This is a genomic window from Providencia sp. 21OH12SH02B-Prov, assembly GCF_027362595.1.
Lineage (GTDB): Bacteria > Pseudomonadota > Gammaproteobacteria > Enterobacterales > Enterobacteriaceae > Providencia > Providencia zhejiangensis.
On record NZ_CP114796.1, the window covers coordinates 461,372 to 1,384,117 of the forward strand.

General features: G+C 40.5%; 833 protein-coding genes, 9 tRNA genes, 3 rRNA genes, 1 other RNA gene, 25 pseudogenes and 3 riboswitches (2 of these 874 only partly in view). Of the genes and pseudogenes, 515 read left to right on the forward strand and 356 right to left on the reverse strand.

Features of this window, described 5'->3' with window-relative positions:
* Nucleotides 1-349: the 5' portion of an ornithine carbamoyltransferase gene (gene argF / locus O7C57_RS02225; protein WP_269723544.1), read on the reverse strand. Its footprint begins 677 nt before the window's first position; 349 of the gene's 1,026 nt are visible here — the first part of the coding sequence; it begins with the start codon at nucleotides 347-349; its stop codon lies beyond the left edge, outside the window.
* 163 nt (nucleotides 350-512) lie between these two features.
* Here argF and rraB point away from each other — a divergent pair, with 163 nt between their 5' ends.
* On the forward strand, nucleotides 513-923 hold the full coding sequence (rraB, locus tag O7C57_RS02230) for a ribonuclease E inhibitor RraB (RefSeq protein ID WP_195848196.1): 411 nt from the start codon (nucleotides 513-515) through the stop codon (nucleotides 921-923).
* A gap of 192 nt (nucleotides 924-1,115) precedes the next feature.
* Here the strand turns inward: rraB and O7C57_RS02235 are convergent, their stop codons facing one another.
* From O7C57_RS02235 to O7C57_RS02260, 6 genes and pseudogenes are all read right to left on the reverse strand, one after another.
* Nucleotides 1,116-1,313 carry a heavy-metal-associated domain-containing protein gene (locus O7C57_RS02235; RefSeq protein WP_154624848.1) on the reverse strand — a complete coding sequence of 66 codons (198 nt, stop codon included), beginning with the start codon at nucleotides 1,311-1,313 and terminating at the stop codon, nucleotides 1,116-1,118.
* Between the two features lie 58 nt (nucleotides 1,314-1,371).
* Nucleotides 1,372-1,836 (reverse strand): Cu(I)-responsive transcriptional regulator, encoded by a 465-nt coding sequence (gene cueR / locus O7C57_RS02240; protein ID WP_196713705.1) that lies wholly within the window; start codon nucleotides 1,834-1,836, stop codon nucleotides 1,372-1,374.
* Between the two features lie 44 nt (nucleotides 1,837-1,880).
* On the reverse strand, nucleotides 1,881-2,150 hold the full coding sequence (locus tag O7C57_RS02245) for a glutaredoxin family protein (protein WP_163863173.1): 270 nt from the start codon (nucleotides 2,148-2,150) through the stop codon (nucleotides 1,881-1,883).
* 58 nt (nucleotides 2,151-2,208) lie between these two features.
* Nucleotides 2,209-4,707 carry a heavy metal translocating P-type ATPase gene (locus O7C57_RS02250; RefSeq protein ID WP_249999427.1) on the reverse strand — a complete coding sequence of 833 codons (2,499 nt, stop codon included), beginning with the start codon at nucleotides 4,705-4,707 and terminating at the stop codon, nucleotides 2,209-2,211.
* 201 nt (nucleotides 4,708-4,908) lie between these two features.
* Nucleotides 4,909-8,048: pseudogene (locus O7C57_RS02255) on the reverse strand (efflux RND transporter permease subunit).
* Nucleotides 8,048-9,277 (reverse strand): efflux RND transporter periplasmic adaptor subunit, encoded by a 1,230-nt coding sequence (locus O7C57_RS02260; protein ID WP_269723545.1) that lies wholly within the window; start codon nucleotides 9,275-9,277, stop codon nucleotides 8,048-8,050. Before O7C57_RS02260 ends, O7C57_RS02255 begins: the two are co-directional and overlap by 1 nt.
* Before the next feature lie 283 nt (nucleotides 9,278-9,560).
* Between O7C57_RS02260 and O7C57_RS02265 the strand changes: the two genes are divergently transcribed.
* From O7C57_RS02265 to O7C57_RS02275, 3 genes are all read left to right on the forward strand, one after another.
* A complete protein-coding gene (locus O7C57_RS02265) occupies nucleotides 9,561-9,854 on the forward strand; it encodes a DUF1471 domain-containing protein (protein ID WP_163863170.1) in 294 nt (97 codons plus the stop codon).
* 29 nt (nucleotides 9,855-9,883) lie between these two features.
* Nucleotides 9,884-10,243, forward strand: a complete 360-nt coding sequence (locus tag O7C57_RS02270) for a helix-turn-helix domain-containing protein (protein ID WP_154624855.1) — start codon at nucleotides 9,884-9,886, stop codon at nucleotides 10,241-10,243.
* A gap of 210 nt (nucleotides 10,244-10,453) precedes the next feature.
* Nucleotides 10,454-10,852: a MerR family transcriptional regulator gene (locus O7C57_RS02275; RefSeq protein WP_154624856.1), complete on the forward strand. Its 399-nt coding sequence runs from the start codon at nucleotides 10,454-10,456 to the stop codon at nucleotides 10,850-10,852.
* A gap of 52 nt (nucleotides 10,853-10,904) precedes the next feature.
* On the opposite strand, the gene O7C57_RS02280 is transcribed toward O7C57_RS02275, so the two are convergent.
* The 4 genes from O7C57_RS02280 to pepA all read right to left on the reverse strand — a co-directional run bounded on the left by O7C57_RS02280 (nucleotide 10,905) and on the right by pepA (nucleotide 16,822).
* A complete protein-coding gene (locus O7C57_RS02280) occupies nucleotides 10,905-11,405 on the reverse strand; it encodes a GNAT family N-acetyltransferase (RefSeq protein ID WP_004915956.1) in 501 nt (166 codons plus the stop codon).
* Between the two features lie 304 nt (nucleotides 11,406-11,709).
* Nucleotides 11,710-14,604: a valine--tRNA ligase gene (locus O7C57_RS02285; protein ID WP_154624857.1), complete on the reverse strand. Its 2,895-nt coding sequence runs from the start codon at nucleotides 14,602-14,604 to the stop codon at nucleotides 11,710-11,712.
* Nucleotides 14,605-14,617: 13 nt separating this feature from the next.
* Nucleotides 14,618-15,067 (reverse strand): DNA polymerase III subunit chi, encoded by a 450-nt coding sequence (locus tag O7C57_RS02290; protein ID WP_154624858.1) that lies wholly within the window; start codon nucleotides 15,065-15,067, stop codon nucleotides 14,618-14,620.
* Between the two features lie 243 nt (nucleotides 15,068-15,310).
* Complete coding sequence (gene pepA, locus O7C57_RS02295; protein ID WP_154624859.1) at nucleotides 15,311-16,822, reverse strand: leucyl aminopeptidase; 1,512 nt, start codon at nucleotides 16,820-16,822, stop codon at nucleotides 15,311-15,313.
* A 278-nt stretch (nucleotides 16,823-17,100) separates the two neighbouring features.
* Here pepA and lptF point away from each other — a divergent pair, with 278 nt between their 5' ends.
* Nucleotides 17,101-18,198, forward strand: a complete 1,098-nt coding sequence (gene lptF / locus O7C57_RS02300) for an LPS export ABC transporter permease LptF (protein WP_269723546.1) — start codon at nucleotides 17,101-17,103, stop codon at nucleotides 18,196-18,198.
* Entirely contained in the window at nucleotides 18,198-19,274 is a 1,077-nt protein-coding gene (gene lptG, locus O7C57_RS02305) for an LPS export ABC transporter permease LptG (protein ID WP_154624860.1), read from the forward strand. Before lptF ends, lptG begins: the two co-directional genes overlap by 1 nt.
* Before the next feature lie 1,136 nt (nucleotides 19,275-20,410).
* Here lptG and ampH read toward each other — a convergent pair.
* Nucleotides 20,411-21,637, reverse strand: a complete 1,227-nt coding sequence (ampH, locus tag O7C57_RS02310; RefSeq protein WP_154624861.1) for a D-alanyl-D-alanine-carboxypeptidase/endopeptidase AmpH — start codon at nucleotides 21,635-21,637, stop codon at nucleotides 20,411-20,413.
* Nucleotides 21,638-22,101: 464 nt separating this feature from the next.
* Here ampH and O7C57_RS02315 point away from each other — a divergent pair.
* From O7C57_RS02315 to O7C57_RS02335, 5 genes and pseudogenes are all read left to right on the forward strand, one after another.
* Nucleotides 22,102-22,186: transfer RNA gene (locus O7C57_RS02315), tRNA-Leu, on the forward strand.
* 316 nt (nucleotides 22,187-22,502) lie between these two features.
* A complete protein-coding gene (locus tag O7C57_RS02320; protein ID WP_269723547.1) occupies nucleotides 22,503-23,768 on the forward strand; it encodes a tyrosine-type recombinase/integrase in 1,266 nt (421 codons plus the stop codon).
* 81 nt (nucleotides 23,769-23,849) lie between these two features.
* Nucleotides 23,850-24,097: pseudogene (locus O7C57_RS02325) on the forward strand (tyrosine-type recombinase/integrase); the annotation flags it as partial.
* A gap of 119 nt (nucleotides 24,098-24,216) precedes the next feature.
* Entirely contained in the window at nucleotides 24,217-24,501 is a 285-nt protein-coding gene (locus O7C57_RS02330; RefSeq protein ID WP_060560757.1) for a hypothetical protein, read from the forward strand.
* Nucleotides 24,502-24,825: 324 nt separating this feature from the next.
* Nucleotides 24,826-25,410, forward strand: coding sequence for an antirestriction protein ArdA (locus tag O7C57_RS02335; RefSeq protein ID WP_269723548.1), 585 nt, complete (start codon nucleotides 24,826-24,828; stop codon nucleotides 25,408-25,410).
* Between the two features lie 231 nt (nucleotides 25,411-25,641).
* Here the strand turns inward: O7C57_RS02335 and tnpC are convergent.
* The 13 genes and pseudogenes from tnpC to O7C57_RS02395 form a co-directional block, all read right to left on the reverse strand.
* A pseudogene (tnpC, locus tag O7C57_RS02340) lies at nucleotides 25,642-26,335 on the reverse strand (IS66 family transposase); the annotation flags it as partial.
* A 75-nt stretch (nucleotides 26,336-26,410) separates the two neighbouring features.
* Nucleotides 26,411-29,062: a TrlF family AAA-like ATPase gene (locus O7C57_RS02345; RefSeq protein WP_269723549.1), complete on the reverse strand. Its 2,652-nt coding sequence runs from the start codon at nucleotides 29,060-29,062 to the stop codon at nucleotides 26,411-26,413.
* A gap of 43 nt (nucleotides 29,063-29,105) precedes the next feature.
* Nucleotides 29,106-31,181, reverse strand: coding sequence for a protease Lon-related BREX system protein BrxL (gene brxL, locus O7C57_RS02350; protein ID WP_269723550.1), 2,076 nt, complete (start codon nucleotides 31,179-31,181; stop codon nucleotides 29,106-29,108).
* Between the two features lie 14 nt (nucleotides 31,182-31,195).
* Entirely contained in the window at nucleotides 31,196-33,868 is a 2,673-nt protein-coding gene (pglZ, locus tag O7C57_RS02355; protein ID WP_269723551.1) for a BREX-1 system phosphatase PglZ type A, read from the reverse strand.
* Nucleotides 33,868-37,563, reverse strand: a complete 3,696-nt coding sequence (pglX, locus tag O7C57_RS02360; RefSeq protein WP_269723552.1) for a BREX-1 system adenine-specific DNA-methyltransferase PglX — start codon at nucleotides 37,561-37,563, stop codon at nucleotides 33,868-33,870. Before pglX ends, pglZ begins: the two co-directional genes overlap by 1 nt.
* 18 nt (nucleotides 37,564-37,581) lie before the next feature.
* Entirely contained in the window at nucleotides 37,582-39,342 is a 1,761-nt protein-coding gene (locus O7C57_RS02365; protein ID WP_269723553.1) for a DUF262 domain-containing protein, read from the reverse strand.
* Nucleotides 39,343-39,358: 16 nt separating this feature from the next.
* Nucleotides 39,359-43,036 (reverse strand): BREX system P-loop protein BrxC, encoded by a 3,678-nt coding sequence (brxC, locus tag O7C57_RS02370; protein WP_269723554.1) that lies wholly within the window; start codon nucleotides 43,034-43,036, stop codon nucleotides 39,359-39,361.
* A gap of 18 nt (nucleotides 43,037-43,054) precedes the next feature.
* Nucleotides 43,055-43,639, reverse strand: a complete 585-nt coding sequence (locus tag O7C57_RS02375; protein WP_269723555.1) for a DUF1788 domain-containing protein — start codon at nucleotides 43,637-43,639, stop codon at nucleotides 43,055-43,057.
* Nucleotides 43,636-44,235 (reverse strand): DUF1819 family protein, encoded by a 600-nt coding sequence (locus O7C57_RS02380; RefSeq protein ID WP_269723556.1) that lies wholly within the window; start codon nucleotides 44,233-44,235, stop codon nucleotides 43,636-43,638. Before O7C57_RS02380 ends, O7C57_RS02375 begins: the two co-directional genes overlap by 4 nt.
* A gap of 9 nt (nucleotides 44,236-44,244) precedes the next feature.
* Complete coding sequence (locus tag O7C57_RS02385) at nucleotides 44,245-45,171, reverse strand: WYL domain-containing protein (RefSeq protein WP_269723557.1); 927 nt, start codon at nucleotides 45,169-45,171, stop codon at nucleotides 44,245-44,247.
* Nucleotides 45,172-45,618: 447 nt separating this feature from the next.
* Nucleotides 45,619-46,044 (reverse strand): putative zinc ribbon protein, encoded by a 426-nt coding sequence (locus O7C57_RS21850; RefSeq protein ID WP_425476430.1) that lies wholly within the window; start codon nucleotides 46,042-46,044, stop codon nucleotides 45,619-45,621.
* 251 nt (nucleotides 46,045-46,295) lie between these two features.
* Complete coding sequence (locus tag O7C57_RS02390) at nucleotides 46,296-46,532, reverse strand: helix-turn-helix transcriptional regulator (protein ID WP_269723558.1); 237 nt, start codon at nucleotides 46,530-46,532, stop codon at nucleotides 46,296-46,298.
* Between the two features lie 113 nt (nucleotides 46,533-46,645).
* A complete protein-coding gene (locus tag O7C57_RS02395) occupies nucleotides 46,646-47,686 on the reverse strand; it encodes a YagK/YfjJ domain-containing protein (RefSeq protein WP_269723559.1) in 1,041 nt (346 codons plus the stop codon).
* A 713-nt stretch (nucleotides 47,687-48,399) separates the two neighbouring features.
* On the opposite strand from O7C57_RS02395, the gene O7C57_RS02400 reads away from it, so the two are divergent.
* The 7 genes from O7C57_RS02400 (at nucleotide 48,400) to O7C57_RS02430 (ending at nucleotide 53,819) form a co-directional block, all read left to right on the forward strand.
* Nucleotides 48,400-49,362, forward strand: coding sequence for a hypothetical protein (locus tag O7C57_RS02400; protein WP_269723560.1), 963 nt, complete (start codon nucleotides 48,400-48,402; stop codon nucleotides 49,360-49,362).
* 269 nt (nucleotides 49,363-49,631) lie between these two features.
* Nucleotides 49,632-50,360, forward strand: coding sequence for a DUF3944 domain-containing protein (locus O7C57_RS02405; RefSeq protein ID WP_269723561.1), 729 nt, complete (start codon nucleotides 49,632-49,634; stop codon nucleotides 50,358-50,360).
* A gap of 56 nt (nucleotides 50,361-50,416) precedes the next feature.
* Complete coding sequence (locus O7C57_RS02410) at nucleotides 50,417-51,094, forward strand: helix-turn-helix transcriptional regulator (protein ID WP_269723562.1); 678 nt, start codon at nucleotides 50,417-50,419, stop codon at nucleotides 51,092-51,094.
* Between the two features lie 9 nt (nucleotides 51,095-51,103).
* Nucleotides 51,104-52,153 carry a hypothetical protein gene (locus O7C57_RS02415; protein WP_269723563.1) on the forward strand — a complete coding sequence of 350 codons (1,050 nt, stop codon included), beginning with the start codon at nucleotides 51,104-51,106 and terminating at the stop codon, nucleotides 52,151-52,153.
* Between the two features lie 57 nt (nucleotides 52,154-52,210).
* A complete protein-coding gene (locus tag O7C57_RS02420; protein ID WP_269723564.1) occupies nucleotides 52,211-52,429 on the forward strand; it encodes a hypothetical protein in 219 nt (72 codons plus the stop codon).
* Nucleotides 52,430-52,518: 89 nt separating this feature from the next.
* Nucleotides 52,519-52,935 (forward strand): antirestriction protein, encoded by a 417-nt coding sequence (locus O7C57_RS02425; RefSeq protein ID WP_004261417.1) that lies wholly within the window; start codon nucleotides 52,519-52,521, stop codon nucleotides 52,933-52,935.
* A gap of 59 nt (nucleotides 52,936-52,994) precedes the next feature.
* Entirely contained in the window at nucleotides 52,995-53,819 is an 825-nt protein-coding gene (locus O7C57_RS02430) for a DUF932 domain-containing protein (RefSeq protein ID WP_269723565.1), read from the forward strand.
* A 131-nt stretch (nucleotides 53,820-53,950) separates the two neighbouring features.
* On the opposite strand, the gene O7C57_RS02435 is transcribed toward O7C57_RS02430, so the two are convergent.
* The 5 genes from O7C57_RS02435 to O7C57_RS02455 all read right to left on the reverse strand — a co-directional run bounded on the left by O7C57_RS02435 (nucleotide 53,951) and on the right by O7C57_RS02455 (nucleotide 61,428).
* The gene (locus O7C57_RS02435; protein WP_181489905.1) at nucleotides 53,951-55,105 is read right to left on the reverse strand and encodes a hypothetical protein; all 1,155 of its coding nucleotides are present in this window, start codon (nucleotides 55,103-55,105) and stop codon (nucleotides 53,951-53,953) included.
* A 639-nt stretch (nucleotides 55,106-55,744) separates the two neighbouring features.
* The gene (locus O7C57_RS02440; RefSeq protein ID WP_269723566.1) at nucleotides 55,745-56,476 is read right to left on the reverse strand and encodes a class I SAM-dependent methyltransferase; all 732 of its coding nucleotides are present in this window, start codon (nucleotides 56,474-56,476) and stop codon (nucleotides 55,745-55,747) included.
* A gap of 692 nt (nucleotides 56,477-57,168) precedes the next feature.
* On the reverse strand, nucleotides 57,169-57,708 hold the full coding sequence (locus tag O7C57_RS02445) for a dihydrofolate reductase family protein (RefSeq protein ID WP_269723567.1): 540 nt from the start codon (nucleotides 57,706-57,708) through the stop codon (nucleotides 57,169-57,171).
* A 358-nt stretch (nucleotides 57,709-58,066) separates the two neighbouring features.
* Nucleotides 58,067-59,359: an McrC family protein gene (locus tag O7C57_RS02450; RefSeq protein WP_154623474.1), complete on the reverse strand. Its 1,293-nt coding sequence runs from the start codon at nucleotides 59,357-59,359 to the stop codon at nucleotides 58,067-58,069.
* A 29-nt stretch (nucleotides 59,360-59,388) separates the two neighbouring features.
* On the reverse strand, nucleotides 59,389-61,428 hold the full coding sequence (locus tag O7C57_RS02455) for an McrB family protein (RefSeq protein ID WP_196713676.1): 2,040 nt from the start codon (nucleotides 61,426-61,428) through the stop codon (nucleotides 59,389-59,391).
* A 448-nt stretch (nucleotides 61,429-61,876) separates the two neighbouring features.
* Here O7C57_RS02455 and O7C57_RS02460 point away from each other — a divergent pair, with 448 nt between their 5' ends.
* From O7C57_RS02460 to tnpA, 3 genes and pseudogenes are all read left to right on the forward strand, one after another.
* A complete protein-coding gene (locus tag O7C57_RS02460) occupies nucleotides 61,877-62,467 on the forward strand; it encodes a HutD/Ves family protein (RefSeq protein WP_269723568.1) in 591 nt (196 codons plus the stop codon).
* A gap of 414 nt (nucleotides 62,468-62,881) precedes the next feature.
* Nucleotides 62,882-64,585 (forward strand): lysophospholipid acyltransferase family protein, encoded by a 1,704-nt coding sequence (locus tag O7C57_RS02465; protein WP_154622004.1) that lies wholly within the window; start codon nucleotides 62,882-62,884, stop codon nucleotides 64,583-64,585.
* A gap of 322 nt (nucleotides 64,586-64,907) precedes the next feature.
* Nucleotides 64,908-65,283: pseudogene (gene tnpA, locus O7C57_RS02470) on the forward strand (IS200/IS605 family transposase).
* Nucleotides 65,284-65,528: 245 nt separating this feature from the next.
* Here the strand turns inward: tnpA and yegD are convergent.
* Both yegD and O7C57_RS02480 read right to left on the reverse strand, forming a co-directional pair.
* Nucleotides 65,529-66,881, reverse strand: coding sequence for a molecular chaperone (yegD, locus tag O7C57_RS02475; protein WP_269723569.1), 1,353 nt, complete (start codon nucleotides 66,879-66,881; stop codon nucleotides 65,529-65,531).
* Between the two features lie 74 nt (nucleotides 66,882-66,955).
* Nucleotides 66,956-67,609 carry a CPBP family intramembrane glutamic endopeptidase gene (locus O7C57_RS02480; RefSeq protein ID WP_154622006.1) on the reverse strand — a complete coding sequence of 218 codons (654 nt, stop codon included), beginning with the start codon at nucleotides 67,607-67,609 and terminating at the stop codon, nucleotides 66,956-66,958.
* Nucleotides 67,610-67,890: 281 nt separating this feature from the next.
* Between O7C57_RS02480 and O7C57_RS02485 the strand changes: the two genes are divergently transcribed.
* The 3 genes from O7C57_RS02485 to O7C57_RS02495 all read left to right on the forward strand — a co-directional run bounded on the left by O7C57_RS02485 (nucleotide 67,891) and on the right by O7C57_RS02495 (nucleotide 72,437).
* Nucleotides 67,891-69,111, forward strand: coding sequence for a nicotinamide mononucleotide deamidase-related protein YfaY (locus O7C57_RS02485; RefSeq protein ID WP_269723570.1), 1,221 nt, complete (start codon nucleotides 67,891-67,893; stop codon nucleotides 69,109-69,111).
* A gap of 27 nt (nucleotides 69,112-69,138) precedes the next feature.
* Nucleotides 69,139-69,836, forward strand: a protein-coding gene (locus O7C57_RS02490) for an IS1 family transposase (RefSeq protein WP_269723143.1) whose coding sequence is annotated in 2 segments (ribosomal slippage) — nucleotides 69,139-69,388 and nucleotides 69,388-69,836 — 699 coding nt in all. Because the reading frame shifts where the segments join, the coding sequence is not laid out codon by codon here.
* Between the two features lie 1,173 nt (nucleotides 69,837-71,009).
* Nucleotides 71,010-72,437 carry an SPOR domain-containing protein gene (locus O7C57_RS02495; protein WP_154621993.1) on the forward strand — a complete coding sequence of 476 codons (1,428 nt, stop codon included), beginning with the start codon at nucleotides 71,010-71,012 and terminating at the stop codon, nucleotides 72,435-72,437.
* Nucleotide 72,438: 1 nt separating this feature from the next.
* Here the strand turns inward: O7C57_RS02495 and O7C57_RS02500 are convergent, their stop codons facing one another.
* Together O7C57_RS02500 and O7C57_RS02505 are read right to left on the reverse strand one after the other, a co-directional pair.
* Nucleotides 72,439-72,783, reverse strand: coding sequence for a thioredoxin family protein (locus O7C57_RS02500; RefSeq protein ID WP_251464729.1), 345 nt, complete (start codon nucleotides 72,781-72,783; stop codon nucleotides 72,439-72,441).
* 24 nt (nucleotides 72,784-72,807) lie between these two features.
* Nucleotides 72,808-73,266: a hypothetical protein gene (locus tag O7C57_RS02505; protein ID WP_196713671.1), complete on the reverse strand. Its 459-nt coding sequence runs from the start codon at nucleotides 73,264-73,266 to the stop codon at nucleotides 72,808-72,810.
* Between the two features lie 827 nt (nucleotides 73,267-74,093).
* Here O7C57_RS02505 and O7C57_RS02510 point away from each other — a divergent pair.
* Genes O7C57_RS02510 through O7C57_RS02525 form a run of 4 tightly spaced genes read left to right on the forward strand, consistent with a single transcriptional unit; the run spans nucleotide 74,094 to nucleotide 77,755 of the window.
* On the forward strand, nucleotides 74,094-75,062 hold the full coding sequence (locus tag O7C57_RS02510; protein ID WP_269723571.1) for a siderophore ABC transporter substrate-binding protein: 969 nt from the start codon (nucleotides 74,094-74,096) through the stop codon (nucleotides 75,060-75,062).
* A 3-nt stretch (nucleotides 75,063-75,065) separates the two neighbouring features.
* On the forward strand, nucleotides 75,066-76,028 hold the full coding sequence (locus tag O7C57_RS02515) for an ABC transporter permease (RefSeq protein WP_154621989.1): 963 nt from the start codon (nucleotides 75,066-75,068) through the stop codon (nucleotides 76,026-76,028).
* Complete coding sequence (locus O7C57_RS02520) at nucleotides 76,015-76,998, forward strand: iron chelate uptake ABC transporter family permease subunit (RefSeq protein WP_154621988.1); 984 nt, start codon at nucleotides 76,015-76,017, stop codon at nucleotides 76,996-76,998. Before O7C57_RS02515 ends, O7C57_RS02520 begins: the two co-directional genes overlap by 14 nt.
* A 1-nt stretch (nucleotide 76,999) precedes the next feature.
* Nucleotides 77,000-77,755: an ABC transporter ATP-binding protein gene (locus O7C57_RS02525; RefSeq protein WP_154621987.1), complete on the forward strand. Its 756-nt coding sequence runs from the start codon at nucleotides 77,000-77,002 to the stop codon at nucleotides 77,753-77,755.
* Nucleotides 77,756-77,873: 118 nt separating this feature from the next.
* Here the strand turns inward: O7C57_RS02525 and O7C57_RS02530 are convergent, their stop codons facing one another.
* The 4 genes from O7C57_RS02530 to O7C57_RS02545 form a co-directional block, all read right to left on the reverse strand.
* Nucleotides 77,874-78,365, reverse strand: a complete 492-nt coding sequence (locus O7C57_RS02530; RefSeq protein ID WP_154621986.1) for a RidA family protein — start codon at nucleotides 78,363-78,365, stop codon at nucleotides 77,874-77,876.
* Between the two features lie 183 nt (nucleotides 78,366-78,548).
* Nucleotides 78,549-79,970, reverse strand: coding sequence for an NAD(P)/FAD-dependent oxidoreductase (locus O7C57_RS02535; RefSeq protein WP_154621985.1), 1,422 nt, complete (start codon nucleotides 79,968-79,970; stop codon nucleotides 78,549-78,551).
* A gap of 1,115 nt (nucleotides 79,971-81,085) precedes the next feature.
* Nucleotides 81,086-81,442 carry a helix-turn-helix domain-containing protein gene (locus O7C57_RS02540; protein WP_163863122.1) on the reverse strand — a complete coding sequence of 119 codons (357 nt, stop codon included), beginning with the start codon at nucleotides 81,440-81,442 and terminating at the stop codon, nucleotides 81,086-81,088.
* 633 nt (nucleotides 81,443-82,075) lie between these two features.
* Nucleotides 82,076-83,392, reverse strand: a complete 1,317-nt coding sequence (locus O7C57_RS02545; RefSeq protein WP_154622413.1) for an MFS transporter — start codon at nucleotides 83,390-83,392, stop codon at nucleotides 82,076-82,078.
* Between the two features lie 1,033 nt (nucleotides 83,393-84,425).
* Here O7C57_RS02545 and dmsA point away from each other — a divergent pair.
* The 5 genes from dmsA (at nucleotide 84,426) to O7C57_RS02570 (ending at nucleotide 90,687) form a co-directional block, all read left to right on the forward strand.
* Complete coding sequence (dmsA, locus tag O7C57_RS02550; RefSeq protein ID WP_163863119.1) at nucleotides 84,426-86,870, forward strand: dimethylsulfoxide reductase subunit A; 2,445 nt, start codon at nucleotides 84,426-84,428, stop codon at nucleotides 86,868-86,870.
* Nucleotides 86,871-86,881: 11 nt separating this feature from the next.
* Entirely contained in the window at nucleotides 86,882-87,499 is a 618-nt protein-coding gene (locus O7C57_RS02555; protein WP_269723572.1) for a DMSO/selenate family reductase complex B subunit, read from the forward strand.
* Between the two features lies 1 nt (nucleotide 87,500).
* Nucleotides 87,501-88,358 carry a DmsC/YnfH family molybdoenzyme membrane anchor subunit gene (locus O7C57_RS02560; protein WP_154622738.1) on the forward strand — a complete coding sequence of 286 codons (858 nt, stop codon included), beginning with the start codon at nucleotides 87,501-87,503 and terminating at the stop codon, nucleotides 88,356-88,358.
* Between the two features lie 111 nt (nucleotides 88,359-88,469).
* Nucleotides 88,470-89,084 (forward strand): Tat proofreading chaperone DmsD, encoded by a 615-nt coding sequence (gene dmsD, locus O7C57_RS02565; protein WP_154622739.1) that lies wholly within the window; start codon nucleotides 88,470-88,472, stop codon nucleotides 89,082-89,084.
* Between the two features lie 283 nt (nucleotides 89,085-89,367).
* Nucleotides 89,368-90,687: a polysaccharide deacetylase family protein gene (locus O7C57_RS02570; protein WP_269723573.1), complete on the forward strand. Its 1,320-nt coding sequence runs from the start codon at nucleotides 89,368-89,370 to the stop codon at nucleotides 90,685-90,687.
* A 110-nt stretch (nucleotides 90,688-90,797) separates the two neighbouring features.
* On the opposite strand, the gene O7C57_RS02575 is transcribed toward O7C57_RS02570, so the two are convergent.
* The 9 genes from O7C57_RS02575 to O7C57_RS02615 all read right to left on the reverse strand — a co-directional run bounded on the left by O7C57_RS02575 (nucleotide 90,798) and on the right by O7C57_RS02615 (nucleotide 99,775).
* Entirely contained in the window at nucleotides 90,798-91,913 is a 1,116-nt protein-coding gene (locus O7C57_RS02575) for a fatty acid desaturase family protein (RefSeq protein ID WP_269723574.1), read from the reverse strand.
* Nucleotides 91,903-93,027, reverse strand: a complete 1,125-nt coding sequence (locus tag O7C57_RS02580) for a sterol desaturase family protein (RefSeq protein ID WP_163863111.1) — start codon at nucleotides 93,025-93,027, stop codon at nucleotides 91,903-91,905. The genes O7C57_RS02575 and O7C57_RS02580 overlap by 11 nt, the downstream gene beginning before the upstream one ends.
* A complete protein-coding gene (locus O7C57_RS21525) occupies nucleotides 93,024-93,641 on the reverse strand; it encodes a phosphatase PAP2 family protein (protein ID WP_154622742.1) in 618 nt (205 codons plus the stop codon). Before O7C57_RS21525 ends, O7C57_RS02580 begins: the two co-directional genes overlap by 4 nt.
* Nucleotides 93,638-94,915, reverse strand: coding sequence for a F390 synthetase-related protein (locus tag O7C57_RS02590; protein ID WP_247047348.1), 1,278 nt, complete (start codon nucleotides 94,913-94,915; stop codon nucleotides 93,638-93,640). Before O7C57_RS02590 ends, O7C57_RS21525 begins: the two co-directional genes overlap by 4 nt.
* Nucleotides 94,912-95,715: an MBL fold metallo-hydrolase gene (locus tag O7C57_RS02595; protein WP_269723575.1), complete on the reverse strand. Its 804-nt coding sequence runs from the start codon at nucleotides 95,713-95,715 to the stop codon at nucleotides 94,912-94,914. The genes O7C57_RS02590 and O7C57_RS02595 overlap by 4 nt, the downstream gene beginning before the upstream one ends.
* Complete coding sequence (locus tag O7C57_RS02600; RefSeq protein ID WP_269723576.1) at nucleotides 95,709-96,716, reverse strand: NAD-dependent epimerase/dehydratase family protein; 1,008 nt, start codon at nucleotides 96,714-96,716, stop codon at nucleotides 95,709-95,711. The genes O7C57_RS02595 and O7C57_RS02600 overlap by 7 nt, the downstream gene beginning before the upstream one ends.
* Nucleotides 96,713-97,711: a 3-oxoacyl-[acyl-carrier-protein] synthase III C-terminal domain-containing protein gene (locus O7C57_RS02605; protein ID WP_269723577.1), complete on the reverse strand. Its 999-nt coding sequence runs from the start codon at nucleotides 97,709-97,711 to the stop codon at nucleotides 96,713-96,715. The genes O7C57_RS02600 and O7C57_RS02605 overlap by 4 nt, the downstream gene beginning before the upstream one ends.
* A gap of 80 nt (nucleotides 97,712-97,791) precedes the next feature.
* A complete protein-coding gene (locus tag O7C57_RS02610; RefSeq protein WP_154622747.1) occupies nucleotides 97,792-98,697 on the reverse strand; it encodes a LysR family transcriptional regulator in 906 nt (301 codons plus the stop codon).
* A gap of 97 nt (nucleotides 98,698-98,794) precedes the next feature.
* Nucleotides 98,795-99,775 carry a nitrilase family protein gene (locus tag O7C57_RS02615; RefSeq protein ID WP_154622748.1) on the reverse strand — a complete coding sequence of 327 codons (981 nt, stop codon included), beginning with the start codon at nucleotides 99,773-99,775 and terminating at the stop codon, nucleotides 98,795-98,797.
* 1,318 nt (nucleotides 99,776-101,093) lie between these two features.
* On the opposite strand from O7C57_RS02615, the gene O7C57_RS02620 reads away from it, so the two are divergent.
* From O7C57_RS02620 to O7C57_RS02645, 6 genes are all read left to right on the forward strand, one after another.
* Entirely contained in the window at nucleotides 101,094-101,333 is a 240-nt protein-coding gene (locus tag O7C57_RS02620; protein ID WP_269723978.1) for a helix-turn-helix domain-containing protein, read from the forward strand.
* A gap of 116 nt (nucleotides 101,334-101,449) precedes the next feature.
* Entirely contained in the window at nucleotides 101,450-102,010 is a 561-nt protein-coding gene (locus tag O7C57_RS02625) for a fimbrial protein (RefSeq protein WP_163863100.1), read from the forward strand.
* Nucleotides 102,011-102,214: 204 nt separating this feature from the next.
* Entirely contained in the window at nucleotides 102,215-104,710 is a 2,496-nt protein-coding gene (locus O7C57_RS02630; protein ID WP_208852753.1) for a fimbria/pilus outer membrane usher protein, read from the forward strand.
* Nucleotides 104,711-104,721: 11 nt separating this feature from the next.
* Nucleotides 104,722-105,450, forward strand: coding sequence for a fimbrial biogenesis chaperone (locus tag O7C57_RS02635; protein ID WP_154622064.1), 729 nt, complete (start codon nucleotides 104,722-104,724; stop codon nucleotides 105,448-105,450).
* A gap of 9 nt (nucleotides 105,451-105,459) precedes the next feature.
* Nucleotides 105,460-106,011 carry a fimbrial protein gene (locus tag O7C57_RS02640; RefSeq protein WP_154622065.1) on the forward strand — a complete coding sequence of 184 codons (552 nt, stop codon included), beginning with the start codon at nucleotides 105,460-105,462 and terminating at the stop codon, nucleotides 106,009-106,011.
* A gap of 15 nt (nucleotides 106,012-106,026) precedes the next feature.
* On the forward strand, nucleotides 106,027-106,992 hold the full coding sequence (locus tag O7C57_RS02645; RefSeq protein ID WP_154622066.1) for a fimbrial protein: 966 nt from the start codon (nucleotides 106,027-106,029) through the stop codon (nucleotides 106,990-106,992).
* A gap of 152 nt (nucleotides 106,993-107,144) precedes the next feature.
* Here the strand turns inward: O7C57_RS02645 and O7C57_RS02650 are convergent, their stop codons facing one another.
* Entirely contained in the window at nucleotides 107,145-108,791 is a 1,647-nt protein-coding gene (locus O7C57_RS02650) for a fumarate hydratase (protein WP_196713660.1), read from the reverse strand.
* A gap of 791 nt (nucleotides 108,792-109,582) precedes the next feature.
* Between O7C57_RS02650 and potA the strand changes: the two genes are divergently transcribed.
* From potA to potD, 4 genes are all read left to right on the forward strand, one after another.
* A complete protein-coding gene (gene potA / locus O7C57_RS02655; protein WP_154622068.1) occupies nucleotides 109,583-110,692 on the forward strand; it encodes a spermidine/putrescine ABC transporter ATP-binding protein PotA in 1,110 nt (369 codons plus the stop codon).
* Entirely contained in the window at nucleotides 110,679-111,542 is an 864-nt protein-coding gene (gene potB, locus O7C57_RS02660) for a spermidine/putrescine ABC transporter permease PotB (protein WP_154622069.1), read from the forward strand. The genes potA and potB overlap by 14 nt, the downstream gene beginning before the upstream one ends.
* Nucleotides 111,539-112,321, forward strand: a complete 783-nt coding sequence (potC, locus tag O7C57_RS02665; RefSeq protein WP_154622070.1) for a spermidine/putrescine ABC transporter permease PotC — start codon at nucleotides 111,539-111,541, stop codon at nucleotides 112,319-112,321. The genes potB and potC overlap by 4 nt, the downstream gene beginning before the upstream one ends.
* Nucleotides 112,322-112,530: 209 nt before the next feature.
* Nucleotides 112,531-113,580: a spermidine/putrescine ABC transporter substrate-binding protein PotD gene (gene potD / locus O7C57_RS02670; RefSeq protein WP_154622071.1), complete on the forward strand. Its 1,050-nt coding sequence runs from the start codon at nucleotides 112,531-112,533 to the stop codon at nucleotides 113,578-113,580.
* Nucleotides 113,581-113,634: 54 nt separating this feature from the next.
* Here potD and O7C57_RS02675 read toward each other — a convergent pair whose 3' ends face one another.
* The gene (locus tag O7C57_RS02675; protein WP_154622072.1) at nucleotides 113,635-114,192 is read right to left on the reverse strand and encodes an NADPH-dependent FMN reductase; all 558 of its coding nucleotides are present in this window, start codon (nucleotides 114,190-114,192) and stop codon (nucleotides 113,635-113,637) included.
* A 339-nt stretch (nucleotides 114,193-114,531) separates the two neighbouring features.
* Between O7C57_RS02675 and O7C57_RS02680 the strand changes: the two genes are divergently transcribed.
* Nucleotides 114,532-114,867, forward strand: a complete 336-nt coding sequence (locus O7C57_RS02680; protein ID WP_154622073.1) for a tRNA-binding protein — start codon at nucleotides 114,532-114,534, stop codon at nucleotides 114,865-114,867.
* 69 nt (nucleotides 114,868-114,936) lie between these two features.
* The gene (locus O7C57_RS21530) at nucleotides 114,937-115,626 is read left to right on the forward strand and encodes an AraC family transcriptional regulator (RefSeq protein WP_269723578.1); all 690 of its coding nucleotides are present in this window, start codon (nucleotides 114,937-114,939) and stop codon (nucleotides 115,624-115,626) included.
* Between the two features lie 5 nt (nucleotides 115,627-115,631).
* On the opposite strand, the gene O7C57_RS02690 is transcribed toward O7C57_RS21530, so the two are convergent.
* A complete protein-coding gene (locus O7C57_RS02690) occupies nucleotides 115,632-116,000 on the reverse strand; it encodes a DUF1992 domain-containing protein (protein WP_269723579.1) in 369 nt (122 codons plus the stop codon).
* Between the two features lie 1,007 nt (nucleotides 116,001-117,007).
* Here O7C57_RS02690 and O7C57_RS02695 point away from each other — a divergent pair.
* The 13 genes from O7C57_RS02695 to O7C57_RS02755 all read left to right on the forward strand — a co-directional run bounded on the left by O7C57_RS02695 (nucleotide 117,008) and on the right by O7C57_RS02755 (nucleotide 128,940).
* Entirely contained in the window at nucleotides 117,008-117,412 is a 405-nt protein-coding gene (locus O7C57_RS02695; RefSeq protein ID WP_154635616.1) for a helix-turn-helix domain-containing protein, read from the forward strand.
* A 193-nt stretch (nucleotides 117,413-117,605) separates the two neighbouring features.
* The gene (locus tag O7C57_RS02700) at nucleotides 117,606-118,142 is read left to right on the forward strand and encodes a fimbrial protein (protein ID WP_154623607.1); all 537 of its coding nucleotides are present in this window, start codon (nucleotides 117,606-117,608) and stop codon (nucleotides 118,140-118,142) included.
* Nucleotides 118,143-118,211: 69 nt separating this feature from the next.
* Complete coding sequence (locus O7C57_RS02705; protein ID WP_154623606.1) at nucleotides 118,212-118,748, forward strand: fimbrial protein; 537 nt, start codon at nucleotides 118,212-118,214, stop codon at nucleotides 118,746-118,748.
* Nucleotides 118,749-118,843: 95 nt separating this feature from the next.
* On the forward strand, nucleotides 118,844-121,378 hold the full coding sequence (locus O7C57_RS02710) for an outer membrane usher protein (protein ID WP_269723580.1): 2,535 nt from the start codon (nucleotides 118,844-118,846) through the stop codon (nucleotides 121,376-121,378).
* 139 nt (nucleotides 121,379-121,517) lie between these two features.
* Nucleotides 121,518-122,246, forward strand: coding sequence for a fimbria/pilus periplasmic chaperone (locus O7C57_RS02715; RefSeq protein WP_154623610.1), 729 nt, complete (start codon nucleotides 121,518-121,520; stop codon nucleotides 122,244-122,246).
* 41 nt (nucleotides 122,247-122,287) lie between these two features.
* Nucleotides 122,288-122,896 carry a fimbrial protein gene (locus tag O7C57_RS02720; protein ID WP_269723581.1) on the forward strand — a complete coding sequence of 203 codons (609 nt, stop codon included), beginning with the start codon at nucleotides 122,288-122,290 and terminating at the stop codon, nucleotides 122,894-122,896.
* 11 nt (nucleotides 122,897-122,907) lie between these two features.
* Entirely contained in the window at nucleotides 122,908-123,429 is a 522-nt protein-coding gene (locus O7C57_RS02725) for a fimbrial protein (protein ID WP_163863092.1), read from the forward strand.
* Between the two features lie 14 nt (nucleotides 123,430-123,443).
* Nucleotides 123,444-123,941, forward strand: a complete 498-nt coding sequence (locus tag O7C57_RS02730; protein ID WP_163863090.1) for a fimbrial protein — start codon at nucleotides 123,444-123,446, stop codon at nucleotides 123,939-123,941.
* A gap of 9 nt (nucleotides 123,942-123,950) precedes the next feature.
* A complete protein-coding gene (locus O7C57_RS02735; RefSeq protein ID WP_163863088.1) occupies nucleotides 123,951-124,439 on the forward strand; it encodes a fimbrial protein in 489 nt (162 codons plus the stop codon).
* Nucleotides 124,436-124,939, forward strand: a complete 504-nt coding sequence (locus O7C57_RS02740; protein ID WP_154623600.1) for a fimbrial protein — start codon at nucleotides 124,436-124,438, stop codon at nucleotides 124,937-124,939. Before O7C57_RS02735 ends, O7C57_RS02740 begins: the two co-directional genes overlap by 4 nt.
* A 22-nt stretch (nucleotides 124,940-124,961) precedes the next feature.
* Entirely contained in the window at nucleotides 124,962-125,504 is a 543-nt protein-coding gene (locus O7C57_RS02745; protein ID WP_163863653.1) for a fimbrial protein, read from the forward strand.
* 263 nt (nucleotides 125,505-125,767) lie between these two features.
* Nucleotides 125,768-126,625: a hypothetical protein gene (locus tag O7C57_RS02750; RefSeq protein ID WP_251464717.1), complete on the forward strand. Its 858-nt coding sequence runs from the start codon at nucleotides 125,768-125,770 to the stop codon at nucleotides 126,623-126,625.
* 743 nt (nucleotides 126,626-127,368) lie between these two features.
* The gene (locus O7C57_RS02755) at nucleotides 127,369-128,940 is read left to right on the forward strand and encodes an AbgT family transporter (RefSeq protein WP_154622527.1); all 1,572 of its coding nucleotides are present in this window, start codon (nucleotides 127,369-127,371) and stop codon (nucleotides 128,938-128,940) included.
* Nucleotides 128,941-129,042: 102 nt separating this feature from the next.
* Here the strand turns inward: O7C57_RS02755 and O7C57_RS02760 are convergent, their stop codons facing one another.
* On the reverse strand, nucleotides 129,043-129,936 hold the full coding sequence (locus O7C57_RS02760; RefSeq protein WP_269723582.1) for a pirin family protein: 894 nt from the start codon (nucleotides 129,934-129,936) through the stop codon (nucleotides 129,043-129,045).
* A 40-nt stretch (nucleotides 129,937-129,976) separates the two neighbouring features.
* A complete protein-coding gene (locus O7C57_RS02765) occupies nucleotides 129,977-130,255 on the reverse strand; it encodes a GNAT family N-acetyltransferase (protein ID WP_269723583.1) in 279 nt (92 codons plus the stop codon).
* A 212-nt stretch (nucleotides 130,256-130,467) separates the two neighbouring features.
* Here O7C57_RS02765 and O7C57_RS02770 point away from each other — a divergent pair, with 212 nt between their 5' ends.
* From O7C57_RS02770 to O7C57_RS02815, 10 genes are all read left to right on the forward strand, one after another.
* The gene (locus tag O7C57_RS02770) at nucleotides 130,468-132,213 is read left to right on the forward strand and encodes an inositol phosphate phosphatase SopB (protein WP_269723584.1); all 1,746 of its coding nucleotides are present in this window, start codon (nucleotides 130,468-130,470) and stop codon (nucleotides 132,211-132,213) included.
* Between the two features lie 288 nt (nucleotides 132,214-132,501).
* The gene (locus O7C57_RS02775; RefSeq protein WP_154623530.1) at nucleotides 132,502-133,617 is read left to right on the forward strand and encodes a M42 family metallopeptidase; all 1,116 of its coding nucleotides are present in this window, start codon (nucleotides 132,502-132,504) and stop codon (nucleotides 133,615-133,617) included.
* A 1-nt stretch (nucleotide 133,618) separates the two neighbouring features.
* On the forward strand, nucleotides 133,619-133,897 hold the full coding sequence (sgcB, locus tag O7C57_RS02780; protein WP_154623529.1) for a PTS sugar transporter subunit IIB SgcB: 279 nt from the start codon (nucleotides 133,619-133,621) through the stop codon (nucleotides 133,895-133,897).
* A gap of 17 nt (nucleotides 133,898-133,914) precedes the next feature.
* On the forward strand, nucleotides 133,915-135,228 hold the full coding sequence (sgcC, locus tag O7C57_RS02785; protein WP_154623528.1) for a PTS sugar transporter subunit IIC SgcC: 1,314 nt from the start codon (nucleotides 133,915-133,917) through the stop codon (nucleotides 135,226-135,228).
* 11 nt (nucleotides 135,229-135,239) lie between these two features.
* Nucleotides 135,240-136,046: a BtpA/SgcQ family protein gene (locus tag O7C57_RS02790; RefSeq protein ID WP_154623527.1), complete on the forward strand. Its 807-nt coding sequence runs from the start codon at nucleotides 135,240-135,242 to the stop codon at nucleotides 136,044-136,046.
* Between the two features lie 122 nt (nucleotides 136,047-136,168).
* Nucleotides 136,169-136,603, forward strand: a complete 435-nt coding sequence (locus tag O7C57_RS02795; RefSeq protein ID WP_154623526.1) for a PTS sugar transporter subunit IIA — start codon at nucleotides 136,169-136,171, stop codon at nucleotides 136,601-136,603.
* A gap of 21 nt (nucleotides 136,604-136,624) precedes the next feature.
* Entirely contained in the window at nucleotides 136,625-137,254 is a 630-nt protein-coding gene (locus tag O7C57_RS02800; protein ID WP_154623525.1) for an epimerase, read from the forward strand.
* A gap of 19 nt (nucleotides 137,255-137,273) precedes the next feature.
* Nucleotides 137,274-138,047 (forward strand): DeoR/GlpR family DNA-binding transcription regulator, encoded by a 774-nt coding sequence (locus O7C57_RS02805; RefSeq protein ID WP_154623524.1) that lies wholly within the window; start codon nucleotides 137,274-137,276, stop codon nucleotides 138,045-138,047.
* A gap of 559 nt (nucleotides 138,048-138,606) precedes the next feature.
* Nucleotides 138,607-140,016 carry a PTS transporter subunit EIIC gene (locus O7C57_RS02810; RefSeq protein WP_269723585.1) on the forward strand — a complete coding sequence of 470 codons (1,410 nt, stop codon included), beginning with the start codon at nucleotides 138,607-138,609 and terminating at the stop codon, nucleotides 140,014-140,016.
* A 197-nt stretch (nucleotides 140,017-140,213) separates the two neighbouring features.
* Nucleotides 140,214-141,680, forward strand: a complete 1,467-nt coding sequence (locus tag O7C57_RS02815) for a glycoside hydrolase family 1 protein (RefSeq protein ID WP_269723586.1) — start codon at nucleotides 140,214-140,216, stop codon at nucleotides 141,678-141,680.
* A gap of 766 nt (nucleotides 141,681-142,446) precedes the next feature.
* On the opposite strand, the gene O7C57_RS02820 is transcribed toward O7C57_RS02815, so the two are convergent.
* The 6 genes from O7C57_RS02820 to O7C57_RS02850 form a co-directional block, all read right to left on the reverse strand.
* Nucleotides 142,447-142,668 carry a DUF987 family protein gene (locus O7C57_RS02820; protein ID WP_004917300.1) on the reverse strand — a complete coding sequence of 74 codons (222 nt, stop codon included), beginning with the start codon at nucleotides 142,666-142,668 and terminating at the stop codon, nucleotides 142,447-142,449.
* An 8-nt stretch (nucleotides 142,669-142,676) separates the two neighbouring features.
* Nucleotides 142,677-143,159: a JAB domain-containing protein gene (locus O7C57_RS02825; protein ID WP_014656726.1), complete on the reverse strand. Its 483-nt coding sequence runs from the start codon at nucleotides 143,157-143,159 to the stop codon at nucleotides 142,677-142,679.
* Nucleotides 143,160-143,176: 17 nt separating this feature from the next.
* On the reverse strand, nucleotides 143,177-143,998 hold the full coding sequence (locus tag O7C57_RS02830) for a DUF932 domain-containing protein (RefSeq protein WP_269723587.1): 822 nt from the start codon (nucleotides 143,996-143,998) through the stop codon (nucleotides 143,177-143,179).
* A 95-nt stretch (nucleotides 143,999-144,093) separates the two neighbouring features.
* Nucleotides 144,094-144,528, reverse strand: coding sequence for an antirestriction protein (locus O7C57_RS02835; RefSeq protein ID WP_269723588.1), 435 nt, complete (start codon nucleotides 144,526-144,528; stop codon nucleotides 144,094-144,096).
* Between the two features lie 376 nt (nucleotides 144,529-144,904).
* Nucleotides 144,905-145,174: a GTPase gene (locus O7C57_RS02845; protein WP_425476431.1), complete on the reverse strand. Its 270-nt coding sequence runs from the start codon at nucleotides 145,172-145,174 to the stop codon at nucleotides 144,905-144,907.
* A 94-nt stretch (nucleotides 145,175-145,268) separates the two neighbouring features.
* Nucleotides 145,269-146,447, reverse strand: coding sequence for a hypothetical protein (locus O7C57_RS02850; protein ID WP_269723589.1), 1,179 nt, complete (start codon nucleotides 146,445-146,447; stop codon nucleotides 145,269-145,271).
* Nucleotides 146,448-147,832: 1,385 nt separating this feature from the next.
* On the opposite strand from O7C57_RS02850, the gene O7C57_RS02855 reads away from it, so the two are divergent.
* Together O7C57_RS02855 and O7C57_RS02860 are read left to right on the forward strand one after the other, a co-directional pair.
* Nucleotides 147,833-148,432, forward strand: a complete 600-nt coding sequence (locus O7C57_RS02855) for an inovirus Gp2 family protein (protein ID WP_269723590.1) — start codon at nucleotides 147,833-147,835, stop codon at nucleotides 148,430-148,432.
* Nucleotides 148,433-148,534: 102 nt separating this feature from the next.
* The gene (locus tag O7C57_RS02860; protein WP_143970429.1) at nucleotides 148,535-148,747 is read left to right on the forward strand and encodes a helix-turn-helix transcriptional regulator; all 213 of its coding nucleotides are present in this window, start codon (nucleotides 148,535-148,537) and stop codon (nucleotides 148,745-148,747) included.
* A gap of 132 nt (nucleotides 148,748-148,879) precedes the next feature.
* Here the strand turns inward: O7C57_RS02860 and O7C57_RS02865 are convergent.
* Both O7C57_RS02865 and O7C57_RS02870 read right to left on the reverse strand, forming a co-directional pair.
* A pseudogene (locus O7C57_RS02865) lies at nucleotides 148,880-149,023 on the reverse strand (transcriptional regulator); the annotation flags it as partial.
* A 369-nt stretch (nucleotides 149,024-149,392) separates the two neighbouring features.
* Nucleotides 149,393-149,608 (reverse strand): hypothetical protein, encoded by a 216-nt coding sequence (locus O7C57_RS02870; RefSeq protein ID WP_080025647.1) that lies wholly within the window; start codon nucleotides 149,606-149,608, stop codon nucleotides 149,393-149,395.
* Between the two features lie 21 nt (nucleotides 149,609-149,629).
* Here O7C57_RS02870 and O7C57_RS02875 point away from each other — a divergent pair, with 21 nt between their 5' ends.
* Complete coding sequence (locus O7C57_RS02875) at nucleotides 149,630-150,019, forward strand: hypothetical protein (protein WP_269723591.1); 390 nt, start codon at nucleotides 149,630-149,632, stop codon at nucleotides 150,017-150,019.
* A 186-nt stretch (nucleotides 150,020-150,205) separates the two neighbouring features.
* Nucleotides 150,206-151,216, forward strand: coding sequence for an acyltransferase (locus tag O7C57_RS02880; RefSeq protein ID WP_269723592.1), 1,011 nt, complete (start codon nucleotides 150,206-150,208; stop codon nucleotides 151,214-151,216).
* Nucleotides 151,217-151,458: 242 nt separating this feature from the next.
* Here O7C57_RS02880 and O7C57_RS02885 read toward each other — a convergent pair.
* Nucleotides 151,459-152,137: pseudogene (locus O7C57_RS02885) on the reverse strand (IS1 family transposase).
* 49 nt (nucleotides 152,138-152,186) lie between these two features.
* On the opposite strand from O7C57_RS02885, the pseudogene O7C57_RS02890 reads away from it, so the two are divergent.
* A pseudogene (locus O7C57_RS02890) lies at nucleotides 152,187-152,501 on the forward strand (transposase domain-containing protein); the annotation flags it as partial.
* Between the two features lie 93 nt (nucleotides 152,502-152,594).
* On the opposite strand, the gene O7C57_RS02895 reads toward O7C57_RS02890, so the two are convergent.
* Nucleotides 152,595-153,356 carry an IS5 family transposase gene (locus tag O7C57_RS02895; RefSeq protein ID WP_269723593.1) on the reverse strand — a complete coding sequence of 254 codons (762 nt, stop codon included), beginning with the start codon at nucleotides 153,354-153,356 and terminating at the stop codon, nucleotides 152,595-152,597.
* 286 nt (nucleotides 153,357-153,642) lie between these two features.
* Between O7C57_RS02895 and O7C57_RS02900 the strand changes: the two are divergent.
* Nucleotides 153,643-153,777 (forward strand): annotated as a pseudogene (locus O7C57_RS02900) (dTDP-glucose 4,6-dehydratase); the annotation flags it as partial.
* Here the strand turns inward: O7C57_RS02900 and O7C57_RS02905 are convergent.
* A pseudogene (locus O7C57_RS02905) lies at nucleotides 153,773-154,557 on the reverse strand (IS5 family transposase). The pseudogenes O7C57_RS02900 and O7C57_RS02905 sit on opposite strands and share 5 nt — an antisense overlap.
* A 293-nt stretch (nucleotides 154,558-154,850) precedes the next feature.
* On the opposite strand from O7C57_RS02905, the gene O7C57_RS02910 reads away from it, so the two are divergent.
* From O7C57_RS02910 to O7C57_RS03010, 21 genes and pseudogenes are all read left to right on the forward strand, one after another.
* Nucleotides 154,851-155,816, forward strand: coding sequence for a hypothetical protein (locus tag O7C57_RS02910; protein ID WP_269723594.1), 966 nt, complete (start codon nucleotides 154,851-154,853; stop codon nucleotides 155,814-155,816).
* A gap of 13 nt (nucleotides 155,817-155,829) precedes the next feature.
* Nucleotides 155,830-157,638, forward strand: a complete 1,809-nt coding sequence (locus O7C57_RS02915) for an aminotransferase class I/II-fold pyridoxal phosphate-dependent enzyme (protein WP_269723595.1) — start codon at nucleotides 155,830-155,832, stop codon at nucleotides 157,636-157,638.
* A complete protein-coding gene (locus O7C57_RS02920) occupies nucleotides 157,639-158,028 on the forward strand; it encodes a ParB N-terminal domain-containing protein (RefSeq protein WP_269723596.1) in 390 nt (129 codons plus the stop codon).
* 2 nt (nucleotides 158,029-158,030) lie between these two features.
* The gene (locus O7C57_RS02925) at nucleotides 158,031-159,266 is read left to right on the forward strand and encodes an oligosaccharide flippase family protein (RefSeq protein ID WP_269723597.1); all 1,236 of its coding nucleotides are present in this window, start codon (nucleotides 158,031-158,033) and stop codon (nucleotides 159,264-159,266) included.
* 1 nt (nucleotide 159,267) lies between these two features.
* Complete coding sequence (locus O7C57_RS02930; protein WP_269723598.1) at nucleotides 159,268-159,912, forward strand: LicD family protein; 645 nt, start codon at nucleotides 159,268-159,270, stop codon at nucleotides 159,910-159,912.
* A gap of 47 nt (nucleotides 159,913-159,959) precedes the next feature.
* A pseudogene (locus O7C57_RS02935) lies at nucleotides 159,960-160,646 on the forward strand (IS1 family transposase).
* Nucleotides 160,647-161,100: 454 nt separating this feature from the next.
* A pseudogene (locus O7C57_RS02940) lies at nucleotides 161,101-161,412 on the forward strand (transposase); the annotation flags it as partial.
* Nucleotides 161,413-161,455: 43 nt separating this feature from the next.
* Nucleotides 161,456-162,274, forward strand: a complete 819-nt coding sequence (locus tag O7C57_RS02945) for a glycosyltransferase (protein WP_269723599.1) — start codon at nucleotides 161,456-161,458, stop codon at nucleotides 162,272-162,274.
* Nucleotides 162,275-162,299: 25 nt separating this feature from the next.
* On the forward strand, nucleotides 162,300-163,445 hold the full coding sequence (locus tag O7C57_RS02950) for a polysaccharide export protein (protein WP_269723600.1): 1,146 nt from the start codon (nucleotides 162,300-162,302) through the stop codon (nucleotides 163,443-163,445).
* 5 nt (nucleotides 163,446-163,450) lie between these two features.
* The gene (locus O7C57_RS02955; RefSeq protein ID WP_269723601.1) at nucleotides 163,451-163,879 is read left to right on the forward strand and encodes a protein tyrosine phosphatase; all 429 of its coding nucleotides are present in this window, start codon (nucleotides 163,451-163,453) and stop codon (nucleotides 163,877-163,879) included.
* 34 nt (nucleotides 163,880-163,913) lie between these two features.
* Nucleotides 163,914-165,992 (forward strand): polysaccharide biosynthesis tyrosine autokinase, encoded by a 2,079-nt coding sequence (locus tag O7C57_RS02960; protein WP_269723602.1) that lies wholly within the window; start codon nucleotides 163,914-163,916, stop codon nucleotides 165,990-165,992.
* A 9-nt stretch (nucleotides 165,993-166,001) separates the two neighbouring features.
* Nucleotides 166,002-167,024: a UDP-glucose 4-epimerase GalE gene (galE, locus tag O7C57_RS02965; RefSeq protein ID WP_269723603.1), complete on the forward strand. Its 1,023-nt coding sequence runs from the start codon at nucleotides 166,002-166,004 to the stop codon at nucleotides 167,022-167,024.
* 129 nt (nucleotides 167,025-167,153) lie between these two features.
* Nucleotides 167,154-167,369 (forward strand): hypothetical protein, encoded by a 216-nt coding sequence (locus O7C57_RS02970; protein ID WP_269723604.1) that lies wholly within the window; start codon nucleotides 167,154-167,156, stop codon nucleotides 167,367-167,369.
* On the forward strand, nucleotides 167,315-167,587 hold the full coding sequence (locus O7C57_RS02975; RefSeq protein WP_269723605.1) for an IS66 family transposase: 273 nt from the start codon (nucleotides 167,315-167,317) through the stop codon (nucleotides 167,585-167,587). Before O7C57_RS02970 ends, O7C57_RS02975 begins: the two co-directional genes overlap by 55 nt.
* A gap of 38 nt (nucleotides 167,588-167,625) precedes the next feature.
* Nucleotides 167,626-167,835: a hypothetical protein gene (locus tag O7C57_RS02980; RefSeq protein WP_269723606.1), complete on the forward strand. Its 210-nt coding sequence runs from the start codon at nucleotides 167,626-167,628 to the stop codon at nucleotides 167,833-167,835.
* A gap of 208 nt (nucleotides 167,836-168,043) precedes the next feature.
* A pseudogene (locus O7C57_RS02985) lies at nucleotides 168,044-168,355 on the forward strand (transposase); the annotation flags it as partial.
* Nucleotides 168,356-168,383: 28 nt separating this feature from the next.
* Nucleotides 168,384-169,580: an O-antigen polymerase gene (locus O7C57_RS02990; protein ID WP_269723607.1), complete on the forward strand. Its 1,197-nt coding sequence runs from the start codon at nucleotides 168,384-168,386 to the stop codon at nucleotides 169,578-169,580.
* A gap of 24 nt (nucleotides 169,581-169,604) precedes the next feature.
* Entirely contained in the window at nucleotides 169,605-170,369 is a 765-nt protein-coding gene (locus O7C57_RS02995; protein ID WP_269723608.1) for a glycosyltransferase family 25 protein, read from the forward strand.
* Between the two features lie 5 nt (nucleotides 170,370-170,374).
* On the forward strand, nucleotides 170,375-171,277 hold the full coding sequence (locus tag O7C57_RS03000; protein WP_269723609.1) for a glycosyltransferase family A protein: 903 nt from the start codon (nucleotides 170,375-170,377) through the stop codon (nucleotides 171,275-171,277).
* 270 nt (nucleotides 171,278-171,547) lie between these two features.
* Nucleotides 171,548-171,859 (forward strand): annotated as a pseudogene (locus tag O7C57_RS03005) (transposase); the annotation flags it as partial.
* Between the two features lie 100 nt (nucleotides 171,860-171,959).
* Nucleotides 171,960-172,868: a beta-1,6-N-acetylglucosaminyltransferase gene (locus O7C57_RS03010; RefSeq protein WP_269723610.1), complete on the forward strand. Its 909-nt coding sequence runs from the start codon at nucleotides 171,960-171,962 to the stop codon at nucleotides 172,866-172,868.
* Nucleotides 172,869-172,924: 56 nt separating this feature from the next.
* On the opposite strand, the pseudogene O7C57_RS03015 reads toward O7C57_RS03010, so the two are convergent.
* Nucleotides 172,925-173,125 (reverse strand): annotated as a pseudogene (locus tag O7C57_RS03015) (transposase); the annotation flags it as partial.
* Nucleotides 173,126-173,195: 70 nt separating this feature from the next.
* Here O7C57_RS03015 and O7C57_RS03020 point away from each other — a divergent pair.
* Nucleotides 173,196-173,852 carry an IS1595-like element ISEc75 family transposase gene (locus O7C57_RS03020; protein WP_269723611.1) on the forward strand — a complete coding sequence of 219 codons (657 nt, stop codon included), beginning with the start codon at nucleotides 173,196-173,198 and terminating at the stop codon, nucleotides 173,850-173,852.
* A gap of 194 nt (nucleotides 173,853-174,046) precedes the next feature.
* Here the strand turns inward: O7C57_RS03020 and O7C57_RS03025 are convergent, their stop codons facing one another.
* From O7C57_RS03025 to dicD, 6 genes and pseudogenes are all read right to left on the reverse strand, one after another.
* A complete protein-coding gene (locus O7C57_RS03025) occupies nucleotides 174,047-174,631 on the reverse strand; it encodes an antirestriction protein ArdA (protein ID WP_269723612.1) in 585 nt (194 codons plus the stop codon).
* 325 nt (nucleotides 174,632-174,956) lie between these two features.
* Nucleotides 174,957-175,241: a hypothetical protein gene (locus O7C57_RS03030; RefSeq protein ID WP_008913927.1), complete on the reverse strand. Its 285-nt coding sequence runs from the start codon at nucleotides 175,239-175,241 to the stop codon at nucleotides 174,957-174,959.
* Nucleotides 175,242-175,360: 119 nt separating this feature from the next.
* Nucleotides 175,361-175,577, reverse strand: a pseudogene (locus O7C57_RS03035) (tyrosine-type recombinase/integrase); the annotation flags it as partial.
* A 157-nt stretch (nucleotides 175,578-175,734) separates the two neighbouring features.
* Nucleotides 175,735-177,009, reverse strand: a complete 1,275-nt coding sequence (locus O7C57_RS03040; protein ID WP_214271508.1) for a tyrosine-type recombinase/integrase — start codon at nucleotides 177,007-177,009, stop codon at nucleotides 175,735-175,737.
* 195 nt (nucleotides 177,010-177,204) lie between these two features.
* Nucleotides 177,205-177,280: transfer RNA gene (locus O7C57_RS03045), tRNA-Phe, on the reverse strand.
* 126 nt (nucleotides 177,281-177,406) lie between these two features.
* Entirely contained in the window at nucleotides 177,407-177,985 is a 579-nt protein-coding gene (gene dicD, locus O7C57_RS03050; RefSeq protein ID WP_154624554.1) for a division control transcriptional repressor DicD, read from the reverse strand.
* A 202-nt stretch (nucleotides 177,986-178,187) separates the two neighbouring features.
* Here dicD and O7C57_RS03055 point away from each other — a divergent pair, with 202 nt between their 5' ends.
* On the forward strand, nucleotides 178,188-179,336 hold the full coding sequence (locus O7C57_RS03055; protein ID WP_154624553.1) for a glycerate kinase: 1,149 nt from the start codon (nucleotides 178,188-178,190) through the stop codon (nucleotides 179,334-179,336).
* Nucleotides 179,337-179,474: 138 nt separating this feature from the next.
* Here O7C57_RS03055 and O7C57_RS03060 read toward each other — a convergent pair whose 3' ends face one another.
* Both O7C57_RS03060 and aspA read right to left on the reverse strand, forming a co-directional pair.
* Complete coding sequence (locus O7C57_RS03060) at nucleotides 179,475-180,797, reverse strand: anaerobic C4-dicarboxylate transporter (protein ID WP_154624552.1); 1,323 nt, start codon at nucleotides 180,795-180,797, stop codon at nucleotides 179,475-179,477.
* 145 nt (nucleotides 180,798-180,942) lie between these two features.
* A complete protein-coding gene (gene aspA, locus O7C57_RS03065; RefSeq protein ID WP_154624551.1) occupies nucleotides 180,943-182,367 on the reverse strand; it encodes an aspartate ammonia-lyase in 1,425 nt (474 codons plus the stop codon).
* Nucleotides 182,368-182,898: 531 nt separating this feature from the next.
* Here aspA and O7C57_RS03070 point away from each other — a divergent pair.
* The 4 genes from O7C57_RS03070 to O7C57_RS03085 all read left to right on the forward strand — a co-directional run bounded on the left by O7C57_RS03070 (nucleotide 182,899) and on the right by O7C57_RS03085 (nucleotide 186,547).
* Complete coding sequence (locus O7C57_RS03070) at nucleotides 182,899-183,411, forward strand: FxsA family protein (protein ID WP_269723613.1); 513 nt, start codon at nucleotides 182,899-182,901, stop codon at nucleotides 183,409-183,411.
* Between the two features lie 164 nt (nucleotides 183,412-183,575).
* A complete protein-coding gene (locus O7C57_RS03075; RefSeq protein ID WP_008914587.1) occupies nucleotides 183,576-183,869 on the forward strand; it encodes a co-chaperone GroES in 294 nt (97 codons plus the stop codon).
* A gap of 51 nt (nucleotides 183,870-183,920) precedes the next feature.
* Entirely contained in the window at nucleotides 183,921-185,564 is a 1,644-nt protein-coding gene (gene groL, locus O7C57_RS03080; RefSeq protein WP_154624550.1) for a chaperonin GroEL, read from the forward strand.
* 638 nt (nucleotides 185,565-186,202) lie between these two features.
* On the forward strand, nucleotides 186,203-186,547 hold the full coding sequence (locus O7C57_RS03085; protein ID WP_154624549.1) for a DUF4156 domain-containing protein: 345 nt from the start codon (nucleotides 186,203-186,205) through the stop codon (nucleotides 186,545-186,547).
* A gap of 48 nt (nucleotides 186,548-186,595) precedes the next feature.
* Here the strand turns inward: O7C57_RS03085 and epmB are convergent, their stop codons facing one another.
* Nucleotides 186,596-187,624 carry an EF-P beta-lysylation protein EpmB gene (gene epmB / locus O7C57_RS03090; protein ID WP_196713648.1) on the reverse strand — a complete coding sequence of 343 codons (1,029 nt, stop codon included), beginning with the start codon at nucleotides 187,622-187,624 and terminating at the stop codon, nucleotides 186,596-186,598.
* A 44-nt stretch (nucleotides 187,625-187,668) separates the two neighbouring features.
* Between epmB and efp the strand changes: the two genes are divergently transcribed.
* Complete coding sequence (gene efp, locus O7C57_RS03095; RefSeq protein WP_154624547.1) at nucleotides 187,669-188,235, forward strand: elongation factor P; 567 nt, start codon at nucleotides 187,669-187,671, stop codon at nucleotides 188,233-188,235.
* Nucleotides 188,236-188,316: 81 nt separating this feature from the next.
* Here the strand turns inward: efp and O7C57_RS03100 are convergent, their stop codons facing one another.
* The 3 genes from O7C57_RS03100 to O7C57_RS03110 all read right to left on the reverse strand — a co-directional run bounded on the left by O7C57_RS03100 (nucleotide 188,317) and on the right by O7C57_RS03110 (nucleotide 192,017).
* Complete coding sequence (locus O7C57_RS03100; protein WP_154624546.1) at nucleotides 188,317-188,514, reverse strand: YbdD/YjiX family protein; 198 nt, start codon at nucleotides 188,512-188,514, stop codon at nucleotides 188,317-188,319.
* Nucleotides 188,515-188,670: 156 nt separating this feature from the next.
* Nucleotides 188,671-190,764, reverse strand: coding sequence for a pyruvate/proton symporter CstA (gene cstA / locus O7C57_RS03105; protein ID WP_154624545.1), 2,094 nt, complete (start codon nucleotides 190,762-190,764; stop codon nucleotides 188,671-188,673).
* A gap of 344 nt (nucleotides 190,765-191,108) precedes the next feature.
* Complete coding sequence (locus O7C57_RS03110) at nucleotides 191,109-192,017, reverse strand: EamA family transporter (protein ID WP_269723614.1); 909 nt, start codon at nucleotides 192,015-192,017, stop codon at nucleotides 191,109-191,111.
* A 268-nt stretch (nucleotides 192,018-192,285) separates the two neighbouring features.
* Here O7C57_RS03110 and sugE point away from each other — a divergent pair, with 268 nt between their 5' ends.
* Entirely contained in the window at nucleotides 192,286-192,600 is a 315-nt protein-coding gene (gene sugE / locus O7C57_RS03115; RefSeq protein ID WP_154624543.1) for a quaternary ammonium compound efflux SMR transporter SugE, read from the forward strand.
* A 282-nt stretch (nucleotides 192,601-192,882) separates the two neighbouring features.
* Here sugE and O7C57_RS03120 read toward each other — a convergent pair whose 3' ends face one another.
* Entirely contained in the window at nucleotides 192,883-193,614 is a 732-nt protein-coding gene (locus O7C57_RS03120; protein ID WP_269723615.1) for a GntR family transcriptional regulator, read from the reverse strand.
* Between the two features lie 240 nt (nucleotides 193,615-193,854).
* Between O7C57_RS03120 and O7C57_RS03125 the strand changes: the two genes are divergently transcribed.
* From O7C57_RS03125 to O7C57_RS03135, 3 genes are all read left to right on the forward strand, one after another.
* Nucleotides 193,855-195,015 (forward strand): mandelate racemase/muconate lactonizing enzyme family protein, encoded by a 1,161-nt coding sequence (locus tag O7C57_RS03125; protein ID WP_004925816.1) that lies wholly within the window; start codon nucleotides 193,855-193,857, stop codon nucleotides 195,013-195,015.
* 70 nt (nucleotides 195,016-195,085) lie between these two features.
* A complete protein-coding gene (locus O7C57_RS03130) occupies nucleotides 195,086-196,384 on the forward strand; it encodes an MFS transporter (protein ID WP_154624541.1) in 1,299 nt (432 codons plus the stop codon).
* A 29-nt stretch (nucleotides 196,385-196,413) separates the two neighbouring features.
* A complete protein-coding gene (locus O7C57_RS03135) occupies nucleotides 196,414-196,740 on the forward strand; it encodes a cupin domain-containing protein (protein WP_163863068.1) in 327 nt (108 codons plus the stop codon).
* Nucleotides 196,741-197,319: 579 nt separating this feature from the next.
* On the opposite strand, the gene frdD is transcribed toward O7C57_RS03135, so the two are convergent.
* The 4 genes from frdD to frdA are packed head-to-tail and all read right to left on the reverse strand — an operon-like array spanning nucleotide 197,320 to nucleotide 200,622.
* Nucleotides 197,320-197,673, reverse strand: coding sequence for a fumarate reductase subunit FrdD (gene frdD / locus O7C57_RS03140; protein ID WP_004925804.1), 354 nt, complete (start codon nucleotides 197,671-197,673; stop codon nucleotides 197,320-197,322).
* A 15-nt stretch (nucleotides 197,674-197,688) separates the two neighbouring features.
* Nucleotides 197,689-198,084: a fumarate reductase subunit FrdC gene (gene frdC / locus O7C57_RS03145; protein WP_004925800.1), complete on the reverse strand. Its 396-nt coding sequence runs from the start codon at nucleotides 198,082-198,084 to the stop codon at nucleotides 197,689-197,691.
* A 14-nt stretch (nucleotides 198,085-198,098) separates the two neighbouring features.
* Entirely contained in the window at nucleotides 198,099-198,833 is a 735-nt protein-coding gene (locus O7C57_RS03150; protein WP_154624539.1) for a succinate dehydrogenase/fumarate reductase iron-sulfur subunit, read from the reverse strand.
* The gene (frdA, locus tag O7C57_RS03155; RefSeq protein ID WP_269723616.1) at nucleotides 198,826-200,622 is read right to left on the reverse strand and encodes a fumarate reductase (quinol) flavoprotein subunit; all 1,797 of its coding nucleotides are present in this window, start codon (nucleotides 200,620-200,622) and stop codon (nucleotides 198,826-198,828) included. The genes O7C57_RS03150 and frdA overlap by 8 nt, the downstream gene beginning before the upstream one ends.
* Nucleotides 200,623-201,421: 799 nt before the next feature.
* Between frdA and epmA the strand changes: the two genes are divergently transcribed.
* Nucleotides 201,422-202,399, forward strand: a complete 978-nt coding sequence (epmA, locus tag O7C57_RS03160) for an elongation factor P--(R)-beta-lysine ligase (protein ID WP_163863651.1) — start codon at nucleotides 201,422-201,424, stop codon at nucleotides 202,397-202,399.
* A 45-nt stretch (nucleotides 202,400-202,444) separates the two neighbouring features.
* Here the strand turns inward: epmA and glpQ are convergent, their stop codons facing one another.
* Together glpQ and glpT are read right to left on the reverse strand one after the other, a co-directional pair.
* A complete protein-coding gene (gene glpQ / locus O7C57_RS03165; protein WP_154622036.1) occupies nucleotides 202,445-203,521 on the reverse strand; it encodes a glycerophosphodiester phosphodiesterase in 1,077 nt (358 codons plus the stop codon).
* Between the two features lie 99 nt (nucleotides 203,522-203,620).
* Nucleotides 203,621-204,970, reverse strand: a complete 1,350-nt coding sequence (glpT, locus tag O7C57_RS03170) for a glycerol-3-phosphate transporter (RefSeq protein ID WP_163863061.1) — start codon at nucleotides 204,968-204,970, stop codon at nucleotides 203,621-203,623.
* Between the two features lie 432 nt (nucleotides 204,971-205,402).
* Between glpT and glpA the strand changes: the two genes are divergently transcribed.
* The 4 genes from glpA to O7C57_RS03190 all read left to right on the forward strand — a co-directional run bounded on the left by glpA (nucleotide 205,403) and on the right by O7C57_RS03190 (nucleotide 210,182).
* On the forward strand, nucleotides 205,403-207,058 hold the full coding sequence (gene glpA / locus O7C57_RS03175; RefSeq protein ID WP_196713647.1) for an anaerobic glycerol-3-phosphate dehydrogenase subunit A: 1,656 nt from the start codon (nucleotides 205,403-205,405) through the stop codon (nucleotides 207,056-207,058).
* Nucleotides 207,048-208,343 (forward strand): glycerol-3-phosphate dehydrogenase subunit GlpB, encoded by a 1,296-nt coding sequence (glpB, locus tag O7C57_RS03180; RefSeq protein ID WP_269723617.1) that lies wholly within the window; start codon nucleotides 207,048-207,050, stop codon nucleotides 208,341-208,343. The genes glpA and glpB overlap by 11 nt, the downstream gene beginning before the upstream one ends.
* The gene (gene glpC / locus O7C57_RS03185; protein WP_154622032.1) at nucleotides 208,340-209,533 is read left to right on the forward strand and encodes an anaerobic glycerol-3-phosphate dehydrogenase subunit GlpC; all 1,194 of its coding nucleotides are present in this window, start codon (nucleotides 208,340-208,342) and stop codon (nucleotides 209,531-209,533) included. Before glpB ends, glpC begins: the two co-directional genes overlap by 4 nt.
* Before the next feature lie 130 nt (nucleotides 209,534-209,663).
* Nucleotides 209,664-210,182: a GNAT family N-acetyltransferase gene (locus tag O7C57_RS03190; RefSeq protein ID WP_154622031.1), complete on the forward strand. Its 519-nt coding sequence runs from the start codon at nucleotides 209,664-209,666 to the stop codon at nucleotides 210,180-210,182.
* A 43-nt stretch (nucleotides 210,183-210,225) separates the two neighbouring features.
* On the opposite strand, the gene dhaL is transcribed toward O7C57_RS03190, so the two are convergent.
* On the reverse strand, nucleotides 210,226-210,846 hold the full coding sequence (gene dhaL / locus O7C57_RS03195) for a dihydroxyacetone kinase subunit DhaL (protein ID WP_163863055.1): 621 nt from the start codon (nucleotides 210,844-210,846) through the stop codon (nucleotides 210,226-210,228).
* Nucleotides 210,847-210,906: 60 nt separating this feature from the next.
* The gene (dhaK, locus tag O7C57_RS03200; protein WP_154622029.1) at nucleotides 210,907-211,977 is read right to left on the reverse strand and encodes a dihydroxyacetone kinase subunit DhaK; all 1,071 of its coding nucleotides are present in this window, start codon (nucleotides 211,975-211,977) and stop codon (nucleotides 210,907-210,909) included.
* A gap of 27 nt (nucleotides 211,978-212,004) precedes the next feature.
* Here dhaK and O7C57_RS03205 point away from each other — a divergent pair, with 27 nt between their 5' ends.
* Entirely contained in the window at nucleotides 212,005-212,127 is a 123-nt protein-coding gene (locus O7C57_RS03205) for a hypothetical protein (RefSeq protein WP_269723618.1), read from the forward strand.
* A gap of 68 nt (nucleotides 212,128-212,195) precedes the next feature.
* Here the strand turns inward: O7C57_RS03205 and O7C57_RS03210 are convergent, their stop codons facing one another.
* Complete coding sequence (locus O7C57_RS03210; RefSeq protein WP_154622028.1) at nucleotides 212,196-212,864, reverse strand: 7-cyano-7-deazaguanine/7-aminomethyl-7-deazaguanine transporter; 669 nt, start codon at nucleotides 212,862-212,864, stop codon at nucleotides 212,196-212,198.
* Nucleotides 212,865-213,035: 171 nt separating this feature from the next.
* On the opposite strand from O7C57_RS03210, the gene tusA reads away from it, so the two are divergent.
* Entirely contained in the window at nucleotides 213,036-213,290 is a 255-nt protein-coding gene (tusA, locus tag O7C57_RS03215) for a sulfurtransferase TusA (protein ID WP_154622529.1), read from the forward strand.
* Nucleotides 213,291-213,355: 65 nt separating this feature from the next.
* Here the strand turns inward: tusA and O7C57_RS03220 are convergent, their stop codons facing one another.
* The 3 genes from O7C57_RS03220 to O7C57_RS03230 form a co-directional block, all read right to left on the reverse strand.
* Nucleotides 213,356-214,288: an Rpn family recombination-promoting nuclease/putative transposase gene (locus tag O7C57_RS03220; protein WP_269723619.1), complete on the reverse strand. Its 933-nt coding sequence runs from the start codon at nucleotides 214,286-214,288 to the stop codon at nucleotides 213,356-213,358.
* 270 nt (nucleotides 214,289-214,558) lie between these two features.
* The gene (locus O7C57_RS03225; RefSeq protein ID WP_269723620.1) at nucleotides 214,559-216,991 is read right to left on the reverse strand and encodes a zinc/cadmium/mercury/lead-transporting ATPase; all 2,433 of its coding nucleotides are present in this window, start codon (nucleotides 216,989-216,991) and stop codon (nucleotides 214,559-214,561) included.
* A 144-nt stretch (nucleotides 216,992-217,135) separates the two neighbouring features.
* Complete coding sequence (locus tag O7C57_RS03230) at nucleotides 217,136-217,765, reverse strand: lysoplasmalogenase (RefSeq protein ID WP_247046925.1); 630 nt, start codon at nucleotides 217,763-217,765, stop codon at nucleotides 217,136-217,138.
* Nucleotides 217,766-217,872: 107 nt separating this feature from the next.
* Here O7C57_RS03230 and O7C57_RS03235 point away from each other — a divergent pair, with 107 nt between their 5' ends.
* Nucleotides 217,873-218,226, forward strand: coding sequence for a DUF2500 domain-containing protein (locus O7C57_RS03235; protein WP_196713644.1), 354 nt, complete (start codon nucleotides 217,873-217,875; stop codon nucleotides 218,224-218,226).
* A gap of 2 nt (nucleotides 218,227-218,228) precedes the next feature.
* Here O7C57_RS03235 and O7C57_RS03240 read toward each other — a convergent pair whose 3' ends face one another.
* Together O7C57_RS03240 and rsmD are read right to left on the reverse strand one after the other, a co-directional pair.
* Entirely contained in the window at nucleotides 218,229-218,516 is a 288-nt protein-coding gene (locus O7C57_RS03240) for a DUF1145 family protein (protein WP_154624047.1), read from the reverse strand.
* Nucleotides 218,506-219,108 carry a 16S rRNA (guanine(966)-N(2))-methyltransferase gene (gene rsmD, locus O7C57_RS03245; RefSeq protein ID WP_195848179.1) on the reverse strand — a complete coding sequence of 201 codons (603 nt, stop codon included), beginning with the start codon at nucleotides 219,106-219,108 and terminating at the stop codon, nucleotides 218,506-218,508. Before rsmD ends, O7C57_RS03240 begins: the two co-directional genes overlap by 11 nt.
* A gap of 218 nt (nucleotides 219,109-219,326) precedes the next feature.
* Here rsmD and ftsY point away from each other — a divergent pair, with 218 nt between their 5' ends.
* From ftsY to rpoH, 4 genes are all read left to right on the forward strand, one after another.
* Entirely contained in the window at nucleotides 219,327-221,057 is a 1,731-nt protein-coding gene (gene ftsY / locus O7C57_RS03250; protein WP_269723621.1) for a signal recognition particle-docking protein FtsY, read from the forward strand.
* 6 nt (nucleotides 221,058-221,063) lie between these two features.
* A complete protein-coding gene (gene ftsE / locus O7C57_RS03255) occupies nucleotides 221,064-221,729 on the forward strand; it encodes a cell division ATP-binding protein FtsE (RefSeq protein ID WP_154624100.1) in 666 nt (221 codons plus the stop codon).
* Nucleotides 221,722-222,699, forward strand: a complete 978-nt coding sequence (gene ftsX / locus O7C57_RS03260) for a permease-like cell division protein FtsX (RefSeq protein ID WP_154624099.1) — start codon at nucleotides 221,722-221,724, stop codon at nucleotides 222,697-222,699. The genes ftsE and ftsX overlap by 8 nt, the downstream gene beginning before the upstream one ends.
* Nucleotides 222,700-222,912: 213 nt before the next feature.
* Nucleotides 222,913-223,788 carry an RNA polymerase sigma factor RpoH gene (rpoH, locus tag O7C57_RS03265; RefSeq protein ID WP_154624098.1) on the forward strand — a complete coding sequence of 292 codons (876 nt, stop codon included), beginning with the start codon at nucleotides 222,913-222,915 and terminating at the stop codon, nucleotides 223,786-223,788.
* Nucleotides 223,789-223,865: 77 nt separating this feature from the next.
* Here rpoH and O7C57_RS03270 read toward each other — a convergent pair whose 3' ends face one another.
* Entirely contained in the window at nucleotides 223,866-224,252 is a 387-nt protein-coding gene (locus tag O7C57_RS03270) for a VOC family protein (RefSeq protein ID WP_154624097.1), read from the reverse strand.
* Between the two features lie 4 nt (nucleotides 224,253-224,256).
* Complete coding sequence (gene panM, locus O7C57_RS03275) at nucleotides 224,257-224,661, reverse strand: aspartate 1-decarboxylase autocleavage activator PanM (RefSeq protein ID WP_196713642.1); 405 nt, start codon at nucleotides 224,659-224,661, stop codon at nucleotides 224,257-224,259.
* 382 nt (nucleotides 224,662-225,043) lie between these two features.
* Here panM and O7C57_RS03280 point away from each other — a divergent pair, with 382 nt between their 5' ends.
* From O7C57_RS03280 to livF, 5 genes are all read left to right on the forward strand, one after another.
* A complete protein-coding gene (locus tag O7C57_RS03280) occupies nucleotides 225,044-226,153 on the forward strand; it encodes a branched-chain amino acid ABC transporter substrate-binding protein (RefSeq protein ID WP_154624095.1) in 1,110 nt (369 codons plus the stop codon).
* A gap of 89 nt (nucleotides 226,154-226,242) precedes the next feature.
* The gene (gene livH, locus O7C57_RS03285) at nucleotides 226,243-227,169 is read left to right on the forward strand and encodes a high-affinity branched-chain amino acid ABC transporter permease LivH (RefSeq protein ID WP_154624094.1); all 927 of its coding nucleotides are present in this window, start codon (nucleotides 226,243-226,245) and stop codon (nucleotides 227,167-227,169) included.
* The gene (locus O7C57_RS03290) at nucleotides 227,166-228,449 is read left to right on the forward strand and encodes a high-affinity branched-chain amino acid ABC transporter permease LivM (RefSeq protein ID WP_154624093.1); all 1,284 of its coding nucleotides are present in this window, start codon (nucleotides 227,166-227,168) and stop codon (nucleotides 228,447-228,449) included. The genes livH and O7C57_RS03290 overlap by 4 nt, the downstream gene beginning before the upstream one ends.
* Nucleotides 228,446-229,225, forward strand: coding sequence for a high-affinity branched-chain amino acid ABC transporter ATP-binding protein LivG (livG, locus tag O7C57_RS03295; protein WP_269204881.1), 780 nt, complete (start codon nucleotides 228,446-228,448; stop codon nucleotides 229,223-229,225). Before O7C57_RS03290 ends, livG begins: the two co-directional genes overlap by 4 nt.
* Nucleotides 229,225-229,926 carry a high-affinity branched-chain amino acid ABC transporter ATP-binding protein LivF gene (gene livF, locus O7C57_RS03300; protein ID WP_154624092.1) on the forward strand — a complete coding sequence of 234 codons (702 nt, stop codon included), beginning with the start codon at nucleotides 229,225-229,227 and terminating at the stop codon, nucleotides 229,924-229,926. The genes livG and livF overlap by 1 nt, the downstream gene beginning before the upstream one ends.
* A 94-nt stretch (nucleotides 229,927-230,020) precedes the next feature.
* Here the strand turns inward: livF and O7C57_RS03305 are convergent, their stop codons facing one another.
* Nucleotides 230,021-231,019 (reverse strand): hypothetical protein, encoded by a 999-nt coding sequence (locus tag O7C57_RS03305; RefSeq protein ID WP_269723622.1) that lies wholly within the window; start codon nucleotides 231,017-231,019, stop codon nucleotides 230,021-230,023.
* 639 nt (nucleotides 231,020-231,658) lie between these two features.
* Here O7C57_RS03305 and hutU point away from each other — a divergent pair.
* From hutU to O7C57_RS03340, 7 genes are all read left to right on the forward strand, one after another.
* Nucleotides 231,659-233,326, forward strand: coding sequence for a urocanate hydratase (gene hutU / locus O7C57_RS03310; protein ID WP_163863035.1), 1,668 nt, complete (start codon nucleotides 231,659-231,661; stop codon nucleotides 233,324-233,326).
* 51 nt (nucleotides 233,327-233,377) lie between these two features.
* The gene (locus O7C57_RS03315) at nucleotides 233,378-234,562 is read left to right on the forward strand and encodes a CaiB/BaiF CoA transferase family protein (protein WP_247047490.1); all 1,185 of its coding nucleotides are present in this window, start codon (nucleotides 233,378-233,380) and stop codon (nucleotides 234,560-234,562) included.
* On the forward strand, nucleotides 234,559-235,698 hold the full coding sequence (locus tag O7C57_RS03320; protein WP_163863032.1) for an acyl-CoA dehydrogenase family protein: 1,140 nt from the start codon (nucleotides 234,559-234,561) through the stop codon (nucleotides 235,696-235,698). Before O7C57_RS03315 ends, O7C57_RS03320 begins: the two co-directional genes overlap by 4 nt.
* A 265-nt stretch (nucleotides 235,699-235,963) precedes the next feature.
* Complete coding sequence (locus O7C57_RS03325; protein ID WP_154623626.1) at nucleotides 235,964-237,406, forward strand: purine-cytosine permease family protein; 1,443 nt, start codon at nucleotides 235,964-235,966, stop codon at nucleotides 237,404-237,406.
* A gap of 135 nt (nucleotides 237,407-237,541) precedes the next feature.
* Nucleotides 237,542-238,297 (forward strand): electron transfer flavoprotein subunit beta/FixA family protein, encoded by a 756-nt coding sequence (locus tag O7C57_RS03330; protein WP_269723623.1) that lies wholly within the window; start codon nucleotides 237,542-237,544, stop codon nucleotides 238,295-238,297.
* Nucleotides 238,298-238,311: 14 nt separating this feature from the next.
* A complete protein-coding gene (locus O7C57_RS03335; protein ID WP_269723624.1) occupies nucleotides 238,312-239,262 on the forward strand; it encodes an electron transfer flavoprotein subunit alpha/FixB family protein in 951 nt (316 codons plus the stop codon).
* 10 nt (nucleotides 239,263-239,272) lie between these two features.
* Nucleotides 239,273-240,955 (forward strand): electron transfer flavoprotein-ubiquinone oxidoreductase, encoded by a 1,683-nt coding sequence (locus O7C57_RS03340; RefSeq protein WP_269723625.1) that lies wholly within the window; start codon nucleotides 239,273-239,275, stop codon nucleotides 240,953-240,955.
* A gap of 109 nt (nucleotides 240,956-241,064) precedes the next feature.
* On the opposite strand, the gene O7C57_RS03345 is transcribed toward O7C57_RS03340, so the two are convergent.
* Nucleotides 241,065-241,781 (reverse strand): UTRA domain-containing protein, encoded by a 717-nt coding sequence (locus O7C57_RS03345; RefSeq protein WP_154623630.1) that lies wholly within the window; start codon nucleotides 241,779-241,781, stop codon nucleotides 241,065-241,067.
* A 280-nt stretch (nucleotides 241,782-242,061) separates the two neighbouring features.
* On the opposite strand from O7C57_RS03345, the gene O7C57_RS03350 reads away from it, so the two are divergent.
* From O7C57_RS03350 to O7C57_RS03370, 5 genes are all read left to right on the forward strand, one after another.
* Complete coding sequence (locus tag O7C57_RS03350; RefSeq protein WP_269723626.1) at nucleotides 242,062-243,324, forward strand: hypothetical protein; 1,263 nt, start codon at nucleotides 242,062-242,064, stop codon at nucleotides 243,322-243,324.
* Nucleotides 243,321-244,445 (forward strand): hypothetical protein, encoded by a 1,125-nt coding sequence (locus O7C57_RS03355; RefSeq protein WP_154623632.1) that lies wholly within the window; start codon nucleotides 243,321-243,323, stop codon nucleotides 244,443-244,445. Before O7C57_RS03350 ends, O7C57_RS03355 begins: the two co-directional genes overlap by 4 nt.
* Nucleotides 244,446-245,366: 921 nt before the next feature.
* Entirely contained in the window at nucleotides 245,367-246,770 is a 1,404-nt protein-coding gene (locus O7C57_RS03360) for a tryptophanase (RefSeq protein ID WP_154622102.1), read from the forward strand.
* 68 nt (nucleotides 246,771-246,838) lie between these two features.
* Complete coding sequence (locus O7C57_RS03365; protein ID WP_269723627.1) at nucleotides 246,839-248,086, forward strand: aromatic amino acid transporter; 1,248 nt, start codon at nucleotides 246,839-246,841, stop codon at nucleotides 248,084-248,086.
* A 242-nt stretch (nucleotides 248,087-248,328) separates the two neighbouring features.
* A complete protein-coding gene (locus tag O7C57_RS03370; protein WP_247048005.1) occupies nucleotides 248,329-249,915 on the forward strand; it encodes a methyl-accepting chemotaxis protein in 1,587 nt (528 codons plus the stop codon).
* 73 nt (nucleotides 249,916-249,988) lie between these two features.
* Here O7C57_RS03370 and O7C57_RS03375 read toward each other — a convergent pair whose 3' ends face one another.
* From O7C57_RS03375 to O7C57_RS03440, 14 genes are all read right to left on the reverse strand, one after another.
* The gene (locus O7C57_RS03375; RefSeq protein ID WP_163863024.1) at nucleotides 249,989-251,197 is read right to left on the reverse strand and encodes an ATP-grasp domain-containing protein; all 1,209 of its coding nucleotides are present in this window, start codon (nucleotides 251,195-251,197) and stop codon (nucleotides 249,989-249,991) included.
* Complete coding sequence (locus O7C57_RS03380) at nucleotides 251,169-252,335, reverse strand: MFS transporter (protein WP_269723628.1); 1,167 nt, start codon at nucleotides 252,333-252,335, stop codon at nucleotides 251,169-251,171. Before O7C57_RS03380 ends, O7C57_RS03375 begins: the two co-directional genes overlap by 29 nt.
* Nucleotides 252,332-253,366, reverse strand: a complete 1,035-nt coding sequence (locus tag O7C57_RS03385; protein ID WP_269723629.1) for a threonine aldolase family protein — start codon at nucleotides 253,364-253,366, stop codon at nucleotides 252,332-252,334. Before O7C57_RS03385 ends, O7C57_RS03380 begins: the two co-directional genes overlap by 4 nt.
* A gap of 995 nt (nucleotides 253,367-254,361) precedes the next feature.
* Nucleotides 254,362-254,658, reverse strand: coding sequence for a DNA-binding transcriptional regulator Fis (gene fis, locus O7C57_RS03390; protein ID WP_004258438.1), 297 nt, complete (start codon nucleotides 254,656-254,658; stop codon nucleotides 254,362-254,364).
* Nucleotides 254,659-254,682: 24 nt separating this feature from the next.
* A complete protein-coding gene (dusB, locus tag O7C57_RS03395; protein ID WP_154624870.1) occupies nucleotides 254,683-255,648 on the reverse strand; it encodes a tRNA dihydrouridine synthase DusB in 966 nt (321 codons plus the stop codon).
* 316 nt (nucleotides 255,649-255,964) lie between these two features.
* Entirely contained in the window at nucleotides 255,965-256,849 is an 885-nt protein-coding gene (gene prmA / locus O7C57_RS03400; RefSeq protein ID WP_154624871.1) for a 50S ribosomal protein L11 methyltransferase, read from the reverse strand.
* A gap of 17 nt (nucleotides 256,850-256,866) precedes the next feature.
* Nucleotides 256,867-258,330 (reverse strand): sodium/pantothenate symporter, encoded by a 1,464-nt coding sequence (panF, locus tag O7C57_RS03405; protein WP_247047542.1) that lies wholly within the window; start codon nucleotides 258,328-258,330, stop codon nucleotides 256,867-256,869.
* Nucleotides 258,320-258,562, reverse strand: coding sequence for a YhdT family protein (locus O7C57_RS03410; RefSeq protein WP_154624873.1), 243 nt, complete (start codon nucleotides 258,560-258,562; stop codon nucleotides 258,320-258,322). The genes panF and O7C57_RS03410 overlap by 11 nt, the downstream gene beginning before the upstream one ends.
* 141 nt (nucleotides 258,563-258,703) lie before the next feature.
* Nucleotides 258,704-259,006 carry a DUF202 domain-containing protein gene (locus tag O7C57_RS03415; RefSeq protein ID WP_154624874.1) on the reverse strand — a complete coding sequence of 101 codons (303 nt, stop codon included), beginning with the start codon at nucleotides 259,004-259,006 and terminating at the stop codon, nucleotides 258,704-258,706.
* Between the two features lie 8 nt (nucleotides 259,007-259,014).
* Nucleotides 259,015-259,362, reverse strand: a complete 348-nt coding sequence (locus O7C57_RS03420) for a YidH family protein (RefSeq protein WP_154624875.1) — start codon at nucleotides 259,360-259,362, stop codon at nucleotides 259,015-259,017.
* A 141-nt stretch (nucleotides 259,363-259,503) separates the two neighbouring features.
* Nucleotides 259,504-260,850, reverse strand: a complete 1,347-nt coding sequence (accC, locus tag O7C57_RS03425) for an acetyl-CoA carboxylase biotin carboxylase subunit (RefSeq protein ID WP_154624876.1) — start codon at nucleotides 260,848-260,850, stop codon at nucleotides 259,504-259,506.
* A 12-nt stretch (nucleotides 260,851-260,862) separates the two neighbouring features.
* Nucleotides 260,863-261,339 carry an acetyl-CoA carboxylase biotin carboxyl carrier protein gene (gene accB / locus O7C57_RS03430; protein WP_154624877.1) on the reverse strand — a complete coding sequence of 159 codons (477 nt, stop codon included), beginning with the start codon at nucleotides 261,337-261,339 and terminating at the stop codon, nucleotides 260,863-260,865.
* A 30-nt stretch (nucleotides 261,340-261,369) separates the two neighbouring features.
* The gene (gene aroQ, locus O7C57_RS03435; protein ID WP_163863012.1) at nucleotides 261,370-261,822 is read right to left on the reverse strand and encodes a type II 3-dehydroquinate dehydratase; all 453 of its coding nucleotides are present in this window, start codon (nucleotides 261,820-261,822) and stop codon (nucleotides 261,370-261,372) included.
* A 232-nt stretch (nucleotides 261,823-262,054) separates the two neighbouring features.
* Nucleotides 262,055-263,038, reverse strand: a complete 984-nt coding sequence (locus O7C57_RS03440) for an oxidoreductase (protein WP_154624879.1) — start codon at nucleotides 263,036-263,038, stop codon at nucleotides 262,055-262,057.
* Nucleotides 263,039-263,677: 639 nt separating this feature from the next.
* On the opposite strand from O7C57_RS03440, the gene O7C57_RS03445 reads away from it, so the two are divergent.
* The 10 genes from O7C57_RS03445 (at nucleotide 263,678) to O7C57_RS03490 (ending at nucleotide 275,346) form a co-directional block, all read left to right on the forward strand.
* Nucleotides 263,678-264,721, forward strand: a complete 1,044-nt coding sequence (locus tag O7C57_RS03445; protein ID WP_154635575.1) for a rod shape-determining protein — start codon at nucleotides 263,678-263,680, stop codon at nucleotides 264,719-264,721.
* An 87-nt stretch (nucleotides 264,722-264,808) separates the two neighbouring features.
* The gene (mreC, locus tag O7C57_RS03450; RefSeq protein WP_154624881.1) at nucleotides 264,809-265,777 is read left to right on the forward strand and encodes a rod shape-determining protein MreC; all 969 of its coding nucleotides are present in this window, start codon (nucleotides 264,809-264,811) and stop codon (nucleotides 265,775-265,777) included.
* A gap of 40 nt (nucleotides 265,778-265,817) precedes the next feature.
* On the forward strand, nucleotides 265,818-266,306 hold the full coding sequence (gene mreD, locus O7C57_RS03455; protein WP_154624882.1) for a rod shape-determining protein MreD: 489 nt from the start codon (nucleotides 265,818-265,820) through the stop codon (nucleotides 266,304-266,306).
* Between the two features lie 38 nt (nucleotides 266,307-266,344).
* Nucleotides 266,345-266,932, forward strand: a complete 588-nt coding sequence (locus tag O7C57_RS03460) for a Maf family protein (protein ID WP_154624883.1) — start codon at nucleotides 266,345-266,347, stop codon at nucleotides 266,930-266,932.
* Nucleotides 266,929-268,398 (forward strand): ribonuclease G, encoded by a 1,470-nt coding sequence (rng, locus tag O7C57_RS03465; protein ID WP_154624884.1) that lies wholly within the window; start codon nucleotides 266,929-266,931, stop codon nucleotides 268,396-268,398. The genes O7C57_RS03460 and rng overlap by 4 nt, the downstream gene beginning before the upstream one ends.
* 22 nt (nucleotides 268,399-268,420) lie before the next feature.
* A complete protein-coding gene (yhdP, locus tag O7C57_RS03470) occupies nucleotides 268,421-272,215 on the forward strand; it encodes an AsmA2 domain-containing protein YhdP (RefSeq protein WP_269723630.1) in 3,795 nt (1,264 codons plus the stop codon).
* Entirely contained in the window at nucleotides 272,215-273,069 is an 855-nt protein-coding gene (gene nit1, locus O7C57_RS03475; protein WP_249999319.1) for a deaminated glutathione amidase, read from the forward strand. Before yhdP ends, nit1 begins: the two co-directional genes overlap by 1 nt.
* 5 nt (nucleotides 273,070-273,074) lie before the next feature.
* Nucleotides 273,075-274,520 (forward strand): metalloprotease TldD, encoded by a 1,446-nt coding sequence (tldD, locus tag O7C57_RS03480; RefSeq protein ID WP_163863009.1) that lies wholly within the window; start codon nucleotides 273,075-273,077, stop codon nucleotides 274,518-274,520.
* A gap of 23 nt (nucleotides 274,521-274,543) precedes the next feature.
* Nucleotides 274,544-275,026 carry a ribonuclease domain-containing protein gene (locus tag O7C57_RS03485; RefSeq protein ID WP_196713753.1) on the forward strand — a complete coding sequence of 161 codons (483 nt, stop codon included), beginning with the start codon at nucleotides 274,544-274,546 and terminating at the stop codon, nucleotides 275,024-275,026.
* Between the two features lie 11 nt (nucleotides 275,027-275,037).
* Complete coding sequence (locus tag O7C57_RS03490) at nucleotides 275,038-275,346, forward strand: barstar family protein (RefSeq protein WP_154624888.1); 309 nt, start codon at nucleotides 275,038-275,040, stop codon at nucleotides 275,344-275,346.
* Between the two features lie 384 nt (nucleotides 275,347-275,730).
* On the opposite strand, the gene yjgA is transcribed toward O7C57_RS03490, so the two are convergent.
* Complete coding sequence (gene yjgA, locus O7C57_RS03495; RefSeq protein ID WP_154624889.1) at nucleotides 275,731-276,276, reverse strand: ribosome biogenesis factor YjgA; 546 nt, start codon at nucleotides 276,274-276,276, stop codon at nucleotides 275,731-275,733.
* A 174-nt stretch (nucleotides 276,277-276,450) separates the two neighbouring features.
* On the opposite strand from yjgA, the gene pmbA reads away from it, so the two are divergent.
* Nucleotides 276,451-277,791 (forward strand): metalloprotease PmbA, encoded by a 1,341-nt coding sequence (gene pmbA / locus O7C57_RS03500; RefSeq protein ID WP_154624890.1) that lies wholly within the window; start codon nucleotides 276,451-276,453, stop codon nucleotides 277,789-277,791.
* A gap of 85 nt (nucleotides 277,792-277,876) precedes the next feature.
* The gene (locus tag O7C57_RS21535; RefSeq protein ID WP_269723631.1) at nucleotides 277,877-278,398 is read left to right on the forward strand and encodes a YcxB family protein; all 522 of its coding nucleotides are present in this window, start codon (nucleotides 277,877-277,879) and stop codon (nucleotides 278,396-278,398) included.
* A gap of 124 nt (nucleotides 278,399-278,522) precedes the next feature.
* On the opposite strand, the gene rnk is transcribed toward O7C57_RS21535, so the two are convergent.
* From rnk to kdsD, 11 genes are all read right to left on the reverse strand, one after another.
* Nucleotides 278,523-278,933: a nucleoside diphosphate kinase regulator gene (gene rnk, locus O7C57_RS03510; RefSeq protein ID WP_154624892.1), complete on the reverse strand. Its 411-nt coding sequence runs from the start codon at nucleotides 278,931-278,933 to the stop codon at nucleotides 278,523-278,525.
* A 188-nt stretch (nucleotides 278,934-279,121) separates the two neighbouring features.
* Nucleotides 279,122-279,394 (reverse strand): PTS phosphocarrier protein NPr, encoded by a 273-nt coding sequence (gene npr, locus O7C57_RS03515; protein ID WP_154624893.1) that lies wholly within the window; start codon nucleotides 279,392-279,394, stop codon nucleotides 279,122-279,124.
* Nucleotides 279,394-280,245 carry an RNase adapter RapZ gene (gene rapZ, locus O7C57_RS03520; protein ID WP_154624894.1) on the reverse strand — a complete coding sequence of 284 codons (852 nt, stop codon included), beginning with the start codon at nucleotides 280,243-280,245 and terminating at the stop codon, nucleotides 279,394-279,396. Before rapZ ends, npr begins: the two co-directional genes overlap by 1 nt.
* 168 nt (nucleotides 280,246-280,413) lie before the next feature.
* Nucleotides 280,414-280,881, reverse strand: coding sequence for a PTS IIA-like nitrogen regulatory protein PtsN (gene ptsN, locus O7C57_RS03525; protein WP_154624895.1), 468 nt, complete (start codon nucleotides 280,879-280,881; stop codon nucleotides 280,414-280,416).
* 102 nt (nucleotides 280,882-280,983) lie between these two features.
* Complete coding sequence (hpf, locus tag O7C57_RS03530) at nucleotides 280,984-281,271, reverse strand: ribosome hibernation promoting factor (RefSeq protein WP_154624896.1); 288 nt, start codon at nucleotides 281,269-281,271, stop codon at nucleotides 280,984-280,986.
* Between the two features lie 22 nt (nucleotides 281,272-281,293).
* Nucleotides 281,294-282,739 (reverse strand): RNA polymerase factor sigma-54, encoded by a 1,446-nt coding sequence (gene rpoN / locus O7C57_RS03535; protein ID WP_154624897.1) that lies wholly within the window; start codon nucleotides 282,737-282,739, stop codon nucleotides 281,294-281,296.
* A gap of 165 nt (nucleotides 282,740-282,904) precedes the next feature.
* Nucleotides 282,905-283,630 (reverse strand): LPS export ABC transporter ATP-binding protein, encoded by a 726-nt coding sequence (gene lptB / locus O7C57_RS03540; RefSeq protein WP_154624898.1) that lies wholly within the window; start codon nucleotides 283,628-283,630, stop codon nucleotides 282,905-282,907.
* A gap of 5 nt (nucleotides 283,631-283,635) precedes the next feature.
* Nucleotides 283,636-284,184, reverse strand: coding sequence for a lipopolysaccharide ABC transporter substrate-binding protein LptA (gene lptA / locus O7C57_RS03545; RefSeq protein WP_154624899.1), 549 nt, complete (start codon nucleotides 284,182-284,184; stop codon nucleotides 283,636-283,638).
* Nucleotides 284,168-284,761, reverse strand: a complete 594-nt coding sequence (lptC, locus tag O7C57_RS03550; RefSeq protein WP_154624900.1) for an LPS export ABC transporter periplasmic protein LptC — start codon at nucleotides 284,759-284,761, stop codon at nucleotides 284,168-284,170. Before lptC ends, lptA begins: the two co-directional genes overlap by 17 nt.
* A 15-nt stretch (nucleotides 284,762-284,776) precedes the next feature.
* Nucleotides 284,777-285,337, reverse strand: coding sequence for a 3-deoxy-manno-octulosonate-8-phosphatase KdsC (kdsC, locus tag O7C57_RS03555; protein ID WP_154624901.1), 561 nt, complete (start codon nucleotides 285,335-285,337; stop codon nucleotides 284,777-284,779).
* Nucleotides 285,338-285,352: 15 nt separating this feature from the next.
* Nucleotides 285,353-286,321, reverse strand: a complete 969-nt coding sequence (kdsD, locus tag O7C57_RS03560) for an arabinose-5-phosphate isomerase KdsD (RefSeq protein ID WP_154624902.1) — start codon at nucleotides 286,319-286,321, stop codon at nucleotides 285,353-285,355.
* Nucleotides 286,322-286,804: 483 nt separating this feature from the next.
* On the opposite strand from kdsD, the gene mlaF reads away from it, so the two are divergent.
* The 7 genes from mlaF to murA all read left to right on the forward strand — a co-directional run bounded on the left by mlaF (nucleotide 286,805) and on the right by murA (nucleotide 291,673).
* Nucleotides 286,805-287,608, forward strand: coding sequence for a phospholipid ABC transporter ATP-binding protein MlaF (gene mlaF / locus O7C57_RS03565; protein WP_249999315.1), 804 nt, complete (start codon nucleotides 286,805-286,807; stop codon nucleotides 287,606-287,608).
* A 6-nt stretch (nucleotides 287,609-287,614) separates the two neighbouring features.
* A complete protein-coding gene (mlaE, locus tag O7C57_RS03570) occupies nucleotides 287,615-288,397 on the forward strand; it encodes a lipid asymmetry maintenance ABC transporter permease subunit MlaE (protein ID WP_154624904.1) in 783 nt (260 codons plus the stop codon).
* Nucleotides 288,398-288,400: 3 nt separating this feature from the next.
* Nucleotides 288,401-288,898, forward strand: coding sequence for an outer membrane lipid asymmetry maintenance protein MlaD (gene mlaD, locus O7C57_RS03575; protein ID WP_163863002.1), 498 nt, complete (start codon nucleotides 288,401-288,403; stop codon nucleotides 288,896-288,898).
* 34 nt (nucleotides 288,899-288,932) lie between these two features.
* Nucleotides 288,933-289,559, forward strand: a complete 627-nt coding sequence (mlaC, locus tag O7C57_RS03580) for a phospholipid-binding protein MlaC (protein ID WP_163863000.1) — start codon at nucleotides 288,933-288,935, stop codon at nucleotides 289,557-289,559.
* A 4-nt stretch (nucleotides 289,560-289,563) separates the two neighbouring features.
* Nucleotides 289,564-289,854 carry a lipid asymmetry maintenance protein MlaB gene (gene mlaB, locus O7C57_RS03585; RefSeq protein ID WP_154624907.1) on the forward strand — a complete coding sequence of 97 codons (291 nt, stop codon included), beginning with the start codon at nucleotides 289,564-289,566 and terminating at the stop codon, nucleotides 289,852-289,854.
* 138 nt (nucleotides 289,855-289,992) lie between these two features.
* Nucleotides 289,993-290,247, forward strand: coding sequence for a BolA family iron metabolism protein IbaG (gene ibaG, locus O7C57_RS03590; protein WP_154624908.1), 255 nt, complete (start codon nucleotides 289,993-289,995; stop codon nucleotides 290,245-290,247).
* Between the two features lie 163 nt (nucleotides 290,248-290,410).
* Nucleotides 290,411-291,673, forward strand: a complete 1,263-nt coding sequence (gene murA, locus O7C57_RS03595; protein WP_154624909.1) for a UDP-N-acetylglucosamine 1-carboxyvinyltransferase — start codon at nucleotides 290,411-290,413, stop codon at nucleotides 291,671-291,673.
* A 705-nt stretch (nucleotides 291,674-292,378) separates the two neighbouring features.
* Here murA and O7C57_RS03600 read toward each other — a convergent pair.
* The 4 genes from O7C57_RS03600 to zapG all read right to left on the reverse strand — a co-directional run bounded on the left by O7C57_RS03600 (nucleotide 292,379) and on the right by zapG (nucleotide 297,380).
* Nucleotides 292,379-293,092 carry a hypothetical protein gene (locus O7C57_RS03600; RefSeq protein ID WP_154624910.1) on the reverse strand — a complete coding sequence of 238 codons (714 nt, stop codon included), beginning with the start codon at nucleotides 293,090-293,092 and terminating at the stop codon, nucleotides 292,379-292,381.
* An 844-nt stretch (nucleotides 293,093-293,936) separates the two neighbouring features.
* Nucleotides 293,937-295,001, reverse strand: coding sequence for an outer membrane-stress sensor serine endopeptidase DegS (gene degS / locus O7C57_RS03605; RefSeq protein WP_154622912.1), 1,065 nt, complete (start codon nucleotides 294,999-295,001; stop codon nucleotides 293,937-293,939).
* Between the two features lie 121 nt (nucleotides 295,002-295,122).
* A complete protein-coding gene (locus O7C57_RS03610) occupies nucleotides 295,123-296,517 on the reverse strand; it encodes a Do family serine endopeptidase (RefSeq protein WP_167520937.1) in 1,395 nt (464 codons plus the stop codon).
* Nucleotides 296,518-296,975: 458 nt separating this feature from the next.
* Entirely contained in the window at nucleotides 296,976-297,380 is a 405-nt protein-coding gene (zapG, locus tag O7C57_RS03615) for a Z-ring associated protein ZapG (RefSeq protein WP_154622910.1), read from the reverse strand.
* Between the two features lie 345 nt (nucleotides 297,381-297,725).
* On the opposite strand from zapG, the gene zapE reads away from it, so the two are divergent.
* The 5 genes from zapE to sspB all read left to right on the forward strand — a co-directional run bounded on the left by zapE (nucleotide 297,726) and on the right by sspB (nucleotide 302,413).
* Nucleotides 297,726-298,859: a cell division protein ZapE gene (gene zapE, locus O7C57_RS03620; RefSeq protein WP_163862997.1), complete on the forward strand. Its 1,134-nt coding sequence runs from the start codon at nucleotides 297,726-297,728 to the stop codon at nucleotides 298,857-298,859.
* Nucleotides 298,860-299,127: 268 nt separating this feature from the next.
* The gene (gene rplM, locus O7C57_RS03625; protein WP_004925433.1) at nucleotides 299,128-299,556 is read left to right on the forward strand and encodes a 50S ribosomal protein L13; all 429 of its coding nucleotides are present in this window, start codon (nucleotides 299,128-299,130) and stop codon (nucleotides 299,554-299,556) included.
* 15 nt (nucleotides 299,557-299,571) lie between these two features.
* The gene (gene rpsI / locus O7C57_RS03630) at nucleotides 299,572-299,964 is read left to right on the forward strand and encodes a 30S ribosomal protein S9 (protein ID WP_004258235.1); all 393 of its coding nucleotides are present in this window, start codon (nucleotides 299,572-299,574) and stop codon (nucleotides 299,962-299,964) included.
* 1,307 nt (nucleotides 299,965-301,271) lie between these two features.
* A complete protein-coding gene (gene sspA / locus O7C57_RS03635) occupies nucleotides 301,272-301,913 on the forward strand; it encodes a stringent starvation protein SspA (protein ID WP_154621896.1) in 642 nt (213 codons plus the stop codon).
* 8 nt (nucleotides 301,914-301,921) lie between these two features.
* Nucleotides 301,922-302,413 carry a ClpXP protease specificity-enhancing factor gene (gene sspB, locus O7C57_RS03640; RefSeq protein ID WP_251465242.1) on the forward strand — a complete coding sequence of 164 codons (492 nt, stop codon included), beginning with the start codon at nucleotides 301,922-301,924 and terminating at the stop codon, nucleotides 302,411-302,413.
* A 69-nt stretch (nucleotides 302,414-302,482) separates the two neighbouring features.
* Here sspB and O7C57_RS03645 read toward each other — a convergent pair whose 3' ends face one another.
* Nucleotides 302,483-303,898, reverse strand: a complete 1,416-nt coding sequence (locus O7C57_RS03645) for an FAD-dependent oxidoreductase (RefSeq protein ID WP_269723632.1) — start codon at nucleotides 303,896-303,898, stop codon at nucleotides 302,483-302,485.
* A 10-nt stretch (nucleotides 303,899-303,908) separates the two neighbouring features.
* Nucleotides 303,909-308,372, reverse strand: coding sequence for a glutamate synthase large subunit (gltB, locus tag O7C57_RS03650; RefSeq protein WP_269723633.1), 4,464 nt, complete (start codon nucleotides 308,370-308,372; stop codon nucleotides 303,909-303,911).
* Nucleotides 308,373-309,330: 958 nt separating this feature from the next.
* Here gltB and arcB point away from each other — a divergent pair.
* The 3 genes from arcB to mtgA all read left to right on the forward strand — a co-directional run bounded on the left by arcB (nucleotide 309,331) and on the right by mtgA (nucleotide 313,294).
* Nucleotides 309,331-311,676 carry an aerobic respiration two-component sensor histidine kinase ArcB gene (gene arcB / locus O7C57_RS03655; protein ID WP_163862993.1) on the forward strand — a complete coding sequence of 782 codons (2,346 nt, stop codon included), beginning with the start codon at nucleotides 309,331-309,333 and terminating at the stop codon, nucleotides 311,674-311,676.
* 233 nt (nucleotides 311,677-311,909) lie between these two features.
* The gene (gene elbB, locus O7C57_RS03660; RefSeq protein WP_196713622.1) at nucleotides 311,910-312,560 is read left to right on the forward strand and encodes an isoprenoid biosynthesis glyoxalase ElbB; all 651 of its coding nucleotides are present in this window, start codon (nucleotides 311,910-311,912) and stop codon (nucleotides 312,558-312,560) included.
* An 8-nt stretch (nucleotides 312,561-312,568) separates the two neighbouring features.
* Complete coding sequence (mtgA, locus tag O7C57_RS03665; protein WP_269723634.1) at nucleotides 312,569-313,294, forward strand: monofunctional biosynthetic peptidoglycan transglycosylase; 726 nt, start codon at nucleotides 312,569-312,571, stop codon at nucleotides 313,292-313,294.
* Between the two features lie 60 nt (nucleotides 313,295-313,354).
* Here the strand turns inward: mtgA and dolP are convergent, their stop codons facing one another.
* The 4 genes from dolP to O7C57_RS03685 are packed head-to-tail and all read right to left on the reverse strand — an operon-like array spanning nucleotide 313,355 to nucleotide 316,731.
* Nucleotides 313,355-313,930: a division/outer membrane stress-associated lipid-binding lipoprotein gene (gene dolP, locus O7C57_RS03670; RefSeq protein WP_154621957.1), complete on the reverse strand. Its 576-nt coding sequence runs from the start codon at nucleotides 313,928-313,930 to the stop codon at nucleotides 313,355-313,357.
* Nucleotides 313,931-313,939: 9 nt separating this feature from the next.
* Nucleotides 313,940-314,530 carry a DnaA initiator-associating protein DiaA gene (gene diaA, locus O7C57_RS03675; protein WP_070928925.1) on the reverse strand — a complete coding sequence of 197 codons (591 nt, stop codon included), beginning with the start codon at nucleotides 314,528-314,530 and terminating at the stop codon, nucleotides 313,940-313,942.
* A gap of 20 nt (nucleotides 314,531-314,550) precedes the next feature.
* Entirely contained in the window at nucleotides 314,551-314,934 is a 384-nt protein-coding gene (locus tag O7C57_RS03680; protein ID WP_154621958.1) for a YraN family protein, read from the reverse strand.
* A 48-nt stretch (nucleotides 314,935-314,982) separates the two neighbouring features.
* Nucleotides 314,983-316,731 (reverse strand): penicillin-binding protein activator, encoded by a 1,749-nt coding sequence (locus O7C57_RS03685; protein WP_154621959.1) that lies wholly within the window; start codon nucleotides 316,729-316,731, stop codon nucleotides 314,983-314,985.
* A 60-nt stretch (nucleotides 316,732-316,791) separates the two neighbouring features.
* Between O7C57_RS03685 and rsmI the strand changes: the two genes are divergently transcribed.
* Together rsmI and rnpB are read left to right on the forward strand one after the other, a co-directional pair.
* Nucleotides 316,792-317,664: a 16S rRNA (cytidine(1402)-2'-O)-methyltransferase gene (gene rsmI / locus O7C57_RS03690; RefSeq protein WP_154621960.1), complete on the forward strand. Its 873-nt coding sequence runs from the start codon at nucleotides 316,792-316,794 to the stop codon at nucleotides 317,662-317,664.
* 52 nt (nucleotides 317,665-317,716) lie between these two features.
* Nucleotides 317,717-318,089, forward strand: an RNA gene (gene rnpB, locus O7C57_RS03695) — RNase P RNA component class A.
* A 221-nt stretch (nucleotides 318,090-318,310) separates the two neighbouring features.
* Here rnpB and dagF read toward each other — a convergent pair.
* From dagF to O7C57_RS03745, 10 genes are all read right to left on the reverse strand, one after another.
* Complete coding sequence (gene dagF / locus O7C57_RS03700; RefSeq protein ID WP_269723635.1) at nucleotides 318,311-319,051, reverse strand: 2-dehydro-3-deoxy-phosphogluconate aldolase; 741 nt, start codon at nucleotides 319,049-319,051, stop codon at nucleotides 318,311-318,313.
* Between the two features lies 1 nt (nucleotide 319,052).
* On the reverse strand, nucleotides 319,053-320,165 hold the full coding sequence (locus tag O7C57_RS03705) for a DgaE family pyridoxal phosphate-dependent ammonia lyase (protein ID WP_154621962.1): 1,113 nt from the start codon (nucleotides 320,163-320,165) through the stop codon (nucleotides 319,053-319,055).
* Entirely contained in the window at nucleotides 320,149-321,288 is a 1,140-nt protein-coding gene (locus O7C57_RS03710; RefSeq protein ID WP_196713617.1) for an amidohydrolase/deacetylase family metallohydrolase, read from the reverse strand. The genes O7C57_RS03705 and O7C57_RS03710 overlap by 17 nt, the downstream gene beginning before the upstream one ends.
* Before the next feature lie 25 nt (nucleotides 321,289-321,313).
* Complete coding sequence (locus O7C57_RS03715; RefSeq protein ID WP_154621964.1) at nucleotides 321,314-321,964, reverse strand: DUF4310 family protein; 651 nt, start codon at nucleotides 321,962-321,964, stop codon at nucleotides 321,314-321,316.
* Between the two features lie 2 nt (nucleotides 321,965-321,966).
* A complete protein-coding gene (locus tag O7C57_RS03720; protein WP_163862983.1) occupies nucleotides 321,967-322,758 on the reverse strand; it encodes a DUF4311 domain-containing protein in 792 nt (263 codons plus the stop codon).
* Nucleotides 322,759-322,785: 27 nt separating this feature from the next.
* Nucleotides 322,786-323,082, reverse strand: coding sequence for a DUF4312 family protein (locus O7C57_RS03725; RefSeq protein ID WP_154621966.1), 297 nt, complete (start codon nucleotides 323,080-323,082; stop codon nucleotides 322,786-322,788).
* Nucleotides 323,082-323,447, reverse strand: a complete 366-nt coding sequence (locus O7C57_RS03730; protein WP_154621967.1) for an SFCGS family glycine-rich protein — start codon at nucleotides 323,445-323,447, stop codon at nucleotides 323,082-323,084. Before O7C57_RS03730 ends, O7C57_RS03725 begins: the two co-directional genes overlap by 1 nt.
* A gap of 18 nt (nucleotides 323,448-323,465) precedes the next feature.
* Complete coding sequence (locus O7C57_RS03735) at nucleotides 323,466-323,804, reverse strand: transcriptional antiterminator (RefSeq protein ID WP_163862981.1); 339 nt, start codon at nucleotides 323,802-323,804, stop codon at nucleotides 323,466-323,468.
* A gap of 1,155 nt (nucleotides 323,805-324,959) precedes the next feature.
* The gene (locus tag O7C57_RS03740) at nucleotides 324,960-325,250 is read right to left on the reverse strand and encodes a DUF1330 domain-containing protein (RefSeq protein WP_269723636.1); all 291 of its coding nucleotides are present in this window, start codon (nucleotides 325,248-325,250) and stop codon (nucleotides 324,960-324,962) included.
* 1 nt (nucleotide 325,251) lies between these two features.
* Nucleotides 325,252-325,950, reverse strand: a complete 699-nt coding sequence (locus O7C57_RS03745; protein WP_230085823.1) for a GntR family transcriptional regulator — start codon at nucleotides 325,948-325,950, stop codon at nucleotides 325,252-325,254.
* A gap of 125 nt (nucleotides 325,951-326,075) precedes the next feature.
* Between O7C57_RS03745 and O7C57_RS03750 the strand changes: the two genes are divergently transcribed.
* From O7C57_RS03750 to O7C57_RS03785, 8 genes are read left to right on the forward strand one after another with little or no spacing between them, the layout of a single operon-like run.
* A complete protein-coding gene (locus O7C57_RS03750; RefSeq protein WP_269723637.1) occupies nucleotides 326,076-326,678 on the forward strand; it encodes an amino acid synthesis family protein in 603 nt (200 codons plus the stop codon).
* A complete protein-coding gene (locus O7C57_RS03755; protein WP_154623195.1) occupies nucleotides 326,650-327,465 on the forward strand; it encodes an alpha/beta fold hydrolase in 816 nt (271 codons plus the stop codon). Before O7C57_RS03750 ends, O7C57_RS03755 begins: the two co-directional genes overlap by 29 nt.
* A gap of 10 nt (nucleotides 327,466-327,475) precedes the next feature.
* The gene (locus tag O7C57_RS03760) at nucleotides 327,476-328,396 is read left to right on the forward strand and encodes a flavin reductase family protein (protein WP_269723638.1); all 921 of its coding nucleotides are present in this window, start codon (nucleotides 327,476-327,478) and stop codon (nucleotides 328,394-328,396) included.
* A gap of 21 nt (nucleotides 328,397-328,417) precedes the next feature.
* Nucleotides 328,418-329,455 (forward strand): LLM class flavin-dependent oxidoreductase, encoded by a 1,038-nt coding sequence (locus O7C57_RS03765; protein ID WP_154623193.1) that lies wholly within the window; start codon nucleotides 328,418-328,420, stop codon nucleotides 329,453-329,455.
* Nucleotides 329,456-329,468: 13 nt separating this feature from the next.
* Nucleotides 329,469-330,935 carry an aldehyde dehydrogenase gene (locus O7C57_RS03770; protein ID WP_154623192.1) on the forward strand — a complete coding sequence of 489 codons (1,467 nt, stop codon included), beginning with the start codon at nucleotides 329,469-329,471 and terminating at the stop codon, nucleotides 330,933-330,935.
* Nucleotides 330,936-330,940: 5 nt separating this feature from the next.
* Nucleotides 330,941-332,380: an NAD-dependent succinate-semialdehyde dehydrogenase gene (locus O7C57_RS03775; RefSeq protein WP_269723639.1), complete on the forward strand. Its 1,440-nt coding sequence runs from the start codon at nucleotides 330,941-330,943 to the stop codon at nucleotides 332,378-332,380.
* Between the two features lie 2 nt (nucleotides 332,381-332,382).
* Nucleotides 332,383-332,775 carry a carboxymuconolactone decarboxylase family protein gene (locus tag O7C57_RS03780; RefSeq protein WP_269723640.1) on the forward strand — a complete coding sequence of 131 codons (393 nt, stop codon included), beginning with the start codon at nucleotides 332,383-332,385 and terminating at the stop codon, nucleotides 332,773-332,775.
* Between the two features lie 54 nt (nucleotides 332,776-332,829).
* Nucleotides 332,830-334,233, forward strand: coding sequence for a purine-cytosine permease family protein (locus O7C57_RS03785; RefSeq protein WP_269723641.1), 1,404 nt, complete (start codon nucleotides 332,830-332,832; stop codon nucleotides 334,231-334,233).
* 412 nt (nucleotides 334,234-334,645) lie between these two features.
* Here O7C57_RS03785 and O7C57_RS03790 read toward each other — a convergent pair whose 3' ends face one another.
* Nucleotides 334,646-336,580, reverse strand: a complete 1,935-nt coding sequence (locus O7C57_RS03790; RefSeq protein ID WP_269723980.1) for a BglG family transcription antiterminator — start codon at nucleotides 336,578-336,580, stop codon at nucleotides 334,646-334,648.
* 208 nt (nucleotides 336,581-336,788) lie between these two features.
* The gene (locus O7C57_RS03795) at nucleotides 336,789-337,490 is read right to left on the reverse strand and encodes a pirin family protein (protein ID WP_154622009.1); all 702 of its coding nucleotides are present in this window, start codon (nucleotides 337,488-337,490) and stop codon (nucleotides 336,789-336,791) included.
* Between the two features lie 128 nt (nucleotides 337,491-337,618).
* On the opposite strand from O7C57_RS03795, the gene O7C57_RS03800 reads away from it, so the two are divergent.
* Entirely contained in the window at nucleotides 337,619-338,515 is an 897-nt protein-coding gene (locus O7C57_RS03800; RefSeq protein WP_154622010.1) for a LysR family transcriptional regulator, read from the forward strand.
* A 94-nt stretch (nucleotides 338,516-338,609) separates the two neighbouring features.
* Here the strand turns inward: O7C57_RS03800 and O7C57_RS03805 are convergent, their stop codons facing one another.
* The 5 genes from O7C57_RS03805 to O7C57_RS03825 all read right to left on the reverse strand — a co-directional run bounded on the left by O7C57_RS03805 (nucleotide 338,610) and on the right by O7C57_RS03825 (nucleotide 341,160).
* Nucleotides 338,610-339,005: a DoxX family protein gene (locus O7C57_RS03805; protein WP_154622011.1), complete on the reverse strand. Its 396-nt coding sequence runs from the start codon at nucleotides 339,003-339,005 to the stop codon at nucleotides 338,610-338,612.
* Nucleotides 339,006-339,238: 233 nt separating this feature from the next.
* A complete protein-coding gene (locus tag O7C57_RS03810) occupies nucleotides 339,239-339,538 on the reverse strand; it encodes a YqjK-like family protein (RefSeq protein WP_163862971.1) in 300 nt (99 codons plus the stop codon).
* Complete coding sequence (locus tag O7C57_RS03815) at nucleotides 339,525-339,929, reverse strand: phage holin family protein (protein WP_269723642.1); 405 nt, start codon at nucleotides 339,927-339,929, stop codon at nucleotides 339,525-339,527. The genes O7C57_RS03810 and O7C57_RS03815 overlap by 14 nt, the downstream gene beginning before the upstream one ends.
* Nucleotides 339,930-339,934: 5 nt before the next feature.
* Nucleotides 339,935-340,240: a DUF883 family protein gene (locus tag O7C57_RS03820; protein WP_154622014.1), complete on the reverse strand. Its 306-nt coding sequence runs from the start codon at nucleotides 340,238-340,240 to the stop codon at nucleotides 339,935-339,937.
* A 251-nt stretch (nucleotides 340,241-340,491) separates the two neighbouring features.
* Nucleotides 340,492-341,160 (reverse strand): DedA family protein, encoded by a 669-nt coding sequence (locus tag O7C57_RS03825; RefSeq protein WP_154622015.1) that lies wholly within the window; start codon nucleotides 341,158-341,160, stop codon nucleotides 340,492-340,494.
* Between the two features lie 618 nt (nucleotides 341,161-341,778).
* Between O7C57_RS03825 and O7C57_RS03830 the strand changes: the two genes are divergently transcribed.
* Nucleotides 341,779-342,738 carry a TerC family protein gene (locus O7C57_RS03830; protein ID WP_247047009.1) on the forward strand — a complete coding sequence of 320 codons (960 nt, stop codon included), beginning with the start codon at nucleotides 341,779-341,781 and terminating at the stop codon, nucleotides 342,736-342,738.
* Between the two features lie 273 nt (nucleotides 342,739-343,011).
* Nucleotides 343,012-344,265, forward strand: coding sequence for a serine/threonine transporter SstT (sstT, locus tag O7C57_RS03835; RefSeq protein WP_154622944.1), 1,254 nt, complete (start codon nucleotides 343,012-343,014; stop codon nucleotides 344,263-344,265).
* A gap of 74 nt (nucleotides 344,266-344,339) precedes the next feature.
* Here the strand turns inward: sstT and O7C57_RS03840 are convergent, their stop codons facing one another.
* The gene (locus O7C57_RS03840) at nucleotides 344,340-346,361 is read right to left on the reverse strand and encodes an NADPH-dependent 2,4-dienoyl-CoA reductase (RefSeq protein WP_269723643.1); all 2,022 of its coding nucleotides are present in this window, start codon (nucleotides 346,359-346,361) and stop codon (nucleotides 344,340-344,342) included.
* Nucleotides 346,362-346,615: 254 nt separating this feature from the next.
* Here O7C57_RS03840 and O7C57_RS03845 point away from each other — a divergent pair, with 254 nt between their 5' ends.
* Both O7C57_RS03845 and O7C57_RS03850 read left to right on the forward strand, forming a co-directional pair.
* Entirely contained in the window at nucleotides 346,616-347,212 is a 597-nt protein-coding gene (locus tag O7C57_RS03845; RefSeq protein ID WP_154622942.1) for a GNAT family N-acetyltransferase, read from the forward strand.
* Nucleotides 347,213-347,456: 244 nt separating this feature from the next.
* A tRNA-Ile gene (locus O7C57_RS03850) sits at nucleotides 347,457-347,533 on the forward strand.
* A 96-nt stretch (nucleotides 347,534-347,629) separates the two neighbouring features.
* On the opposite strand, the gene O7C57_RS03855 is transcribed toward O7C57_RS03850, so the two are convergent.
* The 5 genes from O7C57_RS03855 to O7C57_RS03875 form a co-directional block, all read right to left on the reverse strand.
* Nucleotides 347,630-347,863, reverse strand: a complete 234-nt coding sequence (locus O7C57_RS03855) for a hypothetical protein (RefSeq protein WP_196713612.1) — start codon at nucleotides 347,861-347,863, stop codon at nucleotides 347,630-347,632.
* A gap of 412 nt (nucleotides 347,864-348,275) precedes the next feature.
* A complete protein-coding gene (locus O7C57_RS03860; RefSeq protein WP_269723644.1) occupies nucleotides 348,276-348,599 on the reverse strand; it encodes a hypothetical protein in 324 nt (107 codons plus the stop codon).
* Between the two features lie 138 nt (nucleotides 348,600-348,737).
* Nucleotides 348,738-349,124, reverse strand: a complete 387-nt coding sequence (locus O7C57_RS03865) for a hypothetical protein (protein WP_163862962.1) — start codon at nucleotides 349,122-349,124, stop codon at nucleotides 348,738-348,740.
* Nucleotides 349,125-349,222: 98 nt separating this feature from the next.
* On the reverse strand, nucleotides 349,223-349,561 hold the full coding sequence (locus O7C57_RS03870; protein WP_269723645.1) for a hypothetical protein: 339 nt from the start codon (nucleotides 349,559-349,561) through the stop codon (nucleotides 349,223-349,225).
* 143 nt (nucleotides 349,562-349,704) lie between these two features.
* Nucleotides 349,705-349,944 (reverse strand): hypothetical protein, encoded by a 240-nt coding sequence (locus O7C57_RS03875; protein ID WP_269723646.1) that lies wholly within the window; start codon nucleotides 349,942-349,944, stop codon nucleotides 349,705-349,707.
* 5 nt (nucleotides 349,945-349,949) lie between these two features.
* Between O7C57_RS03875 and O7C57_RS03880 the strand changes: the two genes are divergently transcribed.
* Nucleotides 349,950-350,105 carry a hypothetical protein gene (locus O7C57_RS03880; protein ID WP_163862957.1) on the forward strand — a complete coding sequence of 52 codons (156 nt, stop codon included), beginning with the start codon at nucleotides 349,950-349,952 and terminating at the stop codon, nucleotides 350,103-350,105.
* 750 nt (nucleotides 350,106-350,855) lie between these two features.
* On the opposite strand, the gene O7C57_RS03885 is transcribed toward O7C57_RS03880, so the two are convergent.
* Nucleotides 350,856-351,553 (reverse strand): IS1 family transposase gene (locus O7C57_RS03885; protein ID WP_269723143.1). Its coding sequence is split into 2 segments (ribosomal slippage): nucleotides 350,856-351,304 and nucleotides 351,304-351,553, totalling 699 coding nucleotides; the frame shifts between segments, so codons are not numbered across the junction.
* A gap of 60 nt (nucleotides 351,554-351,613) precedes the next feature.
* Between O7C57_RS03885 and O7C57_RS03890 the strand changes: the two are divergent.
* From O7C57_RS03890 to O7C57_RS03915, 6 genes and pseudogenes are all read left to right on the forward strand, one after another.
* Nucleotides 351,614-352,324, forward strand: a pseudogene (locus O7C57_RS03890) (urea transporter); the annotation flags it as partial.
* 28 nt (nucleotides 352,325-352,352) lie between these two features.
* Nucleotides 352,353-353,528, forward strand: a complete 1,176-nt coding sequence (locus O7C57_RS03895) for an ion channel (RefSeq protein WP_163862931.1) — start codon at nucleotides 352,353-352,355, stop codon at nucleotides 353,526-353,528.
* A 102-nt stretch (nucleotides 353,529-353,630) separates the two neighbouring features.
* Nucleotides 353,631-354,866 (forward strand): SLC13 family permease, encoded by a 1,236-nt coding sequence (locus O7C57_RS03900; protein ID WP_249999300.1) that lies wholly within the window; start codon nucleotides 353,631-353,633, stop codon nucleotides 354,864-354,866.
* A 34-nt stretch (nucleotides 354,867-354,900) separates the two neighbouring features.
* Nucleotides 354,901-355,497: pseudogene (locus O7C57_RS03905) on the forward strand (ATP-binding cassette domain-containing protein).
* A gap of 45 nt (nucleotides 355,498-355,542) precedes the next feature.
* Nucleotides 355,543-355,923, forward strand: a complete 381-nt coding sequence (gene crcB / locus O7C57_RS03910; protein ID WP_154622752.1) for a fluoride efflux transporter CrcB — start codon at nucleotides 355,543-355,545, stop codon at nucleotides 355,921-355,923.
* A gap of 11 nt (nucleotides 355,924-355,934) precedes the next feature.
* Nucleotides 355,935-356,333 (forward strand): CrcB family protein, encoded by a 399-nt coding sequence (locus tag O7C57_RS03915; protein WP_196713603.1) that lies wholly within the window; start codon nucleotides 355,935-355,937, stop codon nucleotides 356,331-356,333.
* A 1,536-nt stretch (nucleotides 356,334-357,869) separates the two neighbouring features.
* On the opposite strand, the gene O7C57_RS03920 is transcribed toward O7C57_RS03915, so the two are convergent.
* The 3 genes from O7C57_RS03920 to O7C57_RS03930 form a co-directional block, all read right to left on the reverse strand.
* Nucleotides 357,870-359,057, reverse strand: a complete 1,188-nt coding sequence (locus tag O7C57_RS03920; protein ID WP_154622581.1) for an MFS transporter — start codon at nucleotides 359,055-359,057, stop codon at nucleotides 357,870-357,872.
* 218 nt (nucleotides 359,058-359,275) lie between these two features.
* On the reverse strand, nucleotides 359,276-360,301 hold the full coding sequence (locus O7C57_RS03925; protein WP_269723647.1) for a tetratricopeptide repeat protein: 1,026 nt from the start codon (nucleotides 360,299-360,301) through the stop codon (nucleotides 359,276-359,278).
* A 14-nt stretch (nucleotides 360,302-360,315) separates the two neighbouring features.
* A complete protein-coding gene (locus O7C57_RS03930; protein WP_154622579.1) occupies nucleotides 360,316-361,500 on the reverse strand; it encodes an FKBP-type peptidyl-prolyl cis-trans isomerase N-terminal domain-containing protein in 1,185 nt (394 codons plus the stop codon).
* Nucleotides 361,501-362,158: 658 nt separating this feature from the next.
* Here O7C57_RS03930 and O7C57_RS03935 point away from each other — a divergent pair.
* The 15 genes from O7C57_RS03935 (at nucleotide 362,159) to O7C57_RS04005 (ending at nucleotide 377,458) form a co-directional block, all read left to right on the forward strand.
* Nucleotides 362,159-362,518: a helix-turn-helix domain-containing protein gene (locus O7C57_RS03935; RefSeq protein ID WP_196713600.1), complete on the forward strand. Its 360-nt coding sequence runs from the start codon at nucleotides 362,159-362,161 to the stop codon at nucleotides 362,516-362,518.
* Between the two features lie 207 nt (nucleotides 362,519-362,725).
* Nucleotides 362,726-363,250, forward strand: a complete 525-nt coding sequence (locus tag O7C57_RS03940) for a fimbrial protein (protein ID WP_269723648.1) — start codon at nucleotides 362,726-362,728, stop codon at nucleotides 363,248-363,250.
* 61 nt (nucleotides 363,251-363,311) lie between these two features.
* Nucleotides 363,312-363,857 (forward strand): fimbrial protein, encoded by a 546-nt coding sequence (locus O7C57_RS03945; RefSeq protein WP_269723981.1) that lies wholly within the window; start codon nucleotides 363,312-363,314, stop codon nucleotides 363,855-363,857.
* Nucleotides 363,858-363,894: 37 nt separating this feature from the next.
* Nucleotides 363,895-366,447, forward strand: coding sequence for an outer membrane usher protein (locus tag O7C57_RS03950; protein ID WP_269723649.1), 2,553 nt, complete (start codon nucleotides 363,895-363,897; stop codon nucleotides 366,445-366,447).
* 79 nt (nucleotides 366,448-366,526) lie between these two features.
* Complete coding sequence (locus O7C57_RS03955) at nucleotides 366,527-367,267, forward strand: fimbria/pilus periplasmic chaperone (protein ID WP_154622310.1); 741 nt, start codon at nucleotides 366,527-366,529, stop codon at nucleotides 367,265-367,267.
* Nucleotides 367,268-367,311: 44 nt separating this feature from the next.
* Nucleotides 367,312-367,944, forward strand: a complete 633-nt coding sequence (locus tag O7C57_RS03960; protein WP_269723650.1) for a fimbrial protein — start codon at nucleotides 367,312-367,314, stop codon at nucleotides 367,942-367,944.
* 10 nt (nucleotides 367,945-367,954) lie between these two features.
* On the forward strand, nucleotides 367,955-368,512 hold the full coding sequence (locus O7C57_RS03965) for a fimbrial protein (protein ID WP_269723651.1): 558 nt from the start codon (nucleotides 367,955-367,957) through the stop codon (nucleotides 368,510-368,512).
* Nucleotides 368,512-369,036 (forward strand): fimbrial protein, encoded by a 525-nt coding sequence (locus O7C57_RS03970; RefSeq protein ID WP_154622308.1) that lies wholly within the window; start codon nucleotides 368,512-368,514, stop codon nucleotides 369,034-369,036. The genes O7C57_RS03965 and O7C57_RS03970 overlap by 1 nt, the downstream gene beginning before the upstream one ends.
* A gap of 10 nt (nucleotides 369,037-369,046) precedes the next feature.
* Nucleotides 369,047-369,595, forward strand: coding sequence for a fimbrial protein (locus O7C57_RS03975; protein ID WP_269723652.1), 549 nt, complete (start codon nucleotides 369,047-369,049; stop codon nucleotides 369,593-369,595).
* Entirely contained in the window at nucleotides 369,588-370,511 is a 924-nt protein-coding gene (locus O7C57_RS03980; protein WP_269723653.1) for a reverse transcriptase domain-containing protein, read from the forward strand. Before O7C57_RS03975 ends, O7C57_RS03980 begins: the two co-directional genes overlap by 8 nt.
* A 1,593-nt stretch (nucleotides 370,512-372,104) precedes the next feature.
* Nucleotides 372,105-372,491: a hypothetical protein gene (locus tag O7C57_RS03985; protein WP_269723654.1), complete on the forward strand. Its 387-nt coding sequence runs from the start codon at nucleotides 372,105-372,107 to the stop codon at nucleotides 372,489-372,491.
* A gap of 224 nt (nucleotides 372,492-372,715) precedes the next feature.
* Nucleotides 372,716-372,952: a HEAT repeat domain-containing protein gene (locus tag O7C57_RS03990; RefSeq protein ID WP_154635708.1), complete on the forward strand. Its 237-nt coding sequence runs from the start codon at nucleotides 372,716-372,718 to the stop codon at nucleotides 372,950-372,952.
* Between the two features lie 317 nt (nucleotides 372,953-373,269).
* Nucleotides 373,270-373,569 carry an HdeA/HdeB family chaperone gene (locus O7C57_RS03995; protein ID WP_014657621.1) on the forward strand — a complete coding sequence of 100 codons (300 nt, stop codon included), beginning with the start codon at nucleotides 373,270-373,272 and terminating at the stop codon, nucleotides 373,567-373,569.
* Nucleotides 373,570-374,090: 521 nt separating this feature from the next.
* Complete coding sequence (locus tag O7C57_RS04000) at nucleotides 374,091-376,295, forward strand: TonB-dependent siderophore receptor (RefSeq protein WP_163862901.1); 2,205 nt, start codon at nucleotides 374,091-374,093, stop codon at nucleotides 376,293-376,295.
* 62 nt (nucleotides 376,296-376,357) lie between these two features.
* Nucleotides 376,358-377,458, forward strand: coding sequence for an ABC transporter substrate-binding protein (locus tag O7C57_RS04005; RefSeq protein ID WP_269723655.1), 1,101 nt, complete (start codon nucleotides 376,358-376,360; stop codon nucleotides 377,456-377,458).
* Nucleotides 377,459-377,614: 156 nt separating this feature from the next.
* On the opposite strand, the gene O7C57_RS04010 is transcribed toward O7C57_RS04005, so the two are convergent.
* The gene (locus tag O7C57_RS04010) at nucleotides 377,615-378,508 is read right to left on the reverse strand and encodes a LysR family transcriptional regulator (RefSeq protein WP_154623511.1); all 894 of its coding nucleotides are present in this window, start codon (nucleotides 378,506-378,508) and stop codon (nucleotides 377,615-377,617) included.
* A gap of 98 nt (nucleotides 378,509-378,606) precedes the next feature.
* Here O7C57_RS04010 and O7C57_RS04015 point away from each other — a divergent pair, with 98 nt between their 5' ends.
* The 6 genes from O7C57_RS04015 to O7C57_RS04040 all read left to right on the forward strand — a co-directional run bounded on the left by O7C57_RS04015 (nucleotide 378,607) and on the right by O7C57_RS04040 (nucleotide 384,744).
* Nucleotides 378,607-379,938, forward strand: a complete 1,332-nt coding sequence (locus O7C57_RS04015) for an MFS transporter (RefSeq protein ID WP_269723656.1) — start codon at nucleotides 378,607-378,609, stop codon at nucleotides 379,936-379,938.
* Between the two features lie 3 nt (nucleotides 379,939-379,941).
* Nucleotides 379,942-380,328 (forward strand): hypothetical protein, encoded by a 387-nt coding sequence (locus O7C57_RS04020; protein ID WP_247047760.1) that lies wholly within the window; start codon nucleotides 379,942-379,944, stop codon nucleotides 380,326-380,328.
* A 543-nt stretch (nucleotides 380,329-380,871) separates the two neighbouring features.
* A complete protein-coding gene (locus O7C57_RS04025; protein ID WP_154635707.1) occupies nucleotides 380,872-381,732 on the forward strand; it encodes a helix-turn-helix transcriptional regulator in 861 nt (286 codons plus the stop codon).
* Between the two features lie 37 nt (nucleotides 381,733-381,769).
* Entirely contained in the window at nucleotides 381,770-382,846 is a 1,077-nt protein-coding gene (locus O7C57_RS04030; RefSeq protein ID WP_154624194.1) for a chemotaxis protein, read from the forward strand.
* Between the two features lie 54 nt (nucleotides 382,847-382,900).
* Nucleotides 382,901-384,472: a cobalamin adenosyltransferase gene (locus O7C57_RS04035; RefSeq protein WP_269723657.1), complete on the forward strand. Its 1,572-nt coding sequence runs from the start codon at nucleotides 382,901-382,903 to the stop codon at nucleotides 384,470-384,472.
* Complete coding sequence (locus tag O7C57_RS04040; protein WP_249999276.1) at nucleotides 384,469-384,744, forward strand: YkgJ family cysteine cluster protein; 276 nt, start codon at nucleotides 384,469-384,471, stop codon at nucleotides 384,742-384,744. The genes O7C57_RS04035 and O7C57_RS04040 overlap by 4 nt, the downstream gene beginning before the upstream one ends.
* A gap of 114 nt (nucleotides 384,745-384,858) precedes the next feature.
* Here O7C57_RS04040 and rpoD read toward each other — a convergent pair whose 3' ends face one another.
* The 3 genes from rpoD to rpsU form a co-directional block, all read right to left on the reverse strand.
* The gene (gene rpoD / locus O7C57_RS04045) at nucleotides 384,859-386,715 is read right to left on the reverse strand and encodes an RNA polymerase sigma factor RpoD (RefSeq protein WP_154624197.1); all 1,857 of its coding nucleotides are present in this window, start codon (nucleotides 386,713-386,715) and stop codon (nucleotides 384,859-384,861) included.
* A 170-nt stretch (nucleotides 386,716-386,885) separates the two neighbouring features.
* Nucleotides 386,886-388,631: a DNA primase gene (gene dnaG, locus O7C57_RS04050; protein ID WP_154624198.1), complete on the reverse strand. Its 1,746-nt coding sequence runs from the start codon at nucleotides 388,629-388,631 to the stop codon at nucleotides 386,886-386,888.
* 117 nt (nucleotides 388,632-388,748) lie between these two features.
* Complete coding sequence (gene rpsU / locus O7C57_RS04055) at nucleotides 388,749-388,964, reverse strand: 30S ribosomal protein S21 (protein WP_001144069.1); 216 nt, start codon at nucleotides 388,962-388,964, stop codon at nucleotides 388,749-388,751.
* Between the two features lie 326 nt (nucleotides 388,965-389,290).
* Here rpsU and tsaD point away from each other — a divergent pair, with 326 nt between their 5' ends.
* Entirely contained in the window at nucleotides 389,291-390,319 is a 1,029-nt protein-coding gene (gene tsaD / locus O7C57_RS04060) for a tRNA (adenosine(37)-N6)-threonylcarbamoyltransferase complex transferase subunit TsaD (protein WP_249999275.1), read from the forward strand.
* 134 nt (nucleotides 390,320-390,453) lie between these two features.
* Here tsaD and O7C57_RS04065 read toward each other — a convergent pair whose 3' ends face one another.
* The gene (locus O7C57_RS04065) at nucleotides 390,454-391,986 is read right to left on the reverse strand and encodes a methyl-accepting chemotaxis protein (protein WP_154624200.1); all 1,533 of its coding nucleotides are present in this window, start codon (nucleotides 391,984-391,986) and stop codon (nucleotides 390,454-390,456) included.
* 188 nt (nucleotides 391,987-392,174) lie between these two features.
* Nucleotides 392,175-392,831 carry a glycerol-3-phosphate 1-O-acyltransferase PlsY gene (plsY, locus tag O7C57_RS04070; protein WP_154624201.1) on the reverse strand — a complete coding sequence of 219 codons (657 nt, stop codon included), beginning with the start codon at nucleotides 392,829-392,831 and terminating at the stop codon, nucleotides 392,175-392,177.
* Between the two features lie 239 nt (nucleotides 392,832-393,070).
* Between plsY and folB the strand changes: the two genes are divergently transcribed.
* Nucleotides 393,071-393,430, forward strand: a complete 360-nt coding sequence (folB, locus tag O7C57_RS04075; RefSeq protein WP_154624212.1) for a bifunctional dihydroneopterin aldolase/7,8-dihydroneopterin epimerase — start codon at nucleotides 393,071-393,073, stop codon at nucleotides 393,428-393,430.
* Nucleotides 393,431-393,463: 33 nt separating this feature from the next.
* On the opposite strand, the gene O7C57_RS04080 is transcribed toward folB, so the two are convergent.
* Nucleotides 393,464-394,708: a multifunctional CCA addition/repair protein gene (locus O7C57_RS04080; protein ID WP_269723982.1), complete on the reverse strand. Its 1,245-nt coding sequence runs from the start codon at nucleotides 394,706-394,708 to the stop codon at nucleotides 393,464-393,466.
* Between the two features lie 10 nt (nucleotides 394,709-394,718).
* Entirely contained in the window at nucleotides 394,719-395,336 is a 618-nt protein-coding gene (locus O7C57_RS04085) for a TIGR04211 family SH3 domain-containing protein (protein WP_154624202.1), read from the reverse strand.
* Nucleotides 395,337-395,681: 345 nt separating this feature from the next.
* On the opposite strand from O7C57_RS04085, the gene O7C57_RS04090 reads away from it, so the two are divergent.
* From O7C57_RS04090 to hldE, 3 genes are all read left to right on the forward strand, one after another.
* Nucleotides 395,682-396,644: an inorganic triphosphatase gene (locus O7C57_RS04090; protein ID WP_154624203.1), complete on the forward strand. Its 963-nt coding sequence runs from the start codon at nucleotides 395,682-395,684 to the stop codon at nucleotides 396,642-396,644.
* Nucleotides 396,645-396,653: 9 nt separating this feature from the next.
* Entirely contained in the window at nucleotides 396,654-399,515 is a 2,862-nt protein-coding gene (gene glnE / locus O7C57_RS04095; protein WP_269723658.1) for a bifunctional [glutamate--ammonia ligase]-adenylyl-L-tyrosine phosphorylase/[glutamate--ammonia-ligase] adenylyltransferase, read from the forward strand.
* A 71-nt stretch (nucleotides 399,516-399,586) separates the two neighbouring features.
* Nucleotides 399,587-401,014: a bifunctional D-glycero-beta-D-manno-heptose-7-phosphate kinase/D-glycero-beta-D-manno-heptose 1-phosphate adenylyltransferase HldE gene (gene hldE, locus O7C57_RS04100; RefSeq protein WP_154624205.1), complete on the forward strand. Its 1,428-nt coding sequence runs from the start codon at nucleotides 399,587-399,589 to the stop codon at nucleotides 401,012-401,014.
* Nucleotides 401,015-401,079: 65 nt separating this feature from the next.
* On the opposite strand, the gene ubiK is transcribed toward hldE, so the two are convergent.
* The gene (ubiK, locus tag O7C57_RS04105) at nucleotides 401,080-401,361 is read right to left on the reverse strand and encodes a ubiquinone biosynthesis accessory factor UbiK (RefSeq protein ID WP_154624206.1); all 282 of its coding nucleotides are present in this window, start codon (nucleotides 401,359-401,361) and stop codon (nucleotides 401,080-401,082) included.
* Nucleotides 401,362-401,669: 308 nt separating this feature from the next.
* Nucleotides 401,670-401,820, forward strand: a riboswitch (FMN riboswitch).
* Between the two features lie 155 nt (nucleotides 401,821-401,975).
* Here ubiK and ribB point away from each other — a divergent pair.
* Both ribB and ygiD read left to right on the forward strand, forming a co-directional pair.
* Nucleotides 401,976-402,629: a 3,4-dihydroxy-2-butanone-4-phosphate synthase gene (gene ribB, locus O7C57_RS04110; protein WP_247046676.1), complete on the forward strand. Its 654-nt coding sequence runs from the start codon at nucleotides 401,976-401,978 to the stop codon at nucleotides 402,627-402,629.
* Nucleotides 402,630-402,799: 170 nt separating this feature from the next.
* The gene (ygiD, locus tag O7C57_RS04115; RefSeq protein ID WP_247046678.1) at nucleotides 402,800-403,588 is read left to right on the forward strand and encodes a 4,5-DOPA dioxygenase extradiol; all 789 of its coding nucleotides are present in this window, start codon (nucleotides 402,800-402,802) and stop codon (nucleotides 403,586-403,588) included.
* Between the two features lie 103 nt (nucleotides 403,589-403,691).
* Here the strand turns inward: ygiD and O7C57_RS04120 are convergent, their stop codons facing one another.
* The 4 genes from O7C57_RS04120 to tolC all read right to left on the reverse strand — a co-directional run bounded on the left by O7C57_RS04120 (nucleotide 403,692) and on the right by tolC (nucleotide 407,930).
* Nucleotides 403,692-404,852: a glutathionylspermidine synthase family protein gene (locus O7C57_RS04120; RefSeq protein ID WP_154624209.1), complete on the reverse strand. Its 1,161-nt coding sequence runs from the start codon at nucleotides 404,850-404,852 to the stop codon at nucleotides 403,692-403,694.
* 6 nt (nucleotides 404,853-404,858) lie between these two features.
* Nucleotides 404,859-405,560: a DUF1190 family protein gene (locus O7C57_RS04125; RefSeq protein ID WP_154624210.1), complete on the reverse strand. Its 702-nt coding sequence runs from the start codon at nucleotides 405,558-405,560 to the stop codon at nucleotides 404,859-404,861.
* A 489-nt stretch (nucleotides 405,561-406,049) separates the two neighbouring features.
* Nucleotides 406,050-406,253 (reverse strand): hypothetical protein, encoded by a 204-nt coding sequence (locus O7C57_RS04130; protein ID WP_154624211.1) that lies wholly within the window; start codon nucleotides 406,251-406,253, stop codon nucleotides 406,050-406,052.
* 300 nt (nucleotides 406,254-406,553) lie between these two features.
* Nucleotides 406,554-407,930: an outer membrane channel protein TolC gene (gene tolC / locus O7C57_RS04135; RefSeq protein WP_154623793.1), complete on the reverse strand. Its 1,377-nt coding sequence runs from the start codon at nucleotides 407,928-407,930 to the stop codon at nucleotides 406,554-406,556.
* 446 nt (nucleotides 407,931-408,376) lie between these two features.
* Between tolC and nudF the strand changes: the two genes are divergently transcribed.
* The 7 genes from nudF (at nucleotide 408,377) to ftsP (ending at nucleotide 417,376) form a co-directional block, all read left to right on the forward strand.
* Nucleotides 408,377-409,015: an ADP-ribose diphosphatase gene (nudF, locus tag O7C57_RS04140; RefSeq protein WP_269723659.1), complete on the forward strand. Its 639-nt coding sequence runs from the start codon at nucleotides 408,377-408,379 to the stop codon at nucleotides 409,013-409,015.
* Between the two features lie 108 nt (nucleotides 409,016-409,123).
* Nucleotides 409,124-409,963: a 3',5'-cyclic-AMP phosphodiesterase gene (gene cpdA / locus O7C57_RS04145; RefSeq protein WP_269723660.1), complete on the forward strand. Its 840-nt coding sequence runs from the start codon at nucleotides 409,124-409,126 to the stop codon at nucleotides 409,961-409,963.
* Nucleotides 409,963-410,544: an esterase YqiA gene (gene yqiA, locus O7C57_RS04150; RefSeq protein WP_163862880.1), complete on the forward strand. Its 582-nt coding sequence runs from the start codon at nucleotides 409,963-409,965 to the stop codon at nucleotides 410,542-410,544. The genes cpdA and yqiA overlap by 1 nt, the downstream gene beginning before the upstream one ends.
* A gap of 96 nt (nucleotides 410,545-410,640) precedes the next feature.
* The gene (gene parE / locus O7C57_RS04155; RefSeq protein ID WP_154623789.1) at nucleotides 410,641-412,536 is read left to right on the forward strand and encodes a DNA topoisomerase IV subunit B; all 1,896 of its coding nucleotides are present in this window, start codon (nucleotides 410,641-410,643) and stop codon (nucleotides 412,534-412,536) included.
* A 39-nt stretch (nucleotides 412,537-412,575) separates the two neighbouring features.
* Nucleotides 412,576-414,837, forward strand: coding sequence for a DNA topoisomerase IV subunit A (gene parC, locus O7C57_RS04160; RefSeq protein ID WP_269723661.1), 2,262 nt, complete (start codon nucleotides 412,576-412,578; stop codon nucleotides 414,835-414,837).
* Nucleotides 414,838-414,900: 63 nt separating this feature from the next.
* Nucleotides 414,901-415,635 (forward strand): 1-acylglycerol-3-phosphate O-acyltransferase, encoded by a 735-nt coding sequence (locus O7C57_RS04165; protein WP_154623787.1) that lies wholly within the window; start codon nucleotides 414,901-414,903, stop codon nucleotides 415,633-415,635.
* Between the two features lie 328 nt (nucleotides 415,636-415,963).
* Nucleotides 415,964-417,376 (forward strand): cell division protein FtsP, encoded by a 1,413-nt coding sequence (gene ftsP, locus O7C57_RS04170; RefSeq protein WP_269723662.1) that lies wholly within the window; start codon nucleotides 415,964-415,966, stop codon nucleotides 417,374-417,376.
* 62 nt (nucleotides 417,377-417,438) lie between these two features.
* Here the strand turns inward: ftsP and O7C57_RS04175 are convergent, their stop codons facing one another.
* The gene (locus O7C57_RS04175; RefSeq protein WP_154623785.1) at nucleotides 417,439-418,053 is read right to left on the reverse strand and encodes a LysE family translocator; all 615 of its coding nucleotides are present in this window, start codon (nucleotides 418,051-418,053) and stop codon (nucleotides 417,439-417,441) included.
* 172 nt (nucleotides 418,054-418,225) lie between these two features.
* Here O7C57_RS04175 and folA point away from each other — a divergent pair, with 172 nt between their 5' ends.
* Nucleotides 418,226-418,729: a type 3 dihydrofolate reductase gene (gene folA / locus O7C57_RS04180; RefSeq protein WP_154623784.1), complete on the forward strand. Its 504-nt coding sequence runs from the start codon at nucleotides 418,226-418,228 to the stop codon at nucleotides 418,727-418,729.
* A 174-nt stretch (nucleotides 418,730-418,903) separates the two neighbouring features.
* Here folA and apaH read toward each other — a convergent pair whose 3' ends face one another.
* The 6 genes from apaH to lptD form a co-directional block, all read right to left on the reverse strand.
* Entirely contained in the window at nucleotides 418,904-419,731 is an 828-nt protein-coding gene (gene apaH, locus O7C57_RS04185) for a bis(5'-nucleosyl)-tetraphosphatase (symmetrical) ApaH (protein WP_269723663.1), read from the reverse strand.
* 2 nt (nucleotides 419,732-419,733) lie between these two features.
* Nucleotides 419,734-420,111 (reverse strand): Co2+/Mg2+ efflux protein ApaG, encoded by a 378-nt coding sequence (apaG, locus tag O7C57_RS04190; RefSeq protein ID WP_154622518.1) that lies wholly within the window; start codon nucleotides 420,109-420,111, stop codon nucleotides 419,734-419,736.
* A gap of 117 nt (nucleotides 420,112-420,228) precedes the next feature.
* The gene (gene rsmA / locus O7C57_RS04195) at nucleotides 420,229-421,029 is read right to left on the reverse strand and encodes a 16S rRNA (adenine(1518)-N(6)/adenine(1519)-N(6))-dimethyltransferase RsmA (RefSeq protein ID WP_154622517.1); all 801 of its coding nucleotides are present in this window, start codon (nucleotides 421,027-421,029) and stop codon (nucleotides 420,229-420,231) included.
* On the reverse strand, nucleotides 421,026-422,021 hold the full coding sequence (gene pdxA / locus O7C57_RS04200) for a 4-hydroxythreonine-4-phosphate dehydrogenase PdxA (protein ID WP_269723664.1): 996 nt from the start codon (nucleotides 422,019-422,021) through the stop codon (nucleotides 421,026-421,028). The genes rsmA and pdxA overlap by 4 nt, the downstream gene beginning before the upstream one ends.
* Nucleotides 422,002-423,321 (reverse strand): peptidylprolyl isomerase SurA, encoded by a 1,320-nt coding sequence (surA, locus tag O7C57_RS04205; protein WP_154622515.1) that lies wholly within the window; start codon nucleotides 423,319-423,321, stop codon nucleotides 422,002-422,004. Before surA ends, pdxA begins: the two co-directional genes overlap by 20 nt.
* A 148-nt stretch (nucleotides 423,322-423,469) precedes the next feature.
* Nucleotides 423,470-425,836: an LPS assembly protein LptD gene (gene lptD / locus O7C57_RS04210; RefSeq protein WP_167520935.1), complete on the reverse strand. Its 2,367-nt coding sequence runs from the start codon at nucleotides 425,834-425,836 to the stop codon at nucleotides 423,470-423,472.
* Between the two features lie 181 nt (nucleotides 425,837-426,017).
* Between lptD and djlA the strand changes: the two genes are divergently transcribed.
* A complete protein-coding gene (gene djlA, locus O7C57_RS04215; RefSeq protein WP_154622513.1) occupies nucleotides 426,018-426,830 on the forward strand; it encodes a co-chaperone DjlA in 813 nt (270 codons plus the stop codon).
* A gap of 276 nt (nucleotides 426,831-427,106) precedes the next feature.
* Here djlA and rluA read toward each other — a convergent pair whose 3' ends face one another.
* The 6 genes from rluA to thiB form a co-directional block, all read right to left on the reverse strand.
* Nucleotides 427,107-427,760: a bifunctional tRNA pseudouridine(32) synthase/23S rRNA pseudouridine(746) synthase RluA gene (gene rluA, locus O7C57_RS04220; protein WP_154622512.1), complete on the reverse strand. Its 654-nt coding sequence runs from the start codon at nucleotides 427,758-427,760 to the stop codon at nucleotides 427,107-427,109.
* An 88-nt stretch (nucleotides 427,761-427,848) separates the two neighbouring features.
* Nucleotides 427,849-430,755, reverse strand: coding sequence for an RNA polymerase-associated protein RapA (gene rapA, locus O7C57_RS04225; RefSeq protein ID WP_269723665.1), 2,907 nt, complete (start codon nucleotides 430,753-430,755; stop codon nucleotides 427,849-427,851).
* Nucleotides 430,756-431,135: 380 nt separating this feature from the next.
* Entirely contained in the window at nucleotides 431,136-433,487 is a 2,352-nt protein-coding gene (locus O7C57_RS04230) for a DNA polymerase II (RefSeq protein ID WP_269723666.1), read from the reverse strand.
* Between the two features lie 53 nt (nucleotides 433,488-433,540).
* A complete protein-coding gene (thiQ, locus tag O7C57_RS04235) occupies nucleotides 433,541-434,248 on the reverse strand; it encodes a thiamine ABC transporter ATP-binding protein ThiQ (RefSeq protein ID WP_154622509.1) in 708 nt (235 codons plus the stop codon).
* Nucleotides 434,232-435,845 (reverse strand): thiamine/thiamine pyrophosphate ABC transporter permease ThiP, encoded by a 1,614-nt coding sequence (thiP, locus tag O7C57_RS04240; protein ID WP_196713581.1) that lies wholly within the window; start codon nucleotides 435,843-435,845, stop codon nucleotides 434,232-434,234. Before thiP ends, thiQ begins: the two co-directional genes overlap by 17 nt.
* A complete protein-coding gene (gene thiB / locus O7C57_RS04245; protein ID WP_154622508.1) occupies nucleotides 435,821-436,825 on the reverse strand; it encodes a thiamine ABC transporter substrate binding subunit in 1,005 nt (334 codons plus the stop codon). The genes thiP and thiB overlap by 25 nt, the downstream gene beginning before the upstream one ends.
* A 61-nt stretch (nucleotides 436,826-436,886) precedes the next feature.
* Nucleotides 436,887-436,987: riboswitch (TPP riboswitch) on the reverse strand.
* Between the two features lie 113 nt (nucleotides 436,988-437,100).
* On the opposite strand from thiB, the gene rppH reads away from it, so the two are divergent.
* From rppH to O7C57_RS04310, 13 genes are all read left to right on the forward strand, one after another.
* Nucleotides 437,101-437,634, forward strand: coding sequence for an RNA pyrophosphohydrolase (rppH, locus tag O7C57_RS04250; RefSeq protein WP_163862869.1), 534 nt, complete (start codon nucleotides 437,101-437,103; stop codon nucleotides 437,632-437,634).
* Nucleotides 437,635-437,638: 4 nt separating this feature from the next.
* Nucleotides 437,639-439,885, forward strand: a complete 2,247-nt coding sequence (ptsP, locus tag O7C57_RS04255; RefSeq protein ID WP_154622506.1) for a phosphoenolpyruvate--protein phosphotransferase — start codon at nucleotides 437,639-437,641, stop codon at nucleotides 439,883-439,885.
* A gap of 75 nt (nucleotides 439,886-439,960) precedes the next feature.
* The gene (gene lgt / locus O7C57_RS04260) at nucleotides 439,961-440,860 is read left to right on the forward strand and encodes a prolipoprotein diacylglyceryl transferase (RefSeq protein ID WP_154622505.1); all 900 of its coding nucleotides are present in this window, start codon (nucleotides 439,961-439,963) and stop codon (nucleotides 440,858-440,860) included.
* Nucleotides 440,861-441,047: 187 nt separating this feature from the next.
* Entirely contained in the window at nucleotides 441,048-441,899 is an 852-nt protein-coding gene (locus tag O7C57_RS04265; protein ID WP_269723667.1) for a thymidylate synthase, read from the forward strand.
* A gap of 265 nt (nucleotides 441,900-442,164) precedes the next feature.
* Nucleotides 442,165-442,650: a prepilin-type N-terminal cleavage/methylation domain-containing protein gene (locus O7C57_RS04270; protein WP_154622503.1), complete on the forward strand. Its 486-nt coding sequence runs from the start codon at nucleotides 442,165-442,167 to the stop codon at nucleotides 442,648-442,650.
* 9 nt (nucleotides 442,651-442,659) lie between these two features.
* Nucleotides 442,660-443,244 (forward strand): prepilin peptidase-dependent protein, encoded by a 585-nt coding sequence (locus O7C57_RS04275; protein WP_269723668.1) that lies wholly within the window; start codon nucleotides 442,660-442,662, stop codon nucleotides 443,242-443,244.
* A complete protein-coding gene (locus O7C57_RS04280; RefSeq protein ID WP_154622521.1) occupies nucleotides 443,244-443,684 on the forward strand; it encodes a YgdB family protein in 441 nt (146 codons plus the stop codon). The genes O7C57_RS04275 and O7C57_RS04280 overlap by 1 nt, the downstream gene beginning before the upstream one ends.
* Complete coding sequence (locus tag O7C57_RS04285) at nucleotides 443,684-444,061, forward strand: prepilin-type N-terminal cleavage/methylation domain-containing protein (RefSeq protein WP_154622501.1); 378 nt, start codon at nucleotides 443,684-443,686, stop codon at nucleotides 444,059-444,061. The genes O7C57_RS04280 and O7C57_RS04285 overlap by 1 nt, the downstream gene beginning before the upstream one ends.
* A complete protein-coding gene (recC, locus tag O7C57_RS04290) occupies nucleotides 444,039-447,413 on the forward strand; it encodes an exodeoxyribonuclease V subunit gamma (RefSeq protein ID WP_269723669.1) in 3,375 nt (1,124 codons plus the stop codon). Before O7C57_RS04285 ends, recC begins: the two co-directional genes overlap by 23 nt.
* A 19-nt stretch (nucleotides 447,414-447,432) precedes the next feature.
* The gene (ptrA, locus tag O7C57_RS04295; protein WP_269723670.1) at nucleotides 447,433-450,330 is read left to right on the forward strand and encodes a pitrilysin; all 2,898 of its coding nucleotides are present in this window, start codon (nucleotides 447,433-447,435) and stop codon (nucleotides 450,328-450,330) included.
* Between the two features lie 5 nt (nucleotides 450,331-450,335).
* A complete protein-coding gene (gene recB, locus O7C57_RS04300) occupies nucleotides 450,336-453,938 on the forward strand; it encodes an exodeoxyribonuclease V subunit beta (RefSeq protein WP_251464622.1) in 3,603 nt (1,200 codons plus the stop codon).
* Nucleotides 453,938-455,794: an exodeoxyribonuclease V subunit alpha gene (gene recD, locus O7C57_RS04305; protein ID WP_269723983.1), complete on the forward strand. Its 1,857-nt coding sequence runs from the start codon at nucleotides 453,938-453,940 to the stop codon at nucleotides 455,792-455,794. Before recB ends, recD begins: the two co-directional genes overlap by 1 nt.
* 57 nt (nucleotides 455,795-455,851) lie before the next feature.
* Entirely contained in the window at nucleotides 455,852-456,421 is a 570-nt protein-coding gene (locus tag O7C57_RS04310) for a hypothetical protein (protein WP_154622496.1), read from the forward strand.
* A gap of 59 nt (nucleotides 456,422-456,480) precedes the next feature.
* Here the strand turns inward: O7C57_RS04310 and argA are convergent, their stop codons facing one another.
* The gene (argA, locus tag O7C57_RS04315; RefSeq protein WP_154622495.1) at nucleotides 456,481-457,824 is read right to left on the reverse strand and encodes an amino-acid N-acetyltransferase; all 1,344 of its coding nucleotides are present in this window, start codon (nucleotides 457,822-457,824) and stop codon (nucleotides 456,481-456,483) included.
* A 246-nt stretch (nucleotides 457,825-458,070) separates the two neighbouring features.
* Between argA and amiC the strand changes: the two genes are divergently transcribed.
* The gene (gene amiC, locus O7C57_RS04320; RefSeq protein ID WP_154622494.1) at nucleotides 458,071-459,321 is read left to right on the forward strand and encodes an N-acetylmuramoyl-L-alanine amidase AmiC; all 1,251 of its coding nucleotides are present in this window, start codon (nucleotides 458,071-458,073) and stop codon (nucleotides 459,319-459,321) included.
* 104 nt (nucleotides 459,322-459,425) lie between these two features.
* Here amiC and O7C57_RS04325 read toward each other — a convergent pair.
* The 3 genes from O7C57_RS04325 to O7C57_RS04335 form a co-directional block, all read right to left on the reverse strand.
* A tRNA-Met gene (locus O7C57_RS04325) sits at nucleotides 459,426-459,502 on the reverse strand.
* Between the two features lie 29 nt (nucleotides 459,503-459,531).
* Nucleotides 459,532-459,608, reverse strand: a tRNA-Met gene (locus tag O7C57_RS04330).
* A 30-nt stretch (nucleotides 459,609-459,638) separates the two neighbouring features.
* Nucleotides 459,639-459,715, reverse strand: a tRNA-Met gene (locus O7C57_RS04335).
* Between the two features lie 360 nt (nucleotides 459,716-460,075).
* On the opposite strand from O7C57_RS04335, the gene mltA reads away from it, so the two are divergent.
* Together mltA and tcdA are read left to right on the forward strand one after the other, a co-directional pair.
* Nucleotides 460,076-461,167 carry a murein transglycosylase A gene (gene mltA / locus O7C57_RS04340; protein WP_154622493.1) on the forward strand — a complete coding sequence of 364 codons (1,092 nt, stop codon included), beginning with the start codon at nucleotides 460,076-460,078 and terminating at the stop codon, nucleotides 461,165-461,167.
* A gap of 21 nt (nucleotides 461,168-461,188) precedes the next feature.
* On the forward strand, nucleotides 461,189-462,007 hold the full coding sequence (tcdA, locus tag O7C57_RS04345; RefSeq protein ID WP_154622492.1) for a tRNA cyclic N6-threonylcarbamoyladenosine(37) synthase TcdA: 819 nt from the start codon (nucleotides 461,189-461,191) through the stop codon (nucleotides 462,005-462,007).
* Between the two features lie 25 nt (nucleotides 462,008-462,032).
* Here tcdA and csdE read toward each other — a convergent pair whose 3' ends face one another.
* Nucleotides 462,033-462,494 (reverse strand): cysteine desulfurase sulfur acceptor subunit CsdE, encoded by a 462-nt coding sequence (gene csdE, locus O7C57_RS04350; protein ID WP_154622491.1) that lies wholly within the window; start codon nucleotides 462,492-462,494, stop codon nucleotides 462,033-462,035.
* A gap of 9 nt (nucleotides 462,495-462,503) precedes the next feature.
* Complete coding sequence (gene csdA / locus O7C57_RS04355; RefSeq protein ID WP_269723671.1) at nucleotides 462,504-463,712, reverse strand: cysteine desulfurase CsdA; 1,209 nt, start codon at nucleotides 463,710-463,712, stop codon at nucleotides 462,504-462,506.
* A 145-nt stretch (nucleotides 463,713-463,857) separates the two neighbouring features.
* Between csdA and O7C57_RS04360 the strand changes: the two genes are divergently transcribed.
* The 4 genes from O7C57_RS04360 to rlmM all read left to right on the forward strand — a co-directional run bounded on the left by O7C57_RS04360 (nucleotide 463,858) and on the right by rlmM (nucleotide 466,895).
* Nucleotides 463,858-464,202 (forward strand): hypothetical protein, encoded by a 345-nt coding sequence (locus tag O7C57_RS04360; protein ID WP_269723672.1) that lies wholly within the window; start codon nucleotides 463,858-463,860, stop codon nucleotides 464,200-464,202.
* A 124-nt stretch (nucleotides 464,203-464,326) separates the two neighbouring features.
* A complete protein-coding gene (locus O7C57_RS04365) occupies nucleotides 464,327-465,265 on the forward strand; it encodes a transcriptional regulator GcvA (protein WP_154622489.1) in 939 nt (312 codons plus the stop codon).
* A 144-nt stretch (nucleotides 465,266-465,409) separates the two neighbouring features.
* On the forward strand, nucleotides 465,410-465,805 hold the full coding sequence (locus O7C57_RS04370) for a DUF423 domain-containing protein (protein ID WP_163862859.1): 396 nt from the start codon (nucleotides 465,410-465,412) through the stop codon (nucleotides 465,803-465,805).
* Nucleotides 465,798-466,895: a 23S rRNA (cytidine(2498)-2'-O)-methyltransferase RlmM gene (gene rlmM, locus O7C57_RS04375; RefSeq protein ID WP_154622488.1), complete on the forward strand. Its 1,098-nt coding sequence runs from the start codon at nucleotides 465,798-465,800 to the stop codon at nucleotides 466,893-466,895. The genes O7C57_RS04370 and rlmM overlap by 8 nt, the downstream gene beginning before the upstream one ends.
* Before the next feature lie 71 nt (nucleotides 466,896-466,966).
* Here the strand turns inward: rlmM and xni are convergent, their stop codons facing one another.
* The 22 genes from xni to O7C57_RS04485 all read right to left on the reverse strand — a co-directional run bounded on the left by xni (nucleotide 466,967) and on the right by O7C57_RS04485 (nucleotide 478,212).
* Nucleotides 466,967-467,731 (reverse strand): flap endonuclease Xni, encoded by a 765-nt coding sequence (gene xni, locus O7C57_RS04380; protein WP_247046717.1) that lies wholly within the window; start codon nucleotides 467,729-467,731, stop codon nucleotides 466,967-466,969.
* A gap of 31 nt (nucleotides 467,732-467,762) precedes the next feature.
* Nucleotides 467,763-469,130 carry a nucleotide 5'-monophosphate nucleosidase PpnN gene (ppnN, locus tag O7C57_RS04385; protein ID WP_154622487.1) on the reverse strand — a complete coding sequence of 456 codons (1,368 nt, stop codon included), beginning with the start codon at nucleotides 469,128-469,130 and terminating at the stop codon, nucleotides 467,763-467,765.
* 65 nt (nucleotides 469,131-469,195) lie between these two features.
* Nucleotides 469,196-470,260: a site-specific integrase gene (locus tag O7C57_RS04390; RefSeq protein ID WP_269723673.1), complete on the reverse strand. Its 1,065-nt coding sequence runs from the start codon at nucleotides 470,258-470,260 to the stop codon at nucleotides 469,196-469,198.
* Nucleotides 470,217-470,474: an excisionase gene (locus O7C57_RS04395; RefSeq protein WP_121874706.1), complete on the reverse strand. Its 258-nt coding sequence runs from the start codon at nucleotides 470,472-470,474 to the stop codon at nucleotides 470,217-470,219. Before O7C57_RS04395 ends, O7C57_RS04390 begins: the two co-directional genes overlap by 44 nt.
* Entirely contained in the window at nucleotides 470,475-470,675 is a 201-nt protein-coding gene (locus tag O7C57_RS04400) for a hypothetical protein (RefSeq protein ID WP_154640088.1), read from the reverse strand.
* Between the two features lie 41 nt (nucleotides 470,676-470,716).
* Nucleotides 470,717-471,055, reverse strand: a complete 339-nt coding sequence (locus O7C57_RS04405) for a phage protein NinX family protein (RefSeq protein ID WP_269723674.1) — start codon at nucleotides 471,053-471,055, stop codon at nucleotides 470,717-470,719.
* Nucleotides 471,042-471,218 carry a hypothetical protein gene (locus O7C57_RS04410; protein ID WP_269723675.1) on the reverse strand — a complete coding sequence of 59 codons (177 nt, stop codon included), beginning with the start codon at nucleotides 471,216-471,218 and terminating at the stop codon, nucleotides 471,042-471,044. The genes O7C57_RS04405 and O7C57_RS04410 overlap by 14 nt, the downstream gene beginning before the upstream one ends.
* Nucleotides 471,215-471,424 (reverse strand): hypothetical protein, encoded by a 210-nt coding sequence (locus O7C57_RS21540; RefSeq protein WP_269723676.1) that lies wholly within the window; start codon nucleotides 471,422-471,424, stop codon nucleotides 471,215-471,217. Before O7C57_RS21540 ends, O7C57_RS04410 begins: the two co-directional genes overlap by 4 nt.
* Nucleotides 471,425-471,575: 151 nt before the next feature.
* Nucleotides 471,576-471,842 (reverse strand): hypothetical protein, encoded by a 267-nt coding sequence (locus tag O7C57_RS04420; RefSeq protein WP_154622822.1) that lies wholly within the window; start codon nucleotides 471,840-471,842, stop codon nucleotides 471,576-471,578.
* On the reverse strand, nucleotides 471,817-472,062 hold the full coding sequence (locus tag O7C57_RS21545; RefSeq protein ID WP_154622821.1) for a hypothetical protein: 246 nt from the start codon (nucleotides 472,060-472,062) through the stop codon (nucleotides 471,817-471,819). Before O7C57_RS21545 ends, O7C57_RS04420 begins: the two co-directional genes overlap by 26 nt.
* A complete protein-coding gene (locus tag O7C57_RS04430; RefSeq protein WP_110706711.1) occupies nucleotides 472,055-472,348 on the reverse strand; it encodes a cyclic-phosphate processing receiver domain-containing protein in 294 nt (97 codons plus the stop codon). The genes O7C57_RS21545 and O7C57_RS04430 overlap by 8 nt, the downstream gene beginning before the upstream one ends.
* Nucleotides 472,348-472,695 carry a hypothetical protein gene (locus tag O7C57_RS21550; protein WP_269723677.1) on the reverse strand — a complete coding sequence of 116 codons (348 nt, stop codon included), beginning with the start codon at nucleotides 472,693-472,695 and terminating at the stop codon, nucleotides 472,348-472,350. The genes O7C57_RS04430 and O7C57_RS21550 overlap by 1 nt, the downstream gene beginning before the upstream one ends.
* A 167-nt stretch (nucleotides 472,696-472,862) precedes the next feature.
* Nucleotides 472,863-473,021 carry a hook protein gene (locus O7C57_RS04440; RefSeq protein ID WP_163768728.1) on the reverse strand — a complete coding sequence of 53 codons (159 nt, stop codon included), beginning with the start codon at nucleotides 473,019-473,021 and terminating at the stop codon, nucleotides 472,863-472,865.
* Nucleotides 473,022-473,061: 40 nt separating this feature from the next.
* Nucleotides 473,062-473,586 (reverse strand): single-stranded DNA-binding protein, encoded by a 525-nt coding sequence (gene ssb / locus O7C57_RS04445; RefSeq protein ID WP_269723678.1) that lies wholly within the window; start codon nucleotides 473,584-473,586, stop codon nucleotides 473,062-473,064.
* Nucleotides 473,587-474,459 (reverse strand): ATP-binding protein, encoded by an 873-nt coding sequence (locus O7C57_RS04450; RefSeq protein ID WP_061064266.1) that lies wholly within the window; start codon nucleotides 474,457-474,459, stop codon nucleotides 473,587-473,589.
* 14 nt (nucleotides 474,460-474,473) lie between these two features.
* Nucleotides 474,474-474,890 carry a hypothetical protein gene (locus O7C57_RS21555; RefSeq protein ID WP_269723679.1) on the reverse strand — a complete coding sequence of 139 codons (417 nt, stop codon included), beginning with the start codon at nucleotides 474,888-474,890 and terminating at the stop codon, nucleotides 474,474-474,476.
* A gap of 33 nt (nucleotides 474,891-474,923) precedes the next feature.
* On the reverse strand, nucleotides 474,924-475,196 hold the full coding sequence (locus O7C57_RS21560; protein ID WP_269723680.1) for a hypothetical protein: 273 nt from the start codon (nucleotides 475,194-475,196) through the stop codon (nucleotides 474,924-474,926).
* 251 nt (nucleotides 475,197-475,447) lie between these two features.
* Nucleotides 475,448-476,389, reverse strand: coding sequence for a cell envelope biogenesis protein TolA (locus O7C57_RS04465; RefSeq protein WP_269723681.1), 942 nt, complete (start codon nucleotides 476,387-476,389; stop codon nucleotides 475,448-475,450).
* Nucleotides 476,379-476,588 carry a DUF551 domain-containing protein gene (locus O7C57_RS04470; RefSeq protein ID WP_269723682.1) on the reverse strand — a complete coding sequence of 70 codons (210 nt, stop codon included), beginning with the start codon at nucleotides 476,586-476,588 and terminating at the stop codon, nucleotides 476,379-476,381. Before O7C57_RS04470 ends, O7C57_RS04465 begins: the two co-directional genes overlap by 11 nt.
* 64 nt (nucleotides 476,589-476,652) lie before the next feature.
* Nucleotides 476,653-476,964, reverse strand: a complete 312-nt coding sequence (locus tag O7C57_RS04475; protein ID WP_269723683.1) for a hypothetical protein — start codon at nucleotides 476,962-476,964, stop codon at nucleotides 476,653-476,655.
* Nucleotide 476,965: 1 nt separating this feature from the next.
* Nucleotides 476,966-477,202, reverse strand: a complete 237-nt coding sequence (locus O7C57_RS04480) for a hypothetical protein (RefSeq protein ID WP_269723684.1) — start codon at nucleotides 477,200-477,202, stop codon at nucleotides 476,966-476,968.
* A gap of 29 nt (nucleotides 477,203-477,231) precedes the next feature.
* Nucleotides 477,232-478,212 carry a hypothetical protein gene (locus tag O7C57_RS04485; RefSeq protein WP_161706078.1) on the reverse strand — a complete coding sequence of 327 codons (981 nt, stop codon included), beginning with the start codon at nucleotides 478,210-478,212 and terminating at the stop codon, nucleotides 477,232-477,234.
* A gap of 377 nt (nucleotides 478,213-478,589) precedes the next feature.
* Between O7C57_RS04485 and O7C57_RS04490 the strand changes: the two genes are divergently transcribed.
* Nucleotides 478,590-479,108: a super-infection exclusion protein B gene (locus O7C57_RS04490; protein ID WP_195848172.1), complete on the forward strand. Its 519-nt coding sequence runs from the start codon at nucleotides 478,590-478,592 to the stop codon at nucleotides 479,106-479,108.
* A 15-nt stretch (nucleotides 479,109-479,123) separates the two neighbouring features.
* On the opposite strand, the gene O7C57_RS04495 is transcribed toward O7C57_RS04490, so the two are convergent.
* From O7C57_RS04495 to O7C57_RS04515, 5 genes are all read right to left on the reverse strand, one after another.
* Nucleotides 479,124-479,429 (reverse strand): hypothetical protein, encoded by a 306-nt coding sequence (locus O7C57_RS04495; RefSeq protein ID WP_269723685.1) that lies wholly within the window; start codon nucleotides 479,427-479,429, stop codon nucleotides 479,124-479,126.
* Nucleotides 479,430-479,806: 377 nt separating this feature from the next.
* On the reverse strand, nucleotides 479,807-480,223 hold the full coding sequence (locus O7C57_RS04500; RefSeq protein ID WP_269723686.1) for a protein-export chaperone SecB: 417 nt from the start codon (nucleotides 480,221-480,223) through the stop codon (nucleotides 479,807-479,809).
* A gap of 4 nt (nucleotides 480,224-480,227) precedes the next feature.
* Entirely contained in the window at nucleotides 480,228-480,887 is a 660-nt protein-coding gene (locus tag O7C57_RS04505; protein WP_269723687.1) for a helix-turn-helix domain-containing protein, read from the reverse strand.
* A complete protein-coding gene (locus O7C57_RS04510; protein ID WP_269723688.1) occupies nucleotides 480,884-481,171 on the reverse strand; it encodes a type II toxin-antitoxin system HigB family toxin in 288 nt (95 codons plus the stop codon). The genes O7C57_RS04505 and O7C57_RS04510 overlap by 4 nt, the downstream gene beginning before the upstream one ends.
* Nucleotides 481,172-481,365: 194 nt before the next feature.
* Nucleotides 481,366-482,010 (reverse strand): LexA family protein, encoded by a 645-nt coding sequence (locus O7C57_RS04515; protein ID WP_196713556.1) that lies wholly within the window; start codon nucleotides 482,008-482,010, stop codon nucleotides 481,366-481,368.
* Between the two features lie 107 nt (nucleotides 482,011-482,117).
* On the opposite strand from O7C57_RS04515, the gene O7C57_RS04520 reads away from it, so the two are divergent.
* The 13 genes from O7C57_RS04520 (at nucleotide 482,118) to O7C57_RS04580 (ending at nucleotide 488,702) form a co-directional block, all read left to right on the forward strand.
* Nucleotides 482,118-482,327 (forward strand): helix-turn-helix transcriptional regulator, encoded by a 210-nt coding sequence (locus O7C57_RS04520; protein ID WP_036943298.1) that lies wholly within the window; start codon nucleotides 482,118-482,120, stop codon nucleotides 482,325-482,327.
* Between the two features lie 104 nt (nucleotides 482,328-482,431).
* On the forward strand, nucleotides 482,432-482,779 hold the full coding sequence (locus O7C57_RS04525) for a hypothetical protein (protein ID WP_269723689.1): 348 nt from the start codon (nucleotides 482,432-482,434) through the stop codon (nucleotides 482,777-482,779).
* A 95-nt stretch (nucleotides 482,780-482,874) separates the two neighbouring features.
* On the forward strand, nucleotides 482,875-483,054 hold the full coding sequence (locus O7C57_RS04530) for a hypothetical protein (protein ID WP_269723690.1): 180 nt from the start codon (nucleotides 482,875-482,877) through the stop codon (nucleotides 483,052-483,054).
* A gap of 49 nt (nucleotides 483,055-483,103) precedes the next feature.
* On the forward strand, nucleotides 483,104-483,931 hold the full coding sequence (locus tag O7C57_RS04535; protein WP_269723691.1) for a replication protein: 828 nt from the start codon (nucleotides 483,104-483,106) through the stop codon (nucleotides 483,929-483,931).
* Nucleotides 483,928-485,322 (forward strand): DnaB-like helicase C-terminal domain-containing protein, encoded by a 1,395-nt coding sequence (locus tag O7C57_RS04540; protein ID WP_282561603.1) that lies wholly within the window; start codon nucleotides 483,928-483,930, stop codon nucleotides 485,320-485,322. The genes O7C57_RS04535 and O7C57_RS04540 overlap by 4 nt, the downstream gene beginning before the upstream one ends.
* Nucleotides 485,323-485,964 (forward strand): hypothetical protein, encoded by a 642-nt coding sequence (locus O7C57_RS04545; protein WP_269723693.1) that lies wholly within the window; start codon nucleotides 485,323-485,325, stop codon nucleotides 485,962-485,964. It abuts the gene before it with no gap.
* A gap of 50 nt (nucleotides 485,965-486,014) precedes the next feature.
* Nucleotides 486,015-486,248: a DUF551 domain-containing protein gene (locus tag O7C57_RS04550; RefSeq protein WP_269723694.1), complete on the forward strand. Its 234-nt coding sequence runs from the start codon at nucleotides 486,015-486,017 to the stop codon at nucleotides 486,246-486,248.
* Nucleotides 486,249-486,250: 2 nt separating this feature from the next.
* Nucleotides 486,251-486,502, forward strand: a complete 252-nt coding sequence (locus O7C57_RS04555; protein ID WP_196712900.1) for a DUF4752 family protein — start codon at nucleotides 486,251-486,253, stop codon at nucleotides 486,500-486,502.
* Between the two features lie 9 nt (nucleotides 486,503-486,511).
* On the forward strand, nucleotides 486,512-486,958 hold the full coding sequence (locus O7C57_RS04560) for a recombination protein NinB (protein WP_004916478.1): 447 nt from the start codon (nucleotides 486,512-486,514) through the stop codon (nucleotides 486,956-486,958).
* Nucleotides 486,959-486,978: 20 nt separating this feature from the next.
* A complete protein-coding gene (locus O7C57_RS04565; RefSeq protein WP_196712906.1) occupies nucleotides 486,979-487,191 on the forward strand; it encodes a hypothetical protein in 213 nt (70 codons plus the stop codon).
* 68 nt (nucleotides 487,192-487,259) lie between these two features.
* On the forward strand, nucleotides 487,260-487,862 hold the full coding sequence (locus O7C57_RS04570; protein ID WP_269723695.1) for a recombination protein NinG: 603 nt from the start codon (nucleotides 487,260-487,262) through the stop codon (nucleotides 487,860-487,862).
* Nucleotides 487,852-488,067 carry a hypothetical protein gene (locus tag O7C57_RS21565; RefSeq protein WP_269723696.1) on the forward strand — a complete coding sequence of 72 codons (216 nt, stop codon included), beginning with the start codon at nucleotides 487,852-487,854 and terminating at the stop codon, nucleotides 488,065-488,067. The genes O7C57_RS04570 and O7C57_RS21565 overlap by 11 nt, the downstream gene beginning before the upstream one ends.
* Nucleotides 488,064-488,702 carry a hypothetical protein gene (locus tag O7C57_RS04580; RefSeq protein ID WP_269723697.1) on the forward strand — a complete coding sequence of 213 codons (639 nt, stop codon included), beginning with the start codon at nucleotides 488,064-488,066 and terminating at the stop codon, nucleotides 488,700-488,702. Before O7C57_RS21565 ends, O7C57_RS04580 begins: the two co-directional genes overlap by 4 nt.
* 485 nt (nucleotides 488,703-489,187) lie before the next feature.
* On the opposite strand, the gene O7C57_RS04585 is transcribed toward O7C57_RS04580, so the two are convergent.
* Nucleotides 489,188-489,466 carry a hypothetical protein gene (locus O7C57_RS04585; protein WP_269723698.1) on the reverse strand — a complete coding sequence of 93 codons (279 nt, stop codon included), beginning with the start codon at nucleotides 489,464-489,466 and terminating at the stop codon, nucleotides 489,188-489,190.
* Between the two features lie 411 nt (nucleotides 489,467-489,877).
* On the opposite strand from O7C57_RS04585, the gene O7C57_RS04590 reads away from it, so the two are divergent.
* Complete coding sequence (locus O7C57_RS04590) at nucleotides 489,878-490,093, forward strand: hypothetical protein (RefSeq protein ID WP_004918410.1); 216 nt, start codon at nucleotides 489,878-489,880, stop codon at nucleotides 490,091-490,093.
* 3 nt (nucleotides 490,094-490,096) lie between these two features.
* Here O7C57_RS04590 and O7C57_RS04595 read toward each other — a convergent pair whose 3' ends face one another.
* On the reverse strand, nucleotides 490,097-490,339 hold the full coding sequence (locus tag O7C57_RS04595) for a hypothetical protein (protein ID WP_014656500.1): 243 nt from the start codon (nucleotides 490,337-490,339) through the stop codon (nucleotides 490,097-490,099).
* Between the two features lie 149 nt (nucleotides 490,340-490,488).
* Between O7C57_RS04595 and O7C57_RS04600 the strand changes: the two genes are divergently transcribed.
* The 26 genes from O7C57_RS04600 to O7C57_RS04725 all read left to right on the forward strand — a co-directional run bounded on the left by O7C57_RS04600 (nucleotide 490,489) and on the right by O7C57_RS04725 (nucleotide 506,578).
* Entirely contained in the window at nucleotides 490,489-490,878 is a 390-nt protein-coding gene (locus tag O7C57_RS04600) for a putative holin (RefSeq protein ID WP_014656499.1), read from the forward strand.
* Nucleotides 490,875-491,168 (forward strand): phage holin family protein, encoded by a 294-nt coding sequence (locus O7C57_RS04605; protein WP_004918415.1) that lies wholly within the window; start codon nucleotides 490,875-490,877, stop codon nucleotides 491,166-491,168. Before O7C57_RS04600 ends, O7C57_RS04605 begins: the two co-directional genes overlap by 4 nt.
* Nucleotides 491,155-491,487: a M15 family metallopeptidase gene (locus tag O7C57_RS04610; protein ID WP_129765351.1), complete on the forward strand. Its 333-nt coding sequence runs from the start codon at nucleotides 491,155-491,157 to the stop codon at nucleotides 491,485-491,487. Before O7C57_RS04605 ends, O7C57_RS04610 begins: the two co-directional genes overlap by 14 nt.
* A gap of 1 nt (nucleotide 491,488) precedes the next feature.
* Nucleotides 491,489-491,920, forward strand: a complete 432-nt coding sequence (locus O7C57_RS04615; protein ID WP_269723699.1) for a lysis protein — start codon at nucleotides 491,489-491,491, stop codon at nucleotides 491,918-491,920.
* Between the two features lie 631 nt (nucleotides 491,921-492,551).
* Nucleotides 492,552-493,334 (forward strand): KilA-N domain-containing protein, encoded by a 783-nt coding sequence (locus O7C57_RS04620; RefSeq protein ID WP_269723700.1) that lies wholly within the window; start codon nucleotides 492,552-492,554, stop codon nucleotides 493,332-493,334.
* Nucleotides 493,335-493,367: 33 nt separating this feature from the next.
* Nucleotides 493,368-493,970, forward strand: coding sequence for a hypothetical protein (locus O7C57_RS04625; protein ID WP_269723701.1), 603 nt, complete (start codon nucleotides 493,368-493,370; stop codon nucleotides 493,968-493,970).
* A gap of 2 nt (nucleotides 493,971-493,972) precedes the next feature.
* Nucleotides 493,973-495,460, forward strand: a complete 1,488-nt coding sequence (locus tag O7C57_RS04630) for a terminase (protein ID WP_269723702.1) — start codon at nucleotides 493,973-493,975, stop codon at nucleotides 495,458-495,460.
* Complete coding sequence (locus O7C57_RS04635; protein ID WP_269723703.1) at nucleotides 495,460-496,830, forward strand: DUF4055 domain-containing protein; 1,371 nt, start codon at nucleotides 495,460-495,462, stop codon at nucleotides 496,828-496,830. Before O7C57_RS04630 ends, O7C57_RS04635 begins: the two co-directional genes overlap by 1 nt.
* The gene (locus O7C57_RS04640; protein ID WP_269723704.1) at nucleotides 496,827-497,948 is read left to right on the forward strand and encodes a phage minor head protein; all 1,122 of its coding nucleotides are present in this window, start codon (nucleotides 496,827-496,829) and stop codon (nucleotides 497,946-497,948) included. Before O7C57_RS04635 ends, O7C57_RS04640 begins: the two co-directional genes overlap by 4 nt.
* Before the next feature lie 112 nt (nucleotides 497,949-498,060).
* Nucleotides 498,061-498,834, forward strand: coding sequence for a hypothetical protein (locus O7C57_RS04645; protein ID WP_269723705.1), 774 nt, complete (start codon nucleotides 498,061-498,063; stop codon nucleotides 498,832-498,834).
* A 13-nt stretch (nucleotides 498,835-498,847) separates the two neighbouring features.
* A complete protein-coding gene (locus O7C57_RS04650; protein WP_196715503.1) occupies nucleotides 498,848-499,801 on the forward strand; it encodes a major capsid protein in 954 nt (317 codons plus the stop codon).
* 53 nt (nucleotides 499,802-499,854) lie between these two features.
* Nucleotides 499,855-500,088 carry an Ig-like domain-containing protein gene (locus O7C57_RS04655; RefSeq protein WP_231405929.1) on the forward strand — a complete coding sequence of 78 codons (234 nt, stop codon included), beginning with the start codon at nucleotides 499,855-499,857 and terminating at the stop codon, nucleotides 500,086-500,088.
* A gap of 39 nt (nucleotides 500,089-500,127) precedes the next feature.
* Nucleotides 500,128-500,607 carry a DnaT-like ssDNA-binding protein gene (locus O7C57_RS04660; protein WP_196715502.1) on the forward strand — a complete coding sequence of 160 codons (480 nt, stop codon included), beginning with the start codon at nucleotides 500,128-500,130 and terminating at the stop codon, nucleotides 500,605-500,607.
* Between the two features lie 2 nt (nucleotides 500,608-500,609).
* Nucleotides 500,610-500,960 (forward strand): hypothetical protein, encoded by a 351-nt coding sequence (locus O7C57_RS04665; protein ID WP_171831146.1) that lies wholly within the window; start codon nucleotides 500,610-500,612, stop codon nucleotides 500,958-500,960.
* 1 nt (nucleotide 500,961) lies between these two features.
* Nucleotides 500,962-501,543 carry a hypothetical protein gene (locus tag O7C57_RS04670; protein WP_269723706.1) on the forward strand — a complete coding sequence of 194 codons (582 nt, stop codon included), beginning with the start codon at nucleotides 500,962-500,964 and terminating at the stop codon, nucleotides 501,541-501,543.
* Nucleotides 501,540-501,941 carry a phage tail terminator-like protein gene (locus O7C57_RS04675; protein WP_269723707.1) on the forward strand — a complete coding sequence of 134 codons (402 nt, stop codon included), beginning with the start codon at nucleotides 501,540-501,542 and terminating at the stop codon, nucleotides 501,939-501,941. The genes O7C57_RS04670 and O7C57_RS04675 overlap by 4 nt, the downstream gene beginning before the upstream one ends.
* Nucleotides 501,942-502,092: 151 nt before the next feature.
* The gene (locus tag O7C57_RS04680; RefSeq protein WP_269723708.1) at nucleotides 502,093-502,641 is read left to right on the forward strand and encodes a phage tail protein; all 549 of its coding nucleotides are present in this window, start codon (nucleotides 502,093-502,095) and stop codon (nucleotides 502,639-502,641) included.
* Between the two features lie 41 nt (nucleotides 502,642-502,682).
* Nucleotides 502,683-502,988: a phage tail assembly chaperone gene (locus O7C57_RS04685; RefSeq protein ID WP_269723709.1), complete on the forward strand. Its 306-nt coding sequence runs from the start codon at nucleotides 502,683-502,685 to the stop codon at nucleotides 502,986-502,988.
* Nucleotides 502,989-503,014: 26 nt separating this feature from the next.
* The gene (locus O7C57_RS04690) at nucleotides 503,015-503,287 is read left to right on the forward strand and encodes a DUF1799 domain-containing protein (protein WP_163748649.1); all 273 of its coding nucleotides are present in this window, start codon (nucleotides 503,015-503,017) and stop codon (nucleotides 503,285-503,287) included.
* A gap of 24 nt (nucleotides 503,288-503,311) precedes the next feature.
* On the forward strand, nucleotides 503,312-503,707 hold the full coding sequence (locus tag O7C57_RS04695; RefSeq protein WP_269723710.1) for a hypothetical protein: 396 nt from the start codon (nucleotides 503,312-503,314) through the stop codon (nucleotides 503,705-503,707).
* Between the two features lie 9 nt (nucleotides 503,708-503,716).
* Nucleotides 503,717-504,088: a hypothetical protein gene (locus O7C57_RS04700; RefSeq protein WP_269723711.1), complete on the forward strand. Its 372-nt coding sequence runs from the start codon at nucleotides 503,717-503,719 to the stop codon at nucleotides 504,086-504,088.
* Nucleotides 504,089-504,280: 192 nt separating this feature from the next.
* Nucleotides 504,281-504,652 (forward strand): hypothetical protein, encoded by a 372-nt coding sequence (locus tag O7C57_RS04705; RefSeq protein WP_072502332.1) that lies wholly within the window; start codon nucleotides 504,281-504,283, stop codon nucleotides 504,650-504,652.
* Between the two features lie 132 nt (nucleotides 504,653-504,784).
* Nucleotides 504,785-504,964, forward strand: a complete 180-nt coding sequence (locus O7C57_RS04710) for a hypothetical protein (protein WP_042847844.1) — start codon at nucleotides 504,785-504,787, stop codon at nucleotides 504,962-504,964.
* A 12-nt stretch (nucleotides 504,965-504,976) separates the two neighbouring features.
* Nucleotides 504,977-505,456 carry a type II toxin-antitoxin system death-on-curing family toxin gene (locus O7C57_RS04715; protein ID WP_042848061.1) on the forward strand — a complete coding sequence of 160 codons (480 nt, stop codon included), beginning with the start codon at nucleotides 504,977-504,979 and terminating at the stop codon, nucleotides 505,454-505,456.
* 142 nt (nucleotides 505,457-505,598) lie between these two features.
* Nucleotides 505,599-506,177: a hypothetical protein gene (locus O7C57_RS04720; RefSeq protein WP_269723712.1), complete on the forward strand. Its 579-nt coding sequence runs from the start codon at nucleotides 505,599-505,601 to the stop codon at nucleotides 506,175-506,177.
* Complete coding sequence (locus O7C57_RS04725; protein WP_269723713.1) at nucleotides 506,168-506,578, forward strand: type II toxin-antitoxin system YafO family toxin; 411 nt, start codon at nucleotides 506,168-506,170, stop codon at nucleotides 506,576-506,578. The genes O7C57_RS04720 and O7C57_RS04725 overlap by 10 nt, the downstream gene beginning before the upstream one ends.
* Nucleotides 506,579-506,602: 24 nt before the next feature.
* On the opposite strand, the gene O7C57_RS04730 is transcribed toward O7C57_RS04725, so the two are convergent.
* Both O7C57_RS04730 and O7C57_RS04735 read right to left on the reverse strand, forming a co-directional pair.
* Nucleotides 506,603-507,448, reverse strand: a complete 846-nt coding sequence (locus tag O7C57_RS04730) for a phage antirepressor N-terminal domain-containing protein (RefSeq protein ID WP_269723714.1) — start codon at nucleotides 507,446-507,448, stop codon at nucleotides 506,603-506,605.
* Nucleotides 507,449-507,517: 69 nt separating this feature from the next.
* Nucleotides 507,518-507,679: a toxin-antitoxin system HicB family antitoxin gene (locus O7C57_RS04735; RefSeq protein WP_004245955.1), complete on the reverse strand. Its 162-nt coding sequence runs from the start codon at nucleotides 507,677-507,679 to the stop codon at nucleotides 507,518-507,520.
* Between the two features lie 113 nt (nucleotides 507,680-507,792).
* Here O7C57_RS04735 and O7C57_RS04740 point away from each other — a divergent pair, with 113 nt between their 5' ends.
* The 7 genes from O7C57_RS04740 (at nucleotide 507,793) to O7C57_RS04770 (ending at nucleotide 513,079) form a co-directional block, all read left to right on the forward strand.
* Entirely contained in the window at nucleotides 507,793-508,050 is a 258-nt protein-coding gene (locus O7C57_RS04740; RefSeq protein WP_269723715.1) for an Arc family DNA-binding protein, read from the forward strand.
* Nucleotides 508,047-508,514: a hypothetical protein gene (locus O7C57_RS04745; RefSeq protein ID WP_269723716.1), complete on the forward strand. Its 468-nt coding sequence runs from the start codon at nucleotides 508,047-508,049 to the stop codon at nucleotides 508,512-508,514. The genes O7C57_RS04740 and O7C57_RS04745 overlap by 4 nt, the downstream gene beginning before the upstream one ends.
* Nucleotides 508,514-509,059, forward strand: a complete 546-nt coding sequence (locus tag O7C57_RS04750) for a hypothetical protein (RefSeq protein ID WP_269723717.1) — start codon at nucleotides 508,514-508,516, stop codon at nucleotides 509,057-509,059. Before O7C57_RS04745 ends, O7C57_RS04750 begins: the two co-directional genes overlap by 1 nt.
* Before the next feature lie 93 nt (nucleotides 509,060-509,152).
* Nucleotides 509,153-509,515, forward strand: a complete 363-nt coding sequence (locus O7C57_RS04755) for a DUF2545 family protein (RefSeq protein ID WP_269723718.1) — start codon at nucleotides 509,153-509,155, stop codon at nucleotides 509,513-509,515.
* Nucleotides 509,516-509,583: 68 nt separating this feature from the next.
* Entirely contained in the window at nucleotides 509,584-512,505 is a 2,922-nt protein-coding gene (locus tag O7C57_RS04760; protein ID WP_269723719.1) for a phage tail tape measure protein, read from the forward strand.
* A 22-nt stretch (nucleotides 512,506-512,527) separates the two neighbouring features.
* Nucleotides 512,528-512,740, forward strand: coding sequence for a hypothetical protein (locus O7C57_RS04765; protein WP_269723720.1), 213 nt, complete (start codon nucleotides 512,528-512,530; stop codon nucleotides 512,738-512,740).
* A gap of 39 nt (nucleotides 512,741-512,779) precedes the next feature.
* Nucleotides 512,780-513,079 carry a hypothetical protein gene (locus O7C57_RS04770; protein WP_269723721.1) on the forward strand — a complete coding sequence of 100 codons (300 nt, stop codon included), beginning with the start codon at nucleotides 512,780-512,782 and terminating at the stop codon, nucleotides 513,077-513,079.
* Here the strand turns inward: O7C57_RS04770 and O7C57_RS04775 are convergent, their stop codons facing one another.
* Nucleotides 513,080-513,379, reverse strand: a complete 300-nt coding sequence (locus O7C57_RS04775; protein WP_269723722.1) for a hypothetical protein — start codon at nucleotides 513,377-513,379, stop codon at nucleotides 513,080-513,082. It lies immediately after the preceding gene.
* Nucleotides 513,380-513,521: 142 nt separating this feature from the next.
* On the opposite strand from O7C57_RS04775, the gene O7C57_RS04780 reads away from it, so the two are divergent.
* The 6 genes from O7C57_RS04780 (at nucleotide 513,522) to O7C57_RS04805 (ending at nucleotide 521,482) form a co-directional block, all read left to right on the forward strand.
* The gene (locus O7C57_RS04780; RefSeq protein WP_269723723.1) at nucleotides 513,522-513,866 is read left to right on the forward strand and encodes a phage tail protein; all 345 of its coding nucleotides are present in this window, start codon (nucleotides 513,522-513,524) and stop codon (nucleotides 513,864-513,866) included.
* A complete protein-coding gene (locus tag O7C57_RS04785) occupies nucleotides 513,863-514,606 on the forward strand; it encodes a phage minor tail protein L (protein WP_269723724.1) in 744 nt (247 codons plus the stop codon). Before O7C57_RS04780 ends, O7C57_RS04785 begins: the two co-directional genes overlap by 4 nt.
* Nucleotides 514,603-515,313: a C40 family peptidase gene (locus tag O7C57_RS04790; protein WP_269723725.1), complete on the forward strand. Its 711-nt coding sequence runs from the start codon at nucleotides 514,603-514,605 to the stop codon at nucleotides 515,311-515,313. The genes O7C57_RS04785 and O7C57_RS04790 overlap by 4 nt, the downstream gene beginning before the upstream one ends.
* Nucleotides 515,310-515,903, forward strand: a complete 594-nt coding sequence (locus O7C57_RS04795; protein ID WP_004916371.1) for a tail assembly protein — start codon at nucleotides 515,310-515,312, stop codon at nucleotides 515,901-515,903. Before O7C57_RS04790 ends, O7C57_RS04795 begins: the two co-directional genes overlap by 4 nt.
* A gap of 52 nt (nucleotides 515,904-515,955) precedes the next feature.
* Nucleotides 515,956-520,080, forward strand: a complete 4,125-nt coding sequence (gene gpJ, locus O7C57_RS04800; protein ID WP_269723726.1) for a TipJ family phage tail tip protein — start codon at nucleotides 515,956-515,958, stop codon at nucleotides 520,078-520,080.
* 64 nt (nucleotides 520,081-520,144) lie between these two features.
* Nucleotides 520,145-521,482, forward strand: a complete 1,338-nt coding sequence (locus tag O7C57_RS04805) for a hypothetical protein (RefSeq protein ID WP_269723727.1) — start codon at nucleotides 520,145-520,147, stop codon at nucleotides 521,480-521,482.
* Nucleotides 521,483-521,559: 77 nt separating this feature from the next.
* Here the strand turns inward: O7C57_RS04805 and O7C57_RS04810 are convergent, their stop codons facing one another.
* Nucleotides 521,560-521,820: a hypothetical protein gene (locus O7C57_RS04810; RefSeq protein WP_269723728.1), complete on the reverse strand. Its 261-nt coding sequence runs from the start codon at nucleotides 521,818-521,820 to the stop codon at nucleotides 521,560-521,562.
* A gap of 352 nt (nucleotides 521,821-522,172) precedes the next feature.
* Nucleotides 522,173-523,018: an NADPH-dependent 7-cyano-7-deazaguanine reductase QueF gene (gene queF, locus O7C57_RS04815; protein ID WP_154623743.1), complete on the reverse strand. Its 846-nt coding sequence runs from the start codon at nucleotides 523,016-523,018 to the stop codon at nucleotides 522,173-522,175.
* Nucleotides 523,019-523,174: 156 nt separating this feature from the next.
* Here queF and syd point away from each other — a divergent pair, with 156 nt between their 5' ends.
* The gene (gene syd, locus O7C57_RS04820) at nucleotides 523,175-523,735 is read left to right on the forward strand and encodes a SecY-interacting protein (RefSeq protein ID WP_163862857.1); all 561 of its coding nucleotides are present in this window, start codon (nucleotides 523,175-523,177) and stop codon (nucleotides 523,733-523,735) included.
* A gap of 392 nt (nucleotides 523,736-524,127) precedes the next feature.
* Here the strand turns inward: syd and O7C57_RS04825 are convergent, their stop codons facing one another.
* A complete protein-coding gene (locus tag O7C57_RS04825) occupies nucleotides 524,128-525,042 on the reverse strand; it encodes a DUF535 family protein (protein WP_163862855.1) in 915 nt (304 codons plus the stop codon).
* A gap of 260 nt (nucleotides 525,043-525,302) precedes the next feature.
* Here O7C57_RS04825 and O7C57_RS04830 point away from each other — a divergent pair, with 260 nt between their 5' ends.
* The 3 genes from O7C57_RS04830 to O7C57_RS04840 are packed head-to-tail and all read left to right on the forward strand — an operon-like array spanning nucleotide 525,303 to nucleotide 526,881.
* A complete protein-coding gene (locus tag O7C57_RS04830; protein ID WP_154623746.1) occupies nucleotides 525,303-525,638 on the forward strand; it encodes a YqcC family protein in 336 nt (111 codons plus the stop codon).
* A gap of 7 nt (nucleotides 525,639-525,645) precedes the next feature.
* The gene (gene truC, locus O7C57_RS04835; RefSeq protein ID WP_154623747.1) at nucleotides 525,646-526,404 is read left to right on the forward strand and encodes a tRNA pseudouridine(65) synthase TruC; all 759 of its coding nucleotides are present in this window, start codon (nucleotides 525,646-525,648) and stop codon (nucleotides 526,402-526,404) included.
* Between the two features lie 24 nt (nucleotides 526,405-526,428).
* Complete coding sequence (locus O7C57_RS04840) at nucleotides 526,429-526,881, forward strand: flavodoxin (protein ID WP_163862854.1); 453 nt, start codon at nucleotides 526,429-526,431, stop codon at nucleotides 526,879-526,881.
* Between the two features lie 60 nt (nucleotides 526,882-526,941).
* On the opposite strand, the gene O7C57_RS04845 is transcribed toward O7C57_RS04840, so the two are convergent.
* From O7C57_RS04845 to map, 4 genes are all read right to left on the reverse strand, one after another.
* Nucleotides 526,942-527,328, reverse strand: coding sequence for a DUF3461 family protein (locus tag O7C57_RS04845; protein WP_154623748.1), 387 nt, complete (start codon nucleotides 527,326-527,328; stop codon nucleotides 526,942-526,944).
* Nucleotides 527,329-527,659: 331 nt separating this feature from the next.
* Nucleotides 527,660-528,484, reverse strand: a complete 825-nt coding sequence (gene dapD / locus O7C57_RS04850; protein WP_154623749.1) for a 2,3,4,5-tetrahydropyridine-2,6-dicarboxylate N-succinyltransferase — start codon at nucleotides 528,482-528,484, stop codon at nucleotides 527,660-527,662.
* Between the two features lie 52 nt (nucleotides 528,485-528,536).
* Nucleotides 528,537-531,173, reverse strand: a complete 2,637-nt coding sequence (gene glnD / locus O7C57_RS04855) for a bifunctional uridylyltransferase/uridylyl-removing protein GlnD (RefSeq protein ID WP_154623750.1) — start codon at nucleotides 531,171-531,173, stop codon at nucleotides 528,537-528,539.
* 183 nt (nucleotides 531,174-531,356) lie between these two features.
* A complete protein-coding gene (gene map, locus O7C57_RS04860) occupies nucleotides 531,357-532,154 on the reverse strand; it encodes a type I methionyl aminopeptidase (protein WP_163862853.1) in 798 nt (265 codons plus the stop codon).
* Between the two features lie 594 nt (nucleotides 532,155-532,748).
* Between map and rpsB the strand changes: the two genes are divergently transcribed.
* The 19 genes from rpsB to tilS all read left to right on the forward strand — a co-directional run bounded on the left by rpsB (nucleotide 532,749) and on the right by tilS (nucleotide 554,837).
* A complete protein-coding gene (rpsB, locus tag O7C57_RS04865) occupies nucleotides 532,749-533,474 on the forward strand; it encodes a 30S ribosomal protein S2 (protein ID WP_154623752.1) in 726 nt (241 codons plus the stop codon).
* Between the two features lie 145 nt (nucleotides 533,475-533,619).
* Complete coding sequence (gene tsf / locus O7C57_RS04870; protein WP_154623753.1) at nucleotides 533,620-534,471, forward strand: translation elongation factor Ts; 852 nt, start codon at nucleotides 533,620-533,622, stop codon at nucleotides 534,469-534,471.
* Nucleotides 534,472-534,624: 153 nt separating this feature from the next.
* Entirely contained in the window at nucleotides 534,625-535,353 is a 729-nt protein-coding gene (gene pyrH / locus O7C57_RS04875) for a UMP kinase (RefSeq protein WP_154623754.1), read from the forward strand.
* A 108-nt stretch (nucleotides 535,354-535,461) separates the two neighbouring features.
* The gene (gene frr, locus O7C57_RS04880; RefSeq protein WP_163862852.1) at nucleotides 535,462-536,019 is read left to right on the forward strand and encodes a ribosome recycling factor; all 558 of its coding nucleotides are present in this window, start codon (nucleotides 535,462-535,464) and stop codon (nucleotides 536,017-536,019) included.
* A 142-nt stretch (nucleotides 536,020-536,161) separates the two neighbouring features.
* The gene (ispC, locus tag O7C57_RS04885; protein ID WP_154623755.1) at nucleotides 536,162-537,361 is read left to right on the forward strand and encodes a 1-deoxy-D-xylulose-5-phosphate reductoisomerase; all 1,200 of its coding nucleotides are present in this window, start codon (nucleotides 536,162-536,164) and stop codon (nucleotides 537,359-537,361) included.
* Between the two features lie 180 nt (nucleotides 537,362-537,541).
* Nucleotides 537,542-538,294: a polyprenyl diphosphate synthase gene (uppS, locus tag O7C57_RS04890; protein ID WP_154623756.1), complete on the forward strand. Its 753-nt coding sequence runs from the start codon at nucleotides 537,542-537,544 to the stop codon at nucleotides 538,292-538,294.
* Nucleotides 538,295-538,306: 12 nt separating this feature from the next.
* Nucleotides 538,307-539,170 carry a phosphatidate cytidylyltransferase gene (gene cdsA, locus O7C57_RS04895; protein WP_163862851.1) on the forward strand — a complete coding sequence of 288 codons (864 nt, stop codon included), beginning with the start codon at nucleotides 538,307-538,309 and terminating at the stop codon, nucleotides 539,168-539,170.
* Nucleotides 539,171-539,178: 8 nt separating this feature from the next.
* Nucleotides 539,179-540,531, forward strand: a complete 1,353-nt coding sequence (rseP, locus tag O7C57_RS04900) for a sigma E protease regulator RseP (protein ID WP_154623757.1) — start codon at nucleotides 539,179-539,181, stop codon at nucleotides 540,529-540,531.
* 40 nt (nucleotides 540,532-540,571) lie between these two features.
* Nucleotides 540,572-542,986 carry an outer membrane protein assembly factor BamA gene (bamA, locus tag O7C57_RS04905; protein ID WP_154623758.1) on the forward strand — a complete coding sequence of 805 codons (2,415 nt, stop codon included), beginning with the start codon at nucleotides 540,572-540,574 and terminating at the stop codon, nucleotides 542,984-542,986.
* A gap of 91 nt (nucleotides 542,987-543,077) precedes the next feature.
* A complete protein-coding gene (gene skp, locus O7C57_RS04910; protein WP_163862850.1) occupies nucleotides 543,078-543,572 on the forward strand; it encodes a molecular chaperone Skp in 495 nt (164 codons plus the stop codon).
* Nucleotides 543,573-543,575: 3 nt separating this feature from the next.
* Nucleotides 543,576-544,613 (forward strand): UDP-3-O-(3-hydroxymyristoyl)glucosamine N-acyltransferase, encoded by a 1,038-nt coding sequence (gene lpxD, locus O7C57_RS04915; RefSeq protein ID WP_154623759.1) that lies wholly within the window; start codon nucleotides 543,576-543,578, stop codon nucleotides 544,611-544,613.
* A gap of 130 nt (nucleotides 544,614-544,743) precedes the next feature.
* Nucleotides 544,744-545,196 carry a 3-hydroxyacyl-ACP dehydratase FabZ gene (fabZ, locus tag O7C57_RS04920; protein WP_004916757.1) on the forward strand — a complete coding sequence of 151 codons (453 nt, stop codon included), beginning with the start codon at nucleotides 544,744-544,746 and terminating at the stop codon, nucleotides 545,194-545,196.
* A 1-nt stretch (nucleotide 545,197) separates the two neighbouring features.
* On the forward strand, nucleotides 545,198-545,995 hold the full coding sequence (lpxA, locus tag O7C57_RS04925) for an acyl-ACP--UDP-N-acetylglucosamine O-acyltransferase (RefSeq protein WP_154623760.1): 798 nt from the start codon (nucleotides 545,198-545,200) through the stop codon (nucleotides 545,993-545,995).
* Nucleotides 545,996-546,265: 270 nt separating this feature from the next.
* On the forward strand, nucleotides 546,266-547,420 hold the full coding sequence (gene lpxB, locus O7C57_RS04930) for a lipid-A-disaccharide synthase (RefSeq protein ID WP_154623761.1): 1,155 nt from the start codon (nucleotides 546,266-546,268) through the stop codon (nucleotides 547,418-547,420).
* On the forward strand, nucleotides 547,420-548,013 hold the full coding sequence (gene rnhB / locus O7C57_RS04935; protein WP_154623762.1) for a ribonuclease HII: 594 nt from the start codon (nucleotides 547,420-547,422) through the stop codon (nucleotides 548,011-548,013). The genes lpxB and rnhB overlap by 1 nt, the downstream gene beginning before the upstream one ends.
* An 11-nt stretch (nucleotides 548,014-548,024) precedes the next feature.
* Nucleotides 548,025-551,507 carry a DNA polymerase III subunit alpha gene (gene dnaE, locus O7C57_RS04940; RefSeq protein ID WP_269723729.1) on the forward strand — a complete coding sequence of 1,161 codons (3,483 nt, stop codon included), beginning with the start codon at nucleotides 548,025-548,027 and terminating at the stop codon, nucleotides 551,505-551,507.
* 12 nt (nucleotides 551,508-551,519) lie between these two features.
* A complete protein-coding gene (gene accA, locus O7C57_RS04945; protein ID WP_154623764.1) occupies nucleotides 551,520-552,479 on the forward strand; it encodes an acetyl-CoA carboxylase carboxyl transferase subunit alpha in 960 nt (319 codons plus the stop codon).
* 104 nt (nucleotides 552,480-552,583) lie between these two features.
* Complete coding sequence (locus tag O7C57_RS04950; protein WP_154623765.1) at nucleotides 552,584-553,462, forward strand: DMT family transporter; 879 nt, start codon at nucleotides 552,584-552,586, stop codon at nucleotides 553,460-553,462.
* Between the two features lie 25 nt (nucleotides 553,463-553,487).
* The gene (tilS, locus tag O7C57_RS04955) at nucleotides 553,488-554,837 is read left to right on the forward strand and encodes a tRNA lysidine(34) synthetase TilS (RefSeq protein ID WP_196713509.1); all 1,350 of its coding nucleotides are present in this window, start codon (nucleotides 553,488-553,490) and stop codon (nucleotides 554,835-554,837) included.
* Between the two features lie 72 nt (nucleotides 554,838-554,909).
* Here tilS and rof read toward each other — a convergent pair whose 3' ends face one another.
* Entirely contained in the window at nucleotides 554,910-555,173 is a 264-nt protein-coding gene (gene rof / locus O7C57_RS04960) for a Rho-binding antiterminator (RefSeq protein WP_154623766.1), read from the reverse strand.
* 271 nt (nucleotides 555,174-555,444) lie between these two features.
* On the opposite strand from rof, the gene nlpE reads away from it, so the two are divergent.
* The 7 genes from nlpE to chbG all read left to right on the forward strand — a co-directional run bounded on the left by nlpE (nucleotide 555,445) and on the right by chbG (nucleotide 561,725).
* The gene (nlpE, locus tag O7C57_RS04965; protein WP_269723730.1) at nucleotides 555,445-556,101 is read left to right on the forward strand and encodes an envelope stress response activation lipoprotein NlpE; all 657 of its coding nucleotides are present in this window, start codon (nucleotides 555,445-555,447) and stop codon (nucleotides 556,099-556,101) included.
* Between the two features lie 383 nt (nucleotides 556,102-556,484).
* The gene (locus O7C57_RS04970) at nucleotides 556,485-556,796 is read left to right on the forward strand and encodes a PTS sugar transporter subunit IIB (RefSeq protein ID WP_163862843.1); all 312 of its coding nucleotides are present in this window, start codon (nucleotides 556,485-556,487) and stop codon (nucleotides 556,794-556,796) included.
* 100 nt (nucleotides 556,797-556,896) lie between these two features.
* Nucleotides 556,897-558,255: a PTS N,N'-diacetylchitobiose transporter subunit IIC gene (chbC, locus tag O7C57_RS04975; RefSeq protein WP_269723732.1), complete on the forward strand. Its 1,359-nt coding sequence runs from the start codon at nucleotides 556,897-556,899 to the stop codon at nucleotides 558,253-558,255.
* A gap of 31 nt (nucleotides 558,256-558,286) precedes the next feature.
* Nucleotides 558,287-558,631 (forward strand): PTS N,N'-diacetylchitobiose transporter subunit IIA, encoded by a 345-nt coding sequence (gene chbA / locus O7C57_RS04980; RefSeq protein ID WP_154625047.1) that lies wholly within the window; start codon nucleotides 558,287-558,289, stop codon nucleotides 558,629-558,631.
* 46 nt (nucleotides 558,632-558,677) lie between these two features.
* A complete protein-coding gene (gene chbR / locus O7C57_RS04985) occupies nucleotides 558,678-559,484 on the forward strand; it encodes a transcriptional regulator ChbR (RefSeq protein ID WP_154625057.1) in 807 nt (268 codons plus the stop codon).
* 97 nt (nucleotides 559,485-559,581) lie between these two features.
* Complete coding sequence (locus O7C57_RS04990) at nucleotides 559,582-560,943, forward strand: 6-phospho-beta-glucosidase (protein WP_249999247.1); 1,362 nt, start codon at nucleotides 559,582-559,584, stop codon at nucleotides 560,941-560,943.
* A gap of 20 nt (nucleotides 560,944-560,963) precedes the next feature.
* Nucleotides 560,964-561,725, forward strand: a complete 762-nt coding sequence (gene chbG, locus O7C57_RS04995; RefSeq protein WP_249999245.1) for a chitin disaccharide deacetylase — start codon at nucleotides 560,964-560,966, stop codon at nucleotides 561,723-561,725.
* Between the two features lie 46 nt (nucleotides 561,726-561,771).
* On the opposite strand, the gene proS is transcribed toward chbG, so the two are convergent.
* The 6 genes from proS to metN form a co-directional block, all read right to left on the reverse strand.
* Nucleotides 561,772-563,499 (reverse strand): proline--tRNA ligase, encoded by a 1,728-nt coding sequence (gene proS / locus O7C57_RS05000; RefSeq protein ID WP_154625050.1) that lies wholly within the window; start codon nucleotides 563,497-563,499, stop codon nucleotides 561,772-561,774.
* A 121-nt stretch (nucleotides 563,500-563,620) separates the two neighbouring features.
* Nucleotides 563,621-564,343 (reverse strand): tRNA (N6-threonylcarbamoyladenosine(37)-N6)-methyltransferase TrmO, encoded by a 723-nt coding sequence (gene tsaA / locus O7C57_RS05005; RefSeq protein WP_154625051.1) that lies wholly within the window; start codon nucleotides 564,341-564,343, stop codon nucleotides 563,621-563,623.
* A 7-nt stretch (nucleotides 564,344-564,350) separates the two neighbouring features.
* On the reverse strand, nucleotides 564,351-564,755 hold the full coding sequence (gene rcsF, locus O7C57_RS05010) for an Rcs stress response system protein RcsF (protein ID WP_154625052.1): 405 nt from the start codon (nucleotides 564,753-564,755) through the stop codon (nucleotides 564,351-564,353).
* A 133-nt stretch (nucleotides 564,756-564,888) separates the two neighbouring features.
* Nucleotides 564,889-565,710, reverse strand: coding sequence for a MetQ/NlpA family lipoprotein (locus O7C57_RS05015; RefSeq protein WP_154625053.1), 822 nt, complete (start codon nucleotides 565,708-565,710; stop codon nucleotides 564,889-564,891).
* Nucleotides 565,711-565,771: 61 nt separating this feature from the next.
* Nucleotides 565,772-566,425 carry a methionine ABC transporter permease MetI gene (gene metI / locus O7C57_RS05020; protein WP_163862832.1) on the reverse strand — a complete coding sequence of 218 codons (654 nt, stop codon included), beginning with the start codon at nucleotides 566,423-566,425 and terminating at the stop codon, nucleotides 565,772-565,774.
* Nucleotides 566,418-567,449 (reverse strand): methionine ABC transporter ATP-binding protein MetN, encoded by a 1,032-nt coding sequence (metN, locus tag O7C57_RS05025; RefSeq protein WP_154625055.1) that lies wholly within the window; start codon nucleotides 567,447-567,449, stop codon nucleotides 566,418-566,420. Before metN ends, metI begins: the two co-directional genes overlap by 8 nt.
* 170 nt (nucleotides 567,450-567,619) lie before the next feature.
* Here metN and gmhB point away from each other — a divergent pair, with 170 nt between their 5' ends.
* The 12 genes and pseudogenes from gmhB to megL all read left to right on the forward strand — a co-directional run bounded on the left by gmhB (nucleotide 567,620) and on the right by megL (nucleotide 579,521).
* Entirely contained in the window at nucleotides 567,620-568,186 is a 567-nt protein-coding gene (gene gmhB, locus O7C57_RS05030) for a D-glycero-beta-D-manno-heptose 1,7-bisphosphate 7-phosphatase (RefSeq protein ID WP_163862830.1), read from the forward strand.
* Nucleotides 568,187-568,733: 547 nt separating this feature from the next.
* Nucleotides 568,734-570,273 (forward strand): 16S ribosomal RNA (locus O7C57_RS05035).
* A gap of 88 nt (nucleotides 570,274-570,361) precedes the next feature.
* A tRNA-Glu gene (locus O7C57_RS05040) sits at nucleotides 570,362-570,437 on the forward strand.
* A gap of 460 nt (nucleotides 570,438-570,897) precedes the next feature.
* A 23S ribosomal RNA gene (locus O7C57_RS05045) occupies nucleotides 570,898-573,803 on the forward strand.
* A gap of 119 nt (nucleotides 573,804-573,922) precedes the next feature.
* A 5S ribosomal RNA gene (gene rrf / locus O7C57_RS05050) occupies nucleotides 573,923-574,038 on the forward strand.
* Together the 16S, 23S and 5S rRNA genes with 2 tRNA genes alongside form the textbook arrangement of a ribosomal RNA operon.
* Before the next feature lie 55 nt (nucleotides 574,039-574,093).
* A tRNA-Asp gene (locus tag O7C57_RS05055) sits at nucleotides 574,094-574,170 on the forward strand.
* A 292-nt stretch (nucleotides 574,171-574,462) separates the two neighbouring features.
* On the forward strand, nucleotides 574,463-575,251 hold the full coding sequence (locus tag O7C57_RS05060; protein WP_163860776.1) for an endonuclease/exonuclease/phosphatase family protein: 789 nt from the start codon (nucleotides 574,463-574,465) through the stop codon (nucleotides 575,249-575,251).
* A 676-nt stretch (nucleotides 575,252-575,927) separates the two neighbouring features.
* Nucleotides 575,928-576,884: pseudogene (locus O7C57_RS05065) on the forward strand (NAD(P)/FAD-dependent oxidoreductase); the annotation flags it as partial.
* Nucleotides 576,885-576,943: 59 nt separating this feature from the next.
* A protein-coding gene (locus O7C57_RS05070) for an IS1 family transposase (RefSeq protein ID WP_269723143.1) occupies nucleotides 576,944-577,641 on the forward strand; the annotation gives its coding sequence in 2 pieces (ribosomal slippage) (nucleotides 576,944-577,193 and nucleotides 577,193-577,641; 699 coding nt in all).
* A 25-nt stretch (nucleotides 577,642-577,666) separates the two neighbouring features.
* Nucleotides 577,667-577,906: pseudogene (locus tag O7C57_RS05075) on the forward strand (NAD(P)/FAD-dependent oxidoreductase); the annotation flags it as partial.
* A 13-nt stretch (nucleotides 577,907-577,919) separates the two neighbouring features.
* Complete coding sequence (locus O7C57_RS05080) at nucleotides 577,920-578,312, forward strand: hypothetical protein (protein ID WP_154623490.1); 393 nt, start codon at nucleotides 577,920-577,922, stop codon at nucleotides 578,310-578,312.
* Between the two features lie 15 nt (nucleotides 578,313-578,327).
* Nucleotides 578,328-579,521, forward strand: a complete 1,194-nt coding sequence (gene megL, locus O7C57_RS05085; protein WP_154623488.1) for a methionine gamma-lyase — start codon at nucleotides 578,328-578,330, stop codon at nucleotides 579,519-579,521.
* A gap of 66 nt (nucleotides 579,522-579,587) precedes the next feature.
* Here the strand turns inward: megL and O7C57_RS05090 are convergent, their stop codons facing one another.
* Nucleotides 579,588-580,970 carry an amino acid permease gene (locus O7C57_RS05090; RefSeq protein ID WP_154623487.1) on the reverse strand — a complete coding sequence of 461 codons (1,383 nt, stop codon included), beginning with the start codon at nucleotides 580,968-580,970 and terminating at the stop codon, nucleotides 579,588-579,590.
* Nucleotides 580,971-581,254: 284 nt separating this feature from the next.
* Here O7C57_RS05090 and queE point away from each other — a divergent pair, with 284 nt between their 5' ends.
* Complete coding sequence (queE, locus tag O7C57_RS05095; RefSeq protein WP_154623486.1) at nucleotides 581,255-581,926, forward strand: 7-carboxy-7-deazaguanine synthase QueE; 672 nt, start codon at nucleotides 581,255-581,257, stop codon at nucleotides 581,924-581,926.
* Nucleotides 581,927-581,960: 34 nt separating this feature from the next.
* On the opposite strand, the gene queD is transcribed toward queE, so the two are convergent.
* Nucleotides 581,961-582,323 carry a 6-carboxytetrahydropterin synthase QueD gene (queD, locus tag O7C57_RS05100; RefSeq protein ID WP_269723733.1) on the reverse strand — a complete coding sequence of 121 codons (363 nt, stop codon included), beginning with the start codon at nucleotides 582,321-582,323 and terminating at the stop codon, nucleotides 581,961-581,963.
* A 237-nt stretch (nucleotides 582,324-582,560) separates the two neighbouring features.
* Here queD and cysJ point away from each other — a divergent pair, with 237 nt between their 5' ends.
* The 3 genes from cysJ to O7C57_RS05115 are packed head-to-tail and all read left to right on the forward strand — an operon-like array spanning nucleotide 582,561 to nucleotide 586,827.
* Nucleotides 582,561-584,366, forward strand: coding sequence for an NADPH-dependent assimilatory sulfite reductase flavoprotein subunit (cysJ, locus tag O7C57_RS05105; RefSeq protein WP_269723734.1), 1,806 nt, complete (start codon nucleotides 582,561-582,563; stop codon nucleotides 584,364-584,366).
* Complete coding sequence (gene cysI, locus O7C57_RS05110) at nucleotides 584,366-586,096, forward strand: assimilatory sulfite reductase (NADPH) hemoprotein subunit (protein WP_269723735.1); 1,731 nt, start codon at nucleotides 584,366-584,368, stop codon at nucleotides 586,094-586,096. The genes cysJ and cysI overlap by 1 nt, the downstream gene beginning before the upstream one ends.
* Complete coding sequence (locus tag O7C57_RS05115) at nucleotides 586,093-586,827, forward strand: phosphoadenylyl-sulfate reductase (RefSeq protein WP_269723736.1); 735 nt, start codon at nucleotides 586,093-586,095, stop codon at nucleotides 586,825-586,827. The genes cysI and O7C57_RS05115 overlap by 4 nt, the downstream gene beginning before the upstream one ends.
* Before the next feature lie 64 nt (nucleotides 586,828-586,891).
* Here the strand turns inward: O7C57_RS05115 and O7C57_RS05120 are convergent, their stop codons facing one another.
* The 5 genes and pseudogenes from O7C57_RS05120 to treR form a co-directional block, all read right to left on the reverse strand.
* Nucleotides 586,892-588,283 carry a carbohydrate porin gene (locus O7C57_RS05120; protein ID WP_154623481.1) on the reverse strand — a complete coding sequence of 464 codons (1,392 nt, stop codon included), beginning with the start codon at nucleotides 588,281-588,283 and terminating at the stop codon, nucleotides 586,892-586,894.
* 53 nt (nucleotides 588,284-588,336) lie between these two features.
* Nucleotides 588,337-588,984, reverse strand: a complete 648-nt coding sequence (pgmB, locus tag O7C57_RS05125; RefSeq protein ID WP_269723737.1) for a beta-phosphoglucomutase — start codon at nucleotides 588,982-588,984, stop codon at nucleotides 588,337-588,339.
* Complete coding sequence (locus O7C57_RS05130; protein WP_269723738.1) at nucleotides 588,977-591,700, reverse strand: glycoside hydrolase family 65 protein; 2,724 nt, start codon at nucleotides 591,698-591,700, stop codon at nucleotides 588,977-588,979. Before O7C57_RS05130 ends, pgmB begins: the two co-directional genes overlap by 8 nt.
* Before the next feature lie 25 nt (nucleotides 591,701-591,725).
* Nucleotides 591,726-593,146: pseudogene (gene treB / locus O7C57_RS05135) on the reverse strand (PTS trehalose transporter subunit IIBC).
* A 122-nt stretch (nucleotides 593,147-593,268) separates the two neighbouring features.
* Entirely contained in the window at nucleotides 593,269-594,234 is a 966-nt protein-coding gene (treR, locus tag O7C57_RS05140) for a trehalose operon repressor TreR (protein ID WP_154622372.1), read from the reverse strand.
* Nucleotides 594,235-594,533: 299 nt separating this feature from the next.
* Between treR and cysG the strand changes: the two genes are divergently transcribed.
* The 12 genes from cysG to rpoS all read left to right on the forward strand — a co-directional run bounded on the left by cysG (nucleotide 594,534) and on the right by rpoS (nucleotide 605,793).
* On the forward strand, nucleotides 594,534-595,946 hold the full coding sequence (cysG, locus tag O7C57_RS05145; RefSeq protein ID WP_154622371.1) for a siroheme synthase CysG: 1,413 nt from the start codon (nucleotides 594,534-594,536) through the stop codon (nucleotides 595,944-595,946).
* 12 nt (nucleotides 595,947-595,958) lie between these two features.
* A complete protein-coding gene (gene cysD / locus O7C57_RS05150; RefSeq protein ID WP_154622370.1) occupies nucleotides 595,959-596,867 on the forward strand; it encodes a sulfate adenylyltransferase subunit CysD in 909 nt (302 codons plus the stop codon).
* 13 nt (nucleotides 596,868-596,880) lie between these two features.
* A complete protein-coding gene (cysN, locus tag O7C57_RS05155; protein WP_154622369.1) occupies nucleotides 596,881-598,323 on the forward strand; it encodes a sulfate adenylyltransferase subunit CysN in 1,443 nt (480 codons plus the stop codon).
* Nucleotides 598,324-598,328: 5 nt separating this feature from the next.
* Complete coding sequence (cysC, locus tag O7C57_RS05160) at nucleotides 598,329-598,934, forward strand: adenylyl-sulfate kinase (protein ID WP_163860784.1); 606 nt, start codon at nucleotides 598,329-598,331, stop codon at nucleotides 598,932-598,934.
* 400 nt (nucleotides 598,935-599,334) lie between these two features.
* On the forward strand, nucleotides 599,335-599,637 hold the full coding sequence (ftsB, locus tag O7C57_RS05165; protein WP_154622367.1) for a cell division protein FtsB: 303 nt from the start codon (nucleotides 599,335-599,337) through the stop codon (nucleotides 599,635-599,637).
* 65 nt (nucleotides 599,638-599,702) lie between these two features.
* Nucleotides 599,703-600,425 carry a 2-C-methyl-D-erythritol 4-phosphate cytidylyltransferase gene (gene ispD / locus O7C57_RS05170; RefSeq protein WP_269723739.1) on the forward strand — a complete coding sequence of 241 codons (723 nt, stop codon included), beginning with the start codon at nucleotides 599,703-599,705 and terminating at the stop codon, nucleotides 600,423-600,425.
* Between the two features lie 12 nt (nucleotides 600,426-600,437).
* Nucleotides 600,438-600,950, forward strand: coding sequence for a 2-C-methyl-D-erythritol 2,4-cyclodiphosphate synthase (gene ispF, locus O7C57_RS05175; protein ID WP_154622365.1), 513 nt, complete (start codon nucleotides 600,438-600,440; stop codon nucleotides 600,948-600,950).
* Nucleotides 600,916-601,965: a tRNA pseudouridine(13) synthase TruD gene (gene truD, locus O7C57_RS05180; RefSeq protein WP_163860785.1), complete on the forward strand. Its 1,050-nt coding sequence runs from the start codon at nucleotides 600,916-600,918 to the stop codon at nucleotides 601,963-601,965. The genes ispF and truD overlap by 35 nt, the downstream gene beginning before the upstream one ends.
* Nucleotides 601,943-602,704, forward strand: coding sequence for a 5'/3'-nucleotidase SurE (surE, locus tag O7C57_RS05185; RefSeq protein WP_163860786.1), 762 nt, complete (start codon nucleotides 601,943-601,945; stop codon nucleotides 602,702-602,704). Before truD ends, surE begins: the two co-directional genes overlap by 23 nt.
* A complete protein-coding gene (locus tag O7C57_RS05190; RefSeq protein ID WP_154622362.1) occupies nucleotides 602,701-603,327 on the forward strand; it encodes a protein-L-isoaspartate(D-aspartate) O-methyltransferase in 627 nt (208 codons plus the stop codon). The genes surE and O7C57_RS05190 overlap by 4 nt, the downstream gene beginning before the upstream one ends.
* Nucleotides 603,328-603,681: 354 nt before the next feature.
* Nucleotides 603,682-604,752: a murein hydrolase activator NlpD gene (nlpD, locus tag O7C57_RS05195; protein WP_163860787.1), complete on the forward strand. Its 1,071-nt coding sequence runs from the start codon at nucleotides 603,682-603,684 to the stop codon at nucleotides 604,750-604,752.
* A 54-nt stretch (nucleotides 604,753-604,806) separates the two neighbouring features.
* Nucleotides 604,807-605,793 carry an RNA polymerase sigma factor RpoS gene (gene rpoS / locus O7C57_RS05200; RefSeq protein ID WP_154622360.1) on the forward strand — a complete coding sequence of 329 codons (987 nt, stop codon included), beginning with the start codon at nucleotides 604,807-604,809 and terminating at the stop codon, nucleotides 605,791-605,793.
* A gap of 95 nt (nucleotides 605,794-605,888) precedes the next feature.
* Here the strand turns inward: rpoS and miaE are convergent, their stop codons facing one another.
* The 3 genes from miaE to O7C57_RS05215 form a co-directional block, all read right to left on the reverse strand.
* On the reverse strand, nucleotides 605,889-606,650 hold the full coding sequence (miaE, locus tag O7C57_RS05205; protein WP_154622359.1) for a tRNA isopentenyl-2-thiomethyl-A-37 hydroxylase MiaE: 762 nt from the start codon (nucleotides 606,648-606,650) through the stop codon (nucleotides 605,889-605,891).
* A gap of 1 nt (nucleotide 606,651) precedes the next feature.
* Nucleotides 606,652-609,216, reverse strand: coding sequence for a DNA mismatch repair protein MutS (gene mutS / locus O7C57_RS05210; RefSeq protein WP_154622358.1), 2,565 nt, complete (start codon nucleotides 609,214-609,216; stop codon nucleotides 606,652-606,654).
* 389 nt (nucleotides 609,217-609,605) lie between these two features.
* Complete coding sequence (locus O7C57_RS05215; RefSeq protein ID WP_269723740.1) at nucleotides 609,606-611,261, reverse strand: alpha-keto acid decarboxylase family protein; 1,656 nt, start codon at nucleotides 611,259-611,261, stop codon at nucleotides 609,606-609,608.
* Between the two features lie 278 nt (nucleotides 611,262-611,539).
* Between O7C57_RS05215 and O7C57_RS05220 the strand changes: the two genes are divergently transcribed.
* Nucleotides 611,540-611,809: a DUF1471 domain-containing protein gene (locus O7C57_RS05220; RefSeq protein ID WP_154635558.1), complete on the forward strand. Its 270-nt coding sequence runs from the start codon at nucleotides 611,540-611,542 to the stop codon at nucleotides 611,807-611,809.
* A 180-nt stretch (nucleotides 611,810-611,989) separates the two neighbouring features.
* Here O7C57_RS05220 and O7C57_RS05225 read toward each other — a convergent pair whose 3' ends face one another.
* The 4 genes from O7C57_RS05225 to gltS all read right to left on the reverse strand — a co-directional run bounded on the left by O7C57_RS05225 (nucleotide 611,990) and on the right by gltS (nucleotide 615,945).
* Nucleotides 611,990-612,340 (reverse strand): RidA family protein, encoded by a 351-nt coding sequence (locus O7C57_RS05225; protein ID WP_154623291.1) that lies wholly within the window; start codon nucleotides 612,338-612,340, stop codon nucleotides 611,990-611,992.
* A gap of 7 nt (nucleotides 612,341-612,347) precedes the next feature.
* Entirely contained in the window at nucleotides 612,348-613,589 is a 1,242-nt protein-coding gene (locus tag O7C57_RS05230; protein ID WP_154623290.1) for a D-amino acid dehydrogenase, read from the reverse strand.
* Between the two features lie 56 nt (nucleotides 613,590-613,645).
* Nucleotides 613,646-614,551, reverse strand: a complete 906-nt coding sequence (locus O7C57_RS05235; RefSeq protein WP_154623289.1) for a LysR family transcriptional regulator — start codon at nucleotides 614,549-614,551, stop codon at nucleotides 613,646-613,648.
* 188 nt (nucleotides 614,552-614,739) lie between these two features.
* Nucleotides 614,740-615,945: a sodium/glutamate symporter gene (gene gltS, locus O7C57_RS05240; RefSeq protein WP_154623288.1), complete on the reverse strand. Its 1,206-nt coding sequence runs from the start codon at nucleotides 615,943-615,945 to the stop codon at nucleotides 614,740-614,742.
* A 442-nt stretch (nucleotides 615,946-616,387) separates the two neighbouring features.
* Here gltS and O7C57_RS05245 point away from each other — a divergent pair, with 442 nt between their 5' ends.
* From O7C57_RS05245 to O7C57_RS05255, 3 genes are read left to right on the forward strand one after another with little or no spacing between them, the layout of a single operon-like run.
* Nucleotides 616,388-616,708: an antibiotic biosynthesis monooxygenase family protein gene (locus O7C57_RS05245; protein ID WP_154623985.1), complete on the forward strand. Its 321-nt coding sequence runs from the start codon at nucleotides 616,388-616,390 to the stop codon at nucleotides 616,706-616,708.
* Complete coding sequence (locus O7C57_RS05250) at nucleotides 616,701-617,087, forward strand: amino acid-binding protein (protein WP_154623986.1); 387 nt, start codon at nucleotides 616,701-616,703, stop codon at nucleotides 617,085-617,087. The genes O7C57_RS05245 and O7C57_RS05250 overlap by 8 nt, the downstream gene beginning before the upstream one ends.
* A gap of 6 nt (nucleotides 617,088-617,093) precedes the next feature.
* Nucleotides 617,094-617,783: an ArsR/SmtB family transcription factor gene (locus O7C57_RS05255; protein WP_154623987.1), complete on the forward strand. Its 690-nt coding sequence runs from the start codon at nucleotides 617,094-617,096 to the stop codon at nucleotides 617,781-617,783.
* Here O7C57_RS05255 and tetR read toward each other — a convergent pair.
* A complete protein-coding gene (gene tetR, locus O7C57_RS05260) occupies nucleotides 617,761-618,384 on the reverse strand; it encodes a tetracycline resistance transcriptional repressor TetR (protein ID WP_154623988.1) in 624 nt (207 codons plus the stop codon). The genes O7C57_RS05255 and tetR overlap by 23 nt on opposite strands.
* Before the next feature lie 82 nt (nucleotides 618,385-618,466).
* Here tetR and tet point away from each other — a divergent pair, with 82 nt between their 5' ends.
* A complete protein-coding gene (gene tet, locus O7C57_RS05265) occupies nucleotides 618,467-619,657 on the forward strand; it encodes a Tet(A)/Tet(B)/Tet(C) family tetracycline efflux MFS transporter (RefSeq protein ID WP_154623989.1) in 1,191 nt (396 codons plus the stop codon).
* Between the two features lie 60 nt (nucleotides 619,658-619,717).
* Here tet and O7C57_RS21855 read toward each other — a convergent pair whose 3' ends face one another.
* Nucleotides 619,718-619,924 carry a winged helix-turn-helix transcriptional regulator gene (locus tag O7C57_RS21855; RefSeq protein WP_230085873.1) on the reverse strand — a complete coding sequence of 69 codons (207 nt, stop codon included), beginning with the start codon at nucleotides 619,922-619,924 and terminating at the stop codon, nucleotides 619,718-619,720.
* A 263-nt stretch (nucleotides 619,925-620,187) separates the two neighbouring features.
* Between O7C57_RS21855 and nfsB the strand changes: the two genes are divergently transcribed.
* Together nfsB and mdlC are read left to right on the forward strand one after the other, a co-directional pair.
* The gene (nfsB, locus tag O7C57_RS05275) at nucleotides 620,188-620,841 is read left to right on the forward strand and encodes an oxygen-insensitive NAD(P)H nitroreductase (protein WP_154623990.1); all 654 of its coding nucleotides are present in this window, start codon (nucleotides 620,188-620,190) and stop codon (nucleotides 620,839-620,841) included.
* 581 nt (nucleotides 620,842-621,422) lie between these two features.
* Nucleotides 621,423-623,054, forward strand: coding sequence for a benzoylformate decarboxylase (gene mdlC / locus O7C57_RS05280; RefSeq protein ID WP_154623115.1), 1,632 nt, complete (start codon nucleotides 621,423-621,425; stop codon nucleotides 623,052-623,054).
* Between the two features lie 130 nt (nucleotides 623,055-623,184).
* On the opposite strand, the gene O7C57_RS05285 is transcribed toward mdlC, so the two are convergent.
* Nucleotides 623,185-623,781, reverse strand: coding sequence for a TetR family transcriptional regulator (locus tag O7C57_RS05285; protein WP_269723741.1), 597 nt, complete (start codon nucleotides 623,779-623,781; stop codon nucleotides 623,185-623,187).
* 88 nt (nucleotides 623,782-623,869) lie between these two features.
* Between O7C57_RS05285 and O7C57_RS05290 the strand changes: the two genes are divergently transcribed.
* The 4 genes from O7C57_RS05290 to O7C57_RS05305 all read left to right on the forward strand — a co-directional run bounded on the left by O7C57_RS05290 (nucleotide 623,870) and on the right by O7C57_RS05305 (nucleotide 627,103).
* A complete protein-coding gene (locus tag O7C57_RS05290) occupies nucleotides 623,870-624,802 on the forward strand; it encodes a helix-turn-helix domain-containing protein (protein ID WP_154623111.1) in 933 nt (310 codons plus the stop codon).
* Between the two features lie 85 nt (nucleotides 624,803-624,887).
* On the forward strand, nucleotides 624,888-625,292 hold the full coding sequence (locus O7C57_RS05295) for a RidA family protein (protein WP_154623109.1): 405 nt from the start codon (nucleotides 624,888-624,890) through the stop codon (nucleotides 625,290-625,292).
* A gap of 390 nt (nucleotides 625,293-625,682) precedes the next feature.
* Nucleotides 625,683-626,834, forward strand: a complete 1,152-nt coding sequence (locus O7C57_RS05300; protein ID WP_154623107.1) for a lactonase family protein — start codon at nucleotides 625,683-625,685, stop codon at nucleotides 626,832-626,834.
* 65 nt (nucleotides 626,835-626,899) lie between these two features.
* Nucleotides 626,900-627,103, forward strand: a complete 204-nt coding sequence (locus O7C57_RS05305) for a hypothetical protein (protein WP_163860799.1) — start codon at nucleotides 626,900-626,902, stop codon at nucleotides 627,101-627,103.
* Nucleotides 627,104-627,141: 38 nt separating this feature from the next.
* Here the strand turns inward: O7C57_RS05305 and O7C57_RS05310 are convergent, their stop codons facing one another.
* Nucleotides 627,142-628,485 (reverse strand): NCS2 family permease, encoded by a 1,344-nt coding sequence (locus O7C57_RS05310; protein WP_154623103.1) that lies wholly within the window; start codon nucleotides 628,483-628,485, stop codon nucleotides 627,142-627,144.
* A gap of 15 nt (nucleotides 628,486-628,500) precedes the next feature.
* Nucleotides 628,501-630,294 carry an adenine deaminase gene (locus O7C57_RS05315; protein ID WP_269723742.1) on the reverse strand — a complete coding sequence of 598 codons (1,794 nt, stop codon included), beginning with the start codon at nucleotides 630,292-630,294 and terminating at the stop codon, nucleotides 628,501-628,503.
* 194 nt (nucleotides 630,295-630,488) lie between these two features.
* Between O7C57_RS05315 and O7C57_RS05320 the strand changes: the two genes are divergently transcribed.
* Complete coding sequence (locus O7C57_RS05320) at nucleotides 630,489-631,418, forward strand: LysR family transcriptional regulator (protein WP_163860801.1); 930 nt, start codon at nucleotides 630,489-630,491, stop codon at nucleotides 631,416-631,418.
* Here O7C57_RS05320 and O7C57_RS05325 read toward each other — a convergent pair.
* Entirely contained in the window at nucleotides 631,415-631,930 is a 516-nt protein-coding gene (locus O7C57_RS05325) for a DUF2165 family protein (protein WP_163860802.1), read from the reverse strand. The two genes, O7C57_RS05320 and O7C57_RS05325, sit on opposite strands and share 4 nt — an antisense overlap.
* A gap of 453 nt (nucleotides 631,931-632,383) precedes the next feature.
* Here O7C57_RS05325 and O7C57_RS05330 point away from each other — a divergent pair, with 453 nt between their 5' ends.
* A complete protein-coding gene (locus O7C57_RS05330) occupies nucleotides 632,384-633,121 on the forward strand; it encodes a vWA domain-containing protein (protein ID WP_196713451.1) in 738 nt (245 codons plus the stop codon).
* Between the two features lie 74 nt (nucleotides 633,122-633,195).
* Here the strand turns inward: O7C57_RS05330 and O7C57_RS05335 are convergent, their stop codons facing one another.
* The 6 genes from O7C57_RS05335 to O7C57_RS05360 all read right to left on the reverse strand — a co-directional run bounded on the left by O7C57_RS05335 (nucleotide 633,196) and on the right by O7C57_RS05360 (nucleotide 639,979).
* Complete coding sequence (locus O7C57_RS05335; protein WP_269723743.1) at nucleotides 633,196-635,592, reverse strand: beta-N-acetylhexosaminidase; 2,397 nt, start codon at nucleotides 635,590-635,592, stop codon at nucleotides 633,196-633,198.
* A gap of 257 nt (nucleotides 635,593-635,849) precedes the next feature.
* Nucleotides 635,850-637,124, reverse strand: a complete 1,275-nt coding sequence (gene efeB / locus O7C57_RS05340) for an iron uptake transporter deferrochelatase/peroxidase subunit (RefSeq protein ID WP_154625011.1) — start codon at nucleotides 637,122-637,124, stop codon at nucleotides 635,850-635,852.
* A gap of 11 nt (nucleotides 637,125-637,135) precedes the next feature.
* A complete protein-coding gene (locus O7C57_RS05345; RefSeq protein WP_154625012.1) occupies nucleotides 637,136-638,038 on the reverse strand; it encodes an EfeM/EfeO family lipoprotein in 903 nt (300 codons plus the stop codon).
* On the reverse strand, nucleotides 638,031-638,864 hold the full coding sequence (locus O7C57_RS05350; RefSeq protein ID WP_154625013.1) for an FTR1 family iron permease: 834 nt from the start codon (nucleotides 638,862-638,864) through the stop codon (nucleotides 638,031-638,033). Before O7C57_RS05350 ends, O7C57_RS05345 begins: the two co-directional genes overlap by 8 nt.
* A gap of 11 nt (nucleotides 638,865-638,875) precedes the next feature.
* Nucleotides 638,876-639,211 (reverse strand): cupredoxin domain-containing protein, encoded by a 336-nt coding sequence (locus O7C57_RS05355; RefSeq protein ID WP_154625014.1) that lies wholly within the window; start codon nucleotides 639,209-639,211, stop codon nucleotides 638,876-638,878.
* Between the two features lie 210 nt (nucleotides 639,212-639,421).
* The gene (locus O7C57_RS05360; RefSeq protein ID WP_154625015.1) at nucleotides 639,422-639,979 is read right to left on the reverse strand and encodes an iron transporter; all 558 of its coding nucleotides are present in this window, start codon (nucleotides 639,977-639,979) and stop codon (nucleotides 639,422-639,424) included.
* A 263-nt stretch (nucleotides 639,980-640,242) separates the two neighbouring features.
* Between O7C57_RS05360 and O7C57_RS05365 the strand changes: the two genes are divergently transcribed.
* Complete coding sequence (locus O7C57_RS05365) at nucleotides 640,243-641,172, forward strand: haloacid dehalogenase-like hydrolase (RefSeq protein WP_154625016.1); 930 nt, start codon at nucleotides 640,243-640,245, stop codon at nucleotides 641,170-641,172.
* A gap of 129 nt (nucleotides 641,173-641,301) precedes the next feature.
* Here O7C57_RS05365 and O7C57_RS05370 read toward each other — a convergent pair whose 3' ends face one another.
* Both O7C57_RS05370 and O7C57_RS05375 read right to left on the reverse strand, forming a co-directional pair.
* On the reverse strand, nucleotides 641,302-642,510 hold the full coding sequence (locus O7C57_RS05370; protein ID WP_154635724.1) for a retropepsin-like aspartic protease: 1,209 nt from the start codon (nucleotides 642,508-642,510) through the stop codon (nucleotides 641,302-641,304).
* Nucleotides 642,511-643,067: 557 nt separating this feature from the next.
* On the reverse strand, nucleotides 643,068-644,024 hold the full coding sequence (locus O7C57_RS05375) for a hypothetical protein (protein WP_154624522.1): 957 nt from the start codon (nucleotides 644,022-644,024) through the stop codon (nucleotides 643,068-643,070).
* 236 nt (nucleotides 644,025-644,260) lie between these two features.
* Here O7C57_RS05375 and rimO point away from each other — a divergent pair, with 236 nt between their 5' ends.
* A complete protein-coding gene (gene rimO, locus O7C57_RS05380; RefSeq protein WP_154622567.1) occupies nucleotides 644,261-645,595 on the forward strand; it encodes a 30S ribosomal protein S12 methylthiotransferase RimO in 1,335 nt (444 codons plus the stop codon).
* A gap of 242 nt (nucleotides 645,596-645,837) precedes the next feature.
* On the forward strand, nucleotides 645,838-646,485 hold the full coding sequence (locus O7C57_RS05385) for a helix-turn-helix domain-containing protein (RefSeq protein ID WP_230085792.1): 648 nt from the start codon (nucleotides 645,838-645,840) through the stop codon (nucleotides 646,483-646,485).
* Between the two features lie 199 nt (nucleotides 646,486-646,684).
* Here O7C57_RS05385 and dhaM read toward each other — a convergent pair whose 3' ends face one another.
* The 4 genes and pseudogenes from dhaM to O7C57_RS05405 form a co-directional block, all read right to left on the reverse strand.
* Nucleotides 646,685-648,130 (reverse strand): dihydroxyacetone kinase phosphoryl donor subunit DhaM, encoded by a 1,446-nt coding sequence (gene dhaM, locus O7C57_RS05390; protein ID WP_269723744.1) that lies wholly within the window; start codon nucleotides 648,128-648,130, stop codon nucleotides 646,685-646,687.
* A 672-nt stretch (nucleotides 648,131-648,802) separates the two neighbouring features.
* A pseudogene (locus O7C57_RS21575) lies at nucleotides 648,803-649,177 on the reverse strand (response regulator transcription factor); the annotation flags it as partial.
* A 26-nt stretch (nucleotides 649,178-649,203) separates the two neighbouring features.
* Nucleotides 649,204-649,901, reverse strand: a protein-coding gene (locus O7C57_RS05400; protein WP_269723143.1) for an IS1 family transposase whose coding sequence is annotated in 2 segments (ribosomal slippage) — nucleotides 649,204-649,652 and nucleotides 649,652-649,901 — 699 coding nt in all. Because the reading frame shifts where the segments join, the coding sequence is not laid out codon by codon here.
* A gap of 34 nt (nucleotides 649,902-649,935) precedes the next feature.
* Complete coding sequence (locus O7C57_RS05405; RefSeq protein WP_269723746.1) at nucleotides 649,936-650,223, reverse strand: hypothetical protein; 288 nt, start codon at nucleotides 650,221-650,223, stop codon at nucleotides 649,936-649,938.
* 479 nt (nucleotides 650,224-650,702) lie between these two features.
* On the opposite strand from O7C57_RS05405, the gene O7C57_RS05410 reads away from it, so the two are divergent.
* Entirely contained in the window at nucleotides 650,703-651,698 is a 996-nt protein-coding gene (locus O7C57_RS05410; RefSeq protein ID WP_154622264.1) for a LacI family DNA-binding transcriptional regulator, read from the forward strand.
* 43 nt (nucleotides 651,699-651,741) lie between these two features.
* On the opposite strand, the gene O7C57_RS05415 is transcribed toward O7C57_RS05410, so the two are convergent.
* The gene (locus tag O7C57_RS05415; RefSeq protein WP_154622265.1) at nucleotides 651,742-653,196 is read right to left on the reverse strand and encodes a glycoside hydrolase family 32 protein; all 1,455 of its coding nucleotides are present in this window, start codon (nucleotides 653,194-653,196) and stop codon (nucleotides 651,742-651,744) included.
* 239 nt (nucleotides 653,197-653,435) lie between these two features.
* Between O7C57_RS05415 and O7C57_RS05420 the strand changes: the two genes are divergently transcribed.
* The 3 genes from O7C57_RS05420 to purT all read left to right on the forward strand — a co-directional run bounded on the left by O7C57_RS05420 (nucleotide 653,436) and on the right by purT (nucleotide 656,710).
* Nucleotides 653,436-654,380, forward strand: coding sequence for an aminoimidazole riboside kinase (locus tag O7C57_RS05420; protein ID WP_269723747.1), 945 nt, complete (start codon nucleotides 653,436-653,438; stop codon nucleotides 654,378-654,380).
* Between the two features lie 113 nt (nucleotides 654,381-654,493).
* A complete protein-coding gene (gene rarD / locus O7C57_RS05425) occupies nucleotides 654,494-655,420 on the forward strand; it encodes an EamA family transporter RarD (RefSeq protein ID WP_154622257.1) in 927 nt (308 codons plus the stop codon).
* Between the two features lie 111 nt (nucleotides 655,421-655,531).
* Nucleotides 655,532-656,710 carry a formate-dependent phosphoribosylglycinamide formyltransferase gene (purT, locus tag O7C57_RS05430; protein WP_154622258.1) on the forward strand — a complete coding sequence of 393 codons (1,179 nt, stop codon included), beginning with the start codon at nucleotides 655,532-655,534 and terminating at the stop codon, nucleotides 656,708-656,710.
* Between the two features lie 50 nt (nucleotides 656,711-656,760).
* On the opposite strand, the gene O7C57_RS05435 is transcribed toward purT, so the two are convergent.
* Nucleotides 656,761-658,368, reverse strand: coding sequence for a GMC family oxidoreductase (locus tag O7C57_RS05435; protein WP_154622259.1), 1,608 nt, complete (start codon nucleotides 658,366-658,368; stop codon nucleotides 656,761-656,763).
* Between the two features lie 337 nt (nucleotides 658,369-658,705).
* Between O7C57_RS05435 and O7C57_RS05440 the strand changes: the two genes are divergently transcribed.
* Entirely contained in the window at nucleotides 658,706-659,176 is a 471-nt protein-coding gene (locus O7C57_RS05440; protein WP_154622260.1) for a WG repeat-containing protein, read from the forward strand.
* Between the two features lie 167 nt (nucleotides 659,177-659,343).
* Here O7C57_RS05440 and O7C57_RS05445 read toward each other — a convergent pair whose 3' ends face one another.
* Entirely contained in the window at nucleotides 659,344-659,499 is a 156-nt protein-coding gene (locus tag O7C57_RS05445) for a hypothetical protein (protein ID WP_196713438.1), read from the reverse strand.
* Nucleotides 659,500-659,565: 66 nt separating this feature from the next.
* On the opposite strand from O7C57_RS05445, the gene O7C57_RS05450 reads away from it, so the two are divergent.
* The 3 genes from O7C57_RS05450 to yjiA all read left to right on the forward strand — a co-directional run bounded on the left by O7C57_RS05450 (nucleotide 659,566) and on the right by yjiA (nucleotide 662,985).
* The gene (locus O7C57_RS05450) at nucleotides 659,566-661,716 is read left to right on the forward strand and encodes a carbon starvation CstA family protein (RefSeq protein WP_269723748.1); all 2,151 of its coding nucleotides are present in this window, start codon (nucleotides 659,566-659,568) and stop codon (nucleotides 661,714-661,716) included.
* A gap of 70 nt (nucleotides 661,717-661,786) precedes the next feature.
* The gene (locus tag O7C57_RS05455; protein WP_154622262.1) at nucleotides 661,787-661,990 is read left to right on the forward strand and encodes a YbdD/YjiX family protein; all 204 of its coding nucleotides are present in this window, start codon (nucleotides 661,787-661,789) and stop codon (nucleotides 661,988-661,990) included.
* 23 nt (nucleotides 661,991-662,013) lie between these two features.
* Entirely contained in the window at nucleotides 662,014-662,985 is a 972-nt protein-coding gene (yjiA, locus tag O7C57_RS05460; protein ID WP_154622263.1) for a GTPase, read from the forward strand.
* Nucleotides 662,986-663,030: 45 nt separating this feature from the next.
* Here the strand turns inward: yjiA and O7C57_RS21580 are convergent, their stop codons facing one another.
* From O7C57_RS21580 to O7C57_RS05520, 12 genes are all read right to left on the reverse strand, one after another.
* Nucleotides 663,031-663,912, reverse strand: coding sequence for a hypothetical protein (locus O7C57_RS21580; protein WP_154635726.1), 882 nt, complete (start codon nucleotides 663,910-663,912; stop codon nucleotides 663,031-663,033).
* Between the two features lie 63 nt (nucleotides 663,913-663,975).
* Nucleotides 663,976-664,497: a fimbrial protein gene (locus tag O7C57_RS05470; protein ID WP_154623901.1), complete on the reverse strand. Its 522-nt coding sequence runs from the start codon at nucleotides 664,495-664,497 to the stop codon at nucleotides 663,976-663,978.
* 8 nt (nucleotides 664,498-664,505) lie between these two features.
* Nucleotides 664,506-665,003, reverse strand: a complete 498-nt coding sequence (locus tag O7C57_RS05475; protein WP_163860818.1) for a fimbrial protein — start codon at nucleotides 665,001-665,003, stop codon at nucleotides 664,506-664,508.
* Between the two features lie 7 nt (nucleotides 665,004-665,010).
* Nucleotides 665,011-665,556 carry a fimbrial protein gene (locus tag O7C57_RS05480; protein WP_230085863.1) on the reverse strand — a complete coding sequence of 182 codons (546 nt, stop codon included), beginning with the start codon at nucleotides 665,554-665,556 and terminating at the stop codon, nucleotides 665,011-665,013.
* A complete protein-coding gene (locus O7C57_RS05485; protein WP_154623899.1) occupies nucleotides 665,522-666,028 on the reverse strand; it encodes a fimbrial protein in 507 nt (168 codons plus the stop codon). Before O7C57_RS05485 ends, O7C57_RS05480 begins: the two co-directional genes overlap by 35 nt.
* A gap of 134 nt (nucleotides 666,029-666,162) precedes the next feature.
* Nucleotides 666,163-666,963, reverse strand: coding sequence for a fimbria/pilus periplasmic chaperone (locus O7C57_RS05490; RefSeq protein WP_154623898.1), 801 nt, complete (start codon nucleotides 666,961-666,963; stop codon nucleotides 666,163-666,165).
* A 69-nt stretch (nucleotides 666,964-667,032) separates the two neighbouring features.
* Complete coding sequence (locus tag O7C57_RS05495) at nucleotides 667,033-669,651, reverse strand: outer membrane usher protein (protein WP_154623897.1); 2,619 nt, start codon at nucleotides 669,649-669,651, stop codon at nucleotides 667,033-667,035.
* A gap of 79 nt (nucleotides 669,652-669,730) precedes the next feature.
* On the reverse strand, nucleotides 669,731-670,261 hold the full coding sequence (locus tag O7C57_RS05500; protein ID WP_154622803.1) for a fimbrial protein: 531 nt from the start codon (nucleotides 670,259-670,261) through the stop codon (nucleotides 669,731-669,733).
* Nucleotides 670,262-670,328: 67 nt separating this feature from the next.
* Nucleotides 670,329-670,865, reverse strand: coding sequence for a fimbrial protein (locus O7C57_RS05505; RefSeq protein WP_154622804.1), 537 nt, complete (start codon nucleotides 670,863-670,865; stop codon nucleotides 670,329-670,331).
* 121 nt (nucleotides 670,866-670,986) lie between these two features.
* On the reverse strand, nucleotides 670,987-671,361 hold the full coding sequence (locus tag O7C57_RS05510) for a helix-turn-helix domain-containing protein (RefSeq protein WP_269723749.1): 375 nt from the start codon (nucleotides 671,359-671,361) through the stop codon (nucleotides 670,987-670,989).
* A 763-nt stretch (nucleotides 671,362-672,124) separates the two neighbouring features.
* Nucleotides 672,125-673,444: a serine dehydratase subunit alpha family protein gene (locus O7C57_RS05515; RefSeq protein ID WP_269723750.1), complete on the reverse strand. Its 1,320-nt coding sequence runs from the start codon at nucleotides 673,442-673,444 to the stop codon at nucleotides 672,125-672,127.
* Nucleotides 673,445-673,651: 207 nt separating this feature from the next.
* Nucleotides 673,652-674,998, reverse strand: a complete 1,347-nt coding sequence (locus O7C57_RS05520) for an MATE family efflux transporter (protein WP_154623573.1) — start codon at nucleotides 674,996-674,998, stop codon at nucleotides 673,652-673,654.
* Nucleotides 674,999-675,206: 208 nt separating this feature from the next.
* Here O7C57_RS05520 and O7C57_RS05525 point away from each other — a divergent pair, with 208 nt between their 5' ends.
* Nucleotides 675,207-676,103, forward strand: coding sequence for a diaminopimelate dehydrogenase (locus O7C57_RS05525; RefSeq protein WP_163860824.1), 897 nt, complete (start codon nucleotides 675,207-675,209; stop codon nucleotides 676,101-676,103).
* A 213-nt stretch (nucleotides 676,104-676,316) separates the two neighbouring features.
* The gene (locus O7C57_RS05530; RefSeq protein WP_195848170.1) at nucleotides 676,317-677,021 is read left to right on the forward strand and encodes a hypothetical protein; all 705 of its coding nucleotides are present in this window, start codon (nucleotides 676,317-676,319) and stop codon (nucleotides 677,019-677,021) included.
* Between the two features lie 184 nt (nucleotides 677,022-677,205).
* On the opposite strand, the gene O7C57_RS05535 is transcribed toward O7C57_RS05530, so the two are convergent.
* Nucleotides 677,206-678,033: a phosphoenolpyruvate hydrolase family protein gene (locus O7C57_RS05535; protein WP_154623571.1), complete on the reverse strand. Its 828-nt coding sequence runs from the start codon at nucleotides 678,031-678,033 to the stop codon at nucleotides 677,206-677,208.
* A 10-nt stretch (nucleotides 678,034-678,043) separates the two neighbouring features.
* Nucleotides 678,044-679,267 (reverse strand): Tm-1-like ATP-binding domain-containing protein, encoded by a 1,224-nt coding sequence (locus O7C57_RS05540; protein ID WP_154623570.1) that lies wholly within the window; start codon nucleotides 679,265-679,267, stop codon nucleotides 678,044-678,046.
* Between the two features lie 316 nt (nucleotides 679,268-679,583).
* Here O7C57_RS05540 and O7C57_RS05545 point away from each other — a divergent pair, with 316 nt between their 5' ends.
* Nucleotides 679,584-680,216: a TetR/AcrR family transcriptional regulator gene (locus O7C57_RS05545; RefSeq protein ID WP_154623569.1), complete on the forward strand. Its 633-nt coding sequence runs from the start codon at nucleotides 679,584-679,586 to the stop codon at nucleotides 680,214-680,216.
* Nucleotides 680,217-680,287: 71 nt separating this feature from the next.
* Here O7C57_RS05545 and O7C57_RS05550 read toward each other — a convergent pair whose 3' ends face one another.
* Nucleotides 680,288-680,698: a GNAT family N-acetyltransferase gene (locus O7C57_RS05550; RefSeq protein WP_154623568.1), complete on the reverse strand. Its 411-nt coding sequence runs from the start codon at nucleotides 680,696-680,698 to the stop codon at nucleotides 680,288-680,290.
* Between the two features lie 149 nt (nucleotides 680,699-680,847).
* Between O7C57_RS05550 and O7C57_RS05555 the strand changes: the two genes are divergently transcribed.
* Nucleotides 680,848-681,891 (forward strand): AbrB family transcriptional regulator, encoded by a 1,044-nt coding sequence (locus O7C57_RS05555; RefSeq protein WP_154622591.1) that lies wholly within the window; start codon nucleotides 680,848-680,850, stop codon nucleotides 681,889-681,891.
* Between the two features lie 39 nt (nucleotides 681,892-681,930).
* Here O7C57_RS05555 and O7C57_RS05560 read toward each other — a convergent pair whose 3' ends face one another.
* Entirely contained in the window at nucleotides 681,931-682,278 is a 348-nt protein-coding gene (locus O7C57_RS05560) for a YacC family pilotin-like protein (RefSeq protein WP_154622590.1), read from the reverse strand.
* 247 nt (nucleotides 682,279-682,525) lie between these two features.
* Between O7C57_RS05560 and cueO the strand changes: the two genes are divergently transcribed.
* Entirely contained in the window at nucleotides 682,526-684,148 is a 1,623-nt protein-coding gene (cueO, locus tag O7C57_RS05565) for a multicopper oxidase CueO (RefSeq protein ID WP_269723751.1), read from the forward strand.
* Nucleotides 684,149-684,337: 189 nt separating this feature from the next.
* Here the strand turns inward: cueO and O7C57_RS05570 are convergent, their stop codons facing one another.
* Nucleotides 684,338-684,874, reverse strand: coding sequence for a hypothetical protein (locus O7C57_RS05570; protein ID WP_154622588.1), 537 nt, complete (start codon nucleotides 684,872-684,874; stop codon nucleotides 684,338-684,340).
* A 357-nt stretch (nucleotides 684,875-685,231) separates the two neighbouring features.
* Here O7C57_RS05570 and hpt point away from each other — a divergent pair, with 357 nt between their 5' ends.
* A complete protein-coding gene (gene hpt / locus O7C57_RS05575; RefSeq protein WP_269723752.1) occupies nucleotides 685,232-685,768 on the forward strand; it encodes a hypoxanthine phosphoribosyltransferase in 537 nt (178 codons plus the stop codon).
* A gap of 122 nt (nucleotides 685,769-685,890) precedes the next feature.
* Here hpt and can read toward each other — a convergent pair whose 3' ends face one another.
* Nucleotides 685,891-686,544 carry a carbonate dehydratase gene (gene can / locus O7C57_RS05580; RefSeq protein ID WP_154622715.1) on the reverse strand — a complete coding sequence of 218 codons (654 nt, stop codon included), beginning with the start codon at nucleotides 686,542-686,544 and terminating at the stop codon, nucleotides 685,891-685,893.
* Nucleotides 686,545-686,802: 258 nt separating this feature from the next.
* Here can and O7C57_RS05585 point away from each other — a divergent pair, with 258 nt between their 5' ends.
* The 13 genes and pseudogenes from O7C57_RS05585 to O7C57_RS05645 all read left to right on the forward strand — a co-directional run bounded on the left by O7C57_RS05585 (nucleotide 686,803) and on the right by O7C57_RS05645 (nucleotide 700,898).
* A complete protein-coding gene (locus O7C57_RS05585) occupies nucleotides 686,803-687,744 on the forward strand; it encodes an ABC transporter ATP-binding protein (protein ID WP_154622524.1) in 942 nt (313 codons plus the stop codon).
* Nucleotides 687,741-688,511 carry an ABC transporter permease gene (locus O7C57_RS05590; RefSeq protein WP_154622523.1) on the forward strand — a complete coding sequence of 257 codons (771 nt, stop codon included), beginning with the start codon at nucleotides 687,741-687,743 and terminating at the stop codon, nucleotides 688,509-688,511. Before O7C57_RS05585 ends, O7C57_RS05590 begins: the two co-directional genes overlap by 4 nt.
* 758 nt (nucleotides 688,512-689,269) lie before the next feature.
* Nucleotides 689,270-689,821, forward strand: coding sequence for a fimbrial protein (locus tag O7C57_RS05595; protein WP_154624220.1), 552 nt, complete (start codon nucleotides 689,270-689,272; stop codon nucleotides 689,819-689,821).
* Nucleotides 689,822-689,957: 136 nt separating this feature from the next.
* Complete coding sequence (locus O7C57_RS05600; RefSeq protein ID WP_154624219.1) at nucleotides 689,958-690,638, forward strand: fimbrial biogenesis chaperone; 681 nt, start codon at nucleotides 689,958-689,960, stop codon at nucleotides 690,636-690,638.
* A 33-nt stretch (nucleotides 690,639-690,671) separates the two neighbouring features.
* On the forward strand, nucleotides 690,672-693,242 hold the full coding sequence (locus O7C57_RS05605) for a fimbria/pilus outer membrane usher protein (protein ID WP_269723753.1): 2,571 nt from the start codon (nucleotides 690,672-690,674) through the stop codon (nucleotides 693,240-693,242).
* A 10-nt stretch (nucleotides 693,243-693,252) separates the two neighbouring features.
* Nucleotides 693,253-694,317, forward strand: a complete 1,065-nt coding sequence (locus tag O7C57_RS05610; protein WP_269723754.1) for a fimbrial protein — start codon at nucleotides 693,253-693,255, stop codon at nucleotides 694,315-694,317.
* Nucleotides 694,318-694,329: 12 nt separating this feature from the next.
* Nucleotides 694,330-694,881: a fimbrial protein gene (locus O7C57_RS05615; protein WP_154624216.1), complete on the forward strand. Its 552-nt coding sequence runs from the start codon at nucleotides 694,330-694,332 to the stop codon at nucleotides 694,879-694,881.
* A 30-nt stretch (nucleotides 694,882-694,911) separates the two neighbouring features.
* Nucleotides 694,912-695,424 carry a fimbrial protein gene (locus O7C57_RS05620; protein ID WP_269723755.1) on the forward strand — a complete coding sequence of 171 codons (513 nt, stop codon included), beginning with the start codon at nucleotides 694,912-694,914 and terminating at the stop codon, nucleotides 695,422-695,424.
* 573 nt (nucleotides 695,425-695,997) lie between these two features.
* Nucleotides 695,998-696,573: a fimbrial protein gene (locus O7C57_RS05625; protein WP_154635637.1), complete on the forward strand. Its 576-nt coding sequence runs from the start codon at nucleotides 695,998-696,000 to the stop codon at nucleotides 696,571-696,573.
* 70 nt (nucleotides 696,574-696,643) lie between these two features.
* Complete coding sequence (locus O7C57_RS05630) at nucleotides 696,644-697,318, forward strand: fimbrial biogenesis chaperone (protein ID WP_230086010.1); 675 nt, start codon at nucleotides 696,644-696,646, stop codon at nucleotides 697,316-697,318.
* 153 nt (nucleotides 697,319-697,471) lie between these two features.
* Nucleotides 697,472-699,510 (forward strand): annotated as a pseudogene (locus O7C57_RS05635) (fimbria/pilus outer membrane usher protein); the annotation flags it as partial.
* Nucleotides 699,511-699,615: 105 nt separating this feature from the next.
* On the forward strand, nucleotides 699,616-699,840 hold the full coding sequence (locus tag O7C57_RS05640) for a FimD/PapC C-terminal domain-containing protein (RefSeq protein ID WP_269723984.1): 225 nt from the start codon (nucleotides 699,616-699,618) through the stop codon (nucleotides 699,838-699,840).
* A gap of 14 nt (nucleotides 699,841-699,854) precedes the next feature.
* Nucleotides 699,855-700,898, forward strand: a complete 1,044-nt coding sequence (locus tag O7C57_RS05645; protein ID WP_154622208.1) for a fimbrial protein — start codon at nucleotides 699,855-699,857, stop codon at nucleotides 700,896-700,898.
* Nucleotides 700,899-700,964: 66 nt separating this feature from the next.
* Here the strand turns inward: O7C57_RS05645 and panD are convergent, their stop codons facing one another.
* The 8 genes from panD to sfsA all read right to left on the reverse strand — a co-directional run bounded on the left by panD (nucleotide 700,965) and on the right by sfsA (nucleotide 707,606).
* Nucleotides 700,965-701,345, reverse strand: a complete 381-nt coding sequence (panD, locus tag O7C57_RS05650) for an aspartate 1-decarboxylase (RefSeq protein WP_154622207.1) — start codon at nucleotides 701,343-701,345, stop codon at nucleotides 700,965-700,967.
* Between the two features lie 47 nt (nucleotides 701,346-701,392).
* Nucleotides 701,393-702,256, reverse strand: a complete 864-nt coding sequence (gene panC, locus O7C57_RS05655; protein WP_269723756.1) for a pantoate--beta-alanine ligase — start codon at nucleotides 702,254-702,256, stop codon at nucleotides 701,393-701,395.
* Nucleotides 702,257-702,289: 33 nt separating this feature from the next.
* The gene (panB, locus tag O7C57_RS05660; protein ID WP_154622205.1) at nucleotides 702,290-703,081 is read right to left on the reverse strand and encodes a 3-methyl-2-oxobutanoate hydroxymethyltransferase; all 792 of its coding nucleotides are present in this window, start codon (nucleotides 703,079-703,081) and stop codon (nucleotides 702,290-702,292) included.
* Nucleotides 703,082-703,139: 58 nt separating this feature from the next.
* A complete protein-coding gene (gene folK, locus O7C57_RS05665; RefSeq protein WP_154622204.1) occupies nucleotides 703,140-703,631 on the reverse strand; it encodes a 2-amino-4-hydroxy-6-hydroxymethyldihydropteridine diphosphokinase in 492 nt (163 codons plus the stop codon).
* A gap of 1 nt (nucleotide 703,632) precedes the next feature.
* A complete protein-coding gene (gene pcnB, locus O7C57_RS05670; protein WP_208852759.1) occupies nucleotides 703,633-704,982 on the reverse strand; it encodes a polynucleotide adenylyltransferase PcnB in 1,350 nt (449 codons plus the stop codon).
* A 307-nt stretch (nucleotides 704,983-705,289) separates the two neighbouring features.
* The gene (gene gluQRS / locus O7C57_RS05675; RefSeq protein WP_154622203.1) at nucleotides 705,290-706,180 is read right to left on the reverse strand and encodes a tRNA glutamyl-Q(34) synthetase GluQRS; all 891 of its coding nucleotides are present in this window, start codon (nucleotides 706,178-706,180) and stop codon (nucleotides 705,290-705,292) included.
* A gap of 62 nt (nucleotides 706,181-706,242) precedes the next feature.
* Complete coding sequence (gene dksA / locus O7C57_RS05680; protein WP_004922522.1) at nucleotides 706,243-706,698, reverse strand: RNA polymerase-binding protein DksA; 456 nt, start codon at nucleotides 706,696-706,698, stop codon at nucleotides 706,243-706,245.
* A 197-nt stretch (nucleotides 706,699-706,895) separates the two neighbouring features.
* Nucleotides 706,896-707,606 (reverse strand): DNA/RNA nuclease SfsA, encoded by a 711-nt coding sequence (sfsA, locus tag O7C57_RS05685; RefSeq protein ID WP_154622202.1) that lies wholly within the window; start codon nucleotides 707,604-707,606, stop codon nucleotides 706,896-706,898.
* Nucleotides 707,607-707,665: 59 nt separating this feature from the next.
* Between sfsA and hrpB the strand changes: the two genes are divergently transcribed.
* Nucleotides 707,666-710,161, forward strand: a complete 2,496-nt coding sequence (gene hrpB / locus O7C57_RS05690; RefSeq protein WP_269723757.1) for an ATP-dependent helicase HrpB — start codon at nucleotides 707,666-707,668, stop codon at nucleotides 710,159-710,161.
* A 26-nt stretch (nucleotides 710,162-710,187) separates the two neighbouring features.
* On the opposite strand, the pseudogene O7C57_RS05695 reads toward hrpB, so the two are convergent.
* Nucleotides 710,188-710,882: pseudogene (locus O7C57_RS05695) on the reverse strand (beta-eliminating lyase-related protein).
* 371 nt (nucleotides 710,883-711,253) lie between these two features.
* On the opposite strand from O7C57_RS05695, the gene mrcB reads away from it, so the two are divergent.
* The gene (gene mrcB, locus O7C57_RS05700; RefSeq protein ID WP_154623410.1) at nucleotides 711,254-713,767 is read left to right on the forward strand and encodes a bifunctional glycosyl transferase/transpeptidase; all 2,514 of its coding nucleotides are present in this window, start codon (nucleotides 711,254-711,256) and stop codon (nucleotides 713,765-713,767) included.
* Nucleotides 713,768-714,002: 235 nt separating this feature from the next.
* Here mrcB and hemL read toward each other — a convergent pair whose 3' ends face one another.
* The gene (gene hemL / locus O7C57_RS05705) at nucleotides 714,003-715,292 is read right to left on the reverse strand and encodes a glutamate-1-semialdehyde 2,1-aminomutase (protein WP_154623409.1); all 1,290 of its coding nucleotides are present in this window, start codon (nucleotides 715,290-715,292) and stop codon (nucleotides 714,003-714,005) included.
* Nucleotides 715,293-715,514: 222 nt separating this feature from the next.
* Between hemL and erpA the strand changes: the two genes are divergently transcribed.
* Nucleotides 715,515-715,859, forward strand: a complete 345-nt coding sequence (gene erpA, locus O7C57_RS05710) for an iron-sulfur cluster insertion protein ErpA (protein ID WP_154623408.1) — start codon at nucleotides 715,515-715,517, stop codon at nucleotides 715,857-715,859.
* Nucleotides 715,860-715,893: 34 nt separating this feature from the next.
* On the opposite strand, the gene btuF is transcribed toward erpA, so the two are convergent.
* Together btuF and mtnN are read right to left on the reverse strand one after the other, a co-directional pair.
* The gene (gene btuF / locus O7C57_RS05715) at nucleotides 715,894-716,727 is read right to left on the reverse strand and encodes a vitamin B12 ABC transporter substrate-binding protein BtuF (protein ID WP_154623407.1); all 834 of its coding nucleotides are present in this window, start codon (nucleotides 716,725-716,727) and stop codon (nucleotides 715,894-715,896) included.
* A 72-nt stretch (nucleotides 716,728-716,799) separates the two neighbouring features.
* Nucleotides 716,800-717,492, reverse strand: a complete 693-nt coding sequence (mtnN, locus tag O7C57_RS05720) for a 5'-methylthioadenosine/S-adenosylhomocysteine nucleosidase (protein WP_154623406.1) — start codon at nucleotides 717,490-717,492, stop codon at nucleotides 716,800-716,802.
* A gap of 121 nt (nucleotides 717,493-717,613) precedes the next feature.
* On the opposite strand from mtnN, the gene dgt reads away from it, so the two are divergent.
* From dgt to O7C57_RS05760, 8 genes are all read left to right on the forward strand, one after another.
* Nucleotides 717,614-719,137 (forward strand): dGTPase, encoded by a 1,524-nt coding sequence (gene dgt, locus O7C57_RS05725; RefSeq protein WP_163860832.1) that lies wholly within the window; start codon nucleotides 717,614-717,616, stop codon nucleotides 719,135-719,137.
* A 256-nt stretch (nucleotides 719,138-719,393) separates the two neighbouring features.
* Nucleotides 719,394-720,725: a 23S rRNA (uracil(1939)-C(5))-methyltransferase RlmD gene (gene rlmD / locus O7C57_RS05730; protein WP_269723758.1), complete on the forward strand. Its 1,332-nt coding sequence runs from the start codon at nucleotides 719,394-719,396 to the stop codon at nucleotides 720,723-720,725.
* Nucleotides 720,726-720,741: 16 nt separating this feature from the next.
* A complete protein-coding gene (gene relA, locus O7C57_RS05735) occupies nucleotides 720,742-722,979 on the forward strand; it encodes a GTP diphosphokinase (RefSeq protein ID WP_154623404.1) in 2,238 nt (745 codons plus the stop codon).
* Between the two features lie 77 nt (nucleotides 722,980-723,056).
* Complete coding sequence (mazG, locus tag O7C57_RS05740) at nucleotides 723,057-723,851, forward strand: nucleoside triphosphate pyrophosphohydrolase (RefSeq protein WP_154623403.1); 795 nt, start codon at nucleotides 723,057-723,059, stop codon at nucleotides 723,849-723,851.
* Between the two features lie 104 nt (nucleotides 723,852-723,955).
* Nucleotides 723,956-724,117, forward strand: a complete 162-nt coding sequence (locus O7C57_RS05745) for a secretion ATPase (RefSeq protein WP_154623402.1) — start codon at nucleotides 723,956-723,958, stop codon at nucleotides 724,115-724,117.
* Nucleotides 724,118-724,718: 601 nt separating this feature from the next.
* The gene (gene pyrG / locus O7C57_RS05750; RefSeq protein ID WP_154623401.1) at nucleotides 724,719-726,356 is read left to right on the forward strand and encodes a glutamine hydrolyzing CTP synthase; all 1,638 of its coding nucleotides are present in this window, start codon (nucleotides 724,719-724,721) and stop codon (nucleotides 726,354-726,356) included.
* Between the two features lie 62 nt (nucleotides 726,357-726,418).
* Nucleotides 726,419-727,720, forward strand: coding sequence for a phosphopyruvate hydratase (gene eno / locus O7C57_RS05755; RefSeq protein WP_154623400.1), 1,302 nt, complete (start codon nucleotides 726,419-726,421; stop codon nucleotides 727,718-727,720).
* 279 nt (nucleotides 727,721-727,999) lie between these two features.
* Nucleotides 728,000-729,385, forward strand: coding sequence for an SLC13 family permease (locus O7C57_RS05760; RefSeq protein ID WP_154623399.1), 1,386 nt, complete (start codon nucleotides 728,000-728,002; stop codon nucleotides 729,383-729,385).
* A 115-nt stretch (nucleotides 729,386-729,500) separates the two neighbouring features.
* Here the strand turns inward: O7C57_RS05760 and O7C57_RS05765 are convergent, their stop codons facing one another.
* The 3 genes from O7C57_RS05765 to O7C57_RS05775 form a co-directional block, all read right to left on the reverse strand.
* Nucleotides 729,501-730,436 carry a filamentous hemagglutinin N-terminal domain-containing protein gene (locus O7C57_RS05765; protein ID WP_154623398.1) on the reverse strand — a complete coding sequence of 312 codons (936 nt, stop codon included), beginning with the start codon at nucleotides 730,434-730,436 and terminating at the stop codon, nucleotides 729,501-729,503.
* 263 nt (nucleotides 730,437-730,699) lie between these two features.
* Complete coding sequence (locus O7C57_RS05770; protein ID WP_154623397.1) at nucleotides 730,700-733,861, reverse strand: efflux RND transporter permease subunit; 3,162 nt, start codon at nucleotides 733,859-733,861, stop codon at nucleotides 730,700-730,702.
* Nucleotides 733,862-733,876: 15 nt separating this feature from the next.
* Nucleotides 733,877-735,064: an efflux RND transporter periplasmic adaptor subunit gene (locus O7C57_RS05775; RefSeq protein ID WP_269723759.1), complete on the reverse strand. Its 1,188-nt coding sequence runs from the start codon at nucleotides 735,062-735,064 to the stop codon at nucleotides 733,877-733,879.
* Between the two features lie 132 nt (nucleotides 735,065-735,196).
* Between O7C57_RS05775 and acrR the strand changes: the two genes are divergently transcribed.
* From acrR to mscK, 3 genes are all read left to right on the forward strand, one after another.
* Entirely contained in the window at nucleotides 735,197-735,847 is a 651-nt protein-coding gene (gene acrR / locus O7C57_RS05780; protein ID WP_154623395.1) for a multidrug efflux transporter transcriptional repressor AcrR, read from the forward strand.
* A gap of 13 nt (nucleotides 735,848-735,860) precedes the next feature.
* The gene (locus O7C57_RS05785) at nucleotides 735,861-736,214 is read left to right on the forward strand and encodes a DsrE/DsrF/TusD sulfur relay family protein (RefSeq protein WP_154623394.1); all 354 of its coding nucleotides are present in this window, start codon (nucleotides 735,861-735,863) and stop codon (nucleotides 736,212-736,214) included.
* Nucleotides 736,215-736,300: 86 nt separating this feature from the next.
* A complete protein-coding gene (mscK, locus tag O7C57_RS05790) occupies nucleotides 736,301-739,678 on the forward strand; it encodes a mechanosensitive channel MscK (protein ID WP_269723760.1) in 3,378 nt (1,125 codons plus the stop codon).
* 6 nt (nucleotides 739,679-739,684) lie between these two features.
* Here mscK and O7C57_RS05795 read toward each other — a convergent pair whose 3' ends face one another.
* Nucleotides 739,685-739,855: a YbaM family protein gene (locus O7C57_RS05795; RefSeq protein WP_154623392.1), complete on the reverse strand. Its 171-nt coding sequence runs from the start codon at nucleotides 739,853-739,855 to the stop codon at nucleotides 739,685-739,687.
* A 106-nt stretch (nucleotides 739,856-739,961) separates the two neighbouring features.
* On the opposite strand from O7C57_RS05795, the gene O7C57_RS05800 reads away from it, so the two are divergent.
* Nucleotides 739,962-740,659, forward strand: a protein-coding gene (locus tag O7C57_RS05800; RefSeq protein WP_269723143.1) for an IS1 family transposase whose coding sequence is annotated in 2 segments (ribosomal slippage) — nucleotides 739,962-740,211 and nucleotides 740,211-740,659 — 699 coding nt in all. Because the reading frame shifts where the segments join, the coding sequence is not laid out codon by codon here.
* 363 nt (nucleotides 740,660-741,022) lie between these two features.
* Nucleotides 741,023-742,000 carry an FUSC family protein gene (locus tag O7C57_RS05805; RefSeq protein WP_163860836.1) on the forward strand — a complete coding sequence of 326 codons (978 nt, stop codon included), beginning with the start codon at nucleotides 741,023-741,025 and terminating at the stop codon, nucleotides 741,998-742,000.
* 42 nt (nucleotides 742,001-742,042) lie between these two features.
* On the opposite strand, the gene priC is transcribed toward O7C57_RS05805, so the two are convergent.
* Nucleotides 742,043-742,591: a primosomal replication protein PriC gene (gene priC / locus O7C57_RS05810; RefSeq protein ID WP_154623582.1), complete on the reverse strand. Its 549-nt coding sequence runs from the start codon at nucleotides 742,589-742,591 to the stop codon at nucleotides 742,043-742,045.
* A 145-nt stretch (nucleotides 742,592-742,736) separates the two neighbouring features.
* On the opposite strand from priC, the gene apt reads away from it, so the two are divergent.
* From apt to O7C57_RS05855, 9 genes are all read left to right on the forward strand, one after another.
* Nucleotides 742,737-743,288 (forward strand): adenine phosphoribosyltransferase, encoded by a 552-nt coding sequence (apt, locus tag O7C57_RS05815; protein ID WP_154623581.1) that lies wholly within the window; start codon nucleotides 742,737-742,739, stop codon nucleotides 743,286-743,288.
* A 95-nt stretch (nucleotides 743,289-743,383) separates the two neighbouring features.
* Nucleotides 743,384-745,321, forward strand: a complete 1,938-nt coding sequence (gene dnaX, locus O7C57_RS05820) for a DNA polymerase III subunit gamma/tau (protein ID WP_269723761.1) — start codon at nucleotides 743,384-743,386, stop codon at nucleotides 745,319-745,321.
* 49 nt (nucleotides 745,322-745,370) lie between these two features.
* Nucleotides 745,371-745,700, forward strand: a complete 330-nt coding sequence (locus O7C57_RS05825; RefSeq protein ID WP_154623579.1) for a YbaB/EbfC family nucleoid-associated protein — start codon at nucleotides 745,371-745,373, stop codon at nucleotides 745,698-745,700.
* Nucleotides 745,700-746,299, forward strand: coding sequence for a recombination mediator RecR (recR, locus tag O7C57_RS05830; protein WP_154623578.1), 600 nt, complete (start codon nucleotides 745,700-745,702; stop codon nucleotides 746,297-746,299). Before O7C57_RS05825 ends, recR begins: the two co-directional genes overlap by 1 nt.
* A gap of 293 nt (nucleotides 746,300-746,592) precedes the next feature.
* Nucleotides 746,593-748,467: a molecular chaperone HtpG gene (htpG, locus tag O7C57_RS05835; RefSeq protein WP_269723762.1), complete on the forward strand. Its 1,875-nt coding sequence runs from the start codon at nucleotides 746,593-746,595 to the stop codon at nucleotides 748,465-748,467.
* 192 nt (nucleotides 748,468-748,659) lie between these two features.
* Nucleotides 748,660-749,304 carry an adenylate kinase gene (adk, locus tag O7C57_RS05840; protein ID WP_154623576.1) on the forward strand — a complete coding sequence of 215 codons (645 nt, stop codon included), beginning with the start codon at nucleotides 748,660-748,662 and terminating at the stop codon, nucleotides 749,302-749,304.
* 127 nt (nucleotides 749,305-749,431) lie between these two features.
* On the forward strand, nucleotides 749,432-750,403 hold the full coding sequence (gene hemH, locus O7C57_RS05845; protein WP_163860838.1) for a ferrochelatase: 972 nt from the start codon (nucleotides 749,432-749,434) through the stop codon (nucleotides 750,401-750,403).
* Nucleotides 750,404-750,521: 118 nt separating this feature from the next.
* A complete protein-coding gene (wzz(fepE), locus tag O7C57_RS05850; RefSeq protein WP_154624233.1) occupies nucleotides 750,522-751,649 on the forward strand; it encodes an LPS O-antigen length regulator Wzz(fepE) in 1,128 nt (375 codons plus the stop codon).
* Nucleotides 751,650-751,747: 98 nt separating this feature from the next.
* Nucleotides 751,748-753,061, forward strand: coding sequence for an inosine/guanosine kinase (locus tag O7C57_RS05855; RefSeq protein ID WP_154624234.1), 1,314 nt, complete (start codon nucleotides 751,748-751,750; stop codon nucleotides 753,059-753,061).
* Nucleotides 753,062-753,701: 640 nt separating this feature from the next.
* On the opposite strand, the gene ybaL is transcribed toward O7C57_RS05855, so the two are convergent.
* Nucleotides 753,702-755,444 carry a YbaL family putative K(+) efflux transporter gene (ybaL, locus tag O7C57_RS05860; protein ID WP_154635641.1) on the reverse strand — a complete coding sequence of 581 codons (1,743 nt, stop codon included), beginning with the start codon at nucleotides 755,442-755,444 and terminating at the stop codon, nucleotides 753,702-753,704.
* Nucleotides 755,445-755,706: 262 nt separating this feature from the next.
* Nucleotides 755,707-756,930: an MFS transporter gene (locus O7C57_RS05865; RefSeq protein ID WP_154624235.1), complete on the reverse strand. Its 1,224-nt coding sequence runs from the start codon at nucleotides 756,928-756,930 to the stop codon at nucleotides 755,707-755,709.
* 262 nt (nucleotides 756,931-757,192) lie between these two features.
* Here O7C57_RS05865 and ushA point away from each other — a divergent pair, with 262 nt between their 5' ends.
* Nucleotides 757,193-758,860: a bifunctional UDP-sugar hydrolase/5'-nucleotidase UshA gene (gene ushA / locus O7C57_RS05870; RefSeq protein ID WP_269723763.1), complete on the forward strand. Its 1,668-nt coding sequence runs from the start codon at nucleotides 757,193-757,195 to the stop codon at nucleotides 758,858-758,860.
* Nucleotides 758,861-758,924: 64 nt separating this feature from the next.
* Here the strand turns inward: ushA and O7C57_RS05875 are convergent, their stop codons facing one another.
* The 5 genes from O7C57_RS05875 to copA form a co-directional block, all read right to left on the reverse strand.
* Nucleotides 758,925-759,710, reverse strand: coding sequence for a nucleotidyltransferase domain-containing protein (locus tag O7C57_RS05875; RefSeq protein WP_269723764.1), 786 nt, complete (start codon nucleotides 759,708-759,710; stop codon nucleotides 758,925-758,927).
* A 187-nt stretch (nucleotides 759,711-759,897) separates the two neighbouring features.
* Nucleotides 759,898-760,992: a 3-oxoacyl-ACP synthase III family protein gene (locus O7C57_RS21585; protein ID WP_269723765.1), complete on the reverse strand. Its 1,095-nt coding sequence runs from the start codon at nucleotides 760,990-760,992 to the stop codon at nucleotides 759,898-759,900.
* Between the two features lie 430 nt (nucleotides 760,993-761,422).
* Nucleotides 761,423-761,899 (reverse strand): Cys-tRNA(Pro)/Cys-tRNA(Cys) deacylase YbaK, encoded by a 477-nt coding sequence (gene ybaK / locus O7C57_RS05885; RefSeq protein WP_154623265.1) that lies wholly within the window; start codon nucleotides 761,897-761,899, stop codon nucleotides 761,423-761,425.
* Nucleotides 761,900-761,916: 17 nt separating this feature from the next.
* Nucleotides 761,917-762,717, reverse strand: coding sequence for a TraB/GumN family protein (locus tag O7C57_RS05890; protein WP_154623266.1), 801 nt, complete (start codon nucleotides 762,715-762,717; stop codon nucleotides 761,917-761,919).
* Nucleotides 762,718-762,919: 202 nt separating this feature from the next.
* Nucleotides 762,920-765,868: a copper-exporting P-type ATPase CopA gene (gene copA, locus O7C57_RS05895; RefSeq protein ID WP_269723766.1), complete on the reverse strand. Its 2,949-nt coding sequence runs from the start codon at nucleotides 765,866-765,868 to the stop codon at nucleotides 762,920-762,922.
* Between the two features lie 138 nt (nucleotides 765,869-766,006).
* Here copA and cueR (O7C57_RS05900) point away from each other — a divergent pair, with 138 nt between their 5' ends.
* Nucleotides 766,007-766,417 (forward strand): Cu(I)-responsive transcriptional regulator, encoded by a 411-nt coding sequence (cueR, locus tag O7C57_RS05900; protein WP_154623282.1) that lies wholly within the window; start codon nucleotides 766,007-766,009, stop codon nucleotides 766,415-766,417.
* Here the strand turns inward: cueR (O7C57_RS05900) and O7C57_RS05905 are convergent.
* From O7C57_RS05905 to tesA, 5 genes are all read right to left on the reverse strand, one after another.
* On the reverse strand, nucleotides 766,371-766,850 hold the full coding sequence (locus tag O7C57_RS05905) for an NfeD family protein (protein ID WP_196713416.1): 480 nt from the start codon (nucleotides 766,848-766,850) through the stop codon (nucleotides 766,371-766,373). The genes cueR (O7C57_RS05900) and O7C57_RS05905 overlap by 47 nt on opposite strands.
* Nucleotides 766,847-767,794 (reverse strand): SPFH domain-containing protein, encoded by a 948-nt coding sequence (locus O7C57_RS05910; RefSeq protein WP_154623269.1) that lies wholly within the window; start codon nucleotides 767,792-767,794, stop codon nucleotides 766,847-766,849. Before O7C57_RS05910 ends, O7C57_RS05905 begins: the two co-directional genes overlap by 4 nt.
* A 13-nt stretch (nucleotides 767,795-767,807) precedes the next feature.
* Nucleotides 767,808-768,665 (reverse strand): co-chaperone YbbN, encoded by an 858-nt coding sequence (locus O7C57_RS05915; protein WP_269723767.1) that lies wholly within the window; start codon nucleotides 768,663-768,665, stop codon nucleotides 767,808-767,810.
* A 59-nt stretch (nucleotides 768,666-768,724) separates the two neighbouring features.
* Entirely contained in the window at nucleotides 768,725-769,510 is a 786-nt protein-coding gene (locus tag O7C57_RS05920) for an SDR family oxidoreductase (RefSeq protein WP_163860843.1), read from the reverse strand.
* Between the two features lie 68 nt (nucleotides 769,511-769,578).
* On the reverse strand, nucleotides 769,579-770,217 hold the full coding sequence (gene tesA, locus O7C57_RS05925; protein WP_195848160.1) for a multifunctional acyl-CoA thioesterase I/protease I/lysophospholipase L1: 639 nt from the start codon (nucleotides 770,215-770,217) through the stop codon (nucleotides 769,579-769,581).
* Between tesA and ybbA the strand changes: the two genes are divergently transcribed.
* The 3 genes from ybbA (at nucleotide 770,188) to O7C57_RS05940 (ending at nucleotide 774,834) form a co-directional block, all read left to right on the forward strand.
* Entirely contained in the window at nucleotides 770,188-770,874 is a 687-nt protein-coding gene (gene ybbA, locus O7C57_RS05930) for a putative ABC transporter ATP-binding protein YbbA (protein ID WP_154623273.1), read from the forward strand. The two genes, tesA and ybbA, sit on opposite strands and share 30 nt — an antisense overlap.
* Nucleotides 770,871-773,318, forward strand: coding sequence for a putative ABC transporter permease subunit YbbP (gene ybbP / locus O7C57_RS05935; RefSeq protein ID WP_269723768.1), 2,448 nt, complete (start codon nucleotides 770,871-770,873; stop codon nucleotides 773,316-773,318). Before ybbA ends, ybbP begins: the two co-directional genes overlap by 4 nt.
* A 151-nt stretch (nucleotides 773,319-773,469) precedes the next feature.
* Nucleotides 773,470-774,834 carry an esterase-like activity of phytase family protein gene (locus O7C57_RS05940; RefSeq protein ID WP_269723769.1) on the forward strand — a complete coding sequence of 455 codons (1,365 nt, stop codon included), beginning with the start codon at nucleotides 773,470-773,472 and terminating at the stop codon, nucleotides 774,832-774,834.
* Between the two features lie 87 nt (nucleotides 774,835-774,921).
* On the opposite strand, the gene O7C57_RS05945 is transcribed toward O7C57_RS05940, so the two are convergent.
* From O7C57_RS05945 to ppiB, 5 genes are all read right to left on the reverse strand, one after another.
* On the reverse strand, nucleotides 774,922-776,175 hold the full coding sequence (locus tag O7C57_RS05945) for a CynX/NimT family MFS transporter (RefSeq protein WP_154623276.1): 1,254 nt from the start codon (nucleotides 776,173-776,175) through the stop codon (nucleotides 774,922-774,924).
* A 97-nt stretch (nucleotides 776,176-776,272) separates the two neighbouring features.
* Nucleotides 776,273-777,355: a 5-(carboxyamino)imidazole ribonucleotide synthase gene (gene purK, locus O7C57_RS05950; RefSeq protein WP_163860846.1), complete on the reverse strand. Its 1,083-nt coding sequence runs from the start codon at nucleotides 777,353-777,355 to the stop codon at nucleotides 776,273-776,275.
* Nucleotides 777,352-777,858, reverse strand: a complete 507-nt coding sequence (gene purE, locus O7C57_RS05955; RefSeq protein WP_163860847.1) for a 5-(carboxyamino)imidazole ribonucleotide mutase — start codon at nucleotides 777,856-777,858, stop codon at nucleotides 777,352-777,354. Before purE ends, purK begins: the two co-directional genes overlap by 4 nt.
* 159 nt (nucleotides 777,859-778,017) lie before the next feature.
* A complete protein-coding gene (locus O7C57_RS05960) occupies nucleotides 778,018-778,740 on the reverse strand; it encodes a UDP-2,3-diacylglucosamine diphosphatase (RefSeq protein ID WP_154623279.1) in 723 nt (240 codons plus the stop codon).
* A 13-nt stretch (nucleotides 778,741-778,753) separates the two neighbouring features.
* Nucleotides 778,754-779,248, reverse strand: a complete 495-nt coding sequence (gene ppiB / locus O7C57_RS05965; RefSeq protein ID WP_154623280.1) for a peptidylprolyl isomerase B — start codon at nucleotides 779,246-779,248, stop codon at nucleotides 778,754-778,756.
* Between the two features lie 411 nt (nucleotides 779,249-779,659).
* Between ppiB and cysS the strand changes: the two genes are divergently transcribed.
* From cysS to O7C57_RS06010, 9 genes are all read left to right on the forward strand, one after another.
* Nucleotides 779,660-781,048, forward strand: coding sequence for a cysteine--tRNA ligase (gene cysS, locus O7C57_RS05970; protein ID WP_154623281.1), 1,389 nt, complete (start codon nucleotides 779,660-779,662; stop codon nucleotides 781,046-781,048).
* Nucleotides 781,049-781,718: 670 nt separating this feature from the next.
* Nucleotides 781,719-782,234 carry a fimbrial protein gene (locus tag O7C57_RS05975; RefSeq protein ID WP_230085842.1) on the forward strand — a complete coding sequence of 172 codons (516 nt, stop codon included), beginning with the start codon at nucleotides 781,719-781,721 and terminating at the stop codon, nucleotides 782,232-782,234.
* 69 nt (nucleotides 782,235-782,303) lie between these two features.
* Complete coding sequence (locus tag O7C57_RS05980) at nucleotides 782,304-783,029, forward strand: fimbrial biogenesis chaperone (RefSeq protein ID WP_269723770.1); 726 nt, start codon at nucleotides 782,304-782,306, stop codon at nucleotides 783,027-783,029.
* Complete coding sequence (locus O7C57_RS05985) at nucleotides 783,013-783,564, forward strand: fimbrial protein (RefSeq protein WP_154623460.1); 552 nt, start codon at nucleotides 783,013-783,015, stop codon at nucleotides 783,562-783,564. Before O7C57_RS05980 ends, O7C57_RS05985 begins: the two co-directional genes overlap by 17 nt.
* 34 nt (nucleotides 783,565-783,598) lie before the next feature.
* Nucleotides 783,599-784,186, forward strand: a complete 588-nt coding sequence (locus tag O7C57_RS05990) for a fimbrial protein (protein WP_269723771.1) — start codon at nucleotides 783,599-783,601, stop codon at nucleotides 784,184-784,186.
* Between the two features lie 5 nt (nucleotides 784,187-784,191).
* Complete coding sequence (locus O7C57_RS05995) at nucleotides 784,192-784,920, forward strand: fimbrial biogenesis chaperone (protein WP_269723772.1); 729 nt, start codon at nucleotides 784,192-784,194, stop codon at nucleotides 784,918-784,920.
* Complete coding sequence (locus O7C57_RS06000; protein ID WP_196713411.1) at nucleotides 784,920-785,672, forward strand: fimbrial biogenesis chaperone; 753 nt, start codon at nucleotides 784,920-784,922, stop codon at nucleotides 785,670-785,672. Before O7C57_RS05995 ends, O7C57_RS06000 begins: the two co-directional genes overlap by 1 nt.
* A gap of 74 nt (nucleotides 785,673-785,746) precedes the next feature.
* Nucleotides 785,747-788,344: a fimbria/pilus outer membrane usher protein gene (locus O7C57_RS06005; RefSeq protein ID WP_167520912.1), complete on the forward strand. Its 2,598-nt coding sequence runs from the start codon at nucleotides 785,747-785,749 to the stop codon at nucleotides 788,342-788,344.
* Nucleotides 788,345-788,372: 28 nt separating this feature from the next.
* Entirely contained in the window at nucleotides 788,373-789,521 is a 1,149-nt protein-coding gene (locus tag O7C57_RS06010; protein WP_154623453.1) for a hypothetical protein, read from the forward strand.
* A 263-nt stretch (nucleotides 789,522-789,784) separates the two neighbouring features.
* Here the strand turns inward: O7C57_RS06010 and ybcJ are convergent, their stop codons facing one another.
* Together ybcJ and folD are read right to left on the reverse strand one after the other, a co-directional pair.
* Nucleotides 789,785-789,997: a ribosome-associated protein YbcJ gene (ybcJ, locus tag O7C57_RS06015; RefSeq protein ID WP_154623452.1), complete on the reverse strand. Its 213-nt coding sequence runs from the start codon at nucleotides 789,995-789,997 to the stop codon at nucleotides 789,785-789,787.
* Between the two features lie 18 nt (nucleotides 789,998-790,015).
* Nucleotides 790,016-790,873: a bifunctional methylenetetrahydrofolate dehydrogenase/methenyltetrahydrofolate cyclohydrolase FolD gene (folD, locus tag O7C57_RS06020; protein WP_154623451.1), complete on the reverse strand. Its 858-nt coding sequence runs from the start codon at nucleotides 790,871-790,873 to the stop codon at nucleotides 790,016-790,018.
* Between the two features lie 187 nt (nucleotides 790,874-791,060).
* Here folD and O7C57_RS06025 point away from each other — a divergent pair.
* The 3 genes from O7C57_RS06025 (at nucleotide 791,061) to O7C57_RS06035 (ending at nucleotide 794,335) form a co-directional block, all read left to right on the forward strand.
* Nucleotides 791,061-791,137 (forward strand) — tRNA-Arg (locus O7C57_RS06025).
* A gap of 532 nt (nucleotides 791,138-791,669) precedes the next feature.
* On the forward strand, nucleotides 791,670-792,425 hold the full coding sequence (locus O7C57_RS06030) for a YnfC family lipoprotein (protein ID WP_154635574.1): 756 nt from the start codon (nucleotides 791,670-791,672) through the stop codon (nucleotides 792,423-792,425).
* 1,337 nt (nucleotides 792,426-793,762) lie between these two features.
* Nucleotides 793,763-794,335 carry a hypothetical protein gene (locus O7C57_RS06035; protein WP_154622038.1) on the forward strand — a complete coding sequence of 191 codons (573 nt, stop codon included), beginning with the start codon at nucleotides 793,763-793,765 and terminating at the stop codon, nucleotides 794,333-794,335.
* 167 nt (nucleotides 794,336-794,502) lie between these two features.
* Here O7C57_RS06035 and O7C57_RS06040 read toward each other — a convergent pair.
* The 3 genes and pseudogenes from O7C57_RS06040 to uidA form a co-directional block, all read right to left on the reverse strand.
* Nucleotides 794,503-795,200 (reverse strand): IS1 family transposase gene (locus tag O7C57_RS06040; RefSeq protein ID WP_269723143.1). Its coding sequence is split into 2 segments (ribosomal slippage): nucleotides 794,503-794,951 and nucleotides 794,951-795,200, totalling 699 coding nucleotides; the frame shifts between segments, so codons are not numbered across the junction.
* A 59-nt stretch (nucleotides 795,201-795,259) separates the two neighbouring features.
* A pseudogene (locus O7C57_RS06045) lies at nucleotides 795,260-795,898 on the reverse strand (MFS transporter); the annotation flags it as partial.
* On the reverse strand, nucleotides 795,895-797,706 hold the full coding sequence (gene uidA, locus O7C57_RS06050) for a beta-glucuronidase (protein ID WP_154622915.1): 1,812 nt from the start codon (nucleotides 797,704-797,706) through the stop codon (nucleotides 795,895-795,897). The pseudogene O7C57_RS06045 and the gene uidA, both read right to left, overlap by 4 nt.
* Before the next feature lie 1,709 nt (nucleotides 797,707-799,415).
* Here uidA and O7C57_RS06055 point away from each other — a divergent pair.
* Entirely contained in the window at nucleotides 799,416-799,559 is a 144-nt protein-coding gene (locus O7C57_RS06055; protein ID WP_154635554.1) for a hypothetical protein, read from the forward strand.
* Between the two features lie 493 nt (nucleotides 799,560-800,052).
* Nucleotides 800,053-801,483, forward strand: coding sequence for a 6-phospho-beta-glucosidase (gene ascB, locus O7C57_RS06060; RefSeq protein WP_269723773.1), 1,431 nt, complete (start codon nucleotides 800,053-800,055; stop codon nucleotides 801,481-801,483).
* A gap of 691 nt (nucleotides 801,484-802,174) precedes the next feature.
* Here the strand turns inward: ascB and O7C57_RS06065 are convergent.
* The 7 genes from O7C57_RS06065 to nrfA all read right to left on the reverse strand — a co-directional run bounded on the left by O7C57_RS06065 (nucleotide 802,175) and on the right by nrfA (nucleotide 809,510).
* Entirely contained in the window at nucleotides 802,175-802,603 is a 429-nt protein-coding gene (locus O7C57_RS06065) for a hypothetical protein (RefSeq protein ID WP_196713404.1), read from the reverse strand.
* Nucleotides 802,604-802,841: 238 nt separating this feature from the next.
* On the reverse strand, nucleotides 802,842-803,939 hold the full coding sequence (gene nrfF / locus O7C57_RS21860; protein ID WP_420223190.1) for a heme lyase NrfEFG subunit NrfF: 1,098 nt from the start codon (nucleotides 803,937-803,939) through the stop codon (nucleotides 802,842-802,844).
* Nucleotides 803,932-805,809: a heme lyase CcmF/NrfE family subunit gene (locus tag O7C57_RS06075; protein WP_269723774.1), complete on the reverse strand. Its 1,878-nt coding sequence runs from the start codon at nucleotides 805,807-805,809 to the stop codon at nucleotides 803,932-803,934. Before O7C57_RS06075 ends, nrfF begins: the two co-directional genes overlap by 8 nt.
* Nucleotides 805,810-805,840: 31 nt before the next feature.
* Nucleotides 805,841-806,797: a cytochrome c nitrite reductase subunit NrfD gene (gene nrfD, locus O7C57_RS06080; RefSeq protein WP_247047870.1), complete on the reverse strand. Its 957-nt coding sequence runs from the start codon at nucleotides 806,795-806,797 to the stop codon at nucleotides 805,841-805,843.
* A complete protein-coding gene (gene nrfC, locus O7C57_RS06085; RefSeq protein ID WP_154622025.1) occupies nucleotides 806,794-807,465 on the reverse strand; it encodes a cytochrome c nitrite reductase Fe-S protein in 672 nt (223 codons plus the stop codon). Before nrfC ends, nrfD begins: the two co-directional genes overlap by 4 nt.
* Nucleotides 807,462-808,028 carry a cytochrome c nitrite reductase pentaheme subunit gene (gene nrfB, locus O7C57_RS06090; protein WP_154622026.1) on the reverse strand — a complete coding sequence of 189 codons (567 nt, stop codon included), beginning with the start codon at nucleotides 808,026-808,028 and terminating at the stop codon, nucleotides 807,462-807,464. Before nrfB ends, nrfC begins: the two co-directional genes overlap by 4 nt.
* 45 nt (nucleotides 808,029-808,073) lie before the next feature.
* Complete coding sequence (gene nrfA, locus O7C57_RS06095) at nucleotides 808,074-809,510, reverse strand: ammonia-forming nitrite reductase cytochrome c552 subunit (RefSeq protein ID WP_163860859.1); 1,437 nt, start codon at nucleotides 809,508-809,510, stop codon at nucleotides 808,074-808,076.
* Nucleotides 809,511-810,265: 755 nt separating this feature from the next.
* Between nrfA and napF the strand changes: the two genes are divergently transcribed.
* The 20 genes and pseudogenes from napF (at nucleotide 810,266) to O7C57_RS06195 (ending at nucleotide 829,998) form a co-directional block, all read left to right on the forward strand.
* On the forward strand, nucleotides 810,266-810,757 hold the full coding sequence (gene napF / locus O7C57_RS06100) for a ferredoxin-type protein NapF (protein ID WP_154623884.1): 492 nt from the start codon (nucleotides 810,266-810,268) through the stop codon (nucleotides 810,755-810,757).
* Nucleotides 810,747-811,025, forward strand: a complete 279-nt coding sequence (gene napD, locus O7C57_RS06105) for a chaperone NapD (protein WP_196713400.1) — start codon at nucleotides 810,747-810,749, stop codon at nucleotides 811,023-811,025. The genes napF and napD overlap by 11 nt, the downstream gene beginning before the upstream one ends.
* Entirely contained in the window at nucleotides 811,006-813,492 is a 2,487-nt protein-coding gene (gene napA, locus O7C57_RS06110; protein ID WP_154623895.1) for a nitrate reductase catalytic subunit NapA, read from the forward strand. Before napD ends, napA begins: the two co-directional genes overlap by 20 nt.
* Nucleotides 813,493-813,498: 6 nt before the next feature.
* Nucleotides 813,499-814,194, forward strand: coding sequence for a ferredoxin-type protein NapG (gene napG, locus O7C57_RS06115; protein WP_154623886.1), 696 nt, complete (start codon nucleotides 813,499-813,501; stop codon nucleotides 814,192-814,194).
* Nucleotides 814,181-815,044: a quinol dehydrogenase ferredoxin subunit NapH gene (napH, locus tag O7C57_RS06120; protein ID WP_247047579.1), complete on the forward strand. Its 864-nt coding sequence runs from the start codon at nucleotides 814,181-814,183 to the stop codon at nucleotides 815,042-815,044. The genes napG and napH overlap by 14 nt, the downstream gene beginning before the upstream one ends.
* Entirely contained in the window at nucleotides 815,041-815,490 is a 450-nt protein-coding gene (napB, locus tag O7C57_RS06125; RefSeq protein WP_154623888.1) for a nitrate reductase cytochrome c-type subunit, read from the forward strand. The genes napH and napB overlap by 4 nt, the downstream gene beginning before the upstream one ends.
* A 9-nt stretch (nucleotides 815,491-815,499) precedes the next feature.
* Nucleotides 815,500-816,102 (forward strand): cytochrome c-type protein NapC, encoded by a 603-nt coding sequence (gene napC / locus O7C57_RS06130; protein WP_154623889.1) that lies wholly within the window; start codon nucleotides 815,500-815,502, stop codon nucleotides 816,100-816,102.
* A gap of 192 nt (nucleotides 816,103-816,294) precedes the next feature.
* A complete protein-coding gene (locus O7C57_RS06135) occupies nucleotides 816,295-817,035 on the forward strand; it encodes a heme ABC transporter permease (RefSeq protein WP_154623890.1) in 741 nt (246 codons plus the stop codon).
* Nucleotides 817,032-817,244, forward strand: a complete 213-nt coding sequence (gene ccmD, locus O7C57_RS06140) for a heme exporter protein CcmD (protein WP_154623891.1) — start codon at nucleotides 817,032-817,034, stop codon at nucleotides 817,242-817,244. Before O7C57_RS06135 ends, ccmD begins: the two co-directional genes overlap by 4 nt.
* Nucleotides 817,241-817,720 (forward strand): cytochrome c maturation protein CcmE, encoded by a 480-nt coding sequence (gene ccmE, locus O7C57_RS06145; protein ID WP_163860862.1) that lies wholly within the window; start codon nucleotides 817,241-817,243, stop codon nucleotides 817,718-817,720. The genes ccmD and ccmE overlap by 4 nt, the downstream gene beginning before the upstream one ends.
* The gene (locus tag O7C57_RS06150) at nucleotides 817,717-819,648 is read left to right on the forward strand and encodes a heme lyase CcmF/NrfE family subunit (protein WP_269723775.1); all 1,932 of its coding nucleotides are present in this window, start codon (nucleotides 817,717-817,719) and stop codon (nucleotides 819,646-819,648) included. The genes ccmE and O7C57_RS06150 overlap by 4 nt, the downstream gene beginning before the upstream one ends.
* Nucleotides 819,645-820,202, forward strand: a complete 558-nt coding sequence (gene dsbE, locus O7C57_RS06155; RefSeq protein WP_163860864.1) for a thiol:disulfide interchange protein DsbE — start codon at nucleotides 819,645-819,647, stop codon at nucleotides 820,200-820,202. Before O7C57_RS06150 ends, dsbE begins: the two co-directional genes overlap by 4 nt.
* Nucleotides 820,199-821,269, forward strand: coding sequence for a cytochrome c-type biogenesis protein CcmH (locus O7C57_RS06160; RefSeq protein ID WP_163860865.1), 1,071 nt, complete (start codon nucleotides 820,199-820,201; stop codon nucleotides 821,267-821,269). The genes dsbE and O7C57_RS06160 overlap by 4 nt, the downstream gene beginning before the upstream one ends.
* Nucleotides 821,270-821,869: 600 nt before the next feature.
* A complete protein-coding gene (locus tag O7C57_RS06165; protein WP_154635595.1) occupies nucleotides 821,870-823,090 on the forward strand; it encodes a PfkB family carbohydrate kinase in 1,221 nt (406 codons plus the stop codon).
* Between the two features lie 25 nt (nucleotides 823,091-823,115).
* Complete coding sequence (locus O7C57_RS06170) at nucleotides 823,116-823,853, forward strand: glutamine amidotransferase (RefSeq protein ID WP_154623976.1); 738 nt, start codon at nucleotides 823,116-823,118, stop codon at nucleotides 823,851-823,853.
* Between the two features lie 124 nt (nucleotides 823,854-823,977).
* Entirely contained in the window at nucleotides 823,978-824,943 is a 966-nt protein-coding gene (locus O7C57_RS06175) for a DMT family transporter (protein WP_154622002.1), read from the forward strand.
* A gap of 1 nt (nucleotide 824,944) precedes the next feature.
* Nucleotides 824,945-825,976 (forward strand): annotated as a pseudogene (locus O7C57_RS06180) (phosphotriesterase family protein).
* Between the two features lie 265 nt (nucleotides 825,977-826,241).
* Entirely contained in the window at nucleotides 826,242-826,616 is a 375-nt protein-coding gene (locus O7C57_RS06185) for a DUF2946 domain-containing protein (protein ID WP_375097492.1), read from the forward strand.
* 131 nt (nucleotides 826,617-826,747) lie between these two features.
* Complete coding sequence (locus O7C57_RS06190) at nucleotides 826,748-828,790, forward strand: TonB-dependent copper receptor (protein ID WP_154621999.1); 2,043 nt, start codon at nucleotides 826,748-826,750, stop codon at nucleotides 828,788-828,790.
* A gap of 461 nt (nucleotides 828,791-829,251) precedes the next feature.
* Nucleotides 829,252-829,998 carry an SDR family oxidoreductase gene (locus tag O7C57_RS06195; RefSeq protein ID WP_247047702.1) on the forward strand — a complete coding sequence of 249 codons (747 nt, stop codon included), beginning with the start codon at nucleotides 829,252-829,254 and terminating at the stop codon, nucleotides 829,996-829,998.
* Between the two features lie 217 nt (nucleotides 829,999-830,215).
* Here O7C57_RS06195 and O7C57_RS06200 read toward each other — a convergent pair whose 3' ends face one another.
* The 4 genes from O7C57_RS06200 to glgC all read right to left on the reverse strand — a co-directional run bounded on the left by O7C57_RS06200 (nucleotide 830,216) and on the right by glgC (nucleotide 837,057).
* Complete coding sequence (locus O7C57_RS06200) at nucleotides 830,216-831,595, reverse strand: sugar porter family MFS transporter (RefSeq protein WP_154621996.1); 1,380 nt, start codon at nucleotides 831,593-831,595, stop codon at nucleotides 830,216-830,218.
* Between the two features lie 613 nt (nucleotides 831,596-832,208).
* The gene (locus tag O7C57_RS06205; protein ID WP_154621995.1) at nucleotides 832,209-833,096 is read right to left on the reverse strand and encodes a helix-turn-helix domain-containing protein; all 888 of its coding nucleotides are present in this window, start codon (nucleotides 833,094-833,096) and stop codon (nucleotides 832,209-832,211) included.
* A gap of 209 nt (nucleotides 833,097-833,305) precedes the next feature.
* Nucleotides 833,306-835,759, reverse strand: coding sequence for a glycogen/starch/alpha-glucan family phosphorylase (gene glgP, locus O7C57_RS06210; RefSeq protein ID WP_250000202.1), 2,454 nt, complete (start codon nucleotides 835,757-835,759; stop codon nucleotides 833,306-833,308).
* An 11-nt stretch (nucleotides 835,760-835,770) separates the two neighbouring features.
* A complete protein-coding gene (glgC, locus tag O7C57_RS06215; RefSeq protein ID WP_196713394.1) occupies nucleotides 835,771-837,057 on the reverse strand; it encodes a glucose-1-phosphate adenylyltransferase in 1,287 nt (428 codons plus the stop codon).
* A 721-nt stretch (nucleotides 837,058-837,778) separates the two neighbouring features.
* On the opposite strand from glgC, the gene O7C57_RS06220 reads away from it, so the two are divergent.
* Nucleotides 837,779-838,033 carry a helix-turn-helix domain-containing protein gene (locus O7C57_RS06220; RefSeq protein ID WP_154635594.1) on the forward strand — a complete coding sequence of 85 codons (255 nt, stop codon included), beginning with the start codon at nucleotides 837,779-837,781 and terminating at the stop codon, nucleotides 838,031-838,033.
* A 262-nt stretch (nucleotides 838,034-838,295) separates the two neighbouring features.
* Here O7C57_RS06220 and O7C57_RS06225 read toward each other — a convergent pair whose 3' ends face one another.
* Both O7C57_RS06225 and O7C57_RS06230 read right to left on the reverse strand, forming a co-directional pair.
* Nucleotides 838,296-839,288 carry a hypothetical protein gene (locus tag O7C57_RS06225; RefSeq protein ID WP_269723776.1) on the reverse strand — a complete coding sequence of 331 codons (993 nt, stop codon included), beginning with the start codon at nucleotides 839,286-839,288 and terminating at the stop codon, nucleotides 838,296-838,298.
* 401 nt (nucleotides 839,289-839,689) lie between these two features.
* Nucleotides 839,690-840,526, reverse strand: coding sequence for a MurR/RpiR family transcriptional regulator (locus O7C57_RS06230; protein ID WP_196713392.1), 837 nt, complete (start codon nucleotides 840,524-840,526; stop codon nucleotides 839,690-839,692).
* A 287-nt stretch (nucleotides 840,527-840,813) separates the two neighbouring features.
* On the opposite strand from O7C57_RS06230, the gene O7C57_RS06235 reads away from it, so the two are divergent.
* The 11 genes from O7C57_RS06235 to O7C57_RS06285 all read left to right on the forward strand — a co-directional run bounded on the left by O7C57_RS06235 (nucleotide 840,814) and on the right by O7C57_RS06285 (nucleotide 857,041).
* The gene (locus tag O7C57_RS06235; RefSeq protein ID WP_269723777.1) at nucleotides 840,814-842,325 is read left to right on the forward strand and encodes a CoA-acylating methylmalonate-semialdehyde dehydrogenase; all 1,512 of its coding nucleotides are present in this window, start codon (nucleotides 840,814-840,816) and stop codon (nucleotides 842,323-842,325) included.
* Nucleotides 842,326-842,337: 12 nt separating this feature from the next.
* Complete coding sequence (gene iolD, locus O7C57_RS06240; protein WP_195848148.1) at nucleotides 842,338-844,275, forward strand: 3D-(3,5/4)-trihydroxycyclohexane-1,2-dione acylhydrolase (decyclizing); 1,938 nt, start codon at nucleotides 842,338-842,340, stop codon at nucleotides 844,273-844,275.
* Nucleotides 844,276-844,949: 674 nt separating this feature from the next.
* Complete coding sequence (gene iolG, locus O7C57_RS06245; RefSeq protein ID WP_154622711.1) at nucleotides 844,950-845,936, forward strand: inositol 2-dehydrogenase; 987 nt, start codon at nucleotides 844,950-844,952, stop codon at nucleotides 845,934-845,936.
* A gap of 123 nt (nucleotides 845,937-846,059) precedes the next feature.
* Nucleotides 846,060-847,748, forward strand: a complete 1,689-nt coding sequence (locus tag O7C57_RS06250; RefSeq protein ID WP_154622712.1) for a solute:sodium symporter family transporter — start codon at nucleotides 846,060-846,062, stop codon at nucleotides 847,746-847,748.
* Nucleotides 847,749-847,764: 16 nt separating this feature from the next.
* Complete coding sequence (locus tag O7C57_RS06255) at nucleotides 847,765-849,636, forward strand: DUF294 nucleotidyltransferase-like domain-containing protein (RefSeq protein WP_154622713.1); 1,872 nt, start codon at nucleotides 847,765-847,767, stop codon at nucleotides 849,634-849,636.
* Nucleotides 849,633-850,337, forward strand: coding sequence for a 3'-5' exonuclease (locus O7C57_RS06260; RefSeq protein WP_154622714.1), 705 nt, complete (start codon nucleotides 849,633-849,635; stop codon nucleotides 850,335-850,337). Before O7C57_RS06255 ends, O7C57_RS06260 begins: the two co-directional genes overlap by 4 nt.
* Before the next feature lie 275 nt (nucleotides 850,338-850,612).
* Nucleotides 850,613-851,746: a Gfo/Idh/MocA family protein gene (locus O7C57_RS06265; RefSeq protein WP_154622768.1), complete on the forward strand. Its 1,134-nt coding sequence runs from the start codon at nucleotides 850,613-850,615 to the stop codon at nucleotides 851,744-851,746.
* Nucleotides 851,747-851,766: 20 nt separating this feature from the next.
* Nucleotides 851,767-853,671: a bifunctional 5-dehydro-2-deoxygluconokinase/5-dehydro-2-deoxyphosphogluconate aldolase gene (locus O7C57_RS06270; RefSeq protein WP_154622769.1), complete on the forward strand. Its 1,905-nt coding sequence runs from the start codon at nucleotides 851,767-851,769 to the stop codon at nucleotides 853,669-853,671.
* 32 nt (nucleotides 853,672-853,703) lie between these two features.
* Nucleotides 853,704-854,597, forward strand: a complete 894-nt coding sequence (iolE, locus tag O7C57_RS06275; RefSeq protein ID WP_154622770.1) for a myo-inosose-2 dehydratase — start codon at nucleotides 853,704-853,706, stop codon at nucleotides 854,595-854,597.
* A gap of 142 nt (nucleotides 854,598-854,739) precedes the next feature.
* Nucleotides 854,740-855,579, forward strand: a complete 840-nt coding sequence (gene iolB / locus O7C57_RS06280; RefSeq protein ID WP_154622771.1) for a 5-deoxy-glucuronate isomerase — start codon at nucleotides 854,740-854,742, stop codon at nucleotides 855,577-855,579.
* Nucleotides 855,580-855,928: 349 nt separating this feature from the next.
* The gene (locus O7C57_RS06285) at nucleotides 855,929-857,041 is read left to right on the forward strand and encodes a class II histone deacetylase (protein ID WP_154623866.1); all 1,113 of its coding nucleotides are present in this window, start codon (nucleotides 855,929-855,931) and stop codon (nucleotides 857,039-857,041) included.
* Nucleotides 857,042-857,090: 49 nt separating this feature from the next.
* On the opposite strand, the gene O7C57_RS06290 is transcribed toward O7C57_RS06285, so the two are convergent.
* The gene (locus O7C57_RS06290) at nucleotides 857,091-857,732 is read right to left on the reverse strand and encodes an NAD(P)-dependent oxidoreductase (RefSeq protein WP_269723778.1); all 642 of its coding nucleotides are present in this window, start codon (nucleotides 857,730-857,732) and stop codon (nucleotides 857,091-857,093) included.
* A gap of 193 nt (nucleotides 857,733-857,925) precedes the next feature.
* A complete protein-coding gene (locus O7C57_RS06295; protein ID WP_154623864.1) occupies nucleotides 857,926-858,894 on the reverse strand; it encodes an FUSC family protein in 969 nt (322 codons plus the stop codon).
* A gap of 216 nt (nucleotides 858,895-859,110) precedes the next feature.
* On the opposite strand from O7C57_RS06295, the gene O7C57_RS06300 reads away from it, so the two are divergent.
* The gene (locus tag O7C57_RS06300) at nucleotides 859,111-859,728 is read left to right on the forward strand and encodes a malonate decarboxylase holo-ACP synthase (protein ID WP_154623863.1); all 618 of its coding nucleotides are present in this window, start codon (nucleotides 859,111-859,113) and stop codon (nucleotides 859,726-859,728) included.
* Between the two features lie 136 nt (nucleotides 859,729-859,864).
* On the opposite strand, the gene O7C57_RS06305 is transcribed toward O7C57_RS06300, so the two are convergent.
* Entirely contained in the window at nucleotides 859,865-860,503 is a 639-nt protein-coding gene (locus O7C57_RS06305) for a glutathione S-transferase family protein (protein WP_269723779.1), read from the reverse strand.
* A gap of 396 nt (nucleotides 860,504-860,899) precedes the next feature.
* On the opposite strand from O7C57_RS06305, the gene O7C57_RS06310 reads away from it, so the two are divergent.
* The 5 genes from O7C57_RS06310 to tehB all read left to right on the forward strand — a co-directional run bounded on the left by O7C57_RS06310 (nucleotide 860,900) and on the right by tehB (nucleotide 865,495).
* On the forward strand, nucleotides 860,900-861,457 hold the full coding sequence (locus O7C57_RS06310; protein ID WP_154622051.1) for a cytochrome b: 558 nt from the start codon (nucleotides 860,900-860,902) through the stop codon (nucleotides 861,455-861,457).
* A gap of 14 nt (nucleotides 861,458-861,471) precedes the next feature.
* On the forward strand, nucleotides 861,472-862,050 hold the full coding sequence (locus tag O7C57_RS06315) for a YceI family protein (RefSeq protein ID WP_154622050.1): 579 nt from the start codon (nucleotides 861,472-861,474) through the stop codon (nucleotides 862,048-862,050).
* Nucleotides 862,051-862,252: 202 nt separating this feature from the next.
* The gene (locus O7C57_RS06320; RefSeq protein WP_154624030.1) at nucleotides 862,253-863,059 is read left to right on the forward strand and encodes a topoisomerase IV; all 807 of its coding nucleotides are present in this window, start codon (nucleotides 862,253-862,255) and stop codon (nucleotides 863,057-863,059) included.
* A gap of 354 nt (nucleotides 863,060-863,413) precedes the next feature.
* Entirely contained in the window at nucleotides 863,414-864,493 is a 1,080-nt protein-coding gene (locus O7C57_RS06325) for a linear amide C-N hydrolase (protein WP_154624031.1), read from the forward strand.
* Nucleotides 864,494-864,607: 114 nt separating this feature from the next.
* Nucleotides 864,608-865,495 (forward strand): SAM-dependent methyltransferase TehB, encoded by an 888-nt coding sequence (gene tehB, locus O7C57_RS06330; protein ID WP_154624032.1) that lies wholly within the window; start codon nucleotides 864,608-864,610, stop codon nucleotides 865,493-865,495.
* A gap of 48 nt (nucleotides 865,496-865,543) precedes the next feature.
* On the opposite strand, the gene clcA is transcribed toward tehB, so the two are convergent.
* Nucleotides 865,544-866,950, reverse strand: coding sequence for a H(+)/Cl(-) exchange transporter ClcA (gene clcA, locus O7C57_RS06335; RefSeq protein ID WP_154624033.1), 1,407 nt, complete (start codon nucleotides 866,948-866,950; stop codon nucleotides 865,544-865,546).
* Nucleotides 866,951-867,292: 342 nt separating this feature from the next.
* Between clcA and O7C57_RS06340 the strand changes: the two genes are divergently transcribed.
* The 5 genes from O7C57_RS06340 to O7C57_RS06360 are packed head-to-tail and all read left to right on the forward strand — an operon-like array spanning nucleotide 867,293 to nucleotide 871,561.
* Nucleotides 867,293-868,078 (forward strand): HisA/HisF-related TIM barrel protein, encoded by a 786-nt coding sequence (locus O7C57_RS06340; RefSeq protein ID WP_269723780.1) that lies wholly within the window; start codon nucleotides 867,293-867,295, stop codon nucleotides 868,076-868,078.
* Between the two features lie 11 nt (nucleotides 868,079-868,089).
* Nucleotides 868,090-869,184, forward strand: a complete 1,095-nt coding sequence (locus tag O7C57_RS06345; RefSeq protein ID WP_269723781.1) for a phosphoribosyltransferase family protein — start codon at nucleotides 868,090-868,092, stop codon at nucleotides 869,182-869,184.
* Between the two features lie 9 nt (nucleotides 869,185-869,193).
* Complete coding sequence (locus O7C57_RS06350; RefSeq protein WP_269723782.1) at nucleotides 869,194-869,847, forward strand: HAD family hydrolase; 654 nt, start codon at nucleotides 869,194-869,196, stop codon at nucleotides 869,845-869,847.
* A 16-nt stretch (nucleotides 869,848-869,863) separates the two neighbouring features.
* Entirely contained in the window at nucleotides 869,864-871,123 is a 1,260-nt protein-coding gene (locus tag O7C57_RS06355) for an adenylosuccinate synthetase (protein WP_154635591.1), read from the forward strand.
* 15 nt (nucleotides 871,124-871,138) lie between these two features.
* Nucleotides 871,139-871,561 carry an NUDIX domain-containing protein gene (locus O7C57_RS06360; protein WP_154624037.1) on the forward strand — a complete coding sequence of 141 codons (423 nt, stop codon included), beginning with the start codon at nucleotides 871,139-871,141 and terminating at the stop codon, nucleotides 871,559-871,561.
* A gap of 65 nt (nucleotides 871,562-871,626) precedes the next feature.
* Here O7C57_RS06360 and O7C57_RS06365 read toward each other — a convergent pair whose 3' ends face one another.
* The gene (locus O7C57_RS06365; RefSeq protein ID WP_269723783.1) at nucleotides 871,627-872,724 is read right to left on the reverse strand and encodes a porin; all 1,098 of its coding nucleotides are present in this window, start codon (nucleotides 872,722-872,724) and stop codon (nucleotides 871,627-871,629) included.
* A 318-nt stretch (nucleotides 872,725-873,042) separates the two neighbouring features.
* Here O7C57_RS06365 and hcp point away from each other — a divergent pair, with 318 nt between their 5' ends.
* Entirely contained in the window at nucleotides 873,043-874,695 is a 1,653-nt protein-coding gene (hcp, locus tag O7C57_RS06370; RefSeq protein WP_154624039.1) for a hydroxylamine reductase, read from the forward strand.
* A gap of 48 nt (nucleotides 874,696-874,743) precedes the next feature.
* On the forward strand, nucleotides 874,744-875,748 hold the full coding sequence (gene hcr, locus O7C57_RS06375) for an NADH oxidoreductase (RefSeq protein WP_154624040.1): 1,005 nt from the start codon (nucleotides 874,744-874,746) through the stop codon (nucleotides 875,746-875,748).
* A gap of 146 nt (nucleotides 875,749-875,894) precedes the next feature.
* Here the strand turns inward: hcr and O7C57_RS06380 are convergent, their stop codons facing one another.
* Nucleotides 875,895-876,131 (reverse strand): HEAT repeat domain-containing protein, encoded by a 237-nt coding sequence (locus O7C57_RS06380; protein ID WP_154635590.1) that lies wholly within the window; start codon nucleotides 876,129-876,131, stop codon nucleotides 875,895-875,897.
* A 613-nt stretch (nucleotides 876,132-876,744) separates the two neighbouring features.
* A riboswitch (M-box (ykoK) riboswitch) is annotated at nucleotides 876,745-876,918 on the forward strand.
* A gap of 128 nt (nucleotides 876,919-877,046) precedes the next feature.
* Between O7C57_RS06380 and O7C57_RS06385 the strand changes: the two genes are divergently transcribed.
* Nucleotides 877,047-878,063 carry a magnesium transporter gene (locus O7C57_RS06385; RefSeq protein ID WP_414153923.1) on the forward strand — a complete coding sequence of 339 codons (1,017 nt, stop codon included), beginning with the start codon at nucleotides 877,047-877,049 and terminating at the stop codon, nucleotides 878,061-878,063.
* Nucleotides 878,064-878,092: 29 nt separating this feature from the next.
* On the opposite strand, the gene O7C57_RS06390 is transcribed toward O7C57_RS06385, so the two are convergent.
* A complete protein-coding gene (locus O7C57_RS06390; protein ID WP_269723784.1) occupies nucleotides 878,093-878,626 on the reverse strand; it encodes a SprT family zinc-dependent metalloprotease in 534 nt (177 codons plus the stop codon).
* A 102-nt stretch (nucleotides 878,627-878,728) separates the two neighbouring features.
* Between O7C57_RS06390 and O7C57_RS06395 the strand changes: the two genes are divergently transcribed.
* The 5 genes from O7C57_RS06395 to O7C57_RS06415 all read left to right on the forward strand — a co-directional run bounded on the left by O7C57_RS06395 (nucleotide 878,729) and on the right by O7C57_RS06415 (nucleotide 883,423).
* Complete coding sequence (locus O7C57_RS06395) at nucleotides 878,729-879,055, forward strand: ArsR/SmtB family transcription factor (protein WP_154623687.1); 327 nt, start codon at nucleotides 878,729-878,731, stop codon at nucleotides 879,053-879,055.
* A gap of 2 nt (nucleotides 879,056-879,057) precedes the next feature.
* On the forward strand, nucleotides 879,058-879,495 hold the full coding sequence (locus O7C57_RS06400; RefSeq protein ID WP_154623688.1) for a YeeE/YedE family protein: 438 nt from the start codon (nucleotides 879,058-879,060) through the stop codon (nucleotides 879,493-879,495).
* 4 nt (nucleotides 879,496-879,499) lie between these two features.
* Entirely contained in the window at nucleotides 879,500-879,907 is a 408-nt protein-coding gene (locus O7C57_RS06405) for a DUF6691 family protein (protein ID WP_154623689.1), read from the forward strand.
* 610 nt (nucleotides 879,908-880,517) lie between these two features.
* Complete coding sequence (locus O7C57_RS06410) at nucleotides 880,518-882,197, forward strand: glycosyl hydrolase family 18 protein (RefSeq protein ID WP_269723785.1); 1,680 nt, start codon at nucleotides 880,518-880,520, stop codon at nucleotides 882,195-882,197.
* A 311-nt stretch (nucleotides 882,198-882,508) separates the two neighbouring features.
* The gene (locus O7C57_RS06415; protein ID WP_154622999.1) at nucleotides 882,509-883,423 is read left to right on the forward strand and encodes a LysR family transcriptional regulator; all 915 of its coding nucleotides are present in this window, start codon (nucleotides 882,509-882,511) and stop codon (nucleotides 883,421-883,423) included.
* 349 nt (nucleotides 883,424-883,772) lie between these two features.
* On the opposite strand, the gene metK is transcribed toward O7C57_RS06415, so the two are convergent.
* Nucleotides 883,773-884,927: a methionine adenosyltransferase gene (metK, locus tag O7C57_RS06420; RefSeq protein ID WP_154622998.1), complete on the reverse strand. Its 1,155-nt coding sequence runs from the start codon at nucleotides 884,925-884,927 to the stop codon at nucleotides 883,773-883,775.
* 643 nt (nucleotides 884,928-885,570) lie between these two features.
* On the opposite strand from metK, the gene speA reads away from it, so the two are divergent.
* The 5 genes from speA to O7C57_RS06445 all read left to right on the forward strand — a co-directional run bounded on the left by speA (nucleotide 885,571) and on the right by O7C57_RS06445 (nucleotide 891,018).
* The gene (speA, locus tag O7C57_RS06425) at nucleotides 885,571-887,475 is read left to right on the forward strand and encodes a biosynthetic arginine decarboxylase (RefSeq protein WP_163860884.1); all 1,905 of its coding nucleotides are present in this window, start codon (nucleotides 885,571-885,573) and stop codon (nucleotides 887,473-887,475) included.
* A gap of 104 nt (nucleotides 887,476-887,579) precedes the next feature.
* Entirely contained in the window at nucleotides 887,580-888,500 is a 921-nt protein-coding gene (speB, locus tag O7C57_RS06430) for an agmatinase (RefSeq protein WP_154622996.1), read from the forward strand.
* A gap of 460 nt (nucleotides 888,501-888,960) precedes the next feature.
* Nucleotides 888,961-889,740 carry an acetoin reductase gene (locus O7C57_RS06435; RefSeq protein WP_154622995.1) on the forward strand — a complete coding sequence of 260 codons (780 nt, stop codon included), beginning with the start codon at nucleotides 888,961-888,963 and terminating at the stop codon, nucleotides 889,738-889,740.
* 371 nt (nucleotides 889,741-890,111) lie between these two features.
* Nucleotides 890,112-890,726, forward strand: a complete 615-nt coding sequence (locus O7C57_RS06440) for a sphingomyelin phosphodiesterase (RefSeq protein ID WP_269723786.1) — start codon at nucleotides 890,112-890,114, stop codon at nucleotides 890,724-890,726.
* 34 nt (nucleotides 890,727-890,760) lie between these two features.
* Nucleotides 890,761-891,018, forward strand: a complete 258-nt coding sequence (locus tag O7C57_RS06445) for a hypothetical protein (RefSeq protein ID WP_269723787.1) — start codon at nucleotides 890,761-890,763, stop codon at nucleotides 891,016-891,018.
* A 39-nt stretch (nucleotides 891,019-891,057) separates the two neighbouring features.
* Here the strand turns inward: O7C57_RS06445 and O7C57_RS06450 are convergent, their stop codons facing one another.
* Nucleotides 891,058-891,927, reverse strand: a complete 870-nt coding sequence (locus O7C57_RS06450; protein WP_269723788.1) for an alpha/beta fold hydrolase — start codon at nucleotides 891,925-891,927, stop codon at nucleotides 891,058-891,060.
* 184 nt (nucleotides 891,928-892,111) lie between these two features.
* On the opposite strand from O7C57_RS06450, the gene O7C57_RS06455 reads away from it, so the two are divergent.
* The gene (locus tag O7C57_RS06455) at nucleotides 892,112-892,351 is read left to right on the forward strand and encodes a helix-hairpin-helix domain-containing protein (RefSeq protein ID WP_154622659.1); all 240 of its coding nucleotides are present in this window, start codon (nucleotides 892,112-892,114) and stop codon (nucleotides 892,349-892,351) included.
* A 173-nt stretch (nucleotides 892,352-892,524) separates the two neighbouring features.
* On the opposite strand, the gene mutH is transcribed toward O7C57_RS06455, so the two are convergent.
* The 6 genes from mutH to leuA all read right to left on the reverse strand — a co-directional run bounded on the left by mutH (nucleotide 892,525) and on the right by leuA (nucleotide 900,451).
* Nucleotides 892,525-893,208, reverse strand: a complete 684-nt coding sequence (gene mutH / locus O7C57_RS06460) for a DNA mismatch repair endonuclease MutH (RefSeq protein WP_269723789.1) — start codon at nucleotides 893,206-893,208, stop codon at nucleotides 892,525-892,527.
* Nucleotides 893,209-893,757: 549 nt separating this feature from the next.
* Nucleotides 893,758-895,437, reverse strand: a complete 1,680-nt coding sequence (sgrR, locus tag O7C57_RS06465) for an HTH-type transcriptional regulator SgrR (RefSeq protein WP_154622661.1) — start codon at nucleotides 895,435-895,437, stop codon at nucleotides 893,758-893,760.
* A gap of 318 nt (nucleotides 895,438-895,755) precedes the next feature.
* On the reverse strand, nucleotides 895,756-896,358 hold the full coding sequence (leuD, locus tag O7C57_RS06470) for a 3-isopropylmalate dehydratase small subunit (RefSeq protein WP_154622662.1): 603 nt from the start codon (nucleotides 896,356-896,358) through the stop codon (nucleotides 895,756-895,758).
* Nucleotides 896,359-896,371: 13 nt separating this feature from the next.
* Complete coding sequence (gene leuC, locus O7C57_RS06475; protein ID WP_163860886.1) at nucleotides 896,372-897,775, reverse strand: 3-isopropylmalate dehydratase large subunit; 1,404 nt, start codon at nucleotides 897,773-897,775, stop codon at nucleotides 896,372-896,374.
* A gap of 1 nt (nucleotide 897,776) precedes the next feature.
* Nucleotides 897,777-898,868, reverse strand: coding sequence for a 3-isopropylmalate dehydrogenase (gene leuB / locus O7C57_RS06480; protein WP_154622664.1), 1,092 nt, complete (start codon nucleotides 898,866-898,868; stop codon nucleotides 897,777-897,779).
* Between the two features lie 2 nt (nucleotides 898,869-898,870).
* Nucleotides 898,871-900,451 (reverse strand): 2-isopropylmalate synthase, encoded by a 1,581-nt coding sequence (gene leuA / locus O7C57_RS06485; RefSeq protein ID WP_269723790.1) that lies wholly within the window; start codon nucleotides 900,449-900,451, stop codon nucleotides 898,871-898,873.
* 884 nt (nucleotides 900,452-901,335) lie between these two features.
* Here leuA and leuO point away from each other — a divergent pair.
* The 18 genes from leuO to ftsQ all read left to right on the forward strand — a co-directional run.
* Complete coding sequence (gene leuO / locus O7C57_RS06490; RefSeq protein ID WP_163860889.1) at nucleotides 901,336-902,289, forward strand: transcriptional regulator LeuO; 954 nt, start codon at nucleotides 901,336-901,338, stop codon at nucleotides 902,287-902,289.
* 236 nt (nucleotides 902,290-902,525) lie between these two features.
* Entirely contained in the window at nucleotides 902,526-904,358 is a 1,833-nt protein-coding gene (locus O7C57_RS06495) for an AMP-dependent synthetase/ligase (RefSeq protein WP_269723791.1), read from the forward strand.
* A 307-nt stretch (nucleotides 904,359-904,665) separates the two neighbouring features.
* A complete protein-coding gene (gene ilvI / locus O7C57_RS06500) occupies nucleotides 904,666-906,393 on the forward strand; it encodes an acetolactate synthase 3 large subunit (protein ID WP_154623205.1) in 1,728 nt (575 codons plus the stop codon).
* Between the two features lie 2 nt (nucleotides 906,394-906,395).
* Nucleotides 906,396-906,887: an acetolactate synthase small subunit gene (gene ilvN / locus O7C57_RS06505; RefSeq protein ID WP_068445711.1), complete on the forward strand. Its 492-nt coding sequence runs from the start codon at nucleotides 906,396-906,398 to the stop codon at nucleotides 906,885-906,887.
* 164 nt (nucleotides 906,888-907,051) lie between these two features.
* Entirely contained in the window at nucleotides 907,052-908,065 is a 1,014-nt protein-coding gene (cra, locus tag O7C57_RS06510) for a catabolite repressor/activator (RefSeq protein WP_163860892.1), read from the forward strand.
* Between the two features lie 695 nt (nucleotides 908,066-908,760).
* Nucleotides 908,761-909,219 (forward strand): division/cell wall cluster transcriptional repressor MraZ, encoded by a 459-nt coding sequence (gene mraZ / locus O7C57_RS06515; protein ID WP_154622685.1) that lies wholly within the window; start codon nucleotides 908,761-908,763, stop codon nucleotides 909,217-909,219.
* 2 nt (nucleotides 909,220-909,221) lie between these two features.
* The gene (gene rsmH, locus O7C57_RS06520; protein WP_154622684.1) at nucleotides 909,222-910,172 is read left to right on the forward strand and encodes a 16S rRNA (cytosine(1402)-N(4))-methyltransferase RsmH; all 951 of its coding nucleotides are present in this window, start codon (nucleotides 909,222-909,224) and stop codon (nucleotides 910,170-910,172) included.
* Between the two features lie 2 nt (nucleotides 910,173-910,174).
* Nucleotides 910,175-910,492 carry a cell division protein FtsL gene (gene ftsL, locus O7C57_RS06525; RefSeq protein ID WP_154622683.1) on the forward strand — a complete coding sequence of 106 codons (318 nt, stop codon included), beginning with the start codon at nucleotides 910,175-910,177 and terminating at the stop codon, nucleotides 910,490-910,492.
* Between the two features lie 15 nt (nucleotides 910,493-910,507).
* Complete coding sequence (gene ftsI / locus O7C57_RS06530; RefSeq protein ID WP_154622682.1) at nucleotides 910,508-912,274, forward strand: peptidoglycan glycosyltransferase FtsI; 1,767 nt, start codon at nucleotides 910,508-910,510, stop codon at nucleotides 912,272-912,274.
* Nucleotides 912,261-913,748: a UDP-N-acetylmuramoyl-L-alanyl-D-glutamate--2,6-diaminopimelate ligase gene (gene murE / locus O7C57_RS06535; RefSeq protein WP_163860893.1), complete on the forward strand. Its 1,488-nt coding sequence runs from the start codon at nucleotides 912,261-912,263 to the stop codon at nucleotides 913,746-913,748. Before ftsI ends, murE begins: the two co-directional genes overlap by 14 nt.
* A complete protein-coding gene (gene murF, locus O7C57_RS06540; protein WP_269723792.1) occupies nucleotides 913,745-915,118 on the forward strand; it encodes a UDP-N-acetylmuramoyl-tripeptide--D-alanyl-D-alanine ligase in 1,374 nt (457 codons plus the stop codon). Before murE ends, murF begins: the two co-directional genes overlap by 4 nt.
* On the forward strand, nucleotides 915,112-916,194 hold the full coding sequence (gene mraY / locus O7C57_RS06545; RefSeq protein ID WP_154622680.1) for a phospho-N-acetylmuramoyl-pentapeptide-transferase: 1,083 nt from the start codon (nucleotides 915,112-915,114) through the stop codon (nucleotides 916,192-916,194). Before murF ends, mraY begins: the two co-directional genes overlap by 7 nt.
* Nucleotides 916,195-916,204: 10 nt before the next feature.
* Nucleotides 916,205-917,521: a UDP-N-acetylmuramoyl-L-alanine--D-glutamate ligase gene (gene murD / locus O7C57_RS06550; protein ID WP_230085796.1), complete on the forward strand. Its 1,317-nt coding sequence runs from the start codon at nucleotides 916,205-916,207 to the stop codon at nucleotides 917,519-917,521.
* Nucleotides 917,521-918,714, forward strand: a complete 1,194-nt coding sequence (gene ftsW / locus O7C57_RS06555) for a cell division protein FtsW (protein ID WP_154622678.1) — start codon at nucleotides 917,521-917,523, stop codon at nucleotides 918,712-918,714. The genes murD and ftsW overlap by 1 nt, the downstream gene beginning before the upstream one ends.
* The gene (gene murG, locus O7C57_RS06560; RefSeq protein ID WP_154622677.1) at nucleotides 918,711-919,784 is read left to right on the forward strand and encodes an undecaprenyldiphospho-muramoylpentapeptide beta-N-acetylglucosaminyltransferase; all 1,074 of its coding nucleotides are present in this window, start codon (nucleotides 918,711-918,713) and stop codon (nucleotides 919,782-919,784) included. The genes ftsW and murG overlap by 4 nt, the downstream gene beginning before the upstream one ends.
* A 101-nt stretch (nucleotides 919,785-919,885) precedes the next feature.
* The gene (gene murC / locus O7C57_RS06565; RefSeq protein WP_230085795.1) at nucleotides 919,886-921,304 is read left to right on the forward strand and encodes a UDP-N-acetylmuramate--L-alanine ligase; all 1,419 of its coding nucleotides are present in this window, start codon (nucleotides 919,886-919,888) and stop codon (nucleotides 921,302-921,304) included.
* Between the two features lie 4 nt (nucleotides 921,305-921,308).
* Nucleotides 921,309-922,229 (forward strand): D-alanine--D-alanine ligase, encoded by a 921-nt coding sequence (locus tag O7C57_RS06570; protein ID WP_269723793.1) that lies wholly within the window; start codon nucleotides 921,309-921,311, stop codon nucleotides 922,227-922,229.
* A gap of 1 nt (nucleotide 922,230) precedes the next feature.
* Nucleotides 922,231-922,746: the 5' portion of a cell division protein FtsQ gene (gene ftsQ, locus O7C57_RS06575; protein ID WP_154622675.1), read on the forward strand. Its footprint extends 294 nt past the window's final position; the window shows 516 of its 810 coding nt (coding positions 1-516); it begins with the start codon at nucleotides 922,231-922,233; its stop codon lies beyond the right edge, outside the window.

Sequence of the window (922,746 nt, forward strand, 5' to 3'; positions counted from 1 at the left end):
AAGTTTCAACCGTTGATTGACTAAAACCCCGATATTGGATCCCATCATACATCCGTCCTAAAACCCTTGCGGTATCTTTCATGGTTTCTTTGTGACCAATTTGGCTACCTGAAGGGCCTAAGTAAGTGACTCTTGCACCTTGGTCAAAAGCACCGACTTCAAAGGCGCAGCGTGTACGAGTAGAATCTTTTTCAAAAATAAGGGCGATGTTTTTGCCTGTGAGCAGTGGGGTTTCGAGTCCGGCTTTCTTTTGTGCTTTTAACCAAGCTGATAGTTTTAATAATGAATGAATTTCGTTGGGTGTAAAATCAAGTAACCTAAGAAAATGCTTTTTATAGAAGGGGTTCATAAAATGCAGCCTTTTGTGATTGAATTAATATTCAATTTATATCCATAAAAATTCAAAATCAACCCCTGTAAGAAAAGAAATTATTCATTCAGGTATGGTGTCACTGGCAGCCCTATGGGAGAATGGCCCAGAGACTAGCGATAATGAAAAAAGAGGTGTGGATATGGTGGATAAAGCTGAATTAGAGGCTCAATACGAAGAAACTCGTCTAATTATAGAAGAATTACTGGAAGATGGCAGTGATCCTGATGCATTGTATGCAATTGAACACCATTTCTCTGCTGATAATTTTGAATTATTAGAAAAAGCAGCCGTAGAAGCTTTTAAATTAGGTTATGAAGTCACTGATGCGGAAGAGTTGGAAGTTGAAAACGGTGTGACGCTGATGTGCTGTGATGTGATTAGTGAGAGTGCATTAAACGCAGAGCTGATAGATGCTCAAGTTGAACAACTGATGAAATTGGCTGAAAAACTCGGAATCAACTATGACGGCTGGGGAACTTATTTCGAAGATCCTGATGCTGAATATGATGATGAAGAAGGTGATGACGACGAAGGTGATCGAATCCACTAATTCAATAAGCTAAGATTCAACTCTCTATGTGCCTGCTCTTGTAAAATCAACAAAAGCAGGCATTTTGCTATCAACAGTCACTAAAATCGTTAACGTAGTACGCGTGAAAGGCCATTAAAGAAGGTATCGTCGATAAATGTCTTAGAACGTCGACTACACATTTATTCGCCTGATATCTGTTCTTATCACTGATTATTCTGGATCTGCTGGATATCCCGCCGTACTGAGGGCTGTACGGAAAATACTTTCTTCCATATTGCTGGTGATCTGCACTTTTTTTGTTGAGGGATCGGCGTCCACTTGCGCATTGCCATCAATATCCAAAATGATTTTTGTGATTGATTTAGCGCAGCCGCCACATGCCATTTTCGGTATTGTAAGACTTATCATTTTTCTAACTCCTATGATTAACATTATGATAAATATAAAGCTTTACCCTATTGGAAGGTCAATCAGTTTTTACTGAATGCGCGGGAAAATTGCCAAACAGCCCCTTTTTGACCTCTTGGGTTTCAAGGTATTCATGTGAATTAACTAAATTTTCAATAATCGGGCAATCAGGATCATCATTACCATGGCAGTGTCGAGTGAGAGCTTCAAGCGTATTTGCGATACCTTGCAGCTCATGAATCTTTCTTTTTAATTCAGAAAGGTGTGTTAGTGCCATATTTTTAACATCGGCGCTAGCACGCTCTCTATTGCGCCATAGGCACAATAAAACTGAAATCTGCTCGGTTGAGAAACCTAGCGAACGCGCACGGCGAATAAGATTCAGGCTATTAACGTCCGATTGGTTGTAATAGCGATACCCTGCGGTTGTGCGCTTTGCTTTGGGGAGCAAGCCCGTCTGTTCGTAATAACGGATCATTTTTGCTGAGATACCAGAAAGTTTGGCTGCTTGACCAATATTCATTATTTTATCTCCTCAACAATCGGATACTTTAAGAAATAAAATAGCTAGTTCTTTGTTGTCGCTTGTTTAAGAATCGCCATAATGCTCGGTTTTTGCGATGAAAAAGTGCCATAAAAGATATGCTCACCAATGAGGGTAATCGGTGCGACGCGTACACCCGTTCGAGCTTTGGCTTCTGCCATTATTTGCGGGTCTGTCAGGTCGCGCTCTTCAAATGAGAGTTGTTCTTTCACCAACCACTCTTTGAGCAATTTGCAGTCAGGGCACGTTGGTGTGGTATAAATCAGAATTGGCGGTTGTGGTGTGAGCGTCATCGTGATCTCCTTTTTACGGATATAGCCAGACTTAATACAGTCTGGCTATTAAAATGATTTATTGAGTGGCGCTATCTTTCATTGGTGCTTGAAAGCGTTTTAGGCGTAAGGCATTACCCAATACGAAGACACTGGAAAGTGCCATTGCTGCCGCAGCCAGAATAGGTGAAAGCAGGGTACCGTTAATTGGATAGAGCAAGCCTGCTGCCACAGGGATCAATAGCGCATTGTAAGCAAAGGCCCAAAACAGGTTCTGTTTGATGTTGCGGATAGTTGCTTGGCTTAATGCAATTGCATCGACAACACCACGTAGATCCCCAGACATCAATACAACATCCGCAGCTTCAATAGCGACATCTGTTCCTGTACCGATTGCTAATCCAACATCGGCTTCGGCAAGTGCAGGTGCATCGTTAATTCCATCGCCAACAAACGCGACTTTATTGTGATTACGACGAAACTGTTTTAAAGCTGCAACCTTACCATCTGGCAAGACTTCCGCTGCCACTTCATCAATGCCAAGCTGTTTAGCGATAGCAGCGGCTGTCGCAGCATTATCACCGGTGATCATTGCTACTCTTAACCCTAAAGCGTGTAATGCATTGATAGCTTCTGGCGTTGTTTCTTTAATTGGGTCAGCAACGGCGATAATTGCTGCTAACCGTCCATCAATAGCCGCGTAGAGTGGACTTTTTCCTTGTTCACCTAGGCGTTGCGCAGATTGCTGGAAGTGACTCACATCCAATCCAAGCTGTTTCATAAAGCGATCGGCACCAACAGAGATGGCACGACCACTGACTTTTGCCGAGATACCAAATCCTGGAACGGCTTCAAACTCTTCTATAGCCGCCAGTGCAAGACCTTTGTCGTTTGCAGCAGTCACAATCGCTTCAGCTATCGGATGTTCAGAGCGCGTTTCGATGGCAGCAACTAAGGACAAAACCTCATCATATTCAAAGCCGTCAGCTGGGATCAGGTCAGTGAGTTCTGGACGACCTTTCGTTAATGTTCCGGTTTTATCAAGAGCGACGACTGTTACATCACGCAGCGCTTGTAAGGCTTCACCTTTGCGAAATAGAACACCTAATTCAGCAGCTCGTCCAGTACCGACCATAATTGAGGTTGGTGTTGCCAGCCCCATCGCACATGGACATGCGATAATTAAAACAGCAACAGCATTAATCAGTGCAAAGGTTAGTGCTGGATCTGGACCAAAAATAAGCCAAATGAAGAAGGTGATCACCGCGCCTGTCATCACCGCAGGAACAAACCACATCGTCACCTTATCAACTAATGCTTGAATTGGTAGTTTTGAGCCTTGTGCTTCTTCTACTAAACGAATGATCTGAGCTAATACGGTGTTCGAACCAATTTTAGTCACTCGGAAACTAAAGGCGCCTGTTTTATTGATGGTGCCCCCAACAACCTCAGAGCCTATTTCTTTGGATACAGGTACAGGTTCACCGGTGATCATGCTTTCATCAACATAAGAAGCCCCTTCAATGACTTCACCATCAACAGGGATTTTCTCGCCTGGGCGCACAAAAACGATATCATTTGTCATGACTTGATCCAGCGGGATCTCAATCATTTTCCCATCACGTTCTACACGGGCCGTTTTAGCTTGTAGCCCAACAAGACGTTTGATGGCTTGAGAGGTTTTGCCTTTTGCGCGGGCTTCTAATGTACGACCGAGCAGAATTAAGGTCACAATAACGACGGCCGCTTCAAAGTATACATTCGCCGTCCCGACAGGCAGCACCTGTGGTATAAAGGTGGCCACCACAGAATAGCCATAGGCAGCGGCTGTACCGACAGCGACAAGTGAGTTCATATCAGGCGCTGCACGTAATAGTGCCGGAACCCCTTTTTGGAAAAACCGTAAACCAGGGCCGAATAGTACAATGGTCGCGAAGACAAATTGGATATACCAATTGAGTTGTTGTCCAAGGTTCTCCGATACCCAATGATGAATACCTGGAATAAAGTGTGAACCCATTTCAATAATAAATACTGGCAATGTGAATATTGCAGCAGTAAATAATGCACGCCGTAGCGAGCGCTCTTCATTCTCACGACGTTCATTGGCTTGATCATTCGCATTAGTCGTTGTTTCTGACAGACGACGAGGTTTATAACCAGCTTGCACTATCGCGGCTTCGAGATCATCGATAGTGACAGCGCCGGAGAAATGGCGAATGCGGGCGCGTTCTGTTGCCAAGTTAACAGTCGCTTCAATAACGCCGGGGATTTGTGATAATGCTTTCTCAACGCGACCAACACAAGATGCACAGGTCATCTCTTCAATCGCTAATTCAGTTGTCTCTTCACGGACTTTATAACCTGAACTCTCTATTGCACGAACAGCCGCAGCCGGATCAGCTTGGCCTTTGAACGTGATGTCTGCACGCTCAGTCGCTAAATTCACGGTTGCCGTTTCAATATTCGTGACAGCGTTTAATGCTTTTTCAACACGACCAACACAGGATGCACAGGTCATGCCTTCTACTGGTAAACTCAGCCTATTAACGGAAGAGTGAGATATATTCGTTGTCATGGACTTACCCTCTTGGATTTCTTCATTACGTAAAGACTAACGTTTACCTTAAGGGGAAGGTCAAGCATTATTTTGAATTATTGTATAGATTGATAATGATTATTTGTACTCTATTGTTTTATAGATGTTTTTTTGTGTTGAAAAAGTGGTTCACTAAACTATCCCTGTTTAGTGAACCATTTATTAGCGATAAAGAGTTTGTTAGGCTGATTTTTTAGACGTTAGTTTTCGTATCGCCATATAAAATACAGGCGTTAATAGTAAACCGAAGAAAGTGACGCCTAACATGCCAAAGAAGACGGCGATCCCCACTGCTTGCCGCATTTCAGAACCTGCTCCAGTCGCTAAGACCAGTGGAATAACTCCTGCAATAAAGGCAAAGGATGTCATTAAAATAGGGCGTAATCGAAGGTGTGACGCTTCCAAGACGGCCGTTAGCGGATCTTTTTCTTGTTTCTCTTGGGCTATTGCGAACTCAACAATCAAAATAGCATTTTTCGCCGCAAGGCCTACCAGCACAATAAAGGCAATTTGCGTGAAAATATTATTATCACCACCCAGTAACCAGACTCCCGTCATAGCTGAAAGCAGTGCCATTGGGGCGATTAATAATACAGAGAACGGTAACGACCAGCTGTTGTATTGAGCAGCGAGTATTAAGAATGCAAATAGCACCGCTAATGGGAAAATATAGAGTGCAGAGTTACCCGCTAATTGTTCTTGGTAGGTTAAATCCGTCCATTCAAAATCCATTCCTTCTGGTAATGTTTCACGTAAGATTTTTTCCATTGCGTCAGTTGCTTGGCCAGAGGTATAACCTGGGGCTGCATTGCCAGTGATATCAACTGAAGGATAGCCATTATAGTGGATCACGCGATCTGGACCATTGGTACGCGTAATAGTGACTAATGCACTGAGTGGGATCATCTCTCCATGTTGGTTGCGAACGTTGATCAGTTCAATATCCTTTGGATCCATTCTAAATGGTGTATCCGCTTGAACAATAACCCGATAAGTGCGGCCAAAACGATTGAAATCATTGACGTAGAGAGAACCTAAATTGATTTGTAAGGCATCAAAGATATCGGTAAGTGTTACGCCTTGAGATTTCGCTTTTTCCCGATCAATATCCACATCGATTTGTGGAGAATTAGTTTGAAAACTTGCCATCATCCCTGTTAATTCAAGTGCTTGCATCGCTTTCATGAGAACTTGCTCTTGCACTTGTGCTAAAGCCTCAAAACCTAGATCCGCCCTATCTTCAATTTGCACCTTAAAGCCGCCCATTGAACCTAATCCCGGAACAGGGGGAGGTGGAAATATGCCTACAAATCCATCGGGTATTTGGCTGAATTTTTTCATCAAACGATCTGCAATGGCGTTCGCAGAGAGGGAGGGATCCGTGCGTTCATCAAAAGGTTTGAGCATAGCAAACATGAGGGCCGAGTTAGGTAAATTAACAGGTCCATTCACAGAGAGTCCTGGGAATGCGACTACGTTTTCAACGCCAGGCTCCATGAGAGCAAGACGTGACATCTCTTTGACGACCTCTTCGGTACGATCAAGAGAGGAACCCGGAGGTAATTGAGCAACCCCGATTAAATAGTATTTATCTTGTGCGGGAACAAAACCATTAGGAACCACTTTAAAACCTAATGCGGTTAGTCCAACAAACCCCAGATACAATACAAAAATAATCAGACTTCCTCGGATACAACGTCGGACTATCTGAACGTATTTGTTAGACAAGGTATTAAAGAAGACATTAAATTTTGCAAAAAGGCGGCTAAATATTACGTTGATAACGCGAGTCAGCCAGTCTGCTTTTACGTTTTTACCCTGTGGTTTGAGTAAAATTGCACTAAGGGCAGGGGATAACGTCAGTGAGTTAATCGCTGAAATAATGGTTGAAATGACGATGGTGAGTGAAAATTGACGATAAAACTCCCCTTGTAAACCAGATAAAAATGCGGTGGGGATAAAAACAGCGGCGAGAACTGAGGTAATAGCCAGTATCGGCCCCGTAACTTCATCCATTGCCTTAAATGCAGCTTCTTTTGGGGTTAAGCCATCCGAGATGTGCCTTTCAACGTTTTCAACCACGACAATTGCGTCATCGACAACGATTCCTATGGAAATAACTAAACCAAATAACGATAACGTATTGAGTGAAAAACCAAAGAGATACATAAAGGCAAATGTACCAATTAAAGATACTGGTACTGCCACCAATGGAATAATAGAGGCACGCCAGCTTTGTAAAAATAAAACCACAACCAGTACCACTAATACAGTTGCTTCAAGCAGCGTGATGGCAACAGACTTTAAAGATGCGCTCACAAATATGGTGGGATCATAGGCAATTTTGTAATCGATTCCGTCGATAAAGTTAGTTTGCAAACGGGCCATGGTTTCTCTGACGGATTCGGCGACTTCTAATGCATTCGCGCCCGGACTCATGACAATTTGTAGTCCGACGGCATTTTGCCCATTTAGTAAGCTACGAAGTGAATAATTATCAGCGCCTAGCTCCAATCTAGCGACATCTCTTAAATAAGTTGCCTGCCCATCTTTTCCGGAATGAATAATAATATTACCGAATTGCTCCTCAGTTGTGAGTCGACCAAGTGCATTTATACTGATTTGAAACGATGATGTTGAATTGGGTTGTTGTCCAATAGAACCTGTGGCGACTTGGACATTTTGTTCTTGGATAGCCGCAACAATATCATTTGCAGTTAATCCTAAGGCGGCTATTTTGGTTGGATCAATCCATGCTCGCATCGCATATTCACCTTCTCCCCACACTAACGCACTGGAAACACCGGGTAACCTTGCGATTTCATCACGTACATTCAGTAACGCATAGTTAGACACAAACAGAGGGTCGTAAACATTATTCGGCGAATACATATGAACAACCATTAACACATCAGGAGGCGTTTTTTCTGTGGTGACACCAATTTGCTGTACTTCTTGAGGTAAGCGAGGGATAACCCGTGATACTAAGTTTTGCACTTGGATCTGGGCGATATCAGGATCCACATCTTGCCTAAAAGAGATGGTGAGGACCATTTTTCCATCAGTTGACATCTGCGAACTCATATAGAGCATGCCTTCGACGCCATTGACCGCTTGCTCGATGGGAGAAGCCACCGTATCCGCAATCACTTTGGGTGTTGCCCGGGATAACTCGCAATAACTTGAACTGTCGGTGGCGTTACCGACGGATATTCGCTAAGCGGCAGTTTATAAAAACTTAATATCCCCGCTATTAATATAAATATTGATAGCACCATAGCGAAAATAGGGCGCTGTATAAAGAAATGGGGAAACTTCATTATTGTTTCTCCTCAACTTTATTGGCTGTGGTCTGTTTGTTATTTGTCGTTGATGGTGTTGTTTCTGCTGCTGGTGTGGATTGCATAGGTACAGGTGCGACTTCCATCCCCGGTCTGACCAAACCTTTAATAATAATTTTCTCACCCGCAACTAAACCGTGATTAATGACTCTGAGACCATCAACCATGGCACCTAATTCGACAGGGCGGTATTCTGCTTTATTATTTTTATCGAGAACTAAGACATAGTTTTGGCCTTGATTAGAACCTATGGCTTGGTCATCAATTAAAATAGAAGGACTTTTTTCTCCAATAGGCAGTTGTGCACGAATAAATGCACCGGGGATCAGCTTGCCATCTTTATTATCGATAACTGCTCTAACTTTCACCGTGCCGGTCGTTCGTTCGATTTGGTTGCCAATAAAATTAAGATTGCCAATATAGGGTGTACTCTTGTTATTTGGTAATGTTATGGTCACGGGAGGCAAGGATACGTCGGTATTTTTTATCGACGATGAATATAAATCTGTTAATTTATGGAAGGTAGCTTCATCAATATCAAAATAAGCATATATTGGATCAATAGACACAACCGTCGTTAAGCGCGTGGCTTCATTTGTTTCGCCACCAGTCACTAAATTGCCTTCCGTTATTAACGCTCTATCAACTCGACCTGCAATGGGCGAGTGAATTTTGGTATAGGATAAATTTAATTTAGCGGATGCTACAGCGGCTTTGGCTGATTTCACTTGTGCGTTATTTGCGGTGAGTATAGCAAGTGCGTCGTCATAATCTTTACGGGAAACCGCGCCTTTATTAATCAACCCTTTAAGGCGTTGGTAATTTCGATTGGCTTGCGCGGCTAAAGCCTCTGCTTGGCTTAATTTCCCCTCCGCTTCAAGTAGCGCTATTTGAAAAGGTTGGGGGTCGATTTGAAAGAGTAAATCTCCTTTTTTAACCCGTTGCCCTTCAGGTATGTCGACTGAATTAATACGTCCGCCAACGCGGGGGCGAACATCAACGGTTTTTGGGGAGGCGAGATAACCAGTAAATTCAGCAGAAGGGATAATGTGTCGTTGAATAACTTCCGCGACAGGAACTTTAGGCAGCATAGCAGAATTCGCGGCTGCTGATTTATTATCATTATTTGTCTCTTGTGCGATAGCTAGGTCGCTTATACTCATCGCTACAATAAATGCAGCATATATTCCGATTTTCATTTTTATCATAAACCTTACCTAATTATTGATCTCGTTGTTAGCTTTAACGTTAAATAAAAAATGTTTTGGCAGGGTAAAGGTTACAGTAGTTGTAAGGTCAACTTTTAAATACGATAAAGGTTGATTTAGTGATAAAGATGAATTTATTGTTAATTAAATCAATGCTGATATTGGGTTTTAATGATTAAAGAAAAGTCTGCTATGTAAAGTTAAAATAAACTATTGACCTTGTATCTACTTTAAGGTTTTTAATGATTGTCATTAATTTAAATACATAGAGAAATAAGGATTAATGATGAAGAAAATAACATTTTTATTGGCTTTAAGTTTATTAAGTTATCAAAGCTTAGCATCAAGTGATACGTCGAATACTCAACCTGTATTACCTCACATCACGGAAACCAACGCTTCAGAAGAACCTGATAAAAAAATTTTGTTTTCAATGACTTTTATTGGTGATGCGAGTTTGTCATCAATCGAAAAACAGGCACAGGAGATGGCTAAAAAACGAGGAGCAAGTCACTATAAAATTATTGGAGCAAGTGGCGAAAATCAACTTAGAGGTCATGTGACATTTTATCAATAACGCTATTTGTTTTAGTCAGGAGGTGAGTAATGAGCCATCACACCATTAGAGAAAATGTAATACAAGATATTCTTTTGTGGATCGATATGAATGTGGATAAGCCATTACAAATAGAAGAAATCTCTAACCGTGCAGGCTATTCAAAGTGGTATTTTCAACGTGTTTTTAAAAATACGGTTGGTGTAAGTTTAGGACAGTATCTGTTAATCAGGAGGTTACTAAGAGTCTCCACGGATTTGAAAGAAACCAACGATAAGATTATTGATATCGCTTTCAGGTATGGCTTTGATGGTCAACAAGGGCTAACAAGAGCCTTTAAACGAAAGCTAAAAGTGACGCCTGGCAAATATAGGAAAGAAACGATGCTAAGATATCATACATCTTATTAATCAATATCTTTTATAAACGTAGGTATAGAATACGCTTATGGGCAAATTCTATACCTAAAACAGTCGCAACAGAAAATGAAAACTCACATCTAATAAGGTATTGAATAAACAAAATAAATAAAATTGTTTTTTTCTTGACCTTGCAATGGTGGTAAGGATTAACATGAAAAAAACTTAAAATGATCTGTATCTGTTTTTAGGTGGTAAATAATGAAAATAGGTGAAGTATCAAAACTATTTAATATTCCAAGAGAGACGATTCGTTTCTATGAAAAAGAGGGATTGATTATTCCTCCTAATAGAAATGACAATAACTATCGAAGCTATAGTGAAAAGCATATTCAACGACTCAGGTTTATAAAGAATTGCCGTAGTCTTAATATGTCTCATCGTGAAATAAAAACATTATTAGATTTGGTTGATAATAATAGTGATGATTGCCAATTAGTTGAAGCCGTGATCAATACTCATTTACTGAATGTTCGAAAGAATATTGAGAAACTCACTCATTTAGAGCGAGAGCTGGTTATTTTACAAGATCACAGCGATGAAATAGATTCTCGGCATAAATGTGGAATAATAAAAAACTTATTATCGAAAAAGCGTTAAGCGATAAGACAAATAAGGATAGCGTATTTGGCTATCCTTATAGAGACGGCGATTATAACGCTTTTAACATCCGAATTTCACAATCGCTGTGGCCTGTATTTCCAAGTGGCTCATCAATAAACTCAAAGCCTAATTTCTCATACAGTTTAATAGCGGCTTGTAAGTCTGCTGTTGTTTCAAGATAACAGCGTGTATAGCCTTGTGCTTTAGCAAACTCTAATGACATTAATACAATCTGCTTTGCCACTCCCTTGCCTCTTAGTACAGAGGATAGGTACATTTTTTGTAGTTCGGCAGTTTCATTATCACCACCGGCCAGTTGTGATATACCACCACCACCGACAATTTTACCGTCCATCTCAACCACCCAGTATGCACTGCGGGGTTTGCTATAAACTTCATACAGTGTATCTAAAATAGGATCCGCAACTGCAAAGCCTTTATCGGCGGTTAAACCATGCTCTGCTGAAACTTCACGAATAACGGCAGCAATACCTGCATTATCTTTTTGTTCAATTAAACGGATCGTGTGGGTTGTTGTATTTGTTGTCATGAGAGACTCTCTTTATTTATTGTTTTGTACTACTCAGTGAGAGAGAACCAGAAGGGAACTTCAATCTGAGATCTGCGAACGCAGCCAGCTAATGATAATCGATTAATTACGATGGGTATAGATCTGTAATACATTCCTATGATGTATTAATTTATGCTTATACGTAGTTATTCGCATGATTTGTTTACGGAAGGTTGACTCCGCTATCGCTGGTGGCCTGCCTCTAATTATGCCGAGCTGTAAAAAAAGAAAAGCCCTTATTGGCTAACCAATAAGGGCTTAGGCTAGGTTGCACAAGGAAAAATTACAGTGATGCGATAGTCACTTTCTGTGCTTCTAACTTACCTTTCGCTTCAATATTCGCGGCTAAACGCTCACGTTCTTTTTCAACGACAGCTGCTGGCGCACGGCTAACAAAACCTTCATTTGCCAGTTTGCTTTCAATTGAGTCAATTTCTTTGATGACTTTCTCTAGCTCTTTGTCCAAACGGGCTAGCTCAGCATCTTTGTCGATTAAGCCAGCCATAGGGATCAACAGTTCGGTACCACTCACTAGCTTAGTTACAGAAACGGGGGCTTCTTCACTATCAGCCAAGACGGTGATACTGGCGAGGCGAGCCATGGACTTAATAAAGTTTTCATTTTCAGCAACGCGACGTTTGGCATCCTGCGATGCACTACGCAATAAGACATCCAGAGGTTTACCCGGCGAGATATTCATTTCTGCACGAATATTACGTACCGCAATGATAGCTTCTTTGATCCACTCCAAGTCACTTAATGCCAGCTCATCGACCTTCTCGGCATTAAATTCTGGGAAGGGTTGTAGCATGATGGTATCAGCATCAATGCCTTTTACCACTTTTACACGTTGCCAGATGGTTTCTGTGATAAATGGAATAATTGGATGAGCTAGACGCAGTAATGCTTCCAGTACTTCAATTAATGTGAAGCGTGCTGCACGGGCCTGTGCTTCGTTGCCTTTATGAACCGCTGGTTTAGAAAGCTCTAAATACCAGTCACAGAATTCGTTCCAAGTGAAGTCGTACAGAATACCTGCCGCGATATCATAACGATGCGTATCTAGCGCTTCACGATATGCTTTAATTGTTTGGTTGAATTGAGCCATGATCCAGCGATCTGCCAGAGAGAAGCTCATTTCACCGCCATTCTGACCACAGTCTTGGTTTTCTGTGTTCATGAGTACGAAACGGCTCGCATTCCACAATTTATTACAGAAGTTACGATAGCCAGACAGACGTTTCATATCCCAGTTGATATCGCGTCCCGTAGAAGCAAGAGCCGCTAAGGTGAAACGTAATGCATCTGTACCATGTGCCTCGATACCGTTTGGATACTCTTTACGCGTACGCTTAGCAATTTTTTCAGCCAGCTGTGGCTGCATCATGTTGCCAGTACGTTTTTCCAATAGGTCTTCGAGCGAAATACCGTCGATCATATCCAATGGGTCGATAACGTTCCCTTTGGATTTAGACATTTTTTGTCCTTCTTCATCGCGGATGAGGCCTGTCATATAAACTGTTTTGAACGGTACTTGAGGGGCGCCGTTTTCGTCTTTGATGAAATGCATGGTCAACATGATCATGCGGGCAATCCAGAAGAAGATAATATCGAAACCACTTACCAACACATCTGTTGGGTGGAACGTTTTTAAAGCTTCAGTATTTTCAGGCCAGCCTAATGTTGAGAAAGTCCACAGACCAGAAGAGAACCAAGTATCGAGAACGTCGTCGTCTTGACGTAAGGCAACGTCTGCACCAAGGTTGTTTTCACGACGAACTTCATCTTCATCACGACCAACGTAAACATTGCCTTTATCGTCATACCATGCAGGAATACGATGTCCCCACCAGAGTTGGCGAGAAATACACCAGTCTTGGATATCACGCATCCAAGAGTAGTACATGTTTTCATATTGGCGTGGTACGAATTGAATGCGACCATCTTCAACGGCTTTGATCGCATTTTCAGCGAGAGGTTTAGTGCGAACATACCATTGGTCAGTTAGCATGGGTTCGATAACGACACCACCACGGTCACCATAAGGTACCGTCAAGTCGTGAGGCTTAACTTCAACCAGTAAACCGAGCTGTTCAAATTCCGCGACAAGGGCTTTACGGGCCGCAAAACGTTCCATGCCACGGTATGCTTCAGGAAGTTCGCTACTATACGCAGTGGAAGGATTGCCATGAGTATCGAAAACTTCAGCTTCGTGGCGCACGTTACCATCTAAATCCATCATGTTAATCATGATCAATTGATGACGTTTGCCCACTTCATAGTCATTGAAATCATGAGCTGGCGTGATTTTTACGCACCCCGTGCCTTTTTCCATATCGGCATGTTCATCACCAACGATTGGAATACGGCGGTTAACTATCGGAAGAATAATTTCTTTACCGATTAAATCCTTATAACGTGGATCTTCTGGGTTAACAGCAACCCCTGTATCCCCAAGCATCGTTTCCGGACGTGTTGTAGCAACAACGAGGTAATCTTTCCCTTCAGCTGTTTTTACGCCGTCAGCGAGTGGATAGCGCAGATGCCACATGGAACCTTTTATTTCACGGTTTTCCACTTCGAGATCAGAAATAGCGGTATGCAGTTTTGGATCCCAGTTAACTAGGCGTTTACCACGATAGATCAAGTTATCTTTATAGAGACGAACGAACGCTTCTTTAACGGCTTTCGATAAGCCTTCATCCATAGTAAAACGTTCACGTTCCCAATCAACAGAGTCACCTAAACGACGCATCTGTTGTGAAATTGTGCCACCAGACTCTGCTTTCCACTGCCAAATTTTGTCGATAAATGCATCACGGCCATAATCATGACGAGTTTTATTCTCTTCAGCCGCGATTTTACGCTCAACAACCATCTGAGTCGCGATACCAGCATGGTCAGTGCCCGTTTGCCATAGCGTATTTTTACCTTGCATACGCTGGTAACGGATCATGGTATCCATGATAGTTTGCTGGAAAGCATGCCCCATATGTAGGCTACCCGTCACGTTTGGTGGCGGGATAACGACACAGAAACTGTCTTTACTGGTATCACCATTTGGTTTGAAATAGCCGCTTTTTTCCCAATGAGCATAACGTGATTGCTCAATTTCAGCAGGATTATAAGTTTTATCTAGCGAAGGCTCAGCAATCGCATTATCTGGTTTTTTATCCATTTTTATATCGTATTCAGTTAGTTGGCGGCGTCGCCATAGTCAAATTGAAGCCGACGCTACGGTAAACCTTATACCGTTCACGCGCCAACTGTTTTAAAGTTTCATCAATAGGCACAAAGTCTATCACTTCATGGAATGCGGTGGCAAAGTCTGCAAACTGAGTTTGAAGATTGATCAGTACATCGCGTTGAGCATTACCTCGTTTTCCTGGCCAGCAAATTTCAATGGGCGCGCCATAACGGGGGCCTTCACCTGCAAGATTATGAGGAACAAACTGATGAGGATCCCTTTGCCACAGAGCTTCATCCAATTTTTCGGCTTGTTCGGCACTTTCACACGCGATTAAAACTCGTTTGCTATTACGCCACATTTGCGCCGCAAGCTCGCAAGCAAGCCATTCATGGGCCTCAAGCTCAACTTGTGGTGATGGTTTTTCAAGCAAATAAAAGGTGGCGTTTTTCATCTCTTTCTTTATGGAATAGAAATATTTATGCAAAAAGGGTATTGCGACAGGCAATACCCTGAAATGAAGTTGGGTGCTATTTTAACGTATAGCACACCATAGTGCTATATACTCATCATACTTCCAGTGGCAACGTTATGGGTGGCATTGATTAGCAACCCGTTCCCCTTGAAATATTTAGCGTATAGACCCTAAACGTCAAGTGACAGTACGGTTGGCTGTCACTTGACGCATTATAGAGTATTACTCGTCACCATTTAGGCCAGCACGGTTCAGTAAAAACTGTGACAGCATTGATACAGGGCGACCGGTTGCCCCTTTCGCTTTACCTGAACGCCATGCGGTACCTGCGATGTCTAAATGCGCCCAATTATATTTAGTGGCAAAGCGAGCCAAGAAGCAACCTGCGGTAATCGCACCCGCTGGTCGACCACCAGTATTCGCTAAATCAGCAAAATTGGAGCTGATTTGCTCATAATAATCATCGGCTAATGGTAAACGCCATGCACGGTCACCTGCTTGTTCAGAAGCATTGAGCAACTCGTGAGCCAGAGGGTTATGGTTAGACATCAAACCGGTATAGTGGCTACCTAATGCGATGACACAAGCACCGGTCAGTGTTGCGACGTCGATAACCAAATCAGGCTCGAAACGCTCGACATAAGTCAGCGTATCACACAGTACTAAACGCCCTTCAGCATCGGTATTCAGTACTTCCACTGTTTGCCCTGACATCGTGGTAAGAATATCGCCAGGGCGATAAGCTCGGCCACCCGGCATGTTTTCACAGCCAGCAAGTACCCCAATGACATTGATTGGTAACTGTAATTCAGTGATAAAACGCATTACACCATAAACAGTTGCAGCACCGCACATGTCATATTTCATCTCATCCATACTATCGGCAGGTTTGATAGAAATACCGCCAGAGTCAAATGTGAGACCCTTACCGACGAGGACAATAGGTCTCGCTTCAGGATCCGGATTCCCTTTGTACTCCATGATAGACATGAGTGACTCATTTTGTGAGCCTTGACCAACAGCCAGATAGGCATTCATGCCTAACTCTTTCATTTGCTCTTCACCGATGACACGCGTGGTGAGCCTATTTTCAGAAATGTCTGCCAGCTGACGAGCTTGGGAGGCTAAATAAGCTGCATTACAGATATTGGGTGGCATATTGCTGAGGTCTTTTGCTGCCTTAACGCCTGATGCAATTGCTAGCCCATGAGAGATAGCACGTTCACCACTGGTTAATTCACGACGTGTTGGTACATTGAAAACCAATTTACGCAGTGGACGGCGATGCTCAGTTTTATTACTCTTTAACTGATCAAAGACGTAAAGAGATTCTTTAGCCGTTTCAACGGCTTGACGTACTTTCCAGTAATTATTACGGCCTTTAACATGTAATTCAGTTAAGAAACAAACCGCTTCCATTGAGCCTGTTTCATTCAGGGTGCTGATTGTTTTCTGAATGATTTGTTTGAATTGACGTTCATCTAGCTCACGCTCTTTACCGCAGCCAATGAGTAGAATACGTTCAGACAGGATATTTGGCACATGATGGAGTAGTAGGGATTGCCCTACTTTACCTTCAAGTTCCCCGCGGCGCAGCAGGGCGCTGATATATCCGTCGCTTATTTTGTCCAGCTGTTCAGCTATAGGGGACAGACGGCGTGGTTCGAAGACTCCGACAACGATACATGCGCTACGTTGTTTTTCCGGGCTGCCACTTTTTACACTAAACTCCATGCGTTCTCCTGAATCTTAAAGACAAAGGCCCATGCTCCCGCTAAAATTAGCGTTACCGCATAATCTACCTCATAGAGAATGAACTCTTTATGTTAAACTGAGCAGATATCTGGTTTTTCAATAATATTAAGCATGTTCTGATTGGGTAATCAGTATAGAGAATGCTTTTATATCATTCTAGCCATACAATGAGCCAGAGTATATGTTAACAAATGGTAGATATTGAACGAACTTAGCCATTTTCCACCCAAAAGACAAGTTTTCACAGGCGTATAAGCGTGATCATTATTAGATATTTGGTACGGGAGACCCTGAAAAGTCAGTTAGCTATCCTTTTTGTGCTAATGTTGATTTTTTTTAGTCAGAAGTCCATCGATATACTCGGGGCTGCTGTTCAGGGAAATATTCCTTCAGACTTAGTGTTACCGTTACTGGGATTAGGGGTGCCTGAAATGGCACAATTGATCCTCCCTTTGAGCCTATTTCTTGGGCTATTGATGACGTATAGCAAATTGTATACCGAAAGTGAGATCACGGTGATGCATGCTTGCGGATTAGGGAAAAGTGTTCTGGTCAAAGCCGCTCTGGTGCTGGCAACACTTACCGCATTGATCGCGATAGGCAATATTACGTGGATGCTGCCTTGGTCCTCGCAATATCAAGAACGGGTGCTCGCCGACGCGAAGGCGAACCCAGGATTGGCTGCGATGGTTGAAGGGCAATTTAAAACCACCAAAGACCGTAACATCGTACTTTATATCGGCGAAGTCAAAGGTAACGATTTTAAAAACGTCTTCTTAGCGCAATTGCGCGCAACTAATGAACAACGTCCATCGGTGGTCGTTGCGGATAGTGGTCATATGAAAGAAGATGCGGACGGGCGTCAAACCGTAGTGCTTGACGAAGGTACTCGTTATGAAGGAACCGCATTGTTACGTGACTTCCGTATTACGGATTTTAAAAATTATCAGGCGGTTATCGACCATAAAACGAGCGATACCCGTAATGATAGAGTTGAGCAAAAAAATATGCTTGAACTCTGGAAGGCGAACGATCCCGATTCTAATGCCGAATTCCATTGGCGTTTGACGATCGTTTTCTCTGTCGTCGTGATGGCATTAATGGTTGTGCCATTGAGTGAAGTTAACCCTCGTCAAGGTCGAGTATTAAGCATGCTACCTGCCATGTTGCTCTATCTGATTTTCTTCCTATTACAAAGTACATTACGTAATAGTGCAGAAAAAGGGGATGTTGACCCGAAATATGCCATGTGGGCTGTTAACTTAGGTTATCTGGCCTTAGCAATTATCTTAAATATTTGGAATACCGTGCCAATGTGCCGCTTGCGGGTCAAATTTAATAGAGGGGTTGCTTGATGTTTGGTGTTTTAGACAGGTATATAGGTCGAACCATCCTGAACTCTATTTTAATGACCTTGTTCATGCTGGTTTCCCTTTCTGGGATTATCAAGTTCGTTGAGCAGTTGCGTAAAGTCGGGGATGGTGAATATACCACGTTAGGTGCGGGGGTATTCACGTTACTGACCATCCCAAAAGATATTGATATTTTTTTCCCGATGGCGGCATTGCTCGGTGCACTATTAGGATTAGGTGCATTAGCTTCACGCAGTGAATTAGTCGTCATGCAGGCGTCGGGTTTTACACGTTTGCAAATCGCGCTCTCAGTGATGAAAACCGCGATTCCACTGGTTATTGTGGCAATGTTAATTGGTGAGTGGATTGCTCCAGCGGGCGACCAATGGGCGCGAAACTATCGTGCCGAAAAGATTGTGGGTAACTCATTAGTGGTTACCGATGAAGGTATGTGGGCAAAAGATGGGCGTGATTTTATTCATATCCAGCGGGTCACTGATACGACATCGATTCAAGAAGTCTCCATTTATCGCTTTGATGAACAACATAAGCTGACCTCAGTGATGTTTGCTTCAAGCGGAACGTATGACAAGGATAACCAACAGTGGTCACTGTCTCAGGTCGATGAATCTATTTTAAATAATGAGAAAAAAATCACAGGTTCTCAGCGTTTAACATACGATTGGAAAACGAATCTTACGCCTGAAAAACTCGGTATAGTGTCACTTAGCGCGGATTCACTTTCTATTCGAGGGCTTTATCAATATATCGCCTACTTAAAAGAAAGTGGGCAAGTCGCGGCAGTCTATGAATTAAGTATGTGGAAGAAAATATTGGCGCCGTTATCTGCCGCTGTGATGATGTTAATGGCAGTTTCATTTATTTTTGGTCCATTACGGACTGTACCAATGGGCGTTCGGGTTGTTTCTGGGATTGTCGGCGGTTTCTTGTTCTATATCCTTAACCAAGGATTTGGGAACTGGAGTTTGGTTTATTCCGTGCCACCGATCATTGCAGCGCTACTACCTAGCGTCCTATTCCTCGGGATCAGTATTGTCCTGCTGGTGAAACGTAAGTAGCTCCATTTCAAAATCGATAAAACGTTAATAAGCCATCGTATAGCGTTATACGGTGGCTTATTTATGGGTATTAAACGGCTCAGTGTTTGAAAACGTCAGGGATAGTGAGATGAGCCATAAAAATTCTCATTTTTATTGTCAGCCTTAAAACACCTGAAGGTGGTAACGGAGCGTGTGAAATTGTAGCCGGAAAGCCGTTTATGTTAAAAAACATTCTCTTACTCACCACACATAAAGAGGATATACAGGTTCATGACATGTCTAGCGGCGTTACAAATATCATCTAGTGTGACTCGGAGGGTGTGATGAAACCCTCATCAGGCGTTATGTAAGGCCTCAAAATACTGTTGCCCCAGAGCTCGACTAACAAATGGAATTGCTAGAGGGTGAATAAAGTATATAGCTCTTGATCGGGGTCGCAATTTAAAGCCATTTTTTAGAGGCGGTATTTTATTAAGTTAGCGATAAACCCGTTACTCAGCTCACTTATTTTGGCATGTACTTTATTTTCATGGGGGAGAGAAAATAGCGGGATTGCCAATAGCGGATTCTATAAGCTTCTCGTGAATCGCGTCATAAAGGCCCATTCTAGAAAGTGTTAAGTGATTTGCCATTACTTGCACGTTGGAGAGTCATCCGTTCTTTGGTGCTATGGCAATTGGTATTCGTCATTTTGGCAAAGTGCTCACTCGTATTTGCAGTAACCCTGTTTAATCATGTGTTTTAATGATAATTGATGGCATAGGATTCCCCCCCTTGAATGATTTATGCCATTAGCATTGTGGGAGTGGGGGAGACTTGCAAAAAGCAATGATGGGTTGTTATACGCAAAGAAGAGCATTAATAAGCTATTAATATGATGCAAAAAAGGTTCGTACTGTGGTGGAGGTGACCACTTGGTGTAATAGCCTTTTATCGGTTGTCATCGTCAACGTGAAAAGGGAATAAAAGCGAGACTTTGTTTGTTGATTCTTGTGGTATTCCAGATACTGTTACCGAGCAAAACTGTTCGGTAACAGTGAACAAAGTTTTATTTATCAACCTATTGCTAATTTAAGAGCCATAAGCTGAACAAAATAGTGTTTTAGGGTTGGGGTGTAACTCGCCAGTGCATTCATTGCGTCGGCGGTACGCTTTCAATGTCTCCCATAAGCATGGTTAGCTGATAATGCAGCGACCATCTCATTCACACCGATCGTTAATTTGCTAAATTTACTGCTATCTTTACGCGTCATCACCACAAAAACACCGATGTTTTGTTGTGGGATCATCGCCATATAGCTATTAAAACCACCGCCACCGCCTGTTTTCTGGTAAATACCGGGTCTACCATTTTGTGGTTTCATATATACCCACCCCAGTCCGAGTCCATCTGCATGGCCGGCAACATCCATGCCTTTAACATCAAGCAGCTTACCTCTTGGAAAATAAATACCTTGCTCGCGTGCTGCTGTGGCTTTTCTTAGGTTTTTATCCGTCGATAAAAATTGCTGCATCCATTTTTGCATATCGGCGGGCGTTGAATAGACTCCGCCACTCCCTGCTGCGGCTAAGGTATTGTGGCATGGGCTGGGTTTTGTTCCCTCCATCAACCTTGCACACTGCGAGGCATTGGGGGTATAGGTGGTTTCCGTCATTTTGGCAGGAGACGTCACATAACGGCTAAATAGGTTAGGGTAGGATTGGCCAGATGCTTTAACCATTGCATCAGCAAGAAGGTCATAGGCAAGGTTTGAATAAGAGGCTTCAGTGCCTGGTGTCGCATCAAGCTTACCATTTTTTAGCCAAGTCCAACGATTGTCTTGGGTTGGCCAAATAAAGACAGGCCTTCCCCATTTACCACCCGGTTGCTCTCTCGGTAACCCGCTGGTGTGGCTCGCAAGATGATACAGACGGATAGGTTGCCCACTATTGTTATCAGGAACAGAAACCCCGTGATAGCTATATTGCTGGAGCGGATCAGTGATGAGTAACTTTTTGTCTTGCTCAAGCTTAATCAAAATTTCACTGGTCATGAGTTTTGTAATCGATGCAATACGAACGAGCGAGTGAGGTCCTGGCTTTTTGCCATTACCTGGAGCGGTCTCACCATAATAGCGTGATAATGTTTGGTTATTATCAATGACAATGATAGCCATCCCGCGGGCATCACTTTCGTTAAAAATACGATTCGCATACAGATCGACAATTTTAGCGACACGTTCATAGGTTCTTCTATCACCTTCAAATACTTTCCAGTCGCTAGACTCGGCATCATTATTGCCCTGTAAAAACTTTGGTTGCTTTTCTGTCGTGCTAGAACATGCTGCTAAAACGAGCGACAATGCGGACACTGACAGAATTTTTAGAAATGATTTCTTCATGTTTAGGAGCCAGTCGATATGTAATTTTGCAAATGGTCGAACAGACCAAGGTTATTTTTTCTTTGAGAAGACCTTAATCAAAGCACCGATCAAGATGCCAATGACGAGCCCCGTCGCTATCCAACCTAGAAAACCCATGTGTAAATACCTTTAATAATTCAATAATGTGCATACGCTAACAAAATTTATATAAAGTCGCCAGCAGGCTTGAGGATGCTACTAATTAAATCAAATATTTGACTAAAGTAACATATGTATAGGCTGATAAATAAACAAAAAGCATTAAATAGCCAATAAAGGATATAGAGATCCCGTTTGAAAGAATGCAATCTAATCAGATCTGCAAAGGTAGCCCTGAAGATGCTTTTTTTTTAAGCGAACAAACTGAATAATCAAGATAAATGTTGCTAGTCGAGACAAGGCAAGTATAATAGCCACGTTTTCCAAGAAACACATCACTTCGTGCCGGAGTGGCGGAATTGGTAGACGCAGTTGATTCAAAATCAACCGCCTTCGGGTGTGCCGGTTCGAGTCCGGCCTTCGGCACCATAAGAACATCAAGAGACGTCAACTGACGTCTTTTTTTGTATCTAAAATCCAGTATTTGCAAGGCTTCCCCCGCGTTTTCAGTCAATGTATGTCAACTTAACTCAACCCACATCAACCTCCGAGTGAGTATATAACTGAGTATATCTTCGCTTCGATAATGTTTGTATACTCATTATATCTCGAATTACCAATGCTAAAGCAATGCAGGCGCAGCCTTTGGCGTAGATACTTAGTTGTTTATGTAACTCGAAATCATCGACTGTAATCTGAGATATCTCGTTTATATACTCACTCTGGGGTGAAGAGGATAAAGAATATGGCATTAACCGATACAAAAGTTCGTGCAGCTAAACCTGAAGATAAAGCTTATACACTGACAGACAGTGATGGCTTGTTTCTTTATATTCACCCCAATGGTTCTAAATATTGGCGTTTCCGTTTTCGCTTTGGCGGTAAACAACACTTGATGGCTTTTGGTGTATACCCTGAAATTTCTTTAGCGGATGCAAGAGAAAGAAGGGATGCTGCCAGAAAGCAAGTCGCTTTAGGTATCGATCCTCGCGAGCTCAAGAAAGAATTAAAGGAAGAACAGCAAAAGGAATTTAACACCTTTGAGAGGGTAGCTCGTGATTGGCACGCGACCAATAAAAAGTGGTCAGAAGGGCATAGCCATCGAGTCCTTAAAAGCCTTGAGGACAATATCTTTGCTGCTATTGGTAAACGCAATATTGCCGAACTAAACACTCGTGATCTCCTTGAACCGATTAAAGCCGTAGAGATGTCTGGACGTCTTGAGGTTGCAGCACGTTTACAACAACGTGTGACAGCCATAATGCGTTATGCCGTACAAAGCGGTTTAATCGACTATAACCCAGCGCAAGACATGGCGGGTGCAGTTGCGACAGGTAAACGAGTCCACAGAGCCGCTTTAGAGCTTAAACGTCTACCCGAGTTCTTACAACGTATCGATGATTATAAGGGAAGACCTTTAACTAAACTTGCTGTCAAACTTACCTTGTTAGTTTTTATTCGTTCCAGTGAATTGCGCTTTGCTCGCTGGGATGAAATCGATTTTGATAATGCCATGTGGACGATCCCTGCTGAACGCGAAGCGATAGAAGGGGTTAAGCACTCTCATCGTGGATCAAAAATGCGTACTCCTCACTTAGTCCCTTTAAGCCGACAAGCCATTGAGATCTTAAAACAGATCTATCAATTCAGTGGCAACCACGAACTGATCTTTATCGGCGATCACAATCCTAGAAAACCAATGAGTGAAAACACGGTTAACAACGCGTTACGTGTGATGGGCTATGACACTAAGACCGAAGTCTGTGGACATGGTTTCAGAACGATGGCTTGTAGCTCGTTGATTGAGTCAGGGCTATGGTCGAAGGATGCAGTAGAAAGGCAAATGAGCCACCAAGAACGCAATTCAGTAAGAGCTGCTTATATTCATAAGGCTGAGCATATTGAGGAAAGACGACTGATGGTGCAATGGTGGGCTGATTATCTGGATGCGAATAGGGAAAGGGAAATTTCGCCGTTTAGTTTTGCTAAATTAGGCAATGAGATAGTGTGAGGCTTGCAGATACAGTTTTGCATACCTTTCTATATACTCATCAAAAGCTGGTTAGTCAAGAAAGCGATTTAATTGCTTAGGTATGAAGGAAGGCTAACAGGACACGGTCTCCGCCACGAGATGAGGATTATCGTGAGAAAGGTTTTAACAGCGCTTGGATTGAAACACAGCTGGCGCATAGCAATAAAAATGCGATACGTGGAACCTATAACCATGCGCAATATCTTGAAGGTAGACGAGAAATGATGCAGTGGTATGCCGACTATATCGATTCATTGAGAAATGGTGGAAATATTCTTCATGGGAATTTTCATCGTCAAAACACATGATAACTAACCACGATTTATCGTAATACATCTCATTCAATAAAGAAGCTTTATCACTGAAAGCCTCTGTCCTCACGGACTGGGGCTTTTTTGCTTTTTAATCAAAATAAAAGGAAATCATGATGGAAAATTACATTTGTTGCCCTGTATGTGACTCAACCCGTATTCGTGAACGTCATATAGGGAAAAAGACAGGAGCTGTTGCTGGTGGCGTATCAGGCGCACTAGCTGGAGCGTCTATCGGCTCTGCTGTTCCTGTTGTAGGGACGATTGCTGGTGCTGCGGTAGGCGCTCTATTTGGACGTTTAGTAGCTGGAGCTACTGCTGGGGCTGTGAGTGGTTCAGCTTTAGATGGCGTGGTATTTGATCGTTATGAATGTATCGAGTGTGAATACACGTTTGATTGATAGCCATAAGTTAACGGAAACCCCTGATGGGGTTTCATCTCTTAGGAGTCTGTGAGTCTGAACTGACCCTAGTTTATTGGACAGGGGCTTTTTTCATTTTAACCCGCGCAAATTGAGATCATGATAGAAAGCATAACATGTTATCGGGACTGTAAGGCAACTCATTATCCTGCTCTAAAACGTCATTAATCATTTTTAAAGCAGATTGTCTGTTTTCAGCTGATTGACTTTTTATATCAATATCATCTTCTAAAGGGAAATAGATCCCTTTATCAAAATATCACCATTAATTAAATCACAATACATCAATAATAGGACATGAATATGCGCATAACAGCGACGGCTTCCCCATGCCTAAAATCGGGGATGATTTCTGTTTTTATCACTAACTTAGGAAAATATAACGAAGGTGAACTTGTTGGTGAGTGGCTTGAACTGCCGGCAACCTCAAAAGAGATCGAACACTGTTTAGTACGAATTGGTATTGATGGTATTCACTATGAAGAGTATTTTTTGACCGACTATGAATCCTCCATTGATGGCCTTTCTTCTTACATTTCAGAATACAGTCTTTTAGATGAGTTGAACGAGTTAGCCACGCAATTAGCCATGTTATCGCCTGATGAAATTGGCCTTTATCAGGCGGCAATTGAAATCGGTTCTTCAGCGAGTTCAATCCATGATTTAATTCATTTAGCCGATAATTTAGATTCTTTCCAGCAATTAGCGGGGGTCAATAATGAATATGATTTAGGTTATTACTGGATAGAAGAAAGTGGTTGTTATGATTTAGCACAACTGGGTCATTTATCCCATTACTTTGACTATGAACGCTATGGACGTGATGTTTGCCTTGAACAAGGAGGGATTTTTCACAGTGGAGGATATGTTTATCATACGGGCGGGTAGATAGAACAACAGAATGAGAGTCGAGCCGCTTTCATCCCATAGGGCGGGAAATAAAGAATGTCGTGGTACCCCAATGAAATCCATAAGCTAGAACGTTAATCAAACTAAACCCTATTTTAAGCCATCTTTACGGATATCCGTAAAGATGGCTATTGTGGTATTCTTTTTTTATTTAATTCAAACCATTAAATGGATATTTATCTTGTAAGCGGTTAATGAACCAGTGAAGCCTTACCCCGCTCCACTAATTTTCACGTTCCACGGCATAAGATCCGACACTTCATCTGTCGGGCTACGCTTTGGTAGCTCAGTGAACAGGTGCTGGAAGTAATAATACGGATTTATATCGTTAGCGCGACAAGTCATCACCAGACTATACAAATTTGCACTGGCGTTTGCTCCTCCGACCGAAATTGAGAACATCCAATTTTTTCGACCGTTGTGAACGGTCTGATATCTCGCTCAGTCACGTTGTTGTCGACACTAATATCACCATCTGCTAGGTAAGTGAGTAGTTTAGGCCACTGGTTTTTAGTGTAGGTAATCGCTTTTCCGAGTAATCCTTTTGGTAAAACGTTTTGATCTTCAAGCCACTGCTTGAACTCATCTAAAATGGGCTTAGCTTCTTCTTGTCTAGTTTATGACGAGACTCCGTATTGAGTCTCTTTGCCTTCTTTTCTACACCATATAATTTGCTAATAAAGTTAAGCGCCTTCTCGGGCTTACCCGCTTTTTTCGATGGTGAAGCTTTTTGGGCATCGGTAAACTTTCTGCGCACATGCGCCATACAAGCGGCTTAAGTAACGTTTTCCAGCTTGTCGTATGCGCTGTAGCCATCCGAGAGTAAATAGCCAGAGTAATCGGCTAAAAAGTTTTGGACGCACTGCACTTTGCGGCTCGGTTGGTAATCATAGATGATCATAGGGTTACGCATGTCGGTGACGTCAGAGATTAAATAGACTTTACCTGACGGTGTCATTGCAGAGCTTCAATCCAATGCTTACACGAATCCATATTTCTCACGACGCTGATTGAATGCACTTTTCCCGCCCTCTAATATATCTGCGGCTAAAGCCTGCACATTGGGAACATCGATCGCACCTTGTTGCTCTGGAAGAATTAGCCCTTTATTTTCTTCTACGCTCAAAACGCCAATCCATTCAGCATCACCGAAAACAGGAATATTGGCATTATGGGTTGCAAATAGAAACTGACGACTCAGTTTAGCCCTACGTAGTTCTGCGACTATCCTTTCAGCTATAAATGCGTTATCCAAATTATCTTCAGGTTGATCAAGGATTAATGGGTCTTGATTATCCAACAGCAATAAGTGCAAAACAGCAGTGCACTGCTGTCCCGTCGATAATTCATCAATTGACCTAAATACAGCTTCTCGTTCTCCATGAGTCACATTTAACTCAATCGCCATGGTATCCGGTAACTGCAATTCTTCCAGTTCCATTAGTTTTACTTCTGGAAGACGAATTAAAGCTGAAACAACAGTGCCTGATATGCCAAACTTTCGTCCTAGCTCCGACTCTCCTTGACGGATAGTCGAGGCCAAACTGCTTGGAGAGAAGTTCCCTTCTAATACCCAGGCGAGACGTTTAGGCCCAACCCCCTCTAAATTGCACCCAGTCAGAAAATTCACAAGTTCTTGGCGGCCACCTTCTGGCTGTAGGGTAAGCCGTACCTTCTGCTCCAGTTTTCTTGTTAACCTTTTAACAGATTTAGTAATACTACTCGCACGCGCACTTGTGTGTTGTTCTAACTCCAGAAGCAGCTTCTTTCGCGAGTTGTACAATTCGTCAATTTGTGTCTGGCGATCTTGCAAGGTGGTTTGTTTAGGGCGTATCTGCTCAATTTGTTTTAACAGAGTCTGATATTCAGCACCAATTTGTCGGCCAGTTTTACCCTGGCTCGCAGGTATATCCTTAAAAGCCAACTCAAGTTTTTGCTCTTCAAGCTGCTGCTTTTCTGATAAAGATTGCTTGACCGGTAACAACTGTTGATTTGCATTTAAAGTTAGCTGTTCTAACTGTACTAATGTCTGTTGAACGCCCGTTTTCAGGGCATTCAAAACTTCACGCTGCTGCTTCAAGAGCTCAGCATGAGGTAAGCCATCCAAATTGGTATCACTTAAATACAAGGTATCTTGCAAACTGTCTTTGAGCGCATCGATAGCCAGTTGGACGCTTGCAACATCCTCACCAATCTGATCATTCAATTGTTTTTCTTTTTCAAGTTTTGGAATAAGCTCCAGCTTTTCATCTATACCTAATGCTTGATACTGTTTTGCCTGATCCAATAACTTAGGTAAGCGATCGACCTCTGCTTCAATGTCATCTTTCTGACCTAGGACTCGCTTGATGGATTCTCGATTATCTTTTAACTTTGCTAAAACGTCAGCGATATCTGTATCAAACTTTTCATGTTCGCCCTCAAGAAAACGTTCGATGAGCTGATGACGACTTTGTTCATCTCGTGTCATTTCATAGATTTCGTTTTGCCCGTAAAGCTCTATACCAGGCAAAAGATCCGTCGGAAGATAGGGGGATATATTTCCTTGGGAGTCAACCACTATCGGATCACTACCGTGTTTTCGGCTTACTTTGAATCTGCGACCGTGCATAACTGATGAACGCAACGTAATTTCAACTAAACCTCGTTCTTTCCCAAGGTTAGTATCAATGACACTTTTGTGCTGTTTGATTGCGTTAGGTGTTTTAGGTTCTAATCCGAAAGTATAGCGAATACATTCCAACAAGGTTGACTTACCAGTTCCACGACCACCAATCACAGCATTTAGATGGTCCGATAGTTCAATATCGACGCTATCCAGATAGCCACCAACAAATCGAATACGCTCAATTGCCGAAGCATAGCTTTCTGGCTTATCTGAGTTCAAACGAACCCTCGAACCTGCATCTAAAAAGGCTTGCTTAAAGGAAGCAAAGCAAGGGTTGGTCATTTTAATCAAACAAGAAGCACCCGATGCTTTGATATCCTCTGGTTTTGCAACGTCTGAGGAGTTAATAGCAGCCATTTCGCGCTCGCGCTTATAGTTAGGATCTTTGTTGAGGAAGACCTTACGGTAGAAATCATTTTCTATTCCTTTAAGATCTTCAATCGACTTGTCGCCTGGTATCTGAGCTGCCATCAATCCTTCATGTTTCCATACATGGTTCATCTTTCGACTGAGTACACCATCATCATTTATGCAGTGTGCTGCAAAGATAAATCCACCTATCTCATTCACTTTATCAATCAGCTGAATTGCTGTGAGGTTGGTCGGCAAAATACCATCCTCTGGATCAAGTAAATCTAGACGCCCCAAAATCCGTTCAAGTTCTTGCGAAGTTTTGTTTTCATCAAACAGACAAACAAAGTGAATTTTCTCACTTGACGCAATCTCAAAGCCGGGGAAAACAACAATCCCATTCTCAACAAAAAGATTGCGGATTTTATCAACACCATCTACTGAACCATGATCAGCTAATCCAATGACCTCTATGCCCGCTTCCAGTGATGCCGCAAGCAGATTTTGGTTATATTCATCTTCCGTGATGGTCTGCTGTTGCCCACGATATTTTATGTATCCTGCCGGATTTACCTGCAATGCACATTTAAAGAAACGAGCTTTGGTAAACATACCTGTAATTACTCCATAAAATGGCGCGTCAAACGACACCTAATCAATTAACCCCAAGCGCCTTAAACACGGCATCGACGGGATCTGCATAAAAGCTGATCTGGAATTTTGAAAACAACTCAGCAGGAACCGTTGGAATATCTGAGGCTGAGGCCATTGGGAGCAAAATACGCTTTGCGCCACTGTCCATAGCTAACTGAAGACTGCCTGCAAGATCTTGAACAGGATTGACGACACCACCTAAAGTCATCTCACCCAAAACAACCATCTGCTCTTGAATCGGTCGGTTCATCAGAATTGAACAGAACGCAATCAATGCAGCGAGCGATGACTTTGTACTTGGCCCCGTATTGTGGAGCTCAACAACATGGAGGTGATACTCATGATCAGAAAACTTCGCCGACGCACTGATTCTATTCAGGTTGCCTTTGAAATAATCAAAGCCAACACGCACAGCTTCTTTCGCTGCGGTATTCGAACCAAGGCCAGATACTGAGTGTTTACCAGAACCAGCCATCATCTGGGTTTCATAGCGATATAACCCAAGCTGCCCAGTGCTTCCCTGAGTAACCAAGTGCACAACACCAGCGCGAGGTAAGCCCTCAGGAATTAGCTTGCTGCCACCTTGTTCCGGAACATTGACGAAGAATTCTTCTAATGAATCGTTATCGATGTAGCTAAAGTGCACATCAAAAAATTCCATTCCGCCAAGCTTTTTCAATTGCTCTTTGACCCTACGTCTAGTTTCCAGCGCATAGGTCAGGCAGGCTCTTACATCATCTTTTGTGTACTGTGCGTCGGGGTGTAGTAGCTTTAACAAGCCCGAAACCGTTCTGCGTACAGCAATTACATCACGCTGATTAAGGTTATTACCGAGTTTGAAGAACTTATCGATAGCATCCGCAAAACTTCTTTTGCGCATTTCACGCATGTATTCAGCAAGATAGTCTGTGATTAATCCGTAACTATTGGTGAAAAACTCAGGACGCATCTTCGGTATTTCCCATCCTGGAATATAGGAATGGAAACGGTCAAAAAAAGCAGTGTCAATCATGGCATCAGGAAAAGGTGCCAACAGATGACTGGTCTTCACCAGTGTCTCAACGCTTTGATTGATGTTACCGACGAATACCATGGAAGCCTTCGCTTCGATTGAATCACGACCACGGGCAAAAGACCCTGACGCCATATAATCTTTCATTATTTGGACGCCGTCTTTGTCTTTAAAGTTAATACCCGCTACTTCATCAAAGGCGACAACATCCCACATTCCGACCAACCCAACTTGGCGTGAGCTCATGTTATAGAACAAGTTCGCCACAGTTGTTTGTCCACCCGAGACAAGCAATGAGTTTGGTGAGCACTCTTTGTAGACATGGCTTTTACCTGTCCCTCTTGGTCCGAGCTCACACACGTTGTAGTTGTTTTCAACGAATGGGATCATGCGAGTAATAAGATGCCACTTCACCCGATGCTTTAAATTGGTTGGCTCCATACCCACGGAACGAAGCAACACATCCATCCACTGATCGGTACTAAAATGTCTTCTGGTTGAAAACACCTCATCCATGTTCATGGACGGCATTTGTATCGGTTTTAAACTCATAATGGAGAAAGGTGATGTCTTCTGACCTTCCTCAAAGTAATACTGCACAGTAATAATGCACCAGATACCGCCAGTTAATAGTTTTTCGTTGTCTTGTACAATTTTGGTCGGTACAAGGGCATCCTTGATACCCAGGTTCGACAACGCAGCTTCATAGACGTCTTTTTTCTGATTGAGCTTAACGCTTACTTTGTCGATGATTTTAAACGTGGCGCGTTCACGAATCAGTGACTTCACTTTCTCCGCTTCATCAGGTCGGACATAGTTCTCAGCCAAGATTTTTTTCACATTCTCAAGGCCTTGCATTACAACTTCGTCGTCATCGGACGCACAATACATCCCTAGTAAATACTCCAGCACGTAAACAGGGACGTTAGCGCCTTCTTTCAATTGCTTTGTCAGATCTTTTCGAACGACACGGCCTTTAAAATATTGATTGAGCAATGCGTCTAAGTCGGTGCTTTGCACCTGATTTTTTTCGTCTTTATGATCTTGTGAAAAATCAGTTGTCATGTTTCACCCCAGCCTTAGAAAAAATCATCTTGGAATGCCAAATCAATGGTTATCGCGTATTGGCTATAACGGGTTCTCATTTCCGCATTCTCAAGAACTAATGTGTATTGAGCATTCCTGTCGAACTGAGAGCCAATAAGCTTTAACCTAGCTTCACGAGTACGCTCATCCATCACTTTACTCACGCTATCAAAGTTAATCGTTTCACGACTGGAGACTTCATTACCTTGTGCATCGACGATATAGACATCCAACAACCGTGCGACAAAACGCTCGCCTACAGGATCTGTCTGAATAAATCTGACCTTGTCGATATTGTTTACTAATTTGATGGGCTGAGTGGCTGCTACAACACCTACCGGTTGTTTCTCATGTTTTGCTGCTTGTTCTTTCTGTAGCTCACGCACATGCAGTACCGGTACGCAGGCTTCCTGTAGCATCGCTCCGCCGTGCACAAACTTGGCACCACCAACGAAGTGGAAGCGTTGAGCCGCTTTTGGAAGCAGGAACTCGGTATCACTAGAGCCATGAGCCGTATCGTTAATTGAACCTTTCCAACAGGCTTCATCTGAAGGCAAGTTATTACCAACGATGTAACGCTTCTTGGCTTCTATCGCGCCAGCAGGTTTAGTTTTCAATGAGGTTTTATCAGCCGCTACAAGTGCTTTCTGTTGGAAGAGGAAGCCATGGTCTGCAGTGATCACAACTCGGCTTCCGTTTAGACGGTTGATAACCCGCCCAACGAGGTCTTTTAGCTCTTCAATGGCACTACGACAGGCTTCAAACGTTTTCTCTTCAGTTGCAGCCTTATCACCAATCGCATCAATGGTATCGTGATAGATATAAACGACTTCTACGTCTCGAACCTTGTCACGCCCCTCTTGGTTACTCCAACTCATCAGTTCCTTAGAACTCACTGCCATACCACCAACCTTCTGTAGGATGGAGTTACGATTCTCTAAACCCTGTGAAGAAATACCATCCACATAAACAGCCGTGCCTTGCTCTGGCTGGTAACTGAGCGCCTTATGAGGCAATAATGCCGCCATCCCAAGTTGGGTATAACTCGGCAAAACACCCAACTGCGTAGACACCTCAGCTTTAAATCGCTTCTCGTTGTTAATGATAGCGCCAAGCTCATTCGCAATTTCAAAACGCAGGGCATCAGAGATGATCACAAACACTCGTTTTGTCTGTTTCAGACTCAGTCGTGTACGAACTTCTTTTTCATAGAAGTCATACTGGTGCGGTACGTCAGAAATCTGCCACTTTTCAAGTAATTTCTCATTAGCCAAGTGACGATCCCAGGCAAGGCCAAGCTCATATAAGTACCAGTTGGTATAAATGCTTTCGACTTCGTCGTCGAGCTGACGCAGTATGTCTGCACCTTTACTCAATACAGAGTGCACATGCTCATTGAACAAACGGTACGCCTGGTCAAAACGATAAATGTCTGTGGTATAGGCGTCGTACATTGCTTTCGCGTTATCAAAGTGGAACCCGTCCACATAGCGATTTCGCAAGTGCATTAACTCTTCAGCGTTGCGGATAGCTTCATAAATTGCGAAGTATTCTTTGCGTGATAATGTCCAGTGGCTAGCAAGACGTCTTGATAAGACCGTATCAAACTGAACCCGGTCTAACGCTTTACTGCTATCGAGCAAATCACGAACTAAACCACGGATTATGGCCTGTTCCACAGCTTCGAACGTTTCGCATTCGATAAGCTCAACCGGATGGTACTGGCCAGCACGAGTCGAAATTTCCAACTGTTGGCTAAGCACCTTAGAGATGCTTTCGTAGTAAGCGGCGAAAGAGCGGCTGTCGCGCCAGCTCACCATAAACGCCAAGGCTGTCGCCCGGCCTGATGCGCTTTTTAGAACATTGTTAAGCAACCAATCGCGTTCAACACCTTCAATTTGGCTCCAGAATTCAGTACAGAACAATTTCAACACGAAGTCTGAGAAGGTTGGCTCTTCGACTGTATAGCCAAAACCCTCACTCAGATAGGCCCAGAGTGAGGTCTCAAGATCAAACTTTCCTAGCTGGCTCCATAAAGGTTGACCAAGGCTTTCATCTTCGATATAAGTCGCATACTCGCGTAATAACCCAAGCAGAATGTCCGACAAAGACGCAGAATCAGCTTTCACAACCACTGCCATCATCTTCCTGTCTAACGACAGTTCGTCTTCGTTCTCAGTCACCCACTTTTTTAAACCGGCTATGCGCTGTTTATTGGCAAAAAAGCCCTGACGTTTACGAACATGCGTACGAAGCGCCATTTTCGGGATACCCAGCTCATTAAGCAGCATTGAGCTGTGATCAGCAAAAAACTGCTCGCTATACAAACGCACGTCTAGCAACCAATCACGATCAGGCTCTGGCTCAGCGCTTGGAAAATAGATAAGGAATTTAGCTTCACGCTCATCCACTTCAATGCGTTTTTTCACTGCCAATACAGACTCATTGCCCATATTGAGGATGGTCAAATCCTTTGGCAGTACCCTAGCAGTTATCTCTGCCGCTTTATCGTCTGCTTCTTTTGCAAGCCCTTCTTTTGCAATAGATAGGGCGTTAGCTAAATGCTCAAGCTCTTCTGTAAAGCTTTGCTCTGGGTCGTACCAAAACACAATGCGGCTTTGTTCGAGTTTGGCAGCAACGCCTTGCGCCAGTTCACTAATCTGCATTAGTTAACCTCCGGGGCCGAACCGGTAATGGCCTTAACTTCAGCCAACAGATCACCAAACTTGCCGTAATTCACCTTCACGCCATCATCCAGATCCAGGGAAATACGCCTATCGGCGTAGTGTTTTAGCTTGTCGTCAAACTCGCGTAGTTCAACCTGTTTCTTGATTAAGGCATCCAACGCTTTCTTGAAGCGGTTTGCTTCACTGGTCGAGTCGGCCGTTTCAATCTGCTTCTCAAGCTGCTCTGCATACGCATCGTATTTGCCGAGTAAGGGGGTGACATACTCGGTACGCATACGCGAAAGCGTGCCCTCGTTATAACGGTGCAGGTAAACCAAGCACTCAAAAGCCTTCTGTTTGCCTGAGCTAAACAGCCAATAAATAGGGCGTTTTTTATAAGTCTTCAGATGGTCTTTATAGAACTGCGTCGATAAATAGCGGCGGATCGTCTCTAGCGCAGATTCAGATTTTTTCGGTTTAATGGCGTTTAGGCATAGTGATTCAGCGACAAAATCGAGATTTTCTTGTAAATGTTCTTCACCCCATACAACTTGGACAAACTCGCGGAAACGATTGGTTGCGTCATCTTTAAACCATTCTTGGTCGGTCAGGGGGATAATGGCGTCATCATCCGGCAAAAACTGCGGGTGCGGGGATGGAACCTGCTTTAAATAGTCTTCTAACGTCTCGCCCTGACTGGCCAGAATCAGACCCGCCTTATCCAGAGAATAACGCCCCATCATGCAGCCGATAGCGTAAGAAACCAGCTCGACCTGGGTATCGCTTTGCAAGCGGGCTTCCCGCTCGTTATCAGTTAACTTAGCGCCGTAACGGTAATGGGGGTTGCAGGTCAGCGTGATCTCAGCCAACGGCACCTCCGGCGATAGCTCATCCTGCAGGCCGTAAGCGTCGATAAAGAGACGGTTATTTTCCTTCTCCAAATGCTGCATCTGCGTAGTCATCTCCTGCCAATAGGCACGCAACGCCTGATAATTCGCCGACAGCGGCGACTGCTGGAAACGGGTATCTAATAGCGGGAGCTGAGTAAAATCCCAAGAGGTTTCGTAAGCGTCCCAATCTAATTGTGAAAGGGATATGCATTGTGCTGCAATATCATAAGCTTTAGATATGGGCTGCTTGTCAAATGGCAAGTTAAGAGCATGCCCAGGCTGGAAACGAATAGCAGGAGAAAGCACTTTCATATATGCGGCTGCTACTATGCTATTCAGATATGCAACAACACCGAGCCTATCCGAATCTAGGCCTACAAATCCCATTGATCCGGTAGTGTCAAACATATAACCGCCAGAGACATTCCTAACTGAAAAGCGCTCTCCTGACACGCTAGACCATGTTATGCCGGGCTTAAATGCCCACTCACCGTTATAATTATGTGATCGGATCCTTCGAGTTTTCGGATCAATGAAACTCATGACCCGCTCGCCTTCGTTTTCCCAATCCACTAGATGTTCGTTGTTGCCAGACCAACGCCGATATTCTCCACCCTTTAAATAAGCGAACCACCTTGCACTTCTTTTGGTATCCTCCGGAAATACTGAGCAGGATAATGAAACTTCAAACCATTGTCGTAGAAAAGTATCATTACTGCCGGTGGTAAGACCTTCTCGAGTTGTAAATATCTCCCCCAACCGAGGCAGTTTTTCAAAATTAAAAGCGAAACGATGTGTGAGCCAATACGCAATGAGATTGCCAGGTATTTTGGCAAAATCATCTGTGGTCGCGGAAAACCTCAATTCTGATTGAGGATTACTCGCGGCCTTTTTGAGCATCGCTGACTTTGACGATTCATTCTCACCGTCTACCAAGCGGACATACACAGCCTTTTTTAATCGGTTGACGACGTTCTCCATGACGAAAGCAGTTGTTGAAACAACAGCGCCACCAATAGTGTCAAATGCTCTTTCTCCAAAATGCGCCATTGACAGAAAGCTGGACTTCGCAATCAGATATGATCGGAGGTTTTCGTATGCAGATAGAAACATCCAAGACTGCATATTGATTTGAGCATTGAAGCCATTGGGCTTTAGCAATGAAAATGCATGCTCCATAAAGATAGCGAACAAATCGGATTTACTATTTGGATAGTATTTCCTTGCAAAATCTTTAAGATCTGCATTCATGCCTTTGCTACCCATATAGGGTGGGTTGGCAATCACAGCATCGTAACGAGTCGATAAAACCAATGCCTGATGAACAATTTCAATCAATTGCTTCGCTGCAGGCTTTTGCATTGAGTCGCCTGACTCTTGTAGTTCGACAAGCGTGCTCAACAACTCTTTTAGCTGCTCATACTCATCGCTGGGCACCTCAATCAAGGAACCAAAGGTCTTGGCTTGAGTAAATCTTGCTAAGGTTCGCTTCAGCAGTTGGTAGCGGTCATCTGCATTGAACAAGCTTAAATCTTGCGCTTCATCAGCGAACAAGCCTTGTGATGTGCCGCTTTGCCAACTTCCTGATAGATTGAGTGCTTTCCATAAGGTCGGCAGGTCAATATGGTTACTTTCCTGAAATGACAGTACATTGAGTCGCACGTTACGGGTAAAAATACGCTTATCGTCATCTCTTGCCATCATCATTAGCGCAAAGCCAGATAGCTGTGCTGCACGATCATCTATGTCTAGGCCGTAGAGGTTGTTCTCCAGAATCATCTTTGGAATATCACGAGAGCGAAAACCTCGTTCTTCGTAGATGGCTTTTAGTACGTTGTAAGCTTCAATCAGTATGTGGCCCGAGCCACAAGCGGGATCGAGTACTTTGATGGTTTCAGGTTCAATAGATTCTGGCGTAATAGCCTTTAGCTGTTGGTTAACTTCGTCAGATTGTTCAGCAGGCTCAATGTAGTATTCCATCTGCGTTTTAATGGCAGAGTCTGGGTAGGTTTGCAGCCATTGACGACCGACAGAGTTTTGTACCAGATACTTTACAATCCAGTTGGGTGTAAATAACTGGGTAGCGGCAGGAATGTCTTCACTCTTGACCACCTTACCCATTACCTGATCTTTCTTTTCAGAAATGTAGAACTGGTAAAGCCAACCGATAACTTCTACCTGTTGCCAGCCCTCTTCAGGGATGCCGTCTACCAATCCACGCAGAATTGAGTCTGTACGAGTTAGATTGTCTGGTAGAAGAAGCTCAGTTTCATCGTCCAATGCGTCAAATAAGAAAGGCATCGCTTCATGAAGCTTATGGCACTGGCCCAACAGCAGTTCACGATAAAGCTCTTCGTCTTTGTTGCCCGCAAGCTTGAGTTCGATAATGTGAGCTCTATCTAATCCGAGTTCATCCGCAGCATCTTGCGCATGGTCGATAATTTCAAAGCCTTTAGGATTGTCTGGGTGCGACAAAACACGAAAACCGTGGCCTAGATAGTCATGGATTTCCATATAGCGAATAGCACACAGACGGTTGAACCAGGTATAAGCTACTTGTTCAATAAGTTGTGCATACCCCAGCTTCTGGCTTCTGGCCACTATGCGTTTTCTGGGCTCAGCCAGTTTACCGTCAAAACTGTTACTGGCGATTTGAAGTACAGAACCTTGTAGATTCGCCTCTGCAATTTGTAGCTCGCCTTTTTTATTCGCGGTGATACCAAAGGTGTTTAATCGTTTAGCAACCGCATCCATAAATTCGCGGCGCGCTTTTGGTGCGTATTTTTTAATGTTGTTCGTATTCATATGATCTTGCGCCTCTTACTATGTCTCTATGCTGCTTGCGGGTTGTAATGCAGTTCTAATGCGGGCAAGCAGTGTTTCCTGACGCTCGCGGTAAAAATCCATAAACTGGTTTAGTTGTTCAGGTAATGATGTTATGGCTTGTGATTGCAGATGTGCTTGTCTTGCATTCACATCAGGCCACTGCTGCGCATACCATTCATGGGGCATTTTTTGCCGCTTCTGATTATTGATAGTCCCTTCCAACAGCTGAAGGTTTGGCAGCTTGTTAGATGCTTCGATGAGTTCATCTAGCTGTTCAGCTGGGACACCAACTTTTGCAAGCTTGTTACGTGTAAACAAACCTTTGGGGTAGATGTGGTCCACATGAAAGTGTCGTGAAAAATCGAATCCAGGGAACAACAATGTCAACAAGGCAAAGGTACGCGGATTACCATAATCCAACTGTGCTAGTTCACTGATTTCCTCTGGGTCAAAGCGCAACGATTTACCACGCTGTTGCATGGTCGCTTCAATTTTCGCTAGCGGGAAACCTGTATCACCCGATTGTTTGATGTCTGAGCGAAGCATAGTAAGCAGGGTATCCAAACCACTTCCCCAGATGCCTGACGCTTTCAACAACGACCTAATAAGCCAGTTTCTGATGCATTCTCTATCGACCGCATATTCAACCCTAGAAAGGTAGCTTGCCGTTAACTTTCGGTGGTGCAGGTAATAAGCCAACGGGAGGATGGCACTTGTTGCTCTGAGGTTTTGTGCATTAAAACCAAAACTTGCAAGTAACTGCATTGAGAGCAATAACGCATCACGAATTGGCGTCCAGTTCTTTTCCAGAATCGCCATGTTTTCCTTGTTAAAGTTCTCAACCTTAAAGCCCACGCTACCGATGTCAGAGAGCATTAAGCCTGCTTTTAATACGAGATCTTTTGATACGTTGAATCCATCACCAACATGGTTCATCTCATCTACTAATGCATGAATTTCTTCACGGGCATCTAACGAGTTCCACTGGGCTACTGCAATTGAAAGTAGTAAGTCTGAGTAGGACAAGGTAGTACCGCCGCTATTCATGCGGATAAATATATTCAGAACACGTTCTAGGCTCTGATCACTTTCTTCGTAAAACGAAATCTTGTCTTTGTCATGGATGGTTCGATACAAGTGACGAAGAGTTGAGCGAGCCTCTTTGCGTTGCTCAGAACTCAACCTGGCATCATCAGCAACTTCATCGATAAGTGCATCTTCTTCCTCTTCCATGATCCGGCCTACACGGAACCAATATTGTTCAGATGCATCCAGAGAGGCTTTAACGTCGGTTAGGAACTCAAAGTCATACATCGACCCAGTTTCTAAGTCGGGCTGGCTTAACAGATTTAAGTGAAGCCTGCGCACTGGGAAGGCTTCATCATTACTCCACCATTTACCTGTCAGCTTCCACGCAAATGAGCCGCGTAGGCCGATGTTCAAAGCGGTAATCCGCTGCTGTCCATCTAGGACGGCAATGAACTCACGCTCCGGTAACTGAGTGACATTTTCACAATGGTAGTTATCTCGCTCATGGTAATGCTGCATGAACTGATAAAACTGATAGCTATCCCGGTTCACTGGTTTTATCTTCCAGAATAGAAAGGTCCCAAACGGGTAACCTTGCAACAGGCTATCAAATAGACGACAGATTTGTTCTGGTCGCCATACAAACTCTCGCTGGATGGCCGGTAACAGGTATTCCTGCTCAGCAACCTTGTCGAGTAATGATTTTATTGTTCCACCCGCTTGATACATAGCTATCCGTTACCTCTTACTTAATTCTTACTCGGTCGCCAGCTTTGACCGCAGCAATCAGCTGCTCTCTTAAAGCGGCAAGATAGGCATCAACTTCGTCTTCACTTTCAATGAATCCGGTTGTTACTGACTTAGCCATGGCATCGGTTGGGTTAATCGTTACGGTACGTTTTGCAACCGGCTGTGGCTGCACTGGTTCAGAGGCTGGCTCAGGTGCTGGAGCTGCTTTACCGGCTTTCGCTGCTTCCTCTTCGCGTTTCTGCTGTTCGAGTTCACGACGTCTTTGCTCAGCTTCAGCTTTTTTGCGTTGATCTTCGATAAAGCCATTCAGCAACTCATAAGCTTCGTCCTCGTAACCTTCCGCTTCAGTTTGCTCACTGATAATTTGTGGTATTGAAGAGGTCGCTTCAATGCGCTGTCTGCACATTTGTAACGGGCGCAGTGCTTGGTTCTGTAATTCAGACGGTGCATGAGCTTCAGCTAGCGCTTCTTTTACACGTCCGATGCGCAGATCAACACGCTCTAAGGCATGAGTGCGTTTTTCTTCAACCAATGTTGAGTTAACTTTTGCCACCTGCTCGATAAGCGGATTAATGTGGCGCAGCTGCTCATACGGTGAGGGCATATTGTAAATGCGTTCTAATTCAGTTAGCGCTTTTAATGCTTCACTGTCTTTTTCTAACGCGGGTCTATTGGCCTTAAACTTCTCGTTCAATGCGCCCGCAAGGGCTTGCCAAGTTTGAAATTGGCTATTGTAGAAGTCATCAAGATCCTCAAAGTCCTCAGCAAACTCTTCAAGGGCATCAGCGTCTTCTAAGAATCGGGCGATAAGAGCGAAGCTTGAAGTTTGCTCAAGAATACCCGCGACCAATGCAAGACCATTGTCAATTTGAGATTTACCTGGGAAATGGCCTGTCTGTGACTTGGTTCTGAATGATTTAAGCTCTTCATTCCAAGCCAGTAATTCATCGCGCACTAATTCGTAGAGCTCCTTTTCACCAGAGCCGGTAAAGGTTTTTGAAAAGATCTCTTTAACAAGACCAGCAGCCTTTTTAATTTGGCGCTCGTCATGTTGCCTGATTTTATGTACACGGATCTCGCCGCGTTTACGCACGCTGGTAAACGGCTCGTAAGCTTTTTTCAACGCCAGATCTGTGCCTTGGGTACTAAAAGATACCTTTCCAGCCAAGCCCAGCCTTGCAGTGAGCAATAAGATTTCATTGTCTGGCCAGCCATACGGGCGCTTGCCGAAGCGGGCAACGATGTCACGTAAGTAAACAGGCTCATTACGCTCGACTTTTAGCGTTACGTACTGCTCAACCTCACGCGTAGCTTCTGGGTTACATTCATCCGCTTGAAGATCCAGTCCAATCTGAGCAATATCATCAGCAACAAGAACGGCCTGTAGCTCACGCAAAACTTCACCAGGCGTTGCCTTGAGCATGTTCAATTTAGCGAAGGTGTTTTCGATAACGTATTTGTATGCTTCTTCGACGATGGCACTTGGCGTTGCTGATTTCTTCGGCAGTTTTGTGCCGATAGCGTAAACGTCAGCCTCTGCAAACAAAGCTTCAAAATCCGTTCTTAAGCGTTTTTCACGCTCAATATTTTCCATCTGCTTTTCGCGGAGAAGGTGTTCTTGCTCTGGTCGCTGTCCTGAATTTTGTTTTAAGAATCGGTCAGTTTTTATAAAGGTTGTCAGCTCATCCCAAAGACGCTTATGTTCGCCCAGCTTGACGAGCACGCACCCATCAGCCTCAAGCGTATGATTGATGCACGCTTGATCGTGGGAGTAATTTTCAAAGTGCGAATCCAAAGGTGAAATGACTTTAATGACTAGGTCTTCCAGCGTGGTGCCATCTTTTGGATGACCATTGCAAAAACGGCTCACCGCAAAGTCTTGCTTATTAATCGGGTATCGATAGGCACGATTACCTTTCAAAATACCGTCAAATACGATTGCTGAAAGCTTGTTAGAGACCTCTGACATTTCAACGTCAGTGTGGCGGATCTCGTTTTCGATCTCTTTTTCTTCGTTGGTCAGGAAGATAAACTCATCACCATTACGCGCAATCAGCAATTGGCGCTCAAGACGATTCAAGCTCTCTTCAATTTGTTTACGCAGCGCAATTTTATCTGCATCGATTCGATCAATTGACAGCGTCACAAGGTTGTCTAGTGTGCTTTTGACAACGTCCACATAACGGATCAAGAAAAGAGTTTTTAGAATCTTGCCATCGAATTCTGTTAAGGAATCCAACTCACAGGCTTGGTCAATCGTTCGCTTAACCGCTGGCTCCAAAAAGCTTTCAATCGGTGCGTAGAAACTGTAAAACGGGATTAACACATCAAGGCCAGAGTCCTTCATCTGTTTTGCAGCTGATTGGAAAGCATCAAGTAATGAACGCTCACCCATGGCTAAGTGCTTACCCGTCGCGCCTTTTGTTCGAATTGACTCAAACACTTTTTGAACCAGCGTGTAGTGGTAAGGCACAAACGGATAGTTGTCCACGAAAGACGGAGCGTCGGTGTAGCCCTTTAGAGACGCGGTTGTCGTTTTATCAAATGTCAGCTGGTTACGAAGAATGTCGCCCTTTTCAGCAAAGACATCGATGAGGTGTGTACGAGCTTCTTCCGTTTTGGACAACAAACGCTTTTGAATAACTTCCGAGGTATTCGAGCTCGACAGCTGTAAGCGGGTACTAAAACGCCCTTGAATTTTAGAGAAGTCCTCGCCATCGCGCTTATCCATACCACCAATGGCAGCATCAATGTCTGCCTGAGAGGTAACAACGACCCAAGCTCTGCCACCACAATATGTGCCAAGATCTTCAGTAATGGTCTGAAGCTTCAACATCATTTGCGTGTTCTTACCGATAAACTGACCGACTTCATCGACTAAGAAAAGAAGGTTACGATCCCCAGTGCGATCTAAGTATTCATTAACCCACTTACAGAAGTTTCGGATATCTAGCGGGAAATTGTTTTCAACCTGCTCAACCCACGCTTTGGCAGACTCTAATGATTGCTCACTGGCATGAGCGAGTGCTTCTGAAAGTTCGTCTCGATAGAAGTCATAGGCGTCACGCTCCTTTTCCCAAGTTGATTGAGTCAACTCAGCAAATTTGTCCTTGAAAGATGCGTATTGATTACGTTTATCAAGCTCGCGTTCTAAGTGCGCAATATGAGGAAAGTCAGCGCAGTATCCTACACGCTCATTAAAGACTTTGAGGAAAACCTTAAGAATGGCATTTTCTCGGTCGTCCGTATTGGCTCGCGAATCGATGTTAAAAAGAATAACATCAGTGTCTTTGGTAACAGCGTTTTGGATGTCCGCCAACAGCATGGCGTCGTTGATTTTGTCTTTGAAAAACTCAAACGCTTGTCGGCCTTGGCCATCTTTTTCAACAGATTTATTCTCAAGCAAATAAGATAAAATTTTCAGGAAGTGCGATTTACCCGAGCCAAAGAAGCCAGAAATCCATACGCCAATTTTACCTGACATATCACCGTGGCTTTTCGCAACAGATGGTACATAAGCTTCAAAGAATGCACGAAAGTGACGATCTAGCTCTCGGGTTACAACATACTCATCAAGCTCGACATACACACTGTCATTGTCTTTTTGTTCCGCTTTAACAACGCCATTAATGTCACGCGTCAACTTCTTGGAAAAAATCTGTTCAATTTTCATTCGAGAGGCTCCCTGCTCTTAAATTTTTTTACCGTCTTCAGGCACAAGTTTGAAGGCGCGATAGTAGTTTTTAGATTCGATCATGCCAAAAGGATGCAAATCCCTTCCGCTATATTCACCCGGATAGAAAAGCACTAATGGCGTGCTACCCATAACGTCTTGCAGAGCACTAAGTAACTCATGTCCTCGGACAAGAGGCCACGCACTGCCTAAGCCTGACAGCAACACAAACTCAAGTTCTGATGGCTTATATTTGTCCTCGATATACCTTGCCACTTTCTCTTGGCTCAGAGGCCCGGCTAGTGTTTTTCGAAGACCATCAACACCGACTTGCAATTCACGCTGGCAAGCTCGGTCGAAAAGGCCTCGCTCCTCAAGCATATCTATCAAGACTTCAAAAATATTGAGATGGACAAAGCGGTAACCACGCTTGTTGAGTTTTTCGTCAACGTGCTTAAGGTGCTCTCGTACAAGCAGTTCATACTTGGCTGGATAGTCAAATACCCAAAATCCAATTTCATTGCCCAAGCCATCGTTTTTCAAAAACTTAGGGCTTTCAATTCGTTCCTGTATAAGATCAAGCCTGGTCTGGAGAGCCTTCATATTGTGCACTCCATTACCTCAATCAAATCTTCCCGGCCCAGACGAACTAACCAGTCTTTAACTTCTGGCATTAGGTAAACAGGTTGTATTTTCTTTGTCCTGCTATCACTCAGGTAGCCACTATCAACCAATGCCTTAATTGCGTTGTTACCCATTTTTTTGACAGTTGAGTCAGAAAAACCGCCAAGTTCGGCATATGCCCGCACTCTCGTGTCATAAAACTCAGACCATGCATCAGCGATTAAAGAGGGTTTATAGGTGCGACGAGCCTCGGCTAAGGTATGTCGCATAAAATCAGCGACAACCGGAGAATGAATGAGTAATGACATCATCAGCATTTGGACATAGGCACGTTCACTCGCGGCTAAAAGATCAGTCATAAACTCATCACCCAGGACTTCAATACGCCAACGGATTGTTCTGGCATAACGAATAGCCGTCTGACCGGATTTTTTCTGAAGAACATTTTGCTCAACGATCAGCGACTTCCACTCATCTTCTGGAAGTTTTTTCAGTAGCGATTCTGCGATTATTCTAGATTCAGTTATCAATAAACTGCCTCCGATAAGATCGCCTAAATATTCTTTTATATTCATAAATTCATCTCACGATTCGCTATATCCAGGAGCGAGTGCAGCATTGTCAACGCCGTATAGTGCTTCTGGATTTTTAAGTGCTAAATGGAACTCTCGCCCATTGCTCTTGCTATTCTTTGAACAATCGATATTCCATAAACGCAGTAAATATCCAGCGAACGCAGCTCTTACCTCTACACGCAACCTATTGTTTTCCATTGCGTAGTCTATCAATACAGCTTCTGGATGTGCTAGTTTTGGATGAGGTATCAGCTCTAGTTCAACGATTCGGTTCCATTGCTTATCCCACTGAAGAGTCTCAACTTCGTCGTTAACCTCATCTTCTAACAACTCAACTTCACTTATTCTGGTTAACACAAAATCCCTAAATTCTCTATGCTTTCTATCGAATGCTCGGACATGCCATCTCAAGCCATTGTCAATCAAGGTATGAGGAACTATTTGCCTGCTCCCATGACCACTCGACAATGAGGTGTACTCAATATTAATCACCGCGCGTTTATGTATGGCTTCACTAATCGCCGCTACCACTTCCAATTTCGGCTTATTGAGATGAAATGGTGCTTCACAAGCCATAGGTGGCCTAACCTTGCCAAGAAAGCCATCACCGAACCCTTGGCTTATCGTCGCAAGAGTTCGAACAATGTCATAATCAAACAACGGCTGGAATGTGCTCGTCTTCAAGTGCACTCTGCGCTTTTCGTCATACATAACGTTGTTAGGAGCCAACTCTTTGTACCGCGCAAAATCTTGTGTTGCCACAGACGGCGCTACGCTAAAGCGCTCGGTTAAATAACTACGCCCAGCTTCACCTTTAAATAACAAAGTGAAATCAATATGAGCGAGTCGTTCTCTCTGTGCTTGGCTAAGCTCTTCAAGTCCAGTGTTGTCTTGCACTGTCAGCCTCTCAATCCATTTGGGACAAGCCCTAATCATCTAAAACTAGGAAGCCATCGATTGAATGCCATCAAGCAACCTACTGTTTTTCATTAGGTCTCATAGTATCAACAAGTCGTCTTGTTGGCTATAAAAATTGGCTTGACATTGTTCGAATGTTTCTTTTCTGGCCTTGCTAGAAGCTCACGCTAGAATGCCAACTGACGCAATTCATTCTCTCGAACACGTCTAGCAACTTCTGCCTGGGCTGGTTGTTCTGCGCAACTAAATCAGGACACTTTTCTTAAGGAATTTTCATACACCACTGGCGATAAATAATTATTGGCCGTGTGTGATAGCGTAACAGCCGTTCCTCGATATGAAAATTCAGCCTTAACTCCTCTTCTTCGGTGAGCTTATCAGGGTAGGCTTAATTTTGGTGGCAGTACCGTGGTCACATTTAGCGAAAGCGTGATTGATTAACCTAACACCATGAGCATTAAAAGGTCATAATGGAAACGATTTTTCTGTTTTAGGCTGATGTTCCTCTGTTACATTCTGGGCAGGAATACACCAAATCCCCTCATGGCACTTCGGGCAACATTTTTGATTACTTGTAAAATACTCACGACACTGCACGCAAAACCAATCCGTGATCTTTAAAATAGGGGACACTGATCGAACCTGTGTGCTCAGTCGTGCCTTGTCTTCTAAGCTCTTGAGCTTACTGATGACCCGCGGACAGTGCTCTGCGGTCTGAGGATCAAAATGGGTAAACCATGACTCCGTTGGCGTCTTGTGAAGTGTGACGGGCTCACCGCAGTGAGCACAGTAATAGTTTTCTCGTGAATAACTCGGTTCTTGGGTGGCTCCGGCGAATCGATTGTTTTGTGTTAGGGCGAGAGACATTTTGACTTCATGTAATTTAAGCATGGTTGTGCTCCTTCTGTAAAATTTAAACTAAACGTTCTGAGTACCTAACATTCAGGATCCACACTCGGCAACCCACCTTGAAACTCAGAAGACCACTGAGCATAGGCTGCATGCATATCGAGTCAGGTTCGTATATTTAGGACGTCGTTTTGCCTAGAACGCACTCAATGGCATCAGGTGTGGTTGAAAGTGAGTTGGTGGGTAATGAGTGGGTATGCTATGAAAAATGCACGGCGACTAGCTCTAGCGCCTTAGGATTCAAGGGCGGAGTTGCCCCCTCTCGATTCATCAATGCGCGCTTGTAACCACTGTACGACTTCACTTTTTAACCAGCGCGACATGCGACCAAACTTGATGGGTTTGGGGAACTCACCCTCTTGGATTAATTTGTAGAACCACTTATCCGTTAACCCCGTTAGTGCGGTGATAAATTTCATGTCAATAAATTGGTCATCAAGTAATGCAATATTTTCAGTTTGCGTGCTCATGGTAGAACTCCTGTTTTTAATGTGGATAAAAAGCAGGAGCGATATCGAAAAATGGGATGTGGATATCACTCCACATCATTAACCGGATGTGTAAAAAATAATTTGGTTGCTAACTACTGGCGTTTTCTCGGTTTGATTTCGCCTCGCCAAAAGGTGCGTTTGAGTTCAGGCACAGCCAGACGGACCCATGCATCCGCTTTACATAAATACCTCACTGCATTGAGTAATCCTTTCTTACTCTCCGCATCAGCACGTTTTAGTAAGCCAATCCCTAGTTCACGATACTTTTCTTTTTGGTAATTACAGTTAAAGTACAAACCCGCCCATTCTGTAATACGTTCTTGCCAGAGTTCACCAATGAGTTTGCCCAGCGTGATATCCCGCCTCACTTTTTGTCCATCAAAGAAAAACAAAGCATGGTAATGAAAGCCTTTTTCTATGCCGAATTCCAATTTCAAGATATACCCGACACAGTGTGAAAAGAGTGGGTCGCTATTAATGGCTTTGTACAGGGCTTGTCGATGCTGACGAAGGTGATGAGCTTTAACTCTATGGCAAATACCACTTTTGTAAGACAGGTCTACACGCACAACTAGCAGTTTGGAGTAACGTTGATACAACGAGTCAATGTATTGCTGAGCTCGTCGGTAGTTCTTCTGAGCGCCTTGTTCAAAGGTACGGATTTGATTTTTGTAGTCAGGGCTCTTTAACGTGCTTTGGAACTCATGGAAGGCCTCGTTAAGCCACTGAACGTGTTCAGGGGTATCCACCAGCCAGTATTTATCTTTGTCTATCAGTATCTCACTCAGGCTGTATTTGTTAACAAGAGAGACCAAGAGCACAAGAGTGGGATGCAAGCGCTGTATTTGCGATATTTTCATTGATTGAATGTAACGGGTGAACTTGAGTGTTTCTAAAAAGAGCTCACCTTTGGGAGATGTCGAGGTGAGCTGCAAGCGTGGGTTATTAGGTGACAAGGGAATGCCTTTATATAAATCTAATTTATGGGTTAGACGTTTTGAAAGGTGTTTAATATTTCCCATGAGTAGAGACACTAACTCACGCAGTGAGTGGTCTCGAGTGAGCGTTAAACGGTCATGTTCAAACGTGGTTGAGAGAACAACTTGATTTAAGTGTAGTGCACGATTTGTCATTTTAGTTACCTGTGATCTAATAAAGGTTCGTATCATCAGGCAGGGGAGTTATTTTTAATTTGTCCAAGTTGTGAAGTAATGATTGATAATGATAGTTAGTGAATAGCTAAAAAGGGATAGGGTTTTACGAGGATAGCTTATGTAGGTATTTTCAAATATAGGATTAGTATTTAAAGGTGAAAAAGCAAGGTTGGTTTAATGGTTTTATTAAATGATACGTATATTTAAAACACAGGTCTAGCTTTGTGATTGTAAACAACCTGATTTTTTTACTTAGCTATGGATTTACCTTTTTGCTCATTAAAATCAATACGCTTATATGTAAGCTATTTCATGTATATCAAGCCACTGATTGAACACATCAAATCAATTACATCAATAATAAACAATCCTAGCTTTAACACCGTTACTTCAAGGTCAATTAAACACAAAAGCGTATTCTACACTCGGAATTATAACTCAATTTCTTAGCTATTAAGGTAAGCAAGTTAGTCCCCCTTTGACGCAAGAAAGTTGCTTTTCTTTCTCGGCTAAAAGGCCCGTTTTATCTGTGAAAATAAAAAATCTTGTCTTTTTTAACTACAGCTTTACTACAATAAATCTTCATGTTATCACCCACTATTACCTCAAATTGACTACAACATCACATAATAAAATCCAATTTTAATGCACAATAAAGTCATATTAACTACACTGTAGGGGATTTAATTTAAATGGATATTAATGCTTATATTGAAGATTTAATAAAAAATAAAGATGCTAGAAAAGCAATTTTCTTTATTCGATTGTTACTGGGTAATGAAAGATTTAATTTTTTAAATGTATATGGCTTAGATGCTAGTAACTTCACACTGATTAAAACTGCATTGAACCTTCTTATTAAGGAAAGAGACTTTAGTGATAATGAATATTTGCGAATAGCCATAGAGTCTACAGAAAAAAATATACTTCCAAGTTCTAATTTTTCTTGGTTTTCTAATGATGAAAATGCATGTGCATTTTTTTGGGGTATATTGCGAAACCGTGATATCAATAAATATATCCATGATATTGATGAAATGAACTCTGGCTTTTATTTGTCAAAATTTAATGGTAATAGACGTAAAAATTGGTTTGAGCTACTTTCTATTGAAGATATGCAATCTTCTCATCTAGATAGATTTTATGCTATTACCTATTTTTTAGATTGCTCTATTTTCTTGGAAAATACAAAAAAAATGCTCATGGACGAGGCTAAGAAAAAATGGCATGAGGAGTCTCAAAAAGTCAAAGAGATGTCTTGGCTAAGCGATGGAGGAAGAGATGCGGCTATTTGGACATGGGAATACTTAAAAAAATATGATGATAAAGAAAGAGCTGAGCGTAGTTACGGGGGGATTAATACCCTTGAATTATTTAATCCAAGTGGTAAAGGTGAACTACCATTGGTTATTTATGCTGCACTACGCTCATGGAGCTTTAGACATCGCAGTGAGCGAAGAATGTTGTTATCGGATATGAAAAAAGCATGGGGACAACGTGCATACCGAAAAGGGCGAACTCATATAAAAATATTAAATTGTGAATTGGACATTGATGTAAAAAATCACTTGGATGAGTTAGCCCAAACCTACAATAAGACCATTGTCGATATGGTCACTGAGTTGATTGAGAAAGAATATCACGGTCAAAAATGATGAACAGAACCAACTAATTATTCAGAAGCTTTCTTTAGTTGATTTATCCTAGTCGTTGTACTTGGTGTTAACTCAAGAAAATTTCAAATATACAGTACTGCCATGATGTTGAGAAATGGTAGTTATATCAATAAATTACATATATGTAGTGACATACCCTGTCATTTCCCTGCATTTTTCTCTCGAAAAAAAGTCAAATAGCCGGACATAACCTGTCCGGTGAGGTTGTTATCGTGGTGTTCTCTTTTTCAAGCTAGGGAATAACACTGATGGCAACTTACCGATTAGATACCGATTTAGCGTTTTTACGTGAATGCAGCAATGAAGAACTGGGCTTGCTTGTGTCTGTACTGACTCACGACAGCAAAGACGGGCAAAAGCGTTGGACTGAAACCTTAACCAGCTCGCCTGAATATCAACTCTACCATCCAGAGCACCAGCAATATTGGATGTCGATTGCGGCAGAGCTGCAAGCCTTTGGAGCTAACAGTTTGATGAGTCTCGTTCGAGGCAATAAGGGCGTGCTGTACCGTGAAATCTTACAGGATGTCTGTGACCACCTTGATGTCAATTATCCGAAGGAGGGTAATACCGAAACCTTGGAATTAAATTTGTTATTGAAAGTATTAGAAAAAAGCTTAAATGAGCTGACCACAGAAGAGCTACAAACCTTCTCTCGTGATATGCAACTTAACCTCACCAACCCCACGCCACAATTGATTTTGATTGCGGTTCAAGCGACTATCCGTACCTCAGGCATTGCTGCTCTGGAAGTGGCCACACTCTCAGCCATTGGTGTAATTAATGCGCTCGGCGGGGTTGCCACCATTGGCACACTCTTTGCCGCACACCGAGCACTTTCCTTGATTGCTGGGCCGATTGGTCTTGCCGTGAGCTCGGCATGGCTTGTCGCTGACTTAGCGGGACCCGCTTATCGGGTCACCGTTCCCGCCTGCATCATTGTGGCGTACTTACGACAAAAAGCCTTATCGCAATAAGGTTTATCAATCCCATTCTATCCGCTTGCCGGAGCTATTTTAATAAGGACAACATCATGTCGACTTCTGTGTCTCGCCATGACCGGCTTGCGTCTCGGTTGGCGTTTATTATTAGTCAATTATTTCGCGGGGAAACCGTTTATTTATCCGAGCTGTCAGAAGAGCTCAATGTCTCGACTCGTACCCTACGGCGTGACTTTAATGAGCGCCTTCAATATCTGGACTTGGAATATCACCAAGGTGGCTATCGATTGGCAGCATCACAGCGTCCCTTTCGTACCGATAAGGACATATTGCGCTTTGCCGCCATTACGCATGTCACCTCACTGTTTCCGGCTTTAGACAGGAAGCTGCTGACGGTTCTGCTCGACCCGACGATTGATTCACCGTTCATTGTCTACCATACACCACCTAAGCAGCGTCCTTCGCTATTTGGGGGATTTTATGTCCTCACACAAGCTATTGTGAAACAGCGTTTACTGCAATTTACCCACCAAGGAAAAAGCATCACGAACGTCGCCCCGTATAAGTTGATTTATTACCACGGTCATTGGTATCTCGCCGCTGATATCGCGCAGCACATTCATATCTTTGATGTGATGGCCTTGCAAGACGTGGTCATGACGGCGCGGGGCTTTCGTTATCGTGAAGACCTCAACCAACGGTTATGTGAAGAGGCGTTTATTCAAGCCTTGCCCCATTACCAATATATTCAATCACTCGTTAAATTATAAGGTATTAAGATGAAAACTATTTTTTATACCGTCTGCATCAGCAGCGCACTCTTGCTGGGATGTGATGATGCAACCTCAACTACTGCTAAGACTGTTTCCCAAGACATTTTGCGTGTTCAAGGATTGATTTATGATTACGACCGCAGTGTCACACTCGGCGGGGTACTCAACCATCGTAAAGATTGTGTTTCGCCAACATGGGAAACCTTAACGGATGAACAAGAAAGGCCCTTGGTGGTCTATAAGTGTCAGTTAGCTAAAGGGGTATTACAAAACGCCATTAACCACGATTTAAATAACTGGTATCAAACGGCAATAGACGGTATGACTAAATTCATACCGCGCTTTGCCAATGCGGAAACACCGAAAACAGATTCAACTTCTGCTCAGCAGAGATTCACGCAGGTTTTACAGCTCATCACAACACTGTCCCAACATGACTGGTCATTGCTCAGAGGCAATGTTGACCAGCCCTATGCAATGACGACACCGATTGCATTTAATGCCGGTTATACTCCGTCAGAGGAAGCAGAGCGCCAGCTTAAAGCGTGGAATACGTTAACGGAGACATTGAATGACCACGCCCCTGATGTTGGCCTGTATTTATTACCGTGGTTAAACCAAACGGAAAATGTCGAGGCAATGCTCCGGAAAAAGGTCTCTGAGCTTCAGCAACACAATGCCAATGCGTTAACACAATTTAGACACCAGCAAAATGAAGCCATTCAAATCACGGAGCAATACATCACAGACCTAAAACGTGCACAACAAAATGCACACGACTGGTCAATCACCCAAGTTTTTATTTGGAGCCTCGTTAACCCTGAAAAGCCTGTTCTAACGCATGTTCTGTATAACCTAGAGGATAAACAAGGGCAGGAGGATTTTACCCCTATGATGGAAAAAACATTGAGCCGTTTAGCAAGAACAGATGCCGTCGCATGGGCGTATCAAGGTAAACTTGAAACCCCTAAAATTATTAACGGAATAGCAAAAGCGTTATTTTACTACCAAACACAATCCTTTCAAAAACCGGATATCGCCCGATATCAATACTGAGTTTTCACACACTATTCGGCGTTCATATTCAGTGAACGCCTGACTAAAGGGTAATCTATGTCCATTTTTAAACTTATCGCCACCTCTGTGAGTGTTGTGACACTGGTGTCTATCACCTACTACGCCCAGAAGACGGTCAATGAACAACTTGCGCTTGAAGGCGAGTATTCCGACACGGAAATTCAAGCGGCTCGGCTTGGGGCGACGCTTGCTTGCACAACCTTATTGGGGGGAGCCATTGAACGACTACTCAACGGGCTATTTAGTGACCACTAAAACTCAACTATTTCAATGTAGATTCAACATAACGGCAGACCAATCGGTCTGCCTTTTTTATTTCGTAACATCCACAGAAGGGCTTTTTTATGACACTTGAACCCATCATCTCAACACCCGCTTCCAACCGCCAGCGCACGCATTTTTGGCAAACTCATTTTGGCAACGTTAAAGGCTTTTCAACCTTTGAAGTGGTGATTTTTACTACCATGGGCCAGTTTTGTGAGGACTACCACGGCGGGTATTGGGAATATTGCACTTTATCTAATGGCGGCGCTTTTATTTATCCCGATTTGAATCAAGAGGAGCTTATGCTATTCAATCCGCATAATGGTAACGAAGCGGAACTCAGTCCTGAAGCAGCGGGCATAGCTGTGTGTTTGATGATGTACAGTTTATGGTCCTTTCAAACGGAAAGTGACACCCTCGTCGATCGCTTTTATCAATTGCGTGATTATGCGGCGCAACATCCTGAACGTTCCGCTATTTTCCATTTAATCGATTAACCTCGCCCTTATTTACGCCGCCTTCTTATCTATCTACTTTATTTTAAAGGAAATTCATTATGGCTCGTTTAGCTTCTCGCTTTGGTGCGGCAAATAGCATTCGTCGTGACCGCCCGTTAACCATTGAAGAATTGTTCCGCACAGTACCTAGCGTATTTTCAGAAGAGAAACACGAATCCAGAAGTGAACGTTATACTTACATCCCAACCATTACCTTATTGGATAGTCTTCAAAAGGAAGGCTTCTACCCGTTCTTTGCTTGTCAAACTCGTGTGCGGGATGAAAGCCGTCGCGATCATACTAAGCATATGTTGCGCCTCAGACGCCATGATCAAATTACAGGTAGCCAAGTGCCTGAAATTATCCTACTTAATAGTCATGATGGCTCAAGTAGTTATCAAATGTTGCCGGGTCTATTTAGAGCTGTATGCTCCAACGGTTTAGTTTGCGGCGATACGTTTGGCGAAGTGCGTGTACCCCATAAAGGCGATGTGGTAGGGAAGGTGATTGAGGGGGCTTATGAAGTACTTGAAACGTTTGATTCGGTAGCAGAGAAGCGAGAACAAATGCAGTCATTATTGTTACCGCCACCAGCGCAACAAGCCTTGGCACATGCGGCTTTAACTTATCGTTTTGGTGCGGAATATCAACCAATTACAGAGGAGCAAGTATTACAGACTCGTCGCCGGGAAGATAAGAAAGATGATCTTTGGACCGTCTACCAACGTTTGCAGGAGAATTTAATCAAAGGGGGATTATCAGGCAGGAACGCTAAAGGCAAGCGAGCTCGCACTCGATCGGTGAATGGCATTGATGGGGATATTAAATTAAATAAGGCGCTATGGGTGATGACTGAAAAAATGTACGAGTATTTTGGAGATTGATTTATATTCATGACATTATAAAAGGCATGACGTCGACTAAAATATCGATGGTATGCCTTTATAATTGAATGTCACTTTGTGCATAGGACTTAGATAAAATAAAACAGCATTAGAATTTAAGTTGTTGATTATTAATCAACAATAGCTGCCCGTTGTATATGTCCACTATCATCATGACTAACGACAAGTCGTAATTTACCATTTTGTGATAAGACTTTTTGATGATTATTTTTAAGCTTAATTAATGAATTTTCAAATTGTTCGTAATTATTGGTTGCATTATTATTAATAAGTTCTAGCGTGTTAAGAATAAAGCTGCGGCGAAGGCTAAGAATTTCATCACTGTTAAACTTGGCTTTAGATAACAAATTATTAGCTTTGGTGGCTATTATTTCAATAAGGTTACTTAAAGCAGCATTCCAAACGTCTTTCTTTAAATCAAATTGGCTAAAATCTTTACTTAATGGATCAATACAGGCTTGTATATATGCCAACAATGATGCCATCTTAAGAAAAACATTACGGCGAGTAATTAAAGGGGGGATCTGTTCTGATATTTCCTTCAATTTCTGGTAAGTACCACCTGTCCCAAAAGTATCTAAATTCGTTAAGCTAACTACTTCATTTTTAATATTTTGTAGGTCAGCTAATAACTTAGCTTGTAATACAAAGGCATCAGCAACAATATCTTCAATCTTAACCTTTATCTGCAAAGACATTTCATAGTCAAAATCACCACGTTGCATCTTTTCAATAATTCCTTGAAGGTAATCAATGCGGCCTTCGACTTCTGCTGCATTATGACTATCAATTTTGTCTCTTAAACTATTAACCGCTAGTTTTATATCTGTTAAGTTTTTATTGATATCGGCTAGATGAGCTTGAGCTACAATTAAACTCATTAACTGAAAAGATCCTGTGGCTAGTTGTTTTAGTTTTCCAGCCTCGACTATTCGTCCTTTTCCTGCCACCCTCCCAACTTTAGCTCCACTACTGTGAACTGCATCAGCGAGTACTTCACCAGTTTTAGTTCGCATCATTCTTAGTGAGCCATCTTTTAGGCCTTTTTGAATTTCAGGTTTAAATACAAGCTCAATGGTACGTCCACTTGTATTGATAACCCCTTGCATAGATTGTGAGACTAAGTTACTAATCTTACTTAGATCTTCTTTTTTTGCGATTGGAAACGATATTTCATCAGGAAAAGATAAGCACTCTTTTGCATAGATAATGGGTACACCATTTTCATCAGTTAAGGTACTATACTGAAGCTCGTTGATATCCATAAGAATCCTCTAGTCATTATCATAGGTATTTCCTTGTGATATCATTTTACCATACAAGAGCTAGTAATTATGCCAAACAATCGTTGTATTTAAGTTATTAAAAAGCGGGTCACATAATCTTAAACTTTATACCTGCTCTTTAATGATTTTAGTCGGTGAGTATACATATAAGTATACAAAAAATTCCCTATAAATTTATAGCAAATAAAAACAATGCATTGCCTATAAAATGCGAGTCCGGCCTTCGCACCACTTAAGTGAAAATAAGACGCTAAAAGGCGTCTTTTTTTATGTCTCAAATTCTCTTTTCGTAGTATGTAATTACGTTAACTTGTCATAACGTAATTTATTCAATACATCTTCTCTTGAGTTGAATATATCTCTTAATAACAATTATGCTTTTAGTTACCAAAAAAGAGTTTATTTCCATGCCTCCAGCATCTCCTTGGTTTTGGCGCTTGGAAGACAATATATTCTTTTCAAAAATGGTATTAACCGCTTCTCTCGGTAAGTTCCCAAAGTGCCGTTTTGAATTTTTACTTCATATCGACACCCTGTAGTCAATCGCAACCAATATGTTGGCATTGAACAAAGCACCATACTGATTAAATAATCGTAACCAATGTGCACTGCTTACAATTAGCGATATGCGCTTAATATTAAAAAAGGTGCATAACGATTAAAGATGGCTGTTTCTGGCCTATCTATAAGCGCTGAGTCTATGACTTTAGGCTCTTTTAAAGCATCGAGGGTAAACCCTGCACCAAGCAGCCCAGTGATATAACTTTCTAATGTTCTATGATATTTAATAACATCCTCAACAAACCATGTAGTGTGGCGTATTGATTCATTTTGGTAGTTATCAATGGGCATACAGACAAATTCACCATTTATATTTTTCATAAATGACGATGATTTCGCAGTACACATTGGGTGTTCGACCGAAAAGATAAATTTCCCACCTGGTTTGAGGTGTGAATATACCTCTTTGGCGAGTTGATTAAAATTAGCAACGTAATGAATCGCGAGAGAGGAAATCACTAAATCAAAACTTTCTTGAAACTTAGGAAGATCAGTCATTGAGGCATGAATATATTCAATATCGTCAGTGTGTGTGATGAGCTTTGCTTGCTCAATCATGTTTGCAGATAATTCAACGCCATAAACTTTTTTGGCTCCCATGCTATGTGCATAGCGAGCAAAATCACCGAATCCACTCCCTAAATCAAGAACAATTTTATCCGTTAAATCCGGTAGTAACACCCTTAGCGCGGGTTCTTCCATTATTCCATTCAGACCCGTGTCATTCATTCTTAAGCTTTTGTACTTCTCAAAGAAAATTGGATTATCATAGATATTTTGTTCAGACATAGTCATATAATTCCTAAGTGATCCTCAATTTGAAATCATAACGTTCAATCGATTGCGATAAGCTATATTTAGGTCATTTCAATAATATAATGAGGTGGCACTTTTGTTCGCACTTTTTGTGTTATATAGGCATGGCTTAACAATATTTTAGAACTCTAGGTAGAGAAAAATGCTCAGAGAGCAATATTTGAGTTATTTTATGTTGTGTTTCTTGTATGAATAGCAATAGGTTATAAAAGTTAAAAATGCCTAGACTGCATTCGTCAAATTAAACTTATATCTGATATTAGTCAGTTATAATGTGTGATAGTGTATTTTATAATAAAAAATAAGCAAATACTCCTATGATTCGTTAACTGTTTTTAAGATAATAAACGTGTCGTTAAAGTTATCGTTGAAGTATAGTTTTATATTGTTAATATATTTGATTGGCTTTCGGATTAAAAAGAATGCAAAGAGTCATATTCTATGATGAAACAATATCATAGATAAAATCAATCACCAGAAATTATAATAAGCATATTAGAAAAATTACCAGTATGGAAAATTTAATGTTTTAATTAAAAGACAAGGCTTGGTGTTTTTCATACTCCACAACTGACTATAATTAATCCAATAGACTATAAGCGATATAAGCGCGTGAGGTATGAAAAACTATACCCTATTTAGAAAAATATATGTTCACTACATCATTATTTCCGCTGGCGATACCATGTATTTTTAACCATGTAGTCAAAATAACGTTCTGATTTAATATGAATAAACTGCAATGGTTCTTTTACATGCCCAAATAATGGCGTGCCACCACCTAATAGTATCGGTACAGTTGTAATTATCATTTCATCGATTAAATCTTCTACAAGACATTGTTTTGCTGCAGAGCCTCCATCGATATAAAGGATGTGAAAGCCTGCACGATGTATTGAGTCTATTACGCCCGTTATATCACCCCGTACAAGATGTATCGCTTTTCCTATGAGTTTTTCTGGTATTGCTTTCATTGAGTTTGACAAGACAAATACGGGTTTATTGTATGGCCATTCACCATCAAAATTACATACAGTTTCAAATGTATTTCGTCCCATGACAACAGCATCAATTCTTTGCATAAAGGCTGAAAAGCCCATATCATCTTGTTCAGGATTAGGAACGGAAAATAGCCAATCTAACAGATTATTTGCATCAGCAATATAGCCGTCTAGGCTGGTTGCTATATAGATAATATTACGCATAGTACTTTCCTTTAAAATAATAATCAGTTCAAAATAGTTGGCGTTATTCTCTACTATTAGTACCTTAACGTTTACTTAGGGATCAATATAAATTAGTTGCTGATGTCCCAATAGAGCACTTAAGAAACCAAGGGTTCACATATTGATTGATTTATAACCAATAATTATAAAGTGTTGTCATAAAATATAACTCTGTAGAAGATTTTGTTGGGTAAAATGAAAATCACTTTGATATTTTCATTTTTTAGCTACGGAGTTTAAATAATTTTATTAAAGATAAATGAATTCAAGGGATGGTAGATGAGTTTTCGTAATCAGAGAAAAAATAATAATCTATCTATATTGAAATAGATTAAGTTTATTTAATCAGATTACAGCTCTTATCTGGCCACATCATTCTTTGGCCTGCTTTTTCTGTAATCTGATATGGTACAACCCATAATCTCAAGGTATCTGAAAAAGCAAAATGTTGTTGTATTGGTTGACTAAAATCATCATGTGCTGGATAGATTAAATACATCTCACCTTCTCCATTAAGATATTTTTGTCCATAGGCAAACATTTGGTAGAAGTCCGATTGTGATAGCCCATATAGCGATTTTTTTCTTTGTTTGCAATTTATTAACTTCCATTTAGTGTCCATCACTATTTTAGCTTTAACAGGCTGGCGTGATTGAATTAGCAGGTCTGGGCGAAGTTTAAAACAGTTATTATTGCCATGTGTTACTAAGGAATAACTGCTTACTTGTGCTGCAATTTTAAATTCCGGAGGCAATTCATTGTGGATGGTTTGTGCAACAAAAGCCTCAAATATTGCTTCCATAGGAAATAAAAGTGATATTGCTTTAACATTTCCTTGTAAAGAGGTTGGGCTCATTCCCCTGAGAATTAATTGTGCCCAAATGAGTGGTTCATGGTAATGAGCCATGCCGCGTTCCAAGCGTAGGCTATTTATATCGCTTTCAATATCACGACTCAGTGGAATACCGTCAAAAGCAAAGCGTAATTCGTAAAGCCAGCGTTGATTCTCTGATGATAATTTTAAACTAACCAACGCATTTAGTGCGGAGTGTAAAAGCCGATTGGCTGCACAATCAGGCATGTATTCATCATACTCAATACAAAATCTATGACGATTCACTATGTTATGTCGTAATTGTTCTGAAAGAATTAACTTTCCTTTTATATATGACGAGTTATTTTGCTCACTTACATAATTTGAACGTAAACCTTGTTTAATTAATAGGCTAACGCTATACAAAAATTGGTGGATAAAAATTTCAAGCAGCGGTGTATGTTGAGTTTGTAGCGTTGTCTGTTGTGTTCGAAGGTGTCGAAAGTTAGGAAGATGGCTTAACATTGTAAGAAAGGCTTCTCGTGCACTCTTACTCGTGAGGTTTTTACCAATTTTAGGTAATATCTCAAGCTGTGTGCCGTGAGGTGTATATAAGACTCCAGCGTAGTTTTGTACCTGAAGTAATTTAAAACCTGAGCGTGAAGTCAATTTGAATAATTTGCTTCCTTGAGGAGTTGCTAAACTCAGTTGCTCTAAATAATCAAAGAGTTCTGGATGAAGTATTCTCACGCCAGTAGGCGATGATTTTTCTCTTCCTAAAAGGTCATACTCGAAAATAGAAATGACTTCATCCATATATTTCTAGCCTACTTATAAAAAGGGGGTTATTGTGGTTGATAAATTGCTTTATAGGCTTGTGGGGTATCCCAAATTTCCTGATCAAATGCCTCTAATTCATATGTTGTTAATTGCTGAATATGGCTTCCTAATGGATGATCGCTACCAAAAAGCGTATCTAAATCGTTATTTTTTTCAATGACGAATTGTAAATGCTCCTCAGATTTTTGATTATCAGCAAGTACTAATCTAATCTTGCTCCAGTCATCGAAGAAATATTCCTGCAAGAGAGGGATAATTTTATTCTGAAATACCCACTTTAATTGTTCAAATGCGGAATCTTCATCGTGAGTATCGAGTGCTTTTTTTACGGGTATAAAGAATGCATGTCCTAATGTGTGTTCTCTATCATAAAGTGCTTCGATACGGCTGTTAAGTCTTTCTAGCAAAGGCTCAAGTTCAATACCTTTAACTTTTATATCACTTAATAAAGATAGGTCAGGCATCATTTCAATAAAGTCAAAGCGGCGGCGTAAAGCCGTGTCCATCATAGCTAAAGAACGATCTGCGGTATTCATGGCTCCAATAATATCAACATTGGCGGGAACACTGAAATGAGCACGGCTATAAGACAGTTGCAGGCTCATGGCATTGGGCATGCCAGCCCGTTTGTCCACTTCAATGAGCGAGATCAGTTCACCAAAAATTTTGGAAATATTGCCGCGATTGATTTCATCAATGAAAATAGCATAGCGATGCGCTGGGTCGGCATTGGCGCGTTGACATAGGCGCATAAAGATACCCGGCTCAATAGGGTAAGAGATGTTGCCATTTTCGTCAGAGCGAGGGCGGATACCCTCAATAAACTCTTCGTAGCCGTAAGATTGATGAAAAGTAACCACAGCAAAACGTTGGATGGCTTCCTCAGGTTTAGGGCCATGTTTAAGCTCGGTGTAAAGTGCGAGCAAATCCTCTACTTGTTCGAGCTGTGCATCAATTAGCAGCCACTCGCTATTATCTGTTTTATTAAATATCGCAGGTTCACGCCGATTCTTATAATCAACGGTTAATGATTCGGGAACGGTATAGGCTTGCAACGTAGCCCAAGCTGTATTTGATAAATTGCTATTACGGTCATTTAATAATGCTTTACGCTGAAACCATGTATGTTCAATAAGTTGGCGCACTTTTGCGCGTTTATTAAGATCAAGCAACACTAACGTTATCACCTGCATCCAGTTTAATGGCTCAAGGCGAGAATCCAGCCAAGCATCGCGGTCGGCTGGTATAGCATGAGAGGTGTACTCTTTCATTTTTTGCTGCAACGTGTAAGTCTTACCTGTGCCTGGTGGGCCAAAGTAGATCACGTTAGTTGGTTGATGTGAAAGGGTCTTAGTGGTGTTGGGTTCATGACTGGCGGTTAATCGGGGGGTAGGTACCGTTTTCTTTTTTTGTTGATTATCACGTTCACGGAGCAACTCATAGAGATGCCAAGTAGCCATATTCACGTAATAAGGATCTATATTGGGAGATTGAGCGTGGATAGCTTGCTTCAATTCGTGGTTTTTTTGTAACCAATTTCCCTTCAGTACCAAACCGAGGTGAAATTGCTTATTAAGGAAATCTGCTGTTTTAGAAAACGCATTTTCGTCCACTGTGCTGGTGCAGATTTCGGGTGAAAAGGCGGCAAATACACGATTTTTTAAGCTCCAGTACATACGCTTAAATTGCCCATTTTTTTTGGCCTCTTGCAGAGCATCGTTGACGTATTGGTAGGTTGCTTCATCTGGCTGCTGACGAATGCGCTCAGTGAGCTCTCTAAGTAGTGGGAGATTCTGTTCGTATTCAACTAAAGATGGAACACCTTGTTTAATACTCGCAATACCATTACTACGTTCATACCATAGTCGTTTTAGCAAATCATCGGTTTCAGGCATCAAGAATGTTGACGTTTTCTGTAGCTGTGCTGTTAATTCTCGGTATCGTTTATTCCACTTTGACAGAGAATAGTTTTTATCTTTTGCCAAAGTGTTAATCAATTCACTTAGAGTCAGCTTACCCGCCTCAACATTATCCACAAGAGCCATTGTGATGTTTCCTTTACTATGTGATACGACTGATTATTTAAATTTTTACTTTTATTTTTAGTTATTTGATTCTAATACAATCAGTTAATCTTACTAGTAAAATTAACTGATTGTATTATTTTTTTAAGTATCCAAGAAAAGTTTTTAGATAAATTAATTCAACGCGTATTGCTGCTTGGTTTTTAATCATTAAAATAGATTCACATAGTGCCCCCTTAATTTTTTGCAGAATATCTTAGAAAACGGGGTGGTTTAACGATTGAGTGGTGGATGATTTTATAGTTATCACTATGCCATCTATCTAATTTAAGTAAAAAATTATCGGTTTGCTCACTTAAGCATTCATCGTGTAATGAACGACTAAAACGAGTTCAGTATAATTTAGCTATTTTTTAGTATATGTTTAAATCCTTACAACAAAACCACTAACTTAAAGGCTAATGGATCCATGACCCGAGTATTATCAGCTGAAAACTATCAAAAGATGCCGTGGAAAAATGGGCAGGGTTTTACTTTAGAAATTGCGCGTAGTCACGGTGTTGGGTTGACTGATTTTGATTGGCGCGTTTCTATTGCAGATGTTAAAACAGCAGGCGCTTTCTCCCATTTTCCAAATAGAAAACGGATCATTGGTGTACTTGATGGTGGTTCGGGGCTGGCTCTACATATTGACCAAAAAGCAGCGGTAGCATTGCGGCAAAAACAATTTTTTGCATTTCATGGAGAAAGTGATGTTTATGCTGAATTGTTAGATGAGGCCATTCGTGATTTTAACCTTATCTATAATCCGGAAAAATATGCGGCTCACCTTCATTGGTTCCATACACAGCAAAGTCCTGTTCCATGGATTAGTGATGCCGAGCGAGTATTGATATTTAATATCGCAGACCAACTTAATGTCACTGTCGATGGCAAGTCTTATGCTTTGAATGCATTTGAAACATTGTTGGTGGAAAATGAAGGGAATTCATTAGCGTATATTGCAGCATCTCTATCAGAATATGACTTTTGTCTTATTGAGTTATTCTCTAAGTCATAATCTTTTATCTTAGTTGGTAACGCTGTTCTTTTTTATAAAATGAACAGCGTGAATGAAGATTGTTTTTTTATCTTTATTAATTCTAAATAATAAAGTTTTTTACTAAAAAACAACGGAAATGAAAGAGGTAAAGTCTCACATACCCTTAATCTGATTATCGCTATCTATAATAAATCTCCGTGCTTTTATATTCTTTATTATTAAAGTGTGTTGTGATGTTCATATTTGGAGCGATTGGAGAGAATAACATTATTCGCGGTGTCACACTGATGATATTGGGTTTTTATGCTATATTAATAAAGAATATAGCTAATTAATCAAATAGTGATTAATTAATTTTTCTGTCATGAGTTTGACACATGACTGTCATTATTCTAGCTTAGATTTGCAATAACTAAACTAGGAGACAATATTATGTTTAGTTTGGATGCTTTGTTGCAAGATATATTTCCTGAGCGATCCCCTCCCGCTTGGCAACGTAATTTACTGAAAATACTTTTACTGGAAAAAGAATTTAAACAGTTTGCAGAAGACTATCCACATTTAAAAGGAATAGATCTCGTTGAGCAAATAGTTGAGCATTTTAATATTAGTTGTGAATTAGTTGATGGCGACCTAGAAAATATCCCTTCTCAAGGCCCTGTTGTGTTAGTGGCAAATCATCCGATAGGTTCGTTAGATGGTTTAGCCATCTTGCGAACCGTAGCAACCATTCGACCAGATGTTAAAATCGTTGCAAACCAACTTTTAAATTATATTGAGCCACTAAGTAGTTTATTTGTTCCTGTCGATAATATGGGGAACCGTACGAGCAGAAAACAAATTGAAGCGATGCAGCAGCATCTAGATAAACAGGGGGCTTTGATCTTATTTCCTGCGGGGGAAGTTTCTCGATTGAGCGCTAAAGGCATTCGTGATGGTCATTGGCATACTGGCTTTTTGCGCTTAGCTGCTAAAGCGCGAGCCCCAATCGTGCCTATTCATGTTAGTGGGCGAAATAGCCATCTATTTTATTTGACCTCATTTATTTATCGTCCTTTATCTACCCTATTATTAGTGCGTGAAATGTTTAAGCAACGGGGCGGACGAATAAAAATTCGCATTGGTGGTCGTATTCCCTTTACTCATTGGCATGATGGGCATACGCGAGCGCATGATCTTGCTGAGCGTTTTCGTCGCCATACTTATCTTCTAGGGCAAGGAAAAGAAGGGTTATTTATTAGTGAGTCCGCGATTGCTTTACCTGAAGATCGCCTTGAATTAAAAAAGGCATTAAGCGCATGCGAACGATTAGGTACAGCTCCAGACGGCAAGGCTATTTTTCTTTATCGTCGAAAAGATGAAGAGAGAACCCCAATTTTACGTGAACTGGGTCGATTACGAGAAATTGCTTTTCGGGCAGTCGGTGAAGGTTCGGGAAGGCGGCGAGACTTAGATACTTATGACGATGATTATTATCATTTGGTGTTATGGGATGAAAATGAATTAGAAATTGTTGGCGCTTATCGTTTTATTCCTACTGCTGAACAATTGGCAAAAAAAGGAATTGAAAGCATCTATAGCCATACGTTATTTCATTATGATAAAGAAATGCTTCCCATCCTTGCGCAAGGCATAGAATTAGGCCGTAGCTTTATTCAACCGGCATATTGGGGAAAGCGGGGACTTGATTACCTTTGGTTGGGAATCGGGGCTTATCTTGCTAAATATCCTCAATATCGTTATTTATTTGGTCCCGTATCAATATCTGGTGCGATGCCTATTGCGGCGAGAGACTTATTAATTGCTTTTTATCGGCTTTATTTTTCGCCCGAACATGTAATAGCACAGTCTCGTCGACCATACCCTGCATCACTACCACAGGTATTAGCGCAATTTTCAGGGGATAATTATCAAGAAGATTTAATTAAACTGAAGAGCCTTTTGAATAATATTGGTTGTTCTATACCGACTTTATACAAGCAATATACTGAACTCTGTGAGCCAGGTGGGGTACAGTTTATTGATTTTGGCACTGACCCCGCCTTTAACAATTGTATTGATGGGTTGGTGTTAGTGGATTTGACGAAACTCAAACCTACGCGCTACCAACGCTATGTCGCAGTACATCAGGTATAGCAAATGAAATCGTGCTTTGAGAAACAATGCCGTGCTAGCACACGGCATTGAGGTTGTTGACAACGCGGGATAAAAGCGTGGTTTTCCCACTGTGTGTTATCAGCTGAAAATCTATAAATTGATTTTCTTCGTTTATTTTCAAAACCTATTCGACTTGCTGCCAAACATAATAGGTTTGTCAGCAGTCTGAATACCGTGTTAGCACACGCATTTTAATGGTCAGTCTTAAGCCCCCTTTTTAGGAGGGTTGAATTTGTGAGACGATAGCCGAAAGGTAATCCATGCTAAAAACATCCTCTTATTCACCACAAGTAAAGAGGAAATCACAGGGGTTTATACCGCGGTCATCATACGGTATTGGCGTTGCACATATCATCGAGTTCGAACGCCTAAATATCGTTATAAGATATTGAAAGTAACGTCGATAGAACAATTTATATTCTCTGCAATATGAAGGGCAGTGAAGTGCTAGAGCTAAATGTTCAGCCAGAGCATGTCCATTTTGTTGCCATGATCCCTCTTCAGTTATCAATTTCAACCCAAATGGGAGTCCTGAAAGGATGTAGTGCAATAATACGTGATAATCGATTGCTCCCTATACGTAAAAAACGCTGAAGTCACCATTTTGGGCTAGTGGATATTTTGTTGATACGCTGGGGAGGAATGGCGTTATTATCACGCGTTATGTAAGGTATTAGGATAAAGTTGCTCAATAACTTGAGCAACAAATGGCATTGCTAGAGGATTAATCAGGAATACAGCTACCTTATCGGGAATCAATGTAACGCCACCTTTTTAGAGGTGGCATTTGACTATTGGTAACTTCTGGAATCGGTTTTTTCTACTTTTTGAACAGAAAACCAAGGGATTCATTTAATCATGATCCCCTGTGACCAAACTGGATTATTCTGTCGATAGCAGGCTAAATGCTATTGTCACCTGTTTATTTAAAACAGATTTCAGCCCAACGAGTAAGACCTGCGGTAACGGAACCAAAATCATTCCCGCGAACAATCGGAATATTGGGGAGCTGTTGCTGGATAGCTTGGCTTAAAACTGGTGATTGTGCTGAACCTCCAGTCATAAAGATAACATCAGGCTGAACTCCACCTTGGTTGACCGCCTCTTTAACCAATTCAATCATTTTACTTTTTGGTGATTCGATAGATTCGACCATTTGGTCACGATGAATATTAATTTCTAGCGTTTCATTGGTTAATGGAATGCAAGCCAAATAATTTTCATCGTTAGATAAGGCAATTTTAGCTTCTTCAGCACGGCGAACGAGGCTATAGCCTAAAGTGTCATGATAAACTTCGATGAGGCGAATTAACTTTTCTGGTTCTTGTGCATCTTGTCTTAAACGATTGAGAGCGGCGAAATTTTGTTTCGCATAAAAATCTTTTTGAGCTTCTACGTTATTGATCGCGATAGGGTTCCAAAATTGAGAAATTGGCATTTTAATCCCTGACACTGTTTGGCTGCTCATACCAAACTGATCCATTAATTGCTTTAACGCCAAATAGATATCAAGGTCATTACCGCCAACCCGCTGGCCGCTGTGCGCTAATAAACTCTCGGTACGATCTGTTTTATGACGATAAGTTGGCCCCATTCTGATCAGTGAGCAATCTGTGGTACCACCGCCAATATCGACAACTAATACGGTCTGATCTTGGTGTAAAGTCGATTCATATTCTAGACCTGCGGCAACAGGCTCAAATTGGAAGGCGATATTTTTAAAGCCTGCTCGTTTTGCCGCTTTTACCAAAATAGCTTCTGCTTGCTGGTTGGCTAGTTCGCCACCTCGGCCATGAAAGTTGATGGGGCGGCCAATAACAGTATCAGAGATCCTCTGCTGAAGGTGTTGTTCCGCTTTATATTTAATATTGGCCATCATCGCACACACTAAGTCTTCAAAGAAACTGATCTGAACTTCGTGTAGGCCGGAGGCACCGAGAAAGGATTTGGGGGATTTGACATAATAAACATCGCGAGGATCTTTAAGGTATAAAACCAATGCTGCTTGACCAAATACAATATCTTCAGGCGCTAATTCAATACCTTCTTCACGGTTATAAGCTAATGAACGTCTGAGAATTTGCTCTCCTATTGCATCCGATGGCGTGATATTTAGATGGCGAAATAGATGTTCAGAAACAGATTCTCGAGTAGGTGCACAAAGGGTTGAAGGAATATAAGCGTTATCGCCTTCTAAAGGTAAAAGAGTGGGGGTTCCTTTATCCATGATTGCGACAGCGCAGTTTGATGTTCCATAGTCAAAGCCAATAAACATGTTGCCTCCAATGACCTTCGTTGCATATTGAAAAGGCGGCAAACTTTACCGGAAGCAGTGCATAATTACCACTATTAAAATGACATGGTTGACATGAATAATACCGCCGCTGTGTTATTTAACGCATGGAGTAATATTGGTGCAATGAGTGTGCGAGTGTGAATTCTAACGTGACAAAAAATAGCCCCCATTATCATGAGAATAATAAAGGTGCTGAACGAGGTATATTGCGAGTGTACAGAGGAAAACAAAAATGAGGAAGCGAGGATAGCGAGCCATTTTCCTCTCGCGCCATACCACATGCCAGCATTGAGTAAAAAGCCCCTAAATATAATTTCTTCACCAATAGGTGCCGCAATAATTAAGGCGATTACATAAAGGAAAAACACCAAACCACTAATATGGCTGACGCTTTTTACCCACTCTTCTTCAACACCGAATAGTGCATTCAGAAACATCAGTCCGATTAACGCAAAGATGGGGAGTATGAGTGCTTGCCAGTCAATTTTACCAATAGGCATAAGGTTGAATCTCTTTTGGTAATAAGACCAACAAATTAAAGCGCAAGGCAACATCAACAGTATTGAAATAAATGGAAATGCATATGCGGAAGTTAACAAGTTATTCGCATCTGGCATCAATAGAACGAAAAAGGGTGATAAATACCAAGCAACAAATGCGCTGAGACAAATGAGTGAATGAGCGATGCGACTCTTTGGCGGATTCATAGATAAATATCCTTTTTCGTATAACGTGATTATTCCGTTGGATTTCGGTTTGGTAATATACGTAAATTTAAGATAAATTCACGTTATAAATAAAAATTTATGAAATATTTTGCGATATAGGTTGCTTAAATCATCGAAAATACGCCTTTCCACCATGCTGTCAAAAGAAAACGACTGACAAAATAAATCAAAGGGATATGCATTAAATACTTATTTGAGTGAGCGCAATTATGGGGTAGCTTAGTAAAAATTGTTATACATTCACAAACAGGGGTTCATGGATGCTAATTGTTGAGATGTTAAGTACTGGGGATGAGGTATTACATGGCCAAATTGTGGATACTAATGCGGCTTGGCTAGCAGATTGTTTGTTCCAAGCAGGCTTCCCATTGAATGGGCGAGCAACGGTCGGTGATGATCTAAATGATTTAGTACGAACTTTACGCGAACGAAGTGAACATGCAGATATTTTGATTGTTAATGGTGGATTAGGTCCGACCAAAGATGATTTAAGTTCTCTGGCGGCAGCAATGGCGGCAGAAGTGCCTTTAGTTGAACATGCGGAATGGATTGCCGTGATGGAGCGCTATTTTGCATCCCGAGAGCGAGTGATGCCAAAAACAAATCGTAAACAAGCGCTATTACCAGAAGGGGCGGAACTCGTGGATAACCCTGTTGGTACAGCATGTGGTTTCGCGATGGAACTTAATGGATGCTGGTTGTTTTTTACGCCGGGGGTGCCTTCTGAATTTAAAGTGATGGTGCATGAGCAAATTTTGCCACGGCTACGTCAGCGATATCCATTTCATGAAGCTCCGCTCTGTTTGCGATTAACCAGTTTTGGCCGTAGTGAAAGTAGTTTAGCAAAACAGTTTGATCAGCTACCTTTACCTGACGGGTGTGTGCTTGGTTATCGCTCGTCTATGCCGATTATTGAATTGAAGCTGACGGGTCCTGCAACATTAAAAGAGCAGATGTTAACTCAGTGGCAAGTGATTAAAGATGGTGTTGGCGAAAATTTGGTTTTTGAGGGCACCGAAGGTTTACCAAGTGTGATCTGTCGAGAGCTAAATGCGAAACGAGTTAGCGTTGCTATATGTGAAGAGTTTAGCGCTGGATTGCTGACATGGACGTTAAATTCTGCATCGGTGCCACTCAATGGCGGGAAAGTGATTGGTCAACAAGAAGATCAATCCTTATTAACGCTGATAAGTCATGCTCGTGAAATGGCTAAACAAGAAAATACGCACATCGGTTTAGCGGTGGGTGGATTCCATGATGGATGTTTATCATTAGCATTATACACATCTGAAAAAAGCTATGCCCAGCGTGTGCGTTATATGCCAAGCAATCATAGTACTAAGGTAAAGCAGGAAGTTAGCGTCATGTTAGTGTTAGATATGTTGCATCGTTGGCTCAATGAACGTGAAGTTTTTGGTCAATATGAGTGGCTAGAACAATCAGAAACAGGTCATGTATTCAATCTGGTGATTAATCTGTAATATAGGGTAATTTATCGGAGAATATTCATGGCTAAAGTCGATGTAAGGTGCCCATTTTGTCAACAAACTCCCTCAGTGAAAAAACATGGCCTAGGGAGTACAGGTCATCAACGTTATCGTTGTCAAGACTGCTGCCGAAGCTTCCAACTCGACTATGAATATCGTGCCTGCCAGCCCGGTACCAAAGATAAAATTATCGACCTAACGATGAATAATGCCGGTATTCGTGATACCGCTAGAGCCCTTCATATCAGCATTAATGCGGTTGTTCGCACTTTAAAAAACTCTCGCCGAAGCAGGTAACCTCTTTACCCCTTGATAATCTGCACATTGAACTCCTTTGCGAAGTCGATGAACAGTGGTCTTTTGTGGGTAATAAGAAGCAACAACGCTGGCTTTGGTATGCGTGGGAGCCCCGCCTAAAACGGATAATTGCTCATACGTTTGGTCGTCGAAACAAAAGGACTCTTCACCAGTTACTGGCTTTACTGTCTAGGTTTAATGTGGCTTTTTGGTGCACGGATAAGTTCAGTGCTTATGAGATATTGCCCAAGCAGAAACATGTGGTAAGTAAGTTTTATACGCAACGAATAGAAAGAGAGAATTTGAACCTGAGAAACCGCTTGAAGCGCCTTAACCGTAAGACGTTAGGTTACTCGAAGTCACCTGAAATGCATGACAAAATCATCGGTACATTCATTGAACGCGAATACTACCTATTATGATGATCTCTATATTGAATACACGACCCAGAAACATTAATAAAGTAATCTAGGCTATGCGCTGTGTTTGGTATGAAACAACACAGCGTTTATAAAACGCCCCTTCATAATATCAAACGAATAATATCTATCTATTATTGAATTTTTAAATTTTTATATTATATAACATCATTGTCATTGGTAGTTTTACTTAATGGTGAGTTTTAATTTTAACTTATTTAATGACGTAAATGAGGTGATGAGATTTTATTTTTTTATTCTCAATGAAGGAGGAGAATCGATTATGCAACATAAAATGTTAGCCACTTTATCAGCGTAATGACTTTAATGGGCGTGAATTGTTTTTTAAATGAGGGTCAATATAAGTAAAATATATTTATATTGTTTTAATAAATCACATTTATTATTTCAAAAGATATTAATTGTGATTCTTTAAAGCAACTAACTGTTAATTAAGATAATTATTTTATTTTCTTATTGTGCTTATTTGGCGAGTTAAGCATGGTATGAAAATATTGAATGAATATTAGAAAAGACAGAAGGCTAAACGAAGAATATCTTATTAAAAATAGATGATTTTATAATAATTCATTGTATTATCATTAGGCAATGCAGTATGGTTTACTGCAAGCTAATCGCGATTATAAACAAAGAAACATCTCTGTAATCAGATGATGTGGCTATTTAGGTGAACGCACAAATACGGATGTAGAGATTCTATCGATATAATAGGGCAACGGGTGTCTATTATGCCATATCACAGGGAGCCATCAAATGGAGAGCGATTCAGAATGTATTTAACAGACTCTCATCGTGAGAAGATAGAAGGAACGATAACCTCTAATATGACATTGTGTAAATATACAGTTGTCCGCAAAATGTTATCAAACTTATGGCAGAGCTATAAATATAAATTAATAGAAACAGATTGAACGAATCCGTTCACTGCTATGGTTTAGCAATTGTATTTTGGTGTGTTAACAATGAAACCAGTGAATGACGTAGCTATGGGCTAGGTAAAAATTATCGTTGTTTGGTCTTCACTTTTTCTTATTTATAAGACAAGTATGAGAATAATGCATCGTTGAATGTGACAACTGACCTTACAAATAACGTTTAAATTGATTACCGATGTGCATGTCGTTTATTTCTACATTACTTATTTGGAATTATTTCATGTTTATTTCACAGCATCATCGCAGTATCGTTAAATTTGCTATTTTATCTATCGTTTTAGGCAGTAATTTTCTGAGTAACTCCATTGCACAGACACAGAGTTCATCGGTTGAAATGACTCATGATAAAGGTGTGCAATTAATTAATGGGGATGGCGTTCCTGTTGATCTCGTTAAAGGTCGTTATTATATTCATCAATCGGCGGTACAGGGATACCCGCTAGGGCAACTCCATTTAGGCATTTTATTTTATTTTGGCGATGGTGGAATACAAAATACGGCCTGCGCCCAATGGTGGTTAGAAAAAGCGTCACACGCGAAAGGAGAAGTGCATGACCTTGCCAAAAATTTTCTTGCTGAAATTCGAGCAGAAACTGCAATGTTATCACCCGCATCTCGCGCGCTCATTGCAGAGCCTGATCTGAAGCTTTGCCAACAATTACCGGAAATGACAAATAAAGGTATTGGGAGCAACCCTTTTAAAATAGAGCCAATTCGTCAGCCAAAAATTGATCTTGCGTTAGTGCAAAATGCCATCATCTCAGTACCGAAATTTAATCCCACTTTAGCACCACTAAGGTATGAGCAATTTCAGCAAAAATTTTCTACCCTGCCTAGTTTCATTGAGGTGATTCGTGCGAGTGGATACCTATATCATGATGCATTGAATCAGTTATCAGAACACGGGAAGTTACTTGCACATCATATTTTTAGTCATCAACAAAAAGAAGAGACCCAAATAGCTAACCATTTACCTGTAGAGCCGCTTCAGCCTGTTGAGGTTGCACGCAATCTTCCAAAAAAATCAGCACAAACCACAACCCTAGAGCCCTCATTGTCTGAGCAGCAAGGAGAGCCAGCGAATAATGCGGCGCGGCAAAGCAAACGATTAGTACAGGGAGTGATTGAAGGGGAGGGTGTGGTGTCTGACCCAATAGTGGAACCCTTACGTCATGATGATGAACAAACACCAGAGACAAAACTCATTGATTTGGCTGCGACACTTCGTAAGTTACCTGAAAATAAGATATTACATGTCACAATGAAGCCAGAGGAAGAAACGGCCAAACAGGATAACTCTTCTGCTATGGTAAAAACCGCGAAAGTCGAGAATAAGCCATCATCAACGATAAGCCCAGTGTATAACTTAGGAGGTGAGCTGCGGACAGCTAGCGCTTTACATTATACGTTGCAGCTTGGCAGTGCGAGTTCACCCTCCGGTCTATATGACCAAGCCCGTCGCCATAAATTATCGAATTATTTAGTGTATGAAACTGTGCGCAATGGGCGTCAATGGTATGTTTTGGTTTATGGCGAATTTGCTAATTTATCGTCAGCAAAACGAGCGTTGAAGACTTTACCCGCAGCCATTCAACGTGATAAGCCATGGGTGCGTAGTTTGCGACATGTCCAATCGGAATTGCATTAATTTATTCCGTCGTGAGTGCGGATTGTATTTTTGTTGTGGCATGCTGTAGTGAGACTTCGCCTGCCACCACCGTCAGTAAGCGTGAATCTTTAAATAAGGCAATTGAGGGCACCGATCGAATACCGTAGATAGGTGCCAATGTAGGAGACTGAGCAATGTCAACGATGCCAAAATGAATAGCAGTGCTATTTAGTTGTGTCGGTAATTGCTCAAAGATAGGCCGCATATTTTTACAAGGCTGGCACCAAGAGGCGGAAAAATACACAATGGCGATCTGCCCAGGCTGTTCTGGATTTAAGAGAGCACGATTAAAACTGCATTGATCGAGGTGTTTGATGATCGCCATAATGGGGTCTATTTTACCTAAAATTTAATGATCACTCGGTAAATCGAAAATATGTTCGCTAAGATTATCGACAATAGTGTTAGGTAAGCAAGAAATGCTAGTGAGAAATTTATCTTTTTGATACACATTGACTTCTGCTTCATGCTTTGTGCCTAAATATGCAGAGGATATGGTATAGGTGTAGTGACCGTTACGAAAATCCATCTCATAGATTTGCGCAGTACCCGTATCGGTATCAGCACCTTTTGGATTGAAATAGCGCGCCACTAATTGTTCTGGCTTTCTCTCCATAGTGATATCCGGTGTTTGGTTCAGTTTACCAAACTGATAAATATACTGCCCATTCACTAAACTGACATTGACCTTTTTTTGATTTTTATTGACACACTGGAAGACAGTAACAGTATGGGAATTCGCAAGAGCAATGGGAGAAAGTAATCCTAAAGAGAGGGTAAAACACACTATATTACGGTAAGTTAGCATAATGAATCCTAATATTCTTATTGTGTAAGGGGAGCATTTAACGACTATAAACATTATCAGACGGTTTGATTAACTTGTTATATAACTGATGAGTTTATTTTGCTACAGCTAATTTATGCTGACGCCGTTTTCAGATAAGTTGATTAGCGACCTTTCAATACTATTTTGAGTCGGAATATATACCGCTATTAGAGGGAAATACCGTTTATTGATAAAACGCTTTTCGACTTTTAACAGGGTTTATTCTCAATCTCGAGTGTATTATTTAGAGGGAGCTATGATTGATATCATTACATCGTAATATTGTTTGAGTGTTATATTTTAATATCACTATGCATGATTTTTTATTAGAGAATGGATGCGAGTTTCAAGTGTGTGAGTAGCAAGATTGCATTGTCCTCCAATAGCCCTGACGTGAGCATCGCTATCGTAGAAACGGTTGTGCTATAGGCAATATGGCCCAGTGTGTTGTTTCGATTTTTATTAGTTTATATCCCTCCTTTTTGTATTCGATGATGATTGATCCGCTGCGGATAGCCTCAAAGTACTTATATGTTGCGAATAAGATCTATTTTAGGAATTTGTGCGTTCGCTACCATTTCTTTTGAATGCAAATGTAAACTAATATCATTTGTACTAAGTACAAGGTAAGATAGCACCATTATTTGTGATATGGGTGAAATCGGCGGGTTACATCATAAGTTCAAAGCTTGTTTTTGTGATGTTACTAACCGTGTTGAGCATGCGATGTGTTTAATAAATCAGGTCGGCTCATCACACCTAAAGCGATAACTCTCATTATTTAGAGTATAGATGGAGGAAATTGGATGTTTGTAAAATCATTAACTTCGGGGCTAGTTTTACTGTCGGCCTTAGTGCTGGCGGGTTGTGATCAATCTAAAGAAAACAAAGAAACCTCAGCGGCGGCTGAGAAACAAACGATCACGATTGAGCATGCTCAAGGTAAAACAGACGTTCCCCGCCATCCTGAAAAAGTCTTCGTGATGAATATGGAAACCCTAGATATTATGGATGCACTGGGTGCTCCAGTCGCGGGTCTTCCACAAACTAACGTCCATTTACCCAAATTCTTATCTAAATATGGCGGCCAAGAATATACCAATGCAGGGACATTGTTCGAACCTGCTTATGAAACCATTAGTAACGCTCAACCAGACCTCATTTTAGGTGGTAGTCGTGCTCGTGATGCATACGATAAACTGAGTGCGGTTGCTCCCACCATCTCAATGGATATTGATAACAAACGTTTTATCGATAGCTTAACAGAGCGCACGACTGAATTGGGTATGCTGTTTGGCAAAGAAAAAGAAGCTGAGCAGTTAGTTGGTGATTTCAAAGCAAAAATTGCGGATATCAAAACGAAAACACCAAATGCAGGTAAAGCTATGGTGATTCTAGTGAGTGGCGGTAAAATTTCTGCTTATGGTCCTGGTTCACGTTTTGGCTTTATTTTTGATGAGTTAGGTTTTGAACCTGCTTATGTGTTCGGTGAAGACACAGGCAGACACGGTAATATTGTTAACGCAGAATTGCTGGTCAAACTGAACCCAGATTGGTTGTTTGTGATTGATCGTGATAGTGCAATCGGTCGTACTGATGCGCAGCCTGCTGCACAAGTATTAGATAATGCATTAGTAAGAAAAACATCTGCATGGGATAAGCAGCAAGTGACCTATCTTGATCCAACTGCGGTCTATATCGCTGGTGGTATTCAAACTTATTCTCAGTTAATGGATGATGTTAATAACGCACTGGAAAAAAGCCAAACAAACTAATCAATGAAAACGCTTTATCTATTTTTTGGAATTATCGCCTTATTGGTATTAGCGGTGATCAGTTTGTTTATTGGAGCGGGTGACGTGTCACCCGTTTCACTTTTCACTGACCCCGAGATGCAAGACATCTTTTTTATCAGTCGAATTCCTCGAACCGTTTCTTTAATCTTAGCAGGCAGCGCAATGAGTGTTGCTGGGCTTATCATGCAACTTCTCACGCAAAACCGTTTTGTTGAGCCTTCATTGGCTGGAACCACTCAATCAGCGAGTTTAGGCTTACTGTTTGTCATGGTGTTGTTCCCAACTGCGGATATCATGACAAAAATGGTGGTTGCGAGTGGGTTTGCTTTGTTAGGCACTATGCTATTTATGATCCTGTTGCGCCGAGTGATTTTAAAATCTGCTCTGATTGTACCGCTTGTCGGTATCATGTTAGGTGCGGTGATTAGTGCTCTCACCATTTTTACAGCTTATACCTTTGATTTATTGCAGGCATTAAGTGCTTGGATGAGTGGAGATTTTTCTAGCATTATTCAAGGTCGCTATGAGCTTTTATGGCTAGTCGGGTTGCTCACATTGCTTGCGTGTTGGATTGCGGATAGCTTTACAGTGGCTGGAATGGGGCGTGAATTTGCTATCAATGTTGGTTTAAACTACCGCAAAGTGATGACGATTGGGCTCTCTATTATCGCGTTGATTAGTGGGGTCGTCGTCGTTGTCGTGGGCGCGTTGCCTTTCTTAGGACTGATTATTCCTAATCTTGTTAGCTTAATTATGGGCGATAACATTCGTAAAACACTGCCGTGGATCTGCCTTGCCGGTGGAGGCTTAGTGTTGCTTTGCGACATTATCGGTCGATCAATTCGCTATCCATTTGAAATACCCGCAAGTGTTATTTTAGGTGTTATCGGCGCCGTGATTTTCCTTTTCTTATTATTGAAGCAGCAACGTTATGCAAAAAGTTAATGCATCAATTGCATTGCCCAAAAAGGGTATGACACCACGACAAAGGATATGGATTTTACTGGGGCTATCGGTTTTAGCGATTGTGCTATTTATGACGATTAACCTAGGCAATAACCTCGCTTATATACTGCCGCATCGGGGTTATATGGTACTGACAATGATTCTGGTTGCATTTGCTTCCGGTGTATCGACGGTACTTTTCCAAACGATTGCTAATAATAAAATTTTAACGCCTTCCATTATGGGGCTAGAGGCGTTATTTATTTTATTACAATCCATCTTTGTCTTTTATACCGATATTTTTCCTGCATCATGGCTATTAAATATTGGTAAGTTCTTATTAGAATCTTCGTTATTGGTTCTCTTTTCGGTATTGCTTTATCGCTGGTTATTTGTGTCAGCTAAACTCAATATCAACCTTGTTTTGATGGTAGGTATTATTCTTGGGACCTTATTTCGCAGTACTGCTACGTTATTGCAGAGACTGATGGATCCTAACGAATTTTCTATTCTACAAAGTCGTATGTTTGCGACCTTTACACGTGCGACACCTGAGCTAATTCTCTTTACTCTCATCATTACGCTTGTTGTCGGCATTCTATTATGGCGCATGCGTTATTGCTTTGATGTTTTGGCGCTTGGTCAAGCGAATGCCATTAATTTAGGTATTAATTATCGTCATAAAGTGACGGTGATCTTGCTGCTTATCTCCATACTCGTCGCTATTTCGACCGCCTTGGTCGGGCCATTAACATTTTTAGGATTAATGGTGGCGAACTTAGCTTATTTTATTAGTGGTAGTAGCCAACACCGTTATCTATTGCCTGTCTCTTTCTTGTTGGGGGTAATTGCGTTAATTGGTGGGCAATTGATCCTAGATTATGGTTTGAATATGGCGGGTACGCTATCTGTTGTGATCGAATTTATCGGCGGCATATTCTTTATTTATATGGTGTTAAGAAGGTTTTAGTATGATTGAAATTAATCAGATATCGAAAAGTTATCAGGATACTAAGGTCTTAGATAACATCACAACAACCATTAAAAATAGTGGTATTACGTCGATTATTGGGCCGAATGGGGCCGGTAAGTCGACACTGTTGTCTATTATTGGTCGCTTATTAATGGCTGACTCCGGTCATGTCAAAGTGAATGAATTAGATGTTGTGAAAACGCCAAGCGATAAATTAGCAACTTACTTATCTGTATTACGTCAAGAAAACCAGTTTGCTAGTCGCCTTACGGTTGAAGAGTTAGTTGGTTTTGGCCGTTATCCTTATACCAAAGGGCGCTTGACCGTCGAGGATAAAAAGAAAATCGACGAGTCGCTCGCATTCTTAAATCTCTCTAATTTACGTCATCGCTATTTAGATGAGTTATCGGGCGGTCAGCGACAACGCGCTTATGTTGCAATGGTCTTGTGTCAAGACACAGAATATGTGTTATTGGATGAGCCGTTAAATAACTTGGATATGAAGCACTCTGTGATCATGATGAAGTTATTACGTCGCGCAGCGGATGAACTAGGTAAAACAATTATTTTAGTTATCCATGATATTAACTTTGCGTCGGTTTATTCAGATCATATTTTGGCCATGCGGTCTGGGGAGTTAGTTTATCATGGCACGCCCAAGGATATTATGAAGGTGGACATTATTGAGGATATCTTTGATACACCAATAGAAATAAAATCGGTGGATGACAAACTCATTGCGATGTATTACTAGCTTAATTCCTTAGTTTCTATCGTATAAAAAATAACCTCTATCACCGGTTCGGTATAGAGGTTATTTTATTGATGCAGCGAATGATAATAAATCACCATCGCCCGCTGCATTAAATCACTTATTTCTTAGGACGTACCGCGGTCACTTCGATTTCAACACGCCAAGCTGGGTTAGCTAGTTTAGCGACTTGGAAAGTTGAACGAGCGGGCAGGTTTTCTGATTTGTCATTATAGAATTTTGAGTATCCAGCCATAAAGCCAGCAAAATCCATAGTGCCTTTAGTTTCATCACCACCAACAAGGAAAACTTGCATTTTCACAACATCGTTCAGAGTCAGGCCAAGATCAGCAAGGTGAGCTTCGATCTGCTTCATGACGTTGATAGTTTGAGTTTCAGTATTACCGTATGACTCAAGGACACCTTCAGGAGCGTCTTTAGAGATTTTAGTTGGCACCTTTCCGCTTAGGAAAATGATGTCATTAGTTGCACTGATTTCTACCGACTCAGCGATAGGCATTCCTTGCAGCTTATTGGTTTTTACACCTTCAGCATTTGCACTCGCTACACCCAGAACCAATGGGAGAGAAAGAAGTAAAGTTTTATAGCGCATGTAAGCTCCTTAACATTATCACAGTAATAGTTCTCCTCATACTTCAAGCCGTCGCGTTGTTGGCGACGGACTGAGTTATTTAGAGTATCAACTTATATAGACAAGCCATACATTCATTGATGCAATGCACAGCTTGAACAATAAATTTTAAAGAACAATTAACGTCAGTAGAAATTATCGCTCTTATTCAGTAAAACGAGAAAGTCTGTATGGGTGTGGATCGATGACTGGTTTAGTATCCATCAATAGATCCGCAGTCAGTTGACCTGATGCTGGACTTTCTGTCATACCCCAACCTGTTGCTGTGTTGATAACAAGGCCTGGGTATTGTTCAATTTTAGAAATAATTGGAATTTCATCATCGGTTGGGCTAACTGTGCCGCCCCAACGTTCAACCACTTTCGACTCTTTAAACACAGGGAATTCATTACGTAGTCTTTCGAGTACGCCATCCAGATGGTCTGTGTTTGGTGTGTTAGTAGCTGTACGGAACTCTTCAAATGGTGTTTTTTCATCTAAACGCCATGACGTTGCCATTGTGAAAGAGTTAAACAAATCTTTACCGATAGAGAATTCTAATGGTAGTTCTCCGCCGCCCAGTAAGTGCATAAAGCGTGGACCTAACAGGAAGCTGTCTTTCACGATAGAGCTCGTAAAGATACGTGGAGCAACCGCATAAGTTCCATCTGCTTGCTCACGGAAGTGGATACCATTTGGTAAGTGTACGTTACCTTTTGGTGCGCCCGGTACACCCGTGATACGTTGTTGTGAGAGATAAACATTGAGTGTAGGAACGTCAACGCCAAGGTTACCCATAAACAGACGAGACCAAATACCGCCCGTTAGAACCACGTTAGAGGTTTTGATGGAGCCTTTCTCAGTCACCACATCTGAAATTTTACCGCCTGCGGTTTCCAAGCCTCTTACGGCACAATTGGTATAGATACGAATCCCGAGTGATTTTGCGTAGTTCGCCATCGTTGGCGTCACAACTTCAGGATCGAGACTACCAGCATCTTCTTCAAATCCACCAATTTTCCATGGTGTCTGAGCATTAGGAAGACGTTTTGCCAGTTCTTCACCCTCGATCATGCGAGTTCTCAATGGGGTATCAAAACCTGGGTTCTCTGAATTCTTTTTAATCCATTCTCTGGTCAGTTCAAGATCTTTTTCGCTTGAAGGAACTTCAACACGGCCTTGAATTCGGTAACTCGTATCTGCACCGATTTTTTCATTCATACCGGTCCATAAAATCTTTCCATAATGGTGTAATGGAAAAATTTCTGGAGAGGTTTTGTAACTAATGATTTGACTGTAGGCACGACCAGACTGTTCACCGCCGACAACACCTTTTTCACAAATAACGACGTTCATTCCTCTTTCAGTAAGATTAATGGCAGTCATTATTCCTTGAAGGCCAGCACCGATAATGACAGCATCTGCTGATTTCGGTAATGCCCCCTCGGTGCCCGCAACAGCAGGTACACGAGATTTAGTCGACTCAAATCGACCTTCTCTACGGATCATTGGAACAACCGTAGCACCCCCTGCGAGAACACCCGCAGCACCGACCCCTAAAAGTAGTTTTCTTCTCGAGATTTTCATCTGTAACCTCAATAATAACCTTAGTTTTTATATAGTAAATTATTACAATTTAAGATAATCATATTATCATAATTCAAGTAATTGTTAACCATGGGGTATATTTGTTAATAAAACTAAGTGGAATGTGAATAATCTTGATTGTGATAGTCAAGCCTGTAAAGGGTTTGCGCGTTGTTTTAATAAAAATCAATCCTGTTAGACGGCAAAAAAATAAAGTGAAATGTCAGCTAAAATGTACAGTTGTTTTTTTATTTGATCGGGAAAAATGTCAATTTGTTTCACGAGGTGAGTAATAAATAAAAATACTCAAACATGTTAAATAATAATCAACTATATTTCGTGTGGTTAATAGCAAGAAAAAAAAGGTGCCCCATTATTATTGCATTTGTGAGGTGCCATCTTGATGGTGCAGGAAAGTCAGTGACAAAGACGAGACAGTAATGATTAAATATTTATTAAATGTCTAAATATATTTTGAAGATTATTGTTGAATTTTTAAACTTTATATTTTTGTTTGGTAGAAAGTTGGTGAAATAATAGCGTCTCATTAGGTTTACACTATTTAGAAATAAACGCAAAAAATATATTTGTTCAATTTTTATCGGTTGCCACTGTGGATGGGGATATTTTTTGCTCAATAAAACATATAGTTATATTTTTTTGCTTTGGTGAGTCATGCTGGTTGATTTTTAAATTTGGTTTCAACCTTTTCGCCACTGTGGTGTTAAAAATAATCCTAACGCCTACACTCTGTTGTTCGCTCATATTGATAGAAACAAAATATACGAGCATTGTAAATAGGGTTATTTTTTGGGTGATTCAATAATTGTGTTATGACGTTAAATCTATCTGTAAGTTATTTAGCTTAAATGCTATCCGTATATTTATTGTGCTTATTAGTCTGGCAGATATAAAAAGCGTGTATCAAAAAAATATGGGTTATTTGATGTTTATTAATTAAATGTTTTACTTAGACTAAATTACTTAGATAAAAACCCTTACAATTAAGGGCGGGTTTGTTATAAGTTTAGTGATTATTCCTTTGTGTAATATGGGGTGAAACCTTGAATTATGTTTGCCGTCCGTTGTTCAATAGCATAATTCTTTTGATTTTCTTAGTTATCCTTACTGTGAGTATAAACCTTGAACGAAGTGCTGTTTTTATCTTTAATAAAGTGCTTTAGGTATTGGCTCAATGAAGGTGGTGCTAGTAAGGCATGACCTTTCACCCTAGAATTCTTATGATATTCATTGAAGATTTTTTGCATGAAAATTAGGCAGTCTTGATCTAAAACCGATAAAAATCGATAGAGCAAATCAAGAGTGAGTGGGGTGATGCCATTTTCGTAGCGTGAAATTTGCTGTTGGCTAATTCCCATTAACTTAGCAAGTTCCTTGCCGGTTATTTTTTTCTCTTTTCTTGCTTGGCGCAACAAGCTACCTGCTAATGTGGTGAGTTTATGCTCTTCCATTATCCTATTTTCTACCCAATGTTAGATTAGATGGTGGTTATCACTAGGTCGCTACTATAACGAGTCCATAGTTGGTGTAAAAATGTTTGTACCGAATAGATAAGGATAATTGATAGCTTTTGGCTATCATAATGATTTATTTCGATCGAATATTTCGATCATTTGTTTTGTTTGATAGCTGTTTTTTTAGCTAATTGAAAGTTTAAAGCTATGATGGGTAAGTCATTTTATGATTATTATTTTGATTATATTTTTCATATCATATAAAAAATAGTGAATGTGGTTATTAATACGCCATATTTGGAATTATTTATTTGATAGTATTTTGTTTCTATTTGTTACAAATTCTCATAAGCAGAAAATACTCTGTACGCCGTAGTTTCATATAATGAGTATTTTGGGGCTAAACGTGAGCTGCAAAGGCCATGATTGATTCATTTTTGTCTAAGTTGTGTAACAGTGAGATAAAGTTGATGCGATGAGCAAATTTAGCCAGTCGCGCTATTGCAAGCGAGAGAATTTCTCTCTGTAGACAAATAACCTGCCATATTGATTGAAAGCGGCGCAACTCGATATTTTGCGCCGCTTTGTATGACCAATTACTATTTAAAAATAGTGGTTCAATAGAGAGCATTAATGACGGTCATTCAAATATTCAGGCTCTTTAGGAAGCTTAAAGCAGCAGAACAAGCAGATACATAATATAACCATGACATAAATAAAGAATGAGTTTTCTGCGCCATTGGCTTTAAATTGTAATGCGACTGAGGGAGCTGAGCCGCCAAAAATTGCATTTCCTATCGCATAGGATACACCGACACCTAATGCTCGTAGGTGTGGTGGGAACATTTCAGCTTTAACCAAACCACTGATCGATGTATAGAAGCTTAATAGCATCATTAAGAAGATAAGTAATAAAGTGATAATGACAGGGGAGTAAGCAAAATAACGCATGCCTATCACCATTACGGGATAGATAAATATAATCATAGATAGCGTAAATGTAATCATGGCGGCTCTACGACCAATTTTATCTGAGATAATGCCAAATAGCGGTTGAGACAACATAAACACAAATAATGAGATGGTCATGATATAGCCGACAATTTTGCTATCAATACCGATATTGGTTAAATAGGTTTTTGAATAAACCGTAATAATATAGAAACACAGAGATCCTGCTGCGGTATAGCCAATGACTAATACAAAGGATTTCCAATGTTGCTTGAGTAGTGCGATTAAAGAACCAGACTCCTCGGCTTCAGAAGCTTCATTACTGAGCGTTTCATCAAGGCGTTTTCGGGCGATCAGCGAAACAATAGCGGCAAAGCCACCGATGACAAAAGGAATACGCCAACCCCCATCCGATAACTGCTGTTCACTGAGGAACGCTAACAGAATGACACTGAGTAAACTCGCTAATAACTGACCCCCAGAGAGTGTGACATATTGAAACGATGCAAAGAACCCCCGTTGTCCTTTGAGGCCAAGCTCACTCATATAAGTTGCAACCGCACCATATTCACCACCAACAGATAATCCTTGTAACAAGCGAACTAGCAGTAAGAGTAATGGTGCAAACATTCCTACTTGTGCATAAGTGGGGAGAGCCGCAAATAAGAAAGAGCTGAAGCCCATCAAGTAAATTGAGGCAACCATAGAACGTTTGCGACCATGACGATCCGCGATGCGACCAAATAGCCAACTACCGATGGGACGCATAAAAAAACTGGCTGCAAAGACACCCCATACATAGATAGATTGTGTCAGGGGATCCATATTTTGAGGGGTAAGAGCTTTAGTGAAATAGGCAGCAAAAACAGCATAAATATAAAAATCAAACCATTCCACTAGATTACCCGAAGCCGCACCCACAATACCGCGAATACACTTGGCTCGGTTATCTTGCGTGATATCCGTTTTTTTGAGATTAACTTGAGATATTTCCAATTTATCACCATCGTAACATTGGTTAACAATATTTTAACTAATAGCGATATTTACTTAGTGAGTCAATATTTGAATATATGGTAAGTTAAATACTGAGATCAATATCCTGTTTTTCGTTTCTTTTTTAGATAACTAACAAGACTAAATTTTACAAGTAACTGAGTGTTTTATAGATGTTTTTTAATTAGTTTAACTTAGCTATTGAGGTGGACTTTCCTGTTAATTAAGAATTTTCGCAAATAAAAGCGCTGACATACTAATATCGTGAGTAAAATACCTTTCCTTTGCATTTCATTGCATGAATGCAGCGAGCTTGAGAAATAAAAAAATAATAGGTTATTGATAGTGATCACGAAAATAACGATGAACATGCCTTTGAATATTGGTTGATTCAGAAAAGAATACTATCGATTAATATGATGCGATTCATGCTTAACTATTTGAAAATAAATACTTTTTAAAAAGTGGTGTTTGTCGGTTAGTTTAAATTGAACGTTAATAAAATCCTCTATCTAAATTAACGTAATAAAAATGATTATCATTTTATATTTATTAATGTTGATAAATTTATGTTAATTAATTCTTATAAAGAATAATAAAAATGTTTTATTATTTTTCTGATAATTTTGTTAGCTAAATATTAACTGAATGCAATCATTATATTTTAGATATAACCGACTGGAAATGTATTTTATAAAGTTATTAACTAACATTTAATACCGTTAATAGAGGGAAATAGGCTAAAATAATTCGTCGATATATATGTTTTGATATAACGGAAGCGCTGTGATTTATAGTTTTTATCAAAGGGTTGGTGTTATTAGTAACGTAGGTTATTACTCTTTTATTGATGTGAAACAATCTCTTAGTTTTGTGTGTTGATATTATGACCTCGACTAAAAATCTTATTATTTCGACTTTATATGACTAGTCACATTTATGACTAATCGTACTCATCTTAAATAAATTTTATTCAGTGTCGATGGAAGTTTGATTTCTAACACTTTAAGCAAACTAATTGAGCGAGTTATGTATGGCAAATATAAAAGAGAAAGCATCTGTTTTTGCTCCTCTTACCCGTCGTGGATTTATTAAAGCCGGAACAATCACTGGGTTAGCGACAGCGGCTGGAGGATTTTCTCTTCCTTTCAGTTCTGCTGCTGTTGCAGAGCAAAAAACAGTTACCCCCACTGGTGAAGAAAAAGTGGTTTGGAGTGCATGTACAGTCAACTGTGGGAGTCGTTGCCCATTACGTATGCATGTCGTTGATGGTGAAATAAAATACGTTGAGACTGACAATACCGGCAATGATGTCTATGAAGAATTGCATCAAGTGCGTGCCTGTTTACGTGGCCGTTCTATGCGCCGTCGAGTCTATAACCCAGACCGTTTACGTTACCCAATGATGCGGGTCGGTAAACGTGGTGAAGGCAAATTCAAACGCATTAGTTGGGATGAAGCTTTTGATGTCATTGCTGACAATATGAAGCGCTTAATTAAAGACTATGGTAATGAGTCTATCTACCTCAATTATGGCACTGGGACTTTAGGCGGTACCATGACAAAATCATGGCCACCAGGGGCTACATTGATTGCACGTTTGATGAATTGCTGCGGGGGATATCTAAATCATTATGGCGACTATAGTACCGCACAAATTGCTGCCGGTTTAAATTACACTTACGGCGGTTGGGCTGACGGTAATAGCCCTTCTGATATCGAAAATTCAAAACTTGTCGTCATGTTCGGTAATAACCCAGGTGAAACACGTATGAGTGGCGGCGGGGTCACGTACTATGTTGAACAGGCTCGTGAAAAATCGAACGCCAAAATGATTATCATTGATCCTCGTTATACCGATACAGGTGCAGGACGTGAAGATGAATGGATCCCTATTCGCCCAGGAACCGATGCTGCGTTAGTCAGTGCGATCGCTTATGTGATGATCAAAGAAGATTTAGTCGATCAGCCATTTCTTGATAAATATTGTGTTGGTTATGATGAGTCGACTTTACCAGCGGGAGCCCCCAAAAATGCGCACTACAAAGCCTATATTTTAGGGGAAGGACCAGATGGCCAAGCGAAAACACCTGAATGGGCCGCACCTATTACAGGTATTCCTGCTGCACGAATCGTAAAACTTGCACGTGAAATTGGTATGGCGAAACCTGCTTATATTGTTCAGGGGTGGGGACCACAACGACGCTCTAATGGTGAGCTTGCCTCCCGTGCTATCGCAATGTTAGCGATTCTTACAGGGAATATCGGTATTCATGGTGGCAATACTGGAGCGCGAGAAGGATCGTACAGTATTCCATTCGTGCGGATGCCAACTTTAACCAACCCAGTAAAAACCAGTATTTCGATGTTTATGTGGACAGATGCCATTTTACGTGGGCCTGAAATGACGGCAACACGTGATGGTGTTCGCGGTAAAGATAAACTTGATGTGCCGATTAAAATGGTTTGGAACTATGCAGGAAACTGTTTAGTGAATCAGCATTCAGAAATTAACCGTACCCATGACATTCTGCAAGATGATTCGAAATGTGAAATGATCGTGGTGATTGATAACCACATGACAGCATCAGCGAAATATGCCGATATTTTGTTACCGGATTGCACCGCTTCTGAACAGATGGATTTTTGTATGGATGCTTCAGCGGGCAATATGTCATATGTCATTTTTGCCGATCAGGCAATTAAACCGCGTTTTGAAAGCCGCAATATTTATGAGATGACGAGTGAAATTGCTAAGCGTATGGGCGTTGAAGCGCAATTTACTGAAAACCGGACTCAAGAAGAGTGGCTACGTCATCTCTATGAGCAATCTCGCGAGGCATTACCTGAATTACCAACTTTTGAAGCGTTCCGTGCACAAGGCATTTTCAAAAAACGCGATCCTAAGGGCCATCATGTTGCTTATCGTCATTTCCGCGAAGATCCGATCGCTAATCCACTCACGACACCATCGGGAAAAATTGAGATTTATTCTTCTCAATTAGCTGAGCTGCAAAATCTTTGGGAGCTCGAGGAGGGGGATGTGATTCATCCATTGCCAATCTATTCCGCGGGTTTTGAACAGTATGGGGATCCATTAATGGAAAAATACCCACTACAGTTGACTGGCTTCCATTATAAATCACGTACTCACTCGACATATGGCAACGTTGATGTACTGAAAGCCGCATGCCCACAAGAGCTATGGATTAATCCACAAGATGCAGTGAAACGAAACCTAAAACATGGCGATTTAGTGAGAGTATTTAATGATCGCGGCGAAGTGCGCGTGAAGGTGAAAGTGACACCTCGTATCGTGCCGGGCGTTGTGGGTCTCGGTGAAGGCGCTTGGTATGACCCAGATGGTAACCGAGTGGATCATGCCGGAAGTATTAATGTGCTAACTACCCAACGGCCGTCGCCATTAGCCAAAGGTAATCCATCACATTCTAATCTTGTTGAAGTTGTGAAAGCTTAGGGGTGCGAGTTATGTCAACGCAATATGGTTTTTATATCGATTCAAGTCGTTGCACTGGCTGCAAAACCTGTGAGCTAGCGTGTAAAGACTTTAAAAATTTATCTCCAGACGTCAATTTTCGTCGTATCTATGAATATGCTGGTGGCGATTGGACTGAGCAAGATGGTGTATTTGGGCAAAACGTTTTTGCTTATTACCTGTCAATTTCCTGTAACCATTGTGATGATCCTGCATGTACAAAAGTATGTCCAAGTCGGGCAATGCATAAGCGGGAAGACGGTTTTGTCGTTGTTGATGAAGAGGTTTGCATAGGCTGTCGTTACTGTAGTATGGCTTGTCCTTACGGCGCTCCGCAATTTGATGAGGTCAAAGGACATATGACCAAATGCGATGGTTGTTATGAGCGAGTTGCCGAAGGTAAAAAGCCGATCTGTGTTGAGTCTTGCCCGTTACGTGCATTGGATATGGCACCTATCGACGAGTTACGTCAAAAATATGGCACCTTAGCGGAAATAGCGCCATTACCAGCTGCAAAATATACACATCCAAATATTGTGTTAAAACTGAATGCCAATAGCCGTCCAGTTGGTGACACTTCAGGGCATCTGGCTAACCCGGAGGAGGTATAATATGGGATCGGGAATTCATGAATGGCCATTGATGTTTTTTACGGTGATTGGTCAAAGTGTCGCGGGTGCTTTTATGATGATGGCTGCGGTATTACTGAGCGGTAAACTTTCAACTGAGTTGGATCGCAAGGTTCATTACAGCATGTTTGGCTTGTGGCTGTTGATGGGAATAGGTTTTTTATTATCAACAATGCATATGGGAACACCATTACGTGCTTTTAACTCATTTAATCGCTTGGGAGCATCTTCCCTCAGTAATGAAGTTGCCAGCGGCGCCATTTTCTTTGCGTTAGGCGGTTTTTATTGGTTGCTAGCGGTCTTCAATAAGATGCCTGCTGCGCTTGGTAAAGTATGGTTGTTCATCGTGATGGTGATGGCGGTTGTCTTTGTTGTTGCGACCTCTCGTGTGTATCTGATTGATACCGTGCCAACATGGAATACTATCTATACGACAATGAATTTTATCCTCACCGCATTCCTTGGAGGACCTATACTTGCCGCATTATTGTTGCGTATTGCAGGCTTTGATTTGCAATGTATTCGTCGTATTCCTGCGCTAAGTGTGTTGGCATTATTGGTGAGTATATGCATCGCTATTTCTCAAGGTTTTGATTTAGCGAGTATTGAAACATCTGTGCAAAAAGCCACCGACTTAGTACCTGATTATGGAATATTGATGGATATAAAAGTGGTGGCTATTGCGATGGGATTAGGCTGCTGGATCATGCCATTAATCGCGAAACGTAACCCTTCTGTGCTGAATATGTTGATAGGATTTTTATTCGTGATGGCCGGTGAAATTGTCGGACGCGGCGTTTTCTACGGCTTACATATGACAGTGGGTATGGCAGTTAACTAGTTAATGAAAAAGAGGCTTAGTAATTTACTGCTAAGCCTTTTAATGCGATTTATGGTTAAATCAAGATAGACAAATTATTAAATATCTAACGATAAGTGAATAAAACACACCATGAGTGAACAATCTTTAAATCATATTTCTTTGACGGCACGAGTGCTTGGTGCTGCTTTCTATTATGCGCCAGGCGATATACAGGAAATCATTTCATTGCTGTCAACGCTTCAATGGACAGAGGAGTGGCCGTACGGTTCTCATGAGCAAAAACAGGCTATTGCCGATAAATTGGCCATAATCGCGACGGATAATGAATCCTTGGATGAGGCCTATCAGCGGTTATTTATTGGGCCTTATGCGCTGCCTGCACCGCCTTGGGGATCGGTATGGCTCGATAGGGAAAATGTGATTTTTGGGGACTCGACTTTACAATTGCGTGAGTGGATGCATGCCCATAGTATCGATATTCATTTATCACAGAATGAACCTGAAGATCATTTTGGCTTATTGCTTATGATGGTGGCATGGGTCGCTGAAAACAATCTATCTCAATTAAACGAGTTATTGGCTCAGCATATATTACCTTGGGGATTCCATTATCTTAATAAAATGGAGCAAGAGGCTAACTTTCCTTTCTATACAGGCCTTGCTGAATTAGCGCATTTAACATTAGCGAGTTGGCAGCAATCGCTTCATGTTGACGTAGAGAAGAAAATGATTTTTTATCGTTAATATTAAAATGGCATAACACGTATAGCCCTTAACTGAAAGGGCTATATAAATATAAAACAACCACTTGTATTTTGTGTTCTCTCCCAATCGCATCCCCATCATGTCTTTCAGGTAAAAAGCCATAGTCTGTTGTATCCATTGAGAGGTATAGGGGAATACACTTATTTTCTATTGCTTGCGAGTTATCCTATTTAGATAAATTATTTTTTCTAGAGTATAGGGATAGCGATTAAGTCGGTTTAAAATAAGTCGTTTTTTCTCTGGTCGTTATGATGGGTTGAGTATGCGTAATCAGTCATTAATGCTTTTTTTTATTTTTCTTTTTTTATCTGTCACAAAGTCGTTTGCACAAGTACCAACACAAAGTACAGAGAATTGGCAACTGGTGGATACGCCGCCAGCACTGATGCAACTTAAACAAAGTGAGACGATTTTCGCCCCAATTGCAGGTAACATGAAAGCCGTTGCTGAACTTTATCCTGAGCATGGTTTTTATCTGTATAAAGCAATGGGGGATTACCAACCTATACAATTTGGGAATGATTATGCCTATGTTAATACTGAGGCGGTATCCCCATTAAAACCTCGCTTAACCCCTGAAGATGATAGGCTAAATGAGTTAAGTAACCCGATTTATGATTATTTAATTACCACAAAAAATACGCCCGTATACCGTTCGGCAAAACCGCATAGCCAGCCAATCGCAACGCTATTTAGCAATCTCCGCTATCCAGTATTAGTTCGTATGATTAAAACAGATAAGCAAGGGGAAAAAGTGGCATGGTTAACAATTCGTTTAGGTGATCGCTTGGGGTATATCAAGTTAGATGATGTGGAGATAGATAAAGGTATTCCTATCTTGACCTATCATCATTTACTGAAAGAAAGTGAAAACAAAAAATTCCAACAAACTTCAACGACGACTTCGGTTGAAGCATTTCAAGAACAAATGAATTATTTGCAGCAAGCGGGTTATCAAACGCTTTCTTTAGCCGATCTTGAAGGATATTTAGATAAATCAGTGAATTTACCCGCTAAATCAGTGGTTTTAACCTTCGATGACGGTTTGAAATCGGTATATCGCTATGCTTATCCCATTTTAAAACACAATCAGCAGCAAGCGACCTTATTTGTGATCTCTTCGCGTATTAAAATGACCCCTCAAAAATGGTCTGCGGACGGGCTGCAATTTATGAGTAAGCAAGAAATAAAAAATTGCCAAGATGTGTTTAATATTCAGTCGCATACTCATTTTTTACATAAGCTCGATAAGCACAAAAGCCCCATTATTTTTAGTCGTCAAGAGCACACTATTTTCTTAGACTTCCAGCGCTCTATGCGAATTTTACAGCAATTTGAGCCTGAACAACGCTATTTAGCATACCCCTTCGGTGGATTTAACCCAATCGCGATGGATGCCGCTAAGTTATCGGGCATACATCTTGCCTTAACCACGATTCAAGGTAAGGTGCGCCTTGGCGATAATCCATTTGCCCTTAAAAGGTTGTATGCACTGAAAACAGACTCAATCGAAAAATTTGCACGTATGGTGGGGAATAGTGGACAGTCGGTGGTTAACGAAAATATTGTTGTTGATAGGTAGAATCGTTATTTAAGCAAGAATATCTTATCGGCCTTCATGTCATCGTTTTATTATTGATAAACAATGGAAGCATATTTCCATTGTTTATCTTTTTATATCGCAATAGTCGGTTAAGAGTGTGGGTCATCCGCCCGCTTTCCTTGCCCCATTTCTTTTAAAAAGCGCTGCTGATAAATAAACAGCTCTTTAGCTGAAATACAGTGATAATTGATAGAGAACTGTTCAGCGGTACACTGAATAATATCCGCTAAAGCAGGATAGTGGCGGTGATTCCAATTAGGAAACAAGTGATGGGTTAAATGTAAATTAAGCCCACCGAGCCAGTGAGTTAACCAACTAGGGGTAGTATGCCAGTCATAGGTCGTTGAAAAAGTATGGGTGTAAAATCCATGCGGCATATTTCCTTGTTCTGGTGGGGTATAGAAAGTCGCTTTGGCCCAGTGAGTACCTAAAATTAATACCACGAAAATCAGCGATGCTAACATTTGGCTCAAGAAATAAGTGAATAGTAGTAAGCCTAATCCAATCTGTTTATCTGTCAGGAGATAAAAAGGAATGATAATCACGAGAGAGATATGCAGTATTTTGGCGCATAGAAATGTCACAATGCCGCTTTGCCCTTGATGGCGCATATGTGGAGCAACACGCGTGAAGTGGAAGCGATCTAACCAATCAAATACCCAAATTAATGCTGGAAAGGTGAGCGCCGCAACCAATGGCCAATAGAGGTGCTGCGCCTTCATAAAAGGATACCAGCGTTGATAGGGGGTTTGTCGCAATACAAAATTTTCTTCGATATCTAAATCATAATGACGAATGTTGGTATGCGCATGATGAAAAATAATATGGCGTACTCGCCAACATTCGGGATCCAAGCCTAAAGGTATCGTGATCCAAAAATTTAGCCAACGGTTGGCTTTCGCTTGCTTGAAGATTGCATTGTGCGAGGCATCATGGACTAAATTGATCGCTAAGAGCAGCGCAAAGCAGATAAATAGGGGATAAAAAATAAAAAAGAGCCATGCCGCATCACTCCACAGGGCAGTGAGATAGCTACCTAGGCAGCAACCCACTAATACTAGGCTTTTTAGATAAAACCGCCAATCGGCAAAGCGATGGTCATTATGCTGCTGTAGATATCGATTAGCGGCCTGCATGAGTGCTTGGCGGAATGCCTGATCTTGACGATGCTGGTAGCCGAGTGGTCTTAGGGGTTCAGGATGCATGGTTGACCTGCACTGGCTGACGGCCAATACCCAGTAGCAAAGAGAGGCTATGTAGCCATAGTGCTCCAGCCAATGTTAGCCAAAAGAGGGTTTGCCACTGCCAAATAAATAATACGCAAAACAATAAGACGGTCGCGATAGTAAACCAACTCCACAGACCTACTAGGCGGCCATCGGATATTCCTGATAAGGCAATGGTCCCCGCGGCAAGCAGAGTAAACAATAGCATTTGTTGGCCAGTCGTACCTTGATAACCATAACCATATAAATAAACATAACCAATAACGAGAGTAAAAAGTAACAACGTTCCTATGACAAGGAACCACTGATTAACGCGATATAATGGCACTTTTAATGAAACTGTTTGGGGTTTTCGCTTTAAGATCCGCCAAAATGGACGGTTATTATCAATGAATGGGTTCTCTGTTGCTGGCTCGCCTTTGATACCATAGTGGTACTCGCTGTCAGGTAATGCTGAAAATGTCCCAAACCACTTATCCCAAAAGATAAAGCTACCACCAAAGTTACGGTTTGAGTAGTGACCCTCTTTGATGTGGTGAACTCGATGATGGTGTGGCGTAACCATGACTTTCTCCCACCAACCAAGGTGAGGTATTAATGCACTGTGATTAAAAAATTGAATACTATAGTGCAGAATAGAAATGGTAATAAAGATTTCGAGTGGAATACCCAACAAAGCTAACACCATGAAGAATGGGATAGATGTCAATGATGAGTACCACGAATTACGGACTCCCAGAGAGAGATTGAAATGTTCACCTTGATGGTGAACGACATGCACAGCCCATAACAGACGATATTTATGGTGTAAGCGATGTAACCAGTAAAAACCAAAATCCCACGCAAATAACGTAAAAATCCAAACTAACGCTATAGGCCAGTGTTCAACAACACCTAATGAAAAGTGACTGACAACGAATCCGTAACAAAACAGCTCTAATCCACGAAATAACCACAACATAATATGGCCTGAGTTCAGGTTAAATACCCACTCTTGCCAATTAATTGTTCCTTTTTCTGTTTTTGTGATGATGATTCCTTCAAGCGTCACAACCAATAACATAAAAATAATCGGAAAAGTTAATTCATTCACTTAGCTTTTCTCCATAAACATACGGCTGGTTGTGCAAAACGAACAATATACAGCACACTGATCGCCGTTAAAGCTCCGGTCACAACATCAATAAATAAATGTCGTTTTAGTATTAAAACAGAGGCACAGATAGCGATGGCCCATAATAAATATATTGTGGTACGAATGATTTGCTGTGATGACCATAATGCATTGAGAACAACAAGAGTCAATGAGACATGTAGAGAAGGTAATAAATTTTGCGGGCTATCGATACTCATGAGATGACAAAGCGCATGACCTGCTAATGAAAGGCATTCAATCGGTGGATAACTCATCGTCGTTGGAAAAAATAGATAGATAACGCCTGAAATAAGGGCACATAATTGCATCGCAAACATTAAGCGACGTGCTTGGCTAAGGGAACTACATAGATAACCTAATGGAATAAATACAAAAAAAGAGAGGTATAGCCATATTGCTTCCACGTTGTAAGGAATAGCATTATCGACCCAACTTGGTGCTAATAACGTGGCATTTTCATCAATTTCACCTGTGAATTGATAAATAATACCGACGGTTCCCCAGCCAAGGAGGCAATAAAGCAATCGTAATAGAATGTGTTTGAAATTCATTCAACCTCCTTGCGCCTGATCCGTCTTCGTTTTATGGCAAAAGGTTGTGAAATAGGGTCGACGCGTAGCGTCCAAGTCAGCTGATCAATCGCCACATTTTGCCTAATAAAGTAGTCTTCTAGCGAGCGCTGACATTGTTTGAGTTCAAATGCCTGACACTCTCCCTGTAAATCGAGATGGCAGCCTTGTTGAGTTAAGCGAAAATCAGCAGTGACAGGGAGATGATTAACGATAATGCGAGACACGGGATCAGCAAATAATGTCACGACATTGCCGTGATGGTCAGGTAGCAATAATTGGTCATCACAACGACCTTCGATTCGTTCAATGGCAAGTTGAGGATCACCACAAGGGCAAGGAGTGTCACGTATGACTAAAATATCATCCAGTTGATAGCGAACGATAGGTTGTGTTTTTCGCGTAAAATCGGTGATTATTGGTGAGAATCGCTGTTCATCTAGCCAATGTGGCTCAATATGTAAAAAAGCTTCATTCAGATGCAGGGTTCCCTGTGCACAGGTACAACCTAAAAACCCCTCAGTTGCTTGGTAAATTTCGCCGACATGAGAAAAACATTGCTGTAGAAGCTGCTTATCATGAGGTTGTAGAACCTCGGCAACGGAAATAACGTTTCGTACATTGAGCTTAATCTCTCGGTTGTTAATGGCTTCTGCAATTGCGCATAGCACCTGAGCAGGGGCGACAATAATAGTCGGTTGATCGCTTTCTAATGTTTGTAGCTGTTGGCGGAAATTGGCATAGAGGTCATAAAAGCGCAACGAGATCCAACGGTTATTAACACTTTCATAGAGGTTATTATTTGCCCGTAAAAATAAGGCAATGCGTTCACCGTTGAATAAACCGAGAGGTAGCATTTTGGCTAACATACTACCAGACCAAATATTTTGTTCTTGTGGACTCACGACGAATAAGCCACGACGGCCGGAGGTACCCGATGAGAGGCCAACACTGTATTTACCCATTTTGGGCGAGAAATCACGTGATTTTTCGCTCTGTTGAGCGCAATGAAGCAGCCTCTCACTGGAGAGCTTAGCGGTATTCATACTGTCAAAGTTATCCATCATGATTTGTTTATTCATGATAGGAAATTGTTCAAGCGGCAGGTGTACAAACTGACTAAAATAAGGGCTTTTTACCAACGTCTTGCGTTTAAACGCGTTTAAACGTCGCTGTTGATAGTCCTCAAGTGCCACTCGGTCTGTAAAGTGCAGACGTTTGGCTCGCCAGTAATGCCATAACACGGATAAAATCAAATAAGGTCCCCTTCATGGCATAATTGAATGGGAATATTTTGTTTGTCGAGTTGATGCAGTTTATTAAGTGTCTGATAATAGGAGTGCTTATCATCCATAATGATATGAGCAATCGCCATAGGTCCACGTCGTTCGCGATAATTCGTGGGTGACCAAGCGGCATCACCCGCTAATAAAATCCAGCCTTGTTCAGTGAGTACACATAGCCCAATATGCCCAGGGGCATGCCCCGGTAACGGAACAATGAATAATGTTTTTTGGTCATTGACCGCAAAACCTTTCCCAAGGATCTGCAATTCAGGTGGAAGTTCGACAGCCTCCAGTCCTTCATAAAAACGTGCTCTTTGCTCGAAATCTTCTGGGATCAGCCCACGAACAAAAGCGCCTTTTAATGCTGCAAAACCAGTGAGGTGTCGTGTTTTTTGCCACCCTTCACCGGAACAAATAATTGGAATTCCAGGGAAGTCACGTAGCCCAGCAATATGGTCACCATGAAAATGCGACAAGATAAGGCCATTCACATCATTTGGTGTGATCCCTGCATCTGCAAGTTGGTTAATGAGGGCATCTTTACTCTCAAAATAGACCGGTGTGACGGTGCGGTAAAACCGCATGATCCCTGTACGAGTATGGTCATAAAAGTGATTCGCATAGCCCGTATCAAACAGCCATCGCTGATCATTACCCTCAATTAACCACGCTCTGGCAGGAAATTTACATGCTTTAACACTTGCCCCTTTTAATGCCACACAGCCAGGGTGAGTACAATATCCTACCTCAAACTGATTGATAGTTAACATAATTTATCCTGCTGCCGTAGCCATTGGGCTGTTAGGTGAATACCTTCCGTCATATTAATAGGCGGATAATAGCCGAGTTCTTGCTGGGCTTTTTGATTATCTAACGTCATGGTGAAATAAGCAGCTCCCAGACTGTAGCGGGTTAATAGCGGCTCTTTGCCGGTAAGGTGCGCGATACCTTCAAGTACTGTTGCCAGTGTCAATAACACCGGATAAGGGGCTGAGCATATTTGGCAGTCTAATGTTAACTCATCAAAGAGTTGTTCTAACGTTTGCCTCAGTGGCTGAGGTTGTTGGTTAGTAATATTATATGTTGCCCCACTGATAAGATTATCTCTGATAGTGGCTAGCATCATACTGTGAACAACGTTACCAACATAAGTCAGATCGAATGCATGTTTACCACCCTCTGGCAGCACTAATTTGCCTTTTCTCGCTTTAATTTGAGCGAATAAACGAGGCAATAACACACGGTCATAGGGGCCAAACAAACCGCGAGGGCGCAATATGGTGTAGCGTGTGAGGGGGTAATATGCAACGCTTCGTGCAATCGCGGTTTCGGCTAAATATTTGGTTCGCGCATAGTGGTTGGCAAAACGTGTATTAGTCTGTGTCTCCGCAATATTACGCTGGTGGCTGAAATTGAAGTAAATCGCGGGGGTGGAGATATGAATAAAGCGCGGAATATGTAGCTCACCCGCGGTATCTGCAAGCATTTGGGTTGCTCGATAATTGATCTCGACAAACTCATGGTATTTCCCCCAAGGGGATGAGAGTGCAGCACAATGCCAAATAGCGTCGCAGCCATCCATCAACCTTTTGGCGTTTTCAATGGAAAGATGGGCAAGGTCGATTGGCAAAAACTGGACACCTTGCTGGCTAAGCTGTTGGCCAATTTCTTTATTTCGACCACAAGCAACCACTTGATGACCCTGTTGCAGTAAGCTATCGACCGCATTTCTACCTAGTCCACTCGTTGCTCCTGTCACTAATATTTTCATGGGATCAGCACCATGGCACAAAAAGCGAGCCCCGCAGCAGTCCCTATTAACATGACATTTTTTTGCTCATAAAATCGGCCACTTTCAATTGCTTCATGTAATGCGGAAGGAATTGAGGCAGCGACTTGGTTGCCACGAAAACGGTAAATATCAATTAACTGTTCCGGTTTGACACCTAAGCGTTGCCGCATATGCTCTAAAGACAGATGGCTTGCTTGATGAGGGATGACGGTGCCAATGTGATTAATCGGCAAATGCGCGTCTGTTAAAACGCGTTGCATAAAACGTTCGACCAAGGATGAGGCCATTCGAAACAGTTTTTTACCTTGCATATGAAATAAAAAATCCGTATCGGTCATGCCTGCGCGTGGATTTCGACGTGTGCCTCCAGCGCGTATTTCACACAGATCGATACCTTCAGTGTGTGTTTCATGATGATAAGTGATGATGCCACTTGTTCCATCGCCTTTTTCAACAATGACGCAGGCAGCGCCATCACCAAAAATTAATGCGGATTCATTATCGTGCCAATCGATCCCACGAGAAGCCAGATCTGCGGAAACGATGGCAATGCGTTGATATTGGCTGGTAGAAAGGAAACCCGCGGCTACTTGCAGCGCGGTGATAAAGCTGACACAACTGGCATTAATATCAAAACAGGCGATACCTTGCTTCAGTCGTGATTGCGCAAGAATGTGTGCGGCCGTACAAGGAAGAGCTTGAACGGAAATAGCTGAGGCAGAAATCAGCATGTCAATGCTTTGCGCTGGAATTTGTTTGGCTTCAAGGGCATGGTGGAGCGAATCGGCAGCTAATTGTGCTTGAGAATCTTCATTATTTGCATGAAAGCGATAATCAATACCCGAGTATTTTTTCACATAGCCGCTCGGCTTATTGAGTCTCACATCTAACTCTTGTGAGTCTATTTTATTTTTAGGAAGTGCAATGCCCGATGCGATAATTTTTATCGGGGTCACGAGAGGGTTAGTAAGCATGTGAAGCTTATCCATATAAATAAATTATTAGGATTATAGATATCAGAATTTCTACTCATTATATATAGGATTAAAGAGCGTTATTTGGGATTGGCATGGCGATTAAAATGATGCAGTGTTTCTTTTAGCAATGCCCTGATTATATCTTGCCAAGAGGCAGGTAAGGATGATGACCAGACGACATCGATATCCCAAGTGGCTGACGCAATGTTCTCAATGGGGATGAAAGTCACATCGTGACGACTAATATGTCTAGCGCTATAGGGAACTAAGCTGACGCCAGCACCCGCGCCAACGAGAGCAATGATTGTTTGAATATCACTCGCTTCTTGGGCTGGAATCAATGATATTTTTTGTTGTTCTAAAAACTGTTCAATTTGCTGAGAAAGCCCGCTGCCTCGTTCCTTCCTAAGTGATAAATAAGGATGGGTCATTAAGAGTTGTTTAATCGATTGATGAGTTAATTGGGATGTGGAAATGGCCAGTGACAGTGTTTCTTTTTTTAACGGATAAACCGCAAAATGTGTAGAGAATGGGGTTTCAGGACGACGCAAAAAAGCAACTTGTAATTGATGGTTGGCTAATTTTTGCGACATGATATTTGACGGCATATCATCAAAGTAAATGGTGGTTTTTGGTAAATGTTCCCGTAAGCGAGCCACGAAAAATGAAGCCTCTTGGAAGACGGAAATACCAAACCCAACATAGATAGATTTAGGAAATTGAGAACTTAATTCAGAAGCTCGATTTAAAAGTTGATTCGTTTGAGACAACACTTGCTGAGCGAAAGGAAGCAGTTTGTGACCATTTTCCGTTAATTGTGCACCGTGACGACCACGTTCGAATAACGTTATAGCAAGTTGCCGTTCTAATTGTTTAATCTGTTTGGTCAATGCTGGCTGAGTGACATACAGTTGTGATGCTGCCGTATGGTAGTTCGCTGTTTCGGCTAAAACAACAAAAGCACGTAATAATCGAGTATCCATTACGCCTCATCGGTAAATTTATCAGTTATGTTGGCTTGTAGAGACAATATATTATGTCTCTACAAGTATATTATTCATTAAAAAAGATGCGCCACTGTTATTTTGAAATTGCGACTGGCTTATCAGCAAATCTTACGCTGCGTGCATCTCGTTCATAACCCATGGTTTTAGTAAGAATGCCATACAGTTCAGGGCGTCGACCTGACATCCAGCGGCGGCCTGTCGACATAGGAAGTAAACTTAAATCCAGTTCGGCGATAACCATATCATTTTCAATTGCATCACTTTCTTTAATAATACGTCCATAAGGGTCTATGATCATGGCATTACCAGTGCGTATCTCATCATCATCTAGCCCAACACCGTTACTGAAAACATAAAAGACACCATTATCATGCGCACGAGCTGGTAGCCAACGCATTAACCAGCCGCGTCCATGTTCACCTTGGAAAGCATCTCGTAAGGCTTCTGGGGCTATCTCTCTATTTTCCCATAAAGACAGTGGGATTGGTTTCATACTATATGGACTGCGGGAATTGGTACCTCCCGTTTGATGAGGCGCTAAAATAATATCTGCGCCCAATAATGCAGTCGCACGCGGGTTTTCGACTAAATTATTATCCCAACAAATGAGGATACCTGCTTTTACCCCCCATGGCGTATCAAACACGGTATAGCTATCACCCGAGTGGATGCTAGGGTGCTCAAAAGCATGGAGTTTGCGATGAGCATGATATGTGCCATCGGGCATACAAGCGACCCAAGTATTATAACACTTATCATCTAACCCTTTTTCAATCAGCCCTACGCCAATAATCATATTGAGCTCTTTCGCTCTTTGGCGGATTGGGGTTAATGAAGGGCTATCATGTAGCGTTTCACTGAGTTGATAAACCTCTTCACTAGGCAATTTAGGTACGTGCCAATAACCGGTAATGCACATTTCAGGTAACACGAGTATTTGTACGTTCTGTGATGCGGCTTGATCGATAAAGGCATGGATCTGCTTTAGGTTATCGTTTTTGTCAGAAGCTTTATGTTGAAATTGTACAGTGGCTACTCGAATGGGTGTCGACATAGTGTATCTCCTCTCTTACGGTAAAGAGATAACACCACATAATTGCATAGAGATATAATGAGATATTATCCTTTTTGATAACCAATCGTTATCGATCTAAATCAGATAATCACTTTGCCTCTGATGAGGGCTAGTCAATAAAGGCATAATATTATGTTTCTCCAATACTAGACTGAAATGAACAGATCACGCTAAAAAACAAAAAAGCGTTATTGATAATCCAAATTAATCTTTGATCAATCATTCAAAAATGCTGTTTATGTTAATAACATGTTACCCTTCATATAAACATTAAATAAGCTTATTAAATGTATGCATATTCTCCCGATTAAATTTTGAGTTTTGGGGCATACTCTCTTATGAGATTTGTCCTAGTTTTTGATTTTTATAGGTCTATTTTTGATTGTTTCAAAGTGATTCCTCTGTTTTTAGCCTATTCGCCACTCTCATTTGAAATATTTACTATCATTTGGTTACATTTTGTAAAAAATGTAATTCATTGAATGTAAAGAGTTATTTCTATTCATAAAAAGACTGATTATGAGTGCTAGCCATTGATTAATCTAATTTATGATAAATTTCCATCTTTAAAACTAGTTAGGCCCTATTTAACTGCGTAAAACTAAGGAAAAATTAAGATTAGCGTGATTTATCATATTCTGTACTCTTTAACCGAGTATGGCTTTGGTGCTAAATTCATGCTTGATAAAAGCAGATAAAATAAATAAACCACTGTCAGTGGTAAAATAGTTAGAATATAAAAAAATGAGACTTAAATGAATTTATTTGGCTATATTTTATATTTCCTCTTATATATCAACGATGAAATACCATATTAAATATAGTTGGTGTTATTTTTTATTTATAATGATCCTAGCTTCTATTTATATAGTTATACAACCAATAGTAGTAAAATGAATTAATGATAAATATCAAAACGTTAAGGTTGTTTCTTTATTTTTTTTTTTAAAAGGTCGACCAAAATGTTATAAGAATATTTACTTTAAGTGGCCTGTATTTTTTAATAGACATTCTTGATAGGTTTCGTCTAATTTTATTAATCGTATCGATCGTTATAAACAGTTTTACTTTCAAAGTGTCAAATCTATAATTAAGTCAAATTCATATATTGCATATTTAACTACTTTTTCTTAATGTGAATTACTTAAATAATAATAATTAAAAAATATTGTTTATGACGTTATCTTTTTCACTACGATAATTTTAAATGAGATCGGGTCTTAATAAATGAAAAAATGTAAACCAGATCGTTGGTAAAGAAATCCGCAAAAGAAGAAAGAGTTTAGGCCTTTCTGGCATTGAACTTGCGGATCTTGTTGGCGTGAGTCAGCAACAAATTTCACGTTATGAAAGAGGTGAATGCAATATTACATTGGATAATCTACTTAATTTAGCAAAAGCGCTTGAAACAGATTTAATATGCTTTTTACATGATGATATTTTTTCGATAGAAAGTTGTGTGGAGCTAAAAAAAGAACTAAAAAAAGAACAAAAAAATAGAATTATAAAACATAGAATGGCTAATCATTACTTATAGCCTTTACATTATTATTCAGTTGTCTCTCTAAACTATAACAGAATTAATCTCTACCTAATGATCAATATCGTTAGGGAGTTTGTACGTCAGTCGTCTTTCTTAAATAGGAAAATAATATGAAATTATCTAAAATTGCTTTAGCTACCATTATTGCGGCATCATTCACTACAGGTATTGCAAATGCAGCTGTTGACCAAGGTAGTGGTGTTATTAACTTTAAAGGTAAAGTTATTAATGCTCCATGTACTCTGCCTGGTGACGGTACTGTTAACGTCGACTTAGGTCAAGTTGCAAATAAAGTTTTAGAAACAGGTAACAAATACAGCCAAAATGTTCAATATACTATTGCATTAGAAAACTGTGATTTGGGTGAAGTTAAAGGCGAAAATGGAGAAGCGTCATTCCCAGCGGTAAGCAAAGTTAAAGTGACTTTCTCAGGTACGCCTGACTCAACGAAAACTGAACTGTTAGCAAACACGGGTACTTCTAAAGGTGTTGGTGTTCGTCTGTTGAACGCTAATGGTGCAGTGATGAAACTAGGTGATACTAGTATTGAAATTCCACTGGTTGAAGGTCCAAACAAACTGACTTTCAGCGCACGTGTTGAAGCGAACGGTAGTAAAGTAGAAACAGGTAGTATCATTTCTCAAGCAACTTACGCTTTAAACTACCTATAATTTAACTCGCTATATTTCAAGTTATCTCATTATTGATGTGTATATCGCTACTTGAGTATATCGTTATTTATATTTCTACAGGTAGTTTTCATTACCATCTAAATGAAACTAGAACTATTTGAGTATATGTAAGTAACAGGTCTTTTTTTGCCTGTTACTTACCTTTCTTGGTTTGATTTGTTTACCTATATGACAGGGATTATCATGTCTTTATTGCCTCAATTCAAAGTAAATAAATTATTATTCTCCATTGTTTTAGCACTTTCCGTCTCAAGCGTGGCTAAAGCAGTCGAGTTTAATATGAATATTATTGATGCAAAAGACAGAGATAATATCGATCTCACTCAATTCTCAAATCCAGACTTTATACCTGCGGGAGAATATTTAACAGATATTACCCTTAATGGTCGTAAACTCTCTGGACAATATTTAATTAAATTCACTGAAGTTGATAAAGATACTTCAGCACTCTGTATTACGCCTAAAATGATTCAGCTTTTTTCATTGAAAAAGAAAGTCAGCGATGAAATTTTACAGCATGAAAATAATCAGTGTGTTGAATTACCTAAATCAATGGATATTAATTATCATTTTGATAAAGCTAACCAAAATATTTTATTTTCAATACCACAAGCATGGCTGGAATATGATGACCCTTATTGGGTTCCACCATCACAATGGGAAAATGGAATTACTGGTGCATTTATTGATTACAATCTTTTTGCCAATTATTCAGCACCTAAAAATAATAGTGAAACCTTTAGCGCTAGCAGTAACGGAACCGCGGGGGTGAATTTGGGGGCATGGCGTTTTCGTGCAGATTATCAATACCAATATAACCGTTCACAAGGTAAAACCAATGAACGGTTCGATTGGACACAGATTTATGCCTTTAGAGCTTTCCCCGAATTAGGCGCTAAAATTTTATTGGGTGAGTCATACCTAAAAACGGATATATTCGATAGTTTCCGTTTTATTGGTGTATCACTCTTTAGTGATACTCGTATGCTACCGCCTTCGATGCGTGGTTATGCTCCACAAATTACAGGGATCGCTCAAACGAACGCGACCGTCATTATTTCTCAAAATGGGCGGGTGATTAAGCAAACCCGTGTTGCACCAGGACCTTTTAATATTCAGGATATCACTGAGGCGGTGCAAGGTACCTTAGATGTTACGGTGGAAGAGGAAAATGGAACTAAAACCCAATACCAAGTAACAGCCGCATCATTACCATTTTTGACGCGACAAGGTCAGTTTTTATATAAATTCTCTGCTGGGGAGTCGAGCCCATTTGGACATTCACAGCGTGTTGAGCCTCGATTTATCTCTGGAGAAATGTCTTACGGCGTTTTAAGTAATACCTCATTATTTGGTGGTTTGATCGCAACAATCAGCAATAACGATTACCAAGCGTTTAACTTAGGTATTGGTCAAAATATGAATCAATTTGGTGCGATTTCTTTTGATATTACTCGCACATACGCAAGATTAGATCATTTTGGCACCTATTCAGGAAACAGTTACCGCTTAAATTACTCGAAACGTTTTGAATCAACGAATTCGCAAGTCACCTTTGCGGGTTATAAATTCTCGGAAAAAGAATTTTTGACCATGCCGCAATATATTGATGCAGCGAACGGCATACTTGATTTTAGGCGGGATAAAAACGTATATACCGCATCGTTTAACCAATACATTAGTCCGTTGGATGTCACGCTATATTTTAATGCGTCTCACCATCAATTTTGGAATAGCGAATCGACCACATCCTTTGGGATGAGTGTGAGCAAATTATTTAATATTGGTGATATAAGAAATATTTCTGCCACATTCTCACTGAATAAAATCAAATATCAGGAAACAGATGATAACCAAGCTTATTTATCGTTTTCAATTCCATTAGAAAGTGGTGCTTCTGTTAGCTATGACATGCAATATGCGAATGGAGGCAAAAGCTTAAATCAATCAGTCGCGTATTACAGTGAGAATATAAATAACAATTACTGGAGCTTACGTGCTGGCGGTGATAAGCGTGAACTTGGTCGCATGGAGCCGAGTATTAGTGGTACTTATCAATATTCTTCACCTTATGGTGTGCTGAATATGAATGGTACAGATAATGTCAATTCATACCGTGCATTGGGTGGAAGCTGGTATGGTTCGATGACAGCGACTAAATATGGCGCTGCATTGCACCGTAATGGCACAAATAATGAACCACGAGTCATGATTGATAGCGGTAATGTTGCGGGTATTTCTATCGATAACGGTCAATCAGTTACCAACCGATTTGGTATCGGTGTTGCCACAAATTTAAATAGTTTCTCTAACTCTGATGTGTATATCGATATGAACACGTTACCTGATGATGTTGATGTGAATGACAACATTATTGGTAAAACCTTAACTGAAGGTGCAATTGGTTATCAAACTATTAGCGCTAATCAAGGTAAACGTATTTTGGCGGTTGTTCGTTTAGAAAATGGGAAATTCCCGCCATTAGGAACCAGCGTGATTGAAATAAACACAGGTAGAGAAGTTGGCATTATCGGAGATAACGGCATCGTATATTTAACGGGTATTAATCCAGAAGAGCAATATAGCGTCAAATGGTCAGGCGGAAATGCGCAGTGCCAATTGAATTTCACGAGTTTCTCTGAAAAAGAACAAAGTAAAGTTTTGATTCCCTGCCTTTAAAGGAAAGTGTTATGAATAAATTGTATAAAGCCTCTGTTTGCTTTTCGCTCATATTTATAGGATTACAAACAGCGTCTGCGGCAATCAATATCGACCGTACAAGGATCATTTTCCCCGGTCAGGACAAATCTGTCAGCTTAGTTATTAATAACCAAAGCAAAACGATGCCTTATCTTGCACAGTCATGGATAGAAGATGATAAGGGGAATAAAGTCTCAGCACCTTTTACTGTGCTTCCGCCTATGCAGCGCGTTGAACCGAACGCTAAAAATCAGATAAAAGTCATTAAAACTGAGGGACTGGATAAATTACCCCAAGATAGAGAATCATTATTTTATTTGAATGTCCGTGAAATTCCACCAGTTGCGGATAAAGAAAACGTGGTGCAAATTGCGATTCAGAGCCGTTTGAAAATGTTTTATCGGCCATCACAGATTGAAAACAATAGCGATAAAGTGTGGGCGAAAGAGTTGAAGTATACCCATACAGGTAATCAATTGCTGATAGAAAATCCGACAAAATACTATGTGACTCTAGGTTATTTAAGTAGCCATTCCACGAGTAATTTTCCTGGTTTTGAAAGTGTCATGATAGCCCCGATGTCAAAGGAAACGGTAACCGTACCAGCGACGCCATTTAGTCAACTGTATACAGGGTATATGGATGATTACGGTGGTATGAAAATGCTGACTTACCAATGTGCTGCATCTATTTGTCAATTATCTAAAGAAAGTAAATAGGATCCGGCCATGAGAAATTGCTACGTATCAATATGTTTTTTTATTTCTTTGCTGCTAACAGGGAATGTTTATGCAGATAGCAGCATGATGAAAGGCGACCTGAATTTTACTGGGCGTGTTGTTTCATTGCCTTGCAAGATCAGCTTTTCATCGTTAGATCAAAATATTGATTTGGGACCAATTTCTCTTAATTTCTTTCATGAAATAGGGGATAGGAGTCCTCAGCAAGAAATTAAATTAAAATTTGATGATTGCATTTTCCCTTCGTTTAATCGCGATGATAGAGAACCCGTTGTTCGGATTATGTTTATTTCCGAACCCACAGAAAGTACGGATCGTAATTTATTTGGCGGTAAAACGATATTGAAAGGTTATGGGATTAGATTAATTGATAAAAATGGCAATACAGTGCCAAACGGAGAATATCGTAATTACTCGGTTTACTTTGATGATAACCAGCAAATTACTCTTTATTCAATGTTAGAAAGCTATCTTCCTCGAAAAGACTTAACTGTAGGTAATATCAAAACACAAATTACATTGAGCATTGCCTATCTCTAATAAGGTGTATAACTCATGATACACAGATTGATTAAATACAGCAGACTCCCTGTTTTTCTGCTATTGGCATTTTTTAGTACGAGAGTATTCGCTTTAGATTGTGTGGAATACGGAACCGGAGAAGTGATTAAACCGGCAGTACCTGTCGGTCAATTAGCGATCCCCTCGGATACACCAGCAAATACCGTGATCTGGCAATCAAACCCGATGACGGTTACCGTTTATTGTGACAATGTTATAGGCGATGCCGTTGACGTTGTTCATATGTATTTCAACCCAACCTCTCAAAAATTGGGAACAGGGTTGTTATTGGGCGCGAATTATAAAGGTATTCAGCTCGAAAGAAATCAACAGAGCGTAAGCTTAGGTACTAAACCTATCCGTAAAGGGCAGAGTGTCACTGTCACTGTGACATTTTCTCTGTATATTAAGGTAACTGGTGTGGTTCCCCCTTCAGGTAATTATACGGGCGATAACCAATTTACGGTTTTCCAATTTGATGGAAGTGGAGGCATTAACTTTACACCAGGAGCGAAAAACTTAAGGTATGCGATTTCAGGATTAAAAGGTATCCGTTTTTTGAAATGCGGGGCGGAGATTAAAGTTTATCCAGAATCTCAACAAATTGATTTTGGCCAATTGATGATAACCGACCTTAACCAAGGAAAAGAGTTTAAAAAGGAATTTCAACTACAAGCGGCAAAACGAGGGTGTTTAGATAATTTCTCAATGAATGTGAGCTTTGAAACAACGGATAATCTCAATGGTGATTATGCGATTGATTTAAAAAATGGTACTAACCTCACCATATTTGACGATCAAGGTGGTCGCGTAAAATTTAACTATTTCCAGTTTTTCGGTTCTCTACCTACAGGGAGCACCTCAATCACTCGTACTTATAACGCATCGGTCAAGAAAGTAAGTGCGGTGAAAACCGGACCATTTAATGCTTCAACGATCGTTAGGATAAACTATTACTAATCATGATTTTTAAGGAGAGTATTTGTCAGGGAATGACATTTTTTTAAACCGCTCAACATGCTGACGGTGACAGTAAATCGGCTATTGTTGTTAATGATATGGCCTTAAATAAAAAACGGCGACGATTGAATTTAGTCGCCGTTATTTTTTATTTATTTAACACAACGTTGGCAAGTTTGATTTTGTACTTGTTCGAAAAAATTATTGCCTTTATCGTCAACTAAAATAAAGGCAGGTAGTCCTTCAACCTCCATTTTCCAAACTGCCTCCATACCAAGCTCTGGATATTCAAGGCAACTTAAACTTTTGACGTATTCTTGCGCTAAGATGGCTGCTGAGCCACCAATACTGCCTAAATAAAAGCCACCGTGTTTTTTACATGCGTCAGTGACCGCTTGGGTTCGATTACCTTTTGCCAGCATGAGCATGCTGCCGCCATGAGATTGGAATAGATCAACATACGGATCCATACGGTTACCTGTCGTTGGGCCTAATGAGCCAGAAACTTTATCTTCGGGCTTTTTGGCTGGACCTGCGTAATAAACCATATGATCTTTAAAATATTGTGGTAGCTCTTCTCCATTATCTAGGCGTTCTTTAAGCTTCATATGTGCGATATCGCGCGCAATAATCAATGGACCGCTAAGGGAAACGCGAGTGGATACAGGATGTTTGCTTAATTCTGTCAATATCGCTTGCATTGGCTGGTTCAGGTCTATATGAACGACTTTAGCTTCATGATGTTGGCGTAAAGATTCGGGGATATATTGCGCAGGATTGTGTTCCATTTTTTCAATCCATAAGCCTTGTTTGTTGATTTTTGCTTTAATATTACGGTCAGAGGAACAGGAAATGGCTAAACCAATTGGGCAAGATCCTCCATGACGAGGTAAACGCACCACTCTGACATCATGCGCAAAATATTTACCACCAAATTGAGCACCAAAACCAAAATGGCGAGTTGCTTCAAGTAAGGTATTTTCGAGTTCGATATCTCTAAATGCTTGACCATATTGATTACCCGAGGTGGGTAAATTGTCATAATATTTTGTTGAAGCCAGTTTTGCGGCTTTTAATGTCGCTTCAGCAGAGGTTCCTCCAATCACAAAAGCGATATGGTATGGAGGGCATGCGGTGGTTCCTAATGCTTTCATTTTTTCGATCAGGAAAGCTTTTAGTTTATTCGGTTCTAAAATAGTCTTGGTTTCTTGGAATAGAGCCGATTTATTGGCAGAACCGGCGCCTTTATTCACAAACAAGAAGTGATATTCCTCTCCTTCAGTGGCAAAAATATCAATTTGAGCAGGCAAATTAGTGCCGGTATTGACCTCAGTATACATATCTAGCGCGGCATTTTGAGAAAAGCGAAGGTTCTCTTGTTTGAAGACATTATAAACACCACGAGATAAAGCTTCTGCATCATTACAATCAGTCCAAACTTGTTGGCCTTTTTTAGCAACAATGGTTGTGGTACCGGTATCTTGGCAGTTCGGTAAAATTCCTTTAGCGGAGATTTCGGCATTACGTAAAAGTTGTAACGCGACATACCTATCATTTTCACTTGACTCTGGATCAGATAATATCGCCGCTACTTGCCTTTGGTGCGCTGCTCTTAAGAAAAATTGAGAATCATAGACGGCGTGTTGAGCCAAAATGGTTAGCGCTTCCGGTTCAATTTTTAAGATCTCTTTACCTGCGAATGTCTCTACAGAAACGTATTTATCACTTAACTGATAATATTCAGTATTGTCTACAGATAAAGGATAAGGCGGTTGATAAAAAAATTCATTATTAGACATGTTATTTACTCACATATTTATCCAATGGAATCGTGTAATAGCCCCAATAAGGAGCTTCTGTTTATTCATAATTGAATGCTGTTTCTGCTAGCCTAAAAATGTAAGAGGAATGTGCTGCGGCTAAAAGAGATGCGATTATGAATAGCGGATGCCTATCTATTTATTTTTAATAAGATGATTGTATTCAGTTAGATGTGGTCAATAACATGACATTGATTAATATTATCGATATTACATTTCATTTAAGTGAAAAATTTGCGAGAGGTCACAGAATAAATAAAGCAGGATTTATTTTGAGCCTATGTTATTAGTGTTACTGACTATCTATTTTTGAAATTCAATTGCAAAAAATGTATTGATAATATGGTCGAGCAGAGCGATTTTTAACTTTTATGTATCCCTATTGTCTATTTTTTTCATAGAGTTGTATTAAACTTTAATCAGTATTCATGCTGTTTATGTTATGAATAATGAAAATCTAACTTAAGTTGCCTTTATGATTATCTTACAAAGGGTTGCCGATTCATGTTGCTATGGTTAAGTGGCTTATTTTTTTCGTAAAGACAATAATTTCATTGAGTTTTCATAACGAAAGGCAAACAAAATGCTGAAAATGGCTTTCAATTTGAGCAAACAGTGTTTATCATGCACCACTTAATGAAATTTAAATGGCGCTACTGGTTTTGGGCTTTGCTGGGGAAGATAAGAAGAGTCAATCTCCGATAAGCTTACACAGTCTTTAACGGTAGCGGTTCTATCTGCATTATTCATAGGGATAGAGTGTAGCATAAATGACTGAGACAACCTCTCTGACACCACTCGTCGAATTAAAAGCATTAAATAAAGCTTTTGATGGCAAACAAATTATTTCCGAGCTTGACTTAACCATCCAAAATGGTGAGTTTTTAACCATTTTAGGGCCTTCTGGCTGTGGCAAAACAACCGTTTTACGTTTAATTGCCGGCTTAGAAGATGTTGATGAAGGCAAAATCATCCTTGACGGCCAGGATATTACTGATATTCCAGCAGAACAGCGTTTTGTGAATACGGTATTTCAGAGCTATGCTTTGTTCCCACATATGACTGTTTTTGATAACGTCGCTTTTGGTCTACGCATGCAAAAAACACCCGCAGATGAGATCCAGAAACGTGTTGATCAAGCATTGCGTATGGTGCAATTAGAGGATTTCGCGCAACGTCGTCCAAACCAGCTGTCTGGCGGACAACAACAGCGAGTTGCTATTGCTCGGGCTGTCGTTAATCGCCCAAAAGTCCTCCTGCTGGATGAATCTTTATCTGCCCTAGATTATAAATTGCGTAAGCAAATGCAAAATGAGTTAAAAGCATTGCAACGTAAGCTGGGGATAACGTTTATTTTCGTCACGCATGATCAAGAAGAAGCACTTGCGATGTCTGACCGTATTATCGTGATGCGTGAAGGCAAAATAGAGCAGGATGGCTCACCACGAGAAATATATGAAGAGCCTAAAAATCTCTTTGTTGCTCAATTTATTGGTGAAATCAACATTTTTGATGCGAAAGTGCTATATCGCATTGATGAACAACGTATTCGCGCCAATGTTGAGGGCCATGAATGTGATATCTTTACCGCTCTTCCTGTTAAAGAAGGGCAATCTGTTCATGTCTTATTACGCCCAGAAGATTTGCGCGTAGAAGAGGTGAATGATGCAGAAAATCATCCTGGTTTAATTGGCTATGTTCGTGAGCGCAATTATAAAGGGATGACGCTAGATTCTGTGGTAGAGATGGAAGATGGCAAAATTATCATGGTCAGCGAATTCTTTAATGAGGATGATCCAGACGTAGACCACTCCTTAAACCAAAAAGTTGCTGTAACTTGGGTTGAAAGCTGGGAGGTGGTACTGGATGATCCGGCGTAAACATAAGTTCTTACAAAACGTTATCATTACAGGCGTGGTAGCTTGGTTACTGCTATTTGTCTTTTTACCAAACATCATGATCATTGGTACTAGCTTTTTGACGCGCAGTGATACTAACCTTGTCGATCTGATCTTTACATGGGATAACTATCTCCGTTTATCGGATCCCATGTATGCGGAAGTGATGCTTCATTCACTGAATATGGCATTGGTCGCCACGTTTTTTTGTTTAATTATTGGCTATCCATTCGCTTTTATTCTGGCAAAGTTACCAAAACGTCTGCAACCTTTAATGCTTTTTCTGCTGATCGTACCTTTTTGGACTAATTCTCTAATCCGTATTTATGGATTAAAAGTTTTTTTGAGTACCAAAGGGTATTTAAATGATTTTTTGTTGTGGATAGGCATTATCGATAAACCGATACGCTTGATGTATACACCTGAAGCGGTTGTATTAGGCCTTATCTATATTCTATTGCCCTTCATGGTAATGCCGCTTTATTCCAGTATTGAAAAACTCGACAAATCTTATTTAGAAGCGGCGAGAGACCTTGGTGCGAATAAATTTCAGACCTTCATAAAGATCATTATTCCGCTCACTATGCCCGGTATTATCGCGGGTTGTTTACTGGTGTTATTACCGGCGATGGGGCTGTTTTATGTTGCGGATTTAATGGGAGGAGCAAAAAATCTCTTAATAGGGAACGTTATTAAGAGTCAATTCCTGAATATCCGTGATTGGCCGTTTGGTGCGGCAACCAGCATCTTCTTGACTGTGATGATGGGACTGTTGCTGTATGTGTATTACCGAGCTGCTAAGCTTTTGAATAAAAAGGCGTATGAAGAATGATCGGTCGCACGTTACGAGGTGGCTTTATGGCCATCGTCTACGCTTATCTTTATATTCCAATTATCATTTTGATTGTTAATTCCTTCAATGAATCCCGTTTTGGAATTAATTGGCAGGGCTTTTCAACCAAATGGTATGAACTATTAATAAATAACGATAGCTTATTACAGGCGGCAGGGCATTCGTTGACGATGGCTGTTATTTCGGCGACATTTGCTACGATAATTGGCACATTAACAGCCGTTGCACTGTTTCGTTACCGTTTTAGAGGAAAACCGTTTGTCGGTGGCATGCTGTTTGTCGTCATGATGTCTCCTGATATCGTGATGGCAATTTCTCTGCTGGTATTATTTATGCTCTTAGGGGTTTCTCTCGGTTTTTGGTCGTTGCTATTTTCACATATTACATTCTGCCTACCTTTCGTTGTGGTGACCGTCTATGCCAGATTGAAGGACTTTGATGTGAAAATGTTGGAGGCAGCTAGGGACCTTGGGGCTGGGGAGTTTACAATTTTACGCAAGATTATCCTCCCGTTAGCATTACCCGCTGTTGTTGCTGGGTGGCTATTGAGCTTTACCTTATCTATGGATGATGTGGTCGTTTCATCATTTGTGACGGGGCCAAGCTATGAAATTTTACCGTTAAAGATTTACTCGATGGTGAAAGTCGGTGTTTCTCCTGAGGTTAATGCCTTGGCGACGGTATTGTTGTTAATGTCGCTAATTTTAGTTTGTTTGAGCCAATGGGTGATGCGGGATAAACTCGCAAAGCAGCCATAATCATTATTTATGTTGTATACGCAGCGCTGCTACTGGGGTCAGTAGCTCGCATATTTCGATGCCATTTGGCGATGAGGGTGGGCTCTCTATGAGCCTATAAGATATATATACACAAGATAATTCAAGTTTCGATTGGTGTAATCCGGTGATAAAGGGTGACTTGAAATATGGCGAGTATAAAAAAACACTTTGTTGAGGGATGCTCAGTAATGAAAAAATGGTCCTATCTGCTGGCGGCTGGCTTAGTTGCTGCAAGTATTGGCGCAGCTACAGCTGCTGACGAAAATAAAGACGTACTGTATTTCTATAACTGGACAGAATATGTTCCCCCTGGTTTATTAGAGCAATTTACTAAAGAAACTGGGATCAAGGTGATTTATTCCACCTACGAATCAAATGAAAGCATGTACACCAAACTCAAGACCTATAAAGAAGGTGCTTATGATTTGGTCGTTCCTTCAACTTACTTTATTTCTAAAATGAGTAAAGAAGGCATGTTACAAAAAATTGATAAAAACAAACTCAGTAATTTTAATAATCTTGACCCGAATCTACTGCATAAAGAATTCGACCCACAAAATGATTACTCGATCCCTTATATTTGGGGGGCAACGGGTATTGGTATTAACGGCGATGCGGTTGACCCTAGCTCGGTGACTTCTTGGGCTGATTTTTGGAAACCCGAATATAAAAATAGCCTATTAATGATGGACGATGCGCGCGAGGTATTCCAAGTCGCATTGACGAAATTGGGGTATTCAGGTAACACCACAGACCCTAAACAAATTGAAGAAGCTTATAAAGAGCTGCAAAAATTACGTCCAAATATTTTAGCTTTCAACTCCGATAACCCTGCAACACCATTTATTGAAGGTGAAGTTGATGTTGGGATGCTGTGGAATGGTTCCGCCTTTGTGGCGCGTCAAGCCGGCTTACCAATAGACGTTGTTTGGCCAAAAGAGGGGGGAATTTTCTGGATGGACAGCTTAGCTATCCCTGCAAATGCGAAAAATCCAGAAGGGGCACATAAGTTGATCAACTTCCTCTTGCGCCCTGAAATTGCCGCACAGGTTGCGGAAACGATCGGTTATCCAACACCCAACCTAGAAGCCAAGAAGATGCTACCGCCAGAAATCGCTAATGATCCATCCCTGTATCCAAGTGAAGAGGTGTTGAAAAAAGGTGAATGGCAAAGTGATGTCGGTAATGCAAATATTGTGTATGAAGAGTATTTTCAGAAACTAAAAGCAGGTCGCTAATATATTAGCGATTTTTAATCAGGGCATCGCAACGGCGATGCCCTTTTCGTTTTATTATTTGCTGCTATTCTTAATGACAAATTGCGCATAAGCATCAGCCCACGCTTGAATAAACTCTTTACTCTTAGGGGCAAAATTTCCTTGTTCATCGACCATACCATCAAACCATTTCAAATAGCACTCAGGTTGGTTGAGCGTTGGCATATTCAAAAACGCAAGGCTATTACGCAAGTGCTGTTGAGCAATAGCAGTACTGATATTTCCAATCGATACCCCTAAAATACCCGCTGGTTTCCCATTCCATGAATTATCACCCCATGGGCGTGAGCCTTGGTCAATGGCATTTTTTAAAACACCGGGGATTGAACGGTTATATTCAGGGGTAACAAAAATAATGCCATCACATTGAGTAATTTGTGATTTGAAACCCGTGACAATGGCGGGAACATGTTGATCAGCATCTTGGTTATATAAAGGCAGTTGACTGATATCAATAAATTGAAATGAGAAATGCGCTGGGAATAGCTTGATGAGTGCATTGGCGACCAATTTATTGTATGAGTCTGTACGTAAACTTCCTACAACAACACCAATTTGATATTGATTCGACATAATACATCCTTTTCTTTTGTGATTAGATGTTCTGCTTATATATTCTAGCGCTTTATCGGCATATAAATCCAATTTAAGACATATAAACATTAGAGAGTCATAAAAACTGAGCTTTTAAGATTAGCTAGCCGTATTTGTAACGAATTGAATAACGAATATAAATAAGATTACGGTAAGGATATAGCGGCGATAAATGTCGATTTTCGGTATTCGTTATGCTTGGAGAGGAACGTTTTGCGATGACGGTTGCGCGACAAAGAATGCCTGTTTGGCGATAAAGTTCTACACAAGGTTTGTGATAGCCTAAAACTTATGTATGACTTAACTCAGGGAAAAAATATGCAACATATTGAATGGGACGATTTTACTCGTGTTGAAATGCGGGCTGGTACGATAATTAAAGCGGAAGTGAATAGCAAAGCCAAAAAACCTGCTTATGTTATGGACGTGGATTTAGGTGAATTAGGTATTAAGCGTTCGAGCGCACAAATTACTGTCAATTACACACCAGAAGAATTGGTTGGTAAGCGTGTATTGTGCGTATGTAACTTTGAAGTCAAGCGCATCGCAGGTATTAAATCTGAGGTTCTTATTACAGGTGCTCCTGACGAGACAGGCGCTATCGTTCTGGCTGAGTTCAATTTACCCCTGCCTAATGGTGCGAGACTTGCCTGACAGGCTAGCTGCAATTTAAATAATAAAAAGGCTATACTGCTACTATGCCCAGCAAGTAGGAGTTCGCCTTTGTTATTGCCTGAATTACATTACCGCCAATATTCCGAAGATGTTGTTTCTCATCAGCATGATGGGCAATGGCAAATTGTCTTTGCATTAGCTGGTGGAATGGAAATTAATATGCATCGACAACATTTTTTGTTGGGGGTAGGCAACGGGGTGATAATCGCTCCGGGTGTGAGCCATGCCTTTAGCGGACAAACAGGTAACCAAAACTATGTTTTGGAAATGCCAATCGCTTCACAATGGCGTTTTGATGAAAAAACGCCCTACTTTTCGTTAACTCCGGCGGCAATGGGATTATTAAATTGGTTACAAAATTTCCCCCAGCCACCTGAGCAGAATACGGTTATCGCAAAATTACTACTTGCACAATTGAAACCACAATCTCAGTGGATTGATAGCATTACGCAATGGGTTGATGCGCGCTTACATCGGCCAATTAGTTGCCAAGATATGGCTAATGCATTCTGTATGTCAGTCAGTACATTACAGCGCAAAATTAAAGTAGAGACTCAGCTAACCGTGATGCAATTTGTATTACAACAGCGAATGGAAGCCGCATGCCGTTTATTGATGGGAACTCTTTCAATTGAGCAGGTTGCATTAGCGGTCGGCTATGACTCTCATTCGGCTTTTAGCCAAGCATTTCGCCAATTCTATGGTAAAACACCAATGGAATATCGCTTGGGGAGATGAGTGCATTACTTAGGCTTAAAGTGTTGGCGAATAGGCATTTCATATTCACCATGCAAAAAGTCAGTATTCACATTGGCTTGTTTAAGTTTCAGTTCTAACAAAGACAGTTGTTTGCTTAAAGGGAGATAGCTGGGATTATCAGGTTCTAAACCTTTCAACATATCGACCAAGGTTAGCGCATCTTTGCGATCTTGTAATTCGGGAGGTAGATAACCTGCATTTTTTAGTATGCGATAACTCGCCCGTAATTCAGGTGGGACTTGGCTATCATCATCCAGTAATAGCGGTTTACCTTCCCCTTGTAGATTTTTTAGTTCACCTTTGCTTAGGGCTTCTTGAATGTGGCGCTCAGCCCAATCATCAATAACAGACATAATGACTCATTAGGTTTTATATAATAAAAAGTGACTAGGGTATTAGACCGATAAAATCGATAAACGCTTAGCGGTTAATTCACTGAAAATCGGTATGCTTTCAGCATGAATCTTAGCAAGAACCGGCAAATACGTCATCAGTATTATAATCGTAACAACGATATCATTGCTATCTTCATTGTGACTTGATTATGTCTGGCTCCCCTCATTTTGAATCAATAAATAGTCGGAAATTAGGAAAAATATAAGGTGACATATGGCGTGTTTTGATTGATTTGAGGCCTAAAAAAAGAGGTTATTGGTTATTTATCGCGAGTAGCGCCATGTTTTGAACTAAAGCTCGCTGATTTATTATTTTTTACTCATATTTTAAAGGGGAAAAGAAGAAGAGGGAGAAAAAATATCATATCGCTTTACTCCTTTTATGAAAAAAATATCGTTCCCTGAAGGCTAACTTTATTAAAAATAACCTCTATTGTGTGTATTGGGGGTATTTTGTGAAATTTAAGTGTGTTCATAGACTGTTTTCAGTATGAGTGGCGAATAGATAAGAAACGATATTATTAATATTATGATTTTTAAGTTAATTAATGAGGTTATTGTAAAAAAGAATATGAAACTTAGCGTGCTAGTCAGTATCACCTAATTGTGGGTTTTAGTTATCCATTTTGTTATTAATTATTTGATATTTTTTCAAGCTGTTAAAATTTATTACTTTAGGGATTAAAAATCATATTTTTAGTCTTTTTTTGATTTGTTTGTTATAAAATGCTGCCTCATTGACATGAATAACTTAACAATATTTTTTAAGTCGTTGTTTTATTATTGGCTTTATATATTTTCACTTACGCATAAATGGTGTTTTTTTTATTGCTAATAATAGGCTGCGTTGCATTTATGATGCTACTCCATGATAATTAATACACTTTTACAGCGTAACAATGGTTATGAATTGGAAATAGAAGAGTGAATTAATATTATGTTTTGATTTTTAGTGGAGTAACGGCATGCTTTTAAAAATAAATTCACGACCTTTAAGTGAAAGTGACAAAGTGGCAATAAAAAAAGAAATGGCTGTCATTATTGGTCGTGTATTGTTTAAACTTAGAAAGTCCTATGGCATATCAGGAAAGAAATTAGCGAAAGAAGTTGGTATGTCACAACAACAAATTTCACGATACGAAAATGGCATTAACTATATCACTGTGGATATGATTTTAGGTATATTATATTTCTTGGAAGTGCCTATTTTCGAATTCTTTAATATTGTGACGAAAGAAATTAAAAATAGTAATTATGAGCTATTTTTGATTTATGAGAAAGTATTAACGAATAATTATATAAGCTCTAATTTATTACATAAAGATGCTTTTTTTGATGTAATTAGTGATTCATCAGTTAAATACTATTAATTTTTAATTGTGGTTTTTATTCTTTTTGGGTTCCTTTTTTATTTTTAATCAAACTATTTTTATTTAGTTGTTCATTTTGTTTATTTGATTTTTTAATTAAATAAATGATTGGCATTTAAATCTGTAGTGGGAAATTTTATTTCCTTGTTAATCATCCGTATGTTTTACAATTAATAGGTTATAGGTTTTATTCATGAAAAATAAATCAATTGCAATAGCAACTTTTATGATGCTAGGTCTAGCATCTGCCGCAAATGCAGCAGACCAAGGACATGGAAAAGTCACATTTAAAGGGGCTATTATTGATGCGCCATGCTCTATCTCTCCAGACTCTATCGATCAAACTGTTGATCTGGGCCTCATTTCTAATATGGCATTAGTTGATGGTGGTAAATCTTCACCACGCGTATTTGACATTGCACTGGAAAACTGTGATATCACGAACCTCACTAAGGGGGTGCAATTGGTATTTACTGGCGCATCCGCAGCCTTCGATAATACCAATAAAACGCTCGGTATTGTTGGTACTGGTTCAGGTGCGGGCGTTCAAATTACGACGGGTAACGGGAATGTCATCACACTGGGTACCGCAACACCCTTCCAAAATATTCAAGAAGGTAATAATACCTTACGTTTCTCTGCATACCTAATGGGTAATGGTGGCGATATCTCTACCATTACTGCTGGTGATTTCAGCTCTGTTGCAGATTTCACGATGTCTTACGAATAATTCATATTGAGCCAGTAAACAAGGATGTTTTTGGCTCATCCCTAACTGAATTTTGAGTGAGAAATAAGAATGAATAATCCAATAGGCAGCGGTGTTTTTTCAATCGGTCTAGGAATATGTGCTTTGATTTTTGCTCCTTCAATAAGCGCATCAGGCTCAGTCAAGATGAATGGAAGCATAATTGAAACAGCTTGTGCTATTGATGTGGGAAGTCGTGACCAAACTGTTGATATGGGAAGCTTAGCGCTGACACAAATTCGTCGTGATGGGCAAGGACCAACACGCCCCTTTGTGATTCGATTAATGAATTGTGTTCTTGAACAACAAGATCCGAATAAACCGAATTGGCAATATTTTCGTATTACCTTTGATGGCCCTCATGAAAAAGGGTTATTTGGTGTGAGCGGGCAAGCCAAAGGTGTCGGTTTGCTAATTCAGCGTGATAACGATGGTGAAATCGTAATTCCAGGTCAAGGTATGTCTTCTAATCAACTCGTTGAGGGGAACCGAGAATTAATCTATCAATTGCGGTTAGTCGCTAATCATCGTCCGCTGAGTTCAGGACAATATTACAGTCAGTTGCGCTTTAAATTGGATTATGAATAACGAAGACGTAATGTCATCTGGGCTTTCAGGGAAGATGACTCAATTCAATCATGCAATGACATCACGAAAAAAGAATATATAAGAAGGTCGATACCATGACCCTAAATTGTATTTATTCGCCGTTATTACGATTTGTTCAGCCATACAGAGCAGGGTTACTTGCAACCTTGGTCATCAGCTTAACAACAAATGCGACTGAAATAGAATTTAATACCGATATTTTGGACGTCAATGATCAGGCGAATATTGATTTAAGCCAGTTCTCTCGTCCCGGTTATTTAATGCCCGGAGAATACAGTTTTACTATTTTTCTAAATAAACAAAGTATTCCTGAACAAACTGTTTTTTATTATGCGCCAGAACACCAGAGGAATGAAAGTGAAGCATGTTTAAGCCCTACATTAGTGCAACAACTCGGTCTTAAGCCTAATTTATTGCCGACATTACAGTGGTGGCATCAAGATCAGTGTTTGTCATTAGAGAGTCTCCCAGGGATGGAAGTCAAAGCCGATTTAGCCTCCTCGGCTTTATACATTAGTTTACCGCAAGCTTATTTAGAGTATACGGCGGAGAACTGGGATCCTCCAGCTCGTTGGGAAGAGGGGATACCAGGGGCGTTACTTGACTATAACTTGAATATGCAAATTGGCCAACAGACAAGAAGTGGACTGCAAACCAGCTACAACGCCAGTGGTAATGGGGTGATGGGGATTAACTTAGATGTTTGGCGAGTGCGAGCTGACTGGCAGCTGCGTTTTGATAAGCAACAAGGTCAAGATTCAACGTCATCGTTAGATTGGAACCGTTACTACATGTACCGCTCGGTTAAACCGTTAGGCGCTAAATTGACACTCGGAGAGGACTACCTGAGTTCTGACATCTTCGACAATTTTCGCTTTACGGGACTGAGTTTACTGACTGATAGCAATATGTTGCCGCCAAATTTACGAGGTTATGCACCTGAAGTGACAGGCGTCGCCAAAAGTAACGCAACCGTGATTGTGAGCCAACAAGGGCGAATTATCTATCAGACTCAAGTTGCAGCAGGTCCTTTTCGTATTCAAGACCTGAATGACGCACTGACGGGTGAGCTCAATGTCGAAGTGAAAGAACAAGACGGTTCAACACAAACATTCACTGTAAATACTGCGAGCGTACCTTATCTGACTCGACCTGGACTCCTACGCTATAAGCTTGCAGCAGGTCGCCCCACTGATTGGCGCCACCAAGTGAGAGGAGAAAACTTTGCTAGCGGTGAGTTTTCATGGGGAGTGAATAATGGTTGGTCTCTGTTTGGTGGCGGAATGACCTCAGAGAATTATAACTCTGCTGCTTTTGGTATTGGGCGAGATTTAAAGGTGCTCGGGGCTCTTTCATTTGATGTAACGCATGCGCGTGCTCATTTGAAAGACTTAAAGGATATCGGTGATAAAACTTATCGGGGAAGTTCGTATCGCTTGAGCTATTCAAAACACTTTGATGCTTATAACAGCCAAGTGACTTTTGCTGGGTACCGTTTTTCCGAACAAGGTTTTATGAGTATGTCTGAGTATTTAGATGCACAGGCTACTGAAGTGCGTCAATACAACAGTAAAGAGATGTATACCCTCTCGTATAACCAGCAATTTCCTGAAACTGGGTTGAGTGCATACGTTAATTATTATCATCAAACATATTGGGATCAGCCGGATAACGATCGTTATAGCCTCTCGTTAGCGCGCTATTTTGATGTCGATAAGTGGAAAAATTTAAGTGTCAATGTAACGGGCTATCGCAACCGCTATCGCGGAATAAATGATGATGGTATGTACGCTTCACTCTCCATACCATGGGGAGATAGGGGATCTGTTAGCCTGAATAGTAGTTGGGATCAAAGTGACAGCACTCAGCGTATTAGCTACTACAACCGGTTCGATGAACGTAGCAATTACCAGTTAAGTACGGGGTGGGCGCAATCAGGTGCGCTGATGAGTGGTTATTACACTTATCAAGGTGATTTAGCTCAAGTTAATGCGAATGCAACGTATCAACAAGATCGCTATCGCTCCGCTGGCTTGTCATTTCAAGGCGGATTTACTGCCACAGAAAATGGCGCTGTGATGCATAGAAATAACCAATTAGGTGGAACGCGGATATTTGTTGATACGGATGGTGTTGCAGATATTCCATTACGTGGTTATGGCTCAGTGATACGAAGCAACCGTTTTGGGCAGGCTGTCATCACTGATGTGAATAGCTATTACCGCAACCAAATTAGCGTGGACTTGAACTCGTTACCTGAAAACGCACAGGTGTCTCAGTCGATAAAACAAGGCACTTTAACCGAAGGGGCGATTGGTTATCGTCAATTTGAGGTCGTGGCTGGGCATAGTGGAATGGCCGTATTGCGTTTATCGAACGACGATACGCCGCCGTTTGGGGCGACAGTACTGAATAAACGTGGACAGAATGTCGGCATGGTTGGTGATGATGGCGTGACTTATTTAACCGGTTTGAATCCTAAAGATGTATTAAAAGTACGTTGGGATGAGCAGGTACAGTGTGAGATCACCTTACCCGATCAGCTACCTGAAGGAGAGATGCTGTTATCTCGTTGGTTATTGCCATGCCACCTTTCCAGTAATCAGTGAGGCACAAGCAAGAGTGATTGTGTGGATAGACGGAAACAGAGTGCATCTGCTGGCCAGATAGTGAAACAACTTACCTTTAAAGTGATAAGAATAGGAAGATAGTTATATGATAAGTAAAACAATAGGTTATCGTGCCTCAATGTTATTTTTAGGGGGCGTCTTTTCATCGATAATGTTACCCAACGCGCATGCTGCCATTGCACTGGATAGAACAAGAGCGATTATCACCGGTGAAGATAAGTCAATAAGCCTGAATGTCAGTAATGAAAACAAACAGCTGCCATATTTAGCTCAAGGTTGGATTGAAAATGGGCAGGGTGAAAAAGTTAGCGACCCATTTACCGTGCTTCCTCCCGTGCAGCGGATTGAGCCTGGGGCAAAAAGCCAAGTCAAAATTCAAGCATTACCCAGTGTTGCTAAACTCCCTCAAGATAGAGAATCAGTGTATTACTTTAACTTGCGCGAAATTCCGCCAAAAAGTGATAAACCGAACACATTGCAACTCGCATTACAAACGCGCATTAAGTTGTTTTATCGCCCAAAAGCGATCATTCCAACTCGCGAACAAAGGGATAATCCATGGCAAGAAAAAGTGACGCTAACTCGGCAAGGTGACCAATATACACTGGTTAATCCAACACCTTATTACGTCACAATTGTAGATGCTACGCCACGTAAAGAAGGAGCAACAGTCTCTGGATTTGAGCCAGTGATGGTTGCACCAAAAAGTCGCCAACCATTAGCAGGAAGTGCGAATGCATTGGGAACGAGTCCTGTGCTGACGTATATCAATGATTATGGTGGTCGGCCAACATTGACCTTTACATGCCAAGGTCCTAATTGCCATGTAGTTCCTGAGAAAAACTAGGAAAGACGGATTAAGAACGGATTAGATAACAGAGGAACGTCATGACAGTAGCGCATAGAACTCTCCAGGGTATGCCGTTGAGTTGTTTAGGATGGATTTTACTTACGAGTTCTGCTCTGGGGAGCATCTTAGATAAGGTGGATAACTGGGATGTGGATGGGGCTCATGGCGCGTTATATGTGCAGGGAGCGTTAACCGAAAGTGCTTGCCGACTGGCGATGCCTTCTACCTACCAAACCGTAGATTTAGGAACGATAGGAACGGGGCAAGTAGAGAAAGTGGGTCAAATGGGGACTCCTATAGCCATACAGTTACGGCTAGAAGATTGCTTAAGAGGGGAAAGCCGAAGTCGTAATAAAGCGGGCAATGTTTTATGGAGCCCAGATATGCCAGCGATGAAAATTCGTTTTTTAGCACCGACGGACGCCCAAGATGAGCAGTTAGTGTCTGTGTTAGGCGCAAAAGGAATGGGATTGCGATTGAGTGATGCTGAACGTAACCCAATAACATTGGGGCAATACAGCCACCCTCAGTTGATTTCTTCAGGGCATAATCAATTGACCTACTATATAACCCCAGTACGAACAACCGCAGAGTTAAGGTCTGGTGCTTATCGTGCATTGATCCGTTTTCAAGTGAGCTATGAATAGAGGACATTCTGATGCAATTAATAGATGTTAGGCTCTATACATTAAAAAAACGGCGGTTATTCGTCACTATTTTGTTATTAAGTAGTGTGATGATATTTGCAAAAGCGGATACAGCTAATCTCAATTTGACATTAACAATTACGATGCCACCTCAGTGCACTTTTAATGGTAATCAGGCCACGTCGGTTAGTTTCGGTGAAGTACAGCAAGGGCTTATTGATGGGACGAGCTATAAGCGGATGCCAATTAATTATGGCCTTGTTTGTACGGGGCTTGAAAAAAACAATTTAACTATGACGCTGTCTTGGAATGAATTAACTCTAAATGGTGAATCAACAATAAAAACCAATCGAACGGATTTAGGGATAGCCATTTATCGTGATAGCACTCGAGTGAGAAATAATTCAGCCATTAATTTTACCTACGGTTCATCGCCACAATTATATGCAGTACCTACAAAACCAACAGGAAAAATGCTTACAGATGCGGGTAGGTTTACCGGTGTGATGACAATGACCTTAAATTACCAATAGGTTAAGGAATGAGTATGAAAAAACATATAATCTATTGGCTTGGGATAGGCTTATTTGTAGGTCTCCACCCTGTATTATCTCATGCTTTGACCGTTAATTTTGATGGCACATTAGTGGTTACACCGCCAGAATGCACGATTAATGGAGGAAGCACAACGGATGTGGATTTTGGCAATATACACGAAACCTTGATTGATAATAGCAGCTATAAACGTACAAAGATTGAATATGAATTAAATTGTATCAACATTTATAGCAATGCGGTGAAAATGACGTTGGGATGGAATGCAACCACGATTAATGGGCAGAATGTCATAAAGACCAACCTAACAAATTTGGGAATTGCGATATATCAGGATAATACCCGTTTGAATAACGGAGCTGTATTGAATTTTACTTATAAAGGAACAATGCCCTCTTTATATGCGATCCCAGTGAAACCAATTGGTAGTGTGTTAACCGATGGCGGTAATTTTAGTGGCATATTAACCATGTTGGTCGATTATCGCTAAGGAGAAAATATGAAATACCCAGGTTGGTGGTTGGTAATATTATATTTTGTCGGTACTGCTCCGGTTTTAGGGGTAAATATCAACCTACGTGGAAATCTTATCGTCACTCCCCCAGAATGCATCTTGAATAATAATAACCAAGAATCAATTCATTTTGGCGATATTTTATTAACTCGGATAGATGGAACGCATTATTTACAGGATTTGCCGTTAAGCCTGACCTGTTCAGAATTAGCTAAAAACAATCTGACATTAACGTTGAAAGGTGAGCAAACAACTTTTAATAGTAATGGGGCATTGAAAACATCAAATAGTAAATTAGGCATAGTGTTTTATATTAATGGTTCTCGGCAAGCGATAAATCAACCCGTTAAATTTACGTACAGTGCACTACCTTCTTTAAAAGTCGCGCCAATAAAGAATAGCACTGCTAATTACAGCAACACAGACGGTGGTCATTTTACGGCACTTGCAACCTTGAAGGTGGATTATCAATGAAACGATTCGCAGTCATCTGTTTTATTGTGTTTGACATGTTGATGTTAGCCGGACAATCCGCTCAGGCAAATTGGGTATTTGACGGCACTTTAATTATTCCTCCTGTGTGTCAGCTTAACCAAAATAAACCAATACAGGTGTCATTTGGTAAGGTGGGAGTACGTAAAGTTGACGGTGATAGGTTTAAACAAGAGATTCCTTACCAATTGGACTGTCTAGGTGATTTAAATCAACCTTGGGATGTCACACTAACATTTAGTGGTACTCAAGCTGGAAATGGGTTTGATAAGGCAACATTGCGAACGGTCAGCGCTTTAAATAATGGTAAATTCGGTTTGCAAATTCAAAAGGATGGTCAGGCATTAGAGTTGAATAAAGCATTTTCGATTAACCCAGCGGCCCCCCCAAAATTATCTGCGGTGCCTATTAAACTCGCGGGCACAGAACTTATAGGGGATGATTTTACGGCAACAGGAGCATTGACCATTGATTTTCAATAAATTAATTTTTAAAACAAAGAATATGAGCTATAGGCTATGCCAATTATGCTCTTTTATTTTCGTTGGTTATTTGTTGAACTTTTCAGGGGTATCACAAGCGGAAACGGTACAATTTGATGGCGTTTTGGTTGAAGATGCTTGTGAAGTTTATCCTGGAGATGAAAATATTGAGTTAGATTTTGGCACTGTTGTTGATAAATATTTATATCTTAATACACGAACACATAGTCAGCCTTTTACGATCCGTTTAATTAATTGTGATTTAGTATTGGGAAAAGAAGTGAGAGTAACGTTTACCGGAAATGAAAATTTAGCGCTTCCAGGTTTATTAGCATTAGATCGCGGTAGTCAAGCTAGTGGGATAGCTATTGGATTAGAAACTGAAAATGGAACGCCTATTATCCTAAATAAGGTACATAGCTATATACAGAACCTTCACACTGGAAATGGCAATGATTTAAATTTAAAAGCGTATATACAAGGTGAACCCAATGCACTATTAACAAAAAAAATAGGCAGAGGTGAATTCTATGTAACAACAAAATTTGTTTTAGAGTATGAATGAAAATTGGCTCATTTAGTGAATTAAGCACGAATAGGGTTTATTTAATAAAAAAATTTATGAGCTGACTTAAAGAGTTGAATGTCTCAATCAATTATGAAGACAGTTATATTTATTGCTAAAGCTAATGTATCAAATTCTAAAGCAGATAACTTGGTTTTGCTTTTTTAATGAATGATAAAAATCATAATAAGTTTTAGTTTTAATTTCCACATGAAAAATGAGTTATAGTTTATAAAAAGTATAATGTTTTTAATAGGATATATATGAGAATTTTTCACTTAATATTAGCGTGTGTGCCTTTGAGTTCATTTGCTGACTTCACGGTTACGGCCGAACAAACAACCGCACCATTCATGACGGTCTGGGCGGAAGGATTAGTCACCTATCATATTGTTAGATTTACTGACTGTAAAACAGCTGAGTGCTCGCAAGAAATACATAACGATCGTGCTAGAGTGAGCGTAGAACCAACGCTTCTTGATGATCAAGGTTTTGATCCCTTAGGTAATCGGGTTAGTTATGAAAGTTATAATATTAATTGTGATGGTCAGGCGCTGAGTCATATGGCTGGTTTAAACTGGGCCAGTAAAGTGTTTAATGGCGGTATGAGACTACAATTAACAGACAATAGAATACCTTCAAAATGGTTACCTTGGGATGAGAATAATGTGTCGGTTGGGATTAATTGTTTTGACAAGGTGAATAAAACATACTTAATCTATTTTTCGAATAGTGGTGGTCAGTCTAAAGGGGGACCAAATAGGTTAAGTTCATGTAGTTTAAATAGCCAGAACTTAAATCTTAATTATTCCTCATCGAGTTTAAAAGCTGAAGGGCTTGAAAAAAGTACTCGTCTGAATATTTCCTGTACTTCTGGCACTGCTCGAAACTATCAATTAAGGTTGACGGCGAGTAATGCTACAAATGGGCTGTTGAATTTCGGAAACGGTGTTTCTGCACAAGTATCATTAAATGGTATTCAAGTGAACGCGAATGGTGCTGGAATTTCACTTAATAACTTAGTCAATAGTACAATAGCCGTTAACGCTAAACTAAAAGGTAGCGCAACAAAATCTGGGGTATCAAAGGCAAATGGTATTTTAGTATTAGATGCATTATAAGCTGTTGTGGCTGGTTTTTATTAATATTAGCGCTAATATTTATTAATTTCATCGTCTAAATTAATGATTCGATGTCATAATTAATTGCGTGAGATTAAAAGTAGATAACGGATAATATAATAAATATGTTAATAAATATGTGTGATAATTGCACTTTTTCTCATTGAGCAATCATATTCAGGATGAAGATGAAATATTGATGGTTTTAATCATGCTAAAATAGATTCAACTTAAATTAATATTTAAATAGATAACGGTATTGAAATGAAAACTTGCAGCAATAGAAGATTATTCGAGATTTCAAAAATGAGAGAGTATCTGAAAGTGATGGCATGATAGCAAAAATCGGGCATAAAAAAGATAACTTAGTTTATTATTCTTTTTGTAATTAGTAGGGAAAATCTTGTTGTAGATACGGATATTTCGTATCTAGTTTGTAGTGAAAACACTGAAAACTATTCTATTTTTAACTGAAAAATGCTTTCAGTCACCGAGAAAACCGCTTAAAACTGTTATCTGAACCACATTTTCACTAATTATCGTTATTTTTAACTTAATGCGTTATTTATTTAAATATTTAAGTAATCTTGTATTTTTATACTGTGTTTTGTGATTTTATTTGTGTTTAATTAACGTTAAAAACTAAAAATAAATGTTTTGTTAGGTTAGCGTTATATTTTTGAAAATAGCTAAAGCACAAAACATTGTGTAATGTCCATTTCTCTTGTTTATAAGGAGAAAATATGGAACAAAAAAAACAAGATGGGAGCCGCTTTCTACGCACAGTAGAATGGCTAGGTAATGCATTGCCTCACCCAGTCATTTTATTCATTATTTTAACTGCAATTTTATTGGTCTCATCAGCAGTCGGACAATATTTTGGTATTAGTGTGGCTGATCCCCGTCCTGAAGGGGCAAAAGGCCGTGCCGCAGATGGTGTTATTCATGTTGTCAGCCTATTAGATGCCGAAGGCATTCGTAAAATTCTTTCAAATGTTGTTAGCAACTTTACTGGTTTTGCGCCGTTAGGTACTGTTCTTGTTGCTTTATTAGGGGTTGGTATCGCGGAACGAGCAGGGCTTTTATCGGCAGCTATGCGTTTAGTGGTCATCAAAGCACCACGTAAACTAACAACAATGGCGATTGTTTTTGCTGGTATTATGTCAAACACCGCAGCTGAGTTAGGCTATGTCGTGTTAATACCTCTTGCGGCCATTATTTTCCACTCATTAGGCCGTCATCCTCTTGCAGGACTTGCAGCAGCCTTTGCTGGGGTTTCTGGCGGATACTCTGCAAACTTGCTATTAGGCACAGTTGACCCATTATTATCAGGTATTACACAACAAGCAGCACAAATTATTGATCCTACATATACCGTAGGGGCTGAAGCTAACTGGTATTTTATGTTTGCCAGTACATTCTTGATCACTATTTTGGGTTACTTCATTACAGAGAAAATTGTTGAGCCACAATTAGGGCCATACCAAGGCGGCGGGGTCGACGAAGATGAAGATAAATTACGTGCCGATGCTGAAGTCACGCCTCTTGAGAAAAAAGCACTATTTTGGGCATCCGTGACATTTTGGGGATTAGCGGCGCTATTAGCACTCATGGTCGTGCCTGAAAATGGTATTTTGCGTAACCAAGAAACAGGCTTAGTCAGTAATTCGCCCTTTTTAAAATCTATCGTGGTCTTTATTTTTATCTTCTTTGCGGTGCCGGGCATTGTTTATGGTTATGTTGCAAAAACGATGCGCTCTGATAAAGATGTCGTCGATGCAATGGCTAATGCAATGAGTACGCTTGGGCTGTATTTGGTGATTATTTTCTTTGCGGCACAGTTTGTGGCATTTTTTGGTTGGACCAATATTGGGCAAGTTGTCGCGGTAAAAGGCGCTAACTTCTTAAACAGCATCGATTTACATGGTGGAGTTCTGTTTATTGGTTTTATTATTATCTGTGCCTTTATTAACTTAATGATTGGTTCTGCTTCAGCGCAATGGGCTGTCACTGCACCGATTTTCGTCCCAATGCTAATGCTAGCAGGCTATGCACCAGAAACCATCCAAGCGGCATATCGTATTGGTGATTCAGTCACAAATATTATCACACCAATGATGAGTTATTTCGGCTTGATTATGGCTATCGTGGTCAAATATAAGAAAGATGCAGGTATCGGTACACTCGTTTCAATGATGCTGCCTTACTCAATCATCTTCTTTATTGGCTGGTCATTATTCTTTGTTATCTGGGTATTTGTACTTGGATTACCTGTAGGGCCAGGCTCCCCGATTTATTTTACACCTGGTAGCTAATAGTGATTAACGCAAAGGTAGCCAGAGTTTATGGCTACCTTTTTTATCTAGCCAATAAAAATAGCTGAACAGCCACTCATATTACAGGAAATGATGATTTACTCATGGCATTAGCGGAGAAAGAGTTGGTTCTCGAGCGTCGTTAATGACCTTACCAAATCGAGAATCGCCTAGATTCCATTCTGTAATAGCAGACGTAATTTCTTCCTTGGTCCGTCCAATAAAATTCCACCACATTAAAATAGACTCATTAAGTGGCTCTCCACCTAATAACAGAATATGACTATTTGCTGCAAGTTGTAGTGAGACTTGAGTCAGGCCTTTACCTAAATAAATTAATTCATTGCGATGGCTATGCTGGGAACCAATAATGGCATCACCTTCAATAATGAAAATACCGTATTCAAAATCAGGGCGTAGTGTTAATGACAATGCGTGGTTACTGTGGGTTGTGATATCTAAGCCTACTAAAGAAGAAAACGATAATGTCGGTGCTTTATAAGTATCGTACTCCCCAACGAGTAATTGATATGTAATATCTCCAACTGACCATTTAGGCAAAGTAGGGTAGTGGTCAAAGCGAGGTGGCATATCTTTCATTGCTGCTGGCAGTGCTATCCATAGCTGCACCGCATGTAAATGGCGGTTGTCGCCATAGGTATCTTCAGAATGGCTAATGCCTTTACCGGCGGTCATCAAATTAACTTGGCCTGGGCGGATCACTTGTTCGTAGCCTAAACTGTCTCGATGTAGAATTTCGCCTTCAAGCATCCAAGTAAAGGTTTGCAGTGCGGTATGTGGGTGAGGGGCGACGCGCATACCATCTACATCACCTTTAAATACCGTCGGACCCGCATGATCGAGAAAGCACCAAGCACCAATTAAACGCCGCTGTTTGGTCGGTAAAACTCTCGCGACAGGGATCCCGCCAACATCTTTAATGCGTGCATGAATATGTAGGAACGGTTGTGGGTTATATTCATTTGTGATACTCATTTGCACCTCTTCTTTAGGAATATTGGCAAATAGATAAGATTTAGTGACGGATATCTTGATACTCAGGCATTTTATCAAATATCGCTTTGGCGAATGGGCATAATGGAATAATTTTACGCTTTTCAGAACGCATTCTTTCAACCACTTTTGCGACTAACTGTTTAGCTATTCCTTGTCCTTTTAAACGTTCATCAACGACGGTATGGTCAATAATCGCGAGTTCGTCTCCGGTATAGACAAAGGTAATCTCAGCAAGACGATTTTTTTTATCATCCGATAAGATAAAAAAGCTGTGGTGGTCAGATTGGATGTTGTTCATATTATACCTGCTCATACCGTTAAGAATAAAAAACCTATGGAATTTAGCTTAGATAAGATTAGGTATAAATACAATGAGGTTCTTTTGCTCAAACTATTCAAATATTTTGAATGGTCTTTATTAAAAATGATATAAAAAAAGAGAAAATCGATTTTTTATATATTTATAAAATAGTTTTATGTTGAATATTATTTTTTCAACGGAGAAACTCTATGTATTTAAAATTTATCAATCATATTCCATACTTGGATTGTCGTTATCATTTGCTTTCAAGTGAAAAAGCAAAAGCGGAAACCAGTACCGGAAAAGATTTTTCTCTTGGTATAACCTCAGTTAATAACTTATTTAAAAACCATAATTTAAAAAATAAAATTAATGGCGCCATTCCTTGTCCTGTCGCTAGCGGTAGTGATAAATATACTCTAGACAGAGTAACACAAAGTCAACACGCACTTATTCAATTTCAAAACAGTCTTGTCAATGTGGCAGAAAATATATTGAGAAAGTTTAATGTGTCTGCTGATGGTTTAAAAAGTATCTCTGAAGAGTTAAATGAGTTATCTCATGGCGAGAACAGATTACTTAATCCAAAAGAAATAAATAAGGCTAAAGATTTCAAAAAATATTTAATTCGATTCATTCATAATGAAATGCAAGGTCATAATCATAAAATCTCTTTAGAGGAAGTGAAAGTATTATTTAATAACGAATTCAAAGATATTCTCAATAGTAAAGAATGGAAGATTGTTGAAACGGAGTTAGTATACGGGAATAAAAAATACTCTTTTGTATTAATACCGGCATCAAAAATGAAATATAATAACGCTGATAATGATATATTTTATGATTGTAGTTATCAGAATAAAGGTATTTGCTCTAAGTCGAGTGATGAAACCGTTCATGCCGTAAATTTATGGGTTTCTGACGTTAAAGATGATCAACAAAACTCATTGTTTACCGGCATTCGTCATGGTGTATTATCCCCTTTCTCCCTCCCAGAAGGGAGTTTTTTACGTAAGGAAGGTGCTAAAAATAGAGCAAAAGAAGTCGTTATCGCCGCCCTTTATTCTAAACCTGAACTTTATAAGAAAGCATTAAATAATGAGGAGGTGACATTAAGGATCTCTTCGACTTCTTTACTCACATATCTGTTTGGTGAAACAAGCATGTTAGATGACCAAATTTTTGCTTGGGACTCTTTGAATAATGACCCGTTTGTGCATTTAAACATTCGAGATGAGAAAGGAGACTTAAAACAAGTTAAAATTAAGCTTGATATTGCAATTTTAAATTTTGGCGTAAACGAATTATCATTATCGATGATAAATAGGGTCTCGGATGGTATATCTGATAGATTATCTAGTTGTATAACGTATAAGAAAAATAATCTTCATCAATTAAACAAATCTGCGTTGGAAAAAATAATGGGCGATGATTATTTAGAGAATAATCATCTAGGTGGATGGGTTGGCAACTATTTATCTGAAAATCCACACGCTGATAATCGCCAAAAAATAGAAATATTATGTCAACAGATAAGAGATATCTGGAAAAATAGCTCATATAACAAGGATGCGAATGAACCCTATAAAATGGCCCAACGTATTGTTATGTTAACTTATGAAATTGATGCGGTGCCTTGTTGGAACTGTAAAAGCGGTAAAGACCGAACGGGAATGCTCGATGCTGAAATAAAACGTGAGACCCTGAGTTATCATCAAAATAAGCATTTAGGTAAACCTAGCAGTAAATTAATCAGTGAAGAAAGCCAGCTTTTCCAAGATGTGTTGTTACAGAGCGGCAATTTACAAATACAGGAATATAACACAGGTCTTGTTGGCAACAAGGTTGTTAAAGATCTCCCTCTCTATTTGAAACCAATGGCCCTATCTTATGATGCGCGTATAGGTGATCGATTTATCCGACAACAAGTTAAAGGCTTTTCATCTTTATCTTAAGCGCATTTTCTATTGATCTAAAGGGTACGCCAGTGCCCTATTCAATAATGACAAAGTGATATTTTTTATATTTATTGACCGTCAAGGTAGAGATTAATACGGATATCAGTAATAGGCTAAAAAATTTAGCGCAATCACAGTGAGTGAAATTGTTTCGTTTTTGTCACAAAATTGTTTCATAATGTTATTTTTAATGACTTGATGTGATTATCATCACAATAACCCCGCCTTTTTTTGCATATAAATCGCTCATGTTTATGTCGCTTTAGTCAATATGAGATCATGATTATGGTATTTTCTACTCGAGACACACTCTTTTCCCTACTGACCTTAGACGGTATTTCAGGTCATGAAGCCCCTATCGCAAATGTGATGAAAAAACATCTCAAAACCAGTGCTAAAGACCTTTGGCAGGATCGCCTCGGTAATGTCGTTGCTCGTTACGGAAGTGAAGATCCAAAAGCACTGCGTTTAATGGTCTTTGCGCATATGGATGAAGTGGGATTCATGGTACGAAAAATTGAATCGTCAGGGTTTATTCGTTTCGAACGAGTCGGCGGGCCTGCACAGGTGACAATGTCAGGTTCAGTGGTTCGCCTTGCCGGTGAATCTGGCTCAATACCTGGATGTATTGGTATTAAATCTTATCACTTCGCGAAAGGAGATGAACGTACACAATCTCCCTCTATTGATCAGCTATGGATTGATATCGGAGCGAAAGATAAAGCAGATGCTGAAAGGATGGGAGTTAAAGTCGGTACACCAATTACGTTGTATAACCCACCCCAAGAACTGGGTAATGACATGGTTTGCAGTAAAGCATTAGATGATCGACTTGGCTGTACAGCGTTGCTGGGTTTGGCCGATGCAATCAAAGATAAAAAACTAGATATAGCCGTATTTATTGTTGCCTCAGTACAGGAGGAATTCAATATTCGTGGCATCTTGCCTGTACTACGCCGTGTAAAACCTGACCTCGCTATTGGAATCGATATTACCCCTTCTTGCGATACTCCCGACTTACAAGACTATTCGGATTTAGTCATCAATAAGGGGGTCGGCATTACTTGCTTAAATTACCACGGTAGAGGCACCCTTGCAGGGCTAGTCACACCTGTTCGTTTGATCAATATGTTAGAAAAAACAGCGTCTAAAAACCATATTCCAGTGCAAAGAGAAGTTGCTCCAGGTGTCATCACTGAAACTGGCTATATTCAAGTTGAGCAAGATGGCATTCCTTGTGCAAGCCTCTCTATTCCATGCCGCTACACACATTCACCGGCTGAAGTTGCGAGTTTACGTGATCTCAGTGACTGCATTCGGTTATTAACTGCTTTAGCCACACTTCCAGCTAATCAGTTTCCTATCGAGTCTGACTCAGACTATAACCAAGAGGTTAATTAAAATGAAAAAAGTCCTCGTTGCATGTGGAACGGGTATGTCTACGTCCACAATGATTGCTCAAAAACTGCAAGATTACTTGGCAAGTGAAGGGATCCCAATCGTCACTTCACAATGCTGTTTAAATGAAATTCCACTCAATAGCCATGGTGTTGATCTGATTATCACTGCAATGAAAACGGATACAGATTATGGCGTACCAACATTGAATGGCGCGGCCTTACTCACAGGCGTTAATGACGATGCACTAAAACAAAAAATTAAAACGTTGTTATCACAATAAACCTCATAGGTGACGTTATGTTTGACTATATACTTTCTTTAGGCGGTACAGTATTTGTCCCAATCGTCATGATAATTATTGGCTTAATCTTTCGCATACCGTGGCTACAAGCCATTAAAGCAGGGGTGACTGTCGGTATTGGATTTGTCGGAATGGGGCTGGTGATCGTCATGGCTATTGATAGCCTAAGCCCTCCAATCAAAATTATGATTGAACGTTTTGGCTTATCTCTGCATGTGCTTGATGTTGGCGCGGGACCTGCATCCGGTGTTGGTTATGCAACAGCTATTGGTGCCATGATTATCCCCGTTATTTTCTTACTTAACATCACGTTATTGTTTACTCGCCTAACGAAAACCATGAACGTTGATATTTATAATTATTGGCACTATGCGATTACTGGTACCGTTGTTCAAATAGCAACAGGCAGCTTAATTTATGGTATCGCAGGGGCGATGTGTCATGCCATCTTATCGCTAAAAATGGCGGATTGGACAGCAAAACGAGTACAAACAATCGTTGGATTAGAAGGCATTTCAATTCCTCAAGGGTATGGCTCTAGTTCAGTCCCTCTATTCGTATTTCTTGATTCGATCTATGAAAGGATCCCTTTCTTAAAAGGAAAAAATATCGATGCTCAAGCAATCCAGAAACGCTACGGTATGGTGGGAGATCCCGTTATTATCGGGGTTGTCTTAGGTTTATTATTTGGGCTTGCGGCAGGAGAAGATTTTAAAGGTTGTGCGACGTTAATGATCACGGTTGCCGCGATCATGGTGTTATTTCCACGAATGATCCGCTTGATTGTCGAAGGTTTACTGCCGATCTCTGAAGGTGCCCGTAAATTTTTTCAGAAGCATTTTAATGATCGAGAAGTGTTTATTGGTTTGGACACCGCGGTAACGCTTGGCCATCCAACGACGATTGCAGTGGGCTTACTACTGATTCCTATCATGCTGGTCTTGGCAAGCATTCTGCCATTGAACAATGTGTTACCACTGGCTGACTTGCCTGTAGCTCCTTTCTTCATCTGTATGGCCACGGTAATCCATCGTGGTGACTTATTACGCACATTACTGAGCGGTGTGATTGTGATGAGCACCGTTTTATTGATTGCAACACAATTTGCCCCTTTCTTTACTGAAATGGCGCGTAATGGGGGCTTTAATTTTGCTGAAAATGGTTCACAGATTAGTGCCTTGTCTGTAGGCAATATGTTCGGCTGGTCTATTTACGAATTGATGTCATTTGGTCTTATTGGCGTTGTGCTAACTGTCGGTATTGTTGCCTGCGTCGTTATTTTCTTACGTAATCGTGAATTACCTGAATAAGGAGTATGGAAATGAGTTGGTTAAAGGATGTTATTGGTACGGAAAAGGCGGTAATTGCTATGTGTCACTTACGTGCGTTACCTGGGGATCCTGACTTTAATGCTCAGCACAGTATGCAATGGGTCATTGATAGAGCTTATGAGGATCTGATGGCTCTACAAAATGGCGGTGTTGATGCTGTGATGTTTTCAAATGAATTTAGCCTGCCTTATCTCACTAAAGTCAAGCCAGAAACAACCGCAGCAATGGCACGGATCATTGGTCAATTGATGAGTGAGATCCGGATACCTTTTGGTGTAAATGTCCTTTGGGATCCGATCGCTTCATTCGATTTAGCGATGGCGACAGGTGCGAAATTTATCCGAGAAATATTTACCGGTGCTTATGCAAGTGATTTTGGCGTATGGAATACCAATGTGGGGGAAACGATTCGCCATCAACATCGTATTGGGGCAAGCGAGGTAAAAACACTGTTTAATATTGTACCTGAAGCTGCGGTATACCTAGGTGGACGTGATATCTGCTCAATAGCAAAGTCTACCGTTTTTAATAATAAACCAGATGCATTATGTGTTTCGGGATTAACTGCTGGCGCAAAAACAGACAGTGCGATTTTGAAACAAGTCAAAGATACGGTGCCGAATACGGTGGTCTTTGCCAATACAGGGGTGTGCCTCGAAAATGTGGAAGAGCAATTGAGTATTGCTGATGGATGCGTCACTGCGACCACATTTAAAAAAGACGGTATTTTTGCCAACTTTGTTGATCAAACCCGTGTGGAAAGATTTATGGAGAAAGTGCATAGCATAAGGCAATAAGAAAGGAGATAAGCAAAATACCTATCTCCTCGTGATACTTAGAGTCCTCGCAAGCTTCGCCAAAAGTTAGGCGAGGGCTCAATAATCAAGCATATACCGAACCTTAAAGGAGTCAATATACAATGATTGATGATGCTAAATGGATCCAAATAAATCAGGTTGCGACGGATTGGAAAGAGGCGCTTAGCATAGCTTGTAGACCTTTAATTAGGTATGGCGCGGCTGAGCCTAATTATTTACAAGGCATCATTAAAAATACCCAAAGTTGGGGGCCTTATTATTTGATTGCGCCGGGTATTGCAATGCCGCATGCACGCCCTGAACAAGGGGCTATTTATAATCAGATGACGCTAACTACCCTAAAACAACCGGTTGTCTTTGGGCATGAAGATTGTGATCCCGTATGGTTACTGATGACGGTGTGTGCGATTCAAAGCAATGACCATATTCGATTAATACAGCATATCGCTGAAATTGTAGATAACCCCTTATTACTTGATGAGATTCGTTTTGCTAAAACCAATAGCGATATTTTGAAAGTACTAAATCCATATTAATCTCTTTATGGAGGAGTAGTGATGATATTACATCCATCTTTGGCTTCTGCTGATCCACTTTGCCTTGGCTCTGTGATTGATAAACTCGCTAATCAGAATATTGGGTCATTACATCTGGATATTGAAGACGGTAATTTCATCCATAATATTACTTTCGGTAGCAAGTTGGTTAAAGCGGTCGTACAAGCCACAAAACAGGCCATATCTATTCATTTAATGGTATCTCAACCATTATTTTGGGTCAGGGAACTTGCACCTTTTGCGCCTAAATGGATCTTTTTTCATCCAGAAGCGGTGAATAATCCTTCAGAAATTATTGCTGAAATTAAAAAAATAGGGGCAAAAGCAGGGATAGCATTAAATCCGAGCACCGCAGTGGCTCCTTATCAATATCTTACTGATAAATTAGATGCTGTGATGGTGATGACTAGCGAGCCTGATGGTGAAGATCAACAATTTATTCCATTGATGGTAGAGAAGATTCAGCAAGTGTCGTCTTTATTTCACCCACTGGAATGCTGGGTTGATGGTGGAATAAGTGCAGATAAAATGCCTTTATTAAAAAAAATGGGAATTAATAATATTGTCTTAGGAAGAGCTCTTTTTACAACTGATGATTACGAAAAAACGATAAAACAATTCAGTGATTAAATTCGGAGAGAGGTCGCTTATGAGTCTGTATAAATCTGATCGGATCCAACAGATGTTGCACTATCTTTGGAAATGCCGAGAATTGTCTACACAACAAGCCGTTGAGTTATTCGGTTGTGCTGAAGCGACAATTCGTCGTGACTTTCAGTATATCGCTGAACACTATCCAGGGATGACCAGAACGCATGGTCGCTTAAATTTCGATGATAGTACGACAGATAAAGAATCTCAGTTCGATGTTAGGCGTTCTTTAAATTGTGCCTCTAAACGTGAAATTGCACTGATAGCCCGTAAATTTATTCATGAAGGTGATTGTTTCTTTCTTGATTCCGGTTCTACTTGTTTAGAGTTAGCAAAATGTTTGGGGGATATTCGAGTGAAAGTGATTTGTAATGACATCAAAATTGCGAATCAGCTTGGGGCATTTCCAAATGTAGAAAGTTATATTATTGGTGGATTAATTAGACCAGGGTATTTTACGGTGGGAGAGAGTTTAGCCTTAGAGATGCTAAATGCGTTTGCCGTTGATCGTGTCTTTATGTCATGCGATGCATTATCGATTGAAATGGGAATAACGAATGCCACCATGTTTGAAGTAGGCGTTAAGCGTAAACTTATCGCTCGCTCGCCTGAGGTTATTTTGTTAGCTGACCATAGCAAGTTTGATATGTTTGAACCCCATGCAGTAGCAACGTTATCATGTATTAAAACTATTATTAGCGATAGTGGGCTTACCAATGAAATTCAGCAACGGTATCGTCAAGCGGGATGTGAATTAAAATGCAGCTATTAGCGATGGTATGTGGAAAATGGTATTTCATTAATATGTTTATTAAGTTCTAAAATAAACTTATGATGGGGTTTATTAATAAAATGGAGTGTTAATGTTTAAACCAATTCCTCAAAGAGGAAATGTTTCTATATAAGATTGAAAATAGCGAGCCAGCTCACTAAATCAATATTTGGTATTTATTCTGTCAATTATCATTACGATAGAATATATTTATCAGTAAATGTTTGTGGTTTTTTATTTTTCTCCTCTTCCTTAGTTATCGACTCAATGCACTCGTAGTTTGATTTTATTGATAGTTTTACACTATAAAATGAGTGCTGCATTTAAATTCTATTGATAAATTAAATCATACAAGGTAATTATAAAATAAAATCAATTAAAACTTAGTGAAATACAAATCATGGATCACATAAAATAAAAAAAAGGAATTTGGAAGATTGATTTTTTATCTAATGAGCCTGAATAATGTCCTTACGTAATGCCACTTAAGTATTGCTGCTTGGCAATAGGTGTCTGATATAAATAATATATCAGGCATTTTCCACATCGGAGAAAACAGATGGATTATGAAAAAACAGGATTGGACATTTTAAGGTTTATTGGTGGAGTAAGTAACATTGAGTATCTAACTCATTGTTCTACTCGACTTAGAATAAATCTTTATGATAATAATAATATTGACCGAGAAGAATTGGAAAAAATTCCTGGCGTTATTGCTGTTATTATTAATATCCAGTGCCAAATTGTGATTGGTAAAGAGATAGTTAATGTCTACAATGTGATTAATAATTTATTAATCGCTCAAAAAGATCCTGTAAATAATACAATAAAGACAAAAAAACGATTAGGCCCTTTACTTATTGGTTTTATTATTAGTGTGTTTCAACCCATCTTACCGGCTATCGCTGGAGGAGGAATTCTGAAATCAATCTTAATCATATTGGATATGTTAGGTTGGTTAAAAAAGGGTACCCCTACTTATCAAGTTTTAGACTGTATTGGCAGTAGCCCTATTTATTTTTTACCAATATTAGTTGCAATTACGACAGCGGTTAGGCTTAAAGTCAATGTAGTGATAGCTGTTTCTTGTGTCTCTGTTCTTATATTACCTGAAATGATAAGAATAATGGCAGAAGGAACTTCATTTTTAGATTTTAAACTTGAAAGTATTCAATATGCGACCCAAGTATTTCCTGCAATACTGTGTGTTCTTTTCTATTCCCAAACAGAAAAGTTATTTACGCGTTATGTACCCACTCTCTTACAAAGTTTTCTAACACCTATGTTGTCATTTATAGTGACAGTGCCTATTACGCTACTTATTTTAGGTCCAGTGGGGTATCAGCTAGGAGTTGCAATAACAACAGCAATGATTTGGTTACATAGTCATTTAGGGTTCATTGCTACGAGTATGGTAGCTTGCACTTTACCTTTCCTTGTTGCTACAGGAATGCATAAACCTCTGCTACCTTATGCGATTTCAACTTTAGCACAACATGGTAAAGAGACACTTTATATGCCAGCGTCATTAGCTCATAACATTGCAGAAGCGGGGGCTTGTTTTGCTGTTCTAGTCAAAAGTAAGAATAAATCAACCAAGCCAATTGTATTTTCTGCGGGCATATCTGCATTATGCGGTATTACAGAACCCGCACTTTATGGCGTTACCTTTGTTAATAAAGTAGTACTCTACGCTGTGATTGCTGGCTCCGCAATTGGTGGTAGCTTCTTAGGGTATATGTCTGTCGCATCTTTTGCTTCAGCTAGTCCAAGTTTAGTCAGTATCTCTATTTTTGCTTCTAGCGACTTTCCTAAAAATATTATTTATGCTCTGATTGGAGCCAGTATTTCGTTTAGTATCACCTTCCTAATCACATTTATATTCTGGCATGAAAAAAATAATGAGAAGCAAAATAAAAAAATAGAAAACGAAAAGTTGACCTCTACACCATTTTTATCAAATAAATAAATATATCAAAATAATAGTTTGTAAGTATTGAACATATATTTAATGCTGACTTTATAAGGTTACACATTGTTTTTGATATTTAAAATAAAATATTTTTGGCTTTAATTATTGTTAGTTTATAAGAACAGAACGTTTATATGTGATTTTTTAGTTTCAGTGAATAATAATTTAAATATTAGGATAATAAAGGGAATCGTATGGGAATAGAAAAAAGAACATTTAAGCATGGTTTTTTATGGGGAGCTGCAATTGCAGCAAATCAAGCAGAAGGTGCTTGGAATTTAGATGGAAAGGGGCCTTCTGTTGCCGATGCGATACCAATAAAATCAAATCTTAGAGTGACTGACTATAATGGGCACAACGCAGTATCAGACGAAGATATTCAGTCAGCTCTTAATGGGGTTAATAATATTGCATATCCTAAACGTAGAGGAATTGATTTCTATCACCGTTATAAAGATGATATGGCCTTATTTGGTGAAATGGGAATTAAAGTGATGCGGGTTTCCATTGCATGGACTCGTATATTTCCTACCGGAGAAGATAGTGAGCCTAATGAAATAGGTTTGAAGTATTATGAAGATCTATTCATGGAAATGCATAAATATAATATTGAACCTTTAGTGACGTTATCTCACTATGAAATGCCATTAATATTGAGTGAAAAATATAATGGTTGGACTCATAGAAATGTGATTGATGCATTTGTGAAATATTGTAATGTTTGTTTCCAGCGTTATAAGACATTAGTTAAGTATTGGCTGACATTTAATGAAATAGACAGTGTCATGCGTCATCCCTTTACGGCTTTAGGGTTTCGTGAACAAAAATCGACACCAGAGCGTTATGAACAGGATATTTATCAGGCACTACACCACCAATTTGTGGCTTCAGCGATTGTAACTCGCGATTGCCATCAAATTATTCCACAAAGCCAAGTCGGTTGTATGTTAACGAAGGTGACGACATATCCAAGAACTTGTCATCCAAGCGATGTTGAAATTACATTAAGAAAAAATCTGGAAAATTATTTTTATTCAGATGTTCAGGTTCGTGGATATTATCCACCACTTATATTGCGTAGTTTTGAACTACGAGGCATTACCATTCAAATGGAACCTGATGACTTAGAAATTATCCGTCAACATACTGTTGATTTTGTCTCCTTCAGTTATTACATGTCAGTAACTGAGTCTGTTCAAGATAATGCAGAAAGGACACCAGGAAATACGGTGTTTGGTGTAAAAAACCCCTATTTATCGACATCTGAATGGGGATGGCAAATCGACCCTATCGGCCTGAAGATTTCATTAATTGAGCTTTATGATCGCTACCAAAAGCCATTATTTATTGTAGAAAATGGGATTGGAGCAAAAGATATTGTAGAGGATGGCAAAATACATGATAGCTACCGAATTGATTATTTCAGGGCGCATTTTGAGCAGATGAAAGAAGCGGTGAATGAAGGTGTTGATTTAATAGGATACACAAGTTGGGGAACTATCGATATTATCAGCGCGGGCACCTCACAAATGACAAAACGTTATGGGTTTATTTATGTTGACCAAGACGATGAAGGAAATGGTACCTTGAACCGGTTGCGCAAAGACTCTTTTTATTGGTATCAAAAAGTGTGTGAAACAAATGGAGAAGACATTCGTTAGATTGCAAAAAAGTAGCGACTACATGGCAGGGTGTTGTTTATTAAGATAATAACAATAAAACATTTTAGTGAATAAGAATTAATCTAATAAAATAAACAAGCATGATAGTCATCTTGGTATGCAAATATAGAGATGACTATTATGCATTAGATAGAATAATGTTTATTGGTTAGGTTCAATAAGAAAGGGTTGTTAGAAGATACTAACATTATAATAAAATTGAATTAATAACGAGAAGCTGATATTCATTGTTAGGTGATTTAATCTTAGACTAGCTAATTATACAAGAGGATATCGTAACTTGAAGGAACCACTGTAGAAGAGAAAGTGGTGCCGGACTCGGAATCGATTTTTCATTATAACTGGTTGTATTTAAATCCATTAATTGAATTTGATTTTATTTGTACCCTCTTTTGTACCCTCGGTCCGTTTGGTGGGTTTTGTTGAGCACGGTTAGGGCGATAGAGCGCAGCAAATAGATTGTTTTTTGCACAGATGACAGGTGTAATTATAACGTATTCGAATCCTTTTTAAGTATACATTTAATGGGGATCATGTTCATGTTAATTGTTTCTAGTATGAATCATGGTATTGCCAATTTGACATGTTTAATGATGCCTTATTGTGTCATTTTTGTTTAATTCCTCAATGTCTAATTCAGTTAAGATCCAACGGTTTGATATGTGCCATTGAATACTAATCAAAGTGGAAGTAGGCTTAATTTATCCATCCAATATAGGATAAACTCAAAGTGATCAGTACTTATTCAATTCAATGTTACACACATGACACACGCATAAGGGCCATCTCTGTCTTGGCGACGTTCAACATAAACAGCTAACACGCCACGACAATCTGGCACCTCCTTACCAATATAATGCTCGCTATTACCAACCCATTTATACTTTCCCCTACAATAACGAGCAAGGCGAGAGCCTAAATGTTGCTGATGGATCTTCATTGCTGCAGATTTACGGATGATATTCATGGTTCACCTCATACTAAGCCATGCTCAGCGAAAGAGAAGATTTGCTGACCACCGATGATCAGATGGTCAAGTACTCGTACTTCAATTAGCTGCAATGCTTTTATTAATTGTTGCGTGATAGATTTATCCGCTTGGCTTGGCGTGATATCGCCTGACGGATGGTTGTGTGCAAAGATAACGGCAGCAGCATTAAAATGAAGTGCTCGTTTGACGACTTCACGAGGATAAACCTGTGTGCTGCTAATCGAGCCAGCAAACAGGGTTTCACTGCTTATCAACTGATTTTGTTGATTCAAGTAGAGCACAATAAACGCTTCACGCTCTAATGCTGACATTTTTAGCCGTAACCAATCCCTCACATTTTGCGTTGATGTAAAAGCAATACCCGGTTCACGCAGATACTTATCCAGTATGGTCAACGCACGTTTGATAGTACGTTGTTCATTAGGAAGCAGTGTTAAGGTATTCGTATAAGTATTGATACTCTCCATCGTTAATATCTCCATCATTACGAGGCTAGTTGAAGCATATTTTCAGCCATCACCCACAAGGCTCGGTTAAGCTTCACATCACCATCAATCCCATTCACTGAACGCGTGCGAGCGCGTTTACCTTTCGCATTTCTGCCTGATAATCCTCCCTTGATTAAATTTTCCTGCAAACGTTGGTACACCGTCCAAAGATCGTCCTTCTTATCTTCTACACGGCGTGGCTGTAATACTTGCGCTTCGGTCACAGGTTGATGCGCTTCACCATAACGATATGTGAGAGCAGATTGAGCAAAGATGTGTTGGGCTGGTGGCGGTAATAATAGGGACTGCATGGCATCACGTTGCTCATCCATGCCTTCAAATAGCCCTAACACTTCATAAGCCCCTTCAATCACTTTTTCCACCACATCGCCCTTGTGCGGTACACGCACCTCACCAAAGGTTTGTCCGCAAATTAAGCCATTCTGACAAACGAATCGGAACATCCCCGGTAACATCTGATAACTCGATGAGCCATCATGACTATTGAGTAAGATGATTTCAGGCACTAGGCTGCCCGTAATTTGGTCATGGCGTCTCAGCCGTAACAGATGCTTAGTATGATCACGACGGCTGTCATCTCGCACACGCGTTTGGCAAGCAAAGAACGGATAGAAGCCTTCTTTTTGAAGACTATCCAATAAGGTAATGGTCGGGATGTAAGTATAACGTTCACTTCTGGATTCGTGTTTTTCTTCTGAAAACACACTGGGTACGGTGCGAAATAACTCTTCGGTAGTTAGCGGGCGGTCACGACGAATAGAGCAAGCATTGCCAAAACGGGAAGCTAAACGAGACATAGGGGTTCTCCTCAATAATTAAACTGATAAATCATTCGATAAATGGATTAAATGAAGATTGCTGGTGGGGGAAAGATAAAACCGTGACTGATAAATCAGTCTATAAGGCGAAAGATTTGAGCTTGCTCCGGATGCTGTATAGCGTAATCACGCAACAGGTAAAAATATTCCACCAGCACAGGGCTTTCGGTTTTAAATGACCAGATGCTATACACCATTAGACAGACTGCGATACCGGCTGCTTCAGGGCTTAACTCAGCTTCATTTCCGTTATGCGGGTTAAACATTTGCAGGGAGGTTTCGAGCATATCAGGCCAGATAAATGCGCCGCCATTAGACAGCATACTGAACTCCCAGAAAGCACCTTGATAGACCTCACACATCTTATCCATCAGATTAAAGATATCGCCTTCAATACGTTGCCAGTCTGGCACAGTACCAAAGTAAAAACGCCAGAAGGTACTACGACCACGGGAATTGACGAGGTTGGTTTTGATAACCGTTGATTCTTGCTCTTGTAAGGTAAACATAGTAGAACTCCAATTTAGTCGATATTGATAGACAGTAATAAACAAAAAAGCCCTACACCTTGCGGTGCAGAGCTTTCTCGAAATGATAGGTATATTGAGTATCATTTTTAGTGACGCATTCTGATGATTGATTCACTAAAATAATACAGATATAAAAATAAATGTAAGTTAATTAATGGGTTAGTCTGATGATGCTTTTATAATGGTATCACCATTACGGATAGTAAACTCACTGATGCTATAAAACCGATGACTTTGACTAGCAAATGAAGTTCTGTTTGCAGGTACAAAGATATCCATCTCTTTTTTTTCTACCCCCACTTTACCAAAAGAATAAGATACAGAAGGTGAAACAATGCTGATCTCAACTTCCTTCTTATGGTTCGCTGTTTGAGCGTAAAACACAGGTTGATCGTTGCTCTGAACGGGTACAACCACTGACAGCACTAATAGGGCATAAGGTAGACTGAAACAGCGCATTGCATAGACTGGATTTTCCGACACCAGTTTTTCCCATCAAACCGATTGTGGGCGAATAATGAATAAGCTCGCTCAGTTTATGTTGTAATTGATGCTTAATTGCCGTGGGGAGTGGCGAAAGCACCGCCTCAAAAGGTGAAGCGGTGGTGGAGGGATTTGTTTTCATAATGACTTCCTATGATAAATGAAAAGGCTCAATACCTTTGTCTTTCAAGGAAGTAATATAGGTTTGAAAAAAATTACATTATGATAACTAGTGTTCAACGTGTTGCATTATTTTCTTTCTTTTTATTTTTATAACTAAATAGACCACTTGTTATATTATTAATCATTGGGATTTTTGTATATTGCTTAGCAACTTGTTCTAAATAGTATAAGTGATAGTTATTTTTTTGTTTAACTTCTTTAACAAATAAAGAAAACTCTTTTTCATGATAATAAGAAAGCTCTTCATAATGACGGGATAATAACGCTTTTGGAATTTGTTCTAGCTGTATTTGAGTACTTTTTCGATGACTTTTTATCGGGACGAGTTGAATAGGATCCACCGTTCTAAAGAAAGGGAAAAGCACATGACTGGCACTAACACTAAAATGATACACTGAATTATCTTGATTTCGACAGAGACCTTGTTCCCATTCTTCTTGCTCATCATCATTGGCCATTTCAGCTAAAAGAGAATTAAATGCCATATAATTAACATGAACATTCTGTTTACACGCTTTACACCATTCTCTCGTCATATCTCTAATAAAAAAATCGGAGATGTCATTCTTATACTCCCTAGTGTCATTCCTCTGATAATAAAAAATGATATGCAGATAAGGTCTATTGTTGGCATCCAATAGAATAACGCGAGAGTAACTGACAAAACACGAATATACTTCGCGTCCTTTAAGTGTATTAAGCATCACGCTAAATGCATTAACAAGCTCTTTTATATGTTCAGATATTAATTGAGTATCTGAATAATCTTTTTCTATATAAAATGAAATAGGTAATAATTTGATATTTTTATGATTATTAATGCAGTGATTATAATTATTCACCAGTTTTTTATACGCATCTTGTTTCTCTTTTAACCACAATTTCATTCGACTTAATAACTCACCTTTTGGCTTTTTCGTGACACTATCTCTATGGGTTAAAGTGGTTGTTGTATTATTTTGGTAGTTAAAATAAATATAAACTTCATCAAATCTAGAACGGTCTTCACGCCATGGTATTGAATTTTTTCTGTCAGCTTTATTATTAGCCTCTTGAATACGTGCTTCTAAATATAAGTCATCAATAACATATTGCTCATCATTCTCTCTTTTATAAAAATCAGTAAAGGTATACTGATCGCGTAATATGTGTTCAGAAACAATATGAGGTGGTGTTATTTTATCTTGTTCTCTTAATCCAAGAAAACTTAACTCTTTAAATACCGTATTCATGCGTTATTCCCTCTAACATTTGTATAACTAAAACATTACTGTGAGTAATGATGGGTTAGTACAAAAATAGCACAAAATAGCCCCAAAGTCGATACCTACAAACCCTAAAAATAAGGGGTATAAAGTAATAATTTTATATATTTTAAGTGGTTATATTATGGTGGTAAAGTGGGGTGTTTTTTGGGAGTTGTTCAAAGTTTATGGGCATTTCAGTATGACTAGACAGATTTCGAGCGACATTATTTATCATTATCACTGTCTTTTTTATCATCAAACTCACTCAGACCAGCGTTAACATTTCAACCCTAACACTATCTCATAAAAGACTCAGGGAATAGTTAGATTTTTTAGTCTTTAAATGTGATTAAGCGATTATAGCCTTGGAGTTTGTATATCATTACATCAGTTAAGTTTTCCACTGCAAATGATACACCTCAAGAAAGATAAAATATTTAGGTTATTAATATGATTATAAAGAAGTGAGAAAACATTATTTATATTTAACAGAAAGAAGAAAGCATTCTTATCCTATTGTCCTATAGATAAATAATGCTAACTCTCTACTGATTATTCGCTGTATTACGACTCAATGAAGGTCATAATGATAACAATCTAATATCATAGTCTTCTATTAACACTGTCATTAAAGCGAAAAGAATGACAAGCAGTAAAATCAAGATAAAGATAATGATAGGTCTAACCAAAAAATAAGAGGTTAATTTATTCATTAAAAAGTCTATCAACTCTTGAAGCATGAAATGTTTGGTATCAGGGTATAATTATAGATAACTAAGTTTACATTATGCTAATGATAAAAATTAAAATCAGAGCTATAATTTCATCATTAACCTAAGCCAACACATACTAACTTAATATTTTAGAAATTAATCCCTGTTGGTATAGTAGTATATTTAATGTATTTATTTAATGTATTTATTTAATGTATTTATTTAATGTATTTATTTAATGTATTTATTTAATGTATTTATTTAATGTATTTATTTAATGTATTTATTTAATAAATTAAAACTATCCATTAGACGTAAAGATGCAATATGTATCCATATAACGATAGAGTATATTACTCATAGTCTATCAATACCAAAGTAAAATATGAAAAAACTTATAATTTCAATTTGTTTATTAGAATGAAAATAAATTTAGATGAAAAGTGTGATAAACCATATTAACAATATCGATTAATCGACTTCTAATCATACTAAAAAAATTTAATGACATCACTCTATTTAGCATTGAAATAAATGATAAAATAATCATTTATGACAAAGATCTATCTCTAGACTCGCTATATTACGATTATAGTTAAAATAAAAAAATACATCCTACTGAGTTGTTATGACATTCACTCAACTCAGGAAAATATCATGCATTACCCTATCGATAGCTATAATCTTAAATACTTCGATATTATTCATAATACCTTTATAAAGGCTCAAAGAAACTATACCCGATTATCTGTATTTCGTTTTGATTTACGCTTTCCAAGAACGATAAAAGCCATGAGAGATGACCGTAAAGTCATTACACGTTTCATTGATTCACTTAAAGCGAAAATAGCCGCCGATATAAAACGAAAAAGTACCACTTGGCACCGAAAGCTCACATTAGACTTACATTATGTTTGGGTAAAAGAAATTGGAGAGCGTAACCATAAGATTCACTACCACCTGATGATATTCCTAAACAAGGACATCTATCATTGCTGGGGCGATTTTAATCGTGACCATGGGTGTTTATCGGCAATGATACAACAAGCTTGGGCGAGTGCGTTACAGGCAGAATTATCAGCGGTAAAACAAAGTGTTCATTTTTGTAAGAATGGCGTGATGTACCTCAACCAAAATGCGAATGAATTAGAATACAAAAAACACTATGCCCAGATAATAGAACGTGCACAATATCTCTGTAAGCATCACACGAAACCATACCATCAAGGTGAGCGGCTTATTGGATGCAATCGCTGAAGAAAATAATTTACAGCTCCGCGTTATCGTTTGAAGGATCCACACCGCATTTCATTAACCCTTTCGGATCCTTCTCCTTTTCACTCTTAGGAGAAACAAACGATGACCAATACAACCGATTACCCCTTACTGAATGACCAATTTATCGACATGAAATTTATCACTCATCTGACAGGCTTAACGGATAAGTGGTTTTATAAACTCATTCAAGACGGTGAATTCCCCAAACCAATAAAGTTAGGACGTAGCTCACGTTGGTTAAAGAGTGAGGTTGAACACTGGCTGAATGAACGTATCACCGCTTCTAGAGGCTAAGTATTATTAATTTAGTCAGTTACAGCGATTTTTTACAACTCACTAGTGAAATATTATATGAACGTCAAAAGAAGACGATCTTTAGGGCGCTAAGGAAGGTGCCGATTGATAGTTTTTTGTACAGCAACCATGAAAAGCATAACGAGATCTGCTATCATTAATAATGCCATAGGCGCCAGTCAGTGCGGGAATATTAAAAGACTTTGATGCTGATGTGAACAGTGCATAGGACTCACGGGAAATACTTGACCAAGAAATATGCGGGTCATTACCCCAACAAGTAGACGAACAGCCTGACATGAAAATAAATTACAGGCCGCGATTATCGATACGCTATACGCCGTCCGGTACACTTTGATGATTATGCTGGTCGTAAGGCAGGTGAACTATTTAGCCAAAGCCGAGCAGAAACCCTTTGACCCGATTTACCATATCTCCCGCCTGCCTGATATCAGTGAGAAATCGACGGGACGTCCCCGGACTCGTCGTCGCTAAATCACGCTTACCTTTGAACACTCTGCTAGTCAGGGGCTGTATGACGATCTCTATGGCCCTTATAGCCGTTTATTGTGGCGACACCGTGCAAGTTTAACCCTTGCCTTAATAAAACGCTCAGAATGGCGCTGAGCGCGTTATTCACACCCATTACTCCTCTTCAGCCGTCACTTTGCAGTTGCTGTAGACCGTAGCGTGGTCGGTGCCGACAACATAGGCAATGACAATTGGACTGTTGTTACTGGGATCGACTTCCTGACGCAGATTAACCCGTCCATCCTCCGACGTATGGTAATACCCGATACCGTCATATTCCGCTTCGCCATAACGGGTTTCAGACCCATTATTACTGTCCTGCTCAAACACACAACACACCGGAGAGAAACAATGAACATTTACAATCTGAATGAACTGGAGCTCGGTATCGCTGAATTACCTGATGGCCGCCTGACAAATGCCTTTAAAGAGCAGGAGCGCTGGCAACCGGCACTACCCATTCCCTTTTACTGTCCACACTGTCACTTACCGGTGTATCTGGACCGCCGTAAACGGCATTTTTTCTTTGCACACCCCGTTGATAAGAAATACCTCGATTGTCCTGAGGTAAACGCGGCTATCAGTTATCTGACGCGACAATCTCAACAAGCTGAACAGTTCTCCGAGCTTCATCCCATAAAGCCCATCACGGAATGGTATTGCGTCTGGTGTCGACGGTTTTACACCAGCCAGCAGCGACCAGTCAGAAAGTGCTGCCCGAAGTGCAGAGAGGGGTACTAAGCCTCAACAGAAAAGCTCAGTTTATCCCATTACCAACTCATTGAATACTCGACCATAATGGGCATAATGAACACCAATAAATGAGCGGTAGCTATAATATCTTGCCTTGCCTTGCCTTGCCTTGCCTTGCCTTGCCTTGCCTTGCCTTGCAGTTATAATACCTAAAATTTTTATAATGGTATTGTTATGTGGGCGAATAATTTAAGGGTCTTTTCTGCATTTGCTGTTGTCATGCTTCATGTGGCAGCAGGATTTGTTGGGGGCATAGAGCTGTCAGATTTAAGTTATGGTAGCCGAGATTGGTGGGCTGGGAATGTTTATGACTCTGTGACTAGATGGTGTGTACCATTATTTGTCATGATTAGTGGTTACTTTCTTTTGAATAAGGAAGAGTCTACGTCAGTTTTTTTAAAAAAAAGGCTAAATAAGGTTTTAATCCCTTTAATATTTTGGTCTGTGTTTTTTTCTTTTTGGACTGTATTGAAACTTACTATTAAAGGAGAGTTGCCTAGTGCTCCTGTAGTGTTGGCTAAAGGCTGGATATTGGGTAAGCCATACTTTCATCTATGGTATCTTTTCATGATTCCATTTTTGTATTTAGTAACTCCATATTTGAGAGTGGTTTTTAACAGGTTTTCTAGAAATGAACTTTTGTTTTTAGTTTGTTTTTGCTTGTCTTTATCTATTCTAAATACTTTAAGTAGCAATGTTCTTTCTTATTTTGAAATGTCTGCAAAAGTAAGTCTTTTTACTAATAATTTTTTGCATTATATCGGATATTTTTGTCTGGGTGGTTACATAGCAAAGCATGGAGTAAAACAAAGAAATAGCTTTGCTTTGATAGCACTGATGTTGGCATGGAGTGTGACCATTGTAGGAAGCTACTTCCTCACTTATAAATATTTTTACTCTTATTTGAGTATTAACACGGTAATTGCATCTGTTTCTTTGTTTTTGTTAATTCAATGGAACTGTGATAGAGATTTCAACCTGAGTAGTATTGCAAAACTAAGTTTGGGTATCTATTTAGTACACCCCGTTTTTCTAGATGCTATCGCTTTTGTTGGTAGAGATTGGCTTTTAAGTCATATGGATGTTTACCTATACATTCCACTAGCTAGCTTTATAGTGTTTGGATTTTCTTACTTATCTGCATTTTGTATGAGTAAGATACCATTATTAAACAAGTGTATTTAACATTAACTCGTTATTCTAACTTAAAAAGGTCGCATAGGGCGTAATGCCGATCAGTTAAGAACTAAATAATAGGTTGAACGATCCTACAGTTCTGCAAAAATCCGTAATCATCCCAAGATTACGGATTTTTTTATGTTACGTAGCCAAGCTCTCGAGACTGTTCAGGCTTTCTCGCCAAAAGAATTTATAGCACTTTCTGGTCACGTATCCAAAGGGTTGATGGCATTTCAAACGTAATACTCTCACTCAATGAAAGTCCCAATGATCTTTGCATGCCGGATGATTTTGAATACCCTAACGTCTTGCGATTAAGTCGTTTCAATCGGTTACGCAACGTCAGATTTTCACGCTCAATTCGCTGTGTATATAGCTTTCCTAAAATATGTTTTTCGCTAGGGAGTGTCTCTTTGTACGCCCTGTAACCATCCGTACACCAAAAAGCGATACGGAACCCAGACAGCAGTTTTAACAATTTCCCCAGTGTTTTCTTGCTTCGGGAACCAAATACATGAGCGATAATCCGCTTTAAGCGAGGCTCCCATGCATACCACAACCAACGCTGACGTTTTTTGTTACCGATAAATGACCACATCTCATCGACCTCACAAATGAGCTGAATTTGTAGGTTATCTAGGGGCAGTGTTGTTACATTCCGTGGCGAGAGTTTTTTAAAGTGCGGACGACGGCATTGATACTGATATGTAATGCCCTAGCGGTGTCACGAATACCCGCATTATTCATGGCAAGCTCAACCACTTGCTCTTTGATGCAGGGCTGACAAGCGTTGTAGGTATAATCGAGTTGAAAAGTGCGGCAACAGGCCTGACAGCGATAACGGGGATGACCTCCATTGCCGGCGCCATGTTTTTTAACAGGGTCGGTTAATCCACAGAATCGCCATTTTACTGAAATGGTAGCCATACTAAGCCTCAACAGAAAAGCTCAGTTTACCCCATTATCAACTCATTGAATACTCGACCCACTTTCTGACCTCCTTTGTGCTGAACTGATTGACGAATGTCTCGCGGATACTGGCGTTGTTACATTAAGAAAACGCCGTCTGCCGATGGAAATGATGGTATGGACTGTAATGGGAATGTCCCTTTTCCGTTCTCTTTCCATGGCTCAACTCGTTTCTCATCTCGATATTGTTTTACCGGGCAAACGGCTTTATGCTGCACCAAGTGCTGTTGTTCAGGCTCGCCAACGATTGGGGGAAGATGCCGTTCGTAGCGTATTTGAAAAAACAAGCCAGCTTGATAAACTGCCATTATCACATTGGAACGGCTGTTAACTAAAAATAATCAAATATCAAAAGTGTACAAAACTAAAAAGAGGGGGGGGAGATTAGAGCGTGTTTATCTTTGTAGTGCATATTTCAATCGACCCACATTGGGAGCCACATGATTGAAAATGCTAAAGCAACAACACTTTCATAATTTCGGGCTAATTTGTCATACCGAGTCGCCACTGCTCGGTATTTCTTTATTTTTAAGAAGGCATTTTCAACTAAATGACGATATCGATATAAGCACCAATCAATATCTTTATTCCCTTGTTTACTATTCCCTTTTCTTGGGATGACATGCTGACCCCGACGGCTTTTTATCAACTGTCGTAAGGCTTCACAGTCATAGCCTTTATTTGCAATAACAACTTCGGCTTCCGGTGAAGAGGTAACCAATGTTTCTGCATAACTCACATCATGAGCTTGCCCACCTGACAACTCAAAATGAACCGGAAGACCACTGCTATCTACCGCTAAATGTATTTTAGTTGAGTTGCCGCCTCGACTTTTGCCTATAGCCTGCTTTGAAGCATCTTTAACGTTGGCTCCATCTTGATGCGTTTTCACGATACTGGCATCAATAAATAGCCACTGAGGAGCATTGAAGCGAGATAGAAATTGGAAAATTTCCATCATCACGCCTTTCTTTGACCAAAGGTTAAAACGTCTAAATACCGTATTCCATTCACCAAATTGACGAGGTAAATCGCGCCATGGAATGCCTGTTCTTATTCGTAATAAAATACCTTCAAGGGTCATTCTATGTTCTGGTTTGTTATAAATACGTCCGGTTAGGTGCATGATCTTTGATAGTAACTTCCAGCTATCATCTGTTAACATAAGTCTCGGCATTTGGGGGTGTTTTTTTGATTTTTGGCGAAACCATTATAACAGCCCCATTTGCTGTCTGCTTTTTATACCGAAAAGATCAACACGCTCTAGTCTGATTCATAGATAATTTGCTTAAAAACTATCTTACTCAAGTTTATTTAGGTATAATAGCTACAATTAGTTGAGTAAATTAAGAATTATCAGTGAACAGGTAGCTGTAAGCCCGGGGCGGTAGCGTACCAAAATTATGTGATAACTACTTTCAGTGTCTGTTTTCTATGATTAAAATGCGATTCATTATTCCAAAATGAAAATATTAGTTACTGGTGGGGCAGGCTTTATTGGTTCAGCAGTTATTCGCTTTCGCTAAATTACTAATAACATAAATGACACCGTGATTAATGTTGATAAATTAATTTCAGTGGGAAGCTTAGACTCTATCTCAATAGGAATTTATTCCAGACGATGAGATCACAGGCAAAATGCAACATGGCCTCGTAATTTTCGATCTTTTTATCCTATCAGGCCAGGATTCGGCGAAAGCGACTCATCCAACAGTGCGTTCTTTCAACGACCCAACGATGGGCTTTGAGATCCGTGTTTTTACTGGCGTCAGACTCTTCTTTATGGGGCTGAATATATGGCTCGTAACGGCGGTTCTGTAGATAGGTTTTCAACCAGCCTGCATCGTGACCTTTGTCCAGACAGAGTCTCAGTTTTTGTCCCGGACGCCCCGTCTGAAGGGCATCGAGTGTATCTGCAATCCGTTTGATATCATTCGTGTTTGCTGTTGCAACAACCAGCGACAGGTGAAACTCGTTGGCATCCGTAAGCAGGCTACGTTTTACGCCTTGTTTTCCTCTGTGAGTTGGATCGCGGCCTGTTTTTTTGTTCCCGACAGTGGTGATTTGGTCATGCTGCCGTCCATTGACAACCATGACCAGTCAATACTGTCCAGATATTCACAGGTAAGCAAACCATTCTGCCTAAAACCTTCAAAGATAGCCGCATCACGCCATTTTTGAAAGCGCCGGTGTGCAGAACTCGTTGAACATATCTCAGTGGCGTTGAGGGCGTTACACTGGCAGCCAGTTCTGAGTACAAAGAATATGGTATCCATGGTAGCACGGTTATCAACCCGTTTGCGGTGAGTCCCGAGCGAATGATTGGTTTTGTGTTCAGGGATAAGCGGTGCTAGTTTTTCCCTGAGTTCATCGCTGATCTGCTATCTGCCACATTTTCACCTTCAGAAATTACTCATTACGACATTTTGATAACCCCTTTTGGGATAGGTTTTTAGTGATACTATTAGGCACTTTCGGTTGACCGAGTCAGCGAAAATGCATGCCCTTTTGGAGGGCAATGAATGATAAGAGGTGCTTATTAATTGAGCTGCTACGTAAAAACGGAATGCTTTCAATTAATAAGCACGATTGTAGAATTTTATGGTGCATTGGAACCCGACAACCCAGTGCGGCAGCTATTACCTAAAACAATCTAATCATAGGCTATCTTATGCAACTACTATCGTTTGAAAATATATTGGAGCTAGATATCTCTCCACAAACAATTTATAGCTGGATATGTCAATCTATTAGCCAAAAAAATGACACAATTCTGCCACCTAAGATTAGTTTAAAACCTGAAAATGAAGTTTTTTATAATTTTATGCCTTCTATTTTATTAAAAGAAGAAAATGCAGGTTTAAAAATAGTTAATAGATATCCAAATAGATCGCCCGTGTTAGATAGTCAAATATTTCTTTATAATATAAAGAACGGCAACCTTGAATGCATCATGGATGGAAATTTTATCACCGCAATGAGAACAGGAGCTATAGCAACACACTCAATTATTTCATTTGCCAAAAATGGCTTTAGCTCCATATCATTTATTGGAGTTGGAATACAAGCTAGGGCAACATTAAAAATATTTTCCTGCATGTATGATAAACGTGATTTAGTTATTAAAGTAAAAAAATATAAAAACCAACATTTAGATTTTATTGCATTTGCAAAACAGTTACTCCCACAAAGCACGCAATATATTATATGTAATACATATGATGAATGCGTTGAAAATACAGATATAGTTATTTCATCTGTAACTTATTTTGAAAACGATATTTGTAGTGATGATAAGTTTTCGAATGGATGCCTAGTTGTTCCTATTCATACCAGAGGTTTTACTAACTGTGATTTATTTTTCGACAAAATTTATGTTGATGATTTAGGACATGTATCTGGATTCAAGCACTTTAATAAATTTCAAAATAAAGCAATAGAAACAGCCTCATATATAAAATCCCCTATAGAACTTGGAAGAAAAAGTCAATTAGAAAAGATAATATGCTATAACATAGGGTTATCTATACATGATTTATTTATTGCAAAAAATATACATAAATTAGCAATCGCTAATAATGTAGGTCAGGAAATTCCAATGTCTGTACCTAACACAAAATTCTGGCTAGAAAAATAATTAAGGAAAAGATATGCAAGTTTTAATACCTGCTGCAGGAATGGGTAATCGTTTAGGTAAATATACTAATGACAAAACTAAATGTATGGTATCTGTACATGAAGTTACGTTAATTGAACGTTGTTTAAACATCCTATCAAAATATAATATTAGTAGAATTATCCTAGTTGTTGGCTACCAAAAAGAAAATTTAAAAAAATTCTTAGGTAATCAGTATAATGAAATAGAAATAATATATATTGATAATGATATATATGATAAAACAAACAATATATATTCAATATACCTTGCCAAAGATGAATTAATAAAAGACGATACCATTCTATTAGAAAGTGATTTGATTTTTGAAGAAAAAATCATAGAAAACCTAATATCAAATCAATTTCCAAATATTGCCGTAGTTGATAAATATCAACCATGGATGGATGGAACAGTTGTTGAAATTAATAATAACTTTGATATTGTTAATTTTGTTCCTAAAAAAGACTTTGAGTTTAATAAAAGTGATTTATATTATAAAACAGTAAATATTTATAAGTTTTCTAAAGAGTTTTTAGAAAATACATATGTACCTTTTTTAGAGGCTTATTCAAAAGCATTAGGTCAAAATGAGTATTACGAGCAAGTATTACGAGTTATCACACTATTGGAAACTCAAGAATTAAAAGCGTTACCATTACAAGGTGAAAAATGGTACGAGATAGATGATGCTCAAGATCTTGATAATGCCAATGTTATTTTTGCACCAGAAAAAGAAAAATTAAGTCTATTATCCCGTCGTTATGGTGGTTATTGGCGTTATAGTGATATTATTGATTTCTGCTATTTAGTGAATCCATATTTTCCTAATAAAACATTCATGGGTGAAATGAAAAACTCATTTGATACTCTAGTGCGCGAATACCCATCAGGTGCTAATGTACAATCACTTTTAGCAGCCAAAATGTTCAAGTGCAATCCAGATCAAATCGCTGTAGGAAATGGAGCTGCAGAATTGATTGATACACTTGCACAATATAAAAATGAAAAACTAGGTTTATTTATTCCAACGTTTGAGGAATACTCATCAAGATTTAAATCTGTAACCCTTAAAAAACTGAATAACTCAAATTTCTCATATAATAAAAATGACATTATTAATTTGGCTCAAGAAAATGATGGAGTTATCCTTATAAACCCTGATAATCCATCAGGAAATTTTATTCCATATAAAGATTTACTGGAGCTAATTAATTGGTTTAAAATAAACAAAAAAACATTTATTGTAGATGAAAGTTTTGTTGATTTTGCTGAAAATGGATTAAACTCTACATTGATGAAAGAAGAAATTCTTAATATGTATTCAGGATTAATCGTGATAAAAAGCATTAGCAAAAGTTATGGTGTTCCAGGCATTCGCTTAGGAGTTATAGCAAGCTCTAATATTGAATTAATTTCTGCAATTAAAAAATCTATTCCTGTGTGGAATATAAACTCTCTTGGTGAGTTTTTCTTTCAAATTATAGGTAAATATGAAAAAATATATTCATCAGCGTGTAATCAAATAATTGCTGAAAGAAATTCATTGTTTACTGCGTTAGAGAAAAATAAGCTTTTAACACCTATCAATTCCCAAGCGAACTATATTTTATGCAAAGTAAACTTGATTTCATCAAGTATGCTAATAGAAATGCTCTGTAATGGCTATAATATTCTTGCAAAAGATTGTTCAGAGAAAAAAGGATTCGATGGACAATCATATGTCCGGCTCGCTGTTAGAAATACTATTGATAACCAATATTTAATAGATAGCTTACTTGATATAGAGTCTAAGGTTGTATAAGTGTATCGTTTAGAATTAGTTAACATTGATAATATTCAAATCACTGAAGAACATATACCTGAACGTGTTGAATGGCTTATAGAAAAAATCAAGGCGGAGGCACTCTGGCGAGTGCCTTTACTCTTAGAAGAAAACTCATATGCCATCATGGATGGTCATCATCGATTTGAAGTAGCTAAAAAATTAGGTTTAAGAAGAGTTCCTGCTGTTATGCTAAACTATAATCTACCCTCTGTGCAGGTTATATCATGGAGAGAGGACTTTGTTATAAATAAAAGTATTGTACAAAGTTATATAAAAGATAAGAAAATTTTTCCACATAAAACTACTAAGCATATTATTGACCCTTATCCAGATGAAATTTCAATTCCTATATCTTTTTTATATTAACGATGAAAATTAAAAAAAAATTAATCAGTAACTTTTCCTATTTGAGTATTATACAAATAGCAACGTTATTAATTCCATTTATATATTACCCATACATAATTAGAAAATTCAGTTTAGATTCTTATGGATTAGTCATTTTTATTCAAAGTATAATTATGCTTATGTCTATAATTGTTGATTTTGGTTTCAACATTTATGGAACTAGAATTGCATCAGAAAATGCTCATAGCAAGAAGAAACTATCTATTATATATAGTAGTATAACTTATATAAAACTATTATTAGTTTTAATATCTTTTTTAATATTCCAAATTTTCATTTACTTTAACAGCAAATTAAATGAAAACCATTATCTTTCTAATATTTTATTCTTTATTGTATTGGGTGAAGCATTATTTTCACAATGGTTATACCTTGGTTTAGAAAAAATAAAATATGCAGCATTAATTAACCTTTTTTCAAGATTATGTATGTTGTTAATAATATTTATAGGCTCTTGTACTTTTATCGGATTTTATTCATTCCCTCTAGCATTAGTTTTTTCTTCTTTGATTAATGGAATATTATCATTATGGTTTGTTAACATTAAATTGAAATTGAAATTTATACCAGTATCTTTGAATAGGATAAAGAAAGATATTAAAGAGTCATATTCATTTTTATTATCTCGTTCTATTGGCGTTATAATTTTAAAATTAAACACCTATTTAATTGGTAATTATATCGGATTTGCTCAGGTTACCTATTATGATCTAGCTGAAAAACTAATTAATTTAGCACTAATTCCTATAAATTTACTAAATCAAGTGCTCTATCCTTATATTGCAAGAACAAAAAACTTTGGCATAACATTTTCAACTATTAAGTACTTAATAGTTATTTATTTACTAATATATCCCATATTGCTTTTGTTTGGAGAGGATTTTATCATCTTATTCGCAGGAGATGATATGGCAAAATCTTATACCTATTTATTAATATTGTATTTTATACCTTTATTAAATATATTTTCATATTTTTTAGGAAACTGTGCATTAGTTCTTATAGATAGAAAGAAAGATTTTAATAATAGTATCTATATTGCTGCATTTTTTTATATCACATTTATATTATTCATGAGCCAATTTGGATATGTAACTATAAGTACTCTTTGTTGGGCTATTGTATTGAATGCATTCATTACTAGTTTATATAGAATCTTAAAATGTATAAAATATAAAAACTTACTTAAGGAATAATATGTTAATTAATTTTTTACGCAAAATAAAATATGATATGATTTTTTTTAAAAAATCACTAATGTTAAAAATCAATAAAAAAACGATGCTAAAACGGCTTCATGATTTTTTAAATACAAATAATATAGGATATTGGTTGGAATATGGGACATTATTAGGCGCGATAAGACAAGGCTCAATTCTATCACATGACTACGATCTTGACATCGGAATAAATCAAAAAGAATGGAACTTAAATTTACGAAATAAAATAATTGAGCAAGGATTTATATTAACACGAGAAATAAGTGTTGATGGTATTATAATTGAAGAATCTTATAGTTTTAAAGGTATCTGTGTAGATTTATTTTTTTGTTCTATAAAAAATGATATTATATCTACCCCAGTGTTTCGTCCATTTCAAGGGCTAACGTGGAAGGACTCTATTTTGAAAAAAAGTGGTGTAGAACTATATTTATTTAATAACAAATATAATGGATTTGAAACAATACATTTTGAAAATGAGCTATGGCATATACCTAAAAATTACAAAGCACACTTAATTAGCTATTATGGGGAGGACTATATTATACCCAATAAAAAATGGAAAGGGGAAAACTCTGCCATTCCAACTGGCTGTATTGGAAAAGAAATGCTCATGTATTAAATCCGGTGATTAACCTGTAATATAGGGTAATTTATCGGAGAATATTCATGGCTAAAGTCGATGTGAGGTACCCATTTTGTCAACAAACGCCCCTAGTGAAAAAACATGGATTAGGTAGCACTGGTCATCAACGTTATCGTTGCCAAGATTGCTGCCGAAGCTTTCAACTCGATTATAAATATCGTGCTTGCCAACCCGGAACTAAAGATAAAATTATCGACCTCACGATGAATAATGCCGATATTCGTGATACTGCTAGGGCCCTTTATATCAGCATTAATGCGGTTGTTCCTACTTTAAAAAAACTCTCGCCGAAGCAGATAACTTCTTTACCCCTTGATAATTTGCACATTGAACTCCTTTGCGAAGTTGATGAACAGTGGTCTTTTGTGGCTAATAAGAAACAACAACGCTGGCTTTGGTATGCCTGGGAACCTCGCCTAAAACGGATTATTGCTCATACATTTGGTCGTTGAAACAAGAGAACCCTTCGCCAGTTACTGGCTTTACTGTCTCAGTTTAATGTAGCTTTTTGGTGCACGTATAAGTTCAGTGCTTATGAGATATTGCCTAAACAAAAACACGTAGCAAGTAAGTTTTATATCCAACGAATAGAAAGAGAGAATTTGAATTTAAGAAATCGCTTAAAGCGTCTTAACCGTAAGACGTTAGGTTATTCGAAGTCGCCTGAAATGCATGACAAGATCATCGGCACATTCATATGTATGCTATAAAGAATTTAGAAATAATCTAGCGTCAGATGTTAAAGCCATTCTTTCTGGTGAGTTAGAAAAAATAAAAGGAAAACAATTTTTATATCAGCATGAATTACGTAAAGACTATTATTTTAAATTAAGATTTTTTTCAAAATTTTATGTAGAGCAAAATAAAAAAACCTAACTAAAGCTAAATTATTATTTTTAAATAATAACTAGCCTTATAGTACTAAAGACTTTAAAAATTATAAAATTTACCCCCCTAAAATATTACAAACCTATGGAGATTTATATTAGCTTTTATATAAAATATAAGTCTAAACTTAGAACCTATCCCAAAGGAATTGTCAGATAATACATAATGATAATTTCTGAGGGCGAAGCATGGTGGGCAACAAGTGGCAAATCAGTGATGAACTCTGGGAGAAAATGGCTCCTCTCATCCCGGAGCATAGAACTCAACACCCGCTGGGATGCCCTCCAGACGGGCAGACCGGGCAAGAGGCTCCGGTTGTGCATGGACAAAGGGTATGAAGCGGAATGGTTGGGATCGTATCTGAAAAGTCGTCGCGATGAACCTCATATCCAGTCACGGAAAGAAGAATCAGAAGCCATCAAAAACACGGATTTTAAGGCCCACCGCTGGGTTGTGGAAAGAACGCATAGCTGGATGAATCGCTACCGTCGTGTCCTGACTCATTGGGAGAAGAAAGTCGAGAATTATGAAGCAATGCTGCATCTTGCCTGTGCCATCATTGTCTGGAATAAAACCCTTTTGGGGTAGGCTCTAATTATTACCAAAGAAATATTTACCATGAGTACATTTTATGAGTAAAAATATAGCAATAATAATGAGTGTTTATAAAAATGATAAACTAGAATACATCAAAGATGCTATTAATAGTATTTGTCAGCAAGAAAATTCCAATGCTCTTATACTTATATATATTGACGGTATCATTCCAGATAAACAGTTTGAATACTTAAATTCTTTACATAAAAAACATATTATTGAATTAGTACATTCCAAATATAATAGAGGGTTGTCATTTGCACTTAATACATTAATAGATAAAGCCCTTACATACCCAAATATAGAGTATATAGCTCGTATGGATAGTGATGATATTTCATTACCACAACGCCTAGAGAAACAAAAATATTTTATGGATACTCATGTTGAGATAGATATTTTGGGTACTGCATGTGAAGAATTTGGTTCATCTTATGCACTTATAGAAAAAAGATTACCTTCATATCACCTTGAATTAGAAAACTTCAGCATAACTCGTTGTCCTTTTATTCACCCTACCGTCATGTTTAGAAGACGTGTTTTTGAGCAAGGAAATCGCTATCCAACCCACACTTGCTTTACCGAAGATATGGCTTTTTGGTTAGAGCTTCTTTATAAAAACTATAAATTCCATAATTTACCTGATGTTTTGCTACGATATAGGCTTGAAGAAAATACTATGACTCGCCGAGCTGGTCTTTCTAAAGCTAAAAGTGAGGTTTCTTTGCGGCTAGGATATATGTTTCTTCTCAATAAGTTTAGTTTTAAAAATATGTTGTTAATATACAGCCGTTACTTTTTTCACTTATTGCCACCTAAAATAATGAGCTTAGCTTATAAACATTTAAGATAATTTTACCAAAGGACTCTTAGCTCTTATGAAACGCCTTTCTATTGCTGCAATAATGCTTACAGCATTAACCGGCTGTACCGTTACCCCTGGTGTCTATATGTCTACATCAGGCAAAAATGTCGTCGACACTGGCGATCGTGATATCTCTAAATTTGTGGATATCTATCCGATTTCACCAAAACTGTTAGATGAGATGTACGTGGCTCCAGTGATCGCCAAACCAAACCCTACCCTTGAAAAGCAACTTTCAACCTATGAATACCGTGTGGGTGTGGGTGACGTATTAACCATCACTGTGTGGGATCACCCTGAATTAACTATTCCAGCGGGTTCTTATCGTAGCGCTGCCGACTCAGGTAACTGGGTTCATTCCAATGGCACCATTTACTACCCTTATATCGGTAACGTGAAAGTTGTTGGTAAAACACTGCCGGAGATCCGTAATTTAGTTAGCAGTAAACTGGCTACCTATATTGAATCCCCACAAGTGGATGTCAGTATTGCGGCATTCCGCTCACAAAAAATGTATGTTTCTGGTGAGGTCGCAAAACCAGGTACATTGCCAATTACCAATATCCCTCTGACCGTTCTGGAAGCCTTTAATAACGCGGGCGGTCTCACCGAAAAAGCCGATTGGGACAATGTCGTACTCACCCGAAATGGCAAAGAAATTAAAATCTCACTGCAAGCATTAGTCCAGTATGGCGACCTAACCCAAAACCATCTGATGCTACCGGGTGATGCACTATATGTACCACGTAATGACGGGCAAAAAGTGTTTGTGATGGGTGAAGTGGGTCAACCAAACACCCTAACCATTGACCGTGCTGGCATGAGTATTACTGAGGCACTGAGTAAAGCAGGCGGTACAGATCAAAATACCGCTAATGCAACTGGCGTATTTGTCATCCGTCCAATTAAAAACCAAACCTCTGGTGATAAAGAGCTGGATGCCCTACTGCCGAAAAAAATGGCGGCAGTCTATCAGTTAGATTTATCCGATGCCACTGCCATGGTGATGGGAACGGAATTTAAACTGCAACCTTATGACTTAGTTTATGTTACCGCCGCCCCTATTGTGCGTTGGAACCGCCTAATCACCCAATTGCTACCAACCATCGCGTCATATAATCAGCTAACCGAAGGTGTTAAACGCGTTCATGACTGGTAATCCATATGTTTAATAATATTCTCGTTGTCTGTATGGGGAATATTTGCCGCTCCCCCACGGGGGAGCGGCTATTACAAGCCCATTTCCCCGATAAAAAAGTGCACTCCGCGGGCATTATCGCCAAAGAAGATCGCCCCGCTTATGATAGCGCCATCCGTATTGCACAAAACCACAATATCTCTTTAGATGGCCATCAATCACGTCGTTTAACCAGTGAATTATGTAAAGAAGCAGACTTAATCCTAGTGATGGAAAACGACCATATTGATAGGATCCATCAACAGTTCCCTGAAACGCGTGGCAAAGTCATGTTATTCGGCCAGTGGCTTAATAAAACCGAGATCCCAGATCCACATAAACGCAGTGATGAAATGTTTGAACATGTTTATCAACTGATGGAAAAAGCCGTTATACAGTGGCAAGGGAAAATTTAATTTTAATTTTAGAAGGCTTAGCATTTAACTAATTATGAACACGACAAAAAATAGCTCCCCTGCCTCGGATGAGATCGATCTGCTGGCGCTTTTTAAAGTATTAAAGTCCAGTTATCTTAAAATCGGCTTTTTTACTCTGTTTTTTATTTTGGTTGCAGCAGCTTACAGTTTTTTAGCGACTCCTATCTATCAAGCTAATGCGACACTGCAATATGACAAAGCCAGCCAAGTTTCTCTTGTTGACCAAATGAGTGAAATGATGCCATTAGCCAGCAGTGGTGGCCAAGTCGATTCCGAAATTGAAGTGATTAAGTCACGAATGGTGCTGGGCAAAACCGTGACTAACCTGAATTTAGATACTCAAATCGCACCAGCAGGCTTTTTTGATAAGCTGTGGGGTGATAAAACCGATGCTGTCGTGGCTCTCTATTTAGTTCCTGAAGACTTTATTGGAAAGCCTGCGACGTTGACCTATTTGGGCGATAACAAATATTCTCTCAATATTGAAGGTCAAGTTCTTGAAGGCACCGTTGGTATTCTCTTAAAACAAGACGATATTAGTTTATTGGTTTCATCCTTAGTTGCAGAGGTTGGTCAAGAATTTACCTTAGTTAAAAATGCGCGTTATTCAACCATTGAAAACCTACGTAACACTTTAACTATTGCAGAAGTGGGTAAAGGAACCGGTATTATCAATATGGCCATTAAAGGTGCCAATAAAACCGAAAACGTGCAAATCTTAAACAGCATTATTCAAAATTACGTCGACCAAAATACCGAGCGTAAAAAAGAAGTCACAAATAACACCTTATTATTCTTAGATGAATATCTGCCTAAGATTAAAACCAAGCTGGATAACTATGAAAACCAGCTAAACACCTTCCGTAAAAAGAATGAATCTATCGACTTATCATTAGAAGCCAAATCCGCCCTTGATAGTGCTTTGCAAGTCGAAGAAAAGTTAAATGAACTCACCTTTAAAGAAGTTGAAATTCAGCAGTTATATACACGTAATCACCCAGCTTACCAATCACTGCTTGATAAGCGCCAGCAGCTGTTACGTGAGAAAGAGAAAATCAGTAAAGCGATTCAAAAACTGCCAAATACTCAACAACAAATTGTTCGTTTAACCCGTGATGTAGAGTCTGAGCAAGCTATTTACAATCAATTAGTGGCAAAACAGCAGGAACTGAGTGTATTAAACTCAGGGATCACCGCTGATGTGCGTATTATTGACTCTGCCGAATCTCAACCGAATGCCGTAGCACCTAAGAAAGCATTAATCTTAGTGTTAGCTGCAATACTGGGCTTTATTGTGGGTTGTGCATATGTGATTGCTCGTGAGTTCTTTAATAATAAAATTAAAGGCACTGAGGATATTGATGCACTAGGTATCAACGTCTATGCCACTATTCCTTTCTCTAGCTATGAGAAGAAATTAATTGCAGAAGGTAACAAGCACCCACTCGCATTAGAAAACCCTGCCGATACGGCGATTGAAGCCATTCGTTCTTTACGTACTAGTGTTTATTTCTCGGTCATGAACCAAGGTAATAATCTGGTTATGGTCACCAGTGCTTCACCGGGTGTAGGTAAAAGCTTTGTTACCTCCAATATGGCGGTGGTGTTAGCAAATGCAGGCAAAAAAGTATTGTTAATCGATACTGACTTACGTAAAGGCCGTATCCATAAAGCCTTTGGATTAAGCAATAAATTAGGTCTATCCGATTATCTCTCGCAATCAGATACTAGCCAGCCAAATATTCATAGCAATGTGATTGAAAACCTCGACGTGATTTGTCGTGGTAAGAATGTCACGCACTCTTCTGAATTGCTGATGGGCGAACGTTTTAAACGTTTACTTGATACGGTAAAAGGTCAATACGACATCGTCGTGATCGATACTGCACCAATACTGGCAATCACCGACTCAGCTATTATTGGTAAGTACGTTGGTACCTCATTGCTTATCGCTTACTACGGTGTAAATACCGTAAAAGATGTCGAGCTATCACTCAAACGCTTTAAGCAAAACGATATCGAAATTACGGGTGTGATCTTAAATGGTATCGATGCCAAGTCAGACGATTATAATTATGTTTATGAGTACTAGGAAAGTACAATGAAAAACGCAAAAGTATTAGTCACTGGTGGTCTTGGCTACATTGGTAGCCATACCTGTGTACAGATGATCGAACAAGGCATGCAGCCAATTATTTTAGATAATCTCTGCAATGCTAATCCTGAAGTACTAAATCGCATTGAAACCATTACTGGCACTAAACCTATTTTCTACGTCGGTGATGTACGTGATAGCAAAATTTTAGATACCATTTTTGCTGAACATAAAATTGCATCGGTTATTCACTTTGCAGGGCTAAAAGCCGTGGGTGAGTCAGTTCAAAAACCGATTGAGTACTATGACAATAATGTTAATGGTACTTTGGTTTTAATCACATCAATGCAAAAAGCGAGTGTAAAAAGCCTCATTTTTAGTTCTTCGGCGACGGTGTATGGTGAACCTGAAGAAGTACCGTTAACTGAAGAATCGAAAGTAGGTGGTACAACCAACCCATATGGTACTAGCAAATATATGGTTGAACGCATTCTTACCGATTTACATATTGCGCATGATGAATGGTCACTGACTTTATTACGTTATTTTAACCCTGTCGGAGCTCATACTTCAGGTTTAATGGGGGAAGACCCTCAAGGTATTCCAAATAATTTGACCCCTTATATTGCTCAAGTTGCTGTTGGTCGTCATAAAGAAGTGATGGTATTTGGCGCTGACTACCCAACACCAGATGGTACTGGTGTTCGTGATTATATCCATGTTATGGATTTAGCGAGTGGACACATTGCTGCCTTGAATGGTGTTAGTCAAAAAGCAGGGCTCCATATTTATAATTTAGGCACCGGTAAAGGCACTAGTGTATTAGAAATGATCGCTGCTTTCGAAAAGGCATCAAGCAAACAGATCCAATACAAAATAGTTGCTCGCCGCCCCGGTGATATTGCTGAATGCTGGTCTAGCCCTAATAAAGCCTTTACTGATTTAGGCTGGCAAGCTCAGTACTCCGTGCAAGATATGGTGAACGATAGCTGGCGTTGGCAATCGCAAAACCCTAATGGCTATAAATAGATTTAATTTATTTAGGTTAAAATATGGTAACTCTTCACCCGCGATGCCTTGACAGCAAAGTTATGTGACGAGGTTAACTTGATCCCATATTCGACTTGAGTGATCTTTCTGAGCTGGCAATCTGAAGGTATGAATAAGAAAACACTACCTCCACCACCAGATTTCGATTCTCCTGAAGAGGCGAAAGATATCATCCATTTTCTATGGAATAAGCTGGCAGCTGGCTTCATTGGCTCAAACTGGGCAGTTATCAATGTTCGAAACGTTATCGAGGTCGGTGCCGAAATCTCATGTCTGATGATGCAATGGTGTGGCGCTTTATGGATGATCCAGACTGCCCGTTAACGAACAATGCCGCAGAGCGTGTCCTGCGTAATTATATATTGATGAGAAAGTGCTGCTACGTGACTCGCTCATATAGAGGCGATCTGTTCCGTGAACGTATGTTCTCACTTATAGAGACTGCCAAGCTTCAGCAGATCTCAGCCTATAAATGGTTACGTGAAATCGTCGAACACCATATGCTCAAAGTGAATTATCAGGTGCCAGCATTCCTAGTGTAAACCACCGTCAATAGCTCGCGGGTGAATAGTTACAAAATATGAATATTGATATAGATTCCTTTGCCCTATATATTGGTGTTAAAGCAGAATATTTAGCTATGTTATATAGAACTACATGTGAATTAGAAGGATTGCCTTTACCTAAAAGAAATAGGCATGGTAAGGTAAAAATGAGTGAGGTTTTAATTTTTAAACAACACTTTGAAGATAAAACAAAGAATATTAATGAGAGCAGAACATTAAGTTAAACTATCACTAAAGCTCAAAGAGCTGATGGATAAAATATGCAGATTATTACTTTAAGAGCCAATGCCAAAAGAAATTGTTATATAATATAATGGGTTACGATAATTTCTGAGGGGGAACGTATGATAAGCCGTTATTGTCAGTTTAGCGATGAACTCTGGGAGAAAATGGCTCCTCTCATCCCGGAGCATAGAACTCAACACCCGCTGGGATGCCCTCCAGACGGGCAGACCGGGCAAGAGGCTCCGGTTGTGCATGGACAAAGGGTATGAAGCGGAATGGTTGGGATCGTATCTGAAAAGTCGTCGCGATGAACCTCATATCCAGTCACGGAAAGAAGAATCAGAAGCCATCAAAAACACGGATTTTAAGGCCCACCGCTGGGTTGTAGAAAGAACGCATAGCTGGATGAATCGCTACCGTCGTGTCCTGACTCATTGGGAGAAGAAAGTCGAGAATTATGAAGCAATGCTGCATCTTGCCTGTGCCATCATTGTCTGGAATAAAATCCTTTTGGGATAGGTTATTACAATAATTGAGTTGCAAAAAAATGAAATTTAAAACAAATATCAATCTTATCTTTATATACATTCTTACTTTTTCTATTTTTTTACAGATTGGATATTTTTTTGATGGTGCACATAGATATATTCCACTAAGAGTGGTTATTCTAGCATGTTTTATTTATTTGTTTGTAGTTGTGTCACATAAAAAAATAAACATAAATCGATTGTGTTTTTTTATTATTGCATTATCCATACAATTATTTTATTTAATTTTTTGGTCTAATCATTATACTGAAGACTTACTCCCCAGAAGCATTGGAAATTTTCTTTATATAATTTGCTTTGGATTTATCTTCAACTCAATGTGTGAAAAATTATCAAAAAAACAAATATTAACATTGTTATATTTTGGATGCCTTTTTTTTCTGATTATTTTAAGCATTGAAACCATTCTACGTTTTATGTATCCATCATTGAATAGTTCACAGCTCACTTCTGAAGCTGCACAAAAGCTTGAAGGAGATGCATCTTTAATTTATTCTGGGGACTTGCCTTTAACTGAGTATTTTTACACCTTTAAATACTCTAGCATTTTATTCTTCGATTCAAATTATGTAGGTCTCATAGCATTAATGATTGTGTTTATTTTAAAATACATCCATTTTTCTTCCATAATTATAAAAACATCTTTATTAGAATTTATTGCTGTATCATTATTGGTACTATCATTTAGTCGCTCAGCTATATTAGTTCTCATCATTTTTTATTTTTATTACTACTTTGTGTTATCTTCTCATAGGAATGTGAAATTTATTTCTATAGTTCTATTCGGAATATTAATTACTATATCACCTCTATTTATTATGGACTCAAACATACAAGATGGAAGTTTTCATACAAAAGTTCAAATAATGCTTTCTTTATATAATAAGTTCGATGAAATACCAGCTGTACAATTATTATTTGGTGCTGGTCCTGTTGTTGGAGGATATATTTTTTCGTATAAAGATGGTGGATATGCTCACGCATTATTAGCTTTAATTATGGGAGAGTTAGGAATCCTCGGCATTCTTATAATTCTGTTTTTTTATACCTACATAATATTAAAGCTAAAAAAATGGGGAGTAATGTTTCTTATTGTAACATTTATTCCTGGGCTATCTTTAATTGACCCTTATCAAATATTTTATTATTGGTCTATAATTGCGATTTTTAGAGCAGAATATAACAAACAAGAATAATCTTAATTTAATAGTGATCATAAGATGAATAAAATAGCGATTTATGTGGTGTCTCTAGCAAACTCTAATCGGCGTCAACTAATATCTGAGCAATTCGATAAAATAGGTATCAAATTTAGCTTTGTTGATGCTGTAAATGGAAAAGATATAGCTGAAAATGAAGTTGATGCAATAAATGCTTCAGAGTTTGTAAAAAAAAGATATAAAAGAGTGCTGGGTAGAAATGAAATCGGGTGTTCTTTAAGTCATCAACTTATATATAAACAAATAGCTTTCGATGATATTGACTATGCATTTATTTTTGAGGATGATGTAACTCTTTCTCATGAGTTAGTGCCTATTATAAGATTCTTCACCCACCTTCAATCTAATGTATATAATGAAAATCTTTATATATTAGGCGGGCAACAAGGACTAAGTAGCCAAGATATGATAGTATTAGATAAAAAAAACACTATTAATATTTCTGATTCAATTAATTTTTATAAAACTATCTCTAGTGAAAATTACATTTTTAGGACTTGTTGCTATATTATAAGTAGAAATGTAGCACTTCGCCTATTAACTATACATGAGAATAGTTTTTATTTGGCCGATGATTGGAGTTTATTGTATAAAGAAAAGTCCTTTGAAAATATTTATTTGTCAGATTATATAAAACATCCTGTTGACCTTGCAACAAGCACAATTCAGCAAGAAAGATATAAAAAAGCAACACTGATTGAGAAAATTAAAAAATCAAAACTAAGAAAAATAAAAATAATATTACGACAACTACTACTTAGGTAAAAATGATGTTTTCAATAATAATCCCAACCTATAATAGAGTGGATAGTTTAATCTCCACTCTCAAAAAGCTAGAATTACAAACCAATAAAAAATTTGAAGTTATCATTATAAATGATGCATCTACTATTACTTACAACGAAACCGATTGGTTACAAACGTTTAATGAATTTCCTATTACTTATCATTTATGTAAAAAAAATGCTGGTCCTGCCTCAGCTAGAAATTTAGGGGTAAAATTAGCAAAATATGAGTGGATAATATTTCTTGATGACGATGATGAATTCACTAACAACAAAATCGAAATATTGTCAGATAAGATAAATGAAAGCAATTTTAATTTCATTTATAATAAAGCAATTATTTTTATGGTAAATGAAAATTGTTATTATGAAACAAGCCAGAAAAATATAAATGAGATATCCGACCCTTCAACACTAATAAAACAATATAATTTTATTGGTGGGGCACCAAACTTCACCATTAAAAAAGATTTATTTATCCTTCATAATGGATTTAATGAAAAATTAAAAGCAATAGAAGACTATGAGTTTTTAATAAGAATTATGAATGACAAAAATATAAAGGTTGGATTTATTGAACAACCTTTAACGAAATGCTTTTATGTAACTAACCACTCAAGCGTCTCAAAAAATATTGCTAACATTGCCAACGCAGGCTATTGGATTATGAACAACAATCCATCTATAAATAGAAAGTTATTTAAGTCCAATTTACATGCGATGCTTGCCCATGCGGAACTAATGTCATTAAATAGAAAATCTAGTTATCATTATCTTCTATCTTCTTTTTATAACTTTAAAAATATGAAAAATTTATTTTTGTCAATAATATCGTTATGCTCACCTGTTTTACTAATAAAATTACGCTGTTTAAAATTCAAAAAATGACATAAAAACATATTTTAAGCTAATATACTTTTATTTTGATATAGAACATCACGTAACAAATAAAAGTTAAAACAATACTTAATAAAAATACCAAATTAGATATTATTTCACGTATTGCAACTTAGAACCTATCCCAAAGGAATTGTCAGATAATACATAATGATAATTTCTGAGGGCGAAGCATGGTGGGCAACAAGTGGCAAATCAGTGATGAACTCTGGGAGAAAATGGCTCCTCTCATCCCGGAGCATAGAACTCAACACCCGCTGGGATGCCCTCCAGACGGGCAGACCGGGCAAGAGGCTCCGGTTGTGCATGGACAAAGGGTATGAAGCGGAATGGTTGGGATCGTATCTGAAAAGTCGTCGCGATGAACCTCATATCCAGTCACGGAAAGAAGAATCAGAAGCCATCAAAAACACGGATTTTAAGGCCCACCGCTGGGTTGTGGAAAGAACGCATAGCTGGATGAATCGCTACCGTCGTGTCCTGACTCATTGGGAGAAGAAAGTCGAGAATTATGAAGCAATGCTGCATCTTGCCTGTGCCATCATTGTCTGGAATAAAACCCTTTTGGGGTAGGTTCTAATTATTAATAATAAGGAAAAAATATGTAGCATACTATCTAAATCGTAACCTCTTAATTTTTTCAGTCGCTTTTATTTAGGTTCAACAAAATATTATGAATTATGTATACGCCATTATTTGTCATAAGATAACTAACCCTCTTATCTTTACAGTTAATCACTTACTCAAAAGTAATAAAAGCATTGTATTCCTTCATATTGATAAAAAAACCCAAAAAATAGAAAGAGAAAAAATTTATTCCCATTTAGGAAAGCATTCAAATTTATATTATATAGAAGAACAAGAATCTATTGACGTAAAATGGGGGAATTTTTCACAAATAGAAGTTATGCTTCTTCTAATGAAGAAAGCTCTTGATTTTGAGTTCCAATATTTTTCATTAATTTCTGGTGATGATATCCCTATTTTATCTAATAAACAAAGAGAAAAATATTTTGAAAATTCTTATAAAAAATCAGTAGAGTTTATCGATATAGATCAAAAAAATGATCCATTTGATAGATTGGCAATAAATTATCCTAATTTCTTTTTTCAAAAAGATCATTCTCTTGTTGGAAAAATTAAGAAGAAAATTTTCATTTTTTTTGCAAAAAAAATGAAAAAAAATGATTTATCTCATCTACCTAAATTGTATAAAGGCTCTTCGTGGTTTACACTTACAGATAAATCCATTCAATATATTTTTAATTATATAAATACTAATCCTACCTATCTAAAAAGCTTTAAAAAATCTCTATGTGGTGATGAAGTTTTTTTTCAGACTATTATTTTTAATAATAAAGATTTAAGAGCAAAAGTTTATGGATTAGATTTAAATCTATTAGACTGTGAAATGGGGGGAAGGTATATTGATTGGATAACAGGACCAGATTTTCCAAAAATACTGGATGAACATGACTTTAATCGAGTATATCAATCTCAATTATTATTTTCTCGAAAATTTAAAGAAAATATTTCACTATCTTCTCTTGAAAAGAATATGGAAAAACATTCAAAAGAATAGACCTCTTGCGAAAGTATAGTTTTATCTAGAGCGTGTTTATCTTTGTAGTGCATATTTCAATCGACCCACATTGGGAGCCACATGATTGAAAATGCTAAAGCAACAACACTTTCATAATTTCGGGCTAATTTGTCATACCGAGTCGCCACTGCTCGGTATTTCTTTATTTTTAAGAAGGCATTTTCAACTAAATGACGATATCGATATAAGCACCAATCAATATCTTTATTCCCTTGTTTACTATTCCCTTTTCTTGGGTTCCATTTAATGGTTTGAATTAAATAAAAGGGGCTGTCCTAGATAACTAAGATCATCTAGGATAGTTCCATGAGAAAAAGTAGACTCAGTCAGTATAAACAAGCACGGTTACTTGAGCTGTTTATTGCTGGCTCCACAGCCCGTATTGCCGCAGAGTTAGTTGGTGTCCACAGAAATACAGCCGCTTACTATTTCCATCGGCTCAGAGTGCTGATAGCAGAGCACGTTGATAAGCACTCTTGGTTTGATGGTGAAATTGAATTGGACGAAAGTTATTTTGGTGGTCGTCGTAAAGGCCTTCGTGGTAGAGGTGCTGCTGGCAAAGTGCCTGTTTTCGGGCTTCTCAAGCGTGGTGGCAAGGTTTATACCAAGGTCATACCCGATGCTAAATCGCGGACATTACTGCCAATAATTGAGTCAAAAATTTACCCTGACAGCATCGTCTACACAGATAATTTTGCCAGTTATGACGTACTGGATGTGAGCGATTTTAAGCATTACAGGAGCAATCACAGCACCCAGTTTGTCGACAAAAAAGACCGGCAAAATCACATCAATGGCATAGAGAATTTTTGGAACCAAGCGAAGCGTCACATGCGTAAATTTAACGGTATTCCGAAGGCTCATTTTGAGCTGTATTTAAAAGAGTGTGAATGGCGATTTAACACACCTAGTGCAAAACAACAATTAACTATGCTAAAACAGATAGTTAAAGGTAAAATTTAAACCTTATCTAGGACAGCCCCAAATAAAAAAAGAATACCATAATAGCCATCTTTACGGATATCCGTAAAGATGGCTTGAAATAGAGTTTAGTTTGATTAACGTTCTAGCTTATGGATATCATTGGGGTACCACGACATTCTTTATTTCCCGCCTTGAGGGATGAAAGCGGTTTGAATCTCATTCTGTTATCCTATCTACCCACCCGTATGATAAACATATCCTCCACTGTGAAAAATCCCCCCTTGTTCAAGACAAACATCACGTCCATAGCGTTCATAGTCAAAGTAATGGGATAAATGACCCAGTTGGGCTAAATCATAACAACCACTTTCTTCTATCCAGTAATAACCTAAATCATATTCATTATTGACCCCCGCTAATTGCTGGAAAGAATCTAAATTATCCGCTAAATGAATTAAATCATGGATTGAACTCGCTGAAGAACCGATTTCAATTGCCGCCTGATAAAGGTCAATTTCATCAGGCGATAACATGGCTAATTGGGTGGCTAACTCGTTCAACTCATCTAAAAGACTGTATTCTGAAATGTAAGAAGAAAGGCCATCAATGGAGGATTCATAGTCGGTCAAGAAATACTCTTCATAGTGAATACCATCAATGCCAATCCGCATTAAACAGTGTTCGATCTCTTTTGAGGTTGCCGGAAGCTCAAGCCACTCACCAACCAGTTCACCTTCGTTATATTTACCTAAATTCGTAATAAAAACAGAAATCATCCCCGATTTTAGGCATGGGGAAGCCGTCGCTGTTATACGCATATTCGTGTCCTATTATTGATGTATTGTGATTTAATTAATGGCGATATTTTGATAAAGGGAGCTATTTCCCTTTAGAAGCTGATGTTGATATAAAAAGCCAATCAACTGAAAAACAGGCAACTCGCTTTAAAATGATTAATGACGTTTTAGAGCAGGATAATGAGTTGCCTTACAATCCCGATAACATGTTATGCTTTCTATCATGATCTCAATTTGCGCGGGTTAAAACGAAAAAAAGCCCCTGTCCAATAAACTAGGGTCAGTTCAGACTCACAGACTCCTAAGAGATGAAACCCCATCAGGGGTTTCCGTTAACTTATGGCTATCAATCAAATGTATATTCACACTCGATACATTCATAACGATCAAATACCACGCCATCTAAAGCTGAACCACTCACAGCCCCAGCAGTAGCTCCAGCGACTAAACGTCCAAATAGAGCGCCTACCGCAGCACCAGCAATCGTCCCTACAACAGGAACAGCAGAGCCGATAGACGCTCCAGCTAGTGCGCCTGATACGCCACCAGCAACAGCTCCGGTCTTTTTCCCGATATGACGTTCACGAATGCGAGTTGAATCGCAGGCCGGGCAACGAATGTAATTTTCCATGATAATTTCCTTTTAGGTTGATTTAAAAGCAAAAAAGCCCCTGTCCGTGAGGACAGAGGCTTTCAGTGATAAAGCATCTTTATTGAATGAGATGTATTACGATAAATCGTGGTTAGTTATCATGCGTTTTGACGATGAAAATTCCCATGAAGAATATTTCCACCATTTCTCAATGAATCGATGTAGTCGGCATACCACTGCATCATTTCTCGTCTACCTTCTAAATATTGCGCCATGGTTATAGGTTCCACGTATCGCATTTTTATTGCTATGCGCCATCTGTGTTTCAATACAAGCGCTGTTAAAGTCTTTTTCATGTAAGATCGTACTCATAGTCAAATCGTAGAAATAGATGCAATTTGTTGATTAATCTTGATTAACATTTTAATTTATAGTGCTTTTTAGACTGTTTGGGGGCTCTTGTCTATATCGAATACAGAGGCCCCCAAATAGGCCCCCAGATGAGAGAATTAAACTGTTTTTTATTTGATTTTTAACCGCCGGTATTAATCATTGGGTTATTCAATTTGGCAAAGTCGAATGGCGAAATAGTTTGTTCCCGATTAGCATCCAAATAATCAGCCCACCATTGCACCATTAATCGGCGTTGGTCTATATGTTCTGCCTTATGAATATAAGCAGCCCTCACTGAGTTACGTTCTTGGTGGCTCATTTGCCTTTCTACGGCGTCCTTCGACCACAATCCGGACTCAATAAGTGAACTGCACGCCATCGTTCTAAAACCGTGTCCACAAATTTCAGTCTTCGTATCATAGCCCATCACACGTAAGGCTTTATTGACCGTATTTTCGCTCATAGGCTTAAAGGGATTATGAGCGCCCGTTAGGATCAATTCATGTTCACCCGTCCATGTCCAAATCTCTTTCAGTATAGTGATGGCTTGGTGGCTAAGGGGAACTAAATGCGGAGTGCGCATTTTAGCGCCTCTGTATGAGAATTTAACGCCGGGTATAGGCTTTCGCTGAGCAGGAATAGTCCATAAGGCTTTATCGAAGTCAATTTCAGACCAACGCGCATAGCGAAGTTCGCTTGACCTAATAAACACTAATAAATTTAACATCACGGCTAGGCGAGTGACGGGTTGCCCTTTATAAGCATCGATACGGGCAATGAGTTCAGGTAGACGGTCAAGGTTAAGAGCTGGACGATGTTGGCGTTGTACAGTCGTTACAGCCCCTGCGGTATCAATAGCAGGGTTATAACCAATAATACCGGATTGCACCGCATAACGCATAACAGCAGCGATACGTTGCTGTAAACGCGCAGCTATCTCATAAATCTCTTTACTTTCTGCTGCACGGATAGGAATAAGCAGGTCAGGGGTTTTGAGGGTAGTGATATCGCGTAATCCAATATAAGGAAAGACATGCGACTCCAAACTCTTTAAAACCTTTTCACTGTGTGATTCAGACCATTTTTTATTGCTGGCATGCCATTGTCTTGCGATGGTTTCAAAAGAGAGATTAGCATCAGAAGCTGCTTTAGCCACACGTTTTTGTTCGCACGGGTCAATACCGTCAGCAATCAATTTTCTTGCTTCATCACGTTTTAAACGCGCCTCTGATAAAGAGACATCAGGGTATAAACCCAATGCTAAGGTTTTCTCTTTACCTAAATGGCGGTAGCGTAATCGCCAGTACTTAGAACCATTAGTGTGAACCAATAAGTGCAGACCTGCACCATCGGTTAATTTATAGGATTTCACATCGGGTTTAGCCGCCCGAATTTTAGCGTCAGTCAGTGCCATAGTGAGCTTCCTGAGAGATAAAGTGGGTACAAAATTCTATCGAACTAGTGTATACCCGCAATTGTACCCACGCAATGGGGTTGATGTGGGTAGAATCGAGTAGAATTCAGTGGAGTTGAAACTTTGGGAGAGTGTTGATTTTAGCGGGCTTTACAAACAAAAACAGACGTCGGTTGACGTCTGTTGATAATAAGGTGGTGCCCGGACTCGGAATCGAACCAAGGACACGGGGATTTTCAATCCCCTGCTCTACCGACTGAGCTATCCGGGCAACGGGGCGCATTAAACCGTATTAGGCGGTTTGCGTCAACGAGTTTTTTCTAAAAAAACGTAATTTTTAACTGAGTGTTTTCTTTTTCAGCAAAAAGTGACGGTTTAACGCGCGATCGTACTTTTTTTAGCTTAGAGCGCCTTTTTTTCGGCATAACGCAATCGCTAAAATATCTTCTGACAGGTGTTGAGCGATTTCAACATCCTTAATGTCTCGTTGAATCAATAGGCGATTTAGGCAACCTTCTAAAACTAACTCCATTTGATTAGCAACCAGTTCGGAATCTTCGATGTCTAGCTCATCCAACAACTCTTTGGTATACAGGAAAGAGTTATCTTTTTGTATACGACTTAATTGGTGAATAGGATGTTGTGGATCGGGGTAGTGGTTGCAAGCCGAAACAAATAGACAACCCGGAAAGCGCCCTTCACTGACGCGCTGATAGAGTTGTTGATAACGAGCAGATAATTTCTGTTGAGGATTGAGAGAGTCATCTAATCGTGTTTGACGCTGCCAAATTTCAATTTGTTGTCCATGGTAGCGTAAGCAATCGTACACCAAAGCTTCATCGTCAGGCCAAAATTGGCGGATCACGCTAAAATCAGGCGCAATCTCATGGAGGAGATGCTCGGTGGATGCGGATAGACCTTTTTTTTCTAACTGGTTAAGAGCATGACTCAAAATTTCTTCGCGCTGTACTGACATTGTTAGCTCCGTCACAATATTGTTCTACTACCTAGCATCATAGCAATGTTCATTATGTATTTATAGCAGTTTGCTTTATGCACAACAGTGACTCTATTCTGTGACCCCACACCATTCAAGTGGCGATAGCAATTTGCAGTAGGGTAGATATCAACATGATATAATTAGAAAATCGGCTCAGTTTTTCACAGGGATCTCTATTATGAAAATTATCATCGCACCTGATTCATTTAAGGAAAGTATCAGTGCAGAAGTTGCTGCTCATGCCGTGAAGCAAGGATTTCACGCTATCTTTCCGGATGCGACTTATCTCTGTTTACCGATTGCCGATGGGGGTGAAGGTACTGTTGATGCGTTGATCGCCGCAATCGGAGGAGAGCATGTGACACTTGAAGTCTCAGGGCCATTGAATAAACCCGTGATGGCGACTTATGGCTTACTTCATCAAGGAAAAACCGCCGTTATTGAAATGGCTGCTGCAAGTGGATTAATGCTAGTTGCTCCTAAACAACGTAACCCGATGCTGGCGAGTAGTTTTGGTACTGGCCAGTTGATTAAAGATGCTTTAGATAAAGGCGTAACACAGATTATTTTGGGGATTGGGGGGAGTGCGACTGTCGATGGCGGCGTCGGTATGCTGCAAGCGTTAGGCGCTATCTTTTATGATGCACAAAACCAACAGCTTGGACTGGGTGGTGAAATATTAAATAAGATCGCTTACATCGATGTATCAGGCCTAGACCCGCGATTAAAAGACTGTGATATCGAAGTGGCATGTGATGTGGATAACCCGTTAGTTGGTGAGCGCGGTGCAGCAGCAATATTTGGCCCTCAGAAAGGTGCTACCGCAGAGATGGTAGTGACGCTTGAACAAGGTCTTAATCAACTGGCGGATGTGATAGAGAGCACGGTAGGCATCGATTATCGTCATTTAGCGGGAGGCGGTGCGGCGGGCGGAATATCTGTTGCTGCTGCCGCGTTTATGAAGGCTAATTTAAAACCTGGGATAGAGATTGTCGTTCAAGCGGTCAATTTAGAAAAAGAAATGATTGATACCGACCTAGTGATCGTTGGTGAAGGGAGTATGGATGGACAAACGGCTGGCGGCAAAGCACCAATTGGTATTGCTAAAGTAGCGGCTAAACACCAGGTTCCGGTGATTGCGTTGAGTGGTGTTTTAGGGAAAGGTGTTGAAGCATTACATCAAGAAGGTATTGATGCCTTTTTTAGTATTGTCCCCCGCTTATGTTCACTCGAAGAGGCCTTATCTGAAGGGGCGGCTAACTTGCAACAAGCTGCCTATAACGTCGCGAAAGTCTTACAGTTAGGGCAACAGTTAAAGAATAGATAATATGACTGACCTTGCTTGAGGCATTTTAATGGGTGTTCGATGTGTTTCGCTATAGTGATTGATTTTGATAAGCGAAAATAAATAACCCCCAAGCGTTGGATAACAACGTTTGGGGGTTTTATTTTAAAGATTAAATGACTACAACATCATACCGCCAAATAGGAAACCGAAGGTGACGGCTAAGATGACGGCAATCGTGCCTGGAATGAAGAATGGGTGGTTAAAGACAAAACGACCGATGCGTGTTGTCCCTGTATCATCCATTTGTACCGCAGCAACGAGCGTTGGGTAAGTTGGCAGAATGAATAAGCCAGATACCGCAGAGAATGATGCGATAGCCGTCAATGGGCTAACATGTAATGCTAACGCCATTGGCATTAACGCTTTTGCTGTCGCAGCTTGTGAATACAGCAGTGCTGAACAGAAGAAGAAGATCACAGCTAGCATCCAAGAATGCTCATGAATTAAGTCGCCAGCAGTTGCTTTAATCCAATCAATATTATGTTGTACGAAAGTATCACCTAACCAAGCAACACCCAGAATACAGATACAGGCACTCATACCTGCTTTAAAGGTACTTGAGTTAAGGATAGAGTCAGTACTCACACGGCAGAGAATAGTGATTAGGGTTGCCACACTCAGCATAATGATCAGAATAGCATTGGTGGTGTTCATCAATGGTGTCTTGACGATACCTAAGCTTGGGCTGTTGATGATGGCATAAATGACCACACCCACAACGCCCAGTAAGAACAACAGAACCGATGATTTTGCACCTGCTTTGATATCTTTAACTTGGCTACCACGCAGCTCAACGAGGCCTTCAGCCAAACGTTTCTGGTAAATAGGGTCATCCGATAGTTTAGAGTTGAATGTCCAAGAGATAATGAAAGACATTAGGATGATAGCAAGGAAAGTCGATGGTAACAGGATACCTAATAGTGTGATATAGCTAACGGTGTTACCAGCACCAACCATCGCTGGGTTTTCCATAACGGAAGCCATATACACAACAGCCGCAGAAATAGGTGAAGCGGTAATACCGATTTGAGCAGCCACAACGGCAGTTGAAAGTGGACGACAAGGTTTTACGCCTTGCTCTTTTGCGACTTCAGCAATAACGGGCAAAGTTGCTAAAGAGATATTACCTGTCCCCGCAAATAGGGTTAGGAAATAGGTCACGATTGGCGCAAGGATGGTGATGTATTTAGGATTACGGCGCAGTAGTTTTTCTGTTTGAGCAACTAAGTAATCAAGGCCACCAGCAATTTGCATTGCTGAAATAGCTGCGATTACGGCCATGATAATGGAGATAACGTCAAATGGAATGGTGCCTGGTTTCACGCCAATTGCAGCGAGTACCAAGACACCTAGGCCACCGGCAAAACCGATACCTATCCCACCAAGACGGGCCCCCAGAAATATGGCCAGCAGAACAATAATAAATTCTACGGCTAGCATAGTGTTTACTCCTCGACAAAATTAAAATTAAAAATATGAAACTGTAGTGTTAATTTTTTGTGTGTGCATAAAACTAAAAAGGCACGCTTTCCGAAGGAGAGGCGTGCCTTGATTTTTAAGTATTATTTATGGTTAACATAAATGATTAGTCATCAAATCTTTTCGCTTTATAAGCTGGATGTTTTAGGTTCTCAACAGAGAAGATATCATCCAACTGCTCTTCGGTCAGTAAGCCACGCTCCAGAACGACCTCGCGGACACTCTTACCTGTTTCTGCACAGATCTTACCTACGATGTCACCATTATGGTGGCCAATGAATGGGTTCAGATAAGTGACGATACCGATAGAATTAAAGACGAACGCTTCACAGATTTCTTTGTTAACTGTGATACCGTTGACGCATTTTTCAACTAAGTTACGGCAAGCATTGCTCATCAATGAAATGGATTCAAACATTGCTTGACCGATAGCTGGTTCCATGACGTTTAACTGTAGCTGACCCGCTTCAGCTGCCATTGTAACACAGATATCGTTACCGATAACTTTGAAGCAAGCTTGGTTAACAACTTCAGGAATAACTGGGTTAACTTTTGCTGGCATAATTGAAGAACCTGCTTGCAGTTCAGGCAGATTGATTTCTTTAAGACCAGCGCGAGGACCTGAAGAGAGTAAACGTAAGTCATTACAGATTTTGGATAGCTTAACCGCAAGGCGTTTTAGGCCAGCGTGAACGGTGATGTATGCACCACAGTCAGAAGTCGCTTCAATCAGGTCTTCTGCTGGTACACATGGTAAGCCAGTCACTTCAGCTAATTTTTCAACAGCCAGTTTTTGGTAACCTGGCGCGGTATTTAAACCTGTACCGATGGCAGTAGCACCTAAGTTAACTTCTAGCAGTAACTCAATGCTACGTTTCAGGTTTTTCTCTTCTTCTTTTAAAAGAGTTGCAAATGCGTGGAACTCTTGTCCTACGGTCATTGGCACAGCATCCTGTAATTGGGTACGACCCATTTTCAGAATGTCTTTAAATTCTTCCGCTTTTTTCTCAAAGCCTTTTTTCAGGTATTCAACGGAGTCAATCAATTTGATAACTGAATTGTAGACCGCGATGCGGAAACCTGTTGGGTATGCATCATTGGTTGATTGGCTCTTATTTAAATGGTCATTCGGATTTAGGTATTCATATTCACCTTTCTGATGACCCATCAGTTCAAGACCGATGTTGGCAAGGACTTCGTTAGTATTCATGTTCAGTGATGTACCTGCACCACCTTGGAATACATCAACAGGGAACTGATCCATGCATTTGCCAGTATCCAGAACAACATCGCAAGCTTTGATGATGGTATCAGCGATGTTACGTGGGATAGTATGAAGTTCTTTGTTCGCCATTGCTGCCGCTTTTTTAACCATTACCATGCCGCGAATAAATTCTGGCACATCGTTAATGGTGCGGTCGCTGATATAAAAGTTTTCAATCGCACGCAGAGTATGAACACCGTAATAGGCATCAGATGGGACTTCTTTCTGACCTAACAGGTCTTCTTCGATACGAGTATTGTTTGACATGAGAACCTTCTTAATTAGATTACAGTTACTGTCTATTATGCGCTTTTAAAAATATATATACCGTGAAACAAAATATTATAGGTGTTAAACCCTTGTTACTCCGTTATCAGCATGATGATCTACTGATTTATAGGTAGATGATATGCTGTTCTTAAATCATTGCCTTGAACCTAGATCACTATATAGTTTGATTTATGAAACTGTTTTCAAAATATGTGAGAGTGCTCACAGATGAAAATAAAAAAATGAGAAATCTCCATGAGTTGAAAAGCGTTATAGTTACCTCCATCATTATGTCTATACTATGTAAAAAAGCGAATGTTGTTGTTTGTCTCTTAGATACAGTTCACAAAGGTTTTCCAAGAGGCGAGAACTCATTTATACCTGACAGACTCTAAGTTGTAGGTAGATAGCCTGTAATCCCCTTGAAGACAGCTAGGTCAATGATATGTCTCAAGATGCTAACGAGGTGAATTCCTATGCAATTTAAAGAATGGCGGGAATAAAGCGAATTGAAACAAAGGAGAACTTGTGCGCTGGTTACCACTCATATTTATATGCCTTCTCATTTATATTGAGTCTGTCATATCCGTCCGTGTTGCCTCAGAGATTGGTGTGTTGGCGACACTTATTTTGGTTGTATTGACATCCTGTTTAGGGATTTCGCTGGTCAAAAATCAGGGAATGAAAAATGTCATGCAAATTCAACAAAAAATAGCAGCTGGTGAAAGCCCTGCCGCAGAAATGATTAAAAGTGTTGCTCTGGTACTTGCTGGCTTTTTATTAATCGTACCGGGCTTCTTTACTGATTTTATTGGCTTACTTTTATTGTTGCCACCAGTTCAAAAATTATTTGTGATGCGTTTGATCCCCCATATTCGTTTTTCTCAGACGGGAAATGGCTTTAGTGCAGGGCGTCATAACCCATTCCAACAAGGCGATACATTTGAGGGAGAATTTCAACGTAAACAGGATGATCCATCCTATACGATCGATAAATCTGAAGAATCTAGCGAATCTGAAAAAGATAACCGTCCTAAGTAGTTATCCCTCTAATACGGGGAAGGTAAAAACAAAAAAATTTTATCTTCCCCCCCTTGAAGTCACTCCAACTCGCCCCAATCTGGAAAAACATGGTACTGGTTTATTTAGACATACTAGTATCGTCCTTTTACCTAGTGTGGACTTTATTTATAGGAGAACTATTAATGAAAATTCGTCCATTGCATGACCGTGTTATCGTCAAGCGTAAAGAAGTTGAATCTAAATCTGCTGGCGGCATCGTTCTGACTGGCACAGCAGCAGGTAAATCTACGCGTGGTGAAGTTCTCGCCGTTGGTAACGGTCGCATCCTTGAAAATGGTGAAATTAAAGCTTTGGATGTGAAAGTCGGCGACATCGTTATTTTTAACGACGGTTATGGCGTGAAAGCTGAAAAAATCGACAACGAAGAAGTGCTGATCATGTCAGAGAGTGACATTCTCGCAATTGTTGAAGCGTAATTTTCACTTAGATCTTCTCAACTAACGAAAAGAATTTAAAGGAAAGAAATAATGGCAGCTAAAGACGTTAAATTTGGTAATGACGCACGCGTAAAAATGCTTCGTGGTGTGAATATTCTAGCAGATGCAGTGAAAGTCACTTTAGGACCAAAAGGTCGTAACGTGGTTCTGGATAAATCATTTGGTTCACCGGTTATCACTAAAGACGGTGTTTCAGTTGCTCGTGAAATCGAATTAGAAGATAAATTCGAAAACATGGGTGCACAAATGGTTAAAGAAGTTGCATCTAAAGCTAACGATGCAGCAGGTGACGGTACGACTACTGCGACTGTACTGGCACAAGCTATTGTTACTGAAGGTCTAAAAGCCGTTGCTGCGGGTATGAACCCAATGGATCTGAAACGTGGTATCGATAAAGCAGTTGTTGCCGCGGTTGAAGAGCTAAAAGCACTGTCTGTTCCATGTTCAGACTCTAAAGCAATTGCGCAGGTTGGTACTATCTCTGCAAACTCAGATGAAACTGTTGGTAAGCTGATTGCAGAAGCCATGGATAAAGTCGGTAAAGAAGGCGTTATCACGGTTGAAGAAGGTACTGGTCTGGAAGATGAGCTGGATGTTGTTGAAGGTATGCAGTTCGACCGTGGTTACCTGTCTCCTTATTTCATCAATAAGCCAGAAACCGGTGTTGTTGAACTGGAAAACCCATTCATCCTGTTAGTTGACAAAAAAGTGTCTAACATCCGTGAATTGCTACCTGTATTAGAAGGTGTTGCGAAAGCGAGCAAGCCGCTACTGATCATCGCTGAAGATGTTGAAGGTGAAGCGCTGGCAACTCTGGTTGTTAACACTATGCGTGGTATCGTTAAAGTTGCTGCGGTTAAAGCACCTGGTTTTGGTGATCGCCGTAAAGCGATGTTACAAGATATCGCGATTCTAACTAATGGTACTGTTATCTCTGAAGAGATCGGTATGGAGCTTGAGAAAGCAACATTAGAAGATCTGGGTCAAGCAAAACGTATCGTTATCAACAAAGACACTACCACTATTATTGATGGTGTCGGTGATGAGTCTGCTATTTCAGGTCGTGTGGCTCAAATTCGCCAACAAATCGAAGAATCAACTTCTGATTATGACCGTGAAAAACTGCAAGAGCGTGTCGCTAAATTAGCTGGCGGTGTTGCGGTGATTAAAGTCGGTGCTGCAACTGAAGTTGAAATGAAAGAAAAACGTGCTCGTGTTGACGATGCTCTGCATGCAACTCGCGCTGCTGTTGAAGAAGGTGTTGTTGCTGGTGGTGGTACCGCACTAGTACGTGTTGCTGCGAAATTGGCTTCACTGAAAGGTGATAACGAAGAGCAAAACGTAGGTATTCGTGTTGCACTACGTGCGATGGAAGCACCAATGCGTCAAATCGTCACTAACGCGGGTGAAGAAGCGTCTGTTGTTGTTAATACGGTTAAAGCAGCGACAGGTAACGAAGGTTACAACGCAGCAACAGATACTTACGGTGACATGATTGAGATGGGTATTTTGGACCCAACTAAAGTTACTCGTTCTGCACTGCAATTTGCTGCATCAATTGCAGGTCTGATGATTACGACTGAAGCAATGATCACTGAAATGCCTAAAGAAGACGGCCCTGATTTAGGTGCTGCTGGAATGGGCGGAATGGGTGGAATGGGCGGTATGATGTAAGCCATTTGGCGACATCACGCTCAAACAGTGAATAATCACTGTTAAGCCTTTTAAACCGGTATTGCGAGTATTGGCTGGCAGTACCGGTTTTTTTATATCATTCGTCTATGGCTGTGCTTCAATGAGTGATGAGTTTGGTCGCTAAATGAACATGTAGAGAGTCTCTAAAGACATTGATAAAGAGGCCGTCAGTCTGATTAAGTGTGTTAGCCGCTAGGCTCTCAAATGAGATATTACATATTTATTTTTGCGAAAAGGACATGCAACAGGTTATATTTGGAGTAAGGCAAATTGGTTTGGTCAGTAACAGAAAACCCAACGTGTTAAATACTCGGTATAGTTGAAACGTGCTGCGAATTATTTAGAGTATACGCGTTTTATGGTAAGCTGCGTTGGCTGATAGGGATGGCCTAATTTTTTAGGATTCTGCCTTTGCTGATACTTTGAACCGTAATCCATATCTCTCAATATAGATCTGGCGAATTTTGGCTGTAAACAGGTGCCTGAGTGGTTATAATTTGGTGGCACTCGTGAAGATCAGTTCAATGGTGCTGTTGATGGTGACAGCCAGTTGAATAAAGAAGGGAATGAGGGTTCTCAAACCAGCTGCAAAAACATGATGATAAATGAGGGAAAACATGCGAATTAAAGTATTGCTTGGTGCTGCTGCATTACTACTTTTAGCAGGCTGTTCGACAACAACTAATTTAACTGCCGCAGGCTCACAAGTTCGTTTTGTTGAAAACCAACCTGGAAGTGATTGCCAGCTCCTTGGTCAAGTAACAGGAACTCAAAGCAACTGGTTGAGCGGTGTCAATAGTGATTCAAGTTCTATGCGTGGTGCAGCTAATGATCTACGCAACAAAGCTGGCGCTATGGGCGGAAACGTCATTTTTGGTGCGACTAGCCCAAGTGAAACTATTCTTTCAAGCTTCATTCCAGTTGATAGCAAGATGATCGGGCAAGTTTATAAGTGTCCCTAAAATGAACATGTAACGCCCGATAGCGATGACTTATCGGGCGTTTTCATTTCAGCACTGCTTCAGATTTAGGTCGAGTAACGTTTTACTCGGCTCTCCGCCAATCTCCCGTGCCAATTTAGGTACTAAGTAGCCAGAAACTTTTCCAAGTAGCTGTTGTATGAGTAATCTAGCCTCTTGATCACTCACTAAGAAATGTGCGGCACCTTGTACTTTATCTAAAACATGTAGGTAATAGGGGAGAATGCCTGCATCAAATAATGCGTTACTTAAATCAGCCAATGTATCTGAATTATCATTAACTCCGCGTAATAGCACGCTTTGGTTGAGTAATGTCACACCTGAGTTTTTGAGCTTCTGCATGGCATTTCTAAAACTATCATCGATTTCATTAGCATGGTTCAGGTGTGTCACCATGATGACTTGAAAGCGCGAGCTAGCAAGCCTGTTACATAAATTATCGGTAATGCGTTCAGGAATCACGACAGGGAGACGAGAGTGGATCCGGAGTCGCTTAATATGTGGGATCGCTTCCAGTTGGCTGATTAACCAATCGAGTTCACTATCCTTTGCCATTAAGGGATCCCCACCCGAGAAGATGATTTCATTGAGTTCAGTGTGGTTTTTTATATAATCCACAGCTATCAACCAATTATTTTTGTTTCCTTTGTTATCCTCATAAGGAAAATGTCGGCGAAAGCAGTAACGACAGTTTACCGCACAGCCTCCTTTCACCAACATCAATGCTCGGTTGTGATATTTATGTAGTAAACTGGGGATCTCATTATTTTGTTCTGCTAATGGATCAGTGGAAAAATCCGGATAGATATCAAATTCTGCTTTTGCGGTTAATACTTGCAATAGCAGAGGGTCTTGAGGATCGCCTTTTTTCATGCGCGAAATAAAGGGCTTCGGCACACGCAATGGAAATAATTTACGTGCGTCGTTGCCATCTTTCGATGCTTGATGGTTTTCTAGCCCCAGTATTTGTAGCAATTCATCAGGATTAGTGATTGCTTCAGCAAGTTGTTGTATCCAGACTTCTCTGGATGAGGTATTTTGAGTTACAATATCGACCATTTTTTGGCTATGCCATTTTTAGTGTATAAATTTAGAGGATCTCCATGGCTACTTATAGTACCAATGAATTCCGCTCAGGTCTTAAAATCATGTTAGATGGCGAACCTTGTGCAATTCTTGATAGTGAATTCGTTAAACCGGGTAAAGGTCAAGCGTTTGCACGTGTTCGTATTCGTAAACTGATTTCTAACAAACTGTTGGAAAAAACATTTAAGTCTACTGATTCTGTCGAAGGTGCAGATGTCATGGATATGAACTTAACTTACCTTTATAACGATGGTGAGTTCTGGCATTTCATGAACAACGAAACTTTCGAACAGCTTGCAGCTGACGAAAAAGCGGTTGGTGATAACGCTAAGTGGCTGATCGACCAAGCCGATTGTATTCTGACTCTGTGGAATGGTCGCCCAATCGCAGTGACTCCGCCAAACTTTGTCGAGTTAGAAATTACCGATACTGACCCAGGTCTGAAAGGTGACACAGCGGGTACTGGTGGTAAGCCAGCTACGCTGAGCACAGGTGCAGTAGTTAAAGTACCTCTATTCGTTCAGATTGGTGAAGTGATCAAAGTGGATACTCGTTCAGGCGAATACGTTTCACGCGTAAAATAATACCTGTTTGGATGAAACTAAAAAACCGTAATGTTTGTATGGCATTACGGTTTTTTTATCGTTTAAAATTGAGAGTGCAGCTTAGCAGCACTTAAAGCCGCCTTTCCCACCATAGCGAGCATCTTGACGTTCTTTAAAGAACTCTTCATACGTCATGGGTGTTTGATCTGGATGATTCAGCTGCATATGTGCAACGTAATTATCATAGTCAGGCACACCAATCATCATTTTTGCTGCTTGCCCGAGATATTTTGCGGCATTACCTAGTGAACCAAACATGGTTATTCCCTCACTTAACGTTATATTATCGTTTAACCGTTTTATGCGTGTTGCTTACTATTTTAACGAGCGACCTTTAGAGGGTTAGCCCCTTATATAAGGGGCTTAGCGTTAGAGCTGCGGCATACTTGCCGTCATCGTGTCACCTTTATCTGGTTAATGATGACGGGTATTGGCGACGATCTCCTGATAGTTAGCTGGCATCGGTTGGTATGGCACTTCGTTTGCCGTTGGTTCAGAAGATTTCAACGCTTTCATTGCGGTACGAATTGAGAATAGGGCCAATACGACGACGACAATCATAAAGAAAATGGTCAGTCCCGCATCTAAGCGGTTATTAAAAATCAATTGGACCAACTGAGATTCAGTGTATTGCGATGGAATGTTTCCGCTATCAATCATTGCTTGGAATTTATTCGCAACCGCTAAGAAGCCTACACGAGCATCCTCACTGAAGGTTTTTTCCCATCCAGCCACCATAGTACAGACTAACAGCCATGCTGTCGGTACTAAAGCCACCCATGCGTATTTTTGGCGCTTCATTTTGAACAAGACAACGGCACATAGCATCAATGCCATACCGGCTAGCATTTGGTTCGCAATACCAAATAGTGGCCATAAGGTGTTGATACCACCAAGAGGATCAACAACGCCTTGATGAAGGAAATACCCCCAAGCAAGCACACATAATGCAGTTGCCACTAAGTTTGCAGGTAGCGAATCGGTCCGTTTTAATGACGGTGAAATAACGCCTAGCAAATCTTGTAGCATAAAGCGCGCAGCACGGGTTCCTGCATCGACAGCGGTTAAAATAAACAAGGCTTCAAACAGGATGGCGAAATGATACCAGAAGGAGACATTCATTAAGCCGCCGAGAGCACCATGCAGAATATAAGCCATACCAACGGCGAGTGTCGGAGCTCCCCCCGCACGGGAAATAATACTGTTTTCACCAACTTCATTTGCGATATTTGTTAACTGATCAGGCGTGATTTGGAAACCCCAGCTGCTCACCACTTGTGCAGCTGACGCGACAACATCTTCTGTACCAGCTGGAGCCAGCATGGCGATAGGGCTGTTCATTGCAAAATAGACACCAGGGTCAATGACACAAGCTGCAACCAGCGCCATGATAGCAACGAAAGATTCCATCAGCATGCCGCCATAACCAATAAAACAGGCTTGGTTTTCATTCGCCAGCATTTTGGGTGTGGTGCCTGAAGAGATCAATGCATGGAAACCTGAAACGGCCCCACACGCAATGGTAATAAACAGGAATGGAAACAGATCACCTGCCCACACAGGGCCTGTACCATCAACAAACTTTGTCAATGATGGCATTTGCAAGTTAGGATTTAAAATTAAAATCCCAATGGCTAAACCGATAATGGTTCCAATTTTTAAGAAGGTAGAAAGATAGTCACGAGGAGCGAGTAATAACCAAACGGGTAGCACTGCCGCCACGAAGCCATAGCCGACTAGCATCCAAGTCAATTGTACTCCAGTATAATCAAAGTAGGGTGCCCATGTTTCACTTTCAGCAACCCAACCCCCTGAAATAATAGCGAATATAAGGAATACTAAACCAATAATTGAAACTTCTCCGATACGCCCCGGACGGATATAACGAGTATATATCCCCATAAAGATAGCGAGGGGGATAGTGAAGGCAACAGTATAGGTTCCCCAAGGGCTGTGAGTCAGTGCTTTGACAACAATCATCGCGAGTACGGCAAGAATAATCACCATAATCATAAAACAGGCTATCAGAGCAATAATACCCGCCGTATTCCCCATCTCTTCTTTGACGAGCTCTCCTAATGAACGACCATCTCGGCGAGTTGAAACAAATAGCACCATAAAGTCTTGAACCGCGCCGGCTAGAACAACCCCCGCGAGGATCCATAACATACCGGGTAAGTAGCCCATTTGTGCAGCAAGAACAGGACCAACTAGTGGGCCGGCACCAGCAATAGCGGCAAAATGGTGACCGAATAGAATTTTTTTATCTGTTGGAACATAGTCTAAACCATCATTATGGCGAATTGATGGTGTCATGCGTGTTTCATCAACTTGCAGTACTTTTTTGGCGATAAATAGCCCATAGTAACGATAGGCGACTAAATAGATACAAACAGCGGCAATGACGATCCATAGCGCATTGATCTGCTCTCCGCGGTTTAATGCAACATAACCAAGAGCAAAAGCACCGAGTATTGCTAGTACAATCCAAATTAATTGTTTACCCATAGCCTTTCCATCCGTCTTATTATCAAACTGTTATTAATTATCTTTGTAGATTACTGACACATATAGCCGCTGTTGACGAAAAGACAAAATAGCTAAAACGTGAAACCAATGCTGAGGTGAAAATAAATTTCATAACTGCAATTTACATCACTAAATTGTGATGACTGGCTGGATTTTATTTTGATTTAAGCTAAAGGACATTATCAGGATGATGTGTTAATGCTATTAAATTGTAGGCTTTTGGGATTATATTCCATATGGTTATTTATCTAGGGGGAGGTGACTCACTTATTAAGGGGAGGCAACTGGAGAGAGAGCCTCTCCAGCGTAGCTTATGATGGTGATTAAATCTGTCTAACGCGTTGAATGAGTTTCCGACCAAATAAGGTGATAATTAAACCAAACATAATAAAAGTCAGGCCTGCAATTTGTACCCTATTAATTTGTTCACCAAGGAATGCGGCACTACTACTTAACCCGAACAAGGGAACTAACAGCGAAAATGGTGCAACACGCCACGCTTCATAACGCCCGAGTAAAACACCCCATAATCCATAACCGACAAAAGTTGATAAATATGCAAGGTAAATAATCGTACCGAATACTGACCAATCAAAGCCTGCTAACCCGTGTAAAATCGCTTCTTCACCTTCAAAAATCCATGAGCTGACAAAGAAAGGTATGATTGGGATAAGGGCACTCCAACTGACTAAGGAGAGAGCGCTGCATTTTTCTTCGCCTTCATGCTGCATAATGATTCGGTTCGTAATATTGCCACAAGCCCATGAAAGTCCTGCGATCAAAGTAAAAGTTAAACCAAGTAACGGAATATCATCAAGGCCACTGTTGGTTCCGCCATTCGCTAATATGGTTAAACCAATCACGGCAATAAACATACCGATATAATGAGTTAATTGTAATTTTTCTTTTAAAATGACAGCGCCGAGTAGCAAGGTGAAAAAAGCTTGTGATTGCAAAATAACCGAAGTGATCCCCGCTGGCATACCCACTCGAATTGCACAAAATAGAAATGCAAATTGCCCAAAGCTGATGGTTAATCCATAAAGTAGAAGTAGTCTAAATGGGATACGGGGACGCCTGAAAAAGAAAATAGCTGGAAACGCAACAAAAACAAAGCGTAAAGCCCCTAAGAGCAAAGGCGGTAGAGCGGTAACGCCTAATTTGATAATGACAAAATTAACACCCCAAATGATGACGACACAAAGAGCGAGCAATACATCTTTGAACTTCATGTTATTTTCTCAGTTGATTTTTTATTTAGAGTAAAACACTTTACTCTTGAACATATTCATATGCGATAATAAAGATGCTCTTGTAAGCCATTACAGTACAATTAAGTTAATTTAAATCACTTATTTGGATTTAATTGTTATATTTTCTTACTTGAGACCTTTAAATTGAATGTTTATAATACCCTCTCATATCATACGCGCTTAGGACGACCTAAGTGATCGTCATAAAATTTGGGGACGACCCCGCATTGTTTATGGAGTTACAGCAATGGCTTGGGTAATCCTATTGTTTGCAGGCCTTTTAGAAATTGTTTGGGCGGTTGGTTTAAAATACACCCATGGTTTCACTCGTCTTACCCCCAGTATTGTTACAATTGTTGCGATTATTGCCAGTATGGGGCTGCTTGCCTATGCAATGCGTGATCTGCCCGCAGGGACAGCCTATGCGATTTGGACTGGAATAGGCGCTGTGGGAACCGCGATAGTTGGGATTATATTTCTTGGTGAGTCTGCCAATATATTTCGTTTATTAAGTTTGGCATTAATTATTACCGGTTTAATCGGTCTAAAAGTTTCAAGCTAACATCAATATACTCGTTAATACGGGCGCAATAGGCGCCCGTATTGATGGATAATGATAAAGTTTCAATCCACGCAAATGCGCCGAAAATAGAGACTCGATATTTGGGTTCTTTAGTACGCTGGAAAGCTCAAATTCGTCGTGATATGTGCAAATCCTATCGAAAAAACTTCCCTGAGATAGGTAATGATTAGCCAAGATGCTCCTTTGCAGGTTAGGCGCTAAGTGTTTTCGCTTGCGTGTTCATTAACACGGCCTTTTTATCGAGGGCTACGTTAGGTTTATTTATTTGGGCTCTCTTTTTTTATCAATAGCTTGATTAAAGTTTATTTCTTTATTTTGATTGCGAATATGCTCTTTGATTTCTGTTTCTAGCATATTGAGATCCCCTGAGCGTATTTTATCTAATAGCACTTTGTGCTCATCAATAATTTCTTCCATAGGCTTGGTAAAGGTGGATATCCCAATAATAATTGTCAACTGTTTAGAGACGTTTTCCCATAATGCGGTTAGGGTATTGTTCCCGCTTAATTGGCATAATGTCCGATGGAAATTCACGTCACAAAGCGAGAACTCATAGCTATCCGCTAATTTTGCTGCTCGCGCCATTTGCACAATACACTGGTTTAGCTGTTCGATAGATTGTGGGTCTAAATGCTTATGTTTAGCGATAAAGGTTTTAATCGCTTGTCGTTCTAATAGAATTCTGACTTCGATCAGTTCATCCAGCCTCTCTTCTGAAACGGGGGCCATTCGTATGCCTTTAAATGGCTCATTAATCACGATCCCTTGGCTTTCTAATACTCTTAAGGCTTCTCTAACAGGAACACGGCTGACATTCATTTTTTCCGCAATTTCTTTTTCAACAATACGATCCCCAGGCAGGATAAATCCACGCGTTGCTGCCTCGACAATTTTATCTACCACATCATCAGTGAGTGTCCTTGCTTTGATTGGCTTCCAATAGTCTTCTTGCGAGGTGATTTTCTGCGATTGTTTCCCTTTTTCAACGGTCATGATGTTTAGCCTATTAAATTTGTTACTAATCAAAGAATTAATTGGTAGTTGATTGCGCCTTTAATGCATCAAAATTATCACATTGGCTAGCAATAAACCAATAAAAAACCCACTATCGCGATATTTTTTCGAGAGGGGATAAACCCAGAATGGATCACATATTCAACAATTGAATATTGTATACAATCTTACAATGTTGTTAAATGCCTCAAATACAGTTAAGTAAGAGAAGGAAAAAACATGAACAACATGCTTGAAGACATAAAAATTACTGAAATTGTTGCCGTGCCTTTATTTGGGGAGAGCCCAAAAGGGGGATGGTCTAATGAAATCAAGCCAGAAGATTCGATCCACGCCATTATTGCGGTGCATACCGATGCTGGCATCACGGGGTACGGCAGCGTTTTTACCGATGGTCGCTTAGTTGAAGCCGCTATTCCTGTACTGGCATCTTTATGTATTGGTGAAAGTGCATTGCAGCCAGAAAGAGTGTCTGAAAAACTTAGACAAAATACATTCTGGATGGGGCGTGGGGGAACGTTAACACATACGATTAGCGGTATTGATATTGCTTTGTGGGATATTTTAGGTAAAGCAACAGGGCTACCCGTCAGTACGTTACTTGGCGGTAATTATCGTTCCAAGGTACAGCCGTATTGCTCTTTACTTATGGAAGAACCAGAGACAATGTTCAACGTGATCTCTGATTATAAAAAGCTTGGTTTTAAAGCATTTAAAATTGGTTGGGGACCATTTGGACGTAACAACGATGCCAAATTAGATAGAGCAATTGTGGAAGCGGCAAGAGATGCGGCAGGGTACGAATCACACTTGTTAGTTGATGCGGGAGCAAGTGATGCATATTGGCCAAACGGTTTGAAATGGGCAATCCAAACATCGCATATGTTAGCGGAATATCAAGTTGGTTGGTTTGAAGAAGCGTTACGTCCTGATGACCTTGAAGACTTTAAAGTGCTGCGTAAAGAAAGCCCAGTACCTATTGCCGGTGGTGAAGTATTAACCCGTCGTCAATCTTTCTTACCATGGCTCTCACAAGGGGCATTCGATATCGTTCAGCCTGATGTGACGAAAGTGGGAGGCATCTCAGAGCAACGTCGAATCGCATGGCTCGCTGATGAGTTTGGGGTTAAGTATGTTGGACACGGTTGGAATACCGCAATGGGGCTGGCGGCTGACTTACAAATGGCGGCCGCTTTCCCACAAGTGGACTTTGTCGAGTTTATTGGTGGTAGCCAATATATCGATGGCATTGTTAAAACACCATTCAAAGTGGATGAGCAGGGTTATTTAACGATTCCAAAATTACCGGGACTTGGTATCGAACTAGATATCGATAAGTTAGCAAAATTCACAGTAAATCCAGAGCGTTTGTTTAAGTAACTTCATTTACATAAGCCAGATAGTGATCACACTATCTGGTTTCCTCTCCTTATTAAAAGGTATGGTTACGATGAAAAATAAGAACAAAGGTACAAAAATAAGGTTCTCGATAGCGATATTAATGACGCTTGCGATTGTTATTAATTACTTAGATAGAACTGTTATGTCTGCGGCGGCACCGACTATCTCAGAGGAACTGCAAATTTCACCAGAGATGATGGGATGGATAATGTCAGCGTTTTTCTTAAGCTATGCATTATGCCAAATCCCCGCGGGTTTTATTGCAGATAAATATGGGCAAAGAAAAACGTTGGCAGGATCGGTATTGTGGTGGTCATTAGCAACAGCTGCCACCGCATTAGCCAAAACGCCACTGAGTTTTATTTCCACTCGAATTCTAATGGGCATGGGGGAAGCTGGGGCATATCCATGTAATAGTGGTATCGCTGCAAAATGGTTTCCAGACCGTGAACGAGGCAGAATAACGGCATTATTTGATAGTGGCTCTAAATTTGGAACCGCGTTCGCCATGCCATTAGTGGTGTGGATCATTGCGAAATGGGGCTGGGAATCGGCATTTATTATTTGCGGTGCATTAGGGGTTCTCTGGGTTTTTGCATGGTTAAAGGTATATCACGATCCTGAACAACACCCAAAAATCAGTGCTGAAGAGCTTGCTTATATTCGTGATGGGCAAATTAAAAAAGATGGTATTGATAATATTCAGCCGATGAAGTGGTATCAGTTGATCCGTTACCGCAATGTACAAGCTATGTGTATCGGTTTCTTTATGTTGGACTACGCCATTTATTTCTTTATTACTTGGTTCCCTGCTTATTTAATGATGGAACGAGGTATGAGTTTGGAAGAAATGGGATTTGCTGCCATGTTGCCACCACTATGTGGGATCGCAGGTCAATGGCTTGGCGGTTGGACGACGGATTATTTGTATATTAAATATAATAATATCAACCTTGCTCGTAAATTACCGATTGTGGGCGGTATGCTGATTGCAACCAGTATCGCATTTTCGGGGTTAGTTGAATCTGTGACCTTAATGATGTTTTTACTGTGTTTATCTTATGCAGCACTTGCCTTTGCAGCCTCAGCAATATGGTCATTACCTGGGGATGTTGCGCCACGTAATATGACGTCAGTCTTAGGTGGAATGCAAAGTGCAGTTTCTAACTGTGGCGGTATTTTAGGTCCTATTGTAACTGGCTATATTATTGCGGCAACGGGTTCATTTATTTGGGCATTAATTGTATCTGGTATTGCTTGTGCAATTGGGGCATTGGTTTATTTAGTAATGTTAAGAAATATTAAGCCAATTACACCGGATGATGAACCATTAGTAAAATCAAATTAAATAGCCATAATATTAACACTAAGGTCGTAATGTTTATTTTCGATAAGGAAACAGAGGCAAAAAATATTGCCCTAGGTACGCGACGTAAGTTATTTCCCGGTAGTGAAAATATGATGATAGCAAGATTATCTTTCACCGCGGGTACATTAGGTGACTTACACTCTCATCCACATGAACAAATGAGTTATATACTCAAAGGTAAATTTAGATATCAAGTCGGGGATGTTTCTAAAGAAGTTGGAGAAGGTGATGTTGTCTATATTCCTTCCAATGAGAAACATCGCTGTGAATGTTTATCTCATGGCGAAATTTTAGATATATTCGTGCCAATGAGAAAAGACTTTTTAGATAATTAAATCATTTTGCTAAATGATTAAAAATCTATTGATAAAATAGAGGGGATCTCGATGTCTAAAATTGAGATCCCCTTTTATTTTTCAATAAATAAAACTGAGCAATGAATGGCATAATAAACAAGGCAATCCGTCATAATCAAAGCTATTTTATCATTAAGGAAAAGACACTTGCGTGATATCCCAGATACCGCATCCTTATTTTTCTTCGGTATTGATTGTTACGGATTAAAGACAATAAACCAAATATAAAACGGTAAGCATAAACGCTAAAAAGCGAATAGAGTTTAGTCATCTCCTCAGTCATAGAAGCTGCCATTAACGCAAGGGAAATGCGCTATCTAATTGATTAATGTGTAATATAGGCACTACCAAATCTAGCCCGGATGACGTCATTAGCGTCATCGCCATGTCATAACCGCAGATGGATTGATAGGAAATGAAATCGTAGCCTTGATCAAGAGGCTGCCATGACAGTCGTCTTAGAGCTGTTTAATAACGTGGAAATAGTAAGGGAGATGAGAGGCAATATCATGAAAAATCCCTCATAGCGGTGAGGCATATGAGGGATCAGTAACGCGGTTACAGAGCAATGACACCAATAATAGCGATCACGCTAATAATCGCCGCACCACCATAAAATACCCATTTTGATGCTGGGACATGCACTTTAAAGTCGTGCAGTGTGTGGTGAATACGGTGCATAGCACACCATACTGGTAGAATTATCATGAGCAGTAAGAAAATACGCCCGATAAAACTTTGGCAGAATGCGACAATACGCTCATAGCTTAGCATTTCAGGTGCAACACCTAATGGGATTAATATTCCCAAGAGAATGATGATAGCAGGTCCAACAATGGCACTCCACATACCACCGGCACCAAATAATCCCCAGAAAACTGGTTCATCGGAACGTTTAGGCGTTAGATTCATCAGATCCTCCGTTGATTAAAATAGCAGTGCGATTGCTAAAATCGCTGCCGTCACTAAGATCGTTAATGCCCAAAAACCTTTAACAATCGGTTCTTGTGACATTTTCTTATCACCAACGATAATACTGACGGCTTTTGGCGCTAGATTAAACCATGTTGTGGTATGAAGTAGTGTCGCAGCCAGTGTAATAATGTTGATAATAATGACGATTGGATTACTTAAAAATCCAACAAAGCTTGCCCAAGATTCTGGACCACCTTTTAAGGCGAATACGCCGAATAACACTAAAAGGCTAAACCATAGCTGAAGAACGGAGGTACTTTCACGTACGATGTAAAAGCGGTAGAAACCTAACTTTTGCCACCAGTCGCCCTTCATTTCCCTTACATAGGGTTTACGTTTTGTAGTCATGACTTCAATTCTCCTTATCGTGGCTTCAGCATGGCGATAATAAAGTCTTGCGCGCTGGCTGCTTTCGCTTGCTGGATTGCAGCTGCTGGGTCAACATGCTTAGGACAGACTTCAGAGCAGTAGCCTACAAATGTACAGCTCCAGACACCATCATCACCATTCAATAATGGCATGCGTTCTTTTGCTCCGTGGTCACGGTTATCTAAGTTGTAGCGCTCAGCCAAGGTAATTGCAGCAGGACCAACAAACTCAGGATTCAAACCAAACTGTGGGCATGCGGCATAGCAGAGACCACAGTTGATACAGCCTGAAAATTGATGATATTTCGCCATTTGAGCTGGAGTTTGCTTATTTGGCCCTTCAGAAGGTTTGCGATCATTCCCAATAATATAAGGTTTGATCGCTTCTAAGCGCTCAATAAAGTGAGTCATATCAACCACCAAATCACGTTCGATCGGGAAGTTGCCTAATGGCTCAACTTTTAGACCATTGGGGTAGTCACGTAGGAAGGTTTTACAGGCCAGTTTTGGCACTTTATCAACCATCATCCCGCAAGAACCACAAATTGCCATACGGCAAGACCAACGATAAGAGAGGTCAGGTGCAAGGTTATCTTTGATATAACCTAAAGCGTCCAGCAATGAGGTTTGCTCATCATAAGGGACATCATATGCCACTAAATGGGGCTCATTATCCGTTTCAGGATTGTAGCGCATGATCTCCATTTTTAAGTGTTTCATATCATCCATTAGCTTGCTCCTTCTTTGCCTTATCTTGAGCTTCAGCTTCTGCACCATAAACACGTTTTGCTGGCTGAGATTTAGTAATCTTCACATCACTGTATTCGAGGCGAGGTGCGCCTTCTGGGTTATAGAATGCCAATGTGTGTTTTAGGAAATTCACATCATCACGCTCTGTACAGCCTTCATCAAGACGTTGGTGTGCACCACGCGATTCTTTACGATTAAAGGCGGAGTGTGCCATACATTCGGCAACATCTAAACCAAACCCAAGTTCAATAGTGTAAAGTAGATCGGTGTTGAACACGCTGCTATGGTCGGTAATTTCGACATGTTTAAAGCGTTCTTTCAATTCCGCAATTTTATCAACGGTTTTCTGCATGAGTTCAGGTGTACGGTAAATACCACAACCTTCTTCCATTGAGATTCCCATCTCATCGCGGATTTTCGACCAGCTTTCTTTACCTTTTTGGTTGAGAAGCTTGTTCAGATTATCTTCGATATCGCGAGTGCGTGCTTCAATCGCATTTGCGTTAGCAGGCGTGGCTTCTGCTGCATGTTTAGCCGCTTGTTCACCCGCTAGGCGGCCGAAGACAACAAGCTCAGCTAATGAGTTAGAACCTAAACGGTTGGCTCCGTGCAGACCTACAGATGAACACTCACCAACAGCGAACAAGCCTTTGATGCGTGTTTCACAGTTTTGATCTGTTTCGATACCCCCCATTGTGTAGTGAGCAGTAGGGCGAACAGGAATGGGGTCAGTAACGGGGTCCACACCCACATACGCTTTTGCTAGCTCACAAATAAACGGTAGACGCTCATGCAGCTTTTCAGCGCCAAGGTGACGTAAGTCTAGATACACAATGTCACCACGATGGGTGCTAATGGTGCGTCCTGCACGCCATTCGTGCCAGAAAGCTTGCGAAACTTTGTCACGAGGACCGAGTTCCATATATTTGTTTTCAGGTTTACCGAGTGGTGTTTCTGGTCCCATGCCGTAATCTTGTAGATAACGGTAGCCATCTTTATTAACAAGGATACCACCTTCACCACGGCAGCCTTCAGTCATTAGGATACCCGATCCAGGAAGACCCGTTGGGTGATATTGAACAAACTCCATATCCCGTAGAGGGACGCCATGGCGGAATGCCATACCCATACCATCACCCGTTACGATACCACCGTTAGTGTTGTAGCGATAAACGCGCCCAGCACCGCCTGTAGCCATGATGATAGAGTTAGCTCGGATTTGAACTTTTGTACCTTCCATCATATTGAGGGCAACAAGACCACGAACTTGGCCTTCATCAACAATGATGTCGAGAACAAAATGTTCATCAAAGCGTTGGATTTGAGGGTATTTAAGCGATGTCTGGAACAGGGTATGAAGCATATGGAAGCCAGTTTTATCGGCAGCGAACCAAGTGCGCTCAATTTTCATACCGCCAAAACGACGAACGTTAACTGAACCATCTGGTTTACGGCTCCATGGGCATCCCCATAGTTCCAACTGAGTCATTTCTGTCGGACAGTGTTCGACAAAGTATTCGACGACATCCTGCTCACACAGCCAGTCACCGCCGGCAACCGTATCATTAAAATGATAGTCATAGGAGTCATGGGCCTGAGTCACTGCGGCTGATCCCCCCTCTGCGGCCACAGTGTGACTACGCATTGGGTAAACTTTTGAGATCAGAGCAATCTTGATATTGGGATTTGCTTCTGCGGCAGCTATCGCTGCACGTAAGCCTGCGCCCCCGGCCCCGATAATCGCTAGATCGGCATTGAAGGTTTGCACTGCGCTTCTCCATTGTTCAAGTGTAAATTAATAAATTCTTTTAAATACTTTTGATGCTTAGCTATCTGCTTGTTTGCATCACGTTGAGTGATACCGCACAAACTCTCTTTTTTAATAGTAAATAATATAATAGCTAATAATGACTTATCATGCTGTGAATTATAGCGAATAGTCCTCAGGATAAATTTGATATAGAGGGGGGTTTTAGGCGATTTCCACTATAAAATGTGATCTATACCAAGTTTTTATTAATTGTTTTTTCATGAGCGGCATTTTAAGTTTGATGAGTCCTAAAAAAACGACAATTCAAATGATTACCATTATTTTTAACGTCAGTTTCAGGATTTAAATCTACTTTAAAGATCGCGTATTTCCTGTCGTAAAGCGAATAATAACAAAAATTTTATTGAATAAACTTATTCATCTCGAATATTCGATAGCAAATAAAATCGGTAATATCTGAAGTGCTATTTGCGCATTTTTATTGTCTGAAATACTCATTTATTTGATTAAGTTTAATGAAGAGTATTGATAACATGGCCTTAACATTACATTAGAAATAATCATGATTTTTCTTTTTTGTGCAGCTGGTTAGATGCGGTATAAAACGATCGTTACTCAATCGTGTTGGCTGAAGAATAAGCGACGCTATTTTGCTCACTTTGTTACATTTCAGTCTGTTCGTGGATGATTATGATAGCAGCGGATACCTCAATTGCATTTGATTCGTGTTAATGCGTTGTTTGTCGCGCAAGAGGTGAGTAAACTGCACGACTATGTTTATTTTGGAGTGATGTTAATGAGTGAAGTAGTGGACTGGCAGCCAAGTGCACCTGTCGCGAATCTGTTAAAGCGAGCAAAAATCGTCTCTGAGATTAGACGTTTTTTTACGGAGCGCTGTGTACTTGAGGTTGAAACTCCGGCGATGAGTCAGGCGACCATCACGGATATTCACCTTGTCCCTTTTAATACCCGTTTTGTGGGACCCGGTGCTGCACAAGGGTTAGATCTCTATTTGATGACCAGCCCTGAATACCATATGAAGCGCTTATTGGCTGCGGGGAGTGGACCTATCTATCAGCTCTGCCGTAGTTTCCGTAATGAAGAAGCTGGCAGGCATCATAATCCTGAATTCACGATGCTTGAATGGTATCGTCCACATTATGATATGTATCGCCTTATCAATGAAGTTGATGATCTGCTACAGCAAATACTGGATTGTGACAGTGCGGAATTATTGTCTTATCAGCAAGCATTTTTGCGTCATCTCGACATTGATCCCCTTTCAGCAGAAAAAAGTGAATTGAGGGAAGTTGCTGCTCGTTTGGATCTGAGTAATGTCGCCGAACAAGAAGAAGATAAAGATACCCTATTGCAATTACTGTTTACGATGGGGGTTGAACCTCATATTGGTAAAGAAAAACCCGTTGTGGTTTATCACTTCCCAGCTACTCAGGCTTCTTTAGCTGAAATCAGCACTGAAGATCATCGTGTTGCAGAACGCTTTGAGGTTTACTTTAAAGGGATGGAGTTAGCAAACGGCTTTCGTGAATTAACGGATGCGAATGAGCAACGCCAGCGTTTTGAACAAGATAATCGTCGGCGTGCTGCTATGGGGCTACCCGTGCATCCTATTGATGAACGTTTATTAGCGGCGTTAACTCATGGATTACCGGAATGTTCGGGAGTGGCATTAGGGGTTGATCGCCTAATTATGATTGCATTAGATGCAGAAAGAATCAGTGATGTGATTGCTTTTCCTGTGACTATCGCTTAATGATGATAGATTGCAGCCGTTTGGCTGCAATCGGCTTTCTAGGGATTATGGATGCTGTTTCTGTTTTTGGAGAAACTGCACACCTAGGTCAGGGAAATCGGTAAATACACCATCTACATCAGCTTGATTGTAGATAATATCAAAGAGTTGTTGACCATCTTTAGCGTATTTCGGAAGCTTATCGACTCGAATAGTGTAAGGATGTACCGCCATATTGTTGGCATGGGCATCTTTTACCATACCCGTTAGCTTAATATTGTCAGGGGTTGAATCTTCACTGACTAACATATGGTAGTCAGGGCCAATCCCATCGGCATATTGAGCGACTTCTTTCATTGAGCCGGGTTTAAACATCCAATCGTAGCTATAATTAACCCAAGTACCATCTGGTTTTTGTTCTTGCGTTTCGTTCCAATCCGTATAGGCAATTAACTGGACAAGCTTTAAATCCATACCCATTTCTGGCATTAAGGTATTTTTGATGCGTTTTAGTTCGTTAGCATCAAAGCACTGAAGGTAAACATTTGAGTTTTTATCGGTATAGCCATACTGTTTCAAGACTTCGAGTGTTTTTTTCGTAATATCTTTGCCCTCTTGTTGGTGGAACCAAGGGGCTTTGATTTCAGGATAGATACCAATGTTTTTTCCTGTTGATTTATTCAATCCCTGAATAAATTCAATTTCTTCTTGGAAAGTATGAACTCGAAAATCTGATTTTCCCATAGGGAAGCGGTTTGGGTAGCTCTGAACCTGTTTACCATCAACAATATCAAAACCTTCAGTGAATTTTAATGATTTGATTTCATCGAGCGTAAAGTCAATGGCGTAATAGCGGCCATCTTTGCGAGCGCGGTTGGGAAAACGCTCAGCGACGTCCGTGACGCGGTCAAGGTAATGGTCATGAAGTACCACTAACTCATTGTCTTTGGTCATCACCAAATCTTGCTCAAGAAAGTCAGCACCCTGTGCATAAGCCATCGCTTTTGCTGGTAACGTGTGTTCGGGTAAGTAGCCACTTGCGCCACGGTGCGCGATAACGACCTTTTCAGTTGCTTGTGCCACTGCTGAAACTGACATCACTAAAACCATACTTGCCACCAACGTTTTTAATGGGAAGTGCATGATTGTATCTCCTTGTCACTTTTTTGGTAAAAAAAGGGCTATATCGTTTTTTGATATAGCCCAGAGCTTAGTGCACTAACGTGAATCTTTAATGAAGTGTTAGTTCATTTTCGCTAATTCACGTTTGTGTTTAGATTCGCTAACCATCACAATAAACAGTAGTACGACAGCAAGTGCAGAACCACCAATCATGACAGCAAAGCCACCATCCCAACCGAAGTAGTCGACGGTATAACCAACGATAGCACTCGCGGCAACAGAACCACCAAGGTAACCAAATAGCCCAGTAAAGCCAGCCGCAGTACCTGCCGCTTTTTTCGGTGCAAGCTCAAGAGCATGTAGACCAATCAACATTACAGGACCGTAAATTAAGAAGCCGATGATGAGCATACAAGCCATATCAACATTTGGGTTACCAGCAGGGTTCATCCAGAAGACAATGGTGGCAATCGTCACGAGAATCATGAAGAACACACCCGTTGCCCCACGATTACCGCGGAACACTTTGTCCGACATCCAACCACAGAGCAATGTACCTGGAATACCTGCATATTCGTATAGGAAATAAGCCCAAGAGGATTTATCCATAGCGAAGTGTTTTACTTCACGTAGATAGGTAGGTGACCAATCAAGTACACCGTAACGTAGTAAGTAAACGAAGACGTTAGCAATCGCGATCATCCATAAAAGTTTGTTCGGGAACACATACTTCATGAAGATTTCTTTTGCTGTTAACTCTTGCTCATCTGACTCTTTGTAGTCAGGTGGGTAGTCGTTTTTGTATTCCTCGATTGGTGGTAAACCACATGATTGTGGTGTATCACGCATTAAAGCGAAAGCAATAATCGCAACCAGAATCGCCGCGAATGCAGGCATATACAGCGCCGCTTTCCAATCGTTAAACCATGCCATACCGAGCATGAATAGGAGAGGAGGGATACCGCCACCTACGTTATGAGCACAGTTCCAAACCGAAACGATCCCACCACGTTCTTTTTGTGACCACCAGTGCACCATAGTCCGACCACAAGGAGGCCAACCCATCCCTTGGAACCAACCACATAAGAACAGCAACACGAACATAATCATGATGCTAGACGTTGCCCATGGCACAAAGCCCATGATAAGCATTACGGCTGCGGCAAGGATCAGACCGGCGGGTAAGAATACTCGCGGGTTAGAGCGGTCTGATACTGACCCCATAATAAATTTAGAGAAACCGTACGCGATAGAGATCCCTGACAATGCAAAACCCAGATCCCCTTTGGAAAAGCCTTGCTCAACAAGGTAAGGCATCGCTAATGCGAAGTTTTTTCTTACCAAGTAATACGCTGCATAACCAAAGAAAATTCCCATGAAGATTTGCCAGCGCAGTCGACGATAGACTGGATCTACCTTCTCTGCTGGCAACCTCGGGGCATGAGGTGCTGGTTTAAAAATGCTTAACATATAGCCTCCGATGGCATGCTAATAGTTATTACCTCTCACCTTCTATATCTCATGCGAGATAAAGGGTATTGAGTATTTTTTATGGATAGAATGACAAAAACGAAAGTATTCGAGTTTCATATCGAGCAATTTCTTTCATAAGTGCTCTTATGATAGTCATAAAAAAACATTTTATCTGTAATCTACTGCACAAATATTTGTTTTATTTATGGGTGGCATAGTTAATGTTATTTACGAACGAAAAGAAACCATCTTTAGATGATTTATTGTGATTTATGTCACGAATTTTGGCTTTTTATTACCTATTTTGACTTAATTGTTTTCGTTTTTGTTCCTTATCAAACATCGAGCACGTTTCTTGTCTATATTTAGTTATAGATTATAAAAATAGACCATACTAAAAGTAATGTTGATTAATGTGAGGAATGCGACATGAATGGCTCATCTGTGACTGAAACGGATGTCATCATTATTGGTGGTGGCGCAACAGGTGCAGGTGTTGCTCGTGACTGCGCCCGCCGAGGCTTAAAAGCGGTTTTACTCGAAAGGCATGATATTGCAACAGGCGCAACAGGACGCAACCACGGTTTGTTACATAGCGGTGCTCGCTATGCCGTCACGGACGGAGAATCGGCACGAGAGTGTATTGAAGAAAATAAGATACTAAAACGTATTGCTCATCATTGTATTGAAAAAACCGATGGTTTATTCATTACCTTGCCTGAAGATTCACTTGAATATCAACAACAATTCATTCAAGCCTGCCAAGCGGCGGGCATTGATGCTAATGCGATTGATCCCGCAGAAGCAATTCGTCTAGAGCCTTCAGTGAACCCACAATTAATAGGTGCGGTACGTGTACCCGATGGCACTGTAGACCCTTTTCGGTTAACGGCTGCAAATATGTTAGACGCACGGGAACATGGTGCTAAAGTGCTTACCTATCATGAAGTTATTGGTTTGATTCGTGATGGCGATAAAGTACGCGGTGTGACAGTTTATGATCACCAAGCTAAACAACAATATGATATTTATGCCGAAATAGTCGTCAATGCAGGGGGGATCTGGGGACAAAAAATCGCTGAATATGCAGATTTGAGAGTTAAAATGTTCCCTGCAAAAGGGGCTTTGCTCATTCTTGGCCATCGATTAAATAACATGGTTATTAATCGCTGTCGTAAGCCTGCGGATGCGGATATTTTGGTACCGGGTGACACCATTTCATTGATTGGTACTACCTCAACGCATATTGAATATGATCAAATTGATAATATGTATGTGACACCGGAAGAGGTCGATATTTTGATCCGCGAAGGTTCAATGCTCTCACCGGCATTAGCGAAAACACGCATATTGCGCGCTTATGCGGGGGTTAGGCCATTAGTTGCCAGCGATGATGATCCTTCTGGTCGTAATGTGAGTCGCGGTATTGTGTTGTTGGACCATGCGAAACGTGATGGCCTTGAAAACTTTATCACAATTACTGGTGGTAAATTAATGACTTACCGGTTAATGGCTGAGTGGGCGACAGATAAAGTTTGTGAGAAATTAGGTCATACGGCGAAATGTACAACCGCGGATGCCCCTTTACCAGGGTCACAGCATAGTGCAGAAGAAGCGTTGCGTAATGTTGTTTCCATTCCTGCGCCGATTCGCGGCTCGGCAGTATACCGCCATGGGGATCGCGCATCTGCGATACTGAGCACCAATCGGTTGGATAAAAGCCTCGTGTGCGAATGTGAAGCCGTCACTGCTGGAGAGGTTCGTTACGCCGTAAACTCATTAACAGTCAATAACCTACTTGATTTAAGACGGCGTACTCGTGTTGGGATGGGAACTTGTCAAGGTGAGCTATGTGCTTGCCGAGCCGCGGGTCTTTTAAATCGTTTTAATGTGACGACTCCGCATGAAACCGAGCAGCAATTAGGACACTTCCTGAATGAACGTTGGAAAGGGGTGAGGCCTATTGCTTGGGGCGATGCTCTGCGAGAGAGCGAATTTACGAGCTGGGTTTACCATGGACTCTGTGGCATGAATGAAAAAACCTTGGGTAACACACCTGAGAAGGAGGCTGATAATGAAATATGATGCAGTCGTAATGGGCGGAGGCCTTGCTGGCTTGATGTGTGGTATCCGTTTAACACAATCGGGTTTATCTTGCGCCATCGTCAGTGCAGGACAAAATGCATTACATTTTTCTTCAGGCTCTTTGGATTTATTAACCCACCTTCCAGATGGACAAGTTGTCGAAAAGCCGTTGGATGCGCTAGATAAACTCAGTGAACAGTCACCAGAGCACCCATATAGCCGCCTTGGTAAATTGTCTGTGATTAAGCTAACGCATCTTGCTGAAGCATTATTGCAGCAAAGTGGCATGAAGCTACGAGGATCCAGTGATGAAAATCATTATCGTATAACACCATTAGGGCATAAGCGCCTCACTTGGTTAAGCCCTGAATCTGTTCCGACAGCGGCGCTGCATAGCAAAATGAATATGGGTAACATCGCAGTGGTCGGTATAGAGGGTTTTTTAGATTTTCAACCTCAGATGGTCTCGGATGAATTACAACGGGAAGGTTTCAATGCGAGCCCTTACTATGTGCATTTGCCATTGCTTGATAGGCTCAGAGAAAACCCCAGCGAATTTAGGGCGATCAACGTGGCGCGTTGGTTAGATAGGCCTGAAAATATGGCAGAGATAGTAGCCGAAATTAAGCCATTAATTACCGATGCAGAGACTATTTTTATGCCTGCTTGTATAGGGTTAGACACCGAGCAGCCCTTATTGGAGCTACAAAAACAGCTAGGCAAGCCGATCTATTTATTACCTACATTACCTCCGTCATTACTTGGTATTCGATTACATGAAACGCTATTACGTCAGTTTCGCCGCCAAGGTGGGATCGTGATGCCTGGAGATAAAGTGACGTCAGTGAATTGCATTGGATCACGAATTGAATCAGTAACGACACGTAATCATGGCGATATTTCACTGAAAGCCTCACAATTTGTGTTAGCGACAGGGAGCTTTTTTAATAACGGGCTTGTTGCTGAGTTTGATCGCGTCTATGAGCCATTAATGCATCTTGATTTGTGTCATATACCTGAACGTGCTCAATGGACCAATAAAGTGTTTTTTGCTTCGCAGCCTTATATGACATTTGGTGTTCAGACAGATGAACAATTACGAGCGAAAAAAGATGGCCAAACGATCGAAAACTTGTATGTCGCTGGTGCAGTCTTAGGTGGTTTTGACCCATTAACAGAAGGTTGTGGAGCAGGGGTTTCACTCATTAGTGGGTTACATGCTGCGGGTGAAATTATGCGTTATTTTGAAAGACAAAGAGCCATGCAGGCGGAGGTGGCGCAATGAGTATTCAGGATGCGAGTTTTGAAAGTTGTATTAAATGTACTGTTTGCACAACCTATTGTCCTGTTGCTAAGGTTAATCCTCTGTATCCCGGTCCAAAACAGGCAGGTCCAGATGGAGAGCGTTTACGCTTAAAAGACCCCATGCTGTATGATGAGGCATTAAAATACTGCACGAACTGTAAGCGTTGTGAAGTTGCATGCCCATCCGATGTTAAAATCGGTGATATTATTGCGCGTGCGCGTAATACTTACAGCCAGCAAAAACCAAAATTGCGTGATGCTATTCTCAGCCATACCGATTTAATGGGCTCTTTATCGACACCTTTTGCACCGGTAGTCAATACCATTACAGGTTTGAAGCCTGTTCGCCAAATTCTAGATAAAGCGTTAAAAATCGATCATCGCCGTGAATTACCAAAATATTCGTTCGGTACATTCCGTCGTTGGTATGCAAAACAAGCGGCTGAACAACAGAAATTTCCAGAGCAGGTCGCCTTTTTTCATGGTTGTTATGTCAACTATAACCATCCACAGTTAGGTAAAGATTTAATCAACGTGTTTAATGCCATGGGAATTGGGGTTCAATTACTCAAACGTGAAAAATGCTGTGGTGTGGCGTTAATTGCCAATGGGTTTATGAAACAAGCTAAGCGTCAAGCGAACGTTAACTTAGAGTCATTACAAGAAACGATCCTTGAGAATCATATCCCTGTTGTTGCAACGTCATCGACTTGCACTTTCACACTTCGTGATGAATATACACATGTTTTAGATGTCGATACCTCTCAAATGCGCGATAACATTGAGCTAGCTACTCGTTATATTTATCGCTTATTGGAGCAAGGACGTGAATTGAAGCTTAAACAGACACCATTAAAAGTGGCGTATCACACACCTTGTCACATGGAAAAAATGGGGTGGACATCTTATACATTGGAATTGATTAAACGTGTCCCCGGTGTTGAATTAATTGTGCTTGATTCACAATGCTGTGGTATCGCAGGCACATATGGCTTTAAAAAAGAAAATTATGAGGTTTCTCAAGGAATTGGTGCGGGACTATTCCGTCAAATTGAAGAAAGTGGGGCGGATATGGTGATCACGGATTGTGAAACCTGTAAGTGGCAGATAGAGATGTCAACCAGTAAAAAATGTGAGCACCCGATTAGTTTATTAGCCAAAGCATTATAGCCAATATTATAAATGACTTAGTTAACCCGTTTGGGAGAGAGATGACTGTCTGTCTCCCTTTTTTATGTCTTTTGTTCTCTGCCAATGGTCGTTTATAGTTACGCTGTGGCTTGATGACGATGGATATTACATGTTCGATACGAGTATTACTTTCAAACTTAGAAAACTGACCCTAGAAGATAAAGAGTTCTTTTTCCAACTCTATACTAACCTTGATGTTCTACGTTTTGTTTCTAATCCAAAAACCGAAAAAGACATTCTGGCCGCTTTTGAAAGCCGTTTACCTGAATGGAACTTATCTTCAGAGCATTGGTTATGCTTGGTTATTGAAGATACTCAGACCTATCAAGCAATGGGGTTGATCGGTATTTGCTTGTCATTAGAACAGCAGCAATATGTTGGTGAAATTGGCTATTTGATTGATCCTACTTTTGCGGGGAAAGGAATCGCTACACAAGCACTGAAAATGCTGTTGGCATCACCAGAATATGCACAGATCCGTTCATTTATAGCGATAGTGACTGAAGGAAACGTGGCTTCAGAAAAAGTGTTGCTGAAGAATGGTTTTTTCAAACAGAAAGTCATTACAGAAAATTATGAAATTAATGGAGTTATTTATGATGATATCTGTTATGCATTAAATCGATAAAATGACACGTTGGTGATGGGAGCTTCACCAACGTGAGATATCATCAAATTGATTTTTTGAGAGTGTCTAACATGAGTAATACTGACATACCACCCGGATCAGCATGCCCTATGCTTCGCTCGCCTAAATAGCTCGCTCGCCCTTTACGTGCCTGCATTGGTATTGTCGATGCAACTCCTTGTTTTGCAGCCTCGACAGCGGCATCTATGGCTGTGTTTAAGGGGAGTGATACTGATTTTTCTAGCGATTCACAAACTGGCCACCAAACGTCACACATCGTTTTGTCATTAGGCTCAGCTTTACCACGAGAAACAATGCCTGCGGTTCCTGCTTTGATGAGTTCAGATAAATCCGCCACATTTAAGCTTTCTTTACCTACTACACTTTGTGATGCTTTAATAAAAAATGTGCCGAATAGTGGACCGCTAGCTCCCCCAACGCTGGATAATAGTGTCATTCCCGTTGTTTTGAGGAGTGTTGCGATATCCTTGTCTTGAACCGAGGGAAGCTTCTCTGCCACTTTTTGAAAGCCTCGATTCATATTGAGGCCATGGTCGCCATCACCAATCGCGGTATCAAGCTCAGTAAGATTATTTTGCTCATGGGCAAAGGTCTGTGAGCACTGAATTAACCAATGATAGATCTGCTGTTGTGTTAAACTCATCGTGTTTTGCTCCATTTTACCGCTATTTATACTGTCTTCAGCGTAAAGGTTATCGGGTTATCAGCATTTCCAACGTAAAGCTGGGGTATTGACAGGTTCATCCCATAACATTAAAGCTTCGTCGTCTACTTTGAGTAGTGTGATTGAGATCCCTTGCATATCAAGTGCGGTACAATAGGCGCCTACAAGGCTGCGTTCGATGGTTAAACCAAAGCTGTCACAGCAGGTCTGTAAACGGTGATAGGCGGCATAAAGTTCTGATAATGGTGTTGCTCCAAGGTTATTGACGAGAGCAATGACTCGATCACCTTTTTGCAAAGGCTGTTTGATGTGTTTGTGTTCTTGCCAGCTGCCGTTTTCACGATCCCACTGACGAATGATGCGTTCATAGTGACCATTTTCGATCAGGGTTTCAAACATTTGATCGATAGTCTCATTCAAATTCGTAAAGCTTCTTCTCTCAATCCCTGGCTCTCCATGGATACCAACACCAAATTCCATTTCATTATCAGGGAGTGCAAAAGAAGGTTTTCCGGCAGCAGGAACTGTACATGCCTGTAAGGCAACACCTAAACTATAGCCGTTATTATTGATTCTATGACCCAACTCTACCAATTGATCGAGTGTATAGCCTTTGCTTGCCGCGGCACCAAGTATTTTTTCCATTAAAACGGTATTTGCCACTCCTCTACGTCCTGCCGTATATAAACTATCTTTTACAGCGACATCATCATCGACTAGTACTGTGGCAATTTTCGTTCCTGCATCGTGTAATAGCTCGGCAGCGGTTTCAAAGTTCAGCACATCTCCAGTATAGTTTTTAATGATCATCAATACGCCTTCCCCGCTATCAATAGCCATTGCGCATTCCATCATCTGGTCGGGGGTTGGCGAGGTAAACATTTCTCCAGGACATGCGCCATCTAGCATGCCTAAACCGATATAGCCGCTATGCATGGGCTCATGACCGCTGCCGCCACCGGACAGGAGTCCCACTTTACCTTTAATCGGGGCATTTTTATGGACAAGATAAGTTGGGTCAACATTCAGAATTAATTCAGGATGGGCTGAGGTCAATCCTTGATTGACTTCACTGATAATATCTTCAACACGGTTAATCAGTTTTTTCATCTTACAGACTCCAAAAGATAGAGGTCGATGGTTATTTCTGTTCGTTTGTGTTCTTTTTTTGTGGGAATCGAAATGGAAATGGCGCGAATCGTTTCGATTATGTCGTCAGATTATCATGGCAGTGAAATTATTGATGAATCAAACCAATAAAATGAGAGTTGGATCAGTAATTTTTCGGGAGGAGAGAAGGGGGGAGGACATCCCCCTTCTCTCTCACTCTAATGCTGATTTGCAAGTTTTTGCTCGGCTGTTTGAGCAAAAAAGGTTTTCAAAATAAAGTTAAGTAACACGCCATAAGCGGGAAGGAAAAATAGCATGCAAATGAAAAGCTTAAAGGCATAATCTACTAAAGCGATTTCTACCCAATTCGCCGCCATAAAAGGGTCGCTACTGCGATAGAATGCAATAAAGAAGAAGGCAATAGTATCGATTAAGTTGCCAAAAAACATCGCACATGCTGGTGCAACGTACCAACGTTTATTTTGACGTAACTTATTGAATACGCTGACATCCATTATCTGGCCTAGAACATAAGCCATAAAGCTCGCTGCGGCAATGCGGGCGACAAATAAATTAAATGTTGTTAATGTCGTAAACCCTTGCCATTCGCCTTGGAAAAACAGCGCAGAAATGACATAGGAAATGAGCAGTGCAGGCAACATTACGGCAGTAATGATCCGACGAGCTAAGGGAGCACCATAAATTCGCACGGTGAGGTCGGTTGCTAAAAAAATAAATGGAAAGGTAAAAGCTCCCCATGTGGTATGAAAACCGAATATATTAATCGGTAACTGCACAAGGTAATTACTTGAAGTAATAATTAAGATATGAAACAAAGATAGCCAAATTAATGCACTGGCTTTTTGCTGTGCTGTGAATGAAAACATATTGTACCTTTTTAAGTAGCAATGGGGTGAGGGAACCCATAAAAAATTCTCCCGGCATTGGGAAGTGCGCATAATACGCTTGTTGCGCAACAAAAGCAAAACTGTTAGGCCCGCCGCGCTATTTTTTATTATATAATCAAAGAATCTTTTATTATTTATAGAAGCCTTGTTATGCCTGATTTATTTTTAAATGCGACTAAAACTCTTGATACACTAGGTTTGCGTTGTCCTGAGCCAGTGATGTTAGTTCGTAAAACGGTTCGTGGTATGAATGCCGGTGATACTTTACTCATCATTGCAGATGATCCTGCAACTACACGTGATATCCCTGGTTTCTGCCGTTTTATGGAGCATGAATTATTGGCTGTTGAAACTGAACAAACGCCATACCGCTATTTATTACGTAAAAAACCGGAAGGTCTGTGAGACCTTTTGCGTGATATAGGATACTTGCGTGCGGTCAGCTTAAAGGCTATCGCACGAACTGGATATTATGACTGGCGAGTATCCTTATTCTCTTGAATTATAAGCTGTAATTCTTCATGGCTAAAATTTAAGCTCTTCATGACGAGTTCGAAGCTGACACCATTTTTTAGTAATGAAAGCGCATTTTCGTGTCTCGCTTTTTGCATACCTGCAATCTCACCTTCTAGCTTGGCTTTATCTTTTAAACGTTGAGCGATATTCATAGTAACACCTTGATGATTTTCAATTTGTTCAATTAGCTGTTGAATTATTTGTTCAAAATACTGAGATGAATCTAACGTAGTGAACAGATAGTTAATAATGATGCTGATATCTTGCTCACTATTATAGTGCTTATTTAGTGCTTGAGCGAGTAGGCTCGTCACTTGCTGATATTCGTCACGTAGATTTTTATGCTTCAGTGCGAGTTCCATTACGGCAATTTTTCGATGATTAACTAATTCATTATCATCAATAACAGTGATATCCACCAATGGAAATGGATTAAAGTACAGCTCATCAGCGAGTTCGGGCCAAGAAAAACAGTGAGTCCATGTTTTCAAATAAGGATAGAGGGAGTTATTCCCATGATAAAATAAAATGGGTACGACGAGCGGTAAACTTTTATGACCTTGCTGAAGGTGTTGATTCATTGCCAAAAATGCATAATGCATTAACCGCCAACTCATTAATTTATCAGGCGTTGATTGATGCTCTATGAGGAGATAAAGATAACCATCACCCAGTTTTGTTTGTACGGTATAAAGAACATCAGATAAGCGAGAGCGTAGTTTTTTATCGATAAAAGAGGAGTTAGTTAGTGCTAACGTATTAAAGTCACATAACGAGCGAATATGTTTAGGCAAATGAATATCGAAAAAATCGCGGGCATTATCTATTTGGGTTAAAAAACCTTTAAAGGCGGCATCATGTGGCGTTGTAGGATTTTTTTGAATCATACTCGCGACCTCCCATCCATGTCCTTATTGTGATGAAGATAGTAGCGAATATAGAGACAAAATAGAAAAAAGTTACTCCTAATTTAGTACGAAAAAATAATTTGTTTTTTTATAAGTTACATGTCATTACCTGTTATATTTAAAATTATTTTAGCTATCTAATAAAAATTAAAATGAAAAAAATGATGGCTAATTAATGTTTAATGAATGAGGTCTCTCTTTATAGCAAAGAAGCGCCATGACGGCGCTTCTTGAGTGATTTAGTCAATATTATTTTTTAAGTTGTGGTAGTTTTACTTTCAGTAAGCGCACCGCATTAGCTGTGACTAAGGCTGTTGCTCCTGAATCGGCAAGAACTGCAACCCATAATCCGGTGATACCGAGTAAACTTGTGACTAAGAATACAGCCTTTAACCCTAAAGCAATGGTGATATTTTCGCGAATAATCTTACGGGTGGCCTGTGATAACGCAATGATTTCAGGTAAACCCGTTAAACGGTTGTGGGTGAGTGCCGCATCAGCGGTTTCCAGAGCCACATCGGTTCCACTTCCCATGGCAACACCAATACTAGACGCTTTCATGGCTGGGGCATCATTGATCCCATCACCGACCATCATGGTGCTATGGTTACGATTTAGCGCCATAACCGCAGTTACTTTATCTTCTGGAAGCAAGCCAGCACGATATTCCATACCGAGTTGCCCAGCGATAGCCGCAGCGGCTCGAGGGTTATCACCGGTCAACATTACTGCATTGACGTTCAAGGTTTTCAACATACTCATCGCATCAATTGCATCACGACGCAGTGTATCTTGTAAGGCGGTTAAGCCAATGACTCGATTATCTTCTACTGTAACGACAACGGTTTTACCTTGAGCTTCCAGTGACTCCACCTTGTTTTGCCAAAAAGGCTCAAGCGGAGTATCTAATCGACTCGGTGCACTAACTAAAATATGTCTACCATTCAGATAACCTTCAACTCCTTTTCCTGCTAAAGCTTTACGATTATCGGCTTCAACGATTGTGAGGGACAGAGCTTCAGCTTTATTGAGTACGGCTTTTGCAAGAGGATGGTGTGAACCCGCTTCTACAGCAGCAGTCATTTGTATCAACTCATTTTCAGACACGCCATCAACAGGCACTAAATCAGTAACATGAGGTTTACCTTCAGTTAAAGTGCCCGTTTTATCCAGCGCGATAGTGGTTACTGAACCTAGCTGTTCAAGAGCAGCTCCTCCTTTAATTAGCGCTCCACGACGAGTTGCGGTGGCTAAGGCGGAAGTAATTGCTGCGGGTGTAGAGATAACCAAGGCACATGGACAACCAATAAGCAGTAGGGTTAAGCCACGGTAGATCCAAGTTTCCCAAGGTGCACCAAAGAACATCGGGGGAACAACAACCACTAATGCAGAGAACAGCATGATCAACGGTGTATAAATACGGCTGAAGCGGTCAATAAAACGTTCAATGGGAGCTCGACGCTCTTCAGCTTCTTCAATAAGTTGTAAAATGCGGTCGATAGCATTTTGCCCCTGTTCTGAAACGACTTTCATTTGCACTGTACGGTCGACGGATAGGCAGCCTGCCGCAACTTTTTCGCCCACATTGCGTTCGACAGGAACTGATTCTCCGGTTAATGAACTTTCATCGAAACTCGCAAAACCAGAGACCAGTTCAGCGTCGGTTGGTAACCGACCACCAGGTGCAATCTCAATAATATCGCCAGGACGTAATTGAGAGACAGGAACGGTGGTTTTTTTGCCATCTTTAACGAGTATCGCTTCTTCTGGAACAAGCGCCATGAGGGCACTCACTCCGCGTCGTGCTCGACCCGCGGAATATGATTCCAACATTTCACCCAACATAAACAACAAGATAACCATTGCTGCTTCTTCTGTTGCTTGAATAAAGATGGCACCGATAGCTGCGACTGTCATGAGTGTTTCAATGGCAAAAGGGGTGCCTGTGCGGATCAAACGTAATGACTTACGTGCGATAGGATAGAGCCCAAATAGCGTAGTTAAGGTAAAAGCAATGATACCGATTTGAGGGTTAAACCGTTCTATTCCCCAACTGATAGCCATCAAAATCGCCAATATAATGACAGGCTTGGATTCGCTCAGTAAGCTGGGTGGTGGCGTAATAGTGGCCGCATTGTTGTTACCCACTTCCAGCAATTCATAGCCAGCGGCCTCTACTGTGGAACGAACAGAGGCACTGATATCTTTATCCGCATCAACGACGAGCTTTTCGGTGGCAAACAGCACTTTAGCTTGCTTAACTTCAGTGATTTGCTTTACGGCATTTTCAATTTTTTGCGCACAGCTTGGGCAGTCCATTCCACGGATTATCCAGTTAAAACGTTGTCCAGCGGCTTGTGCGGGGGCGACATCATTCTGCGATTCAGCAGAAGAATGACAACATGAAGCGTGCGAGTGATCATGTTCTTTATGATCATGGTCGGTATGCAGGTGATCATGTTTTTTGTGGTCATGTGTCTGATGAGAGGACGAGCTACAATGTTGGTGCTGGTGATCCTCTTCGTCGTCGTCAGGGTGTTTCTCTACACGGCTCTGTTCATGTGTATGTGAGTCTTTACTTACATCTTGGCTGTTCTGTACTGCGGTTGAAGTGCAAGTACTGCTGCTTGAACAGCAAGAACTCGTGTGTTGATGTGTTTCTTTATGGTTATGTGAGTGCATATACGCCCCCTTATCAAATAATGACACTTAATCAATATTGATAAGTCTATACTTTGGAGTCTACTCCAGAGTCAAACAAATAAGAGGGGGCCAATTGATAAAAAGTGCTATTTGAGAATTTTATCAATTGGCAAACGTGATGGGCTATAGATAAATTGCACGGATAATGAAGAATTGGCCAAGGAAATAAAGCGCTGCAACAATGGCTTTGGAGGCTTTAAACGGGAAACGGAAACGTGCAATGAGCCAGATACAGTTAGAAATAAACAGTAAAAACGCACCAACCATAATCGAGAAATTATAGTCGCGGCCAAGCCCAAAGAATTGGTCACCAGCAACCCAAGCCATAATCATACTCATGATTAATAATGCAAAGACCAGCGCTTGTAATTCTGCTAATTTTGACCAAATCAATATTAGCGTAATAGCAGCAATGATAAGCGGTACGGGTAGCCAAGGAAGATAAAGGCTAAAATCTAGCTGCATACCAAAGCTTACCGTGTAAAGAAGATAGCTAATAAACAGTAGTGCTACTGAAATTAGTAAGCGCTCACTTGATACCATTCGCATGATATCCGCAAGTAATGAGACAGCGAGTGCAGCGAGGATTAAGTACCCTTGAGTCGTAAGAAAATCAGCATTCCAACCCCAAAGTAACAATAATATCAGGGTGATAGGGCGAAATAACCAACGTTGCCACTCAGGGCCTCGATATGCTGCATCCACGTACAGCCAACCAGAAAAAAGTACGGCAAGGAATGGCCAACTAATCATAAACACATCCTTATAAATTCAAATTAGTGAAGTAACTATGGTGGTGTTCCTTCTGTGTGATTAAGATAAACTATACTGACGAACACTTTAAGCACAATGTTAAATTTATGAATAAACCTATTCTGTTATTTATTGTATTAGCAATTATTGCTGTCTTAGCAACAAAGCGTTTTTTCGACCAACGAAAGCAAAATGAGATCAATGATAACGCCTTGCCTGTCAGCTATTTGGTCATTGTTGATAGCAAAAAAGATTACCCTTACCCAAATATGCGTTCTCGAGAAAGGGATGTGGTATCACCAGAAACGTTTCGCTATGAAGTGTATTTTAAGCCACTAAATAATACAGAAGTAATTAAAGTTATTGTGAATGAGGCCCAGTATCAAAGCATTGAGAAAGGTCGTCGGGGCACTTTGCGCTTGAAAGGAACTCGCTTTCTCAGTTTTGACCCCGACGAATAGGATTACTGTTTTTTCTTTGCTTCTTCTAAGGCATGTTTTTGTTTTTTCTGCATTGCCAGCATCTCAAAGACACCAAAGAAAAAAATGCGTGTTTGCAGCCATCCTGAGAGTTTTTCGCCTTTGGCGATGGTTGCTTTTAAGAAGATCGTTTGCAGTGCATGCATAAAAATCATAAACACCATGGCGATATCCATAAAATATTTCAAAGGTTTGGGAAATGGATGAATTAAATTAAATACCATAAAACCCCAAACACAAATCATTAGCACTCGGCCTGCATTAATTAGCATGGCTTGTTTCCTCAATTGAATGACGAATAAATAAACGGTATGCCACTTGACCCGCAATTTTTTCTCGATGAAGTTGCCAGTTAGCAGGAATGTCAGTGAGTGGTGACTCCGCTTCTGATTCAACATATATCCAGCTTTCATTTGCTAGCCATTGGTTTTTTTCTAATAATCGAATCGTTTCGTTTAGTAGGCCTTTACGAAAAGGCGGGTCAATAAACACAACATCAAAGGGAGTGCCTAGTTTATTGAGTACTTCAAGGCTATTACCATTGATAATGTTTGCGTTATTGGCTTGTAAACGAACTTTATTTTCAGACAGTAATTGTACGTTTTTTTTATCTAGTTCGATAAATGTAACGCTATCGGCGAACCGCGATAATGCTTCGAATCCTAATGCACCACTGCCAGCAAAACAATCAAGACAGCGGGCTTCGCGTACGATAGGCATTAGCCAGTTAAATAAAGTTTCTTTAATACGATCTGTTGTAGGACGTAAGCCTTCACTATCACGAACGGGGAGCTTTCTCCCTCGCCATTTGCCACCAATGATGCGTATCTGACCTAAAGAGGCGCTTTGTGGTTTTTTTGCCATAATATCCATTGCTGCTCAGTTTGGTTGAGCTTTGAAAAACGAGTTGTCTCTATTGTAGCGCGCCATTTTCACAGTTTTAACTTAAAAAATCAGATTAAATTGTCATGATTTTTCTTTCAGATATGTGTTGTGGCGTGATGAAATGATAGACTGCATGTAATTTTATTGCGATTTAATTATTAAGCGCCATGTTTTTACCGCGAGGAGTGTAGTGGCTGATGGCTAAAGACAAGAAAAAAGGCTTTTTCTCATGGTTGGGTTTTGGTCGTAAAGATGAAAAAGAAACTCAACAACAAGAAGCAGAACAACAAAAAGTAGATGCTGCGAAAGAGAGTGAGCAACCAAAACATGCAGATGATGCTGCTGTTCAAGCAGCAGAAAAAGAGGCTGAACGTCAGTATCAGGCTAAGAAAGCAGAAGAGCTAGCGGCAATTAAAGCGGCGGAAGAAGAAGCAGAGCGTCAGCATGAGTTACAGCAAGCCGCGCTCAAAGCGGCGCAAGAAGAAGCGGATCGCCAACGTCAAGCTGAGCTAGCGGCAATTAAAGCAGCGGAAGAGGAAGCAGAGCGCCAGCGCCAAGAGGCAGCGCGCTTAGCAGAGGAAGAGGCGGAGCGCCAACGTCAAGCTGAGTTAGCGGCAATTAAAGCAGCGGAAGAGGAAGCAGAGCGTCAGCGCCAAGAGGCAGCGCGCTTAGCAGAGGAAGAAGCGGAGCGCCAACGTCAAGCTGAGCTAGCGGCGATCAAAGCAGCGGAAGAGGAAGCAGAGCGTCAGCGCCAAGAGGCAGCGCGCTTAGCAGAGGAAGAGGCGGAGCACCAACGTCAAGCTGAGCTAGCGGCAATTAAAGCAGCGGAAGAGGAAGCAGAGCGTCAGCGCCAAGAGGCAGCGCGCCTAGCAGAGGAAGAAGCGGAGCAACAACGCCAAAGGGAAGAACAGGCGAATCTAGAGGCTCAAGATATTGTTGCGTTACGTGATGAAGTGCTTAATTCGCAAGAGAGTGAGCCTGAGCCAACGGAACAAGAAAAACCGAAGAAAGAAGGTTTCTTTAGCCGTTTAAAGAAAGGCTTATTAAAAACCCGTCAAAATTTAGGTTCTGGTTTTCTTGGACTGTTTACAGGTAAGAAAATTGATGATGATCTTTTTGATGAGTTAGAAGAACAGTTACTGATCGCTGATGTTGGGGTTGAAACAACACGCAAAATCATTGATAACTTAACGACACATGCTAGCCGTAAAGAACTAAAAGACGCTGATGCGTTATACAGTAGATTACGTGAAGAAATGTCTGATATTTTAGTTGGTGTAGATAAACCGCTAGTCATTGAAGACAAGAAACCCTATGTTATTCTTATGGTTGGGGTCAATGGTGTTGGTAAAACAACGACGATTGGTAAATTGGCCCGCCAGTATCAATCTGAAGGTAAAACAGTCATGTTAGCGGCTGGAGACACTTTCCGTGCTGCTGCGGTTGAGCAATTACAAGTTTGGGGAGAAAGAAACCATATCTCTGTGGTTGCACAACATACCGGAGCGGACCCTGCATCGGTTATTTTCGATGCGATTCAATCCGCTAAAGCGAAAGGTGTCGATGTTCTCATCGCCGATACCGCTGGTCGCTTACAAAATAAAGCGCATCTAATGGAAGAGCTGAAAAAAATCGTCCGAGTGATGAAAAAATTGGATGAGGAAGCGCCACATGAAATTATGTTAACACTGGATGCCAGTACTGGACAAAATGCTGTCAGTCAGACAAAACTTTTTAATGATGCTGTAGGTCTGACAGGTATCACATTGACTAAGCTCGATGGCACAGCAAAAGGTGGGGTGATCTTCTCTATTGCTGATCAATTCGGTATTCCTATTCGTTATATCGGTATTGGTGAGGGTATTGAGGACTTACGTCCATTTAAAGCCGATGACTTTATCGAGGCTCTATTTGCCCGAGAGGAATAATTTTCGATGATTCGCTTTGAACATGTCAGTAAAGCTTATCGCGGTGGCCGACAGGCTCTCCAAGGGGTAGATTTTCATTTACAACCTGGGGAAATGGCGTTTTTAACTGGTCACTCAGGTGCAGGTAAAAGTACCTTACTGAAACTCATTTGTGGTATTGAGCGCCCAAGTGCAGGGCATATATTGTTTAATGGTCACGATATCAGCCGTCTAAAAAATCGGGAGATCCCATTTTTGCGTAGGCAAATTGGAATGATTTTTCAAGATCATCACCTGCTATTTGATAGAACCGTTTATGACAATGTTGCGATGCCACTGATTATTTCGGGTGCGAGCTCAGAAGATATTCGTAGACGAGTATCAGCTGCATTGGACAAAGTGGGTCTACTCGATAAAGCGAAAAATTTTCCTATTCAGCTGTCAGGCGGTGAACAACAACGTGTAGGTATCGCGCGAGCGGTTGTGAATAAACCGACGATGTTACTTGCGGATGAGCCGACGGGAAATCTCGACGGTGAACTATCTGAAGGCATTATGCGCTTATTCGAAGAGTTTAACCGAGTTGGCGTAACGGTGTTGATGGCCACTCATGATATTGCTTTGATTGAGCGTCGTAACTACCGTGTGCTTACCCTAAGTGAAGGAAGAATGATAGGAGGTCAACATGGCTAAAAACGTTCGTAAAGCTAAGTCTGAACGTCCTATGCAGTCAAAGAGTAAAGCACTAAAAGGGGGATGGCGAGAGCAGTGGCGTTACGCTTGGTTGAATACCTTGGCAGACATGTTAAGGCAACCTTTGGCAACGTTTCTCACCGTGATGGTTATTGCAATTTCGCTCACTTTGCCAAGCCTGTGTTACATCGTCTGGAAGAATGTGTCTCAAGCCGCTGAACAATGGTATCCAACGCCTCAGTTGACGGTTTATCTAGATAAGTCATTAGATGAACAAGGCGGTCAAAACGTGGTAACACAATTACAAGCGCTTGATGGTGTAGACCATGTAAACTATTTATCACGTGACCAAGCAATGAGTGAATTCCGTAGCTGGTCTGGATTTAGTACTGCGCTTGATATGCTTGAGGAAAATCCATTACCTGCTGTTGCGATCATTACCCCAAAAATTGATTTTCAGGGGTCGGATGTGTTGACCACATTGCGTGACCGCGTCAGCCAAGTCCATGGTATTGAAGAAGTGCGCATGGACGATAGTTGGTTTTCTCGCCTTGCAGCCTTGACTCAGCTGGTAGGGCAAGTTGCTTCAGTCATTGGTATTTTAATGATTGTTTCACTATTCCTAGTCATTGGTAATAGCGTTCGACTCAATATTTTTGCCCGTCGAGATACTATCAATGTGATGAAACTTATTGGTGCAACTGATGGCTTTATCATGCGACCGTTTTTACATGGCGGTCTATTGATGGGGGCATTAGGCGCGGTAATCTCATTGATTATGTCAGCACTGCTCGTTTGGAAATTGTCGGCCGTCGTCACTCAAGTAGCCAGTGTTTTTGGTACGCAATTTCATATCGAAGGATTGCTATGGGAAGAATCATTGCTGGTGATATTGATGTCAGCCATGATTGGGTGGGTCGCAGCGTGGTTAGCAACGGTACAGCATTTGCGCCATTTCACACCTGAATAATCTGTCTATCCTATCGGCATGGTTTCCCACTGTGCCGATAAAAAACCAATATTGCAGGGAACTTTTCTCTTCCTAACGTGTCTGACATAGACTGTAGTAATCACATAAGTGTAATTTATTTAACTCAATAAAACTGGTAGACTACGGTTTACTTAATCTTGTATTTCGCATCGAAGTAATCCCTTTTTTTATTATTTTTCAAAGAGGATCTGAATGACCAAAGACATGCAATCATTAGCACTTGTTCCGCAAGGGAGTATTGAAGCTTATATGCGGGCTGCCAATGCTTATCCTATGCTAACCGCTGAGGAAGAAAAGGAACTTGCTGAACGGCTGCATTACCATGGTGATCTGGATGCGGCAAAGCAGCTGATCTTATCGCACTTACGTTTTGTGATCCATGTTGCTCGTAGCTACGCAGGTTATGGCCTACCGCAAGCAGATTTAATTCAGGAAGGGAATATCGGCTTAATGAAAGCCGTTCGTCGTTTTAACCCTGAAATCGGTGTTCGCCTAGTCTCCTTTGCAGTCCATTGGATCAAAGCTGAAATTCATGAATATGTGTTGCGCAATTGGCGTATTGTTAAGATTGCCACAACTAAATCTCAGCGTAAGTTATTTTTTAATTTGAGAAAAAATAAAAAACGCCTTGGTTGGTTTAACCAAGATGAAGTTGATATGGTTGCTAAAGAGTTAGGGGTTAGCACCAAAGATGTACGTGAAATGGAATCACGTATGGCTGCACAGGATATGGCTTTTGATATGTCTGACGACGATGACAGTGGTGACTTAGGTCAACCGGTTGCACCTGTCTTATTCTTACAAGATAAATCATCGGATTTTGCTGGTTCTATCGAAGAAGATAACTGGGAAAGTCATGCAACCGATCGTTTAACGGAAGCATTAGAATCGTTAGATGAACGTAGCCAAGATATTATTCGTGCGCGTTGGCTTGATGACGACAATAAAACCACATTGCAAGAGTTGGCTGATAAGTATGGTGTTTCTGCCGAACGAGTACGTCAGCTTGAAAAAAATGCAATGAAAAAGTTGCGCGCTGCAATGGAAGACGACGAAGAAAGCGATTAGATTTTACCTTCCTTTTTTCTTGTTACTGCATTTATTGCCGTCATGATGATGACGCAATAAATGCAGAAAATACAATATCATTCGCTATACAATTCAAGAGGAAGCCCATCAGGATCAGCAAAAAAAGTGAATCTTTTTTGTGTATAAGGATCTCGTCTTGGCGCTTCACAAATCACATCATGTTGTTTCAAATAGTCTATCCATTTATCAAGATCGTCTACGCTAAAAGCTAAATGCCTTAAACCACACGCCTCAGGATAGCTCAGTCTGGCTGGTGGGTTAGGAAAGCTAAATAACTCAATTTGGTATTGATCATTTAACGCTAAATCGGCCTTCCATGAATTCGAGTCTGACCGATAATGTTCTTCTAATAAGGTTAAGCCAAGAATTTGGCAGTAAAAATGCTTACTGACAGAGTAATTAGAAGCGATGATCGCAACGTGGTGGAGCCGTTTTAATTTCATTGTATTACATCCGTTTTTCCCATAGGTCATTTTCTGGTGTCGGTGTAAAACCACAGGCGAATAAAAAGGACGTCATGACTGCTTTCTGTTCTTCATCTATCTCTTTTAAACTAAATCCCCAATGCGTCACCTGAGCCTCTTGACGACAAATTTCATTAAGTAAATAAAGCCCAACGCCACGTCGGCGAGTCACCTCACGCACGAGGAAATGATAAATGGTGCCTTGTTGATGATCGACTTTCATTTTTGCGGCGGCTAATAAGCGATCATTAAAACGCGCGGCATAAATTTTTTCGCCAGATTGAAGTAAAGTCTGGATCTGATGTTGATTCTGGTCTGGCCAGATTTTGTACAGGTCAAGATATTGTTGGTCAGTAGGATCAACCACGGGAATAATTGTTAGTTTCATAATACTTCTATCTATTTCCTTGCTTATTTTTCAGTCACTCCTATAGACAGAGTGATCTGTAGCCGATTTTTTGATTTTAGGGATAAAGATTTCGTCTTTGTAGATCTTCCGAGTTTAGCTCGGATTAATTTAAATTTAACTAGAATATAACACTGGCATTTATCTAAAACCCACTCATTAACGATAGATTTTTATTCTGCTTATAACGTAATTACCTACCATATCCATTTGCTATTTAGCATATTTATCTTGTTTAATATCATGAAATATATAGCCTTATTGGCTATGTTATTAAAATTCATAGCACTCGATGGTGCTGACTATAATAATCTACTATAAATCAAACACAAACACTCAGAACCATAGAGATGGGGACGACAGAATGAAAAATATTAATAAAGTATTACTGGCAGGATCTATTGCGATGGCATTTAGCCAATCAGTATGGGCTAAAGAAGTGAAAATTGCCGTCGTTGGTGCTATGTCTGGTCCTGTTGCTCAATATGGCGATATGGAATTTACGGGCGCACGTCAAGCTGTTGCAGATATTAATGCAAAAGGCGGCATCAATGGCGATACCTTAGTTGCCGTTGAATATGATGATGCATGTGACCCAAAACAAGCTGTTGCGGTCGCGAACAAAGTGATTAATGACGGTATCCGTTATGTGATTGGTCACCTTTGCTCTTCTTCAACACAGCCTGCTTCTGATATTTATGAAGATGAAGGCGTTATCATGATCACCCCAGCAGCAACCAATGCGGATTTAACCACACGCGGTTATCAAATGATTATGCGTACCACTGGCCTTGATTCAGACCAAGGACCAACAGCTGCAAAATATATTATCGATGATATCAAACCAAAACGTATTGCGGTTGTTCATGATAAGCAGCAGTACGGGGAAGGTTTAGCACGTTCTGTGCGTGAAAACCTGAACAAAGCCGGTGTTAAAGAGGTTATGTTTGAAGGTATCACCGCAGGTGATAAAGATTTCTCCGCACTTGTGGCAAAACTGAAAAAAGAGAATGTCGATTTTGTCTACTTTGGTGGCTATTACCCTGAAATGGGACAAATTTTGCGTCAAGCGAAACAGTCAGGTTTAAATATCCGCTTTATGGGGCCAGAAGGCGTCGGTAACTCATCACTGTCAAACATTGCAGGAGAGGCTTCCGAAGGCATGTTAGTTACACTGCCTAAACGTTATGACCAAGTGCCGACTAACCAGCCTATTGTTGATGCTATTAAAGCGAAAAAAGAAGATCCTACCGGTCCCTTTGTTTGGACAACTTATGCCGCCATTCAAGGCCTAACCACAGCAATGGAACGTACGGGAAGCCGTGAACCCGAAGATCTCGTGAAAGATCTAAAAGCCAATCCAGTCGATACTGTTATGGGGTCATTAACTTGGCAGCCAAATGGGGACCTGAAAGGCTTTGAATTCGGTGTATTTGAGTGGCATGCGGATGGTACATCCACTGCAGTGAAGTAGTTCCACTATTCAGACTATGAACCGGAGGTGAGTTTACTCACTTCCGGATTCTATTCTGTTTAGGGAAGGTAGTATGAAAGGATAGTCCTATGTCAGATCAAATTCTTTATTTTATCCAACAGTTCCTGAATGGCTTAACGTTAGGCAGCACTTATGCCTTGATCGCGATTGGCTACACGATGGTGTATGGCATCATCGGTATGATCAACTTTGCACATGGTGAAGTCTATATGATTGGCAGCTACGTGTCTTTCATTGTGATCGCGGGCTTGATGATGTTAGGTATTGATGTCGGTTGGATCCTGATTGCCGCTGCTTTTGTCGCCGCCATTGTGGTGTCAAGTTCCTATGGTTGGAGTATTGAGCGCGTTGCATACCGACCTGTTCGCCATTCTAAACGATTGATTGCACTGATCTCTGCGATCGGTATGTCAATTTTTCTCCAAAACTATGTCAGCCTATCACAAGGCTCACGTGATCTGGCACTACCGAGTCTGATTACGGGACAGTGGGTTTTAGGTGAAAGTGATGGCTTTGAAGCCACCATTACAAAAATGCAACTGACCATTTGGGTGGTGACGCTATTAGCGATGTTGGCACTGACTTTATTTATTCGCTATTCACGTATGGGAAGAGCTTGTCGTGCTTGCGCTGAAGATTTAAAAATGGCCAGTTTGTTAGGTATTAACACAGATCGTGTTATCTCATTAACCTTTGTCATTGGTGCCACGATGGCCGCGGTGGCAGGCGTATTACTCGGTCAATTTTATGGGGTTATTAATCCTTATATTGGTTTTATGGCGGGAATGAAAGCCTTTACTGCCGCAGTATTAGGTGGGATTGGTAGTATTCCTGGCGCTATGCTTGGTGGGTTAATTTTAGGTGTTGCTGAAGCAATGACCTCGGCTTATTTAAGCACCGAATATAAAGATGTTGTGTCATTTGGTTTATTGATTGGTGTGTTGTTGATCATGCCAACCGGCATTCTGGGACGCCCGGAGGTCGAAAAAGTATGAGAAAAGAAAATTGGATTAACGCCATTGTTGCTTCGGTGATGTTCTTTATTCTGGCCGTCTTTATGATGGGGCTACAATTAACCCTTGATGGTACAAAATTAGTCGTATCCAGTGGGGATTCTGTTCGTTGGAATTGGATCTTTGCGGGAATAGCGGTGATCTTTGTTTTTCAACTAATACGCCCATCATTAACGAGAGTGTGGCAGGGCGTTCCTAAAAAATCGTGGTCAATTCCTGACTTTGATGGTTCAACAACGAGGCAAAAAATCCTTGCGGTGGTGATTATTATTGCCGCAATTATTTGGCCTTTTATTGTGTCTCGGGGGAGCGTGGACATCGCCACACTGACATTAATTTATGTGATGTTAGGGCTGGGTTTGAACGTCGTTGTAGGGCTATCTGGGCTATTGGTTTTAGGCTATGCAGGCTTCTATGCTATTGGAGCTTATACTTTTGCATTGCTTAATCATTACTATGGTTTTGGTTTTTGGGAAAGTTTGCCAATTGCTGGTCTTACGGCGGCTTTAGCCGGTTTTTTATTGGGTTTTCCTGTATTAAGGTTACGAGGAGACTATTTAGCGATTGTGACCTTAGGGTTTGGTGAAATTGTGCGTATTTTATTGCTCAATAACACGGAAATTACAGGGGGGCCAAATGGTATTAGCCAGCTACCGAAACCCACCTTTTTTGGTCTAGAGTTTAGCCGTTCAGCAAAAGAGGGGTGGGATACCTTCCATAACTTCTTTGGTATTGACTATAGCGCCGGCGATAGGATTATTTTCCTCTATTTTGTTGCGTTACTTTTAGTGGTATTGACGTTATTTGTCATTAATCGATTATTACGTATGCCATTAGGACGTGCTTGGGAAGCTTTAAGAGAAGATGAAATTGCTTGTCGTTCTCTCGGTTTATCACCAACGAAAATTAAGTTAACTGCATTTACAATTAGTGCGGCTTTTGCGGGATTTGCGGGAACATTATTTGCTGCACGACAAGGCTTTATTAGTCCGGAGTCCTTTACCTTTGTGGAGTCAGCCTTCGTATTAGCGATTGTCGTACTTGGTGGCATGGGATCGCAAACATCGGTGATATTAGCAGCAATTATACTGGTTGTTTCTCGTGAGATGATGCGAGATTTGAATGCTTACAGCATGCTGCTGTTGGGGGCATTAATGGTGCTAATGATGATTTGGCGTCCACAAGGGCTGTTACCCATGAAACGTCGCCAAATGAAGTTAAAAAATGCAGAGCAATTAGCGAATGAGGGGGAGAAAGCATGAGTGCATCTATGACCCCTCTGTTGCAAGTTAATGGGCTTACTATGCGTTTTGGTGGACTTTTAGCCGTCAACAACGTTGAGTTGACTTTAAACCAAGGCGAAATAGTCTCTTTAATTGGTCCTAATGGGGCGGGTAAAACAACGATTTTTAATTGTTTAACGGGTTTTTATAAACCGACCAGTGGGGCAATTTTATATCGTGAAAAGCATTTAGAAGGCTTATCGGGTCAGGCTATTGCGCGTCTAGGCGTCATTCGAACGTTCCAACATGTGCGTTTATTTAAAGAGATGACGGTGATTGAGAACCTTTTGGTGGCTCAACATCAACATTTAAAAAGCGGTATTTTTTCTGGCTTGCTGAAAACCCCTGCATTTCGCCGAGCTGAATCAGAAGCGATTGATAATGCAGTCAAGTGGTTGGAACGAGTCGACCTATTGCCATTTGCAAATCGTCAAGCGGGGAACTTAGCTTATGGGCAGCAACGCCGGTTAGAAATAGCACGTTGTATGGTGACACGACCTGAAATTTTAATGTTGGATGAGCCTGCCGCGGGCTTAAACCCAAAAGAAACGAATGACCTTGATGAGCTGATCGCTGAATTACGTTCTCATTATCAAGTGTCTATTTTGTTGATTGAACATGATATGAAGTTAGTGATGGGGATTTCAGATCGCATTTATGTTGTCAATCAAGGTACACCTTTGGCCGACGGCACGCCTGATCAAATTCGTCAGCACCCTGATGTGATTAAAGCTTATCTGGGGGAGGCTTACTAATGTTAGAATTTAAACAAGTTTCTGCCCACTATGGAAAAATACAAGCATTACATCAAGTCAGCTTGAATATTCAAAAAGGGGAAATTGTCACACTCATTGGAGCAAATGGGGCTGGTAAAACCACATTGTTAAGTACGTTATGTGGTGATCCGCGGGCTTCTGAAGGGAAAATTCTTTACCGAGACGTGGATATTACTCAACTACCGACCGCTAAAATTATGCGCGAGGATATCGCATTAGTGCCTGAAGGGCGTCGTGTATTTTCACGAATGACTGTCGAAGAAAATTTGGCTATGGGCGGCTTTTTTGCGAATAGGCAGCAATACCAAGAGCGTATTGAACGTGTTTATACGTTGTTTCCTCGCTTGCATGAGCGGCGTAGTCAACGTTCTGGCACAATGTCTGGTGGTGAACAGCAAATGTTAGCCATCGGTCGTGCTTTGATGAGCCAACCGGAATTATTGCTTCTTGATGAGCCTTCCCTTGGCTTAGCCCCAATTATTATTATGCAAATTTTTGATACTATTTTGCAGTTACGTGAAGAGGGCATGACTATCTTTCTTGTCGAGCAAAATGCAAATCAGGCACTAAAGCTAGCAGATCGCGGGTATGTGCTTGAGAATGGACGTATTGTGCTGGAAGATAGCGGCAAAGCTTTACTTGCTAATGAAGCCGTACGTAATGCCTATTTAGGCGGATAACGACAATGAGACGTCGGTGTGATTGAGATAACCGACGTCTTCCCCAGCGAGGCACAATAATTGATAAGATACAGTTGATGAGTCTTATTTTTAATTAACGTTTAATATTGACCGTTAATGTGTCATTAACATACTTCATGATAAATTGATTTTTCTTTTTATACAGAGTAATAACACTCGCTGTTGACGTTTTTATTTTGATATTTGAATACGATTGCTTATTTTTAATATTGATGAGTTCAAAGCATTTATTACTGGTCACTTGATAGGTCGTTTCATAAATATCCGCTAACTTTTGTTTGAGTAATAAAACAGAACCATTATTAAGATCCCTTAATAAGAGATGATCGACTAGCACCTTAACGGGCATTTCTTGTAATTTATTTTGGTCTTCAAGCACACGGTATGTTTGGATAATATTCTCTACATCCATGTCTAATATTGAAGAGAGATTTCTTAATCCTTGAAAACCAAACTCACTATCGATAGCGTTAGATGAGGCGACTTTCCCTATGTTTATCTCATGATTATTCACTCCATCTAGGCAGAGTAGTTTATATTGAGATTTATCAATAATGAGTTTATCCAGTGTCTTTCGCAGATCGTCTTGATAAGTTTGCTCAATAAATTTCATAATAGGTAATGTGTTGCTGGAAAAACGATTGGCTACATCTTGTGATGTTGTGAGTCTAATTGTTTGATTTTTATCAGTAATATAATTTAATCGAAATCGCTGAATATCGCTTACGAATGAAATGGGTGGTTTTTCATTGATTTTAAAAGATATTATTTTAAATGAGTAGTTTTCTGGTTTTATGGTGTATCGATAGTTTTCAGACCGACACAATGCAGAAATAGATTGGCTAGAGAGGGGTCGGTGTTGTTGTGTTTCTACCGCCTGAGTGATATGGCTAAAATAGCTTGCTGGTGGATAAAATATTTCATTGAGATGGGGGATATGTTGCTGTGGCTTCTTTTTAAAAAAAGGGAAGCTAAATAAATTTTGTGCAGTGATCTTAGATATTTTTCTAGGCTCAACAGCTCTATTGTTTAACGTTGTAATATCCATGACTGCTTTATTTGAAACTCTCACTGAGGCTATTCCTTTATGATTAATGCTATTTTATTAAAAGGTGTTATTGATGACTTTTTATTGAATGATTAATGGCCTTAATTTATTTTTCAGAGTTTAGGTTTTATATTATTTACTATTTATTAAATTAGAAATAATTGTAATCTTTTTGAATAAACCGATATTGCAAAAAATAATGAAACTCAATCAATTTTCCATTGATTGAGAGAATGGTCGTGTTTAGAAATAGAGTTGCCATGCTAGTGACAGCTTGTTGTGAGCCAGTAATGTGAAGCACTTCGCATTTCAGCTATTTGTTTATGTCTAGAGAAGTGTTCAATTGTCTATACATTTTGTTGTGAATAAATAGCGAGTTAACCTTTGTTGTATAGTTGCTCATCCTCTTTCTATCTAATCTTTATACAAAAATTCAAATTTAAATGTATATACTTTGTGAATTAAATGTATATATATTTAAAGGCAAGTCGAAGACGAATCCTCCGGAGAGGATAAAAACCAGCACTGAAAATACCACTAATAGATTGATTATATGCGTTTTTTATCCAAAAGGGATTTTTACGTGATAAGTAATGACTCATTATAAACATCATTTATTGTTGTAAAAATGTTAAGTAAAATAAAGAAATAGAGGATACAGCAATGCTAAACCGTACTGACTCTACACGTGTTATCCGCGCTCCACGTGGCAGCGAGAAAACTTGTAAAAGCTGGCTCACTGAAGCCGTGTACCGCATGATCCAAAACAACTTAGATCCTGATGTGGCTGAACATCCACAAAGCTTAGTCGTGTACGGTGGAATTGGTCGTGCAGCTCGTGATTGGGAATGTTATGACAAAATTTTAGAGGTATTAAAAACACTCGAAGATGATCAAACTTTACTTGTGCAATCCGGCAAACCTGTTGGTGTTTTTCCAACTCATCCGGATGCACCTCGTGTATTAATTGCTAACTCAAATATTGTCCCTCATTGGGCAAATTGGGAATATTTCAATGAGTTAGATAAAAAAGGTTTGATGATGTACGGTCAAATGACCGCGGGTTCTTGGATCTATATAGGTTCACAAGGCATTGTTCAAGGTACCTATGAAACCTTTGTTTCTTTAGCTAAACAGCATTTTAAGGGTAACCCTGCGGGTCGTTGGATCCTGACCGGTGGTCTCGGGGGAATGGGGGGCGCTCAACCTTTAGCAGCGACAATGGCAGGTTTTAGCATGATTGCCGTTGAATGTGATGAAAGTCGTATCGATTTTCGCCTAAGAACTCGATATGTCGATAAAAAAGCCACATCCCTGGATGAGGCATTGCAATATATTGAACAAGCCAAAAATGACGGCAAGCCTGTTTCTGTCGGTTTATTAGGAAATGCAGCCGATGTCTATAGCGAATTAGTTAAACGTAACATTATTCCTGACTCTGTTACCGACCAAACGAGTGCACATGACCCTGTTCATGGTTATTTACCTCAAGGCTGGACATTAACACAGTGGCGTGAGAAGCAAAAAACAGCACCGGCTGAAGTCACGAAAGCGGCTAAGAAAAGTATGGCGGTACAGGTTGATGCGATGTTAACCATGCAAAAACGCGGCTCAGCGGCATTTGACTATGGGAATAACATTCGTCAAATGGCTAAAGATGAAGGTATCAGTAATGCCTTTGATTTTCCGGGCTTTGTTCCGGCTTATATTCGCCCTCTATTCTGTGAAGGCATCGGGCCATTCCGCTGGGTTGCTTTATCTGGCGATCCTGAAGATATCTATAAAACAGATCAAAAAGTAAAAGAGTTAATTCCTGACGATAAGCATCTGCATAATTGGCTGGATATGGCTCGTGAACGCATTGCATTTCAAGGTTTGCCAGCACGTATCTGTTGGGTTGGTTTAAAAGATCGTGAAAGACTCGGTCGTGCGTTTAATGAAATGGTAAAAAATGGTGAGTTGAAAGGGCCTATTGTCATTGGCCGTGATCACTTGGATTCAGGCTCTGTGGCAAGTCCACACCGCGAAACAGAATCAATGAAAGATGGCTCGGATGCGGTCTCTGATTGGCCTCTATTAAATGCGTTATTGAATACCGCGGGAGGCGCAACATGGGTCAGCCTGCATCATGGTGGTGGTGTAGGAATGGGCTTTTCCCAACATGCTGGTGTGGTCATTGTTTGTGATGGGACAGATGCCGCAGACAAACGTCTGGCTCGTGTTTTACATAACGACCCTGCGACTGGGGTGATGCGTCATGCTGATGCGGGTTATGACATTGCCATTAACTGCGCAAAACAGCAAGGGCTGAACTTACCGATGGTCAAGTAGCGCTTTTGGCCAGCCTTATTTGAGGCTGGCTCGTTTTATAAGGATATCAGTATGAAAATGGTGTCAACACAAAAAAGAGCAGGGCCATTATCAGGGATCAAAGTGATCGATCTCAGTCGTGTGCTTGCAGGGCCTTATTGTACAGGCATGATGGCTGACCTAGGTGCTGAAGTGATCAAAATAGAAGTGCCTGACCATGGTGATGACAGTCGTCATTTAGGTCCCTTTATTGAGGGGGAAAGTGTTTATTACGGGCTGATCAATCGAGGAAAGCGCAGTATTGAGCTTGATCTTAAATCCGAGAACGACCTAGAGATCTTATATCAACTCGTGAAAGAGAGTGATGTGGTCGTCGAAAATTTTCGACCGGGTGTTACGGCAAGATTGGGAATTGATTTTGACAATTTGAAACAGCATAACCCTAGACTTATCTATGCCAGCATATCTGGCTTTGGGCAAGATAGCCCACTTGCTAACTATCCTGCTTATGACATTGTTGCACAAGCAATGTCAGGATTAATGAGTGTAACGGGGTTTCCTGAAACAGGCCCAACACGTAGTGGGGAGTCGATAGGGGATGTCTGTGCTGGCATCTTTGCTGCTTGGGCGATCAGCAGCGCCTTGTTTGCGCGAGAAGCTCACCAAGAACATGCTCAATATATTGATGTTGCGATGGTCGATGTGCTGTTGAGTATGCAGCTGACAGGACTATCAAATCTATTTGCACACGGTCAAGCGCCGGGCTTAGTGGGAAATCGTCATCCTGTTTCAACACCTTTTGATACCTATCAAGCACGAGATGGGCAAGTTGTTATTGCTATTGCCAGTGAAAAGCTTTTCCAACGTTTCTGTGAGTGTATGGGGCGGCCTGAACTACGCAATGATCCTCGCTATAAAGATGATCCAACGCGAACCCTTTACCACGCGGATCTTAGAAAAGAAATCGAACATTGGACATCACAAAAAACGGTTGAAGAAGTGTGTGAGCAACTGCTAAACGCAGGGGTGCCTGCTTCACCGATCCAAAATTTGCAGCAAGCGACACAAAGCGAACATGCAAAGGCTCGTCAAGTTCTCACTTACCTTGATGATGGTGGAACCCCGTTAGTATCTCAACCTGTTTTCTTTAATGGTAGCAAGCCGCGAGCCATGCAAAGAGCACCTCGCTTGGGCGAAGCCAATCATGCTTATAAATCAGCCAATATAACAATTAAAAATGCGGAGGCAATACAATGAGCTTTCAAATAGATGAGACAGAACAAGCAATTGTCGATGCTGTTGAAAAGGTTTGTCGTGACATTCTGCAAGTGAATGCACAACGTTATGATGAGACAGAAACTTTTTGTGCGGAAAGTTTGGCTGCTCTAGGGGAGATGGGATGTTGGGGGATCAATTTACCTGAGCAATATGGTGGGTTCGGCATTGGTAGTATTGCGATGAGTATGATCGTCGAAGCCGTAGCGGCCGCTTGCGCATCAACTTCATCCGCGTTAACGGCTCATTTCCTTGCGACAGATTCGATCCTAATAGGGGGTACCGAGGAGCAAAAGCAGTATTGGTTACCTAAAGCAGCAAGTGGTGAGATGTTAGGCGCTTTTGGTCTGACAGAACCCGCAGCAGGATCAAATCCAGCAGATATGCGCACTGTCGCTACCCGAGAAAATGGAGGCTGGCGAATTCGCGGAAATAAACATTATATTACCAATGCTAAAGAAGCTGATTTTATTGTCTTATATGCCAAAACAAACCCAGAAGCCGGTGCCCGTGGTATCAGTGCATTTATGATCCCTAAAGGTACTGAGGGTGTTGAGTTTTCTTCCCCAGAAAAAACCATGGGGCTACGTGGGAGTACAATCTATGAGCTTGCATTGAACTGCTGGTTGCCTGAGTCGGCCCTATTAGGCGAAGAAAATAAAGGCTTTCATACAGCCATGGAAGTCTTAGATAAAGGGCGTGTTGAAGTGGCAGCCACGTCATTAGGGATCGCTCGTGCAGCGATGGAATGTGCTTTAAATTGGGTTAAAGAGCGTCAAATCGGTAAAAAGCCATTAGCGGCTTATCAAGGCACCCAGTGGCGTCTTGCAGATATGTACACACAGTTAGAAGCAGCGCGTATGCTGACTTGGCATGCGGCAGAGTGCCGTGACTCAGGAGAGCGTTTTAGTTTGCAATCCGCAACAGCAAAATTATTTGCCGCGGAGTGCGCTGGCTTTGTGACCGATGCGGCATTACAGCTGCATGGTGGCTACGGTTATATTCGTGATTTACCTTTAGAACGTTATGTACGTGATGCACGCATTTTACGAATTTTTGAAGGCACTTCAGAAATTCAAAAGATCATTATTTCGCGAGCGGTTTTAGATTCGGTTTAATCGTGAAAGATGAATACGCTGGTGGATGGACAGGATCCACCAGTAATGAGTAAAAACTGCAATAGGATGAACGACCTGATAACAGGATCATGGAATTAAAAACACAACAACAACCAGGTTTAAGAATGTATTTCAATTTTTAATGGCGGGCTGTTTATAAAAACATAATAACGTCCGACTTAGAGTCTAATGGCTGTACCCTACAACAACCATTATGACAAATTGGTTCATTCTTTAAGCCAGCCTTGCTTAAAGAGGAGTTACCATGACAGTTTCAAACGACATAACCGCAGACAAAAAACATCGGCAGGATAATGTTCCTTTAATCGAAGCACGATCAATAGACTATATTCCTGAGTCGGAACGCCACGGGACATTATCGAGCCAATTTACCCTTTGGTTCGGTGCCAACTTACAAATTACGGCTATCGTGACAGGGGCATTGGCTGTCGTGTTAGGAGGTGATGTATTTTGGTCATTAATTGGTTTATTTATTGGCCAATTGTTGGGGGGAGCTGTTATGGCATTGCATGCCGTGCAAGGGCCAAAACTCGGACTGCCACAAATGATCTCAAGTCGTGTTCAGTTTGGTGTATATGGTGCGGTAATCCCAATACTGTTAGTGTGCATGATGTACGTCGGTTTCTCTGCTAGTGGTACCGTATTGGCAGGGCAAGCTGTTGGGCAATTACTGAATGTCAGTGATTGGGTAGGAATTTTGATCTTTGGTGCCGTGATCATCGCAATCACGATCTGTGGTTATCGAATCATTCACATGTTAGGTAAAGCGGCGAGTGTGATTGGTGTGATCGCCTTCTTCTACCTATTCTTCCGCTTATTCTATATGAATGATGTGTCGGTTTTATTGGAAAATCGCCATTTCAGTTGGACTAACTTCTTACTCGCGATGTCTTTGTCGGCATCATGGCAAATTGCATTTGGTCCTTATGTTGCGGACTACTCTCGTTATCTACCGACAAAAACACCAACCATTAAAGCATTTTTAGCGGTAGGTTCGGGAACGGTTATTGGAACTCAAGCATCAATGATCTTAGGGGTCTTTGCGGCGGCCCTAGCAGGTAATGCATTTGCGGGTCATGAAGTTGCCTATATTGTTGGTCTTGGTAGTACTGGACTGATCGCAGCATTACTCTATATCAGTATTTTCTTTGGTAAGGTGACGATCACTGCACTTAATGCATATGGCAGTTTTATGTCAATGGCGGCTATTTTCTGTGGCTTCCGTGGTAAGCAGCAAATTTCTCGTGGTCAAAGGTTGTTTTTCATCATCTTGATGGTGAGTTTTTCGACGGTTCTCGGTCTTGCTGGACAACACTCGTTCTTAAAACTATTTTCAGCCTTCTTACTGTTTTTACTCGCATTCTTTACACCATGGAGTGCAATCAATCTTGTGGATTACTACTGGGTAACGAAAGGACGTTATGACGTCCCTGAATTATCAAATCCTAATGGTCGTTATGGGCGTTGGAATAAAGTGGGCATTATTACCTATGTGATTGGCGTCCTCATTCAACTGCCTTTTATTGCAACCGGTTTCTATACAGGGCCTTTGGTTGAGCAACTGGGGGGCGTTGATATCTCATGGATTGTTGGCTTAGTGGCTACCAGTATTATTTACTATGCAGCAATTAAAATATGGCCAATGTCAGTAGCGGACAGATTGATACTGCCATCATCAAATGCATAACCCATAGCAAATAAATATAAGTAACAAATAACGTTAAAACAAAAATAAGCGGGAATATTAGCAGTGAAATAATCACTGCTAAGGATCCGCTCAGCCTGAAAAACACCTTCTGGCAGAGAGTAATTAGGAGTCTTTATGAAAATTTTAGTGGCTGTTAAAAGAGTTATTGATCACAACGTTAAAGTTCGTGTGAAAGCGGATGGCTCCGGTGTGGAATTAGCGAATGTCAAAATGGCGATTAATCCTTTCGATGAAATTGCAGTTGAAGAAGCTGTCCGCCTGAAAGAAGCTGGTAAAGCGAATGAAATTGTTGTGGTATCAATAGGGGATAACAGCGCCCAAGAAACGTTGCGTAGTGCGATGGCAATCGGAGCAGATCGCGCAATTTTAATTCAAAGACCTCATGATTTAGTGCTAGAACCTCTCGATATTGCTCGTTTATTGCAGCAAGTGGTCATCGCTGAACAGCCTGATTTAATTCTGCTCGGTAAACAGGCGATTGATAATGATTGTAATCAAACAGGGCAAATGCTAGCGGCATTACTTAAATGCGCGCAAGCAACCTTTGCGTCTTCCATTGAAGTTGAAAGCTCATCATTACAGGTCACACGTGAAATTGATGGTGGTTTAGAGACGCTGTCTTTACCGCTACCTGCGGTCGTAACAACCGATTTACGTTTGAATGAACCTCGCTATGCAACACTGCCTAATATTATGAAAGCGAAGAAAAAGCCGCTTGAAATACAAGACATCTCTGAAATGAATTTTACCCCGTTAGGGCAGGTAAAAATATTGACCGTGACTGAACCGAAAAAGCGATCAGGCCAGTGCACATTGTTTGATGATGTCAATGCATTAGTCAGTGAATTACAAGCAAAAGAAGTCATTTAATCGGGGGAATCATCATGAGCCAATTATCCATATTAGTTATGGTTGAACACGATAACCAAACAATTAAATCTTCAACGTACCATAGTGTGACTGCCGCAAAACAGATATTATCAGGGCAAGGACAGCTGCATCTGCTTGTTGCAGGACATCAATGTAAGCAGGTGGCAGAGCAAGCGGCAACGATCGCGGGTGTTGAAAACGTGATCCTCATAGATAACAGTGAGCTCGCTCACCCGCTTGCTGAAACTGTGACTGATGCCGTGATTGCGGTTGCTGAAAACTATAGCCATTTAGTATTTCCTGCCACAACCTACGGTAAAAATATCGCTCCACGTGTTGCAGCAACGTTAGGCGTTGCACAAATCTCTGACATTACTGAAGTGATTAATGCACAGACTTTTGTGCGTCCTATTTATGCAGGTAACGCATTAGCAACGGTACAAAACAATGGTCAGCAAGTTGTATTAACAATCCGTAGTTCCGCTTTTTCTGGTACGACTGAAACGCAAAGTCCAGCTGCCATTGAAGAATGCACTGTTAATCATTTTAGTCCGTTATCTCAATTAAAAAGCCAATCATTAACGCAAATGAGCCGCGCTGAATTGAGCTCTGCTAAGGTCGTGATATCAGGCGGTAGAGGCTTAAATTCGAGTGAAAACTTTGCGCTGCTTGAAACTATCGCTGATAAGCTTGGGGCCGCGGTTGGTGCATCGAGAGCTGCCGTTGATGCAGGTTATGTACCGAATGATTATCAAGTTGGACAAACCGGTAAGATCGTTGCGCCCGATCTCTATATTGCGGTAGGAATATCAGGTGCGATCCAGCACATAGCAGGTATGAAAGAGAGCAAAGTGATCGTGGCGATAAATCGCGATCCAGAAGCACCGATTTTCCAAGTTGCTGATTATGGCATTGTGGGTGATCTATTCGAGGTCTTACCTGAATTTGATAAAGCGTTGGCTTAAAGGGGGGATCATGGCTATCGACAATAGTGTCAATGTAAGTGAGGCTCCCGAGCGGGAATCGATGGAGTTTGATGTCCTGATTGTCGGTGGTGGGCCAGCAGGATTATCCGCTGCAATTCGTCTAAAGCAACTTGCGGCAGAGAAAAACAAAGAGTTATCTGTTTGTTTAATTGATAAAGGTGCTGAAATAGGGGCTCATATCTTATCAGGTGCGGTTATTGATCCACGAGCTTTGAATGAATTATTACCGAATTGGCAGCAGATGCTGCCAAGTGAGCTGACAACCGTAACAGAAGACCGCTTTTTGTTATTAAAAGAACAGAAAGCAAGCCGGTTACCACTGGCTTTATTGCCCGCTAGCTTAAAAAATAGTGGGAATTTAATTGGTAGCCTTGGCCAAGTGTGTGCGGCATTAGCCTCACAAGCAGAAAAGCTTGGCGTCGACGTATTTGCAGGCTTTGCGGCAACGGAAATACTCTACGATGATGAAGGCACCGTTATTGGTATAACAACCGGGGATATGGGGCTTGATAAATCAGGCAACCCCACTTCACTGTATCAGCCCGGTATGAACTTATTGGCTAAAATGACCTTTTTTGCCGAAGGTTGTCGAGGCCAATTAGGTAAGCAACTTATAGAACGTTTTGATTTAGACAGTGGACGTGGAAAGCAAACTTATGGGTTAGGATTAAAAGAAATTTGGCAAATTCCTAAACCACAACATCAAGCAGGCTTGGTTGTTCACTCAATTGGTTGGCCTTTAGATAGCCGTACGTACGGTGGTGGCTTTGCTTACCATTATGGTGAAAACCTCGTTGCTATTGGCTTAGTTGTAGGCCTTAATTATGAAAATCCTTATTTATCACCTTTTGATGAATTTCAACGACTTAAAACGCATCCATCACTCAGTGCTTTTTTAAAAGGTGGTAAACGCATTAGCTACGGTGCGCGCACGTTAGTGGCTGGAGGATTGGCAGCATTACCAGAATTGAGTTTTCCAGGTGGAGCATTAATAGGGGATGATGCCGGTTTTTTAAATGCAGCACGGATCAAGGGAAGCCATTGTGCAGTGAAAAGCGGTGCGCTTGCTGCGGAAGCATTGTTTGAATCAATGAATGATGATGTGATTGATTATGCAAGGTTTAAAACAGAGTATCGTCAAAAATTCGAGCGTAGCTGGCTGTATCGAGAATTACATCAGACACGTAATTTCAAACCTTATATGAAAAAAGGCTTGTATTTAGGCTCCTTATTATTTGGTGCTGAACAGCTTTTACTAAAGGGGCGAACTCCTTGGACTCTTAAATTAAAACAGGCCGACCATGAATGTTTACAGGAAGCTCATAATTTTCAGCCAATAGATTATCCAAAGCCGGATGGTGTTCTGACCTTTGATAAGCCATCGTCGGTCTTTTTGTCGAATACAAATCATGAGGAAGACCAGCCTTGTCATCTGAAATTAAAAGATAATCATGTACCGACAAAGATGAATTTACCTAAATATGCAGCTCCTGAGACGCGTTATTGTCCCGCTGGAGTGTATGAAATTGTGAGTATTGAAGACCAGCCTAAGTTGCAGATTAATGCGCAGAACTGCCTACATTGTAAGGCTTGCGACATTAAAGACCCAACACAAAATATTTGTTGGACAGCTCCACAAGGGGGAGAAGGGCCAATTTACCAAGGTATGTAATTTAAATTTGTTGTGATGTATTCCTGTTCAATAAGTAACAGGTGTTAGTTGTGCTTGTTTTATCAGTCGCTTTGGGGCATATAGATTTGCCCCATTTTTTTCGATCAAATTAAGGTGTATCAATACGTGAATGTAGCTTTAATTTATAACGCGAGCCGGCAGTTATCATATGGACATAGCTGATTAATGTGGAACCCGTCCACGTACGGCGGCTAAGCTGTAAGCACGGTGAGCCTTCTTTAATTGATAAAGATTGTGCAATCGCTTTAGTCGCTAATGCGGCCTCAATGGTATGTTCCATCTCACTGACAGGAAAATTTCGTTGTAAGTAGCCGCTCGGCGTTTCAGTATCACCAAAGTGTTGTTTCACAAAATCAGGTGCGAGGGCATGATTTACATAGCGTTCTTCAAGCATCAGTGGAATATCATTTTCAAAATGTAATACCTTACAATAGCTTATATCACTGCCTTCCATCACGCCGAGCTGTAAAGCAATTTCAGCCGAAGCGGCAATGACTTTGAGTTGTAATTGATGACCACTATATTTATTACCGCTTAATGAAATTTCATCGAAAATATCAAATGCTTTTGTGACAGGCAGCTCGTGTTTCTGTGAGGCGACAAAGGTTCCCTTACCAGCAATGCGATTCAGTATGCCTTTTTGGCTCAGTTCCGAAATGGCCTTATTCACTGTCATGCGGCTCACATTAAATTGTGCGCACAGTTCTAGTTCTGTGGGTATCTGTGTTTCAGGCTTAAAAATACCTAAATCAATACTACGCAGAATATAAGATTGAATTTGCTTGTATGCTGGTTGTGAAGTCATCGTGATTATTTAATCGATCATAGAGTTTTGGGAGAGTCCGCTCATTTTCCGTTTTACCGCACTAAATCGACGGTTTGTTCAAGTTTAACAGTAAAAACTTTCTTTGCTAGCCACCCTTGCCGGTTATGTCGAAAAATATCATTGATTGTGATTTTTTGGCGTGTCACGGATGTTAGCCTGTAATTATCTGAATTCTAATATTAAAGCCTAATTCTTATTGGGAGCATAATCTTTTTTGACTAAGATAGTTAAATTCTAATAAACAAGATAGGCACAGCAAATGGGTGTTCAATATTTTAATGTCACTTTATCTCAGTGTGATTATCAAAAAGTTATTCCGACAGGAATGGTTCGATTGATAGCGTCTGACCTCGTCTTCTTTTTTAATCTTGCAGATTTTAAACACGGTGAGGTTTTTTTAAAAAAACTCGAACAAGGTGATGAACTGGTGATCTGTGCTGAAAGATTAAATGATGGGAGTTATTGGATTAATTGGGTGTTTCATCAAACAAAGGGGCGGTTGGAGCCTGATAGAGAGGTTGGCTTTCATCGAGGAATGCTAAAATCACTTTTATGGGCGCTTGGATTATCCTCATTCTCAATATTAGCTTACTTTTGCTTTGCTTATGATGAAGAGAGTTTTTGGCTCATTCTGTTGGGGTCATTGGCATGTCTTGCCGTATTTAGCGGTGTGGTTATGGGGGCTCTGGTTATAAAAGAGATCTGCTATATTATTAGCCCACGTAGAAAATGGATATTAAAAGCGTTAGATAAGGTTATTGCTGGGCAATATCAAATTACACCTGAAAACACACCACAAATTAATATATTAGGTACACGTAATCCTAAGATAAAACCAATGAAAGTTAAAGCTGTCCGTGAACCTAAAATATCACAGGAGGATGAGCTTAATTTGACTCGCGGCAAAGTTAATTTAGTGGAATCATTTCAGAGTGCGATTATGAGATATCGAGGCCCTCAGGAAATTTGCAATATAACAATAATACAGATTGATAGAAAACAATTTACGGTAATAACACCAGTAAATGAACCTGTATTTAATAACCATAGCTTATTTATGGCTCAAGGCGATGACATTGAAGTCTACCATAAAAAATTACGTCAGGCTGAAAATGAAGAAATCGTTTTTGGTATTTTTAATCGGCAAGATCAGCTTGCTTACTCAATAAGTAGAGGGGGCTGGCCACCAGAACGTAGTTTTTATTATTTATTGTGGATATTCATGGTGGGAATGATCGCATTTTTTACCCTTATGGTTTTGTCGATGAATATCGCTGATATCTCGGAAAGAGGGGGATACTGGGATCGTTGGGATTGGCAATATATGATGGATAATGGCATTGAGTTTATTGGCATGGCATCCTCTATCTCATTAGGCATTGGCTTTTTGAGCGCTTTATGCATAACAATTTATTTTTCGGTGTCGCAACGTGGCCGAATACATTTTCAAACTCAATACTATTTACGTTATTTACGCTTAAAACGTGGAAAGTCAGGTTATGTTACTGAGGTACGTGTATGAACCCATTTCTCAGTAAGAATTTTATTATTATTACGTTAGCATTCATTATCTGTGTAATTTTAACCATCGCTTTTCATTTCCGAGGTAATGCACAAGGGTGGACATGGCAGGATAACCCCCAAGCGAATGCGATGGAAATTGCAGACTTTGATTGGTTAAAATCGTACCCTACAGAAACAGGAATGTTGATTATTGCGCAAAGTAGCCGCAATACAGCCTATTACTCTTCCTATAATCTACCTTACCATGACTATAATTATCAGGTGCTTTTTGCTGATGAGACAGGAATACATTATATAGATAAAGGGGATAACAGTTTTTATAATGCGGCCTGTGATAAAACGGAATGTGTACTGTTTTTTGACGATGGTCGTCGAGTTTTAAATTTATCTGATTATTCCATCACGAAGATGCAGCCTTGGCAGGATAAATATGGAGAACAATTTTCTACGTTAATTATGGGGAAAATACTGCATACACAAAATGATCAAACCTATTTATCCGTGAGTAATGAAGCTATTTTTAAAACGCTTGATAAAGGTAGCACATGGCAATATTTGGCTAATGTACGTGACTTAGTTAAGTCTTATTATCCAGAAGAAATTGCGGATAATTCTAACTTCTCATTTGCAACCCAAAACAATGAACTTATTATCTGGTATAGCTATGGTAACGACATGGGGTCACTTGAGATTACCCTTGATACTGATAAAGGAAAGGTCGTTGGACATAAATGGTTGCCGTTACGGATCAATGAAGTTGAACAATCACCAAATGGCAATATTTATGCGATTGCACAAGAGCCATCACGTAAGCTATTTTCATTGTTACAATTTAATGATAATGGTGAATTTTCCGTGATCACTGAAAATGGATACAACCATTTGCATAGTTTACATGTGAGTAATCAAACGGTGTTGTTAAATGAAGATTGGCGAGGTCAGTGGGGATATTTACTGATGAACGTAACAGACGGTAATATAACTCATCGAGCTGAGCTTAGTGATTTCAATAGACTTTTCAATAATGTCGATAATACTTTTATTAAATTAGCGAATAGTTATTCTAATGATATTGAAATAAACAATGGCGGATTAGTGAAATACAGTGTGGCCAGATAGTCAATAAAAACGGGCAATCTAGCCCGTTTTGACTTATCAAATGAATGTAGAAAACAAAACCACCAATAAACTGATTGTCTTTTTAAGACGGAATAAGCCACAGCATGTTATCGTATACGAAGTGGCTCATGGGATCCCTCAAATATGGCTTCTAATAAATTGTAAGCTATGAGCAACAAAATTCTCTACTGGTGACCGAAGTGTTTAGGGATGTAAAGCGATTGTTTCGTTATTTCTTATCAGTATTTATGTTGCGTTAATACGACTCATTCCAGCAAACGTAACGAATAAGTTATTAATGTAGATGTTTTGTTTAAATATAATTTACCCGTAAATTAAGCCACTAATAAAAATCTAGCAGGGTTTTTGAGTTAATGAATATAGTTAAAAATCTCACTTAGTATAATGGCTATTTTTATTTAACTTAAGTTGTATTTTTTATATGAAATAGTCTTTCATCTAAATTTTTATATTTAAAAAGCTGTTATTAATCTGTGGTTTTTATTTTATTTTCATTATAAAACAATCGGTTAAATATTTTTTTATTTTTATTGAGTAAGTTTCAATAATCTCAATAGGATTGTGATATAGTTCATAATGTTGTTGGGTAAATGAAAAAGAGTGTGATGTATGTACAATATCATGACACTTGTGATTAAAATATCAGCTCGGTTGTTATATATATAATGTCAAATGTTGTACTAATCCTTAATTAAAGGAGAATAGTATGTCTTTGTTAAATGAACTGCTAATATCAAGGTGTTTCTTCTATATGAAGAAATGGTTCAATATGGATGTTTCTTTAGCTTTCTTTTTTCCTCATAAATAGTCCTTTCTTCTTTTCTCTCAATTATCGTTAGCTTATTCATAATAGGCACGAACCGCTATTTTGTTATTTAATGAAAAATTAAAGGTATTATCATGGCTAAAAGAATCGTAGAACCGTTCCGTATTAAAATGGTTGAAAATATTCGTATTCCATCTCGAGAAGAGCGGGAAGCTGCATTAAAAGAGGCAGGTTACAACCCGTTCTTATTACCCAGTAGCGCTGTTTATATCGATTTATTAACTGACTCAGGCACTAACGCAATGAGTGACCACCAGTGGGCAGCGATGATCACGGGTGATGAAGCATATGCAGGATCGCGTAACTATTACGATTTAAAAAATAAAGTTAAAGAGATGTTTGGCTATGATTATGCCATTCCTGCACACCAAGGACGTGGCGCTGAAAATATGTTATTTCCTGTATTGTTGAATGTTAAAAGGCAACAAGGAGGAGCCAAAAAGCCTGTATTTATTTCGAACTTCCATTTTGATACAACCGCAGCGCATGTGGAGTTAAACGGTTGTAAAGCGATTAATATTGTTACGGAAAAAGCCTATGACTCTGAAACCTATGATGACTGGAAAGGCAATTTTGATATTCAGAAGTTGAAAGATAATATAGCTCAGTATGGGGCTGAAAACGTAGTTGCTATTGTTTCAACCGTAACCTGTAATAGTGCGGGTGGTCAACCGGTTGCAATGTCAAATCTTAAAGAAGTGTATGAGATTGCAAAACAACACAATATTTTTGTCGTGATGGATTCGGCACGTTTCTGTGAAAATGCCTATTTTATTAAAGAGCGTGACCCAAAATATAAAAATGCAACGATAAAAGAAATTATATTTGATATGTACAAATACGCTGATGCGTTAACAATGTCAGCGAAGAAAGACCCGCTATTAAATATCGGTGGTTTAGTGGCGATTAAGAATGATGAAAATATATTTACTTTAGCAAGGCAACGTTGCGTACCAATGGAAGGGTTTGTCACTTATGGTGGCTTAGCGGGCCGTGATATGGCTGCCATGGTACAAGGGCTTGAAGAAGGTGCTAACGAAGAATATCTTCATTATCGTATCGGTCAAGTCAAATACCTAGGGGATCGGCTGCGTGAAGGAGGGATCCCGATTCAATATCCTACAGGTGGACATGCAGTATTTGTTGACTGTAAAAAATTGGTTCCGCAAATCCCAGGGGATCAATTCCCTGCACAAGCAGTTATCAATGCACTGTATCTTGAATCGGGGGTTCGTGCCGTTGAAATTGGCTCATTTTTATTAGGTCGAGATCCTGAAACAGGTAAACAAAAACATGCGGATATGGAGTTTATGCGTTTAACAATAGCAAGGCGCGTCTATACCAATGATCATATGGATTATATTGCGGATGCATTAATTGGTCTTAAAGATAAGTTTCCAACATTAAAAGGACTGGATTTTGAATATGAACCTCCAGTATTAAGGCATTTTACAGCGAGATTAAAACCAATCAAATAATAGGTAATAATTTGGAGATTCCCGTGCAACGCGGGAGTCTCCCCCCTTATTTCTCTAAGGTAAATACCATGAATAATTCTACAGCGAAGAAAGAACCCTCCATATTGGTAGGGGGCTTTGTGCTCGGTGGCGCTATGATAGGGGCAGGTATGTTTAGCTTGCCCACGATTATGGCAGGAGCATGGTTTATTAATTCAGTTGTTATTCTATTAGTTGTTTGTTTTTTTATGTTTCATTCGGGAATCTATATTCTTGAATGTATATCAAAATATGGTTCAGGGACTAATTATTTTTATATCTCCAAAGAGCTGTTACCTAAATGGGCTTGTTATATTGCCAATGCAGCCTTAATATTTGTATTATATATTTTAATTTATGCTTATATCTCTGCCGCGGGATCAGTCATTAAAGAGGCTGCATCGATATATGGATTTGATGTTAATTTAAGGCTAATATTTGTTATCTTTACTTTTATATTAGGTGCAAGTATTTGGTGGAGTGGTATTGGTGCTAGCCGTTTAACATCAATATTTTTATTAATTAAAATCATATTATTTATATTAGCATTCTCAGGGCTCTTTTTAATTGTTAAAACTGATTTATTATTAACCATTCCCTCTAAAGAAAGTCAGTTAACATTACTTCCCTTTATTTTTATCATTATTCCCTATGCAATCACTTCATTTGGTTATCATGGTAATGTATGTAGCCTATATAAGCTGTATCATGAAAATGAACGTAAGGTGGTCAAGAGCTGTATTATTGGGTGTGTGCTGGCATTGGTCCTGTATTTTTTATGGGTATTGGGTACGATGGGGAATCTGCCAAGACCGGAGTTTTTAACCATTATCAATAAAGGCGGTAATCTTGATGCCTTTATTGAATCGCTGTATTCCGTACTTAACAGCCAACATATTGCCACTTTCTTATTATGGTTTTCGATTAGTGCTGTATTCTGTTCATTCTTAGGTGTTGCGATAGGTTTATTTGACTATATATTGGCCTCTTTAAATTTCCAAGATAATAGTTCAGGGCGTATGAAATCGGCATTATTATGCTTTTTACCCCCATTGATACTCTGCATGTTATTCCCTAATGGGTTCTTAATTGCTATTGCTTATGCCGGAATGGCAGCCTGTATTTGGGCCATTATTTGTCCTGCGGTAATGGCTTTGAAAGCGCGAGAACGTTTCCCAAATTCAAGATTTAAAGTATGGGGAGGTAAAGGATTAATATATGCAGTGATTACTTTTGGAATTGTGGGCATTATTTGTCAATTACTCGCACAATTTAATTTATTACCAATATACCGCTAATTTTTAATTATACTTTTCACTCACTGTCAAAGGCACGGCAAGTTTTGCTGTGCCTTTTTTATGGGATGGAGGCGATAAATTAAAAATAACTTATCGATGTAAAACGTTTGATTAATAAATAAATACAGGAATGTGGAAAGGCTTAAATATAATGTGGGTACTTTTGTAAAGAACTAAAATTTTCTCTGATGGTGCCGATAAAGTGAAACATTGTCATTTTATCTTACCAAAAGAGAAATAATATGCAGAAACTTCGAAATTATTCTATTCGTGCTGTGATGCTAATATTGTTAGGTATTCTAGGCATGATATTAGTCGGTGTAAGCTTATATAGTGTATGGTCATTATCTCGAATGTCAGATGGAAATACACTTGATAGACAATTAGTTAAACAAATGACGGTGTTGAGTCAGGGGAACGACCAATATTTTCGCGTTGTCACTCGGCTGAGTCGAGTTATGGAAACCAAAAAATCAGGAGAGAAGTCTGATTATTCATCGGTGAAAGAAGCGATGGACAATATGGAACACTATCTGAATGAAATGAAATCCATTTCGCCTGGCCCAATGGATAAGCAAATTTCTGATCAAGTGATTAAAACATGGCAAGCGTTATTAAATGAGGGGGTGACGCCACAATTAGCGCTAGCAATCTCAAATGATATGGCTGCATATACTCAACATTCCCATGATATCACTCCTGCTTTGAGTCGTTCATTTGGTGAAGCGATTACTCTGTTTAACCAAACGGCAGAACAAATGATTGAACATACGCGTGATGTGGTGGATGAATTAATGCAAACCACGTTAATCGTCATTATTACAGCAGCATTATTGGGAATATTGATTGTTATTTTTACCGATCGCTATCTTGTCAACATGCTCCAAAAACCACTCGATTTACTTCGCCAATATTTTGCACAAATAGCAAAGGGTAATTTAAGTGAGCCTATTAAGCCATTTGGGCGAAATTGTGTTGGTAAACTGTTTCCTTTACTTGATGAGATGCAAAATAGCTTACGTGAGGCGGTAACAACAATCCGTGCGGGGAGTGATAATATTTATCGTAGTGCTGCTGATATCTCTAAAGAAAATCATGACCTTTCATCACGCACTGAAGAGCAGGCCGCAGCATTGGAAGAAACGGCAGCGAGCATGGAACAAATAACCGCTGCGGTAAAACTTAATATGGAAAATGCCCATCAAGCGAGTGAATTAGCAGATGTTGCATCAACAATGGCAAATCAAGGCGATTCCATGATCAAATCGGTTGTTTTCACGATGGATGAAATTGATGATAGCTCAAAAAGAATTGCTGATATTATTAGTATTATTAATAACATAAGCTTTCAAACTAATATACTGGCACTCAATGCGTCCATCGAAGCGGCTCGTGCGGGAGTGCACGGACGGGGCTTTATGGTGGTTGCCGATGAAGTTCGTAAATTAGCGAGCGACAGTGCCGATGCCGCTAAAGAAATTGAACGTTTGATTGATAACTCAACTTCTTGTGTTGTAAAAGGCACACAGCTAGTGAATGAAATGGGAAGAACAATGGAAAATGTTCTGGAAAGTATTAATCAAGTCACAACCCTGATGAAGCAAATAGCTGACGCTTCTGATGAACAAAGTAAAGGTATCTCTCAGGTGAGTGTGGCGATCCATCAAATGGATGGTGTAACCCAACAGAATTCAGCTTTAGTTGAGCAAGTCGCAACGGCTGCAAGTTTACTGGAACAACAGACAGAAGACCTACAGCAATCGGTGAAAAAATTTCACTTAACAAAAGAGACTATACAGTCAGCGGCGAATCTCTCGATACCCTTATAGTCATCATTCTTTTATTCCAAGAAGGCTGCGTATTATGACCATGACTTAGCTTTCTTGGAACAAAGTCACCAGGTTATGCGTAAGTTATTTTGATCTGTTTTATATAAGTTTCGGCATCGGCAATGGCTTTTTCTTGGGTTGTTGCATGTGTAATAACGTAACCTAAACGACTATAACTATCTTTCAGCGAACCAACTTTTAAAGGCGTAGGAACAAAATTAGATAATAATGGCTGGGATGATAGAAATGTGGGTTTAATACTGTTAATTATTCCGGCTTTATCCGCTGTTAAAAATCGAATCGAAGCATAACATTTTTCTGGCGTTAACTGAGGGGTATATTCCATATCTTTTACGAACTGGGATAAATAGCAATGAACAAGGTCGAACCCTGTCGCGATTTGACACAGTTTATCGATCATTCCTCCTGCAACCCGTGGATTGATTTCAATCAGTGTGATGGAATCATTCTGTAATTTAAACTCGACGTGTACGACGGTATGAGATAACCCAATGTGTTTAAGCCAACTAATTAAGGTGGTTTTAATCTCAGGGTAGGAGGGTAATTCACAAGGGAAGTCATGACCTACCTCGACGGAATATTGCCCTGTCGTTGTATATTTTTTGGTTATTCCCAGTATTTCCCATTGATTTGAGGAGGTATCCCAGTAGGCCTCGGCACTATATTCATCACCATGAATAAATTCTTCAATAAGATAATCTGAAGATAATTCGTAGCCACGTTGATTAACCCTAAAGTGACAGATCTCTTGGATTGCGTTGGTCAGTTCTATAGGCGTATGACAAATCGTGACTTTACTGCTACCACTATCGTCGCAAGGTTTTACGACCAATGGAAATGATAGATTTGAGGTATCGATAGTGTCCTTAATATTGATAACATGATATTGAAAACCTTGATGGTATTGGCTCAATCGTTCACGAGTCTTTTGCTTATATCGGCATAACACTAAAGGTTTAATTGGCGGTGAAGGTAAACCTAATGCATGGGAAGCCGCTGCGGCAGTAATTAATCGATAGTCATCGAACGCGACAATACCATAAGTTGGATAATTCATGGCATGATTAATGACCGCTGTAAGGCTATCTGTATTTACCTCAGCGACATGATCAACAACATTTAATGGATTGTCCGCAATATGCTCATAGAACGAGCGCTGTTTGGTCAATAATATTGTCTGGTAACCTGCATTTTTTGCTATCTGAATCGCCCTTACGCCAGTTCCTGAGAGATTACACTCTAGAAATATAATCGCTTTCATGACTTTTCCTTTTAGTGAGTAAACCTTCGATAGAGAATAAAGAGATCAGCATTAGGCATGAGCTAAATGGAATAAGGACGTGCAACTGATAGCGATCTGCCATAATTCCCATATAGGCACCACCAGACTCGGCTAATCCCCAGAAAAAGATGCATAGAGAGAGTGATAATTTTTTATTTTTAAAAGGGCATTTTTCTATAGATAGGCTGTTGTTGTAGGGGCTCCAAATTAACTCACTTAGCGTAAATAGTATGATTAATAAATACAGGCTTAAAGCTGACTGGAAATCAAATAGCAATAGTAAGATAGACACGAATACTAGGCTTAACTTATAAGTAATAATCTGTCTTTTAGTACTTTGCTTTGACAGTAAAGAGGTTGATTTCACTTGTAACAATATGATGAGTATCGCGTTTAATGCAAATAGTGAAGAAACGGAGACATAGCGAATAGTCTCGTTATGATTCACTTCAAAGTGAAAGGCGAGATTCCTGAGTATTAAACCAATCATAAAAAAAGAGATTGAGCTATAGCAAACAAATAGCACCCACTCAGAAAAGGTTGCCACCACTTTATCGTTATTTTGCTGATTACTATGACTGTGTTTCACATTGTTTAATGTGCAAGAATAGAGCGATGATGACAGCATGACGACAGCTGGCAGGATAATAATCCCCGAATAAAAGCCATGATAAAACCATTCACCTATCACTCCACCAATCGCAGATGAAATATTGACGGCAACATTTAGAATCGAAAAATTTTTAACACGTTCGGCGTGATTATTATTTTCAGCAATAAAAAGACTCGTGCAAACATTCGCAATAGAAAAACCGGCGCCAATGATGGCGGAAATAAACATAATGGCCATGACGTCAGTCATCGCATAGATAGATAGAAGGAATATGGCCGCGACAAGATAACTAAATATTAATGTCAGTTTATAACCGATAGCATCAATAATATAGTGCGTGAATAATGAACATGCTCGACTAATAAATAGAAATATAAATAAAATAACAGCCACGTTTTCTTCACTAATACCTTTATAATTTACAAGGTAAATTGAATAGAAAGGTAAAAAACTATAAAAAGATAGGCCAGAAAGAAAACGCGACGTAATTATTTTATTTATCATAGAAAACCTTTATGCTTATCTATCGTTTCAAAGATGGATTTTATTTGATTAATCATTTCATGATTAATATTAGAGCTAGTGACAAAACGAACAGTATTTGCAGTCCATGCCGTCGCTAATACACCGTATTCTTTCAATTTGTTGACTAGAGCATCCGCATTATGACTTTTTATCATGACAATATTTGTTTCAACTGGATAAGCGAGTTGAAAATATTTAGTGCATATTAATTCTAGACTTTTAGCATTTATATGATCCCGTTCTAGACGGGAAGAGTAATTTTTTAATTTGTTTAATGCGATGGCAGCCATCAGCCCTGATTGGTGTAGTGCTCCACCATACCATTTTCTTATTTTTTTGGCTTTATCAATCTCATCTTGTCTTCCAATAAGCATAGAACCAAACGGCGAACCAACGCCTTTAGATAGGCAAAGATTTAGCATATCAATGTGTTCAGTATATTTTTTAGGTGAAATACCGAGCGATACACATGCATTTAATACGCGGGCACCATCTAAAAAAAGAGACATTTTTCTTTCATCACATAACATTCTTAATTGGGATATTTCATCAAGCGGAAAAATCATTCCTCCATAAGTGCTAATACTACTTTCTATTGATATAATTTTAGGTGTAGCATATAAATTTGACCAACGAGCTTTATTATTGAACGCATTTAATACGTCAGACGTTGTTAATATGCCACTTTTAGTGTGCACATTATTAATCACTAGGCCATTTAATGCCGCAGTTTGTGAGGACTCAAAAAAACAAACATGATAACCCACTTCAGTTATCAGCTCTTCCCCTGGTTTTGATAGCACTCGCAAAGCAACTTGATTACTCATGGTTCCGGAAGGCATAAATAGCGCGCTTTCTTTACCAAAAAGGTCGGCAATTTTAAATTCCAGCATTTTGACATAACGGTCTTCATTATAACAATCATCACCGATGTAATCATAATTTATATCCAGTAAATCTTCAGGCTTTAATTTTGTCAATGTATCACTTCGAAGGTCAATGAGTTCCATATATAGTTTTATTCCTAATTATTTTAAGTTGAATCATTATGGGGGTATTTCTCGGTCATAATAGGAATAAATTATTTTTATGAATCTATAAATAATATTTTCACAAAACAAGTTTTTATTTTTTATAACAAGGTAATTGTGAGCGGTATCATGCTTTATGATTTAGAATTAATTGTAATTTAAATTATTTTAATAAGTTAATATCCAAATTAATAGATGTCATATATATTTTTAATCTCACCATTATTCAAAGTGAATAAGGTGATATTTTTAGGGGCGATTAATTAATTCGAATCATCATTAAATCATCACCTGAGCATATGAGTGGCAGTTTTTATGACATCTAAATGTATAGCACCAGGGTTTGAGGTCTGTCGATTATGCGGGGGATAAAAGAATTTATCGGCTAACGCTAACAATATACGCTGATTTATCTATTATCTGCGCTGTGCTGTGCTGTGCTGTGCTGTGGTTGATTTGATTTTTCGCTGCAATCTATATGCGATATGCTCAAAGCGAGATCGAAATGTGATAAGTCAGTGAGCGAACGATGAGAGTGTGATGGGAAACGATATGATATGATCGTGATGATCTTCAAGTGGCTTCTTGAGAGGGCTTATTGTCAGCAGGAGCAAGTTATCGCATACCAATAGAAAACGATTTGCGGATAAGCATAGATGGCTTAACCCCTTTTGAAGGTAGTTGATGCCGAAAGGTTTAACGACAGCCCTTTTACCTTGATAGAGTCATGTGTGGCTTCATTTTTCCTATCATGGTAGATATCGCACGGTTTTACAAAATAGTCTCTAGTATGCAGCGGAACATGCGAGGTATTTTCAAATTGCTGAAGGCCGCAACGTGAGCACAATAAATAGCATCAATCGATATTCAGGTGGGGAGAGGTTATCAATAGTGAGATGACTTATTTAGGTCATAAAAAAGCACTTCCTGAAAACAAGAAGTGCTTCTAAAAACACGGCATTAACCGACTAGGATTAGTTCATGCCGTATTTTTTCAGTTTCTTACGCAGCGTACCGCGGTTGATACCCATCATCAGGGCTGCACGGGTCTGGTTTCCACGGGTATATTGCATAACCATGTCCAACAAAGGCTGCTCTACCTCAGCCAATACCAGCTCATATAAATCGTTAACATCTTGATTGTTTAATTGAGCAAAATAGTTCTTCAGTGCTTGCTTAACTGAATCACGCAATGGTTTTTGAGTTACTTGATCTTGTGAATTTACAGTAGCAACGGTTAGTACGTCAGAATTTACGCGTTGTTCGAACATAGTTCTGTCAGCTCTTATCTTTATTTACGCAAAGTATTCAAAAAATGCTTCCAACACCTCCAGCTGTTCGCTGGCGTCCTCAATGGCGTTGAATGAGCGCCGGAACTGGTCATCAGGTGCATGCTCCTGCAAATACCAAGAGACATGTTTGCGCGCTATACGGGCTCCTTTGCCTTGACCATAAAAGTCGTGCAACTCCTGTACATGCGCTATCATAATGCGCTTCACCTCTGCCATTGGCATGGGGGGCAACATTTCACCTGTGTCCAGATAATGCTGGATTTCCCGAAAGATCCAGGGTCTTCCCTGAGCCGCTCGTCCTACCATCAGGGCATCCGCCCCTGTGTAATCCAAGACAGCTCTGGCTTTAAGCGGGTCAGTAATGTCGCCATTGGCAATAACCGGAATGGCAACAGTCTGCTTAACTGCCCGTATATTGTCGTACTCCGCTTCACCATTGAACAAACAGGCACGCGTCCTGCCGTGAATAGTTAATGCTTGAATACCACAATCTTCGGCCAATTTGGCAATTTCTATGCAGTTTCGTTCTTCAGGTGACCAACCTGTGCGGATCTTCAGTGTGACAGGAACATCAACTGCTTTCACTACCGCCGACAGGATAGACTCTACCAAGTCGGGATAACGTAAGAGTGCTGAACCCGCAAGCTTACGATTCACTTTTTTAGCTGGACAGCCCATATTGATATCGATGATTTGGGCACCACTCTCAACATTAATCTGAGCTGCTGCGGCCATTTCATCGGGATCATTGCCAGCTATTTGAACGGAACGCACCCCCGGTTCATCGCGATGAACCATTCTAAGTCTCGATTTGTCTGTCTTCCAAACCTGTGGATTAGAAGAAAGCATTTCTGAGACTGTCATACCCGCACCCATGTCATAACAGAGGGACCGGAATGGTCTATCTGTTATGCCTGCCATGGGGGCAGCAATAAGACAGTTTCGCAACTGATATTGTCCGATTCGCATAACTAAAGGGGGCCATACTGTGACTGCAAGGGCGCGTATATTACGCATTTTTTTCGAGATATGAAAGGACAAACTTTGAGCAAACCGTTATTTATTACTAATTTTTTTATCTTGATTTTTTCAAGAAACAATTATTAGTCTTATATAACAACTGGTTAAGTGAATTTATAGCAAATCCACAAAAATCATTGTTGACCTGTTCAAATCTCAAGCAGGATAGAAAATCACCAGCAGTTGAACAATATTTGAGCTATAAGATAATCTATTCCCGCTTCAATTTCAAAGAAATTATTCACTGATTTTTATTATAAATTTATCAAAAACGCTTGACACCAGTGATACGACACCACTCCTCTTTTTCTGCGATAGGGTCTATTGCAAATAGCTCACGATATGCGTCGGCAACGCCTTCTGCTTGTGTAGCCAGAACACCTGAAAGCCCTAATAAACCGCCTGAACGTGGCAGTACGCTGATCATAGGTGCTAACTCACGTAATGGGCCGGCTAAAATATTCGCGACGACCACGTCAGCTTGTAGCTCTTTTGGTTGATCCTTAGGTAAGTAGAGTGATAAGCGTTCTGAAACACCATTGCGTTCAGCATTATCACGACTGGCGATTATGGCTTGAGGATCGATATCGATCCCAATGGCTTGCGCTGCACCAAGTTTCAAGGCTGCGATGGCAAGAATGCCGGATCCACAACCAAAGTCGATAACGGTTTTACCTTCAAGATCGAGTCCGTCTAGCCACTCTAAGCATAATGAAGTGGTTGGGTGAGTTCCCGTGCCAAAAGCAAGGCCGGGATCTAACATCACATTGACGGCGTTGGGATCAGGAACATCTCGCCAGCTTGGACAGATCCAAAGACGTTGCCCAAAGCGCATTGGATGAAAATTGTCCATCCATTCTCTTTCCCAATCTTTATCTTCAAGTTGTTCGATTTTATGAATGAAGCCTTTTTCGAGAAGAGGGCTGTTCTCTAATTGTGCAACAACCCTTTTCATATCCGTTTCTGCATCATAGAGGCCAATAACATCAGTATCCCCCCATAAACGCGTTTCTCCAGGGAGCGGTTCGAATACTGGGGTGTCATGGCTATCTTGAAAGGTAACCGAAACGGCACCGCTCTCAATGAGTTCATCGCCAAGTGCTTCGGCGTGTTGTCCAGTTGAGTTAAGTCTTAGTTGTATCCAAGGCATAGTGATTCTCTTTTTACTTAATTTTTTGCGGGCGTAGCCAATTGATTGGCTGCCGATTGTACTGGATTTTTACCGAAAAGATTACCAATAATAAAAGCAATAAGGCTAAATACCAATGAAGGTACAATGGCATGAAAGCCTAACAGCTCGATTTTCAATGATGCCAGTAGTGCATAAGAGACACCGCCAACGACCATACCGCTGATAGCACCTTTACTATTGGCTTTTTCCCAATAGAGGCCTAACACAAGTGGCCATAAAAAGACGGCTTCCAGTCCACCAAACGCCAATAAATTAAGCCAAATAATCATTTTTGGCGGATCCCATGCGGCAAAGAGCAGCAAAGCACCCAGTATCAAGGTTGAAAAACTGGAAATACGAGCCAGCTTTTTCTCATTTCGAATTTGTGCTGGCGCCGCACTTAAATAGATATCTTTAACTATGGTTGCTGATGATTGCAGTAGTTGTGCGTTGATGGTGGACATGATCGCTGCCATTGGCGCCGCTAAAAAAATACCGGCCGCAAATGGGGGCAATACTTGTACCATCAATGTTGGGATAACCTGATCAGGGATAGTGAGGTCTGGCAGAATTGCACGGCCTAATGCTCCGGCAAAGTGCATACCAAACATCAACATTGCCATGACTATCGTGCCTAAAATAATACCACGATGAACAGCTTTACTGTCTTTATAGGAGATACAGCGCACTGCGGTGTGTGGTAGCCCGATAACGCCAAAGCAAACTAAAATCCAGAAAGACGCAAGGAAAGGTGCGCTCAAAATATCATCGGCGCCTTCTACTGATACCAATTTAGGGTCAATGGTCTGTATTTTTCCGACTGCTGCACTGAGTCCACCGGCATGGTAGATTATGGCGACGAGTAAAATCACTGTTCCTAGCAGCATAACAAGGCCTTGTAAGGCGTCATTGAGCACACTAGCACGGAAACCACCAATCGCGGTATAGAGCGCGATTGAGACACCAAAAATGATTAAGCCATAGGTATAAGGGATACCGGCTGCGGTTTCGAGCAATCTAGCTCCCCCAATAAATTGCACGGTCATCGCACCGAAAAAAGCCACCAGCAGGCTGAGGCTTGCAAACCAGACTAAAAAGCGGCTTTGATAACGTGCATACAACATATCATTCAATGTTACGGCATTATATCGGCGAGCTAAAATAGCAAATTTTTTACCAAGTACGCCTAACGATAACCAGATCGCGGGTAATTGGATCATCGCCAGTAGCACCCAGCCTAAACCGTATTTATAGGCAGCTCCTGGTCCACCAATAAAGGAACTGGCGCTCACATAGGTCGCGGTGATGGTCATTGCAAGTACAAAGCCACCCATCGAACGATTACCGAGGAAGTACTCATTGAGGAAAGCTCCCTGTGTGCGTTTGCGATAAGCGTACACAGATAGCAGAAATACCAAAGCGAGATAGCCTATTAGAGGGAGTAGGACTTCAGTCTGCATCCTTGTCCTCCAATGGAATATCTTTAAAAATAATGTTGACCATCATAATACACAGTAAAATGAAAATGATGGGTAGAATGAGACAGGACCATTCAAACCATACAGGTAAGCCTGTAATTCCAATGGTATTGCTTGGAAGATAGGCACAAATCACCCACCCAATTAAATAGGCGATGGTCAGATAGAATGACCAGCGGGCTTCCTTATTTGATTGAAGAAAACGTTTATCCATACGTATTTCCCCCTCATAGAAATAAAAATAATCAGCGATTGTACGACAAACCTAGGGATGTGTGTAAAAAAACCGATAAAGGCTATTGAATATGTTCGATTTGTCATCGAATAATATGGCGTGTATGTAGGGTAATAGGGATTATTTGTCTACGAATAGAGAGAGGATAAATAGAATTGACATCGCGAAGATAGCGAACGCAGTGATGTAGAGAAAAAGTGCACTATCAATTTTTAGTCCATTGTTTTGATAAGAGCGTGAAATATGTCTTTTGCAGCTAATGATACCCAGTAGCGTGATAGCAATCAGTGCAGCAGAAAACATAAGCCATGACGACGCTAATAATCCCAAGCGAAAAAAAAGCAATCCATTGATCGCCAATAGCAGTAAAGTTCGGCTCCAAGCTTGTTGTGTTCTTTCTGGTTGTAAGCCAGGGTCACGCATCACTATACCTATAGTAAGATGTAAAGTAAGGAAATTAAGGCAATAGAGACAATAAACAGGCTCATCATGGTGAGAAAAGAGGTATATTTCAAAGGTTCCTCTTTACGCATTGCAATCTCGTTTTGTCGCCAACGATACAGTGCCATGATTGCGGTAATGCCGCCAGCCGATGACAGAAAAAGCGCTAATAAGGTTTTTAACCAAGAGTCTTGCAGTAGCTGTTCGATAGCGATTGCCCCTGCTAACAAGGCCAATGCGGTTCTTATCCACGCAAGGAAGGTTCTTTCATTTGCTAGGGAAAAGCGGTAGTCCGGTGTTTTGCCAATATTTTTCCAATCATGATGTTTGAAGGCCATGGCGATTATTCACTGTGTTGGTTGGATTGATTGTAATGAATGACTATATTAAATAGCTCTTGCTCGTGATGCAAAAAAATACCGGAAAGGGTGTTTTCCGGTATTTGATGAATGAAAGAATTATTTTAGTGATTCAGAATATTATTCTTGAATACCTAATTTTTTCTCCAAATAGTGGATGTTAGTACCACCTTTTTGGAAGTTTTCATCATTCATGATCATTTGGTGTAGTTCAATGTTGGTTTTGATACCATCGATGATAAGCTCATTCAGTGCGTTTTTCATACGCACAATCGCAATTTCACGAGTTTCACCATAGGTGATCAGCTTACCAATCATTGAGTCATAATATGGAGGCACGGTATAGCCTGCATAAATATGGGACTCCCAACGTACACCAAAGCCACCCGGAGAATGGAAACGAGTGATCTTACCTGGGCTAGGCATAAAGGTGTTTGGATCTTCTGCGTTGATACGGCATTCAATCGCATGACCGTGAACAACGATATCTTCCTGTTTGACAGACAACGGTAAGCCTGAAGCAACACGTAGCTGTTCTTTAATTAAGTCAACCCCCGTAATCATTTCTGTTACAGGATGCTCAACTTGAATACGGGTGTTCATCTCAATAAAGTAGAACTCACCGTTTTCATACAGGAATTCGAATGTTCCCGCACCGCGGTAGCCGATTTCGATACAGGCATTTGCACAACGCTCACCGATACTACGGCGAACTTCAGGCGTGATACCCGGCGCAGGTGCCTCTTCAACGACTTTCTGGTGGCGACGTTGCATTGAACAATCGCGTTCTGCTAAATAGATAGCATTACCTTGGCCATCAGCCATAACTTGGATTTCAACGTGACGAGGGTTTTCAAGGAATTTTTCCATATAAACCATATCGTTGTTGAAAGCCGCTTTAGCTTCGGCACGGGTTAGGCTGATTGATGAATCTAAGTCTTTTTCATGGCGTACGACACGCATACCACGACCACCACCGCCACCCGATGCTTTAATGATCACTGGGTAACCGATACGCTGTGCGATAGCTCGGTTTTTGTCTGTATCGCTGCCAAGAGGGCCATCGGAACCGGGGACGCAAGGTACACCTGCAAGTTTCATCGCCTCGATAGCGGAAACTTTGTCGCCCATTAGGCGGATGGTTTCAGCTTTAGGTCCGATAAAAATAAACCCTGAACGCTCAACTTGTTCTGCAAAATCAGCATTCTCAGACAGGAAACCATATCCTGGGTGAATAGCTTGAGCACCTGAAATTTCTGCCGCTGAAATGATAGCGGGAATGTTCAGGTAGCTTTTTGTGGATGCGGCTGGACCGATACAAATAGTTTCGTCAGCCAACAACACATGTTTTAGATCACTATCTGCCGCGGAGTGAACGGCTACGGTCTTGATACCTAATTCTTTACAGGCTCGAAGAATACGTAGTGCGATTTCGCCACGGTTAGCAATGACAATTTTTTCCAGCATGGAAACGCCTCGTTATTCGATAACAACCAACGGCTGGTCATATTCAATTGGCTCACCGTTCTGTGCCAGGATTGCTTTCACAACACCTGCTTTTTCTGCTTCAATTTGGTTCATCATTTTCATCGCTTCAATGATGAAAAGTGGATCGCCAACATTGACAGTTTGTCCAACTTCAATAAATGGTTTTGCTTCTGGACTTGGTGAACGGTAGAAAGTACCAACCATTGGAGAGCGTACTTGATGACCCGATACAGCCGCAGGTGCGGTGGATGGCGTTGCAGCAGGTGCTTCTTGAGCCGGTGCAACAGCCGCTGCTAATGCAGGTTGTGCAGCTGGAGCTGAATAAAATTGTTGAGGTGCCGACATAACCTGAGAAGTCGCTGAAACACGGCTGATACGTACTGATTCTTCACCTTCAGAAATCTCCAGTTCAGAAATGCCAGACTCTTCAACCAGCTCGATCAGCTTTTTAATTTTACGAATATCCATGGATATGATTCCGTACTCTTATATTTGGATTTAATTAATTGATGACAGACGGTTAACCGCTGCCTGTAACGCGAAACTGTAACCATCAGCGCCAAGACCACAAATTACGCCGACAGCTTTATCGGAGAGATAGGAGTGATGGCGAAATGGTTCTCTGGCGTGCACATTAGACAGGTGAATCTCGATAAACGGGAGTGCAACTGCTAACAATGCATCACGCAGGGCAACACTTGTATGCGTGAATGCAGCTGGATTAATCAGGATAAAATCGACGTTATCCTTTGCTGCATGAATTTTATCTATCAATTCGTGCTCTGCATTCGACTGAAAATGACTCAATTTTACGCCTAGATGTTCCGCTTCCGCCGTTAGTTTGGAAACTATGTCTACTAGCGTGAGATTGCCGTATTTGTCAGGCTCTCTAGTACCAAGTAGATTTAGATTCGGTCCATTGAGGAGTAAAATGTGAGTATCTTCTGTCATTGTGTTGCTAACTCCGACGATATGTCAATAACCTGACAACATAACCTGATGTTGATGGTTTGTCATCTTTTATCATAAAAATAAATGAAATCTTTACGGATAAAAAACACTATTATAATTATTTCGTGGCATATGACAGCAAAATACTGGTCTTATCAGAGAAATTACCCGAACTTATTTTTTGAATTGTGCGGCAATCCAAATTTTTGAATTTATCCGCACACGTTGTATTTTATGCACTTAAAACATTAACAAGTGTACGCCCTGTTATCTGATTTTTTAAGAACTTTTGTGCATACTCGATGGATTGTTCCAAAGTGATTTCGCATGTGATATGCGTATAAAATGACTCAGGAAGTAATTGAGAAAGGCGCTGCCACACTGCTGGGCGTTTTGCGGCAGGGTAATAAACAGAATCGATACCTTGTAGACGAATATTACGCAATATAAATGGCATGACGGTGGTAGGAAGTGAAAAACCGCCCGCCAGGCCACAAGCAGCAACGGCACCGTTGTAGTGCGTTTGTGCCAGTATATTTGCCAGTACATCTCCGCCAACGGTATCGATAGCCCCCGCCCAATGTTGTTTGTCTAAGGGTTTCGCGGGCGACGTAAATTCACTGCGAGGTAACACGCTTTTGGCACCGATTTGCTGCAAGTAATCACTATTTTCTTGGCGACCAGAAATCGCGACCACATCGTAGCCAAGGGATGATAATAGTTGGATTGCGGTGGAACCAACTCCTCCACTGGCTCCACTGACGATCACTTCCCCTTTATCTGGCGTTATCCCTGCATCCTCTAATGCGTTAACGCACAGCATGGCTGTAAAACCGGCAGTGCCAATGATCATGGCTTGGCGTAATGACAGATGTTCAGGAAGCGGGGTGAGGAAATTAGCAGGCACTCGAGCCCGAGTTGCGAGTCCACCCCAATGTGTTTCGCCTACGCCCCAACCGGTGAGTAAAACATGTTGCCCAACGCTAAAACGAGGATCCTCGCTATGATGTACCACACCCGAAAAATCAATACCAGGCACCATGGGATATTGGCGGACAATACCGGCTTTGCCATTGATGGCTAAGGCATCTTTATAATTTAATGTAGACCAATGAATATCAACGATAACATCACCTGCGGGGAGTTGCTCGGTAGGAATGGTCTGTATTTCGGTTGTTAGCTGGTCATTTTCTTTCTGTAGGACGAGGGCTTTCATACTTCGCTCCTAATTTTATATGGGAATTTTCCGAGTAAAATTGAGTATAATTGATGATATCAACTTTAGTACTTTCATCGATGTTAATTAAGTTGTGATGGTAGTATTGTTGTTATTGTAATTAATTTGTAAAAATGTAATTTTTTCTGGCATAAATACTGTTTTATCGTGCAGAATATCACGTTAAGAAGGTTTCTGTTTGTGTATAGGTAATATTACATAGGTCATTTGGTGGTTTATGTAACTAACATACAGAAAATGCACATATTTAGCTGTGAAGTTGGTCGATGTGCAACAATAAAAAAATAACAAGAAATTTATTTGAACTTGTAGCTATAAAAACTTGTCAACACAGGGTGGAACAGAAGACGGCGTATATAACAACCAAAGAGCGATTAGCTGTTGATAGATTTATTCATTCATAAATAAGTTAAATTTACTCACCAATTAATGGCTATTTTTAAAGGTTGTTATCTGCTTCGTTTTCAAAAGAGGCATGTACAGTAATTTATACTGTAACAACAGATGGATTAACCATATTTTTTGAAGCGGCTCATTAACGCCTTGAGACAGCTTCAAGTGGTTGGTAGAGTAGACGGGTTTTTATTCGTCCCCAGCTTGCAGGATAACCCTTTCGTTATGTTTAAAAAATTTCGTGGCATGTTTTCTAATGACCTGTCAATTGACTTGGGTACGGCCAATACCCTCATTTATGTCAAAGGACAAGGCGTAAAATTAAATGAACCTTCTGTTGTCGCTATTCGCCAAGATCGTTCTGGCACGCCAAAGAGCGTCGCAGCCGTAGGTGGTGAAGCTAAGCAAATGCTGGGGCGTACACCAGGCAATATTTCCGCAATAAGACCGATGAAAGATGGTGTTATTGCTGACTTTTTCTTAACTGAAAAAATGTTGCAGCATTTTATCAAACAGGTGCATAGCAATAGTTTTCTTCGTCCAAGCCCACGAGTGTTGGTTTGCGTACCTGTTGGTGCAACGCAAGTTGAGCGTAAAGCGATACGTGAATCCGCGTTGAGCGCAGGCGCACGTGAAGTCTTTTTGATTGAAGAGCCGATGGCAGCCGCAATTGGTGCTGGCTTACCAGTTTCTGAAGCAACGGGTTCAATGGTGGTTGATATTGGTGGTGGCACGACTGAAGTTGCTGTTATCTCATTGAACGGTGTTGTGTATTCTTCTTCTGTTCGCATTGGTGGTGACCGCTTTGATGAAGCAATCATTAACTATGTGCGTCGCAATTATGGTTCTTTAATCGGTGAAGCAACGGCTGAGCGTATTAAACACGGCATTGGTTCAGCTTATCCAACTGATGAAGTCTATGAAATTGAAGTGCGTGGACGTAACCTTGCTGAAGGTGTTCCTCGCGGCTTCAAAATGAACTCAAATGAGATTTTAGAGGCATTACAAGAGCCACTAACGGGGATTGTTAGCGCTGTGATGTTAGCATTAGAGCAATGTCCTCCTGAATTAGCCTCTGATATTTCAGAGCGTGGTATGGTATTGACGGGGGGGGGAGCACTGCTTCGCAACCTTGATCGCTTACTCATGGAAGAGACAGGTATCCCTGTTATTGTTGCAGAAGATCCTTTAACTTGCGTTGCTCGAGGTGGTGGCAAGGCATTAGAGATGATCGATATGCACGGCGGTGATCTGTTTAGCGAAGACTAAATAACGCCATAGGCAAGCTGGGGTTGTTACCCCAGCTGCTGCTTTGCCTATTTTTGTTCCTCTGAATTTAGTGAAACTCAGCCATACATGAAGCCGATTTTTAGGCGAGGGCCATCGCTCCAGTTGCGTATTTTTATTGCTGTCATTGCCGCAATAGCACTGGTAGTGATTGACCATCGTTTTGAGCCTTTCAATAAAATCCGTAACTATTTAGACACGGCGGTCAGCCCATTTTACTTTTTGGCGAATGGCCCGCGTCAGTTTCTTGATAATGTGTCGGAAAATTTCGCCTTACGAGAGCAACTTCAATTTGAAAACAAGGCATTACGTCAAGAGTTGCTATTAAAAAAAGCCGATAGTCTTTTGTTAGAGCAACTCAAGCAAGAAAACTCACGTCTTCGAGAGCTTCTCGGGTCGCCCCTGCGCCAAGACGAACATATGATGGTGACTCAGGTCATTTCTGGTGCCAATACCCCTTATCGTGATCAAGTCGTTATCGACAAAGGTGAGAATGATAACGTCTATGAAGGTCAGCCCGTTATCAGTGATAAAGGTGTTGTGGGGCAAGTTGTTGGCGTCAGCCAGTTTAGTAGCCGTGTTTTATTGATTTGCGATACTACGCATGCCCTGCCGGTTCAAGTGTTACGTAATGATATTCGTGTGATAGCCGCCGGTTCTGGCTGTGCAGATGATTTACAGTTAGAGCCACTACCTGAAAATACCGATATTCGTGTTGGTGATGTACTGGTGACGTCAGGGCTTGGTGGGCGTTTCCCTGAAGGATACCCAGTCGCTGTTGTCTCAAACGTGAAGCATGATACTCAGCGAGCTTATACGATCATTAGTGCGCGCCCGAGTGCTGAGTTACAACGCTTACGTTATTTGTTGCTATTATGGGGTAATGACAATGATACCGTTACACCATTACAGCCTTCTGAGGTATATCGTGCTGCGAATGAGCGTCTGATGAAGGTGCTCCCACAGGTATTACCAAATCCTAGTGAAATTCAGGGACCACCATTACCTCCATCACTGTCTCAGGAAGCCCAACCATAAAGGAAGGTGCAATGGCTATGGGTAAAAGAGGGTAAGCTAAATGGATGAATATCGTGGTAATGGTCGCAGTATTATCTGGATCTCTTTTTTCATCGCATTGATTTTACAAGTGATACCATGGCCTGAACAATTTACGTTTTACAGGCCATCGTGGCTATTGTTGATCTTGATTTATTGGGTGATGGCGTTGCCGCATCGTGTCAGTGTTGGCACAAGCTTTATTCTTGGTATCATCGTTGATTCTATTCAAGGTTCAGCGCTAGGGGTTCATGCCCTTTCTTACAGTATTATCTGCTATCTTGTCTCTTACAAATACCAGTTACTGAGAAATATGGCGCTGTGGCAGCAAGCCTTAATGATTGTCTTACTGACCGTGATATTGGATATGACGGTATTTTGGGCAGAATTTGTTTCTTCACAAGTATTATTCCACCCACAAGTATTCTGGAATAGTCTTGTGAATGGTATCCTGTGGCCATGGTTGTTTTTGCTATTACGGAAAATTCGCCGTCAGTTTTCAGTGTGTTAAGATTTTAGCGGCGGGCAATTATCTCTAGGATATCGTTTATGAGTTATATCTATTTAGCTTCAGGTTCACCACGAAGAAGAGAATTAGTGCAATTACTGGGTTATCACTTTGATATATTGAGCCCTGTCGTTGAGGAACAATGGCAAGAGGGTGAAACCCCAGAAGCTTATGTGCAACGTTTGGCTCGAGAAAAATCACAGGCTGGCGTCAAAATAGCCGCCAACGATTATCCTGTCATTGGCGCTGATACAATTGTTGTTCTTAATAATCAAATTTTAGAGAAGCCCCGTAACGAGCAACATGCGCAAGAAATGTTGTTATCCCTTTCTGGCAATACGCACCAAGTGATGACCGCTGTCGCAATCTCAAACAAGGATCACACATTGACGCATCTCGTTGTGACAGATGTGACGTTCCGCGAATTATCTGTAGCGGAAATAAAGGATTATATCAAATCAGGGGAGCCAATGGATAAAGCCGGTGCATATGGAATACAAGGAAAGGGGGGATGCTATGTTAGGCGAATTAATGGCAGTTACCATGCGGTTGTCGGTTTACCTTTAGTAGAAACAGATGAATTAATACAACGATTTTTAGCGCTAAGTGATGGTAAGGGGATGTCATGACTGCTGAGTTATTAGTAAATGTTACACCATCTGAAACGCGCGTAGCTTATATAGATGGCGGAGTTTTGCAAGAAATACATGTAGAGCGAGAAGCAAAAAGAGGAATTGTAGGGAATATTTACAAAGGTCGTGTGAGCCGTGTGTTGCCCGGTATGCAGGCGGCCTTTGTTGATATTGGTCTCGATAAAGCCGCTTTTTTGCATGCGTCTGATATCATGCCACACACTGAATGTATTGCGGGTGAAGAGCAGAAAAACTTTCATGTTAGAGATATTGCGGAACTGGTTAAGCAAGGACAAGACCTCATTGTCCAAGTGGTGAAAGATCCGCTAGGAACCAAAGGTGCAAGACTCACCACGGATATTACCTTACCGTCGCGTTACTTGGTCTTCATGCCCGGCGCATCTCATGTCGGGGTATCACAGCGTATTGAGAGTGAAAGTGAACGCGAACGTTTAAAAGAGTGTGTGTCTCAATATTGTGATGAAAACGGTGGCTTTATTATACGTACCGCCGCGGAAGGGGTGGGCGAAGATGAAGTGAAGCAAGATGCTGCTTTCCTCAAACGTTTATGGGCGAAAGTGATTGAACGTAAGAAACGTAATATCACTCGCACTAAAATTTATGGTGAATTGTCACTCGCTTACCGGATAATTCGTGATTTCGCTGGCGCTTCATTGGATAGAATTCGCGTAGATTCTCGTCTAACCTATAAGCAGTTACAAGAATTTATTGATGAATATGTTCCTGAAATGACGGCTAAGCTTGAATTGTATCAAGGCAATCAGCCTATCTTTGATTTGTTCGATGTTGAGAATGAAATTCAGCGCGCAATGGATCGTAAAGTTGAGCTGAAATCGGGTGGGTATTTGATTATCGATCAAACAGAAGCGATGACCACTATCGATATTAATACTGGGGCATTTGTTGGTCATCGTAATCTCGAAGAGACTATATTTAATACCAATATAGAAGCCACTCAAGCTATCGCTCGTCAGTTACGACTCAGAAATTTGGGTGGGATCATTATCATTGATTTCATCGATATGGGTGATTTGGAACATCGCCGCCGCGTTCTGGCCTCTTTGGAACAAGCATTGAGTAAAGATAAGGTGAAAACCACGATTAATGGTTTTTCTCAATTGGGGCTCGTTGAAATGACACGCAAGCGTACACGTGAGAGCCTTGAGCATGTGTTATGTGATGTGTGTCCGACCTGTCAAGGTAGAGGAACGGTTAAATCTGTTGAGACCGTGTGTTATGAGATTCTGCGAGAAATTGTGCGTGTTCATCGTACTATCGATGCAGATAGGTTCTTAGTTTATGCTTCTCAAGCGGTGGTTGATGCACTGATGGGTGATGAATCTCATGCTTTAGCCGAAGTTGAAATCTTTGTTGGTAAGCAGGTTAAAGTTCAGACTGAGTCTTTATACAGTCAGGAACAATTTGACGTCATCATGATGTAGTGTTTACTTGAAGGAGAAACGGGTGAAACGACTGCCAAGAGTAGTATGGATGACCACGGCTATCGTGCTGCTGCTTTGTGCATTGCTGTTAACAGGGCTACGTTTCTTCTTACCGAATGTTAATCATTATCAGCAAGGCATTATTGCTTATATTGAAAAAAATACTGATATCTCACTACAAATTGGTGAGATAGAAGGTGCTTGGCAATCTTTTGGACCTGTTTTTACCTTGAGGGATGTGGTTGTTCATAACCCTGAGGTTGATGCAACAGCCAGCAAAATTGCGATTGAACTGGATATTTGGCGCTCTATTCTTTCTTTAACATGGCGTTTTCGAGATATTACCTTTTATCAACTTGATGTGGATTATAAGGTGCCTTTTAGTTTCGAAGGCAGCGCTGAACCGATCGATAGCGACGGCATTGAAGGGCTATTTTTAAAACAGTTTAATCATTTTACGCTGAAAAATAGCCAACTCACATTTCTCACTCCTTCAGAACAAAAAACGACGCTTATTTTACCTGAGTTAACATGGCTTAATGAACAAGAGCGTCATCGTGCTCAAGGCTTTGTTAGCCTAGAGACGATTAATAAGCAGCATGGTTTTTTGCAGGTCAAACTGGATGTGAAAGATAAAAATGGCATCTTGAGTGACGGCACAGTCTATCTGCAAGCCGATAACATTGATATGCAACCATGGCTTAGCCGGTGGTTACGCGAAAATACAGGATTACGCGACGCTAATTTCAGCTTATCTTCTTGGGTGAGTATTAAAAATAATCGTATTGATAGCGGGTTACTACAGTTACGCCAAGGTGAAGCCAACTGGGGAGAGGCTCCTTTAGCCCAGAACCTACAAGTTAATGATTTATTGATTCGAATGAGAAGACAGGGTGAAGGATGGTTATTTAACATTCCTGAGCTAAATACATTAAAAACAAACGAATATATTTGGCCAAATGGCAGTGTTTCGGTGCTGTATCTTCCCTCATCGATGAAATATAACCAACAAGACCATTGGCGTATCCGAGCTAAAAATATTGAGCTAGAACGCTTAAGTGAAGTATTACCCACGTTCTCATTTGTAACTCCTGAAACGGTACAAGATTGGCAGCACCGCCAACCTAAAGGGGTGTTATCTGCTTTTTCTTTGGATATCACGCCAGAACAACTCGACCATACGCAAATCGATATGGACTGGCAGAATGTTAGCTGGAAAAAATGGAAGCAATTGCCTTCAGTTGACCACTTTACCGGGGGTTTAGTGGGCAATATGCAACGAGGTGTTTTGGATGCCTCACTAGAAAATAGTGAAGTTGACTATGAGCCAGAGTTTAAAGCGCCGTTTAAAGTGAGCAAGGCGGTTGGGCGTTTTTATTGGCAAAATGATGACAGCCAGTTCAGACTATGGAGCGATAGCATTGATGTCCAAGCTATCTCAGTCTGGGCTAACGGCCAATTTAACTTTTTAACCTCGAAAAAGCGTGATGAGAGTGATCTGAGCATATTAGCTGGCATTAGTGTGAATGATGCTGGTGATGCATGGCGCTATTTTCCTCAAAAACTGATGGGGCAAGAGCTAGCGGATTACTTATCCAAAGCCATTATTGCAGGGAAAGTCGATGAAGCTACTCTGGTGTTTAAAGGGGATCCTGCACATTTTCCATTTTATGGTAACGATGGACAGTTTCAGGTATTCGTACCATTACATAATGCCACGTTTGAATATGATGAAGGCTGGCCTGCGCTATTTGACCTTGATATTAATCTTGATTTCCAACGTTCCAGTTTGGCGATGCGTGCCGAAAAAGTTAAATTGGGCGATGCGATTGCGACAAATTTAACGGCAGACATTCCTGAATATCAAGATGAGATGCTGTTTATTAATGCGGATCTCGCGGGGACAGGTTCTCAAATTCAACAATATTTCACCACAACACCAATGAAACACTCGATTGGTGACACACTAGACGAATTACAAATTGGCGGTAGTGTGAAAGGGGAGCTTGGATTATCAATTCCACTATCGGCAGGTAAAGAGGTGGTTGCCAAAGGGCAGGTTTATTTAGATAAAAACGACCTATTTATTAAGCCAATTGCGAGCAAACTGACGGCGCTAAGTGGAAGTTTCCAATTCAATAATGGCAACTTAGTTGGCAACAGGTTAGCAGGGCATTGGTTTGGTCAGCCGGTAGCAATAGACTTTTCCACTCAGGATAACCCCAAAAATTATCAAGTAAATGTGGATTTGAAAGGAAATTGGGAACTCGCAAAGATTGCGCAATTGCCTGACTCCATAAAACAAAAGCTTGCTGGCAGCAGTGATTGGAGCAGCCAAATTGAAATATTATTACCGAATGCGGCAAGCGAAAAAATGGCACTGAAAGTCGCTTTCAAGGCAGGGCTAGATAAATTAAAAAGTCGTTTACCTGCTTTGGATGACCATTTATTAAAAGAGTTAGGTTCAATGAATGCGACGGCTCAAGGCTCAACGGACCACCTTGTGATTGGCGGTGATATTGGTCAACGTGTTGGTTTTAATAGCCAATGGGATTTGAGTGGAACGAAATTAGGGTTAGATAAAGCGACAGTCGCTCAATGGCAGGGAAAAGCCCCCGAATTACCTAAGTCATCGACGTTATTGGCAGATTTACCGCCTATCACTAACCCAAATTGGTTTAAAACCCTTGATACCCTATTTTCACCAAAACAAAAGAGTCAGCCATTCGATATTCGCTTACCTGAGACGGTGACGGTGAAAACACCCTCCCTGTCTTTAGGTGGTCAAGCATGGAAAAACATAGATCTTTCATTCAGCTTGTTAGCTGAAGAGCAACTGATAAAGGTTTCAAGCGAAAACCTGAAAGGTGAACTCCAGATCTTTGCTAATCAACCATGGGCACTAAATATCGATTATCTGTATTACAATCCAACCGCATTTCCGGGACAACAAACCACGAGCAGTAATGATAGCGCTTCATTTGATTTTAGCTATTGGCCTGAAATGACGATTCATTGCCAAGATTGTTGGGCAGGTGGACAAAAGTTAGGCAAGATCAACGCTCACTTGCTGCCTCAAGGTAATACCTTGCAACTGAGTGGTGGAACATTAACCAATAGCGTCAATCAATTAAAATTAGATGCAGTTTGGCAAAGTGGCCAACAAAATCGGACACAGATTGCAGGCTCACTAAGCGGCGAGCAATTTGATAATACGGCAGCCTACTATGGTGTTTTAGTGCCAATTATTGATGCACCTTATACCATTGACTTTCAATTAAACTGGCAAGATGTTCCATGGTCCCCAGATATTGCCACCCTTGATGGCAAATTGTCGACCAAGCTAGGTAAAGGTGCGATTGCTAAAATGGGCGGGGGAAGAGCTGGACAGTTGTTACGCCTTGTGAGCTTTGATGCACTATTGCGCAAGCTTCAATTTGATTTTCGCGATACCTTCAGTAATGACTTCGACTTTGATTCAATTAAAGGCAGCGCCAAGATCCATAATGGTATCCTATCAACAAAAGATGTATACATTGATGGGTTAGTGGCAGATATTGCGTTAAGCGGGGAAATTGATTTGGTGAAACGCCAAATTAATGGTGAAGCAGTAGTGACTCCCGAAATATCTGCTACAGTAGGAGTAGCAACAGCATTTGCAGTTAACCCATTTGCAGGAGCAGCAGTATTTGCTGCATCAAAAGTCCTTGGTCCGTTATGGAGCAAAATTTCTGTAATACGTTATCGTGTAACAGGAAGCTTGGATGAACCAAAAATTGATGAAGTATTGCGTCAGCTAAAGGAGACTCAAGAGTAATGAAAAATGGCAATGTTGCACTTTTGCAGTTATGCAGCGGTAAAAATACTAAACATAATTTGGCACAGATTGAGCAGCAAATTAAGCAGTTGCCAGAGACTGTTGAGCTAGTATTGACACCTGAAAATGCATTGTTGTTTGCGGATGCGGCGACTTACCGTAAGCAAGCTGAAATAGAAGGACAAGGTCCTCTGCAAGAAGCTATCGCGATGATGGCAAAACGCTATAAGGTATGGATCCTCATTGGTTCAATGCCATTGATTAGCCGTGAAGATCCTGAGCGGATTACGAGCAGCAGTATTTTAATCGACTCCCAAGGAAAAATTCAGGCGCGTTATGACAAAATTCATATGTTTGACGTGAATATTGAAGATGAACAGGGGACTTATAATGAGTCTGTGATTTATCAGCGCGGCGAACACATTACAGTGGTGGATACACCCGTCGGTCGATTAGGGATGACGATTTGTTATGATCTTCGTTTCCCTGGCTTATTTCAGGCTTTGCGTGAGCAAGGTGCTGAAATTATTTCTGTCCCTGCCGCTTTCACACGTTATACCGGCAAAGCACATTGGGAGCCATTGTTAAGAGCAAGAGCGATTGAGAACCAATGCTTTATACTCGCACCTGCTCAGGTTGGTGTGCATGGAACCCGTAGAACATGGGGACATACCTTAGCCGTTGATGGCTGGGGCAAAGTAATGAAAAAGAATGTTGATGCTGTCGCTTCAACAGTTTTAAATATTCAAACAGAGAGTTTACATGGGATGCGGGAGCAAATTCGAGTGGTAAAACATAACCGCTTTAGACCGCAACTGACGTCATTGATTAAAAAAGAAACAGAAAAAGAGTAAACACTATGAGTTTAGCTTCTGTCAGCGAACATTTGCTGGCTGCCAATGGTCTTGACCACCAAAAACTGTATGACACATTAGGTTTATTATCTGAGCGTAAGCTCGATTATGCCGATCTTTATTTTCAATCGAGCTATCACGAAGCATGGGTGTTAGAAGATCGTATTATCAAAGATGGCTCTTATAATATTGACCAAGGTGTTGGTGTTCGAGCTGTAAATGGTGAAAAAACAGGATTTGCCTATGCAGATCAGATTTCGTTGATGGCATTACAACAAAGTGCGACAGCTGCACGTAGCATTGTTAACGAACAAGGTCATGGCAAATCACAGATTTTAACCGAGGTAGATTACAAGAAGCTATACTCGGCAACGGACCCACTACAAAGCTTATCTCGCGAAGAAAAAATTGCCTTATTGCATCGCGTCGATCAGGTAGCCCGAGCCGAAGATCCTCGTGTGATCGAAGTTAATGCAAGCCTTACGGGTGTTTATGAGCAGGTACTCGTTGCTGCGACAGATGGAACATTAGCGGCTGATATTCGCCCACTGGTTCGTTTATCAGTCAGTGTGCTAGTGGAACATGAAGGTAAGCGCGAGCGTGGCGGCAGTGGCGGTGGTGGTCGCTACGGCTATGAGTATTTCCTTGGAATTCATCAAGGTCAGGTGCTAGCAGAGCAGTATGCTAAAGAAGCGGTGCGTATGGCGCTGGTTAATTTATCTGCAATAGCTGCGCCTGCGGGTATGATGCCTGTTGTATTGGGCGCGGGCTGGCCGGGAGTCCTCCTTCACGAAGCGGTTGGGCATGGTTTAGAAGGTGACTTTAACCGCCGTGGCACTTCTGTGTTCTCTGGGCAAATTGGTGAATTGGTCGCCTCTCCGCTTTGCACTGTTGTTGATGATGGAACCATCGCAGGTCGCCGAGGGTCCTTAGCTATTGATGATGAAGGTGTTCCTGGTCAATATAATGTGTTGATTGAAAACGGAGTCTTGAAAAATTATATTCAAGATAAGTTGAATGCACGTTTGATGGGGGTTGCGCCAACAGGGAATGCACGGCGTGAATCGTATGCGCATTTACCGATGCCGCGTATGACGAATACCTATATGCTAGCAGGCTCTTCAACACCTGAGGATATTATTGCTAGTGTGGATAAAGGCATTTATGCACCTAATTTTGGTGGTGGCCAAGTCGATATCACTTCGGGTAAGTTTGTTTTCTCCACATCTGAAGCCTATCTCATTGAAAAGGGTAAAATTACCTCGCCTGTTAAAGGCGCAACTTTGATTGGCTCTGGCGTTGAAGCCATGCAGCAAATTTCCATGGTAGGCAACGACCTTGCGCTTGATAAAGGGGTTGGCGTGTGTGGTAAAGAAGGGCAAAGTGTTCCTGTTGGGGTTGGGCAGCCGACACTGAAACTGGATAAAATGACCGTTGGTGGTACAGCTTAAACGAGAAGCCAAGGAGGGTAATGATGAATAAACGTATTATTTCTATGCTGTTGATGGCTGTGTTGATCGCACTTAGCTTATATTTTAATGCGGGCGAGCAACAAGAGAAAAAGCAGGCTGAAAAGCCTGCTTCAACATCAGAGCAAGCAATACAGAATCAACATGTTCAACAAATAGATGAGCTAACAAAACAAGCCAATGTGGTGGGGTATATGCAAAAACACCATCAATTGCCCCGTTTTTATGTCACTAAAAAGGAAGCTCGTCGGGCAGGATGGAACCCTAAGCAAGGCAACTTGTGTGATGTGCTCCCAGGTAAAGCTATCGGTGGTGACCGTTTTTCAAATCGTGAACAGCGTTTACCTATTGCACCAAATCGCCAATGGTATGAAGCTGATCTGAATTATAACTGTGGGCATCGCGGTGCCGACCGTTTGCTATACTCTTCAGATGGCATGATTTATGTCACGCGAGATCACTACAAAAGCTTTCAAGAAATTAATTAAAGAGTATTGATATGAGCCGTCCTGTTGTTATCTTTAATTTTCAACAAATTAGTAGCATTGAGGATTTTTATCGCCAATTTGAGCTGCAATTTTCATTGCCAGATTGGTTTGGTAAAAACCTTGATGCGTTGTGGGACAGTGTGTCAGCAGGTATCGAATTGCCTGTTACTATCGTCTTTACTCATCTTAGCGATGAGCAAAAATCGACGTTTGACGATATCATCGCGATGATGCACGATGCGCATGATTTATGGGGGGATGACCTAATATTTGTGTGTGAAAATGATGATGAACAATCAGGCTGTGAAAAACAGATCTAACTATTGAGAAAATCTGCTTCCCATTTTTCTCAGCTAAAAACGCTCTTTTCAAGGCGATGTATGGAAGAAAGCCATACTAAGATCCCACAAAAATTTCCCCAAACGATAAGATATCGCTAATTTTTTAAATCATGAACCTCCGACCCTCCTCCCGGCGATAAGTGGGGGGCTCAAGCACGATGAGAGATCAAAAATTGGGATATATTGGTAATTGACGGGCTCTTTGAGGAGTCAACGATTATTGAGGCAGCCATCCCCATAGAGAACCTTAAAAAGGTATTATGGGTGGATATGACGTTGATATAAAAGAAGCGAAGTAGTGCTTAGAGGGACACTATTTTTGACATCTTCCCCTATATCTCACTCGGTATAGGGGAGGATAATTTACGCGCTTTCAGATAGCTCTTTTAGGTATTGGAAGATTTGACGGAAAGCTTTCGGCGGTTTGTTACTTTCACGTTCTTTCTTGGCGTTGCGCACGAGCGCTCTGAGCTGTTGTCTATCTGCATGAGGGAATAGAGCAACCACTTCTTCAATCACACTGTCGCCATCTTCAACAAGGCGAATACGTAGGTCCTCAAGCTTATGTAGAATGACAACCTGCTGGTTATGACGATTTTTTAGTTTATCTAATGCTTCAGTAATAGGATCAACATCACGAGAACGTAGCAACTTGCCAATATATTGCAGTTGACGACGGCGACCTTCACGCTTAATTTTTTGTGCCAGTTCAATGGATTCAAGTAACTGAGCATCGAGTGGAATGCGCTCAAGTTCACTTTTGCTTAATTCAACGAGCTCCGCGCCCAGTTTTTTTAGAATTTCAGCATCGCGCTTAATTTCACTTTTACTGACCCAAATGATCTCATCATCGTCTTCATCTTGTGGCGCTGGTACATCATCCAGCCAGTCTTCAGGCTGTTTGGCCATATCTCAATTTCCTTTTTACAGAACGCAGCGATGTAATTACATGACCTGCCGCGTTGTGGATGTTAACATTCATATATTATGTATTGTAACTGGGAAAAAGCCCTGATGACTACCCGACATTTGTGAGTTGGTGTAAAAAAGCCAGGTTTACCCCATTTTATGTGGATTGAGTCGATGAATTTAACTGAACAAGTCAGTGAACAACGTAAAAAACTGGAAGATGCGGTCGCACAAGCGCTCTCTTTTGCAAAAAGCCGTTGTGATGCGGCTGAAGTCGCGGTGAATAAAAGCACTGGAATTAGTGTCAGTACCCGCCAAGGTGAAGTAGAGAATGTTGAATTCAATAGTGATGGGGCGCTGGGGATCACGGTTTATCACAATCAACGTAAAGGTAGTGCGTCTTCTACCGATTTAAGCCCAGCAGCCATTGAACGCACAGTACAAGCCGCTGTCGATATTGCTCGTTATACGTCGGAAGACCCTTGTGCTGGCCCTGCTGAAAAATCACTACTCGCTTTTGAAGCGCCTGACCTACAATTATTTCAGGCTAGCGACATTACACCAGAGGAAGCGATAAAGTTAGCATCACAAGCCGAGATGGCAGCGCTTCAGGTCGATTCACGTATTGTGAATACGGAAGGTGGCAGCTTTAATGGTCATTATGGTGTTCGCGTGTTTGGTAACTCACACGGTATGCTACAAAGCTATTGTTCAAGTCGTTATTCTATGTCGAGCTGTGTGATTGCGGAACAAAACGGTGATATGGAACGCGATTATGCTTATACCATTGGACGCAGCTTGAGTGCTTTGAAATCACCAGAATGGGTGGGGCAAGAGTGCGCTCGTCGTACATTGGCACGCTTATCACCAAGAAAGCTGCCAACAATGAAGGCTCCCGTTATTTTTGCTGCTGAAGTGGCGACAGGGCTGTTTGGTCATCTTGTTGGGGCAATCAGCGGTAGCAGTATTTATCGTAAATCCTCTTTCTTATTGGATAGCCTTGGCAAGCAAATTTTGCCTGAATGGCTAACCATCAATGAACAGCCTCATTTAATCGGTGGACTCGCCTCATCACCATTTGATAGTGAAGGTGTGCGTACTACCGAGCGCAATATTATTGAAAAGGGTGTGCTGCAAACTTGGTTGATGACTTCCTATTCAGCTAGAAAGTTGGGGCTACAAAGTACAGGACATGCAGGGGGCATCCATAACTGGCGCATTGCAGGGCAAGGTTTATCATTTGAAGCGCTGTTAAAACAAATGGGCACAGGCCTAATTGTCACTGAATTGATGGGGCAGGGAGTCAGTGGGATCACGGGGGATTATTCGCGTGGTGCCTCCGGTTTTTGGGTCGAAAATGGTGAGATCCAATACCCAGTGAGCGAAATTACTATTGCGGGTAACCTTAAAGAGATGTGGGCGAATATGGTTACTATCGCAGATGATATTGAAACGCGAAGCAATATTCAGTGTGGTTCAGTACTACTGCCTGAAATGAGCATTGCAGGCCAATAATGGCATTATAGCGAGCATTTGTTGTATAAAGGAGTCTGAGGAGCGATTGCTCCTCAGTTTTTTGCTCACAATAGGATATGTTTATATGGTAGACCCCATTCGAGTAACATTAAATCGTAATGAATATATACGGTTCAATAACTACTGCTATAAAAACAATTATTTTTATAAGGGGAAAAGTTCGTTCATTCCTTTGGTGATGTTTATCATTTTTATTGTTGTATTTGTGGTGGCGTTGCAACTGCTTAACATCACATTGGCCCAAATTTCGATGGCATTGCTTATTTCACTGTGCTTATTTTTATTTATAGCGGCTCGAATATTACAGACCTTCCGGTGTGCAATACCTGATCCCGATAGCTTACTTTTTTCTGAAAAGCAGTATTATTTTGATGAGCAAGGCATTCATGAAACCAGCGAATATGGCTCTTCATTTATCAAGTGGGAAAAATTTAAGTTTATCCGAACAGATGGCGATTTGTTATACCTGTTTTTTGACCGTGTCAGTACCATTATTATTCCTGCTCGTTGTTTTGTATCGACAGAGGAAAGTCAACAGTTCGTGCATATGGTAAAAAAACATGCCACGAATTTGTTGATGGAATGAGTTGAGTCACTCATCTTTAGAAGTGATGAAATGGGGATTGAAAAGAGTGAAGGTGATACGGTAAGGCAAAATGTGTTAGGCGCCCTTATGGGCCCTAACACAGTACTAGCGCGTTATTGGGGCATTAACGGTGAAACTCACCAGCCGCTTCTGGCTGATAAATAATTTCAAGTACTCTAACGCGAGTTTCAACACCATTAGGTAATGCCCAACTGATCTCATCATTGACACGTAAACCAAGTAAAGCAGCGCCAATGGGTGCCATTACAGAGAGTTGTTCCGCACTATCTTTTAATGATGCTGGATAAACCAACGTACGCGTGCGTTCTTCATTGCTGATTAAATCAAGAAAACGCACAGTACTGTTCATTGTGACGACGTCAGCAGGAATTTCCTGTGGTGACAGGATATCTGCACGATCAAGTTCATCATTCAATGCGTCAGCAACTGGGGTACCTGCATAAGCAGCTTGTTCCAATAGTGCGTCTAGGCGCTCTGCATCTAAATCATTGATAATAATTGTTGGCTTTGTCATACCACACTCCAATAGAGACGTACAAAGCAAACACCCCCCACCCAATAAGGTAGGGGGTGTCGCTGTGATAAAATTGTATAAAATATTAGGCTCTTCAAGCTCCAAAAGGAAGAGATCATGATCACGATCTCTGAGCCAATAGTTGTAAAACAACTGATATTTAGTTCGTAAATAATTGGTTGATTATACTAACTTTCATCAAATCCACTTTCGAACAGGTTAATTATCGCGGATAAAGCCTGATCTTCATCAGGGCCGCTAACCTCAATATCAATGGTACTTCCTTGCTCAGAGTCTAACATCAACATCGCAATAACGCTATCCGCCTCAGCCTCGATATGATTATTATTGCGTAAAATAACTCTAGAGTTAAATTTTTGAACTAATTCATAAAGTAACATTGCCGGCCTAGCATGCATGCCAAGCCGGTTTTTTAAGGTGATGGTCGCTTTTAGTGTCATTATTTCCGTTTTTCTAACGTTCGGTGGCGGGACTGTACGTTTTTGCCGCGGGAACGAAAATAATCAGCTAGCTGTTCAGCAACATAAACAGAACGGTGTTTACCGCCAGTACAGCCTATAGCGACAGTCAGATAACTACGATTATTTGTTTCAAGCATTGGCAGCCACAATTCTAGGTAGCTGCGTGTTTGATAAATAAAGTTATGGACCTCAGTATGCCTATCTAAGAATGCAGCAACGGGGCGATCTAACCCTGTCATTGGGCGTAATTTAGGATCCCAGTGCGGATTGGGTAAAAAGCGGACATCAAAAACATAATCCGCATCGATAGGGATACCGTGTTTGAAACCAAAAGATTCAAACACCATGGTGAGCTCACGTTCACGTTTGCCCATTAAACGTGTTCTCAACATCTCTGCTAATTCATGCACTGACATTTCAGAGGTGTCTATCACTAAATCAGCACGAGAGCGTAGTGGTTCTAACAGCTCGTTTTCTTCATCTATCGCACTCTCTAGCGATAAATTTTTACTGGAAAGAGGATGTAACCTACGCGTATCGCTATAGCGGCGAATTAATGTGTTGCGATCAGCATCCAGAAACAAGAGTTGAGGCGAAAAACTAGCAGGTAATCTATCTAATGCCTCTTCAAAGATCTCTGGGTTATCGGGCATATTACGCACATCAATGCTCACAGCGGCTGAAATATTACGATCTGCGAGTGAATTGGCCAGTTCTGGAAGCAGCACAACCGGCAGGTTATCCACACAATAGAAACCCATATCTTCCAGCGCACGTAAGGCAACGGATTTTCCCGAACCGGAACGGCCGCTGACAATCATCAGCACCATGAGCTAACTCCCTTTTGTTTCTTTTCGATGATCATATGATCTCGATAGTTGAATCGAACTTTTGCTTACTTATTAAAACATCACAGTTTATGTCAGTACAGCTATATAGAAAATATCAAAATTTTATATACATGTAACCCTGTGATGACAAAGTCATTCAATTATAGATTACTCAGTAATAATACTATATAGCTCAGCGTCGCTTTGTGCCGATCTGAGACGCTTACAAAAAGATTTGTCTGCTAATTTTTTGGCGATTAACGATAACGTGTGCAGGTGTGTTTTGCACTGATCGGCAGGCACAAGTAATGCAAAAAGCAGATCGACAGGTTGATTGTCGATGGCATCAAAGGCAATAGGCTCTTCAAGATGCAAAAAAACGCCAACAGCTTGCGTATGTTCACCTTCTGCTAACTTACCGTGAGGAATGGCGATCCCACTACCAATACCTGTTGTTCCGACTTTTTCTCTGGTGAGTAATGCTTCAAATACCGTATTTTCCGGTAATCCCAACTCTGCGGCAGCGAGTTCACTAATAATCTCGAGAGCCCTTTTCTTGCTAGTACAGACAAGGTTATTACGTGTACAGGCTGGTGATAATACGGCGCTTAATTGGATTTCTATATCACTGTTCATTTTATTGTTCGCTTAGGACTACAAAACCAGATAGCGGGGTACGCTATCTGGTTTTAATTATTTATTGGTCATAAATCACTGAGTGATTTCACCATAAATAGACTAGTGTTGTCTCAGTTTTTCTTTATGTTTGGTTAACTGGCGTGACAATTTGTCTACCAGTAGGTCGATTGCTGCGTACATGTCGTTTTCTTCAGCTGACGCATGGAGTTCTGCACCATTCACCTGCACAGTTGCTTCAGCAATCTGCTGAACTTTTTCAACTTTTAAAACGACTTGAATACCATTGATACGATCAAATAATTGCTCCAATTTTTTGATTTTTTTCTCAACAGTTTCACGCAATGCAGGGGTGACTTCGATATTGTGTCCAGTAATCTGAAATTCCATACAATCTTCCTTACTTTGTCAATTAAACCAACTTTTTACGTTGATTTGAGGGCGGAATAGATAACGATTCACGGTACTTAGCGACAGTTCGACGAGCAACCTGAATGCCCTGTTCGGCCAGCATGCTGGTCAATTTACTGTCACTCAATGGTTTTGCTGGATTCTCAGCAGCAACCAGTTTTTTCACTAACGCACGTATTGCCGTTGAGGAAGCTTCTCCTCCAGTATCGGTACTCACATGGCTAGAGAAAAAATACTTCAATTCAAAAATTCCCCTAGGGCTATGGAGATATTTTTGCGTTGTGACTCTCGATATTGTCGATTCATGCATATCGACCTGATAAGCAATATCAGCCAATATCATGGGTTTCATATATTCATCGCCGAGTTCGAAAAATTCTTGTTGCTGTTCAACAATGCAAGTTGCGACCTTTAACAAGGTCTCATTGCGACTTTCCAAACTCTTAATCAGCCATTTAGCATCCTGCAAATTGCTACGAATATACTGTGAATCACTTTCGCTTACTGAATCTTTTATCAGTGAAGCATAGTGATTGTTAATACTTAGTTTAGGGATGCTATCTGTATTTAATTCAACTTGCCAGTGTCCATTGATTTTTTTCACTAAAACATCAGGAATGACATATTCAGACTCTCCGGTATTGATGGATTGGCCGGGTTTGGGATTCAACGTCAATATCAGATCAATAGCGGTTTTTAGTGCATCTTCTTTTAATCGAGTCAGCTTAGTGAGCTGGCGAAAATCGCGATTTGCCAGTAAATCGATGTGTTGGCGAATAATCGTGCGAGCTTCCTCTAATCCAGGGGTATTTTTCGGATAGAGAGATAGCTGAATGAGTAAACATTCTTTAAGGTCTTGTGCCGCCACTCCAAGGGGATCAAAATGTTGGATTCGTTTTAAAACCGCGCTCACTTCTTCCAAAGTGATATCAGGGTTATCAATACCTTCATGGATATCGGTAATTGATGTGGTGAGATAGCCTGAATCATCAATAGAATCAATAATTGCTGTCGCAATAGCACGATCCGTATCGGTAAAAGGGGTTAACTCGGATTGCCACTGCAAATAGTCCTGTAGGGTTTGTGTCGTTTCCCCTTGGTAGACCGGTAATTCATCGAAACTGTAGTCGTTGCTGGTGCCTGAAGGTGTGCCAGCGGTGTAAATCTCATCCCAATTGGCATCCAGTGGGAGCTCATCAGGCATATCACCCTTTTCGAGAGCATCTTTGGTATCGATTTCGCTACTATCAGTGTCGATATCGATGTCATCCAGCGAATCTAATTCATTGGCATTTTCTTCTTGTTCTAGAAGGGGGTTGGTTTCTAGAGCGAGTTGGATTTCTTGTTGTAGCTCAAGTGTAGAGAGCTGCAACAGGCGGATAGCCTGTTGCAGTTGGGGTGTCATTGCAAGTTGCTGACTGATTCTGAGCTGCAAACTTTGCTTCATGAATGGTCTTTTATCTCCATCTCAAAAATATATTTGTCATACAACCAGTGACGGTATCGCTAGCGAATGTTGTTGACCTGCTTTCTGATTTATTAAGACATTCAACAAATCGTGTCTCTGTCACCTAGCGATGCTCGACTTATTTTAGAGTCTATGACTAATAACTTATAGACGGAAGCCTTCCCCTAAATAAACGCGTTTGACTTGTTCATTTTCGAGGATCATCTCAGGTGTTCCGTGTGCTATCAGGTGCCCTTGGCTCACAATATAAGCTCTTTCACAGACATCGAGTGTTTCTCGCACGTTATGGTCGGTGATCAACACGCCCAGACCATAGTCACGTAAATGTTGGATGATTTTTTTGATATCCAATACTGAAATTGGGTCAACACCAGCAAACGGCTCATCTAACAAGATAAATTTCGGATTTGCGGCTAATGCGCGAGCAATTTCAACACGGCGACGTTCCCCACCTGACAACGATTGACCAATACTATCGCGCAAATGGGTGATACTAAACTCTTCCATTAGCTCTTCAGCACGTGTTTTACGTTGGTCTGAATTTAAGTCATGACGTATTTCTAGCACTGCCATCAGGTTATCATAAACGCTCAAGCGGCGAAAAATTGAGGCTTCTTGAGGCAGATAGCCAATACCACGGCGTGCGCGTTCATGAAGAGGCAACAGGCTAATATCTTCGCCATCAATGGTAATCTTACCTGCATCTCGCTGGACGATTCCGACCACCATATAAAAGGTGGTTGTCTTACCCGCACCATTAGGGCCAAGTAAACCAACAATTTCACCAGACTTCACCTCAAGGCTGACATCTTCAACGACCTTGCGTTTTTTATAGGCTTTTGCCAGATTCTCAGCGGTTAATGTCGCCATAACGATTATTTACTCTTTCCGTTGTTTGCCGCGGGGCCTTTCTCTTGTAACTGTGATGGCAATAATACTGTGGTGACGCGTTTGCCTTTATCGCTAAATGCTTCCATCTGTTGTGTCGGCACGATATAGGTAATTTTATCACCCTTAATATTGCTATCTAACTGCTCAAGATAGGCATTACCTGTTAATGTCAGCAGTTCTTTATCCACTTCGTAGCGTGCTTTCGCTGCTCGGCCTTTAATTGGCTTACCATCATCTTGTAGTTGATAGAACGTCACTGGATTACCAAACGCTTCTATCGTAATTTTGTCAGAGTTACTGCTAGGACGCGTAACCACGACTTTATTGGCTCTGATATCAATAGAACCTTGTTTAATCACAACATCATCTGTAAATGTGGTGACATTTTTCTCTAAATCAAGGGACTGCTTGACTGAGTTAATTGTCATCGGTTGTTGTGTATCAGATTTTAATGCGGAAGCTGGTACGCTAAGAGCAAAAATTGCGCTGGCAACGGCTCCTTGAATAAAACGCTTTTTATTTACTTGATTCATTTTTTTGCTCTTCTTTTTGTAGCACGTAATGAGTTTTTACATCTTCAATTAACTCTGCGGTTCTTGAACGCAGGTTACCGCGCATTTTTAAACCAGTAGAATTAAGGCCTTGCCCGATGATGGTAACTTTATCATCCGATGAAACATCTTGTGTTATCAGATTAACGACAGCACTTTGGGTTGAAATTCGCTGAATTTGTGAATCAGGGCTTAAACTATCGACTTGGACATCGTCATACAAATAGAGCACTCTATCATTCGTCAGTTTGGCCTTGAGTGACCGCACCGTCCATGTCGGTACGCCTGCTTCGTTATAAGTTGTCAAAACAGGGTTAGTAAACCAAGTGAGTTTGTCTGCCGTATAATTATCAATTTTATCTGATACAAGTTTATAGGCCAAATCACCCGCTGGATTATAGACGAATGTCACTGAATCATCAGTTTGATAATTAGGTTGACTGTTATCTATAACGCCTGCTGTTGGGGTGCTGGTATCATAACCAGCGAGGTTCCAACCGATCAGGCCAAGTGCTATCAAGGATAACAGGATAATTAACCACTTTTTAGCGTTACTCATGGGTGTCTTTATTCTTTAAATCGATAAGCCTTTAGCTTCTTCCAGTTTATTTTGAGCAATCAGGATTAAATCGCAAAGTTCACGAACTGCTCCTTTACCACCACCAATGCGTGTAACGTAATCGGCTTTTGGTAGTAGCAATGGGTGTGCATCAGCAACCGCTACAGATAGCCCAACTTTTGCCATGACAGGCCAATCAATAAGATCATCTCCGATATAGGCTGTCTCTTCCGCGCTTACTTTTAGTGTATCTAACAGTTCATGATACGCCAAAAGCTTATCGCTCTGTCCTTGGTAAAGATATGTAATACCGAGTGTCTTTGCGCGATCTTCAAGCAATTTTGCCTTTCGGCCAGTGATAATGGCCACGTCGATACCCGAGGTCAATAAACAGCGAATACCGTAACCATCACGCACGTTAAATGCTTTCAGCTCTTCGCCGTTATTTCCCATGTAAATTTGGCCGTCAGACATGACACCGTCGACATCACAGATTAACAATTTAATCTTAGCGGCTTTTTTTAAAACATTTTGGGTTACAGGACCGTAACACGTGTCCTGAAAGTGCGGATCCATAATCATTCCTTTTCTTTATACAACACCAGCTTGTAAAAGGTCATGCATATGTAAAACACCGACTAGCTTATTACCTTCTGCGACCATCAATGAAGTAATATGTTTAGACTGCATAAGGTTAAGTGCTTCTACCGCTAACATATTCGGGGTTATTTTGATGCCACCTGGCGTCATCACATCGGCTATTTTTGCGTTGTTAAGATCAATACCCATATCGAAGATGCGACGCAAATCACCATCTGTAAAAATACCAGCAATATTCATCTCGTCATCACAAATCACAGTCATGCCTAATTTTTTGCGAGTAATCTCAATTAATGCTTCACGTAACGTCGCTGTTTGTGGAATATGAGGAATATCATCACCGACATTCATTAAATCACGAACTAATAATAAAAGTTTGCGCCCAAGTGCGCCACCAGGGTGAGAAAGTGCGAAATCTTCCGGCGTAAAGCCTCTCGCGGTGAGTAAGGCAATCGCTAATGCATCCCCCATCACCAGCGTTGCGGTGGTACTTGTGGTAGGGGCCAAGCCTAATGGGCACGCTTCTTTTGGCACTTTTATGCAGAGGTGAACATCGGCATATTTACCCATATTACTATTAGGGTTATTGGTCATGCAGATCAATGGAACTTTAATTCGTTTTAAAACAGGCAATAGCGCTAGGATTTCACTCGATTCACCAGAGTTAGAAATTGCCAATACAATGTCTTTATGAGTAATCATTCCCAGATCGCCATGGCTAGCTTCGCCAGGATGCACAAAGAAAGAAGGTGTACCTGTACTGGCCAAGGTTGCTGCAATTTTTCGCCCAATATGACCCGATTTTCCCATACCCATAACAACGACCTTTCCTTGGCAAGCAAAAATGCGCTGACAAGCGTGGGTAAAATCATCGTTGATATATTGTTCTAAATTTTTTAGGCCTTCACTTTCGATATGGAGAACTTCTTTGCCTACTTGCTGAAAATCGATGTTTGACATTTTCTGTTCCATGCGTAGCTTTTCAGTTAATCGGATTAGCGAGCGCGAATTGTATAACGAATACTTACTATCAGTAAGTGCTTTGTCAAATCAGTCGAATATTAATTATATTTTAATCAATGATGACTGGCGGAGATTAACAAAAGCTTAAGTCAGTGGCTCTCGGTATTCATTAGCATCATAAACCAAATAAAGAATGATGAACTTTAGTATTCTCAACGAATAACAAATTTTTAAAGTCTAAGAGCTATCTGCTTCAATTGCGCAAAAATAATGTTTAACTATTAATAATTCTGTTGTTGTATGTATCTTTTAGATATAAAAAAACACATTTTTCACACCAATAACGCTATTTAGAACGTTATAATACTATAAATAAAATCAGATGTGATATTAGACGATTTTTGGTCTATTTTTCTGTAAAATCGCGAGCCTAGCGCTTTGAGAAAATAAAAATTGATGATGTGACGGGCTATCAAACAAATGCAAACAAAGACAGACAACTTAATCGAAGTGCGTGACATGTCTTTTACTCGTGGCAATAGGAAAATATTTGAAAATATTAACCTAACAGTACCACGGGGTAAGATAACGGCAATAATGGGGCCATCGGGAATAGGGAAAACCACGCTATTACGCCTTATTGGCGGCCAGTTACGCCCAAATCAAGGTGAAATTTGGTTCGATGGTGATAATATTCCGGAATTATCACGCTCAAAACTGTATCAGGCTCGTAAAAAAATGAGCATGTTGTTCCAGTCTGGGGCGCTATTTACTGATATGGATGTTTTTAACAACGTAGCATTTCCTTTACGTGAACATACTCACTTACCGGAATCATTGATCCATACTACGGTCATGATGAAGCTAGAAGCGGTAGGTTTACGAGGGGCTGCAAAATTGATGCCTTCAGAGTTATCGGGGGGGATGGCAAGACGAGCAGCTTTGGCTCGAGCTATCGCACTTGACCCTGAGCTAATTATGTTTGATGAGCCTTTTGTTGGACAAGACCCCATTACGATGGGCGTGCTAGTCAAATTGATTGATGAGCTGAATCAAGCATTAGGCGTGACCTGCGTGGTGGTTTCTCATGATGTGCCAGAAGTGCTTAGTATTGCTGACAATGCCTATATCGTTGCTCAGCAGCATGTGATTGCACAAGGGACTGGTGATGAGTTAAGAGATAACCAAGAACCACGCGTTAGGCAGTTTTTAGATGGTATTGCTGACGGGCCTGTACCATTCCGTTTCCCCGCCAATGATTATCTGGCTGATTTATTAGGGTAAAATAAGATGATAGTAGAGGCAATCGCTGCCTTCGGACGTCGGTGGATTGAAATTTTTTCGGCTTTTGGGCGAGCCGGCTATATGCTGTTTCGTTCATTGTTTGGAAAACCCGAATTTTCCAAACAATGGCCACTGTTAATTAGGCAATTGTACGCTGTTGGTGTGCAATCATTGTTAATAGTTGCTGTTTCAGGGCTATTTATTGGTATGGTGCTTGGGTTACAAGGCTATCTTGTTCTAACAACCTTTAGTGCTGAAGCCAGTCTCGGAATGATGGTGGCATTATCGTTATTGCGTGAATTAGGGCCTGTCGTGACAGCACTGCTGTTTGCAGGGCGTGCTGGCTCTGCATTAACCGCTGAAATCGGCCTGATGAAAGCGACTGAGCAAATATCAAGCCTTGAAATGATGGCTGTCGACCCCTTACGTCGAGTGATTGCCCCGCGTTTTTGGGCTGGCTTTATTAGTATGCCATTGCTATCACTTATCTTTGTTGCCGTAGGGATCCTCGGTGGTGCATTGGTTGGCGTTGATTGGAAAGGGATTGATGAAGGCTTTTTTTGGGCTTCAATGCAATCTTCTGTTGATTGGCGCATGGATATTGTGAATTGCTTTATCAAGAGTCTTGTCTTTGCCATCACAGTCACTTGGATTGCATTGTTTAATGGCTATGACGCTATCCCAACATCGGAAGGGATAAGCCGAGCGACAACACGAACCGTTGTTCATGCATCACTCGCGGTTCTTGGTCTAGATTTTGTACTTACAGCACTGATGTTTGGGAACTAAGTCATGCAAAGTAAAAAAAGTGAAATATGGGTAGGTTGTTTTATGCTGCTGGCAATTGCAGCAATTGTTTTTCTATGTCTAAAAGTGGCTGATTTAAAGTCAATTGGTAGTCAATCCACCTATCAGGTTTCTGCCTCTTTTGAAAACATTGGTGGCTTAAAAGAAGGTTCCCCAGTGAAAGTGGGCGGTGTTGTGATTGGTCGAGTTGCAAGCATTACGCTGAATAAAGATAACTATGTGCCTGATGTGAAAATTGATTTGTTGAGTGAGTATGACAACATTCCAGATTCAAGTTCGTTATCTATTCGTACTTCTGGTTTGCTAGGAGAACAATATATTGCAATGAATATTGGCCCTTCTGGTGAAGAATTAGGAATTGAAACCCTTAAAGATGGGGGGCGCTTAGAAGATACTAAACCTGCGATGGTATTAGAAGATCTGATAGGGCAGTTCCTATATAAGAGTGGAGATAGTCAAGGTGCTGATCCTACAGCAAATTGATTCGACATTAATACGGATTTAGAAGGAATAATTTATGTTTAAGCGCTTAATGATGATAGCCATGCTGGCGATTGCACCATTTGCAATGGCGATTGACCAAACCAACCCCTATAAACTCATGGATGAAGCGGCTGAAAAAACGTTTACACGATTGAAGGAAGAACAGCCTAAAATCCGTAAAGATCCTAACTACTTACGAACTATTGTTCGTGAAGAGCTGCTGCCTTATGTACAAATTAAATATGCGGGAGCACTCGTACTAGGAACTTACTACAAAAATGCAACGCCTGCACAGCGTGAAGCATATTTTGCCGCTTTTGAAGCTTACCTTGAACAAGTCTATGGCCAAGCATTGGCGATGTACCATGGTCAAACGTATCAAATAGCGCCAGAGCAGCCTCTTGGCGATAAAAATATCGTCGCGATCCGAGTCACCATTATCGATCCTAATGGTCGCCCGCCTGTGCGCCTAGACTTCCAATGGCGTAAAAATAGCAAAACAGGCCACTGGCAAGCTTATGATATGATTGCAGAGGGTGTCAGTATGATCACCACTAAGCAAAATGAATGGGGCGATATTTTACGTAAACAAGGTATTGATGGTCTAACAAAACAGTTAGAAATCAGTGCGAAAGCACCTATTACTCTGGATGAGAAATAATCACATGAGTCATGCGCTTACGTGGGACACCGCATCGTCAACAGTTAAACTATCTGGCACATTAGGCCGAGAGTCTTTGCTCGTATTTTGGGAGCAGCGTGAGACTTTGTTATCCCAAGTTGAGCAAATCGATGTGTCAGGCTTGGATCACGTTGACTCAACTGGACTCGCTATGTTGGTCCGTTTAAAAGGTGAGTTTGAGCAGCAAAAACGCTCACTACAAATAGTGGGAATGAGCGATAATTTAACAACCTTGATGGAACTGTATGGCGTTAAGTCATTATTGCTAAGTTAAGGTCAGTTTGTGTAAAAAAAGCGCCTCTGCGTGTTTTTATGCACCGGGGGCGTTTTCTTTGGTTTAAGATTTGTTTCGGATCCTTTAGGATAGACGTCTATTTATACCAAAATCGATGATGATAAAATTGAGTCATATATGGAAACCAACGAAATAAAACAAGTATTGATGGACAAGCTATCTCTGGATGAGGTGATTGTTAATGGTGATGGCAGCCACTTTCAGGTTATTGCCGTCGGTGCCATGTTTGAAAATATGAGCAGAGTCAAGCAGCAGCAAGCTGTTTATGCTCCTTTGATGGAGTATATCGCGGACAACCGTATTCATGCGCTTTCAATTAAGGCATATACCCCAGCTGATTGGGCACGTGACCGCAAGCTAAACGGTTTTTGATAAAAAACTGCGAACAGTATTTAAAATCTATACTCAAAACTATCTCGGGTTGCATGCAGTGAGTCAATATAGATAGCACTAGGCGTAAGGAACGCGATAGTCCTACTTTTCTGAAGACATTTGCAATCCGAAATAGGATGAATATGAATACGAGAGTAACCGAATGGATAAATTTTTAGTTAAAGGGCCCACTCGTTTAGAGGGTGAGGTGACAATCTCCGGTGCCAAAAATGCTGCACTACCAATTCTGTTCGCTGCGCTACTAGCCGAAGAGCCAGTAGAAATACAAAATGTCCCTAAACTTAGAGATATTGATACGACTATCAAACTTCTCAATCAATTAGGAACCAAAGTTGAGCGCAATGGTTCCATTTATGTTGATGCAAGACATGTTACAGAATATTGTGCTCCCTATGATCTAGTTAAAACCATGCGCGCATCAATTTGGGCTCTTGCGCCGTTGGTTGCACGTTTTGGTCATGGGGAAGTTTCATTGCCAGGTGGTTGTGCTATCGGAGCACGTCCTGTTGACCTACATATTTCTGGGTTAGAGCAACTTGGCGCACACATTGTATTAGAAGATGGCTATGTAAAAGCGACCGTTGATGGCCGTTTAAAAGGCGCTTGCATCGTTATGGATAAAGTCAGTGTGGGCGCGACTGTCACCATTATGACGGCAGCCACATTGGCAGAAGGGACAACAACGATCGAAAATGCTGCCCGTGAGCCAGAAATTGAGGATACAGCTAACTTCTTGAATACGTTAGGTGCCAAAATTACTGGTGCGGGTACTGACCGTATTGTTATTGAAGGGGTTGAACGGTTGGGTGGGGGAACTTACCGTGTGTTACCCGACCGCATCGAAACCGGCACTTTCCTTATTGCAGCAGCCGTTTCAAGAGGAAAAGTGATTTGCCGCAATGCCTGTCCAGATACACTGGATGCTGTTTTGGCAAAACTGCGTGAAGCAGGTGCTAAAATTGAAATCGGTGACGATTGGATCAGCCTTGATATGGAAGGTAAACGTCCCAAAGCAGTGACGTTACGTACCGCACCACACCCAGGTTTTCCGACAGATATGCAAGCTCAATTTAGCCTTTTAAACCTAGTGGCTGAAGGGGCTGGTATGATCACTGAAACCATTTTTGAAAATCGCTTTATGCATATCCCTGAACTTATCCGTATGGGCGCTCATGCTGAAATCGAAAGCAACACAGTGCTATGTCATGGTGTTGAGAAACTGACGAGCGCGCAAGTTATGGCAACGGATTTACGTGCATCTGCAAGTTTGGTGATTGCGGGTTGTATCGCAGAAGGCACGACGACAGTTGATCGTATTTATCACATTGACCGTGGTTATGAGCACATTGAAGATAAGCTACGTGGCTTAGGTGCGAATATTGAGCGTATCCACTCTGAAGATTAAGGGTGCTGTTGCCAATACAGAAGAAAGTCTACATTTTGCTTGCCCTTTACGAAGGGCTTGCTTCACTTTCAATCCCTCTATTCGTTTAAAAGGTGATTCTGGTCGCTTAAGGCCGAGTATGAGGCTGAACATACGTTTCAATGCCCAGTAATGACTCCTAATCACATTATTGTGATATTTAATTTGTTGATGCTCGCCACTTACCGTGAGCATCTTCTCCCCCTCAAATGAACCTGTATTTATCACTTTTGATATGCCTCCTTTTACCTTTAATTGAAGACGTTAATTAACAAAGAGAAAAGAGAGCTTGGTCCTGCAAAATAAAAGCTAAGGCCAAGACGATTATTTTTGCTATTAACAGCGTTAATATAGATAACGTGAGATTTGATTAATTTTTTGCTGAGTTCTCATTTGACTATAAGTTTCATGATTTGATTGAAGGAGGCCAACAACATCGCAGTTGTTTGGCTATTTTTAGGGGGAATCATTGGGTCCTATGGGAAAGAGGAATTCAATCTTTATATCTTCTTAGTAAATCATTCGTTAAGTTCACGCTATTTGCTACTGTATCGATAATATTAACAGTGCTCTCATTGTTTTTAACCGCTTAATTAAATAGTTTTAATATCAATATAAACATGTTTTCATTAAAAATGAAAAACGTTAGTGAATATTGTCACTAACGTTTCGTGGAGAACATTTATTTTATTGCGCGCATTGGTCTAATTTTACTTTGGCCGGATATTGAGCGACATTTAAATAACTTTCTCCAACCGGAGATGCAGTAATAACTCCGCTAGAATTATTTAAATTATCATTAATACCAGGGCCAATAAATGCGACAATTCCACGGGAAACACCCGCAATTGTTTGTTCACCATTAGGGACATTCATATTATCTGAGCGAATTTGTAAGTTTCTAACACCTGAAAAATCTTTTAATTTTACTTCGATTTTATTCGGTTGTGTTACAGATGGGCTAGATGATATTTTTTTCATTGTTTTATATGGAAGGAATTCATATTCAGAACCTTCACCCAAGAAAAACTGGAAGTAAACTCCCACAGCACTTGTTTTAAAAAATTGAATCTTATTTTCACTGTATGCCGGTGTTGCATTATCAGCCCAACCATAAGGTCTATAGGCTAACTCATAGAGTTTATCTTTATCTGATTCATCACAAACAAATAATACTTTTTCTAAATCAATATGGGTTTGCAGAGATATTTCTTGTGGTGTAACAAGCGTGTCAGCTAAAACTTTTCCAGCTTGTTGGATATTGCTAACAATCATGGGATTTTTTTCACCAGCGTATATTGTTTTATTTTGCAATCCGGAGTTCACAATTTTACAAGCCGCTTGTGCACCAGAAGCAAATAGCAATGATAGCATAATGGTTGCTGAGATTTTCTTAATCATAATTATTCCTTAAATGAGATTTGTTTTTTATTTACATGGCATCTGTAAATTTCAATTTAAAGATAGATGACAGAAATATCTTGCACAAGAAAGTGATTAAATTAAAATTAAATCACCATTATTTTTTATGGTTGGTTTTTTAAATGCTCTTTTTTTCTAAAATAGAGGTTGGGTATAAATTAATTAACCATTTTTGGTTGATATTCCTTATTTGCTGGCATGAATAGAATATAAAACTTGCTCTATAAACTGATAATCAATTTATTCATGGCTTTTTATCTATTTCATTTTTTGAAATGGAAATGTTTTTTTATTTAGTCTATTTAAGTCTTCTATTTTAAATCGCATTATTTTATTTTTAGACGAGAGTTTATTAAATATCGAATTTTAGAGTTCATTGATTAATAGTGAAATCAGACATGTAGCAATGTGTCTTATTAAACTGATATAAGAACGTTAGTCATGCGCTAATACTCGTAGCGTTTAAAAGGAAAAGAAATATTGGCAATACTCTGTATGAGTCACATCGGATATCATTTTTGGCTCAGCGATAAGGCTAATGATCGGCTATCCGAGCAGAAAAGCGTAATACGTCAATTGGCTAAAGTGTGTTGAACTGAAAAAGGCTATTTAAAGATAAAAGTGACTACGCATTTTCTGAAGGGAGAAAATAGGTAATGAGATAATGAAAATTGACATCTACCGATAAATTAAAAATAAGGCAATAAATATATATCACCCAGTAATCACACTAACGTTAAAATAACCGTAAATGGTAACGGCCTATTTTATACGGGGCTGAAACCTAGTTTTATGGCGTGAATTAGCGTAAAGGACCCCTTTGCTAGCCAGCTTGACCTTCAGGAATTTCTTCAATAATAACATCCACATCCTTTACTTCACCATCACGTAAAATTTTTACGGGTACTTTACTGCCAGGGCGAATTTCTGCGACTAAATCCATTGTTTCTGCGGCGGAAACGGCGGGTTTATTATCTACCGATAAAATAATGTCGCCTTGAAGAATCCCCGATTTCGCCGCAGGGCCGTTAGCTGCAACTTGGAATACACGTAGCCCTTTGATTTGGTCAATATTGTTATTGTTAGTTCTAATCTGTGGTAGTTCACGTGCCGTGATCCCAATATAACCACGGATCACACGGCCATCACGGATTAATTTTTCCATTATTTTTGTCGCTAGGGCGGTAGGAATAGCAAAACTTAAACCTTCTGAACTGATCCCTTGGCCCGCACTGAAGGAGAGGGTATTAATACCGACTAATTCCCCTTCTGTATTAATTAAGGCTCCCCCTGAGTTACCTGAATTAATAGAAGCATCCGTTTGTAGAAAGTTTTGACGTCGGGTGGAGCTTAAGCCAACTCGGCCCGTTGCACTGATAATTCCCTGAGTCACTGTTTGCCCTATGTTGTATGGGTTACCAATGGCAAGGACGACATCTCCAACATGGGTGACACGCAATTTATTAATAGGAATGACAGGAAGGTTTTCGGCATCTATTTTGAGTACCGCTAAATCCGTTAATGTATCGGAGCCGACTAATAGAGCATCAAAGATTGAACCATCCTGTAAGGCAACTAGAATTTGATCTGGATTATCAACAACATGTTTATTGGTAATGATATAACCGTTGGCGCTCATAATCACGCCTGAACCCAGTGATTTTAATTCACGGCCTGATTGAGAAAAACTCCCTTTAGAGCTGCTATACACATAAACGACAGCCGGTGCGGCTTTCCGGACGGCTTTATTATAACTGATAGGTTCGTTATCTATTTTACCATAAAGCAAATCAGCTAACCCTTGAGGGCGTAGGGAAGGCACCGCAACAATAAGGATCATCGCGGTTATTAGACCTAGCATTGCTGCCCAGAGAAGCTTTTTCACCATAAGATATCGAGTATTCAACTTGTTGATGTTAGTACAGGGAGATTGAGCATAACATAAAAAAACAGGCACAGCAGTTTGTACTGTACCTGTTTTGATCTTTTACAACAATTTTGTGTTGTGATTAATTTTTCATGAGCAGATAGAGTGTCTCACCACCACGTAAGACTTTCATTGCCAGTACTGGCGGTTTTGCATCAATCACTTTACGGAACTGTTCAATACTTTCAACACGAACGTCGTTCACGCCAAAAATTAAGTCACCTTTAACTAAGCCAACCGCGGCAGCAGGTGATTTTGGTGCGACATTATCAACTTGTACACCTTTAGTGTTGCTAACGGTTGCGTTAGATAGTGTGGCGCCAAGTAATGATTCGCTCAGTTTTTCCGCTTTAGTCGCTTCGCCTTCATTGTTTTCTAAAACAACTTTAACATCCATTGGCTTGCCTGAACGGATCAGACCAATCGTGATTTCTTTACCGATCTGGCTGGTACCAATTTTAGCTCTCAGCTCAGCAAAGCTGTTAATACGCTTACCATCGACAGAGACTAAGACGTCACCTGATTTAATGCCAGCTTTAGCCGCGGAAGACTTAGGCAGAACTTCGCTCACGAATGCACCACGTTGAGCATCAATATTAAAGGCTTTTGCAATATCCGAATTCATTTCGGTACCTTTAATACCTAAAATCCCACGTTTCACCTCGCCGTGCTTAATGAGTTGTTCACTGAGGTTTTTAGCCATATTACTTGGGATTGCGAAACCAATACCAATGTTACCGCCACCCGGTGCTAAAATTGCGGTATTAATACCGATCAGTTCACCATTTAGGTTCACTAAGGCACCACCGGAGTTACCACGGTTGATAGAGGCATCTGTTTGGATAAAGTTTTCTAGACCTTCAAGATTTAAGCCGCTACGTCCAAGTGCTGAAATGATCCCTGAAGTTGCAGTCTGTCCTAGACCAAATGGGTTACCTACGGCAACGGCAAAGTCACCGACGCGTAATTTATCGGAATCGGCCATGCTAACGGCAGTGAGATTTTTAATGTCTTTTGCATTGGTGATTTTTAATAATGCGATATCTGTCTGTGCATCTTTACCGATCAGCTTAACATCGAGCTCACGACCATCATTAAGTTGGATTTGAATTTTATCTGCACCATCAATCACGTGATTATTGGTTAAAATATAACCCTGCGCAGCATCAATGATTACACCAGAACCTAACCCTTCAAATGGTCTAACACTTTGCTGTTGTGAAGGGATGTTCGGGCCAAAGAAGAATTTTAATTCTTCTGGGATTTGTTGGTTTTGAACACGTGTACCAGAAACATGAATGTTGACGACAGCAGGGAGCACTTTTTCAAGCATTGGTGCTAAGCTTGGCATATTTTGGCTCTGTGCCGTGGCTGGTAATGTTGCAGGTAAAGCCGCACTGCTAATCGAAGGTAAAATTGACAGGGATAACCCTAGGCTCATTGCGACCGCAGTGAGAAAGAAATTTTTTCTTTTCATCATTCCGTAGATTCTCTCAAGAATAAAATTTATCAGGTAGCAGCAATGCTGCACTCATCACGATATTTTTCTCATATCAGATTTGATTTTACTGATAGCTATGACTATGGATTATGCGCAAAAGTTCATACAACAGGTAGCAAATATCCACTCTTTTACATCTATTTACATGGATTGTAGATGAAATAGAACTTCTATACAGTTTTGAAATAAAAAGAAATACTTTAAATAAGACGATCTTTTGTCGTGTTGTATTTAACTGACTAGTTAGCAGCAGTAAACTCGCCAGTGCTAACCAAACAAAAAAGGATATGTGGTATTCACCAGTAAATGATTTTACTGGTGAATAAGTTAGCTATATTTCGTGTGATAGAGCAATTGAAGGTGTCGAACCACCTTCAAGACTCATTATTTTTCTTCATTCTGATTCACGAACCATTTAGATGATATATGAATAATTACTTTTCTTTTTCATCTAAAGGGCGGAACAGGCCAGAAGCACCATCTGAATAATCTCTCGGTGGCATTTTTACTGGCGCCTGATCATTATCAGCTTCTGATTCCGTTAAGCGATAATTGAACGGATTATCTTGAGCGGGCATATCTGGCATTAACTCTGAGGAGCTTTGTGCCATATGTTGATATAGCTGACGATAATCACGAGCCATTTTATCAAGTAACTCTGCACTGCGAGCAAAATGGCTGACGAGCTCCTTACGGTACTCTTCTAGCTCAGTGTTTTTCTTGTCTAATTCAGCTTGTGCTGTCTTTTGTTGGCGAAGTTTTGGGTTACCATAACGGACGACTAAGGCGCCGATAATGAAACCGATAACTAGTCCAATTAGTGCATACTCCCAGGTCATGCTGACTCCTTCGTTTACTTCACTGTTCGCAGAAATTAAGCTTATCCATCTATTACTATACTCTAAATCATTCGAGGTGCAGCGAGGCGACAAGTGAATAAGTCGCTAAGAGTATAGATAATGCTATGACGAGTCTGAATAAATGTCGTCAATAACGCTGCAACTTGAAGTATAACGAGTAAATTCCGGTTAATCACTAAAGAGTGGAATACTAAGACGAAATTCCTTACTCCTCTAACATTCGTTAACTAGACGTTAAATAATAAATGAATCTGGTTATAATAAGGGCAGTGTATACCATATAACGGTAAAAAAACCGAAAATTTTTCAAGGATTATTCAGTTAATGTCACCGATAACCCCGATTATGCGTTATCAACAGGCTCTTGCTGAAGGTAACTATCAGCCTGATGACGTACAAAGACGTGCAGTAGAGCGTCTAAATGAAATTTATCAGCAGTTGATCTCGACATCCTCTTTAAATGAACACAATGAGAAGCCTTCAGGCCTAAAAATGCGTTTAGGGCGCTTATTGGGCAAAAAACACACCTCAACGATCGAGCCTGTAAAAGGACTATACATGTGGGGTGGCGTGGGGCGAGGAAAAACCTGGCTGATGGATATGTTCTATGAAAGCTTGCCAGGAAATAGAAAACTCCGTTTGCACTTTCATCGCTTTATGAAAAAGGTCCAAGACGACCTGATGGCTTTACAAGGTCAAGAAAACCCATTGGATATTATTGCTGATGAATTTAAAAAGCAGACAGATGTCCTGTGTTTTGATGAGTTCTTTGTGTCTGATATTACTGATGCAATGATTTTAGGCACTTTACTGGAAGGCTTATTTGCTCGAGGCATCACCCTAATTGCAACATCCAATATTATCCCAGATGACCTATATCGCAACGGTTTACAACGTGCGAGGTTTTTACCCGCGATAGAGCAGATTAAAAAGTATTGTGAAATTATGAACGTGGATGCTGGGGTTGATTATCGACTAAGAACATTAACTCAAGCCCATCTTTTCTTATCGCCGATTAATGATGAAAGTCGTCAACATCTCAATGAGGTTTTTAACAAACTGGCTGGGAAAAAAGGCGAACAGCAACCGATCTTGGAAGTTAATCATCGTAAAATGCAAGCGATAAACGCCGCAGAAGGGGTGCTGGCAATTAGCTTTAAAGCGTTGTGCGAGGAGCCTCGTAGTCAAAATGATTATATTTATCTCGCCAATTGTTATCACACCGTACTTTTGTATGATGTGCCTGCTTTGGACGGTAAACAAGAGAGTGCGGCGCGGCGTTTTTTAGCGTTAGTGGATGAGTTTTATGAACGAAAAGTGAAGTTAATCATTAATGCGCAAGTGCCTATGGCATCGCTCTATCAAGGTACTTTGCTCACATTTGAATATCAGCGTTGCTTATCTCGTTTACAAGAAATGCAAAGTGAAGAGTATTTGAAGATGCCACATTTGGCTTAAGTTTCATTGGTAGTTTTTGTACAAAAAAACATCTAATATAGACAAGAAGAAAAAAAAGTGTTTTTGGGGTCGATTTTTATTGCTGACTTCTCTATAATCTTGCGACCCCACGTTACAGCGATGTTTTTTATTTCCCAAGAAATATCGCATTAATGCCGGCTAGGCTGCTCGAAGGGGTGGGTTTGCTGGACAAGAGTCGTGTGAACCTCACAAAGCTTATGAACATGAGTGTTCACCAACGTGTAACTTCAATATTGGGTAAGTTTTAATGAAAACTTTTACAGCTAAACCAGAGACCGTAAAACGCGACTGGTACGTTGTTGATGCAGATGGCAAAACTTTAGGTCGTCTTGCAACTGAATTGGCTCGCCGTCTGCGCGGTAAGCATAAAGCGGAATATACTCCGCACGTGGATACTGGTGATTACATCATCGTTCTGAATGCAGAAAAAATTGCTGTTACCGGCAATAAACGCGAAGACAAAATCTACTATCGCCACACTGGTCATGTAGGTGGAATTAAGCAAGCGACTTTCGAAGAAATGATTGCTCGCAGTCCTGAGCGTGTGATTGAAATCGCGGTTAAAGGCATGTTGCCAAAAGGGCCTCTGGGTCGTGCAATGTACCGTAAACTGAAAGTTTACGCAGGTAACGAGCACAACCACGCGGCACAACAACCGCAAGTTCTTGACATTTAATCGGGATTATAGGCAATGGCTGAAAATCAATACTACGGCACTGGTCGCCGCAAAAGCTCTTCCGCTCGTGTCTTCATTAAGCCAGGTAGCGGTAACATCACAATCAATCAGCGTACACTGGAACAGTACTTTGGTCGCGAAACTGCGCGCATGGTCGTTCGTCAGCCGCTAGAGTTGGTTGAAATGTTGGAAAAACTGGATCTGTACATCACTGTAAAAGGTGGCGGTATTTCAGGTCAGGCAGGCGCAATCCGTCACGGTATCACCCGTGCACTGATGGCTTATGATGAGACTCTTCGTTCTGATCTGCGTAAAGCTGGTTTCGTTACCCGTGATGCGCGTTCTGTTGAACGTAAGAAAGTTGGTCTACGTAAAGCACGTCGTCGTCCACAGTTCTCCAAACGTTAATTTATTGCCCTTTGGGCATAAAATTGATGAAAAAACCCGTCTTTATGGCGGGTTTTTTATTGGGCGCAATATATTGTTTGATGTTTATTGATGAGATGCGAGCGGTTTCTTTTATCTGAATTCGCCCTATGGCGCGTGCTGGAAAAGATAAATATCATTGAATTTAATATATTAGTGATAGACTTCAAATTGAATTTTTATTGGAAAATCAATGCACATAATATTTGTGTATTATTATTTGAATAATATACCCAAGTACTCAATGAGTTGTGTTCGAAAACAGGAAATAACCTAGGCTGAACTTCTTTGATATGCAAATTAATAGTATCTAGGTGGCAAGACAAATCGAATGGGTAAAAGCGTTCTTTTTTAAGACATATTATTGTTCATGTTGGCTTTCGTATTGTAAGGTGGGCCAATAAAAATGATCAAAATAAAACTGATTCATTTAATAACGGATTTTTGATGCTGAGATAGCATTAAGTTGATTGCGCTAGTGTAAGAGGTTTTGTCATTGATTTACCTGCCGGTTTAAGTAACTCGTGCCAGACGAGATTTCTATTATTCGAGTGAATCAAGCAGTTCAATCTTCATTAATGTTTATGCAGCGAAAGTGCGCAATACAGAGCCGTCAGCGGGGATAAAAATTTTTGTGGGTATGCGAACGGGTTGCATCATAGGGTTATTACTTGAGAATTCAGAATCGCACCACAAATCATTCGTCTATTGAGGGAAAAACAATCGAAACTGACAGTTTAAACGCCATTTTAAAGTGGAATAGTGTTCGCCTTCCAAGCTTCCCTAAATTAAGCTTTTAGAAACGTTTGTATATTGAATCACTAAGTTGGTCGTTTTATTTGCCATCTTACTTATTTCATGTTCGACTATACAAAATAGATATAACTTACCTTACCAGCATTTTTCTTTATGAGTAGGCGTTAGTTGAGGATTTTTAGGCTGACATTTTTTATTTAAAAAAACATTTTTTAGAGTTAGCTCTAAGGTTTTTTAACTAGTTTTACATGTATTATTGAATTGATATTCTAATTTTTTGTCTTTTATCTACTTTAAACTACATTTAGTTATGATTTTCTCATCTACGTCCCCCTAAGTTGTACAAAATCTGCTAGAATATGCGACTGCTTTTTATTTTCTTATTTCTCGCTGCACTACAGCGAGAGGGTTGTGCTGACTTTCTATATGGATAAATGAGAGCTTTGGCACAGGGGATTGTAAAATGGGCGGGCTCGTAATTATTCAAAAACTTATTACAGTTTAGTTCATTTTTATTCAACTTGGAGGTTTTAATGGCTGTCGCTCCTAACAAACGTTCGGTAATGACATTATTTTCAGGCCCAACCGACATTTTTAGTCATCAAGTTCGTATCGTTTTGGCTGAAAAAGGGGTTAGCGTTGAGATTGAGCATGTCGAACCTGGTCATCTGCCTCAAGATCTGATCGATCTAAACCCATATCAGAGTGTACCTACTCTTGTTGACCGTGATCTGACCCTATATGACCCACATATTATCATGGAATACTTAGATGAGCGTTTTCCTCATCCTCCTCTCATGCCTGTTTATCCAGTTGCTCGTGGTACAAGTCGCCAACTGATGCACCGCATTGAAAAAGACTGGTATTCTCTGATGTACAAAATTGAAAAGGGAACGGCACAGGAAGCGGATAACGCACGTCGTCAGTTAGCAGAAGAGCTGATTGCGGTATCACCTGTTTTTGCTGAAATGCCTTTCTTTATGAGTGAAGAATTCAGCTTGGTTGATTGCTACTTAGCCCCGCTGTTGTGGCGTTTACCTGTACTAGGTATCGAACTCAAACCATCAAGCAGCAAACATCTGCAAATGTACATGCAACGTGTTTTTGAACGTGATGCATTCTTAGCTTCACTGACTGAGTTAGAACGCGAAATGCGTCTTTCGGCACGAGGCTAAGTGGCATGATGGAAATGGCGCCAATGACACCGAGACGCCCTTATCTATTACGTGCGCATTACGAGTGGCTGCTTGATAATGATATGACGCCCCATTTGGTTGTGGATGTCACTGTGCCAAATATCAATGTGCCAATGGAATTTGCTCGCGATGGGCAAATTGTATTGAATATAGCACCGCGCGCAGTAGGTAACTTTGAGATTACGAATGATGAAGTACGCTTCAGTGCGCGCTTTGGTGGTGTACCTCGTCAAGTATATGTGCCAATGGCCGCGATTATCGCAATCTACTCCCGTGAAAATGGCGCTGGGATGATGTTTGAACCGGAAGCCGCCTATGAAGAACAGTTATCAGCTGATCTTGAAGGGATTGAAGAAAACCCTGCGGATAACATCACGTTGGTCCATGAATCAGACCCAACAAGTGAGCACTCGTCATCTTCAGATGATGAGCCTACGCCACCCCCTAAAGGTAGGCCATCACTCAGAGTCATTAAGTAATTCGTAAAGTATATCGATCAAAAAACAGAGGGTTTCCCCTCTGTTTTTATTTTGCGATCTGTTCGCTGATTAAACGCCCATAAAGCATAAGATACCATCTGCCGCTTTGCGCCCTTCAGCAATTGCCGTCACCACTAAATCAGAACCGCGAACAATATCTCCCCCAGCAAAAATTTTGGGGTTTGATGTTTGGTAAGCTAACAGCTCATCACTGCTTGCAATGATCCGCCCCTGAGCGTCTAGCTGCACATTATGCTCTGCTAGCCAAGGCATGGCATGTGGGCGGAAGCCGAATGCCGTGATCACCGCATCCGCTTGTAATAAGTGTTCAGAACCCTCTATAACCTCTGCTTGAGCGCGTCCATTTCTAGCCTCACTCATCTGTGTTCTGACTACTTTGACTCCACACACATTGCCTTTCTGATCGACTTCAATACTCACCGGTTGTAAATTGAATAAAAATTCAGCCCCTTCTTCTCGAGCATTTTTCACTTCTCGTGGTGAACCAGGCATACTTGCTTCATCGCGACGATAAGTACAAATCACCTTTTTCGCGCCTTGTCGAATAGCGGTACGCACACAATCCATTGCGGTATCACCGCCACCGAGGACGACAACCTGTTTGTTTTTAAGGTTGACATAAGGTGCATCGGCTGGGTTTTCAAAGCCCATTAATTGGCGAGTGTTGGCAATAAGGTAAGGTAAAGCATCATACACTCCCTTTGCATTCTCATTGGCGAGTTGTCCTTTGGTGGACTGATAAGTTCCTGTACCAATGAATACGGCGTCATATTCAGCAAGTAAATGATTTAATGGCAGGTCTTTACCAATCTCGGTATTGAGTTTGAATTCAATCCCCATTGAGGTAAAGATCTCTCGACGGCGGGTCATAATTTCTTTTTCGAGTTTGAAAGCCGGAATACCGAAGGTCAGTAACCCACCAATTTCAGGATGGCGATCGTACACGGTCGCTTGTACGCCATTGCGAGCTAACACATCGGCACAGGCTAGACCAGCAGGTCCAGCTCCAATAATAGCAACGCGTTTATTCACAGGGACAACATGAGAAAGGTCAGGACGCCAGCCCATTGCAAAGGCGGTATCGTTAATATAACGCTCAATATTACCGATAGTGACAGCGCCAAAGTCATCATTTAAGGTACAGGCACCTTCACATAAACGATCTTGAGGGCACACTCTACCACAAACCTCAGGCAAACTATTGGTTTGATGAGATAGCTCTGCGGCCTCGATAATACGTCCTTCATTGGCAAGCTTGAGCCAATTGGGGATATAGTTATGCACCGGACATTTCCATTCACAGTAAGGATTACCGCATGAAAGGCATCGATCTGCCTGTGTCTGAGCTTGGATCGCGCTAAAAGGCTCGTAGATTTCTACAAATTCAATTTTACGTACATTTAACGTTTTTTTAGGCGGATCAACACGTTGTAAGTCGATAAATTGATAAACATTCTGGCTCATTTTTCTCTCCTTACTGTGCTTGGACGCGTAATTCAGCCGCAGAACGGCTACGGTGGCCTAAGAGTGCATTGATATCGCTTGATTTGGGTTTGACCAAAGTAAAGTGGCAAACCCAATTTTCCCAATCCGCGAGAATGGCTTCACCGCGCGCTGATTGCGTCAAACGGACATGTTCAGTAATTAATCCACGCAGATGTTCAGCGTGAATTGGGTAATCATTGACTGACAGTAGTTCCACCATCTCATTGTTGACCCGGCGTGAGAAGTGAGATTCTTCATCAAGCACATAAGCAAAGCCCCCCGTCATACCTGCACCAAAGTTGATCCCCGTACTGCCAAGGACACACACTATCCCACCTGTCATATATTCGCAGCCATTATCACCAATTCCCTCAATAATCGCCGTTGCGCCTGAGTTACGGACCGCGAAACGCTCACCCGCAAGGCCTGCTGCATAGAGTTTACCGCCTGTTGCACCATATAAACAGGTGTTACCAGCAATAGTGGTTTTATGGGTCGCAAATGAAGAGCCCACTGGTGGACGGATAGCGATAACGCCTCCTGTCATCCCTTTACCAACATAGTCATTGGCATCACCCGTTAAAATTAATTCCACTCCACCTGCATTCCAGACACCAAAGCTTTGCCCAGCCGTTCCTGTAAAATAGAGCTGTAATGGTGTGGCTGCGAAGCCTTGATCACCGAAGCGACGAGCAATTTCACCAGACAAGGCGGCACCAATTGAACGGTCGGTATTCATGATGTCATAGAAAAAGGTTTTCGATTGCTTCTGAGCCAAATAAGGTTCTGCATCTTGTAAAATGCGTTGATTCAGTAAGCCTTCATCAAATGGAGGATTAGTTTCTGTACAAAAAACGGCTTTCTCTGGCTGCGGTTCGCTCGTTTCTAACAAACTTTGCAGATTAACTCGGTTTTGTTTAGCGGTCGTTCCTTCAATAATCTCGAGTAAATCGGTACGACCAATGAGATCGGTGAGTTTAGTGACGCCTAATGCCGCCATCAGTTCACGCGTTTCTCTGGCAATAAATCGAAAGTAATTGATAACACGTTCTGGTAAACCATGGTAATGATGTTGTCTTAATGTTTCATCTTGTGTTGCAACACCCGTTGCACAGTTATTGAGATGGCATATGCGTAGATATTTGCACCCAAGGGCAACCATTGGGCCGGTACCAAAGCCAAAGCTTTCAGCACCTAGTATTGCCGCTTTGATGATGTCTAGGCCTGTTTTGAGACCGCCGTCCGTTTGTAAACGAATTTTATGGCGCAAACCATTGGCGACAAGTGCTTGTTGAGTTTCAACAAGGCCTAATTCCCATGGGCATCCCGCGTACTTCACTGAGCTAATAGGGCTAGCACCTGTGCCTCCATCATATCCCGCAATGGTAATTAAATCGGCATAGGCTTTTGCAACACCGGTTGCGATAGTACCAACACCGGGTTCTGAAACCAATTTAACGGAAATCAAAGCATGTGGGTTAACTTGTTTAAGGTCAAAAATCAGTTGTGCCAAATCTTCAATCGAATAAATATCGTGATGTGGTGGTGGGGAGATCAGTGTAACGCCCGGCACGGAATAGCGTAAACGTGCGATATATGGCGTGACTTTATCTCCGGGGAGCTGGCCGCCTTCACCCGGCTTAGCCCCTTGAGCGACCTTGATCTGGATAACATCAGCATTGACCAAATACGCAGGCGTTACACCGAAACGTCCTGAGGCAACTTGTTTTATTCGAGAACGTTTTTGTGTGCCATAACGCGCAGGATCTTCACCTCCTTCGCCAGAGTTTGAAAAACCGCCCAATGTATTCATCGCAATCGCGAGGGCTTCATGGGCTTCTGGGCTCAATGCACCGATCGACATGGCGGCAGTATCAAAGCGAGAAAATAGTGCTTCTTCAGGTTCAACATCGGCTAAGGAAATGGCTTTATTTGTCAATTTTAATGCTAACAAATCACGAAACGTCGCCGTAGGGCGATTGTTCACGAGCTGAGCATATTTTTGGTAATCATCATAATTGCCGCTGTGCACTGCATTTTGCAGGGTTTTGACAACATCTGGGTTGTAGGCATGATATTCCCCATTATGCATATATTTGAGCAAGCCACCTTGTTCTATCGGTAGACGGGGTAACCATGCTTTACGAGATAAATTAAATAGATCTAACTCAAAGTCACTAAAATTAGCCCCGCTGACGCGGCTAACGACACCCTCGAAACACAGTTGAGTCACTTCTTCATGTAAGCCCACAGCTTCAAATAATTTCGCGCAACGGTATGAGGCGATTGTCGAAATACCCATTTTCGACATAATTTTATATAACCCTTTATTGATGCCGTTACGATAATTCAATAACACTTTGCCAAGTGGTTTATCAAAAAGTTGGCTTTCAGACATAGCAGCCAGCGACTCGTAGGCTAAATAAGGATAAATCGCTGTCGCGCCAAAACCTAACAAAACGGCAAAGTGATGTGGATCTCTGGCACTTGCTGTTTCAATGATTAAGTTAGCATCACATCGTAAATTATTTTCGACTAAGCAGCGTTGGACCGCACCGACTGCCATCGCGGCAGGAATAGGGAGGCGCTCCGGAGAAATATTTCGATCAGAAAGTACGAGTAAAACAGCACCGTCGAGAATTTTTTGTTGGGCTTCTTGGCAAAGATTTTCAATAGCTTGTTTTAATGAGTGGGTTGACGATGCGTAAGTCATGTCGATAGTCTGTGTTTGATAATAGCGGCTATCTTGTTGACATAACTGTTGGAAATCAGAGTAGAGCAAAATAGGTGACTTGAAACTCAATCGATGAGCCTGCCCTTCAGCTTCGCAAAATACATTCATTTCTCGCCCAATACAGGTGGCGAGTGACATGACGTGAGCTTCCCTCAGCGGATCAATCGGTGGGTTTGTGACCTGTGCAAACATTTGACGGAAATAGTCATAGAGAATACGTGGTCGCTGTGACAATACCGCAAATGGAGTATCATCCCCCATTGAACCCGTCGCTTCTTGACCATTTTCACCAAGCACACGAATAACTTGTTCTAATTCTTCGCTCGTATAGGCAAATTGCTTTTGATAGGTTGCCAGCGTTTGATTATCCATTGAGCGCTGACCAACGGTATCTTGTTGTTGCTCCATCGCTTCAAAAGGAATTAAGCGAATCACATTTTTTTCAAGCCATTGCTTATAGGGGTGGCGGCTTTTTAAGTCGTTATCGGTCTCTGCACTCTGTAAGATGCGGCCTTCTTGAGTATCGATAAGCATTAATTCACCGGGGCCAACACGCCCTTTTTCAACGACTTCATCGGGTTGGTAATCCCAAATACCGACTTCCGATGCACAGGTGATCAATTTATCTTTAGTAATAACGTAGCGTGCTGGACGTAAGCCATTTCTATCAAGATTACAGGCAGCGTAGCGACCATCGGACATGACGAGTCCTGCTGGGCCATCCCAAGGTTCCATATGCATGGAGTTAAAATCAAAGAAGGCTTTAAGGTCTTCATCCATATCAGGATTATTTTGCCAAGCCGGAGGTACTAGTAAACGAATCGCCCGAATCAAATCCATCCCGCCATTGAGTAACAACTCCAGCATATTATCTAGGGAGCTAGAATCGGATCCTGTTTCATTAACAAAAGGTGCCGCTGACTGCAAATCAGGGATAAGGGGAGTTCGAAATTTATATGAACGTGCTCTAGCCCACTGGCGGTTACCCGTGATCGTATTTATTTCACCATTATGAGCCAAAAAGCGGAATGGTTGCGCTAATGGCCAGCGTGGTATCGTATTGGTTGAAAAACGCTGATGGAACAGGCAAATAGCGGATTCCATGCGTAAATCAGCAAGATCAGGGAAAAAGCGCGGTAAATCGGTGGCCATACATAGCCCTTTATAAACCGTCACAAGGTTAGAGAGGCTACAGATGTAAAAATCACTATCGGTAATACGTTTTTCGATACGACGACGGGCGATGAATAAACGTCTTTCGAGATCTCGAGGGCGCCAGCCTGCGGGCGCATTGATAAAGAGTTGTTCAATCTTAGGGAGACTTGCGAGGGCAATACTACCGAGAATTTCACGGTTAATAGGTACTTCACGCCAGCCAACAATCGCTAGAGTTTCATCTAAGATCTCTTCTTCAACAATACGCCGGCAGTCAGCGGCAATCGCGTCATCTTGACTTAAAAAGATCATACCAACAGCATAATTGCGTGCTAAGCGCCAACCCTGATCCTGTGCAACTAAATGAAAAAAACGGTCGGGTTTTTGCAATAGCAATCCACATCCATCGCCCGTTTTACCGTCGGCAAGGATCGCTCCACGATGCTGCATTCTTGCAAGTGCGTGGATTGCTGTTCTGACGATTTTATGGCTAGGCTCACCTTCAATATGAGCGATAAGGCCGAAGCCACAATTGTCTTTTTCTAATCTTTTATCGTACAGCATAGATTCTCCGTCGTCTTTCGTACTACAACGTTGTTACCTGCGTTTTGCTCCCTAGTCAGCTTGAACTGTGTCTAAGGATTCATTCTCCTATCGCCGAGTTGTAGTGTGAAATACAGGGAAGAAGAGTCCTGTAAAGACCATAACTACAACTGTTTTAGCGTACTTCTTTGCTCATTCATTACAAATATAATAAATTCAAATGGTTAGTTTCTATAAGCAGAACGAACTCATTGTTTTTAATTTACTCATTTATTATTTATTCATTATTTTTAGTGGCTAATCTTCTGCGCACACCAAATGACAGCGTCAGTAATTCGCTGTTTTCATTATTAATAAAAATAAACAGTGTATGAGGGTAATCGTTATGTATACGTCATCAGATGAGAGGGCGGACACGGTAAGGTTTTAAATTAGCGAGATTCTTTTTCTAGGTCAAATAGCGCGTAAATAACATTATTTGCGATATAAAATAATGTTATTTAATTGATTAAGAAGAAAAAAGTTACCAAAAATGCTTTTGTGACACAGGTCTTGTTTTTGTAAATGCTGTGATATACATCACTAATAAGTGCGCTTTTTGGTCGCAACTCTATCGGGTTTTACTTATTAGGTAATGATATATTTTTAATTTTTAAATTTATCTGGTTTTTTGCTCTGTTTTTTGTCGTTTTATAAAATTAATAAGATAACGGGAAATCATCATAAATACTTATGATTTTGAAAAATAAAGTTTATTTTTCATTTTTGGTGCTATTTTGGCTTGATTATATTAAATATTACATTATTTTATTTGGTAATAATAAAGCGATGACCATAAAGATTTCACCGAGTACGGTGAAATATCGTGTCGATAAAAACACTTAAGATTAATGAGCCGGATCGACATTTTTTACCAACAATGAATCGAATGTGCCTCATTTGATATATGATTCAGTGAGTATCATATTAAGGGGTGGTTATGAAAGTACTTCGCGGTCTTGCGCAATATTATGTCGATCTCATGATGAAGCTAGGGCTAGTTAGGTTTTCTCTCCTGCTTGCATCTGCGTTAGTCGTTCTGGCGATGATAATGCAAATGGCAGTAACTATTGTGTTACGTGGGCAGGTCGATAGTCTCGATCTCGTCGGTTCTATTTTCTTTGGCTTAATTATTACGCCTCTGGCTGTTTATTTTTTATCTGTTGTTGTTGAACAGCTGGAAGAGTCACGACAACGCCTCTCTCGCATGGTTGATAAGTTGGAGGTGATGCGTAAGCGTGATGCAGAACTAAATAGTCAATTACAAGGCAATATTGAGCAGCTAAATCAGGAAATTATTGAGCGTGAAAGGGCAGAAAGAGCCCACCTTGAGTTGCTTGAGCAATTAAAACAAGAAATGAAGCATCGCGAGCAAACTCAAATTGAGCTTGAACAACAATCTGTGCTGTTACGCTCATTCCTTGATGCCTCACCTGACTTGGTTTATTACCGCAATGAGAATAACGAGTTTTCAGGGTGTAACCGAGCCATGGAGTTACTCACAGGTAAGAGTGAAAAACACCTCGTTGGTTTAACGCCGATGGATATCTATGATATTGAAATCGCCTCAAAAGTTATGGAAACCGATGAAAAGGTTTTTCGTCACAATGTCTCGCTTACCTATGAACAATGGCTTGTTTATCCTGATGGTAGAAAAGCGTGTTTCGAGCTACGTAAAGTTCCTTTCTATGACAGAGTGGGTAAACGACACGGTTTGATGGGCTTTGGTCGAGATATTACGGAACGTAAGCGTTATCAAGAGGCTTTAGAGAACGCAAGTAGGGATAAAACAACGTTTATTTCTACAATCAGCCATGAATTACGTACACCACTTAATGGTATTGTTGGGCTGAGTCGTATTCTATTAGATACCGACCTAACAGCTGAACAAATGAATTACCTAAAAACGATTCATGTCAGTGCAGTCACATTGGGGAATATTTTCAATGATGTGATTGAAATGGATAAAATTGAGCGTCGTAAGGTACAACTGGATAACCAGCCTGTCGTATTACCGCAATTTGTTAATGATTTAGAAAACCTTAGTGGCTTGTTAGTGCAACCGAAAGGCTTGAGATTTGTGATGGATGTTGCGACAGGCCTACCAGAGACAGTGCTGACAGATGGCACACGACTTCGTCAAATTCTATGGAATTTAATTGGCAACGCCGTCAAATTCACGCAGCAAGGTGAGGTTAAATTAAGCATCTGGCGAGAAGGAGAAGACAAACTGTTTTTCAGTGTGCAAGACAGTGGTATTGGTATTCCGAAAGACGAACTCGATAAAATTTTTGCGATGTATTATCAAGTGACCGATAGCGCTGGTGGTAAACCTGCAACAGGAACTGGCATCGGTTTATCGGTATCGCGTCGTTTAGCCCAAAACATGGGGGGAGATATTCAGGTTGAAAGTGAAATAGGCAAAGGTTCAACCTTTACGCTTTCGATCGTTGCCCCTGTTGTTGAAGAAGAAGTTATCGATTCTCAAGAAAGTGATGATGACTATCCATTACCAGCCTTGCATATTTTGCTGGTGGAAGATATTGAACTCAATGTGGTTGTGGCGTGCTCTGTGCTAGAAAAATTGGGTAACACCGTTGATGTCGCAATGAATGGCAAAGAGGCGTTAGCGATGTTTACCCCTGGTGAATACGATTTAGTGTTGCTGGATATTCAGCTCCCTGATATGACTGGAATTGATATCGCACAACAATTAAACCAGCGTTATCGCAAAGACGAACTTCCTCCGCTCATTGCACTGACTGCAAATGTTCTAAAAGATAAGAAAGAGTATTTCGACGCAGGAATGGATGGCGTTTTAAGTAAACCACTAGCGGTATCCGCCCTTAAACAGGTCATAGAGCAATACTGGGGTGAGAATACCAACGAAACGCCTCAGGATGGCGTACAAAGCGTTTCTAGCGATACCGATGAGTCAGTACTCGATTGCGAAATGCTAGAACAATACTTGTCGTTGATCGGTCCGAAGGTCATTTACGATGGTCTTGAAGTCTTTGAAAAAATGATACCGGGATATTTGGCTATTTTAGATTCCAATATGGTGGCTAAAGATCAGAAAGGTATCGTTGAAGAGGCGCATAAAATTAAAGGGGCAGCCGGTTCTGTCGGGTTGAAGAACCTACAAAACATCGCCCAGCAGATCCAATCACCTGAACTTCCTGCTTGGTGGGATAATGTACAAGAGTGGGTTGATGAATTAAAGCAAGATTGGAAGTCGGATATAGAAACTTTAAGAAACTACGTTGATAGACGTACAAAAAAATAACCCCAACCGAAGTTGGGGTGCGCGAATACTGCGCCAACACCAGGGAAATCGTTGATCTACCTATGGTTTTCTTTTTGGGCAGACCTTTAAAATTTGATTACTGCTCAAGGGAATAATACCAAGATACCAAATATTAGCGATTTTGTTACAAGATTCATTAAAATCTGTGATGAAGATTGATGTTTATTCCCTTTTCGCGGTTCAGTGATAATTTACTACAAATGGAGCAAGATATGAAATCAATTGCGGTTATTTTAAGTGGATGCGGTGTTTTTGATGGAAGCGAGATTCATGAGTCAGTGTTAACTATGCTTGCTTTGAGTAAAAAAAATGCTGAAGTTCATTTTTTTGCACCAAATGAATCTCAACCTACTGTAATAAATCACATTACTGGTGAATTGAAAAAGGATAATCGTAATCAAATGGAGGAATCTGCACGTATTTCTCGTGGGAAAATAGCGCCTTTATCCTCTGCTGACGCAAATAAGCTGGATGCCCTCATAATTCCTGGTGGTTTTGGTGCGGCAAAGAATTTATGTGATTTTGCGGTTAAAGGAAGTGACTGTGAAATTAATAAAGAACTATTAAGTTTAGTCCAACAAATGTACCAGCAGAAAAAGCCTCTAGGTCTGATGTGCATAGCACCGGTCATGCTTCCTAAGCTCCTCAATACTTCAGTTGAATTAACAATTGGTAATGATAAGGAAACGATTGCTCAGATCGAAAAGATGGGAGGTAAACACATTACCTGCACAGTGGATAATATTGTAGTCGATCATGCTAATAAAGTTGTTACGACTCCCGCTTATATGCTGGCTCAATCAATCTCCGAGGCTGAAGTCGGTATTAATAAGCTCGTTGAGAAAGTATTAGAAATGGCATAATTGACTCGATGAGCATGATAATTTCTCGATTATGGCGCTGGTTACGGAAAGTTTTGCTTTCGCTAGTCGCGGTTTGGTTTTTGACTGTGATTGCGTTTAAATTCGTGCCAGTGCCATTTTCTGCTGTCATGGTAGAAAGGCAATTATCCGCATGGATAAACTTAAATTTTTCTTATGTTTCTCGTTCGGAATGGGTTGATGAAAATCACATTTCTCCTTACTTATATTTGGCTGTTATAGCAGCAGAAGATCAAAATTTTCCTCATCACTGGGGTTTTGATCTGGAAGCTATAGAGAAGGCTTATAAGCATAATATGAGTAAAAAAAACACAATTCGAGGGGCTTCAACTATCTCTCAACAGACAGTAAAAAACTTGTGGTTATGGGATGGAAGAAGCTGGATAAGAAAAGGCCTTGAAACATTGATGACTCCTGTTATGGAGCTTATGTGGTCAAAAACAAGAATATTGACTGTTTATTTAAACATAGTTGAGTTTGATGAGGGGGTTTTTGGGGTTGAAGAGGCATCAAAAAAATTCTTTAAAAAGTCAGCAAATCAACTAACTATGGAAGAAGCTGCACTATTAGTGGCTGTTTTGCCGAATCCTCACAGGTTTAAGGTGAAATCACCCTCTTCATATGTGTTAAAGAGACAGGCTTGGATCTTGAATCAGATGTACCTTCTTGGGGGTAGGAATTATCTGAAAAATAATACCATCGGTCCTGACGAATAAAAAAGTCATGAATTTTCATTCATGACTTTTCTTTTTATAACAATATATTATTGTTTATGATTAATTGAGATAGGTGAAAGCGGTCGTGACACGACGAACACCTTCTGTTTCACTGGCGATTTTTGCCGCAGCATCCCCTTCTTGTTTGGTTAAAATACCCAATAAGAAGACTTCACCATTTTCAGTAATCACTTTCACGCTGGATGACTTCACAGCATCACTGGTGAGGATCTTTGATTTCACTTTCGTTGTCAGCCAAGTATCTTTTGACGCGGTGCCTAAATCAACAGGTTCACCTTGACGAACTTCATTATAGACAGCGTTAGTTCCTTCAACATTTGCTGCTATTTGTTTTGCTCGCTCAGCCCAAGATAAATCAGGGCTTTGACCTGTCAGCAAAACATTTCCTTTATAAGCGGTCGCAATAATGCGAGCTTTGCCTGTTATGTCTTTATCTTTATTCAATTGGCCGCTGACGCGCGCTTCTAACGTACCATCATCAACTTGTTGGCCGACAGAACGTGGGTCAGTTGCGCTTTTTGTCGCAACCGCAGCAGAACCGACAACGGCAGCGCCGATACAGCCTTGTAGCATTGTCATACTAAGAATAATGGCTACTATTGGGAGTAATCGCATTTTTGCTCCTTAATCATCCTGATGAGGGAAAAGTGTATTATCGATGAGATCACAAAGACAATTCACCGTAAGAAGATGAACCTCTTGGATTCTGACACTACGTTGTGATGGTATACGTATTTCAACATCTTGTGGTCCCAAGAGACCCGCAAGTTCGCCGCCATCATAACCTGTCAGAGCAACAATTGTCATATCACGAGTGACAGCAGCTTCAACGGCTTTGATAATATCACTGCTATTACCATGTGTTGAGATAGCCATTAAAACATCACCATGCTGACCGAGTGCTCTCACCTGTTTAGCATAGATTTCAGTGGGTTGTTTGCTACCGGAAATGGCCGTTAACACTGCATTATCCGTATTGAGAGCGAGTGCGGGTAGGCTTGGACGCTCAGTTTCAAATCGGTGGATCATGCTAGTCGCAAAGCGTTGCGCTGTTGCGGCAGAAGCCCCATTTCCACAACATAAAATTTTGTTACCGTTTAGCAGTGATTGAACCATCATCATTGCTGCGCGTGATATAGCATCGGGCAGCGCTTCTGCTGCTGCTATCTGAGTTTGAATACTTTCTGTAAAACAGACTTTAATTCTATCCAGCACTTGCTTATTTTCCTGTGAAATTAACCAACATGTTCACTATCGTTAAAGGCATTCTGTATCCATTCAAACTGACGATCAGTAATCGCACAGATATCAAAACGACATGCAGTAGTTTCGAAGCTTTCTTGTTTTTCGGCAAGCCAATATTTAGCAGCAGCAATCAGTTTCCTGCGTTTGCATCTATCGATTGATAAGAGTGCGCCACCATATCGTTTGTCTTGACGAAAACGTACTTCAACAAATACCCAACCAGTATCATCGCGCATAATTAGGTCGATTTCACCATGGCGATTTCTGGCATTTCGCTCAACAAATGTTAACCCCTGTTGTTGCAGGAAGGCCTGTACTTGACTTTCATAGTACCGACCAGCTAACCATTTTAATGTTTTTTTGAGAGGTTGCATGACGTCCTTGTCTTAAAGTTGGGCAATCATCCTAATTGCACGGCAAGATTATCTTGCTAATTTGATTTGTCCTTGGTTGAACTGTAACCAAGGAAGGTCGCGGTAAACAACACAGTTTTCTCCCACACTCAAAGTACCTGATGCACCTTGTAGACGGAATTGGGCATTTTGTTGTAGTTGATCGTAGTTATTCGCTAGCGACCAAGCATCGATACCTAACGCATAGAGGCGCAACAACGAATAATCATTATTTATCTTTTGTTGGGCCTGTTTGCGTAAATTGTTATTTGCACCAGCTAATAATGGAATATCACTGAATTTTAAGCCTTCCATTTCGAAACGAAAATCAGCGCCATTGCCGGCTTGGTTACTGCGTGAACTTGCATATAGGGCTGGGCGTTGACGGCTACTAATCGCCATTTCAATCATCGGCTTGATCAAGGTTAGCTCATCACGAGTGGCAACAATATAGACCGCATCGATAGAATTAGAGGAACTCATTTGAGGCTCTGGTTGTGAAAGCTCAGGATAGTTTTGCCCATCAATCGATTTTGCTGCAACTGGGGGATTGATGACGACAGGTGTACCGGTCATACGAATCCCCGCGCCTCGGTTAATCGACTCTTTCAGCGAGGCCACAGAACCAAAAGATTGTTTAAGGACGGTAGACCCCCCTTTTGATTGCCACTCTTCAGCAAATGCTTTGGCAATACGTTCACCGAAGGCATTGTTCGGCACTAAAATTAATGGCGCTCGTTTACCTTCCGCCATGATATGTGCTGCGGCATTCTTAGCTTCATCTTCAGGAGACAGTGAAAAATAGCAAAGGTTGGGGCGGGGCTGCAATTTATCGGCATCTAACTCATTCAGTGTTAGGACACTTAACGGCGAACCTGCTTGTGCAATCGCCTGTACTTCAGGTTTCAATAACGGGCCTACCACTAAAGTAAAGCCTTCACTTTGGGCTTGTTGCAACAACTGAGAGATTTGCTTTCCATTGGTATCAAATACTTTGATACTTTGGGAATTGGTTGGTGTAGCTGCAATACTCAAAGACGGGTTAACGATATCAGCATCATTGGTTGCATTATCATTACCTGTTGCCGCGGCCACCTCAGCGTAAATTTGCTCTAATACATCATTATGACTACTTTGCTCAGGCGTTGGTGCTGTATTTGACGTTGCAGCCGGCGCTTGTGGTAAACCTTTTTGTGCATCCATGAAACCTTTCATGATTGCTTCACCGAAAACTTTTCCTTGACCACTCATTGGCAGAAAAAGGGCTATTTTAGGGTTTTTACCGACAGGTGGCTGCATGGATTGTAGCAGTTGGCTAGGCGGTGTTTGTGCTGCTGGGTGATTTGGATAACGAATTTTCCAATCATCAACACCTGCTTTTAGCGTTGCAACATCATCGCGATTATTGAGATAAATATCGAGTAAATCGACCCAGCCTGCTAAGGTGATTTCGTCAGCGCCAATGCCTTGAATTTGCTCAGGCGTCATTTGTGTTAACATTTGCCATGTGCTATCGATATTGGCTTGGCGGGCTGTTTGTTCGGTCAATAAGGCTTCTTGACCAATATAAGCACGCAGAACATCGCTAGAAGGCTTACCTTGCGCGGAATCAATGATAGACTGATACCGATTTATTTCGGAACTGATCTGTTCCGGTGTCGTTGGGGTAATAGGTGCTTTGTTATCCCCTGTAAGCTGACAGCCTGACAGCATTAAAGCTGATAGCATTGCTGTGCAGATTAACCCTTTTTTTACATGCAAAAAAATTGAAGGACGCATACTGTATCCAGTGGTGTATTTTCAGTTGCTTAATTTTAAACCGGCTATTCGGATGAAACAATGAATCAACCTAATCAAGCAGTGGTTATGGCATCCACGCTGTATATCGTGCCCACCCCTATCGGTAATATGGGCGATATCACGCAACGTGCGTTGGATGTTCTTAAACATGTTGACCTTGTCGCTGCAGAAGACACACGGCATTCAGGAATACTGTTACAGAATTTTGCCATTAATGCACGCATGTTCGCCTTGCATGATCATAATGAACAGCAGAAGGCAGATCAATTAATTAGCAGACTTCAACAGGGCGATAGTATCGCATTAGTTTCCGATGCAGGTACACCTTTAATTAACGATCCTGGCTATCATTTAGTCACTCGTTGCCGTGAAGCGGGGATCCGTGTTGTGCCATTACCCGGTGCATGCGCTGCAATCACGGCGCTTAGTGCCGCGGGTTTGCCTTCTGACCGTTTTTGCTATGAGGGATTTCTACCCGCCAAAAGTAAAGGCAGAAAAGATGTCCTTAAAGCACTTGAACGAGAGACGCGTACATTAATTTTTTATGAGTCAACACATCGCTTACTCGATAGTTTAGCAGACATGATTGAAGTTTGGGGACCCGAGCGTCATGTGGTGCTTGCTCGTGAAATCACAAAGACTTGGGAGTCAATTGAAGGACGGCCTGTCGGGGAGCTATTCGCTTGGGTAAAAGAGGATGAAAATCGTCATCGTGGTGAGATGGTGCTGATAGTCGAAGGCTATAAAGCAAATCCGGATGACGATGACATTTCACCTGATGTTATCCGTACGTTGAATCTGCTACAGCAGGAGCTCCCCCCTAAAAAAGCGGCAGCGATTACTGCTGAAATTTATGGCTTAAAGAAAAATCGCCTTTATAAATTGATGCTTGAACAACCTAATAACGATTGATAACTGCATAAACCCCTATACAAGGCTAGGCAAAGTGCCTATAATCCGCAGCGGAGTTGGCCAGACAACCGCTGCTCTATCGTTGTCCTTCGGGAGACGGGTAGAGGGGAGGAAAGTCCGGGCTCCATAGGGCAGGGTGCCAGATAACGTCTGGGAGGCGCAAGCCTACGACTAGTGCAACAGAGAGCAAACCGCCGATGGCCTGTTTACAGGTACAGGTAAGGGTGAAAGGGTGCGGTAAGAGCGCACCGCGCGACTGGCAACAGTTCGTGGCACGGTAAACTCCACCCGGAGCAAGACCAAATAGGGGTTCATATGGTGCGGCCCGCATTGAACTCGGGTAGGTTGCTGGAGCCAGTGCGCAAGTGCTGGCCTAGATGAATGGTTGTCCAAGACAGAACCCGGCTTATCGGCCAACTCCAATTTTTTCATCATACTTCAAACCGTGGCTGCGTTGGCCCTAGTGACATACCTTAGTATGCACCTAGGGATATCTTCGTTTTGCCGCCTTGCCACAACTGGAATGACTGAGCAAAAATTCCAGTGATCCAGTTGCTGCCTTACCATAACGTGAGTTACTGAGAAAAAACGTCAGTGCTATTCAAACTTATTAAAAAAGAATCACTGTTGATGGTTTTTTAAATAGCTACTTAACGGCTTGTTTAACCATTTCTAGCAACTTACGCACATCGTCTGGACGGGTGTCGCCGCTTTCTTTATCAATGATTGAACTGTAAATGTGCGGAATAATTTTCTTCACACCAGCATCGAGGGCGATTTGCAGGATTTGTGGAAAATTCTCCAAATCAATGCCACCTGTTGGTTCTAGTGAAAAATCAAACTTAGCACAGGCTTTAGCAACGGCTTTATATTCTTCAATATAAGTTAATCCTTTCATATTAAAGAACTTGATAGAGCTTGCCCCCATATCTTTCAGCATCATAATGGCGGTTTCAACAGGAACGATTCCTTCTGGCGCCTGAGAGCTGAGTGGGCCAGTAGAGATTTTTACCATACCAACAGTACCACTCGGTGACACTAACGCGTTGACAAACGTTTCATTTTGTCCAAGCAGTGCACGGCTAATCGGTGCACCTGTGAACACTTGGTTGACGTGCTGTGGTTGGATTTCCTGAGAAATTAATGAAACCATGGTGGATTGATTAGGGTCACCTGCCCCAAGTCCTACAGATAGCGCATTATCGGTCTCTTTTGCGTAAACACGCATATCCGCAATCGCGCTATCTAAATCAGGGTAATTTTTCGATAGTACACCAACAACGACAAAGGTTTCAGCTGCTTGATAGATATCTTTGGCATTTTGATGGCTGCCAGCGAGGACATTCAGGCAAACACGGTTTCGGTAAAAATTTGGTGATAATTTCATGTTAAATTCCTTTGACTAACAAACGGATACGCTCTGCAATGATATTCAGTTGATCATTGCTGACACTGCGAATATCCGCCTCTACCTTACCTTCATTGGCTTTATATTCGCGAAAGTAGATTGCAGTATCCCCTTGTTTTAATTCGCTCATGATTTGATAGGTCGTTTTACCCATCATTTTTTCATCAAAGCTAATTTCAGCGCGGGCGATATCACGTCCGGCAGCATCCCATACGATGCGAGCCGAAATCGCAGGGATCCCATTGAGCTCTTCAATAAAGCCATTCATGCGATTCACCATTTCAGCGCCAGTTTCTTTTGTGGCGGTTAAGTATTGTTCTATCGCCAGTGTTAATCCTAAAATGCCTTCCTTGCCGACTTTCATTGCGCGGCCAATACCTTGGCTTTGGCGTTTTACCCATTCGATATAGGTTTTTTTACCCACAACGAGGCCGCTGGTTGGTCCTTCGATCGCTTTAGCACCACTGTAAATCACTAAATCAGCGCCTGATTGATAGTAGCTGGTCAGATCTTCCTCTGCCGCGGCGTCAACGATCAGTGGCACATGATGTTGACGAGCAACAGCCGCGGCTTCGCTCACGCTAAGCATACTTTTTTGCACTGTGTGGTGGGATTTGATGTACAGAATAGCTGCTGTTTGTGGCGTGATCTTCGCGGAAAGTTGAGCCGCCGAACATTCATTAGCAAAACCCGCTTCAATCACTTTGCCGCCACCGAGTGTGATCATCGTATCGACGGGGGCACCAAAATTAACGTTATGACCTTTGGGTAAGACGATTTCACGTGGAACAGCCTTAGAGGATGAGTGTAAATTTAGCAGCAAGTCATCGTCATCACGTACAATCACAGCAGCAACGGCTTGTGCGATCCCCGCGGAAGCACAAGAAACCACAACGGCACTTTCAACATCAAGTAATTTCGCAATGTAATCGCCAGTTTTATTCACTAAATCTTTAATTTCAAAATAGTGATTAAGGCCATAAGCGACACGTTCAACCACCTCTGGTGTTGGGGTTGAAACGCCAAGAATGGTCATGCGGCCAGAGGCGTTAATCACGTGTTTTAGTTGATACTTCTCATAAATCGATTGCATGTTCAGATTCGCCTTCTGCATGAATAATATGTTTTCCACCAATAATCGCGGCAATGGGCACAAAGCGATGAGTACCGATGCGGCGTTCGCCTTCAGCATCCGTGAGTTCAGTGGCTTCTTCTTTTAAATCAAACAGTGTGATGTCGGCATCAAAGCCAGGCTTTAAATAACCTTTTGCAGGTAGAGCTAATAAATCGGCGGCTTTTTCTGTCACACAGCGCAATATTTTTTCTGCGCTAAAGCCCATACACAGGAATTTGGTCATCACAAAAGCAAGGCTATAAACTGGACCATTAACCCGATTTCGATGATAGATATCAGAGCTAATAATGTCTGGATAGGTACCAATACGCATCGCTTGTTCTGCGACTTTAAAGCTAAAGCTTTCACCGCCATGACCGACATCTAAGATCACACCGCGCGCAAGTGCACGTGCAATCGACGGTTTTAAATTTCCATCATTATCAAGAATGCGATTCGGCTTACCATTAAAGCAGTGAGTAATAATATCCCCACGCGTCAATAAATCTGCAATCTCATCAATATTAGGTGGGTTATTACCAATGTGTACCATTAATGGCAATCGATGCTTTTTCTGCATCTGTTTGGCTTTGAGGAGGGGAGCAATACCGTTGTCACCAACGACACTTTTACTCATGCGTGCTTTCATTCCAACAACAAAACCTTCGTGGCGTTCTATCGCCTCTTGGAAACAGGTTTCGTCGATATTATTCATATCAGATAATTCATTTTGCGCGATAATACCGATACGTGAAATGTTTAATAAGGAAAATACGTTAGTCTGGGCTTTTTGTGTTAGCTGATAAAATTTATCAATATCATCAGCACCGACACTGCCTGCATCAACCAGTGAGGTAACCCCACCAGCAGCACCTGCTAAATCGGGCTCATCAAAGTAAATAGGTGACTCCACAAAACAGTGAGCGTGCGAATCAATCCACCCTGCGCTGACATAGGTTTTTCCTTTTAGATCAATCCATTTTTCAGCTTGTTGGTTGCAGGCCAACGCCGGGCCCGCAGCTTCGATCTTTCCATTTTTAATCAGAATATCGATTAATGTTCCATCGATATGTTTACCCTGTTTGATGATTAAAGAATACATAATTACCTTCTTTGCTATTTAGTCATTAGGCGGCGAGAGGGAAGAAATAACCAAATAACATCGCGCCTAAAATTGCACCACCTGCGACAGGTTTCTGCCATACATAGAAGATGAGTGAACCAATCAGCGAACCAATACCAATCGGAATGGAGGCAGCCATCGCAGCCAAAATAATTAAAGGACCTAAGAAACGACCGGACGTATTACCTGCTCCCATCATTATGTCAGCACCGAATGTCGAGTTGGCTTGTGCGATGGTAAATTTACGCGCAAATACAATGATCAAGCCAATTAACACGCCGAGTAACAAACCAGTAATCAGGGAGATCCAGAAATTGGTAACCAAAATATCCCAACCCGCCGCAAGAAATAGCGCTGGGACGCCAAGGCCAATACCTGTTTGTAATGCACCACCGATATCCAAAATACCGACTAGGGAGCCTTCGATGATCCGTGCGAACAGGAAGCTCGCACCAAATGCCGCAACAGCGCCGTAAACGCCTGTATCTAAGCCTGCTTTTAACATTGCGACGAAAGCAACTTCGTTAAATGCGCCGAATCCGTAAACAACATACATGTGAGTCCCTGCAAAAATGCCTGCTGATAATAGCCCGACAAAAATAGGGAACGACCACTCAGCGTACCAAAAATCTTGTTTGTTAATTTCAGTTGTCATAATTATTTCCCGCTCAGTAATCCATGGATGTATTCAAGCCACAGAGGTTTATCTAAGTTGAAAGAGGTGATCATCTTCAGGTCAAACTCACGGAAGAAGCCACTTAAAACAAACAGTAAGACAACGGTGATCATCATCGTACGTGTGACACGGTTCCAGCCGTTATCATCAACACCTTTACCGATCAGGATACCCAGAACCAAGCCAGGGATAGCATTTCCCATAATGAGTTGTGCACAGCCACCGAAAAGGGTAGCCCAAAAACCTGAGCGTCGACCTGCATCCATCGCGGCTAACCAGAAAATAACTGGCATTACGGTATTTACCAGTAGGTTTGCAGCAGGCACTAATACGTTGATTGCTGTCGTTTGTAACGCAGCAGGAACAGCGGACGCTGTTGTATTTAAGAAGGCAACAACCAATGCACCGATAATGGTACAAGCTAGAGCCATTTTTTTCGGGTTATGCAGTGTTTCAGCGACATTACGGTTTTTAGAGAGCAATGCAGCCGCACCCCAGTTAGGAATGATGCGGTGGTCAACGTCTTGTGTGAATGCACCGGCGGCAACCGAGGATGCCCATGCGTTAAAGAAGAAGCCTAAACCGAACGAGAAGTGAGAAGCAGGATCGCCTTCACATGCATTCAGTTCGCCGAGTGTACGGAATGCCCCCATCCCTTGGACTGTAGGAGCGTGGAACATGCGGGCAGCACCTGCACCAAGGCCAAAGCCACATAGGCCGCCTATAATGAGGGACATACCCAGTATTTCTAAGAAAGATGCAGTTTCACTCATGGAAATGCCTCCAGACCTGAATTGTTTTTATTGTTCTGTAAATGGTATTTCGTTGACAGAAAGTAGGGTGACATCTAGCGAAACGTCGAGCACCACACGGAAATGTTCACGTTTGCGCGGCAGAAAAACGAAAAGAAACTTTTCTGTCCGCGAGTGCGAATATGCACTCACAACGGCAACATCCTTAGGTTCGATTCGCAGGATAATGTCATTGCTCTCTTTTAGTACCGTGCGTTGAATCGAGTTCAGTGCATCAGCAATGGCTTTTTGTTTGCTGTCACCTTGCCCAGAGACTCGCACAACCGTTTCGATAGATTTCTTCATTACGCGTCGCCGTATTTTTTGAGGTAAGCTTTAACTAAACGCTCGCCTAATTCTTCTTTATCCATAAAGCCAAAGCCTAAAACAGTGCAACCCTCAGCAATCGCGGTTTCACCTTCCTCAATCGAGCGCATGCCATAACGCGCCTTATAGCCGTATTTAGTTTGTGCTGTGATAGCACCTGCACCACCACTTCCACAAAAGGAGATACCTAAATCAGCGTGTTCAGCATTCATAACATCACCGAGCTTCATATCTGCCGCTACACCCGGGACAACAATGGCTTTACCGCCTGCACTTTCAACTCCTACTGCCACTTTTTGGCCTTTTCCTAAACGGTCTCCGATAGCAACAACAACTTGTTTCATAGTGATATTCCTCAAAAATTAATCATTCGAACGGATAACTTCAAAGTGAACAGAGAGTAAAAATGTCTCTTCTGGCGCGAGCCCTGGTAGGGTATCGACAACGCGTTGCGATAAAGCAATCGAGTGTTCTGAAATCTCATCAAATAGGCTGATATCGACTTCAGGTAAGGCTTCACCCGTTTTAGCTCTAACCACCATGGCTCTAAGATGAGACTCCAACATCTGTTGTTGTACATCCGTGGTGTAGCAATTTTCCTGTTTAAGCCAGCCACTAATGACGGCCAGCAGTTCTTGTGTTACCTCATCGATATCGAGGTTATTTTCCGACATCTTAAAAACGACAACTGATTCACTCATAACTGTTTAAAATCCAAGGTAATAATGCAATTAAACTGCTTTGTTCCTTTATGATAAATACCTTAGTCGCTTCAAGAGAATTTGTGCAGACATTGAATTTCCACTTGTAAGTGGAAATTAATTGGAAGGATATAACGTACTTTTGTGTATGAAATCCGAGCTAATCGGAAATTAAATGGAAATTTAGACTTTTTTCGAGTATTGAAAATAAGTAGTCTTAAGTAGGGAGCTACATTAATGTATTAAAATTCAACCTATTAATGATTTTCTGCTAGTGATGGAAAACAGGCATTGTGATTAAAAAAGAAGTGGAAATGAAAAAGTGGAAATAGGCGCTAAAGGTCATTTTGCATTTCCACTTACGAATATAGCACAACAAAAAGGCGATTTTGGTGATAAATAAAATGATGGATTTGCGGTCATGATCACGCAAAATGCCGGAATAGCGATTTTTCCAATAATAAGTGGAAGCAAACTATACGTCGCTTTCATTGAGAAGTGCATCTTAATGATGAAATATAACCTGATTGTTAAGGTGTTAAATGACAAAGTAAACCGCAATATACTAGCGTCTCAAGTCAAAATTCTTGGTCTAGTTACTGAATATGGTGATACAAAAAAAATATAACAGTTAGGATATAGAAGATAAAAAGTACACCTTTTGGTAAAGGGAATGATCTAGTGCATCAAACCATTAGATGACTACCTGTAACTTTTCCTAGTATTTGTCTAAATAAGTTTGATAAGAAAAACATGGGGGTGATTGGATTATCATCTTTTATTGAGTCCTGTACAACTATAAAGAGGGGTACAATCTATAACGATAGTATTAATTCCTCACATAAAAATGTCGTATGATTTTGTTTCAAATTTAGAATAAATAACAGTTAAATCCAATAATGATTTTTATCTGCAATATCATCTCAGCATAGTTACGATGATATTGCGCTTAGCAGCTTATCTTAAAATAATAAATTATTCTAAGAGTGATTTTTTATTGATGATTTGCCATATTCTTTGAATATATCAGAACGGGCGAGCTGATAGAGCTGACATAATAGCGGTCAAGACATCAATAAATATCATTGTTTATTAGTTAATTTATTAATTTTACTGATTTTTCTTTAAGGTCCTAATAATTTTAAAGAAAAGGTATTAGCTTGTTAGGCTGTTAACGATAATAACCATTACATCGGCGATATCTTTGCGCTGCTTATATGCATTCTGGTACTCAATAGAATGGTAACATGAGAGTGCGGTTTCATAGTCTTTAAATTCTATAACAACATGTTTCTCATAAGTTTTTCCCTCTAATGTTATGGCATTTTCTCCTCTTGCAAGAAATTTGCCTTGATATTTCTGTAAGGCTGTCGCAGCAAGCTGCATATATTGAGGATATTTTTGAGTATCAAAAACGGTAACATGTGCAATCCAGTATGCGGCCATATTATTTTTCCTGTTTTTCTAATATAGATTTAGCAATAATCGATGCTTCAGTTAAGTGTTCAACCACCGCAGTTTTAGCGGCTTCACCATCATTTTTCTCAATGGCAGAGTAGATTCGTTTCATTCTTTCGAATCCTGTTATTTTTCGATCTTTTGTTTTTAATGTCATAGCTCTTAGTCGGCTAATTCTGCTATTTAGGCGCTGAACAATTTCCCAAGCAATAGAGTGTGTAGCGATAGAAAATAACGTTTCATAGAATTCAGTTGAGGCAGTGATTGATTTAAAATCATCCTGACTTAATGAAGCATCATCAATTTTTTGCAGTTTATCTAAAAGTATTTTTTTATCCTGAGCGGTCGCTTTTTCGGCACAGGCTTTAGCCGCTTCTTGCTCTAGTAAGATACGGATATTATATATTTGTTCAGCTTGCTGCCAATTTAACATGGCAACAATAGGCCCTTTTTTGGCTAATATCTCAATTAATCCTTCAGATTCAAGATACCTTAAAACTTCTCTGACAATACTACGACTAACTCCAAGCTCTTCACATAAACTTCGTTCTACTAGCCTATCACCAGCTTTAAAGTAGCCAGAAATAATAGCTTGACGAATTTTTTCAAGAGCGATCTCCCGCAGTGTTAACGGGACATTATTAATTTTTAATGAATGTGAACTGTCCATTTTTACCCATTTAATCATCAAATATTTGATCTCTACTATACAACAAAAAAGTTTTAATAGTAAAAGTTTGACATCTTGTATGTTGGTATGCCAGCTTACAATAATACAATATAGGTTTGACAATTAATTAACAAGAGGCCGTTATGCATCCAATAATCCGTAAGACAATTTTGAGCACCGAAACGATTTATATTGATGGTCATAAAGAAGCAGATAAGCCGCTTATCATGATTGCTGCGGCAGCAGTAATAAAAAATTCATGGGTAGGGGAAGGATATGTTGATGATTTATCCTTAAAAATTAGAGAGCTAGCACCTGTATTAGGAAAAGTGCTAACGAACATGATTATTGAAGAAGCTGGTGGTGGTGAGTGTATTGAAGCTTTTGGTAAATGTGCAGTTGTTGGATTAAAAGGTGAGCTTGAGCATGCATCGGCTTTGATTCATACGTTACATTTTGGTAACCATTATCGTAATGCAGTAGGTGGAAAATCTTATTTAGCATTCAATAACACTCGAGGACCTGCTAATTCACCGATTTTAATTCCTATGATGGGTAAAAACGATGAAGGGAGCCGAGCTCATTATTTAACTTTCCAATTCAATATTTCTGATGCTCCGTTTGAAGATGAAATTGTCATTGCGTTAGGTGCTGCATTAGGTGGTCGCCCTCACCACAGGATTGGCGATCGTTATCAAGATTTAAAAGAGTTAGGTCATGATCAGAAGAACCCAGCAGCTATCTAATTTAAATATGGAAGTTAGCTACTTAGAAGAAGGCCAAGGTAGGCCTCTTGTTTTAATCCATGGTGTCGGTATGTGTGCTGAAACATGGGAAGAACAAATTGAGTCTTTGTCAGCTTTTTATCAAGTGATTGCGGTGGATATGCCGGGTCATGGTTATAGTTCGGGTTTTGTATATCGGCCAGAACTACAAAATTATGTTTCTTGGATGGGGGCATTCTTACAATCTCTTGGTTTAGCAGATGTCATATTAGTTGGCCACTCTATGGGAGGCTTAATTACTGGGGGAGTGTGTATTGAATATCCGCAATTAATCAAAGGTGCCGTCATTATCAGTAGTGTATATCGCCGTGATGAACAGGCAAAAATTGCAGTTAGACAAAGAGCAATAGAACTTGCCTCTGGCCAAGCTCAGATAGATGCGCCATTGCAGCGTTGGTTTGATGGCTCAAAAGAACAGCAACAAATTAGGCGAAAAGTTATGAATTGGCTGAATCAGGTTAATCTTGATGGTTATGCTAAAGCTTATTATGCCTTTGCTAATGGTGATGATATTTACGCAAAAAACTGGCATGAGATAAGTTGCCCCCTTTTAGTTATTACAGGGGAAAATGACAATAATTCTAGCCCAAGTATGGCAATAAAAATGGCAGAGAATAGCCAAAAAGGAAGGGCAATTATTATTCCAGGTGAAAGGCATATGCTAACACTCACTGCATCTCGGCTAGTTTCTTATGAAATAAAAGAATTTGTTGAAAATATATGTAATTCAGAAAACTACATGATGTGAGGGTAATTGTATGGAAATACAAGATCGCCGACAATTGAGAGATGCATTTGGCTCTTTTTTAACGGGAGTAACAGTAGTAACTAGCAGAGACTCAAATAATGAACCTATAGGATTTACTGCGAATTCATTCTCATCAGTGTCATTAGATCCTGCTTTGTTACTTATTAGTATCGATAAACGTTCTGCAAATTTTGATAATTTTACACGTTGTGAGCATTTTGCTGTAAATATACTTTCTGAGAAACAAAAAGACATATCCAATATTTTTGCACAGAAAATTGAAGATCGTTTTTCACATGTCAATTGGTTTACTGCGACATCAGATAGTCCAATTATCAGTGAAAGTTCCGCTTGGTTCGATTGCAGCCTATATCAAGTCATTGATGCTGGAGATCACGCCATTCTTATTGGAAAAGTAGTCGATTTTCATTCGGAAGGTACAGCAGGGCTTGGTTTTTACCGAGGTGCTTATTTTACTCCTTATGAGAGTGCGCAATCGGTTATTCAAAATCCAGAATTAATCATTAGTGCACTTATAGAATCTGAAAATAAAGTCATTATGTTTAGAGACAGTTTGAATAATTATTGTCTACCTTCTAGCGTTATTAGTGAAAAAGGAGTTCATGAAACATTAGAATATTTGTTTAATAAAATAGGTATTCAAGCCAGCCCAGGGTTTATTTATTCCGTTTACGAAGATAGAAAAAATAAAAAACAACATATTGTTTTTTTATGTGCAGTTGCGACTGATACATCTTCAATACTGAAAAATGGTCAATTTATTAATATCGATGAACTATCAAAAATTAAACTTGATGATTATGCCGTAAATTCGCTGATTAAACGTTTTACTCAGGAAGCCACAGCCGGAAATTATAGTGTGTATTACGGTGATGAGAATAATGGACAAGTAAAACAGTTAATAGCTTAAATTTAAATAAAGGATCATAGTATGCAATTTTCACTTTTTATCCATATGGAAAGAATTTCACCTGAGGAATCACAAGAGAAACTGTATCAAGAAATGATTGAACTGTGCAAGATAGCAGATCAAGGAGGGATGCACGCTATTTGGACAGGAGAGCATCATGGTATGAATTTTACTATTGCTCCTAATCCATTTATTAATCTTGTTGATATCGCAAGACAAACTAAAAATGTTCGATTAGGAACGGGAACTATTGTAGCGCCTTTTAACCACCCCATCCGCTTAGCTGGTGAAGCTGCTATGACGGACTTAATTACGGATGGTCGTCTTGATCTGGGAATTGCTAGAGGAGCATATTCATTTGAATATGAAAGATTATCACCAGGCTTAACGCCTTGGGAAGCAGGGCAACGCATGCGTGAATTAATTCCAGCCGTAAAAGCGCTATGGGAAGGAGACTATGAACATAAAGGTGAGTTTTGGTCTTTTCCTTCAACAACATCCGCTCCCTTGCCAAAGCAAAGACCTCATCCCCCGATTTGGGTAGCAGCACGTGATCCTAACAGCCATGAATTTGCAGTGAAAAATGAATGTAATGTGCAGGTTACACCATTGCATCAAGGTGAAGAGGAAATCGCACGATTAGTGACATGCTTTAAAGAAGCGAAGGAAAAATTTCCACCTAAAGTACCATTAAAGATCATGATGTTACAACATGGTTATGTTGCTGATAATGAAGAGGATGCTCAATTAGCAGCCATTGAACTAAATCGCTTTTATCAGTATTTCGGAGCTTGGTTTAAAAATGAAAGGCCAATAAAACAAGGTTTAATTGAACCATTAACTGAAGAGGAAATTGAGCGGAATTCATACTATACACCTGAAATCATGAGAAAAAACCTTGCTATAGGCCCAGCGAATGAAGTCATTGAGAAATTAAAAAAATATGAACGAATGGGATATGACGAGTTTTCCCTTTGGATCGACAGTGGTATGCCATTTGAACGCAAAAAAGCGTCATTAGAGCGTTTTATTACTCAAGTCATGCCTGCATTTGCATAATAGTGAGGGGAAAATGGAAAAGTTTCAATTATATATTAATGGGCAATTTGAACCAGGGGTGAGACAGTTCGAAAGTATCAACCCTGCAAATGAAAAACCGTGGGCACAAGTTGCAGAGGCAGGACGTGATGAAACAGAACGTGCCGTCGAGTCAGCTTATGAGGCCTTTCATTCCCCAATTTGGAAAGCTTATACAGCGAGCCAAAGAGGAAAATTACTCTTACGTTTAGCCGATTTGATCGAACAACATGCAGCTGAACTTGCAAGATTAGAAACACAAGATACCGGAAAAATTATTCGGGAAACACAAGCTCAAATTTCTTATGTGGCTGAATATTATCGTTATTATGCTGGTTTGGCAGATAAGATGGAAGGTGCTTATTTGTCTATTGATAAGCCTGATATGGAAACGTGGATCCGACGTGAGCCAATCGGTGTTGTCGCGGCTATTATTCCATGGAATAGCCAATTATTTTTATCAGCAGTCAAAATTGGCCCAGCAATAGCGGCTGGCTGTACCTTGGTAATTAAAGCTTCTGAATACGCCCCTACACCGTTACTTGCATTAGCAAGCTTGATCCATCAAGCAGGATTTCCAGCTGGGGTTTGTAATATTATTACAGGTTTTTCATCGGAATGTGGGGAGATACTGACGCAACACCCGAAAGTGAATCATATTGCATTCACAGGTGGTGTTGAGACGGCAAAGTATATTGTTCGTAATAGCGCTGAAAACCTTGCAAGCCAATCTCTTGAATTAGGTGGTAAATCCCCTTTTATTGTTTTTGATGATGCAGACCTAGAGAGTGCAGCAAATGCGCAAGTTGCTGCAATATTTGCAGCATCTGGTCAAAGTTGTGTTGCTGGTTCACGCCTATTAGTTTCTCAATCTATTAAAGATGAATTTTTAAATAAACTAAAAGAGAAAGCTCAAGCTATCGTTATTGGTGATCCTAAACAACATAGTACCCAGTTTGGGCCACTCTGTACTTTAAAGCAGATAGAAAAAATAAAACAAGTTGTTGATAACTCTATAAAACAAGGCGCTGCATTAATTACGGGACATTATGATGTAACAGAAAAGGGTTATTACTATCCCCCCACAATTCTTGATTGCACAAAAGTACCAAAAGCAGATTGTGTAAAACTTGAATTATTTGGCCCCGTACTTTCTGTTCAAAGCTTTGATAGTGAAGCCGAAGCACTCGCATTGGCGAATGATTCTGACTATGGTCTTGCTGCCGGCATTTTTACTAAAAATCTTACTCGTGCACACCGCCTGACAAAGCAATTACGTACAGGGATTGTATGGCTGAATACCTATCGAGCAGTCTCTCCTTTGGCGCCTTTTGGTGGTTATAAGCTATCTGGCCATGGTAGAGAAGGAGGTTTGGATGCTGCAATGCAATATACCACTACAAAAACGGTCTGGTTACGGACGAGTGATGAAGCAATTGATGACCCATTTATAATGAGATAATAGTTATGAAAAACGTACTTTTACGCGAGAAGGGATGGGTCAATGGAGAATGGATCGATTCCATTAATGGAGCTACCACCCCTATTTATAACCCTGCAACAAAAATGTTGCTTGGGGAAGTTGCTAGCTTAGGCGCTCAGGAAACTCAAATAGCTATAGATGGGGCACAGCTGGCATTAGTTGACTGGAAAAAAGTGCCAGCCCGTCGGCGTGCAAATATATTACACCTTTGGTATCAGTTAATTATCAAATATCAAAATGAATTAGCTGATATCTTAACTCAAGAACAAGGAAAAGTTTTATCAGAGGCGCGTGGTGAAATTATTTATGCAGCAAATTATGTACGTTGGTTTGCTGAAGAGGTATTGCGTATTAATGGGGAAGTACTCCCAGGTGAATCAACGAGTCAAAAAGTTATTGTTTCTAAACACCCTATAGGGGTTGTTGCTGCGATTACACCATGGAATTTTCCGGCGGCAATGATCACGCGTAAAGTTGCGCCAGCTTTAGCGGCGGGTTGTACTTGTATTGTTAAACCGTCACCTGAAACACCTTTTACTGCGTTGGCTTTAGCAGAATTAGCTGCACAGGCAGGGTTACCAGCAGGATGCTTAAATATTGTTCCTGGTGATGCAATTGATATTGGCAGTACATTGATGCAAAGCGAAGTTGTCAGAAAACTCAGTTTCACTGGTTCAACTCCTGTCGGGAAATTATTGATGGCTCAGGCTGCACAAAATGTAAAGCGACTTTCCCTTGAGCTTGGTGGAAATGCACCTTTTATTGTTTTTTCTGATGCTGATATTACAAAAGCTGTTGATGCTGCAATGTATGGAAAGTTTAGAAACTCAGGCCAAACATGTGTTTGTATTAATAGATTTTTAGTGCATGAATCTGTACATGATAAATTTACTAATTTATTAAAAAATAAAATGCAAGCATTAAAGGTTGGTAATGGAATAATAACAAGTTCTGATATGGGACCACTTATTAATCAACAGGCAGTTGAAAAGATAAAGGAGCATATTTTAGATGCAATAGAAAAAGGGGGAGAATTATTATGTGGTGGAGATTACTTCCAACAAGAAACATTGTTTTTCCAACCAACGTTAATAACTAATGGTCACTCAGATATGTTGGCATTTAGTGAGGAAACGTTTGGTCCATTAGCTGTTATTTATCCTTTTAGCACCGAAGAAGAAGCAATTAATTTAGCAAATAAAACAGAGTATGGCCTTGCTGCATACTGTTTTACTCAGAGTTTAGCTACTGCATGGAAAATGCAAGAGGAACTTGAATACGGTATGGTTGGTATTAATTCAACACATATTTCTAATGAAATAGAACCTTTTGGTGGAATTAAACAATCTGGTTTTGGACGGGAAGGCTCTCATCATGGAATTAATGAATATTTAGAAATTAAATATACGCTTTTTGGAGATTAATTGTGAAAAATAGTCATCAATCGTTATATGAAAAAGGTTTAAAAATAAGGAAAGATGTTTTAGGTAGTGAATATGTTTTACAATCAATTAATAATGCTACCGAGTTTAATAAACCTCTTCAAGAGTTAGTGACTGAATATTGTTGGGGGGCAGTATGGGGGCGTAATGGTTTAGAAAAAAAAGAGCGAAGTATGATTAATCTTGCCATGATATCGGCCTTAAATCGTCCACATGAACTTAAGTTACATGTAAAAGGCGCTCTACGAAATGGTTTAACGCCAGAGCAAATTAGTGAAGTATTGTTGCAGGTTGCTATTTATTGTGGGGTGCCAACAGCAGTTGATAGTTTTAGAATTGCGACACAGGCTATAGATGAATATTATTCTGAAAGTTAAATAAGAAATTTACTCTACAAAATATAATAAAAAATAATAATATCGGAGGATATTATGACTTCTTCTGCAAACAAAACAGAATTAATTGAAAGTAAATCTATCGATTATGTTCCAGAAAATGAAAGACACGGTAAGCCTAGAGATTTATTTACCCTTTGGTTTTGTACAAACATTGCACCGTTGGCAATATTTGTAGGGGCAACGTCAACACAAGTCTACAATCTCAATATTATTAGTGCAATTATAGCGATTATATGTGGACATTTATTTGGTGGCTTATTTCTTGCGCTAACCTCAGCACAAGGGCCACAGGTTGGTATTCCCCAAATGGTTCAAAGTCGAGCTCAATTTGGCCGATATGGTTCACTATTAGTTATTATATTTACCGCGGTCATTTACTTAGGTTTTTTTATTTCAAATATTATTTTATCTGGAAAGGCATTGCATATTGTAGCACCCAAAATAGAAATCCATTTTGCAACTATTATCGGTGCAATCAGTGCAACATTTATTGGTGTTGTAGGTTATAATTTTATCCATAAAATCAATAAAATTGGTTCGTGGGTGATGGGGGGAGCACTATTATCAGGCTTTATTTATATGCTTTCTCAACCTTTGCCTAGTGACTTTTGGTATAAAGGTTCATTTAGTCTTGTAGGATGGTTTGCTGTTTTTAGTATTAGTGCCGTCTGGCAAATAAGTTTTTCTCCGTATACTTCTGATTACTCAAGATACTTACCGAAAGATGTTGGGATAGCTAAACCTTTTTGGTATACCTATTTTGGGGCATGTGGGGGAACTATTTTAGCATTTTTGTTTGGCGTTTTTGCTGTAAATAGTGCACCGCATGTTCAAGAATCTATGGAAGCGGTAAAATTAGTTACTGGCTTTTTAGGTCCAATATTAATGATACTTTTTTTAATTAATATTATCTGCCATAACGCTATGAATTTATATGGTGCAGTTCTTTCTATTATTACTGCGATTCAAACGTTTATACCTCATTGGAAAACATCAACAAGTGTAAGGGTTATTTATTCTACTATTGTTTTGTTGGGGGCAACGCTTATCGCATTGGCTTCATCTGCAAGTTTTGTTTCGTTCTTCTTAAATATGATATTTGCACTTAGTTCTGTGTTAATTCCTTGGGCAATTATTAATCTTTTAGATTTTTATTTAATTAAAAAGAAAATTTATAATATTAATGCTATTTTTGATGAGAAAGGCGGTGTGTATGGTTTATTTAATGTAAATTCCCTATCAGTATATTTTATTGGAATACTAGTTCAGATACCATTTATTAAAAATACTTTTTTCATAGGTCCGTATGCAGAATTGATTCCAGGTGTTGATCTTTCATGGTTAATTAGTCTTGTTTGTACTTCACTACTTTATTCACTTTTTCATAATAAGAAACATACAATGAGTCAGTTAGAGGTTTATAATCAAAAGTATTAACTTGTATCTAATGTATAAAATTATTTTAGAGACTATTAATGAATTATACTTATAGTAACCTTATTTTTTACATTATTTATTTTATTGTTGTTTTTATAATCAGTTTGTTTCTCATGCGTGAGATGTTTCATTGTAAAAAATGATTATCATACTCACTCTATTGAGTGAGTTTGTTTTAAATCAATAATAAGGAAAAAAGATATGAAATCTTTTGTATAAATAAAAATTAATTAATAAATTTTTATTGAAAACTTTAGTTTCAATGAAAAATAAAAATATATTTATTTAATGAAGAGTGTCGTGTTTTTAAATGTTGTGTTATTGATTAATTTATTTAGCTATAATGCACCATTGCCTATCTCTGGATATCCAAAGAAATAGGCAGTGCTTTCATTCTAAATTGATATAACCCCTATATTCGCGCTAGGCTGTCCTTAGCAATGACTTGGAACTCATTGAAATTCTTAACAGTGATAAGTCTACGGGTGGTTTTTTCTTTCACAAACGTGACAAACAGGTCGTAGATCGCCATGGCTTCTTCATAGTCAGCTTTACTGATTGCCAGCAGGAAAATCACATACGCGTTTTCTTTCGTCTCTCTATTCCATTCAATACCTTTGGGGGCGACAATGGTGACAACCACCGTTTTATTTGCCAGTAAACCTAAAGAGTGGGGTAATGCAATTCCTTCACCAAGCAAAGTAGAAACAATCGATTCACGTTCTTGTAATGAGGGATAGAAATCAGCAGTGACATAGCCATCTTGTTGTAATTTATGGCAAACGGTTTGGAATAAAGTTTCTTGGCTGATCTTGTCATTAATCACCATAAAGTAACGTTCATCAAAGAAGCGTTCAATAATATAAGGACGAGTTTGATCCATCATTGCCAATTTACCGACTTGTTCTAATTGATAAGGCGTCGGGAAAGGGGCTATTTTTATGACAGGCTTATTCTTTTCCGAAATACGCACTGTGGTGATCACAAAGTCTTCCTCGACCTCATCTAACGACTCATATTCTTGCAGTGTTAGTCCTCGGCTAAATTTGAGTTGTGGAAATTCACGCATGATCTTTGATTCAACAACTCGAAATGTTGAATTTCCAGCATCGGTGACGACAAGCACTTCTGTTTGACGAATTGACCCTGCACCATAATTCCTTTCTAGACTGACGCCGATATGCACCGCAAGGTAGCCAAGTTCATCTTCATTGATGGGGTAAGGTAGTAATTGCTTACTGGCACTGGTGAGTGCGCTGAGAGTGACATCATATGCAAAGGGATAATATTGTTTTATATCACTTAATAATGGATTAGGGGTAATAATGTGATATTGAAGCCGTGTCATTAATGCAGCGATGTGAGTATTGAGATCCTTTTTCAGCTTTTCATCACTGCGTAGGTCATAGTTATACAATTCGTTAATATAATTAAGAATATATTCAACCAATTCATTGTGATTAGCACTTTTTTGCTGAGCGGCATCTTGATGACTGATCCGCTGGGCGATGATTTGATCATGTAGGTAACTCAGCTCTGCACTGGATAAGTCGTTTCCAAGAAAATAGATCAATCCTTTAGAGACTTCTTCACAGGCTTTACGTAGCGTCTCTTCACTATCATGGTTTTTCACCGTAGATGTTAATTCATGACCACGAGTAATACGTAAGATCGTCACAGCACAGTTGAAAACCAAATATAAGTGCCCCTCATTACTTAAGCGAACATCGAAACGGTTCATGCTGTTATGAAGAACCTTATCGATATAGGTTAAATCGAGGTTATCTAAACACTCAGGCTGAAAAATGGATAAGTCCTGATTGATTTGCAATGAAAAACGTCGCCAAAGGGTTTCTGTCATACAGGCCCGAATAGCCCATTCGCTTCCGTTTAAATGGATTCCTTGATGTGGAATGCTTTCTAATAAGATCTGATATTTCTGCAAATGTTCTCTGACAATGCTCATGTCTTGTTGCAGGGTTCCACGGCTAATAAACCACTCTTCGGCAATATCATCCAATTTTACTGGCAAAGACAGCATTAATAGTTTTAGCAGTAAGGCATCGACACGCTCTTTACTTGTCCGAGGGATACTATTTTCGACTTGAGTTTGTTGGGTCAGTTTAGCAAAAAGCCCTTCATCATCGATTTTTAAGCGATAGCCACGGCCTCGCTCATAGAGAATATGGGCACTGTAGTTTTGTATTAGCTCATTTATTTCATTGATATCAGAGCGTATCGTCCGTGTTGAAACAGAAAAACGCTTTGCGAGCTCATCTTGAGGGACAACCTCTTCGAGTATACTTGCAAAAATTTGATTAAGTCGCTGTTGAGTGAATAAAGCCACAAAAATACCTTCTAGACCTAAAATAATAAGCTTAATAACCAAAATACCCACTCTATTTTGGCTGACTATTGCTTGGACTCTATCATAAGGCTATCAACATGCGGAGTATGGAAGATCATAAATTTGAGAATATCTTCGCAAAAAAAGAGGATTTTTAGGAGGAAGGCATTTTTTGAGGGGCCAAAAAAGAAAGTTGGCCCTTCAAAGGTTATTCACCAATATCAATAAGTAAAGCGCGCATTGATTTTGCTGATGAGAGTGTTAACGTATTTTCGTCCTGAATGAAAACGCCATCATTGCAACTCATTTCTATTGTGTTACCACTACTACCTTGTAGGCGAGCTCCACCGTGAATAGATTGGAGATAAGCATTTTTTCCCCTCAACTGAATGTGTTGTGGATTATCTGACGTGACATTAAGCTGTGTAACCCAAATTTGTTGACGTAATTGAATACTGCCATTTACCCCATCGGGTGAGGCGACTAACATGTTACTTTCTGTTGGTAAACTGATCTTTTGAGTCGGATAATACTCTTGTTGCGGGCAAGCATTTAACCACAACTGTAGGCGTGTTAAGGGTTTATGTGAACACATATTGTGTTCGCTGTAACTTAAATCAGGGCGTGGTGAGAAGCGGATACATTCACCTTCACTGACTTCAATTTTATTTCCTAAACTATCGCGATACTCTGCACTGCCTTGTAATACAAAATTAAGAATATCCACATGTGGGTAGGTTTTAGGCTGAAAAGCACTCTCAGGTGCGATAACTTCCTGATTAAGTACTCTTAATGTCTTAAATCCCATAAAATCAGGATCAAAGTAATGGCCGAAGGAAAATGCGTAACGCGCTTGTAACCAACCATAGTCAGCCTTACCACAGTGTTTTACTTGTCTTAATGTCATCATGGTGGCTAACCCTCCTTCAATCGACAAAAATATACAAAAATTTATATTGTTATAATAAATAGCTGGACGTTGAATTGTTAGCCAGTTAATCTGTTTACTTCATTCAAATTTACTGAAAGAGATATTCCATGAGTAAAGAGAGAGCATTAACACTTGAATCATTAAGGGTGATGGATGCAATCGACCGGCGTGGTAGTTTCGCTGCTGCTGCTGACGAATTGGGTCGAGTGCCCTCGGCGCTCAGCTATACGATGCAAAAATTAGAAGAAGAATTAGATGTTATTCTATTTGATCGTTCAGGGCATAGAACGAAATTCACTAACGTTGGCAGAATGCTGTTAGAGCGAGGCAGAGTATTACTTGAAGCCGCGGAAAAGCTAACCTCCGATGCTGAAGCGCTGGCTAAAGGCTGGGAAACTCACCTGACAATTGTATGTGAAGCATTAATACCTGCATACTACTTATTCCCCTTGGTTGATAAGTTAGCAGAAAAATCAGACACGCAACTTTCTATTTTAACGGAAGTACTCGCGGGAGCGTGGGAGCGGCTTGAGAGTGGTAAAGCTGATATTGTCATCGCTCCAGATATGCATTTTCGCTCATCGTCTGAAATTAACTCTAAATCCTTATACAGCATTAACCATGTATATGTGGCTAGTCCAGAGCACCCGATTCATCAAGAACCAGAACCGCTTTCGGATACAACTCGCATTAAATATAGGGGGATTGCTGTTGCTGATACAGCACGGGAGCGTCCTGTTATCACTGTGCAACTATTAGATAAACAGCAAAGATTAACGGTATCAACGATCGAAGATAAGCGTAATGCTTTATTGGCTGGATTAGGCGTGGCAACGATGCCATATCCTATGGTTGAACAGGATATACGTGAAGGACGTTTACGCGTTGTTAGTGCGGAATATAGCCATCAAACGAATATTATTATGGCATGGCGTCGAGATAGCATGGGAGAAGCAAAATCTTGGTGCTTACGAGAAATACCTAAATTATTTGTTAATAAATAACGAATAAAAAAGCACCTCTATACAAGATGTATAGAGGTGCAAACCAAAGTCGGTTATCAAGTTAAGATAAGGCTAATGATGAAAAAGACGTTTATTACCACTTTTTATTGAGTAAGTGGTCAATGCTCAATTTACCAGGGCCTGTGACTGCTAGTAATAAATAGCCGCCAGCGATAGTCATATTTTTCATAAACATCAAGCTATTAGGCGCTACACTGAAATCAATATGGAAAAGCAGCGATGTTAATACACAAAAAATCGCAGTAAAAATAGCCACTGTTCTTGTCAGAAAACCAAACAGAACAGCGAGTCCACCCCCAAGCTCTAATAAAATCGTTAGAGGCAGTAAAAATCCTGGAACGCCCATCGCTTGCATATATTGTTGAGTACCTGCGTAAGCATCACCTAATTTGCCATACCCAGCGACGATAAACAGAATTGGCATCATAATTCGAGCGAGTAATAACACGCTACTTTCTAAATTTTTCATTAAGATTCTCCAGCTAACGAGGGTCAGCAAATATCAATAAAATGCGACTTTTATCGCGATATATTGTTTTTTTTAGCACTAAATGATTAGAAATCATTTGATGTGGCTATATTAGTTATTTGTAGATTCAATAAAAAGCAAAGGTTATTAACAAAGATGGGCAAAAAATTTGAATAAGAGACGAGTGAAGAAAAACCTGAAAGAGGTTACTTCAGGTTTAGAGAGGAAAAAGATTATTTTTTACTTATATTTACCGCATTCTGGATAGAGCGCACTAATCCCCATGTTGTTAGTGCTTTTTTTCCTAGAGAGAAGATCCGCTTAGGTTGCTTTAGGGTATAAATAGATATCAAACCAGCGGCAGCAATGAAAATAGGGCGAAAAGAGACAAAAATTTGCCACGACCGATCGTAAGGTTCAGTGACTTCCAGCCATTCCTTTGACGCCATAGATAGCTGATGACGCTGCTGTTCAATTTGCTTGATCAAGCGTTGTTTTTTTTCAGCCACTGATTGTCGCTTATTTTTGTTCATCTTCTGTGCTCGTTAGTGCCTTCGAATCTTCCTTCAACTGTTCTCGGGTTGCACCTAATAAAGTCGATTGCCTTGCTTTTTTTAGCGTCCAAATGGCGCCAGTGATGGCGAGCAATATGAGAACTCCGGTCGTAATAGCAAGAGCTTGATAGCGATAAATCGGATCAACTGACCAAAAAATTAAGCCGATAAGGCACATTAAACCGAATGCAGTGAAGAGTAGGGTGATACCCGCCATTAAAATAAGTTGAATCAGTGTGGCTTTTTCTTCCTCTAATTCAACGGCAATTAACTGGATGCGAGTCTCAACCATTTGTACCGCAATGCCTGCGATACGTTGTAGTGTGTTAAGGACCCCTTTACCGGGGCCCTGACGCTCTTGTTGTTCCATACAAATTAACGCTTAGCGAGTAGTACGCCTAGAACGACACCAACGGCAGCACCAATGCCAATACCCGTCCATGGATTTTCACGGACATAGTTATCTGCTCGGCCTGCAATTTCTTTGGTCTGCTCTGTAATTTTTTCACTTGCTTGGTTTAGTTTAGCGCGTGAAGTATATAGAGCGTCCTGAGCTTTTTGTTTTAGGCTGTCTATTTCTTCTTTCGATTTGTTTCCAGTATCGTTAAGCATCGCTTCGAGAGAGTCAGCCAGTGATTTTAGTTCTGCGCGTAGATCTTCTGATGAATTGTTCGATGACATAATGGAACCTCCTATCAATAGAAAAAATATAAATTGTAGTTATTAACAATAGCTATTTTTACAGTAAGTGCAATGACTAATAGGCTAATTATTGATTAAATTAATGTAAAAGAGTGTGCGATTTTAAATAAGAAAAAATAATGTAAAAGTTATGTAAAATAAAAAGCAGAATTCATCAAAAATAGATTATTCAATAGTGAGTTATCGGGAAGGTAAGAGAAACATGAGAGGCTTATAGAGCCTCTCATCGGTTAGTTCGCTTTTTTTGTGGAAAGCTTTTTCTTAATCACCACTGCAATGCTGCCAATCAGGCCAATGATAAGGAGGCCTACAGGGATTAGCATCAACACGTTCATAATATGATGTTCATACTGAAGAAATATTGGGCTCTTCCCGAAACCAAAACCGATGGCTGTCAGGATTAATACCCAAAGTAGGCCACTTAACCAGTTAAAGACTTGAAAGCGACCATTTTGCAGTCCCGCGAGCCCAGCAATTGTTGGTAGCAGTGTTCTAACAAAAGCAAGAAAGCGGCCAATTAATAATGCAGCCAGACCGTGACGATGGAATAAACCATATGCACGTTGGTGATAATGCTCAGGGAGATGCGCTAGCCAACCCTTAACGAGTTTGGTGTTGCCAAGCCATCGACCTTGAATATAACCAACCCAACAGCCAAGGCTAGCTCCTGCTGTCAAAATGACAATCGTTAACGGGTAGCTTAGTGTTCCTTTTGCTATGAGAACACCAACGAGGATCAATAAACTGTCACCTGGTAGGAATGCGGCAGGAAGCACCCCATTCTCAAGAAAAAGAATCGCGAATAACATAAAATAAATAGCCCAGACCAACGCTGGGTTGGATAGGGTTACGTAGTCTTGATGCCAAAGGGCAAAAAATAGTTCTTTAACTAATTCCATTAATGTTTCCTAAACGGCAATAACAGCAACAATCTTATTGTTGGGTAGGGAAGACATGGATTATGCGAATACCTAAAAGAAAAGTCATATTTCCTCAGGCTGTTAGTTTAAAGCATGCCCACTTTAACAAAACAAAAAATAACTAAACAGCAAATTCTCGTTCTATTTTTAGAATTCATTTAAGTTTTTGAGTTAGTGGCCCTTCTTGGTGACTATCACTATAAGGGATAGATAACGTAAAAATAGCGTCTATTAGTGTATTTTTTGATGAAAATGGTAAAAAAAGCGCTTTGCTAGTGCAAGGGAATTTGAAAAATTATTCGTTAAATAGGCTTTGCTAATTATTGCTTTTTAGGACTAATTACCCTATCTTATGCATCATAGCAAAGGGGAGTAACTTCTTCTTGTCGGTTTATCGTCATTACGGTGCATAAAAAGCACCCGGTAACCGAGCACCACGATTTCCAATCTTGGGTTATTGTGTTGTAAGTGAGACCTTGCCAGAAGGCGAGGTATGCTCATTGTTGACAACCAAAAGATAATAACTCTAGGTTAAAGCATTTAAGCGGCTGATGTCTTCTGAAGATGTCAGCCGTTTTTTGTTATTAAGGAAATAATATGCACTCTGTTGGTAACCCTGTTTTATGGGGTAGTTTCGCCGTTATCATACTCATTATGTTACTTGTTGACCTGTTTTGGCAGGGTAAACATAAAGGCCAAGCGATGTCGATGAAACAAGCCGCTGCTTGGAGTACGGTTTGGGTCACTCTATCGTTAATTTTTGCTGGCGGCTTTTGGTGGTATTTAAATGATACGGTTAACCCTGAATTCGCCAATAGCCAGACCATGGCTTTCTTAACGGGGTATCTGTTAGAAAAAGCGTTGGCCGTTGATAATGTTTTTGTATGGCTGATGTTATTTAGCTATTTTGCGATCCCTGCTAATTTGCAACGAAGAGTGTTGGTCTACGGCGTACTGGGTGCGATTGTTTTACGTACCATAATGATTTTCGCAGGGAGTTGGTTAGTTTCTCAATTTAGCTGGATTCTATATATTTTTGGCCTGTTTTTGTTGTTTACAGGGATTAAAATGGCTTTCGCTAAAGAGGATGATTCTCCGATTACGGATAAGCCATTAGTGAAATGGGTGCGCTCTCATTTACGTATGACGGATGAATTGCACGGCGAGAAATTTTTCATTAAACGCAATGGCTTACTTTTTGCGACCCCACTGATTTTAGTGCTGATCCTAGTGGAAATCAGTGACGTCATCTTTGCTGTTGATAGCATTCCTGCAATTTTTGCGGTGACAACAGACCCATTTATTGTATTGACCTCTAACCTATTTGCGATTTTAGGCTTACGTGCGATGTACTTTTTATTGGCAGGAGTAGCTGAGAAATTCAGTATGTTGAAGTATGGCTTAGCTGTCATTTTGACCTTTATCGGCATAAAAATGTTGCTAATGGATATTTATCACATTCCAACAGCAATTTCGTTAGGTACAGTCGCGGCTATTTTAATTATCACACTAGTGATTAATGCGATCGTAAATAAGAGAAACGAAGCGAAAAACTAACATTTCACTCCTAGTTAGATTCAAGCACTCGACTTAAAAAATCGAGTGCTTTTTTATTTAAGAGACTGAAAAATATCATACATTTTCAATGTTGAGATCCTACTATAAGAAACAAAATACAATTAGGATCACAGATATGTAAATATATTGTTAAATAAAATAAATTATTGTCTATATTTAAAATAATCGCCTTTTAATAAGGTATTTATTCCTTATACTGGCAAGGCAAACACATTTTATTCCTAATAATGATTAATAAAATATAGGTCTTCTATGGAAACGAACAAAACAGGGTTATGGCAAGTTATCACTAAGGGCAGCTTAGTTAAGCAAATACTCGTTGGTTTGATTGCGGGTATTTTATTGGCGTGGTTATGGCCTTCAGCCGCTAAAAATGTTGGGTTATTAGGTGATTTATTCGTTAGTGCGTTAAAAGCAGTTGCACCGATATTGGTTTGGGTATTGGTCATGGCATCGATCGCTAACCACCGTAAGGGGCAAAAAACTAATATTCGACCCATTTTAGTATTGTATATTCTAGGTACCTTCTTTGCGGCATTAGTGGCAGTGGTTGGCTCATTTATGTTCCCATCGAAGTTGGTATTGGTGGTAGGTGATACACAACTGACGCCACCGGGGAATATAGGGGAAGTACTTAAAGGGTTATTAATCAATATATTTGCCAACCCCGTTGATGCGCTGATTAAAGGTAATTATATCGGCATTCTTGCTTGGGCAATTGGTCTTGGTATTGCTTTACGTCATGCAAATGACACGACGAAAAGTATGATCCAAGATTTCTCAGAAAGCGTGACTCAGTTAGTGAGAGTGGTCATTCGCTTAGCGCCATTGGGGATTTTTGGCTTAGTATCTTCAACGATTGCAACCACTGGATTTGCAACGTTAAAAGGTTACTTCCATGTCCTCGCGGTATTGATTGGCTGTATGTTAATCGTTGCATTAATTGTTAACCCATTAATAGTTTATTGGAAAATTAAACGCAATCCATATCCATTAGTGTTTGCATGCCTACGTGAAAGCGGTGTTACCGCCTTCTTTACCCGCAGTTCAGCGGCGAATATTCCTGTGAATATGGGGATGTGTCGTCGTATGAATTTACATGAAGACACTTATTCAGTTTCTATTCCGCTAGGAGCGACGATTAACATGGGCGGTGCAGCAGTGACAATCACTGTACTGACACTCGCTGCTGTGCATACCTTAGGCATCCCTGTTGATATTCCAACGGCTCTGTTGTTGAGCGTAGTAGCGGCAGTCTGTGCGTGTGGCGCTTCAGGTGTGGCTGGCGGTTCTTTATTACTTATTCCATTGGCTTGTAACATGTTTGGCATTTCAAACGAAATTGCGATGCAAGTGGTTGCGGTTGGTGTCATGATTGGTGTGCTGCAAGACTCGGCTGAAACAGCGCTGAACTCTTCAACGGATGTCTTGTTTACCGCTGCGGTTTGCCTAGCTGAAGATGAAAGGCTGGCTGATCCAATAGCGCAATTATCACAAGAAGACTAATACATTATTTAATCATAAAAACCCGCTTCAATAGCGGGTTTTTATTGTCTATTCATGATGACAAATAACGCTTGTTATATCTGGTAGGCGACCTTCATTCCTTGCTCTATCGCTCTTCTTGCATCAAGTTCTGCTGCAACATCGGCACCACCAATGACATAAGCCTGAATACCTTGCTCTGCAAGCGACTCTTTCAACGGATGATAGGGTTCTTGGCCAGCACAAAGAATCACGTTATCAACGGGAAGGCAATGTAATTTGTCTTGGTAGCGAATATGTAGCCCTTCATCATCAACTCGCATATATTCAACACCGTTAAACATCTGCACCCCGCGTTTCATTAATGATAAACGGTGCACCCAACCAGTTGTTTTTCCAAGACCAGCACCGACTTTACTATTTTTTCGTTGCAGTAAATAAAGTTGGCGAGATGATTGTACTGGGGTCGGCCGGCTATTAAAAATCCCTCCCGCAGAATAAATACGGGTGTCAATATTCCATTCTTGGTTGAATAGTGAGCTATTTAAGCTGCTGCTTTCACCTTTTTGACTTAAAAATTCGGCAATATCAAAACCAATACCTCCGGCTCCAATAATGGCCGCCGACTGGCCAACAGAACGCTTACCAGTTAAAACATCAATATAAGATAATACTTTTTGATGCTCTCTTCCTTCTAAACTAATGGTTCGAGGGACCACACCTGTCGCGATAACCACGTTATCAAATCCAACGAGATCACTGGCTTTTGCTTGATGTTCAAGTTTGACATCAATATTCAATATTTCTAATTGACGACAAAAATAACGGATCGTTTCATGAAATTCTTCTTTACCTGGGATCTGCTTTGCCATGTTAAATTGGCCACCGATTTGATCAGCTTTTTCAAAGAGTGTGACTGTATGGCCGCGTTTGGCTGCATAAATCGCACATGAAAGCCCCGCGGGACCTGCACCGACAACGGCAACCGATTTTATCTGCGTTGCTTTTTCATTTGGAAAATCTAGCTCTCTAACCGCTTGTGGATTAACGAGGCAAGTCGCAAGTTTGCCAATAAAAATTTGATCAAGGCAAGCTTGATTGCAACCAATACACGTGTTGATTTCATCGGCTCGATTCTCTTGGGCTTTACGAACAAACGCTTCATCGGCAAGAAATGGTCGAGCCATTGAAACCATGTCAGCTTGGCCTGATTCGAGGATCCGTTCAGCTACAAATGGATCATTTATTCTATTGGTTGTAATCAGTGGAATAGCGACTTTGCCCATTAGTTTTTCAGTTACCCAGCTAAAAGCATGCCGTGGAACTTGTGTGGCAATCGTTGGAACCCTTGCTTCATGCCAGCCGATACCAGTATTAATCATTGTTGCACCGGCCTGCTCAATGGCTTTTGCGAGATGCTCGATTTCTTCCCAATTGGAGCCATCCTCAACAAGGTCTAACATAGAAAGACGGTAAATAATAATGAAGTCGCTTCCTACCGCTTGGCGAGTTTGGCGCACAATCTCAAGCGGAAAGCGGATCCGATTATCGTAGCTACCACCCCATTCATCGGTCCTCTGATTGGTACGTTTTGCAATAAATTGATTAATTAGATAGCCCTCAGAACCCATAATTTCAACGCCATCATAACCAGCTTGTTGCGCCAGCTTAGCGGTGGTGACAAAATCACTTATTGTTTTCTGGATTTGCTCGGGCGTTAGTTCTTTCGGTGCAAAAGGAATGATTTCTGCTTGAATGGCGCTTGGTGCCACGATATCAGGGTGTAGGCCATAGCGGCCCGCATGTAAGATCTGTAGAGCGATTTTACCGTCAGCACGATGTACCGCTGAGGTTATTTCTTGGTGGAAAGGGAGCTGTTCAGTTTTATCGAGTACTGCGCCATGTTTAGTCAATGCCCCTTCTTGATTCGGTGCAATCCCACCAGTAATAATCAGACTTACGCCATTTTCTGCCCGTAGCCGATAAAAATGAGCTAAACGGCGGCTTCCTTCAGGATGTTCTTCAAGACCCGTATGCATGGATCCCATTAAAATACGATTTTTTAATACGGTGTGCCCCAAATCAAGAGGGGTGAAAAGATGTGGAAAATTGCTCATATTTATACTCCCCAGCGGGATTTGGTAACAGGTCAGATGAGTTAACTCTAGCTCAATGGGGCTATCAATAGAAAAATATGTTAAAAAAATGTGATATTTATCATATGATTTATGAGTAAATTGCTGACAAGTTGACTGAGCAACGGTTATTTTATTTTTTTGTCATACTTAAGGTGTAAAACAATTTTGTTATCAAGGTCGTTAGCCAATAAGTCGTTAGTTTTTCCGTCACGTACTGATAAAGAGGATTAATTATGAAAGAACTTCACCAAGCTATTGAACTTGAAGGCAAGTACGTGAGACTTGAGTTGCTAACCCATCAATATGACCAGCAGTTTAGGGAAATTATCCAGCGGGATAATCTGCATAAGCTGTGGTATACCTCAGTACCCGAGCCAGAAAATGTCACTAAAGATGTGGATCGTCGTTTAAAGCTCTATCAGCAAAAAGAGATGCTGCCTTTTACCGTTATCGATAAAAGTTCTAATCAGCCAGTTGGGATGACTTCTTACAATAAAATTGATCAAGAGACTCGTCGTGTGGAAATTGGAGCGACATGGTATAGCAAAGAAGTGCAACGAACGGCTATTAATACAGAAGCGAAGTTTTTATTGCTGCAACATGCGTTTGATAGCTTATCTTGTGTCGCTGTTGAATTCAGAACGCATTTTTTGAATCAACAAAGCCGAAGAGCAATTGAAAGGCTTGGCGCAAAACTGGATGGGATTTTAAGAAGCCATGTTTATACCCGAACAGGGGAGCTACGCGATACCTGCGTTTACAGTATTATTATGTCTGAATGGCCATCAATCAAACGACATTTGCAGTGGCAGATGGAGAGACCGCGTTAGTATTAACTTTGGTGTTTGGCTAGCTATTAGATAGTCGTTTTGATCCTTATCTATATGTTCATATGGTCAATTTCAAAGAATTGGGAGCAGCCTCTAAATGCTATGATTTAATTGAGAATGATAGTTTTTGATAATGATATGTTGCTGAACAATAAGGCGGTTAATGGAGATGGACAGAAAATCACCATACAGTTTTTAAAGACTAGACCTGAGAGAAAACAGCACGTATAATCGCTCCCACTTCGGCCCCTTAGCTCAGTTGGTTAGAGCAGTCGACTCATAATCGATTGGTCGCTGGTTCAAGTCCAGCAGGGGCCACCAAATTTATTAAGGAGTTAGGTGTTAATCACCTAACTCCTTTTTGTTTTTACCTGATTTTGGGTCAGGTAAAGTTTTGGGGCAGAATGGCTCAATTATCTAATTCAATACACCCATGCTGACCTCTTCAGTAGAGGTGAGCCGATCCGTTTCGTCTTCCCTCGAAATCACCAGTACACCTGCATCATGTTTGGATAAATTGACAATGCCAGTATTGTAATCCAAATAAATGTATTGGCTTTTATTCGTTTTTGTATTGACGACCCAATAGTCATTGATAAATTCTACGCCATACTGCGGGTCAGTCAGGACATTATCGTCAAGTGTGATCATTGAGTTTATCGATCACGCGTGCGTTATGGGGAATGGGTTTAGTGTGGACGCCTCATGCGTCGATATCTAATGGGTCGAGATATACCACGGTATTCGCGAAGACTTGAAAAGACACCAGTGCGCCGATGATCAGTAACATTATTTTTTTATTTTAACTCAATATTTTTATTAAGCTTTTGTTGTAAAACACTAAGTTCATTTTGTGAAAATGTTGTAGATGGTTTGACACCCCTAACCGAGGTAAACTCAACCCCAACTCACCTTAAGCGGTAAGTGATTGAATGAGTAGGGGTTTTAAGTAAGCAGTTACTATACCCTCACTTGCCAAGCCGGACAGTTGATTATCCGGCTGAGTGAGGGGGAGTAAGGCGGTTAAGGAAGATTCCAGCACAGAACTGGGATCTTTATACATTTAAAAATCAGACCACTCTGCGTAGCTAATATCATCTTCGGTTAATTCAGTAAAGCCATCTTGACTCAGCATTTTATTAAAATAAAGGATCGTGTCTTCTAACGCCTCCTCAATAGTATCTCCATACCCAATAGCACATTCGGGAGAACCATCAAATTTTCTTTTTATTGCTAAATCAGTCATTCCAGTGAAATTTCCAGATTGGCTTTCATAAATTTTCACCTTCATTTTTGAATAAGGTAAAATAGGGATCATCGTAACCGTGAATTCAGCAACTGTTTTTCTTATCCGACCCACATTCGTAATATGTAAATCATGCCACATAACGTATTCACCTTTTATTGTTTTCCAAACGATATTATCTTTCCATCGACTGTTTTATCTAGATATTTTCCATTTTTATAATAACGAGTTACATTATCAGTCGCGCCTCTTATCTTAGCAGTTCGAGCGCCTTTTAAATTACAGTCTCGGTTTAAAGTCTGGATCTTCATCATCATGATCCCAAAATGGGTGGGGTTCCATGTAATCGCCGTTTTCAATGACTGAACACCATCCAAAATCGCTATAAAAAACGCAGAGATCAACGACTCTATACATCCCTCTACTAGCACGACTTAATGTTATTAAAGATGGCTCATTATAGATATAATTGCCACCAGCTCTGGCTATAACTCTTTGTTCGAACAATGTTCTATTATATTCGCTCACTTCTCCAATAATTCTTGTTGATTCAATTTCAAAAACAACTTCAAACTTATTAGATACTTGTATGTGACAAGGTATTTTTTTTTGCTGTTCTAGTTGACTTAACAATAAATTATCTGGAAATTCGATTTGTAAAATCATTTCTGCCATCCTTTAGGAATAATCACTTTCCCTGTAAAGTGTTTTCCCATGGTTCTCTAATTGCGACAACAGGGATGCCATTCCTACTCGCTACTCTATCAACAGTAAAACAACAATATGAAGAAAATATTCCCATCATTTTTATCTATAATTCTAACCATAATAGGTGCTCCATTCGAAGTATAACGAGATATGTCATTAACTTTACGACCAGCCCATGCACTTGCTTTAACATCTTCTGCTTTTAAAATTCCAGCTACTTGCATAGATGTTGTTACCCTCGGTGCTGAGGGAATTTTATTGATCAAGTCTACTATATTTACAGGTTTACCCATTGTATCTAAAACCATTCCATAAGAATTATGCCCACATGTAGGTAGCACTCCTTGGTTAACAATAGCTCTATCACCATTTCGAGGAATTGCATCATCTAGCAAAGGATGTTTTGTACCAGATGGCGATGTTGCTGTAGGAGGAAGCTTTTCTATCTCATTTTTAGATTGAGCAACCTTCTAAGTGTTTTTGCCATTGCTCCAGAAACTACGACGCTCCTACCTGCATTTCCTAGAATTTTACCTTGTCATGCACCTAATATTGGTTCTACCAAATTAGGATCATTAGCTAACGCATATTCATACAGCTCATCCCATTGAATTGCTGAAACTTTAATTGCATCAATAGTCTGATCATAATTCGAAATGGCTGTCGATAAATCTATAATAATATCAATAGGATAAAGAATTGAGTTAACAATGCCTTCTAAAACGTCAACAGCACCATCTTTTAAACCTTCTTTTCTTACTAAACAAACCCAAAGCATAGCCTTTGTCGGTGATTCGATTTATTGCCCGTCGTGTAAAAGCAGAGACAATTATTGAAGGTGATAGCGTAATGAAAGTTAAGGTTATTCCTGTTACGTTAGAAGGGAACAAAATCGTTTTTGAATGTTCAGGTGGCTGTCTATTTTCCGCAGCAAAGTAGATTATAATACAGACAATAATTAATCAATATTCTCTATGTATTTAACTGTTCGATAATAATGATTAAAAATAGTGAGTTTATACTTTTTATTTATATTAAAAGAGTGTGATTTTGCTTTTTAATTAAAACTTAAATACGTGGTGTGTTAAATGTATAAACATAATTGTCGTTGTTGGTTTATATATTACAATGATTATGAATGAATCGTTCTATTTTAAAATTAGAAATTCTATAGGGGTAAATTTATCATTCATTTATGAAGTTGAGTAAGTTTTAATTATTTTTGTTTTTAATTATTTTTCATTTAGTTAATGTCAATATTATGATGTATTCGTTTATTAATTATCTTAATTAGATGCTCTTTATTAGTCTTTTTTGTGTCTAGTGAATATGAGTCATTAATTTAATTAATGTAATTGTTCTCTAGCCTTATGTGGGTATATTCAAAATATATAATTTAGGGTTTATAGTGATTGTTGATTTTGGATTATCACTTAAGTTGAATATGTTAATAATTTATATTTTATTAATAATAATGTTGATAATCGTTATGCTTATTCTATTATATAAGTAATTTAATATTGTAAGAATGGGCTTATTTATAACATTAATAAGAATAAGTGTTTATAGGTTTATATGACTATCAGATGAGATAATGTTTATGGAAAATATATTGTCGGTTTTGGATGTTCCAAATACAGCCTTTATGTTGCTATGTACAAGTTGGTCGTGTATTCAATATAGAGATCATCATAATAGGTAGTATTCGCGTTCAATGAATGTACCGATGATTTTGTCATGCATTTCAGGTGACTTCGAGTAACCTAACGTCTTACGGTTAAGGCGCTTCAAGCGGTTTCTCAGGTTCAAATTCTCTCTTTCTATTCGTTGCGTATAAAACTTACTTACCACATGTTTCTGCTTGGGCAATATCTCATAAGCACTGAACTTATCCGTGCACCAAAAAGCCACATTAAACCTAGACAGTAAAGCCAGTAACTGGTGAAGAGTCCTTTTGTTTCGACGACCAAACGTATGAGCAATTATCCGTTTTAGGCGGGGCTCCCACGCATACCAAAGCCAGCGTTGTTGCTTCTTATTACCCACAAAAGACCACTGTTCATCGACTTCGCAAAGGAGTTCAATGTGCAGATTATCAAGGGGTAAAGAGGTTACCTGCTTCGGCGAGAGTTTTTTAAAGTGCGAACAACCGCATTAATGCTGATATGAAGGGCTCTAGCGGTATCACGAATACCGGCATTATTCATCGTTAGGTCGATAATTTTATCTTTGGTACCGGGCTGGCAGGCACGATATTCATAGTCGAGTTGGAAGCTTCGGCAGCAGTCTTGACAACGATAACGTTGATGACCTGTACTCCCTAGGCCATGTTTTTTCACTGAGGGAGTTTGTTGACAAAATGGGCACCTTACATCGACTTTAGCCATGAATATTCTCCGATAAATTACCCTATATTACAGATTAATCACCAGATTGAATACATGACCGGTTGTTTAGTCGGGGTGGCTTTACCCACCTTTTTAGAAAATACCCCCTTTGTTTGGTTATCGATTGTTTTAGGTAGTATTGTTTCGGTGATCGCGACCATATCATTAATGGATTTCTTGAAAAACTGGAAAGTTGCGGCATTAACTGCGCCTTTTGTATTGGTTTCTTGGACTATCTTGTTAGCAAGTTATAGTTTTTTAGGCATAAAAGGTGTTGCTTTACCAGCACCAGCACTTCCTCAACAATTTATTGAACCAATTGGTAGTATTCCACATAGTGATATTGTTGCTGATATTTTCCGTGGCGTTTCTGAAGTCTTTTTACTGAGTAGTGTGATTGTCGGTATTATTTTTGTTATTGGACTTGCTGTGAGCTCAATATGGGCGGCGGTGTTTGCCATTGTTGGTTCGTTATTAGCATTTATTGTTGCAATATTATTGAAAGGCGATTTTGTTAGCATCCATACTGGATTATATTCATTTAGTGCCGTTTTAACGGCAATTGCTTTAGGTTCAACATTTAATAAGCCGAGTTATCGAGTATTAGCCTATGCCATCGTTGGCGTTATTTTTACTGTTTTTGTTCAAGGTGCATTAGACATTATTTTGGAGCCATTTGGCATACCGACATTAACGATGCCTTTTGTATTAGCGTCATGGCTATTTTTAGTACCGAACCAAGATATTATGCCTGAGCATAGGCAGTCATAATTAGAATATAATTTTAGGTCATATCAATATGAAAAAGAATGCAATTTATAAATACATTCAAAATATGACGATAATAAGGACAACATTAGCTTTATTGATCTTGCTTGATGGGCTATTGATAATACTCCCTATTTTATCATCATATAATATTAATTTATCCTCACAACACCATAATTTTGTTGATTGGTTGCAATCCTTAGGTTTTATTAAACTGCTCGATATCCCTCGGTTTGCTATCGGGGTTGTATTGATTATTTTGGCATTACCTATTTATTTAGGTATCAGAATAGGATGGGTATTTAGTTGCTTTATGCTGTTTGTTCTTGTTCTCATTAACTTGCTATTAGCAAGAGAAAATGTATTAACGGGAACTCTCTCATTGCTGATATTAATTGCATTGATTGCAAATTGGAAAATATTTCACCGTCATAGCTTATCAGGTGCTGGCTTTGTTGCATTTGTCAGTTTGATTGCTTTACTGGGATATTCCGTATTTGGGTCATTGTATCTTGGTGACCAATTCCAACCTCATATAACCGATATCTCCTCTGCATTTTATTTTGCACTGGTTTGTATGACAACGGTAGGATTCGGGGATATTGTTCCTATTAGTGTAGAGGCAAGATTATTTACCATTTCTATTGTGATATTAGGTATTACAATTTTTACCACTTCTATTGTTTATTTTTTAGGCGTGTTTGCAAAGAGCACACAAGAGATTGTCAAAAAGAGATTATTCCGTATGAAAGATCATTATGTCATTATCGGTGCTAGCCCTTTAGCGTTAAACACCTACCATGGATTAAAAAAGCGTGATTTAGATGTCATGGTGCTGTGTAAAGAAGAACACAAAAACAATTATCCAGATAATGCTCCAGTGATCACGACATCACAAATCAATAAGAAAAGTTTAAATCAAGTGAATTTAGCTGATGCTAAGGCATTGTTTATACTTGGAGATTTAGATGCCGAAAACACGATTGCCATGCTGGCGGCTAAAGAGATCGTTGGTGCCAATATTAAAAGTGTTATGGTCGTCAATGATGATAATAACTACGAAAATCTGAAATTACTGCACGCGGATCTGTTGATCTCTTTGTCGTCATTAGGCAGTGAAGTATTAATTAAAATGATTTTTGGTGAGAATATTAATAGCCAAATAATTGAAAGTATTATTTTCTCGAACAATATTCTAGATACTTAGAAGATGAGTAGAGAGATGACTATGAGCTGTGAAGTGACGACAGCTCATTATTTTATTTTAGTTCAAATGAAATAATACAAGAATAAAAATGGTGAGCTAAATATGGATTCAATTATTATTATTTTCGTGCTTGTTTATATCGCGATGGCTTTTGGCACGTTTCCAGGAATAAAAATTGACCGTACGGGGGCGGCTGTTGCAGGCGCCTTGGCAATGATTGGTTTTGGTTTTATTACTCCGCGAGCTTCTTGGGATGCGATTGATTATCAAGCCGTTGGATTACTATTTGGGTTGATGGTGGTATCGGCTTCATTCACCGTTTCTGGCTTTTATCATAAAGTCGCGAATGAAATGGCTATCCTCAAAATTAGTCCACCAAAGTTGTTACTTGTCTTTATTATTGTTGGTGCTGTGCTAGCGTCGATACTGACTAATGATGTGGTGGTTGTGGCAATGACGCCATTATTAATTTCAATCACATTAGCAAGAGGACTGAACCCAATTCCATTTTTATTGGGTTTTTGTTTCGCAGCAAACAATGGGGCGGCAGGTTCATTGATTGGTAGTCCTAAAAATATGATAGTCGCCCAAGGATTAGACCTTTCATTTATCGGAGTGCTACATATTACCGCTATTCCTGTATTGCTTTCTTTACCTGTCGTTTGGTGTGTCATTAGCTTACTTTATCATAAAAATTGGTATTTACCTGAAAGCCAAAAAGCTGCGTTACCTCCTAAAACACATACGGTGATCCCATTTAATCAATGGGAAACGGGCAAAGCAGCCATTGTAATTGCCATTGTGATTATTGCGTTTTTGTTTACAGACTTACCTAGAGAGTTAGTTGCACTCTCCGCGGCTTGTTTTTTATTATTAAATAGGAAAATCGCCTCTAGTGATATGCTAAAACATGTCAATGGTGACTTGTTGCTGCTAATAATGGGGCTGTTCATTATTAATGCCGCATTTGCTAAGACCGGCGTTCCGCAGGATATTTTGCATTATTTATTAAATAAAGGCATCGACCTGAGTAGCCCTATTACGCTATTTTTGGTCTCAAGTATTATGAGTATCTTTATTGGTACAACACCGACTGTGATGCTGTTAATTCAATTCGTCTCCCTAGATGGTAATGCCGACCCACTCGGTGCAGCACTCATTTTTGGAGCCTGTTTTTCAAGTAACATTTTTGTTTTTGGTAGCCTTGCAGGCATTATTGCTGTCGATCAATCAGCTCAACATGGTATTAAAATTTCATTTTTAGAGTTTACAAAGTCAGGCGGTATTATTGCATTAATCTGTATGTCGATTGCAGCGGGTTGGATCTTATTTAGCTAATAATGATTATTTTTGAGTGTAAGGAGGAGGGGGGATGTTAGAAGTAAAAAATATACGTATCACTCAGGGAGGGAATACACTATGGAGCGACCTTTCTTTTTGCTTACATAATAATGAGCGCTTAGGATTTTCTGCACCAAGTGGTTTTGGTAAAACCACGTTAGGTCGAGTATTAGCGCAATGGCAAGCGCCCTCTAATGGTTCAATTTTATTTGAAGGTAAGCCATTACCGGCAACAGGTTATTGTCCAATACAGTTGGTACCTCAACATCCAGAGAAAAGTTTTAATCCATACCGAACGGTTGGCTCGAGTGTCAATGATGCATGGGAACCAGTCGCGGAATATCTTGAACGTTTGTCAATTAAAGCAGAATGGTTAGAAAGACGCCCGAGTGAGCTTTCGGGCGGAGAACTTGCACGTATTGCGCTATTAAGAGCACTTGATCCCCGCACTAAAGTATTAATCGCCGATGAAATAACCGCGTAGCTTGATGCGCATTTGCAAAAAGATATTTGGCAATTTCTGATTGAATTATCACAAGAAAGACCATTAGCAATGATTATTTTTAGTCATAATAAAATGTTATTAGAAAAGGTATGTACGTCAGTTTGGGAAATATCCTCTACTTGAAGTATGACAATGATATTTTAAATTAAATAAATTGGGGCACTCAATATGGTTGCTTTTGATATAGCGTTAGTCGGTGCTGGTGGTGGAATCGGTTCATTATTACGCTGGTGGATTGGGCGTTTAGTCGGTGAAAAATACCACGGTAAGTTTCCTTTATCGACCTTCATTATTAATGTGTCAGGTGCTTTTATAATCGGTTTTTTGAGCAGTTATTTTTTGTTAGATTGGGATGACCGTTATGGCTCATTCTTACAATCAGCCATATTAACTGGCCTATTAGGCGGTTATACAACATTTAGTAGTATGCAGCTTGATGCGTTAAAGCTGACACAAACTAAACAAAAAATGTTAGCGTTGCTTTATTTATTACTGTCAATTATTGCGGGTCTGATTGCTGCGTTTTTTGGCGCATGGTTGATTAACTAAAGGATAAGAATATGAATATTGCAATCTTAGTTTTTATCGGTGGTGCTATTGGCGCAATTTTTCGCGAGCTATTAATGATTTCTGTACCGAAAATGGCAGACCAGTTCCCTTTAGATATCTTTATCGCCAATATTAGTGCTTCGTTTTTATTGGGTATTGTTGCAGGGCTACTCACCAGTAAACGCATTGGCCAATCAATGAATGCTTTTTTTGCCACAGGCGTGATGGGAGGGCTGTCTACATTTTCTAGTTTTGTGTACGGTGCAGTAGAGATAATAAAATATCCTCAATATGTATGGACTGGCGTCGTATATTTAATATTGAGTGTTGTCGTTGGATTTATGGTTATTTATTTCGGTTATATATTAGGTAGCAAACAATACAGAAACAGCCCTAATCATAGTGTTTGATTTTAGTATATGCGCGTCATACTTCAAATTTCAGCAATTTTGTTAAGGTGTAGTATTCCTAGCGACTGACTCAATGGTTAGGAATCTCAGTCAATACAGTGTGCATTAATGGGGATCTCTATATCTCCATTAAATTCAGGCTATTTTATTGTTGCCTAACCATGAGAAAAGAAAATTGATTAAACTATCATCTCAAAGCCAAATAATAGGTTCTCAGTTCCTAAATTATGTTTTGCTAGTGGCACTTTTAGCTATTGGTATTTGAGTAAGGGATAATATTAGTTAAATGCATGGTTTGTTATATGGGCTAAGCGACTGTACTTGCCAGAGTAATCATTTTATCGTTATATAGAAAAATAATATTGAGATTATCATTTTTATTCTCGTAGCTTCTATAGCTATCCATTTCCTTTTCTTAAAAATCAATTTTTTAACTTTAGAGCCAATTTAAACATCAAATCTAACTTATAAACAATATAAGTTAGATTTAATTTTGCTGTTTATTTTTGATAAATGGTTCTATAAAAATTCACCAGTAATCTAAAAAAAATTGTGTTTTGGGTTTTAAATCTGTATTTTTATTGTTCTCTGGCTTTCTTTAATTTTTTATTGTATTTTTTTATAATTTTAATGCTGTAAATTTTGCTGGTTGAGTTTTTATTGGGTTTTTCTACTGTTTTTTTATCTATTTTGTTGGGATTAGTCTTAAATGGCACTTTTTTATTTGCGTTAAGGCCTGCTTTTATTGCTTTTTTATTATTAGATTTTGTTTAATGCATTGATTTTATTGGCTTTTGATTTTTTGTTTGATGTGTTTTTTAAATTTATATATTGAATTAGGCACCTTTTTAGTATTGAAATTTTGAAAGTGCTAGAATAATATTGAACACGAATTAGGTGTAACGACGATTTAAATATGTTGGTTAAATTTAGATTATACTCGCTGTATAAATAGCTTGTTCCTCCCAGGTTTAGCTTTAATAGCGATACTATATTCTTAAGTTTAATTTTTTGTCTATATTGCTATTTCTACAATCACAATTATTTATTAACTTTTGGTTACTGTATATTTGTGTTGTAGAAATGGTTTTTTTTTAGTGAAAATCTTTGTGCATTAAAATCTGTTATCTTGATGGTCTATCTATCGGTCATTAATCTGATGAGGACTTAAGGGAAATAATGTCATTTATTTTCTTTAAGTAAACTGTATCTAGCATCATATAATACTGAGTTACATTTAGGAAAACGAAATATTTTAATAGGTATAACCTATTAAAATAACCTGATATTCTCAGCTGAAGTATGATTTATCAAAAAGTTATTAAAGTACTTTATACGGCTGATAAAACTGAATATTCGTCTATCTCCTGACTAGCCGCATTCGTGGTTTTGTGAGATTGATATTATATAGAGTCATCAGAGAATAGCCGTGTTCTCGATCTATTGAATATCTAATTTGGTATTTTATTCTTTATTATTAAGGACTTTGATATTTAGGAGGCTAATATCTAAGTCCTTATGTCATTTATTTAAATGTTATGGCTTTGAGCGCACCATAAAATAAGCAGCTAAAACCAATGAACATAGAATACATAAGATAGCAAAACTGATAAATGGCATCATGTTTGTCGAGTTCGCTATTATATATCCACCAATAGCAGGCCCAATCGCCATCCCTCCACCAATGACTAAATTCATGTTGTTCATTAACCTACCGCTGGTATCTAGTTGAGATACCGCCCCCATAATAAATGGGAGTACAAATGTCCACGTGAATTTAAACAATAGCGCGGCTATGACAAATCGTACTACAGTCGGTGAGGCAATTAATAGAAGAACGCTTATCACTAATAGTGCATATCCTAGCAAAACTAATTTGCTGGTTTTAAAGCGGGTAGAAATAACAGCCGCGATAATTGCTCCTATCATGCCTAAAATCGTCGCAATTGCCAAAACTTGGCCATTTTCTTCAGCATTTAATCCACTGTTCTGACCAAACACGCCTATAAAGGTCCAAACTTGGCTCAAAAAAATATAAAAAATCAATACGGCTAAAATGGCGATCGCTTTATTCGCGAATGTACTTTTTAAATTGACGGGTGTTGATTGATGTTGCTCTTCGCTCATTATGACATTGGGAAATGCACGAATAAGAGGAAAAGAAAGGAGCATACAAGCCGCAAGTATAAAGTAAACAATACGTAGCCCGTATAGTTCAAATAAAGGTGGTAAAACAAGCAGACCTATAGTCCCTAATGCGAGTTGTCCAAGTACCCAAAAAGCATACATTCGGCTTGGGTTTTCTGTTTTGCCAGCGCTTGATATGCATAAGATCATCAGCGTTCCACCTGCAAATGATGCAATAAAACGAATAATCAGTAAAACGGTGTAGGTGGTTGCGAATGCAGAAATTAAGTTACCAATAATAAAAATGATTGCGGAGATAATCGCTATTTTTTGCCAGCTAATGCGGTTGATCCAATACCATGCGGGAATAGTGGCAAAGCTCATTGCTCCTAGCTCTGCTGAAAATAAATAACCGATTTTGTCAGCAGATAAATGCCATTGTAAGCCCAGTTGTGCTGCAACAGCGGGAGCCGTCATTAGAATACCGGGTGCAATAGCGGAAAAAATAATAATCGCAAGCAATAAGCTTAATGAGGATTTTAGAACAACGGTAGAAGGTGGAGCATTGACATCTTGTGTGTGCAGCGATTCGCTCATATTAGCACCTCGGTCAATAATGAATATTATTTTATGATATTTGTTAAATAAAGGTTAAATCATGGTCGATTTTAGTGTGAAATTACGGATAGTGACTATCATTCTAAAGAACGAATATTAGGATTTTATGGTGATATACGGAGTAGGTATAAGAAGTAAACGGAATCAATGTAGAAAGAGGGAGACCGTGAGCCCATTTAAACTCACGGCTATAGATTCTAAAAATGGGTAGAGCTTTGCCTTTCCAATTCTAAACAAGCTTTTTCTAAACCCCCCTTACAAGCCAGCTCAAAATAGTAGCGTGCGGCATAGGGTGAAGCATTTTCTACTTCACCTTTTTGCATTAACCACCCTAAATTATATTGTGCATAAGCATTACCTTGCTCTGCTGAGCGCATAAACCATTTTTGAGCTTTTTCAATTGAAGCAGGAATCCCATCACCTTGATAATAAATTAAGCCAAGGTTTAATTGTGCATCTTTATCACCTAACTCTGCGGCCTGAATAAAGTAGTTCAATGCTTTTTCTTTATCAGTGATCCTTGATTTACCTTCCCAATAAAACCACCCTAGGTTATTTAATGCATATGGATTATCTTGGTTTGCCGCTGCTTGATACCATTTTAATGCTTCACTGATATTCGGTTGCCCATCTGCACCATTTTCATATAACCAGCCTAGCATATTTTGTGCGGATGCATGCCCTTGCTCAGCGGCGGCTTTAAACCATTTCATGGCAGATTGTTGTGAGGTTTGATTGCTTTCATTTTCTTCCATATATAGCCAACCTAATTGGTGCTGTGCATCTGGGTCTCCTTGCTCAGCAGCAAGAGTCAGCCAATACAATGCTTGGCTACGTGATTTCTCGACTCCTTCCCCCTTTTCATAAATCAAACCTAATTGATATTGGGCGGGTAAGTTACCTTGTATAGCGGCTTCTTTAAACCAATGGACTGCTTCTGACCATGATTGTTCTACACCTAATCCTGATTCAAATAATGCTGCTAAATAAAGTTGGGCGTCTTGGTTACCATGTTCGGCGGCTTGTTTAAAATATTTGGCAGCCTGTGAGTAATTAGGGGGATCAGCGTTATAATAGGCTAGGCCTTCCATAAAGCTGTTTTTGGCATCAATAGAAGGTGACGCTGTTTCGGCTGATTGTGAACTTTCAGGAGAGGTATTATCACCACAACCTACAACCAAAACTGAAATTATTATAGAAAAAATTAAGATTGATATTCTCATAGCCATTTCTGATCTTAACGTGCTGTTGTCGGTTTTATATCGGCAATACGTAAGGTATACATAATGGATGCTCCAGGCGGTACTGCCGGTGGATAACCTTCATCACCATAGGCTAATTCAGGTGGGACAATAAAAGTGATTTCCCCATGATTTTGTAAATGCTTAATTGCTGATTGGAAGAGAGGAGGATAACTGTCTAAAGGGAGTGTTAGTGATTTGTCTTGTAAATCCATGTCACTTACCACGGTACCATCTAATAATGACTCTTTTACAACAATACTAACGGTATCGTTTTCTTGAATTTTACCTTGCCCTACATAGTTAATTTTATAGGAATAGCCTAGCGGGTCAGAAACAACGCCTTTTTGTTTTGACCAATTAGATAAAAAGTTTTTTGCCAGTTTAGCTTGTTCTTCTTTTTTAGCATCACGATTTTTTGTGACTGCTGAATTAGAGGCAATTAATGCTGTCTGTAATTCGGTTGGTGAAAGTAAAGAGCGACCCTCAATAGCATCAGTAATACCGGCTAAATATGCTTTTTTATCCATATCTTGACCAAAAGATTGATTCTCTTTATGGATAGTCATTGCATCTTGGCCAATAGCAATACCGGCAGCATAAGCTTGTTTTAAAGCTTCACTGCCTTTTAATTTTTCAACCGCTATGGGTTGTTTGAGAGATAGCGCTTGTTCGATTGCTATTTTTTGTGCTTTTTCTGATTCTTCGAGTCTTTGACTTAATAATTTTATATTGTTGCTCAAATTGAGATTGTCATTTTTGGATTTATTTAGAGATTCTTCTATTTGAGACTGTAGTTTTTCTTGTTGTTGTAACTTTAGTTGCATATTTTGCTTGTTCAATAAAATTGATAAGTCATCATTAATTTTATTCATCTTAGCTTGTAATAGCTCTTTCTCTTGTTGTTGAATTCGTATTTTATACTGTCTCTCATTAATACTTAATGCCTGAATTTTCTGGTTGAGTATCTTCAGTTTTAGTTGAGGTAATTGAATTCCACTTTCTTCATCATCATAAGGTTGGTTCTCCTTAATGCCGTTCAACCGTTTTTTTTCTTCATACTCATTAGCAAACTTTAATAACCCAGGAAGTTGATTTTCATTTGCTGATAGAGAATGTGAAAAGATAAAACTTGATGAGGTTATCGACAAATAAGCGATATAGTGAATGATTTTATTCATAATAATATCTCGAAAATAAGTAAGCCACCTTCACTTAATGATGACTTTTCCAAAGTGGATTAGGTATTAATGATAATTTTTCTTAATTAAGAAGGATTCTATCAGAATATAAATAAAAAAATAAATGTTCAATAAAAATAAGTTTTCTATCTCATTTAATGTTGAATAATTAGTGTTATTAAAATTGTATTACAGATATTACAAAATATAATATCCAAAAAAGAAGGAAACATAAAAAGCAGGCTTTCATATAACCATTTGATTTTAATGGATTTGCTTTATTTTAATTATCGAAATAAAATTTTTTCACATTATCATACCTAGGTGTTAATACTTAATATCTGAAAAAGTGTAAATTTCAGAATTATTTATCTATTTAACAATCTTTTTTGGATTTTTTCAAGATAAAGCTCTGGGCTAATTTGTACCTTCTTAATAAGAATGTTGAATGTATCAGGGGAATGTGATTTTTTGTGCTCTGATTACTCGTTATTTGGATATTTAGCTTATATCAATAACTGCTTGATAGATATTGGCTTGTTTGATTTTATGTGGCAGGTAAAGTAAATTTATTTGCAACAAAGCGAGGCAATAAACATTTTCGTACAAGCGGGCTTTAATAAATGAAGTTAGTTGTATCAGGAATTGGGAGCCTAATATGATAGTGGAACAAGAAGTGTCAAAAAGTATTTTTATGACTGCGGTAGGAAAAGAGATATTTCGCTTAAGGAAGAAGCGGGGGTTGACGGGTAAACAGTTAGCTGAAAAATTAAATGTCTCTCAGCAGCAAATATCTCGGTATGAAAGAGGGGTCTGCAATATTAATGTTGATACTCTCTTTGTTATTTTACATGAGTTAGATTGTAGTTTAAGTAATTTCTTCAGTTCGGTTTATCTTAATATTAATGATATGGAAAAGAATGTCAGTTCTCATTATATTAATTTATTTTTGCCTCCAGCTCCTTACTATAAAGGTGAGAATGCTCTGTCAGCAAAGATGAATAATTTAGTCGGCTAGTGCTAACGTAGTCGATTAATATTTCACTGAAGAATATTGAGTTATTTAAAGTTTTAAATTTAACTGAGAATAAAGAAAATACTTTCTGTTCTCAGAAAGTATTCTATTTGTTTTTATTTATTAAAAATAAATACCATTAATTATTTAACCAAGTGAGCTTATTAATAGCTTGCTCTTTTTAGTGTTCATCGTAAAGGCGTAACCAATATGAAAAAGATTATTTTAGCAACCCTGATTTCTGGCGCAATGAGTGCATCGGCTTTAGCTGTTGATGCAGGCTCAGGTACTGTAACGTTTAACGGTTCAATCATCGAAGCACCTTGCTCAATCGCGCCAGGTGAAGAAAACCAGACTGTTGAACTGGGCCAAGTTTCTAACGTCACTTTGGCTGCGGGTGGTGAATCTTCAGCGCAACCTTTTTCTATCAAATTGGAAGGTTGTAACTTGGAAAAAAATAACCAAGTAACTATCACTTTCGCGGGTACAGAAGCCGTTGATGGCGAAGCAGCAAACACGGGTTTACTGCAAATCACTGGTGATGCAGCGGGTGCAGCTGTCAAAATCATGAACTCTTCTAGCGCACAAATCAATGTTAACACTGGTAGCTCTCAAAACTACGTTCAAGGTAACAACGAACTGAAATTCCAAGCTGCTCTGAAAGGTTTAGCTGGTGCAACAGTTGTTCCAGGTAACTTCTCTGCGGTGACTAACTTTACTTTAGCATACAACTAATTTTTAAAAATTAAGGTATGTACGTCATGAAGTGCTTTTGCACTTCATGACTTGTTCAGTAATGGAGGTGATCGTGAAGCGAACAGGACTGTTAAAGGCAGCACTATTGTCGGTTAGTGCATTAGGCGCAATGCCTGTACATGCGGCTCCAGGGGAACTTTGGGGTAAGGTAAATATGCAAGGTAGCATCGTTGATACCGCTTGTGCCATTGATACAGGCTCTTATGAGCAATCTATTGATATGGGTATTTTACCAATTGGTTTGTTACGCCAAGTTGGACATGGACCTATACAGCCTTTCTCGATCACCTTGATTGGTTGTCAATTAACTCCCCAAGATGGCGACAATTGGCAAACTTTTTCTGTCACTTTTGATGGTCCTGCAAATGGTGAATGGTTCAGCGTTTCAGGTGCAGCAAAAGGTGTCGCTCTATCATTGCAAGATGCGTCAGGACAGATAGTTAGACCTGGTTTAGCGACAGCAAAACAAGATATCAAACCCGGTAATTATATTCTTAATTATGGTTTAAGACTGGTATCAGATGAAACGCCGCTCCGTCCAGGCGAATACCAGACAGCGATTCGTTTTAAGCTCGACTACTACTAATAAAAATGCTGATTCTTCCTGATACTGAATTTTAGGGATGTTACTTATGTCTTTGTTCAATGCTTGTTTACCAAAGCCTCGCTTGTTGAGCGTGATTATTGCGATGGCGCTTCACGGGGTCGCTTTACCTGTTATAGCGGCAGAAGCTATTCAATTTAATACCGATGTATTAGACCTCGAAGACAAAAGTAACATTGATTTAAATCAGTTTGCGCGTGCTGGTCATATTATGCCAGGAACTTATTCATTAACACTGAAAGTGAATGATGAAACATTACCTGAAATCAGTGTGCCATTTTATGTTCCCGAGAATGATCCGGAAGGCAGTGTAGCCTGTTTAGCGCCTGAATATATTAATCAACTTGCTTTGACCTCTTCATCGCTAAAAGAGTTAACGTGGTGGCATGATGGGCAGTGTTTAAACCCTGAAAGTCTACCAGGCATGCAGATCCGCGGTGATCTCGCAACGTCATCACTGTATGTCAGTATTCCACAAGCCTATATGGAGTATACGGCACCTAATTGGGATCCTCCCTCGCGTTGGGATGATGGTATTCCAGCGATTCTGGCTGATTACAGTATCAATGCCAATGCAAATAACTCTTACCGTAAAGGTGGTAACAACAGTTATCAAGTGAATGGTAATGGCGTTGTGGGGATTAACGCAGGTGCATGGCGCTTGCGTGCAGATTGGCAGGGTCGTTTAAGCCATCAAAATGGTAAAAACGCAGGAACAGATAAAGATTTCCAATGGAACCGTTTCTACGCTTATCGCGCGGTGCCAACATTACGAGCTAAATTAACGCTGGGTGAAGATTATTTAGAATCGAACATGTTTGATAGCTTCCGGTTTACGGGGGCTAGCTTACGTTCAGATAACAATATGATCCCACCTAGTTTACGTGGCTATGCACCGGAAGTGACAGGTATTGCTAAGACTAACGCAACCGTCACGGTGAGCCAGCAAGGTCGCGTATTGTATGAAACGCAAGTTGCGCCTGGGCCATTTAGGATCCAAGACCTGAGTGATGCTATCAACGGTAAACTTGATGTCACGATTAAAGAAGAAGATGGTTCTGTACAAGAATTCCAAGTTGATACGGCAAATCTACCGTATCTGACTCGTCCGGGGCAAATTCAGTATAAGTTAGCGCTGGGGCAGCCAACTAATTATGACCGCCATAGCCAAGGGAATAGCTTCTTAACGGGGGAATTCTCTTGGGGGGTTAATAACGGTTGGTCACTGTTTGGTGGGAGCTTAAATAGCCAAAACTATAATGCCTTATCAGCGGGTATTGGTCGTGACTTACTGGCCTTTGGTGCGGTGTCATTTGACGTGACACAATCATTTGCCCGTTTACCCGGTGAAAGCACCATTAGTGGTGGTTCATACCGTGTTAACTATTCAAAGCGTTTTGAACAGTACGATAGCCAAGTGCAGTTTGCGGGCTATCGCTTCTCTGAACGTGACTTTATGTCAATGTCAGATTACTTGAATGCGAAAGAAACCGGCGTACGTTATGGGGGAAGTAAGGAACTGTATACGATCTCCGTTAACAAAAACTTCCGCGACGCTGGTATCTCTTTGTATGCCAACTACAACCACCAAACTTATTGGGATCGTCCAAGCAACGACTATTATAGCGTGATGCTCTCGAAATACATGGATATCGGTTCGATTAAAAACATCAGTGTTAACTTATCGGCTAACCGCAGTGTGTACAACGGTGTCAATGATGACAGTGCCTACTTATCGCTGTCATTTCCTTGGGGAAATAGTGGGAGCGTCGGTTACTCACTAAATACCAGCCGTAATGATACCACTAACCGTGCTACCTATTATGACCGTATCGATGATCGTACTACTTATCAGGTCAGTGCGGGGAGTAGCCGTTACGGGGCTTCAACCAGTGCGTTTGTCAATCATCAAGCTGACAGTGCGCGTGTTAGTGCAAACGCCAGCTACCAACATGGTCAATATAGCTCATTTGGTTTGTCCGCTTCAGGTGGATTTACTATGACAGCTGAAGGGGGCGGGTTCCACCGTGTGAGCAACATGGGGGGAACACGCATGGTCGTTGATACCGACGGTGTTGCAGATGTTCCCGTTAAAGGTTTCGGTGCACCCGTTAGCTCGAACATGTTTGGTAAAGCCGTGGTCGGTGATGTGAACAGCTATTACCGCAGTAAAGCACAGATTGATTTGAACGCGTTGCCGGATGACGTGGATGCCCAGCAGTCCGTGGTACAAGCTACTATGACCGAAGGAGCGGTTGGCTTCCGCCGCTTTGAGGTGGTATCAGGTCAGAAAGCCATGACGATTCTAAGTTTGACTGATGGTTCACATCCACCGTTTGGTGCGCAGGTAAAAAATGCCAAAGACCAAAATACAGGCATTGTCGGGGATGCGGGTAGTGCTTATATCAGCGGTATAAATCCAGGGGATGCGATGACGGTGACATGGGGCGAAAACAAGGCCTGTAAAGTGACTTTCCCTGCACAGTTAGGCTCACTTGAACAAGCGCTGTTATTACCTTGTGTCCCTATTGTGGCTGCGAGTACTCAGCCTCAAGAAATTACGCAACGTTAAGTGTGATTAACAATCGGTTTTTAATGTAAATAGGTTGCTCGGAAGATTAACCGAGCAACAAAAAATAGGTTACTACAGCATGAAAAAGATAACTCAACTCAGTGTTGTTGCAAGTTTAACGGGTCTTGTTCTGTGTTCTTCGGTTGCACATGCAGCGGTATCAATGGATCGCACCCGCGTCATTTATGATGGCGGTCAAAAATCCATCTCATTAAATATTTCCAATAACAATAAGCAGTTGCCTTACTTGGCTCAAGGTTGGATGGAAAACGCAAAAGGCGAAAAAATCAACTCACCACTGGTGGTATTACCGCCTGTTCAACGCTTAGAGCCCGGTAAATCAAGCCAAGTCAAAATTGAAGCATTGCCAGCAGCCAATATGCTGCCTAATGACCGTGAGAGTTTGTTTTACTTTAACTTGCGTGAAATTCCACCCAAAAGCGATAAGCCGAACACATTGCAAATTGCTTTACAAACTCGAGTGAAGTTGTTTTATCGCCCAAAAGCCATTATTCCTGAGAAAAATGCCGCACCAGCGCAAGATAAACTCACTTTAGAAAAACAGGGTGAAACGGTGATGTTGAAGAACCCAACGCCTTACTACGTCACCATTATTAATGCTGGCGCAACCGCAAAATCCGACGCAAAAGATTTTACGCCAGTGATGGTTGCGCCTTTTGCGAGTGAAAATCTCGGGGTAAGTGCTAGTAAGCTGGGTAACTCACCGGTACTGACGTATATCAATGATTACGGTGGTCGTCCAGAGCTGAATTTCCGTTGTCAGGCATCAAGCTGTCAGGTTGTTACTGAAACAAAATAATCGATTATCTCAGGCCTGTCGGCATGAATGGAAAGGAGAGAACCATGACTCAACAAAAATTGACTCAGCATATTCGCAACAGCCTTTTAGCTTGCTTATTTGCAGGGACAAGTAGCTTATCTGCGTTTGCAGATGATAATAACCGTGCTTTGTACCGTCCTGTCGATAATTGGAATACCGATGGTCAACATGGTGTGCTCTATGTGTCTGGTTCATTGACTGAAAGCCCATGCCGATTAGCAATGACTTCAAGTTATCAATCTGTCTTACTCGGCAACGCTGAAACGGCGGATTTTAAAGGTACGGGGGGGCAAGGCCGTCCTATCCCCTTTCAAATTGAGTTACTGGATTGTTTAGAAACACCAACGTCATTAGAAAACGTCCAAACAGGGCAAACAGCGTGGAGCTCAACGCAACCCGCAGTCAAAGTGCGTTTTTTAGCCCCCACGGTTCCGTTTATGCCGAACTATGCGCGAGTGAATGGCGCGCAAGGCATAGGCTTAGTGCTTAGTGATAGCCAAGGTCAAACCTTGCCATTAGGTGAAGAAAGTAACCCTATATTGCTAGCTTCTGGACAAGATAAACTGACCTATTATGTGACCCCGGTCAGAACGACTGGGCCATTAGAACCGGGTGCGTATTCAGCACTGATCGCCTTTGAAATGATTTATGAGTAAGGGGCGGAAGATGAATTCTATCACAAAAAAAATAGTAGGCTACAGGCCAGTGAAATCATTACTTACAGCAATGATCTCGGGGGGATTATTGCTAGTGAGTGGGCAAAGTAGTGCTGAAATTTTTACTATCGAAGTGAAAATGACTGTTGTTGAAAAAACCTGTGATATTTATGGCAATGGGGGAAAAAATTGCCCTATTACGGTGACTTTCCCTGATTTAGTGATTAGGAATATTGATGGTATAGCATATGGCGCTACACCAATTGAATATCAATTAGATTGTGAAGATGCGGCAGATAACCCTGCGTTAAAAATCCAATTTATAGGTGCGGATGCTCAGTCGGTACCAAATAGTACCTTTAAGGAAGCAGGGAAATTAAAAACAACTGACAATAACCTAGCGATTAAAATAACGGCAAATGGTCAACAATTAAAATTAACGGATTGGTTTCCTTTTAATTATAAAACAAAGCCAACATTAATGGCGGTTCCTGTATCTAGTGATGCAGGGGGAATTCGTGGTGGTGAATTTACGGCTACTGGCACACTAAGCGTGGAGTATCAATAATGTTCATTCAGAGTTCTAAGAATAGGGTATTAGGATTACTTGGCGGTGTAGCATTATTGACATTTAGTACCGCGCAGGCGGTTGAAGTTAATTTTTCAGGAAATTTAATTGAAAATCCGCCTTGTGATGTCGCTGGCCCTAAAGGGCCTAACCAGCCAATTAAGGTTGATTTTGGTGAAATCGGTATTACTAAAATTGATGGTGTTAACTACCAACAGGATTTTACTTTAACTTTAAGTTGTGGGCCTGAATTAGGTAATTCAGTCCCACTCTATTTGCAATATATGAGTCCTTTTATTGCTTCTTTTGATAATAAAGCGTTAAGAACAAGCATCAATGGATTAGGTATCCGTCTTTATCATGAAGGCGTTGTCATTGCGCCTAATACGGGCTCTCCAATAAAGATGTCTAGCAATGGAACCGCAACATTACCTTTATATGCCGTTCCTGTTCGCGACTCTAAGATAACTTTATTTGAAGGTGATTTTACTGCATCGGCAACAGTTCAAATGTTGTATCCCTAAGGAGCTGATGATGAAAAAGCAGAGTTTTATTAGTGGTTTTCTTTTTGTCTTAATGGGGATATTACCTTCAGCTAGCTTTGCTGAAAGCAGTAATACCATCGAATATAGCGGTAGTTTGATTGCCTTGCCTTGTACTGTTAATCCTGGCTCTGAAAATGGTTATGTCTATTTTGGTGAGAACGTTAATGCGAAAGACTTATATACAGGGCAACGTGGCGCATATAGCGATAAAGAGTTTGATTTTTATCTTGATGATTGCGACACCTCTTTAGGTAATACCATCTCAGCTAAATTTAATGGGAATGCAACAGCGGATGGCTTATTAAAATTTGATCCTGAAAGTGAAGCCAGTGGGGTAGTGATCGGTTTAGAAACCATGAGTGGTAAGCCATTACCTATTAATGATGTGAAAGTTGAGCCTATTTATCCAATTAAAGACGGTGACATGGTTATTCCAATACGTGCTTATTTAAAAGCGGATGCTGATGCATTAAAAAATAAAACCATTAAGCCTGGTTGGTTTAGCGCTACGCTGACTTATACCCTAGTGTATGAATGATAAGTGGCGTCACAATTGGATATTAGCCTATCACTGGCTTTGTCAACGGCGGCAACATTATCCGGCTAATACCGACGTTTGGCACCTGCGTTTTCATTGGCGTGTTATAGGAAAACGCTTATGGCAAGCGGTTTGTAATAGCTCATACCGATTAAAACCTATGCAGGTTATCACGGCATGGAATGGCCGACGGACGGTGCAGTGGTGTGCGGAAGATGCCTTAATCTTCAAATGGGCAGCCTTATGCTTAACGCCATTATTAGTTAAGCATCCGGCATGTCGGCATTTGAAAGGACATGGTGGTTACCAAGCTTCCGTTATTGCAACGAAAAAAGCAATTGAAACCAAACAATTACAATTTGTGTATCGTACTGATATCAAAGGTTATTATGAGCATTTTCCTAAACAACGATTATGGCAATGGTGTCAACAACAAACAGATTCGCCAATATTACTGAATTTGTTGTACCAATATATTAACTATAGCGTTGAGCAGCACGGTGAATTTTTCTCACCTAATAAAGGAATTTGCCGAGGTTGTGCTCTTAGCCCATTAATTGGGGGGAGCTATTTATTTACCTTAGATACGGCACTTAGCCAATGCCGAGGAATATTCTATGAACGCTATATGGATGATTTTTTGCTGTTATCGCCAACGCGCTGGCCCTTAAAGCGCGCGATAGCGATATTACAAAATGTTTTAGCACAAGATAACTTTACCTGTCATCCTAATAAAACCCAAATGGGTCGCATTGAGAAAGGGTTTGATTGGTTGGGAATGTGGTTTACGGATACCGACATGGTACGTTCGCCACGATCTTTAGCGCGTGCTAAAGAACGACAACTTGAAAAAGAAAAACGCCTACGGCTTTATGAGCGAACATATGACATTCGTAACCCGCAAACGGATGATTAGTGTAGGTTTTTGAAATTACAAGGTGATTATGAGCAATTAGCGATGAGCTGTAATCTGAAGACCGATTCGGGTCGCTTACGCCATCTCTTAGCTATCTTTGATAACATGCCGTGAAAAGGAGAAGACCTGTGCGCACTTCCGTGCTTTTGACGCTGATACTGCTGTCTGTGACGACAGACGGGCTTGCTAGGAAACTCGAAATGCCCAATACCAGTACGGGATATCGAATCGACGAAGGTGGGGCCGAATTTCGCTTTGATAAAATGGACGGTCGGGGCCTGCCCGCTCCAATAGTATCGCCGGACGCTATCACGTGGCGTTGCGGTGGGGTGCCTGCGAGCAACTGCACCAGAAACGATGGCCATAATAGCTATAACAATTACTTCTCGCCTGTTCCCGCGTGGTTTTCCGTTGGCCTCTTTCCTTTGTCTTTGGGAGCTGGCGTGCTGGTGGCCCAAGATGATACCCCGTTTAAACCCGGCGTCCCGATGCCACTGGTTGGATGCACGATCAGTTGGGGGGGCTGGGTGGCTCCTAGGACATGGGCCTATGAACCGGTAATCATTGGGACAACGGGGGGGACGAATGTGGTCATAGAAAATGGCCGGGTTCAAAAGCCCCATGGGTGCGCCAGCGTTTCTCCGTCCTCTGTGAATGGCGGAATTTATAATGTTGGTGGTGAGGATGCGCTGCTCGCGTATATGCCTGTAGACCTTCCGGAGGTTAAATGTGGAAGACCTGGCTATCCAGGCTGCGGGATAAGTCCGCGCGGGGAGGGGCGACAGACCGACGATGCACCTACTAAGTTTTCATTTTTGGGGCGCGGCGAAATACAGACCTTTGGCTATGTGAGTGCATGTGAAGGGAATAGCAATAGCCCGTTTAATAAGGGTTGCACGGTGTACGTTGTTCGCGGTGGGTATAGCAACCTAGACGGGTCCATTCCTCCAGAACCGACCTACTGTACGTATGACGTTCCGAACCAGATTGACTTCGGGACACAGAGTAAGACGTCTCTTGTTGGCTTGAGTATGACAGACATGATCGATATTCGATGTTCGCGAGCTACCGCCGTTAGCATTGGACTAGTACACAATGTGATCGAGGATGGGCCGGTGCGATTTAACATAGAGCTTGATGGAGTGTCTACTCTACAGACGACTGTGGATGTGGCAGCAAATGCTGTGCGATCGGTATCATTGGGCGCACGAATAACCACCAGCGGGACCCCAGATGCGGGCGACTATGGAGGTTCTATTATCGTTGTGATCAACCCTAGTTGATGCAATATTGAAAAGAAGTAAATTGCTGGGCTCCATACCATTGTCTCAATCTATCCAGACCTTGGGCATTGAGCTCGACGTGGGAGATGGCCGAAACCCTGTGACCGGGATCTGCCATCGCCCTATCTCCAAAAGAACACTAATTTTGTTGGTTTCGTGTGTATGAAGGGTTAGTATGTGCAAACGTTGTTAAACTGCAACCTATGCGGTAATTCCCCACTATTATCCTTTTTATCCCGTATGCCTGTGAGTACCGTTCTGTTGTGGATCTCATAACTCCTCTCATTAGGATTAGGGCCTCCCATTAGGTTTGCCGAACGTCACGCAAGCATTTGTTGACGGATTAGGCGGCAATGAAAATAAAAAGATTGGCGGCTATATATTAAATTTACCTTTTACCCATATTCGACTGGATGGAAAGGATGCTAAAGCTAAATATTGGATTCCAATGCGGCCAGAACAATCAACGCTGTGGAATCAAGAAACTGAGCTTAAAGGTAATGGAGGGAGTTTATTTACAGGGACTGCGTCATATTTTTCATATGGTATAGATATTGCAGCCGCAGTTCCTACTCCTTTTATTGAATTAGATGGTGTATTAATAATACAAGCTTATATTACAGACAAACAGAATTTAGATTTAACAACACCACAGCATTTGGATGGTTCATCAACCATCGAATTGTATTATTATTAGCCACTATGTGCTTCTTTTATTAATAAAATAATAGTGTAGCTTCTTTAGGTAAGACATGACTCTTTATTTTAACTATATTGAAAACTATCAAAATATAAACAGAATAAGTGTTATTTAGAAATTAGTTATCTTAAATATTTTTTAATACGGATGAATGTTGTTGCTGATTTAATTTAAAATGATAATAAAACTTTATTTACAAATTGGTTATAACGAGCAAACTCATGGAAAAACAAATTATAGGGACACTTATCGAGTTGACCTTTCGAGGCAACGATGATGTCAAGATCGCGGCGATCTCCGCATTGGGTGATTATAAAGCGACAATAGAACAACAAGATGCAGTGATTAGATTAATTGAACTATGCAAAGATCCAAATAAAGAAGTGGCGGTATCTTCCATCCGCTCTTTAAGCAAGCTATCTGAGCATTTTAGTCGCTTAGTTACATATAATGACTGAGGCTCTCTTATAAATTGATTTTATGATATTGACCAACCTTTAATTAGTTTAAAAATATTAAACAATAATAATTTATACTCTCTTTAGTATGTATTTTTATTTCAGCTTTTTAACAGCAAAAAATTTTTTGTTATGTTGTTAATTAGTTGTCATTAATAATGACTTATTTTTTGTTATTCAAATGCCTTAATTGGATGGTCGTTTTTGTTTTATTATAATCTTATTATCCTAATAAGATTATATAAACTTTAATAAGTTTGTGATAAAAATAAACAGCCACATTGTTATGCATTATTTATACACATAAGAGGTTTATAATGAAAAAGATTGTTATCTCTAGCGTTTTAGCTGCAATGGCAGCATTCTCTTTTAATGCGATGGCTGCGGACTCGAATATTGTCACACCTGAAAAAATGACTTGTCAGGAATATATTAACCTGAACCCACAAAGCTGGGCACCTGTTGCATTGTGGATCACCAATATGGATACACAATTTAAAGGTGGCGATTATGTTGCGTTAACAGAACAGAGTGTTGCAGAAGCGCCACAAATCGTTGAGTTCTGTAAGAAACATCCTGAAGGCACACTACAAGATTACTTAGCGTCAAAAAAATAAGTTAAGTTTCTACCCTAAATAATTTGAGTTTAACTTAGGTGATAAGTGAGCAAGTCGTTAAGCACAGATAAATGTTGTGGCGAGTACGAGCGAACCTAATCAGCAACGTTGTCACTTGAAATATCATGGGTAGTACAAAATCAAAGCCTTGTTAATATGGTGTTTGTTTTTAGTTTAATTAAAGGCAAACACCCTACTATTTGTTTTATATATCGTTTTAATTAGAGCAACGCTTTCTAGCCACTTTATTTATAAGTGTCCATTAATGGCAATTCAAGATTCGATAATCCTGCTTTTTGTCTGACCTTCTCCAACATTTCTTTTTCTGATTTATAAATATTCTGCTTTTCCCTCTTCTTTCCGTCGGCGATGTCTAAAAAAAGACGCAAGAATGATAATAGTTCTTAATAGTATGTTTATTATCAGTTAAAATTATCCGCTAATTTAGCCGGATAAAAAGCCGTAATGTTATCGGCAGCGGCCTGTAAAAAAACACGACAACCTATTAGGATCTTAGGCACATGAAAATTAGGCATCTTTGGATACTCTCTCCATGTTTTGCTTCTTTTATTGCACCAGCAACATTCGCAGCAGAAAACAAACAAGATGAAATGACTGTCTCGGCAACGCGTTCTTATCGAAGTGTGTCGGAGATGGCTCAAACTACTTGGGTTATCGATAATGCGGAAATAGAACAGCAAGCAGAAGGAGGTAAAGAGTTAAAAGATATTCTGTCACAATTGATCCCCGGCATGAGTGTTAGCGGTCAAGGGCGTACTAATTACGGTATGAATATGCGTGGCCGCTCAATGATTGTGATGGTGGATGGGGTCCGTTTAAATTCTTCACGTAGTGATAGCCGCCAATTAGATTCTATCGACCCGTTTAATATTAACCATATTGAAGTGATTTCTGGCGCCACTTCTTTATATGGTGGCGGTAGTAGTGGTGGATTAATTAATATTGTCACCAAAAAAGGCCAAGAAGAAAAACAAGTCGACTTACAAATTGGCGGAAAAACCGGCTTTAGTAATGGCAAAGATCATGATGAAAATATTGCCGCGGCCATGAGTGGGGGGAATGAAAACGCCCATGGTCGTTTATCCGTTGCCTATCAACGTTATGGTGGTTGGTATGATGGCAAAGGTAAGGCAATTAATATTGATAATACACAAACAGGCCTACAATTTTCTGACCGCTTGGATGTCATGGGCGCTGGGGTTATTAATATTGATGATAATCAGCAGCTACAAGCCACGGTTCAATATTATAAAAGTGAGTCCGATGGTAAACATGGGCTTTATTTAGGCAAAGATTTTGCGGCGGTGAAAGGCCAAGGCGAGGCTCATAATAGTGATAAATTAAATTCAGATCGCTTACCTGGCACTGAGCGTCACATGCTGAATTTACAATATTCGAATGGTGACCTTTGGGGGCAAGATTTTGTTGCCCAAGTTTATTATCGTGATGAGTCACAAAAATTCTATCCATTCCCTACGCTAAATAAGGCAAAGGATGTCACCAGTATTAGCGCCTCTGATCAAAAAACCAATTTCTATGGTACTAAGCTGACGTTTAATAGCGAGCCGGTTGAGCATTTGACGCTGACGTATGGTGCTGACGCTGAGCACGAACAATTTCGTGCCAACCAAATGTTCTTTAATTTAGATAAAGCGAAAGAATCGGGTGGCATGGATTTGAAAAAAGCCTATCAAGTTGGGCGTTATCCAAGTTATACCACAACCAATATGGCCGCTTTCTTGCAAAGTAGCTACGATATTAATCCAATATTCACTTTAAGCGGCGGTGTGCGCTATCAATATACTGAAAACAAAGTGGATGACTTTGTTGGGTATGCGCAACAACAGCAAATAGCAGAAGGTAAAATTAAATCTGCCGATGCAGTGCCGGGGGGGAATACCGATTATAATAACTTGTTATTTAATGCGGGCTTATTGGTGAATTTAACTGAAAACCAGCAAACATGGTTTAATTTCTCTCAAGGTTTTGAAATTCCCGATATTGCCAAATATTATGGAACAGGGAAATATGCAGCAACCCCAGATGCTAATGGGCATCTTGCATTAGAAAATAGCGTTAATATTAATGATACTAAAGTGAAAGGTATTAAAGTTGACTCCTATGAACTGGGGTGGCGCTATACTGGAGATAATTTACGCACACAAATTGCCGCTTATTATTCATTGTCAGACCGAAGTTATGACATTAATAACGCGGATATGACTATCTATATGAAGTCAGATAAACGTCGTATTTATGGCGTGGAAGGGGCTGTTGATTATTTCTTTGAAGATAGTGATTGGAGTGTTGGTAGTAACTTTAATCTGCAAAAATCAGAAACCAAAGTGGATGGTAAATGGGAGAAATGGAGCGTTAAATTTGCTAGCCCATCAAAAGTCACTGCATATGTGGGATGGGAGCCAAATGATTGGTCTCTACGTTTACAAAGCCAGCAAACCTTTAATGTTTCCGATGCGGATGGTAACAAGCTTGATGGTTATAATACCGTGGATTTCTTAAGCAGTTATTTATTGCCAGTTGGTAAAGTCAGTTTTGCGGTAGAAAATTTACTGGATGAAGATTACACCACGATTTGGGGGCAACGTGCGCCAAAATTATATAGTCCGAATTATGGTGCAGCAGATCTGTATACCTATAAAGGTAGAGGAAGAACTTTTGCGTTGAATTATAGTGTGACGTTTTAAGTTGAATATCTTGTGAGCCATCTTATTGATGGCTCATCTTTATGACTCAATGAGGTTATTGAATGAAATGGCTATTAACTGGGTTACTATGTTTAGTCAGTGTGATTGCATCAGCTAAAACGCCCACTGTGATGACTGATTTGCAAGGCCGCAAAGTGAGTGTCGATCTTCCCGTCGACAAACTATTTTTGATCGATGGGCGAGATATTTTATCGGTCGATATTGCGGGGGGAAAAGACGCTTTCTCACGTATTGTTGGCTGGAGTGATTCGTTAGAACAGTACGCGCCTGATTTAAAACAGGCTTATTTTTCTGCGGTTCCTGAATTAGCTAACATACCAACCTTAAGAAAAAACCGCGAAACGGGCATTCAAATTGAAAAATTACTTGAGCTGGCGCCTGAAGTGGTATTAATGCATAAATCTAATTATGCAGCGATGCGCGATAGCCAATTTATGCCACAACTGGAAGCCGCAGGGATCAAGGTTATTTTTATTGACTTCCGTATGGATATCGCCAATAACACGCCAAAAAGTATTGTGTTATTAGGCGAATTATTAGGAACTCAGGAACGTGCAAACCGCTTTGCGACACTGTACCAAGAAAAACTAGCCGCCATTGAAGGGCAGCTGAAAAAACCTTACCCGTCGGTATTAATTGAGGCTAATGCAGGCTTATTTGCCGATAGTTGTTGCCAACTTTATGGTCGTTCAGGTTTTGGGGTTTTAGCAAGCCTTGCGGGTGGTAACAATTTAGTGGAAGACAGTTTTCCGGCTAAAGGTGCTGAAAGCTCAATTGAAAATATTATTACCTTAAACCCTGAATTTTATGTATTAACCGGTGCAGATTGGCAGAATTTTAATCGTCGCTCAACGGCCGTTAAACTGGGTTATGATGCAGATGCAACGGTGGCTAAAAAGCAATTGGCTAAGCTTGTCGATCGCCAAGGAATTTCATCGCTGACAGCAGTGAAAGAGAAGCATGTCATGGCGATTTATCATAACTTCTATAATAACCCAATGAATATTTTTGCTATTGAAGCCATGGCTAAGTTTATGCATCCGCAAACTTTTACAACTTTACAGCCTGAACAAAATTTGCAGGAATTCTTACAGCAGTTTACGGCTATTAAAGCGAATGGGGTGTTTTGGATAACCCTTTAATATATACGTCATACTTTAATATTTCACTATTGCTAATGACGCTCATTCATACATAGTCTGGCCTAGCTCTTTCATTATTAATTGCTGAGTCGTTTTTAGCGTTATTAACCGTAGAAATGTTATTTTTAGGCCGTGTTGCGATAGGACACGGCTTTTTTATAGGCTAAATTTTCCAACTAAGTAATCAATAAATACACGAGTTTTTGCAGGTAGAGTGGTGCTATTGGGATAAAGTAGCTGAATATTCTGTGAAGGTAGATAAAACTCAGGTAGTAAACGAATGAGACGCCCTGCATGAATATCATCATTGACGAGCCAATCAGGACAGATAGCGACCCCAAGAGAGGCCAGTACCATTTGGTGGATCACCGCTGCTGAATTCGATTCATATTGGCCTTTTATGATGGGAAGAGGGTATTTTTCCCCTAGCGTATTTTTTAGCACGTATTGTGTATCTTGCCAATTCAGTAATGAATGGGTTATCCAAGGAATTTGTGCTAAATCGTTAATCCCTTTAACGGGATAGTGTTTTAATAGTTCAGGGGCTACCACAATAGAGATTTGGTATTCACCAATTTTACGTATTTTTAGGGATGAGCTTTTTAAATTACCTAAACGTATTGCAAGATCTAATTTTTCGGTGACTAAATCATCTAATGAGGAATTGAAACTGTATTGCAATCGTAATTTAGGATAAAGACGGCAAAATTCAGGGAGTAATGGCAAAATATAACGTTGTCCAAATTCATTCGTGGATGAAAAACGCAGTAAGCCTGTGACATTGGTTGCTAAATTTTGGCTTCTTTCAAACGCTTCTTCTATCTCTAATTGGATACGTTTAAAGTCATCATAAAAATGTTTTCCTGCTTCGGTGAGGGCAATATTACGTGTATTACGTATGAGCAGGCTGACATTCAACCGTATCTCTAATTGTTTTATATCAATACTGACCATAGAGCGGCTCATGCCTAAAATATCAGCCGCTTTGGTAAAAGATCCCGAATCAACCACTTGTAGAAAAGTGGTTATTTGCTTAAGGTTTTTTTGCATAATCAGTCTGATTGTTTGCCATTATTAAACAATGAGTTTAATCCTCTTATATCGACAAAGAAAGGGGGAATACCTACTCTTGTGCGCCGGAGGTAGGTATGTCTTATCGATATAAAATCGCAACTGTTTTTTTAATTGGCTTCTTTATCGACTGTATTAATATTTTTATGTCAGCGATTGCATTGCCTGATATTGCTTCAGCGTTTTCTACCAGCCAATCAATGGTGGCTTGGGTCGCTAATAGTTATATCTTAGGTTTAGTCTTGATCATGCCATTGAGTTTATGGCTAGCAGGACAATTAGGTAACCAAAAGCTGCTCAGTCTGTCTATGCTGTTATTCTCAGTCAGTGTTTTATTGTGTGGACTGAGTCATTCAATTTATAGCTTGATCATTTGGCGTTTTATTCAAGGTGTTGCTGGTGGGTTACTGATCCCTGTGGGACAGGCGCTTGTTTTTGAGCTATTTCCAGGTAAAGAGCGCCATCGTATTTCAACCTTAATTATGGTTGTCGCCCTAACTGCGCCTGCATTTTCTCCGGCGGTAGGGGGAATGATTATTGATTCATTCTCGTGGCGCTGGGTATTTTACGCAAATCTGCCTTTTTCATTATTCGCGGCAATTTTAGCGTGGTCATGGGTGAAAAATGATGGACGGCAACAAAGAGAAAAGCCTGATGTATTAGGGTTGATTATGGTGAGTTTTAGTTTACTGTTCTTGTTGTTATCTTTTTCCTTTTATAACGATTATCACAGTACCGTACTAGCTCTGAGCAGTTTTCTATTTTCTGCTTTTATTCTGGTTTTATATCTTCAATACGCCAAAAAATGTTCGGCGCCTATTTTGAATTTTCAGTTACTCGTAAATAGTCATTTGCGTAATGCTTTTATTGTTTATTACGCAGTACCTGGTGTATTTACCGGTGTCAATTTACTCAATATTTTTAACTTACAAAATAATTTACATTTTAGCGCAGCTCAGACGGGCATGTTTATGCTGTTATATGCCTCGGGGGCTTTGCTATCAATGTTAAGTGGTGGTTATCTCTATCACCAGATTGGTAAGAAAACGCTATTTTTTGCAGGAATTACGACTCATAGCTTAGGGATTATGTTGCTGTTTTGGGTATCAAGTTACTCAGATTTGGCCTTACTCATAGTTGCTTATTTATTAATGGGAGCAGGTGGCGGGCTGTGTACTAATACTGCTCAGATCAGTGCATTAATTGATTTTACAGGGAAGGATTTATTGCAAGGTAGTGTGTTATGGAACATTAATCGCCAAGTTGCGTTCAGTGTAGGAACGGTCGTGTTGGTGTCTATTTTTAGTGTCGTCAGCGTCCAAAATGACTTATTGCGCTATCAATATACTTTTATGGCCGCAGCGATTATCGGTTTACTGTCATTAGTCGCAGTATTAAAAGAGAGATAAACTATGGGTAACATGGAAAAAGCATTGCAGAGTGTGATAGATCTGCATATTTCGATTGAAAATGTATTTACTGGTAAAGATCAGAATGCATTAGGGCCTTTATTAGCTAGCTTTGATAAAAATTTTGCCATGGTGACAATAAAGGGAGAACGCATCGGTTTAGAACAGATTAACGCCTTATTTAATCATAATATGGGAACAAGACCTTCATTAAAGATCACGCTTTCTGATATTAAACCTATTTTAGATACAGGGGAGTATTGTTGGCTACAATACCAAGAACGACATGAAACAGCGGATTCATGGCTATTACGAACTTCCACGGTATGTATTAAGGTAGATGGAGAGCATTGTCTTTGGGTATACTTACATGAAACTCCTCAGCAATAAATATTAATTGATAGGTTTAAGTGTTAGCTTTTAGTCAACGCTAACACTTAACTAGATGATTTTTTTTAATTGTTTAATCTATTTTTCTGCTTATTTTCTTGAATTATTTCAATATAAATACCATCCAAATTTTATCTACAGTGCATTACTACACGTTCGTTAATTTGCTTTTTAAATCGAACTTATTTCACTTCTATCGTTAACTTAACCTATTTTCTTTATTTGAATAATAAAGATATTACAAAATAGATGATTATGACTCGTTTGATGAGTTATGTTATGTGTCACTAAAAACGACTTATTTAGATTGTCTTTTTTAAAAACATAATGCGCTAATTTTTGTAGCGCATGCAGTAAATGACAATATTTTTGAGTAAAAGTGTTTTTATCTCATCGTCAATTTAAATCACAAGGGGTAAAAATTGAGAAACGCATAATAAGAATTATCTTATGCGATAAAAAGTTTTGTACTGACGCTATTTGTCACTGAGTTTGATATTCTTTGTGCAATCAATCTTAACCTAAATCATAGTTGGTGATAAAATGGATGACTATAAAAAAAATCAAGGAGTCAGATTAGCGACAATTATTCTCGAAACTTATCTTTATGGTGAAGTCGATAAATGTGAGCTAGCTTCTCGTTTTAAAGTCAGCGAGCGGACAATTTATCGAGATTTGAATTCATTAAGCTTAATTTTAGAGCATAAAGGGAATTCGAAGTACGGTTTTTCGACAGTTGTCGAATATTATAAAATGATTTCTTTTTTTGGCATAGATAAGTATTTACCTGATTTTAGTCAATCTTTTCTGAAAAGTATTCCTGAGACTATTCAGAATAGAAGTGTTCTCATTAAATTTAATGGTATTGAGCATAAGATTAAGAGTTACTTAAAAAAACATTATGAAAAAATAAGGTATGCAATTGATAATAAAAGAGAATGTCATATTCTCTATAAAAACAAAAATCGGACAATACATCCCTATAAACTGGTATGTCACAATACGATTTGGTATTTGAATGCAATGGAAGAGGGGAAGCTTAAGTCATTTTCATTGAATAGAATTGAATGGTTAGATGTAAGCAAAGTAACATTTTCACCAGATGATAATATTTTGAATATATTAATGGGAAGTAAGGACCCATGGACTAGCCATAATAATTTTAATGTTCGAGTACAGATTTCATCATCAATATCTGATTACTTCAAGAGAAGGGATGTGTTACCAAATCAGTATATTGTTGATGAAAATAGTGAGTATTTAACAGTTTCATGTTCTGCAATGAGTGAAAAACAGATTTTACCTTTAATCCAATACTGGATCCCAAATATTAAAATATTAGAGCCAGAATGGTTAAAGGTAAAGTTTGAAAAAAAATTACAAGATTATATTAGTCACTTGTAACGAGTTATTTTAATTTTATCAAAATTGAGAGGATTGTATGGCAATACCATTTATTATTGCAGGTGCGGCTATTGCTGCCGCCGCGTTTGGTGGAAAGAAAGCTTATGACGGTTACCAAACAAAATCAGAAGCGGATGATATGTTAGCGAAAGCTCAACGCCGTTATGATGAAAATAAAGAGGTTCTGGAATCTATTAATGTCAGTACGACCAATGAATTAGAGAAGCTAGGTACGCTTGAATTACAAATTGGTGAAAGTTTCAGTAAGTTTAATACTATCGCACAATCAATATTAAAACAGCTAAATGAATCAGGACAGGATATTTCTATCTCTATTCCTCGTCATGAAATTAATAAAATTGAAAACTTAGCGATTTCAGCAACAGAGTATCTAGGAACCTTAGTCGGTGCCGGTGCATCAAGTGCTGCGGCAGGTTTTGCTGTTTATGGCGGTGTGATGGCATTTGCCGCGGCATCGACGGGAACACCAATTGCAGCGCTTTCAGGTGCGGCTGCTTATAATGCGACAATGGCGGCTATCGGTGGTGGTTCACTGGCCGCCGGGGGATGGGGGATGGCCGGTGGCGCAATGGTGTTAGGCGGTGCCGTTGTTGCTCCTATCTTAGCTATTGCGGGTTGGGCTTATAATTCCCATGCCGAAAAAGCGTTAGATAATGCTCGAAAAATTCGTTCTGAAGTTAATGGTGCCGTTGCAAAAATGACTTTAGCACATGAGAATTTAACGAAAACTAAAGAGTATGTTGTCGCTATTTATCATGTTTTGGAAGCACAATTCAATGTGTTTAAACCCTATTTATTGGCGCTTATAGAGGCAGACAAGATAATTCAACGTAATAAAGCATTGGGCAACACAAATACCCATGGTATTACGGATGAATTAAAATTGACCATTAATAATGGCTATAAGCTCGCCGCTATTATGACCAATCTAATTACGACACCATTATTTAAGCCAAAATTAAATGAAAATAATGAGGTTGTTATCGTTGATGAAGTTATCGAAATTGAAACGGATAGCCACGGGCTAAAAGTTATCAATCAGGATTGCCTAGATAAACAGTTAGATGAAACTGAGCGTTTTACTCTATCTTAATGACATCATAAATTATAAGTAGCAGTGCTCGGCTGCTACTTATCGGTAAAGCATATGCAGCAGAAAAATTATAATTGGCAAAAGGAAGTGAACGATACAATTGTTCAAAGTTTAGTGACTTCTTTTGGTTTGGATTTTTTATTATTAAAAGATAAAAAGGGGGGCGATGTTGATACCATCCATAATGTCAGAAACGATATTTGGGCTACAGAAGTAGAAAAAGATCGTTATGAGAATCGTGGGCAATACGATTCTCATGAATATCACAGTCATGAAAACTACAAAGAAACAAACCGTAGAGGTAAGCAACAAAAATTATCCGGTGAATTAATTGATTCTTACACTGGCGAAACTTTTAGTCAGCAAGATGTGACTAATCTTGATCACATTATTGCCGCTTATGAGGTCCATAATGACCCTGCACGTGTTCTTGCTGAAATTGATGGTGCGGATTTAGCGAACCGTGACTCAAATTTGACCTTTACGAATGAAACATTAAATAAGTCGAAAAAAGCCCAAAAAATGGCAGACTTTATGGTGAATTTAAAATCACAACAAACACAGATTAAAACAGAAATTAATGTGTTAGAAAGTAAAGGGCAACTAACCGATATTGAGCTAAAAAAACTCAAGACACTTAAGAATAAGCAAAAAGCCAATTTTGATGTCATGGAGGCTATCGATAAAAAGGCCAGAAAACAGTATGACGCTGAAATTAGTCGTAAGTACTACAGTAGCAGTAAGTTTTTTGTGAATACGGCCTCAGCGGCCATTAACACTGGGTTGAGAATGGAAGCAAGGCAAATGCTAGGGATTGTATTTGCAGAGCTTTGGTTTGAATTAAAAGACGCTATCCCGAAGTTGATTGAACAGCATAAAACAAACTTTAAACTTAAAATCTTCATTGAAGATTTGAGGGATGTTGTCACAAATATTTGGGAAAGATTAAAGGTTCGTTTTAAAGATTTTTGGACTGAGTTTAATAATGGGCTGTTTGGTGGGCTATTAGCGAGTGTAACAACTACGATGCTGAATATCTTCCTGACATCCACAAAACTGATAGTAAAATTAATTCGAGAGTCAGTAAATAGTTTATTTTCAGCGGCTAAGCTACTATTTTTTAACCCTGAAAATTTAGCATTAGGCGATTTGCTAAAATCAGCCATTAAAATTATTTCGACCAGTATCTCTGTTATTTTAGGTTCAATGATAACAACATACTTGAATGGAATATTATCATTTCCTTTCGGTAATGATGTGGCAGTATTTATTGGCGTTTTGATTTCCGGTTTATTGACATTGGCGATGTGTTATTTTTTAGAACATAGTGAGTTCATGCAAAAAATTTGGAATTTTTTGAATAAATTCCGAAATAAATATGAGCTGACATTACAGTACTACCGAGAAGTTAATGCGGCTTTAGATGAATATCTTGTCAAACTTGTTCAGCTCGAGTTTAACTTTAATGTGACTGAAATGCAGGTATTTACCAATGCATTACAAGTGACGAATTCAGAATATGAGCGAAAAATTATTCTCAATCAGGAAATTAAGAGAAATAATATTGTATTGCCCTTTGATGCAGAAAGTGATGATTCATTCAGCGAGTGGCTGGACTCATTATGAGCTTAGAAACCGAGTCGCTATTTCCTTGTGATAAATGTGGGGCATGCTGCCGCCATGTTGATCGTGCGCATGAAACTCAATTTCTTGATCGAGGTGATGGCGTTTGTAAGAATTATAATGAAACTAATATGTTATGTACTATCTATGATGAGCGTCCAGATATCTGCCGTGTCGATAAACAGTATTCGCTTCATTATCACAAACAATATACATGGCATGAATTCATTGAAATTAACAGAATTGCTTGTGAGATAATACTGAGCAGTGAATAGTGTTGATGTATGACATGCTGATTAATGAAGTCATGACTAAAATGGTCATTTATCGTTTAGTGACATAAAAAAACACCTGCCGAAGCAGGTGTTTGATGACTAATTAAAAGCTCATTATTCGTCAAGGAAGCTACGTAGAACTTCAGAGCGGCTTGGATGACGCAATTTACGTAGAGCTTTAGCCTCGATTTGACGAATACGCTCACGCGTAACGTCGAACTGTTTACCCACCTCTTCTAAGGTATGGTCGGTGTTCATATCGATACCAAAACGCATACGTAGAACTTTTGCTTCACGAGCCGTCAGACCTGCCAGCACTTCATGAGTTGCTGAACGCAGACTTTCTGATGTCGCTGAGTCTAATGGTAGCTCTAACGTGTTATCTTCAATAAAGTCGCCGAGATGTGAATCTTCATCATCACCGATTGGCGTTTCCATTGAGATTGGCTCTTTAGCGATCTTCAGGACTTTACGGATCTTGTCTTCCGGCATCATCATACGTTCCGCTAATTCTTCAGGGGAAGGTTCACGGCCCATTTCCTGTAGCATCTGACGAGAGATACGGTTCAGTTTGTTGATGGTTTCAATCATATGTACCGGAATACGAATGGTACGAGCCTGATCCGCGATAGAACGTGTAATTGCCTGACGGATCCACCAAGTTGCATAGGTCGAGAATTTATAACCACGGCGATATTCAAATTTATCAACCGCTTTCATCAGACCAATATTACCTTCTTGGATTAGGTCAAGGAATTGCAAACCACGGTTGGTATATTTCTTCGCGATAGAAATTACCAGACGTAAGTTTGCTTCAACCATCTCTTTTTTCGCACGGCGTGCTTTCGCTTCACCGATAGACATACGACGGTTAATATCTTTTACCTGTTCAATTGTCAGGCCAGTTTCTTCTTCAATTTGACGTAATCTTTGCAGACAACGCAAAATTTCTTCTTCAACTTCTAGCAGCTTTTCACACCAAGGCTTGTTCATCGCTTTGGCTGCTGTTAACCAAGTTTCACTGGTTTCATTGCCACTGAATAACGTGATGAAGTTTTTCTTAGGCATTTTGCACTGTTCAACACATAGCTTCATGATAGTACGTTCTTGGAAACGAACGCGATCCATCATTTCACGCATGTTATTGACCAGATAGTCAAATTGCTTAGGCACTAAACGGAATTGCTTGAAGACTTCAGAAAGTTCTTCGATAGCAAGTGCTGTTTGTGCATTGCTACGACCAAACTGCTTAATGTGCTGACGCGTTTTTTCGTATTGCGTACGCAATTCACCGAATTTTTCACGGGCTAGTTCAGGATCGATGCTGTTATCATCATCGCTATCACTGTCATCGCCGTCTTCGTCTTCATCATCGTCTTCATCATCGTCTTTATCCAACTCTTCTTGTGGAAGCTCAGAACCAACGTGTGTTGCGGTTGGTGCTAAATCTTCTTCAGCGTTAGGATCGACGAAACCAGTAATCAAATCGGATAAGCGGCTTTCGCCTGCTTCAACGAGGTCATACTGTTCGAGTAGATAAGTAATGGCTTCAGGGTACTCTGCAACAGAGCACTGAACTTGGTTGATGCCATCTTCGATACGTTTTGCTATGTCGATCTCACCTTCACGGGTTAAGAGTTCGACGGTACCCATTTCACGCATGTACATGCGCACAGGGTCTGTAGTACGACCAATTTCACTTTCCACACTGGATAGAACTTGAGCAGCGGCTTCTGCTGCATCTTCATCCGTATCGGAAGTGGTTTCAGCGAGTATCAAATCATCGGCGTCAGGTGCTTCTTCCATGACCTGGATGCCCATGTCATTAATCATCTGGATGATATCTTCAATCTGATCTGAATCGACGATATCTTCCGGCAGATGGTCGTTGACCTCAGCATAGGTTAAGTAACCTTGCTCCTTACCCTTGGTTACGAGTAGCTTAAGCTGCGACTGCGGGTTTTGCTCCATAAGACGGTATCCACACTTCTGAGTATTTAGATTGGTGTCGGTCGGCGAAACAATCGGCCAACAAGAACATTCAAAGGGGATTTTTATTGTTACGCTACGCCCCTTTAATTTCGTAGCATTTTACAGGCATTTGCCTTTAGTAAATCGGCACTTAAGCCGTTTGGTATTCATTATATTTTCACACGTGACAGTGTGATAAGGCGGACTTCGGCGCGTTCTTCTGGGGTCAGCCCTTCAGTTCGTTCTTTGGCTATCAAATAGTCAAAACGCTCATCAAGCGCGCTGTTAAATAGATGGTTTAAAGCATCTTTAAATGTCTTTTCCGCTATTTCCTCTATTTCTATATCGTTCCAAGTTGCCAGTTTTTCAAGTTGATTCGCAAATTTATTATCACGATACAGCTCAAGCAACTGCCCAGTCGTCATTCCGGGGTTGGATTGGCAAACATCGACCAATTCCTGAAATAGAGAAAGCCCCGGCATTTGAATATGGGCGATCCCCTCTAATGAGGGAACGGATTCCGAAAAACTCGGATTCTGCACCAACAAAGCGATTAAAATTCGCATTGTGGTTGGTTTTAATTTTGGTGCTTGGTAACTGACCGGTTCAGCATTCTCTCTATCAATCATAGCAAGAACCTGAGAAATATCAGGTATACCGATAAAATTTCCCAATTCTTGTGCCATATAGAGGCGCAATGTTTCACCAGGTATTTGTTTTATCAAAGGGATGGCAAGTTTACTAAATTTTGCTCTCCCTTCTTGTGTCTTTAAATCAACCTGTGGTACGAGTGAGTCGAACAGAAATGACGATAATGTTTGCGCGTCATTCATTCGTAATTCAAATGCCTCTTTACCTTCTTTGCGGACTAAAGAGTCAGGATCTTCACCATCAGGTAAAAACATAAATCGTAACTGGCGGCCATCAGTCAAATAAGGCAGTGCTGTTTCAAGTGCACGCCACGCTGCTTCTCTTCCTGCTCGGTCACCGTCATAACAACAAATAACAGTATCTGTTGAACGATAGAGCAATTGAATATGCTCAGACGTTGTCGAGGTACCGAGTGATGCAACCGCATAACGGATGCCATATTGGGCTAACGCCACGACATCCATATAGCCTTCAACAACCAGTAACTTATTAAGTTCATTACTGTGTTGTGTCGCCTCATAGAGACCAAATAATTGACGGCCTTTATGAAAGATATCGGTTTCGGGCGAGTTTAAATATTTAGGTAACGCATCACCTAAAACTCGGCCACCAAAAGCAATAACACGACCACGACGATCACGAATTGGGAACATGACTCGTTCCCTGAATCGGTCATAAGTACGGCCATTATCATTGGTCACTAACATGCCTGCATCATCAAGCTGTTTGCGACTTTCTGGGTTTACAGCAAATTTTTTGAGCAAATTATCCCACCCCGCTGGGGCAAAACCTATCGAAAAATGCTCAATAATGTCAGCTGTTAAACCACGTTGGCTTAAATAATCTTTAGCTTTAGTTGCCGATGGATGACTTAAGGCAGCGTGGTAAAAATGGTTTATTTTCTCCATCAATTGGTACAAATTTTGCCGTTGATGAAGTTCGATTTGGCTTGCGCCTGTTCCTGTTTCATAAGGAACATCAAGGCCATGTAAAGCAGAAAGTTCTTCGATGGCTTCGACAAAGTCGAGTTTGTCGTAATTCATCAAAAAGTCGATCGCATTACCATGTGCACCACAGCCAAAACAGTAATAAAACTGCCTTTCACTATTTACGGTGAAAGAAGGTGTTTTTTCGTTATGGAACGGACAGCACGCGTGATGATTTTTACCCTGTTTTTTTAACGGGACTTTTGCATCGACTAAATCGATGATGTCGGTTCTCGCTAACAAATCATTGATAAATGAACGCGGGATTCGTCCAGCCATAAGCCTCTTTTTCGCCTGTTGATGAACGATAATAAGCCGCGCTTCCCTCAGGAAAGCACGGCCTTTAACTGCTAACTAATACTGCCTGCTATGGTTGCGGTGGCTACCGCGCCCAAATTAGTACAGACGAGTACGGCGTGCGTTTTCGCGAGCCAGTTTCTTAGCGTGACGCTTAACAGCAGATGCTTTAGCGCGTTTACGCTCAGTCGTTGGTTTTTCATAGAATTCACGACGACGTACTTCAGCTAAGACTCCTGCTTTTTCGCAGGAACGTTTGAAACGACGCAGTGCAACGTCGAATGGCTCGTTTTCACGTACTTTAATTACCGGCATGTGCCTCTCACCTCAATAGAAATCGGGTTGTTGCTGGCTTTATTCAACCAGCCGTCATTTAAAATGGTGCGGAATTTTACTTCAATGAGTACGGGTTTGTAAAGTGCCGTATAAAATTGAAACACACAAGATTACCAGTTCGTTGTTTTATTTGATGAAAAAAACAGCGAAGTAGGGTAATAATGAAATTAGCCACACGAAATTTATTACAGGGTAGTGATTATAGACTATACAACAGGAAAAGTCAGCCTTTTGGCATCATAAATTATACGATAGATTGAATTTAATGGTAGACTTTGCCTTATGCAATAAACAAGGGTAGTGCAATGCGCGTTTTAGGTATCGAAACATCCTGCGATGAAACCGGAATCGCAATCTATGATGATAAGGCCGGTCTATTAGCTAACCAATTATACAGTCAGATAAAAGTCCATGCTGACTACGGTGGGGTGGTCCCTGAACTGGCTTCTCGCGATCACATTCGTAAAACGGTTCCACTGATTCAAGCTGCGCTCAAACAAGCCAACCTGACAAGTGCCGACATCGATGCTGTCGCTTATACAGCAGGCCCAGGGCTTGTTGGAGCATTAATGGTTGGTGCGACAGTGGGACGCTCGCTCGCGTTTGCATGGGGCGTGCCAGCAGTTGCTGTTCATCATATGGAAGGGCATTTACTCGCTCCTATGCTTGAAGAGAAAAGCCCTGAATTTCCATTCGTTGCTTTGCTCGTTTCGGGGGGACACACCCAGTTAATTAGCGTAACGGGTATTGGTGAGTATGAATTACTTGGTGAGTCGATTGATGACGCAGCGGGCGAAGCATTTGATAAAACAGCAAAACTATTAGGGCTAGATTATCCGGGTGGTCCAGCGTTATCACGTATGGCGCAGCAAGGTACGCAAGGGCGCTTTGTTTTTCCACGGCCAATGACCGATCGCCCGGGACTGGATTTTAGTTTTTCAGGCTTAAAAACATTCGCAGCAAATACCATTCGAGAAAATGCAGACGATGAGCAAACACGTGCGGATATTGCCCGTGCTTTTGAAGATGCGGTTGTCGATACGTTAGCAATAAAATGTAAGCGTGCACTTGAGAAAACAGGCTTTAAACGCTTAGTGATGGCGGGCGGGGTTAGCGCAAATCGCACATTACGCGCCAAAATGGAAGAGGTGTTGAAACAACGCGGCGGTGAAGCATTTTATGCACGCCCTGAGTTTTGTACCGATAATGGTGCCATGATCGCATTAGCTGGGCTAATTCGTTTAAAAGGTGGCACAACAACGGGATTAGGTATCACAGTTCGTCCTCGTTGGCCGTTGGCAGAATTACCTCCGTTAGTGGAAAGTGATCAATAAGCCATCCGGATTGATTAAGAAAAATCAACGGCGACATTAGGTATTATGGTGAGTCACCGTTGATTTTTTACTGTGTTATTTCCCTTCTGTTTTTAATCAAAAATAGCGTTTTTATGACGCTAATTCATTGATGATTAATGTAAAATAACAATGGCATCATCAAGTCGTATGGCATGTTTTTGGACGATTTCTGATGCGTTGGCACTTTGTTCTACCAAAATGGTATTTTTCTGAGCGATCGACTCAAGTTCAAATACCGCTTGAGTGATTTCTGTCAGTCCAGCGGCTTGTTCAGAGGTTGCATGGCTGATGTGATTAATTAATTGGGTCACATTTTGTACTTGATTGACCACGTCTTGTAATGTGTCTCCGGTGGTATGAACATGAAGTTTGCCGGAGTGCACTTTATTCTCACAGTCATCAATAAGATCTCGGATATCATTAACCGCGCTGGCACTGCGACTGGCTAGACTACGCACTTCATCGGCGACAACGGCAAAGCCTTTTCCTTGCTCTCCGGCTCGGGCCGCTTCAACCGCGGCATTGAGTGCCAAAATATTGGTTTGAAAAGCGATGGTTTTTATCACATCGGTTATGGCGTTGATTTTGCTGGTACTGTGAACGATCTCATCCATGGTGTGTACCACGTTTTTCATGGCTTCTGCCGCATGTAACGCGGTATCACTGGTTTCGCTGGACAGTTTATCTGCTCGAATTGTATTTTCAGCATTCATTTGTACTGAAACGGATATTTGGTTCATTGCAGCAACGGTTTGTTGTACATAGCCAACGGTTTTTTGCGTGTGTTGCTCAAGCTCATCACAGTCTTTTACTAATAATTCACTTTCTTGATGTACATTGCCAATTTGGCAAGACACATCATTGGTTAGCCAACGACAGACTAATCCTAACTGGCCAATAGAGCGTAACATCATGCCAATTTCATCAACACGATGTAGAGGATTGATGCTATGTTTCTGACCTCTAGCAACATCAAGTGCTTGTTTGGCTACATTTTCAATAGGTTTGGCAATCATCTGTTCAAGTAAGAAATTACCGGTGCCCAGTATGATTAAAGCGAGCAGTGTCGTGAGAAAAAGAGCAGAGCCTTGCAGGCTTGATAACGCAGCCAAGCTTATCCACGTTGTTAATAATAGCAGCATGAGTCCGCGAATTCGCCAGCGTATTGACAGGGCGGGGTATTGGCTAAACCAATACGACGTCAGCACCAATCCTTTATGAAGTTTGCGATGACGATGACCTTCATTTAATGATTGATAGAGTGGCTCAGCCACGGCAATTTCCTCGCGTGAAGCCTTAGTGCGAATTGACATGTAACCCGTCATCACGCCTTCTCTCACCATCGGACAAATATTGGCTCTCACCCAATAGTGGTCACCATTTTTACGGCGGTTTTTCACTATCCCCGTCCAGGGTTCGCCATTTTTTAACGTGTTCCACATGTCGGCAAATGCCGCTTTAGGCATATCGGGGTGGCGGATGATATTGTGAGGCTGATGCATGAGTTCAGAAAGTGAATAACCACTAACTTTTATAAAGTCATCGTTTGCGTGTGTGATATTTCCCTCTAAGTCGCTAGTGGTCATGAGGGTGGTATCGTCTTCTAGTTGATATTCGTTTTGTGTAATAAAAGGAATGCTCGTCATAAGTACACCATTATAATTGTTGAGTTTCTCAATGGTATATTTCGACTTATTTCAAATTATCATTAGGCATTATTTAGAATTATTTGAAGTTTATCTTATTTTTTTCGCAATATGCCTTAAGTTTGGTACAGAGTTTGGTTAAATACAGTGAGATGTGAAAAAAAGGCTGTTATTACAGCCTTTTAATATTAATCCTCTTGTTCTTGCTCTTTTGCTTCTTGGGCTATCTCTTTCGCCGTTTTTTTCTTTTTATTTTTTAGTTTTTGCCAAATCCGACTTTCTTGGCCTCGCCATAGTCGTTGGATATTACCATGGTGACGTACCAAGATAAGACACGAGAGCATCGCAACGGGAAAGGTGAATTCTGGCTTAAACCACCACACGTAAAAGGGGGCAAGTAGGGCACCAACAATAGCGCCTAATGATGAATAACCACTGAGAAGCACAGTCAGCAGCCAAGTACCAGCGATGACTCCAGAGAGATCCCAACCGATAGCCGCAATAGAACCGAATGCTGTCGCGACGCCTTTTCCTCCTTTAAAACGGAAGAAAACGGGATAAATATGCCCAAGGCAAGCTGCAATTGCGACAAAGCCAAGATAGAATGGTGGAACTTTTAAATAGTAAGCCAACCAAACGGGTATCATCCCTTTGAGGATGTCGCAAATGAGGACACCAGCAGCAGCTAATTTACCGCCGACACGCAAAACGTTTGTTGCTCCGGGGTTACCTGAGCCATGTTGACGAGGATCGGGTAATCTTGCCAATCGGCAGATCAGTATAGCACTCGAAACTGAGCCACAAAGGTAGGCAAAGATTATCATGCCAAGCGCGGTTGCACTCATAGCTAACTCCAAAACAGTTAGTGTAAAGACTCTGAATAATTCGAGTTGCAGCTAGGCGACAAGTTAATGAGCCGCTTAGAGCAATATCGGTCTGTGACTCGTGCAAAATGCGCGTAGTCAACAATGCTACAACTTGAAGTATAACGAGCGTAGATTCACAATTTATTTCACTTCTTGGATAATACGCACATTTTCCAAGAAGTGGTATCAATTCAGCACATAAACGAGAAAATGACGTGATGGATATCGTATTTATTGAACAATTATCAGTCATCACCACTATTGGTGTATATGACTGGGAACAAGAAATTGAGCAGAAACTGGTGCTCGATATCGAAATGGGATGGGATAACAAACGAGCATCAAGGAGCGATAAAGTAAAAGATTGTCTCGATTACGCGCAAATTAGCCAAGCCATCATAACTCATGTTAGCAAAAATAAATTTGGCTTAGTAGAGAGAGTTGCTGAAGAGGTGGCTCAACTTTTATTAAATGACTTTTGTAGTCCTTGGGTGCGCATTAAAGTCGCTAAACCCGGTGCCGTTGCCCGCGCTAAAAGTGTCGGTGTAGTGATTGAAAGAGGCACTAAAAGGGCTTAACTCCTGTCATTGGCGGTCAACTACCGCCAATGATTATGGATGAAGTGATAAGGTGGTTTGTTGTTGTCGCCACTGTTCTACATGTGCAATACGTTGACGAGTGAGTTCTTCGCGGATTTGTGGCCCTTGAAAGCCTTGCTCGATAATAGGTTTAACACTGACTGTTTGCGCGGTGGCAAAGGCTTGGCGCAGGAATTCTCCTTGTGGGTAAGCTTGCTGTTCAAGGCCAGCTCGTCCACGTGCGTCAGCCTCACTGATTAGGCTTAACTGAATAATTCGTTCAGGTTTACGCCAACTATCCAATCCATCAAACAATTGAATGAGTTCTGTCGCGCTTAGCCTATTAATCACATGGATTTTGTCATGAAAACGGGCACTGAGTCGTGCCAGCTCTCTAGCACTATTGGGAACTTTCAATCGATCGCATAAATTATCTATCAGCGCGACACCTGCTTCACCATGATTAGGGTGGCTAGGCCAAAGATGTTTTGGTGTGAGTGCCTTACCGACATCATGGCAGAGTACAGAGAAGAGAATGTCGACGTCAGAGCTGAGTTCTGCTGCCATACCTAATGCCATGAGAGTGTGGATACCCGTATCAATTTCAGGGTGCCACTTGGCTGGAGCTGGAATACCAAACAGATTATCAATTTCAGGGAACAGAACCGCAAGGGCACCGCATTGACGCAATACTTCAAAGTAGACCTGTGGCGAGTTTGACCTCAGCGCTTTTTCAGTTTCGGCCCAAACACGCTCTGCGGTGAGATGTGTTAGCTCACCGGATGCGGTCATGGTTTGCATCAACGTCATGGTTTCAGGCGCGATCTGAAACCCCAGTGCTGAGAAACGTGCGGCAAAACGTGCAACACGCAGTATACGTAGTGGATCTTCAGCAAAGGCATCGGAAACGTGGCGTAGAATACGTGCGTTGAGGTCATCTACCCCATGATAGGGGTCAGTGAGTTGGCCTTGGTCATCTTTAGCGATGGCATTAATGGTGAGGTCGCGACGTAAAAGGTCATCCTCAATAGTGACATCTGGCGCTGAATAGCAACTAAATCCAGTATAGCCAGAACCTGTTTTACGTTCTGTTCTGGCTAAAGCATACTCTTCATGCGTTTTCGGATGCAGAAATACAGGGAAGTCCTTTCCCACCTGTTGAAAACCTTGTGCCAACATCTCATCGGGTGTTGACCCGACTACCACATAGTCTCTATCGGAGACTGGAAGCCCAAGCAATTCATCGCGAACGGCTCCGCCCACCAGATATATTTTCATCATTAACGTGTTAGCTCATCCAACGGTCATTACGTTTTTTACGGCGTGGAATAATATGTGGCAAGATCAGACCAAAAATAAGCCCAGCACCTGCAACACCACCACCATACATAAACCATTGTAGTATAAGTTCACGACGGCGATCATCCAGATTGACCTCGGCAATTTCTAATTTCTTACCTGATTTGATCAATTCGTTTTTCAGTTTTTCATTTTCTGCTTTCAGCTGATTGACGATTTTATCGTTATCAGCGACGCGTTGTTGCATATCAGCGGTTCGGGTATTCCAAGTGCTATCAATGTTTTCGAGTTGCTGGCGTAATTTTTGATTTTCGGCTTCTAACTCAGGAATACGAACTTTCATACTGGGGGTGTCACTAAGTTGGTTTTCTGGCAGCCATACTGTGCGCCCGCGTTCGTCTTTGACTTGAGCGAAATTACCATCCGTTGAAATCAATTCAACACTTTCACCCGCATTGAGCGTACCAACAATGCGGTATTTCGTTCCTGGTCCACTATGCACATAAGTTGATAAGTCGTCAGAAATATAGCGTTTTTCAGCCGCAAAGGTGCTGACTGATAGGCTTAGCCCCATGATTGAAAGGAGTAATAATGGTATTTTTCGCATAATCGTATTTACTTTCTATTCTTTATGGTGAATGAATGCGGCATATGTGTGTAGATCTACTTTACATAATTCGAGATACAGCGTGTCGATAAGTGTTTAACTCATGCTACAACTTGAAGTACGACGAGTATAGATACTAAAGAGTTAAGTTTGCGTGTGCAAATGTAAAACCAGAATGGGAACTATCCTAACTCACTATATAGCGTATAATTCCTTGCATTTCTTGACACAAATATCTGGAATAAATAGAGACGATAGAATTTTTGGTTTCAGTGCGCTTTATTTTCTCACTCTACGCTGATTGGGGTAATATGATGTCAGAGATATTATCAATTAAGGAAATGTATGAGCCACATCGAAGTTGAACTTAAATTGGCTGCTCAAACTGCCGCAATAGAGCCAGTACGCCAATTTTTATCGACGCTTGCCCACCAACATATTGAGCCTAAGAAACTGACTAACATTTATTTCGATAGCGAAGATCGCTTGCTCCGTCAATGGGATATGGGCTTACGTATTCGTGGTTGTGATGGTCATTATGAAATGACGATAAAAACCGCGGGTCAAGTTATCGGCGGATTACATCAACGTCCTGAATATAATGTGGACATTGATGTACCAGAATTGAATTTAGCTGCTTTTCCTACCGAAATTTGGCCGGAAGGAACGGATACGCAACAGTTACAATCTCAATTACACATTCTGTTTAGTACGCATTTTATGCGTGAAAAGTGGTTGGTAACATTTGAAGACAGTGAAATTGAAATTGTTTTTGACCAAGGAGAGATCTCCGCTGGAGCCCGTGAACTGCCTATTCAAGAATTTGAGTTGGAACTCAAACAAGGTTTTGTTGCTGACGTACTGAATTTAGCAAAAAAGTTAGCAGATATTGACGGCCTACGCCTGTCTTCCGCCTCGAAAGCGGCTAGAGGATACTCTTTGATGCAAACCGAAGAGGCTCCACTGCAACAGCCTGAAACGATATTCGATTATGAACAGCTGCCAATAGAGCAAGCGTTGTTGCATATACAGCAGTTATGCCAACAGCATGAGGCTTATTGGCTGGCAGATGAAACCGCAGCTCGTGAAGGGTTTGATGTATTTTTGCGTTTTGTCCAAGCATTCTTAGTCCACTATCGCAATTCTGCACCACAGTTTATCCAAGATATCCCATTAGACCAGCTTAGAGCCGACCTCGCAGATGAAAGCTTAAGTGCGGAAGCCTTTTGCTACAGCAGTCGTTGGTTAAAATGTAAGCTAGCCTTTACGCAATGGCTAATTGCTTTGAAGTATACTGATATTCATTAAGGTGTTGATATGCATCCTTTCCCTGAATTATTACATCGCCAACGTCAACACGTTCTCGCACGTTTAGCGGATCAGCAAAGTGAATTGTTGCCATTGAACGATGAAGAAATGACGGTCTTAAGCTTCAGTGATTTTGTGTTAAAGCAGGTGTTATCCCACTCTCGCTTTTTGCAAAATATCCGTCAATCCAAGCCAAAGCCTGATGAATGGCAACATTACACATCTTGGTTGGCCGAGGATCTTGCATCGGTTGTCGATGAAGAGCATTTGATGCGGGTGTTACGAATATTTCGTCACCAAATGTTAGTCAGGGCTGCTTGGATGCAGACATTAAATGTCAGCACTGAGAATGAAACATTACAACAATTGAGCCAGCTAGCCGAAACGTTGATCGTTGCAGCAAGGGATTGGCTATATCAGCAATATTGTCAATCATGGGGCACGCCTAGCGATAGTGAAGGAAATCCACAGCCATTATTAGTTTTAGGCATGGGAAAACTGGGGGGTGGGGAGCTTAATTTTTCTTCTGATATCGATTTGATTTTTGCTTATCCCGAAAATGGCGTGACCCGTGGGGGACGCAAAGAACTCGATAATGCGCAATTTTTTACCCGTTTAGGACAAAAATTGATCCGCGTACTCGACCAAGTCACTGTTGATGGTTTTGTTTATCGTGTTGATATGCGTTTACGTCCATTCGGCGATAGTGGGCCTTTGGTTTTCAGTTTCTCCGCTTTAGAAGATTACTATCAAGAACAGGGGCGTGATTGGGAACGTTACGCCATGGTCAAAGCCCGTATTATGGGGCCAGATAGCCTACATTATACAGATACTTTGCGTCGGCTACTGCGGCCTTTTGTTTATCGTCGCTATATTGATTTTAGTGTGATTCAATCGCTACGTAATATGAAAAATATGATTGAGCGAGAAGTCAGACGCCGTGGCTTGGTTGATAACATTAAACTTGGCGCAGGCGGTATTCGAGAAATTGAATTTATTACCCAAGTGTTCCAATTAATTCGTGGTGGGCGTGAACCCGCATTGCAGTCTCAATCATTATTATTAGCGATGAAAGGTATCCGTGAGCTTGGGTTGCTTCCTGATGAGCAAGTAGAGCAACTAGAGGATAGCTATTTATTTTTGCGACGCATTGAAAACTTATTACAAAGTATTGATGACCAACAGACCCAAACGCTTCCTGATGATGCGCTTAATCAAACGCGTTTGGCGTGGGGAATGGGGTTTGAGTGCTGGAATGATTTCTATCAAGCGCTAATGCAAAGAATGGCGATGGTTCATCATGTTTTTACTGAGCAAATTGGTCAGGATGACGAAGACGATAATCAAGATACGTTCGATGAAATTTATATCACACTGTGGCAAGGCGAGTTGTCTAAAGACGAACTCGCGCCTTATTTGCCTTCTCAAGATGAAGAGATAGCACAGAAAATCATCCATGGCATTTTGATGTTCCGCCATGATCTCAATAAACGCACTATAGGCCCTCGAGGGCGAGACGTCCTTGATGAGTTAATGCCAAAATTGTTGGCAAAAGTTGGGGAAAGGGCAGATGCGGGGCAAGTCATTGAGCGCTTAACACCCTTGCTATTGAGTATTGTTAGTCGAACAACTTACTTAGAGTTGATACTTGAATTTGATGAAGTGCTTACGCATGTTATTCGTTTATGTGCGGCATCTCCGATGATAGCAGAGCAACTTGCTCGCCACCCTTTATTGCTCGATGAATTACTTGATCCTAAATCCCTTTACCAACCATTACCTTTAACCTCATATCGTGATGAATTGCGTCAATATTTAATGCGCGTGCCTGAAGATGATGAAGAGCAACAACTAGAGGCTTTAAGGCAATTTAAGCAAGCGCAATTATTGCGTATCGCAGCGGAAGACATTACGGGTGTTTTGCCTGTTATGAAAGTGAGTGATCACTTAACGTATTTGGCTGAGGCGATTATTGATGCTGTTGTCCGCCAAGCTTGGCAAAAAATGGTCAAACGCTATGGCGAGCCTGCGCACCTAGCCCAAGAAGAAAATAAGCAATATGGTTTCGCAGTATTAGGTTATGGAAAATTGGGGGGATGGGAGCTTGGTTACAGTTCTGATTTAGATTTAGTGTTTTTATTTGATTGTCCTATGGGCGTTGTGACGAACGGCGACCGTTCTATCGATGCCAGACAATTTTATTTGCGTGTCGCCCAACGCATTATTCATTTGTTTAGCACTCGTACTGCCTCAGGAGTGCTGTATGAAGTGGATGCACGTTTAAGGCCATCAGGTGAGTCAGGCATGTTAGTCAGCACTATTGAAGCCTTTGATGATTATCAAAAAAATGAAGCTTGGACATGGGAGCATCAAGCTTTAATTCGTGCTCGAATGGTTTTTGGTGATGCCAAACTGCAACAAGAATTTCATCGAATTCGTCATGAAACCTTATGTATGCCACAAGAGGCAGAAACGTTGCGTCAACAAGTACGTGATATGCGGCTAAAAATGCATCAGCATTTAGGGAGTCATCAACAGGATCAGTTTGATTTAAAAGCCGATCCCGGTGGAATTACCGATATTGAATTTATCGCACAATATCTCGTTTTACGCTATGCATCTGAGAATCCCACATTAACGCGTTGGTCGGATAATGTCCGTATTTTTGAGTTGATGGTACAAAATCATTTAATGGCCGCGGATGAAGCGAATGCCCTCACTCAAGCCTATGTCACCATGCGTGATGAACTGCATCATCTTGCTTTACAGTCGTTGCCTAGCCGTGTTGATATCAGCCGGTTTGTTGCTGAACGGGAACAGGTGCTAGCAAGTTGGGCAAAATGGTTGGGGGTAGGTGAACAGCGTGATTAACGCGAACTATTGCTTTGTGATAATATCGCATTAATTAATGATAGCTTCCTTTTGAAAACTGGAGTTTTGGGATGAAAGTGATACTCCCTGATTATAAACAAGCAGGCGTACTTGTTGTTGGTGATGTCATGCTAGATCGTTATTGGCATGGTCCAGCAAGTCGTATTTCACCAGAAGCACCGGTTCCGGTGGTTAAAGTCAACATGGTTGAAGAGCGTCCTGGTGGTGCTGCAAACGTTGCAATGAATATTGCTTCATTAGGGGCGCAATCTTATCTTGTCGGCTTAACGGGTGTCGATGATGCGGCTAAAGCCCTAACTGACAGCTTGCATGCCGTTAAAGTACGTTGTGACTTTGTGCCTATCCCAACACATCCCACGATCACAAAATTACGCGTTTTATCACGTAATCAACAATTGCTACGCCTTGATTTTGAGGAAGGCTTTGAAAATGTTGATGTACAACCAATGCTGGAACGCATTGAGCAAGCCTTACCTAATATCGGAGCGTTAGTGCTCTCTGATTATGCGAAAGGAGCGCTCTCTCAAGTACAGAAAATGATCGCGTTGGCAAATAATGCGGGTGTTCCTGTGCTGATCGACCCGAAAGGAAACGATTTTGAACGCTATCGTGGTGCAACGCTGTTGACACCAAATATGTCTGAATTTGAAGCGATCGTCGGTCGCTGTCGTGATAATCAAGATGTTGAAGAGAAGGGAATGCATCTTTTGCAATCTCTCGATTTAACTGCATTATTGATCACGCGCTCTGAGCAAGGTATGAGTCTGATCCGCCGTAATGAACCCCCATTACATTTACCGACTGAGGCGCAAGAAGTTTATGATGTGACAGGAGCTGGGGATACTGTTATTGGTGTATTAGCCGCATCTATCGCGTCAGGTCGTCCATTACATGAAGCTTGTGCATTAGCGAATGCCGCTGCTGGCGTGGTGGTCGGCAAATTGGGAACTTCGACTGTCTCGCCAATCGAACTCGAAAATGCAATCCGCGGGCGTGCTGATAATGGTTTTGGCGTTATGGATGAAAACCAATTAAAACAGGCCGTAGCAAATGCGAGGCAGCGTGGCGAACGTGTTGTGATGACCAATGGCTGCTTTGATATTCTGCATGCAGGGCACGTATCTTATCTCGCGAATGCGCGTAAGCTTGGCGATAGGCTTATAGTGGCCGTTAACAGTGATGCATCGACACGCCGTTTAAAAGGGGAAACTCGTCCGGTTAATCCATTGGAACAGCGTATGATCGTGCTCGGCGCGCTAGAGTCGGTTGATTGGGTGGTTCCTTTTGAAGAGGACACACCACAACGCTTAATCAGTGAAGTTCTTCCTGATGTACTGGTTAAAGGTGGCGATTATCGTCCTGAAGAGATTGCGGGGAGTGAAGAAGTTTGGGCAGCGGGTGGTGAAGTTAAAGTCCTGAATTTTGAAGATGGTATTTCGACCACTAATATCATAAAAAATATAATGAAAAGTAGCTAAGACCCCTTAAATATCCATGAGATAAGGCCTGTGATAGGAAAATTCACAGGTCTTACAGAAAATGATTAATGTTCTGACGGTTTCTCTTCAAGCGCTTTTGTATCGTTAAAACGTTCTTCTAACGCTTTTACACGCTGTTCCATTTGCGCTAATTTTTCGCGAGTACGCAGCAACACTTGAGTTTGAATATCAAACTCTTCACGGCTAACCAGATCAAGCTTGCCAAGCTGTGATTGCAGCAGTGAGCGTAGTTTCTTATCAAAGTCTTCACCCAGATCACGGACACCTTTTGGTAAAGCGCCTTGAATTTGACGGGCTACTTGTTCAATTTTTTTCGGATCGAGCATTCGCGGGTCCTTAAGTTTTAAAAGATCAATTTGCCGATAGTGTAATACTAGAATGCTTTGTAATAAAGCCCATATACCTACCGAACATGAAGTTAGGCTAACGATATCGCAAGTTAAGCTAACCCTTGATACCTTTTCGTTTCTGTATTCACTCATTTTAACAAGTTCATGCCCAATTTGTTATTAAGCATTGAGCTATCTTGTTAGCGCCTTATTTTTTATTGATTTTTTTGACTTAAAATGTGAGTTGAATGCCAAATTTAGGCTTGCCCGTTGCACGTTATAATTATTGGCGCTATATTGGGGACGCTTATCTCAGGGCGGGGTGGAAGTCCCCACCGGCGGTAACATGCTTATGCATGAAGCCCGCGAGCGCTTTATCATCGATTAGGGTAAAGGTCAGCAGATCCAGTGTGAATCTGGAGCCGACGGTTATAGTCCGGATGGGAGAGAATAACGGTATTAGCATCATTGTGCTGTTAGGCACTGTATTGCTTTTCATATCTGAATATGCAGAAAGCACGTTTACGGCTATTGTGTTTATTCAGTTCTCGTACTCCTAAGACTGCCCTGATTCTGGTAACTAATAAATTATCACTTAAGAGGTTTTTACCATGAATCAGACGCTACTTTCCGAATTCGGTAATCCAATCGAACGTGTTGAACGTGCTATTGAAGCATTGCGCCAAGGTCAAGGCGTACTCGTACTTGACGATGAAGATCGTGAAAACGAAGGTGACCTTGTTTTTGCTGCTGAGACGATGACACCAGAACAAATGGCAATGACAATCCGTTATAGCAGCGGCATTGTTTGTCTATGCATTACTGAAGAACGTCGTAAGCAGCTTGAATTACCAATGATGGTTCAAAATAATACGAGCCAAAATAACACCGCTTTTACGGTTACGATTGAAGCCGCAAAAGGAGTCACGACAGGGGTTTCAGCCGCCGATCGTATTACCACTATTCGTGCCGCTATCGCTGACAATGCAGTGCCTGCGGATCTTCACCACCCAGGTCACGTATTTCCATTACGTGGTCGTGATGGCGGTGTTCTCGTACGTCGTGGTCATACCGAAGCAAGTATCGACCTTGCAACATTAGCCGGCTTTAAACCTGCGGGCGTATTGTGTGAATTGACGAATGATGATGGCACGATGGCGCGCGCTCCAGAAGTTGTCGCTTTCGCAAGAGAGCACAACCTGACGGTATTGACCATTGAAGATTTAGTTGCATATCGCTTACAAGTCGAAAAGAAAGCAAGCTAAATCAGATAACATACAGAAACGTTTAGCCTATAAGATGAAAGCCACAAAGTTGCACACCTTTGTGGCTTTTTCAATTTATTTGATGAAGATAGTCAAGCCTACCTTACTGTCATTCACCCTAAAACTGAGTATTCTGGCAATAGAATTCGTAAGATGGAGCATGAAATATCATGTCAACGAACAGAATGCCAGCTCTTTTCATTGGTCATGGCAGCCCAATGAATGCCGTGTCAGATAATCCTTATACTCAGGCATGGGAAGCTCTCGGTCGCTCTTTACCTAAACCTAAAGCGATATTGATGGTATCGGCGCACTGGTATACTCGCGGAACTGCTGTCACTGCGATGGCTCAACCAAAAACAATACATGATTTTGGCGGTTTTCCTGAGGCGTTATACCAAGTGCAATACTCTGCCTCCGGCTCCCCAGAACTCGCTCAACAAGTTGCAAATTTATTAGCCCCATTACCCGTTTATTTAGATAACCATGAATGGGGGTTAGACCATGGTACATGGGAGATCCTTGTTCGTATGTACCCTCAGGCAGATATCCCTGTTGTACAACTCAGTATAGATGGCACAAAACCTGCCGCTTGGCACTTAGAAATAGGGCGTAAATTGGCTTTATTAAGGGAGCAGGGCGTGATGATTATGGGCAGCGGAAATGTGGTACATAATTTACGTGAAATGGATTGGCAAAATGCAGCGGCTAAGCCTTATCCTTGGGCGCGTACATTTGAACAATTTGTGATTGAGCACTTAGGAAGCAAGCAGTCACCTCATCCTTTAACACAGGCTCTTGAAAGAGAAGATGGTCAGCGTTCAAATCCATCACCTGAACATTTTTTACCTTTGCTGTATGTTATTGGTTGCTGGGATGGTAAAGAACCGATATCAACACCGACAGAAGGCATTGTATCTGGTTCATTGAGTATGCTATCGGTGCAGATAGGCGAATAAAATGGATAATCGTTATTTTATTCTGGTTGCGAGATAAATAATTATTGTGTGTTTTATCGTGGCCATGAAAGTCAACGGCATGCATTCACATGCCGTTGATGAATCAATCAATGATAACGTGAGGATAGAAACGAGAAAGATCTTGAGTGATTAGCTCTTTATCTTCACGAATACAAATCCCAGCAGGTTGATCATTAACCAGCCAACTCCCCACTAAGGTATAGTTACCTTCAAATTGTGGTAATGGATGGAATTGTTGGATGATCATTCCTTCCTCACCGTAGGGGCCATCCGCTGATGCGATTTCTTTACCGTTTTCAATAACACGGATATTCGCACCTTCGCGAGAGAATAATGGTTTTACCACATAGCTTTCTAATGCTGGCTGATTACCATCGGCAAAGTAGGCAGGTAGTAAATTAGGATGATCAGGGAACATCTCCCATAACATAGGCAATAATGCTTTATTGGAAATAATGCTTTTCCATGCAGGTTCTAACCAACGTACACCAGCATCTTCCAATTTGGTTGAGAACATCTCTCTAAGCATAAATTCCCATGGATACAGTTTGAACAGATTACTAATGATCTGATCTTGTGTATCCGTAAATTCACCGCGTTCACCTAAACCGATTTCATCCATATAGAGAAATTCAGTTGCCACACCAGCTTCATGAGCACAGTCTTGTAGGTACTGCACGGTACCGCGATCTTCTTCGGTATCACGGCAGCACGCCATATGTAACAGGCGGAAACCATGTTGATCTTTAAGCTGGGTGAAGCGTTCGATCAATTGTTCTTGAATGCTATTAAACTGATCAGCACCTTCAGGTAAGTTACCTGCCTCTAATTGATCTTCTAGCCAAATCCATTGGAAAAATGCCGACTCGTATAATGAAGTTGGAGTATCAGCATTATTTTCCAGCAGTTTAGGTGGGTTAACACCATCGTAAGCTAGGTCAAGACGCGAATAGAGAGAGGGTTGGCTCGTTTTCCATGAATGGCGTACGAAGCCCCAGCAATGTTTTGGAATTTGAAAACGGGTGAGTAACTCGTCGCTTTCAATAACACGCTCAACCACCTTCAAACACATTTGGTGTAGTTCAGCCGTCACTTCTTCAATTTCGTCAATCTGCGCCATTGAAAATTGGTAATAAGCATCTTCAGACCAGTATGGTTCGCCATACATAGTGTGAAAACCAAAACCAAATTCAGCTGCTTTTTCGCGCCAATCAGGGCGCTCAATAATTGGAACTCGTTTCATTACTTATCAACCACCCATTGAACGGGAAGATGAAGAAGATTTAGAAGACGACGACTTCTGAGCCATTGCTTGTTTATTTACTGTATCGCCAAATCCACCACGCGTGATAGTTGATGTGGTTGGTGGCTTAGGTGCCATTGCGGTTTTTGGTACGCTGATCGAACGGCCACCGGCAACCGCTGGGCCATAGCTTTTACCTGTCGCATCAACAAATTTTCCGTTTGCTGGGCTAGCTGGGTTTTTAGAACTGAATAATGGTTGAGAAGGTGCACCTCCGCCCATCATACGGCCCATCATATAACCCATCATAAGAGGCATCCACATGCTACCTGAGCTGCTTTGTGCTTGAGCGGTTTGTTCCCCATTCCCTGTGTTCGTGGGTGAAAAACTTGCTTGTGCTGGTGCTTGGGTACACATAGCTTCACCAAATTCAGCAATACAATCTTCTTGAGTCGCATACTTAGGGGCGGTCTTCGCTGCTTCTTGTAATGCATTGTTATAGGCTAGTGTGCATTGCTCCGCCTGAGAAGGGTTAGCTTGGCTACAATCTTGTGCGTTAGTATACAAAGAAACAGTTTCATCACTTTCTTCACAAGCAGAAAGCATAAATACAGCACTGACAGCGATAGCAACAGGTGCTAAACGATATGAACGCCAAGACTTACGAAATGCGTCTTGATTGATATTCTTGGTACGCTTCATGGTCATGGTAATTACCCTGAATTAAGAGTGAGTAAGATGTTAGTTTTGTTAACACTAGGATAGGGGAAATACGCTGAAAATTAAAGCAGAAATACCAATGAAATGAGATTTAATGATAAATTTTGCAAATTCATGGGGACAAGTGATACGTAACACGAGAATTTTCTGAAAAAACAGCGTTATTTTTGTTGGATTTCAATAAATTGTATTTTATTTATTTGTTGATGTATCACCTAATATTTATTATCAATATTCATGATTTCTGGCTAAGAAAGGCATAATAAGGCGATGTTAGATACATTTATAGGATAAAGGGAATATTTATATTAGTTTCTATGGTGACGATATGCTGTTGTAGGTTTTTTTGAGCCTTGAAAGTGTAGGTTTAAGTGATTGTTACCACAAAATCGAAGGGGCTTTATGGGGAAAGATGGCTAGCTTGCGACATAATGGGTGACTTACATACATAAGTGCACCCATTCATGTGAAAACGGACTATGGTCTTGGTGGTGTTTTCGCTTTAATTTTTTTCGGTGCTTTTTTCTTTTTCGGTGGCGGTATTGGTTTTTTGTTTTTATGTATTTTCATTGGTGATGCAGCCGCTTTTACCTCAGGGTGGTGATGCTGTGGTGCTGCTTGTACATTCACTGTTGGTAATATAAGTGTTGTGCATAAAGTAAGAAGAATAACTCTCTTCATAATATTTCCATCTGTTATCTCTTTATTCAGAAGCCAGCGTTATATCACTCTCTTATTTTTGATAAAAATGGCTTTGCACTCACTGACATAAACTCCATAATTTATACTTATTTTTTGTTTAATATATTGATTTTATTTATAAAACTATTCGCATAAGATTTATGAATAACCTTATTATTATGAGGTATTAAATAATAAAAAATAAATTAATAGCGTTGTTAGAGGTAAAAATGAGAAAGGAAGTTAGGCGAGGAATAATAAATCTGAGGGGGTCAGTTGATTGACCCCCTTTGCAACACATTACTTAATTTGTGGTGCTTCGATATTACGAATGATGCTGCTGGATGAGGTTGAAACCTCTTTTCCTAGGCTTGCATTCAAGCGAGCAATATCTTCTTCATTCAGTGTGCCACGTGCAAACTCAATGTTTAATTGATTAATCATATAATCATAACGTGCATTAGACAGGTTTTGTTTAGCCTGATAGAGGGCTGTCGTCGCGGTTAACACGTCAACGATAGTACGAGTTCCCACTTGGTAGCCAGCTTCCATCGCATCTAATGAACTTTGCGCCGAAACGACGACTTGTTTATATGCATTGATACTACTAATAGAAGATGACACGTTATTGTAAGAAGAACGGACTAACTGAATCACGTTACGATACACACTTTCAAGTTGTTCACTCGCACCTTGGAAACCATATTGTGCTTGTTCTACTTGTGAACTTACCGCCCCCCCACTATATAATGGTAGGCTTAATGTCAGGCCGATCGAGTTTTGTCCTGTGTAGCTATTACGGTCAAGACCTGTGTAATTACTACCGTGGTTATGGGTATTTGCCACACTGGTCGCCGCATCAAGATTAACGGTTGGCATATGGCCAGTTTCCGCTAAACGAATGTTCTCACGCGAAACGTCTTGCGCTAAGCGAGCACTTAGAAGGCTGAGGTTACGCTCTTCCGCTTCTTTTAGGATCGCTTCAACTTGATCTGGGTTTACCGTTTTGAAGCGGTCGATATTCAGTGATGCTAGCTGGTTATAATAGACGCCGCTGACTTGACGAAGTTTTTCAACCGCATTTTCTAAGTCATTACGACCAGCAACTTCTTGTGCTAATACGCTGTCATAGTTAGCACGGGCGTTTTGTACGTCAGTGATAGCAACTAAGCCAACATTAAAACGTTGAGTTGTTTGGTCTAATTGGCGGTAAACAGCTTCTTTATTTGCTTCAATATAGGATAAGGCATCAATCGCCTTTAATACGTTGAAATAAGCGGTCGCAGTATCCAAAATCAGCTGTTGTTGATTGGTTTGATACGTCACATCAGAGATACCAGCCGTTTTTTCTTGCACACTGAGTTGGCGCCATTTTGACATATCAAAGACGACTTGAGTCAGTTTTAAAGAGGCATTTAAACCATTGCTTTCAGTGTCTCTCGCATCTCGATAACCACTTCCATAAGTCATACCAGCACCTAAGCCTAATTGTGGTAACAATGGGCTACGAGCTTCATTAATCTTTTCGAAAGCTTGGTTGCGTTCTGCTAATGATTTTCTCAAATCAGGGTTGCTTTCTTTCGATTTTTGGTAAACCTGAAGTAGATCTTCTGCGTAGCTATTCGTACTGAGACCCACAAAACTCAATGCAATAAAAAGGGGAAGCAGTTTCTTCATTTGGATTCCTTGATTAAACAGCAAATAGGTGGAGTCTGTTACCTATATGCTCACCATACTTCAAGTTGCCGCGTTGTTGGCGACGCTCACTTGCGTGAGTCACATACCTCAGTATGCTTCTAGCGACTCGCTGACTTGTCGCCTAGCAGCATCTTGAATGATTTAGAGCATAGCCCATCTGAGATTAAGACGGATAAATAGGGCGATCACCGTAAACTAAATCATCAGCACTATAAACAAAATATTAAAACAGACTCTGTTGTTGCCCATAAATTTAAATAATGGTGCTTATTGTAGCAGAGTATCGCTTGTCTTAACGGTAGCGTTTTGTGCCATTTTGTCTCAATTTATTTAAACATTAACTCAAATAAGGAGAAAAAGCCCTAAAAACTATTTTATTCCATCATTTTTCCTTAATATGGAAATGAGCAGCTTAGGAGATTGTTATGACAAATCGTGTAGAACAGCCAATTAAATACAATAAAAATGATGTTGAAATTATATCTAAGCGTAAATTATTTAATGGTTTTTTTCAAATGGTCGAATATCGTTTTCGTCATCGGTTATTTGAGGGGGGATGGAGCCCAGAAATTACCCGTGAGGTTTTTGAAAGAGGGCATGCTGGTGTCATTCTCCCCTACGATCCAAAGGCAGATAAAGTCGTGCTCATTGAACAAATTCGCTTACCTGCAATTGAAACCAGTGAAACACCTTGGCTACTCGAAGCCGTTGCCGGCATGATCGAACCCAATGAAACCGTTGAAAATGTGATCCGTAGAGAGGCAGATGAAGAAGCGGGGCTTGCCATCGGTCGTACTGAAAAAGCGTTAAGTTATTTATCTAGCCCAGGTGGTACTTCTGAACGCATGTATGTTTATGTGGGAGAGGTTGATAGCTCTCAAGCCTCTGGAATTCATGGCTTACAGTCAGAAAATGAGGATATCCGTGTTCATGTGGTGAGCCGTGAGCAAGCCCATCAGTGGGTTGAGGATGGTGTAATTGATAATGCGGCAACGGTTATTGTCATTCAGTGGTTACAGCTCAATTATGAAAAATTGCAACAAAAGTGGGTGAAACTGTCTTAAATAACCATTAATCTAATGAAATGTGTGCTATTTAGCAGATATTAACCTTACGTTAACGCTAGAATAGCAAAACAACAGTGACATTTTTTATGGGAACAAGGAAAACTTTTGGACAGCCAGCTCGAAGTGACTGCTCGTAATTCGAAGGTAGTCAGGATTTTACAAGTTACTGATACGCATCTCTTTGCTGATACAGCGAATACCTTATTGGGAATTAACACGCACCAGAGCTATCATGCCGTCCTTGATGCTATTTTAGAACAAAATCAGCCTATCGACCTGATTGTGGCTACGGGAGATTTGGTTCAAGACCAATCGCCGGAAGCCTATCAGCACTTTGCAGATGGCATTGAGCTGATACCCGCCCCTTGTGTTTGGTTACCAGGTAACCATGACTATCAGCCGGCTATGGTTCGTTCTTTAAAGCTCGCCGGTATTTCCAGCGCGAAAGAAATATTGGTTGGCGATGACTGGCAAATTTTGATGCTTGATAGCCAGTTACAAGATGTCCCGCACGGTGAATTATCTGAACAGCAACTTGATTGGATGAAAGCGTGTTTGGATAAACAGCCACAGCGCACCACGCTTATCATGCTGCATCACCATCCATTGCCTTCAGGCTGTACTTGGTTGGACCAACACAGTCTACGCAATTCGCATATTCTTGCTGAATATTTAAAAGGATACCCACAAGTGAAAGTGATGCTTTGCGGTCATATTCATCAAGAAATGGATGAGAATTGGCATGGTATTCGTTTACTTGCTACCCCTTCAACTTGCGTACAGTTTAAGCCTCATTGTACAAATTTTGCCTTAGATACTGTCGCTCCGGGATGGCGTTATCTTGAACTAACGGTTGATGAAAAAGGTCATAGGCATATTAGTACTCAAGTACATCGTCTAAATACACAAAAATTTAGTCCTGATTTTGATTCGGACGGCTACTAATGTCGACACTTCTTTATATCCATGGGTTTAATAGCTCACCTCAATCAGTGAAAGCCAATGGTCTAAAACAGTGGGTTAATGAGCACTATCCGCATATTAAGATGATTGTGCCGCAGTTGCCTAATTATCCGCAGCAAGCGGCGTCGATGTTAGAAGAGATTGTATTACAGCATAAAGATGACCCAATGGGGCTAGTGGGCTCCTCATTGGGCGGCTACTTTTCTATTTGGTTTTCGCAACGTTTTAATTTGCCTGCTGTTGTGGTCAACCCAGCAGTTCGTCCTTTTGATTTACTGCAAGACTATCTTGGCGAAAATATCAATCCTTATACCCATGAGCGTTATTTTCTTGAACCTAAACATATGCATGAGCTTAAAGCATTGCATCTGCCTCAGGTCGAAAAACCGGATTTAATTTGGTTGTTACAACAAATGGGTGATGAAGTGCTTGATTATCGTCAAGCGGTTTCCTATCTTGAAAAATGCAAACAAACTGTTGAACCACAAGGCAATCATGCATTTGTTGGCTTTGATACTTACTTTCCTCAGATCATTCGTTTTCTGAGATTGGCAGAGAAATAATGCCAAAACGTATGTACACTGTTATTATCAACAGTAAATCACTGATTGAGCGATTTGAATCGTTCAATTAATCACCTATTACCGCAGAATGACAACATGACTCAATCTAGTTATAACGCAGAGGCCATTGAAGTCCTCAGTGGTTTGGAACCTGTTCGTCGTCGCCCTGGGATGTATACAGACACCAGTCGACCGAACCATTTAGCACAAGAAGTAATTGATAACAGTGTCGATGAAGCACTGGCAGGGCATGCAGGACATATTGAGGTTATTCTATATCCTGATCAGTCACTTGAAGTGATTGATGATGGGCGAGGAATGCCCGTCGATATTCATCCTGAGATGAATGTCTCTGCTGTTGAGCTTATTCTTGGACAATTACATGCTGGTGGTAAATTTTCCAATAAAAACTATCAATTCTCAGGTGGCTTGCACGGTGTAGGTATTTCCGTTGTTAATGCTTTGTCTAAACGTATTGAAGTGACAGTGCGCCGTGATGGTCAAATTTATCAAATAGCTTTTGAGAATGGTGAAAAGGTTGAAGAATTACAGGTCATTGGAACGTGTGGCAAACGTAACACTGGAACCAGCGTACACTTTTGGCCTGATGAAAGTTATTTCGATAATCCACGTTTCTCCGTTTCTCGGTTAGCTCATAACTTAAAAGCAAAAGCCGTTTTATGTCCTGGCGTGAAGATCACGTTTAAGGATCAGCTTAATAATACGGAGCAAAGCTGGTGCTACAGTGATGGGTTAACGGATTACTTAATGGAGGCAGTAAACGGCTTAGAACTGTTACCTCCTCAGCCGTTTACAGGGGAATTTTCTGGGGAAACTGAGGCCGCTGAGTGGGCTCTTCTTTGGTTACCTGAAGGGGGAGAATTACTCACCGAGAGCTATGTTAACCTTATACCTACTGCGCAAGGCGGTACCCATGTCAATGGCTTGCGCCAAGGCTTGCTCGATGCCATGCGTGAATTCTGTGAATTCCGTAATATTTTACCGCGTGGTGTAAAACTTTCGGCTGATGATATTTGGGAACGCTGTGCTTATGTGCTCTCCGTTAAGATGCAAGACCCACAATTTGCAGGGCAAACGAAAGAACGTCTGTCTTCTCGCCAATGTTCCGCATTTGTTTCAGGCGTAGTAAAAGATGCCTTTAGCTTGTGGCTAAACCAAAACGTTCAGGTAGCGGAACAGCTAGCGGAAATGGCAATTGCCAGTGCTCAGCGCCGTATGCGCGCCGCTAAGAAAGTGGTTCGTAAAAAATTAACCAGTGGGCCTGCTCTACCGGGGAAATTGGCTGATTGTAGTTCTCAAGATTTAAGTATGACAGAATTGTTTTTGGTCGAAGGGGACTCTGCGGGCGGATCTGCAAAACAAGCTCGTGACCGTGAATACCAAGCCATCATGCCGCTACGAGGGAAAATCCTGAATACATGGGAAGTCTCCTCTGACGAAGTGCTGGCGTCTCAGGAAGTCCATGATATTTCTGTCGCCATCGGTATTGATCCTGATAGTGAAGATTTAAGCCAATTGCGTTACGGAAAAATTTGTATTTTGGCGGATGCTGACTCCGATGGGTTACATATTGCGACACTTTTATGTGCGTTGTTTGTACGCCATTTCCCGACATTGGTCAAAGCCGGTCATGTGTACATGGCTATGCCGCCATTGTATCGGATCGATTTGGGCAAAGAGACTTTTTACGCATTAGATGAAAGCGAAAAAAATGCGGTACTTGATAGGCTTAGCCGTAAAAGAGGCAAACCGAATGTCCAACGCTTTAAAGGATTAGGGGAAATGAACCCAATTCAATTGCGTGAAACGACGTTAGATCCGAATACACGACGTCTTGTCCAGTTGACTATAGATGATGAAAACTACAAAGAAACATTGGCCGTTATGGATATGCTGTTAGCGAAAAAACGCTCAGAAGATCGCCGTAATTGGTTACAAGAAAAAGGCGATATGGCTGAAATTGAAGTTTAACATTCATCACGCTATCAAAAAGAGTAAGGAAAGTATCGAATGAGTGAAATTACTCATGACGGCGTAGAGCGTTTACCCCTCCACGCGTTTACTGAGAACGCCTATCTGAATTATTCGATGTACGTCATCATGGATAGGGCGTTACCGTTTATTGGGGATGGGCTAAAGCCTGTTCAGCGTCGTATTGTTTATGCCATGTCCGAATTAGGGCTAAACAATACAGCTAAATATAAGAAGTCGGCTAGGACGGTGGGTGATGTATTAGGTAAATATCACCCTCATGGTGATAGTGCCTGTTATGAAGCGATGGTATTAATGGCTCAGCCATTCTCTTATCGTTATCCATTGGTCGACGGGCAAGGGAACTGGGGGGCACCCGATGATCCTAAATCCTTTGCCGCGATGCGTTATACCGAGTCACGCCTATCAAAATATGCAGAAGTGCTACTCAGTGAGCTTGCTCATGGCACGGTGGATTGGGTTCCGAACTTTGATGGCACCTTAAATGAACCGAAAATGCTGCCGGCACGTTTACCGAATATTTTACTTAACGGTACAACGGGTATTGCCGTCGGGATGGCGACGGATATCCCTCCTCACAATGCGCGCGAGGTGGCTCAAGCGCTGGTGGCATTGCTGGAGAGTAAATCCGCGTTGTCACTTGATGACATCATGACTTATGTGCCAGGTCCTGACTTCCCAACTGAAGCGGAAATTATCTCATCTAAGGATGATATTCGTAAGATCTATCAAAATGGTCGCGGCTCAGTTCGTATGCGTGCAGTGTGGGAAAAAGAAGACGGTAATGCTGTTATTACCGCGCTGCCTCATCAGGTTTCTGGCGCTAAAGTGCTTGAGCAGATAGCGAGCCAAATGCGCGCTAAAAAATTACCAATGGTTGAGGATTTGCGTGATGAATCGGATCACGAAAATCCAACACGTTTGGTTATTGTGCCACGAAGTAATCGTGTTGACCTTGAGCAAGTGATGACTCACTTATTCGCGACGACAGATCTAGAAAAAAGTTATCGCGTTAACCTCAACATGATTGGTCTTGATAATCGTCCCGCAGTTAAAGGTCTCGTTGAGATACTCAATGAGTGGATTGTTTATCGCCGTCAAACAGTACGAAATCGTCTTAGCCATCGTTTAGATAAGGTTCTGAAACGATTGCATATTTTAGATGGCTTATTAATCGCTTATCTGAATATTGATGAAGTGATTGAGATCATCCGTAACGAAGATGAGCCGAAAGCAGTATTGATGTCGCGCTTTAATATTACTGAGACACAAGCTGAAGCCATCCTAGAGTTAAAATTACGTCACTTAGCAAAACTCGAAGAGATGAAGATTCGCGGTGAGCAAGACGAATTAGCGAAAGAACGTGATGAGTTACAAGGGATCTTAGAGTCTGAGCGTAAACTGAATAACGTCATTAAAAAAGAAATTCAGGCTGATGCTAAGACTTATGGTGATGAGCGTCGTTCTCCATTACAGGAGCGCGAAGAAGCAAAAGCGCTGAGTGAACATGAAATTCTACCTTCAGAGCCAATTACCGTTGTGTTATCTGAAATGGGATGGGTACGAAGTGCCAAAGGGCATGATATCGAGCCTTCTAATCTCAATTATAAAGCCGGTGATAGTTTTAAAGGTGCAGCACGAGGTAAAAGTAACCAGCCGGTTGTTTTCCTAGATACGACAGGGCGCAGTTATTCCGTTGATCCATTAGAGTTACCTTCTGCTCGTAGTCAGGGAGAGCCACTCACAGGACGCTTGACGTTACCACCGGGGGCAACAGTTGAGCATGTATTGATGGCTCAAGATGAGCAAAAATACTTGATGGCATCGGATGCGGGTTACGGGTTCATTTGCACATTCAATGATCTGGTCACTAAAAATAAAACCGGAAAAGCGCTAATCAATTTACCCGATAATGCTAAAATTCTTTCCCCTATTGAGGTGAATAATGAGCAGGAAGATATGTTGCTCGCCATTACTAAGGCTGGCCGCATGTTAATGTTCCCTGTATCTGATTTACCGCAATTATCAAAAGGGAAAGGAAATAAAATTATTAACATTACAGGCGCTCAAGCCGCAAGCGGTGAAGATCTGCTTGTTTGGCTACTCATCTTGCCTGCTCAAGCTTCAATTACGCTTTATTTTGGCAAACGGAAATTGAGACTTAAGGCGGAAGAGTTACAAAAATATCGCGCAGAGCGTGGACGCAAAGGAACATCATTGCCACGAGGCTTGCACAATATTGAGCGAATTGAAGTTGAGTCTGCCAATACAGACCAATAATCATTTTATATTATTATAAGGCGGAATTTTACCGCCTTATTTTTGAACAGGACAGAGGTCACTATGTTAGCGCTTATTCGTACCATTATTGTGATTATCTATACAATATTGGTGTGTGTGTTTGGGGGGATTTATTGTTTATTTAGCCCTCGAAATCCAAAACATGTGATGACATTTGGTCATATGTTTGGGCGATTATCCGTCGTTTTTGGTATTAAAATTATTAACCGTGTACCTGAAAAAGCGAAAAAATATGGCCCGAGTATTTATATTGGTAACCATCAAAACAACTATGACATGGTCACCATGTCAAATGGTGTGGTACCAAGAACGGTTACCGTAGGCAAAAAAAGCTTAGTATTTATTCCTTTCTTTGGTTTTCTGTATTGGATCACGGGGAATATTTTGATTGACCGCGCTAATCGTTCGAAAGCGCATAACACGATTTCACAAGTAGCGGATCAAATTAAAAAACATCAAATCTCAGTGTGGATGTTCCCAGAAGGCACACGTAGCCGTGGGCGGGGTTTATTACCCTTTAAAACGGGGGCATTCCATGCCGCGATTGCTGCTGGTGTTCCTATCGTACCTGTATGTGTTTCTAGCACCCAAGGACGGATTAAATTAAACCGTTGGAATAATGGTCATGTGATTATTGAAATGTTAGAGCCAATAGACACAAAAAACTATTCAAGAGATCAAGTGAGAGAACTTGCTGAATACTGTCATACCTTGATGGAAGCCAAAATCAAACAGCTTGATAAAGAAGTCGAAGAAATAGAGAAGAATAATAAATAAGAAAACATTATATCTAATCATGCCCTTTTTTGTATTTTTAGTATCGTCAAAAAAGGGCTGCTTTAGCCAGTGATTACTTGATCCTGTTTACTCTCCTAAATGTATTTACTCTTGTCATTTTTGACTATTAAATTTTATTTATCGTCATAGATATTTTTAGAGTTTCATCTATTTTCGCGATATCATTATACCTATTTATATCGAGTTTAAAGTAATAGCCCTACTGTGGGCTATGCTAGCGCGAACCAAAAATTAATGCTTAATTGAGCGGGTATTACCAACTTCTAACAATAATTAGCGCTGCTATTTTTAGTTTAGTGGAGAATTTATGTCATTCAGTCGACGCCAACTTCTGCTCATAGCTGGGTTGGTTTTATGTTTGGTCAATGTGCCAAATAGTGCTTTTGCAAGCGGTAATGGGAAAACACCGCTTCCTGTTCCTCCATTGTTAGAGTCTAGATCGGGGCAACCACTGTTTTTGACATTACAAAAGATACATTGGTCTTTTGATGGCAAATATTCGGCCGATGTTTGGGGGGTAAACGGCACTTACCCTGGGCCGACGGTGAAAGTTAAAAATGGCGATGATATTAAGCTTATTTACAGTAATCGATTACCTGATCCTGTCTCAATGACGATCAGTGGTCTACAAGTGCCCGGCACGCAAATGGGAGGCGCAGCGAGATTAATTTCTTCAGGTGCTGATTGGTCTCCTGTCATTCCTATTCGGCAGCCAGCAGCCACACTTTGGTATCATGCCAACACTGAAGGCAAAATGGGGCCTCAAATTTATAATGGCCTGCTGGGAATGTGGATAATTGAAGATGATGCGACAAAAAATCTGAGAATACCAAAACATTATGGTGTAGATGATTTTCCAATTATTATTCAAGACAAACGATTAGATAACTTTGGGGTTCCAGAGTATCAGGCGAATGAAGATGGGTTCTTAGGGGATACATTATTAGTCAATGGTGTTCAAGATCCGTATGTTGAGGTTTCTCGTGGTTGGATCCGTTTGCGCTTACTGAATGCTTCAAACTCCAGACGCTATGTTATGAAGATCAGCGATGGGCGCCCTTTCGTGATGGTTGCCTCTGACCAAGGATTATTGACGGCACCTGTTAGTATTCCAGAGCTTTCTTTGGCTCCGGGTGAGCGTCGAGAAGTGTTAATTGATATGGCCAAAACAGAAGAGCTGACGATCACGGCTGGTGAGTCAGCGACTTTTATGGATAGAGTGAAAAGCTTATTTGAGCCGTCGACCACACTCATCTCTACGAATGTATTAACTATTAAAGCGACAGGGTTAATGTCATTAGTGACCGATGATGTGCCTACTCAATTAGTTGAAGACAAGACGCAAATTACCTCATCTATTCGCAATCGTGATATCCATCTTAATGAGCCTTATGGAATAAATAATGCGACAAAAGATACGCGTCGTATCGATTTATCCAGTCAACAGGGCGGATGGGAGCGTTGGGCGGTGACGAGTAATGTCCCTCAGTCTTTCCATATTGAAGGTGTACGCTTTAAAGTCATTAACCATAATGGGAAACCAACTCCCCCAGAGGATTTTGGCTGGAAAGATACGGTGTGGGTTGATGGTAAAGTCGAGTTGTTAGTCCAGATGATGCAACCTTCGTATGAGCACTTTCCATTTTTATTCTACAGTAATAACTTAGAAAAGGCGGATTTAGGCTCAGTGGGGCAATTGGTTGTCGCACCTGAAAATTAAACATTCTTGCGTGAACGAGCAGGCTAGCGATATGAATTAGCCTGCTTTTTTTATTCTCAAAATTAGCTCAGTGCGACACGTATTCCAAAAGCAATTAATACCGCACCTAGCACTTTATCAACATACTTTTGTACTTTGGCTAGGCCTTTTCTGACCGGTGCGCTTTGAATTAAACAAACCAGCAGAGGCCAATAAATTGCAGCCAATCCCCAAATAATAAAGGCGAACCATAATTTTTCACCAAAAGTGGAGTCAACACTTAAAACTTGCGTGAAAACAGCAAGAAAAAACAGGGTTGCCTTTGGATTGAGGACATTACAGAGAAACCCTTGCATAAAGGCTTTCTTGAAGGTAACAACCTCATGTTGCGTGTTGTTGAGATCTATCTTTTGCCCTGAATTTGGCATTAAGCTTTTGATACCGATCCAAATTAAATAAGCGGCTCCAGCATATTTCAATACATTAAATAGCCAAGGGGTTGTCGTAATCAAAACGGCAAGTCCAGCGACACAATAGGTCATATGGAGCGCAACTGCACTAATCACCCCCATTGCGGTCATTAAGGCTGCTGAGCGTTGATAACGCGCTGCATTTTTAAGAATAAGGAAGAAGTCAGGTCCAGGGGAAAGCATACCTAATGTAGCGATGGTGGCGATTAATATGGAGGTTTCGTACATTCGTTTTCTCTATAAGCTAAATTTGTTTTTTAATGTTATTTTTAGTCGGTCGGATCACTATTTGAGTATAAATTAATAACCACTTTTTAAGGAAGATTAAATTTAGTCGACGAAGCATTTCTGTTTACGTATAGTGGGCACAAAATTGTATATTAGCCTCTAAGGTGACTAAATGAATATTAGTTTAATCGCAGCTATGGCGATTGACCAAGTTATCGGTATGGAAAAAACGATGCCTTGGCATTTACCTGGCGACCTTGCTTGGTTTAAACGTAATACTTTAAATAAACCAGTGATAATGGGAAGAGTAACATATGAATCAATTGGCCGTCCGCTTCCTCAGCGAGTCAATATCGTCTTAAGCAGCAAGGTAGGCGCTGATGATAGTGTCATCTGGGTTTCTTCTGTCGAAGAGGCATTAGCTGCCGCTAAGCAAGCTGGCTCGGGTTCAGATGATGATGAAATTATTGTCATTGGAGGCGGTAAAGTCTACCAGCAGTTCTTACCCCTTGCGAGTAAACTGTATTTAACTCATGTCGATGCAGAAGTGATTGGTGACACACACTTCCCCATTTATGAACCAGATGAGTGGGATTCTATTTTTACCGAGTATCATGAAGCCGATGAAAATAACTCCCATGGTTATTGTTTTGAAATATTAACCAAAAGAATTTAATGTTGTTCTCAGTTTAAAAACGGAGCGTATTGCTCCGTTTTTTATTATCGGTATGAATGTTGTCTTTTTTAATTAATATATTTAATTTAAAAAATTATCCGTCATTTTACGATATGTAAAATAACTGTTATTTAATTAACTTTATTTAAGTATGAAATAAAGTTAATTAAACGATTAATCTTTATGGCGCTTTTGCAATGATTTTTGATGGTAATATTGTTTAGTTTCCCAATGGAACAACGTTAACTCTCCACCCCAGCAACAGCCAGTATCTAAACCATAAATATTTTCAGGGGTATGTTTACCTTCCAAGGATGCCCAATGACCAAAAAAGACAGAATAGCCTTCAGGTAATTTACTCGGTAGGGCAAACCAAGGTTTCAGTGGTGACGGGGCTTTAGCTGGGCTTTCCTTACAAATCATATCGAGTTGCCCATGAGGGAAGCAGTAGCGCATACGAGTTAATACGTTGGTGCTAAAACGTAGGCGTGGGAGCCCCATTAAGTTTTCAGACCAATTATTCGGCATATCGCCATACATAGCGTCAATAAAGAGTGGGTAAGCATCACTGGATAAAACGGACTCGACTTCTCGCGCGCACATACGAGCCGTCGGCAGATCCCATTGTGGTGTGATACCAGCATGGGCCATGATAATTTTTTTCTCTTCATCAACTTGTAATAAGGGTTGGCGACGCAACCAATTAATTAACTCGTCAGCGTCAGGCGCATGGAGTAACTCATCAAGATGATCTTTGGGTTTATTACGGCTTATTTTGCAATAAATACCAAGAAGATGTAGGTCATGGTTGCCGAGTACTAAGCGTACCGATGAACCAAGACTTTTAACATAGCGAAGGACTTGCAATGACTCAGGGCCTCTAACAACGAGATCCCCTGTAAGCCACAGCGTATCTTTTTGTGGCTCAAAATTGACTTGTTCTAGCAATGCACGTAATTCGCGATAACAGCCGTGTACATCACCAATAAGATATGTTGACATAATTAATTAATCAAAGTTGGTAGAGCAAGGCGAAATGCAGGGATATCAACGTGAAAATGCTCCCCACGATGGTTTAACATGACGTAATATCCTTCCATCGTTCCCATTGGTGTTTCCAGTATAGCTCCGCTTGTATAGCGATACACAGTACCCGGTTGAATGATAGGTTGTTCACCTACAACACCTTCGCCTTGGACTTCAGTTTTATGACCATCACTGTTAGTAATGAGCCAGTAACGGCTCATTAATTGTAGAGCCTCTCGGCCTAAGTTACGGATCGATATAGTATAAGCGAATACATATCGCCCCATTTCAGGCTGAGACTGACTGACGATATAGACACTCTGTACTTGAATGCTAACATTCGGTTCGTTAAGCATAGTGCCTCCTTTTCAATCCTTTATACTCGTTATCTTTCAAGTAGTAGTATTGTTGTTGACTACTTTCACTGACTTTTGTTGGCCAGTGTTATCTCAAATTATACAGAGTACATTTGGCTAATTTGCTAGATAGTTTGCCATTTTGCAATAAGCCTCAACGGAAATATTCTCAGCGCGAGTACCAGGATCAATACCGAGTTCAGTGAGCTGTTCAACACTGAGTAAGTCCCCCAAACTATTGCGGATGGTCTTACGGCGCTGGTTGAACGCTTGCGTAGTAATACGGCTAAGCATTTTGATATCTTTCAGTAAATAAGGGTTTTCTCGATGAGGGATAAGCCTAACCACTGCTGAGTCAACTTTAGGGGGTGGTGCAAATGCAGTTGGTGGGACTTCTAGCACAGGAACAACTTGGCAATAATATTGTGCCATCACACTCAAACGACCATAGGCTTTACTTCCAGGACCTGCGACAAGTCGATTAACCACTTCTTTTTGCAGCATAAAATTCATATCTGCAATAGAGTTAGTAAATGTGAATAGATGGAACATTAACGGTGTTGAAATATTATAAGGTAGGTTGCCAAATACACGTAAAGGCTGCCCAGCTTGTTTTGCTAATTCACCAAAATCCACCGTCATGGCATCTTGCTGGATAATTGTCAGCTTATCTTTTAATTGTGGGTGCACTTGCAAGCGTGCCGCGAGATCGCGGTCTAGCTCAACAACGGTCATTTTATCAATTCGGCTACCGACTGGCTCAGTAAGCGCACCAAGACCTGGGCCAATCTCAACGATAGCTTGTCCCGGTTGCGGATGCATTGCATCCACAATACTGTCGATAATAAATTGGTCAGTTAAAAAGTTCTGCCCGAAACGTTTGCGGGCAAGATGCCCTTGGTGGACTCTATTATTCATGAATTCTTATATGTCATTTGGATAGCTAACTTTAATGCGGTGATAAAACTGCCCGCATCAGCACGACCCGTACCTGCTAACTCTAGCGCTGTGCCATGATCAACGGAGGTACGAATGAAAGGCAGACCAAGCGTAATGTTCACGGCTCTACCAAAACCTTGGTATTTTAACACAGGAAGGCCTTGATCGTGATACATTGCGAGTACAGCATCTGCATCTTCTAAATATTTAGGTTGAAATAAAGTATCGGCAGGAAGCGGCCCGATCAGATTGATCCCTTCAGCACGAAGTGTCTCTAGTGCCGGAATAATGGTGTCGATCTCTTCCATGCCCATATGGCCATTTTCGCCCGCATGTGGATTTAGACCACACACATAGATATTTGGTGCTTCTACACCAAATTTTGTACGTAAATCATGATTTAAAATCGTGATCACTTCACGTAAGCTTTGTTGACTAATGGCTGCGGAAACCTCTTTCAAGGGCAGATGAGTTGTCGCAAGAGCGACTCGTAACTCTTCTGTTGCTAACATCATCACGACACGTTGGCAATGACTTCTGTCTGCAAAAAATTCGGTGTGCCCGCTAAATGCAATACCTGCATCATTAATGATCCCTTTGTGTACAGGCCCGGTCACAATAGCAGAGAACTCGCCACTTAAACAGCCATCACACGCTCTTGCGAGTGTTTCTGTGACATACTCACCATTGGCAACATTCAAAACACCGGCTTGTGCGGGAGCTTTTAAATGCACAGGAATAATCGATAAACTACCGGGCACTTGCGTGTCATGTTCATCGTGTGGGTTATAGATTTTTAATGTGAGTGGGAGGTTAAGCTGTTTCGCACGAGTGAGAAGTAATTCAGGATCCGCACAGGCAATAAGCTCGACGGGCCAAAACTCTTGAGCGAGCTGGATGAGTAAGTCCGGACCTACCCCGGCGGGTTCGCCGGGGGTTATAACAATGGGTTTATTGAGATTTTTCGTCATTAGATTGGTTATCACGTCCATCGATGACATTAACGTATGCCGCTGCACGTTGTTCTTGCATCCAACTTTGCGCTTCTTCGTTAAATTTACGGTTAAACAGCAAACGATAAGCCTGATCTTTTTGTGCCGCATCTGTCTTATCAACATTACGGGTATCTTCTAACTGAATCAGATGCCAGCCAAAGTTTGAACGAACAGGTTGGCTGATCTCGCCTTTATTCAGTTTCATGAGAGCATCACGAAAAGCAGGGTCATAAACATCAGGCATGTTCCAGCCTAATTCACCCCCTTTTAAGGCGCTACCTGGATCTTCAGACACTTCTTTTGCTGCATCTTCAAACGTTGTTTTGCCGTTACGGATATCTTGTGAAATCTGAACTAGCTTTTGTCTCGCTTGGTTATCATCCATAATTGGCGATGATTTAATCAAGATGTGACGAGCCTTAACTTCGGTAACAGAAATCGTTTTATTCGCGCTATTAATATCGTTCACCTGCAAAATGTGGTAACCGACACCTGAACGGATTGGGCCGACAATATCGCCTTTTTTCGCACTTTTCAGTTGTTCTGCAAAGACAACCGGCAGTTCTTGTAGACGAGACCACCCCATATTGCCGCCTTTCAGCGCTTGAGGGTCCGCAGAGTAGGCAATGGCTAATTTACCGAAATTCGTCCCCTTTTTCAGTTCACCCATAATTTTGGTTACAATAGCGTCTGCTTTTTGTAATTGCTCTTGGGTTGGGTTTTCAGGGAGAGGGATCAGGATGTGACTTAAATTCACATTCGCTTCGTAGTCAGCTTGGTTGCTGATCTGCTTAGCCAGCGAATCCACTTCTTGCGGCAAAATAGTCACACGGCGACGAACTTCATTATTACGAACTTCGGCGATCAACATCTCTTTGCGGATCTCGCTACGGTATTTGGCCATATCGATGCCATCTGCTTTTAGGCGGGCTTGCATTTGTTCGAAAGTTAAGCCGTTTTGACGTGCAATATCCGCAATCGTGGCATTCACGGCATCTTCAGGGATATTAATCTGCATCTGATTGGCCATTTGCAGCATGATGTTATCAGTAATCAAACGATCAAGGATTTGATGGCGAAGCGTTTGATCATCAGGAACTTGTTGGCCTGCATTGCGTGCGTTTAATTTTACGGTGTTCAACATGTTCTGGACGTCACTTTCCAGTACAACCCCGTTATTGACAACAGCAGCAACTTTATCCATTTGCTGTGGTGCAGCCAATACTGTGGAGCTTGTAAACATCAGTCCCAGAATAAGCGTTTTCCAATTCTTCATAATGGTCCTATTCATTGATTTAGGTTCCGCCCAAGGCAGGTTAATCGTTTGATTCGTGCTGCTTTTACGTTCTCGTTTGCGAGCTGAAAAGGGTATAGCTCGAAGTATTTGAAGTTAGTTAGCAGCACATGTAAGTATATAATTATTATCAGAATGCACGCTGATAAGGCATGATACCTCTATTCAGCATTTCCTGACTACCTAAACTATGATTGTTATTTAGGCCTCTAAGTTCCACATTGAATGACCATTTATTATCATATTCGCTGCTAAACTTATCTTCTTGCCAACCAACAATCTTACGTTCATAGCCTACGTTAAACGCCCAACAACAGGTGTTGTATTGTAAACCAACCAATTGGCTGGCGGACTGTTGTTGTTTCGTATCATAGTAGTAAGAGCCAACAAAGCCCCAACGTTCACTCAGTGGCCAACTTAATACGGCACCAACCTGTGAGATACCTTTTTGGTATTCAGGGAGGGTGTAAGTATAGCCGCCTGATTCATCACGACGGAATGTTGCTTGAATATAGTCACGGTCAACAAAGCGGTAGTTTAACTGTAACAAACGATCCGCATCAATGCGATACTCGGTAATCGCATTTCCCATCGTGACGTTGCCTAAACGGCGGTCATATTGAAGCCCACCACGGACACCCCACTTATCATTAATACGCCAGTATGAATCTGTCGCCCATAATAAGGAACCGGTATTACTCTTATCGTCGATCTGTAGGCTTGAGTTACCTGCGCGAGGACGTTCAAAGTAGTAAATTTGTCCAACAGAAAAATTAAAACGCTCTGTTAGGGTTTCATCATAAATACGCGTCGTCACACCAGTGGTAAATTGGTTTGCCGAAGCAATGCGGTCAAGACCACTATAAATACGGTCACGGAATAAACCGTTATAGTCGGATTGAAGCAGTGCGGAGTCATAGTTATTAATATTGTCCTGATCTTTATATGGAATATACAGATACTGAACACGCGGCTCTAACGTTTGGACAAAATCACTGCCTTCAAGCAGGTTACGCTCGAAAACAACTTTTGCATCGCTTTTAAACATCGGCAACACACGGGTGACATTTTTTTCTAAACTCTCATTTTTATTCGATTTAGGGATGTCTTGGTCATAATGTGTTGCTAACAGTTTGAAGCTGTTATTCATATTTGCCCAACCGTTTGATAGCGGTAGGCTGAGTTCTGGTTCGATATGCAGACGAGTTGCATCTGGGTTGTTTTTACCTACACTCGTGAAACGCGCGGCTTGCGCATAGGTGTGTAAATCAAAAGCACCTAAATTATTCTTGTAGTAGTTAAAATCCAGTTGAGGCTCGGCTTTGTATGCGCGTCGATTTGGATCTTCCACAAAAATTTGGAACTGTTTATGAGTTAAAGTGGCATTCCAATTTTCAGCGGAATAACCCGTACTGAATTTTTGGGTCGCATAGCCGTCAGTAGTACTACCATACTGAGAACTAAAGTCTGTAAAATATTGACGATCGCTCACTTTGGTATAATCGGCATTGAAGTTCCAATGCTGGTTATACGTCCCTGAATGGCGCCAATAGAATAACCAGCGGTCATTACTGTCACGTGCATCCCGTTTATTACGCTCTTTGTCTTTGATATAAGCACGGTCGTGATTAATAAAATCAAAGGCGATTGTTCCCGTACCTGGCGTAATTAAATAACGGAATTCATTATTTAATTTTACACCTCGATGGGTCATAAATTGCGGCGTAATCGTGGCATCGTAGTTTGGTGCAATATTCCAATAATATGGCAGTGAAAATTCCAGCCCATCATTATTGGAGTAACTGCCTGTTGGAATTAAGAAGCCTGAACGACGTTTATTACCAATCGGTAATTGCATGTACGGGCTATAAAATACCGGCACATCACCAAGGCGAAAACGGGCATGCCAAATTTCAGCGACTTCTTCTTCACGGTCAATGATGACTTCTGAGCCAGCGACACTCCAGCTATTATTACCGGGTAGGCAGGTGGTGAATGTGCCGTTTTCCATGATGGAATAACGGTTTTCACCACGCATTTTCATTTTTTTCGCTTCGCCGCGTCCTTGGCGGCCAACCATCATGTAGTTGCCATCATCGACATCGGTATTCTTATTATTCAAATTAGACCATGCGCTTGGGCCTTTTAGAATAATCTGTGGGTCGTCATAGTGAACGTTACCTGTTGCGGTGACTTCACGGATCGGATCAGCACTATCTGGGTTTGTTTGTGTCAATCTTACGGTATCAGCGGTTAACGTTTGGTTACCCTGTTGAATATCAACATCACCTTTGTATTCGACAAAGTTAGGGTATTCACCCTGAACGTCTTCAGCAGTGATACGTATCGGTAAATCTTTAGGATCGCCCTTAACCAGCGGTTTGTCATAAACAGGGACGCCCAGCATACATTGTGCTGCAAGGTCAGCATGCGCTTGCTGACTGTAAATTGCCGCCCATACCATGGTGGCAAGTAGTGTTGGATAGCTTTTTTTCATCATTAAATATGCGGTTCCGTCGTAATTGGCATAGCCGGCAAACGCTCAAAGACTAACTTAGCCAACTACATTGCGCCAGTATAATGTAAAAAACTTTACGCGCTTGTAGTTATGCACCGAGCAGAATGGATAGTATGATAATGCAAAATTGCATTCTGAGCATTGAAGAATTGAGGGATATATGCACTATTGGGGCAAAATTATAGGTGTTGTACTCGCAATAGTCTCGGGTTTAGGCTTCTGGGGCGCACTTGTAGGGTTAATTTTAGGTCATGGTTTTGATAAAGCATCAGCGCAACGTAAATTTTCTGGTGCGATGAATAAGCGCGATCGCCAGATCATATTCTTCGCCAGTACCTTCCAAATTCTCGGACATTTAACAAAAGCAAAAGGCCGTGTAACCGAGACAGACATTCAATTAGCATCAAACTTGATGGACAGAATGCAGATACATGGCGAAACACGTAAGGCGGCTCAACAAGCATTTAGAGAAGGTAAATCACCTGATTTTCCATTGCGTGATGTCCTTAAACAATTACGTATGGCTTGCTATGGTCGCTTTGACTTAATTCAGATGTTTCTGGAAATTCAACTACAGGCGGCATTTGCCGATGGCAACCTGCACCCAAATGAAAGAAAAGTCCTGTTTATTATCGCTGAAGAACTGGGGATCTCGAAAACACAATTTGAGCAATTCTTAGACATGATCCAAGGAGGGCGGCAATTTGGACATGGCTACTCGCATCAATCAGGTGGTCATTATCAGCCTTCTAATGGGCCAACAATTGAAGATGCATGCAAAGTGCTTGGCGTCTCCATTAATGATGACCCCACAACCATTAAACGCGCATACCGTAAATTAATGAGTGAGCACCATCCAGATAAACTGATAGCAAAAGGGTTGCCTCCAGAGATGATGGAAATCGCGAAACAGAAAACGCAGTCAATACAGGCTGCCTATGATTTGATTAAGAGAGAGCGGAATTTCAAATAATCTCTTTTCCCGTCATATTTCGTTCTATAGCGTTGTTATTTTCATTGGCGAGTCCTTAGTCACATACTGATATATGCTGCTAGGGAGTCGCATCACAGGATGCTTAGCTTTAGCACGAACTATTGAGGAAAATGCCTATCCGATATTGAGTATTTATGAAGTATCGCGTTAAAGGCACATGTTATATCAAAAACAGAACAATACTTTTTAAACCATCATAACGTGGTGCTATTGGCATTACGTATGATGGTTTTTTATTCATATGATTAAATAAACCTAAAAATCGGGTTGGCAGCTAAAATGCATAGGAGTGCCATAGGCTGGGTGAGTAATATAAAGCGCTTGCGCATGTAATTGTAAACGTGGAGCCAGTGCACGTGCTTGTTCATGAGCATAGAACCGATCACCGAGGATAGGGTGGCCTAGCGCTAACATGTGAACGCGCAATTGATGTGAACGGCCGGTGATAGGGGAAAGTTTTACACGAGTTGCCTGCTCTTCATATTCCAAAACTTGGTATTCAGTTTGTGCCGATTTCCCAGTCTCAAAACACACTTTTTGTTTTGGGCGATTTGGCCAGTCGCAAATTAGAGGCAAATCAATGAATCCTTCTTGCTTCTCCAGATGGCCCCAAACACGCGCAATATACTGTTTTTTCGGTTCACGTTCGCGAAATTGGCGTTTAAGTTCCCGTTCTGCTGGCTTGTTCAGAGCAACAGCCATGACACCACTGGTCGCCATATCCAAACGATGAACAGATTCTGCATTCGGGTGATCTCGAAGGATACGACTCATAATACTATCATGATGTTCAGGGGCTTTACCGGGAACAGACAGTAACCCACTTGGCTTATTTACGACAATGATATGTTCATCTTGATACAGAACATATAGCCAAGGCTCGATAGGGGGATGGTAGGGTTCCATCATAAAAAATAAAGCTCCTGAGTCTTATAAAAATGATTTCTCCCTCATTTGAGGGAGAAATCATTGACGATTTAACATTAAAAGGATGTGATTATTGATGAGTCACAACAACTAATCGAATCGCATCAAGACGCCATGTCGCTTGTCCGATATTATCGTTCAATTGTTTACGTTCCTCTTCAATGACAGACAACTCTTCATCACGAATATTCGGGTTAACTGCTTTCAGCGCTTCAAGTCGTGCCAATTCCAGTGATAGAGCCTTATCTGCGGCTTCTTTTGCATTAGCAATCAGCACTTCAGCTTCTTTTTCTACCATAGGCTCCGACAATTTTAGTACCGAATGCACTTCATTTTGAACCGCATTAACCAATTTGCTTGCCATATGGCGATTGATCGCATTGAGTTGGCGGTTAAAACTTTCAAACTCAACTTGTGATGAAAGGTTATTCCCTTTGAGATCAATTAATAAACGAATCGGCGTTGCTGGTAAGAAACGGCTAATTTGCAGGTTTTTCGGTGCTTGCGCTTCGAGAACATAAATTAATTCCGTTAGCAATGTACCGACAGGTAGCGCTTTGTTTTTCAATAAAGAAACGGCACAGCTACCCGTGTCACCAGATAAAACTAAATCTAATCCATTGCGAATAATTGGGTGTTCCCAGCTAATAAATTGAGTGTCTTCACGAGACAGCGCTTGCTCACGATCAAAGGTGATGGTGCAGCCATCTTGTGGTAAGCCAGGAAAATCCGGTACTAACATATGATCTGAAGGGGTTAAGATCAGTAAGTTATCACTCTTGTCTTCTTGATTAATACCTACAATATCAAACAGATTGAGTGCAAAATTGACCAATTCAGTATCATTGTCTTCAGCACCGATGGTTTCAGCTAATTTAATACCTGATTCCCCCCCATTAGAGTGCATTTCGAGCAAACGGTCACGGCCTTGTTCTAGCTGTGATTTTAATGCTTCATGCTCTTCACGGCAGGTTTTTAAAAACTCATCAAAGCCGTCTGTGACTGTTGGCTCAGCCATGTATTGCAACAGTTGTTGATAGTATTTATCGTAGATGGTGCGGCCTGTAGGACAAGTGTGCTCAAAAGCATCTAAGCCCTCATGATACCAACGTAATAGCACGGCTTGTGCGGTGTTTTCTAAATAAGGCACGCTTAAGATAATATCGCGAGTTTGACCAATACGATCTAATCGACCAATACGCTGTTCTAAAAGATCAGGGTTAAATGGTAAGTCAAACATCACCAATTGGTTCGCAAATTGGAAGTTACGGCCTTCAGAACCAATTTCAGAACAAAGTAGCACTTGTGCGCCATCTTCTTGAGAAGCAAAGTAAGCCGCGGCACGGTCACGTTCAAGCAATGACAAGCCTTCATGGAATACCGCGGCTCGGATCCCTTCACGTTCACGTAAAACCTGTTCTAATTGTAGCGCTGTTGCAGCTTTCGCGCAGATAACCAGCACTTTTTCATTGCGGTTTGCCATTAAGTAGCCGAGCAGCCACTCAACCCGAGGATCGAAGTTCCACCACGTTGCGTTTTCACCTTCAAATTCTTGGTAAATTTGCTCAGGGTATAACATCTCTTTAGCGCGGGTTTCGAGATCTTTTTTCGTCCCCATAATACCTGCAACTTTAATGGCTGTTTGGTATTGGGTAGGCAGTGGCATTTTTAATGAGTGCAACTCACGGTGTGGGAAGCCTTTAACGCCATTACGTGTATTTCTAAATAATAGGCGGCTGGTACCGTGTCGATCCATTAGCATGCTGATTAACTCTTGACGGGCGGCGGTGCCGTCTGCACTGTCAATATTCGCTGCTTTCAATAATGGCTCGATATCTTGTTCTTTGATTAACTCATTGAGAAGATTTTGTTGATCATGCGTGAGCGTTTCACCTGATAACAATAATGAGACAGCGTCGGCAACAGGGCGATAGTTAGCCTGCTCATCGATAAATTCTTGATAGTCATGGAAGCGATTTGGATCAAGCAAACGAAGGCGCGCAAAATGGCTTTCTTGGCCTAATTGTTCCGGCGTTGCCGTCAGTAGCAACACAGATGGAATATGCTCAGCTAAGCTTTCAATGACCTGATATTCACGACTTGGTGCAGCCTCACTCCACTGTAAGTGGTGAGCTTCATCCACAATCATCATATCCCAGCCAGCCTCGACAAGTAGGTCGAAACGTTGCTTGTTACGACGAACAAAGTCTAATGAGCACAGAACCAGTTGTTCTGTTTCAAATGGATTATCGCTGTCATGTTGCGCTTCACTATAACGACTATCATCAAACAGAGAAAAGCGTAGGTTGAAACGACGCAACATTTCAACCAACCACTGATGTTGTAAGCTCTCAGGTACAATAATCAGAACACGTTCTGCTCGGCCTGCCATCAACTGTTGATGGATAATCATACCGGCTTCAATTGTTTTACCTAAACCGACCTCATCTGCAAGTAATACGCGCGGATGGTGACGTTTACCGACTTCATTGGCAATATGCAATTGGTGAGGTATTAAACTGGCACGAATGCCTCGTAGACCTGTTGCTTGGTGTTTCACTTGCTCACTTTGAAACTTGCGGGCACGATAACGTAAGGCAAAGCGATCCATGCGGTCAATTTGACCTGCAAATAGACGGTCTTGTGGCTTATTAAATGTTAATTTACTGTCGAGAAAAACTTCTCTCAGGGTAACATCTTGTTCATCTGTATCAAGGCGAGTACCACTGTAAATAAGTAGGCCGTTATCCTCTTTGACACTTTCGACCTTGAGCTGCCAGCCTTCATGACTGGTAATGGTATCACCTTCATTGAACATCACTCGGGTAATAGGTGCATCATGACGTGAGTAGAGACGATTCTCACCACTGGCGGGAAAAAGTAAAGTCACCATACGGGCATCAATAGCCACAACGGTGCCTAATCCGAGCTCGCTTTCTGTATCGCTGATCCAGCGCTGACCAAGAGTAAATGGCATAGGTTTAACTCAATTCCATAATTTTGATAGTTTGTTTTTAGATTTTTTCAGGCTAATTATATATTTGCCGTCACTTTGTGTTGGTAAAACAAGGGCAATATGAATATTAATTGTAGTCGTTGCCCGAAGGACAATTATTGCTAATTGTCTCGCAAATTTTTGTGTAGTAACGAAGTGCGAGATACCAAAGGGGCGTTATATTAATTCAAGCAAGGCTTATCGTCACCTGTTAAAAAAACAACAACGTATTATAAAATACTATTTTTTTTATTGTTGCTTAATATTGTGTTTTCTCTTTGCATTTACAAGAGAGGCTCCCACTTTAAAACGGGATGGATAGCCCATTATTTTAGCAAAAAATTGCACAAAAATTAATCCTTTTAAAACAGTAAATTTATCTGGCCTGTCAAAATGGTATCAAAATCGTCTTGTAAAAAAGGCAAAATAGCATCGGCGATAGGTTTTATCTGTTTCAGAACATAGTGCTCATAGTCAGGTTTAGCCGTAATAATCTCAAGGGGTTCAGGACCTGCAAGCGTGATGATATAGCTTATCCAACCGCCATTTTGATATTGTTGGGGACGCTGTTGTGCCAAGTTATACTCATCTGCCTTGCGGGCGGCTTTGACATGTGGTGGTACATTACGTTGATAGTCAGATAGTTTGCGGCGTAACCGTTTACGGTAAATGAGACGTTTATCATAGTCGCCATGACGAATAGACTGTACATATTCGCGGATAAACTCACGATAGGGCTGACGATGAAAGATACGTGTATAGAGCTCTTTTTGAAAATATTGCGCTAAAGGTGTCCAATCGGAACGGATTGTCTCTAATCCGCGAAACACCATGTTATCGCCACTGAGTCCAGCATATCGCTTTTTACTGCCAGAGTCTGACCCTCGAATAGTTGGCATTAAAAAACGTCGATAATGCGTTTCGAATTCAAGTTCAAGAACCCCATTCAATTGCCATTCATCACGTAAATGTTCCTTCCACCAATTATTCACGTAATCACGGAGTTCAAAGCCAATTTGTTGTGCTTGCTCTTGTGTATGCGACTTTTTTAGCCACACAAAGGTTGAGTCAGTATCGCCATAAATGACTTGGTAGCCTTTTTCCTCAATTAATTGCTTAGTGATTTTCATGATTTCATGGCCACGCATCGTAATGGATGCGGTAAGGCGAGGATCAAAAAAGCGACATCCTTCAGCGCCTAACACCCCCGCAAAGGCATTCATAATGATTTTTAACGCTTGCGATAATGGCGCATTATTTTGTTGTTTCGCTTTATCTCGTCCTTGCCATATATGGCTAACAATATCAGGTAAGCAGTGAACGGTACGTGAAAACCATGCATCACGAAAACCGCTGACAGACGCGTGTTGATTCGGGGAGGCAAGTCCTTCAACCATGCCTGCGGGGTCGATTAAAAAGGTGCGAATAATGGATGGATACAAGCTTTTATAATCAAGAACTAAAACCGAGTCATATAAACCAGGCTGTGAATCCATCACAAAACCACCGGGATTATGCTGTAATTTTTGTTCGGTAAGATTTGGTGCGACAAACCCTAGTCGATGCAGGCGCGGGATATATAAATGTGAAAATGCAGCGACAGAGCCACCCATTCGATCAACGGCAAGTCCTGTGACGGTGGAACGCTCTTGCAAGAAAGCCATTAAATCTGTTTTCTCAAAAATGCGATGGACTAAAATACAGTCTTGAATGTTATAGTGTGCAAGCGCTGGTTTATCATGATGAAACCGCCGATTGATTTCATCCATACGGTCATAAGGACTATCGATTGCTTTTCCTTCCCCCAGCAATTCTTGTGCAACAAATTCTAAACTGAATGAAGCGAAATTCCACGTGGCAGCTTTGAGAGCATCAATCCCATCGATAATTAGCCTCCCTTCAGCAGAGGCAAAAAATACACCTTGTTTAAAGCCATGTTCACGCCATTCTAACTTTTTTCCTTGGCGGCCAAGCAACAGTGGGACGCCGTAGCGCTCGGCATGTTTGTGTAATATGTTTAAATCAAATTGAATGAGATTCCAGCCGATAATGGCGTCAGGATCAGACTGTTGTAGCCATTGATTGAGCTTTTCCAGTAATAGAGGGCGACTATTCACATAGACTAGCCGGTGCTCTTGAGTGAGTGCAGCTCCTTGCTCAGGCCCTAGCATAAACACGACATTATCACCGCAGCCTGAAAGCCCAATGGAGTATAGCTCGCCATGTTGACTGGTTTCGATATCTAGAGAAACAGCTTTAATTGAGGGGCGATAACTTTCACAAGGTTTAAGGTGATATTCACCATATTGATTTTGTGAAAACCAGACTGGCGCAGTGATAAAACGTTCCATGAGATAGCGCTCGCAAGGGCGAATATCCGCTTCTAGCAGTTTTACGCCCAACTCTTGGCAATGCTTATCGAGATTTTGTAACTGGCGGTATTGATGGCAATAGATTGCGCACACTTTTTCACGATGAAAATCGCGCAGTTCGACGGGGCGATATGTCAAATTAGCTTGCTTGTCTAACCAAGGTTGTATTGTGGGGAGCGATGAAATAGGAATAAATGCGATGGCTTGTTGGATAGGTACAGTGACCTTGCGAGCGCCATGATCAGTCAGCAGCCAATAGCTGACTTCAACCCCTTGGCGGGTATCTTTCCAATGACGGCTGAGAATAAAGCCTTTTTCAGCAGGAGACATAAATTGAGGCATAGAGAGGCTCGCGTCAACAATTAACGAACCTACTATACGATATAGGTGGGGTTTTATACAGTATTTTTTGTAATACCCAGTAATTCTGACGCGGGATTGCTCCCTGATAATAATGTCTTGGTGCTACCATCGTACGCAATAGCGCCATCATGAATGATCATTGTTCTAGGTGCTATTTGTAAGGCATCTTCTATATTATGCGACACCATTACCAGTGTTATGGCTTTAGATAGGCAAATTTCATCGAGTAGTAACAACATCTCATTACGTAAGGCGGGATCGAGGGCAGAAAATGGTTCGTCTAGCAACAAGATAGGCTGTTGGCGGATTAAACAACGTGCTAATGCGGCTCGTTGGCGCTGACCTCCTGATAACTGAGCCGGTAATCTATCTAAAAATTCATCAAGGCTGACCTGAGCTGCGATCAATTCGACTTGTTGTACCTGTTGTTGATTTAACCGTAAACCGGGGTGTAGCCCTAATCCAATGTTTTGCCTAACACTCAAATGAGCAAAGAGATTATTTTCCTGAAATAACATGGATACAGGGCGTTTCGCTGGGGGCGTATAGGTATGATCCTCTCCATTTAATAAAATGGAGCCACTTTTTGCTAATTGAAAGCCGCTAATGAGGCTTAACAATGTGCTTTTTCCTGCACCACTAGGCCCCATGATGGCAACTCGCTCGCCTGCTTGTATGGAAAAATTAAACTGCATATTCAGGCTATCATATTGATAATCAATTTTATTTAACTCTATCATGATCTTTTCCTGATATACGTTCGAGTAGGCTAAACAAAGCAAAACAGATTAAAAGTAGCAACATAGCGGTAACGGCACCATCATTTGTTCGATAAGCCCCTATTTGTTGATACAGGTAATAGGGTAGGGTGCGAAAATCTTCATTGCCAAATAGTGCCACCACACCAAAGTCACCAATAGAAATGACACAAGCAAAGGCAAGGGCTTGAGAGAGTGGTTTTTTTAAGGCTTTCAATTCAATGATACGTAATCGATGAACACCGCTAATACCCAATGAATGGCAAAGTGGATTATAACGCTCTGCGAGGTCTCGCATAGGATTTTCCAATACTTTTAGTGCATAAGGGATAGCCAGTAACGCATTGGTCATTATCACTAACGCATACGGGGAGTCAGGTAGGCCGATTGTTTCATTAAATAGAATAAAAAAACCGGTGGCGAGGACAATTCCCGGCATCGCTAAAATCAATAATCCACTAAGCTCCATTGCCTGTCCTAGCTTGATTGCACGGCGTAAACGAAGTTCACGGCTGCTCCAGAGCAGCATCATTGTGAGTAAAACACACAGTAGGCCAGCACATAAGGCGATAAATAGTGATGTAGCAGCGGCTTGCCAAAGCGCGGATTGACTGAGAACATCAAGTAGACGCCCGTTTAAACCATCAACGATAATCGCTAAGAGCGGTGGCACAAGAAATAAAATAGCCGCAATAATCACAATGGCGTCACGTATGCGACGGAAATTATTATCTGAAGGATCATACCATTGAGCATGCTGACTATGGCCTATTGAAAATAGGCTGTTTATCTTTTGGCTCAGAAACATTAAACCGACACAAAAGACAAGCTGGATTAGAGCAAGAATGGCTGCACGTCCAAGGTCAAAGTCGTAGTTTAAGGCTTGATAAATCGCAAGCTCGATAGTGGTTGCTGCTGGCCCTCCGCCAAGAGCCAGTACAGTAGCAAAACTGGCGAAGCAGAGCATAAAAATAAGTGCTGCGGTAGGCAACATCTGCCTACGCAAGTAAGGCCACTCTAAAAGACGAAACTGTTGCCATTCATTTAGGCCTAGTTGTGCGGCGATTTGACGTTGTTCTATCGATATACTCTCAAGTGATTGCAACAACATACGCGTCGCGAGTGGCATATTAAAGAAAATATGCGCGAGCAGTATGCCTTGAAGGCCATAGGGGGTGAAATGATATTCAAGGCCAACATATTGAAATACGAGAGCAAGCCAACCTGTTTTTCCGTAAATAGATAAAATACCAAACACAGCCACAAGCACGGGTAAAACGAGCGTCATAGCACAAAGACGTAATAACAGGGTCCTACCTAAAAACCTACGCCGATAAAGCGCTCTAGCAAGTATAATCGCGGGAAGAACAGAAAATAGGGCAGAGAGAAAAGCTTGCCAAAAAGTAAATCCAATGACATGCCATAAATAGCTGTCGTTAAAAATGTCGTTAACGGAGATGACGGGCGAAAAAATCCAAAGTGCACCAAAAGCCAATAGTGCAACCGTGACTAATAAACCGGAGGCTAACGCCCCCGGAATCAGCGATAAATTAATTAACGGCTGACGGCGGATTGCCATAACCGGATCCATGATTGACGTTCTTTAGCTACCTCTTGAGCACTAAACTGTAATGATTTTTTAGGCATAGGAAGAACCTTGTATACGTCAGGTAGCGGTATATCAATCACGGGATACATCCAATTGGTGGTGGGTAAGGTATTTTGAAATTCAGGGGTTAACATAAAGGCTAAGAATTGCTTAGCTAACTCAGGTTGAGAACTCGTCTTTAATCTTGCCGCAACTTCAATTTGCATGTAATGCCCTTCATCGAAGAGGGCTGCGGCATAGTTATCTTTATTATCATTAAGGATCTGATAGCCGGGTGATGATGTATAGCTAAGGACAAAATCCCCTTCACCTTTTAAAAACAAACCATAGGATTCGCTCCAACCTTTTGTCACGGTAAGGGTTTTGCTAGCCATTTTTTGCCATGCATCTGCTGACTTATCACCATAAAGTTTTTCAATCCACAACATTAAACCGAGGCCCGGTGTGCTTGTGCGTGGATCTTGATAGATAATTTTCCAAGGTTGTGTGCTATCTAATAATTCACTCATACTCTTGGGGGGATTTTTGATTTTGTTGGTGTCATAGATAAAAGCAAAATAACCATAGTCATAAGGAATAAACGTGGTGTTATCCCACGCTATGGGTAATTTCATGGTATCGGTGTTGATATCTGCGGGTGCGAATAAACCCGTCTCTTCAGCGGAAACAATAAGATTATTATCGAGGCCTAATACAATATCAGCTTTCGTTTTTTTCCCTTCCATGCGTAAGCGATTGAGGAGGGCTACACCATCTCCAAGTGACACAAGTTTGAGTTCACAACCACATTGTGCTTCAAAATTCTTTTTAATTTGTGGCCCAGGTCCCCACTCGGCAGCAAAAGAATCATAGGTATAAACAGTTAATGTTGGTTTTTCTGCCCATGCAAAATGGGCCAAACTGAGTGTTGTGAATGCCAACAAAGAGCGAAAGAGTGAATTTTTTAACATTTTATTTCCTGCGTTAGAGAGAAAACTACACAGGATTTGAGAAGGCACCTTAGCAATATTATGCTGCTGGTAGCTCAAATCCCTACGCCGGCATTGCCCGGATCAGGTTCTACGGGTTAATTCTCAGCCTAAATAACCATTTCGGCACCCCGTTGAGACAGAGGCTATTGTAGTGTCTTTGCTCATATCTGCAAACTCTATTGATATAGGTTTACCAGTTTGGGTATGTGTGAAACAATTAGCCATCTTTCAAATTTGGTTATTGAGGTAGTCTGGTGATCGATGATGATGGCTACCGCCCGAATGTAGGAATTGTAATTTGTAATCGGCAAGGGCAAGTTTTATGGGCTCGCCGTTATGGTCAACATTCATGGCAATTCCCTCAGGGGGGAATAAACCCAGGGGAATCGCCAGAACAGGCTATGTACCGTGAACTGTACGAAGAAGTTGGCCTACAACGAAAAGATGTTAGGTTATTGGCTTCAACTCGCAATTGGTTGCGTTACAAATTACCCAAGCGTTTGGTGCGTTGGGACACAAAACCTGTTTGTATTGGGCAGAAACAGCGTTGGTTTTTACTACAACTTCAATGCAATGAAGCAGATATAAACGTTCAGCGCAGTAAATCGCCAGAATTTGATGGCTGGCGATGGGTCAGTTATTGGTACCCTGTAAGACAAGTGGTCTCTTTTAAACGGGAAGTGTATCGCCGCGTCATGAAAGAGTTTGCACCCGTTGTAATGTCATTACAGGAACAAAAACCGGCACAGAGACCTGCGTTTACTCACCGTAGACGCGGGGCGAGATAAAATCATGTTGACGCGTCTACGTGATATTGTTGAAAAAGTAGCAATGGCGACAAGCTTAACCGAGGCGTTAGAAGTCTTAGTTAACGAAACTTGTTATGCAATGCAGACGGATGTTTGTTCCATTTATTTGGCCGACCATTCGCGCCAGTGCTATTACTTAATGGCAACCCGCGGGTTGAGAAAACCTAGCGGTGTTGCTATTCGCCTTGGATTTGATGAAGGGGTAGTGGGGGCGGTTGGACGCCAATCTGAAATGCTAAACCTCGCTGATATCCGCGAACATCCCGAATTTAAATACCTTCCCCAATTAAAAGAAGAGCGACTAAAAGCCTTTTTAGGTGTGCCTATTGTCTACCGTCGTCAGCTATTAGGTGTTTTAGTTGTTCAGCAGCACGAGCGGCGTTTTTTCAGTGAAACTGAAGAATCATTCATGGTGACACTGTCAATGCAACTGGCGGTTATCTTATCACAAGCTCAGGCTAAAGGCGTGTTTGGTCAGTACAGGCAGAGCCGTATTAAAGCAATTCCTGTTTCTCAAGGGATTGTGATGGCTTATGGCTGGCAAGATAGTTCACAGCCTTCATTTGACAGTATTTGTGAGGCCAGTGCATTAGACCAAAATGATGAAAAACAACGTCTCATTACCGCTATCGAAAATGCAGCATCTGAGTGTCGACGTATTAGTAAACGCTTTATTGCTCATTCTCAAAAAGAAAGTGCGGCAATTTTCGATTTATATAACCATTTATTGCATGATCCTCAACTGAAAAATAGGCTGTTTTCCGCTATAGAACAAGGCTTTGTCGCTGAGTGGGCGGTGAAGACAGTTATTGAGGATTATGTTGAGCAATTCTCTCGTTTACGTGACCTCTACCTACGAGAAAGAGGAGCCGACCTTCGTGCATTAGGCCAACGCTTATTATTCCATCTAGATGATAGTTTATCTTCAATAGATCAATGGCCAGAACGCTTTATCCTCGTGGCTGATGAGCTAAGTGCTAGCCTATTGGCAGAAATGCCTTTAGAGCAGTTGGCTGGGGTGATCGTTCGTGATGGTGCGACACATTCTCACTCCGCTATTTTGATCCGCGCGATGGGGATCCCTGCAATCATGGGAGCAGATATTGATCCATCCCTATTGCATAACCGCTTTTTGATCCTTGATGGCTATCGAGGGGAAGTTTTTATTGAACCTGAAAATATTATTACTCAGGAATATAAGCAAATCATCGCAGAAGAGGATGTGCTTAGCCGTTTAGCGGAAGGTGCCCTTGAGCAAGAATCTGTGCTGAAAAACGGTGAATCAGTTCATATTCACCTAAATGCAGGATTAAGCCCCCGTTATGAGCAACAAATTAATGTGGCAGTTGATGGTGTTGGGCTGTATCGGACGGAATTGCCTTTTATGCTGCACAATGGTTTTCCATCAGAAGATGAGCAGAAACTGTTGTATCAAGAAATCTTGCACTTGTTTGCAGATAAACCGGTGGTACTAAGGACGTTGGATATCGGTGCAGATAAGCAATTGCCTTATATGCCTATCAGTGAAGAAAACCCCTGTTTAGGTTGGCGTGGTATACGCGTTATGTTGGATCAACCCGAAATTTTCTTGATCCAATTAAGAGCGATGCTACATGCAAACGTGTTAACAAAAAACTTGCGCATACTGCTGCCGATGATCACCAGCATCAATGAAGTCGATGAAGCTATTGCATTGATTAACAGAGCAAAAGAGGAAGTCAGCTTAGCGATCGGCCAAACGGTACAAACACCTAAAATTGGCGTTATGTTTGAAGTTCCTTCTTTACTGTTTTTGCTTCCTGAGTTAAAAGAACGGGTAGACTTTATTTCAATTGGTACAAATGACCTGACTCAGTATTTGCTTGCCGTAGACCGCAATAACACGCATGTGGCTGCTATCTACGACAGCCTTCATCCCGCAATGCTCCGCTTTTTAGCTAAAGTTTATGAAGAGTGTCATCGTCTTGATTTGCCGGTGAGTGTGTGTGGTGAAATGGCAGGACAGCCTTTAGGTGTGATAGCGTTGATTGCTTTGGGGTATCGTTCTTTAAGTATGAGTGGAAGAAGTGTACCGAGAGTTAAGTACCTTATCCGTGGGCTACAGTCTGATATGGTCGAAAAATTAGTTCCTGATATCTTAAAGGCTGAGACAAGCGAGAACATCAGGTTGATCATTAGCCAATTTATGGAAAAAAACGGGCTTGGTGGTTTTGCCCGAGGTGGGATCTAATCAGCCTTATTCACCTGCGTATGAGCTGTGCTATGATGCGCAATGATTTTAGATTAACAAATAAAGTGGGGAACGATGAGTAACAGCTACTTAGCATTTCCGGAAATTGATCCCGTAATGTTCTCGATTGGGCCAGTATCGCTTCACTGGTATGGGTTTATGTATCTTGTAGGGTTTGTTTTTGCTTTATGGCTGGCAGGTCGTCGCGCAAATAAACCTAACAGTGGTTGGACAAAAAATGAAGTTGAGAACTTACTCTACGTTGGCTTCGTAGGTGTATTTGTTGGTGGAAGACTCGGTTATGTCTTCTTCTATAATCTTCCTGTTTTCCTTGATGACCCACTTTATTTATTTAAAGTTTGGGATGGCGGCATGTCCTTCCATGGTGGTTTGATTGGTGTGATCTGTGCAATGTTATGGTTTGCACACCGTACTCGCCGCCGTTTTTTACAAGTTTCTGATTTTGTTGCACCGTTAATTCCTTTTGGCCTTGGAATGGGGCGGATCGGTAACTTCATTAATGGTGAGTTATGGGGACGTGTGACACTTGATACACCGTGGGCTTTCTTATTCCCTCATTCGCGCAGTGAAGATATTCAGCTTGCGGCACAAGACCCTTCATTGCTACCTACTTTAGAGCAATATGGTGTGCTTCCACGACATCCTTCCCAACTTTATGAGATGTTTTTAGAAGGTATTGTTCTGTTCCTGATCCTGAACCTATTTGTGCGCAAACCTCGTCCTATGGGGAGTGTGTCAGGTTTATTTTTAATTGGTTACGGCGCATTCCGGATTATTGTTGAATTCTTTAGGCAGCCAGATGCGCAATTAGGTCTATTTGGCGGTATTAGTATGGGACAAATTCTATCCATACCAATGATCATAATTGGTATCTTAATGATTATTTGGGCCTACAAATACGGTAAAAATATTCCAGCGCATAAGCCAGAAAAAGTAGAGCAAGCCAGTAAATAAAGGTTGCTTTGCCATACTCAAGTTATCGAGTGGTTGAAAATGTTTATGCATGTTTACCCCATTCTTGAGTATGTTTTGCGTGGCTTACATTGCCATTTAGCTAGGGGCTGATGAGTTAAAGCATTATAAATACAATAAGGTAACGGATGTTGATGACATTTGTTATCTCGCGAGTAAGAGAGTCACTATGAAGCAGTATCTTGAGTTATGTCAGCGTATCATTGACGAGGGGCAGTGGGTTGAAAATAAACGTACGGGAGTACGTTGTTTAACCGTGATCAATGCCGACTTAGAATATGATGTCGCGAATAACCTGTTTCCATTAATCACAACCCGTAAAAGCTTTTATAAAGCAGCGATTGCTGAATTATTAGGTTATTTACGTGGCTATGATAACGCAGCACAATTTCGTGAAATTGGTTGTAATACATGGAATGCCAATGCCAATGAAAACCAAGCTTGGTTAAGTAATCCTCATCGTAAAGGGAAGGATGATATGGGGCGTGTGTACGGTGTTCAAGGACGCTCTTGGCAACGTCCTGATGGCACACACCTCGATCAACTTAAAAAGGTGGTGAACAACCTAAAAAATGGCATTGACGACCGAGCGGAAATTATTACCTTTTATAATCCTGGTGAATTTGAAATGGGGTGTTTGCGTCCTTGCATGCACACCCATACATTTTCTTTATTAGGTGATACTCTCCATTTGACCTCTTACCAACGTAGCTGTGATGTGCCGCTTGGTTTGAACTTTAACCAAGTACAGTGTTTTGTACTATTGGCACTCATGGCGAGAATTACGGGTCATAAAGCGGGTAAGGCTTATCATAAAATTGTGAATGCACATATTTATGAAAACCAATTGCCACTAATGCGTGATGTACAGCTAAAGCGTGAGCCTTTCCCTTTGCCTTCATTGCTGATAAACCCTCAAATTAAAACATTAGAAGATATTGAAACTTGGGTGAGCACAGATGACTTCACGATTGAAGGCTATCAATGTCACGAAGCTATCAAATACCCCTTTACGGTATAACGCAGTTTAAACTGATTTAAGAGAGCTAAGGCGATGGTCATTCCTACCGTGCCTTAGCTTTTTTTATCGCATTTCTAACGCACTTCATGCTCTTTTCTTTAACTTGTTCTGCTTGTTACGAAGCGCTACCTAAAATGGCTGAAAATGATTGCCAGTTTTACATTTTATTGCGAAGCATCGCGTAACTTAGTCGTTTGGGGCTATTTTTATGCCGTCTTGCTATCCATAGTAAACACTCATTTTGCAAAGGACATTGCAGCAATATATGGATATTGAAATAGAAAAACATAACAAAGGCTTCACGCTTATTGAGATGTTAGTGGTGATGTTCATTTGCTCTGTAGCATTGCTACCCGCTTTATATAGCTGGCAACAACAACAGAAAAAATTACAGTTAGTTGATGCCGCTCGGCAAGTGAGCGTATTTATTTATCGCCATTTCATGGAGGGTATTTATTTAAATCAGCACCGTGTTTTATTCATTGATACCACACAAGGGGATTGGAAGCTTACCTTTAAAGAAGCAACAAACCAGAGGCAAATAGCGGTATTAGCATCGACTCCGTATGCAGGTGTTGAAATACAATCCGTAAGTCGTTTATCTGTCGATTTCTATGGTAAACAAGGAACAAGTCGTGCTTTTAGTCTCAAGCTAAAAAATAATTTTGGGCAGATAACCATTGTTCTGTCAGCTTTAGGGCGCTTGAGACATTGTAGCAATAACAAAATCGTAGGCATTCCTCGTTGCTAGGGTTTTTCAATGAATATAAATAAGCAGCAAGGGTTTTCATTAATAGAGGTATTGCTCGCAATGGCAATCAGCAGTTTGGTTTGTATTGCGGCAACGGCCGTTTTTCCTCGTTTATTTAAACAAACTCACCAGTCGTATATTCAATACGAGATTGACAGGGAGATCAGACAAGTGCTTCTTAATATGGAAAAGGATTTTAGACGAATTGGGTACTGTAGTAGCGCCTCATGCCAAGGTGAGGCAATGAAAATTGATGCGAAATTTTTAAGTCATCATCCTAATTCATGCATTATTTTTGCTTACGACCAAAACTTATCGGGTTCATGGCGGCCTGTTAGAGCGAGAAGCAAAGAGTCTGATTTTTTTGGTTATCGATTAAATGGTCACAAATTGGAGTCGAATCGAAATGTGGAAGATTGTGACGGTAAACGATGGCAATCCTTGTTTGATCCTTTAAGGATTAGCGTGAATTCATTGCGATTTAATTGGCATGAAGCGGAGTCAATACTTGAAATGTATTTAAGCGTTGAAAGCCCCAATTTACCTAATAAACGTTTTCACTATAAAACAGCTGTTTTGTTGAGAAATCTGTGATGCGTCTAGGCGGCAACCAAACAGGCAGTATCGCTTTGGTGATGGTAATGATATTGATGACGATGGGGCTGTTGTTGTTAAAGGCATTACACATTTATCAAGAAAATGCACGTGATGAGTTTTTTCGTGAAAAGAAATATATAGAAGCTTTCAATCTGGCGGAATCAGCGCTGGCATGGGGGTTGCAACAATCTTGGCGCTTAAGCACCTATCGGGGGGCGACTTGGCAATGTCAGTCCATGCCAATACAGGGAGGAACAAGCTGCATTAAACATTATAAAGGAGGGCAATTTGTTTTATTAGGCCGAGGAGAATATCAAGGACGATATCATGTCACCGTTTATCGCTGGGTAGCTGCGATTCCAAAATCGCAAAAAATTCGGCCACGCATAAAAGGTTGGATTGATTATTGCCCTGTTACACAAAAAGGATTTTGTTGATGAAAGCTCTCTATGATAAGCAGCGAGGTTTTATATTAATAGAATCAATGGTTGCTGTGGTCGTTTTTGCTATCCTGTTAATGGCGTTATTAAGCTATAATCAACACATAGCCTTAAATTTCAATTGGATATATCATCATTCGCTCGTATTTCGAGTGTTGCAAAATAATTTAGAGCGTCAAGCGGTACTGATGGAGCCACAGCTTGAAAATACAGAGTTTATTTCTCCCGATTGGCAGATAAACTTACAGACTCTCTCAGTGTCTGAGAGTTGTAGTGATACAACAATCATGCTATCAACGGCTAAGCAATCATTTTCTCTAAACCGCTGGTTTTGTAGAACAGGAGATAACAATGTTTCAGGTTTATCATTCTAATCAATTAGAGCTACTAAAGGAGTTAATAGCTCATTTAATGGAGAATGAACCGCTTTCTCATCCGTTCGCACAAGAAATCATCTTGGTACAAAGCCCCGGTATGTCTCAATGGCTTCAGATAGAATTAGCAAAACGTTTTGGTATTGCTGCGAATATTCATTACCCTTTACCTGCAACTTTTATTTGGGATATGTTTCGGCGGGTATTGCCTGATATTCCGAAAGAAAGTGCTTATACCAAGCAAGCAATGACATGGAAGTTAATGAAAATTTTACCTACGGTGATTGATGAGGATGACTTTGAGCCGTTACGTCATTACCTTGAGCATGACTTAGATAAAAGAAAGTTACACCAGCTTGCAGGGAGAGTAGCAGACTTATTTGACCAATATTTAGTTTATCGGCCTCAATGGATTGAAAAATGGCAGCAAAATGAGCTTATTGATGGTTTAGGGGTAAACCAATTATGGCAAAAACGATTATGGTTGCAGTTGGTCGATTATACTCAATCACTGGGTCAATCACCGTGGCATCGAGCTAACCTGTATCAGAGTTTTATTGATAAGTTATCTAACAGTCAAAATCTACATAATGTGCTGCCAAAACGTATTTTTATTTGTGGTATATCTTCATTACCCCCCGTTTATCTGCAAGCATTAAGTGCCATCGCGGAACACACGGATATTCACCTCATGTTTACCAATCCCTGTCGTTATTATTGGGGGGATATTCACAGCCATTCTTTTTTGGCAAAGCTACAGAAAAGAAAATTACGTCATTATATTGATAAGAATGAAATATCGCGTTTTAAAATAGAGGAGCATGCACAAGAACTGTTCAATGATGAGGGGGAGCAAGAATTAGCTAATCCATTACTTGCCTCATGGGGAAAATTAGGACGAGATAACCTCTACTTTATTTCGCAAATTGATAGTGCAAATGAGATTTCAGCATTTGTCGATACGAACCGCAATAGCCTGCTAGAGAATTTGCAGCAAGACATTTTAGACCTCGAAAACCACGCTCAGCTTGGAACAGATTTAAGGGCTTATAGTACTAGTATCGGTAAGCGAGTTTTAGCACTCTCTGATCAGTCTGTTACTTTCCACTCTTGTCATAGCGCACAAAGGGAAGTGGAAGTATTGCAAGACAACTTATTGGCGTTATTTGAACAAGATCCCACTTTAACGCCGAGAGATGTCATTGTGATGGTTTCAGATATTGATAGTTATACCCCCTTTATACAAGCGGTTTTTGGAAATACCGCGACTAAGCGATATATCCCTTTTTCTATATCTGATAGAAAAGCCTTGCAGGCTCACCCCATTTTGCAGGCATTCATACTCTTGTTAGACCTGCCACAAAGCCGTTTCTCTACAGAGCAAGTCCTTACGTTACTGGAAGTTTCGGCTTTTGCTGAACGCTTTGATATAGATGAAAGTGAGCTAGGGTTACTACGCCGTTGGGTGAATGAATCAGGCATTCGCTGGGGGTTAGATGATGATAATGTGCGTGCATTATCACTGCCTGTTATAGGGCAAAATACGTGGCAGTTCGGATTAAGTCGAATGTTACTAGGCTATGCGATGGACAGTCGATATGGCCCTTGGAATGGTGTTCTACCTTACGATGAATGTAGTGGTTTAGCCGCACAGTTAGCGGGCAAACTGGCTTTACTGGTTAGCACATTAAAAGAGTGGCGAACGTTATTAGCAACGGAAAGAACACTTGATGAATGGCAAGATATTTGCCAGCAACTCATTGAGAGTTTTTTTCAAACAGATAGTGAGACAGAGTTAGTACTCACTCTTGTGACAGAGCAATGGCATAAGATACTGCAAAATGCCATAAACTCAGGCTACGATGAGCAAATATCTTTACGTTTAATTCGAGATGAGTTGGCGGTGTGCTTTGATGATGAAAAAATTAGTCAGCGTTTTCTGGCCGGGTCAGTTAATTTTTGTACTTTAATGCCAATGCGGTCGGTACCTTTCAAAGTGGTTTGTTTGCTAGGGATGAATGATGGTATCTATCCAAGAAGTATTCCGCCACTAGGGTTTGATTTAATGGCAGAAAAGCCTGCTAGAGGAGACAGAAAACGTAGAGATGATGACCGCTATTTATTTCTAGAAGCGTTGAACTCAGCAGCCAAACAGCTTTATATCAGTTACATCGGTTTATCAATACAGGATAATCAAGTTTGTAATCCATCGGTGTTAGTGACTGAATTGTTGGACTACATTTGTCAGAGCTTTTGCCTACAAGGCGATGACAAACTGAATATTGATGAAAGTGCGTTAAGGCTTAAAAAACATCTTGTATATCAACATAACAGAGTTCCGTTTGCTAAAGAAAACTTTATGGCTAATTCACCATATCAAAGCTTTGCTAGTGAGTGGTTACCCGCAGCTGAAACAGTGCTGCAAGAGGGAAAGCCATTTATCTATGAGCTAGATGAACGTGAAAGAGTGACAGATATCTCTATTGAACAGTTATTACGTTTTTATCGGCATCCTATTCGCGCGTTCTTCCAACAGCGCTTAAAAGTTCATTTCACAATTGAAGAAACAGAATTACCAGAAGATGAGCCATTTCTTTTGGACAAATTGCAGCGTTATAAAATGAATGAACGGATTTTGGCGCTGTTAATCAAAGATGAAAATCCGCAGCCTTTATATCAAGCGCTAAAAGCTTCAGGGCAACTGCCAGCGAAACAGTTTGGTCAATTGTATTGGGAGCAACAAATTAACGATATAGCGCCTTTAGCGGAAAAAATAAAACAACAAAATGTCCAACCAACTGATTATGTTATTGATCTTCAAATTAATGGCATCAAAATAAGCGGAGTGTTAAGAAATGCCCATGAGAAGGGAATACTCAGATATCGGCCTGCTTATTTAACAGCACACGATGGTGTTCAGTTATGGATAGAACATCTGTTATTTAATTTAGCGGTTAATGAAGGTGAAAGCGTTGCCTTGGGCCGAGAGAATAGCATTTGGCATTTTTCTAGTGTAAAACAAAGTGATGCGAAGAATTACTTAGAGCAGCTAATCGCTGGCTACTGTAAAGGGTTAAACACACCTTTATTATTACTGAACCAGAGTGGTTGGAACTGGCTGTCAGCTTGTTTTGATAAAAAGACAAAGCAGTATGACTTTGCTTCTGAAGAGATCCAACAAAAAGCGTTGTCTATTTTAATGCAGAGCCTTCAGGGATCTTCGATGAAAAGAGGTGAAATGGAAGATGACTATGTCTTACGTATCTGTAGGAATATCGACCAACATTTAATTCAGGCGCTGTTAGAGAATACTCAGCGTTACCTTCTGCCAATGGCAGAACATTTAAAATAAAAAAGGAGAGCATTAAAGGATGCTACGTTTATCCAAAAGTATCGCTCAATTTTTCTTATTGTTAACCTTAATGGTTTGGGGGGCGACGGTTATCGCTCAGCCCCTTTGGCAAGTTTTGCCTGAAACTATCAATAAGAGTGAAAATGATCCAAGAACTTATCAAGCCATTAAGCTGAATAATGGGATGATAGTTTTATTGGTTTCAGATCCAAAAGCGACAAAATCATTAGCCGCGGTGTCGATTCCTGTTGGGAGCTTAGAAAACCCAGACAGCCAGCTAGGTTTAGCTCATTATTTGGAGCACATGGTATTAATGGGTTCTAAAAAATACCCAGAGCCAAGCAGCTTATCTGAATTTTTACAAAAACATGGTGGTAGCCATAATGCTAGCACTGCTGCACATCGCACCGCGTATTATTTAGAAGTTGAAAATAGTGCACTCAAAGAGGCAGCTGATAGGTTGGCTGATGCATTAGCTGAACCATTACTTGATCCCACAAATGCGGATAGAGAGCGCAATGCGGTCAATGCTGAGCTAACAATGGCGCGTTCTCGAGATGGAATGCGTTTATGGCAAGTTCGTTCAGAAACATTGAATCCTAAACATCCAAATTCGCGTTTTTCTGGTGGAAATTTAGAAACACTAAAAGATAAGCCGAACAGCAAATTACAAACTGAGTTAGTCGATTTTTATAAAAAGTATTACTCAGCAAATTTAATGAATGGGGTACTTTATGGTGACCAATCGATTGAATCATTAGCAAAGATAGCCGCAGACACTTTCGGGCGTATTCCTGATCATAAGGTGACGGCTCCTTCAACAGAGGTGCCAGCTGTTACTGATAATGAAAAAGGAATTGTTATTCATTATGTGCCAGCTCAGCCTCAAAAAGCCATTCAGCTTGAATTTAGTATCAAAAATAATATGGCTGATTTCCGGAGCAAAAGTGATGAATATATTGGCTATCTAATTGGCAATCGTAGTCCCGGTACACTTGCTGATTGGTTAATATCGCAAGGGCTTGCTGAAGGGATCAGTGCATCATCGCTTCCGAACGCGGACCGTAATTATGGCTCTTTCTCCATCTATATTACGTTAACGGACAAAGGTCTGGCTGAGCGTGATGAAATTATTGCGGCTGTTTTTTCTTATATTGATTTGCTGAAAAAACAAGGTGTTAATAAAAATTATTTTGATGAAATAGCGAATGTACTAAATCTTTCGTTCCGCTATGGTTCTATTGTTCGGGACATGAACTACATTGAGTGGTTATCTGACCAAATGATCAATGTTCCTGTGAACCACGTACTGGATTCCGATTATATTGCCGATAAATATGATCCTGCGGCTATAAAAGCTCGCTTATCTGAGCTGACCGCTAAGGATGCTAGAATTTGGTTTATTAGCCCAGAAGAGCCCCATAATAAAAAAGCTTATTTTGTTGATGCACCTTATCAAGTCGATAAGATTACAGCTCAACAGTTAGCTAAATGGGAACAGCTTGAATCTAAAATGAAATTTAGATTACCGGAGTTAAATCCCTATATACCAGATAATTTGTCTTTAATTAAAGTGGATAAGGAATATAAACATCCCGAATTAGTGTACCAAGATCAGAATACCCGTGTTCTGTATATGCCAAGTCAGTACTTTGCGGATGAACCTAAAGCAACCATTAATTTATTGCTGAAAACTAAAGTTGGTGAGCAGGACGCTAAATCTCAAGTCACAGGCGCCTTACTGCAATATATTGCCTCTTTAAAAATGGATGAACTGCAATATCAAGCCTCAGTGGCGGGGATGTCTGTTTCTGTCTCACAAGGGTTAGGTTTACAGTTTAATGCAAGTGGTTATACACAGCATTTGCCTGAGCTGTTTTTATCCATGACTAAGCTTTATCTTAGCTTTGAACCCACTGATAGGGAATTAGCTCAAGCCAAATCTTGGTATCAAGAGCAAATTAAAGTCGCTAATAACGCTAAAGCTTATGAGTTAGCGATGCAACCTTTGCGTCGAATTGATACTGTACCTTATTTCGAGCAAGAAGCGCGGTTAGCAGTACTGGATGATATTTCGCTAAAAGATCTTACCGATTATCGTACTAAAGTTGTGGACAGTGCCGCACTACAAGCCATGGTAATTGGTAATTTGACTTCAGAGCAAAGCATAAAAGTCATTCAAGATGCACAGGCATTACTGAAGAGTAAAGGTACCAACTGGTGGCGGGGTGATATTGTTGCCATTGATCAAGCCTATTTGGCTGATTTCCATCGACAAGCTCAAAGCTCGGATAGCGCATTAGCAGAGATCTTTATTCCTGAAGGCTATAGCCGTATCGAGGGCGCTGTTCTCTCGGGATTACTATCCAATATCATTCAGCCATGGTTTTATGACCAGCTCAGAACGAATGAGCAACTTGGCTATGCTGTTTTTGCTTTCAAAGTCGGTATCGGCGATCAGTGGGGTATTGGTTTCTTATTACAAAGTAATGCGCAAACGCCAGCTTATCTCAATACTCGTTATCAAGAGTTTTATAATGCAGCGTTTGATAAATTGAAAAAATTACCGGCTCAAGAGTTTGAACAGTATAAACAATCAATTATTACTCAAATGAAACAGCCTCCTCAAACTTTCTATGAGGAAGTAGGACGCTATTCATCTGATTTTAGTCGTAATATTTTTACTTTTGATACTCGCGATAAGGTTCTGGCGCTTTTTGAAAAAGCAACTCAGCAACAGGTTATTGATTATTATCAGCGTGCTGTTATGAAACGTCAGGGATTGGCATTAGCCTCTCAAGTCATTGGTCAAGACGTGAATGAGAAAACGGGCTATGCGCCATTAAAAGGCTGGGTGTTTTATCCTAACGCTTCAGAATTTCAAAAGATTTTACCTATTAAGGATGATTTACAGTGAGTAAAATGCAGATAAGTTCCCAACTGTTAGATGCTTTTTCCCTACCCTTACAAGGGCAGCGGTTAATTGAGGCATCGGCGGGTACAGGTAAAACCTATACGATAGGGATCCTCTATCTGCGTTTATTATTAGGGTTAGGTCGAGAGAATGCCTTCTCTCGGCCCCTTACTGTAGAAGAAATCCTAGTTGTTACCTTTACAGAAGCTGCCACTAATGAACTACGAGGACGTATCCGTGAGCGAATCCATAAAATGCGTCTTGCTTGTATTCGTAATGGCGTTGGTTTTGAAAAAGAACCTGAATATTTAGAGTTGCTTTCACAAATTACGACACCAGAGCAACGAGAGTTTGCGATTAGTTGGTTGCTGACAGCTGAACGCCAAATGGATGAGGCGGCGATTTATACCATTCATGGATTTTGCCAAAGAATGTTGGTGCATAATGCTTTTGAATCAGGGGTTTTATTCGAACAAACCATGATCCAAGATGAACTTCCGATTCAAAAGCAAGCTTGTGCAGACTTTTGGCGACGACATTTTTACCCGCTAGATTATTCAATGACGAAGGTTGTTTTGTCGCAATGGAATAGCCCTGAAGCACTGCTGGCGGAAATTAAACCTTTTTTACAGGGTGATATGCCCGATATCGTTAACGAACAGCAGCGTACGGAAACGTTTGAAGAGCGCCATCAACGCTTAATTGAGCTGATCACTCAAGTGAAGTCTTTATGGCTAGCGAATTGTTCTGAATTTGAACGACTTATCTCTAATTCAGATGTTGATAAGCGGAGCTATAGCTCTCGTTTTTTACCTAGCTGGTTAGAAAAAATGCTGCGTTGGGCGGAAGAGGAAACTCAGGATTATCAATTACCAAAAGAAATTGTGCGTTTTTCTCAAGCAGTTTTGCATGAGAAATCAAAAAGTGGTTCAGGGCCAGAGCACGCCGTTTTTGCGCGTATCGACGAGCTACTTTCCCAATCATTAACAATTAAAGACTTGATCATCCCACTGGCAATAACTGAAGTGAGACAAAATATTATTCAGGAAAAACATCATCGTGGGGAGATGGGGTTTGATGATTTACTTACTCGTTTAGACAGCGCACTAAAGCAGCAAGGTGGAAAATATTTAGCAGAAGCAATTAGCCAACGTTATCCCGTGGCAATGATTGATGAATTTCAGGACACAGACCCCCAACAATATCGTATTTTTCAACGAATTTATGGTGGTGTCGAAAATAGCGCATTGCTGTTTATCGGTGATCCAAAGCAAGCGATATATGCATTTCGTGGTGCTGATATTTTTACTTATATTGAAGCGAAAAAACAGGTCAATGCCCATTACACATTAGAAACTAACCATCGCTCATCACAACATATGGTGGAAGCGGTTAATCATGTTTTTAGCTATTGTGACAATCCGTTTATTTTTGAACAAATTCCATTTAATCCCGTCAATTTTGCAGAAAGAAACGCTGGTAAGATGCTTTGTCATAATGGTGAGGCAGTAAAAGCGCTAACTTTTTGGCAAATTAATGCTGAAGCCGTTTCTATTGCTGATTATGAACACACGATGGCCGCACAATGTGCCGCACAGATTAGCCAGCTATTACAAGGTGGCTTGAAGGGAACCGCCGTTTTTCAGCAGCAAGATGGGAAAGAAATACCCGTCTCTGCTGCTGATATTACGGTACTGGTAAGAAGTCGGCGCGAGGCAATGTTAATACGCGATGCATTAAACCAGCTTAGTATCCCATCTGTTTTTCAATCGAATCGAGAGAGTGTGTTTTCAACCCAAGAAGCACGAGACTTACTGTGGATCCTTCAGGCCGTATTGTCACCTGAGAAAGAGCGTGTTTTACGTAGTGCATTAGCGACAGGCACATTAGGATTAAACGCTAAAGAAATTGATACTCTCAACTATGATGAAAAAGCGTGGGAAGCTTTAGTTGATGAATTTACCCGATACTCCATTATCTGGCGTAAGCAGGGCGTTCTACCGATGCTTAGGGTGTTAATGTCTGAACGCCATATTGCTGAAACTTTTCTTTCTTCAGTTGACGGTGAACGACGTCTAATGGACTTTATGCATATTGGTGAGTTGCTGCAAGAAATGTCTCTTCAACTCGAAGGGGAGCATACATTGGTTCGTTGGCTAACTCAGCAAATAGCAGATCCTGACCATCAATCTAACGCGCAGCAAATGCGTTTAGAAAGTGATAAACACCTTGTTCAAATTAGTACTATTCATAAATCGAAAGGGCTTGAATACCCAATAGTTTGGTTGCCTTTTGCCAGTAATTTTTTACCTCAATCAAAGGCGCTTTATCATGATAGGGATAATTATCGGACACGTTTAGACCTTGCGGACAATGAAGAAAACATTGCTTTGGCAGATGAAGAACGTTTAGCGGAGGATCTACGATTACTCTATGTCGCCTTAACTCGAGCGATTTATCATTGTAGCGTAGGTATTGCACCAATCATCAAAGGCAACCGTAAGAAAAGTGGAGAAACTGACCTGCATTTATCGGCTTTAGGCTATTTAATTCAAAAAAGTGAAGCGGGTGATTTTACGTTGCTCGATAAAGGGCTAGCAGAATTAACGAATACAGTGATTAATGTTGAGCGAATTGAACAAATAGAGCCAATTTCGCTAGCGTTGAATCAAGGTGACTCAGAGGCGCTATCAGCAAGAAATGTGACGCGCTTCTTTGATGATCACTGGAGAGTCACGAGTTATTCGGGGTTAAGTTATCGCAGGTCTTACGGTGAGAGTGAGCAAGTAATTAGTGCAGAGCAGTTGGCAAGTTCGCTTGCACCAAAGATGGATATTGAAGTCAGTATCGATACCACTTTACCCTTAGCGGATGAGCACATTTTAACACCACACCAATTCCCTAAAGGGACCGCACCCGGAACATTTCTGCATGAATTAATGGAAGAAATTGAGTTTTCAAAAGACGTTCCTCTAGAGTGGTTGCAGGAAAAGCTTCAAATATCGGGCTTTGATACGCAATGGGCTGAAATGCTACAGGAGTGGTTAATGGCGATTGTTCAGGCGCCACTTGCGGAAGATGGCCTATGTTTATCCGCTTTAGCGCCTCAAGATATGCTCGATGAGATGCAATTTTATTTACCTATAGATAAGTTATTAGACCCCCAAGCCGTTGACCGCGTTACTCATCAATATGATCCTATATCTGCTGCTTGCCCTCCACTGAGTTTTGAAGAAGTACAGGGCATTTTAAAAGGTTTTATTGATTTAACATTTTTGTGGAATGGTAAATTTTACCTACTTGATTATAAATCAAATTACCTTGGAGGGGATGCCAGTTGTTATACGCAATCGGCGATGGTCGAGGCCATGATAGATCATCGTTATGATCTCCAATATCAATTGTACTCATTAGCATTACATCGTTATCTAAAACAACGGGTGCCTAACTATCAGTACGATATCCATTTTGGCGGTGTTTATTATCTCTTCTTACGCGGTATTGATAAGGCTGAGTCAAATAACGGTATTTTTTACTATCGACCTGAGCCTGAATTTATAGATGCATTTGATCAGCTATTTCTCAATGTACAAGAAGGGAGCACATCATGATGAAAGCGCTGTTCAATAAAGCGATCGAAGCTCGTTTGTTTACGCCTCTTGATATTCAATTTGCCTATAACATCACAGAAGAACGCAGCCCAATATTACTTTTTATTACTGCATTATTAAGTGCAGAAACGATGACGGGGCATGTTTGTTTATCCTTAGCAGACGTCAGTTTGGAAAAGATATTTGCTGGACGTCATCCTGAATTAGCTCATGAATTTTGGTGTGCAATAGGAAAGCCTGATCAAGAAACAATTTATCAAGTAGTTAAGAACGCACCTTTTATTACTTTAGCGGATGAAAACCAGCCATCACCTTTAATATTATCAGGCGAATTTCTCTATTTTCAGCGGTTATGGCAATACGAACGTTGTGTCTCTAGGTACTTTTCACAGACTGTATTCGCGCAATATGATTCATTGCATCTTAAATCAATTTTAGGTGCGCTTTTCCCTCACAGTCGTGAGATAGATTGGCAAAAAATTGCAGCTGCGGTGGCTGTGACCAGCCAAGTGTCGGTTATATCTGGTGGGCCCGGTACGGGCAAAACAACAACGGTTGCTCGAATTCTTGCGGCATTAGTGAAACTTGCTGTTGAGAATAAACACAATGTTCAAATTGAATTAGCTGCCCCAACAGGTAAAGCGGCTGCTCGTTTGACTGAGTCATTAGGCGCTGCTCTGGACGGTTTATCATTAAGTGATGAAGAACGAGGCATGCTCCCTAATCAAGCTAAGACGTTACATAGACTATTAGGGGCTCAGCCGGAAAGCCAGCAATTCCGCTATCATAGCGATAATTTATTATCATTAGATATCTTAATTGTGGATGAAGCTTCAATGGTAGATTTACCTATGATGGGAAAACTCATCGAAGCTTTACCTTCTCATGCAAAATTAATTTTTTTGGGTGATAAAGACCAGCTAGCTTCAGTCGAGGCGGGGGCAGTACTCGGTGATATCTGTCAGTTTGCTGATTGTGGTTATAGCCCCCAAAGAGCGCAAGAACTTAGCGATCTGACGGGCTATTCGCTGGCGCATTTTGTCTCTGAGAACGGACCTTTTATCAGAAATAGTCTGTGCTTATTGCGTAAAAGTTATCGGTTTTCTGCCTCTTCTGGCATAGGGCAGCTTGCGTTTGCGGTTAATGAAGGGGATGTGAAGCGTGCTGAGAAAGTCTTAAATAGTTCCTTCAATGATGTGCAGACCTATGGACAGGAAAGTGAAGACGATTACGCTCAGATGTTAATGGACGCTGCGAAGTTCTATCAAGATTACCTCTTATCAGTGAAAGCCGCTCATGACCCAGCAGAGATATTGTTTAAATTTAATCAATTCCGCTTACTTACCGCTTTAAGAGATGGGCCTTATGGTGTGATCGGAATAAATGAAAAGCTGGAAAAGCTACTGCATCGTCAAGGGCTTATTTATCGGCCATTTAATCAGACCAATAAACACTATGCAGGACGGCCAATTATGATTAGCCGAAATGATAGCCCGCTAGGGTTATTTAATGGTGATATAGGCATAATATTGCCCGATGAGGAAGGGGCTCTTAGAGCTTACTTTCAGTATCCAGATGGTTCGATTAAAGGCATTCAGCCTAATCGATTACCTCTACATGAAACGGCATATGCCATGACGGTGCATAAATCTCAAGGTTCAGAATTCGCCCATACCGCATTAGTATTGCCGAAGGTATATTCACCAGTAGTGACTCGTGAACTGGTGTACACCGCGATAACGCGAGCTAAAAAAACGCTTTCTTTGTATTGCAATATGAAAATTTTACGTCGAGCTATTGAAACGCCAACAAAACGGCGTAGTGGTTTAGCAATACAATTAATGAATGTAAAATAGAGTCACAAGCAGTAGCTGTGGCTACGTAAATCAGACTTAAATGCAAAAGGTAATAATATGGATAACCAGCCAACTATGACGGCGTTAACGGTAACACTGAAAGCGAGAATCGAGCCGGAAAGACGTGCTGATTTAGAAGATGCATTTACACAAGTCATGCAGGGGATGAATAAAGATATTCAGGTGACTGGAGGTGGTACTTTACTTTCAGACAGCGGTGAAATTGAAGAATGTGATATCGAGCTTTCTGTGGCTGAGGCTAACGACGAAAATATCAGTCTGATAATTCAATTGTTCTCGTCTATGTTAGCGCCAAAAGGTTCTCGATTGATTGTGCATGGAGAAGATACGGTAATTGAATTTGGTGATGAAGAAGGCTTAGCACTCTATTTAAATGGTACTGAATTGCCTGATGAAGTTTATGAGAATAGTGATATCAATGATATTTTCGACAAAATGGATGAGGCTGTCGAAGATATTGGTGCTATCCATGGGGTATGGGAAGGGCCGACTGAAACCGCTTTCTACTTCTATGGTTCATCCTTTGCCGAAATGTCAGCATTGCTACAGCCCATTATCGACAGTACGCCACTCTGCCAGAAATCACGAGTAGTCCAAATTGCTTAAGCTGATTTATTGAATAACTAACCTGATCTCAATAAAGGATCAGGTTAGTTTGGCTTGCGTTATTTGTCGGTAGGCGCTTTTAAATCTAACATTAAAATTTTTGAGCGGCGTTGGTAGTTATATAAAGCTTGTTTTTTCAATGGCAACATTTCAATCTCAGCAGGAATAAAGCCTCTTTCTTGAAACCAATGAATGCTACGCGTCGTTAGCACAAATAATTTTTCTAATCCTATTTGCTTAGCTTGTAGCGCTATGCGGTGTAGCAGTTCTTCTCCCCGCGAAGAACTACGATAGTCAGGATGTACTGCGACACAGGCCATTTCACCCAGTTTTTCTTCTGGGTAAGGATAGAGTGCTGCACAAGCAATGACTAAATTATCTCGTTCAATGATGGTAAATTTATCGATTTCCATTTCGAGTTGTTCTCTTGAACGCCTAACTAAAATACCTTGTTGTTCTAGTGGGCGGATTAATTCAAGAATACCACCAATGTCGTTAATATTGGCGCGGCGAATTTGCTCTGCACTTTCCATGACGATTTGAGTACCGATACCATCGCGTGAAAACAGCTCTTGAATCAAAGAACCATTTTCTTGATAGCTGAGCAAATGACTACGACGCACACCACGGCGACAGGCTTTCGCTGCGCCACGTAAAAAACGCACTGTTCCTGAATAATAATCGCCTTCAGCTTCCAGCTCTTGGATCCTATTTTCTGCCTCATTGGGAAATAATTCAGATAGAATATTCCCTTCTTTATCGGCAACCCCTTGCGAAGAGCAAAATCCTATTAATTTTTCTGCTTTCATTTTGACTGCAAGCTGAGTTGCGATTTCTTCTGAGGTGAGATTAAAACTTTCTCCTGTTACAGAAACTGCAACTGGCCCAATTAATACAATAGAACCATTATCAAGTTGCTTATTGATAGCATCTTCATCGATACGACGAATACGACCGCTATGACAATAATCAATACCGTCATCGACACCAAGCGGTTGGGCGATGACAAAGTTTCCACTGACAACGTTGATGTGAGCGCCTTGTAAAGGAGTATTGCTAAGACTCATCGATAAACGAGCAGTGATATCAAGTAATAAAGCGCCTGAAGCTTGTTTCACATATTCAAGTGTATTCGAATCTGTCACCCGAGTATGTTTATGATAAACCGCTTCATAATTGTGTTCAGCCAAGATGTTCTCAATCTGAGGGCGAGCGCCGTAAACAACAACAATGCGGATGCCAAGGCTATGTAATAAACCTATGTCATTGACAATACTTGGAAAATTTTCATGCGCAATTGCTTCTCCGCCAAGCATAATAATAAATGTTTTGCCGCGGTGGGCATTAATATAAGGTACCGAATGGCGAAACTCATCAACCAGCTCGGTGCTGCGCTCTTTCATAACCATCCTCATAATTGAATTTTTATTCGCTATTAATGTATTTTTATTCTTTTTGGCGATAAATATCAAGTAAAAGATAGAACAAGACTTGTAACATTTTTATTATTTGAGTTTACATATCTCTATATTTAAATGTGTATTCTTGATGACAGCATGCGAATGATTCGCTAGAGTTTATGTTTCTGGCCTCAATTTGGCTTTTATTCTAAAATCACCTGATATTCAGTTTTAGGTTCGGAATTATTGATGAGTCACCAAGATCACTGTCCATCTAAACGTCGCCTTATACAGGGGGCGGCTGCGGTTATGTTACTTAGTGTCAGCCCATTTGGTTTCGCTGCGAATACAAATGTTATTGCGGTGCGTATATGGCCGGCATCAAGTTATACGCGCGTAACGCTAGAATCTAATGCTCCATTAAAATATCGTCAGTTGGTATTGCATAACCCTGAGCGCATAGTGATTGATCTCGAAGGGGTACAACTGAATAACATCCTGAAGCAAATGGGAACTCAGATTCAATCGCGAGACCCCTACCTTAAACTCGTTAGAGTGGGGCAGTTTGACCCGAAAACTGTACGTCTCGTTTTTGAAGTAAAAAATAAGGTTAGTCCACAGATCTTCACGATGGGGCCTGTTGCCGAGTTTAAAAACCGTTTAGTGATGGATTTTTATCCAGGGCAAGGTGTGGAAACATCCGATGACCCTCTGTTGGCTTTGCTAGAGGATTATAATAAAGGTGATTTAGAAGAAAAAATGCCTGCTCAGGCCAAAAAGCCCGGTAAAGCAGGAACTGATCGCCCAATTATCATTATGATTGACCCAGGGCACGGCGGTGAAGACCCCGGAGCGATGGGCAAATATAAAACACGCGAAAAAGATGTTGTGTTACAAATTGCACGGCGTTTGAAGGCGTTGATTGATAAAGATCCTAAAATGCGTGCCTATATGACCCGTAATGAAGATGTGTTTATTCCATTGAAAGTTAGGGTCGCTAAGGCTCGTAAAATGCAAGCAGACCTGTTTGTGTCTATTCACGCGGATGCTTTCACGAATCGCTCTGCTCATGGTTCTTCTGTATTCGCACTATCGACGAAAGGGGCGACAAGTAATACTGCACGTTACCTTGCGCAAACTCAGAATGAGGCCGATTTAATTGGTGGTGTTAGCAAAAGTGGTGATGCGTATCTGGATCATACAATGCTCGACTTAGTTCAAACTGCAACAATTAATGATAGCTTGAAGTTCGGCGATGAAGTTTTAAAACGTATGGGGAAAGTCAATCGACTGCATAAAAACAAAGTCGATCAGGCGGGCTTTGCGGTACTAAAAGCACCAGAGATCCCATCAATTCTCGTGGAAACGGCTTTCATTAGTAATTTGGAAGAAGAGCGTAAGCTGAAAACAGCTAAGTTCCAGCAACAAATGGCAGAGTCTATTTTTCAAGGAATTAAAGCTTATTTCCGTAATGGTGGTGAGTTAGCGATTAGAAATTAGTTTCTGTATTGCAAAATTTAAAATAGTGTAGGGTGATGAACTGAAAAGTGAGTCACCTTTTTTCTTTCATGGTAGGTTTGGGAAGATAAGGGAAGTATAACAAGTGGTTGCGGGGGCCGGATTTGAACCGACGACCTTCGGGTTATGAGCCCGACGAGCTACCAAGCTGCTCCACCCCGCGACTGAAGAGGTCAATATAACAGGGGATATTGGTTGCGGGAGCCGGATTTGAACCGACGACCTTCGGGTTATGAGCCCGACGAGCTACCAGGCTGCTCCATCCCGCGCCTGAAATATTTTTGATGCTGATTTTTTATTGGTTGCGGGGGCCGGATTTGAACCGACGACCTTCGGGTTATGAGCCCGACGAGCTACCAAGCTGCTCCACCCCGCGTCCGATAGCGGGCACTATACTCGGGATGAGATCTGATGCAAGTTTTTTTGTGTTTTTTTTTCAAAATCCAGCACGGATAGAACAAAATATCATCATTGTGGTGTTTTTTTAATCGTTAGGGGCAATCATTGAAGTCGTAATGGGTTTTGTCTAAGGTTCTACTTAAAAACGTTTAACTGGATAATTTATCGACAATAAAATGAATTCACGATGCCGATAGAGCCTGTGTTCAGTAGCATTTTTGGGAAATTAGGTTGAAACCATTCTAGCGACCATGAGTATATATATGATTAGCCGTTTCATTATTTATTGGGGTTTGCTATTGTGCGCTTCATATTGGATTGATGTGGGCGATATCATATGAAATTATGGAAAAAGTGGTGTATAGCAAGTGCGCTTGTTACTTTGCTTGTTGGCTGTCAGTCTCATCCGACAGACAAAGGACAGCAATATAAAGATGGACGTTTAAATCAAGACCTTCAGCAAGTCAGTCAACTGAATGTTCAAGGACGCCCTATCAATTCACACGATTTTAGTCAGCAAGTTTATGAAATCAAAAATGCATCGCCGCGTTTATTTCAAAATAACAATGACACCTACCATGCTATCGAAAATTGGTTAATGGCAGGAGGAGACCCGAAAAAGCTGACTAATTTCAATTTAACGGCATTCCAAATGGAAGGTGTCGATAATTATGGCAACGTACAATTTACAGGGTATTACACCCCAGTTATTGAAGCGCGCCGCACAAAGCAGGGCGCTTTTCAGCATCCCTTGTATGGAATGCCGCCAAAGGGGAAAAAACGCTTACCAAGTCGAGCCGCGATTTATAATGGCGCTTTAAGTGACAATTTAATTTTAGCTTACAGTAATTCTGCTATCGATAATTTTATGATGGAAGTTCAAGGTAGCGGTTATGTTGACTTTGGCGATGGTAGCCCTTTGAATTTCTTTGGTTATGCAGGTAAAAATGGCCATGCTTATAAGAGTATTGGTAAAGTGCTTGTTGACCGCGGTGAAGTACCCCTAGAAAAAATGTCACTGCAAGCCATCCATGATTGGGCCAATAGTCATAGCGAACAAGAAGTGCGCCAATTGCTTGAGGAAAATACTTCTTTTGTCTTCTTTAAGCCACAATCATTTGTGCCAGTCAGAGGAGCTAGCGCGGTTCCGTTAATCGCTAAAGCGTCAGTTGCTTCAGATAAAACCCTTATCCCCCCAGGCACAGCGCTGTTGGCAGAGATTCCAGTACTTGATAACACAGGTAAATTTACGGGACGCTATGAAATGCGTATGATGATTGCCTTAGATGTTGGTGGTGCGATTAAAGGTCATCATTTCGATATTTATCATGGAACAGGCCATGAGGCAGGAAAAATGGCCGGTTATTATAATCATTACGGAAGAGTGTGGGTCTTGAAAAAGAGCCAGCCACTGTTCGGTAGCAAGTAGTTATTAAGGTTGTTATTGACTATGCAAACTAAGCTTTCAGATGCTTGGATGCAGCGCTTTGCTGGGATCGGGCGCCTTTACGGACAACATGCATTATCGCTTTTTGCCCGCTCCCATGTTTGTGTTATTGGCGTTGGAGGGGTCGGGGTTTGGGCTGCTGAAGCCTTGGCTCGAACTGGAATAGGCGCGATTACGCTGATTGACATGGACGATATCTGTGTCACTAACACTAATCGCCAGTTGCATGCCCTAAAATCAACGATTGGTCAGCCAAAAGTTTCAGTGATGCAAGCTAGGCTGCTCGAAATCAACCCTGAATGTACAGTGAATATTGTTGATGATTTTGTGACGGTAGACAATGTGGCAGAATTGCTCTCAACTGGGTTTGATTATGTGATTGATGCGATTGATAGTGTCAGGCCTAAAGCGGCGTTGTTAGCCTATTGCCGTCGTTATAAAATTCCTGTCATCACGACGGGAGGCGCTGGCGGACAGATCGATCCAACGCAAATTCAAGTAACCGATTTGGCAAAAACCATTCAAGACCCGCTCGCGGCTAAATTACGGGAACGTTTAAAATCTGATTTTAATGTGGTTAAAAATAGCAAAGGTAAATTAGGCATAGATTGTGTCTTTTCAACGGAACAATTAGTCTATCCACAAAGTGATGGTTCAGTCTGTGCTGCTAAGAGTACTGCCGACGGTTCCAAAAGAATGGATTGCGCCTCAGGCTTTGGCGCGGCAACGATGGTCACGGCAAGTTTTGGATTTATTGCTGTTTCACATGCGCTTAAAAAGATGGTTGCAAAATTAGAGCGAGAAAATAGAGCAAACAACTGAGGCTATAGCAATAGCCTCTAGTGCATTATTCGGTAGGTGTCATTTCGCTAGCAAAATTACGGATAGTCGTGATTAATGCGGCTATTCCATTTTGTCGTGATTCGCTTAACTGACCAGACAACCCAGTGCTATTGAGGATCTCTTTAAAATCGATAGCAAGGATTTCTTGACTGGTTTTGTGTTCTACCGCCGCTAATAAAATCGCAAACAACCCTTTAACGACGCGTCCTTCACTATCACCGTAAAAATGGAAGGTGTTGTCGTCATTCAATCTCGCGCCAATCCAAACTCTATTTTCACATCCTTTCACTTCCTGAGTGTGTTGTTTCTGTTCTTCAGTCAGCGTTGGTAATTGGCGAGCAAGTTGGATGAGTGAACGATATTTATCTTCCCACGCCTTTTGTGTTGAAAATTGCTCTACTATTGCCTCAATTTTCAGTTCTGTTCCAAAAGGATGCGGCGCAAATGTTGGTGTTATTGAAGTCATTAGGCTTCCTTATTCATCATTCAGTATTGAGAGTGCAAACTTTAGCGCATTAATAAATTTATCAATATCTTGCAGATTATTGTATGGCATGACAGAAATACGTAAGCAGCCTCTAATATCGAGTGCATCCATTAATGGTTGCGCACAATGTTGCCCATAGCGTAATGCAATTTTTTGTTCAGTCAATAATAGGCCCAAATCACTATGGTGTATGCCGTCAAAATTGAAGGAAAGCAAAGGGGTATTGGGTTCGCTGTAGCAAGTAAATCCTGAGAGTGATTTCAGTTGCTCATGGGCATAATTTATCAATGAGCAGCAATGCGCCTCACGGTGGTGTAAATCGATTTCAGATAACCAATCCAGCGTCGCTGAAAAAGCGATGACCCCAGCAATATTCGGTGTACCAGCCTCAAAACAATGGGGAATAGGAGCAGGGGTAAAGTGGTCAAAACTGACTTCTGACAGCATTTTTCCGCCGCCGTGCCAAGGAGACATTGCTGCCAGTAAATTAGGTTTACCGTAACAAACCCCTAGGCCAGTCGGTCCATAAAGTTTGTGAGCGGAGAAAGCATAAAAGTCGATATCCATGGCACAAACATCCATTGGGCTATGTACAACGCCTTGTGCGCCATCAACGACAACGAGAGCACCTGCCTTATGTGCCAGTGAAGTAATCGCTGTTAAATCCGGTTGATAGCCTGTTACGTTTGACATTTGAGTGATAGCAATCACTTTGCTATTAGGGGTAAGCAATTGCTTCAATTTCTCAATATGTAGAGTTTGGTCTTGATTGATCGGCCATTTGATTATTTTTGCGCCCGTTTGCTGAGCGAGGATTAGCCAAGGCAGTAAATTTGAATGGTGTTCTAATTCGCTGACAATAATTTCATCATTAGGCTTTAAATGATGCCTAAAATAGCTTTGCGCAATAAGATTAATAGATTCTGTGGTGCCGCGCGTCCAAATAATTGTGTTTTCATCTTCTGCGTTAATCAATTTCGCAACACGTACTCGGCCTTGTTCGTAATTTTGAGTTATTCTCAATGATTCAGGAGATTGCCCGCGATAAACTGAACTACCAGAGTGGAGATAGTAGTCATTTGAGGCTTGAGACATGGAGATTGGTTTTAAGGCTGTCGCGGCACTATCTAGGTGAACGGTATGAGACTGGATAGCGGGAAATTGTTCTCGAAACTGCTTGGCAGAAAAATGATCCATTGTATGTGTTCTTTGTCTGAATATGTGTTTTTTTAACCGACGTTGTTAATACTTTTTAAATTTACGCGCTGCACTTTTTATTGTGTTAATTTTTGATGGTGACCCGTGATGGTGCGAGAAATTTAGAAAGTATTTTGGAATGATTATGTCTTTTGCGACAGATTGCAATCACTTTTCTTTTATCATTATTGGTGACGAGATATCTCATTACGTTAACTTCAAGATTAATCTTAAATATCTAACGATGAAGATTTTCTGTAAACTTGTTTACACGTTGTCTTTTTTAGATTTTTTCTTTTGCTTGTCTGCAAAAAAAAAGCACCGCAACTTAGGCGGTGCATCACAAAAATCACTATGGACAGACAGGGTAAATGTACAGGAAGTGAAAAAAACAGTAGCTAAAGCTACAAAGTCTGGCATTCCCAGACAACTTGCAAACACAACATCACAACCACAAAGCCAAAAGTTTCAAAGTAACCAAACTCTGTAACTTTTCGTTCCGGCTTAGGAAGTGCGCATACTATAGGTATTTACTGGCGTATCCTCAATGGACAATTTATAATGCTTCGGATGAAAAAAACTAATGCATATAACCCTGTCGAGTAGAAGTGATTATGTCTAAAAGATTACCGCCACTTAATGCGTTAAGAGTATTTGATGCAGCCGCTCGTCATTTAAGTTTTACTAAAGCGGCAGAAGAGTTGTTTGTAACCCAAGCTGCTGTTAGCCACCAAATGAAAAGCTTGGAAGATTTCCTTGGGTTGAAATTATTTCGCCGCCGTAATCGCTCTTTGCTATTAACGGAAGAGGGGCAAAGCTACTACCTTGATATTAAAGAAATATTCTCCTCTATCAATGAGGCTACAAGGAAATTACAGGCACGTAGCGCCAAAGGGGCACTAACAGTCAGTTTATCTCCTAGCTTTGCGATACAATGGCTTGTGCCTCGTCTTTCTAGTTTTAACCAAGCATATCCAGGGATCGATGTGCGGATTCAAGCAGTTGATCGAGAAGAAGATAAATTAGCCGATGATGTTGATGTCGCTATTTTCTATGGACGAGGGAATTGGTCTGGGCTTAGAACAGACAGATTATATGCTGAATATTTAATGCCGGTTTGTTCTCCGGTATTATTGACCGGACAATATCCATTAAAGCAACCCGAAGATTTGGTGAATCATACTTTATTGCATGATTCTTCTCGTCGGGATTGGCAAGCTTATGTTCGCCAATTAGAATTGCATAATGTTATTAATGTCCAACAAGGGCCTATTTTTAGTCACAGTGCGATGGTCATTCAGGCTGCCGTTCACGGGCAGGGTGTGGCATTAACGAATAATGTTATGGCTAAAAATGAAATAGACGCAGGTCGTTTAGTTTGCCCATTTAGCGAAGTTTTGGTGAGCAAAAATGCGTTTTACCTTGTGTGTCAGGAAAACCAAGCTGATTTAGGTAAAATAGCCGCATTTCGTCAATGGATTTTGGCCCAAGCGGCAAGCGAACAAGAAAAATTGGGTTTTATTACAGGTGATCAAGATATTGCACTTATTTAGTAATTATACATGCCCATTATTCTTCAAATTGTAGTTAGTTGCATAGTGAAAACGGCACTCAGTTGATTGAATGTATAGGAATGTTATTAGGTCATCTTAAGGCGACTGGGGTTATTTCGGTTATAGTAAATAAAAGGTGTTACTGTGAATAGTCGTTTGATGTTAATTTTTGCTGGGATTAGTGGGTTTTTTACGGTGGCCTTTGGTGCTATTGGTACTCACGCACTGTCATCGATTATGAGTGCCCATCAGATGGAATGGATTGAAATTGGTTTGCGTTATCAAATGCTACACACAGTCGCCTTAATGGTACTGGGGGCTATTTTATTACGCAAAGTGATCCTTTGGTTTTACTGGTGTGGTGTTTTTTTTGCTGTAGGCATACTTCTTTTTAGTGGTAGCCTTTATTGTATGGCCTTGTTACAGGTAAAATACTTTTCCTATTTTACGCCAGTAGGGGGAGTTTGTTTTCTTATTGGCTGGCTGTTGGTCGTTATCGGCGCTATGCGTCTAAGGAAACCGGCGTTACGCCATGAGTAATAAAATTGCATTATATTGTCGTCCTGGATTTGAAAAAGAGTGTGCGGCAGAAATTACAGATAAAGCAGGGCAAAAAGACGTTTTTGGTTTTGCTCGAGTCAAAGAAAATAGCGGCTATGTTATTTTTGAGTGTTATCAGGCTGAAGATGCCGATAAACTTGCCCGTGAGCTGCCTTTTCGTGAATTGATTTTTGCACGTCAAATGTTTGTGGTTGGCGAATTGCTGAAAGATTTGCCTCCTGAAGATCGCATTTCACCGATTGTAAGTGTACTCAGCCAGCAGGTGGAGCGGGCTGGTGATCTTCGTGTTGAAGTTGCTGATACTAACGAAAGCAAAGAGCTACTGAAGTTTTGCCGTAAGTTTACAGTGCCTTTGCGTAATGCACTGCGCAAAGAAAAAATTTTGCTGGCTAAAGAAAACTTTAAACGTCCTATTATTCATGTTTTCTTTATTGCGCCTGGTTGCTGCTATACAGGCTATTCATATAGTTCGAATACTTCTCCATTTTATATGGGGATTCCGCGTCTTAAATTCCCATCGGATGCGCCTAGCCGTTCAACGTTGAAGCTAGAAGAAGCGTTCCATGTCTTTATTCCCTATGATGAGTGGGAAGAGCGTTTAGCGAGTGGTATGAATGCGGTTGACCTTGGTGCATGCCCCGGTGGTTGGACGTATCAATTAGTTAAGCGAAGTATGATGGTACATGCCGTGGATAACGGCCCGATGGCACAAAGTTTGATGGATACAGGGCAGGTTAGGCATCATCAGGTTGATGGGTTTAAATTCGAGCCAAATACCAAAAATATCACTTGGTTAGTCTGTGATATGGTTGAAAAACCTGCAAAAGTTGCTGCGTTAATGACGCATTGGTTATTAGAAGGTTGGTGCCGAGAAACCATTTTCAATTTAAAATTGCCAATGAAGAAACGTTATGAGGAAGTTTCTCATATTCTGGATAAAATGTTTACTCAGTTAAAAGAGCAAGGCATTAATGTCCGTATTCAAGCAAAACAGCTTTACCATGACCGTGAGGAGATCACCGTACATGTTCAGCGAATTTGGTCGGCTTATGCGCCAATACGTGATTAAGCATTAGACGGGTCCCCTCACTTATCACTGCACCCCAAACGCTGATAAATGGCGAAGTAAGGTGCAGTTTTTTATGAAGATGATTTAATCTGATAACGTAGTTGGTTTAGGTTGCCTTGTAATGCGATATCCGTTCTTAATGTCGCAATATCACGGCAAGTTGTGGCAATATCGAGCTGGCCAATGAGTTTTTTTCGCCATTTCTCGTCAACATTCTCTAAGTTAGCAAATAAATTTTCAATTGAGTGATACTGCTGTAAAAGTAATGTGGCGCTTTTCGCTCCAATCCCTGTAACGCCGGGGACTTTACTGCTACTAATGCCCGCTAATCCCCAGTAATCAGGTAGTTGGTGTGGCTGTACGCCAAATTCTTTCTCAATAAATGGGACATCTAGCCAACGTTTTTGAAAATAATCACGGATGCGAATGGCGGGGGAGAGTAATTGGCAATAGCCTTTATCGGTCGACACTATGGTGACGGTTTGTCCAGCATCGGCGATTTTTTTTGCTAAGGTGGCCGCAAGATCATCGGCCTCATCCCCATGTGATTGCCAACAATGAATACCTTTGGATTCAAACTGGTTGATTAATGTCGGGAGCTCAGCCTGTAAATTATCAGGCATGGGTTGTCGGCCCGCTTTATAGTCAGGTAACTTTTCATGCCGCCAGCTATTATGCCTACCTTCTTCATCAAATACCGCAACGATATGGGTGGGAGAGGTATGCGAAATAAGCTGCAATACAGCGGATATACAGCTGTCACCACAAGGGCTACCTTGTACCGCATGTATGCGACGAATTAAATTAAGTGCATCAATAATAAGTAAGTGGATCATCATGTTTTTGCCATCCTTGGCTTTTATCCATTTATTTCACAATTTCATAGCAAGGCTCATAGGCAGTCCCGCCTGGGAGCTTCATACGATGTTGACTTACAAAGCCTCTTAGCAGAGTATCCATGCGTTGCATGATCTCTTTATCTCCATGAATTTTAAATGGTCCATGCTGTTCGATAGCTTTCATTCCAACTTCTTTCACGTTACCTGCCACGATACCAGAGAACGCTCTACGCAGGTCGGATGCCAGTTTCTCTGGTGATTGACCTGGGTGTAAGTTCAAAGATGCCATGTTTTCATGGGTTGGCTCGAAAGGATGCTGTAGCTCTGGGCTGATTTTGATTGACCAGTTAAAGCTATACGCATCACCTGTACTACGGCGATTATCTTTTACTAGAGGCATGTGTTTTTTCATAACACGAGCCACCTCTTGGGGATCATCAATGATAATTTGGTAGTGTTTACTTGCCTCATCACCAAGGGTGTGACGAATAAAGTCATCAAGTACAGCGAAGTATTCTGCACTTTCTTTTGGCCCCGTTAACACCAAAGGGAGAACCTGTGCACTATTTTCAGGATCCATCAAGATACCTAATAAATAGAGTAGTTCTTCTGCGGTACCCACACCACCTGGGAAAATAATAATGCCATGCGCTAGCCGTACAAACGCTTCAAGACGTTTTTCGATATCAGGCATAATAACCAACTCATTCACCAATGGATTCGGTGGCTCAGCGGCAATGATAGACGGCTCTGTTAAGCCAATAAAACGGCTATTTTTATAACGTTGTTGAGCATGACCAACCGCCGCACCTTTCATTGGTGCTTCCATAGCGCCTGGCCCACACCCCGTACAGATATTCAGCTCTCTTAAACCAAGTTCATTACCGACTTTTCGGCCATAAAGGTACTCAGTTTCATTGATTGAGTGGCCGCCCCAGCAAACGATCATGCTAGGATCTTCATCAAGATGAAGTGTGCGAGCGTTACGTAGTATAGAGAAAATGATGTTAGTCAGGTGCGCGCCATTTTCCAAATCTAATTGCAGTTTTTGTTCTGCGTAGATAATTTGCGCATGAACGAAGAGGATATCACGTAGGACAGCAAACAGGTTTGCTTGTATAGAGCGGATGATTTTACCATCGACAAAAGCATCTTGAGGTGGATTGATGAGCTCTAGTTTTACGCCACGTTCACGGCGTAATACGTTGATATCAAAGTCAGTATGCTTATCCAATAAATCTTTACTGTTATCTGTTAAGCTTCCTGAATTCAAAACCGCTAATGAGCAGTTTCGAAATAGCCGATAAAGATGGCTGCTAGCAGTGCGCTTTAACATATCAACTTCAAGTTGAGATAGTAGATCCATGGATCCTAATGGACTGATATGAGTAATCATTTTTTTCCCTTTTAAATCATTTTATTACGGATTGCTCTCCGAAATAATTCGAAATAAATCCAATATCAAATTTCGATTTTTTTCCAACTAAGACCCCTATCATCCTGATACATTCTGGTCATATCCATTGATTTGTGTCCTAAAAGCTGGTTAGCGAACTCATTTGATTTTTCATTCCCATACACTCTGGATGCTAGGCTTCGGATTTCGTGGAACGTCGGCGGAGAACCCTCCCATGACAAACCACTTTTGCTTCTGGCTAGTGAAAAAGCCTTACCAATGGTTTTATCTGCTAGCATATCACCCTTCTGTGAAACCAGCACGAATTCCTTTCCGTTCAATTCATGCTTGCATCTATCTAGCACTGATTGCAAAGTTTTATTAGCTATATTATTTGAAATGGTAAGCGGTATTGCTATTTTAGTTCCTGTTTTCTCTTGCTCTATCCATAAGTAACCATCATAAATGTCATTCCATTTTAATTTTCTAATATCACCAGAGCGCTGTCCTGTTAATATAGCCAAATCCATACTCATGCTAACCCAAGGCTGACAGTGTTCTACAGCGGTGTTGTATATCTGAATATAATCACTTCCTGAAAGTCTTGTTCTGGCTATTTTATTTCTAGGCACTCTAGTTGCGACCACGGGGTTGAAATCAATCACCCCATCCGACATCGCTTCGTTAAACATATCTTTTAGAATACTCCGCATCAATCTTGCGGTAGTTATATTCCCATCCGAAACAATATTATTTATATAATCAGCAATATCTTTAGTTTTTATTTCACTCAAAGGAACATTATTAAAGCTATTTTTTATTCTTTTTAACCGTCCTTGGTAGTCATCTAGGGTCTTTTTCTTTAAATCACGGAGAAGTATAATCTCACCAAATCTGTCTATCCAATCATGAAATTTTATTGCATCGTTACTTGCCATTCTGTTTATTAATGATTCTTTTTTTCCATAAATAAACAAGTTAGCCGAGATGGCTTCATTTACCGCCTCGGCTTTATTTCTTCCTATACCGTATTCAATGCCGGTTTCGGGGTTTCGGTAGCTGTAATATCCTTTTCTACAATATAGGTTAGGTGGTAGGTGAGCGTTTTTGGGACTTCTGTTTCTTGCCATCTGTCTCAATCCTTTTTAACAGTTTGCAGTTTTTATTTAATAGAATGCTTGGGCTAAGCTTTTCGTAGTTTGTTATTTTTTGTGCGGATGGGTGTATTAAATATTGATACCCATCAAATGTTGGTGCTGGATATATTTTCCCAGCGCTTATCCACCGCCTTATCGTTTCATCACTTCTTCTGTGCTTTTTTGCGAATTCTCTGACTGTTTGCATTTATGCGCCTCCGTTCTTCCTTTTATATTTCTCATAATCATCCCCGCAATCTTTACTGCAATATGCGCTATTTGGTGCTGCTGGCATTTCTTCGCACCAGATGCACATTCCGTTTATTGATTTAGTTACTACCTTGCGATTTGATAATGCTGCTTGAATTCTTAATTCGTTGAGTTCGTTTGCTGAGTCGATAATATCCATAATTCACCTATGCTATTTTCGATATATTATTAAATTGTAGGTCATACTTTTTCATTCTCCGCATCCTTCATTAACAAGAATAAAATCATTGCTGCGCGATAGTAATTCTTATCTATACATTCAAGCTCTCCATAATCCGTATCGCTATCACGAGCAGCCCATCCGATATCATCACTAACAAAGTACATACTTATTTTATTCTCAATAATAATCGGCATTGCATCGGCTGGGTTGTTGCAGGGGTCGAAATTACCTCTATTTCCTTCTGTTTTATATCCATCATCAACAACAGTTAGAGATAGTGCAAACCCGCCAACATGTAGTGCAACCTTTTTATTAATCTCGAAGTCAGATAGTTCTGTGTATTTATTCATCATCATCCTCTAGTATCTCATTTATTTTATCTCTAATGTTAATTAAGTCCTGCTTTGTAACGTCCATATTCCAAGATGGAACATTTAAAACAAAACAATCTTTTATTGTCGGCTCTATTTCAATCGAATCTCTATAGTTTTCTAGCACAGCATAATATTTATCTTTCATTCTATTTTCTCCATCTTATCCCAACCTAATAAACCAGCGGCGGCATTAAAGTTATCGACGTAATCGTTATAATCACGGTTCCAACGTGTGCCTACTGTGTCGTAATAACCTTTATACCCCTGCATGAATTCTAATATTTTTGATTGATACTCAGATGCTAATTCCTCTAGCAAATCCTTTGGAACTTGAATTAGTTCACTTTCCACGAATCACCTCACCACAAACTATCTCAACATTCCGCACTTGCATTATCTGCACTGCGCGACTCTCGCATTCTTGCTGTGTGTACAATGTATCGGTTACAGGCGTAACATATCCCTGCCAAATTAATAACAGTACAAATAGTTTCATTATTATTTAATCCAATCGATATAGTGGGATATTTATTTTTTCAGTTCTTTCTTCATTAAGATGTGTATATCCATATTCTCTGATATTATCAAAACTGCTTTCCATTATATAACCAACAGGTTCTACATCTTTTAGCTCATTAATCCGGTCGTTCATTTTAAGTACATTGCAACTATCGTCATTTGGGATGTTTTCTACGCCGTGTAATACAAAGTTGTTTAATATATTCTGCAATAAAGAATATTCTTCATCGTTTAAAGAAAGTATTCTCATTTTTTATTCTCACTCCCTGTCTATTTAACAATTCAGTTGCTTCTGTGATAGCTCTGTTATACCCAAAAGCATAACTATTATTTTGTGATGGGTTAGGTTCTTTAGCTGGCAATTCAACCTCCAAACTCTCGCGTGATGCTTGCCATACATCGAATAGATTTATCGTTGATGATTTATTCTTACTGCGCCACTCTTCAAATTGCTGCCTTGATTTATCCATCACTCCACCTTTTAATATTTGCAATTGCCAATTCCATTTTATGACGTGCTGATGAATTAGAAGAATGAACAATAATTTCAGGTGCTTTAAATCCATTTAAATAAACCTGTTCCTCTATCCATAATAAAACGTCGTATCCTGTGCCGCGCTCATCATCACCTAAATCATGGTCTAGGCTAATTAACTCAACCTCGCCAGTTTCAAGTAATTTAATGGCTTCATCGGGCCAGTAAACACGCACAAATCCCTCTGGCGTTTTACGTTCGTCGTCGAGATAGACTTTCATCACTCCACCTTTCTATATCCAGCTTTGTATAATCGTTCTGCGTACATATAAGCGGTAGCCATGCCTGTATCAACAATATCAAAATTACCTGCATCAACTGTTATGTTCGAGAGAGATAAATCATTTGCCATTTGCTGAATTTCTTTTTTAGCTATATGCTCACGCTTCTCATCGGCAATTTCCTTCACCAAATCTGAACAATCGAAGCAGATATTTGCATTCTTACCCGTAATTAAATTATCTTTGCCAACCTCTTTATCGCATAAGTTACAAACGTCTTCCGGGTCTGGTGTTCTATGTGAAAACATAACTTTATTAGCTGCCTGTATAAAAATATCGTCACTCATATTCATCCCTCTTATTGCATCTATTTAATCGCTAGGATTAAAACGTTTCATGGCAAATACCTATTTACCTTCTACACTTAAGCCGAAAGAGCAGTTACAAGCTGTGCAAATTTCGCCGACCTCCCTGTGTCGGCATTTTTTTATTCATTGCATCCCTGCGAGTTAAATTAATCTTCCGTTAAGTCAATAACATCATCAATAACACTTTGCTTTACTGCGTAATAGCCATCTTCGCCATTGAGTGTGATTTCTTCCGTGTTTTTGTAAATGCTGATAATCGCCTGTTTCAACTTCGCATTTTCTTCTTGTAACTGTTCAATAGTCATATCTATCTCCTGTTTGCATCCTTGCAAATATATCCTTTGGTTAAATCACATAAATAGCGTGGCGTGGGTAGGGGAGTCCGATAGGAGCAAAGGGGATGTCATCCTCCCATTCCCCGTCTGGACTTTGCTTACTCCAGTCTGCGGACTGCTGCTGCATCTGCTGAGGCTGTCCCCAACCGCTTTGACCACCTTGGCTTTGGCCTGATGATTCGCCACCACGACCACCTAACATTTGCATTTTCCCATCAATGCCAACGATAACTTCCGTAATGTATTTATCTTGCCCGTCATTACCTTGATACTTACGAGTGCGCATTTTTCCTTCAATGTATACCTGGCTGCCTTTTTTCAGGTATTGGCCTGCCACCTCTGCCAGCTTTCCTTGTATGACAATGTTGTGCCAATCAGTGCGCTCTCGTTTCTCACCAGTGTTTTTATCTTTCCACGTTTCGCTTGTAGCAACCGAAAAGTTAGCAAATGCGGTTCCGTTTGGTGAATACCTCACGATCGGATCATTGCCTAAACTTCCTAGAAGGATGGATTTATTGACGCCTCTTTCAGCCATTTACGCCGCCTCTTGTTTAGTTAGCTCTTCTTTTCTTAGCTCATATATCTTCTGAGCTTCCGCTTGTTCCGGTGTATCCCTGAGCGCTTTATATGCCTCACCAAACGCATTTTTAAGTACATCCATGTCTTGTGCTTCCATTGCAATATCAGTGAAGTGTGATAAATCCACTTCAGCTTTCGTGCGCCCATCATTAAGCCAATCCATTAGCTTTTTGCCTGTTAATTCATTTAGCTGGATGACTTCTGCGTTGCTGAACAGTCCAGTTCTATCCTTGCTTGCCATTGCCGTGTGAGTTTCGTGATTGAGATCGAGAACGGTAGTAAATTCATACTCAACTCCGTCCCGTTGCTCTGGCTTCATGCCTAGCTTGTCTACGCCTTTCTTGCCGTTACCTTTATCAACTTGAGCGGTTTCCGTTTTACTTCTCATTGTTGCGATGATGTGCAGGTCAGAACGTAGAATTGCGTCGAGAAAGGCGTTGTGACGAGGCGTGATATCGCTCCATGCTGACCACGTATTGCCTCGATACTTGGCCTTTGCTATACCGTCCAGTAATTCAAGACACCCACCTGATCCGCTCCATTCATGAGTAATACTGTCGATTATTAAATTGTCGTAACCAGCTTCCTGCGCAGCTCCGATGGCTTCAATAAATCGCTCTGGTGTGAATGGTGGGTCTAGCTCCAGTACGTCGAAATTAAATCGGTCAGAGTAGAGTGAGGCGCTTCCTTTCTCTGTGTCTATCACGGCTGTTTTTCCGCCAAGTCCTTTGGCTATTTCCAGTGCTCCATAGGTTTTACCTGAGCCACTAGGACCCGTTAATGCAAGTCGTAGCTTTGCTTTTTTCCGCAATGCTTTTGCAAATTTCATAATTACCTCCGAAATTAATCTCCCATGTTTCTACCCTCACCATACCCGTATGCACTTGAGCTAATTCCTTTTGCTAAATATTTCGCATATCGAAGTTGTTCTTCGATGATCCGTTGCTGTTCTATGTGAGCGGGCAGAGGAGGGTAGTACTTGGACATAGTTAAATTTGATAGCCAAACTTTTTTTGCTTCACGTTGCTCTCCTGATCTGTTAATACCTTGTGGCATTCCTTGCCTAGATAACCCCATATCTTTTAGTGCAAATTGAAGCGCAGCATCAAAACTTTTATGCGATGGAAAGCACCTAACTAGATACTCACCCATAATCACCTCGCATCCAGCGTGTAGGTGTTGATTGCTGCTGAACACCCAAGCTTTCCATGCGATAGTATTCAGCTTCTTCCTCGCATTCCCTGCGTCGCTTCTCGGCATCCTGCCTTTGCTTGAGTTCATACTCTGAAATTCTCATGCTGCCACCTTACCTTTGCTCCTGATGTGTTCGACAATCCATTGCCCGTCGCCTGCTGCTATGGCTTCATCAATAAACCCAGCAAGCTGCCCATTTTCCTTAATGTTTTCGTAGCGTTCTTTTTCCGTGAACTGTAGCTTGCTTATAATTGTTCCGTAATCACCGTCTATGCGCTTGATGTCATTTCCGTTGACACAAGTAATAATTGTTCCTGATGAGGAGTGGTCGCATCCAAAATTTGACAATAAAAGCTGTATGCATTTATTCACTTAGACCTCCCGTAACTCGCCTTGAGAAATTCCATTGCTAACCACCAAACATCATCACAACGTTGGCTTATAGCAATTCGCGCCTGTGCCTGAGCCAGACGTAGAAAATGTTTATCGATTTGCATGATTTATCTCGTCAATAGAGGTAATAGAATTGCAGTCATAATGATTAATGCTGCGTAGTAATAGTTATCGCCCATGTGATGCCTCACATAGTTATTTAAAGTGTTCTGGTGTTGGCGCGGTGGGTATTAGTAGTTCATTGTCATGTGGGGGATTTTATTACTAGCAACTAACTTAATAAATTCAGTCGCTAATTTTTCATCAAATCCGTTACTTACTAAGGCTTGTAAGGTTTCTTGGTTATACTTGCGACGATGTTCCTTATCAGCCTGACGTTTAGCTTCCTCCTGACGCTTACGCTCTTCTTCTGCTAATCGCGCTTGTTCTGCTTCCTGTGCTTTCTTGCGTTCGGCTTCGATAGCTAATTGCTTCTCACGTTCGGCTCGCTCCTGAGCTTCTTTAGCATCACGTTCTGCCTTTTCCTTAGCTTCTTTTGCCGCTTGCTCTGCACGTTGAATTGCTTCCTGCTTTTCACGCTCTGCACGTTCAGCAGCTTCTTTTGCTTCACGCTCACGTTTAGCTGCCGCTTCAACTTCTTGCCTTGCCTTACGTTCAGCTTCAAGTCTTGCCTGTTCCGCAGCTTGTCGCTTCATTTCTTCTTCACGAGCAATGCGTTTGCGTTCTTCTTCATCTTTGCGTAAATCAAACAGCTCGTTCATTTGCAGAGCTTCTTCATGATCAACTTCGATTTGCTTCTTAAGCGCTTCGGCTTCTTTGCGAGCTTTTTCTTGTGCTTCCCACTCTGTTAGTGGCTTACGAATATCTGTGCTTAATGCATCTAGCTCGTCACGAAATATCTTACGACTAGCATCAACTTTTTTGGGTAACTCTTTTAACTTATCGACAACTGCTTTACCTTCCTTGTCGATATACGTTTTTGTTTGAGCAACTTTGTACGCCAGAGATGCAAAAGCCTTTCGATTTTTAGCTACTGAGAAATCACTGTCGAGTTCTTTTCGCTCTTCTTCTGCAAGAGATTTAATGTGCTCTAGCATCTGATTTACTTTCTCAGGCGCTGTAAACAAATCTAGCGCCGTTGCCTGTTCAATTACGACTAATTCATTTGCCATTTCCTATTCCTTTTTTTGCTGGTTCAGGTAAGTCTTGCCAGTGAGTTGCTGTCACCTCCTGACCATATCGATTAAATCTATTTCCTTTTAATCTGCTCGCTTCAACAACATGTCCATATATTGTTGTGATAAGGACTCGCTTATTAGCTAATGGCAATCGCTCATCACAGCGAATCCAGCCGTTATTATCATTTGCCATTTCCTATGTTCCTTATGTGCGTATTCCTCACTATTAATAGCGATATGAATGATTAAGTGGTTGGTTACTGCTGACCGAGGGCTTTTACGATTGCTGCTTTGGCTTTCTTCATCATTTTTTTGTGTTCAACTGGAGCGCTTTCATCAACATCAATTTCATATCTCTCCATTGCTGAAACTAGCTCTCTAAGAGATTCTAATAACTCTGGTGCTGCTGCGATTAGGTTTGCGTTGGCTTCATGTTCATCCCCGTAAACATCACTTGGAAGACCACGATGGGAATAATTAACTAAGGCAACATGCTTACTTTCAGAATCAATGCCGGTCATACTCCATTCATCAATCACCCACGGCCCTGGCGTTCCTTTAAACTCCATATCACCCCCTAGCCTTTAACATTGCATCTGCCATGCGGTAGTAGAATTCAGCTCTTTTTACTAACTGCTCAACTGTGGTGTCATTATCGTAATATCCCATATCTGACGCATCCTGTGTGGCGATGTCACCTTGCATACACTTAGCGGCAAAATAATCACGCAATGTCATTCCAGTGTGTGTTCCATGCGCCTCTGTTGCAGGAATTGGAAAAGCTGCTCCACCCGTTTTATCCGTCATACTCCCTCCGTTATTAACTAAATACGACGCTAGTTGTTTTCGTTTTGTAGATACCCAGTTCCATCGCAGCATTCACAAATTCTCAATGGAGCATGGATAATTTGCATAACTTCAGATAAGTAGTTATCAATCATTTCTTTTAATTCCCACTCGTTACTTGCAGAGAATGACTTAATTGGCGTGTAGCCTTTGTAATTTTCTTGTTCGTGTGTCATTTCATAAATTGAAACTTCTTTAGCTACATCTTTTTTAAAGTGCAGCTTTTCTCTTTGTTTTTTTGTCCTTGCGAATACATCTTTATACGAATAAGTGTGAGGTTTAAGTAAAGGGATGATTTTTTTAACTTCAAAGCAGAAGTCATAATCACTTGTGATTCTTGCTATCTTTGTGTCAATGTTATTGATGATATGCTGGCGAACCAAATCATACATTTCCTTTGATGATATTTTGCATGGGCTATTTGAGCGAACAGGTTCAGGTGTGATGATGCAATCTATTAGGGAATGTTTTACGTTTTGATTTGTCACTGAATACATCTCATCTGAAAAGCCAACTCTTTTAATTGCAGGGTAATTAAACTCAGGCGCTTTTTTAAAGTTTTCCACTTCGCAAATGATGTTAAACTTAACGTCAACCTCAACAGAGTAATCAGGCTTAACGTCATACTTTAGTGAGTAAAGTGAGTCTATAATGTCTTCATCATAATTATCACTGTCACCAATCGCTATTTCCCTTGGTAATTTATCGCTTGCCAGTTCAGGATCCTTTAGTTCATATCTCTCATTTTCCGTCTCACCTGAAATTATCTCCTCTACTTTTGATGGGAATTTTTCAATCGAGTACCAGTGGGTATGGAATGTTTTAACTGGACTCATACCATCAAACAGAAGTTCATCTAAAATTGTTTCATGATTATTAAAGTAATAACCATTGGTTGCTGTACAGTCGGTTATGAAACACTGACCAGCATCTGTTTTTATAATTTCAATTTCTATCGGCTTACTTTCCATTCCTATCTCCTATCTATTAATCAACTCACCACAGCCCACTAAATAATAAGCTCTGGTTAGTTGCCCATATATCGTCATGGGCTAACGCTATTCAAGCCATGAATAGGATCGGCATAATATTTATTTTTCTCTCAGTTTAGATTTGAACACTTACATAAATCCTCCGATTCAAACGGTGCTTTTTATTAGGCGAGACCGATTTATCGCCTTTGGTTTATTGGTCTAAAAAAGTTATCTCACCACAGCCCACAGAATGAACTGTAATTAGTTAACTGTGCCCGTTTGTTTATCCACTTAGGGCGTCAGTGGTTTCATTGTGCCCCCACATATGAAATCGGTTATAATTAGCTTACCCCCACAATATGAGAGTTAATTACATGGAGCTATTGACCATTATTGAGCGAGTATTAAAAAACGAGCCTTTGGAGCGTGTTATGTGGTTTATTATTATTTGGGGAGCATTACTAATATTCAGCCCTAATTCATGGTCTGAATATGTCAATTCAAAAGTTGGAATAGCTCATTTTTGGCAGGTGTTTGTTTTTGCTATTTCTTTTGTTACTGCCGCAAATACACAAAGATTTGTAACGATGGCAACTAAAGTGCTTTTATCTTCTATTCATAATAGAAGGGCAAAACAAAAAGAAGTCAAAATATCACAGAAAATATCAAGCCTTTCAAAGGATGAAAAAGACTGCTTGGCTATATTTATTGATATCGGAGACGATTTTCTTGCCTTCGATAAGGATGACGCAATTGTTTCATCTTTAATCGACAAAAATATTATTCATGATTTCTCTAAACACCTTAACATTAAACATGCAGGTAAGTGCACAATCAATCCTGATTATTATTTAGAGTGCGTTAAGCAGTTTACTGGATACCTTGATGACTAAGCCCATCCGTGGGCTTTATCTCGCCGTCACCCCAAACTCACTGCTCGGCTGTTTTGTTTTAACGCCTGAAAATATTGCTACATTAGGTAAGCAACAGTTGTCTACTGAGTCATAAACTTTAGTGCTGCGAATTGAAATTGCTTTTTCAACTCGGCTAATTGGTTTGCGTGTTAGTGATAAGGTAGGGCGTTTTGTTTCTTCTACTTGTTCGCCATGGATTGCAGCTTTTAAGCTTTCAGTTAATGCGTGCGCTTCCTGCAATGCTTTTCTGCGTTCCATTCTGCGTGATCTGGCGTTGTTGTAGCCGTGAAAGTTACACATAGTTTTCTCCTTACAGTTTGTTTTGGTGATTGGCTGTGATGCAACTATCTACAATTCTCGCTATCCTCATAGCGACAGAGCTAGCCAATCCCAAAACATACTGTTTTTGGTTTGCGCTTTTTCAGCGCTATCTGTTAAAGAGCGAATATCCTGTTTATCTATGGCTCCTTGCCTTTGATGGATAGTATATTCACAAATTGTGATTTTAATGTCAACCACAAAATGTGTTTATTTGCTTGTAATTGAATTAACGTGATGATTTGAAATGGAAAATTTTTTATTTATAGACACGATTTGTGTCAGAGATCACACTGGAGGGGATAGGGCACAAAAAAGCCCTCGCGGGGAGGGCTGGGGGTTAGAGCGTTAAATGAAAATCAACCTTCTACTTTAACATCATCATCTAGATCATAAAAATTGATCGTGGGTATTTGTATTTTTGGATAGTCGCAACTAGCAACCACTGTTTCTATAAAAGATTTAATATAAGGATATGTGTAACTAGGAATCGAAGTTTTTAATTCTGGCGAATCCTTAAAGGTATTATCCACTTCAGTATCTGTATCAAAGTCAAAATCATATTCTAAGTACAAAGCAAAAATATTTTCAACGATTAGGTTAACTATGTATCTGATTCTTACCTTTTTATTGTCATTTTTATTTATAAAAAGCTGGTCTTCGAAAGAAAATTCTTGTTGTAGATTTTCTTTTTTATCTTTCTTCGTTTTTTTTTCTTTCTCGATAGGTTCTATAGAGAGTTTGTGCACTCTCTTATTAGTAAGTTTTATCTTCATGTTCTTATCCAATAAGGCAGTAGTTATAACTGGTAAATTCATCTTCTTTTAATTCTGGAACGCTAGCCTGACGATAGTTTTGTATCACAAGTTTATCACTTTCATTGAATTTTAATTTTTCATGGCGTACGTCAGAAATGTAATCCGTTACATGTTTTTTTATCGATGTGCCGAGTTTTTTCATTAGAGATAATGAGTTTCCATTGATATATTGGCTATAGGTTTCAGAATTAATAGAGCAATTAAATTTTTCAGATGTTAACTTTGCATCTATTTCAAGCCATTCAACGTCATTTATGTCCTGAATTAGTATATCAGCAGGTATGCCAAGACCATCATGTAGACGCCTTATCATCGATAAGCTTAGTGGTCTTTTTCTATTTAACACTTCAGATACTTTAGATAAAGAACCTATGAATTGCGTCATATCTTTATTTGTTAATCCTTGCTGCTCCATTCTGAATTTTATTGCATCAATAGGATCTGGTTTTGAAATGGGGTAGTTCTTGTTTTCATAGTGCTCTATAAGAATACCAAGCAATTCAAGCTCATCGAATTCTTTCGTGCCCTCTGCTGGGTTGCTCTCCGCAAGATCAATAATCCTCATCATAAATAGCTGAAGTTCATCATCATTCTTTATTAGTCGAGGTGTAAATTCATTCATTTTAGCCCCCATTTATCATATTCTGCATGAGTTCCAACTTTTTCAATTATTACCATATCATTTGCGTAGATAATTTGAACGACGAGCCTAAAATCATTGCCTTTTATATTGAAAACAACACGGTTTTTGGCTAAAAAACTCGCAGATGAGTACTTGTTTTTAATATCATGCGAGGTTTTCCATTTAGATCTTACAGCTTCATCATGCCATGATTCTAAAGGAGCCCTAGCTTGATTATGCTTTGTGTAAAAGGCAATGATCTTTTCTTTTCCTATTATTCTCATAGCGCCTAACTCAAGCCTTTATTCAATCTTATATGGTTTTTCCCAAAATGGGAAATGTTATTTTTCCCACACCCTAAAACGTGTCGTCAGCCATCAAATGTAATCAGCAACAATAGAATGATATCCAGCACCGCTATAATAACTAGCAGTATCATTATGTTAGCGTTGGATATCAGCTCTAGCAGTCTTTTCATTTAAAACGTGTCGTCAGGCCATTGTGACTTGATTACCTTGCCTATGATTGTGCAGTTGCCATTAATCGGTATCATCTCGAATCGTGGATTTAATGGCTCAAGATAACACTGACCAGACTCACGAATTAATCGTTTAAACGTAAATTCATCACCATGCAGCCTAGCTATGCAGAAATCACCTATATCTACAGGTTCTTCTGGGTCTACAAGTATTAGCATCCCTTCTGGGAAACTAGGACGCCCACCTTGAGGTGCGGTCATTGAATGCCCCTCAACTTCAAGCCAGAATGCGTCATCACTTGCTTTTCTAGCTGTTGGTATCCATGCAATCGCATCTTTTTCGGTGTAAGTGTTGCTATTACCTGTAAATGCGCCAGCCTGTACCTTCGTGAATAGAGGGTACTCATAGTTACTAACAACCTGATCGCTTCTATCACCAAACATCAATTCCGCAGGTGAAACACCTAAAGCCTCGCTGATAACTAAAGCATCATCAGCACTTATCTTTCTTTCCCCAAGTTCATAATTTCCAATTCTAGAAGCCGCGGAATATCCGCACAGCTTTGCAAGTTGCGCTTGGCTTAATCCTCTAGATTCACGAATAGACTTCAGTCTTTCGCCGATAATTTCATTTATTTTTTTCATGCTTATCTTTTAACACAAAACGTGATGTAAGTATTTAAACGATTCGTGATTGACAGTTAATCACATATTGTGTGTAATAGGGGTTGTAGACATGGAGGATACACACAATGAATAACATCGCAGAACAGCGAAAAAAATTAGGAATTTCTCAGGCTGTTTTGGCCTCATCAATCGGATGGGGTCAATCTCGTATTGCAAACTACGAGCTAGGTATTAGAACGCCTAGCCTTAATGATTGTCGAGTAATCGTTGAGGCATTACAGAAACTTGGTGCGAAATGCTCACTAGATGACATTTTCCCACCAAAAGCAGCATAAGCACCAAATCGCTCTTTAACATCTCAGCGCTGAAAAAGCGCACATCAATACACACTCACAGGATCGTGATCAACGGACTAACTACGTCAAAAGGAATTTAACAAATGGAAAATGCAAAAAATATCAAAGTAGAGTGCTCATCAAACGAATTGATGACGTTTTACATTCAACAAATGTATTCAGTCGGTAATAACGGACTCGCTAATGCGCTAGGAATACACCCATCAAAATCCAGTCGAGATAAAGCCAGAATATTCGATTTAGCTTGCCAGTTGGTGAGTAAGTTCGGATTACCCCCTGACTCTGTAAATATCAGCGATAAGCCAACGAAAGTTGTTCTTGAAGGTGACTATGCAGAAAGGCTAATTCAAGCTCTTGAAGGGAAGGGGAAGGTTAAAAGAAAAGCCCCAGCGGTAACTGAGGCTTCTCAACAAATGGACTTAACCATTTAGACTAACAAATACACTGTATCAATAACCAGTAATTACGACAAGGGGAATTTAGGTTTCTCTTGTCTGATACAGCTTGGGAATAAGAGAATTATACCATGAAAAATAAACGAAATCATGACTTTAATTATCATGCAGTACATAAAAACATCATGCGTGATAGAGAGTTACGCAAAATCACCAAAAAAGGGTTTCTGATGCTCAAGTCTGCATATAAAGACGCAATGCTCAGGAAGGCTCACAAGGAAGAATTACTTGGAGGAAAGGATCATGAGTAACGTTGCATATGCAGATTTTGGTAACAAGAACCACGCTAGGAGTTCTCGGATGGATAACTCTAAACTTGGTCACGTCGCGATATTCAGGAGCCTGCTTAACGCAAGCTGGGCAGAAGATACAGCTAAGCTTGCGTTATGGGTCAGATTACTAGGGCAGGCAAGGCATAAGCCAACAACAGTTGAGTTTGGTGGTGTATCTTGGGATCTTCGGGCTGGTCAGTTGGTAACAAAAGCAAAAGTTTTAGCTAGAAAACTGAAGGATGCAAAGGGAAAAGAAAAGACTGAAAAACAAGTCAGAGACATGCTGGATTTTTTTGAGCAAGAAGGGATGATAGCCCGCGCAGGTACACGACACGGAACAATAATCACAATCACAAATTACCTTGAATATCAGGCAAATTACGAGGTGACAAAGCAAGTTACTAATGAGGTGACAATCAAACCCAGTGATACCAACGTTCAGAGCTTAACTGAGGTTACTAACCAAGTAACAAAAGAAGTGAAACAGAATAAGAATGTATTTGAACAAGAAATAAATACTCCCCTAACCCCTCAAGAGGGGGATTGTGAAAAGTTAATTTCAACCAATCGAAAAAACAACATCCCCTACATCGAAATTATGAATGCGTTTAACGAGGCTGCTGGTGACAGATTACCAAATGCTGAATCCTTGAATGACAAGCGAAAACGAGCCATCTCAAAATTCCTGAAAGAACTCAAAGAGCCAACAGTCGAAGCGGCTAAAAACTATTTTGAGTATTTCATGAGTTCAGCTAAAGATTTTTATTTCGGTGAAAACGATTCTGGTTGGAGGGCTAATTTCGATTATCTGCTAAGACCGTCGACAGTGTTAAAAACTAGGGAGGGATCGCTATGAATTACCAAGTGCCACACAGCCTAGAGACCGAACAAAGTGTTATCGGCTCACTACTGATTGACCCAAACAGTGATAATGCTCAGCGTGTATTTGCTGTGTTGAAGCCAGATGATTTCTATGGTACCCACCACAAAATTATCTTTGAGCAAATGCGGTCAATGGCTAGCAAGCATCAACCGATTGATATCTTAACTGTGGCTGACAGCTTGAAAGCAACTGGAAGCGAAGGAACTACAGGTGGATTGGGTTATCTGGCTGAAATTGCAAAGAATACCCCAAGCACAGCAAACGTGCTCCATTACTCGAAGAAAATCAAAGAGTATGCCAATGAGCGCTATGCCATTGAGAAAATCAACGAAGCCACACGATTACTGATTGAGCCAAGCACTCTAAGCTTTGGTGAAAAAATGGAGTTCGTGCAGAAGCTGGTAACTGACGCAAGCGAAAACGGTGTTACTGGTCGAAAGTCTGGCTTGAAGAATATGGCTGAGCTATTGCCTGAGTGGTTCGAAGGCGTAGAAAACATGTTTAACAATCCCGATCAGTTTGTAGGACTCAAGACAGGCATTAAGCCTCTTGATGACATGCTGGCACCTAAATTTGTTGTGCGTGGATCCCTATTCGTTATCGGGGCGCGTCCAAAGATGGGCAAGACAACCGTTCTAACTGAAATGGCGAAGAACGTTTCCGATAATGGGCTACCAGTGGCTCTGTTCAGCATGGAGATGTCCAATCAGCAATTGGTTGAACGAATGGTAAGCCAGAAGTCAGGCTTAAACTCTGACATGTTCTACGGTGGTGCTGAGGATGATTTCGAATGGGCGCTACTTGGAAAGGCTATCAGTGACCTGAGCGAAAAACCTAACATTTGGGTCGATGACACAGCAGGGATGACACTTGAACACATTCAGTCAGAGTGCCGGAAGTTGAAGCGCAAGGTTGGGAAAATCGGGTTTATCGGCGTGGACTATTTAACACTGATGAAAGCTGGAAAAGCAGATCGCAACGATATTGCCTACGGTGAAATTACCAAAGGTCTCAAGCAGCTAGCAAAAGAGCTTGATACTACTGTGGTATTGCTCACTCAGCTAAACCGCAAACTGGAAGATAGAACCAACAAGCGCCCTATGCCAAGTGATAGCCGTGACACTGGTCAAATTGAGCAGGATTGCGATTACTGGATGGGAATATACAAAGACTCAGTTTACAACGACAAAGCCGACAAGACGCTTACAGAGCTTATTGTGAGACTTAACCGTCATGGTAAAACAGGAACAGCATTTGTAGACCAGAAAGGTCTTTGCTTATTCGACACCGACCAAACTCAAGCAATGGCTAGAGCTGATATGGCAACCGCCAAGCGTAACACACCAAATCATAAGGACTTCTAGATGAAATCATTTTACATGATATGCACCCGCGACACAGTGGGGAGCAATGCATCATTTCATTGCAAGGACGGAAAAGGTTATGCCACTGATATCGATAAGGCTCATATATACACGTTAGAAGAAGCGCAGAAGGCGTGGGAGCACGGAAGAAGCATTGACCAGCCTGTTTCTAAATTCTGGGTTGATGCTTTAGCTGATTATCACGTCGATTGTCAGTGCATACCGCGCGAAACAGTAATTCAGGAAGGCTGTACTAATTATGTTGGTTACGTGAAAGGCGACTGGGACGGGAACGATGTTTATTGGCTAACTGAAGGATATAAGCCAGTAACTAATTTTTCATTTGCTAAGCAGTTTTGTGAACCAGATTTAACGATGGATAACATTGTTTGGCTGCCGTTCGATATTGCCGATGCACAGAAAAGGCGCACATTCTGCTTATCTAGCTTCAAATCCAGAACGATGGTGCAAAGTGCAGGGTTACGCATTCCTGAATGGCTTAAAAAGCAACGCAGACGTAAAGGAAGCAGCGGGAAAACACGATGGAACTGTCCGTGCTGCGGGAAAATTAGCTGGCAATATGACCCTTATACATTTAGCGGCTGTCTTGATATTTACTGTCGAGAATACATAGGCAATTAAGCGAGGTAATAAGTGATGAAAGGAACAACGTTAACAGAGGGAGGCATCTAATGCAGGGAACTAATTGGGTTAATAGAAATGAGCGAACACCTGATGAAGATGGAAAATATTTTACATTCGGCTCTCATGGTCGGACTACTGCATGGTGGAAAGGCAATATCCAAAAGTTTCAAAATGCTGAATCTGGAGAAAATGAGGGGATGCAGGACATGGATGGTGAGGTTTACATAGTCACGCATTGGATGAATTTGCCAGAAAAGCCAGAGCCACCACAGGAGAGCTAACAGTGAGTGATGAAACATACAAATGGATAGTTGGGTTGTTATCAATGATGGGCTACGTGTGGATTGTTACACAGGCGTTTTGCTGGTTCGTAAGTTTGATTTTCAGCAAGCTATTTAAACGAAAGTCAAAGGAACGCAAGCAAGCGGTAATTGATGAATTGTACGATGCGTTTGAACTGGGCGAAATTAAAGATAACCAGACTATTAAGGTTGCAACCAAAGGCGGCTTAGTCGTTATGATTTATCGTCAATAGGAGGTTAACTTGGAGAAAGCCACAAAGTTTCTTCTAAGAAATAAACGAATACGTGAAAACCTAATAGCCACAATAAATGCTCTACCCCTCAACGAAGAATTCCCCCTAGAAGTAAAAATCTCAGAATCCAGCCGAACACTACCGCAGAATGACATGTTTCATGCGCTATGTGGTGATGTGTCAAAGCAAATGACACTCAACAATGAGCCACTGAAATTATGGCAGTGGAAGAATGTCTTTGTGTCTGGCCACTGGATGGTTACTACAGGAGCGAAAGAGTCACCGTTAATTAGGGGAATTGAAGGTGAGCTATTAAACATACGAGAGAGTACGTCTCAAATGGGCAAGAAGCGCATGAGTAGCTTAATTGAATACTCGACAGCTTGGGCGGTAGAAAGCGGCGTGAAGCTGCGTACAACTCGTTATGAATATAACTACTACGGGCACAGGGAATAACTCAAGGAGCAGCAAGAGAGATGAAAAACGAAGCAGAAGCGTTTATGAGCGCATTAACAACACTCAAGCTATGTTGGGCTATCCATAAGTCCAATGAAGCCGTCAGGAAGTGTGCAGGGCTATTAAAGCGCAAATTTAAAGAGCACTTAGCGTATGAATCAATGCGGAAGATTGAAGGCAGCAGCAGCCCGATGTTGGTCATCACACTTGCCGAGTGGGAGTTGAAGCGATGATTAGAACCCGACACGTCATTCTATTCTTTTCGAGTGTTACTTTGGTTATAGGTCTTGTGGGGGTGTAGATGCAAAAGCCGAGAAAATCGGTGCGGCGAAAATGTAAAATATGCAAAGTAATATTTCACCCGTCGTACGATAATATTTGGTGGTGTTGTCCGGAACATGGAGCAGAATTAGCAATCAAGCGACGAAGTAAGGAGAGAGAAAAACTAGAAGCTAAACTCAAGAAAGAGCAGAAACAAAAAGAAGTAAAAGCCCGCGATAAACTCAAAGCCCGCAAGTTAGCAGTAAAACCCCTCTCATATTTCACCAAACAAGCACAGACCGCATTCAACGCATTTATCAGAGAAAGAGACAAGGATGAGCCTTGCATCTCGTGTGGTCGTTTTCACGCAGGTCAGTATCACGCAGGACACTATCGAACAACCGGCGCTAATCCAGAACTTAGGTTCGATGAAGATAACTGCCATAAACAATGCGCCCCATGCAATAACCATCTATCGGGAAATATCGAAAATTACACGCCTCGACTAATAGAAAAAATCGGTCAGGAACGTTTCGATCGTCTGATGGGTTCTCATGAGTTGCCAAAGTGGAAGCGCGAGGATTATGAGCGGATACGTGATCACTATCGGAAGAAGTTAAAGGAGCTGAAAGATGTTCACTGACATAGAGGCAGCAGTTGAAGAATGCAGATTTAGATCAGCAACCGAAATCCCAAAAGGTAAAAAGAAGCGTTACCTGTGCGTTGTTCAATTGAGAAACGGAGCAATGAAGGTGATTGAGTATCAGGATGCAATCAGGCAGGGACTTTCTGTCATGTATTCAATTGGTAAAGACCGCTATCACACAGTATTGCCGGAGGTAAGATGAGGGAGCGTAATTCTGATATTTATCTTCAACTAGCAAAGTCGCCAAGGAAGTCATATTTAGGCAAGGCTAGGAGGTTAACTCCGTCACAAGATAGATGGGTAAGAGCAATCATATATCTGTGGGCTGGAGAAATGAAAGATGATAGTTATCTTGGGTTGTCTTGGGGATCTGGAAGCATCTGGCGATTTGTTACTGGATGGTCAGGAGAAAATATAGAACGCTTCACTAAGGTGTTTGAACAACTAAAGAAGGAAGGCTATACAGGACAGGAACTTGAAGAAAAAGCCAGAGCAATATTATTTCCTAAACAATCACTCAGCAACATGTTTCAGCGCGCCAACGATGTAGATGAAGCTGATTTTGTAGAGAAGGCAATATTGAAAGCGTTCGACAAGTCCAATCCTGTTTATGTTGTCGCTACCGATTACTATCTTGGCAGAAATACGATGCAAACACTCGCAAATTACATCCAAAAACAAGTAGCGCCTTGGCTTACCACTAAACAATGTATTGATCGTGTTCGATGGTGCATTACATTATTTAATGCGAAGTTATACATGGTGCTACAAGATGAAATAGCGAGAGAGTGCTCACAACTTGGAGTTGAATATAAAAATATTTCAAAAATCACTTGAAAATAAGTTATGAATATGTATATTTAGTGTATGCTCGCTCGTAAAAGCAAAGAGCAGACATATAGATTAAAGAGGGTAAGAGATTACCTGCTGATTACGGGTTGAAAAGTTCCGATTCTAGAGCCTCACTTCGGTGGGGCTTTTTGCATTGCAAGGGTTTATATGCTTGATGAATTCGAGTGAGCATAAAAAAAGCCACCAACTTTTTAGGATGGTGGCAAAGGAGCGTTGAGAGCAACTCCCGATCAGCAAAAACTGGAAAAATAAGTACAGAGTTATTCTAATCATCTAATTTAAAAAAAGAAACAAACTTTATCTGACAGTCTATTTATAACTGGTTGGTATTATTCCGATGCTGGAATTCCGGTGTCGCCAATTAAAGCTGTAAGGATTGCTTACAAGTTCACATTCAAGAGGCTGCCTAGTGCGGCCTTTATTACAGACACAAAAAAGGCTACCGAAGTAGCCATTGATTATTTTCAATCTTATGCAGCTTTGCTTAGTGCCATATCAACTACTGAGTTATATCCGTGGTTATAAGCTTCAAATGCATCTTTGTGTCGAACTGCGCCAGCCTGACTATCTGGAATATATTCCAAAACAGAATCATTTTTGGCTTTTGGTGCTCCAATAAGAGCGTGTTGACGGCCTAATTCAAATGCACAGCCTGCGCATTTATGTCGACCAGTTTGACCTTGGTTATCAGAAAGATAATCGAAAGCCGGGTCATAACGATGTGGGTTTTTACAGATATTTCTACCCATATAAAGAACTCCTGTATAAATAACAGGGCTTTACACAGATCACCAAGTGAACTAGACTGAAAGGGTGATCACATGCAAAACCTAACAGTTTTATTTACCCCTTTGTAGCTCGATACTACTTAGGGGTTCCCTATATCTAGTGTGGCGTTCTCGATAAACATACTAGATACTCGGTCATTATATGTTCAAACGCAAAAAGATCAAATAAATGATCAACTTACATCAAATTCTATAAGACCCTGCCCGCTCCGGCGGGGTTTTTTGTTTCTACCATATCGAGCATATCCTCGGAATGGTCACCATTTTGCCAACGTCGGGAAAATGGTCACTCATACAGCCGCCACAGAATCACTACTATCACTCACTTTCACTGAGCGTCTGTGCGCGGCTTTCTATTTAAGAGAGGTAGTTATGAGTAATCAAAATGAAGGTGAATTTTTAGGCGTTATTGTCACTAATGGTAATTTAAGCCTAGAAGAACGAGTAACAGCATTAGAGCTTGCATCACATCAACAAGGCGAGGTTATCTCCACCTTAAGCGATAGAATGGGTAAATCGCCAGAAGGTGGAGATGATGTTATTTTTGTAGATAAATTAACAGCACCTCCAATGAAGCTCCGTTCTTAGTAACTACAATTGAACAAACTTACCTTGTTCTTGAGCATTCCCTTTTAATTGCTCAGCAAGGAATTTTAGTTTTTCTTTTACGCTATCATCAAACCCTTGATGGTCAGCCATTGCCACAATTAAATCGGCGAGCATAACTGCATTATCACGTGGAATTACACATCCGAGATATCCGAATGCAATTCGAAGTGCTGCAACTTCATCTTGTATTTCTCTAAGTGTTTTATCTTTTTCAGTAATCGTCACAAAAGTCCTCACACCGAAGTTAATCAGCCATCGCTTCGGTAAGTTACATAGGGCTGAACATTTAACTTATCTCAAATGCTGATTAAATTCATTAATCCAAATCCGGTCATCTAATGGTGACTTTCTATTAACTAATCAGGACTACATATATGCAAGAGCCGTTAACAGGCACAGCAACCGCCTCGTTAGCGGGTGTCTCTATTGTAGGTCTCTATTCAGGTATGGACGCAGGCGTTGTAATCGGTGCGTTCGCAGGGGCGGTGATATTTGTATTGTCTGCTCATGATATCCGTCTGTTAAAACGATGGGCGTATTTCACAGTTGCATTTGCGATTGGGATATTAGGCGCTGATTTCATGTCGTCACTACTGAGTGGCATTATCGGAGATAGAGAGGTTGATCGCTCTGTTGGTGCAATGTTTTCATCGGCTGGTTTGGTTGGTGTTTTGGTAACAATATCTAAACCCGGTGCGCTAACTGACAGTATCAACAACGTTATTAACAACCTGATAGATAAATTCAGAGGAGGTGGAAGATGACCATCTCAATGTTTTGGATTTACGTCAATTTTTTCTCATGCTTATTCGCTGTTATTCGTCTTGTTAACTATGAGCGTAATGGCGCTAAATACAAATTCTTTCCGTCACTTATAGCATGGGTTCTCATTGTTATGCTGGGTTCTATCCCACTACGCATATTAACGAATGACTACGCGCATGCAGATCCATTTGAAGTCGGAATCAATATCACGCTATGCGCACTAATAATTCTTAGTCGTGGGAACGTGATGCAAATATTTAGAGGGGTTAGTAAAAATGACACTCGGTGAGAAACAACGCAAGTTCACTCGCATGATTGCGGACTTAATTATCTTTGCCTACGACAACGGCTATGAGCTGACGTTTTCAGAAGCATACCGAACACCAGAGCAAGCGGCATTGAATGCTAAATCGGGTTCAGGCATTAAAAACAGCCTACACACTCAGCGGTTAGCGGTGGACTTCAATCTATTCAAAGATGGTAAATATTTAACCCAGACAACAGACCATAAGTTGCTAGGTGAATACTGGGAGTCTATCGGCGGTACGTGGGGCGGTCGATTCAATGACGGCAATCATTACTCGTTAGAGCACAATGGCGTGAAGTGATATGAAATGGAAAGAGATTGTCATGTTTCTAGCCGCTGCGCTGGCGCTAGGTTGGTTTATAAATAGCTTAATAGATAAAAACATTGAGCTAAGAGAAAAGCTTAACGAGCAGATAAAAATAACCACAGACTACGAACAGCGCATTAACTCCCTTCGCGAACTCGACACCAAACACACAACGGAACTCACAAATGCAAAAGCTGAAATTGACCAGTTGCGTATTGCTGCTGAGCGCAATCCTGAGCGGGTGTACATCAGAGCCAGTTGTCCGAAAGGCGAAACCAATTCAACCTCCGGCTTGGATGATGGAACAACCGCCAGACCTACTGACTCCGCTGTCAGAAATTATTGGTTACTCAGAGAGCGAATTGCAGAGTCAGAGCAAATGATTAAGGGGTTGCAAGACTACATTAGAACGGAGTGTTTACGATGACCTACTCTGAACTGATTAAAGGTGCTTATTTAGAGATAGCCAAGAAAGCAATACGGGAAATTGAACAACAACGGCAGGTGATGAAATAAAAAAAGCCCACACAGCGTTGGGCTAAGCACATCTGTTGAACTAATGAATATCACATTAAATGTAGTTGACGCATTCAAAATATGCAAGCGAATAATGAGCCTCTGAGAAATCAGGGGCTTTTTAATGGCAAAAAATAGCCCCTGGTGTTGAGGCTTGAAAAGGAAATTATCTTTGCTGTGTACATCTTAAGGACGGCACTAATTCTATACAGAGTTTATTCAATTAGTTACATGGTAGTTAAAAATAAGTTTAATTATGTAAATTTATTTATCTTCCAATGAATCAGAAGCTTTTTAATAGGTGTAATTATCCCACCATTTAAGGGGGTGATCGCTATCTTGACTGCTAGGAACAGACTAGAAGTTGCTTAGCAGAGTATCGCTAAGCTGCGAACTTTACGCATTTCACTCTGTGCATAGCACGCACATCTAAAACACCAAGAGTCTACAGAAAGTGAGCCTGAGAACTGCCGTTATAGCTGGCAAGCTCTCTTGGGGCGGCTTTTCTGTGCTACAGGCTCCCTTTCTATAGGAAATATGCAATGATTAAAATCGTACATATGAAGTATGACGAAACCCTAATCCCGTTTAATGGGGATTGTTGGGTTAATGCTACAGCAGCAGCTAGGCACTTTGGAAAACTAACCAAAGACTGGTTAAGGGTCTCATCAACTAAAGAGTATATCTACGAGGTTGGCAAAGAGCTTGATATTGAAGCGTATAATTCTAAAGAGGAGATTTCCCCCCTTTTAGTTCGAGTAGAAAAAGGACGATATGGCGGTACTTGGATCCATCCTGAATTAGTGATTGAGTTTGCTAGATGGTTATCACCTAAATTCGCTCGAGCTTGCGACAGACACATTAAAAACATGTTGATGTCACAGAGTATGACATTGACCGAAGATCAGGTTATTGGGTTACTGACATACAAAGAAGCTACTGAGTGGGAAAAGAGATTTCAAGAACCCTATTATAGAGCGCTATCAAAGATGTCAGGGACTCCTTATTTTGGTCATGTTGGCGGTTGTCCATTATTGTTCGCTGGCATCACGGCTAAATGGGTTTATGGTGTTGCATTGCCTGATTATGTGTATGAATCAGTCAAAGAAAATAAAGGCGACAGAGAAAAAATCCATCAGTATCTGAAAGGTGATGCCTTGCGTGCGGTAGAGCAGCAAATGGTGGCAGTAACAAATATTGCTAATAGTTCTGTTGACTACAAAGACTTTGATGCTCGATGTATGGCTGCTTTTGATGTTAAAGGACAAATGCAATTGCTTTATCCATCGAGCAATCAACCATCACACACTGCAACATTACAATAGGCCCTAGCGGCCTTTTTTATTTAAGGAATGGATATGGCTAAAAGACCAGATTGGGAGGCCATCGAGTCGGCTTACCGAGCTGGCGTGATGTCACTCCGAGAAATAGCTTCACAGCATGGAATCACGCATGGAGCTATAAATAAAAAAGCAAAAAAAGAAGGCTGGGAAAGAAACCTCAAAGAAAAAATCAACCAAAAAGCTGAAGCGTTGGTATCCAAGAGAGAGGTATCCACTAAGGTATCCACCGAAAAGGCTATTTCCGAGCGGATACTAATTGAGGCTAATGCTGAGGTTATTGCCAATGTTCGCATGGAACACAGGGGCGATATTCGCAGGGCAAGAGAGTTGACCAATAATTTATTTGATGAACTATCTGCTGAATGTGCTGATGTGCCAGCTTTAAGTAAATTGGGCGAGCTAATGTTTAGTCCTGATGACAACGGACGCGACAAGCTAAATGAAATTTACAACTCAATCATCTCCCTGCCTGAGCGCGTTAAGTCAGCCAAAGCATTAAGTGAAACACTCAAAAACTTGGTTGGGCTTGAGCGTCAAGCATACGGGCTTGATGATGTTCAGCCGAATAAGACAGCTAGTCAGCTATCAGAACTAATGGACGACTTATCTAAGGAATAATCATGAAGCCAGAACATCTTGCATTATTGAGAGATAAGCTCTGGCGATTGAATCATCTTTACTGGATCACCAACAAAGAAGGTAAGCCAGTTCGATTTAAAATGACGCCTGAGCAGCTTGAATACTTTGAAGGGATGCACACGCGAAACATTATCCTTAAAGCCCGTCAGCTTGGCTTCACTACTGAGGTTTGCATTATCCAGCTAGACGCAGCGTTATTTGAGGCGGCGAAATGTGCATTGATAGCCCACACACTTAACGATGCTAAGCGACTATTCAGGGAAAAGATAAAGTATGCCTACGAAAAATTACCTGATGAAATTAAAGCAGCAAATCCAGCGAGTAATGATGCGGCTGGTGAGTTGGTGTTTAGCAAAGGCGGCTCGCTTTATATCAGCACGTCATTTCGTGGCGGTACACTACGATATTTACATGTATCTGAGTTCGGCAAGATATGTGCTAAGTATCCAGAGAAAGCCCGTGAGATTGTCACTGGCGCATTTGAGGCGGTATCAAGCGACTGTTTCACGACGATTGAAAGCACAGCGGAGGGTCGAGCAGGTTATTTCTTCGATTATTGCCAGTCTGCTGAGAAAGCGCAAATTCAGAATAAGACTCTCTCTAACCTAGACTGGAAGTTTTTTTTCTTCTCATGGTGGAAGAATCCAGAGTATGCCATCAACCCTGTTGAGCCATTACCGCAACGGTTAGTTGATTATTTCGATGAGATAGCCAGCAAACATGGTGTTCAATTAAACGAGCGTCAAAAAGCATGGTACTACGCCAAAGAGAAAACACTCGGCGATGATATGAAGCGGGAATACCCGTCAATACCGTCTGAGGCATTCCAGCAATCGGTTGAAGGCGCTTACTACGCTAAGCAATTCCGCTTTCTCTACGAAAATAAACGCATTGGTACGCTTCCTGATAATTCACACTTACCGGTTCACACGTACTGGGATATTGGTGTGGGTGACTCAACGTCAATTTGGTTTATTCGTGAAGTGGGCGAGGAGTTCCACGTCATTGATCACTACTCAAACAGTGGTGAAGGTCTACGGCACTACATGAAAGTGCTGAAAGACAAAGGCTACACATATGCAAGTCACAATGGCCCTCATGATATCGATAACCGCGAGTTTGGTTCTGATGCGAAATCTCGGCGTGAATTAGCGCGTGAGGGGTACGAAATCGACGGGCAGATTTACTCAATACGATTTGAAGTGGTGCCGAGAGTGTCTATCGATGAAGGTATCGAAGCGGTGCGTGAAATTCTGCCACTTTGCGTGTTCGATGAGCATAAATGTAGTGAAGGCATTGCACACCTTGAAGCTTACCGCAAAGAGTGGGATGACAAACGTGGCTGTTGGAAAGATAAACCGCTTCACGACTACACATCACATGATGCTGATGGGTTTAGGTATTTTGCGGTGAGCAGAAGAAATACTAAGCGCCCAGCATTCGAAATTAACCTAGGAACAACCTTCTGATGAGTACAACAAATGTAGATTTCAATCGACCGGAGTATAAAGCGGCTGCTCCTCAGTGGGAGTTAGTTCGCGCTGTTTGCCGAGGCGGTGAAGATATAAAAAATTATCTTCCTGAACTTGAAGAACAAGATGGCAAACGCAAAGAGAAGCGCAATAAAGATTATCAAGACCGTGCGGTGTTCTATCCAATAACAGGCAATACTCGCAACGGAATGATAGGGATGGCATTTAAAAAAGATCCCTTAGTTGCTATTGTCGAAAAGCTTTCGTGTTTAAAAGATGATGCTGATGGTGCGGGCTCAAGTATTTATCAACTCGCTCAGTCCTCGCTTGAGTCGGTATTAGAGGTAGGGAGGCATGGTCTGTATGTTGATTACAACAGTGATTCGAAACTCCCGTACATATTCCAATATCGTGCTGAAGACATCATTAACTGGCGTACAGCTCGTATTAATGGGCGCACGATGTTAACGCTGGTGGTATTGCGTGAAACGGTGGAAGAAGAGGACGGGTTTGGATTTAAAGACGCAATTCAATACCGAGTATTAGCGATAGAAGAAGGTAAGTTTATCTGCCGCGTGTATCGCAAGCCCAGTGGAAGTAGCGTTTTTGAAATTTCTTCTGAGTATATACCTGCGCGTGCTGGTAACGGTGTGTGGAATGAAATTCCATTTACATTTATTGGTGCACAGAATAATGATCACACTATTGATGAAGCCCCACTTCTAGGATTGGCAAAAATCAACCTAGGGCATTATCGAAATTCTGCTGATTATGAAGATTCTGTTTTCTTCTGTGGGCAAATACAACCTTATCTAGGTGGGCTAGGAACAGAATGGCGTGACTATCTAGAAAAGAAAGGCGTTATGGTTGGTTCTCGCTCGCCAATTATGTTGCCAGAAAAAGGTTTCTTTGGTTACGCTCAGGCTCAACCTAACATGCTGGCAAAGGAGGCGATGGACAGTAAGCGCGATTATATGGTGGCGCTTGGTGCTCAGTTAGTTTCTGCTGATAGCAAGGTTAAAACGGTTATTCAATCTGTCGGTGAGCAGAACGCACAAACCTCTATCCTGAGTATCTGTTGCTCTAACGTTTCCGATGCATGCAGTAAATCGCTAATATGGTGTGCTGAATACTTAGGTTTAGACACGAAAGATATTTCTTTTGAAATTAACAAAGACCTCGTTAATCATATTGCCGATAGTTCGATGATCCGTGAAATCGTCGCAGCATGGCAATCTGGCGCAACGCGTAAATCTGATTTGGTTCGTAGTTTGCAAAAATATGATGTTATCGACCCCGCTGATGATGTTGATGTGGTGGTGGATGAGCTTAATAATCAAGAGCCGGCAATGGTAGGTGAGACATGAGATCAGTGAATGAGCGGTTGATGGATGAATTGATTGCTCACTCTCTGTTTTCTGGTCGTTATTCTACTGGTGTCGCGAGGCGGATGATAAAGGCGCTCAATGAGTTTGATGCTGAATTAACGGCTTCACTTATTGTGGCGTTGGATGATGCCTCTATCGATATTAATAGCTTCACTGCAAGGCGATTGGAGTCGTTGCTATCCAGCGTTAGAAGTATTAATAAGCGAGCTGTTGATAGCGCTTTTTCGCTACTGACGGAAGAAATGAGAGCGCATGCATTATATGAGGCTGGTTATTACCCATCCCTTTTTGATTCTCTACTACCTGATGTTGTTCTACGCAAATACCCACTAATGAGCATTACAGAGGAAATGCTATTTTCCTCAGTCATGTCTCGCCCATTTCAAGGGAAATTACTTTCTGAATGGGCTGATGGATTAGAGTCAGATCGCATGACACGCATAAATAACGCTGTTCGTAATGGTTATTTAAATGGTGATAGTGCGGTAGAAATCGGACGTAAAATCAGAGGACATGCAAACCAAGGTTATAAGGATGGCGTATTGCAACTAAGCCGAGCTAATGCGACGACAATAGCTAAAACGGCCATTAGCCATTTACAAGCAACAGCGCGAGATCAGTTTGCTGATGCCAATAAAGACATTCTTGATTGTAAACAATGGTTATCTACCCTCGATAATAAAACATCTCACGATTGCATTATTCGGGATAGGTTGAGATACACGCTGGAAGGTAAGCCTATTGGTCATAAAGTTCCTTATCTACAAGGCCCCGGAAAAATCCACTTCAATTGCCGTTCAACAGAAACATTGGTTACTAAATCATGGCGTGAATTAGGCATTGATTTAGATGAGATGGATGCAGGAACGAGAGCATCAATGGACGGGCAAGTGCCAGCGGATACTAATTTTCTTGATTGGATACAGCGACAACCTGAGTGGCGACAGCGACAGGTGTTTGGGGAGACGCGATTTAGGTTGATGAAAGAAGGCGGTATGAATCCTTCTGAGTTTTACACTGACAAAGGTGAGTTTATTTCTCTCGAACAACTCAGGGAGATAGACAAGCAGGCATTTAGAGAGGCTGGATATAGCTAATCAATAAACCATTTAACAAGGTCACTTCGGTGGCCTTTTTTATTACCTAAATTCAGCTTAGGGCTGAGTTATTTCAACGCGCTAGGCGCAAATCAAACCCAAGGGGTGTTACATGTTATTTATGAATATCGAACGCAAATATTATTCACAGGCTGATGATGACTCACAAGGTGGAGGTGGTGGAACGCCGGAAATCACACCTGAAATTCAAGCCATTATTGATAAAGCGGTAAATGATCAAGTATCAGGTTTAAAAGCTAAGCGTGATGAGTTGTTAGGCAAAGTGAAAGAGCAAAGCGATAACTTGAAACGCTTTGAAGGTATTGATCCCGACACTGTGAAGGGAATGCTCAAACGCTTTGAGAATGACGAAGAAGCTAAACTCATTGCAGATGGCAAAATTGACGAGGTTCTCAATAAGCGTACTGAGCGTTTGCGTGGTGATTTCGACAAGAAGTTAAAAGAAGCAAACTCTAAAGCTGAAAAGGCAGAGGCGTTTGCAAATAAATTCCGTGCTCGTGTGTTAGGCGATGAAATTCGTTCTGCAGCAGGGAAAGCGGGTGCATTAACCAGCGCTCAAGAAGATTTAATTTTACGTGCCAAAGGCATTTTTCAGATCAACGATGAAGGTCAGGCCGTAGCCGTTGATGAAGATGGCAATCCAATCATGGGCAAAGATGGTCGCACGCCATTATCACCTATTGAATGGATTGAATCCCTAAAAGAAAGTGCTCCTCACTTATTCCCCGCAGCCTCTGGTACAGATGCAGGGAAACATAAACAAGGTGGTGCACATTTTAAACGTTCTCAAATGTCCGCCAGTGACAAGGCTGATTATATTCGCCGATACGGGCGTGACGCATATTTAAAACTTCCAAAAGAGTAAGGAAATATAAGTAATGGCTACGACAACTAATAGCGATTTAGTGATTTATAACGATTTGGCACAAACGGCGTTCTTAGAGCGTCGCCAAGATAATTTAGCCGTCTTTAATCAGGCGTCAAATGGCGCTATCGTGCTAGATAATCTGTTTATTGAAGGTGACTTCCGTAAACGTGCTTTCTACCAAATTGGCGGTTCTATTGAACACCGTGATGTAAATTCTACGGACACAGTAGAGAATAAAAAAATAGGCGCGGGCGAATCTGTTGATGTAAAAGCACCTTGGAAATATGGTCCTTATGCAACGACAGAAGAAGCATTTAAACGCCGTGGCCGTGATGTATCGGAGTTCTCTGAGCTGGTGGGTACCGATGCGGCAGATGCTTCACTAGAGGGTTATATCAAATACTCTTTAGCTGCTTTAGGTGCCGCTATTGGCAATAACGAAGAAATGGTGGTTACAGCTGATATTGCGACTGATGGTAAGAAAACACTGACAAAAGGTTTGCGCAAATATGGTGATAAATTCAACCGCGTAAATCTGTTTGTTATGCACTCAACCACCTACTTCGATATTGTTGATCAGGCCATTGATAACAAAGTGTATGAAGAAGCGGGTGTGGTTATCTACGGTGGACAGCCGGGCACATTAGGCAAGCCTGTATTGGTAACAGATACAGCGCCAGTAGATGCCATCTTTGGTTTAGTGCCGGGAGCTGTGACCATCACTGAATCCCAAGAGCCAACTTTCCGATCTTATGAAATCAATGACAAGGAGAACTTGGAAATTGGTTATCGTGGTGAAGGCGTGGTTAACGTTGGCGTTCTGGGCTATAGCTGGGATGAATCAAAAGGCAAAAACCCTGACTTAACACAGTTAGGCACCGCAGGTAACTGGAAGAAGCATTTCACTAGCAACAAATTAACCGCTGGCGTCATGATTAAACTGACTGCCGAAGAGGGAAAGTAACCCTGTCAGCGGATAAAGCGTCCGCTATCGCTGACAGTACAGATACAGTAACGATCACTCTTAATTACACCAAGGGTAGCTCTCCAGTCGAAGGAGCTACCGTTAATTGGTCTACAACAGGTGGTAAATTAAGCGTTACTTCATCTAAGACGGGCAAAGCTGGTGGTGCGACAGTGAAATTAACTTCTGATGCACAAGGTGAATTTATTGTCACGGCCACTGTTGATGGTATTGCACAACATACTGATGCAATTACATTCACAGAAAAAACTTCTCCAGACGAGTAATTTAAGGGGCTTTGTGCCCCTCTTTTTTTTGAGGTGAGCATGATTGATCCTGATAAGAACTCTCCAGCATTTAATAGTTACGCCAGTGTTGATGATTTGAAGAAATACGCTGAGGATAGAAATATCACTTTGGCAGATAGTGGATTAGAGGCATTACTAATTACGGCAATGGATTATCTTGAGTCGCAGAAATGGTTAGGTAAACGAACCAATCCAAACCAGCCTTTATCTTTCCCACGTTCAGGGTTATCTCGTGATGGCGTGGCTATCCCAAGCGATCAGATACCAAAGCAATTAATCCAAGCTCAATGCCGTTTAGCGATTGAATCAGTAGAAAATGACCTACAGCCAACGTTAGGCGCTGAAATCACCTCTGAGCGAATTGAGGGGGCTATTACTGTGCAATATGCCGAAGGCACTAATACTGGCGCACCAAACTTTCCTTGGTTAAAAGGTTTATTGTCTGGCTTGATTGATGTCTCAGATGGATTTGCCATTAATACATTTGCAATGAGGTAGCGATGAACATTTATCAGCGTGGGCAAAGCACAGCATTGCGAATGTTGAAAAAATATGGCGTTTCCTATCAGGCTAAGCGTGATGGTAAGCATTGGGTTGATGATGAGGGGCAGGAGCAATTTGAGCCAGAAACGTTATTTTCTGTTGTCGGGGTAAAAACGCAATATAAACCTTACGAAATCGACGGCACTCTTATTCTCTCTACGGATATTAAAATGATACTTCCTCCAGATATTGATATTCAGAAAGGGGATAAGGTGCTTGTCGATGGCGTTTGGTTGCGCGTTCATGAACCGAACCCTGTTAAACCCGCTGATATTATTATCTGCTATCAGTCTCAGTTGAGGGGGTGATATGTCAGATCAGTTCATGAAGTCGATTAACTTATTTATCGATAAAGCCAATGAAAATATTGAAACGGTTGTAAGAAAAACCAGTATTCAAATACTTGCTAGACTAGTTGATATGTCACCTGTTGGAAATCCTGAATTATGGGAAGTTAATAGGGTTGCCTCAAACTACAATAAAGCAGTTTTTGAACATAATGAGTATCTAAAACAAGATCCTAATAATTTAACACCAAAGCGACGTCAATTAAAAAAGCGTGTTCGTGTTAATGACTCTATGGATATTTATGTTCCTCCTGGTTATACAGGTGGTCGATTTAGAGGTAATTGGCAGGTGTCATTTGATGCTCCAGCGGAAGGCGAGACGGGTCGCATAGATAAGTCAGGCAATATGACAAAGGCGTTAGGCAACGTTGTTATTGAACAATTTAAGGTAGGAATGAAAGCTATCTATTTCACAAACAATGTACATTATGCTTACCGCCTCGAAATGGGGCATTCGAAACAAGCACCTAACGGCATGGTTGCCGTGACTGCTGAGGAATTTAGTCAGTTTTTCAACTCTGCCGTATCGGAAGCTAGATCATGAATCAGTCGACAATTAATGCTGAAATACGAAAGCTGGTTGCGAGTATTGGTAAGGATTTAAACCTTAAAATCGCATGGCCTAATCTTTATTTTGATGATATCAACGATCCCTATCTCCAGCTTCATATCATGCCAGCAGAAACGGATAACATTGGGTTATCTCTGGATATGCCTGTTTATCGTGGTGTTATCCAAATTAACGTAGTTGGGAAAGTAGGGAGTGGGGACGATAAGATATCAACTATTGCTGATGACGTTAAAAACAGATTAGAAAATGGATTAACATTAGGGGCGGGTATCTACATTAACGGAGAGCCTAGCCAGTTTACTCCAATTTCAGATGAAACAAATTACACCATTCCTATTCGTGCATCATATCGATGTAACGCAATCCGATAACGCCGCTTAATTGCGGTTTTTTTATACCTAAAAATAGAGGTTAACAATGGCCTATAACATTCCTAATGGCTCACGAGTCTACGTGGCAAGTAAATATGGTAAAGAAGTAGAATTTACTACAGCAAGCAACGCCGCAGAGGCGGTTCTTACCGTGGCTGCATCTAGCGGCGTGAAAGCTGGCGATATTGTTCAAGTAATATCTGGATGGAAAAGAATGTCTGGCGTGTATCGAGTGAAGGCTGCGGCAGAAACTAGCGTCACTCTCGAGGGGGTCGATACCACGGACATAGAAAGATTCCCAGCAGGCGGAGGGAAGGGAACATTAAAAACCATCCAAGAGTGGGAGGTCATGCCGCAGGTAATGACGCTATCCACCGAAGGCGGTGAGCAGCAAACACAAGAAATTCAATTTCTTGAAGATGAGCAAGCGGAAACTATTGATACATATAAATCGGGTATCGTTCAGGTCTATACTTTTGCTCATGACGCTCAATTACCAATTCGTAAGTTACTGATGAAGCTGGATGATACAAAACAGTTAACAGCCATACGATTTTATAACAAACGAGCAGGTGAAGATCGCTATTACTCTGCAAGTGTTTCATTTCAGCGCGTGCCGAACACAGCCATCAATGAGGTTGAGAATGTATCAGCCCGCTTTTCTCTCAAGTCAGATATGCAAATCTACGCGACAGCATAATAACACCCCCTCTTATGAGGGGTATTTTTTAAGGGGTAACAATGCCTAAGTTTACTTTGATTCCTGAACCAAGATTTAAAGCAGATGTAAAAATTCCTGTCGCTGGTAAAGAAAAGCCAGAGATAGTGACGTTTACATTTAATCACATGCCAATGAGCAAGTTGGAAGAGTTGAAAGATGAAAAGGTTGATGACTTCTTCAAGAAAATCATAGCTAATTGGGCTATCGAAGAGCCATATAACGAAGATAATCTCAATTTATTGTTCGATAATTACCCAGCAGCGGCAGGCGCTATAACGACAGCTTATTATCATGAGCTTTTGGGTAATCGCGAAAAAAACTCTTAACGGTCGCCGAGGCGATGTATGGCGGAATGAGTTCAAAAGAATCAGCTGAGTTCGAGCGTGCTTTTGGCTTTCCGCCTGACATTGATGATGTTGAGGTGTGGCCTGACGTTTGGGAATCGTATCAAGTATTTTCAGCCATGAAGACACAATGGCGAGTAGGCATGAGTGGCATCACTGGCTTGGATTACAACCCGTTAAACCAAGTGATGGACTTGCTCAACATCAAAGATAGAGCGACCGTATTTAGCGATCTGCGCATTATGGAAGCTAAGGCGTTAGAGGTAATGCATAAAAAGTAGGGCAGCAATGCCCTAGGAGGATTTATGACTGTTTCAAGTATCAATGTCACGAAATCGCCAATAAAAGATCTGGGTAAATTTTTTTTACATGTTATATTTTTTCCATTAATAGCAATTTGGATGTTTTGGAAAGTACATATGGCTAGTAAAAAAGAAATACTTGAAGACTTGGCGCGGTTCAGGGCTCATGGTGATGTTTTGTACAGAAATTTACATGATGTATCAACATCAGCATTGCAAATAATGGCTCAAATTGAAAACAGATTAAAAGGCAGTGAACTAGAAGAAGATAAAGTCCTATTGGAAGAAATAAATCAATTTTCTGAAAAAGCAATTAGGGCGGCATCTCAGGGTAGTAATTACGCGTCATCCCTACTACGTGATTATGGTAGTGCCATTAAAAAAATAGGTAATAGCTAAGGGTTCGTTATGAGTAATTCAGCGATAAAAGCCATGAAGGAAGTTGATGAATTTTCTATTAGTGACGACTCTAAGTTTATAGAAATAAGCCAGACAGAACATGAGAGGGCATCAAAAGTTGAAACTAAAGACAGAAGCAAACTAACAACTAATTTTGTGTGGGGTTTCTTCATATTACTAGTATGGAGCTTTGTTTTTGTGTTTGTTTATAACTGGGTTGCCGTTTGGTGGGCCATTGACCTACAAGAAAGAGGAATGGTAGAAGCCGCTAATAAAATAGCGCTACTAGAATTGGATAAGGTCATATCTCTTATTGTTGGCGTTCTTGGAACTCCTCTCGGCTTCATCATAGGCTATTACTTTAAAGAAAAGAAAGGCTAACACTCCCTAAAAAACGCCGAATTACACAAGCAAAAGCAAATAATGCGAGGTAGGGTATCAATGCGTACCAACTAGGTGTCATTGTGTATGTATACAGTGGTTTGTGATTTCAAGTGCAAGCACGGTTGGTGAGTAGGAAGAGGTAAGTAGCCAATTATTAGGGTTGAGATGTTTTATAGTAAAGGTAAGAATATGAATAAAATCCTAAGGCAGTATCGACATATGAAGGTACCTTTATTTGAATCTGGATATATTATCTATTGTGGCTCTTGGGATGATTGGCGCTCTCTACATGAAAAACTAGGCATTGATGGTGGGGATAGTTTTGTTAACGGTGCAAGTCATACAGTTACTAACACTCAGTGTGTACTCCATATTATTGGTGTGTTTAACGGTAAATTATCTACTCTAGCTCACGAATGCGCACATATAGCGTTCGACATTTGTCACCGCGTCGGTGTGAGCGTTGAAACAGGAGCCGCGAATGAAACATTTTGTCATCTTATTAGTAGGATGGTGGATTTCTGTGTTAAACCCAAAAAAGCCGACGTAGGCCGGCTTTAATTATCGAGCGTCAATGTAAAATACAAGCAAAACTGTTGACTTAATGTAACTTAACTTACATTATAACCAGAGGTAATACACACCGTATACCTATATGAAGTTGATAACTCATTGGTTTATAACGAGGTTAATATGGGTCACGCACTGCAAAAGCCTAATCGCTTGAATATACCTGCTCGTGACAAAAGTAAAATTGCAGCGCCAAAAGCTGCCATGAGCGAGCAATGTTCTCACGATAATCAAGTCAAGAATGCTTTTGATTTTGGTTTCGCTCGCTATGAAAAAGCCATGGAAAAACTAGCTAAGGTATAGTGAGTGATAAGCATCACAGGGGAGTTTGTCGAAGGGATTAACTATCTATCTATTGATGACCTAATAAACATCAATAGAACATTGATAGAGTTGCAAACTCCCAATGAGCCTATCGAAGTATTGAACTTCAATAACCTTAGCTCATCCCAATCAAGACCAAGCCAAGTGAAATATTATGAGCAGACAGATGACATGTTTGTTCTTACTGCTGTATTAATTGAAAGCCTAATACAAAACCACCCTTTTGCCAATGCGAACAAACGAACTGCCATGATGGCGGGATACGTTTTTTTATTGCTTAATGGCTATGAGCTAACAGCTCCAGAGGATGAAGTGGTAGAAATGGCTCGCGGATTAGCCACTAAAGAATATTCACTTGATGAGCTAGACAGTTGGCTGTGTAATTGGTCAAGAGATTTTGATTCAAGGCAACTTTGTAAAGAGCGAATAGGTATCGAATATTGCTCTATATTCAGATTCAAATTAGATTAACCCACTCCGGTGGGTTTTTTGTTGCCTGAATCTAGCCCGTCTTTGGCTTGTGATGAATGTATGTGCTTTAGTTTGAAATGATGTATAATTTGTATGCACATTTGTATCTATGAGGCAACAAACCATGATTTCAGAGGCTATTATGATGGCAATGCTATCAAGTCCAACAGATAAAAAAGATGTGGATTCAGGCTTGGCTAATTTAGCTATGTCTATAGCTACTATTGTCGATAAAAAGTCAAAAGGTGATGTATCGCCAGATGAAATTATGGATTTAATTGTTGATGGCAAGACTGTGCTAACAACCCTTGTAGCTTCAATCGATGAAGTAATAGCTTTACTTGATGACCCAACAAAAGATGACATAAAAAAACATGCAGGTAATAACCCAGAAGATGTAATGCATGAGTTGGAGCGGGTGATTAAGCATGGTAATAATGCAGTTATGATGATTGAGGCAATGTATAGCATTGCTAAAACTACCAAGGCTTTTCATCCATTTGAAAGCATAGCTGATGGTTACTTTAAAGAAGTTATTCTTAAAATGACTGCACTAAGAAACCATACACAAGCACTTTATAGACAATTTAATCAGCATATTAACCAGTTGCCTGCAATGGTAGAGGAAGATGGGTTTAGCGACGAGGATATAGCCTTATTTAATTCCTCAATTGCTGAATTTAATCGAGATCTGCTTGCTGGTAACTTGCAATGCCAATAGTCACAATCACGCCTAGATATAAAGATAACGGTGTTTATCGGAAGTATGCGGCTAAGCTATCAGCGGCTCTTAATGGCTCATCCCTCTCTGGGTATGTGGGTAAATTTGCTGATTTTAGAAACAGCTCAATAGCGCGTCAGTCATTCATTGAAAAGGTTCATATAAGAACGCCAAATGAAAAACCTTGGGATAGCCAAATTCGACAGGCTGTTAGAGTGAGCGATAACTTTTTAGTGTTTTGTAAGCACTGTATGTACGATGATTATTACCAAATTCTGGCAATCATAACTCCTGATGCACATGCTCGTTCAGATGCATTGCTTCCAATATTGGCAGATATGGCTGAATCTCATTTTCATTCTTTATCACTTAAAGAATTAGCTGAATTAGAGCAATTCTAGTTAGCCCGTCCTTGGGCTGGGTGGTTAGGCTGGTAGCTTGGTTATATCATTACCTTTTATTTCACGAATAACCCATTCGATTTTGAATAAAGGTTCAATCATATGCTCAGTTAATGAGCCAGTATGAGGATAGCCAAGTTGTTTAAGTGATTCCTGAAGCCCTGAATTCCAATACTCTCTCACTGTACGAATGTGAGTCATTGCACCCTCTAAGGTTTTAATTGACAATTGTCTATTAAATGATGGTGCGAGCAGACTATCCTGCTTAGGAATATATTCACCTTCGAGCGGAACACGAGCAGCTAGTGATAATGCCTCTGTGAATTTATCGCTCTCAATTTCTTTGTACGTGCAACCAAAGTGACTTTTTAACGATGACCACATAGTAATCATTGCTTTTGCTTGCTTATCTTTTGGTAATGCTTTACCGCGATTTAAAACTAGCTGCTTAATCGCTTCTTGCTGCTCTGAGGTAATACGACCAGCGATTTGTTTAACCTGTTTGCGTGGCTTAGCCTTAACTTCACCAGTAGTCCAATATTCGTAAAGAACATCGTCACACTCTTCTTGATACTTGATTACTTTATCGCGGATCTCTGGTTTGACTTTGTTAGGGCTGATAGTGTGAAGCCAGCCTGCAAGTTTACGGAGAGCTAGGCAAAGCATTGATTGATCACCGCCTTTTGAAGGTATCACGATTTCCGTGATCCCTTTACGAAACCTTTGTTTTAGCTTTTCAAATTGAGATTGCCAAGTTAACCCCATACCTTCAACTATTGGCTTCATTGGTACATATGGTTCGCCGTTGAAATTTACTACATACAGGTTGTTACCGTGGAAAGGTACGTTAATTGTTGATACACTAGTCATGTCGGTTACTCCGTAGTTTCTGACAAATTAGAAGCCCTAGCTACCGCAAATAGTTGGGGCTTCGCTGTTTTAGTTGACACGTTTTTCTCTTTCTTTCACATACCAAGCTATCGCTTGATTAACTATTGAGTTTTGCGAAATACCATCTTTCGCTGAGAGTTCTACCACTTTACTTTTTAACACCTCTGTTAATCTGAGTTGAAATTTTCCTGTTTTTTTATTGGTATTCATATTTTCATCCTTTCATGTGTCTATGTGACATCACAAAGATATCAATGTGAATCTATATAGTCAACGAATAATTGAGTATATTGTGATATCACAATGACTTTACTGGTGGTTGTATGTCACAAAAAAATACACGAATAAGAGATATGACGCCTTACAGCCTTAGAATGCCTGATACTTTGAAAGAAAAGTTAATGCAAAGGGCAAGTAAGAATGGGCGATCTCTTAATGCTGAAATGGTTATGATTCTTCAGTCTGCGGTAGATGAGGATAGCATCCCTAAAAACTTAAACGAATTGTCACAGCTTGATTCCGAAAAGTTCAAAGAGCTATTCATGGAAACCGTCAAGAAGATGTATGAGGGTAAACCATGAGCGAACAATCACAATTACTTTTTTTATATATATCTGATGAAGAAGGTGAGATGTCAATTCCTAGCTTGGAATGGGAAATACCCCAACCTAAGTTTTATTTCAGAGTTGAACCAAGCCAAGAGGTTTTGAATCTATTTTTCTTTTTTGGGTTGTACTTCTCAAGGAAATCTATTCAATTTACAAACCTAATAATAACTGATCCTGATGGTAATGATGTGAAAAAGGATTCAGATGAGCTCATTGTTAAGGATGGTTTTAAAAACACAGCATATCTTAGGGATATAGGTGATGGGTTAGGATTTGTTATGATGGAAAATAATATAGTCAAATTAACAAAAAATGGACGATATAAGGTAACGGTTAATTTAATAGAAGGGACGCCTGAATCAAAAGTTGTTGATAAATCACGCATTATAAGCAGTTTGGATACATATTTTTTCATTGAGAGAGGGGTGGAAAAATAATGGGGACGGTTCATCAATTCAATCCCAGTGATTTTCTTAAGAGCAGCCCTTCAAATAAATTCGGTGGCGGCAATGGTGGGGGTGGAGATATGGAATCACGAGTAACCAGATTAGAATCCAGCGTTGAAAGCATACAATCCAATATGCTAGAAGCCAAATCAGATATAAGAGCTTTAACGTCTGATGTCGGTGATTTAAAAACTAGCATGGCATTGTTAATTCAAAAAGTAGACAGCATGGCTGAATCTGTTTCTGACATAAAAGCAGCGGTATCTAAGCTGCCAACATCTGAGGTTATTCAAAGTAGGTTTGAATTAATTGAAAATAAAGTAACTGAATTAAGTGGCAAGGTTTCCAATAGACCAAGTGAAGATAAGCTGAACGCCAAGTTCACAGAAGTTAATAGCAAAATAGAGATTGAGTCAGCGAAAACAGAAACGAAAATTAATAGCGCTAGGCTTCAAGTTATTCTTTGGGTTCTTGGTGGGGTTCCTACAATTACTTTTGGTTTGTATCGACTATTCATGATGTACAAAGGTAGCTAATTTGCTCCCATTTGCACCATATAGCATATAGGCTGTGGTATTTGTTAAGCAAAGGTGAGCTTAAAGGCTCGGCGAAGTTGATGTGAGGTAAAAATGTCACCAATATTTGGATTTATGCTTTATGGGTTACTAGTAATTATTGTTAGTGTGATAGCTGGAAAAAGAAACGGAGTGCTAAAGGGTATTGTCTATTTTGTAGTTATGTGTATAGCATCATTTGCTATGGTGGTTATTACCAGCAATGCAACAGATAGAAACGGGTTACTTGCTGGTTTTTCTGCCTTTTTGCCAATAGTTATTGGGTTGATTGTTTCTTTGTCTACGAGCACAGATGAGAATATTGCAGTAAAAAGCGGCGAGAGTAACTCGTATAAGAAGTGTCCGTTTTGCGCAGAAGCGGTTAGGAAAGAGGCTATAAAATGTAAACACTGCGGTAGCGATCTAACTAATAATTAGCATAATTATTTATTTGATATCAAATAAGACCACCTTCGGGTGGTTTTTTTATATCTGGAGGAAATTAAATGGCAGATATAGCAACAATCTCATTAAAGGCTGATACGGCAGATCTAGAACGTGGAACTCAAAAGTTAAAGGAGTTTGGTAGCACGGCAGAAAAGGTGAATGATTCCGCACAAGATTTAAATGAACAATTTAAACGAGGTGTTGATAATCAGAAAAAAGCCACTCAAGCCGCAGAGAAACAGCGTAAAGAGCTTCATGAATTATTGAATCAACTCAACCCCACTAATAAAGCATTTGAACGATTAGATGAATGGCAAGAAAAGTTATCAGCGGCAAGCAAGAAAGGAATGTTACCCACAGACCAGTTCCATGACTACAACAATATTCTGGAACAGATGAGAGACAAATTGCAGAAGATGCATATGTCTTTAACAGTTGAAGGGCAAGCCTTATTGGCTCAAGAAGCAGCAACAAACAAAGCGAAACAGGCTGCTGACGAGTTTTTGCAATCATTAAAAAATCAGACAGATACTCTTGGTAAGACTAGGACGGAAATTCTTGAATTAAAAGCAGCTCAGATGGGTGTTTCGCAACAAGCGGCTCCTATGATTGCGAAGCTGAAGGAGCAAGAAAAAGCATTTATGAATGGATCTATTACTATAGGTCAATATCGAAATGCCATGCGTCAATTGCCTGCTCAAATGACAGATATTGTTACGTCGTTAGCGTCTGGAATGCCTGTATGGATGGTAATGGTTCAGCAAGGCGGGCAGATTAAAGATTCGTTCGGTGGTATTGGAAACTCATTAAAAGCACTGACATCACTTATTACCCCTGCAAGGGTTGCTATGTTTGGTTTTGCAGGTGCTGCGGCAGCAGTAGCTTTGGCGGCTTACCAAGGATCTAAAGAATTTGGTGAGTATAATAAGCAGTTAATTCTTACTGGTGGTTATGCAGGAAGAACAGCTGCACAGCTGGATGCTTTGGCTAGAAGCTTATCGGGGAATGGGATAACTCAGTATGGAATGGCTGATACTATTTCAAAAGTAGTTGGCTCTGGTGCTTTCTCGGGCCGAGATGTTGACATGGTATCTAAAACCGCTGCTGCTATGGAAAAAGCCGTTGGTCAATCGGTTGATGAGACAATAAAGCAATTTCAGAGATTGCAAGAAGATCCAGTTAAAGCAGTCACTGAATTAGATAAATCATTACATTTTTTAACTGCTACCCAATTAGAACAAATAACCACACTTCAGACGCAAGGAAAAGAGCAAGAAGCGGCTAAATTAGCTATGGAATCCTATGCTAATGCAATGGACGAAAGGACAAAGCAGATAAAAAACAACTTAGGTACTCTTGAGGAGGCTTGGAGCTGGGTTGGCAATGAGGCTAAAAAAGCATGGGATAAAATGCTAGATATTGGTAGGGAGGAGTCAGTAGAAGATGAGATTAGTCGGTTAGAAGATTATATATCAAGATTTGATGGATCAATTTATACACTAGGAATGGATGAACGAAAGCAACGACTAGCTCAGCTGAAGTTTAAACAATTTAGGCAAGGGATAGAGGATTCTTTAAAACAATCATTCATTGGAATAAACGAAAGAAACAAACAGCAATTGATAGAGGATAATGAATTAAAGCGACAATACGAAACCGCAGAGGAAAAGCACCAGAGAACACTCAATGAGATAAAAAATAAAGCGTATGCTTCACAAGCTGCAAAAGATGAAGCCATCCGCCGAGAGAAAGAGCGTTACGAGAAAGAAAAAGCTAGAGGACAAAATAAACCTGCCACATATCGCCCTGACTACGGCACTCGGGCTGATGAGTCAGCTAATGAAGCGCTAGTATCTCTCCAGTCTCAACTGAAAGTATTGAAGGAGCACAAAACTGTTGCTGATGTGATTAGCGCTGAGCGTAAAAAGCTTTGGGATATGGAAGCTAAAATATCAGTAATAGAAGAAGCAAGGTCAACGCGCAAACTTACCAAAGATGAGCAGGCATTATTAGCGAAGAAAGAAATTATCCTTGAATCACAAAAGGCATTAGCGGTTGCAGGGGATGCTGTAGAGCTTCAGAAGCAACATAACCGAGAACTAGACAGACAGCTCAAACGAGTTGAGGAAATCAATGCCAGAAGTCGCGCCTTAGAGTTGGGAGCTGGTAAGTCTGACCGTATGTACCAGCGTGACATTGCACTTGAGCAGGCTAAGTCACCAGCAGAGAGAAAAGCACTAGAGGATTATTACAGCAAAGAGGATTCTTTACGCGCCAATTGGGAAGCTGGTGTTAAAAAAGGCTTTGCCGAGTTCCAAGACCAAGCGACGAATGTTTACGGCAACGTAGCTCAAATTAGTCAGTCGTTTTTCCAAGGTATGAGTAACAGTCTTTCAGATTTTGTCATTACGGGTAAAGCGAGTTTCGGTGACTTCACTCGCTCATTCTTAGAGATGACCACCAAGATGTTAATGCAGATGGCTATGCTAAATGCTATGAAAGCGGCATTTGGCGACACGGTTGTAGGTAATTTCTTGGGGCTAAAAGGTCACTCGGAAGGCGGCTACACTGGCGATGGCGGCAAGTATCAACCGATGGGCATCGTTCATGGTGGAGAGTTTGTATTCACAAAAGAAGCCACGCAACGGCTAGGCATTGCCAACCTTTACCGGCTAATGGATTACGGTCAAAAAGGGTACGCTTCTGGCGGCTATGTTGGTGGTTCTGCTCCGATGTCAGTTACGCAACCAACCGCATTTATCGCTCGCAATCCTCAAATTGCTGGTGGTGGGGTGAATGTGACGATAGACATGAGTGGCGTTAAGATTGAAAGTGGACAGCAACAAAGTGCAATGCCAAATATAGACGTGAGAGCTGCCGAGCAATCGTTAAAGAATAAGGTTAAGAGTCTTTTTATTAGTGAAGGGCGAGAAGGTGGTGATTTGTACAAGATCATTAAAGCAGTGTCAGGAAATAGATAACCATTTAATAAAAGAGGTAGTTATGAAATTAAAATTAGGAAATATTTGTATTCGTCCAGAAGATAAAGAAATTAGCATTCCAGTAGATGTATACATGGGAAATGAAGCTTATTTTGAACCACCAAAAGCATATCTGATTTATCAAGCGAGCTTTGATGCTAATAAGCCTCTTTCGGAATATTTTAAAGAATCCGAAGAATATGCAAGAAAAACAATTAAAGAATTAAACCAATAACAGCCACCAAATTCGGTGGCTTTTTAATGAGAGGTAGTTATGAAAATTGAAGTTGGATTTCCAATCAAATCATTTAGATTTACAGAGGGAGCTACTGAGGAATTTAAAAAAACATTTAAATTCTCTGCTGGTACTGTCGATACATTAGAATCAAAGATAGTTATTACTAACATTCTATCAAATGATGATAGATCAAATCTAATCTTAAGTTACACGGAGGATTTTAACCCAGAAGAAGGATTGAAATACTTTTTTGAACGAGCTGAGAAGTATGCACATAGTTACCTAGAGCAGCTATCAAAAAGCACAGCAATATCAACATTTGCTGTGCCAGTATAATTATTTAATATCTTTTATTTTGTTGAAGATTTCCTTTGATTTAGCTTCAATAAAATAGGCATATTCGGTGATGTCTCTTTCTATTGCATCCTTTTTAGATTGATCAGAGCCGTAAACAGCTTCAAGGCATTTAATTATCATTGGATAAAATTGCTCGGGGTCTTTCGATGTCTTGGCTGCAAATGCTACATAAAAAGGCAGCACTTCATCGAGTACGGCTTTGCTGTTTAGTAAATTGGGAACAGCAATATCTAACTGTTCATGGACTGGTTTATATGGATCTAATGTTTTTGCACTCATAAAACCTCACACCGAAGTAAATCAGCCATTCCTTCGGTTAAATTCACAGGGCTGAACTTTTACCATAAACCAAATTTAACTATTGAAAATCCTGATATTTGATCATTAGGCGGCTTTGTGCCGTCTTTTTTCGAGGTAAACCATGATTGAAGAATTTAAGTGGCGAATGCAAACGCAAGAAACGCCAACGGGTGAGTTCACTCATCGAATAAAAGAAGTCACTTTTGGTGATGGTTACAAACAAGTTGCGGGCGATGGAATTAACACGGAATCTCAGTCATGGCCTTTTACCTATACAGGAATGAAAGATGAGGTGATGCCGATATTTAAGTTTATCCGTGAGCACACCGCAAAATCATTTATATGGACGCCACCATTTGGAGAAAAGGGGTTGTATCGCGTTAAGTCAGATTCAATCACGATGACCCCCATTGGTGGTCTTGCAGTCACTATCACAGCAACATTCGAGCAGGTCTTTAGCGCATGAATATTACATCTGACATTCAAAAACTAGAATCGGGCAACAAGGTTCAACTTATCGAAGTTGATGGGTCTGAATTTGATGGGCCGGTGCTTAGGTTTCACGCTTACAACTTGCCTCATACGCCAGAAGAGATTGACGCCGCGGATGGTGACATCAAGCCAAAATCTATCTGGTGGCAAGGTAATGAGTACGGAGCATGGCCTTATGAAATTGAGGGCATGTCAAAAAATAGCGATGGTAGCCCGCCAAGGCCAACATTGAGGGTTGCTAACATCGATGGGCTGATATCGTCATTGTGTTTGCAATTTGACGACATGGCCTTAGCCAAGGTCACTATTTATGAAACTTTTGCTCACTATCTTGATGCCAAAAATTTTCCTGATGGTAATCCAACCGCTAACCCTGATGAGTGTTTTAAACAGGTTTATTACATTGACCGTAAAACTAATGAGGTGGCTGGTGAAGCTGTTGAGTTCGAGCTTTCTACCCCGTTTGATTTACAGGGAATTATGATACCCGTTCGCCAGATACATAATCTGTGCTATTGGTGCATGAAGGGTGATTACCGCAGTGGTCGCGGGTGTAACTATACCGGCAATAAATATTTCAATGAGCGTGGAGAGCCGGTTGATGATCCTGCATTAGACAAATGCGGTGGGCTTATCAGTGACTGCAAAAAACGCTTTGGTGAGAATGAACCCTTGGATTTTGGTGGGTTCCCAGCAGCAGGGTTAATACGATGATCACAAAAAAATTAACTGAACTGATATTTGAGCATGTGAAAGCCGAATACCCCAAAGAAGCTTGCGGAGTTATCTGTCAGAAAAGTCGAGTTAAAAAATACTTTCCTTGTAGCAATCTTTCAGATAACCCAACAGAGCATTTTGAGCTTTCTCCAGAAGATTACGCTCTTGCTGAGGACTGGGGTGAGCCAATAGCAATTGTGCACAGCCATTGCGGTGATGGTGTAACGACTCAACCTAGCGAAATAGATAAATTACAGTGTGATGCAACGGGATTGCCGTGGGTTATTGCATCGTGGCCAGAGGGCGACATCCGAGTTATTCAACCTCGAGGTGAGCGCGAATTAGAAGGACGGCCATTTGTACTGGGGCATGCTGATTGCTGGTCGTTAATCATGGATTACTATCGACAAACACACGGGATAGAGTTGCATAACTACAGCGTTGATCGACATTGGTGGGAAGAAGGTGAAAACTTATACATGGATAATTACCAGAAAGCAGGTTTTGTCGACGTTACTGGTGAGCCTAAAGAAGGTGACATGGTGATTATGCAAGTGCAAGCTGACGTTCCCAACCATGCAGGGGTAATAGTCGACGGTATGTTACTTCATCATCTATATGGTCAACTGAGTCGACTTGTTCCCTACAGCGATTATTGGCGTGATCGGACGGTTAAAATTGTTCGGAGGAAAGAGTTTGTATGAGCCTAAAAACAATACGTCTATATGGCGTTCTTGGCGCAAAATTTGGGCGTGAACATAAATTAGATATAGATTCCCCTCGTGAAGCCATAAAAGCATTATCAGTGCTTTATGACGGCTTTGAGCAATTCCTCGCGAATGCACACCTGAAAGGGCTAGAGTTTGCTGTATTTAAAGGTAAGCGCAATATTAGTGAAGATGAATTACATCTTGATACCACAGAAGATATCCGCATAGCACCAATCATTAAAGGAAGTAAACGAGGCGGATTTTTTCAAACAGTACTGGGTATCGCTATGATTGGGCTTGCAGTCTGGAACCCTGCATTTTTAGCTATGTCAGCTACCACCAATAGCGCTTTAATGCTAGGCGGGGCAGCAATGGCAATTGGTGGTATCGTTCAGATGCTATCCCCACAACCGCGTGGTTTATCCATACGTCAAGACGCCGACAATAAACCGTCTTATGCCTTTGGTGGCACAGTCAACACCACTGCGCAAGGTAATCCTGTGCCGCTATTTTATGGGCTAGACCGACGCGAAATCGGCGGCGCTATTATCTCTGCAGGGATATATACCGAAGATCAGCAATAACAACAATGAATTTCAGAATAGCCACTTATGTGGCTTTTTTTATGGGTGAAATATGGAAACGATATACGGTGCAAAAGGGGGCGGCGGTGGCGGACATACGCCCGTCGAATCAAAAGACAGTTTGCTATCCGAATCTACCGCAAAAATTCTGTTAGCGATTTCAGAAGGTGAAATAGCAGGTGGGTTGGATGATACGCGGATCTTTCTTGATGATACCCCCATTGGTAATGCGGATGGCTCTAAAAACTTTGAAGGAGTGACGTGGGAGTTCCGTGCGGGTAGTGAGCATCAAGAATACATCCAAGGTATCCCCTCCGTTGATAACGAAATCGCGGTGGGGATGGAGCTGAAAGATGATCAGCCGTATGTCAGAAGCATCAATAATACGCAATTGTCCGCTGTCCGCATTCGTTTTTCTGCGCCGCAATTTATGCAACAGCATGATAATGGTGATACGACTGGCTATCGTGTGGATTATATCATTGAGCTTTCGACGGATGGTTCGGGGTATAAGGAGGTCATCAAATCGGCATTTGACGGTAAAACGACCAGTGAATACCAACGAACACATCGCATTGAATTACCTAAAGCGAATACAGGCTGGCAATTGCGTGTTCGCCGGCTCACTAAGAATCAGAATACCGCCCGTATTGCCGATAAAGTGACAATTGCCGCCGTTGTGGAAGTCATTGATGCAAAACTGCGTTATCCAAATACTGCACTGCTATTTATCACCTTCAACGCCCGTCAATTTAATAACCGAATCCCTAAAATTAGTGTTCGCCCTAAAGGTGGGATACTTGTCAAAGTTCCAACGAACTATGACCCAATTAACCGGACCTATTCTGGGGTATGGGATGGCACATTTAAGTTAGCTGCGACTAATAACCCTGCATGGGTATTTTATGACTTGGTTTTAAATAACCGCTATGGGTGCGGCGATCGTATTAAAGCTTCGCAGATTGAAAAGTGGGATTTATACAAAATAGCACAATATTGTGACGAGTTAGTTCCTGACGGACGAGGTGGTGACGGCAAAGAGCCTCGCTTCTTGTGTGATGTGTATATTCAATCACAAGAGACTGCCTATACCGTTTTACGTGATATTGCTGCGATATTTAGAGGTATGACGTTTTGGGCAGATAACAAAGTCAATGCCGTTGCGGATATGCCTGAACCTATATTTCGCACGTTTACCAATGCAAATATTGTTGGTGGTAAACCAGCTTATTCAGGTGGCAGCATTCAAAATCGTTATACTCAGGCATTAGTTTCTTTTACCGATATTGATAACCACAGCAATGATGATGTTGAAGCCGTCGCGGACTTAAAACTTCAGCGTCGATATGGTGTGAGAAAAACAGAGTTATCTGCGATTGGCTGTACCCGTCGCAGTGAAGCCAATCGTCGTGGTCGCTGGGCATTATTGACGAACGCGAATGATCGTATGGTCACGTTTGCGACAGGGCTTGAAGGCGCGATACCTTCTCCTGGTCATATTATTGCAGTGGCTGATTCATCACTTGCGGGTCGCAATACGGGTGGCCGTATTTCATCCGTAGAGGGGCGTAAAATTACCCTAGATAGAGCCACCTCAATTAAAGCTGGTGATCGCTTAATTGTAAACTTACCCAATGGCGGTTCAGAGGGACGAACAGTTACAGCCGTAAATAAAAATGTGGTGACGGTTTCTGTTGAATATTCACAAGTACCCCAAAAAGAAGCCGTGTGGGTTGTGGACTCTGACGACTTAGCCGTTCAACTGTATCGAGTGATTAATATCAGCGACAATGGTGACAATACTTACACCATTAACGGCACCATTCATAATCCTGATAATTATGATCATATCGACTCAGGGGCGCGTATTGATGAACGGCCAATTACAGTTATTCCACCTAATGTTCAACCTGCACCAAAAAACGTGCGTATTTCATCCTATTCACAAGTAGATCAGGGTATTGCATTTACGACATTACGTGTCGATTGGGAAGCCGCTGAAAGTGCAATTGCGTATGAAGCGGAATGGCGCCGTGATAACGGCAATTGGATAAATGCGCCACGTACATCAACGCTAGGTTTTGAGGTCAATGGTATTTATGCGGGGCGTTATCAGGTCCGTGTACGTGCGATTAATGCGTCTGAAATTTCAAGTGTATGGGCGAACGCAAGTGAAACTCAACTCAATGGTAAAGAGGGGAATCCACCAAAACCCTTAAATTTACGCGCAGCGTCAGAGGTGTGGGGCATTACTCTCAATTGGGGTTTTGATGCTAACACGAGCGACACGCTAAAAACAGAGTTGCAGTACTCAACTAAAAATACAGCTGATTCTATGCAGTTGCTGGCGGATGTGCCTTACCCTCTCAAATCTTATCGTATGTCTGGCCTTAAAGCGGGCGTGCGCTTCCATTTCCGTGCGCGATTAGTTGATAAAACAGGCAATCAATCAGAATGGACGAATATAGTTCTTGGTGAGTCATCGAGCGATGTCGAGGGCATTTTAGAAGCCGTTGGCGATAAATTCCTCACCACCGAAGCTGGCAAACAGATGCAAGAGCAGATTGACTTTAATCAATCCAATGTTCAACTGCAACTTGAGCAAGCAGCGGAAGCGACACTCAATAATACAGTCATGCTAAATCAGGTCTCATGGCGCTTATTTGAAGAGGAAGGAACTCGCAGGTCTGAAATATTCCGACTTGAGCAAGTGAGAATTACAGATCAGGAGGCACTAGCACGTTGGCAGCAGCAAGTTAAAACAGACTTTGACCAGACCTCATCCGCAATTCTAAAAGTGCAAGAATCAGTGTCAACGCTTGAAAAGTCAACGGCAAAAGACATATCGCAAGTCAAAGCTGAGATTAAGCAAGTTGATGATAAGTTAGGGCCGATGGATGCTCGTATTACAGACCAATCAGAGGCGATAGCTAAAGTTGATGAAACTCAAACGAAACATATTGAGACCGCCGAATCTCGATTTACTGATAATGAAGCGTTAATTAATCAGTTATCACACTCACTTGCTAATGCTGAAAGTTCACTAGCAGAAATGGGGATGCAGCTGACAGCAGAATACGGCAATCAAGCGACTGAGCAACTCAGAATCAAGGCGTCGATAACTCGACTTGATACTGTGACAGCAAACAAGTTTCAGGCCTTTGCACAATCAATTGAGAAGCTAGAAACTCAGTTTGATGATGTTAATTCGAGCATCACAACGCTCAAGAAGACTGTTTCTGACAATGAAAAATCACAAGCTGAAATTAACGAGCTTATCAAGTCTGAAATTGGAGAGAATAAAGCAGCGATTGAAAAACGTGCGGAGACATCTGTAGATCAGCAGGGGAACTCTCGCGCTTACTTCAGCATTAAAGCGGGTGTATTGCATAACGGGCAATACTACGATGTTAAAATGATGATGAGTGCGCAGGTTAAAAACGGACAAGTTGTTACACAAATCGCTTTTGCCGCTGATGAGTTTATTATTTTTAATAATGCCAATGGTCAATTTGTTACCCCATTTGCAGTTGTTAACGGACAAGTATTTATTGGTTCTGGTTTTATTCAAGATGGTTCGATTACTAACGCTAAAATTGGCAATGTCATCCAATCCAATGACTTTAAAAAAGGAGAGAAAGGCTGGCAAATTGATAAAAACGGAAACCCTGAGTTCAATGATGGAACGTTTAGAGGAAAGGTCTACGCAACTGATGGTGACTTCAGGGGAACTGTCCACGCTGAAAAATTTATTGGGGATGTTGCAACAGGAGTCTTATACAAAGGGGTGTCAAAGTATTTTTACAAACAACCCTATATGTCCATAGAAACATCAATCATCTATGTGGGAGGCATGCCCTATGATGTTGATTTGATTATGCCAACAATGCATTTCGCATCAGAGCATAAATCACCAGCAATTCATTATCCAATCAAGATTGAAGTATTCGCAAATGGAGTGAGTCAGAATGTCATTACGACAACTGTTGACAGTCCAGATACAACATGGGCTGCTGTTGCATCTTGTTATATTAAAATACCCAAAATGCAAAAAGATACGGAAATCAAAATACGATTAACAGGCCAAGGCAGCGGCGGTGATAACTCTGATTGTACATTAAGAATCCACCCTGCACTTATACTCGCATGTAAGAGCGGCGCACCATCATTCAAGTAACTCAATCAATTCAAAACAGGCCGCTTAATTGCGGTTTTTTTGTATCTAAATTTCGGAGAATAATATGTACAACATCGGCACAGTCACAACGACAGCGAACAGCACAAAATTAGTGGGAACAGGCACTAAGTGGAAAGATAACAACTCGCGAGTATCCGCAGAGCAGGTTATTTTAATTCAAAATGGCGCAACGATTTATATCAACAGCATTGCGTCTATTCAGAGCAACACAGAGATAACACTGAGTTTCCCTGTGCCTGCATCGGTGAGCAATGCACCGTATCAAATACTGACAACGATGGTGAATTCCGTTTCAGATGCAGCAAATAAAATCGTAGCAATGAACGTTTCGAATGTGCAGTTCAGCGATATCTTAAATCGATGGGCTACAGAAAGCGGTACGATTACAGTGACGTTACCCGATGGTACGACACAGCAGCTGAGAACGGCGAAAGAAATGGATAAGCTGCTAGATGGGAAGTTTGATAAGACGGGCGGAACTATCTCTGGTGACGTAACTTTCAGTAAGAACGCGATTAAGTCGACTAAAGGGACGCATACCCTACCTGCTGAATCCGGCACGTTGATGCAGGTTGGTGATTATGGATGGGGTGGAAAAGGGCCTGGATTTGAACTAGATGAGGAGTCCTATGCTTCATTTTTGAAGGAATTAAATACAGAGTCTCAAATATTTAGAAACTCTGCTGATACATCAAAATATCATTATAAGCATGGTGTAGCGATATACGGAAAGTCTTATGACACATACACTGTAATTTCAGCGGACTTTGAAGGAAAGGGTGTTATTGCTATTGGTGGCAATTCAAAAGTTCTTTATAAATATAATTTATATAATGATAGAAACACCACCAAAGACTCAAACGGCAACTTAAAAGCCGCATCACCGATTGTGAAAGTTTTTGCAGACCACATCGAGACTAACGAAGAGTCAGAAGGCGTTGAAATGGAGCACCTTGGTATAGGCCATTACCTCATTAAAGGCGTTGTAGGCTTCAATGCAGACGGCGCATGGGGTATCAATAACGGCTTTGTCATTCCTCAAGACCATAACGGTAAAAACATGGTGCTTATTGATTACAAGGTGAGACCAGATGGTGATATTGAGCTATTTGTCTTCCATCAGCAAAATGCAGATATGCCGGAGCGTTTTCAGAACAAGCGCATTAAGTACACAGATAAAGACGGCAACCCTGTTTACTACAAAAACTATGAGCCGTGTGACGTGCCTGAATCGCGCTGGATAGATATGCGCGTCGAAATGCCACCTAACTCTATCTACAACCTCAAGCAAGCAGAAGCCGAGCGATTGGCGAAAGAGGAGGCGGAGAGGCAAGCGGAGGAGGCTAAGAACGCCGAAATTGAAGCCGAGGAAGACATCTAATCTTCTTTGCTGTACTCATACCTCCGCGGAAATCTCTTACTCACTGAGTTAGATTTGCGAGATTGTGCATGATTATTCTACTTTCTTGCGTGTGATTTATCAGCAGAACTGCTTAGATAACTTTCTATGAACTCAATTACTGGAGCTCTTTTTGGTTGCTCTATCTGGCAGTACAAAGATGAATTAGAAAGTAAGAGTATAAACTCATTGATCGAAATAGCCTTGTCATCTATCTCTGTTTTATAGAAAACATAGATACGTGATTGTTCAGTGAGAGACGGCTCTCTATTTTCATTGATGCAAGTAAGTGCGAGTAAGATAAGTTGCGTACTGGTCATAAACCCTCCAATAAAGTCTGGAGTTAATTATAAGCAGTCAGGCAATGGCGCGATATCAATATTGGTCGTAATGTTATCAGATATCACTGTGACGAACTGTGCCGCAAAAATGAGAGGGGAGGGGTTAATTACCCCTCTTTTTCGTTCGAAATGAAGGGGTAACTTATTGATTCATTTAGAATGAAATGTAGTGTTTTGTAGCATGAAAAATGAACTGATAATAAATTAAGCTATTGATATTTAATGCTTTTTGTTGCTTTGGTAACCTAATGGACTGATATGAGTAATCAAGTAACTCTCCTTTATCCCAAAGGGATCTTGATATAAAAATATAACAATGAACTTAAAGTACTTATTGCCGTGCTAAACGTCCTACGTCGGGCGTAAATTGTGTATTGCTACGCCATGGGTTGATATCGAGACCACCTCGGCGAGTATAGCGCGCGTAAACACTGAGTTTTTCGGGTTTACACAATTGCGTTATATCATTAAAAATACGTTCGACACATTGCTCATGAAACTCATTATGATGGCGGAAAGAGACTAAATAACGTAGTAGAGCTTCACGGTTAATCTTAGGGCCACGATAATGAATTTGTACTGAACCCCAGTCGGGCTGGTTAGTAATCAAACAATTTGATTTTAATAAGTGGCTAACCAGTGTTTCTTCCACAAGTTCATTTTCTGTGCAATGTGTTAGGTAATCACGATTAAATTCATAGTGATTAATTTCAATATCGAGTTCATCGATACAGATCCCGTCGAATGGGCTAATCGCACACTGTGAAAATTCATTTAGTTTATGGAGTGTAACGCTAACTTCCCCATTAGCACAATTGCAGAGGTCGTTTTGCAAAACGCTTCGCACATTTTCCCAAGTTTCAAAGCGAGTTTGGTTAAAACTATTCAGGTAGAGCTTGAAGCTTTTTGATTCGATCAAGTTCTCACTTCGCGCATCAACATGCACTGAGCCAATAGCCACTTGCGGTACACCTTTATTATTTAGCCAAGAAAGCTCATATAAGGTCCAAATATCAGCACCATGAAAGGGGAGGTTACCCGCATGAATATTCAATGGATCTCTATTTAGACTACGAGGAACGGCTTGAAGCAGGCTCGGATCATATTGATCATAATAGGCCGTTTTTTTTCCGAGAGTCAGTTTATCCAGCGCTGGGTTATTTTGATATTGTGACATGTTGATCCTTAAACTTCATTTACTGAGATAGCGACCTACTATAAGCAGCTAAAAATAAGAGCAATTCATTCATTGGTTAACTTCTGTCATAATATCACTTATTAGTGATATTACCGCTATTTCAATTAAATCCAATCATTAGACAATGAAATAATTATGAATATAACAGTCTCTGAAGCACTGACTCAGTTTACCGAACAATATGTGAGCAAATGGATGGCACAAACAGGCTTACCGCCTGCTTCTAGCGATCTATATGGGATTCCTTCACCTTGTATCGTTCGTACAGGTGAAAATTGGGTTTATTGGGAGCCTCAATCATTTTCTTTACAAGATAAAAATTTAAATAAAGTGGCGACTGCACTCGATATTGAATTACAGCCGATGATCCATCCTTTTTACACAACTCAATTAGCTGGAGATATGAAAGCGCAGTTCCAAGGTCATACGCTGAATCTAGTGCAAGTGTGGAATGAGGATGATTTCATACGGTTACAAGAAAATTTAATTGGGCACCTAGTGACCCAGAAGCGTTTAAAACTATCCCCCACACTGTTTATAGCCACATTAGAGTCCGATTTAGAAATGATTTCTTTATGTAATTTAACAGGGGAAATTATTTTAGAAAAATTTGGCAGTAAGGAAAAACAAGTATTGGCACCTGATCTTATCCATTTTATTCAGCAGTTATCGCCAGTGGTAGAGCCATTAGCGTAAGTAGCTATAGATAGAATTTGTAGGAAATAACTTACAAATTAATTAGGAAATGCGCTTTAAATTTCTTCATTTATCTAAATCGGTATTATTTAATATTTAATTTCATGTAGTTACTATCAATTAAAGAAACTCAAGTTTTACAGCGATTATTTAGTTTGTTTTACTAGGTTGTTTCATTAGTGTTTTTAATACATTCTTAATTGGCTGTGTGAAGACAGGGTTTTCGTTTTCTACCAGTAGAACAGCGGTCAAGGATGGCTAAGTGAGGTGACTCACTAAACTGTTTACAGAAGACAGGATGTCGAACGGCAGGAAGTCGTTTTTTGCAGGATGCTGTATACCATTTAAAACATGAGATAAGCCAGTCAACCCAATTGTTGGCTGGCTTTTTTTTAATTGAGTGTTTTCGTATTACGATTTGAGGAAACTGAGTATGCGACCAATGAGCCTAAAACACTTTGGTACATTGCCTCTCTTAATGCCTCGCGCTTACGAAATGCGGAGCGATGCTGGCTTTTTACCGATTCAATATCGCGAACGGGTTCAGTTAAAGGCAAATGATACCAACCGTCAGCGGAAATAACACCATTACACTCTTGCCAAAAGTGGTCATAGCTTGACTTGAGATGCTGACGTTTGATGTGGCAGTTATTTGAAATACCCATTATTGATGTGCAATGGAAAAAAGCGGCAACAGCATAAATAGATGACATCAATAGGTTTTTAGGACGCATGCCATGCATTTGCTTAGTAATTGATTTAACTTGCTCGGTGCTCTGTTCTGTTGAAGGCCCTTGCAGAGAGCAAATATAAAGTTGCCCTTCCGTTCCAAACGAAAAGCTCATTAAATAGATATCGTCACCCATTTCATTAAGCAGGTGTAAGGTCAGGTCACCCTCTCGAGGATATTGAGAATATACGAGTCTTAACTGCGCATAATCACCTGATTTTAATTCAATATCTGCAACTTTAAGACCTTGACGTTCTGTTGAGAACATCTCTTTAATGGCCTCAAGTGTGAATGTTTTTTCTATCTGCTCTAAGGTATGGCTAGCGGTGAGTAACTTCTGCTTCCCATTCCACTCGCGATGTAAATACTTATTTAAAGGGCGTTCAGCAAAATCAGGGATATTGTCGAATTGTTTAGACATGCGAGCACAAGTGTAGTTTTCACACATCATTTGGAATTGCTGATAAGGTTTAGAGGGGAGTTTGGCAATACGTACCTGTCGTTTTAACTGTACATAACTATTATTAATAGATTGCCAAAATTTATTTTGTTTACGCCACTGCTTCAATAAGCCCATATATAAACCATATTTATCGTTGACTATTTTTTATTCAGAGAATCAAAAAACGTTAATCATATACTTATTAACTACAACAATAGATAAATAAACTTTAAATAAACTGACAAAAGGGCTTGAAATGTAAATTTTTAATTAACAGTGATTGTGCTTTTGATAGTGATTGATGATTTGGGATTGTGTTGCACCCCATATTTACGACAGAATTAATGAGCAATATGCCGTATATTTCAGACTACGTTTATTAAGTGAGTTTTTATATGAATATTGAACAACGTATCATTGAAAAGCTTTGTCATATTGAAGAAGAAATGAAGTCAAAAGCACTTTGGCGGGAATTACCGCCAAGTCCTGAAGCATTTGAAAGCACTGAGCCTTTTTCAATTGATACGATGGAAGCGATTGAATGGTTGCAATGGGTTTTGATCCCGCGTTTATATGCCATCATTGAGCAAGGCGCGGTTTTACCAAGCGCATTTGCTATTGCCCCTTATTTTGAAGAGGCTTATAAGCATGATGAAGAAGAACAATATCAATTATTACTTATGCATCTTCGTGAGTTAGATAGTTTTTTTAACAGCCAATCAGGTAGGTAACTCATTGATGTTAGAAATTATTTATCAAGATGAGTTTATAGTCGCGGTGAACAAGCCAGCCGGAATGTTGGTCCATCGTAGCTGGTTAGACAGCAAAGAAACGGTTTTTGTCATGCAGACCTTACGTGATCAAATTGGCCAATTTGTATATCCAGTTCATCGTCTTGATAGGCCGACGTCTGGGGTGTTACTGTTTGCCCTCTCAAGTGAGGTCGCGAGGCAGTTGGCGACGCAATTTGAGTCACATCAGATTGAAAAAATTTATCATGCCGTGGTTCGCGGCTATGTTGAAGAAGCACAAACCATTGATTATCCCTTGCTTGAACAATTGGATAAAATTGCAGATAAGCATGCAACCAAAGAGCCTGCATTGCAGGAATGTATTACGCATTGCCTGCCAATTGCACGAGTAGAATGCCCCGTTGCGATAGGGCGTTATTCGACAGCTCGCTTTAGCCTGTTAGAGCTAAAACCTGAAACAGGTCGTAAACATCAATTAAGGCGACATATGTCGCATATTCGTCACCCTATTATTGGTGACAGTAAACATGGTGATTTGCGTCAAAATCGCGGTGTCAGCGAAAATTTTGCCGTTTCACGGCTCATGTTACATGCCACCCAGTTAGTATTAGATCATCCCATTACCGGAGAACGCCTATCACTTGTTGCGCAGTGGGATGCGTTATGGTTGTCATTGATAAATCAGTTTGGCTGGCAAAATGAGGCTAATAAACTGGGAATGAGTGGGATGAACCCATCCATGTAGGTACTGAGTTAATAGGAGGTGTTCGTGTCAAAAATTGGTATTTTTGTAGGTACTGTTTATGGAAACTCCTTAGCAGTTGCGGAATCGGCTCAAGAAATATTGGAACAACAGGGTCACGAAGTCACTATTTTTGATGAGCCAACATTGAGTGATTGGCAACAATATAATGCAGGTGAAGGGATCGCATTAGTCATAACATCGTCAACAGGACAAGGCGATTTACCTGATACGATAGCTCCATTATTTTATGAAATTCAAGATGTTGTAGGCTATCAACCCGAACTGCGTTACGGCGTAATTGCGCTTGGTGACAGTAGTTATGACAACTTTTGTGGTGCGGGAACACGCTTTGATGAGTTATTAACTGAGCAATCAGGAACGCGAATCGGCGATGTGCTGTTGATCGACGCAATGGAAGACGATGTGCCAGAAGAATATGCTAAGCCGTGGATTCAGTCTTGGGGCGAATTGTTGTAAATATCTGCACCGTGAAAATATTTCTCGGTGCAGTAACGATCTGAAACTTGCGTATAAAAACTATTTGCGAGTTAATTTTTCAAGGTCAGCTTCAATTTCAGCAATTTTATTGGATACGACATGTTCCAGATGGCGTAAGTCATCCAAAATTTTGTGTTTCAAGTCGATATCATTAGTGTCGTTTTTGCAAATTTGGTCTAATTCTTCAATCGCATAGCGAAGATTAGAGTTAATTTCGTTAATTTCTTTGAAATTGTTGCTGCCATCAGCTGCCGCGACTGTTTTGCGTTGGCGTGGATATTTAAATTTCACGCTTTTCGCAAAAAACTCCCCTTTATCTTTGCGAAAATAGATTTTCAAAATGTCGTTATTTGCTTCTTGGCGTAGCGTGTAACGATCAATGTCTTGAGGATTGCTAATACCTAAACTTTTCAGATTATCATACATGTTATTCACCGAATTATAGGAAACCAAAATTTGTAGAGACACAGAGAGCGATAGCCTTGTCGACTGGAACAATATTATTCTATTTTGGGCATAAATTAAAAACGCCAATATTAAAGTCAACAATACTTCAATATGCAGGTAATAAGCGCTTTTACTAGGCAAAAAATAAAATCATACAGTTTATATGCTAAAAAGCCTGACAATGGCTAAGCTAATATTATGCGCGAAATCAGAAAATTGACAAACCCCTCTTCACAAGAAAAAGAGGTCTATCATTTTTTAGATTGGGTAGAGGAGGTCTTTTTCTCTCTAGCCATATAGGGAGGAAGGATTAATCGATGCTTCTTAATAGCTCGTTAATACCGACTTTACCGCGGGTTTTTTCATCGACTTTCTTAACGATAACAGCGCAATAAAGGCTATAGCTACCGTCTTTAGATGGCAGGTTGCCTGATACAACAACTGAGCCAGCAGGTACACGCCCGTAGTGAATTTCACCCGTTTCACGGTCATAAATTTTTGTGCTTTGACCGAGATAAACTCCCATTGAAATGACAGAACCTTCTTCGATAATGACGCCTTCAACAACTTCAGAGCGAGCGCCTATAAAGCAGTTATCTTCAATAATCGTTGGGTTTGCCTGTAATGGCTCAAGCACACCACCAATACCCACTCCTCCAGATAAATGGACGTTTTTACCAATTTGAGCGCATGAACCCACTGTAGCCCATGTATCAACCATTGTCCCTTCATCAACATAGGCACCGATATTGACATAAGAAGGCATCAATACGCTATTTTTGGCAATATAAGCGCCTTGACGAACCGCTGCCGGCGGAACGACTCGGAAACCTTCACGCTCAAAACGAGCTTGGTCATAATCGGTAAACTTCATAGGAACTTTATCAAAATAACGGCTTTCAGCACCATCAATCACTTGATTGTCATGAATGCGGAATGAAAGTAATACGGCTTTTTTCAGCCATTGGTGGGTGACCCAAACGCCAGCGATCTTTTCTGCGACACGAAGTTTGCCACTATCTAATAGGGCAATAGTTTCTGTAACTGCTTGGTGGACAGCGGGTGTTACCGTAGACGGTGTAATGGCAGCCCTGTCTTCAAATGCTTGTTCAATGATGGCTTGTAAATGCTGCATTGATTGTTTTTCCCCTTTAAGGACACGAGTAATAATATTGCTTTATGGCCTATCATTTATCCTTCGAGTTAAGGGTTTCTGTCAACCTTTCTGATAACTCTTGTTGCATTTTTTTATCGAGAGCTTTGTGATTTTTATCAGCCAGCACGAAAAAATCCTCTACCTTTTCGCCAATGGTTGTGATCCGAGCACCATGCAGTGAAATTTCCATCTGCGCCAGCACATGACCGACTCGGGCGAGTAGGCCGGGTTGATCGAGTGCAAATAACTCCATATAACTGCGACGTTCATTGGTGGAATGTAAAAAATTCACTTTCGTGGGAACCGTAAAGTGACGTAGTTTTGAAGGTAGAGTGCGTGTCTGAGGCAATGGTACAGCTGGTTGTTGAACCGCGTGTAGTAACGTTTTACGGATTTGCTCATACCTATCTTTCGATAATGGCGCACCATTAGGTTCCAATACGACAAAGGTATCCATTGCCATATTATCTTTATTGGTAAAAATTTGTGCGCTATGAATACTGAGATTGCGCCTATCAAGTTCCCCAGCAACCGCTGCAAATAGGTGAGGTTTATCTGGGCACCAAATGAAAATTTCAGTTCCACCATGTTTAGGTTGTGTGCTAATCAATACAAGAGGCTGCTCAAGGTCATGTTTTAATAAATGACAAGCGTGCCAAGCCAGTTGTGATGGAGTGTGCCGTAGAAAATAATCGGCATGGCACCGAGACCATAATTTGTTCAGCTTTTCTTCATTAATGGGTGATTGGCGCAGTAATGCCAATGCTTGATGACGATGGTGACGAATACGTTCACGTAAATCAGGTGTGCTTTGCATACCTTGATTGAGTTGATGTTCCGTTGAAAGAAACAGCTCACGGATCAGGCTCTGTTTCCAACTATTCCATAGGGTACTGTTCGTTGCGCAAATATCTGCAACGGTTAAACACATTAAGTAATTCAATCGTGGAACCGTTTTGACTTCCAGAGCGAATTGTTTAATCACATCAGGATCTTGGATATCTCTACGCTGTGCGGTGACCGACATTAATAAATGCTTTTTAACTAACCAACACGCCAGTTCCGCTTCTTTTTGTGGAAAGTTATGTTGTAAAGCAAACTCATACACAAATTCAGCGCCCAAATCGGAATGATCGCCTGAACGCCCCTTAGCAATATCGTGAAATAGCGCCGCGAGTCTCAAGGTTTCAGGGTGTAATAGCTTAGGGTAAACGCTAACGCAGAGAGGGTGGTTACGACGATTTTCTTCATGAGTGAAGCTGTCGATTTTTTGTAATACACGGATGGTGTGCTCATCGACAGTATAAGCATGAAAAAGGTCAAATTGCATTTGCCCGACAATGTTGCTCCAAAGCGGAGTATAGGCGCTCAAAACACTATGTAGATGCATTGGAACAAATGCGCCTTTAATGGCTCTAGGGTGGCGCAATATTTTAATGAATAGTTGTCTTGCTTCCGGTAATTCACATAAAGGGGCGGTCAAATTACGTCTCGCAAAGCGTAGTTGGCGTAAAGTGGTTGAATAAATTCCTGTGATATTTGGGTAGCGAGCCATCAAATAGAACATTTTTAATATGGCTGCGGGCTGTTTAATAAACAGCATATCATCAATGACATCAATTAATGGGCCACGTAATTGAAATTGCTCATCAAGGGGACGAGGTTTTTCATCTGGGTTAAGTGCAAGAATGGCATCGTCAAACAGCTGCAATAACATTTGATTGAGTTCACGAACACGTCGAGTAACACGATAAAAATCTTTCATCATTAATTCAACGGGTTGGTTTTTTTCGCCTTGATATCCAAGCAAGCGCGCCACACTGAATTGACGATCAAATAAAAGACGGTTGTCGTAACGTTTGACGACTAAATGCAAAGCAAAGCGAATTTTCCATAGAAAGGCAAGGCACTCTTTCAGCTCTTGACGCTCTTCCTCAGTGAGAAAGCCAAACCCAACCATCTCATCAACGGTTGTAGCGCCAAAATGGCGCCTACCGACCCAAAGTAGGGTATGGATATCCCTTAAGCCGCCGGGGCTACTTTTAATATCAGGCTCTAGGTTGTAGCTGGTACTGTGGTAGCGTTGATGACGTTCTTGTTGTTCTTCTTGCTTAGCGGCAAAAAAGGTGGCTGATGGCCAAAAATTGTCACTGAAAATCGTTTTTTGTAGGCGTAAAAAAAGCGCGATATCCCCACAAATAAGGCGTGATTCAATCAGGTTTGTCGCGACGGTTAAATCGGCGATACCAGCATCGATGCACTCTTGTAACGAACGCACACTATGGCCAATATCAAATTTTAGATCCCATAAAAGTGTAATAAATTGCCCAACCTTCAGGGCAATGTGGTCAGCGAGGGGCGCAGCGCTTAAGACTAAAATATCAATATCTGATAACGGGTGAAGTTCATGTCGACCATATCCGCCAACCGCAATTAAAGACATATTTGGTTGTTGGTCAAATTGATACTCTTTCCACAAACGCGTTAGTAGGGCATCTAAGTAATCACTGCGGGCATGAACCAAATCAATGGCGGATTCACCTTGGTTGAAGGCTTCTTCTAAGTAATTATGGAACGATTCTACATGTTGTTTTAGTCGAAGTAGCTCAAGGTCAGAAGCTTGAAATAAAGAAGGTGATAAAAACGCTACAGGAGAAGGTGTCATCATTATCTTTCCGCATCGATAGCCTGAACAGGGGAATTTACAGCTTACTGGGGATCGTTGAGGATGAACAGACTGAAGTTGAATTATTTCACATGAAGTCGTTGGTAGGGGAAATGAATAGGTGACATGTCATGGTCATCAGCCGTTGCCATATGCATGGCATGCCACAATTCATTTAATTATTCATTAAGCATTGACTAACACCGCTGAGATAAAAGGCTCTTCTTCTTTACGCAATGTCATAATTTCACAACCGTTGTCGGTCACAACGAGAGTGTGCTCATATTGTGCAGACCAGCTTCTATCTTTGGTTTTTACCGTCCAACCATCATTCATGGTACGGATGCGATAGTCACCAACGTTGACCATAGGTTCAATGGTAAAGGCCATCCCTTTTTGCAGCACAACACCGCTGTCATCGGCATCGTAGTGCAAAACTTGGGGTTCTTCATGGAAGCCTTCACCGATACCATGACCACAATATTCACGAACCACGGAGAAATCATTTTTCTCGACAAACTCTTGGATTGCTTTACCTAAAGTGCGTAGGCGAATACCCGGTTTAACCATGCGTAGCGCTAAATAGAGGCTTTCTTGAGTGATGTGGCAAAGACGTTCGCCTTGGATCGTTGGCTTGCCAACAATAAACATTTTCGAGGTATCGCCATGAAAACCTTCTTTAATAACAGTTACATCAATATTGACGACATCACCGTCTTTGAGGATTTTATCATCACTAGGAATGCCATGACAGATCACATCATTAACTGAAATACAGACTGATTTTGGGAAACCGTGGTAGTTCAAACAAGCAGGAATGGCTTGTTGTACATCGACAATATGTTGATGGCAGATACGGTCAAGCTCCCCCGTACTGACGCCCGGTTTCACGTGGGGGGCAATAATTTCGAGTACTTCCGCTGCTAGACGACCAGCAACACGCATTTTCTGAATATCTTCTTCAGTTTTGATAATAATAGCCATGAATTCAGTCCATTTATGTCAGCAATTGGTAGGTGACATAGTTTAAATAAAAAAAGGTCAATAAATGGGTAATAGCGCCATTTATTCAACATCAATGATGATTATATGGTATCAGGCACCGCATTTTCTGCCAACTAAACATCAAAGTCTCTTAGCTGCTTGGTATAGGCTTAGGGTACGCTGGATGGCTTAGTCGGTTTATCATTTTGAGCTTTGGGTAGCACAAATTGCCAAAAATAGGAAAGATAAAAAATCAAATCAGTGACACTTTTTGGTCAGGCTACCCAGCCATTCAAGCCCGTTAATTAGGTTTTTTTGCACAGTAAAAAAACAACAAAAGTTGGCTTATTAATCCGATTTATGGTATAAAGCGCGCCGGAAATCCATTATCTATTCGAAATGTTATTCGGTCTAAGGCCAAGAAGCTTATCTGATTAGAGTTTTGGAATACCGTAAACTAAACTCAATTGTGTATAACACACACGGGTCGACACATGCACCGGGGTGCTCTTATGCGTTTAGGCGCAGCTTTAGAGTCGGTGTTATGGGATTCGTGGAGGCATAACCCCAATTACTTAAATACAGAGGTATTAAATGGCAACTGTTTCCATGCGCGATATGCTACAAGCGGGCGTACACTTTGGTCACCAGACTCGTTACTGGAACCCTAAAATGAAACCATTCATTTTCGGCGCTCGTAACAAAGTACATATCATCAACCTGGAAAAAACTGTTCCAATGTTCAACGAAGCTCTGGCTGAATTGAATAAAATTGCTTCTCGTAAAGGCAAGATTCTGTTTGTTGGTACAAAACGTGCAGCAAGCGAAGCCGTTCAAGAAGCTGCTAACAGCTGTGATCAGTATTTCGTTAACCATCGTTGGTTAGGCGGTATGCTGACTAACTGGAAAACCGTTCGTCAGTCAATCAAACGCCTGAAAGATTTAGAAGTTCAGTCTCAAGATGGTACTTTCGACAAACTGACCAAAAAAGAAGCGCTGATGCGTTCTCGTGAACTTGGTAAGTTAGAAAACAGCTTAGGCGGTATCAAAGATATGGGCGGTTTACCTGACGCTCTGTTCGTTATCGATGCAGAACACGAACACATTGCTATCAAAGAAGCAAACAACCTGGGTATCCCAGTATTTGCTATCGTTGATACTAACTCTGATCCAGACGGTATCGACTTCGTTATCCCTGGTAACGATGACGCAATCCGCGCAATCAAATTGTATCTGAGCGCTGTAGCTACTGCCGTTCGTGAAGGTCGTTCTCAGGATCTGGCTGTTCAAGCAGAAGAAGGCTTAGTAGAAGCTGAATAATAAGGCCTGCTCTAATTAAGAGCCCTTATAAACCAGGTATTGCTATATGGTTAGAAGGGGGCCTATCTGGCCCCTTTTTTATCTATCTGAATCAGAATGATCCTTGTAGGGATTCTCCTATGAGGTATATCGAGGAATAAATCACATGTCTGGAATTACCGCTGCATTGGTAAAAGAACTGCGCGAACGTACTGGCGCAGGTATGATGGAATGTAAAAAAGCGCTGGTTGAAGCTAATGGTGATATCGAATTAGCAATCGACAATATGCGTAAATCAGGTCAGGCTAAAGCGGCTAAGAAAGCAGGCCGTGTAGCAGCTGAAGGTGTTATCCTTGCAGAAGTTTTTGCTGATGGCAAAAGCGGTGCTCTGATCGAACTGAACTGTGAAACTGACTTTGTTGCTAAAGATGCTGGCTTCTTGGCATTTGGTAAAGAAGTGATGGCTTCTGTTATCGCTGACAAAAATACAGATGTTGAAGCTGTTAAAGCAAAATTCGAAGATGCTCGTACGGCTTTAGTCGCTAAAATCGGTGAAAACATCAACATTCGCCGCGTAGCGATCCTTGAAGGTGCTCAAGTTGGTAGCTACCTGCACGGCGCACGTATCGGTGTTCTCGTTGCAGCAGAAGGTGCTGACGAAGAACTGCTGAAACACATCGCGATGCACATTGCTGCAAGCAAGCCTGAATATGTGACTCCTGACGATGTACCAGCTGACGTTGTTGCTCACGAGCATCAAATCCAGCTAGACATCGCTATGCAGTCAGGTAAACCACGCGAAATCGCAGAAAAAATGGTTACTGGCCGTATGAACAAATTCACTGGCGAAATCTCTCTGACTGGCCAGCCTTTCGTTATGGACCCAAGCAAATCTGTTGGTGACCTACTGAAAGAGAAAAATGCGAAAGTCACTAACTTCATCCGTTTCGAAGTGGGTGAAGGTATCGAGAAAGTTGAAACTGATTTCGCAGCAGAAGTTGCTGCAATGAGTAAATAAGTCGTCAGCTTTAAAGGAGCCGCCAATAGGCGGCTCTGTTTTAATATCGCTCATAAGTAAGACAACGAATTAAATCATTAAGGTACGTAGAAGCTGTTTTTAACCATTCTACGTGTGTTACCCCAATAAATTATCTGTGTAGGACAGAACACCATGGCAACCAGTGCAAAACCCGTTTATCAGCGTATCCTGCTTAAGCTCAGTGGCGAAGCCTTACAAGGCGCAGAAGGTTTTGGAATCGATGCTAGCGTTTTAGATCGTATGGCTCAGGAAATTAAAGAACTCATAGAACTGGGTATACAGGTCGGTGTCGTTATTGGCGGTGGTAACCTGTTTCGTGGAGCTGGTTTGGCACAGGCGGGCATGAATCGTGTGGTCGGTGACCATATGGGAATGCTGGCAACTGTGATGAACGGGCTCGCCATGCGCGATGCTTTACATCGTGCTTATGTGAATGCAAGACTGATGTCTGCTATCCCATTAAACGGCGTGTGTGATAACTATAGCTGGGCTGAAGCTATTAGTTTATTGCGTCATGGCCGTGTTGTCATTTTTTCTGCTGGAACAGGAAACCCATTCTTTACAACAGACTCAGCTGCTTGTTTACGTGGTATTGAGATCGAAGCTGATGTTGTATTGAAAGCGACAAAAGTGGATGGTGTTTATTCAGCAGATCCTGCAAAGAACCCAGATGCCGTACTGTACGAAACTCTCACTTATCAAGAAGTGCTGGAGCGCGAATTAAAAGTGATGGATTTGGCTGCATTTACGCTAGCTCGTGATCATAACTTGCCTATCCGTGTTTTTAATATGAATAAACCGGGTGCTTTACGCCGCGTTGTAATGGGTGAAAATGAAGGAACTCTGATTTCTCACAATTAATACTCAGAGACATCAACTGAGTTTAACTGTATTATCTAATGTAAATTCAGAAAATTTAAGCGAGGCTGCATAGTAGCCTTTAATAACCAGTTCTTAAGGGTTGAAAACGTGATTAATGAAATCAAAAAAGATGCTCAAGACCGCATGGAAAAGAGCGTTGAAGCACTAAAAAACCAAATCAGCAAAGTGCGTACGGGTCGCGCATCACCAAGCTTACTTGATGGTATCATGGTCGATTACTATGGCGCGGCAACACCGTTGCGTCAATTAGCAAACGTCACCGTAGAAGATGCTCGTACTTTAGCTATTTCTGTTTTTGATCGCTCAATGTCACCTGCGATCGAAAAAGCAATTATGGCATCGGATTTAGGTTTAAACCCATCTTCAGCTGGAACCGTTATTCGTGTTCCGCTTCCTCCACTGACGGAAGAACGTCGTAAAGATCTGATCAAAGTTGTTCGCGCTGAAGCAGAACAAGGTCGTATCGCTGTACGTAACGTTCGTCGTGATGCTAACGATAAAGTTAAAGCATTGTTGAAAGATAAAGAAATCAGCGAAGATGATGAACGTCGCTCACAAGATGACATTCAAAAACTGACTGATGGCTACATCAAGAAAGTTGATGAGGCGTTAGCGCAAAAAGAAGCTGAGTTGATGGAATTTTAATCTATCCTGTAGCTTATAAAGCCATCAAGAGAAAAATCTTTGATGGCTTTATTCATTCATATCAAAATATCTAATAAAAATCCTTTCTTCCCTTTCAAGCTGATATAATCTCAGTATTGAGTAAATACAGAGCATCCGCATAATGAAACGTCTTACTATTCTAGGATCAACAGGGTCAATTGGTAAAAGCACACTTTCTGTTGTTAGAAATAATCGCGATAAATTCCAAATCGTCGCGTTGGTTGCAGGCCGAAATGTGACTGAGCTGGCGCATCAATGTCTTGAATTTCAACCTCAATATGCCTCAATGGCCGATGAAGCCTCCGCACAATCACTACGTGCAATTTTGTCTGAAAATAATTGCCAAACAGAGGTTCTCTCAGGAAGCGAAGCTGCTATTCAATTAGCCGGTCTTGATGACGCCGACCAAGTTATGTCAGCGATTACGGGAGTCGCTGGGCTTTTACCTACACTAGCCGCCATCCGCAAAGGTAAACGAATTTTATTAGCGAATAAGGAATCGTTGATTACCAGCGGTCGTCTATTCTTTAATGAGATTCGTCAACATGGTGCGACAGTCTTTCCAATTGACAGTGAACATAATGCGATTTTCCAGAGTTTGCCTGAAAATATTCAATTGAATTTAGGCTTTGCTGATCTCTTTGCATCTGGAATATCAAGTATTATCCTGACAGGCTCCGGTGGCCCTTTTAGAGAGACGCCATTGTCATACTTAGACAATGTTACACCGGATGAGGCTTGCAACCATCCTAATTGGTCGATGGGGCGTAAGATTTCTGTTGATTCGGCAACCATGATGAATAAAGGTCTGGAATATATCGAGGCTTGCTACTTCTTCAATGCATCTCAACAGCAAATGGAAGTGATCATCCATCCTCAGTCAGTTATTCACTCTATGGTGCGTTACCGTGATGGCAGTGTGATTGCTCAGTTAGGTACACCCGATATGTGTACACCAATATCTTATAGTATGGCTTACCCGAGCCGTATCTCTTCAGGGGTCGAACCGTTAGATTTTTCTAAACTATCTTCATTAACTTTTGTTCAGCCTGATTATCAACGTTATCCTTGCTTAAAACTGGCTATCGACGCATGCCATCAAGGTCAGGCAGCTACAACAATTTTAAATGGCGCTAATGAAATAACGGTTGCAGCCTTTTTGGAAGGGCGTATCCGTTTCACAGATATTGCAAAAATTAACTTGGCTACATTAGAAAAATTGCATTTATCTGAACCTGTTTCAATCGATGAGGTCTTAGACATCGATAATCAGGCGCGTCGTGAGGCTGAACAATTAATCAGACAGACATTTTCAGTCTAGTATGTGATTTATTTAGTTGCTGATAAGCACAATAAGTCTTTAATATGTGACGCTTATAAAAAAGAAAGATAATGTCAGTATTTAGCGGAGAATTAAGGATGTGTCTTATCAGCAAATTCAACAATAGCGGTTATGATGATGCTGAATTCTCAACGCTATGCACACAAGGATTACTATTTAATGAACTCTAGTGGTGAAAATTCCTCCAATTCAGTGTTGCCAAAGCATGTTGCTATCATTATGGATGGTAATGGGCGCTGGGCAAAACAGCGAGGTAAGTTAAGAATAACTGGGCATAAGGCTGGCGTTGAGTCTGTGCGTAATTCGGTGCGTTTTGCAGTAAAAAATAAAATTAATTCACTCACACTGTATGCTTTTAGTAGTGAGAATTGGAGACGGCCGGAAAAAGAAGTCAGTTCACTGATGGAGCTTTTTGTTTTTGCATTGGATAATGAAGTCAAAAATTTGCATAAGAATAATGTAAAATTATTGATTATTGGTGATAAAAGTCGATTTAGTGAACGCCTTCAAAAACGTATCCAAAAAGCCGAAGAACTGACTGCAAATAATACTGGGTTAAGGTTAAATATTGCAGCAAACTATGGTGGTCGTTGGGATATTGCCAATAGTATGAAGCAAATTTTTGAGCGCGTGCAAAATGGGCAATTGTCTATTGATGATATCAATGAAGAAACAATCAATAGTTATGTATGCATGCATGACCAAGATAATGTTGATTTAGTTATCAGGACAGGTGGTGAACATCGTATCAGTAACTTTTTATTATGGCAGGTTGCTTATGCGGAATTCTATTTCACCAATGTACTGTGGCCAGATTTTGATGAAATGGTGTTTCAGGATGCAATTAATGCTTTTAGTCAACGCGAGCGGCGTTATGGTGGGGCTGAGTCAGATGATGAGCTCGTTAAATAAAAGGGGTCAATTGTGCTGAAATATCGTTTACTAACAGCGATAGTGTTAATACCGCTGGTCATTGCTGCGCTTTTTTTACTGTCACCCGCTGCTTTTGGTTATGTGGTGATCGCGGTATGTGCATTAGGGGCGTGGGAATGGGCACAATTTGCAGGTTGGCGTACTCAACCTAAACGCATTGGCCTCGCGATTGTTTTTGCTGTCGTGTTATTGGCGATGCAATGCTCTTTTGCTGACATGATACATTTGGAGAATGAGCCGCTAATATTATATGGTTTATGGGCTGGCCTTGTTTGGTGGCTTGTGGCAATTTTGCTTGTCGTTACTTTCCCGACATCGGCAAAAACATGGGGTCAATCAGTAGTGATACGCCTACTATTTGGTGTGTTAACGATCATTCCTTTCTATTGTGGGATGATGGTACTCAGAACGATTGGTTACCACAGTGACACTTTCTTTGGTGCTTGGTGGTTACTCTATGTTATGTTGCTGGTATGGGGCGCAGATTCTGGCGCCTACGCATTTGGGCGTACGATGGGACGCCATAAAATGGCACCAAGAGTCTCCCCCGGTAAAACGTGGGAAGGATTAGTCGGTGGCTTAATCACGGCAGGTATCATCTCTTGGCTATTTAGTTTATTCGCGCCAATCCCTGTCATGCCGGATTATTTGCTAGTTACATCAATTATTGTTGTTGTAGTATCTGTATTCGGTGATTTGACTGAAAGTATGTTTAAGCGCCAATCAGACATTAAGGACAGTAGTCATTTAATTCCGGGGCATGGTGGAATTCTTGACCGAATTGATAGTCTAACAGCAGCGATACCAGTATTTGCGGGTTTAAATTTATTAGTTTTTAATGGATTTGGTCTCTAGGATAAGACATGGGCTTTTTTTGGAGTTTAGCGGCATTTATTATCGCCATTGGCGTGTTAATTACCGTACATGAATTTGGGCACTTTTGGATCGCACGTCGCTGTGGCGTCTATGTCGAACGTTTTTCGATCGGGTTTGGGAAAACGTTATGGCGTAAGGTAGACCGACAAGGTACTGAATTTGTTATTGCCATGATCCCATTAGGTGGCTACGTCAAAATGCTTGATGAGCGTGTCGGTGATGTGTCACCTGAACGTCGTCATATGGCATTTAACAATAAAACCATTGGACAGAGAGCCGCGATTATTAGCGCAGGACCAATTGCGAACTTTTTACTAGCAATTGTTGTCTACTGGGTGGTGTTTATGATTGGTATTCCGTCAGTACGCCCAGTGGTTGAAGATGTCAAATCCGGATCGATTGCGGCGACAGCCAATATTTCGCCGGGTATGGAACTAAAATCGATTGATGGTATCGAAACGCCTGACTGGAATGCAATTCGTTTAGCGCTAGTGGGAAAAATTGGTGATCGTGAACTCACGATGGAGGTGATACCTCAAGGGTTTAATGAACCTATCACCAAAACGGTTGATTTAACCACATGGCAATTTGATCCTGAAACACAAGACCCTGTTCTTTCCATAGGGCTCATGCCTGTTTCTGCTCGAATCGACCCTGTGATATCGAAAGTGTCACCGGGCCTTGCGGCTGAACGCGCGGGTTTACAACCTGGGGATAGAATTGTTAGCGTAAATGGGGAAGCCGTCGATCTGTGGAATCCAGTGACTCGATTTATTCGTAATAGTCCGAATCAGCCATTGAAATTAGAGGTTGAAAGAAATAATCAGGTCATTGCGCTGGTATTGACGCCAGACAGCCAAAATGGAAAGAATGGAAAGCAAATTGGATTTGCGGGAGTTGAACTAACAGTGTTACCGTTAGCGGATGAATACAGAATGGTACAGCAATACGGACCATTCGCTGCTATCTATCAAGCTAGCGATAAAACATGGCAGTTAATGAAACTGACCGTCAATATGATGGGTAAATTAGTTGTTGGGGATGTCAAACTTAACAACTTGAGTGGACCGATATCGATCGCTAAAGGTGCGGGGGTATCGGCAGAATCAGGCTTGGTATATTATTTGATGTTCATTGCGCTGATAAGCGTGAACTTGGGCATTATCAATTTGTTTCCATTGCCTGTTTTAGATGGGGGGCACTTGCTCTTCCTGTTAATTGAAAAAATTAAAGGGAGTCCAGTGTCTGAGCGAGTACAAGACTTTAGTTATCGGATAGGTGCAATGGCATTGATTCTGTTAATGGGACTTGCACTTTTTAATGATTTCTCTCGCTTCTAACAAGTAAGCTGGGGACCAGTAAGGAATACGCATAACAACGATGGCGATGAAAAAGTTGCTCATAGCGTCGCTGCTGTTTGGCAGCGCCACTGCATACGGTTCAGACGGATTCGTAGTTAAGGACATTCGTTTCGAAGGTCTACAACGCGTCGCCGTTGGTGCAGCATTATTGAACATGCCTGTTAGGGTAGGTGACTCGATTGATAACGAAGATATTAGCCGTTCAATCCGTTCTCTATTCTCTACCGGCAACTTCGAAGATGTTAGGGTCCTGCGTGATGGAAACACGCTGATCGTTCAAGTTAAAGAGCGACCAACCATCGCGAGTATCACTTTTACAGGCAATAAATCTGTTAAAGATGATATGCTCAAACAAAACTTGGAAGCATCAAACATTCGTGTCGGTGAAGCTCTTGACCGTACGACGATAGCGAACATTGAGAAGGGTCTAGAAGACTTCTACTATAGCGTTGGTAAATACAACGCGACAGTAAAAGCCGTTGCTACGCCACTGCCGCGTAACCGTGTTGATTTAAAATTTGTGTTCTCTGAAGGTGTGTCTGCAAAAATTCAGCAGATTAACGTTGTGGGTAACAAAAATTACACGACGGCAGAATTGGTTAACAAATTCCAATTACGCGATGATGTACCATGGTGGAACTTAGCGGCAGACCAAAAATATCAAAAACAAAAACTGGCTGGTGACTTAGAAACTCTGCGTAGCTTCTATCTTGATCGTGGCTATGCGCGTTTCAACATCGACTCCACTCAAGTCAGCTTGACGCCAGACAAAAAAGATATCTACATTACGATTAATGTCACTGAAGGCGATCAATATAAGATCTCTGGTGTGGAAATTAATGGTAATACCGCAGATCATCTAACGGAAATTCAAGAACTCATTACGATCACGCCGGGTGAATTGTATAACGGCACCCAAGTGACGAGTATGGAAAATAAAATTAAGGACCTTCTCGGTCGTTATGGTTATGCCTATCCTCGTGTAATGACGCAGCCTGAAATCAATGATGAAGATAAAACAGTTAAACTGCATGTTAATATCGATGCAGGTAACCGTTTCTATGTTCGCCAAATTCGTTTCCAAGGTAATGATACGAGTAAAGACTCTGTTCTCCGTCGTGAAATGCGTCAGATGGAAGGGGCTTGGTTGGGGAACGACTTAGTTGAATTAGGTAAAGAACGTCTCAATCGTACAGGTTTCTTTGAAACAGTTGATGTTGAAACTCAACGGATCCCAGGTAGCCCAGACCAAGTCGATGTGGTTTACAAAGTGAAAGAACGTAATACAGGTTCCATGAACTTTGGTGTCGGTTTTGGTACTGAGAGTGGTGTGAGTTTCCAAGTTGGTGTCACCCAAGATAACTGGTTAGGAACAGGTAATGCTGTTGGCATCAACGCAAGTAAAAATGATTACTCAACCAACGTTGAGATGTCATTTACGGATCCTTACTTTACCGTTAACGGTGTGAGTTTAGGCGGTCGTATATTCTATAATGACTTCCGTGCAAAAGATGCAGACCTGTCTGGTTATACGAATAAGACTTATGGTTTAGATAGCTTCTTAAGCTTCCCATTCAATGAAAATAACTCATTCCGCCTCGGCGCAGGTTATGTTCATAACTCATTGTCTGATATGCGTCCGCAAGCCGCGATGTGGGATTACCTCTACTCAATGGGAGATAAACCACCAATCAATGATGATGGCCGCAATAAAGAGAAGTTTAATGCAGATGACTTCACTGTTAACGTAGGTTGGACTTATAATTCATTGAACCGTGGTTTCTTCCCAACATCGGGTAATAAAACCAGTGTTTCAGGTAAGATTACTGTTCCAGGCTCTGATAACGAGTACTATAAACTGCGTTTCGACACCGCTCAATACGTTCCACTCAACGAAGATGAAACGTGGGTTATCTTAGGTCGTGCACAAGCAGGTTTCGGTGATGGTATCGGCAGTAAGCAAATGCCATTCTACGAAAACTTCTATGCGGGTGGTTCAAGTACTATTCGTGGTTTCCGCTCTAATAACATCGGGCCAAAAGCGGTTTATCTGAAAAATGTGAATGGCAAAGTCGGCCCAGAACCAGGTAGCCCATCGAGTGATGCTGTTGGTGGTAACGCAATGTATGCAGCGTCTTTTGAGCTGATTACACCAACACCATTCATTGATGAGAAATATGCGAATACGGTGAGAACATCATTATTTGTTGATGCAGGAACCGTGTGGGATACCAATTGGAATAGTATTAATCCTGAGTGGCGTGCAGGCATGCCTGATTATGGTAAAGCGACGAATATTCGAGCTTCCGCTGGGGTTGCTTTACAATGGATGTCACCACTTGGACCTCTGGTCTTCTCCTATGCGCAGCCTATTAAGGACTACGAAGGGGATAAATCAGAACAGTTCCAATTTAATATTGGTAGAACATGGTAATCTAGACTGTGTCTATTTAAGGAAAGCCCTCACACATTAATGTGAGGGTAACTAAAATTTCCAGCCATAAATATGGGTTAAGGAGTTTCGTGTGAAAAAATTGTTGTGTGCGGCGGGTGTGAGTCTGGCTTTGGCTATGTCTGCGGGTGCTTATGCAGATAAAATTGCTGTCGTGAACGTTGGTGAAATTTTCCAAAACATGCCAGCACGCGAAGCCGTTGCTAAACAGCTTGAAAGCGAATTTAAAAGCCGTGCGACAGAGTTGCAGAACTTGGAAAAAGATCTACAGTCACGTGTCGAAAAATTGCGTCGTGACGGTGCAACAATGAAGCAAAGCGAACGTGAAAAACAAGAAAAAGAGCTGATGACCAAGCGTGATCAGTTTGCAGAAAAAGCTCAGAAATTTGAAGAAGACAATCGTCGTCGTCAAATGGAAGAACGTAACAAAATCCTAAGCCGTATTCAGGATTCTATTAAATCTGTCGCTGCCAAAGAAGGCTATGATGTGGTTATCGATGCAAATGCAGTTGCTTATGCAAAAGATAGCGTAGACATTACCAGTCAGGTTCAAAAGCAGGTTAAATAATAGATGTCCTCAATTCGATTGGCTGATCTTGCTCAGCAGTTGAATGCACAGTTACACGGTGATGGCAATATTGTCATCACCGGTATTGCTCCGATGTATTCAGCAAATAATCAACAAATCACATTCCTGTCAGATAGCCGTTATAGCGATAAACTTGCAGAGTGTCAGGCTGCTGCGGTTGTGTTAACAGCTAAAGACCTTAGTGCTTGTAAGGTTGCAGCGCTGGTGGTTGATAATCCTTACCTTGCTTATGCACGCATGGCACAAATCATGGATACCACACCAAGTCCAGCAGAAAACATTCACCCTTCAGCAGTTATCGCTGAAGATGCGCAGGTTGGTAGCAACGTGGCGATAGGTGCAAATGCGGTTATTGAAAGTGGTGTTGTGCTTGGTGATAACGTTGTAATTGGTGCTGGTTGTTTTGTGGGTAAACATGCCCGTATTGGTGCCGGTAGTCGTCTCTGGGCGAATGTTAGTATCTATCATCATGTTGAAATCGGTGAGCAATGTTTGATCCAGTCAGGTACAGTGATTGGTTCCGATGGTTTTGGTTACGCAAATGACCGTGGCAATTGGGTTAAAATACCGCAACTCGGCACAGTTATTATTGGTGATCGCGTCGAAATTGGTGCCTGCACAACGATTGATCGTGGCGCATTGGATAACACGGTTATTGGTAGCAATGTCATTATTGATAACCAATGCCAGATAGCGCATAACGTTAATATTGGCGAGGGTACCGCTGTCGCCGGTGGCGTTATCATGGCTGGCAGTTTAAAAATAGGTCGCTACTGTATGATTGGTGGAGCCAGCGTCATTAATGGTCATATGGAAATTTGTGATAAGGTGACCGTCACAGGTATGGGAATGGTTATGAGACCAATCACAGAACCTGGTGTATACTCTTCTGGTATTCCTTTACAGCCTAATAAAGTTTGGCGTAAAACAGCAGCGTTAGTTTTGAATATCAATGAGATGAATAAGCGTTTGAAAGCTGTTGAACGTGAATTGGACAGCCAAACTCAAAAAAAACAGTAATCATTTTGTAATTCAGGTTAAAATAAGTGACTGAGTTACGTTTTTCCGGCCTGCCAGTTAACCTAAGTTTATGGTTAAAGCAGGCCGATTCGTTAATTAAATTGTATTTATAGACAGGAAGAGTATTTCGATGAGTGATAATCATACTCTGAATATTGAAGAGATTTTAGAACTACTTCCACACCGCTATCCGTTCCTTTTGGTTGATCGCGTACTGGATTTTGAAAAAGGAAAATCTCTGCGTGCAGTAAAAAATGTTTCATTTAATGAGCCATTTTTCCAAGGGCATTTTCCAGGCAAACCGATTTTCCCAGGCGTATTGATTCTAGAAGCCATGGCACAAGCTACAGGTATTCTGGCATTTAAGAGTGTCGGTAAACTAGAGCCGGGTGAATTGTATTATTTTGCAGCGATTGATAATGCGCGTTTCAAACGTCCTGTATTACCGGGAGATCAAATGATCCTCGAAGTCGAGTTCATTAAAGAACGTCGTGGCGTTGCACGTTTTAAAGGTGTTGCAAAAGTAGATGGAGAAGTGGCCTGCGAAGCTGAAATGATGTGCGCCCGTCGCCGTGAGGTCTGATATGATTGATAAAACAGCCTGTATTCATCCCTCATCGATTGTCGAAGATGGAGCTATTATCGGTGCCAATGTTCGTATTGGCCCTTTTTGTTATATTGGTGCTAACGTTGAAATAGGTGAAGGCACTGAGCTCAAATCTCACATTGTCATTAATGGCTATACCAAAATTGGTCGTGATAATGTGATCTTTCAGTTTGCTTCGATTGGTGAAATTAACCAAGATCTGAAATATCAAGGTGAGCCAACACGCGTCGAAATCGGTGATAGAAACCGGATTAGAGAAAGTGTGACTATCCATCGTGGCACAACCCAAGGTGGTAGCTTGACCAAAGTGGGTGATGACAACCTATTTATGGTCAACGTGCATATCGCTCACGACTGTATTATTGGTAACCGTTGTATCATTGCCAACAACGGTACATTGGGTGGCCATGTTATTTTAGGTGATTTCGCGATAATTGGCGGTATGACTGCTGTTCACCAGTTTTGTCAAATTGGTGCTCACGTTATGGTTGGTGGTTGTTCTGGTGTGGCACAAGATGTCCCCCCTTACGTTATCGCACAAGGTAACCATGCAACGCCTTATGGCCTAAACATTGAAGGCTTAAAGCGCCGCGGCTTTGATAAAGAGTCTTTGCATGCGATCCGTAATGCTTATAAAACCCTTTATCGTTCAGGCAAGTCACTTGAAGAAGCACGTAGTGAAATTGCCGAGCTTGCTCAAGCAAATCCTCACGTAAAAGTTTTCAGTGATTTCCTTGAAAACTCGGCTGAGTCTAACCGTGGTATTATTCGCTAATTGTTCTTTACGCGAGTGAAGTCAGGTCGTTAGCCGGGGGTTGTTTACCTTTGTTGTTTATTATTACCCTGATTTAAGGGAATTAATAAGCTGATGATTCAAGTATGATATTGAATAAAATTAGGTTCATTTAAACCGAAAATTAGAAAGCGTAGCCCTCGGGTTCGATAAAAACCGTTTTTCTTATGTTAAGAATTTTTGTCGAGATAAAACGGTTTAATGCGAATAAAAATTGACCACCAAAGGTAAGCAGCCCCTAAGGAGAGAATTTTGGCGAATCATAACCGCCCACTGACTATCGGCCTTGTTGCTGGAGAAACATCTGGCGATATACTCGGCGCTGGGCTTATCCGAGCACTGAAAGAACAAGTTCCTGATGCACGTTTTGTTGGCGTGGCGGGGCCTTTAATGCAAGCGGAAGGTTGTGAAGCTTGGTATGAAATGGAAGAGTTGGCAGTGATGGGTGTCGTTGAAGTATTAGGTCGGCTCCCTCGGTTACTTTCTATTCGTAAAGACCTGACCAAACGCTTTACACAGTTGCAGCCAGATATTTTTGTCGGTATTGATGCACCTGATTTTAATATTACCCTTGAAGGCAAATTAAAATCAAAAGGCATTAAAACTATTCATTATGTTAGTCCATCCGTTTGGGCATGGCGACAAAAGCGTGTTTTCAAAATTGGGCGCTCGACAAACTTAGTGCTTGCTTTTTTACCTTTTGAAAAAGCGTTTTATGATCGCTTTAATGTTCCGTGCCGCTTTATTGGGCATACCATGGCCGATGCAATTCCTCTTCATGTCGATAAAATAGCGGCAAGACAACGTCTTGGTATACCTGAGGAAGGAAAATGTTTAGCGCTATTACCGGGAAGTCGGCACTCTGAAGTCGAAATGCTCAGTGCTGATTTTTTACAAACCGCTAAAATTTTGCACCAGCACTTTATTGACCTGCATATTGTTGTACCTCTCGTCAATCAAAAACGTCGTGAGCAATTTGAATCGATTCGTCAACAGGTCGCCCCTGAGTTAACGATTCATCTGTTAGATGGGCAGGCTAGAGATGCCATGATCGCGGCGGATGCGACCCTACTTGCCTCGGGTACTGCTGCGTTGGAATGCATGTTAACCAAGTGTCCGATGGTGGTTGGCTACCGTATGAAGCCTTTCACTTTTTGGTTAGCAAAACGGTTAGTGAAAACACCTTATGTTTCACTGCCAAACTTACTGGCTGAAAAAGAAATAGTTAAAGAGTTGCTCCAAGAAGAGTGCCAACCTGATAATTTAGCTCAGCAGTTAATTCCATTATTGGAAGGGGGGGAGCAGGTGGAACAGTTAAAAGCAACATTTTTACAGCTTCACCAATTGATTCGCTGCGATGCAGATAAACAAGCGGCTGATGCTGTATTGGATTTGGTTCGAAATTAATGGATTTTATATACCCTAAAGCCAACTTAATTGCTGGCGTAGATGAAGTCGGACGTGGTCCGTTGGTGGGGGCGGTTGTCACCGCCGCGGTTATATTAGATCCTACCAAACCGATCATCGGTTTGACGGATTCGAAAAAATTAACGGAAAAAAAGCGCGAAAAGCTGTTTGTTGAAATCCAAGAAAAAGCCTTATGTTGGTGTATTGGCCGAGCAGAACCAGAAGAAATTGATGAACTCAATATTCTGCATGCAACAATGTTGGCGATGCAGCGGGCCGTTGCTGGTTTAAGTATGACACCGGATTTTGTCTTAGTGGATGGCAATCGTTGCCCTACATTATCGATGCCTTCACAAGCCGTCGTCAAAGGTGATAGTTTAGTTCAGGAAATCAGCGCCGCTTCCATTTTAGCCAAAGTGGTTAGAGATCGTGAAATGGTTGAGTTGGATATAGCTTACCCTGAATATGGTTTTGCTAAGCATAAAGGCTATCCAACCGCATATCATTTAGAAAAACTCGCACAATTTGGTGCAACAAAATTTCATCGTAAGAGTTTTGCTCCAGTGCGTCGTGCATTAGAAGCGAAAAATTGAGTATAAATTAGATGGCTGAACCTCGTTTTATTCACTTACGTGTTCATAGTGATTATTCAATGATTGATGGGCTGGCAAAAACTGGCCCATTAGTCAAAAAAGTGGCAGCAATGGGGATGCCAGCACTTGCTATTACCGATTTTACGAACCTGTGCGGTTTAGTAAAATTCTATGGAGCAGCGCACGGTGCTGGTATCAAACCCATCATTGGGGCTGACTTTTTTGTTGAAAGCGAGCAACTCGGCGACGAAATCGCACACTTAACCGTGTTGGCTCGTAACAATGAAGGGTATCAAAACCTAACTCTTTTGATCTCAGAAGCGTATCAAAAAGGTTACGGTGCGATTGGCCCGACCATTCACCGTGATTGGCTGGTAAAACATAAAGAAGGACTGATTTTACTGTCTGGTGGCCGCCAAGGGGATGTCGGGCAGTTTTTATTACGTGGTAATCAAACGCTGGTTGATGAATGCTTAGCATTTTATGAAACCCACTTTCCTGGTTGTTATTATCTTGAATTAATTAGAACAGGAAGGCCTGATGAAGAAAGCTATTTGCATGCGGCGGTAGAGCTTGCCACACAGCGTGGTTTGCCGGTTGTTGCAACGAATGATGTACGCTTTATTGAAAGTAGCGATTTTGATGCTCATGAAATACGTGTAGCAATCCATGACGGATTTACCTTATCTGACCCTAAAAGGCCTAAAAAATATAGCCCTCAGCAATACTTACGTACGGAAGAAGAGATGTGCGAGCTATTCGCCGACATCCCTGAAGCGCTTGAAAATAGTGTAGAGATTGCTAAGCGTTGTAATGTCACCATTCGTCTCGGTGAGTACTTTCTCCCCCAATTCCCTACTGGGGACATGAAAACAGAAGACTTTTTGGTTATGCGCTCAAAAGAAGGATTAGAAGAGCGCCTCGAGTTTCTATTCCCTGATGAGAAAGTGAGAGCAGAAAGACGGCCTGAATATGATGAGCGTTTAGACATTGAGCTTAACGTTATTAACCAAATGGGGTTCCCTGGTTACTTTTTGATCGTGATGGAGTTTATTCAATGGTCGAAAGATAATGGCGTACCAGTCGGTCCAGGGCGTGGTTCCGGTGCGGGGTCACTTGTTGCATATGCGCTGAAAATTACCGATTTGGATCCCTTGGAGTTCGACCTCCTTTTTGAACGATTCTTAAACCCAGAACGTGTTTCTATGCCGGACTTTGACGTCGACTTTTGTATGGAAAAACGTGATCAGGTGATTGACCACGTTGCTCAAATGTATGGGCGAGATGCCGTTTCTCAGATTATTACATTCGGTACTATGGCCGCAAAAGCGGTGATCCGCGACGTAGGGCGAGTATTGGGGCATCCGTATGGCTTCATGGATCGGATTTCGAAATTGGTTCCCCCTGATCCGGGTATGACCCTAGATAAGGCATTTGAAGCCGAACCACAGTTACCTGAAATTTACGAGGCAGATGAAGAAGTTAAAGCGCTGATTGATATGGCGCGTAAACTTGAAGGTGTCACGCGTAACGCAGGAAAACATGCGGGGGGCGTTGTTATTGCCCCCACCAAAATTACAGACTTTGCGCCGCTTTATTGTGATGCGGAAGGTAATAACCCAGTTACTCAGTTCGATAAAAATGATGTCGAATATGCGGGGTTGGTCAAGTTCGACTTTTTGGGGTTACGTACCCTAACGATCATCAACTGGGCATTAGAGATGATCAATGCAAGGCGAGCCAAGAAAGGGCTTGAGCCTATCGACATTGCCGCAATCCCGCTGGATGATCAAAAAAGTTTTGATATGCTGCAACGTTCAGAAACGACCGCGGTATTCCAGCTGGAATCCCGAGGCATGAAAGATCTGATCAAGCGGCTACGTCCTGACTGTTTTGAAGATATGATCGCATTGGTTGCCTTGTTCCGTCCTGGTCCATTGCAATCAGGGATGGTAGATAACTTTATCGACCGTAAACATGGTCGTGAAGAGATCTCATACCCAGACGTACAGTGGCAACATGAATCATTAAAACCTGTCTTGGAGCCAACTTACGGTATTATCTTATACCAAGAACAGGTTATGCAGATTGCACAGGTATTAGCGGGTTATACGCTAGGTGGCGCAGATATGTTGCGCCGTGCAATGGGGAAAAAGAAACCCGAAGAGATGGCGAAACAGCGTTCTGTTTTTGAAGAGGGCGCGATCAAAAATGGAGTCGATGGGGAACTGTCGATGAAAATCTTTGATCTGGTAGAAAAGTTTGCTGGTTATGGATTTAACAAGTCTCACTCAGCGGCTTATGCTCTGGTTTCGTATCAAACATTGTGGCTGAAAGCTCACTATCCAGCTGAATTTATGGCTGCGGTAATGACGGCGGATATGGATAATACCGAAAAGGTTGTCGGTCTCGTCGACGAATGTTGGCGGATGGGATTGAAAGTATTACCACCTGATATTAATAGTGGACTTTATCATTTTCATGTTAACGATGAAGGTGAAATTGTTTATGGCATTGGTGCCATCAAAGGGGTTGGTGAAGGGCCGATCGAAGCCATTATCGAAGCTCGCCAGAAAGGTGGTATATTTAAAGAAATATTTGATCTTTGTGCTCGCGTTGATCTGAAAAAAATTAACCGCCGTGTTATGGAAAAACTGATCATGGCGGGGGCATTTGATCATTTAGGTCCCCATCGTGCGGCCTTGATGTCTTCATTAGAAGATGCTTTGAAAGCGGCTGATCAGCATGCAAAAGCAGAAGCTATCGGGCAAACGGATATGTTTGGTGTGCTGGCGGAAGCACCCGAACAAGTAGAAAGTTCATACGCAAGCGTCCCCAAATGGCCTGATCAAGTCGTACTTGATGGCGAGCGAGAAACATTGGGGCTTTACTTGACAGGGCACCCAATAACGCGCTACTTAAGTGAGATCGAGCGCTATACTAATGGCTTAAGATTAAAAGATGTGAACCCAACCCCTCGTGGTCAAGTGACAACTGTGGTAGGTTTAGTACTTTCGGCCAAAGTTATTACGACTAAGCGCGGCAATCGAATCGGAATTTGTACGCTTGATGATCGTTCCGGTCGTCTGGATATTATGTTATTTTCAGATGCACTAGATAAATACCAGCACTTGCTGGAAAAAGACACTATCCTGATTGCCACCGGTCAGGTCAGCTTTGATGATTTTAACGGTGGTAATAAAATGACAGTACGGGAGTTAATGGATATTAGTGAAGCAAGGGAAAAATATGCGCGAGGACTTGCTATTTCACTGTCAGATAAACAAATTAATGATCAGTTGCTGAACCGACTTCGCAGCACTCTTGAACCCCATCGTTCAGGAACGATTCCGGTTCATTTGTATTATCAGAAGGATGACGCCAGAGCCAAACTTAAATTTGGGGTTATTTGGCGTGTGACACCCGTTGATGACCTTCTGAACTCTCTGCGAACTCTGCTGGGTAATGAGCAGGTAGAATTAGAATTTGACTAAAATAGGAATATTATGAGTCTGGATTTTCTTGATTTTGAACAGCCAATTGCTGAATTGGAAGCGAAAATTGATTCGCTGACTGCAGTTAGCCGTCAAGACAACAATTTAGAAGTCAACCTAGATGACGAGGTTGCTCGTTTACGTGAAAAAAGTCTTGAGCTGACGCGTAAAATTTTCTCTGATCTGGGTGCATGGCAAATTGCTAAGCTTGCTCGTCACCCACGTCGCCCTTATACATTAGATTATATTGCTCGTATATTCACAGATTTCCAAGAGCTGGCAGGTGATCGTGCTTATGCCGATGATAAAGCTATCGTGGGTGGCATCGCGCGTTTAGATGGTCGTCCAGTGATGGTGATTGGCCACCAAAAAGGCCGTGAAACGAAAGAAAAAATTCGCCGTAATTTTGGTATGCCAGCTCCAGAAGGTTACCGTAAAGCATTGCGCTTAATGGAAATGGCTGAGCGTTTTAATTTACCTATTATTACCTTTATCGATACGCCGGGGGCTTATCCTGGTGTTGGCGCTGAAGAACGTGGTCAATCCGAAGCAATTGCACGTAACTTGCGTGAAATGTCTCGCTTATCTGTCCCAGTCATTTGTACTGTTATTGGCGAAGGCGGCTCTGGTGGTGCATTGGCTATTGGGGTTGGTGATAAAGTGAATATGCTGCAATACAGCACCTATTCGGTTATCTCTCCTGAAGGCTGTGCCTCTATCCTGTGGAAGAGCGCGGATAAAGCCCCATTAGCGGCAGAAGCGATGGGGATCACCGCACCTCGCCTTAAAGAACTCAAATTAATTGATAATGTGGTGACAGAGCCTTTAGGTGGTGCGCATCGTAATTACGATGAAATTTCAGCTTCTTTAAAAGCGCGTATTGTTGAAGATTTGGACGAATTGCTTGAGCTTGATGAAGAAGCATTAAAAAATCGTCGTTACCAGCGTTTAATGGAATACGGCTATTGCTAATTAAGGTTGGCTAGTCACGAAAAACGGGGGTTTGGTTTATCCAGCTCCCGTTTTTTATTATGATTTCTCGAACAATTGAAAGTAAACCTAAGTAAGGGAGATGGATGAGGCAATATAACTATTTAATCTATGCCTTAATGTGTGTACTGATATGGAGCTTTATTCCGATTGTTTCTCGTTTTGGGCAAGAGGGCTTAGATAGCTTTCAATTTTTATTTTGGTCCAACCTAATTTCAGCAATTGCGGTGATATTGGTCGCGATGAGTGCGGGTTATAAACCTGCTAAGCTATTTATTTTGCCGTCTAATACGCTAATTAAAGTGTGTATTTTAGGTGTCTTAGATTGCTTGTTTTATTTGCTTTTGTATTATGGCTACTCGATTGAAAATGGTATTGCCGTACTCGTTATTCAGTATAGTTGGCCTTTAATTATTATCTTATTGTCTGTTTTTTTATTAAAGGACAAGCTAGCAACTCGGCAAATAGCCGGTGTGATTATCGGCTTTATCGCGGTGATTATCACCTTTACCAAAGGTCATATAACCCAACTGCAAGTTGAACATCCTCTAGCTTTACTATTAGTGTTTAGTGGTGCATTTTGTTTTGCGTTAATGTCTGTATTCTCTCGTCAGTATTCTATCGACCCCTATATTAGTACTGTTTGGCTCTTTATTTTTTCGACCTTAACATCATTGGTATTATTACTCTCATTCAGCGCATTTCAGTTGCCCACGGAGACATCGCTTTGGCCAACGATAGTGAATGGGGTACTGATTAATGGCGTATCCTATATTTTATGGTTTAAGGCGATGAATACGGGGCACTCCGCTAAAATTGCCTCTATTGTGTTTTTATCTCCAGTATTATCGGTACTTTGGTTAGTTGTTATTCTAAGCGACCCATTTGAAATTGCTTATATTATCGGGGTGTTGTTAGTGATTATTTCCGGTATCTTATGTGTTGGGCAAGCTAAAAAGCATTAATCATCGTTTAGAAGGGCAGCGAAGAGTGAAACTACCACAAACAATCATTGAGCACGTATTCAATAAGATTGGTAACTATAGCAAAATACTGGTTGGATTTAGTGGTGGTGTTGATTCAACGGTATTACTGCATGCTCTTTATCAAATAAAGAAACATCAACAACCGTTTCTTGAAGTGCGCGCTATTCATATTCATCATGGGCTAAATTCGAAAGCAGACGCTTGGGAAGCGCACTGTTCGAGTTTGTGTGCACAATGGGAAATTCCCTTTATTTGTACGCATGTCACGGTTGATTCTACAAATAGTGGCGTTGAGGCAGCTGCGCGAGAGGCTCGCTATCAAGCTTATCGTGATGCGCTGTTAGAAGATGAAATTATCGTGACGGCACAACATCTGGATGATCAAGCAGAAACATTTCTGTTGGCATTAAAACGAGGTAGCGGGCCAGCAGGGCTTTCATCGATGCCAGAATTATCGACATTTAATGGCCACTACGGGCAAACTTGCCTGCTTCGTCCATTGCTAGCGATATCTCGCGATGATTTAGAGACATATGCCAATGAAGAACAGCTTCCGTGGGTAGAAGATGATAGTAATCAAGATGACCGCTATGACCGTAATTTCCTACGATTGAATATTATGCCTGTTCTGGCACAGCGCTGGCCTCATTTCGCGAAAGCCGTATCACGTAGCGCGGCTTTGTGCGCAGAACAGGAAAACTTGCTTGATGAGCTATTACAAGATGCCCTAGAGGACATGATGGATTATCGTGGTGGTCTATTCATCGATGCATTACAGCCTTGTTCTAGCGCTAAACGTAACGCATTGCTACGACGTTGGATTGGCCTACATCAATTACCCATGCCGCCTTTTAATCAATTACACCGTATTTGGCAGGAAGTCGCGCTTGCTCGTCAGGATGCTGAGCCTATTTGCCAATTAGGCCATATTGATATCCGTCGATATCAAGGCGCTTTATGGGTTGTGCGTCGTATCAATCAATTATTGGGGCAGCAGTATGCTTGGCATTATCCTGACCCGTTTATTTTACCTGAAGCTTTAGGCATTATTGAGGTCATTGCTGATGAAGGGCAAATCCGTCCTCCATTACCAACAGAAAAAGTCACCGTGCGCTTTGGTTTGCAAGGAACACTTAAAATTGTTGGGAGAATGCATTCAAGAAGCAGTAAGAAAATTTGGCAAGAACTGGGAATTCCTCCGTGGATGCGAGAAAGAGTTCCCCTGATTTACTACAATGAGCAGCTAATTACTGCAATAGGGTGTTTTATTACACCGGAAGGCCTTGCCGATGATGATAAACTTGGCATTGCTTTTCATTGGGTCAAATTCGATGAATATCGGTTTAATCAGTAAATGAAAAGAAGAAACCCCTTATGACTGTGATCTTTCATAAGGGGCATAGAAGGACTCAATGGTGTATGAGTTTTAGTGAGAGCTATCGACAACGATAGTGCCGATCTCAGGATGACTGAAGGTATTGATATAATCCAATCGCAGCTCTTTCGTCCCATCTTGAGTTTCTAAAATTAAATACTCAACTTTCTTCCGTAAGAGCAAATCGCTGGCTTTACCCTCAATGATTTCGCCGCCATGAAGCTTTATTTCAAGTTTCAACTGACGTTGGCATGCGATTTCAAGATATTCGTAATCATCACAATTGATAGGTTGATATTCAGTATCTGTAGACATATTCCCTCACCACTGTGTTAGTGGCGGTTATTGCCGCCTTGACTATTTTCACCAAGCATCATGTGCTTGATAGGATAATAGCACAGTAATTTTAATAACAATAATCAGTGATAGATGAAAACTTAAATAGACAGTTCGTGAATGCTTCTCGAGCCCCTATACATCAGCAAAGTCCGAAATATAATAATAACAACATTTTTATTAGTGTAAGATGCTATGATGTAAATGCAGACTAAAAATATAAGAATGAAATAGTTAGGAGACAAAGGTAATGAAAAAAACACTATTTTTAGCATTAATGGCGACAGGCGTAATGGCATTAGCTGGATGCCAAAGCGCGGACAAACAACCTAGCGTGACTTATATTGATAGAGCATATACGGGCACTTTGCCATGTGCAGATTGCTCTGGTATCGAAGCAACCTTGCTGGTGAACCAAGATGGTACTTATGTTGAGCAATTAGTTTATTTAGGCACGCGTGATGGAAACCAAACTTTTTATGAAACAGGGTCATGGGCAAAAGAAGGGGATAAATTACGCATGACCAATGCCAATGGTGAACGTTCATATTTCTTACCTTCTGCTGATGATAAGTCAATGGTATTGCTTGATCAGGAAGGAAATAAAATTCAATCACAATTGAATTACACATTAAATCAAGTCACAGCAAGTAAAAAAGTTGGTGAATACCGTTATTTAGCTGATGCTGCAACATTTACTGAATGTAAAACTGGGCGTACTTATACTGCTTCAGGCCTTGATCTGGAAAAAGGATACAGTGCGACAGGTGTAACGGGCGGAACGCCAGTTTATGCTGAAATTGAAGGCTATTATACCGTAAGACCTTCAATGGAAGATGGGCAATTTGACCCTGCATTAGTACAAACCGGTCATATTATGTTTGATAAATCTAGCTCATGTAAATAATAGATTTAATTTATATAATTAAATACCCTAAATATCGACTCAATAAGAGTCGATATTTTTTTAGCCATAAAAATATTGGTAAGGATTGAAGTCAATATAAGGTAAAGTGATTATATTTACTGATATCAAGTAAATTATAATTAATTGATAATTTATATATAAAAATATATTTTTTTGAAATGTGAGGGGCGTCATAACGATAAGTCAATGAGAAACAATTCTCCATAGCCACGAAATATCAACAGTAAAGGAGATTACGTATACTTTATTCAACTAGAAGCAACTCGCGGATAACGCCAGCTGAATTTAGAGAATAAAAACGTAAAATATCTCATGAGGCTAATAGATATTTATAGTGGGCAGTATGACTGGGAGAGCTTATTGTGGAAAAAAAGCTTATTTATCTGTTTTGTTCGGCGGGAATGTCAACCTCTCTTCTTGTATCAAAAATGCGTCAACAAGCTGAAAAATATGATGTTCCAGTTGTTATTGAAGCGTTTTCGGAAACCCTTGTAGCACAAAAAGGTATCGATGCGGATCTTGTTTTACTTGGTCCTCAGATTGCATGGAAAAGTTCTGAAATCCAGAGAATACTTCCAACTAAACTCGTTGAAGTTATTGATCCGATATTGTATGGAAAAGTTGATGGTCTGGGCGTGTTAAAAGCAGCAGTGGCAGCAATAAAAAATAAATGATGTTAATTAATTTTAGTTTTTAATAACTTCAATTCTTTATCTATTTGTTATGGTTGTTTTAGCAAACAAGATATGTGATTAAAGTATCTAAGGATATTCTATGAATCATATGCTCACTTCTCTTGAAAAAGTATTGCTACCAATTGCATTAAAATTGGGCAATCAACCTCATATTAATGCAATTAAAAATGGCTTCATTAAATTGATGCCTTTAGTATTAATTGGGGCTATGTTTGTTTTGATTAATAACGTTTTTCTTAGCTTTGGTGAAGGGTCATTTTTCTATTCGCTAGGTGTTCGCTTGTCACCTGAAACAATAGAATTTTTAAATAAGTTCAAAGGAATTGGCGGTAATATTTACAATGGAACATTAGGTATTATGTCGTTAATGACCCCTTTTTTTATTGCAATGGCCCTGGCTGAAGAACGTAAAGTGGACTCAATAGCGGCAGGGATTATCGGTATCGCTGCATTTATTACGGTAACGCCATTTGATGTTAATGGTGCTTATGCGATAGGGGCTAATTGGTTAGGTGGGGCCAATATCATTTCAGGTATTGTCATCGGTTTAGTGATTGCCGAAGCTTTTGCTTTTATTGTTCGGCGTAAATGGGTTATTACATTACCGGATACAGTTCCACCTGCTGTCAGCCGTTCATTTTCAGCATTAGTTCCTGGTTTTATTATTCTTTTAGTTGTCGGAATTATTGCATGGATTTTGTCAGCTCAAGAAACTAATTTTCACCAATTTATTATGGATACGATCGCAACGCCATTAGCTTCTTTAGGTGGTGTTGTTGGTTGGGCTTACACCATTTTTACCTCCTTATTATGGTTTTTTGGTATTCATGGTGCGTTAGCGCTGACAGCCCTTGATTCAGGGATTATGACTCCTTGGGCGTTGGAAAATGTGGCACTATATAATGAATACGGTTCTATTGATAATGCAATTGCCGCTGGGCACACTTTCCATTTATGGGCGAAGCCTTTATTAGATTCTTATGTCTTTCTTGGAGGGACAGGTGCGACCCTTGGATTAATCATTGCAATATTTATTGCATCACGCCGTCCTGATTATCGACAAGTTGCTAAAATAGGCTTACCCGCAGGCATATTTCAAATTAATGAACCTATTATATTTGGTATTCCTGTTATCATGAACCCGATACTTTTTATTCCATTTATTATCATTCAACCGTTATTAGCTGCAATTACCGTTATTGCTTATTATATGGGAATAATACCGCCAATAACCAATATAGGACCATGGACAATGCCTGCTGGCTTGGGGGCATTCTTTAATACAAATGGGAATATTTCGGCTTTATTATTAGCCTTGTTTAACCTCGGAGTTTCCATCCTTGTTTATTTACCCTTTGTTATTATTTCTAATAAAGCTCAGGGAATGATAGATAAAGATGAAAGTGAAGAAGATATTAAAGATGCACTGAAGTTTTAATTGATAAATATAAAGCAGGGAATAAAAAAATATGATTGATATAGATAATAATGGTGTTCTTTCTTTTGATGGCCTCGAAGAGGTCGTGATGGGGCTTATCATTAATTCTGGGATGGCAAGAAGCTTAGCCTATAAGGCATTAAATTGCGCCAAGGAAGGCCAATTTGTTGAGGCCATGGAATTAATGGAGCAATCAAAACATGCATTGAGTGAAGCTCATCAAGTTCAAACAAAAATGATTGAAGCTGATATGGGAGAGGGGAAAATTAAAGTTAGCTTAATATTGGTTCATGCTCAAGATCATTTAATGAACACCATACTTTCGCGTGAGTTGGTCATAGAGCTAATAGAGCTTCATAAAAAAATAAGCCAATAACTGAGGAGGAATGATGCAGCCACTAATAAAAAACGATAATTCTAATATGGATATTAGAATGGTTTGTGAGAACGATATATTTAATGACAAGGATTTTCATGTTGTTATTTATAATAAAACTGAAAGCGTTACAGGGCTGCATCAACATGATTATTATGAATACACTATCGTTCTCACTGGGCGCTATTATCAGCAAGTGAATGGTAGAAAGGTGTTACTTGAAAGAGGTGACTTTGTTTTTTTACCCATTGGCTCTAGTCATGAAAGTTTTTATGAGTTTGGAGCAACTCGAATTTTCAATGTTGGAATAAGAAAGGCATTTTTTGAAAGCTACTTTTCACCTTTACTTCCCTCATTTTTTGTTGCTTCACAAGCCTATTCACTGAAAAGTGAATTTATGGCTTATATTGAATCCGTCATCGCATCATTAAATTTTCGTGACAGTGAGTTTAATGAATTTATTGAAGTAGTCACTTTCAATGTCGTTAATCGATTACGTCACTACAGAGAAAGAAAATTACATGACGATACACCTCAATGGTTAAAAAATACCATTGAAGAAATGCATGAAATTGCAATGTTTAATGAGCATGCATTAGAAAATATGGTCGCAATTACAGGGAAGTCTCAAGAATACTTGACGAGGGCTACAAAGCGTTATTACGGCAAGACGCCCATGCAACTTATTAATGATATTAGGATTAACTTTGCTAAAAAACAGCTGGAAATAACAAATTACTCTATTACAGATATTGCTTTTGAATCTGGTTACAGTAGCCCGAGTTTATTTGTTAAGAAATTTAAAGAGGCAACATCGTTAACACCAAGTGAATATAGAAAAAGCTTACAGTAACTTAATAAATATGATGAAGATAGGATGAAACATAACGCGGTATAAGTTAACTGAACACTACCATTCATCGCTATTAATAAAATAGGTAGAGGATTAAATGGAACATAAATTAAAAATTGTGACTATTGGCGGTGGAAGCAGTTATACCCCTGAATTAATTGATGGTTTTATTAAACGTTATCCTGAACTACCTATTAGTGAATTATGGCTAGTGGATATTGAAGAAGGAAAGGAAAAGTTAGATATTATCTATGATTTAAGCTTACGGATGATAAAAAATGCCAATATTCCGCTTAAATTATATAAAACGTTAAATCGTAGAGAAGCGCTCAAAGATGCTGATTTTGTGACGACGCAGTTAAGGGTCGGGTTATTAGATGCACGAGAAAAAGATGAAATCATACCTTTACGCTATGGCTATTTAGGGCAAGAGACTAACGGTGCTGGCGGATTATTTAAAGGATTACGGACTATTCCAGTGATCTTTGACATTATTAAAGATGTTGAAGAGCTCTGTCCTCAAGCTTGGATAATTAATTTTACTAACCCTGCCGGTATGATCACAGAGGCTGTGCATAGATACACGAATTTTCAGCGTTTCGTTGGGGTCTGTAATGTGCCTATCGGTATGAAAATGTTTATTACAGAGGCACTTAAATTAACTGAAAAAAATCACTTATCGATAGACCTTTTTGGTTTAAATCATATGGTCTTTATTAAAGATATTTTTGTCGATGGAATCTCCCGGTTTGATGAAATATTGAAGGGTATTATTGCTCATTCATACAGTACAAACTCAGTTAAAAACATTACGGGGTTATCATTCGATAGTGGTTTTTTAAGCGCTCTAAAATTGATACCTTGCTCATACTTGCAGTATTACTTTAAATATAAAGAGATGCTAGCTATTGAGATGGCTGAATTCTACAAAGCGGGCACTAGGGCACAGGTGGTTAAAAAACTTGAAAAGTCACTTTTTGATTTATATCAGGACCCTGAATTAAACGTTAAGCCAAAACAGCTTGAACAGCGAGGGGGAGCCTATTATTCAGACGCTGCCTGTGAAGCCATCAATGCTATTTATAACGACAAGCAAACTGAACACTATGTCAATATTCCTCACCGTGGACATATCGATAATATCCCATCGGATTGGGTGATAGAGATGACATGTCAATTAGGGCGTAATGGCATAACACCACACAAAAGAATGACGCATTTCGATGAAAAAGTATTGGGACTCATTTATACAATAAAAGAATTTGAGATAGCCACATGTGAAGCGGCTATTAGTGGTAATTTCAATGATATTTTATTAGCGATGAACCTAAATCCATTAGTGAGCTCTGATCATGATGCACGAAATATGGCTAAAGACCTACTTTTAGCGCATAAAGAGTATTTGCCTAATTTTGCTGAGGCTATTAAGCACCTTGAAGAAGAATCAATGCGTCGCTAAATTTTAAATGGTAGCGGAATATGACACCTTTACTTATCGTCAATGCAGATGACTTTGGCTTATGCAAATCAGTTAATTATGGAATTGTTGAGGCACATCATCACGGTATTGTGTTATCAACGACAGCTATGGTAAATATGCCGGATGTTCACCATGCCGCCAAACTTGCCGCGGACTTACCAACATTAACAGTGGGTATGCATTTTGTATTAACTGCGGGCATGCCATTTACGCCAATGCCATCGTTAGTTCGCCAAGGTATACTTGGGAAATGGTTATGGGAAATCGAAAAACGTGGCCAATTACCGATAGAGGAAATTGTGCAGGAATTACATTTTCAGTATGACCAATTTTGTGAAATTTTTGGTCATCCGCCAAGTCATATTGATGGGCACCATCATGTACAAATGATACCGACTCTCTTTCCTCGCATTGTTGAATTTGCCAATAAAAAAGGGGTTGCAGTGCGTGTTGTTCGTGATGGAAATATTGACGATAAAACCACACATATTGCGCGCACAACGGATTACTTTTCAGCTGAATTTTATGGGGAACCTCATTCTATATCTGAATCTCTCTTTTTAAATATTCTCGATACTGCGAAACAGCGAGGGGATAGTTCACTTGAAATAATGTGTCATCCAGCGTTCCTAGGTAAGGAATTATTAAAAAGTCGTTACGCTTATCCGAGATTAAAAGAGTTAGAAATTTTAACTTCAAAAAGATTAAAAGAGACGATTACTGAGAAGGGTTTTTTACTTGGGTCATATTTAGATTTATAACAAAAATGCCCAACCTATATGGATAAACAGGTTGGGCAGAGCATCATTAACGTAAGGTATTCGCGAGTTTTTCTTTTAAGAAACTCACTACGTTATCAAGACCAACAAGGGCTTTCTCGTCACTGCGACGTGCTTTGTACTCAACTTGATTGTTATCTAAGTTTCTATCGCCAATAACAATCGTGTATGGCACACCGATAAGCTCCATATCAGCAAACATAACACCAGGACGTTCTTTACGGTCATCAAAAATGACCTCTATGCCTTGTGCTTTTAAATCCGCATAGAGTTTTTCTGCAACCTCTTTGACACGGTACGATTTGTGCATGTTCATTGGCAGAATCGCAACATGGAATGGTGCGATCGCATCTGGCCAAATAATGCCGCGTTCGTCGTGGCTTTGCTCAATTGCCGCTGCAACAATACGAGTAACACCAATACCATAGCAACCCATAGTGACGATTTGATTGTGGCCTTCTTCATTCTGCACTGAAGCTTTCATCGCTTCTGAATATTTAGTGCCTAATTGGAAGATATGACCCACTTCAATGCCACGTTTGATAAGCAGTGTTCCTTTTCCATCTGGGCTTGGATCACCTTCAACCACATTACGGAGATCGAATGTTTCTGGCTGCTCTACATCGCGTTCCCAATTGATACCGAAATAGTGTTTACCATCAATGTTAGCACCAGCGCTAAAATCACTCATGACAGCGACACTGCGGTCAATAATCATTGGTAATGGCATATTAACTGGGCCTAATGAACCTGGCGCAGCTTTAATTGCCGCTTTGATTTCTTCTTCTGAAGCGAATTCCAATGGGCTTGAAACGAGAGGGTGTTTTTCCGCCTTCACTTCATTCAGTTCATGATCACCACGGATCAATAAAGCGACTAATTGATGACCCGAATTTGGTTTTGCACGGACAATCAGCGTCTTCACCGTTTTTTCAATCGGCAAAGAGAATTGTTCAACCAGCTCGGCGATTGTTTTTGCATTTGGTGTATCAACGAGACGCATCTCTTCTGTTGCTGCTGCACGTGGTGTTAATGGCGCAATCGCCTCAGCAAGCTCGATGTTGGCTGCAAAATCAGATTCTGTAGAGAAAACAATATCGTCTTCACCGCTTTGCGCGAGAACTTGGAATTCATGAGATGCGCTTCCACCGATAGAGCCTGTATCTGCTTGTACTGGGCGGAAATCAAAACCGATACGAGTAAAGATTTTGCTGTAAGCTTCATACATTGCATCATAGGTTTCTTGTAATGATTCCTGTGATGTATGGAAGGAGTAAGCATCTTTCATGATAAATTCACGTGAACGCATGATGCCGAAACGTGGGCGCACTTCATCACGGAATTTAGTTTGAATCTGGAATAAGTTCAGTGGTAGCTGTTTGTATGAAGTAATTTCATTGCGAATTAAATCAGTAATCACTTCTTCATGAGTTGGACCCAAAACAAATGGGCGTTCACCACGATCAGTAAAACGCAGTAATTCAGGACCATACTGCTCCCAGCGACCACTCTCTTGCCACAAATCGGCAGGTTGAACTACGGGCAAAGATACCTCGATTGAGCCCGCATTTTCCATTTCTTCACGGACAATGTTTTCGACTTTACGTAGAACGCGGACACCAGTCGGTAACCAGTCATAAAGGCCTGATGCAAGTTTACGGATCATTCCTGCACGAAGCATCAACTGATGGCTGATCACTTCGGCATCTGCAGGAGTCTCTTTTAGTGTTGAGAGCAGATATTTGCTAGTACGCATTGTATAGGTTCCATTAGAACAACGGGTGATGGCAAAAGGTTTTATTGCCAAATCAATCTAGGCTGCAAAAGCAGCATGATAAACAGCTAGTCTACCAGTGACCGTGCTTTGCCAAAAGGGGTTAGATGATTTTTTCATAAGGCTCGATGGCGAAGACTTCTGTTACATTATTAATCACCCTCCAGCGCACATTAAAATCAAGTAAATGGACGGCATAATCACGGGGCTCTGTCATCGCTTGTTTTTTATATGCGGGGCGGGGATCTTGCATCAATACTTGTTGAATAAATTGTACAATTCCCGGATAGCGTATTTGGTATTTCTCTAAATCTTGTTGAACTTGCGGGTGAAAAATAACGTGCATATCCACAGATGGTGCATCTTGTGCAAAGCCGGCTTGTGCATTTGGAATGGCTTCTGCAAAAGGTAAATAAGGTTTAATATCAATAACAGGAGTACCATCAACTAAATCTAAACTGCCTAACTCCAAAATCACTTGATTGTGTTTTTGGATAACCCCTTTCAATTCGATTAATGACATACCAATAGGGTTTGGTCTAAAGGTCGAGCGGGTGGCGAAGACGCCCATTTTATCATTCCCACCGAGTCTTGGAGGACGTACGAGTGGCTTCCATCCCCCATTCATCGTTTGATGGAAAATAAATAGCACCCAAATGTGACTAAACTGTTCTAATCCTCTGACAGCGTTAGGGTCATTATAAGGGGGGTGTAAATGCAGCCGTCCCGAGCCACCTAGTACAAGCCCAGGTTGGCGTGGGATAGCAAATTTTTCCTTATAGGGGGATTCGATATGTCCAATAACATTACATTGGAATGATTGCATTTGATTATTATTCAACAATTTGTATTGCGCTACCTTCACAGATTGTCGCTTGATAGCATCCCGGTGAGGTCATGGTTTGACACTGATGCAACAACACCGCATCGGCTGCGATATAGGCTGCTTTCGATAACATACTTTTTTTAGCCACATTAAGATTGGCTGGCGGGCTTTGTACATTCTCGCGGCATGATTCTCCAGAAACAATCCCTAAGTCTTTAAACGGCATCCCTAATAATTCTTCAGGGCTATTCATAAGCTTGACATTAGTCGTTTCAGGCTTGGTCGTTTTTTTTGGTGCAGGCTTTGATAGCTTCATATTTGTGAAGCCTTTATTTGGACCCTGATGAATGTATTGATTCATTCCACACCCAGCTAAAATAAACGTTGCTAGGGTGAGCAATAACAATCTCATAAGTTTTTCCTTTCTTATCTTATAGGTATTGGGAAAATTACATCTGCTATGTTTTATCTTTATAAAATACAAAAAATACTAGGTGGCATTACACCACCTAGTATATTAATCATTTTTTTACGAATAAAAAAGATTACCAGCCTTTAACTGCGCCACCATCGAAAACTTCATCTGCTTTCTTAGCAACTTCATCTGATTGATATGCTTGAACAAACTTCTTCACATTTTCATCATCTTTATTGTCATCACGAGCAACAATAATATTGACATATGGAGATTCTTTATCTTCTACAAATAAACCATCTTTTGCTGGGGTTAATTTAGGTGTTGCACTACTTGCCCACGTGGTATTGATGATAGCTAGAGCAATTTTTTGATCATCCAGTGCTCGTGGTAATTGTGGTGCTTCTAATTCAACAAACTTCAATCCTTTAGGATTTTCAGTAACATCCAAAACGGTAGGCATTAAACCTGTTCCATCTTTAAGTTTAATGAGACCTTGTTGTTGTAAGAGAAGTAGTGAACGACCTAAGTTCGTTGGATCGTTAGGTAATGCGATTTGTGAGCCGTCAGCAAGTTCATCAACTGATTTAATTTGTTTGGAATATGCCGCGATAGGATAGATAAAGGTATTGCCGACAGGCGTCAATTTATAATTTCTATCTTTAATTTGTTGGTCAAGATAAGGTTTGTGTTGGAATGCGTTAGCATCAATATCACCTTTGCTGAGAGCTTCGTTTGGTAAAACGAAATCATTAAAGGCAACAAGTTCCACATTCAAACCGTATTTTTCTTTTGCGACTTTTTGTGCAACTTCAGCGACTTCCAACTCTTTCCCCATAATAACACCGACTTTGATGCTATTCGGGTCTTTCTCTTTTTCGCCACAACCCGTTAGAACTAATGAGCCTAATAGCGCGCCAACAACGGCAATAGATTTTAACTTAATAGACATAGATATACCCCTTAAACGCTTTCTTTATAGCACCTTAAAGCGGCGCTGCTATTTTTACGGACTATTTATGTGACACTTTTTTCATTAAATATTCGCCAGTAAATTGAATGACGAAGACTAAGATGATTAACAGTACAAGCACGGTATTCATCACTAATGGGTTATAAGTATAGTAGCCATACTGCATTGCTATTTGACCTAATCCCCCTGAACCGACTGCACCACCCATTGCTGAATACCCAACTAGCATAATTAAGGTGATCGTTGCCGCGTTGATGATCCCAGGTAAAGACTCTGGTAATAGAACCTTTTTAATAATTTGTAGTGGTGTCGCGCCCATAGCTCGGGAGGCTTCAATCAAACCACTTGGCACTTCTAATAGGGTATTTTCAACCATACGGGCGATGAAGGGAATTGCCCCAACAGTTAGGGGAACAATGGCCCCTTCAATGCCAATTGCCGAGCCGACTAAAAACTTGGTAAAAGGGCTGATCCAGACTAATAAAATAATAAATGGTATTGAACGGAAAATGTTCACGATTGCTGAAATTACAGCATAAAGAACAGTATTTTCCATAACTTGTCCACGACGAGTCACGTAAAGTAGAACGCCAGTCGGTACGCCCATGATAAAACCGAGGATCGCCGAAACGAAAGTCATAATAATGGTATCAATCGTTCCCGATATAAGTAGTGAAATCATTCCCTCAGACATAACCCAATACCTCTACTTTGACATGATGCTCTTTCAAAAATTCAATAGTTGCTTCAACCCCGCCATTGATACCATGGAGTTCAGCGAGCATTACGCCAAACTTCACGCCACCGGCGTAATCAATCTGAGAACTTAATATGTTGATATCGATGTCAAATTTACGCACAACCATAGAGATAAGTGGTGCATCAACGGATTGACCTGTGAATTCCAGTTTCAGCAAAGGCGATAAATCTGCTGCGGGTTCACTTTTTAGTCTTTCTTTATAGTCATCTGGAATATCAATAACTAATGTTGATTTGATAAACTCTTGGGCGATAGGTGTTTTAGGGTGTGAAAACACTTCACTGACTTTATCTTGTTCAATCAATTGTCCACCGCTAATCACAGCGACTTGGTCACAAATGTTTTTCACTACATCCATTTCATGAGTGATCAATAAAATAGTAAGCCCTAAACGGCGGTTAATATCTTTGAGTAACTCAAGAATCGAACGTGTAGTGGCAGGATCTAGCGCACTAGTTGCTTCATCGCATAATAAAACTTTTGGTGAATTTGCTAAGGCTCGCGCGATAGCAACACGTTGTTTTTGTCCCCCAGAAAGATTAGCGGGATAAGCATCTTTTTTATCAGCCAGCCCAACAAGATCAAGCAGTTCATTGACACGTGCTTTGATTTTATCTTTAGGCGTATTGTCTAATTCCAGTGGTAACGCAACGTTATCAAATACATTTCGAGAAGATAATAAGTTAAAGTGTTGGAATATCATCCCAATACCGCGACGAGCTCTCGTCAAAGATTTTTCAGGCATTGCTGTTAAATCTTGGCCGTCAACAATAACCTGCCCAGAAGTCGGGCGCTCGAGCATGTTTACACAACGAATTAGAGTACTTTTACCAGCACCTGAGGCACCGATAACACCGTAGATTTGCCCAGCAGGAACATGCAGACTAATATCAGTTAATGCCTGAATATTGCGGCTTCCTTGCTGGAAAACTTTATTAATATTTGAGAGCTTTATCATTTATTTCTTCTAAATATATAGGATTCGATTTTTAGATAGTTAAATCTAACATGGTTGGATGTTAAGGCGTCTAGACGTCTAAGTCAATAAAGTTTGCTTTATTTATTCTATTCTCATTTATTTTCTTTTCATGAGATACTTAAAACTCATTTAGTTTGAGGAGTAAATCGGTGAGTAAAGGCATACCTGCAATCTTTTTAGACAGAGACGGCACAATTAATATCGACCATGGCTATGTACATAAGATAGATGACTTTCATTTTATTGACGGTGCGATTGAAGCAATGGCTGAACTCAAAAAAATGGGCTACGCGCTCGTTGTTGTCACCAACCAATCAGGAATTGGACGAGGTATCTATTCTGAAGATAGTTTTATGCAGTTAACAGAATGGATGGATTGGTCATTAGCAGACCGTGGCGTTGATCTTGATGGTATTTATTTTTGCCCTCATCATCCTGATGCTAAAGAAGCTGAGTACCGCCAAGATTGTGATTGCCGTAAGCCAAAACCTGGAATGCTATTAGATGCGCAATCTTTTCTTAATATAGATATGGCTTCTTCTATTATGGTGGGAGATAAGTTAGCTGATATGCAAGCAGGTAAAGCTGCAAAAGTCGGTACGACGATTTTAGTAAGAAGTGGTGAAGAAGTGACTGAAGAAGCAATAAGCAATGCAGATATGGTGATTGATAGTATTGCTGAACTGCCACAGATAGTAAAAAACATCAAAAAATAGGCTTATTAAGTTAAATTTGATGGCAATCTGAGCAAACGAAAAAAAAATTGAAAAAAGGGGTTGCCAGAATTTTCTGACTCCCTATAATGCGCCTCCACTGACCGACGATGAGCCAACACAGAATGTGATGGCAAGCCCAAAAGGCTAACGACGGCAGACGAGAGAATCTGAAAAGATAAGCGAAAAAAAAGCTTGACTCTCGGTGAGGAAAGCGTAATATACGCCACCTCGCGACAACGACCTAAACGGTTAATATCGAAAGATAAAGTCGCAACGCTCTTTAACAATTTATCAGACAATCTGTGTGGGCACTCACAGGACACTATCAAAAAAATATTTGATTTTAAGTCTTGAAGAGTGACTAACACGTTAATTCATATATGAACTAACAATGTGCAATTCGATTGTGGAAGGATAACGCGAAGGCGAGTGAGCATTTCCGAGACAGTACTGAGGTACGGCGAGGAAAGCGCAGCGAAGCCGACAATGTTAGCCGAACAGAAGCGAATTGATAAACAGTTTAATTCTTTGAGCATCAGACTACTTTTAATTGAAGAGTTTGATCATGGCTCAGATTGAACGCTGGCGGCAGGCCTAACACATGCAAGTCGAGCGGTAACAGGGGAAGCTTGCTTCTCGCTGACGAGCGGCGGACGGGTGAGTAATGTATGGGGATCTGCCCGATAGAGGGGGATAACTACTGGAAACGGTGGCTAATACCGCATAATCTCTAAGGAGCAAAGCAGGGGACCTTCGGGCCTTGCGCTATCGGATGAACCCATATGGGATTAGCTAGTAGGTGGGGTAATGGCTCACCTAGGCGACGATCCCTAGCTGGTCTGAGAGGATGATCAGCCACACTGGGACTGAGACACGGCCCAGACTCCTACGGGAGGCAGCAGTGGGGAATATTGCACAATGGGCGCAAGCCTGATGCAGCCATGCCGCGTGTATGAAGAAGGCCCTAGGGTTGTAAAGTACTTTCAGTCGGGAGGAAGGCGTTGATGCTAATATCATCAACGATTGACGTTACCGACAGAAGAAGCACCGGCTAACTCCGTGCCAGCAGCCGCGGTAATACGGAGGGTGCAAGCGTTAATCGGAATTACTGGGCGTAAAGCGCACGCAGGCGGTTGATTAAGTTAGATGTGAAATCCCCGGGCTTAACCTGGGAATGGCATCTAAGACTGGTCAGCTAGAGTCTTGTAGAGGGGGGTAGAATTCCATGTGTAGCGGTGAAATGCGTAGAGATGTGGAGGAATACCGGTGGCGAAGGCGGCCCCCTGGACAAAGACTGACGCTCAGGTGCGAAAGCGTGGGGAGCAAACAGGATTAGATACCCTGGTAGTCCACGCTGTAAACGATGTCGATTTGGAGGTTGTGCCCTTGAGGCGTGGCTTCCGGAGCTAACGCGTTAAATCGACCGCCTGGGGAGTACGGCCGCAAGGTTAAAACTCAAATGAATTGACGGGGGCCCGCACAAGCGGTGGAGCATGTGGTTTAATTCGATGCAACGCGAAGAACCTTACCTACTCTTGACATCCAGAGAATTTAGCAGAGATGCTTTAGTGCCTTCGGGAACTCTGAGACAGGTGCTGCATGGCTGTCGTCAGCTCGTGTTGTGAAATGTTGGGTTAAGTCCCGCAACGAGCGCAACCCTTATCCTTTGTTGCCAGCGATTCGGTCGGGAACTCAAAGGAGACTGCCGGTGATAAACCGGAGGAAGGTGGGGATGACGTCAAGTCATCATGGCCCTTACGAGTAGGGCTACACACGTGCTACAATGGCGTATACAAAGAGAAGCGACCTCGCGAGAGCAAGCGGAACTCATAAAGTACGTCGTAGTCCGGATTGGAGTCTGCAACTCGACTCCATGAAGTCGGAATCGCTAGTAATCGTAGATCAGAATGCTACGGTGAATACGTTCCCGGGCCTTGTACACACCGCCCGTCACACCATGGGAGTGGGTTGCAAAAGAAGTAGGTAGCTTAACCTTCGGGAGGGCGCTTACCACTTTGTGATCCATGACTGGGGTGAAGTCGTAACAAGGTAACCGTAGGGGAACCTGCGGTTGGATCACCTCCTTACCATTGAAGTGTTCTTGTGAAGTGTTCACACAGATTGTCTGATGAAAAGTAGAGCAAAGCCAATCTAAGATTGACTGAAGACCTTGTTGTCCCCTTCGTCTAGAGGCCTAGGACACCGCCCTTTCACGGCGGTAACAGGGGTTCGAATCCCCTAGGGGACGCCATTCAGTGTGGGTCAATCGAAAGGTTGCACGTCGACCTTTCAGCGTTGTGCGGTGCTCGCGATGCTCATGTACTGAATGTACATTCCGCTCGCTGTGCGCCTACGCCTTGAAATGTCTTAGCTCGCACTTTCTCAAAAGTGCTGGCCATAAATAATGATTAAACTAATTCACTGAGTTAGTTTAACAATTATGCTCTTTAACAATCTGGAACAAGCTGAAAATTGAAACAACGCACATTGTTTATCGCTTAAACAATGTGAGAGTCTCTCAAAATTTCAAACCTGAAATTTTCGGTCATTCAAACGAGTGGCATGAGCGAGCAGTGTGAAATTCGCGGCGTAGGAGCGCAGTCAGCGCAGCGTACATTGGTACGTGAGCATGACGAGCACCGCGCAACAAAGAATTTCACCACGCACAGCCATGACAGTTAGGTGATCGTTGAAACAATTTCGGGTTGTGAGGTTAAGCGACTAAGCGTACACGGTGGATGCCTAGGCAATCAGAGGCGATGAAGGACGTGCTAATCTGCGAAAAGCGTCGGTAAGGTGATATGAACCGCTATAACCGACGATGTCCGAATGGGGAAACCCAGTGCAATTCGTTGCACTATCGTTTGATGAATCCATAGTCAAACGAGGCGAACCGAGGGAACTGAAACATCTCAGTACCTCGAGGAAAAGAAATCAACCGAGATTCCCCTAGTAGCGGCGAGCGAACGGGGAGCAGCCCAGAGTCTTAATCAGCATCAGCATCAGGAGAACGGTCTGGAAAGTCCGGCAGTAAAGGGTGATAGCCCCGTATCCGAAGGTGTTGGTGTTGTGAACTCGACGAGTAGGGCGGGACACGTGTTATCCTGTCTGAATATGGGGGGACCATCCTCCAAGGCTAAATACTCCTGATTGACCGATAGTGAACCAGTACCGTGAGGGAAAGGCGAAAAGAACCCCGGCGAGGGGAGTGAAATAGAACCTGAAACCGTGTACGTACAAGCAGTGGGAGCACCTTTTAGGTGTGACTGCGTACCTTTTGTATAATGGGTCAGCGACTTATATTCTGTAGCAAGGTTAACCGTATAGGGGAGCCGTAGGGAAACCGAGTCTTAACTGGGCGATTAAGTTGCAGGGTATAGACCCGAAACCCGGTGATCTAGCCATGGGCAGGTTGAAGGTTGGGTAACACTAACTGGAGGACCGAACCGACTAATGTTGAAAAATTAGCGGATGACTTGTGGCTGGGGGTGAAAGGCCAATCAAACCGGGAGATAGCTGGTTCTCCCCGAAAGCTATTTAGGTAGCGCCTCGTGAACTCATCTTCGGGGGTAGAGCACTGTTTCGGCTAGGGGGTCATCCCGACTTACCAACCCGATGCAAACTACGAATACCGAAGAATGTTATCACGGGAGACACACGGCGGGTGCTAACGTTCGTCGTGAAGAGGGAAACAACCCAGACCGCCAGCTAAGGTCCCAAAGTTATGGTTAAGTGGGAAACGAAGTGGGAAGGCTCAGACAGCCAGGATGTTGGCTTAGAAGCAGCCATCATTTAAAGAAAGCGTAATAGCTCACTGGTCGAGTCGGCCTGCGCGGAAGATGTAACGGGGCTAAACCATGCACCGAAGCTGCGGCAGCGACATTTAGATGTTGTTGGGTAGGGGAGCGTTCTGTAAGCCTGTGAAGGTGTGCTGTGAGGCATGCTGGAGGTATCAGAAGTGCGAATGCTGACATAAGTAACGATAATGCGGGTGAAAAACCCGCACGCCGGAAGACCAAGGGTTCCTGTCCAACGTTAATCGGGGCAGGGTGAGTCGACCCCTAAGGCGAGGCAGAAATGCGTAGTCGATGGGAAACAGGTTAATATTCCTGTACTGGTGATAATTGCGATGGGGGGACGGAGAAGGCTAGGCTGGCCGGGCGACGGTTGTCCCGGTTTAAGGATGTAGGCAGGTGAATTAGGCAAATCCGGTTCACTACATGCTGAGGTCTGATGACGAGTCACTACGGTGGCGAAGTAGCTCATGCCCCGCTTCCAGGAAAAGCCTCTAAGCTCTAGATTATCATTAATCGTACCCCAAACCGACACAGGTGGTCAGGTAGAGAATACTCAGGCGCTTGAGAGAACTCGGGTGAAGGAACTAGGCAAAATGGTGCCGTAACTTCGGGAGAAGGCACGCTGGCGCTAGGTGAAGTCCCTCGCGGATGGAGCTGAAGCCAGTCGCAGATACCAGCTGGCTGCAACTGTTTATTAAAAACACAGCACTGTGCAAACACGAAAGTGGACGTATACGGTGTGACGCCTGCCCGGTGCTGGAAGGTTAATTGATGGGGTTATCCGTAAGGAGAAGCTCTTGATCGAAGCCCCAGTAAACGGCGGCCGTAACTATAACGGTCCTAAGGTAGCGAAATTCCTTGTCGGGTAAGTTCCGACCTGCACGAATGGCGTAATGATGGCCAGGCTGTCTCCACCCGAGACTCAGTGAAATTGAACTCGCTGTGAAGATGCAGTGTACCCGCGGCAAGACGGAAAGACCCCGTGAACCTTTACTATAGCTTGACACTGAACATTGAGCCTTGATGTGTAGGATAGGTGGGAGGCTTTGAAGTGTGGACGCCAGTCTGCATGGAGCCAACCTTGAAATACCACCCTTTAATGTTTGATGTTCTAACGTGGCCCCATCATCTGGGGTGCGGACAGTGTCTGGTGGGTAGTTTGACTGGGGCGGTCTCCTCCCAAAGAGTAACGGAGGAGCACGAAGGTTGGCTAAGCATGGTCGGACATCATGCGGTTAGTGCAAAGGCATAAGCCAGCTTGACTGCGAGAGTGACGGCTCGAGCAGGTACGAAAGTAGGTCTTAGTGATCCGGTGGTTCTGAATGGAAGGGCCATCGCTCAACGGATAAAAGGTACTCCGGGGATAACAGGCTGATACCGCCCAAGAGTTCATATCGACGGCGGTGTTTGGCACCTCGATGTCGGCTCATCACATCCTGGGGCTGAAGTAGGTCCCAAGGGTATGGCTGTTCGCCATTTAAAGTGGTACGCGAGCTGGGTTTAGAACGTCGTGAGACAGTTCGGTCCCTATCTGCCGTGGGCGTTGGAAGATTGAAAGGGGCTGCTCCTAGTACGAGAGGACCGGAGTGGACGCACCACTGGTGTTCGGGTTGTCATGCCAATGGCATTGCCCGGTAGCTAAGTGCGGAAGAGATAACCGCTGAAAGCATCTAAGCGGGAAACTTGCCTTGAGATGAGTCTTCCCTGACTCTTTAAGGGTCCTAAAGGAACGTTTAAGACTAAGACGTTGATAGGCTGGGTGTGTAAGCGTAGCGATACGTTGAGCTAACCAGTACTAATGAACCGTGAGGCTTAACCTGACAACACCGAAGGTGTTTTAGAGAGAACGTTGTGAAGCGCACACAGAGTGCGAGAAATTAGCTTGTTCAAGATTGCTGTTCTGGTTGGTGCAAGCCAACGGGAACAAAAACCGAATTTGTCTGGCGGCAATAGCGCGGTGGTCCCACCTGACCCCATGCCGAACTCAGCAGTGAAACGCCGTAGCGCCGATGGTAGTGTGGGGTCTCCCCATGTGAGAGTAGGGAACTGCCAGACATTAAATTAAAGACTTATTGCGAAGCGATAAGCAGCCGTTAGGCGAAAGAATAGTGGAGCGGTAGTTCAGTTGGTTAGAATACCTGCCTGTCACGCAGGGGGTCGCGGGTTCGAGTCCCGTCCGTTCCGCCACTTATTAAGCCCCGTGAGATTTCTCACGGGGCTTTTTACTATTTGTAAAATCAGTTTTGCTCTGCAATTTCTTTGCTCATGCTTTCCTTATTTAGCCGTTATAGTGAATGATAAGGAGGCATCTTGTAATATTCTATAAAGCACTCAAAAATGGTTAGTATACAGTCATTATAAGGGGGGTTAGTCTTAACTTCATAAGATATAACATGATAGCTTTGATATACTACAAGCCATGTCGTTTCTAAACTTGTTAGAATACGGTTAACTTCTCATTTTTGTAGGGATTTAAAACGTGGCGAAAAGAACCTATTCTGTTAGATATATTGCAGGTCAACCCGCTAAACGTATCCAACCCATGCCTGTACATATGTTAGGAGAATCATTACCCGTCGGATTACCTTTATTTGCAGCAGGTGAAACCTTAGATGTTCTGACATGGAATATTTATAAGCAGCAACGTCCAAATTGGAAGATTGTGCTAGATGAGCTTGTTAAAGGTAAAAAGCTGATCCTACTGCAAGAAGCACAAATGTCCCCAGAGCTTGTTTCATTTGCGGCATCGCATCAATTAATTGCAGACCAAGTGCCTGCTTTGCCTTTCTCTCCGCATCCTGCTGGCGTAATGACACTTGCGACTTCTCATCCTATATATTGTTGTCCACTACGAGAAAAAGAGCCTTTATTGCGTTTAGCAAAATCTGCATTAATAACGGTGTATCCGCTGCCGAATGGAAAGCATCTGATGGTGGCGAATGTACATGCGATTAACTTTAGTTTTGGGGTCGATGTTTACACACGACAATTAAGTAAATTAGGTGACCACATTGCTAAACATGTTGGTCCTGTATTGCTAGCTGGTGACTTTAATGCTTGGAGTCGGCAAAGAGTGAATGCATTAAAACGCTTTGTGAGGAGTGTTGGGTTAAAAGAAGTTGGCTATGATCATGACCAACGAACTAAAGCCTTTGGAAGACCTTTAGATTACTTATTTTATAGAGGGCTGAAGGTAAAGGATAGCTATGTTACAAACACCGATGCTTCGGACCATAACCCGATTATAACTCAATTTGAACTCGTTTAGCTTTATTGGCGTTAACCGTCTCTTTTTCTAATTGTTATTTTCGCCTTATACTTTAGTGGTATTCTTATTATGAAGAAGTGAGTTTAATATCTTCAACTCTTCTTTATAGCACCTTTCTCGATAGACTCGTTACCCCGATTAAGAAACCGGTTAGTAATAGTCAAGTTAATATTGATAAGAGCAAAAAATAGCTCCCCCATCCCGTTCATTGCTGCATCTCGAATCTTTTATCGTAAAGGTATCATTAAACCAATTACTGCCAATACAGAGACGATTTGGCTATTGATATTTGAGATAGGGATTAATGGCATATTGCGATTATAAAGAGATATATAGAGTAATAGATAAGCAACACTATCTTATTATCCATAATATTGGAGATGAAAAAATTTTATAAGATGTATTATTTCATTGTTAAATTGTTGGTCGTTACAGAGGGCGCAATAAACAAATCTAAAAAAGAATATTATTATTTCATTAAGTGATAAATTATATGATTAATTATAATTAAATTGATTCTCCATCGGTTGATATATTTATCATTGTGATTAATATATATTTTTTAAATTAACATTAATTGCCAAATATATGAGTGGCGAATTATTGAATATCAGCTATATTTACTTAGTCATACGCTGTCTATTTAAAAACTATTTAAATATAGGTGGTTAATAATATGAAAAATATCATAATAGTTGGTGGTGGGACAGGTGGTACAATGTTAGCCAACATTTTAGCTAGGAAATTAAATAACGATATTTTTGCTAAGAAAATAAAAATAACATTAGTTACTGATAATCCTATTCATTATTACAAACCTGCCTTTATGTATATAGCATTTAATTTGTTTTTTAAAGATGAGCTAAGCCGTCATGAGCGTTCATTATTAAGGCCAGAAATAGATTTGGTTATCGATAAAATCGATGCATTTGATTTTAAAAATAAAGAGTTAAAATCACGTAGTGGTAAAGTTTTAAATTATGATTATCTTGTTATTGCAACAGGATGTGTTCCTAGACCGGATAGAATTGAAGGATTAAAAGAAATAGGTCATCATTTTTATGCTTATGATCCCGCGAGAAAATTAGCCGATCAATTATCTAAAATTGAAAAAGGTCGGATTTTTATAACGGTATCTTTTCCTGAAACACCGAATGTCCCTCATCAATGCGGTATTGCGCCCATGGAAACAACGCTTATGCTAGATGAATTTTTACGTAAGCGGCGTGTGAGAGATAATATTGAGATTGTCTATACTTACCCTACAGTATCTCAATTATTACGTAATTGTCTTTTCCTTCAACAACCTGTTTGTGAAGCGATTCCTGAAATTTTTAATATAAAGAATATTAAATCTCAACGTGGCTTTACTTTAAGTAAAGTTGACCCAGATAAAAAGGTCGCTTATTCAAAAGAAGGTGATGAACAGCCTTTTGATATTTTAATTAGTACGCCGCCAATTACTGCGGTAGAAGCCGTCGTGAATACAGGTTTAAGTGAACATAATAATGGTGAAGGTTGGTTGCCAACTGATCATGAAACGCTACAAGTTTACGGTACGGAAGGTGTCTATGTTATTGGTGACACTGTTGATTTACCCATAAGTAAGGCGGGTGGTAGCTGCCATAATCAGGTCATGTATTCAATCTGGTGATTAATCTGTAATATAGGGTAATTTATCGGAGAATATTCATGGCTAAAGTCGATGTAAGGTGCCCATTTTGTCAACAAACTCCCTCAGTGAAAAAACATGGCCTAGGGAGTACAGGTCATCAACGTTATCGTTGTCAAGACTGCTGCCGAAGCTTCCAACTCGACTATGAATATCGTGCCTGCCAGCCCGGTACCAAAGATAAAATTATCGACCTAACGATGAATAATGCCGGTATTCGTGATACCGCTAGAGCCCTTCATATCAGCATTAATGCGGTTGTTCGCACTTTAAAAAACTCTCGCCGAAGCAGGTAACCTCTTTACCCCTTGATAATCTGCACATTGAACTCCTTTGCGAAGTCGATGAACAGTGGTCTTTTGTGGGTAATAAGAAGCAACAACGCTGGCTTTGGTATGCGTGGGAGCCCCGCCTAAAACGGATAATTGCTCATACGTTTGGTCGTCGAAACAAAAGGACTCTTCACCAGTTACTGGCTTTACTGTCTAGGTTTAATGTGGCTTTTTGGTGCACGGATAAGTTCAGTGCTTATGAGATATTGCCCAAGCAGAAACATGTGGTAAGTAAGTTTTATACGCAACGAATAGAAAGAGAGAATTTGAACCTGAGAAACCGCTTGAAGCGCCTTAACCGTAAGACGTTAGGTTACTCGAAGTCACCTGAAATGCATGACAAAATCATCGGTACATTCATTGAACGCGAATACTACCTATTATGATGATCTCTATATTGAATACACGACCCATAATCAGGCTGCAATTATCGCTGATAATATCGTTGGCGAATTGACTTACGGTTACCCAGCGGCAATTTATGACGGCCGAGTTCAAGCTGTTGCACAAATGGGGCTAAATGCAGGGATGCCTTTACAGTACGACTATAAACATGATGTGTTGCCGATACCTGCGACTAAAGTGGGGGGATTGCTCCGAAATGGTTTCAATAGGGGAATTTATTGGGCTGCTATTCGTGGATTAGTGTAGGAGGGTCATGATGATGTCAAATGAAAATACACAAGCGAAACTTATTGAATTACTTAATTCAGAGTCTGCGGATCATTTAGCTGAAAAAATTTCACCACTTCTACATTTAAAACGTTTGGACAATATTGTTGACCTGTTGTCTTTACTGTCTGACCTTGTGGATATTCTCGATTTAGGCACAGTTGAAAAATTAGCTAATTCATTTGAAGACACGTTAACGCCGGTTTGGGAGTTAGGAACAGCGTATAACATGGCTAAGATGGAAGCTATTTATGATAATAAAGATCAAAGTTTTCGTTCGGTTTATAGCTTATTAAAAGATCCAAATACATTACGGGGAGTGAGCATCCTATTAAGGACCTTGCAGATTATGGGGTCTAGGATACCTCAATCCAGTGACAAGTAATTTTAGGAGAGTGGTATGAGCTTAGATACAAAAAATGCATTTGATACTCGTATAATACACAGCTTTTATAACCAGAGGGAAAATAAAGGTTCATTAATACCACCTATATACCAAACTGCAACCTATTCGTTTAAAGATGCAGAAGAGGGAGCAGCTTGTTTTAGTGGTGAGAAAGAAGGTTTTATCTACACAAGAATTAATAACCCAACCTTAGATTTATTAGAAAAGAGAATTGCTGATTTAGAAGAGGGAGAAGCCGCGATTGTGTTTTCTTCAGGTATGGGGGCCATTACGTCAACTTTTTGGTCTTTAATGAATCCTGGGGATGAATTGTTGGTCGATATGACTGTTTATGGTTGCACTTATTCTTTCTTTCATCACGGATTGGAACGATTTGGTGTTCGTGTGCGTCATATTGATATGAGCAACCTTGAAACTGTAGCGCAATCAATCAGCGAAAATACGCGTATGATATTCTTTGAATCACCCGCTAACCCTGATATGCGTTTAGTGGATATAAAAGCCGTCAGTGAGCTAGCTAAAAAAAATAATATCATGGTCGTCGTGGATAATACGTATTGTACCCCTTACTTACAAAAGCCAATAACATTAGGTGTTGATATTGTTATTCACTCGCTGACTAAGTACATGAGTGGCCATGGTGATGTCGTCGCTGGCGCAGTGATTACGACAAAAGAGATAGCCAAACAAATTAGGTTAGTTGGCTTAAAAGATATGACAGGGGCATGTTTATCGCCACATGATGCGAGTTTGATTATACGCGGGATGAAAACGTTACCTATTCGCATGGAGCGTATAGTGAAAAATGCTCAGCGAATCGCACAATATTTAGAATCCCATCCGCAGATTGAGTTTGTGGTCTACCCTGGTTTAAATAGCTTTAAACAGTATGAATTGGCCTGCCGGCAGATGAAGCTGCCAGGTGGGATGATAGCATGCGAAATAAAAGGTGGGATTGAATCAGGTAAGCGTTTTTTAAACCGCTTAAATCTGTTTTCTCGGGCTGTAAGTTTAGGGGATTGTGAATCTCTAGCACAGCATCCCGCCAGTATGACTCATTCGACGTATACACCTGAAGAACGATTATTTTATGGCATTAGTGATGGCTTAATTAGATTATCGATTGGGTTGGAAGACGTTAATGATTTGATAGCAGACCTTGATCAAGCTCTGCAATTAGAAAGTTAAAAGAAAACGCCCCTGAAGTTTAGCAGGGGCGTTATTTGATGTTGTGTTCTATTTAATGCGCTATGGTTAATTGTTATTTGTTTGGTTATGTTGGAATGAACGCATAATAAAATAGGCGACAGTGAGTATTACAACCCAAATACAGCCAACCAGTAAAGCCACTTGTGTTTCTTTAAAGAAGCCAAGTAATGCGATAACAAATACCATAAATGCAATTGTTATTGCAGGACCTATTGGCCAGAATGGCACTGGGAATTTAAGTTTCTTAACGTCTTCTTTGCTCATTTGTCGGCGCATCGCAACTTGCGAAAGCAAGATCATTAACCATACCCAGACAGTTGCAAAAGTCGCAATTGACGCAATAATCACGAAAATTCGCTCAGGTAGAAGGTAATTTAGATAGACACCGAGGAGCATGACAACGGACATCACAAGCACGGTCACCCAAGGTACACCATTGCGGGTGAGTTTAGTGAAAACTCTTGGGGCTTGTTTATCTTGAGCCATACCATACATCATTCGACCCGCACCAAAAATATCACTGTTAATGGCGGAAATCGCCGCGGTAATCACCACGATATTAAGTATGTTGGCAGCAGAAGTAATATTTAAGCTAGAAAAAATTTGTACGAATGGACTGCCATTTTGCCCGATTTGGTTCCATGGGTAGATGCACATTAAAATAAAGAGTGTTAATCCATAGAATAACAAGATACGAATCGGCACGGCATTGATTGCTTTCGGGATGGTTTTTTCTGGGTTTTGTGCTTCACTTGCTGTGATACCAATGACTTCAATACCACCAAATGCAAACATGACAATAGCTAAAGAAGCGATGACACCCGCGATGCCATTCGGCATGAACCCCCCGTGTTCCCAGAGGTTTTGAATACCAACAGCATGGTCAGTTTCTTTGCCAAAACCATAAAACATTAAGAACGCACCACCGACAATCATTGCAATGATCGCCGTGACTTTCACGATGGATAACCAGAATTCTAGCTCGCCGAATATTTTAACGTGGCATAGGTTTAGTGCACCAATAAATAACACAATGCTTAGCACCCATATCCATTGGTCTACATGCGGGAACCAAAAGCCCATATACATACCGAAAGCGGTGATATCCGCTAGGCAGACAACAAGCATTTCGAAAACATAGTTCCAACCAGTTAAAAAGCCAGCTAGTGGGCCCATATAATGGCTTGCATAGTGGGAGAATGAGCCTGGAACAGGGTTATGAACAGCCATTTCACCGAGCGCGCGCATGACCATAAAAACGGCGGCCCCACCAATCATATAAGCAATTAAAACGGCTGGGCCTGCTGCTTGTATCGCTGACGCAGAACCATAAAACAGGCCGGTACCAATCGCTGACCCTAAAGCCATAAAGCGAATGTGTCTGACACTCAATCCCTTTCTGAGTTGATTTGTTTTACTACTTTGCATTTTGTTTCCTGTCTTAAAATTACCGAATATTGTTCCGGTTTTTTCTCTATTAGATGCACTTTGTTGAAACCAAGCTGATTACATTACCATAAAGCGTATGGTTCGCGGGATAGATATCTTGCAATATACGCGCCATACACCAAATTATATGAGGTTCACGGGGCGAAAAGATTTTGAACGAATAACGCGTGCAGTTGAATGGGACATTCTCGTTGTCGTTCGCATGCAACTTGCATGCGTTAGAGTATATAATACGCATGAAGCTGACAATGCTAGAGAGAATTATGAAATACCCAATTAATGAAATTTTTCAAACGTTACAAGGGGAAGGTGTGTTTACTGGCGTTCCCGCCGTATTTATTCGCTTACAAGGCTGTCCTGTGGGATGTAGCTGGTGTGATACAAAACATACTTGGGATAAAGACGCTGACAAAGAAACAACCCTTGGCGATATCGTCGTGAAAACGATGGATACAGATTCATGGTCGTTGGCCAATAGCCATGAATTGATTGCTCTTATGCATAAGCAAGGGTATACGGCAAAACATATTGTCATTACGGGTGGCGAGCCATGTATTTATGACCTCGTACCTCTGACGACGGAATTAGAAAACCAAGGTTATCAATGCCAAATTGAAACCAGTGGTACGTATCCTATTCAATGTTCCAGTCAAACCTGGGTGACGGTGTCGCCAAAAGTGGCTATGAAAGGTGGGTTACAGGTACTGACGGAGTCAATCAATCGAGCGAATGAAATCAAGCATCCAGTTGCGCGTGAAAAAGATATTGAAGAGTTGGATAATTTATTATCAAAACGCACAGAAAAAAGTGCTGCGGTTGTTGCGTTACAGCCGATTAGCCAAAAAAGCGCAGCCACTAAGCTATGTATTGATACCTGTATTGCGCGAAATTGGCGACTTTCCATTCAAACACACAAATATCTCAATATCGCCTGATGTGCCGCGATGTTCACGGCATATCAGTGAATGACTATTCGCCGCGATAAATACATCCAGCATTACAGGTTTCTTTCACCGTTACGGCGCTTAATAAAGGTAATAGGGGTTTGGTTTTATGCCAAATCCAACTTGCCAAGACTTCACTGGTTGGGTTTTCGAGGCCTTCAATATCATTTAAATAATAGTGATCGAGCTGATCTAAAATTGGCTTAAACGCTTCTTTAACATCACTAAAATCAATTAGCCAGCCTGTTTTCTCATCGATTTCACCTGTGAGCTCTAGTCTCACTATGAAAGAATGTCCATGGAGGCGCCCGCATTTGTGACCTTCAGGAACATAAGGAAGCCTATGGGCTGCTTCAAAATGAAAATCTTTATAGATACTTGTTCTCATAACCAACTCCGTATAAATCAAAACGCAGTGTATTCTACTGAAATTTGTGCTCGGAGCATCTTATTTTATCGAATTATTGCTAACCATTTTTATGAGTATGATTCACTAGCTATTTTCATTAGGCTTTTTAGCTATTAGTTATGGCGATCGTTTCTTATCCCGTTTAGCAAGGGTGTTATAACCTGACAAACTATCGGGGTAGTAATTTTAGATAAGCAACTCTGGGGTTATAGAATAATGACAAAAAAACAGTCTCCCATATCGGTATTGCCAATATCGGTGGAACAACTTTCACGTTTGCAGACGGCTGTCGATGACTTTTCATCTCACCAACTCGCTTGGTTGTCTGGTTATTTGTGGGGAATGGTTAATCAAAATACAGTCACTAACGTGCCTATGAGTGCTGAAGTACCACAAGATGAAACTATTACGATTATTTCAGCTTCACAAACAGGGAATGCTCGACGTTTGTCTGAGCAACTGAGAGAACGACTCATAAGTGAAAAACTGAATGTCAACTTAGTTAACGCGGGAGATTATAAATTTAAACAAATCTCACAAGAAAAAGTGTTAGTCATCGTAGCATCAACTCAAGGAGAGGGAGAGCCAGCCGAAGAAGCGGTTGCTTTATATAAGTACTTGCATTCTAAAAAGGCACCCAATTTGAGTGGTACGGTATATGCTGTTTTTGCTTTAGGTGATTCTTCTTATGAAAAGTTTTGCCAAGCAGGGAAAGATTTTGATACCCAATTATCGCAATTAGGCGCGACATCATTACTTGAGAGGATTGATGCCGATGTCGAGTATCAATCCATCGCTGAAGCATGGATTGAGGATTTGACGCAGCGCCTTAAAGAGCGAGTGCCTACGCAAAGTGATCAGCAATTGGTGGTAACCCAAGCGGGCAGTGTTGATGAAATACATTCATCGCCTTATACAAAGACAGCGCCTCTGACCGCGTCATTACTCGTCAATCAAAAAATTACTGGGCGTGGATCGCTAAAAGATGTTCGTCATATTGAAATCGACCTTGGCGATTCAGGGTTACGTTATCAACCGGGAGATGCTCTCGGTGTGTGGTTCGATAATGATTCAGCCCTTGTCGATGAATTGATAGGCTTATTATGGCTGACAGGTGATGAACCAGTTCAGGTGGCTGAACAATCATATCCATTACGTGATGCATTGATACACCATTTAGAATTGACTCAAAACACACATCTAATTGTTGAAAAATATGCCAATTTAGCAAAAGACGATGCATTACTTGGTTTGATCAGCGATAAACAAGCACTGTTATATTACGCTCAGACAACCCCTATTGTTGATATGGTTAGGCAGGCTGCTTCTCAGCCGACAGCCCAAGAGTTTGTTGATATTCTTCGGCCGATTACTCCAAGACTGTATTCAATTGCCTCTTCACAAGCGGAAACAGAGGATGAAGTACATGTCACTGTAGGGGTTGTACGTTATGACATTGATGGACGAGCTCGTACGGGTGGCGCTTCTGGTTTTTTAGCTGATCGCCTTAAAGAAGGTGACGAGGTACGTATATTCATTGAACATAATGATAACTTTCGCCTTCCAGCTGACACCTCGAAACCCGTCATTATGATAGGCCCAGGAACCGGTATCGCTCCATTTAGAGCCTTTATGCAGCAACGTGATAATGAACAAGCGACGGGTAAAAACTGGTTGTTTTTTGGTAATCCTCACTTTGTTGAAGATTTTCTCTATCAAGTGGAATGGCAGCGCTATGTCAAAGATGGCTTATTGACCAACATTTCATTAGCTTGGTCTCGAGATCAAGCCCAAAAAGTTTATGTACAGGATAAGTTACGCGAACAAGGGGAAGAGGTATGGCGCTGGATTGAAGATGGCGCACATATTTACGTCTGCGGCGATGCGAATCACATGGCACGTGATGTGGAACATGCGTTGTTGGATATTATTAGCCAATACGGCAACATGGATAGTGAATCGGCAGATGAGTTTTTGAGTGAGCTGCGCGTAGAGCGCCGGTATCAGAGGGATGTCTACTAATGAGCGATAAAAAATACGGGCCTTTGGTCGTAGAAGGCAAACTGGCTGATAGTGAGCGTATGAAAAATAATAGTCATTATCTGCGTGGAACTATCAAAGAAGACCTTAAAAATGGGCTGAGTGGGGGTTTTGAGGGGGATAACTTTCTGCTCATTCGCTTCCACGGTATGTATCAGCAAGATGATCGCGATATTCGCGCGGAACGGGCGGAGCAAAAATTAGAACCTCGCCATGCAATGATGCTACGCTGCCGATTACCTGGTGGAATTATTACGCCGAAGCAATGGTTGGACATCGATAGATTCGCCTCTGAGCATACGTTGTACGGTAGTGTGCGTATTACTAATCGGCAGACCTTTCAATTTCATGGCATTTTAAAAGGGGATGTCAAGCCAGCGCATCAGATGTTACATCACGTCGGGTTGGATGCTTTAGCAACGGCCAATGATGTCAACCGTAATGTGTTATGTACATCTAACCCTGTGCAGTCTGAGTTGCATCAGCAGGCGTATGAATGGGCAAAAAAAATATCGGAGCATCTATTGCCTAAAACCAATGCTTATGCGGAGATTTGGCTTGATAAAGAGAAAGTCGCAACCACAGATGAAGAGCCTATATTAGGGAAAACCTATTTACCGAGAAAATTCAAAACATCGGTAGTGATCCCACCCTTAAATGATGTAGATCTACATGCTAACGACATGAACTTCGTGGCGATCGCTGAAAATGGTGAGCTTATCGGTTTTAACGTACTGGTTGGTGGTGGTCTAGCCATGACTCATGGTGATACAGCAACTTTTCCACGGTTAGCCAGTGAGTTCGGGTTTATTTATTTGAAGGATACGTTAGCTGTTGCGGAAGCGATTGTGACGACTCAGCGCGACTGGGGAAATCGTACTGAACGTAAAAACGCCAAAACAAAATACACTCTTGAACGGGTTGGTGTAGAAACATTTAAGCAAGAAGTAGAACGGCGTTCGGGAGTGACATTTGAAGCCATTAGGCCTTATCAATTTACTCAACGTGGTGATCAAATTGGTTGGCTAAAAGGGATAGATAATCATTGGCATTTAACGTTATTTATTGAAAATGGCCGCCTGATTGATTTACCTAATAAGCCCTTAAAGACAGGTATAGCAGAAATTGCAAAAATTCATCAAGGGGATTTTCGTTTAACGGCAAACCAAAATTTAATTGTTGCTGGTGTACCTGAAACGGAAAAAGCCCGTATTGAGGCGATTGCCCGTGAACATGGTTTGATGAGTGCAGAAGTGACTGCGCAGCGTGAAAACTCAATGGCTTGTGTTTCTTTCCCAACGTGTCCACTGGCGATGGCAGAGGCCGAGCGTTTTTTACCTGAATTTGTCACTGAGGTTGAAAAAATCATGCAATCACACGGCATTGGTGATGAGCATATTGTTTTACGCGTTACGGGGTGCCCAAATGGATGTGGTCGAGCAATGCTGGCGGAAGTTGGGCTCGTGGGTAAAGCACTCGACAGATACAATTTACATTTAGGGGGAAACCGGATTGGTACTCGCATTCCTCGTATGTATCGTGAAAACATTAGTTCAGCCGAAATTTTATCTCTTTTAGATACCTTGATTGGTGATTGGGCTAGAGGGCGTCAAGCACAAGAAGGATTTGGTGATTTCTTAATACGCACGGATGTGGTGAAGCCGGTGCTGAACTCTGCGGTTGATTTCTATGAGGTTAAGGAGGCCGTATGAGCCAGCTTGAACTCGCTGAGGTATTAAAATTAGACAAAGCAGAACAAGACGAGTATTTATCTGCATTTAATACCCAGTTAGAAAAATATGATGCTATCAAAAGAATCGAATGGGCAATGAACCATTTACCTACAGCGTTTGTATTGTCATCGAGTTTTGGAATACAAGCCGCTTTAACGCTACATATGGTCACTCAAGTCATTCCTGATATTCCAGTGATCCTCACCGATACAGGGTATCTTTTCCCTGAAACCTATCGTTTTATTGAGGAATTGACGGAAAGGCTGAGGTTAAATTTGCATGTTTACCGTTCGCCATTGTCTCCTGCTTGGCAAGAGGCTGTTTATGGGTGCTTATGGGAACAAGGACTATCAGGAATCGAGCAATATAATCAAATCAATAAAGTTGAGCCGATGAACCGTGCTTTGCAGGAATTGAAAGCACAAAGCTGGTTTTCTGGATTACGTAGAGAGCAGTCGGCGAGTCGTGCTATGTTGCCGGTATTGAATATAGGTAAAGGGATATTTAAAGTCTTACCTGTTATTGATTGGAATAATCGGCAAGTACATGAGTATCTGACACAGCATAACCTACCTTATCATCCATTGTGGGAACAAGGATATTTGTCCGTGGGGGATACCCACACCACTCGAAAATGGGAACCGGGTATGAGTGAAGAAGAAACCCGCTTCTTTGGTTTAAAGAGAGAATGTGGGCTTCATGAAGGTTAAGCGATATCAATATATTGAGTGGCTGACTACTAAATTAGCCACTCAATATCATCATTAATCTATTCTAGAATAAGTATTTAAATCTCACTCTTGTGCCGTAACGATCTTTGTCGCTATTTTTCACTTCAATATCTTTTCCATCAATGACTGAATAGTATGCCCCGATATAAATTTTAAAATTATTCATATCAAGTATATCCGGTAACTCATAAGAGGTATAAAGGGTATGAATATCATATTTGCCAGGACCAAAGATGACTTCATTATCAATATTGTTATCATAATTTAATGCATAGGATTTGATGTCATTATGAGCGTAGATATACCCTAACTGTAAACGACGCCATAGAATATTTGCACCTGTCGTAAAATCAGTTTCATGACTGGCATCTAAATAGGCGGTATTCCAATTTATCGTCAAGCCATTGGTTGGATCATTTTTTAAATTATTCCAGCCCAATGTTAAGCCATAGCCATTGCGTTTAGACTGATCTTTAAATTGGCCTGTGTTTTTATCTTCATAACCATAGGCATTATTCACGATATTGCTTTCTAGCGCAGCAGCAATTTTAAAGCTATCTTTTTCCCAAGCGATAACAGGACGGACATAGACAACATTCTTTTTATTAATCAGTTTTCGTCCGTGGTACTCACTATTGCTAAAGATACTGGTACCATCTTCAATAAGCAGGTTTGTTTCGAAATACCAATTGTCATATTTCGTATTAAACATCATGCTGCCGCCGCTATTGGTTCTTCCTCGACCTTCTTTCATCATATAAATGTAGCCAAACCCATCGCTATAGGTGTCATTGGCGGTATTGCCTGAATACTCAACAAAGGTATCTTGATTTAATGGGAACATATCATAGGCTTCATAGCGACCGAGCTTTATTTGCCAACTCTCTTTTTTACCAAAATGAAATTCAGCATCATCTAAGCTCACATCTCCATCAATTTTAGCGAGAGGTTGGACAGAAAAACCCGCATAGTTTTTATTATCTAATACTCGTTCACCATCTAAACCGATTAGAATTCGTCCATTGATTCCCCATTTATCATAGTCACCAAAATCTTTGTCTTTTCCTGCTTGGGTATTAATTGAAGTAAGTTGTCCTTTTTTACTAGCAATATCTGTATTAAATTCGACATCACCATACAACTTAAGGGTTCCATATTGACTATTGGTTTCAATTAAATTAGGCGCTTCAGGTGTTTTTTTAGTCACTATTTGTTGGTCATTAGCTGGTTGACTAATCGTAGTATTATTCTTTAATACATTTTCTAAATGGGCAGCTTTTTGTTCAGCAAGTTCGGCTCTTTTTTCAGCTGCAAGGGTTCGTTGTTCTAATAGGGCTAAACGTTGTTCTATTGATAGAGAGTTTGTATTAGCTAAGGTTATTGTTGGTACAGTTAATCCCAAGCTAATAGCAATAGCGAGTAGTTTCATATTCATTCTTTATTCCTTTTATACCTAAGTGGGAAATATATTTCCCATTTGATATTTTATTATTGGAGTAGTGTCTGTATATTTATTTCAGTCAATGAGTTTACTTCCAGATCTGCTTCGGGTAATAACCCTTCAGCGATAATACCAATAGCATAAATCCCTGCTTTCTTTAGAGATTGTATTCCTGCTATTGAATCTTCAAAGCCAACACAAAATTCTACGGGGACATGAATAAGTTGTGCTGCCTTTAAAAATATTTCTGGGTCAGGCTTTCCTTTTTCTAAGGATTTAGGGTCAACAATAGCTTGAAAATAATTATCAATATTTAATTTCTTTAATATCATTGGTGCATTCTGAGATGCTGAAGCGATAACACAAGGAATATTGTATTGATAGGCCTGTTCAATTAATTCTAACACACCAGGTAAAATATCTTTTGGCGTAATGTTATCCAATAACTTCACATAGTAGTTATTTTTTCTTTCTGATAATTCACTTTTCTCTTGAGCAGAAAAAAGGTTTTGCTTATTACCATAATTTAATATTTTATCTAATGATTCTGTTCGGCTAATACCTTTTAAGGTTTGATTGAACTCTTCATTAATTTCAATACCAATTTCATTCGCTAATTTCTTCCATGCTAAATAGTGATAGCCAGCGGTATCCACAATAACGCCATCTAAATCGAATATCAGACCTTTAACCATTAGTTTTATCCTCATTGAAGTTTAAACAAAAAGCCGTGTTATCAATAAGGTGATATTGATGATGATTAATGGATATTATGCAGGCTTTATCGCTCGTAACAGTAATGTCATTATGAGTTAGGTTAATGTGATACAAAACATTTTGATGGTTTAGATGGAAACTCAGTCTCTGCCATTGGTTTGGCAATGATGGTGTAATATTGAGAGTATCTTGACGAATATCCACACCCGCATAAGCCATAATCGTGGTATTTAACGTTGCGGCCATGACACCGGTATGAATTCCTTCAGCAGTTGTTCCACCTTGAATATCATTGTAGTCTGAATATAAGGCATCCTGATAAAGTTTCCATGACAGGTCATGTCTTTGTATTTGTTCGGCTAAATAGGCATGAACAATACGAGATAACGTTGAACCATGAGACGTTCGTTCAAGATAATACTGAAGGTTTTTTTCAGCGAAATCGTCAGACAATGAGTAGCCTAGAGACTCAATTAAGAATTTGACGGTCGCTTTATCTAGATTATTAAATAACATCAGCGTATCGGCTTGTTTAGCGACTTTAAAATCATCGGCTGACTTATTTTCTTTACGCAATATCCGATCCATACGATAAATATTGCCATATTTTTGGCGATAGCTTTCCCAATCCAATTCATTCAACGAAAAGTAACCTGAAAATTGTTCAATCACTTCATCTTGATTAAGCGTAACGGCCAGTTGGGTTCTAATATGGTTAAGTTGCTGGATGAGATCTGCATCAAAGCCCAATTCAGTGAATTTATGGGTAAAGAGGCTATTGCTATACAGTGTCACTATTTCATTAAATAGCCATGCGACCATTAAATTGGTATAGGCATTATCTTTTAAACCACCTTCTTGTGAGTCAGAATATTTTTCATGGAATTCATCAGGTCCCATAACGCCACTAATATGAAAACGCTGATCTCGTTCATCAAATTGGCATAGGCTTACCCAAAATAAGGTAATTTCATTGAGTAATTCTAAACCGTAATCCGCCATAAATTGATGATCAAGAGTATTGCGCCAATATAGCCAGACGTTGTAAGCAATCGCTAATGAAACATGGCGTTGACGGCAACTATGATCCGGATCCCATTGTCCAGAGAGTGGATTGAGATGTAGCACTTGTGTTTGTTCACTACCATCATGCCCTGATTGCCATGGGAACATGGCTCCTTGAAAACCTGCCGCTTTGGCTGCTGAACGCGCCGTTTCTAAACGATGATAGCGATAGAGTAAAAGTTGGCGAGCGGTGTTAGGAAAATGCATGATATAAAAAGGCAGTATGAAAATTTCATCCCAGAAAATATGCCCTCTATAGGCTTCGCCGTGTAAGCCTCTTGCTGTTACAGATACATCTAATTGATGTTTTTCATTACTAAATGGTGAAGCCGATGCAAGCAGATGGTAGGTGTGTAAACGCAACAATTTTTGCGTCATTAAATCGCCTGAAACAACAATATCAGCGCTAGTCCATAAGCTTGCCCATGCTTGTTTAGTCTCTAATAATTGCGCTTTTAAGGTAGGAAGTTGCCAGTTTACAATTTCATGCCAATGATGTGGGTAGGCGGTAGAGGTTGTCATAGCAACACATTTTTCTAATGTATAGCTGATATTTTGTTTGGCATTAAAAGTAATTGTTTGATCAACCACGGATTCAGAAATATGGCAAACAATGTCTTTGTCTGTAAAAAAATCACCATAAATATTTGAGGTCAAACCTATCCCTATTTTTGACTGATTTGTTTCTGCTAATAGGTAAGCTGTTTGTTGTTTTGCACCTGTTTTTAACACATGGTAATGATGTTGATTAAGACTACGATAACGTTCCACTCCGGCATTAACCGTATTTCCTTCTAATCTGGTGACTACGGTTATTTCCGCGGAGAAATTTAATGGCGTAAATTGGTAGTGAAGACAATAGTGGGACATATCCGCCATATTGGTAAACTTGAAGCAGCGAATACTCAATTGCTTTCCATCCGCGGTTTCAATCAGCCAATCAGATGACATCACTCCGGTTTTCATGTCTAAATGACGGGTGAGGCGGTGAGTCGTTACGTTATTAGGATGAATATAATCAGAGTCACCGATTCTAAGGGAGATAAATTGTCCATTCGGCGCATTAACGAAATCTTCATTAATAACTTGATGATCACCTATTTGGGATGTTGCTTGATTATATAATCCTGCCACATAGGTTGCTGGGTAGTAATTTTCGCTGGCGGTCATTTCAGGTAATGTGCCGCGTAGTCCGATATAACCATTTGCAACAGTTAATAGTGACTCTTGGCAATATTCATCTTTACCTGACGTTAGCCCTGAATATTCGATAGACCATGTAAATTCATTTTCTTTATCAGCTAATTTTTCCGCTATATTCGTTAACTGATTTAATGAGTTCGTTTTTTCTATAATAAAGGGAGAGTTAAACGCCTCAGAGAAAAAATTTGCTAAGTTAATTGTTTTATTATCTTTTGTTTTAATAATAGCATTTTTTTCAGCATCCTGATCAAAAGGAGGAGCTATAATACCTCCATGCATCAGAGGAAAGTCATTTTTTATTTTCTCAACAACGTTTAACCAGTCATGATAAGTATTATTTAAAAAATCAAATGAGTAATGTTGTTTTTTATTTTTGTCTTCAACAGACACGCTGATATCTGAAAAAATAATAAGTAAGTAATTCATAATAAACCTTAAATTTAATGATACATTAATTAGCTTGTAGCGTGCCTTTTCTTTCTTTATAGCGATAGGCAATAACCGTTAACCCAATCGGAACGATAATAGAAACAATCATGGCAAATAGATAAACTAACCAATAAGTAGGCTGTATCGATAAAATGCCAGGTAAACCACCAACGCCAATACCATTTGATAACACATGATTTAAACCGCAAATCAACCCCGCAAGCGCGGATCCAATCATTGCGCATAGCATTGGAAATCCATATTTTAAGTTAACCCCATACATGGCGGGTTCAGTGACACCTAAATAAGCCGAGATAGCCGCAGGAATAGTAATTTCATGTTCATTGACTTTACGACTGACAATGATAATACCAACAACCGCAGATGCTTGGGCAATATTAGAGAGCGCAATAATTGGCCAAATAGGTGTACCGCCATAGCTCTGAGTCATTTGTAGATCAATGGCTAAGGTTGTGTGATGTAATCCGGTAATCACCATTGGCGAATAGAAGAAACCAAAGATAGCAGAGCCAATAGGGGCGAAGTCACCTAACATTAATAATTTGATTATTTCAGCGATACCATTACCGATCCCTCTGCCTATTGGGCCTAAAATAACATGGGCAACAAAAACAGAAACAATTAGGGTAACGATTGGAACAATAACCAATTTTAAATAATCGGGGATATAACGGCGTAAGCGGGTTTCAAACCAACCTAAAAATAATCCAGCCAAAATAGAAGGAATGACTTGAGCTTGATAGCCTACTTTCGCAATGGTAAATAATCCAAAGTTCCAAATATCAGGCACTTGGGAACCTAAATTATAGGCATTCATCAGCTGAGGTGACACTAATGTAATACCAAGTACTAAACCGAGAGCTGGGGTACCCCCCATTTTTTTAGTGCTAGACCAACAAATACTCACGGGTAAAAATGGAATATCGCTTCACAAGGTAACCATAGAAATTCATAGATAGGTTGTAGCCAAGGATAAAAATAGGTTAATGGTTTATTTTCTGATATCGGCATTTCACCGATGACATTGCGTAAACCTAAAAGTAAGCCCCCACAAATTAAAATTGGTAATAAAGGAACAAATATTTCGGCCAAATTAGCTATCAGCCTTTGCCAAAAGCTCATGTTTTTTTTTGCGTCAGATTTAACCTCATCTTTGCTTTTTGTTTTTAACTCTAAACAATTAGAAAGTGTTTTATAGTAGCTTTCAACTTCTATACCAATAATAACTTGAAATTGACCTGCATTATTAAAACAGCCTTTAACAAAAGGAATTTGTTTTATTTTATCTATATCAGCAAGATTGGGATCATTAAGGACAAAGCGTAACCTTGTTAAGCAGTGAGAAACACTAATGATATTATTTTTACCGCCAATCAGCACAATAAGCTCTTCAATGGCTTTTAAATCTTTGGCACTAGACATATTCATTTTCTCGTGATGGTTTCGTTTTTTTTAATATATATCGTTATTTGACTTATTCAAACGGGAACGTTCCCATAACTAGACGATGATCACATGTCATAATCATTAATTATTGAAAATTATTAATTTAAGCTGTCGCTAGAAATAATGATTTTTTGAGGGGGAATTGTTTCTTTTTGCATTTTGATCAATATATTAGCTGCTTCTTTCCCACTTTCTCTAAAACCTAAACGGTAAAACTTAGTTTGAGGAAATAAAAATGTCAGTAAGTCGTTGCGACCAATACAGGCAACATCAATATGCGTCATTTTTTGTTCAGACAAATATTTTTGAACGCCAAATGCTAAAGAATCTGTTGCGCATAAGATAGCTTGTGGGGATGTCGTGACTATTTCTTTAGCGAGCAGGTAACCACTTTGATAATTTAGCTCACCTAGACGTGCATGAGGGGTTAAATGATGCTGTTCGCAATATTGTAAGTAGGATTGATAACGAAGTAAGCCCGTTGTTTCATCATGAATATTGATCCCAACATAACTGATTTTGTCATGTTTCTTTTGTCCATGAAAATAATGCATTAAGTTTTTAACTGCATTGTCATCGTCGTGACAGATTGAAACAAACCCTTCTAATGGTCGTGCAATGACCACCATTTTTTGCTTCCACTCGACCAATTTATTGGTATCTATACCTGAAAAAGCGAAGAGCACAATACCGTCAACTTTTTGACGAGCAAGCATTTTCAAATGTTCTTCTATTTTCTCTTGCTTAAACTGGGTTTCTAAAATAATCGGGTCGATATTATTTTCATAGAAAATAGGTAGCATGGAGCTGACAGCTTGGTTTTCTGCATAAGAATCTAGACGAGTCATGATGATGCCAAAAGAACGATTTGAGTATCCTCGCATCGCACGAGCCGATTTTGATGGCGTAAATTGATATTTTTTGATTATTTGATTAACTTTTTGTCGAGTTTCTTCATTAACCATTGGATCTTGATTAATGACACGTGAAACCGTTGATTTACCTACACCGCACAATTTTGCTATATCATTGATGGTTAATTTTTTTTTATCAGTATTTATCATGATGTTTCGTCTTAATTGGCTGAATACTTATAAAGGCTAAATAATTTATATTTTTGTTCTATTGATGATCTTAGTCTAACTCATTTTTTCAAGATATTTGTATAAAAGAAGCGATCAACATCCGTTATCACTCTTCTCCGTATTCACTGACGTATTTGGTCTCTGCCATTGACTCAGTAATGACTTATTCCTTTGCGTTACATCTAATGAATTTTTGGCATTTCATAACCCAACTTGCACGCCATATAGTCAATTTAAATCGTTGTCATAAAAAAGTGATATAACACCGGAAGAGTAAGATGGAATATTTACCGTTATTTGTGGATCTGCGATCCCGTAAAGTTGTGCTAGTTGGCGGTGGTGATGTTGCGGCACGTAAAGCTGAGCTGTTACTGAAAGTCGATGCAGCGCTTATGGTCATATCTCCTACATTAAGTCCGGTTTTACAACGTCTTTATGAGCAAAAAAAATTTATCTGGGTTAAGGAAGAGTATCATTTTTCTCATATCGAAAAGGCTTATCTAGTGATCGCTGCAACAGACCAACCTGCATTGAATGAGAAAGTTTTTCATGATGCGGAGTCACAACAAATTTTAGTTAATGTTGTGGATGAGAAACCATTATGTTCTTTCATTGTTCCGTCAATTATTGACAGAGACCCTGTCGTTATCGCCATCTCATCTGGGGGAACAGCGCCGGTTCTTGCTCGCTTATTGCGTGAAAAACTTGAAGCCATGTTGCCGAATTCGTTAGGGCATATGGCAAAAATAGCAGGGCGGTGGCGAGAAAAAGTCAAATCATCGATAACGAGCATGCGCGAACGAAAACGCTTTTGGGAAAAAAGCTTTAATGGTCGTTTTGCCTCGTTAGTTGAAAAAGGTCAACTCCTTGAAGCCGAACAGCAATTAGAGAAGCAATTATCTGAAAGGGATAATAGCGGCGAACTTATCCTAGTAGGCGCTGGGCCTGGTGATGCGGGCTTGTTGACGTTAAAAGGCTTGCAAGTTGTGCAAAACGCGGACGTTGTTTTATATGACAACTTAGTCAGTGAGGAAGTACTTGATTTAGTGCGACGAGATGCAGACAAAATCTGTGTCGGAAAGCGAGCTCATCATCACTCGGTTTCACAAGAAGAAACGAATGCATTAATCGTCAAATTGGCTAAACAAGGAAAAAAAGTTGTTCGATTAAAGGGGGGGGATCCGTTTATTTTCGGGCGAGGTGGTGAAGAGCTTCAGGTTGCGGCAGAAGCTCAAATTCCTTTCCAAGTGGTTCCTGGTATTACAGCCGCGATTGGTGCAACCGCCTATGCGGGGATCCCGCTTACACATAGAGAACATGCTCAAAGCGTCACGTTTATTACGGGTCATTGCAAAAATAATGGTAACGACCTTGACTGGCCAGCGCTGGCTAGCGGACATCAAACATTAGCTATCTATATGGGAACGGTAAAAGCTGAATATATCAGTAAACAACTGATTGAGTTTGGACGTTCTCCAAACACACCTGTTGCGGTCATTGGTTGCGGAACACGCAATAATCAGCAGGTGCTTAGCGGGCAGTTACATGAATTAGAGACACTTGCTCAGCAAGCACCTTCCCCTGCTTTATTGGTGATTGGCGAGGTTGTTGCATTGCATCAACAATTAGCTTGGTTTGGTCATCATGGCGTGGAAAACAGATGGCGTTCCGCCGTGCTGGAATTGGCTTAAAAGGAGGCCATCATGAATGAAAAACGATTGACTCATTTGCAGCAACTGGAAGCCGAAAGCATTCATATTTTACGTGAAGTCGCGGCTGAGTTTGCAAACCCGGTAATGCTTTATTCAATAGGCAAAGATTCATCCGTCATGCTTCATCTAGCGCGAAAAGCGTTTTATCCGAGTAAATTGCCATTTCCGCTGTTACATGTTGATACTGGGTGGAAGTTCCGTGAAATGTATGAGTTTCGCGATAAAACAGCGAAAAATTATGGGTTTGAGCTTTTAGTTTATCGTAATCCAGAAGGGGCTAAACTGGGGATCAATCCATTCATACATGGTAGTGCAAAGCATACTGATATCATGAAAACAGAAGGATTGAAGCAAGCGCTCGATAAATATGGTTTTGATGCGGCATTTGGCGGTGCAAGACGTGATGAAGAAAAGTCACGAGCAAAAGAAAGAATCTATTCTTTTAGAGACCGCTCTCATCGCTGGGATCCCAAAAACCAACGCCCTGAGTTATGGCATAACTACAATGGACAAATAAATAAAGGTGAAAGTATACGTGTCTTTCCTTTATCAAACTGGACTGAACTGGATATTTGGCAATATATCTATTTGGAAAATATCGACATCGTTCCCCTTTATTTTGCGAAAGAACGCCCTGTGTTGGAGCGTGATGGCACATTATTAATGGTCGATGACGACCGTATTGACTTACAAGCGGGCGAAGTCATTGCTAAACGTAAAGTTCGTTTTCGCACTTTAGGATGTTGGCCATTAACTGGAGCCGTTGAATCACAGGCAGAAACATTACCTGAGATTATCGAGGAAATGCTGATATCGACAACCAGTGAGCGTCAAGGCCGATTAATCGATAGCGATCAGTCAGCATCAATGGAGCAAAAAAAGCGCCAAGGGTATTTTTAAGGGGGGGAACGTTATGGCAGATGTCGCATACAATGAAACAATTGCGGAGCAAATCAAGCAACAAGGTGGTGTGGAAGCTTATTTGTTAGCGCAACAGGAGAAAGGGCTATTACGTTTCCTGACTTGCGGGAATGTGGATGATGGAAAAAGTACGCTCATTGGTCGCTTACTTCATGACACACGGCAAATTTATGAAGATCAACTTTCTGTTCTGCAAAATGACAGTAAACGTATAGGAACACAGGGGGAAAAGTTAGATCTTGCGTTGCTGGTGGATGGTCTTGCAGCTGAACGTGAGCAAGGCATCACTATTGATGTCGCATATCGCTATTTCTCCACGCAAAAGCGTAAATTTATTATTGCAGATACGCCTGGGCATGAGCAATATACCCGAAATATGGCAACGGGCGCATCGACATGCTCACTTTCTATTTTGTTGATCGATGCTCGAAAAGGTGTTCAAGAGCAAACGCGACGTCATAGCTTTATCAGCACGTTGCTGGGGATCCGCCATTTAGTGGTTGCCGTCAATAAAATGGATTTGATGGACTATAGCGAAAGCGTATTCGAAAAAATTAAACAAGATTATCAGTCTTTTGCGACTGAGTTGCCTATCGACCTTAATGTATGGTTTGTGCCTATTTCGGCACTTGATGGCGATAATATTGTTAATAAAAGTCACAATCTACCTTGGTATCAAGGTGAGACGTTACTGCAAATTTTAGAGAATGTTCAGGTTCAGCAAAAAGCCTCAGAGCAAGCATTACGTTTTCCCGTTCAATATGTGAATAGGCCTAACCTTGATTTTAGAGGTTATAGCGGCACCTTATCTTCAGGAATAATTCATATTGGGCAGTCTGTTAAAGTGCTTCCTTCTGGGCAGTTATCGCGAATCAAAGATATTGTCACTTTCGAGGGTTCACAACATGTTGCAATACCCGGTGAAGCCATCACGTTGGTCTTGGAAGATGATATTGATATTAGTCGCGGAGATTTAATTGTTGCCGAGGATGATACGCTAACAAGCACGCGTCAAGCGCTTATCGATGTTGTTTGGATGTCAGAACAACCATTGGTGCAGGGACAGCAGTTAGATATCAAAATTGCAGGCAAAAGAAGTCGAGCGAAGGTAGAAAATATTCAATATCAAGTTGATGTGAATAATTTGACGCAAAAGGTCGCGACTGAGTTACCGCTAAATAGTATTGGCCTTGTTGAATTCTCGTTTGATGAACCCCTGTTATTGGATAATTATCAACATAATGCGGATACCGGCGGCATGATCTTAATTGATAGGTTAACGAATGTTACAGCAGGCGCGGGGCTCGTTCGTGAAATTAAAGCAGATTTCATTGGGCAAGATGATCACTTTAGTGAATTTGAAATCGAGCTGAACAAGTTAATTAGGCGCCATTTCCCTCACTGGGGAGCTCGTGATTTGCTGGGTGGAAAATAACTATCATGGATTTGATTAATGAACATATTGTGTGGCATCCACATGCCATTACGCGTCAATTTAGAGAGCGAGCGAATGGCCATAAGGGGGCAGTGCTATGGTTTACGGGGCTGTCTGGCTCAGGTAAGTCAACATTGGCTGGTGCAATTGAACAAACATTAGCCGAGATGGAGATTAAGACTTACTTGCTTGATGGTGATAACGTACGCCATGGATTATGCCGCGACCTTGGTTTTAGCGAGGAAGATCGGCAAGAGAACATTCGACGCATTGGCGAAGTGGCTAAGCTGATGGTTGATGCTGGACTGATAGTTGCGACAGCGTTTATATCTCCTTATCGAGAGGACAGACAACGGGTTCGTGAATTGTTTGAAGCAAATCAATTTTTTGAATTGCACGTAGCAACACCAGTAGACATCTGTGAACAACGCGATCCAAAAGGGCTGTATAAGCAAGCGAGAGAGGGGAAGATAACGCATTTTACAGGGATTGACTCTCCGTATCAGGAGCCATTACAGCCGGAGTTACGCATTGATGGACGGCAGCCCATCGCTGATTCAATAACGCAAATTCTCCACCTGCTGAAAACTCAACAAGTTATTAAAACCTAATCTGTTATTCTCAAAAAGATGTTGCTGAATGGCCTTGAGTAGCATCTTTTCATCAACGACGCCGTTAAATCACATTTAATGGTATCTTCTTTTTACTTTCACGCTGATAAAATAACCTTTTTCTATTAAGATGTTGCACGAAAGTACAATCAATATTGTATTGGCGCTCGTATTTTTGTTGGCAAATTTCACTTGGATTGGTAATAGTGATTTTTATGATTCAAGGTACCCTATAATTTGCTAGTGAGAAACGGAACAAAAACAGCGTGATCAACACTAAGTTGAGTGAATTTTAATCATATAATATGTGATTTACTCTGACTTTTATGACATTACTTTCTTCTTAGTAGCGTCATGAGCTGAGTTATGGGATGATTAGCAAATCATTTCAGGGGGCAGAATGGGCAAATTAACGCTTCTATTAATCGCAGTATTAGCTTGGACGCAATATTCTCTATGGTTAGGAAAAAATGGTATCCATGATTATGTGCGAGTAAAAGACGATGTTGCAGCGCAAGAAATTATCAATTCTCGCTTAAAAGTGCGTAATGAGCAGTTATTTGCTGAAATTAATGACCTAAACGATGGTCAAGATGCGATTGAAGAACGAGCTCGCACAGAACTCGGAATGATCAAACCTGGCGAATCATTTTATAGAATGGTCAAAGAAAGTAATAATCAGAAAGCATCTAATAATCAATAAATAACGTATTTGCTCATGAATTATTATCGCGATTGGCCATTAATTTCGATGTAAGATCCAACATAATGAATAACTCAATCATTGGGGAAAACCCGCAAATTGTTGCAATAATTCCCGCGGCAGGTATTGGCAGCCGTATGAATGCTGATTGCCCAAAACAGTATTTACAAATCGCAGGGAAAACAATCATTGAACACACGATTAGTGCATTGTTACTCAACCCTAGCGTCACCCATATCGTTGTCGCACTCAGCCCGGATGATGATTATTTTGCTAAGCTTGATATTGCACAAGATCCGCGAGTGACCACAGTAAACGGTGGAAAAGAGCGCGCGGACTCAGTGATGGCGGGGTTAAACCTTTTAGCCAAAAACGAAAGCATGCAAAATAAGTGGGTGTTGGTGCATGACGCAGCACGTCCTTGTTTGCATCAAGATGATTTAAATAAAATTATTCAGCTATCAACAAAAGAGTGTTGTGGCGGAATTCTTGCTGCGCCTGTTAGAGACACAATGAAGCGGAGTTTTAAAACGTCTGCTCTTATTGATCATACAGTTGAACGTGAAGCATTATGGCATGCATTAACCCCACAGTTTTTTCCATTATTGTTATTGCGGGATTGTTTAAGTAAAGCTTTGAAAGAAAATGCGGTTATCACAGATGAAGCCTCTGCCCTTGAATATTGTGGTTATCAACCTGTATTGGTTTCAGGGCGTTCAGATAACTTAAAAGTGACCAGACCAGAAGATCTTGCTCTGGCAGAATTTTATCTTTCTAAAATGAAATAAAAGGAATAAATCATGAGAGTTGGGCACGGGTTCGATGTACATAAGTTCGGTGGTGATGGTCCCATCATTATTGGTGGGGTTCGTATTCCATATGAACAAGGTTTATTAGCTCACTCTGACGGTGATGTTGTATTACATGCAGTAACGGATGCAATTTTAGGGGCTGCTGCACTCGGGGATATTGGTAAATTATTCCCAGATACCGATCCGGCCTATAAAGGTGCTGATAGCCGTGTGCTACTAAAAGAAGCTTATCGTCATGTACGTGCAAAAGGTTACAGTATCGGTAATATTGATGTCACTATCATGGCACAAGCCCCTAAAATGCTGCCACATATTCCACAAATGCGTGTCAATATTGCAGAAGACCTAGAATGCCATATGGATGACATTAATGTTAAAGCGACGACAACTGAACAATTAGGTTTTGTTGGTCGTAAAGAAGGTATTGCATGTGCTGCGGTAGTATTACTTGTTAAAGATAATGGTAGTGAAAATCATGAATGTACAGTACCTGCATGGTAAGCCGCTATCATTCGGTAAACTAAAAAGTCAGCCTGAAGACTTCATCGTTAAGGAAAACTTAGGTTTTGAGCTTGATGGAGAAGGCGAGCATGTTATGGTTCGTGTTGAAAAGATTGGCTATAACACGCTATTTGTTGCCGAGCAGCTCGCTAAGTTCGCAAAAATTTCAGCAAGAGCAGTAAGCTATGCTGGCTTAAAAGATCGCAATGCGATGACGGAACAATGGTTCTGTTTGCAGATGCCAGGTAAAGAAACACCTGATTTTTCTTTGTGGCAACTTGATGGCTGTCGAGTGATTGCGACAACGAGACAAAAAAGAAAATTGCGCATTGGCACCTTGAAAGGAAACCAATTTGAATTGACCATTCGGGAGATTTCGGATCCTGACGATGTCGAATTGCGTTTACAGAAAATAGCAGAGCAAGGCGTTCCTAACTATTTTGGTGAACAACGCTTTGGTCGAGATGGACAGAATTTAACTCAAGCGTTACGCTGGGCAAATCAAGAAATTACTGTTCGTGAGCGCAACAAACGTAGCTTTTACCTGTCAGCAGCACGCAGTGCGATGTTTAACCACGTGACGAGTGAGCGTATTGCGAACCAGACCGTCAATCAAGTGTTATTAGGTGATGCTCTTCAATTGACAGGGCGTGGCAGTTGGTTTGTGGCAACGACAGAAGAATTTTCTTCATTACAACCCCGAGTTGATACATTTGAACTTAGCATCACGGCACCTTTGCCCGGTGATGGTGAATTAGGTACGCAAGAAGATGCGCTAGCCTTTGAGACGGGTTGCTTAGAGAATTATCGCGCCTTGATAACATTGATGAAAACGGAACGGGTATCCTCAACACGTAGGGCGATGATGATGAAACCTCAAAACCTTCAATGGCAATGGGTTGATCAAACGACATTAAAAATGTGTTTTTTCCTTAATTCGGGAAGTTTTGCAACGAGCGTGGTGCGAGAACTTATTAATCAGGATAGTGCCGATGCTGAAAATTTTATTGAGTAACGACGATGGTGTGACAGCCCCTGGTATCCAAACACTGGCAGCTGCTTTACGCCAATATTATCAGGTGCAAGTGATTGCACCTGATCGTAATCGTAGTGGTGCATCAAACGCATTAACTTTAGATAAACCTTTAAGGATCCAAACACTGGCTAATGGTGACCTTTCAGTACAAGAAGGTACGCCGACAGATTGTGTTTATATTGGTGTTAACAAAGTGGTGAGACCAAGGCCTGATATTGTTGTATCTGGCATTAACTGTGGTCCTAACCTTGGGGATGATGTCATTTACTCAGGTACCGTTGCGGCAGCGACGGAAGGTCGACACTTAGGTTTACCTTCCATAGCAGTTTCTCTTGATGGTGACACGCATTTTGAAACCGCCGCAAAAGTGACTTGTGACATATTGGCATTGTTACAAAAAAATCCATTGCGAGCAGGCAATATATTGAATATCAATGTACCTGATATTCCTTACAATGAAGTGAAAGGGATTAAAGTCACTCGTTGTGGCAGTCGTCATGCCGCCTCTGAGGTTTACAATCTCGAAGATCCTAAAGGTAATATGCTGTATTGGCTTGGGCCAGTGGGGGAAATCCGCGATGCAGGGCCTGGTACCGATTTTGAGGCGGTATCGCAAGGTTATGTCTCCATTACGCCTTTACAAGTGGATTTAACAGCTTATAAAGCACATTCATTGATTGAAGAGTGGCTAGAGAAATCAGGAGTGAAAGTAGAATGAAAACAGGGCTCATGAAAGAACTATTGGCACAGTTACGCCAACAGGGAATTCACGATGAGCGCCTATTAGACGCTTTATCACGAGTTCCGCGTGAACGTTTTGTGGATGAAGCGCTTTCACATAAGGCCTATGATAACATCCCATTACCTATAGGTTATGGGCAAACTATTTCTCAGCCTTATATTGTTGCTAAAATGACCGCATTGCTTGCGGTTACACCGCAAGATCATGTTTTAGAAATAGGCACAGGTTCTGGCTATCAAACGGCTGTTTTAGCGCATTTAGCGGATCATGTTTTTTCAGTCGAAAGGGTGAAGAGTTTACAATGGACGGCGAAACGCCGTTTTAAACAACTTGATTTGCATAATATCTCTACTCGTCACGGTGATGGTTGGGAAGGATGGCAATCAAAAGGGCCTTTTGATGCGATTATCGTCACCGCAGCACCCAGTGAAATTCCTCCTCGGCTATTACAGCAATTAAAAGAAGGTGGACGTTTAGTTTTACCTGTTGGGGATAAAGACCAAGCCCTCAAGTTGATTATTCGTCGAGGAAATGATTATCACGCAAATGTCATAGAGAAAGTGCGCTTTGTTCCTTTAGTTTCAGGTGACTTAGCTTAGCGATTTAGTGGCGATGATCTTCGACAAAATATGACCTGGACTGCTCTAAAACTGAGTAAGTCGCATTTTCTATTAAGTCATAATCTCAAATTGTTATATTTTTGATATATTTGGCTTGTTCAATAATTTATATTTCTGTTTTAATAAGCCAAATACTTTTCGTTTAAGAGTTTTAATGTTCTAAATAATTCAAGCTGTAGCTAGGTGATGCAGGGCCTATAAAAGAGGTGACCTATGCGCATAAACCTAGTTAACAATGCTGCAACTTGAAGTATGATGAGAATAATAGGCTCGAATGTTTTACTGACGCAAATTTAGTTGTGATGTCAGATTTTTCTTCACGGGAGAAGATGCATGAAAATTGTTAGCCCAATAAACAGAATTCGATGGGCGGTGATCTTTTCATTTGGCGGGGCATTACTGGCTGGATGTTCAACTCCGTACCATACAGCAGCGCCGATTACTAGCGTAAATGAAGGTCAAGGAAATCAATCAAGTCAACAAACAGTTCAAAGAACACCATCAAGCAATAGTGGTGGGACGAGTATTGCGATGCCTTCTTCACGGCCTAATTTGTCTGCAAATTCTTCATCATCTGTTCGCACGTCGGCCCCAGTGAATATGGATGGACAAGGCCGTATTATCTATAACCGTGACTATGGCAGTATTTCAAAAGGCAGTTATAGCGGTAGTACTTACACGGTACAGCGTGGCGATACGTTATTCTACATAGCGTATATAACGGGCAATGATTTCCGTGAGTTAGCATCGAAAAACAATATTCCAGAGCCTTATAGCCTAAATGTTGGGCAGGTGATCAATATTGGTAATGGAAATGTGAACTCAAACGGACAATTAGCATCAAATTCATCAAATAGTAACCAGCAACCGGTTGATCTTCGAACAACTAATGCGTATCCTGCAAATGGAAGCGGTCAAAATACGGGTAAAATGTTGCCTAATAATAAGAAGCCTGCAACGCAAGTTTCTACAGCAACAACCTCGACTGCTTCTACAACTTCTACGACGACAGCAAGCAGTACAAATAGCTCATCGATAAAATGGCGCTGGCCAGCAGAAGGGAAAATGATAGAAGGTTTCTCTGATGCGCAAGGTGGAAATAAAGGCATTGATATTGCCGGTTCACGAGGCCAACCTGTACTCGCTGCTGCTCCCGGTAAAGTGGTATACGCAGGAAATGCACTACGTGGATATGGAAATCTTATAATAATAAAACATAACGATGACTACCTAAGTGCTTACGCGCATAACGATACGTTACTTGTGCGTGATCAGCAGGATGTCGCTGCTGGGCAAAAAATTGCAACTATGGGTAGCACCGGTACAAGCTCGGTTAGGCTACATTTTGAAATTCGTTACAAGGGAAAATCAGTAAACCCGCTGCGCTACTTACCGCAGCGATAAACTGGGCAGAATGCAATGACATTCTGTCCTCATTATCAAGGGTAGGAGTCACTGATGAGCCAAAGTTCGCTGAAAGCTAACGAGTTATACAATGACCTCGACGACAGCATGATGGATGATGCTTTTGATGAGAGTCAATTCAAAGAAGAGGATCTGGTTGCAGAACTAGACGATGAAATGGACTTATTCCAGAGCACGAATTTGCGTGTTCTGGATGCAACCCAAATTTATCTCAGTGAAATTGGATTCTCTCCGCTCCTGACAGCTGAAGAAGAAGTTTTCTATGCTAGGAGAGCCTTGCGTGGTGACATTGCTTCACGTCAACGCATGATAGAAAGTAATCTTCGCTTAGTTGTTAAGATCTCTCGACGTTATAATAATCGGGGCCTAGCATTACTTGATCTCATTGAGGAAGGTAATCTAGGGTTAATTCGCGCAGTTGAAAAATTTGATCCTGAAAAAGGTTTCCGTTTTTCAACATATGCGACGTGGTGGATACGCCAGACGATTGAACGTGCCATCATGAATCAAACCAGAACCATCCGCCTCCCTATTCATATCGTCAAAGAGCTCAATATTTACCTTCGAACCGCCCGAGAATTAGCGCAAAAACTTGATCATGAGCCTAGCGCTGAAGAAATCGCCGAACAGTTAGATAAGCCAGTAGAAGATGTTAGCCGTATGCTACGTTTAAATGAACGTATTACCTCGGTTGATACGCCTATTGCCGGTGATTCTGAAAAATCTTTACTTGAGGTTCTATCTGATGAGAATGAATCAGGCCCAGAACATACAATTCAAGATAACAACTTAAAAGAAAACATTGTGAAGTGGTTATTTGAATTGAATCCTAAACAGCGTGAAGTATTAGCACGACGTTTTGGTTTATTGGGTTATGAGGCAGAAACGCTCGAAGAGGTTGGTCGAGAAATTGGATTAACACGGGAAAGAGTACGTCAGATTCAAGTGGAAGGGTTAAGAAGGTTAAAAGATATTTTACAAGGTGAGGATCTTTCTTTGGAAGCCTTATTTAATATGTAAAAATCGTTAACAGTAGATTATCAAAGCCCTCAGCGACAAACTGAGGGCTTTCTTTTTATGGATAATATGTCAAAAGAGGTTTGTCACCTTAGGCTTTATATTGGCGCACCACTATGAAATTTGAAATCATTATCGGGAGACAGAATAAGCTGTGCTTCGATAATACCGAACATTTTAACGCGGTCACTGATATCTGTTTTACTGATAGATTGTGCTAGTTGCAGATAATCTTGATAGTGTCTCGCTTCCGAACGCAATAATGAGACGTAGAAATTAGCTAAATCATCATCTAAAAAAGGGGCTAGCTTAGCAAAGCGTTCACATGATCGGGCTTCAATATAAGCACCAATGATCAGTTTATCGACCAATGTTTGCGGCTCATGCCCACTCATATGGCTAAACAGACCTTTAGCATAACGGCTTGCTGTTATGCCATCATAAGGAATATTTCGTTGGTGCATAATTTCTAACACTTGATAAAAATGATGAAGTTCCTCTTTAATCAAGAGTACCATTTTATCAATTAAATCTTGGCTATAAGGAGACTGTTTTCTTGCTAGGATCTGTTTTGATACTTGGTTTTTATGCTTTAAAGTATCAACATTTCCTATACGATCGTAGGCAAAGTCCTCATAAGGTTTAAACCAAGCAAGCAGTGTCGCGGCACTCTCTTTATCAACGGCATATTTACGGATCAAAAACATTGCGCTTTGCGCCGCTTTTAATTCACATAAAAGGTGGTCTTTTAAGAGTATAGGTAAACTTTCAGGCTCACTTGCTTTTTTAACCCAACTATCAGGCGTTTCACAATGTAAAAACGCGCTGATAGGCGCCAGTAGCTCAGCGTGATCTTGCATACTACTTATCCATTTCCTTTAAACGATATAACCAATCTAATGCTTGTTTCGGTGTTAATCTATCAGGGTCGATAGTCTCTAATGCACTGAGAACTGGTGACGGTTCTTCAGGCGCTAAAAAGCTTAATTGTGCGCTATCAACATGGCTAGCATTGGTATTATTGGAAATGAACTCTAGCTCTTTAAGTTTTTGTTTCGCGCGTTTAATGACCTCTTTAGGCACGCCCGCAAGAGAAGCAACAGCGAGACCATAACTTTTGCTTGCCGCACCTTCTTGAACATTATGCATAAAGGCAATGGTGTCACCATGTTCCATCGCATCTAGATGGATATTAACAGCACCTTCTAATTTCTCAGGTAGTGTTGTTAATTCAAAATAATGGGTTGCAAATAAGGTCATCGATTTTATACGATTGACTAAATTTTCTGCACAAGCCCAAGCTAGAGATAGACCATCGTAAGTTGATGTTCCACGGCCAATCTCATCCATAAGGACCAAACTGTGTTCAGTCGCATTATGTAAAATATTAGCGGTTTCGGTCATTTCAACCATAAAAGTAGAACGCCCAGAGGCTAAATCATCTGAAGCACCAACGCGCGTAAAAATACGGTCTACAGGGCCAATAACGGCTTTAGTCGCGGGAACAAAGCTACCAATATAAGCAAGCAAAGTAATCAACGCAGTTTGGCGCATATAGGTACTTTTACCCCCCATATTGGGCCCCGTGATGATGAGGAGCCGGCGTTGCGGAGACAGTGAAAGCGGATTAGAGATAAATGGCTCGCTGAGTACTTGCTCTACGACAGGGTGACGACCTTCAGTAATATGAATGCCCGGTTTATCTGTCAGTTGTGGGCAAGTGTAGCCAAGCGTTTCAGCTCGTTCTGCTAAGTTGTTCAATACATCTAGTTCAGCTAGTGCTTCCGCACTGATTTGCAAATTGGCTAAATGGGGCAAAAGCATATCGAATAGCTCATCGTAAAGCGCTTTTTCAATCGCTAATGCTTTGCTTTTCGATGTTAGTACTTTGTCTTCGTACTCTTTTAATTCGGGAATAATATACCGTTCAGCGTTTTTCAGCGTTTGGCGGCGTACATAATGAATAGGGACTAAATGGCTCTGACCTCGACTAACTTGAATAAAATATCCATGCACCGCATTGTAGCCAACTTTTAGCGTATCAATGCCGAGCTTTTCTTTCTCTCGAATTTCCAGTCTATCAAGGTAATCTGTTGCTCCATCAGCAAGCGCTCTCCACTCATCCAGCTCACTGTTATAGCCGGGGGCAATAACACCGCCGTCACGTACGAGCACTGGGGGGGCATCAATAATAGCGCGTTGTAACAGATCTTGTAATTCATCAAACTGATTAATACGTTTTTGTAAGCTTTGTAAATATTCGCTGTTGGATTGGCTGAGAATTTGATGAATTTCGTGGTATTGCTCAAAAGCGTGGCGCATACGCGCTAAATCACGGGGACGAGCTGAACGTAATGCTAATCGTGCGAGTACACGCTCTAAATCACCAATTTGGCGAAGTAGGGGCTGTAATAACTCAAAGCCACACTGTTGTAGCGCCGTGATAGCCTGTTGACGATTATTAAGGGTTTGAATATGACGTAACGGTGTATGTAGCCAGCGTTTTAGCATACGACTCCCCATTGGGGTTACACATAGGTCTAAAATGGCTGCTAATGTATTTTCTGTTCCACCCGATAAATTTTGGGTGATTTCGAGATTACGGCGCGTTGCCGCGTCAAGAATAACACTATCGGATTGCCTTTCCATGATAATGCTACGGATATGGGGCAGTGCAGTGCGTTGTGTATCTTTAACATATTGAAGAAGACAGCCTGCTGCTCGTAGCGCTCTGGAAGCATTTTCAACACCAAAACCAATAAGGTCTTTTGTGCCGAATTGTAGACCTAACTGCTGCTTCGCTGTCTCTAATTCAAATTCCCATAAAGGACGACGACGCAGCCCTTTACAGTTCTCAATCAGAGTCATACTGGTAAAGTCTTCAGGATAGAGTAACTCAGCAGGACGAGTGCGTTGTAATTCAGCTTGTAAGGCTTCTTCATCATCGATCTCACTGATCATAAACCGGCCTGAAGTAATATCTAAGGTGGCAAAGCCATAACCCTGTGGCTCTTGCCAAATTGCAGCCAGTAAATTGTCCTGACGCTCATTCAGTAATGCTTCATCAGTAATTGTTCCTGGGGTCACAATACGTACAACTTTTCGTTCAACAGGCCCTTTACTGGTTGCTGGGTCGCCTATTTGCTCACAGATTGCAACAGATTCACCCATTTGCACTAATTTTGCCAAATAGTTTTCCGCGGCGTGGTGCGGAACTCCCGCCATAGGTATAGGCTGACCCGCAGTTTGCCCACGCTTAGTCAGTGAAATATCTAATAATTGAGACGCCTTTTTGGCATCATCAAAGAAAAGCTCGTAAAAATCTCCCATACGATAGAACAGCAGTATATCGGGATGTTGTGCTTTTAGTTTTAAATACTGCTGCATCATTGGTGTATGGGATTCGAAATTTTGGTTGTCAGTCATAGCATTATCTGTTGTTACTTAATGAGTTTATGGAGTTTTACGAGTATTATTACCTGATTGCATTTTACTTATCACTGTTACAGTATCACAGAGTTAGCCCAATTAGTGATTCAGCGTTGGCCTATTGTATAACGTCTTGTTAGAAATTCATCCGCAAACATGGATATGAGTAAAAATTTAGGAAAAGATTCGCAGAAATTAGGTTAATAGAAAAAGAGTCTGTGCCAATTTGGCATGACTCTACCTCAAATTGTACGTTGTCTCTCTCGTGAATGTTCGGAGAAAATGGCTGTTTTTAACCAGTAATAGCCTTAAATTTTATGTTTAAGTGTATTTAAAAATTAGCCACTTTACCCGTGAGCTTATCTTCCGTGACCAGTGGTTGAAATTTATTCATCTGAATATAGCGAGTCTAATGAAGAGCGCAATTTATGCGCAAGCTCTGGGGCGACATATTTCCCCGTAATGATTTCAATATATGAGGCACTATCATGTGATTCAGCTTGAGTAATAGCTAAGTCAAGTTCATCACTGCAAGTGACTTTTTGACAATACCAATCATGGCAGCCGAGTGCCGCAGGTAATTGAGCATAATTCCACTGAGCAATATCATTGAAATAAGCATCGGGATTTTTACATATGAGTCGCTCGAAGAGGTATCCATCGTTATTAATGATGAAGATGATGGGTTTTAATCCAAAACGGGCAAACTGACAGATTTCTTGTGCGGTTAATTGGTGTGCACCTTCTCCTGTGATTAATACGACCCGACGATGCGGTGCAGCTAAAGCAGCTCCAAATGCAGCGGCAGTAGACCATCCGATAGACCCCCATAATGCTTGGTTATAGAATTGAGCGTTTTTCGGAAGTTGTGCAGAGAGTAATCCCATTAATGACGTCCCTGTATCAGTAATAATAATATCGTTCTCTTGAAACATTTTTTCCAATCGAGAGTAGAGGTATTCAGCTGATATTAATTCATTATCGGTGACGGGGGTCTCACCTAAAGGTTGAACACTAGGGGGCATTTGATGGAAAACAGGGATTTGTTCTTGCAAAGCGTTAAGCACATCTTTCATATAAACGTGAGGGTAGTGATTAGGACCAATATTGACATGATCTGGCATAATGCTGATATGGTTTTCGACGGGAATATCCGCGGTAAAACAGCCTGTATTCATATCCGTCATCATGACGCCAATACTCATAATGCAATCACTACTTTCAACATATTCATAAACATGTTGATTCATTAATTTACCATAGTAGGCTCCCATATAATTGGGGGTTGTTTCACTTAATACTCCTTTATCCATAATCATAGAAGCATAAGGCAGATTGGATTTATTGATTAGGGATAACACGGCATTTTCGAGCCCTAAACGCGCAATTAAAATCCCTGGGAGTACACTTATTTTTTTACTGTTTGTCAGCTTATTTAAGATAGCGGTAATTACGACAGCCAAATTTTCCTGATGACTTTTGGGGGTACTTATCGCTGGTGGGTATGGCATATCTGTATGGATTGCCATTTGTGCATAATCGGCTGGAATGCCAATATAAACAGGCCTACGCTCAGATAAAGCGCATGTAATTAATCTTTTTACTTCCTCGACACAATTTTCAGGGGTAAGAATTGCCTGTGCACAGCTCAATGGCTGATACATTTTATAGAATAGAGTATGGTCACTATGGCCGAGTGAATGATGAATTAATTTTTGGCTTTGTAACATTCGACTTGAAGGCATGCCCACGAGATGAAAAATAGGCAAATATTCGGCATAAGAACCTGCAATGGCATTAATCGCACTTAATTCACCAACACCAAATGTTGTTGAGAGTGCAGCGATACCTTTTACTCGGGCATAACCATCTGCGGCATAGGCAGCATTTAATTCATTACAACAACCAACCCAGCGTAGTTCGTTATGCTCACAGACAGCATCATTAATTGGAAATGAATAATCTCCAGCAATACCAAAAATGTCACTAATACCTAAATCATAGAGCTGCGACAATAAATACTGTATAACTGTTTTTTTCACTTTTCTCTCCATTAATTATTTAATAATGGTTAATAAGCAGTCTTTTGTGGACGGTTTCAATATGAGTTATTCGATGTGATCCGCGTTGTATAAATGAAATAATATAATAAAGCGTAAAATATAAATTAGGAGGTAATCTTTTGTTTGTTAAGTACTAATAATATTTCTATTCTTGAAAGGAGCGTACAGATATGATGGTGTGTGTCATTGACAAAAAACACGTAACTTATTAGTGTCCTAGAAAATATAAATCAATTAATTTTTAGGATGGCTTGACGATGAATAGATTGAAGGTTTTATTTTTATCTTTAGCCTTATTAAGTCCAATCGCTTTTGGTGCAACGGAGATTAATTATACTAAATCTCTTTATTTAAAATTTGCTGGCACAGTAAATGTTGTCATGAACGATGGTGTATCGGCAGATTATGTAAAAGCTATTTCTCAAAAGGCAGATGAGAAAGGGGCCGAGTATTTTGTTATCACTTCCATTGAATCTGAAGGAAGCGGTAATGATGTCTCTGTTACAGCAAGCCTATACAAAAAATAGTAATGATAAGTAGTCGCATCTAATAATATATATTTTTACTATATAGTATGGTGTTGTTCTATATAGAATAGAAACTCTTTTGTATATCGTATTTTTCAGAGAATAAAAAACGCCTTTAGAATAAAAAGGCGTTTTCATTAATAATGGTGAGTAAAATTGGACAGTTGCTGTTAATAAAAATTAATTTTGCGCAGCGATAACCATAATTTCCACAAGCACTTGTTCTCTCGCCATATTCGCTTCCACTGCCGCACGTGCAGGACTATACTCAGCTGGCATCCAAGATTCCCAAACCGTATTAAATGCAGCAAAGTCACGCTTCATATCCTTAATCCATACTTGAGCAGAAAGGATTCGAGTTTTATGACTATGACTCGCAGCTAGCAAAGCATCTATTTTTGCGAGAACTTCTTGGGTTTGAGAGGTAATATCACCAGATAAATCAGTTGGAACTTGCCCTGATAAATAAACTAAACCTGCATATTCAACGCTATCTGCTAAACGTGGTTTGGGATTATTACGCTTTATCATATTTGTATTACCTTGTTAATCCAGTTAAAGAGATTGGTGAAGTTTTTCCTGAAATTAATTGATTAAGGATCTCTGCACTTCCCGCTGCTAATGTAAAGCCTAGACTACCATGGCCAATATTTAGCCAAAGATTATCGTATTCAGTTTTACCTAACATAGGGGGGCCTTTGGGGGTCGATGGGCGCAATCCGCACCATGTTTCGGCATCATCGAGATGCGTCAATTCAGGAAAGGTTTTGCTTATAATATTTTTTAGCGCAAGAATACGGTTATCACGTAACCCTAATTTATCATAGCCAATATCTACCATTGCTGCGATACGAAGCTGTTGATTTAATTTTGCGTAAACAATTTTATTACCGTAATCAGTAACATTAATCTTTGGTACGATGTGTTCTTTTTCTGGGTAGGGAATTGAAAGACTATATCCCTTTAGACCAAGCATAGGTACATGAATACCTAGTGGACGTAATAGTTCTCTACTTCCATTACCTGCACAAACAATGACATCATCACCAAGAATAGTGCTTTGATTAGTTATAACACCTGTGATTCTTTGTTTATTTTTAATAAATGAAAGCACAGCATGTTGTAAACAGAGTTTAAAATCAGCTTGAGTTGATAAGAATTGCAGTAAATTTTTACAGAATAAGTAGCAATCTGCACTTTCATCATCAGGCGCATAAATTGCTCCCTTGAGTTGTGATTGAACATTCTTTAGTGAAGGCTCTAATTCAGTAATTTCAGCAGGAGTTAATACTTTTTGAAATTGGCTATCAATAGTTTCACAAGCTTTATTAAAGCTTTTTTGTTCGCGGTGAATAATTAACTTCCCTGATTTTTCCCAAGCAAAATCACCAATATCACCATTGGTTCGCCAACTATTCATTATTTCTTGGCTGAGTAATGATAAGCGAAGCTGGTGAGCACCATTAATTTTATTAGTCTTTCGGTTACAAGCGAGGGTAAATTGGGTTAGCCACGCCCATTGTTGAAGGGAAAATTGAATTTTTAAATTTAAAGGGGAGTCATCCTTTCCCATCCAACTTAAACCTTGTAATGGCACTCCTGCATCCGCTAAAGGTGCAACATAACGATAGCTAAGTTGCCCACCATTGGCAAAACTGGTTTGCATGCCGACATCAGATTCTGATTCTAATAACGTGACGGCATGACCCGCTTTTATTAAAGCATATGCGGTACTGAGACCAATAACACCTGCACCAATCACCACCACATGTTTTTTCATAATTATCCGCAACCAATAATAACAGGAGAGTTATTATTTAACGGCGAATAAGTTAACTAAACAATTGAGTTTTCATTGCAGGAGTATAACTTTTGGTTAACTACTTTATTTCTTTTTTCTAGGGTCAGTGACAACGTGTTTACATAATTTTGGGCGGCTTTGGTCAAGGGCCTATCTGCACGATGAAATACTGAAACGGCTAAATGTAGATCCTCTTTCAATGGATGGATCATCGATTTTGGTAATGTGTGTTCAGCAGAGAAAATATCCGTAATACTGCAACCTAATCCAGCACGAACAAACTCAGCGGCCATGTGATAAGTATGTACGCTAATATTAGAAACAGAAAATTCATGGTATTGCTGTAATAATTGAGCAAGAGAGTCTGAACCTGGATGGATCCAGCGATTTTGGTCAATATCAGCTAATGAAATCGGCCCTTGGTGCTGTTGGTGATCAACATAAACGAGTGGTATTTCGGCGATAGGTAATACCGTAATACCGCCTTCAATGGATAAATTGAAACCAATACCAATATCTAAGTCTTGCTGAGTTAATAACTGCATAATATCGACAGTATGGTGGGTACCAATTGTCAATTTAATGTTCGGATGTTTTTTTATGAACAGCGCTGTTACTTCAGGAACTAAATTCAGACCAAGGCTTGGTAAACAACCTATCGCCAATTTCCCTTGAGGGTTTTTGGATAAATTTTGTGCTAATATTCTTAGGCGATCTAAATTTCGATAAACTTCTTTTGCTTCATCAAAGAGTAGTAAAGCTTCATCCGTGGGTAATAATTTACCTCTAATTCGTTGAAATAATACTAACCCTAATTGTTGCTCTGCATGTTTTAGCGCTTTACTGGCAGCTGGCTGTGAAATGTGCAAAACTTCCGCTGCACGAGTTAAAGAACCACAAGTCATTACAGCATAAAAGATATCAAGATGTCTTAATTTCATTCTATGTAGCCTACCTACTATTCATTTTGTAGGCATTCTAACGGATAAATAAAAAATAATCAGATAACTGAGTCAATGAATTATTGAATTGTCGGTAATAAGTGCAATTTATAGCGAGGAAAAAGCGAAGTGGTGAACTTCCTCATCTATTTTTTACTATGGGAAGCTCACCAAAGAGAAGCGAATTATTAAGTGAAGTAAGTACCGATCTCAATAAATATTTTGATCAAAATACTGTTTGAAATATCCACAATAAATGCACCTACCATAGGGACAACGAGAAAGGCTTTATGTGAAGGACCAAATGCTTTTGTCACCGTTTGCATATTTGCAATGGCGGTTGGCGTAGCACCCATTCCAAAACCACAATGACCAGCACTAATAACGGCGGCATCATAATCTTTACCCATCATTTTGAAGGTAACAAAGCAGGCAAATAATACCATGACAACAGTTTGCACAGCGATGATGATTAATACAGGTCCAGCCATACTTGCTAACTGTCCAAATTTTAATGACATTAATGCCATTGCTAAGAACAGTGATAAGGAAACGCTACCTAATACATCGACAGTAGGTTCAAATACTTCATGTTTAAATACATGAGCCAGGATATTACGGATAATAATACCTACGAATAAGCACCATACAAAGGTCGGTAATTGTAGGATAGTATCTTTAAATAACGCGCTAATATAACCACCAACGACGATACAGATAATCAGCATTGAAATTGTTTCAATGACATTATTGGCGTTAATTTTTCTCTGGACACTGGGTTGCTCAAAAGCCTCAACGATAGTGTCACGTTCTTGCTCTGTTGTCTTAGGGATTGTCACTTTTTTCAATAAGTGGCGTGCAACTGGCCCCCCAACAAGTCCACCGAGAACTAATCCAAGTGTTGCGCATGCCATAGCGAGTTCTACCGCACCCGTAACACCATACTTATCCGCTAGAATTGGTCCCCAAGCACCTGCGTTACCATGACCCCCAGTCAAAGTAATTGAACCCGCAATTAACCCAATAAATGGATTTTCATTCATCATAACAGCCATACCCATACCAACGGTATTTTGTATAGCAATGAGGATTGTTACAGCAATAGTGAGTAGTACCAAGGGTTTTCCGCCTTTAATCAGCCGAGAAAAGTCGGAGCTTAAGCCGATAGACGAGAAAAAGGCGATCATCAATAAACTCTGTAATGATGAGTCAAAAGTGAAAGTGTATCCTGACGTTTTATCAACGATTAACAGAATAATAGCAACAATAAAACCTCCCACAACCGCTTCGGGAATATGGTTTTTTTGTAGGAATGGGGTAAATTTGACAACAAACATCCCAATCAATAGCGCGATACATGCGACTAATAATGTATAACTGGCATCTAGGATCATTATTTTTACCTCTATTAGTTTACCAGATTTTTCACTATAACAATTTAACATTAGTGAAAAATTAAATTACTTTGGTTAACTAATATTTAACAATGAGTTTTGTTTGGGTATCCATAACTTTTAGTTAATAGAGAGATAATTTAGAGGTTATTTCACACAGTAAATATGAAAAAATTAAGGCAAATGGAATGGGGTATATTTCGTGATAGGCCTAATCGCATGCGGTTTTGACATAATACTGGATAAATTGAAAAATAAAAAAAGTATAAATAATCATCAATTTTATACTGTGGGTTGGCTGTAATAAGAAGATATTGAGTAATTTAAAGAAGTGTGATGTGTGACATAAAACAGTCTTGTTGTTTTCCTTTATTTCGTTGCTTATCGAAGCGTTTATTTTTGGCTGAACTACTCTGTTCGTAGATAAACAACGGAGAAAAATATGATAGCTGTAATATTTGAAGTACAAATACAACCCAACCAACAAACCCGCTATTTAGCTTTGGCTGAGGAGTTAAAAACCCTATTAACTAACGTATCCGGCTTTATTGCTATTGAGCGCTTTCAAAGTTTATCAACAGAAGGAAAAATGTTATCGCTATCTTGGTGGAAAGATGAAGATGCGGTTCTACAATGGAAAAATCACGTTTTGCATGCGAAAGCTCAACAAGAAGGTCGAGAATCGATATTTAGTTATTATAAAATCAGCATTACTCATCTAGTCCGTGAATATTCATTTAAAAAGGATAATGATAATGTTTGATATCCATGTTGTTTTAGATAATCAAGCAGGTCAATTAGCCTTACTAGGAGAAACATTAGGTCATCATGGTATTGGATTAGAAGGAGGGGGAATATTTACGATTGGCGATGAGTGTCATGCTCATTTTCTCGTTGAACAGGGCGAGCAGGCTAAGGTTGTATTAGAGCAGATTGGATTATCAGTACGAGCGATCCATACCCCGTTAATTCGTCAGTTAAAGCAAGAAAGGCCGGGGGAACTCGGAGAAATAGCACGCGTGTTAGCAGAAAATGGTATTAATATTTTAGTGCAGTACAGTGACCATGCAAATAAACTGATCCTAATAACCGACAATGATAATATGGCCGCATCTGTCACGCTTGCTTGGGCAATAAAGTGAACGACTATGGTTAAATTTCTCATTCAACAAAATATGACTTTTGAATCTGCAATAGCTGCTATAGGTGCGGCGATGTCTGATATTTCAAGAGTAAAAATACTTTGTGCTTTAATGGATGGTCGAGCCTGGACCGCCACGGAGCTAAGTTCTGTTGCAGACATATCTGCTTCAACGGCTAGCAGCCATTTATCTAAATTAGTAGATAGTCGGTTAATTATAGTAATCGCTCAAGGGAGGCATCGCTATTTTCAATTAGCGGGGAAAGAGATTGCCGAATTAATTGAGAGCATGATGGGAATATCATTGAATTATAGTGTGCATGCTAAAATTTCAACGCCTGTGCATTTACGCAAAGCTCGTATTTGCTATGATCATTTAGCTGGAGAGATTGCCGTTAAAATTTATGATTTTCTTTGTCATCAGCAATGGATCACTGAAAATGGTGAAATGATCACACTAAAGGGAATCCAATATTTTCATGATATGGGTATAGATCTACCAACCAAATATTCCCGTAAAGTCTGTTGTGCCTGTTTAGATTGGAGCGAACGCCGTTTCCATTTAGGTGGCTATATCGGCGCTGCGTTATTTACACTTTACCAATCTAAAGGTTGGTTAACTCGGCATATAGGTTATCGTGAAGTGACGATTAACGAAAAAGGCTATGCTGCTTTTAAGACCCATTTTGGCATTTAAGTTGTTTCTCTAATCCATTAATAATAAGTTCAAGGCCAAATAAAAAGGCGGGTTCTGCTCCTTGATTATCTAATAGCTCGATAGCTTGTCGTAGTAATGGGGGCATAGTATCTGTGGTAGGGTGTTCTCGTTCTTCTTTAGCAGCTTGATGCTCTTGATCTTCTAATACACAGCCTAAAGTAAAATGGCCAACGGCACTAAGTGCGTACAATGCGTCCTCTAAAGAAAAACCTTGCTGACATAAAAATGCGAGTTGTTTTTCGATAGTGTCATACTGTTTTGTTGTTGGTCTTGTCCCTAAATGTACTTTTGCCCCATCACGATGGCTTAATAAAGCACATCGAAAACTTTTAGCATTATTACGTAGGAATTCTTGCCAGCTTTCTCCTTCTAAAGGACAAAAATGCGTATGGTGCCTATCTAACATTTCAATGGCTAATGCATCGAGTAAAGCCCGTTTATTTTTTACGTGCCAATATAATGTAGGCTGTTCTACACCCAATTTTTGAGCCAGTTTACGCGTTGTTAGCCCCTCTATTCCAACCTCATTAAGTAGCTCTAGTGCACTATCAATGACTTTGCTTTTATCTAATCTAGCCATTATTAACTCCTAATTTATGATTGACACTCTATCACTGATAGAGTTATTTTACCACTCCCTATCAGTGATAGAGTTGAGTGAAATGAACAAATCAGCAAAGATTGCATTGGTAATTACGTTACTCGATGCCATGGGGATTGGCCTTATTATGCCAGTCTTACCCACCTTATTACGTGAATTTATTGCGCCAGAAAATATTGCCAATCATTTTGGTGTGTTGTTGGCTTTATATGCATTAATGCAAGTTATTTTTGCACCTTGGCTTGGAAAGATGTCTGACCGATTTGGTCGTCGTCCCATTTTATTATTATCACTCCTTGGCGCGTCTTTGGATTATTTATTATTGGCTTTTTCAAGCGCGCTTTGGATGTTGTATTTAGGGCGTCTATTATCAGGAATTACGGGAGCGACTGGAGCCGTCGCCGCATCAGTAATAGCAGATACCACGTCATCTTCTGAACGAGTGAAATGGTTTGGTAGGTTAGGGGCAAGTTTTGGTATTGGACTCATAGCTGGCCCCATTATTGGTGGATTAGCGGGAGATATTTCACCCCATAGCCCATTTTTTATTGCCGCATTTTTAAATATAACGACTTTCTTCTTTGTCATGATTCACTTCAATGAAACTGGAAAAACTGCGGAAGATGCCAATCTTAATAAAGATAAAGAGGCCGTGATTAAATCCGGTTCCGTGTCTATGACGCTCTTTAAAACGATGCCAATTTTACTGGTCATCTATTTTTCAGCCCAATTGATTGGACAAATTCCAGCAACAGTATGGGTGCTGTTTACTGAGAATCGCTTTGGTTGGAACAGTATGATGGTTGGTTTTTCATTGGCTGGACTTGGTTGTTTACATGCTCTATTTCAAGCGTTTATAACTGGAAAAATTGCCAAAAAGTGGGGGGAGAAAACAACGGTACTTGTAGGATTTATTGCAGATAGTAGCGCTTTTATTTTTTTAGCATTTATTTCAGAAGGATGGCTAATTTTTCCTGTTTTAATTCTGCTTGCTGGCGGAGGGATTGCATTACCAGCATTACAGGGGGCGATGTCGGTTCAAGCAAATCATCACCAGCAAGGTGCATTACAAGGGTTATTAGTCAGTTTGACGAATGCAAGTGGTGTTATCGGTCCTTTAATGTTTGCGCTTATTTATAATCAAACTCTCGCTATTTGGGATGGTTGGGTTTGGTTAATAGGATTGATGCTCTATTTGATTATCATTTTATTGTCGATAAGCTATATGCCAAAGCGTGCAAATGCACTTTAAGCATTAATATGCAGAAAATCTGCGCTTAATCATTCAAAGAATGGCACGATTTGAGATTTATTATGGTGTATTTTTTTGTGAAATCAGTAAGGGCAATGCATGTTCTTCTCCCCAGCTTTTGAGTAACAACAGAATAGATTTTAGAGATTGACCTTTTTCTGTCAGGCTATACTCAACTTTTGGGGGGACGACAGGAAAGACTTCTCGGTGAATTAATCCCGCTGATTCCAACTCGTGTAATTGTTTGGTGAGTATACGATGAGTCATAAATTTGAGGCGACGTTGTTATTACTTAAACCTCAATGTTTGGTCAGTAAGCTAGTAAAGGATCATGCCTTTCCCTTTACCATCAATCAGCTTTAATGAAGCTTCGACGGGCAGCCATCATATTCATAAGTATCATAGCGAGGTTTTTTACAGTACCCATTATGTGCCTATATATCAAAAATGTACGTACTTGTTAAAGAGGTAGTATTGGTTATGATATCAACTTTCCCATTGTTATTGCTGTTATTGATAGGATAAAAGTTATGTCAATCATTGATGTCGCTATGAAACGTTATTCAACAAAATCATTTGATCCAACTAAAACCATTTCTGATGATGTGGTTGAAAAACTTAAACAGTTGTTAAGATACAGCCCTTCTAGTGTTAATATCCAACCTTGGTATTTTATTATTGCGCAAAGCAGTGACGCTAAACAACGCATGGCAAAATCAACAGCAGCTAATTATGCGTTTAATACTCCAAAAATACTTGATGCGTCTCATGTCATCTTATTCTGTAGCAAAACTAACGTTGATACAGCTTATATGAATAAGATACTTGAACAAGAAGCATTCGATGGCCGTTATGCATTAGATGAACATAAAACGATGATGGCTGGAGCAAGGGATTTCTTTGTGAATTATCATCGAAATACGCAAAAAGACTTGTCTCAATGGCTGAAAAATCAAACTTTTATTAACTTAGGAAGCTTTTTAATGGGGGCTGCTGCGTTAGGTGTGGATGCAGTACCAATGGAAGGTATGGATTTTGCTATTCTTGATCGCGAATTTACGCTGACTGAACAAGGGTTAGAGCCTATTGCGATGGTTGCTTTAGGATACCGTGCTGTCGATGATTTTAATGCTGAGTTAACCAAGTCGCGTTTACCTGAAAAAGAGATCATGACCGTTATTTAAATAAACATAACTCTTCTTTAATGTAAAAGGTAAGTCATTAATATGAATTACCTTTTTGTTTTTTTAGTGAATGACGCGATAAGTCATGTAGCGTGTAAAAGTTATCTGTTTTTAGATGCATTATTATTTATTGTTCTTTTTTATCATGTGTTTTTATTATTTATATTTCTGTTATCATCTATTAAAGATGATTTAGGTTTAATTTATTCTGTTTTCATCAATATAAAATGTTTTAACAGTCTGTTATTTTAAGATGGCTAAAATTTATTATTTTAATTTAATAGTTTTAAATTTTAAAAAATAGATTAAAATTTTAAACGTATTAAAGATAAAAAACGAAACCTGTTCTCTTTTAGATAAAAGCGTTTTATTCAAAAAATGACCAGCAATGTTATTATTTTAATACTTATTCTAATAAAAATATCTTCTCAGCTGTGATTAGATTATGCCTGTGTTCATTGGCAGTGAAGGATACCGTTGTTGATGATGTTATTATGATAATTACGTTCATCGTCAGCAACAATAGCAACGTCTTTTATGTATTTATCTCATAGAGCCATAGTTATTATTGGAGTTGTAAGATGAAAAAAACGATCCGCCAAGTGACATTCGATTTATTACGTGAATTGGATATCACGACTATTTTTGGAAATCCTGGCTCGACAGAAGAAACATTCCTTAAAGATTTTCCGAGCGATTTTCGTTATATCCAAACTTTACAGGAAGCCTCAGCCGTTGCGGCAGCTGATGGTTATGCGCAAGCGACACGTAAAGTTGCTTTAGTCAACGTGCATACCTCCGCTGGACTGAGTAATGCAATGAGTAACATCTTAACGGCTTATATGAATAGAACGCCACTCATTGTCACTGCGGGTAACCAAACTCGTGAAATGTTACTTATGGAACCATGGCTGACAAATATTGAACCGGAAACCTTACCTAAACCATGGGTTAAATGGAGCTATCAACCTGCACGGGCGGAAGATGTTCCCGCGGCATTTATGCGTGCATACGCAATGGCGCTTCAACCACCGGCAGGCCCTGTTTTTTTATCGATTCCTCTGGATGATTGGGATAAAGCGGCTTTAGAAGAGCACGCCGTTGTGCGTTCTATACCACAGCGTATCGGTTATGACCCTGTACGTTTGGAAGAGTTTGCTGATGCTATCATGGCTGCCAAAAATCCGGTTTTGATTTATGGTTCAGCGATTGCTCGTGGGCAAGGATGGGATGCAGGTATCAAACTTGCTGAAAAATTAAATATCCCTGTTTGGGCCGCCCCAGCTTCAGAACGTCCTGCTTTTCCTGAGACTCATCCTCTTTATGCGGGAGGGTTACCATTTGCGATTAAACCTTTATCAGAAAAGTTGCAAGGGCATGACTTAGCGGTGGTCATTGGTGCGCCTGTTTTTCGTTATTATCCTTATGTATCAGGTCATTATATTCCTGAAGGGTTACGTTTATTGCATATAACGGATGATCCTATTGAAATAGGCAGAGCGCCAGTCGGAGACAGTCTTTTAAGTGATGCAGTCTTAGCGATTGAAGGTTTAACTGAGCTTGTTAGCCCAAGAACGGCCCCATCACAAACAATTATTAAACAAACCCATAATATGGCTCCACATCCAGCAGCCGTTGAGCCAGAAACGCAGCAATCTGTATTGAGCGCGGCAGCGTTATTTCGAACCTTGAGAGCTGTTTCTCCAAAAGAAACAATCTTGGTGGAAGAATCGCCATCTAATTTAGGCGAATTACATCGTGAATGGCCGATAGAGACTCCTGATTCTTTTTATACTTTTGCGAGTGGATCTTTGGGATGGAATTTACCTGCGAGTGTCGGTATTGCTCTTGGAGAGAAGGATAGTGGTCGTAATAGGCCTATAATGGCAATTATTGGCGATGGTTCAATGCAATATTCCATTCAAGGGCTTTGGAGTGCAGCGCAACAGCAATTACCCATTATATTTGTGATCCCTAAAAATGATGAATACGCCATTTTGAAATCATTTTCGGTATTAGAGCAAACGCCGGGAGTGCCGGGTCTTGATATCCCAGGGCTGGATATTGTTTCATTAGCGAAAGGTTATGGTTGTTCTGCCGTTAGGGCTGAAACAATAGAACAGGTTAAAGCCGCATGTGAGGACGCATTTAAGCGGCAGGGGCCTACGGTGATTGAAGTTCCTATTTTGCCTTCAATTCCCCCATTGATTTAACCAATAACAGCGTGTTTTTATGCATTAAATCTCTTAAGCTCCCTCTTAAAGTTGTTGTTTAACTTTAAGAGGGAGCTTTATTTTTGAAAAGGATGACTGAGTAAATAAATTAAATTTAAGTATAATGGCGTTATGTTATTTTTTTTAAACTTAACAAAAAGTCACGATAAATAGTGATAAACTGATTTTTTTGCTCTGCAATTTGTTTAATATTTTTTGCATGTATTGCAATATGCATGAACCAGCCATTTAGTAAGTTTTTTAGCACGTCATCACTGTAATCTTTCAGCTGATGTTGTTGAATTAATTCACCGATAATTGCATTGACCCGACCTGAAGTATATTCCAGATTTATTTTTTCGAGCTCATTCCAACCAATGACAGGCATGACTTCTTGAATAGGAATAAGTGTATGATTATTAGCAATAATATAATCAAGGTAGCACTCAAAAACACGTTCTAAAGCTGACCAACTATCCATTAAATCTACGTTTGTTGTGATGTAATTATCAATAATAGTGAGTTGTTGTTTATAGCAAGCACAGAGCAGCTGCTTTTTATTTTTAAAGTGGTGATAAAAAGCACCTTTGGTTACCAAGGCTTTTGCTGAAATCTCATCGATTGAAACCGTTTGATAGCCTTTTTCTACAAATAAGATTCGTGCTGAATCTACCAGTAATTGGTGAGTGCTTTTAAAATTTTTTTGTTGCTGATTTCTATTTTTCATGATAGATATAAAAATAACATACCGACAGTATGTTAATAATATCACGATGGTATAGCCGTGACAATCTTGAAAGCATTTAGGTTATTTTATGTATATTGAACAGCACTCTCGCTATCAAAATAAAGCCAATAGCATCCAATTACGATGGGACGATGAACAGTTTCATATAACTGTTATTAAAGATGTTTTATTATGGATAGAGCATAATCTAGATCAATCTTTATTGCTTGATGATGTTGCAAATAAAGCCGGTTATACTAAGTGGTATTTTCAGCGCTTATTCAAAAAAGTGACGGGAATCACTTTAGCGGCTTATATTAGAGCTCGTCGTTTGACTAAAGCGGCTGTGGAGCTAAGGTTAACTAAAAAGACGATTTTAGAAATAGCGCTAAAATACCAATTTGATTCACAGCAATCTTTTACTCGCCGATTTAAATACATTTTTAAGGTTACTCCAAGTTGTTATCGACGAAATAAATTGTGGAATTTGGATGCTATGCAGCCTCCTATTAACTTTGATATTAACTACTTAGCTATTCCGCAAATTGTTGATTGTCTACCATACACTTTATATGTTAAAGACTATCAATATTTGTCTTCACTCGATGAAGTTGGGTTGTTGCATGAAAGTATCAGAGAAACATTTTGGGCTGATTTCTTTAAATCCACTAATTTAAAAATAAAAGAATGCTATGTGCTGATCGACTACCAAAAAACGGAAAAGAGGTCACACATGGTGCAGGTTTTTTATCAAATAGGATTAAAGGCAACAGATTCTATCGTTGATAAGAAAGAATTTAGGGAAATTAATTTACCAAGTGGTAAGTACGCTAAATTCTCATTTAAAGGTTCTTTAGCTGAGTATCGTGATTTTAACTTAAATCTTTACCTTTACTCGCTTCCTTCTTTAGGGTTATTTCGCCGTGAGGGGGAGGATATTGAAAAGTATATTAATCAAAAAGAAAATGTTGAATTTCCCTTAAATGACATTGAAATCGAATATTTTGTTCCTATCTATTAAGTCACCAAATCATTTTATTCTTTGTTTTTTATACACATGAGTAATCTGAGCTGTTATCAACAATCACTGTTAAAAATGAGATTATATGTCAAAAAAATTGATTAACCCTGATGCTGTTTTTAATTCATTACAGTATGGATTTAGCCAAGCGATTGAAACTCAAGGTTCACGTCAAATTTTTCTTTCAGGGCAAGTTGGCGTTGATGCAAACCAGCGTACTGTCGCAGGAGGGATGTATGAGCAAACCATCCAATCGATTGAAAATATTAAGCATGTTTTAAAAGCGGCGAACGGAACGTTAGATGATGTTGTTATGTTACGAATTTATATTAAGCAAGGTGCTGATAGCGAAGAAGAACAACAAGCGATATCTCAGGCGCTAAAAGAGAAATTCACGTCGACACCTCCTGCTTCATCATGGATTATTGTCACAGGATTATCACTACCTGAGTGGTTGATTGAAATTGAAGCACATGCGGTGCTCAATTAAAAAGGATAACCGGTAATATTTGATTATCGGTTTTTACTAATCTAAACCATAGCTAGTGATATCTCCGCCGATCATCCAATAATGATGAGTGGTGATAAATATATCGACCGGTATCTCAAAAATGGAATTTCACACTAAAGTTAAATTGCCCACCAAAACTGAATCTAACGTTTAAGATTACCCTCAAAAATAGTGTTAAATAATGAGCATTAAACAAATGGAAATGGATAAGACTATTCAGTTAATAATTTCCACTCATAAATGGAAATAATGTGTCTGCACAGTTTCTAATGATTTTCCTATTCTGAAAATGCTGTCGTTAGATTTAATGCTCATATTTTTTTGTACCAAGATATGAGGTTTGCACTGTCATTAACTTGGAAATTTATTATGTCAAATAAGTTATCTATTTGGGCGGCATCATTGATGTTTGCTAGTACTGCTGTGATAGCGTCGCCTCAATTTGCTTGGGTTGGTACATATAGCCCTAATGGGGAAGGGGTATACCGCTTTAATGTGGATAATCAAACAGGTCAATTAAGTCATAAAATATTAGCGGCTCCACTTACCAATGCAGCACAGTTGGTATTATCAAATAATGGCACAGTGCTTTATGCCGGAAGTGAAGTTGAAAAAGGTACGATTCATGCATGGAAAATCCATCAGGATGGTTCTCTGCAAGCAATAAATCAGGTTTCATCGGGGGGAGATGGCCCCGTTTATTTATCCATAACACCGGATGGCAGTCATTTATTAGTGGCTAACTATCATAGTGGTGCAATATCTGTTCTTCCTATCCGTGAAGATGGTGGCTTATTACCCGCAAGTGATGTTATTCAACATCATGGGCCAGCGGGGGCCGCATATCCTGAAGCTGCGGTTGAAGGCAGTTTTGCAATGAGTGACCATAATGGCCCTCATGCACATATGATATCAGCCGATCCCTCGGGACAATATGTCTTGACGACAGATTTAGGGTTAGATCGTATTTACCAATATAAGTTTGATGCTAAAAATGGCAAATTAATCCCTAATGACCCCCCGTATATTATGGCGTCATCTAAAGGTGCAGGTCCTCGCCACTTTATTTTTTCAAAAATAGGTGAGCGAGTTTGGTTAGTGAATGAAGAAGCCTCGACATTAACACAATATCAATTTGATAAACAAAAAGGGACATTAAAAGAAGGTTTAACTGTATCGACATTACCTGAAAATTATAAGGGAACAAATTTTATTTCAGGGATAGTTGAAAGCCGAGATGGTAAACATTTATATATTGGAAATCGTTTACATAACAGTATTGCGCATTTTAATGTCAATGCAGATGGTTCGTTAAGTCAAGCAAAACAAACGTGGACACGAGGTGATTATCCTAGAACCTTAACGTTATCTCCTGATGGCAAATATTTATATGTAATGAACCAACGTAGCGATAATATCACCCGATTTAAGGTGATGCCTAATACAGGGGAGCTTGTCTTTGTCGATGATTACCTACCTATTGGCGCGCCTTCACAAATGGTTATGAATGAGACAAAATAGCACGAGTGAGATTAATGGGTAATGCTTATGAACGTTACCCATATTATTTTTTCTGAGGAATAGCAATGTCTGGCGTAAAATTTGGTGATGAACGTTTTCGAAGTGCTACGGGAAATAATAAGCGCTTATCAAGATTTGAAATTAATGAAATTAAGCATGCTATTGAAATTGAAAACTCAAAGAGTAAACGCAAAGGTAAAAAACCAAAATTACCTCAAGTGGTGCGTTTTCACTGCGGTTGTAACTGTTTTGTGGTTAAAGTTGATTGATTGAACAGCACCCAGCTATTGCCGAGTGCTGAAAGTGATTAATGTTTAACTAATGTGGAGAAGTAATACACGAGTGGTACAGCTAAAACCCATAGGCTAATTGGGATTTCTCGCCATTTTCCAGCAACCGCTTTAATCAGAATATAAAAGAGTAACCCACCGGCAATACCGGTACCAAAGCTATTCGCGATTAACGTGATCATTACCATTAGCAAAACCGGTAAACCGTCAGTAAAGTTGGCAAGGTCGACTTTACGTAAACCACTGAACATGTTTAAACCAATCAAAATCAGTGCGGGTGCAGTGGCTTGAGCAGGGATCATTAGAGCAATGGGGGTAAATAACAGCATTAAGAAGAACATAAAGGCTGCTGCCAGTGCTGTTAAACCTGTTTTACCTCCCGCTTCCGCGGCTGCTGACGATTCGATCAAAGCCGTTGCTGCGGGAATACCAACCCAAGGCCCTAAAGCTGCGGCAATAGAATCGACAATAAAGGGACGGTTTATATTAGGCATATTGCCTTCTTTATCGAGTAAGCCTGCTTCACCGCCAACGGCAAGAGTGGTTCCCATGGTTGAAAAGAATTCGGCGGCAAAGAATACAAATAAAAAAGGAAGAAACGCGATATTCAAAGCACCAATTAAATCAACTTCACCAAATACTGGAGCAACCGAATGAGGAATACCAAAAAAGCTATCAGGTAATTTTGTCACGCCAAAAGGAATGCCAACAATGGTAGCGAAAAGTATTGCCCATAAGATAGCTCCCGGTATACGTCTAGCTTGTAATGCAATCGCTAAAAAGAAACCTGCTAATGCTACAAGTGCACCGGGTGATAAAAAGTCTCCCAACATCAACGCATTTGTTTTGGGATTAGCCAGAACTAAACCTGCATTACGAAATCCTAGAACGGCAACAAATAGGCCGATAGAGGCGGTTAATCCCAGTTTGATTGATTGAGGAACCGACCGTGTCACGACTTCACGTAAACCGAACTTTGTGAGCAAGAAAAATAAAATTCCTGACCAACAAGCAATACCTAAACCAATTTGCCAATTGATCCCTTCGCTACCTGCGAGAGTAATGCCAACCAGTACAGAGCCACCGATCCCTGGACCGACAATAAAAGGCAGATTGGCATAAAACGCCATGAGTAAGCTGGCAAGTACAAATACGATAATGGTTCCTGTTGTGGCAGCTCCTTTATCCATCCCTCCTGCGGCAAGTAGCCCAGGGATCACAACTAACAAATAGGCTGCCGCGAGGAAGCCTGTGATGCCTGCCAAAAATTCGCTTCTGATACTGCTACCACGTGAGTGCAACGCAAAACGTTTTTCTAACCAACTCCCTGATGTTGGCTTTTGAAGCATGTTGTCAGCCATTAGTTGGCTCTCCTATCATTTATTATTGTGTTTGTATTCGTGTTCATTCGATTCAATGACCGCATTAACAATTTCACGAGTCGTGCCATCGGTAAGTCCGAGATCCGTTAAATGAGGGCCTGCATTACAGGCAAGGCAAGTGCCTTCGATTGCTTTGAAAACGCGATAAGGAGGTTCCCAGTCTGCAATCTTACTACTAAGCTCACGTAACTGGCGAAACTGTTCTGCGAGTTGATGAGCAGGTAAATCTGACAACATACCCGCGATCGGCATCGCAACGTGGGCTAATACTTTCCCATCCTGAACTAATGCCATTCCACCACCGCTTTCAATCAGCAAGTTAGCAGCTTGAGCCATATCATTAGCATCACGACCGAGTACAACTAAATTATGAGAATCATGGGAGTAGCTAGTGGCAATTGCTCCTCGTAGTTCTCCCCATCCTTCTAATAATGCTATTTGTGGTTTGGCATCATGGCGACCATGGCGATGTTGAACGCGAATTAAACTAAAGCCACTCGGTAGTTGCACTTTGCCATCATTGATTTGCACATCGATTTCACCCCATTGTGTGAAACGAGCGCCTCGAATATGGCGTAAGCGAGCACTGCCATTGACGATATTTTTAATGTGTAATTGGCAGTCCTCGGCCGAGATTGGTGATAAATGCATGGTATCTCTTGGCGGGAGCACATCTTGGCTCGTGGCGAGAGGCGTTAATAATTGACCATCCTCAGCGATTTGTTTGCCTGCGACATAAACGCGTTGTGCTTTGAGTTGTTTGAGGGAGTCAAAGATGACCAGATCCGCACGGCGTCCAGCTGCAATTAAGCCTAGGTCATTACGTTGTAAACGAATGGCGGCATTTAAGGTAGCAAAACGTAAGACGTCAGTTGCTTGCATACCCTGTTCAATTAATAGGTTGAGTAAGGCAATAATGCCACCTTTTTCAATTAAAATATCTGGTGGAACATCATCAGTACATACAGTGATTTGTGATGAAAGATGCGGTAATTGCTGGAGTGCGGCAACAATTTCAGGTAATAAATACGGATGTGAGCCACGGATCTCAAGCGTTAGCCCAGCACGCAGTTTTTCTAAGGCATCTTCTGCTGAAGTGAGCTCATGATCGGAGGTGACCCCAGCCGCTAGATATGCTTGTAAGTCGGCACCTTTTAGCCCTCTTGCATGTCCTTCAATCAACTTACCGCAATTTAAACCAGCGTGTAAGATCTCCTCCATGCGCTCGCTGCCATGAAGTACACCAAACATATCCATTACCTCAGCGACGCCATGGATTTCAGGCCAACTCAACATCGTTGACATTTCTTTGCCCGCGAAATCAGCGCCAGACATTTCTAAGCCAGGTGTTGAAGGAACGGAAGAGGGGGCGGCAACCATAACATGTAATGGTAAATGACGGCTTGCCTCGATTGCGTAGCGAACCCCCTCTAAACCAAGTACATTCGCCAGTTCATGTGGATCCCAAAATACGGCGGTGGTTCCTTGAGTGAGAACAATTTCAGCGTAGCGTACAGGCGGAAGATGGGAGCTCTCTAGATGAACGTGAGTATCAATCAGTCCGGGAGAGATAAAATATCCGTTGAGATTATGCACTTCATTTGCATCGAGGCGACTACCTGTAGGATGAACACTGGCAATCAAAGAATCGATAATACCAATATCAGCAGGGCGAATTTCACCCGTCACCATATCAACGATATTGGCTTGTGTTAGGAGGAGATCAAAGGGAATTTCACCTTTGGCTGCTTGTATTGCGCGGCGTCTGCTGTAGTCAGTTACACTCATAAATCACCATCAATAAAAGATTATTGGTTTGTACTTTATGAGCAACGCAAACGTTTGCCAAGATGATAAAACTTATCAGATCATAAGAAAGGGTTATAATGATAATTATCCTATTGAATTCAGTTAGGCATTATATTTGTTAAATAAATATATTTAACAATACGTTACCTAAAAATAGAGTGTGTACTGATAACATGGCAGAACCTTGGCAGCGTCTACCCGCATTAACGTTAAAGCAAATACAATATTTCGTGACATTGGCTCATTTACGTCATTTTACTGATACAGCCAGTCGATTAGCGATTAGTCAGCCAGCGTTGAGTAGTGCACTGCGTCAAATTGAAAATGTTATTGGCGGTAAATTGATTAACCGTACAGCATCTTCGGTCACACTCACTGAATTGGGGGCGGCGATTTTACCGCATGCTGAACGTATTTTGAGTGTGTCGCATCGTGCTTTTAGCGATATCCAACAAATTATTGAGGAAGGGGGAGACGGTACGTTGCGTATTGGGTTAGTTCCTTCCGTTAGCTCATTATTATTTCCTAATGTTCCTACTCAGCTAAATTTACATTTTCCTCGGCTTAATGTTGAATTCTACGATAAGACAAATGATTCACTCGTTTCTCAGTTAATGAATAATGAAATCGATTTTGGCGTAGGGGTCCTTGACAGTTCAGTGCCTCGTGAACTGCAACTCTTTACATTGCAAGATGATCCTTTCGTTGCCGTTGTTCACCGCGAAGATATATTAGCAAATGGTTTTCATCTCCCTTGGAAAATGCTAAATAATCGTGATATCGCGGTATTCTCTAAGGGGAATATTCAACGTTTGGTCTTAGCGACCATCGAAAGCCATCGTTTGAAGCTAAATGTGCGTTATCAAGTCGATTATATTGAAACTCTTTATGGGCTAGTTCGTTCTAAATTAGCGGTAGCTATCCTCCCTCAGCTCTATACGGCTCACTTACGTGAGCCTGATTTGGTTGTGCTACAGTTACAACAGCCCGCACTGACACGCACTGTATCGTTGATGAGAACCAGTCAAGTATTAACGCCAATGGTCGAGTCGGCATTTATGGTATTACTCAAGACATTAAAAGATAACCCTATAAATAGTTAGTAGGTAACTGAGGAAGTGGATTCTTTGTCACTGTCTTGTGAAGCGACATAAATTAATACTAAAAGCACCGTGACAAAAAAACGAAATGCATTAGGTACACTATTCCATTGTTTAGACATCCACATTGCAAACCATTCACCACCGATAGACATAAAAAGTGTCTGCCATAATACAAAGGCGAGTGTTAGGCCAATGATAGCCATATTTTTACTCCGATTAAAAATGGCAGCACTTTTGTTTCTGTTTTGAAAAAGTCTAATTCCACCCCACCAACAAATTAAAGATGAAATAATTTCAAGCATAATAATAGTAATGTAAGCAAGATGATGAAGTATTGGGGAATCGATGGCACGATATTTAATAGTCGCATCATAAAATATTGAATCCATCGTTAAAACATGTTGTATAAAAGTAAAATTAATATTGTAATCTGTTAAGTTATTGAATGCAGATAATGAAATAAAAAAGGCTATGGCGCAAACACATAATGATTTAGAAACTCGAATTATCATATTTCCCCTTGAAAATAATTATTCTTATAATGTTTATGTCTATTTTTAAAATAGCATTTTGATATTTTATTGACGATTGTTTGTTGTCAATATCAGATGAAATGTATATTTATATCAATGGGTTAAATAAATTATGGGAAGGTATGGAAATGAGGAATGTTTATCTGTAGATAGTTAATTGTGTGAGTAATTAAAAGTAAAAGTATCAAACATAAAAATGTACTTAAATTGAGTGCAGAGGTTTGTGTTTTATGCTGCAAAAAGAATGAATGGTGTATTTTTATTTGTTGATGGCGTATGTTATTTAGATGTTTGTAAAATCCATTTCGTTGTTAGAATAAATCATTTTAAGAGTATACTTAAAAGGTAACCAGAGTATTCTTATGTGAAATAAGCGTAGTAAACTAATAATGGTTATTAGTCCAAGATGTATTTTCTTATAGGAATAACAAAATGAATTCAAAGTTAAAGTCGTTTCTTGGCATGATCGTTATGTCTATTTTGCTGATGTTTTCTTCTATTGTCAGCGGCCAGAGTGTGATTGAGAAGAAATCACAAGCAGAAGTATTAGATTTAGTTTTTATACTCGATAAAAGTGGTTCAATGTCAGGCTTTGAATCGGATACGATTGGCGGCTTTAATAGTGTATTAACAGAAAATCGTAATAAAAAAGGGGATGTTTTTATTACGACGGTTTTGTTTAATGATAAAACCACATTACTACACAATAGAGAACCTATTAATAAGGTTTCAAATTTAACTCTAGAAGACTATAAAGTTGGCAGTAACACTGCTTTGCTAGATGCGGTTGGCGATACGATTATCAAAATGCAAGAAAACCGTAAATTAACGAAGAATAATAATGTCCTGTTTGTCATTATTACTGATGGTGAAGAAAATAGTAGCCGTAAATACAGTCAAGATAAGATTAAATCGATGATTAAATCGGCGGAGATCGAAGATAAATGGGACTTCATCTTTCTCGGTGCCAATATGGATGCCATTGTAGCCGCTGATAATATTGGTATTAGCAGGTCAAAAGCAACATCTTACGTACAAGATGATGTGGGTTACGATAAAGCTTATAAAGCGGTAAATAATGCCGTTGAGTCAAAGAAAAAAGCTGCACCAATATCAGAGGAGTGGAAAAAGGATGTTGAAGCCGATGCGATGGATCGCGCTAAAAAATAGAGTAGCAAGAGGTTAAGGCTACCAATAAGCGGTATATATACCCCCAATGAAGTTTATTGGGGGTATTTTTTGCACTAATCTTTCGTTGGGATATGGCGAAGCAATGCCTCGAGTGGCTCAACAATCGCAATCACTAATTCATCCTGTAACTCAACACTCTTTTCTAACTGCTGAGCCATGGCTGCTTTACGGCTGGTTGTTAGGGGGGTATTGGCTGTGTAATGCTCAATTAACTCGATGCCTATTGTGGACAATTGCTCCACATTTTCAGCAACAGGCGCTAAACGTGCTAAATTGACGTTTTGCTTTATCAGCTGTTGCACCTGTGGAATGTTATTGTGCCAACGTTTTAATTTATGTGTTAACCACTGGGCAGTCACTTGATCATCGGGTTTAGCGATCAATGTATCAATATGTTGTTTAAAAGCTCTTGCTTGCGTACTTTCGGCGGGCAAAGCATCAACAAACCGGTTCAGTGGTTCGTATTGATGATATTGATTTTCACGCAATTTCAAATGGTGACGCGTATAATAATGCGCAGGCTCTACAGATTCAGATAAGATGATTAAAGGTTCAATATCAACCCCATTTGCTAATCGTGTAAATTCACGCGCTGTTTGTGCGTGTTGTTGTAAACCGACAGAGAGGGTGGACCAAGCATCTGCTGCATGCAGACGACGGTACATATCATTTTCATTATTGACATCTTTTGCTGACCATAAACGCTCTGAAACCGCAAAGGCTCGTGGCCACAACTTAGTATCAATGATCGGTGCGCGAATATTTTCCGCCCATAAAGCAATTTCTCCCCCGAGAATATTCGGCATTTTATTGCTGTCAGGGGTTGTTGGTGCAATACCTTTGGGGATTGCGGTTAATTGAGAGCCTATTGTTGGATAGCGTGCATTGCCAATAATCGTGTAGCCACTCAGCTTTCCATTGGTTAATGTAACGACTGGACGAGTTTCTCCCATCCAAGTATCTACAAAAAAGCTGACTTGTTGTGGTGAGCGCCATTCAATTTTATTGATAGCTCGTCGTGATTTACCTGCAAAATCAATAAATCCACGCCAGCCATCCACTCCTTTTATTAACGTGAAGCTACCTTTTACTGGGCTGCCTTTAAGCCTTTCAATTTCAAATTGCCAACTTTGGAATTGTTCACCTTGTTTAACATTGATATCTACAGTAAATGGCTGAGGTAATATTTCATTGCGATAATGATAAGCTGCACTTTGCGATTGATCGAGATAGAAGCCCGTCGACAAGAGTCCTTTAAACCCCTCTTGAGCACTATGCCCGAGTGAGTCTTGCCCTTGCCATGATTGAATGACGATATTTTTTGATAACGTAGGATGCTGTATTTCATCCCAGCCAACCATTTTACGGTTATGATGGGTTAATATCTGTTCAAGGCGTTGATTGAAATAAGCTTGTAGCGCATGGGTATCTTTTAAATTATTTTTTCGCATGAACTCTTGAATGGATGGATTATTTTGCCATTGTGTTGGGTCGACTTCATCACCACCAATGTGGATATATTCGTCAGGGAAAATGGTGGCTAACTCACCAATGAGTGCATCGGTAAATTGATAGACGCTCTCTTGGGTTGGGTTGAGCAGGGGAGGGTGAACCCCCCAATGGCGTTGCATTTGGTATGGACCCGCGGCACTGATTAGCTCTGGATATGCAACCGCAATAGCGGAGGCATGACCTGGAAAATCAATTTCTGGTACGACACGAATACCTCGTTCTTTAGCATACTCAACAACTTGGCGCATTTGATCTTGTGTGTAATATTGACCGTCACTGGCGAGCTGTTGCAGTTTTGGATAACGAAGCGATTCAAAACGCCATCCTTGATCATCGGTTAAATGCCAATGAAATACGTTGAATTTTGCGGCTGCCATACCATCGATTTGCCGCAAGATATCGTTGATCGGAAGAAAGTGTCTCGAAGAATCCAGCATCACACCACGCCAACTAAATCTCGGATTATCATTAATGCTCAACAGTGGCACAAACGTATTTTCGCCATCCGTTTGAATCAATTGCAATAAGGTTTCCATTCCTCTCATAGCACCAAAACGAGTCGCAGCTTTGATGGTGGCACCGTTATCATCGGTAATGATTTGATAGCTTTCGTCCATCTCAATAGCGGGTAATTCGGCTACTTTTTTCTCGATGAAAATTTTGATAGGTGCATGGCTATTTTTTGCTTGATGTGGCGTTAATTGCCAGCCTGTTTGGATCTCTATTCTATCGCGCCAACGACGTACCGCGTCATCTAAATCATCACCTTCAATATAAATATCGAGTTCATTATTCAGTAGCCATTTTCCATTCGCATTTTTTATTTCAATCTGCTGAGGCCAAGGCATTAAGGGCAATTCAGAGATTGATTGAGCACCACTTGGTAACGCATAAATCAGTGAAGAGATGACGATAGCAGACGTAAGTTTGTTAATCATAGAGATCCCTTATTATTCGTAATAGTGAATGCTATTTTGAACACAAATAAAGCTATGAAGTCCAACTTAGTTGATGAGGAGATGACATGGCTCACACTATTTTTTTGATGCGAATTAAGTGTGGAAGGTAATATTAAATCTAGATAATTGATTTTTATTGTTTATTTTTTGTATGGAATGTAGGAAGGAAAGTGATGTATTTTCATCGACAATGAGTTTATCGCGGAAGTATTAATTCTCCCGCGATAGATTAAGGCTTAACGGGGTTGTTTGAGTGCCTCAAACATGCCTTGAGCGAGATACTCTGACGTATTTTGAATACCGGGCACAACAAAATAGTAACCGCCACCAAAAGGTTTAATATAACGCTCAAGTGGCTCGCCATTAAGGCGTTTTTGGGTATCAATAAAACCGGTTTTAAGATTTTTTTGATATGAAACAAAGATTAGCCCCATATCGAGTAGCCCATTAGTTGTTAAACCAAGAGAATAGCTATAGCTACGGCGCCTTAATTTAGCCGTATAACGCTCAGGGTTGCGAGGCTCAGCACGGCGCATATGAGAATCAAATAATATGCGATCGCCATGAGGATCTTTAGCAAATTCAGGATCGTCATGTTCCTGCTTCATACCAATAGGCGCGCCGCTATCTTTATGACGACCAAAGTCGTTTTCTTGGTCTTCGAGGGGCGTTCTATCCCAAAATTCAAGATTAAACCGGATAAGGCGCACTGCTTGATAAGTGCCACCAACACACCATTTAGGTTCTTTGTTATCTTCTGTGACCCAAATCAATTCATTCATCAGTTGGCTATCGCTGGTTGGGGCATTGCCAGTGCCATCTTTGAAACCAAATAAATTGATTGGCGTTGAGTGGTTATCAATATCTCGTGAAGGTAAAAAACCATCTATTTTCCAGATAGGGAACATCAACGGAGCGGTATGGCGCAAGAGATCGCGTAATGCATAGATGACACTTTCTTGGCTATTGGCGCAAATTTGTAAACTAATATCCCCGCCACACCATTGCTGTTCCAGTCTATCATTGGGGAAGCTTGTCATTTCAACAAGGTAACGAGGCTTGATTTTATCCAAACCAAATCGAGCATCGAATAGGCTATGACCTAATGAAACGGTAACAGTCAAGGAATCAGGTTGGAGGTTGCTCCCAAGAATGCCGGATTCGGCTGGTGGCATACGATCATTGTGAGTGTTAGGTGCTTTTTGTACTTGTGTGAGATAGGCAATCCTATTTGTCAAAATTTCAAACAGTTTTTGTAATTTATCAAGTGAGTCGGCAGTGACATTAAAGGCAATAAATGAAGCATTTTTTTGTTCTGGCGTTAATACCCCTGCTTGATGTAAACCTTCATAAGGGATGGTTTTCTCATAGGAAGATTGGCATTGGTTTTGACGAGTATTTGCTGCCAGGGTTGGGGCTGCTGCCATAAAGCTGCCAACAGCTAAGGTTTTTAGTGCATTACGTCGAGAAAAGCTAATTGACGTAGCATGGTTATATGATTTCGCCTTCATGGCTTGTTACCTCAATACTTGTAATACACATCAATACCGAGCTGATATCGAAGTTGTGCAAGATCTTCAGCCTGTTGTGTTAATACAGAATAAAGCGCCATCATGTCTTTTTTATCAAACTGCTTATAACTCTGATAATGATTAGGTGTTAATTGATATGGTTTGATAATACGATAGGCTTCTAGGTAATTATCTTGGATGCGCTGAAGTTGTTTTGGCTCGATAAAAGGAGCCAGTACGTTGATCACTTCTTGTGAGCCACGTAGATTTGCAGCAATATCCGTTAAATCAGATTGGCTATAGATATTTTCTTTGCCAGCCATTTTGGTTTCTAGAATCATCTCAATAAAATCTGCCGATGCTTGAACCAATTTGGGGATTTCAATATTTTCAGTGGCAACCCGCTTTTGCAAATCTTGTGCTTTCATGAGTAATTCATCGGTTGCACGCATCGCAGCGGTATTATCTTTGCGATCAAATAATTGATATTCAACGAGATGAAAACCAGTAAAACGATAATCTTTTTCTTTATCAAGAAAATAGTCAGCCCTTGCATTGATTATGCGGTCAGTATTACCAAATAGAATGATGATAGGACGAACGGATTCATAGTATTGATGAGCTTGGATGTAAGCTCGCTCGGCTGCGGTTAAATCACCGACTTTAAGGCTGCTCTTTAAGATTTCTAATTGAGAAACCATGTCCTTTAATTGAGTACGCGTATAGTCTAAATAGGCTCTGATAGCAGGATGATATTTTTCAGGGGTTGGGATATCCCCCTTAGCGATAATGATATCATCACCCGTTTGTACTGGGGACCTCAATGCTTTGGCCAGCGCAGAGGTAGGCATCGCCATCATTAAAACTAAGCTTATACCCAATAGTATTGGTGTAGATATTCTTGTATTACGCATGTTTTTTACCTCGAGAAAACAGCGTGATAACGATAATCCAATAAAGCACAAATGTAATAACACTTAACCATATAGGCTGTGACCGATAAGCAAAGAAAGAAGAAATAAAGTTACCGGCAATATTTGAGTCATCAAGCAAAGCCGTGGTATCCCATGCAGGATAAATTAAAAATTCAGGGATAGGATAATCGTATTCAATGAATAAGTTAGCGCTTTCTTCAACCCCTTTGAGTAAGAGAGAAAGGGCAAGAAATAATAGAATGACGCCTGTCGCTTTAAAAAATATCTTCCATGAAACAAAACGATTAGTGAGTAAGAAGGCATAGAGTGTCAAACCTGCAATTAAAATACCGGCAGCAACTTCTATCGTAAATCCGGAGGCATTTTCAGCATTTAATGACATGATAAAACTAGACAGGAAGACAACAATTTCACTTCCTTCGCGAGCAATGGCAATGGCAATAATCAGCGTAGCTCCCCACCAATTGTGGTGTGCTGCATTACGGCTAATACCCGATTCAATTTCAGATTTTAAGGACCGACCATGTTTATTCATCCAATATACCATTTGGACGATCAAAACACAGGCAAGCAATTCCATAAAGATCATAAATAGAGATTGACCCGTATCATCGAGAACGTTAAAAACACCATAAATCAATAGTGCTAATAGAACAGAAACGATAAGGCCGAGGGCAACTCCCCCCCATAAAAACTTCATGCCATTGCGAGAGTCAGGATGGTGTTTTATCCAAGCATAAATAATGCCAATGACTAGCAATGCTTCAAAGCTTTCTCGCCAGACAACAAATAGAACTTGCCCCATAATTTATCCTTCTATTTCGCGATGATCTCACCTTTTGGGTGAGACAGGTGGAAATCATCAAAAAAGGTATAACTTCCCGGTTTTAGGGGAGCAATAACCACAACAGAGCTAGCTCCCGGCGCGAGAACTTTTTCTTTACGCAATTGTGTGCTTTCAAACTCAGCGGGTTCAGTTCCTGTGTTAGTTATTTTGATACGAATAATCGTTTTTGCAGGAACTTCAAGCACACGTGGGATTAAATCACCGTTCTTCATTTCTAATTCAACGGTAAATTTTTCTGCTGCGAAAGCCGCATTGGGTATGAGTGCTGAAAATAGCAAAAGGGCTAAACTTAGTAATGTTTTCATTTTAGTGGCTCTAAACATAACGACAAATAAAAGGGCTATACGCAGCAATTAAGCAGCGGCTAGCCCTGAAATGATATACCCGTTATATTGCAAGTCGCAGCGTTGTTGACTCCTTTCTGTACACGGGGGGACCGTTTCTAGCTATTTCCCGTGCTTCATATGCTTGTCGTTTTGCCGCGTCGAGAATAACGCTGAGTATCGATTTGTGGGTTAGTAGCTACCTTTTCGGCCTACACCCGCATAGTCAAACTCCCATGAAACTTCAAAAGGTTTGAACCATGGAGCTACCCCTGTTTCTTTATCAATATGGCGACCAAATGCGACTTGTTTATTATGGGATGGCGGGTAGATCTTATAGGTGACTTGGTATTTACCGTTGCCATCCAATTTGATGTTTTGACCATAATGAGGGCCATCACTAGCGACCATCGGCATGAATGTGCCTGTTTGAGTTTGTGGCTTATCGCCGAGTTTTTTGACTGTGTATTCGATAGTGAGGTATGGGATCCAATCACCTTCAGCAAATCCATTTGGATTATCCTCAACCGCATGGATATCTGCTTCTAAATGGATATCTGCTTTATCGGCAGCAAGGTGGGACATCCCTTGATGGCCTTCTTCTGTATCCATTGTTATTGGTTGAAGATAAACCCCTTGAATCTCCATTCCATCTTTAATGATAGGTTGTCCTAAAGGATATTCTTGAGCAAAAGCAGTGATTGAGAATAAAGCTAAACCCGAAACAGCTGCTTGATAAGCGAGTTTCATCGTCTTGTCCTTACCATTATTTATTATTGGAACGCAATGATAATCATTATTATTCATGCTGTTCAAGTTAAAGTTTGAGGCCGAAAATTTAATTTATAGCCAAATATATGAAAAGTTTTAGAAAAATAGTTACAGTAGGAAAGTTATTATTTTTTGAAAAATATCTTTTGAGCCAAAATGTATTCAGCTTATTGATTATATGTCACGATAAATTGAACAGAGTTTATTTATTATTAGCCTACGAATAAATAAAGGTGTAAAGCATGCAAAAACGTTATCTTGATTGTACCGCTTCTGAAATATCGCGCATGAATAAAAAGGCGTTATTAGAAGCCATTAAGGGGAGTGAAGGGCGCCTTTTGGTTTCTGAAACCATTGGTACGATACAGCCTGTTTTAATGAATGTGACAAATGCGGAGCTCGCCGCAAGTCAAGGGGCGGATATTTTATTATTGAATATTTTTGATGTTGATAATCCGGTTGTGCAAGGTCTCCCTTCAAATATAGAACCACAAGAGATTATCCGGACTTTAAAACACCTTACAGGTCGAGCCATTGGCGTAAATCTGGAACCTGTTCCTGCGGGGTTTAATAATCCCAATCAGGATGTGCAGTGGAAGATTTCTGAAGGCCGTTTAGCCACGGTAAAAAACGCAATAAAATTAAAGGAGATGGGCGTTGACATTATTGTGCTAACGGGCAATCCAGGTAATGGAGTCACCAATCAAGAAATCAATTTAAGTCTAAAAGAATTAAAAGCGGTTGTTGGTGAAGAGGTCATTTTAATTACCGGAAAAATGCACGCTGCTGGTGTTCTCAATGAGTCAGCAGAGCAGTTGATTACAGAAGTTGATATTCGAAGTTTTATTGATAGCGGTGCCGATGTGATCCTTTTGCCCGCACCGGGAACGGTACCCGGTATTTCAGCTGAATTTGTGCAAAGGATGGTGGCTTACTGTCATTCTCAAGGTGTATTAACAATGACAGCGATTGGAACATCACAAGAAGGCGCTGATTTACAAACCATCCGTCAAATTGCGTTGATGTGCAAAATGGCAGGAACAGATCTACATCATATTGGTGATTCAGGCTATAACGGTATTGCATTACCTGAAAACATTCTTAATTATGGCATTGTTATTCGTGGTGTGAGACACACTTACTCGCGTATTGCTCGTTCGATTAATCGTTAATCAATCATATTTTGCAATCCGAATCACATCATCTGACGGTGTGATTCGGATTATTTCTATTAGCTATCTATTTGTTATTTAAATATTTTAAAATGGTATTTGATTAATCAAATTGGAACAATATGGATTTTAAAAATCGACTTTTATTAACGTTCCTTGTCGACGTAAAACCAAAGATAGCTGTCCTTTGGGTAATGTATTGATCAAATGTTGCACTTTGACTAAAGCCTTTGTTGGGTATGAAACCCCATTGAGACTCATTAAAACATCCCCATTTTGAATAGGGTATTTAGCGAGGGTATCCTCATTATTATAAAAGAATTCAATATTGTTATTAAACATCCGGATATTTATTTTTCTAATATCCTGCAATTCTTTCTCTGGGGATTTATGACTATTATAGCAGATGAGCATTCTATCTGGCGATAATAGATATTTATCAAATGAAGCTAATGCAGACATGCCAATAGCATAAGCATTATTATTATTTTCAGCAAATTTTTGGTCGATGAGTGTAGTATCATTTAATTGAACTTGCTGAATTCGATACAGATCTTCTTTTTTGTTATTCACACCAGAAAAATCGATGGTAATTGCATTGTCAAATTGTTCTATTTTTTCCATCTTATTGATTTTATTTTCTTTTAGATAATCTAAAAATTCAGAAGACAAATAGCTCACTTTGGATCCAGTATCTAATTTAACATTCACATAGGTCTTATCATCAAAGTAAGCATTGAAAGAGGGAGCTCCAAGCGTGTAATCATCATATGTAATACACTGCTCATAGTTATTGATATTAGGAGGATTATCATAGAGCGTTAATACTTTATTTTTGTTATCGATTTCCCAATTTAATCGTCTAAAAATATCAATACCGAGTATCCCTGAAATATTTTCGCCTACCATTTGTGATAGCAGGCTAAGATCATTTGCAGCCCAGAAGTCTCCGCCATTAAAGTACTTTTCCCCAATATAAAAGGAAATGGGATTAACAAAATTAACGTCCGCCATTTTTTTATTATCACTGACAGTTTTTACGACATTAAAGTATTTTTGATAAAAGGCGGGTGGTGCATCAAGGTTGCTTGTTAATTTGTTGACCAAGGATTGATCAATAACAGATGTTGATGAGCCAGTGTCTAATAAAAATGTGTATTTCTCACCATTTATCGTGACGGGAACTAAAATATAATCAACATACTGGTCTTGAAAAGCGTTAACAAGTATAGGGTCATGGTTTTTTATCGTGTTAGAGCAACCCGTTATCATTAATAACGCTAGGTAACTTATTATTTTATTGGATTTTTTTACCAAGACAGGCTCCTTGTTTTGCATTGTTTACCCTATAATCTAATGATCTATCACACAATGAAATAATAGCTTTTTATACGAATAAATTTATAAACGAGAACTCAATAATCAATACTTTTTAGCATTAGTTACACGATTAAATTTCCGCTAAATATAAATTTTAGTTCGAGTTTTTTATACTTTATTCGATCTCATTTTATTAACACTCATCATTTTTCGTATAAATAAGCTTATTTTTTAACTCGTTATCGTGCTGATTAAAAATGTTTTATTCTCGTTATAGACAGAGTTACGATCAATTAAGGGGAGGTTAACTCGCGGAAAGATTTTCAGAATAGAACAATCATCTATCGGACGGCTAATGTGATCACTACAGATGAACTGCGAATTGAGCCGCTATAAGAGTCTATGGCTCTGCTGAAAAAGCGATTTATAGCGCTAAAATATACGTCAGGTAAAACTCGGCTCATTTTTAACCCAATAACAGACGTGAGTTAAGTCGAAAAATACCAATCCGGCGCCAAAAATTGGCTTCATGTCACTTGGTTGCCCAAATGAAAAAAATGCTACAGTTAAGATGATTATTTATTAATATCATTGATATAGCGGATATTGCCTTCGAATTCTGGATAAAGCCAAGTAAAGAATAGAATTACCCCAATAGCGATAAGCACAGTTGCGGCTAAGCACAAAACTAAAGCCCATGAAAGCGGTAAAATTGTGACCAAAAATAGCCATAACATCAATGAAATTCCTAAAACGATGATGGTCAAAATCATGCAATATATATTTTCTGACCTTCTCTTTGATGGTGCAAATTTAAATGTTTGTGGGTCTATATCGAGTTTAGTGAATACACGTTGGTTGATTTTGATATCAGGAATTCTCGCAAGCCCTTTAAGTAGCGCTTTGAGCATCAATTTTCTTTTTTCTACTGGAGAGAAGGGGGAATAGTTAATCCAATTTTCGATGGGTAATTTATATTCTTTACTCTCATTTGAGGCGTTTTTATACTGAAAAACAAGATAGTTAGGACTATATCTACCGCCTGTTTCGATATGAACAACATATTCAGAGCAAATATTTTCCCAGAGTATTTCAACGTTCATGTTTGGATATGGATCACAAATAAAGCGAAATCCGTTATTATCGATAGAAAAATAACTAACAGTTTTATTAAATCGTTTTAGTAGAGTATAAAATGAAACTAATAGGACGATCTCAATAGTGACAAAAAGGAACCTTCCTGAGATAACATTCCATAGAATAAGAGAAGTCAATGCACATATTAAAGTACAAAATAGCCATATAAAATAAGTAAATGTTTGATTACCATGTCCAATGATCGATGCTATAGGAAGTTTTAATTCATTAGGTAATGGGTAAGCCATTGTTTCTAAATGGGTGTAATGACGATGCTCGTTGCGAGTACTATTATCACGATTCCGACTATCAGTGCTAACAATATGACGGTTGTTGCTATCGTGGTTTCTATTTCGACTTTTGTTTTTACGTTTTTTGTTATTGTATTTTTTCATTTTCTAAAGGCGAGTCGTTGTAATCAATTATTTTCAGTGAATTCAAATGGTAACATAAGCTAAATTTTGTAGCTATCAACAAGAAAGGCGCTCATGGTTTTTGGCTTTATATCGACAAAATCCGCCAAGCATAAATCGTTTAATAAAAATAGTTTTATAGATAAAAATTTATACAATTCCTACTATACTTCAGGTAAAATCCAGCCCATTTTTTAAAACAATAAAAGAAGTGAGTTATGTCGCAAAATACTAATCCGGTGCCAAAAATTGGCTTCGTTTCACTTGGCTGCCCGAAAAATCTTGTTGATTCTGAGCGCATCCTGACTGAACTACGTACGGATGGCTATCAAGTCGTACCAAGTTATGATGATGCTGATTTGGTTATTGTTAATACTTGCGGTTTTATTGATAGTGCGGTTCAAGAATCGCTTGAAGCGATTGGTGAAGCATTAAATGAAAACGGCAAAGTAATTGTGACTGGATGTCTTGGCGCTAAAGAAAATCAAATTCGCGAAGTTCATCCTAAAGTGCTGGAAATCACAGGTCCTCATAGCTATGAACAAGTTCTCAATCATGTTCATCACTATGTACCAAAGCCAGAACATGATCCTTTCCTAAGTTTAGTTCCTGAGCAAGGTGTTAAATTAACACCAAAACATTATGCCTACCTTAAAATTTCAGAAGGTTGTAATCACCGTTGTACATTCTGCATTATTCCATCAATGCGTGGTGACTTAGATAGTCGTGCTATCGGGGATGTATTAAATGAAGCAAAGCGCTTGGTTGAATCAGGGGTTAAAGAATTATTAGTGATCTCTCAAGATACTTCTGCTTATGGTGTTGATGTTAAGCATCGCATGGGGTTTTGGGATGGTAAACCGGTAAAAACCAGTATGGTTGGATTATGTGAACAGCTCGCATCACTTGGCGTGTGGGTACGTTTGCATTATGTCTACCCATACCCACATGTTGATGATGTCATTCCTTTAATGGCGGAAGGTAAAGTACTTCCTTATTTGGATATTCCATTACAGCACGCGAGTCCAAAGATTTTAAAGTTAATGAAGCGTCCTGGGGCAGTAGAAAGAACTCTCGAACGCATCAAGCGTTGGCGGGAAATCTGCCCTGAATTAACGTTACGTTCGACCTTTATTGTGGGCTTCCCCGGCGAAACGGAAGACGATTTCCAAATGTTGCTCGATTTCTTGCAAGAGGCTCGTCTTGATCGCGTAGGTTGCTTTAAATATAGTCCAGTTGAAGGGGCGAAAGCGAACGAACTTTCTGATCAAGTTCCTGAGGATGTTAAAGAAGAGCGTTATCATCGTTTTATGCAATTGCAGCAACAGATTTCAACCGAAAGATTACAAGAAAAAATAGGCCGCCGTTTACCAGTAATGATTGATGAAGTCGATGATGAAGGCGCGATTGGTCGTAGTATGGCTGATGCTCCTGAGATTGATGGTATGGTTTATTTGAATGGTGAATTCGGAGTGAAACCCGGTGATGTTGTTAACGTGTTGATTGAACACGCTGATGAGTATGACCTCTGGGGGTCGATCGTTAACGAATAACCCGCACATCAACAGTAAAGTGCCCTAATCGTTGGAATGTCAATCACTGGGGCATTTTACTCTTATCGGATAAGTAAGAAATCGTTTTATCTCAGCGACAGTAATAATCTCTGATTTGGATATGTCCTGACTTTTTGTTCTAGATCAATAGATAAAAATCTATCAATAGATTATTTGATTTGAGATATTAAAATTTAATAAAAAATAGACATAATCAAAGTATAACTTATCGGTGTATAAGGATGGCTATGTCTGTTGATTTTTCATCTCCAGTGATTTTTCCTGAACAGGAAGAGATAGCAAGAACTATTTCATCCGACGTGTTAATTGATATTGCGAGTCTTGCTATCGAAAAGGGTTTGTCACCTATCAACGATTTGGTAATAGATACTGCATTAATCGAACCTTATGGTGAGATGCTGTGGTCCAATCGTATTTGGAAGAACTCCTTTTTCATTCACAATATTTTAGCAACCTGTGACATGCAGGAAACCCCACTTAGCTTGTTTAAGCATCCAATCAAATGGCAGGGAACCTTTTATTATCTCGCGCCTATTCTTAGTGAAAATGAAACTCTCGTTGCCATCATTATTTTGGCATCTCAGACGGTAAATAACACCCTTCTTCTTGCGTTAACCCAATCGATCGCCCGTGAAATCAGTGAAAAAATTAAGTGTCACCTTCAGATGCAGGATATGACTTTTGATAATTGTGCCGCTACCTGCGTTAGAGGACTGAATATTCATGAAATTGAAAAATCAGCAATTATTGAGGCTGCTAAGCTATGTAACGGAAAAATTCAGCAAATGTACCAAGTGCTGAATATGGGAAGAACGACTCTCTGGCGTAAGTTGAAGCAGTATGATATCGACATCAAGGAATATAAGTAGCAATTCGATGCAGCGGTTTCACGCCATTAGAAGAGGGGGAAATAGGTTTGATAACATCAGTCTTCTTAACAAGCTTAAAAGGATCATTTTGGGTTAATGCTAGCAGGTATTGTTGCGCATCATTGGGCTGACTTGTGTTGAGGCTTGCGATGGTTGAACATTATGCTGACTTTAAAACATCGCAAGCCGTATCGTTTATTTATGCAGAAATAGGCGCCCCAATAGTTAATGTTTCTGTTGCAACGGATAGCGTTAATTTTGCATTTTCGGGAATTTCATCAATTTTCTCACCAAGATTGACTAAAATGGGGATCCCCATTTTGGTTGCAATAATACAGGTGTGTGAATAAGGGGACCCCTGAGCGAGAGCAATTCCGACCACGTTAGCGTTGTTATAGTGCAGTAATTCTGAAGGACCTAAGTGATGAGTCAGAAGGATTGTCGGCTCAGAAAGCACCAAAGGGGAGGAGGATGCCGACGATATTGACATAAGTAGCTGGTTTTTTAAGTCATCAATATCAATAAATCGCGCTTGCAAATAGTCATCATCGAGTTGTTGGTACTGTTCTGATATTTCACTAAATACTTGGGATATGGCATCATAGGCCGTTATCGATTCATGTTCTATTTTTTGCTTAATGGAATCGATAAGATCATCGTCATCTAATAATACACTGTGGCCATGAAAAATATTGGCAATCTCTTTTCCATAAGTCTCAGCGAGTGAATCAGCTAGGGTATTTAACTGTCTTTGTAGTCTTTTAATGGCTTGAGTTGCCGTCTCTAGCTCATGTTTACTGCCTTGATAAGAGGAAGTGCAAAGTTTGCTATTTTCAGGGATATGATAGGCAAATCCGGTTACGGAAGGAACATAAGCGGCTTTTCCTATCAGTGAATTCGCATTTGATGTGCTGATATTATCACCAAAGTGTTGTTGTGCCAGTTGATTAAATGCGTCGATAGCTTCTTGGCTACCCACTCCTTCTGCAATAAGCCTAATTTTATCCCCTTGATGAACCTGTAATAGCGCGATTTGGTTCATACTTTTAGCATCCGCACGCTTTTCGTTGTTTTGTAATTCCAGTTTTGCTTTAAAACCTGAAAGTAATGTTGCCAATTTAGCCGCAGGGCGAATATGAAGTCCTGAAGGATTCTGTACCAACCATTCCGTCATCATGGCTTTTTCAGAGAAGCTGCTAGGCGCTGGTGTTTCTTTCTCTGTTATGTCGTTAGCTTCATTCAATTGCTGTTGTTTTGGATAAAGCGCTTGGCGTGCTTCATTTAAAATTGTATCAATTGACGTACCAGTAGATGCAGAGGCCGTGATAGCAATGGCTCCTTCGACTAAAGGCGCACTGCACAAATGCACTTTTTTTGCCAATTCAGCGTCAATGAGGTCGAGAGCAGTTTCTGCACTGAGTAATGCGCTACCTAAGTCCATTAATAAAATAATCGCTGTAGCATCTGCTAGGGTTTCGATCGCCTCCATGACTTTCACTGCATCTGTACCAATAGGGTGGGTGTCATCATCAACCCCCGCCGCAGTGATTATCTGACAATGCTGTTTATTCTGTATCTGCTCTACGAGTTGGAGCACCCCATCAGCAAGCAATTTGCTATGAGAAACAATAATGAGACCAATCATATTCTTCTCCTCTGGTGAGTCTTAGCGGCGATAGATATCGATTTATAATAAGTAATGTTACGAAAAAAAGAGAGAGCTTCTGCTGATATTTAGCAATAAAGATTAAGACACTTACAAATCACAAATAATTTAACGAATATTCTTAATAATGACGATGGCATAGCCATTTGGAGACAAAATGTTTTATTTCACTTTAGATGTAATATTAAAGTTTCCAACTAATGAATATCGTCATTTAAAAATGAAGGGAGGGTAAAATTATTGACTAACGATTGATGTTAAGATATCGATTTTGAACTGTTTTTTTTTATACTAAGTGAATTTTCAGATAATAACATTTCACAAAGCGGTAACTTAGTTTTAAAATTAATGGCTGTAACTTGTACGACCATGATTAATATTACTTAGTGATATAGAAATAATATGCGAAATAATTTCATCACGTAAGTAATAATTTTTCTAAGTAAGATTACGATATAAGCGAAGAAGGCTGTACGTTGTAAGTAAACAGACGACAGCCTATGCCATTAATCTAGCCATATAAATGAACTATAGTGATTAAAGCTGTAAAATCTTAATATTTGAAATAAAACTATATTAAATAGTTAAATTTTCTGATTAATTAATAGCTAAATTAATTTTATCTACAGTAATCATTGATGAACAATGAGTTCATAAATTCCTAGAGTATGTATTTATATACTCATATTCTTGTATTAATTGCGGTAACGATTTTATACCGAGTTTTGTATAAATATTTGATCGGTGTACTTCAACGGTTCTAGGGGAAAGGGCTAATTTTTCAGCGGTTTCCTTGCTTGTATTGCCTTCAAGGATCATGTCCATGATCTCTTTTTCTCGATTGGAAAGCCGATCAAATTTATCGGTTAATTTGTTGTATTTATTGAGTTCTGCATGTTCACTAACAAAGTGTTCCATCGCATTGTTTATCGCATGGACGATATCAGAATCTTTAAATGGGAATGAAAAGAAATCAAAGGCACCAGATTTAAAACTTTCATGGCAAAGTTCTACTGATGGTTTTTCGGGTCGTGTATTCAATATAGAGATCATCATAATAGGTAGTATTCGCGTTCAATGAATGTACCGATGATTTTGTCATGCATTTCAGGTGACTTCGAGTAACCTAACGTCTTACGGTTAAGGCGCTTCAAGCGGTTTCTCAGGTTCAAATTCTCTCTTTCTATTCGTTGCGTATAAAACTTACTTACCACATGTTTCTGCTTGGGCAATATCTCATAAGCACTGAACTTATCCGTGCACCAAAAAGCCACATTAAACCTAGACAGTAAAGCCAGTAACTGGTGAAGAGTCCTTTTGTTTCGACGACCAAACGTATGAGCAATTATCCGTTTTAGGCGGGGCTCCCACGCATACCAAAGCCAGCGTTGTTGCTTCTTATTACCCACAAAAGACCACTGTTCATCGACTTCGCAAAGGAGTTCAATGTGCAGATTATCAAGGGGTAAAGAGGTTACCTGCTTCGGCGAGAGTTTTTTAAAGTGCGAACAACCGCATTAATGCTGATATGAAGGGCTCTAGCGGTATCACGAATACCGGCATTATTCATCGTTAGGTCGATAATTTTATCTTTGGTACCGGGCTGGCAGGCACGATATTCATAGTCGAGTTGGAAGCTTCGGCAGCAGTCTTGACAACGATAACGTTGATGACCTGTACTCCCTAGGCCATGTTTTTTCACTGAGGGAGTTTGTTGACAAAATGGGCACCTTACATCGACTTTAGCCATGAATATTCTCCGATAAATTACCCTATATTACAGATTAATCACCAGATTGAATACATGACCGTTTTTCGGAGAGGACGATAAATGGGATAATACCGAGTGAGCCGTCGATATTATTCAATCTGCCAATATGGTTATTTTCATTGTTTAAGAATATTAATACACACTCTTTAGCTCCTTCTTCTTGAGGGTACGTATAATTACTTGTAAATAACGTTTCGTCATTATAGAACTTAAAATTAAAACCAAAAGATTCCATCATTAGTTTCAGTTTATTCTTAATGACATTATCATTTTCTATGATTACGTGAATGGTGTTATTCATCACCATACTCCTGTTACACTGATTTGATATTCATATAATTTTGAAAAAATAGGTAGAACCAGATGGCTAAGTAAGCCAATGGTAATATTTTCTTGCTAATTTTTTAGTTTTATTATTAATGTATTTACAGACCTTAATTTATATTATATTTCACAGCTAGGTAAATTTAATATAAAAGTAGAAATAATGGTTAACGTTTGTGTCAGTGAGTAAGAATTAATAAATGACTGACAAAATAATAAGTATTTACACTTACTTTTTATTAACTACATCAAATATTACTGACATGTTATAAAAATTTTTTATGTAATGGAACGATAATATCGTAAAATAGTAGTCATAAAAAGCCTTATTGCTAGATTTTAGTATAGTTTCATTCGTGATAATAACAAGGTTATTTAATCACTACTGTAGGTGATTTTTATCTTTATCATGTTAGAATTTTTATTTATTAATATCTGGCTGAGTGAAAATACTTAATGGCTTCTTTAAAAGATGTAGCTCGACTTGCTAATGTTTCACTAATGACCGTGTCAAGAGCTATCAATAATCCCGAGCTGCTGAAACCTGAGACGCTTAAGCAGGTGCAGCAAGCCATTCAAACATTAAATTATGTTCCTGATTTTTCGGCTAGAAAAATTCGAGGGAAAGGCTCGAAAATATCTACCGTGGGTGTTTTAGCGCTTGATACAGCGACGACACCATACTCAGTCGAGGTCATTCTTTCAATAGAACAGACAGCAAGGCAATTTGGCTGGAGTAGTTTTGTGGTTAACATCACATCAAATGAAGACAATGAACGAGCCGTAAGGCAATTATTGTCTCAGCGGCCGGATGGTATTATTTATACAACAATGGGATTACGTGAAGTCACTATTCCAGAAGGACTGCATAAAAGTCATTTAGTGCTGGCGAATTGCATCGACCCTCAAAATCGTTTTCCTGCCTATATTCCTGATGACTACAATGGTCAATATCAGGCGATATGTCGGCTGATTGAAAAAGGTTATAGAAAACCCCTTTGTTTATATATTCCGCAAGAAACAGTGGCAGGAAAAACGCGTAGAGAGGCTGTGGAGTCTGCATGGCGTTGTGCTGGTCTACGGGAGGAGTCCTTAAAGCAGTATCATTTAGCATTAGGGGATGAACATTATCGTGATGTGATTGATCTTATCAATCGACATTGCAAGCAAGCGAAACCTGATTTTGATGTGGTGGTTTGTGGTAATGACCGTATTGCTTTTTTAACTTATCAAGTATTACTGAGTAAGGGGCTACGTATCCCAGAGGATGTTGCTGTATTAGGCTATGACAATATGATCGGTGTAGGAGAGCTATTTTATCCGCCATTAAGCACCGTTGCATTGCCGCATTATCAATTAGGGCAACAAGCCGCATTACATATTATTGAGCAAAGGAAAAATAATGGGACACAATATGTCTCTTGTGATTTACTCGATAGGGAATCTCTTTAACGAGATAGGATCGCTCTGATATCAGCGATCCTCGCAGGTCATATTATTCAGCGACACTTTTTAGTGGCCACAATGTTCCTTTGATCAACTTTGCACTTTGGTTAATTGTAAACAGTGTCAAAGCCCGCTCGCCTTCTTGTGGATAAATTCGACTGGTAAAACACATTTCACCTTCATTAATAAATACTTCAAGGCTCGATCTATCAATAAAAGCACGTATGGTGAGATAGCGAGTTTGTGGGAGTGGGGCGCTACGGTAATCGCTGATGATATGTTCAGGATAGTGGCGGGATAAGGTTAATTGCTGTGTCTGTCCATCAATAAAAAACTGTGTACCGTTACCAAGCCAAAAACCAAATTTTTCAGCGGGACTGTTTTGTAAATCCCAAATTAATTCAATTTCACACGCGATAGCATCATGGTAAATCGGTAGCGTGCTATTTTTTTCCAGTGTACAAGCGGAGAGGTTAACTGCTTGTTGTCTTAATGATTGTAACTCTTTGATCGGATTGACCAGCACCTTTCCTTGGGCGTTTAACGTTAATTCTCTAGGTACAGTAAAGCTGCCTGCCCAGCCGTGCGCTTTTGTTGGCATATGGCTCTCCCACATATCCATCCACGCGATAGCAATACGGCGGCCATCTTCAGCTAAAAAAGTTTGTGGCGCATAAAAATCATGACCAAAATCGATTTCAGCAAAATGATTGGTTATTTCATAAGATTGATCGGGCGCCCAATTCCCGACGAGATAACCATTTTGAAAGCGATTTCGATATTGATGCCCAGATGGTTTTTTTCCTTGAGGAGAAAATAGTGTGATGAATTGCTCGCCTAACGGGAAAAAGTCAGGGCATTCCCACATATAAACATTTTTATCGTCTGTTTTAGCCAGTATTTGGTACTCTTCAGGCCAGTTCAGTAAGTCATCGGTGCTAAAGAGCAAAATTTGTCCTTGATCGAGACTATCTCTTGCGCCAACAACCATCCACCAGCGTGAATCCTGAAACCAAACTTTAGGGTCTCGAAAATGCATGTAACCTTCAGGCGAAGGGATCACGACGCCGTGTTTTTCAAAATGAATACCATCATGACTTATGGCCAAACATTGCGCTTGATAGATTTGGCTGTCATCTCCTGCATTGGATAACCAAATATGGCCAGTATAAAATAAGTATAACTTGCCTTGATCACTGACGGCTGATCCTGAAAAGCATCCATCACGATCATATTCATCACCAGGAGCAAGCGCGATAGGTTGATGTGACCAGTGGATCATATCTTTACTTGTCGCATGTCCCCAATGCATAGGTCCCCAGTCAGCGCTGTAAGGATGATGCTGGTAGAATGCATGATATAACCCATCATGATAAATGAGCCCATTAGGATCATTCAGCCAGCCGGCGTAGGTTGCAAGATGATATTCAGGATAAAACTGCCTGTTGAGAGATTGTCTCGCTATTTCAAGTGCTATCGATGCTTGGTGAATACGCTGTTTCATCATGGTTCCTTTCGTTACTAATGATTTCTATCTATACAATCGTTGTGGAATATTGGGTTATTTAATGGCGTGTGATTCGTATCATGTGATGGTGTGACCTAACGCACGCGTTACGAACTGTTTTTTATTTATACTCAATACAAAACATGTTAACGTTAACAAAAAGCAGTTTCTAGCATTAATTTGTTTTAATTGTGATGATTGCTAGTTGAGTCACTCATTGTCGAGATGGAGAGCCTATGAAAGTTTGGTCTTTAGGAGATGCAGTCGTTGATTTAATTCCTTTGCACAGTATGCAATATGAAGCTTGTGCTGGTGGCGCTCCTGTCAATGTTGCAGCGGGAGTTGCTAAGCTAGGACAGCCTAGCGGTTTTATTGGACGTGTTGGTGAAGATGCTTTTGGCCATTTTATGCAAAAGACGTTATTTGATATGGGGGTCGATACCCGTGCGATGGAATTTGATGAAAAATATCATACCAGCACCGTTTTAGTGTCTTTACAAGAAAATGGGGAACGTGAATTTTCTTTTTTAGTCTCGCCGTCGGCGGATCAGTTCTTAAGTCATAAAAATCTACCTGCATTTGAAAAAGCGATATTGCATTTTTGCTCATTGGCACTGGTGCATCCTGTGTGTCGCACTTCATTAACTGCGGCTATTGAGCAACTTAAACAAGCGGGGGGATTACTCAGTTTTGATATTAATATTCGTCCTCAAATGTGGTCAGATCCTATTGAAATGCAGACAAGGGTCGACCAATTTGCTTATCAGGCGGATATACTGAAACTTTCGGAAGAAGAACTGTTGTGGTTGGTTGATGACCTTAGCTTAGATAATGCCATCGAGAAGCTTAAACGGTATCCTGCTCGTTTGAAAGTTATCACTCAGGGAGCGAAAGGCTGCATCGTTTTGACGCATCACCAACAAATAGGTATGAGTGCATTTCGGGTTGAAAGTGTTGATACCACAGGGGCGGGAGATGCATTTATGGCAGGACTGCTTGCAGCGATTGCTCAGGCTGGGTTAAGTGATAATGAGGAATATTTGATGAATATTATCACTCAAGCTACTGCTTGTGGGGCGCTAGCAACGACGCGTAAGGGGGCAATAAGCGCGGCGCCAACGCAGAAAGAGTTAACTCTGTTTATTAATCAGCAACCACCATTACATATTCGAGAGCTTTAAAACTAAGACTATATTAATGTGAATAGTGATGTTAATTAATTCAAATTAATAGATAAAAGCGTATGATACTGGCAGTAAAATTTTATCTGTAAAACATCTATTTTGGATTAATTATGCTACTAAGATCAGGGGTAGTATTAGCTATCTTTTCTTATATTCTTTGGGGGATCACGCCACTTTTTTACCGTTTATTACCTGGAGCAGAACCTTTAGAGTTATTGGCTCAACGTGTGATTTGGTCGATCCCTTTTTTATTACTGATCCGTCTGCTGATTAAAAATAAAACGGCTTGGCAACAAGTATGGGCGGATAAACGTTCGATAATTTTGTGCCTATTTAGTTCGGCGATTATGGCGATATCATGGGGCGCATTCACCTATGCTTTAACCCATGGGCAAGTGCTAGCCGCGAGTCTTGGTTATTTTATTAATCCTTTATTTTCCATTTTACTCGGCGTTGTTTTTTTACACGAAAGGCTTGTTGTCGCGGAAAAGATGGCGGTATTACTCATTTTTTCGGGCGTTTGCTTTCAAATTTTGCAGTATGGTGAATTACCTTTACTTGCATTGGTGATGGGCAGTGCTTTTGCGGTTTATGGTTTGATCCGTAAATTCATTCGGTTCGATGTTATTACTTCACTATTTATTGAAGCTATTTGGTTACTGCCTGTCGCTGGTGGGATCACGTGGTGGCTCTCTGTTAATGAGAGTAGTGCTGTAGCCGCAGGGGATTGGCAAATTAAACTACTCTATATGCTCGCCGCTCCTGTCACAATTATTCCATTACTGTTTTTTACCGCCGCAATTAAGCGCACGACATTGACGGTAATCGGACTGGCACAATATATTGAACCGACAATTCAATTTTTACTGGCGGTATTCTTATTTAATGAGCTATTTGATTGGGTAAAAGGAGTCAGTTTCTCATTAATTTGGTTGGGGTTACTCTGCTGCATTATTGCTTTATTGCATAAGCGTTACAACGAATACCATAAACGGGTTCCTTACGTTACTGGGCGCGATAAAACACCAAAACTGTAATGTATTATTTGAGATGGGAGAGATTGCTCAGATCTTTAGTGGTTAAAGCAAACGATTGCGTATATAATCTTCGCCATTAAATTGGCATATTTGCATACAAGGTTATCTATCATGAATCAATTAGGTACAGCACTTTGTCCTTCTGCAACAAAAGTTATGTTACTCGGTTCAGGTGAGCTAGGAAAAGAAGTGGCTATTGAATGTCAGCGTTTGGGCATTGAGGTTATTGCGGTCGATCGTTATGACAATGCGCCTGCAATGCACGTTGCTCATCGTTGCTATACCATTAACATGTTAGATAGCGATGCGATTCGCCAGCTGGTAGCGCAAGAAAAACCCGATTTTATTGTTCCAGAAATTGAAGCCATCGCGACAAAAACCCTTGTGGAATTAGAACAGCAAGGACAAAAAGTGGTGCCTTCTGCACATGCTGTTTATTTAACAATGAACCGTGAAGGCATACGTAAACTTGCAGCAGAAGAACTGGGTTTGCCCACTTCAGATTATCGGTTTGTTGAAACGCAAACTGATTTTATCAATGCTGCCAATGAGATAGGTTTTCCATGTATTGTGAAGCCAGTCATGAGCTCTTCAGGTAAAGGACAAAGTGTCATTCGTTGTGAACAAGAGCTTGAATCTGCATGGCACTACTCACAAGAGGGTGGGCGCACCGGTCAAGGACGTGTGATTGTTGAGAAAATGGTGCATTTTGATTTTGAAATCACCATGTTAACGGTCAGCGCAAGTGACGGTATTCATTTTTGTGCACCTGTTGGGCATCGCCAAGAAAAAGGTGATTATCGTGAATCATGGCAACCACAGCATATGAGCGAAAAAGCGTTGCAAAATGCGCAGGAGGTCGCTGCAAAGATTGTTACGGCATTAGGTGGATATGGTTTGTTTGGAGTCGAGTTATTTGTATGTGGTGACGATATCATTTTTAATGAAGTTTCTCCCCGACCACATGATACTGGAATGGTCACACTCATCTCACAAAATTTATCCGAGTTTGCTTTACATGTGCGTGCATTTTTAGGCTTACCTATTGGCATGATCCGCCAATATGGACCCAGTGCATCAGCGGTTATTTTGCCTGAATTACATAGTCAAAATATTGTTTTTTCAGGGCTTAAACAAGCGCTGGGTTCTGATATTCAATTGCGTCTATTTGGAAAACCTGAAATAGCAGGAACTCGCCGTTTAGGGGTTGCACTCGCAATAGCTGATTCGATTGATAATGCGCTCGATATGGCGAAAAAAGCGGCTCAAACGGTTAATGTGAGTGGTTAACGAAAAGCCACAATGTATGAGTGAATAAATTGTGGCTTAGTATTCGCTCATTAGTGATTATCTTGTATGATCATGGCAGCACCGCGTTCAGCGATCATGATTGTTGGTGCGTTGGTGTTGCCACTTGGAATTTCAGGCATAACAGAGCAATCAATAACACGGAGTTTGTTGATACCATGAACTCGTAAGCGTAAATCAGTAACAGAGGTTGCTGCGTCTTTTCCCATACGGCAACTACCAACGGGGTGATAGACCGTTTTACAGAAATTACGTACAAACTCTTCTAATGCCGCATCATCATCGCGGACTTGTGCTGGTGGCATCAGTGTTTCTTTACTGACCGCTTGCAAAGCTTCTGATTCAAGAACTTGCAAACCGAATTTGACGGCACGCTTACAACCTTCCATATCTTCTGGAGAAGCTAAGTAGTTGGCATGAATTTTCAGAGGGGCTTGAGGATCTTGACTACGCAGCAGTAATTCCCCGCGTGATTTCGGTTGTAAATAGCCCACTTTTAAGGTAAATCCATGTGTAGCGGGAAGCGGCTCGCCAGGAACATCATCCCAACTATCGAGAATAGGTAAAAAATGGATTTGCACATCTGGGCGGCCTTGACCACAGCTATCGATAAATGCAGCGCCTTCGAGTACGTTCGAGGCTAATAAACCACTGCGAAAAGCGAGCCATTGAAATCCATGCTTCAAGGCATTAATCCCTTGATCTGCCCCGAAAAGGCTAATGGGATCTTTGGTTGTGACATTAATAGACATATGTAGATGGTCATGGAAATTCTTGCCAACAGGAAGATCCACGATAGTTTCAATACCGAGCGTACTAAGATGATCTTGTGGACCAATCCCTGATAACATTAATAACTTAGCGGAGCCCATTGCGCCGGCACAGATAATAACTTCTTTCTGTGCGAATGCTTCTATTTCATGACCATCGTTTCCTTGATAAGCCACTCCTACCGCTTCCCCATCACGAATAATGATACGGTTAACTTGTTTATTGAGTTTTACAGTGAGCTTATCGCTTTGAGCTACACTTTTGAGGTATGTTTTTGAGGTGCTGGCTCTCTCTCCATTTTTAGTCGTTGTTTGATAGAAACTGACCCCTTGTTGGCTTTCACCATTCAGGTCGCTGACATAGGGTAGGCCCTGTTCTTGGGCTGCCCGAATAAATGCCATGGAAAGAGGGTGACGATAACGATTTTCACTGACAGGCAGAGGGCCTGAGGTGCCGTGATAGCTATCAGATAAACTTTCATTTTGTTCTGCTTTTTTAAACCAAGGTAGAACGTCTTGATAGCTCCAGCCATCACAGCCATAGACTTGGGCCCAGTTATCATAGTCTTGTTTTTGGCCTCGAATATAAATCATGCCATTGACCGAGCTGCTACCGCCAAGGACTTTGCCTTGTGCTATCTGCATTTTTCGATTGTTTGCATGAGGTTCAGGCTCGGTTTCATAAGGCCAGCTCTTTTGAGCAATAATTTTGGCAACGCCCGCAGGCATACGGATATACAGATGATTGTCATTGCCGCCGGCTTCAAGGAGCAAAACCCGTGATTGTGTTTCTTTGATAAGGCGTGCGGCAATAACACATCCCGCAGAACCTGCTCCAACAATGATGTAATCATAATTGTTATTATTCATAGATTCCCCTGACGAAGTGACATTTTTGTCATCATTGAATTTCGTTTTATTAACAATAACTCTTTATTTTATTAACGTGTGAATAATATGATGTTTATGTGAAGTGGTTCAAATTGGCTACTCGGAAATGGCTTGTTGAAGCTATTATGCTGTTGTTTTTTCTCATTAATGTAATTCTTAAAATTGTATTTCTCTTATTATCATTAATAAGTAAATGAATTTATTGGGGGAATTTTCCCATGATCTGATTGGCTCATTTTCATTCTATTCTTAGTTTAACGATCAGTAATACCCAGTATATTGAGGTCAACTTATTTAGCTCTAAAAAGAAATAAAAATGATTAAACGTTTAATAGTTATGTTAATCGTGATACCCGCGATATCATTTGCCAATTCATTGTCGGAACAATTTGCTCAGTTTCTGGAGCAACCTGATAAACCATTAAACTGTTTTGAAGCCGATTCTGCCTATCGTTATTGTTTAAAAAACCAGCCTAAACAGGGCGTAATTGTGATTGACCGGCAGGGGAATGAGGTTTACCGACCTTATTATTTTGATAATTGGCCTGATGAAGCTCAGGAGGGGGTTTATCGTATTCGACAGGGCGACAAAATTGGTTTTGCTGACGCAAAGACAGGGGATATTGTCATCGCCGCAGAATATGATTGTGCTTATCCATTTGAAAATGGTATCGCGAATGTGGGGATAGGCTGCAAAACCGAAACGGCTGGTGAACATAGCTGGTGGACTGGCGGTCAATGGAAATGGATTGATTTGAATGGTCGCACGGTAAAGCCCAATCACTAAATGATGATAGCGATGTTTATATTGCTTCTACGTAACAAATTTTTTTATTTTTATCATTTCAATTAATATGATTAACTTATTGATAATAAATGTTTATTGTTAAGTAAATCACACTTCTGCGGTCTTTTTTCTTCTAATAAAACCATTCACAGTGAAAATTTGACCGCTTAATTTTGTATGTAACCGCTCACGCTTACTTTAGCCATTCTTAAATAGATATTTTCTACCATATAAACCATGGCAGAGCTCAAACTTTTTCTTAACACATGGTGATAACGGCTGCCAAAAACAGACTTAACTGCGACAACATTACGCTCTTTCAAATTAGTTTGTCCTTGATAAGTCAATAAAACACGAAAAAAGTACGTTTTACCTTAGAAGGGTGTTCTATGAACAAAAATGGTATTTTAAAGCACATTCCTTGGATGATACTGGGGATAATTGGTGCGATCTGTTTAGGGGTAGTCGCACTCAGACGTGGGGAGCACATTAGCGCATTATGGATAGTTGTGGCTTCCGTCGCTGTTTACCTTATAGCCTATCGTTATTACAGCTTATATATCGCCAAAAAAGTGATGAAGCTGGATGAAACGCGCGCGACACCCGCCGTGATTAATAATGATGGTTTGAACTATGTACCGACTAATAAAAACGTGTTATTTGGTCACCACTTTGCCGCTATTGCGGGGGCGGGGCCATTAGTAGGACCTGTATTAGCAGCCCAAGTCGGTTATTTACCCGGAACATTGTGGTTACTCGCTGGGGTGGTACTGGCGGGAGCGGTGCAAGATTTTATGGTGTTGTTCATCTCTTCACGCCGTAATGGTGCATCATTAGGGGAAATCGTCAAAGAAGAGCTTGGCCCAATTCCAGGGACGATTGCCCTTTTTGGCTGTTTCTTGATCATGATTATTATTCTTGCAGTATTAGCGCTGATTGTGGTTAAAGCATTGGCTGAAAGTCCATGGGGTGTATTTACTGTCTGTTCGACGGTTCCAATTGCACTGTTTATGGGGATATACATGCGCTATATCCGCCCCGGACGTGTCGGGGAAGTCTCAGTCATTGGTATTGCTTTGCTGATCTTATCTATCTGGTTTGGTGGAGTGATCGCGCATGACCCATATTGGGGACCTGCTCTCACCTTTAAAGATACGACCATTACTTATGTTTTAGTTGGTTATGCTTTTATTTCGGCTTTATTACCTGTTTGGTTGATCCTAGCTCCTCGTGATTATCTGGCTACTTTCCTGAAAATTGGGGTTATTGTTGGCTTGGCTATTGGGATCGTGATTTTAAATCCTGAATTGAAAATGCCAGCAGTGACACAATTCGTGGATGGTACAGGTCCTGTTTGGAAGGGTACGCTGTTCCCATTCCTGTTTATCACCATCGCATGTGGCGCAGTATCCGGCTTCCATGCTTTGATAGCATCTGGTACAACACCAAAACTACTGGCTAACGAAAAAGATGCGCGTTACATCGGTTATGGTGCGATGTTGATGGAATCATTTGTTGCGATTATGGCATTGGTTGCTGCTTCCATTATCGAACCAGGCCTTTATTTCGCCATGAATACACCGCCAGCTGCTTTAGGTATCACAATGCCTAATTTACATGAGCTTGGTGGTCCAGATGGTGCTGCAATTATGGCACAGCTGAAAGATGTGTCTGTGCATGCAGCTGCAACCGTCAGTTCATGGGGATTCGTCATTTCACCTGAGCAGATCATGCAAACGGCGAAAGATATCGGTGAGCCTTCTGTCCTGAACCGTGCTGGTGGTGCACCAACACTAGCGGTTGGTATCGCTTATGTATTCCATGAAATTATGCCTGCTGCCAATATGGGCTTCTGGTATCACTTTGGTATTCTCTTTGAAGCTTTATTTATCCTAACAGCGTTGGATGCGGGAACACGTTCAGGCCGCTTTATGCTACAAGATTTATTGGGTAACTTCGTTCCATTCCTGAAAAAAACCGACTCCTTAATTGCAGGTATTATTGGAACGGCGGGATGTGTTGGTCTATGGGGCTACCTATTATATCAAGGTGTTGTCGATCCATTAGGTGGCGTTAAGAGCCTATGGCCACTGTTCGGTATTTCGAACCAAATGTTGGCAGCGGTTGCTTTAGTCCTGAGTACTGTCGTTTTAATCAAGATGAAACGGAGTAAATATATCTATGTCACCGTATTGCCGGCGGTATGGTTATTGATTTGTACTACATGGGCATTAGGATTGAAACTATTCAGTGACAATCCTCAACTTGAAGGTTTCCTCTATCTTGCGAAATCGTATAAAGAGAAAATTGCTGCGGGTGGTGCTGATTTAACTGCACAGCAAATCACCAACATGAATCACATTATTATTAATAACTATACTAATGCGGGTCTAAGTATCCTGTTCTTAGTTGTCGTCTACGGTATTATTTTCTATGGTATCAGAACGGCAATGAAGGCATATAAAAACCCAGAACGTACCGATGCAGAAACACCTTATGTGCCAGTACCTAAAGAAGGTGTGAAAACATCATCACACTAATCTTTAGTCGATAAACGGTGCCCTGCATGGTGATAAACACGATGTAGGGCATTTGTATTGGAGTGATACTATGTTTGGAAATTTAGGCAAAACAGGTAAATACCTTGGGCAAGCTGCGCGTATGTTAGTGGGTATCCCTGATTATGATACTTATGTACAGCACATGGCAGACAATCATCCTGATAAGCCTGTCATGACGTACAAAGAGTTCTTTCGCGAACGCCAAGATGCGCGTTATGGTGGTAGCGGTAAAGGTGGATTTCGCTGCTGTTAATTGATGACATAATGAGGATAACAATGAAACCTATCTCTGTAACGATTTTAACGGGTTTTCTCGGCGCTGGAAAAACCACCTTATTACGTCATATTCTACAAGCTGATCATGGCCATAAAATCGCGGTCATTGAAAATGAGTTTGGTGAAGTACCGATTGATAATGCCATTATTGGTGATCGCGCAACACAAATCACCACATTGAGTAATGGTTGTATCTGTTGTAGCCGTTCCAATGAATTAGAAAATGCCTTATTAGATTTGTTAGATGCGTTAGATAATGGCAAGTTAGATTTTGATAGGTTAGTGATTGAATGCACAGGAATGGCGGATCCTGGTCCTATTACGCAAACTTTTTTTTCGCATGAAGCCTTATGCGAACGTTATCTGTTAGATGGTATTATTACTCTGGTCGATGCTCTTCATGCAGACAAGCAACTGAATGATTTTGCGATAGCACAAGCGCAAATCGGCTATGCAGATAGAATTCTACTCACCAAAACCGATATACAGCCTCATCATGAAGCACTCATTGAACGCTTACAGCGTATTAACGCTCGTGCGCCAATTTACCCAGTGATCCATGGTGCTATCGACCTTGATTTATTATTTAATATTCAAGGTTTTTTATTAGACTCACAACTTCAAGTCAATCAGCCAACATTCCGATTTACGCCAAAACAGCAAAATGAAGTTGAGTCGATAGTGGTTGAATTTGATTATCCTGTAGAGTTAATGGCGGTATCACAGGTCATGGAAGAACTGTTACTCGGTTTTGCTGATAACTTGTTGCGTTATAAAGGTATCTTATCGATTAAAGATGAACCTAAACGTTTACTATTCCAAGGGGTACAACGCCTTTATAGTGCAGATTGGGATAGAGAATGGGAAGTCGGAGAAGCGCGCAACAGCATACTGGTCTTTATTGGTATCCATTTGCCAGAAAAGGAAATTCGCGAAAAGTTTTCTCAACTTAACAAGGCTGAGAGTCAATAACGAAACCGTATTTAACATCCCTTCCCATTTAGGGAAGGGAAAATATCAGTCATAAGAAAAGAGTATTGCCGTTGATGAGGTGAAGTGACCTGCATTATAAAAAACGCCATCAATATTAGCTCGAAAATCAAGAGTGACATTTTGACCTCGCCCAACAATCGCTCCCGTTGAACCTCCAGTGTTGGTTTGATTGATGATTGGAGTGTTGTTGATAAAAAGTTGAATTGTTTTGCCATCGAGCTTTGGCATGTTGCCGAGGACGGAAACACGGACATTGGCAGTCGTGTCGCATTTTACAGAGCCAGTACCAATCGCTGTACTTGAAATAGGCTCTCCTGCTTTTACAATACCAAAATCAAGTGAATTAGGAACGGTCGCGCTACATGACAGATTGGCGGGGGTAACGACGCCACAAGTTGCATTTTGTGCAAGGACTGACACAGAGACTTTATTCTGCGGAACTGAGGCAAATCCAATACAAAGTGAGCCCCACTTTGTCGCAGGTGAAGACCAGATGAATCGATTTCCTTCGCTAATTTGATAGGTGCCACGACTTCCTTTAGCGTTGACATAACGCTGATAGGCTTCTTGATAAGTGATATTATTAGGAACCAATATCATGGATTGGTTTATCAACGCTGCCCTACCATTACAGAATCCACCTTGGTCACAGTCGGTACCCATATTTGAGGGACCTAACCCAGTTCTCGGGATTGGGCCAAAAAAACATTGAAGACTACCGCAAGAAATTGTGCCATTAGCCTCTCCAGATAAATCGATCCCCCAATCAAATCGAAGCTGAACTTGATTGCCAACCCTAACGATTTGATAAGGGCTCGCCCATGAAGATGCGGCGATAGCCGAAAAATTTATAAATAATAGGCTGATAAATAGTATAAATATTAAATATTGTTTTCTCTTTGTCATAACTAATATCTCATTAATATTTAATGAAATGACTCTATGAGGAAGATGTCATCTTATACTGAATTAATTGTAATCAAGTTCAAAAGTTGCCGTTGCAATAAAATCGCCTAATATCAGTGATTTATTTGATAGTGCTTCAGGGTCTATTTGAATAAAAGCCTGTAGTGCTAATGAATTATTTTTAGTTAATATCCTATTCGTGTGGCTTCCTTTGTTTATAGGAATTAAATCACCACTTTGTGATTCTATACCAAGTGCAATTCCTCTCGCCGAACTTGATGGTGTAAGGGCAATTAGCCCCGGGGATATTGAACTTTCTGTACCACTGAATTTAATCGTGACGCTTTTACTTAATTCTAAGTCGCAATTAATTAAGCGTATTTTAAAAGGGATGCCTTTTGTTCTTGTGTATGTGTACAGATATTGATTAACGACAGTACCAAAATCAATTTCAATATTTTCATCACCAGGGAAAATATCGCAAGCATCTTCAATAAGCTGACCATCAAAATTAATATTCGTGGCAAAGCTGGGCGCTGCCATTGCGAAAAATAGGAGGCCTAAAATAGTATTAAACGGGATCATGATTTTTCCTATTGAAAATCGATAGTTAAATAACCCGAAGCCGTAAACTCATCAGCAATCAGATTGGTATTAGCGAGCTTTACAGGGACAGCCGAAATAATAGGTGGTGCATTAATATTAATAGAGAAAGGCTTATTTAAAGGTTGTGGTACACCATCAACCTGTATTTGGATCCCTATCTTTCCATTATTTTTAAGGGTCTGAGTATAAAGTGTTGAGTCATCAAATCCTCGGCCAGCTAAATTACCACTGAAGGTTAATTTAACATCCCATAATGGATGCGTATTTTTATTACAATTAAGTGTAAATGGAATTTGTCTACGAAAAGCATCGCCATCAATTTTTTGGATCCCAATTTTACCAAATGACACTTGTAATGGATTTTCTTCAGCAAGTTGACATATTGGCGGAATAATCAAATTACCGGTAAATTCCCAATTGGCGAGTACAATCAGTGGGAATGATGCCGTTATCATTATCAAGGTTAATAAGGTTGTTTTTTTCATAATAACCTCATTGATATTCAATTTGAAGCATAGCTGTAGCCGAAAATTGGCCACCATCGGTATCACTAAAGTTCGCACTCATATCCTTTATTGGAGCAACTTCAATGTTAGGAAGGTGATTATAGTTAAAATCGAGTAATGTATTGATTGGCTGCTGAATGCTATCAATATAAAATACAATCCCAATCTTACTATTAGAGGTGCTCAACCCACCATAACTATTGAAGCGGGTTGGATTACCAATCACTTTTAATTTTAAATTGTTTTTTAATATGTTATGGCATGTTAATTCAAAAGGAATCGTTTGTTTATAATTGGCACCATTTAACCTTGTTAATAAAACATCACCGAAGCTAACGGATTTTTGGGAATTAGTATTTAATAAACACTCGGGGGATTCTATTTTTAAATTTCCTTTAATAGTAAGGTTGTAAGATGCCGCATAACTATTCGAAATTAATAACCCCAAAAATAAAAGGTAAATAGTGCGTTTTGGGTAAAGTATCATTGTGTTTTCCTTATTGATAATCGATGGACATAACAACTGTTCCATTGAAAGTTCCATTACGCTGTAGTGAGACTCCACTAGGTTTGATTGGAACAGCGAATAACACAGGGGGTTGATTTCCATAGGTGAAATTAATAGTAGCGTTATTGTTTAGCGGTTTATTTTCGTTATAAATAGCTAAACCCAAATTGGGGATACTCGTTAAGACGACTGATTTTCCATCCATGATTGCACTTGATGGCCAAAATAATGTCATTTTAAATGAGTTAATGAGAACCTGTTTACAGGTTAAATCAAAATTAATTCGCGTTTTTTTATAATCAGTACCATCAATTAATGTTTCATATATATCACCGATATCTGTGATGCTATTAATGACACTGCATTCTGGCTCTTGACTCACGACAATTGAAAAATGAAGCGTTTGTTGCTCAGCAGACGTTATCGCTGAAAATACAGGGAATAATAAAAAAAAAGTGACTAATGCAATAATAATTCTTTGATGAAAATATCGCATGTTTCCTCCTAATCACTATCGAACGCTCATTGAGCGAAAATACAAACCTTCAGTATTGTGAGAACTATAGCCAGTGCAGGAAATATGAACGGCTTACCGCGTTCATAAAAAACGCCTTGCAACTGAGTATGGTATTAATTCCCTTCACTATTCTTATCGGGAATAACGTTGCATTGCGTGTTTTGGCAATTAAATATCAAGGTGGGGCGGCCACCGTAATCATTGATATAGGTTAAAACAGGTGTATCCCCTAATGCTTTAATTGTTAAATTGAGAGGAGCCGAACTTTTAGGCTCAATCATAATGGGTTCAAAATTTGCTATTGATTGACCCTTTTTACGGGAGCTCGCATCGACAATGGTAATAAAAAAAGACGTCGGATTATTGACAATATATTGGCCATCTTGACGTGTTAAGGTTAGTTTTTCTTGCCATGGTTCGCTCATTGCTCCATTTGTTGGGATAATACTTGTTGGGCGATAAAACAGTTTTATACGCGTTTGTAATGCAAGTTGAAGCGTGTTGGGTTTATCACTTTTTGGTGGGATCTCACGCAAATTAAAATAAAATACAGACTCGCGGTCTAAGGGTAAATTTTTGATACTAGGTGGAAGCGCAAGTATTTTTATCTGGCTTATTGTGCCTGCTTCGAGCCGTTGCACTGGGGGAATCACTGTAAAGGGAAGGTTGGTTTTATTTCCACTGCCATCTTCTAGCCAAGCTTGAGCTAAATAAGGTAATTGTTTATTTTCATTGCTAATATTTAATGAAATAGACTTGTCGTCACTCGTGATAATAGCACGAGTACGATCCAGTGCGATTGCAGCTTGTGCAGTTGAAAAATTGACGGATATTATCGTCGTTAAAAGCGTGCTAATTAAGTGGTGTCGATGTAAATATTGATTTTTTACTGTTTTAATAAGTAACTTTTTCATATCAAATCTCTTTATTAATAAATTTCTAATCATTGTTATTTGCTTAAAATAGGTATTCTTTTTAACGCGCTACTTTGTTAGCCAGCGTGTTGGTTTAATTGATTTGGGGCTAATTGGCATTGGCGAGACTTCCAAATACTTTTCTAATGGTGGTGGTGGCTGATTTTCGCTCACACAAGGTAATAACCAGTTGGTCATCAAAACGCTTTCATCGGGAAAGGTTTCTGGTAAGTGTATTTGGCATTGAACGCTGCCATTCCATGTGACATCTAATGTGTCACTAGCTTTTAAGCCAGTTAAGTAGATGCTCCCGTCATCGGAAATGATCCCAACTTGTTTTTTTCGCGTATTAGTTACAGTGGAACCGAATGGAGGAAAGCTATTATCTGCTAAGCGAATTATTGCCATTGCATTCGTGCCAGAGACCACTTCAAATTGGCGATATCCAATCGCTCCTTCCGTCAGTGTCGCTTGTTTGATGGATTGGCTAATCGCCGCGGTATCTGGCAATTTATTGACATCAATACGTACTTGATTGCGGTAGTAGCTATTGATGTCATTAATAACTGCATAACCAAAGGAATTGGTGTTAACGACTGCACCAAATCCTTGTATCGGTATATTTTCTACGCCATCGGTTGAAACTAGGATGCGAGCACCGCCCATTTGATTAATACGATGTAATGCAACACCTTCTTTAGTGGCAGTGAGACCACCATTAATACTCAGTGCAGCGGAACGATAGCGGTTATATTGATAGCTAGTATTGGTGCTGATTGCTGCATAGCTGCCATCATAATTATATGAACCGCCAATCGATGTGCCATCGCGGTTTATGCCTGAATTAAGGCTGTAATGACTGCTTTGATCTAATCGGCTGTAATAATTGGCTTGATTCGAAGTATCATTTTTATTCCAATTGCTACTTAATGAAATGGTTTTTGATTCACCCCAAGGAATTGATAAAGAAAAGTACGTGCCATAATCATTTTGCTGATCAGCGCGATTATAAAATTCAGTCATATTTAAACTTAAGTTTTTAAAAGACCCTAAATCAAAATATTTTGCCAATGATAAACTATAGCGATCACTGTTTGGCTTATTCCAATAGGATTGGTGATAGAAATTTAAATAAGCGCTTAAACCCAGCGTGGTTAGCTGTTGGTTATACGAAATGGTGTACATCTCTTTACTATTAAATTGACGAATACCACTGGTTTGAGCATCAAGGTATTCCGACATGCTCATAAAACCTTCTTCCGAAAATCGATAACCAGCAAACGTCACTTGGCTATTTGCCTCATCAAAGCGCTTTGAATAACTTAATCGATAAGAACTACCTTGATATATTCTGTCTCCAATATCATACATATTGGTTAGACTGGCTCTAGAATGAGTGACATCAAAGGAGAGGGCGCCAAATATCGTTAGGTCACGGCCAACGCCTAAGGCGGCTGAGAGGTAGTTATTAGCGGTGACACTGCCGCCGTACAATGACCAGTTATTGTTTATTCCCCACGAAAATTCACCACTCGCAAAGATATCGCTATTGATCCGATGCTGATAATCAGAGGTTTTGCCCGCAGCAAGTTTATAACGAATTTGCCCCGGACGAGTTAAATAAGGCACAGTAGCAGTTGAAAGGGTAAAAGTTTGCGTACTGCCATCCTGTTCTTGAACCGTTACTCGTATCTCTCCTGAGAGCGCATCATTTAAATCTTGAATTCGAAAAGGCCCTGCGGGAACTTGGGTTTGATAAATAATATGACCTTGTTGGCTAACAATGACAGTTGCATTGGTTTTCGCGACACCAGTGATTTCGGGCGCATAACCTCGAAGATTTGGCGGTAACATATTATCGTCGGTAATAAGGCTAAATCCGCTAAAGCGGAAACTATCAAAAATGTCAGAAGTAAAATAGTTTTCACCTAGTGTTAACTTTGCGCCAAGTGATTTAATTGCTCGGTAACTGTAATAACGGCTCAAATCAAAATCATTTTGCTGCTGTTGTCCTTGAGTTTTATTAATACGGCTTTGCCAATCAACACGAAAACGCCAAGCGCCAGTATTAAATCCCGTGATGCCGGTAGTATTAATACTGTAGGTCGTATTATTGGTTTTATGTGTTTGTTGATTAATTTGGGAAGTTAGATTGTAATCAAATAAGTAACCTGAAATTCCCTCTTCCCAGCGTGAAGGAGGATCCCAATTATCTGCCGTATATTCAAGATAGGCCTGTGGTACACTGATATAAAAGGCGGATTTAGGCAGATCGGCTCGGGCTTCCATACCCGGCAAGCTCTTTAAATTTAAACACTGATTATCGTGCCACCATGTTAATGCATCATTATATTCAGCCTTTAAACCCAGTTGCTTAACGATTTCCGGCGATACGCAAGCGGTAGACTCATCATTATTGTTCGGATCAAGATAAAAAAAGACTGTCTCATCATTAAAGGAGCTATTATTGATATAAATAGTGAAGCTGTATTCTCCTGGCATTAAATAACCAGGTTTTGAAAACTGTGCTAAGTTAATGTTAGCTCGATCATTAATATCAAGCATATTACTGTTGAATTCAATTTCATTTAACTGAGTGCTCATTGAGAATGAAGATAATAACAGTAAGGGTATAATTATTGTCTTTATGTTAAGCCAGGTCGTAATGTACGGTTGAATAGCGACCATAATATGTTTCCCCTAATGTCAATGTGTTGCTAATAAATTAAAATTGAAGATACTGTTATTTTTCTTTTTTATTTATATTTTAGTCATAGTCGACTTTAAATCGAATTTGAGTGTAATATAGCTCTGACGGTAAATTCTCTTCACGATTAATCAATGTTAATTGGTAGTTTAAGTTTATAATGCCTTGAGTGATATCTTGTGTTGGTATAGGAACATCAGGAATAATAATACGGTTAAATTGGTCATTAAGTCTTAGTGCAATTCCGCCTGAACCGCCATAATCTTTAACCAATGTTTTATCTTGAGTGCTCTCAAACGTAATGTGAAAATATTTCCAACCTAGCTTATTAATATCATTCGAGGTAGTGCGCTCAATTGAACAATTGATTAGACGAATGGTAAATTTATGAGGGGAACTCTCTCCATTACGTCTAATTTGAGTCAATGGAAGAGTTCCTATATCAATAGTTTGATCTCGGCTGCTCATATCAATTGAACATGCTGTTTCTACAATACTTCCACCAATTTTAATGGGAGTAACGGCTGTACTCATATTTGCAGTACCTATGAGCAGAAAGCTACCGAAAAAAACATTCATTGATTTCAACATTCGCCCTCTGTCTAAATTAATTCCCACTTATTTTTCTTAATTATTCACTGTCAGTGGAAAGAGTGTGTTATTCGTAGTTGAGTGTGAAATCTGCAACCGATGAGAATTCACCTACAGTTATCGTGTCGATATCACCGCCATTCCCCACCAGATAGGCCGAAAATTGTAGGGTATTATTACTATTTTGGATCTTTTGGAATGGAGTGGGTTGCCCTAACGTGATCACGCCAGCACTGCCATTAGCAATTTGAATACCAGCTCCTGACCCTGTACCAACAATTCCTAATGTTTTATTGGTTGTATCAAAACTGGCTGCTGCCCCACTAAAGGTTAATTGCACCCCTTTAGTTAATTTTGATACATCACAGTTTTCTAATAATATTTCAAACGGTCGCGGAGTTGATTTACCGCCAATGACTAATGCCATATTTGAAATTTGACCCAGTTCGATAATCTCTTTAGTCTCTGGAGAAATAGAGCAAGGTGCATCAATAATGGAGCCTTTAAATTTAATTTGGCCATGCCCCTGATCGCGTAGCGCATAAACATTTCCAACCGCAGAGACAGACAATAATAAAATCGGTAAAATAAATTTTAATTTCATAAGAATCTCCTTTAAAAAAGTAGGTTATTATTAGAAAGTCGCAGAATTTAACCCCACAGTATTGATATTACAGTAAAGGAAGCGTCATGAGACTGATTGTTATTTTTGTTTGAATAAAGTTCTATCCGAATAAAACCGGTGAACTGGAGGTTGGACTGCTATCATTATTGACCTTATTGAAAACGGATGTACTTAGCACCTTATTTAAATCAATGTATTTTTCAATAGATGCTATATTTATTTCTTCAATAAGTAATAAGTTAAACTCATCGATAGTAATATCGATTTTATCTAATAATAGCAGTAGTAAGCATACATTTATGCGGTTACTTCCACATTCATAACGCGACATTTGTTGTTGGCTTAAATTAACTAATTTTCCAAATTGTCCCGCCGTGAGTCCTTGGCTTTTTCTTATCCTTTTTAATGTTCTTCCAATAGTTAATGAGATAAATGAAAAAAAATCATTTATATTAATATCTTCACTCTTTTTCATTGATTCTTCCCCTTGTTGGATAAAGTAAAAATATTCAACATAATGAATATTTATTTAAGAGTTTATTTCTATACGATTTATTCTTTGTAAGTTTTATTTAAATGTGCTGATTTTAAGCAAATATAAAACGTATTTTTTTTAAGATCAAACCTTCTATAAATAGCAATTATTTTATTTTTATAAAAAACTCTCAACTGGAGTAACTAAGGAATTTATTAAAGGATAATAAAATCAATGTATTCATCCTTTGTGGCATACTTTTGTTGGTAAATATCTAGCATAAAATGCTAAAAATACAGACTCAATGAAGCAATTAAAGATAAAATATCAAAATAATTAAAAACTCATACTTTCTATTTTTTCCGTTACCATTCGCAACACTCTCATGTTAATTTGTATCTATTATTGTCTGTTTGTAATGAATTATTGATTACTCACAATAAAATAGATTGTTTATCAGCGAGATAAAAAAACCAGTCTATTAACCATACAATTTATATGGCTTAGAAAATGTAATAAATATTAGAAATCAACCATTTGATTATAAGTTGAATCTGTTTTAATTACCTACTTTTTATAGGTGAATAGATATTTAAAAAGGAATGGCATTATCATTAATCATTGTGGGTTAGCAGCAAAGCAAATTAAAAAACAATTATTTTTTATAACCTGCATTGCTTATTTTTTGCTATTGTTTGTTTTTCAGGTGACATAAAAAAACAGACAACATCTACAGTTGTCTGTTTTTTTGACTTACTTAGGATTAACGGGCTTTGGCTGCCATGATTTCAATAATTTGCACATCGGTATGGCGCATTGAGCCTGTCGCTAGCGAACATAAATTTGCTATCGATTGATCGACATCATCGGAAACAATGCCATCAGAGCCTCTTACACAGCTGTTGTCGAGCGCCATTAAAACGGCTTTGTAGGCCGCACTTGCACTTGTTGAAACTTTCATGGCACAACTATTCGATGCACCATCACAAATCATACCGCTGACATCACCGATCATGCTGCATATTGCCATTGCGACGACTTCATAGCTTGATTCTAGCAACCATGCGATACCTGCGGCGGCACCCATCGCGGCAGTTGTCGCTGCACATAATGCGGAAAGGGCAGGTAATTGATTATGAATATAGATAGCCATTAAATGGGATAGCATTAATGCTCTAGCTAATTGTTCTTCTGTTGAATGCAAATAATCTGCCGTGACAACAACGGGCATGGTGGCAGCAATCCCTTGGTTGCCTGAACCTGAGTTACTCATCGCGGGCAATATCGCCCCTCCCATGCGAGCATCAGATGCTGCGGATGTCCGTATCATAATTTCAGATAAAAGATCTTTTGATAGTAATCCACGATCACGTTGAGCTTGGAGTGTTTTTCCTATGTGCAAGCCATAGACATGACGTAACCCTTCTTGCGAGAGTGCATCATTTAACTGTGCAGCTTCTAAAATAAAGCGAATATCTTCAAATGGGGCTTGGGTTGCGAATTGATAAACGGCTTTTGCGGTCACCTCAGGGAGTGCGACATCGGCAGCACAATCAACAGGGGAAGTGTTTAATGGTGCTTTTTGGTTGATATCAAAAATGACATCATTATTAACCATCATCTTTACGAGGTTGGTGTGTGACCCTGCAATAATCGCTGTTGCAGAACCTTTGTCAGTAAACACTGTCGCTTCTGAATAGATGACATCATCACAAGGTTGTTTAATATCCACAGTCACTAAGCCTTGTTCGAGCATGTTTTTACTCGACTCAATAGCCGAAGTTGACGCTGACTTTAATACCTCAAGTCCGGCATCCGCATCGCCACCAAGAGCGCCTAATGCCGCAGCAATAGGCAGACCCACCATACCTGTTCCTGGCACAGTTACACCCATCCCATTTTTCATTAGGTTCGGTGAGACTAATGCGGTGACTCGAAGAATATCACCTTCAATACAAGAGGCTGCTTTTGCTGCCGCGAGTGCTAATGAAATGGGTTCGGTGCAACCTAAAGCAGGTTTAACTTCTTGTTTGACTGCATTGATAAAGTACTGCCAAAGAAGTGGCTGGGCTTGAGTTTGCATCGTAAATTCCCCTTCAAGAACATCGTATTAATAAGGGTATTTTAAATAATTATGAGGAGAAAATTTTCATTATGTTAGGGGGGAAGTTTAAATTTTATAGAAATATTTTCTGTGAATTCAGTTAAAAATAGAAAGTATTTTTAAGTTTGACCTTTATCACAAAGTCTCCTGCCTAAATATTTAGGCAGGAGTAAGGTGACGTTAATCTCAACTTTCGAGGTCGAGTCGTTTATTTTGCCATCGCCGAGAACGCCAACGCCATGCATTGGTTAAACCACGTAACCACTCATCAGCAAAGAAGCCGATCCAGATACCCAGTAAGCCCATTTCCATTTTAATACCAAGAAAATAGCCTAGTGGAATCGCAACTCCCCACATAAAAATAATGGCGGTACACAGTGGGAAACGCGCATCACCTGACGCTCTTAATGCGTTAACCATAACAATATTGATGGTACGACCCGGTTCTAAAAAGACTGAGAGTAAGAACAGAGGCAGTAACACATGGATAATACTTTGATCTTCAGTTAAATTATCAAGAATAGGGTCTCGGAATAACCAGAAGAAAAAGACTACGCCAATCGTGACATAAAAGCCCATTTTGAGGCTTTTCAGCCCGCGTTTGTAAGCATCATCGAAACGTTTAGCACCAACAAGGTGCCCCACCATAATTTCATTACCTATACTGATTGAAATACCAAATAGCATAATAAAAAGTGAGAGTTGGAAATAAAGTGTTTGTGCCGCTAGCGATGTTTCGCCCATTAAACCGATAAACGCAGATGCGGTCATAAAATGTAGGATCCACACTAAGTTTTCGCCGGCAGATGGCAAGCCAATATGCAGGATTTTTCCTAACATATTACGTGACCAGCGTATCAGTAATTGTGGGGAGAACTTAATTCTTAGCCCATAAAATAATAAGCAAAATAGCAGTATAACAGCCACAACCCGCCCTACGACGGTTGACCAGGCGACGCCTTCAAGGCCATATTGAGGCAGGCCAAAAAAGCCATAAAGAACAATCATGTTACCAAATACAGTGATGACGTTAGCTATCAGTGTTACCCACATTGCAGGTTGAGCTTTGCCATAGACGCGCAAACAAGCCGCAAGAATAATGGATATCGCTTCAGGGATTAAACAGATTCCTAGAATATGTAAGTATGCATAACCATCTTGCATAAGATGAGATGGTGTATTCATGATGCTAAGAATTTTATAACCAAAAAAGAGTGCAATCAGGGCACTGGAAAAACCTAATAAAAAGTTGAAAGCGATAGAGATGTGGATAGCTTGGCTGGCTTTTTCACGTCGCCCAGCCCCTAAATATTGCGCGATAACAACACTGCACCCCACACTGATAAAGTTAAAAATGGTGATAAACAGATCAAATACCTGATTTCCCACCCCCATTGCCGCTAGGTAGGCTGTTGAAACATGGCTCACCATATAGGTGTTGATGAGTAATGTGGCCAAATGAAGAAAAATATCAATAAATATTGGCCAACTGAGAGAAAAGAGTGATCTCTCAGTGACATCAGATTGATGCATTAAGAACCTTCAAAATAATTTAAAAAGTGATATACCAGAAAAGTAGGCTGATTCTACCCGCATTTATGTTGAGTTAATAGAGTTTAAATACGCTTATTTAAAAGGAAGTTAATCTTTTGTTTAATAATGATGATTCTGCTAATTTATTCTAGATTGATATTCATTTTATCAATGCAAAAAACAACATCAGCATAGTAAAGGAGTCACAATGACAAAAATTAAAGCCGCAATAGTGGGATACGGCAATATTGGCCGCTATGCACTCGAAGCGGTATTGGCAGCTGAAGATTTTGAACTTGTTGGCGTAGTTCGTCGAAATGGACAAGATATCCCAGCAGAGTTAGTAGGGCATACTGTTGTCGATGATATTGAAAAATTAGGCAAAGTAGATGTTGCGCTGCTGTGCTCTCCGACTCGTGTAATTGGTGATTTAGCGGAGAAAATCTTAAATCTGGGGATTAATACGGTTGATAGCTTTGATGTCCATTCAGAGATCGTGGCATTAAAAAAACGTTTAGATAAGGCTGCTAAACAACGCGATAGCGTTGCCATTGTTTCTGCTGGTTGGGATCCTGGTTCTGACTCCATTATGCGTGCCTTAATGTTAGCGATGGCACCAAAAGGTGTTACTTATACTAATTTTGGCCCAGGAATGAGCATGGGGCACAGTGTTGCAGCAAAAGCGATTGATGGGGTGAAGGATGCCTTATCGGTCACCATTCCACTGGGTACCGGAGTGCATCGCCGCATGGTTTATGTGGAACTCGCTGCAAATGCAAATTTTGATGAAGTGGCTAAAGCCATTAAAGCGGATAGCTATTTTGCTTCCGATGAAACACATATTCGCCAAGTGGATAGTGTGGATGCACTAAAAGACGTTGGTCATGGTGTACATATGACGCATAAAGGTGTTTCTGGCGCGACACACAATCAACTATTTGAATACTCAATGCGTATTAATAATCCAGCATTAACTTCTCAGTTTATGGTTTCCGCAGCACGAGCAACGATGAAGCAATCACCAGGGGCATATACTGTGATTGAAATTCCACCAGTGAATTTCTTACAAGGTGATCTTGATAATTTGATTGCTAAGTTAGTGTAATCACTGGATGGCATGATTGTAATGAATGCACTCATGCCAGTTCCGTTGATACGCGTTATACTTCAAATGTCGCATCGTATTAAGAAAGCTCGTTATATTCTTCTTTATCCGCAACGATGTTGTCATTTACCTTATTAGTGGATAGTTTATGGGATGATTGACGTTGTCTCAATGAGGTCAGCTAGATAGTTTGAGATAAAAAAGGACTTTATCATGGCTAAAAATTCAAAAAGAAAAAATAATATCACCACAGAGACAAAAACATTCTTTTCAGCAAAAAGCACCCCACAAACAGTTGTAGAAAATAAACATGCATTTAGTGTATTGCGTTTTTTGTCAAAAATAATAAGTGTGTGTTTTTCTCTTTTTTATGTTGGTTTTATTTTTTCTGTTTGGTTTTTTCCTGAATATTATGATGTTGCTTTAATTTATAACTTAACGCTGATCCTTATCTTCGAGTTTATTTTAGTACACTCGGGTGTTTTTATGTCAATAACCAATAATATCAAGGTGTTGATAGGGTTTGCATTATTGTACGGACTGTTTGCTTTTGCGTTTAATTACTCCGTGCTTGGTGATTCACCGCTGATCCTTTATTTATATAGTTTCACCATATTAAATCGCATATTATACGGTTTTAGTAGCCGAACTGATGAAGAGCGTAAAGAGAATTTGGGGAATTCCGCTATGATGGCGGTAAATTTTATGTTTTGCATCGTTCTGGTAGTCATCGTGTCTTCGCTAGTCCCTTATGGTGGACTGACGCCCAATTATTTATCGTCAATCGACTACTATAATACAATCCCACACGGTGGAGAATTTCCTGAAAAACCACACGTTGCCTTTGCTTTTGGTGTTTTATATTTTGGTTTACCTGTCGTGTTACCACTATTTTTTAAACTATTAAGTAAAAAATAGGCTAATGTCTAATTAGGTAATAATCTTCATATGCCACAAGGCCAACAGGGTAAAATAAATAAAAAAGCACCTACCGAAGTAGGTGCCCTGGTGTTGACAAAGTCTCATTGTGATTAAAGCGGCTTAATAATTATGATTGATGAACGTTATTTGCTTGCAGCCTATGCTTATATTATTTTGCGTATTAACGCTTAATGGTTTTGAATTTTTGGGTTGTTGCAGTGAGTGCGACTTCAGTTGGCAAACGTTCCATCGAGCTAGCGCCATAAAAACCATGGCATTCAGGGCAGTTTGCTAATATATATTCCGCATCTTCAGGTGTTGCAATTGGACCACCATGGCACAGAACAATGACATCATCGCGTACTGCTTTTGCCGCTTTGGCCCAGTCATTGATTAAAGGTACGCAATCTTTAAGTGTTAGTGCCGTTTCTGCGCCAATATTCCCCCCAGTGGTTAAGCCCATATGAGGAACAATAATATCAGCACCGGCTTCGGTCATTGCTATCGCATCTTCACGGCTGAAAACATAAGGGGTGGTTAATAACCCTTTTTCATGGGCTAAACGGATCATATCGACTTCTAAGCCATATCCCATGCCGGTTTCTTCTAAGTTAGCCCTAAAGTTACCATCTATTAGGCCAACGGTTGGGAAATTTTGTACCCCAGCAAACCCTTTTGCTTTGATCTCGTCAAGAAAGTGGTCAAACTGGCAAAAAGGATCCGTACCGTTAACTCCAGCAAGTACAGGTGTGTGTTTTACAACAGGCAAGACTTCTTTTGCCATGTCCATCACGATTTCGTTAGCATTACCATAAGCCAGTAAGCCCGCGAGTGAACCGCGTCCAGCCATACGGTAGCGACCTGAGTTATAAATAACGATTAAGTCTATACCGCCAGCCTCTTCACATTTTGCGGATAGGCCGGTACCGGCACCACCACCAATAATTGGTTCGCCTCGAGCGATCATCTCTCTGAATTTTTTCAGTAAGCTTTCGCGATTATGTTTCATTGATGAACCTCTACTTGTTGTTCAAAATTTCCTGGTGTAATTGAATAACTTGTTCGCAAAACTCAATTGAGTTGATATGGTACGGACTCAAAATAAGTTTGCGTTTTTCTGTTGTTATAAGATTTTCGGTTAATGCATTGATAAAGGCTTGGTCTGCTTCTGGATCCCAGAATGGGGCACCTTCAATATCCAGTGCAGAGAAGCCGGCTGTTGGAATAATAAAGCGAATTTCCCCTTCACAGCGGTTAAGCTTATCGGCAATCCAACGACCCATTTGTTGATTTTCTTCTTTTGTTGTACGCATTAACGTAACTTGTGAATTATGGTTATAGAATAACCGGTCACGATAATGCTCTGGTACTGTCGATGGGCGACCAAAATTGACCATATCTAGCGCCCCGCATGACAGTACACAAGGTGTTTGTGTTCTTGCGATTGCGCCAAAACGATCTTCATCGCATGCTAAAACGCCACCAAACAGATAGTCACACACTTCCGTTGTCGTGATGTCTAATACGGAATCTAATAAGTGGCTATCAATTAATTTTTCCATGGCTTTACCGCCACTTCCCGTCGCATGGAAAACTAAGCAGTCATATTGTGATTCAAGTTGCTCGGTTAGCTGTTGAACACACGGGGTAGTGACGCCAAACATAGTTAGTGCAATAGCAGGTTTTGATGCCTCTTCATATTTATCTTCACGATTAAAATAAACGGCACCTGCAATTTGATTTGCAGCGTTTTTTAATACCTTACGAGAAATAACATTTAAACCTGAGACATCGGTGACCGAATACATCATTGAAATATCACTTGCACCGATATAACCGGATATATCCCCTGACGCCATCGTTGAAACCATCAGTTTAGGTATGCCAACAGGGAGCGCTTGCATTGCTGGAGTAATTAGCGCTGTACCACCGGAACCTCCTAAACCTAAAATAGCGGCAACATCATCTTGGGCACTGAGGTACAGACTAAAAGCCAGTGACATAGCTTCAATGGCTTTTCCTCTATCACCACAAAAAACGGCTTCAGCTCCGGAAGGATGGTAAGCCGCAACAGTGAGAGCCTTAATATCTGCATTTCTGTTTAGTTGAGTTGGTTGCGTCGTCAAATCTACTGAACGTACAGATAAACCTGCTTCTTTGATCAAATCGCAGACATAGAACAATTCATCGCTTTTAGTATCTAGCGTGGTTGCTATATAGATGTATCCCTGATGCTGTTTCATCGGAAAATCCTTACAGGTTAGGAAGATGTTTAATTTCTCATCTGAATGAGACTATAGTATCATTTTGGATAAAAGTAAAATGAGATTGCAGTCTCATTTTTGGGGTTTGTTTAAATATCATGATGTTATATTTTTATCTCAATGATAAATAAGCATTTTAAAATTTTAATGGCATATTAAAAACCGCATTTTTTATAACAGACGAACGATAACATTCTCATCGTTATTAATAAGCAGTAGCTGTAGCCATTGTAAAGTGTCATGATGAGTCACCCATTCACTATAGTAGCGAACATGTTTTAAAGGGAGGGAAACGATGTCATTCACATATTCTAATCATGAATATAAAGGAACAAGGAAGCGAACTTATAACTTATTGGTGAATACGGCACTGGCTCTTTTTGAAAAAGGGGATATGCCCTCTATTTCGGAGCTTGCTATTGAGGCGGGCGTATCAAGAGCGACAGCTTATCGCTATTTTCCAACGCAAAGTGATTTGATTGCGGCAACTGTTAATGCCAGTTTAGGGCCCATTTTGACATGGCGACCGCAAAGTGAAAAAACGGAAGAGCGTATTGAGGAGTTGCTGACATATGCACTCCCTAGAATGTTTGAGCATGAAGGCGTCTTGAGAGCCGCATTACAAGTATCGTTACAGCAGTGGGCACAAAGTCGCGCTCTGACGCAAGATCCTAAAGAAAAACCACTGGAAAGAGGAAACCGTAAAAATATCCTCGCGATGGTTACTGCGCCAATGAAAGATGACTATCCGCAAGATGTTATTGATAAAGTTATCAAAGCATTTTCAGTCATTTATGGCTCTGAAATCTTTCTAGTACTCAAAGATATTTGGAAGCAAGATGACGCTGAGGTGATTGAAATTGCACAGTGGATGGCGAAAGCGATTATTAACCAAGCCACAGCAGATAAAAATGCCCGAGAATGCTGAGGTATCGCATTAAAAGAACGGTAGGGGAAAACCTATCGTTCCTTATAGGTGGAGTTACAAAATAGGTGGAGTTACAAAGATTTCATAAAATAATATCTTTCATGTTTAATTGGGTAATCAATGAGTGTTGAGATCACCTGATAGCCCTGTTTCTCATAAAAAGGTTTTGCTTGGAAACTGAACGTATCGACTTGAGCATATTTGGCACCTAACTCTCTCGCTTTATTTTCCATCGCTTGTAGCAATTGTGAACCAATGCCTTGCTTCCTCAATGATTCTTCAAGCCAAAAGTAGTCAATTCGTAGCCAATTTCCGAGTATTGAACCTGTTATTCCGCCTAATATTGCCTCTTCTTGCTCATAAAATACGGCTAATGGAGAATGAATATCTTCACTGAAAAATTGTAAGTTATAGTTAATCAATGATTGATGTATATGTGCAATTTCAGATTTAGCAGGGGATGTTGTGACGCGTATTGCCATAATTTTTCTTATCTTTCAATGTAATGATAATTTATGAGTTTATATACTATTTAATAATTTAATGAATTTAAAGTATTAAGAAGATACTATTAAGACTATTACAGATGATATCGATGCGCTAAGTGCTCTTAGAGTAATAGGATTTCGCGATGATAAGATTATTGAAAATGGGCTTAGGCATTGCTATTTGTGCCTTAATTGGTGGAACCCTCACTTATCTTGGCGTACCTCTCGCTCTTATGTTTGGCCCAATCATTGCAGTGATTGTTTTTAATCGCTTCAACATTCAATTTGCTATCCCCAAATATACCCTCACATTTGTTCAGATATCATTAGGAACGTCTGTGGGACTGATGTTTAATCAAGTCTCATTAGGGCAAGCAGAGAATCTATTTCTACTTCTTCTGCTGTTGGTGGTCTGCTTGGCTGTCCAATTTTCATTCAGTTATTTTTGGTTTCACCGCAAAGTCGGATGGACAAAACAAGAAGCGATGCTGGGCTCTGTTCCGGGAGCCATGGCTGCCATATTAGCCTTAACAGATCATACGCATACGCCTCCACAAAAAATCGTGATTTCTCATACGATCCGTCTCATTATTTTAATTCTATTGGCAGGAATTGTGGTAGGTAGTCATGGGGATCCTCAGCCTCTGATTGTACTACCATCCTTAACATTGGAAGCGACCTTCTGGTTAACGGTGATTGTATTAACAGGACTAGGATTAGGCTTGGTATTGCAGCGAATGCATGTTCCTGCCCCCTTTATGTTGACATCATTAGGTGCCGCGACGTTGATCCAAGGCTGGCTTGATGTACAAATTCATTTTCCGGTGATGATCACTGAGCTCAGTATGGTTTTGATCGGGATGAATATTGGTAACCACTTTATTGTTTTTCCACTGTCGTCATTGATCAAAAATATCTATTCATCTGCCCAAGTGGTGGTGATTAATATCTTTTTAACCTTATTGATTACACTGTTTGCTGCATGGGTCACTGGCTATCCTCTATCGGTATTGCTGCTGGCTTGGGCGCCAGGAAGCATGGAAGCGATGACATTTGCGGCGATCACCATGAACCTTGATGCTGGATTTGTCATGTCAAATCACATCATTAGGATGGTAATTATTCAAAGTATCCCTTCGATAGTGATGTTTTGGCAAGAAAGACGCGTGAAGAAAAAGGAAGGTTGAAGTGAAATAATGATAACTCCCCTAGTGAAGGGGAGGGAATTATTTCACATAAGCAAACAAGCCTAATGAATCCCGGGCAAGAGATTGGCACTTAAATTCTTGTGATAGCGGGATACCTTTTAGGTCGTTGTAGCTTTCTTTGTTGAGCATGGTCATCTTGTGAGAATCGTAATCACCAAGATCCCATTTATTACTACGGGCAAAATAGACAATTGCGCGCTCAATTTCCCTATCAGGGATTTGTGAATAGCCACAATCATATTTTAGGTAGATAAAAACCGCCGTCAGATCGGCAAGATCTTCAGCTTCATTGGGGGTCAGTGCTCTGGCAGAATGTGTTATCCCTAACAGAGTAATGATGTAAAAAATCACAGTAAATTTGCGCATTCAATATTCTATCTGTTTTTTATGTCAAGTAACGTTAACATAATAATAGAATTGTTAGTCAAGTATATTTTTCTTAAATAAGTGTAATATACCCCTAACAACCCTATGGTTTCCTTGACCTTCCTGTAAGGGGAAGCTTTATCATTTTTAGATATTAAACCATATTTTGGCTCTAAACGGTAATAGCCTACAGTGCCATAGAATTTTTACTCGGTTTTTAATTTGATAAATAAAAGGAAGGTTATCAATGTTACGTCGCGATTTCATTAAGCTAAGTGCTATCGCTTATGCTGCAAGTGCACTGCCTGTGTGGAGCCGTATCGCTGTGGCTGCCGACAATTACCCGACACTGGCTATCCCACCTCTGATAGAACCTGATGCGCAAGGTAATCTTCAACTTGCGATTAAACAAGGAGTTTCTCAATTTGTTCCGGGTAAGAAAACAACAACGTGGGGGTATAACGGGGATCTACTCGGGCCAGCACTTAGCTTAAAAAATGGTCAAAACGTCAATATTCATATCGCTAATCAATTACCGGAAGAGACGACCGTTCACTGGCATGGCCTTGAAATATCAGGAGAACAGGATGGTGGACCGCAGGCAATTATTAAGCCAGGAGCTAGCCGCAAAGTTAATTTCACTGTAGATCAACCAGAAGCCACTTGTTGGTTCCACCCTCACACACACGGAAAAACAGGCCATCAAGTCGCCATGGGGCTTGCGGGTCTGGTTATCATTAAAGATGAGCAAAGCAATAAGCATGGATTGCCGAGTACCTGGGGTGTTGATGATATCCCTGTGATTTTACAGGACAAGCGTCTTAAGGATGATGGACAAATTGATTATCAATTAGATGTGATGAGCGCAGCGGTAGGTTGGTTTGGTGATCTCATGTTAACCAATGGCGCGGTATTCCCTAAGCACGTCGCGCCGAAAGGTTGGTTACGTTTCAGACTACTTAATGGCTGTAACGCACGTAGCTTGAATATCTCAACGAGTGATGGCCGCAAAATGTATGTGGTGGCGAGTGATGGTGGATTACTTGCGGAACCTATCGCAGTCACAGAGTTGCCGATTCTTATGGGGGAGAGGTTTGAAATCTTAATTGATGCAACGGATGGCCGCTCTTTCGATTTAGTGACATTACCGGTTAATCAAATGGGAATGACGCTTGCACCATTTGATCAACCTTTACCTGTACTGCATGTCGAAACCACGATGAGTGCGAGTGAGGGGCAGTTACCGACTCAGTTGGCAAGTTTACCAGCACTGCCTTCATTAGCTGGATTAACTCGTCGTCGTTTCCATTTAATGATGGATATGCGTTTGGATATGCAGGGTATGATGATGCTACGTGAGCGCTATGGTGACCAAGCTATGGGCAATATGGGGGGCCATGGTGGCATGATGCAAGGTCATATGATGCAGAACAGTGGTATGGATCATGGCAATATGGGCCATGGTAATATGGGGGGAATGCGTAATAGTGGCGGCCATTGTGGAACAAATTCAGGTGAGCTAGATATATACAACGCCAATACGATTAATGGACAAGCCTTTTCTATGACAGAAGCAGCCTTTAATGCTGCCATGAATCGACAAGAGCTATGGGTGATTTCGGGTCGTGGGGATATGATGTTGCATCCATTCCATGTTCATGGGACACGTTTCCGTATATTGAAAGAGAATGGTAGAGCCGTGGAACCACACAGACAAGGCTGGAAGGATATCGTTAAGGTTGAAGGCCAAGTCAGTGAGGTATTAGTTGAATTCAAACATCCCGCCACTAAACAGCATCCTTATATGGCTCATTGCCATTTATTAGAGCATGAAGATACAGGCATGATGATGGGATTCACTGTTAGCTAACAGGCTAACGGTTCATTAATTGTTGAGTATGTTAGGGGCTGACTATTGTGGATACTGTTAGCCCTTAACAATTAGAAAGTGAACAATAAAGCCATTTGGTTGTTGTTATTATTTATAGCTTATACGGCATGGTCTGTGGCACTGCGATGAGAGTGAAAATAGGCATGTCACTCATTAGGTCAATAATGGTTATTTGGGTAAAGGGTAGCGTAACGCAATTTCTGGTGTATTAGCGAGGATCCTACCGGAATGAAGACAAAGGTAACAAGCAATCTCTTCAGCACTGAATTCATCGTCTATCTCTTCATTGTTAAACCATTCATCTGGCCAATAAATCAAATCTGAAGCATTTGCATTGGGAAAATTGATATCTAGCAATTCCAATGCATGGCCTTGCTCTGCTTCGCTTCCTTTCGCACTGCAAATAAAATCGACAATCATGACAAGCTCATCGAACTTAAGGTCATCAATATAGGAGGATTGAAGGAGTGCGGAGCAGATAAAGTCTTGTTCGCTGATCCATGAAGGGTAATCTCTAAACTCATGAAATTCGAAAGTCCTGACTGCAATTTCATTCCATTGTGAAATGTGTTTTTGTACAGTTATATCGCATTCATTACGCTGATGGTGTTGGATTTCATGTGTGATTAGTTCTAATAGCGTTTTCAGGCGAGCAATCTTCTGTTTCTGGGGTTTTTGAGGGGCTAATCTTTGTGGTAAAGGCATCAACAATTTCCTTTTTGAGTTTGTGAGCTTTTATTTTATTCATTAAATAACGTTATCAATAGCCTTAAATTTCTCTTTTCTTGACGTTAATCGAAATTTATATCCAATTGTTTTGTAATTATTTATTTTGTTTTTGATGATTTTTATATCAATGTGTTTTGAATATCATTCTACGTATTTGATAAAATTTATAACAAGTCACAGGATCCTCTTTTACGACAAATGGTGAGTTCTGTTATACTTGCTGAAAATTTTGTTCTCATATTTTGTATGTTATTACTTTTTCGTTCTTAAATGTGCGAATTCTTTGATATGAAATATGATTTTTAGTATTGAAAACAAATAGGTATTGGTAAATTGAAACATACTCTTGAAGTTATGATCTCTGAAGAAGAGCTCAGCCAGCGAGTCAGTGAACTTGCTGAAAAAATTAGTGAGCATTATAAAAATATTGAAGGCGAGCTGGTATTAGTCGGCTTGTTAAAAGGCTCCTTTATTTTTATGGCTGACTTATGTCGTAAAATTGAAGCGCCTCATGAAGTCGACTTCATGACTGTTTCAAGTTATGGCAATGCGATGAATTCAAGTCGTGATGTTAAGATAGTCAAAGATTTAGATGAAGATATTCGTGGAAAGCATGTTTTGATTGTCGAAGATATCATTGATTCAGGTAATACCTTAAATAAGGTGCGCGAAATTTTTGAGTTGCGTGGTCCAAAATCAGTGGCTATCTGTACGCTACTCGATAAACCATCACGTCGTGAAGTGGATGTGCCAGTTGAATGGATTGGCTATTCGATTGAAGATAAATTTGTGGTGGGTTATGGCATCGATTACGCGCAGCAATATCGTCATTTACCCTATATTGGTCACGTTACACTGATCGAAGAGTAATCACTCACGCTACTCGTCATACGGCGCACAACAATCTTGGTGTTAGTACTCACTTGTACGAGTTTCCTCATAAAAAGGGCTGTTCTGATAAACAGCCCTTTTCGTTAGCTAAAGCATAAAACTTATTTTTTGTTTGTCAGTTTGGCGATAGCTTCACGATAGCACAATTCAAGTCTTTCTCGACTATCCGCTGTTGTGTGTAGGTCATGCAAGCGACCATTGTTGATACCGTAAACCCAACCATGGATCATCACTTTTTGCCCGCGTTTCCAAGCTGACTGCATAATGGTTGAATGACCAAGGTTATAAACTTGCTCAACAACGTTTAGTTCACATAAACGATTTAAACGTTCACAAGGTTTTAGTTCACCGAGCATCGAGCTATGTCGGTACCAAATATCACGGATATGCAGTAGCCAGTTATTGATTAAGCCAAGCTCTGTATTGTCAACAGCAGCCTCAATACCACCACATCCATAGTGGCCGCAGATGATAATATGCTCAACCTGAAGAACATCAACAGCGTATTGGATGACCGATAAGCAGTTTAGGTCAGTGTGAATAACTAAGTTAGCAACATTACGGTGAACGAAAAGATCACCTGGCGCCGCATTAATTAATTTTTCAGCAGGTACTCGGCTGTCTGAACACCCTATCCATAAGAATCTTGGCTTTTGAGCTTTAGATAACTCTTTAAAGAATTCAGGATTTTTTTCATTTACAGAAGCTGACCATGCTTCGTTGTTAGCAAACAGCTCTTCAATTTTTCTCATCATGACGTATAGCCTAGTTGTGTTACTTTACGGTAAAATCTTATACAACATTTATTTATTAATTAATATTCAGTTATATTAATTTTTACATTCCTATGATGCATATTTCATTCTGATTAGACAATATTGATATAGCTAACCAATTGAATTAGCTAGCATATGCCTATTTTCTCTTTTCTGCATAACAGTGATCAGGAAAAAATGGCATCATAGTATTATATTGCTCCTAAACCTACCCAAGAATAAAGGTGTTTTTTAAATATGACTTACGCACTTGAGTTATCGCAGCTAACCAAAACCTATTCCGGTGGGGTGAAAGCCTTACGAGGGATTGACCTAAGCGTAGAAGATGGTGACTTTTATGCGTTACTTGGCCCTAATGGCGCGGGTAAGTCCACCACAATAGGAATCATTAGCTCATTGGTCAATAAAACGAGTGGGTCTGTTAAGGTTTTTGGTTATGATTTAGACAAACAAGTCGTGCAAGCCAAACAACAACTAGGATTGGTTCCTCAAGAATTTAATTTTAACCCTTTCGAATCGGTGTTACAGATAGTATTGAATCAAGCTGGCTATTACGGTGTTCCTCGTGCAGTCGCGCATCAACGTGCCCAAACATACCTAACTCAGCTGGATTTATGGGAAAAACGTAATGAGCGTGCTCGTAATTTATCAGGGGGGATGAAACGCCGCTTAATGATTGCACGAGCTTTGATGCATGAACCTAAGTTATTAATTTTAGATGAACCTACAGCAGGGGTCGATATTGAATTACGTCGCTCTATGTGGAGTTTTTTGAAAAAGCTTAATGCTCAAGGCACGACGATTATTTTGACGACACATTATCTTGAAGAAGCTGAAATGCTTTGCCGCAATATCGGCATTATTCAACACGGCGAACTGGTTGAGAACACCAGTATGAAGCAGTTATTAAGTCAGTTGGAATCAGAAACGTTTATTTTTGATTTGGGAACGAGAAGCCCAATACCTGATCTGAAGGGATATGAGACGCGTTTACTGGATACATCCACTTTAGAAGTGGATGTCAAAAGAGAGCAAGGGCTTAACGGCGTATTTAGCCAGCTTAATGAACAAGGTGTGGAAATTTTGAGCATGCGCAATAAAGCCAATCGATTGGAAGAACTTTTTGTGAATTTAGTCAAAAAAGACAGTGATGCTACGCATATGGAGGAAGCACAATGATTTCTCTGTATTGGGTTGCATTAAAAACTATTTGGATAAAAGAGGTGACCCGTTTTGGTCGCATATGGGTACAAACGTTATTACCGCCAGTCATTACCATGTCTCTCTATTTTGTTATTTTTGGGAACCTGATCGGTTCGCGAATTGGTGATATGGGCGGGGTGGACTATATGCAGTTTATTGTCCCCGGTTTGATTATGATGGCCGTAATCACCAATTCCTACTCCAATGTTTGTTCCTCGTTTTTTGGTTCTAAGTTCCAGAAAAATATTGAAGAGTTGCTTGTTGCACCTGTACCAACGCATGTCATTATTGCTGGATTTGTCGGGGGAGGCGTCGCTCGTGGTATTTTAGTTGGATTATTGGTGACTATCGTTTCGCTATTTTTTATCCCTCTACAAGTGCATTCTTGGGGAATGGTCGTCATCACGTTGCTATTAACGGCAATTGTTTTCTCACTTGCAGGCTTATTGAATGCCATTTTTGCGAAAACATTTGATGATATTAGTATCGTTCCTACGTTTGTGTTGACGCCGTTAACCTATTTAGGGGGGGTCTTCTATTCGCTTTCATTATTGCCGCCGTTTTGGCAGGCCGTATCAAAATTAAACCCAATTGTTTATATGATTAGTGGCTTTAGGTACGGTTTTTTAGGCATTGCGGATGTATCAATTGCTGTGACATTAGGCGTGTTGCTGGTCTTTTTGATTGTTTTTTATGCGCTGACTTGGTATTTAATTGAACAAGGTCGCGGCTTAAGAAGCTAATAACATCGTTTTATTCTATAAAAGTTCAATAATACAGCCTCCTAATAGTTGAGAATCAATTGTTTGGAGGCTTATTTTTTGTACACTACTCGATATTTAAAGCCCTATTTATCGCTGTGTGAATGTTGATATTTAACCAAAACCAATGACTGTTAAATATACACAGAAAATTTTAAGTGTTTTTACTTATTTAATCTCTCTCAAAAATAGTGCCCTACAGAAATAATAACATCCATTAATAAGAAAAATAAAAATAATGATGCATTGGCTATGTGTGTTCAAATGTAACGAACAAAAAAAATTAGAAGAATTTAAATATTAAATTTAAGTTTATTTTCGAGCTAACAAAAATTATTTTCCATAAAAAACTTTTGATTATATTGGATTTTATTTTTTTTGTGAATTATTGCATCTAAAATATCTCTTTTGTTGGTGTAATATAGGGTAATATTGCGTTACATTTATGTATTTTTAGATAATATAGATTACGATGGTTGTGATGGATTATTTGTTTGTGTATTTGTCATTTTTAGGGGTTTAATTTTTATTGTTGTGTTTTGATTTTTGTTTTGTTGGTGTTTTATGGTGACCTATTGCAAATGTTTATTTTTATCGGATAAGCTGGATTTTCAATATAAATTGAATATACTCCATTTAGGTGTTTAGGTATGAAAATAACTTCATTAAACTATGTAATTTCATAGTTATATGGCAATAAAAACTAAGATAATAAATTATATATTTTAGGAGTCATCAAGATGAAACTAAATAAAGTCTTATTAGTTACTTCAGCTATTACTATGTCCTTATTTGTCGGTGCTGCAAATGCCGATGTCACTGATGGTAAAGAAACCGGAACTATTCATTTTAAGGGGCAATTTGTTGATTCTACTTGCTCGATCGAAACAAATAATGAAAATTCTAATGAAGGAACTGTACAATTAGGTACGTGGCTTGTTAGCAATCTGCAAAATGCAAATGAGACAACAACACCAACAAAATTTGTGATCGCATTGAATGGCTGCCCTGATGTCATTAAAAAAGCCAAAATCACTTTCTCTGGTACAGCTAACGCAACAAACCCTAGCTTATATAAAACGACAACAGATGTAGGCGCTGGAATTGGTATTACCCATAATGAGAGTGATACAGCGTATATTACTCCTGGTGAGCCAGCGGGTGAAATTGAACTTACTGGTGCAAGTAATAGTGGAGAAAAAGCGTACTACGCGCGTTATGTCACAACAGAGGCCGCTAAAGCGGGCGCAGCTAACGCAGATGTTACTGTCACTATTTCCTATAACCAATAATGCAAGATGAATAGCCATTATTAATGTGGGAGATTGTTCCCACATTAATTTAACCATGTCGAATAAGCATTAACGGAGTTAGGTTGGTTTTCCGCTAACCATTGAGTAAATTTACTCCGTATTTATAGGATATGTTATGTTTAAAATAGTAATATCAGCGGTTGTTGCATTTTTTTTGATGATGACGCAAGCATATGCAAGTGTTGTTCTTGGTGGTACCCGCGTTATTTATGATGCAAACAGCAAAGAAGCTTCAATTTCTGTACGTAATAATGACAAACGCCCTTACTTGATCCAATCATGGATTGATAACTTTGAGGGACAAAATCAAGCCAAATTACCTTTTGTAATAACACCACCATTATTTCGTATCGAACCAGAATCAACTAACTCTTTGCGGATTGTCTATACAGGCAAAGATCTTCCCGAAGATAGAGAGTCTATTTTTTGGCTAAATGTAAAATCCATTCCCCCAACGGATCCAAAAGCAAAAAATAACTTAACTATTTCAATTAACAATAGAATTAAATTAATTTATCGCCCTAAATCTTTATTTAACTCAGACGCCGAAAACGCTTATAAAAAAGTCACATTTGAAAGAAATGGCAATATGTTAGTGGGCAAAAATCCAACACCTTATTATGTGTCTTTCAGTGATTTGCAGGTAGGAAATAAGTCTATCAATGAACCCGCGATGCTTCCTCCTATGGGTGAACAATCATGGAATATTTCCGGTGCACAAGGTAATAAAGTTATGTGGAAGGCAGTGTCTGATGCGGGCGCTATTACCGACAGCCAAGAGCAAACACTAAAATAATAAAAACCATATCAGGTATGGAATTTTGCCACTATGCTAATTTTTAGAGAAAAAGCGTTAATACAACAAAATTTAGTATCCATATTTGAATTTAGAAAGATGAATCCTCATTTGTTTGGCAAATTTATCGCGAGCTTAACAATACCGGTGAGTGTGGTATTTGTCTCGGGAGCTTTTGCTGATGACTACTTCAGCCCGCATTCATTAACCCCTGTTAATGGACAAGATGTTGCTGAATTACAAAGCTTAGAGCAATTCTCGACACCGGGTGGGCAGAAGGCAGGGGAATATCATGTCGATATCATACTAAATGGGCTGAAAGTCGGCTCTGAATCCCTTATGTTTATTAATAATGGGGAAAATCACAAACTCGTCCCTGTTTTAACTAAAAGTGAACTAGAAAATTGGGGGGTGGATGTAAAACATATCGCTAGTTTTGATAAATTATCAGATGATCAGCCCATTGATGATATTTCTCATTATATACCAGATGCTTATACACGGCTTCAATTAACCCAGCAGAAGCTGATGATATCTGTTCCGCAAATAGCGATGAGCAAAAAAGCGTCAGGTACGGTTGATCCTAGCTTATGGAATGATGGTATTCCTGCACTGGTACTGAGCTATTTCTATCGAGGCTCTAATACATGGTATAAATCCTCCAGTGCGGACAGCTCTTCCCATTATGTTAATTTACGTAGTGGGCTAAATATTGGTCCTTGGCGTTTAAAAAATTATTCGACCTATTCTTATCAGGATAATCGAAGCCAATGGCAAAATATCGAAACCTATCTTGAACGTGGTATTAATTCAATAAAATCCCAATTAACGATTGGGGATACCTCAACACCGAATGATATATTTGATGGTTTTCAATTTCGCGGGATAAAACTGGCCTCTGATGAATCAATGATCCCCAGCTCATTGCGTGGTTTTGCGCCGATAATTAGGGGAATAGCACAAAGCAATGCTGAAGTGACCATCAAACAAAATGACTACATTATTTACCAATCCTATGTCTCACCAGGCCCATTTGAAATTAATGACCTTTACTCAACGGGAACCAGTGGCGACTTAACCGTGACAGTCAAAGAAGCGGATGGCAGTGAACGCTCGTTTGTTGTTCCCTTTTCCTCTCTCGCGATTATGCAACGTGAAGGGCAATTTAAATATTCGGTAACTGGGGGGAAATTTAAACAAAATAGCAGTAGTAAAGAACCTAATTTTGCGCAAATGACGGCTATTTATGGTTTACCAAAAGGGGTCACAGCTTACGGTGGTGGATTGTTTTCAGACGATTATCAATCATACGCAGCGGGTTTGGGGTTAAATTTAGGCTATGTAGGCGCGTTATCAGCAGATGTTACTCAAGCAAAAACAAAATTTTCACAATTTAATCATCAACGAAAAACGGGGCAGTCATACCGTTTTCAATATACTAAAAATATGTTGTCGACAGGTACAACATTAACTTTTGCGGGTTACCGTTATTCAACTGAGGGTTTTTATACTTTCTCAGAGGCCAATTCAAACAATTATAATGACCGCCTGTATAACAAAAAAAATCGTTATCAAGCCATGATTAACCAAAGTTTAGGGGACTATGGCAATATTTATGCCTCTGCTTACCAGCAGGATTTTTGGAATCAACGAGGGCAAGAGCGTACGGTAAATACAGGCTATAGCAATAGCCACAAAGGTTATTTATACACATTTAACTATAGTTACTCGGATTTTGCAGGCAATAACAAAGCTGATCATCAATTTGTCTTTTCCTTAAGTATACCTCTTAGTGGATCTGCTTTTGGTGATAGCATGCTAAATATGTCTATGAGTAGTAATAACCATGGCGATAGCAATTATATGGCCGGTTTAAGCGGCTCATTGTTAGAAGATAAGAACCTAAACTATTCCGTTCAGCAGTCGTATGGTAATCGTAACCAGCGAGCCCAAGGTAATGCATCATTATCCTATAAAAGTGGTTATGGGATAGCGAATGCCGGTTATAGTTATGACCGATTTTCACAGCGCGCTAATTACGGTTTAAATGGCGCCATTGTTGTACATTCTGACGGCGTGACATTATCACAACCTATTTATGACTCGTTCGCTATTGTTAAAGCGCCAGGAGCAGAAGGCGTTAAAATTCAAAATAAAACAGGGATTCGTACCGATAGTCGTGGCTATGCGATCGTCCCTTATTTAAATGCCTACGCACAGAATGAAATTTCATTAGATACAACCTCATTACCGGATAATGTTGACCTACAAAAAAATTCAGCCACGCTAATACCGACAAAAGGTGCGGCTATGCTAGCAGAGTTTAAAACTTACACAGGATATCGGATTTTATTCAATGTTTCCTATCATGCTAGAGCGATTCCTTTTGGTTCAGTTGGGCAATTAGTTTCGGATCACCCTGAAATCAGTAGTAGTGGCATTGTTGGCGATAATGGCGATATTTATCTAAGTGGCATGCCAGAAAAAGGGAAAATCCATATTAAATGGGGGAATCATTCTAACGAGCAATGTACAGCACATTACCAATTGAATGACAAAGAAAAGCAAATGCCAGTCGCATCATTACAGATAATATGTGAATAAAGGGAAACTAATGCATAGATTAATGTCAAAAACACCATTTATCCTGTTTGTGCTGGGATTGCTATTTAGCTGCATGAATATGGCTAGGGCCTCAGATATAAGTCCAGACATTGATATACCAGATTCTAAATTATCTTTTGGTACTGCGGAAGCTGAAATGGCATCAGGAGAAATAATCGGTGAAGGGTGGCAAATCTACTCAGGAATAGCCTGTGACAGTAATCTAAATAATCCTAATGAGAGAGAAAACTTCGAATATTTTATGATACGTGATGGCTCTTCACGAGAGACTGGGCTAACGATAAATTATGATGGCGTGTCATTTCCTGTTTATGCGAGTACTGTTAAAGGAATTGGTTATGCATGGGGGTTTAGGGAAGAAGGCCAACGGAAATGGCAACCCCTCTTACATGGTACTAATGGCCTTAAATATGAAATACATAAGCCGAGCCCTAGATTAAATCTTGAAATTGCTTATGCGCGGGTGAGAGTTGACGGTATTCCCCCTCTTGGAAAGACAAACATTACTCGAGATGCTCGAGCATTTATCCAATGTTATAAAATGGATAACAAAAATATCATTTACTATGGTTATGTCAGTAATGGTTATACTGATTTGACATCAACAGCCTCTACTTGCGAGATTGATACGAGACGATTAAATGTTGACTTGGGTGAACATGACCTTAACGAAGTTAATAAATTATCTACGGGATCACATTTTGGATCAGCGGAAGAAAATGTTGATATGAGATGTAATGCGGGTATTCGGGTGTATGTTTCTATTGGCGAATATGGACGAACCCCGAGTATAGGCCGAGATGTCATTGAGTTAACTGATAATTCTAATTCTCCCGGTTATGGCGTGCAGGTTTTTCATGGGGATGACCCTACGCCATTAAAAATTGGTGGGGACAGCAATGTGATTGGTAAATACCATCGATTTTTATTTCGTTCCGAACAAGGAAATAAGCTTTATAGCGTCCCCTTTATTTTTAAATATATAAAAACAGCTTATACCGTCAAACCTAGTTCTGGAAATGCGGCATTAACAATGACGTTTGTCTATGATTAAGGACCTGATGTCATGAAACAGCGCGATAAATTGATACGTTATTTTCTGACCATGTCGCTGCTTTCCTGCATGGTCAATCATGCCACGGCAATGGTGAATATTCATTATAAAGGGAGTATTAAATACTCCACTTGTGGCATTAAAACACAGAATATCAATGTTGATTTGGGCACATGGTTAACGAAAAGCCAAAATGGTTTTGGCAGTGCACAAAATACCCAATCAGATTGGGTTGAATTTACACTTGAGTTTGAGTGCCCTGACTCAATGAGTCTATTGAATGGCCAATTTCAAGGTGCTTCAGAGTCCAGTGGAAAATATTTATCTCTCGATAAAGGTAATGGTTATTCGACAGGAGCAGCGATTGAAATACAAAGTTATGAAAATGCGTCTCATCGCTGGGTCAATCGAAATATCAATACGCTTTATAACTTCATGAAAAATGAAGCGGTTAATAAAGGTAATACGTCGTTAAAGGTTAGGGCGCGTTATGTTCAAACCAATACTAAGCTTACACAAGGTAAGGCTAATGCGTCGGTTACCTTTGTCGTACAGGCAAATTAATATGGCGATAAAAAAATACTCGGTATTGCGTTGGTCGGCTTGTTGGGACTGACACTCAATCAAGCGTATGGATATCACACGCTAGTGAATATTACAGGTTCAGTCAAAGCAGCCACCTGTGATCTTACCTCAAAGGAAAGTGAAGATATTAAATTAGGGGATATTTATCTCAGTTCAACAGGATTTGGTGGCAATATTGGTTCTACCAGTGAAAAAAAAGATTGGTCGATTACGTTGAAATGCCCAAGTGATATTCCGGTGATTTTTATACCTGAGGGGAATAGCTATTTAGGGCATTCAAGTGTACTTGCTCTCAACGCAGAAAGCGGCAGTGCGACGGGCGTAGGTATAGAGACTGAATATTTTACAGAAAGTGGTAACTGGAAAGTATTAGAGCTAAACAAACGAAATGAAATCATCAAAACGGTTAAGAAGGATGGTGATATTGCGATTTTAATGCGTGGCTATTATAAGCAAATGGAAGAGAAAGTGACCTCAGGTAGCGCGAATGCATCGATGACAATCGACATTGTTTATCAATAACCATGTATTTGATGATGACGATTCAAACCAAGATAAAGTTTGTGACGCTTATCTTGGTTTTTGTTTTTGGGGTTCACTACAATCATTTGCTGTCGTAATGCGACTGTCAATAGTCGTTATTATTAAGGTTACTTAAAGTAAGTGTAAAAAAATAATACAAAAAAGAGTAAAGGTCAGAGTATTTATAAGTACAATTCCATATAACTAACGCATTGATATTATTCTATTTTTTCAATCCTACCACTTTATGTTTATTTTTTGATGTCGATCAAAAAATAAAAGTCATTTATAACAATGAATTATAGAGTTCTAAAGTATTTTTTAGAGCATCGTAAATTTACATTTAGAAAAATTTACATAAACTCATCATCATTTCTATCCTATATACTCACTTTACTTGTTACTCATAATGTGGGTTACAAGATTTAATAATATTGATTCTTTTTTTTACTCAAAATGCTTTTGAAATTTATCAATTAAGCTTTAGGAGAGTATTGTCTGATGCGCCCTATTAATTCATTGATAAATGACTAATAGAGTTACATTTACTGATAAGAGTATAAAGGTATATTCATGAAAACATTATCAACGAAAAAAATGATTATGGCTGTTATTGCTTCCGCATTTGCATTTTCAGCTACTGCTACAGCAGCAGAACAAAATGGCACAATTTCATTTAAAGGGCTTATTTATAATGCGACTTGTACCATTAACTTAAACGATAGTTATTCACCGAATGCTGAAGTCAAAATGGGACGTTTTGCAACGAGTGAATTTAGTGATGAAGGTGATGAAGTTGGTGGTACTGGTGGTGATGGTAAATTAAAAGTTGAATTAGTTGATTGCCCAGACCAAGGAACCGTTTCTATTAATTTGACGGGTAATGCAAATCGCTATGATGACACTATTTTAGAATTAGATAATAAAGGCAGTACTAATGTAGCAAAAAATATTGGTATCCGTATTTATCGTGAAGATCAGCCATCTAGAGCTTTAAAAGTCAATGGTAGTAAAAGTGAAGATATTAAAGTGAATGGTTCTAGTTCTGAATGGCGTGGAACTTTCATCGCAAAATATGTTAGTACGGATGATACAGTAGAAGCAGGCCAAGCTAACGCAACATTAAATTATAAAATTACTTATAAATAATTTGCTAACGCAGATTATTAATTATGAATTATTAATCTGCGTTAACTTTTCTATCATGGGGCCTATGTTTATGAAGAAAATAATTTCTGCATTATCGCTATTCTGTGTTTCTATTTCATCAAGCTATGCTGGGTTTGGTTTAGAAACTACTCGTGTGATTTATCATGAAAAAGATAAAAGTGAAGGCGTTGTTGCATTTAATACGGATAAAAATCGGAATTACTTACTTCAATCTTGGGTAGAAGATAAAAAGGGTAATGTAACACAAGATTTCGCGGTAACACCACCATTAGTAAAATTAAGAGCTGAACAAAAAAATACGATTCAGCTAATGAAAGTGTCGACATTACCAAGCGATAAGGAATCATTATATTGGCTTAATGTTAAATTTGTCGCGCCTAGCAGTGAAGATCTAGAACACGTTTTACGTTATTCAATGACAAATAAAATAAAATTAATTTATCGTCCCACAGCATTATCAGATAAAAAAGTAGAAGAGTCAGTAAATGAACTGGCTTGGTCTAAAGCGGCATCAGGTATAAAAGTCAACAACCCGACACCTTTTTATATCAATATAGCGAAACTTAAGGTGAATGGTAAAGAAGTTGAAGCACCAAGTTATTTAGAACCTCGTTCTGAAACGACTATAAATATTCCTAAATTAGGTGCAGGTATGCATACAATTTCTCTGAACTATATCAATGATTATGGTAAAGGGTTAGATAGCAGTTATACGATAAAATAATAATCTCAAAAAGCTGAGTAAAGGCCTATGAATCGTTTTTTTTATAAAAAATATCCATGCTCGCCTATTGTTATGGCTGTTTTATTTGCATCATATTCATTAGATATGCGTGCTGCTGATTACTATCCACCTAGCTTATTAAATATAGCAGGAATGGGAACACAGCTCACGAATGAAGATTTGGATGTTTTCAGAGAAAATGATATTTCACCAGGGAAATATCATGTGAAGTTTTTTATTAATAATAATTTAGTTTTTACTAAAGATATCAATTTTGTCATGATGTCTACTGCGAATGGCGGTGAACAGCTAACGCCTTGCTTTAGTTTTTCTGAGTGGGAAAGTTTTGGTATTGATTTCCAGTCACAGATAAAAGATGAGCAGCAATGTTTTAATATTAATGATATTGAATATGTTAGCCATTATCTTGATTTAAATACCAAAGTTTTTTCATTAACTGTTCCTCAGTTAATGATTAATAAACAGCGTATCAAACAAATAGAAGAAGAACAGTGGGATAATGGTATCCCAGCGATATTCGTTAATTATTCATTTTCAGCATTTAACACTTATGAAAATGGCAAAGTTGATGATAATTATTACGGTAATATCCAAAGTAAAGTCAATATAGGTGCGTGGCGTTATCGTAATTATTCAACTTGGTCAAACAATGAGAGAGAAAAAAATAAGTGGAATAGCATCAGTAACACGCTATCAAGAAATATTAATACAATTAAAAGTGAGCTAACACTAGGGAATTTATATACAAACTCACAGCTCTTTGACTCCTTTAAATTTAAAGGGGTTAAGTTAGCGACTGACAGACAAATGGAGTCATACGATTTAACGAATTATGCTCCGAGTGTGAATGGTATTGCCAACTCTGAATCAGTGGTAACCATTGTTCAAAATGGACAGGTTATCTATAAGAAAAGTGTACCAGCAGGCCTTTTGAAATTACTGATTATTACCCAATGAGTAATGGTGGTAATTTGTATGTTACAGTGCAAGAGGCGAGTGGTAACGAAGTGAATTTTATTGTTCCTTTTTCTTCCATTGCGTTTTTAGAAAGAAAAGGAAAGTTAAAATACAGTTTCTCTAGTGGCCAGTATGACGGTAATAGCAAAGGTGATGGTCGTTATATTAATGAAGCTGAAGTTTATTATGGGCTGACAGATTTTGTCACAGTTTTTAGTGGTGTATTGTATTCTAAACATTATCAATCTTACGCAATTGGTACGGGTTTTAACTTAGGAAATGTCGGTGCAATTACGACTGATATGGTGCATTCTCGCGCTAATGTTGAAAATAAAACGACATTAAGTGGAAATGCGTTTAGAGTTAATTACTCAAAACGTATTGAAATGACCAATACCAGTTTATCATTGGCCGGTTTTCGTCACTTTGATAACAATTTCTTAAATATTGATGATGCATTCTCTTATGAGAATAAAGACCATGGCAGTTATGATAAATTGAAAAATGAATATACTGCATCATTGTCTCAGCCAATTTTGGGAAGTGCTAGCTCTATTAACTTAAACACTGTTGTTTATGAATATGCAAGTGGTAATAAACAACAGTCTTATAATGCGGGTTTTAACAGTAACATAGATAAGGTGCATTATAGCGTCTATTACACTTACTCAAAAGGTAGGCAGTTCCAAAACGATAATAAAAGCTCATATAACCTGAGTTTAAATATCAGTGTGCCATTTGATGTATTTGATAATACTGTGTATGTCAATTATGGGATCTCAACAGATGATCAGCATAGGACATCACAAACGGCACGATTAAATGGAAGCTACGGTGAATCATATCGTGGTACTTGGGATATTTATCAAAGTTACAGTAATAAAGGTGTTGGATATTCAGGTGGATTAAGCAGTTCTTATCGCTCTCCTTATGCGGTGGTGAATGCTGGATATGCTTACAACGATAATAACAAAAACTTTAACTATGGTATTAGCGGATCATTAGTTGGTACGCAATATGGCATGGTGCTAGCCCCGTCAATGCAAGATACGAGTGCGTTGATCTTGATGAAAGATGCCGCTGGGGTTGGTGTCATTAATGGACATTCTGTAGAAACTAACTCATCTGGTTTGGCGGTTGTGCCAGGTATTGCTCCGTATCGTAAAAATACATTAGCGATTGATACGAAAACAATTCCTGAGGATACCGAAATTGAGAATAATATTATTAATAATGTTATTCCGACAAAAGGCGCATTAATACTCGCGGATTTTGAAGCGAAGAAAGGCTACAAGTTATTATTTAAGCTACAGCTTCCAATGAATAAAGAATTACCTGTTGGAGCGAAAGCGGTGACAGAAGACGACGCGACTCATTTAGTTTCTAATTTTAATACGCTGTATTTAGTCGCGGATAAACCGAAAGGCCAAATTAAGGTTAATTGGACAAATGATGGCGTTAATGAATCCTGTACTGTGAATTATAACATCGAAAAGGCTATACCAACGAATGGGCTTTATATGCTTAATTCAGAGTGCCGTTAAAAGGAGCACTAGCAATGAAAAAACAAATACATTTAGGTCGTGTTTTGGTACTGAGCTTAATTTTAATGCTCGTTGGTATAAATAAAAGTTTTTCTGCTCAGGACTGTCTCCCTGGCGGGGATGGACAAGATCATTCAGCAATGCGTGCCACGATTGATATTAAATTGAGTGGCGTGATCAAAAAACATGATGAACTTGGGCGCTACACCTTCGAACGTGAGAGTGGGCGTGGTGGTATTGCTCAGTGCGGGCCTGATTCACAAGTTTATGGTTACGCAACGTATGGTGAAGGTAGCGGTATTTATGCTCGATACTATGGGGATATTGACGGTCGACCTGCTTATCATGTTCACGCGGGTGGACCTGCAAATATTGTTTATGTGTTGATTGATAATAGAACCGGACTCCCTTTTCGTAATCGTCCAGGGCAAGAGTTACCCGTACCTGAAGGGTCATTAATGCCACTTGATGCGACAGTTATTTTCTATGCCGCAAAAGATAATCCAACACCGACTACCTTTACTAACTCAGTGATTGGTTCAGTGTTAATTAAACGTTTTGAGTCAGGTGGTGGGTCAACGAAAGTCGGTTTCACTTATCGATTAAAAGGTAAGGTCGAAAGTGCACCCACATCTTGTTCTGCTCAAAATACCGATTTGACGTTTACATTGCCTCGTTTACCCATAACCGCATTTTCGTCAATAGGCTTTCCTTCTCAGTCATCCGCTGTTGAAGAGAATATCAAAATCGTTTGTACGGGAAATGTTTCAGCTAAGATCAAATTGATAGCTAATAAAACCGAAAGTTATGATGGCAAAGATGCGGTTATTAAGATTGATAATGAAGGGCAGGGGAGTAATGCAAGTGGGATTGGTTACGTGGTGAAATCACCATTAAGTAATGATAATGTTTTGGTTAATCAAACGTTCGTTAAATTAGCGGATTTAGAGAAAGGGGAAACGATGGTTCCTCTGAAGGCGGAATATTATCGTTATAGCCATTCGATAAAAGCGGGGAAAGCGGAAGCAACGGCACAATTTGTTTTGCAGTTTGACTAAGCTAATTTGACCACGATGAAAAAGTATAACCCCCAGTGAGTTTCTCATCGCTGGGGGTTAAAGAGATTAAGCGACTTGTACCGGAACGGCTTTAGCTATGCGGCTCATGACGTTATCGCCGTCAAAATAAGCAACCTTTGGTTTATGTTGGCGCGCATCTTCATCGCTAATACTCACATAAGAGCAGATGATCAGCCTATCACCAACCGCAGCGCGGCGAGCAGCTGCGCCATTGACCGAGATAATTTTAGAGCCTCTTTCCCCAGCGATCGCGTAAGTCGAGAAGCGCTCGCCGTTATCAACATTATAGATATCGATAGCTTCGTATTCGAGGATCCCTGCTGCATCCATAAAGTCTTGATCAATCGCACATGATCCTTCGTAGTGAAGGTCGGCTTGTGTTACTTTGACTCGGTGTAACTTACCTTGTAGCATTTTTCTAAACATAATTGTTATCTGCCATCTTAATATTTATGCTGTGTTTGCTTATTTTTTTAAGCTGAAACAGCGGGTAGGTCAACCTGTAAATTATCAATGAGCCGAGTTTGACCTAACCATGCCGCCATTAAAATCACCGCTTTTTTGCTTCTCGCATTGAGTGCGGCGAGTGTCTCTGCATCACGGATAAACACTTCATCAGGCGTGAAACCTGCTTGCCGTAGTAAATCTTCAGTCTCTTGAAGCAATGTATCAACGGTTTCTGGAGCTGCACTGAGCTTATCTGCCGTTTGTCTCATGATATTGTACAATTGAGGGGCTATTTTTAGCTCTTCAGCGGAAAGGTTATTATTGCGCGAACTGAGTGCCAGGCCATTTTTGGCCCTAACGGTAGGGACAGAGACAATTTGTATATCAAATGAAAGGTCATGTACCATTTTGCGAATCAGTTGTAGTTGTTGATAATCTTTTTCGCCAAAAAACGCTAAATCAGGTTGGACTAAGTTGAAGAGCTTGGTCACGACGGTGGAAACACCACGGAAATGCCCCGGACGGCTAGCACCTTCCAATATTGATGATAATTCAGGTACTTCAACAAAGGTCTGTTGATCCATTCCTTCTGGGTAAAAATCTTTCACTGACGGTGCAAAAACAAGATTGATGTCACGACGTTTCAGTTTCTCACAATCCTCTTGCAGAGTGCGAGGATAGTTGGCTAAATCAGACTGACGATCAAACTGCATGGGATTAACAAAAATACTAACAATAACAATATCGGCTTGTTGTTTTGCCTCATCAATTAAAGTCAGATGCCCATCATGCAGGTTTCCCATGGTTGGTACAAGAGCAATACGTTTACCATCTAGCTTCCAGCGGCGGATTTCACGGCGGAGGATTGGCGACGTTTCGACGATCAGCATGTGTGCATTCCTTATTATTGAGACATAATGACATTATTCAAACGAGTGAGCTTCACTTGGGTAGATCCCCGCTTCAACTTCTTGAATATATAACCTGATAGCATCTTGCATATTGCCTGCTTGGGCAAGAAAGTTTTTGGCAAATTTAGGTGGGCGAGCTGTGATGCCTAATGCATCATGCATGACGAGAATTTGCCCATCAGTACCACTTCCTGCACCAATGCCAATCACGGGAAGCAGAAGCTCTTCAGTGATGCTGCTCGCAAGTGATGTAGGAACACATTCAAGGACCAAAAGCTGAATGCCTGCATTTTCTAAGGCGATGGCATCTTTCATTAATTGGTTAGCGGTGACCTCATCTCTCCCTTGGACTTTATAACCACCAAGTACATTAACGGCTTGTGGTGTGAGTCCTAAGTGTCCACAAACAGGTACAGAACGTTCACATAGCATCTTGACGGTATCACAAAGCCAACTGCCACCTTCAATTTTTACCATGTTAGCCCCTGCTTGCATTAAAACAGCCGCATTTGCACAGGCTTGCTCTGGTGTTGCATAGCTCATGAATGGCATATCTGCGATGATAAATGCGTCAGGAGCACCTTTGCGTACACAGCGAGTATGGTAAGCAATTTGTTCAACAGTAACGGGAAGCGTGCTTGTTTCGCCTTGAACGGTCATGCCCAGAGAGTCACCGACAAGCATGACTTGGATCCCTTGCTCTGCAAATAACTGCGCAAAGCTGGCATCATAGGCCGTGATGGTTGCGAATTTGTGTTTGTCTTTTTTGAACTGACCCAGAGTAGCCAGAGAAATGGGTTTCATTATAATAACCTCCGGAAAAGATCCCACGAATGACCCCTTCTATTAGGAAGGTCACTGTTTAGACGGTGATATCCCAATAAGTGAGGCCGTTACGTGGAACATGTGTGAGCCTTTCTGATAGTTGTTCACCATCAGGAAAAATAAGGTTAGGGGCGATCTCATAGAGCGGATATAACATGAATTCACGCTCTTTTAACCCATAATGAGGTACGGTTAGTCTTGGTGTATTAATAACTTGATGACCGAAAAGCATAATATCGAGATCAAGTGTTCTCGGACCCCAGCGTTCAGCTTTGCGTACTCGACCAAGCTCAAGTTCGATACGTTGTGTATGGTCAAGCAACGTCTCAGGCTCAAGCTCAGTTTCAAGTAGCACCGCGATGTTGAGAAAATCATTTTGATCTTGTGGCCCGAGTGGTTTGGTGCGATAGATAGACGATGTTTTGGCTACACGGCTCTTTGGAATAGCATTTAAAGCTTCAATAGCCTGTTGAGCTTGCTTTAACGGCTCACCAAGGTTACTGCCAATTGCAATATAGACCAATTCCATTCTATGACTCCTGAGTTTTATTAGGCTTACGAGCGCCAGATGAGGATTTACGTGGGCGATGGCGCTTACGCACTGGCGCACTACCTAATTCTGCAATCATTTCACGTTGTTTGGTGTTGTTTGAACGCTGATAATCATCCCACCATATAGCAAGCTCTTGTAGCTCATTTCGACGCTCAACGTTAGCTCTTAATTCTAATAAATCAAATGCAGCACGGAATTTAGGGTGCTCCATTAATTTATTGGCGCGACGCCCTTGACGACGAGGTAGACGTAATTGTAGTTGCCAAATATCACGCATGGTTGTGGTGATCCGTTTTGGTATGGCAATCGAACGGCATTGATCGTCAAGAATATCATTCATCGCGAGTGCAAAGGCATCGTAGTAAGCTAGGCCACCTTCTTGAGATAACTTTTCAGCATGTTCAGTAACCGGATACCATAACATGGCTGAAAACAAAAATGCAGGGTTAACGCGCTTATCATTTTTTAGTCTAAAATCAGTATTTTTGAGCACTTGCTCAATGATTTTTTCCATTGGAGAATCATTGTTGCTACTAAAGCGGCTACTAATAACCGGAAAGAGTTGCTCAAATAGATGATACTCTTTTAGCATCTGGTAGGTTGCGTAGCCTTGTCCGGCTTGTAATAGCTTTAATGATTCTTCAAAAAGCCTTGCGGAAGGGATATCGCGTAATAGCGGAGCAAGACGTTCGATAGGTTGAGCCGTTTTTGGCTCAATTCGCATATTGAGTTTACAGGCAAAGCGTACCGCACGTAACATCCTAACAGGATCTTCACGATAGCGCGTTTCAGGATCACCAATTAGGCGGATAATACCCGCTTTAAGATCGTTTAATCCCCCGACATAATCACGAACAGAAAAATCATCGATATTGTAGTAGAGGCTGTTAACAGTAAAATCTCGACGGATAGCATCTTCTTCGATTGAACCGAAAATATTATCGCGTAGCAACATACCATTTTTGGCTTGCTGAGAGAGATTTTTGTCTTCGGATTCATTTTGGTCATGATGGCCACGGAAAGTCGCCACTTCAATCACTTCAGGCCCAAACATAATATGAGCGAGGCGGAATCGACGACCCACCAACCGACAATTACGGAATAATTTACGAATCTGTTCTGGGGTTGCGTTAGTGGTAATATCGAAATCTTTGGGTTTTTTACCAAGGAGTAAGTCACGCACGCCGCCGCCAACAAGATAGGCTTCAAAACCACTTTTATTTAGGCGATAAAGTACCTTCAAAGCATTATCACTAATATCACTGCGTGAAATAGTATGCTCTGAACGCGGAATTATGGTGATGTTTTCATCCGTATCAGTCGTCATTGTCTCTGGTTTCTCTGCCTGAATGCCGGCACGCTTGGAATGACGAACCGTGTTTTTTGTTTGTTTAGTGTTCTGCTCTACGGACTTTGCTATCGCAGTATCAGAATAAGTGACTGGCCTTTCACCGGCTGCCTGTGCGTCACGCGTGTCCTTGTCATTTCGCGATAAAATATTGCGGCAGAAATTTGCTACTCGGTTAAAAATAGTACACCTCGATATCGTTACTAATATTCATTAAACAAAATAAGCGGCTAATCATAGCCTACTGGCCTTTCTTTGAGAATGCTTAAACGCATAAAAGTCATTTTCAGTTATAAGCATCATCAATAATATCATGAGATGGGATCGCTTTGAGTTGCCATTTATCGGTTGCGATTTTTAAAATCTCACTCGTGCTTAAGTCCCGCCAATGCTCGATTGAAGGCTGATTTAACAACTTTAACGCATGGCATATTACTGGGCGAGGATCTGTCATAGGTAGTGCTGTAGCATGATTTTGCTTTGAGAGCTTATTATTATCATGATTTAGGATTAATGGTAAATGGGCATAATCAGGAATGGGTAATGAAAGATGGTGATATAACGAAATTTGCTGTGAGGTGGCGGGGATGAGATCGGCTCCTCTGATCACTTCCGTGACATTTTGATAGTGGTCATCAACAACCACGACTAAATGATAAGCAAACAAGCCATCTTTTCGATGAATAATAATATCTTCCTCAGCAATATTGGCTTCAGTGTAAATTTCTCCTCTCAATCGATCTGTAAACTGGTAAACAGGGTGGGTTTGTTTTAAGCGAATGGCAGCGTCGTGATTAGGCAGGTACAAATTACGGCAGTGCCCATCATAATGCCCTTGCAGCTCTTTTATGCGTTGACGTGAACAGGTGCAGTAATAACTTTTTCCTTGCTGACGCAGGCTATCTAATGCGGCTCGATAAGCATCATGACGTTTTGATTGATACAGTACAGGCTCATCCCAATACAGTTGGTAATGTTCCAATGTTTTTAAAATGTTTGCAGCAGCTCCAGGCACCTCTCTGGGCGGGTCAATATCGTCAATACGCACTAGCCATTTACCTTGCTGGGCACGAGCTTGCAAATAGCTACCTAAGGCAGTAACAAGAGAGCCAAAGTGAAGATTACCAGAGGGAGAGGGTGCAAAGCGACCAACATAGGATGACGAGGGGATCTTCATTATTAGACTTCCTTATAACGGCGCAATGTGAGGTGCGCCGTTAAGGACTCCATAATTAGCGATTAGCCAGCCATTTGCTTTTCGCGAATTTCTGCTAATGTTTTACAGTCGATACACAAATCTGCGGTAGGGCGGGCTTCCAAACGACGGATACCGATTTCCACTCCACAAGATTCGCAGAAGCCAAAATCATCTTCTTCGACTTTCTTCAACGTTTTCTCGATTTTCTTAATCAACTTACGTTCACGGTCCCGGTTGCGTAATTCAAGGCTGAATTCCTCTTCCTGGGCTGCCCGATCAACAGGATCTGGAAAGTTAGCCGCCTCATCTTGCATATGAGTAACTGTCCGGTCTACTTCATCCCTGAGTTGATTGCGCCATGCTTCGAGAATGAGCTTAAAATGCGCCAACTGGGCTTCGTTCATGTACTCTTCGCCAGCCTTTTCATGATAGGGCTCAACCCCGGCAATGGCGAGAATGCTTAAGGACGATGTCTTACGTTTTTGCCCTTCTTGCATAATGCTTCTCCTACACACGCAAATTTCACAAAACCCCAAAGGGGGAAAAATTAAGGTCGCTATAAATAGCAGAAGAGTGCCCTCTTGGCAATCGTTCATGCAATGAGTTTTGTAATGCTGTGAAGGCGCGCGTGTTTATTCCTTTTTAAGCCCCCAGAACCCATTCGTCCTCGCTTTGTTAAGCGATATAACGACCATTATTTAACAGCTATAAACTTAATGTTTTTACCCAATAGCATTTTTTGTGTATTGATATCTACGTGATAACAAAGAACTTCGACACCATTTTCGATAGCTTCACCCAAAAGTTTTGCGTATTGCTTATCAATATGAGCCGCAGCCGAAACTTCGTAGATTCCCGTATGCAAAACTGCAAACAACAGTATGGCTCTTTTTTTTTCTTTAGCAATTACTGTTAATTCACGTAAATGTTTTTGTCCTCGCTCAGTGACGGTATCAGGGAAAAAACCGCAATTATTTTCCAGTAAAGTAACAGATTTAACCTCTATAAAACAATCAGGTAACCCATCACCAGATAAAAAGAAATCAATACGACTATTTTCAGAGCCATATTTCATCTCAGGCTTTATTACACTATATTCGGATAATTCTGGAATGTTATTTTGTGACAACGCTTCCGCGACTACCTGATTTGCGCGTAACGTGTTAATACAGATGAGATGATCTTGCGAGGTTTGTGTGAGTTCCCAGCTATGGGGATACTTTCGTTTTGTATTATTTGATGTTGAATACCAAATAGTATCCCCAGGTGTCGCGCAACCCGTCATCGCACCCGTATTTGCACAGTGAATGGTCATCACACGACCTTCAGGCGTGATGACGTCTGCTAAAAACCGCTTGTAGCGTTTAATCAGTGTGGCTGGCTGTAACGGGGGAATAAACTCCATATCGTCTCCGCAATAAGTCTTCAGAAAATAATCGGCAATGCTACAATCTTTATCAGCAAATGTTAAACCTCATTGGAGCTATCATCCGCGTGTTACCTATTCATGACGTTAGTAATTCCTTACTCACTGCTTTAGAAAAGTCACCCCAAGTTCTACTGCATGCCCCAACTGGTGCGGGTAAATCCACTGTTTTACCACTAATTATATTGAACAGTGGTGTGATTGAGGGGCGCATTATCATGCTAGAACCACGCCGTATTGCCGCACGTAGTGTTGCTATGCGTTTAGCTGAGCAATTAGGTGAAGAAATCGGTCACACAGTAGGGCTACGTATGCGTTCGGAAAGCCGAGTGAGCTCAAATACGCGTATTGAAGTCGTGACTGAAGGTGTTTTGACCAGAATGTTGCAAAGTGACCCAATGTTAGAAGGGATTGGTTTAGTCATTCTCGATGAATTTCATGAACGCAGTTTGCAGGCGGATCTAGGGCTAGCACTATTGTTGGATACACAACAGGCATTACGCGATGATTTAAAGATTTTATTAATGTCAGCCACTTTGGATGACCAAGGGTTGAACCGGTTGTTCCCAAATGCACCTATTGTGATATCAGAAGGGCGTACTTACCCCGTTGATCGATATTTTTACCCTATAAATAGCAATAAACTATTTCATAAAGAGGTCGCTAATGCGGTCTGGCAACTGTGTCAAAGAGAGAAAGGGTCGTTGTTACTGTTTTTACCTGGGGTAGGTGAAATTGAGCGAACACTGACAGAACTCTCCTCAATAGTGAGTGAGGACATACTTTTATGTCCGATGTATGGTGCACTGTCTATAAAAGAGCAGCAACTGGCTATTCAAGCCGCGCCAGCAGGGAAGCGTAAAATTGTTTTAGCAACGAATATTGCAGAAACCAGCCTTACCATTGAAGGCATTCGGTTGGTCGTTGATAGTGGTTTTGAACGAATAGGGGTTTTTAACCCTCGAACGGGGCTGACTAAACTGGTTAAACAAAGGATTAGCCAAGCTTCTATGGTGCAGCGAGCAGGGCGAGCAGGACGTTTAGAGGCGGGGGTTTGTTGGCACTTATTTAGCCAAGAACAGGCTGAACGCGCTGCGAAATACAGTGAGGCAGAGATATTACACAGTGATTTAAGCTCCCTATGGTTATCGCTGTTGCAATGGGGTTGCCAAGAGACGGAGCAGCTACAATGGCTGAATGCACCACCTCGCCCCGCGATTGCCGCCGCTAAAGATTTACTGTACCGATTAGAGGCTGTCGATATACATGGGCAATTAACGTCGGTAGGTCGTGGAATGGCCGAGTCAGGCAGCTCGGTGCGGACAGCGGCGATATTATATCAGGCTCAACAAAGTCAGAACGATGAGGTCGTTAAGCTAGCCGCTTTACTCGTGGCTATTTTAGAAGAGCCTCCTCGTCAGGGAAGATGTGATATTCACGACTATTTAGAAAGACCAACTGAAAATTGGTGTCGACGTGCTTCCTTGTTGAGTGGCCATAAAGTGACGGCTGCTGTAGGAAAAGCACATGCTTTAATTAGTGAGTGGTTACCTACTTTGCTAGCCGTTGGTTTCCCTGATCGGATAGCCAAAAATAGAGATAATCAAGGTCGTTATCAATTAGCGAGTGGGTTAGGTGCATCGTTAGATGAGAAGGATACATTATCAGGTCGAGAATGGCTGATTGCACCTATGCTATGGCTGCCAGAAAGCTCAGCAGATGCAAAAATAGCCTTAGCGGTTGCGATTGAAATAGACAATTTGCGAGAGGCATGCCCCCATTTATTTTTTCAACAAGAAACGGTGGAGTGGGATGAACAAAAAGGCACATTGATAGCTTGGCGGCGGCTGCAATGTGGCCAATTAGTGGTACATTCAGAAAGATTGACCAATCCTGATAGTAAACAGATTGAACAGGCATTGTTGCATTGGTTACGCCAGAATGGTTTGAGTAGTTTGGATTGGCATTCTTCTGCTCACCAGCTACGTATTCGTTGCCAATTGGCGAAACAATGGTTTCCTGATGTCGTTTTGCCGGATGTTGATGATGCGACCTTGTTGGATTCGTTAGAGTCTTGGCTAGCACCTTATCTCAGAGGTATTACTCATCGTAAACAACTGCAAGCAATTGATGTCGGAGCACTCTTAGCGCATCGTTTAGATTGGCAGCAGAAAAAATGGTTAGATGATGCATTACCGACACATTATTTATCAGGCTCAGGGAGTTCTGTGAATATTCATTACTCTTTAGATAAAGCGCCGATGATGGAAATTCGTATGCAAGAAATGTATGGACAAGCCTCTAACCCAACCGTTGCTCATGGTAAGGTGATTGTGGCGGTGTCTTTATTGTCACCTGCAATGAGGCCATTACAAATTACCCAAGATTTGGGCGCATTCTGGCAAGGCAGTTATCGTGAGATACAAAAAGAGATGAAAGGTCGCTACCCAAAACATTTATGGCCAGATGACCCTGTTAATACGCGACCAACGAATAAAACTAAAAAAGCGCTAAATAACATTGAAAAGCATTAAATGAATGCGAATAGAAAAATACAGCGCTAAATATACTCGAAACGCGCTGTAAAAAAGCGTAACCGCTTGGGTTCATAGGTAAATCTAAGCCCTTTCATTTTTTCTTTTTGTTGGTATAAGTGAATAATACCGTTAGCAACCCAATCTAAATGTGCATAGGTATAGACTCTACGAGGGATGGCCAAACGAACGGTTTCCAGTGCTGGTCGAAGGTTTTCCCCTGTTTTTTTATCTCGTCCGTCCAAGATAATACCGCGTTCCACGTTACGTACAGCGGTTTCAAGGTAGATACTTGCAGATAAGCTTTGTGCTGGAAATTGATCTTGTGTTAAGTGTGGACAAAAACGCGGAGCATCTAAAAAGACGCCATGTCCACCAATAGGTTCAATAATAGGAACATTCGCGGCTTGCTTTTCAGCTCCGCATCCTTGATGTGTCGGAATGACTATTTAAATCCAAAGAGCTGCTGTACGGCGTGTTCAAGTTGATAAAAGTTTTGACTGCCAGCATAGGACTCATCTCCAGTCATCAAACTTGCCCACGGTTTGTCAGACATTGTATTCGTCCCACTGTCAGTCAATAAGTCGATGTAAATATCTTACGAACGTAACAGAAAAGGATTATAGCCAGCTTCATGAATTTTTATTTTGCCTGCTTGTCGCGACAATATTGATAGTGTTTCAACACTCTTTATTCGGTAAGGTTCTACTGGATACAGCATAATAACACTCCACAGGTTAATAAATTATTTAAAAAACACTTCATTGGTTATTTTTGATTAGAAAATAATTTATGAAAGTTGAAAATATTCTTTTTTTATTAGTAATCTATAAGACATTTTGTTTTTTTTGGCGTGTTGGTATGTCGCTGGCGATTTTTGGGATAAAATTCAGTGGAGCCTATGCAGCGAATGATAAAGATAAGTGCGAAATGAGGTTGTTTTGTGCTCTAATAGATATCTGCGACGGATGAATAATGTCTCGCAAGGTAACGTAATGAAATGTAATTAAGAGCTTTCTTCTGTGAACACTTGAGTATATTGAGTCAAAATCACGGGAAGTCAGTGCAGAATTTGGGTGATATGGAGCGACCATGTCCGGTAAAGATTTAGAACCAATCGGTAGACGTAAAAAACCGTCAACCAAAAAGAAACAGCTAAATTCACGTCGCCGCCGTGACGACTATGATTATGATGAAAAGTTATTTGATGACGATGATATTGATGAGCAAGACCTCGATGATGAAGAGGGCGAGCTAATGGCTAAGAAAAAAAATAACGGTAATAAAAACCGCCGACCAAAGAGTAAATGGCGTTGGTTTTGGTTGCTCGTTAAAATTTTTATTGTCCTTGCCGTGTTACTTGGCGCTTATGCATTTTACCTAAACCAGCAAATCAAGGAACGCCTTGATGGCAAAGTTTGGGATTTACCTGCTGCTGTATATGGCCGAATGGTTAACCTTGAACCAGGCATGGATTATAGCCAAGCTGAAATGGTGCGTTTACTTGAAGGTATGCAATACCGTAAGGTCACCAAAATCACCAATTCAGGTGAATTTTCAGTAAAAGGCAATACGATTGAAATTCTGCGTCGCCCATTTAATTTCCCTGATCAAAAAGAAGGTCAGATATTGGCACGTATGGTATTTGATCAAGGGATGCTGAAGAAGATCGAAAATATGGAAAATGGCCGTTCATTTGGTTTTTTCCGTTTAGATCCGAAGCTCATCACGATGATGCAATCGGCTAATAATGAGCAGCGCTTAGTTTTACCTTTGTCTGATTTTCCTGAGTCTTTGGTGAAAATTCTACTTGAGACTGAAGATCGTTACTTCTATGAACACGATGGGGTAAGCCTTTACTCAATCGGTCGAGCAGTAGTCGCGAACTTAGTGGCAGGTAAATCTGTGCAAGGGGGCAGTACTTTGACGCAACAGTTGGTAAAAAATCTATTTTTAACCAATGAGCGAACCTTTAAGCGCAAAGCTAACGAAGCCATTATGGCTGTGTTGTTGGATTACAACTATAGCAAAGACCGTATTCTCGAATTGTACCTGAATGAAGTTTTCTTAGGGCAAAACGGTAATGATGAAATTCGTGGTTTCCCATTAGCAAGTCTGTATTATTTTGGACGCCCAATTAATGAGTTAAGTTTAGACCAGCAAGCTCTACTTGTTGGCATGGTGCAGGGCGCGTCAACTTATAACCCTTGGACGAAACCGGAAAACGCGACAAAACGCCGTAACATTGTGTTGAAAATATTGGAAACTCGCCATGTTATCGACAATGAAATGTATCAAGTTCTTAGCGCACGTCCTTTAGGTGTGAAACCAAGGGAAGGTTTGGTCGCTTCTCAGCCTGCTTTTATGCAAATGGTTCGTCAGGAACTGAATGAAAAATTAGGTGATAAAGTTAAAGAGCTGTCAGGCGCTAAAATCTTTACCACGCTAGATCCTGTCGCGCAAACAGCAGCAGAAAATGCAGTTGAAGCCGGGGTGGCTCAGTTACGTAAAGATCGTAAGCTAAATGATATTGAAGGTGCGATGGTTGTGGTTGACCGCATTAACGGTGAAGTCCGAGCGATGGTAGGCGGTTCACAGCCGCAATACTCTGGTTTTAACCGTGCACTGAATGCTCGCCGTAACATCGGGTCATTAGCGAAACCGCCCGTTTATTTAGCCGCATTGAATGAGCCTGACCGTTTTCGTTTAAATACTTGGCTGAAAGATGAACCTTTATCGGTGAAAGTCGGTAACCAGACGTGGAAACCGAGAAACTATAGCCGTAATTTCACTGGTGGAATGATGTTGGTTGATGCACTCGCAAAATCACAAAATATTCCAACCGTCAATTTAGGGTTAGAAGTCGGCCTTGATCAGATCGTGAATATTTTTGTTCGTTTAGGTGCTCCAGCCGCGGCGATAGAAAAAGTCCCCGCGATGCTACTTGGTGCTGTAAACCTAACGCCAGCTGAAGTGGCTCAAATATATCAAACGATCGGTGGTAATGGTAACCGCGCTAAATTGTCTGCGCTGCGCTCTGTTATTGATGGTGATGGAACTGAAATTTATCAAAGTTACCCATCTGCGGAACGTGCAATACCTTCACAAGCGGCTTATCTCACCCTATACGGTATGCAACAAGTGGTTCAACAAGGCACAGGGCGCGTCTTACTCTCCAAGTTTGGCAAATACAACCTAGCTGGGAAAACAGGTACCACAAACGATTTACGTGATAGCTGGTACGCTGGAATTGACGGTAAAGAAGTCGCGATAGTTTGGATTGGTCGAGATAACAATGAACCAACACAATTAACAGGTTCAACTGGTGCTTTGAGGGTCTATCAACGTTATTTAGATAACCAAGCCCCACTGGCTCTGTTTAATCGTCCTCCTGAAGGGATCGTTGATATGAAAGTCATGCCAGATGGCCAATTTAACTGTTCAGAGTTTGGTGGTGGCCGTGTTCTACCGATCTGGACAGATAATCCTGATGCTTTATGTCAGTCGTCTTCGCATCAAGAACCTGTGTGGGATTTGAATAATCATGCCGAGCCAGCACAAGATGATGCGCCTGACTGGGTAAAAGAGATGTTTGGAAATAATTGATTGAATCTCTTGCGCTATCAAGAATCAAAAATGCCCCTGTTAAGGGGCATTTGAGGTTGTTGACAAAGCGGGATAAAAGCGTGGTTTTTCCCGCTTTGTGTTATCAGCCGAAAATCAATAAATTGATTTTCCTCGTTTATTTTCAAAACCTATTCGACTTGCCGCCAAATATAATAGGTTTGTCCGCAGTCTGAAATGCCCCTGTTAAGGGGCATTTTTATTTGCTGCAAGAAAATTAAGCAGCAGCCATTTTAGCAAAGGCAGCTTCTGCGGCTTCGATTGTTTTTTCAATGTCTTCATCGCTATGCGCAATTGACATAAATCCGGCTTCGAATGCAGAAGGGGCTAAATAAATTCCCTGTTCTAACATGAGGTGGAAGAAGGTTTTAAAGCGTTCAACATCACACTTCATGACGTCTTGGTAGCAAGTGACGGTTTTAGCGTCAGTGAAGAAAATACCAAACATACCACCTACATGGTTGATGACCAGTGGGATACCTTGCTCTTTCGATACGCGCTCTAAACCACGAGCTAATTTTTCGGTAAGCTCGGTGAGTCGAGCGTGAACCCCAGGCTGAGAGACTTCATTGAGGCAAGCTAATCCAGCCGCCATCGCTACAGGGTTACCCGACAGTGTACCTGCTTGATATACAGGGCCAATAGGGGCTAGCTTCTCCATAACTTCATAGCGGCCACCAAATGCGCCTACAGGCATACCACCGCCAATAATTTTACCTAAGCACGTCAGGTCTGGCTGTACATTGTAGTAGTCTTGTGCGCCGCCCAAAGCAACACGGAAGCCAGTCATCACTTCATCAATAATCAGTAATGCATTAAATTCATCGCACAATGCACGTAGACCAGGTAAAAACTCAGCCGTTGGCGGCACACAGTTCATGTTGCCAGCAACGGGTTCCACGATCACACAAGCAATTTCTTCTGGGTAATTTTCAAAAGCTTGGCGGACAGATGCAAGGTCATTATAGGTACATGTTAGTGTATGTTTAACGAAATCCTCGGGCACCCCCGGAGAATTGGGTTCACCCATGGTTAATGCACCTGATCCGGCTTTGACGAGCAGACAGTCAGCGTGACCATGATAACAGCCTTCAAATTTAATAATTTTATCTCGGCCGGTGTAGCCACGCGCAAGTCGAATAGCGCTCATTGTCGCTTCAGTTCCTGAGTTCACCATACGGATCATATCGATAGAAGGCACTAACTCACAAACTAATTTAGCCATTTCAACTTCAGCAGCCGTTGGGGCGCCAAAGCTTAAGCCTTTGTTGACCGCTTTGATTACGGCATCGCGGACAGAAGGATGATTATGGCCGAGCACCATTGGGCCCCATGAGCCGACATAGTCGACATAAGCTTTACCATCAACATCAAAAATATAAGCGCCGTCAGCACGTTCAATGAACAGAGGTGTACCGCCAACGCCGTTAAAAGCACGGACAGGTGAGTTGACGCCGCCAGGGATAAGCTGTTGCGCTTCATTATATAGGTTTAAAGATTGGCTCATGCAGGGCTCCTGAATAGGGACTGATAAATAAGCTGAATAAAATAGTGGCTCTATTCTAAAGCACTGAACCAATTAAACCAAATCCATTGATTGCTATGCACAATGTGTTGAATTATGTCACAGGGCTTGAATCAATGACTAAGCTGGCGGATAATTAGCTCATTGATCTGAGTAGGCTATCTGCTTACACTGAATTACCGCTTGATCGGTCTGGAGTACAAAATGAGTGATGATGCAGCTCTGCCATTGCAGTTTACTGATGCGGCAGCAATTAAAGTAAAAGACTTAGTTTCTGATGAAGACAACCCAAACCTGCGTCTACGTGTTTACATTACCGGTGGTGGTTGTAGTGGTTTCCAGTATGGCTTTACTTTTGACGACCAAATAAATGATGGCGATATGACGATCGAAAAACAAGGTGTTGCCTTAGTTGTTGATCCAATGAGCCTACAGTATTTAGTTGGTGGAAGCGTTGATTATACTGAAGGCCTAGAAGGTTCTCGTTTTATTGTCACCAACCCAAATGCCAAATCGACATGTGGTTGTGGTTCTTCATTCAGCGTTTAAAACCTACCTGTTGAGAGGGGAATCCCCCTCTCACTCATTTATTGTCTGGATATAGTTGTTCACACAAAGATTGCGCCGCGAATAATGCACGTGGTCCAGCGCGATGAAACCAATCTTCATTTAAACGGATAATAGGGATAGGCAGTTGTGTCTGCCAAAATTGCTGTACTGCGTTTTCTTGTGTTGGATCCCCACTCATCACGATCACTTCAGGTTTTCTAGCAAGAACTTGCTCTCGACTCACTTGAGGCCATGGTACTGCACTATTTTTAAAGATATTGTCACCGCCACACAGGGAAACGATATCGTTTTGAATCGTGTTATTACCTGTGCTAAATAGAGGTTGGGTACCGAGTTGAATAAATACCGACTTTTTAGGCTGTGCTTGTTGTGCATAGCGTTGTTGTAATTGGTGGAGTTGTTCACGCATGCCAGCAACAGATTGTTCTGCAATCTGAGGTTTTGGACTGTAATTCGCTAGTTGTTCTACAGCAGAAATGACGGACTCAATATTATTTGGATCAAAATAGATAATTGGAATCCCTAAAGCGGCGAGCTGGTCTAGTGGACGCTGAGGGTTACCTCCTCGCCACGCCAAGATCAAATCAGGTTTTAATGCAATGATTCGTTCGACATTGATGCCCTGCCAATCAGACACTTGTTCTAATTGTTTAGCCTCAGCCGGATAGTCAGAATAGGCACTGACAGCAATTAAACTTTCTCCTAAGCCAGCCGCATAAGCTAACTCAGTATTCGCCGGTGAAAGACTGATCACACGATGTTTTGTCTCTGCAATGACTGATGAGTTAAAAAATAAGAGTAGCAATAAGGCCAGTATCGCTCTGAATGCATTGAAGGGCCATTTCATGGGATGATTGCCTTTAAAAGTAACAAAAAAGCATAAATATTAATCATTTATGCTTTTTTATATTGAAAAAGATTAAGCTAATTCAGCTAAAATAGCCGCTATCATCAATGATGATTGACGTGCTGCAACAGGTAAAAACTCCTCAAAGCTGGTGTGCGATTCTTTATCTGCTACATCTGAAATGGCTCGTACAACGACAAACGGCACCCCAAATTGGTGGCAAACTTGGCCGATAGCGGTTGCTTCCATCTCAACTGCGGCAACATGTGGGAAATGCTGTTTAATGCGCGCTAAAGGCTCTGAGCCATTAATAAAGGCATCACCACTGCACACAAGGCCGCGTACCGCGTTCATATTTAGCTGCTGAATACATTTTTCGGCAAGGCTAATCAAGTTTGCATCTGCAATAAAGGCGGGTGGGCATTGTGCCATTTGACCATATTCATAGCCAAAAGCAGTGACATCTGCATCGTGATAGCGAACTTCGGTTGAAACCACGATATCACCGACATTAAGTTTGGCATCTAAACCGCCAGCAGACCCCGTGTTAATCACAATATCCGGTTGGCAATGTTCGAGGAGTAAAGTTGTACCGATTGCTGCTGCAACTTTACCTATACCTGATTTTAGTAGTGCAACATCAACGCCATTAATTTTTCCTGTATAAATTTCGCAGCTAGCGCGGCTAATTGTTTGGCAGTTTTCAATTTGTTCACGCAGGATGGCAACTTCCTGCTCCATTGCACCTATGATACCGACTTTCATTATGTCATACTCGCTGTTGATTAATTAGACACTTAAGGTTGAGATGGCTAAAGTGTAGCATTGAACGGCCTATTTTCTCTGCCTTTTATTTTAGTCTGTACAGAAAGGATGAGGAGTTGGCGTGAGCGCAATTAATTTTCTGACTAAACTGAATTATCAACGGAACTATAATAGTTCGAAAAGCCCTAAAATCTCAGCTCACAATGAAGATGCGGTCAATCGTCAATTTGAGAGCGATAGAGGGCGTATCATCAATTCAGCAGCAATTCGTCGTTTACAGCAAAAAACGCAAGTTTTTCCATTAGAACAAAATGCCGCTGTACGTAGCCGTTTGACTCATTCATTAGAAGTACAGCAAGTTGGGCGTTATATCAGCAAAACCGTTTTACATGAACTAAAAAAGAAAAATTTGTTAGAGAAATATGGTTTAGAGGAACGTTGTGATGCTTTTGAAAGCCTCGTGGAAATGTCATGTTTGATGCATGATATTGGTAATCCGCCTTTTGGGCACTTTGGTGAAGCGGCAATCCAAAGTTGGTTTAGCCAGCTTCTTGCTCCTCAATATCAATTCACTCCTGAATCTCCAGATCCTTGCAGGATTGCGGCAATGCGTTTGACAGGGGATGAGCGACTCGACCTATTCCGTCGGCAATTAAAACAGGATTTGTGCTCTTTCGAAGGGAATGCACAAGGAATACGCATGGTTCATCGCTTGCTGAAATTGAACCTGACTTATGCTCAGGTTGGGGCAATTCTGAAGTATACCCGTGGTGCTTATGATCTCGAGCCTATTCCTGAACAGTTTGATTATTTAATGAAAAAGCCCGGTTATTACTGGTCTGAGTTACATTTTATTAATGAACTAAGCCAAAAGCTTGATATGGAGAAATATTGCCGTTTTCCTCTTTCTTATATCATGGAAGCCGCTGATGATATCTCTTACTGTATTGCTGATTTAGATGATGCGGCGGAAAAAGGTATTTTTACCGTTGAGCAATTAATTGATTATTTACAAGCAGAGTGGGGAACGGTCAAAAAAGGTGACTTATTTGATGAAACAATCATGAGTGCCTTTAATAATATCAGTGATAATCATACGAGACGTATTCAGCAAGACCAATTCTTTATGTATTTGCGCGTCAATATTACTAGCAAACTGGCTCGTTACAGTGCTCAGCGTTTTATTCAAAACCTCCCTGAAATCTATGCAGGACGTTTTAATAGTGCGTTACTCGAAGATAAAAGCCCAGAACATCGGCTACTAAAGGTTTTGAAAACGGTGGCATTCAAGCATGTTTTCAGCCATCACGAGGTGGAAGAGCTTGAGCTGCAAGGTTATCGTATTATCGGCGGGCTGCTAGATTTTTACCGTCCATTATTGATGCTAGATAGAAACGATTTCGCCTCATTAGTTGAAAATAACTACCATAAACAATTTTTTATCGAGACGCGTTTATTTCATAAGCTCTCTAATAAACATCGATTGTCATACAGCGAAGCGATTGAAGGCATCTGCGCAACCAATGAAGTAGAAAGATCGATCCTTGAATTTTACTACCGAGCGCGGTTAATTCAGGATTATATCAGTGGAATGACTGATCATTATGCCTATGAAGAGTACCGTAAAAGTACGGTGTCTAATTGAATGTTTATTTATGCGCCATAAGCGGATTTTCGACGGAAAATGCAGCGATTTATTTAGAAATAAGTTGATAAAAAAGAACAAAATAATAAAAAAATATACGTTAAGTGAAAAAGTGATAACTCATCTTGGCAAAAAAACTGCTATTATAGGCGCGCTTTTTACTTCACATCTAACATGCGAGTAAATAGCGCTTTTTTGAAACAGAGAAAGCAAACAAAATTATCTTCTAAAACTTAACGCCTCGTAGTGACGAATTATGGCCCAATTTTACTCGCCAAACCGCCGTACCACCCAACGCCGTCAAATAACGGTTACAATTGATAGTTTAGATGCTTCAGGCCAAGGCGTTGCGCGCTCTGATGGCAAAGCTATTTTTGTTGCGGGGGTGCTACCTGGGGAACAGGCTCAGGTCGAACTGGTTGAGGAAAAAAGTCGCTTTGCAAAGGGCAAAGTCATTAAACGATTCAATACCAGTCCACAACGCGTTAAGCCGCAATGCCGTTATTTCAATCAATGTGGTGGCTGCCAGCAGCAACATGTTGATATTTCATTACAAAGAGAAAGCAAAGCACAAGCATTGCAACACTTGATCGCGCGTGAAACAGGCGTGATAAAAGAAGCGAAGCCGATTATTTTTGGTGAGCCTTATGGTTATCGTCGTCGGGCGCGTCTAGGGCTGCAATACCATAACAAAAGTCAGCATCTTTTGATGGGATTCCGTCAAACTCAATCGAATACACTGGTGGACATCAAACAGTGTCCAGTGTTACATCATGATCTTGATAAGCTGCTCCAACCGTTATCTGACTGTTTAAATCAGTTAAAAGTAGCTCCAAAACTTGGCCATGTTGAACTGATCCGTGCGGATAATAGCCTGATCGTGTTACTTCGCCATCTTGCCCCCTTAGCATCTTCAGATAAACAACAGCTTAAGCATTTTGAAAGCGTGTATGGGGTCTCTGTTTGGTTAGCAGGGGAGGATCATCACTTACAGCCACTGAGTGAAACCGCCGTTTTACCTGAATATCAAGTGGCTGGAGAAACCTTGCAGTTTAGTCCATTAAACTTTATACAAGTTAATGGTGAAATTAACCAAAAAATGGTTACCCAAGCTCTTGAATGGCTTGAGCTGAGCCCTCATGATCGTGTTTTAGACTTATTTTGCGGTATGGGAAATTTTACCTTACCAATAGCGAGGCAGGTAAAATCAGTCATTGGGGTTGAAGGTGTCGAAAATTTAGTCAAACAAGCTCAGAATAATGCTGAGCGCAATTTAATTGCTAATGCGACCTTCTATAATGAAAACTTAGAGGCGCAAATCCATACACAACCATGGGCAACTGAAGGGTTTAATAAAGTGCTTTTAGACCCTGCTCGAGCAGGGGCCGCTGGTGTAATGGAACATTTAGTTAAACTGATGCCCGAAAAAATTGTCTATGTTTCTTGTAACCCCACCACTTTGGCGCGGGATAGCAAAGTTTTGCTTGAGGCTGGATATCAGTTAATACAATTGCGGATGTTGGATATGTTTCCACATACCAGCCATCTGGAATCAATGGCGCTATTTATCAATAGCCCAGAGGGTTAACAGGTAGGGAGAATATATGGTTGCTGTAAGAAGTGCACATCTTACCCCAGCAGGTGAGTTTGCCCCTGAAAAATGGGTAAGCGGACTGGGGCTAAATAATCCACAATCAGAACAAAAGCTCATCCATACCTGGCAGTATTGTCATGATAAATTAGCAGGGCAAGAAATAGCCGCTTTATTGCTATGGCGTGGGATTGAAATGACGGAAATTCTGTCAACGCTGAGCATGGATATTGGCAGTCTACAAGCGGCATTACTATTCCCATTAGTTGAAGAGAATCAGCTAGATGAACAAGCTGTCATCGATGATTTCGGTAAATCGATTTATGAGCTTGTTAAAGGCGTCTTGGAAATGGATGCGATCCGTCAATTAAAAGCAACTCAATCAGCGGAAACGAGCTCTGTTCAAGTCGATAACGTTCGTCGTATGCTTTTATCGATGGTGGAAGATTTTCGCTGCGTTGTCATCAAACTTGCAGAAAGGATTGCACATTTACGAGAAGTTAAAGATGCAACCGAAGATGAGCGCGTACTGGCAGCAAAAGAGTGTTCAAATATTTATGCGCCATTAGCCAATCGCTTAGGAATTGGTCAGTTAAAATGGGAATTAGAAGACTTCTGTTTTCGTTATCTGCACCCAGAAGAATACAAAAAAATTGCGAATCTATTGCATGAACGCCGTATCGACCGCGAAGACTACATTGATAATTTTGTGAGTGTTTTGCGTAAAAAAATGCTGAAAGAAAATATTCAAGCAGAAATTTATGGGCGTCCTAAGCATATTTACAGCATTTGGCGCAAAATGAAGAAAAAATCGCTGGCATTTGATGAATTGTTCGATGTCAGAGCTGTACGTATTGTGGTGGAACGTCTTCAGGATTGCTATGCGGCATTAGGAATTGTTCATACCCATTTCCGTCATCTACCTGATGAATTTGATGATTATGTTGCCAACCCCAAACCAAATGGTTACCAATCCATTCATACAGTGGTGTTAGGGCCGAATGGAAAAACGCTGGAAATACAAATCCGGACTCGACAAATGCATGAAGATGCAGAGTTGGGGGTAGCCGCACACTGGAAATATAAAGAGGGTGCGACTGGTATAGGCAAAGGTAGCAGTTATGAAAACCGTATTGCGTGGTTACGTAAACTGATCGCATGGCAAGAAGAAATGGCTGATTCAGGTGAAATGCTTGATGAAGTGCGTAGCCAAGTCTTTGATGACCGTGTCTATGTGTTTACGCCTAAAGGTGATGTGGTTGATTTGCCTGCCGGCTCAACACCGCTTGATTTTGCCTACCATATTCATAGTGATGTTGGACACCGCTGTATTGGCGCTAAAATTGGTGGCCGTATTGTGCCGTTTAGCTATCAATTACAGATGGGCGATCAAATTGAAATTATTACCCAAAAACATCCAAACCCAAGTCGTGATTGGCTGAATCCTAACTTAGGTTATGTCACAACGAGTCGTGGTCGCGCCAAAATTCATAATTGGTTCCGTAAGCAAGATCGTGACAAAAATATCCTAGCGGGACGTCAAATTCTTGATAACGAATTGGCGCATCTTGATATCAGTATCAAAGAAGCCGAAAAATTGCTGATTACGCGCTATAACGTTCATTCCCTTGATGAAGTCCTTGCCGGTATTGGTGGCGGTGATATTCGTATCAACCAGTTAGTCAACTTCTTACAAAGTAAATTTAAGAAGACCACAGCCGAAGAAGCTGATCGTGAAGCACTAAAAACACTGGAAAGTAAAACGGCAGCACCACGTCCAACATCTCAAACTAACAGTAGTGGACGAGTTGTGGTCGAAGGGGTTGGTAACCTTATGCACCATATTGCGCGTTGCTGCCAGCCAATTCCCGGTGATGATATTGTCGGCTTTATCACTAAGGGAAGAGGGATCTCAATCCATAGTGTTGATTGTGAACAGCTTGCTGAGTTACAGAGTCATGCACCAGAACGTTTAGTTGACGCGGTCTGGGGAGAAAACTACTCCAGTGGCTATTCGCTAGTCGTACGTGTTGTCGCTAACGATAGAAGTGGATTATTGCGTGATATCACTACCATTTTAGCGAATGAAAAAGTGAATGTACTCGGCGTGAGCAGCCGTAGTGATGTTAAGCAGCAGTTAGCCACGATTGATATGACGATTGAGATATACAATCTGCAAGTCTTAGCGAGAGTGTTAGCGAAACTCAATCAACTACCAGATGTGATTGAAGCCAAACGCCATTCACAATAATAGGTTTTAGTGAATAACCCAAGATCCCATGTTATCCTTTGATTCATGGGATTTTTTATATTTAAAGGTCAAAAAATATGAGTTCAAGCACACCACAAATTGAACGTTTACTGGATATCATGGCAAAACTGCGTGATCCGCAAACAGGTTGTCCATGGGACACTCAGCAAACGTTTAAAACCATCGCACCGTATACGCTAGAAGAGACATATGAGGTGATTGATGCCATTGAACGCGAAGATTTTAACGACTTAAAAGGGGAATTAGGTGATCTGCTCTTTCAAGTGGTGTTTTATGCACAGATGGCTAAAGAGCAATCACGATTTGATTTTGATGATATTTGCCAAGCAGTTAGTGATAAGCTAGAACGGCGCCATCCACATATTTTTGACGCCGAAAACCACCCTGATAGTGATGCTGCACTGGCTGGATGGGAAAAACGTAAGTCTGCTGAACGCGCACAAAAGGCGCAATTTTCGGTACTTGATGATATTCCAAGCGCATTACCTGCATTAATGAAAGCGTATAAAATACAAAAACGTTGCGCGTCGGTCGGTTTTGATTGGGATACACTCGGTCCTGTGGTCGATAAAGTGCGTGAAGAGTTGGATGAAGTGATGGAAGAGGCTACTCAAGTGGTTGTTGATGAACAGCGCCTAGAAGAAGAAATTGGCGATTTACTGTTTGCTACTGTGAATTTATCTCGCCACCTAGGCCATAAGCCCGAAATGGCGCTAAACAAGGCCTGCCAGAAATTTGAAAAGCGTTTTCGCCAAATTGAGTCACGCCTTGCACTAGAAGGTAAAACCACAGAAACCGCAACGCTTGAGGAGATGGAACAGCATTGGCAGCAAATTAAGCTCGCGGAATAACTGTTGTTTGTAATTTCATACCAACAAAATATTCAGTGGGCATATCTTCTTTGTGATGCAAAGCGATAAGTGATTATCAGGGTTTTCGTAAAAGTATAACGAGTTTGACTGACTTAGCTGTCGTAGAAAATGAACGTAAAATAACGGAGGCGATTGCCTCACTGCAAATTACTCGTGTTTTTGTCGCTCATCGCCCAGAAAGGATAAAATCGGCAGATAAGGTTTTTAATCTGCAATTAAATCGCTGGGTGTCACCGTATGATTGATTATCTTGTTGGGAAAATCACCACTGCGGTAAAGCACACCGCTGTTAACCTATAATGTGTGCTTAATACATGTCAGATTGCCGCTCTTTTATCCGCATCATACAAAAAATTTCACCTAATTTAATAAAACCATCTTAGTTCTCGCTAGTTTTGCTGAAAGGATTTAGCTTTTGCGAAAAATATGCTAGCCTTAGAAGATGTTTCTATGGGGAGACATGGAATTGAAGAGAGATGAAGTGTTAAGAGTGGCATGATAACGCAAATTTGCTAACCTAAAATAGGTATATGATGAGTGAACTCACATTGCTATTTTACTTTAAGGAAAACTGTTTTTAAGCGGCCGTATCTTGAAGACTAGGCTAAGCAAAGTCACTTAATAGGTTAAACAGCTTGAGTCTCGCACTGTTGCTGTTTGCATGTTAATCAACCTTGTTTGGGGCTAGAAAATATTTTTTATTTTAACTAGCTGATATTAATGGAATATAGAGGAAAGTTAACCTTATTATGCTTAGAACATTTGTAGCGAAATTAAGGTTCGGGTATACTGTTTTCCCGTCCTGTTATATCCATCATCTTTTAAACCTAAACTTTCAGGTTCAGCATGAAAACTAATTATATTTTTGTGACCGGCGGGGTCGTATCCTCTCTGGGTAAAGGCATTGCCGCAGCCTCTTTGGCGGCTATACTCGAAGCCCGTGGACTCAATGTCACCATTATGAAACTGGATCCGTACATCAACGTTGATCCTGGTACAATGAGCCCAACCCAACACGGGGAAGTTTTCGTAACAGAAGACGGCGCTGAAACTGACTTGGATTTAGGTCATTATGAGCGTTTTATCCGTACCAAAATGACACGCCGTAATAACTTTACGACTGGCCGTGTTTATTCAGAAGTACTACGCAAAGAGCGTCGTGGCGACTATCTAGGCGCAACTATCCAAGTCATCCCTCATATCACTAATGAAATCAAAGACCGCATTATCCGTGGTGGTGAAGGTCATGATGTTGTTCTCGTTGAAGTCGGCGGAACGGTTGGTGATATCGAATCTCTACCATTCTTAGAAGCGATTCGCCAAATGGCGGCTGAAGTTGGTCGTGAGCGCACTTTATATCTACATTTGACGCTAGTGCCCTATCTGGCAGCAGCAGGCGAAGTTAAAACGAAACCGACTCAGCACTCAGTAAAAGAGCTGCTCTCTATCGGTATTCAGCCTGACGTATTGATTTGTCGTTCAGACCGCGTTATTCCTGCGAATGAGCGTGCGAAAATTGCTTTGTTCTGTAATGTTCCTGAAAAAGCCGTTATTTCACTGAAAGATGTTGATTCTATCTATAAAATCCCTGGTATGTTGAAATCACAAGGCTTGGATGAGTACATCTGCCGACGTTTCAACTTGGATTGCCGCGAAGCGAATCTTTCTGAATGGGAACAAGTCATTTATGAAGAAGCTAATCCTACTGGTGAAGTTACCATCGGTATGGTTGGTAAATATGTAGAATTACCCGACGCTTATAAATCCGTGATTGAAGCGTTGAAACACGGTGGTTTAAAAAATCGCCTCACCGTCAATATTAAACTGATTGATTCTCAAGATGTAGAAACACGTGGCGTTGAACTGTTAAAAGGCTTAGATGCAATTCTCGTTCCTGGTGGATTTGGTGAACGTGGCATTGAAGGTAAAATCATGACAGCGCGCTATGCACGTGAAAACAAAGTGCCTTATTTAGGTATTTGTTTGGGAATGCAGGTTGCTTTAATTGAGTTTGCACGTAATGTTGCCAACATGGAAGGGGCGAACTCAACTGAGTTTGATGCGGAGTGTAAATATCCGGTTGTTGCGTTAATTACTGAATGGCGTGACGAAAATGGTAATCTAGAGGTGCGTTCTGAAGAGAGCGATCTTGGTGGCACGATGCGTGTAGGTGGTCAACCATGCCACTTAGTGAAAGACAGCTTAGTTCGTGACATGTATGGCGAAGATACAATTATTGAACGTCATCGTCATCGTTATGAAGTGAATAATATGCTGCTAAAACGCATTGAAGATGCTGGTTTAAAAGTTGCAGGTCGTTCAGTGGATAATAAACTGGTTGAAATTATTGAAAATCCAAACCACCCATGGTTTGTAGCATGCCAGTTCCACCCTGAATTCACTTCAACACCAAGAGATGGTCACCCATTGTTTGAAGGTTTTGTTAAAGCCGCTGGTAGCTACCAGAAAGGTGAGTTGAAATAAGATATGGCGGGATAGGTCAATGGCCTATCTCCCACAATTTAACTTGTACTGAGGAAAACCTAATGTCCAAAATCGTTAAAGTGATCGGTCGTGAAATCATTGATTCTCGTGGTAACCCAACTGTAGAAGCTGAAGTTCATTTAGAAGGTGGCTTTGTTGGTTTAGCTGCTGCGCCATCAGGTGCATCTACAGGTTCTCGTGAAGCACTGGAGCTGCGTGATGGTGATAAATCACGTTTTCTGGGTAAAGGTGTTTTGAAAGCAGTTGCGGCAGTGAATGGTCCAATTGCAGAAGCGCTGATCGGTCAAAATGCGAAAGACCAAGCAGCTATCGATAAGATCATGATTGATCTGGATGGCACTGATAACAAATCTAAATTTGGTGCAAACGCGATTCTGGCTGTGTCTTTAGCTAACGCAAAAGCAGCCGCTGCGGCAAAAGGTATGCCTCTTTACGAGCATATTTCTGACCTGAACGGTACTCACGGTCAATATTCAATGCCTCTGCCAATGATGAACATCATCAATGGTGGTGAGCACGCTGATAATAACGTTGATATTCAAGAATTCATGATCCAGCCTGTTGGCGCTCCTACGCTGAAAGAAGCTGTTCGTATGGGTTCTGAAATTTTCCATCACTTAGCTAAAGTACTGAAGTCTAAAGGTATGAATACAGCTGTGGGTGATGAAGGTGGCTATGCACCAAACTTAGAATCTAACGCTGCTGCTTTGGCTGCGATTAAAGAAGCAGTTGAACAAGCTGGTTATGTTTTAGGTAAAGATGTTACTCTGGCTATGGACTGTGCGGCTTCTGAGTTCTACAACAAAGAAACAGGTAACTACGAATTGAAAGGTGAAGGTAAAACCTTTACTTCACAAGAATTCACTCATTACCTAGAAGGTCTGACCAAAGAATACCCAATCGTTTCTATCGAAGATGGGTTGAACGAATCCGACTGGGATGGTTTTGCATACCAAACTAAAGTACTTGGTGACAAAATCCAATTGGTTGGTGACGATTTGTTCGTTACAAATACCAAGATCCTGAAAGAAGGTATTGAGAAAGGCATTGCTAACTCTATCTTGATTAAATTCAACCAGATCGGTTCTTTGACTGAAACTCTGGCTGCAATTAAAATGGCGAAAGATGCGGGTTACACTGCTGTTATCTCTCACCGCTCAGGTGAAACTGAAGATGCAACCATTGCTGACCTAGCAGTTGGTACCGCAGCGGGTCAAATTAAAACAGGTTCTATGAGCCGTTCTGACCGTGTTGCTAAATACAACCAACTGATCCGTATTGAAGAAGCTCTGGGTGAGCGTGCGCCATTCAATGGTTTAAAAGAAGTTAAAGGCCAAGCGTAATTAGATATTAGGCTCAGTCATTAAAGAAAACGGGAGGCTCAGGCTTCCCGTTTTTTTATTCAATATATTGAATCGTTGTAGGGATTCCGCTTATCTGTCGATAAAAGCGATAATTTTTTATGTATCAAATGAAAAAATAGCTAAATTGCGCGTTTCAGATCTCAATTTTTGATTATCCACATTTTCATTCCATTCAATTAACTCTATATTTCCTCCACTGTAAATAAATATTAACAAGAGCTTGATGTGTTACCGCACTGATGAGCCAATGGAGTTAACATGGATGCTTCTGAATCCCTAAAACCTTCTGTGGGGCCAACCCCGTCCAATGTTAGGGGCTGGGTGATTTTAGCTATTGATATCGTATTGCTAATTTTACTTTTAAAGTATTTGCCTTTTGATGATAAAGCAAATGCAGGCCTAGCAATGATGGTATTTATTGGTGTGCTTTGGTTAACTGAAGCTATACACGTGACTATCACTGCATTATGTATTCCAATTCTAGCGGTAGGGCTAGGGTTAATGAACACTGGGGATGCGTTGAAATCCTTCGCTAACCCAATCATTTTTCTATTCTTCGGTGGCTTTGCTTTGGCAACGGCTTTGCATATTCAAGGTCTAGATAGACTGATTGCTAACCGTTTGTTGATGATAGCCCGTGGGCGCTTATCTGTTGCGGTGGTGTTATTGTTCGGTGTTACTGCATTACTTTCGATGTGGATTAGTAACACTGCGACTGCGGCGATGATGTTACCACTTGTATTAGGTATTCTCTCTAATTTAGATGTTCGCCATGAACGTAATACATTCGTGTTTGTGTTACTCGGCGTTGCTTATAGTGCCAGTATTGGTGGGTTAGGGACTATTGTTGGTAGTCCTCCAAACGCAATCGCTGCATCTGCACTTGGTTTAGACTTTTTATCATGGATGAAATACGGCATTCCGATCATGGTTGTATTACTGCCTATGATGTTTGTGCTGATGTTTATGATGTTACGACCAAATCTGAAGCACCGCTTTGAATTAGAACTTGAGCATGTGAAGTGGAATGGTAAACGTATCACTGCCATGATCATTTTCTTAATTGCGGTTGTTTGCTGGATTACGAGTACGTTTATTAGTGATGCGTTAGGTGGTGTTAAAGACTTGGACACCATTATTGCTGTAAGTGCAGCAATTCTAATTGGGATTACTGGTGTTGCTAGCTGGGCTCAAATTCAGAAAAATACTGAGTGGGGTGTACTGATGCTGTTCGGTGGTGGTTTAACACTGAGCGCGATTTTAAGTTCATCTGGAGCAAGTAAGATAATGGCTGACTGGATGCAAATGACATTTGGTCAAAGCCACTGGTTTGTTATTATTTTAGCGGTGACTACATTCATCATTATTTTAACAGAATTTACCAGTAATACGGCGAGTGCGGCGCTATTAGTTCCGATTTTTGCCACAGTCGCTGAAGCATTAGGCATGCCTCCAATGGTATTAACGATGATCATTGGTATTGGTGCATCTTGTGCCTTTATGTTACCTGTTGCAACACCTCCGAACGCTATTGTCTTTGGTTCTGGTTATATTAGACAGATAGAAATGGTCCGTGTTGGCGCGGTATTGAACGTAGCTTGTATCATTGTGATCTCACTGTTTGCTTGGTTCTTCTGGTTATAATGACCCAATAGTGAGTTCAAGATTAAATTTTTATCCCCTAGCGGCCTCAAATGAGGCCGCTAGTGTTTAATAAGGCGTGTATTTTATTCTTTTAATAGTGACTTTAGTGATTCTTTTAAAAATTGGCACTTTGTCCGACTAAGGTTTGTTGGTTACTACCTAAACGTAATTGCCCCGTGATAGCCAACTGATTCTCACCTTGTAATGAAAAATTCATCGCTTCAATTAACCCATTAATATCAATTTTATTTTGTGGACACACAAAACTGTCTTTACATTGATACCGATGACTTTCGAGCAAAATTGAACGCCCCATAAGTTTGGCATTTTCACTTAATTCAAAGTGACTTCCCTCACTATGCAAAGTTGTTGAACGGTATTTAGCACCTGAATGGAGTAAACCTTCACTAATAGACAAGTAAGCATTGCCTGAACTACTGAGATAGTTTTGAACTGCTGAGGTAATATTGACTGCATTTTGTAGTTTGATACGATCAGCAAACACATTAATTTTAGATAACTGTATAGGCACAGCCTGCTGCTGGCTGATGATGACTTGGCTACCTGGAGATACAGAGAATTTTAATTGCTTATAATCCTCAAGGGGTTTAGGGATAAGTTTATCTTGGTCTGTTTTATCTTTAATAAATTGCCTTTCGAAGTTACCTGCTATCAATGAAAGACTAGAAATATTACTTGCGGAGCCATTATGCCAAGTGATGCCATTAGGATTAGCAATCACAAGGTTGGCCGTTTTACCTTTAATCGCAATAACGCCTTGGATATTGGTCGCTTCACTTCCTGTCACTTCCGCAAGGATCATTTTAGCGGCCTTACCATCAAGAGTGCGATTATCTTGAATATCATTATTAAAAACTAAACCATGTTCATTAGAAGAGAGTGTTTCGAAACTATTGAATGAAATATGGTTTTTAAGCGGGGCGGCAATATTGATCGTTTTAGCTTGGTTGATATCAAGAGTAGAAGCCGATAAGTGAGTATGGACAAACAATAATACAAATGATGATATTTGGACGGTTAATAATTTCATTGAGTGAAGCTCCTTGCAGTGAAAGATCCCTTTTACTGTTTGGTAGTATAGCTCCGTTTAACTCTTTCAGTTTGGCTAAAAAATAGAATGATCTGTTAAAAAATAAAATATCACTTCACTTAAATAAGCATCATATTAAACTCAGCTTTTCTATGTTTTTCTATATCATTTTTTGACGCTACAGACGTAACTCATTTGGTTTATACATAATAAAAAGGGCCACAGATACAGTGGCCCTTTACGATTTATTCTAACTGAAATGGTTATTCAGTTTTTGCTGGTGAATGACTATGTTCGATGTCTTCAGACTTATTCGAAAAGCGGCGACGGATCACCACGAAGAAGACTGGAACAAAGAAGATAGCTAATGAGGTTGCAGCGAACATACCACCCAGTACACCAGTACCTACCGAGTTCTGTGCCGCAGAACCTGCACCATTACTAAATACCAGAGGGATAACACCGAGCATAAAGGCTAATGATGTCATCAGGATTGGACGTAAACGCATCTTAACCGCGTTAAGTGTCGCTTCGACTAACCCTTTACCTTCTTTTTCCATCAAGTCTTTGGCGAATTCAACAATCAAGATTGCGTTTTTCGCCGATAACCCAATGGTTGTTAACAGACCGACCTTGAAGTAAACATCGTTAGACAGTCCACGAACAGAAGTAAACAGTAATGCACCAATAATACCCAATGGTACGACTAACATGACTGAGAATGGTACAGACCAACTCTCATACAATGCCGCGAGACACAGGAAGACGACAATCAGTGAGATTGCGTACAAAGCAGGTGCTTGGTTACCTGATAAACGTTCCTGATATGACATCCCCGTCCACTCATAGCCAATACCTTTTGGTAGGTTTTCAGTGGTGAGTTTCTCCATCATCAGCATTGCGTCACCGGTACTTTGACCAGGTGCTGCTTGCCCTTGAATATTCATCGAAGGTACACCGTTATAACGCTCTAAACGTGGCGAACCATATTTCCAAGGATCTTGGGATTCATCCAAGAAGGCCGAGAAAGGTACCATGTTTCCTTGGGCGTTACGAACATACAGCGCGCTAATGTCAGATGGCAACATACGGCTTTCTGCATCACCTTGTACATAAACTTTCTTAACACGACCGCGGTCGATAAAGTCGTTTACATAAGTACCACCAAATACGGAACTTAGCGTTGCGTTGATATCCGCGATAGCAACACCTTGAGCCTGTGCTTTTTGCTGGTCAATGTAGATTCGATACTGTGACGTATCATCTTGACCGTTCGGACGAACACCTTGCAAAATCTCAGGGTGCTGAGCTGCTAAGCCAAGTAATTGGTTACGTGCAGCCATTAAGGCATCATGCCCTAAGTTACCTTGGTCAACGAGCTCGAAGTCAAAACCGTTTGCAGTACCTAACTCAACAATAGCAGGTAGGTTAAAGGCATAGATCATGGCTTCTTGTTTCTGAGATAACGCTATGTTCGCACGCTGAACAATGGCTTCAACATGGTTTTCATCGCCTTTACGTTCACTCCAATTTTTCAGAACGACGAACGCTAGACCCATGTTTTGGCCTTGACCTGCGAAGCTGAAGCCACCAACGGTAAATACAGATTCAACGTTACGCTCTTCTTTGGTGTGGAAGTAAGTATTAACTTCATCCAACACGGCTTGTGTTTGTTCTTGCGTTGATCCCGGTGGTAATTGAACCATCGCTAAGAATACCCCCTGGTCTTCTTCTGGTAAGAATGAAGATGGGAGACGAACAAACATTAATGCCATACCTGCCACTAAAATGAGATAGATGATCAGGTAACGGCCCGTACCATTGAGCATGCGGCTAACACTATCGGTATAGTGATGCGCTTGCTTTTCAAATGTACGGTTGAACCAACCAAAGAACCCTTTTTGGCTACCATGACTGCCTTTCTCAATTGGCTTCAACATAGTGGCACAAAGTGCAGGGGTCAGGATCATTGCAACGAATACGGACAGGATCATTGCCGAAACGATGGTTACTGAGAACTGACGGTAAATTGCCCCTGTTGACCCTCCAAAGAAAGCCATTGGGATAAATACCGCTGATAGCACCATCGCAATACCGACCAACGCGCCTTGAATTTGTCCCATGGACTTTTTAGTCGCTTCTTTTGGCGGTAGACCTTCTTCTTGCATAACACGCTCAACGTTTTCGACAACAACGATGGCGTCATCCACAAGAAGACCGATGGCAAGCACCATCGCAAACATGGTCAAGGTGTTTATCGAATAACCGAAAGCTGCCAAAACAGCAAACGTTCCAAGTAAAACCACGGGTACAGCAATTGTTGGGATTAATGTGGCTCGAATATTCTGCAAGAACAGATACATAACCACGATAACCAACATGATCGCTTCGACTAGCGTTTTAACTACTTCGTTAATCGAAATTTTAACGAAAGGCGTTGTATCATATGGATAAACAATTTCTAGTCCTTCAGGGAAGAACGGTTCCATATTCGCCAGTGCAGCACGAACGTTGTTAGCAGTATCTAGTGCGTTAGCGCCTGTTGCGAGTTTAATACCGATCCCCGCCGCAGGTTTACCATTAAAACGGGCAATAGTACTGTAGTTTTCAGCACCTAACTCAACCGTTGCAAGATCTTTTAAACGCACCTGAGAACCATCCTGATTAACACGTAACAGGATATTGGCAAACTCTTCAGGACTGTTTAAACGTGTTTGCGCGATGATTGAAACGTTCAAGCGTTGGCCATCAACTGGAGGTGTTCCCCCTAACTGACCTGCCGCAACTTGGTTGTTTTGCACTTTAATGGCATTGATAACATCATTTGTTGTCATGTTGTACTTCACGAGCTGTTCTGGTTTTAACCAGATACGCATCGCGTATTGCGTACCAAACAACTGGGTTTCCCCAACACCATTGACTCGGCTAAGTGGATCCTTAATGTTTGAACCTACATAGTCGGCAATATCATATTGCCCCATAGAGCCATCGGCAGAAACGAAACCAGCTACCATCAAGAATGAACTGGTAGATTTATCAACGCTGATACCTTGCTGCTGTACTTCTTGTGGTAGTAATGGCATTGCAAGTTGCAGTTTGTTTTGAACCTGAACCTGAGCAATATCACCATCAGTACCTGCTTCGAACGTCAGCATGATACTTGCAGAACCGGATGAATCACTGGTTGATGACATATACACCAAGTTATCGATACCATTCATGTTCTGTTCGATAACCTGAGTCACTGTGTTCTGTACCGTCGATGCATCTGCGCCCGGATAGTTTGCCGAAATAGAAACGGACGGCGGTGCAATAGTCGGGTACTGTGCCACAGGTAACTTGATAATTGCCAACAGACCAGCAAGCATAGTAATAATCGCGATTACCCATGCAAAAATTGGTCTATCTATAAAAAACTTAGGCATTAATCAACCGCTCCCTTACTTAGACTTTTGTTCAGGTTGAGCCTGATTGTCTATGGTTTGCGCTTCTAAATTAGCTTCCTTAGGAACGACAACAATACCGGGTTTGATTTTTTGTAGGCCAATCACAATCACGCGATCGCCATCCTTCAAGCCATCAGTCACCAGCCATTTGTTGCCTACAGCTTGTGCTGCTTTAACTTTTCTGACTTCAACTTTATTCTCGGCACCAACAACCATGACTTGAGCGTCACCTTGTGGCGTACGAGCTAAACCTTGCTGAGGAACCAGAATCGCTTTTTCCATAACACCATCTTCTAAGATAGCGCGCACAAACATTCCTGGCATAAGCTCTTTATTTGGGTTCGGGAATACTGCTCTCATCGTGATTGAACCTGTTGTCTCATCCACGGTGACATCAGAAAATTCCAGAGCTCCTTTTTGGGCATACTCTTGGCCATTATTAATGACTAAGCTAACAGGGGCTTTGCCCGGCTCTTTTTGGAGAGCACCTTTTTCTATCTCATTACGTAGGCGTAAGAAATCCTCACTGGATTGCGTAACGTCAACATAGATAGGGTCTAGCTGTTGAACTCGCATCAACTCAGTCGCTTGTCCTGAAGCAACTAATGCACCTTCTGTGACATTAGATTTGCCAGTACGACCGCTGATAGGCGCAGTAACTTTGGTATAGTTTAGGTTAATACGCGCAGTCTCAACGGCTGCTTCTGCTGCCTTAACGGCTGCTAAAGCTTGAGCATAAGTTGAGGAGGCCTGATCGTATTCTTGCTTACTAATATAATTAGTGCCTAGAAGTGGTTTGTAGCGTTTTACAGTCAAACCCGCTAAGTTTGCGTTAGCTTGCGCTTTAGCAAGTTCCGCTTTAGCACTATCAAAAGTGGCTTGGAAAGGCGCTGGATCTATCTGATATAAAGACGTTCCGGCCTCAACATCGCTACCTTCTTTGTAGTTACGTTTGAGTATAATGCCACTTACCTGTGGGCGAACTTCTGCAATACGATATGCAGACGTACGACCTGGTAATTCAGTCTTGATAGTCAGAGGTTCGGCTTTAAGCGTAACAATTCCTACTTCAGGCGCCGGGCGTTCACCGCCACCTTTCTGTTCATCGTTACAACCTGATAAAGCTAAGCCACCTGAAAGAACCAACAGAGCCAGAGGTAACACCCCTCTGTTTTTTCGCATAAGTTAACCTCAATTAATCAACATGAGTAAAAAACAATACAAGAAAATGGTAAACAATAAGATTTATCACTATGCTATAGTACAAACATACACGAATGTATGTAAATCAGCTTTGTATATAAACGAGTTACAATGGCACGAAAAACTAAACAACAGGCCGAAGAAACCCGTCAGGAAATTTTAGATGCTGCCATCAAAACCTTCTCTGAACGAGGTGTTTCGGCGACATCGTTAGCCGATATTGCAAAGGCCGCTGGTGTAACCCGCGGTGCGATATACTGGCACTTCAAAAATAAGGTCGATTTATTCCACCAAGCTTGTGAATTTAGTGATAGCCAGATATTACAGGCCGAAAACTATTATCGTCAGAAGTATAGTAATGATCCACTAGCAATTCTAAAAGAAATTTTAGTTTATATTTTGACAGATTTTATAGAAAGCCCTAAAAATCGCGCTTTAATGGATATTCTTTTCCATAAGTGTGAATTGGTAGGTGAAATGGCTGTTATTGTGGATTTAAAAAGAGAAAACTATATGGCGAGCCATTATCGTATCATTGAACATTTGCGTAGTTGTGTTGAACTAGGACAATTACCTGCGAACCTTGATTTAGAATGTGGTGCTATTATGGTACGAGCGATGATGGCGGGGCTATTGGAGAACTGGTTATTACAGCCTGATAGTTTTAATATACAAAAACGTACTGAAATGCTGGTAGAAACCATGTTAGACGCATTGAAATACAGTCCATCTTTACGGCTAAAGACAGAACAGCCAGAATAATTGGAGAGAGGTTATGTCATCAATTTTAATAATTGCTAATGGTGCTCCTTACGGTAACGAAACGTTATTTAACTCATTACGGTTAGCAATCACACTAAAAGAACAACATCCGCAAACCGAACTGAAGTTATTTTTAATGTCGGATGCCGTTACGGCGGGAATTAAAGCGCAAAAGCCAAAAGAAGGTTATAATATTCAGCAAATGTTAGAAATTTTGACTGCACAGCAGGTGCCAGTGAAATTATGCAAAACCTGTACCGATGCACGTGGTGTTAGTGAATTAGCCCTAGCAGATGGTGTCGAGATTGGTACATTAGTTGAGCTCGCTGCTTGGACATTAGAAGCAGAAAAAGTTCTAACGTTTTAATTAGGACTCAATGTGCTGTTAGTCTTTACTAGCAGCGCGCTTTATTTTATCTAAACAGAATCAAAAAACCTATTATGGGTTCATCCATGCGGACACTGAAAAATCTAAGAGACTGGCAATTCAGGGTTATCTTTGTACTCTTTGCTTTCTTCTTTTCTTGCTATGCTAATGCTGCAATAAGTAATTCTCTTCCAAGCAAAAATGACATTCAAAATAAACTGAATGTATTGAGTAAAAAAAGTAACCAAAGTGCTGAAGATAAGCTGTCTATTGCTGATATTGAAAAGTCGCTTATTTTTTATGATGAGCTAAGTAAACTGGATAGTAAGTCGGATGAACTGCAAAAAAGTCTCGATAGGGCGAGTGATGATGCTAAACATGCGGTGAATGCATTACAACAACTTAAAAATAACAGTGAAGAAGAAACACGGAATTTTACCAATAGCATCAAGAATGCGTCACAAAAACAGTTAGAAGCTATGCTCAGTCATGCATTAGAACAATTACAAGCTGAGCAGAATGACCTTGCCAATTACAATAGCTATTTAATTACTTTGCAAACTCAGCCAGAAAGAGCGCAAGCGGTGATGCTGGAGAATGCTCGGCGATTACAAGAAATACGTAATGAGCTTAATAGTGTTTTTAATGAATCGACAAAACTACGAGATACACAAATTGAATTACTGCAAATAGAACAGAACTATTTACAGCAACAAAATGATTATCAAAAACGTGTGTTACAGGGCAACACCCAGTTGCAAGATGTATTACAAAAACAACGTGACTACACGATTTATTATATTGAACAGCTTGAAAACCGTATTCAATTACTACAATCCTATATAAGCAGTAAACGGCTTAATGATTCTGAAGCTACAGCGCGTGAGGCACAAACCTCCACGGATAATGAACTACAGTTAAAGCAAAATCCTATCATTCAAAAAGAATTAGCGATTAATAATGCGCTTAGCGAACGTTTGATCGAAGTGACTCAGAGTAATAATCTCATGGTACAAAATAGTATCCGTGTGAAAACTTGGCTTGAACGAGCAACGCAGTCTGAACGTAATTTGAAAGAACAAATTAATGTATTACGGGGTAGCTTATTGTTATCACGTATTCTGTTTCAACAACAAATTGATTTACCAGATGATATTTTAACTAAAAATTTGCCTAATACCATTGCGGATCTACGCCTTGAACAGTTTGATGTTAATCAGCAGCGTGATGCGTTATATCAAATGAATAATTACATCTTGAATCTGGAGAAACAATTAGCGGAAAAGTCAGGTGGGGAACAAGACAGTCGTTATTTGTTGTCAGATGAAGATAAACAAGCGTTAACTAAATTATTGGATGTAAGGCGTGAGCTATTAGATGAGCTTAATCTACAATTAGGTAATCAAATTTCTCAAGCGATTAATTTACAACTCGATCAAAATCAATTATTGAGTGTGATTAGTTCGCTAGAACACACTCTCGCACAACAAATCTTTTGGGTAAACAGTAATAAGCCGATCGACCTTACTTGGGTTAAAACGTTTCCAGAGGCAGCAACACAACAAATCAATAGTTTTGATTTTAGCTTATCAAAGGGCAATATTAAAAAGGGGATCACCAATTCATTATTCGTGGTAATCCCATTATTGGTATTGGCATTAGTGTTTATTTGGTTATACCGAAAAATCGCTGAACGTTTACAGCAAATCACTCAAAGCCTTTCCAGTTTAAGACAAGATAGTTTATTAAATACGCCATTTGCGCTATTACTTACGCTGTTGCAAACATTACCGACGGCTTTGGTATTACTGGCTATTGGCTATTGGTTTTTAAAAACAGGCAATGCTCAAGGTGAATTTGTGTGGGCGCTTTGCCAGCAATTAGCCATTTTTTGGGTGCTTTTTGAATTAACGTTAAGGGTATTAAAGCCAAGAGGGATAGCAGAAAAGCATTTTAGTATTGAGCCAAAACTTGCCGCACAGACTCGTCGCCGAGTTGCGCGTTTATCACTGCCATTGTTACCATTAATTTATTTTTCAACTTATGGCGTGATTAATCCTCTAAAAGTTTCTGAAGATGTGATTGGGCAGTTAATTGTTTTACTGTCACTACTGATGTTATTTATATTTACATTGCCATTTTGCAAACATATCTGGCAAGAAAAAGGCAGCCATTTAACTCGTTCTGTCGTGGTAACATTGCTCACGTTTTCTCCTCTAATCTTAATTGGTTTAATGATGGCGGGGTATTACTACACCACATTACGTCTGGCTAATCGTTGGTTAGATAGCCTGTATTTATTACTGCTTTGGTATATTACCTATAATGCGTGTTTGCGCAGCCTGACTTTAGTGGCTCGTAAACTGGCTTATCAACGTGCTATCGAACGTCGTAAGGCCCAGCATCAAGAAGAGAGTGAAAACGAACCCATCAAAGAACCGCCAATGACGATTGAATTAATCAGTCAACAGTCATTGCGTTTAACCACGATGGTATTATTTATCATTTTTGCTTTAGCTTTTTATGCAATCTGGTCTGATTTTATTACGATATTTTCATTTTTAGACAGTGTTGATTTATGGCATTACACCGCAACAACCGCTGAAGGTAGCAATACTTTACAATCAGTCACGCTAGCCAATTTAATCTTGGCGATGGTGATTATCGTTGTAGCATTGATTATGACACGCAACTTACCGGGCTTATTAGAGGTTTTAGTTCTATCACGCTTAAAATTACGACAAGGTTCGACTTATGCCATCACCACGATTTTAACTTACATTATTGTCGGTATTGGTGCGATAACGTCATTGGGGATGCTCGGTATTACATGGAGTAAGCTTCAGTGGTTAGCCGCGGCATTAACGGTTGGTTTGGGTTTTGGCTTACAAGAAATTTTTGCAAACTTTGTTTCGGGGATTATCTTATTATTCGAAAGGCCGATTCGTATCGGTGATACCGTAACGATTGGCAGTTATTCGGGAACGGTAAGTAAAATTCGTATTCGTGCAACCACTATCATTGATTTTGATCGCAAAGAAGTGATCATCCCGAATAAAGCGTTTGTGACTGAACGTCTCATTAACTGGTCACTTTCGGATACAGTGACGAGGATTACGGTAGCATTAGGTGTGGCTTACGGTTCTGATCTTGATAAAGTGAAGCAAGTGCTGTTAAGTGCTGCGACCTCAAATAGTAAGGTGATGACAGACCCTGCACCTGCGGTGTATTTCACTGGGTTTGGTGCGAGCACCCTTGACCATGAATTGCGTTTTTATGTTCGCCAAATCGGCGATAGAGGAACGACGAGTGATGAGGTGCATCGTGCAATAGATAAGTTGTGTCGTGAAAATGACATTAATATTGCATTTAACCAGTTAGAGGTTCACCTTCATAACGAGCGAGGTGACGAAATTCAAGAAATAAAACGTGACCCTAACGTAAAAAAAGATGATGGTAATTAATATGACTTAATTGCTCGATGAGCAGGTTGCTTCGGCAGCCTGTTTAGTGAGATAGTCATTTTTTACAATTTCAAGCGCTTTAAGTACCACGTCAGTTTCAACGTCTGAAGTTTCAAGTAAATAGATAAGATCAACGGCAAGCTGAGTTTCTTTGGGGGCATTTTTTAGAGAATCCATTCTGGCTCCTTAGTATCGACTTAGCGAGTTATCGTACGCATTTTTTGGTCATGTATTCAATCTGGTGATTAATCTGTAATATAGGGTAATTTATCGGAGAATATTCATGGCTAAAGTCGATGTAAGGTGCCCATTTTGTCAACAAACTCCCTCAGTGAAAAAACATGGCCTAGGGAGTACAGGTCATCAACGTTATCGTTGTCAAGACTGCTGCCGAAGCTTCCAACTCGACTATGAATATCGTGCCTGCCAGCCCGGTACCAAAGATAAAATTATCGACCTAACGATGAATAATGCCGGTATTCGTGATACCGCTAGAGCCCTTCATATCAGCATTAATGCGGTTGTTCGCACTTTAAAAAACTCTCGCCGAAGCAGGTAACCTCTTTACCCCTTGATAATCTGCACATTGAACTCCTTTGCGAAGTCGATGAACAGTGGTCTTTTGTGGGTAATAAGAAGCAACAACGCTGGCTTTGGTATGCGTGGGAGCCCCGCCTAAAACGGATAATTGCTCATACGTTTGGTCGTCGAAACAAAAGGACTCTTCACCAGTTACTGGCTTTACTGTCTAGGTTTAATGTGGCTTTTTGGTGCACGGATAAGTTCAGTGCTTATGAGATATTGCCCAAGCAGAAACATGTGGTAAGTAAGTTTTATACGCAACGAATAGAAAGAGAGAATTTGAACCTGAGAAACCGCTTGAAGCGCCTTAACCGTAAGACGTTAGGTTACTCGAAGTCACCTGAAATGCATGACAAAATCATCGGTACATTCATTGAACGCGAATACTACCTATTATGATGATCTCTATATTGAATACACGACCCATTTTTTTAGTTGCGACATTGATAGATATTAGTTTTTAATCGAAATAGGAGCAAGTTGATATTACGCAATGATAAAAAAATAATAAGAATAGCGACGAGAAATTAACGTGCCTTTGACATTTTATCGTGAAGGGGAGAGTTAAAATCTACAATAGTTTTTATAATTCTAATATGTGTAGTAAATAATAAAATAACCCGTCATTAATCGATTTGTGAAAATAGAGTAGCTGAGTAATATCATTTATATCAATGATATTGAAGTAGTTTATTGATTGTTATGGTATTACGTGCATGTTAGTATTATTACCTATTGGTAATAGTATAACTGGGTGATTTTGTGACGAAATTATCGGAAAGCCTCTATTTAACATTTTGTATCGTGCTAAGCTTTATTATCACTTATTATATTGCAGGTATTGATGCAACTTTATGGAGTTCACTGTCAGCGCTTCATGGTTATACGATATTTAATAAAGCGAATCGCTATAAAAATATTATTTATTCATTATTATGTTCATTATTTGTGTTTGTAGGGACGGCTCTTGGTTATTCTTTAGGCTTTAGTTATTTGTTCTTTATCGTATTATTTCTATCACCTTTTTTCTATTATCAACTTTATAATGTTGATTCCTCTTTAGAGATGTCGTTTAAGTACTTTATGATTTTCTTTATCATAGGGGCAACCTTAAATAAGTCGAGCTTCAACGGCTTGGTGATAGGTTTACTGATAGGAACGGTGGTGACACTTGCGTTCTGTTACGCTGTGAGCAAACGGAAAACAATTACGATTCACCAGATAAAGAAGTATATCTTTTTAAAAAGAGATAGAGTCACTGTTCCCTTAGTGGGACAATCATTGATCTACTCGACAGGCTTAATTTTTTGTGTTTTATCATCAAGAGCCATCAATATAGACCATTTTTTTTGGGCGCCATTAACCTTTATCTTTGTCTTAAATCCTAAATTAACAAATATCGTTAAATTAACGCGTGATAGGGTCATTGGAACACTGATTGTTGTTTTGATACTTTATTTGGCATTTAACTCATCTATCTTAATGCCATACATAGGTTTTACATTAATTCTCTTGTTTTCATTTTTAATCCCTATCAGTAATACAAAGAAAAATAATGTATTCGGGACAATTTGTTTGACAGGGTTAGTCTTGTCATTAATTGAAATGTCAATTTATCTGAATAATGTTGATTATCATTTATTGTCAGAAAGGATCATGGAAACATTCATTGGTGGCTTATTTGCGGTAGTATGCAGTTACTGCATAAAATTAATCATGAAGAATAAATCAATTTATTGAGGTCGCCTTACAATGGGAGCTGAGGCTACACCCATTAATAATTTAGTCCAAAAATTGGTTTTCTTGATGTTCTATGGCTTTTTCGATACGTATCAATGCTTGTCGGCAACGGTATAGCCTTCCCGCTAATGCTGCAATATCTTTTTGGCATTGGTGACGTTTTACGTGATCGGTCAGGCCATTGAGTTGCAATTCACGTTCACTGACCATGGCGAGTAATCGGCGTTCATAATCTTGATGCTGTGCCAACCGTTCATACAGATCGACGTGTTCTTTCTTTTCTTGAAAAGAGGTCTCTTTTTGGCGTAATGCTTGAGTAGACAGTTCTCGGGAAAGCGCTTGGATTTGATGCGTTATTTTCTCTGTCAGAAAGTTAACTTGTTCAATATGACCAAGTGACACACTGTGGGAAAGTTGTTGGTACAGTTTATTTAACTCTTTTTGGCAATCCCCTAGATGCGTTGATTTAGTGCTAAACAGTTGCGAATCAAAGCGGGAATGTGAAAATTCCTGATCAGCGATAGGTGCTATGCGGGTTTGCAATGCGTCAATTTGCGTTTTTAGCGCATCTAAAAGAGCCTGTATTTTCATTTTTCTTCTCGTTACTAGTGAAAAATCATGGAAAATTGATATGTAGCAATAAAACTTGTCGCAAATAAGCGGCTCCTTATTGCATTTTTATGGTACTTTAAATAGATTCTACCTTTTCGTGTTTACTATTGATTGGCACTTTATTATGACTGCTAGAGAGCAACAACTGCAATTGATTAAAGAAAGTATTGCAACTATCCCTGATTACCCAAAAGAAGGGGTATTATTCCGCGATATTACCACACTGTTAAATAACCCGGCAGCTTATCAAGCTACCATCGATTTGTTGGTTGAGCATTATAAAGATAAAGATGTCACCAAAATTGTAGGTACTGAAGCGCGCGGTTTTCTGTTTGGTGCACCAGTCGCGTTGCGCTTAGGCGTTGGTTTTGTTCCTGTACGTAAAAAAGGGAAACTACCTCGCGAAGTATTAAGTATGACCTATGATTTAGAATATGGCACTGACACGCTGGAGATCCATCGTGACAGTATTCAGCCTGAAGATAATGTATTAGTCATCGATGATCTACTTGCAACAGGCGGTACTGTTGAAGCAACAGTAAGAATGATCAAGCAACTAGGCGCGAACATTGTCGATGCCGCTTTTATTATCAGCCTACCGGATTTAGGCGGCGTAGAGCGCCTTGCTGCTGAGGGCGTTAACTCATTTAGTTTAGTTGAGTTCCCAGGCCACTAATCCTATTTTCCTCACTATTTTTATCACAGTCTCGCCGTAAGGGGCGAGGCTGTGGTAGCATGGTGCTATCACCGTGTTAAGAAACTGCATAATTCATGAGCTATCAGGTACTTGCCCGTAAGTGGCGCCCCCAAAAATTTTCAGATGTTGTCGGTCAACAGCATGTATTGACCGCATTAGCAAATGGTCTGGAACACCAGAGGCTTCATCACGCCTATCTTTTTTCTGGCACTCGTGGTGTCGGTAAAACGACAATTGCCCGTTTGTTTGCCAAAGGTCTTAATTGTGAAACGGGGATCACAGCAACACCTTGTGGAAAATGTACCAATTGCCAAGAGATCGAGCAGGGGCGTTTCGTCGATTTGATCGAAATCGATGCGGCATCGAGAACAAAAGTTGAAGATACGCGAGAATTATTAGACAACGTGCAGTATGCGCCGGCTCGCGGGCGTTTTAAAGTCTATCTTATTGATGAAGTGCATATGCTATCGCGCCATAGCTTTAATGCGTTATTAAAAACGCTAGAAGAGCCGCCTGAGCACGTTAAATTTTTACTGGCAACAACCGATCCACAAAAATTACCGGTGACGATTTTGTCGCGTTGTTTGCAGTTTCATTTAAAAGCGTTAGATGTCACTCAAATTAATGAGCAGCTTGAACATATTTTAAATGCAGAAGGCATTGAACATGATTCGCGCGCGCGCCAGCTCATTTCTCGCGCAGCTGATGGTAGTTTACGTGATGCGTTGAGTTTGACAGATCAAGCGATAGCGATGGGGCAAGGTCAGGTTACAGCAGATATTGTCAGTCAGATGTTAGGTACGCTGGATGATGAGCAGCCGCTTGCGATCATTGAAGCTTTGGTGCGTGCTGATGGTATTGCTGTCATGGAAGAAGTCGAGCATGCAGCAACCCGTGGCGCTGATTGGGAAAATCTTCTGGTAGAAATATTGTCATTGTTGCATCGCGTTGCCATGATCCAGCTATTACCCGCAGGAAAAGAAACGGATCCTTCATCGACGGAAGGGCGTCTCAGACAAATAGCGCGAATAATTTCTCCAGCAGATTTGCAATTATTTTATCAAACATTACTGATTGGTCGTCGAGACCTCCCTTACGCACCAGAACGCCGTATGGGCATTGAAATGGCTTTGTTACGTGCTTTGGCGTTTCACCCCAAAAGCATTATTGAAGAACCCGTAGCACAAACGGTGGCCGTAGAGCCTGCTTCTGTGATGCCGACTCGCTCAGTTGCATCGAAACCAACACCGGCTTCATCACCGTTATCGGCAAATACGCCGATAGCAGAAAATAGTCCTACCTTTCAATTATTAAAGGCTAAGGAAGCGCTACAGTCCTCACAAAATGAGGTATCTGACGGAAAAAAGAATAAACCGGCCGCGCCTGAAAAGGCTAAGCCGGCGATGTCAGCACTTGAGAGGCTGGCCGCGGTCACTAGCCAGCATCAAAAAAAGGGTGTTAACCAAACTGTTGACGCTAAAAAATCGACAAAACCAAAGCATTATCAGTGGCGGCCTCAGTTTGAAGAACCTCAAGCTAAAGAAACGATTACCACACCGACTGAAATAAAAGAGGCGTTAGAGTATGAAAAAACGCCTGAATTAGCGGCTAAGATTATTGAAGAAGGTCGAGAGCGGGATAGCTGGTCAGCAGAAATAGCGCAATTAAATATCCCTAAGCTAGTTGAACAATTAGCTTTGAATTCATATATAGAAAGAATCAGTGAGTCACAAATCGTTCTTCATTTGCGACCCGCGCAGCGTCATCTTAATAAGCCGTCGGCACATGACGCATTACAAAGTGCCTTGAGTGAACACTACGGTCATCCTGTTGAACTAAACATCGTTCAAGATGATAATACCGAAGTGAAAACGCCGCTTGAATGGCGACAGGCGATTTATGAAGAAAAGCTGGCGCAAGCGCGTCAGTCAATTATTGCGGATAAAACGATTCAAAAACTACGCTCGATGTTTGATGCGCAGTTAGATGAAGAAAGTATTCGCCCCGTTTAACGCTACAGTCTCTATGAGCAAGCTGTGGCCTCAGTAGTGAGAGATAACTATGTTTGGTAAAGGTGGTTTGGGCAATCTAATGAAGCAAGCCCAACAAATGCAAGAAAAAATGCAAAAAGTTCAGGAAGAAATCGCCAATCTAGAAGCAACAGGCGAATCTGGCGCTGGTCTAGTCAAAGTTACCATCAACGGCTCACATAACTGCCGCCGTGTTGAGATAGATCCAAGTCTTCTTGAAGATGATAAAGATATGCTGGAAGATTTGATTGCCGCAGCATTTAATGATGCAGCTCGCCGTATTGAAGAAACGCAGAAAGAAAAAATGGCAAGTGTTTCAAGTGGCATGCAACTGCCACCAGGCTTTAAGATGCCATTCTAATGCAAACGAGTCCGCTTCTAGAGTCATTGATGGAAGCTTTGCGCTGTCTCCCTGGTGTTGGGCCAAAGTCAGCGCAACGTATGGCTTTTCATCTGCTTCAGCGTGATCGTAGTGGTGGCATGCGCCTTGCGCAGTCACTGACTCGAGCAATGTCAGAAATCGGTCACTGCCGTGATTGTCGTACTTTTACCGAACAGGATGTGTGTAATATCTGTGAAAATCCGCGTCGTCAACAGAACGGTTTGATTTGTGTGGTTGAAAGCCCTGCGGATATTTATGCTGTGGAACAAACTGGTCAATTTTCAGGGCGTTATTTTGTGCTGATGGGGCATTTATCACCGATTGATGGTATTGGCCCGATGGATATCGGACTGGATAGATTAGAAGAGCGGTTATCTTCTGAAACCATTACTGAAGTGATACTTGCGACTAACCCAACGGTAGAAGGTGAGGCAACAGCAAACTATATTGCGCAGATGTGTGCTCAATATGGCATTACTGCAAGCCGAATCGCACATGGCGTACCTGTTGGTGGTGAGCTGGAAATGGTCGATGGTACGACGTTATCTCACTCATTAGCGGGTAGGCAGCGCCTCTAGTAACAGGTAACATCTTAAGCTACGGGCGGTTGACTGGCTGTAGCTTTAATCACCGCAATGTCTTACCAGAAGCATCGGCTATTATTTTTGTCGCAGTCCTTTCACATAATTCGAATCTCTTCGCTTTTTTATTCTTTAGTATCAATTAGTTATCCCCTTGAGTGACTTATCGTCGCTGAGTCTTCGCGGAGACATTTTTTCTTTCATGCGCTTGAATTTCTGTTTTTTGCCCCCAATTCAATCTCATCGATAAGTCAAAACTATCCCATTAGATTGATGATATAGAGGCATTAATGAGTATGAAAGGACAAGAAACTCGCGGGTTCCAATCTGAAGTCAAACAACTGCTCCAGTTGATGATCCACTCTCTTTACTCAAACAAAGAAATCTTTTTGCGTGAACTTATTTCAAACGCATCCGATGCGGCAGATAAACTGCGTTTTCGTGCACTTTCAAAACCTGAATTGTATGAAAATGATGGGGAACTGCGTGTTCGCATTAGCGCAAATAAAGAAGATGGGACACTCACAATTAGCGATAACGGCATTGGTATGAGCCGTGATGAAGTTATTGATAACTTAGGAACGATCGCTAAATCAGGCACTAAAGCCTTTTTAGAATCTCTGGGTGGTGACCAAGCAAAAGATAGTCAAATGATTGGTCAGTTTGGTGTTGGTTTCTATTCTGCTTTTATCGTTGCTGATAAAGTGACTGTTCGTAGCCGTGCTGCTGGTGCATCGGCAGACCAAGGCGTATTTTGGGAATCTGCTGGTGAAGGTGAATACACTATTGCCGACATTGAAAAAGCGGATCGTGGCACTGAAATCACGTTACATTTGCGTGAAGATGAAAAAGAGTTTTTAGATAACTGGCGTTTGCGTTCAGTTATCAGCAAATATTCAGACCATATTGCACTACCTGTAGAAATTGAAGTTAAAAATGAAGAAGATGGCACAATAACTTGGGAGAAAATCAACCAAGCTAAAGCGCTATGGACGCGTAATAAGTCTGAAATTTCTGATGAAGAGTATATCGAGTTTTACAAACACATCTCCCATGATTATGCGGATCCATTAACTTGGTCTCATAATCGTGTTGAAGGTAAGCAGGAGTACACTAGCTTATTGTATATACCTTCACAGGCGCCGTTTGATCTCTGGAATCGTGAGCAGCGCCATGGATTAAAACTGTATGTTCAGCGTGTGTTTATTATGGATGACGCTGAGCAGTTTATGCCAAATTATTTGCGTTTTGTGCGTGGGGTATTGGATTCAAACGATTTACCCCTCAACGTATCTCGCGAAATACTGCAAGATAGCGCATTAACTCGTAGCTTGCGTGGTGCATTAACCAAGCGTGTCCTGCAAATGCTAGATAAACTGGCGAAGAATGATGCGGAAAAATATCAGTCTTTCTGGCAGCAATTTGGTCTAGTGATGAAAGAAGGACCTGCGGAAGATATGAGCAATAGTGAAGCTATTGCGAAACTGCTGCGTTTTGCATCAACACATAATGATAGCAACGTGCAGAATGTCTCTTTAGAAGACTATATTAGCCGTATGGTTGAAGGGCAGGAGAAAATCTATTACATCACGGCGGATAGCTATGCTGCGGCTAAGAGCAGCCCTCATTTAGAGCTGTTCCGTAAGAAAGGTATTGAGGTACTACTGCTTTCTGATCGCATTGATGAATGGATGATGAACTATTTATCCGAGTTTGATGGTAAGCCTTTCCAATCGGTTAGCAAAGCCGATGAGTCGCTGGATAAACTCGCAGATGAAGATAAAGCAGAGCAAGAAGAAGCCGATAAGCAATTAGAACCTTTTGTTGAGCGTGTGAAAACATTGTTGGCAGATCGCGTTAAAGAGGTCAAATTGACCCACCGTTTGACGGATACACCTGCGATTGTCACCACCGATGCCGATGAGATGAGCACACAAATGGCGAAGTTATTCGCTGCGGCAGGTCAAGAGGCTCCTGAAGTGAAATATAACTTTGAGCTTAATCCATCACACCCACTGGTTAAGAAAGCGTCAGAAGTGACGGATGATGCACTGTTTGCTGATTGGGTTAATGTTTTGTTAGACCAAGCTTTATTAGCAGAGCGCGGTACATTAGAAGATCCAAATTTATTCATTCGTAAAATCAACGAATTATTAATGAAATAATTCGCTAATTGATTTTCGTTTTTGAGCAAAAACCACGTTTTAGCCAGCGCTTTAGCGTGGTTTTTTTCTTTTACGAAAGAAGTAAAATGCGAAAACGTTTACGTGTCTTCTTGAGTAAAGCGCCATCCTAATGGTATGGTATCTTGTTTTCTTTTCAAATTATAAAAAACTAAATAGCAAGGGGTTTACGCAATGCGTATCATTCTGCTCGGTGCTCCAGGCGCCGGTAAGGGCACTCAAGCTCAATTTATTATGGAGAAATTTGGTATTCCACAAATTTCAACTGGCGACATGTTACGTGCAGCAGTTAAAGCAGGTAGTGAGCTAGGTTTAAAAGCAAAAGAGCTAATGGATAATGGTAAGTTAGTGACTGATGAATTAGTGATTGCATTAGTTAAAGAGCGCATCAAACAAGATGACTGCCGCAATGGCTTCTTGTTGGATGGGTTCCCGCGCACCATTCCTCAAGCTGATGCAATGAAGGAAGCCGGTATTGATGTTGATTTCGTATTAGAATTCGATGTACCTGATGAAATCATTGTTGAGCGTATTATTGGTCGCCGTGTGCATGCACCTTCAGGTCGTGTTTATCATGTGACATTCAACCCACCTAAAGTTGAAAATAAAGATGATGTCACAGGTGAAGAGCTCACTATTCGTAAAGATGACCAAGAAGATACCGTTCGTAAGCGTTTGGTTGAATATCATGATTTAACCGCACCTTTGGTCGCTTATTATCAAAAAGAAGCGGCTGCGGGTAACACTCAGTATTTCAAAATTGATGGAACTCGCAAAGTTTCTGAAGTGAGTGAAGAATTAGCAAAAATCCTCGGCTAATAAAGATGATAGCTATCAACAAAGGCAGCGATAATCGCTGCCTTTGCTTTTGTCGCATAAGAAGATAAATAAAGACCGCATTTTATGATATAAAGTTGGGAATAATTATCATTTAAGGAGTATCATTGTGTCAGAGAATAAATTCGGTATTTTATTGGTTAATCTAGGGACGCCTGATGCCCCAACGACTCCGGCAGTTAAACGTTATCTTGCGGAATTTTTGAGTGATGTCCGTGTTATTGATGTCTCTCGTGCGATTTGGAAACCTATTTTATATGGCATTGTATTGCCATTTCGTTCGCCTAAGGTTGCGAAACTCTATCAATCAATTTGGACCGAAGATGGTTCACCTTTACTCGCTTATACGTTAAAGCAGAAAGCTAAGTTAGCTGAATGTTTTCCTAATATACCAATAGAAGTTGGGATGAGTTATGGCTCACCGTCACTGAAAAGTGCAATTGACTCCTTGATGTGCCAAGGTGTGACCGAATTAATCGTACTTCCTTTATATCCTCAGTACTCCTGTTCGACGACAGCGGCTGTCTATGATGGTATTTCCGCGATTCTCAAGCAAATGCGTACAATTCCGTCGTTACATTTTATCCGTAGTTATGCGACGCATCCTGCCTATATTCAGGGCCTAGTCAACTCAATTGAGCAAAGCTTTGCTCAGCATGGTGAACCTGACCGACTGATTTTGTCGTTCCATGGTATTCCTAAACGTTATGCGGATACTGGCGATATTTATCCACAAGAGTGTGAAGCAACAACTCGTTTAGTTAAAGAGGCGTTGAATTTTCCAGCGGAACGTGTATTGATGACTTATCAATCTCGTTTTGGTCGTGAGCCTTGGTTAACGCCCTATACCGATGAGACAATGAATCAATTACCCTCACAAGGCGTAAAATCAGTTCAAGTGATTTGTCCCGGATTTTCTGCGGACTGTTTAGAAACACTAGAAGAAATTAGTGAACAAAATCAACACTTTTTCAAAAGCCAAGGGGGAGAATCCTATCATTATATACCCGCATTAAATGACAGTGAGGATAGTATTAACTTATTCAAAATCCTGATTAATGGTTTAATAAAAACAATTTAAAGTTTAAATTAATATTAAATATGGTGTTTATCGATATATCATAAATCGAGAAAACTATTATACTCACTGATATAAAGGGTTGATGCATTATTAATTTGGTACTTAACTGGAATTTATTATGAGCACTGATAGAGAATCACGGAATGATAAAACAGCAAGTGAGATGCAAATCTCGCAATTTAACTTACAGCAAAGCGATGAAGTTGATTTGATGGCTTTGTTTGCTGTTTTAATAAGAAATAAATTTATTATTATCGCTATCACTGTTGCTATTACGCTTATTAGTACTCTTGTGGTATCCCTGCTCCCCCAAAAATGGAGCAGTACAGCGGTTGTTGTTCCCCCATCTTCTGAAGAAATTAAAGATATTAATACACTCAGTGCGCAACTCAGTGTTCTTGATGTGAAAATTGATTTATCTGCACAACAAATTTTTAATGCATTTATTGAGCAGTATCGATCAAAAGTTAATCAAGAAGCCTATGTTCGTAGCACGAACTACTTTCAAGAACTCGCCAAAAAAATTGATCCAGCGGATAAAGAAAATGGTGAGCAACGACTGGTAAATAACATTATTACCAACAGTATTCATATTACAGACCAGTCAAAAGAAAAAAATAGTACATCGAATGACATTATACTCACTTTCATTGCACCGACGCCTTCAGAAGCTCAAGATCTGTTGGCTGGCTATGTTCGCTATACAGCAACAAAAGTCAGGGAGCAATTTAAGCAAGATATTCAAAATGCGATAGCCCAACAGTTAGTCCGTGCAAATGAAACCTTTAAACAAGAGGTGACAAAAATTCGGACAGAATACGATGTTAAGGTGGAAAGATTAAAACGTGCCATTGATATCGCAAAAGCGGCGGGCGTTCGTAAGCCGATAGTGACGGATTCTGCCATCATTAGTGATGATCCTGATTATCCCATTGCATTAGGAACGGAAGCGCTAGAGAAAAAATTAGCGATAGAGTTGCAGAACCGTGATATTGCAATGTTGAGTGAAGATTTACAAATTCGTCAACACTACATCAATAGCTTGTCAGAATTAAAGATTGATACTATCGACTTTTTACCCGCTAAATTCATTCTTGCACCTGATTTACCCGCTAAGAAAGATTCGCCAAAATCGACACTCATCATCGCATTGAGTGCTATCCTCGGCCTGATCTTGAGCAGCGCATACGTATTAACTCGCGAGCTATACCGCGATTATACAATGAAGACGGCGTCACATTCATAATCGATCACGATAAACATAAATTGTCACCTTGATCGCAGGTGCTGGTTTATGTTTATCATGCTAGAATAGCGGCATGTCTACTCGCTAATTTGTTCATTATGAAATTCCCCGGTCAACGTAAATCAAAGCATTATTTTCCTGTTAGTTTAAGAGATCCACTGTTACAACCTATCAAAGAGCGGATGGATGAGGGTGAAAACTGTCGATCCTATATCGTGGGTATCGATCAGACACTTGTCGATATTGAAGCCAAGGTCGATGATGCATTTATTGAACGCTATCAATTAAGCAAAGGGCATTCTTTAGTTATAGAAGATGATGTTGCAGAAGCGTTATATGCAGAGCTAACAAGTAATGCATTGATAACTCATGAGTTTGCAGGTGGAACCATCGGCAATACTTTGCATAATTACTCTGTGTTGGCGGATGATCGCTCTGTATTGTTAGGTACCATGTGTAATAACATTCAAATAGGTAGCTATTCTTATCGCTATTTATGCCACACATCGAGCCGAATGGATCTTAACTATTTACAAGGGGTTGATGGGCCTATAGGACGTTGCTTTACACTGATTGCAGAAAATGGTGAACGAACTTTTGCGATTAGCCCTGGGCATATGAATCGACTTCGTCCTGACAGTATTCCAGAAGAGATTATTGCTGGTGCATCGGCCTTGGTACTTACTGCGTATTTAGTGCGTTGTAAACCGGGTGAAACCATGCCCGAGGCTACGATGCAAGCTATCAGCTATGCTAAGAAGCATAATGTTCCTGTGGTATTAACGCTTGGAACTAAGTTTGTTATAGCCCAAGACCCTCAATTTTGGCGTGATTTCCTCGCTGAACATGTTTCTGTCGTGGCGATGAATGAAGATGAAGCATTGGAGCTGACGGGCTTTAATGATCCACTGTTAGCATCGGATATGGCCCTTAATTGGGTTGATCTTGTGTTGTGCACGGCGGGGCCTTCAGGCCTTTATATGGCTGGCTATACGGAAGAAGCATTTAAACGCACTACACAGCATCCTCTGTTGCCGGGGGCGATCCCTGAATTTAACCTCTATGAATTTAGCCGAGCTATGCGCCGGCAAGATTGTGAAGTTCCTATGCGTATCTATTCCCATATAGAACCTTATATGGGGGGCCCAGAAAAAATTATGAATACCAATGGGGCCGGTGACGGCGCTTTATCGGCGTTGTTACATGATATCACTGCGAATTCATACCATCGTATGAACGTACCGAATTCCAGTAAACATGCGCGTCAGTATCTGACTTACTCTTCATTAGCCCAAGTATGCAAATATGCGAATCGGGTGAGTTATCAAGTGCTAACTCAGCATTCACCGCGTTTAACCCGTGGTTTACCTGAAAAAGAAGACAGTCTAGAAGAGTCATATTGGGAACGCTAGTTGTTGGTTTTTTCTTAAATAGCGTCAGATAGCACCTCATTGTTGATAATAAAACAGTGGGGTGTTTTTTTAGATAGTGAAGAAAAAACCCCCCACACAGTGGGGGAAGTAGGACACAAAAAATATCATCAATAATGGTTTAGGCGAAATGGAGTATAGCGCCTTATAGGGGCTAAAAAGTGGAGGAAATATGAATCCATTTATTGTTAATTGTTCTATTTTAGACTAATAAACAGATAAAAATGTTATTACGATATTATTGCAAGGAACGGGTAAGCCATATCAAATTGAATTTAAGGTTTTTTGAGTGTCGTGGGCATAGATTGGTTAATCACGATGAATAACCGATATGATGTCTTACATCTTGCTTAGAGAAAGGGATATTTGATTCGCAGACGATGGAAGCGCTTAATGTTGTTTTGGTATGAAATTAGCGCCTAAAAGAAAGGGAAGTTTGCACTTCCCTTGAGGTTGTTGACAAAGCGGGATAAAAGCGTGGTTTTTCCCACTTTGTGTTATCAGCCGAAAATCAATAAATTGATTTCCCTCTCTTATTTTCAAAACCTATTCGACTTTCCGCCAAACATCATATGTTTGGCGGCAGTCTGAAGGGAAGTTTGCACTTCCCTTTAACATTATTTTAGTGAGATGGTTTTAGATACTCATCGAGGTTTTTGCCTTCAGTATCTTTTGATAATGGTTCATCATCAATTGAACAGCCATACTCGGTCACGTCGTTACACATAAAAGTCGCCATGGCTTTAGCAATTTCATGTTCACCAATGATGATATGGTCGGCCCCACGTTCTTTAATGAAGCTAACTTCATCATCATAGTGAGCACGGACGATCACGGTAATATTCGGGTTCAACTCTTTTGCATGAGTCACGATTTCACCAGCCTCGTAGCCATTTGGAATCGTGAGTAGCAAAGTTTTCGCACACTCAATGCGCGCAAGGCTAATAATGTCTTTATTCGCACCATTACCTAGGATAGCGCTAAACCCGTTTTCAGCCAGCTCTTCAAACTTAGCTCGAGTGTCTTCCACGACGACTAATGGAATATCACGACGGCGCAGTTTATCAGCTAACATACCACCAACACGCCCGTAGCCGACAATGATGGCATGACCACAAATATCGACAGGAATTTGGGTTTCTTCTTCCAATGTCTCTTCGAGTAGTTGTTCCTCGATAGTCTCGGTTTTTTCTAAGTACTTATCGAGTAAACTAAAGAGTACAGGATTAAGCATAATTGAAACTATCGCACCTGCTAACACTAAGTTTTGTGCTTCTTTGTCCATGACACCAAGTGCCATTCCCATGCCTGCTAAAATAAAGGCAAACTCACCAATTTGCGCCAAGCTAACAGAGATGGTTAATGCCGTTCGCCTTGAATGGCCAAATAGGCGAACAAGGATTAATGCGGCCGCAGATTTACCGACGATAATAATCGCGAGAACACCAATCACACCTAATGGATGGTCAATCAGTACGACAGGGTCGAACAGCATCCCAACGGAAACAAAGAAGAGTACAGCAAACGCGTCTCTTAGTGGGAGCGTATCCTGTGCTGCACGGTGGCTAAGTTCTGATTCATTTAACACCATACCCGCAAAGAAAGCACCGAGTGCAAATGATGCATCAAATAATGCAACAGCAGCATAGGCGATACCCAGTGCAAGAGCGAGCACAGCAAGTGTAAATAATTCACGAGAACCTGTGGATGCGGTACGTGATAAAATCCAAGGGATCACACGACGACCAATAACTATCATAATGATAATAAAGGCGACCACTTTCCCCACAGTCCATGCAAGTCCGATAAGTAACTCACTAAAGCTCGCTTGCTCAGAATTCATAATTGCAGCAGCAGCGGGTAATAGAACTAGCGTCAGAACCATCGCGAGGTCTTCAACAATTAACCAACCGATAGCAATCTGGCCTCGTTGGCTTTCAATCAGTTGCCGTTCTTCTAAGGCACGAAGTAATACAACCGTACTTGCTGTTGATAAACAGAGGCCAAAAACGATACCTGAAAAGGTTCCCCAGCCAAATAGCATGGAAAGGCCTAAACCTAAAAGAGTGGCGACTGCAATTTGTGCAATCGCTCCGGGAATGGCGATGGCTTTAACGGCTAAGAGATCTTTCAGTGAAAAATGTAGCCCGACACCAAACATCAAAAGGATAACACCAATTTCAGCTAGTTCTGGCGCAAGCGTTGTATCGGCAACAAAACCCGGAGTAAAAGGACCGGCCAAAACACCCGCCGCAAGATAGCCCACCAAAGGGGAAATTTTTAATCGCTGAGCGATCATACCTAACAAATATGCAAGGGCGAGACCACCAACAATGGTTGTGATTAAGGGCGTAGAATGCTCCATTTAGTCTCCTTTGATTGATTTGAATTTTTAGGAATCAAGTTCCCATATTTTGGAATGCACTTTGCATATAATTCTATTTTATCGTTATTTGAGAAAAATTTCCTTAAAAAATTTAAATGTTTTTCAAATAAAAGTGGTTTATTAGTGCTAAATCGTTACAAAGATGTCATTTGTGTGATTTTTTGTTGAATTTTAAGTGAGATATAGAGGTAAGTTCCCATACTTATTTTTCAATAAGTATGGGTTAAATAAAGGGAAATGACTATTTTTGTTCTAGATTTGGTAGTAATACGGTAAAAATACCCAATAAAGGCAGAAATGCACAATATTGATAAACTTGTTCGATGCTGGTTTTATCTGCGATTTGCCCCAATACTGCGGCGCCAACACCTCCCATGCCGAATGCTAACCCAAAAAACAGGCCAGATATCATTCCGGTTTTACCGGGGATCAACTCTTGTGCATAGACTAAAATGGCCGAAAACGCTGAGGCTAATATCAACCCAATGATAACGGTTAAAATGCTCGTCCAATACAGAGAGGCATGTGGTAGCAGCAATGTAAATGGCGCGACCCCTAAGATAGAGAACCAAATTACATATTTACGCCCAATCTTGTCACCAACAGGCCCGCCTATCATGGTTCCAGCGGCGACCGCAAAAAGGAAGATAAATAGGTGGATCTGCGCGTTCTGTACGGTGACACCAAATTTTTCAATAAGGTAAAAAGTGTAATAGCTACTAATACTTGCGAGATAAAAATATTTAGAAAAAATTAATATCAGCAATATAGCTAATGAACCAATGACAGCCTTACGAGGCAATACGTTGATTTCGACGTGAGATACTGGCTTTTTACTGACAGCTCGATGTTGTTGCTTATACCAACGGCTTACTTGCAATAACACGACAATCGCTAATAAGGCGGCCAAAGAGAACCAACCGACATTACCTTTACCGTAAGGCTCAATAACCAGTGCGGCAAGTAATGGCCCCAAAGATGCCCCTAAATTTCCACCAACCTGGAAAAAAGACTGTGCAAGGCCGTGACGACCGCCTGATGCCATGCGTGCGACACGAGATGATTCAGGGTGGAAGACTGAAGAACCCGTTCCTACTAGTGCGGCAGCTAATAATATAACGGGGAATGTTTCAGCCATAGCAAGCAATAGCAATCCTGTTAGTGTAAAGCCCATCCCGATAGGTAATGAATAAGGCTGTGGATGTTTATCGGTATAATAGCCAATGACAGGTTGCAGTAATGATGCTGTAATTTGGTAGGTCAATGTAATCAAACCGACTTGTGCAAAACTGAGTGAAAAATCAGACTGCAAGAGTGGATAGATAGCTAATATCAATGACTGAATCATATCGTTCAGCAAGTGAGAGAAGCTAATGGCAGTAAGAATGCTAAAAACAGTTTTACCTGTTTTACTAATAGGTTTTGCGGCAGGGGTATGACTTTGGTTGGTTGTTTGCTCACTCATAATTAGTAACTTTCATAGTTGTGTTGCTAAATTGTTATCAATATAGCGTATTTGTCATTTAATTGAACTAATAAATATCACGATAAAAAAAGTCACCATCGTTATTAATGTTGATTAATGTCTCAGTTTAATGAAACAAGCACCATTTAACGCATAGGTTATCCAATTATGATCGCAGTTTTATGCTATAAATTAGCATTTACTATTAGGGCTAGAACCTAAACATACCATAAAAATTTGAGATATAGGCAGGGAGAAAAAGATGAATTTAACCTTTAAAGCATCGGTATGCGCATTGACGGTATCTTTGGCACTGTTGCCTATCGCACAGGCAAATGCTTGGGAAAAAGATAAAACATACAATATCACGATTTTACATACGAATGACCATCATGGTCATTTTTGGCATAACGATCACGGTGAATATGGTTTAGCAGCTCAGAAAACCGTTGTGGATGAAATTCGTGATGAAGTGGCTAAGCAAGGTGGCAGCTTATTATTGCTTTCCGGTGGTGATATTAATACCGGTGTCCCCGAATCTGATCTGCAAGACGCTGAGCCAGATTTTAAAGGGATGAACTTAGTCGGTTATGATGCAATGGCGCTGGGTAACCATGAGTTTGATAACCCACTAGACGTACTACGCACACAAGAAAAATGGGCTAATTTTCCGTTCTTATCAGCCAATATCTATCAAACCAGCACAGGTGAGCGTCTATTTAAACCTTACCAAATATTCGATAAACAAGGTGTCAAAATTGCAGTTCTAGGATTAACCACTGACGATACGGCGAAACTAGGAAATCCTGCAAACTTCCCAGATGTTGAGTTTAGAACACCGGCGGTTGAAGCGAAAAAAGTGGTTGAAGAACTCCGCGCTACAGAAAAACCAGATATTATCATCGCGGCTACCCATATGGGGCATTACGACAACGGTCAGCATGGCTCAAATGCTCCCGGTGACGTAGAAATGGCTCGTAGCTTACCTAAAGGCTATTTGGATATGATTGTGGGCGGTCACTCACAAGATCCCGTCTGTATGTCCAGCGAGAACAAAAACTATAAACAAGTCGATTATGTTCCTGGTACCCCTTGTGCGCCTGATAACCAAAATGGCACATGGATCGTTCAGGCTCATGAATGGGGCAAATATGTGGGGCGTGCTGATTTTGAATTTAAGAATGGTAAATTCACGCTAAAACATTACCAACTGATCCCGATCAATTTGAAAAAGAAAATCACGAAAGAGGACGGAACCAGCGAGCGTGTCTATTACACTCAAGAAATAGCCCACAATGAGGACATGATGAAGTTATTGACCCCTTATCAACAAAAAGGGGGTGAGCAACTGAATGTAAAAGTCGGTTCTGTTGAAGGGAAGCTTGAAGGCGATCGCAGTAAAGTCCGTTTTGTCCAGACTAACATGGGGCATTTGTTGTTAGCGGCACAAAAAGAGCGTGCAGATGCTGATTTTGCTGTTATGAGTGGTGGCGGTGTACGTGACTCGATTGAAAGTGGTGATATTACGTACAAAGATGTTTTAAAAGTACAACCCTTTACGAATGAATTGGTCTATATCGATTTTAAAGGGAATGAAGTACTCGAGTATTTACAGGCCGCTGCGAATATGAAGCCTGATTCAGGGGCTTATGCACAATTTTATCATGTTAGCCTGACGTTAAACACAGACGGTAGCATTAGCGATGTCAAAATTGATGGCAAACCGTTTGATCCTGAAAAAACCTATCGCATGGCGACATTAAATTTCAATGCGATTGGAGGAGATGGTTATCCAAAAATCGACAATCATCCTAATTATGTTAATACAGGATTTGTCGATGCGGAGGTATTGAAAGGTTATATTGAGAAACACTCACCTTTAAAAGCGGCAGACTATGAGCCAAAAGGTGAAATTATTTATAAAAAATAATTGGTTAATTAATTTTACCAAGCCGATATAGTCTATAAAACCTGATCTTAGCCAGTGGCTGGGATCAGGTTTTTTCATATGGCATTATGCTTTTGTCTTCTTGTAATAAACAGGTTAAGGCGGCTTGTAAATGTGCAATGAAGTCGTGTTTCGAGTGAATGCCTAACTGAATTTGTTCAATAAAAAAGGGTAATTGCTGTTCTAACTTAGGGTATTTACCACTCAATCGACTGACATGTTCACTGAGCGTATCAGGCCAATCATTATCATGAAATGTTCGTAAGATATTGGTAGAGCGTATTAGTTTTTTGGCGGCTTGTTTTGATAATGTTAAGTATGTCGAGTGATCGTCTGTGTTGGCTATTTTTTGGCGATATTCTAAAAGAACAGAATGATAGTCACTATTAACGGCTAATGCGATATCCCTTGATGGACGGAATCGAGGAAAGAAGAGAGAAAGGTCTTCGCCATAAATGATTCGGCAATGATGTTTTAACCAGTATCCCCAACTATTGATATTACTGGGGGCGAGAACCTCCTGTTTGGTGGCAATATCAAAATCAATTTTAGGTATGATAGGGAAATGCTGAATACTGTTTTGCGCAATGTATTCAAGAGCTAGCGTCTCGTTTTCACTGATGTTGTTATTGAAAATAACACACAAGTCGAGATCTGAAATAGAGGGGATAGCATGACCACGCGCTACACTACCATAAATAAAAATACTGCAAATAGCCTCCCCATACTCAGCCAAAAGCTCCGCCTGAACAAAGGATACTATGCCTTGGTATGTGGTTTGGGTGGTGTTATTGTGTAGTGTGCTGATGTAACCATTTTCATCAACTGCCATGATAAATCCCTTTTAGATCTTTTTAGTCATGGAGCGTTGACATAATGAGCGATGAGTCGATGTCATCGGTACACACCTAAGCAGCCTACCGCGATATTATTCTACATAAAATAATTATGTAGAATAAAGATAATGCCAACAAGAGATTATTTACACGCATCAAATCGTGTTGATATATAAAAGTAAATCACAAGGTTAGCTCGTGATCAACCACGAAAGCGGGCGCTGGCGGCTCGCCAAGGCTAACATCGGACCAACGTAGTACAGCGGCAGACGCTTCAGAGTGCCCCCCATAGGCGTATAAGACAACGAGTGAGCCGGGTTTGATCAGTTTTTGTGTGGCAGCCATGTATAAATGGATAGGAACCATTGCGGGGCCACTATACGCGTTCTGAGGAAAAGTATTCACCACTCGCTCTTTTGCTATGCCTAACGCATTGGCAGAAAACTCTGCATGCCAAGCTGTAGGTGTATTTAGTGCAACACAATCAATTTGTTCAATCGTTACGTTGGCTTTTAACAACGCGCTGCCAACGGTGCGTTTCAGGTAATATTCTGACGTGGCGCGTAGTACTTGAGACACCGTATCATCGATACGTAAACGAAGACGTTGAGATATGGGAGTCTGTTGACCTTCAATGACATCTAAGTGCCACGTTCCGCATGTTTCCCCCAGATGAATAGACTCAGTGCTAAGCAGGCCAAATGATTTTTCGACTGAACCAACAATGAAAGCGGCAGATGCATCGCCATAAAAGCGCAAAGCGGGATCATCTGCATCAAATAGGCGAGAAAATTGGGCCGTCGCAATCACTAATACTCTCTTTTTTTGTCCGCTTTGGACTAACCCACAGGCTGTGAGGAAAGCCGACATTGAGCCATTACAGGTGGCTGAAATATTGAATGCGCCGCCACCAATCCCTAATGCATGAGCAATATACCCCGCATCTCCGAAACCGATGTTATCGTCAAAGAGAGAGGTCACGATGAGACAATCGATATCACTTGCGGGTATTTTGGCCGCTGTTAACACTTTCGTGGCGGCTTTGATACCAAGCGATGAGGCACTCTCATGATTGATGACAACTCGACGTTCCACGCTACCGAGAAAAGTGTCAGATAGATAAGGTTTCATTGCGTCATCATAAAAATGAGGGGGGGAGGGTTGAGATCGAGAAAGGGAAGGTTTACGACGAACGATAGCGTCTTTATCCCACCATCCATTGGTACGTACTCCTTCAGGTAAATGAATTGCAATCGATTGAATTCCAACGGATAACATATGTTCTCCTTTAGTGATGTTGATAATTAAGCTAATTGCGAGTCGTTACATTTACACCAATAAAATAAAACGATATTTCCCAAGTTAGACAATATATAAATTATAATGACTGAATATTATCACCATGAATAATCGTGTTTTTTATATAAACATAAAGATTAAATAAATATTAGATGGTAAATTTTATAGTTCAAGAACATTAATAAAAATAAAACTTTTATATATTAACTATTAAAGAACTTATAATTAAGTTGGTATTTATATTATGTATAATCTGAATGAAATAATAGGCTTTTTTATTGATGGATAATTAATGGCTCTATGTAAATCAATGGGTTAATGTATTATCTCGAAGAGGGGTGCCCATCAAATATTAATGGGCAATATATAGGAGGTAAAAACGATGGTGCGAAGTCACATAATCAAGCTGTTAAAGTTTTTTTATTTCTGCAAAGCTAGCATTAAGCACATTAGCTAAATCTTGTGGCGCTAACTCAATATCTAATCCTCTTTTTCCCCCAGAAATAAATATCGTCGGATATTGTTGAGCTTGGCTATCGATGACAGTCAGTAAACGTTTTTTTTGGCCGAGTGGGCTAATGCCACCGATTAAATAGCCCGTTGTTTTTTGCGCGACTTGTGGATCAGCCATTTCAACTTTTTTCACGTTGAAGACTTTGGCGACCAATTTTAAATCTAATTGTCCCGACACAGGGGTAACCGCAACGGCTAATTTTTTTTGATCACCATTAAGAGCGACCAATAAGGTTTTGAAGACTTGCTTTGCATCTAAACCGAGCTTATTCACGGCTTCATCCCCAAAATTATGGACATTCGGGTCATGTTCATAAGGGTGAAGCTTAAAATTTATCTTTTGTTTTTCCAGTAGATTGACAGCAGGAGTCATATATTTACCTGTATTTTTCAATTGCGTAAATGGTCAACTAAGCTGCCATCACCAAACAAATGTAGCGCTCCAACCGCGACAACATAATAACCATCAGGTAATGATCTAAGCTTAGTGCTCCAAGCTTGGTTACGTTGTTCCATCAGTATGTGGTACACCTCATCACTGAAGGTTTTAGGTAATGTCACGTCATTATTTGGTTGGAAATCTAACCACCAACTGATCATAGTTTGTAGCGAGCGGGCATTAGTACGCCAATGTACCAGCGTATCTCTTAGTAAGGCTAGGCCTTCCTCAGGCAATGTTAATAGCAACTCGATTTGAGTATCGATACCCTCAAGTTCAATGATCTTTTTTTGTTGCGATTGTGCATTACATAATAATTGATAATCAATCCCATAGCGCCCATGTAAACCGAGGCCTTGAGCTTGGGTTGCTTGTAGGATTAAAGCAACTTGCCATGAGGGAAGGGAATCAAACTGTGTTGGTTCTTGGTGTATTTCTTGGCAATGGCTTAGTAACAAAGCGTACTCAGTAGCCGTTAAGCGTTCTTGTAACGGTACGTGAGCGTTTTCACCCGCAGTGAAAGGTGAACGCATATCAGTGATATCCGATTCAACAATCAAAGCATCGGCTTGGTTAAGCTTCTCAAGCAGTATTTCAGACAAGGGGAACATATTTTCAGTGCCCATATGAATACTGCCCACAATATGCAGTTTGAGTTTCTTTGATAAACGAATATCAACGGCAGGATAAGGATAGACGGGGGCTGCTTCCGTATGTAACCAGTTCTTTAAACTTTCGAGCAGCTTGGCCATGTCATTTCCTCATCTCATCTTTAGATATCAATCCGTTAGATTAAACAATCTGACTCCGTTTGGCGACTCACTTTGCGCTATTTTTTCTTCGAAATATTACGAGACTGATTCATGGCAGTAAAATGGATATGCGCTAGGAAGCTTCAACATGAAGCGCCCCAATAGCGGAATAACTCACTCTTGGGGCGGTTTAGCTTGTCGACTAGTCTTGTTTCGGTTTAAAGCGTAATAACCGGTTGGCATTAGTCACGACCGTAATCGATGATAGCGCCATGGCAGCCCCCGCAACGACAGGGTTTAATAGGGTGCCTGTTAATGGATAAAGAATACCCGCGGCGATTGGAATGCCTAATGAGTTATACACAAAAGCACCGAACAAGTTTTGTTTCATATTGCGCAAGGTACCTTTAGAAATAGCAACCGCATCGGCCACACCGTGTAAACTTTGGCGCATTAAGGTAATGGAAGCTGTTTCGATAGCAATATCACTACCTCCGCCCATAGCAATACCAACATCTGCACGGGCTAATGCCGGAGCATCGTTGATCCCATCACCAACCATAGCAACTTTATGGCCTTTGGCTTGCAATGATTCAATTGCGGCTGATTTACCGTCTGGCATGACACCCGCAATGACTTCATCAATACCGGCTTCTTTCGCAATGGCTTTCGCGGTGACGGGGTTATCTCCCGTTAACATGACTAAACGGAAACCTTGCTTATGCAGTCGAGCTAGCGCACTGACACTGTCTTCACGTAATGGGTCACGAATGGACAGCAAAGCAGCCACTTGACCATCGATAGCCAATAATACAGGCGTTACCCCTTGTGAAGCCTGTTGATGTAAGACCGTATCGATCTCGCTCGTATTAACTCCGCTTTGTGCAAGGAGTTTTTGATTTCCGAGCAAAACGGTTTGACCATTAACGACTGCACTGATACCGAGACCCGCTAATGTTCTAAATTGCTCATTGGCTGGGAGTGAAAGTTCTTTAGCCCGTTGAGTAATGGCACGAGCAAGCGGGTGGTTAGAGCCACTTTCAAGTGAGGCGGCAATTTGCAACACTTCATGTTCAGAAAAATGATTAAAGGTATGAATATCCGTAACTTGTGGCATTCCTTCCGTTAACGTCCCAGTCTTGTCGAAAACAATGGTATCTAATTCACTGGCTTGCTGGAGGGCATCGGCATCACGTACTAATACGCCAAACTCGGCTGCCCGCCCGACACCAGAAATAATCGACATCGGTGTCGCTAACCCTAATGCGCATGGGCAAGCAATGATCAGAACCGTGGTTGTAATCACTAAGGCATAAGTAATTTGTGGTGCAGGACCGACAAAATACCAAATGAGGCCGGAGATGACGGCAATTGCAACGACCACAGGCACGAATACAGCGGAAATGCGGTCGGCTAATTGGCCAATTTGTGGTTTACTACTTTGTGCTTGGCGAACTAAGTGAATAATACGTGCAAGCGTGGTTTGGCTACCGACGGCTGCCGCACGGAAAAGAACTGTTCCATCTTGCACAACAGTACCTGCATGAACTTGATCTCCTTTGGTTTTTTGTTGAGGGATCGGTTCTCCTGTCAGCATAGCTTCATCTAACCAAACTTCGCCTTCTATGATTTCACCATCAACAGGAACACGATCCCCTGTTGCTAGGCGTAATATCATGCCTTTTTTAACGTGTTCGAGAGGCAAATCGACTTCCCCTTGCTCGGTTACCACACGCGCTGTGGGTGGCGTTAAGTCGAGTAGCCTTTCCAGCGCTTTTGAAGAGCGTTGACGGGCGCGCTGTTCAAGAGCATGGCCTAAGTTAATCAAACCGATGATCATCGCACTGGCTTCATAATAAAGATGGCGAGCTTGTTCTGGAAACAGCTCAGGCCATAGGTTAACCACTATCGAGTATAACCAAGCCGCCCCAGTTCCTAATGCGACTAAGGTATCCATAGTCGCACTGCCATTTTTGAGGCTTTGCCATGCATTTTTATAGAAGTGACCACCTGCAAATACCATTACAGCTAAGGTTAAGATACCAATTGTCAGCCAAATGAAATGGTTTTGAGGGCTTAACATCATATTATCGCCCATCATACCCCAGATCATGACTGGGATACCGAGCGCTAATGCCAGTGCTGATTGCCAACGAAAGCGACGCATATTGGCATCTGCAACTTGTTGCTGGCGTTCACGTCGTTTCGCTTCATCCTGAATAATTTCTGCACCATAACCGGCTTTTTCAACAGCGGCGACGAGATCTGCGGGTTGTGCTGTACCAGTGACTAACGCACTGCGTTCAGCAAGATTAACCCGTGCATTCTCAACCCCTGCTACGCTGGTTAGCGCTTTTTGTACTTTATTAACGCAACTCGCACAGGTCATGCCATCTAATAGCAATTGAATACTGTCATCAGCTGGCGATATTTCAGGTTGTTCATCGACGTCAGACTGCTGTGCCGGAATATCACAGATTGCCGCTGAGCTTGTTTCCGGTTGCTCAGTTGGTATGGTCAGCGGCTCAGTTTTTGGGGCAGTCGTGTCATCTTCATCGCTCTGCGTTGCTTGATAGCCTATTCCCGTCACTGCTGCAATTAACTGTTCTACCGGAGCATTACCGTAGACAACAGCTGACTCGGTATTCACATCTGCTTTCTCTACCCCCTCAACGGCTTCAAGGGCGAGGCGAGTTTTTTCTGCACATTTCATGCAGCTCAGTCCTGATAAGGCTAAATTCACACGGTTTGGCACAGCGACTTGCGCTTTATAGCCAGCTTGTTCAACGGCTTGAATTAAGGCTTCTGCGGTTGTATTACCATAAACGCTAGCTTGTTGGGTATCTACAATAGCAGCGGCAACACCGTCAACGGCTTCAAGAGCTTGCTGAGTTTTACCTGCACAGTTCATGCAACTTAGGCCGGAAAGCTGTAGCGTTACATCCGGTTTTTCAGCCACTTTGGCTTCATATCCTGCTGCTTCAATAGTTTCAATCAACGACTGCGTACTGGCATTAGTTTCAATAACGGCATACTCGATCGTGACTTTGACATTTTCAATATCTGAACGAGCTTCGAGCGCTTTGGTCACTGTATTCACACAGTGCATGCAACTTAGTCCTTGCAGGGAGAGAATGATTTTGCTACTCATAAGTTAAATCTCCTAAACTCATGACTGATTCCGTCTTTTTTATTATCATGACAGAATTCAATGAGTTTTTTAAATCATATAAATTTTGATATATAGAAAAGGTTAAACCTTCCCTCAAGGTTAAGGTCAAGAGATATGATGAATATTAGCGAAATTGCCAAAAAAACAGGCCTTACCGCAAAGGCCATTCGTTTTTATGAAGAAAAAGGTTTAATTACGCCACCTGAGCGGGGCGAAAATAGTTATCGCTATTATCAGGATAGACATCTCGATGAATTGGGCTTATTGAAGCAAGCAAAAGATGTTGGGTTTACCTTAGAGGAGTGTGGCGAATTACTAGGCTTGTTTCGTAATCCAGCGAGACACAGTGCTGACGTAAAAAGTACGACGATGGCTAAAATCGCTGAATTAGAGCAGACAATTGCAAAATTGTCTGCCATAAAGGATACCTTACAAGAATTAGTGGATGCCTGTCCTGGTGACGAGGGCGCTGATTGCCCGATTATTGATCACCTTGCACGGAGCTGTTGTCATCATGACAAGGCTTAACATGCAATGTGATACCATCAACTGAGGTGATAATCACCTCAGTTCCGGCTTTTAATGGTAATTCACTATAGACTCGCCAGCTGCCATCCGCTAGACGTGCACGGCTAAAACCCTCTTCAGTATCAGAGAGTAAACGAACTTTGACGCCAATAAGTTGATGGCTTTTTTGGTTTATCTCATCAGCGGGCACATTTTTGCGTGAACTTAACCATTTCCGCCATAATATCGCGGAAGCGATGGTGAAGACGGCAAATAAGATGCCTTGCCATTCCCACCCAAGGAAAGGCAGGATCAATGCCGTGATCGCCACGACTACCGCGGCGATACCTGACCATAATAGATAACCTCCGGTGCCGAGTAATTCAGCAATCAGCAATAAACCACCAAGGCATAGCCAAAACCAAGCAGGTTGAGCGCTGATAAGTTCTATCATGAGTTTTCCTGCTTTTTAGTGTTGTTATTGCTGTTTTTACTCTGGTTGATAAGTTCAGAGATACCGCCAATCGCCCCCATTAAATTACTGGCTTCAAGAGGCATCATGATGACTTTACTATTATCTGCCGCACCAATGCTGGCAAGTGCATCGGTGTATTTCTGAGCAACGAAATAATTAATGGCTTGCATGTCACCGGCAGAGATAGCCTCAGACACCATTTGGGTGGCTTTAGCCTCGGCCTCAGCGGCTCTCTCGCGAGCCTCTGCTTGCAGGAATGCAGACTGACGATCCCCTTCAGCTTTGAGAATTTGTGATTGTTTTTCACCTTCGGCTTTTAGGATCGCGGCTTGACGGATACCCTCTGCCTCAAGAATATCAGCACGCTTAGTACGTTCCGCTTTCATCTGTGCGTTCATCGCGTTAATAAGCTCTTTAGGCGGTTTTACATCACGAATTTCAATACGGGTAATTTTCACGCCCCAAGGGTTGGTTGCATCATCCACGATATGAAGCAGGCGAGAGTTAATCGCATCACGTTGTGACAGCATTTCATCCAATTCCATTGAGCCTAAAACGGTACGGATATTGGTCATGGTGAGATTCAGCACAGATAGCTCAAGGTTGCTGACTTCATAGGCTGCACGGACTGGGTCAACGACTTGAATAAAGCAAACAGCATCAATCGTTACGTTAGCGTTATCGCGTGAGATAACTTCTTGTGATGGAATATCAAGGACTTGTTCCATCATATTGATACGACGACCTATTTTATCCATAAAAGGCACAATGATATGAAGACCCGGTTGTAATGTGCGGGTATAGCGCCCAAAACGTTCAACAGTCCATTGGTATCCTTGCGGTACTGTTTTTACGCAGGTAAAAACAATAACGATGGCGATAAAAATGATTATGGGTATAGCACCAAACGCGAACAAGTCCATTATTAATCCTTACTTAATAAAGTAATGAATACACTTGGCGACGATATTTACTGGCGACAGCATCACCCGTTCCCATCGCTGACATAATATCCATCATGGTTTTTTTCACAGCGCCTTCTCCAGCACTGAGGTCTTTTTTCAAGAAGTTTAGTAATATTTCTAATGCTTCTTCATTACGATTGACTTCATGCAATTTTAGGGCTAATTGCACTGCTAAAGCCGCATTGTTCGGGTCTGCTTCAAATTGCTGTTGTAGCTGTTGAATTTCTGGTGTATCAGCAGCTTGTCTTAACAGTTCAATTTGGGCAAGCAAGCCTTGATAACGGCTGTCTTGATCTTGCATTGGCACAGATGACAATGTCGTTTCAGCCTCATCAACTTGATTCAGGTGGATTTGCGTTTCAGCCAGCAGTAATGTGATTTCACTGTTTTTAGCATTGAGCTGGTGGGCTTCTTTCAGTAATGGTAAGGCTTCTTGGTGCTTACCTTCAGCGATCAATTCTGCTGCTTGTGCTGCTTTTAATTCTTCAGGGCTTGGTAAAACGCGTGAAAGTATCTCTAACACGACTTCCTCGGGTTGAGGGCCTTGAAAACCATCAACAGGACGACCTTCTTGCAATACATAGACAGTAGGGATTGCTCGAAGACCAAACTGAGCGGCAACGTTTTGTTCTACATCACAATTAACTCGAGCCAATATAAATAGGCCGGCATAGTCATTGGCAATTTTGTCGAGCGTTGCGCCAAGCTCTTGGCAATGTGGACTTTGTGCTGACCAGAAATAGAACATAACAGGTATCTGCATTGATTGTTCTACGACTTGGTGCAGGTTTTGTTCATTAACATCGATGATTTGGGCAAAAGCTTGCATAAGATATCTCTTTCAAATAAGTTTCTAATATTGTATACGTGGGGCTAATTTGTTTTTTTTCAAGCTTTTTTTCCCTGACCCGCCAGTATTTTATCCATTAAACAGTCCGGCAAGAGTCGTTTTAGAATACGTACCGCAACAGTCAGTAACGTAACAGAATAACGAATACGCGGACGAGTGCTTTCAAGGGCATGCACTAATTTTTCCACCACATGTTCTGGGGTTAAGGTAAAACGTTGTGCGATACTTGGATTTTTAACCGGTTTATCCTGCTGAGTCTGTTCTACGTTATGGGTGAAATGGGTATGAATAGGTCCCGGTTCAATTAAACTCACATGGATGTTGGTCCCTTTTAATTCGAGACGTAGTGCATCTGACCAAGCCTCTAATGCATATTTACTGGCTGCATAAGCGCCACGGCCGGGCGTAGAGATAATTCCCATTACTGAGCTAGTTTGGACGATCCGCCCTTCATTATGTGCTAGCATCGCTGGGAGTAGACGCAAGGTCAATTGGTGTATTCCGAAAAAGTTAGTCGAAAACTGAGCTTCTAACTGCTGGCGGCTAATACTAGTGAGTTCACCGTAGACGCCAAATCCCGCGTTATTGAATAATCCGAAAAGCCGACCATGACAGAGGCTGAGTACCTCATCCGCAGCGCGATCTATGCTATGGTTATCATCAAGATTGAGCTCTACAGCATCAAATCCCAATCCTTTGAGACGTAAAATATCGGCTTCTTTACGGCAAGCGACAATCACATGATAGCCGCGTTGGCGAAGGGTTTGAGCTGCACACAACCCAATACCGCTAGATGCACCAGTGATAAATACCGATTTTTGCATAACTTTACCTACCTGTAGGCTCAAATTGAGATAAAAATTGCTTTATTATTACTCACTTATTTAAACCTTTATTCTGATGGTGAAAATAAATAAGGTTGCAATTGTTTTTCCATAAAATCAGCAATAGAAGGTTGAGCTTCTTCTGTTGGATGAATACCATCCTGTTGGATCCATTCAGGCTTGGTAATAATGGTTTCCATATAAAAAGGCAGCAGTGGAACCGCGTTTTTTTGCGCAAGCGTTGGATAGACTTTTTCAAAACTAGAAGTATAGCGTTTACCGTAGTTTGGCGGTATACGAATTTGCATTAAAAGCGGTTTAGCGCCCGATTGCGTTATTTGTTCGATAATTTGTTGTAGTGTGTTTTCCATCTGTTGAACAGATAACCCCTGCAAACCATCGTTTGCACCTAACTCGATCAACACCCAGTCGGGTTTATTTTGTTCCAGTAAGGCAGGAAGACGCTCCAGTCCTTGTGCGGAGGTGTTTCCACTGATACTGCCGTTAACAACAATAACGGGCGGTGACAATTTCTGCCAACGTTCGGCGAGTAAGGATGCCCAAGCTTGCTCTGCCGGTAGTCGATAGCCTGCACTTAGGCTGTCACCCAGGATCAATAGTTTTGTGGTGGCGAGTGCTGGTCCACTCGCGCCAAATAACAGGAGAAATACCAGTAAATGTCGGCGGAAAATATTCTTGAAGTTCATCATCTCATTAAACGTGTTGGTCAAGGTGAACATGAATTGACTATATTGCAAGGTGTTGAGCTAATTGTCGAGTCCGGTCAAACAATTGCTTTAATTGGCGAGTCAGGTTCTGGTAAATCGACACTGCTCGGTATCATTGCTGGACTGGATGATGGCAGTAGCGGTAGCGTCAGCCTATTAGGCCAAGATCTTACTCAACTGGATGAAGAACAACGGGCATTTCTCCGTGCTCAGAGTGTTGGATTTGTTTTTCAATCGTTTATGTTGATCCCTTCACTCAATGCGCTAGAGAATGTGCAGTTACCCGCCTTATTGCGCGGAGAGCCCGAGTCTGCAAGTTATCAACAAGCCGCGAGTTTATTGACTGAATTGGGGTTAGGTAATCGATTAAAACATATGCCAGCTCAATTATCAGGAGGTGAACAACAGCGTGTCGCCTTAGCGAGAGCATTTAATGGTCGCCCTAAAATTCTGTTTGCAGATGAACCGACTGGCAACCTTGATCGTCATACCGGTGATAAAATTGCAGACTTATTATTCTCAATGAACAAAGAATATGGCACGACGTTGATTTTAGTGACCCATGACAATGAATTGGCAGCTCGTTGCCAACGTCGTTTACGATTAGTGGATGGTGTATTGAGGGAAGAGGCATGATTTGGCGTTGGTTTTGGCGAGAATGGAAAACGCCATCACTTTTGATTGTCTGGCTTGCGCTAACATTGGCAGTGGCATGTGTTTTAGCGTTAGGACGCATTAGCGATCGTATTGAAAACAGCATGAGCTATCAAAGCCGTGAACTGTTGGCAGGCGATTTAGTGCTACGTTCATCTCATCCTAGTGATCCCTCTTGGTTACAACAAGCCAAAGATAACGGCTTAACGCTAAGCCAGCAAATGTCGTTTTCTACCATGGCATACTCAACGGTAGATGAAGCGTTACGCCCTCAACTAGTCCTAGTGAAAGCGGCGGATCAGGCATATCCACTGTATGGTGAGCTCATCACTGAGCCAGCAGGGCTGCGCCCAACGAAAGGGGAAATTTTAGTCACCCCTCGTTTATTGGAGTTACTGAATTTAAAGATTGGCGATGATATTGATATTGGCGATGCCACGTTAAAAATTTCAGGTAAATTAATTCAAGAGCCTGATAGTGGTTTTAACCCATTTCAAATTGCCCCTAGAGTGTTAATTGCATTGGACGATGCAGAATCGACAGGAGCAGTTCAGGTAGGGAGCCGCTTAACTTATCGCGATATGTTTGCGGGCGATAGTGCCGCTATTGATGCATTTGAGGCTCAGTTTGATAAGCAACTCAGAACTGACCAACGTTGGTATACCTTAAAAGAAAATAGCGGGGCAGTAGGGAAAACGTTCCAACGCGCTCAGCAATTTTTACTGCTGTCGGTATTGTTGACCTTGTTGTTAGCAATCGCGGCAGTGGTTGTCTCGATGACCCATTATTGTCGTAGTCGTCACCAACTAATTGCGGTATTGAAAACGTTGGGGGCTGGGCGTTCAGCATTACAAAAATGGGTTATTGGTCAGTGGTTAGTGATATTAATGGCGGCGGCGCTATTAGGGTCGCTGTTAGGATTAGCGTTCGAAGGTATTTTGATGCAAATACTGGGCGCAATGTTACCTAAAGCACTTCCTTCAGCGAGTTTATGGCCATGGGTTTGGGCTATTGGTACGCTATTTATAATTGCCATAATTGTCGGGATCCGTCCTTATCGCCAATTGATGGCTACGCAACCATCACGAGTTTTACGGGAAGATGCTCCTTCACCTGTTTGGCCGCTGTATTATTATTTGCCAATCGTCAGCTTGATCGTTGTTGGGGGACTCTTTCTGTTTGCCGGAGTTAACCCTCTTTTATGGTCAATTTTGATTGGTATTGTGATCGTCGCGGTTTTATTGGCATTAATTGGGTGGCTAGGTTTGTGGCTATTGCGGCAATTGAAGTTTAAGCAATTGAGTTTACGTCTTTCAGTTAGCCGTTTATTGCGTCAACCGCTACAAACAATTACGCAAATGAGTGCATTTTCGCTCTCATTCATGTTGCTGGCACTATTGATCTTAGTGAGGGGGGATTTATTGGATAGATGGCAGCAGCAACTGCCAGCAGACAGCCCCAATTATTTTCTAATTAATATGAATGAGTCACAGATAAAACCGGTGACAGAGCTGTTAGCGAAGCACCAAGTGGAGCCGACAGAGTTTTATCCGGTAGTATTAGCTCGTTTGTCTAAAATAAATAATACCTCTGCAATAGAGTGGGCTGATGAGAGAGACCCTAACAATAATACGGTGCGACGTGAATTAAGCCTCACATGGCAATCCTCTCTACCTGACGCCAATGTGGTGAATGAAGGAACGTGGCCGCCTAAAGAGGGAGAAGTTTCCATTGAACAAACTGTGGTGAAACAGCTAGGAATCAAAATAGGGGATAAACTGACGTTTAATGCGGGAGCTCAAGTCTTTAGTGCAACAGTCAGTAGCATTCGTACTGTTGACTGGGAAAGTTTGCGACCGAACTTTTTCTTTATCTTCTCAGAGGAGACTTTAAACGATATCCCCGCGACATGGATGAGCAGTTTTTACTATGATGGCAATGGCAAATTGTTAACGGATTTGAGCCGTAACTATCCTACTATCAATGTATTAGATACTGGTGCCTTGATCGCACAAATCCAGCAAATTTTACAACAAGTAAGTCAAGCGCTTGAAGTCATGGTAGTACTCGTGATTTTCTGTGGTTTACTACTTTTATTAGCGCAAATTCAAGTCGGAATGAGCCAAAGAGAACGCGAGTTAGTGGTCTATCGCACGTTAGGGGCAAGTAAAAAATTGATGCGTCGTACCTTATGGAGTGAATTTGCCTTACTTGGCTTAATGGCGGGACTTGCGGCGGCATTTGGTGCAGAGGTTGCTTTATGGTTATTACAAACCAAAGTGTTTGATTTTCCTTGGCAGCCAGAGTGGTCAATGTGGTTATTATTGCCATTATGTGCAGCGCTACTGCTATCGATTTGTGGTAGCTGGCTTGGCATTCGTTTGTTAGGCACTGGCAATCAACATCGTCGCATGCCAAATAGCTAATTTATTTTATGAATACGGCTTCTTATTTTTGACTAGTGCAGGAGTAAGAAGCTGTTCAAATAACTGTCTTAATTCCATCACTAAATTGTCATTTATCCTGCTTATGATTCCCGAGTCAATAAATGATTAACTATTTGATGGGAACATAATAATGCAGCCTCGCCGCACCATAAAATTACGTACATTATCGTTACTTGCAACATTGATTGCATTTTCCAACACAGGGTATGCTCAACAAGAAGTCTCTGCAACACTAGCAGGACACGCTATTTTATCGGTCAATTCTACAGTACCAGCGCCCACTGATGCACCACTAGATTTACAGGTTAGCGGAAAATATACGACAGGAAATCGTATTGACGAACTCGGTAAGGTTGAAGGGAAGTCTGCTGATCGTCCAACTGGGATGCATGTACCGATTAAAGGTCAACCTCGACAGGGACATTCCGGTATTAAACGTATGGCCGATGGCACCTATTGGGTACTGACCGACAATGGTTATGGCAATAAGGTTAATTCACCAGACTCGATGCTGTATTTAACTCAATACGACATTGATTTTAAAACCGGCCAAGCCAATCCACTCAATACTGTTTTCTTCCACGACCCGGATAAAATCATTCCATTTCATATCATGAATGAAAGTACAGATAAGCGTTATCTAACAGGGAGTGATTTTGATCCTGAAAGCTTTCAATTTGCGGATGGCGCATTATGGGTAGGGGATGAGTTTGGTCCTTATTTAATTAAGATGGACCTCAATGGCAAAGTTCTCGCATTATTTGAAACTCACGTTGATGGCAAAAAAGTGATTTCACCTGATCACTATCAAGTTACCACGCCTGCTAAACCTACGGATAAAATTCATTTTCAAGTCAACCGTTCAAAAGGTTTTGAAGGCATGGCCTCATCACCAGATGGCACTAAGCTATACCCTATGCTTGAAGGGGCTATTTGGGATGAAGAGAAACAAGATTATGAAAATGTCGATGGCAAGCGTGCCGCTCGTATCCTTGAATTTGATGTGAAAAAACAGCAATGGAGTGGACGTAGTTGGTTATATGTCTTTGAAGATAATCAAAATGCCATCGGCGATTTCAATATGATTGATGATACACACGGTTTGATTATTGAGCGTGATAATGGAGAAGGCACAGCCGATAAAGCCTGTCCTGAAAGTGCCACAGAGACGCAAAATTGTTTTAGTCAACTAGCGAAGTTTAAGCGTGTTTATCGTATTGAGTTTTCGGATACCAATCAAGGCAAACTGGTTGATAAACAAGCCTATATCGATTTAATGAATATAAAAGACCCGCAAGGAATGGCAAAGAAACCGTTGAATAATGGCGTATTCACTTTCCCATTCTTTACGATTGAAAATGTTGATGTTGTCGATAGTGAACATATTATTGTCGGTAATGATAATAACTATCCATTTTCATCGAGCCGTGACCCTAATCAAGCGGATGATAATGAATTTATCTTATTAAAGGTACCTGCGTTGTTAAATCCTTAATTTTCCTTGTCTATTTTGATTTTTTTGCTCGGGGTGTAGCCCGAGCTTTTTTATTTTATTACTCACGACTTACAGTGATAAATGGCATCATTTTTTAGCGGATAAAACAGGCGGTTTCATCATTAACGTTAGCATGAGGATCACGACAACAGGGGCGGCGATAATAAGAAATGCAGGTGTAAAACTACTTGTATAATCCTTAATCGCACCCGCAATAAATGGCGCTAAACACGCCACAGTAGAAATTAAATTCACCACGGAAAATAACTCTAAATAGGGGCCACGACCAAAATAATTGGATAATAAAACGCTGGAGGCTAAGAAAGTCATGCCATAGCCGATACCGACACAGAGCACAAATAATATCAACCATAACCATGAGGTTGCGATACTTAATGAAATAACCCCAAATACCATAATGATCAGGCTAACAATTAACAGTTTTTTGGGCTCCAACCATTCTCCAACGGCACCACCAATAAATCTTGAAAATGCGTTAACAAAAGCCATTGTACTGAGTAATGAAACGGCAATAGTGATACCAAAGCCGCGCTCTTCAATATGGGCAACCGCGAAACTGTTAACCGTAATACCGCACCATAAAAATGAAGTATAGGTTGCTGCTATTAAATAAAACTGCCAAGTGCGCAAAGCACGACGTACTGTCCATACCTCTGTAGTGCGATAAATCGGTTTACTGCCGTCGCTAACCTGTTTTTGCATCACATGTTTAGCATGTTCTCGTTCTCGATTACCTTCACGCAATGCTAACAGGGTAATGAATGTCACAATGCCAAGGTAAACAGCGCAGAGTACCCAATGCATACGCCACGAACCTAACTGATTTGATGCATAAAAATAGATCCAAGGCCCAGCGACACCACCCAATCCACCAATCGTAAAATATAAACCAAAGGCTAATGACTGCTTTTCAAATAGGCGAGAAAGCACATAGGTTCCAGGAACGGTCGCCAGTAAAGTGAAACCCACACCAATGAGTGCTGTGCCAAGAAAATAGCGGTTAATGGTTTCTGTTGAATATAAACTATAAAAACCGGCAATAAAGATCAGCGTACCGAGAAGGAGTGTCAGGCGAACGCCGATTTTTCGGATGAGCAAGGAGGGCAGGAAACTTGCAAGACCACAGGTTAACCCTAATAAGGTGAAACCAAACCCTGCTTCTGTCCAGCTCCATTTCAGCTCTTCGATCATACTGGGGAGGACAACACCCAATGACGTAAAGGTGGTTGCAGTGGCTAAAAAATAAACCATCCCTAAAAGAATGAGGATACTCCACTGATAGAGTGGGCTAAATAAGGATGGGGAATCTGTCGCGGCCATGTCAACTCCAGTAACTCTGCCTTTTCGTAAAAAAAGCAGCCATATAAATGCAAAATGCCCGAAAATATCGGGCATCGTATGGCGCTATTTTCCCTATTTATTGGCTGTAGTACCAGTTTAATTTTTCTTTCGCCCAGTCAATGCCACTTTTGTACTCATTTGGTAACAGCTCTACTAGCGAATTTAGGCTGTCAGCAAGCTCAGTTGGGCAGCTGTGAGTCAGGTTTAAATGACCAACTTTACGAACAGGACGAACGTCTTTTTCATACCAGTGCAGATGAACTAACGGTAAACTTAACCATTGTTGATTGAGCTCAGTGCCAATTAAATTCACCATAACAGAAGGATTAAATACTGTCGGCGATGGCATTGGTAAATCTAAAATAGCGCGTAAATGCAATTCAAATTGGCTGATAGAGGCACCGTTCTGGGTCCAGTGACCACTGTTATGCACACGTGGAGCTAATTCATTGATAAGTAATTTATCACCAACGACAAAACACTCCATTGCCATAACACCAACATAATCTAGCTCATTCATGACAGCACTTAACATAGCCTGAGCTTGTTGCTGCTGTGAATGGTTCGCGTTGGGGAAAGCGACACTGGTGCGTAAGATACCTTCTTGATGTAGGTTATGGGTGATAGGATAAAATACACACTCCCCCGCACGATTACGCGCGCCAATAACGGATACTTCTGCATCAAAAGGGATACCTTGCTCGACAATACAGTTCCCATAGATTTCATCAGGTAGACTCGCTTCGTTGCCGGGTGAAACACGCCATTGACCACGGCCATCATAGCCACCCGTTCTACGTTTGACGATCAAGAAATCACCGAGGGTTGCAAAGAGTTCAGGCCATTGCGCTTTAGCGTCAAGAGAAGCCCAAGGTGCGGTGGCTAAACCCAGCGAATCAAAGAGGCTTTTTTGTGGGAATCTATCTGCTAAACGAGGAAAAATATCTCGGTTAATAAAGGCATTATGAAGTGCTAGCTCTTTAGTCAGTGGTGTTTCAGGCCAGCGCTCAATTTCTGCGGTGATAACACTTTGTTGATAGGGAACGGCTTCAGGTTCCGCATCTAACCCAACAGGAAATACAGCAATACCAAGCGGTTCACCTGCTTGACGCAACATGCGGCCTAATTGACCATTACCAAGGACACAGACGGGTTTCATTGTGCCTCCCGAGGATCAGGGTTGTTAAGCACATCATTCGTTTGCGCCTCACGCCAAGCGGCTAAGCGAGCAAATAGCGCCTTATCAGTATTCGCAAGAATTTGTGCGGCCAGTAGTGCCGCATTTGCAGCACCGGCCTTACCGATTGCCAGTGTACCTACAGGGATACCTTTAGGCATTTGTACAATAGAGTAGAGACTATCGACACCACTCAACGCAGCGCTTTGTACTGGAACACCTAACACAGGAACTAAGGTTTTTGCTGCAAGCATACCCGGTAAATGAGCGGCTCCGCCGGCTCCTGCAATAATCACCTCAAAGCCATTTTTTTTTGCTTGTTCCGCAAAGGAGAATAGTTTGTCGGGGGTACGATGTGCTGAGACAATTTCAACGTGGAAAGGCAGTTGCAGCTCGGTTAAGACATCGGCAGCGTGTTGCATGGTTGTCCAATCACTTTTAGAACCCATAACAATAGCGATTTTTGCCGCAGATTGAGCAGTCATTTTGTGTAATCCCTGTGGTTAATAAATTTTCACCGTGAGGTGGGAAAAATGAATTGCCCCGATCATATCATGGTAACTCGCCAAGGAAAACGTTTGCGTGGTTAAAATATCAGCAAACGAATGCGGGTTGAGCAATTTACTGAGTTACCGTATCAGAGATTAAAAAGGGAAAAAAATGAGCTCAATACCTTGTTCATTTATCACAAATGCTGAGCCTTCATGATGCCATGCACCTAAAACGCCGCGATAATAACGTTTATCAGCGACATCAATTTCATGAATAGCGGGGCGATGGGTATGACCATGTATCATCCAGTCCGCTTGATAGTGTTCTAACGCTGCAATAACGGCCTGCTGATTGACATCCATAATTGATTCGGCTTTCATACTGCTAGCATATTGACTATTTTTACGCATTTTTTCAGCAATACGTCGGCGGATAAATAGAGGTAAAGTTAAAAATACACGTTGGATCCATGGTGTGTGGACCTTTTGACGATAACGTTGATAAGCTTGGTCATCGGTACACAGTGTATCGCCATGCAAAATCAACACGCGTTGACCATAAAGTTCAAGCAATGTTTCTTGGTTAAGTATCGTCATGCCACATTGCTTGGCATAACGTTTGCCTAGTAAGAAGTCACGGTTTCCATGAATAAAGTAACAAGGGATACCACGGTCAGTAAGGCTTTTTAAGGCTTCAGCCACTTGTTGATGGAGCTGAGTCTTATCGTCATCACCAATCCAATAATTAAAAAAGTCGCCGAGGATATACAGGCTGTCGGCATCAATAGCTTGTTGGTGAATAAAATTCATAAAACCGGCGGTAATCGCCGGTTCATCTTCACTCAAATGCAGGTCTGCAATGATATAAGTGGACATATTATGCGTCGAATTATTCGCTAACAGTCACTTTTTCAATCACAACATCTTCGCGTGGAACGTCTTGGTGGAAACCACTACGACCTGTTGAAACCCCTTTGATTTTGTCAACAACGTCCATACCTTCAACAACTTCTGCAAATACACAGTAGCCCCAACCATCAGGGTGTTCTGAACGGAAGTTAAGGAAGTCGTTATCAACAACGTTAATGAAAAACTGTGCTGTAGCTGAGTGTGGATCGTTAGTACGAGCCATGGCTAAAGTACCACGATTATTTTTTAAGCCGTTATTAGCTTCGTTTTTGATCTGTGCTTTTGTTGCTTTTTGTTTCATGCCAGGTTCAAAACCGCCGCCTTGGATCATGAAACCATTAATGACACGATGGAAAATGGTATTATTGTAGAAACCTTCACGGCAGTAATTCAAAAAGTTTTCGACGGTTACTGGAGCTTTATCGTCAAAAGTGTTAATAACAATGTCACCGTGATTGGTATGAAAAGTCACCATAATAGCTATCCTGAATAATTGTATTTATTGCGCCTTCTGTTGAAGGCGTGGTTGTCAGGAAGTTTATATCACAGATAAAACCCGACTTGAAGTCACTGTCTAGGTTATCAATGCGTTGAACGATAGCGATAGTATGACAAAGATCATGTGTATTTCTTGCATTCTGATAGTGTTCAGGGTTCAATATCATTCTATTTTGTAGGTAGATACCTTATATTTATTGAAATATCCCTTAATAGCTTGAACCAGCGATACTCCAAAGAGTTTGAGATGCGAATTCACGATAGGTCTATCGCGAGCAGCTTCCGAAATACTAGCATAGGATGAGCGAATGCTATCCGTCGCGCGGTAACTGGGAGTGAGTCGAGTATATGGGTGATAAACACGTACACATTTAACGGAATAGTCCAGATGCTACAGATTTTTAATACACTGAGTCGCCAAAAAGAAGAGTTTAAACCCATTCACCCAGGGAAAATAGGGATGTACGTGTGTGGTATCACCATTTACGATTTGTGTCATATTGGTCATGGTCGTACATTTGTGGCTTTTGATGCCATTAGCCGTTATTTACGCTATCTGGGTTATGACCTCACTTATGTACGTAACGTGACGGATATTGACGATAAAATTATCAAACGTGCTGCTGAAAATAATGAAACAGTTGATGCGTTAACGACTCGCATGCTGGCTGAAATGCACAAGGATTTTGATGCTCTCAATATCCTAAGACCTGATAGTGAACCTCGCGCAACACAGCATATTAAAGAAATTATCGAGCTTACTGACTTACTGATCAAACGTGGCCATGCATATGTGGCAGAAAACGGTGATGTGATGTTTGAGGTGAAAACAGATAAAGATTATGGGCAATTATCTCGTCAAGATCTAGAACAACTACAAGCAGGGGCGCGTGTTGAGGTTGCTGATGTTAAACGTAACCCAATGGATTTTGTACTATGGAAAATGTCAAAAGAAGGTGAGCCTAGCTGGGAATCACCATGGGGCTTAGGTCGTCCAGGCTGGCATATTGAGTGTTCCGCGATGAACAGCAAAGCATTGGGTAATCACTTTGATATCCATGGTGGGGGTTCTGATTTGATGTTCCCACATCATGAAAATGAAATCGCCCAATCTACCTGTGCTCATGATGGTCCTTATGTGAATTACTGGATGCATTCAGGGATGGTGATGGTTGATCGTGAAAAAATGTCTAAATCACTGAATAATTTCTTTACTATTCGTGATGTACTAGGATATTACGATCCTGAAACCGTGCGTTATTTCTTATTATCTGGCCATTATCGTAGTCAATTAAATTATACTGAAGAGAATCTAAAGCAAGCTCGTACGGCTTTAGAGCGTTTATACACCGCGCTTCGTGGTACAGATAAATCAGTGGCTCCTGCGGGTGGTGAAGTATTTAAGCACCGTTTTGAAGAAGCGATGAACGATGATTTTAATACACCAGAGGCTTATTCCGTCCTGTTTGACATGGCTCGCGAAATTAACCGCTTAAAAGCAGAAAACATGGTTGCTGCGAATGAATTGGCAGCGGAATTGCGTCAATTAGCCAGTGTATTAGGATTACTTGAACAAGAGCCGGAAGCCTTTTTGCAAGGTAATGCACAAAGTGAAGGCGATGAAGAAGTTGCTAAAATTGAAGCACTGATTAAACAGCGTAATGACGCCCGTAAAAATAAGGAATGGGCTTTAGCCGATGCAGCCCGTGATGAATTAACGGCAATGGGAATTGTGCTAGAAGATGGTGCACAAGGAACAACTTGGCGCCGTAAATAACCTCTCATACGATTAGATTAACCCGTTTAAATATTTTTAACGGGTTTTTTTATTCCCTTTTTCTGCATTTAACATCCTACTTTATTTATGGATTAATAAATAAAGCTGGTATCGATTCAGCTAAAAAATTCCAATTAAGTCACTTAAAAGATATCGGCTTTTAAAATATTAATAGTATAAAAATTCAAATGTTATTAATAGTAACGCAACGGGCTTAATTAATTTTTTGAGCTATTTTGATAAATAATATTTCAAAAGTAGCAACATTATTTAATTATCTTGAGTGACTATAAACTCACAAAATTAAGTGTTAATACTTAATTAACACAAAAAACTACCAAGTTAATTAAATATAATTTTATATTTCAACTTTATAGTCTAAAACTGACTATTATGGATTTAGATTTCTTTATTTTTGCTTTGGTTGGCTCACTGATAGTATTTTAAATGAAAATTTAGATTTAAATAAATGTTAAAATAATATAATGAGGTTTAGTTTTATCATTATTAAAAAAGCAGGTGTTTACATAAATGTATTTTTATTTATTATTTTAATAGGTAGGGGTAAATATTATTTCTACTTACACTGATCTTTTATTTCTTATTTATTTTGAATTTATTATGAGGCTACTTAAGCTCTATTAATCACTACTTGTTCATGAGGAATATCATGGCTTTTAAAACTAAGTTAATTACAGCGATGTTATTTACTGGCGTCAGCTTTGGTGCTGCTGCTGGTGATAATAGCGATAATATTACACTGAATGGTGTAATTACCGCGGTAACTTGTAATGTCACTGCAAATGGTGGCAACTCAGTATTTAATGTTGGTACTTTTGCTCAAAATAGCTTTACACCCAATGTACAAAATGGTGATACGGCGCTTGTTGTATCATTAGAAAATTGTAGTGCGGATTCAGATAAAGGTGCTTTATATGTACAAGGCACAACCACGACGGCTAACACAGCAAAAAATATCTTTATCGGTAGCGACCCTACAGTTGGCTTTATGTTGCAAGAAGATGGCAAAACAGACCAAGTCGTTGCTAATAAAGCCATTCCTGTAACGGTATCTGCAACACAACCAACTAATTATTCTTTCAAGGTTGGTATGGGTTCGACTGATGCTGTGCCTGCTGTTGGTTCATATTCAGCGCCAATTATTATTGCTTATGCATCTGAGTAACTCGTAATACTTGAAGCGCAGATTTCTGCGCTTCATTTTAATGTGAAATAAATTATTAGGTGTAGGGATATGATAGTAAAAGTATTTGGCATGATTGGAACAATGTTATTATTACTGAGTTCAACCTCAGCAATAGCGGGGATCATATTGCATGGAACTCGCATTATTTATAATGAGAGTAGGGACAATGTAGGTGCGAACATTACTATCAAAAGCGAAGACAATTCGAATACGCCATATTTAATTCGTACACAAATTTATCGTGATGTACAAGGACAAGTCGCTCAAGATAAGTTTGTGACAACACCGTCTATGTTTCGCTTGGAACCTAATAATTTAAATCAGGTTAAAATTATCAGAATTAAAAATGATTTACCAAAAGATCGTGAATCTATTTTTTATTTTAGAGCAATAGCATTACCAGCAACAGATAAGCTTGATGATAAAGCAAACCCTAACTTGGCAGGGACATTGCAAATTGCAACGGGAAATACGATCAAACTATTTTATCGACCTGTTAAGTTTTCTATTAGCCAAAAAGAGGCGATGGGGTTATTGAAATTCTCTCTGCACTCTAATGGATTAAAAGTGGCCAACCCGACACCTTATTACATCACGCTCAGTGAAATTAAAGTGGCTAATAAATTGGTTAAGCTTAATCCCAAATTAGGTAATACCATGATCGCCCCTTTTAGTGATGTGGTGTATCAAGATATTCACCAAAAAGGCAAGGTGCAGTGGAGCGCAATCAATGACTTTGGCGGAAGGGATCAATTCAATGGCTCGGTTCAATAAACTGTCATCGATATTTCTGGCATTGATGTTGGTAAATATCAGTCATGCTCATGCAGAGAGTACTGCAAAAGTCGATTTATCAGCGTCTTTAGTTGATGGTAGCTGCGCTATTGAGTTATCAGAAAAGTCACTGGATTTTAAGCCTTACAGTGTTACCGATTTTCCAACGGCAAAAACAACGGTTGAAATACAACCGATTACAGCAAAAGTTTCATGTGAAGGTGGGAATACAACACCGTTATTAAGTTTAAAAGGCATAACGCCGTATAGCGGTAATAATAAAGTTTTTTTAGACGGCGCTCCTAATGGAACAGGATTTATGATCCAGCGGAAGATAAAAACACGTGGATTAAATGATTTTTATAATGATGACGCATTAGAAAATCAAGGTAAGCAGGTTGCCTTAACACCATTAAATTCATCGAATCAATTCTCAAGTACGGAGTATTTTGAAATTGGGCTTGTCAGCGTAGAGAACACGGTTACTCCTGATTTTTTAAAAGCCAATATTACATTTACCGTTCTTTTTCAGTGAGAAGTAAGGGGCAGCTGTGCAGAATTTTTTCATCTTGCATAAACAATTACAGCGGATTATGAAATTTGCTTTGTTGGTCATTACATTAAACTATCTGGGGCATATAGCCTTAGTAAAAGCAGAGCCAATTCGCATTCATTTTTCAGCGGAGTATCTTCAAGGCACATGCGAAATTAGTGTCAGCCAGCCGATTATTGAATTTAATAACGGCGCAAGTATTTTGACCTCGAATGTGAAGAATGGAACAGCGGTACAAGAAAAATTTACCTTAGATTTTATTAATTGTGATAGTAAAAGCTTAACTCACTATACACCTAAAATTAAAGTATCAGGTGAAAGCTTAACACTTGGTGGTAGCCCTTTATATGTAAATTCAGCCAGTTCAACAGCGAAAGGATATGGTTTTTTACTCACTACAGAGGGAAACAGCTATTTCAAAGCAAATAATAATTTAGCTGAAACAGGGTGGATTAATGCGACTTGGACGGCTAATAGCCCATTATCGATATTAAATAAAACGAAAATACCGTTTACGACAACAATTTCATGTGGGAATTGTAGCGGTGAATTACAAGGTGGAAAACTCCATAGCACAGTAACATTTCAATTTTTTTATGACTGAAAATAATGATGAAACTTTTTTTAGTGTTATTAACTTTATTATTTAGTTGCATATTTAATATCGCTATTGCGGATGGCGGCGTATTGCTGAACCAAACACGTGTTATTTTTTTAGGGACGGCGAAGAGCACAAAGGCAACAATAGAAAATCGTAGCAATAATACCTATTTAGTTAAGGTTAATGTATTGATTTCACCTGACAGTCAAGAAAAAGCACCTTTTTTAGTGAATCCACCTTTATTTAGAATGGAATCACAAAGCCAAAATACAGTAGTGATTATGCCTAATCAAATAAAGCATCTACCTACTGATAGAGAATCTGTTTTTTATTTAAGTTTTTTAGCGATACCAAGCGTACCAAAGAATGAATTAACAGAAAGTAGCGAAAGTTATTCGCAAGTCTCTTTTGGCTTACAAATGGTTATTAAATTATTTTACCGACCCGAAAATATTATTAGCGGCGTAAATCAGGCACCATCACAGCTGACTTATCAGCAAAAAGGAAATGTCTTGATTGTGAATAATCCAACGGCTTATTTTCAGACATTCTCTTCACTAAAGGTAAATGGAAAGCAAATAGATAATCAAAGTGCAGGAATGATGGTTGCTCCTTTTTCAGACATAAAATACCAAATTAACCAAGAGGCTAAAGATATAACTTGGAGAGTGATGAATGATTTTGGTGGAGAAAGTCGAGAATACCATCAAGCCTTGAAAGGTGGAGAGAAAAAATAATGAAATTTTCATCATGGCGTGCTTTGTTATTTTTTCATTTTATATGGCTATTGCCAATCACATCAAACAGCCAAAACGCGCTTAAATATGATGGAATTGCAATGCAATCCACGAGAGTCATTTATCCTGAGTCTGCTCAAAAGGGCGTCGCGTTTAAAGTGACTAATTACAGCAATATGGCTTATTTATTGCAGTCTCAGGTAACAGAACCAAATGCCAGCGGGCAAAAGAAACCTGATTTTATTGTACTGCCACCATTAGAAAAAGTTAATGAAAAAGACTCAGTAGTCTTAATGATTAAAGCGATTAACCATAAAATGCCCAAGGATCGTGAGTCATTATTTACTCTTAATATAAGAGCAATACCGAATCAGAAAAAAGAAGAGGGTAATGCAGCAAGATCGCAAATTATTATTGCAACGCAAAACCATCTAAAACTGTTTTATCGACCAGATGGATTACCAAAATATAGTGATGATGAAATATCAAAGAAACTCGTTTTTTATCGAGATAAAGGTCGTTTAGTCGTAAAAAACCCAACGCCTTATTATGTGACTTTCGATTCAATTAAGGTGGGAAATAACATTATAGACCCCTCATCTTTATTTGAAATGGTTCCACCAATGGGGCAACAACAATATCCATTACCTGAAAATACCAAAGGTGAACTGATATGGACGTTAATTGATCGGGACGGTGGGGTAACACAGCAATATACGAGCGAATTGTCATTATTCAGTTCTCTTTATTGAAATGAAAACAAGTAAAAAAGAGCACTTACTGCTTTAGGCCTCATTTTGCTATTGATAAGTCAATGGATATAAATATGAATAGAAATAAGCACATATCACCTGTTTGCGTAAGTCCTACTAAATTTGTATGGCATCCTATTGCGTTGTGCTTGATGTTAAGCATTCACTCTGCGGTAGCAGAGGATTATTTTGATCCGGCATTTTTACAAGCGATGGGCGAAACGGATCAAGTTGACTTATCTGCCTATGCTAAAAAAGGCAGTATTGCACCGGGTGAATATCTCGTTTCTGTTTATATAAACCAAGTTGGGATTGGGCAACTGCCCGTTACATTCAAGGAAAATAATCAGGGAGTTGTATCACCTGTATTAACCCCCGCATTTTTAGAAAAATATGGGGTGAACATTAAACAATTACCAAAAACAAAAGACTTACCAGAAAATTATTCTATTGATAACTTATCGGCATTAATTCCAGATGCATCGACGCATTTTAATATCGCTATTTTGGAATTAGAAATTAGCATCCCTCAAGTCGCCATGAAAGCAAGTCATAACGAATCATTAGATCCTGATTTGCTGGATTATGGCGTACCTGCACTGATGGCTAATTATAGTTTCAGCTATGGACATACTGAAAATAAATCAAAACTGAGTTCAAATAGAAAAAGCGATAATTTTTTTGCAACGGTGAGAGCCGGTCTTAATGCCGGGGCATGGCGTTTACGTAGCACCATTACTCATAGCCAACAGAATACGGATGGTCAAGCGCAAAAGAAGGAACATCAACGTTATACGCGTTTTACCAATACTTATCTGTATCGTGAATTATTTGCATTACGTTCAGTTTTATTAGTGGGTGAAAATAACACTGGGGGGGATGTTTTTGATAGCGTTCCTTTTCGCGGTTTAAAATTAAGCTCCAGTGAAGAGATGCTACCAAGTCAATTACGTGGCTATGCACCTCCTATTGAAGGTGTTGCGAACAGTAATGCAAGGGTTACTGTACGTCAAAATGGTAATGTTATTTATGAAACCTATGTCGCGCCTGGCGCCTTTTATATTAATGATATTCAAGAAGCTGGGCTTTCAGGGGACTATGATGTCACCATCACTGAAGCGAATGGCACAGAGAGAAAATTTATTGTGCCTTATTCATCATTACCAGTGATGTTAAGGCCTGGTGGTTGGAAATATGAAATTACTGCTGGCCGCTACGATGGAAACGTGACTAATAGTTCTCGTGAGGCAGAGTTTTTATTAGGCACGGCGGTTTACGGATTACCGAATGATACAACGGTTTATGGTGGTGTATTAGCGGCTGAAGACTATCAAGCGGCCAACATAGGGGCGGGAATTTCATTAGGCAGTATAGGTGCTGTTTCACTTGATGTTACATCATCTATTGCAAAACTAAACGGTGATTCACGAAAAACGGGGCAATCTTATCGTCTTCGTTACTCGAAAAGTATGATGAGCACTGGAACTTCCATTGACCTTACTGCACTACGTTATTCAACACGCAATTATTATAATTTCAGTGAATTTAACTCTGAAGGCTATCAGCTTGAAGAGGGCGTTTACCCATGGGCAATGCAAAGACGGCGTAGTAGTTTTCAAACTCAAGTCAGTCAACGCATGGGAGATTGGGGAACCCTTTATGTGCGAGCAACTCGCGATGATTATTGGGGGAGTTCTAGAACGCAAACGGGTGGCTCGATTGGCTACAGTAATAATTATAAGGGGATAAGTTACGGTGCTAACTATAGTATCGATAGAATTAAAGATGATAATGGCAGTTGGCCTGAAAATAGGCAAATTTCCTTTAATATAAGTATCCCATTTAGCATATTTGGCCACTCGGAGTCTTTACAGTCTATTTATTCAACTAGCTACTACACTCGCGATAATAATGGACGATCGCAAATCCAAACAGGGATTAATGGCAGTTTAATGAGTGGTGATTTGACCTATAGCGCTTCCCAAAGTTGGGAAAACAAAGACGGTGTTAATAACAGCAATATTAACGTTGGTTACCAAGGAAGTAAGGGCAGCGTTACTGCTGGCTATAGTCATAGCAGTGAGACTCAAACATTTAATATGAACGCAAATGGCGGCTTATTACTCCATTCTGGTGGGCTGACATTAGCAAAAAATATGGGGGAATCGGTAGCTCTGGTTTACTTACCTGATGCACCGGATGTCAGCATTAATAATGGGTCTGCTCGTTCTGACTGGAGAGGTTATGGTATAGCGCCTTACCTTTCCGATTATAGAAGAAATAGCATTAGTATCGATCCAACGACATTGCCTGATGATGTCGATGTGGCGCAAACGAATATCAATATCTATCCAAGTAAAGGGGCTGTTGTCCCCGTTAATTTCACGACCAAAAAAGGCTACCAAGTATTAATGACGATTATTAAAAATAATAGTCCAGTTCCGTTTGGTGCCATAGCCAGTCTCCAACATACAACGGATAACTACAGCAGCATTGTGGGTGATGCAGGATTAGTTTATTTAACTGGATTGCCGGAAAAAGGGAAACTTCTCGTTAAATGGGGGGAATCCGCAGAAAAACAATGCACGGTTAGCTTTGATTTAACGAATGTGACGTTAGACGTCGATCAACCAATACGCCAAGTAACTTACACATGTGCTCCGGTAAAATAACAAAACGCATTAAGGTATTTGACTGATTATGAAATATCATTATTTAAAATATAAAGCCGTTATGAGCTTAGTACTTCATAAATATGTTACTAGCGCAGTGATAGCATTTAGTTTTATGCCTTCTTCTGCATTGGCAGTCAATATTAACGCGACACCGGGTGAAAGTGTTATATCGCTTGGTAATGTAAATGCAGAAGTTACATTAACATCAATTAGTAGTGCATTCTCAGCTGCGGCAAATAGGGCCGATGGTTTTGCGGTGCATACATCCTCAACAGCATACAACTGTTTATCAAATTCGAATGAAGCTGTTGTCGGTAATATGAAAGGTTATAAAGTCGCGGAAGATATCATTATTGGTCTCCAAAGTACCAATGCAACAGGGGTAGCGTCAGTTGGCGCTGGAGCGCAACCCGCATCTGCAAATTATAAAGATATTACTGTAAAAGGCACATGGAGTAGTAACGGTAGTTATACTGTCACTCCAACACAAGTGCCATCTGCAATGTGGTGTGGCTCTGCTTGGCCAGAACCAACGGATCACGTATGGAATCCACAGAAAAAAAATAATAAGGCTTCAATACAAGGTAAACTCTTTTTATATGTAGGGCCTAATGCAAAGCCTGGGTCTTATACATTACCGAATCTTTATCTCATAAAAGCGGCTACAAGTAACGGTGATTTAGTCAACCAACAAATTTTTGAAGGTGGAACACTAACCGTTAGTTATCCCCCTTGCTCTATATCTACGCCGACAGAAGTGACATTCGATACGACAAAAGGGCTGCCTGTTATTAATCCGACATCTTCAATCACGGTTAACTGTGGCATTAATAATGGCCGAGCTTTTCAAATTGGTATTTCTGGAACACCTGTCGCGCCATCAATGTTAGTGGGAACTCATGCAATTAGTTTGCATTATGGTGATGGCACAATAGGAGGATTAGTCCGCGGTTATATAGGTAGTAATGCAGCAACTGACGCTGTTGGTTGTTTGGATAGAGCGTCAAGCATTCCTTTTTCAGAAAAGAACCAAGGTTTAAATTTTATGCTATTGGGGGCGAATACGTCCGGAGCTTCACAGACGCAACCTCTCGTTTGGTCGTTATGCCCTAATGGCACTGAAAAACCAGGTAAAGCAACGGGAACCGCGGAGCTTGATGTTGTCTATAAATAAGTGTTTTAAAGCAATACGATAATCAGAGAAGTGCATAAAACTATTTTTACAAATATGATTTAAGTAAAGGGAAGGGGTGATCGAAACATACTCATTTTATGTAGGGGTTGGTTCTTCAGTGATTTGATTCATTATATGATAAATCGCTATTTTTATAATTGTATTACTTGGTTGTATCATTATGTATGATCGTGCTTAAAAATAGCACGTGAAATATAAAAGTAAGCCGAAATGGAAGATCAGCTTACTTTATTATTTTTTAACTAGTCTTGAATTTTGATTTTTTGATCGTCCATAGAGACGATTTTTCCAGCGGTGATTTTGCAACGTTTACGCGTTTCTACCACGCCATCAACTTGAACTAAACCTTCAGCGATCATCGCTTTAGCCATTGCGCCACTTTCCGCCCAGCCTTCTATTTTCAGCAAATCACACAATTCAATGTGTGGGTGACCTTCAAGTTTAAAAATATCCATGACAGCTCCCTGATTAAATTAAATATCGTGATACTCTTCGCACGCTTGTAACGTATTTTGGATTAATGTTGCGACTGTCATCGGCCCTACGCCGCCAGGAACGGGGGTGATCCAAGATGCATGTTTTGAAGCTTCATCAAAGTCAACATCTCCTGTCACTTTACCGCTTTCAAGGCGGTTAATACCGACATCAATCACGATGGCGCCAGGTTTGACCCATTCACCGGGAATAAAGTTAGGTTTACCGACAGCAACAACTAATAAATCCGCATTGCGGACGTGTTGTTCGAGATCTTTCGTAAAACGATGGGTTACTGTGGTTGTACAGCCAGCAAGCAGAAGTTCTAAGCTCATTGGGCGACCAACAATATTTGAAGCACCAATAATAACGGCATTTAGACCATAGGTATTAATACCACAACGATCTAATAGGGTAACAATCCCCCTTGGTGTGCAAGGACGCAGACGAGGTGCGCGCTGGCATAGACGACCAACATTATACGGATGGAACCCATCAACATCTTTATCTGGATGAATGCGCTCAATGACTTTTACGTTATCAATACCTGCTGGAAGCGGTAATTGAACTAAAATACCATCAATTTCAGGGTCTTGGTTTAAATCATCTATCAGTTTCAGGAGTTCTGCTTCTGTGGTTGTATCTGGTAAATCATAAGAACGAGATAGGAAACCAACTTCTTCACAGGCGCGACGTTTGCTACCAACATAAATTTGTGAAGCAGGGTTTGCACCGACTAAGATAACTGCAAGACCAGGGGCGCGTTTTCCTTGTTCTATGCGTTGTTGTACTTTTTGGGCAACTTCCTGCCGAATTGTCTGCGCAATCGTTTTCCCATCAATAATTTTTGCTAACATCTGTGACTTAATCCATAAATGAGACTTGGGGATACCTCTATTTTGTCAGAAGTTCGCGTTAATGTCAGTTCTATCTGTAACATAAAATGAGCAGATAGTTATTTTAGTAGAGAAAACTCATTGACTCAGCGCGTAGCAACCGTATAATCCCACGCTATCAGCCAGATAGGTTGAAGCATTTTTCGATGCGCCCTTAGCTCAGCTGGATAGAGCAACGGCCTTCTAAGCCGTAGGTCACAGGTTCGAACCCTGTAGGGCGTACCATTTCGATGTTCCCCGATTTTACTAACTCCCTTAAAAACTTAAAATAAATCAATAAATTAGTTTTATTACCCTATATTTAGGGTGACTTAGCCTATTGAAATCTACGTATGTGTGGGCATAATTAGAAAGAATGATTGATTAGGCACTGCGGTTTTTGCTCAAAAGAGTCTAATCGCTAAGACAGATAAAGTGTTCAAATTAAAGGGCAGCTGGCAATCTTTTCCTTCACAAGGGGAATTTTACCAATAAATAACCGCTTTTCTATTGAATTCTAAGCTTTTTATATACCGCAAGAATAACCTTCAAAGCTCTTATCGTTAATGATCTTTTTACAATAATTTGTTAAATTTATGAGTATAATAGCGTAATAAAAATACGTACTTTTAAATATATACATTGAAATCTTTTGCTCTAAGTAAATTTACCTATGTTATTTTCAGCCTATAAAAATCGACAATATTAACAATAAATCAACATGATTATAATTAAGAATGATTCACAGCATATTAGTAGATTAAAGGTGTAAAATTAAATGAATAATAAATATATAGCGTTAGTTGTACCGTTAACTTTTTTTATATCTTTTGAATCCTCAGCATTTGACAAACAAGAGTACAATCCTGTTGTGTTCAACATGGCAGAGTTATATGACTTCAATCCAGTCAAAGGTAATGTTAAAGAAATAAAATCAACGGTTTATAATGAAGATAAGACTATCAACTATGAATCAAAATTAAAAATTGGCCGTGATGGTTGTGTAGAGAGTTTTAGCTTAAATCAGAAAAAAGATGAGTACCTGAGTGGTCTTCATAATTACCTTTTTGTAGAAAGAGTAAAAAATAAGTTAATAGGTATGGATGCTAATGGGCCAGTAGAAATGACCATAGGTAATAACTGTGAGATAATATCAAGGAAGGACACTAATGGTGAATTGATATATCAATACAATAAAGATGGTTTTATTACCGGTTCAATACTGGCTGACACCAAAGAAAAATTTGGTGAAAATATTTACAATGAGTTTAAATTACCTATCGCAATAAAATATTACAAAGGTGATGATGTCATTTCTGAAACTAGAATCACCTATGGTAAAGATATGAGCAAAGCTTTTGACCATTTAATGGAAATTCGGGCTTTAGGTCAGACTATATTGCAAGTCGATTCTAAGTGTCATTATGATCATCAAAATATTCCATCTCAATGTAATTTTGTTCTAACGCTCGACTCGAATGGTAAGAAGATCCATCTGAAAAAAAACAGCACCACAAAGGTGACGTTCTATTGAGCTGCGGGTGATGACAAAGCCTATAAAATCTGGCGATATAATTAGCGGAGTGTTGATTAGATAGGCTTGTCAGCGATGTTAAAATATTAACCGCCTTTAAATGCGTGATGCGTGTTTGATGCTCACAGCTCGTTTAGGCCGCTTTCTTGAATAATCGCTATTTTTCGTCAAAGACGTAGTCTAGTACTCTCGGAGATAGGGCTAGATTTTCATATCGGTACGCACAGTATGTTGCTGCAATTAGCTATTGGCATTCCCCGCTTAGATCAATACCAAAAATCAAATTAATTCGATGAATTGGCGTAATGGAAGTATGCGTGGTGGCGAAAATGTAGGGCAAACACTGGTAGTTTAAATTTTTCAGATCCCAGTTTGTTATTCGATGCTGTTATTCAGTGGCTTGGTGTGGGCCTTATGAGTTAATTACTCGCCTACAAGGCATGTGCAATAGGACCGTTATTCCCTTTAACTGAACAGCGTATTATGGGAGCTAACTGGGCATGGTTAATTCATCAAGAAAGTGAAAATCATCTCCTAACAAAAGTATTTTGCCAGTGGATAACAACTCAATTGGCACTATGCGATAATGAATCTAATACTGGATGTCATCACTTGGAATAAGCAATAAGAGAATATGCAGCAATGGAATAGCTGCTCATGAGCCGATTGCTCGAATCAATTTTATCAATAATAGTGTTAACTCAAATTCAGTTTGAGGGCTATTACTATTTGTTGTGAAAATAAGATATACTTCATGATTATCAATAGCTTACCAAAAAAAAGATAAAGTTATTTACCTTTTAGACATCTTTCTCTCTCTTAGCAAATAAAACAAAATGATGATTAAGATCGATGACAAGAATTATTGAAGTAGTACGCTATGTTAAAAACGATAGATAGTGACGGTTAGATTAAATCTAAGTTAATTAAGATATATCCGATAAATTTGTTTTCCTATGGTAATTAATAGATATAAATAAAGCCATCATTGTATGTTTTATTCATCTTGCTCCTATGTCAAATTTTTATCAAATTTTTGTCAGGGTTTAATCTGGGGAATAAGAGCTAAGTCACTATAATGCTAGCTTTCTGTGAGAATCAATATCTAAATTAAAATTGATGACACTCGTTTTTTTTATACTGCGAATTAAATTGTAATTATTGGTTTTTATTCTAAATTTATTTCGATATATAGCGCTTTGTTTTAGTTTAATCTTGGACAATGATAATCAGTATGTTTGCAGATTATATATTTACTATATACAATAAAAAATCTTTAAAGATATCATTAAGTACAATTTATTTGTGCAGTATTAATTATAACTTTTAGGATCAAAATGAAAAAACATATTCTACCAATTACTCTACTTAGCGCTGCTACACTGCTAGTTACAGGCTGTAGTTCAAATAAAGATATGTGGGGCGAATTCGCCAATATCTTGACTGATTCTAGCTCTATTGTTAAAGAATCAGAAGACTGGGAAGCGTATAGCATAAAAACAACCCAGCAAGGTGTTGTTTACAGTAAGGCGAATTCAGCGGATCAGCAATTTGTCAGTCATAAAATGGATGCTGAATATGCGGATGCGGTGAATCGTTTATCTTCGCCTTTTGCCAGAAGTGATAAAGCCAAAGATAAATTGGCTAAAGAAAACCAAGGCTATCGTTTTAAATATAATGAAATCATGGTGGTTAAGGATAAGAAATCATCAAATACACTTGGTTATTGTGTGAATTATGATTCTGATCGTATGGAGAATGGCCAAGTAAAAGCGGTCAAAGAAGAAGATAAGATCAGAAAGCAATTTATCTATGTTGCTAAAGATAAGCCTCTATCTGTCACGACAGTGAGTGGTGACTTTATTAAAGTCATGTGCGGTGAAAATTTTTATAAAAAATACCAGTCATAATTTTGCTGACAGGTTAAGGGTATTTAGAAAAATAATCTAAATATCCTTGTTCGTATCTAAAATGCGTTAGGCGGAAAAATTTCCCCTAACTCATAGAAATCGTTTTAAGTGATAAAAACCATATTCAGTATATGGTTTTTTTGGTCGTGTATTCAATATAGAGATCATCATAATAGGTAGTATTCGCGTTCAATGAATGTACCGATGATTTTGTCATGCATTTCAGGTGACTTCGAGTAACCTAACGTCTTACGGTTAAGGCGCTTCAAGCGGTTTCTCAGGTTCAAATTCTCTCTTTCTATTCGTTGCGTATAAAACTTACTTACCACATGTTTCTGCTTGGGCAATATCTCATAAGCACTGAACTTATCCGTGCACCAAAAAGCCACATTAAACCTAGACAGTAAAGCCAGTAACTGGTGAAGAGTCCTTTTGTTTCGACGACCAAACGTATGAGCAATTATCCGTTTTAGGCGGGGCTCCCACGCATACCAAAGCCAGCGTTGTTGCTTCTTATTACCCACAAAAGACCACTGTTCATCGACTTCGCAAAGGAGTTCAATGTGCAGATTATCAAGGGGTAAAGAGGTTACCTGCTTCGGCGAGAGTTTTTTAAAGTGCGAACAACCGCATTAATGCTGATATGAAGGGCTCTAGCGGTATCACGAATACCGGCATTATTCATCGTTAGGTCGATAATTTTATCTTTGGTACCGGGCTGGCAGGCACGATATTCATAGTCGAGTTGGAAGCTTCGGCAGCAGTCTTGACAACGATAACGTTGATGACCTGTACTCCCTAGGCCATGTTTTTTCACTGAGGGAGTTTGTTGACAAAATGGGCACCTTACATCGACTTTAGCCATGAATATTCTCCGATAAATTACCCTATATTACAGATTAATCACCAGATTGAATACATGACCACAATAATTTCTTTGGTAGATTTAAAACAGACAAAATAGAGCCCTACACCAAAGAAAGCTAAGCCTAATGTCACGTAAAAATAGACCTTTTCCATCTCAATTGACGCTATATTAGCGCCAGCACTTGATACAAAAGGAGTAATTAAAAGTGTCAGGAAGATACCCGTAACGGCTCCCCCAATACTTCGGGCTGCACCTAATCTGGCACGGGATAATGGTTGTAGTGTCATCGCCGTAGCAAGGGAACCATAGGGAATATTGATTAGACTATAGCAAACACCTAAGGCCATATAAGTGACATAGGCATAAATGACCTTATCGCTATGAGCCCATTCGGTTGGAACACTAAAAACCAGCACGCTGAAGAACATTAATGGGGCAGAACCAAATAAGATGAAAGGCCTAAATTTCCCCCATCGTGTATGCGTTTTATCAATAATACGACCAGCGGCAACGTCAGCAAAAGCATCAAAAACTCGAACAACCAGTAACATGGTACCTGCTGTTGCGGCACCAATACCGGCGACATCGGTATAATAACTGAGTAAAAACATTGCCCCCATAGCAAAGGCAAAGTTATTGGCAACATCTCCTAGGCCATAACCAATAATTGAACGCCAAGAGAGTTGTTGATTCATTGTTTTTCTCCTTGAAAAGGTTTTTGCCCATAATTCATTTCACTCCACCGTTTTTTTAATAAATAAGCTGCGCCTTTAGGTTTTCTGTCTCGAGTAAAAATCCCTTTTCGATTACCTCCAGCACGCCAAACACCTTGTGCGGTATGAAAGTCAGCAAAGTTCCATACCTGTTCGCCAGTAACCGCTTTAACGCGATCAAAAACGCGGTGGTACATTGCCAACCAAGCAGATTGGAACTCTTCGCTCCACATATCGGTATACATGGAATGCAGTCCGGGCAGGGTATCGACCCCATACTCCGTGATAATGATGGGGCGATGAAACTTCTCTTGCCATTGTAATAATTCAGTTTCTAGTGCTTTTTCGGCGCGTTCTAAATCGCCACTTTTTAGGTACCACCCGTAGTAACGGTTTAGGCAAATAACATCAAAAAGATCCATAATCATGTCGTTTTCAATGTCTCCAGACATGGCATTGACATAAGTAATGGGTCTAGTGGGATCAAGTTTGCGTGTGGCTTGCACTAATGGTTCAAAGTATGCTCTAGCGCCTTTGGCTTGGCAGTCTGGTTCGTTTGCTATACTCCACATGACGACGCTAGGATGGTTTTTATCGCGGTTGATGAGCTCTTGTATCGCTTGTAAATGGGCTTGCTGGGTTTCGCTATTGACGGTTTCATCACTGAATAATACGGGGGGTTTCTGACAAACATCGGAGCTAACACCAAGAGTTAAATTAAGTCCGACTGCTGCCACTTCATTGATGATGATAATGCCGTGTTCATCTGCCCAATCAAGCATTTCTTCGGCATAGGGGTAGTGAGAGGTACGATAAGAATTGGCGCCAATCCAATTCATCAATGCATGGTCATGTACCATAAACGTATAATCAAAGCCTTTTCCGCGAATATCCGCATCTTCATGTCGCCCAAACCCAGTAAAATAAAAAGGTTGATGATTAATTAAAAACTGCTCATCTTTTATGTTTAATGAGCGAATACCGATTTTTAGAGGGTATTCATCATAGTGATTTGCATCATTAACGAATATTTTCAAGGTATAGAGGTAGCCATGACCCGGCTGCCACAGGTGAGGTGAGCTGAGTTGCAATACACCGTGTTTGCCATTCCCAAAAGCAACGCATTTTTTATCTTGATCGTATAACTCAATGGCGACTTCACCATTAGCGATGATTTCCCAATGAATTGAGGCTTGGCTTTTATCATCGGATAGCTCAGTGACGATAATGGCATCGTCGACAAATACTCTTGGCGTGCTATAGAGCATGACGCTACGATGGATTCCGGCATAGTTAAAAAAATCATGGAAATAAACTTGTGTTTTTTTGCCATTTTCGTCATGAGTCACTATGCCAGGAGGAATGGTTTGCCATGTGAGTTCATTACTGACACAAACGGTAATTCGTACTTTTTCATTTGTTGAAACTAAGTGGCTAATATCAGTTTCAAAGGGGGTATAACCTCCTTGATGTTGGATTAGGAAATGGTCATTTAGCCATACCATGGCATTATGTGTTACGGCATCAAATCGTAAGATGATTCTTTGATGTTCCCAACCTTTTGGAATGTAGACTTCGCGCTGATACCAAACATTTCCGACATAATTACGAATAGTGTTATCCGCAAATTGGTCGTTAAAACTCCCCGGTACGGCAATGGTTCGGTGGTCAGGCAGAGGAAATTTCCACCACTGTGCGGTAATACCGAGATCTGCTGTATCTAAACAAAATGACCAAAGGCCATCCAGTTTTTTGATCTCTCGGGTTGATGTTTCAATAGGGCGTAGCATTTTATTATTTCCTTTCGAATAGGATGGAATAAATTTGGTTTATCAATTTTGTTATTTGGTTTACCAATTTTTAGGTGTGCGCTATGAGGAATACAACTATGAAAAATGAAAAGAGGTAAAATTTGATGAGTGGATCATGTATTAAAAAAAAATCATTAATATTATGTGGAATAAATCACAAATAATTAAACTTTTATTTAAAGATGAAGTTTATTAATAAGTGGTTTTATTATTTAATTTCTCTATAAATTATCGTGATTTTAATAAATTTGATTGAATTCATTAAAGAGGTTTTTGCCTGTATCTATTTGATATTTAAATGTATTATTTTTTTGTTTTTGAAGCAGAAGATCATAAGAGTATGATGTTATGAGTTCTTTTTTAGTATTATGGTTTATTTGAGTATTCACTTATAAAATATGACTAATAGCTATGATTAAATTTAAATAGGCTGCTATTCTGATAGAGTTTATCGCTAAGTGTTTAATGTATAATTGGTTAACCAATTATATTCAGGGACTAGGTCAGGCATGATTCGTTGAGTGGGACAGTGCGCCCATGTCAATTTTTTAAGGAAACTTAAAGTAGGCGTGGTTTTAGTCTGTCACCGAGACTAGAGTGAACATCTATCCTTCTTATTCCTGTTAGTGCTATTAGTGACGGCTTATATTGGCTGTTTTTACTGATTACGTATTGTATTTTGTATTAGGATAAAGTGAATTAGGTGTTAATACGTAATAAGTTGCTAACTAATAACAAAAAATAAGTGCATGTGTGTTATCTGGCTAATCTTTAGTTTATCTTGTTCATTATAAACTTATATATTTCAGGTAGATATAAGGAAAAGCTAATGAATAAGAATGCAGCAATAAAATAGATATTAATGGCCTCCACTGTAACTGTAGTAAAGAGTGTTGCAACCGCGAGAATGGTGACAATAATACGCCGGCTATTTGCCGTCATTGCATTAGACAATTCACTAAAAAATGATTCAATAACTTTAAACATAACAATTCCTTTTTATAGTTCCGCGATGAGTGTATATGATTTAAATAAAATATTGAAGCTTTTATTAGCTATTCGTGCTATTTAATATTAAAATCACTTATCAGAATTGTTGTTTTTTAGCACATTTAACTCAAATGATGGGTAAAATGATTTATAATATTGATAATTACATTAAGGTATGGAACTTTAATTACACATTTTGTTTTATTACCTGATGTATAATTTATTTTAATCGATTGATTTGAAAAGAAATTGTTATTTTATGTAATTTTTTAGTGTGTTGCTGTGGCCTATTTTCATGAAAAAATACAAATCAAACAATTAAGTGTTACTACCTAGTGTGTTTTAACTATTTAGAAAGTGATTAATATCACAATTATTTTATTATGTTTAAATACTTTGTCTATTTAATATAAGTATTCTATTAATGACTGTTTAGAGGGGGGATTTTAAAACAGCATCGTTAATACATAGCTGCTTTATTTTAGATAAGTTGTAATTTTATGCGGTTATTGGTGAGTCCACATTGAAAAGAAAAGATAATAGCTAAAAGTAAGCGTAAACGAAAAGGGTATTCACTTCGTTATAGCGAGTGATTTTTATGTGGTTTTAAAAGTACAGCACGGCATTTTAACACTATTCTGATTGATTATTACAATCAATGTCACTATTGTAATGTTTTCGATAACAAGGAACAGATTATGCCATCTATTGATATGACAGAACTATTAGGCTACTCCATTGCTTCTAGCATAAAAATGGTTTGTACGCCATTTGAGTTCTTTTATCAGACCAATATTATTGGTGATGTCAGTGCGTTGTTAACACTATTCTTCGTCTATTAATTTTGATGTTAACTTAAGTGTTATCATTGATGGTGAAATTTATTTATAAATTTTACCCAATCAATGATTATGTTATGGTTTTTTGTAGTTTGTTTCTAATAAAATCAATTATTTGCGGTTTTTTCTTTCCTCTTTTCTTCGCCTTGTCAGCGTTGTAAGACTGTCATTTATTTTTAATATAAATTGATCTCTTGGCTATCTTATTAAATAAAGCATTTTGATATGGATTATTTTTGTGTGGAAAATCACAAAAAATAATTATTTCTCATTGTTGAGTTGTTTTCAATGACGATATATTGTTAGTTTTCTTGTAAGTGATTGTGGGCTTATAAATATATTAATATAAAATATTAATTATATTATCTTGGTTTATATTTTGATAATAATTTACTTTTGTGCTCCTATTAAAATTATTATTCCACAATTAGATGGAATAAATAGAATCTACTATTTTTGAAAAAGATAGTTAACTTATTTAAATATGAGGGTAACCATGTCTGAAACGATATTTCCTCAAGGTTTTTTGTGGGGAGGAGCAATGGCAGCGAATCAAGCTGAAGGTGCTTATAGTGAAGGAGGGAAAGGCTTAAGTACCGCAGATGTTATTCCTTATGGAGAAAAAAGGTATCCCATAAAAATCGGTAGAGAAAAACGGTTTCAGTTACAAAGAGATGAATATTATCCTAGTCATGATGCCATTGATTTTTATCATCAATATAAAAGTGATATTGCTTTAATGGCAGAAATGGGGTTCTCGGTTTTTAGAACTTCAATTGCATGGAGTCGGTTATTTCCACGAGGTGATGAAACTACGCCAAACCCAGAAGGTATTGCTTATTATCAAGCCGTATTTAATGAATGCAAAAAATATCATATCGAGCCACTGGTTACCCTGTGTCATTTTGATGTGCCGATGCACTTGGTGATTGAATATGGCTCATGGCGTGAACGTAAGATGATTGATTTTTTCACAACTTATGCCAAGGCCTGCTTTGAAGCTTTTGATGGTTTAGTTAAATATTGGCTCACTTTTAATGAAATTAATTTATTACTTCATACCCCCTTTTCGTCTTCTGGATTATGGTTTGAAGCAGATGAAAATATTGAGCAAGTGAAATATCAGGCTGCTCATCATCAATTAATTGCAAGTGCATTAGCGACTAAGATTGCTCATGAAGTTAACGCCAAAAATCAAGTTGGCTGCATGTTAGTGGGCGGAGGTTATTATCCTTGGTCTCCTAAACCGGCTGATGTGTGGGCGGCAATGGAAAAGGATCGTGAAAACTTGTTTTTTATTGATGTACAGGTACGTGGTATTTATCCTGCTTATGCCCAACGTATTTTTCGTGAAAAGGGGGTTTCGCTAGAAATAGTGGAAGGAGATGAGCAACTTCTTAAAAATACAGTGGACTTTGTGTCTTTCAGCTATTATGCCTCTCGTTGCGCTGCATCGGATATGGAAAGAGATGAAAATCAGTCAGTTAACGCTGAAAAATCATTGTCCTCTCCCTATATTCAACATAGTGATTGGGGGTGGGGGATAGACCCTTTGGGATTACGGCTAACAGCGAATATGCTTTACGATCGCTATCAAAAACCGTTGTTTTTAGTTGAAAATGGTTTAGGGGCTTACGATAAGCTTGATGAAAACGGTGAAATTATTGATGACTACCGAATTGACTATCATCGAGCACATATCCAAGCATTAGCGGAAGCGATTGCGGATGGTGTACCGGTTATGGGCTATATTTCATGGGGGTGTATTGATCTGGTTTCTGCCTCTACGGGGGAGATGAGTAAACGATATGGATTTGTGTATGTTGATAAAGATGATCACGGAAATGGCTCATTAGCCCGAATACGTAAAAAATCCTTTTGGTGGTACCAGAAAGTAATACAGACGCATGGTCGAGAGTTAGAGTAAATTACACTTTCTTATATTTTGTAGATAAAAAAAAGAGTCCCTTTAGGGACTCTAACTAAATGAAATCACTACTACATGATTTAATTTACAGCGGTATTATGGTTATTTTCTTCACTACTATATCATACATGATGTCAGATTTACTTATACTTGTAGCAACATTAAAGTGCCAAGTGAGTGAATTCGATGTCTAGAGCGCTCTTTTATCATGCGTTATCTTTTTCACTCTTTAATATACGCTTCTTGGTGAGAGGCTCGTGATTAACTTCATTGAATTATTGTTTGGCAATAATTTCGCTATTTTTTTACTTAGGCATTATTTTGCATAGCGTGTTTGTAAATTGGTTGTATCTTTATCTGCTATGATATAAGCATGCCATGTTATCAATATCATAATATTTCTGTGATTGAATGATCAGCTGTCATCACTCATCCCTTATCTGGATACTAATGTACAATATAATTTGGATGATAAAAATGTGATCTATGTATCAAAATACATTTCAAGTGTTAATATTATTAAGTTAACTCACACTGACTTATGCTAAATTTTCTTTTAAATTCAATTTGTTGATTTTTTATCTCTGTAATAAATCGACATGAATTGAAAGAAATCAACAATAACCAAGAGAATTCGAAGATAAGGGTAATGGTGTATAAACACAGAAAAAATTAAATATTGTTAATAATTTTATCTGCTATTGCTCTCTTCTTTATTAGGTCTTTCGTGACAGAATTGATTCCAGATAAAATTGAAATTTTCACTAGGAAAAATTTTATCTGAGCGATCAATTAAAGGGATAGAAACGACGTTTCTTCCATCTTTATGCATATACGTTTTGACAAGAAACCTTTTATAACTAAAAGAATTTTCACTTTTAAAGATAAGAACTTCACCACATACATACCCAAGGATACCATGATCAAGAGTTTCACGAATTTCATAGTAATTCACATTTTTATACTCAGCCGTTTCTGGAAAAGGGAGGAAGTCCTCTACAGCCTTTTGCGATTTTTTAACGATATCAAGATCTGGGGTATAATTAGCCATCATACCTCCAACAAATGATCCTCCAGCAATAAGAGCAATAATTAAATATGAAAATATATTCTTTTTCATGGCGTTACTCTTTCTATATTATTATAAATAATAGTTACTTATGAATTAGGCTATTTTAAGATAGCATAAGTAGAAGGGTATTTATATGAAGATGTAATAACAATGCTCAAATAAAGACAAAGAGTTACAATTTATAATAAATTGTTATGGTTAATTTAATTAAAATAATTAATTTTATTTACTGGTTTCTTATTTTAAAGTTAATGGGAATGCGAATGATAAATTAAAAGTAGGAAAATTAGCGATTATTTTTCATTGTGTTAGCCATATTAATAGCTTCTATTAATTGTGAGCGATTAACTCTATCATTATTACTATCTAGTAATTGTTGCCATAAGCTAATTGCTTTTTCATAATTCGCATTCATAAATGCATCTGAAGCTAATAACATTAAGGCGGTAACTTCATTTTTATCAATTGATAATGACTTATCTATCATTTTTACGGTCATCTCCGTCATTTGTTGCCCTGATTGATAATAAAGGACTGTCGCAATAGCTGAATAAAGTTGTGCATTTTCTCCTGTATATTTCAGTGCTTGCCCATAGGCTATTAATGCATCTTCATAATTATTTTGATAGAGGTAGTATTCACCGAGAATGGCCCAAAGCTCCCCATTTTTAGGTGACTTACGGATATTATCTTGTAGACGTGCAAGATCACTTTGCTGTTGTTGTATTGGTGTCAATAAATACAATGGGTCAGCAGTGCGTTGATATTCTTTATAATTTTCACTAAAACGCGGCAATAAAAAATAACCCGAAACGGTGAAAAATAAGAGTAATAAGAGGGTGAAATTCAGCGAAATAGGCGATAACAACCATGAACCGCTATTTTGCGATACTTTGAATGGAAGTTCAGATGTCAGCTGTTTTGATAACTGACATTGCGGTGAGGCGGGTTGAGTAATGACGTCTTGATAATGTCTTTTAATCTTAGGGAGGCTGCTTTTATATCGATAATAAATTAGGATTATTATCAATATAAAAGCGATAAATGGCGATAGCCACAATACTAGCGTCCCTATGCGCAGGGGCGGATTGTAGAGAACGAAATCACCGTAGCGCTCAGTCATAAAAGCGAGAATTTCTGCTTCTGTTTTGCCTTCTGCAACCATTTTGTAAACTTGATGGCGCATGCTAACAGCGGTAGGGGCATTGGATTCGAGCAGATTTTGGTTTTGGCATTGTGGGCAACGTAATTGTGACGCTATTTGTAATGAAACAGATTGTTGCTCTTGGTGAGTAAATTGCCAAGTATCTACGATATCAGCTTTTGCAATATAGGTGACCATGAGCAGTAGAATGAATAAAGGGGTGTAGTGTAATTTAAACATGCTTAGCTCTTCCTTTTATCCAACCCCAAAAAAGTCCAATGCACATGACCAAAGCGCCACCCCAAATCCATTGAACACCATCTTGCACATAAAAGCGTAGTGCATAACGGTTATTTCCTGTTTTTTCGCCTAAAACGGCATACCAGTTTCGTATCCATCCCCAATGCATACTTGGCTCAATCATGAGTTGTTTTCGGGCGGTATAAAATCGACGTTCAGGCACAAGCGTACTGATTAATTTATCTTTTTGAACAACAGTGATTAAGGCCTTTTCTGTTGTGTAATGAGATTGCGCCTCAAGTTGTAGCTGTTGAAACGTAAACTGATACCCTGATAGTGAAATAGAGTGCCCTAATGTCATATTTGCACTAACTTCTTGTTTACTCACTGTTGAGAAAGCAATACCTATAGCGAAGATAATGACACCTGAGTGTGAAATTAAGGAGGATAATTGGCGCTGTATATCTCGAAATGGTCGCAACCACAAAAGAAGCAGTAATGCAGCCATGATAGCCATCATACTGGAGAACAGCTTTCCTTCACGCCAAAAATACAGCGTAATGCCAATCGTACAGATAATAAGGAGAAATAAACGCCAGTAAAAAAATCGGGGAGATATTTTTGGGTAATGTAGCGCCCAAGCGCCAATAACCGCGAGCATTAATAGCCCAAAAGGAAATAAAGCGTGATTAAAGTAAGGTGAGCCAACAGATATTTTCCCCCAGCCAAACATGCTGTAGAGCATTGGATATAGGGTACCAAGGAGTACGATACATAAGACCACCACAAATAAAATCAAAGATAATTGTAAATAGATTTCTCTTGTCGTGAGTGTAGTTCTGGCCCTTGATGGTAAGGTTTGAGCTTTGCTACTGTAAATAAATAAGGCCACCATACTCATGATTATAAATAGCAAAAATAGCGGTAACGCACGAACATTATCAAGGGCAAAGGCATGTACTGAAACGAGTATGCCTGAACGGACGATCAGTGTACCAAGTAGTGATAAAATAAACGCCATAATTGCCAGCATCATTGACCAGTGGCGGAAATTTCCTTGTTTTCGTGATGCAGATAAGCTGTGTAGTAGGGCGGTTGCTGCTAGCCATGGCAATAATGAGGCATTCTCGACAGGATCCCAAAACCACCAGCCACCCCATCCCAATTCACTGTAAGCCCACCATGAACCGAGTGTGATACCTAAAGTTAATATGCACCAGCTTGGTACGGCCCAGCGCCAACAAAGCCATGCAATGGTTTGACTAAAATTACCCGCAACAAGAGCCGCTAAGACTAATGAGGTAACGACCATGAGACCACTATAACCAAGATAAAGTAGAGGAGGATGTAAGATCAGCCCCCAATGCTGCAACATGGGGTTGAGATCACGCCCCTCAATCGCAGGTGGAAAAATCCGCACAAAAGGATCGGAGTAAAAGACGATAAACCACAGCAATGCCGCGGTCATGGCTGACAGGAATATTAAGGCTAGCGCAAAAAATGGATGTTTTTGTTTACGATATCGCCAGGCAACAAGTAAGTTCCAAGCAGATAAGAATAACGCCCATAATAACAATGAACCCTCATGTCCGCCCCAAACCGCGGCTATTTTGATAGCCATTGGCGATAGACGATGGCTATGTTGAGCGACATAGACCACAGAAAAATGGCTTTCAATAAAGCTGATGGTAAGACAAAGAAAGGCGATAGCTAAAAAAATAAATTGTAAAGTGGACCAAAAGACGCCTAATTTTACGGAATTAGGCGTCTTTTTATCGTAACCAACCAACCCAAACAAGGTATGGAAACTGGCTATACACAGTGTTAGCAGTAAGCTAATAAAGCCAATTTCAGGGAGTATCAGTTCCAATGAAGCACCTTGTTTATGTTGATTGTAGTGATTAAGCGACCGTCAATTGTCCTGCATACAGTACGAAGAATCGCAGTAAAAAGACACCAATGAGACTAGCACTGCTGACTAAAATAACCCGAGATGCTGTTTGGCTTTTATTCACCCATTTTTTCAAACTCAAAGGGATAATAAAACCTATTCCTACGACACCAATCCAAAACCACCATGTCCAAAAACCACCACCCAATGCGGCAATTAGGGCGCGCATTTTGCCATCATCCCCAAGTGCTAAACCGATAAAAAATGCTGCCAGCAAAAAGATTTCTAACCAAACGACAAAGCTTTCAACGCGATGTAGAAAATGAGCTTCTTGGTTGTGGATATTTTTACGGTAGCGTAACGCTAAGGCTATCAGTGCAACAGCAATGCCGGATGAAATCCCTGAAAAGAGAAATAATGCAGGCAAAATAGGATTGTTTAAGAAAGGGTATGATTTTAAAGCTGAAAGTAAGAATCCCGTGTAGGCGCCTAACAATACTGCTAAGACGAGCATGGTGACTTCAATCACGCGCATGGCGGGTGTAAATAGGGGGAATAGCCGTTGGATAAAACCAAAACGGGGTAGCCATTTTTGTTGCAATTCAACTAACTCAGATTGAAAAACGTTGGCTAACCACACGATGAGCACAACCATATACACTTGGAATAACATAACCCCCATCGACATCACAGAGGTTGGGCTATAGTGGAACATCAATTTCCAGAAAGTCCAAGGTCGGGTTAAGTGGAAAATCAAAATCAGTAAACCAAGAATGATGGTCGTTGGTGCAAGTAATAAAGTGGCTCGCATTAGCGTGCTGTTACTCGTCGCTTCGGAAGGGTAAAAGTGACGTAATAAAATGGCGAGTACCACTAACCCCGCTGAAATCCCAATTAAAAAGAGATAAACAGCGATTGGCCAATCCCAGACCAGCGATTCAAAATGGAAAGCAGAAGCGGTTGTCATTGGCTCACCTCCCCATACTTAAATGGAACTCGATAGACTTTGGGTCGAGTACCAAGTGCAATTTTATAGCGATAGGTTGTTTTTTGGCGGAGCATGATTGCAATATCACTGTTTGGGTCATCCAAATTACCAAAAATGAGCGCTTTTGTTGGACATGCTTCAACACAAGCCGGTTGTTGACCTTTTTTCAAATTGGTTTTACGGCAAAAGTCACATTTATCGGCAGTTTTATTAACAGGATGAATAAAACGTACTCGATAAGGGCATGCCGCAATGCAGTATTGGCAACCGACACACAAGTCTGGATTAACATCGACAATACCGGTTGTCTTATCGATAAATGAGGCCCCTGTCGGGCAGACATCGACGCAAGGGGCATGCTCACAATGTTGGCATGAATGCCTAAAGAAACGATATTTGATATCAGGAAAGTGGCCAATTGGTTCACTACGGATAATCGTTAATCTTGAAACGCCTTCAGGCACGTGATTGACTTCTCGGCAAGCGTCCATACAAGCTGTACAGCCAATACATAAGGCTTCATCATGAATCATGCCATAGCGTAGCCCATTAATTTTCATTGTATTTGCTAGAGTATGGACCGTCGTCCCTCCAGACGCAGCTAACACTCCTGCATAGATAATAAATTGACGACGCGAACAACTCATGGCTGCTCCTTACGCAATTTTACCGCCGCTGGATTGAAATCAGGGTTGTTGCGTTGCTCTGAGTGGCAATCAACACAAATTGTTATGCGTCCTTTGTCATTGAGAACCTTCATCGTATCTTGTTTTGGATGAAGATCATGGCAACTTGCGCAGGCGACTTTGGTCACATGCACATCATGTGGCCAGAACGCTTTTTGTAGCTGTTCGGGTAAATGACATGATAGGCAAACACTATTTTGTTGCTCCACGCTATACATAGGGTGGTTGAAACGCATGACATCTTTCGCCCCTTCACGATGGTGAGGACCTGGATTGCCATGGCAGTTAGTACAGGTCACTGGAAGGTTATTGTTAGGATTGATGACGGATGCGTGAGTTCCATGCATACCCTCTTTGTCGGGTTTATGGCAATCCAAACAAGCAGCATCGGGATTACGTTGCTGAGTGACAACCCAGCGTTCACCATTCTCTGGTGTGGATGGTGTCGCTGCGGATGCGGCAATGCTCCATAACAAGCCTGACGCCAGCACCCCAGCAGTTAATAACGAACGTAGTACGCTCATATTGACTCCATTGTTATGCCGCCACTTTGCAGAGGCGGATTGCGGTTATTGGCTTAGTAGATTGTTTTTACGAGCTTGATCATCCCACTCCGGTACAATGGTTTTCAAAAACTCTTGTTTTTCAGCATTGATTTTTTGCATATCCAAACCAATTGCCTGTTGGGCTTTTTCTTTGGTTGAAATATCAGGAATAGCAATTTCATGGGTAACGCCTTTCGCACCTAACAAGCGCACCAATTTAGTCCGTGCATCGGCAGCTTTATTCATCGCTCCACCTAGCATACGTAGGCCTTCATCAGGCGCATGCATATGAATACCATGAGACGCAATCGCGAGGTCCCAACGCCATTGAGCATGGCGAATATCAGCTAAAATAGGTGCCATTTCTTTTTCTGTCGCACCGGCATCCCAAGCTGCTTTGGCTTCAAAGTGGGCATGCACGAGTTGATCTTCCACTTTGATTTTCATCTCTTGGATCGCTTGTTTACGCTCAGCGACAACAGCTTGTAGCGCTTGTTTGCTTTGGGTATGGCAATTACGGCAGGTTTGTTCAAAGTTATCGAAAGGGTTTCCTATTTTGTGGCTGGTATAGAGTTCACCTTTTTCATTTTGCAATTTAGGCATATGGCAGTCGATACAGGTGACGTTATTTTTTCCGTGAATACCTGCACTCCATGTTTCGAACTCAGGATGCTGTGCTTTTAGCATGGGGGCTTTTGACAGTGAGTTTGTCCAATCAGAAAAACCGATATTGTCATAATACACTTCCATGTCTTCTACTTTGGTACCGTTATCCCAAGGGAATTTGACGGATTTATTATCTCCTGCAAAGTAATATTCGACATGGCATTGACCACACACCATAGATTGTTGTTCGAAACGGCTCGCGTGCTCAAAAGGCTTTCCAATGGTTTCCATAGCTCTTGCGGCATAGGGACGTGTGAGTGTAAGCGCAGGTTTACCTTGAGCAAATTCAGGTGAGTCAGTTTTGTGGCAGTCAGCACATCCTAATACATTAACGATTTCGGGACCGCCTTTTGCCCATTTACCATGGAAATAGTTATCTTCGCCTTGTTCTTGAATCAGTCTTGCAACATCAGGACTTTTGCAGCTCCAACATGCCATAGGAAGTGGGCCATCTTGTGCGTTTTTAGGTGCCCCAGTTCTTAGTGTCTCACGCACATCAATGAGTGCGTAAGCATGACCGCGAGGCTTGTTGTAATCACGAGAAAAAGGATAACCAGCCCAAAGGATCACTAAGCGTGGATCCTCAGCAAGAGCGTCTTCACGTTGTGCTTGCTCAGAGGTTGCACGCCATGAATGATATTGGTCAGGATGTGACTGAGCAAAGGATTCATTTTTGGTATTAATGGTTGATGATGCTTCCTTTGATTCTGTTTGTGCGTGGATAGAGTTACTAAATAGAAATATTCCTGCAAGCAAACTCAGTAAGCACAGAATACTATTTCTTATCTTTGCCATAAGGGCCTCGAGTGATGTAAGCCAGCCATCCCATTGGCTGTAATATTATTATTTATAAGTGATGACAAATAGATGATTGCCATCATGACATGCCTAGTTAATAGCTCTAGCAAATAACCACACTCAAAATATTGTTTTTGATCAAAGCTAAATTTATTAAAAGAAGTGTGATTAAGATAATGTGAGTAATATCTGATCATGGATGTAAATTAGGAAAGAAAACATAAAACAGTCTAAAATAAAAAGAGGTATTCAGCCGTTAAGATTTATTCTCATTATCAGCGATAATAATGAGGACGATAATGCGTTGTGAATGACAGTGTTCAATGAGTCCGCAAGGCTTTCGATTTATAGAATGAAAAATAAAATGTGCATTAGTTCTAATATTTTCGATATGAAAAGAATAAAGAGAATTGCTCTTATACCTCTTTAGTAGTATTTCTATCTGTTATAGATATGAATATTTCATGAAGGTTTAGGTTTAATTTGGTTTACCCTATTTAAAAAATGTTAATAACTTTTTACTACTCTAAATATAATATAAGGGTTAGTCAGCAAGTTACCTAATAAAATTCAAAATACTTTCCAAGTAAACTATTTTTTTTCAATTAATATAATAATTAATGTTACCTACTTAGTAGTATGTATTTTTATACCCTCAGTCGTTAATATTTGTCATTAATACACATATAAAATTTGCGGTTAATTTTCAATTTTTGCATTAATTTTGTTTGGGCAATGTTAAGGAAATCAACATGGTTGATATCACCCGTCGGGGAGTATTAACAGGTGCGTGGCGCAGTGCGACGCCTGTTGTTCGACCGCCATGGAGTGGTAGTGAAGATCGCTTTATTGAAAGTTGCATTCGTTGCAACGAATGCCTTACACATTGTGAAACTGCAATTCTCGTTTCCGGCCCTGGCGGTTATCCTGTCGTTGATTTTTTACAAGGGGAATGCACATTCTGCTATGCCTGTGCTACCGCGTGTCCTGAACCAATATTTCTGCCGCAAACGTCTCAGCCTTGGGATATTTCCATTTCTATTGCTCAAACCTGTCTGGCCTACCGTTCTATTGAATGTCGACGTTGCGAAGACAATTGTGAGCCGCAAGTGATCTCTTTTCGTCCATCACTGACTGGAATCTATCAGCCCAAGATTGATAAGCAGGGTTGTACAGGTTGTGGCGCCTGTGTTGCCAGTTGCCCTGTATCAGCCATTACTTTGGAGCATGAAAATGCACAATAGCTGGCAAGTATGTAGTTTGATTGTACAAGTAAAATGTGAACAGGCTTGCACTGTGACGACGGCTTTGAATCAATTGCCTGGTTGCGAGGTGGCGATTAGCTCACCTGAAACAGGCAAATTGATTGTTGTTGTTGAGTCAGAACACAGTCGCACTCTGATTGATACTATTGATTCAGTACGCAATGTTGAAGGCGTGCTGTCTGTTTCGCTGGTTTACCACCAGCAGGATGAGCAATGTGAGGAAAATGATGAAACTCAGTCGTCGTAGCTTCATGAAAGCCAATGCTGTTGCGGCCGCTGCTGCGGCGGCAGGTATTGGTGCACCGAGTCTCGCTAAGGCAGTCGTCGGGCAACAAGAGGACATCAAATGGGATAAGGCGCCTTGCCGCTTTTGTGGTACAGGGTGCGGTGTACTTGTAGGAACCCAAAATGGCCGTATAGTGGCGAGCCAAGGCGATCCAGAAGCGCCGGTTAATCGGGGTTTAAACTGCATTAAAGGGTATTTCTTACCTAAAATTATGTACGGAAAAGACCGTTTGACTCAGCCATTGCTGCGTATGAAAGACGGTGAATATGACAAAAATGGTGAGTTTACCCCTGTAACTTGGGAAAAAGCCTTTGATGTCATGGAAGAAAAACTCAAAACGACATTAAAAGCGCGCGGCCCTGAAGGCGTGGGTATGTTTGGCTCCGGTCAGTGGACCGTGTGGGAAGGTTATGCAGCCTCTAAATTGTTCAAAGGGGGTTTCCGTTCTAATAATTTAGACCCGAATGCACGTCACTGCATGGCTTCTGCGGTTGTTGGCTTTATGCGTACTTTCGGTATGGATGAGCCTATGGGTTGCTATGATGATATCGAGCAAGCCGATGCATTTGTGCTTTGGGGCTCAAATATGGCAGAGATGCACCCTATTTTGTGGTCTCGGATCACCAATCGCCGCTTATCTGACCCAAATGTGCGTGTTGCGGTTCTTTCTACCTTTAAACACCGTAGTTTTGAATTGGCGGATAACGGCATTGTGTTTACGCCGCAATCTGACTTAGTGATCCTGAATTATATTGCTAACTATATTATTGAAAATAATGCGGTTAATCAGGAATTCTTTGATAAACACGTTAATTTACGCCGTGGTGCAACGGATATCGGTTATGGCTTACGACCCACTCATCCTTTAGAAAAAAGTGCCAAAAACCCAGGTTCAGATGCTTCAGAACCAATGACATGGGATGAGTATAAGGCATTCGTTGCTGACTATACGCTAGACAAAACCGCCGAAATGACGGGAGTTCCTAAAGATCAGTTAGAAGCATTAGCTAAACTGTATGCTGATCCAAACATAAAAGTAGTCTCTTACTGGACGATGGGCTTTAATCAGCACACTCGTGGTGTTTGGGCAAATAACCTTTGTTATAACTTGCACTTATTGACCGGAAAAATCTCACAACCAGGTTGTGGTCCTTTCTCATTGACAGGACAGCCATCAGCATGTGGTACGGCTCGTGAGGTAGGCACTTTTGCACACCGCTTACCCGCAGACATGGTCGTAACCAATGAAAAACATCGTGAGAAAGTCGAACAAGTTTGGCAATTACCCGCTGGCACGATCCCAGAAAAAGTGGGGCTACATGCGGTAGCGCAAGATCGTGCATTAAAAGACGGTACACTCAACTTCTATTGGGTAATGTGCAACAACAACATGCAAGCTGGCCCAAATATTAACGAAGAACGTATGCCAGGTTGGCGTGATCCGCGCAATTTTATCGTTGTTTCAGATCCTTATCCGACCGTGAGTGCTATCTCTGCTGACTTGATCTTACCGACTGCAATGTGGGTTGAAAAAGAAGGTGCTTATGGTAACGCAGAGCGTCGGACACAATTTTGGCGTCAACAAGTTAAAGCGCCAGGCGAAGCAAAATCTGACCTGTGGCAGATGGTGCAATTTTCTCGTCGCTTTAAAACAGAAGAAGTGTGGCCTGAAGAGTTACTGGCTAAGAAACCTGAATACCGTGGTAAGACGCTTTATGATGTTCTGTTTGCAACCCAAGCCGTTACTCAGTTTCCGATTTCAGAGTTGGCAGAAGACCAATTAAATGATGAGTCGCGGGAACTCGGTTTCTACCTGCAAAAAGGTTTATTTGAAGAGTACGCAAGTTTTGGCCGAGGCCACGGTCACGACCTTGCACCATTCGATGACTACCACAAAGCACGTGGTATCCGTTGGCCTGTGGTTGATGGTAAAGAGACACAATGGCGTTATAGCGAAGGGCATGACCCGTATGTCAAAGCTGGCAGTGGCTACCAATTCTATGGCAAGCCCGATGGCAAGGCGGTCATTTTTGCTCTGCCATTTGAGCCAGCCGCAGAAATACCAGACAAAGAATATGACTTGTGGCTATCGACGGGTCGAGTATTAGAGCATTGGCATACAGGCAGTATGACGCGTCGTGTACCAGAGTTACATCGTGCATTTCCTGAGTCACAAGTATTTATGCATCCATTAGATGCGAAAGACAGAGGGTTGCGTCGTGGTGACAAAGTGAAAGTCGTTTCGCGTCGTGGTGAGGTGACGACTATCGTTGAAACACGCGGGCGCAATCGGCCACCGAAAGGACTGGTGTATATGGCCTTCTTTGATGCATCTCAGTTAGTGAATAACTTAACGCTAGATGCTACCGATCCGCTTTCAAAAGAGACGGATTACAAAAAATGTGCCGTTAAGCTAGAGAAGGTGTAATTGCTCATGTCCCAGAAGCCGAAACTTCAAAATAGTCGCCGCCGTTTTTTGCGTGATACCGTTCGCGCGGCAGGTGGATTGGCCGCTATTGGTGTGGTACTGGGGTTACAACAGCAAACCTCCCGAGCGAGCGGAATTCGTCTTCGTCCGCCGGGAGCCATTAATGAAAATGCATTTGCAAGTGCTTGTGTTCGTTGTGGTCAATGCGTGCAAGCCTGTCCTTATGACATGTTAAAACTGGCCACACTAGCCTCGGGATTAGCGGCGGGAACGCCTTATTTCATTGCACGGGAAAACCCTTGTGAAATGTGTGAGGACATTCCTTGTGCCAAAGTGTGTCCAAGTGGTGCATTGGATAAAGAGATCGACTCCATCAACGACGCTCGAATGGGGCTGGCAGTGTTACTTGATCAGGAAAACTGCCTCAATTTTCAAGGACTACGCTGTGATGTCTGTTATCGCGTTTGTCCGTTAATTGATGAAGCAATTACCCTAGAAATAGAGCAAAACCACCGTACCGGCAAACATGCTCGCTTTTTACCTACAGTGCATAGCAGTGCTTGTACTGGATGTGGTAAATGCGAGCAAGCTTGTGTTTTAGAAGAGGCGGCAATCAAAGTGCTTCCATTAACGCTGGCTAAAGGGGAGTTAGGACATCACTACCGCTTTGGTTGGTTGGAGGGAAATGATGGCAAATCGTAAACGCGATGCTGGGCGTGAGGCACTGGCGAAAAAAGGGTGGTGGCAAAGTCACAAATGGTTGTGGATGCGTCGGGTCAGCCAATTTTTGGTGTTAGCGATGTTTTTGAGTGGGCCTTGGTTTGGGGTATGGATCTTACACGGTAACTATAGCAGTAGTTTATTGTTAGATACCGTGCCATTAACCGACCCACTGATTACATTAGAAAGCCTTGCAAGTGGCTATTTGCCAGCCATTTCAGCATTAATTGGCGCTGCCATTGTATTACTGGTTTATGCATTTTTAGGAAAACGCATTTTTTGCAGTTGGGTATGTCCGATTAATCCAGTGACAGATGCCGCGGCGTGGCTACGTCGTAAATTCGATTTTAATCAATCCGCGACGATACCGCGCTATATCCGTTATGTGTTGCTTATCGTGATTTTGATAGGCTCCGCGGTCACGGGAACTTTAGTGTGGGAATGGATTAACCCCGTTTCATTAATGGGCCGAAGTCTAATATTCGGTTTTGGCAGCGGAGCGTTGCTACTGCTCGCCTTATTTTTATTTGATTTACTCGTTGTGGAGCATGGCTGGTGCGGTCATCTATGTCCGCTCGGTGCGTTATATGGCATCGCGGGCTGTAAAGGGGCTATCACCGTTGCAGCGATGAACAAACAAAACTGTACCCGCTGTATGGATTGCTTCCACATTTGTCCGGAGCCGCAAGTACTGCGAGCGCCGGTTTTAGATAAACAAGCCCCAGTCATGATATCTGATAAGGATTGCATTACATGCGGTCGTTGTATTGATGTGTGTTCTGAGGATGTTTTTAAAATAACACTACGATGGAGTTCGGGAGCGAAATCATGAAAATCCATGCCCTGATTAAGACAGCGAGCCGTTGGATGGTTGGAATGGCCCTCATTGCGACGAGCCTGACTTGGGCTGCAAATGGCGTCGATCTTTCTAAGTCACCAGAAGTGTCTGGTACTCAAGAGGGGAGCATTCATATCCCTAAAGAGCAGGAAAGAATGGCATTAAACTATGTGAATCAACCTCCTATGATCCCACATAGTGTTGAAGGATATCAAATTACCACCAACACAAACCGTTGCTTGCAATGCCATGGTGTTGAAAACTATCGCACCACAGGGGCACCTCGCGTGAGTCCAACTCACTTTATGGATGCGACGGGTAAGGTGCTGGGCGGGGTAGCACCAAACCGTTATTTCTGTTTGCAGTGTCATGTACCACAGTCAGATACTTCACCCATTGTGGATAACACATTCACCCCATCCAAAGGCTTTGGTCAATAAGGGGCACTCATGGCTAAGAATAATGAAAAACCGGGTTTGATCCGTCGAGTATGGCAGTGGTGGCGACGTCCAAGCCGCTTGGCATTGGGAACGTTGTTACTGATTGGTTTTGTGAGTGGCGTCATTTTCTGGGGCGGATTCAACACGGGCATGGAAATGGCGAATACAGAAGAGTTTTGTATTAGTTGTCATGAAATGCGTGAGAATGTTTATGAAGAGTACATGGATACTATTCACTACACTAACCGTAGTGGTGTGAGAGCAACTTGCCCTGATTGCCATGTACCCCATGAATTTGTGCCTAAAATGGTCAGAAAGATCAAAGCGAGTAAAGAACTTTATGGTAAGGCATTTGGCATCATTGATACCCCACAAAAATTTGAAGAGCATCGTTTAGCGATGGCGCAAAATGAGTGGCGAAGGATGAAAGATAACGATTCACAGGAATGTCGTAATTGCCATAACTTTGAATATATGGATTTTACAGCCCAAAAAGGGGTCGCTGCTAAAATGCATGACCAAGCCATTATTGATGGAAAAACCTGTATTGATTGCCATAAAGGGATAGCGCATAAGTTACCTGATATGCGTGACGTTGAACCTGGTTTTTAAATGAAAAAAGCGGGTTCATGACGAGTGCTTGAATCCGCTTATGTCTGACAAGCACCGAGGCTAGTGAACAGTTAATTGTTTGACTAGCCTCAAGTTATATTTGTGTTATATCAATAAACCCATCGTTAATACGTGTATGGTATATTGCAGCAGCATAACGTTTGCCAGCGATATGATCCGGAGCCCTTAAATATGTGGAAAAAGCTTCACCAACTTGCCATCCCAGTCAACCTCTATCAATTATGTGGACGATTGACACCTTGGTTTATTATTCTCAGTGTCATTTTTTTAGCACTAGGATGGGGGTGGGGATTCGGGTTTGCACCAACTGATTATCAGCAAAGTGACAGCTATCGCATCATGTACATCCATGTTCCTGCTGCAATGTGGTCTATGGGAATTTATGCCACGATGGCGATCATCGCATTTACTGGATTAGTTTGGCAGATGAAAGTCGCTGAACTGGCGATTGCAGCCATGGCGCCAATTGGCGCTGTTTTTACCTTTATCGCTTTAGTCACTGGGGCGACATGGGGAAAACCGATGTGGGGTGCATGGTGGGTGTGGGATGCACGTTTAACTTCTGAGCTTATCCTCTTTTTCCTTTATGTCGGTATTATTGCTCTTTGGCATGCATTCGATGATCGTCGAACAGCCGGAAAAGCGGCTGCAATATTAGTGTTAATTGGTGTCATTAATTTACCGATTATTCACTATTCTGTTGAATGGTGGAATACACTGCATCAGCCGTCAACACGCATGCAGCAAAGTATTAATCCTGCGATGCGCACGCCATTGCGCTTAGCGATTCTAGGTTACCTATTTTTATTTATTTCTCTGACGCTGGTGCGTTTACGTAATCAACTCTTACTACTGGAACGTAATCGCCCGTGGGTTCTTGATATTGTGAACAAGAAGGGGCGCAAATCATGAGTAGTGCATTTGCATCTTGGAGCGATTTTTTTGCGATGGGAGGCTATGCATTTTATGTATGGCTAGCCGTCGCCTTGACGATTACCCCATTGTTGTTGCTGTGTATTCACACGGTGTTACAACGAAAAATGATAATTAACTCAATTATTGCACAGCAAGCAAGAGAAGCGAGACAAAAAGCGGCACGAGCGCGTCGGGAGGTTGAGTGAATATTCGTCGTAAAAATAGATTATGGCTAGTCTGTGCAATCCTGATTGGTGTGGGGTTAACGGTAGCATTATTACTTTATGCACTTCGCTCCAGTATTGATCTGTTTTATACGCCCGGAGAGATTATTTACGGAAAACGGGAAACACAACAGATACCCGAAGTCGGACAACGCTTACGTGTTGGTGGAATGGTGATGCCGGGCACTGTGCAGCGTGATCCTGATTCACTCAAAGTCACTTTTACCGTGTATGACGCTGAAGGGGAAGTTGACGTCAGCTATGACGGTATCTTGCCTGATTTATTCCGTGAAGGTCAGGGCGTTGTTGTGCAGGGCGAGTTGGCTGAAAATCACCATGTTATTGCGAAAGAAGTACTCGCTAAACATGATGAAAATTATACGCCACCAGAAGTTGAGCAAGCGATGCAAGAAAATCACCGCAGACCCGCGGCTGCTTATAAGGATAACGCGTCATGATCCCTGAGGTTGGAAACCTATTATTATGTCTAGCATTGGGGATTGCAGTATTACTGTCTGTCTATCCATTATGGGGCGTATCGCGGCATGATGAACGACTGATGCGTTCATCTAGGCCTTTGGCTTGGCTACTATTTTTGTGTGTCACGGGCGCTTTTTTGGTCTTGGTCAATGCATTCGTTGTGAATGATTTTTCTGTTACTTACGTCGCTAATAATTCCAATACGCAATTGCCGATCTGGTACCGTGTGGCGGCAACATGGGGAGCTCACGAAGGTTCCTTGCTGTTATGGGTACTGTTGATGAGTGGTTGGACATTTGCGGTCGCCTTGTGTAGCTATCGTATGCCACTGGATATTGTGGCACGCGTTTTAGCCGTGATGGGAATGGTCAGTGTAGGTTTTCTATTATTCATTATTTTTACCTCTAACCCATTTTCACGCACATTACCGTCTTTCCCAATTGAAGGTCGTGACCTCAACCCACTTTTGCAAGACCCCGGTTTGATTTTTCATCCACCATTATTGTACATGGGCTATGTCGGATTTTCGGTGGCTTTTGCGTTCGCGATTGCAGCGCTATTAAGTGGTCGCTTAGATAGTTCGTTTACGCGCTTTGCTCGGCCATGGACGATGGCAGCTTGGTTTTTCTTAACATTAGGGATCATGCTAGGTTCAGCTTGGGCTTATTATGAGCTAGGCTGGGGAGGCTGGTGGTTCTGGGATCCTGTTGAAAATGCTTCATTTATGCCTTGGTTAGTCGGAACCGCGTTAATACATTCATTGGCAGTCACTGAGCAGAGAGCCACTTTTAAGGCTTGGTCACTATTGTTGTCTATTTTTGCATTCTCACTCTGCTTACTTGGTACCTTCCTCGTTCGTTCTGGCGTATTGGTTTCTGTGCATGCTTTCGCTTCAGATCCTTCCAGAGGGTTATTTATTTTAGCCTTTATGGTGTTAGTGATTGGCGGTTCATTGCTGCTGTTCGCAGTGAGAGGGCACAAAGTGCGTTCACGCGTTAATAATGCGCTTTGGTCGAGAGAGTCGATGTTATTGGCTAATAACGTGATCTTAACAGCCGCCATGCTAGTGGTGTTATTAGGCACATTATTACCGCTGGTTCATAAACAAATCGGCCTTGGAAGTATTTCGATAGGCGAACCCTTCTTTAACACCATGTTTATTGCCTTGATGGTGCCATTCGCACTGTTATTAGGTATCGGGCCGCTGGTACGTTGGGGACGAGATCGCCCCGCATCCATTCGCAAATTATTACTGATTGCATTGTTAGTGACGTTGATTTTGTCATTTCTGTTACCGTGGCTCATGCAAGATAGATTTGAGGCGCTCACCATACTTGGCTTGATGATGGCTTGTTGGATAGCGATATTAGCCGTCGCTGAAATGCGAGTGCGTATTAGCAAAAAAATTAAGCTGACGCCGAGCTATTGGGGAATGGTATTTGCACATCTAGGTTTGGCGGTGACGATTGTTGGAATTGCCTTTAGCCAAAATTACAGCATTGAACGTGATGTTAAAATGAAACCGAACGAAAGTGTGGTTATCCGTGATTATACTTTTGTATTTAATGGGGTACATGAAGCAGATAGCTCTAACTATCAAGGTGTTATTGGTAATATTGATGTTAAAGAAAACGGCAAACTGCTGACAAAACTTCAGCCTGAAAAGCGTTTTTATAATACCAGTCGTGCAGTCATGACTGAAGCGGCTATTGATGGTGGTTTTACCCGAGACCTGTATGCGGCATTAGGTGAAGAAATCGGTCCAAATGTTTGGACGATGCGTCTTTACTATAAACCATTTGTACGTTGGATATGGTCTGGCGGCATCTTAATGGCTGTTGGTGCACTGTTCTGCCTGTTCGATCCACGTTATCGTCGCCGTAAACCTGTGCCGGAGGCTGTATGAGCCGCAAAGTATTTTTGATCCCATTGGTTATTTTTGCTGCAATTGCTGCGGTTTTATTATGGCAATTAATGCGGAATGCGGAAGGTGATGATCCACGCTTATTGGAGTCTGCTTTAGTCGGAAAACCTGTGCCTGTATTTCGTTTAGAGTCTTTGGAAAACCCTGGACAACATTACGAATCTAATGTCTTGATACAGGGTAAACCTATTTTATTAAATGTGTGGGCAACATGGTGCCCTACGTGTCGTGCAGAGCACAAGTACCTCAATGAACTTGCAGCTCAGGGGGTACGAGTGGTAGGCCTCAATTACAAAGATGATAGGCAAAAAGCCATTGTTTGGTTACGCGAGTTAGGTAATCCCTATGATTTAAGCCTATTTGACGGTGAAGGCATGTTAGGCCTTGATTTAGGCGTTTACGGAGCACCAGAAACTTTTTTGATTGATGGCAATGGTATTATTCGCTATCGCCATGCAGGAGCGATGGATGAGCAAGTCTGGAATAAGGAAATGAAGCCGCTGTGGGATAGATATAGCAAGGAGGCCAATCAATGAAATACCTTATTGGCTTTTTGATGTTTCTGCTGACCGCTACGCATACTTTTGCAGCGACAGAGGTTTTTACCTTCGATAATGAGCAACAGGAGCAGCAGTTTCGTAAATTAACCGAGGAGCTACGCTGCCCTAAATGTCAAAATAATAGTATCGCTGATTCAAATTCTATGATCGCGTTAGACTTACGCCAAAAAGTGTATGAGCTAATGAAAGAAGGCAAAAGCCGTGACGAAATTGTTGATTATATGGTGGCGCGGTACGGTTATTTTGTCACTTATAATCCGCCGTTGACGCCATTAACACTGTTGTTATGGGGCTTACCTTTTGCCGCTATTATTGTGGGTGGATGGATTATCTATGCACGTTCTAAAAAGCGAATACGTGTAAAGAGTGTTGCTGAGCATGAGCCGCAACTGGTTGATGCACTAGAATCAACACGCGCAAGTGGTTGGGTATATGTTCCTGGAGTGATTATTGCGGTTGGTATTGGGATTGCAGCTTATTATCAGGTAGGAAATTATAGCAAAGTTACCGATTGGGATTTGGCTTACCAGCAAGCTCCAGCTTTACTCGATAGGGCATTAGATCCGTCAGAGCCGCCATTAAATAATGAAGAAATGGAACGCCTTGCATTAGGACTACGTTCTCGGTTACAGGATGAACCTTTGAATGTGGATGCATGGGTGATGTTAGGTCGCATAGGCATGGCGTTAAATAACGCAACAATGGCGACAGATGCATATGGGCGTGCTTACCGTCTTAAACCCACAGATGATAACATTGCATTAGGCTATGCCGAGGTTTTAACCCGTTCTTCTGATCCGGAAGATAATCGGTTGGGGGGCGAGTTATTACGCAAATTGATCGCTGAAAATCGAATGAATGTGAAGGCGCTCAGTATGTTTGCCTTTAATGCATTTGAACAAGAACGTTACGCTGAAGCAATCTCGGCTTGGCAGATGATGCTGAAGCTATTGCCTGAAAACGATCAGCGTAGACATGTTATTGAACGTAGTATTGAGCAAGCATTAATGATGATACATGAGAAAAAAGCGGCTCAGCAGTAGCGGGTTAAATTTTTCACGATAGATTTATTTTTCACGATAGATTTATTTTTAATGTCAATAGGTTACCTTTTACTGTGAGTTGTATTAGCCATCATTTTTCTGGTCAGGCAACGTGTGACAGGGTACTGATTGGAGTGGAACCGAACTTTTTAGTCTACTGATGACATTTATAGGAAAAAATAAAATCAATGAAAATGCAAAAATTTGAATCGATTCAATTTTGAATTTAGCGGGTTAAAATTGAAAATTAAGTAATTTATTTATTTAAAACTCTTTATAATTAACTATTAGTGATAAGTTTATTTTTCTTTTTATAATTGATTGAAATAAATGTCTAATTTCATTTAATTTTGTTTTTTTATAATAAATCATATAGATGTTATTTTAATCTTAAATCAAATAATAATTAAATTAGCTAATGTTTTCTTATTTTATTTTGTATTTAAAATTAAATTTACCTTAACGTAATATGCTTTTGCTTTTTTTTGTTTTTATTTTTGTGTTTTTTGCTTTTTTTTGCTTTGTCTTGGGAACATATGATTATTATCACATTAAAATAACATTATCTGAATTAGAGTAAATGCCATGAGGTAAAATGGCATGAAAGCAGAACGACATAAAAAAATAATTAATTTTTTAAAAAATGCAGGCTCAGCAAAAGTTTCTGTTTTGTCGAAAGAACTGAATGTCACAAAAGAAACCATTAGAGCAGATTTAAATTCTTTGGCAAAAAAAGGAATTGTTAGCCGTTGCCATGGTGGCGCATTCATTGAATTTGAATCCCTAGATAAAGTTGCAAAAAAAGAAATTATACAATTTCTTGAATGTAACGATAGCCTTAATGAAATTACCAATAAGGATGATTCAGTGAACGGCAAAGTTTGTGTGTTAGGTTCATTTAATGTTGATATGATAAGTTATTTGCCTCGATTACCAGAGGCTGGCGAGTCATTATTATCAAATAAATTTATATTTTCACCGGGTGGCAAAGGATGTAATCAGGCCTTAGCTGCAAGTTATTCAGACTCACAGGTACACTTTATTACTAAAATTGGTACTGACCAATTTAGTGATTATGCGGTGAATTTTATTTCATCATCAAAAATTAAGACATCAACTATTTATCAGACCGAAAAATTCCAAACAGGTACAGCATCAATTTTTGTTTCGGAAAATAGTGGCGAAAATATCATCTCAATTTATCCTGGCTCGAATATGGATATTAGTTCAGATGAAGTGAAAATCCAAAAAGATAAGATTATTAATTCTAATATTATCCTGTTGCAGCTTGAAACCAATATTGAGGCATTAAGGGAAATTATTTCAATAGGTAATGAATATAATATCCCAATTATTTTAAATCCAGCACCTTATAGTGACATTGCGATTGAGCTATTGGAAAAGGTCGATATTTTAACGCCAAATGAAACTGAAGCGAGTTTGCTCTCAGGTGTCAATGTTGTTGATATGGAATCTGCAAAAAAAGCGGCAGAAATTATTCATACCAAAGGTGTTAAGAAGGTTGTCATAACGCTGGGAAGTAAAGGTTCTATTGCTTATGATGGCAATAAATTCATTTACTCCCCCGCTTATACGGCTGTCGTTAAAAATACCGCAGGTGCAGGAGACGCGTTTAATGGTGCGTTGGCCGCATCATTAGCGAAAGGAAAACAGTTTTCTTATGCGTTGCGTTATGCCTCTGCATTTTCATCGCTTGCCGTAGAAACCAGTAATGCTTCAGAAATGCCTGAAGATATTAATGTGATGTATCGTATTAACCAAACAACCTACTCGCAGGTTGTTACTCAGTCCCCTGAATAATTCATATTCTGAAAGAGGAATAAAAATGAAAATTTTATTTATTGGTGAGTCATGGCACATTCATATGATTCATACTAAAGGCTACGACAGTTTTACTTCGAGTAAATATGAAGAGGGTGCGACATTTTTATTAAGCTGCCTAAGAAATAAAAATGTCGAAATTGATTATATGCCTGCTCATACCGTTCAAATGGCATTTCCTAAAACGGTAGAGGAATTGGAAAAATATGATGTTGTTGTCATCAGCGATATTGGTGCAAATACATTCCTATTACAGAATGATACTTTCTATAATATGAAAGTATTACCAAATGCACTGCAATTAATTAAGCAATACGTAATTAATGGTGGTGGGTTATTAATGATTGGTGGCTATTTGTCCTTTATGGGTATTGAAGCTAAAGCGAATTATAAAAATACGCTATTGGCGGATGTATTGCCAGTTGAAATGTTAGACGGTGATGACCGTGTTGAAACACCAGAAGGTATTTTTGCAACGCCAGTTAATTCTGCACACGATTCAGTTAAAGGTTTTGGCAATTGGCCAATGTTCTTAGGCTATAACAAAGTTAAAGCTAAAGATAATACTGAAACGGTTCTAAATATTGGCGAAGATCCATTATTAGTTTTCGGCGAATATGAAAAAGGTAAAACAGCCTGTTTTATGAGTGATTGCTCACCACATTGGGGAAGTAAAGAATTTATGGCTTGGGAACATTACTCTGATATGTGGGTAAATATTCTAAAACAGATCGCTCGCTAATTAAAATATCATCAAAAGTAAAATAGCAAAAAAATAAGAAATTAAGTGTGGGGAGTTCCCCCGCACTTTGTACTCCGATTACAAAAATAATGACTCATAGTCAAAAATCCAAAAGGAATATTTTATGAGTGCAAAAAGTTATTCTACACCTTTACTGATGATAGCAACGGTTTTAGCCGGTATGTTATCGCCAATGCAATCTGCTGTTAATGGGCAACTAGGGGATGTATTAAAAGACGGTAATGCCAGCGCTGTGATTTCTTTCGCCAGCGGTTTAGTTGTGATGTTTTTTATTATCATAGCTAAAAAACAGACCAGACAACAATTTGCTGCCATTCCCAGTTTAATTAAACAACGTAAAATTCCATTATGGAACTGGTTTGCAGGTTTATGTGGCGCAATGGTCGTCTTCTCTGAAGGGGCTTCTGCGAGTGCTCTGGGGATCGCAACATTCCAAACCGCATTGATTTCAGCACTATTATTATCAGGCTTACTGTGTGACCGTTTTGGGATCGGTATTGACGAGAAAAAACCGTTTACCACTTTCCGTGTATTAGGGGCTGTTTTTGCTGTTGTTGCCACCTTATTTGTTGTTTCACCGCAATGGCATTCGACGTCAGCGATTTACTTAGCCATTCTTCCATTCTTAGCTGGTCTCTTAGCTGGATGGCAGCCTGCGGGTAACTCGAAAGTTGCAGAAGCGACAGGGTCAATGATGGTCTCTATCACCTGGAACTTTATTGTTGGCTTCACCGTTTTAACCGTCGCGCTGGTGATTCGTATGGCGCTGGGTCACATCACCCTTGAATTACCAGGTGTGTGGTGGATGTATCTCGGTGGACCATTAGGACTTATGTCTATCGCATTAATGGCTATCTTGGTTCGTGGATTAGGATTGTTAATGTTAGGGGTGGCATCAACAGCAGGGCAATTACTCGGTTCTGTGCTGATTGATTTATTGCTGCCATCACTGGGAAATACTGTTTATCTAGTGACGATCATTGGAACTCTATTTGCACTCGTCGGTGCGATTATTACGACTATTCCTGAATTTAAAGAAGCAAAGGCTGCAAAAACAGCAGGAGTATAAAATGAAAGGTTATATTCAGACAGTAACTGGACCAGTTAAAAAAGAAGATATGGGTTTGACTCTTCCCCATGAACATCTGTTTAACGATTTATCAACGGTAGTCGATGAACCTTTTTATGATTTCTCACATGTCTTAGTCGATAAAAAAGTCAGTGCGGATATTCAGTGGGGGCTTAAACATGATCCATATTGCTGCTGTGACAATATGGATAAAAAACCCATCGATGATGTGATTTATGAAGTGAATAACTTCAAAGAGCTTGGAGGGAAAACCTTAGTTGATGCAACAGGCTCTGAAGCGATTGGTCGTGATGTCCGTCAATTACGTGAAGTGGCGATAAAAACAGGTATTCATGTTGTTGCTTCCTCGGGGCTATATATCGAGAAATTTGAAGGCGAGCGTCTGGTTAAAAGCATCGATGAGATGGCCAAAATGATCGATGATGAATTAAATATTGGTATTGATGGCACGGATATTCGAGCAGGTATGATTGGTGAGATTGGGGTGTCACCATTTTTTACTGAGGGCGAAAAAAATAGCCTTAGAGCAGCATCTGTAGCACAGCTAGCCAACGACCATGTTTCTATGAATATTCATATGCCAGGCTGGCAACGTCGTGGTGATGAGGTATTGGATATCTTAATTAAAGAAATGGGTGTTAACCCCGCTAAAATCTCATTGGCACATTCAGATCCCTCCGGAAAGGATATCGATTATCAACGTCGTATGTTGGACAGAGGCGTATGACTTGAATTCGATATGATAGGTCTTGATATTTCCTTTCCAAAAGAAGGGGTTGCGCCAACTGTTACTGAAACGGTTGATGCAGTCTATAAACTGATCGAGCTGGGATACAGTAACCAGATTGTTTTAAGTCACGATGTTTTCTTAAAACAGATGTGGGCTAAAAATGGTGGAAATGGTTGGGGATTTGTACCCAATGTTTTCTTATCGTTATTGGCGAAAAAAGGTGTTGATAAAGCAACGCTAGATCGTTTATGTATCGATAACCCAGCTAATTTACTCACTTAATCAGTCACCCTTTGTTATTCGTTTTTTATTTTGCGGCGATAGCGTAATAGCGATTGCCGCTTTTTATTGGATCTTTTGAAACGAAGCGTGAAGCACATTTTCTATCTTATGGGTAACATTATTGACAAAAAACGATAACAACCAGAAGGTAAATAGGATACACTTTTGCCCGTTAAAAAATAAAAACAGATATGACGGAAAAACGTTGCACCTGCAAGCTAAATATAGACAACTCGCCGCTTATCTTGCGCTTCTTGCTGTCGCAATGCTGTTTATTGCCCCATTGATATCAAAATCAATGATGCAGATGGCAGACTGCTCTCTTGTGGATAGTCAGGCACAACATGCGATGCACCATGCGCATCAAGGGATGCCATTGCCAGAAGAATGCCATGCAAGTGGTATGATGAATCACCTGCTTATGTCAGGCGTTGGGTTATCTCCAATGGAAGACATTGCTTGTGGCTATTGTCAGCTATTGATTCATTTCCCATTTATCATTTTGTTTATTGCAGTGGTTATTCGCCAACTGCTCACTTTAACGATTGACTTACCCTTAGAACCTTGTGTTCGCCTTTATCTATTTCGACCTTGGTCTCTACGCTTTGCACGAGCGCCGCCTACACACTTTTCTTCTTAATTATTGAAAAATATTAAATTTAATCTGTCACATTTGCCGTATTAAGTGCAAAGGGTGCGCTTTATCTTGAATTTGGCTTGGCCAATTCAGGCGGCATTGTTACGTCATAAAGAAAAGAACTAGGCAAAATAATGAAAAAAGAAAATTTGGTCATCGCACCTGTCGCAATATGGGTTGCTACTGCACTTATTGCAAATACAGCATTCGCTCATGAAGAAAATCAAAGTAAATTCTCAGACAGCGCGGTGATGATAGTGACAGCACCTGTTGATTCACCATTGCTGATAAGTACATCACCAAAAACACCACGGCAGCCAGTGCCTGCAAGTGATGGTTCTGATTATTTAAAAACCATCCCCGGTTTTTCGCAGATTCGTAATGGTGGAACCAATGGCGACCCAGTATTTCGAGGTATGTTTGGTTCTCGATTACGTATTTTAACCAACAACAGTGAAATGTTGGGGGCTTGTCCATCACGTATGGACGCTCCTACGTCTTATATATCACCAGAAAACTTTGACTTACTGACAATGATTAAAGGGCCACAGTCTGTTTTGTGGGGACCTGGAAACTCAGCGGGAACTATCCGTTTTGAGCGTGAAAAGCCAGTATTTGATAAAGCGGGCATTCAAGGAAATGCGAGTGCGTTAGTCGCATCAAATCAGCGTTGGGATACGAATGCGGATGTCAGTATGGGCAATGAAAAGGGTTACTTACGTTTGATTGGTAACAAATCGCGTTCGAATGACTATAAAGATGGGGATGGTAATAAGGTGCCATCAAAATGGGATAAATGGAATGCCGATGTAGCCCTTGGTTGGACCCCTGACGAGTATACGTTATTAGAACTTACCGCGGGGAAAGGGGATGGAGAAGCGCGTTATGCCGGCCGTGGAATGGATGGTTCGCAATTTAAGCGTGAAAGCTTAGGTATGCGTTTTGAAAAAACGAACATTAGTACTCATTTTGATAAGTTAGAAGCCAACCTGTATTACAACTACGCGGACCATATCATGGATAATTACTCATTGCGTGATACCAGTGGCTCTGCGGGAAGTGGCTCAGGTCATATGGGACATATGATGGGTGGTGGTCATGGCATGATGAACATGCCAATGAAGATGCGTGTTGATCGTAAAACCGTTGGTGGTAGGGTCATGGGAACTTGGCTGTGGAGTGATTATGAACTGCGCGCTGGTGCTGATATGCAAAGTAACACACATCGTAAAGAGAGCAATGATCACTGGAATAAAGATGCACAATTTCAAGATTACGGTATTTTTGGTGAGCTGACATGGGATGCCAACGAACATGGAAAAGTTGTTACAGGTGCCCGAGCAGATAGGGTCTTAGTGGATAATGATACTACGATTGGCTCATCTGGCCGTAATACCGTGATGCCGGCTGGTTTTGTGCGTTATGAACATTCGTTGTCGGATATGCCAGTTATGTTGTACGCGGGGGTGGGTTATACCGAGCGATTCCCTGATTATTGGGAGCTGTTTTCACCAACCTATGGCCCTGATGGTACAACGAATGTATTTGATCATTTAAAAACTGAAAAAACGACTCAGTTAGATATCGGTGCAAAATATCATCACGAAAAAACCAGTGCATGGGTTTCTGCTTATATTGGCCGTGTGGATGACTTCATTTTATTCCGTTATAACCCACATAATTCACGAGAAAGCCAAGTTGAAAACGTTAATGCCATGATTATGGGGGGAGAACTGGGTGTTGCCCATAAATTAACGGATGAATGGAAAGCGGATGTGAGTCTTGCCTATGCTTGGGGAGAGAATCGTAGTGATCGACAACCATTACCACAAATGCCTCCATTAGAGACGCGTTTCGGGTTATCTTGGGAGAAAAATGATTGGACTGCAACAGGGTTAATGCGTGTAGTTAGTAGCCAACATCGTGTTGCAATCAATGATGGTAATGTCGTGGGTAAAGATTTTGGTCGTAGTGCTGGTTTTACTATTTTTTCTCTTAATACCGCTTATCGTGTTAACGATCATATGAAGTTAAGTGCTGGTGTGGATAATCTGTTTGATAAAAACTATAGCGAACACCTCAATTTAGCAGGTAATAGTGGATTTGGTTATTCATCTAATGAACCTGTAAATGAGCCTGGTAGAACGTTTTGGGCTAAATTAAACTTAACTTTTTAATTAGATATTACGGATTGAAAGTAACATAGCCGATAGTGATATCGGGTATTTCAAACTACTGACAAAGCCCTCGTTTTTTGAGGGCTTTGATCTTATAAGGTCAGTATAAATAATGAGCTAACCGATTGGTTAAAAGAAGCATTCCCCCAACAATATCAGTTCGCAGCCCTTGCGGTGAATGAACTGATTTCTGAAGAGCGCCTTGTTAGAAAAATCGATATCGCGATGAGGCTTGAATTTATTTTGATGTCTTCGCAATACAGGGTGGCTTCCTCTCTTTCATTGCGGTCAGTGCTTTTTTGCGGACAGTGTCAGTGATTGTCCCGCCGAAAATAAAAACGCAGGCCTGATTGTCACACAATAAACCATGACTTTTGGGCAAAATAAAAAGCAATAACCAGAGTTTTTACACTTTCAAAGCACAGTACATTGAGCTCATCATCGTCAATGAGGTATCTAACATGCTACTTAAAGGTAAAACGGCAATTATTACTGGCGCATCTTCAGGCATTGGTCGCTCTATTGCCATCATGTTCGCACAGAACGGGGCTTCTGTTTGTTTGACTGGCCGGCGTGAAGAAGAGCTTCAGCGAGTGGTAAGTGAGATCCGTTCTGCGGGGGGAACGGCGATTTATTATGTTGGAGATGTGTGTTTAGAAAAAACGCATAAGGGAATATCAGACCTAATATCTCAAGAGTTTGGTCAGTTGGATATTGCGGTTAACAATGCCGGTATGGTCGGGCCAATAAAACCCGTTGCCGAGTTCGATCTCAATGAATGGAATCAAGTTCAGAATACAAACTCTACCGCTGCGTTCTTAGGGGTTAAACACCAGATACCCTTGATGGTTAAATCGGGTGGTGGCTCGATCATATTCACATCCAGTTTTGTTGGCAGTCGTGTTGGGCTTCCCGGAATGAGCAGTTATGGTACGGCAAAAGCGTCCTTGCTGGCATTAGCTAAAGGTATCGCTGCGGATTATTCCGATAAGAAAATACGGGCAAACGTTATTTTACCGGGTGGGGTTAACACGGACATGGCAGGAGATCAGCAACAGCGTGAATGGGCTGCCAATTTACATGCAATGAAGCGGTTAGCTGAACCGGAAGAAATTGCATCTTCAGCGTTGTTTCTGGCGAGCTCTATGTCGAGCTTTATGACTGGGGCTTCACTGTATGTTGATGGTGGCGTTTCAGTGTGCAAATAAGTTTTCTTTCAGAGTAAAAAGCCCCTACAGTAGGGACAAAATACCATCGGGGTCGCATATGGGAGTCATGGTAGTTTTTCCCTTGGAACGAAATGACGTCAGTCGTTGAACGGCGAATAAACCCCATGCAAAAAGCATGAGGCTCGTCAGTGGTCTAAAATACCCGATAGTGATATCGGGTATTTTATAAAAGAACGATGGATAGCGCTAAATATGGTTAGCGGCCAATATCTCTTAGGGCATGACCTTTCATTAAATTTTCTTCAATATGCTCTAATGAAACATTCTTTGTTTCAGGCACAAAGTAGAGTGTGACAATAATAAATAGGGCGTTCAGTGCCGCGTAAACCCAAAATGTATTGGTGTCTCCTAATGTTGATAGCAATGTTAGGAAGGTTGCACTGACAATCATGTTGGCTATCCAGTTTGATGTAGTGGAACAAGTGATACCAAAATCACGTCCTCTCAAAGGTTGAATTTCAGAACAGAGCACCCACATAACGGGTCCTGCACTCACAGCAAAGCCAATAATAAAGATTAATAAAAAGGCGATGCTAGTGTACTGTGATAATTGAGAGTGAGCATCGAATGATAATAAGTAGGCAAGAAAACCGATACTGATTGCCATGACACTAAAGCCAAAGGTTAATAATTTTTTCCGTCCGAAACGGTCAACAATCGAAATCGCAAAAATAGTGGCGATGACGTTGACGAGACCAATGAGAACGGTGCCATACATTTGCTGAACGGTACTTTCAAAACCAGCGAGCGAAAAAATTTTGGGCGCATAATACATAATGACATTAATACCGGTCAGTTGTTGCATAAATTGTAATGCAATCCCCAAAAAGACAGTGCGGCGGAAATTACTGTTGCTTTTGAATAATCCAAATCCAGTTTGTTTTACTTTTAAGCTGTTAAATATATCCTCTAATTCTTGTATTGCTTCAGTTTCTGATTTCCTTAATTTTAATAAAATAGCTTTGGCATCATTAGACCTATTTTTGCTGGCTAACCAACGAGGGCTTTCTGGTAAAAAAGTGACGCCAATAAATAACAGAACAGCAGGAATAGCGGTTATTCCGAGCATCCAACGCCATGCATGATCATAACTAAAAGCAGTATCAGAAATAAAAGCCAGTAAAATACCAATAGTAATCATTAACTGATACATAGAGATCATCCCACCCCGGATCTTTTTAGGTGCAATTTCTGATAAATAAGCGGGGGTCGTGAATGATGAAATACCAATAGCGAGTCCTAATATGACTCTTGAAAAAATAAGTATATTGGCATTGGGTGAAAAAGCAGAACCTAACGCACCGATAATAAATAATATTGAGCTAATTAATAAACTTTTCTTTCTTCCCCCCAAAGAAGATAACCAGCCACTAATAATTGCACCGGCGGCTGCACCGAACATCATTGAGCTAACGACGAGTTCTTGTTGGGTTGAAGATATATCAAACTGCTGACTTATAAAGGGAAGGGCGCCAGAAATAACACCGGTATCTAAACCAAAAAAAAGGCCTGCTAGCGCGGCGAGTAAGCCGACAAAGATAACCATAAGACCCGTTGGTGTATTATTTTTAACCATTATCATTAGTTCCTTATCGTAAAGTTAGATTATTATTTATCTGTCCTTTCAAAAGATAAGACTCAGATTTATCCTAACGCGATATTTATCTATTTTCAATGGGAGATAGTTATATTAAATATTAACCTTATTTAAACAACATTCAAATAAATATGTGGAATGACACAATGTAGTCGTTATTAGAATATCATTTATTGATGTTTGTTTTGATAATGAAATTGATATTTATTAATGTTAATGATCATAAAAGTATTCAACGTTATTTATGTCAAAATAGCTGTATACAGAAGATGGGGAATTAACGATTAACTCACATGAACATTTTATTCTAAATCTAAAATGTCTTTTTTGTATCATCAATATATTGAATTAAATAATAGACTACATTTGAATGACGATTTTATCGGTAATTGATAGAGCTTATGATGATGGTTGATAATGAGCCATCATTCTATTTGAGGAGCTTTTGAATTTATTATTGATGTATTTTTATTGTTTCAATCCATATAAACGAATGTGTATTATCGGCAATATTACTGCGGTTGTTTTGTTTTTTTATTAACGTTCAGGATGGGAGTCATAACCCCTCGCGTTGCGAAGGGCGATGATAGTGTCAGATAATGACGGGAATATAATAGTTTAGCTCTTTAAGGTAGGTACGAGGACTATTAAGAAATGATTGGTAATTAGGCTTAGTTTTTAAGACATAGTTTTCAATGTCACAGCCTTCTCCTCTCGCTATATCCATACTCGCGAGGACTTTCCCATAAACAGTGTAGATGATATCGTTGTAATCGATGCCATGAAGCTCATCGCAGGTAAACTTAATTTGTAAATAGTCACCATCAGGGAGAGTTATCGTTTTGGGATTAAAGGCGACAGTATCAAGGTCATCCTCATCCAATGCAGTGGTATAACAAAATTGTCCTTCCTGCGAGTCGATCGTATCAACGCCATGAATTGCATATAAATTAGTGGTAACGCATTGGGTTTCACTGAGGAATTCTCGCCAGTAATAGCGTCTGAGTTCTTCAGTTTTAAAATTCCACTCATTAATCCCTTTTGTATACCGGTGCTGTTTGCCGATAAGTGTGATGGGCTCTAACTTGGTTAGGCTAACCTCAACACTAAATTCTTTGCTTTCCCTTAATGGCAAACAAAAGCCTTCAATTTTCCAGCCTGTTCTTTTGCGATACTCAGAAGGTGTGACATTGAACTGTTTTTTAAAGGCTCGACAAAATGTTTGTTGCGAGTCAAATCGATAACGCAAAGAGATATCCATAATGCTATCGTTTGTGAGCCGAAGAGCCACTGCTGAACAAGATAAACGTCTAGCACGGATATAGGAACCTAAGGCAAGCCCTGTTTGGTTTTTAAATAGGCGTTGGAAATGCCATTTAGTATATCCTGATTTTTCAGCAACAGTATCTAAAGATAGGCGAGACTCTAAATTTTTCTCGATCCAAAGAATAATTTCTCTGATAACACTTTCTTGAAGCATGATGACCCTTTTAAATCGGCTTTGTCCAAGATCTAAAATAAAGATAGAGTGAACATGATTTGGACTTTTTAGGCTATACCAAAATACATTCCAGTCGGCATCAGGATAGCATGCCGACTGAGAATTTTTTTAAATAGTTGTGAAGTTAAGTAAGTTTATGACTAAAATCACACCTAACTTAAATTATTAGTCCAATCTAAATCATATACTCACAAAATGATAGGGTTAATTTGCCAAATTTGAGAAGCATAGTCTTTTATCGTTCTATCTGACGAAAAAAATCCCATATTGCAAATATTTTGTGCAACTTTGGCTTGCCAAGCTAATGGGTCTTGATATAGATGATCGACCTGTTCTTGCGTATTAATGTAGCTACGATAATCTGCAAAGAGTAAATATTGATCGCCGCCATCTAATAAGCTATGCGTTAAATCTTGATAAAAATTAGGGGTATCAGGTTTAAAATAGCCGTTCGCAATTTGGTCTATGACCTGTTTTAGTTCCGTATCATTTTCATAATACCAGCGTGGGTAATAGTAGTTTTGCTTGATTTGTTTCACTTGATCAATGGTATTCCCGAATATGAAAATATTATCAGGACCGACATGCTCACGAATTTCAACATTGGCGCCATCTAATGTGCCTATTGTTAACGCCCCATTTAGCGCAAATTTCATATTACCCGTTCCCGACGCTTCAGTACCTGCGAGAGATATTTGTTCAGAAAGATCGGTCGCAGGGATAATTTTTTGTGCCAAACTGACACTGTAATCAGGGATAAAAACGACTTTTAGCCGTGAATCAATGCGTTGGTCATTATTAATAACGGTAGCAACATCGTTGATGAGATGAATAATTTTTTTAGCCGCGCTATAGGATGAGGCCGCTTTACCTGAAAAAATCACCACACGAGGTACCCAATTTTTTTCAGGGTTAGCTAATATTCGATTATAGCGAGTAATGACATGCAGTAAATTTAATAGTTGGCGCTTATATTCATGGATGCGTTTGATTTGTACATCAAATAAGGCTTCGGGATTGATAACAATTTGCTGAGTTTGTGCAATAAAGTGCGCCAATTTCATTTTGTTACTTTTTTTCACTTGGCTCAATTTGTCTAAGAACTGTGGGTAATCTATCCATTGTTTCAGTTCGCAGAGCTGCGGTAAGTCAACTAACCATTGTTGGCCAATATAACTTTCTATCATCGACGTGAGTTCAGGGTTCGCAATGGCTAACCAACGTCTAGGTGTAATGCCATTGGTGATATTGCAAAATTTATTGGGAAAAATTTTAGCAAAGTCAGCAAAGAGAGAGTCCGTCATTAGCTGGCTATGTAGCTTAGAGACACCATTCACTTTATGGCTGACGATAGCTGCTAGCCAAGCCATTCGAACGAGCTGTCCATGCTCTTCATTAATGATGGAAACACGTCGAGGAAGTTCATAATCATGTGGAAACTCTTGGCTAACATGCTGTAAAAATTCATCATTAATTTGATAAATGATTTGCAAATGGCGCGGTAGAATTTTACGGATCATTTCAACTGGCCAAGTTTCCAGCGCTTCACTCATTAAAGTATGGTTTGTATAAGAAAATACTCTTTTTGCCAGAGTCATTGCTTCTTGCCAACTCACTTGGTGTTTATCGACCAGTAGTCGAATAAGCTCCGGAATAGCAAGAACAGGATGCGTATCATTTAAATGAATGGCTACTTTGTCCGCTAAGTTATCCCAACGTTTATACACTAGCCAGTGTCGATAAAGTATGTCTTGAACTGAAGCAGAAACAAGAAAAAATTCTTGCTTTAAGCGTAGTTCTTTTCCTGAATAGGTAGAGTCGTTAGGGTAAAGAACGCGGGAAACATTCTCAGAGTCATTTTTTTTCTTTACCGCTGAATAATATTCGCCATCATTAAAAATTTGTAGGTCGAACTCATCGCTTGCTTTAGCACTCCATAGACGGAGCGTATTGGTTGCTTCAGTATTATAGCCGGGAATGATTTGATCATAAGCAATGGCGATAATATCGTTAGTTTTTACCCATTGATAACGACCTTCTTCTTCGACTACATGGCCTTCAAATTGTATTTGATAGCGACTTTCTGTTCGAGGAAACTCCCAAGGATTTCCATGAGCAAGCCAGTCGTCTGGACATTCAATTTGCTGGCCATTACGAATGGTTTGTTTAAACATGCCGTATTCATAACGAATGCCATAGCCGCCACCGGGTAGGTTCAGTGTGGCTAGAGAGTCTAAAAAGCAAGCTGCTAGCCTCCCTAAACCCCCATTACCTAGACCTGGATCTGTTTCTTGCTCTAACAACTGTTCGAAATCGAATCCGAGTTCAGTCACTACTTGAGTCAGGTCATCATACATATTCATTGAAATCAATGCATTGGATAATGAGCGCCCAAGTAAAAACTCCATCGATAAGTAGTAAACTTGCTTAACCTGCTGCGAATAGGTCGCTCGATTAGTTGTCATCCAACGGTTTACAACCCGATCGCGTATCGCCAATAAAATAGCCTCTAACCATTCCCTTTGCGTTGCAATATAAGGTTCTTTGCCAATCACAAATTTCAATTTATAGATAATCGAGCTTTTTAGTGCCTCTTGTGTCACTTGGGGAGAATGACATTCATAAACAAAATGGGTGCTCACAATTTCATTCCTTATTCATGATTCAAATTATCTAACATTTCTTTTGTGACAAGAACGATACCCTGTTCAGTTCGGTAGAAACGTTGACTATCTTCTTCAGGGTTTTCACCAATGACTGTATTTTCAGGAATAATACAGCCTCGATCGATAATACAACGCCGCAGACGTGATGAACGTCCAACATTGACGCCGGGGAGTAAAATAGAAGATTCAATATTGCAAAATGAGTTAACTCTTACACGAGGGAATAATACGGAATGGATAACAATAGAGCCTGAAATAATACAGCCGCCTGCAACCAGTGAGTTCATCGTCATTCCATGGCTTCCAGAACGATCTTGCACAAATTTTGCTGGCGGTAATGGTTCCATATAAGTTCGAATCGGCCAGTTTCGGTCATACATATCTAACTCAGGTGTCACAGATGCTAGATCAAGTGTCGCGGACCAATAAGCTTCTAAGGTGCCGACATCGCGCCAATAAGGGGGAACATTGCTATTACTTGTGACGCATGAATATTCAAAGGGATGTGCGAGAGCTTCTCGGCGAGCAACAATTTTGGGAATGATATCTTTTCCGAAATCATTACTCGAATTGGGGCAAATACTATCGTCCTCAAGCATTTTGTAGAGATAATCACTATTAAAAATGTAGATCCCCATGCTGGCTAAACATGAATCGGGAGATGCTTTTAATACAGGAGGATGCTGAGGTTTTTCATGGAATTGAGTGATCCAGCGGTTATCATCAATTTCCATTATACCGAATTGATGGGCTTCTTCTTTTTTTACTTTAATACAAGCAACGGTAAATTTTGCGTCGTTATTTACATGATCGAGCAACATGCGAGAGTAATCCATCTTATAGATGTGATCACCGGCAAGGATCACGACATACTCAGCATCATAATTACGAATAATATCCATGTTCTGATAGACGGCATCAGCGGTGCCTTTATACCAGTGATCTGTTATTTCTCGCTGTTGTGCCGGAAGTAAATCGACAAACTCATTCATCTCTTCATTGAAAAAAGACCATCCTCTTTGTATATGTTGGACTAATGAATGAGATTGATATTGGGTGATGACACCAATACGTCTAATTCCAGAATTTAGACAATTGGATAATGCGAAATCGATAATACGAAATTTTCCCCCAAAGTGAACGGCGGGTTTAGCGCGTTTGAGGGTTAAACCTTTAAGACGTGTACCTCTACCACCAGCAAGGATTAGGGCAACTGATTTTTGAGGTAAATGACGTGCTAACATCATCATATTATTCATATCATTATGAGACATACCTTAGAACTCTCCAAAATGAACAAATTGTTATTTAAAGATTCCCCAGTTGCTGCATATATTTTATATTTGTTCTTTTTAATTCAGTGACCTAACTATTGTGTTATTCACTGTTTACAATTGGTTATAACTTTCCAAATATAATATAAATCTTTGAAATCATTTTATGACGGTTATTTATCTAATAATGATGACTATTTTTGATTTTTATGCTTTTTATCATCAATAATATACTAGACTTTGAGAATTAAAATATGACTTTAAATGTTTTTTTATTAAAAAAATTAATAGTCTGAAATCAATAGACATAAAATGTCACAAAATTTAAAGGTAAACTTACTTAATTTGATTATAATATAGAACTAATCTTATAGTTACTTTTCGAAATCGAAATAAAATATTAATAATAAACATATTAAAAATATGTGTTATAGTCTTTTAAAGACATTCCCAAATTGAATAATACGAAATTAGGATACGTTTTTTTTGTGATTAGTGTCACAATACGTTTTCGGTAATAACATAGCTTGCTTTTAATTTTTTCTAATGTAATTCAAGTTGTTATTATTTTATCTCTAGTATTATTCTTTTGTGGATAATCGTAATTGGAAGGTTTTTTTAGCGTAATTGTTTAATTTAAATCAATTAAATTATAGGGATTGAATGTTAATTTACGCACCATAAAACTAACTGCACTTCGATTATATTTTAGGGGGTTATTATGCAAAAAGATAATATTGCAAAAATGCTAGGTATCAAAATTCGTAAACAAAGAGAAAGTCATAAAATGACGTTAAAGCAAACAGCGCGATTGATTGGTGTTTCAGAGGATCAAATGTGCCGTTTTGAAAGTGGCGAAAGTTGTATTGACGTCGATTCATTATTTCAGTTTGCCTGCTTATTTAATTTAGAGCCAACCACGTTTCTATATGGGGTTGTTAACGTTAACGTAGGTACTCGGTGCACTCTCCATTAAAGGGATAACATATCGCAAGGAAGGTATAAATATCTTGTGAGCACTATCAGTAAAACCACTAGGATTAAACATAGCGAGATACTATGAGAAAGTTAATCGGACCGGAAGAAATTACAGAGCGTCTGCGGTTACTCTGTTTCTTCCGGGCTTGATTGTTCAATATAGTAATATTACTTAATTAATCTAGATTTAATCAAAAAAAACAATCAATAAAGTTATAATTATTAATGTTATTAATTCGTATTGATTATGTTTTTAATCATTAAATAAATTTACTTAATTCAAGTTGTGCTAAAATAGACTCAGTCATTTGATTAACCAGTAATAACTGAGTAGTTACCCGTATTTTGTTTATTTTATGTAAACTTAATATGAAATAATCAAGTTGCTTTATCATCAATGAGTTTTCGTCAATAATTGAATTTTGATTATTGAACATTAGAAAATTCTCGAATTGAAGATCATGATGGTGTTGTTTTAATGACAATTTATCTGAAACATTACCTGTATTAAAAAACAGTTCAAATGAAACGAGAAAGCCACCATTATTTTTAAGGTTAATAATTAATACATCGCCGGCTTCAATATTAGATAGCGGACGAGAGTATTGAACAGATGAGGTATCGAATTTAAAGTCAGGAAGTGAATTGAGTAATAACGTCACTTTTTCTGCAATTAATGAGCGTAATTTAGCTTTAGAAAGCGGGTCATTTTGATCAATTTGCCTATGGGCTGATAAACGTAATAAGCCACTATCGGGTATACTTTTGTTCGATAATATTGCTTTAACTTTGTCGTATTGGTTAGAAAAGAGTAATACGTTACTTTGACAAATATTAGCATCGTTTTGTTTGGCTAATTTTAATAAATCGTTAAATTCATTAGTTCCATAATTTGGAACATTATTAAGTAATATATTTTTACCTGAATGAATAGTGGCCTGAATAATAAATTTTAATAATTCATCACTACAGACGGAGGTGACAATAACGGTATCAACAGCATCATTTTCTATCAGCTGTTCAATTTTTCTTTTTTGACAAATGAAGTAAGAAGCGGAAGGAAGGGGAGACTCAAGCACACAGACGGATTTAAGTTCACAATGGTGTTGGCTATGTAATATTGCCTGCGTATACCATTGGTTATGCCTAGGCGAGCCGATAAGGCCAATACCCGTCTTGTTTAACGAAACAAGCGCATGTTGCTGTTCAAGCAAGCGAAGGTGGCCAAAGAGATAGAGAAAGTGTGTATTCATGTGATCATTCCTCACCGAAAGATTAGTTTCAGGTGTTTACATTATTTCAACATAACAGCGTGGAATAATAATTCCATTATTATTTTTATTGAAATTGATGTTTTCTGATGGGTATCACAATTTTATTATCGCTGATAATAAATCCATATTGGATTAAATAAACTCTCTATATTCAATTGGTTATTAGATTTTTAATCTATAAATCTATTGTGTGTTTCGATATTTATCGGTCTTTCTGCTGTTAATAAGGATTAATAATCGTATTTTTTATTGTATTTTATTGATATTTAAATAAATTAATTGATTTTATTGTGTGGGGAGTAGAGAAAGGCGTTTAATATAACGTGAGTCTGTTGGGCTTAGTCACAACGGAGGTATTTGTGAGTAAAGCCCATTTTCGATTAAACCAGTTTACTGCCTTGTCTATAAGCCAGCGCAACCGTGAGCGATTGTACTAGACAAAGTGTTGCGGATTGTGAACGGAATGCATCAACCTGCGCTTCTTTGATAACAAAGCAAACATCACTAAAACTTGCGAGTGGGCTAATTTGGCTATCCGTGATCACGATTTGTTTGGCACCAGTCTGTGCTGCTTTTTCGCTGACCATAATGGTTTCTTCAGCATAAGGTGTAAAACTAATTGAAATGACAACGTCATTTTCACCAATTCGACTTATTTGCTCTTTGAACATACCACCAAGACCGTCAATTAATTGAGGGCGGCACTCTAAATGGCTAAGAGCATAACTTAAATAAGTGGCAACACTGAAGGAACGGCGTAAGCCAATGATATAAACATTATTTGCTTCAGATAAAAGCGTTACTGCCTTTTCTAAATCTTCTGCTGGCGTTCTGGCCGCCATTTGTTGCAATGCTTGCGCATTGGAGTGTGCAAATTCTTTTAAGATCTGAGCGGGATCATCGCTGAGTTCTTGGTCACTATCCATTTCACGAAATAAGCGAGCGCGATCAGTATAGCTTGCTGTCTCTTCAACTAAATTCATACGAAACAATTGTTTCATTTCATTAAATCCACTGAAATTAAATGCATTGGCAAAGCGGATTAAAGTTGAAGGTGGAACATTGGCTTCTTTAGCGATGACCGCCACAGTATCAAATGCCACGCTATTCGTGTTATCCAGCACATAGCGTGCTACTTGTTGCAGCCGTTTACTTAGTTCATCGTAACGGGAGCGAACTTGCTCCTGAAATTCATTCAAATTCGATGCAGTTGACATAAAACCTCCGTGACTAGGCTATTGATTGTAGTTATTTTCAGCCGTTAGTCGAATGTTTTTGAAAAACTAATCCGACCAAATGGAATAATCAATTCATATTGCCTTTCATACTGAGGGCTGATTAAAACGATTTTTAAAACATCTGTCTTTATCTTCAATCGACAATTTCATAAAAACTCAGTCTGGATCACATAAATTGAATGTTATTTCAGTTTTAGTTGAAAATGAAATGAATATTTCATATATCTTTAGCAACAAGGTAACTCTATCAGCTAAAGAGAGGCAACATGCAACAGATTCAGAATTTCATTGGCGGTGAACTTGTATCCAGCCAAAGTGGGCGTTTTGCACCCGTATTTAACCCTGCAACAGGTGAACAAATAGCTCAAGTTGTGTTGAGCAGTGCCGCTGAAACTAAACAGGCAATAGAGGTCGCCCACAAAGCTTTCCCTAAGTGGTCAAAACTGTCACCACTCAAACGTGCTCGTATCCTATTTAAATTTAAGGTACTACTTGAAGCCAATATGGATGATTTAGCGCGTTTAATTTCTCAAGAGCATGGTAAGGTTTTTTCCGATGCGGTTGGCGAGTTAACTCGTGGTCTAGAAGTTGTTGAATTTGCTTGTGGTATCCCACATTTACAAAAAGGTGAGCACTCAGCGAATGTTGCAACAGGTGTTGATAGCCACTCGTTAATGCAACCATTAGGTGTGTGTGCAGGTATTACACCTTTTAATTTCCCTGCCATGGTCCCCATGTGGATGTTCCCCGTTGCGTTGGCTACGGGAAATACGTTTGTACTTAAACCTTCTGAAAAAGATCCTTCTCTCGCTATTGCGCTAGCAAAATTGTTAAAAGAAGCAGGTTTACCAGATGGTGTCTTTAACGTTGTACAAGGTGATAAAGAATCGGTTGATGTACTCTTAAGAGCACCTGAAGTTCAAGCGGTTAGCTTTGTTGGTTCAACGCCAATTGCTGAGTATATCTATACAACGGCTTCAGAACATGGCAAACGTTGCCAAGCTCTCGGCGGTGCGAAAAACCATTGTATCTTGATGCCTGATGCGGATATGAATCTGGCGACAAATGCAATTATGGGCGCTGCATTTGGTGCGGCGGGTGAACGCTGTATGGCTCTATCTGTTGTGCTGGCTGTTGGCGATGAAACTGCGGATACATTGATTACTCATTTAGAAGCGCAAATCGCTAAAATGACTGTCGGCCCTGGCATTGTTGAAGGTAAAGAAAATGATATGGGGCCTGTGATTTCTGCACAGCATAAAGCGAAAATTTGTGATTACATTACCAGCGGTGAGAAACAAGGCGCTAAATTGTTGGTTGATGGCCGTGATTTTAAAGTCGCCGGCTTCGAAAACGGTTATTTTGTTGGACCGACCCTGTTTGATAATGTCACCCCTGAAATGGATATCTATAAAGATGAAATTTTTGGACCCGTACTTGCGATTGTTCGTGTTCCTGATTTCGAAACAGGGTTGAAATTAATTAACCAACATGAGTATGGCAACGGTACCGCTATTTTCACGCGCGATGGTGAAACTGCCCGTGAATTCCAAGAAAATGTCATGGCAGGCATGGTCGGTATCAATATCCCAATTCCAGTCCCAATGGCATTCCATAGCTTTGGTGGTTGGAAACGCTCTATCTTTGGACCTTTGAACGTTCATGGTAATGATGGTGTCCGCTTCTATACACGTATGAAAACGGTTACCAGCCGTTGGCCTGCAAGTGTACGTCTGGAGCATCATGAAAGTAGTTTCACAATGCCAACTATGGAATAAATGGAGCCCCATATGAATAAGCAGACAATGACCACAGCTCAAGCATTAGTTAAGTTTCTGAACCAACAATATGTTGAAGTTGATGGTGAGCAGTATCCGTTTATTCAGGGAGTATTTACCATCTTCGGCCATGGTAACGTGGTAGGTTTAGGACAGGCGCTGGAAGAGGCGCCTGGACACCTACAAGTTTATCAAGGATGCAACGAACAAGGGATGGCACACATCGCAACGGGTTTTGCAAAACAGAAAAAACGTAAGCAAATTTGTGCCGTCACATCTTCTGTTGGGCCGGGAGCGGCAAATATGGTGACAGCGGCCGCGACAGCGACCGCTAACCGTATCCCTCTGTTACTGCTGCCAGGTGATACTTTCGCAACCCGCCAGCCGGATCCTGTTTTACAGCAAGTGGAACAGTATGGTGATGGTACGATCAGCACGAATGATTGCTTTCGACCTGTTTCCCGCTATTGGGATCGCGTGTCTCGCCCTGAGCAATTAATGGCAGCGATGATCAATGCGATGCGCGTATTAACCGATCCGGCTGATACTGGCGCAGTGACAATTTGTTTACCGCAAGATGTTCAAGGTGAAGCGTGGGACTATCCTGATTATTTCTTTGCCAAGCGTGTTCATCGTATTGAACGCCGTCCTGCAACGACGGTGAGTTTAGCCGATGCTGTAAATTTAATTCGTAGTAAGAAAAAACCATTACTTATCTGTGGTGGTGGTGTTCGCTATTCCGAGGCGCATGAGGCATTTCGTACTTTTGCTGAACATTATGCGATCCCATTTGGAGAGACTCAGGCGGGTAAAAGTGCCATTGTGGCCGATCATCCGCTGAATGTCGGTGGTATTGGTACAACAGGCGGCTTGGCAGCTAACCTATTAGCGAAAGAAGCAGACTTAATCATTGGTGTCGGTACGCGTTTCACGGATTTTACGACGGCATCCAAATCCTTATTTAGTCACCCTGATGTCCAGTTTTTAAATATTAACGTTGCTGAGTTTGATGCTTGTAAATTAGATGCCTTAAAAATCATTGCTGACGCAAAAGAAGGCTTAACAGCGCTTGATGCCTTGCTACAAGATTGTGGCTATCAGGCTCAGTGGGGTGAGCGTATTCAGCAGGCCAAAAAACAATGGCAATCTGAGTTAGAAAGACTGTTTTCAATTCAGTATAACCCATTGAATTTTATTCCTGAAATTGCGGGACATCTGGATGATAAGTTAGAAGAGTACCGTGAGGTTTTAGGCTCTGAACTGACCCAAACTCGTGTGCTGGGGCTAATGCAACAGTATATGGAGGATGACGCTATTGTTGTTGGTGCAGCAGGCTCGTTACCCGGTGATTTACAACGCATTTGGTTACCTAAACATCCTGATACTTATCATCTGGAATACGGGTATTCCTGTATGGGCTACGAAGTCGCCGCTGCGGTAGGGGCGAAAATTGCCGCACCAGATCAGCCTGTTTATGCGATGGTAGGAGATGGCTCATACCTGATGTTACACAGCGAGTTACAAACCGCCATCCAAGAAAACATAAAAATTACCATTCTGTTATTTGATAACGCAGGATTTGGCTGCATTAACAACCTGCAAATGAGTCAAGGAATGGGCAGTTTTGGCACAGAGAATCGTCACCGTAATCCTAAAACGGGGCAAATGGACGGTCCTTTAGTTAAAGTGGACTTTGCTAAAAATGCCGAGAGTTATGGATGTAAAAGCTATCGTGTTCATGATGAAGCACAATTAATTGCGGCTATCGAAGAGGCAAAATCACAGTCTGGTTGTGTCTTAATTGATATCAAAGTGCTACCTAAGACCATGACTAATGGTTATGAAGCTTGGTGGCGTACAGGAACCGCTCAGGTAGCGAAAAAACCAGAAGTTGTTGCAGCAGCAGATAAAATTAAGGATATGGTCGCAAATCGAGTACGGCAGTACTAGCGCATGGCTCTGTAGGGAGAGCCATGCGCTAAGGGCGGCTTGCCGCCCGATAGTCGCGCCTTAAATCATTCTTTGATGCATCGATAACTGATTAAGGATGGGGGAATTGATACCCTTGTTAAGGGGATGTCGTCGTCATCGCCTTAAGCAGAGTCTAGTTTGCAATAACACGGGATTAGCTTGAATTGAGTTAAACAACGTAAGGTTATTTATCGGGAAGTTTGCATGGATGCATTGGCTGCAATTTGACGATTAAAGTGGTTGACGTCATTAAGTTATTTTTTGTTACCCAGCGAAAGCTGGGTTTTTTGTTTTTTGGCGGTTAGTTAACTTTTTATCTGTTGATAAGGGCAAAAAACAGAAAAATAAAAGAGAGTAACTGTAATAAAATCATCGTTAATGAAATATACATTTCAAAATAGCCGTTAAGTCTCATGTTGATGGCTTTAAGGCTTACTCTCATTGTGACTAATTACACTGCTGTTAGCCTAATTGCTTGAGTTTACATTGTTATTTTGTGATCGAAATAACACTAAAAATCCACTTAATTATAGCAATTGTTACCTAGCGCTCAAAAACATAATTTTCAATTAATTATAAATTGAAATGAATGTTTTATTTGTTATATTTCATCATATCCTAATAGTGGATTTATAGCCTCAAGGAGCATTTCAATGTTCAATATAGCACTATTTGGCGCAGGACGTATCGGACAGGTTCATGCTGTCAATATTGCCGGCCACAAAGAAACCTCACTTTATTCTGTGATTGATCCTTATCAGCCTAACGCCCTCGCATTGGCTGAAAAGTATCAAGCAAAAGTGCAATCAACAGAAGAAGCGATGCAAGATCCAAATGTTCATGGTGTTCTGATTGCTTCTGCAACGGATACTCATGCGGATTTAATCGAATTGGCAGCAAAAAACAACAAGGTTATTTTCTGTGAAAAACCCGTTCACTTAGATCTTGAACGAGTGAGACAGTGCCTCAAAAGCGTTAAAGAACACAATGTGCCTTTATTTATTGGTTTCAACCGCCGTTATGACCCACAGTTCCGCCACCTGAAAAATTTATTCGAACAAGGCGCGATTGGTAAAGCTGAATCTTTAATTATTACATCACGGGACCCATCACCTCCACCAGCGGAATACGTAAAAGTTTCCGGTGGTATGTTCAGAGATATGACGATTCATGACTTTGACATGGCGCGTTTTATGATCGGAGAAAATCCATGCTCTGTCTATGCGCAAGGCAGCAATGTTGTTGATCCAGCGATTGGACAAGCAGGGGATATCGATACCGCATTTATTATTTTGAAATTCCCTTCTGGTGCCATGGCAACAATTTCTAACAGTCGTCGTTCAGGTTATGGCTATGACCAGCGTATTGAATTACATGGCGAGAAAGGTCTCTTAACCGCAGGTAATATCAAAGAGAATAGCGTTGAGTTTTTAAGCGATGTCGGTTGCTTATCAGCGAAACCAGAGTTTTTCTTCTTACAGCGCTATCACGAAGCTTATAAAGCGGAGTGGAATCACTTTGTTGATATTCTTGCCGGTCGTGCTGAGTCAGAAACAACGGGTACCGATGGTGAGTTGGCACTGTATCTAGCAGATAAAGCGCTTGAGTCATTAAAAACAGGAAAAGAAGTTCAACTTTAACTTTTAATTACCTCTTATTTACCGATTACTAACTATAAAAAGCGGGAAATCATACTCCCGCTTCATCAGTCACCTTACATATATTTATGCGCTAATTATAAATAGAAAGGCTTGGGGGTACTAATGCTGGCTCTACTTTCATTTATCGGCTTTACCTTATTAGTTGCAGGGATTGCCTATTACAAAACACGAAATGCTCATTTAACCTCTTCTGCGGAAGGATATTTCTTAGGCGGTCGTTCTATGACAGGCCTATATATTGGTGGCTCAATGCTGCTAATGAACTTATCGACAGAGCATCTTGTTGGGCTTAACGGTTTATCTTTCCGAACCGGCTTTATTGTTATGGCTTGGGAAGTCATGGCGGCATTAACTATTGTGTTATTCGCCATTTATTTTTTACCGAAATATCTTAAATTAGGTATTTCTACGATTCCTGAATATTTAGAACGCCGCTTTGACAAAAACACCTTGTTAATTACATCCATTCTATTTTTAGCAATGTATGTTATTTCTTTGCTACCAATTGTTCTCTATACAGGTGCGATTGCCCTTGAAAGTTTATTCCAAGTTTCACATGTTTTTAATGTCGATAAAACGACAGCATTGTGGATTATGGTATGGGGTGTCGGTGGTTTAGGTGCTATTTATGCTATTTTTGGTGGTATTAAAGCAATCGCGATTGCAGATACCGTTAATGGTGCAGGGCTTATTATCGGGGGGCTATTAGTCACGATATTTGCATTATTATATGTTGGTGATGGTAATGCGTGGGCGGGTCTAAGTGAAGTTTATCAAGCTCACCCTGATAAGTTTAACTCCATTGGTGACGAAGATTCACTGGTACCCTTTTCGACGCTATTTACTGGTTTGATCGTTTCCAATATGTTTTTCTGGTGTACCAACCAATCAATTGTACAAAAGTCGTTAGGAGCGAAGAACTTAGCTGAAGGGCAGAAAGGGGTGATGCTGTGCGCATTCTTTAAGTTAATTATCCCATCTATTATTATTCTGCCTGGTATCATTGCATTCCATATTCTTAGTGGTGAAATTGATAATCCTGATAATGCATACCCTGTATTAGTACACATGGTGCTGCCTGAGTTTTTAGTTGGCTTTTTCGCCGCGGTGGTTGTTGGTGCTGTATTCTCCACCTTCAGTGGTGGCTTGAACTCATCCGTCACTTTATTCACTGTGAATATCTATAAAGATCGCATCAATAAGAATGCTACTGAAGCTCAAACCGTGAAAGTCGGTAAATATTTAGGTATTGCTTTAGCGCTGGCGACAATGATTATTGCACCTTTAGTGGCTAATGCACCGGATGGGTTGTTTTATTTAATTCAGCAATTACAAGGTATCTTTAACGCACCTATTTTAAGTGTCGTGTTAGTTGGTTTAATGACTAAACGCGTGCCTGCTATTGCGGCAAAATTAGGGCTATTATTTGGAATGTCGGCCTATTTAATTTGCAACTTTGTCTTAGACCTGAATATTCACTTCTTCCATTTAGTCGGTATTCTGTTCGTTGCTAATATTATCTTTATGTTGACGATTGGCTATTTCTTCCCCGGTAAACCTTATGAAGAAGTGTATACAGAGCAAGTGGACATTTCGCCATGGCGCTTTGCAACGCCTGTAGCTTGTCTAATCGTGTTGGGCGCAATTTCAATGTACGTCTATTTAGCTCAAGGTGCACCAAGCTACGTCATGGTTGGTTACTATATTTTCGCTGCCATCTTGTTAACGTTTATTATTTATAAATTTTCAAAAGCATGGCTAGCAGGCAAAACACAATCAGTGAATGCATAAAGGAGAGTAACAGATTATGGAGCCATCACTTATCCCGATGGTTAAGCAATTCATCTCGCAGCGTGACCCATTTGATCGCTTAGATGAAATGCAATTAAACCAGTTAGTCAATAGTGTTGAAATTAGCTATTTGACACAACGGGAGGTGTTAAAACCGCAACAAATTGCTGGCCAAGGTTTGTATCTGGTGAGAACTGGGGCGGTGGAACAGCGTTACGCTGATGGCTCTTTAAGAGCAAGGCTGGGGGCCGGTGATGTTTTTGGTTTCAGTGTGTTAAATAAAACAGCGGATTCCCCAGGCGAGTATCAAGTGATCGCGATAGAGAATACATTACTCTACTGTATTCCTAGGGTTTCTTTATTGTTAGCAATGGAGCAAAACCAAGCTGTTCGTCATCATTTTGCTTGTGAAGAAGGTGAACGGTTAGCATCACGCCCTAAGGTCGATAAACTGACAGAAGATAGTCTGTTGTATTTAAACCCAGTATCCTCGATAGAAAATGGCAATATCGTCGTCATTACTCCGGGAACGAGTGTTCAAGATGCCGCTCAAGAAATGGTACGTAAGCACCGTTCATCGGCATTAGTGATGGATGGGGAAATATTATTAGGCATTATTACTGACCGAGATCTCACAAAGCGTGTTGTTGCTTTGGGATTAGATATTAAAACGCCGGTCAGTAAGATTATGACAGAAAATCCAATTACAATTGCGGCGAACGCCCCCATCATAAATGCCATTGAGCTGATGATGCAACATAACATCCGTAGCCTACCGGTGATGACAAACCACCGTATTACGGGGGTTTTAACCGCAACAAGCTTAGTGCAAAAAAACAGCATGCAAGCGGTGTACTTAATTAGCCGAATTTATCGTCAAGATAGCTTAGATGATTTGAAGGCATTAGGCGTGCAACGGCAAGCGGTATTTGAATCTCTGATAGAGGCTGGGGTTCAATCGCACACGATTCAATTGATGATGACATTAATTGCTGATGCCTTTAATAAACAGCTTTTGAAACTGGCTGAGCGAGAACTCGGGAAGCCCCCTTGTGACTATTGCTGGTTTGCTGCTGGATCACAAGCGCGACAAGAGATGCATTACCTTTCCGATCAAGATAATGGCATCATTTTAGCTCGTGAAGTGACTAAAGAAGAAGAGGGCTGGTTTAGGCAACTAGCAGAGTATGTTTGCTATGGCTTGGATGAATGTGGGTATTCTCTCTGCCCCGGTCATATTATGGCAACCAACCCGAAATGGTGTAAGCCTTTGACTCAGTGGCAAGCTTATTATCAGCAGTGGTTAAAAGAGCCTGAGCAGCTTGCTTTATTAAATATTTCTGTTTTTTTAGATATTCGTTTTCTTTATGGTAGCCAAGTACTTTTCAACTCATTGCTTCGTTCCGCGGAATCTCATTTAAAAGGTAATAAGCGATTACTGTCGATGCTAGTTGCCAACTCCACGCGAATCAATCCACCGTTGGGCATGTTTAGGCAGTTTGTGTTGGTCAAAAATGGCGAAAACCACAGTGTATTTAATATTAAAAAACAAGCGGTAAACCTATTAGTCGAATTGGCACGCGTATATTCATTAGAGGCGGGAGTGTTGACACCATCAACAATGACTCGCTTTGAAGTTGCCCGAGATTCAGGCATTATTAGCGCTGCTTCCTGCCAAGAATTAACTGAAGCATATTTATTTATCAATCAGGTTAGATTTGGCTGCCAGCGTAGGGCATTATTAGCTGGGGATGTACTCTCCAATTTAATCGTTCCCCAACGGCTCACCCAATTTGAGCGAAACCACTTAAAAGATGCGTTTCGTATCATCGCGAGGACTCAAGAAGCTGCGGAACAACGTTATCATGCTAAAGGGATAATGAAATGATAGGTTCATTGTTGTGCTATCATCAACCTTTGACCCGTTTAGCGCGTCGGCGAGCAAAATTATTACGTACTCGTCAGCTACCCACATTATTGCAGGAAGTGCTGGAAGCACCTTTACCTACTGATGATAGCCCATTAAAAACACAAAAAATTCTTTCCATTGATTTAGAAACAACAGGGTTGGATCCCGCAAAAGATCGAATTTTGAGTATTGGGATGGTTACTATTGCAGAGAATAAAATTCTCCTCAAAAGTGCTCAACATTATTATGTGAATGATGTGGAACCTGTTAAAGCGGAAACTGCGGTAATTAACCATATAACGCCAGAGCAATTAAGTGGTGGCATCTCTTTATCTCATGCTGTCGCTTTTTTCTTACATGAAGCAAAAGATAAATGCATTTTGGCGCACGGTGGTGCCATAGAGCAAGCCTTTCTTTCTAACGCATTAAATATAAAAGAATTACCATTAATTTGGTTTGATACACTGAATATCGAAAAAAGCGTGTTAAGCCATAAAAATATTAATCGAAATGATTTCAGTTTATCGGCATTAAGAAACCATTATCAGTTGCCTGATTATGACGCACACAATGCGCTTTCAGATGCGATTGCCACCGCAGAATTATTTCTCGCCCAATCTAAAGTCATTTATCCCTCTCAACATCCTGTTATTAAACAACTTTATAAGCGTTCACTGTAGCGCTTATCTGTTTTTTTGAAATTTTCATTTCATTTTCAACGCTGTTTTATTTCATTTATATCATTCTTAACGAAGCGTTTTATTTTTATTTCTTTATAAATTAGATGATTACATAAAAAACTCAGGCTAGATCACATAATGAAATTAATATTTCTCGTTATGTTGAAAATGAAATAAATATTCCGTATAACATCAGTATTAAATAAAAACATCAGACACAGACATCAAACTAGCTTGCACTATAAATGATGAGCTGCATGAAGGGAGAATACAGAATGAAAGAAATCCGCATTGGTCTGATTGGTACTGGCTACATTGGCCGTGCCCATGCAATAGCTTATGCGCAAGCACCAACCGTATTTCCATTAAAAGGAAAACTCGTTCGCGAGATGGTGGCAGAGGTGACCCCTGAATTAGCTGAAGCGCGCGCAAAAGAGTTAGGTTTTAATCGTTCAACCGATGACTGGCGCAAACTGGTTGCCGACCCAAATATTGATGTTGTTGATATTTGCTCTCCTAACTTTTTACACAAAGAAATGGCAATGGAAGCGATTAAACATGGCAAACATGTTTATTGCGAAAAGCCTCTCGCATTAAATTCTCAAGATGCCAAAGAAATGGTTGCCGCGGCTGAAAAAGCAGGGGTGAAAACGTTAGTGGGCTTTAACTATATGAAGAACCCAACTGCACAGTTAGCTAAAGAAATTATTGCTAATGGTGAAATTGGGGAAGTGATTCATTTTTATGGCACACATAATGAAGATTACATGGCTGATCCAACCGCACCGATCCATTGGCACTGTTTTAAAGAAAAAGCCGGTTTGGGTGCTTTAGGGGATTTGTCTGCTCATATTGTCAATATGGCTCAATTCTTAGTGGGCGATATTGAAACAGTCTGTGGCGATATGGAAATAGTAATTAAAAAACGCCCAGAAAAAATAGGTTCTTCAGTGATGGTTGATGTTGAAAATGAAGACCAAGCACATGCCATGGTGCGTTTCGCTGGTGGTGCAATGGGCGTGATTGAAACATCGAGGATTGCGGCCGGGCGTAAGATGGGGCTGACTTATGTGGTAACAGGCACAAAAGGCACCTTATCCTTTACCCAAGAGCGTATGGCTGAACTGAAACTCTATCGTCACGATGAGCCTGCAAACCGTCAAGGGTTCAAAACGATTTTAGTTGGGCCAGAACATCCGGATTATGCGCCGTTTTGTAATGGTGCAGGGCACGGTATTGGATTTAATGACCAAAAAACAGTTGAAGTACGCGATTTAATTGATGGTGTTGCGACCGGTGAAAATATGTGGCCTGACTTTGAGGAAGGCTGGAAAGTGTCGCGTATTCTTGATGCTATCGCACGTTCTTATGAAGAACAACGCTGGGTTAAAGTCACTGAAATCAATTAATTCTGTTCAAGGGGTAATTAATGGATAAGCAGAAGAAGTTAGATGTTATCTGCATGGGGCGTATCGCCGTTGACCTTTACGGACAGCAAATTGGTGCGCGCTTAGAGGATATGAGTAGCTTTGCTAAGTATCTCGGAGGATCTTCTGGGAACGTTGCGTATGGTACGGCAATACAAGGTTTGAAATCATCGATGCTAGCCCGTGTTGGGGATGAGCACATGGGACGCTTCATTCGCGAAGAGTTACAACGTGTAGGCTGTGATACCAGCCACCTGATCACCGATAAAGATAGGCTAACAGGATTAGTGATCTTAGGGATTAAAGATGAAGATACTTTCCCTCTGATTTTTTACCGCGAAAACTGTGCCGACATGGCGATTACGCCAGATGACTTTAGTGAAGAGTATATTGCTTCAGCACGTTGCCTTGCTATCACAGGGACTCACTTATCCCATCCTAAAACCCGTGCAGCGGTCCTTAAAGCATTAGACTATGCAAAACGCAATGGCGTGAAAACCGCAATCGATATTGATTATCGCCCTGTACTTTGGGGATTGACTTCACTGGGTGACGGAGAGACACGTTTTATTGAGTCAGACAAAGTGACCGAGCAGCTGCAAGAAGTATTGTCGCTATTTGACTTGATTGTTGGCACCGAGGAAGAGTTTCACATTGCAGGCGGCTCGACCGATACCATCCAAGCATTAAAAAATATCCGAAAACTAACCAAGGCGGAATTAGTCTGTAAGCGTGGCGCATTGGGATGCTCAGTATTTACCGATGTGATCCCAGAAACCTTGGATGAAGGAATTACTGTAAAAGGTGTACGCGTTGAAGTCCTGAATGTATTAGGGGCTGGTGATGCCTTTATGTCGGGGTTATTGCGTGGTTATCTCAATGGTGAAGGTTGGGAAAAAGCCTGTACTTATGCGAATGCTTGTGGGGCGTTAGTCGTTTCTCGTCATGGTTGTGCACCAGCGATGCCAAGCAAAATTGAATTAGATAACTATCTTGAACGAGCCGCTGCTGTACCTCGACCAGACTTGGATCCGATGCTTAATCATTTACATCGTGTGACAACGCGAGCCACACACTGGGAAGAATTGTGCGTAATGGCTTTTGATCATCGCATTCAATTTGTCGATATGGCGCGTGCTGCTGGTGCTGATATTTCATGTATTCCATACCTGAAAAAATTGATTTTCCGTGCAAGCTGTGAAGTGGCGGAAGAGGCTAACTTGCAAGGCAAAGCAGGACTACTGTGTGACAGTACTTTTGGCCAAGATGTGCTGAATGATGTGACTGGTCGCGGTTGGTGGATAGGGCGTCCTATTGAACTACCCGCGTCAAGACCACTATGTTTAGAGCACGGTAATATTGGCTCACAGCTAGTTAGTTGGCCAAAAGAGCATATCGTGAAATGTTTAGTTTTCTTCCACCCAGAAGATAATCATCCATTACGCCTTGAGCAGGAAAAAACCGTTCAAGAGGTCTATAGCGCTTGCTGTCAATCAGGTCATGAATTACTACTTGAAGTCATTCTACCAGCCGATATGGAACGTAATGACGAACTTTATCTCAGAGCAATCAAACGCTTCTATAACTTAGGTATTAAACCTGACTGGTGGAAATTACCGCCATTGAAAGCTGAAAATTGGGATGAAGTGGATGCATTGATCCAAGAACGTGATCCGTATTGCCGTGGTGTTGTGCTATTGGGTCTAGATGCACCACAAGCTGAATTAGAAGCCGGCTTCAATGCTGCTGCGGGCAAATCGGTTGTAAAAGGGTTCGCAGTGGGTCGCACATTATTTGCTAAACCTTCTCTCGCATGGATGAAAGGTGAAATGGACGATGATGCGCTAGTACAGACGATTAAATCAAATTACCACAACCTGATCGCCCTATGGCGTCAGCGTAAATAATTTTACTTTTACCTATACACAGGAGCTTCATCATGGCAATCCAACTCGGAATTAACCCTTTGACATGGACCAATGATGATTTACCAACATTGGGCGCAGAAACGCCACTGGAAACATGTTTAACTGAAGGCCGTCAGGCAGGGTTTGCAGGTTTTGAATTGGGTAATAAATTTCCGCGTAAGGCTGAAATTCTGGGCCCAATTTTAGAAAAACATGACCTTAAATTGGTTTCAGGCTGGTATTCAGGTGAATTACTGACTCGCAGCGTGGAAGAAGAAATTGAAGCAGTACAAGGGCACTTAGCACTACTCCGTGATTTGGGGGCTAAAGTGATGGTCTTCGCAGAAGTGACTCATTGCATACACGGCGACCAAGACAAACCGGTACATATGCGCCCTTTATTCCCTGCGGACAAGTGGGAAGAATACGGTAAAAAATTGACTGAATTTGCAAAATATACCCTATCACAAGGGGTACAAATTGCTTACCACCATCACATGGGGACAGTGATTGAGTCAGCAGAAGATGTTGATAATCTAATGAAACACACTGGTGATGAAGTGGGATTACTGCTTGATACTGGACACTTAACTTTCGCTGGCGCTGATCCCGTTGAAGTTGCTAAGCGTTGGGCTAAGCGTATCAATCACGTTCACTGCAAAGACGTTCGTCCAGATGTACTTAAAGATGTGAAAAATCGTAAAACCAGTTTCTTGAATGCGGTATTAGCGGGTGTCTTTACTGTACCAGGAGATGGTTGCGTTGATTATCCAGCAGTATTTAAAGTATTGAAAAATAGTCAATATGAAAATGGTTGGTTAGTGGTTGAAGCGGAACAAGACCCAGCTATTGCTCATCCACTAACATATGCAACAATGGGTTATAACAACCTGCATAAATTTGCTAAAGATGCAGGACTGATCTAACGAATCATCATAGTGAAGCTCAATGACTTGAGTTACAGGTTATTGAAGAGTGAAGTTATCCCGATGAATCGATAATTTTCGAGGATTCGGGTAACTGAGCTTCCACAGCTTAAAGTTTGTTTTAGAGGCCGAGGTAAGCGATATGTCAAAATTATTATCAAAGTATCATTCTCCAGATGAAAACAAGCGTACTCAGCATATTACGCCTGAATCCGCTAACTGGGGATATGTGCACTTTGATGTGTATGAACTCAAACAAGGTGAATCTATTTCCTTGCCGGCATCTGAGAATGAAGTTTGTCTAGTGTTGGTTGCGGGTAAAGCAACGGTGAAAACACCAAAGCAGACATTCGAAAATATTGGCGACCGTATGGATCCTTTTGAGCGCAAAAAACCGTATGCGGTTTATGTGACAGCACAAGAGTCGGTTGAAGTAACCGCAGAAACGGCGCTAGAGCTAGCAGTATGCCAAGCAAAAGGGAAAGGAACTTATCCTACACGTTTGATTGGGCCTGATGACATTGGTGCAGAGCAACGTGGCCATGGCAATAACAAACGTTATGTTCATAACATCCTACCTGATAATAAATCTGCTGATAGCTTACTGGTGGTTGAAGTCTTTACCGATGAGGGATGTACAAGTTCGTATCCAAGTCATAAACATGATACCGATAATGAGCCAGCAGAAACGTATCTAGAAGAAACCTATTACCATCGTTTGAATCCGCCACAAGGGTTCTGTATGCAGCGAGTTTACACAGATGATCGTGAGTTAGATGAGTGTATGGCTGTTTACAACAAAGATGTCGTCATGGTGCCGAAAGGATATCACCCAATGGCCACAATGGCAGGTTACGACAACTATTATCTTAACGTTATGGCTGGTCCGACACGTAAATGGTTATTTACATGGGAAAAAGACCATAGCTGGGTTAATAGTGAAGAGTATGCTGCTAAACATCGTGATAAAAAGTCGTCGTGAAAACTCAGAGAGTTTAGCTTGTTTTGTTAATAGCCTCTCACAGGCACGGTATACCGTATATGTGGTCTACGAATTAGCGCGCTTTGATCGGTTATTTAGAGACAATGTGAATTTTTAGAGTATGTACCAAAACCAAAATCTGTTATCTACTATTTGCCGGTAATTTATTACCGGCTTTTTTATTTATTACCATATTAATAAATGATTTTTTCTTATTGAATCAGTTATAAAGCATGTCAATGGTTGAATCTGAATTGTAATGTCAATCACATTATTAATATATTAATCTGTTCGAATGTTTCCGTTGTGTTAATTTTGTGTAAACAAAAACACAATGAGTGAGGTGTGAATGAAGCGCAAAACAGGTTTTTTCTTTGATGAGCATTGTTTTTGGCATAGTACTGGTTTGCATGCAACCACATTGCCTGTTGGTGGTTGGGTTCAGCCTCCGTCAGGCGCTTCTCATGCTGAATCACCGGAAACCAAAAGGCGTCTAAAAAGCTTGATGGATGTCTCAGGGCTAAGCCGCTCTCTTATTTTGTCTTCTGCGGAGCCAGCGAGCGAAGAGACCCTACTCAAAATCCATCCTCAAGAATATTTAACGCGTTTCAAACAGGTGAGTGATAACGGCGGTGGCTTATTGGGTAAAGAGGCTCCATTAGGTCCAGGAAGCTATGAAATCGCTAAACTGTCAGTGGGGTTAGCCTGTGCAGCCGTTGAAGCTGTACTGAAAGGTGAGTTGGATAATGCTTATAGCCTTTCTCGTCCACCGGGGCATCATTGTCTACCTGATGAATCAATGGGCTTCTGTTTTCTTGCCAATATTCCCTTGGCAATTGAATATGCAAAAGAGCGTTTTAACATAGAACGCGTTGCTGTGATTGATTGGGATGTTCACCATGGTAATGGGACCCAGCATATTTTTTGGGATCGCGCCGATGTATTAGCGATTTCGCTACATCAAGATGGATGTTTCCCTCCGGGGTATAGCGGTGAAGATGATATTGGGGTTGGTGAAGGCGAAGGATTCAATTTGAATATCCCATTGTTAGCGGGGGCAGGCCACAATAGCTATATTTATGCAATGAAGCAAATCGTTATACCTGCTTTAGAACGCTTTAAGCCTGAACTGATCATTGTTGCCAGTGGTTATGATGCCAATGCAATGGACCCGTTAGCAAGAATGCAACTTCATAGTGAAAGCTTTCGAGAAATGACACAGCTTGTGATGGATGCCGCGGATAGGCTGTGTGATGGAAAATTGGTTATTGTTCATGAAGGTGGTTATTCAGAAGCTTACGTACCATTTTGTGGCTTAGCTGTCATAGAAGAGATGAGTGGCGTCCGTACTGAGGTGATTGACCCGCTATTAGATTTTATTGGTCTTCAGCAGCCAAGGGATGAATTTGAACGCTTTCAACAGCAACAATTAGATAAACTAAAAGAAAAATTTGGTTTGTAATCTTATTCGATAGGGGCTGTTTGCTAATGTGATGCAAAGCCCCTATTTATTAATAAGCGACGGTAAATTGTTTATGAATAAACTGTGGCTTTTCTGCTTCATCAAGAATAGCCACAGCCAGATCTTCAACGGAAATTTTGGCTGGAACATGACCATTCATGAGCAACTGGTTACCTGCAAGCCTAAATGTTTGAGTACGCTCTCCTGATTCTAATATGGCCGCGGGAGACACAAAGGTCCAATCCAGTTCCTGCGTATTCTGTAGTACCTGCTTAAATTCTCTTACAGCCTGTGCACCAGGTTTAATTTCCTCAGGAAAATCGGGAGAATCAATCAATTCTATACCGGGGGCTATCTCTAAACTGCCGGCACCGCCAACAACAATTAATCGCTTGACACCGGATAGCTTGACCGCTTGTAAAATAGCTTGATTACCTATCACGGTATCTTGGTATAGATTAGGATTTTGCCAGCCACCATTAAAAGCACTGATCACAATATCCTGTCCTTTCAGTCGGGCTGTTAGCCATGAAATATCAGTAATGTCACCTGAAGAGGTTATCAAATGGGCATGTTGTGGAAGTCTATTACTGTGACGTGAAATGGCAGTCACTTGGTGTTGGCGTAGCAGTGCTTCTTCAACCAATGGCTTACCAACAAAACCTGTTGCTCCAATAATTGATATTTTCATCTTTTGCCCCGCAATTGATTGACAATATGAGTTATAGTCATTTTATAACCATAATTGATACAGATTTTCTACGTAGCTTTCTTTGAGTATATCTCATTCTGTATGACTATAGTGGTATTCCCTTATCAATTTACTGAACATTACGAGCCGCTTTGCATCTCATTGCGTTGCAATCGGACCGCCTTGCAACGCATTATTTGGCATCTCGAAATAGTTTTAAGACGATACTCGTGATAATGGCGATGGCACCACCTAGCGCAGTTTCTAATACTCTATCAAAGAGCAGCACGTATGCAGGATGCCGCCAATAGATGACTTGTTCGAGAACCGAAAGAATTAAACTGGTTACAATAAAAGTCATAAAAGTATAGCCGTGATGGAAGCTCATCGGCATTAGAAATGCAAAAACAACGATGGAAATTAGGCCGATATAGGGCATTAGCGGTGTATTGAATAAAAAATAAAGTAAAATAACTGAAAGTAAACTTCCCGCTACACGCTGAAGTGTTATATGAATAATACTTTGTGATTTTGGATGTAAAACAAATACAAAGGTGAGTAACGTCCAATAGAAATGGCCCAGATCTAACATTCGTGGTATGGCTAACGAAAGCAATAAACCTATCGCGTAAGTCATTGATCTAGGAATGATATACTTACGTAGTGTGAATAGGTTTTGTTCAACAAGGCTGCCCGTTAGGATAGTGTGACGATGCATCTTTTGGCTTAAGAGATAACAAGTCATTAGAGTGACGCTACTACCGATTAAAAAACCAAGCGCAAGGCTTTTTGAAATATCAGGTAAAATAGTGCCGATGGTTGACATGATAATCATAAATTTCATGGTCAAATCCATCACAGGATCCGTGCCATACAACTGGTAATAAATAAATGAAAAAATGGCGAGATAAATATAAAAACCTGTGCCTAACCGTAATGTATCCCCGATAAAAATCGCAGCCATGATCATGGCAAGCCAAAAAGCGGTATAGAAATAGTTCTTGTACTCTTTCGCGGCATTAAAAAGGTTAAATGCATATAAGGTTGAGAAAGCGGCCCACATAGAAGCTTGCACATCCATAATAGCAAAAGCGACTGCTGCACTTAATAGCATACAGCCACTAAACATGAGACCGTCATGAATCGCTGGTATTTTTCTCATAAAAAGATGCTCACAATTTGCAGTGTAAGTTATTATTTATTAAGGTAATTTATACTAACACAGATCTTAGTTAAACGCTGTCTATCAATCAATCCATTTGAATTCACAGACAAAAGGCAAACTTCAGCCAAAATAAAGCTAACGGTATTTTTTGCATGCTAAAAAATGCATAATAATGGCAGAGCATGTCGTTATAATGAAAATAAGGAATAAGTGATGCAAGTGAATCCCCATGATTTTGTCTGGATCAGTAGCCTTGATGATTTGCCGAAGGAATCACTGCCTGAATGGGTTATTTCTCAATGGAATAAGCAACTACCATTGGTTGTGCGTAGAGAGGCAACGGCTCAAGAAAAACTTTCAGTGGGAATTCGAGGAATAAAGCCGGGTCAGCGCTTTATCACGCAAATTGATAAGTCAGCTATTACTCACATTATGAATGTAGAATCATTAGTTGCGAATTCCCGTGAATTGCAACGTTCTATGTTTATCGCATTACCGCCTGTACAAGTACTGTTATTACTTTCACAGCATAATTGGCCGTGGGCGTGGGCTGTGACCGGAAGCTGTGCTTATACATTAGTGACTGACATCCAAAGCATGCTTGCCGATTGTGATCTTGACGTATTAATCCGTTGTCCTACACGCCATAAAAAAGAAGATTTTGCTGAGTTCGCGATTAAAGCGAATACACCTTTATGTCGGATTGATATTCATATTGAAACGCCAAAAGGTGGCTTCTCATTAGCGGAATGGTTTAAAAATGAACAGGTGACACTCCATACACCGCGAGGAGCAGTCATAACGGCGGACCCATGGGATGAAAATTTGTAATTGATGACATAACAGACTGATTATGCTTGTTATTTGTTCGTGTTGCGCAAAAATTAATTTTGATGTTCGTACAGATGATTTTTTTCTAATCGATAGAAAGTCGTGAGTTGGGCTGTTTTCAGCCCAAATGCACGTATCATAGATGTTCTACAAAAGGTTCAGCTAATCCCGCTTGAAGCCATTCTTGCATCGCCGATAATGCGACCATACGGTCAACCCATTGCTGAGCAGCATTGCTGATCGGTAATTGATAACTGCGAATTCTAAACGCAACGGGGGCATAAAAGGCATCTACGGCAGTAAATTGATCTCCGGCTAGCCACGGTCCACCAAAGGTTGTGAGGCCTTCTTGCCATAATTGTTGGAGACGCTTGAGATCTGTTTGTAGTTCTCGGGAAATTTTTTCTAATGAGGCATGATGAGAAAGATTCATTGCGCATTCTTTACGAAGGGTGGTAAATCCAGAATGCATTTCCGCACTCGCACTGCGCGCCCATGCCCGCGCGTGTTTATCTTTAGGCCATACTTGTGGATACGCTTCATACACATATTCGCAAATCGCTAGGGAATCCCAAACTGTTTGTTTTCCATCAATAAGGCAGGGGACAAGGCCTGAGGGAGAGAATGCTTTAAATTTGTCATAGCTATTGTGACCGCTTCCAATGTCAAAATAGCAAAGGTTTTCTTCGAAAGGGATACCTAAAGTTTTGAGTAATACCCAGGGTCGGAGTGACCACGAAGAATAATTTTTATTAGCAATCCAAAGTTTATACATAATATACCTACCGGATGATCAGCGAAGAGTCATAGAAATTAAGAAGGCTCCTAAAATTAGCATGTTAAAAAATTTAAAGAAAGATAAATACAGTAGTCTTATATATTAAAAGTATATGCTATGAATTAAAATTATAATAAAAAAGTCACCTTAGATACGAGTAATTAAATAAATGGTTTCTATTATTTACATAAACTGAAGTTAATTTTATTTACATTAATTATTTAGGCTAGACAAAAAATGTTTTTTTAGAAAACAATGATTATGTTGATAGTATTTGAATATCTTCAACAAAATATTTGTTTAAGTTAGGGATAGGAATAATTTTTAAATCCCCTTATGATTACAGTAGGTTATTAAAAAGTGATCGCCTTTTAATTTGTAGGGTTATTAATTATGCAATGGAAAAATAGTACCACTCGCTATGGGCATTTATCGCTGCTCATACATTGGTTAGTTGCAATTGTTGTATATGGAATGTTTGCATTGGGTTTATGGATGGTGACTCTCGGTTATTATGATAGCTGGTATCATCAAGCACCTGAAATTCATAAAAGTATAGGTATTTTATTATTTATTGTTATGGCATTTCGTGTGGTTTGGCGTTTTATTTCTCCCCCACCTAAACCTCTTGAGAGTTATAGCCGTTTAACCAAAATAAGTTCTGCAACTGCTCAAATTTTGATTTATATCATCTTGTTTAGCATTTTGATAAGTGGATATTTAATTTCTACAGCGGATGGTCAACCAATAAGTGTGTTTGGTTGGTTTGATGTGCCGGCTTTATTTACTGGGGCGGCAACGCAAGCCGATACCGCGGGTGAAATTCATCTATATTTAGCTTGGGCAGTTGTTTTGTTATCAGTTTTACATGCTTTTGCGGCATTTAAGCATCACTTTTTTGACCGTGATATTACTTTAAAAAGAATGTTGGGTTTTAATCCCGATAAATAAACGTGGAGATAATTATGTTGAAGAAAACGGTTCTTGGTCTGGCAACAGGTGCATTATTTTTAACAGCGGGTTCTGCATTAGCGGAAACCTATAAATTTGATAAGCAAGGTCAGCACGCATTTATCGAATTCCGTATCCAACATTTAGGCTATAGCTGGGTATATGGTAGCTTTAAGGATTTTGATGGTAGTTTTACTTATGATGCGAAAGACCCATCAAAAGATAAAGTCGAAGTAACAATTAAAACAGGCAGTATCGATACCAACCATGCAGAACGTGATAAACACTTACGTAGTGGTGATTTCTTGAATGCCTCTAAATACCCAGAAGCAAAATTTGTTTCTACTGAAGTGAAGAAAGAAGGTGATGTTTACAAGATCACCGGCGACTTCACATTAAATGGTGTTACGAAGCCCATTACATTAGATGCAAAATTGATGGGTGAAGGTAAAGACCCATGGGGTGGATATCGTGCAGGTTTTGAAGCACAAGGCAATATTAAGCTGAAAGACTTTAACATTAAATCTGATTTAGGACCTAAGTCCCAAGAAGCTGAACTACTGATTTCAGTAGAGGGCGTACAAGACAAGTAATTAATTTTTCAGCTAAAAAGCGCTCAGTGTCCTTTTGTCACTGGGCGCTTTTTTTTAGCTAGGTAATTTCCTTTTTTCCTATAGCTAATTCACTTTATAAAGGGGTAGAATGTATTAATAATTAATTGACTTAAAAAATAATATTTTAGATAAGTCAATTAAGGTTATTTATTTATAGGCACTGTTATAAAGGTAGGGGCCCTTGAAGACAAATAGTTCACGCAAAACAGCATTGATTGTTGTTATTATTTTTATTGCATTTGCGCTCGGTTTTTATTGGTTAGGTAAAGATAATAATACATTATCGACGCAAACGGATGCTGAAGCTCAGACAACTTCTTTAGAGGCACCATTAAGCGCTGTTCAAGTAGAGGCATTAGCTAAGCTTGAAAAACAAATGCCTGTCATTGGCACAATTAAAAAATTAAGCCCAGAAGCGTATTCAAGTTTTGAACAAATTGTTCGTGATTATGAGCCATCGAATGAATTACTGACTCGCCATATATTTGACCAGATCGTTGGCAGTGTCATGCAGTTAGTTATTGAGCGTATACCTTATGCTTCAGATAAATCAGTTATCAACTTTACGAGTAAAGTAAATGATTATTTGAATGTGTTGTTAGAAACTGACCCTTCAGGGAAAACATGTTTCTACTCTCTATTTCCATATTTACGGGATTCGGCAGCGATAATTCCCCCAGCAAAAAGTCATGCGGTATTGTTTAAACAGTTGGAAGCAACTAATGATTTATTACTTTCAACTGAATCAGGCATCAAACAGCCAATGGTCTCACGTGAAGAACAAGCTGCAATTTTGGACGGCATTCAGAAAAAGCTTGTTGCAAAATATGGCGATCAAACATTATTGCTTGAAAATTTAGATAAAGCGAAACAGCAGCCAGCAGTGACTTGTCGTATAACGATGAGTTTTTACGACCAAATTCTCGCTATACCTGACAATCAGAAAAAAGCTGCTTTTTTACGAGCGCTATTTTCAGCCGCTAATTAGTTGATTATGGATTGCAATATCCCATGAAAAAATGATGGGATATTGCGTTTTCAACCAATTTATCTTCTCTAGCATGCTTTTTTCTATCCGAAAATATTTCTCACTCATCATAATTAACTTCCGCGACTAAATAGCATGTAATTGTTATTGTGTGTTTCAAATGATGAATCAACCGTGTGATTACGCGGTAATTCTTCTATACTTTTAACGTCAGAGTGTCATTTTATATTCATTAAGTTTGTGAATATTGTTATTGAGTTCAGTTGATATATTTTATTTATTTGATCCATCAATTTTTTGGCTATGATATGTTTAAAATCTATCGGCGGTAAGTCTTTGTATCTAGGAGGAAAGATGTCATTTGTTAAGAAAAGCATGGTCGCCTTACTCACTGCGGCTGCGGTTTATGTTCCCTCAGTCGTGACTCAAGCTTGTACTCGAGTGGTTTATTTGGGTGAGGATCAGCAGACCATGACCGCTAGAACGATGGATTGGAAATATGATATTGGAACCAATTTATGGATCCTCCCACGAGGTATGGATAGGGATGGTATTGCCGGACCTAACTCCCTCAAATGGAAATCAAAGTATGGCAGCGTGATCGCGTCAGGTTATGATATTTCAACGACAGACGGGGTTAATGAAAAAGGTTTAGTGGCTAACTTATTATGGTTAGCTGAATCAAAATATCCGCAAGCAAATGATAAACAACCGGCATTATCGATCTCATTATGGGCTCAATATATGCTAGATAACTATGCTACGGTTGCTGAAGCAGTCGCTGCATTGGAAAAAACGCCATTATTAGTCATGACAGATAATGTACCAGGGCAGGATCGCTTGGCGACATTACATTTATCCTTGTCTGATGCAAGTGGTGATAGCGCGATTATTGAGTACATTGATGGTAAACAAGTTATTCATCATAGCCGTAATTACCAAGTTATGACCAACTCTCCTACCTATGAAAAACAGTTAGCTATGCAGGAATATTGGCAGGGCATTGGTGGTACGGTGATGCTACCCGGCACAAACCGTTCAGCAGATAGGTTTGCACGCGCACAGTTTTATGTGAATGCTATCCCACAACAAACCACGCCTAATAAGGCTGTAGCAAGCGTGTTTGGGGTGATCCGTAATGTGTCAGTTCCATATGGATTAACGACTGAAAACTCCCCTGAAATTTCATCGACACGCTGGAGAACGCTGGTTGACCATAAGCGTCAATTATATTTCTTTGAGTCAGCATTAACCCCAAATATATTCTGGACCGACCTTAAAAAAATTGATTTCTCAGCAGAAACAGGCAAGGTGAAAAAATTAAGTCTTGGCGTTGAGCAGAGCAATATTTTTTCAGGTGATGCGACCAATGAATATGTGGATAGCAAGCCTTTTGAATTTTTAGGGTTATCAGCGAAACAACTCGGTTATTAAATTTATCGTCATCAACCTTCTGGGAGTCCTGAAGGTTGATTTTGATCAAGCTATCTATTATCACCTTATGAAACCTTTGCAGGTAATCGAATAACATTATAAGATGTATTTAATATGCAACTTAAAGGTGATGATATGAGCGAGTTAGTTTGTTATAAAACCATGCCGGTATGGGATAAAGCTTCTCTGCCTCTCATGTTCCAAGAGCGCCACAACACAAAAGAAGAGACTTACGCGCAACTGAAAGTACTAAAAGGTTCTCTTGATTTTGTTATTTTTGCTGATGATGGGAGTGAGCAAAAATTCACATTTGATGTTGATAATCAACCTCCCGTAATTGAACCACAAGTTTGGCATCGAATTTCATCCTGTAGTGATGATATGCAATGCCAACTCTCTTTCTTGTGCCATCCTGACATTAAATTCTATAAAGAACACGGATTAACTATCCCACATTCTGAAGTCAGATTTTTATGTGAAAATAAACTATCTCAACCATGCAAAACATTAGACTTAGGTTCAGGAAGAGGTCGTAATAGTTTTTATCTTGCGCTGCAAGGTTATGATGTCACTGCGGTAGATATTAATCCACAGCATATTCAAGCTATTGATTTTGTGAAAAAACAAGCGGGTATAGAAAACATTAAAACCGCAATTTATGATATCAATAGCCACCAAATCAAAGGTGATTATGACTTAATTGTTTCAACCGTCGTTTTAATGTTTTTACAGCGTGAAAACATAGCCGATATCATTGCCGATATGCAAGCTCACACATTACCTGGCGGTATTAATGTCATTGTCTGTGCAGTAGAAACACCGAACGCACCTTTAGACTTAGTTCCATTTAAATGTTTTCTTAAAGCAGGGGAATTAAGCGGATATTATAAAGATTGGGAAATTCTAAAATATAATGAGGATCCAGGTCATCTTCATAGAACTGATGCACAAGGTCAGCGTATTAAACTCAATTTCGCTACCTTAATCGCGAAAAAGAAATAAGTGCTTATTGGTTAATGATGGCGGGATGTATACCATCCCGCCAATGAGTTAGGCTTGATTTACCGTTTTTGTTTGCTCTTCTGATTTTTCTGCTGCACTTCGTTGTAATGTTCTTTCTAATAAAACAGAATAAAGCGGTCTACCGCCGAGTAGTTGTGCGACCATAGTTGCACCTAAACAAGTAATAATCATCGGTAAAATCAGTTGATAATTACTGGTCATTTCAAGAACAAGAACTAGCCCTGTTAATGGTGCCCTAACGGTTGCTGCAAATAATGCTCCCATACCCGCAATAGCAAAAGTCCCTATTTCAATTTGATAATCAGGAAAAATTTCTAAAACACAGTAACCATAGATCCCACCAAAAAGTGTGCCTAATGCGAGTAAGGGTGAAAAAATGCCTCCTGGGGCTCCAGAACTAAAACTGATCGTTGATGTTAGAAAGCGTAAAGCAAAAAATAGAATTAAAAGGGAGATTGTAAAGCTTCCCGCCATCATCTGATGGATCATTGAAAAGCCTCCACCCACAATTTCAGGCGCGTAAACGCCAATAGCACCACAGCTACCACCAATTAACCCCCCCATTAATACAAAGCGGGATACTTTATTTTGATAGAAGGCGAGAAATTTAGTTTGCAGGTAGAGTAAAAAATTATTAAAACAAATACCCACGACACCAAACAACAGCCCTAAGACTAAATAAAGCCATAGCGTGTTTAGCGGGGCAGATGAAAATTGTCCGATGTTTAGAATCGCTGCTTGGCCACTGATTAACTGGTAGACAATCGTAGACGTGATTGAGCCAATAAAGACAGCTTTGATGGAGATCAGGCTGTATTTAAATTGTGGGCGCATTTCTTCAATGACAAATAAAATACCAGCAAGCGGTGCATTAAAGGCTGTTGATAAACCAGCTGCTGCGCCTGCGGCTAATAGGGTGTGACGTGACTCATTATTTTTAACGCGAAAAATATCATAAAACATTTGGCTTATATTAGCCCCCAGTTGTACGGTAGGGCCTTCACGGCCCAGTACCATTCCGGAACCTAAAGCCCCTAGTCCACCAAAAAATTTAACGGGGATCACTCTCCACCAACGGACTGGGCGTAAATCTTGCAAAGCCCCTTCGATTTCTGGGATACCCGAGCCTCCAGACTCCGGAGATATTTTTTTCACTAAATAGTATCCCACCATCGCTAATATGGCAGATACAGCAAACATGGCTGGAATTATTAGCCATTTATCAGTGACCAGTTCACCAACAGTGCTACTTCTGTAGTTGCTTACCCAAGTTGTCCCTAATTCAAACAAAGAACCAATAAGGCCCACAAATGCGCCAATGACTGCGGCTAAAAGTAAAATCGTCACTGGTGTCTTATTAGACTCTTTCAATCGTCTGAGTATTCCAAAACGATATTTCATTGCAGATTGGCTAATGGGACTTTGTTCGGACATCTTTTTATGACTCTCTATATTGGTAATGAGTAACAAATAGTGATTATTTTAGCACAACAGTAAGTTCGCTAAACCATACCATAAATTTATTGTTAGGTATTTTATTTAAAAGATAACGTAAACCAAACGAAATTTTTCTAATTTAAACTATTGGATAATGATGAGTTATGAATGATTAAGAAAAAGATTATGAAGATTAATAGCTAATTATTTATAGAGGGTGCTTTAAGCTATTTAAGCGTAATAATAATAAGTAATGCTCTAATTTTTATTGAGATTGTGACTTAAATAATCAGTAAGCTAATATTTAGCTCCGTTAGTGACGAATAATTAGGTTTAACGATGCTTAAATTTTTAGATATTTATCCTTCAATCGATATTGTATTTGGCTATGCAATGGTTTCTCAGACTGCAATTAAAATAACGCAGGGTAAACACTATAATAAAGCACAAGTTGATAACAAGATCCTTGGAACCCCAGTTGAAGTCGTTAATCGCTGGCAAAATGCTGGCGCCAAATACGTTCATATGGTTGATTTGGATGCGGCTGCTGGTAAAGGTGACAATTATCAATCCATTAAGGAAGCCGTTGTTAAAGCGAATGCGCAAGTGCAAATTTGTGGGGGGATACGTGACGATGAAACATTATCTCGAGCACTTAATTTAGGTTGCCAAAGAGTGAATATCGGTACGGCAGCGCTGGAAAATGTAGCTTGGTGCGAAAAGGTGCTTATGGAATATGGCGACAAGATCGCAATAGCATTGGATGTTAAACAAATAGAAGGACAATATTATCTTACAAGCCGAGGGTGGAATATCATCAATAAAATGCTATGGCCCGTTTTAGAAAGGCTGAACAAAATAGGCTGTCAACGTTATGTTGTAACCGACGTTGACAGAGGTGGGATGCTTTCCTCTCCTAATTTTGATTTATTACAGCAAGTTTGTAATAAAACGGCTTCTCCGATTATCGCTGGTGGTGGTGTGGCTTCACTTGATGATATTAAAAAATTATCGACTATGCGTAGGCAAGGTATTGAAGGAGTCATCCTTGGTCAAGCGCTTCATATAGGCTTAATAGATTTACCTAATGCATTATTGGCTACCAAGAGTCACGATATTGAATAGAGAGCTTATTTATGAGTCAGTTATTTTCTGTTAGTGCGGAAAATATTAGCTTATTAGGCAGTTTGATTTCTCCTGTAACTAATGCTCGCTTTTATAAAGCATATCGATATTTACCAAAGTTATTTTATTATGAAAATGGTGTCATTAATAGCCGAGGAGAAGTTTATTATCAAAAATTGAATTGTAATCAAATTATTTATCAATTAATGGAATTGAAAAATCAATATTTAATGGTCCCAGATATTGAATCTGAGAAGGTCATAAAGTATGTCATTGCTGACCATATGTTTTCTAAATTGCTAAGAATGTTAGACTTTATTATTGGTAATAATGATGAGGATAGGGATGTTATTAACGGATATATAAAAGCAATTGATTGGTGTGCGACAGTGATTATAAATTTCATCATGGGAACTGATTTACCTAAATATCTAGGTGAAATGGAGAGTCTCAGTATAAATTCAAATTTAGGGTTAAAGTATCCAAGAGAACAAATAGAGGGAGATAATCATTTTATTTCATTAACATCTGCATTATGGTTAACTGAACAATATGATTATATCGTTGGTATTGCATTAGGGGGAGTAGGGTGCTCTGCGCTCATATCTTGCTATTTAAAAAAGCCTTTAGGAATAATTAAGCTATCTCATTATGATGAGGTTAATATAAACAAGAAAATACCCTTTTATCGTAGTTGGGAAGGGGCAGGTAAGATACTCTTAGTGGATGATAATTGTGGAAGTGGGCGAACCCTGAGTCATGCTAAAAAATATCTCAAACAAGTCACGATGAATGATATTTCAACTTTCGCAACAGAGTTACATTGGGAAAAATTTTTTAGAAAAAAAGTCTATCAGCATCCAGAGAATATCTTTAATCCTAAAACGCTAACTGAGCTTTCGCCTTGGTGTTTTCGACATTTTGAATTAATAAATTTGTTAAGGAAAAAAGAAAAATATCATACGGAAACGGCACGTATCACAACAGCCGACTGGATAGATTATTCGCTGACGATTATTTCGCTATTAGAAAAAATACTTCCAGAAGAAAAGTATTTATTAAACCTGAAAAGCAAGTTTGAACTTTTCATGAACAATAACCAATAAAGGACAATTATGGGGAAGTCACATGTAATATGGGATTGGAATGGTACGCTTTTAGACGATGTTCATATCTCTCTTCTTGCAGCAAATAAAGTATTTAATCAGTTAGGCTTTAAAGAGTTAAGCTTGCATGAATATCGAGAGAACTACTCTGTTCCGGTGAACATTTTTTATCATAATGTGATGGGGAGAGAGCCGACTAAATCGGAATGGCAAACAATAGGTGATGTATTTAACCAATATTATAAACCCAATGTTAGAACGGCCTATTTGTCTAGAGGGGCTATTGAAGCATTACAATATAGAAATAAAAACAAGTCCACTCAATCAGTTTGTTCTTTAATGGAACAAGACGAACTTAACCAAAGTATTTTTGATACACAGGTATCTTCATATTTTAATTTAGTGGAAGGGCGGACATTACCTTTATTAAAAAAGGGAAAATCCGAACAACTTTCATTGCATATAAAAAAATTAAATATTTTACCATCACGGTGTGTTGTGGTTGGTGATGCCGCAGATGATGCATTATCTGCTTTTGAAGTAGGAGCTAAAGCGATTCTTTATACTGGTGGGACTCATTGCGCTGAGAATTTAGCTAAGACAGGAGCCTATCTTGTTGATTCGCTTTTAGGAGCTGCAATGTTAGCAGAAGATATTGTTTAAATAGATAGGAGGATAAATGTTGTATTCAGTGGTTGGGTTACAGTTTGGGGATGAAGGCAAAGGCAAGTTTGTTGATTATCTTGCGGGAAAAATAAAACATATCGCAAGGTTTAATGGCGGCGCCAATGCTGGTCATTGTGTACAAGTAAAAAATCAACGACAGTCATTTTCACAGCTACCCGCTACCTTATATCAAGGAAATATGTATATTTGCCAAGGGGCATTAATCAGTCTTGAAATTTTAATTAGCGAAATAGAGCGTCTTAAGCAAATTAGACAAGATATCTCCATTTATATTGATTATCGATGTCATATTGTATTACCGATTCATGCTTCATTGAATCAAGCATCCGAAAAATTCAAAGGAAGTCGCAAGATTGGTTCTGTGGGGCTTGGGATCGGTGCATGCTTTGAAGATAAAGCCAATCGGCATGGCATTCGTCTCTATGATGCGCTTGATAAAATAAAACTTCGTGAAAAATTAGCTTTCCTGTGGGATTTAAGGGAAAAACAGATCACATATGTATTTAATGACACATTAACGCTAGAGTTTGAAGATGTTGTAGAACGCTTATATGAACAATGTCAGTATATTAAACCTTACCTTGCTTTTACGGATAAAAAAATACGTCAATTGCTTGGAGATAATAAGGATGTTTTGCTTGAAACATCTCAAGCGACCTTTTTGGATAATGCATTTGGTTCCTATCCTTATACCGTTGCTTATCAAACATTGGTGCAAAGTTGCTTTTCTATTATCGGTATACCTGCTTCACCGATTCATGTTTTAGGAGTAATGAAAGCTTATATGATCAGAGTTGGTAATGGCCCATTCCCAACCGAATTACATGATGATGCAGCAATTAATATTCGTGAACGTGGAAATGAGTATGGTACTGTTTCAGGGAGGCCAAGGCGTTGCGGATGGTTAGATCTGAATTTAATCAAACAGGCTATTGAGCTTAATGGTGTAACAGAATTAGCGATAACAAATGTGGATGTATTAGCAAATGTAGATGAAATTAAAATTGCTATAAATTATATGAAAAAAGATAAGCCTATTACTTGTGAAGCGGCTTTATTAAATTTATCAGAGGTGACACCAATATATTATACATTTCGTGGTTGGCCTCAATTAAAGGGGAACTATCATAGCCGATTAGAATTGCCTGTAGAATTACGTTTATTTTTATCATTTATTGAAGAGCATACAAATAAAAAAATTCGTTACATTTCGTATGGGGCCGATAGAGATAAAACAATTATTTGTCATTAAGTTAAGAAGAAAATTATGATAAATTATGTAACTGGTTTTATGTATTCACCAGATGCAACTCAGGTTGTGTTGATAAAAAAACGTCAACCAGAATGGCAAAAAGGGAAGTTTAATGGTGTAGGCGGAAAAATACATCAAGGAGAAACCCCAGAGGAGGCTATGAGGCGCGAATTTTTGGAAGAAACAGGGGTAATAACAGCCGTATCCGATTGGCGATGTTTTTTAATTCTTACAAATCCTGATAAATATCGTATATATATGTTTTCTACTTATAGTGAACAATTTACTCAGGTTAAGACAGTTGAGAAGGAAGAAGTCAGTGTTCATCACACAGCGTCATTACCAAAAAACAAAATTGCTAATTTAGCTTGGTTAATTCCATTATCTCAGGACCAAAAAATTATTTTGGATACACCATTAACAATAGATTGTCGTTAATAAAAATCCGAAGTCTTGTGAATTCACCCCATAATGATTATCAAAATGGGGGTGAATTATTTAATTTAAAACTGGTAGATGAGACCTAAGCCAAGTACATTATCAGTATTGATCTCATAATCACGAGTAAATTCTTTATCTTTTAATAAATTGATTTTGTAATCAATAACAGCGGTCATATTTTTGTTGAAATCATAAGCAGCACCAACTGCAATATATTTCACCAAATCTTGACTACCGTAGGTGCCGAGATTTTTACCTTTAGATTGGTTGTAACCAAGAGAAGGGGTTAAACCGAAATCGAATGAATACAATGCAACAACTTCTAAGTTCTCTGTTTTATTTGCGATAGATTCAGAATCATCACCACCAAAGCGAGTTGTATTTAGGGTTTGACCATACATTGCAGCTAAATAGAGTTCATCAAGCTCTAATTTACTACCAATATTCCATGCTTCAGCACGTTTACCCGTTGCCCCGACAGAACCATTTTTTTGACTTGGCGTACGTGATGAGTTCGAATAACCCCCACCGATAGATATACCCCAACCTAGTTCATAGGCTGTAGAAAAACCGTAACCATCACCATTATTATCTAATGAGCTGTCGCCAGTTGATTTATTTTGGTCACCATTTTTACCTTGATATTGCAGAGCAAAACTCAGACCATCAATATAACCAAATGCATTATTATTGCGATAAGTTAATAAATTACGGTTACGACTCATCATATATGTGTCTTCTTGGTCCATAGTATCTGCTCCCCACAGAGGTAATACATCGGTCCAAGCATTCGTATCATAGATCACACCATAATTGCGGCCATAGTCCACAGAACCAAAGTCGGCAAATTTCAATCCTGCATAGGCCAATCGATTCTGGTTTTCGTTATCCGATTCCGCTTTATGAGTTGTTGTTTCCCATTCGAAACGGCCAAAACCAATGAGTTGGTCAGTAATTTGAGTATCACCTTTAAAGCCTAAACGAACGCGTGAATCATCCCCATCTTCACCACTTTTAGCATCTGAAAAATAGTGTCGAACGTCAATTTGACCATACACATCAAGCTTATTGCCATCTTTATTATAGACTTCAGCGGCATTAGCAACACCAGCAGCGAATAACGCTGGGATCGCTATCGTAATAATATTATTTTTTTTCATGACTAATCCTTTAACCCAATAACTATATAAGTGAAATTTTGCCTATCTAACAAGTTAAGCGAGGGTATTATCAAGTGAATAAATCAAATCTTGCAAGCACTAATTAGACTAAAAATGACACTATATACATTGAGTACACTGCAATAAGGCTAATTTTCCCTATTTTATTAGGTAGATAGATGTAAATAGTTCTCATTCAATGAAAACATTAATATAGATCAATAAACCTTCAGATAAGCTTCAAATCCCTCTTCCTTATTATCGAAAAAGGTTTAATCTTAATGTTGTATATAAAATGCAACTTATGAGGCAATGAACATGTACTGTGTGCAATGTGAACAAACAATTAGAACTCCAGCTGGAAATGGCTGTGCATACGCACAGGGTATGTGCGGTAAAACAGCAGAAACGTCAGATCTACAAGACTTATTAGTTGCGGTGTTACAAAGTCTCTCTGCTAGCGCTGTAACAGCACGTGAATTAGGTATTATTGATCACGACGTAGATAGTTTCGCGCCTAGAGCGTTTTTCTCAACATTGACAAATGTTAATTTCGATTCAGAACGTATTATTGGTTATGCTCGAGAAGCTATTTATTTAAGAGATAAATTAATCAAGCAATGCCAAGCAAAAAATAGTGCTATTGTATTTAACCATCCTTTAATTAATATTCAGCTTAAAGGTAATGATATTATTGCATTGCAAAAACAGGCTGAAGATTTTGCACTTGATATTGATAAAGCACAAGTTGGTGATGATATTCATGGTTTACGCATGCTTTGTTTATATGGTTTAAAAGGTGCAGCGGCTTATATGGAGCATGCGCATGTATTAGGCCAATATGATAATGATATCTATCGCCAATATCATGAAATTATGGCGTGGTTAGGTACGTTACCCGCAAATATGAATGAGTTGCTTGATAATGCGATGGCTATTGGCATGATGAATTTTAAGGTAATGGAAATTCTCGATGCTGGAGAAACTGGAGAATTTGGTCATCCAGTGCCAACAGAAGTGAATGTTCGCCCAGTTGCGGGGAAATGTATTCTTATTTCAGGGCATGATCTAAAAGATTTGAAAATGCTATTAGAGCAAACCGAAGGTACAGGTATTAATATCTATACCCATGGTGAAATGTTACCTGCACATGGCTATCCGGAACTGAAGAAATATTCACACCTTGTCGGTAATTATGGTAGTGGCTGGCAAAATCAGCAAACCGAGTTTGCTAAATTTCCAGGTCCTGTTCTGATGACCTCAAACTGCATTATTGACCCAGATGTTGGGCAATATAAAGACCGTATTTGGACTCGTAGTATTGTGGGTTGGCCTGGAGCCAAACATTTAACCGGTGATGATTTCTCTGAAATGATCAACCAAGCTTTAGCCATGAATGGTTTTCCATACACAGAAATTGAGCACAAAATTACGGTTGGATTTGGGCGCCAAACATTATTGAGTGCAGCTGATACAGTGATTGATCTTGTTTCTCAGAAAAAACTACGTCACGTATTTTTGGTTGGGGGATGTGATGGTAGCCGTGGTGAGCGTAGCTACTACACTGATTTTGCGCGTAGTGTACCTGAAGACTGCTTAATTCTCACATTGGCGTGCGGTAAATATCGTTTTAATAAATTAGATTTTGGTACTTTAGAAGGCTTACCTCGTTTATTAGATGTTGGACAATGTAATGATGCATATTCCGCAATCATGCTTGCTGTAAACTTAGCAGAAAAATTAGGTTGTGGCGTTAATGACTTACCGTTGAGTTTAATCCTATCTTGGTTTGAGCAAAAAGCGATTGTTATTTTATTAACGCTATTATCGCTCGGTGTTAAAAATATCTATACCGGCCCAACAGCACCAGGATTCTTAACTGAAAACCTATTAAACATACTGAATGAAAAATTTGGAATGCGTAGTATTACGACTGTTGAACAAGATCTAGCTGAAATTCTGCCTGCATAATATTAAGTGTGATAGGGGAAATTTATTTCCCCTAATTGGAGTGATACCATGACAATGCCGAGTAGTTTATGTCCAAATAGAATGCAGATACATTCTATCCATCAAGAAACTTCCGATGTATGGACGATTAATTTAATTAATCACGACTTTTATACCTATTCTCCGGGACAATACGCTCTTGTTAGTATTAAAAATAGCGATGAAATCATGCGCGCTTATACGATTTCATCGACCCCTGGACAAAGTCGTTTTATTACTATTACGGTCAGACGATTAGAGCAAGGAACGGGGTCATGTTGGTTAACGAGCTCGGTGAAGCCAGGTGATTATCTATGGCTTTCAGATGCGCAGGGTGAGTTTACTTGTGCTGAATTAAATAGTGATCAATATTTGATGTTAGCTGCTGGCTGTGGTGTAACGCCAATTATGTCGATGGTACGTTGGTTAATGGCATACCGCTCTCAAGCTAACGTAAAAGTTTTATTTAATGTGCGAGATGAGCAGCAAATTATTTTTGCGGATGAGTGGCAACAATTAATTGCACAATATCCATCACGATTACAGTTATGTATTATGCCGGAATCTCCTGATCATGGAGGGGTTGCGGAAGGGCGTTTAACCCTTGAAAAATTATCTGCATTAGTGCCAGATATTTGTTCTCGCATCGTCATGACGTGTGGGCCCACACCTTATATGAAAAATGCCCAGCAATTTGCAAAAACGTTAGGTGTGCCACCTGAACACTTCTTCATGGAACGCTTTTCGCTAGAACCGGAACCGATTGCCAGTGAAGAGACCATTACCTTAAAAATTCGTCAACGTTTGGTTGATTTTAAGGTTCCGGTGGGAACGTCTTTGTTATCGGCTTTAGAACAAAATAAACAACCAGTGATTGCTGCTTGTCGCGCTGGTGTTTGTGGGAGTTGTAAAACAAAAGTATTATCAGGAAATTATACAACGACCAGTACGATGACATTAACAGAGGAAGAGATTGCCGCAGGGTATGTTTTGGCTTGTAGTTGTCAATTACAAGGCGATACAGAGATTGCGTAAATAAAACAATTAAATGAACTGTCTCATTATATATCCCACTAATAATGAGACAGTGACTTATAGACAAGTTATTAAATAACTATACATCGTAGTTATAAGTTATTATATAAAAATCACTATGTAATTTTTATTAGCGTTAAATTTGTTTACTTTAAAACGGGTCCTTCAGGCATAAAATAAACCGATAATTTACTTAATGCATTTATAGCTGAGACGGCTATCTCTTTATTTGGGTCTTGGCAAAGATTGATAATACGAACAATCGCTTCTTGGTATTCAATCGTTGCTTTATAATCTCCCAAAGCTGCTATTGCAGCGATTTTGATCTCATCATTAACGCGAAATGTTAGATTCGTCAGCATACCGACAATAGTTCTGTCCATAATTAAAACTTCACTCTTTAATTAACTTGAAGATATTTTAAATTAAAATTATATATATTAACTTCCAAATTGATCGTTTATTTAATGTTTTTATTTTGAAAACATCAAAAATGAGACTTTTTTTCGAGTTAAATAATGCATTAAGTGCATTCTCTTATTTTTTTATTTTCTTTGATTGAGTTAGTTAATTAAAGTAAGTAAATTTATCGTTGAATAAATTTACCTGTATTATGGATTTTATTGTTATTTATTTTCGTTCAATAAATTCTAATGAGCTAAATTAATATGTTCAGTTTTATTCGTTTAGTGAACATCTCATAATAATATAAAACAGCGAAGAAATTTTTTTTTGCCTTTATTCTTATGGGGTTATGAAGATAACTATTCAAGTGCTATTTCTATTGGTTATTATGAACAATAGCAGTAAATAGCGTATTATTTACTGGGAGAAAAAATAAAAAAACATCAATGGTTACACTTTGTAACACCAAGAATTGTTGTTATACATAAACCTAAACAAAACTTAAACAAGGCTATGGTCATCGGAAATTAACCGTATTTTCGGGGTGGTAATTAATCATCTTATGGTTATAATTCGCGTCGCATCAAAAGTGCAGTATCTCGTTAGGCGAGGCTCCTATACAAACACAGGTTACTGATCTGACGACGTCGAGAGACGCCCAAGATCAGGACAGGATATATCGACCGAAGGTATATCCCCATGTAACTTCCAATATATGTGTTGGATACGTTGTATAGTGCTAAAACCGAGACGTAGAGATAGCCATCGCATTCTCTCATCTGGTTTCGCCCCTATGTGAGTACTGTTTGAGTAAACAACAGTAACTAGGGACTAATAAAATGACATTCACTACCCAGAACAAAGCGGGATCTGTAGCAATCGCTCAGTCCGCAATGAAAGGCGCACGCCTGAATACCGACAACACTCAGCAACCAAAAATTGACGACGCAACTGTCAGTGCATATATGAGCCAATCTTATTTGCCTGTTTCTATTGCAGATTCAGTTGATTGCGTGAAAAAAAATCTGATCGAACATTTAGAGGGTGAGCAAATTCCTACGTATTTGTTCGTTGTGGATCAGGAAAATTATTTAAATGGTATCCTTTCCGTTAAATCATTATTAGCAGCTGAAGAAAATTTGCTTGTGTCTGATATTATGCGTCACAACTACTTTTCAGTTTCTCCTGAGCAATCACGTCATGATGTTTATGATCTGATTAATCATAGTGGTTTAGACATGATACCGGTTGTACAATTTGGCAAATTGATGGGGGTTTTAAGACCTCAAGATATCGCTGAATTGATAGAAGATGAGAATACGTTAGATGCACAACTTCAAGGTGCGACAACACCACTTGAAGAGCCTTATTTAGCAACAAGCCCAGTGACATTATGGCGTAAACGTGTTGTATGGCTATTGATGCTATTTGTTGCAGAGGCTTATACAGGCACAGTGTTAAAAGCTTTTGAAGAGCAATTAGAAGCCGCAATCTCTCTTGCTTTCTTTATTCCATTACTGATTGGAACAGGGGGAAATAGCGGAACACAAATCACTTCTACGCTTGTCAGAGCGATGGCATTAGGTGAGGTTAGCTTACGTAATCTAGGTGCAGTCCTGAAAAAAGAAGTATCAACATCGTTTTTAGTGGCAATAACTATCGGTGCCGCTGCTTTAATTAGGGCCTGGATTTTAGGCGTTGGGGCTGAAGTCACTATTGTTGTGAGTTTAACGATTGTTGCAATTACTATGTGGAGTGCGATTGTTTCTTCTATTATCCCAATGGTATTGAAGAAATTAAAAGTGGATCCGGCTGTTGTATCAGCGCCATTTATTGCGACTTTTATTGATGGAACAGGTTTAATTATTTACTTTGAAATTGCCAAATTGGTGATGACGGAGTTCGCCTAAAGACACACCATCGATATGATGCGGCAGTGTTATTTAACATCTGCCGCAACCAACGAAATAGTCTGTTTTAGGACTTCACCGCATTTTCGACACAAATACTGATTCTCCCCTCTAACAACTTTATTATGCCTTCTGATCGTTAATTCATGTGATGTCGTACAAGCACAATAATAAGTAAAAGTTCGGCTTTTCACTGAAGAAACTGCAAAATGATGAGTTCGATTCGCTGGAACTTCCAAAATCTGTTCCATCATCCATTTCCATTCATGGCCATGGAGTGCAATACCTTGTCGGCCAAACATACGATAGACTAATAAGTGCGCTAATTCATGGGGAATAACTTGCTCAATAAAGAGATCACCATTTTCAATCAGTAGGATTGAGTTTAAGCGGATTTCCCATTCTTTTAAGTATGCGCTGCCAGCCGTTGTGCCTCGTTGTTTATAGTTAACTGTTGGTTCTGGAAATGTTTTTTCCAGTTTTTGTTGTGCTAAGTGAAGCTTTTCACGCAGTGTATGCATGACTTTCTGTTGAAGATAGATAGGGACGCGTACTGTTTTCATGATGGCAAGAATAATATAACCCGACCTAGAGAAACAAGTCTTATTGACTGTCATTATATTAAATAATATATTGTTTAATTATATAATATATAGAGGTATATCATGAGCGATAATTCTTCAGAACTCGTGCTCTCTGCAATGAAGCAGGCCGCAATGCAAACATCGTCGTTGTTGAAAACATTAGGTAACCCTGATCGGCTGTTGCTGCTGTGTCAGTTAACGCAGGGAGAGGCCTGTGTGAGCGAGTTAGAAGCCTCATTAGGTATACAACAACCCACGCTTTCTCAACAATTAACGGTGTTACGTCATGAAGGCCTTGTGGTAACACGCCGTGAGGGGAAACGTATTTATTACGCTATTGCGGATGAAAAGCTTTTTACACTGCTAAATACACTCTATCAACTTTATTGTCCTGTACAGGAGAAATAACAATGTCTATTGATTGGGCTAATTTCACTCCGTGGTCAGCCGCCGCAGGAGGAGTATTGATCGGCGCCGCGGTCTCACTATTACTTCTTTTAAATGGCAGGATTGCCGGTATCAGTGGCATTTTAAGTGGAGTATTGAAACCTATCGCCGGTGATACGGCTTGGAAAGTTGCATTTATATTAGGCATTATGATTGCTCCATCTTTATTTATTCTCTTCTTTTTTTCACCTGAAGTCACTATTACCACAAGCACACCCATTATTATTCTTGCAGGATTACTGGTTGGGTTTGGTACAAGAATGGGCAGTGGATGTACAAGTGGCCATGGTATTTGTGGCATGGCAAGGTTTTCTCGTCGCTCTATTGTTGCGGTGGTGACTTTTATGGTGGTGGCATTTGCGACAGTGGCACTGATAAATTTCTTTGATTTAAGAGGATAAAGGTATGCCTATCGTTATCGCCTTAATCTCAGGTTTATTATTTGGCTTGGGATTATTATTAGCGGGTATGGGAAATCCAGCAAAAATTCTGGGATTTTTAGATATTACAGGAAATTGGGATCCATCGTTGTTAGTGACAATGGCTGTTGCAATGGGAATGAGTGCGATTGCCTTCGCTGTCGCGAAAAAACGCCAAGTCAGTTTATTAGCGTGCCCAATGCAGATCCCAACAAATCAAAAAATTGATAAGCCACTCATTATAGGTAGTGTGTTATTTGGATTGGGGTGGGGGCTAGCGGGTATTTGTCCTGGACCAGCACTATTATTAACGGGAATGGGGATAACTCAAGGCATCGTTTTCACGTTAGCAATGATAGCGGGAATGTCTATTTTTCAAATAACCAAAAAATAAATATAAGCCCCATGACAAGCGGGGCTTATGCCTTTATTCGTAAATTAAAAATATCTATTAACTTTTGATCCCCTTCTTTTTTATCATATGAAAATAAATATAAGCTTATTTAAAAATATACTTATCATGATAAATATTTCACTTTTCCTATTGAACTTTTCATAAAACACCCTTGTTAAACACACAATAATATAAATGAACAGCGCTTTCATAAATGAATGAACTGTTCAAAAAAATCTATTTAAGTGAATATCAGAGGTGGGTTATGAAAAAGCAATTTCAGCAAGTCCTTTCCTTAAACTGTTTATGTTCATTATTACTGATAGCTTCTCAATCTGTTTTCGCTCATGGTTATCCCACTGTTTTACCATGCCGAGTCTATTGACTTCAGCTCATCACACAACGGAGCTAAAAAGTACAAATTGTGGCGCGTAAGTATCCGATGACTGCACTGAGTATTGCGTCATTCTTGCCGTATGGAATGTTTATGATTCTGCAAATGCTTTTTGTGAATCAGTCAGTGATGTCATATCTGCCATTAATGTAGGAATAAACGCGATACCAACAGGCATTAATAGTTGGTATTTCCGGCTAAATTGAGGAGTTAGATATGCTTAAACTATATAAAGTACTTCTTACCATGCTTGTAAGTCATTTTGCTAGCCAATTTTCGTATGCTGCTCTTCCGGGTAAACCCTCTATTCAGTGGGGAGAGAGCGTTTACAGTCTAGTCACTGTTTCTAGTGATGCGACCGCTTATGAAAAGTTGGTGACAAGAAAAACTGCCGTTGATGTTGAAGTGAGCTGGGCTCTATGGAATGGTGATTATGGAACGACAGCTAAGGTTTATTTAGATAGTAAAGAAGTATGGAGTGGTGCATCCACAGGTGCATCAGGTAAAGCTACGATCTCAATTTCTAAGGGGGGTAAATATCAATTACAAGTTGCGTTATGTAATGGAGATGAATGCAATCTAAGTGATGCAAAAGAAATTATCGTTAAAGACACCGATGGAAGCCATCTTGATCCGCTTAAGCCGCAGTTATTAGAAAATAATAAAGCTTATACACAAAATTCAGGCAAAGTTATTGCCGCCTATTTTGTTGAGTGGGGCGTTTACGGGCGGAAATTTCCAGTTGATAAGATACCCGTACAAAATCTAACCCATATTTTATATGCTTTTATTCCTATGTGTGGTGGTAATGGGATTAATGATAGCTTAAAAGAAATTGAAGGTAGCTTTGAGTCGTTACAAAGATCATGTTCTGGTCGAGAGGATTACAAGGTTAGTATTCATGACCCATGGGCAGCCCTTCAATTAGGGCAAACTGGTACTGTTGATCCATATAAAGGGAATTTTGGTCAACTCATGGCAATCAAACGTGCTTATCCAGATTTAAAAATATTACCTTCGGTGGGTGGATGGACATTGTCAGATCCATTTTATGCGTTAAAAGATAAAACGAAACGGGATACTTTTGTCAGTTCAGTAAAAGAGTTTCTACAAACATGGAAGTTTTTTGATGGCGTTGATATTGACTGGGAATATCCCGGTGCAAATGGAGCCAGTGTGACATTAGCGTCAGATAAGGATGGTGAAACCTATTTATTACTGATGCAAGAACTCCGTGCTATGTTGGATGAATTAGAAAAAGAAACCGGACGCCAATATCAATTAACTTCCGCAATCAGTGCGGCCAAAGTGAAGATTGATAAAGTTAATTTTGGGTTGGTACAAAAATCAGTCGTTCATTTCTTTATGATGAGCTATGACTTTTACGGTGCTTTTGATTTAAATACACTGGGTTATCAAACCGCTCTTAATGCATCAAGCTGGCGGCCTGATACTGAATATACAACAGTCAATGGTGTGAATGCATTATTAGCACAAGGTGTTGATCCAGGGAAAATTGTGGTAGGTGCAGCGATGTATGGCCGAGGTTGGACTGGCGTAAATGGCTATACTGCGGGTAACCCTTTCACGGGCAAAGCGACAGGCCCAATAGCGGGAACGTGGGAAAATGGGGTTGTTGATTATCGCCAAATAAAAAATCAGTATATGAGTGGAGAATGGGTATATAGCTATGATGCTGTAGCGGAGGCTCCATATGTATTTAAAGCATCAACAGGCGATTTAATTACGTTTGATGATGAACGCTCAGTACAAGCGAAAGGAAAATATGTTTTAGATAAAAAACTCGGCGGATTATTTGCATGGGAAATTGATGCAGATAATGGTGATATTTTGAATAATATGAATTCTAGCTTAGGTAATAGTCTCTCTAAATAAGTGATTGTATGATTTAATATAGAGGGAGAATATTTCCCTCTATATTGGTGATTGTTTGAATGTTAGTTTTTTCATTGATAATAAATATATATTTTGGGATTTTTTAATTGTTTTATCTAATCAATATTTTTTGTTGTGTTTTTATTTATTAATTATATATCAAGTAAAAAGGTTGGTTGTTATTAAATAAATAGATTAGGATATTTCTTGATTGTTTATTATCGACATTATGATAGTTCTATATCTGAATTAATTTAATATTCATGCGCTGAAATCATTGTATTAGCTATTTTAAATTAATAGGAGCTTATATGAGTAGATTATCCGTGGATGCAATTAATATAATAAGTACTATCAAAAAAACAGGATCCTTTTCAACGGCCGCAGATGTATTACATAAAACACCTTCAGCAATTTCATATCAAGTATTGAATATAGAAAGCCGTTTGAATGTGAAGCTTTTTCACCGTAATGGGCCTATAGTGCGTTTGACTAAAGAAGGGGAGTTTTTATTGCAAGAAGGCGCATGGATCTTAAATGCAATGCAAGATCTTGAAAATAGAGTAAGGAACATCCCCACGCTTGATAATCAAATCCGTATTGTGGTGGAAAAATTTTTACCACTCGATATCTTTGTGCAAGATATTCGAGATTATATTAATACGAACGGAGATGTTCATATTTCTATTCAAAGGGAGGCAATGACGGGGGCATGGGATGCATTAAAAGAGAATAGAGCCGATTTTATCATTGCTCTAGGCTATATCCCTGAAAATATAAAAGCCAGTACTCAACTCCTTGGCAAAATTAGTTTTTCACTTTGTGTCTCTCCTTCACATCCTTTCGCATCACAAAGGAAAATAATTACTAGAAAACAATTACTCAATGATATTTATGTGGAAATTGCGGATAGTAGCCATGAGTTATCAATTAATAAAGAAAAAGAAATGACATTGGAGCGACAAATACTGGTTTGTGATTTAGAAAGTAAATTAATATTACTGAAACGCGGGATTGGTTATGGTTTCATTTGTCCCTTACATATAAAGAACGAGTTAAAAAATCAAGAACTCGTTATTGTGCCTGTAGAAATACCTAAAGATGATCAATTTATTTGGTTAGCTTGGCATCCCTCAAGTAAGGGGGGCAATTTCTCTTGGTGGAAAGAGCGATTAATCAAAAAAATAGATACATCAAGTTTTGTCGAAAATTTGTCTAAATCATAATAGAAGATATATTAAATATTTTTCGGTTTGTGAGGCTGAGTTATGCTGAGCTACCCTAGTTATTATGATACAACCTATCTCTAGGGTTGGCTTATTTTATTATTTAGATATTGAACTATTGAGTTTTCTACTAAATTAGTTCAATTCATTTATTGAATTGAGCTGGTATTCTATGATTAATAGGGAGTGACAGTGACTAGATTGAAGGAGAGCGGATATTTTAGGGTTATTCAGCGTGTGTAAATATTAAATCTACATTTCAATGAGTAGCAAAATAATCGAACATATTGGCGTTAAAAAATAAACCCCAGCATTGTGGGGCCTATTTTTATTATCAGAGCCTTTTGTTTTATTTCAAACCGGCAGCTTCACGTAAAATAGCCGCTTTGTCAGTTTTTTCCCAAGGGAATTGAGAACGACCAAAGTGACCATATGATGCAGTTTGCTGATAAATAGGGTGTAGCAAGTCCAGCATTTGAATGAGTCCGTATGGGCGTAAATCGAAAAATTCACGTACTAACAGAACCAGTTGTGCCTCTGGAACTTTACCTGTGCCAAATGTTTCAACCATGATAGAGGTTGGCTCAGCCACACCAATTGCATAGGATACTTGGATTTCACAACGATCCGCTAAACCAGCTGCAACAATGTTTTTTGCAACATAGCGGGCCGCATAAGCAGCAGAACGGTCGACTTTAGAGGGATCTTTACCTGAGAATGCTCCACCACCATGACGAGCCATACCGCCGTATGTATCAACGATAATTTTTCGGCCAGTTAAACCGCAGTCACCCATTGGTCCACCAATAACAAAACGACCTGTTGGGTTGATAAAGTATTTTGTTGTTGGAGCTAACCATTCAGTTGGAAGAACGGGTTTGATAATTTCTTCCATCACCGCTTCATGTAAATCTTGCTGTTTGATGTCTTCAGAGTGCTGAGTTGATAATACAACAGCATCAATACCAACAATTTTGTTGTCGTCATATTGGAATGTTACTTGGCTTTTCGCATCTGGGCGCAACCATGGTAATGTGCCATTTTTGCGGACTTCAGCTTGGCGCTGTACCAAACGGTGAGCATAAGTCACTGGTGCAGGCATAAGAACGTCAGTTTCATTTGTTGCATAACCAAACATAATACCTTGGTCACCAGCACCTTGTTCTAATGGGTCTGCACGGTCAACACCTTGGTTGATATCTGGTGATTGTTTACCAATCGCACTTAAAACCGCACACGAGTTCGCATCAAAACCCATGTCTGAGCTGGTATAACCAATTTCGCGAACGGTTTTACGTGTGATCTCTTCAATATCAACCCAAGCGCTGGTGGTGATTTCTCCCCCAACCATCACCATACCTGTCTTGACGTAGGTCTCGCAAGCAACGCGAGCTTTTGGATCTTGCTCAAGAATCGCATCAAGAACCGCATCAGAGATTTGATCGGCAATTTTATCAGGATGCCCTTCCGATACAGATTCAGAAGTAAAGAGATGTGTAGCCATGAGATTAATACCTTAGAATTCGCTGATTGTAATTGGATGTTTTAACATCTAGACGTCTATTTTAATATTTTAACAAAAAAAGTGCCACCTGTTTTTGTTCTTGATAGAAAAACAGTGAGTGAAAAGACGTTACTGACAAATTTTATTTCTATTAGGGCAATAACGTTTTGCAATTTCTGCCTAATCAATGTATAAACAGCGACCGTGACGGTTAGTTAAAAATTTTCCGTTATACACCAGTAGGCAGACAATGTGCCTGCTATCGATCAGGAGTGTTTATCTTTTTCGTTATTGATAAAGATTAAACAGTTATATTGGGGGTTAATGGGTAATGATCCATAATCTACTGAATAACAGTAATCAACAGCTGAACGCGGATCGCCGCGTGTCTTTGGCGTTTACTTTCCTGCCTTTGTTTACTTCTTCTCGAAGTTACCATCATCTTCTTAGTACACCTTTGGCTACCAGTCGGTAACTGTCTGCCAAATGGTCGTATTTGTCACCGTTTAGATGTTCTAAGCACTTTAATTAATCCGAGTAATAGCTGTTTCCCCGACATAACTGCCCAGCAGTGCCACGTCTAATGACGGGCGACTTTCTGGCCGGAGAAAGCGTCACTCACCCCTCCATAAAGGAGTTTGTTATGAATGATAATATCGCTCGCAAAATGCGCCAGACGTACAACATCGCGTATTGGGGCGGTGGTTACTATCAGGTGAATGAGCGCGGAAATGTCTGTGTTTGCCCTAATCCTGATAACCCAGACACGTCTATTGATTTAGCTGAACTTGTTTATCAAGTTCAAGAGGAACAAGAGCATTTGCGTTTACCCGCATTGTTCTGCTTTCCTCAAATTCTACAGCACCGTTTACGTTCAATTAATGCGGCGTTTAAACGTGCTCGTGAATCTTATGGTTATACAGGCGATTACTTTTTGGTATATCCGATTAAGGTTAACCAACAGCGTCGCGTTATCGAGTCATTAGTGAATTCTGGAGAGCCTCTTGGACTGGAAGCAGGTTCGAAAGCCGAATTAATGGCGGTATTAGCGAATGCCGGCCGTACCCGTACTGTGATTGTGTGTAACGGTTACAAAGACCGTGAATATATTCGTTTAGCGCTTATCGGGGAAAAACTCGGTCACAAGGTGTATCTTGTTATCGAGAAAATGTCTGAAATTGAGATGGTGCTTAAAGAAGCGGAAAGCTTGAATGTGACTCCTCGATTAGGGGTACGTGCTCGTTTAGCGTCACAAGGGTCAGGTAAATGGCAAGCCAGTGGGGGTGAAAAATCTAAATTTGGCTTGGCAGCGACACAAGTGTTGCAGCTTGTTGAAATCCTGCGTAATGCCGACCGCCTAGAAAGCTTACAACTGCTGCATTTCCATCTTGGTTCGCAAATGGCCAATATTCGTGATATTGCGACAGGGGTCCGTGAGTCAGCACGTTTTTATGTTGAATTACACCGCTTAGGGGTCAAAATTCAATGTTTCGATGTTGGTGGTGGATTAGGGGTAGACTATGAGGGCACTCGCTCACAGTCAGATTGCTCAGTGAATTATGGTCTAAATGAATATGCCAATAATGTGATTTGGGCAATTGGTGATGCATGTGAAGAATATGACCTACCTCATCCAACGGTGATCACAGAATCAGGACGCGCACTGACTGCTCATCATACTGTCTTGGTTTCTAATGTGATTGGGGTTGAACGTAACGAGTTTACGAAAACATCTCCTCCAGATGAAGATGCGCCACGCTCATTGATTTCGTTGTGGGAAACGTGGGAATCGATGCAGCATCAAGGAAACAGTCGTTCATTGCGCGAATGGCTTCATGATAGTCAATTCGATTTGCAAGAAGCACATACACAATATGCGCATGGCGTTTTGGATTTAACTCAACGTGCTTGGGCTGAAGAACTTTATTTAAATATTTGTCGTCGCATTCAGCAAGATCTGGATCCGAGTAATCGCGCTCATCGTCCTATTATTGATGAACTACAGGAGCGTATGGCCGATAAGTTCTATGTGAATTTTTCGCTATTCCAATCATTACCTGATGCATGGGGGATTGACCAAGTTTTCCCCGTTTTACCCATTGAAGGTTTAGATAAGCCACTTGACCGTCGAGCTGTGTTATTGGATATCACCTGTGATTCAGATGGTATTATTGATCACTATGTTGACGGAGATGGCGTTGAAACAACTATGCCAATGCCTGCATATGATCCAGAAAATCCACCAATGATTGGCTTCTTTATGATAGGTGCGTATCAGGAAATTTTGGGAAATATGCACAACTTATTTGGGGATACGGCGGCAATTGACGTTTGGGTTGATAGCCAAGGTAATGTGCGTTATCTGCAAAGTGAAGAGGGGGATTCCGTTGCGGATATGCTGCAATACGTCAAGCTAGTACCAGAAGTCTTATTGGAAAGCTTTATCGAGCAAGTTAAAGGTACTGGGCTAAGCGAACAACTACAAAAAGATTTTGTGGATGAGTTTGAGAATGGTCTCTATGGCTATACTTACTTAGAAGACGAATAATTAGCGTTAAATGAACGGTGGCTAATCACGGGTGGCGTAAAGCTACCCGTGAGCCTAAATAATAAAAGTATTTGCAGATTACAAATGCTGATAGAGGAAGAGTGATGATTAATAGCACATTAGGTAACCAGATTGATAACTCTCTGGTTTCTAACGCATTTGGCTTTTTACGATTTCCACTGAATTTTCAACCATATAGCTCTGATGCTGAATGGGTGATAACCGGTGTTCCTTTTGATATGGCAACTTCAGGCCGTGCGGGAAGCCGTCATGGGCCAGCAGCGATTCGCCAAGTATCAACAAACCTAGCGTGGGAAAGCCATCGCTGGCCATGGAACTTTAAGCTAACCGAGCGTTTAAACGTTGTTGATTGTGGTGACGTTGTATTTGCTTTTGGTGATGCACAGGATATGTGCGATAAATTACAAGCGCATACTGAAAAACTCCTCGCGGCTGGAAAGCGTTGTTTAACGTTTGGTGGCGATCACTTTGTGACGCTTCCTCTGCTGCGTGCTCATGCAAAGCACTTTGGCAAAATGGCCTTAGTTCACTTTGATGCACATACTGATACTTATGGTAATGGGAGTCAGTATGACCATGGAACGATGTTCTATCATGCTCCGAAAGAGGGGTTGATCGACCCGACTCGTTCAGTGCAAATTGGTATTCGTACGGAACATGACAGCGACAATGGGTTTACGGTACTTGATGCGGCTCAGGTTAATGACCGTGGTGTTGATGAGATGATTGAACAAATCAAATCAATTGTTGGTGATATGCCTGTTTATTTGACGTTCGATATTGATTGTCTTGATCCTGCATTTGCACCGGGAACAGGGACACCGGTTGTTGGGGGATTAACATCTGACCGCGCGTTGAAACTACTGCGTGGTTTACAACCCTTAAATATTGTTGGTATGGACCTGGTCGAAGTGGCTCCTGCTTATGACCAATCAGAAATCACAGCATTAGCCGCGGCTTCTATTGCATTGGATATGCTGTACTTGCAAGCATCCAAAAAATAAGCCGTCATTGCTTTATTATTAGGCTGCCATATGGGCAGCCTAAGGTTGTTGACAAAGTGGGATAAAGCGTGGTTTTTCCCACTTTGTGTTGTCAGTCGAAAATCAATAAATTGATTATCCTCGTTTATTTTCAAAACCTATCCGACTTGCCGCCAAACATAATAGGTTTGTCAGCCTATTTTTTTCTTAAAAAAGAGTTTATTATTTGAACATATTTTTATAAATAGCATTTTTTGCTATACCTCTTAATGGGTATTTCTACCTCAATTTAATTATTATTTGGTTTTTTGTAGTCATTTCTATTGCAAATGCGAGTGATAATCAATCAAATAGAGTTGTATCTGTTACAATATTCACCTAAAACAGTTTAAGATCATAACTTTGTAACTTATTCGCAATCTTGCTAACGTATTGTTTAGTTAGAGTCATTTATTTTAACTATCCTAATGGGAGATAGCTCATGGCACTGAATAATAAAGTCATTTTGGTTACTGGCGCAGCACAAGGTATTGGTCGTGGTATCGCATTACGTTTAGCGAAAGAGGGAGCCGACATCGCACTTGTGGATCTTAAAAAAGATAAGCTAGCGGATGTGGCGAAGGAAATTGAAGCATTAGGCCGTAAAGCGACAACATTTGCAGCAGATGTCAGTAAACGTGAGGAAGTGTTTGCAGCAGTGGCGCATGCTGAAGCTGAATTAGGTGGTTTCGATGTCATGATTAATAATGCGGGGATTGCGCAAGTTAAACCTCTCGCCGATGTACGCCAAGAAGACATGGACTTAATTTTCAAAATTAACGTTGATGGTGTTATGTGGGGGATCCAAGCAGCCAGTGAGAAATTCCAACAACGTAAACAGAAGGGGAAAATTATTAATGCCTCTTCTATTGCAGGGCATGATGGTTTTGCAATGCTAGGTGTTTACTCTGCAACTAAATTTGCAGTGCGCGCATTAACTCAAGCGGCAGCGAAAGAGTATGCAAGCTCAGGCATTACTGTTAACTCATATTGCCCAGGTATTGTGGGTACCGATATGTGGGTGGAAATTGATGAGCGTTTTGCTGAAATTACAGGTGCACCAAAAGGTGAAACCTATAAAAAATATGTTGAAGGTATTGCATTAGGTCGAGCACAAACTCCAGAAGATGTGGCGGGCTTGGTCGCATTTTTAGCAAGTGATGACTCAGACTACATTACTGGACAATCAATCCTAACTGATGGCGGTATTGTTTATCGCTAATCCGTGGTGCGATTAGTTTTTACATAAACTCATGCCTAAATTGCGCCTGAAGCTATAAATATAGCGGAGGGCGCAATGGCTATATTGTATAACAAGAAAATATGGGTAATGAACGCTTGTCATCAATATTATCCTCTCGCTATCATCTCTTTTATATATCTTAAATATTATTCTAATTATTTAATTAGCTCTGATTACTGATAAAATTCTTTTGGTTATACAATAAGAAATAATCTATTCGCTATTGTTGATATGGTTTAGCATAGCTCTTGTCGTCATTGTCAAACACAATGTGTTTACTGAAATAGCCTTTATTTTAAAATGATAATGTAATTTATATATTATTAATCAATGACATGATAGGAAAAACTATGCCAAATAAAATTAAAGTGATGACATTTAATACTTATTTATTGCATGTTCCTCTTTTTAGTATTGGTGCATCAACAAGAAATACAAGAATTAATGCGATGATTAGAGATAATATTTTTTCTGATGTTGACATTGTTATTTTTCAAGAGGTTTTTAGCCAAGATTCTGAAAAGAAATTATTTTCAGGAATGAGAGAGTTGGGGTTTATTTATCACACACCGGTTGCGGCTCAATATAATGAATCTATCCTAGCTTATTGTGACTCGAATAATTGTTGGAATAATAAAAAAGGAACATGGGATATTATTCAGCAAGTTAACTCAGGTATCGCTATTGCTTCTCGTTATCCCATTATTTATCGTGAATATCATCTTTTTGATGATTCGGGCTGTGGTGCTGACCGTTTTAGTGCTAAAGGAGGAGTGAGGGCCGTTATTGACTTTAAGGGCAGTAAGGTCAATGTTATTGGTACACATATGCAGTCGGATGATCATTATTGTATAATGACAACCCCTTCAGATCATCGTAAAACTCAGCTTAATCAGTTAATCAACTGGGCTAATAGCATCGCTTCAGAAGAGAATTTAGCCGTCGTCTTAGGGGGGGGACCTTAATATCAATTATACGCAAAGGGAATATATACAAGCTTTGGATATTATTGGCTGGGGAGAACCTGAATATGTTTCATCGACTCCTTCGTGGGATGTCACAAGCAATGATATCATTAAAGCTGCGCATCCAGATGAAAAAGAGAGTTGGCATTTAGATTATATTTTTGCAAAAAATGTTGCTTCGATCAAAGAACAAACCAGACAGGTGAAAATGAAAACAGCTTATTATTATAATAATAATGCTTATTATGATTATTCAGACCATTATCCAGTCGTGGCTGAAATTGAATTATGATAATATTCAACATTCAGCCAGTTATTAATTTATATTTACTTATTCAGCTTTTAAATTTTTTAAGATCGCTTCTGATTGGGTCCATAATAGAGAACCCCCTTCATTTTTAAACAGAAAATGTTGGCAATGAGGAAAGCGAGTGGCAAGGATATGGCCAAAATCGGGTGAGTGCACAGAACTTTCATCTTTTTGGCCATACCATAATGATACAGAGCATTGGATCTGTTCAGGTTGGAAAGGCCATGCTTGTAGCGTAATCAGCAAATCTTGAACATAGCCTAAATTACCTTGTACAAAAGCACGGTTCATACATTCGGTGTAAGCTTCTAAAAAGGTGGCTTCATGATAAAGCTGTTGGTCGATTTCAGCACTACAATTGAGAATAAATGCCAATAGCCATGGTGCGCTGACATTTTTTTTCAACCAGTCAGCGAGCGCTTCAGGGCTATTTATGGCTTGCTCTTGCATATTAATCACATCAGAGCGTAGTCGTTCTCTCGTTGCTGGATGTTCAAATTGGTCTTGGCCCGAGACGATGGATAATGCATTCGGAGTGCCATAAAAAGCCAGTGCCATGGCAAATACAGCGCCTTGAGAAAAACCAATCACTGAGTAATGTTTGATTTGCTGAGAATGCAACAACACAGCGATATCTGCGGCAAAACGAGAAAGTGATTTTTGTGGATCTTGGGAAGAGTCCCCTAAACCCGCTCGCTCAGGCACAATCAATCGCAGCCCAAAACGGTTGAGGAATTCAATGCCAAAACCGAGTGTCCCACTCATACCTGCACCAGTACAAAAAATAACTGGAAAACCGGTTTTCGGCCCAGACTCATACCAACTCAAATGACGGCCATCAGGCAGTTGGAGTGAATTATGGCGTGTCGTGGTGAGCTGACGAGTATACATTGCTAATTCCTAACTTATGCTAAATCGAGGGTGTACTACCATAAATGTGATGAGTGACACAAAGGATATAGGAGATTTTATTGAAATAATAATAGCCATAAAAGAATAGTAAAATAATAATGAGGTATATTGCAAAGCTATTCATTAAAAAAAAGATAAGCTACTCATTTAATTAGGAACGAATATGGGGTTTTCAGAAGCGGACAAACAGTGTTTACTCGCGGTAAAAGGGGTAGGGCCGACGGTGATGAGTCGATTAGAACAAATGGGATTCTCGACGTTATCTCAGCTAAGTGAAGCATCCTATGAGGAAATTTTGCGGTTAGGCGCTGAACTCACAGGGTCTAGCTGTTGGAAAAACAGCCCACAGGCTAAGAAAGCAGTGGAAGGAGCCATTAACGCCGCTAAGATGGCCACTAAATAGCGAGTGGTTTCAAGGCTCCTGATTGATGAATAAGCGAATGCGATCCCAGCCGTATTCGCGAACGATAAAATGTGTTGATAACAAATAGAGACTTTAGTTATCTTGGCTTGAGCTGTTACCGGCGTATCTTGATTAAGCGCGGATAGCGGTGTCATCATATATACATTTTCTTTTTAACCGAGTTGAAAATGCCTAGCGAGAAGAGGGGCTGTAAAATCTTTCTTAAGATAAAAGCCTCTCGGTAATGTCATGATAGTTTGCCCAAACTCACCAATTCCTTCTGTTAATGCTTTACTGTTAGCGGCTTTAGGGCGTATTTGTAGCACTTGTCCATGCCGTGCAGTGATGGTTTCAACCTTCCCAAGAACAATCAGATCCATCAATTCTTCCCAATCTTGACGTAGTAATTGCTCTTCCAGTGGTGAGGGACTCCATAGTAAAGGCGTCGCCACGCGACGCTGTGCAAGAGGAATTTGGCGCTCTCCTTCAATAGGAAACCACAGTACCCGAGACAGTTTTCGACAAACATGGCTGTTTTCCCAAGTCAACCCACTATTACCCGTTAAAGGCGCAACGGAAACAAATGTTGTTTCCAGTGGCACACCATGACGATCGATAGGAATCGTTTTTAATTCGACGCCAATTTCAGCAAAATCTTGTTCAGGCTTACTTCCTGCACTAGCCCCTAGAAAATACTCTAGCAATATGCCGACCCAGCCTTTGTCGCGCTTTAAATCAGGGGGGATTGGTAATCCTGCATATTCAGCCAATTGGCCCAGCGTATAACCAGCAAGGGCTTGCGCTCTCGCCATTAAAACAGACTCATTTTCAGGTGGTGGTGGCGGTAAAAATGGCATAATGCGATTAAATAATAATCAAAAAAAGTTCACAGGGTAGAGAAAGTATATCACTTTTTACACCAGATAATTAATGCATTGATATATAAGATAATAATAGAAGACTTAACCACATTATCTTTAACGAAAAATAGGTTATTCACGTTCATCCCATAATAATCACAGGATCATTCACTAGGTTATCCACAGATTTATTGGATAACTGTGAAAAACTTTAATTACTGTGTGCATTTACAGGCTTGACTTACCTGTTTTTTTGAACTTAATCACACAACTTGCCTAAGTTAAGCGCATTACTTGTGGATAAATCATACATTGATTGATCTTTGTTCATTTGAACTCCTAATGAATAAAGTCGAAAACATAAACAGGGGATAACAGGATGGAATGTAAGTATCTTATTGTTTTAAAATGAGTTAGTAATGCGTGAGGATTTTCTTGAAGAAGTGACCTGTAGGATATACCCTGATTACTATCGGGTTGTTCACATGGATATCCACAGAAAAAGTGAATAACATCCTTATTATTCACCTATGGTGTTCATAACTTTTATGATTTCTGTGCATTATCCTCAGAAGGTTGAAACCATGCCGATTTAAAATCAAACCAACCGAACGTATTCATCCTTGCTCCACGCATGGTTTTTTGTCCTTGAAGCTCTAGCCAATGATGGAAGATTGGATGAAAAATCTGTGAATCAACTAAGCTTTCACACCATGCTTCGACATTAAGTGATTGTTGTCGCCAATTTGACAGCTCCTCTTTGAGGGGGGAGCCTAAACATTCACGAAATAATGGCATTTCATATAAAGTAGCAAAAATTGAAAATTCGAGAGGTTTAAAGAAGTTGGCTGTCGCAAGCCAAATATCACTTTCTGCTGTGCCATTGAACCATTCAGGGTAATTAACAATGTTTATTTTTAATTCGATACCTTGCGTTTTCAATACACGCTTCATTATTTGGCTGATAGCATAAAACTCGTGGTGTTGATGATAGAAAGTGACCGTCAATTCGGTTAAATCAGCTGGCTTAGGTAATAGCGTTAACATGCGACTATGATGCCAATGCAGTAATAGCCCATAAGCGGGAGCCCAGTGCCGCTGATAAAATGATTCACAATGCGCGAGCAGATTGATTGGTGTTAAAAAACTGCATAGCCATTGACGTATATCACAACGCTGCGCTAGGGCAGAGCGTTGATCCATCAATAAAAAGTAGCATCCTTCTTCCATACGACTTTCTAACGAATCATTTGGTTTGCTGTCACTGTCCATCTTTAATGTGGTACACACCATTTGCTCAGATAATTCAGGCACGACCCAAATAGTGACCTCATCAAGTAGTGCACGGTAGCCAAAATAGCGGTCAAATGCAGTGATTGTCAGTTTTTGCGGTAAGTTTTTTTCAACCAAAAAAGGGCCTGTACCAATAGGTATTTGCTCAAAATTGTCAAAAGACTCCCACTCTTTGGGGAGAATGGCAGCATGAGGACTCCCTAATAGTAAAGGTAGCTGCTTGTCGACTTCACTTAATTGAATATCAATGACATTGGGAAGAGGGGAGGTGACAGATTTAATATGTGAAAATAATGGCCAGCACTGCTGTAAACGCATCAATGAACTAATAATATCATCGACTAGCATCTCTCTACCGTGGTGAAAGTAAATACTGGGTCTTAAGTAAAAACGCCATTCAGTGTCATTTATCATTTGCCAATAATGAGCGATACCATTTTCGACTTCCCCTTTTTCCTCATTTATATGCGTTAATCCATTAAATATCTGACTCATTAAGTGAATTTCAGAACGCCTCATGGGGGTTCCTGGTAGCAAATTAGGGAAATCACGGTAGTAGATGATGCGTAAAAGATTCTTACCTTGCCGATAACTGCGTTCTAATTCAGAGAGAACCATTTGGCGGATTGTTTCTTTATCTCCCACTAAAGCAACAAGTTTTTCAATGCTTTCTTCTTTTAGCAAACGCTCCGCTTGGGCTTGCTGTAACTCTAATCCATTAACATGAAAGAGTAAGGTTGAACGTTTTCCTCTGCCTGCTTCGGCTTGCCAACTGAGCCACCCATGAGATTGCATGCTATTTAATAAAGTGCGGACGTGGCGTCGAGAGCAAAACAGTGTATCGGCAATATGTTGCAATGTGGTTTCACTATCTTGACCCTGAAAGTGTTGCCAAAGACGGACGAATTGTGTTTGTAAGCGAGAACTGGACATAAAAGAGGAACTCCGGCAATGATTACATCAATTTTTATTTCCTAATATCCATTTGATAATAGACACCAGTAAGTAGCTCGTTAGGCCTGTTAATTGGCAGGCTGACTCCCAGAATTATTGAGTAATGGTAATTTACCAGCCGATAGCAGCATTATCGGCTTTTTTTGTTGCCTTTATTTTGAATACTGTTATTGGATTTAGTCTACATAATAATGAGGATGATTTTAGAGTAAATCATGATGTAGGGGTAGGCTTATTCACTATTTATAAGATAAAACGCCCACAGAAGGTGGGCGTTTAGAAAGTGGTTGTTAATGCTTAGCGCATAAATGAAGGAATTTTCTGCTCATATTGCTTAATTTGATCAGCATGCTGCAAGGTCAAACCAATGCTATCAAGGCCATTCATCATGCAGTGACGACGGAAACTATCAATCTCAAAATGATAAGTTTTATCGCCTGCTTGAACCGTTTGCTGCTCTAAGTCAACCGTGAATTGGCAACCTTCATTGTTTTGCACATAGTTAAACATTTCGTCAACTTCTGCATCGCTCAGTTTTATTGGTAACAATTGGTTATTGAAAGAGTTACCGTAAAAAATATCAGCAAAACTAGGTGCAATAACCACCTGGATACCAAAGTCAGTTAAGGCCCATGGCGCGTGCTCTCTAGAGGAGCCACAGCCAAAGTTTTCGCGGGCGAGTAGAATACTCGCACCTTTAAACACTGGCTTGTTTAATACAAAATCTGGGTTTGGTTGCTGTCCGGCGTCATCAAGAAAACGCCAATCATTAAACAGGTGTTGTCCAAATCCTGTACGGGTGACTTTTTGCAAAAACTGTTTTGGAATAATCGCATCTGTATCCACATTCGCCGCATCTAAAGGGGCCACAATGCCTGTATGGGTAATAAATTTTTCCATGATAAATGCTCCTTTAGGCGTGAATATCGCGGACATCCGCAAAATGACCATTAATCGCCGCTGCCGCAGCCATTGCAGGGCTAACTAAGTGAGTACGTCCTGCTCGACCTTGGCGACCTTCAAAATTTCGGTTACTGGTTGATGCACATCGTTCACCAGGGTTCAAACGGTCATTATTCATTGCAAGGCACATGGAGCAACCAGGTAAACGCCATTCAAAACCCGCTTCGATAAAGATTTTATCTAACCCTTCTTGCTCCGCTTGAGCTTTAACTGGGCCTGAACCGGGAACAACGATCGCTTGAACACCAGAAGCCACTTTTTTACCTTTAGCAATAGCTGCCGCAGCACGTAAATCTTCGATACGTGAATTAGTACAAGAACCAATAAACACTTTATCAATTTTTACGTCAGACAGCTTGATACCAGACTTTAACCCCATATACGCTAAAGCTTTCTCAGCAGATGCCCGTTCCACAGGATCACTGAAAGATTCTGGGGAAGGTATTGGTTCATTAATGGCAATAACTTGACCCGGATTCGTTCCCCAAGTGACTTGTGGCGCGATTTCACTGGCTTGCAATGTGACGATTTTATCGAATTGCGCATCTTCATCGGTTTTTAAGGTTTTCCAGTACGCAACAGCCTCATCCCACTCTTTTCCTTTAGGGGCAAATTGACGACCTTCCATATAGCTAAACGTTGTTTCATCTGGAGCGATAATACCTGCCTTCGCCCCCAACTCAATGGCCATATTACAAACGGTCATACGACCTTCCATACTGAGGTTTTCAATTGCTTCACCACAAAACTCGACAATATAGCCTGTACCGCCAGCACTGCCTGTTTTACCAATTATGGCTAAGACGATGTCTTTTGCTGTAATGCCGACCGGTGCTTTACCGATAACTTCAATTTTCATGGTTTTGGCGCGAGCTTGCTTCAAGGTTTGGGTCGCCATGACATGCTCAACTTCAGAAGTACCGATACCGAAAGCCAATGCACCAAATGCACCATGAGTTGCAGTATGCGAGTCCCCACACACGATGGTCATACCCGGTAAAGTAATGCCTTGTTCTGGCCCCATCACGTGAACAATACCTTGATAAGGATGGTTAAGGTCATATAAGGTCACACCGAACTCTTTGCAGTTTTTCATCAACTCTTGCATTTGGATACGTGCCATATCACCACAAGCGTTAATATCTTTTGTTTGTGTTGAAACGTTATGATCCATGGTTGCAAAGGTTTTGCTTGGTTGATGCAATGGACGATTTTTGGTTCTCAAGCCATCAAAGGCTTGAGGTGATGTCACTTCATGAACCAAATGACGATCAATGTAGATCAGGGGTATCTCATTATCGACTTCACGTACAACGTGCGCATCATATAATTTCTGATATAAAGTTTTGGCCATGTTACACCCCTTCGGTGATATAACGGGCGATAATGTCACCCATTTCACTAGTACTGACGGACTTGCCACCACCGGCTAAATCTGCGGTACGATGGCCTTCTTCTAACGCTTTATTCACAGCTCTTTCGATGGCATCAGCGGCGTCATTCTGATTTAAACTGAATCTTAACAGCATGGCTGCCGATAAAATTTGAGCGATTGGGTTCGCGATATTTTTACCTGCGATATCTGGCGCGGAACCTCCTGCTGGCTCATAGAGTCCAAAGCCATCTTCATTTAGGCTTGCCGATGGTAACATCCCCATTGAACCAGTGATCATGGCACACTCATCAGAAATAATGTCACCAAACAAGTTTGAACACAAAACAACATCAAATTGAGATGGTGCTTTAATCATTTGCATTGTTGCATTATCGATATACATATGGCTAACAGCGACATCGGGGTATTCTTTAGCGATTTGATTAACAACTTCTCGCCATAAAACAGAACTTTGTAATACGTTAGCTTTATCAATTGAGGTCACTTTATGATGACGTTTCCGTGCTGACTCAAAAGCAATGCGTGCGATACGTTCTATTTCATAACGGTGATAAACTTCGGTATCGAAAGCGTATTCATCTTGCCCTTCACCTTTACGGCCTTTTGGCTGACCAAAATAGATACCGCCTGTTAATTCACGTACACAGAGAATATCAAAACCTTGGGCTGCGATATCGGCACGCAGAGGACAAAATGCCTCTAACGCTTGATACAAGCGGGCAGGGCGCAAGTTACTGAATAATTTAAAGTGTTTGCGTAATGGCAGCAGTGCTCCTCGTTCGGGTTGGCTATCTGGCGGCAAGTTTTCCCATTTAGGGCCACCAACGGAACCAAACAAAACGGCGTCTGCATTTTCACAACCTACGACAGTTTCTTCAGGTAGCGGTTTGCCGTGGCGGTCAATTGCGATACCGCCAACGTCATACTCTTTGGTTGTGATAGATAATGCAAAACGCTGGCGGATTGCATCCAACACTTTATTGGCTTGAGCCATGACTTCTGGTCCAATACCATCTCCAGGTAATACGGCAATATGATAGCTCTTAGACATTGTTATACAGCTTCCTTTGTATTTGATTGTAATTCTTTTTGAGATATTTTTTGTTTTTCTTTTTCAACTTGTTCAGAGCGCCAAATGCTGTTTAACACATGCACCATCGCTTTGGCGGACGATTCGACAATATCGGTTGCTAAGCCCATGCCGTGAAAACGACGATTAAAGCATTCGACAACGATATCGACTTGACCCAATGCATTTTCCCCTTGTCCTTTTGCAGACAACTTGTAAGAGACTAAGTTAATTGGATAATTGGTAATTTTATTGATGGCTTGATAAATCGCATCAACAGGGCCATTTCCTGTTGCGGCTTCCGATTTTTCACTTTCCCCACAGCGCATTTTCACGGTGGCAGTAGCAACAACACTTGAGCCTGATTGGGTACTGAAATAATCCATGACAAAGTGATCCGTTTCATCTTGTTGGTTAGCAAAGAATGCCAACGCTTCTAAATCATAATCGAACACTTGTCCTTTCTTATCGGCTAAGTTCAGGAAAGCGGTGTACAATTCATCTAAATTAAAATCTTTCCCTTCATGGTAGCCCATCTCTTCCATTCTATGCTTAACGGCTGCACGGCCTGAACGAGATGTTAAGTTTAATTGGATTGCTTTCAAGCCAATTGATTCAGGCGTCATGATTTCATAGGTTTCACGATTTTTCAGCACGCCATCTTGGTGAATTCCCGATGAATGCGCAAATGCATTACTACCGACCACGGCTTTATTAGCAGGGATTGGGGTATTGCATAATTGGCTGACCAATTGGCTGGTACGGTAGATTTCTTTGTGATTGATATTGGTATGTACATTCATCATTTGCTCGCGCAATTTGATGGCCATGATGACTTCTTCTAAGGCGGTGTTACCTGCACGTTCACCTAATCCATTAATTGTTCCCTCGACTTGACGAGCACCTGCTTGTATAGCCGTAATCGAGTTGGCAACAGACATACCTAAATCGTCATGGCAGTGCACAGAAATGACCGCTTTATCAATATTTGGGACGCGTTCATATAAAGAGGTGATAATGCCACCGAATTGATAAGGCGTTGTGTAACCAACGGTATCTGGAATATTGATGGTGGTGGCGCCAGCTTTGATGGCTGATTCAACGATACGGCATAAATTATCAATATCGGTACGTCCGGCATCCTCACATGAAAATTCAACATCATCGGTGTAGCGTCCCGCGCGTTTAATCGAATCGATAGCCATATCCATGACACCATCAAATGTTTTATTTAATTTCTTTTGGACATGCAAATTCGAGGTCGCTAAAAAGATGTGAATTCGAAATGCCTCAGCCACTTTCAGTGATTCTGCCGCAACATCAATATCATTTTGAACACAACGCGCTAACGCGCAAATGCGACTATTTTTAATTTCACGCGCGATGGTTTGTACCGATTCGAAATCACCTGGGGAGGAAACAGGAAAACCAGCTTCAATAATATCAACACCGAGGCGTTCTAATGCGAATGCGATTTGCAATTTTTCTTTTACAGATAAACTTGCCTGTAATGCCTGCTCACCATCACGTAAGGTGGTGTCGAAGATAATGACTTGATCGCTCATGTTGTGTTCCTCTTATACAGATTTTATCGTTATGCTTTGCGATGCCGGCAGGCATAAAAAAACCCGCGGCTGGCGCGGGTTTTTTATGTTTCTGGACTGTGAGTTTTTATCTTCCGTCCATAAGCATACCGCGCACATTGGATGCGAGTAGTAGTAGGCTTAGTAGGCGAATAGAAGTTGTCATTTTCACAGTCTCTAAATAGGTTTTTAACTAATCTGTATTTATTGATACGTGATCTTTTCTTTGCTGTCAACTTTAGATTTTTCCGGCAATTTTGGAGAATTATGCATCATTAGCCATAGTTAGTGATTGTGACTAATTTCACTATATTTAGTGATGTTTTTCTCTATATTTTATCGATAAGTTAGGGGTAAAATTCTTTTCATGAAATAACTAGATGGAAATATAGCATAAACTGATGGTTTGGATTAAATTTTGTACAGCTTGTCATAGGGGAAACTATAACGTTAGATATAAAAATAAGCTCTAATTATAGTTTTTATTAAACAAATTATTTAATAAATGAATAATTTAAATTTAATCTGATAATAAGACCATTTTATGGTTGTTGATGATATTTATTATGATTTATTTTTAAATTTGTTTTATTATTTTTAAGTTAATAATAACGATTTTAAATGCGTGATTTAAAATCATTATGTCGATGAATACCTTCGTTTTGTTATAACATCTTTAGTGTGTTGTTACATTGATAGATAATATAATATAAGCGTCGTTTTAATAAATGCAGGGAACGCGAAATAGCTTATCATTGATAAGTTGTTCGAAGAATAATATTTAATGAATTTATAAAATCCTTATTTATTTAGGAGAAGATTATTTTCATTAATAAAAATGATAGATATCTTTATTGGAGTAAATAATGACTGATTTTGATGCGGTTTCACCAGCTAAAAAAGAGAATTGTGATATTAATTTGCGAAATGTTGATCTTAACTTATTGACGGTTTTTGATGTGGTCATGCAGATGCAAAATGTCACACGGGCAGCGCAGGTATTAGGTATGTCTCAACCTGCCGTGAGTAACGCTGTATCTCGTTTAAAATCAATGTTTAATGATGAGCTTTTTGTTCGGTATGGTCGTGGAATACAGCCGACCTCCCGCGCTAAACAGCTCTTTGGGCCTGTTAGACAAGCACTACAACTAGTGCATAATGAGTTACCGGGGGCAGGTTTTGACCCGAAACTGAGTGATCGAGTATTCAATTTATCTATTTGTTCTCCATTAGATATTCGTTTAGCCGCAGTTATCGTCGAAAAATTTAAAGATATATCGCCTAATATTAATATCCATATTCATTGTTTCTTAGATAATAACATTGAACATAAATTAAAATATCAAGAAACTGATTTTTCGGTGAGTTATAATCAATTCGAAAAAAGCGAGTATCAACAACAAGTTTTATTTAATGATGAATTGGTTCTCGTTGTCGCGAAAAATCACCCTCGTATTGTGAATAATGTGACGCAAAGTCTGTTGAATAGTGAAAAACATGCGGTAATGTCAATGGATAATATAGGTTCTTTCAGCCAACTTTATTATAGTAATACGGATTTATCCCACACGATTAGTTACCAAGGAACCGATTTGAACAGTGTTTTAAATATCGTTTCTCAAACTGAATTGGTGGCTATTGTTCCGAAGTGGCTGGTTGAAAACTCAAGTTACAAGCATCAATTACAGATGGTTGCATTGCCATGGCAAGAGAATACTCGTCCTTGCTATTTGACTTGGCATGAATCGACGGCTCGAGATAAAGGACATCAATGGATGAAATCACAATTTTGTCAGCTGATCACTGATTTGTTGACCTAAGGCTTTTGAATCACTCGCTTAAATTGTGATTATCGCTTTATTTACCGCTAACTCATCATGGTGAAATTCTGTGATGAGTTATGCTACCTATATAACATTTGCAGAATATTTACATTCTACCCCTTTTCACAATCCTCTTTCGTCTATACACTCAAGTTGTTCAGCTAACAGATGTAAGCTGAAATAATTAACTGGCGAAGCACGTCGTGTGTTTACCGAGTGTCTTCCGTTAACACATGTATTATAGGAAACATACTTTGATTACTGAAAATCTATATCCATACCATTTGGTCAATCGCTTACACAGTCGGTTTAGTGCCGCTGATTCAGCGAATCGGATAGCTTTCAGTCAATGGCATAATGGACAGCAAAGTGAGCTCACATGGCAACAAGTTGAAACGCATTCGACTGCGATTGCTCACCGTCTGTTAGCCCTTAATGTTGAGGTACAAGAAAATATTGGATTATTCGCGCATAACAGTATGAATTGGTCTTTGGTTGATCTTGCTGTTCTACAACTAAAAGCCGTTACTGTCCCTTTATATGCGACAAGTAGCCTAGAACAGGCTGCTTATATTATTAATGATGCAAATATTCGAATTCTATTTGTTGGTGAGCAAGAACAGTATCATGTTGCTTGTCAACTGAAGGCTTTTTGTCCTCAACTTACCACGATTGTCGTGCTTAATAACGATGTCGAGTTGGTAGAGTGTGGGGTAGATTCAGTGCATTTGGCTCATTTTATGGCCCAAGCTGAACCTAAATACCAAGAGGAATTAAACCAACGTATTGCCGCCCATCATCTTAGTGATCTGTTCACAATTATCTATACTTCTGGCACAACAGGCGAACCCAAAGGGGTGATGTTAGATTATTACAACATGGCCGCCCAACTTTACCTTCATGACCAGCGTTTAAAGCTGACCGATGAGGATGTTTCTTTAAGCTTTCTTCCTCTATCGCATGTGTTTGAGCGCGCTTGGAGCTTCTATGTGATGCACACAGGTGCACGTAATGTTTATTTAACGGATACCAATGCGGTTAGGGCAGCGCTTGCTGATGTTAAACCGACAGTGATGTGTGCAGTCCCTCGTTTTTACGAGAAAGTGTATAGTGCAGTACAGGGTAAAGTTGCCAAAGCCCCTCTTATGCGCCGCTTATTATTTAAATGGGCGATCGCACAGGGCAATAAAAGAACTCAATCACTGGCTAGAGGTGAGCAACTTTTCGCATTCAATCAATCTCTATTTAATTTAGCCGACAAGCTCGTGTTAACTAAGCTGCGTCAGTTATTAGGCGGACGTATTCGATTCATGCCAGCGGCGGGGGCTCGTTTGGATGATGACGTCATTGCCTTTTTCCTTGCTGTAGGAATCAATATTAAATACGGTTATGGGATGACCGAAACCTGTGCCACAGTCTCTTGTTGGGAAGAAGGGCATTATCCATTAGGTTCTATTGGTACACCACTTTCTTCTGTAGAAGTGCGTATCGGCGATAACAATGAAATTCAGGTCAAAGGACCTGTCGTAATGAAAGGGTATTACAATCGCCCTCAAGATACTGATGAAGCATTCACGGTTGATGGCTGGTTAAAAACGGGGGATGCAGGTGAAATTGATGCTAAAGGTAACCTGTATATTACTGACCGTTTGAAAGACCTGATGAAAACATCAAATGGTAAATATATAGCACCACAAATGATTGAAGGTGTATTAGGGCAAGACCAGTTTATTGAACATATTGCTGTTATTGCGGATGCGCGTAAATTCGTTTCTGCGCTTATTGTCCCTTGTTATGATTCATTAGAAGAGTACGCCCATTCTATTAATTTAAAATATCGTGATCGCCTAGAGCTATTAAGAGACTCCAACATTGTGGCTTTATTTGAAAGTCGCTTGAAAGAGTTACAGAAGAATATTGAAACTTTTCATCAAGTTAAACGTTTCACCTTACTCCCAGCGAATTTTTCTATGGAAAAAGGTGAGCTAACGCCTACGCTAAAACTACGTCGAAAAATTATTTCTGAACGCTATCATTCAGAAATAGAATCAATGTATCGCGAATAGTTAAATTATCACCATCTCATATAGCCGGATAGAATATTGATGATATCCGGCTTCTCTTTGTACTCTTTTTCATCTGTTTATAGTGAAAATTTCCACTTTTTTTTATTTTCTTGGTTAATTTAACTAATTATCGTAAAAGATAAAGACGATGTTGAATGTTGTCATTTTTGCTTAAGAAATGGTGTTTGCGTCGTCTCCAGCACAACGATATGTTAATAGTTGTCATCACTATGACAGGAATGACAATACACAATAAGAGGACAGTCATACCTCTGTTAACGGATAAAAATAGTCTGGGGGCAAACTCATGGAGATGTTGTCGGGAGCAGAAATGGTCGTCAAGTCTTTGATTGACCAAGGTGTAAAGCACGTATTTGGTTATCCAGGTGGTGCTGTTTTAGATATCTATGATGCACTGCATACAGTCGGAGGCATTGATCATATATTAGTTCGCCATGAACAAGCGGCAGTTCATATGGCTGATGGTTACGCACGCTCAACTGGCGATGTTGGAGTGGTGTTGGTAACGTCAGGACCCGGAGCGACAAATGCGATTACTGGTATTGCGACGGCATACATGGATTCAATCCCCTTGGTTGTTCTATCAGGACAAGTTGCAAGCTCCCTTATTGGCAATGATGCTTTTCAAGAATGTGACATGGTGGGGATATCCAGACCTATTGTAAAACATAGTTTTTTGGTTAAAAAAGCAGAAGATATTCCTGAAACCATCAAGAAAGCATTCTATATTGCGTCAAGTGGCCGGCCAGGCCCTGTGGTGATTGATCTACCCAAAGATACCGTTAGTCCAGCGCATAAATACCCTTATCGTTATCCGGAATCCGTATCTCTACGTTCTTATAATCCGACTCTCCAAGGACATAAAGGGCAAATTAAAAAAGCGTTATCCAAACTGATTGCGGCGGAGAAGCCGGTTTTCTATGTTGGTGGTGGTGCTATTAATGCAAGTTGCTCGCCGGAAATTATTGCATTAGCAGAAAAATTACAGCTTCCTGTTGTATCAACACTGATGGGGCTTGGTGCATTTCCAGAAACGCATCATCTTTCTGTAGGGATGCTTGGTATGCATGGAACCTATGAAGCGAATAAGGTTATGCATAATTCTGACGTGATCTTTGCTGTGGGTGTCCGTTTTGATGATAGAACGACCAACAATTTGGAAAAATATTGCCCAAATGCCACGGTTATTCAAATTGATGTAGATCCCACCTCGATCTCTAAAACGGTGAATACGGATATCCCGATTGTTGGGGATGCGAAACTGACGCTTCAGCAAATATTAAATCAATTAGAGCAAGTCTCAGCGACACAAAATAGCCAAGCATTAGCGGCATGGTGGAAAGAGATTGAAACTTGGCGTGAGAAAAAATGCCTCAATTACGAAAAAAATAGCCAGAAAGTGAAGCCTCAACAGGCGATTGAAGCGATTTATCGTTTAACTCATGGTGAGGCTTATGTGACTTCTGACGTTGGGCAGCATCAAATGTTTGCGGCACTTTATTACCCATTTGATAAGCCGCGTCGTTGGATTAATTCAGGCGGATTAGGCACGATGGGATTTGGTTTACCTGCGGCTTTAGGGGTTAAGCTCGCACATCCACAGTCAACGGTTGTTTGCGTGACAGGCGATGGCAGTATTCAAATGAATATTCAAGAGCTATCTACGGCGCTACAGTATGGCTTGCCTGTTATCGTACTGAATTTAAACAATGGCTTTTTGGGAATGGTAAAACAGTGGCAAGATATGATTTATCAAGGTCGCCACTCTCAATCTTATATGGAATCGCTCCCTGACTTCGTTAAACTGGCTGAAGCGTATGGTCATGTTGGCATCGCGATCCATTCTCCTGATGAGTTAGAAGAAAAATTGCAACAAGCCTTGGTTGAAGTGAACCAAAATCAACGCCTAGTGTTTGTTGATATCAATGTTGATGAAACTGAACATGTTTACCCAATGCAGATCCGCGGTGGTGCAATGGATGAAATGTGGCTGAGCAAAACAGAGAGGACCTGAGCATGCGTCGTATTTTATCAGTTTTACTCGAAAACGAATCTGGTGCATTGTCCCGTGTGATTGGGCTGTTTTCTCAACGAGGTTACAACATTGAAAGTTTGACCGTAGCCCCCACGGATGACCCCACCTTGTCACGTATGACCATTCAAACGAAAGGGGATGCGAAGGTTCTTGAGCAGATAGAAAAACAGCTGCATAAATTAGTGGATGTGCTTCGCGTTAGCGAGCTTACCGCTTCAGCACATATAGAGCGTGAAATCATGTTAGTAAAATTACAGGCTTCAGGCTATGGCCGCGATGAAATCAAACGCTGCTCCGATATTTTTCGTGGACAAATCGTTGATGTGACACCAACGCTTTATACCGTTCAGCTAGCAGGAACAAGCGATAAACTGGATGCATTTATTGAAGCGGTGCGTGGTGTTGCTGAAATTGTTGAAGTTGTACGTTCAGGTATTGTAGGAGTTTCACGCGGCGATAAAATTATGCGATGAAAAATTTGTCTTCTAAAGGTAGAATGTAGTCATATAGAGCCCCGATTGATTCGGGGCTCTGACCGTTGGCAGCTATTTTTGCCTTGCAGCGGTAATCAGGGACTGTAAAAAATAAATAGTAAAATCAATGAGTTGGTTTTATATGATAACACAAAGAGGTTAACGTGAAACTGGATGAAATAGCACGTTTAGCAGGGGTTTCCCGCACAACGGCTAGTTATGTGATCAATGGCAAGGCCAAGCAGTATCGAGTCAGCGATAAAACTGTAGAAAAAGTGATGGCTGTTGTCAGAGAGCACAATTACCATCCAAATGCTGTAGCAGCAGGGCTACGAGCAGGGAGAACACGTTCGATAGGGCTAGTGATCCCCGATCTCGAAAACACAAGTTATACTCGCATTGCTAATTATCTTGAACGTCAAGCACGGCAACGTGGTTATCAATTATTGATCGCGTGTTCCGAGGATCAGCCAGATAACGAAATTCGTTGTGTCGAGCACCTTTTACAGCGTCAGGTTGATGCCATTATAGTTTCAACCGCGCTTCCTCCTGAGCATCCTTTCTATCAGCGTTGGGCGAACCGTTCTTTGCCTATCATTGCCCTTGATAGAGCATTGGAAAAAGATCACTTTATTAGTGTGGTCGGTGATGACCAAGAAGATGCATTTATGATCTCTGCGGAATTACGAAAATTCTCGGCAGAATCCGTATTGTATCTGGGGGCTTTACCTGAGTTATCAGTAAGCTATCTTCGTGAGCAAGGTTTTAGGAAAGGTTGGCAAGGCGACTCCCGTGAAGTGAATTATCTGTATGCAAATAGTTATGAGAGGGCTTCTGCCGCTGAGGTTTTTGCTGATTGGCTAGATAAAGGTAACTCCATGCCTGATGCGTTATTCACGACGTCATTTTCGTTGCTACAGGGAGTATTGGATGTGGCGCTAAAACGTGATGGTCGTCTACCGGAGGACATGGTGATTGCCACATTTGGCGATAGCGAGTTATTAGATTTCTTAGGATGCCCCGTTTTATCATTGGCACAGCGCCACAGAGATATCGCTGAGCGAATCTTGGAATTGGTGTTGGCGAGCCTTGATGAAAAACAAAAACCAGACGCAGGAATTACTCGTATCCGTCGTGATCTCTGCCGTCGTGGTAGTCTTGGCCGCAAACAGCAATAAATATAAGAAATAATTAAAACCAGACAAAATGTCTGGTTGAATATAGAGTGATATTGATCACGTTTATCGCTATTATCTTAGCCCCTATGCAAAAGGGGCTTTTTATTTGATGCTAAAAATACGTAAATATTTAACTTTAGGACTATTCTTAACTGGATGTATTTAATTTTCTCTCGCAAGGAAAACAAAATAAAAAATTTAATTTAAGAAATGGCAGTTAAATAAATAAAAGTCATATGAACGCATATTTGAGTTATAACACTGTCTATTAAAACAGTATTTTAACGTGTTGAAATTTATTGTTTTTATTTTTCTACGGGGCTGTTATTGATAATATTTGTAGTTAATTAGCATTTACCGTTATTTAAAAAGTAAAGAATCGGTTATAGGTAGGCTGATTAAAAATGAGACGGGTATAGGAAATATCATCATTTGAGTGTTTTTTCATCAATAAAATAGAATTAACCTTGTATTTATTGTTTTGTTGAAAATAAATGAATTATATCAATCCGTTATTCCTCATTTTATCTCTGCGCTCGATTTTACCCTCTCTTATCTTTTCTGAATTGTTCTGTAAATAAAGCAAAAGCTACAGGTGTCTGGCTTGACAACGTTTTCCTACCATTCGTAAACTTTATAAGTGGAGAATTGTGGGGTAAAGTGGGTTAATAGGAAATAAAGAGGTTTTACTGGGTATGTTTCGTGGGGCAACACTGGTAAATCTCGACAGCAAAGGGCGTCTAACCGTGCCTACCCGATATAGGGGAATGTTGAGCGAGGAATCTAAGGGGCAGATGGTATGTACTATCGACCTCCACCAGCCATGCCTATTACTTTACACGTTACCTGAATGGGAAATTATTGAAGAGAAGCTCTCACGGCTTTCAACCATGAACCCAGTAGAAAGAAGAGTACAACGGCTTTTATTAGGGCATGCCAGCGAATGCCAAATGGACAGTGCCGGACGTCTTTTGTTAGCTAACACACTACGTCAACACGCAGGGCTAACAAAAGAGGTCATGCTAGTGGGCCAAATAAATAAATTTGAACTTTGGGATGAACAGACTTGGTATCAGCAAGTGGAAGAAGACATTAATGCTGAACGACAAACCCAAGAACCCCTGTCAGCCCGCTTACAGGATTTGTCACTATAAACATGACACAACAGCAATTTAAACATGTAACAGTACTGCTTGATGAAGCAGTAAATGGCCTAAATATCAAACCAAACGGCATATATATTGATGGAACATTTGGGCGAGGAGGACACTCAAGGCTGATATTGAGTCAGTTAAATGACCAAGGACGCTTGATTGCGATTGACCGCGACCCTGAAGCCATTAAAGCAGCGCAACTCATTAATGACCCGCGCTTTATGATTAAACATGGGCCATTTTCTGCAATCGCTGAATATGTTGAGGAAGAAGGGTTAGTTGGCAAGATTGATGGCGTATTGCTGGATTTAGGCGTTTCATCACCGCAATTAGATGATCCTGAACGCGGTTTTTCATTTATGCGTGATGGGCCATTGGATATGCGAATGGATCCAACTAAAGGACAATCAGCACATCAATGGCTCATGTCTGCGCAAGCTGATGATATCGCGTGGGTGTTGAAAACATTTGGAGAAGAACGTTTCGCAAAACGCATTGCTAGGGCGATTGTTGAACGTAACCACAACCCAGAAGAGACGCCGTTGACCCGTACACGTGAGCTAGCTGAATTGATCGCTCAAGTAAGCCCAATCAAAGAGCGCCATAAGCATCCAGCAACTCGCAGCTTCCAAGCCATACGTATTTATATTAACAGTGAGCTAGAAGAAATTGAGCAGGCATTGGAAGGGGCTGTATCCGTGCTAGCACCCGAAGGGCGTCTCTCAGTGATTAGTTTTCACTCCTTGGAAGATAGATTAGTAAAACGGTTTATTCGTCAAAATAGCAAAGGGCCCAGTGTTCCCGCAGGGATCCCATTAACGGAAGCTCAAATAAAAGCGCTGGGTACGGCTAAGTTGCGTGAAGTGGGCAAGATGAAACCTTCAGCCGCGGAAGTTGACGAAAACCCTAGAGCACGTAGTTCAGTACTACGTTTTGCACAAAGGATGGCATAAAAATGGTTCCTGAAAGGCATAGTCTTGGAAAAGTGATTGGTCGTGACCTTTTCCGTTATGGGATTATTCCATTGATTTTGCTAGCCGCCATTATTATCAGCGCTGTCTTTGTGGTCACGACAGCGCATGAAACACGTCTCCTGACGGCGGAAAAAGACAAGCTATACGAAGAAAAGGACGCACTTGATATCGAATGGCGTAATTTAATCCTAGAAGAAAACGCGTTAGCCAGCCATAGCCGAGTTGAACGTTTATCTGTGGAAAAATTACAAATGGTTCACGTTGAGCCTTCTCAAGAAAATATTATTGTTTCTAAGTAGTAGATAAGGTTACGAATGAAAGCACCTAAGTCAGCTAAAAACAAGAAACAGGAAGAAAATACCAGCTTTGTGAGCTGGCGTTTTGCTTTGCTGTGCGGCGGTATCCTGCTAGCTTTAGCTGGGCTGTTAGTGCGTGTTGCTTATCTGCAAATCATCGCACCTGAAAAACTGGTTAAAGAGGGCGATATGCGCTCTTTACGTGTACAGGAAGTTTCTACTGCACGCGGAATGATCAGTGATAGAGAAGGACGCCAACTTGCTGTCAGTGTGCCTGTGAATGCCATTTGGGCTGATCCCAAAGTGGTGTTTGAAAAAGGTGGGATCAATAACGATGAACATTGGAAAGCGTTAGCGGATGCGCTTGAAATCCCACTAGAACAAATCAAAACAAAAATTTCGGCGAACCCAAAAGGTCGTTTTGTCTATCTTGCTCGTCAGGTAAACCCTTCTATTGGTGAATACATCACAAAATTAAAATTACCGGGTATTTATCTACGTAAAGAATCTCGCCGTTATTACCCTTCAGGTCCGGTGACCGCGCATTTAATTGGCGTAACCAATATTGATGGCGAAGGCATTGAAGGCGTTGAAAAAAGCTTTGAGCGCTGGTTAAAAGGCTCTCCGGGTGAACGAACAGTTCGTAAAGATCGTAATGGACGTGTTATTGAAACGGTTTCCTCCGTTGATAGTCAAGCGGCGCATAACCTCGTGCTCAGTATTGATGAGCGTATTCAATCCATTGTTTATCGTGAATTGACTAAGGGCGTACAGGAGAATAAAGCTGAATCTGGTGTTGCTATTTTAGTTGATGTGCATACCGGTGAGATTTTAGCTATGGCTAATAGTCCATCCTATAACCCAAATAATTTAGCGGGTACTCCGATGGATGCCATGCGTAACCGCGCGATAACCGATATTTTCGAGCCTGGTTCGACGGTGAAACCACTTGTTGTCATGAGTGCGTTAAACAACAAAATTATCAAAGAAAATACCGTGCTGAATACCTATCCATATCGCGTCAATGGCCATGAAATTAAGGACGTTGCGCGTTATGCGGAGTTATCAATAACGGGTATTTTACAGAAGTCGAGTAACGTGGGTGTTTCAAAACTGGCGTTAGCGATGCCTGCCACAGAGCTGGTGGATGTGTATAGCCGCTTTGGGTTTGGCAAGCCGACTAATCTGGGGTTAGTCGGGGAAAGTAGTGGCATCTTTCCAAGTAAAAAAACACGGTGGTCTGATTTAGATAGGGCCACCTTTTCTTTTGGGTATGGACAAATGGTCACTCCGTTACAATTAGTCCGTGCCTATGCAACAATTGGTAGCTTTGGAATATATCGCCCATTATCCATTACCAAAGTGGACCCACCTGTCCCAGGAACCCGAGTGTTCCCAGAACAAACCATGCGTACAGTGGTTCATATGATGGAAAGTGTTGCTCTACCGGGAGGCGGTGGAACACGTGCTGCGATAAAAGGTTATCGAATAGCGATTAAAACAGGTACTGCGAAGAAAGTCGGGCCTGAAGGGCGGTACATCAATCAATATATTGCCTATACAGCAGGTGTTGCACCTGCAAGTAACCCACGTTATGCCCTTGTCGTTCTTATCAATGAGCCTAAAGCGGGTAAATATTATGGTGGTGCAGTATCCGCACCGGTATTTGGTTCCATCATGGGCGGTGTATTGCGAATGATGAATGTTGAGCCAGATGCATTACAAGCAGATGATAAAAGCGACATAGTGATCAATAAAAAAGAGGTTAAAAGTGGCAGATCGTAATCTTTGTGATCTTCTTTCGCCATTTGGCGTTAGCACAGCAAATATCTCACTACATGAGATGACGTTAGACAGCCGTAAAGCAGCGGCTGGTGATCTGTTTATTGCAATTAAAGGCCATCAATCGGATGGTAGGCACTATATCTCCCAAGCGATCGCTCAAGGTGTTGCAGCTGTCATCGCAGAAGCGAATGGCGAAGCGGATGAAGGTGAAATTCGTTACGTTCATGGGGTTCCTGTTATTTATTTGAATGACCTGAATAATCGTTTGTCTGCATTGGCCGCGGAGTTTTATCAGCATCCAGGTGCAAAAATGAAGTTGGTTGGTGTGACAGGAACCAATGGTAAAACGACGACAACACAATTAATTGCTCAGTGGGCAAAAGGGTTGGGTGAAACCAGCGCGGTGATGGGAACTGTAGGGAATGGTCTACTTGGACAGGTCGCGCCGAGTGAAAATACCACGGGTTCAGCAGTGGATATCCAAGTTGAATTAACCCAATTATTAAAATGTCAGGCGACATTAACCGCAATGGAAGTTTCTTCACACGGCTTAGTTCAAGGTCGTGTTGCTGCCTTACCGTTTGCTGCCGCTGTATTTACTAATTTAAGCCGTGACCATTTAGATTACCACGGTGATATGGAAAATTACGAAGCCGCGAAGTGGCTATTATTTTCCACGCATCAAACAAAAGCGCAAATTATTAATGCTGACGATGATGTCGGTTTGAAATGGCTGCAACGCTTACCAAAAGCCTGTGCTGTTTCAATGGAACAGCGTATTCCTGAACAGTGGCAAGGGCCATGGTTACAAGCCACAACGGTTGAGTATCACGACCGTGGAGCCACCATTCAATTTACCTCATCATGGGGTAACGGCACCTTAGAAAGTCCATTAATGGGGGCATTTAATGTCAGTAATTTGTTGTTAGCAATGAGTACATTGCTGATGATGGATTATCCATTAACACAACTCTTGGAATCATCATCATCTTTATCGCCGGTGTGTGGTCGTATGGAAGTCTTTAGTGCGCCGAACAAACCAACGGTGGTGGTTGATTATGCGCATACCCCTGATGCGCTTGAGAAAGCATTAGCAGCGGCACGTTTACACTGTAAAGGAAAATTATGGTGTGTATTTGGTTGCGGGGGGGATCGCGATAAAGGTAAACGTCCATTAATGGGGGCGGCGGCTGAAGAGTGGGCAGACAATGTTGTCATTACTGATGATAACCCGCGTAGCGAAGAGCCATTAGATATCATCAATGACATTATGGCTGGCATTCTTGACTCTAGCCGAGTTCTGGCTATTCCGGGACGTGCTGAAGCCGTGACCAGTTCTATCATGCAAGCTAACGTGGATGACGTTATTGTTATTGCGGGGAAAGGCCATGAAGATTATCAAATTATCGGTCATCGCCGCTTAGATTATTCAGATAGATTGACGGTCGCTAGATTATTGGGGGTGGTAGCATGATCCCGCTAACGTTGTCTCAACTCGCCGCTATCACGGGTGGATATCTGTATCATGCCGATGGCGTTGATGCAGGAACACGAGTATTAAGCGATGTGAGCACGGATAGCCGCCAAATTGGCGAGAACAGCTTATTTATTGCGTTGAAAGGTGAGCGTTTCGATGCCCATGATTTTGTGCCTTCAGTGGCTGAAGGCGGTGCAGCGACTGTGCTGGTTGAGCGTCAACTTGATATTGATTGCCCTCAAGTCGTTGTCGCAGATACGCGTCTGGCCATGGGGCAGCTTGCTGCTTGGGTACGCCAACAAAGCCAAGCCAAAGTGGTTGGCTTAACGGGGTCGTCGGGGAAAACATCGGTAAAAGAAATGACGGCCTCTATTTTGTCGCAACGTGGTAAAACACTGTATACCGCGGGTAATTTAAACAATGATATCGGTGTACCTTTAACGTTGTTTAGGCTAACTCACGAATATGAATATGCAGTGATTGAAATGGGGGCGAATCACCCTAATGAGATCGCGTACACCACGAATATCGTTAAGCCGCAAACTGCTCTTGTGAATAACTTGTTCGCGGCTCATTTAGCTGGATTTGGCTCACCTGAAGGCGTTGCTAGGGCAAAAGGTGAAATATACCAAGGCCTACCGGATGAAGGCACCGCAATTGTTAATCTTGATAGTTGTTCTGCCAAATGGCAGTTTCAGCCACGCCAAACGGTGTGGTGTTATTCATTAACAGCGCAAGATAAAGCGGATTTTTATCCTTCTGACATTGAGGTCAAGCAGCTTTCAACCGATTTTACTTTGCATACACCCGTTGGACAGGTTGCTATCACTTTACCTCTGCCAGGCATGCATAACATTGCTAACGTTTTGGCGGCTAGTGCTTTGGCTATCTCAGTGGGCGCAACGCTGGAAGATATTCGTCAGGGGCTAGCCACAACTCAAGCTGTGCCGGGGCGTTTATATCCAGTGCAGTTGAGTGAGACAAAAGTTGTCTTGGATGACACTTATAATGCCAATGACGGCTCAATGATTGCAGCCATTCATGTTTTAGCTAAAATGCCCGGTTATCGCATTTTAGTGGCCGGAGATATGGGTGAACTCGGCGATTATGCAAAAGAGTGTCATCAACGAGTTGGTATAGCCGCAAAAGATGCAGGTCTGGATAAAGTACTGAGTGTCGGTACGCTGAGCGAAATGATCAGTCAATTCAGTGAATGTGGAGAGCACTTTGCATTCAAAAAAGACTTATTAACCCGACTGATTCCGCTAGTACAGCAGAATGAAGTTGTTTCTATTTTAGTTAAAGGTTCACGCAGCTCCGCGATGGAAGATGTAGTGAATGCATTGAAGGAGTGCTTTGCATGTTAGTCTGGCTTGCCGAAATATTGGTGCATCAATTTTCTGTCTTTAACGTCTTCTCATATTTGACGTTTAGAGCCATCGTCGGTTTGCTGACAGCACTTGCCATTGCGTTATGGATGGGGCCACGTTTAATTACTTACTTACAAAAAATGCAGATTGGTCAGGTTGTACGTGATGTTGGGCCTGAATCGCATTTTAGTAAGCGTGGTACGCCAACAATGGGAGGAATACTGATCCTGTTTTCGATCAGCATCTCAGTATTGCTCTGGGCGCGTTTAGATAACCCATACGTTTGGTGTGTATTACTCGTGTTAGTCGGGTATGGCCTTGTCGGATTTGCGGATGATTACTTGAAAGTGGTCAGAAAAAATAGCCGAGGGTTGATTGCTCGTTGGAAATATTTTTGGCAGTCACTGATTGCACTTGTGGTTGCATTTTCAATGTACGCAGTAGGGAAAGATACCCCTGCAACGCAATTAGTGGTGCCGTTCTTTAAAGACATCATGCCACAACTTGGGCTGCTGTATATTTTGTTGGCGTATTTTGTGATTGTTGGTACCAGTAACGCGGTTAACTTAACGGATGGCCTTGATGGATTAGCGATTATGCCAACGGTTTTCGTGGCAGCCGGTTTTGCATTAGTGGCGTGGGCAACGGGTAACGTCAACTTTGCTAGTTACTTAAATATTCCATTTTTACCACATGCGGGTGAATTAGTTATCGTTTGTACGGCGATAGTGGGGGCGGGGCTCGGGTTCCTATGGTTTAACACTTATCCTGCGCAAGTTTTTATGGGCGATGTTGGCTCCCTTGCTCTTGGTGGTGCACTCGGTACGATTGCCGTTTTATTACGCCAAGAGTTCCTGTTGGTCATTATGGGAGGCGTCTTTGTTGTTGAGACATTATCCGTCATCCTACAGGTGGGTTCTTTCAAATTACGTGGTCAACGTATATTCCGTATGGCGCCAATTCACCATCATTATGAACTGAAAGGTTGGCCGGAACCACGCGTAATTGTACGTTTTTGGATTATTTCCTTAATGCTGGTACTGATTGGACTGGCAACACTGAAGGTACGTTAAAATGGCAGGTATGCAGGGTAAACAGTATCAGGGTAAAAAAGTGGTCATCATTGGGCTGGGGTTAACTGGCCTATCTTGTGTGCACTTTTTCTTATCACACGGCGTTATTCCGCGAGTGATGGATACCCGAGCTGTTCCTCCGGGCGTTGAACAATTACCGAAAGAGGTGGAATGCCATCGCGGTAGTTTAAACAACCAATGGTTGCAAGAGGCTGACTTAATTGTTGCCAGCCCCGGTATTGCATTAGCGACACCTGAATTACAGCAAGCGGCGAATAACGGTATTGAAATTGTCGGTGATATCGAATTGTTCTGCCGCGAAGTTGATGCGCCTGTTATTGCGATCACAGGCTCTAATGGAAAAAGCACCGTGACCTCTTTGGTGGGGGAAATGGCTCAAGCTGCGGGTATCTCCGTTGGTGTTGGCGGAAATATCGGTATTCCAGCATTGTCTTTGTTAAATCAAGGTCACCAACTGTATGTGTTAGAGCTATCTAGTTTTCAATTAGAGACGACATCCAGCTTAAAAGCCCTTGCAGCAACAGTTTTGAATGTCACTGAAGACCATATGGATCGCTATCCGCTAGGTCTAGCGCAGTACCGCGAAGCGAAGTTACGTATCTATCATCATGCGTTGAATTGTATTGTTAATGCTCAAGATCCATTGACGTTACCACAGCATACCGATGAGGAAGCATGCATTAGCTTTGGTGTTGATAGTGGCGATTATTATTTTGATACACAGCAGCGGACATTGGTCGCAAAAAATGAAGTGCTGATCAAGGTTGATGACATGCACTTAACGGGACGACACAATTATACCAATGCATTAGCGGCTCTTGCTCTTGCTGATATCGCGGGTATAGCTCGCCATGCAAGTTTAAGTGTGCTGAAAAATTATGCAGGATTAACGCACCGTTTCCAACTGGTGTTACTGAATAACGGGGTGCGTTGGATTAACGATTCCAAAGCAACCAATGTAGGTAGCACTGAAGCGGCACTGAATGGCTTAAAAGTAGAAGGTACACTGCATCTTCTACTTGGGGGCGATGGTAAATCGGCAGATTTTACACCATTGAAGCCCTATCTAGCTCAGGACAATGTGCGCCTGTACTGCTTTGGTCGTGATGGTAAAGCACTAGCTCAGCTGGAACCTGAAAAATCCGTGTTGACTGAGACAATGGAACAGAGCATGCGTTATTTAGCTCCGAATCTAAAATCAGGGGATATGGTTTTACTCTCACCGGCATGTGCAAGCCTCGATCAATTTAAGAATTTTGAGCAACGAGGTGCCATTTTTGCTCAGTTAGCGAAGGAGCTAGGCTGATGACGATACCGGGTGCTTTACGTTTGAAGAATTGGGTGATTGGAGAGAAAGGGGGTGTCATCGCTGGCTCTACACTCTACGATCGCACCTTGGTATGGCTGGCTTTGGGATTAGCCGCTATCGGTTTTGTTATGGTGACATCGGCATCGATGCCTGTTGGGCAGAGACTGACTGACGACCCATTTTATTTTGCTAAACGTGATGTCATGTATTTAGCTGTCGCCTTTATCTTAGTTTTAGGCGTGATGCGAGTTTCCATGGCTGTTTGGGAAAAATACAGCTTTGTGTTGTTGATGGTTTCTCTTTTACTGTTAGCGGTTGTACTGGTAGCGGGTAGCTCCGTTAACGGTGCATCACGTTGGATTGATGTTGGGATTGTAAAAATTCAGCCAGCAGAAATTTCTAAATTCGCGCTATTTTGCTATGTATCCAGCTACTTAGTGAGAAAATCAGACGAAGTAAGAACTCGCTTTCTAGGCTTTGTAAAACCCATGTGTATTTTAATTATCATGGCGTTATTACTGCTGTTACAACCGGATTTAGGAACGGTTATCGTCCTCGTCGTGACGACATTAGGGTTACTATTCTTAGCTGGAGCACGATTAGCCCCCTTTATTATTGGGATTGCCGCTTGTGTTGTTGGTGTACTCGCCTTGATTTGGTTGGAACCTTATCGTTTGCGCCGTGTGACATCATTTCTCAATCCATGGGAAGACCCATTTGGAAGTGGTTATCAGCTAACCCAATCGTTGATGGCATTCGGTAGAGGTGAGTTATTGGGGCAGGGACTGGGTAATTCGGTGCAAAAACTTGAATATTTACCAGAGGCTCACACTGACTTTATTTTTTCCGTTTTAGCGGAAGAGCTGGGGTATGTTGGTGTTGTTTTGGTTTTACTGATGGTTTTCATGTTGGCATTTAGGGCGATGATGATTGGTCGTCGTGCATTGCTAGCTAACCAATTATTTGCTGGGTATTTAGCTTGCTCAATCGGTATTTGGTTTACTTTTCAGGCATTAGTAAACGTAGGGGCAGCAGCAGGTATGTTGCCAACTAAAGGGTTAACCTTACCATTGATTAGCTACGGTGGGTCGAGCTTGCTCGTGATGTCCGCGGCTATCGCAGTATTATTACGTGTAGATTTTGAAACGCGTCTGGAAAAAGCCCAGGCGTTTGTAAGGAGTGCTAAATGAGTCAAGCAAAAAGGTTACTGGTCATGGCGGGTGGGACTGGGGGACATGTTTTCCCAGGTTTAGCTGTGGCGCATTATTTGCAGGCTCAAGGCTGGGAGATCCTCTGGCTAGGTACTGCCGACCGTATGGAAGCGACACTAGTGCCGCAACATGGCATCGACATTGAGTTTATCCGAATATCAGGGCTCCGAGGTAAAGGCATTATGGCATTAGCCGCCGCGCCTTGGCGGATAGGCAAGGCAGTTTGCCAAGCAAAAGCGATTATTAAGCAGTATCGACCCGATGCTGTGCTGGGGATGGGGGGCTATGTTTCTGGTCCCGGTGGAATTGCGGCATGGTTATCGGGAGTGCCCGTCATTCTGCACGAGCAAAACGGTATAGCCGGTTTAACCAATAAATGGCTTTCAAAAATAGCTAAACGTGTTTTACAGGCATTTCCGGGCGCTTTTCCGCATGCCCCTATTGTTGGAAATCCAGTTCGTAAGGATGTATTGGCACTGCCATTGCCAGAAGAGAGATTATCGAATCGCGATGAGAGAATACGCGTACTGGTAGTAGGGGGGAGTCAAGGCGCGCGTATTTTGAATCAAATTATGCCTGAAGTTGCTGAAAAAGTCGGCAAACAGTTAAATATCTGGCACCAAGCTGGAAAAGGAAGTAAAGAATCTACCGAAGCGTTGTATAATGAAAGGCTAAAAAATTCAGTTAATTCCGAGTATAAAGTTACTGAGTTTATTGATGATATGGCTCAAGCTTACGCATGGGCGGATATTGTGATCTGTCGTTCAGGTGCTTTAACAGTGAGTGAAATCGCTGCGGCAGGGTTACCTGCTATTTTCGTACCTTTTCAACATAAAGATCGTCAGCAATATTGGAATGCTTTACCGTTAGAAAAAGCGGGGGCGGCCAAAATACTTGAGCAACCTCAGTTTACTGCGGATAACGTCGCTAGCCTGCTGGAGCAGTGGGATCGACAAGAATTATTATCGATGGCTATCAAAGCACGTTCTTGTGCGATTACCGATGCGACCGAACGAGTCGCGGCGGTGATTAGTGAAGTGGCTAAATAGCCGCGATCATCGATAAAACGACATTGATATAGAATTAACAAAAGCGAAGACATAGAGTGAATACACAACAGTTGGCGAAATTAAGAACAGCAGTGCCTGAAATGAGAAGAGTTCGGCACATCCATTTTGTCGGTATCGGCGGTGCTGGCATGGGTGGTATTGCCGAAGTACTGGCTAATGAAGGTTATCAAATCAGTGGTTCTGATTTAGCGCCAAATGCAGTGACTCAGCAACTGACCGCTTTAGGAGCAACGATTTATTTTAATCATCGCCCTGAAAATGTTGAAGATGCGAGTGTTGTTGTCGTTTCAACGGCCATTTCTGCGGATAATCCAGAAATTCAGGCAGCACACGAGTTGCGTATTCCTGTTATTCGTCGTGCTGAAATGCTGGCTGAATTAATGCGTTATCGACATGGTATCGCTGTCGCAGGTACGCATGGTAAAACGACAACGACGGCTATGATTTCAGGAATTTATGCTCAAGCAGGTTTAGACCCAACATTTGTTAATGGGGGTTTAGTGAAATCTGCGGGGACTCATGCTCGTTTAGGAAGTAGCCGTTATCTGATTGCTGAAGCGGATGAGAGTGACGCATCATTTTTACATTTGCAGCCTTTGGTTGCGGTAGTGACCAATATTGAAGCTGACCATATGGACACTTATCAAGGTAATTTTGAAACCTTGAAAGATACGTTCATCAACTTTTTGCACAATTTACCATTTTATGGTCGTGCAGTGATGTGTATTGATGATCCGGTGATCCGCTCATTATTACCGCGTGTAAGCCGTTATGTGACGACTTATGGTTTTAGTGACGATGCGGATGTGCGTATTGTTAAGTATGAACAAAAAGGTAACCAAGGCTTCTTTACTATCGCCCGTGAAAATATGCCTGAGTTGACGGTGGTTCTTAATGCACCAGGTCGACACAATGCCCTTAATGCGGCAGCCGCTGTGGCGGTAGCAACGGAAGAAGGGATTGATGATCAGCATATTCTCTCTGCACTTATAGAGTTTCAGGGGACAGGGCGTCGTTTTGATTTCTTAGGCAATTATTCATTACGCCATGTTAATGGTAAAGAAGGGGAAGTGATGTTGGTTGATGATTATGGTCATCACCCAACTGAAGTGGATGCGACGATTAAAGCGGCAAGGGCGGGTTGGCCTGACAAGCGAATTGTGATGGTTTTTCAGCCACACCGCTATTCACGTACTCGCGATTTATATGACGACTTTGCACATGTTCTCAACCAAGTTGATGTGTTACTGATGTTGGAAGTGTATCCAGCGGGGGAGAAACCCGTACCCGGTGCAGATAGCCGTTCATTATGCCGAACAATTCGTGGTCGTGGTCAACTTGACCCGATTTATGTGGCAGAGCCTGAACAAGTCGCGCAACTGCTCGCTCAAGCACTGGAGCCTAATGACTTAATTTTGGTTCAAGGTGCTGGAAATATTGGTAAAATAGCCCGTAATCTTGCCGAGACAAAATTACAGCCACCAATGGCAGAGGAGTAAACTCATGGCCGAAAAAATTGCGGTGTTATTTGGCGGTACATCTGCTGAACGTGAAGTCTCTCTGCAATCTGGGCAGGCAGTACTTGCGGGTTTACGTCAGGCCGGTGTTGACGCTCATCCAATTGATACGAAAGACTTTCCTGTTATCACGCTTAAGGAAAAAGGATTCGATAAAGTATTTATCGCCCTTCATGGTCGTGGTGGTGAAGATGGTACTATACAAGGGATGTTGGAGTTCTTAGGGTTACCTTATACGGGGAGTGGCGTAATGGCTTCCGCTCTCAGTATGGACAAATTAAGAACCAAACAACTTTGGGAAGGCGCAGGCTTACCGGTCGCACCTTACGTTTCATTGAGTCAATTTGGCTTTAGTCAGCTGACGGAAGCAAAAATTTCAACATTAGTGTCACATCTAGGACTCCCCCTTATTGTCAAACCGAGCTTAGAAGGGTCAAGTGTAGGGATGAGCAAAGTTGGTAACATGGATGATTTATCAACCGCGTTGGAATTAGCATTTCGTTTCGATGAAACAGTATTAATTGAAAAGTGGTTAAGTGGGCCGGAATTTACGGTGGCGATGATTGGTGAGCAAGCGCTCCCTTCCATTCGTATTCAACCTGCTGGGGTATTTTACGATTATGATGCGAAATATCTTTCAGATGAAACACAGTATTTTTGCCCAAGCGGCTTAGATGAAAAATCAGAAGCTGCGTTGTCACAATTGGCGGTACGTGCTTATCAAGCTGTTGGTTGTCGTGGTTGGGGACGCGTTGATGTGATGCAAGACAGTGATGGTCAGTTCTATTTATTAGAGGTGAATACCTCACCAGGCATGACGAGCCACAGTTTAGTTCCGATGGCCGCACGTCAAGCAGGTATGGATTTTTCGCAGTTGGTGGTACGTATTTTGGAATTGGCTAACTGATATGTCACAGGCAGCATTAAATGTTCGACATCATAAGCATAATGATGGCAGCAATGACCCAAACTCAGGCCCAAGTAATGGGGCATTTCTTGGTGGGTTGATTTTTTTCTTAATGGTTGTTGGAACAATCATTTGGAGTGGCTGGACCGTCATGAATTGGATGAAAGATGCGGACAGGCTGCCAATGTCAAAGTTAGTACTGACGGGGGAGCGTCATTACACAACGAATGATGATGTCAGAAAAGCGATATTAGCACTTGGTCAACCGGGCACGTTTATGACCGTGGATGTCAATGCCATTCAAAATCAGATCAGTGCTATGCCATGGATACGTCAAGTCACAGTTCGTAAACAGTGGCCTGATGAGTTAAAGATTCATCTGGTAGAATATGTTCCTTACGCTCGTTGGAATGATCAGAACATGGTTGATAGTGAAGGGCGAGTTTTTAGCCTCCCCGCGAGTGAGAGTAACAAAGGCGATTATGCGTTACTTTATGGCCCTCAAGGTAGCCAAAAA

What these genes read in the sequence shown, in the direction of transcription:
- O7C57_RS06265 (WP_154622768.1), top strand. Translation starts at nt 850,613, where the DNA reads ATGAAAGAAATCCGCATTGGTCTGATTGGTACTGGCTACATTGGCCGT.
- cysS (WP_154623281.1), top strand. Translation starts at nt 779,660, where the DNA reads ATGCTACAGATTTTTAATACACTGAGTCGCCAAAAAGAAGAGTTTAAA.
- O7C57_RS04120 (WP_154624209.1), bottom strand. Translation starts at nt 404,852, where the DNA reads ATGAAACGAGTTCCAATTATTGAGCGCCCTGATTGGCGCGAAAAAGCA.
- O7C57_RS05410 (WP_154622264.1), top strand. Translation starts at nt 650,703, where the DNA reads ATGGCTTCTTTAAAAGATGTAGCTCGACTTGCTAATGTTTCACTAATG.
- folB (WP_154624212.1), top strand. Translation starts at nt 393,071, where the DNA reads ATGGATATCGTATTTATTGAACAATTATCAGTCATCACCACTATTGGT.
- O7C57_RS02955 (WP_269723601.1), top strand. Translation starts at nt 163,451, where the DNA reads ATGTTTAATAATATTCTCGTTGTCTGTATGGGGAATATTTGCCGCTCC.
- aspA (WP_154624551.1), bottom strand. Translation starts at nt 182,367, where the DNA reads ATGTCAAACAATACTCGTATCGAAGAAGACCTGTTAGGTCAGAAAGAA.
- O7C57_RS04845 (WP_154623748.1), bottom strand. Translation starts at nt 527,328, where the DNA reads ATGTATGATAATCTGAAAAGTTTAGGTATTAGCAATCCTCAAGACATT.
- O7C57_RS04265 (WP_269723667.1), top strand. Translation starts at nt 441,048, where the DNA reads ATGAAGCAGTATCTTGAGTTATGTCAGCGTATCATTGACGAGGGGCAG.
- ybaK (WP_154623265.1), bottom strand. Translation starts at nt 761,899, where the DNA reads ATGACTCCTGCTGTCAATCTACTGGAAAAACAAAAGATAAATTTTAAG.
- O7C57_RS02425 (WP_004261417.1), top strand. Translation starts at nt 52,519, where the DNA reads ATGACACTTGAACCCATCATCTCAACACCCGCTTCCAACCGCCAGCGC.
- ispD (WP_269723739.1), top strand. Translation starts at nt 599,703, where the DNA reads ATGAATAACTCAATCATTGGGGAAAACCCGCAAATTGTTGCAATAATT.
- O7C57_RS02850 (WP_269723589.1), bottom strand. Translation starts at nt 146,447, where the DNA reads ATGAATACGGTATTTAAAGAGTTAAGTTTTCTTGGATTAAGAGAACAA.
- O7C57_RS05975 (WP_230085842.1), top strand. Translation starts at nt 781,719, where the DNA reads ATGGCTTTTAAAACTAAGTTAATTACAGCGATGTTATTTACTGGCGTC.
- O7C57_RS02875 (WP_269723591.1), top strand. Translation starts at nt 149,630, where the DNA reads ATGAACATTTACAATCTGAATGAACTGGAGCTCGGTATCGCTGAATTA.
- O7C57_RS06305 (WP_269723779.1), bottom strand. Translation starts at nt 860,503, where the DNA reads ATGTATAAACTTTGGATTGCTAATAAAAATTATTCTTCGTGGTCACTC.
- O7C57_RS02680 (WP_154622073.1), top strand. Translation starts at nt 114,532, where the DNA reads ATGCAACATATTGAATGGGACGATTTTACTCGTGTTGAAATGCGGGCT.
- O7C57_RS03865 (WP_163862962.1), bottom strand. Translation starts at nt 349,124, where the DNA reads ATGATTTTACAAATCGAATTTCCAGATAATTTATTGTTAAGTCAACTA.
- O7C57_RS05595 (WP_154624220.1), top strand. Translation starts at nt 689,270, where the DNA reads ATGAAACTAAATAAAGTCTTATTAGTTACTTCAGCTATTACTATGTCC.
- O7C57_RS06315 (WP_154622050.1), top strand. Translation starts at nt 861,472, where the DNA reads ATGTTGAAGAAAACGGTTCTTGGTCTGGCAACAGGTGCATTATTTTTA.
- O7C57_RS04005 (WP_269723655.1), top strand. Translation starts at nt 376,358, where the DNA reads ATGAAATGGCTATTAACTGGGTTACTATGTTTAGTCAGTGTGATTGCA.
- sspB (WP_251465242.1), top strand. Translation starts at nt 301,922, where the DNA reads ATGGAAATGGCGCCAATGACACCGAGACGCCCTTATCTATTACGTGCG.
- O7C57_RS04490 (WP_195848172.1), top strand. Translation starts at nt 478,590, where the DNA reads ATGGAGCTATTGACCATTATTGAGCGAGTATTAAAAAACGAGCCTTTG.
- leuO (WP_163860889.1), top strand. Translation starts at nt 901,336, where the DNA reads ATGACTGATTTTGATGCGGTTTCACCAGCTAAAAAAGAGAATTGTGAT.
- O7C57_RS04695 (WP_269723710.1), top strand. Translation starts at nt 503,312, where the DNA reads ATGACTGTTTCAAGTATCAATGTCACGAAATCGCCAATAAAAGATCTG.
- rpoS (WP_154622360.1), top strand. Translation starts at nt 604,807, where the DNA reads ATGAGCCAAAGTTCGCTGAAAGCTAACGAGTTATACAATGACCTCGAC.
- O7C57_RS02395 (WP_269723559.1), bottom strand. Translation starts at nt 47,686, where the DNA reads ATGACAAATCGTGCACTACACTTAAATCAAGTTGTTCTCTCAACCACG.
- O7C57_RS05245 (WP_154623985.1), top strand. Translation starts at nt 616,388, where the DNA reads ATGATAGCTGTAATATTTGAAGTACAAATACAACCCAACCAACAAACC.
- O7C57_RS04635 (WP_269723703.1), top strand. Translation starts at nt 495,460, where the DNA reads ATGAGTACAACAAATGTAGATTTCAATCGACCGGAGTATAAAGCGGCT.
- O7C57_RS03335 (WP_269723624.1), top strand. Translation starts at nt 238,312, where the DNA reads ATGAGCCAATTATCCATATTAGTTATGGTTGAACACGATAACCAAACA.
- O7C57_RS04485 (WP_161706078.1), bottom strand. Translation starts at nt 478,212, where the DNA reads ATGGAAAGTAAGCCGATAGAAATTGAAATTATAAAAACAGATGCTGGT.
- O7C57_RS02540 (WP_163863122.1), bottom strand. Translation starts at nt 81,442, where the DNA reads ATGGAAGAGCATAAACTCACCACATTAGCAGGTAGCTTGTTGCGCCAA.
- livF (WP_154624092.1), top strand. Translation starts at nt 229,225, where the DNA reads ATGTTAGAATTTAAACAAGTTTCTGCCCACTATGGAAAAATACAAGCA.
- mazG (WP_154623403.1), top strand. Translation starts at nt 723,057, where the DNA reads ATGAGTTCAAGCACACCACAAATTGAACGTTTACTGGATATCATGGCA.
- O7C57_RS03440 (WP_154624879.1), bottom strand. Translation starts at nt 263,038, where the DNA reads ATGAAAGCCCTCGTCCTACAGAAAGAAAATGACCAGCTAACAACCGAA.
- O7C57_RS02505 (WP_196713671.1), bottom strand. Translation starts at nt 73,266, where the DNA reads ATGCTAACTTACCGTAATATAGTGTGTTTTACCCTCTCTTTAGGATTA.
- O7C57_RS03795 (WP_154622009.1), bottom strand. Translation starts at nt 337,490, where the DNA reads ATGATGACATTAAGACAAGTAAAACACTGTGGTAAGGCTGACTATGGT.
- ybaL (WP_154635641.1), bottom strand. Translation starts at nt 755,444, where the DNA reads ATGGAGCATTCTACGCCCTTAATCACAACCATTGTTGGTGGTCTCGCC.
- O7C57_RS03860 (WP_269723644.1), bottom strand. Translation starts at nt 348,599, where the DNA reads ATGTGGCATGATTTACATATTACGAATGTGGGTCGGATAAGAAAAACA.
- O7C57_RS04750 (WP_269723717.1), top strand. Translation starts at nt 508,514, where the DNA reads ATGGGGACGGTTCATCAATTCAATCCCAGTGATTTTCTTAAGAGCAGC.
- O7C57_RS02260 (WP_269723545.1), bottom strand. Translation starts at nt 9,277, where the DNA reads ATGATAAAAATGAAAATCGGAATATATGCTGCATTTATTGTAGCGATG.
- O7C57_RS02995 (WP_269723608.1), top strand. Translation starts at nt 169,605, where the DNA reads ATGAATAAAATAGCGATTTATGTGGTGTCTCTAGCAAACTCTAATCGG.
- O7C57_RS05130 (WP_269723738.1), bottom strand. Translation starts at nt 591,700, where the DNA reads ATGAATTACTTACTTATTATTTTTTCAGATATCAGCGTGTCTGTTGAA.
- O7C57_RS06175 (WP_154622002.1), top strand. Translation starts at nt 823,978, where the DNA reads ATGAGTGCAAAAAGTTATTCTACACCTTTACTGATGATAGCAACGGTT.
- rapZ (WP_154624894.1), bottom strand. Translation starts at nt 280,245, where the DNA reads ATGGTGCTGATGATTGTCAGCGGCCGTTCCGGTTCGGGAAAATCCGTT.
- O7C57_RS03845 (WP_154622942.1), top strand. Translation starts at nt 346,616, where the DNA reads ATGAAAGAACTTCACCAAGCTATTGAACTTGAAGGCAAGTACGTGAGA.
- rapA (WP_269723665.1), bottom strand. Translation starts at nt 430,755, where the DNA reads ATGCCATTTACTCTTGGTCAGCGCTGGATCAGCGATACAGAAAGCGAG.
- epmA (WP_163863651.1), top strand. Translation starts at nt 201,422, where the DNA reads ATGAGTGAAGTAGTGGACTGGCAGCCAAGTGCACCTGTCGCGAATCTG.
- nrfD (WP_247047870.1), bottom strand. Translation starts at nt 806,797, where the DNA reads ATGACAACCGCTTCTGCTTTCCATTTTGAATCGCTGGTCTGGGATTGG.
- O7C57_RS05510 (WP_269723749.1), bottom strand. Translation starts at nt 671,361, where the DNA reads ATGAAAAAGAGTGAAGATATTAATATAAATGATTTTTTTTCATTTATC.
- murA (WP_154624909.1), top strand. Translation starts at nt 290,411, where the DNA reads ATGGATAAATTTTTAGTTAAAGGGCCCACTCGTTTAGAGGGTGAGGTG.
- O7C57_RS03270 (WP_154624097.1), bottom strand. Translation starts at nt 224,252, where the DNA reads ATGAAATTAAAACGGCTCCACCACGTTGCGATCATCGCTTCTAATTAC.
- O7C57_RS02275 (WP_154624856.1), top strand. Translation starts at nt 10,454, where the DNA reads ATGAAAATAGGTGAAGTATCAAAACTATTTAATATTCCAAGAGAGACG.
- rnk (WP_154624892.1), bottom strand. Translation starts at nt 278,933, where the DNA reads ATGACAAAGCCAACAATTATTATCAATGATTTAGATGCAGAGCGCCTA.
- O7C57_RS02925 (WP_269723597.1), top strand. Translation starts at nt 158,031, where the DNA reads ATGAAAATTAAAAAAAAATTAATCAGTAACTTTTCCTATTTGAGTATT.
- O7C57_RS04600 (WP_014656499.1), top strand. Translation starts at nt 490,489, where the DNA reads ATGCAAGAGCCGTTAACAGGCACAGCAACCGCCTCGTTAGCGGGTGTC.
- mutS (WP_154622358.1), bottom strand. Translation starts at nt 609,216, where the DNA reads ATGACTGACAACCAAAATTTCGAATCCCATACACCAATGATGCAGCAG.
- brxL (WP_269723550.1), bottom strand. Translation starts at nt 31,181, where the DNA reads ATGACAACTGATTTTTCACAAGATCATAAAGACGAAAAAAATCAGGTG.
- surE (WP_163860786.1), top strand. Translation starts at nt 601,943, where the DNA reads ATGCTGAAAATTTTATTGAGTAACGACGATGGTGTGACAGCCCCTGGT.
- iolG (WP_154622711.1), top strand. Translation starts at nt 844,950, where the DNA reads ATGTTCAATATAGCACTATTTGGCGCAGGACGTATCGGACAGGTTCAT.
- chbC (WP_269723732.1), top strand. Translation starts at nt 556,897, where the DNA reads ATGAATCATATGCTCACTTCTCTTGAAAAAGTATTGCTACCAATTGCA.
- O7C57_RS06005 (WP_167520912.1), top strand. Translation starts at nt 785,747, where the DNA reads ATGAATAGAAATAAGCACATATCACCTGTTTGCGTAAGTCCTACTAAA.
- O7C57_RS05225 (WP_154623291.1), bottom strand. Translation starts at nt 612,340, where the DNA reads ATGATAAAGCGTAATAATCCCAAACCACGTTTAGCAGATAGCGTTGAA.
- O7C57_RS05505 (WP_154622804.1), bottom strand. Translation starts at nt 670,865, where the DNA reads ATGAAATTAAAATTTATTTTACCGATTTTATTATTGTCTGTCTCTGCG.
- O7C57_RS04090 (WP_154624203.1), top strand. Translation starts at nt 395,682, where the DNA reads ATGAGCCACATCGAAGTTGAACTTAAATTGGCTGCTCAAACTGCCGCA.
- O7C57_RS05405 (WP_269723746.1), bottom strand. Translation starts at nt 650,223, where the DNA reads ATGAATAACACCATTCACGTAATCATAGAAAATGATAATGTCATTAAG.
- O7C57_RS21585 (WP_269723765.1), bottom strand. Translation starts at nt 760,992, where the DNA reads ATGTTATCCGTTGGAATTCAATCGATTGCAATTCATTTACCTGAAGGA.
- O7C57_RS02910 (WP_269723594.1), top strand. Translation starts at nt 154,851, where the DNA reads ATGCAACTACTATCGTTTGAAAATATATTGGAGCTAGATATCTCTCCA.
- nudF (WP_269723659.1), top strand. Translation starts at nt 408,377, where the DNA reads ATGACAAATCGTGTAGAACAGCCAATTAAATACAATAAAAATGATGTT.
- iolB (WP_154622771.1), top strand. Translation starts at nt 854,740, where the DNA reads ATGTCAAAATTATTATCAAAGTATCATTCTCCAGATGAAAACAAGCGT.
- O7C57_RS06295 (WP_154623864.1), bottom strand. Translation starts at nt 858,894, where the DNA reads ATGAGAAAAATACCAGCGATTCATGACGGTCTCATGTTTAGTGGCTGT.
- mtnN (WP_154623406.1), bottom strand. Translation starts at nt 717,492, where the DNA reads ATGAAAGTCGGTATCATAGGTGCAATGGAGCAGGAAGTTGCCATCCTG.
- O7C57_RS05335 (WP_269723743.1), bottom strand. Translation starts at nt 635,592, where the DNA reads ATGATTAACAAACTTACGTCTGCTATCGTCATCTCTTCACTGATTTAT.
- ribB (WP_247046676.1), top strand. Translation starts at nt 401,976, where the DNA reads ATGAATCAGACGCTACTTTCCGAATTCGGTAATCCAATCGAACGTGTT.
- glpB (WP_269723617.1), top strand. Translation starts at nt 207,048, where the DNA reads ATGAAATATGATGCAGTCGTAATGGGCGGAGGCCTTGCTGGCTTGATG.
- murC (WP_230085795.1), top strand. Translation starts at nt 919,886, where the DNA reads ATGAGAAGAGTTCGGCACATCCATTTTGTCGGTATCGGCGGTGCTGGC.
- O7C57_RS02460 (WP_269723568.1), top strand. Translation starts at nt 61,877, where the DNA reads ATGACCCGAGTATTATCAGCTGAAAACTATCAAAAGATGCCGTGGAAA.
- O7C57_RS03375 (WP_163863024.1), bottom strand. Translation starts at nt 251,197, where the DNA reads ATGAAAGCGATTATATTTCTAGAGTGTAATCTCTCAGGAACTGGCGTA.
- O7C57_RS03235 (WP_196713644.1), top strand. Translation starts at nt 217,873, where the DNA reads ATGAATAAACCTATTCTGTTATTTATTGTATTAGCAATTATTGCTGTC.
- O7C57_RS05985 (WP_154623460.1), top strand. Translation starts at nt 783,013, where the DNA reads ATGGCTCGGTTCAATAAACTGTCATCGATATTTCTGGCATTGATGTTG.
- ushA (WP_269723763.1), top strand. Translation starts at nt 757,193, where the DNA reads ATGAATTTAACCTTTAAAGCATCGGTATGCGCATTGACGGTATCTTTG.
- O7C57_RS05375 (WP_154624522.1), bottom strand. Translation starts at nt 644,024, where the DNA reads ATGAAAAAATACAATAACAAAAAACGTAAAAACAAAAGTCGAAATAGA.
- O7C57_RS06250 (WP_154622712.1), top strand. Translation starts at nt 846,060, where the DNA reads ATGCTGGCTCTACTTTCATTTATCGGCTTTACCTTATTAGTTGCAGGG.
- sstT (WP_154622944.1), top strand. Translation starts at nt 343,012, where the DNA reads ATGGAAACGAACAAAACAGGGTTATGGCAAGTTATCACTAAGGGCAGC.
- O7C57_RS03130 (WP_154624541.1), top strand. Translation starts at nt 195,086, where the DNA reads ATGAAAAATAAGAACAAAGGTACAAAAATAAGGTTCTCGATAGCGATA.
- folK (WP_154622204.1), bottom strand. Translation starts at nt 703,631, where the DNA reads ATGGAATTGGTCTATATTGCAATTGGCAGTAACCTTGGTGAGCCGTTA.
- O7C57_RS04270 (WP_154622503.1), top strand. Translation starts at nt 442,165, where the DNA reads ATGGATATTGAAATAGAAAAACATAACAAAGGCTTCACGCTTATTGAG.
- dolP (WP_154621957.1), bottom strand. Translation starts at nt 313,930, where the DNA reads ATGCGATTACTCCCAATAGTAGCCATTATTCTTAGTATGACAATGCTA.
- tusA (WP_154622529.1), top strand. Translation starts at nt 213,036, where the DNA reads ATGCCTGATTTATTTTTAAATGCGACTAAAACTCTTGATACACTAGGT.
- panD (WP_154622207.1), bottom strand. Translation starts at nt 701,345, where the DNA reads ATGTTTAGAAAAATGCTACAAGGTAAGTTACACCGAGTCAAAGTAACA.
- O7C57_RS21855 (WP_230085873.1), bottom strand. Translation starts at nt 619,924, where the DNA reads ATGACTCATCGTATACTCACCAAACAATTACACGAGTTGGAATCAGCG.
- O7C57_RS06000 (WP_196713411.1), top strand. Translation starts at nt 784,920, where the DNA reads ATGAAATTTTCATCATGGCGTGCTTTGTTATTTTTTCATTTTATATGG.
- O7C57_RS04685 (WP_269723709.1), top strand. Translation starts at nt 502,683, where the DNA reads ATGCCTAAGTTTACTTTGATTCCTGAACCAAGATTTAAAGCAGATGTA.
- O7C57_RS03485 (WP_196713753.1), top strand. Translation starts at nt 274,544, where the DNA reads ATGAATAAACGTATTATTTCTATGCTGTTGATGGCTGTGTTGATCGCA.
- pglX (WP_269723552.1), bottom strand. Translation starts at nt 37,563, where the DNA reads ATGAATACGAACAACATTAAAAAATACGCACCAAAAGCGCGCCGCGAA.
- apaG (WP_154622518.1), bottom strand. Translation starts at nt 420,111, where the DNA reads ATGCTTAACGAACCGAATGTTAGCATTCAAGTACAGAGTGTCTATATC.
- O7C57_RS03330 (WP_269723623.1), top strand. Translation starts at nt 237,542, where the DNA reads ATGAAAATTTTAGTGGCTGTTAAAAGAGTTATTGATCACAACGTTAAA.
- O7C57_RS05875 (WP_269723764.1), bottom strand. Translation starts at nt 759,710, where the DNA reads ATGGCAGTTGATGAAAATGGTTACATCAGCACACTACACAATAACACC.
- O7C57_RS02735 (WP_163863088.1), top strand. Translation starts at nt 123,951, where the DNA reads ATGAAATACCCAGGTTGGTGGTTGGTAATATTATATTTTGTCGGTACT.
- O7C57_RS04530 (WP_269723690.1), top strand. Translation starts at nt 482,875, where the DNA reads ATGAAAAATAAACGAAATCATGACTTTAATTATCATGCAGTACATAAA.
- O7C57_RS05920 (WP_163860843.1), bottom strand. Translation starts at nt 769,510, where the DNA reads ATGCAAAAATCGGTATTTATCACTGGTGCATCTAGCGGTATTGGGTTG.
- ilvI (WP_154623205.1), top strand. Translation starts at nt 904,666, where the DNA reads ATGGAGATGTTGTCGGGAGCAGAAATGGTCGTCAAGTCTTTGATTGAC.
- rlmM (WP_154622488.1), top strand. Translation starts at nt 465,798, where the DNA reads ATGAGTAATAAAATTGCATTATATTGTCGTCCTGGATTTGAAAAAGAG.
- pepA (WP_154624859.1), bottom strand. Translation starts at nt 16,822, where the DNA reads ATGGAGTTTAGTGTAAAAAGTGGCAGCCCGGAAAAACAACGTAGCGCA.
- priC (WP_154623582.1), bottom strand. Translation starts at nt 742,591, where the DNA reads ATGAAAATACAGGCTCTTTTAGATGCGCTAAAAACGCAAATTGACGCA.
- O7C57_RS03770 (WP_154623192.1), top strand. Translation starts at nt 329,469, where the DNA reads ATGGAAAAGTTTCAATTATATATTAATGGGCAATTTGAACCAGGGGTG.
- dusB (WP_154624870.1), bottom strand. Translation starts at nt 255,648, where the DNA reads ATGCGAATCGGACAATATCAGTTGCGAAACTGTCTTATTGCTGCCCCC.
- O7C57_RS04310 (WP_154622496.1), top strand. Translation starts at nt 455,852, where the DNA reads ATGGATAACCAGCCAACTATGACGGCGTTAACGGTAACACTGAAAGCG.
- O7C57_RS05585 (WP_154622524.1), top strand. Translation starts at nt 686,803, where the DNA reads ATGACTTACGCACTTGAGTTATCGCAGCTAACCAAAACCTATTCCGGT.
- hcp (WP_154624039.1), top strand. Translation starts at nt 873,043, where the DNA reads ATGTACTGTGTGCAATGTGAACAAACAATTAGAACTCCAGCTGGAAAT.
- O7C57_RS02555 (WP_269723572.1), top strand. Translation starts at nt 86,882, where the DNA reads ATGTCAACGCAATATGGTTTTTATATCGATTCAAGTCGTTGCACTGGC.
- O7C57_RS05345 (WP_154625012.1), bottom strand. Translation starts at nt 638,038, where the DNA reads ATGCGTAATACAAGAATATCTACACCAATACTATTGGGTATAAGCTTA.
- ybbP (WP_269723768.1), top strand. Translation starts at nt 770,871, where the DNA reads ATGATTTGGCGTTGGTTTTGGCGAGAATGGAAAACGCCATCACTTTTG.
- O7C57_RS04545 (WP_269723693.1), top strand. Translation starts at nt 485,323, where the DNA reads ATGAAATCATTTTACATGATATGCACCCGCGACACAGTGGGGAGCAAT.
- O7C57_RS04725 (WP_269723713.1), top strand. Translation starts at nt 506,168, where the DNA reads ATGCCAATAGTCACAATCACGCCTAGATATAAAGATAACGGTGTTTAT.
- O7C57_RS05785 (WP_154623394.1), top strand. Translation starts at nt 735,861, where the DNA reads ATGTCATCAATTTTAATAATTGCTAATGGTGCTCCTTACGGTAACGAA.
- rsmD (WP_195848179.1), bottom strand. Translation starts at nt 219,108, where the DNA reads ATGGCAAAAAAACCACAAAGCGCCTCTTTAGGTCAGATACGCATCATT.
- O7C57_RS21580 (WP_154635726.1), bottom strand. Translation starts at nt 663,912, where the DNA reads ATGACAAAGAGAAAACAATATTTAATATTTATACTATTTATCAGCCTA.
- mreC (WP_154624881.1), top strand. Translation starts at nt 264,809, where the DNA reads ATGAAGCCGATTTTTAGGCGAGGGCCATCGCTCCAGTTGCGTATTTTT.
- rnhB (WP_154623762.1), top strand. Translation starts at nt 547,420, where the DNA reads ATGGATTTTATATACCCTAAAGCCAACTTAATTGCTGGCGTAGATGAA.
- O7C57_RS05940 (WP_269723769.1), top strand. Translation starts at nt 773,470, where the DNA reads ATGCAGCCTCGCCGCACCATAAAATTACGTACATTATCGTTACTTGCA.
- O7C57_RS21545 (WP_154622821.1), bottom strand. Translation starts at nt 472,062, where the DNA reads ATGGATAAATCAAGGCAGCAATTTGAAGAGTGGCGCAGTAAGAATAAA.
- cueR (WP_154623282.1), top strand. Translation starts at nt 766,007, where the DNA reads ATGAATATTAGCGAAATTGCCAAAAAAACAGGCCTTACCGCAAAGGCC.
- dhaM (WP_269723744.1), bottom strand. Translation starts at nt 648,130, where the DNA reads ATGATTGGTCTCATTATTGTTTCTCATAGCAAATTGCTTGCTGATGGG.
- O7C57_RS06450 (WP_269723788.1), bottom strand. Translation starts at nt 891,927, where the DNA reads ATGTATACTCGTCAGCTCACCACGACACGCCATAATTCACTCCAACTG.
- O7C57_RS05450 (WP_269723748.1), top strand. Translation starts at nt 659,566, where the DNA reads ATGAACAAAAATGGTATTTTAAAGCACATTCCTTGGATGATACTGGGG.
- tsf (WP_154623753.1), top strand. Translation starts at nt 533,620, where the DNA reads ATGTCTGGAATTACCGCTGCATTGGTAAAAGAACTGCGCGAACGTACT.
- ubiK (WP_154624206.1), bottom strand. Translation starts at nt 401,361, where the DNA reads ATGCTCGATCCGAAAAAAATTGAACAAGTAGCCCGTCAAATTCAAGGC.
- mraZ (WP_154622685.1), top strand. Translation starts at nt 908,761, where the DNA reads ATGTTTCGTGGGGCAACACTGGTAAATCTCGACAGCAAAGGGCGTCTA.
- O7C57_RS05760 (WP_154623399.1), top strand. Translation starts at nt 728,000, where the DNA reads ATGGATGCTTCTGAATCCCTAAAACCTTCTGTGGGGCCAACCCCGTCC.
- O7C57_RS02615 (WP_154622748.1), bottom strand. Translation starts at nt 99,775, where the DNA reads ATGTCGACACCCATTCGAGTAGCCACTGTACAATTTCAACATAAAGCT.
- O7C57_RS04040 (WP_249999276.1), top strand. Translation starts at nt 384,469, where the DNA reads ATGAGCTTAGAAACCGAGTCGCTATTTCCTTGTGATAAATGTGGGGCA.
- O7C57_RS02280 (WP_004915956.1), bottom strand. Translation starts at nt 11,405, where the DNA reads ATGACAACAAATACAACAACCCACACGATCCGTTTAATTGAACAAAAA.
- O7C57_RS21565 (WP_269723696.1), top strand. Translation starts at nt 487,852, where the DNA reads ATGTTCACTGACATAGAGGCAGCAGTTGAAGAATGCAGATTTAGATCA.
- pdxA (WP_269723664.1), bottom strand. Translation starts at nt 422,021, where the DNA reads ATGACGAAAAATCTCAATAAACCCATTGTTATAACCCCCGGCGAACCC.
- O7C57_RS03100 (WP_154624546.1), bottom strand. Translation starts at nt 188,514, where the DNA reads ATGTTTGGTTCACTAGGTAATGCCGCAAAATATCTCGGGCAAGCAGCA.
- htpG (WP_269723762.1), top strand. Translation starts at nt 746,593, where the DNA reads ATGAGTATGAAAGGACAAGAAACTCGCGGGTTCCAATCTGAAGTCAAA.
- napB (WP_154623888.1), top strand. Translation starts at nt 815,041, where the DNA reads ATGAAAATCCATGCCCTGATTAAGACAGCGAGCCGTTGGATGGTTGGA.
- O7C57_RS05560 (WP_154622590.1), bottom strand. Translation starts at nt 682,278, where the DNA reads ATGCGCAAATTTACTGTGATTTTTTACATCATTACTCTGTTAGGGATA.
- O7C57_RS06150 (WP_269723775.1), top strand. Translation starts at nt 817,717, where the DNA reads ATGATCCCTGAGGTTGGAAACCTATTATTATGTCTAGCATTGGGGATT.
- O7C57_RS02605 (WP_269723577.1), bottom strand. Translation starts at nt 97,711, where the DNA reads ATGCTTACTAACCCTCTCGTGACCCCGATAAAAATTATCGCATCGGGC.
- O7C57_RS04645 (WP_269723705.1), top strand. Translation starts at nt 498,061, where the DNA reads ATGTTATTTATGAATATCGAACGCAAATATTATTCACAGGCTGATGAT.
- rimO (WP_154622567.1), top strand. Translation starts at nt 644,261, where the DNA reads ATGTCGCAAAATACTAATCCGGTGCCAAAAATTGGCTTCGTTTCACTT.
- O7C57_RS05485 (WP_154623899.1), bottom strand. Translation starts at nt 666,028, where the DNA reads ATGCGATATTTTCATCAAAGAATTATTATTGCATTAGTCACTTTTTTT.
- parC (WP_269723661.1), top strand. Translation starts at nt 412,576, where the DNA reads ATGAGTGAAATTACTCATGACGGCGTAGAGCGTTTACCCCTCCACGCG.
- O7C57_RS04365 (WP_154622489.1), top strand. Translation starts at nt 464,327, where the DNA reads ATGTCTAAAAGATTACCGCCACTTAATGCGTTAAGAGTATTTGATGCA.
- O7C57_RS06325 (WP_154624031.1), top strand. Translation starts at nt 863,414, where the DNA reads ATGTCATTTGTTAAGAAAAGCATGGTCGCCTTACTCACTGCGGCTGCG.
- rsmI (WP_154621960.1), top strand. Translation starts at nt 316,792, where the DNA reads ATGAATCAACCTAATCAAGCAGTGGTTATGGCATCCACGCTGTATATC.
- O7C57_RS05385 (WP_230085792.1), top strand. Translation starts at nt 645,838, where the DNA reads ATGGCTATGTCTGTTGATTTTTCATCTCCAGTGATTTTTCCTGAACAG.
- O7C57_RS02645 (WP_154622066.1), top strand. Translation starts at nt 106,027, where the DNA reads ATGATACACAGATTGATTAAATACAGCAGACTCCCTGTTTTTCTGCTA.
- O7C57_RS03920 (WP_154622581.1), bottom strand. Translation starts at nt 359,057, where the DNA reads ATGAGCGAATCGCTGCACACACAAGATGTCAATGCTCCACCTTCTACC.
- O7C57_RS05540 (WP_154623570.1), bottom strand. Translation starts at nt 679,267, where the DNA reads ATGAAACAGCATCAGGGATACATCTATATAGCAACCACGCTAGATACT.
- hpf (WP_154624896.1), bottom strand. Translation starts at nt 281,271, where the DNA reads ATGGAATTTCAGATTACTGGACACAATATCGAAGTCACCCCTGCATTG.
- brxC (WP_269723554.1), bottom strand. Translation starts at nt 43,036, where the DNA reads ATGAAAATTGAACAGATTTTTTCCAAGAAGTTGACGCGTGACATTAAT.
- tolC (WP_154623793.1), bottom strand. Translation starts at nt 407,930, where the DNA reads ATGAAGAAACTGCTTCCCCTTTTTATTGCATTGAGTTTTGTGGGTCTC.
- O7C57_RS04690 (WP_163748649.1), top strand. Translation starts at nt 503,015, where the DNA reads ATGAGTTCAAAAGAATCAGCTGAGTTCGAGCGTGCTTTTGGCTTTCCG.
- proS (WP_154625050.1), bottom strand. Translation starts at nt 563,499, where the DNA reads ATGCGTACTAGCAAATATCTGCTCTCAACACTAAAAGAGACTCCTGCA.
- O7C57_RS02480 (WP_154622006.1), bottom strand. Translation starts at nt 67,609, where the DNA reads ATGAATCCGCCAAAGAGTCGCATCGCTCATTCACTCATTTGTCTCAGC.
- dsbE (WP_163860864.1), top strand. Translation starts at nt 819,645, where the DNA reads ATGAGCCGCAAAGTATTTTTGATCCCATTGGTTATTTTTGCTGCAATT.
- O7C57_RS02640 (WP_154622065.1), top strand. Translation starts at nt 105,460, where the DNA reads ATGAGAAATTGCTACGTATCAATATGTTTTTTTATTTCTTTGCTGCTA.
- O7C57_RS04470 (WP_269723682.1), bottom strand. Translation starts at nt 476,588, where the DNA reads ATGGCAAATGATAATAACGGCTGGATTCGCTGTGATGAGCGATTGCCA.
- O7C57_RS04705 (WP_072502332.1), top strand. Translation starts at nt 504,281, where the DNA reads ATGAATAAAATCCTAAGGCAGTATCGACATATGAAGGTACCTTTATTT.
- O7C57_RS04475 (WP_269723683.1), bottom strand. Translation starts at nt 476,964, where the DNA reads ATGGAGTTTAAAGGAACGCCAGGGCCGTGGGTGATTGATGAATGGAGT.
- elbB (WP_196713622.1), top strand. Translation starts at nt 311,910, where the DNA reads ATGAAATCAATTGCGGTTATTTTAAGTGGATGCGGTGTTTTTGATGGA.
- glpC (WP_154622032.1), top strand. Translation starts at nt 208,340, where the DNA reads ATGAGTATTCAGGATGCGAGTTTTGAAAGTTGTATTAAATGTACTGTT.
- O7C57_RS04480 (WP_269723684.1), bottom strand. Translation starts at nt 477,202, where the DNA reads ATGACGGATAAAACGGGTGGAGCAGCTTTTCCAATTCCTGCAACAGAG.
- bamA (WP_154623758.1), top strand. Translation starts at nt 540,572, where the DNA reads ATGGCGATGAAAAAGTTGCTCATAGCGTCGCTGCTGTTTGGCAGCGCC.
- O7C57_RS03945 (WP_269723981.1), top strand. Translation starts at nt 363,312, where the DNA reads ATGGAGGTGATCGTGAAGCGAACAGGACTGTTAAAGGCAGCACTATTG.
- rarD (WP_154622257.1), top strand. Translation starts at nt 654,494, where the DNA reads ATGCTACTAAGATCAGGGGTAGTATTAGCTATCTTTTCTTATATTCTT.
- cstA (WP_154624545.1), bottom strand. Translation starts at nt 190,764, where the DNA reads ATGGGTAAACAATTAATTTGGATTGTACTAGCAATACTCGGTGCTTTT.
- O7C57_RS03010 (WP_269723610.1), top strand. Translation starts at nt 171,960, where the DNA reads ATGAATTATGTATACGCCATTATTTGTCATAAGATAACTAACCCTCTT.
- O7C57_RS02320 (WP_269723547.1), top strand. Translation starts at nt 22,503, where the DNA reads ATGGCATTAACCGATACAAAAGTTCGTGCAGCTAAACCTGAAGATAAA.
- O7C57_RS05625 (WP_154635637.1), top strand. Translation starts at nt 695,998, where the DNA reads ATGAAAACATTATCAACGAAAAAAATGATTATGGCTGTTATTGCTTCC.
- O7C57_RS05370 (WP_154635724.1), bottom strand. Translation starts at nt 642,510, where the DNA reads ATGCAAAACAAGGAGCCTGTCTTGGTAAAAAAATCCAATAAAATAATA.
- O7C57_RS04615 (WP_269723699.1), top strand. Translation starts at nt 491,489, where the DNA reads ATGAAATGGAAAGAGATTGTCATGTTTCTAGCCGCTGCGCTGGCGCTA.
- O7C57_RS02970 (WP_269723604.1), top strand. Translation starts at nt 167,154, where the DNA reads ATGAATAAGAAAACACTACCTCCACCACCAGATTTCGATTCTCCTGAA.
- O7C57_RS03855 (WP_196713612.1), bottom strand. Translation starts at nt 347,863, where the DNA reads ATGATCACACTTGACGATAATGTCCTGACTGACCCGCAGTATGGCGTA.
- O7C57_RS03150 (WP_154624539.1), bottom strand. Translation starts at nt 198,833, where the DNA reads ATGGATGATATGAAACACTTAAAAATGGAGATCATGCGCTACAATCCT.
- O7C57_RS03830 (WP_247047009.1), top strand. Translation starts at nt 341,779, where the DNA reads ATGCACTCTGTTGGTAACCCTGTTTTATGGGGTAGTTTCGCCGTTATC.
- O7C57_RS04720 (WP_269723712.1), top strand. Translation starts at nt 505,599, where the DNA reads ATGATGGCAATGCTATCAAGTCCAACAGATAAAAAAGATGTGGATTCA.
- O7C57_RS02730 (WP_163863090.1), top strand. Translation starts at nt 123,444, where the DNA reads ATGAAAAAACATATAATCTATTGGCTTGGGATAGGCTTATTTGTAGGT.
- O7C57_RS04015 (WP_269723656.1), top strand. Translation starts at nt 378,607, where the DNA reads ATGTCTTATCGATATAAAATCGCAACTGTTTTTTTAATTGGCTTCTTT.
- O7C57_RS03205 (WP_269723618.1), top strand. Translation starts at nt 212,005, where the DNA reads ATGGTTATTTCTGTTCGTTTGTGTTCTTTTTTTGTGGGAATCGAAATG.
- folD (WP_154623451.1), bottom strand. Translation starts at nt 790,873, where the DNA reads ATGTTAGCAAAAATTATTGATGGGAAAACGATTGCGCAGACAATTCGG.
- O7C57_RS04165 (WP_154623787.1), top strand. Translation starts at nt 414,901, where the DNA reads ATGTTAGCGCTTATTCGTACCATTATTGTGATTATCTATACAATATTG.
- O7C57_RS02830 (WP_269723587.1), bottom strand. Translation starts at nt 143,998, where the DNA reads ATGTCTCGTTTAGCTTCCCGTTTTGGCAATGCTTGCTCTATTCGTCGT.
- cysI (WP_269723735.1), top strand. Translation starts at nt 584,366, where the DNA reads ATGAGCGATAAAAAATACGGGCCTTTGGTCGTAGAAGGCAAACTGGCT.
- O7C57_RS02915 (WP_269723595.1), top strand. Translation starts at nt 155,830, where the DNA reads ATGCAAGTTTTAATACCTGCTGCAGGAATGGGTAATCGTTTAGGTAAA.
- O7C57_RS03280 (WP_154624095.1), top strand. Translation starts at nt 225,044, where the DNA reads ATGAAAAATATTAATAAAGTATTACTGGCAGGATCTATTGCGATGGCA.
- O7C57_RS02635 (WP_154622064.1), top strand. Translation starts at nt 104,722, where the DNA reads ATGAATAAATTGTATAAAGCCTCTGTTTGCTTTTCGCTCATATTTATA.
- O7C57_RS05420 (WP_269723747.1), top strand. Translation starts at nt 653,436, where the DNA reads ATGAAAGTTTGGTCTTTAGGAGATGCAGTCGTTGATTTAATTCCTTTG.
- O7C57_RS03810 (WP_163862971.1), bottom strand. Translation starts at nt 339,538, where the DNA reads ATGAACAAAAATAAGCGACAATCAGTGGCTGAAAAAAAACAACGCTTG.
- O7C57_RS05640 (WP_269723984.1), top strand. Translation starts at nt 699,616, where the DNA reads ATGAATAAAGAATTACCTGTTGGAGCGAAAGCGGTGACAGAAGACGAC.
- O7C57_RS02705 (WP_154623606.1), top strand. Translation starts at nt 118,212, where the DNA reads ATGAATAATCCAATAGGCAGCGGTGTTTTTTCAATCGGTCTAGGAATA.
- O7C57_RS06385 (WP_414153923.1), top strand. Translation starts at nt 877,047, where the DNA reads ATGAAAGGCGCACGCCTGAATACCGACAACACTCAGCAACCAAAAATT.
- O7C57_RS04585 (WP_269723698.1), bottom strand. Translation starts at nt 489,466, where the DNA reads ATGGGTAGAAATATCTGTAAAAACCCACATCGTTATGACCCGGCTTTC.
- O7C57_RS05590 (WP_154622523.1), top strand. Translation starts at nt 687,741, where the DNA reads ATGATTTCTCTGTATTGGGTTGCATTAAAAACTATTTGGATAAAAGAG.
- O7C57_RS04360 (WP_269723672.1), top strand. Translation starts at nt 463,858, where the DNA reads ATGTCTTTTGCGACAGATTGCAATCACTTTTCTTTTATCATTATTGGT.
- degS (WP_154622912.1), bottom strand. Translation starts at nt 295,001, where the DNA reads ATGGTGAAAAAGCTTCTCTGGGCAGCAATGCTAGGTCTAATAACCGCG.
- mtgA (WP_269723634.1), top strand. Translation starts at nt 312,569, where the DNA reads ATGAGCATGATAATTTCTCGATTATGGCGCTGGTTACGGAAAGTTTTG.
- sgcB (WP_154623529.1), top strand. Translation starts at nt 133,619, where the DNA reads ATGAAAAAAGTCCTCGTTGCATGTGGAACGGGTATGTCTACGTCCACA.
- potC (WP_154622070.1), top strand. Translation starts at nt 111,539, where the DNA reads ATGATCGGTCGCACGTTACGAGGTGGCTTTATGGCCATCGTCTACGCT.
- syd (WP_163862857.1), top strand. Translation starts at nt 523,175, where the DNA reads ATGAATATAACAGTCTCTGAAGCACTGACTCAGTTTACCGAACAATAT.
- O7C57_RS06570 (WP_269723793.1), top strand. Translation starts at nt 921,309, where the DNA reads ATGGCCGAAAAAATTGCGGTGTTATTTGGCGGTACATCTGCTGAACGT.
- O7C57_RS02825 (WP_014656726.1), bottom strand. Translation starts at nt 143,159, where the DNA reads ATGGAGAGTATCAATACTTATACGAATACCTTAACACTGCTTCCTAAT.
- queE (WP_154623486.1), top strand. Translation starts at nt 581,255, where the DNA reads ATGAAATACCCAATTAATGAAATTTTTCAAACGTTACAAGGGGAAGGT.
- rng (WP_154624884.1), top strand. Translation starts at nt 266,929, where the DNA reads ATGACTGCTGAGTTATTAGTAAATGTTACACCATCTGAAACGCGCGTA.
- O7C57_RS02720 (WP_269723581.1), top strand. Translation starts at nt 122,288, where the DNA reads ATGACAGTAGCGCATAGAACTCTCCAGGGTATGCCGTTGAGTTGTTTA.
- O7C57_RS06310 (WP_154622051.1), top strand. Translation starts at nt 860,900, where the DNA reads ATGCAATGGAAAAATAGTACCACTCGCTATGGGCATTTATCGCTGCTC.
- O7C57_RS05115 (WP_269723736.1), top strand. Translation starts at nt 586,093, where the DNA reads ATGAGCCAGCTTGAACTCGCTGAGGTATTAAAATTAGACAAAGCAGAA.
- O7C57_RS04030 (WP_154624194.1), top strand. Translation starts at nt 381,770, where the DNA reads ATGGCAATACCATTTATTATTGCAGGTGCGGCTATTGCTGCCGCCGCG.
- O7C57_RS02265 (WP_163863170.1), top strand. Translation starts at nt 9,561, where the DNA reads ATGATGAAGAAAATAACATTTTTATTGGCTTTAAGTTTATTAAGTTAT.
- speB (WP_154622996.1), top strand. Translation starts at nt 887,580, where the DNA reads ATGATTAATAGCACATTAGGTAACCAGATTGATAACTCTCTGGTTTCT.
- O7C57_RS04025 (WP_154635707.1), top strand. Translation starts at nt 380,872, where the DNA reads ATGGATGACTATAAAAAAAATCAAGGAGTCAGATTAGCGACAATTATT.
- O7C57_RS02485 (WP_269723570.1), top strand. Translation starts at nt 67,891, where the DNA reads ATGCTAATTGTTGAGATGTTAAGTACTGGGGATGAGGTATTACATGGC.
- npr (WP_154624893.1), bottom strand. Translation starts at nt 279,394, where the DNA reads ATGACACTAAAAGCGACCATCACCTTAAAAAACCGGCTTGGCATGCAT.
- O7C57_RS02895 (WP_269723593.1), bottom strand. Translation starts at nt 153,356, where the DNA reads ATGCCGAGACTTATGTTAACAGATGATAGCTGGAAGTTACTATCAAAG.
- O7C57_RS04700 (WP_269723711.1), top strand. Translation starts at nt 503,717, where the DNA reads ATGAGTAATTCAGCGATAAAAGCCATGAAGGAAGTTGATGAATTTTCT.
- O7C57_RS02515 (WP_154621989.1), top strand. Translation starts at nt 75,066, where the DNA reads ATGAAAACGCTTTATCTATTTTTTGGAATTATCGCCTTATTGGTATTA.
- ftsX (WP_154624099.1), top strand. Translation starts at nt 221,722, where the DNA reads ATGGCTAAAAACGTTCGTAAAGCTAAGTCTGAACGTCCTATGCAGTCA.
- O7C57_RS04130 (WP_154624211.1), bottom strand. Translation starts at nt 406,253, where the DNA reads ATGAAGAGAGTTATTCTTCTTACTTTATGCACAACACTTATATTACCA.
- O7C57_RS04950 (WP_154623765.1), top strand. Translation starts at nt 552,584, where the DNA reads ATGAGGCAATATAACTATTTAATCTATGCCTTAATGTGTGTACTGATA.
- O7C57_RS03345 (WP_154623630.1), bottom strand. Translation starts at nt 241,781, where the DNA reads ATGACTTCACAACCAGCATACAAGCAAATTCAATCTTATATTCTGCGT.
- O7C57_RS05015 (WP_154625053.1), bottom strand. Translation starts at nt 565,710, where the DNA reads ATGTCTATTAAGTTAAAATCTATTGCCGTTGTTGGCGCGCTATTAGGC.
- kdsC (WP_154624901.1), bottom strand. Translation starts at nt 285,337, where the DNA reads ATGGATCCGCACTTTCAGGACACGTGTTACGGTCCTGTAACCCAAAAT.
- glpA (WP_196713647.1), top strand. Translation starts at nt 205,403, where the DNA reads ATGAATGGCTCATCTGTGACTGAAACGGATGTCATCATTATTGGTGGT.
- glpT (WP_163863061.1), bottom strand. Translation starts at nt 204,970, where the DNA reads ATGTTAAGCATTTTTAAACCAGCACCTCATGCCCCGAGGTTGCCAGCA.
- O7C57_RS02600 (WP_269723576.1), bottom strand. Translation starts at nt 96,716, where the DNA reads ATGAAAATATTAGTGACAGGAGCAACGAGTGGACTAGGTAGAAATGCG.
- O7C57_RS05305 (WP_163860799.1), top strand. Translation starts at nt 626,900, where the DNA reads ATGTCTGGCGTAAAATTTGGTGATGAACGTTTTCGAAGTGCTACGGGA.
- nrfA (WP_163860859.1), bottom strand. Translation starts at nt 809,510, where the DNA reads ATGGCAAAGATAAGAAATAGTATTCTGTGCTTACTGAGTTTGCTTGCA.
- ssb (WP_269723678.1), bottom strand. Translation starts at nt 473,586, where the DNA reads ATGGCTGAAAGAGGCGTCAATAAATCCATCCTTCTAGGAAGTTTAGGC.
- rpoD (WP_154624197.1), bottom strand. Translation starts at nt 386,715, where the DNA reads ATGGAGCAAAACCCGCAGTCGCAGCTTAAGCTACTCGTAACCAAGGGT.
- gltB (WP_269723633.1), bottom strand. Translation starts at nt 308,372, where the DNA reads ATGCTGTACGATAAAAGATTAGAAAAAGACAATTGTGGCTTCGGCCTT.
- O7C57_RS04630 (WP_269723702.1), top strand. Translation starts at nt 493,973, where the DNA reads ATGAAGCCAGAACATCTTGCATTATTGAGAGATAAGCTCTGGCGATTG.
- leuC (WP_163860886.1), bottom strand. Translation starts at nt 897,775, where the DNA reads ATGGCCAAAACTTTATATCAGAAATTATATGATGCGCACGTTGTACGT.
- speA (WP_163860884.1), top strand. Translation starts at nt 885,571, where the DNA reads ATGAATGATAATATCGCTCGCAAAATGCGCCAGACGTACAACATCGCG.
- dhaL (WP_163863055.1), bottom strand. Translation starts at nt 210,846, where the DNA reads ATGAGTTTAACACAACAGCAGATCTATCATTGGTTAATTCAGTGCTCA.
- O7C57_RS06350 (WP_269723782.1), top strand. Translation starts at nt 869,194, where the DNA reads ATGGGGAAGTCACATGTAATATGGGATTGGAATGGTACGCTTTTAGAC.
- ftsI (WP_154622682.1), top strand. Translation starts at nt 910,508, where the DNA reads ATGAAAGCACCTAAGTCAGCTAAAAACAAGAAACAGGAAGAAAATACC.
- livH (WP_154624094.1), top strand. Translation starts at nt 226,243, where the DNA reads ATGTCAGATCAAATTCTTTATTTTATCCAACAGTTCCTGAATGGCTTA.
- O7C57_RS03800 (WP_154622010.1), top strand. Translation starts at nt 337,619, where the DNA reads ATGAGTAAAGAGAGAGCATTAACACTTGAATCATTAAGGGTGATGGAT.
- O7C57_RS05855 (WP_154624234.1), top strand. Translation starts at nt 751,748, where the DNA reads ATGAAATTCCCCGGTCAACGTAAATCAAAGCATTATTTTCCTGTTAGT.
- dhaK (WP_154622029.1), bottom strand. Translation starts at nt 211,977, where the DNA reads ATGAAAAAACTGATTAACCGTGTTGAAGATATTATCAGTGAAGTCAAT.
- O7C57_RS05355 (WP_154625014.1), bottom strand. Translation starts at nt 639,211, where the DNA reads ATGAAAACATTACTAAGTTTAGCCCTTTTGCTATTTTCAGCACTCATA.
- O7C57_RS02855 (WP_269723590.1), top strand. Translation starts at nt 147,833, where the DNA reads ATGCATTACCCTATCGATAGCTATAATCTTAAATACTTCGATATTATT.
- adk (WP_154623576.1), top strand. Translation starts at nt 748,660, where the DNA reads ATGCGTATCATTCTGCTCGGTGCTCCAGGCGCCGGTAAGGGCACTCAA.
- iolD (WP_195848148.1), top strand. Translation starts at nt 842,338, where the DNA reads ATGAATAAGCAGACAATGACCACAGCTCAAGCATTAGTTAAGTTTCTG.
- accA (WP_154623764.1), top strand. Translation starts at nt 551,520, where the DNA reads ATGAGTCTGGATTTTCTTGATTTTGAACAGCCAATTGCTGAATTGGAA.
- O7C57_RS06455 (WP_154622659.1), top strand. Translation starts at nt 892,112, where the DNA reads ATGGGGTTTTCAGAAGCGGACAAACAGTGTTTACTCGCGGTAAAAGGG.
- O7C57_RS04450 (WP_061064266.1), bottom strand. Translation starts at nt 474,459, where the DNA reads ATGAAATTTGCAAAAGCATTGCGGAAAAAAGCAAAGCTACGACTTGCA.
- uppS (WP_154623756.1), top strand. Translation starts at nt 537,542, where the DNA reads ATGAACTCTAGTGGTGAAAATTCCTCCAATTCAGTGTTGCCAAAGCAT.
- O7C57_RS02450 (WP_154623474.1), bottom strand. Translation starts at nt 59,359, where the DNA reads ATGGATGAAGTCATTTCTATTTTCGAGTATGACCTTTTAGGAAGAGAA.
- O7C57_RS03020 (WP_269723611.1), top strand. Translation starts at nt 173,196, where the DNA reads ATGAGAAAAAGTAGACTCAGTCAGTATAAACAAGCACGGTTACTTGAG.
- O7C57_RS03930 (WP_154622579.1), bottom strand. Translation starts at nt 361,500, where the DNA reads ATGAATAAAATCATTCACTATATCGCTTATTTGTCGATAACCTCATCA.
- O7C57_RS04570 (WP_269723695.1), top strand. Translation starts at nt 487,260, where the DNA reads ATGCAAAAGCCGAGAAAATCGGTGCGGCGAAAATGTAAAATATGCAAA.
- O7C57_RS03320 (WP_163863032.1), top strand. Translation starts at nt 234,559, where the DNA reads ATGAGCTTTCAAATAGATGAGACAGAACAAGCAATTGTCGATGCTGTT.
- O7C57_RS02805 (WP_154623524.1), top strand. Translation starts at nt 137,274, where the DNA reads ATGAGTCTGTATAAATCTGATCGGATCCAACAGATGTTGCACTATCTT.
- tsaD (WP_249999275.1), top strand. Translation starts at nt 389,291, where the DNA reads ATGCGCGTTTTAGGTATCGAAACATCCTGCGATGAAACCGGAATCGCA.
- O7C57_RS03610 (WP_167520937.1), bottom strand. Translation starts at nt 296,517, where the DNA reads ATGAAAAGAAAAAATTTCTTTCTCACTGCGGTCGCAATGAGCCTAGGG.
- ftsL (WP_154622683.1), top strand. Translation starts at nt 910,175, where the DNA reads ATGGTTCCTGAAAGGCATAGTCTTGGAAAAGTGATTGGTCGTGACCTT.
- O7C57_RS05770 (WP_154623397.1), bottom strand. Translation starts at nt 733,861, where the DNA reads ATGCCTAAGTTTTTTATAGATAGACCAATTTTTGCATGGGTAATCGCG.
- O7C57_RS03225 (WP_269723620.1), bottom strand. Translation starts at nt 216,991, where the DNA reads ATGCACTCACATAACCATAAAGAAACACATCAACACACGAGTTCTTGC.
- O7C57_RS05320 (WP_163860801.1), top strand. Translation starts at nt 630,489, where the DNA reads ATGGCAGAACCTTGGCAGCGTCTACCCGCATTAACGTTAAAGCAAATA.
- apaH (WP_269723663.1), bottom strand. Translation starts at nt 419,731, where the DNA reads ATGTCAACATATCTTATTGGTGATGTACACGGCTGTTATCGCGAATTA.
- O7C57_RS03740 (WP_269723636.1), bottom strand. Translation starts at nt 325,250, where the DNA reads ATGGCCGCATACTGGATTGCACATGTTACCGTTTTTGATACTCAAAAA.
- rraB (WP_195848196.1), top strand. Translation starts at nt 513, where the DNA reads ATGGTGGATAAAGCTGAATTAGAGGCTCAATACGAAGAAACTCGTCTA.
- O7C57_RS05605 (WP_269723753.1), top strand. Translation starts at nt 690,672, where the DNA reads ATGCTAATTTTTAGAGAAAAAGCGTTAATACAACAAAATTTAGTATCC.
- gluQRS (WP_154622203.1), bottom strand. Translation starts at nt 706,180, where the DNA reads ATGAAGATCCCCTCGTCATCCTATGTTGGTCGCTTTGCACCCTCTCCC.
- O7C57_RS05525 (WP_163860824.1), top strand. Translation starts at nt 675,207, where the DNA reads ATGACAAAAATTAAAGCCGCAATAGTGGGATACGGCAATATTGGCCGC.
- mscK (WP_269723760.1), top strand. Translation starts at nt 736,301, where the DNA reads ATGCGGACACTGAAAAATCTAAGAGACTGGCAATTCAGGGTTATCTTT.
- metK (WP_154622998.1), bottom strand. Translation starts at nt 884,927, where the DNA reads ATGGCTACACATCTCTTTACTTCTGAATCTGTATCGGAAGGGCATCCT.
- chbA (WP_154625047.1), top strand. Translation starts at nt 558,287, where the DNA reads ATGATTGATATAGATAATAATGGTGTTCTTTCTTTTGATGGCCTCGAA.
- O7C57_RS04065 (WP_154624200.1), bottom strand. Translation starts at nt 391,986, where the DNA reads ATGACGAGCATTCCTTTTATTACACAAAACGAATATCAACTAGAAGAC.
- mrcB (WP_154623410.1), top strand. Translation starts at nt 711,254, where the DNA reads ATGTCCGGTAAAGATTTAGAACCAATCGGTAGACGTAAAAAACCGTCA.
- O7C57_RS03600 (WP_154624910.1), bottom strand. Translation starts at nt 293,092, where the DNA reads ATGATTAAGAAAATCTCAGCAACCATTATGCTATCATTGCTATTTGCT.
- yqiA (WP_163862880.1), top strand. Translation starts at nt 409,963, where the DNA reads ATGTCGACACTTCTTTATATCCATGGGTTTAATAGCTCACCTCAATCA.
- folA (WP_154623784.1), top strand. Translation starts at nt 418,226, where the DNA reads ATGAATATTAGTTTAATCGCAGCTATGGCGATTGACCAAGTTATCGGT.
- O7C57_RS06395 (WP_154623687.1), top strand. Translation starts at nt 878,729, where the DNA reads ATGAGCGATAATTCTTCAGAACTCGTGCTCTCTGCAATGAAGCAGGCC.
- rof (WP_154623766.1), bottom strand. Translation starts at nt 555,173, where the DNA reads ATGTCTACAGATACTGAATATCAACCTATCAATTGTGATGATTACGAA.
- O7C57_RS03460 (WP_154624883.1), top strand. Translation starts at nt 266,345, where the DNA reads ATGAGTTATATCTATTTAGCTTCAGGTTCACCACGAAGAAGAGAATTA.
- O7C57_RS05440 (WP_154622260.1), top strand. Translation starts at nt 658,706, where the DNA reads ATGATTAAACGTTTAATAGTTATGTTAATCGTGATACCCGCGATATCA.
- O7C57_RS05295 (WP_154623109.1), top strand. Translation starts at nt 624,888, where the DNA reads ATGTCAAAAAAATTGATTAACCCTGATGCTGTTTTTAATTCATTACAG.
- O7C57_RS05315 (WP_269723742.1), bottom strand. Translation starts at nt 630,294, where the DNA reads ATGAGTGTAACTGACTACAGCAGACGCCGCGCAATACAAGCAGCCAAA.
- tldD (WP_163863009.1), top strand. Translation starts at nt 273,075, where the DNA reads ATGAGTTTAGCTTCTGTCAGCGAACATTTGCTGGCTGCCAATGGTCTT.
- ampH (WP_154624861.1), bottom strand. Translation starts at nt 21,637, where the DNA reads ATGAAGAAATCATTTCTAAAAATTCTGTCAGTGTCCGCATTGTCGCTC.
- O7C57_RS06055 (WP_154635554.1), top strand. Translation starts at nt 799,416, where the DNA reads ATGCCATCTATTGATATGACAGAACTATTAGGCTACTCCATTGCTTCT.
- O7C57_RS05300 (WP_154623107.1), top strand. Translation starts at nt 625,683, where the DNA reads ATGTCAAATAAGTTATCTATTTGGGCGGCATCATTGATGTTTGCTAGT.
- parE (WP_154623789.1), top strand. Translation starts at nt 410,641, where the DNA reads ATGACTCAATCTAGTTATAACGCAGAGGCCATTGAAGTCCTCAGTGGT.
- O7C57_RS05290 (WP_154623111.1), top strand. Translation starts at nt 623,870, where the DNA reads ATGTATATTGAACAGCACTCTCGCTATCAAAATAAAGCCAATAGCATC.
- leuA (WP_269723790.1), bottom strand. Translation starts at nt 900,451, where the DNA reads ATGAGCGATCAAGTCATTATCTTCGACACCACCTTACGTGATGGTGAG.
- dagF (WP_269723635.1), bottom strand. Translation starts at nt 319,051, where the DNA reads ATGAAATTATCACCAAATTTTTACCGAAACCGTGTTTGCCTGAATGTC.
- O7C57_RS05480 (WP_230085863.1), bottom strand. Translation starts at nt 665,556, where the DNA reads ATGGAACAGTTGTTATGTCCATCGATTATCAATAAGGAAAACACAATG.
- napH (WP_247047579.1), top strand. Translation starts at nt 814,181, where the DNA reads ATGGCAAATCGTAAACGCGATGCTGGGCGTGAGGCACTGGCGAAAAAA.
- O7C57_RS05610 (WP_269723754.1), top strand. Translation starts at nt 693,253, where the DNA reads ATGCATAGATTAATGTCAAAAACACCATTTATCCTGTTTGTGCTGGGA.
- O7C57_RS05890 (WP_154623266.1), bottom strand. Translation starts at nt 762,717, where the DNA reads ATGGCCAAGCTGCTCGAAAGTTTAAAGAACTGGTTACATACGGAAGCA.
- O7C57_RS21550 (WP_269723677.1), bottom strand. Translation starts at nt 472,695, where the DNA reads ATGAGTGACGATATTTTTATACAGGCAGCTAATAAAGTTATGTTTTCA.
- O7C57_RS02790 (WP_154623527.1), top strand. Translation starts at nt 135,240, where the DNA reads ATGAGTTGGTTAAAGGATGTTATTGGTACGGAAAAGGCGGTAATTGCT.
- O7C57_RS03785 (WP_269723641.1), top strand. Translation starts at nt 332,830, where the DNA reads ATGACTTCTTCTGCAAACAAAACAGAATTAATTGAAAGTAAATCTATC.
- glpQ (WP_154622036.1), bottom strand. Translation starts at nt 203,521, where the DNA reads ATGCACTTCCCATTAAAAACGTTGGTGGCAAGTATGGTTTTAGTGATG.
- O7C57_RS04640 (WP_269723704.1), top strand. Translation starts at nt 496,827, where the DNA reads ATGAGATCAGTGAATGAGCGGTTGATGGATGAATTGATTGCTCACTCT.
- ftsY (WP_269723621.1), top strand. Translation starts at nt 219,327, where the DNA reads ATGGCTAAAGACAAGAAAAAAGGCTTTTTCTCATGGTTGGGTTTTGGT.
- metI (WP_163862832.1), bottom strand. Translation starts at nt 566,425, where the DNA reads ATGTCTGAGGGAATGATTTCACTACTTATATCGGGAACGATTGATACC.
- pgmB (WP_269723737.1), bottom strand. Translation starts at nt 588,984, where the DNA reads ATGGTTAAAGGTCTGATATTCGATTTAGATGGCGTTATTGTGGATACC.
- O7C57_RS03380 (WP_269723628.1), bottom strand. Translation starts at nt 252,335, where the DNA reads ATGATAAATAAAATAATTACGTCGCGTTTTCTTTCTGGCCTATCTTTT.
- dmsD (WP_154622739.1), top strand. Translation starts at nt 88,470, where the DNA reads ATGAGTGAACAATCTTTAAATCATATTTCTTTGACGGCACGAGTGCTT.
- O7C57_RS03420 (WP_154624875.1), bottom strand. Translation starts at nt 259,362, where the DNA reads ATGGCCTTCAAACATCATGATTGGAAAAATATTGGCAAAACACCGGAC.
- cueR (WP_196713705.1), bottom strand. Translation starts at nt 1,836, where the DNA reads ATGAATATTGGTCAAGCAGCCAAACTTTCTGGTATCTCAGCAAAAATG.
- O7C57_RS04080 (WP_269723982.1), bottom strand. Translation starts at nt 394,708, where the DNA reads ATGAAAATATATCTGGTGGGCGGAGCCGTTCGCGATGAATTGCTTGGG.
- tesA (WP_195848160.1), bottom strand. Translation starts at nt 770,217, where the DNA reads ATGAACTTCAAGAATATTTTCCGCCGACATTTACTGGTATTTCTCCTG.
- panB (WP_154622205.1), bottom strand. Translation starts at nt 703,081, where the DNA reads ATGAAACCCATTTCTCTGGCTACTCTGGGTCAGTTCAAAAAAGACAAA.
- O7C57_RS03720 (WP_163862983.1), bottom strand. Translation starts at nt 322,758, where the DNA reads ATGAGTGAAACTGCATCTTTCTTAGAAATACTGGGTATGTCCCTCATT.
- O7C57_RS05980 (WP_269723770.1), top strand. Translation starts at nt 782,304, where the DNA reads ATGATAGTAAAAGTATTTGGCATGATTGGAACAATGTTATTATTACTG.
- napF (WP_154623884.1), top strand. Translation starts at nt 810,266, where the DNA reads ATGGTTGATATCACCCGTCGGGGAGTATTAACAGGTGCGTGGCGCAGT.
- O7C57_RS04400 (WP_154640088.1), bottom strand. Translation starts at nt 470,675, where the DNA reads ATGGATATTATCGACTCAGCAAACGAACTCAACGAATTAAGAATTCAA.
- dnaG (WP_154624198.1), bottom strand. Translation starts at nt 388,631, where the DNA reads ATGGCTGGACGAATCCCGCGTTCATTTATCAATGATTTGTTAGCGAGA.
- O7C57_RS06390 (WP_269723784.1), bottom strand. Translation starts at nt 878,626, where the DNA reads ATGAAAACAGTACGCGTCCCTATCTATCTTCAACAGAAAGTCATGCAT.
- O7C57_RS02595 (WP_269723575.1), bottom strand. Translation starts at nt 95,715, where the DNA reads ATGTTAACTATCAATCAGTTTGAGGTAGGATATTGTACTCACCCTGGC.
- rpsI (WP_004258235.1), top strand. Translation starts at nt 299,572, where the DNA reads ATGGCTGAAAATCAATACTACGGCACTGGTCGCCGCAAAAGCTCTTCC.
- dnaE (WP_269723729.1), top strand. Translation starts at nt 548,025, where the DNA reads ATGGCTGAACCTCGTTTTATTCACTTACGTGTTCATAGTGATTATTCA.
- O7C57_RS02880 (WP_269723592.1), top strand. Translation starts at nt 150,206, where the DNA reads ATGTGGGCGAATAATTTAAGGGTCTTTTCTGCATTTGCTGTTGTCATG.
- ibaG (WP_154624908.1), top strand. Translation starts at nt 289,993, where the DNA reads ATGGAAACCAACGAAATAAAACAAGTATTGATGGACAAGCTATCTCTG.
- pyrG (WP_154623401.1), top strand. Translation starts at nt 724,719, where the DNA reads ATGAAAACTAATTATATTTTTGTGACCGGCGGGGTCGTATCCTCTCTG.
- lptC (WP_154624900.1), bottom strand. Translation starts at nt 284,761, where the DNA reads ATGAGTAACGCTAAAAAGTGGTTAATTATCCTGTTATCCTTGATAGCA.
- O7C57_RS06345 (WP_269723781.1), top strand. Translation starts at nt 868,090, where the DNA reads ATGAGTCAGTTATTTTCTGTTAGTGCGGAAAATATTAGCTTATTAGGC.
- O7C57_RS05490 (WP_154623898.1), bottom strand. Translation starts at nt 666,963, where the DNA reads ATGAAAAAGTTACTTATTAAAACAGTAAAAAATCAATATTTACATCGA.
- O7C57_RS03755 (WP_154623195.1), top strand. Translation starts at nt 326,650, where the DNA reads ATGATCAGAAGAACCCAGCAGCTATCTAATTTAAATATGGAAGTTAGC.
- O7C57_RS03820 (WP_154622014.1), bottom strand. Translation starts at nt 340,240, where the DNA reads ATGTCATCGAACAATTCATCAGAAGATCTACGCGCAGAACTAAAATCA.
- O7C57_RS04990 (WP_249999247.1), top strand. Translation starts at nt 559,582, where the DNA reads ATGGAACATAAATTAAAAATTGTGACTATTGGCGGTGGAAGCAGTTAT.
- O7C57_RS04755 (WP_269723718.1), top strand. Translation starts at nt 509,153, where the DNA reads ATGTCACCAATATTTGGATTTATGCTTTATGGGTTACTAGTAATTATT.
- O7C57_RS05090 (WP_154623487.1), bottom strand. Translation starts at nt 580,970, where the DNA reads ATGCAAAGTAGTAAAACAAATCAACTCAGAAAGGGATTGAGTGTCAGA.
- truC (WP_154623747.1), top strand. Translation starts at nt 525,646, where the DNA reads ATGTTAGAAATTATTTATCAAGATGAGTTTATAGTCGCGGTGAACAAG.
- O7C57_RS06355 (WP_154635591.1), top strand. Translation starts at nt 869,864, where the DNA reads ATGTTGTATTCAGTGGTTGGGTTACAGTTTGGGGATGAAGGCAAAGGC.
- O7C57_RS03110 (WP_269723614.1), bottom strand. Translation starts at nt 192,017, where the DNA reads ATGAAGTTCAAAGATGTATTGCTCGCTCTTTGTGTCGTCATCATTTGG.
- O7C57_RS04275 (WP_269723668.1), top strand. Translation starts at nt 442,660, where the DNA reads ATGAATATAAATAAGCAGCAAGGGTTTTCATTAATAGAGGTATTGCTC.
- O7C57_RS03030 (WP_008913927.1), bottom strand. Translation starts at nt 175,241, where the DNA reads ATGGAAAATTACATTCGTTGCCCGGCCTGCGATTCAACTCGCATTCGT.
- O7C57_RS05535 (WP_154623571.1), bottom strand. Translation starts at nt 678,033, where the DNA reads ATGAAACATAATCGCGAAAGCTTACTGAAAAAATTCAGAGAGATGATC.
- yjgA (WP_154624889.1), bottom strand. Translation starts at nt 276,276, where the DNA reads ATGGCCAAACAGCCTGAAGACTGGCTGGATGATGTACCAGCGCCACAA.
- O7C57_RS02960 (WP_269723602.1), top strand. Translation starts at nt 163,914, where the DNA reads ATGAACACGACAAAAAATAGCTCCCCTGCCTCGGATGAGATCGATCTG.
- rpsU (WP_001144069.1), bottom strand. Translation starts at nt 388,964, where the DNA reads ATGCCGGTAATTAAAGTACGTGAAAACGAGCCATTCGACGTTGCACTG.
- recC (WP_269723669.1), top strand. Translation starts at nt 444,039, where the DNA reads ATGTTTCAGGTTTATCATTCTAATCAATTAGAGCTACTAAAGGAGTTA.
- O7C57_RS03840 (WP_269723643.1), bottom strand. Translation starts at nt 346,361, where the DNA reads ATGAGCAATTTTCCACATCTTTTCACCCCTCTTGATTTGGGGCACACC.
- ccmD (WP_154623891.1), top strand. Translation starts at nt 817,032, where the DNA reads ATGAGTAGTGCATTTGCATCTTGGAGCGATTTTTTTGCGATGGGAGGC.
- O7C57_RS05570 (WP_154622588.1), bottom strand. Translation starts at nt 684,874, where the DNA reads ATGCCTTTACCACAAAGATTAGCCCCTCAAAAACCCCAGAAACAGAAG.
- O7C57_RS02435 (WP_181489905.1), bottom strand. Translation starts at nt 55,105, where the DNA reads ATGGATATCAACGAGCTTCAGTATAGTACCTTAACTGATGAAAATGGT.
- lpxD (WP_154623759.1), top strand. Translation starts at nt 543,576, where the DNA reads ATGTCCTCAATTCGATTGGCTGATCTTGCTCAGCAGTTGAATGCACAG.
- treR (WP_154622372.1), bottom strand. Translation starts at nt 594,234, where the DNA reads ATGATAAATACTGATAAAAAAAAATTAACCATCAATGATATAGCAAAA.
- O7C57_RS02975 (WP_269723605.1), top strand. Translation starts at nt 167,315, where the DNA reads ATGTCTGATGATGCAATGGTGTGGCGCTTTATGGATGATCCAGACTGC.
- sugE (WP_154624543.1), top strand. Translation starts at nt 192,286, where the DNA reads ATGGCTTGGGTAATCCTATTGTTTGCAGGCCTTTTAGAAATTGTTTGG.
- O7C57_RS06165 (WP_154635595.1), top strand. Translation starts at nt 821,870, where the DNA reads ATGAAAGCAGAACGACATAAAAAAATAATTAATTTTTTAAAAAATGCA.
- hrpB (WP_269723757.1), top strand. Translation starts at nt 707,666, where the DNA reads ATGTTAAACCTCATTGGAGCTATCATCCGCGTGTTACCTATTCATGAC.
- O7C57_RS06205 (WP_154621995.1), bottom strand. Translation starts at nt 833,096, where the DNA reads ATGCTTCAAGAAAGTGTTATCAGAGAAATTATTCTTTGGATCGAGAAA.
- O7C57_RS04000 (WP_163862901.1), top strand. Translation starts at nt 374,091, where the DNA reads ATGAAAATTAGGCATCTTTGGATACTCTCTCCATGTTTTGCTTCTTTT.
- dnaX (WP_269723761.1), top strand. Translation starts at nt 743,384, where the DNA reads ATGAGCTATCAGGTACTTGCCCGTAAGTGGCGCCCCCAAAAATTTTCA.
- tehB (WP_154624032.1), top strand. Translation starts at nt 864,608, where the DNA reads ATGCAACTTAAAGGTGATGATATGAGCGAGTTAGTTTGTTATAAAACC.
- O7C57_RS06030 (WP_154635574.1), top strand. Translation starts at nt 791,670, where the DNA reads ATGAATAATAAATATATAGCGTTAGTTGTACCGTTAACTTTTTTTATA.
- pglZ (WP_269723551.1), bottom strand. Translation starts at nt 33,868, where the DNA reads ATGCAGATTAGTGAACTGGCGCAAGGCGTTGCTGCCAAACTCGAACAA.
- O7C57_RS04825 (WP_163862855.1), bottom strand. Translation starts at nt 525,042, where the DNA reads ATGGGCTTATTGAAGCAGTGGCGTAAACAAAATAAATTTTGGCAATCT.
- tsaA (WP_154625051.1), bottom strand. Translation starts at nt 564,343, where the DNA reads ATGCAATCATTCCAATGTAATGTTATTGGACATATCGAATCCCCCTAT.
- O7C57_RS05910 (WP_154623269.1), bottom strand. Translation starts at nt 767,794, where the DNA reads ATGGACTTGTTCGCGTTTGGTGCTATACCCATAATCATTTTTATCGCC.
- O7C57_RS02990 (WP_269723607.1), top strand. Translation starts at nt 168,384, where the DNA reads ATGAAATTTAAAACAAATATCAATCTTATCTTTATATACATTCTTACT.
- O7C57_RS03370 (WP_247048005.1), top strand. Translation starts at nt 248,329, where the DNA reads ATGCAGAAACTTCGAAATTATTCTATTCGTGCTGTGATGCTAATATTG.
- O7C57_RS02405 (WP_269723561.1), top strand. Translation starts at nt 49,632, where the DNA reads ATGGCAACTTACCGATTAGATACCGATTTAGCGTTTTTACGTGAATGC.
- O7C57_RS04620 (WP_269723700.1), top strand. Translation starts at nt 492,552, where the DNA reads ATGATTAAAATCGTACATATGAAGTATGACGAAACCCTAATCCCGTTT.
- O7C57_RS06160 (WP_163860865.1), top strand. Translation starts at nt 820,199, where the DNA reads ATGAAATACCTTATTGGCTTTTTGATGTTTCTGCTGACCGCTACGCAT.
- O7C57_RS04785 (WP_269723724.1), top strand. Translation starts at nt 513,863, where the DNA reads ATGAATATTACATCTGACATTCAAAAACTAGAATCGGGCAACAAGGTT.
- O7C57_RS02760 (WP_269723582.1), bottom strand. Translation starts at nt 129,936, where the DNA reads ATGAGTATCACAAATGAATATAACCCACAACCGTTCCTACATATTCAT.
- O7C57_RS05530 (WP_195848170.1), top strand. Translation starts at nt 676,317, where the DNA reads ATGGCTAAAAATTCAAAAAGAAAAAATAATATCACCACAGAGACAAAA.
- dmsA (WP_163863119.1), top strand. Translation starts at nt 84,426, where the DNA reads ATGGCAAATATAAAAGAGAAAGCATCTGTTTTTGCTCCTCTTACCCGT.
- mlaF (WP_249999315.1), top strand. Translation starts at nt 286,805, where the DNA reads ATGCAAACAAAGACAGACAACTTAATCGAAGTGCGTGACATGTCTTTT.
- O7C57_RS03750 (WP_269723637.1), top strand. Translation starts at nt 326,076, where the DNA reads ATGCATCCAATAATCCGTAAGACAATTTTGAGCACCGAAACGATTTAT.
- O7C57_RS03940 (WP_269723648.1), top strand. Translation starts at nt 362,726, where the DNA reads ATGAAAAAGATTATTTTAGCAACCCTGATTTCTGGCGCAATGAGTGCA.
- O7C57_RS03000 (WP_269723609.1), top strand. Translation starts at nt 170,375, where the DNA reads ATGTTTTCAATAATAATCCCAACCTATAATAGAGTGGATAGTTTAATC.
- uidA (WP_154622915.1), bottom strand. Translation starts at nt 797,706, where the DNA reads ATGCTACGCCCTATTGAAACATCAACCCGAGAGATCAAAAAACTGGAT.
- ppiB (WP_154623280.1), bottom strand. Translation starts at nt 779,248, where the DNA reads ATGGTGACTTTTCATACCAATCACGGTGACATTGTTATTAACACTTTT.
- O7C57_RS06200 (WP_154621996.1), bottom strand. Translation starts at nt 831,595, where the DNA reads ATGGTTAAAAATAATACACCAACGGGTCTTATGGTTATCTTTGTCGGC.
- O7C57_RS04175 (WP_154623785.1), bottom strand. Translation starts at nt 418,053, where the DNA reads ATGTACGAAACCTCCATATTAATCGCCACCATCGCTACATTAGGTATG.
- pcnB (WP_208852759.1), bottom strand. Translation starts at nt 704,982, where the DNA reads ATGACGACTGATACGGATGAAAACATCACCATAATTCCGCGTTCAGAG.
- O7C57_RS05765 (WP_154623398.1), bottom strand. Translation starts at nt 730,436, where the DNA reads ATGAAATTATTAACCGTCCAAATATCATCATTTGTATTATTGTTTGTC.
- O7C57_RS02445 (WP_269723567.1), bottom strand. Translation starts at nt 57,708, where the DNA reads ATGCGTAATATTATCTATATAGCAACCAGCCTAGACGGCTATATTGCT.
- O7C57_RS06360 (WP_154624037.1), top strand. Translation starts at nt 871,139, where the DNA reads ATGATAAATTATGTAACTGGTTTTATGTATTCACCAGATGCAACTCAG.
- zapG (WP_154622910.1), bottom strand. Translation starts at nt 297,380, where the DNA reads ATGACCTGGGAGTATGCACTAATTGGACTAGTTATCGGTTTCATTATC.
- O7C57_RS03990 (WP_154635708.1), top strand. Translation starts at nt 372,716, where the DNA reads ATGGAAAAACAAATTATAGGGACACTTATCGAGTTGACCTTTCGAGGC.
- O7C57_RS02510 (WP_269723571.1), top strand. Translation starts at nt 74,094, where the DNA reads ATGTTTGTAAAATCATTAACTTCGGGGCTAGTTTTACTGTCGGCCTTA.
- O7C57_RS03975 (WP_269723652.1), top strand. Translation starts at nt 369,047, where the DNA reads ATGAAAAAGCAGAGTTTTATTAGTGGTTTTCTTTTTGTCTTAATGGGG.
- accB (WP_154624877.1), bottom strand. Translation starts at nt 261,339, where the DNA reads ATGGATATTCGTAAAATTAAAAAGCTGATCGAGCTGGTTGAAGAGTCT.
- O7C57_RS03980 (WP_269723653.1), top strand. Translation starts at nt 369,588, where the DNA reads ATGAATGATAAGTGGCGTCACAATTGGATATTAGCCTATCACTGGCTT.
- csdA (WP_269723671.1), bottom strand. Translation starts at nt 463,712, where the DNA reads ATGGATCATTTTTCTGCCAAGCAGTTTCGAGAACAATTTCCCGCTATC.
- mutH (WP_269723789.1), bottom strand. Translation starts at nt 893,208, where the DNA reads ATGCCATTTTTACCGCCACCACCACCTGAAAATGAGTCTGTTTTAATG.
- O7C57_RS03715 (WP_154621964.1), bottom strand. Translation starts at nt 321,964, where the DNA reads ATGACAACTGAAATTAACAAACAAGATTTTTGGTACGCTGAGTGGTCG.
- O7C57_RS06405 (WP_154623689.1), top strand. Translation starts at nt 879,500, where the DNA reads ATGCCTATCGTTATCGCCTTAATCTCAGGTTTATTATTTGGCTTGGGA.
- O7C57_RS02400 (WP_269723560.1), top strand. Translation starts at nt 48,400, where the DNA reads ATGGATATTAATGCTTATATTGAAGATTTAATAAAAAATAAAGATGCT.
- ygiD (WP_247046678.1), top strand. Translation starts at nt 402,800, where the DNA reads ATGTCAACGAACAGAATGCCAGCTCTTTTCATTGGTCATGGCAGCCCA.
- O7C57_RS04035 (WP_269723657.1), top strand. Translation starts at nt 382,901, where the DNA reads ATGCAGCAGAAAAATTATAATTGGCAAAAGGAAGTGAACGATACAATT.
- O7C57_RS04495 (WP_269723685.1), bottom strand. Translation starts at nt 479,429, where the DNA reads ATGTGTAACTTTCACGGCTACAACAACGCCAGATCACGCAGAATGGAA.
- O7C57_RS02775 (WP_154623530.1), top strand. Translation starts at nt 132,502, where the DNA reads ATGGTATTTTCTACTCGAGACACACTCTTTTCCCTACTGACCTTAGAC.
- arcB (WP_163862993.1), top strand. Translation starts at nt 309,331, where the DNA reads ATGAAAGTACTTCGCGGTCTTGCGCAATATTATGTCGATCTCATGATG.
- O7C57_RS02235 (WP_154624848.1), bottom strand. Translation starts at nt 1,313, where the DNA reads ATGATAAGTCTTACAATACCGAAAATGGCATGTGGCGGCTGCGCTAAA.
- livG (WP_269204881.1), top strand. Translation starts at nt 228,446, where the DNA reads ATGAGTGCATCTATGACCCCTCTGTTGCAAGTTAATGGGCTTACTATG.
- O7C57_RS02835 (WP_269723588.1), bottom strand. Translation starts at nt 144,528, where the DNA reads ATGTTTACCTTACAAGAGCAAGAATCAACGGTTATCAAAACCAACCTC.
- lptB (WP_154624898.1), bottom strand. Translation starts at nt 283,630, where the DNA reads ATGGCGACATTAACCGCTGAGAATCTGGCAAAAGCCTATAAAAAACGC.
- can (WP_154622715.1), bottom strand. Translation starts at nt 686,544, where the DNA reads ATGATGAGAAAAATTGAAGAGCTGTTTGCTAACAACGAAGCATGGTCA.
- copA (WP_269723766.1), bottom strand. Translation starts at nt 765,868, where the DNA reads ATGAGTAGCAAAATCATTCTCTCCCTGCAAGGACTAAGTTGCATGCAC.
- O7C57_RS03825 (WP_154622015.1), bottom strand. Translation starts at nt 341,160, where the DNA reads ATGGAATTAGTTAAAGAACTATTTTTTGCCCTTTGGCATCAAGACTAC.
- O7C57_RS05775 (WP_269723759.1), bottom strand. Translation starts at nt 735,064, where the DNA reads ATGCGAAAAAACAGAGGGGTGTTACCTCTGGCTCTGTTGGTTCTTTCA.
- O7C57_RS05230 (WP_154623290.1), bottom strand. Translation starts at nt 613,589, where the DNA reads ATGAAAAAACATGTGGTGGTGATTGGTGCAGGTGTTATTGGTCTCAGT.
- O7C57_RS05630 (WP_230086010.1), top strand. Translation starts at nt 696,644, where the DNA reads ATGAAGAAAATAATTTCTGCATTATCGCTATTCTGTGTTTCTATTTCA.
- O7C57_RS02820 (WP_004917300.1), bottom strand. Translation starts at nt 142,668, where the DNA reads ATGAATATCATCCGTAAATCTGCAGCAATGAAGATCCATCAGCAACAT.
- O7C57_RS06435 (WP_154622995.1), top strand. Translation starts at nt 888,961, where the DNA reads ATGGCACTGAATAATAAAGTCATTTTGGTTACTGGCGCAGCACAAGGT.
- O7C57_RS05995 (WP_269723772.1), top strand. Translation starts at nt 784,192, where the DNA reads ATGATGAAACTTTTTTTAGTGTTATTAACTTTATTATTTAGTTGCATA.
- O7C57_RS21850 (WP_425476430.1), bottom strand. Translation starts at nt 46,044, where the DNA reads ATGCTTAAATTACATGAAGTCAAAATGTCTCTCGCCCTAACACAAAAC.
- nrfF (WP_420223190.1), bottom strand. Translation starts at nt 803,939, where the DNA reads ATGTTTAAATTACACTACACCCCTTTATTCATTCTACTGCTCATGGTC.
- chbG (WP_249999245.1), top strand. Translation starts at nt 560,964, where the DNA reads ATGACACCTTTACTTATCGTCAATGCAGATGACTTTGGCTTATGCAAA.
- O7C57_RS02845 (WP_425476431.1), bottom strand. Translation starts at nt 145,174, where the DNA reads ATGAAAACAAATCCCTCCACCACCGCTTCACCTTTTGAGGCGGTGCTT.
- O7C57_RS02800 (WP_154623525.1), top strand. Translation starts at nt 136,625, where the DNA reads ATGATATTACATCCATCTTTGGCTTCTGCTGATCCACTTTGCCTTGGC.
- rplM (WP_004925433.1), top strand. Translation starts at nt 299,128, where the DNA reads ATGAAAACTTTTACAGCTAAACCAGAGACCGTAAAACGCGACTGGTAC.
- O7C57_RS06410 (WP_269723785.1), top strand. Translation starts at nt 880,518, where the DNA reads ATGCTTAAACTATATAAAGTACTTCTTACCATGCTTGTAAGTCATTTT.
- O7C57_RS04510 (WP_269723688.1), bottom strand. Translation starts at nt 481,171, where the DNA reads ATGAGAATAATAGGAAAAGAAAAGATCATTGCCTTTTACACAAAGCAT.
- erpA (WP_154623408.1), top strand. Translation starts at nt 715,515, where the DNA reads ATGAGTGATGATGCAGCTCTGCCATTGCAGTTTACTGATGCGGCAGCA.
- sgrR (WP_154622661.1), bottom strand. Translation starts at nt 895,437, where the DNA reads ATGTCCAGTTCTCGCTTACAAACACAATTCGTCCGTCTTTGGCAACAC.
- ftsB (WP_154622367.1), top strand. Translation starts at nt 599,335, where the DNA reads ATGGGCAAATTAACGCTTCTATTAATCGCAGTATTAGCTTGGACGCAA.
- O7C57_RS04795 (WP_004916371.1), top strand. Translation starts at nt 515,310, where the DNA reads ATGAGCCTAAAAACAATACGTCTATATGGCGTTCTTGGCGCAAAATTT.
- O7C57_RS02815 (WP_269723586.1), top strand. Translation starts at nt 140,214, where the DNA reads ATGGGAATAGAAAAAAGAACATTTAAGCATGGTTTTTTATGGGGAGCT.
- O7C57_RS06270 (WP_154622769.1), top strand. Translation starts at nt 851,767, where the DNA reads ATGGATAAGCAGAAGAAGTTAGATGTTATCTGCATGGGGCGTATCGCC.
- O7C57_RS03725 (WP_154621966.1), bottom strand. Translation starts at nt 323,082, where the DNA reads ATGAAGAAATCTATCGAAACGGTTGTGCGAGTCTCTGGGCAAGGTGAC.
- O7C57_RS04740 (WP_269723715.1), top strand. Translation starts at nt 507,793, where the DNA reads ATGTCACAAAAAAATACACGAATAAGAGATATGACGCCTTACAGCCTT.
- ybcJ (WP_154623452.1), bottom strand. Translation starts at nt 789,997, where the DNA reads ATGGATATTTTTAAACTTGAAGGTCACCCACACATTGAATTGTGTGAT.
- O7C57_RS04730 (WP_269723714.1), bottom strand. Translation starts at nt 507,448, where the DNA reads ATGACTAGTGTATCAACAATTAACGTACCTTTCCACGGTAACAACCTG.
- O7C57_RS04790 (WP_269723725.1), top strand. Translation starts at nt 514,603, where the DNA reads ATGATCACAAAAAAATTAACTGAACTGATATTTGAGCATGTGAAAGCC.
- lptA (WP_154624899.1), bottom strand. Translation starts at nt 284,184, where the DNA reads ATGAATCAAGTAAATAAAAAGCGTTTTATTCAAGGAGCCGTTGCCAGC.
- tet (WP_154623989.1), top strand. Translation starts at nt 618,467, where the DNA reads ATGAACAAATCAGCAAAGATTGCATTGGTAATTACGTTACTCGATGCC.
- O7C57_RS03705 (WP_154621962.1), bottom strand. Translation starts at nt 320,165, where the DNA reads ATGCAATCGATTTATGAGAAGTATCAACTAAAACACGTGATTAACGCC.
- O7C57_RS02440 (WP_269723566.1), bottom strand. Translation starts at nt 56,476, where the DNA reads ATGTCTGAACAAAATATCTATGATAATCCAATTTTCTTTGAGAAGTAC.
- O7C57_RS03385 (WP_269723629.1), bottom strand. Translation starts at nt 253,366, where the DNA reads ATGGAACTCATTGACCTTCGAAGTGATACATTGACAAAATTAAAGCCT.
- O7C57_RS04610 (WP_129765351.1), top strand. Translation starts at nt 491,155, where the DNA reads ATGACACTCGGTGAGAAACAACGCAAGTTCACTCGCATGATTGCGGAC.
- gltS (WP_154623288.1), bottom strand. Translation starts at nt 615,945, where the DNA reads ATGATCCTAGATGCCAGTTATACATTATTAGTCGCATGTATCGCGCTA.
- O7C57_RS05190 (WP_154622362.1), top strand. Translation starts at nt 602,701, where the DNA reads ATGAAAACAGGGCTCATGAAAGAACTATTGGCACAGTTACGCCAACAG.
- O7C57_RS05615 (WP_154624216.1), top strand. Translation starts at nt 694,330, where the DNA reads ATGAAACAGCGCGATAAATTGATACGTTATTTTCTGACCATGTCGCTG.
- O7C57_RS02745 (WP_163863653.1), top strand. Translation starts at nt 124,962, where the DNA reads ATGAGCTATAGGCTATGCCAATTATGCTCTTTTATTTTCGTTGGTTAT.
- O7C57_RS03085 (WP_154624549.1), top strand. Translation starts at nt 186,203, where the DNA reads ATGCGAATTAAAGTATTGCTTGGTGCTGCTGCATTACTACTTTTAGCA.
- rlmD (WP_269723758.1), top strand. Translation starts at nt 719,394, where the DNA reads ATGGCCCAATTTTACTCGCCAAACCGCCGTACCACCCAACGCCGTCAA.
- O7C57_RS02530 (WP_154621986.1), bottom strand. Translation starts at nt 78,365, where the DNA reads ATGCGCTATAAAACTTTACTTCTTTCTCTCCCATTGGTTCTGGGTGTA.
- O7C57_RS05865 (WP_154624235.1), bottom strand. Translation starts at nt 756,930, where the DNA reads ATGAGTGAGCAAACAACCAACCAAAGTCATACCCCTGCCGCAAAACCT.
- cysJ (WP_269723734.1), top strand. Translation starts at nt 582,561, where the DNA reads ATGACAAAAAAACAGTCTCCCATATCGGTATTGCCAATATCGGTGGAA.
- dapD (WP_154623749.1), bottom strand. Translation starts at nt 528,484, where the DNA reads ATGCAGCATTTACAAGCCATCATTGAACAAGCATTTGAAGACAGGGCT.
- O7C57_RS05435 (WP_154622259.1), bottom strand. Translation starts at nt 658,368, where the DNA reads ATGAATAATAACAATTATGATTACATCATTGTTGGAGCAGGTTCTGCG.
- O7C57_RS04665 (WP_171831146.1), top strand. Translation starts at nt 500,610, where the DNA reads ATGAACATTTATCAGCGTGGGCAAAGCACAGCATTGCGAATGTTGAAA.
- iolE (WP_154622770.1), top strand. Translation starts at nt 853,704, where the DNA reads ATGGCAATCCAACTCGGAATTAACCCTTTGACATGGACCAATGATGAT.
- rsmA (WP_154622517.1), bottom strand. Translation starts at nt 421,029, where the DNA reads ATGAATAATAGAGTCCACCAAGGGCATCTTGCCCGCAAACGTTTCGGG.
- O7C57_RS03075 (WP_008914587.1), top strand. Translation starts at nt 183,576, where the DNA reads ATGAAAATTCGTCCATTGCATGACCGTGTTATCGTCAAGCGTAAAGAA.
- O7C57_RS02690 (WP_269723579.1), bottom strand. Translation starts at nt 116,000, where the DNA reads ATGTCTGTTATTGATGATTGGGCTGAGCGCCACATTCAAGAAGCCCTA.
- dicD (WP_154624554.1), bottom strand. Translation starts at nt 177,985, where the DNA reads ATGTCAGTACAGCGCGAAGAAATTTTGAGTCATGCTCTTAACCAGTTA.
- O7C57_RS02725 (WP_163863092.1), top strand. Translation starts at nt 122,908, where the DNA reads ATGCAATTAATAGATGTTAGGCTCTATACATTAAAAAAACGGCGGTTA.
- O7C57_RS05080 (WP_154623490.1), top strand. Translation starts at nt 577,920, where the DNA reads ATGTCAAATGAAAATACACAAGCGAAACTTATTGAATTACTTAATTCA.
- csdE (WP_154622491.1), bottom strand. Translation starts at nt 462,494, where the DNA reads ATGACTTCAATAACACCAACATTTGCGCCGCATCCTTTTGGAACAGAA.
- O7C57_RS03710 (WP_196713617.1), bottom strand. Translation starts at nt 321,288, where the DNA reads ATGTATTCTTTAATCATCAAACAGGGTAAACATATCGATGGAACATTA.
- frdD (WP_004925804.1), bottom strand. Translation starts at nt 197,673, where the DNA reads ATGAATCTAACGCCTAAACGTTCCGATGAACCAGTTTTCTGGGGATTA.
- O7C57_RS06190 (WP_154621999.1), top strand. Translation starts at nt 826,748, where the DNA reads ATGAAAAAAGAAAATTTGGTCATCGCACCTGTCGCAATATGGGTTGCT.
- O7C57_RS03220 (WP_269723619.1), bottom strand. Translation starts at nt 214,288, where the DNA reads ATGATTCAAAAAAATCCTACAACGCCACATGATGCCGCCTTTAAAGGT.
- mlaB (WP_154624907.1), top strand. Translation starts at nt 289,564, where the DNA reads ATGAGTCATGCGCTTACGTGGGACACCGCATCGTCAACAGTTAAACTA.
- O7C57_RS03040 (WP_214271508.1), bottom strand. Translation starts at nt 177,009, where the DNA reads ATGGCACTGACTGACGCTAAAATTCGGGCGGCTAAACCCGATGTGAAA.
- O7C57_RS04810 (WP_269723728.1), bottom strand. Translation starts at nt 521,820, where the DNA reads ATGACCAGTACGCAACTTATCTTACTCGCACTTACTTGCATCAATGAA.
- O7C57_RS02375 (WP_269723555.1), bottom strand. Translation starts at nt 43,639, where the DNA reads ATGAAGGCTCTCCAGACCAGGCTTGATCTTATACAGGAACGAATTGAA.
- potB (WP_154622069.1), top strand. Translation starts at nt 110,679, where the DNA reads ATGATCCGGCGTAAACATAAGTTCTTACAAAACGTTATCATTACAGGC.
- O7C57_RS02245 (WP_163863173.1), bottom strand. Translation starts at nt 2,150, where the DNA reads ATGACGCTCACACCACAACCGCCAATTCTGATTTATACCACACCAACG.
- btuF (WP_154623407.1), bottom strand. Translation starts at nt 716,727, where the DNA reads ATGAAATGGCCCTTCAATGCATTCAGAGCGATACTGGCCTTATTGCTA.
- rpoN (WP_154624897.1), bottom strand. Translation starts at nt 282,739, where the DNA reads ATGAAGCAAAGTTTGCAGCTCAGAATCAGTCAGCAACTTGCAATGACA.
- murF (WP_269723792.1), top strand. Translation starts at nt 913,745, where the DNA reads ATGATCCCGCTAACGTTGTCTCAACTCGCCGCTATCACGGGTGGATAT.
- O7C57_RS06300 (WP_154623863.1), top strand. Translation starts at nt 859,111, where the DNA reads ATGCAAGTGAATCCCCATGATTTTGTCTGGATCAGTAGCCTTGATGAT.
- O7C57_RS05220 (WP_154635558.1), top strand. Translation starts at nt 611,540, where the DNA reads ATGAATAGATTGAAGGTTTTATTTTTATCTTTAGCCTTATTAAGTCCA.
- O7C57_RS05515 (WP_269723750.1), bottom strand. Translation starts at nt 673,444, where the DNA reads ATGCAAACTCAAGCCCAGCCACTTCTTTGGCAGTACTTTATCAATGCA.
- epmB (WP_196713648.1), bottom strand. Translation starts at nt 187,624, where the DNA reads ATGGTCGATATTGTAACTCAAAATACCTCATCCAGAGAAGTCTGGATA.
- hemL (WP_154623409.1), bottom strand. Translation starts at nt 715,292, where the DNA reads ATGAGCCAATCTTTAAACCTATATAATGAAGCGCAACAGCTTATCCCT.
- O7C57_RS04605 (WP_004918415.1), top strand. Translation starts at nt 490,875, where the DNA reads ATGACCATCTCAATGTTTTGGATTTACGTCAATTTTTTCTCATGCTTA.
- O7C57_RS06440 (WP_269723786.1), top strand. Translation starts at nt 890,112, where the DNA reads ATGCCAAATAAAATTAAAGTGATGACATTTAATACTTATTTATTGCAT.
- O7C57_RS04760 (WP_269723719.1), top strand. Translation starts at nt 509,584, where the DNA reads ATGGCAGATATAGCAACAATCTCATTAAAGGCTGATACGGCAGATCTA.
- ascB (WP_269723773.1), top strand. Translation starts at nt 800,053, where the DNA reads ATGTCTGAAACGATATTTCCTCAAGGTTTTTTGTGGGGAGGAGCAATG.
- O7C57_RS04660 (WP_196715502.1), top strand. Translation starts at nt 500,128, where the DNA reads ATGATTGATCCTGATAAGAACTCTCCAGCATTTAATAGTTACGCCAGT.
- metN (WP_154625055.1), bottom strand. Translation starts at nt 567,449, where the DNA reads ATGATAAAGCTCTCAAATATTAATAAAGTTTTCCAGCAAGGAAGCCGC.
- O7C57_RS04670 (WP_269723706.1), top strand. Translation starts at nt 500,962, where the DNA reads ATGTCAGATCAGTTCATGAAGTCGATTAACTTATTTATCGATAAAGCC.
- O7C57_RS05555 (WP_154622591.1), top strand. Translation starts at nt 680,848, where the DNA reads ATGATAAGATTATTGAAAATGGGCTTAGGCATTGCTATTTGTGCCTTA.
- gpJ (WP_269723726.1), top strand. Translation starts at nt 515,956, where the DNA reads ATGGAAACGATATACGGTGCAAAAGGGGGCGGCGGTGGCGGACATACG.
- map (WP_163862853.1), bottom strand. Translation starts at nt 532,154, where the DNA reads ATGGCTATTATTATCAAAACTGAAGAAGATATTCAGAAAATGCGTGTT.
- miaE (WP_154622359.1), bottom strand. Translation starts at nt 606,650, where the DNA reads ATGCAAGATCACGCTGAGCTACTGGCGCCTATCAGCGCGTTTTTACAT.
- hutU (WP_163863035.1), top strand. Translation starts at nt 231,659, where the DNA reads ATGCTAAACCGTACTGACTCTACACGTGTTATCCGCGCTCCACGTGGC.
- O7C57_RS03925 (WP_269723647.1), bottom strand. Translation starts at nt 360,301, where the DNA reads ATGAGAATATCAATCTTAATTTTTTCTATAATAATTTCAGTTTTGGTT.
- ybbA (WP_154623273.1), top strand. Translation starts at nt 770,188, where the DNA reads ATGTCGGCGGAAAATATTCTTGAAGTTCATCATCTCATTAAACGTGTT.
- O7C57_RS02715 (WP_154623610.1), top strand. Translation starts at nt 121,518, where the DNA reads ATGTTATTTTTAGGGGGCGTCTTTTCATCGATAATGTTACCCAACGCG.
- O7C57_RS05255 (WP_154623987.1), top strand. Translation starts at nt 617,094, where the DNA reads ATGGTTAAATTTCTCATTCAACAAAATATGACTTTTGAATCTGCAATA.
- O7C57_RS03135 (WP_163863068.1), top strand. Translation starts at nt 196,414, where the DNA reads ATGTTTATTTTCGATAAGGAAACAGAGGCAAAAAATATTGCCCTAGGT.
- recR (WP_154623578.1), top strand. Translation starts at nt 745,700, where the DNA reads ATGCAAACGAGTCCGCTTCTAGAGTCATTGATGGAAGCTTTGCGCTGT.
- thiQ (WP_154622509.1), bottom strand. Translation starts at nt 434,248, where the DNA reads ATGATAGAGTTAAATAAAATTGATTATCAATATGATAGCCTGAATATG.
- O7C57_RS05905 (WP_196713416.1), bottom strand. Translation starts at nt 766,850, where the DNA reads ATGATAGAACTTATCAGCGCTCAACCTGCTTGGTTTTGGCTATGCCTT.
- nit1 (WP_249999319.1), top strand. Translation starts at nt 272,215, where the DNA reads ATGAAAAATGGCAATGTTGCACTTTTGCAGTTATGCAGCGGTAAAAAT.
- efp (WP_154624547.1), top strand. Translation starts at nt 187,669, where the DNA reads ATGGCTACTTATAGTACCAATGAATTCCGCTCAGGTCTTAAAATCATG.
- ftsW (WP_154622678.1), top strand. Translation starts at nt 917,521, where the DNA reads ATGACGATACCGGGTGCTTTACGTTTGAAGAATTGGGTGATTGGAGAG.
- O7C57_RS02345 (WP_269723549.1), bottom strand. Translation starts at nt 29,062, where the DNA reads ATGTTTACCAAAGCTCGTTTCTTTAAATGTGCATTGCAGGTAAATCCG.
- O7C57_RS04805 (WP_269723727.1), top strand. Translation starts at nt 520,145, where the DNA reads ATGTACAACATCGGCACAGTCACAACGACAGCGAACAGCACAAAATTA.
- amiC (WP_154622494.1), top strand. Translation starts at nt 458,071, where the DNA reads ATGAGTCACCAAGATCACTGTCCATCTAAACGTCGCCTTATACAGGGG.
- O7C57_RS04020 (WP_247047760.1), top strand. Translation starts at nt 379,942, where the DNA reads ATGGGTAACATGGAAAAAGCATTGCAGAGTGTGATAGATCTGCATATT.
- O7C57_RS05250 (WP_154623986.1), top strand. Translation starts at nt 616,701, where the DNA reads ATGTTTGATATCCATGTTGTTTTAGATAATCAAGCAGGTCAATTAGCC.
- prmA (WP_154624871.1), bottom strand. Translation starts at nt 256,849, where the DNA reads ATGCCTTGGATACAACTAAGACTTAACTCAACTGGACAACACGCCGAA.
- O7C57_RS02695 (WP_154635616.1), top strand. Translation starts at nt 117,008, where the DNA reads ATGCTTTTAAAAATAAATTCACGACCTTTAAGTGAAAGTGACAAAGTG.
- potA (WP_154622068.1), top strand. Translation starts at nt 109,583, where the DNA reads ATGACTGAGACAACCTCTCTGACACCACTCGTCGAATTAAAAGCATTA.
- O7C57_RS02420 (WP_269723564.1), top strand. Translation starts at nt 52,211, where the DNA reads ATGTCCATTTTTAAACTTATCGCCACCTCTGTGAGTGTTGTGACACTG.
- O7C57_RS04830 (WP_154623746.1), top strand. Translation starts at nt 525,303, where the DNA reads ATGAATATTGAACAACGTATCATTGAAAAGCTTTGTCATATTGAAGAA.
- O7C57_RS02570 (WP_269723573.1), top strand. Translation starts at nt 89,368, where the DNA reads ATGCGTAATCAGTCATTAATGCTTTTTTTTATTTTTCTTTTTTTATCT.
- O7C57_RS04440 (WP_163768728.1), bottom strand. Translation starts at nt 473,021, where the DNA reads ATGACTATTGAACAGTTACAAGAAGAAAATGCGAAGTTGAAACAGGCG.
- O7C57_RS02270 (WP_154624855.1), top strand. Translation starts at nt 9,884, where the DNA reads ATGAGCCATCACACCATTAGAGAAAATGTAATACAAGATATTCTTTTG.
- O7C57_RS02930 (WP_269723598.1), top strand. Translation starts at nt 159,268, where the DNA reads ATGTTAATTAATTTTTTACGCAAAATAAAATATGATATGATTTTTTTT.
- O7C57_RS02455 (WP_196713676.1), bottom strand. Translation starts at nt 61,428, where the DNA reads ATGGCTCTTGTGGATAATGTTGAGGCGGGTAAGCTGACTCTAAGTGAA.
- O7C57_RS03950 (WP_269723649.1), top strand. Translation starts at nt 363,895, where the DNA reads ATGTTACTTATGTCTTTGTTCAATGCTTGTTTACCAAAGCCTCGCTTG.
- lgt (WP_154622505.1), top strand. Translation starts at nt 439,961, where the DNA reads ATGAGTAACAGCTACTTAGCATTTCCGGAAATTGATCCCGTAATGTTC.
- O7C57_RS05455 (WP_154622262.1), top strand. Translation starts at nt 661,787, where the DNA reads ATGTTTGGAAATTTAGGCAAAACAGGTAAATACCTTGGGCAAGCTGCG.
- O7C57_RS03055 (WP_154624553.1), top strand. Translation starts at nt 178,188, where the DNA reads ATGAAAATTATCATCGCACCTGATTCATTTAAGGAAAGTATCAGTGCA.
- O7C57_RS02495 (WP_154621993.1), top strand. Translation starts at nt 71,010, where the DNA reads ATGTTTATTTCACAGCATCATCGCAGTATCGTTAAATTTGCTATTTTA.
- O7C57_RS05360 (WP_154625015.1), bottom strand. Translation starts at nt 639,979, where the DNA reads ATGAAACTCGCTTATCAAGCAGCTGTTTCGGGTTTAGCTTTATTCTCA.
- mreD (WP_154624882.1), top strand. Translation starts at nt 265,818, where the DNA reads ATGGATGAATATCGTGGTAATGGTCGCAGTATTATCTGGATCTCTTTT.
- glnD (WP_154623750.1), bottom strand. Translation starts at nt 531,173, where the DNA reads ATGATGACACCTTCTCCTGTAGCGTTTTTATCACCTTCTTTATTTCAA.
- O7C57_RS21555 (WP_269723679.1), bottom strand. Translation starts at nt 474,890, where the DNA reads ATGCCGAGAAGCGACGCAGGGAATGCGAGGAAGAAGCTGAATACTATC.
- rseP (WP_154623757.1), top strand. Translation starts at nt 539,179, where the DNA reads ATGGGCTTTTTTTGGAGTTTAGCGGCATTTATTATCGCCATTGGCGTG.
- yjiA (WP_154622263.1), top strand. Translation starts at nt 662,014, where the DNA reads ATGAAACCTATCTCTGTAACGATTTTAACGGGTTTTCTCGGCGCTGGA.
- O7C57_RS03760 (WP_269723638.1), top strand. Translation starts at nt 327,476, where the DNA reads ATGGAAATACAAGATCGCCGACAATTGAGAGATGCATTTGGCTCTTTT.
- ispF (WP_154622365.1), top strand. Translation starts at nt 600,438, where the DNA reads ATGAGAGTTGGGCACGGGTTCGATGTACATAAGTTCGGTGGTGATGGT.
- O7C57_RS06365 (WP_269723783.1), bottom strand. Translation starts at nt 872,724, where the DNA reads ATGAAAAAAAATAATATTATTACGATAGCGATCCCAGCGTTATTCGCT.
- O7C57_RS04500 (WP_269723686.1), bottom strand. Translation starts at nt 480,223, where the DNA reads ATGAAGATAAAACTTACTAATAAGAGAGTGCACAAACTCTCTATAGAA.
- O7C57_RS02410 (WP_269723562.1), top strand. Translation starts at nt 50,417, where the DNA reads ATGTCGACTTCTGTGTCTCGCCATGACCGGCTTGCGTCTCGGTTGGCG.
- O7C57_RS04520 (WP_036943298.1), top strand. Translation starts at nt 482,118, where the DNA reads ATGAATAACATCGCAGAACAGCGAAAAAAATTAGGAATTTCTCAGGCT.
- O7C57_RS02710 (WP_269723580.1), top strand. Translation starts at nt 118,844, where the DNA reads ATGACCCTAAATTGTATTTATTCGCCGTTATTACGATTTGTTCAGCCA.
- O7C57_RS02285 (WP_154624857.1), bottom strand. Translation starts at nt 14,604, where the DNA reads ATGGATAAAAAACCAGATAATGCGATTGCTGAGCCTTCGCTAGATAAA.
- O7C57_RS03350 (WP_269723626.1), top strand. Translation starts at nt 242,062, where the DNA reads ATGGGTGTTCAATATTTTAATGTCACTTTATCTCAGTGTGATTATCAA.
- eno (WP_154623400.1), top strand. Translation starts at nt 726,419, where the DNA reads ATGTCCAAAATCGTTAAAGTGATCGGTCGTGAAATCATTGATTCTCGT.
- O7C57_RS03355 (WP_154623632.1), top strand. Translation starts at nt 243,321, where the DNA reads ATGAACCCATTTCTCAGTAAGAATTTTATTATTATTACGTTAGCATTC.
- cysG (WP_154622371.1), top strand. Translation starts at nt 594,534, where the DNA reads ATGGAATATTTACCGTTATTTGTGGATCTGCGATCCCGTAAAGTTGTG.
- panM (WP_196713642.1), bottom strand. Translation starts at nt 224,661, where the DNA reads ATGAAACTAACAATTATTCCCGTGGTTGATCCTACTGACCAACAATAT.
- O7C57_RS04540 (WP_282561603.1), top strand. Translation starts at nt 483,928, where the DNA reads ATGAATTACCAAGTGCCACACAGCCTAGAGACCGAACAAAGTGTTATC.
- ptrA (WP_269723670.1), top strand. Translation starts at nt 447,433, where the DNA reads ATGCTACGTTTATCCAAAAGTATCGCTCAATTTTTCTTATTGTTAACC.
- O7C57_RS02945 (WP_269723599.1), top strand. Translation starts at nt 161,456, where the DNA reads ATGAGTAAAAATATAGCAATAATAATGAGTGTTTATAAAAATGATAAA.
- O7C57_RS04515 (WP_196713556.1), bottom strand. Translation starts at nt 482,010, where the DNA reads ATGAAAAAAATAAATGAAATTATCGGCGAAAGACTGAAGTCTATTCGT.
- tetR (WP_154623988.1), bottom strand. Translation starts at nt 618,384, where the DNA reads ATGGCTAGATTAGATAAAAGCAAAGTCATTGATAGTGCACTAGAGCTA.
- O7C57_RS03875 (WP_269723646.1), bottom strand. Translation starts at nt 349,944, where the DNA reads ATGCTTTGGGTTTGTTTAGTAAGAAAAGAAGGTTTAAAAGATGGTGCT.
- O7C57_RS03955 (WP_154622310.1), top strand. Translation starts at nt 366,527, where the DNA reads ATGAAAAAGATAACTCAACTCAGTGTTGTTGCAAGTTTAACGGGTCTT.
- potD (WP_154622071.1), top strand. Translation starts at nt 112,531, where the DNA reads ATGAAAAAATGGTCCTATCTGCTGGCGGCTGGCTTAGTTGCTGCAAGT.
- O7C57_RS06185 (WP_375097492.1), top strand. Translation starts at nt 826,242, where the DNA reads ATGCTGTTTATTGCCCCATTGATATCAAAATCAATGATGCAGATGGCA.
- O7C57_RS02770 (WP_269723584.1), top strand. Translation starts at nt 130,468, where the DNA reads ATGTATTTAAAATTTATCAATCATATTCCATACTTGGATTGTCGTTAT.
- O7C57_RS03805 (WP_154622011.1), bottom strand. Translation starts at nt 339,005, where the DNA reads ATGAAAAATTTAGAAAGTAGCGTGTTATTACTCGCTCGAATTATGATG.
- O7C57_RS06260 (WP_154622714.1), top strand. Translation starts at nt 849,633, where the DNA reads ATGATAGGTTCATTGTTGTGCTATCATCAACCTTTGACCCGTTTAGCG.
- O7C57_RS03120 (WP_269723615.1), bottom strand. Translation starts at nt 193,614, where the DNA reads ATGACCGTTGAAAAAGGGAAACAATCGCAGAAAATCACCTCGCAAGAA.
- O7C57_RS04710 (WP_042847844.1), top strand. Translation starts at nt 504,785, where the DNA reads ATGGGTCACGCACTGCAAAAGCCTAATCGCTTGAATATACCTGCTCGT.
- panC (WP_269723756.1), bottom strand. Translation starts at nt 702,256, where the DNA reads ATGCTGATCGTCGAAACGTCGCCAATCCTCCGCCGTGAAATCCGCCGC.
- O7C57_RS06340 (WP_269723780.1), top strand. Translation starts at nt 867,293, where the DNA reads ATGCTTAAATTTTTAGATATTTATCCTTCAATCGATATTGTATTTGGC.
- O7C57_RS06170 (WP_154623976.1), top strand. Translation starts at nt 823,116, where the DNA reads ATGAAAATTTTATTTATTGGTGAGTCATGGCACATTCATATGATTCAT.
- ispC (WP_154623755.1), top strand. Translation starts at nt 536,162, where the DNA reads ATGAAACGTCTTACTATTCTAGGATCAACAGGGTCAATTGGTAAAAGC.
- O7C57_RS03735 (WP_163862981.1), bottom strand. Translation starts at nt 323,804, where the DNA reads ATGAGTGAATCAGTTGTCGTTTTTAAGATGTCGGAAAATAACCTCGAT.
- O7C57_RS03645 (WP_269723632.1), bottom strand. Translation starts at nt 303,898, where the DNA reads ATGAGCCAGAATGTTTATCAATTTATCGACTTACAACGTGTTGATCCG.
- O7C57_RS04280 (WP_154622521.1), top strand. Translation starts at nt 443,244, where the DNA reads ATGCGTCTAGGCGGCAACCAAACAGGCAGTATCGCTTTGGTGATGGTA.
- O7C57_RS04765 (WP_269723720.1), top strand. Translation starts at nt 512,528, where the DNA reads ATGAAATTAAAATTAGGAAATATTTGTATTCGTCCAGAAGATAAAGAA.
- leuD (WP_154622662.1), bottom strand. Translation starts at nt 896,358, where the DNA reads ATGGAAAAATTTATTACCCATACAGGCATTGTGGCCCCTTTAGATGCG.
- relA (WP_154623404.1), top strand. Translation starts at nt 720,742, where the DNA reads ATGGTTGCTGTAAGAAGTGCACATCTTACCCCAGCAGGTGAGTTTGCC.
- O7C57_RS04230 (WP_269723666.1), bottom strand. Translation starts at nt 433,487, where the DNA reads ATGCCTCAATTTATGTCTCCTGCTGAAAAAGGCTTTATTCTCAGCCGT.
- O7C57_RS02700 (WP_154623607.1), top strand. Translation starts at nt 117,606, where the DNA reads ATGAAAAATAAATCAATTGCAATAGCAACTTTTATGATGCTAGGTCTA.
- O7C57_RS04590 (WP_004918410.1), top strand. Translation starts at nt 489,878, where the DNA reads ATGAGTAATCAAAATGAAGGTGAATTTTTAGGCGTTATTGTCACTAAT.
- O7C57_RS02675 (WP_154622072.1), bottom strand. Translation starts at nt 114,192, where the DNA reads ATGTCGAATCAATATCAAATTGGTGTTGTTGTAGGAAGTTTACGTACA.
- ftsE (WP_154624100.1), top strand. Translation starts at nt 221,064, where the DNA reads ATGATTCGCTTTGAACATGTCAGTAAAGCTTATCGCGGTGGCCGACAG.
- pyrH (WP_154623754.1), top strand. Translation starts at nt 534,625, where the DNA reads ATGGCAACCAGTGCAAAACCCGTTTATCAGCGTATCCTGCTTAAGCTC.
- galE (WP_269723603.1), top strand. Translation starts at nt 166,002, where the DNA reads ATGAAAAACGCAAAAGTATTAGTCACTGGTGGTCTTGGCTACATTGGT.
- queD (WP_269723733.1), bottom strand. Translation starts at nt 582,323, where the DNA reads ATGAGAACAAGTATCTATAAAGATTTTCATTTTGAAGCAGCCCATAGG.
- murG (WP_154622677.1), top strand. Translation starts at nt 918,711, where the DNA reads ATGAGTCAAGCAAAAAGGTTACTGGTCATGGCGGGTGGGACTGGGGGA.
- O7C57_RS03190 (WP_154622031.1), top strand. Translation starts at nt 209,664, where the DNA reads ATGTTCGATACGAGTATTACTTTCAAACTTAGAAAACTGACCCTAGAA.
- nlpD (WP_163860787.1), top strand. Translation starts at nt 603,682, where the DNA reads ATGAAAATTGTTAGCCCAATAAACAGAATTCGATGGGCGGTGATCTTT.
- O7C57_RS04410 (WP_269723675.1), bottom strand. Translation starts at nt 471,218, where the DNA reads ATGAAAGATAAATATTATGCTGTGCTAGAAAACTATAGAGATTCGATT.
- O7C57_RS05235 (WP_154623289.1), bottom strand. Translation starts at nt 614,551, where the DNA reads ATGAAATTAAGACATCTTGATATCTTTTATGCTGTAATGACTTGTGGT.
- ilvN (WP_068445711.1), top strand. Translation starts at nt 906,396, where the DNA reads ATGCGTCGTATTTTATCAGTTTTACTCGAAAACGAATCTGGTGCATTG.
- napD (WP_196713400.1), top strand. Translation starts at nt 810,747, where the DNA reads ATGCACAATAGCTGGCAAGTATGTAGTTTGATTGTACAAGTAAAATGT.
- nrfB (WP_154622026.1), bottom strand. Translation starts at nt 808,028, where the DNA reads ATGAGCGTACTACGTTCGTTATTAACTGCTGGGGTGCTGGCGTCAGGC.
- O7C57_RS06135 (WP_154623890.1), top strand. Translation starts at nt 816,295, where the DNA reads ATGTGGAAAAAGCTTCACCAACTTGCCATCCCAGTCAACCTCTATCAA.
- yegD (WP_269723569.1), bottom strand. Translation starts at nt 66,881, where the DNA reads ATGTTTATTGGCTTTGACTATGGAACATCAAACTGCGCTGTCGCAATC.
- O7C57_RS02535 (WP_154621985.1), bottom strand. Translation starts at nt 79,970, where the DNA reads ATGAAAATCTCGAGAAGAAAACTACTTTTAGGGGTCGGTGCTGCGGGT.
- O7C57_RS03970 (WP_154622308.1), top strand. Translation starts at nt 368,512, where the DNA reads ATGTTCATTCAGAGTTCTAAGAATAGGGTATTAGGATTACTTGGCGGT.
- lpxA (WP_154623760.1), top strand. Translation starts at nt 545,198, where the DNA reads ATGATTGATAAAACAGCCTGTATTCATCCCTCATCGATTGTCGAAGAT.
- O7C57_RS02330 (WP_060560757.1), top strand. Translation starts at nt 24,217, where the DNA reads ATGGAAAATTACATTTGTTGCCCTGTATGTGACTCAACCCGTATTCGT.
- O7C57_RS02390 (WP_269723558.1), bottom strand. Translation starts at nt 46,532, where the DNA reads ATGAGCACGCAAACTGAAAATATTGCATTACTTGATGACCAATTTATT.
- O7C57_RS06065 (WP_196713404.1), bottom strand. Translation starts at nt 802,603, where the DNA reads ATGAAAAAGAATATATTTTCATATTTAATTATTGCTCTTATTGCTGGA.
- purT (WP_154622258.1), top strand. Translation starts at nt 655,532, where the DNA reads ATGAATCAATTAGGTACAGCACTTTGTCCTTCTGCAACAAAAGTTATG.
- ftsP (WP_269723662.1), top strand. Translation starts at nt 415,964, where the DNA reads ATGTCATTCAGTCGACGCCAACTTCTGCTCATAGCTGGGTTGGTTTTA.
- ptsP (WP_154622506.1), top strand. Translation starts at nt 437,639, where the DNA reads ATGTTGACGCGTCTACGTGATATTGTTGAAAAAGTAGCAATGGCGACA.
- O7C57_RS04505 (WP_269723687.1), bottom strand. Translation starts at nt 480,887, where the DNA reads ATGAATGAATTTACACCTCGACTAATAAAGAATGATGATGAACTTCAG.
- apt (WP_154623581.1), top strand. Translation starts at nt 742,737, where the DNA reads ATGACTGCTAGAGAGCAACAACTGCAATTGATTAAAGAAAGTATTGCA.
- O7C57_RS02610 (WP_154622747.1), bottom strand. Translation starts at nt 98,697, where the DNA reads ATGGATACTCGATTATTACGTGCTTTTGTTGTTTTAGCCGAAACAGCG.
- O7C57_RS04395 (WP_121874706.1), bottom strand. Translation starts at nt 470,474, where the DNA reads ATGCAAACAGTCAGAGAATTCGCAAAAAAGCACAGAAGAAGTGATGAA.
- O7C57_RS06495 (WP_269723791.1), top strand. Translation starts at nt 902,526, where the DNA reads ATGTATTATAGGAAACATACTTTGATTACTGAAAATCTATATCCATAC.
- purK (WP_163860846.1), bottom strand. Translation starts at nt 777,355, where the DNA reads ATGAAACCCGTCTGTGTCCTTGGTAATGGTCAATTAGGCCGCATGTTG.
- cueO (WP_269723751.1), top strand. Translation starts at nt 682,526, where the DNA reads ATGTTACGTCGCGATTTCATTAAGCTAAGTGCTATCGCTTATGCTGCA.
- O7C57_RS03995 (WP_014657621.1), top strand. Translation starts at nt 373,270, where the DNA reads ATGAAAAAGATTGTTATCTCTAGCGTTTTAGCTGCAATGGCAGCATTC.
- O7C57_RS04775 (WP_269723722.1), bottom strand. Translation starts at nt 513,379, where the DNA reads ATGAGTGCAAAAACATTAGATCCATATAAACCAGTCCATGAACAGTTA.
- nfsB (WP_154623990.1), top strand. Translation starts at nt 620,188, where the DNA reads ATGTCAATCATTGATGTCGCTATGAAACGTTATTCAACAAAATCATTT.
- queF (WP_154623743.1), bottom strand. Translation starts at nt 523,018, where the DNA reads ATGTCACAATATCAAAATAACCCAGCGCTGGATAAACTGACTCTCGGA.
- O7C57_RS05495 (WP_154623897.1), bottom strand. Translation starts at nt 669,651, where the DNA reads ATGGTCGCTATTCAACCGTACATTACGACCTGGCTTAACATAAAGACA.
- O7C57_RS02335 (WP_269723548.1), top strand. Translation starts at nt 24,826, where the DNA reads ATGCGCATAACAGCGACGGCTTCCCCATGCCTAAAATCGGGGATGATT.
- O7C57_RS02520 (WP_154621988.1), top strand. Translation starts at nt 76,015, where the DNA reads ATGCAAAAAGTTAATGCATCAATTGCATTGCCCAAAAAGGGTATGACA.
- ppnN (WP_154622487.1), bottom strand. Translation starts at nt 469,130, where the DNA reads ATGATTACTCATATCAGTCCATTAGGATCCATGGATCTACTATCTCAA.
- O7C57_RS04675 (WP_269723707.1), top strand. Translation starts at nt 501,540, where the DNA reads ATGAATCAGTCGACAATTAATGCTGAAATACGAAAGCTGGTTGCGAGT.
- O7C57_RS02650 (WP_196713660.1), bottom strand. Translation starts at nt 108,791, where the DNA reads ATGTCTAATAATGAATTTTTTTATCAACCGCCTTATCCTTTATCTGTA.
- ptsN (WP_154624895.1), bottom strand. Translation starts at nt 280,881, where the DNA reads ATGAACAGTGATATAGAAATCCAATTAAGCGCCGTATTATCACCAGCC.
- O7C57_RS03125 (WP_004925816.1), top strand. Translation starts at nt 193,855, where the DNA reads ATGAACAACATGCTTGAAGACATAAAAATTACTGAAATTGTTGCCGTG.
- O7C57_RS03210 (WP_154622028.1), bottom strand. Translation starts at nt 212,864, where the DNA reads ATGTTTTCATTCACAGCACAGCAAAAAGCCAGTGCATTAATTTGGCTA.
- O7C57_RS02630 (WP_208852753.1), top strand. Translation starts at nt 102,215, where the DNA reads ATGTCTTTATTGCCTCAATTCAAAGTAAATAAATTATTATTCTCCATT.
- O7C57_RS02765 (WP_269723583.1), bottom strand. Translation starts at nt 130,255, where the DNA reads ATGAACAACATCCAATCTGACCACCACAGCTTTTTTATCTTATCGGAT.
- O7C57_RS03960 (WP_269723650.1), top strand. Translation starts at nt 367,312, where the DNA reads ATGACTCAACAAAAATTGACTCAGCATATTCGCAACAGCCTTTTAGCT.
- aroQ (WP_163863012.1), bottom strand. Translation starts at nt 261,822, where the DNA reads ATGACAGAAGATACTCACATTTTACTCCTCAATGGACCGAATCTAAAT.
- O7C57_RS05330 (WP_196713451.1), top strand. Translation starts at nt 632,384, where the DNA reads ATGAATTCAAAGTTAAAGTCGTTTCTTGGCATGATCGTTATGTCTATT.
- O7C57_RS05310 (WP_154623103.1), bottom strand. Translation starts at nt 628,485, where the DNA reads ATGGCTGACAACATGCTTCAAAAGCCAACATCAGGGAGTTGGTTAGAA.
- O7C57_RS05285 (WP_269723741.1), bottom strand. Translation starts at nt 623,781, where the DNA reads ATGAAAAATAGAAATCAGCAACAAAAAAATTTTAAAAGCACTCACCAA.
- O7C57_RS03895 (WP_163862931.1), top strand. Translation starts at nt 352,353, where the DNA reads ATGAAAAAGAATGCAATTTATAAATACATTCAAAATATGACGATAATA.
- thiB (WP_154622508.1), bottom strand. Translation starts at nt 436,825, where the DNA reads ATGTTAAAAAATTCACTCTTTCGCTCTTTGTTGGCATTCACAACACTC.
- recD (WP_269723983.1), top strand. Translation starts at nt 453,938, where the DNA reads ATGAAAGCGCTGTTCAATAAAGCGATCGAAGCTCGTTTGTTTACGCCT.
- O7C57_RS05350 (WP_154625013.1), bottom strand. Translation starts at nt 638,864, where the DNA reads ATGGGGCAAGTTCTATTTGTTGTCTGGCGAGAAAGCTTTGAAGCATTG.
- rluA (WP_154622512.1), bottom strand. Translation starts at nt 427,760, where the DNA reads ATGATGGAACCCTACCATCCCCCTATCGAGCCTTGGCTATATGTTCTG.
- cysC (WP_163860784.1), top strand. Translation starts at nt 598,329, where the DNA reads ATGGATTTGATTAATGAACATATTGTGTGGCATCCACATGCCATTACG.
- O7C57_RS02950 (WP_269723600.1), top strand. Translation starts at nt 162,300, where the DNA reads ATGAAACGCCTTTCTATTGCTGCAATAATGCTTACAGCATTAACCGGC.
- O7C57_RS21525 (WP_154622742.1), bottom strand. Translation starts at nt 93,641, where the DNA reads ATGAATTTCAAACACATTCTATTACGATTGCTTTATTGCCTCCTTGGC.
- frdC (WP_004925800.1), bottom strand. Translation starts at nt 198,084, where the DNA reads ATGACTACAAAACGTAAACCCTATGTAAGGGAAATGAAGGGCGACTGG.
- O7C57_RS04565 (WP_196712906.1), top strand. Translation starts at nt 486,979, where the DNA reads ATGAAAAACGAAGCAGAAGCGTTTATGAGCGCATTAACAACACTCAAG.
- panF (WP_247047542.1), bottom strand. Translation starts at nt 258,330, where the DNA reads ATGCAGACTGAAGTCCTACTCCCTCTAATAGGCTATCTCGCTTTGGTA.
- plsY (WP_154624201.1), bottom strand. Translation starts at nt 392,831, where the DNA reads ATGAGTGCAACCGCGCTTGGCATGATAATCTTTGCCTACCTTTGTGGC.
- O7C57_RS03415 (WP_154624874.1), bottom strand. Translation starts at nt 259,006, where the DNA reads ATGCGTGACCCTGGCTTACAACCAGAAAGAACACAACAAGCTTGGAGC.
- O7C57_RS02465 (WP_154622004.1), top strand. Translation starts at nt 62,882, where the DNA reads ATGTTTAGTTTGGATGCTTTGTTGCAAGATATATTTCCTGAGCGATCC.
- thiP (WP_196713581.1), bottom strand. Translation starts at nt 435,845, where the DNA reads ATGGCAATCCGCCGTCAGCCGTTAATTAATTTATCGCTGATTCCGGGG.
- purE (WP_163860847.1), bottom strand. Translation starts at nt 777,858, where the DNA reads ATGACTGCTCAATCTGCGGCAAAAATCGCTATTGTTATGGGTTCTAAA.
- djlA (WP_154622513.1), top strand. Translation starts at nt 426,018, where the DNA reads ATGCACTATTGGGGCAAAATTATAGGTGTTGTACTCGCAATAGTCTCG.
- O7C57_RS06230 (WP_196713392.1), bottom strand. Translation starts at nt 840,526, where the DNA reads ATGTCAACTGCATCGAATTTGAATGAATTTCAGGAGCAAGTTCGCTCC.
- O7C57_RS04010 (WP_154623511.1), bottom strand. Translation starts at nt 378,508, where the DNA reads ATGCAAAAAAACCTTAAGCAAATAACCACTTTTCTACAAGTGGTTGAT.
- fabZ (WP_004916757.1), top strand. Translation starts at nt 544,744, where the DNA reads ATGAGTGATAATCATACTCTGAATATTGAAGAGATTTTAGAACTACTT.
- O7C57_RS06220 (WP_154635594.1), top strand. Translation starts at nt 837,779, where the DNA reads ATGCAAAAAGATAATATTGCAAAAATGCTAGGTATCAAAATTCGTAAA.
- O7C57_RS03490 (WP_154624888.1), top strand. Translation starts at nt 275,038, where the DNA reads ATGAGCCGTCCTGTTGTTATCTTTAATTTTCAACAAATTAGTAGCATT.
- O7C57_RS02575 (WP_269723574.1), bottom strand. Translation starts at nt 91,913, where the DNA reads ATGCATCCTGAACCCCTAAGACCACTCGGCTACCAGCATCGTCAAGAT.
- O7C57_RS02380 (WP_269723556.1), bottom strand. Translation starts at nt 44,235, where the DNA reads ATGAATATAAAAGAATATTTAGGCGATCTTATCGGAGGCAGTTTATTG.
- argA (WP_154622495.1), bottom strand. Translation starts at nt 457,824, where the DNA reads ATGAAAGAGCGCAGCACCGAGCTGGTTGATGAGTTTCGCCATTCGGTA.
- mdlC (WP_154623115.1), top strand. Translation starts at nt 621,423, where the DNA reads ATGAAAAAAACGATCCGCCAAGTGACATTCGATTTATTACGTGAATTG.
- dksA (WP_004922522.1), bottom strand. Translation starts at nt 706,698, where the DNA reads ATGCAAGAAGGGCAAAAACGTAAGACATCGTCCTTAAGCATTCTCGCC.
- O7C57_RS02250 (WP_249999427.1), bottom strand. Translation starts at nt 4,707, where the DNA reads ATGACAACGAATATATCTCACTCTTCCGTTAATAGGCTGAGTTTACCA.
- O7C57_RS05325 (WP_163860802.1), bottom strand. Translation starts at nt 631,930, where the DNA reads ATGATAATTCGAGTTTCTAAATCATTATGTGTTTGCGCCATAGCCTTT.
- O7C57_RS04550 (WP_269723694.1), top strand. Translation starts at nt 486,015, where the DNA reads ATGCAGGGAACTAATTGGGTTAATAGAAATGAGCGAACACCTGATGAA.
- O7C57_RS02980 (WP_269723606.1), top strand. Translation starts at nt 167,626, where the DNA reads ATGAATATTGATATAGATTCCTTTGCCCTATATATTGGTGTTAAAGCA.
- groL (WP_154624550.1), top strand. Translation starts at nt 183,921, where the DNA reads ATGGCAGCTAAAGACGTTAAATTTGGTAATGACGCACGCGTAAAAATG.
- crcB (WP_154622752.1), top strand. Translation starts at nt 355,543, where the DNA reads ATGGTTGCTTTTGATATAGCGTTAGTCGGTGCTGGTGGTGGAATCGGT.
- mlaC (WP_163863000.1), top strand. Translation starts at nt 288,933, where the DNA reads ATGTTTAAGCGCTTAATGATGATAGCCATGCTGGCGATTGCACCATTT.
- O7C57_RS03685 (WP_154621959.1), bottom strand. Translation starts at nt 316,731, where the DNA reads ATGCGTCCTTCAATTTTTTTGCATGTAAAAAAAGGGTTAATCTGCACA.
- O7C57_RS05550 (WP_154623568.1), bottom strand. Translation starts at nt 680,698, where the DNA reads ATGGCAATACGCGTCACAACATCCCCTGCTAAATCTGAAATTGCACAT.
- O7C57_RS06255 (WP_154622713.1), top strand. Translation starts at nt 847,765, where the DNA reads ATGGAGCCATCACTTATCCCGATGGTTAAGCAATTCATCTCGCAGCGT.
- O7C57_RS06235 (WP_269723777.1), top strand. Translation starts at nt 840,814, where the DNA reads ATGCAACAGATTCAGAATTTCATTGGCGGTGAACTTGTATCCAGCCAA.
- O7C57_RS06285 (WP_154623866.1), top strand. Translation starts at nt 855,929, where the DNA reads ATGAAGCGCAAAACAGGTTTTTTCTTTGATGAGCATTGTTTTTGGCAT.
- O7C57_RS05915 (WP_269723767.1), bottom strand. Translation starts at nt 768,665, where the DNA reads ATGCAAGCTTTTGCCCAAATCATCGATGTTAATGAACAAAACCTGCAC.
- O7C57_RS03060 (WP_154624552.1), bottom strand. Translation starts at nt 180,797, where the DNA reads ATGCTAGCCGTAGAATTTATTATTGTTCTGCTGGCCATATTTCTGGGG.
- O7C57_RS04125 (WP_154624210.1), bottom strand. Translation starts at nt 405,560, where the DNA reads ATGACCATGAAGCGTACCAAGAATATCAATCAAGACGCATTTCGTAAG.
- hldE (WP_154624205.1), top strand. Translation starts at nt 399,587, where the DNA reads ATGAAAGTGATACTCCCTGATTATAAACAAGCAGGCGTACTTGTTGTT.
- O7C57_RS05470 (WP_154623901.1), bottom strand. Translation starts at nt 664,497, where the DNA reads ATGATCCCGTTTAATACTATTTTAGGCCTCCTATTTTTCGCAATGGCA.
- O7C57_RS04430 (WP_110706711.1), bottom strand. Translation starts at nt 472,348, where the DNA reads ATGAAAGTCTATCTCGACGACGAACGTAAAACGCCAGAGGGATTTGTG.
- O7C57_RS21535 (WP_269723631.1), top strand. Translation starts at nt 277,877, where the DNA reads ATGGTAGACCCCATTCGAGTAACATTAAATCGTAATGAATATATACGG.
- O7C57_RS04625 (WP_269723701.1), top strand. Translation starts at nt 493,368, where the DNA reads ATGGCTAAAAGACCAGATTGGGAGGCCATCGAGTCGGCTTACCGAGCT.
- lptG (WP_154624860.1), top strand. Translation starts at nt 18,198, where the DNA reads ATGTTTGGTGTTTTAGACAGGTATATAGGTCGAACCATCCTGAACTCT.
- O7C57_RS05945 (WP_154623276.1), bottom strand. Translation starts at nt 776,175, where the DNA reads ATGGCCGCGACAGATTCCCCATCCTTATTTAGCCCACTCTATCAGTGG.
- sgcC (WP_154623528.1), top strand. Translation starts at nt 133,915, where the DNA reads ATGTTTGACTATATACTTTCTTTAGGCGGTACAGTATTTGTCCCAATC.
- hcr (WP_154624040.1), top strand. Translation starts at nt 874,744, where the DNA reads ATGACAATGCCGAGTAGTTTATGTCCAAATAGAATGCAGATACATTCT.
- O7C57_RS03445 (WP_154635575.1), top strand. Translation starts at nt 263,678, where the DNA reads ATGTTTAAAAAATTTCGTGGCATGTTTTCTAATGACCTGTCAATTGAC.
- nlpE (WP_269723730.1), top strand. Translation starts at nt 555,445, where the DNA reads ATGAAAAAAACACTATTTTTAGCATTAATGGCGACAGGCGTAATGGCA.
- O7C57_RS03680 (WP_154621958.1), bottom strand. Translation starts at nt 314,934, where the DNA reads ATGCAACCTCTCAAAAAAACATTAAAATGGTTAGCTGGTCGGTACTAT.
- lptD (WP_167520935.1), bottom strand. Translation starts at nt 425,836, where the DNA reads ATGAAAAAAAGCTATCCAACACTACTTGCCACCATGGTATGGGCGGCA.
- clcA (WP_154624033.1), bottom strand. Translation starts at nt 866,950, where the DNA reads ATGTCCGAACAAAGTCCCATTAGCCAATCTGCAATGAAATATCGTTTT.
- O7C57_RS02500 (WP_251464729.1), bottom strand. Translation starts at nt 72,783, where the DNA reads ATGGCGATCATCAAACACCTCGATCAATGCAGTTTTAATCGTGCTCTC.
- rpoH (WP_154624098.1), top strand. Translation starts at nt 222,913, where the DNA reads ATGACCAAAGACATGCAATCATTAGCACTTGTTCCGCAAGGGAGTATT.
- acrR (WP_154623395.1), top strand. Translation starts at nt 735,197, where the DNA reads ATGGCACGAAAAACTAAACAACAGGCCGAAGAAACCCGTCAGGAAATT.
- O7C57_RS03315 (WP_247047490.1), top strand. Translation starts at nt 233,378, where the DNA reads ATGAAAATGGTGTCAACACAAAAAAGAGCAGGGCCATTATCAGGGATC.
- O7C57_RS05475 (WP_163860818.1), bottom strand. Translation starts at nt 665,003, where the DNA reads ATGAAAAAAACAACCTTATTAACCTTGATAATGATAACGGCATCATTC.
- O7C57_RS02740 (WP_154623600.1), top strand. Translation starts at nt 124,436, where the DNA reads ATGAAACGATTCGCAGTCATCTGTTTTATTGTGTTTGACATGTTGATG.
- O7C57_RS03775 (WP_269723639.1), top strand. Translation starts at nt 330,941, where the DNA reads ATGAAAAACGTACTTTTACGCGAGAAGGGATGGGTCAATGGAGAATGG.
- xni (WP_247046717.1), bottom strand. Translation starts at nt 467,731, where the DNA reads ATGATCCACTTACTTATTATTGATGCACTTAATTTAATTCGTCGCATA.
- O7C57_RS04770 (WP_269723721.1), top strand. Translation starts at nt 512,780, where the DNA reads ATGAAAATTGAAGTTGGATTTCCAATCAAATCATTTAGATTTACAGAG.
- O7C57_RS05795 (WP_154623392.1), bottom strand. Translation starts at nt 739,855, where the DNA reads ATGGATTCTCTAAAAAATGCCCCCAAAGAAACTCAGCTTGCCGTTGAT.
- cysN (WP_154622369.1), top strand. Translation starts at nt 596,881, where the DNA reads ATGGCAGATGTCGCATACAATGAAACAATTGCGGAGCAAATCAAGCAA.
- O7C57_RS02415 (WP_269723563.1), top strand. Translation starts at nt 51,104, where the DNA reads ATGAAAACTATTTTTTATACCGTCTGCATCAGCAGCGCACTCTTGCTG.
- sspA (WP_154621896.1), top strand. Translation starts at nt 301,272, where the DNA reads ATGGCTGTCGCTCCTAACAAACGTTCGGTAATGACATTATTTTCAGGC.
- O7C57_RS03240 (WP_154624047.1), bottom strand. Translation starts at nt 218,516, where the DNA reads ATGCTAATTAATGCAGGCCGAGTGCTAATGATTTGTGTTTGGGGTTTT.
- O7C57_RS02755 (WP_154622527.1), top strand. Translation starts at nt 127,369, where the DNA reads ATGGAACAAAAAAAACAAGATGGGAGCCGCTTTCTACGCACAGTAGAA.
- O7C57_RS03340 (WP_269723625.1), top strand. Translation starts at nt 239,273, where the DNA reads ATGGCTATCGACAATAGTGTCAATGTAAGTGAGGCTCCCGAGCGGGAA.
- O7C57_RS03025 (WP_269723612.1), bottom strand. Translation starts at nt 174,631, where the DNA reads ATGCGTATAACAGCGACGGCTTCCCCATGCCTAAAATCGGGGATGATT.
- tcdA (WP_154622492.1), top strand. Translation starts at nt 461,189, where the DNA reads ATGCAAACTAAGCTTTCAGATGCTTGGATGCAGCGCTTTGCTGGGATC.
- O7C57_RS03365 (WP_269723627.1), top strand. Translation starts at nt 246,839, where the DNA reads ATGAATAATTCTACAGCGAAGAAAGAACCCTCCATATTGGTAGGGGGC.
- O7C57_RS02795 (WP_154623526.1), top strand. Translation starts at nt 136,169, where the DNA reads ATGATTGATGATGCTAAATGGATCCAAATAAATCAGGTTGCGACGGAT.
- zapE (WP_163862997.1), top strand. Translation starts at nt 297,726, where the DNA reads ATGTCACCGATAACCCCGATTATGCGTTATCAACAGGCTCTTGCTGAA.
- glgC (WP_196713394.1), bottom strand. Translation starts at nt 837,057, where the DNA reads ATGTCTCATAATGATATGAATAATATGATGATGTTAGCACGTCATTTA.
- rpsB (WP_154623752.1), top strand. Translation starts at nt 532,749, where the DNA reads ATGGCAACTGTTTCCATGCGCGATATGCTACAAGCGGGCGTACACTTT.
- O7C57_RS03410 (WP_154624873.1), bottom strand. Translation starts at nt 258,562, where the DNA reads ATGGATAAACGTTTTCTTCAATCAAATAAGGAAGCCCGCTGGTCATTC.
- O7C57_RS03230 (WP_247046925.1), bottom strand. Translation starts at nt 217,765, where the DNA reads ATGATTAGTTGGCCATTCCTTGCCGTACTTTTTTCTGGTTGGCTGTAC.
- O7C57_RS04735 (WP_004245955.1), bottom strand. Translation starts at nt 507,679, where the DNA reads ATGAATACCAATAAAAAAACAGGAAAATTTCAACTCAGATTAACAGAG.
- O7C57_RS03290 (WP_154624093.1), top strand. Translation starts at nt 227,166, where the DNA reads ATGAGAAAAGAAAATTGGATTAACGCCATTGTTGCTTCGGTGATGTTC.
- O7C57_RS03900 (WP_249999300.1), top strand. Translation starts at nt 353,631, where the DNA reads ATGGATTCAATTATTATTATTTTCGTGCTTGTTTATATCGCGATGGCT.
- napG (WP_154623886.1), top strand. Translation starts at nt 813,499, where the DNA reads ATGTCCCAGAAGCCGAAACTTCAAAATAGTCGCCGCCGTTTTTTGCGT.
- O7C57_RS03745 (WP_230085823.1), bottom strand. Translation starts at nt 325,950, where the DNA reads ATGATTAAATGGGTAAAAATGGACAGTTCACATTCATTAAAAATTAAT.
- mlaE (WP_154624904.1), top strand. Translation starts at nt 287,615, where the DNA reads ATGATAGTAGAGGCAATCGCTGCCTTCGGACGTCGGTGGATTGAAATT.
- cysD (WP_154622370.1), top strand. Translation starts at nt 595,959, where the DNA reads ATGAATGAAAAACGATTGACTCATTTGCAGCAACTGGAAGCCGAAAGC.
- O7C57_RS04650 (WP_196715503.1), top strand. Translation starts at nt 498,848, where the DNA reads ATGGCTACGACAACTAATAGCGATTTAGTGATTTATAACGATTTGGCA.
- murD (WP_230085796.1), top strand. Translation starts at nt 916,205, where the DNA reads ATGCAGGGTAAACAGTATCAGGGTAAAAAAGTGGTCATCATTGGGCTG.
- O7C57_RS06195 (WP_247047702.1), top strand. Translation starts at nt 829,252, where the DNA reads ATGCTACTTAAAGGTAAAACGGCAATTATTACTGGCGCATCTTCAGGC.
- O7C57_RS02430 (WP_269723565.1), top strand. Translation starts at nt 52,995, where the DNA reads ATGGCTCGTTTAGCTTCTCGCTTTGGTGCGGCAAATAGCATTCGTCGT.
- O7C57_RS03935 (WP_196713600.1), top strand. Translation starts at nt 362,159, where the DNA reads ATGATAGTGGAACAAGAAGTGTCAAAAAGTATTTTTATGACTGCGGTA.
- napC (WP_154623889.1), top strand. Translation starts at nt 815,500, where the DNA reads ATGGCTAAGAATAATGAAAAACCGGGTTTGATCCGTCGAGTATGGCAG.
- O7C57_RS05960 (WP_154623279.1), bottom strand. Translation starts at nt 778,740, where the DNA reads ATGTCCACTTATATCATTGCAGACCTGCATTTGAGTGAAGATGAACCG.
- O7C57_RS02810 (WP_269723585.1), top strand. Translation starts at nt 138,607, where the DNA reads ATGGATTATGAAAAAACAGGATTGGACATTTTAAGGTTTATTGGTGGA.
- O7C57_RS05600 (WP_154624219.1), top strand. Translation starts at nt 689,958, where the DNA reads ATGTTTAAAATAGTAATATCAGCGGTTGTTGCATTTTTTTTGATGATG.
- napA (WP_154623895.1), top strand. Translation starts at nt 811,006, where the DNA reads ATGAAACTCAGTCGTCGTAGCTTCATGAAAGCCAATGCTGTTGCGGCC.
- O7C57_RS04390 (WP_269723673.1), bottom strand. Translation starts at nt 470,260, where the DNA reads ATGGCAAGAAACAGAAGTCCCAAAAACGCTCACCTACCACCTAACCTA.
- O7C57_RS02525 (WP_154621987.1), top strand. Translation starts at nt 77,000, where the DNA reads ATGATTGAAATTAATCAGATATCGAAAAGTTATCAGGATACTAAGGTC.
- O7C57_RS06225 (WP_269723776.1), bottom strand. Translation starts at nt 839,288, where the DNA reads ATGAATACACACTTTCTCTATCTCTTTGGCCACCTTCGCTTGCTTGAA.
- O7C57_RS06035 (WP_154622038.1), top strand. Translation starts at nt 793,763, where the DNA reads ATGAAAAAACATATTCTACCAATTACTCTACTTAGCGCTGCTACACTG.
- surA (WP_154622515.1), bottom strand. Translation starts at nt 423,321, where the DNA reads ATGAAGAATTGGAAAACGCTTATTCTGGGACTGATGTTTACAAGCTCC.
- O7C57_RS03815 (WP_269723642.1), bottom strand. Translation starts at nt 339,929, where the DNA reads ATGGAACAACAAGAGCGTCAGGGCCCCGGTAAAGGGGTCCTTAACACA.
- O7C57_RS02560 (WP_154622738.1), top strand. Translation starts at nt 87,501, where the DNA reads ATGGGATCGGGAATTCATGAATGGCCATTGATGTTTTTTACGGTGATT.
- accC (WP_154624876.1), bottom strand. Translation starts at nt 260,850, where the DNA reads ATGCTGGAAAAAATTGTCATTGCTAACCGTGGCGAAATCGCACTACGT.
- mltA (WP_154622493.1), top strand. Translation starts at nt 460,076, where the DNA reads ATGAAATTATGGAAAAAGTGGTGTATAGCAAGTGCGCTTGTTACTTTG.
- leuB (WP_154622664.1), bottom strand. Translation starts at nt 898,868, where the DNA reads ATGTCTAAGAGCTATCATATTGCCGTATTACCTGGAGATGGTATTGGA.
- O7C57_RS04525 (WP_269723689.1), top strand. Translation starts at nt 482,432, where the DNA reads ATGGAAAATGCAAAAAATATCAAAGTAGAGTGCTCATCAAACGAATTG.
- mlaD (WP_163863002.1), top strand. Translation starts at nt 288,401, where the DNA reads ATGCAAAGTAAAAAAAGTGAAATATGGGTAGGTTGTTTTATGCTGCTG.
- O7C57_RS04535 (WP_269723691.1), top strand. Translation starts at nt 483,104, where the DNA reads ATGGATAACTCTAAACTTGGTCACGTCGCGATATTCAGGAGCCTGCTT.
- O7C57_RS05500 (WP_154622803.1), bottom strand. Translation starts at nt 670,261, where the DNA reads ATGTTGAAATCAATGAATGTTTTTTTCGGTAGCTTTCTGCTCATAGGT.
- O7C57_RS02750 (WP_251464717.1), top strand. Translation starts at nt 125,768, where the DNA reads ATGAGAATTTTTCACTTAATATTAGCGTGTGTGCCTTTGAGTTCATTT.
- O7C57_RS04085 (WP_154624202.1), bottom strand. Translation starts at nt 395,336, where the DNA reads ATGCGAAAAATACCATTATTACTCCTTTCAATCATGGGGCTAAGCCTA.
- O7C57_RS04780 (WP_269723723.1), top strand. Translation starts at nt 513,522, where the DNA reads ATGATTGAAGAATTTAAGTGGCGAATGCAAACGCAAGAAACGCCAACG.
- O7C57_RS04465 (WP_269723681.1), bottom strand. Translation starts at nt 476,389, where the DNA reads ATGGCAAATGAATTAGTCGTAATTGAACAGGCAACGGCGCTAGATTTG.
- O7C57_RS04405 (WP_269723674.1), bottom strand. Translation starts at nt 471,055, where the DNA reads ATGATGATGAATAAATACACAGAACTATCTGACTTCGAGATTAATAAA.
- O7C57_RS04420 (WP_154622822.1), bottom strand. Translation starts at nt 471,842, where the DNA reads ATGAGAATACTTTCTTTAAACGATGAAGAATATTCTTTATTGCAGAAT.
- sfsA (WP_154622202.1), bottom strand. Translation starts at nt 707,606, where the DNA reads ATGGAGTTTATTCCCCCGTTACAGCCAGCCACACTGATTAAACGCTAC.
- kdsD (WP_154624902.1), bottom strand. Translation starts at nt 286,321, where the DNA reads ATGTCAAACATCGATTTTCAGCAAGTAGGCAAAGAAGTTCTCCATATC.
- O7C57_RS05365 (WP_154625016.1), top strand. Translation starts at nt 640,243, where the DNA reads ATGCAAAAACGTTATCTTGATTGTACCGCTTCTGAAATATCGCGCATG.
- megL (WP_154623488.1), top strand. Translation starts at nt 578,328, where the DNA reads ATGAGCTTAGATACAAAAAATGCATTTGATACTCGTATAATACACAGC.
- efeB (WP_154625011.1), bottom strand. Translation starts at nt 637,124, where the DNA reads ATGAAGGCGAAATCATATAACCATGCTACGTCAATTAGCTTTTCTCGA.
- O7C57_RS05520 (WP_154623573.1), bottom strand. Translation starts at nt 674,998, where the DNA reads ATGCATCAATCTGATGTCACTGAGAGATCACTCTTTTCTCTCAGTTGG.
- O7C57_RS03765 (WP_154623193.1), top strand. Translation starts at nt 328,418, where the DNA reads ATGCAATTTTCACTTTTTATCCATATGGAAAGAATTTCACCTGAGGAA.
- O7C57_RS05120 (WP_154623481.1), bottom strand. Translation starts at nt 588,283, where the DNA reads ATGAATATGAAACTACTCGCTATTGCTATTAGCTTGGGATTAACTGTA.
- rsmH (WP_154622684.1), top strand. Translation starts at nt 909,222, where the DNA reads ATGACACAACAGCAATTTAAACATGTAACAGTACTGCTTGATGAAGCA.
- O7C57_RS02365 (WP_269723553.1), bottom strand. Translation starts at nt 39,342, where the DNA reads ATGTATCAAGCGGGTGGAACAATAAAATCATTACTCGACAAGGTTGCT.
- O7C57_RS02860 (WP_143970429.1), top strand. Translation starts at nt 148,535, where the DNA reads ATGACCAATACAACCGATTACCCCTTACTGAATGACCAATTTATCGAC.
- O7C57_RS05825 (WP_154623579.1), top strand. Translation starts at nt 745,371, where the DNA reads ATGTTTGGTAAAGGTGGTTTGGGCAATCTAATGAAGCAAGCCCAACAA.
- O7C57_RS04745 (WP_269723716.1), top strand. Translation starts at nt 508,047, where the DNA reads ATGAGCGAACAATCACAATTACTTTTTTTATATATATCTGATGAAGAA.
- O7C57_RS02290 (WP_154624858.1), bottom strand. Translation starts at nt 15,067, where the DNA reads ATGAAAAACGCCACCTTTTATTTGCTTGAAAAACCATCACCACAAGTT.
- O7C57_RS05545 (WP_154623569.1), top strand. Translation starts at nt 679,584, where the DNA reads ATGTCATTCACATATTCTAATCATGAATATAAAGGAACAAGGAAGCGA.
- O7C57_RS06010 (WP_154623453.1), top strand. Translation starts at nt 788,373, where the DNA reads ATGAAATATCATTATTTAAAATATAAAGCCGTTATGAGCTTAGTACTT.
- pmbA (WP_154624890.1), top strand. Translation starts at nt 276,451, where the DNA reads ATGAATTTAACTGAACAAGTCAGTGAACAACGTAAAAAACTGGAAGAT.
- O7C57_RS06380 (WP_154635590.1), bottom strand. Translation starts at nt 876,131, where the DNA reads ATGGACAGAACTATTGTCGGTATGCTGACGAATCTAACATTTCGCGTT.
- O7C57_RS03965 (WP_269723651.1), top strand. Translation starts at nt 367,955, where the DNA reads ATGAATTCTATCACAAAAAAAATAGTAGGCTACAGGCCAGTGAAATCA.
- O7C57_RS03325 (WP_154623626.1), top strand. Translation starts at nt 235,964, where the DNA reads ATGACAGTTTCAAACGACATAACCGCAGACAAAAAACATCGGCAGGAT.
- O7C57_RS03360 (WP_154622102.1), top strand. Translation starts at nt 245,367, where the DNA reads ATGGCTAAAAGAATCGTAGAACCGTTCCGTATTAAAATGGTTGAAAAT.
- recB (WP_251464622.1), top strand. Translation starts at nt 450,336, where the DNA reads ATGCAGATAAGTTCCCAACTGTTAGATGCTTTTTCCCTACCCTTACAA.
- mraY (WP_154622680.1), top strand. Translation starts at nt 915,112, where the DNA reads ATGTTAGTCTGGCTTGCCGAAATATTGGTGCATCAATTTTCTGTCTTT.
- O7C57_RS06400 (WP_154623688.1), top strand. Translation starts at nt 879,058, where the DNA reads ATGTCTATTGATTGGGCTAATTTCACTCCGTGGTCAGCCGCCGCAGGA.
- rcsF (WP_154625052.1), bottom strand. Translation starts at nt 564,755, where the DNA reads ATGAGATTGTTATTGCTCACCCTAGCAACGTTTATTTTAGCTGGGTGT.
- O7C57_RS03915 (WP_196713603.1), top strand. Translation starts at nt 355,935, where the DNA reads ATGAATATTGCAATCTTAGTTTTTATCGGTGGTGCTATTGGCGCAATT.
- O7C57_RS06415 (WP_154622999.1), top strand. Translation starts at nt 882,509, where the DNA reads ATGAGTAGATTATCCGTGGATGCAATTAATATAATAAGTACTATCAAA.
- O7C57_RS02385 (WP_269723557.1), bottom strand. Translation starts at nt 45,171, where the DNA reads ATGATTAGGGCTTGTCCCAAATGGATTGAGAGGCTGACAGTGCAAGAC.
- O7C57_RS04285 (WP_154622501.1), top strand. Translation starts at nt 443,684, where the DNA reads ATGAAAGCTCTCTATGATAAGCAGCGAGGTTTTATATTAATAGAATCA.
- O7C57_RS05645 (WP_154622208.1), top strand. Translation starts at nt 699,855, where the DNA reads ATGAAAAAACAAATACATTTAGGTCGTGTTTTGGTACTGAGCTTAATT.
- O7C57_RS06290 (WP_269723778.1), bottom strand. Translation starts at nt 857,732, where the DNA reads ATGAAAATATCAATTATTGGAGCAACAGGTTTTGTTGGTAAGCCATTG.
- nrfC (WP_154622025.1), bottom strand. Translation starts at nt 807,465, where the DNA reads ATGAGTTGTTCGCGTCGTCAATTTATTATCTATGCAGGAGTGTTAGCT.
- chbR (WP_154625057.1), top strand. Translation starts at nt 558,678, where the DNA reads ATGGATATTAGAATGGTTTGTGAGAACGATATATTTAATGACAAGGAT.
- O7C57_RS03730 (WP_154621967.1), bottom strand. Translation starts at nt 323,447, where the DNA reads ATGAAACAAGTTGTTGTTGCTATCGGAGACCGTTTAGGAAAAGGCCAA.
- glnE (WP_269723658.1), top strand. Translation starts at nt 396,654, where the DNA reads ATGCATCCTTTCCCTGAATTATTACATCGCCAACGTCAACACGTTCTC.
- O7C57_RS04580 (WP_269723697.1), top strand. Translation starts at nt 488,064, where the DNA reads ATGAGGGAGCGTAATTCTGATATTTATCTTCAACTAGCAAAGTCGCCA.
- O7C57_RS05415 (WP_154622265.1), bottom strand. Translation starts at nt 653,196, where the DNA reads ATGAAACAGCGTATTCACCAAGCATCGATAGCACTTGAAATAGCGAGA.
- O7C57_RS02625 (WP_163863100.1), top strand. Translation starts at nt 101,450, where the DNA reads ATGAAATTATCTAAAATTGCTTTAGCTACCATTATTGCGGCATCATTC.
- fis (WP_004258438.1), bottom strand. Translation starts at nt 254,658, where the DNA reads ATGTTCGAACAACGCGTAAATTCTGACGTACTAACCGTTGCTACTGTA.